Raw genomic sequence first — 795,753 nt, 5'->3', positions numbered from 1 at the left:
AGTGCGGGTCATCACTCGGCGACTTCGCCGCCGCGCTGACCGCCGCGCAAGGCTTGCTCCGGGTCCGGCCGGACTCCCCTTCCGCGCAGTGGGCGCTGATCCGGCTACGCCACGACTCGGGCGATCTCGACCAGGCCTACCGTGATTGGAAGACGTACCGGCCGACGCCGCGGATCGCCGATGACGCCACGTTGTGGATGCTGTTGTTCCGTCATCACGGTAACGACATGGCGACGTTGGCGGAGTTCTTCGAGATCGTCACCAAGTTCGCCGACAACCGGCACGTCCGAAACTTCGCCGTCGCCGCGCTGACGATGGGGGAGGGACTCACGGAGCGGTCTCCGGACATCACTCCGTACAAGCTGCTCGACCAGTTCGAGCGTGAATACCAGGCGAGAACGCGTTCCGCCGCATCGAAGTCGATCCCGATGACCCGGCCTCGATCATGCAGCAGATGGACGAGCTCGCCGCCGGCCAACACAATCCCGCGATGCAGGAGCTGAACGACAAGCTCAGGAAGGGCCTGTTCCCGATCGGCGTCGCTGCCAAGCCGACAGGTAGACAACTCGCCGAGCTCATCAATCTCGGGCATCGCTCGCCGAGATTCGCCGGCCTCATCCAAGGCGTCGATGAGTCCGCTGCAGTCGATGCAGCGATCACCTCCGGGGTTGTGGTCGACGTCACTGCACTGTTCACACTCACCGTTCTGGACCGCGACCGCGCACAATTCCTCGCATCACGGTTCCCACGCCTGATATCGACTTCGCAGCAGATGGTCGACGCCGGCGCGGCGCGGGAAGCGTTCGCGCGCGAGGTCGAAGTGTTCATCCCCAGCGGGCCAGACGCTCCGGCAACCTTCCGCCCTCAGGATCCCATCGAGCTCCGTATTCAGCGCGAGAACGCGAATTCCCTCTACGAGTGGTTCCGTCAGACCGATCGCGTCGGCAACACGCAGTTCGCAACCGAGGTCGCTCAACGATTCGGGGATGAGCACGATCCGTGGCTCACGGCTTTGGATCTTGCAGTGCAGCGAGGTCTACCGTTCTGGTGCGATGACGTCGCGACGCGCGTCGTCGCCCGAGAAGCTGGTGCCCTGACATTTGGCACGCCGACCCTGATAGCGCGTCTCCGCGTGACGGGCGCTCTCAACGCTGTGGATGCGGACGCGGCGGACGTCGATCTGATCCGCAACTGGACGGTCGGAGTCCCGTTCCGAGACTGGGTGTGGGATGCCGCCGGGCGTGAGGAGCAATACGCGCCGCAGGGCCTCGCGGCGGCCCTCTTGCACAGCGGCCCGGAGCACGCTCCCGACAAAATCGCGTTGATGGTCAAAGCCGCTGCCGCGAATGTCGCTCTTCCCGATCACGTTTCTGCGTGGACTCGGATCGCCGCTAGCTACGCGCGCGACGTCGCCGGCGACGCCCAGGCTGCGTTCGACAACCAGGTGATCGTTCTGCGCAACCTGATCGGTCAGCAATGGATGGACGCCTCGTGTCTCGTGTTCGTCGTCAACGGGGCGCGCGGGGAGATCTCTCGTTGGAGTGAGGCCTTCCAAACCGCGTTCCGTCAGGTCTTCGTCGCGTTGGTCAACAGCAACGGCCATCCCGTCGCAGCGCCCTATGCGGTCGGACTCATCTCGCGGCTCGAAGACGTCGAACGACAGCTCGCCCTCGAGGTCATCATGGCCCGCTGAACGTCCATCAACGCGCCTGGTCGCCAAGTTCGCGGCGCCGGAGGGTGACGTAGTCCGAGCCGGAGCCTCCGGCTCGGGCAACGTGGGCCGCAATGATGGCCGGGGCGTACCCGAGGGTGTTGATCAAGCTCTTCGGGTCGAGTTCACGGCCGAGGTCGCGCAAGGTCGCATTCCGGGCGCGTTGGCCGTCGATGCCGAGGACGAGAAGCCTCTCGCTGAGGGTGCTCTCGTGGAGGTGGTGTCCGGCGCGCGTCCCTGGGAAGAGCCAGTCGGTGCCGGTGTTGGTGGTCTGCTGGTTCGCCCGGTTGCGCACGTGGGTCCAGAACATCGGCGCGATCGCCTCGGGGACGAGGGTGGGGATCTTGCCGAGGCGGATGTGCATCGCGTCCGGCTCGAGAGTGACGTCGGCGGTGGTGAGGGCGACGATCTTGTTCAGCGGGTGAGCCCATAGCAGCAGGAGCAGGCCGGCGATGCGCGTGGAGAGCGTGACCTGCTCGAGCGTGAGGCAGTTGACGACGAGTTGGATCCGCTGGCTCTGGGTGAGTTGGGGCTCGGACTGTGCTGCACGGCGGGGAGCGTCGAGCCGGTTCGCGCCATGGCGTTGCTGTTCGGGGTTGAGCCAGCGCACGAAGTTCCGGATATGCCGGCGCGTGCTGGTGCCGCTGCTGAGGTACTCGTCGACGTGCGCCTGTTGCAGAGCGGCAGGTCCGACGTCGTAGGTGTCTCGGAGCCACAAGAGGAACTTTCCGGCTTCGGTGATCTCTTGCTTGGCCGCGTGCGTGACCGTCTGAAGCTGCGCAGTCGCATGGTCGGCCCGGCGACGAGTTCGGCGCAGGTGGTGCCAGGTGCCGAAGCGTCCGATGGTGGCGCGGGTGCCGTCGTCGGGTAGCTGCGCGACGCGTTCGGTGAGCCACGTCTCGAACCGGACAAGGGGGAGTGGTTCACGCTGGGGGAGCATGCGGTGGTGTTCGAGGATCGCACGGAGATGCTCGGCCGCAGTTGAGCCGCGCAGCTGATCGAAGGCGTCGTGGGTGAGCTCGAGGTTCCGGGCGCCGATCCGGCTCAGAAGGTCTCTGGCTTTGGCTCCGCGCATCCAGGTGTAGACGCTTTCGGGGCGTTCGGCGGAGCTGAGAACGCCAACCAGGCGGTGCAGGCGGAGATCGTCGCCGGGTCGAAGAATGTCGCGGAGGTCGTCCTCGAGCGCGCAGCGTGCACAGAAACCCTTGCGGAATCGTTCGGCTTCTCGGCCGCATCGGTCGCATGTGAGCGCGGTCGTGATACTGGCACAGCTTCGGCACCATAGGTCGCCTTCGGGGGAGCGGCCAGGCAGCATCCGGTGTTCGCCGCATCCGGCGCAGGTGCCGAAGGTGTGCGTCGCTTGGGTGAAGCATGCTCCGCAGACTTGGCCGTCGGGCCACCGGACCCGTATCCGAGGGGTGGCCTGCCGGCATCGGTCGCAGGTGAGAGATCCCTCCGCTCGCGGTCGGCCGCGCTTCCGAGGCTCCACGAACCCCTGGATCGTGGGAGAGCGCCGCGACCCGTTCCCGCCGGTGGCTGGGCGGCCGCTGCTATTGGTCATCGTCGATGATGCGAGCTCGCACGGGCTTGTGGTCGCGAATGTCGGGGATGCCGTCGGCGCGGGAGCCGGCCCGTCTCTTCGTGCGGACGGTGGCCGTGTCGTGCGCGGTGAAGGTGATGAGGTCGTTCGGTGTCACATCGAGCACGTCGCATAGCGCTGCGAGCACCTTGAGCGAGACACGCTCGGGGTCCTGATTCACGATCCGCCACACCGCGTTGACGGTGAGGGTGATGCCACGCTCTTGCAGCAGGGCGAGGTCCTTGGCCTTCCGGATGTGGCGCCGGGCCATGAGCTCGGGCAGGTGCCACGCGTAGTCGATCTCGCGTCGGGTCATGACTTCCTCTTTTCATCGATGAGAGCTTGTGCGGCCGCGAGGGTGCGCTCGTGCGCTGCCTTCAGTGCGAGCACTTGGTAGTCGGGGAGGAGGGTGTAGCCCGTGGTTGTCGAGACGTGCGCGTGACCCATCTGGTGTTGAACGAAGGTCGCGTCGAATTTCTCGACGTACTGCAGATGGGTCGCGTAGGAGCGCCGGAAGGAGTGAATGTCGAGCCCCGGCGGGAACCCGAGCTCGTCGACCAGGGCGCGCAACTTCGACCAGAGATGCGACTCGCCGACGATCTTCCCGCCAGAGGTGGGGAACAGATCCGTGATCGGATCTCCGAACTCCTCCAGTCCCCACTCGACCCAATCCCGAACCACGTCCACCGACCATTGCCAGACGGTCAGCACGGAACGGACCTTCTTCGCGGATCCTCGGGGCGGCTTGCCCCATCGGACTCGCAGGACGCCGAAATCGCCGAAGTAGGGCGCGGAGCCGTTGCGGGAGAAGTCGACGAACTGCAGGTGTCGGACCTCGTTCGAGCGAAGACCCCACGCGTACGTCGTCTTCAACGCGACCGCGTCGCGCCATGCGGCGAGACCGCCTCGTCGGCCGGACTCACGGATCCGCACCACCTCGAGGTCCGCGAGATCGAACAGCTGCTGCAGCTCGTTCTGCGTGAAGGGTCGCTTTTTCGGCCGGGTCTCGGTCGGGACCGAGTGGGTGACTCTGTTCAGCTCCGTGACGATCTGAACGAACACGCTCCCGAACAGGCGGGCGCTCTGCTCGTTCCAGTCGTAGCGGATGTCTGTCGCGTAGTCGCAGAACAGCTTGATCGAGGTCTGATAGCTGCGCACCGTGGAGTGAGAGGTTCTTCACGCCGCGGGCATGCGAGAAGAACTCGTCGGCGTCGCCGAGTGTCCATTCCCACGGGTAGTGGCCGCTGAAGTCGATGAGCTGCTGCACGAGCTTGCGACGAACGCGGATGGTGGCGGGGAGAAGTCCTTCGCTTGCTGCTGGCGCTCCCAGCCCTTAAGCACCTCCGCGATGAAGCGATCAGGATCCGGCGCTTCGCTCCCGAAGGGCGAAGACGACGTTGTCGCGCTCGTCTTTCACGCGCTGAACACGCTCCGGGGCACGTTGCGACTGTCGCACATTATTTGCGTCTGCCGCAACTTGCGTTCAAGAAATGCCCGGTCAAGCCGCATTCAAGGGCCCACGCGTGCACGGGCTCTGGCCAAGCCAGGCAAGGTCATCGACGATGAACGTGACCTTGTAAACCCCAGGTCAGGGGATGGTTCTCGCGCAAATCGTCCCGGTCGCGAAAGATGCGGTAATTGCATCAGACGCACAAAGAGTATTTACATACTGACATAATGGCCGTTCCCACGGCCACGCCCGTTCTGTCCCCCTCGGGGAGCGGCGCCGCAGCGGCTCCAGCTCGCCCGCCCGCACCGCCGCAGGGCGCGCCGCACCCGCACGCCGGGGCGCGAGTTCGACCGTCTCCACGGCCTTCTCCAGACCCCAGTAGCCCCAGAAGTTCCCGCCACCACTCTCGCCCGCGAGGATCTTCGCGCGCCAGTGCGCGGGCATGTCGTTCTGGTAGTCCTTCGCGGTGAACGACCCGTGCTTCGCGAAGTAGGTGCCGATCCGGCGCGGGTCCGCGTAGCGCTCCACCTCGCGCTCCGACAGATCAACCCCGCGCGCCTCATGATCGCGGCGAGCCTGCCCGGTCGCTCCGACGATATCCGCCCACCGGTACCCCGCCCACTTGACGAACGACTGGTTCGGGATCGTCACACCCCGGCCTTCCCGACGCACACGAACGGACCGCCGCTCACCCCGCGCGGGCGGCGCCATGAGGATATGCAGGTGCGGCGCGCCCCGGCGCTGAAACTCCATCTTCCAGACGCCGCGGAGATGCTCGCCCCACGTCACCGCGTAGGCACGCACGAACCGATCGACCATCTTCTTGAACGTCGGCAGATCCGGGACCAGGGACTCCCAGTAGTCAGGATCCCCGTCGTCACCGACGCCCGGAAGGGTCAGGGTGACCATCGCAGCGCGGCGGCCCGGATCGGAGAACATGGGCTCGTAGTCGAGGGATTCCAGGGTGACCGTCATCCGGTTGCGGCTGCGCTCGGACCACTCCGTCACCCGGCCGCGAGTGGGGGCGTCATCCTCGGAATCGTCCACACCGTCATCATCCCCGTAGCCGAACTTCTCCGCCACAAGTCGCTTGCGCACCCGAACCAGGCCCGGCGCGATATCGAGGAAGAACGCGGGCCGCTCGTAGCGGCGCGGAGTCTCGTTCGTGACCTGATGGCCGAACCTCGACAGGCCCACCGGCTCCGGACGGGGAATCAGCGCGGCCGCGGCGCGCACGTCGAGCCGCGAGGGGATGCACAGCATGCGGGCCTCGCGCAGCGCGGGCGCGAGGTCTAGCATCGGGGACTGAACGGCCAAGTTCAACGCCCCCGCATCTAGCCATGTGGGGGGCGTTCTTCATCCCGCGCTCACCGGAGCCTCCGCCGCGACCGGCTCGAAGTGAACACCCGTTCGAACGGGCTCGCCGGCGAGCAGGTGCTCCGCGTCGAAGGTAAGTTCAGCAATCTCCTCCGCGGTGTGGCCCTTGCAGTACTCGACGTGCTTTTTCTTGTCGCAGTAGGAGCACACCCCATCCGGATTGCCACCACGGACCATCGACACCGCGTCGAGCGTGTCGTAACTCCGGAACGCGAGCGAGCCAGGACCGCGAAACCACTGCTTCGCCACGGGCGTCAGCTTGTCGCGCTTGCCCGAGGTCCACTCGTCGAAATCGAGGGTGTCGAACGACCGCCACCGGAAGACCCGGCGCGGCGCCCACAACCGCACCTGGCCGTCGTTGTCCACCCGGATCGGGGCGGGGTAGTATCCGCGGCATTCGGTCACAAGCTGGGTGACCTCGCGAATGATCTTGTCGCTCCGAGCCCACGACGGCGCCGACCAACCCAGGGTCATGTCGCGGCGTCGCAACTGGACGAGCACGTTCTGCACCGCGGCCGGCAGCCGCATAGCCTCGCGGCTCGACGCGATGCCCACAATCTCGTCCATGAGCACATCGCAGTGCTCAGCGTCGAGCAGCTGCTCGAAGTCAGTGAACGGCACCCACAGCGGATGCGGCTTGTCCGTCGCCGCGTCGAGGATCCGGACCGTGCTGAGCACCCGCCGGCCGCGAGCCAGCGACGGGAGCACGTCGTGCACCATGGCGAGGGACTTGCCGCCGCCGTTCGGGCCAACGTAGGCGCGGATCGGGAAAGCGCGACGGGCCACCCGCGCGCGCTGTTGCGACTTCGGACTACCGCCGACCGCGAGCACGATCCGAGCCGTCAGCGGCAGCCGCTCGGACGGGTCCAGGCGCGCCGTGTCGCGCGGGCGGCTGCTCGGCTCGATCGAGTCAGCGATGCGCTCCAGCGCGTGTGCAGATCGCTTCTCGCTACGCGTCATCTCGGTGTTTCCTTCCTCGCGTCGGCCGGCCGCTCACGGGGGTTCTGCCCTCCCGGTCGCTCACGCGACCTCCCGGGCAGAACCCGCCGGCTATCCGGCCCCTCCGATGAACGGCAGATACGACGCCACCGCACGGAGGACCTTGATCGACAACGTGATGCCCCAGCACAGGAGAACCGCGCTCACCACCGCGAGAATGAACGTCCAATCGACCCAGGCCCCCACCCCGGCGAGGTTGTCGAGAACCGGGTTGACCTGGTCATCCAGGTGGACCAGCCACTCCGGCGGCTCCCACACCGGGAACAGACTCGCGAACCAGGCAGCAAACCCCGTCGCAACGTCGATCAGCCACTGAACGATCACGAGTCGCCCCCGCCCACACCCTTGAACGCGACCACGGCCCCGATGTACCGCGTAACCGCGAGGGCGCCGGCCACTCCGAAGGCCAGATCGCCAAATACCCGCGACCACGACGCGACCGGGGCCAGCACGTCGCCCGGGCACGCCTGCATGATCGTCATCGAGTGCGCGCTGTGATCGGGGAACAGCCATGACACGTCGAAAGTGATGCCGCCGCACCCGCCCCCGACATCGTGAAACGACCAGGCGGGGATGATCGCGCCAGCCTTCCCCATCGGGGTATCCGCCCACGCGTCCGTCATCGTCGCCACGTCCGCCGCGACCGCATCACCGTCAGGCACGAACGCCCATTGGAGGGCGCACTTCACCGGAGTCAAAATCCAGTCCAGCGGGTTGAAGTCGCCCCACGACAGCGCGCCCCAGCACGACGCCGGATCGGGGTTAGACGACGCAGTACCGGTCGCCGCGCCGGTCGTGGTGCCCGGGTTCGTCAGCGTGTCGCCCGATGCCGGGTCGCCGTAGTAGTTGCCGGTCGCTCGCGCCTGAGCCGTGAACGTCGGAGCATAGACGTTGCACTCACTGAGGTCGACCGCATGCGTCCCATAGCTGCACGAGTACGTCGATGCCTTGTTCGGGTCGGAGAACCACGACGTGCACGAGTCCGGCGACTGGAAGCAGCTCACGCCGCTCTTGCTCAGATCCAGCAGGCACGATCCGTTCGAACACTCCGGCGCCAGCGACTGAGCGCTCTGAAACTCCGGGGTGGTCGCTTGCGTCCACAGCGTGTTCGTCACGCCGCCTCCGACCTCGAGCACCGACACGCTCGACACCGTCAGCCCGCTCGCCGGCGTAGGACACGACACCTCAGGCAGCACGCCCGAGGATTCCCTGAATCCGGCCGAGTCCTGCTGTGACGTCGCCCCGCTCGTGTACGCGATGACACACCGAAGCACCCGGTCGGGGTCGGCGTTAGTCCCCGGCCCGGGCCGCACGTAGCCGTCGCGGCGTACCAACGGACCGGCGTCGGGGATCCGGTCGGCTGCGCACACGAGCCCGGATAATCCGCCTGCGCCTGATCGGTGCCCGGCCCAGGGGACGACGTGAACATCGAATACGGCGCGTAGCCGGTGCCGCACGCGACGCTCATCGTGAAGGTGTCGCCCGTTACTCCGGGGGCGTAATTCGCGGGGCTCTCACCGACTGGCGGGCTAATCGAGTACGTCTGGTTCACCTGCTTAAACGACGTCGGAGTAGTCGTGTTCCTGCAGAACGCGACGCCGGAATCCAACGTCTGCCTCTGCGATCCAGGGATCACCTTGCACGTGTAGCTCGCGTTACTGCCGACGACCGTGACCGCGCTGAGAACGCACCCGAAGTAGCTCGTTCCGGGCGGCGCGACATACCCGCGATAAAGGGTCGTCGCGGTCCACCCCGACGGTCTCGGTGACACGTCGGTGTTGGCGACGAAGCCGTGCGGGATCGAGTTGTAGTCGTCGCAGTTAACGCCGGTAATGAACCCCACCACCGCCTGACCGACTCCGCTCGTGTTGCCGCAGACCGCGCCGTCCGCGTTGACGCCAGCGAGGCCGAGGATGCCGTGTCCGAGCTGCGCGCCGAGTTCATAGCTGCCGAGCGCCGCCGTCGCGCCGCCGACCGCCTTGCCGAGCGTCGCGAGCTTCGTCGCTGGCATCGTGTAACTCTCAGCTTCACTCGTCAGCGCTGCGACCTGGGTCGAACTAGCCGTTCCCGCCGCCCGCGCGCGGACCGCATTCTGAAAGGCGCTGCTCTTCGCCATGCGGTAGAGCATCACCGCCATCATCGTCTGATCGGTGGTCGCGCCCGCCACCGCCGTGCCGCCTGTAATCACCGACGGGAGCCCGTTCAGCGCCGGCGGCGCAATCGGCGGAGTCAACGCACCGGCCGGCGCCGCAACCCCGAGCAGAAGAACGCCGGTGCCGAGCAGCGCTGCGGCGATCAGAGCGACGGTGCGCCTCATAGCGTCTCTCTCCTGTCGAGGATGCGGGGAGCCAGTGCGCCCCGCCCCTGGGGGCCGGGGGACGGGGCGCAGAGCGGGGGACTCGCGGCGGTTACTTGCCGACGGCGCGGAGCGCGCCGATGCCCTTGCGGATCCCGAACGTGACCGCGAACACGACCACGCCCGCTGCGACACCGCCGCCGATGTAGGGCAACGCCCCCGTGGCCGCGGTGAGGATCGACGCCGCAAAGTCCGTCGAGGAATAACCCGGATCGGTCATGACATCTCCTTCCATCTTGTGGCCCAGGAGGGCCGGTTACCTCGGCAGCGGGATTGCCGCCGAGGGGTCTCTATGCGCGCTCGATATGCACGCTCAGCCGGTCCAGCACGACGCGCGCCTGATGCGGACGCCCCTGGCGCCACAGCGCGAGCCCGAGACGCAGCGTCGGCTGCTCCACCGGCGTCATGCCCTCCCACGTACACATCCGCAGGAACAGCCACACGTTCGGCCGGCCCGTCGCCTCGCGCGCGTCGCGGCTCACGGTCACCTTGCCCCGCGCCCTCACGACCGGGGCCTTCCGAGGTTGATAGCGACGCCGACCGCGAGCCCGAGGACCCAGCACCCGACCAGGAGAGAGACGATCTGCACTGCCGTGTCCGTCATCGCACGACCGTCCGGAACGCGGTGATGCCGGCGCCGATGGCCCAGCAGATCGCGACGACGCCGAGCAGCGCTCCGGCCACCCCGGCCGTCATCCGAAGAACTCTCGTGAGAGCCGGAAGCCGAGCGTGAACAGGCCCAGGCACGCCGCGGTCAGCAGCAGGTACAAGCCGTCCTGGGCCAACGCGTAGATGTTGTCGAGAGTCATCGGAGGGACCTCCGCAGCGACCACTCCATGAGCACGCCGACGGCCCTGCCGAGCGCCCAGCAGCAGACCGCCAGGCACGCCCCGCTCGCCATCCCGAACGCGACCGCCTCGTCGGTACTCACGAGCGCGCCGCCCAGACGAAAGCGCCGATCCACCCGACGCCGAGGGCCAGGATCACGAAACTACAGATGTATCCGAGCATGGGGAACGGCCAAGTTCTCCGACGCTGGCAGACCCCGCGCTAGGCGGGGACCGCCGCCGTCTGGCTCTGCGCGATGGTCGCCCACGCGGACACCATCGACGGGCTCACGAACCCCGCGAACTTCATCGACGTGCCGCGCCGGCCCTGCATGTCCCACTCGTTGTAGTCCACGAGCACCAGGACCCGCGTCCGCGGCTCGAACTCCACCGAGTCGAACTCGTTCGGCACCTTGACGACCAGTTCCTCGACCTCCGCGTCGTCCCGGAGGCCCGCGGTCTGCACCGTCAGGACGCGACCCTTGTCGATGACCTCACCCGTCTTCTGCCGCGTCACCTCGTCGCGCACCTCGAACAGATCGCGGTCCACATCGAGCACGAGCGCGTCGAGGATCACGAGCGGGTGCTGCTTGAAGTTCCGTTTGATCGCCACAGCGGGCTCCTTCGTCTAGGTGCCCCGAACAGCCAAGTCACGAGGCAATGTACTGAGAACTATGGATTACTTGACAAGGCCAGCGCAACCACCGGACCCAGCGAGTCCTACCCCCGTTCTAGGGCCAATTCTCGAGGACCCCTCACCGGCCCCTGACGGGCCCTCCCCGTTAACGGACCCCCGTCCGCGTGTCTCTGCCCAGCGTGGGCGTTGCACTCCGCTACGCGCCCGTCAAGGGCCCTACAGACGGCAGTGGGGGAGGGGTGCAGGAAGGAACTCCGTTCCTGTGCTCCACGAGTCCCAGCGTCGGGCCGTCCTCCGGAACCCTTGACAGCCGCTCCGCTCCGCGCACCGGGGCATGGGTGCAGCGATGCAGCCGCATCGCTGCGAACAGCGAAGGAGAGCAAGATCATGAACGACCACTACAGCCCCATCTACCCGGACATCCGGCACGCGCCGCGCCCCGCGCACCAGCCGAAGCCGTGCGGCATCTGCGGGGACCCCGACCACACCACCGCCTACCACCCGCTCCCGGAGGACCCGAGCCTCGCCATCGACACGGACTGCTGCCAGTGACCGGGCGCCGCGGTGACTACGCCACCGCCACCCCGGCCATGCAGCGCCCGGCCTACGAGGTCGGCGCGCCCGTCGAGCCCCGCATCCCCGTGCAGGGCGCCCAGCGCGGCATCGTGACCGCCCGACACGCCAACGGGCAGACCCACGCGTGGATGTACCGGGTCCGCTGGGCCGGCCCCTACGGGTGGGAGGACACCTACGCCGAGCTACAGCTGCGCCCAGCCGAGCAGGACGACCGCGGCTGCTACGTGATCGAGGTCCCGCTATGGTGAGCGCCGTCGAGCGGGGCGACTGGATCTACCTCGCGATCGCGCTCGCCCTCGTCGCCGTCACCGCCGCCATCAGATGGGCCGTGAGAACCGTTCTCAGTCGGCGCGATCGGCGTCGCTAAGCCACCAGCACCCAGGAGTCGCGCATGCCATCCAGGGTGTGCGGCTCGCCACGGTCCGCCGCGAGCAGCCGGGCGATATCCCGCGCCGTCGACGGGCCGTCGTTCACCGAGAGGAACCCGGTGCCCGTCGAGCGTCCGGCCAGGTAGGCGTGACGGCGCCGGACACGACGCTCCCGAACCTCGCCGGTTCGCTCGTTCACCCGATCCACGGTCACGACTCGCACATACGACCGGGACCGCGCTAGCTTGCGCAGGTGCCGCATCGCCACAACCACATCGCGGGGAATCTCATCCGCACCGGTCCAAGGGCCTCCTGACATAATACTGATTATCGGGTGACGCTCGCGCAACCTTCTGTTTTCGCCGAGCGGCCCGGAATCGACGTTCCACCGGTCACGAGGCGCCGATATTCGGCCGTTCGATGCCTCTGCCGGTTCGAACGGCGTCGACGAGCGGGCGACGAGCGCCTGAACGCCACTTCGCCGAGACCGGCCTGTCGCGCCGGATCGAGGCCTCGACCGTGGCCACCTGTCGCCTCGTCGATCGCACCGTGGCTGCTGACATAACGCAACTGCGCCCCTCGATCTACTTCGTGGTCGACGGGCAGCGGGTGGCGGGTGGCGGCGCCGGTGGATCAGCCGCGTCGCGCGAGGTAGCCCCGCACGGCGTCGGTGACCACCTGGTGATCGACGACGTCCGGCTCCCCGACATCGTGATCGTGCCGACGACCTCGCCGTCGACCCGGATCGGCACCGAGCCGCCGTGCGCCTTGAGCACCTCGTGATCGACGTCGGCCCGCTCGGCGAACGGTGTGCCGGCCTCCTCGTGCGTGCGGCGGACGCGCAGTGACGGTTCGCCGAAGCGCTCGGCCACGGCCGCCTTGCCGGCGAGCCACGGGTCGTTGCCCGGCCCCGTGCTGCGCAGCTTCGCCTGGAACACGACGTCGCCGCGCAGCACGATCCGCACCGCCAGGCTCCTGCCGGACATGCGGATGGCCTCCACGGCGGTGAGGCCGAGCTCCACGGCGTCATCGTTGTCGAACGACTCCACCGCGAGCCCGGTCGGGTCGATATCGGCGGCGGTGTACACGGGCAGATCGGTCATGAGGATCCCTTCAGGCGCCGGGTCGGCGGTCAGAACTGCGAGTAGAACCGGGGTGGAGACGTGGGCGCGAACACGGCGTCGAGCCGCTCCCCCGCGACGCCCGCGAGCGTGAGACGCGATGAGCGCTCGAGCTCGGTGGCCGTGACCGTGCCGAGAAGGAGCACGCCCAAGGTCGCCACGTCCATGGTCACATCGGGAGCGGCCGCCTCGACCCGACGGACCGACGCCGCTCCCCGCGCACGTCGACCTCGAAGAGCCCGGCGGCGTGTCCGAGATCGTCACGGATGTCCAGCACGATCGTCTCGGCGACCGCTCCGCGGTAGCGGCGGGATCCGAGCGCGGCGACGGGGTCGAGCACGCGCACCCAGAGGAGTCGTGCACCCCGGTCACGGCCGCCGTGCGGGGGTCGACGACCGCGTGCCGGATCGGCTCGTCGAGCACCGCGCCGTCGAACGTGAGGGTGTCGACGAGGTCCGTGTTGCCGAGCAGGGCCCAGAGCCCGAGGTAGGCGTCGGGTGTCAGGGCGATGAGGTCGAGGATCTCGAGGGAGTGCGCCCACGCTGTGCTGGGCCGGTAGAACGCGAACCCGTCGACCTCACCGTTCTCGCCGAGGTGCACTGCGGCGCGGACCAGCGCCGACAGCCGATCGCCGGTCGGCTCGAACAGGACGTCACCGAGGAACTCGGCGCGCCGGCTCACCGAGCCGAACGAGCGTGTGGAAGCGCTCGAAGACGGTCGGTGCGCGATCCATCAGCCAGTGGGGATCCACCTCGTGCACCGACCCCCTGCCGGAGGCTCGAAGCCGAAGACCGGAGCGGACGTCGAGGCGCAGCGGACCGCGCCAGACCGCCGCGCCGAAGCCGAACCGTTCGTAGATCCCGCCCTCGCTCGCGGTGAGGATCGACAGCGGCACGCCCGCGTCGGCGGAGGACCGCAACGACTGCTCCATCATTCGTCGCAGCAGTCCCTGACGGCGGTGGGTCGGCCTCACCCCGACGGAGGCGATGAGGATGCCGTCACCGGCGCCCCGCCGAGATTCAGAGTGCCGGGAACCGCCGCGAACGTGCCCACGGGCGCGATCCGCCCGTCCACGCCCGGTGCGTCCTCGTAGGCGCCGGTGAGCATCGCGCCGTCCGCGACCGCCGAGTCGACCAGCCAGCTCAACCGCGTCTCATCGGGATCGGCGCCGTGGTACATCTGCGGAACGGCGCGCGCCCACGTGCGGGTGCGCTCGTCGTCAGCCGCCGTGAAGTGCTCGAGCCGGGTCACGGATTCCCTTTCGGTGGGGTGTTGGCGCGCACGAGGTCCGGCAGCTCGGTCGGCTCGGTCTCGTGGGCGGAGGCGGCTTCGGCCTCCAGCTCGGTGGCACTCATCCAGCGCCAGTCGACCATGTCGCGGAGCTCCTCGTCGGTCCATCCGTCGCGCTGCGGCTCGAACGACGCCGGAACACGCACGGCGTACCAGGCCCAGTGCCCGCGGTCGTACACGTGCCAGCGCTGGTCGGGATCGAAGTCGGTGTCGAGGAAGGGCGCCGGGACGCCGTCCAGCTCCAGCCCGGTCTCCTCGCGCACTTCGCGAATCGCCGCGGTGTCGTGGTCCTCCCCGGATCCACGCCGCCGCCCGGCGTGATCCAGCGCGGCGGGATGCTGCGGTCCTTGCCGTAGTGCAGGAACATCAACACCCGATCGTCGGGGTCGAACAGCAGCACCCGGGAGGTGGCGCGGAAGGTCACGGGCTCTGGAAACCGCTCACGTCGCCGACCAGCCGGGTGTGATCATCCGGAATCGGGTCCACGGCCGCCCTCGCGACCTCGGCGGCGAACTCGGCGACCGAGTACAGGCGTCCGGCCTCCTCGCGCCGCGACTCGAGCGCACCGGGCTGGGCGCGCTCGAGGAGGGTCGCCGTGATGGTGCCCTCGATCATGTCGCCCGAGACGACGACGAAGGAGATGCCGCGCTCGTCGAGCTCGCCGAGGCGCGCGCGAAGCGCGTCCTCGCCGGCGCGTTTGCTGCGAGCCACCGGCTCGTAGAGGTCCATCGTGGCGGTCGTCTCGATGAAGTGCGCCTGGTGGCTGGTCACGAACACCACGCGCGACCCCGACGGCATCAGCGGCAGCGCCTTCTCGAGCACGTCGACCTGGGCGTCACGGTTGAGCCGGAGCGCATAGTCCTCGGCCATCCCGCCTTCCATGCCGCCGGAGGCATTCAAGACGAGCAGGTCGAGACCATCCCATTCCGCCTTGATCATGGCGAACATCGCGGCGACCGAGTCGGGAGCGGTGAGGTCGGCGCCGACGGCGATGGCCTCTCCCCGGCCTCCTCGATTCCGGCGACGACCTTCAGGGCACGCGCCTCCTTGTTGCGGAAGTTGATGGCGACCCGGGCGCCGGCGTCGGCCAGGTAGCGGGCCGTATCGGCGCCGATCCCCCGGCTGGAGCCCGTGACCAGGGCGCGGATGCCGGACAGCGTGCCGGCCGCGAGCGGAGCCTCATCGTTCACGGGATCCGACCCTACCCAACCCCTCCGCCCGCCGGGCCGGGTGGTACTTTCGAATCATGCCCAGTGACGTGATCTCGAGCTGGGCGTGGGTGGTGTGGCTGGCCCTCATCCTCATCTTCCTGATCGTCGAGGTGCTCAGCCTCGACTTCACCTTCCTCATGCTGGCCATCGGCAGCGCGGGCGGCCTCGTCGCCGGCCTCCTGGGGGCCCAGTGGTGGGTCGACATCATCGTCGCCGGCGTGCTGGCGCTTCTGCTGCTGCTCGTGGTGCGCCCGCCCTTGCTGCACCGATTGCGCCGCGGCGGCGATCCGGCGCGCACGAACGTGGAGGCCCTGCTGGGCCTGACCGGCACCGTCGTCGTCGCCTTCGCCGACGGCCGCGGTCAGGTGAAGCTCGCCAACGGCGAGACCTGGACCTCCCGGCTCGGCAACGCGGGGCCGGCATCCGATCGCCTGATCGAGGGCGAGCAGGTCGTCGTCACGGCGATCGACGGGGCGACCGCCGTGGTCGCGCCGGCCGAGCGGCATCGAAACGAACCCTCAGAAGGAGCCAGCGCCTCATGACCGACGGTCAGATCTTCGGCGACGTGATCCTCATCATCGTGATCGTCATCGTGGCGATCTTCGTGTTGACGGTCCTGTTCCGGTCCATCCGCATCATCCCGCAGGCGTACGCCGGCATCGTGGAGCGGCTGGGCCGCTACCACAAGACCCTCATGCCGGGCCTGAACCTCCTGGTGCCCTTCGTCGACCGGCTCCGCCCGCTCGTCGACCTGCGCGAGCAGGTGGTGAGCTTCCCGCCGCAGCCGGTCATCACCGAGGACAACCTGGTCGTCTCGATCGACACGGTCGTCTACTTCCAGGTGACGGATGCCCGGGCCGCGACCTACGAGATCGCCAACTACCTCGGTGCGGTCGAGCAGCTCACCACGACGACCCTGCGCAACGTGGTCGGCGGCCTCAACCTCGAGGAGGCGCTGACCTCCCGTGACAACATCAACGGCCAGCTGCGCATCGTGCTCGACGAGGCCACCGGCAAGTGGGGCATCCGGGTGAGCCGTGTCGAGCTCAAGGCGATCGACCCGCCCGCCTCCATCCAGGACTCGATGGAGAAGCAGATGCGCGCCGAGCGCGACCGCCGCGCCGTGATCCTCACGGCCGAGGGCACGAAGCAGTCGCAGATCCTCGAGGCGGAGGGGCACCGGCAGGCCGCGATCCTCCAGGCGGAGGGCGACGCCAAGGCCGCGGTGCTGCGCGCCGAGGGCGAGGCGAAGGCCATCGAGACCGTGTTCGGCGCGATCCACGCAGGCGATCCCGACAGCAAGCTGCTCTCGTACCAGTACCTGCAGACGCTGCCGAAGCTCGCCGAGGGGGCGTCGAACAAGCTCTGGATCATCCCGAGCGAACTGACCGAGGCCCTGCAGAACATCGGAGCGGGCTTCTTCGCGCCGCGCGACCCGGATGCCCCGAGAGGGTCGGGTGCGCCCAAGAAGGAGTAGCGCGGCCCCCGGCCCCGATGCGGACTGGTTCTCCCCGCTCCCCGCGGGTGCTCGCCCACCGCGGGCTCGCCCTCGAGGCTCCCGAGAACACGATGCTCGCCTTTGTGAAGGCGCTCGCAACCGGCGTCGCCTACGTGGAGACCGATGTGCATGCGTCGGCGGACGGCGTCGCCATCGTCAGCCACGACCCCGATCTGCGCCGGGTCGCCGGCCGGAACATGAGGATCGATCAGCTGACCGCGGCCGAGCTCGCACGGATCGACCTCGGGTCCGGGCAGACCTATCCGACCCTGACCGAGGTGCTCGACGCGTTCCCCGACGCGCGGTTCAACATCGACATCAAGCACGCGGCCGCGAGCGAGCCGGCGGCGCGCGCCATCGCCGCAGCGCGAGCCCAGCACCGGGTGCTCGTCGGGTCGTTCGACGGCCGGCGGCGTCGGAGCACCGTGCGGCGGCTCGACGGCGTGGCCACCTCGGCCTCGTCGCTCGCGGTGCTCGCGACGGTGGTCGGGGCCAAGCTCGGCATCCGGATGCTGGTGCGACGGGCCCTGCGCGACGTCGATGCCGTACAGCTCCCGCTCCGGGTGCTGCGCATACGCGCGACGACCCCCGCGTCATCCGGGCCGTTCACGAGCTCGGCATCGAGATGCACGTCTGGACCATCAACGACCCCGCGATGATGAGGCGACTGCTGGACCGCGGGGTGGACGGCATCATCACCGACCGATGCGACCTCGCGATGGATGCGGTGCGCCGGCGCGCGGCACCCTGATCCGTTCACTGCGAGGTCGGCGGGTTCCGCTGTGAAAGCTCTGAAAAGGGCCCTCCCCGGGCATGAACGCGACCACCCTCGGGTTGTATATGAGTCGCGTCCCACCGGGCGCGAGCACCACAGCGTCAGGAGGCCACACGATGGCAGATCGCAGCCTGCGCGGGATGCGACTCGGCTCACAGAGCATGCAGAGCGAAGAGGGCGTCGAGTTCTCACCCCGCAAGAAGGTCACGTACCGCACCGAGGACGGCTCGACCTTCGAGGTCGTCTTCGCCGCCGAGGCGGACGTCCCGGAGACCTGGGCCTCGCCCCGGAGCGGACAGGAGGGACGCCTCGTCGATGACGAGGGCGAACTCGTCGAGTCGGAGCCGGTCGAAGCCAAGCCGGTCCGCACCCACTGGGACATGCTGCTCGAGCGCCGCAGCCGTGCCGAGCTCGAGGAACTGCTGCAGGAGCGCCTCCAGTACCTCCGGGCACGCCGCGGCCAGGAGAAGGCCGGGAGCAAGAAGAGCGCCTAGCTCTTCCGCCTCCGGCCGAAGCGGACCGTGAAGCCGGCGACCAGCGCGCCGACGCCGAGCCCGCACACGAGCCACTCGATCTGACGCCCGCCGAGCACGGCGGGCGTCATCGTCGTGGCCAGGGGCACGTCGTCGATCATCACGCCGGGCGTGTAGGTCGCGAGCCGGTCGTGCTCGGTGCCGTCCGGGTAGACGATCGCGCTCGTACCGACGGTCGAGATGTTGACCACCGAGCGGCCGAGTTCGCGCGCCCGGATCCGGGCGATCGCCAGTTGCTGCACGCTCTCGTCGGTGAACTGCCCGAAGTCGGCGTTGTTGGTCTGCGCGAAGACCAGCTGACCGCCCTCCCGGACACCGTCGGTCATGATCTGGTCGTCGACGATGTCGAAGCAGATCGCGATCGAGGCGACGGCTTTGCCGACGTCCATGACGTCGTCGGTGGTTCCCGGCGTGTACTCGCGCTGGATGAGATCGATGAGGCTCGGCACGATCGCGTGGAAGAACGGCCGGGCCGGCACGTACTCGCCGAACGGCACCGGATGCTTCTTGTCGTAGTGGTCGGTCTCTCCGCCCCGCGCCGGCTGCCAGACCATCGACGTGTTGTAGTACCGGGTCACCCCGTGCGACGTGCGCGCGGTGATCGCCCCGCCCACGAGCGGCGCACCGGCGCGCTGGGCCACCTCGTCCCACAGCGCCGCGGCGTCGGGGTCTTCCAGCGGATCCAGGTCGGACGCCCCCTCGGGCCACACCACGACATCCACGTGCCGGCCGTAGACGGGCTGCGTCTTCTGGATCTGCCGCAGCAGGTTGTCGCCGACGCGCGCGGGCGGGTCGAAGTAGCCCGCCTTCGTGTCGCCCTGCACGGCGCCGACGCGGAGCGTCCCGTGGGTCGGAACGGGGAACGCCGGGATCACCACCATCAACGCGGCGATCGCGGTCACGAGAGCGGCGCGCGCGGCCCCACCGCCACCGGCTCCCGCCACGGACCGCGCCTGCGCCACCCCTCCTGGATGGCGGCCAGCGCGACCGCGCACAGGAACACCATGACGAAGCTCACGCCCGAGACGCCCAGCCACGGGAAGAGGTCGGAGATCGCGCTGTCGGACTGCGAGAGCGCGACCCGGCCCCACGCGAAGCCGCCCCACGGCCAGACGCTCGCCACGGCCTCCCGGAGCGTCCAGAGCCCGGCGACGACCGCGGGGAGGAACAGCAGGCGCGAGACCGCGGTCGGGAACGCCGGTGGCACCCAGCGGTAGGCGAGCGTGATCAGCATCCCCGGCGCCGCACCATGCGCCCATGAACACCGACAGGGCCGCCCACGGAAGCGGCCCGAGGAACGTGGTCGCCCAGAAGACCTGCCAGCCGAAGAACACCGTGCCGAACACGAAGCCCACCAGGAACGCCGACCCGAGCCGGCGGCCCTGCTGGATCAGCAGCGCGAGCCCGATGCCGAGGAACGCGAGCGGCCAGACGTCGATGTCGGGGAACGCGCCGTCGAGGATGAAGCCGGCGCATACGGCGACCAGGAGCGCCCATCCGAGCGGCAGAGCGGGGCGGGCACGCACCGGCTCAGCATAGGTGGCCAATTACTGGACCGCGCTGTAGGCCACGATCCCGCGCCGGATGGCGTCGATCGCCACGCGCGCGGTGCGGCCGAGCGGGCCGTCCGCCACGATCGAGATCTGGTCGAGCAGATCGATGGCCTGCTTCATCCAGCGCACGAAGTCCCCGGCGGCCAGGTCGGCATCCCGCAGCACGGAGTCCAGCTGCGCTCCCTGCGCCCAGCGCTGGGTCGCGAGGGCGATTCCGGTCGAGGGCGGGTCGCTGTCCGGCAATCGGTGCTCGGTCTCCAGCTCGCTCAGCCGCTCCCAGATCGCCTCGGTCGCCTCGAGCGCGGCTCGGAAGGCGCCGCGGGGCAGCCCGTGCTCCCCCACCTCCTCGCGCTCACGACGGGGCTCGAAGACGAGACAGCTCGCGAGCGCCGCGAGCCCGGCCGCATCGAGGCCGTCCCACACGCCGGATCGCAGACACTCGGCGACGAGCAGGTCGCGCTCGCCGTAGATCCGGCGCAGCGCCGTTCCCGGTCCCGCGACGCCGAGCCGGCCGTGCTGGTCGCGCTCGAGGTAGCCGAGCTCGAGCAGCACGTCGCTCACCCGGTCGAAGACCTGGGCGACGGCGCCCGTGCGCCCGCGGATCTGCGTCGCCAGCTGGTCGTGCTCGCGCTTGAGACGCCACCAGCGCTCGGCCCAGCGGGCGTGCGCCTCGCGGTCGTTGCAGGCGTGACAGGGATGCTGTTTCATCCGGCGCCGGAGCTCGGCGATCCGGCGCTGTCGCTTGTCGCGCTCGCTCCGCGACTCGTTGCCGAGCTCGCCGCGGCGTCCTCGGCCCGCGCGTTCTTGCGCTCGAGGTCGGTCAGCTCGCGGCGGAGCGTCGCGTACTCGGCGAAGTCGCCGAGGTGGCATCGCATCGCCTCCGCGTACGCCTCGAGCGACTTCTCCTGCTCGCGCAGCCGGCGCGCGAGGTCGACGACGGCGCGGTCGGCCTGGAACTGCGCGAACGAGCTCTCCAGGATCTCGCGGGTGCGCTCCCGGCCGAACTGCTCGATGAGGTTGACGGCCATGTTGTACGTGGGCCGGAAGCTCGACACGAGCGGATAGCTGCGGCGGGAGGCAAGCGACGCGACGGCCGCGGGGTCGAGGCCGCCGATCCACTGGATGACCGCGTGCCCCTCGACGTCGATGCCGCGCCGACCGGCCCGGCCGGTCAGCTGGGTGTACTCCCCCGGCGTGATCGGCACCCGCGCCTCGCCGTTGAACTTCTCGAGCTTCTCGAGCACGACGGTGCGGGCCGGCATGTTGACGCCGAGCGCGAGCGTCTCGGTCGCGAAGACGACCTTGAGGAGCTTGCGCTGGAACAGCTCCTCGATGATCTCCTTGAACGCCGGCAGCAGCCCGGCGTGGTGCGCGGCGACCCCCGCTCGAGCCCGTCCAGCCAATCCCAGTACCCGAGTACGCCGAGATCGGCGTCCGGGATCGCACGGCAGCGCTCCTCGACGAGGTCGCGGATCTCGTCGCGCTCCCACTTCTCGGTCAGCCGCAGGTCGGAGCGCATGATCTGCTGCACGGCGGCGTCGCAGCCGGCTCGGCTGAAGACGAAGAAGATCGCGGGCAGCAGGTGCCGCGACTCGAGCAGCCGCACCACATCCGGGCGATCCATGCGGTCGCCGGCGTTCCATCCCCCGCCGAGGCCCCCTGCCGCTGCCCCTCCGAGCCGAGGCCGCCCTGCCCCTTGCGATGGTGGCGGCCCGGGTGCTGGCCCCGGTAGGTGCCGGCCGGCCGCCCACCGGCGGAGGCGAGACGCGCGAGCTCGGGATTGACGCGGTTGGCCGCGATCGCGCCGGAGTCGTCGAAGAGGTCCATGAGCTTCGAGCGCACGAGCACGTGCTGCTCCAGCGGCACCGGGCGGTCCTCCGAGACGACGACGTCGGTGTCGCCGCGCACGGCCTGCAGCCAGTCACCGAACTCCTCCGCGTTCGACACCGTGGCGCTCAGCGACACGAGCCGCACCTCGCGCGGGAGGTGGATGATGACCTCCTCCCACACCGCTCCCCGGAACCGGTCGGCGAGGTAGTGCACCTCGTCCATGACCACGTAGGCCAGGTCCTTCAACAGGGGCGAGTCGGCGTAGAGCATGTTGCGCAGCACCTCGGTCGTCATGACGACGACGCGGGCGGAGCTGTTGACGTTGGTGTCGCCGGTGAGCAGGCCGATGCGCTCGGCGCCGTGCTCGGCCGCGAGCTCCGAGTACTTCTGATTGCTGAGCGCCTTGATCGGCGTCGTGTAGAACACCTTCGCCCGCGGGTCGGCCAGCGCCAGATGCACCGCGAACTCGGCGACGATCGTCTTGCCGGCTCCGGTCGGTGCCGCCACGAGCACCCCGCGCCCCGCCTCGAGGGCCCGGCAGGCCTCGAGCTGGAAGGGGTCGAGGTCGAAGTCCTGCCGCTCCCGGAACAGCTGCAGTTCGGGCGCCGCGCGACGCGCTCGTGCAGCCGCGTACCGCTCCGCGGGCGAGAGGGTGCTCACCCCTCATTCTCGTTCAGTCGGGCCTCGTTCAGGCCGGCGTCGCGTCCACCGAAGCGGAGGAGGCGAGCTCCTCGGCGGCCTTGCGCCGGTCGACCTGGCGGTCGTGCAGCAGCGAGATCCCGATCGCGACGAAGTACAGCACCGTCATCGGCAGGGCGAGCAGCATCATCGAGCTGATGTCGGCCGCCGGCGTGGCGATCGCGGTGAACACGACGATCGCGAGCACGGCCCAGCGCCATCCCTTGAGGATCGCCTTGCCGCGCAACACCCCCACGAAGTTGAGCAGCACGAGGAACACCGGCAGCTCGAACGCGAAACCGACGACGAGCACCAGCTTCAAGACGAAGTCGAGGTAGTACTTGGCGTCGTAGAAGCTGGCCGACCCGGCCGGGACGAAGCTCGACATGAGCTCGATCATGTGGGGGAACACGATCCAGCCGACCGCGCAGCCGATCAGGAACAGCGGGATCGCCGTCCCGATGAACGCGAGGACGTAGCGCTTCTCACGCCGGGACAGGGCCGGCACCAGGAACGCGAAGATCTGGTACAGCCACACCGGGCTCGAGACGACGATGCCGATGGTGAACGCGATCTGCACCCGAAGGTCGAACGCGCCCGTGATGTTGGTGAAGTTGATGATCGCCTGGTGCGATTTGGCGATGTGCTGGATCGGCGACTCCAGTTGCGGCCAGACCAGGTCGTAGAGGAACCATCCTCCACCGGTTCCGACGACCACCGCGCCCGCGGCCCAGAACACCCGTCGCCTGAGCTCGACGAGGTGCTGGCCCAGGGACATGCGGCCCTCAGGATTGGACCGCCGCCGCGTGCGGACGGCCACGACCGCCTACTTCGCGGAGGTGCCGTCGGCGGGCGTCGTCGCCTCCGACGTGGTGGTGGTGCTGGCCGACGCGTCGTCGGCCTTCGCTTCGGCAGCCTTCTCGTCCTTCGCGTCCTTGACCTCGGTGCGGAAGATCTTGGCCGACTGGCCGAGGCTGCGGGCGAGAGCCGGCAGGCGGGTGGCGCCGAACAAGAGGATGACGACCGCGAGGATGATCCACGGAGCCGGACCCTCGAAGAGACCACGAAGCATGAGCGAGTTCCTGTTCTTCTGCGCTGAAGTGTCAGTGTAAGCCAGGCTACCTGGATTCACCCGACCGAAGACGGCGATACGAAATTATCGCATCTCTTTCCGATAACGGTCGACGCCGGAGCGGGCCCAGTCGGCGACCGCCTCCCGCGCGCTCGGCGGGGCGACCACCGTCATGACGCCGGACATCCGCGTCGCGAGTCGCTTGAGGCCGTGGTAGTGGGACACCCGGAGCGTCGTGCGGATGCGTCCGTCGTGCTCCGTCGACGTCGCGCCGTCGGGGATGAAGTCCGCGATCAGGGGCATCGCGGAGGACGCGATGTCGATCGTCACCTCGAGATCCTGCGGCGACGGCTCGAACAGGCGATCCGGCAGGCGCACCTCGCTCGCGCGGTGCTCGATCGGGAGGTCGGTGATGACCGCGTCGGAGATCCGGTCGAGCCGGAAGGTGCGCACGGCCTCCCGCAGGTGGCACCAGCCGCGCAGATACCAGTCGTCGTCGAAGGACTCGACCCGCAGCGGGTCGACGTGGCGGCGCTCCTTCTCCCCCGACGCGTTGAGGTAGACCAGATCGAGCTGCACGCCGCTCGCGACCGCCTGCCGGATGAGCGCCAGGGTGGATGCGATGGCCGGATCGGCCTCCACCCCACCTGGGCGGGTGCGGCGGAGGCACCCGCGCTGAGCTTGCCCGTCAGACCCGCGAGCGTCGCGCTGCCGGCGTTCTCGGGCAGCGATGCGAGGTACTGCAGACCCGCGATGAGGGCGGCCGCCTCGCGCGCCGAGAACCGCGGTGCATCGTCGATCGCCACGAGGTGGGTGAGTTGGATCTCGTCGTGCTCCTCGAAGGCGTCCCAGTCGATGTCGAACAGATCCTCGTGCTGATAGGCGTCGGTCTCGCCGGGGATGCCGCTCACCGCGATCAGGCGCACCGCCTCCCGGATCTGCTCCGGCTGCATGCCGAAGTGGTCCGCGGTCTCGGCCACCGTGGCGCCGTCGTGGTCCATGAGCCACGGCACGAGCGACAGCAGGAACGCGAGCTTGTCGCGAGCCTGCAGCGGTTGCGCACGCTCAGCCACGCGCCGCCTCCTCCAGACGTTCCACGACCGCCGCGCGCAGGTCGGCGGGCTCGATGACGAGCACCTCCGGCCCGAACCCGGCGAGCTCGTCGGCGAGGATCGCCATGTCGACGTAGTGCACCCGCAGCCGCTCCGTGCCGGCAGCGCCCGGGCCGAGCTGCTCCGTGTCGCGGCGGTTGGTCAGACGGGTCGCCGCGTCGGTGTCGCAGGTGACCTCGACCTCGGCGACGCCGCGATGCCAGACCTCCTCCAGGCCCGCGACCGCCTCGGCGGTGTGGTCGCCGGGTCGCGCGGGGGCGGGCTTGCCGGTCGCGACGGGGCCGACGATCCGGCGCAGCAGGAACATCTTGCGCGCGCCCGCGGTCGAGCCGCCGTCGACGTACTCCTCCGCCGAGAGGTGCCATCGCCCCTGGTACTGCACGAGGGCGAGCGGGATCACCTCGCGCTCCCGCGCGGCCTGATCCCCCGGCTTGAGGTACGGGAAGCGCACCACGAGGTGCTTCTCGAGCGCCGCGTCGAGCGGCTCGAACGCCGCATCGCGCAGCCGCACGCGTGGCGCGTAGCCGATCGTGGGCTCGGCGACGTCGACGCCGAGCGAGCGGAGCTTCAGCAGCGCCCGCCGCGACTCCCCCGACAGCGAGCCCTCGCGCCACACGCGCGCCGCGAGGTCGAGCAGCGTCATCTCCTCCGGCGTGAAGCGGATGTCGCTCGGGAGCTGGTACGCCCCACGCGGGATGCGGTAGCGCAGCGTCTGGTTGTTGCCGGCATCCCCGGGCGAGTCGACGGTCTCGAGCGGCACGCCGAGATCCCGGATGTCATCCTTGTCGCGCTCGAACTGGCGCTCGAGATTGGCGTTGTCGCCCCCGGCGTCGAAGCGCTGGCGGTAACCCTGCACGGTCGACAGGATCTCGTTCTTGGTCAGCCCGTTCTCCGTGGCGAGCAGGGCGAGAACGAGGCTGAAGAGACGCTCCTCCACCGGCACGCGGGCGGTGGCGTTGGACATGCTGATGATCCTACGGACCGCGAGCACCTCCGTTAGGTGCGCGTCGTGCCCGGCGACGCATCCAGCCGGATCAGCGCGAGACCGGATTCGGGATCGACCTTCTTGCGGAGGGGTTCCGGGGTCTGCGTCAGGATGATCTCGCAGGTGGGCCGCACGTGGGCCTCCTGCACGTGACCGCCGAGCACCCGCCCGTCGGCGAGCGCGACGGCGGCGTGCGCGTGCAGCTGCGGCTCGCCGTCCTTCTCGGCGAGGTCGCCGATGAGCGAGACCAGCTCGACCTGCTCGTTCAGATCGACCGACGTGCGGTACTCCTTGGCCTCCCAGTCGAAGTAGGCGAGCCGTACCGACGAGAACGCACCGATCGCGCGGATCGAGGCGCCGAGGATCCGGTGCTCACGGGCGAACCCGGTCAAGGATCCGACGAGCTCCTCGCCCGTGTCCAGCACGATCACCCAGCCCGTGCCCGGAGTGCCCGATCGATCGACGCGCATCCGCCCTCACCGCCGTCACCGTCGCGGCCGCGATCGCGACCCGACTTCAGGCGTACCCGCGGATCCCGGCGGTGCGGCGCTCTCGAAGGATCCGCCCAGCCTCGGTGCCGAGCGGCGGGGTCTAGGAGCGGACGCCGAGGATGTCGATGACGAAGATGACGGTGTCCTTCGCCGAGGCGCCCTGCGGCGGGTTGGCGCCGTAGCCGTCCTTCGGCGGCAGCACGACGAGCAGCTGCGAACCCGCCTTCTGACCGACGATCGCGTCGATCGCCTGGGCGGGCAGGACGCCGTTGCCCTTGCTGAGCACGACGTCCCTCGCGATACCGGCCGACCACGTGTCGAGCGAGTCGATCACGGCCGGCTTGTCGCCGTTGGCGTCCGGCCAGGTCCACGCCGTGTAATGCAGAACGGCCTTCTGGCCCTTCTTCAGCACAGCGCCGCCTCCGGCCTTCACGACCTCGGAGCGTGCGTTCTTGGGCTTGTCGAGCTCCTGCAGCACGATGCCGGGCTGGCCGTCGACCGCCGTGATGACGCTCGGCATGCCGTCCTGCGGCAGCTGGTTCGCGCCGTCGGCCTTACCCGGGTAGACGTGCACGACATCGATCACCGCGACGATCGGCTCGGAGGCGGGGAGACCGGAGACCGCGTTCAGGCGCTTGCCGTTCGAGGTCAGCGCGATCCGGGATCCGGCCTGCGCGCACACGAGGGCCGTGGCGAGTGAGGACCTGCCGAGCCCGGCCTGACCGGGCAGCCCCTTGCCGGCCACGGCGCGCAGCGACCCGTCGTACGCGGTCGCGGCGATGGGCCGGCCGGTGGTGCCGTCGTAGATCGTCGCGTCGAGATCGATCTGCGCGCCCTTGGCCGCGACCAGGCCGTGACCGGCCTTCAGCACCGTCACCTGGTCGCTCTTCTTCACCACGATCGGCGTGGGGAATGTCGCCTTCGGGCTCTTGCCGACGACTCCCGTGGCCTTCACGATGCTCGAGGCGTCGCCGCTCGGCAGCTCGGGAACGCAGCCGCCGGGCTGATTGCCGGGCCCACGGCCGGCCGGAGCGCATCCCGCCAGGACGCCCGCGAGGAGGGCGGCGGCGGCCACGGCGGTGATGATCGCGGTCGTACGGCGCACGGGTCCTTCTTCCAAGCGTCGGGAGGGATGCCCGCCGATCCGCGCGAACGCAGACGGGCCCGAAACACTCTACCGGCCGTCGCCGGTCGCTCCGTGCGAACGCGCCTGCCCGGCGAGGCGCTGCGCCTCGCGAGCGACCTTGCGCAGGCGCTTGTCGCTCTTGACGTGCTCGCCGAGCGCCCCGGGCGTCCAGGCCTCGACGTCCTCGTCGCCGTACTCGGTCTTCGACGCCCGACGCGCCGGCGGGGTCAGCACGGCGCCCGGCGCGAGCCGGCGCGCGGTCAGCAGGAACCCGGTGTGACCGACCATGCGGTGATCGGGGCGCACCGCGAGGCCCTCGACGTGCCAGCCGCGCACGAGCGTCTCGGTCGGGTCGGGTTCCGTGTAGGACCCGGTGGCCCGGATCGCCTCCGCGACCCGCGAGAGCTGCGTCACGGTCGCGACGTAGCAGAGCAGCACTCCCCCGGGTGCGAGCGCTTCGGTGACCACGTCCAGGCATTCCCACGGCGCGAGCATGTCGAGCACGACGCGGTCGACCGATGCCGGCGTCGCGACGTCGGGCAGCCGCTCGGCGAGATCGCCCAGTTCCACGCTCCAGTTCGGCGGCACGCTCCCGGTGAAGGCCGCGACGTTCCCGCGCGCGACGTCGGCGAACTCCTCGCGACGCTCGAACGAGACGAGCCGCCCTCGGGGCCGATCGCACGCAGCAGCCAGAGCGAGAGCGCGCCGGAGCCGACCCCGGCCTCCACGACCACCGCACCGGGGAACACGTCGGCCTGCGCGAGGATCTGCGCCGCGTCCTTCGGGTAGACGATCGCGGCGCCGCGCGGCATCGACATGACGAAGTCGGCGAGCAGCGGGCGCAGCGCGAGGTACCTGTCGCCGTTGCTCGCGGTGACGACGCTGCCCTCGGGTTCACCGATGATCGCGTCGTGGTCGAGAGCGCCGCGGTGGGTGTGGAACTGCTTGCCGGCCTCGAGCGTGATCGTATGCAGCCGGGCTCGCGGGCCGGTGAGCTGCACGCGGTCGCCGGCGGCGAACGGTCCCCGGCTCATGCGGCCCTCCGACGGGCGTGCAGGGCGGCGAGGTCGGCCACGCCGCGCCCCTCGAGAGTCGGCCAGAGGGTGTACGCCGCCGACGCGGGCAGCTCGAGGTGCGAGGGCACGGCGATCGTGCTCGCTCCCGAGGCGACGGCGGCGGCGACGCCGACCTCGGAGTCCTCGATCGCGACGCAATCCCCCGCCTCGACGCCCAGACGCGACGCGGCCGTGAGGTAGGCCTCCGGATCGGGCTTGCCGTGCTCGACCTGGTCGCCCGCGACGACCACATCGAATGCGGCTCCGGCGACCTCCGAGATCGCGTCCGCCATCCTCCGCAGCGACATCGTGACGAGCGCGGTCGGGATGCCGGCATCCCGCACGTCGCGCAGGAGCGCCTGGGCGCCCGGCCGCCACGGCACGGTGTCGCGCAGCTGCTCGAGCACCCGGTCGGTGAGCAGGTCGACGATCTCACGGGCCTCGAGGTCGACGCCGCGCGACTTCAGCACGAGCGCGGACACCTCGAGCGCGTTCCCGACCAGGGTCAGCGCGTCGTCGTGGGTCCAGGTGCCCCCCACGCCTCCACCAGCTCCGTCTCGGCCCGCATCCAGTAGGGCTCGGTGTCGACGAGCGTGCCGTCCATGTCGAACAGGACGGCCGCCGGGAGCGCGGGCTGCGAGGTCACCCGGAGAGTCTAGGGAGCGGGCGGCCTCCGTTCCCGGCGCCTACAGTGGACTGATGGCCGAGGCAGCGGGATTCGGGACCGGCTCGACCCTCGTCGTCGCCTTCGAGGGGTGGAACGACGCGGGCGACGCGGCGTCCAACGCCGCCCGCATGGTGCGCGATCAGCTGGAGCTGGTGGCGATCAGCGACCTCGAGCCCGAGGACTACTTCGACTACCAGTTCAACCGCCCGACGAGCGTGCTCGACGAGGACGGCAACCGCACGCTCGAATGGCCGGGCGTCACCCTGTACGGGCCGGTGGACGGCGGGACCGGCATCCACGTGCTGCTCGGCACCGAGCCCTCGCGGGGCTGGCGGACCTTCGCCGGCGAGCTCGTCGACGCGTTCCTGGCCGCCGACATCACGGGGATCGTGTTCCTGGGCGCCATGCTCGCCGACGTGCCGCACACGCGGCCCATCTCGGTCTTCGCCTCCAGCGAGAGCGGCGAGCTGCGCGACCGGTTCGAGCTCGAGAAGTCCACGTACGAGGGACCGGTCGGCATCCTCTCCGTGCTGGGCGATGCGGCCCAGAAGGCGGGCATCCCGTCGCTGTCGATCTGGGCGTCGGTGCCGCACTACGTGCACAACGCCCCGTCGCCCAAGGCGACCCTGGCGCTCATCGAGCGGCTCGAGGAGTTCGTCGAGCTCGAGGTGGATCGCGGCACGCTCATCGAGGAGTCGACGGCCTGGGAGGACGGCATCAACGCCCTCGCGAGCGACGACGACGACATGGCGGCCTACATCACCCAGCTCGAGCAGGCCCGCGACACCGTCGACGCCCCGGAGGCGAGCGGCGACGCGATCGCCGAGGAGTTCGAGCGCTACCTGCGCCGCCGCGACGGTCGCGCGGGCGACGGGAACACGGGCCCTCGTCGCTGACGCATCAGTGCATCGCGATGTCGAGCAGGATGATCGCGAGCCCCAGCAATGCCGTCACGACTCCCCCGAGGATGCGCAGCGGCACGGGTCGGCGGCGTTCCGACAGCGACTGGTAGCCGAGCACGCCGAGCACGAGCACGTTGACCACGAGCGCCCAGTCGGCGGCGTCGGGCAGCACGCCGGCCGCGCCGAGCAGCACGACGACCGTCGCCGGGATGGCGCTCCACAGCATCCCGTTGGAGTGGGCGAGGGCGTGGCGGAAGGAGACGCCCAGACGCCGATCCTCCCCGACCGCATCCCGTGCCCGGCGATCGTGCGCGCGTAGACGTGGGCGATCCAGAACACGATGAGCGTCGTGACCGACCACTCCAGCACCTGCAGGAAGTCGACCGAGGCCGGGGTCAGAAGGGCGAGGTCTCCTGCACGTTCGGCTGATCGCCCGGAACACCGTCGCCGGCGTGTTCGTATGCCGCACTCACGGCGATCAGGGCGGCGTACAGGATCGTGCCGTAGACCGCGTCGGCGGTGACGACGCGGTCGCGGAGACGCGAGAGCCTGCTCATTGCGCCGGCAGGATCCCCAGGGCGAGCACCACGAACAGGGCGATGCCCAGCAGCACCCGGTAGATCACGAACGGCAGGAACGAGCCCTTCGAGATGTAGCGCATGAAGAGCGCGATGACCGCGAAGCCGACGACGCCCGCGACGACGGTCGCGACCCCGGTCTGCGGCCAGCTGAACACCTCGTGCCCGTGGCCCTTCAGGCTCTTGAACAGCTCGTAGAAGCCGCTGCCGAACACGGCGGGCAGGGCGAGCAGGAACGAGTAGCGCGCGGCCGCGGGGCGCTCGAAACCGAGCGCGCGGCCCGCCGCGATGGTGGCCCCGGAGCGGGAGACGCCGGGCACGAGGGCGAGCGCCTGCGCCGTTCCGAAGACCAGAGCCTGCCCCCAGCGCATGTCACGCAGCCGGTAGATCCGCTTGCCCAGCAGGTCGAGGACGCCGAGCAGGATGCCGAACACGATGAGCGTGGTCGCGACGATCCACAGGGACCGGAACACGGTCTCGATCTGGTCCTGGAACAGCAGACCGAGCACCACGATCGGGATCGAGCCCACGATGATGAACCAGCCGAGCATCGCGTTCGGGTCGCGCCGCGGGATCCGGCCGAACAGCGCCTTGACCCACGACCCGATGATGTGCGCGATGTCGGGCAGGAAGTAGATGAGCACGGCCGTCTCGGTGCCGAGCTGCAGGATCGCGGTGAACGCGGCCCCCGGGTCCTTGCCGGTGCCCATGAGGGTCGACGCGATCCGCAGGTGGGCGCTGGAGGAGATCGGCAGGAATTCGGTCAGACCCTGCACGATGCCGAGGATGATCGCTTCGAGCCAGGTGTCCACGAGCGACGATTCTGGCAGACCGGCGCTCGGCGATCGCGCCCCGGGCTCTCAGCAGTCCCTGAGGAAGTCCGCAAGGACCGCGCGGCCGAACTCGAGCGCAGCGAGCGGCACGCGCTCGTCGACGCCGTGGAACATCGCCGGGAAGTCGAGTCCGGCATCCAGCCGCAGCGGGGCGAAACCGTAGCCGGTGATGCCGAGTTCGGCCAGCGCCTTGTTGTCGGTGCCGCCGCTCATGAGGTACGGCAGCACGGGCGCACCGGGATCGTGCCGCTGCAGCGTGGCCGTCATCTTCTCCACGAGCGCCCCCTCGAACGGGAACTCGAGCCCGATGTCGTGGTGCAGCACCTCGAGCTCGATGTCGGGGCCGATGAGCTCGCGCACCCGGTCGAGCACCTCGTCCTCCTGGCCGGCGAAGGGGCGCAGGTCGACGAGGGCGCTCGCCGTGTCGGGGATCACGTTGTGCTTGTAGCCGGCCTCGAGCACGGTCGGGTTGCCGGTCACCCGCAGGGTCGCCTGCAGGAACCCGGCCGCGGTGCCGGTCGCGAGCACGACCTCGTCGGGCTCCGCGTCGTCGGGGAGCCCGAGGATGCCGCGCAGCTCCCCCACCAGCTGCGTCGTCGTGGAGGTCATGTGCAGCGGCCACTCCTCGGCACCGAGGGTGGCGACAGCGCGCGCGAGCTTCGTGACGGCGTTGTCGCGGATGACCCGCGACCCGTGCGCCGCCGTCCCGCGCGCGGTCAGCTTGATCCAGGAGAGCGCCTTCTCCCCCGTCTGCAGCAAATAGGCGCGGGTGCCGCCGATGTCGACCGAGTAGCCGCCGACCTCGCTGATCGCCTCCGTCGCGCCCGCGAACCACTCCGGATGCTGCACGACGGCCGGATGCGAGCCGAACACCCCGCCGTTCTCCTCGTCGGCGAAGAACGCCACCACGAGGTCGCGCGCCGGCTGCCCCCGCGGCGTGCAGGTCGCCGAGCGCGGTGAGGATCATCGCGTCCATGTTCTTCATGTCGACGGCCCCGCGGCCCCACAGCATCCCGTCGCGGATCTCGCCGCCGAACGGGTCGACGCTCCAGTTCGCGGGGTCGGCCGGCACGACGTCGAGGTGCCCGTGCACGACGAGGGCGGCGCGCTCCGGATCGCGACCCGGCACCCGCGCGACGACGCTCGTGCGGCGCTCGGCGGCGTCCCAGAGCGTGGGCTGAAGGCCGAGCCGGCGCAGCTCGGCGGCCACGTACTCGGCGGCCTCGGTCTCGCCCTTCGACCGGCCCGCACCCCAGTTCGTGGTGTCGATCCGGATGAGGTCGCGCGCGATGCGCGCGGTGTCCTCGAGGGGGCGTCGGGGTGGGCGGCCATGTCCTCACGCTAACCGGCGAGGTGCTAATCTCGACACTCGGTCGTCCACAAGGCGACCACCTCGCGCGGGTGGCGGAAATGGCAGACGCGCTAGCTTGAGGTGCTAGTGCCCGTATAGGGCGTGGGGGTTCAAGTCCCCCTCGCGCACGAGGGCTCTGTTCGCAGAGACCGAAGGCCCCGGAGTCCGCTCCGGGGCCTTCTTCGTTCTCTCGGCCGGCGGCGCGCGGCTACGCGGGCATGGGCACGCGGGCGAATGCGCGCACGGGCGACGTGCCGAGACCGCGGATGTTCAGCGGCGCCGCGGTGAACCGCGATCCGCTCGGCGGCAGCTGCGCGAGGCCGGTGAGGTGCTCGACGACGTGGATGCCGTCGCCCAGCAGACGGGTGTGGGCCGGCCGCTCGCCCCCGGCATCCGGGGACATGTCGTCGATGTTGACCGAGTCGATGCCCACGAGCGTCGCGCCCTGCTCGGCGAGGTGGTCCGCGGCCTCCGCGCCCAGGTACGGCGCGCCGTTCGCGTACGCGGGCGTGCCGAAGTGCCGCGACCATCCGGTGTGCAGCAGCACCGCCCTGCCCCGCACGTCGCGGTCGAGGAACAGGCTGGCCGGGATCTCGCGCCCCGTCACGTCGTCGAGGTGGAACACCTCGGCCGGGAGGTCGACCAGGGTCGCCAGATCGAGGCCGGACAGATCGGGTCCGTGCGGATAGCGGTGGTACGGGCTGTCGAGGTAGGTCCCCGTGTTCCCGGCGATCGTGATGACATCCATCGCGAACACCGTGCCGGGCGCGTACCGCGCGACCGAGTCGGCATGCGTGAGAAGCGGCGTGATGACCGGAGCCGGGATGCCGGGCAGGGTGACCAGGCCCTCGGAGATCGGGTGGCTGAGGTCGACGACGTGCCACGCGTCGGTCTCCGCCGGCGCCTCGATCACCCCGCGCGATCCCTTGTGCGCCTCCTCGACGATCTCCAGGCCCGTGAGGACGACCGAGCCGACCATCGCGAGACCGAGGTGCTGCACCAGCAGCCGCCCGATCTCCGATTCGGCGACGTCCCGGGACGGCAGGTCGAGCCGGAAGCCCTCGGCGGTGAGGCCGCCGCCGTTCAGGAAATCGATCCGGGCGTCGAAGCGGGCGCGGTACTCGGGCATGCGGCCAGTCTCGCAGCGGCATCCGACCCCGGCTGGGGCCGCTCTCGCCGGTCGGCTACCGGATGCCGGGCACGCCGCCCAGGAGCTCCCGGAACACCTCCGCGGCCTCGGTCGCGGTCGCGAGGTGCCGATTGCCCGAGCCACAGCGACTGGAGGTCCCCCGTTCGCGGCGGCCGGCCTCCGCACGGAAGCGGCCGGTGAGCCAGTTCTGCGCCGGGAACGCGGCGATCGCGGCGCCCGCCTCGATCGTGCGGACCGCGCGGTTGGGAGCCCCCGGGCGAGCCGCCCGCTCATCGCCCGGGTCAGCACCGTGCCGTGCGCCGGTGTCCGGGCGATCGCGTCCCGGTGGGCCGCATTCGCGGCGGACTGGCGCGTGTGAAGGAACGCCGTACCGACCTGCACGCCCTCGGCGTCCAGAGCGAACGCGGCCGCGACGCCGCGCCGGTCGGCGATGCCGCCGGCCGCGATCACGGGAACGCTCACCGCATCCGCGACCTGCGGGATCAGCGCGAGACCCCCGACGAGCGAGTCCTCCGCGCGGTGCAGGAAGGAGACCCGGTGACCGGCCGCCTCGGCTCCGGTCGCGACCACGGCATCCACCCCGCCTGCTTCGAGCGCGACCGCCTCGTCGACCGTCGTCGCCGTGCCGACCACGCGGATGCCCGCGGCGTGCACCCGCTCGACCAGCTCCGGCGAGGGGACGCCGAAGACGACGCTGAGCGCGGCCGGGCGCGCGGCGATGACGGCATCCACCTGTTCGGCGATGTCCGGCAGGAACCGGGCCGGCAGGGGCGGCACATCGACGCCGAGCTCGTGGAAGAACGGCGCGACGACGGCCATCGCGGCGTCCCATTCGGCATGCTGCGGGTCGATCTCGTCGCCCATCGGCAGCCACAGGTTCAGTGCGAAGGGTCGCGGGGTCGCGGCGCGGATCGCTCGGACGGTCTCGGCGATCCGCTCCGGCTCGTACCCGTAGAGACCGTAGGAGCCGAGGCCGCCGAGCTCACTGACCGCGGCCGTGAGCTCCACCGCGGACAGGCCGCCGAAGGGGGCGAGCACGATCGGGGCATCGATGCCGAACAGCTCGCGGACCCGGTCACCGTCGCGCATGACTCAGGACGATACCCCGCTCGATCGGCGCCCCGCGCGGGTCCGAACCTGCCCCGCCTACCCTGCAGCGGGCCGGATCGCGGCGAGCCGCTCGGCGATGGTGTCGCCGACGCGCCCCACGAAGCCGGCCATGTCGGGACCGGCCGCGCGGAGGTGAACGTGCTCGACCCCCAGGGCGGCCAGCTGCTCCGCGGAGCGCAGGAAGGCATTCGGATCGGTCAGCGGGTCGGCCACGATCGGTCCCTGCACGGTCTTCTCGATGGCGGCGTAGTCGGTGCCGAGCCGATCGCAGTGCTCACGGAGCACCTGGAGCTTGTGCGCGACCGCCTCGACGTCGGAGGCGATGAGGTTGCAGCCCTGCGCGTACTGCGCGACCAGGCGCAGCGTCTTGCGCTCCCCGACCCGCCGATGACGATCGGGGGTGGGGCGCCTGGATCGGCGCCGGGCGGTTGATCGTCTCCGCCAGCCGGTAGTGCGTGCCCTCGTACGGGCCGTCGTCGTCGCTCCACATCTGCAGCGCGATCTGCACCGCCTCCTCGAGCCGCTCGAACCGCTCCGCCAGCGGCGGGAACGGCACGCCGAGCGCGAGGTGCTCGCGCTCGTACCAGGCGGCGCCGATGCCGAGGAAGGCGCGGCCGCCGCTCAGCACGTCGAGCGTCGTCGCGATCTTCGCCAGGAGCGCCGGATGCCGATATGTGACGCCCGTCACGATCGTGCCGAGCTTCATCCGGCTCGTCACGCCGGCGACGAAACCGAGGGCGGTGTAGCCCTCGAGCATCGGATCGTGGGCCGTGCGGAACTGCTCCATCTGGAAGTAGTGGTCCATGACGCTGAACCACGAGGCCCCGATCTGCTCGGCCGCGATCGCGGTGTCGCGCATCATCGGGGCGATCGTCGCCGGCTCGCCGGGAATGGTGAAGTCCATGAAGTGGAATCCGAAACGCATGACTCAACGCTACGCCCAGCCGGAGGGTGCCTCCGCACAGGGGGCGTCGCGGGCGGGGCCAATCCACAGGCCGGGCAGTCCGGACGGTTCCGAGCCGGCCTCACCCTAGACTCCGGGGATGCTGGAGGGATGGAGCCGCCAGGCGGCCGACTACGTCGACAGCACCGCCGTCTGCCCGCGATGCGGTGCCCGCATCGAGCCCACGCTCGTGTGCGGCACCTGCCGCGCGATCCTGAGCGGTGAGGAGGCCGTGCGGGTCCGCGCCGCGTCGCAACGGGCCGCCGAGGCCCTGCGGGAGCGGCAGCGACTCATCGATCTGCTGCCGGTGGCCCCGCTCGCGAGCGCGGCGGCGGCCGTGCCCGCCACGGCGCCGGTCGGCCCATCGCCGACCTCCGCGGTGCCGCGCGCCCCGGGATCGCAGGGCCAGATCGGCGTGCCATCCGTCCTGGCGGTCGTCGGCGCCGCCCTCGTCGCGGTCGCGGGCATCGTCTTCACCTTCCTCAATCCCGATATCGCCTTCGCCGCCCGCACGGTGATCATCGCCCTGCTCACCGTGCTGTTCCTCGGCGCGTCGTGGCTCATGATGCAACGACGATTGCGGTTGTCGGCCGAGGCCCTCGGGGCTCTCGGCATGGTCTTCGTCGTGCTCGACATCTGGGCCGCGGTGCAGAAGACGCCGCTCGACGTGAGCGGATGGGTGCCGGCCGCCGTCGGCACGCTGCTCGCCTCGCTCGTCATGTTCGGGCTCGCGCTGCTCGTGCGGATGCGGGTGTGGCTCTGGACCTCGATCGTCGGCTTCGTCCTCGTGCCGGCGATGTTCGGGTACGCGCTCACGAACGGCTGGGCGGTGCACGCCGGGCACGTCGCGGCGGGTTTGGTCGCGTGGGGCGCCCACCGCCTCCTGCGGCGCGCGGCCGGGCGCTTCGGATCGGAGCTGCGGGCCGACCACGGCACGGCGACCACGCTGCAGCTGGTGGCATCCGGGGTCGTGGTGCTCACGCTGCCGTTCTTCCCGGCGCCCGATGGATTCCGCGTCGTCGGCTCCGGGGCCGACGACGCGGGAGCCCGCGTGCTCGGTGCGGGCCTCGTCCTGCTGGCGCTGGCCGTGCTCGCGGCGCTCGGCACGCGGGATCGCCTCCCCGGCTGTGGAGCGTGCTGGCCGGCGTGTGGGTCGCCCTCGCCGTCGCCCAGCTCGCCTTCGTGCCGCTGGACGACGCGGCACCGCGCGTCGTGCTCGCGCCGCTCACGACCGCGATCGTGCTCGTGCTGCTGGCGGCGATCCCCTTCCCGGCTCGGTGCGACGGCCTCAGCTGCTCGCGGGTGCCACCGCGGTCGCCGCCCTGGCGGCCGTGCCCGCGGCGGTCGAGGGCCTGCTGGAGCTCGGATCGGCCGGCGTGCTGCTGCCCGCGGACGCGGGCAGGTGGTCGATCCTCGGGCTGGCCGCCGCCGCGGTCGGCGCGGCCGCCACCGGCTTGCTCTCCCGCCGGCGCGGTGAGGGCGGGTTCGCCCGTGCCGGCTGGATCTCCAGTCTCTGGATCGGCGCCGGCACCGTCCTGACCCTTGCCGCCTGGGCCGGCTGGAGCCGCACGACGGGCGCGGTGCTGGCCCTCGCGATGGCCCTGGTGCTCGGGATCCTGGTGCTGCTCGTACCCGCGGCGCGCCGGTCGCCGGCCTGGCTGCGCATCCCCGTGCTCGTCGCGGGACACGCACTGCTGCTCGTCGCCGGCATCTCGTCGTGGATCGAGCGGCCGCTGACCGTGCCGGTCGGGGTCGCGATCGTCGCGGTGCTCATCCCGCTCGGTCTCGCGTCTCCCCGCGCACTACGGCCGTACACCGTCGCCGCCGGCTACGCGTACGCGCTCGTCGTGTTCGCCACCGGTCTGGCCCGGGCCGACGTCGAGTCGATCGCGGTGCTCTGCCTCACCGCGTCGCTCGCCGCGGTCGCGGGCCTCGCGGCCACGCTCGTGCGACGGGTGCGGGCGGGGGCCTGGTACGCCGTGCTCGTGGTGACCGCGGTGCCGTTCCTGATCGGCGTCGTGACCGTGCTGTTCGTGCGCAGCGGGTGGACCGCGCTCTCGACCGGGCTGATCTTCCTGCTCGCGCTCACCCTCCTGCTCACCCGCCGCCCCGGGCTCAACCGCGTCGTGCGCACGCTCGCGGCGGCGCTGCTCGTGCCCGCCCTCGCGGTCGTCGTGGTGTGCCTCGGCGCGCAGCTGCTGGTCCAGAGCGGCTCGCCGGTGACGCTGCCGATCATCGCCGTCATCGTCGCGGCGACCCTGTGCGCCACCACTCCGATCGCCGCGGGCCTCACCCGGCACGGACTCGCGGCGCAGGATGCCGTGGCGGCGCGCATCGCGATCGAGACCTCGGCGCTCGTCACCGGGGCGATCGCGGTGCTGCTCGCGCTCGTGCGCCAGGCGGCCGGACTCGGTACGACGTTCGTCGTGCTCCTCGTCCTCGGCATCGGCGCCGCGGCCGCGGCGGCGTTCGCGAAGCGCGGCTACGGCTGGTGGGTCGCCGGCGTGTGCTGGAGCGGCGCCCTGTGGTGCGCGCTGTGGCTGGCCGGTGTGCAGGTGGCGGAGCCCTACGTGCTGCCGCCCGCTCTCGCGCTGGCGCTCGTCGGGGTTCTGCTCGCGGCGCGCGGCGGGGCGGGACTGCCGCTCGTGGCGACCGGGCTGGCGTGCGCGGTGCTGCCGACCCTCGTGCTGCTCGCGGTCGCCGGGCCTGGCGACGGCATCCTGCCCTGGCGCACGGTCGGCCTGCTCGGCGGTGCGTTCGTGCTGCTCGTGCTCTCCCGCCTCGCGGCGGGCCGGCTGGATCGGCACGGCCGGCTGGCGAGGCTCCACGCGCCCGTGCTCGCCGCCGCGATCGTCGCCTCCGCGGCCGGCGCGGTGCAGGGCGTGCGGTGGGCGGTGCGGGGCGACGCGGTCGCGATCCCCTCGGCACAGCTGGTCCTCCCGGTGCTCGGCCTCGCGATCGTCGCGGTCGTGTTCGCGGGATTCGCCGGCCGGATGCTCGTGCAGCGCACCGGCCGCGCCTCGCGCTGGGTGCTTATGCCGGCCACGCTCTTCCTGATCCCCGGGCCGATCGCGTCGGCACGCGATGTCTGGCTGCCGATCTGGACCCTCTGGGGCCTCATGCTCGCGCTGCTCGCCGGGGTCGTGCTCGTCGCATGGCGAGCGCGACGCGGCCCCACGATCCTGCCGCCGGTGTGGCTCGTCTGGGGCGCCGCGTGGGCGGTCGCCGTCGCCGGGTGGAGTGCCCGCGAACTGCGGGTGGAGATGTTCTCGCTGCCCCTCGGCATCGCCCTCCTCGCGGCGGGTGTCGTCGGTATGCGTCCCATGGCGCCGACCACGATCGTCGACCGACCCCTGCGCACCACGCCCAACGGCTGGCCGGTGGGGTTCACCGGCTCGTGGGCGCTGCTGACGCCGGGCATCGCGGCGGTGTTCCTGCCGTCGCTGCTGTCGACCGGCACCGATCCGCAGACCTGGCGCGCCATCCTCGTGATCGCGCTCGCGCTCGCCGCGATCCTGGTCGGCTCGCTGTTCAAGCTCGGGGCGCCGTTCGTGCTCGGCATCGCCGTGCTGCCGATCGAGAACATCGTCGTGTTCGCGGTGCAGATCGGCCGCTCGATCGGCTCGACGCCGTGGTGGATCACGCTCGCCAGTGCCGGCGCCGTGCTCATCGTCATCGCGGCGACCTGGGAGCGGCGCACGAGCGGCGAACGGGGCGTGGCCGCCCGGATGCGCGATCTGCGGTAGCGCGCGCTCCGACTTCGACCTGCGATAGTCGAGTCATGACCGCGTCGTACGCGTTCGAGGCCGAGCTCTACCGCTGGGCGTCGCGGCGGGAGAAGTGGCTGTTCGTCTCGCTGCCCGCCGACGTGTCGGAGGAGATCGGCGAGCTGCCCGCTCCCCGCGCGGCTTCGAGTCGCTGCGCGTCGACGTCACTCTCGGTGCCAGCACGTGGCGCACCTCGATCTTCCCGGGCGGTGACGGTCGGTACACGATGCCCGTCAAGCGCGCCGTCTACGAGAAGGAGGGCGTCGACGAGGGCGACACGGCGCGCGTCTCGATCCGCCTGCTCGACGTCGGCTGAGCGGAGCGCAGCACACGCAGGTGTCGGCCGTCGTTGACACCATCGAACACATGTTCGACACTGGAGCGATGACGGCGACAGCAGCGGCCGTCACCTTCGAGCTGTCGGAGGTGGAGGCCGAACTCGATCGGGGCGGCCACGCCCCGACTGGCCGCGCGCAGGGTGACGTGGTGCGCGAGCTGCAGGCGCGCATCCGGAGCATGCAGCGCAACCGCATCGACACACGGGCGCTGCCGACCCACCCCGCCCTCGCCGACCTGCTGCCGAACGGGGCGCTGAGTGCCGGCGGCACCTACGCGGTCGCCGGGTCGACGACCCTCGCCCTCGCCCTGCTGCAGGGCGCGAGCGCCGCGGGGGCCTGGTGCGCCGTGGTCGGGGTGCCCGATCTCGGGGTGGAGGCGGCCGCCGGCCTCGGTGTCGATCTCGACCGGCTCGTGCTGGTGCCGCATCCGGGTGAGCAGTGGCTCGCGGTCGTCGCCGCGCTCGTCGACGTCGTCTCGATCGTGCTCGTGAAGCCGCCGTCGGCCGCACCGGGCGTGCCGCGCATCGGCGAGGCGACCGCGGGCAGGCTCTCGTCCCGGCTGCGTCAGCGCGAGGCCGTGCTCGTGAGCCTCGGCGACTGGCCGCGGGCGGATGCCCGACTCGCCGTCACGGAGTCGGCGTGGGCCGGCGTCGGCGCCGGTTTCGGCCACCTCGTCGGGCGCCAGGCGACCGTGACCTCCGCCTCGGCGGCATGGTCGGGTCGTCCGCGCTCACGCCGGCTGTGGCTGCCCGGTCCCGGCGGGACCACCGTCGAGGCGGTCGTCGCCCGACCGGAGGGCGCCGACCGCGCCGACCGCGCCGACCGCATGGACCGGCTCCGCGTTGTCGGCTGAACGTCGCGGCCGCTGCGCGACGAGCCGGATGCCGAACAAGGCTCAGGGACAGCACAATGACCCCATGCAGATCTTTGCGATCGGATGGTTCACCCTGTTGGCGGCCGGCGTCATCCTCGTGATCGTCGGTCTCGTCGTCTGGATCACGGTCGGCATCCGCTGGCTGCGGCTTCATCCGGAAAACAACGCGCCCTCGTCGAACGGCACCGCGCCGCCCGCATCCTGACTCACTCCGGACCGACGCCCGAGACGGGCGTCGGGACTGGCGTCGCCGCGAAGGCCAGAAATGGCCTTCGCTCAGAGCTCCAGCGTCCCGATGTCCTCGTTCCACAGCTCGGGGTTGCCCGCGATGAAGTCGGTCATGATCCGGACGAGCTCCGGGTCCTGCACGACGTCGACGCGCACGCCGTTCTCGCGCAGCCAGTCCTCGCCGCCGTAGAACGTCGTGTTCTCCCCGATCACGACCCGGCCGATGTTGAACTGGCGCACGAGCCCGGAGCAGTACCAGCACGGCGACAGCGTGGTCACCATCGTCGTGCGGCGGTACGAGCGCTGACGCCCGGCGTTGAGGAACGCGGAGGTCTCGCCGTGCAGGGCGGGGTTGCCGCCCTGCACGCGCTGGTTGCGGCCGGAGCCGAGCAGCCGGTCGTCCGCGTCGAACAGCGCCGCACCGATCGGGATGCCGCCCTCCTCGAGCCCCGCGAGGGCCTCGTGCCGGGCGACGTCGAGCTTCTCGGCATCGGTGGCGTACACCGCGCCGACAACGGGCGCGGCGCTCATGCGGCCTCGTCCGCCGCGTCGACGCCGATCACGACATCCGGCTCCTCGGAGACCGGACCGCCGACCTGCGGGCGGAAGACCCGGAAGAACAGCAGGTACAGCAGGCCGGCCAGCACGAATCCGACGAGCGGCGTGAGGTCGCCGATCGGGGAGCTCGCGCCGCCCGTGGCGGTCACCACGAGCCCCGTGAACAGCACCTGGTTCGAGAACAGCACGATCGAGACGACCGCCGCGATGACGAACGCGATGATGCCGGCCGGGTTGCGGTACTTCGCGCGGTCCGGGATGAATGCCGCGATCGCCGTGCCCCGGCGCAGCAGCCGGTCGACGAGCACGACGCCGAGCCACGGCGCGATCCAGTAGGCGATGACGAGCAGGAAGTTCTCGTAGTTGCTGGTCACATCGGTGAGGATCGACACCAGCGCGATGAGGAATCCGAGGATGCCGAAGCCGATCGCGATGATCGCCCGCCGCAGCGAGAACCGGATCCGGATGCCGGCCGCGAGGAACGACATGGAGCCCGAGTAGATGTTGAGGGCGTTCGCGGCGATCGCGCCCACGGCGATCGCGAGGAGGGTGATGGCGGCGACCCAGCCGGGCATCCCGTGCACGAAGGCGTCGGTCGGGCTCGCGTTCTTCGGCGCCACGATGAGCGCGGATGCCGCGCCGGCCGCCATGAGCACCGTGCAGGAGACGAAGTTGCCGAGCGCGGCGGCCCAGCCGGTCTTGGCCCGGCTGACCGTCTTGGGCAGGTAGCGGGTGTAGTCCGAGGCGTACGGGTTCCAGCCGGCGGCGTAGCCGAAGGCCGCCGCCGCGGTGAGGGTGAACCCGCCGAACGTGAACGCCGAGTGGCCGAGGGCCGGGCCGACGACCGGGTTCGCGAAGATCGCGATGGTCGCGATGATGAAGACGACGCCGAGCACGATGCTTGCGTACCGCTCGAAGACCTGCACCAGATCGTGCCCGACGAAGGCCAGCAGCACCTCGAGCACCACGATGATGAGCAGCGCGAGCCAGATCGGCATGTGCGTCAGGGTCGCGAGCGCGAAGGCGCCGGAGACCGAGTTGACGGCGAACCAGCCGAGCCCCGCCATGATCGTGTTGATCGCCGCGGGCAGGATGTTGCCGCGCAGGCCGAACGCGGTGCGGCTCAGCACGAGCTGGGCGAGGCCCTCGCGCGGCCCCCAGGTCGACAGGATGCCGTGGCTGGTCGCGCCCAGCGCGTTGCCGATGACGACCGCGAGGATCGCCTGCCAGAAGCCGAGGCCGAAGTACGCGACGCCGATGAAACCGACGAAGACGGTGGCGAATTCGAGGTTGGGGGCTGACCAGGTGGCCAGGAGCTGCCAGGGCGATCCGTGGCGCTTGTCGGCCGGGATCGACTCGATGCCTCCCGGCTCGATCGAGGTGGGCCGGGGAGGGGCGGTCGTCGTCATGGCCACACCGTAGCGACTCGGCGCGTTTCGGGGGTGTTTCGCCGCGACGATCAGCGCGACCGGCGCCGCTGACGGGCCGAGGCGACGAGGACGATGATCCCGATGACCGCCATGACGACGCCGAGCCCGATCTTGACGCTGTCGGGCGGTCCGCCCTCGATGAACTGCGTTGCGGCGTAGCCGACGCCGCAGACGGTCAGCAGGATGCCGAAGATCATGATCACGGTCATCGCGGTGCGGCGTCTCACGGGCGGGTCTCCTCCATCGCCCTCGATCCTCTCAGTTCTCTCCCGACGCGCCGGACCGGGTTGAACCATTCGAACATATGTTCGAGAATACCGGGATGACACCACCCCGCCTCCTCGTGCTCTGGGTGCCGGACTGGCCCGTGCTCGCCCATGCGCGGGCCGGGCGGCTGCCGGAGGAGGCACCGATCGCGCTCGTGGCGAAGAACGAGGTGGTCGCCTGCTCGGCCGCGGCGCGCGACGACGGCGTCCGGCGCGGGATGCGGCAGCGCGAGGCGCAGGCGCGCTCACCCCGGCTGCACGTGCTGCGTTACGACCCCGCGCTCGACGCGCGTGCGTTCGAGCCGCTGCTCGTCGCGCTCGAGCAGTCGTTGCCGGGGCTGCATCCGCTGCGTCCCGGCACGGTCGCCGTGCGGGCGCGGGGGCCCGCGCGGTACTACGGCGGCGAGAAGGCGGCGGCCGTGCACGTGCTCGGCGTCGCGCGCGAGCTCGGCGCGCCGGGTGCGCGGGTCGGCATCGCCGACGGGCTGTTCGCCGCGGAGCGCGCCGCGAAGAGCGGCGCCGACGCCGCCACGATCGTCGCCCCCGGCGCCACCCCCGCCTTCCTCGCTCCGCTCCCGATCACGCTCATCGACGAGGATCCGAGGGCCGGGACGGCCCTCGGCGCTGGGGTCGCGGCGAAGGCCAGAAATGGCCTTCGCTCTGAGCTCCACCGCGCGGAGCTCGTCTCGCTGCTCCCCCGGCTCGGCATCCGCACGCTCGGCGAGTTCGCCGAGCTCGGCGCCGACGATGTGCTCGCGCGGTTCGGTCCCGCGGGAGCGCGGCTGCATGCACGGGCCGGGGGTCGGGATGCGCGGCCGGCGACCCCGCGCATCCCCCGAGGGACGTCGACGCGCAGGTCGACTTCGAACCGGCGCTCGAGCGGGTCGACCAGATCGCGTTCGGCGTGCGGCAGGCGGCCGACGAGTTCATCGCCGCCCTGCTCGAGCAGAAGCTCGTGTGCACCGCGCTGCGGGTGGAGCTCGTCGGCGATCGCGGCGAGGCGAGCGAGCGGGTGTGGCTGCATCCGCGCTCCTTCTCCCCCGCCGAGGTCGTCGACCGGGTGCGCTGGCAGGTGGCCGGCGCCCTCGATCCGAAGCGCAGCGCGCGGCCGATCGAGGGCGAGCTGCGGTCCGCCGTCACCCGGGTGCGGCTGAGCCCGGAGGCCGTCGACCCGGCCGGGGCGCACGAGCGCGGGCTCTGGGGCACCGGACCGGACGAGGGCGTGCACTCCGCGCTCTCGCGCGTGCAGGGCATGGTCGGGCACGAGGGCGTTCTGACGGCGGCACCGGCCGGCGGTCGCACGCCGGCCGAGCGGCAGGCGCTCGTGCCGTGGGGCGACCGGCCGCTCGTCGCGCGCGATCCCCGTCGCCCGTGGCCCGGTGTGCTCCCGCCGCCGGCGCCGTCGATGGTCTACGAGCTGCCGCGCGGCATCGGCGTCGAGGATCCGGCCGGCAAGCCGGTCACGGTCGACGAACGCGGGGCCCTGAGCGGACCGCCCGCCGTGATGGTCTCGCCGACCGGCGCGCGGCGCGATCTGACGGCGTGGGCGGGTCCGTGGCCGCTCGACGAGCGCTGGTGGGATGCCGAGGCCGCCCGCAGCGTCAACCGCTTCCAGGCGGTCGACAGTGAGGGCGTCGCCTGGCTGCTCGTGCTCGACGGCGGCGGCTGGTGGGCCGAGGGGCGGTACGACTGATGATCGGCCGGGAGTAGGCGATGGGCTTCGACAATCCGCCGATCCCGTGGTCGGAGATCGAGCGCAAGCTGAGCGACCGGCGCCGGCCGAAGCAGATGCCCGCTGCGGCCGACGGCGGCGACAGCCCGGCGTGGTCGTTGCGCCGCGGTCCGTACCAGCGGCCCGACGACATCGTGCGCGACCGCGCGGCGGTCCCCTACGCCGAGTTGCACGCGCACTCGCACTACAGCTTCCTCGACGGCGCCTCCAGCCCCGAGGAGCTGCTCGAGGAGGCGGATCGGCTCGGCCTGCACGCGCTCGCCATCACCGACCACGACGGCTTCTACGGACTCGCGCGGTTCGCCGAGGCGGCCGAGCAGGCCGAGGTGCAGACGGTGTTCGGGGCGGAGCTCTCGCTCGGGCTGAGCGCCCCGCAGAACGGCGAACCCGACCCCGAGGGCGACCACCTGCTCGTGCTCGCCCGGCAGGAGGAGGGCTACCACCGGCTCTCGGGCGCGATCACGGCCGCCCAGCTGCGCGGCGGCGAGAAGGGGCGCCCGGCCTACGACCTGGGCGAGCTCGCCGAGATCGCCGGCGGGCACTGGGTGATCCTCACCGGATGCCGCAAGGGCGCGGTGCGGCGCGCGCTCGAGGAGCGCGGCTTCGGTCCGGCGGGTCGTATGGCCGCGGGCGAGGAGCTCGACCGGCTCGCGGGGTTGTTCGGGCGGGAGAACGTCTACGTCGAACTGTTCGACCACGGCGAGCCGCTCGACTCCGATCGCAACGACGCGCTCGCCGCCCTCGCCGCCGAACGCGGGCTGCCGGTCATCGCGACCGGCAACGTGCACTACGCCGCCCCGCGCCACCACCGGCTCGCCACCGCGGTCGCCGCGGTCCGCGCCCAGCGCAGCCTCGACGAGCTCGACGGCTGGCTGCCCGGGGCGGGAACCGCGCACCTGCGCAGCGGACGCGAGATGCAGGAGCGGTTCGCGCGGTATCCGGGCGCCGTCGAGCGGACGGTCGCTCTGGCCGACGAGCTCGCGTTCCCGCTGCGGCGCGCGAAGCCCGCGCTGCCCACGCAGGAGGTGCCCGAGGGGCACACCCCGATGTCATACCTGCGGCAGCTCGTCTGGGACGCCGTGCCGCAGAAGTACCCCGACCTCGACGAGGCCGGGCGCGAGCGCATCGAGAACGAGCTCGCCGTGATCGAGCAGAAGGACTTCCCCGGCTACTTCCTCATCGTCTACGGGATCGTCGCCGAGGCCCGGCGCCTCGGCATCCTGTGCCAGGGTCGCGGCTCGGCCGCGAACTCGGCCGTCTGCTACCTGCTGAACATCACGGCCGTCGACTCGATCTACTACGGACTGCCGTTCGAGCGGTTCATCTCCAGCCTGCGCGAGGAGGAGCCCGACATCGACGTCGACTTCGACTCCGACCGGCGCGAGGAGATCATCCAGTGGACGTTCGAGAAGTACGGGCGCGAGCGCGCGGCGCAGGTCGCCAACGTCATCCAGTACCGGCCGAAGAACGCCGTGCGCGACATGGCGAAGGCGCTCGGGCACTCGCCCGGCCAGCAGGACGCGTGGTCCAAGCAGGTGGAGCGCTGGGGCGCGTCGCTCTCGTCGATGGAGGACAACGACATCCCGCCGCCGGTCGCCGCGCTCGCGATGGAGCTGCTCGGCGCACCGCGGCACCTCGGCATCCACTCGGGCGGCATGGTGCTCACCGAGCGCCCGGTCGGTGAGGTCGTGCCGATCGAGCACGCCCGCATGGACAAGCGCACCGTCATCCAGTGGGACAAGGACGACGCGGCGTGGATGGGACTGGTCAAGTTCGACCTGCTCGGGCTCGGCATGCTCGCGGCGCTGCAGTACTGCTTCGACCTCATCCGCGAGGCCACCGGCGAGAAGTGGGAGCTCGCGACGCTGCCCAAGGAGGAGGCCGCGGTCTACGACATGCTGTGCCGCGCGGACTCGATCGGGGTGTTCCAGGTGGAGTCGCGCGCGCAGATGGGGCTGCTGCCCCGCCTGCAGCCACGGCGGTTCTACGACCTCGTCGTGCAGATCGCGCTCGTGCGGCCGGGTCCCATCCAGGGCGGCGCCGTGCATCCGTTCGTGCGGCGCAAGCTCGGGCAGGAGGCGGTGACCTACGCGCATCCGAAGCTCGTGCCGGTGCTCGAGCGCACGCTCGGGGTGCCGGTGTTCCAGGAGCAGCTCATGCAGATGGCGATGGCGGTCGGCGAGTGCTCGGGCGAGGACGCCGACCTGCTGCGCCGGGCCATGGGCTCCAAGCGCGGCATGGAGAAGATCGAGAAGCTGCGCGAGAAGCTCTACGCCGGCATGGCGTCGAACGGCCTGACGGGCGACGCCGCCGACGCGATCTACGAGAAGATCGAGGCCTTCGCGAACTTCGGCTTCGCCGAGAGCCACGCCCTGAGTTTCGCGCTGCTGGTCTATGCGAGCTCGTGGATCAAGCTGCACTACCCCGCCGTGTTCCTCGCGGGACTGCTGCGGGCTCAGCCGATGGGGTTCTACTCCCCGGCCACGCTCACGGGCGATGCGCGCCGGCACGGCGTCGAGGTGCGGCGCCCCGACATCCAGCGCTCGGGCGTGCACGCCGGTGTGGAATCGCTGAGCGGGTCGAGGAGTCCCTCACCCACGGGGATGGATTCGTGCCGCACCCTCCACCAGCCGCCGATCCCCGAGTTCGATCCGTCGGCAGCGGTCGCCGATGCCGCGCACCGCCGCGACGGGAACGTCGCCGTGCGCCTGGGACTCGCCGAGGTCACCCGGATCGGCGAGAAGGTCGCGCAGCGCATCGTCGCCGAGCGCGACGAGAACGGTCCGTTCCGTTCGATGGAGGACCTCGTGCGCCGCACGGGCCTCGTCACGGCGCAGCTCGAGGCGCTCGCCACCGCGGGTGCGTTCGACGAGTTCGGCCTCACCCGGCGGGAGGCGCTGTGGCGGGCCGGGTCGGCCGCGCAGGACCGCGAGGAGTTCCTCGCCGGCTCGATCGTGACCGTGCAGCCGCCGCTGTTCGCCGACCAGAGCGCGTTCGAGACCCTCGCCGCCGACCTCTGGGCAACCGGGATGTCGACCGACGACCATCCGCTCGCCCACTTCCGCGGGGCGCTCGACGAGCGCGGCGCGCTGTCGTCCGCGGCGATCCGGGTCGCCGAGCCGGGACGGCGGATCGAGGTCGCGGGGCTCGTGACGCACCGGCAGCGGCCGGCCACGGCATCCGGGATCACGTTCCTCAACCTCGAGGACGAGCACGGTCTCGTGAACGTCATCTGCTCGCAGGGCGTCTGGGGCCGTTATCGACGGATCGTGCGCGACTCCCCCGCGCTCATCGTGCGCGGGGTGCTCGAGCGCAGCCCCGAGGGCGTCACCAACCTGCTCGCCGACCGCTTCGAGCCGCTGCGCGTACCCGTCCAGCACCGCTCGCGCGACTTCCAGTGAGCGCGCGATGGCGGTCAACAGCGACCCGAAGGACGGGATCGATGCCGCCGGCCGGGCGCGCATCGGGTACGCGCCCGGATGGCATCCGATCCTCGCCGCCGTCGAGCAGCGGCCCGGCGAGTGGTGGCTCACGACGCAGTACGGCACCCACTACGCGATCGTGCGGCTGCTGCGCGTCGGCGGCGAGCTCGGGTACCGCGCGGTCACCTGGGCCGAGCACAGCGCCGACCGCGAGCTCATCGGGTACTTCCGCACCCTGCGGGCCGCGACGTTCTGGGCGCACCGGCACTGGCTGCGCACCCTCGCCCGGCCGGGCGGGGTGAACGGAGGTTAGGCGCGCTCCTCGATCGCGAGCAGCAGACACGTGCACAGCCCGTCGACCGCGGCCTCGACCTCGTCGAGAGCGGGGAAGGTCGGAGCGATCCGGATCACCGCGTCGTCCGGGTCCTCCCCGTACGGGAACGCGGCGCCCGCCGGCGTGATCGCGATGCCCGCGTCACGGGCGAGGTCGACCGCACGTGTCGCCGTGCCGGCCGGGCCGGTGAGCGCGACGAAGTAGCCGCCCGCCGGCGTCGTCCAGCGTGCGACGCCACCCGATCCGGGCGTGCCGAGCCGCTCCTGCAGGATCCGCTCCACGGCCGCGAACTTGGGCTGGATGATCGCGCGATGCCGCTGCATCAGCGCCCGGACGCCGTCGGCGTCCTGGAGGTGGCGCGCGTGGCGCAGCTGGTTGACCTTGTCGGGCCCGATCGTCTGCACCGATGCGTGCTTCCGATACCACGCGACATTCGTGGGCGACGAGCCGAAGAACGCCACCCCGGAGCCCGCCATCGTGATCTTCGACGTCGACGCGAACACGAACACCCGATCCGGGTTGCCCGCGTCCGCCGCGAGGCCGAGCACGTCGATGACCGGCGGGAACTCGTCGGTGAGCACGTGCACCGAGTACGCGTTGTCCCAGAACAGCCGGAAGTCCGGCGCCGCGGCGGGGAGCGACACGAGCGCGCGCACCGTCTCCTCGTCGTAGACCTCGCCGCCGGGGTTGGCGAACATCGGCACGCACCACATGCCGCGCACGGCCGGGTCCTTCAGGTGCTCGGCGATGACGTCGAGCGGCAGGCGACCGTCCTCGTCGAACGGCACCGGGATCATCCGGATGCCGAACGCCTCCGTGATCGAGAAGTGCCGGTCGTAGCCGGGCGATGGGCACAGGAAGGCGACGTCATCGTCGCGCCAGGGCACGTTGCCACCGGGCACGCCGTGCAGCAGCGCATGGACGATCGTGTCGTGCATGACCGCGAGGCTCGCGTTGCCGAGCGCGAGCAGTTGCTCGACCGGGATGTGGAGCAGGTCGCCGAAGATCGCCCGCAGCTCGGGCAGCCCGGTGTCGCCCCCGTAGTTGCGAACGTCGGTGCCGTCGGCGGCGCGGTAGTCGTGCGAGAGGTCCATCGCGAGCAGCGGCGCGGCGAGCTCGAGCTGCGCGGGCGACGGCTTGCCCCGGGTCAGGTCGAGCTTCAGGCCGCGGGCGACGAGCGCCTCGTAGGCGGCGCGCGCGGAGGTCGTGGGCATGGTTTCAGGCTACCGGCCGCGCCCTACTGCCCGATGCGCGCGCGCAGCCAGTCGATCCGCTTCTGCAACTGCGTCACGGAGGCGCGGGCGACCTCCGGACCGCCGTTGACGCGCCGCACCTCGGCGTGCACGTACGCGTGCGTCTGGCCCGTGTTGCGCGCCCGGATCGAGACGAGCCGGTTGAGAAGCTGACGCTGCTCGGAGAGGGTGCGGTGCAGCGGCGGCGGCACGTCGTCGGAGATCGGCCGGCCGGCGCTGCGGCGCGCCTGGCGGGTCTGCCGGGACCGCAGGAGCTCGCTCACCTGCTCCGGCTCGAGGATGCCCGGGATGCCGATGAAGTCCCACTCCTCGTCGCTGCCCGGCTCCGCGAGGTGACCGAACTCGGCGCCGTCGAACAGCACCTTCTCGAACGTCGCGATCGAACCGAGCGCTGTCCACTCCCCTCGTCGAGCAGGTCCGCGCTGGCCGACTCGCCCTGCTCCGCGCGGTCGAGGTCGTCGTCGTCGAGCAGCTCGTCGTCGTCGCGTTCCCGATCGAGGGCGTGGTCGCGCTCGAGTTCGAGCGCGGTGGCGAGCGCGAGCAGGATCGGCACGCTGGGCAGGAAGATCGAGGCCAGCTCGCCGCGGCGGCGCGCTCGCACGAACCGGCCGACCGCCTGCGCGAAGTACAGCGGTGTCGCGGCGCTGGTCGCGTAGACGCCGACCGCGAGCCTCGGCACGTCGACGCCCTCGGAGACCATCCGCACCGCGACCATCCAGCGGTCGTCGCTCGCGGCGAAGCGCGCGATCCGGTCGCTCGACGCCTTCTCGTCGCTCAGCACGACGGTCGGGGCTCGGCCGGTCAGCTCGGTGAGGATGGCCGCGTACGCGCGCGCCGCCGCCTGGTCGGTCGCGATGACGAGACCCCCGGCATCCGGCAGGCTCTGGCGCACCTCGCTCAGCCGCCGGTCGGCCGCAGCCAGCACGGCGGGAATCCAGTCGCCCGACGGGTCGAGCGCCGCGCGCCAGGCCTGCGCCGTGACGTCCTTCGTGTCGCCCTGGCCGAGCGCGGCCGACATCTCCTCGCCCTGCCGCGTGCGCCAGCGCATCGACCCCGCGTAGCTCAGGAACAGCACCGGACGAACCACCCCGTCCTGCAGCGCGCGCCCGTACCCGTAGGCGTAGTCGGTCTGCGAGACCCGGACGCCGCGCTCGTCGCGCAGGTACGTGACGAACGGGATCGGCGCGGTGTCGCTGCGGAACGGCGTGCCGGTCAGCGAGAGCCGTCGCGTCGCCGGCTCGAACGCCTCCCGGATCGCGTCACCCCAGCTGAGCGCGTCGCCGCCGTGGTGCACCTCGTCGAGGATCACGAGCGTGCGGCGCCAGCCGGTGAGTTCCCGGTGCACGGCCGCCTTGACGGCGACCTGCGCGTAGGTGACGACGACGCCGTGGTAATGCCGCGCCTCGCGCCCGTGCCGGTTGCTGAACTTCGGGTCGAGCCGGATGCCGGCCCGGTGCGCCGCCTCCGCCCACTGGGTCTTGAGGTGCTCGGTGGGAGCCACGACCGTGATGCGGTCGACGATCCGCCGCCGCAGCAGCTCGCTGGCGAGCCGGAGCGCGAACGTCGTCTTGCCGGCGCCCGGAGTGGCGGAGACGAGGAAGTCGCGGCGCGCATCGCTCGCGAAATAGGTGTCGAGCGCCTCCTGCTGCCAGGCGCGGAGGCGGTTCGCGGTGCCCCAGGGGGCGCGCTCGGGGAAGCTCGGCGGGAGGTGCTCGGCTGCCGCGGTCGCGCGGAAGGTCGGCAGCTCACTCATCGCGTGTTCGAGGGTAGGCGATGACACCGACGGTCGAGACGGCCGTCGACGCCGGCGACCCGCTCAGTCGTCGCCGTCGGCGCCGATGCGACGCGCCGGCGACCGGCCGAGCAGCGCCGCCGGGCCGATCGCGCCCGCACCGAATCGTGACGCGACCGCGTCGACGGTCGACTCCGCGTCGCGCCAGGCGGCATCGTCATCCCAGAGGCCCAGATCCGCGCTCGCTCCCACGAGACCCTCGCCCCGCACCCCGAGGAGCCGCACCGGCCGGCCGTTCTCCGAGGCGGCGTCATAGAGGGTGCGCGCCTCCTCGTAGAGCCGTCGCCCGAGGTCGGTGGGCTCCGCGAGCGTGCGCGAGCGCGAGACGGTCGTGAAGTCGGAGAACCGGAGCTTGAGGGCGACGGTGCGGGCCTGCACGCTGGAGCGCCGCAGCCGGGCGCCGACGGCATCCGCGAGGCGCAGCAGCTCCTTGTGGATCTCGGCCCGGCTCGTCACGTCGTGCTCGAACGTGAGCTCGTGCCCGATGCTCTTCTCGACGTGGTGGGTCTGCACCGTCCGCGGGTCGCGGCCCCACGCCAGATCCTGCAGGCGCGCGGCATTGGTCGGCCCGACCGCGCGCGACAGCGCATCCAGCGGCACGGCGGCGACCTCGCCGACCGTGCGCAGGCCGAGGCGCTCGAGCTGCTCGGCCGACTTCGGGCCCACCCCCACAGCGCCGACACCGGCAGCGGATGCAGGGTCTGAATCGTGCGATCGCGCGGCACGACGAGCAGCCCGTCGGGCTTGGCGAGCGATGACGCGAGCTTGGCGACGTACTTGGTGGCCGCGGCGCCGACGGAGGCGCGCAGCCGCGTCTCCTGATGGATGCGCTCGCGGATCCGGGCGCCGATCTGCCAGGGCGTGCCGTACAGGCGAAGCGCGCCCGCGACATCCAGGAACGCCTCGTCGATCGAGAGCGGCTCGACCCGGGGCGTGAACTCGTGCAGCAGTCGCATGACGATCTTCGAATAGCGGCTGTAGTCCTCGAAGTGCGGCTCGAGCACGATCGCCTGGGGGCAGCGCCGCAGGGCGAGCGCCATCGACATCGCGGAGTTGACGCCGTACTTGCGCGCCTCGTAGGTCGCCGCGGTGACGACCGAGCGGGCGCTCGGATGGCCGACGATGACGGGCTTGCCGACGAGGTCCGGGCGCTGCAGCAGCTCGACGGAGGCGTAGAAGGCGTCCATGTCGACGTGCAGGATGGTGGCGGTCAGGTCGTCGAGCGGCTCGGCCGAGACCTGCCTCCCGCTCCCGTCCTGCTTGCTCACCCCACCATGCTCGCAGCGACGGCGGACTTAAGCTCGAAGGCGTGACGGCTGCACACGCCTGGACGCGCTACGTCGCGATCGGCGACTCCTTCACCGAGGGCATCGGCGACCCGGAACCGGGTGCGCCGGGCGGCCACCGCGGCTGGGCGGACCGCGTCGCCGAGGTGCTGAGCGAGACGGCGGCGGGAGGGCCGGAGGGCTTCGCCTACGCCAACCTCGCGATCCGGGGCCGTCTGCTCGACCGGATCCTCGCCGAGCAGGTGGAGGCGGCGATGGAGCTGCGCCCCGACCTGATCACGATCTCCGCGGGCGGCAACGACGTCATCCGGCCGCGCACCGACCCGGACGACATCACCGCGCGCTACGAGACGGGCCTGCAGCGCCTGGTCTCGGGCGGTGCGACGGTCGTCGTCTTCACCGGCCCGGATCCCGGTCGCACCCCGGTGCTCGGCCGGGTGCGCGGCAAGGCGGCCATCTACAACGAGAACGTGCGGGCGCTCGCGAGCCGCTACGGCGCCCGGGTCGCCGACCTGTGGGCGCTGGATGTGCTGCGCGATCCGCGCATGTGGGCGCCCGACCGGCTGCACTTCTCCCCGTCGGGCACCACACGATCGCGCGCATGGTGCTCGACGTGCTCGAGGTGCCGAACGAGCTGGAGCCGTTCCGCCCGGAGCCGCTGCCGCGCAGCGGCTGGCGCCGCGCCACGCGCGAGAACATCGACTGGGCGCGCGAGTACTTCGTTCCATGGATCGGACGTCGGCTCACGGGGCGCTCGTCCGGCGACGGCATCGAGCCCAAGCGACCGGTGCCGCGCGCGGTGCGCTGAGCGCCGCGGAGGACCCGCTGCTCAGACCCCGCCGAACACGATCCCGGGATGCCCGAGGCGCCATCCCCAGCCCGGGTCCTGGATGCCGCGCGACAGCTCGAGCGGCACGCTCAGCGTCGTGCCCGCGACGGTGAACCGCGCGGTGCCGACGTCGGCGCCGCGCACCGCGGTGGTGAGATTCTCGGCCGTGACCCTCGGGGCGACCGTGACGGCGCCCCAGACCAGCGTCGTGACCTTCTTCGTCGCGACGAGCTCGGCGCGCTGCCCCCACGGCATCGTGTAGCCGCCGAACACCTGGCCCCTGCTCGCGAGCGTGACGACGTGGAATCCGGCGACGACGCTGCGGATGAGGGCCCGGATGTCGCGGTCGATCGTCGCATGGTCGCGCCCGCCCAGCACGACGCCCACGATCGTGATGGCCTTCCCGCCGATCGTGCGGTCGCTCGCGAAGAGCAGATTGGCGCCCCAGTCGTTGAGCGTCCCGGTCTTGACCCCGTCCACCCCGTCCGTGCCGAGCAGCGTGTTCGTGTTGCGCACGCTGCCGACGTTCGGCACGGTCGCCGTCGCGCTCGACACGATCGGCGCGACCACCGGGTCCTGCAGCGCGAGTTCGCCGAGTTCGACGAGATCGGATGCCGTGCCGACGTTGCGCGGGTCGATGCCGGTGGGTTCGACGACGTGGATGCCGGTCAGGCCGTGCGCGGACAGCCAGGCGGTCGCGGCATCCGCGTAGCCCGCCGAGGAGCCGAAGGCCCACAGCGCAAGGCTGCCGGCGTAGTTGTTGGCCGACTTCACGAGCGCGAGCTTCAGCAGATCGAGCTCACTGAACCGAAACCCGGGCTGGACCTGCACGACCTCGCCGTCCAGGGAGAGGTAGTGCCGGTAGAGCGCGACGTCGTCGCTCGTCATCGTGATCGTCGGCCCCGCCTCGCCGGGTTTCAGCGGCTTGGCCTGCAGCACGACGAGGGCCGTGATGACCTTGCTGATGCTCGCCATCGGCACCGCGTCGGTGCGACCCGCGGTCGCCGCGGCCTGCGGATACCCGACGACACCGACGGCGCTCGCGCCGTACGACGGCAGACCCGGCTGGGCGGCGGCGGTCGGCGGGATCGCGGGAGCGGTGACGGTGGCGGCCACACCGCGCACGGGGGCGAGCAGTGTGAGCGTTCCGTACAGTCCGCCGCCCACGACGACGACGGCGATCAGCAGGGCGGCAAGGCGGCGTCGGCGATAGGTCGCGGGCGTCGGCACCGGTCGAGACTAACCGGTGTCGCGCGGGCGTCAGGTCCGCGTCGCCCAGATCGCGACCGCGGCCGCCGACGCGACGTTGAGAGAATCGACGCCGCCCGCCATCGGGATCTTCACGACATCGTCGGCGGCATCCATCGTGCGGGGCATCAGCCCGTCGCCCTCGGTGCCGAAGACGAGCGCGAGCCGCTCGGGGGCCCGGTACTCGTCGAGCGGGATCGCGTCGTCGCGCAGGCCGAACGCCGCGACCCGGAAGCCGAGCGACGTCAGCAGCTCGAGACCGGCGCCCGGCCACTCGTCGATCTTGGTCCACGGCACCTGGAACACCGTGCCCATCGACACGCGCACGCTGCGCCGGTAGAGCGGGTCGGCGCAGCGCGGGGTGATGAGGACGGCATCCACCGACAGCGCGGCGCAGCAGCGCACGATCGCCCCGACGTTGGTGTGGTCGACGATGTCCTCGAGCACGACGACGCGCCGAGCGTCCGCGAGGAGCTCGGCGACGGGTCGCAGCCGCGGTCGATGCATCGAGGCCAGAGCGCCGCGGTGCATGACGAAGCCGGTGATCGACTCCAGCACGTCGGGCTCCCCCACGAACACCGGCACGTCATACGGGTCGAGCACGGCCGAGACCTCGTCGACCCACTTGGGCAGCACGAGCGCCGATCGGGGCAGGTGCCCGGCCGCGAGGGCCCGCTCGATCACGCGTACCGACTCGGCCAGATACAGCCCGCCGGCGGGCTCGGCGAGGCGCCGCAGCACCACGTCGGTGAGGTCGCGGTAGTCGCGCAGCGCCGGATCGGCGGGGTCCGAGATCGGCACGAGATGCACGAGGCGGAAACATAATCGAAAAGAGCGGCGTTTACCCTGGGGAGCCTGACCAGGAGGTGCGCATGAGCGTCATGACCCCGCCCGCGCGGGACGCGCTCGCCCCGGAGACCGCGCCGCTCGTCGACGAGGCCGCCGAGCTGCTCGGCGGGCGGCTGCTCGTGCTGCTGACGGGAGCGGGTGTCAGCACCGATTCCGGCATCCCCGACTACCGCGGCGAGGGCGCACCCGTCCGCACGCCGATGACGATCGACCGGTTCCTGAGCGACCCGGTCGCCCGCCAGCGCTACTGGGCCGGCAGTCACCTCGGCTGGCGGCACTTCTCGGCGGCCCAGCCCAACGACGGGCATCGCGCCATCGCCGACCTCGAGCTGCTGGGCGTCGCCGACGGGGTCATCACGCAGAACGTCGACGGGCTGCACCTGCGGGCCGGCTCGCGGCGCGTTGTCGACATCCACGGCTCGATGGATCGGGTGCGCTGCCTGCACTGCGGCCAGATCTTCGCGCGCACCGACATCGCCGACCGGCTCACCCGCGACAACCCGTGGCTCGCCTCCCCCGACGACGTGAAGCTCAACCCGGACGGCGACGTCGACGTCGACGCGTACGACGAGGTCATCGTGCCGGCCTGCACCAACTGCGGCGGCGTGCTGAAGCCCGAGGTGGTGTTCTTCGGCGAATTCGTGCCGCGCGAGAAGTTCGCGGAGGCCGCGTCGCTCGTGCGGCGTGCGGAGGGCATGATCATCGCCGGCTCGTCGCTCGCGGTGAACTCCGGCATCCGGCTGCTGGATCAGGCGGTCAAGCGCAAGCTGCCGGTCGTGATCGTGAATCGCGGCGCCACCAAGGGCGACCCGCGCGCGACGCTCAAGATCGACGCCGGCACCTCCGAGGTGCTCGCGGCGCTGCGCGATCGCCTGACCTGAGCGCGCACCTGGCATCCTGGGCTGCGTGACACTGCTCTTCCTCGTGCGCCACGGCGAGACCGACTGGAACCGGCAGCGCCGCATCCAGGGCCGCACCGACATCCCGCTGAACGAGACCGGACGCGAGCAGGCCCGGATGACGGGGCGGCGGCTCGCCTCCCGATCCTGGGACGGCCTGCTCGCCAGCCCGTTGTCGCGGGCGCGGGAGACCGCGGCGATCATCGCCGAGGAGATCGGCCTCGGCGATCCGGATGCCGTTCCCGCCCTCGTCGAGCGCGACTACGGCGAGGCCGAGGGCATGGACTGGCTCGAGATCGAGCGGCGGTTCCCGGCCGGCACCGTCGTGCCCGGGCGCGAGACCCGCGCCGACGTGGCGAACCGGGTCGTGCCCGCACTCATGGAGATCGCGGCGTCGCGTCCGGGAGCCGCGCTCATCGTGGTCAGCCACGGCGGCGCGATCCGCGCGGTGCTCGACCGTGTCGACCCGGCGACCGAGTACGGGCCGATCACGAACGGCTCGGTGCACAGCTTCGAGCTCGCGCGCGGCGAGTTGCGGCTGGTCGCCTTCGACGATCCGCTCGGGTCGTCGCTCGACGAGCAGAACGCCATCGAGGCCCGCGAGGACGAGCAGCACGACGCCCGGCACGAGGGCGGCCGATGAACGGCGTCGACCGGTTCCGTGCGGCCGTCGCGCCGCTCGGTCTGCACCCGGAGATCCGCGAGTTCGACGAGTCGACCCACACGGCCGCCGAGGCCGCTGCCGCGATCGGCTGCCCCGTCGCGGCGATCGTCAAGAGCCTCGTGTTCGAGGCCGGCGGCGCGCCGTTGCTCGTGCTGGTCTCCGGCCCGAACCGCGTCGACACCGCCGCGCTCGGCGCGCGGTTGGGGGTCGACATCGGCAAGGCGGATGCCGCCCTCGTGAAGTCGGCGACCGGCTACTCGATCGGCGGGGTGCCGCCGCTCGGCCTCTCCTCGCCGTTGCGCACGGTCATGGACGCGGACCTGCTCGAGCTGGATGTCGTCTGGGCCGCTGCCGGCTCGGCGACGTCGGTGTTCCCCATCGGGCCCGCCGACCTGGCGCGGCTGACGCGCGCGGAGGTCGTCCCGGTCGACGCCTGAGCTCCGAGCGCGCTCACGGGTTCGACCGCCCACGTTCGCATCGATCCGGCACCGTCACCCGTGCCGACGTGATGCGAACGTGGGCGCTCGGTGGTCGCGGATCAGGCGAGCGACTGATCAGGCGAGCGACTCCATCAGCTCCAGCAGGGCGGCCGCGGAGCGGTCCCAGTCGAAATGCGCGGCCTGGAGCACCGACGCCGCCGATCGTACGCGCCACTCGTCCGGATCCTCGAGGCGCCGGATGCCCGCGGCGAACCCGGCGGGATCGTCTGCGGGTGCGTAGAGCGCGGCGTCTCCCCCGATCTCGCGGAAGATCGGGATGTCGCTCACGACGACGGGCGTGCCGAGCACCATCGCCTCCACGAGCGGCAGCCCGAACCCCTCGTCGCGGGATGCCGTCACGAGCGCCCGCGCCGACAGCAGCAGCGCGCGGTACTCCTCCTCGCTCGTGCCGTCGTGCACGACGAGCGCGCCGGCCGGTGCCAGCGCCTCGAGTCGGCTGCGGGCGGCGGACGGGATCCGGCTGAGGAGGTGCAGCCGGTAGCCGGGCAGTTCGTGCAGCGCGCGGGCGAGCGTCTCGACGTTCTTGTAGGGCATGAACGAGCCCATGTAGACGAGGTCCCGGCCGCCGGCGCCGGCCGGATCCGGTGCCGGCCGGTCGAGCCGGGCGCCGGCCGGTGCGGGATCGGCCGCGTTCGCGACGACGACGACGGGACGTCGCGTGAGCCGGTGCTGTGCGATGAGCTGCTTCGTCGTCGCCGACACGGTCGCGACCGCATCCGCGCGGTCCAGCAGCAGACGCTGCGGCCACCACGCGAGGTGGTAGATCCGCCAGAGCAGCCGGACGAACGCCGGCAGATCGCGCGGCGGGGTCCGGTGCCGGTGGTAGATCAGGTCGTGCAGGGTCTTCACCAGGCGGTAGCGCCGCCCGAACGTGCCCATCGTCTGCAGAGGCGTGAAGACGACGTCGGGTCCGAGCCGATTGACACGGCGGGCGACCCACGGCTCCCCGGGCCGGTGGGCGACGGCCCCATCGCCCACGGCAGGTCGGGCAGCAGCGCCAACTGGCGCTCGTCGCAGATGAGCATCGTGACCTCGTGCCCCGAGGCCGCCGCGAGCCGGCCGAGCGCCGCCGTGATCCGGGAGCTGTACCGGCTGATGCCGTCGTGGTGGTCGACCCGCACGTAGCGGCAGTCGGAGACGATCTTCATCGCCGCGGCAGCCTCACGGCGCCACCTCGTCGAGGAAGGCGGTGATCGCGGTGGCGGCGCCCTCGGAGGCCTCGTAGTGGATGAGGTGCCCCACCCCCGGCAGCACGACGAGACGCCCGTCGGGGAACCGCCGCACGGTCTGCCGGGCCCCCGCGGCGGGCGCGATGTGGTCGACGGCGCCCGCGATCAGCAGGGTCGGCACGGTGACGTCCGCCGCCGCGTCGCCCACCTGCCGGCTGAGCGACGCGTCGAACCCCTCGGCGACCGTGCGCACGTCGCTGAAGCCGTTGAAGTAGCGGTGGTGCTCCTGGTGGATCCAGCGCCGCAGCGCCTTGTCGGGCGTCTTCACGAGGGTGCGCGACATGACCGTCACGATGGGCCGTGCCGCGAGCAGCGCGCGACCGATGCGCTCGGGCAGCCGCCGGGCGAGCCCGTAGTAGGCCCGGGTCGCGCCCGCTCCGCCGACCTTCGCCGGGTCGCTGGCGATGGGGTTCACCAGGATGAGGGCCGGCGGCGTCAGCCCCGCCGCCACCGCGTGCGATGTGACGATCGACCCGAACGAGTGCCCGAGCACCACGGCATCCTGCAGGCCGAGCGCGTCGACGAACGCCGCGAACCAGCGCGCGTAGCCGTCGATCGTGTGCCGGTCGTCGGTCATCGGCGTCGACGAGCCGAAGCCGGGCAGGTCGGGGCCGATGATCCGGATGCCCGGCAGCTTCGCGATGACCGGCTCGAGGCCGTGGTGGTCGCCTCGGTACCCGTGGCAGATCACGATCGTGCGTGCGGCGTGCAGCGGGCCGTAGTCCCAGTACCGGGTGGTGCTGCCGAGCAGCCCGAGCTCGCCGGTGCGCAGCGGCAGGGCCGCCAGCTCGGCGGCGTGCGGGGCGGGTACGGGCATCTGGCGAAGTCTATGAGTGCTGGCTGGGCGTGCCGTCCCCGGCACGACGGGCCAGCCCTAGGGTGGAAACGTGACCTTCACGGCCCCGATCACCCTGCCCGGTCTGGCGCTGGATCCACAGTGGTACCGACGGTCGGTCTTCTACGAGGTCATGGTGCGCTCGTTCGTCGACTCCAACGGCGACGGCACGGGAGATCTCGGCGGCCTGATCTCGAAGCTCGACTACCTGCAGTGGCTCGGCATCGACGCCCTGTGGATCCCGCCGATCTACACCTCGCCGCTGCGCGACGGCGGCTACGACATCTCCGACTACAAGGGGATCCTGCCGGAGTTCGGCACCCTCGACGAGTTCCGTGAGCTCGTGACCAAGGCCCACGAGCGCAACATGCGCATCGTCATCGACCTGGTGATGAACCACACCTCCGACCAGCACGAGTGGTTCCAGCAGTCGCGGTCGGACCCGGACGGCCCCTACGGCGACTTCTACGTCTGGAGCGACACCGACGAGAAGTACCGGAACGCGCGCATCATCTTCACGGACTACGAGGAGTCCAACTGGGCCTTCGATCCGGTGCGCCGCCAGTTCTACTGGCACCGGTTCTTCTCCCACCAGCCCGACCTCAACTTCGAGAACCCGGCCGTGCACGAGGCCATGTTCGACGTCATCCGGCACTGGCTCGACATGGGCGTCGACGGCCTGCGGCTGGATGCCATCCCGTACCTCTACGAGTCCGAGGAGGGCAACAGCGAGTCGGAGCCGCCGACGCACCAGTTCCTGCGCGAGGTGCGTGCGCTGGTCGACCGGGAGTACCCGGGACGGGTGCTCATCGCGGAGGCGAACCAGTGGCCCGCGGAGGTGGCGGAGTACTTCGGCTCGGACGAGGGCCCCGAATGTCACATGGCGTTCGACTTCCCCGTCATGCCGCGCATCTTCTATTCGCTGCGGTCCCAGTCGGCGGCGGAGCTGCAGCGGGTGCTCGCCGAGACCCAGGACGTGCCCGACGGCGCGGCCTGGGGCGTGTTCCTGCGCAACCACGACGAGCTGACGCTCGAGATGGTCAGCGAGGAGTACCGCCAGGCCATGTACGGCTGGTACGCCTACGACCCCCGGATGCGCTCCAACGTCGGCATCCGGCGGCGCCTCGCGCCGCTGCTGGACAACTCCCGCGCCGAGCTCGAGCTCGCGCATGCACTGCTGTTCTCGCTGCCCGGCTCGCCGTTCCTGTTCTACGGCGACGAGATCGGCATGGGCGACAACATCTGGCTGCCCGATCGCGACTCCTCCCGCACGCCCATGCAGTGGAACCCGGACCGCAACTCGGGATTCTCCACCGCCGATCCCGGCAAGCTCTACCTGCCGGTCGTGCAGTCGCTCGTCTACCACTACAACCAGATCAACGTGGAGGCCCAGCTCGCCCAGTCGCGGTCGCTGCTGCATTGGGTGCGCAACGTCATCCACGTGCGCAAGGCCCACCCGACCTTCGGGCTCGGCAGCATCCAGGTGCTCGAGACCGACCACGAGTCGATCCTGGCGTTCATCCGCGACTACCCCGGCTCCGGCCAGCAGTTCGGCGACGCACCGGAGCGGATCCTGTGCGTGTTCTCGTTCTCGCACAACCCCGCCTCCGTGCACATCCGGATGCCGGAGGAGGATCACGGCGCGCCCGTCTACGACCTCTTCGGCGGCGGCGAGTTCCCCACCGTCGACCCGGACGGCACCCTCACCCTCACGATGGCCACCCAGAGCTTCTACTGGCTCCACGTGGGCACCCAGCGCTACCAGCCGCCGCGGCCGTGAGCGACGATCGAACGATCCGGCTCTGCTGCCTCCTGTGGGCGGTCGAGGGCGAGGCGGCCGGCCTGCACGGCTACGAGGATGCCGTTCTGCCGCTGGTCGCCGAGCACCGCGGCGCGGTCACGAGCCGGGTGCTCGGAGGGGCGCCGACGGCACGCCGCACGAGGTCCAGATCATCGAGTTCGCCGATCGGGAGGCCATGGACGCCTTCCTCGGCGATCCCCGGCGCACGGTCCTCGCGCCCGAGCGAGACCGGGTGGTCGCCCGGACGGAGCTCTTCCCGGTGCGCCTCCCCGGTGCTGACGGGGGCGCCGCCTAGCCTGACCGGGTGAGCACCTGGGACGGTCCTCTGGGCGTCTTCGACCTGGAGACCACGGGCGTCGACACGGACGTCGCGCGCATCGTCTCGGCGTGCATCGCGGTGCTCGATTCCGAGGGCCGGGTGACGGCGCGCTGGGACTGGCTCGTCGATCCGGGCGTCGAGGTCCCGGAGGGCGCGAGCGCCGTGCACGGCATCACCACCGAGCGCGTGCGGGCGGAGGGCCGGCCCGCCGGGGCGGCGATCGCGGAGATCGCGCAGACGCTGCGCGTGCTGTTCTCGCAGGGCATCCCGTTGACCGTCTACAACGCGCCGTACGACCTCACGCTCCTCGATCGGGAGTGCCGGCGGCACGCGATCGAGCCGGTCGAGCACCCGCAGCCGGTCGTCGACCCGCTCGTCATCGACAAGGCCGTCGACCGCTACCGCCGCGGCAAGCGCACGCTCGAGGTCACCGCCGAGTTCTACGGGGTGGAGCTCGACGGCGCGCACGACGCCGGTGCCGACGCGATCTGCGCCGGACGGGTGGCGCAGGCGATCGCCCGCGCCTACCCCGACGACCTCGGCGTGAGCGCGGGTGACCTGCACGGTCGGCAGGAGATCTGGTTCGCCGACCAGCAGCAGAACTTCGAGGAGTACGTGCGCACCAAGCCGGGGCGCGAAGGCTACGTCGGCGACCGCTCCTGGCCCGTGCGACCGGTCGGGCATCCGAACACCTTCGTCGACACGCAGCCGCTGCCCCCGCTGCCGCCCCAGCCCGGACGGGTGCCCATCGTCGACTTCTCGGAGTTCGATCAGCGACGGCTCGCGGCGCCGACCGTGGCGGACGAGCTCCGCGGCGCCCCCGGCGTCGGACCGCAGGCCGAGGACCTTCGGCGAGCACCCGAGGTACCGCTGACGACGCTGGTCGAGTCGATCAGCATCACGGAGGTCGAGGTCGAGGTCGAGTCCACTCCCGCACCGGCGGTGACGACGGTGCTGCGCGTCGCGGCCGCGATCGTGACGGATCCGGCCGGGCGGGCGCTCGTCGTGCGCAAGCGCGGCACCGAGCTGTTCATGCAGGCCGGCGGCAAGGTCGAGCCGGGCGAGTCGGCTCTCGAGGCGCTGACCCGTGAGCTGCGCGAGGAGCTCGAGCTCGAGCTCGACGCCGATCAGGCGGAGTACCTCGGCATCTTCCGCGCACCGGCGGCCCACGAGTCCGACACGATCGTATCGGCCGCGGTCTTCGCGGTCGCGGCGGCCGACGGGCTCCAGCCGCACGGCGAGATCGAGGAGCTGCGCTGGATCACGTCGCTCGACACGGACCTGCCGCTCGCTCCGCTCACCCGCGACGAACTGCTTCCGCTATGGGAACAGCGCCGCACGTCGTCCGACGGGGCGCTGTTCTGATCGGCGGGGCGCCAGGCGCGGAGCCCGGCGCGGGCGGTTACTTGCCGAAGCCCTTGTAACGCGAGTTGAACTTCTCGACGCGGCCGGCGCTGTCGAGGATGCGCTGCTTGCCCGTGTAGAACGGGTGCGACGCCGACGAGATCTCGACGTCGATGACCGGGTAGGTCTCGCCGTCCAGCTCGATGGTCTTCTCGCTCGTGACGGTCGAGCGGGTGAGGAACGTCTCACCGCTGGCCAGGTCGCGGAAGACGACCGGAGCGTACTCGGGGTGGATCTCGGACTTCATGGCGATACCTCGGGATGGAGATGGAAAGCGTACGGGCCGAACGGCCGAAGGATGAGTCTACTACGAGCGGGCGCGAGCCGAGAAGCGGCCGTCCTCGCTCGTCGCGACGACGAGCGGGACGCCGAATGCCTCGCTCAGGTGCTCCTCGGTGAGGATCTCGGCGATCGGACCGGCGGCGCGGATGCGGCCGTCGGCCAGCAGCAGCGCGTGCGTGAAACCGGGCGGGATCTCCTCGACGTGGTGGGTGACCATGATCATGGCGGGGCTCTGCGGGGCCGTGGCATAGGCGCCGAGCAGCTGCAGCAGCTCCTCGCGCGCTCCGAGGTCGAGCGAGGCCGCCGGCTCGTCGAGCAGCAGCAGCTCGGGATCCGTCATCACGGAGCGGGCGATCTGCACCCGCTTCTGCTCGCCATCGCTGAGCGTGCCGAACAGACGCCCCTCGAGGTGCTCGAGCCGCCACTCGGCGAGCACGCGGCGCGCCCGGCGCAGGTCGACGTCGTCGTACTCCTCGTTCCACCGCCCGGTCACCGAATAGGCCGCCGTCATCACGACATCCAGCACCGCCTCGTTCGCCGGGATGCGTCGGGCGAGCGCCGTCGAGGCGAACCCGATCCGCGGCCGCAGGTCGAACACGTCGACCCGGCCGAGCGTCTCGCCGAGGATCGTCGCGGAGCCGGAGCTCGGGTGCACGTTCGCCGACACGATCTGCAGCAGCGTGGTCTTGCCCGCGCCGTTCGGGCCGAGCACGACCCAGCGCTGATCCGGCTCCACCTCCCACGACACGTCGTCGAGGATGGACTTGCCGTCGCGGACGACGGTGAGATCGTGGAGGCCGAGCACGGGGGCATGATCAGCCAGCCTAAGCGGTGGTGGTCGCCCCGGCTCCGAGCACCTCGTCGTAGATCGCACGGGTGCGCTCGGCGATGGTCGTCCAGCTGAACTCCGACTCGACGCGCCGCCGGCCGGCCTCGCCCATGCGCCGCGCCGACGCCGGGTCGGCCACGACCTCGGTGAGTGCGGTCGCGAGGTCCGCGACGAAGCGGTCGGGGTCCAGCGGTGTGCCGCTGCCGTCATCGGCCTGCTCGATGGGCACCAGCCGGCCGGTGACGCCGTCGTCCACCACCTCGGGGATCCCCCGGTGGCGGTGCCCACCACGGGGGCGCCGCACGCCATCGCCTCGAGATTCACGATGCCCAGCGGCTCGTAGATCGAGGGGCACACGAACGTCGTCGCCGCGGAGTGCAGCACGGCCAGCTCGCGGCGCTGCAGCATCCGGTCGATCCACACCACGCCGGTGCGTTCCGCCTGCAGCGCCTCGACCCCCGCGGTCACCTCGGCGAGGATCTCCGGCGTGTCGGGGGCACCCGCGCACAGCACGAGCTGCACCTCGGGCGGCAGGCTGCGCGCGGCGCGGAGCAGATAGGGCAGGCCCTTCTGACGGGTGATGCGCCCGACGAACAGGACGCTCGGGCGATCGGGATCGAGCCCCAGAGCGCGTGCCGCCTCGGGATCCTCATCGCGGTGCCAGAGCTGCGGGTCGACGCCGTTGTGCACGACGCGCACGCGGGCCGGGTCCACCTCGGGGTAGCTGCGCAGGATGTCGCCGCGCATGCCCGCGCTCACCGCGATCACGGCGTCGGCCGCGTCGAACGCGCCGCGCTCGATCCAGCTCGACACCCGGTAACCGCCTCCGAGCTGCTCCGCCTTCCACGGCCGCAGCGGCTCGAGGCTGTGCGCGGTGACGACATGCGGGATGCCGTGCAGCAGCTGCGCGATGCGCCCCGCGGAGTTCGCGTACCAGGTGTGCGAATGCACGAGGTCGGCGTCGCCGGCATCCTGGGCCATCTGGAGGTCGATGCCGAGCGTCGCGAGCGCCGGGTTGGCACCGATCAGCTGCGGCGGCACCAGGTAGGCGTAGGTGTGCGGCTCGTCGCGCGGCGCGCCGAAGCAGCGCACGACCGTATCGATGTCGAGTCGGAGAGCGCGCACCAGCTCGGCGACGTGCACGCCGGCTCCGCCGTAAACCTCCGGTGGATATTCACGGGTGAGGACATCGACGCGCACCTGGGAAGGGTATCCGGCCTTACTGTGGGGTCGTGGCGTCGAAGAAGATCTTCGGGATCGTTCTCGCCGGCGGCGAGGGCAAGCGCCTGATGCCGTTGACGGCCGACCGGGCCAAGCCCGCGGTCCCGTTCGGCGGGGGCTACCGTCTCATCGACTTCGCCCTCTCCAACCTCGTCAACTCGGGGCTGCGGCAGATCGTCGTGCTGACCCAGTACAAGTCGCATTCGCTCGACCGCCACGTCTCGACGACCTGGCGACTGCCCCGATGCTCGGCGCCTACGTCGCCTCCGTGCCCGCGCAGCAGCGACTGGGCAAGCGCTGGTTCTCCGGGTCGGCCGACGCGATCCTGCAGAGCCTCAACCTGCTGCGCGACGAGAAGCCCGACATCGTCGTGGTCGTCGGCGCGGATCACGTGTACCGCATGGACTTCAGCCAGATGATCGAGGCGCACGTCGAGTCGGGCAGCGGCGTGACGGTGGCGGCGATCCGCCAGCCGATCGAGCTCGCGAACCAGTTCGGGGTGATCGACGTCGACCCGACGCGGCCGGATCACATCCGCGCGTTCCTCGAGAAGCCGGAGGACCCGGTGGGCCTCCCCGACGCAGCCGATCAGGTCCTCGCCTCCATGGGCAACTACGTCTTCGACGCCGACGTGCTCATCGACGCGGTGCAGAGAGACGGGCTGCGCGCCGACTCGAACCACGACATGGGCGGCGACATCATCCCCGATTTCGTGCAGCGCGGCGACGCGGGGTGTACGACCTCAACCGCAACGAGGTACCGGGATCGACGGTGCGCGATCGCTTCTACTGGCGCGACGTCGGCACCATCGACTCGTTCTTCGACGCCCATCAGGACCTGATCTCGGCACTGCCGATCTTCAACCTCTACAACGAGCAGTGGCCGATCTTCTCGTCGCAGCTCAACTCGCCGCCGGCCAAGTTCGTGCGGGACAGCCGGGGCGCGCTCGGCGAGGTCATCGACTCGATCGTCTCGCTCGGCTGCGTCGTCTCCGGAGCCCACCTCGAGCGCTCCGTGCTCGGCACCTGGGTGTCGATCGAGTCGGGGGCGGTCGTGACGGACACCGTCGTGTTCGAGCGCTCCCAGATCGGCGAGGGCGCGATCGTGCGTCGCGCTATCCTCGACAAGGGCGTCGTGGTGAGCCCCGGGGCGACCGTCGGCGTGGATCGCGAGGCGGATCTCGCGCGCGGCTTCACCGTCACCCAGAGCGGCATCACGGTCGTCGGCAAGGGCATCCTGGTCGAGTAGCCCGTCCCGACTACGAGAGGAACGCATGTCGCGCTTCCTCGTCGTCCTCGACGTCGACTCCACGCTGATCGAGGACGAGGTCATCGAGCTGCTCGCCGAGGAGGCCGGCTCGCTGGATGCCGTCGCCGACGTGACCTTCCGCGCGATGAACGGGGAGCTCGACTTCGCCGACTCGCTGCGGCAACGGGTCGCGACGCTCGCCGGACTCGAGGAGGCCGCGATCGACCGGGTGGCCTCACGGGTGCGCGTGACCGGCGGGGTTCCGGAGCTCATCGCGGCCGTGCAGGGCGCCGGCGGCCTCGTCGCCGTGGTCTCCGGGGATTTCACGAGGTCATCGATCCGCTCGCAGCCCGGCTCGGGCTCGACCACTGGCGGGCCAACCGACTCGAGGTCGCGGGCGGCCGCCTGACGGGTGGGGTGATCCCGCCCATCGTGGATGCCACCGCCAAGGCCGACGCTTTGCGCGAGTGGGCGGGCGCGGCGGGCATCCCGTTGCATCAGACTCTCGCGGTCGGCGACGGCGCCAACGACCTGCCGATGATGGCGCTGTGCGGCCTGTCGATCGGGTTCGATGCGAAGGCGCCGGTGCGCGACGTCGCCGACGTGCTGCTCGACGACCGCGACCTCTCGCGGCTGCTGCCGCTGATGGGGCTGCGCTGATGGGCCGCACGTGATCACCGTCGGACGGGCGATCGCCGCGGGCGTGCTGACGGCGGTCCTCTGGGTGGCGACCGCGCTTCTCGGCACCGTGCCGATCGGCGCCCGGCCGCTCGGCTGGCTCGAGCAGGTCATCGTGCCCGGTCCGCTGGCGCGGATCGGCGAGCTGCCGGTGCCCTGGCCGCAGATCACGGTGGGAGCCGGGGCGGTGCTGCTGGGCGCGCTGATCGCCGGCGCCGCCCTGCTGACCCGCGGCGGTGCGCGCCTGCCGGTCGTCTGGCTGGCCGCCGCGGTCGGGTCCCTGATCGTCGGTGCGGTCATGGGCGTCGGAACGATCATCGGCGAGACGCCGCGACTCGGCGTGTCCTATCCCGCCGCCGACGTGGCCCGCGATCTCGGCACGCAGGCGTGGGGGCTGGTGCTCGGATGGGCGCCCGCCCTCGTCGCCGGGTGGTCGCGCGACCGCGGTCCGCTGCGGGCGGCCGGGATCGCGACGGGGGCCGTCGCTCTCGTCGCCGCCCTCGTCACGGGGGTCGCCGCCGGGGTCGGCGGGCCGTTGCGTTTCGCCGCGCTCGACGCCGCCGCCTCGCCGCCGGCCACGCCCTCCCCCACGCCGTCTCCGCCCGTCACCTTCTCCCCGGCACCGCTGCCCCATAACGTCTATGCCCTCGCGTCGACGACCTGCCCGCCGGACGCACTCGTGCTCGCGTCCACGGGGGGCGACGCTGCGCTCGGGCACCGGCACTTCGCGATCGAGATCCGCAACTCCTCCACCGCGACGTGCACCCTCGACGGCTATCCGGCCGTCGGCTTCCGGGACGCGCGGGGCCGTGCGGTCGCGGCCTCCGTGGCGCCGGGCCGCTCGTTCATGGACCCCGACCCGGGCGCGACGCCGGTCACTCTGGCGCCCGACGCGACCGCCCTCGCGACCATCGGATGGGATGCCGGCGCCGGATCCGGTGATCCGACCCTCGCGCGCGAGCTGGTGCTCCGGATCGACGCGGGCGGGCGCGAGCTGAGCATCCCGTCGGGCGCCTTCGACGTCGTGCAGGGCACCTCGGTCACGGTGCAGGCCTGGCACGCGGCGCCGGCGACGTCGGGCTAGTGCCCCATCCCGAGGCCGCCGTCGACGGGGATGACGGCTCCGGAGATGTAGCCGGCGTCGTCGGACGCGAGCCAGGCGACCGCCTTCGCGACCTCCTCGGCGCGTCCGGGCCGTCCGGCCGGCACGGTCTTGATGTACTCCGCCTGCTGATCCGCGGGAAGCTCGGCGGTCATGTCGCTCTCGATGAAGCCGGGCGCCACCACGTTCGCCGTGATGCCGCGCGCCCCGAGTTCGCGGGTGAGCGAACGCGCCATGCCGACGAGGGCGGCCTTCGACGAGGCGTAGTTGACCTGGCCGGGGCTGCCGTACAGGCCGACGATGCTCGAGATCAGGATCACCCGCCCGAACCGCGCCTTGAGCATGCCCTTCGAGGCGCGCTTGACGACGCGGAACGCGCCGCCGAGGTTGGTGTCGACGACCGTGTCGAAGTCCTCGTCGCTCATCCGCAGCACGAGCGTGTCCCGGGTGATGCCGGCATTGGCGACGACCACCTCGACGGGGCCGAGCTGCTTCTCCACCTCGGCGAACGCGGCATCCAGGGATGCGCCGTCGGTGACGTCGGCGCGAACGGTGAGTGCACCCTCCGGACCCTCGCCGGAGCGCGCAGTCACCGCGACGCGGTGACCCTGGGCGACGAACTCCGCCGCGATGGCGCGGCCGATACCACGGTTGCCGCCGGTCACGAGCACGGTGCGAGGTGTGGTCACGGTGAGCCAGCCTAGAGCCGAGGAACCCGGCCCGGAACCGACGGCCGAGACGGCCGTCGGCGCTGGCGTCGCGGCGGAGGTCCGAAAGGACCTCCGCTCTGAGCTCCAGCGCGCGAGCGTAGGCTAACGCTCAAGCCCATGGCCAAGACCGTCTCGATCACCGAGCTGCCGCCGTCGCCGGATCACGAGCGGCACATGCGGATGATCAAGTACGCGGTGGCGATGACCGTCCGGGTGATCTGCCTGATCGCGGTGCTGTTCGTCCCGGGCTGGTGGCGCCTCATCCCCGCGATCGCGGCCGCGGCGTTGCCCTACTTCGCGGTGGTCATCGCGAACAACGTGCACACCGACCGCGCTGCCGCTGTGGAGCGACCCGGCGGGATCGTGCCGGTGGGGTCGGGCGCGGGCGCCGGCGGCCAGCACGAGGACATGCGGTGATCGGCGGCGGCGAGGCGCCCACCCAGTGCTCGAGCGCGGGATGCCGGGAGCCGGCGTCCTGGCGGGTCAATTGGCGCAATCCCCACTCCCCCGACCGCGTCAAGGTCTGGCTGGCCTGCGACGCCCACCGCGACCACCTCGAGGGGTACCTCGCCTCGCGCGGGTTCCCGGTGGTCGTGACCGCGCTCGACGTCGTGGCTGACGTCGTGCCGGATCGCGCGTGAGCGGCATCCGACGCTGGGGCGGCTACGTCGCCCTCGTCGTCGTCTTCTCGATCGCCTGCGGCGTCCTCTCCTGGTGGCAGTGGTCGCGCAACGCCGAGCGGACGGCCGAGAACACGCTCATCTCGATCAACTGGTCCAAGCCCGCCGTGCCGGTCGACCAGGCGCTGCCGAGCCTCGACTCCTGGCGGCACGACCTGGAGTGGCGCGAGGTGACGCTGCACGGGCGGTACCTGCCCGGCCAGCAGCTGCTCGTACGCGATCGTGCGCGCAACGACAACCCCGGATTCGAGGTGCTGGTGCCGCTGCGCCTGCCCGACGGCCGGATCTTCGTCGTCGACCGCGGCTGGCTCCCGATTCCCGCGCGGGGCGATGTGCCGCAGGTGCCCGCGCCGCCGTCCGGTGACGTGTCGGTCGTCGTGCGGCTGCAGCAGAGCGAGCCCGACCTGCCCGGCCGCACCTCGCCGCGGGGCCAGATCGCCTCGATCGATCTGCCTCAGATCGCCCGCGCAACCGGCGCGGACACGTACACGGGCGCGTACGGCACGATGACGCGCGAGGATCCCCCGCGACGAGCCGGCCCGTCGCGGAGCCCGAGCCGGTGGCCGATCCGGGGCCGTTCCTCTCCTACGCGATCCAGTGGATCGTGTTCGCGCTGCTCGCCGTCGTGGGCCTGGTCTGGGCCTACCGCCGCGAGAAGCGCCTCGGCGCCATGTCGGCCGAGGAGCGCGCGGTCGCCCTGCGGTCGCGCCGCCCCTCGCACGACGCCGACTACGAGGACGCGGTCCTCGACCGCAACCCGGACTAGCTGGCGCGCTAACTGACCCAGCGAAGCGGGGCGACCGCGCTCGTCCCGCGTAGCGGCCGCGCGCCGCAGGAGCGGCGGCGCGCTAACTGACCCAGCGAAGCGGGGCGACCGCGCTCGTCCCGCGCAGCGGCCGCGCGCCGCAGGAGCGGCGGCGCGCTAACTCACAGAAATGAGGTCGGCGTAGTCGGGGTTCCAGTGGTCCTCGACCCCGTCGGGCATGATCAGCACACGCTCCGGGTTGAGCGCCTCCACCGCGCCCTCGTCGTGCGAGACGAGCACGACGGCGCCCGTGTAGCCGGCCAGCGCGCCGAGGATCTCCTCGCGCGACGCCGGGTCGAGGTTGTTGGTCGGCTCGTCGAGGAGCAGCACGTTCGCGCCCGACACGACGATCATCGCGAGCGCGAGACGGGTCTTCTCGCCGCCGGAGAGGACGCCGGCGGGCTTGTGGCCGTCATCCCCGGTGAACAGGAACGAACCGAGCACCTTGCGCGCCTCGGTCTCGGTGAGCTGCGGCGAGGCGCTCATCATGTTCTGGATGACGGTGCGGTTCACGTCGATGGTCTCGTGCTCCTGGGCGTAGTACCCGATCCGCAGCCCGTGCCCCTGTTCGACCGCGCCGGTGTCCGGCCGGTCGATGCCGGCGAGGATCCGCAGCAGGGTGGTCTTGCCCGCACCGTTCAGCCCCAGCACGACGACCTTGGACCCGCGGTCGATGGCCAGGTCGACCGCGGTGAAGATCTCGAGCGATCCGTACGACTTCGAGAGGTCGGATGCCGTGAGCGGCGTGCGCCCGCACGCGACCGGGTCGGGGAAGCGCAGCTTCGCCACCCGATCCACCGCGCGCACCTCCTCGAGGCCGGCCAGCAGCCGTTCGGCGCGCGCGACCATCTGATGCGCGGCCGCCGCCTTGGTCGCCTTGGCGCCGAATCGCGCCGCCTGCAGCTGCAGCGCGGTCGCCTTCTTCTCGGCGTTGGCGCGTTCCTTCTTGCGGCGCTCCTCATCGGCCTCGCGCTGGCGCAGGTAGTGCTTCCAGCCCATGTTGTACACGTCGAGAACGGCGCGATTGGCGTCGAGGTAGAACACCTTGTTGACCGTCTCCTCGACGAGGTCGACGTCGTGGCTGATCACGATGACGCCGCCCTGGTAGCCCTTGAGGAACTCGCGCAGCCAGACGACGGAGTCGGCGTCGAGGTGGTTGGTGGGCTCGTCGAGGATCATCGTCTCGGCGCCGGAGAACAGGATGCGCGCGAGCTCGATGCGGCGCCGCTGGCCTCCGGAGAGGGTCTTGAGCTGCTGGTCGAGGATCCGGTCCGGCAGCGCGAGGTTCGACGCGATCGCGGCCGCCTCGGCCTCGGCCGCATACCCGCCGAGCGCGACGAAGCGATCGTCGAGCCTGCTGTAGCGCGCCATGGCCGCCTCGCTGACCGCCGGATCCGGGTTGGCCATCGCCAGACTCGCGGTGCGGAGGTCGGTCACCAGGCGCCCGAGGCCGCGCGCGTCGAGGATGCGGGTGCGTGCGGTGTCCTCCGGATCACCCGACCGCGGATCCTGCGGCAGGTACCCGATCTCACCGCTGCGGGAGATCGTGCCGCCCGTGGGCTGGGCCTCGCCGGCCAGCGCCTTGGTGAGCGTCGTCTTGCCCGCGCCGTTGCGGCCGACGAGGCCGACCTTGTCGCCCTTGTCTACGCGGAACGTCACGTCCTCCATGAGCAGACGTGCCCCGATGCGGATCTCGAGGTCGTGCACGGCGAGCACAGAAGGACTCCGGTTCTTTGGTGGGGAGGGTTGATGAGGCCGACGTGGGCCAGCCCGCTAGCCTAGCCGCATGACCATCGCAGCGCCCGTCCGCCGTCCCGTCCTCGCCGATCGCGTGGTCCCTCGGTCGTGGATCACGAGCGCGATCTTCGTGGTCGGCGGAACCGGCCTCGTCGCGCTGCTGGCGCAGGTCGCGATTCCGTTGTGGCCGGTACCCATCACGGGTCAGACGTTCGCGGTCCTGTTCGTGGGTGCGGCCCTCGGGCCGGTGCGCGGCGCGCTGTCGATGGCGCTGTATCTCGTGCTCGGTGTGGCCGGACTGCCGATCTTCACGGGCGGCGCCCACGGCAGTCTGTTCGCACTGGCCTCCGGGGGTACATCGTCGGGTTCCTGTTCGCGGCCGGACTGGTGGGCTGGCTCGCCGCGCGCCGCTGGGACCGCCGTTGGTACGGCACCGTCGTCGCCTTCCTGGCCGGCTCCGCCGTCATGTACCTGTTCGGACTGCCCTGGCTCTACCTGACCGTCGGCGTGCACCAGGCCGACCCGGTCGGCTTCACGCTCCAGAACGGGCTCCTGGTCTTCCTGCTCGGCGACGCCATCAAGGCCGCGGTCGCCGGGGTGATCCTGCCCCTCGCCTGGAGGATGAGCGACCGCGCCGAGAACCATCGCTCGGCCTGAGCGACCTACGGGGGGGCGGTGCACGGTGGGCGCTTCGGCGTGACGAGGGCGACGGCATGACCGAGACGCCCCGTCGGGTCGCGGTCGGCCTCGTCATCGGCGTGCTGACGGCCGTTCTCCTCGGGCTCGCCGGCGTCGCGGTCTTCTCCGCGACGGTGCCGCGCGCGACCTCCGCCAATCCGCTGCATGAGGCGCGGTTCTACGTCGATCCCGCCTCGAGCGCGGCGCTCGCCGCCCGTCGCGATCCCTCCTTCGGCCCGATCGGCCGTGAGCCCGCCGCGATCTGGCTGACCCCGGAGGCGCATGGTGCGTCCGAGGTGGGCGGATACGTCGGTGGGATCGTGGATGCCGCCCGGCGCGGAGGCGAGTGGCCCGTGTTCGTCGTCTACGGCATCCCGCACCGCGATTGCCAGGCGCAGGAGTCCGCCGGCGGAACGGCGGATGACGCCGCATACCGCGATTGGCTCCGGGCCATCGCACGCTCGCTGACGGCGCAGACCCTCGTCGTCGTCGAACCGGATGCGCTCGCCCTCACCGCCGAGTGCCACGATCGGTCGGCGCGGGTGGCGCAGCTGCGCGACGCGGTCGGTCTGCTCGCCCCGACGGGCGCCGTCGTCTATCTGGACGCGGGTCACTCCGGCTGGCTCGATCCCGCGCTCATGGCTGGCCTGCTCCGGGATGCCGGGGTCGACCGGGTGCGCGGGTTCGCGAGCAACGTCTCCAACTTCGAGACGACCGCCGCGGAGCGCAGGTACGACGAGGCCATCAGCGCCGCGCTGGGCGGCGCGCACTACGTGATCGACACCTCGCGCAACGGCAACGGGCCCGCGCCCGACCAGGCGTGGTGCAATCCGCCCGGTCGCGGGCTCGGCGACCCGCCGCGCGTCGTCGAGGATCGAACGCACCTGGATGCGACGCTGTGGGTCAAGAACCCGGGCGAGAGCGACGGCGCCTGCAACGGCGGTCCGGCGGCCGGGCGATGGTGGCCGGATGGCGCGCGAGCGCTCATCGCAGGAGGAGACTGAGATGGCCGAACGCGACGCACGTCGGGTGGCAGTGGTGATCGAGGACGACGACGACATCCGCAACCTGCTCGAGACCGTCCTCACCCAGGGCGGATTCGAGGTCGTCGCCCGGTCGAACGGGCTGGACGGGATCGAGGCGGTGCGCGCGTTCAGCCCGACCGTCACGACCCTCGACGTCAACATGCCCGGGATCGACGGCTTCGAGACCGCGAAGCGGATCCGGGCCTTCAGCTCCACCTACATCGTGATGCTCACCGCTCTCGACGAGGAGATCGACACCCTGCAGGGGCTGGAGGCGGGCGCCGACGACTACATCACCAAGCCGTTCCGGCCCCGCGAACTGCGCGCTCGGATCGAGGCGATGCTGCGGCGTCCGCGGACGCTCGGTTCCCCCGACGACCCGGCCTCGGTCGCCGGATCCTCCGCGCTCTCCCCGCTGACGACGCGTCGACCGAACCGGTGCAGCCGGGCGCCGAGACCGACGGGACGCCCGTCGCGTCGGGATCGGCTGTGCGGGACGATGCAGAGGGCTGGATCGAGCACAACGGCCTCCGGCTCAACCTGCCGATGCATATCGTGCGCGTGGACGACGAGGAGATCCCGCTGACCCGGTCGGAGTTCGAGCTGCTCGCCGCGCTCATGCAGTCGGGTCGGCGGGTGCGCACGAAGGCGGATCTGGCGCTCCTGCTGCGCGGCGAGAGCTACGTGACGAGCCACTTCGTGAGCGAGGCGGATAAGCGCGGCATCGAGGTGCACATGGGCAACCTGCGCAAGAAGATCGGTGAGAGCTCCGCCACGCCACGCTGGATCGAGACCGTGCGCGGCGTCGGATACCGCCTCACCGCCGCCGACGACTGACGTCCGGAGGACGCTGACGGGAGGCCGCCCCGCCTGAGCTCCGTCCGACGACCCAGGGGGATGGAAGTCGTCACCGCCGTCTAGATTCGGCGGGCCGCGTCGGGGGTCGCGGCGAACGGATCGGGTTCTCAGGCGGGCGCAGCCTCCAGTCGGTGGGCCAGGTCGGCCAGTTCGTGGCAGGAGGCGGTGCCCACCTCCACGAGTCGCCGGACGGCGGGTCCGTCCACCTGGTGGGTTGCGGCGATCCGGTGCTCCAGATCGCTCGCGGCCGAAGACAGAGCCGTGGCTCCCAGCATCCCGCTCGCAGTGCGAACGCTCAGCAACACGGTGGTCACGTCCTCGGGGTCACGTCGTTCGGCCGCGTCGAGGAGCCGGGCGACCCGGCCCTCCCACGCCCGAACGAAGTCGGTCAGGAAGCGCACGCCGGCCGGGACGTCGCCCGCGAGCTCCCGCAGGAGTCGCACGACGATCGCCTCGTCGATGTGCATGTAGGTCATGGCGGTCACACCCGGTATCCGCGCTGGCGGCGCAGGAGCTTGAACAGCATCCCGACCGTCTGGACGGCGGTGATGACCCCAGGATCGGCCAGCCGACCCAGAGGATCGACGACTGGATGATCACCGGCAGCAGGAACCACCCGAGCACGAGCACGGCCATGACGAGCACGGCGATGACCGCCGGCGCGATGAACGCGCTGCCGGAGCCGCGCTCCGCCTTGGCCTGGGCGGCCCAGTTGTCGACCTGCTTGCGACTGAGGAACTTGCTCCACGCCCGCACGAAGTGGCCCAGCCGGATCCACATGTAGATCTCCGACGGGACGAACAGCGCGGCGAACAGGATGTCCTTCGCGTCGCGCCGGTGCATGGACAGCGCGATGCGCAGGTTGAGCAGGATCGCGACGGCCGGCGCGATCAGCCAGATCGGCTCGAACACGAACGCGTGGATCGACAGCGACCCCACCAGCAGCAGGACGAACAGCAGACGCGTGACGCCGTTGATGAGCATCGACAGGTTCTCGAGCCAGCGCAGGCGGAGGTTCGGATGCAGTGGCTGGCCCTTCGTGTCGCCGCGCTGACCGGGCCACATGAGCTCGATCGCTCCGAAGTTCCACTTGACCTGCTGGGCATCGAGGCCGCGCAGCGTGGTCATGCCGCCGACGTCGGCGCGGGCGCGGGCGCTGATCTTGGTGAGATATCCGGCGCTCTTGATCTGCAGCGAGAGGAGCGAGTCCTCGACCTCGCTGTCCTTGACCCACGGCGTGGACTGGTGGTTGTCGATCATGGCCTGGTGCAGGGCCTTCATCGAGAAGATCGAGAACTGACCGCCGAGGACCGCCATGTTGCGTCCGCGCAGCATGTTCTGCATGTTGAAGGCCGCGAACTGGGCGCGCTGGCCGGCGACCAGGAAGCCCGCCATGCCGGACATCCGGGTGTCGTCGATCGTGTAGATCGCCGAGATGCCGCCGATGCGCGTGTCGCTGACGATCTCCTCCTCGAGGCGTTGCACCGCGTCGGCGTCGGCGACCGTGTCGCCGTCCACGCCGAGCAGGTAGTCGCAGCCTTCGACGAGCTCGAAGCCGTAGTTGAGTGCGCCGACCTTCTTGTCGGGGTTCTTGCCGATGTCGTGGACGAAGACCTCGGTGAACTGCTCGCGTGCGGCGTTGACGACGCGGTGCGGGCCGGCGTAGGCGCTCGCGATGGCGACGGTGTCATCCGTGGTGTTGTTCACGACCACGTGGATCATGTCGGGAACGCGTGACTGCGCGAGCAGCGACTCCAGCACCTGGGCGATCGATTCCCCCTCGTTGTAGGCCGGGATGATGCAGCCGATGGTGGCGCGCTGGACGCTGAGAGCCTCGACGGAGGCGATGAAGTCGTTGTCGGCGTCGGGCTCGACCCGCGTCACGTACGCCTTGGGCGCCGCGATGGTGTCCGTCATGTCTGTCATCCCCCGTGTCGCGGTTCCGGGTCTGTCCCTGGCCGCTACAGTCAGTGTTCAGCAGCGACCTCAAGGACCGGGCCTGGTCCCCGGCAAGATCACCTCAAGATCGGATCAAGTCGCAGCGGGGTCGTGGACGGGGGTGCCGGATGACGCGGACGGGACGTGGGATCGTCGTGGTCGCCGCTGGCTCGGCGCTCGTGCTGGCGCTCGCCGCGTGCGGAACACCGCCCTGGGATCAAAGCGGAGCGGCGACCGGAGGCGCGACACCGTCGCCGACGTCGACCCGGATCGTCGTCGTCCACAACGACCTGCAGACGGGTTCCACGAAGCGGACCCTCAAGGCGGGCGACATCACGCTCGACGTCACCTACTTCTCGACCCTCGACATCGGCCGGTGGTACGCCGACGCGAACAAGCCGCTGAGCCTCACCGCGGTCGCCTCGCTCGGCACCGACGTGGGCCAGGGCGTGTATCTGAGCAAGGTGACCATGACGACGACGGTGCGGGGTCCGAAGGGGGCCCTCCCGGCTCCCGCGGCGCAGGTCGACCAGTCGACGGTGCCGCCGGGGTACTTCATCAAGCAGCCGTTCAGCTACTCGCAGACCTTCGTCGTGCCACCCGTCGCCCCGTCGGCCACCTCGGCGACCTTCTCGATCGTCTACGAGCTGCTGCTGCAGACCGGGGCCAGCTCGTCGACGTACGCCAAGGAGACCGCGTCGGACAGCGTCACCGTGACCTTCCCGGCGCGTTAGGCCGCGTACTCGATCGTGCCGGGGCGGCCGGAGTCGATCGCGAGGTCGAGCACGGCTTCGGCGGTCTCGAGCAGTTCGTCGTAGCGCGATCCGGCGGCTCGCGTCGAGGTGATGCCGATGTAGGTCGCGACACGGAACCGGTCCGCGTCGTCGATCGGCGAGGTGAGAGCGTCTCCGTTGATGCGCTCGGCGACGACGCGCGCGTCGTCCTCGTCGTCCATCGGGAACAGCACGGCGAACCGCCGGCGGCTCAGCCGTCCGACCAGCGACGCGGCGGGAGCGTCGCCGAGCGCCAGCCGTCCCATGACCCGGATGGCGTGGTCCCCCAGCCCGCGCCCGAAGGCCAGGTTGATCTCGTCGATGTTGGCGAGCTCGACCAGCACGAGCGCGATCGTCGTCTGGTCGCGCATCGCCCGGCGCAGCCAGACCTCCGCCAGGGTCCGGAATCGGTCATCGGCGAGCAGTCCGTCGGCTTCCGAGTCGGATGGGATGTTCAGCCCAGGGCGCCGGAAGCGTTCCATCTGGAGCATGGAGAGGCTCACCGTCCCGAGGACGATCAGGCCGAGGTTCACGAGGGTGGCCTCCGCCGGTCCGAATCCCGTGGAGAAGACCGCGTCCGAGGGGCCCAGCAGCGGCAGCAGCACCGCGCGGGCGGCGTAGTACAGCGCCATGACGAGGCTCGCGATGCCGACGATCCGGGCGTTGAGGCTGCGTCTGAGCCACCCGCGGAGGGTCTCGATGAATCCGAGGCCGGCGAGCACCGCGGCCGCGACGAACATCTCGACCGCGCCGGCCCACATGCCGGCGGACGCCCCCGCGCGAGCACCGCGGCGGCGACGAGTGCCGCGACGCCGAGCGGCACCGCGGTGAGCGGCCGACGTCCGTTCGCGGCACGGTGGCCCGACCACAGCATCCCGATCGCGAGCACGAAGGCCCCGTTGCCGACGGCGATCGCCCACCAGGCCGACGGCTGCAGCCCCTCGATCGTGTACGCGAGCGTCTCGAGGATGCCTGCCACGAACGCGACGCTCCAGATCCGGCCCACGGCGTCGTTGCGGCGCAGGGTCGTATTCAGCACGAACGTCACACCGCACAGGATCACGATGAACCCGCTGACGGCGGCGACGGTGGTGATGTCGAGCTTCATGCTGCCTTTCCATGGCGGGCGATCGAGGATGCCGAGATGGCTCGATCTGGCGCATCCGGCGCGACGTGCTCGGTCGGAATCCGGACGCGGAAGGTGCTGCCGAGCCCCAGCTCGCTCTCCACCGACAGGTCGCCGCCATGTCGCTGGACGATCTCGCGCGTGATGGCCAGGCCGAGCCCGGTGCCGCCGGTCGTGGAGTTGCGGGCCGACTTGGTGCGATAGAAGCGGTCGAAGATGCGGGCGAGGTCGATGTCCGGGATGCCCTGGCCGGTGTCGCGGACCTCCAGGGTGATCGCGGGGCCGGTCTCGCGCACCGACACCTGGACCGTTCCCCACTCGCGGTTGTACTTGATGGCGTTCGTGACGAGGTTGTCGACCACCTGCCGGATGCGCACCGGATCGATCGTCGCCGTCGCGGACGCCGGGACATCGAGCTCGAGCTCGACCTCGCGGTCCTCGGCGAAGATGCGCTGCGACGCGACGGACTCCCGGGCGATCTCCGCCACGTCGGCTCGTACGAACGACATCGGCAGGTTCTTGTCCGCGTCGCTCGCGGCGCGCAGCAGGTCGTTGACGAGCACGAGCAGTCGCTCGGCGTTGCTCGCGGCCACGTCGACCTGCTCGAGCGTCTCGTCGTCGAGGTCGGCGTCGCGGACGAGGTCGAGATACCCGAGGATCGAGGTGAGCGGAGAGCGCAGCTCGTGCGTCACCGAGCCCACCAGATCGTCCCGCGCCCGGACGGCGTCGAGCTCCCGGGTGACGTCCTTGACGACGACCACGCCGCCGCGGTATTCGCCGCGGGCGTCACGCAGCGCCCGCGATCCCACTGAGTAGGCGGCGCGGCGCCCGCCGGGGTCGCCCACCCAGATGACGAGGCCGTCGAACTCCTGCCCCGCAAGGGCGCGGGCGAACGGACGGTTCTGCTGCGGATAGGGGTGGCTCGGTCCGCCTGATAGACGACGCGATGCACGAACACGGTCTTGGGCTCGCCGAACTCATCGAGCCACCGGCGCTGCGTGCGGTTGACGAAGGTGACCTGGCCGTTCCGGTCGAAGGCCAGCACGCCGAAGTCGACGGTGTTGAGCACCTCGTCGAGCAGCCGCTGCTGCTGGCGCGCTCGCTCCAGCGCGTTCTCGATGAGCTGCGAATGCTGCCGCAGCAGCACCGACTGCGCGCGCGAGCGCCGCGCCGCGACGTACACCGTGGTCGAGACGAAACCGAGCGTGATGGGAAGGAGCACGACGGAGGCGAAGTCGTTGACGACCAGGGGGTCGGCGAGAGAGCGCGACTGATCCAGATCATGGCGACCGCCAGGCTCGTGCCGCCGACCACCTCGACCAGCGCGAACGACCTGGCCAGCCAGATCACCGGGAAGACCATCATGAGACCGGAGCCCAGTTGCGGCTCGGCCGCGCGGATCGCGCCGATCGCCAGGATGTTCAGCACCGGCATCAGCACCCGCCACTGTCGCGAGATCAGGTCCCACGGCACCATCGCCGCGACGCCGGTGAGCACGAAGACGAGGCCGATGCCGGCGAAGATCGCGGGCTGGGTGAGGGCCTCCGGTGCGAAGACGACGATCGCGACGACCACGACGAGGACCGCGGCGGAGACCAGCATCTGGCTCGCCAGGATCGCCGTCGCAGCCGCGCGCGATCGCGGCCGCGACGGGGCGCGTCGCTCCCCGCCGACATGGACTCAGGTTATCGGGGCGGACGGAGCGATCCGAGGTCCCAGAAGGGGTGGGGCCAGAACGGGGGCGGACCGGACTCCGAGCTCCCCGCGTTCGCCGTCAGATGCTGAAGCCGCTACCTGCTGTCGCAGGAGCGATCGGTCGGCCGCCATCGGCGCCCGACATCTGCCGACTTCGTCGTCAGATGCTGAAGCCGATCGCTCTCATCATGTCTCGGCCGTCGTCGGTGATCCGCTCGGGGCCCCACGGCGGCATCCACACCCAGTTGATCCGGAATCGCTCGACGATGCCGTCCAGCGCCTGGCCGGTCTGCTCCTCGAGGACGTCCGTCAGAGGGCACCCCGCCGAGGTGAGGGTCATGGAGATGATGAGCGCGTCGTTCTCGTCGTCCCAGGCCAGGTCGTAGATGAGGCCGAGGTCGACGACGTTGACGCCCAGCTCGGGATCGATGACGTCCTTGAGACCTTCCTCGACCTGGTCGAAGAGCGCGGGCGACAGTGCGGTCGGCATGGCTACGCCTGCTCCCCGGCCAGCGCGGCCCCGTCGTTCAGATACCTGTCGTAACCCTCGTCCTCGAGCCGCTCGGCGAGCTCGGGGCCCCCTCCTCGGCGACGCGACCGTCGACGAAGACGTGCACGAAATCCGGGTGGATGTAGCGCAGGATCCGCGTGTAGTGCGTGATGAGCAGGATGCCGAGGTTCGTGGTCTCATGCGCCCGGTTGACGCCCTCCGACACGATCTTGAGCGCGTCGACGTCGAGACCGGAGTCGGTCTCGTCGAGCACCGCGAAGCTCGGCTTCAGCAGCTCGAGCTGCAGGATCTCGTGGCGCTTCTTCTCGCCGCCCGAGAACCCCTCGTTGACGTTGCGCGACGCGAACGAGCTGTCCATCCGCAGGTTCTTCATCGCCTGCGTGACCGTGCCTGCCCACCCGCGGATCGCGGGGGCCTCCCCGTCGATCGCGGTCTTGGCGGTGCGCAGGAAGTTCGACACCGCGACCCCGGGGATCTCGACCGGGTACTGCATCGCGAGGAACAGCCCCGCGCGCGCGCGGGCGTCGACCGTCATCGCGAGCACGTCCTGCCCGTCCAGCGTGATCGAGCCGCCCTCCACCTTGTACCGCGGGTGTCCGGCGATCGTGTAGGCGAGGGTCGACTTGCCGGAGCCGTTGGGGCCCATCACCGCGTGGATCTCGCCCTGCCGGATCGTCAGGTCGACGCCCTTGAGGATGTGCTTGGTGCCCTGATCGGTCTCGATCGAGACCTTGAGGTCCTTGATCTCGAGGGTGCTCATGCGATGTCCTTCTTCACGTCCGGGTCGATGTACACGTCGTCGCCGTCGATCTCGACGACGAAGACGGGGACCGGCTCATAGGCCGGCAGGCTGAGCGGCTTGCCGCTCAGGAGGGAGAACTGCGAGCCGTGGGCCCAGCACTCCAGGGTGTCGTCCTCGACGAATCCCTCGCTCAGCGAGATGTCGCCGTGGGTGCAGGTGTCGCCGATCGCGTGGATCGCGCCCGCCGAGTCCTTGACGACGGCGATAGGTACCCCGCCCAGCACGACGCGCTTGGCCGTGTCCGGTTCGAGCTCGGCGACCGAGCACGCGCGCTCCCGGCTCACGACGCCGCCACCGTCCGAGCCCCTCCAGCTCCGCGACGAGCGCCTCGAGCAACCGCGCCTCCAGAGCCGGTTCGCCGATGCGCTGCACGATCTCGCTGAGAAAGCCGAGCACGACGAGGCGGCGCGCCTCGTCCTCGGGGATGCCGCGTGCCTGCAGGTAGAACAGGTGCTCGTCGTCGAAGCGACCGGTGGCACTCGCGTGCCCCGCGCCGACGATGTCGCCGGTCTCGATCTCGAGGTTGGGGATCGAGTCCGCTCGGGTGCCTTCGCTCAGCACGAGGTTGCGGTTCTGCTCGTAGCTGTCGGTGCCCGTCGCCCGGGGGCCGATGAGCACGTCGCCGACCCACACCGTGCGTGCGCCGTCGCCGTTGAGCGCGCCCTTGTAGGTGACCCGGCTGCGCGAGTGCGGAGCATCGTGATGCACGTACACGCGCTGCTCGAGGTGCTGATGCGCGTCGGCGAAGTAGACCCCGAGCAGTTCGGCCTCCGAGCCCTCGCCCGCGAGGTGCGTCGAGGGTTAACCCGCACGACCGCCCCGCCGAGCGACACCACGATGTGCTTCAATCGCGCGTCCTTGCCCACCCGCGCGAACTGGCTCGAGAGGTGCAGCGCGTCGTCGTCCCATTCCTGCAGGCTGACGACCGTGAGGTCGGCGCCCTCGTCGAGGATGATCTCGACGTTCTCGGTCACGGCGGCCGGCCCGCGGCTGTCGAGCACGACCAGCGCGCGCGACTGCGCGGCGGCCGTGATCAGCACGTGCGCGGCTCGCGGGGTGTCGCCGAGCTGCGCCCGGGTGACGGTCAGCGCGTCGGCGACCTCCCCTGGACCCCGATGTGCAGCGCCTTCTCGAAGGCCGTCCAGGCGTTCGCGGCCGCGCGCTCCTCCGGCTGGCCGGCGGAGCCGATCCGGGTGTCGGTGCGATCGATCCACTCGACGGTCGTGCCGGCGACCTCCGGGTACAGCACGGGGTACGGCGATCCGTCGAGCTCGCCGTCGATGAGGGTGCGAACGCGATCGACCGGGGTGAGCTTCCACTCCGCCTCGAAGCCGGTGACCTCGGCGAAGTCGGCATGCTCGAAGCTCTTGAAGCGCTCCGAACGGGTCTGGACCGGGGCCAGGAAGGTGGGCTCGGTCTCGGTGTACGTGCTCACGTCAGCCGACGCTGCCTTCCATGCTCATCTCGATGAGCTTGTTGAGCTCGAGCGCGTACTCCATGGGCAGCTCGCGCGCGATCGGCTCGATGAAGCCGCGCACGATCATCGCCATCGCCTCGTCCTCGGGCATGCCGCGGGACTGCAGGTAGAACAGCTGCTCCTCGCTCACCCGCGAGACGGTCGCCTCGTGGCCGAGCTGCACGTCATCCACCCGGATGTCGATGGCCGGGTAGGTGTCGGAGCGCGAGATCGTGTCGACCAGCAGTGCGTCGCACCGCACCGTGTTGGCGGCGTGATGGGCCCCCTCGGTGACGCGGACCTCGCCCCGGTAACCGGCGCGGCCTCCGCCTCGGGCGATCGACTTCGAGACGATCGACGATGTCGTGTACGGCGCCATGTGGATCATCTTCGCGCCCGCGTCCTGATGCTGGCCCGGTCCCGCGAAGGCGACCGAGAGGGTCTCGCCCTTGGCGTGCTCCCCCACCAGATAGATCGACGGGTACTTCATCGTCACCTTGGAGCCGATGTTGCCGTCGATCCACTCCATGGTGGCGCCCTCGTGTGCGATCGCACGCTTGGTCACGAGGTTGTAGACGTTGTTCGACCAGTTCTGGATCGTCGTGTAGCGCACGCGCGCGTTCTTCTTGACGACGATCTCGACGACGGCCGAGTGCAGCGAGTCCGACTTGTAGATGGGCGCCGTGCAGCCCTCGATGTAGTGCACGTACGAGCCCTCGTCGGCGATGATGAGGGTCCGCTCGAACTGGCCCATGTTCTCGGTGTTGATCCGGAAGTAGGCCTGCAGCGGGATCTCGACGTGCACGCCGGGCGGCACGTAGACGAACGATCCGCCTGACCACACCGACGTGTTGAGCGCCGCGAACTTGTTGTCGCCGGCCGGGATCACCGTGCCGAAGTGCTCCTTGAAGAGCTCCGGGTGCTCCTTCAGGGCCGTGTCGGTGTCGAGGAAGATCACGCCCTGCTTCTCGAGATCCTCACGGATCTGGTGATACACGACCTCGGACTCGTACTGGGCCGCGACGCCGGCGACGAGGCGCTGCCGCTCGGCCTCCGGGATCCCGAGCTTCTCGTAGGTGGCCTTGATGTCGTCGGGCAGCTCTTCCCAGCTGGTGGCCTGCTTCTCGGTCGACCGCACGAAGTACTTGATGTTGTCGAAGTCGATCCCGGTGAGGTCGGCTCCCCAGGTCGGCATCGGCTTCATGCCGAAGATCTTGAGCGCCTTGAGGCGGTTCTTGAGCATCCACTCGGGCTCGTTCTTGAGCGCGGAGATGTTCCGGACGACCTCGTCGCTCAGGCCTCGCCGCGCGGCGGCGCCGGCGGCGTCGGAGTCGGACCAGCCGAATTCATACTGGCCGAGACCGGCCAGCTCGGGACGATCGATGAGCACGTCGGACATGGGGTTACCTTCTCTCTGCCGCTGCGAACCATTCCGCTCGGACCGGCATTCGTGGCACGCGCCATTGCGTTCGATCTGTCCACGATCCTACAGGGCGCTCCTCCGGCTGCGCCGAGAAGCCGGCCGTCACCGCGCCGTGCGAGTGCTAACTTTTCTTCATCCACGTCAGGAGTGAAGGTGTCTCGCATCCGGGCTCTCATCAGCGCACTGGCCGTCCTGTGCCTCGCCATGGCGGGCGCGATGTCCGGGGCTGCGAGTGCGACAGCCGACGCTGGCACCGGTTCGATTTATGGTGTCGTGACGGCGCCAGACGGTTCGACGCTGGACGGACCGGTGACCGTCACGCTCGGCCGAGTCTCGAGTCAGCAGACGGACGTGCACGGCAGGTATCTCTTCTCGGGTCTTGCCGCAGGGTCGTTCGATCTGACCTTTGACTACGGGGGGACGTCGAAGATCGTCCGTCATGAGAGGTGGGACGGATCGTTCGGGCCGACCGGCCCCGACGTTGTCCTCACCGCCGGCGCCGCCCGAGAGGTCAACGTGCGCCTCGTTCGGGGCGCCACCGTCAGTGGCGCCGTCACCGGCATCGACGGCCCCCTCGACGCGACGACGACGGTGACGCTCTTCTGGCGCACCTCGCCGGCCACGTTCAAGATCCCCGCCTCGTTCGATGCCGCGAGCCAGACCTGGCAGGTCAGCGACGTGCCGCCCGGCAGCTACTCCTCCTGGTCGATCCACCCGACCGCTGGTCCTCGCAGCAATGGGGAGGGCTGACAGTCGTGGAAGGCGTCGATCTCGTCGACCAGTCCCGTACCCTCGCGCGGTCGACCAACATCGGTGGCACGGTCTCCTACGTCGAGAACGGGGTCGCATCCCCCTGCCGGATGGCGTGGCATGGGCCTGGAATCACAAGGGCGGAGAGATCTCGGCGCCGATCGTCAACGGGCGCTACGACTTCTACGGGCTTTGGGCCGACAGCTACACGATCTGCTTTCAAGAGCAGAACTACGTCGATCTCACGTGCTACGGAGGCGGAGGCTTCTACGACCCGCCCAATGTCACCGTCTCCGAGGGCGAGGTGCTCGACGGCATCGATGCGACCGTCGTCCGCGGGGGCAGATCCTCGGTGAGGTCCACGGCGCCGGCGACCCGCAGTGGCAGGTGAGACTTCTCCGGCGGGATCCCGATACCGGAGACTACGGCGACGAGCTCGATTCCTATACGAGCGCGGCGTTCGGCTTCTCAGCGGTCGCGGCGGGCACGTATCGACTGCAGGTGGTCGATCAGACCAATGCCAACCGTGCCCAGTACTGGGATGGTGCACAGTTCGCCGATGGAGCGACGGACATCGTGGTCACGTCAGGCCACACCGTGGATCTGGGCACGATCACGGCGCAGCCGTGGAACATCGACATGCAGAGAACCGGAGGATCCGACCGATTCGCCGTGTCCGCAGCGGTCTCGAACGAGCGCTTCCCGGTCATCCCCGCGTCGGGCGTCCCCGTCGTCTACGTCGCGGATGGACTGAACTTCCCCGATGCGCTGTCTGCCGGCCCGGCCGCGATCAAGGACGACGGCGACATCCTCCTCGTGACGCCGATGGCGATTCCCCCGCCGATCGCCGCTGAACTCGCGCGGCTGCGTCCCCAGCGGATCGTCGTGGTCGGGGGGACCGCGTCGGTGAACGAGGCGGTCCTCCATCAGCTCGATGCCTATGTCACGGGGGCGAGCGGCAAGGCGACACGCCTGGCCGGCGTCGACCGCTTCGCCGCCTCCCGCAACGTCGCCCGCTCGGCCTTCGGGACCGACGGCGCCCCGACCGTTTTCATCGCCACGGGGAACAACTATCCGGACGCCCTGAGCGCCGGGCCGGCAGCGGGATCGGTAAGCGCTCCCGTGATCCTCGTCGACGGGCTGGCCTCGCATTTGGACAGCGCGACCACCGCGCTCCTGCATGACCTGCACACGACCTCCGTCGACATCGTCGGCGGGCCGGCCAGCCTGAGCTTCGGGATCCAAGAGGATCTCGAGGGGATTGTCGGCCCGAGCCATGTGACGGTCTTCGGCGGCTCCACGCGTTACGACAACGCCGCGCAGTTGGGCGCCACCTTCTTCCGACACACTGATCTGGTCTACTTCGCGGTGGGCACGAACTTCGCCGATGCCCTCTCGGCCGCGGCACTTGCGGGCCACGACCGCGCTCCGATCGATCTGGTTGAGTCGAACTGTGTGCCGGCGAGCGTCGAGTACTGGGTGCGCGCTCAGGCGGCGCAGAGCATCCGGCTCATCGGAGGGCAGGTCTCGCTGGGTTCCGGCGTCGAGGCGATGACACCCTGTCCCGCGTGACCGAGCGACCACCTGACCTCGTGGAGGATCCATGACACGCACCCTCTCAGCCCTGACTTCGGCGCTCGTCATCGCGGTTGCCGTCGTGGTTCCTTCCGGGCCCGCGTTCGCCGACACCGGGACGGGGATGATCCATGGGGTCATTTCGATGCCCGACGGGACCGTTCCGGACGCCATTCAGCCGCTGGTCGTCTGCGGCGCCAATGCGGAGTCGAATGGATGCGGGTACGGAACCGCCTCCCTCGACCCCACTACGGGGGCGTACCAGATCACCGGCCTCCTGCCGGGGAGTTACCACGTGAGCGCCAGGTACGACGGCAGCTCGCCGGACGTGATCCAGTCGGTGGACTCGTCGAACGTCGACGTCGCGGACGGACAAGATGTCAGGCTGGACCTGCAGTTCGAGGCCGGCGCCGTCATCACCGGGCATCTCACCGGGTCGGACGGACCTCTGAGCTCGGCGATCGTCACCGGCTCATGGGACTCGGGAGCGTCATCCGGAGCCACCCAGGCGACATTCGACCCCGCCACGCAGACGTACAGGTTCGATCGCCTGTACCCCCAGACCTACACGATCCGATTCAGCAGCACGCGCTACGGGGATGTCACGGCACCGCCGGTCACGGTCACGTTCGGGCAGGTCGTCAGTGGTGTGGACGAGGTCCTCCCACGCGAGAACCAGATCTCGGGGCAACTGTCGTACGACGACGGCTCCGGTCCGGTCGCCCGACAGGGCAAGGTCTCGCTCATCTCGTCGGGCGCCGAGATCGCGTCGACGACAAGCGACGCGACGGGACACTACGAATTCAACGGCGTCGCGCCCGGCGACTACCGCATCTGCGCCAACGGGATCGGATACTTCGCGCAGGCGTGTTGGGGCGATGGCGGCGAACTCGACGCGCCGAACGTGTCGATCGCGAGCGGCGGATCCGCCGTCGGCAAGGACATCACTCAAGTCGCCGGTGGCATCCTCAAGGCGCAGGTCAACATGCCGCCGGAACCGGGCGGATTCTCGGTGGGGTACGAGGCCGAAGTCGACGTCTGGCGACTCGACCAGAGCGCGGGCTACTACACCCTGTTCCAGAAGTTCACTGCGAATGAGGGCGGGACGGGCACGGTCGAGGACGAGGGACTGCCGGCGGGCACCTACCGGGTCCAGTTCATCGACCCGCTGGGTACCTACAACGCGCAATGGTGGAGCGGCGCCCGCTACTTCAGCGACGGCGAGGACATCACGCTGTCGCCGAACCAGGTGACCGATCTGGGCAAGGTGGCGCTGATGCCGCGCACTCTGGACGTGTACAGGACATCCGGCAGCGATCGATACACGGGTTCCGTTGAGATGTCGAAGGAGACCTATCCGTCCGTGCCGAATGACGGCGTGCCCATCGTCTACGTCGCCAACGGCCTGAATTACCCGGATGCCCTTTCCGCAGGCCCGGCGGCGATCGCGCAGGGAGGGGTGCTCCTTCTGGTATCGCCGACGCAGATCCCCTCAGCAGTGGCGGGGAACTCCAGCGTCTCCGGCCTCAGAAGATCGCCGTGGCGGGTGGCCCGGCGTCGGTGAGCGATGCGGTGCTCTCGCAGTTGACGGGATACGTGCAGAAGCCGTCGGACGTCTTCCGACTCAGTGGGGCCGATCGTTTCGCAGCATCGAGATCGATCACTCGCAGCGTCTTCCTCGGGGACGGCGCGCGCGAGGTGTTCATCGCCACCGGCAACAACTTCCCGGACGCGTTGAGCGCTGGTCCCGCCGCCGGATCTATCGGCGCCCCGGTGATCCTCGTGAACGGTCTGCTCCCCGCCCTGGACTCCGAGACCCGGCGTCTTCTGCTCGATCTCGGGACCACGGATGTCGATATCGCCGGGGGTCCGGGTAGCGTCAGCCCGGGAATCGAGGCGTCGCTGGACGACCTCATGGGCGGTTCGAGGCACGTGCATCGCTACACCGGTGCCACCCGGTACGAGGCTGCGGCTGCGATCGGCGCCGAGTTCTTCCCCGACCCGGAGACGGTGTTCCTCGCCACAGGGGCGAACTTCCCCGACGCTCTCGCCGGCGCGCCGCTGGCCGGTGCCGTCGGGGGCCGATCTATCTGTCGCAGCCCGACTGCCTCTCGGATGTGGACGCGGGTCAGATCGTCAACTCGGACACTCAGCTCATTTGGCTGCTCGGCGGACCGGCCTCACTCAGTCCCGCCGTCGAGGACCTCCACGTGTGCTGACGCGGCACTCCGGAGCGGGAACAGCGCGGGATCGGCATCCAGCAGCACCCGGATCGCGCCCACCCACACGAGCGCCGCGCCCAGCACGTGGATGACCACGAGGAGCTCCGGCAGTGCGGTCAGCGATTGCACGAGACCCACCGCCCCCTGCAGCAGCAGCACGACCAGGAAGACGATCGCCCGGCGACGGGCGGCCGGGACGAGCAGCAGCGTCGCGACCGCGAGCAGGATCACCAGTGCGGCGAGCAGGCCGTGCACCCAGACGACCGAACCCCAGTCGAACCCGTTGCGAGGAACGAGGTGGCGCAGGTCGGTGCTGTCGCCGGAGTGCGGCCCCGCCCCGGTCACGATCGTGCCGACGATGACGAGCCCCGCCGAGGCGACGACGACGGCCCAGCCCATGCCGCGTGCGCGCGGGGTCACCACGGCTCCCGGGGTCCCGCGCCAGCGCGCGCGATGCCAGGTGAGGGTCGCGGTGGCCAGCAGCGCCATCGCGAGCACGAAGTGCAGCGCGACGACCCAGGGGTTCAGGCCGGCGAGCACGGTGATGCCGCCGGCGACGGCGTTGACGATGACGAGCCAGAACATCGACCACGCGAGCCGGGTGAGGGCGCGATCCCACGGCCTCTGCAACCGCACCGCGATGATCGCCCAGCCGACCGCGACGACCAGAACGCCGGTGAGCGTGCGGTTGCTCTGCTCGATCAGCTGGTGCACCGTGTCCGGCACCACCAGCACGCCGTGGCCGTCGCACGTGGGCCAGGTCGAGCATCCGAGGCCCGACGACGTGACGCGCACGATCGCTCCCCCGAGGACGATGACCACGCTCATCACGAGAGCGGCGGTCGTCCCCCAGCGCAGCGCCCGAGGGCCGAGGGTCCAGCGGGAGGCCGCCCAGGCGAACGGCGTGACGATCCGGCTCACGGAAGCGGGATGGCCAGGTGCAGCAGCGGGTCGAGACCGACCGCGATGAACACGATCGTGAGGTAGGTGATGCTCGCGTGGAACACCCGCATCGGCTTGATCTCGCCGTCGCGGATGGCGTTGGCGTAGAGCCGGTGCGACTCGAGCAGGAACCACGCTCCGGACAGGACCGCGGACACGCTGTACAGCACCCCCATGCCGGCGATCGGGATCAGCAGGAGCGAGCACGCCACCGTCGCCCACGCGTACAGCACGACCTGCATCCCAACCGCGGTGCGGGTGCGAACGACGGCCAGCATCGGCACGTGCACCGAGGCGTAATCCTCCTTGTAGCGCATCGACAGCGGCCAGTAGTGCGGCGGCGTCCACAGGAACACGATCCCGAACAGGATGACGGGGGCCCAGTCGAGCGAGCCGGTCACGGCCGCCCAGCCGATGAGCACGGGCATGCAGCCCGCCGCGCCGCCCCAGACGATGTTCTGCGGGGTGCGCCGCTTGAGGATCAGCGTGTAGATGAGCACGTAGAACGCGATCGCCGCGAACGACAGGATCGCCGCGAGCGGCGTCGTGAAGAACCACAGCCAGGCGATCGACACCGCGCCCGAGATCCAGGCGAACGCCAGCGCCTCGACGTCGCGCAGGTCGCCGGTCACGAGCGGGCGCTTCTGGGTGCGCTTCATCACGCGATCGATGTCGCGGTCGATGTAGCAGTTGAAGGCGTTCGCCGAGCCCGCGCTGAGCGTGCCGCCGACCAGCGTCGCCAGCACGGTCCACAGATTCGGGATGCCGTGTGCGGCGAGCACCATCACGGGCGCGGTCGTCACGAGCAGCAGCTCGATCACGCGCGGCTTCGTGAGCGCGACGTAGGCCAGGAGCTTGCGTCCGAGCGGGATCCGGGGTCGGCCGGCACGCCCGGCCGGCGGCGCGGCCGGAGTCGCCACGGCCTCCTGCATGCGGCCAGTTTAGGCGACGCGCGGCACCCGGCCCGTACTCCCCGGGAGTCGACTGGACGGGGCAACGCTCGGTCGGCGCGAGTTCCGGCCTCTCACTAGGATCAAGGAACGTGACTGCTCTTACATGGGACGCCATCGATCAGAAGGCGGTCGACACCGTCAAGATCCTCGCCGCCGACGCCGTCGAGAAGGTGGGGAACGGGCATCCGGGCACCGCGATCAGCCTCGCGCCGCTCGCCTACCTCCTCTTCCAGAAGGTCATGCGCCGCGACCCGAAGGACCTGCAGTGGCTCGGGCGCGACCGGTTCATCCTGTCCGCCGGCCACAGCTCGCTGACGCAGTACATCCAGCTCTTCCTCGAGGGGTCCGGGCTCGAGCTCGACGACCTCGAGGCGCTCCGCACGTGGGGGTCGAAGACCCCGGCCATCCCGAGTACGGGCACACCCCCGGCGTCGAGATCACCACCGGCCCGCTCGGCCAGGGGCTCGCCTCGTCGGTCGGCTTCGCGTACGCGCAGCGCTACGAGCGCGGCCTGTTCGACCCGGATGCCGCGCAGGGCGAGAGCCCCTTCGACCACCACGTGTACGTCATCGCGAGCGATGGCGACATCGAGGAGGGCGTCACGAGCGAGGCGGGGTCGCTCGCCGGCGTGCAGCAGCTCGGCAATCTGATCGCCTTCTACGACAGCAACCAGATCTCGATCGAGGACGACACCAACATCGCGCTGAGCGAGGATGTCGCCGCCCGCTACGCCGCCTACGGCTGGCAGGTGCAGACGGTCGACTGGAACACCAAGGCCGGCTACGTCGAGGACGTGCACAAGCTCTGGGACGCGATCGAGACCGCCAAGGCCAACACCACCCAGCCGTCCCTCATCGTGCTCAAGACGATCATCGGCTGGCCGTCGCCGACCAAGCAGAACACCGGCAAGATCCATGGATCGGCGATGGGCGCCGACGAGGTCGCCGGCCTCAAGAAGGCCCTCGGCTTCGATCCCGAGAAGTCGTTCGACGTCGACCCGGCCGTGCTCGAGCACACCCGGGCGTCGCACGACCGGATCCAGGAGTTCAAGGCGGCCTGGCAGGAGCGCTTCGATGCGTGGGCCGTGGCGAACGCCGACCGCAAGAAGCTCCTCGACCGGCTGTCGTCGGGCGCCGCGCCGGAGGGCGTGGCCGACGTGCTGCCGGTCTTCGAGCCGGGCAAGGACGTGTCGACGCGTGCGGCGTCGGGCAAGGTCATCAACGCGATCGCCGCCGTCATGCCGGAGCTGTGGGGCGGCTCGGCCGACCTCGCCGAGTCCAACAACACGACGATCGAGGACGCCGAGTCCTTCCTGCCGCCCGAGCGGAGCACGGCGATGTGGTCCGGTTCGCCCTACGGGCGCGTGCTGCACTTCGGCATCCGCGAGCACGCGATGGCGTCGATCCTCAGCGGCATCGTGCTGCACGGCAACACCCGGCCGTTCGGGGCGACGTTCCTCATCTTCAGCGACTACATGCGGCCCGCGGTGCGGCTGGCGTCGCTCATGAAGGTGCCCTCGATCTACGTCTGGACGCACGACTCGGTCGCGCTCGGCGAGGACGGCCCCACCCACCAGCCGGTCGAGCAGCTCACGGCGCTGCGCGCGATCCCCAACCTCGAGATCGTGCGCCCCGCCGACGCGAACGAGGTCGCCTGGGCGTGGAAGACCATGCTCGAGCGCCGGGTCGGACCCGCCGGGATCGTGCTCAGCCGACAGAACCTGCCGGTCTTCGCGCGCGGCGACGGGGCGGCATCCGGCGACACGCTGGCGGCCGCGTCGAACGTCGCGAAGGGCGCCTACGTGCTCGCCGAGGCGCAGGGCGGTGCGCCGGATGTGATCCTGCTCTCGACCGGGTCCGAGGTGCAGATCGCCCTCGCTGCCCGCGAGCAGCTCGAGGCCGACGGCGTGCACGCACGGGTCGTCTCCGTGCCGAGCCAGGAGTGGTTCGCCGAGCAGGATGCGGCCTATCGCGAGTCGGTGCTGCCGACGGCGGTCAGGGCGCGCGTCTCGATCGAGGCCGGGCTCGCCCTGACCTGGGCACCCTTGCTCGGCGACGCCGGTCGCCACGTCTCGATCGAGCACTACGGCGCCTCGGCCGACTACAAGACCCTGTACCAGAAGTTCGGTCTCACCGCGGAGGCGGCCGTCGCCGCCGCGAAGGAATCCATCGCCGCGGCATCGGCATAAGCCGTCACCATCCCGCCACCACCTCCGACAGGAACCAGGAATCATGGCCCCCAACACCAACACCGCAGCACTCTCGGCGCTCGGCGTCAGCATCTGGCTCGACGACCTCTCGCGTGAGCGGATCGCCTCGGGCGGGCTCACGGAGCTCATCGCCGACCGGAACGTCGTCGGCGTCACCACCAACCCCACGATCTTCGCCACGGCACTCGCCAAGGGCAACGCCTACGACGCCAAGGTCGCCGAGCTCGCCAAGGCGGGCACCTCGGTCACCGACGCCGTGTTCGCCATCACCACCGGTGACGTCCGCGACGCGTGCGACGTCTTCCGACCGGTCTACGACGCGACCGACGGCCAGGACGGCCGGGTCTCGATCGAGGTCGAGCCGGGCCTGGCCCGCGACACGGACGGCACGATCGCGGAGGCCAAGCAGCTCTGGTCGGCCGTCGACCGCCCGAACGTCATGGTCAAGATCCCGGCCACCGTCGAGGGGCTCGGCGCCATCACCGCGGCGACCGCGGCGGGCATCAGCGTCAACGTCACCCTGATCTTCAGCCTGGAGCGGCACCGTCAGGTCATCGAGGCCTACCTCGACGGCCTCGAGCAGGCCAAGGAGGCGGGTATCGACCTCTCGACCATCCGCTCCGTCGCCTCGTTCTTCGTGTCGCGGGTCGACACCGAGACCGACAAGCGGCTCGACGCCATCGGCACCGACGAGGCGAAGGCCCTGCGCAGCAAGCTGGGCATCGCGAACGCCCAGCTCGCCTACAAGCTCTACGAGGAGGAGTTCGCGACCGATCGTGCGAAGGCCCTCCTCGCCGCGGGCGCACACACCCAGCGTCCGCTCTGGGCCTCCACGGGCGTCAAGGACCCGGCGCTGCCCGACACGCTCTACGTGACGGAGCTCGCCGTCGCCGACGTGGTCAACACGATGCCCGAGAAGACGCTCGAGGCGGTCGCCGACCACGTACAGCTGCACGGGGATGCCGTCACCGGGTCGTACGCCACCGCGCAGCAGGTCTTCGACGACCTGAAGGCCGTCGGCATCGACTACGACGACGTCACCGCGCTCCTCGAGAAGGAGGGCATCGAGAAGTTCGACGTCTCGTGGACCGAGTTGCTCGACACGGTGACCGCGGCGCTCGAGGCGGCCAAGTGACCGTCTCGGTCGTCCCCACCGGGGCCGCGAAGGAAGCGGTCGACCGGCTGGTGCCGCAGCTGGTCGCCGACGGCGTCGCGGGCGGGATCGCCTCCTCGACCCGACCCTGTGGGGCCCGGATGCCGAGAGCGAGGCCGCCATCCGGCTGGGCTGGACCGAGGCCGTCGCCATCTCCGAGCCGCTCGTCGCCGAGATCGTCGCGCTGCGCGAGCAGCTGCACGGCAAGGGCGTCACCCACATCGTCCTCGGCGGCATGGGCGGATCATCGCTCGCGCCCGAGGTCATCACCCGAACCTACGGGGTCGAGCTCACCGTCCTCGACTGCACAGACCCGCAGCAGGTGAAGGACGCGCTCGACGACCGGCTCGCCCAGAGCGCGGTCGTCATCTCGTCGAAGTCGGGCACGACGGTCGAGACCGACAGTCAGAAGCGCGTCTACGAGGCCGCATTCCGTGCGGCGGGCATCGACCCGACCGAGCGCATCGTCATCGTCACCGACCCGGGATCCCCTCTCGACGAGTCCGCTCGTGCCGACGGATACCGCGTCTTCAACGCCGACCCGAACGTCGGGGGCCGGTACTCCGCGCTCACGGCCTTCGGCCTCGTGCCCAGTGGCCTCGCCGGGGCCGACATCGCCGAGCTCCTCGACGAGGCCGGCGCGGTGCTGCTCGAGCTCGCGCTGGACCGCCCCGAGAACCCGGGGCTCATCCTCGGCGCGGCGATCGGCGGCACGCAGCCGCTGCGCGACAAGCTCGGGATCGTCGCGGACGGCACCCACATCGTCGGCTTCGCGGACTGGGCCGAGCAGCTGATCGCGGAGTCCACCGGCAAGCAGGGCACCGGGCTGCTGCCCGTGGTGCTTGACACCCGCTCGCCGGAGCTGTCCGAGAACCTGCCGGATCTGCAGATCGTGCGTCTCGTGCGGGATGAGCGCGCGACGCACGAGGTCAACGACGGCGAGATCGAGATCTCGGGCTCGCTCGGCGGACAGCTGATGGTCTGGGAGTACGCGGTCGCCGTCGCGGGACGGCTGCTCGGCATCAATCCGTTCGATCAGCCGGATGTCGAGTCCGCCAAGAAGGCGGCCCGGGGCCTGCTGGATGCCCAGCCCGCTCCGACCGAGCCGGTCTTCACGGACGGCGCCGTCGAGGTGCGCACGGCCGGGGGCCTCACGATCGACGGCACGAGCGTCGAGGCGGCGATCGACGCCCTGCTCGCAGCGCTCCCCGAGGACGGCTACGTCGCCATCCAGGCCTACCTCGATCGCGTCGACCACCCGGAGTTCGCCCAGCTGCGCGACCTGGCGGCCGCGGCGTCGAAGCGGCCGGTCACCTTCGGCTGGGGGCCGCGATTCCTGCACTCGACCGGGCAGTTCCACAAGGGCGGCCCCGCCGTCGGCGTGTTCCTCCAGCTCACCTCGGTGACGGCGCCGGCCGACGATCTCGCGATCCCGGACCGTCCGTTCACTTTCGGGCAGCTGATCCGCGCTCAGGCCGCCGGCGACGCGAGCGTGCTCGCCGATCACGGCCGGCCGGTGCTCACCCTGACGCTGACCGACATCGACGCCGGGTTCGACGCCGTCCGCTCGGCGCTCGGCGCGACCCGGGCGGGCTGATGCCACCGGTGGAGATCGGGCCCGGCCGCAACCCGCTGCGCGCGGCCAGCGATCGCCGGCTCAGCCGGATCGCGGGGCCGAGCGGCCTCGTGATCTTCGGCGTGACGGGCGACCTGTCGCGTAAGAAGCTCATGCCGGCGGTCTACGACCTGGCCAACCGCGGGCTCCTGCCGCCCGGGTTCGCCCTGGTGGGATTCGCCCGTCGCGAATGGGACGACCAGGACTTCGAGAAGGTCGTCTACGAGGCCGTCAAGCAGTACGCCCGCACACCGTTCGACGAGGACGTATGGAAGCAGCTGCGTGAGGGGGTGCGCTTCGTCCAGGGCGAGTTCGACGACGACGCGGCCTTCGACCGGCTGAAATCGACGCTCACCGAACTCGACGAGACGCGGGGCACGATGGGCAACCACGCGTTCTACCTCTCGATCCCGCCGAAGTCGTTCCCCCAGGTGACCGAGCAGCTCAAGCGCTCCGGGCTGGCCGATCCGAAGGACGGCGAGTGGCGGCGCGTCGTCATCGAGAAGCCGTTCGGGTCCGACCTGACGACCGCACGGGAGCTCAACGACGTCGTCGAGTCGGTGTTCCCGCCGGACTCGGTGTTCCGGATCGACCACTACCTCGGCAAGGAGACGGTCCAGAACATCCTGGCGCTGCGCTTCGCCAACCAGCTGTACGAACCGATCTGGAACGCCAACTACGTCGATCACGTGCAGATCACGATGGCCGAGGACATCGGCGTCGGGGGCCGCGCGGGGTACTACGACGGCATCGGGGCGGCGCGCGACGTCATCCAGAACCACCTGCTGCAGCTGTTCGCTCTCACCGCGATGGAGGAGCCGGTGTCGTTCGACGCCGCCGATCTGCGCGCCGAGAAGGAGAAGGTGCTCTCCGCCGTCCACCTGCCCGCAGACCTCTCGACCGCCACGGCCCGGGGGCAGTACTCCGCGGGATGGCAGGGGGCGAGAAGGTCGTCGGCTTCCTCGACGAGGACGGGATGAACCCGCAGTCGGTCACCGAGACCTATGCGGCCATCAAGCTCAACGTCAACACCCGGCGCTGGGCGGGCGTGCCCTTCTACCTGCGGGCCGGCAAGCGCCTCGGCCGTCGGGTGACCGAGATCGCGGTCGTCTTCAAGCGGGCGCCGCAGTACCTGTTCGCCGAGGCGCAGACCTCGGCGCTCGGCCAGAACGCGCTCGTCATCCGGGTGCAGCCCGACGAGGGCGTCACGATCCGCTTCGGCTCCAAGGTGCCCGGGGCCGGCATGCAGGTGCGCGACGTGACGATGGACTTCGGGTACGGGCATGCGTTCACCGAGGCGAGCCCGGAGGCGTACGAGCGGTTGATCCTCGACGTGCTCCTCGGGGATCCGCCCCTCTTCCCGCGCCACCAGGAGGTGGAGCTGAGCTGGAAGATCCTCGACCCGATCGAGGAGTACTGGTCCTCGCTCGGCGGGCCGCTCGAGCAGTACAAGCCCGGCACCTGGGGCCCCACATCCGCGGACGAGCTCCTGGCTCGTGACGGACGGGTCTGGAGACGGCCGTGAGCTGGAGGAACGCATGATCGTCGACCTGCCGGACACCACCACGAGCGCCGTGTCGAAGGCTCTCGTCAGCATCCGCGAGGAGGGCGGCGCCGTCGCCCTCGGCCGTGTGCTCACGCTCGTCATCGTGACCCCGCTCGGCGAGGAGGAGGAGGCCATCGAGGCGGCCAACGACGCCTCGCGCGAGCACCCGATGCGCGTCATCGTGCTCTCGCGGGGCACCGACCGCTCGGAGGCGCCGCGCCTGGACGCGCAGATCCGGGTGGGAGGCGACGCCGGGGCCAGCGAAGTCATCGTGCTGCGGGTCTACGGCGAGCTCGCGAGCGACGAGGAGGGCCTGGTCATGGGCCTTCTGCTGCCCGACGCACCCGTCGTGCTGTGGTGGCCGAGCGATCCCCCGGCACATCCCGCCGAGTCGGCCCTCGGGCGCATCGCGCAGCTGCGCATCACGGACGCCGCGACGGCGGTGAACCCGGTGAAGGCGCTTCAGGCGCTCGGCGAGAACTACCGGCCGGGCGACACCGACTTCGCGTGGACGCGGCTGACGCTCTGGCGTGCCCAGCTGGCGGCCGTGCTCGATCAGCCGCCGTACGAGCCGGTCACCGCGGTGGTGGTCGCCGGGTCGAGCGACTCCCCGTCGACCGAGTTGCTCGCCGCCTGGCTGCAGCTCGAGCTGGAGGTCGACGCGCGGCTCGAGATCTCGAGCGCCGCGACCCACGGCTCCAGCGGGATCCACGGTGTGCGCCTCGAGCGACCCTCCGGCGCGGTCAGCCTCGAGCGGCTCGTGCCGAACGTGGCGACGCTCGTGCAGCCGGGTCAGCCCGACCACGACATCGCACTGCCTCGCCGCAGCCTCCGGGACTGCCTGGCGGAAGAGCTGCGCCGACTCGACCCCGACGACCTCTTCGGCGAGGTCGTGCAGTTGGGGATACCGAAGCTGCCGGCACCGTCCACAGCGGCCCGTGCCGGGAAGAGCAGCGCGAAGAAGGGCTGAGAACATGGCGACCAACGAACGGCGGGTGCTCGTGCATCCCGACAAGTCCTCCCTGGCCGGCGCGGTCGCGGCGCGGTTCGTCACGAAGATCATCGACGTGCTCGAGGAGCGAGGGCACGCCGACGTGTGCTTGACCGGCGGCTCGATGGGCTCCGCGGTCCTGCAGGCGATCGCAGACTCCCCGCGTGCGGCACGGTCGATTGGAAGGCGATCACCTTCTGGTGGGGCGACGAGCGCTACCTGCCGCACGGCGATCCGGACCGCAACGACACCCAGTCCAAGGCGGCCCTGCTCGATGCCCTGAACCTCGACGCCGCGCAGATCAAGAGCCTGCCGGCACCGGGAGAGCACCCCGACATCCACGCCGCGGCGGACGCCTATGCGGCCGAGCTCCTGGCCGGCGCGCCGGAGGGCGCGGGCACCGCGATTCGACGTGACCTTCCTCGGCGTCGGACCGGACGGGCACATCGCCTCGCTGTTCCCCGACCATGCCGGCATCCGCGACACGGAGCACGTCGTCATCGCCGAGACCGACTCCCCAAGCCGCCGCCCGAGCGGCTGAGTCTCACCCTGCCGATCATCAATGCGTCCGACCGGGTGTGGATGGTGCTGGCCGGCTCCGACAAGGCCGGCGCCCTGGGTCTGGCCCTCGCCGGGGCGAGCGCGAGCTCGGTTCCCGTCGCGGGGGTCGAGGGGCGTCGCCGTACGGTCTTCTTCGTCGACCAGGAGGCCGCGGCCGAGGTGCCGGCGAACCTCATCGCCCCCAGCTACTACTGGACGGGTGAGGACGACAAGCCCGAGGAGTAGGCGCTACTTCGACGGCGACGCGGTGCCGCGGCGCTGACGCAGCTGCGCGAGCGCCTCGTCGAGGAGCTGGGCCGCCTCCTCGTCGGTGCGACGCTCCTTCACGTACGCCAGGTGCGTCTTGTACGGCTCGGCCTTGGCCAGCAGCGGCGGGTTCTCGCGATCACGTCCGGCCGGCAGACCGGTGGTGGGGCTGTCGATCGTGTCCGGGATCTCCTCCACCGGGAGGTTCGCGGCGAAGTACCGCACGGTCTCGTTGCCGTGCGCGTCCCAGTAGGAGATCGCGACGCGGTCCGCGTGATAGCCGCGATCCTGCTCGCCCATCGGGCCGGAGCCCACCCGCGATCCGCGAATCGCGCTGCCGCCTGATGCCATGGTCAGATTCCGTCCGTCTTGTAGTGAACCCGGCGTCGGGTTTCTGAATGGATCAGACGCCGAATTTGATGGTGAGCCCGAGCACGACGATGCACGCGAGCCAGACGAGCGCGAGCACGACCGTGATGCGGTTGAGGTTGCGCTCCGCGACGCCGGACGCGCCGAGGTTCGAGGTCACGCCACCGCCGAACATGTCCGACAGGCCGCCACCGCGCCCCTTGTGGAGCAGGATGAGCAGCGTCAGCAGCAGGCTCGTGATGCCGAGGATCACCTCGACGATCACCTGGAGGATCTGCACGGGTTCGGGCCCTTCGGTCGGGAAGCTCGGATGATTCTACCTACAGGACGACGTGCTTCTGGAACTGCACGATGCTCGCGAACTCATCGAGCTGGAGGCTGGCCCCGCCCACGAGCGCACCGTCGATGTCGGGTTCGCGCATGAAGGATGCGATATTGGACGACTTGACCGATCCGCCGTAGAGGATGCGCGTGGCGGCGCCCGTCTCGTCGCCGAGCAGCTCGGCGAGCTCGCCGCGCAGGGTCACGGCGACATCCTGCGCCTGCTGCGGAGTCGCGGGCTGACCGGATCCGATGGCCCACACGGGCTCATAGGCCACGACGAGCTCCTGGCCGCGCTGCACCGGACCGAGCGCCTCGCGGAGCTGCTTGACCGGGATGGCGCTGGCGCCATGCCGCTCCAGGTCCTCGGCCGTCTCGCCGACGCACAGCACGGGGATCAGACCGTGCCGGATCGCGGCGGCGACCTTCTCGGCGCAGTCGGCGTCGGTCTCGCCGTGATATTCGCGACGCTCGGAATGGCCGATGAGAACGTACCGGCAGTCGAGACCCTTGAGGAACGCACCCGAGATCTCGCCCGTGTACGCACCGCTGTCGAACCTCGAGAGGTCCTGCCCGCCGAAGGCGATCGGCAGGTCGTCGGACCCGACGAGCGTTTGCACCGACCGCAGGTCGGTGAAGGGCGGGAACACCGCGACCTCGACGGCCTTCGTGTCGAGCTTCGCGTCGCGGAGGGTCCAGGCCAGCTTCTGCACGAAGGCGATCGACTGCAGATGGTCGAGGTTCATCTTCCAGTTGCCGGCGATGAACGGCGTGCGCGCTGTGCTCACGGTGCCCTCACTCTCGTGTCCAGCCCAGGGCTTCGAGCCCGGGCAGCGTCTTGCCCTCGAGGAACTCGAGGCTGGCCCCGCCGCCCGTCGAGATGTGACCGAAGTCGTCGTCGGCGAAGCCGAGCTGCCGCACGGCCGCGGCCGAGTCGCCGCCCCCGACGACGCTGAGCCCGTCGACCTCGGTGAGCGCCTGCGCCACTGCGCGGGTGCCGGCGGCGAACGGCTCGAGCTCGAACACTCCCATGGGGCCGTTCCAGAACACCGTCGCGGAGCCGCAGATCGCCTGGGCGAACGCCGCGGCGGTGTCGGGACCGATGTCGAGACCGAGCCCGTCGGCTCCGGCCGACGTCGACTCGATCCCGTCGATCGTCGTGACCTCGTAATGCGCGTCGGCGGCGAAGCGATCCGCGACCACGACATCCGTGGGCAGCAGGAGCTCCACGCCGCGCTCGTGCGCCTGGTCGAGATAGCCGCGCGCGGCCTCCAGACCGTCCGCGTCGAGGATGCTCTTGCCGATCGCGTGACCCTGCGCGGCGAGGAAGGTGAACAGCATCCCGCCGCCGATCAGCAACCGGTCCACCCGCGGCAGGAGCGCATCGATGACGCCGAGCTTGTCGCTGACCTTCGAGCCGCCGAGCACGACCGTGTACGGGCGTTCCGGCTCGCCGCTGGTGAGTCGCTCCAGCACCTCCAGCTCGGCCTGTACCAGGCGACCCGCGGCACTCGGCAGGAGCTTCGGCAGCTCGTAGACGCTCGCGTGCTTGCGGTGGGCGGCGCCGAAGCCGTCCTCGACGACGGCGTCGCCGAACCGGGCGAGCCGCGTCGCGAACTCCTCGCGGTGCGACGCGTCCTTCGAGGTCTCATGCGCGTGGAAGCGCAGGTTCTCCAGGACCGCGACGCCGCCGTCCTGCAGGGCGGCGACGGCCTTCTCGGCGTCGTGCCCGACCGTGTCGGCGGCGAACGCCACCGGTGCTCCGAGCAGTTCGCCGAGTCGCGTCGCGACCGGGGCGAGCGAGTACGCCGGGTTCTCCTCGCCGTCCGGGCGGCCGAGGTGCGAGATCACCACGACCCGCGCCCCGGCGCCCGTCAACTCGCGCAGCGTTCCGAGCGATGCCCGGATGCGACCGTCATCCGTGATCTCGCCATCCCGCAACGGCACATTCAGGTCGCAGCGGACGATGACGCGCGTGCCGGCGAGGTCGCCGAGCGATTCGATCGTGCGCAGCCGTTCGGAGCTCGGCACGTCTACAGGCGCTCGGCGACGTACTCGGTGAGGTCGACCATCCGGTTCGAGAATCCCCACTCGTTGTCGTACCACGCCGAGATCTTGACCTGATCGCCGAGGACCCGGGTCAGCCCGGCGTCGAAGATCGACGAGTGCGGGTTGCCCACGATGTCGCGCGAGACGATCTCGTCCTCGGTGTACTGCAGGATGCCCTTGAGCGGCCCGTCGGCGGCCGCCTTGTACGCCGCCTTGATCTCGTCGACCGTGACCGGCTTGGAGGCCGTCAGCGTGAGGTCGGTGATCGAGCCCGTCGGGGTCGGCACGCGGAGCGCGTAGCCGTCCAGCTTGCCGTTGAGCTCGGGCAGGACGAGCCCGATGGCCTTGGCGGCGCCGCTCGAGGTCGGGATGATGCTGAGCGCGGCGGCACGGGCCCGGCGCAGGTCGCTGTGCGGCCCGTCCTGGAGGTTCTGATCCGCCGTGTAGGCGTGGACCGTGGTCATGAGCCCGCGCTCGATGCCGAACGCGTCGTTGAACACCTTGGCGAGCGGCGCGAGGCTGTTCGTGGTGCACGAGGCGTTCGAGATGATGTGGTGGTTCGCCGGGTCGTAGTCGGTGTGGTTGACGCCGATGACGAACGTGGCGTCCTCGTTGCTGGCGGGCGCCGAGATGATGACCTTCTTCGCGCCGGCGGCGATGTGGGCCTTGGCCTTCTCGGCGTTGGTGAAGAAACCGGTCGACTCGATGACGATGTCGACGCCGAGCTCGCCCCAGGGCAGGTTGCCGGGATCGCGGTCGGCGAGCACCTTGATGCGCTTGCCGTCGATGACGATGCTGTCGCCGTCGACCGAGACCTCGGCGTTCAGGGTGCCGAGGATCGAGTCGTACTTCAGCAGGTGCGCGAGGGTCTTCGGGTCGGTGAGGTCGTTGACGGCGACCACATCCAGGTCGCTGCCCTGGGCGAGGGCCGCGCGGAAGTAGTTGCGTCCGATCCGGCCGAAGCCGTTGATGCCGATCTTGACGGGCACGGAAGATTCTCCTTGCCGGACGCGCGTCCGCGCGCCGCAGTTCGAGGGGTGGTGGTGGCGTGGACGGCGGCGACCGGGGCCGTAAGCCTGCGCTTCGGCCCGGCCGCGTCGCCTCTTACGACAGTAGCAGCAGGCCCTCGGTCTTCTCGCGCGCGGTGGTGAAGCGCTGATCGGCGTTCTGCCAGTTGGCGATGTTCCAGAACGCCTTGACGTAGTCCGCCTTGACGTTGAGGTAGTCGAGGTAGAACGCGTGCTCCCACATGTCGAGCTGGAGCACCGGGATCGTCGCCTGCGCGGTGTTCGCCTGCTGATCGAACAGCTGCTGGATGATGAGCCGCTTGCCCACGGGATCCCACGACAGCACGGCCCAGCCGGAACCCTGGATGCCGGTCGCGGCGGCCGTGAAGTGCGCCTGGAACTTGTCGAAGCCGCCGAAGAACTCATCGATCGCGGCGGCCAGCTCGGTGCCCTCGGGCTTTCCCTGGCCGTCGGGGGTCAGGTTGGTCCAGAAGATCGAGTGATTGACGTGACCGCCGAGGTTGAACGCGAGGTCCTTCTCGAGCTTGTTGACGTTCGCGAGGTCGCCGGAGTCGCGCGCCTCGGCGAGCTTCTCGAGAGCGGTGTTCGCACCGGCGACGTAGGTCGCGTGGTGCTTGTCGTGGTGCAACTCCATGATCTTGCCGCTGATGTGCGGCTCGAGGGCTGCGTAGTCGTACGGAAGATCGGGCAGCGTGTATTCGGCCATGACTCGAATCTAGTGATCCGAGCGGGGCCCGCGCCGGGGTGTGACGCCCTACTCCAAGCCTTCGGGAAGGTTGGCGTCGGTGCCCGGGATGCCGCGATCGCTCGCGCTCTTGTCGGCCATCGCGAGCAGACGCCGGATGCGCCCCGCGACCGCGTCCTTCGTCATCGGCGGATCGGCGTGGTGTCCGAGCTCGTCGAGGCTCGCATCGCGATGGCTCAACCGCAGCTCCCCTGCGTAGCGCAGGTGGCGCGGCACGTCCTCGCCGAGGATCTCGAGCGCCCTCTCCACGCGGGAGCACGCGGCGACGGCGGCCTGGGCGCTGCGCCGCAGGTTGGCGTCGTCGAAGTTGACGAGGCGGTTCGCGGTCGCGCGCACCTCCCGGCGCTGGCGCAGCTCCTCCCACGCGGCGACGCTCTGCGCCGCTCCCATGAGCCGCAGCATCGCCGCGATGCTCTCGCCGTCGCGGATCACGACCCGGTGCACGCCGCGCACCTCGCGGGCCTTGGCCACGATGTGCAGCCGCCCCGCGGCGCCGACGAGCGCCATCGCCGACTCGTTGCCCGGGGCGCTCACCTCGAGCGCGGCCGAGCGTCCGGGATCGGTGAGCGAGCCGTGGGCGAGGAACGCGCCACGCCAGATCGCGGCGAGCTCCTCGCGCGATCCCGTGGTGAGCCGGTTCGGCAGCCCGCGAACCGGGCGGCGCCGCGCATCCAGCAGACCGGTCTGCCGGGCGAGGGTCTCACCGCCCTCGACGACCCGCACGAGATAGGTGCTGCTGCGGCGCAGGTTGCCGCCGGAGATCACCGAAACCTCGCTGCGGACGCCGTAGAGCTCGGCGAGGTCCTTGCGCACCCGCCGCGCGATGTCCGGAGAATCCAGCTCCGACTCGACCGCGATGCGGCCGGAGATGATGTGCAGGCCGCCGGAGAAACGCAGCAGCGCCGCGAGCTCCGCGGCCCGCACCGACGTGCGACCCGCTTGAACGGCCGCCAGCTCTTCCTTGACGTCGGCGGTCAATGCCACGCGCTCCGCCCTTCTCTCGTCGCCCTACTCGCGCCCGAGATCTCGATGCTTGACGCTCACCGTCACGTCCGGAAGGGCGCGCAACCGGCGCCCGAGCTCCTCGGCGATGGCGACCGAGCGGTGCTTCCCGCCCGTACATCCGATAGCGATCGTAGCGTGCCGCTTGTTCTCCCGACGGTACCCGGCGAGTACAGGTGCCAGGGCGGCGACGTAGGCGTCGATGAACTCGGCGGCGCCCTCTTGATCCAGCACGTATTTCTCGACGGCGGGGTCGAGTCCCGTGAGGGGTCGCAGTTCCGGCACCCAGAACGGGTTGGGCAGGAACCGGCAGTCGGCCACGAGGTCGGCGTCGGAGGGCAGACCGTACTTGAAGCCGAAGCTCTCGACCGCGATGCGGGTGGTCTGATCGGCCGCCTCGGAGAACTGCTCGGCGATGACGGCGGCGAGCTGATGCACGTTGAGGTCGCTCGTGTCGATCACGACGTCGCTCTGGTTGCGCAGGTCGGCCATCCGGGCGCGCTCCGCCGCGATGCCGTCGAGCAGCGTGCCGTCGCCCTGCAGCGGATGCGGGCGCCGGACCTGCTCGAACCGCCGCACGAGCGCCTGGTCGGTCGCATCCAGGAACACGACCCGCAACTCCGACGCCGTGCCCCGCAACGACTCCAGGGCGCTCTGCACGTCGGCGAAGAGCCGTCCACCCCGCACGTCGACGACGGCGGCGACCCGCGGGATCGTGTCGCCCGTGTGCTCGGCGAGTTCGACGAGGGGCGCAGCATCTGCGGCGGCAGGTTGTCGACCACGTACCAGCCGAGGTCCTCGAGCGCATCGGCGGCCGTCGAGCGACCGGCACCGGACATGCCCGTCATGATCAGGATCTGACGGTCGGTCGGCATGGCTCTAGTCTTCCGCAGGCTCGGCCGTGTCGGGGGCCAGCCGCGCCACGATCGACTCGGCGAGAACCGGACCGATGCCCTTGACCTGGGCGATCTCGTCGCGCCCGGCCGCACGCAGCCGCTTGACCGACCCGAAGTGCTTCAGGAGCGTCTTGACCCGGGCGGGGCCGAGGCCCGGCACCTGGGAGAGCTGCGATCCGATGTCGTTCTTGCGCTTCTGCCGCTGGAACGTGATCGCGAACCGATGCGCCTCGTCACGGATGCGCTGGATCATGAACAGGGCCTCGCTGTTGCGCGGCAGGATGACCGGGAAGTCCTGGCCGGGCAGCCAGATCTCCTCGAGCCGCTTCGCGATCCCGGCGACCGGGATGTCGTGGATGCCGAGCTCTTCGAGCGTGCGCGCCGCGGCCTCCACCTGCGGCTGCCCGCCGTCGACCAGGATCAGCCCGGGCCGGTAGGCGAATCTCCGGCGCCGACGCTGCCCCGGGGCGTCCTCGTCCAGCGGCGCATCGTCGTCGTCATCGCCGGCGGCCACGTCCTCCTCGACGCCCGAGATGTCCTCGTCCTCGAGATGCGCGAGCCGGCGGCCGAGCACCTGGTGCAGTGACTCGAGGTCGTCGGCGTAGCCGGGGATGGCGAACTTGCGGTACGCGCTCTTCTTCGGCAGCCCGTCCTCGAACACCACCATCGAGGCGACGATGTTCGTTCCGCCGAGATGCGACACGTCGTAGCACTCCATCCGCAGCGGCGCCTCGGGCAGGCCCAGCGCCACCTGGATGTCGTTCAGCGCCTCCGTCCGCGCGACGTAGTCGGCCGAACGACGGTTCTTGTAGAGGATGAGCGCCTGCTTGGCGTTCAGGCGCGCGTTGTCCATCACCCGGGCCTTGTCGCCGCGCTGCGCGGTGCGGATGGTCACCGCTCCCCCGCGCGGCCGCATCCCGGAGAGCCAGGTCTCCAGCGCGCTCGCATCCTCGGGCAGCGCGGGCACGATGATCTCGCGCGGCGGCACGTCGGTCTCGTATGCCGTCTCGAGCATCTGCTCGACCAGTTCGCCGGTCGTCAGGTCGAGCTCCTTGTCGACCACCCAGCTGCGCACACCGCGGATGCGGCCACCGCGCACGACGAACTGCTGGATCGCCGCCGCGAGCTCGTCCTCCTCGACGCCGAACACGTCGGCCTCCGCGCTCTCGGGCAGCACGACCGCGCTCTTCTCGAGCACGTTCTCGAGCGCCTGGATGCGGTCGCGGAGCCGCGCGGCCTCCTCGTACTCGAAGGCGGCGGCGGCCTCGTTCATCGCGCGCTTGAGATGCGTGATCACGCTCGTGTCGTGGCTCGCCATGAACGCGACGAACTGGTCGACGATCTCGCGATGCTCCTGAATCGTCACGGTCTGCGAGCATGGGCCGCCGCAGCGCCCGATCTGGCCCGGGAAGCACGGGCGCCCGGTCTGCATGGCGCGCTGGTAGCTCGAGTCGGAGCACGTCCGGATCGGGAACGCCTTCGTCATCAGGTCGATGGTCTCGCGGACGGCCCACATCTTCGGATACGGCCCGAAGTACCGCGCGCCTGGGATCCGGTGGTTGCGCGTGACCATGACCCGCGGCGCCTCGTCCGCGAGGGTCACCGCCATGTACGGGTAGCTCTTGTCGTCGCGGAACTTGACGTTGAACGGCGGATCGAACTCCTTGATCCAGGTGTATTCGAGCTGCAGCGCCTCGACGTCGCTGGCCACCACGGTCCACTCGACGCTCGTGGCCGTCATCACCATGCGCCGGGTGCGCTGGTGCAGGCTGCGCAGCGGCTGGAAGTAGTTGCCGAGGCGCGCCCGCAGATTGATGGCCTTACCGACGTAGATGACGCGCCCGTTGGCCCCTCGGAAGCGGTAGACGCCCGGCTGCGTCGGGATGTCGGACGGCTTCGGTCGCCAGTCGCGCGCGGCGCGGTGCGCGAGATCGCCCTCGCCCATGGCGATGCGCCCGGGCCCGGCGATGCCGAGCGATGCCATCAGCTGGCCTTCTTGCGCGCCGTCGTCACCCGACCCACGCCGGTGGACTCCGCCTCGAGCAGCTCGCGCAGGAACACCCCGGTGTGGCTGCCGGGCGCCTCGGCGAGCTCCTCGGGCGTGCCGGTGGCGATCACCTTGCCGCCGCCCGATCCGCCCTCGGGGCCGAGGTCGACGATCCAGTCGGCGCTCTTGATCACGTCGAGGTTGTGCTCGATGACGATGACCGTGTTGCCCTTCTCGACGAGCCCGTTCAGCACGAGCAGCAGCTTGCGCACGTCCTCGAAGTGCAGTCCCGTCGTCGGCTCGTCGAGCACGTAGACGCTGCGCCCGTTGGAGCGCTTCTGCAGCTCGGTCGCGAGCTTGACACGCTGCGCCTCACCGCCGGAGAGGGTGGTCGCGCTCTGCCCGAGCCGCACGTAGCCGAGGCCCACGTCGACGAGGGTCTTGAGGTAACGATGGATCGCACCGATCGGCTCGAAGAACTCCGCGGCCTCGCTGATCGGCATGTCGAGCACCTCGGCGATGTTCTTGCCCTTGTAGTGCACCTGCAGCGTGTCGCGGTTGTAGCGCGCGCCGTTGCAGGTCTCGCACACCACGTACACGTCGGGCAGGAAGTTCATCTCGATCTTGAGCGTGCCGTCGCCCTGGCAGGTCTCGCAGCGGCCGCCCTTGACGTTGAAGCTGAACCGGCCGGGCTGGTAGCCGCGCGCCTTCGCCTCCATCGTCTCCGAGAACAGCGTGCGGATGCGGTCGAAGACGCCGGTGTAGGTCGCGGGATTCGACCGCGGGGTGCGCCCGATCGGCGCCTGGTCGACGTGCACGACCTTGTCGAGATTCTCGAGCCCAGTGACCCGGCGGTGCCGACCCGGCACCTGGCGGGCGCCGTTGAGCTGGTTGGCGAGCACCTTGTAGAGGATGTCGTTGACCAGGCTCGACTTGCCCGACCCGCTGACGCCCGTGACGGCGGTGAACGTACCGAGCGGGAAGTCCACCGTCACGTCCTGCAGGTTGTTCGCCTTCGCGCCCTCAACCGTGATGATGCGATCGCGATCGACGGGACGGCGGGTGTGCGGCATCTCGATCGCGCGCCGCCCGGCGAGGTAGTCGCCCGTGATCGACGCCCGGTCCTCGAGCAGCGACTCGTAGTCGCCCGAATGGATCACGACGCCGCCGTGCTCCCCCGCGCCGGGGCCGATGTCGACGATCCAGTCGGCCGTGCGGATGGTGTCCTCGTCGTGCTCGACCACGATCAGGGTGTTGCCGAGGTTCTTGAGCTTGACGAGCGTGTCGATGAGCCGCCGGTTGTCGCGCTGGTGCAGGCCGATCGACGGCTCGTCGAGCACATAGAGCACGCCCGTCAGACCGGAGCCGATCTGGGTCGCGAGCCGGATGCGCTGCGCCTCGCCGCCGGAGAGGGTCGCGGCCGCGCGCGCCATGGTCAGGTACCCCAGCCCGACCTCGAGCAGGAACTCGAGTCGCAGCCGGATCTCACGCAGGACCTGCGCCGCGATCTTGGTCTCGCGTGCGGTCAGCTCGAGCTTCTCCATGAACCCGTAGGACTCCTGGAGGCTGAGCTCCGCGACCGCCGAGATCGAGTTGCCGGCGACCTGCACGGCGAGCACCTCCGGCTTGAGCCGCTGGCCGTGACAGACCGGGCAGGGGATCTCGCGTAGGTACTCGCCGTAGCGCTGCTGCGACCAGTCGCTCTCGGCCTCGAGGTACTTGCGCTCGATGTACGGCATGACGCCCTCGAAGCCGGTCGTGTACTTCATCGTGCGGCCGAAGCGGTTGCGCCACTGCACCTGCACCTCGAAGTCGTTGCCCTGCAGGATCGCCGCCCGCACCTCGTCGGAGAGATCGGACCACGGCGTGTCGAGGTCGAAGTGCAGGTCGCGCGCGAGCCCCTCGAGCAGCCGGCTGAAGTAGCTGTACAGGCCCTTGCCGCCCTGGTTCCAGGGGAGGATGACGCCCTCGTTGAGCGTGAGGCTCGGGTCGCCGATGAGGAGGTCGGCATCCACCGCCATCTTGGTGCCGAGGCCGGAGCACTCCGGGCACGCGCCGAACGGTGCGTTGAACGAGAACGTGCGCGGCTCGATCTCGGTGAGCGCGATCGGGTGCCCGTTGGGGCAGCTCAGCTTCTCGCTGAAGGTGCGGAACTTGGTCGTGGACTCGGCGGGCTGGTCGACGAAGTCGATGCCGACGATGCCCTGGGTGAGCCCGAGCGCCGTCTCGACGGAGTCGGTGACGCGAGTGAGCAGGTCGTCGGAGGCGACCAGCCGGTCGACCACGACGGAGATGTCGTGCTTGTACGACTTCTTGAGCACGGGCGGCTCGGTGAGCTGCACGGTCTCGCCGTCGACGACCGCGCGCGAGTAGCCGCTCGCGCTCAGCTCCTTGAAGAGGTCGACGAACTCGCCCTTCTTCTGCGAGATCACCGGCGCGAGCACCTGATACCGCGTGCCGGTGGGCAGCTCCATGAGCTGGTCGGCGATCTGCTGCACCGTCTGGCGCTGGATCGGCTCGCCGCAGATCGGGCAGTGCGGGATGCCGATGCGCGCCCACAGCAGCCTCATGTAGTCGTAGATCTCGGTGATCGTGCCGACGGTGGAGCGCGGATTGCGGTTGGTCGACTTCTGGTCGATGCTCACCGCGGGCGAGAGCCCCTCGATGAAGTCGACGTCGGGCCGGTCGACCTGCCCGAGGAACTGCCGCGCGTACGCGGAGAGCGACTCCACGTACCGCCGCTGCCCCTCCGCGAAGATCGTGTCGAAGGCGAGGCTGGACTTGCCCGAGCCGGAGAGCCCCGTGAACACGACGAGCGAATCCCGGGGATCTCGAGGTCGACGTCTTTGAGGTTGTGCACCCGCGCGCCGCGGACGCTCAGCTTCTGGGGGCCGGGAACGGGTGAGATCGACACTCCCCCATTCTACGAAGACCACCGACATCGCGCCGGGAGCGGATTCGCGATGGAATGGCGGGATGCGCATCCGGGCGGTCATCGCGGCCGCCGCGGTGCTGCTCTCGCTCGCCGGCTGCACGAGCGGCGCGTCGCCCGTGCCGCGGGTCTCGATCCCCGGTCTGCTCGGGGGCGGCGGCGCGACGGGGACGGCGCAACCGCTCGACACGTCCGACATCTGCGCCGTGTTCCCCGTGGCCGCGGTCGCGACGAGCTCCGGATGGCGGCTCTCCTCGGCCACGGCCGGCACGTCGACCGCGGGGTCGGCCCCGGCCGTGCAGTGCACGTACTCGGGGGTCGACGGCACGCTGCGCCTGCTCGCCGCCCCGGGCGGCGACGACGCCGCGCTCACCGCCCTCATCGCCTCGCCCGACCTCGGCGGGGGCGCCATCGTCGTCACCGGGCTCGGGGATGCGGCGCAGGCGGCCCTGGACGGCATCGTCGTGCGTTATGGCGACGACGTGCTGGCGATCGTCGAAAAGCCGGCCACGACGGCTCTGCCGCTGGCGATCACCCAGCGCCTCGTGATATCCCTCCGGGACCGCCTCACGCGGTAGCGTGCGGCATGGGCGTGCGGATCTCGACGGTGGGTGCCGTGACCGTGCAGCGAGACGGCCGGTCGCTGCCCGCCGGTGCGCTCGACGCCCGCCGCTCGCGTGTCGTGCTCGTCGCGCTCGCCCTCAGCCCCGCCGGTCTGGGCTCGCGCGCACTCGCCGAGCGTGTCTGGGACGCACCGCCGTCGACCTGGTCGGCCGCGCTGCGCGGCACGATCCTCGCCCTGCGGTCCGCCCTCGATCCGATCGGCCTCGGCGGTCAGGAGCTCGTGCGCACGACCGATCAGGGCTGGGCGCTGGCTCCGGATGCCGCGGTCGACCTGCTCGAGGCGCGCGCCGCCGCCGATCGTGCCGAGACCGAGCTCGCGGCGGGTCGCGCCGAGACCGCGCTCGAGCTCGCGACGGCGGCCAGGCCGCGCGGCGATCTGCTGCCCGGCGAGGACGGCGAGTGGCTCGACGAGCCGCGCGCGCAGCTGGCGGCGGTGACCGAGCGGCTTCTCGCGATCGAGGGCGACGCCGCCCTGGAACTGGGGCGGGGGCCCGCGGCGGCGGCCGCGGCACGGGAGCTGCTGGAGCGCAACCCGCTCGACGAGCGCCCGCAGCGCACCCTGATGCGGGCGCTCGCCCTCTCCGGTGACCGGGCCGGCGCCATCCACGCGTTCGAGGAGTTCCGGACGGTGCTGGCCGAGCAGCTGGGCGTGGATCCGGGCCCGGCGACCGCCGCGGCGTACCTCGAGGTCCTGCGATCGGGGGCATCCGGCGGCGGCACGCTCCCCGCTCCCCGCGCAACGGCTTCTACGGCCGGCAGGACGAGCTCGCCCGCATCGCGGCTGGTCTTGCGGCGCCGGGGTTCATCGTCGTGCTGGGCCTAGGCGGCGTCGGTAAGTCGCGGCTCGTGCTCCGCGCGGCGCATGCGGCCGCGGATGCCGTCCCCGGCGGGCGCTACTGGGTCTCGCTCGGCGACCTGCCGAGCGCGGATCTGGTCGCGGTGGCCGTCGCTCGCGCGGTCGGTGCCGATGAGGGGCCCGACCCGATCGGCGCGGCGACGGCGGTGCTCGCGCCGGCCGGTGCCGCGCTCTTGGTGCTGGATGGCTGCGAGAACGTGGTCGACGGCCTCGCCGAGACGGTCGCCGCCCTCGCGGAGGCCAACCCCGAGCTCCGGGTGCTGGCGACATCGCGCCGGCCTCTCGACCTCCCCGCGGAGCGCAAGGTCGAGCTGGCTCCGTTCGAGCTGCCGGCCGGTGACGCGGCGTTCGCGCGGAGTGCGGCCGTGCAGCTGCTCGCCGACCGGCTCGCGGCGCGGGGCCAGGCGCTGGCCCTCGACACGCGCAACGCGGCGGCGGTCCGTGCGCTCTGCGAGCGATGCGGCGGGGTGGCCCTCGCCCTCGAGCTCGCGGCGGCGCAGCTCGGTTCGATGGCGGTCGCCGACCTGCTCGATGGACTGCCGACGGTCTCGCGCGGCGCCGAGGACGTCGTGCACTCCCTGCTGGCGCAGAGCTACCAGTCGCTGGACGAACGTGAATCCGCCCTGTTCCGCGCCTGGGGCGCGGTGGACGGGTCGCTCTCGCTCGGAATGGCCACCGCGCTCGTCGCGGACGGCACGGCACCCGGTCGCGTGGCCCGCCTGCTCGCCGAGCTCGCGGACGGCGGCCTGCTCGGAGTGGACCGCTCCGGCCCGCGCTGGCGCTATAGGCAGGATGACCAGGTGCGCGCGTTCGCGCGGGAGCGCCTCGACGAGACGGAGGGTCCGGGCGACGTACTCGCGGGGCTCGCCCGGGCCGTGCGGGCCCTGCTGCCCGAGGACGCCAGGACGCCTCCCGGCGGCTTCCGCGAGTCGGTGACGGATGCCTCCGATGCGCTGCGCACCGTGCTCGAGGCCGCCGCGAGCGGTCGGCTCGATCGCTCGGTCGGGCTCGAGCTCGCCTTCCGCCTCCACCGGTACTGGACGGTCGTCGGGCTCGCGGAGGGCCGCTACTGGCTCGCGCGACTGCTCGACGGGGCCGGCGATGACCGCTGGGCTCCGCTCGCGACGTTCGCCGCCGGCTACCTCGCGTACTGGGCCGGCGACACCGCGGCGGCCGGCGATCTGCTCGAGACGGCGGCGGAGCGCCTGCGGGGCGTCGAGGACTCCTTCGCCGCACGCGCGCTCGTCTTCGCCGCCGGGATCGCCGACGACGAGGACCGCCCGCAGGCGGCGCTGCGCGACATCCGGGCCGCCATCGAGCTCGCCGACACGACGGACGACGCCAACCTGCAGGTCACCGCCGCCATGGGTGTCGCGAGCATCCTCGCCGAACGCGGCGATGCCGACGCCATCGGATTCACCGACCGCGCCCTCACGATCTGCCGGGAAAAGGCGTCACGGGACCAGCTGCTCGCGACCCTCGCGACCGCGTCGATGATCGCGTGGCAGGTCGGCGACCTCGACGCGGCCAGACGCTGGATCGCCGAGGGCGAGCCCCTCCTGCGCGAGGAGGCGCGCATCGCGCGAGTGGTGCTCGCGGTTGCTGCGGCGGGCGTCGCGATGGCGGAGGCCCGCCTCGAGCAGGCGGCCCGGCTGGTGGAGCGGGCGGTGGCCGACGGCGAGGAGCTCGGCGTCGAGCGCGAGCTGCCCCTGGCCCATGCGCTGCGGGCGCGCATCGCGCTCGTGCGAGGTCGCCCGGCGGATGCCGTGGCCCCCACGCTCGCCGCGCTCGACACGGCGGATCGGCTGGCCTACCGGTATCCGCTCGCGATCGGCCTGGAAACCGCCGCGCTGCAGTGCGACGACGAGACCGCGGGGATCCTGCTCGCGACCGCGGCGGTGATCCGGGCCGAGGGCGATCGTCCGGCGCCGCACTCGCTCGCGGTGCCCGCGGTCCTCGGCGAAGCGATCGATCCGGCGGCGGCGGCTGATCTCGCGCGTTCGGTGCTCACCCGAGTGACCCGATGAGAACAGCGCGAAGGCGACGGTGCCTCAGATGTGCCCCGCGGTCGCCATCTGCCGCAGCTCCTTCTTCATGTCCTGGAGCTCGTCGCGGATGCGGGCCGCGAGCTCGAACTTGAGCTCCCCCGCGGCCTGCAGCATCTGCTGGTTGAGGTCGGCGATGATCGCCTCGAGCTCGTTCGCTCCCCGGCCCCGATGCCCTCCCTGCGCAGGTTGGGCGTGGGCGAGCGCCGGCGCGATCCGTCGGAGGTGGACCGCCCGGCGAGCAGCGCGGCCGTGTCGGCCTCCTCGCGCGCGAGCACCGCCGTGATGTCGGAGATGCGCTTGCGCAGCGGCTGCGGGTCGATGCCGCGCTCCGTGTTGTAGGCGATCTGCTTCTCGCGACGCCGATCGGTCTCCTCCAGCGCGTTGCGCATCGAGTCGGTCATGTTGTCGGCGTACATGTGCACCTGGCCGTTGACGTTGCGCGCGGCACGGCCGATGGTCTGGATGAGCGACGTGCCGGACCGCAGGAAGCCCTCCTTGTCGGCGTCGAGGATCGCGACCAGCGAGACCTCGGGCAGGTCGAGTCCTTCGCGCAGCAGGTTGATCCCCACGAGCACGTCGTAGACCCGGCGCGGAGCTCGGTGAGCAGGTCGACGCGGCGCAGGGTGTCGACGTCCGAGTGCAGATATCGCACCCGCACGCCGTGCTCGCCGAGGAACGCGGTCAGCTCCTCCGCCATCTTCTTCGTCAGCGTCGTGACGAGCACGCGCTCGTCGCGCTCCGCCCGCACCCGGATCTCCTCGAGGAGGTCGTCGATCTGCCCCTTGCTGGGCTTGACCACGATCTGCGGATCGACGAGCCCCGTCGGGCGGATGATCTGCTCGACGACCCCGTCGCCCATGCCGAGCTCGTACCGCCCCGGCGTCGCCGACAGGTAGACCTTCTGCCCGACCCGCTCGAGGAACTCCTCCCAGCGCAGCGGGCGGTTGTCGAGCGCGCTCGGCAGCCGGAAGCCGTGCTCGACCAGCGTGCGCTTGCGGCTCGCGTCGCCCTCGTACATTGCGCCGATCTGCGGCACCGTCACATGCGACTCGTCGATCACGACCAGGAAGTCGTCGGGGAAGTAGTCCAGCAGAGTGTTCGGCGGCTCGCCCGGGTTGCGGCCGTCGATGTGGCGCGAGTAGTTCTCGATGCCGGAGCAGAACCCGATCTGCTCCATCATCTCCAGATCGAAGGTGGTGCGCATGCGCAGCCGCTGGGCCTCGAGCAGCTTGCCCTGGCGCTCGAACTCCGCCAGCCGCTCCGCGAGCTCCTCCTTGATGGTGCCGATCGCCCGGTGCATCGACTCCGGGCTCGCCGCGTAGTGCGTCGCCGGGAACACCGAGACCGCGTCGAGCTTGGCGACGACGTCGCCCGTGAGCGGGTGCAGCGAGTAGAGCGCCTCGATCTCGTCGCCGAACATCTCGATGCGCACGGCGAGCTCCTCGTAGACGGGGATGATCTCGATCGTGTCGCCGCGCACCCGGAACTTGCCGCGCGAGAAGTCGACGTCGTTGCGCTCGTACTGCATGTTGAGGAACCGCCGCACGAGACGGTCGCGTGAGATGTGCTCGCCGACCTGCAACGCCGTCATCGCGCCCAGGTACTCCTCCGCCGCGCCGAGACCGTAGATGCAGGACACCGTGGAGACGACCACCACGTCGCGCCGGCTCAGCAGCGAGTTGGTGGTCGAATGCCGCAGCCGCTCCACCTCGGAGTTGATCGACGAGTCCTTCTCGATGAACGTGTCCGTCTGCGGCACGTAGGCCTCGGGCTGGTAGTAGTCGTAGTAGCTCACGAAGTACTCGACCGCGTTGTTCGGCATGAGCTCGCGGAACTCGTTGGCCAGCTGAGCCGCGAGCGTCTTGTTATGGGCGAGCACGAGGGTCGGGCGCTGCACCTGCTCGATCAGCCAGGCGGTCGTCGCCGACTTGCCGGTGCCGGTCGCCCCGAGCAGCACGATGTCGGTCTCCCCGCCTGCACCCGGTGCGCGAGCTCCTGGATGGCCTGGGGCTGGTCGCCGCTCGGCGTGTACTCGCTCACGACCTCGAAGGGCCGCACCGACCGGGTGGGTTGCATGGTGTCCAGGCTAGGACGCGCCACCGACGAGCGCCGGATAAGGATCCGCTGTGAAGGGCCGCCGCGAGTCTGAGCATTTCCCTAGGGTTGTGAGCATGTCGACGACCGACGAGCGTCCGCGAGTCCGCCCCACGCCGATCCTGTTGCACCGACGCCGTGGCATGGTCATCGTCCTGCTCTGCGTCATGTACTTCATCGCGTACTTCGATCGCAACAACATCGCGACGGCCGCGCCGCAGATCATGGGCGACCTGCACCTCTCCAACGCCGAGTTCGGCCTTGCCATCTCGGTGTTCTCGCTGTTCTACGCCCTCTTGCAGATCGCGGGCGGATGGGTGGGCGAGAAGTTCGGCCCGCGCCTCGGCCTGCTCGTCCTCGGGGTGCTGTGGGGCCTGTCGACGCTGTTCACGGGCATGGCGGTCGGCCTGGTGACGCTGCTCGTCGCCCGCGCCCTCCTCGGTCTGAGCGAGTCGGCGACGTTCCCCACGGCGACACAGGCGATGAGCCGGTGGGTGCCGCGCGATCGCAACGGATTCGTCCAGGGCATCGTGCACTCCGCCTCCCGGCTCGGCAACGCGGCGGCGCCCATCACGGTGGCGTGGTTGATCCAGCTCGTCGACTGGCGCTTCTCCTTCATCTCGGTCGGCGTCCTGAGCATCCTGTGGGCGCTGATCTGGTACCTGATGTTCCGCGACCGCCCCAGGGACGTGAGGGGCATCAGCAAGGTCGAGCTCGCCGAGATCCCCGACATCCCCAAGGCCGCCGACCGCCCGCCGGTGCCGTGGCGGCGGCTCATCCGGTCGATCCTGCCGGTCACGCTCGTCGATTTCGGCTACGGCTGGGCGGCGTGGATGTTCTTCACCTGGATCCCGACGCTGCTGGTGAGCACCTACCACCAGAACATCAGCAAGTACGGTCTCGCGACGAGCGCGATCCTCGCCGGCGGCGTCATCGGCGACTGGCTGGGCGGCGTGCTGAGCGACGCGATCCTGCGTCGCACCGGCAACGCTCGCAACGCCCGCCGCACCCTGCTGCTGATCGGGTTCATCGGGGCGATCGTGTTCATGGTGCCGCTCGTGTTCACGCCACCGCTCCCGTTCGCGATCGCGACGCTCGCCCTCGCGTTCTTCTGCCTCGAGCTCACCAACGCGCAGCTGTGGTCGATCCCGATGGATGTCGCCCCGACCTGGTCGGGCACGGCCAGCGGCATGATGAACACCGGCTTCGGCGTCGCCGGCATCATCTCGCCGATCGTGGTCGGCGCGCTCGTCGACTGGACCGGGAGCTTCGCCTTCCCGTTCGGGCTGTCCGCCGGCATCCTGGTGGCCGCCACGATCCTCGCCGCCGTCATGCGGCCCAAGGTGGTCGACCCGATCGCCCCGCCCGAGGAGCGCGTGACGGCGTAGAGCGGCTCAGCCGCGCCAGCGCCGCCCGGCCAGCGCCAGGCTCAGCGGCGAACGGCGCGCGAGATCGGCGATCAGGTACGACAGCCCGATCACGATCAGGTACGCGACCAGCGTGAGCCACGGCGTGGGCACGTGGGCGGGGACCCAGCCGGCGCCGATCCAGAGCAGCACCCACAGCAGCATCGGGTGCACGAGGAAGATGCCGAACGATCGGTCGGAGATCCGGTCGACGGCCCGGGCGAAACGCGCCCCGTCGACGCGCCGATCCGCCCACCAGGTGCCGATCGCGAGGAAGCCGAGAACCACACAGGTCGACCAGACCATGATCACGGGCTGTAACGGCGTCCCCGCGTGGTACAGGCTCATGCCGACCACCCAGTGCTGGATCGCGAACACGCCGAGGGTGAGCACCGCGCCGCCCAGCACGAGCAGGCCGATCGCGCCGCGATGTGCGCGCACCCAGGCGAGGAACGCGGGCGCGTGGTCGGCGGCGATCGCGCCGGCGATGATGAAGAACGGGTAACTCCAGAAGAACTGCTTCTCGGCGGCGCCGTACCAGCCGAGCGACCCGGGGTGATAGAGGTACACCGCCGTGATCGCGAGCTGGATGACGAAGAAGATCGCGAGCACGAGCCGGTGGTGGCCGCGCGTCCTGCGCACGAACCACACGATGAGCGGGACGAGCAGGTACACCTGCATCGTCACGAGCAGGAAGTACAGGTGGTACCAGGCGGATCCGGTCACGATCCGGTACAGCAGGTCGACCACGTACTGCACGGGAGCCTTGTCGCTCTGGCTGTAGAGGTTGGAGGCAACGTAATAGATGACCGACCAGGCGACGTACGGCACGCCGACGAGCAGGAACCGCTTCGGCCAGAACTGCCGCATGGGCTTCGGCCGGTTGAGCTGCCCCAGCATGAGCACGAACGCGGTGAGCGCGAAGAAGACCAGCCGGGTGATGTGCAGCAGGCCCAGGAGGCCGTAGAGCGGGACGTCGTCCGACGCGATGGTGTGGCTGGTCACGTGCACGCCGATGACGCACGCGAAGGTCAGGATGCGGACGACATCGACCTCGTACAGTCGTTTCACGCCGGAGTCTCCGCCGCCATCCGGCGGACCTCGGCGCGACGGATCTTGCCGGCGGGCGCGCGCGGCAGCTCGGCGACCAGGTTGATCTCGACGGGTCGCTTGAAGCGTGCCAGCTGCTCCTCGCAGCGCTCACGCAGCGCCTCGACGTCGACGGCCGCCCCGTCCACCGGGATGACGTAGGCGACCGGGATCTGGCCGAGGACGTCGTCGGGCCGCCCCACGACCACCGCCTCGAGCACGTGCGGGTCGCCGAGCAGCACCTCCTCGACGTCGATGGGGTACACCTTCTCACCGCCGCGGTTGATGACGTCGTCGCTGCGGCCCGCGAGGGTCACGAGGCCGGAGCCGTCGATGGCGCCGACGTCGCCGGTGCGCAGCCAGCCGTCGTCGTCGAACCGGTCGGCCGCCGCGTCGAAGAGATAGTGCCGGATGATGCCCTCACCGCGCACCCAGAGTTCACCGGTCTCCCCGCGGTCAGACGCTCCCCTCCGGTGACCGGACCTCGACCTCCCCGCCCTGCGGCCGTCCGACTCCGCGCACCTCGGCGGCGTCCTGAGGGTCGGTCGCCGTGATCTGACTCGCGCCCTCGGTCATGCCCCAGCTGAGGATGAACGGGATGCCCGCGAACGCCTCGCGCACGTGGTCGGGCAGCGGGGCGGATGCGGAGCGGATGAAGCGCAGCGTCTCGGGCGGATCGAGCTCGCCCGTGCGCGCGAGCACCGCGAGGATCGCCGGGACGGCGTTGAGCCACGTGATGCGGCGCTCGTGCAGGAGCTCCCAGAATCCGGTGCGGCGGAAACGCGCGTCGAGCACCGTCGTCGAGCCGGCGACGAGGGTCGCCAGCACACCGATCACCTGCGGATTGACGTGGGACAGCGGAAGCGGGTTGAAGCCGCGATCGCCGGGTCCGAGGCCGTGGTGCGTCGCGATGCGCGCGGCGACGTACAGCAGCTGCGGCTCCGGCAGCTCCACGCCCTTGGGGGTGCCGGTCGAACCCGAGGTGAACAGCACCGCCGCGCCCGCGCCGGTGGGCTCGGCTGCTGCTGCCGGCGTGCCCTCTCCCGCCTCACCGGGCGCGAGGTCGGCGCCGACGGCGGTCCACGGGGCGCCGGGGACGGCACGATCGTCTCCGCGATCGCCGACCGTCATGCCCGCTCCGCGGATCAATCCGGCGATGCGCGCCGGCTCTTCACGGCTCGCGCCGTGATCGATCGTGATGGCCCGGAATCCGCCCGAGACGACGGCCAGCTGCAGCACCGTGGTGGCGAGCACGTCGTCGGTGTCGATCAGCACCGCCGCCGACGGTCCGAGCCCCGCACCCGCGAATCGCTCGTGCCAGGCGGCGACGAGGCGCTTCAGCTCACCGGCCGTGACGACGCGGTCCGAGCGGGCGTCCTCGAACAGCACGTGACCCGGGTCCTCGGCCGCTCGCCGCGCGATCAGCGACGACAGGGTCGGCGAGAGCATCCCCGATCCTACCGAGCGCTCCTAGGACGCGATCCCGGAGGGCTGCCGGACGGCACGCAGCATCGCCGCCCAGACCTTCTGGAACACCGGGCTGTCCTGGTGCCCACGCGGACCCCGATCGGTGATGAAGAGGCTGTGCGACTGGCGGCGGTCGCCGATCCTGCGATCGGTGACCAGCTGATGAGCCAGCCGGTGCGGCGGCGTGCTCCCGAGCAGCTGGGGCCGCCCGGGCAGGTGCAGGGCGCGCCAGGAGCCCGTGATGCGATCCGCGTACATGTCGCGGCGGGAATCGAAGGCGTAGTAGCGCGTCACGGGGGTGACACCCGGGTGCGCCATCCATGCGGCCGTGACACCGTCGACCGACTCCACCGGAGACCCGAACATGAGCACGCCCTGCACGGCGTGGTGGTGAGCGATGAACGCGGACTCGCCACCCCCTGCGAGTGCCCGGCCACGACGATCCGGCCCCAGCGCACGTGGTCACCGTGGGCGAAGCGCCCCCAGCCGCCGTGCGGATCGTGCCGGTCGAGCGTGGTCAGGGCCCGCCGCAGCCGGTCGAGGATCGAATCCTCCGGGGCGATCGCCGAGAAGCGGGTCGGGTGGCTGCCGTCGAACCGATTGGCCTGCAGGTCGCTGTAGCAGTTCGCGTCCCGCTCGCAGGTCCGTGCGACGGAACGGCCGCGGTTCCAGTAATCCAGCGCGAGCACGTGGTAGCCGAGATCGCCGGCGGTGTTCAGGAACTGCCGGTAGTCCCGCGGCACGGCGCCGGTCGCGGGCAGGAACAGCAGCAGTGGTCCGCGTGCATCGGAGCGCATCGCGACGTTGCGCGCGTTCGGCGAGTACCGGATGCCGTGCGCCCGGAGCCGGAACACGTCGCGCACGAGCGGAGCCAGGACGGCCGCAACCGGCTGCGATGCGGCCGGCGGCGTCGCCGCGTCGGTCGGCACCGCCAGCGGCGGATCGTCCGGCGTCCCCAGGGCCGTGCCGCTCACGACCCCGGCGATCATGAGGACGACGGCGCCCGCCCTGATCAGTCCCGTGGTCCGCACGCAAGGAGCATAGGTGAGCCGCGCGTCAAGGGGTGGCTGCAAACGCGTCGAAAACGCTCAGGAATCGCGCCGGAGCCGTTCCCAGAGCGCATCCGTCTGCGCGCGGGTCTCGTCGAGCGTGCCGTTCGCGTCGATCACGATGTCGGCGGCCGCGACGCGCTCGTCGTCGCCGGCCTGCGCGGCGATGCGGCGCCGCGCGTCGTCCTCGCTCATCCCGCGCAGCGACACCATGCGCCGCACGCGCTCCTCGGCGTCGGCGACGACCGCGACGATGAGGTCGAACTCCGCCGTGCGGTCGGTGTCGACCAGCAGCGGCACGTCGTAGACCACGATCGCCTTCGGATCGGCGGCCGCGGCCGCGGCGAACAGCTCGTGCGAGCGCCGCGCGACCGCCGGATGCGTGATCGCGTTCAGCAGGTGCCGCTTGTCGGGCTCCGCGAAGACGGCGGCGCCCAGCCGCGCCCGGTCGAGCGAACCGTCGGGGCGCACGAACTCCGGACCGAGCTCCGCGGCGATCCGGGCAAGGGCGGGTGTTCCCGGCTCGACCACCTCACGGGCGATCCGATCCGCGTCGACGACCACCGCCCCGTGCTCCGCGAGCCGCGCGGCGACCGCCGATTTGCCGGATGCGATTCCTCCGGTGACCGCGATGAGCTGCACCCGTCGATGCTAACGACGAAGGCCGGGCCCCGAAGGACCCGGCCTCGCGTTCGTGCGGGTGCTAGCTGTTCGAGCTCAAGCGCTCGCGCAGCGCGGCGAGCGACGCGTCGTCGGCAAGGGTGCCGCTCGAGGCGCTGTCGCTCGAGTACGAGCTGCCCTGCGACGCCACCGGACCGAAGTCGGTCGCGCCGGCCTCCTCGGCGGCCAGGATCTGCTTCTTGTGCGCCTCCCAGCGAGCCTGGGCGGCCGCGTACTCGGCCTCCCACGCCTCGCGCTGGGCGTCGAAGCCCTCGAGCCACTCGCCCGAGGTGGCGTCGAAGCCCTCCGGGAACTTGTAGTTGCCCTGCTCGTCGTACTCGGTGACCATCCCGTACAGGGCGGCCAGGCCGGAGTCGAACTCGGCGTTGTTGGGATCGATGCCCTCGTTCGCCTGCTTCAGCGAGAGCGAGATGCGGCGACGCTCGAGGTCGATGTCGATGATCTTGACGAACACCTCGTCACCGACCGACACGACCTGCTCGGCGAGCTCGACGTGCTTGCCCGACAGCTCCGAGATGTGAACGAGACCCTCGATGCCGTCCGCGACGCGCACGAACGCACCGAACGGAACGAGCTTGGTGACCTTGCCGGGCGCGATCTGACCGATGGCGTGGGTCCGGGCGAAGATCTGCCACGGGTCCTCCTGCGTCGCCTTGAGCGACAGCGACACGCGCTCGCGCTCCAGGTCGACCTCGAGGATCTCGACCGTGACCTCCTGGCCGACCTCGACGACCTCGCTCGCGTGCTCGATGTGCTTCCACGACAGCTCGGAGACGTGCACGAGGCCGTCCACGCCGCCGAGGTCGACGAACGCACCGAAGTTGACGATCGAGGAGACGATGCCCTTGCGGACCTGGCCCTTGTGCAGGTTGTTGAGGAAGGTCGAGCGCGACTCCGACTGGGTCTGCTCGAGCAGCGCACGGCGGCTCAGCACGACGTTGTTGCGGTTCTTGTCGAGCTCGAGGATCTTCGCCTCGATCTCCTGGCCGAGGTACGGCGTGAGATCGCGGACGCGGCGCAGCTCGATCAGCGACGCCGGGAGGAAGCCGCGGAGGCCGATGTCGACGATCAGGCCGCCCTTGACGACCTCGATGACGGTGCCGGTGACGACCCCGTCGGTCTCCTTGATCTTCTCGACGTCGCCCCACGCGCGCTCGTACTGCGCGCGCTTCTTCGAGAGGATCAGGCGACCCTCCTTGTCCTCCTTCTGGAGGACGAGCGCCTCGACGCTGTCGCCGACGTTGACGACCTCGCTCGGGTCGACGTCGTGCTTGATGGAGAGCTCGCGCGAGGGGATGACGCCCTCGGTCTTGTAGCCGACGTCGAGGAGGACCTCGTCGCGGTCGATCTTGACGACGGTGCCCTCGATGAGGTCGCCGTCGTTGAAGAACTTGAGAGTCAGTTCGACCGCGGCCAGGAAGTCCTCAGCAGATCCGATGTCGTTGATGGCGACCTGCTTGGTGGCCGTGGCGGTCGTGGTGTTCGTCATGTAGTAGGTGCTCCGAGATGGTGCACGCAGTTATGCGGGCGGGGATCGGGCTCCGGGAACGCGGTGCGCATGGATGTTCCCGGGGCGGTGCGGATATGAAGGATGATGCCGCGAAAGCGACATTCCAGACTACTACGCCCGGGCTAATCCGCGCGCCGGATGAGCTCCGTCTCGATGCGCAGCACGTTCGGCGTGCCCTCCAGGCCCACCTGCTTCACGATGCCGGGGTTCAGCGGAGCGTTGTACGCGTACCCGATCGACCCGCGATCCGAGCCGCCGGGCTCGGGCGACGTGTAGCTCCAGGTGCGGGTCTGCAGCGCGTACGGCACCGGCGTCGCCGAGGGCGCCGGCGTGTTCGTGTAGCTCGCCGTGAACCCCTTCGTCGCGCCCGTGGCGGCGACGGCGGCGATGAGCTTCTGGGCGTCCGCCGAGGAGATGCCGATGTAGAGGTAGGTGCGATGCGTGATCGTCGACGGCGCGTTGCCGTGGGTGCTCGTGCTGGACCGGTACGCGCAGGTCGGCGCCGGTGACGCGGGCACGTTGAACACCTTCGGCGAGTCGCCGGCATCGAAGGCGACCTGACGGGTCGCCGAGTCGTCGCCGAGCAGGATCTCCTTGACGTGGCCGCCGCAGCTCGGCGAGGCCGAGGCGGCGGGTGTGTCGGCCGTGCAGCCGGCGAGCAGGACGAGCGCCGACGCGGAGAGCGCGACGACGGCGGCACGAAGGAGCGGGCGGCGCGAGACGGAGGGGCTCATGACCTTGGCATCCTACTGAGGACCCACCTGAGCCCCGGCTGCGCGACGCGCCCCGCGCCGCTCGGCGACGATCTGCCGCAACGCGGGTTCGAGCTCCGGATACCGGAACCGGTACCCCGCGTTCTCGAGCCGTTCCGGCAGCACCCACCTGCTCTTGAGCACGAGCTCGGTCTCGGTGCGCAGCACGAACGCGCCGAGCTCCAGGGCGGCCCGCGGCAGCGGCATCCCGAACGGCACCCCGAGCACCCGCCGCAGGGTGCGCATGAGCGTGACGCCGTCGACCGGGTACGGCGACGAGACGTTGACGACGCCGGCGAGCTCCGGATGCGCCCGCAGGAACGCCACGATCCCCACCACGTCGTCGATGTGCACCCAGCTGAACCGCTGGCGACCGTGCGGCGTGCCGAAGCGGTGGTAGGTCCCGGCCGTGAGGCGGGTGCGCGACGCGGGCCAGCGCCCGTCGAGCTGGGCCCCGCCGGCGCCGAACCGGGCCAGGCGCAGCAGCGGGATGAGCGCGCTCCCGTTGCCGAGGGTGATGGCCGTCCGCAAGGCGACCCGCCGCACGCCCGGCAGCTCGGGGGCGAGGAAGGCGTCCTCCCACGCCCGCGCCACGCCGACCGAGAAGCCCTCGCCGAGCTCCCCGCCTCCTCCGTCATCGGGCGGTCGTCGGCGTGCCGGTAGATCGTCGCGGTGGACGAGTTGACCCAGAGCGGCGGCGGCGCGTCGGACCGGTGGATCGCCTCGGCCAGCTCGGTCGTCGTCGCGACGCGTGAGCGCAGGATCTCCGCGCGGTTCGCCGGGCCGTACCGGCAGTCGACGCTCTTGCCGGCCAGGTTCACGACGAGCTCGGCACCGTCGACGAGCCGCGCGATCCCGTCGGTGTCGCCCCACACGGCGTCGCCGGCGCGTCCGACGGTGCGCACGGTCTCCCCCGCCGCCTCGATCGACGCGCGCAGCCGACGCCCCATGAAGCCGGATGCCCCGGCGATGACGACACTCATGCGTCCTCCACCACGTAGTCGAAATGCCCCGCGTATTCGTACAGGCGCCCCACGAGCGGGGCATCCAGCGTCAGGGCGACGTGCTGGCGCTCGACGGCGTCGTCCCAGCGCTCGGTGAGGTGGACCCGCGGCGCGAACGGCACCGGGATGCCGCGCCACGAGGTCCGGATCGAGCGCAGCAGCAGCGCCCCGTCGACGATCGACGCCGTCAGCACGGCACGCCACGAACCCGAGCCCCCGAGGCGGTCGACGATCACGCCGCCGCTCGCCTCGATCGCGTCGACCATGACGCGATCGCCGCCGGGCAGCGAGAAGGTCCGCCGCGCTCGCAGCACCGCGCCGTCGGGACGGTTCTCGATCGCGAACGGCACGTCGTGCGCCCAGACCGGGAAGGCGATCCCGGAACGACCGAGTACGGCCAGCATCGGCCACAGCCACCGCCGCGGCGTTCCCACCCGCTCGAACACGCCCGCTCCGCGGCCCACGCACCCCTCCGGGATCTGCCCGACGTAGGTGCGCAGGCGCGGATGCAGCGCCGCGGTGCCGTCACCGAGCACCCGCTGCCAGGGCGAGCTCACCCCGCAGCAGCTCCGCCTGGAGGGTGTCGAGTCCGACGCCGCCGAGGTCGAGGGCGTCTTTGTGGAACTGCTTGAACGAGAAGTCGGCGCCCTGCCTGCTCTGCGCGGCCGCGCGGATCTGCTCCCAGATCCGCTGCCCCACCTTGTACGCCGGTGCCTGACCGGGCCAGCCGAGGTAGCGGTTCACCTCGAAGCGCACGAACGCGTCGTCCATGTTGACGTTCTTGCGCATGAACTCGAGCGCGTAGTCCGCATCCCAGGTGCCGTTCCCGTCCGGGCGCGGCTTTCCCAGGTGCACGCCGATGTCGAGCACCACGCGGGCGGCGCGCATGCGCTGCCCGTCGAGCATGCCGAGCCGATCGGCCGGGTCGTCGAGGTAGCCCAGCTCCTCCATGAGCCGCTCCGCGTAGAGGGCCCAGCCCTCCGCGTGACCGCTCGTGCCGGCGAGCTGACGCCGCCAGGTGTTGAGCTGCGCGCGGTTGTAGACGGCCTGGCCGATCTGCAGATGATGACCCGGAACGCCCTCGTGGTACACGGTCGTGAGCTCACGCCAGGTGTCGAACTCCGTGACGCCCTCGGGCACGCTCCACCACATCCGGCCGGCGCGCGAGAAGTCGTCGCTCGGGCCCGTGTAGTAGATCCCGCCCTCCTGGGTCGGCGCGATCATGCACTCGAGGGCCTTGACCGGCTCCGGGATGTCGAAGTGCGTCTTCGACAGCTCGGCGACCGCGTGGTCGGCCGTGCGCTGCATCCACTCCTGCAGGGCCTTCGTGCCGTGCAGCTTGCGGCTCGCATCCCTGTCGAGGACGGCGATCGCCTCCTCGACGCTCGCCCCGGACTGGATCTCGCCGGCGATGCGGGTCTGCTCGTCGACCATGCGCTGCAGTTCGGCGAGGCCCCACTCGTAGGTCTCGTCGAGGTCGATCGCCGCACCGAGGAACTGCCGCGACTGCAGCGCGTAGATCTCGCGGCCGACGCCGTCCTGCTCGCCGGCCTTCGGGGCGAGTTCGTTCTCGAGGAACTCCGCGAGCTCGCCGTACGCCTGCGCGGCCGCCTGGGCGCCTCGAGCGAGGTCGGAGGCGACGGCATCCGGCGCCGCCGCGCCCCCTCGAGCTCGGCCGACGCGGCGAATCCGGCGAAGAAGCCGTTCTGCGCGTCGGCGTGCTTGCGGGCCTGGGCGGCCACCTCGGCCACCTGGCGCCGGGCGGGCACGACGCCGTGACCGATCCCCGAGCGCAGCGTCTCGATGTAGCCCGCGATCGCGCCCGGCACGTTGCCCATGCGCTCGGCGATCGTGGCCCAGTCGTCCGCCGTCTCGTGCGACATGAGGTCGAAGACGTCGCGGATCTCCTGCGACGGCGACGCGATCACATTGAGATCGCGCTCCTGCAGGCGCGCATCGCTGCGCTCGACCTCGAGGCGCAACTCGGCGAGCAGGTCGGTCTTGGTCACCCGGTCGATGTCATCCGCGACGGTGGCGTCCTCGAGGCGTCCGATCACGTCCTTGGCCGCGGCGAGGTGCGCCTCGTGCCCGGCCGGCGACTGGTCGCCGTATTCGCCGAGCCGGCCCGGCAGGCCGAGCCAGACCGCCATGGAGGGCTCGAGATCGATGAGGGTGGTCACCCAGTCCTCGGCGATCGTGTCGATCGAGGTGGGCGTGCGGTGCGGCTGTTCATCCGTCATGTCTTCACGCTATTCGTCGTCGAGGTCGCGTTCCAGCATCGCGGCAAGTGTCTCCACCGCCCCCGCGGACTCGGAGCGCAGGGTGACCGCCTCGCCATGGGCGACGCCGAGCGTCAGGATGCCGAGGATGCTCGCCGCGTCGACCGTCGTCCCGGCGGCGTTGGTGACGCTCACCGGCACTCCGAGCGCCGCAGCCGCCTCGCTGAACAGGGCCGCCGGGCGCGCATGGAGGCCGCTGGTCGCGGCGACCCGGACCCGGCGCTCGATCGGACGCGACGCCATCAGTGCGCGGCGGCGTCCCAGTCGGGACCGTGGCCCAGCTGCACGTCGAGCGGCACGGTCAGATCGGCGGCCCCCGCCATCCCGTCGCGCACGATCGTCGTGAGCTGGTCGATCTCGCCCGGCGCGACCTCGAGGACCAGTTCGTCGTGCACCTGGAGCAGCATGCGGCTGGCCAGCCCCTGCTCCCGCAGGCGCGTGTCGATCGTGATCATCGCCCGCTTGATGATGTCGGCCGCAGAGCCCTGGATCGGCGAGTTGAGCGCCTGACGCTCGGCGTTCTCCCGCAGCACCCGGTTCGTGCTCGTGAGGTCGCTGAAGGGCCGGCGGCGTCCGAAGATGGTCGTGGTGTAGCCGTCGACCCGCGCCTGCTCGACCACGCCGCGCAGGTAGTCGCGCACCGCGCCGAACCGCGCGAAGTAGTCGGCCATGAGCTCCTTGGCCTCGCTCACCTCGATCCGCAACTGCTTGCTGAGGCCGAACGCACTGAGGCCGTAGGCCAGGCCGTACGACATCGCCTTCACCTTGGTGCGCTGCAGCGGCGTCACCTCCGAGGGGTCGACGTGGAAGATCCGGGCCCCGACGAAGCGGTGCAGGTCCTCCCCGAACGGAACGCCTCGATCAACCCCGCGTCGCCCGAGAGATGCGCCATGATGCGCATCTCGATCTGCGAGTAGTCGGCCGTGAGCAGCGTCTCGAAACCCTCGCCGCACCGGAAGGCGGCGCGCACCTCGCGGCCGACCTCGGTCTTGATCGGGATGTTCTGCAGGTTGGGGTCGTTGGAGCTCAGTCGTCCGGTCGCGGCTCCGGTCTGCTCATAGGTCGTGTGGATGCGACCGTCGTCGCCGATCGCCGCCTCGAGCGTCTCGACGATCTGCTTGATCTTCGTCGCGTCGCGATGCCGCAGCAGCATCTCGAGGAACGGATGCGGGTGCGCCTCCTGCAGGTCGGCCAGCGCCGCCGCGTCGGTCGAGTAGCCCGTCTTGTTCTGGCGCGTCTTCGGCATCCCGAGCTGGTCGAAGAGCACCTCCTGCAGCTGCTTCGGCGAGCCGAGATTGACCTCCCGCCCGATCTCGGCGAACGCGGCGCGGGCGATCTCGTCGGCCTGCGTACCCAAGCGGCTGTTCAGCCCGGCCAGCCGATCGCGATCGACCGTGACGCCCTGCAGCTCCATGCGGCCCAGCACGGGCAGGAGGGGCGCCTCGATGCCGGTCATGACACCGCGCGAGCCGTCGTCGAGCCGGAGGCGCAGCTCGTCGGCCAGCCGGAGGATGTACCAGGCCTCGGTCGCCGGGCTGAGCGGCTCGGTCTCGGGCACCAGCTGGCTCGGGTCGGGCTCCGGGAGCGCCTCGCCGAGGTAGTAGTAGCTGAGTCCGGCGAGGGTGTCGGTCTTGGTGCTCGGTCGCAGCAGCCACGCGCCGAGCGAGGTGTCGAACACGATGCCGTCGAGCGTCAGCCCGGTGCCGGCCAGCGCCTTGAACTGCCGCTTGCCGTCGTGCAGCACCTTCGGCGCGGGTCCGGCCAGCCACGCCTCCAGGGCGTCATAGTCCTGCCGGCCCGCCGCCCAGGGCACCCAGGCGGTGTCGTCCGGGCCCGCGATGCCGAAGCCGTCGACGCGGCCGTCGATCGTGACGATGCGCAGGCCGAGCTCCCGGGTGCCGCCCGCCGACTGCCTCTCGAGCCACAGCGCGAGCTCCTCGTCGATGAGCGTGCGCACCGGCGGAAGCTTCACCACGGGCGCGCGGGACTCGTCGGGCCCGGCGTCGCCCGCCGCCTCCTCGAGCTTCAGCACGCGCTCCAGCAGCGTGCGGAACTGCAGCCGGTCGTACACCGCACGGACCGCGGGCACGTCGAACGGGCGCCGCGCCAGGTCCGCGGGGCCGACCGGCAGCTCGACGTCGCGCACCAGCCGGTTGAGCCGGCGGTTGCGGACCACGCGGTCCTGCTGCTCACGCAGATTGTTGCCCACGACGCCGCCGATCTCCTCCGCGTGCGCGAGCAGCTCCTCGACGGTGCCGTACTGCTGGATCCACTTGACCGCGGTCTTCTCGCCGACCTTGTCGACGCCCGGGAGGTTGTCGCTGGTCTCCCCGACGAGCGCCGCGATCTCCGGGTACTGCTGCGGCTCGATGCCGTAGCGCTCGACGACGGCGTCGTGGTCGTAGCGCTTGAGCTCGGAGACGCCGCGGGCGTTCGGGTACAGCAGCGTCACGTCGTCGTCGACGAGCTGGATCGTGTCGCGGTCCCCCGAGACGACGAGCACGTCGAAGCCCTGCTCCTTGCCGCGCAGCGAGAGCGTGGCAAGGATGTCGTCGGCCTCGAAGTCCTCCTTCGTGATCGTCGTGATGTTCATGGCGTGCAGCGCCTCCTCGAGAAGCGGCACCTGGCCCTTGAACTCCGGCGGCGTCTCGCCCCGGGTCGCCTTGTAGTCCTCGTAGTCCCGGTTGCGGAACGAGTAGCGCGAGATGTCGAACGCCACCGCGAGGTGAGTCGGCTTCTCCTTCTGCAGCAGCAGGATGAGCATGCTGAGGAAGCCGTGAATGGCGTTGGTGTGCTGCCCATCTCGGGTCACGAAGCTGTCGATGGGCAGCGCGTAGAACGCCCGGAAGGCGAGCGAGTGCCCGTCGACGAGCAGCAAAGTAGGCTTTTCGGAGCCTTTGACGGCAGAGTCCGGCACGCGCTCCACCCTAACCGCCGGCCCCGACACCCCTTTCGATGATGCAGGAGCCCCGTGACCAAGCTGCCGCCGGATCTGGACCCGTTGCTCGCCGAGCGGCTCGTCGGAGGTGGCGGGGGCGAGCTGACGCAGCGCATGGGCATCGACCTGATCGAACTGTCCGCCGACTACTCGGTCGCGACCATGCCGGTCGTGGGCAATCGCCAGGTGGTCGGCATCCTGCACGGCGGAGCGCACCTCGTGCTCGGCGAGTCGCTCGGATCGCTGTCCTCCGCCATCCACGCCGGACCGACCAACTACGTCGTGGGCATCGAGATCAACGCGACCCACAGCGGCTCGGCGCGCGAGGGCATCGTGACGGGCACCTGCCGCGCGATCACGCTCGGCCGCACGCTCTGCACGCACGAGATCGTCGTCACCGACGAGCGCGACCGGCTGCTCTCGACGGTGCGCATCACGAACCTGATCAGGCCGATCAAGGACTGACCCGCCGCCAGCGCCCTACTTCTTGGGCGAGAGCTGCTCGATGATCGCCTTCGACACGTCGTGCATCGTGAGCCGACGGTCCATGGACGCCTTCTGGATCCAGCGGAACGCCTCGGGCTCCGAGAGTCCCATCTTCTCGTTGAGCAGGCCCTTGGCCCGGTCGACGAGCTTGCGCGTCTCGAAGCGCTCGACGAGGTCCGCCACCTCGTTCTCGAGCGTGACGATCTGCTGGTAGCGGCTGAGGGCGATCTCGATCGCCGGCAGCAGGTCGTTCGGCGTGAACGGCTTGACGACGTAGGCGAGCGCGCCCGCCTCCGACGCCCGCTCGACGAGCTCCTTCTGGCTGAACGCGGTCAGCAGCACGACGGGGGCGATGTGGTTCTTGGCCAGCTTCTCGGCGGCGCTGATGCCGTCCAGCTGCGGCATCTTGACATCCATCACGACCAGGTCGGGCCGCAGGTCGGTCGCGAGCTGCACGGCCGTCTCGCCGTCGCCCGCCTCCCCGACCACGTCGAACCCGTTGTCGCGCAGGATCTCGACGATGTCCAGCCGGATCAGCGACTCGTCCTCGGCGACGACGACGCGTCGCGGGGCGGCAGGGGTCTCCGGCTCATCGCTCACCCGTCGAGCCTACGATATGGTCGCAGCGCGCCGCGTGATGACGTGCGCGCCGGATTGGCGGAATGGCAGACGCGACCGACTCAAAATCGGTTGTCCGAGAGGACGTGAGGGTTCGAGTCCCTCATCCGGCACCTACTTCATCGTGCCCTGCGACACGGATCCCTGCAGCTGCCGCTGGAAGATGACGTACACCACCAGCACCGGCGCCACCGTGATGACCACGGCCGCCATGAGCGCCCCGAAGTCGACCGAGTAGCCGGCCTGGGAGGCGAACGACGCCATCCCCTGGGTCAGGACGTAGTTGTTCTGGTCCGGATTCAATGCCACGGGCAGCAGGAACTGGTTCCAGAGCCCCAGGAAGTTGAAGATCGCGACGGTCGCCATGCCAGGGCGCGCCATCGGCAGCATCACCTGGAAGAACGTGCGCCACTCGCTCGCCCCGTCGATCTGCGCGGCCTCGTAGATCTCGTCCGGAAGGGCCCGGAAGAACGAGTGCAGGAAGAACACGGTGAAGGGCAGCGCGAAGGCGACGTAGGTCAGGATCAACCCGGGCAGCGTGCCGAGCAGCCCGATGCTGCGCAGCACGAAGAACAGCGGCACGATCGCCAGGAAGATCGGGAAGGTCAGGCCGGCGAGCATGAGGTAGTAGATCGCGCGGTTGCCGATGAAGCGGAACCGGGCGAGCACGTACGCGCACATCGCGCCGAGCAGCATGACCAGCACGAGGGCGCTGCCGACCACGATCAGGGTGTTGGCGAAGTAGCTGCCGACGCCGGAGGTCGTCCACGCGTTGGCGTAGTTGTCGAACTTCCATTGCGCCGGCAGCGCGAACGGCGAGTGCAGGATCTCCTTCGTCGTCTTGAACGACGACATGAGCACCCACAGGAACGGCAGCACGATGATGACGGTCCAGAGGATCATCACGAGGTGCGAGAGCACGCCGGCGACCGCGTCCCCGGGGTGAGGCGGCCGCGGCCGGTCGTCGGCGCGGCGATGCGCGGATCGACGCGATCGATCGTGGCGGTCATCGGCGGTCTCCTTGTCACTGCCGGCGAGGAGGCGGTTCACGCCGAACACGATCGCCGCGAACAGCAGCGTCACAACGGCGAGCACGACGCCCATCGCGGTGGCGTAGCCGAAGTGCCCCTTGCGGAACGCCGTGATGAACAGCTCCTGCGACATCACGAGCGTCGTGTTGTTCGGTCCCCCGGCGTTAGGGAACAACGCCGTCATGTAGACGAACGCGTCGAGCGCCGCGATGCCGAGATAGATGTAGCCGGTCTGCACCGTGTCGCGGATCAGCGGGACCGTGATCGAGAAGGCGGTACGGAACCGGCCGGCGCCGTCCAGGCGCACGGCCTCGTACGTCTCGGCGGGGATGCCCTTGATCGCGGCGACGAACAGCACCGTGTAGAAGCCGACGAAGCTCCAGATGATGACGAACATCGACGCGGGCAGCGCCGTGCGCACGTCGCCGAGCCAGGCGAAGTCGCCGATCGGGATGCCGATGCCGTTGAGCACGCCGTTCAGGAGGCCGGCGGACGGGTCGTACACGAAACCCCAGATGATGCCGATCACGATGGCCGGCACGCAGTAGGGGAAGAAGGACAGGGTGCGGTACAGCGCGGACGCTCGGATGCCCTGGACGTTGCCGTGGCTGCGGCCGGCGACGGTAATGAGGCTCGCGAAAGCAAGCGCGAGCACGATCGTCACGAGCGGCACGACGACCGCGATGATGATGTTGTTCACGAGCGCGTGCTGGAAGATGTCGTCCTGCGCGAGCTTGACGTAGTTGGCGATCCCGATGAACGGGATGTCGCTCGAGAACCCGCTCCAGTCGGTGAGCGAGTAGTACCCCGCGAGGATGAACGGGTAGATGACGAAGATCAGGAAGATCGCGACCGGCAGTGCGAGGAACACCAGCATGAAGCTGACCCGGTCGAAGGTCAGCCGGCGCCGCCGGCGGCCGACCCGGGTGGGTCGACCGCCGACGGCGGTTCCGAGGGGACGGTCACTTCTTGTCGGCCGCCGCTTTGTCGGTGATCTGCTGCAGTGCCGCCGTGAGACCCGCGGCGTCCAGGCTGCCCGAGAGGAACGAGTTCCACGGCACGAGCTGGTCGGTGTTGAGGCCGTACAGGTCGACGAACTGGTAGTTGAAGGTGTTGGAGCCCGCGGCATCCAGCATCTTCGTCTGCGAGACGAGCGCGGTCGAGCCGAAGCCGTCGGCGGGCACGAGCCCCTTGACGATCGTCGGCGCGAGACGCGTCTTGGCGAAGTTCGTGGCCGCCTCCTTGGAGAGCATGGCCCGCAGCAGCTCCTTGCCACCGGCGGGGTTCTTGCTCGTCTTCGGCACGATGAACGGCTCGCCCGCGGCACTGCGCAGCGACTCGTAGGGCATCTTGGGGCTGTCGCTCACGACGAGCTCCGGGATGCCGGTCATCTTGAAGCCGTCCTTGGTCGCCTTCTTCATCTCGTTCTCGATCCACGAGCCCGACGGGTAGAGCAGGGCCTGCTGGTCGTTGCTCCACTTCGCCTGTGCGGCCGTGAACTGCGTGCCCGCACCGCCCGGCACGAAGTACCCGGCGGCCACGATCTCGCCCAGCGCCTTGAGCACGCTCTGGACAGCAGGGTGCGACCAGCAGTCCTTGGTCAGGTTCTCGAACCCGTTCTTGACCTCGTCGCCACCCTCCTTGATCGCGGAGTCGACCGCAAGGGTCTGGTAGTAGGTCGCGGCCTCCTTGCCCCAGACGAAGAGGTACTTGCCCTTGGCCTTCGCCTTCGCGCCGAGCTCCTTGGCCTCCTCCCAGGTCTTGGGAGGCGTCCAGCCGTTGTCCTGGAACAGGCTCGCCGAGTACCAGAGCGCGTAGATCGTGAGGACGTAGTTGAGGGCCTTGAACTTGCCGTCGAACGTCCCCGGCACCTTCGCGTTCGGGTAGAGCGTGTCGCCGATCTTCTTGCCCTCGTAGTTGTTCGCCTCGAAGACGTCGTCGAGCTCCTCGAGCTGGTCGAGGATCGTCGTGAAGCCGATCGCGCCCGCGCCCGAGTTGTCGATCAGGTCCGGCGGGTTGCCGCCGACGAAGCGCGGCTGCAGCTGCTGGGCGATCTGGGTGGACGGCGACACCTTGACCTTGAGGCCCTTGGTGTACTTCTCCATCTGCTTGGCCGCGTCCTGGACGTAGTCGTACCCGTAGCCGCCGTTGAAGATGACCGCCTCGGTGCTGGAGTTCGCGGCGACGCCGAACGGGTTCTTCGCCGACTTGGTGCCGCCGCCGCCTCCCCCGTTGCCGCCACCGGTGACGCACGACGCGAGCGTCACGCTGACGGGGACGGCGACGGCCGCCGCGAAGGCGCCGCGCAGGAAGAGACGCCGGTTGAACTGACCGCTGTCATTGGTCATGGTGTCGATGCTGCCTTTCGTTGTTGTGGGTGTGGTGCTGCCGGGTCGGCCGTTGGCTCAGGCTGTGCGGCTGATCCGGTCTCGGTAGAGGTCCTCCAATGCCTTGTTGTGCTCGTCTCCGCCCGGGATGTTGGCCGAGAGGTAGACGGGCGGGGTCTGCCCCGATGCCGCGATGCGGTCGGTGACCGCGATCGTGAGCAGCTGCGCGATGAAGGCGGCGGTGATCGACGAGATCGCGCCGATCTTCGTCTCGCCGACGTCGAGCGTCGCGTCGCCGTACGGCGCCTTGTTGTCGATCACGACATCCGCGATGTCGCGCAGCCGCTTGCCGCTCGGGTGCTTGGGTTCCACGGCCATCGTGTGCTCGAGGCTCGTGACCGCGATCACCTTGTGACCGGTCTCCTTCGCCCTGAGGGCCATGCCGACGATCGACCCGTTGACGCCCGAGTTCGACGCGATGAGGAAGACGTCGTCCGGCCCGATGGGCGAGATGTCGAAGAGCTCGTCGACGATGGAGGGATCGCGTTCGAGCTTGCCGTCGCTCAGGATGTCGGAGGGCCGCGATCCCTGGAGCACGACGTTGCGCAGGGCGATGCGGTTGGTGGGGATCAGGCCGCCGGCGCGACCCGCGATCTCCATCGCGAACGCCTCCGAGTGCCCGGTGCCGAACGCCTGGAGCACTCCCCGACATTCAGCGCCTCGACCAGGATGTCGATGGCCGGGTCGAGGGCGCCGGCGTCCGCCTCGGCCGTCAACGCGGCGATCCGCGTCTCGGCCTCGTGCCGGAAGTCGTCGTAGAGGGTCATGCCTGCTGCTCCTTGGGTTGGGCCCGTCGACTGCGTGACGACCGGCGGTGCGGGGCGACCGCCGACGCCGACGCCGCGAGGGTCGTCGTCGAGCGGCCGAAGTTCTGCTGCGCCACCAGGAGGTAGAGCAGGTCGAGCACGAAGAGCTGGGAGTGCTTGGCCGACAGGTCGTCGGGCTGCAGGAACTTCTCGTGCGCGAGGGTCACGATGTTCTCGTCGGCCGCCTGTGCCAGCGGGGATTCCGGGGAGCTCGTGATCGCGACCGTGAGCGCGCCGGTGGAGCGTGCGCATTCGATCATCTGGATCGTCTCGTCGGTGCGACCGGTGTTGGAGATGCCGATCGCGACGCAGTGCTCGTTCTGCAGCGAGGCGCTCGTCAGGCCGGAGTGCACCTCGGGCCACGAGTGCGCGTTGATGCCGATCCGGTACAGGCGCAGTTGCATCTCCTCCGCCATCACGCCGCTGCCGCCGATGCCGTACAGGTCGATGTGCTCGCACGTCGCGATCCGGGCCGCGATCCGCTCGAGCTGCTCGAGGTCGATGAACTCGGCCGTCGAGCGCAGCGATCGCGTGTGCGCCGTGAGCAGTGTGCTCATGACCTGGGTCGGCGTGTCGTCCGGGCCGAAGGCGCGGCCGATGTCCTCGCTCCACCGCTCGATGGCGTGCTTGCGGCCCGTGTCGGAGGCCACCGCGACGCGGAACGGGGTGTACCCGGAGTAGCCGATCGTGCGGCAGAAGCGCGTCACGGTCGCGGCCGAGGTGCCGGCCTCCTCGGCGAGTTCGGTGATCGAGAGCCGCAGCGGCGCATCCGGCGCCTCGAGCAGGAGGGCCGCGATCTTGCTCATCGCCTGCGACATGCGCGGAAGGCGGGACTGGATGCGCATCCCGATCGCCGACAGCGTGCCGGCGGACGCCGTCTCCGCGGCGCTGCTGGAGGACTCGGTGGTCACGGTCACTGAAAATCAGTCTCACTTCATCGTGCAATTGACTGAACAGCATTATCAGCGCGCGGGGGCCCGCAATCAAGCACAATCGACTCTCGTGACCGAATTGCTCGCTGTCGACGCCGGCGGGACCTCGACCAGGGCCATCGTCCTGAGCAGCGACGGCAGGTGCCTGGGGTTCGGGACCAGCGGCGCCGGCAATCCCATCTCGTCCGGCCCGGAGCACGTGGCGCACCAGGTGACGACGGCCGTCGGCCGCGCGATGAGGCAGGCCTCGATCACGCAGCTCGACGGGGTCGCGGTGCTCGCGATGGCCGGCTCGCGGGCATCGGCGCCGACCGACTGGATCGCCCCCGGCTCGTGCAGGCGGGGGTGCGCGGACCGCTCGTCTTCGAGTCGGACCTGCTCGCGACCTTCTGCGCAGGCGCCTGGGAGCCCGACGGCTACGCGGTGGTCGCCGGAACCGGGGCCGCGGCGATCCGGGTGCGCGGCGGGCGGCAGGAGGCGGTGGCCGACGGCATCGGCTGGCTGCTCGGTGACGCCGGGTCCGGCTTCTGGATCGGCCGCCGCGTCGCGCGCGCGGTCGCGGCCCAGCTCGACCGGCGCGGGCCCGCCACGGCGCTCACGGGGGCGCTGCTCGAGTCGCTCGGCATCCCGGCCGACACGACCCCGCTGAGCCCCGCGGGGCGCCCCGAGGCGCTCGGGGCGCTGCTCGAGGCCGTCTATGCCGCCCGGCCCATCGACCTGGCGCGCTTCGCGCCCCTCGTGTTCGAGGTCGGGGACGATCCGGTGGCGAGCGCCATCCGTGCCGACGCGCGGGCTGCGCTGCGCACGTCGCTGCGATCGATCCACCGCCTCGACGTGAGCGGGCCCGTGGTGACCGGCGGCGGGGTGCTGGGGCGTCTGGGTCTCGACGTCGCCGGCCTGGACGGGATGCGCGAGGTCCGCCGGGTGACCGATGGCAGTGCAGGCGCCGCGGTGCTGGCCCTGCGACATCACGGCGTCGCGGTCGACGCTCTCATGTTCGAGCGGGTGCGCACGAGCCTCGAGCTCGTGCGCACGTCATCGCCGCGGGACCCGGTGTCCTAGTCCGCGTGCTCGCCCGTCTCCCAGACCGGCGGGTTCTCCGTCGTGCCCACGACGTGCACCCGCATGTCGTTCGTCGAGCCGGCGATCCCGGGAGGGGATCCGGAGATCACCACGACCTTGTCGCCTTCGGCCACCAGCCCCTCGCCGAGGAGCATCTCGTCCACCTGGCCGAACATGTCATCGGTGCGCACGACCCGGTCGACGAGGTACGACTCGACGCCCCAGGTGAGCGCCATGCGGCGCCGGATGGCCTCCTCGGTCGCGAACGCGCGCAGCGGCACCTTGTGGCGCAGCCGGGACATCCGGCGCGCGGAGTCGCCCGACTCCGTGAAGACGCAGACGAACTTCGCTTGGACGAACTCGGCGACGTCGGCGGCCGCGAGGGTGATCGCGCCCCCTGGGTGCGCGGCTTCGTGCCGAGCGGCGGGATGCGCTCCAGGCCGTGGTCCTCGGTGGACGCGACGATGCGCGCCATCGTCGCGACCGTGACGACGGGGTACTCGCCGACGCTCGTCTCGCCCGAGAGCATGACGGCATCCGCACCATCGAGCACCGCGTTCGCGACGTCGGAGGTCTCGGCACGCGTGGGCACGGGGCTCGAGATCATCGACTCGAGCATCTGGGTCGCGACGATGACCGGCTTGGCCATCCGGCGCGCCAGTTCGACCGCGCGCTTCTGCACGATCGGCACCGCCTCCAGCGGCAGCTCGACGCCGAGGTCGCCGCGGGCGACCATGATGCTGTCGAAGGCGTCGATGATCTCCTCGAGGTTGTCGACCGCCTGCGGCTTCTCGATCTTGGCGATGACGGGAACGCGGCGCCCCTCCTCGGCCATGATCTCGTGCACCCGGGAGATGTCGGAGGCATCGCGCACGAAGGAGAGCGCGATGTAGTCCGCACCCAGCTTCAGGCCCCAGCGCAGATCGGCCTCGTCCTTGTCCGACAGCGCGGGCACGCTGACCGCGACGCCGGGAAGGTTGATGCCCTTGTTGTTCGAGACAGGCCCCGCGACGATGACCTCGGTGCGCACGCGCACCCCGTCGGTGTCGAGCACCTTGACGCGTACCTTGCCGTCGTCGATGAGCAGGAAGTCACCGGCCTTCACGTCGCCCGGCAGGCCCTTGAAGGTCGTGCTCACGAGCTCCTTCGTGCCGAGGATGTCCTCGGTGGTGATCGTGAAGATGTCGCCCACGGCCAGCTCGTACGGGCCCGACTCGAACTTGCCGAGCCGGATCTTCGGGCCCTGCAGGTCCACGAGCACCGCGACCGGCTTCTTGAGGTCCTCGGCGGCCCGCCGCACGTTGGCGTAGACCTCCTCGTGCACGGCGTAGGTGCCGTGGCTGAGGTTCATGCGGGCGACATCGACCCCCGCCTCGAGGATCGCCCGGATGTTCTCATAGCTCGAGGTGGCGGGCCCCAGAGTGGCGACGATCTTGGCTCGTCTCATGACTTCCTTCGGTGGTGGTGGTGGCGGTGGTGGTGGTGTGAGAGTGCAGCGCGAGCCTAGAGGCTGACCGCACGGTCGCTCGGCCGAACGGGGCTCGGCAGCTCGGTCTCGCCCTCGAGGTAGCGATCGACCGCGGCGGCCGCGGCGCGCCCTCGGCGATCGCCCACACGATGAGCGACTGACCGCGGCCGGCGTCGCCGGTCACGAAGACGCCCGGCTGGTTGCTCGCGTAGTCCTCGTCGCGGGCGACGTCACCGCGGGGCGTGAACGGCAGGCCGAGCTGGCCCTCCAGCGCGTCGCGCTCGGCACCCGTGAAGCCCATGGCGATGAGCACGAGGTCGGCCGGGATCTCGCGCTCGGTACCCGACTTCGGCACCCGCCGCCCATCGACGTACTCGGTCTCCGCGACCCGCAGGGCGCGCACCTCGCCCGCCCCGTTGCCCAGGAACTCGACGGTGGAGGCCAGATACTGCCGCTCCCCGCCCTCCTCGTGCGCGCTCGAGACCTCGAAGATCTGCGGCATCATCGGCCACGGCTGGTCCTCGGGACGGTCCGACGGCGGCTGGTAGCCGATCGCGAGGTTGGTGACGGTCAGCGCACCCTGCCGGTGCGCGGTGCCGATGCAGTCGGCTCCGGTGTCCCCGCCGCCGATGACGACGACATGCTTGCCCTCCGCCGTGAGCTGCTGGGGCACGACGTCTCCGGCGCCCACCTTGTTCTGCTGCACGAGGTAGTCCATCGCGAAGTGGATGCCGAGCAGGTCGCGCCCCGGGATCGGGATGTCGCGCGGCACCGTCGCCCCGGTCGCGATCACGACGGCGTCGTAGCGCGAGCGCAGCTCACTCCAGGAGATGTCGACGCCGATCTCGACGCCCGCGCGGAACCGGGTGCCCTCCGCCTGCATCTGGTTCAGGCGCTGCTCGACCTGCTTCTTCTCCATCTTGAAGTCCGGGATGCCGTACCGCAGCAGGCCGCCGATCCGGTCGTCGCGCTCGTACACGGCCACGGTGTGCCCCGCCCGGGTCAGCTGCTGCGCGGCCGCGAGCCCCGCAGGCCCAGAACCGACGACGGCGACCGTCTTGCCGGTGAGGCGCTCCGGCGGATGCGGCGCCACCCAGCCGTTGGCCCAGGCCTGATCGATGATCGAGACCTCGACCTGCTTGATCGTCACCGCCGGCTGGTTGATGCCCAGCACACAGCTCGACTCGCACGGCGCGGGGCACAGCCGCCCGGTGAACTCCGGGAAGTTGTTGGTGGCGTGCAGACGCTCGATGGCGGCCCGGCCCTCGTTGCGCCAGGTGAGGTCGTTCCACTCGGGGATCAGGTTGCCGAGCGGGCAGCCGTGGTGGCAGAACGGCACACCGCAGTCCATGCAGCGCCCGGCCTGCCGACGCAGCTGCGCGGGATCCTGCTGCTCGTAGACCTCCTTCCAGTCCATGATGCGGACCGGAACGGGGCGGCGCTTGGGAGCTCACGCTCCTGCACCTTGAGGAAACCCTTGGGGTCGGCCATCTCAGCCTCCCGTCACTTCGAGGATCTTGCGCCAGGTCGCATCGCCGTCGGGGTCGATCCCCGCATCGAGCGCGTCCTGCCGCGTCTGGAGCACCGCGGCGTAGTCGCGCGGAAGCACTTTGGTGAACCGGGCGACCGCGGCCTCCGGGTCGTCGAGCAGGCGCAGCGCGACGGCGGACTCCGTCTCGACCGCATGCTCGCGCAGCTGGTCGAGCAGGATCTCGGCGTCACCGCCCGCGAGCGGCAGAAGCTCGAGTTCGCCGGCGGCGAGCGCGTCGCGGTTGACCCGCTCCGGCTTGAGGTCGAGCACGTACGCCGTGCCGCCCGACATCCCGGCGCCGAGGTTGCGCCCCGTGCCGCCCAGGATGATCGCGAGCCCGCCCGTCATGTACTCGAGCGCGTGGTCGCCCACACCCTCCACGACCGCCGTCGCCCCGGAGTTGCGCACGAGGAATCGCTCCCCCACGACGCCGCGCAGGAACATGCTGCCCTGCGTCGCCCCGTAGCCGATCACGTTGCCGGCGATGACGTTGCGCTCGGCCGCGAAGAGGGCGCCGCGCGGCGGGCGGATCACGATCCGGCCGCCCGAGAGCCCCTTGCCCACGTAGTCGTTGCTGTCACCCTCGAGCCGCAGCGTGATCCCGCTCGGCAGGAAGGCGCCGAGCGACTGCCCGGCCGATCCGTGCAGCGCGATCTCGATCGTGCCCTCGGGCAGCCCGTGCTCGCCGTGGCGCTTCGTGACCTCGTGCCCCAGCATGGTGCCGACGGCGCGTTCCGTGTTGCGGATCTCGAGATCCAGCTCGACGTGGTCGCCGTGCTCGAGCGCGGCGGCCGCCTTCGCGATGAGGGCGCGGTCGAAGTGCTTGTCGAGTTCGTGCTCCTGGCCGCGGCCGTTGCGCCGCGGCTCGTCGTCGGCGAAGTCCGGACCGACCAGGATCGGCGTCAGGTCGAGGCCGTCGGCCTTCCAGTGCCGGATCGCGCGATCGACGTCGAGCAGTTCGGCGTGACCGATGGCCTCCTCGATCGAGCGGAACCCGAGTTCGGCGAGGTACTCCCGCACCTCCTGCGCCAGGAACTCGAAGAACGTCTCGACGAACTCGGGCTTGCCGCTGAACCGGGCCCGCAGCACCGGGTTCTGCGTGGCAACGCCTACCGGGCAGGTGTCGAGGTGGCAGACCCGCATGAGGATGCAGCCGGAGACGACGAGCGGCGCGGTCGCGAAGCCGAACTCCTCCGCACCGAGCAGCGCCGCCACGATGACGTCGCGGCCCGTCTTCATCTGGCCGTCCACCTGCACGACCACGCGATCGCGCATCCCGTTGAGCATGAGCGTCTGCTGCGTCTCCGCCAGGCCGATCTCCCACGGCGTTCCGGCGTGCTTGAGCGAGTTGAGCGGGCTGGCACCCGTGCCGCCGTCATGGCCCGAGACGAGCACGACGTCCGCGAGGGCCTTCGTCACGCCGGCCGCGACCGCACCGATCCCGGATTGCGACACGAGCTTGACGTGCACGCGCGCCTCGGGGTTCGCCCGCTTGAGGTCGAAGATCAGCTGCTTGAGGTCCTCGATCGAGTAGATGTCGTGGTGCGGCGGGGGTGAGATGAGACCGACGCCGGCGGTCGAGTGCCGGGTGCGCGCGATCCACGGATACACCTTGGCCGCCATCAGCTGGCCGCCCTCGCCGGGCTTGGCGCCCTGCGCCATCTTGATCTGGATGTCGGTGGCGTTGGTGAGGTACATGCTCGTCACGCCGAACCGGCCGCTCGCCACCTGCTTGATGCGACTGCGGCGTTCGGGGTCGACGAGGCGCTCGACATCCTCACCGCCCTCCCCGGTGTTGCTGCGCCCGCCGAGGCGGTTCATCGCGATCGCCAGCGTCTCGTGGGCCTCCTGCGAGATGGAGCCGTAGCTCATCGCGCCCGTGTTGAACCGCGCGATGATCGAGCTGATCGACTCGACCTCGTCCAGCGGCACCGCCGGGCGCGCTCCGGTGCGCAGGCCGAACAGACCGCGCAGGGTCATGAGGTTCTCGGCCTGCGCGTCGATGCGACGGGTGTAGTCGCGGAAGATGTCGTAGCGCCGCGCCCGGGTCGAATGCTGCAGGCGGAACACGGTCTCCGGGTTGAACAGGTGCGGAGGCCCCTCGCGGCGCCACTGGTACTCGCCGCCCGTCTGCAGGCGCTCGTGGGCGACGATCGCCCCGTCCTCCGGGTAGGCGGCCCGGTGGCGGGCGGCGTTCTCCGCCGCGATCACCTCGAGGCCGACACCGCCCAGCAGGCTCGTCGTGCCGGTGAAGTACTGGTCGACGAACTCCTGGCTGAGCCCGACCGCCTCGAACGCCTGGGCGCCCGCATAGGAGCCCACGACCGAGATGCCCATCTTGGACATGATCTTGAGCACGCCCTTGCCGAGCCCCTTGATGAGGTTCTTGACGGCCTTCTCGGGGCCGACACCGGTGAGGATGCCGCTCACCACCGCCTGCTCGGCGGTCTCCATCGCGAGGTACGGGTTGATCGCCGACGCGCCGTAGCCGATCAGCAGGGCCGCGTGGTGGACCTCGCGCACGTCGCCGGCCTCGACGACCAGCCCGGCCTTCATCCGGGTCTCCTGCCGGATGAGGTGGTGGTGGACGGCGGCGAGCATGAGCAGCGACGGGATCGGTGCGAGGTCCGCGTTGGAGTCGCGATCGCTCAGCACGAGGAACTGCGCGCCCTCCTCGATCGCCTGGTCGGCCTCCGCGCACATCGCGTCGAGCCGCTCGGCGAGCCCCGCGGTGCCGTCGGCGACGCGATACAGACCCTTGATCACGCGCGCGAGCCGGCGGCCGCCCTCGGTCTGGAAGTGCTGCACCTTGGCGAGCTCGTCGTTGTCGATGACGGGGAAGTCGAGCACGATCTGCTTCGCGTGCTCCGGGCCGGCGTCGAGCAGGTTGCGCTCGGGGCCCAGGCCCAGCTTCATGCTCGTCACGACCTCCTCGCGGATCGAGTCGAGCGGCGGGTTGGTGACCTGGGCGAACGCCTGGGTGAAGTAATCGAAGAGCAGGCGCGGGCGCTCACTGAGCACTGCGATGGGCGTGTCGGACCCCATCGCACCGAGCGGTTCGGCACCGGTGCGCGCCATCGGCGTGATGAGGATGCGCACCTCCTCCTCCGTGTAGCCGAAGGTGCGCTGGCGGCGCGTCACCGACGCCGGGGTGTGCGTCACGTGCTCGCGCTCCGGGAGGTCCGCCATGCGGATCCGGCCCTGGTCGAGCCACTCGCCCCACGGTTCGGCCGCGGCGAGCTCGCCCTTGATCTCGTCGTCCTCGACGATCCGTCCCGCGACGGTGTCGACGAGGAACATCTTGCCGGGCCGCAGCCGGCCCTTGCGCACGATGCGGTCGGGCGGGAAGTCGAGCACCCCGACCTCGCTCGCCAGCACGACGAGCCCGTCGTCGGTGACCACGAACCGCCCGGGGCGCAGACCGTTGCGGTCGAGGGTCGCTCCCACGAGTGAGCCGTCGGTGAACACCAGGGCGGCCGGACCGTCCCAGGGCTCCATGAGCATCGAGTGGAATTCGTAGAACGCACGGCGCCGCGGCTCGAGGTCGACCTGGTTCTCCCAGGCCTCCGGCACCATCATCATGATCGCGTGCGGCAGGGACCGACCGGCGAGGGTCAGCAGCTCGACGACCTCGTCGAAGGACGCCGAGTCGCTCGCGCCCTCGCTCACGATCGGGAACAGCGGCCGCAGGTCGCCCAGCGCCTCCGACTCGAGCTGGCTCTGGCGTGCGCGCATCCAGTTGCGGTTGCCCTGCACGGTGTTGATCTCGCCGTTGTGGGCGATCATGCGGAACGGCTGCGCAAGCGGCCACGACGGGAAGGTGTTCGTCGAGTACCGCGAGTGCACGAGCGCCAGCCGCGACGCGAATCGCTCGTCGCTGAGGTCGGGGTAGAACGGCTCCAGCTGGAGAGTCGTCACCATGCCCTTGTAGACGAGGGTGCGTGACGACAGCGACGGGAAGTAGGCGCCCAGCTCCCGCTCGGCGCGCTTGCGCAACCGGAAGGTCTGGCGGTCGAGCACGATCCCCGACACCGGCAGGTCGCGCTCGTCGAGGCGGCGGGATGCCAGGAACACCTGCTCGAAGACGGGCATCGCCTCGCGAGCGAGGTGTCCGAGGTGCGACGGGTCGGTCGGCACGACGCGCCAGCCGAGCACGTCGAGCTCCTCCTCGCCGGCGATCCGCTCGAGCTGCGCCTTCTGAGCGGCGCGCTCCGCGTCGTCGACGGGCAGGAACGCCATGCCCACCGCGTAGCGCCCCGCCGCGGGGAGATCGAACGACGCGACGGCGCGCAGGAAGGCATCCGGCATCTGCGTCACGATGCCCGCGCCGTCGCCGGTGCCCGCATCGGAGCCGACCGCACCGCGGTGCTCCAGGTGCCGCAGCGCCTCCAGCGCCTGCATCACGATGTCGTGCCCGGCCGTGCCGCGCAGCGTCGCGACCATGGCCAGACCGCAGGCGTCGCGCTCATGGCGCGGGTCGTACAGCCCCTGGGCATGCGGGACCATGCTGAAAGCCGACATGGCTACCGTCCTCACGATGGTGCGGTGGTCAGGACGTCAGCGGCCCGACGGATTCGGGAGTCCGCATGCGGTGGCGGACGGGTTACGAAACGGGGGCTGCGCTTGTGGCGGGCGCCTTCTCGGTCTCGGCGTCGTCATCGTCGTCCGAGTAGGTGTCCTCGGATTCTACCTGATCCTCCGGAGTCCACTGCCGCCCCGGGTGGTAGACGCTCGGCTCGATGCCCGGATGGCGCCGGGTCTGCACGACGATGATCACCAGTCCGAGCACGATCGCACCGATCGCGCCCCACACGTTGTCGCGGATCCCGAGGAAGGTCTGGCTCGGGTCGATGCGGATGTTCTCCATCCAGCTGCGCACGGCGCCGTACCAGATCAGGTACAGGCCGAGCACCTTGCCCCACTGCCAGAACGGGCTGCTCACCCACTGCCCGCTGCGGCGGCGATGCGTGATGACCATGATGACGCCGAAGCCGATGACGTTCAGGATCATCTCGTACAGGAACGTCGGCTGGAACAGCGTGCCGTCGGGCAGCCCGACCGGGATCGCGGGGTTGGGGCTGTCGATCTTGAGGCCCCACGGCGCGTCGGTCGGCAGGCCGAAGAGCTCCTGGTTGAAGTAGTTGCCGAGCCGCCCGAGCGCCTGCGCGAGCAGGAGCGTCGGCGCGAGCGCGTCGGCGACGCTCCAGAACCGGAGGCCGGCGATGCGGCAGCCGATGAACACGCCGAGCGCGCCGCCGAGCAGCGCGCCGAAGATGGCGTCGCCGCCGTCCCAGATGTTCCAGATCGCGCCCGGCTGGGTCGGATTCCAGGTGTTCTTGCCCGGACCGAAGTAGTCGTCGATGTGGGTGACGACGTGCCACCCGCGCGCCACGATGATGCCGAGCGCGATCGTCCACAGCGAGATGTCGATGATGATCCACGGCTCGCCGCCCCGGCGGGTCAGCCGGTAGTTCGTCAGCACGATCGACACGATGATCCCGACGAGGATGATGAGCGCGTAGAAGTGCACCGGCAGCGTCCACGAGGCCGGCCAGGCGGGCAGCCAGGAGTGGATCCAGGTGCCCACGTAGTAGACGCTCCACGACGGAGGCGGGCTCGGGATGCTCGTCAGGATCACGATGCAGAACCTTACCGGTCCGTGCCCTGAGCCAATTCCGCAGCGGTCCGGGCGAGGCCGGAGACGCCGTGCTCGGCGAGGGCGGTGACGAGGGCGGAGCCGACGATGGCTCCGTCGGCGTAGCCGAGCACCTCGGCCACCTGGCCGGGCGTCGAGATGCCGATCCCGACGCACGCCGGGATGGTGTCGGGGCCGGTCGCCCCGGCGGTACGGAGACGGCCGACGAGCGTGCGCGCGGCGGCGTCCACGTCCTGCCGCGCGCCGGTGATGCCCATCGTCGAGACGGCGTAGACGAAGCCGCGGCTCGACCGCACCGTCTCACGGAGACGCTCGTCGCTCGAGGTGGGCGCGGCGAGGAAGACGCGGGCGAGGTCCTGCTGCTCGCTCGTCGCGATCCAGTCGGCGGCGGCATCCGGCGTGATGTCCGGGGTGATGAGCCCGGCACCGCCGGCGTCGCGCAGATCGCGCGCGAAGCGGTCGACGCCGTACTGCACCACCGGGTTCCAGTACGTCATGACGAGGGTCGGCACCTCGACCCGGCCGCGGATCGCCTCGACGGCCGCGAACACGTCGCGCACCCGGAAGCCGGCCTGCAGGGCCGCCTGCGTCGCCTTCTGGATGGCGAGACCGTCCATGACCGGGTCGGAGTAGGGCAGCCCGAGCTCGAGCACGCCGACACCGTTCTCGACCAACGCGATGGCCGCGTCGATGCTCGTCTCCAGGTCGGGGAAGCCGATCGGGAGGTAGCCGATGAGGGCCCGATCGGGGATCGTGGCCGCCCCGGCGGTCGCGTCGGCGCTCACTCCTGCGTCGCCCCCTCGTCGAAGAGCCCGAACCAGCGGCCCGCCGTCTGCACGTCCTTGTCGCCGCGTCCGCTCAGGTTGACCAGCAGCACGGCGTCGGGGCCGAGCTCGCGCCCCACGCGCAGGGCACCGGCGAGGGCGTGCGCCGACTCGATCGCCGGGATGATGCCCTCGGTGCGACTGAGCAGCCGCAGCGCCTCCATGGCCTCGTCGTCGCTCGCCGGCAGGTACTGGGCCCGCCCGATGTCGTGCAGGTAGGCGTGCTCGGGGCCGACTCCCGGGTAGTCCAGGCCCGCCGAGATCGAGTGCGACTCGACGGTCTGACCGTCCTCGTCCTGCAGCAGGTAGCTGCGGGCGCCGTGCAGGATGCCGGGGCGGCCCTTCTCGATCGATGCGGCGTGCCGCAGGGTGTCGATCCCGTCGCCCGCGGCCTCGAAGCCGATCAGGCGCACGTCCGCGTCGTCGAGGAAGGCGTCGAAGATGCCGATCGCGTTCGAGCCGCCGCCGACGCAGGCCAGCACGGCATCCGGCAGCCGGCCGATGCGATCCAGCAGCTGCTGGCGCGCCTCGCGGCCGATGACGCTCTGGAAGTCGCGCACCATCGCCGGGAACGGGTGCGGTCCGGCGGCCGTGCCGAACACGTAGTTGGTCGTCTCGACCGAGGTCACCCACTCGCGGTAGGCCTCGTTGATCGCGTCCTTGAGGGTGCGGGAGCCGGTCGTCACCGAGACCACCTCGGCGCCGAGCAGCCGCATCCGGGCGACGTTGAGCGCCTGGCGCTGCGTGTCGACCTCGCCCATGAAGATCGTGCACTCCATGCCGAACAGGGCCGCCGCGGTCGCCGTGGCGACGCCGTGCTGGCCCGCTCCGGTCTCGGCGATGACGCGCTTCTTGCCGATGCGGCGGGTGAGCAGGGTCTGGCCGAGCACGTTGTTGATCTTGTGCGAGCCGGTGTGGTTCAGGTCCTCCCGTTTGAGGAAGACCCGCGCGCCCCGGCGCGCTCCGCGAAGCGCGGAGCCTCGGTCAGGATCGACGGCCGGCCGCTGTAGTCGCGGTGCAGGGCCGCGAGCTCCGCCTGGAACTCCGGGTCGGACCGGGCGGCCTCGTACGCCGCCGCGAGCTCGTCGATGGCCGCGATGAGCGACTCGGGCATGAACCGGCCGCCGTACTCGCCGAAGAACGGGCCGGGGAGCTGCTGCAGCGACGTCATCGGCGGAACGCCTCGATCGCGGCGACCGGGTCGTCACCGGTCACGAGCGCCTCGCCGGCCAGGACGACATCGGCGCCCGCCGCGCGGTAGTGCGCGACGTCCGCGGGCTCCCGCACGGCCGACTCGGCGACCCGGATGACGCCCGAGGGGATCGCGTCGGCCAGCGACCCGAACAGCTCGCGGTCGAGCTCGAACGTCGCCAGGTCGCGCGCGTTCACGCCCACCACCTGGGCGCCCACGTCCAGCGCCCGCTGCACCTCGTCGGCGGAGTGGGTCTCGACCAGGGCCGTCATGCCGAGCTGGTGGACGAGCGCGTGCAGCGCGAGCAGCTGCTGCTGCTCGAGAGCGGCGACGATGAGCAGCACGAGGTCGGCGCCGGCGGCCCGCGCCTCGAGCACCTGATAGGGCTCGGTGACGAAGTCCTTGCGCAGCACGGGGATCTCGACGGCGGCGCGCACCTGCTCGAGATCGGCCAGGGAGCCGTGGAACCGCCGCTGCTCGGTCAGCACGCTGATCGCGCTGGCACCGCCGGTCTGGTACGAGACGGCGAGGGCGGCCGGCTCCGTGATGGCCGCGAGCGGACCGCGGGACGGCGATGCGCGCTTGATCTCGGCGATGATCTTCACGCGATCGCTCGGGGCGAGGGCGGCCACCGCGTCGAGTGCGGGGGCGCGTCGAGGGCGTCGCGCTCGACCTGCTCGAGCGGACGATCGACTCGGCGCGCCGCCGCATCCTCGCGGGCGCCGGCGACGAGGTCGTCGAGCACGCTAGTCGTGCGCCTTCGAGGTCGTGCGCGACCCGTGCACGCCGTAGCCGAGCTTGGCGAGGATGCCGCCGACGATCGCGCCGACCAGCACGAGCCCGGCGAACGACCAGACGAGCCACGGGATGTCGAACCAGAACGCGAACGTGCCGCCCGCGATCGCGATCAGCATGATGATGACGGCCACCCAGGCGGCCGGCGAGTTGCCGTGACCCGGGTCGGTCTGACTGTGGTCGCTCACTCCGCGTGTCTCCTCGTGTCGTGCATGGTCAGTCTATGGGCTCGGCCGGGTCGGATCGTCGCCCTCGCTCAGGGCGTCCCACTCCCGGACCGGATCGAGGTCGGGCTCCGCGGAACCGGCACCGGCCCCGGGGTCGCCCGGGTGCGGCTGAAGCGGCGACCGCTCCGCGGCCAGGAACGGACCGTGATCGCCAGGAACAGGCCGCAGAGCACCATGAGGCACCCCCGACGATCGCCACGACCGGCCAGCCGGTCGCCGCGACATCGCCCGCGTACGCCGCCGTCGAGCCCGACAGACCGGTCGCCTTCGTGATCGAGGGCGCCGACGCGACGAGCGGGTTCGCGAGCGCGAACGAGGTCACCGTGATGACGCCCACTCCGAGGAGCGCCTCCAGCAGGGCCAGGATGATCCGGAACGCCGGGCCGGCCAGCGCGAGCGCCAGCACGAGGGCGAGCGACGCGAGCGCGAGCGCGGGCAGCGCGGCGCCCGCGACGTCGCCGCCGATGTCGAGCGCGTGCGGGGCGAGCGCGATCCGGAACCAGGTCTGCGACCAGGCCAGGAACTCCAGGCCCGCGAGCAGCGCGACGACGGCCAGCGAGACGCCGCGCAGCCGCGCCGGACTCACGGCGTTCCGATCGCGGGCTCGAGCGGGTCGACGTCGAAGCAGGCGTGCGCGCCCGTGTGGCAGGCCGGCCCGAGCTGTTCGACCTGCACGAGCAGGGTGTCGCCGTCGCAGTCGAGTGCCGCGCCCTTGACGTACTGACGGTGGCCGCTCGTGTCGCCCTTGCGCCAGTACTCCTGGCGGCTGCGCGACCAGAACGTCACACGCCCCTCGGTGAGGGTGCGGCGCAACGCCTCCGCGTCCATGTAGCCCAGCATGAGCACCTCGCGGCTGTCGTGCTGCTGGATGATCGCGGGCAGCAGACCGTCCGCGTTGAAGACCGCGCGGCTCACGACCTCGTCGACATCGGTCATCGGACCGTCACTCCCTCCGCGCGCAACGCGCCCTTCACCTGTCCGACGCTGAGCAGGCCGTCGTGGAACACGGATGCCGCGAGCACGGCGTCCGCCCCCGCCGCGACCGCGGGCGCGAAGTGCTCGAGCGCGCCGGCTCCCCCGCTCGCGACCACCGGCACGGGGCTGATCTCCCGGATCGCGGCGACGAGCTCGAGGTCGAAGCCCTGCTTCGTGCCGTCGGCGTCGATCGAATTGACCAGCAGCTCCCCCGCGCCTCGCTGGATCGCCTCGCGAGCCCACGCGATCGCATCCAGCTCGGTCTCGGTGCGGCCACCGTGCGTCGTGACGACGAAGCCGGACGGGTACCGTTCTCTCCCCGCGGGGGCGCTCCTCTTCACATCCAGGCTCAGCACGAGCACCTGCGCGCCGAAGCGGGTCGCGATCTCGTCGACGAGGTCCGGTCGGGCGATCGCGGCGCTGTTCACGCCGACCTTGTCCGCTCCCACCGCGAGCAGCCGCACGACGTCGTCGACGGTGCGCACGCCGCCACCGACGGTGAGGGGGATGAACACCTGCTCCGCCGTCGCCGTCACCGTCGCGTACATGGTCGCGCGGTCCTCGATCGTGGCCGTGACGTCGAGGAAGGTGATCTCGTCGGCGCCCTGGGCGTAGTACAGCCGCGCCAGCTCCACCGGGTCGCCCGCGTCGCGCAGGTTCAGGAAGTTGACGCCCTTGACGACGCGGCCCGCCGCGACGTCGAGGCACGGGATGACGCGGGTGGCAACATCGGATCCGGTCATATCCGTGCCGCGTGGATCGCGCTCACCAGGATGGCGCGGGCACCCAGCTCGTAGAGCCGGTCCATGATCTGGTTCGTCTCCGCGCGCGGCACCATGACCCGCACGGCGACCCAGCCGCCGTCGCGCAGCGGCGACACCGTGGGCGACTCGAAGCCCGGCGCCACGGCGGTCGCCTGGTCGATCAGCTCGGCCGGGAGGTCGTAGTCCATGAGCACGTAGCGATGAGCGACGATGACGCCCTGCAGGCGACGGCGCAGCGTCGTCAGGCCCTCCGGGTCGCCGTTCGCGATCAGGACCGCGTTCGACTCCAGGATGACCGGGCCGAAGATCTCGAGGCCCTGCTTGCGCAACGTCGTGCCGGTCTCCACGACGTCGGCCACGGCGTCCGCGACGCCGAGCCGCACCGCGGACTCCACCGCGCCGTCCAGGCGCACGACCGTCGCGCTGACGCCGTGACGGGCCAGGAAGTCGCTCACCAGGCCGTCGTAGCTCGTCGCGACGCGCACGCCCTCGAGGTCGGGGAGCCCGCCGAAGCGGTCGGGCGGGCCGGCGAAGCGGAACGTCGAGGAGCCGAAATCGAGCACGTCGACCTCGGTGGCGCCGGAGTGCGAGTCGAGCAGCAGGTCGCGGCCGGTGATCCCGACGTCCAACGCGCCCGAGCCGACATAGGTCGCGATGTCGCGCGGACGCAGGTAGAAGAACTCGACGTCGTTGCGCGGGTCCGCGACGATGAGCTCCTTGGGGTCGCGGCGGCCGGAGTAGCCGGCCTCGGCCAGCATGGCCCCCGCGGTCTCGGAGAGGGTGCCCTTGTTGGGCACGGCGATGCGCAGCATGGGGATGAGATCCTTCGGGTCGTCGGGTGGGCGGCGGGATCTCAGAGATGTCGGTAGACGTCCGCGGGCGTCAGGCCCTTCGCGAGCAGCAGCACCTGCAGGTGGTACAGCAGCTGCGACACCTCGAGCGCGGTGGCCTCGTCGGTCTCGTGCTCGGCCGCCATCCACACCTCGGCGGCCTCCTCGACGATCTTCTTGCCGATCGCGTGGATGCCCGCATCGAGCTCAGCGACCGTGCGCGACCCCTCGGGGCGCGCCGCCGCCTTCTCGCCGAGCTCGGCGAACAGCTCGTCGAAGGTCTTCACGCCCTCAAGGCTACCGACTACCGCACGCCCAGGAGATCGATGACGAACACGAGGGTCCGCCCGGAGAGCCGGTGACCGCCGCCCGCGGGGCCGTAGGCCCAGGCCGGTGGGCAGACGAGCTGCCGGCGGCCGCCGACCCGCATGCCGGGGATGCCCTCCTGCCACCCGCGGACGAGGCCGGCGAGCGGGAACTCGATCGACTCGCCGCGGTCCCAGCTGGCGTCGAACTGCTCGCCGGTCTCGAAGTCGACGCCCACGTAGTGCACGTCGACGCGCGCACCGGGCGTCGCCTCGGGTCCGTCGCCGACGACGAGGTCGGTGATGACGAGCTCGGTCGGGGCCGGGCCCTCGATGAAGTCGATCTCGGGCTTGGTCATGTCTGCCATGGGTCCATTCAAGCCCATGCTCCGACCGGCCCGGTCGAGTGCGTCGAGCAGGTCGGCGAGGGCCTCCGGGTAGATCGTCTCGGTGCTCGTCCGCAGCTCGGCCGTGGTCCACCACCGCATCTCGTCCTGCGCCCCGCGCTCCAGGTCGGTCCATCCGGAGCGGTCGGGCTCGAAGCGCGCGACCCGGATCGCGTAATACACCTCGTGCTGGCGCAGCACCATGCCGTTCCAGCCGAATTCGGCGTCGCGGCGCCACACCACGGGCCCGAGCGGCACGCCCGTGAGGCCGGTCTCCTCGGTCAGCTCGCGGGTCGCGGCCTCCTCGTCGCTCTCCCCGGCTCGACACCGCCGCCCGGCGTGGTCCACCAGGAGCCGCCCGCCTCCTCGAGCGGGTCATGGCCGTGGATGAGCAGGATCGCCCCGTCGTCGTCGCGCAGCAGGATCCGCGCCGCATTGCGGTCGATCGGCTCGGTCATGCCGCGGCGGCCGCCGCGCGCAGGGCGCCGATCGCGGCCGCCGGATCCTCGGCGCCGTAGACGCTCGATCCCGCGACGAACGTGTCCGCGCCCGCCGCCGCCGCACGGGCGATGGTCCCAGCCGAGATGCCGCCGTCGACCTGCAGCCAGGTGCCGGTGCCGGCGGCGTCGATCGCCGCACGCACGGCGCGGATCTTGCCGAGCATGTCGTCCATGAATCCCTGCCCGCCGAAACCCGGCTCCACGGTCATGACGAGCACCTGGTCGTAGGCGTCCAGGTGCGCGATCACCTCGTCGGCCGGCGTGCCGGGCTTGAGCGCGATGCCCGCACGGGATCCGGCCGCGCGCAGCCGCGCGGCCAGTGCGAGCGGGTCGTCCGTCGCCTCCGCGTGGAAGGTCACCGAGAACGCGCCGAGCTCCGCGTATCCGGGAGCCCAGCGGTCGGCATCCGTGATCATGAGGTGCACGTCGAGCGGCACGGGCGAGACGGCCTGCACCCGCCGCACCATCTCGGGGCCGAAGGTCAGGTTCGGCACGAAGTGGTTGTCCATGACGTCGACGTGCACGGCGTCCGCGGTCGCGATCCGCTGCAGCTCCGCCTCCATGTTGACGAAGTCGGCGGAGAGGATGCTCGGCTCGATCCGCACGCTCACGCCTCGACCCTACGGCGCCGGGACGGCGCGCATCAGGCAGCGCGCAGCAGTTGGATGAACATCGCGTCGGTGCCGTGCCGGTGCGGCCAGAGCTGGGCGCTCGGCGACGCGGGCAGGCCGAGGTCGCGGGTCGCGATGCCGGCGAGAACGGCGGGGGTGTCGACGGCCCGCAGCCCCGGATGCCGGCCCAGCACCGCCGCGACCTGCTCGCGCGTCTCCGCGGGATGCGGCGAGCACGTGACGTAGGCCAGCAGCCCGCCGGGACCCAGCGCGACGACGGCGGCATCCAGCAACGCCGCCTGCAGCGGGACGAGCTCGGCGAGGTCGGACGGCTGCTTGCGCCAGCGCGCCTCGGGGCGACGGCGGAGCGCGCCGAGGCCCGTGCACGGCGCGTCGAGCAGGATCCGGTCGTACTCCCCGGATGGTCCCGGCCGAACGCGACCGCGTCGCCCTCGTGCACGACCGGCGGCGGATCGAACACCTCCAGCGCGCGGCGCACGAGCCCGGCGCGGGCCGGGATGAGCTCGTTCGCCTCGAGGACGGCTCCCCCGAGGCGTGCCTCGGCCGCGAGCAGTGCGGCCTTGCCGCCCGGGCCGGCGCACAGATCGAGCCAGCGCTCCCCCGGGGAGATCGGACGGGCGCGGCTCAGCGCGAGCGCCGCGAGCTGCGAGCCCTCGTCCTGCACCCGGGCGCGGCCGGATGCGATCGGCGGCAACGCGGCCGGGTCGCCGCCGGGCGACGCGGCCGCCACGGGCGAGACGCCTCCCGGAGCACCGAGTTCCGCCGGCTCGGCGAGTCCCGGCAGCGCCACCAGCGCGACCCGCGGGGCGACGTTGTCGGCGGCCAGCAGCTCCGGCAGCTCCGCGGCGGCGTCCTCGGCCGCCAGCGCGGCGCGGAACGCCTCGACCACCCAGGTCGGGTGCGCGGACTCGGCCGCGAGCAGCTCGTCGCCATCGAGCCCCGCGAGAACGCGCGCGCGCCACTGATCCGGGGTCGACCGGGAGACCGTGCGCAGCACGCCGTTCGCGAACCCGGTCGCCCGCTTCCGGCCCGCGGCCGTGACGAGCGACACCGATTCGTCGACCGCCGCGTGGGCGGGAACCCGCATCCCGAGCAGCTGCCGCACCCCGAGCCGCAGCGCGTCGAGCACCTCCGGGTCGATCTTCTCCACGGGCCGTCCCGCCGCCAGCGCGATGACGCGATCGTCGTAGCCCTGCATCCGCAGTGCGCCGTAGCTGAGCTCGGTCGCGAGCGCGGCATCCGCCGGCGAGAGCCGAGCCTGACGGATCCGCGAGGGCAGCAGGAGGTTCGCGTACGCGTCCCCGTCGTGCACGGCGCGCAGCACACCGTACGCGACGCGTCGCGCGGGGCTGATGCTCACGAGACGCGGTCCCGAGCCCCGGCCGGGCGGCCGCGCCACCAGTCGGCGGCCGGCATCGGGCGCCGTCCCGCGGGTTGGACGAGCACGAGCTCGACGGGCTCGCCGCCGGTGCCCACCAGCACGCGTCCCTCGCGCACGGCCAGCGCGCCGGGCTCCAGCGGCGTGACGCCGCGGGCCGGCACCGCATCGAGGATCTTCAGCCGCTGGCCGTCCAGTTCCGTGAACGCTCCCGGCTCCGGCGTGACGCCGCGGATGCGGGCGTCCACTTCGTCGGCGTCGGCGCTCCAGTCGACCCGGGCGTCGTCGATCGTGAGCTTGGGCGCGAGGGTGAGCTCGCCGTCCTGTTCGACCGCGACCGCGGTGCCGGAGGCCAGTTCATCGACGACCTCGACCAGCAGCTCCGCGCCCTCCGCGGCCAGCGCATCCAGCAGATGCCCCGCCGTCTCACGGGCACCGATCGGGCGGCGCTGCATCGCGAAGACCGGGCCGGCATCCAGTTCCGGCACGAGCTGGAAGACCGCCGCCCCGGTCTCCCGGTCACCGGCCATCACGGCGCGCTGGACGGGCGCCGCCCCGCGCCACCGCGGCAGGAGCGAGAAGTGCAGGTTGATCCAGCCGAGCCGCGGGGCCGACAGCAGCGGCTCGCGGATCAGCCCGCCGTAGGCCACCACGACGCCCAGGTCGGCTCGCAGGGCGATCAGGCGCTCGGTCACCGCCGCCAGTCGATTGGCCTTGACGACGGGGATGCCGTGCTCCGCCGCGAGGTCGGCGACCGGGGTCGGTGTCAGCACCCGCTTGCGCCCGAGCGGTGCGTCCTCCCGGGTGACGACCGCGACGACCTCGTGCGGTCCGGCGATCAGGGCCCGCAACGAGGGGACCGCGGCGGCCGGACTCCCGGCGAACACGACCCGCAACGACTGCACTCCTCGACGCTAGCGGTCACCGCGGCTCGCGACCGGCACCCGGTCACTCGGCGAACGGGTCCGGATCGTCCAGGCGCACCTTGAGCGGGAGCGGCTGCCGCCCCCGGCGCGGTGCCCCGGGGTCGGCTTGCGCCGGGCCGTCGCCTGCCGGATGACCTCGGCACGCAGCGCGGCGGCGACGGCCGCTCCGTGCGCGTAGTCGAAGCGGATGATCGAGCGTGCGGCGTCCCCATCGGCCGTCGTGCCCACCACCTCGGCGCCCTCGGGAAGGGCCGCACCCCGGCCGCCACGGCGTCGGGCCGGCCCTGCAGCGTCGCCATCCGCACCGCGGGCGGGAACCGCAGGGCGCGCCGGTCGGCGAGCTCGGCTCGAGCGTATGCGGCGGTGTCGCCGGTGACCATCGCGGTCGCGAGGGCGCCGCCGACGCCGACGAGCACGACCCGGGCGTCGTCGGCGGCCAGGGCGCTCGCCGCGGTCCACCAGCGCAGCACGTCCTCCCCGATGCGCAGACTCGCGCGAGCCACCATCCGGTCGCCGTCGAGCAGCAGCACCGCGCGGTAGCCCCCGCGGCGATCGGCTCGGCGCCGCGGGTCGCGATGACGATCGCGGGCTCGGGGCCCACCTCGCGCACCGTCCGCTCGCCGTCGGCGATGACGATCCGGATGCCGGGGAACGCGCGTCCGAGATCCTCCGCCGTGCGGGTGGCACCGGCCCCGCTCGGCCGCAGCCGGGTGCCGCCGCAGGTCGCGCACGCCCACGCGGCATCCGGCGAACCGCACCACCCGCAGGACGGCACGCCGCCCGCCCGCGCCTGCCGGAGCGGACCGCCGCAGCGGCGGCACCGCGCCGCCTCGCCGCACTCGGCGCAGCGCAGCCCCGGCGCGTAGCCGGGCCGCGCGACCTGCACGAGGACCGGGCCGCGGCGCGCCGCCTCGGACGCCTCGCGCCAGGCGACCGAAGGGATCCGCGCCCGGGCCGCGAGCCGGTCCCGCGCATCGATGTTGGCGGTCGGGATCACGTGCGGCCGCGACAGGCGCGCCGGCGCCGCGTCGCGCACCCAGCCGACCTCGACGAGCCGTTCGACGTCGGTCGTGCGCGTGTGGCCGGCGAGCACGAGCGCCGATCCCTGCTGCTCCTGCCGGATCAGGGCCGCATCCCGCGCGTGCACGTACGGCGCGAGCGGCTCGCCGAGCAGCGGGTCGCCGTCGTCCCAGACCACGATGAGCCCGAGCCGGGCGGCCGGCGCGTAGATCGCCCCCGGGTGCCGAAGACCACCGCGGGCGCCGCCTCCATGGCCCGCAGCAGACCGCGGTACCGCTCCGGATTGCTGAGGGCGGCATCCCAGCGCACCCGCGCCGAGGCGGGCACGAGCGGCGCGAGCGCGGCCGCGAACTGATCCTCGTCGCGGTAGTCGGGCAGGACGACGATCGCCGACTCGCCCGCCGCGACGGTGCGTGCCGCCAGCCGCGCCAGCACCGACGCCCAGCGCCCGGCCCAGGCGTCGCCGATGCGTTCCACCCCGGTCGGCACCCGCAGCGCCAGCCGCTCGTGCGCCGCGAGGGCGCGCACGAGATCGTCCGGGTACTCCGGCAGTCCGGGTGCAGCGATCGCCGGAGCGGCCGGCTCCTCGCCGCGGGCCAGCCAGGCCTTCTCGACGCGCACCTGCCGGGTCGGGATGGCGTGTCGCAGCACGTCGGACGCCGAACCCGCCGCGCGATCGGCCACCGCGCGTGCCAGCCGCCACACCTCGGGCCTCAGCACGGGAACCGGCGACACGACGGCCGCGAGATCGCTGAGCGGTCCCGGGAACGCCTGCTGGTCGGCGAGCTCGACGACGAACCCGTCGGCCCGCCGGCCCGCGGAGCGCAGCGGCACCGAGACGCGCACCCCCGGGGCGACCTCGAATCCGTCCGGCACGCGGTAGTCGAGCAGCCGGTCGAGCTGCGGCAGCGACGAGTCGACGAGGACCCGCGCGATCGCGCTCACGGCTGAGCGACCGCCCGCAGCTGGTCGACCCGGTCGGTGCGCTCCCAGGTGAAGTCGGGCAGCTCGCGGCCGAAGTGGCCGTAGCTCGCCGTCGGCGTGTAGATCGGGCGCAGCAGGTCGAGGTCGCGGATGATCGCGGCGGGACGCAGGTCGAACACCTCGCGGATCGCGGCGATGATCCGCTCGTCGGGCACGGCGGCCGTTCCGAACGTCTCGACGTAGAGCCCCACCGGCGACGCCGTGCCGATCGCGTACGCGACCTGCACCTCCACCCGGTCGGCGAGACCGGCCGCGACGACGTTCTTCGCCACCCAGCGCAGGGCGTAGGCCGCGGAACGGTCGACCTTCGACGGGTCCTTGCCGCTGAACGCGCCGCCGCCGTGCCGCGCCGCGCCGCCGTAGGTGTCGACGATGATCTTGCGGCCGGTGAGGCCGGCATCGCCCTGCGGGCCGCCGATCTCGAACCGGCCGGTCGGGTTGATGTAGCGCTGCGCGTTCTCCCACGGCAGATCGACCCGATCGAGCACCGGACGGATCACGAGCTCGATGAGCTCCGCCTCGAGCTGCTTGGTGCTCACCCGCGGCGAGTGCTGAGCCGACAGCACGATCGCCTCGATGGAGCGCGGGACCGCGCCGTCGTAGCCGACGGTCACCTGGGTCTTGCCGTCCGGGCGCAGGTAGTCCACCTCCCCCGCCTTGCGCACCTCGGCGAGGCGCTCCGCGAGCCGGTGGGCAAGCCAGATCGGCAGCGGCATGAGCTGGGGGTCTCGCGCACCGCGTAGCCGAACATGATGCCCTGATCGCCGGCGCCCTGGCGGTCGAGCTCGTCGGCGCTGGAGCCCACGCGCGTCTCGAGCGCCGTGTCGACCCCGAGGGCGATGTCGGGCGACTGGCCGCCGATCGAGATCTCGACGCCGCAGGAGCGCCCGTCGAACCACACGTCGGACGAGTCGTAGCCGAGCGCGGTGATGCGGTTACGCACGATCGACGGGATGTCGACGTAGCCGCTCGTGCTGACCTCGCCCGCCACGTGCACGAGTCCCGTCGTCACGAGGGTCTCCACGGCGACGCGCGCGTGCGGATCCTGCGCGAGCATCGCGTCGAGGATGCTGTCGCTGATCTGGTCGCAGATCTTGTCCGGGTGCCCTTCCGTGACGGACTCGGACGTGAAGAGGCGCAGATCGCTCACGGGGACCTTCTGATGGGGGCGGAGCCCGCCGGTCAGGCGAGCACGTCGAGGATACGGTCGGCGACCGACGCCTTGCTGCCGCTCGCCTCGGCCACGATATCGCCGGATGCCGCGAGCACCGTGACCGCGTTGGTCGCGGTGCCGAAGCCCTCGGACCACCCGACCCTGTTGAGGACGAGGAAGTCGCACCCCTTGCGGGCGATCTTGGCGCGGCCGAGCTCGAGCTGCCGCTCCGGGTCGCGCTCCGTCTCGGCGGCGAACCCCACCACGACCTGCCCCGCCCGCCGCGCGGCGGAGAGCTCGTGCAGGATGTCGGGGTTGCGCACGAGCCGCAGCGCGAGCTCGTCGCCCTGGACGTCCTTCTTGATCTTCTCGTCGGCCACCGAGTCGGGACGGTAGTCCGCGACCGCGGCGGCCATGATGACGACGTCCGCGGTCTGGGCCGACAGCAGCGCGGCCTCCTGCAGCTCCGCCGTCGTCGAGACGTGCTGCACCCGGAGTCCGTCGGCGGGCACCTCGAGGTTGGCGGCGATCAGCGTGACCTCGGCGCCGCGCCGCGCGGCCGCGCGCGCGAGCTCGACGCCCTGCCGGCCGGTGGAGCGGTTGCCGATGAAGCGCACGGGGTCCAGCGGCTCACGGGTGCCGCCCGCCGTCACGACAATCCGGCGACCCGCCAGGTCGTGCCGGGCGTGGGAGCCGGCGACCGCGAGGGCCGCCTCGGCGATCTCGTGCGGCTCCGACATCCGGCCCGGTCCCGAGTCGGTACCGGTCAGCTGCCCGTCGGCCGGACCCACGATGCGGATGCCGCGCGCCACGAGCGTCGCGACGTTCGCCTGCGTCGCGGCGTTGCGCCACATCTCGGTGTGCATGGCGGGCGCCACGACGAGCGGCGCCTCGGACGCGAGGATCGTCGTGCCCAGCAGGTCGTCGGAGAGCCCCGCGGCCAGCTTGGCGAGGGTGTGCGCGGTCGCCGGCGCGACGATGATGAGTTCCGCGCTCTGCCCGAGCGCGACGTGGCGCACCTCGGCGACGTGATCGAACAGGTCGCTCGTGACGTCGTTGCGGCTGATCGCCTCCCAGGTGGGCGCCCCGACGAATCGCAGCGCCGAGGCGGTCGGCACCACGTGCACATCGTGACCGGCGAGCACGAGCTCTCGCACGAGACCGACGGTCTTGTACGCCGCGATCCCGCCGGCGACGCCGACGACGATCTTCATACCCGTGGGGCGCGCCGCGTCCTACTCGGCGATCGGCTTGAGGACGAGCTTGTCCTCGTTGATCTCGTGCAGCGCCACGGAGAGCGGCTTGTCGTCGATCGTCGAGTCGACGAGCGGACCCACGTTGTCGAAGAGCGAGCCCTCGTGCAGGTCGGCGTAGTAGTCGTTGATCTGACGCGCACGCTTCGACGCGAAGATGACCAGCTGGTACTTCGAGTCGACGCGCGAGAGCAGCTCATCGATCGGCGGGTCGATGATGCCGGAGTTCTTGTCGGCCATGGGATGCTCCTTGCGAGGTCGTCAGCGCCCGTCGAGGTCGATCAGGGCACTTCGAGCAATTCTACGACCTCGTGCGCCGCTTGGCCGACGTCGCGGTTCACGACCTTGACGTCGAACTCATCCTGGGCCTGCAGCTCGACCTTCGCGGTCTCGAGCCGCCGCGCCTGCTCGACCGGGCTCTCGGTGCCGCGCCCGACCAGTCGGCGCACGAGCTCCTCCCAGCTGGGCGGCAGCAGGAACACCAGCAGCGCCTCCGGCATAGCCGCTCGCACGGATCGCGCGCCCTGCAGGTCGATCTCCAGCAGCACGCTGCGACCGGCCGCCAGCGCACGCTCGATCGGCGGTCGCGGCGTGCCGTAGCGGTAGGCGTTGTGCACCGTCGCCCATTCCAGGAACTCGTGGTCGGCGATCATCCGGTCGAACTCGGCGTCGCTCACGAAGTAGTAGTGCTGCCCGTCGACCTCGCCCGGTCGCGGCGGGCGCGTGGTCGCGGAGATGCTCAGCAGCACGTCCGGGTAGTTCGCCCGGATGTACTGCGACACCGTGCCCTTGCCGACCGCCGTCGGACCGGCGAGCACGACGAGCCGGCTGCGGTCGGGTGTGCCGGCCCCGCGCGGGCGGCTCTGCCGCTCGCGGCCGATGAGCCAGACGCGCAGCCGATCGCGCTGCCGGACGCCGAGCCCCCGATCTTCTTGGAGCGTGCGATCCCGAGCTCGGCCATGACCCGATCGGTCTTGGTCGGGCCGACGTTCGGGATGCTGAGAAGCAGCTCCCGCACGCGCATCGCCGCCTCCGGGGCCGTGAGCTCGCCCGCCCACGCGGCCTCGGCGACGTCGATGGCCCGGCGCGCCCGGATGGCGACGTCGTGCTTGACCGCCGCCCGGGCCCGGCGGGCGGCGATCGCGGCCCGCGATGCGGCGGCGCGGTCGACCTCGGGCGGTGTGCCGCCCCGGCGGTCGATGCGGGGGTCTCGTCTACCACTGCGCCTCCGCCGCATGCGCCGCGATCGCGTCGGAGAGCCCGTCCGGACCCGCCCGCAGGATGCTGCGGGAGGCGGAGGCGAGCACGAGGTCCGCCGCATCACCGAAGCGGGCGCGCGCGTCGACGAGGCGCGCCCCCTGAGCGCCGTGGCCGGGGGCGAGGATCGGCATCCCGATCAGGTCGTCGCGGTCCAGCCCGACAGCGACGAGTGCTCCGGTCGCCCCGATCACGACGCCGTGCCCGCGTGCACGCACCTCGTCGACGACCGCGCGCGCGACGCTGCGGCCGTCCCGCAGGAGTGCACCCTGCAGGGGCGCCGCCTCGGGGTTGGAGGTGGCGGCGAGCACGAACAGCCCCTTGCCGGCCGCGTCCGCCCGCTCGAAGGCGGGGGTCAACGCGCCGACGCCGAGGTAGGGCGACACGGTCATGGCATCGGCCTCGAGATCCGCCCCGGAGTCAGCCAGCCCTCGGCGTACGCGTCCATCGTCGAGCCGATGTCTCCGCGCTTCGCGTCGGCCAGCACGAACAGGCCGGCTGCGCGTGCCGACGCGAGCACCTCGACCAGGGCGGCGGCGCCGTCAGCGCCGTGCCGCTCGAAGAACGCCGCCTGCGGCTTCACGACGCCCGCGACGCCGGCGGTCGCCGCCACGACCCGCAGCCCGAGCTCCCGCGCGCCGGCCGCGGAATCCTCGAGCCCCCAGGAGCGCAGCAGCTCCGCGTGCGGGTCGATCCCGACGCAGAGGTGCCCGTGCGCCGCGATGGCGGCGCCGAGCCGATCGCGGAAGCTCACGAGACGACCGCCGCCGCGGCGCGCTCGGCGCGCTCGGCCCGATCCCGGGCGTAATCCTGCAGGCTGCGCACCCGGATGGCACGGTTGTGGGCCTCGAACGACGCGACCGCGGCGCCGAGCTGGGCGATCGTCGTGAACAGCGGCTTGTCGGCCGCGACCGTCGCCGTGCGGATCTCGATGCCGTCGGCCCGCGCGCTGCGGCCCGACGGCGTGTTGATCACCATGTCGATCCGGCCCTCGTTGATGAGATCGACCACCGAGGGATCGCCCGGTTGCACGACCTGGCCCTGGAAGTACTTGCGCACCGTCGTCGCCCGGATGCCGTTGCGTGCGAGCACCTCGGCGGTGCCCTCGGTCGCCACGATGTCGAACCCGAGCTGGGTCAGGCGCAGGACGGGCAGCACGACCGCGCGCTTGTCCCGGTCGGCCACCGAGACGAAGACCGTGCCGCTGTCGGGCAGACCGCCGTAGGCGGCATCCTGGCTCTTCGCGAACGCGCGCGGGAAGTCGGTGTCGATGCCCATGACCTCGCCGGTGGAGCGCATCTCGGGTCCGAGCACCGAGTCGACGACATGGCCCTCGCGGGTGCGGAACCGCTTGAAGGGCAGCACGGCCTCCTTCACGGCGACCGGGGCATCCAGCGGCACCGACGAGCCGTCGTGCTCCGGCAGCAGCCCGTCGTGCACGAGGTCGGCGATCGAACGGCCCACCATGATGAGCGACGCCGCCTTGGCGAGCGGGATGCCGAGCGCCTTGGACACGAACGGCACGGTGCGCGAGGCCCGCGGGTTCGCCTCGAGCACGTAGAGCACGCCTGCCCCGATCGCGAACTGCACATTGAGCAGTCCCCGAACCCCGATGCCCTCGGCGATGCGGCGGGTGGCCTCGACCACCTGCTCGATGATGTCGCGGCCGAGGGTGACGGGCGGGAGGGTGCACGCCGAGTCGCCGGAGTGCACGCCGGCCTCCTCGATGTGCTCCATGACGCCGCCGATGTAGAGCCGGGATCCGTCGTAGAGCGCGTCGACGTCGATCTCGATCGCGTCGTCGAGGAAGCGGTCGACGAGCAGCGGCGATCCGGGACCGATCATGGCCTCGCTGCGCACCCGGTCGAAGTAGTCCTCGAGCGCGGGCGTCGAGTAGACGATCTCCATGCCGCGGCCGCCGAGCACGTACGACGGACGCACGAGCACCGGATAGCCGATCGACTCGGCGACCCGCACGGCGCTCGGCGCATCGGTCGCGGTGCCGTTCTTCGGCGCGAGCACCTGCGCGTCGTGCAGGATCCCCGCGAACAGCCCGCGCTCCTCCGCCAGGTCGATCGCCGACGGGGTCGTGCCGAGGATCGGCACGCCGGCCGCCTCGAGGCCCTTCGCGAGCCCCAGTGCGGTCTGGCCGCCGAGCTGCACGATGACGCCCACGAGCTGGCCCGACTGCGACTCCGCGTGGATGACCTCCAGCACGTCCTCGAGCGTGAGCGGCTCGAAGTACAGCCGGTCGCTCGTGTCGTAGTCGGTCGACACCGTCTCCGGATTGCAGTTGATCATGACCGTCTCGTAGCCGGCGTCGTGCAGCGCGAAGCTCGCGTGCACGCACGAGTAGTCGAACTCGATGCCCTGCCCGATGCGGTTGGGCCCGGAGCCCAGGATGATGACCTTGCGCCCGGCCGACGGCTCCACCTCGGTCTCGAGGTCGTAGCTCGAGTAGTGGTACGGCGTGTAGGCCGGGAACTCCCCCGCGCAGGTGTCGACCGTCTTGTACACCGGCCGCACGCCCGCCTGCCAGCGGACGTTGCGCACCTCCTGCTCGGTGAGTCCGCGCAGCTGCGCGATCTGGGTGTCGGAGAAGCCGTGGTCCTTCGCGAGCTCGAGCAGCGCACGGTCGAACGGGCGAAGGCTCGCCACCTCGGCCGCGACCTCGTTGATGAGCACGATCTGGTCGAGGAACCACGGGTCGATCCCGGTCGCGATGTAGAGCTCGTCGATCGTGGCCCCGGCGCGCAGCGCCTGCTGCACGGTCACGATGCGGCCGTCGGTGGGGGTCTTGGCGAGCTCGATCAGCTCGGCCTTCGGTGCCGGCTCGCCGAGCCAGTGGAAGCTGCTGCCGCGTTTCTCGAGCGAGCGCAGTGCCTTCTGCAGCGCGGTCGCGTAGTTGCGGCCGATGGCCATGGCCTCGCCGACGCTCTTCATCGTCGTGGTGAGGGTGGCATCCGCCGAGGGGAACTTCTCGAACGCGAACCGCGGCACCTTGACGACGACGTAGTCGAGCGTGGGCTCGAAGCTCGCCGGGGTGACTTTCGTGATGTCGTTCGGGATCTCGTCGAGCCGGTAGCCGATCGCGAGCTTGGCGGCGATCTTGGCGATCGGGAATCCGGTCGCCTTCGAGGCGAGCGCGGAGCTGCGCGAGACCCGCGGGTTCATCTCGATCACGATCACCCGGCCCGTGGACGGCTCGACCGCGAACTGGATGTTGCAGCCCCCGGTGTCGACGCCGACCGCGCGGATGATGTCGATGCCGATGTCGCGCAGGCGCTGGTACTCGCGGTCGGTCAGGGTGAGCGCCGGCGCCACGGTGATCGAGTCGCCGGTGTGCACGCCGACCGGGTCGACGTTCTCGATCGAGCAGACCACCACCGTGTTGTCGGCCTGATCGCGCATGAGCTCGAGCTCGTACTCCTTCCAGCCGAGGATCGACTCCTCGAGGAGCACCTCGGTGGTCGGAGACTGGTGCAGGCCGTCGCCCACCATCCGCACCAGCTCGTCGTGCGTGTAGGCGAACCCGGAGCCGAGGCCGCCCATCGTGAAGCTGGGGCGCACCACCATCGGGTAGCCGAGGTCGTCCGCCGCGGCGAGGGCCTCGTCGAGCGTGTGCACGATGTGGCTGCGGGCCACCTCGGCCCCGCACTCGAGCACGAGCTCCTTGAAGATCTGCCGGTCCTCGCCCTTCTTGATGGCGTCGACCTTCGCCCCGATCAGCTCGACGCCGTACCTGTCCAGGATGCCCGCCTCCTCCAGCGCGATGGCCGCGTTGAGCGCGGTCTGGCCGCCGAGGGTCGGGAGCACCGCATCCGGGCGCTCCTTTGCGATGATCGCCTCGAGCGCCTCGTTGGTGATCGGCTCGATGTAGGTCGCGTCGGCGAAGTCGGGGTCGGTCATGATCGTCGCCGGGTTCGGGTTGACCAGGATGACGCGCACCCTCCGCGCGGAGCACACGGCAGGCCTGGGTGCCCGAGTAGTCGAATTCGGCCGCCTGGCCGATCACGATGGGGCCGGACCCGATGACGAGGACGCTGGTGATGTCGGGGCGCTTGGGCATCTAGGCCGTGCCCTCCTTCCGGCCAGGATTCCCTGACTGATGAGCGACGACCATGTCCACGAACCGGTCGAAGAGGTAGTTGGCGTCGTGCGGTCCGCCCGCGGCCTCCGGGTGGTACTGCACCGAGAAGGCGGGGATGTCGAGCGCGCGCAGCCCTCGACCACCTGATCGTTGAGGTCGACGTGGCTCACCTCGACCCGGCCGTAGCCGTTCGGGCTCTCGACCGCGCCGTCCAGCGGCGCGTCGACCGCGAAGCCGTGGTTGTGCGCTGTGATCTCGACCCGGCCGGTGAGGCGGTCGAGCACCGGCTGGTTGATCCCGCGGTGCCCGAACGGCAGCTTGTAGGTGCCGAAGCCGAGCGCCCGTCCGAGCAGCTGGTTGCCGAAGCAGATGCCGAAGAACGGCAGGCCCGCGTCGAGCACACCGCGCAGCAGCGCGACGTGCTCGTCGGACGCACCGGGGTCGCCCGGTCCGTTCGAGTAGAAGACCGCGACCGGATCGACCGCGAGCACGTCCTGCAGCGTCGAGCTCTGCGGCAGCACGTGCACCTCGAAGCCGCGGCGCGCGAGATTGTCGACCGTCGCCTGCTTGATACCGAGATCCAGGATGGCGAGGTTGCCGATCCGCTCCCCCTGCGCGGGTGTGACCGTGTCGGCGAGAACCGAGACCTCGGCCGAGAGGTTGCGGCCGGTCATCTCGGGGGCCTCGCGCACGATCGCCAGGTGGGCGTCGGCGTCGAGCGCGGCATCCGGTCCGGAGAAGACGCCCGCCCGCATCGCCCCCGGTCGCGCAGGTGGCGCGTGAGGGCACGGGTGTCGATGCCGCGGATGCCGACGATGCCGTTCTGGGTCAGGTCGTCGTCGAGCGACCGGGTCGCCCGGAAGTTGCTGACGATGCGCGAGGGGTCGCGCACCACGTAGCCGGCCACCCAGATGCGACGTGACTCGGGGTCCTCGTCGTTGACGCCGGTGTTGCCGATGTGCGGCGCGGTCTGCACGACGATCTGCCCGGCGTAGCTCGGATCGGTCAGCGTCTCCTGGTAGCCCGTCATCCCGGTCGCGAACACGGCTTCGCCGAGTGTGCGACCGCGGGCGCCGTAGGCGCGTCCGGTGTAGCGCGTGCCGTCCTCGAGCACGAGCACGGCTCCGTCGTTCGGGGTGGCGCTCACGCGACCTCCTTCTTCCGGTCGGTGGGGATCAGGTCCTGAATCGCGGCGACCAGCGCCGCCGGGTCGTCGGGTCGCAGGTAGCTGTCGACCTCGGCCTCTCCCAGCATCCAGCGCACGAACACCAGCCCGGAGCCGCCGACGGCCCGGTCGATGGTCCAGGTCGCGCGTCCCACGCCACGGAGGTCGACCGCGGGGATGAAGGCGGGTCGCTCGCCCGCGATGTCGAGCCGGATGCCGACCGCGGCGACCGTGATCTCGGCGCGGCCCCGGAATCCCAGCCCGTGCACGGTGATGCGCTCCAGCGGGGCGTCGGCCGGCGTGGTCGCGACGTAGAACAGGTCGACGCGCAGCTCGACGTCGCCGAGTTCGGCGGGCGGTGCCGCGGGTTTCGCGACATCGGCCTGCCGGCGGCGGCGCGCGCGCCAGCCGAGCGCCATCCCGGTGAAGACGAGCACCAGGACGACGATCACGACCGCGGCGTCGAGGAACATGCCGTCAGTGAGCGCTGGCACGCGCCACCTCCTCCTCCGGACGCAGGTGCCCGTCGAGCACCGTCGGCACGCCGCCGTGCACGGTCGCGACGACGCGACCCGGCAGCTCGGTGCCGAGGTAGGGCGAGTTGACGCTGCGTCCGTGCAGGTTCTCGATCGAGAACGCGCGTCGCGCCGCGGGGTCGACGAGGGTCAGGTGCGCCGGGCTGCCGAGAGCGAACGGCGCGTCGTAACCCCCAGCCGCCCGATCGCCGCCGGGGCCGACGAGAGCACGCGCGCGACATCGACCCAGCCGAGCAGTCCGGTGTCGACCATCGCCGCCTGCACGACGCTGAGGGCGGACTCCAGTCCGACCATGCCGAAGCTCGCCTCGGCCCAGGCCGCCTCCTTGCTCTCCACCGGATGCGGGGCGTGGTCGGTCGCCACGATGTCGATCGTGCCGTCGGCCAGCGCCGCACGCACGGCCGCCACATCCTCGGTGGAGCGCAGCGGCGGGTTGACCTTGTACCGGGCGTCGTACGACGCGGCGAGCTGCTCGGTCAGCAGCAGATGGTGGGGTGTGACCTCGGCGGTCACGGCGATCCCGCGGCCCTTGGCCCAGCGCAGCACCTCGACGCTGCCGGCGGTCGAGACGTGGCACACGTGCAGGCGCGCGCCGACCTGGTCGGCGAGCAGCACGTCGCGGGCGATGATCGCCTCCTCGGCGACGCCCGGCCAGCCGGCGAGCCCGAGCTCGGAGCTCAGCTCGCCCTCGTTCATCTGCGCGCCCTCGGTGAGGCGCGGCTCCTGCGCGTGCTGCGCCACGACGCCGTCGAAACCGGCCACGTACTCGAGTGCGCGGCGCATGAGCAGCGCGTCGGCGACGCACTTCCCGTCGTCGCTGAACATCCGCACCGCGGCGCGGGATCGTGCCATGGCGCCGATCTCCGCGAGCCGCCGGCCCTCGAGCCCGACCGTGACCGCGCCGACCGGCCGCACCGTCGCGTAGCCGTGCTGCGCACCGAGCGACGCGACCTGCTCGACCACGCCCGCCGTGTCCTGCACGGGGAACGTGTTGGCCATCGCGTGCACCGCCGTGAAGCCGCCGGCCGCTGCCGCGCGGGTGCCGCTCAGCACGGTCTCGCTCTGCTCGAAACCGGGTTCGCGCAGGTGGGTGTGCAGGTCGACGAGGCCGGGCAGCGCCTGCAGGCCGTCGGCGTCGATCCGGATGGCCCCCGCCGGTGCGTCGTCGACGAAGACGCCGCCGTCGACGACGAGGTCGCGCCGGGTTCCGTCCGGCAGCGTCGCGCCGGAGATGACGAGCGCGCTCATGAGGCGCCCTCCTTGCGTCCGCCCGCACCGAGCACGAGGTAGAGCACCGCCATCCGTATCGACACCCCGTTCGTCACCTGGTCGAGCACGACCGAGCGGGCCGAGTCGGCCGCCGCGGACGAGATCTCGAGACCGCGGTTCATCGGGCCGGGGTGCATCACCATCGTATCGGCGGGCAGCCGGGCGAACCGGGCCTCGTCGAGGCCCCACTCCCGGGTGTACTCGCGCTCGTTGGGGAAGAACGCGTCGTGCATCCGCTCGCTCTGGATGCGCAGCATCATGACGGCATCCGGGTGCTCGCCCCAGGGCTCCCCGGCCAGGGCCGCATCGAGGTCGGTCCCGGTGCTGACCGGCCATCCCGCGACCCCCGGCGGCAGCAGCGTGCCGGGGCCGACGAGGTGCACGCGCGCGCCGAGCGTCGCCAGCAGCCAGGCATTGGATCGGGCCACGCGCGAGTGCAGCACGTCGCCGACGATGGTGACGCGCAGGCCCTCGAGGTCGCGCCCGCGCGACGCATCGCCGTGCCGGGTCTTGCGCATCGTGTACGCGTCGAGCAGCGCCTGGGTGGGATGCTCGTGCGTGCCGTCGCCGGCGTTCACGACCGCCGCGTCGATCCAGTCGCCGTCCGCGAGGGTGCGCGCCGCCCCGGATGCCCCGTGGCGGATGACGACGGCATCCACGCCCATCGCCGCCACCGTCTGGGCGGTGTCCTTGAGGCTCTCGCCCTTGGAGACGCTGGAGCCCTTGGCGGTGAAGGTGATGACGTCGGCCGACAGCCGCTTGGCCGCGGCCTCGAAGCTCAGCCGGGTGCGGGTCGAGTCCTCGAAGAACAGGTTCGCGACCGTGCGCCCGCGCAGCGTCGGCAGCTTCGGCACGGCGCGGGTGGCGACGGCGGCCATGTCCTCGGCGACGTCCAGGATGCCGACCGCCTCGTCGCGCGAGAGGTCGCGCACGCTGAGCAGGTGCCTCACCGCGCCACCCCTCTGCGCCGTCGCTCGCTCCGACGACGACCTCGTCGACGCCGTCGAGCTCGGTCAGGCGCACGTTGACACGCTCGCCGGGTGCCGACGGCAGGTTCTTGCCGACGAAGTCGGGGCGGATCGGCAGCTCGCGATGGCCGCGGTCGACGAGCACGGCCAGCCGCACGGCGCGCGGCCGCCCGAGGTCGTTGATCGCGTCGAGGGCGGCGCGGATCGTGCGGCCCGAGAACAGGACGTCGTCGACGAGCACGACCGTGGCTCCGTCGATGCCCGCGGGGGCACCCGGGTGGGCTGCGGCGTGCGGGTGGGCTGGCGCGCGAGGTCGTCGCGGTACATCGTCACGTCGAGGGCGCCGATCGCGGCGTGGCCGGGTCGCAAGCGCTCCAGCACCGCGCCCAGGCGCTCGGCGAGCACGACGCCCCGGGTGGGGATGCCGAGAAGGACGAGCGGACCGGGGACGGCATCCGGGTCGACCGGCGAAGCCTCGAGGATCTCGTGAGCGATACGCGTGATCGCGCGCTCGATGTCAGCCTGCTGCAGCACGGGACGTGCCGGCATCCTGACCTCCTTCCCCGCCTCTCGGGACGGACTTAAAGGACGTCGTGGTCGAGAGCGAGCCTAGCAGCCGCTGCACGCGTTCCCGGGGCAGGGCCCAATACGCTGGGCGCATGGCGACGCCCCCGACGAAACCTCCGCCGCCCTGGCGCGCTCCCTCTCCTTCGCGATCGGCCGTGCGAATCGCCGCATGCTCGCCGCCGGCGAGGGACTCGGCCAGGGCCATCTCAACGCACTCGCGACCGTGTTCCGGGTCGGCCCCATCCGGCCGGGCGACCTGGCGCAGCGCGAATTCGTGAGCGCCCCCACGATGACGCGCACCCTGCGCGACCTCGAGGATCGCGGCCTCGTGACCCGCACCGGCAACCCCGACGACCGCCGCTCGATCCTCGTCTCGGTGACCGCCGAGGGCGAGCACGAGGTGCTGCGCGCCCGCTCGGCCCGTGCCGACATCCTCGCCGGGCTGATCGCGCGGCTCGACCCCGCGGATCGCGCGGCGCTGCAGACGGCGCTCCCGGCGCTCGAGCACCTGGCGACGCTCGGCACCGACGATCCCGTCTAGTCGCGAGGGCCGCCGGTCTCTGCCGTCTTCGCGCGGGCGATCGCCCCCAGGAGCCCGTTGAGGAACCCGGCCGAGTCGTCGGTGCTGAGCACGGTCGCCGACTCGACCGACTCGGCGATCGCGACCGCGTCGGGCACCTCGTCGTTGTAGAGGATCTCCCACGCGCCGATCCGCGCGATCGCGCGGTCGAGCACCGGCATCCGGTCCAGGGCCCAGCCGTGCGCATTCTCGACGATGACGCGATCGAGTTCGTCGCGGTGCTCGGCCACGCCCTCGACGATCGCGCGCGCATAGGGCCACGACGAGCCGCGCTCGGGGCGCGCGGCGGCGCGCGCGGATTCCTCGGCGAGCAGCTGCTCGATCGGCAGGTCGCGCAGATCGGCGCCGTAGAGGATGTCGAGGGCGCGCTTGCGCGCCTTGCTTCGAGCGCTCACGCGGCGCTAGTCGGTGACCCGGCCGAGGTAGTCGCCCGAGCGGGTGTCGACCTTGACCCTCGTGCCGGTCTCGAGGAACAGCGGCACCTGGATCTCGTATCCGGTCTCGAGAGTCGCGGGCTTGGTGCCGGCGCTCGACCGATCGCCCTGCAGCCCGGGCTCCGTGTAGGTGACCTCGAGCACGACGGAGGTGGGCAGCTCGACGTAGAGCGCTTCGCCGTCGTTGGTGGCGATCGTCACGGTCTGGTTCTCGAGCATGAAGTTCGCGGCGTCACCGACGATCGCGCCGGGGATGGTGACCTGGTCGTAGTCGCTCGTGTCCATGAACACGAAGTCGTTGCCGTCCTTGTACAGGTACTGGAAGTCGCGCCGGTCGACGGTCGCGAAGTCGATCTTGGTCCCGGCGTTGAACGTGCGGTCGACGACCTTGCCGCTGCGCACGTTCTTCATCTTCGTGCGGACGAACGCGCCGCCCTTCCCGGGCTTCACGTGCTGGAACTCGACGATGCTCCAGAGCTGCCCGTCGATGCTCAGCACGGAGCCGTTCTTGATGTCGTTCGTCGTAGCCACGAGGGGAGAGTCTAGCTAGGCCGGGTCGGCCAGTCCGACCCCCGCAGGGCGAGCACGTAGGAGTCGAAGCCGAAACCCGCGATGGTCCCGGTCGCGACGGCGCTGACGACGCTCGTGTGCCGGAACGTCTCCCGCGCGGCCGGGTTCGAGATGTGCACCTCGACGAGCGCCAGACCCGCCTTCGTGATGAGGGCGCACGCGTCGCGCAGCGCGTAGCTGTAATGGGTGAACGCCGCGGGGTTCAGGATGACGGGCTCGCCTGCGTCGACGGCCGCGTGCAACCAGCCGATCAGCTCCGCCTCGTCGTCGGTCTGCCGCAGGTCGATCTCGACATCCGCGGCCGCGACCTCGGCGAGCCGCGTGCGCAGCTCGGAGAGGTCCTGGCGGCCGTAGACGTCGGGTTCCCGGCTGCCGAGGCGGCCGAGGTTCGGTCCGTTCAGTACGAGCACGCGGCGGGTCACGGTCCGAGGCTACCGGGGCGTCACGTTGTGGTTGCCGCGGAACACGTTGTCCGGATCCCAGCTGCGCTTCACCTCGCGCAGTCGCTCCCGCGTCGACGGCGGGTACATCGCCTCGACGACGCGAGGCGCGCGAGTCGGGTGGAAGTTGCCGTAGCAGCCCACCGAGACGCCCGCCATGGCATGGGCCCAGATCTCGCGAGCCGCGGAGATCTGCTCGGCCGGCGCGCCCGGCGCCCGGAAGGCCGCGCAGATGAGGAAGGCCTCCGCCCTCCGCCCCGCGAAGGCCGTCGCGTCCTCCGCGACCCGGCCGTAGGCGCCGCCGAGGGTGCGGAGCATCATGACCGCGGGCGCGAGGCTCTCGTGCGCCGCCGCGATCCGCTCGATCGCGTCGTCGTCCAGACGGCCGACGAGGTCGCTCTCGTCGACCATCGTCGGCGGCGGCCCCGGCATCTCGGGCGGCGGTCCGGCCAGCAGGTCGCGGTAGGCGCCCGGTGCGAGTTCGCCCGCCCGGAGCGCGGGATGCCCCAGGAGCGCCCTCGACGCGTCACGGGCGGCGTCGAGGTCCTCTCCCGCCCAGACGACCTCGACGTGCAGGGAGGAGGCATCTCGGGGCCGAACGACGGGAGCGTGAGGAGGTTCGCGGTCCACTCGTCGGGCGCGCGCCGCAGGTCGTCGCGGAGCGCGCGCAGCACCGAGCGCAGCTCGGCCGGATCGAACTCGAGGTGCCCGTGCACGACGCCCCGCAGCGGTCGCGCCCGGAAGACGAACTCGGTGACGATGCCGAAGTTGCCGCCGCCCCCGCGGATGCCCCAGAACAGGTCGGGGTGCTCGTTCGCCGATGCGCGCACGATCTCGCCGGCGACCGTGACGACCTCCGCGCCCACCAGCTGATCCACGGCGAGGCCGGTCGCGCGGACCAGCCACCCGATGCCGCCGCCCACGGTCAGCCCGCCGACGCCGACGCTCGCCGTGTCGCCGGAGCTGATGGCGAGCCCGTGCGGTGCGAGGGCGTCCGCGACGCTGCCCCACACCGCCCCGCCGCCGACCGTGACGAGCCGGTCGTCGCCCACCTCGATCCGGTCGAGCCGGAGCAGATCGATCACGACGCCGCCGTCGTTCGTGGACCACGGCGTGTGTCCTCCGCCGCGCACGCCCACCTCGAGCCCGCGTTCCACCGCCGATCGCACCGCCTCGGCGACCTCGCCGGCGTCCGCCGGCCGCAGCACCTCCACCGGGGTGCCGTGCACGTGGTACGAGGTCGCCGCCTCGTCGTAGCCGACGTCGTCCTGTCGCAGCGTCTCCATCCCGACACCGTAGGCGGCGCCGGCGACACGCGTCAGTCGGCGAGCTCCTGGTACGCCGAGTAGAGCAGCGACTCGTCCGGCCCCGAGATCGTGGTCGGGCGGCCGATGTCGTCGAGCACGATGAACCGCAGCAGGGCGCCGCGCGCCTTCTTGTCGCGCTTCATCGTCGCGAGCAGCATCGGCCAGCGCCCGGCCGGGTACGTCGTCGGCAGCGTGAGCGACTCCAGGATGCGGCGGTGTCGTGCCACGCCCTCCTCGCCGAGGTTGCGGGTGAGCCGCGACAGCTCCGCGGCGAACACCATGCCGATGCCGACCGCGGCTCCGTGACGCCACTGGTAGCGCTCGGCATGCTCGATCGCGTGCCCGAGGGTGTGCCCGTAGTTCAGGATCTCGCGCAGCCCCTGCTCCGTGAAGTCCTCGCCCACGACGCGCGCCTTGAGCCCGATCGCGAGCTCGATCGCCCGGCGGAACTGCGGTGTCGCCGGGTCGGTCGCGGCATCCACGTCGGCCTCGACGATGTCGAGGATCTCGGTCGCGCCGATGAAGCCGGCCTTCACGACCTCGGCGTACCCGGCGAGGATCTCGTTCCTCGCGAGTCCCTCGAGCAGGTCGAGGTCGCACAGCACCGCGCGCGGTGCCCAGAAGGCCCCGACGAGGTTCTTGCCCTCGGCCGTGTTGATGCCCGTCTTGCCGCCGACCGCCGCGTCGACCATGCCGAGCACCGTGGTCGGGATGTGGATGACGTCGACGCCGCGCAACCAGGTCGCCGCGACGAAGCCGGCGAGGTCCGTCGTGGCGCCGCCACCCAGGCCGATGATCGCGTCGGAGCGCGTGAAGTCGGTCTGCCCGAGGATCTGCCAGCAGAACGCCGCGACCTCGACGCGCTTGGCGGCCTCGGCATCCGGGATCTCCGCCAGCAGCACCTGGTAGCGCCCGCCGAGCGCCTCGCGCAGCTCCTCGGCGCGTGCGGCGAGGGTCGGGGTGCACGACGAGCAGCTTCTGCACGCGCCGCCCGAGATGCTCGGCGACCGAGGTCCAGATCCCGCGCCCGACGAACACCGAGTAGCCGGGGGCGCCGCTGACCGGGATCGCGGTGACGCGGTCGTCGTCGGTCATGCGCTCTGCCGCGCCCATGCGGCCACCTCCTCGGCGACCTCGGACGCGCGGCGGAACGACGTCTCGACCGTCAGATCGGCGAGGCTCTCGTACAGCGGCAGGCGCTCGGCGAGGATGCGTGTCCACGACGTGAGCCCGTCCTTGACGAGGGGCCGCCGTTCGTTGCCGAGCCGCGCCTCCACGGCCTCGGGGCTCACCAGGAACAGCGCCACGCGCTGCCCCGCCAGGTCGTGCCGCGTCGCGGGATCGAGGATCGCGCCCCCGCCGAGCGAGACGACGCCGTCGGTCTCGAGCGCTCGCTGCACCGCGGCGCGCTCCAGGGCGCGGAAGTGCGGCTCGCCGTGCGTCTCGAACAGATCGGAGATCGGCCCGTGCTCCGCGACGACCAGGGCGTCGGTGTCGGTGAACCCGACGCCGAGCTGCTGCGCCACGCGCTTGCCGATCCGGGTCTTGCCCGACCCCATCGGCCCGATGATGACGACCGCCGGGCTCATTCCGCGACCGCGGTCTCGGGCGCCGAATCGGTGGAGGTCTTCAGCAGCTCGGGGATCGAGTCGAGGTACGCCCGGAGGTTGCGTCGCGTCTCGGGCACCGAGTCGCCGCCGAACTTCTCGAGCACGGCATCGGCGACGACGAGCGCGACCATCGCCTCGGCGACCACTCCGGCCGCCGGCACCGCGCAGACGTCGGAGCGCTGATGGTGCGCCGGGGCCGCTCCCCGGTCGCCACGTCGACGGTGCGCAGGGCGTGCGGCACCGTCGCGATCGGCTTCATGCCGGCCCGCACGCGCAGCAGGGTCCCGGTCGACATGCCGCCCTCGGTGCCGCCCGCGCGGTCGCTCAGCCGGGTGATGACCCCGTCGAGCTCGACGAGTTCGTCGTGGGCCTGCGATCCGCGTCGCCGGGCGGTGCGGAAGCCGTCGCCCACCTCCACGCCCTTGATCGCCTGGATGCTCATGATCGCCTCGGCCAGGCGGGCGTCGAGCCGGCGGTCCCACTGCGCGTACCCGCCGAGGCCGGGCGGCACACCGTAGGCGAGCACCTCCACGACACCGCCGAGGGTGTCTCCGGTGTCGTGCGCGTCGTCGACCTCGGCCACCATGAGCGCGGAGGTCGCGGCGTCGAAGCAGCGCAGCGGATCGGCATCCAGCGCCGCGACGTCGTCGGGCGTCGGCAGCGCCGCACCCTCCGGCACCTCGACCGGGCCGATCGCGAGCGTGTGGCTGACGAGCCGGATGCCGAGCTCGCCGAGGAAGCTCTTGGCGACGGCACCGAGCGCCACCCGGGCCGCGGTCTCCCGGGCGCTCGCGCGCTCCAGCACGGGTCGGGCCTCGTCGAAGCCGTACTTCTGCATGCCGACGAGGTCGGCGTGCCCGGGTCGCGGGCGGGTCAGCGCGGCGCCTCGGGCGGTCTGCAGCACCGACGGATCGACCGGCTCGGGCGACATGACGTCCTGCCACTTCGGCCACTCGGTGTTGCCCACCCGGATCGCGACCGGACTGCCCATCGAGACCCCGTGCCGCACGCCGCCGCTCAGGTGCAGCTCGTCCTGCTCGAACTTCATGCGCGCCCCGCGTCCGTAGCCGAGCTTGCGCCGCTGCAGGTCGGCCTGCACGAGCTCGGCCGTCACCGGCACGCCCGCGGGCAGTCCTTCGAGGATCGCGACGAGCTCGGGGCCGTGCGACTCCCCCGCGGTCAACCAGCGCAGCATGCCAGATCCTTCCCGTGCAGCATTCTCGCAGAGGGATCAGAGGCCGACCGACGCCCGCATCGCGGCGACGACCCGGGACTCGCGCTCGACCGGCGCCGATTCGGCGCCGGTCGTGAAGATCCGCACCTGTTCCACGGCCTGGTGCAGCAGCATCTCGAGGCCGGAGACGACCGGGCGACCCGCCTCGAGCCACCGCCGGGCACGGGGCGACGGCCAGCCCTCGTAGATCACCTCGAGGAAGGCGCCGGCGTCGTCGACCTCGGCCGTGTCGCCCATGTCGCCCGGGATCGTGTTGACGAGCAGGTCGATATCGGCGGGCGCGGGCGAACCGGCGGCGCGGAAGCTCAGGTCCCGGCCGAGCGCTCGCGCGAGGCGACGCAGCTCGTCGTCGTCGTCGCGTCGCCCGGTCACGACGATCTCGGTGGCGCCGAGCTGCGCGACGGCCGCGAGCGTGGAGGCCGCCGTCGCGCCCATGCCGAGGATGTGGGCGCGGCCCACCCGGCCGACGCCGTGCTCGCCCAGCGCGGCGACGATCCCCGCGACGTCGGTGTTGAATCCGTGCACGCGACCCTCGTCGAACAGCACCGTGTTCGCCGCGCCGACGAGCGTCACGAGTCCGGTGCGCGTGTCGAGCATCGGCAGCACCGCGCGCTTGAGCGGCATCGTGAGCGAGAGGCCCCGCCAGTCGGCGTCACGCGAGGTCAGGAACGCGCCGAGGGCGCCCTCCGGCACGTCGACGGCGTCATAGACCCAGTCGAGTCCCAGCTCCCGGTACGCCGCCGCGTGCAGCGCCGGGGAGAGCGAATGCGCGATCGGCGAGCCGAGCACGGCCAGCCGAGTCAATTGCAGTACGCCATGTTCTCGGGGCTCTGCCGGCACCAGGCCTGCCACTTCTTCACGGCCGCATCGTGCTCCGCAGCGGTCGTCGAGAAGACCGTCTCACCCGTCTTGAGGTTCACCGCGACGAAGTACAGCCAGGGACCGGGAGTGGGGTGCAGGGTCGCCTTGATGGCGTCGTCCCCGGGCAGCGCGATCGGGCCGACCGGCAGCCCCGCGTGCACGTAGGTGTTGTAGAGGTTCTTCGAGTCCGATCGCTCCGAACCCGTCGTGGTCACGTGATCGGTGCGCCCCGTGCCGTAGGCGACGGTCGCGTCGGACTGGAGCAGCATCCCCGCATCGAGCCGATTCTGGAAGACCCGGGCGACCTTGCCCATGTCGGGCACGCTGCCCGCTTCGCGCTGCACGATGGATGCCATCGTCAGCACCTTGAGGTCGTCCGCGGGCGCGACGCCGTCGGCTGCGAGGTGCTTCTGCATGGTCGTCACGAGCACCTGCAGCGCCTGCTGCGCGGTCGTGCCCGGATCGAACTGGTAGGTGGCCGGGAAGAGGAACCCCTCGATGCTCGGGAAGGTCGACGGCACGCCCAGTGCCTGGTAGTTCGCCGCCGCGGCCTGGAACTCGCTCACCGGTCGGCCGGTCGCGGCGGCGAGCTGGGAGTAGGCCTGCGCGGCGGTGATCCCCTCCCGGATCACGGCGGTGTGCACGATCCGGTTCTTCGGATCGGCGAGGGCCGCGAGCGCCGCCTTCGCGCTCATCTGCTTCTGCAGCTGATAGCTGCCCGGCTGGAAGCTCTGGTTGGTCTTGATCAGGATCGCGTAGGCCGCCTGGTACGTCTTGGTCACCCCGGCGCGCTGCAGCTCCTTCGCGACGTCGGAGCCGATGTCGCCCGACTGGATGACGACGGTGGCCTTCTGGCCGTTGCCCGATCCGGCGTAGTCGACCGACTCCTGGCAGAACGTCAGGACCTTGCAGACCTTGTCGTGGAAGCCGAACCACGCGACCGCTCCCCGCCCAGCACGACGACGACCACGACGAGCAGCGCGATGAGGCCGCCCCACCGCCGTCGGCGACGGGGCGCGGGGGCGACGGATCCGAGGGCCCGCCCCGTTGGCGCGGACCTCGGCCTCGCGCAGCTCCCGGCGCGTCAGCGGCTGCCCGCCGGCGGTGCCGACCGCCTCGCGCGCGGCTTGCGCCTGCGCGGCATTGGCCTGCGCCGCGGCGACCGCGTAGGGGTCGGACAGGCGGGCGGTCGGGAACTCCTCCGACACGGGCTCCGGGCCGGCCGGCTGCTGCGTGGAATCCTCGGGTTTCTGTGGCCGGCCCCCGAAGATCTCGTCCCAGCTGGGTTCGGCCACGCGTCAGGTTCCTTCGTCGGGATCGACCGGAGCGCCGGGCGGACGACCGGATGCACGCTCCGAATCGAGGGCGTTCTGCAGGATGATAACAGCGGCGACCTGATCCACGACCGCCCGCGAGGAGCGCGTGGTGCGCCCGCTGCGGTGCAGCTCGCGCTGCGCGGAGACGGTCGACAGGCGCTCGTCCACGAGCCGCACGGGAACGCTCGTGCGCACCGCGAGCGCGGCAGCGAACGCCCGGGCGTCGGCGGTCGACGGGGTGTCGCCGCCGCTCAGCGACAGCGGCAGCCCCACCACGATCTCGAGCGGTTCCAGCTCGGCCACGACGGCCGCGATCCCGTCGAGGGCGCCCTCGCGGGGCAGGGTCTGGATGGGCGTCGCGAGCAGCGCATCGCGGTCGCTGCGGGCGACACCGACCCTCGCCCGCCCCACGTCGATCCCGAGTCGCACGCCGGGCCGCACCTCGGCCATCGCTCAGCCGCGCAGGGCCGCCGTGACGCCGTCGAGCGCTGCCCCGATCGCGCCCTCATCGGTGCCGCCGCCCTGCGCCATGTCGTCCTTACCACCGCCGCCGCCGCCGAGCACCGCGGCGGCCTGGCGCACGAGCGCGCCCGCCTTGGCGCCGAGCTCCCGCGCGGCCGGAGACGTCGCGACGACGATCGACGGCTTGCCGGCAATCCGCGCCGCGATCGCCGTCACGCTCGGCTCGCCGCCGAGACGCTCCCGCACGCCGGAGACGAGCGAACGCAGGTCGTCGGCGCTTCCGAGCTCCCCGGCATCCTCGACGACCGCCAGGTACGGGCCCAGCCGCGACGCGCTCTCGACGAGCGCCGGCACCCGGCCCGAGAGCCGGCTCGCCTCGAATGCCGCGATCTTCTTCTCGGCGGCCTTCAGCTCCTGCACCAGGTTCTCGATGCGGTCGGGCAGCTGCTCGCGCGGGATCTTGAGCGAGGTCGAGAGCTGCGACACGATCGCACGCTCGGTCGCCAGGTCCTTGAGCGCGTCCGCGCCCACGAGCGCCTCGACGCGGCGGTTGGTCGAGCCGACGCTCGACTCGCTCACGAGATTCACCAGGCCCACCTCGCTCGAGCGGCTCACGTGGATGCCGGCGCACAGCTCCCGCGACCACGGCCCGCCGATGTCGACCATCCGCACCGTGTCGCCGTACTTCTCGCCGAACAGCGCCATCGCGCCGGCCGCGCGCGCCTCGTCGATGGGCAGGATCCGCGTGACGACCTCGAGGTTGTCGCGCACCGCCTGATTCGCGATGTCCTCGATCTCGCTGCGCGTCTCGGGGCTGAGCGCATGGTTCCACGAGAAGTCCAGGCGCATGTAGCCGGCGCGGTTGAACGACCCGGCCTGGTGCGCCTCCTGCCCGAGCGTCTGCCGCAACGCCGCGTGGATGAGGTGCGTGGCCGAGTGCGCCTGCGACGCACCGGCCCGGTACACCGGATCCGCGAGCGTCGTCGCGGCGTCGCCCACACCCACCTCGCCGGAGCGCACCTGCACCGTGTGGCTGATCAGCCCCTTGACCGGGCGCTGCACGTCGAGCACCTCGAGCTCGAAGCCGGAGCCCACGATCGTGCCCTCGTCGGCGGCCTGGCCTCCGGATTCCGGATACAGCGACGACTCCGCGAGGATGACCTCCGCGACCTGGCCGGCACTCGCGCGCTGCACGGGACGCCCGTCGACGAGCAGGCCGAGCACGCGGCTCTCGGTCGTCAGGGTGTCGTAGCCGGTGAAGACCGTCTCGCCGGCCGCGCGGAAGTCGCCGTACACGGAGAGATCGGCCAGCGCCCGCTTCTTCGCCTTGGCATCCGCCTTCGCACGGCTGCGCTGCTCGGTCATCAGGGTGTCGAACGCGGCGCGGTCCACGCTCAGCCCGGCCTCCTCGGCGATCTCGAGGGTGAGGTCGATCGGGAACCCGAACGTGTCGTGCAGCAGGAACGCCGTGTCGCCCGCGAGACGCTCGCCCCCGGCGCGCTTCGTGTTCTCGACCGCGGTGTCGAGGATCGTGGTGCCGCTGGCGAGCGTTCCGAGGAAGGCCTCCTCCTCGCCGAGCGCGAGCCGCTCGCTGCGGTTCCAGTGCTCCAGCACCTCGGGGTAGCCGTCCTTCATCGCGTCGCGCGACGCGGCGAACAGCTCCGCGAACGACGGCGCATCCACCCCGAGCAGCCGCATCGAGCGGATGGAGCGGCGCAGCAGCCGCCGCAGGATGTAGCCGCGGCCCTCGTTCGACGGTGTGACGCCGTCGGTCATCAGCATGAGCGAGGAGCGCACGTGGTCCGCGATGATGCGCATGCGCACGTCGTCGTCGTGGTCGGCGCCGTACCGGCGACCGGACATCGCCGCGGCCCTGTCGAGCACCGGGCGCACCTGGTCGATCTCGTACATGTTCTCGACGCCCTGCTTGAGGAACGCCAGGCGCTCGAGGCCCGCACCGGTGTCGATGTTCTTCTTGGGCAGGTCGCCGACGACGTCGAAGTCGACCTTCGACGTGACGTTCGTGATCAGGTCCTGCATGAAGACCAGGTTCCAGATCTCGATGAACCGGTTGTCGTCGACGGCCGGACCGCCATCGCGTCCGTACGCGGGACCGCGGTCGAAGAAGATCTCGGAGTCCGGACCGCCCGGGCCCGGCTGCCCGGTGTGCCAGTAGTTGTCCGCGGCCCCGAGGCGCTGGATGCGCTCCGGCTTCAGGCCGATCACGTCGCGCCAGATCGACTCCGCCTCGTCGTCGGTCTCGTAGATCGTGACCCAGAGGTCCTTCTCGTCGAAGCCCAGCCCGCCCTCGGCCTCCGAGCTCAGCAGCAGCTCCCAGGCGAGCTCGATCGCCCCCTGCTTGAAGTAGTCGCCGAACGACCAGTTGCCGAGCATCTGGAAGAACGTGCCGTGGCGGGAGGTCTTGCCGACCTCCTCGATGTCGTTCGTGCGGATGCACTTCTGCACGTCCGCCGCCCGCGGGTACGGCGCCGGCACGACGCCCGTCAGGTACGGGATGAACGGCACCATGCCGGCGATGGTGAACAGGATCGACGGATCGTCGCTCACGAGCGACGCCGACGGCACGATGGTGTGGCCGCGGTCACCGAAGAAGGTGAGCCAGCGGCGTTGGATCTCAGCGGTCTGCACGGCAGTTCCTACTACTCAAGGCGGTCGGGAGGGGCGGGGCGTCCGGGCCGCCGGCGCAGCTGCTGCCGAGGCCGGACTACTTGGCTCGCTTGGTGATGTCGACGACGGCGGCCTGGGCGTCCGACACCGCCGCGCGCAGCTCAGCCTCACGAGACCGATAGCCGTCGACGACGGCGTCACCGAACTCCTTGGCTTTGGCGTCGACGCTGTCGAAGAACTGCTTGCCCTGCGGCGTCTTGGCGACCTGATGGGCGATGACGAAGCCGGCTGCGGCGCCGACGACCAGGAGCAGGAGACCCTTCATACCCTCAGCCTACGCAACCGAGGGCACCGACAGCACGCCGTCGATGCGGCGCGGGATGCCGGGGTCGGCATCCCGCAGCTCGAACGGCAGCACCGACTCCGGAGCGTTCTGCCACGCCAGGGGACGGAGGAAGCGCCGGATCGCGGTCGGTCCCACGGAGGTGTGCTGGGTGTTCGTCGCGGGCCAGGGACCGCCGTGGTGCTGCGCCCAGGCGACCCGCACCCCGGTCGGGTAGCCGTCGAAGACGATGCGGCCCGCCCGATCGCGGACCTCCTCGACGAGCGCGCCGACCAGCTCGGTCTCGTCCGCCTCGGCGTGGATGCTGGCCGTCAGCGAGTGCGGCACCTGGTCGAGGGCGCGGGCGATCCCGGCGACATCGTCGTAGCGCACCACGACGACGAGCGGTCCGAATGCCTCCTCGGTCACGGCGGGCGTGACGTCGGCCGCGTCGATCTCGAGCACGCTCGGGGCGACCGAGAAGCCGCGATCGTCGGTCGACCCCTCGGCCAGCACCGTCGCCCTGCCCTGGGAGATCAGCCGCTCCCGGATCTCGCCGTACGACGCGAGGATCCGCGCGTTCAGCAGCGGCTGGCCCCCGCGCTGCGGGCTCGGGCGGCGAGACCGTCGACGAGCGCCTGGGCGCCACGCGGCACGAAGGCGACGCCCGGCTTGGTGCAGAACTGCCCGGCCGAGCCCGTCACCGAGGCGAACAGGCCCTCGGCGAGCTGCTCGGCGCGCGCGGCCGCTGCCCCCGGTGTGACGATGAGCGGGTTGACGCTCGAGAGCTCGCCGTAGAACGGGATGGGCTGCTCGCGTCGCCCGATGATCTCGAGCAGGATCTCGCCGGTCGAGAGCGACCCGGTGAACCCGACGGCCTGGATCGCGGGATGGGCGACGAGGGTCGCGCCGGCCCGGGTGCCGTAGACGATGCCGAGGGTGCCGTCCGGGGCACCGGCCGCGGTCGCCGCCTCGGCGAGCACCTCGTGGGCGAGGCGGGACGTCAGCGGATGCGATCCGTGCGCCTTGAGCACGACGGGGCAGCCGGCGGCGAGGGCGGATGCGGTGTCGCCTCCGGGTACGGAGAAGGCGAAGGGGAAGTTGCTCGACCCGAAGACGGCCACGGGGCCGATGGGGACGAGCATGCGCCGCACGTCGGGACCCGGTCCCATCGGGGTGTCGCCGGCGTGGTCGATCGTCGCCTCGAGGTACGCGCCCTCGCGGATCACCTCGCCGAACAGCCGCAGCTGGAACGCCGAACGCGTGAGCTCGCCGTCCAGACGGCCCTCGCCGAGGCCGGTCTCCCGCTCCGCGGTGGCGACCAGCGCGTCGCGGTGCTCCTCGAGCGCCGCGGCGAGTGCGTCGAGAAGGCCCGCCCGCCGGTCACGGCTCCACTGCCGCAGGGTCGTGAACGCCGTCGCCGCGCGGTCCGCGATGGCGCCGACCTCGCCGTCGGGGGTCGCGGCGATGTCGGTGGCGGTGGTGGTTCCGGTGCGCGGGTCGGTCGTCGAGAGCATCGTCACCAGCGTACGAGGCCCCGACATGGAACGAGGACGGGAGTCGCCTCCCGCCCTCGTGACATCGCGTGCCTCAGCGCGCGGCGTAGTACTCGACGACCAGCTGGACCTCGGCGGTCACGGGCACCTCGGCGCGCTTCGGGCGGCGCACCAGGCGCGCGTGCAGCTTGTCGAGCTCGACCTCGAGGTAGCCCGGGACGGGCGGCAGCACCTCGGCGTGACCGCCGGCGGCCGCGACCTGGAAGGGCTCGAGGCCCTCCGAGCGCTCCTTGACGTGGATGAGCTGGCCCGGCTTCACGCGGAACGACGGGCGGTCGACGAGCTGGCCGTCGACCTTGATGTGACGGTGCACGACGAGCTGGCGCGCCTGAGCCGTGGTACGGGCGAACCCGGCACGCAGCACGAGGGCGTCGAGGCGCATCTCCAGCAGCTCGACCAGGTTCTCACCGGTCAGGCCCTGGGTGCGGCGCGCCTCGTTGAAGACGATGCGCAGCTGCTTCTCGCGGATGCCGTACTGCTCGCGCAGCCGCTGCTTCTCGCGCAGACGCACCGCGTAGTCGGAGTCGGTGCGGCGCTTGGTGCGGCCGTGCTCACCGGGGGCGTACGGGCGCTTCTCGAGGTAGCGCGCGGCCTTGGGCGTGAGCGGGATGCCTAGGGCACGGGACAGGCGGACCTTGCGGCGGTCCTGCGACTTCGTCGGCATGGGGTGATGCGTTCCTTCCGAGACGTGGCCGCGTCTTTCGCGACTCACGGACGTACACGCCCCGCCGTCCCGTCCCGGTCGCACGTCGCGGCGTCCGGAGGATCCGATGGTGGGGTGGTGCCCGAGTGGGCCGGTCAAGACTACCAGAACGGGCTCAGGGGGCGGCGGGCGCCTCGGGGTCGCCGGTCTCCGCGGCCGGCTCGGGACGAGCGGGCATCGGCTCACCGCGCAGGATCGCCCTCAGCCGATCGAGCCGCGGGCCCACGTCGCGCTCGTATCCGTTCCCGGTCGGCGCGTAGTACTCGGTGCCCCGGAGCTCGTCGGGCAGATACTGCTGCTCGGCGACGCCGTGCGGCTCGTCGTGGGCGTAGACGTACCCCGTGCCGTGGCCGAGGCGCTTGGCGCCCGGGTAGTGCGCGTCGCGCAGCGGTGCCGGGATGCGTCCGATCCGCCCGGCCCGCACATCGGCGATCGCCGCGTCCAAGGCGCGGTACGACGCGTTGGATTTGGGCGCGGTGGCCAGGTAGACGACGGCCTCGGCCAGCAGGATGCGGCCCTCCGGCATCCCGATGAGCGCCACGCCCTCCGCCGCCGACACCGCGATCGTCAGCGCGTTCGGATCGGCCATGCCGATGTCCTCCGCCGCGGAGATCATGATCCGCCGGGCGATGAACCGCGGGTCCTCCCCCGCCTCGATCATCCGGGCCAGGTAGTGCAGCGAGGCGTCCACGTCGGACCCGCGCACGCTCTTGATGAAGGCGCTGATCACGTCGTAGTGCTCGTCGCCCTGCCGGTCGTAGCGCAGCAGGGCGCGATCGACCGTGGCGGCGACGAGGTCGGCGGTGATGACGCCGTCGCCCTCCGCCTCGGCCGCGACGGCGGCCGCCTCGAGCGCGGTGAGCGCGCGCCGGGCGTCGCCGGACGAGAGCTGCACGATCGCGGCGCGGGCCTCCGGCTGGAGCTGCACCTTGCCCTCGAGTCCGCGCGGATCGCCGACGGCGCGGTCGACCAGCATCCCCAGGTCGTCGTCGGTCAGCGGCTCGAGAGTCAGCAGCAGCGAGCGCGAGAGCAACGGCGCGACGACGGAGAACGACGGGTTCTCGGTCGTGGCGGCGACGAGCACGACCCAGCCGTTCTCGACGCCGGGCAGCAACGCGTCCTGCTGGGCCTTCGAGAACCGGTGGATCTCGTCGAGGAACAGCACCGTCGAGAGGCCGTAGAGGTCGCGGTCGGCGTGCGCCTTCTCCATCACCTCGCGCACGTCCTTCACGCCCGCGGTGACGGCCGAGAGCTCGACGAAGCGCCGACCGGAGCTGTGCGCGATGGCCTGGGCCAGCGTCGTCTTGCCGGTGCCGGGCGGGCCCCACAGGATCACCGACACCGAACCCGAGGTGCCCTCGCGGTCGTTCGCGAGGTTCACGAGCGGCGAGCCGGGGCGCAGCAGGTGCTTCTGTCCCGCGACCTCGTCGAGCGACATCGGGCGCATGCGGACCGCCAACGGGGTCGACCCGGTCATCAGCCCCTGCTGCCGCGCCATGCCAGCAGCCTAGGAGAGACGCCCGACCGCGCTCGGCTAGAGTCGTCCCGGCCATTCACCCGGACCGGCAGGAGGCGGCGTGGCACCCAGCAGGCAGGATCGCGAGGCACGTCAGGCGCGCGAGCGGCTCCGGGCTTACGAGGCACGCCAGCAGGTGCACGAACGGCAGACGACCCGCCGTCGCCGCGACAACGTCATCGCCGTCGTCGGGGTCGTGGTGATCGCGACGCTCGCGGCTCTGACGCAGGTCTACTACTTCTCCGGCGGCCCCGGCAAGGCCGTGGCGAAGCCCTCGTCGTCGGCCTCCGCCACACCCTCGTCGACGCCGTCGCCCTCGGCCACCGGGTCGAACCTCGGCGCCCCGGACCCGAGCCTCGCCGCCGGCCGCACCTGGACCGGCACCCTCACGCTCAACAAGGTCGCTCTCGGGATCCAGCTCGACGGGGCGAAGGCGCCGCAGGCGGTCTCCGGGTTCATCCGCGACGTGCAGGACAAGTACCTCATCGGCAAGACGTGCCACCGGCTGGCCAAGAGCACCGGCTTCGGTCTCATCCAGTGCGGCTCGATCGACGGGCAGGGCGGACCCGATCCGGCCTACCACTTCGGACCCATCGAGAACGCACCGGCCGACAACGTCTACCCGGTCGGCACGATCGCGATGGCACGCGCGAGCGGCGACGCGTACAGCAACGGCCACCAGTTCTTCATCGTCTTCGACAAATCGAGCATCCCCGCCGACTCGGCCGGGGGTACACGGTGATCGGCAAGGTGACGAGCGGGCTCGACCAGCTTGAGAGCGAGATCGTCGCCGGGGGCATCACCGGCGGGACCGACGACGGCGCGCCCAAGATCGCGACCGCCATCACCGCGGCCACCGTCCAGTAGATTCCGCGGTGGGCCGCGAGGCGGCGCCTGACTAGGCTGGTCTGCGCTCGGCGGACAGCGGCCGGGCATGAGGCGAGCGGCAGGAACTTTCAGTGGCGAATGACGAGACGACCTCGTGGGGTCGCGTCGATGACGATGGCACCGTCTACGTCCGCGACGGCGACGGTGAGCGGGTCGTTGGGCAGTATCCGGATGCGACGCCCGAGGAGGCACTGGCCTACTACGAGCGCAAGTACGTCGAGCTGGCCGGTCAGGTCGGCCTGCTCGAGCAGCGGGTGCGCGGCGGGGCGAAGGCGACGGATGTGGCGAAGGCCGTCGCCCACCTGAGCGAGTCGGTCGCCACCGCCAACGCGGTCGGCGACCTGGGTTCGCTCCGCCAGCGTCTGGAGAAGCTCGGCGGCAGCGTCGGCGAGCTGACCGAGCAGCAGGCCGCGGAGGCCAAGGCGGCGAGCGAGGGCGCCCTCGTCGAGCGCGAGGCGATCGTCGCCGCGGCCGAGGCCCTTGCGGCGCAGGAGCCGAGCCGCATCCAGTGGAAGCAGACCACGGCCGAGCTGGACGCCCTGTTCGCGCGCTGGCAGACGGCGCAGAAGGACGGCCCGCGCATCCCGAAGTCCGAGGGCGACGCCCTCTGGAAGCGCTTCCGCGCGGCGCGGGCGACGCTCGACGCCCACCGCAAGGCGTTCTTCGCCGAGCTCGACGACCAGCACAAGGAGGCGCGCTCGCGCAAGCAGCGGCTCGTCGAGCGCGCCGAGGCCCTCGCCCCCAAGGGCACGGCCGCGATCCCGGACTACCGCCGGCTGCTCGACGACTGGAAGCTCGCCGGCCGCGCCGGCAAGCGTGCCGACGACGCCCTCTGGGCGCGCTTCAAGGCCGCCGGCGACGTGTTGTACGCCGCGAAGGCGGAGGCCGACGCGATCGAGAGCGAGGAGTTCGCGGGCAACCTGGAGCAGAAGCTCGCGCTGCTGACCGAGGCCGAGCGGCTGCTCGAGGTCACGGATCGCGAGAAGGCGCGCAAGACGCTCACCGAGCTCCAGCGCCGCTGGGACGCCATCGGCAAGGTGCCGCGCGACTCGATTCGCACGGTCGAGGACCGGCTGCGCAAGGTCGAGACCCACGTGCGCAAACTCGATGAGGACCACTGGAACCGCAGCGATCCGGAGAAGCAGGCACGCTCGGAGGGGCTCGCCGCGCAGTTGGCGGCGTCGATCGAGAAGCTCGAGGACGAGCTGGCGGCCGCACGCAGCGCCGGCGACGAGAAGAAGATCGCCCAGGCGCAGGACAAGCTGGCCGCGCAGCGCGTCTGGCTCGACGCGATCGGCTCCTAGCGCTCTCCACAGGCGCGCGTCTCCACGGATGCAGCGGCGGCGCGGCCGGCCGGTGAGCCGGGGTCTCATCCTGATCGGGTGAGCCGCATCCCCGTCACGCTCGATCAGGGCGAGCTGCCTCTCGCCGAACTGCAGGCGATGCGGCTCGACGGAGAGGTCTTCGGGCTCGTCGACGCCTGGTGCCCGATCGACGTCGTCGAGACGCCGCAGGTCCGCACCCGCGCCGTGATGACCGCACGATCGGAACGGCTGGTCGCCGCGCGGTGCACCGCCGCCTGGATCTGGGGTGCGCTGCCCGTGCTCCCCGACCGATCGAGTTGTGCGCGGACGTGCGCGCCCGGGCGCGGCTGCGCCCCGGTGCGGACGCCGTCGTGCACGAGTACGTGCTCGACGACGGCGACGTCGTCCGGTTCGACGCGAGCGCGGTCACCGCGCCGCTGCGCACCCTCGTCGACGTGGCGCGCTCCGGTGCGGTGGGCGACGACGTGCTGCGCGCCCTCGCCCAGGCGGGGCGGATCGGCCTCGACGAGGCGCTCGCGTCGATCCAGCGGCGCCCGCTCCCGGGCCGCCGGATCGCACGCCGGGCGCTCGAACGCGCGCTCAGCCCGCGCTGACCCGGTACACGTCGTACACCGCGTCGATGCGCCGCACCGCATTGAGCAGCCGGTCCAGGTGCACGGTGTCGCCCATCTCGAACACGTAGCGGCTGATCGCCAGCCGGTCGCTCGAGGTCGAGACGTTCGCCGACAGGATGTTGACGTGGTTCTCGCTGAGCACCCGCGTGATGTCCGACAGCAGCCCCGAACGATCCAGCGCCTCGACCTGGATCTGCACGAGGAACAGGCTCGACGAGGTCGGCGCCCACTCGACGTCGATCATGCGCTCGGGCTCGTTGCGCAGGGAGGCGACGTTGTGGCAGTCGGCGCGGTGCACCGAGACCCCGCCCCGCGGGTCACGAAGCCCACGATCTCGTCGCCCGGCACCGGCGTGCAGCACTTGGCGAGCTTGACCAGGATGTCGGGCGCACCGCGCACCAGCACCCCGGAGTCGCTCGAGCGCAGCTGTCGCGCACGCCCCTTGGGCACGAACGGGATGTCGGCCTCGTCGGCGTCCGCATCGGTCTGCAGGCTCGCGAGGATCTTCTCGAGCACCGACTGGGTCGAGACGTGTCCCTCCCCCACCGCGGCGTAGAGCGCGTCGACGGTCTCGTAGCGCATCTGCGCCGCGACCTCGCTCAGGGCGTCCTGGCTCATGAGCTTCTGCAGCGGCAGGTTCTGCTTGCGCATCGCCCGCGCGATCGCGTCCTTGCCCTGCTCGAGCGCCTCCTCGCGACGCTCTTTCGTGAACCACCCGCGGATCTTGTTGCGAGCCCGGGGGCTGCGCACGAAGGTCAGCCAGTCCTGGCTGGGACCGGCATCCGGGTTCTTGGAGGTGAAGATCTCGACGACATCGCCCGAGCTCAGCGCGCTCTCGAGCGGCACGAGCCGGCCGTTGACCTTCGCGCCCATCGTGCGGTGGCCGATCTCGGTGTGCACGGCGTACGCGAAGTCGACGGGCGTCGCGTCGGCCGGCAGGCCGATGACCTTGCCCTGCGGGGTGAAGACGTAGACCTCCTTCGCGCCGATCTCGAAGCGGAGGTTGTCGAGGAACTCTCCCGGGTCGGCGGTCTCGGACTGCCAGTCGGTGATGTGCGCGAGCCACGCCATCTCGTTGTCGTTGGTGCGCTCGTCGACCTGCCGGCCGGCCATCCGCTCCTTGTACTTCCAGTGCGCCGCGACGCCGAACTCCGCGCGCTGGTGCATCTCCTGAGTGCGGATCTGGATCTCGACCGCACGCCCCTTGGGACCGATGACCGTCGTGTGCAGTGACTGGTACAGGTTGAACTTGGGGGTCGCGATGTAGTCCTTGAACCGGCCGGGGATCGGATTCCAGCGCGCGTGGATCGCGCCCAGCACGGCATAGCAGTCGCGGATGTTGTTGACGAGCACCCGGATGCCGACGAGGTCGTAGATCTCGTCGAATTCGCGACCGCGCAGCACCATCTTCTGGTAGATCGAGTAGTACTGCTTGGGCCGGCCGACCACCTGCCCCTTGATCCGGGCGGCCCGCAGGTCCTCGTTGATCGCGTCGATGACCTGCTGGACGAAGCTCTCGCGCTCGGGCGTGCGGTCGCGCACGAGGCTCTCGATCTCGACGTAGAGCTTCGGGTACAGCACCGAGAAGCTCAGGTCCTCCAGCTCCCACTTGATGGTCTGGATGCCGAGGCGATGTGCGAGCGGCGCGTAGATCTCGAGGGTCTCCTGCGCCTTGCGACGGGCGTTCTCCTGGGGCACGAAGCCCCAGGTGCGGGCGTTGTGCAGCCGGTCGGCGAGCTTGATGACGAGCACCCGGATGTCCTTCGACATCGCGACGACCATCTTGCGCACCGTCTCGGCCTGCGCCGAGTCGCCGTACTTGAGCTTGTCGAGCTTGGTCACGCCGTCGACGAGCATGGCGACCTCGTCGCCGAAGTCGGCGCGCAGCTGGTCCAGCGTGTAGTCGGTGTCCTCCACCGTATCGTGCAGCAGGGCCGCCGCGATCGTCTTCGCCCCGATGCCGAGGTCGGCGAGGATCTGGGCCACCGCGACCGGATGGGTGATGTACGGCTCACCGCTCTTGCGCTTCTGGCCGGCGTGCGCGCGGTCGGCGGCGGCGTACGCGCGCTCGATGAGGGCGACGTCGCCCTTCGGGTGGTGCGAGCGCACCGTCTTGATGACGGTGTCGATGGAGCGGGTCGAGCGGTCGGCGCGCGAGAAGATGCGCGGCAGCAGCGTCCGGAGCGTCGACGGCGAGCCCGTGGAGGGCGCGGCGGCGGGCGTCTGCGCGCGCGGTGGCTGCGTCTGCGTCATCCGATCACCTCCGGTGCCTCGAGTCTAGAAGGCAGCGGAGCGCGTGACCGGCGGTTCGCCGTGAGCGTCAGGCGCCGGCAGCGCGCGCCTTCAGACGCCGGGCCTTCTCGTCGCGCTGTCGGATCGCGGCCTCACCCGAGCGGAACTGCGCGTACAGCGGCGAGGCGACGAACGGCGTCGAATAGGTGCTGACCACCGTGCCGACGAACAGGGCGAGCGAGATCTCCTTGAGCGTGTCGGCTCCGAGGATGAACGACCCGATGAACAGGATCGCGGCGACCGGCAGCGCGGCGACGACACCGGTGTTGATCGACCGGACCAGCGTCTGGTTGACGGCGAGGTTCACCGCCTCGCCGAAGGTGCGTGTCGAGTCGTCGGTGAGCTCCGCCGTGTTCTCGCGGATCTTGTCGAAGACGACGACGACGTCGTACAGCGAATAGCCGAGGATCGTGAGGAACCCGATGATCGTCGCCGGGGTGATCGTGAATCCGGTCGCCGCGTACACCCCCGCCGTGATGACGAGGTCGTGCAGCAGCGAGAGGATGGCGGCCGCCGACATCTTCCAGGTGCGGAAGTAGAGCGCCATGAGCACGGCCGCGAAGATCACGAACACGATGAGCGCACGCAGCGCATTACCCGTGACGTCCGCGCCCCACGTGGCGCCGATGAAGGAGTTCGTGACGTTCTTCTCGGCGACGCCGTAGGTGTGGGCGAGCGCGGTCGCGACCTGCTGCGACTGCTGGTCCGTCAGCTGGTTGGTCTGCACCTGCACGCCGTGGTTGCCGGCCGTGGTGACGAGCACGTTGGCGCTGGGCACGACGCCGAGCGCGGCATCCCGCCCCTTGATCGTGTCCGTCGAGTTCGCGTCGGAGATCTGGAACTGCGATCCGCCGGTGAAGTCGATCCCGAAGTTGAAGCCCTTCGAGAAGTCGCCGCCGCCGCGCACGAACGGGATCGCGATCGACGCGAGCACCATCACGATCGCGATCATGTACCAGACGCGCCGACGACCGACGAAGTCGACCGACCGTGCGCCCGTGTAGAGGTCGTTGCCGAACTTGGCGAAGCTCGCCATCAGTTGCTCCCGCCCTTCGAACCGCGCGATGCCTCGAGCTCGGCGGCCTTGCGCTCCGCGATCGTCTGGCGGCGGCCGGCCTCACGGCTGGCACCGGAGCGGCGCGCGTCCTCCGAGAAGTGGAACTCCGCCCGGCCCCGATACACCGCGCCGAGCGCGTTCGGGTCGAGGCCCGACAGCGGATGGCCGCTGGAGAAGAACCTCGTCGTGGCGAGCAGGCGCAGCACCGGATGCGTGAACAGCACGACGATGATCACGTCGATCACCGTCGTGATGCCGAGGGTGAGCGCGAAGCCCTGGACGTTGCCGACCGCGAGCACGTACAGGATGATCGCCGACAGCAGGTTGACGCTCTTGGCCGCGAGGATCGTGCGCAGTGCGCGCTTCCATCCCGCCTCGACGGCGCCCGCGAGGCCGCGCCCGTCGCGCAGCTCGTCGCGGATGCGTTCGAAGTAGACGATGAACGAGTCGGCCGTGAAGCCGATCGCGACGATCAGGCCGGCGACGCCCGCCAGCGAGAGGCGCAGCCCGTTCTGCCACGACAGGATGTCGAAGAACTCGTACGTGATGACGCCCGCGACCACGAGCGACGCGAGCGTCACGAACCCCAGCAGCCGGTACTGGAACAGCGAGTAGACGGCGACCAGCAGGAGCCCGATGAGTCCGGCGATGAGGCCGTTCTGCAGCTGGCTCACGCCCAGCGTGGCGGCGATCGTGTCACGGCTCTGCACGGCGAAGTTGACCGGGAGGGCGCCGTACTTGAGCTGATTGGCGAGCGTCTGCGCGGAGGCCTGGGTGAAGTTGCCGGAGATCTGCGGCTTGCCGTTGGTGATCGCGGCCTGGGTGACCGGCGCCGAGATCACCTTGCCGTCGAGCACGATCGCGAACTGGCTGCGCGGCTGCTCGAGCGACACCAGCCGGTTCGTGACCTTCGCGAACTCCTTGGTGCCCTCGGCGTTGAAGATGATGTTGACGGCCCACTCGCCGGTGTTCACGCCCTGGCTGCCCTGGATCGTGCCTGCGTTGGCGTCGGAGATCGTGGAGCCCTCGACCTCCACCGGTCCGAGCAGGTAGGTCTGCGTCCCGGTGTCGTCGCAGGTCGCGAGCGGCTTGTCCGCCGGGGCGACGTTCGTGTCGGCCGCGTCGATCTTCGAGCAGTTGAGGTCGGTGAACTGCTTCTGCAGCGCCGGCGTGACCCAGTTGAGATCGCTGCCGTCGGTGGGCTTCGCGGTGGGGGTGTCCGCGAGCGACGGGCTCGGCGATGCGGAGGCGCTGCCGCTGGCACCCGGGCTCGGGGTGGCGCTCGCCGACGGGCTGACGTTCGAGGTCGCCGGCGCACCGGTCATCAGCACGGGCCGGAACTCCATCTTGGAGGCCGACTCGATGCGGTCCTGGGTGGTCTTGTCGAGGGTGGTGCCGGGGATCTCGATGAGGATGTTGCGCGAGCCCTGGGTGCTGACCTCCGCCTCCGAGATGCCGCCGATCCGCTGACGGATGATCGAGACCGCCTGGTTGAGCTGGTCGGAGGTCACCTGCTCCCCGACGCCACCTTCGGCGTCAGGATGATCTCGATGCCGCCCTGGAGGTCGAGGCCGAGCTGCGGCTTCAGTCCCCAGTTCCAGAACATCTTGCCGGCCGCGAGCAGCAGGCCCATCACGATGACGATCACCAGCAGCCAGGCGAGCGACCTCCAGGCGCTGCGCACGGGCGTCGATCTCGTTGCCACAGGGCGTTCTGCTTTCTACGGAGCGTGCGAGCGGGCGCTGCGCGACGGCGGCGTCCGGCGGTATCGGCCGGACCGGCTATCAGAGTAACGGAGCCGACGAGAAGGGCTACTCGGCGGCGTCGCTGTCCGAGGCGGGCTTCTTGCGCGTCGTGGTGCGCGGCTTCGCAGCCGCCGACGACGAGCTCGCGCGCGGGGCGCGGGCGGGCTTGGCCGCGGCATCCGGCGTCTCGTCCGAGTCGATGCGCTCGCCGTACTCGGGCTCGCCGGTCACCACCGGCTCCTCCGCCACGACGTCCTGCTCGGGAGCGACGTCCTGCGGCTCGATCACGCGCGCGACCGTCTGGCGGTGCACGCGCAGCCGCGTGCCCGGGGTCGTCTCGATGATGGCCTCGTTCTTCTCGTCGTCGACCGAGATGAGGGTGCCGTAGATGCCGTGCTGGGTCATGACCTCGACGCCGGGAACGAACTTGTTCTTCAGCTCCTCGGCATCGCGCTTGCGCTTGCGGGAGTTGCGGACCATGAAGATGACCATGATCGCCAGCACCGCGACGAGCGCGATGGTGAGGAAGTTCTGGGAGAAGAAGTCGCCCGAGGCGGCCGGCTTGTCGGCGGCAGGAAGCAACGTGGTGAGGAACGACATGGGGGCGCGGGAGCCTTCCGGGATTCAGGGAGCGCGATCGAGCCTAAGAGAGGCCGCTGTGCGATTCCCCGGAATCATACGTCATCGAACAGCACTCCCGAGGTCGACCGGCGCACGCCCAGGTGATCCCACGCCCGTCGGGTGGCGACCCGCCCGCGGGGCGTGCGGGTCAGCATCCCGATGCGCACGAGGAACGGCTCGACGACCGACTCGATCGTCTCCGGCTCCTCGCCGACCGACACGGCCAGCGTGTTGAGCCCGACCGGACCGCCGTCGAAGCGGGTGACGACGGCATCCAGGACCGCCCGGTCGAGCCGGTCGAGGCCGACGGCATCGACGTCGTAGAGCTCGAGGGCGCTCTGCACGGCGGGCATGTCGGCGCCGCTCGCGTGCACGATGGCGTAGTCGCGCACCCGGCGCAGCAGCCGGTTGGCGATGCGCGGTGTGCCCCTGCTGCGGCTCGCGATCTCGTGACGCGCGGCGGGCTCGATCTCGAGCTCCAGCATGCGGGCGGCGCGGGCGAGCACCTCGTCGAGCTCGTCGTCGTCGTAGAACTCCAGGTTGGCGGTGAAGCCGAAGCGATCGCGCAGCGGATTGGGCAGCAGGCCCGAGCGGGTCGTCGCGCCGACGAGGGTGAAGGGCGCCAGGTCGAGCGGGATGCTCGTGGCGCCGGCTCCTTGCCGACCATGATGTCGATCCGGAAGTCCTCCATCGCGAGATAGAGCATCTCCTCGGCGCTGCGGGCCATCCGGTGGATCTCGTCGATGAACAGCACCTCGCCGGGCACGAGGCTCGACAGCAGCGCGGCGAGATCGCCGGCGTGCTGGATGGCGGGGCCGCTCGACATCCGCAACGGGCGGCCCGACTCGTGCGCCACGATCATCGCGAGCGTGGTCTTGCCGAGCCCGGGCGGCCCGGCGAGCAGGATGTGATCGGGCGTGCGGCTCTGGATGGCGGCCGCGTCGAGCAGCAGCTGCAGCTGGCCGCGCACCTTGGCCTGACCCACGAACTCGGCCAGCGAGCGCGGACGCAGCGCGCCCTCGAACGCGAGCTCCGCCTCCGATTCGGGCTCCGGGCGCACGATCCCGTCGTCGGTCACGCGCGCACCTGCTGCGGGCCGAGACGGGCCAGCGCGAGACGCAGCAGCGCCTGCACGGAGGCGGTGTCGGCATCGGAGGCCCCTGCCGCTGCCTCGTCGACCGCCTGGGCGGCCACCCGCTCGTTCCAGCCGAGTCCGACGAGGGCACCGACCACCGCCGACGAGATCACGGACCCGGAGGCGCCCGACGGCACGGCGGCGGCCGCCGCCACGGGGGCGAGTTTGCCCGCGAGCGAGACGGCGATGAGCTTGGCGGTCTTGGGGCCGATGCCCGAGACCTTGCGGAAGGGCGCGTCGTCCTCGTCCGCGACGGCGCGGGCCACCTGCTCCGGCGTCAGGGTCGCGAGCACGCCGAGCGCCGACTTCGGGCCCACGCCCGACACGCCGCGGAGCAGATCGAACACGACGAGCTCCTCGGGGGTCGCGAAGCCGTAGAGGCTGAGGTCGTCCTCACGGACGACCAGGGCGGTGTGCAGGCGCGCCTCGTCGCCGATGCGCAGCGCGAGCGCCTGCGGCGGCGTCACCTGCACGGCGAGCCCGACACCGCCGACCTCGACCACGACGAGGCCGCCGCCGGAGGACAGCACGGCACCGCGGACCGACGAGATCATGCGGTCAGCCTACGAGCGGCTCGCCGCCTCGGCTCGCCGCCACGCGCGCTGGGCAGGGGTGAGGTCCCCGGTCGGCGCCCCGGCCGCGGGCGCGCCGCGCCACGCGTGGCAGATCGCGAGCGCGAGCGCGTCGGCGGCATCCGCGGGCTTCGGCACCGACGCCAGCCCGAGCACCCGCGCGACCATCGCGCCCACCTGCGCCTTCTCGGCGTTCCCATACCCCGTGACCGCGGCCTTGACCTCGCTCGGGGTGTGCAGCCCGACCGGGAGGCCCCGCTCGGCCGCGGCCGCCAGCGCGACCCCGGATGCCTGCGCCGTGCCGATGACGGTGCGCAGATTGTGCTGGGCGAACATCCGCTCGACCGCGAGCGCATCCGGCTGGTAGGTGTCGAGGGCCGCGGCGATCCCGCGCGCGACCGCGAGCAGCCGCAGCTCGATCGACTCCTCGGGGCCGGTGCGGATGACGCTCACGTGCACGAGCGTCGCGGACCGATCGGGCGCGACATCCACGATGCCGACGCCACAGCGGGTCAGGCCCGGATCGATCCCCAGGACGCGAAGCACGATGCGACTCCCGGGGCCGCTTCGTTACTCGTCGTCCGCGTCGAGCTCGGCCTGCACATCGGCCGGGATGTCGACGTTGCTGAACACGTTCTGCACGTCGTCGCTGTCCTCCAGCGCGTCGATCAGGCGGAACACCTTGCGCGCCGTGTCCGCATCCACCGGCACCTGCACGCCGGGCACGAACTCGGCCTCGGCCGAGTCGTAGTCGATGCCCGCCTCGACGAGCGCGCTGCGCGCCGACACGAGTTCGGAGGGGTCGGTGACGACCTCGAAGCCCCCGCCCTGGTCGACGACGTCCTCGACGCCGGCGTCCATGACCGCCTCGAGGATCGCGTCCTCCGTGACGCCGTCGCCCTTGGTGATGGAGATGACGCCCTTGCGGCTGAAGTTGTAGGAGACGCTGCCCGGGTCGGCCATCGTGCCGCCGTTGCGGGTCATCGCCGTGCGCACCTCGGCCGCCGCGCGGTTGCGGTTGTCGGTGAGGCATTCGATCAGCAGCGCGACGCCGTTGGGGCCGTAGCCCTCGTACATGATCGTCTGGTAGTCGACCGACTCACCGCTGAGCCCCGCGCCGCGCTTGATGGCGCGGTCGATGTTGTCGTTGGGCACCGAGGTCTTCTTGGCCTTCTGCACGGCGTCGACCAGGGTCGGGTTGCCGCTCAGGTCGGCGCCGCCCATCTTGGCCGCGACCTCGATGTTCTTGATGAGTTTGGCGAAGGACTTCGCACGCCGTTGGTCGATGACCGCCTTCTTGTGCTTGGTCGTCGCCCACTTGGAATGGCCGCTCACGGCTGCTCCTTGATGATCCGGGAAAGACGCTTCATCCTACGCAGGCGCCGCGCTCAGGCCGCGCGCACCCGCTCGAGGAAGCGCTCGTGGAAGCGGTAGTCGTCGGTGACCTCGGGGTGGAAGGAGGTGCCGAGCAGGTTGCCCTGCTCCACCGCCACGACGCGCCCGTCCTCGAGGGCGGCCAGCGCCGTGGTGCCGTCGCCGAGATCGCTGACCGCGGGCGCGCGGATGAAGACGGCGTGCACCGGGGCCTCCCCCAGCTCCGGGATGTCCAGGTCGGTCTCGAACGAGTCGTTCTGGTTGCCGAAGGCGTTGCGCTGCACGGTCACATCGAGCCCGCCGAGGGTCTCCTGGCCGTCGATCGCGTCGGTGATCCGGTCGGCCAGCATGATGAGGCCGGCGCACGTGCCGTACACCGGCATCCCGGCGGCGATCCGGCCGCGCAGCGGGTCGCGCAGCCCGTACAGCCGGCACAGCTTGTCCATGACGGTCGATTCGCCGCCCGGGATCACGAGGCCGGCGACCTGGTCGAGCTCGCTCTCGCGGCGCACGGGCACGGCATCCGCTCCCAGCTCGCGCAGGACGAGCAGATGCTCGCGGAAGTCGCCCTGGAGCGCGAGGACGCCGACCCGCGGAGTCCGTGTCGTCACCGGCAAGCGCTACCAGCCGCGCTCGGCGAGCCGGTGCGGCGCGGGCACGTCGGCGACGTTGATGCCGACCATGGCCTCGCCGAGCCCGCGCGACGCCTTGGCGATCTCGTCGGGGTCGTCGTAGAACGTCGTCGCCTTCACGATCGCCGCTGCGCGCTTCGCGGGCTCGCCCGACTTGAAGATGCCCGAGCCGACGAAGACGCCGTCGGCACCGAGCTGCATCATGAGCGCCGCATCGGCCGGGGTCGCGACGCCGCCCGCCGTGAACAGCACGACCGGGAGCTTGCCGGTCGCCGCGACCTCGGCCACGAGGTCGTAGGGCGCCTGCAGCTCCTTGGCGGCGACGTACAGCTCGTCCTTGGTCTTCGACTTGAGCGTGTTGATCTCCGACGTGATCGTCCGGATGTGCTTGGTCGCCTCCGACACGTCGCCCGTGCCGGCCTCGCCCTTGGAGCGGATCATGGCCGCGCCCTCGGTGATCCGGCGCAGGGCCTCGCCCAGGTTGGTCGCGCCGCAGACGAAGGGCACCGTGAAGGGCCACTTGTCGATGTGGTTGACGTAGTCCGCGGGCGAGAGCACCTCGGACTCGTCGATGTAGTCGACGCCGAGCGACTGCAGCACCTGCGCCTCGACGAAGTGGCCGATGCGCGCCTTGGCCATGACCGGGATCGACACCGCGGCGATGATGCCGTCGATCAGGTCGGGGTCGCTCATGCGCGCCACGCCGCCCTGCGAGCGGATGTCGGCCGGCACGCGCTCGAGCGCCATGACCGCGACAGCCCCGGCATCCTCGGCGATCTTCGCCTGGTCGGCGGTGACGACGTCCATGATGACGCCGCCCTTGAGCATCTCAGCGAGCCCGCGCTTGACGCGGCTCGTTCCGAGCTCGGTCGTGTCCTTGGTGTCAGTCATGATGACCGATTCTACGGGCCGCGGAGCCGGTCGGCTGCGCCGGCCGTCACGCAGCGACACGGCCGGTCGGCCGGGCCCGGCCGGCGCGCCGGGGCGTCCGCCGCGCATCGACCCAGGACGGAGGTACCAGCCAGCGCTCGCCCTCGACCACCTCGAGCGTCCACCTGTCGAGATCGAACCGGCGGTGGTGGAAGGGGCAGAGCAGGATCGCATTGTCGAGGTCTGTGGGTCCGCCCCGCGCCCAGGGATCCACGTGCGCGATCTCGCACCAGCCCGGAGGCGCCGTGCACCCCCACCACGCGCAGCCGCCGTCGCGCAGCCCCAGTGCGCGTCGTTGGGCAGCCGAGAACAGTCGTGCGGAACGGCCGAGGTCGAGGGCTCGCTCGCCCCTCCGAGCACGACGGGCACGATCTCGGCCTGAGCGGCAAGGCGGCGGGCGGTCGCCGCCGAGATCGTGGCATCGATCCCCGCGATTTCCGCGGCGCCGAGGCCGGTGCGCAGCGCGTCGAGCGAGACCGTCACGACCATCGTCACCGCGGTTCCCGCGACGTTGCCGGGATCGTGGCGCAGCGACTCACTCGCGATCGAGACGAGGGCGTCGAGCCGACGATGAGCCAGCGTGCGGGTGCCGCCCTCGGTGGGCTCGTCCTCGAGGGCGTCGTCGACGGCGAACCGCGGCTCGCGACGCGGGGCGGTGCGGGCGTCGAGGGCCGCGGTGAGGAATCCGGCCGACTCCGGATCCATCGTGACGATCCAGCGCAGCATGCCGTCGGGTAGGTGCGAGACCTGCACCCCGCGCGGCGGCGCTGCTCCTCCTCGCGGATCGGCACGCCATCCGGATCGGCGCGATCGATGGCGAATCGGCACAGCCGCGCGAGCTCCCGAGGCGCGAGACGCACGGCCTCGGCCAGCAGCACCGGAGCGATCGACTCGCCACGGCCCGAGGCGCGGCACTCGACCTCGTCGACCGTGCGCGCGATGCGCGACAGCGATCTCATCGTCAGCTCGGCCCGTTCAACTGCCTCGGCGATCACCGGGCGACGCGGGGACAGATCCTCCCCGCGAGCGACAACCGCGGCACGACCTGCGCCCCCACCTCGCACCAGTCCTGAGCCTCCGCCGGGTCGAGGCCCGCCTCGACGGCAAGGACGGCCGCTGCCGAGCGCTCGCCCCACCGCACCGCGAGAGCGCCCTCGTCGCATCGACGGGCGAGCTCCCCCGCGATCCGCACGCCGACCGCATCCACGAGTCGTCGCACCGACCCGATCATGCCGATCAGGTCACGCAGCCGGTCGTCGCCGACTGCGCCGAGCGGCTCAGCGAGCGCGGCAGCAAGTGCCGCCGCCTCATCGGCGAGCCGGTGCTCGAGTGCCATGGCGCGACCCTTCGACGCGAATCAGATGACCGGCACGAGCAGGCCCAGTCTACCACACATTCGAACGTGTGTTCGACCCCACCTCGCCGATGCGGGGCTCGCCCGCCCTCGGCTCGTCACTCATCGGCGGTTCGGGGTCACCCACCCCGCTCCGCGCTCCGACTGCTCGCTCGCGAGTGCGAAGTACGGCTGGGTCGACAGGTCGTCGGACAGGCCCGGATAGAGGTCCTCGCCTGCCTCCGTCGAGACGGTGACGTAGTACATGAGCGGGTAGGTCCCGGCGGTGTACTCGGCGGGGATCTCCCCGCGAACACGTCGCCGTCCCGCTCGAGCTCCACCACCTGCCACGACTCAGACTGGTCGACGTGCCGGTAATGCAGCCGCGCAGCGTCAACACCCGTCGAGCGGACGGCGATCGGGACGGCGGCGCCGCGCGAGAACGACGCGGGCGCGTCGTGCTCGAGGGCCCAGCCGTCCCGGCGCGGACCACGGGTCAGGTCGAGGGCGTCGGCGCCGGAGGCGGCGTCGGAGGCCGTGGCCGCCGCGCGCTCCGCCTCGAGCTCGGCCAGATCGGCCTCCATGTCGGGGATGCGGTCACGCCAATGGCCGTGCTCGGAGCGCTCCACGCCGAATGCCAGCTCGTCGCGGTAGACGCCGTCGACGAGCGGCAGGATCCCGGCGTACGCCGCATGGGCACGACGCGCGTGGGCGATCGCCTCGTCCAGAGCGAGCGTGGACGAGGCCTGACGCCATACGGCATAGCTCGTCGCCGCGCGCAGCTTCTCGGCGTAGAACCGGCCGAGCCGGATCAGGATCGCGATGTCGACGGACGCCCGCTCGACATCCGCCGAGGACCGGAAAGCGCCGAGCCCGGCCAGCGGAGCCTCCGCCTGATCGCACAGAGCGTCGATCCGGTCGGCGACCTCCAGCGGCGTGTAGGCCGCCGTCGGGCGGCCCGCGAGCGCATCCTCGACGAACCGGTCGATGATGACGAACATCTCCGGGTCGAACGGGCTGACCGCGCCCCAGTTGGTCGGCGCGTCCGTGTCGCTGGCGTAGTGCTCGGACCCCAGCCCCGCCGAGATCGGCAGGTCGACGTACATGTCCGGTGCGTAGCCGTTGTTCGAGCCGTTGACCCCGTGGACCACGACGACGAGCGGCAGGATGCGGCTGGCGGGCGTGAGCGCGGCCTCGACGAGCTCGGCGGCGTCACCGTACTGCGCGCGCAGCGGGGCCCGCCAGGCCTCGGCCCGCACGGCCGGGTCGTACAGGTGCCGCCCCATGAGCGTGTAACTGTGGCGGTGCTTGCGCCACTCGCGACCGCCCAGGCGGAGGTCCTCGCGCAGATAGGGCTCGCGCCCGCCCACGATCCCGCTGCCCTTGCGCCCCTTGAAGAACAGAGGCTCGCAGTAGTCGACGCCCGCGCTCCCGCCGAACGTCGCGTACCGGCCGTAGCCGGCCGCGATCGCGGGATCCCCCAGAGCAGCAGCTTCTGGGTGCCCGGCCAGATCCGGAACATGAGGTCGACGACCCGGTCCTCGCGGAGGAAGTCGCCGTAGCCGTACCGTGTGAAGCGCCGGCTGAACTCGGTGATGCCCTTCATCTCGTGCCCCGGCGGGATCGGCCGCGCCGCCTCACGGTGCCGGATCCGCGCCTGGTGATAGGGCAGGCCCAGGTGTTCTGCCCAGTACTTTCCCGACAGGATCGGCGAGATGTTCGGCTTGTCCGCCGCGTCCAGCAGCGCCTGGTCGACGCCCTTGGCGTGCATGTCGATCTGGAGCGGGCGGCCGGCCTCCGACGCGGCCTGGAACATCGCGTCCCAGAACACCTCGTGGGCGTTCTCGTGGATGCCGCCCTCGTAGTGGACGCGGAAGCTCAGCCCGTCGACCTCGGGCACCTCGCGCAGGAGACGCGACAGCCCCGCGGCCGAGTACGCCGCGTGGGTCTCGGGGGTCAGGCCCGTGATCGGGTACCAGTGCCGGGAGTCGCGCCCGTAGTCGTAGGCGTGGTTCCAGAGCCCGAGCTGGAAGTCCATCCCCCGTCGCTTCGTCTCCGCGGCGATGTACTGCAGTGCCGCGAGGTTGCGGGCCTGCTCGGCCGCGTGGACGCCTTCCGCGCGAACCTCCCAGCCGTCCACGTCGAACAGGAACGGGTACGCGAAGCAGAGGTAGTTGTCGGTGGCGCCGTTGCGGTCGGCGCCGTAGTTGTACTGCATCCCGAGCGCGAGGTGGAACCGGCTGAAGCGGCAGTCCGCGAGGAAGTCGAGGTACTCCGTCCAGAACTCCCGGTCGACGAACCACGGCGTGTCCTCGTGCACGCTGGAGAAGGAGCGGACCAGCCCGCGGATCGGCACGGCGGGCCGGCCGGTGATCGTGACCTCGTCGGCGATCCCGCCGTCGCGCAGGCGCTCGGCGATCTCCTGGATTCCGTAGACGAAGCCGCGGTCGTCGGCGGCGCTCACCGTGAGCAGGTCGCCTGCGGTGACGCGATACGACTCGGCGGGGGCACCGGGCTCCGACACGAGGGCGATCGCCTCGTCCCGATCGGCGAGATGGTGCTCCAGCGCCCACGCGATCGGAGGGCGGGCGGCGAGCGAATGGTCGTCGGTGACGACGTGGACCACGATAGGACTCCTCAGATTGGACGGTCGGTCGAAGAGGTGGACGGCGGGACGGGCGTGGAGGACGCGTTCGCTCTGCCCGCCACGGTGTTCACCGGGAAGCGCATGCGCTCGCCGTCGAGGGCGAGGAGCAGATTGTCGACGGCCGCATCGGCCATCGCGGCGCGCGCGGCCGCGGTCCCCGACCCGATGTGCGGGGTCACCGTCACGCGCGGCGTGCTCAGGATGCGATGGCCGAGCGGCACCGGTTCGGGATCCATGGTGTCCAGCGCGGCGCCGCCCAGGCGGCCGGCGTCGAGTGCGTCGGCGACGGCATCCAGGTCGACGAGGCCGCCGCGCGAGGTGTTGATCAGGATGGCGCCGGGCTTCATCCAGGCGAGCGTCCGGCCGTCGATGAGGAGCGCGGTCTCCGGCGTCAGCGGACAGTGCAACGAGACCACGTCGCTCTCGGCAAGCACGGCGCGCAGGTGCTCCCGGGAGTCCTGCCTGCCCTGGACGAGCACCCGCATCCGGAGGCCGCGCGCGCGATCCGCCACGGCGGTGCCGATGCGACCGGGACCGATGACCGCCATGGTCGCCCCGGTGAGGCCGGCGCCGAGGAATGCCGTCGGCGACCAGGTGCGCCATGCTCCGGACCGGACGAACGCGTCGCCCTCGACGATCCCCCGCGCCCGTGCCATCAGCAGAGCCAGGGTGAGCTCGGCGGTCGCGTCCGTGAGGGCGTCGGGCGTGTTGCCGATCGCGATGCCTCGCGCGGTCGCGCCCGCCACGTCGATGTTGTCGAAGCCCACGGCGTAGTTGGACACCGCGCGCAGCTTCGGTGCCGCATCCATCAGCTCGGGGTCGATGCGGTCGGTCAGCAGCGCGAGGAGCCCCTCCGCGTCGCGGACGAGTCCGACGAGCGCCTCCCGCGACGGGGGCAGCTCGCCCTCCCACACGAGCACGTCGTGGCGCTCGCGCAGCCGATCCAGGGCCGTGCCGGGCAGCATCCGCGTGACCACGCAGCGCGCGCGATGTGCGTCGGCTCGCTGCTGGGGAGGCATCGTAGATCAATACTTTCAGTATGTGAAAGCCAGTTGCGGCTTATGCGATCAGTCAACGAGACCGCGCAGGGGATGTCAAGCACCATGTGCATTCCTACTTCGCTATGTGAAAGACTGCGGGCACGCACGACGGGAGGTCACGTGGCGTACGAACTGCAATCGCTCGAGCGAGCCCTCGACCTGCTCGGGCTGCTCGCGAGCCGCGGGCCGCTGCGGCTCAGCGCGATCGGAGACGAGCTCGGCGCGAACCAGACGACGGTGCTGCGCACGCTTCGCGTGCTCGAGCGCAACGGCCTCGTGCGCCGCGATCCGCGCGTGAACGAGTACGCGCTCGGAACCCGGCTCGCCGAGCTCGGCCAGGCGGCGATCGCCGGCATCGACGTCCCGAGGTCGCTGCGCCCGTGGACCACCGCGTTGTCGCGTCGATTCGGCTGCACCGTGCACGTCGGCATGCTCCGGGCGGGCATGGTGACGATCATCGACAAGGTCGACGCGATCGACTCCGTGGTCCGGTACTCCTCGCTCGGCACCCGGATGCCGCTGCACGCGACCTCGATCGGCAAGGCCGTCCTGGCGCTGGTCGGTGTGGACGACGCCCGCGAAATAGGTCTCACGCCGCCGCTCGGCGTGTACACCCCGCACACCATCACCGACCTCGACGCCCTGCGTGCCGACGTGCGAACGGCCGCCGAGCGCGGCTACAGCATCGAGCGCGAGGAGTATCAGATGGGCTTCGCGTGCAACGGCGTCGCGTTCCGGATGGGGGCGAGGTGTTCGGGGTCAGCATCTCCGGGCAGACGGGCGACGAAGGCCTCATCGCCGATCGCGGCGACGCACTGAAGGCGGCGCTCGACGAGTTCGTGCGGGAGTTCCGCGGCGCCGCGACCTCGATCTAGTCGGACACCTGCTGCCACGCCTGCGCGAGCTCCTCGCGCGCCTCGCCCAGCAGCTTCGGGATCGCTTTGGTCTGCCCGATGATCGGCAGGAAGTTGGCGTCCGACGCCCACCGCGGCACGACGTGCTGATGCAGGTGCTCCGAGATGCCGGCGCCCGCGACGGCGCCCTGGTTCATGCCGATGTTGAAGCCGTGCGGATGCGAGGTCGCCGCGAGCACGCGCATCGCCGTCTGCGTCATCCGGGCGATCTCGTGCGTCTCCTCCGCCGTCGCGAGGTCGTACGTCGCGACGTGCCGGTAGGGCACCACGAGCAGATGGCCGCTGTTGTACGGGAACAGGTTGAGGATCACGTACCCGGTCTCGCCGCGGTGCACGATCAGGGTCTCCTCGTCGCTCATCATCGGCGCGGCGCAGAACACGCACGGCGTGGCCGCCTTCTCCTGCGGAGACTGCTCGATGTAGGCGATGCGGTGCGGGGTCCAGAGCCGCTGCAGCCCGTCCGGCACGCCGGCCAGACGGTCCGCCGGCTCGACGGATGGGTAGTCGGTGCCGTCGTAGTCGCGCATCCGCGGCTTAGACCTGCGCCCGGGTGTCGATGGCCCCGCGGATGCGGCGCACCGCCTCGTCGACGGGCACCCCGTTGTCCTGCGTGCCGTCGCGGAACCGGAAGCTCACCGTGCCGGCGTCGCGGTCCTTCTCCCCCGCGATCAGCTGGTACGGCACCTTCAGCTGCGTCGCGTTGCGGATCTTCTTCTGCATGCGGTCGTCGCTCGCGTCGAGCTCGGCACGCACGCCCTCCGTCTTCAGCCGGTCGACGATCTCGCCGAGGTAGTCGGCGTACTCGTCGGCGACGGGGACGCCGACCACCTGCACGGGCGCCAGCCACACCGGGAACGCGCCCGCGTAGTGCTCGAGCAGGATCGCGAAGAACCGCTCGATCGAGCCGAACAGCGCACGGTGGATCATGATGGGCCGCTTGCGCTGCCCGTCGCGGTCGGTGTACTCCAGCTCGAACCGCTCGGGCAGGTTCGGGTCGACCTGCACGGTCGAGAGCTGCCACACGCGGCCGATGGCATCCCGCGTCTTCAGGTCGATCTTCGGACCGTAGAACGCGGCCTCCCCGGCACCTCGATGAGCTTGAGCCCGGATGCCATGGCGACGTTGCGCAGCGCGTTGGTCGAGTACTCCCAGAACTCGTCGGACCCGATCCACTTGTCCTTGTGGTCGTCGCGCATCGAGAGCTCCAGCTCGAAGTCGTCGAGACCGAAGTCGCGCAGCATCGAGATGACGAACTCCAGCACCTTGGTCGCCTCCTCCTCGAGCTGCTCGGGGGTGACGAACAGGTGCGAGTCGTCCTGGGTGAAGCCGCGCACGCGGGTGAGCCCGTGCAGGGCGCCGGAGAGCTCGTTGCGGTAGACGGTGCCGTTCTCGGCGAGCCGCATCGGCAGGTCGCGGTAGCTGCGGGCGCGCTCCTTGTAGATCAGGATGTGCATCGGGCAGTTCATCGGCTTGAGGTAGTAGTCGGTGCCCTGCTTGAGGATCTCGCCGGTGTCGGCGTCGCGCTCCTCGTCCATGCGGATGGGCGGGAACATCCCGTCCTTGTAGGTGACGAGGTGGTTCGACTGCAGGAAGAGGTCCTGCTTGGCGATGTGCGGGGTGTAGACGTAGGTGTACCCGGCCGCCACGTGGCGCTTCCGGGCGTGCTGCTCCATCTCCATGCGCACGACGCCGCCCCGGGGATGCCAGACCGAGAGCCCGGAGCCGATCTCGTCGGGGAACGAGAACAGGTCGAGCTCGCGGCCGAGCTTGCGGTGGTCGCGCTTGGCCGCCTCCGCGAGGCGCTCGGTGTAGCCGCGCAGCTCGTCCTTGGTCGCCCACGCGGTGCCGTAGATGCGCTGCAGCTGGGGATTCTTCTCCGAGCCGCGCCAGTACGCGGCGGCGATCCGCATGAGCCGGAAGACACCGAGCGCGCCCGTGTTCGGAACGTGGGGACCGCGGCACAGGTCCTTCCAGGCGGTCCGGCCCTCGCGATCCACGTTGTCGTAGATGGTCAGCTCGGCCCCGCCGACCTCGACCGACTCGCTGTCGTCGCCCGTGCCCTCGCCGTGGCCGACGTGACCCTTCAGGCCGATGAGCTCGAGCTTGTACGGCTCGCCGGCGAGCTCGGCGCGCGCCTCGTCCTCGGTCACGACCCGGCGCACGAAACGCTGACCGGAGCGCACGATGCGCTCCATCTCCTTCTCGATCGCCTTGAGGTCCTCCGGGGTGAAGGGCTCGGCGACGTCGAAGTCGTAGTAGAAGCCGTCGGTGATCGGCGGACCGATGCCGAGCCTCGCCTCCGGGTTGAGGCGCTGCACGGCCTGCGCCATGACGTGCGCGGTGGAGTGTCGCAGGATGTTCAGGCCGTCCGGCTCGTCGATCCGGACCGGCTCGACACCGTCCGTCGTCGTCAGCTCGGTCGCCTTGTCCTTCAGCTCGCCGTTCACCCGCAGGGCGATCACGGCGCGGTCGGGGAACAGGTCGAAACCGGTCTGCGCGCTCACCCCTCAACGATAGTGAGCGCGCGACGCGGGTTCAGACGCGGTCGAGCCCGCGCGCGACGAGGTACTTTTCGGCGTCGACCGTGCCTCCCGGGATGAGCACGTTGAGCTCGACGCCCTTGTGCCACGCGATCACGGCTGTGCCGCCGTCGCCGGTCGCGGTCACCGCCGCATCTCCCGCCCCCGTGATCCGCTGCGCGCCAGGATTCTGCATCGAGCTGGTGTCGAACGTCGCCCGATCGATTGCACGCGCGGTCACAATGACCGCTTTGCCGTAGACGCATGCCTGGTAGACCCCCGCGGGAGTGGCCCTCCCGGGCCCCGGGTCGGCTCCGGTGACGGATGTGATGTCCGCCTCCGTGACCAGCCCGCACGGATCGGGGGTGGCGGCAGCGGCGGCCGTCGCCACGGCGGACGCAGTCGTGGACTCGTGCGGCGATGGGGAGGCGGCGCCCGCGCCGGAGGATGCCGGCGTCGCGCCGGGAACGGCGGAGCATGCGGCGAGAGCAAGAGCAAGAGCGAGAGCGAGAGCAAGAGCGAGGGCGGCGGCAGGCAGAAGCGGGAAGATGCGCACGCCCGCAGTCGATCACCCCCTCGTAACGCCGCCGTAAGCGCCCTCCCCTCCCGTTCTGCCTACGCTGGAGCCGATGAAGTCGTTCGAGGTCCGCACCCATCCGAGCTCCGAGGCGTTCCCCCGCGAGGAGCAACTCGCCTGGCGGATCGCGGAGGTCGCGGCCGACCCGGTCGACGTCGCACCCGAGGTGGTCGAGATGATCGTCAACCGGGTCATCGACAACGCCGCCGTCGCGGTCGCCTCCATCGGGCGGGCGCCCGTCATCGCCGCGCGGGGCCAGGCACTCGCCCACCCCTTCTCCCCCGGCTCATCCGTGTTCGGCGTGACCGACCGCGTCTCACCCGAGTGGGCCGCGTGGGCCAACGGGGTCGCGGTGCGCGAGCTCGACTACCACGACACATTCCTCGCGGCCGAGTACTCGCACCCGGGCGACAACATCCCGCCGATCCTCGCCGTCGCGCAGCACGCGGGCCGCGGAGGAACGGACCTCGTACGCGGCATCGCGACCGGGTACGAGATCCAGATCGACCTCGCCAAGGCAATCAGCCTGCACGCCCACAAGATCGACCACGTCGCGCACCTCGGGCCGAGCGCCGCGGCCGGAATCGGCACGCTGCTCGGGCTCGACCCGGGGGTGACGTTCCAGGCGATCGGGCAGGCGCTGCACACGACGACCGCGACGCGGCAGTCACGCAAGGGCGAGATCTCCACCTGGAAGGCCTACGCCCCGGCCTTCGCCGGCAAGATGGCGGTCGAGGCCGTCGACCGCGCGATGCGCGGCCAGACGTCGCCGTCGCCGATCTGGGAGGGCGAGGACGGCGTGATCGCCTGGCTGCTCGACGGTCCCGAAGCCCGCTACGAGGTCTCGCTCCCGGGGGCCGGCGAGGCCAAGCGCGCCATCCTGGACTCCTTCACCAAGGAGCACTCGGCCGAGTACCAGGCGCAGGCCTGGATCGACCTGGCACGTCGGCTGCATGCCGAGCATCCGGAGCTGGCCGACCCGGCGAACGTCGACCGGATCGTGCTGCACACCAGCCACCACACCCACAACGTGATCGGCTCGGGTGCGAACGACCCGCAGAAGTACGACCCGGCCGCGAGCCGCGAGACCCTCGACCACTCGGTGCCGTACATCTTCGCCGTCGCGCTGCAGGACGGCGCCTGGGATCACGTGGCCAGCTACGCCCCCGAGCGCGCCGCCCGCCCCGACACCGTCGCGCTCTGGCGCAGGATCACCACGGTCGACGATCCGGAGTGGACCCGCCGCTACCACTCGAACGACCTGCGCGAGAAGGCGTTCGGCGGCCGGATGGAGGCCGTGCTCACCGACGGCTCCACGGTGGTCGACGAGATCGCCGTCGCCGACGCCCACCCGCTCGGCGCCCGGCCGTTCGCGCGCGCCGACTACGCCGCCAAGTTCCGGATGCTGGCCGACGGCGTGCTCGCAGCGGACGAGATCGAGCGCTTCCTCGGCCTCGCCGAGCGCCTGCCCGAGCTCACGCCCGACGAGGTGCGCTCGCTCAACGTCGTCGCGGAGTCCGCCCTGCCCGCCGCCCCGAAGGGACTGTTCTGATGCTGCACTCCACCGTCACGCCCGCGCAGAAGCGGCAGGCGTTCCGCGCCGGTCTCGACAGCGGCACCATCCAGCGCTTCCCGGGCGCGTTCACGCCGCTCTCCGCGGCGCTGATCCAGGAGAAGGGGTTCGAGGGCGTCTACAGCTCGGGCGCGGTCATGGCCAACGAGCTGGGGCTTCCGGACATCGGCCTCACCACGCTCACGGAGGTCGCGCAGCGCGGCGCCCAGATCGCACGGACCACCGACCTGCCCACCCTCATCGACGGCGACACCGGATTCGGCGAGCCCATGAACGTCGCGCGCACGGTGCAACTGCTCGAGGACGCCGGCGTCGCGGGCGTGCACCTCGAGGACCAGGTGAACCCCAAGCGATGCGGCCACCTCGACGGGAAGGAGGTCGTCGACGAGGGCACGGCGGTCAATCGGATCCGCGCGGCCGTGCAGGCGCGCCGCGACCCGGACTTCGTCATCATGGCGCGCACCGACATCCGCAGCGTCGAGGGGCTGGGTGCCGCGACCGAGCGGGCCAAGGCCCTCGCCGACGCCGGCGCCGACGCGATCTTCGCCGAGGCCATGGCCGACCTCGCCGAGTTCGAGGCGATGCGCGCCGCCGTCGACGTGCCGATCCTGGCCAATATGACCGAGTTCGGCAAGAGCGACCTCTTCACCGTGCAGCAGCTGCAGGATGTCGGGGTCAACATGGTGATCTTCCCGGTGTCGCTGCTGCGGATCGCGATGGGCGCCATCGAGCGCGGTCTCGACGCGCTCGCCGCCGAGGGGTCCCTGCAGTCGCAGCTGCCCGGCATGCAGACCCGCGCCCGGCTCTACGAGCTCGTCGACTATGCCGGCTATGCGGCGTTCGACGACGGCGTGTACACCTTCGACCTCACCAACAACAGGAGCTGACCGCGTGACCGACATCAAGAAGGGCCTGGCCGGCGTCGTCGTCGACACGACGGCGATCTCGAAGGTGAACCCGGAGACCAACTCGCTGCTGTACCGGGGGTACCCGGTGCAGGACCTCGCGGCGAAGTGCTCGTTCGAGGAGGTCGCCCACCTGCTCTGGCACGGCGACCTGCCCGACGACCGGCAGCTGGCCGACTTCGAGCAGTCGGAGCGCGCACAGCGCCACCTCGACGAGCGGGTCAAGCGCGTGATCGACGAGCTGCCGCGCGAGGCGCACCCCATGGACCTCGTGCGCACGGCGGTGAGCTTCATCGGCGCGGAGGACCTCACGGCCGCCGACTCTTCGCCCGAGGCGAACCTCGCGAAGTCGCTGACGCTGTTCGCGAAACTGCCCGCGATCGTGGCCTACATCCAGCGCCGACGCCACGACCTCCCCCTCGTGGAGCCGCGCGACGACCTGGGCTACAGCGCGAACTTCCTCCACATGTCGTTCGGCGAGGTGCCCGATCTCACGGTCGTGAAGGCGTTCGACGTCTCGATGACCCTCTACGCGGAGCACTCGTTCAATGCGTCGACGTTCACGGCGCGCGTCGTGACCTCGACCCTCTCCGACCTCTACTCCGCCGTCACGGCCGCCATCGGCGCCCTCAAGGGCCCGCTGCACGGCGGCGCCAACGAGGCCGTGATGCACGTGTTCGACGAGATCGGCACGGCCGACAAGGCCGAGGCGTGGCTCGACGAGGCGCTCGCTGCCAAGCGCAAGATCATGGGCTTCGGACATCGGGTGTACAAGAACGGCGACTCGCGCGTGCCGACGATGAAGGCCGCCCTCGACACGCTGGTCGCCGAGTACGACCGCCCCGACCTGCTCGAGATGTACGAGACGCTTGCCGGCGCCATGGACGCCCGCAAGGGGATCAAGCCGAATCTCGACTACCCGTCGGGGCCGGCGTACCACCTCATGGGCTTCGACACCCAGGTGTTCACGCCGCTGTTCGTCGCATCGCGGGTGACCGGATGGACCGCGCACGTCATGGAGCAGCTCTCCTCCAACGCGCTCATCCGCCCGCTCTCGGAGTATGTGGGCCCGGATCAGCGCGCGGTGCCCGACCGGGAGTGATCGTCGCCCGCTCCTGACCCGTCCCGCTCCGCCCGAGCGAGCAGCTGCAGATGCGTGATCGCCATGTCGATCGAGGTCGCCATCGGCGTGACGTCGCGCGAGGTCTGCGCGAGCAGGTAGCCGCCCTGCACCGCGGCCACGAAACCGGTGGCGAGCTGCGCGAGGTCTGCATCCTGCGGGATGATGCCATCCCGCTGCAGCCGTCCGAGCACCTGCGCGAAGAGCTCCTGCCAGGCGGCGAAGAGTTCCTCCAGCTTCGTCCGCGCGATCGCATCCTGATCGGCGACCTCGTTCGCCAAAGAGCCGAGCGAGCAGCCGTACCGGCCGTCGTAGAGCGCGTTGTCGTGCACGATCGCGTCGCGCCATCGCCGCAGCCCGTCGAGCGTGCGCACGGCCTCGAGGCGCTCGCGCTCGCCGGCGATCTTCCGCTCCCCCACGTACTCGATCACCGCGCGGACCAATGCGGTCTTGTCGGGGAAGTGCCGGTAGAACTGCGACTTGCTGACGTCGCTCGCCGACACCACGTCGTCGAGCGTCGTGCCTCCCACCCCGTGCGTCCGCATCAGGCCCGCGGCGGCCTCGACGATCCGGTCCCGGGTCTTGGCACCGCGCGCCGTCAACCGCACCGCTGGGGCCGACGGAGAGCTCTCCTGCACGGGGTCATGGTACCGAGACCGACCCAACAGGACGGTTCCGTCCAGTTGTACCATTGTGGGATCAGTTGGACGCCAGAGCAGAGCAGGGATCTCATGAAGAGCAGGAAGCCGAAGCCCGCGCAGACCTTTCCCGTCATGGACGGAGCGGGGCCGGCCCCGCGGGAGGATCAGATCGCCGGGATCGTCCAGCGCGTGTGGGCCGATTCCCGGCTGTACCACCAGGACGTGGAGGCGCTGCTCACGGAGTGGCTCGGCGTCGAGGGCTGCACGGTGAGCGATGAGGAGTTCACGCTGCTGCTCACCAAGGCGCACGGCGAGTTCGCGCGGGTGGCCACCACCTCCGACGCCGACGAGGCGCCGCACTGCCCCGCCGGCACCCTCGTCGAATGCCTGTACTGGGACGTGCAGCAGCTCGAGCGCAACGGTGCGGCAGGGGGCGACCGATGAAGGCGATCGTGGTGACCGACGGGGCCGCCGGTGCAGCGGGCATGACGCTCCTCGAGCGGCCCGAGCCGACGGCGGCGATCAACGACGTGATCGTGGAGGTGCACGCGTCGGGATACGTCCCCACCGAGGCCGGATGGCCGTCCACCGGGCGGGACCGGTCCGGGCACGACCGGTCGCCGGCGATCCTCGGGCACGAGCTGGCCGGTGTGGTCACGGCCCTCGGCTACGGGACCACCGGCCTGACCGTGGGTCAGCGGGTGTTCGGGATCTCCGACTGGCACCGCGACGGCACCCTCGCGGAGTACGTGGCCGTCGAGTCGCGCAATCTCGCGCCCCTGCCCGGCGACGTCGACTTCACGGTCGGCGCGAGCCTGCCGATCTCGGGCCTCACCGCGTGGCAGGGGCTCGTCACCCATGGCCGGCTCCGCTCGGGCCAGACCGTGCTCGCGCACGGCGCGGCGGGAGCCGTCGGGACGATGGTCACGCAGCTCGCACGGGAAGCCGGTGCCCATGTCATCGGCACCGGCCGCGCGGCCGATCGCGAGAAGGCGCTCGACTACGGAGCCCACGAGTTCATCGACCTCGACAACGAGGCGCTGGAGGATGTGGGCGAGGTGGACCTCGTGTTCGACGTCATCGGCGGCGACATCCAGGCCCGCTCGGCCCGCCTGATCCGCGCCGGCGGCACGCTCGTGACCATCACCGGCCCCGCCGAGACACGGCCACGCGACGGCCTCGCCATCGACTTCGTGGTCGAGTCGGTTCCCGCGCAACTGGTCGAGATCGTCCAGCGCGTGCGCGACGGGCGGCTCCGCACCAACATCGGCGAGGTCGCGAGCCTCGACGACGCCGTCACGGCGCTCAACCCCACGACGCGGCGCACAGGCAAGACCGTCATCAGCGTGCGCCCGTGACGCCTCCCCCACCGACCTCGAAGGAGCAACCCCATGACCGACCCCGCCGAGCCGACCCGCTACGACTTCGAATTCCCCGACGAGGCCGGGTACCCGGATGGCACGGGCACCCTCAGCCAGGACCAGGTGGTTCTCATCGACGAGGTGCTCGACGATCCGCACGCGCCCGCGTTCGACTTCGACGTCGTGAAGAACGAGGAATTCGGCAGCTACGACGCCATCGTCGGAGATCGCGAGGTCGGCGTCCTGACCTATAACCGGGTCGGCGACGACCGGCTCGTGCTGCTGGCCACCTCCGTGTTCCCGGAGTTCCGGAAGCAGGGCGTCGCCACGGAGCTGATCCGGCGCGTGCTGGACGACGTGCGAGCACAGGGCAAGACGGTGACGATCCTGTGCCCGATCGTGCGCACCTTCATCGAGAACAACCCCGAGTACGCCGACCTCGTGAACACCGAGCACCCGGGGGTCGTGCGCCGAGCAGCGTGACTGCGTGAGGCGCGCGGCTCTGGCGTCGGTCGAGGGCGACGTCAGTGGGTCACGAGCACCGGACAGCTCGCGTGCTCCGCGACCGCCGCGCTGACCGAACCCAGGAGGAGCCCGGCGAATCCACCGTGCCCGCGGCTGCCGACGGCGACCATGAGGGCGTCCTTCGATCGCCTGATGAGCACCGCAGCCGGGTTGCACTCGGCGACCTCCTTCGAGAGGCTGTCGGGATCGGCGTCGCCGTAGACCTCGATGACGGCGTCATCCAGAACGCGCTTCGCATCCTCGGCAGGATCCCAGTCGTAAGCCCACGGACCGCCCCCGTAGAAGGCGGGGAGCTGCCAGGCGGAGATCGCCAGGACCCTCCGGCCGAGGACCTCGGCCAAATCGCGAGCGTGTCGAAGCGCCGCGATCGAGGCCTCCGAACCGTCGATTCCGACGACGACCGGAGCGGAGTTCTTGTCGTTCATGTTCGTTCCCTTCTCTGACGTGGTCAGTCCATGAGGCGGCTGGAGCCGCCGCCACGGGCGATCAGGAGCGGGATGCTCGTCCGATCGATGAGTTCACCCAGCACGGACACGTGCGAGGTGATCCGTTCCCCGCCCACGACGAGCAGCTCCCGGCCACGCGACTCGTCGAGGAGCGCGTGAACGGCGGCGATCGAGCGCAGGCGGCAGGTCAGGTCGACCATCGGGTGGTGGCGTTCGATGGCGGTCCGTCCGATCCGCAACGGCGGGTCGACGTGACCGGGCCGCGTGGAGAAGGGGTGCGCCTTGACTGCGACCGCGTGGAGCAGCAGCAACGGCTGTCGGGAGTGCTCCGCCTCCACACCAGCCGCGGCGGCGGTGATTCCTGCCGTCGTGACCCGGTCGACGCCGCAGACGATCCCGTGACCGCCGGAGTGATCCTCCGGCACGATGACGATCGAGCAGCCGAACAGATTGACGAGCGCGCGAGCCCTGCGCCGGCTCGCGGCGTCGGAGACTCCCACGACCACCACGTCGGCGGGGTGCGGCAGCGGAAGGGTGGGCATCGACAGCGGGTCGTTCAGGTCGGCGACATGGAAGCGGGACAGCGGGATGTCGCGGGCGGCCATGCGCTCCAACGCCCACTCGTACGCGCGTTGCGCGGCGGAGGTGTCGTCGTCGGCGAGCCAGCACGCACCGAAGGGCTCGAAGTCGTCGGTACCGCCCTCGACGGTGGCGGCGTGCGGTCCGGTCATGGTCGTCATCTCTCAGGCGTCGACGGCGAACTCGTCGTCGTCGATTTCGGTGTGAACGCGGGCGGGCGGGGGACGATGCTGATCGGCGTGCTCGTGCGCGACAGCAGCGCGCGCGCGGTCGAGCCGAGGACGATGCCGACGATCGCTCCCCATCGGTGGCTGCCGATGACGACGAGTTCGGCGGTGCGCGCATGATCGGCGAGGGCGTCGGCGGTCGGCCGCTCCTCGAGTGCTCCTCTGACGTCGAGGTGCGCAACGGCGTCGCGAAGGTCGTCGACCGCCCGGCTCACCTCCCGCTGATGCGCATCGCGGAGCTCGACGTCCTCACTGACCAGCACGTCCGTGATGGTGCGGACGGGCATGGCCCAGGTGTGCACGACCGTGAGACGCGCGCGAGCTGCGGCGGCCTCATGGGCGGCGAAGAGAAGAGCTGCGGAGCTGGTGTCGTCATCGGCCATTCCGACGACGACCTCCCGGTCATGGCCGGGCTCCCAGTCCGTCGGCACGATGACGGTCGACGCGTGGGCACGGGACGCGATCCGAAGCGGCACCGATCCCTGCAGCGTCGACTGCACCGGGTGGTCGCGGTGCGCGCCGATGACGACGAGATCGGCGTGCTCGGCCGCGTCGACCAGCGCGTCGGGGACGGTCTTCATCTCGAGCGAGGTGTGCACTTCGGTGCCGGGAAGCGCCTTCCGGACGTGGTCGCGGACGCGGTCCAAGGTGATGCGGTTGTCGTTCGGATCCGAGGCGAGCATGTCGAACGCCCGGACCAGACGGACCTCCACGGCACGGTGCGCGGCGCGACGGATCACCCACTCAACCGCCTTGTGGCTGGCGGAGTCCCCCACTCCGACGACGATGCGTTCCATGATCGTTCCTCTCCGTGTCGGCTTTCTCACGAGGGTGCCGCGCCGACAGCGGCCACGGCAGGGCCGAAGGTCCCCTCGCGGTCGCGGGACCTTCGCCCCTCCCGCAGAGCACGCGGGAGGGGCACGCTCGCAGCAATCCGTCACGGAGAGGAACACGGATATGAAGACCGCAGGCATGCAGCGCACCGACCACGAGATCCTCCAGGCGGTGCGCGACGAGCTCGACTGGACCCCCGATGTCGATGCCGCCCGGATCGGCGTCGCCGTCGACCACGGCGGCGTCACGCTGACCGGCGAGGTGCCGAGCTACACCGAGAGGGTTGCCGCGACCCGAGCGGCGCTGCGGGTCCATGGAGTGCTCGCTCTCGCCGACGAACTCATCGTCAACCCGCCCGCCGCGGGAATCCTCACCGATAGCACGATCGCGCAGGCGATCGAGCACGCGTTCGAGTACGCGGGGACGCTCCCCTCGACAGTGAAGGCGACGGTCAGTCACGGGCGCGTCACTCTGACCGGGACGGCTGATTGGAACTACGAGCGCGCCCAAGCCCGTCGGCTCGTGCGCGGGATCAAGGGCGCGCGGGATGTGCTCGACCTGATCGAGCTCACCCCGCGCGCATCGGCGGATGCCACTTCGAAACGAATCCACGCGGCCCTGCTTCGCAACGCGGCTCTGGACGCGCAGAGCATCCACGTCACCGCCGAGGGAACCCGGGTGAAGCTCACCGGGACGGTCAGGTCGATCGCCGAGCGGCGGCAGGCCGAGCTGGCGGCGTGGGCCGATCCGAACGTCACCGCCGTCGACAACCAGCTTCTGGTCGCTCCATGACGCCTTCGGGAACGGTCGTCTCCGACCGGCAGATCCAGCAGCACGTCCAGGATGAGCTGCGATGGACCCCGGACGTCGACGCCGCAGGGATCGGCGTCGCGGTGGAGGACGGAGCGGTCCGCCTCTCGGGACGAGTCGACAGCTACATCGAGCGGGTCGCTGCGGTGCGCGCCGCGCTGCGGGTCCGCGGGGTCTCGACTCTCGTCGACGACCTCGAGGTACGACGACCCGTCGGCGGTGCGGTGACGGATGCATCGATCGCGGAGGCGATGGAGCACGGCCTCTCGTGGTCGACGGAGGTCCCCGCCACGGTGCAGGCCACCGTCCGGGACGGCGTGGTCACGTTGCGCGGCGAGGTCGACTGGGACCACCAGAGGGCGGCGGCCCGCCGCATCGCCGAGCACGTCGGCGGGGTCCGGGAGATCAGAAACCGGATCACCCTGTCGTTGCGTGCCTCGGCGGAGGAGACGGCGAGCTCGGTCCGTCGAGCACTGCGCCGCAACGCGCTTCTCGCCGGCACCGACATCCACGTGGCCGTCACCGGCACCCGTGTCACCCTCACCGGCGCGGTGCGCACCGAGCTCGCACGTCGACAGGCGATCTCCGCAGCATGGGGATCGCCCAACGTGACCGCGATCGAGGACCGGCTGACCGTCACCAGCGACGTGTGAACATCTCACGCGGGCGGCGGCGCGCCTTCAGACCGCGAGCGCGCCCAGCACCCCGTAGACGACGTAGACAGGCCAGACGATCGCCTGGAGCAGGCTCAGGATCACCGCCCAGAAGCTGCCATCGCTGTGCGAGATGAAGTAGATGGCAGCGCCGACATACGCCATCAGCATCAGCAGGCCGCCGACGCCGTTGCGTTCGACGATGCGCGTCTTCTCCGCCATGTCGGCTCCTTCGTTCGGTCCTGCACAACACGCTCGCGGCGCCGCTCGCCTCAGTGCACGACCAGCACGGGGCAGCGCGCGTGCTCGGCGACCGGCGCGCTCACGGACCCGAGGAGGAGCTGGCCGAGACCTCCGAGGCCACGGCTCCCCACCACGAGCATCGATGCCCGGTCGGACGCGCGGACCAGCTCGTCGGCGGGTGCACCATCGACCAACTCGACCGCGACCCTGTCCGGGACGGATTCCCCATAGACGGCGCGGACGGCGTCAAGCGCAGCGCGCTCGGCGTCGCCGAAGGCGCCCCACAGGTTCATCAGTCCACCGACGCCGCTGAGTGAGGAGTAGCGCCAGGCGACGAGGACCACGACCGGACGATCAAGGGCGTCGGCCATCTCGCGGGCCTGTCGGAGCGCATCGGTCGACGCCTCGGATCCGTCGAATCCCACGATGATCGGTGCCGACGTCGTCTCTCCCATGCGTCTCATCCCATCGGGCGCTCCGCTTCAGGCACAGGGACCAAGGTCCCGTCGCGTCCGGCCCGCCGTCATCTCACGAGACCCCCACCGCGCGGTGGAGCCGACGGTCGACGGTCGGGCGCGCTGGGCGATCCTCTCGGTGGAAGAAGAGCCGCTTCGCGATGTCCGCCACCACCAGATACGCCACCACGAGTCCTCCCAGTGCGAGCAGCATGCCGACGGGGACAGGCTGCATCCCGAGCGCGCCGGCGAACGGAGCGAACGGGAGCAGCACCGCGGCGCCCGCCACGGCGAAGACGGCGACGAGGAGCGCCGTGCCGGGCCGGCTGCGTAGGAATGGGAAACGCTGCGTGCGGATGACCAGCACGACCAGCGCCTGGGACACGAGCGATTCGACGAACCAGCCCGACCGGAACTCGGAGGGTGTCGCGTGGAAGACGCCGATCAGCATCGCGAAGGTCGCCAGGTCGAAGAAGGTGCTGAGCGGCCCGAAGACCAGCATGAAGCGTCCGATGAGGCCGATGTCCCATTTCGATGGCCGGCGCAGGGCGTCGCGGTCCACCCGGTCGGTGGAGATCGTGAGCTGGCTCGCGTCGTAGAGGAGGTTCCCGAGGAGGATCTGGCCCGGCAGCATGGGCAGGAACGGCAGGAACGCGGAGGCCGCCGCCGCGCTGATCATGTTGCCGAGGTTGCCCGACGCCGCCATGTAGACGTACTTGAGGGTGTTGCGGAATATGCGCCGACCCTGCTCCACGCCGTCCGCGAGCACGGCGAGGCTCTTCTCGAGCAGCACGACGTCGGCGGCGTCCTTGGCCACGTCCGTCGCCGTGTCGACGGAGATGCCCACATCGGAATCGTGCAGGGCGAGGGCGTCGTTGACCCCGTCGCCCAAGAAAGCGACGGCTCCGCTTCGCCGAAGCACCGACACGACGCGGGCCTTCTGCTCCGGGCTGACCCTGGCGACGATGACCGTCTCCCGTAGCGACGCGGCGAGAGCGTCGTCGTCCAGCGCGTCCAGCTCCGCGCCCGTCAGGGTGCCGGCGCTGGGGACGCCCAGGCGCGTGCACACCGTCTCGGCCACCGCGGGGTGGTCACCCGTCGCCACGATGAGGCGGATGCCGAGCGCCTCCAGCCGCTGGATGGCCGCAGCGGCCTCGGGGCGCACTGCATCCGAGAAGGTCAGGAACCCGCGCAGCGTGAGACCGGTCTCGTCCTGGGCGGTGATTCCGCCGCCGTCGAACGGCTTCGAGGCGACCGCCAGCAGCCGAACCCCTGCTCCAGCTGCTGGCGCACGACCTCCGCCGCAGCGGGCGGGACCTCATCGCACAGCGGGAGGATCGCATCGGGCGCGCCCTTGCACACCAGGGTGCTGTCCGGGCCGATTCCGCTCGCACGACGCCGGGCGTGATCGAACGGCAGGCGGACGGTGGCTGCGGGGATCACGTCCGTCGCCCTGACCAGCGCGGCGTCCAGGGCGTCAGTGCTGCCCGCGCCCGTCCCGGCTGGATCGACCGTCGCCACGGCGATGCCGGCGATTCGCGAGTCGGGCGTTCCTCCGGGATCGAGCGACGCCGTGAACTCGATCTCCCCCGTCGTTAGGGTCCCGGTCTTGTCGGTGACGAGCACCTCGATGTTGCCGAGGTCCTCGATGCAGACCAGGCGCTTGACGACCACCTTTCGGCGAGCCAGCCGACGCGCCCCGGCCGCCAGCGAGGTGTTCACGACGGCAGGGAGGAGCTGCGGGGTGATGCCCACCGCAATGGCCAACGCGAAGAGCAGGGAGTCGAGGATCGGACGGTGCAGGAGTGCACTGGTGAGCAGTACGGTCGCCACCAGCACCGCCGCAACCCACATCAGCAGCAGCGAGAAGCGCCGCAGACCGGCCTGGAACGCGGTCTCGGGGAGCCGCCCGCCGAGCTGCTGCGCGATGCGTCCGATCTCGGTATCCGCGCCCGTCGCGATGACAACGCCCGTCGCCGAGCCCGACCGGACGATCGTGCCCTGATAGGCGAGCGACGTCCGCTCGGCGAGTGCCGCGCCGGGTGGCGTCGGGTCCGGCGACTTCATCGAGGGGCTCTGCTCCCCGTCAGCACGCTCTCGTCGCAGGTCAGATCGTGCGTTTCGAGCATGCGCAGGTCGGCCGGCACCCGGCTGCCCATCGTCAGATGGACGACGTCGCCGACCACGATGTCGGTGACCGGGATCGACCGCGCGTGGCCATCGCGCACCACGAGCGCCTGGTGGGCCATCGAGTCCTGCAGCCGGCCGGTGGTCCGCTCCGCGGCGTACTCCTCGACGAAGCCCAGTCCCACGCTGGCGAGCAGGATCACCCCGATGATGATGGCATCGACGGCATCCCCGAGCAGCCCCGCGAGCGCCGCGCTCACGATCAGCAGGATCAGCACCGCGTTGCGGAACTGCCGCGCGAGCACCCCGAGCGCCCCACTCCGTCGCCGGCGCAGCAGGTTCGGACCGTCGACGGCCAGCCGGTCCCGCGCCTCCTCGTCGGTCAGGCCGCGGGCTCGACTCCTCACCGCGGCAAGCGCGTCCGCCGCGGACCGCGCCGACCAGTCGAGAGCCGCGGTCATGGCGCCAGTATGACCGTCCGCCTGCCGGGCGCGGAGGACCTTCGGCCCTTCAGTTCGTCGCTCGGCGGGCTGATCGTGGCCCCATGAATGAGAACCGCATTGTTCCTGTACCTCCCACCCGCGTTGTCGTGGGCGTTGACGGCTCCGAGCACGCAGTCGAGGCGTTGCGCGTGGCCAAGCGCATCGCCGACGCGGTGCACGGCACGGTGGAGGTCATCGCCACCTGGGAATGGCCCTTCATGTACAACCCGATCGTCACCCCTGACTACTCGCCCGAACCGGAGACCCGGAGTGCCGCCACGGCCGCCGTCGAGCAGGTGTACGGTGCCGCCTCCCCGATTCCGATCGACGTCGTGCAGGGTCCCGCCGCGAAGGTGCTGATCGACGCCAGTCAGGGCGCCCAGATGCTCGTCGTCGGCAGCCGGGGGCGCGGCGGATTCGCCGGCCTTCTGTTGGGTTCGGTCAGCGCGGCGTGCGCCGAGCATGCGCACTGCCCCGTTCTCGTGGTGCATTCCGCAGTGTGAGGTTCGTGACGCGCGGACCCGGTGCACCGGGGCTCGCCGGAACGGGATGAGAATGGTCCCGACCCTTGGCTCAGCGATCGCCGGGGAGCAGGCTGGCGGGGTGGAAACCGACGAGCGGCGCGCGCCGATCACCAGTGAGACCATCGACAGGATCGACGCCTGGTGGCGGGCGGCGAACTATCTCAGCATCGGCCAGATCTACCTCCTCGCGAACCCGCTGCTGCGCGAGCCGCTTCGCGCGGAGCACGTCAAGCCCCGGCTGCTGGGGCATTGGGGCACGACGCCGGGTCTGAACTTCCTCTGGGCGCACCTCAATCGCGCGATCCGGGAGCGCGACCTGAACACGCTCTTCGTGTGCGGCCCCGGGCACGGGGGTCCCGGGATGGTGGCGAGCGCCTACCTCGACGGCACCTACAGCGAGCTGTACCCCGAGGTCGACCGGACCGAGGCCGGGATCGAGCGGATGTTCCGCCGGTTCTCCTTCCCGGGCGGGATCCCGAGCCACGCCTCCCCGGACACCCCCGGGTCGATCCACGAGGGGGCGAGCTGGGCTACTCGCTCAGCCACGCGTACGGCGCCGCCTTCGACAACCCCGACCTGCTGGTCGCCTGCGTGATCGGCGACGGGGAGGCGGAGACCGGACCACTGGCGACCGGCTGGCACTCCAACAAGTTCCTCGACCCGCGCCAGGACGGCGTCGTGCTGCCGATCCTGCACCTCAACGGGTACAAGATCGCCAACCCGACCGTGCTGGCCCGCATCCCGGAGGAGGAGCTGCTCGAGCTCATGCGGGGGTACGGCCACGAGCCGTTCCTGGTCTCCGGGGGTTTCGGGCACGAGGACCCGCGAGCGGTGCACGAGCGCTTCGCCGCGACCCTCGACGACGTGCTGGACCGCATCCGGGAGATCCGGCGGGTCGCCGCCTCGGATCCGGAGGCGCCGCGACTGCGCTGGCCGATGATCATCCTGCGGACTCCGAAGGGATGGACCTGCCCCGAGGAGATCGACGGCGTGGCCGTGGAGGGCACGTTCCGATCGCACCAGGTGCCCCTCCCCAACGCGCGCGACACGGCGGAGCACCTCCGCATCCTCGAGGACTGGCTGCGCTCCTACCGACCGGACGAGCTCTTCGACGAGGCGGGCGCTCCACGCCAGGAGGTGGTGGCGCTCGCGCCCGAGGGCGAGCGCCGGATGAGCGCCAACCCCGCCGCGAACGGCGGCCTGCTGCGCGTGCCGCTGCGGCTGCCGGACTTCCGCGACTACGCCGTGGAGGTCGCCGAACCGGGCGGCGTGGATGATCAAGCCACCGCCGTGCTCGGACGATGGCTCGCCGACGTGATCCGCCTCAACCCGACCACCTTCCGGATCGTGGGCCCCGACGAGACCGCGTCCAACCGCCTCGCGCCGGCGGTCTACGAGGCCACGGCCAAGCAGTGGAACGCCGAATACCGGCCGGGCGATGTCGACCTGGCCCGCGCCGGACGTGTGCTGGAGGTGCTCAGCGAGCATCAGTGCCAGGGCTGGCTCGAGGGCTACCTGCTGACCGGCCGGCACGGTCTCTTCAACTGCTACGAGGCGTTCGTGCACATCGTCGACTCGATGTTCAACCAGCACGCCAAGTGGCTGGAGTCGTCTCGCCGGATCCCGTGGCGCCGGCCCATCTCGAGCCTGAACTACCTGCTCTCCAGCCACGTCTGGCGACAAGACCACAACGGCTTCAGCCACCAGGACCCCGGCTTCGTCGATCTGGCCGTCAACAAGAGCTCCGAGGTCGTGCGGGTCTACTTCCCGTTCGACGCGAACACGCTGCTCTCCACCTACGACCACTGCCTCCGCTCGGAGGACTACGTCAACGTCGTCGTCGCGGGCAAGCAGCCGGCACCCCAGTGGCTCACCATGGAGGAGGCCGTCGAGCACTGCGCGCGCGGGCTCGGGGTGCTCCCGTGGGCCGGGACCGAGCGCGAGGGCGAGGAGCCGGATGCCGTGCTCGCCTGCGCCGGCGACGTGCCGACCCTGGAGACCCTCGCCGCCGCGACGATCCTGCGCGAGCGGATCCCGGACCTCGCGATCCGGGTAGTCAACGTCGTCGACATCATGCGGCTGCAGTCGGAGCGCGAGCATCCGCACGGTCTGTCCGACATCGAGTTCGACGCCCTCTTCACCGTCGACCGTCCGGTGATCTTCGCGTACCACGGCTACCCCTGGATGATCCATCGGCTGACCTACCGGCGCCGCGGGCACGACCAGATCCACGCGCGCGGGTTCATGGAACGCGGCACCACCACGACGCCGTTCGACATGGTCATGCTCAACGACCTCGACCGCTACCACCTCGCGATCGACGTCCTCGACCGGGTGCCCGGCCTCGCGGCCCGGCACGCCGGGCTCCGGCAGGAACTGGTCGACGCCCGCGCGCGTGCCCGCGCCTACACGCGGGAGCGCGGCGAGGACATCCCCGAGATCGCCGAGTGGCGGTGGACCGCCCCTAGGCTCCGCGGCGTGCCGTCCGCTCGCCGTGCGGGCGGAGCACCCCGAGCGTGAGCAGCACGAGCCCGCACTCGGCGATGCCGACCGCGAAGTACGCCGCCTGCAGGAAGCTGAAGGGGACGTAGATCATCTGCACGAAGATCCAGATGAGCGTCCCGAAGGCGGCCGCCGTCGACCATACCGGCGCATGCGGCGTCCGCCTCAGCTGCGCAACGAACGCCACGATGTGGGTGCCGCCGATGACCCCGAGCAGGAGGATCCCGGGAACCAGATAGGACGTGAACAGCGAGCCGTCCAGGTACGAGACCGGCGGGACCAGGGGGCCGGCCAGATCGGGACGGAGTCCGCCCAGCATCAGCGCGCCGCCTCCCGCTCCGGCGGTCACCGCGACGAGGGCGTGCAGGACCGCCAGCAACACGCGGGTTGGACGCGCGACCATGGGTCAGCCCGCCGCCGCCGCCGTGGGCGCCCTCGGGACACCGGTCGGCGCCGCCGCTGCCGTGCTCCGCTGTGCCAGGAGGACGACCAGGACCACGACGCCGGCCACCGGCAGCAGCACCCAGAAGATGTGTCCCCAGCCGAACCCCGCATCGCGCAGCCGGCGCACGGTGACCGCGAGCATCGGCAGAAGCGTGGCCAGACCCCACAGGCCCGAGAGGCTCGAGCCGAGGTAGACGGTGCCCTCAGGGGTGAGCACGTTCAGCGAGTTGAGCGCGGCGGAGACCAGAGCTCCGAAGAGCGCGAACCACCAGAACTCCGGGCGCGCGGCTCGGCCTGAGAAGTCTGCGTACTTACGAAACACGGTCGTGATCGCCGTCGGGAAGGTCATCATGCGATCAACGGTGCCCTCGTCGTCGCCACCGCCCCAGGGCCGAACGTCCCGCCGTGCTGCGCGCGACGTCGACCTTCACGAGAGCGGGTGGCGCCAAGGCGGAAGGGACCAATGGCCCTGTCGGGGCTCCGGTCGGCAGCGGACGATGAATTCAGCGAGAGGGAGTGAGGACGCCGGCGATGGACGCGGAATCGATCACGGAGGGCGAGTGCTGGGATCTGCTCCGATCGGAGCGGATCGGGCGATTCGCCCTCGCCACCGGTCGGGGACCGCAGATCTTCCCCGTCAACTACCTCGTCGAGGATGGCATCCTCTATTTCCGGACCGGCCCGGGGCGCAAGTCGATGGAGGCCTGGGCGCACCCTCGCGCGGCGTTCGAGGTCGACGGGCGCTCGGGCAACCGGTTCTGGAGCGTTGTCCTCGAGGGTGACGTCACAATCCTCGATGCGGCCGACCCGGCCCTCGCACGGCTTCTGGACGAACTCGTCTCGCTGCATCCATCGCCCAAGCACATGGTCATCCGCTTCGCCCCCGAGCTCATCAGCGGGCGCAGGTTCATCGCCCCGCAGCGGACCCGGCTGTGGGCCTGAGGTGGGCGACCCGCTGACCCGGGCGAATCCTGCGGCGGCCGTCGTCGCGGCTCCGGTCCGCCGCCGACGCATCCCGCTGACCTGGTCGCTCGCCGGCGGGACCGCGCTGATCGGTGCCGTCGCGGGTACCTGGCAGCTCACACTCGGACCAGGGGGCGTGCCGTGGATCCTGGGCACGCTGGCGGCCGGAGTCGCGGGATGGCGGCTGATCAGGATGATCTCCGACATCCGCTCGCAACGCTGGGGCATCGATGTCCTCGCCGTGCTCGCCGTCGCCTCCACGATGGTCGTGGGAGAGTGGTGGGCCGCCTGGGTGATCACGCTCATGATGACCGGCGGGGACGCTCTCGAGGACTTCGCGTCGCGTCGTGCCCACCGCGAGATCCAGAGCCTGATGGAACGCGCGCCGCGGCAGGCATTCCGTGTGCTGCCCGACGGCTCGACCGTCGAGGTCCTCGTCGACGAGGTCGCCGTCGGCGATGTCGTCCTGGTCCGGCCGGGCGACCTCGTTCCCGTGGACGGGACACTCCTCGAGGACCGCGCCGCGTTCGATCTGTCCTCGGTCTCGGGCGAGAGCCTTCCGGAGACGCTGACCCGGGGCGCGCAGATCCCGAGCGGCGCGGTGGCGACGACCGTGCCGGCTCGCGTGGCATGCACCGCACCCGCCCGCCTGAGCGAGTACCAGCGCATCGTCGACGCCGTGGGAGCCGCCGCAGGTTCGCGTTCCCGATTCGTCCGGTTGAGCGACCGGATCGCCGTGCCGTTCACCGTGGTCGCGCTGCTGATCGCCGCCGCCGCCTGGCTGATCACTGGAGAGTTCCTGCGGTTCGCCGAGGTCCTCGTCGTCGCGACGCCATGCCCCCTCCTGATCGCCGCTCCGGCGGCGTTCGTCGCCGGGATGGGCCGCACGGCCCGCGCGGGGCTCGTGGCGAAGAACGCGGAGGTGCTGGAGCGGATCGCAGCGGTGCGGACGGCCGCGTTCGACAAGACCGGCACGCTCACCGGCGGGGCCCCGATGGTGGCCGGCGTCGAACCGGCCGACGGCGTCGATGCCGATCGCCTCCTCGCGCTGGCCGCCGCCGCCGAGTCGCTCTCGGCGCATGCGCTGGCGGCCCCGATCGTGGCGGCCGCCGCTGAGCGCGGCCTGCGCCTCCCGGCGCTCTCCGCCGTCGCCGAGGTGCCCGGCGACGGCATGAGGGCCAAGGCCGAGGGCGCTGAGCTCCGGGTGGGGAGCGCCGCCTTCACCGGAGCACCCCTCGCCCAGCCGATCGCCGGCGTGGTCGCGGTCACGGTCAGCCTCGGCGGACGGGGCATGGGTCGGATCCTGCTGCGGGATCCGCTGCGGTCCGACGCCGCTGCCACGATCGCGGGCTTGCACGAGGACGGCATCGAGCAGATCGTCATGCTCACCGGCGATGACGCCGGTACGGCGCGAGCGGTCGCCGCGCTCGTCGGCATCGATCGTTTCGACGCTCGTCTGCGACCCGAGCAGAAGGCGGCCGTGGTGAAGGAGCTGCTGCCTCGCCCGGTGCTCATGGTCGGCGACGGAATCAACGACGTCCTCGTCCTGGCGTCCGCCGACGTCGGCGTGGCGGTGAGTCGATCCGGGCTGGGTGCGGTCGGGGAGTCGGCCGACGCCGTCATCGTCACGGACCGGCTCGGTGCGCTGCTGGATGCGCGGCGCATCGCGCGGCGCACGCGACGCATCGCGCGTCAGAGCGTGTGGTTCGGCGTCCTCGTCAGCGTCGGGCTGATGGCCGTTGCCACGACAGGAGTCCTGCCGCCGATCTTCGGCGCGCTCGCCCAGGAGGCGGTGGACGTTCTGACCATCCTGAACGCTCTCCGGGCGGCCCGGGCTCCCCAATAGCATCGGGAGGATGGTGCGACTGGGTCTTCTGCGGCGGCGACCGCTGTTGCATGTCGCCACCGATCGTGGCTCCGGCCCGGTCGTGGTGCTGCTGCACGGCATCGCATCCTCGTGGGTGACCTTCGAGAACGTCATCCCGCTCCTCGACGGACGGCACCGGGTGCTGGCCCTCGACCTCCTGGGCTTCGGCGGGTCGCCGGCGCCGGATGACGCGGCCTTCACCCTGGACGACCACGCAGCGGCCGTTCACCGGACCCTGCGCCGGATGAGGGTCGGCGCGCCGTTCGTGCTCGTGGGGCACTCGATGGGGGCGCTGATCGCGGCACGCTACGGTGCCGCGTTCCCCCGCGATCTCAGCCGGGTGGTCCTCGTCAGCCCGCCGATCTACCTCGCGCCGTCAGCGATCGGCGACCCGCTGGACCGCGCAGCGATGGAGCTCTACCTGCGCGCGTACGGGTTCCTGCGCGAGAACAAGGAGTTCACGATCCGGGCCGCCGGGCAGCTGGCGCGCCTGTCGCCGATCAAGGATCTCCTCGACGTCTCCGACGACAATTGGCGCGCGTTCGTCCTCTCGTTGCAGAGATCGATCGAGTCGCAGACCACCGTGAGCGACCTGGCCGCGATCCGGGTGCCGATCGAGATCGTGTACGGGACGCTCGACCCGTTCCTCGCCCCGGCCGGCATCCGCATCGCGGAGCGCCTGCGCGGCGTGACGAGTCATCGCGTGGTCGGCGGAGATCACGTGATCCGTCGACGGATGGCCCGTGTCGTCGCCACGGCGGTGGGCTGAACCGCCGGCGGGTCGTCGTGCGCTCCGGCATCGGACGATCGCTCCGACGACGGCCGGGGCTCGAGAGCCCGCTCCGCCTGCTGCTTCAGGTACAGCCATTCGGCGTCAGACACGCGCTTCATGCTGAAGGCTCCGCCCCAGGATGCCGCCCCACTCCCGCGCCCGGTCGACTTCACCGTCGCACAGCTGCCCGTGCTCGTCGACGAGGGCCTCGTACCCGCGCCTGCCGACCTGGGCACCGGCTCGGCGGAGCCTGCGCGCGATGGCCGGCAGGGCGGAGCCGCTGAGCAGCCGCGACATGTCCACTCGCGTCGTGAACGGCGTGATCTTCAGGCCTGACAGCGCGGTCCGATCGATCCATTCGCGAAGTCCCGGAGTCAGCGCGCGGTCCTCGAGCTGCGCTCCGTACATCCGCCCCTCCACCCATGTGGCGGCCTCGGCCCGCGACGCGGGCGTCGGCAGGGAGCGGGCGTGCGTCGGAGCGCCGACGACGATCAGGTCGAACCGGTGCAGCTCGAACGGCGAGACGCGCCGGACGTCGCGGCAGTCCGCCTCGGCGGAGCCGCGAACACCGTCGGAGATCGCCTCCGCCACCTGGCGGGTGGCTCCGAACATCGACTCGTAGGCGATGAGCACGCGGGGCGTGGAAGAACTGTCCATGTGTCGAGCGTGTCCGGCACCCGGCCCCGCCTGAAGGGTCGAAGGTCCCCTCGGACGGCGTGGGACCTTCGACCCTAGGTGGCGCTCGACGGGCACGACACGGTGGGCGTCATGACGAATCACCGTGCGCCGTCGACACCGTCGAGCGGCAAGTTCTTGAAGCTGCCGGCCGCGACGGCTCTCGTCGTCGGGTCGGTCATCGGCACCGGGGTGTTCGGCATCCCGTCCGCGCTGGCGGGCTTCGGCCCGATCAGCCTCATCGCGTTCATCCTGGTGACGATCGGCGCGATCGCGCTTGCGCTCGTGTTCGCGGCGCTGTCGAAGCGCTCCGGCGACGGAGCCGGCGGTCCGTACACCTACGCGCGTGAGGCGTTCGGCGAGTTCGCCGGGTTCCTCAACGCCTGGACGTACTGGGTCACGGCCTGGGCGGGAAACGCCGCCATCGTGGTCGCCCTCGTCGGATACGTCGAGGTGTTCGTGAACACCGACCACAACATCTGGTGGTCGATCGTCATCGCCCTGATCGGGCTCTGGATCCCGGTGGTCATCAACGTGCTCGGGCTGAGGTCGCTCGGAGCGGCCCAGACCATCTTCACGGTGCTCAAGGTCATCCCCCTGGCGTTCATCGCCCTGGTCGGCGTCTTCTTCATCAACCCGGCCAACTTCGGCCCGTTCAACTCCTCGGGCACGAGCGGCTGGGCGGCCCTCGCCGGCGCCGGCGCGATCGCGCTGTTCTCCTACCTCGGCATCGAGACCGCCGCGGTCGCCGCCAAGCGCGTCCAGGACCCGAGCAGGAACATCCCGCGGGCCACGATCGCCGGAACGCTGGTCAGCGCGGTGGTCTATATCCTGGGCACTCTCGCGGTGTTCGGCCTGGTCAGCAACGCCGCGCTGCGCAAGAGCACTGCACCGTTCAGCGACGCCGCGAACGCCATGTTCGGCGGCAGCTGGGCCGGCGAGGTCATCGCCGTGTTCGCGGTCGTGTCGGGGCTCGGCTGCCTGATCGGCTGGACCCTCATCGTCGGCGAGATGCCGAACGCCGCCGCCAAGAACCAGCTGTTCCCCCGCGTGTTCCAGACGGAGCGGCACAACGTCCCGATCGTCGGCGTCGTCGTCTCCACCGTCCTGGCGAGCCTCCTGACGGTGCTCGCGTACACGAGCTTCGAGCAGGTCTTCACCACGGTCGTGCTGCTGACCGTCTTCACCTCGGTGGTGCCGTACATGTTCTCCGCCGGCGCGCAGCTCCTTGACCTGATCCGTGGCAGGGGCGTGCGGGGTGGCCGGTTCGTGCGCGACATGACGATCGCGATCATCGCGCTCGCCTTCACCTTCTGGGCGCTGCTGGGAAGCGGCCAGGAGGCGGTCTTCTACGGCACGGTCTGCGTGCTGCTGGCGGTCCCGCTCTACGCCCTGACGCGTTCGGCCCGACGCCGCGGCAACGACCTGCTGCCGGACTCTGCGCCGCTCGGCGCACCTGCCGACCTCGAGGATGCCCGCATCGCCGGGCCTCTCCCCGACATCGATGACGACGCCGCGAGCGGCGAGAAGAAGCTGGAGCCGATCCGATGACCACCCTGACCCCTACTCCCGAGCTCGACGCGGTCGCCGCTCTCAGCGTCGAATCCGAGATCGGCACCCTGCGCGAGGTGATCCTGCACCGACCCGGCATCGAGTTGAATCGCCTCACGCCGGCCAACCGCGAGGAGCTGCTGTTCGACGACGTGCTCTGGCAGTCGCGTGCGCGCACCGAGCACGACACGTTCGCCGAGGCCCTGCGCTCGCGCGGGGTGGTCGTCCATCTGTTCGGCGACCTGCTGCACGACACCCTGCAGGACGGCCACGCCCGCAGCGAGGCGATCGCCGGGACGTTCACCGAGGACCGATTCGGGGCCCGGCTGGCCGCCGCACTCCGCGATCAGGCCGAGGACGCATCCTCCCCATGGCTGGCCGATGTCATGCTGGGCGGTCTCGCCCGCCGAGACATCGATACGCGCGTCGGTCGCGCTCTCGCCCTGGAGGTCGCCGCGCCCGACGGATTCCTGCTGCCGCCGCTGCCGAACACCCTGTTCCCCCGCGACAGCTCCGCCTGGATCTACGGCGGCGTGCAGGTGAACTCGATGGCCATGCCCGCACGACGTCGCGAGTCGCTGCACGTCGACCTCGTCTACCGGCACCACCCGCTGTTCGCGGGCGCACTCCGCTACGACGACCCGCACCGCGTCGGATCTGCGCCTGCCACCGAGGGCGGCGACATCCTCGTCATCGGCGATCGCACCGTGCTCATCGGCATGGGCGAGCGGTCCACCCCGCCGGCATCGAGCGGCTCGCGTCGCGGCTGTTCGAGACCGGGGAGGCGGACCGGGTGATCGTCGTCGCCATCCCGAAGTCCCACGCGACCATGCACCTCGACACGCTCATGACGATGATCGATCGCGGCACCTTCGCCATGGGCGCCACCCTCGACCCGACCGCGCTGACCGGCTGGAACCTGACCCCCGGCGCGGATGGCGTCGACGTCTCCGAGTTGCAGCCGCTCACGCCGATGATCGCCGATGCGCTTGGCATCCCGTCCCTGACGACCTTCCAGACCGCGGAGGACGATTGGGCCGCCGCCCGGGAGCAGTGGGACGACGCCAACAACTTCCTCGCCGTGTCACCGGGCGTGGTCGTCGGGTACGAGCGCAACGTCGCCACCAACACGGCGCTGCGACGACACGGCATCGAGGTCATCACCATCGCCGGCAGCGAGCTCGGCCGCGGCCGAGGCGGCTCCCGTTGCATGACCTGCCCGATCCGCCGGGACTCGGTGGTGGAGCCGTGAGCGCCGTCATCGAGCGCCGCATCGGCGCCCTCAGCGACTGGAATCTCGTCCCGGCCGCGCGTACGATCCTCGACCTGGCCGCCGAATTGAAGACCGCCCGCCGGGAAGGATCCGAGGTGCAACGGCTGCGGGGTCGCGCCATCGTGCTGCTGTTCGAGAAGCCGTCGACGCGCACGCGCAATGCCTTCGAACTCGCCGCCGTCCAGCAGGGCGCGCACGTCACGTACATCGACGGCGGTCAGACCCACCTCGGCGAGACGGAGAGCGTTGCCGACACCGGCGCCGTGCTCGGACGGCTCTACGACGGGATCGCCTACCGCGGCGCGCCCCAGGCGACGGTCGAGCAGCTGGCGGTGTCCTCGGGTATCCCGGTCTGGAACGCGCTGACCGACGACTGGCACCCGACCCAGGCTCTCGCGGACTTCTTCACGCTCGAGGAGACCTGCGGACGGCCCGCATCCGAGTTGACGATCGCGTTCGTCGGCGACGGCCGCGACAACGTCGTGCACAGCATGCTCGTCACGGGCGCCGCGCTCGGGTCGCACGTGCGCGTCGGCTGCCCCGCCGAGCTGGCGCCGGACCCGGTCGTCGTCGAGCACGCTGCGTCGCTCGCGCACCGCACCGGTGGGACCATCGAGGTGCTGCACGACCCTCACGCCGCCGTCCGAGGAGCCGACGCCGTGTACACGGATGTCTGGGTCAGCATGGGCGAAGCGGATGGCCTCTGGGAGACCCGGGCCCGCACGCTCGCGCCCTACCGCGTGACGCCGGCACTCATGGCAGCGACCGGCAAGCTGGACGCGCGGTTCATGCACTGTCTCCCGGCGGTCCACGACGACACCACGACCGTCGGGGCGCGCATGCGCCGCGTGACGGGCCTGGTCGGCGCGGAGGTCGACGACGAGGTGTTCCGGTCGGAGCATTCCGTCGTGTTCCAGCAGGCCGAGAACCGCATGCACACCATCAAGGCGCTCATGGTCCACGACCTCGCCGGTGACGAGGGGCCGGCACGGTGAGGATCGTCATCGCACTCGGCGGCAACGCTCTGCTCAAGCACGGCCAACGGCCGGAGGCCGAGCCTCAGCGGGTGCGGGTGCTCGAGGCAGCGCGCGTGATCGCGGGCGCGACCCATGGGCATGACCTCGTCATCGTGCACGGCAACGGGCCGCAGGTCGGCATGCTGTCGCTCGAATCCCGGGCCGACCCGGCGCTGCGCAGACCGTATCCGCTCGCCGACCTCACCGCGGAGACGCAGGGGCTCATCGGCCACTGGATCGCGGCCGGGTTCCGCGCCGCCGAGCCGGCCCGTACCGCGGTCGCGATCGTGTCGCACACCGTCGTGGATGCGACGGATCCGGCGCTCGCACATCCCACGAAACCCATCGGCCCCGTCGTCACCGCGGCGGAGGCCGACGCGGCCCATCGCCGTTGGGGGTGGCAGTTCCGGCCGCACGACGACGGGATGCGTCGCGTCGTCGGCTCGCCCGAGCCGCGAGCGGTGATCGAGCTACCTGCGGCCGAGCTGCTGCTGCGCGCCGGCGCGGTCGTGGTGATCGGTGGCGGCGGCGGCATTCCCGTCACCACCGACGGCCGGGAGGTGGACGCGGTCATCGACAAGGATCTCGTCGCCGCGCAGGTCGCGAGCGCACTTCGCGCCGACCGGCTCGTCATCCTCACCGACGTGCCCGCCGTCGTCGACGGCTACGGGACCCCCATGCTCGGCCGCTCGCCGGCCCGCACTCCAGCGCCGAACTGGCCGAGATGTCGTTCGAGGCCGGCTCGATGGGTCCCAAGGTGCTCGCAGCGCGGCGATTCGTGGACCAGACCGCGGGAGTCGCATCCATCGGTGCTCTGGGCGACGTCGAGGCGATCATGGCGGGCGAGGCGGGAACCCACGTCCTCCCGAGCCTCGGGCCCGCGACCATCGAGGAGAGCCGGGCCAAGCAGTTGGCGGAGGCGTGACGGGAGAACGTCCGGCGATCGGGCGTTGGATCGTCGCGGTCACCGTCGGCGAGGCCGTCGGCTTCGCCGTCGCTGCCGCGATCGCGGTGGTGGTCACGGTGTCCGGCATGAATCCGGCCCTCGGCCTTCTCCTGATCGTGAGCGGTGGCGCGGTGGAAGGCGCTCTGCTGGGGATCGGCCAGGTGGTCGGCCTGGGGCGATTCGCACCGGCGCGCCGACGGTGGATCGGAGCCACCTCGGCCGGTGCGGCCGCGGCGTGGGGAATCGGCCTCATGCCCAGCACGATCGGTCTGAACGATCTGACGCCGGCAGTGATCCCGCTCGTCGCTCTCGGCGCGGTCCTGCTTCTGTCGATGATCCCGGTGGCGCAGTGGCTCGCGATCCGTCACCGGCCGCGGAGCCTTCGATGGGTGCCCGCGTCGATGGGTTCCTGGGCGGTCGCGGCCGCCTGGACGGCCGCACCCTCGCCGTTTATCGACGAGGGCAGTCCGCTTGCGCTCGTCGCCGGGCTCTACGTCGTCGCCGGATTGCTGATGGCGCTCACGATCGCGTCGCTGACCGCTCCGTTGGCCCGCAGCGTGTTCACGGCGGGCCCACGGAACTAGGCCGACACGGCGTCCCGTTGGGGCTCGACGCTCCCCGAGGTGGGTGCCGCCGGCGGCACGATGCACAACGGTGCCGATGCGACCGGAAGAACGGCTCGAGCGGTGGACCCCAGGACGACACCCGTGACCGGGCCCCACCGGTGGCTGCCCAGGACCAGAAGCTGGCCCCGGATGGCATGCTCCGCCAGCACCGCGCTGGGCAGGCGCTGCTCCAGGAGACCGCGGAGCCTGACGCGCGGGAAGGCGGCACGGATCCGCTCCAACGATCGGGACAGGATGTCGCGGTGCAGCACCCGCTCATCGCCCTCGTTCATCGCGATCCGGGAGTCATGCATGTCGGGGACGGTGACGGTCCACGCGTGAACCGCTTCCAGCTCCACGCCGGCGTCCTGCGCCTCCCGGGCGGCGAACAGCATCGCGCGGTCGCAGGTGTGGTCACCGGAGATGCCCACGACGACGGTCCGCCGCATGGACGGCGTCCAATCCTCGGGCACGATCACCGTCGCGCACTTCGAGCGAGCCGCGACCTGCAGCGGCAGCGAGACGCCGAGCCTCCACGCGGCCGGCCGCCCGCGACGCGACCCGAGGACCAGCAGATCCGCCTCGGTCGACGCCTCGAGCAGCGCCGCCGGGATCGCGACCGTGACGAGTGACTCGTCGACGACGGTCGTAGGCGAGCGTCGACGAAGCTGGGCGGCCGCGTCCCGCAGTATGGCCTCCTCATCGTCTGGTTCGGCGAGAACGAGGTCGAATGCACGGACCAACTGCACGTGAGTCGGCTTCGACAGGGATCGGCGGATCACCCATTCCAGTGCCATCCGACCGCTGCCCGGATCCACGCCCAGGACGATTCGTTCCATCTCATGCTCCTTCGAGTGCTGTGCTCCTCCCACCCTCACCCCGCGCCCCGTCCGGGGTGAGGGCCGAAGGTCCCGTGGGACCTTCGGCCCTACGCGGCCCCGCGGTGCCACGGTTGCATCGACGGCATGGACAGTTCACATTTCGCCGGCAAGACCGTCATCGTCACCGGCGCGGGATCGGGTATCGGCCGAGCGACCGCGGAGCGCATCGTCGCCGAGGGCGGGCGCGTCGTCGCATCCGACGTCGTCGAGAGCCGTCTCGCCGCACTCGTCGACGAACTCGAGGGCGACGTGGTCACAGTGCTCGGCGACATCTCCGATGAGGCCGCGGTGGTCCGCGTGATCGAGGCGGCTGGTGAGCAGATCGATGGGCTGGCGAACGTCGCCGGCATCATGGACGGTTTCCTGCCCACCGCGGAACTCGACGACGAGACCTGGAACCACGTTCTGGCGGTCAACCTGACGGCTATGATGCGGCTGACCCGAGCCGTCCTGCCGAAGATGATCGCCGCGGGCAAGGGATCGATCGTCAACGTGTCGTCGGAGGCGGGGCTCCGGGCGTCCGCCGCCGGCACCGCCTACACGACCTCGAAGCACGCGGTGAACGGCTTCACCCTGAGCACCGCGTTCTTCTACACCCCGAAGGGGATCCGCTGCAATGCGGTCGCCCCCGGCGCGGTCGCCACGAACATCGAGGCGCCGTTCAAGTCGGAGTGGGCGCAGCAGCGCCTCGGGCCGCTGATGCAGACCAACGTGCCCGGCGTCGCCGAAGCCGCGCAGCTGGCCGCGGCCATCACCTGGCTGCTCAGTGACGACTCGGCGAACGTCTCCGGCGCGATCCTGCCCGATGACGGCGGGTGGGCGGCGTACTGATGACCCCTCTGCACCGACCGCTCACCAACTGGCACGACCAGGCCACGGGCCGGCTCTCGCGCGGAGAGCGCGCGGCGGACCGCCTGCGCAACGGGATGGGCAGCTGGTGGTTCGTCGGGATCTTCGTGCTCGTGATGGTGGCGTGGGCGCTCGCGAACGTGTTCGCGATTCGGTGGGACCCCTACCCGTTCATCCTTCTCAATCTCTTCCTCAGCATGCTCGCCGGTCTGCAGGGTGCGATCCTGCTGATCGCGGCGAAGCGGCAGGACGCGATCGCCGCGGCGCTCGCCCGGCACGATTATGAGACGAATCTCGCGGCCAAGCAGGAGATCGAGGAGCTGATGGAGCTCAACCGCCGCCAACTCGAACTCCTCCGAGAGCTGCACGCCGCCGGCGAAGCATCCGTGAGGGCGGTTGCCGGCTGACCACGACAGAACACCGTGCCGCAACTAGGCTCTGGGACGTGGCCTCGGTGGAGGAGATCAGCTTCCCCGATGCCCCGCGGTCCGAGCTCGAGCAGACCATCGAAGAACTCGTTGAGCGCGCGCAACGCGTGCTAGCGACGCAGGGCCGTCTGCGCAGCCTGTTGCGCGCCAATCGGGTCGTCATCGAGCAGCTGGACATCGAAGAGGTCCTGAAACACATCGTCGAAGCCGCCATCGACCTCGTCGATGCCCGCTACGGCGCTCTCGGTGTGATCGGGCCGGACGGCTTCCTCGAGCGCTTCATCCACGTCGGGATGTCGGGTGAGCTGGCGGCCAAGGTCGGAGACTTGCCGCACGGCGTCGGGATCCTCGGTGCCGTGATTCACGACGCGGCGCCGATCCGGTTGGAGCACCTGCACGACGACCCGCGGTCCAGCGGGTTCCCGGCCCACCACCCGCCGATGGACGCCTTCCTCGGCGTGCCGATCCGCGTCCGCGACGACGTGTTCGGCAACCTGTACCTTACCGACCCAGCCGCCGGACGCTTCACGCCGGAGGACGAGGAACTCGTCAGCGTTCTCGCCGCCACCGCCGGCATCGCCATCGAGAACGCGCGCCTGTTCGATGAGGTCAAGGTGCGCGAGAGGTGGGCGAACGCCCGGGCAGAGGTCACCGCCGCGATGCTGTCCGACGATGTCGACGCCCTCGACGTGATCGTCCGGCGGGTCGCCGACGTCATGGACGCGGCTCTCGCCTGTGTCGTGACACCGGAGGCGGACGGTTCGCTCGTCGTCTCCGCCGTTGAAGGAGCCCTGGCGGACGGCGTCCGCGGGCGTCATTTCGCCGCGGAGGGGTCGCTGGCCGGCCAGGTGATCGCCTCCGGGACGATGCTCACCACGAGCGGACAGCCGGCCGGCGCTCAGTTCGAATCACAACCCGAGGTCGGTCCCACGCTCGTCGTGCCGCTCAGCGCGAGCGGCACAGTGCTCGGGGCCCTGGCCGTCTCGAGAGCCCCGGAGAGGACCGGATCCCGGACGTCGACATCAACCGAGCGACCGAATTCGCCCGCCAGGCAAGCGTTGCGCTGCAACTCGTGCAAGCGCGCCTGGACCGGCAACAGCTGGAGCGCGTCGAGGACCGCTCGCGCATCGCCCGCGATCTGCACGACCACGTCATCCAGCGACTGTTCGGCGCCGGACTGACCCTGCAGGCCGAAGCGACCCGCACGAGCGAGGGATCGCGCGGGGTGATCCTCGAGCAGGTGAACGCGATCGATGCCGCCATCGCGGAGATCCGCACCGTCATCTTCGCCCTCTCGTCGCCCCCGGCGGGAAGCTCCGCCCTGCGCCATCGAGTTCTCGACGCTGTCAGCGAGGCGGGGGCGGGTCTGCCCACGCCACCACGGCTCACCTTCGACGGCGCGGTGGATCTCATCGTGCCCGCCGAGATGGTCGAGGATGTCGTCGCCGTCGTCCGCGAGTCCGTCACGAACGTCGCCCGCCACGCGCGGGCGTCCCACACCGATGTCGGCGTCCAGGTCGACGACGATCACGTCACGATCCGCATCGATGACGACGGAATCGGGTATGCGCCGGGGGACGCGCGAGTGGAACGGCGAACGTCGCTGCCCGCGCTGACCGACTCGGCGGCACCTATTCGATCCGGTCCCGGGACACCGGCGGCACCGCGGTGCTGTGGCGGGTGCCACTCCGAACGGAGCAGCCGTGATCCGAGTGTTCCTGGTCGACGACCACGAGATCGTGCGGCGCGGTATCGCCGAGCTCATCAATGCAGAACCTGACCTCGAGGTCGTCGGCGAGTCCTCCAGCGTCGCCCGTGCCCTCGGCCGCATCGCGGCGACGCAACCCGACGTCGCCGTGCTCGACGTGCGGCTGGCTGACGGCTCCGGCGTGGATCTGTGCCGAGATGTGCGCTCCGCACTGCCGGACACGCGGTGCATCATGCTGACCGCGTACGACGACGACGCCGCTGCGCGCGCGGCGGTCCTGGCCGGAGCCAGCGGCTACGTTCTCAAGGACATCCGCGGGCAGAACCTCGTCGCCGGCATCCGCACCGTCGCCGGCGGGGGTCGCTGCTGCGGCCCGGTCTTGCCGACCGCGTCGTGGAAGCGGCATCCGAAGGCTCGGCGACGTCCGACGACGATCCCCTGTCGCTGCGGGAGCGGCAGGTGCTCAAGCTGATCGCGGAAGGACTCACCAATCGGCAGATCGGCGAACGGCTCGACCTGGCGGAGAAGACGGTCAAGAACTACGTCTCCGGCCTCCTCGCCAAGCTCGGCCTCGAACGACGCACGCAGGCCGCGGTGTATGGGGCGGCACGCCAGCGAGGGGACCTTCGGCCCTAGGACGGCGCGGGGCGGTCGCTGGATGCTCATTCCATGACGATCCGAGACGACCAGCTGCTCCGCTCACGTCTGCGCGACGCGTTCGACGCCGATCCCGCCCTCGACGCCTTCCAGCTCGCCGTGGACGTGCACGACGGGATCGCGCGACTGCATGGTGTGGTCGGCAGCTACGCCGAAAAGCTGGAGGCCTTCTCCATCGCGCGCCGGATGGCTGACGTGCGCGACGTGGTCAACGACCTCCACGTCCGTCCCTACGGCGCCGACTGGCGGGTCACGGACCGGCAGATCACGGACCACGTCCGCGAGCGGATCGGACTCGCCCTCGTCGAGACCGGCGAGGTCAACTTCTCGGTCGACCATCACGTCGTCACGCTCAGCGGCCTGGTTCCCACCGTCGAGGAACGCGCGCTCGTCCGGCACGTCGTCGAGACGGTGCCCGGCGTCGACTTCGTCGACAACGACATCGAGGTCGGCAGCCGATGAACGACCCCATCATCCGCGACCTCACACCCGAGGAGTGCTGGACCGAGTTGCGCCACAATCAGCTCGGCCGCCTCGCCGTCGCCGTCGCCGGCGAGGTCGACATCTTTCCCGTCAACTACGTCGCCCACGATCGTGCGCTGTACTTCCGAACCGCTCCGGGAACGAAGTTGCTCGAACTCACTGTGAACCAGCGCGTGGCGTTCGAGATCGACACCTGGACCTACGACCAGGCGCGCTCGGTCGTCGTGAAAGGAATCGCCGAGCGACTCGAACACCAGTCCGACATCGATGCCGCCGACCGACTGCCCCTCCTGCCGTGGATCCCGACGCTCAAGTACCGCTGGGTCCGGATCGCTCCGACGTTCGTCCGCGGCCTGTTCTTCGACCGCGCCGCGGAGCCCGAGAGGTACTGACGGTGCCATGACGAAAACCCCGGAATTCCGGGGTTTTGAGTGTGGGCGATACTGGGATCGAACCAGAATCTAGGCGCACTCGTCATCGCGCGCGGCGACCGGCAAACACTGGCGTCTCGTCCGGAAACACGGGCAGCAGCGCTAGGTCCACGGCCCAGTATCTTGCCCTAGGATGGGCACGGATGGACAGGTTTAGGTCCACATAGGTCCACGACGAGAGCTGAGCATGCCGACTCGACCGAAAGCCACCACGACGGACGCCCTCGGCAGGACGGTCCCGACCACCCGGAAGTCGTGGGGCTCGGTGATGCTCCTGCCCTCGGGCAACTACCGCGCCAGGTACGTCGGGCCGGACGGCTTGAAGCACTCCGCGCCCTCGACGTTCACGACCAAGATCGACGCCGACGCGTGGCTCGCGAGCCAGCGGGTAGCGATCGACCGGGGCGAGTGGACTCCTGCCACGACGACGGCCTCTCACGCGGCCCAGGCCGACCGCTCGCAGACGTTCCTCGACTACGCGACCAAGTGGATCAGCACCCGCACGAACGCCTCAGGCGAGCCCCTGCGGCACCGCACCCGCGACGAATACGTGCGCCTACTGGCGACCGTGCTGCAACCCCTGGCAGACATCCCTCTCGCGAGCATGAAAGCCAGCACCGTGCGCGACTGGTATTCCGAGCTGATCGCCTCCGGGCGAAAGACCACGGCGTCGCGCGCCTACGGGTTCGCCCGATCGGTCATGGCGACCGCCGTGCGCGACGGGCTGGTCGCGAACAACCCGGTCGAGGTCCGCGGCGCCCAGAACGCGACGACGGGCCGCGAGACGGTCCCGCCGACCGACGCCGAGCTGGCGATCATCGAGGCGAACATGCCGCCCCAGCTCCGTGCCGCTCTGCTGATCGCCGCCTGGGGCGGGCTGCGGTTCGGGGAGCTGACCGAGCTGCGCCGTCGCGATCTGATCCACGACGACGACCTGATCCGTATTCGGATCACGCGAGCAGTCACCCGCACGACTTCCGACGGGTTCGTGGTCGGCAAGCCCAAGAGCCGCGCGGGCATCCGCGACGTGGCGCTGCCGCCGTCGATCACCAGCGATGTGCTCGATCACCTCCGCGACTACGCCGAGCCGGGCGAGGACGGCCTGCTGTTCCCCTCGAAGAATGGCGGGCACATGGGCGAGCCGGAGCTGAACCGATCCGGGTGGTACGCCGCCCGCGCCGCTGCGGGCCGGGACGATCTGCCGTGGCACGGGCTCCGGCACTACGGCCTGACGAAGTACGCGATCGCCGGGGCGACCACCCGGGAGCTGCAGGACCGAGGGGGCACGCGACCGCGACCACCGCGCTCCGCTATCAGCACGCCGCCGCCGACCGGGCTGCCGAGCTGGCCCGGCGCATGACGAGCGGCTAAGGCATGTGCGCGGCAAGGACCGCTGGCGCTTGGTCCTTGCAGTAGTAGACCGCGGAGCCGACGACCATGATCGAGGGTCGCGGGTATCCCAGCTTCTGGGCCTCCGCCGAGGCATCCGCCGGGGTCATGCCGCCCGCGAGATCCTTGCAGATCGTGTGAGCGTCAGCGACCACCTGATCCGACGCGATGGAGCCGAGGGCGTGCTGCTGCGATAGGTACTCCAAGAGCCTGGCCTCCGGCAAGACCGACGCTGCGGCGGAGTTGAGCGCGTCAATATCGACGGTCGGCGTGCTGGTCGGGTGCGTCGTCGCGCTACAGCCCGCCAGCAGGAGCAGCGGCACGAGGCCCACAAGAATGAGCGGGCGCGTCATGTGCTCGGGACCTCGTTGGAGGTGACCGTGACGGCCTGAAACGTGGTCGTGATGCCGCCGCCCGGGAGGGACCGCTGAACCGTTCGAGCCTTGATCGTCACCAACTGATTCAGGTGGAACGCCTCGCGCACCGCCTTCGTCAGCTTCGATGCGTCGATCCTCACGATCGTCTCGTCGTCCGATCCGACCGCGAGCTGCCAGGCGGTCTTTTCGCTGAGGGTGATGAGTCGGCCCGTCACCTCTTGCGTATCGACCTCCAACTCTCGCGACACGACGAGGTGGCGGACGAGTCTGGCGTCGTGCTGAGTAAACGTCGCGCGTCGGGTCGCGGTGTTCGGCTCGCGCCATTCGAGGTCCACGTCGAAGTCGGCGGACTCGATTGCCTTGGCGAACTTGCGAACCGCCGTCGCGAGGCGGGGGCCGCCCTCGCGCACCCGCTCGATGAACGCCTGCGCCTTGGCGGTTTCCAGCTCGTCGGGCAGGAGTGCTTCTAGGTCGCTCGCCGGTTGCTCGGTCGTGGGGGCGACCACCTCCGCGCCGAGCTGTTCGAACACCGCGGCTGCGCTTTCTTCGTCCGATTCGAATCCGACGATCCTGAGATTTGTCGTAATCGCGATGCCGTCCAGGGGCTCGACCGCGGCACGCTCCGCCGCGCGCTCGACGGCGCGCTGCTCGGGCTGGGCATCGGCATCCGGGCCGATCGAGTGCGCCGCGCCGACGAGCCGCAGGGCGTCCTCGAAACACTCATCGAGGAACTGCCGCTGAGCCTGGTCGAAGATCGCGACGTTTCCTTCCGTCAGCAGCTCCGTTTCCGGCAGCGATTCCGGGAGGAGGTCAAACACGAGACTCCCACCCGCGGGCGCCGCGGCGATCTTCAACGCGGTCAGCGTGACCAGCTCACCCGGCAGGGGTCCCTGTGTGCTGCGGATGCCGCGACGGGCTGCACCCACCGCGGTCACGAGCCGCTGGAGCTGAGCGAGCACGTCGGCGGTCGAGCCGAGCCGGGCTGAGTGATTCGTGACGTTCACCCCGAACAGCCGGAGCGAGCCGGAGCTGCGGAGCGTCCGCGCGCCAGCGCCGCCGCCGAACAGCGCCTCGAGGCTGATGCGATTGAGGTCGCGCGGCGTCTCCCACTCGGGCGCGGACGCTGCGGCCAGAGCTGCCTCGATTTCTTCAGGCGAAGCCATCGAGGATCACCTCCAAGTAACCGCGTCGCGGAGTGCATCGGCTCGCGTAAGCGGCGCCGTCTTAGAGACCATTCTGCGCCGCTGCCACCAGTCGTCCCAATGACCGCGATCCTCGTAGTAGCTCTTGTCCAGGCCGTTTCGGCGTGCCGGGTCGACCACCTGCCGCCACGCGCACAGGTAGGTGTCCACCTGCAAGCCGGTCGCCGCCCTGACCAGCTTGCCGCCCGCGAACTGCCCCAGCACGCGATTCTTGGTCGGGTCGACCTTCGCCAGCGCGAGGGTCGCGTCGTCCACGATGTAGAGGCTGTCCACGTCGTCGGGGTCGAGCTTGGTCGTGGTGAAGCTGCCGCCGATCCACGCCGCCGACACGGGCACGACGGAACGCAGGAACGCGGTCGCGTTGAGCCAGTCGCTCCAGATTTTCGCCCGAGTGGTCGACGCAGCGAACTGCGGATCGGTCACGAACCGGGACTCGATCTCAGCCAGCGTCGTCGGATGCCGCCCGAGGTCGAGCACGTCCTGACCGGCCGGTATCACCGGGATCACTAGCGCCTCCGTCGGGTCTAGGAGCAGTCGCCCGAGTCTATGAACTGAGGGACCCCTGCGCGAGCCCTGAACCGGGGGACGCGCGAGGACTGGAGTGGACACGCTACCCGTGTCGCGATCCGCGACCGCTGCGCGAGCGGGCGACGGGAACATCGGGGGAGAGCGTCGGTCGCCAGCCGTCCCGGAAGTACCGTTGCTGATACGGCGGCCAACTCGACACGGGCTCGGTCGTCACGTCGCGCCCAGCCCGCCAGACCCGCTGCCACGGCCTCGGCAGCTCCGGGTCCATGCTCGCGAAATACTCCACAGTGTTGCCGCCGTCTCGATCGAGCGTCCGGCCACGCTGGTGAAATGAGAGAGCCCCGGACGGCTCAGGTTCGTGAGCGCTCCGGGGACTGCTCCCAAAGTACCGAGGGCCGCCGACAACCTGGGCAGCGGCGCGCCGATGCAGGTCCGCACCGATAGATTCGTGCCATGCCAAGACCGGCCTGGAACGAGATCACCGCACGGGCCGCAAAGTTCGCGGCCGATTGGGCCGGGGAGTCCTACGAGAAGGGCGAGGCGCAGTCCTTCTGGACCGAGTTCCTCGCCCTCTTCGACATCGACAGGCGCAGGGCAGGCGGGTACTTCGAATACGCCGTGAAGCTCGCTGGCAAGAAGTACGGCTTCATCGACATGTTCCTGCCGGGGAAGCTAATCGTTGAGCAGAAGAGCGCCGGGCGCGATCTGGGCGCTGCACAAGGCCAGGCTCTGGGGTACCTCGATGGCATCCCGGACCACGACCTCCCTCTGAGGATCGTTGCGTGCGACTTCCAGACCTTCCAGCTCTACGACACCGAGACCAGAGCGGTCAGCACCTTCACGCTCGCCGAACTCCCGAAGCACGTCCGAGAGTTCGGGTTTTTGGTCGACGAACAAGCCCTCCGTGTCGAGGAACAGAGCCCGGTCAACCGCGAGGCCGCCGAACGCATGGCCAAGCTGCACAACCTTCTATATGACTCCGGCTACGTCGGGCACAACCTCGAACTCTTCCTTGTCCGACTGGTCTTCTGCCACTTCGCCGATGACGCCCGGATCTTCGAGCCGAGCGCATTTGAGAAGTTCATCCGCAATCGGACCTCGCTAGACGGGACCGACCTTGGGCCTCGGCTTGGAAAGCTGTTCGAGGTACTCAACACTCCAATCGACAAGCGCTCGACGATGCTCGACGAAGACCTTGCGGCATTCCCTTACATCAACGGCGGCCTCTTCTCCGAGGTGACGGGGATGCCCGACTTCGACCAGACGATGCGGATGATGCTGATTCAGACGTGCGCGCCCGACTGGTCGCAGGTCTCTCCCGCGATCTTCGGCTCAATGTTTCAGGGCGTGATGAACGAGGAGGCGCGGCACGACGTTGGAGCGCACTACACCTCCGAGGAAAACATCCTGCGGGTCATCAAGCCGCTGTTCCTCGACGCACTCTATGAGGAGTTCGAGTCGGTCAAGGAGTCGAAGCCGAAGCTCTCGGCGTTCCACGACAAGTTGGCGGGCCTCGGCTTCATTGACCCCGCCTGTGGCTGCGGCAACTTCTTGGTGATCACCTACCGCGAGCTTCGTCGGCTGGAACATCGGGTGCTCTCCGCGCAGATGGGCACTTACGTCACGCTCACGGATGTTGGCGATCTGCTGAAGGTTCGCGTCGAACAGATGAGTGGCATCGAGATTCTGGAGTTCCCCGCTCTCATCGCGCAGACCGCGCTGTGGCTGACTGACCATCAGATGAACTTGGAAGCGTCCGCCCGTTTTGGGACCCACTACGCCCGCATCCCTCTTACCGAGGGCGGTCACATCGTCTGCACGAACGCGCTGACAGTCGACTGGGAGGACGTGCGACCGGCAGACAAGACCGACTACATCCTCAGCAACCCGCCCTTCCTCGGCTCCCGGGTTATGGACAAGGTCCAGAAGGCCGAGCTTCGTGCGGTCGCCGGTGCGGTCAAAGACGCTGGATTCCTCGACTACGTCGCGGCGTGGTACATCCGGGCCGACGAGGTGATGGCCAAGAACCCTTCGATCCAATGCGCGCTCGTCTCGACGAGTTCGATCAGCCAGGGTGAGCAGCCCGGGATCCTCTGGCCGCGCCTCCTTGGCCGCGGTGAGCACATCAACTTCGCGCACCGCAGCTTCATTTGGACGAATGACGCGCGAGGGGTCGCCAAGGTGCATTGCGTGATCGTCGGATTCGGACGCACCGAACGAAAGGTGAAGCAACTCTTCACCTACCAGGACGGCAAGGGTGAACCGGTTCTCGACCTCGTGCCGTCGATCAGTCCATACCTTGTGCCGGGCGGCGAGTTCGTCGTCACCAATCGGCAGGAGCAAATCAGCGGTGAACTCAAGATGGTCTTTGGGAACATGGCCGCCGACGGCGGCCACCTTCTGCTCACCCGGGAAGAGCGCGACGCGCTGATTGCCGAGTACCCGCAGACGGCAGCCTGGATTCGCACCTTCCAGGGAGCCGATGAGTTCATCAACCGTCGCCCTCGCTACTGCCTGTGGCTCGACGGGGTGAGTTCCGGCCAAATCAAGGCCGTGCCACCCGTGTACGAACGAGTCCGGGAGGTTCGGGAAGTTCGCGAGAAGTCGTCTCGACCGCAGCTTGCCAACATCCCGCACCTCTTCGCCCAGCGGACTCAGGACCCAGACCAGCCCTTCCTCCTGATCCCGGCTCATTCCTCTTCGCGGCGCCTGTACGTTCCTCTCGGCTTCTTCGAGGCCGGGACCGTGACCTCGAACTCTTCACTGGCGATCCCGAACGCCTCTCTTTACCACTTCGGAATCCTCACCAGCACCATGCACATGGACTGGATGCGCGCCGTCTGCGGTCGGCTCAAGAGCGACTACCGGTACTCCAAAGATGTCGTCTACAACAACTTCGTTTTCCCGAACCCGACCGACCAGCAGCGGGCGACGCTTGAGCACTTGGCGCAGGTCATCCTCGACGTTCGCGATCGATACGCGTCCGACAGTCTCGCCGATCTCTACGACGACGTTGTTATGCCCGCTGATCTCCGTAGCGCTCACAACGTTCTGGATGCCTACGTTGACGGGATGTATAACCCTCCCGCTCCCGGCTTCTCGAATGCCTCGGATCGGGTGCAATACCTGCTCGACCTGAACCGGCAGACCGAGCAACATCGGGCCAGGACCTAACGCCTGTTCGGGTCGTTCGCCGTCCCCTCGACTGGCAGACCGATGCCGTGCGCGCGCTGGGCGGGCGTCTGGCCGCGCTGCGCCTGCGCGATAGCCGCCAGGGTGCCCCGGGAGCCCCCGAGGGCGTAGGCCGGGGACAGCAGGCGCTGACCGACTGGCCCGACCCCGCTGGCCCGCGCCCGAGCAGCAATGCTGACCCTCGACGGGTCCGACACTCCCCCGCCGCTGAGGTCGGGCTGCTCGGTCAGGTCGGCCACGACCATGCCTACCGCCGTCAGCACGTCGTCGTGTGTGCCCGCCGGGTTGCTCATCTTCACGAGGCCCGGTCCGGTCTCGATCATTCGGACGGTCTGCGCCTCGGATCGCAGCTCGTCGTCATCGGGCAGCTCGACCGCTCGGTCTCTGAGCGCCACGAATAGCCCGCGGGCGAGCTTGCTGGCCCCCGCCGCCGAGAAGACGAACTCGCGGACGCGGACGCCCTCCCGGGTTAGGTTGCCGACCATCTGCTCGGCCTGCATCCGGTCGAAGCGCAGACGGGCGACGCCGTACTCGCGACACAGCCTGAGCACGGCGGCCTCGACCTCGGTGAGATCCACGCGACCACCGAGAACCTTGCCCGGCTTGTGGGCGCCGACCGTGCGCGCCAGCCGCGCCTCGATGCGCCCGCGTCGGAGGTGCTGCCACGGCAGCGCGTTCGGCTCGGCGCCGCGGAGCGCGACCCACGCCTGGCCCAACGGCTCGACGTAGGTGCGACCATTGAGGGACCATCCGAGGTGCGCCAGGATAGCTCGCTCGACGGCGGGGTGCCCCACCGCACCGACCTCCGCGACGACCCGGCGATCGGTCGGGCACACGTAACCAAAAACGGGCTCGGGTCGCGGCTGCCCTCCCAGCTCACCCGGGACCACGCGCACCGGAGAGCCCCACGCCTTCACCGCGTCGCTGGGCTTGACGCGCAGCGTGCCGACGCCGCACAAGAGGCACGCCCGCGGCGCGCCGTCCAGCTCGGGGGCGCGCAGGGCGTCTCGGTCTCCATCGAGTACCGCCAGAACACCTGGAACGCATCGGCGGTATCCCGAGCGAGATCGGCAGGCACCGCGCCCCAGCGCGTCGCACTGGCGGTGCGCGGGTCGCCCCCGGTTCCGAGGTGCAGGCTCCACGAGCAGCTCGCGCCGCACGGCGCCATGGCCTCGACCAGTGATCGCACGTCGCTCGGTGAACGGGTGAACCGAGCGGTGTCGTCGCCCTCGATGCCGAGCACGTCGAGACCGGCCAGCGCAGCGTCAACGCGCTCGACCTCGATCTCGCCCGTGCCAGGAATCGAGCCGAGCCCGTGCACGAGCACGAGAGCCCGGGCGCGGTCGCGGCGTGCGTCGCACTTCTCGCAGCGGGTCAACGCGACCTCCATCGCGACCCGAGCGCCGCCGCCCATCGCGTCGAACGCGGGCGACACCCGCGGCCATACGGGCAGCGCCTCCGTCCTGGCCGGGTGGGGGTGCTCGACCCGGTTTCCGCACGAGCGGCAGGCGAGCGCGTCGGCGCCCAGCTCGGCGGCGGACCCGTCGCGCGGAAGTCGGATACGGGGCGCCTTGTTGCGCCGGTCGAGAGTGGTCGTCACGAGCTGGTGTCCTTGCGATTGGTCGGCATGGGCGACTCGCCCAGGCCGGGGTAGCTGTCGAGGCCCGGGAACCGAGCCGTGTCGCTGAGGTCAGGCAGGTCGCCGGAGGCGGTCGTGAGCAGGGGCGCCTCGGAAGCGGGCTCGCACCCGCAGTCGTTAGGGTCCGGCTCCCCCGCGTCGTCCTCCGGGTCCGGCTCCGAGCCGGGGCGCGGCGGCCCGACGAGCGCGATCCGCGCGCGGTCGAACGCAGGAATCTGAACGAGCGTGATGCCTCGGACGCGGGCGTCGCTGGTCACAGCCAGGTCTCCCCCGTCCTCACCCCTGGCGAGCGCCGTCGTCGGGTCGTCCAGGTCGACGGACACCCCGCCGGCGACGCCCGCGGCGATCTGACGGGCGACCTCGCGGCCCTCGGCACTACCGAGGTCGAGCGTCCCCGTCGCCCAGATCACCCCGCCCGGACGGCGGCTCAGGGTCTCGACGCGCCCGACCGCCAGCGCCCCGTCGTGGCCACCGTTGTCGATCGGCGCCCACCGCAAAGTCGGGTAGCCGCCCTGACGAAGCGCCCCCGTCGCGATGCGGCGCCCGTCCCCGGTCGACTCGTCCTCGAACGCGACTGGACCGGCCCAGTCCTGCACGAGCGCGCTCGGGAGCGACATGGACGAGATGAGCGACCGCTCGCTCGCCTCACGGCGGCGGTGCTCGTCAAGCGCAGCGAACCGCTGCTCGCGCAGCTCGTCCGCGGACGGGGCGGAGAGCGTGCGGCGCACCCCCTCGACCTTCACCCGCATCGCCGCCAGCTCGAAAAGGCCCGGGTCGTTGACGACCGAGCGGCGCTGAGCGACCGCGCCGATCCCTACCGCCGAGCGCATGACTCCCGCGGAGGCGATAAGGGCTCGCGGGCGCTCGATCGCGAACCCGGGCGACGACACGGCCAGCGCGGCGACGAGTTCGAGCGACCCCTGGTGCGAACGCCAGTCCCCCGAGAGCGGGCTGGCCCTGAGGGTCCGCACCTGTTCGGGCGTCGTGCTCGGGCGGAGCGCTCCGGCCACCCAGATACCGTGGTGGTCCTCCCCGATGCGAACGTCCGCGACCGCGTGCCCGGTGTCGGAGTAATGGCGCATCGCGGAGAGCTGATCGAACGCGGGATCGGCGTGGCTCGTGTCGAGGATGATCGGCCCGGTCGCGATGGTGTCGCCCTCTGCAGTCCGAACGGCGCCGAGCATGAACCTGCTGTAGCTGGTCCGGCTGCGCGGAGCCGTGACGCACTGGCGGCCCAGGGTCGCGCTCTCGACGTGGCATTCCTTCCAGCTCGCTAGATGCCCGAATACCCGGCCCGAGGGCTCAACGGTCAACGGTGTCAGCGCGGTCAGCTTCGGGTTCGCAAACCACGAGCCGGGCGGCTCGACAGGGGCCGTCCCGGTGGTCGCGGCGGGCCTGGTGGTCGTGCTGGTGGTCATCGGTTGTACCTCGCTCTCTGCTGCTGTCTCCGCTGCTCGTGCTCTTGCTGTGCGGCGTGCAGGCCGACGTTCCGCACGGCGGCGGCGCGCTCGGCCAGTGCGTCCACGAACGGCGCGGGCGCGGGACCGGAGGGCAGCCGCACCCGAGCCGCGTCGCCCAGCCCCAGCTCGTAACGGTGCAAGCACACGGCGCCGACGCCGGAGTCACCTGAGCCGATGCACCACGCGCCCAGCTCGGCGTCGTGCTCGTCGCACCTGATCCCGAGCGCGGCGTCGATCCGAGAGCGTGTCTGCGCCAGGCTCTGCCGAGTCAGGGCGCGGTCGGCGGCGAGGGCTCGATCGTCGTCCTCGGTCGTCTCGCGGTCGTGCGGGCTGGGCGGCTGGCCGGTCACGGCGCGCATGCCGCCGAACCCGGGCTCGCGGTACGGCGGACGCGACGGGAACACGTTCTCGATGTGCATGCGGTCCGGCATTGTCAGGCTCCGTCTCCGTTGTGGTTGTGGTCGTCGTCGAGCGCGTCGAGTTCGAGCCGCGCCGCAGGATCGTCGGAGGCGCGTCGGGCGTCGAGCGCCGCCTGCCCGAGCGCCATGCGGGCGGCTAGCAGCTCGACGCCGCCGCCGAGCGCGAGGCTGGTCGCCTGCGCCTGACGCACGCGTGCCTCGGCCAGCACCCCAAGACCGAGCCGGTCACGGGCTTGCGCAGCGTCTCGCTCGGCAGCCCGAACTCGGTCATGCAGGTTCGTGCGGGGGTTGCCCGAGGCCGAGTCGAACAGGCCGACGATCGCCTCGTGGTCGCGGTGCAGCTCGGCCCGGGCCTCGGCGTAGGACCACGCCTCAGCGTCGAACCGATAGCGGGGTCGATCGAACTCGGGGTGCTCGATCAGCAGGTCGGCCAGCAGCTCGGCAGCGCGGTCGCGGACGGCACGCGGGCTGCGGTACCCCGAGACCGTCTGTGACGGGTTGCCGGGCTGGAACGGCACGCGCTGGCCTGGAAACGCTGGCTCCCATGGCTCGCCGTGGAGCGTCGGCTGCGGGTGCTCCCAGTAGTCGGGCGATCCGAGTTCAGGACCGGTCTCTGTCGTCGTCTCGTCGTTCATCTCGAACTCCGATCAGACTCAGCGTGCCGGGCTCGGCGCGAGTGCGGCAGTGCGGCGCCCATATAGGGCGCCGCCGCACTGCCGCACTGACTCGCGGAGTGCGGCTGCCGCACTGCTGCCGCACTCTGCCGCACTGCCGCACTCAGGTATTTGCTGGCCTCAGTCGCTCGCATCGCCGCTCCCGCCGTTCGAGAACGTGGGCATGACCGGGATCGACCAGAGCTGCGAGTTTCGAGGCCCCTTCACCCAGTCGAGGCGGCCCATCCGCTTGCCGTAGGCGAGGGCGTCGCGCACGCCGTGATCGCCCAGCATGTCGTCGAGGGCGTCGTGAATCTGCCGACCGCTCATCGGCACCGCAGCGTCCCGCAGGAAACGCAGTATGCGGTCGAGACCGTCGCTGTGAGCCGCGTCACGGCGCGATCCGGCACCCGAGAACGTGAGCAGTCGAGTCGCCGGGTCGAACGTCAGGGCGGCCTCCGGCAGATCAACGTCGCGACCCTCGGCCCGCAGGTAGCGCGTCGCGCCCTGGCGGGTCAGCCAGACGTTCACGTCGGCCCAGCCCTCCATCGCGCTCGCGCCGCGGACGTGCTCGCCCAGGTGGCCGCTGTGCGCCAGCAGGATCACGTCGCGGGCTCCGACGACGGTTCGAGCCCAGGCATCGAGCCGGTCGAGGAACCTGGACACCTCGGAGTTCGAGTTCTGATCCGCTCCGTCGAACGCGCGCGAGAACGGGTCGATGATGAGGCTCTCGACGTTCCGATCGCGCAGGAGCTCCCCGAGGTGCCGCAGCTCGTGGTCGTTCGCGAACGGGGTGGGGCGTCCGCGCAGGCTAGCGACAATCAGCCGGTCTGCGGGCACCCGGGCGTCGGACGCCCACCGCGCGAACGTTGCCGCCGAGACCTCAAAGTTGAGGTAGGCGACCCGCGCACCCGGCTCGATCGGGCGGACGGCCAGGGTGCCGAGGAACGGCTGACCCGTGATGAGCGACCTGCTGGCCCCGATCGCCACGGTCGACTTCCCGGCTTTCCGCTCCGCGATCAGCAGCATGCCCGCCTCCCAGGGCATCAGGCCCTCTACGCGGGCCAGGGGCTCGGCGGGACGGGACAGCAGCTCGGCCAAGCTGGTCACGTCGAGCGGCTGGCGGGGGCCGTGTCGATCGCGTACTGACGCCTGGCCTCTTCCCGCACGTGCATCATCTCGACGGCATATGCGACCGCAGAGAGGTGCGCGCCGTCGACCCACTGACCGTCGTCGCCGATCTCCTGCACGGCGCCGTAGGGTCCCTGCGGACGTGGCAGCTCACGCGGCACGATCGCCAGATCGGCGGCGGGCTCGTCTGCTGCTCGGGCGCGGGATCGGCGTCGAGGTCGATACCCGGCAGCTCGTCCTCCGAGCTGGGCTCCGGCACGTCGGCGTCCGGGTCTCCGCGGTCGGCGGGATCGCGCAGGTCGAGGGTGAACGAGTCGCCGCCGAGCAGGATCACGTCCTCGAACTCAACCCGGGCTCCGGGCTGGTCGGAGTAGCCGTTCACGAGACGGCCTCCAGCTCCCGCAGCTCGGCGCGCAGGCGTGCGGTCTCACGCTCGAACTCGACGTAGTGCGCCCAGGTGCAGAACCGCACACCCTGGCCGGGCCACGATCGGCGGTTCCCGAACTTCACTCGCCGAGGACGGTAGGGCTGGATGCACCACCAGCAAGTCCGCAGACCACGAGCAGCGTGCTCAGCTCGGATGCGGCGGGCGTCCGAGTCCGGAAGGAACGGACCGAACAGCGATCGCTCCAGCAGCTCGACGCGGCACCACTGGGCCAGTCCGACGATCACGAGCTGGCGGCCCCGCTGCTGACCGTGACAGGCTCCATGAGTCTCGCGAGGTCGGAGAGCTTGACGCGGATCGGGCGCGTGTCGCGACCGGCTCCGGGCCTGCGCGTGCCGATCCGCACGGCGGGCAGCGTGCCGTCAGCGATCCGGCGCCGCAACGTCTTGCTGTCCAGCTCGCAGGCTGCCGCCGCGTGCTGGAGGGACACGTACTGATCGAGGTCGAGAGGCATCGAGTCGTCCTATAGAGGTGGCGGACCTCACGCTGCGATGTGCCTCGATCGCGTGCGGCCCTGCTATCACCTCGTGGACCCGGGAGGGCCACTCTCACGCTGTCCACCTGCCGCGGGACCCGGTGGAGGGGCGGCAGTTCACGCGATCCCGAGCGCCGGAACAGCTCAACCTCGGGTGCGACTCAATGATCCCACGTTTGGGCTGGCCCGTGGGGCAGGAAGTCCAGTCACGGCGTGTCCTGTCCCAATGTGTCACACCCGAGTAACACGCCCAGTAGTGGGCGGCTCAGAGGGCCGAAATACGGCCATTCGGCGGGCATAGGTCCACGGTAAGTCCACGCGGCTACCCCGAGAAATGCGAAACCCCCGGCTGATCTGGGGTTCTTGTGGTGGGCGATACTGGGATCGAACCAGTGACCTCTTCCGTGTCAGGGAAGCGCGCTACCGCTGCGCCAATCGCCCGTTCCGGTGGTGCCTTGCGGACCGCCGGGGGTGTTGCCGAGGTGGCGACGGGACTCGAACCCGTGTATACGGCTTTGCAGGCCGCTGCCTCGCCTCTCGGCCACGCCACCATGTGAGCGGTCACTGCACTTGGCGAGCACAGCGGACCGTGAGACTTGATCCTCGAGCGGATGACGAGACTCGAACTCGCGACCCTCACCTTGGCAAGGTGATGCGCTACCAACTGCGCTACATCCGCATGCCGCTTGCGCGACTCGAACGACTTTAGCATCCCGCGTGGGCTCGCCAAATCGCATGACACGCCCGCGTCGGACGGGTCGGCGCCGTATGGCAAGATGGGTTCCCGCGGGCGATTGGCGCAGTTGGTAGCGCGCTTCCTTCACACGGAAGAGGTCATCAGTTCGAGTCTGGTATCGCCCACCCAGATGGCACGCCCGCCGGCGACCGTGAGCCGAACCGGATGCCGAGCCACACCGGCAGCGACACCAGCGCCGCGAACCCGGCGACCGCGCCCGCAGCGACCAGCGGCACGGGAACGGCCTCGATCTGCGCCGTGAAGAGCACCCCGATCGCGTCGCCCGAGACCACCGGCGCCACGAGGCCGATGAGCCCGGCGGCGAGCACCACCCAGCCGGCGCGTGCCACCGACCTCGTGCGTCCCCGGGCGATCACGGCGGAGATCACGCCTGCCAGCACCGCGACGGCGACCGACCACGGGATGGCGACGGTCGCCGCCCCGGCCATCGTCGCGACGATCCCGGCGAGGGCTCCGAGCGCGAGAGAGCGGGCCGGCGGGCGCGCCGAGCGGCGCAGCCGGTCGACGATCAGCCAGACGGCCGCCCCCACGCCGGGGCCGACTCCGCCCGCCACGAGGAGGAGCGGCGTGTAGGCGTCGACGAGACCCTCCATCGCGGCGATCCAGACGACGAAGGCGGCCCACAGCGCACCGCCGAGCAGGACCGAAGCGCGGGTCCCGGGCGCCGGCAGGTCGTTGCGACGGGATCGCGGCATAAGTAGGGCGAGGAGCACGAAGGACGCGGGGGCGATCGCGAGCGGCAGTGCCCCGCCGAAGTCCAGCAGCTCGCACGGCGTGCCCCGGCATCCCGCCGTCGTGAGCAACGGTCCGAGCGCCGTGACCGGCAGGACGACGACGCCCCACACGGCCGGGACGATCCAGCGCATCCGGAGACCGGCCCCCGCGGCGGTCGCGGCGGCGAGGAGGACGGTGAGGACGACCGCTGCCGCAGCGGCGAGGTCGATGAGGTACGGGGCGCCCGCGGCATCCGTGATCAGCCCGAGGACGACGACCTCTCCCCGCAGACGATCGCGAGCCCCAGCAGGCGCCATCCCGCGCGTCGCAGCGACGGCACGACCAGCACGAGCGCGAGCGCCGCGCCCAGCGCGGCCACGACCCCCGAGTACGCCACGGCGGCGCTCTCGGGGGTCATGGCACCACGTTAGGGCGCCCCGCGGTTACACGGCACTCGGTTCGAGCTCGTACGCGCCCTCGCCGTGCACGATGGTGTCGACGCCGGCGACCTCGTCCTCGTTCTTGATGCGGAAGCCCATCGTCTTCTGGATGATCCAGCCGATCGCGTAGGCCATCACGAAGCTGAAGATCCCCACGCCGAAGGCCGCCACCGCTTGCACTCCGAGCTGGCGGAGGCTGCCGGTGTCGAGCAGGCCTATGCCCGAGCCGAAGATGCCGATGTAGAGCGTGCCGATGATGCCGCCCACGAGGTGGATGCCGACCACGTCGAGCGAATCGTCGAAGCCGAGCTTGTACTTCATCTCGATCGCGATGCAGCAGACGGCGCCGGTGACCAGGCCGAGGAGGATCCCCAGCCCGGCGTCAGGATGTTGCATGCCGGCGTGATGGCCACGAGGCCGGAGACGGCACCCGACCCGGCGCCGATCGACGTGGGCTTGCCGTCCTTGATCCGCTCGACGATGAGCCAGCCGAGCGTCGCCGCGGCGGGGGCCGCGAGCGTGTTGATCCAGGCGATCGCCGAGATCCCGTCGACGGCGCCCTCGGAGCCCGCGTTGAACCCGAACCAGCCGAACCACAGCAATGCGGCGCCGATCAGCGTGAGCGGCACGTTGTGCGGGGCGTTGAAGCCCTTCTTGAAGCCGACCCGGCGTCCGAGTACGAGGGCGAGAGCCAGACCCGCCGCCCCGGCGTTGATGTGCACCGCGGTGCCGCCGGCGAAGTCGTTGACCTTGAGCACGGCCGGTGCCCACCCGTCGCCGAGGTTGAAGACCCAGTACGCGACCGGGAAGTAGACGAGCGTGACCCAGACGCCGGCGAACACCATCCAGGCGCCGAACTTGGCCCGGTCCGCGATAGCGCCGGAGATCAGGGCGACGGTGATGATCGCGAAGGTCGCCTGGAACCCGACGAAGCTCAGCCCGCCGAGGTCCGGTGTCATCGCCCCGTCCTTGCCGACGTCGATGAGCGAGCTCAGTCCGAGCAAGAGGTTGTTCGGGTCGAACGGGTTCCCGAGGAAGTGCGGGATCAGTGGCGTGCCGAACGACAGTCCGTAGCCGTAGAGCACCCACAGCACGCCCACAATGGCGATGGCGCCGAAGCTCATCATCATCATGCTGATGACGCTCTTGGCCTTGACCATGCCGCCGTAGAAGAAGGCGACGCCGGGGGTCATGAGCAGCACGAGTGCTGCCGCCACCATCAGCCAGAGGGAGTTGTCGAACGTCGAAGCCGCGGGGGCCGCGAGGTGGAGCATGGGCGGATCCTCATCTCGTCATGGTGCTCGGGTGAGGGTCAGTGTGACGAGGGTCTGTTACCGCCAGGGGCGAGGCGTGTTTCGCCGTGGTTACAGCGGGCGCCGGTCTGTGAACATCGTGTTTCGCGCTACGCGACCGGCTGCGGGTTCGTGAGCGCGATGAGCCGGGAGGTGGCGCGCAGGTACTTCTTGCGGTAGCCGCCGGCGAGCATCTCGTCGCCGAACACCCGGTCGAGCGGGGTGCCAGTGGCGAGCACGCGCACCTGGGCGTCGTAGAGGCGGTCGACCATGGCGACGAAGCGCAGCGCATCCGACTGGTCGGTAAGCGTGCGCACGCCCCGGATGCCGATCGCGTCCAGTCCGTCGACGAGCTTCACGTAGCGCGAGGGGTGCACCGTCGCGAGGTGCCGCAGCAGTGCGCCGAAGTCGTCGGACGTGGCGGCCCCCGCAGCGGCGGCCTGGCCGAGCTCCTGCTCGAACGCCGTGTCGTCGAGGGCGATCGCATGTCCCTCGATCTCGCGCCGGCGGTAGTCGAGCCCGTCGATCCGCACGATCTCGAAGCGATCCGCCAGCGCCGAGATCTCGCGCAGGAAGTCGACGGCGGCGAACCGGCCCTCCCCGAGCGCATTCGGCGGCGTGTTCGAAGTCGCCGCGATCCGGGTTCCGGATGCCACCAGCTCCCCGAGCAGCCGGCTCATCATCATCGTGTCGCCGGGGTCGTCGAGCTCGAACTCGTCGATCGCCAGCAGGGTCGCGCCCGAGAGCAGCTTCACCGCGCCCGCGTACCCGAGCGCCCCGACCAGCGCGGTGTACTCGATGAAGGTGCCGAAGTACTTGCGTCCGGGGGCCAGCTTCCACAGGGCGGCCAGCAGGTGCGTCTTGCCCACGCCGAATCCGCCGTCGAGGTAGATGCCGGGCTTGCCCTGCGGGGCCTTGCGACGGCCGAACAGGCCTCCCCGCGGTGCGTGCCCCAGCGGCCCGCGAACGCCCGCACCTTCGCGACCGCCTCCGCCTGCGAGGGATAGTCGGCATCCGGCACGTAGTTCTCGAGCGTCGCCCTCGCGAACTGCCGCGGCGGCACGAGCGAGGCGGCGAGTTCGGAGCCGCTCATCTGCGGGAGGCGATCGACGAGGGAGGGGACGGAGACCTGCTGCACGATGTCCTTCGGGAGGGATGCTGTGTCGAACTCTTACGGTCTCGCAGCGGGCCGGGTGCTCGAGTCCTAGCCTGGAAGGCGGCTTCCAGCCTAGATGACGAGGAGACAGCATGACCGTCGAGCGCGACCAGGATCCCGCACTGCAGGGGTTCGCCCATCCGGAACGACTCGTCACCACCGGCTGGCTGGCGGAACACCTCGGCACGCCCGGGCTCGTCGTCGTCGAATCCGACGAGGACGTGCTGCTGTACGAGACCGGGCACATCCCCGGAGCGGTCAAGATCGACTGGCACACCGACCTCAACGACCCGGTCGCCCGCGACTACATCGACGGCGCCGCGTTCGCGAAGCTCGTCGGCTCGAAGGGCATCGGCCGCGACACGACGGTCGTGATCTACGGCGACAAGAACAACTGGTGGGCCGCTTACGCCCTGTGGGTGTTCACGCTGTTCGGGCACGAGGACGTGCGGCTGCTCGACGGCGGCCGCACCAAGTGGGAGGCCGAGGGCCGCGCGTACACGACCGAGGCACCCGCTTCCACGGCGGTCGACTACCCCGTCGTGGAGCGGGATGACGCGCCCATCCGCGCCTACAAGGAGGACGTGCTCGCCGCCCTCGGAAGCGCGAAGCTCGTCGACGTGCGCTCCGCCCCCGAGTACGTGGGAGATCGCACCACCGCTCCCGACTACCCGGAGGAGGGCGCGTTGCGTGCCGGCCACATCCCGACCGCGGCGAGCGTGCCATGGGGCCGGGCCGTCGCCGAGGACGGCACTTTCAAGAAGACCGAGGAGCTCAGCGCCATCTACCTCGACGAGGTGGGCCTGCGGCCCGGGGACAGCATCATCGCCTACTGCCGGATCGGCGAGCGGTCGAGCCACACCTGGTTCGCGCTGACCCACCTGCTCGGTCTGGAAGGCGTACGCAACTACGACGGCTCCTGGACCGAGTGGGGCAGCGCCGTGCGCGTGCCGATCGTCCGCGGCGACCAGCCGGGCGAGGTGCCCGCGCGCTAGCCTCGAGGGATGGCGAAGACGACGCTCCCGGGATCGCTCGCGGCGATCCAGGACGACTTCCTCGCCCTCGATCAGGGTGAGCGACTGCAGTTGCTGCTCGAGTTCTCGCAATCGCTGCCGGAGCTGTCCGAGCGCTACCGCGATCACCCCGACCTGCTCGAGCGCGTGGTCGAGTGCCAGTCCCCCGTCTACCTCTTCGTCGATGTCGAGGACGGCGTCGTGCGGATCAACGTGACGGCTCCGAAGGAGTCGCCGACCACGCGCGGGTTCGCCTCGATCCTGCACGAGGGGCTCGACGGGCTCACGGTCGACGAGGTGCTCGGCGTGCCCGCCGACTACCCGCTCGACCTGGGTCTCACCGAGGCCGTCAGCCCGCTGCGCATCCGCGGGATGATGGGCATGCTCGGCCGCATCCAGCGTCAGGTCCGCGAGAAGTCCGGCGCATGATCCTCGGCCGGGTGCCCGCCGATCGCGACGAGCTCCGCCGCCGGTACGCGGCACCGGCCGCCGACTGGGTCCGGGTCAACCTCGTCGTGAGCCTCGACGGCAGCGCGGCCGGGCCCGACGGCACCTCGCGCTCCCTCACGACCGGAGCCGATCGGCGGGTGCTGGGGGCCATCCGTGCCGAGTCGGACCTCGTGCTCGTCGGCGCCGCGACGCTGCGTGCCGAGCCGGAGCTCGTGCCGAGGGTCACGCCGCTCGCCGTGCTCTCGCGCAGCGGCGACACCGGCGCCGCGCGGCTGAGGCCGGGCGACGTGGTGCTCGACCGGTTGCCCGAGCTGGGGGTCGCATCGTCTGCGAGGGCGGGCCATCAGTCGTCGCCCAGCTGCTCGACGCCGGGCTCATCGACGAGATCTGCCTGACGACGGTGCCGCGCATGGTCGGCGGGGTGGCCGTCGCCCCTTTCGGCGGCGCCGTCACACCGTCCCTCGAACTGCAGCAGCTGCTCGTCGACGATGCCGGGGTGAGCTACGCCAGGTTGCTGTGCGTGCCACGCGGCGCGTCCAGCGCCGCCAGCCAGTCCCGGATCGCGCCCTCCCAGCGCTCCGGGTCGTAGTTCCACAGCTTCGTGTGCCGGGCCACCTCGAACGGCACGAAGGTCACGATGTCGGGACGCGCGACCGCCAGCGCGCGCGATGCCGTCGACGGCACGAAGCCGTCGTCGTCGCTGTGCAGCAGCAGGATCGGCGTGTGCAGCTCCCGCGCCCGGCGCACGAAGTCCATCCGGTCGAGGTCGAGCGGCTCCGCCAACCCGGTCAGGATCCCGCCCCACCGCGAGCGGAACATCGCGAGCACCAGATAGCGCACGACCGCCGGCAGTCGCCGCAGCGTGACCTGGAAGTCGAGGGTCGCGATCCAATCGACGACCGGCGACTCCAGCACGACGCCGATGACGTGCTCCCGATAGAGCGAGCGGGTGAGCGCCTGCAGCACCGTCGCGCCGCCCATCGACCAGCCCATCAGCACGAGCTCCTCGGCGCCGTGGTCGAGGGCGTAGCGCATCGCCTCCTCGACGTCGATCCACTCGCGATCGCCGAGCGCATAGCGGTAGTCCGCGCTGCGCGGCGCCTCGCCGTCGTTGCGATAGGAGACGATGAGCGAGTCGTACCCCGCGTCGCGGAACACCGGCACCGCACGCAGCACCTCGCTGCGCTTGACCGCGCGACCGTGCACGCCGATCATCCAGCGCTTCGATGCCCTGGCGGGATCGGCCGGCACGAGCCAGGCGGGGGCATCGCCGAGCGGGGTGGCGATCGCCACGTCCTCGTACGCCACGCCCAGGTCGTCGGGGGTGAGATACACCCAGCCGTTGAACCGGCCGGAGCTCGCGGCGTCGAGGTCGCCGAACTCGACGCTCAGCACGCGGCGCGTCACGGTGCGCTCGTCGCGGGCGACGATCTCGCCGAGCCGGGCCTCGCCGGCATCCTGGTCGAACCAGAAGCTGTAGGTGCCCGGCAGCAGGAGTCCGGCGTCGCCGAGAGCACGATGAGGCCGCGGTCGAGGTCGACCCGGAGGATCCGCACGTCCTCGGTGCGGCGCGACGGCGGCACGATGACCGCCCGCGCGACGAGCACCGTCAGCGCACCGGAGGCCAGAGCGGCGGCGCCGAGCGCCCCGGCGACGCCGATGGCGGTTCCCACCGCGACTCTCCGGGCATGTGAACGTGTGGCGCGCATGCCGCTCCCCAGGGCTCCGGGCGGCGTGTTCAGCACGCGCCGCTGCGCCGACGAGCCTAATCTGCTGAGGTGGCACAGTCGTCCGGTTCCCTCCTGCCGGCACCGTTCCGTGCCGCGCAGGATGCCGTGCGCTCCGCCCAGCTGCGAGCGGAGCTCCAGGTGGAGGAGATCGCGGCGCCGACCGGGCTCGCCCCGTTCGCGATCGCCCTCGCCGGTGACGTGCGCCCCGTGACGCACGGCGTCGACTCGCTGCTCGGCACCGGCCGGTTCGTCCTGTTGTACGACCCGGAGGAGCCCGAGTCGTGGGGCGGCGCCTTCCGTGTCGTGTGCTTCGCGCAGGCGCCGCTCGAGACGGACATCGGACTCGATCCGTTCGTGGCCGAGGTCGCCTGGTCGTGGCTCGTCGACGGGCTGGCGGCGCGCGGCGCCGCCTACCACGCGGCCTCCGGCACGGCGACGAAGGTGCTCTCGACCGGGTTCGGCGAGCTCGCCGGCTCGACCGACAGCGCGCAGCTCGAACTCCGCGCGTCGTGGAGCCCGGACGGCGGCGAACTGGGTCAGCACGCCGCCGGGTGGGGCGATCTGCTCTGCCTGCTCGCGGGGCTCCCCCGGCGGGCGACGCCGTGGGGCTGCTGCCCGGAGTGCGAGCGGTACGTGACTGAGCCCGAGGCCCCGTCGCGCGATCCGCTCCCCCACGCCGCTCTGCCCGTCGTCGACACCCGGGAGGTGTACGACGCCGCGGTCGCCGACCTCGCCGGTGGCAGCGGCCCGTTCGCCGTCGACGCCGAGCGCGCCTCCGGCTTCCGCTACTCGCAGCGCGCCTATCTCATCCAGGTCTACCGTCGCGGCTCGACGGTGCAGCTGTTCGACCCGCCCGCGCTCGGGGACCTGAGCGCGCTCGCGGACGTGATGCGCGGCGAGGAGTGGATCCTGCACGCCGCCAGCCAGGACCTCGCCTGCCTGCGCGAGGTCGGACTCGACCCCGAGCGCATCTTCGACACCGAGCTCGGGGCCCGGCTCGCGGGCCGGCCCCGCGTCGGGCTCGGGCCCATCGTGGAGGATCTGCTCGGCATCCACCTCGCCAAGGAGCACTCGGCGGCCGACTGGTCGACGCGCCCGCTGCCGCAGAGCTGGCTCGTGTACGCCGCGCTCGACGTCGAACTGCTGCCCGATCTGCGCGACGAGATCGGCGCACTGCTCGACGAGCAGGGCAAGAGCGAGATCGCGCGGCAGGAGTTCGACGCGGTCCTGCGGCACGAGACCCCGGTGCGCGGAGAGCCGTGGCGTCGGCTGACGAGCATCCACTCGCTGCGCCAGCCCCGCAATCTCGCGGTCGCGCGTGAACTCTGGATGGCGCGCGACGCCTACGCCCGGGAGATCGACACCGCGCCGGGCCGGCTCGTGCCCGACGCGTCGCTCGTCGCGGCCGCGCGCACCCTGCCCGCCACCAAGCGCGAGCTGGCGGCCATGAAGGACTTCACCGGCCGCGCGAGCCGCGGTCAGATCGACCGCTGGTTCGCCGCGATCGAGGCGGGCCGCACGACGACCGACCTGCCGCTGCTGCGACCGCCCGGCGACTCGCTGCCGCAGCCGCGGGTCTGGGCGGACAAGAACCCGGATGCCGATGTGCGTTTCCGCTCCGCCCGCCCCGCCGTCACGGCGGTGGCCGAGGCGATGAACCTGCCGGTGGAGAACCTGCTGACCCCCGAGTACCTGCGCCGCGTCGCCTGGGCGCCGCCCGCCGAGATCAGCGCGGAATCCGTCGGAGCGGCTCTGACGGCCCTCGGCGCGCGCCCATGGCAGGTTGCGGCGACCGCACAGGTGATCGCCGATGCCTTTGTGACACCTCCCCAAAGCGCCGGAGAGGCGTCCGAGGCCCCTTCGTAGGAAGGATCAACGGGTCCGGCGCCCGGAAGGGGCGCGGCCTAGGGTCGGAAGAAGGGGCACGCGGGACGCTCTGCGTGCGCGCCCTCAATCCGATCCAGCTCCTGGAGGAATCGTGGCTCAGACCCCCGACGTCGTCTTCGTGGACGGTGTCCGCACCCCCTTCGGCCGCGCCGGCGAGAAGGGCCAGTACTGGAGGACCCGCGGCGACGACCTGATCGTGAAGGCCATGATCGGCCTGCTCGAACGCAACCCGAATCTGCCCAAGGATCGGGTGGACGACGTCGCGATCGCGGCGACCTCGCAGACCGGCGACCAGGGTCCGACGATCGGACGCAGCGCCGGCATCCTGGCGGGATTGCCCCTGAGCGTGCCGGGTTACGCGCTCGACCGCATGTGCGCGGGAGCGATGACCACGGTCACGACGATCGCCGGCGCCATCGCCTTCGGCGCTTACGACATCGGCATCGCCGGCGGCGTGGAGCACATGGGGCACCACCCGATGGGACAGGGCATCGACCCGAACCCGCGCTTCGTCGCGGAGAACCTCGTCGCCGCCGACGCCCTCAACATGGGCAACACCGCCGAGCGGCTGCACGACCGGTTCCCGCAGCTGACGAAGGAGCGCGCCGACCATTACGCCATGCGCAGCCAGCAGAAGCTGGAGGTCGCCTACCAGGCCGGCAGGATCCAGCCCGACCTGATCCCGGTCGCGATCCAGTCCGATGAGGGCTGGGGGCTCGCGACCGAGGACCAGGGCCGCCGCCCGGAGACGACGATGGAGACGCTCGCCGGCCTGAAGCCCTCGTTCCGACCGCACGGTCGGGTCACCGCCGGCAACTCGTCGCCGCTCACCGACGGCGCGACGGTGTCGCTGATCGCAAGCGCCGACACCGCCCGGGAGCTCAACCTCGGCGTCAAGATGCGGATGGTCTCCTTCGCCTTCGCCGGCGTCGAGCCGGAGGTCATGGGCATCGGCCCGATCCCCTCGACCGAGAAGGCCCTGCGCAAGGCCGGACTGACGATCGGCGACATCGGGCTCTTCGAGCTCAACGAGGCGTTCGCCGTGCAGGTGCTGTCCTTCCTCGACCACTTCGGCATCGACGACGACGACCCCCGGGTGAACCTGTGGGGCGGCGCGATCGCGATCGGGCATCCGCTCGCCTCCTCCGGCGTGCGTCTCATGATCCAGCTCGCGCGTCAGTTCGAGGAGCACCCCGAGGTGCGCTACGGCCTGACCGCCATGTGCGTCGGCCTCGGGCAGGGAGGCTCCGTCATCTGGGAGAACCCGCACTACCGGGGGCGAAGTAAGCGATGACCGACTTCTCGAAGCTGCTCGCCCTCGACCCCGACGAGGTCGTCACCCACTCCTTCGTGCGCGACATCCGCCTGCCGAGCGGGAAGACGCTGGCGCTCATCACCCTCGACAACGGCAAGGACTACACCCGGCCGAACACCCTCGGGCCGAACACGCTGCACGAACTCTCGGGCGTGCTCGACCGGCTCGCGGCACGGGGGCGGCGAAGGAGATCGACGGCGTCGCCGTGATCGGCAAGCCGTTCGGCTTCGCGGCGGGAGCCGACCTCAGCAAGGTGGGCGAGATCCCGGACCGCGAGACGGGCCTGCTGATGGCGCGACTCGGCCACTCGACGCTCGGCAAGCTGTCCGAGCTCGGCGTTCCCTCGTTCGTGTTCTACAACGGCCTCGCGCTCGGCGGCGGCGTGGAGATCGGCCTGAACGCGACCTACCGCACGGTCGACGCGTCGGTGCCGATGTTCGGTCTGCCCGAGGTCATGCTCGGGATCGTGCCCGGCTGGGGCGGTGCCTGGCTGCTGCCGAATCTCATCGGCGTCGAGAACGCGCTCAAGGTCATCGAGTCGAACGCGCTGCGCCGCCGGTTCCTCCGGGGACCGGAGGTGTTCGAGCTCGGCATCGCCGACGCCATGTTCGGGCCCGCGAACTTCCTCGAGGAGTCACTGCGCTGGGCCGACGGCGTGCTGTCGGGATCGATCAAGGTGAAGCGCAAGAACGAGCCCGGCAGGATCGAGCGCCTCGCCAAGTGGGACATCGCGATCGGCATCGCCGAGAAGCAGCTCAAGGACGCCGTCGGCGAGACGCCGCTGAGCCCCTACCGCGCCCTCGCGCTCATCAAGGCCGCCAAGAACACCGACAAGCAGACCGGCTTCGCGGCCGAGGACGCGGCGCTGGCCGACCTGATCTCGGGCGACCAGTTCCGCGCGAGCGCGTACGCATTCGACCTCACCCAGAAGCGCGCGAAGCGCCCGCGGGCGCGCCGGACAGGCAGCTCGCGCGCACGGTGACGAAGGTCGGCATCCTGGGTGCCGGTCTCATGGCGTCGCAGTTCGCGTTCCTGTTCGTGCGCCGCCTGCAGGTTCCCGTGGTGATCACCGACCTCGATCAGGCTCGGGTCGACAAGGGCCTCGGCTACATCCGCGACCACATCGACGAGCGGCTCGCCAAGGGCCGCATCTCGTCGGACGAGGCCAACCGGCTCAAGGCCCTCGTCACCGGGACGACCGACAAGAAGGACTTCGCCGACTGCGACTGGGTCATCGAGGCGGTCTTCGAGGAGGTCGGGGTCAAGCAGCAGGTGTTCGGCGAGGTGGAGCAGTACCTCGCCGAGGACGCGGTGCTGGCGACCAACACCTCCTCGCTCTCGGTCGACGAGATCGGCGCGAAGCTGCGGCATCCGGAGCGCCTGGTCGGGTTCCACTTCTTCAACCCCGTCGCCGTCATGCCGCTCATCGAGGTCGTGAAGGCGCCGAAGACGAACGACGCCGCGCTCGCGACCGCCATGGAGATCGCGAAGAAGCTCGGCAAGAACGCGATCATCACGAAGGACACGCCTGGCTTCATCGTCAACCGCATCCTGGCCAAGCTGCTCGGAGAGGCCATGCACGCGGTCGAGCAGGGGACCCCGTTCGACACGGTCGTGGAGGCCGTGAAGCCGCTCGGACTGCCGATGGACCCGTTCGTGCTCCTCGAGCTCGTCGGGCTCCGCGTCGGCGCGCACGTGCTGGAGACCCACCACGCCGCCTTCCCGGAAAGGTTCTTCGACTCCCCCGCCCTCGACGAGCTCGCCGACTACGGGCACCTGCTCGAGAAGGACGCGAAGGGCAAGACCAAGGGCTACGACCCGAAGGCGCTCGCGATCGTGAAGAAGCACACGGCGCCGGGGGCCACGCCGTTCACGGTCGAGCAGCTCCGGGCGCGCGTCGAGGACGGGCTAGCCGACGAGATCCACCGCATGCTCGAGGACGGCGTCGTCTCGGCGCCCGAGGACATCGACCTCGCCATGATCCTCGGTGCCGGCTGGCCGTTCATCATGGGCGGCGCGACGCCGTACCTGGACCGCGTGGGCGCGAGCGAGCGGGTGTTCGGCGACACCTTCCACCACCCGCCCGTGCGCGGGGTCGCCTAGCGGCCCTCAGTGCTGCTGCGCCGCCTCCAGCTCGGCGTCGGTCAGCTCCGGAGCCGTCGGCTTGTGCACGAAGAAGGCGACGACGATCGAGCCGATCGAGACGATCGCGCCGACCATGAACGCCCAGTGCACGCCCACCATGACCTGAGCGGGCGCCGCGTTCTCCGCGTCGGTACCGCCCGCCGCGGCCGTGCCCGCCGCCAGCAGGGCGATGAACGCCGCGGTCCCGGCGGCCGCCGCGACCTGCTGCAGCGTGGTGAGGGTGGCGCTGCCGTGCGAGTACAGATGCGGCGGCAGCGCCGAGGTGCTCACCGTGAACAGGCAGGTGAACAGGATGCCGAGGCCGATGCTCATGATGACGTGCGGCAGCAGGATGAACCACACCGGGGTCTCCTGGTTCAGGAGCGTGAGTCCCCACAGGCCCAGGCTGACCAGCACGGTGCCTGGTACGAGCAGCGGGCGAGTGCCGAAGCGGTCGTAGATGCGACCCACGAACGGGCCGATGAGCCCCATGATGAGGCCGCCCGGCAGCAGCACGACGCCGATCGTCCAGGCCTCCATCTTCAGCACGTTCTGCACGTAGAGCGGGAGCACGATCACCGCGCCGAACAGGGCGATGGTCATCACGACGAACAGCACGATCGAGATCGAGAAGGTCTTCGCTCGGAAGGTGCGCAGGTCGAGGAGGGCCCGGTCGGTGCGCTGGAGGGCGATCTGGCGCAGGACGAACAGCACGAGGAAGACCACGCCGACGACGGTCGGGATCCACGGTGCGATCACGCTGCTCCCCTCCGCCGACGCGCCCAGACTGCTCAGCCCGTACACGACGCCGCCGAAGGCGAGGGCCGACAGCACGATCGACAGCACGTCGAGGTGCGCCTTGCGCGGCTCGGAGACGTTCGGGATGCGGACGATGCCGATCACGAGCATGACCACGGCAAGCGGGAAGCTGATCCAGAACAGGTAGCGCCATGATCCGAGGCCGTCGATGACCAGGCCGGACACCGCGGGCCCGATCGCGGGCGCGACCGACATGACGATCGAGATGCGGCCCATGATCCGGCCGCGGTCGAACATCGGCACGAGCTGGAGCACGGTCGTCATGAGCAGCGGCAGCATGATGGCCGTGCCGGAGGCCTGGACGACCCGGCCCAGAAGGAGCACGCCGAACGTCGGCGACACCGCGGCGATGAGCGATCCGAGTGAGAACAGCGACATCGCGGTGATGAACACCGGGCGGGTGTTGAGCCGCTGCAGCAGCCATCCCGTGATGGGCACGACGATCGCGGTGGTCAGCGCGAACGCGGTCGTCAGCCACTGGCCCGCGCTCGGCGTGATGTGCAGGTCCTTCATGATCGGCGGCACGGCGACGCTCATGACGGTCTCGTTGAGGAAGACGACGAAGACCGCCGCGAGCAGCAGGACGATCGCGACCCGGTTGCGCGACGCGATGGCCGGATCAGGGGTCGTCGGCGCCGCGGGGACGTGGACGGCGGCTTCGGTCATGGCTCCTCCAGGAGTCTCAGCGCTGATGTGGGAATCGACCTGACCGGTTCGCCGGCGGCCTAAGTGAACAGCGTCCACATTATCGGCGACCACCGACATCCGGATAGCGATGGACGTTCGCTGAGAGGAGAAACCGCCGGGGGCGACGGTATTCCCGACGGGAGAGGATCAGCGCGAGCGGCGCACCGTATCGGTGTCGGTGCCGACATCCTCCGGGAGCGGACGCGCGATCGGCAGCCGCTGCCCGAGCACCTGCGACACGATGTCACGCGCGATCTGCTGGTCGGTCAGCCCCACGCGCGCGAGGATCTCGTCCCGCTCCCCGTGCTCGAGGAACTCATCGGGCAGCCCCAGCTCGTCGACCGCGGTGTCGACCCCCGCGGCCCGCAGGTCCTGCCGGATGCGGGTGCCGATCCCGCCCACCCGGATGCCGTCCTCGATCGTCACGACCAGACGGTGCTGGGCGGCGAGCTCGATGATCCCGGACGGCACCGGCACGACCCAGCGCGGGTCCACCACGGTCGCGCCGATCCCCTGCGCCGCCAAGCGCTCGGCGACCTGCATCCCGATCTTGGCCATCGGCCCGACGGTGACGATGAGCACATCGCGGAACGGCGCCTCGCGGAGCACGTCGACGCCCGATGCGTCACGGCGCACGGCGTCGAACTCGTTGCCCACATTCCCCTTCGAGTAGCGCAGCACCGTGGGGGCGTCCTGCACGGCGACCGCCTCGCCGAGCTCCTCGCGCAGCCGGCTCGCGTCGCGAGGGGCCGCGATGCGGATATGCGGCACCGCCTGCAGGATCGCGAGGTCCCAGATGCCGTGATGGCTGGGTCCGTCGGGGCCGGTCACGCCGGCCCGGTCGAGCACGAAGGTCACGCCCGCGTCGTGCAGGGCGACGTCCATCAGCACCTGGTCGAAGGCCCGGTTGACGAAGGTCGCGTACAGCGCGACCACCGGGTGCAGGCCGCCGAACGCCAGCCCGGCCGCGCTCGCGACCGCGTGCTGTTCCGCGATGCCGACGTCGAAGACGCGACCGGGATGCTTCTCGGCGAACCGGTGCAGCCCGGTCGGACGCAGCATCGCGGCCGTGATCCCCACGATGCGGGGGTCGCGATCGGCGAGCTCGACGATCTCGTCGGCGAAGACGCTCGTCCACGACGGGCGGCTCGCGTGCTCCACCGGCTCGCCCGTCTCGGGATCGATCTGGCCGACCGCGTGGAACTGGTCGGCGACATCGGCCACCGCGGGCTCGTAGCCGTGCCCCTTCTCGGTGATGACGTGCACGATCGACGGGGCGTCGTACTCCTTGGCCTGACGCAGGGCGAGCTGCAGGGCCTCGAGGTCGTGGCCGTGCACGGGGCCGATGTACTTGATGTCGAGGTTCGAGTAGAGCGACTCGTTGTTGGTGAAGCGGGAGAGGAACCCGTGGACCGCTCCGCGCGTGCCGCGGTAGACGGCGCGGCCGACCGGTCCGAACCTGGCGAACACCCGCTCGGTGGTGCGATGGAGGTCGCGGTAGGCACGACGGGTGCGGACGCTGTTGAGGAAGTGCGCCATCCCGCCGATCGTCGGCGCATAGGAGCGGCCGTTGTCGTTGACGACGATCACGAGACGGCGCGAGTTGTCGTCCGTGATGTTGTTGAGGGCCTCCCACGTCATGCCGCCGGTGAGAGCGCCATCGCCGACCACGGCGACCACGTGGCGGTCGCTCTGCCCCGTCATCGCGAAGGCGCGGGAGATGCCGTCCGCCCAGCTGAGCGAGCTGGACGCGTGCGACGACTCCACGATGTCGTGCTCGGACTCGCTGCGCTGCGGGTATCCGGCGAGGCCGCCCGACATCCGGAGCCGGCTGAAGTCGTGCCGGCCGGTGACCAGCTTGTGCACGTAGCTCTGGTGGCCGGTGTCGAACACGATCGCGTCGCGCGGCGAGTCGAACACCCGGTGGATCGCGAGGGTCAGCTCGACGACGCCCAGGTTCGGCCCCAGGTGACCACCCGTCTTGGAGACCTCACCGACCAGGAATCGACGGATCTCCCCTGCGAGGTCCTCGAGCTCCTTCGGAGTGAGCCGGTCCAGGTCGCGAGGCGTCCGGATCCCGTCCAGCAGCGACATGCTCCGAGCCTACGCGGGCGACCTACACCAGGCTGCGAAGCACGTACTGCAGGATGCCGCCGTTGCGGTAATAGTCAGCTTCACCTGGCGTGTCGATCCGCACCACCGCGTCGAACTCGATCGGCGTCCTGCCCGCCGCCGAGTGCTCACTCGGGGCGGCCGTCACGTGCACCGTCTTCGGCGTCGAGCCGTCGTTGAGCGCCTCGATGCCGGAGATCGAGACGACCTCGGTGCCGTCGAGCCCCAGGTCGGCGGCGGTCCTGCCCTCCGGGAACTGGAGCGGGATGACGCCCATACCGATGAGGTTGGAGCGGTGGATGCGCTCGAAGCTCTCCGCGATGACCGCGCGGACGCCGAGCAGGTTGGTTCCCTTGGCCGCCCAGTCCCGGCTCGATCCCGAGCCGTACTCCTTGCCCGCGAGGATGACCAGCGGAACGCCGGCGGCCTGATAATTCTCGCTGGCGTCGAAGATGAACGCCTGCGGGCCGTCGGGCTGCGTGAAGTCGCGGGTGTAGCCGCCCTCGACGCCGCTGCCGCCGTTGAACTGCGCGAGCAGTTGATTCTTCAGCCGGATGTTCGCGAACGTGCCGCGGATCATCACCTCGTGGTTGCCGCGCCGGGAGCCGTAGGAGTTGAAGTCCTTGCGGTCGACCCCGTGCTCCAGCAGGTAACGACCGGCCGGACTGTCCGCCTTGATGGAGCCGGCGGGCGAGATGTGGTCGGTCGTGACGGAGTCGCCGAGCTTGGCGAGCACGCGCGCGCCGGCGATGTCGGCGACGGGGGTCGTCTCGAGCGTCATGCCCTCGAAGTACGGGGGCTTGCGCACGTAGGTGGAGGCGTCGTTCCACTCGAAGACGTCGCCGGTGGGCGTCGGGAGGCTCGTCCAGCGCTCGTCGCCGTCGAACACGGCGCCGTACTCCTTCGTGAACATCTCGGTCGAGATCGACTCGTCGATGGTCTTCTGCACCTCGCCGGCATCCGGCCAGATGTCCTTGAGGAAGACGTCGTTGCCGTCCTGGTCCTGCCCGAGCGGGTCGACCTCGAAGTCGAAGTTCATCGATCCGGCCAGGGCGTAGGCGATGACCAGGGGCGGGGACGCGAGGTAGTTCATCTTGACGTCCGGGTTGATCCGACCCTCGAAGTTGCGGTTGCCCGAGAGCACCGCGGTCACGGCGAGGTCGTTCTCGTTGACCGCCGCCGAGATCTCGTCCAGCAGCGGACCCGAGTTGCCGATGCACGTGGTGCAGCCGTAGCCGACGGTGTAGAAGCCGAGTGCCTCGAGGTCGGAGGTCAGTCCCGCCTTGGCGTAGTAGTCGGTCACGACCTTCGACCCGGGCGCCAGGGTCGTCTTGACCCACGGCTTGGCCGTGAGGCCCTTCTGGTGCGCATTGCGCGCGAGCAGCCCCGCGGCGAGCATCACGCTCGGGTTCGAGGTGTTCGTGCAGCTCGTGATCGCGGCGATCGCGACCGCGCCGTGGTCGAGCGTGAAGGTCGTGCCGTCCACCGACACCTCGGTGGGCTTCGTGGCGGTCGACGGAGCGGCGCTCACGTGGTGGCGCGTGTGCGAGTGCGCATGCGCGCTGTCCTCGTCCTGCGCGGTGAAGCCGATGGGGTCGGAGGCCGGGAACGTGCCCTCCACCGCGGCATCGACCATCGAGAGGTCCTGGTCGGCGTAGTCGTCGAGGTCCGCCTCGAACTGGGTCTTGGCCCGGCTCAGCTCGATCCGATCCTGCGGGCGGCGCGGGCCGGCGATCGAGGGCACGACGGTCGACAGGTCGAGCTCGATGTACTCGCTGTAGGCGGGCTCGAGCTCCGGATCGTGCCAGAGGCCCTGCGCCTGGGAGTACTCCTCGACGAGCGTGATCTGCTTCTCGCTGCGGCCGGTCTGGCGCAGGTAGTCGAGGGTCACGGCGTCGATGGGGAAGATGGCGGCGGTCGAGCCGAACTCCGGGCTCATGTTGCCGATGGTGGCGCGGTTCGCGAGCGGCACCTCGGCCACGCCGGCGCCGTAGAACTCGACGAACTTGCCGACGACACCGTGCTTGCGCAGCATCTGGGTGATCGTCAGGACGACGTCGGTCGCCGTGACGCCGGTCGGGATCGCGCCGGTGAGCTTGAAGCCGACGACCTTGGGGATGAGCATCGAGACCGGCTGGCCCAGCATCGCGGCCTCCGCCTCGATACCGCCGACGCCCCAGCCCAGCACACCGAGACCGTTGACCATCGTGGTGTGCGAGTCGGTCCCGACGAGGGTGTCGGGGTAGGCCTGCAGGACGCCGCCGACCTCGCGCGTGTAGGTGACGCGGGCGAGGTACTCGATGTTGACCTGGTGCACGATGCCGGTGCCCGGCGGCACGACCTTGAAGTCGTCGAAGGCGGTCTGACCCCAGCGCAGGAACTGGTAGCGCTCGCCATTGCGCTCGTACTCGAGCTCGACGTTGCGCTCGAACGCGTTCTCGGTGCCGAACAGGTCGGCGATCACGGAGTGGTCGATGACGAGCTCGGCGGGGGCGAGAGGGTTGACCTTCTTCGGGTCGCCGCCGAGGGTGCTCACCGCCTCGCGCATGGTGGCGAGGTCGACGATGCACGGGACTCCGGTGAAGTCCTGCATGACGACGCGGGCGGGGGTGAACTGGATCTCCGTGTCCGGCTCCGCCTGCGGCTGCCAGGCGCCGAGGGCCTCGATCTGCGACTTGGTGACGTTCTTGCCGTCCTCGGTGCGCAACAGGTTCTCGAGGAGCACCTTGAGACTGAAGGGCAGCTTCTCCGACCCCGGGACCTTCGCGATCCGGAAGATCTGATACTCGGTGCCGCCGACCGTCAGAGCGCTCTTCGCGCCGAAGCTGTCCACCGCCGTGCCCTGTTCATCCACCATTTTGGCCGTCTCCTCGCTGTCGTGATCCATCGTCGGACCCGTGGTCGACCACCGTCCAGCAAGGCAAGCCTAAGACCGGGCGAGCGTCTAACTATCTCGACATCAAGATATCTTAGCGCTCGACATCGTCCTCGGACGACTCGCCGTCGTCGCGCTCGGGCATCGTCCAGGCGGTGCGGAACAACAGCCAGGTCAACCAGAGGATGACCGCGTACAGCGGCACGCCGAGGATGAGCTTCATCGTCGCCAGCGCCGTCGTCTGGTCGAGGAGGAACAGCGGCACCTCGACGATCAGCCGGATGGCGCCCAGGAACAGCCAGAGCACGGTCGCGACGAGCGCGACGCGGCGCTGGGCGGCGTCCTCGCGCCAGGTGCGGTCGCCGATCAGGAACCCGACGAGCACGCCGAGGAACGGCCGGCGCACGACCAGGCTGAGCGCCATGATCACGACGATGGCGCCGTCGATGCCGAAGCCGAGCAGGAAGTTGTTGTTGATGTTGTTCGTGAAGAACGCCAGGCCACCGGAGACGGCGATGCCGAGGAAGCCGACGATCGCGGTCATGACGGCCTGCCGGCGCACCACCCGCACGACGATGAAGGCGATGGCGACGACTGCGGGAGCGGCGACCGCCCAGACCAGCCGATCGGTCGGCGAGAGGAACGACCCGGTCACGGTGTAGACGATCAGGAACAGCAGCGTGGGCAGGATCGACTCGACGATGCCGAGCACACCGCCCATGGCCTGCAGGAGGGTGCGCGCCGACGGGGTCTCGCCCGGCGCGATCCGGCCGAGGCTGGAGCGGCGCAGGGCCTGCCCGAGCGCGTCGTGGACGTCGGGTGCGTCGCCCTCGGGTCGCTGCGGATCCGGCGTCGTCATCAGACCGTCCCGGCATTCGCCGGCACGTGCAGCGGGATGAGGTCGCGCGGCGGCATGGGCGTGGTGCCGCGCACGACGACGATCGACCGGAACAGTTCCTCGACCTGCGCCGCCGCCTCGGGGTCCGCTGCGGCCTGTCCGCTGATGACGCCCCGCAGGAACCAGCGCGGCCCGTCGACACCGACGAAGCGCGCGAGCCTGCCGCCCTCCGGCGACGGGATCTCCGCGCGCACCTCCGGCCCGAGAGGGCCCTCGACGGACTGTGCGGCTCCGCCCTGACGCTGGATCTGCTCGACGATCTGCTCACGGATCTCGTGCCAGAGCCCACTCGTGCGCGGCGCGGCGAAGGGCTGCACCTGCAGCGTCGAACCCGCGTAGTCGAGCGCCACGGCCACGATGCGCTGCGACTCCTCCTCGACCTCGAGGCGCAGGCCCAGGTCGGCACGCGGCACGATCTTCACCCCGCCGAGGTCGACGTAGGGACGCACGGCGTTGGCCTCGGCCTCGTCGAACGGGCCCGCGTCCTCGCGGTCCACGGGTGCCGACTTCGGGCGGTCGGCCGCGTCGTCGGAGAAGGCGGACGGATCGGGGGTCTGGCTCACGCAGGGACTCCGGTGGTGGTCGCATAGCCGGTCGAACCGAAGCCGCCCTCGCCGCGTTCGCTGCCGGGCAGGCGCTGCACCTCGACGAAACGTGCGCGGCTCACGGGCAGGACGATCAGCTGGGCGATGCGATCGCCGGCGCTGATCCGGTACGACTCGGAGCTGTCGGTGTTCAGAAGCGTGACCCGCAGCTCGCCGCGGTAGCCGGCATCCACGGTGCCAGGGCTGTTGACGATCGTGATCCCGTGTCGCGCGGCGAGGCCGCTGCGGGGCACCACGAAGGCGACGTAGCCATCCGGCAGCGCGATCGCGACTCCCGTGCCGACGGTCGCCCGCCCGCCCGGCGCCAGCGTCACGTCGTCCGCGGAGGTGAGATCGGCTCCCGCATCGCCCGGATGCGCGTAGCGCGGTTCGGGGCCCGTGAGGAGCACCTCGACGAGGTCGGTCACGCGTCGAGGCTAGTCCCCGCGGCTCGGCGTGGTCGAATAGGAGGGATGCCCACCTCGCCCCCGCCTACCGCGAACGCCTCTGGCCTTCGCCGTGGGTCTTCCTCACGACCGCGCTCGTGATCCCGGCCGCCCTGCTGGTCTTCCTGCCGATCTCGGAGACCGCCGGGATCGTCGTCGCGATCGTGCTCTACGGCGCGATCGTCGTGATCCTGATCGCGACCACGCCCCTGGTCGAGGTGACCGATGCGGAGTTCGGAGCGGGTCGGGCCCATCTGCCGCTCGCGGTCGTGCATGCGGTGCGCGCGGTCGAGGGCGACGAGGCCGGCGCCGAGCGCGGGGTGCGCCTCGACGCTCGGGCGTTCCTGCTCATCCGGGGCTGGATCCCGGACCTCGTCCGTGTGGAGCTCGACGATCCGAGCGACCCGACGCCCTACTGGCTCGTGTCCACGCGCCACCCGCGACGACTGGTCGCGGCCCTCGCGGGGGCGCGGGCGGGCTCAGCGGATTAGGCCGCGCACTCCTGGCAGATCGGCCCCAGCTTGGAGTCGTGGTCGAACTGCGACTGGTGCTTGACGAGGAAGCAGTTCACGCAGGTGAACTCGTCCGCCTGGGGCGGGAGCACGACGACGTCGAGGTCGACGTCGGACAGGTCGGAACCGGCCAGCGCGAAGTCGGGATTGTCCCCCTCGTCCACGTCGATGGCACTCGACAGCTTGTCGGGCGTGCGCTCCTGAAGAGCCTGGATCGACTCGGTGTCGTCGTCCGTCTTCCTCGGTGCGTCGTAGTCGGTTGCCATTCCCATCCATCTCGATTCGGGTGCCGGTGAAGGCGATTCGGCGGGGCACAGTCTGCACGATCGATCCGACCGCCGCAAACCGGCTGGGCCCACCATGCCCTCGTGCCCGCATCAACCTGCGGCGCGCCCGCGATATTCCCGGGTGAAACGGTTATCGCATGGCATCCTGTGCCTGACTCACAGGGTCAGGAGGTCGGCGCTCATGCAAGAGCTGAAGGTCATCGGAGTCGAGGACGGGGCCCTCCTCGTCGCCTCGGACGAGGGCTCGCGCTTCCGCGTCGAGATCGACGAGGCGACGCGTGCGCGGCTGCGCCCTCCTGCGCCCGAAACGGGTTCGGCGCGCCGGCTCGCCCCAAGGAGATCCAGGCGCACATCCGGGCCGGGATGTCGGCGGAGGACGTCGCGGCGGTCACCGGCGCACCCCTGGAGTACATCCAGCGTTTCGAGGGGCCCGTGCTCGCGGAGCGCGAGTTCGTGATCGAGTCCGCGCTGGGCGTGCCCGTGCAGATCGCCGTGGAGGCCGACCCCGCCGCGGGAACGACATTCGGCACCGTGATCCGGCAGCGCCTGGCCGACGCGGGAGCGGCGGACGAGCGGTGGGCGAGCTGGAAGGAGCAGGCCGGCAGCTGGGTCGTCAAGCTGACCTTCGAGATCGCTCAGGTCGAGCACGACGCCCGCTGGAGTTTCGATCCCAAGCGCACGGCGCTCTCGCCCATCAACCCCGAGGCGATCTCGCTCTCGCAGCAGGGCGAACTGCCGCCGAGCCTGATCCCGCGCCTCCGAGCGGTCACGACCCAGCCCGGCGACACCGGCCGATTCGACAGCGGCGCGTTCGAGATCTCGGATGAGCAGGCCGACCCGGGGATCGTCGCGCCGGTGCCCATCGGACGCGTCGCACCGGCCGAGGCCGATCCGCCCGCGCACCAGCAGACCGCCGACCTGCTGGAGGCGCTGCGGCGCCGGCGCGGCGAACGGGACCCGATGGATCCCGGCCCCTCGGATGCCATGGCGTCGCACCCGTCGACGGGCGCGATCCGGCTCATCGACATCCCGCTCACCCCCGGGGACGCCGGGGCGGAGGACCAGCCCGGCGCCGCGCATCAGCCCGCCCCGCCGGCGCAGACGCGTAACGCCACCGGACCCCTCGGCAAGCGGCGCGGGCGCGCCGCCATGCCGACGTGGGACGAGATCGTGTTCGGCGCCCGGCCCGACGACGACCTGGTCTGAGCCGGGCGGTCACGCCCAGCGGGCGAAGCGCAGCAGCGGGATCGCGAGCTCGTCGGCGCTCAGCGAGCCGTGCTGGCCGATCATGCGCCGGCCGCGGTCCTCGGGGTCGATGTAGTAGGCGACGCGATCGCGCGCCGCGACGAGCACGTCGCCGATGCGCGGCACGACCTCGGGGTCGACCTCGCCGAACCAGCCCGCCGCGACCGCCTCGGCACGCGTCGCCACCCAGGCCCGCCGGCCCTCCCGCTCGCGCCACCGGGCGGCCACCTCGTCGGCGTCGACGCCCGGGGCGAGATGCAGCTGCAGGCAACGCGGCTCCCCCGCGACCGCCACGACGCCGTCCAGGGCGGCGTCGCCGACGACGACCTGGCGCTCGTGCGGCACGTCGACGACCCCGTGATCGGCGGTCACGAGAACGCCGTCGCGGGGCCCGACCCCGGCCAGGAAGGTCGCGAGCGCGGCGTCGAGCTCCTCCAGCGCCGCGACCCAGGTGTCCGACTCCCAGCCCCTGGCATGCGCCGCGGTGTCGAGCTCCGGGACGTAGAGGTAGCCGAGCGCAGACGGCCCGGCGAGCACCTCGCGGGCGCGGGCGAACCGGTCGGCGATCGAGCGACCGCCGAGGTACTCGGCACCGTGCAGGACGGCGTCGGTGAAGCCGGAGCCGCGGTAGCGCTCGGGGCCGATCGCGACGGCACGAAGACCGACCGCCGTCGCGCGTTCGAAGCACGTCGGCATCCGCTGCCATCCCCGCGGCAGGCCCCCGTCGTCCCAGCCGCTCAGGTGGTTCACGACCGTGCCGTCCGGGCCGAGCGCGGTGTAACCGACCACGCCGTGGCGGCCGGGATCCGTGCCGGTCGCGAAGCTGGCGAGGGCGCTGGCAGTCGTGGTCGGGAAGACGGACGAGATCGGGGCATCCCGGGCCAGTCGCGAGGCCAGGGTGCGCGCATGCCCGCCCCGCGCGGTCAACGCGGCGAGGCCCAGGCCGTCCACGAGCACGACCACGGCGTGATCGACGGGCGCGAGGCCGAGTCCCGTGCTGCGTCCGCCGAGCGCGTCGAGGCATCCGGGGAGCACATCGGCGAGCCGGAACCGGTGCGCCCTGCCAGCGGGGAGTCGGGCCGCCGGTAGCATGACGGCGATCCTATGGCCACTCCCTCCTCCACCTCACCGTCCTCATCGAGCCCGGCAGAGGGCGAGCGCATCCAGGACGTCGACGTCTCGACCGAGATGCAGGGGTCGTACCTCGAGTACGCGTACTCCGTCATCTACTCTCGCGCCCTGCCCGACGCCCGCGACGGCCTGAAGCCGGTGCAGCGCCGCATCCTGTTCCAGATGAGCGAGATGGGCCTGCGCCCGGATCGCGGGCACGTGAAGAGCGCACGCGTCACCGGCGACGTCATGGGCCGCCTGCATCCGCACGGCGACGGGGCGATCTACGACGCCCTCGTGCGGCTCGCGCAGGACTTCACGATGCGCCTGCCGCTCGTCGACGGGCACGGCAACTTCGGCTCGCTGGACGACGGCCCCGCCGCCGCGCGCTACACGGAGGTGCGGCTGCAGGCCGCCGCGCTCGCGATGACGGACGGGCTCGACGAGGACGTCGTCGACTTCGTTCCCAACTACGACAACCAGCTCACCCAGCCCTCGGTGCTGCCGGCGGCCTTCCCGAACCTGCTCGTCAACGGCGCCAGCGGCATCGCGGTCGGCATGGCGACCAACATGGCACCCCACAACCTCATCGAGGTCGCCGCGGCGGCGCGGCACCTGCTCGAGAACCCCGAGGCGACCCTCGAGGACCTCATGGAGTTCGTGCCCGGCCCCGACCTGCCCACCGGCGGCACGATCGTCGGGTTGGAGGGCATCAAGGACGCCTACGCGACGGGTCGCGGCTCGTTCAAGACGCGTGCCCGCGTCTCGATCGAGCAGCTCTCGGCCCGTCGCGCGGGCCTCGTCGTGACCGAGCTGCCGTACCTGGTCGGGCCCGAGAAGGTGATCGAGAAGATCAAGGACGGCGTGCAGTCCAAGAAGATCACGGGCATCGCCGACGTCACCGACCTCACGGACCGCAACCACGGCCTCCGGCTCGTCATCGGCATCAAGACCGGCTTCAGCCCGGAGGCCGTGCTCGAGCAGCTCTACCGGCTCACGCCGCTCGAGGACGGCTTCGGCATCAACAACGTCTGCCTCGTCGAGGGCCGACCGCTCACGCTCGGACTGCGCGAACTGCTGCGGGTCTACCTCGACCACCGCATCGAGGTCGTCACGCGGCGATCTCGATTCCGCCTCGCCCGGCGGCAGGAGCGCCTGCACCTGGTCGACGGGCTGCTCGTCGCGATCCTCGACATCGACGAGGTCATCCAGGTGGTGCGCACCTCCGACGACACCGCGCAGGCCCGCACGCGTCTCATGGACGTCTTCGATCTCTCGCAGCTGCAGGCCGACTACATCCTCGAGCTCCAGCTGCGCCGGTTGACCCGGTTCAGCCGCATCGAGCTCGAGACCGAGCGCGAGAAGCTGCGCGCCGAGATCGCCGAGCTCGAGGCCCTGCTCGCCGACCCCGGTCGGGTGCGCACCACGGTCGCCGACGAGCTCGACGAGGTCGCGGAGCGGTTCGGCACCCCGCGACGCACCCTGCTGACCCAAGGCGCGGCCAGCACGGCGCAGACGCCGAGCCAGCGCAAGGCGGCCGCGGCGGCATCCTCGAGATCGCCGACGTGCCGACTCTCGTCCTGCTGTCGACCACGGGCCGCGCGGTGCGGGTCGACCTCCCGGATGGCACGGAGCCGCCGACGCGTCCCGCGCGCCGCAGCAGGCACGATGCGCTGGCCTCGCAGGTCGTCGGCACCAGCCGCGGTCAGCTCGGGGCGATCACCTCGCGCGGACGGCTCGTGCGGTTCACCCCGGTCGACCTGCCGTCGGTGCCGGCGAACTCCGTGCAGCTGGCGGCCGGTGCCCGGATCGCCGACTACCTCGGGATCGTCGACAAGAAGGAGCGGGTGCTCGGGCTGGTCTCCCTCGAGTCGGAGCTGCCCGTCGCGCTCGGCACCCGGCAGGGCGTCGTCAAGCGCGTCGCGCCGGGCGGATGGCCGGCTCGACCTGACTTCGAGGTCATCGCGCTCAAGCCCGGCGACGAGGTCGTGGGCGTCGCCCAGGGCGGCGAGGCCGAGGAGCTCGTCTTCGTCACGAGCGACGCGCAGCTGCTGCACTTCGGCGCGGCGCAGGTCCGCCCGCAGGGCGTGGCGGCCGGCGGGATGGCGGGCATCAAGCTGGGCGCGGGCGCCTCGGTGATCTTCTTCGGGGCCCTCGATCCCGGGGCCGACGTCGTCGTCGCCACCGTCTCCTCCCCCGCCGAGACGCTCGCCGGCGCCGACCCGGGTCGCGCGAAGGTGTCGGCGTTCTCCGAGTTCCCCGGCAAGGGTCGCGCCACCGGCGGCGTCCGGGCGCACACCTTCCTGAAGGGCGAGAACGCCCTCGCGCTCGCGTGGGCGGGGGCTGCGCCCGCGCTGGCGGTCGGTACGGACGGGTCGCTGCGCACCCTGCCCGAGTCGGGCGCGAAGCGCGACGCCTCGGGCGCTGCGCTCGACGCCGTCATCGGCTCCATCGGCGCCTCCTCTAGCCCCCTCCTCGATAACTGCCCAAAAGTCCCAGTCGCGGTCGCCCGCACTGGGCGTTTTTGGTCAGTTATCGAGGGTGCGGGTCAGGTGACGCCGGCGATCGAGCACGCGCCGCCGAGGACGCGAGCGCCGATCACGACCTCCTGCAGCGATCGCGGCTCGCCCGAGGTCCAGGTGAGGGTCAGCGACCGCAGCATCTCGTCGCCCGGAAGTGCCACGGCGACCAGCACCGTGCTCGGCCCCTCGATCTCGACCCGACGGGTCGACGCATCGGGCACGACGAGCGGCTCGACGGGGTCCTCGCCCGGCCGTATGCCGTCGCCGAGCGGGATCACCCGCCACGGCACCGCGCGCCCGCTCGACGTCACCCCGAGCAGGCCGGCGTGCCCGTCGAGCGGGTCGATCGTGAACTCCACGACGATCCGGCTGCCGTCGAGCACGCGGCAGGCGGGGCTCAGACCGCGGTCCGAGAACCCCGCGCGATACGGCGTCGTCGACCGGCCCGCCGAGGTCGCGACCGCGACCGTCAGCGCGACGGTGACCAGCGCACCGGCGGCGAGGCCGAGCCCCAGCCCGATCAGCAGCCCCCGCGCGAGCGGACGGAGCGTCATTTCGGGAACAGGTGGGGCACGAACCCCGCCCAGGCCCGGCGCAGCTCCGAGCGCGGGTCCTCCTCGACGCGGTCGTCGACGTCGATGATGAGCGTGCGCCGGTGCTCCGCGTCGTAGCGCGGCCAGCCGGCATCCACCTGGCCGGAGAACGCGAACCGCAGCCAGTTGGTGCGCATCCGGCGTCCCACCCGCTCGAAGGCCCGATAACCCCCGAGCAGGCCGAACAACCGGCCCGGGGGTTTGCGTGCCTGGTCGAACACGGCGAACAGCTCGATGCCGTGGGTGGCGTCGAGACCGAGCCAGCGCGCGAGCCGGGGGCGATGTCGAACCGGTAGAAGTAGACGGGTGCATGGCGGGCGTGCGCCTCGGCGATCCGCACCGAGGGGTACCAGAAGGAGTAGTCGCCGGCGAAGTCGGCCGACGAGGGGCGCCGGGACAACCGCGGGTACATCCGCGCGATCGCGGTCGCCTCCTCGCGTGGAGTCTTGGCGAAGACCGCGCGGATGCGCGCCGGCGTCGAGGCCAGGATGTCGAGCCGACCGCGGAACAGCGAGCCCTCGCGCTCGTTCGTGCCGATGATGAGCGGGATGCGCGCGGCACGCCCCTCCCGGAACGCGTCGACCGGGCGCATCGGCAGCAGCTCGCCGTCCGCGACGGGGGCCAGCAGCGTGGAGCCGGGCACGCGATCCGGCATCTCGCGCACGAGCCGCGTCGTCGCGGCCACGAACTGGGCGGTGGTCGCCTCCCCGAGCAGACGAGCCGCCTCCTCGGCGGTCGGCTCCGACGTGAGCGGGGCGCGGCGCACCGCGCCGAGCAGCTCGAGGAAGTCCCGAGCCCACAGCGCCGTGATATCCGGGTCGTAGACGGCCTCGGCCGGCGAGCTCTCGGCGATCGCCCGGGCGAACAGGCCGTGCGCGCGCGGCACCGCCATGAGCGTGGTGACCGCGTTGGCCCCCGCGGACTCGCCGAACAGGGTCACGTTGCCCGGGTCGCCGCCGAAGGCCCCGATGTTGTCGCGCACCCACTCGAGCGCCGCGAGCTGGTCGCGCAGGCCGAGGTTGGAGTCGAACGGGCGGTCCGGGCTCGAGTACCGCGTGAAGTCGAGATAGCCGAGCGCCCCGAGCCGGTAGTTCAGGTTGACGAAGACGACGCCGCCGTCGTGCACGAGCCCCTCGCCCTGCTCGGGCATCTCCCGCGAGGACCCGACCGCGTACGCGCCGCCGTGGATGTAGACCATGACCGGCCGCGGCACCGCCGACGGGATGCGCGGCGCGATCACGTTGAGGGTGAGGCAGTCCTCGCTCATGGCGGCCCGGCTGTTGGTGCCGCTGAGGCTGCGTGGATCCTGCGGGGCGACCGGCCCGAAGTCGCGCGCCGGCCGGATGCCCTCCCACGGCACGACCGGCTGCGGTGCGCGCAGGCGCAGGTCTCCGATCGGCGGGGCCGCGTACGGGATGCCGCGCCACATCCGCAGGCCGCGTCGCACCGCACCCTCGATGCGACCTCCGGAGACATCGAGCTGGAGCGCGTCGGCCACGGCTCCACGCTACGACGGCGCCGTGAGCGGGCGCTGAGGGCGCGCTCAGGCGGCGTCCGGAATCAGACGTCGACGCGGGAGCGGTCGAGACCCTGCCCGGCGATGATGAAGTCCTTGCGCGGCGCGACGTCGTTGCCCATGAGGAGCTCGAAGACGCGCGCCGCCTGCTCGGCGTCGGCTACCTTCACGCGACGCAGGGTGCGGTGCGCACGGCTCATGGTCGTCTCGGCGAGCTGGTCGGCATCCATCTCGCCCAGTCCCTTGTAGCGCTGGATCGGATCCTGGTACTTGCGACCCGACTTGCGCAGCGTCGCCAGCACCTGGTTCAGCTCCGCCTCGGAGTACGTGTAGACGATCTCATTCGGCTTGGAGCCGGGGTTCTGGATGACGACCCGGTGCAGCGGCGGAACCGCGGCGAACACGCGACCGTCCTCGATCATCGCCGGCATGTACTTGAAGAACAGGGTGAGCAGCAGGGTGCGGATGTGGGCACCGTCGACGTCGGCGTCGGCCATGATGATGACCTTGCCGTAGCGGGCCTGGTCGAGCTCGAACGTGCGGCCCGAGCCCGCCCCGATCACCTGGATGATTGACGCGCACTCGGCGTTGGAGAGCATGTCGGCGACCGACGCCTTCTGCACGTTGAGGATCTTGCCCCGGATGGGCAGCAGGGCCTGGTATTCGCTGTCGCGGCCGAGCTTGGCGGTGCCGAGGGCGGAGTCGCCCTCGACGATGAACAGCTCGGTGCCGGCGACGTCGTTGGAGCGGCAGTCGACGAGCTTCGCGGGCAGCGACGAGCTCTCGAGCGCGTTCTTGCGACGCTGGGTCTCCTTGTGGGCGCGGGCCGAGATGCGCGCCTTCATCTCCGAGACGACCTTCTCCAGCACGACGGCGGACTGCCGCTTGTCGTCGGCCTTCGAGCTGGAGAACCGCTGGCCGAGGGCCGTGCTGAGCGTGTTCGCGACGATCGCGCGGATCGCCGGGGTGCCGAGCACCTCCTTGGTCTGCCCCTCGAACTGCGGCTCGGGCAGGCGGACGGTGAGGACGGCGGTGAGCCCGGCGAGCATGTCCTCCTTCTCGAGCTTCTCGTTCTGGCCGACCTTGAGCCGGCGCGCATTGCGCTCGATCTCGGCGCGCAGGAACTTCATGAGTCCCTGCTCGAAGCCGGCCTGGTGGGTGCCGCCCTTCGGGGTCGCGATGATGTTGACGAAGCTGCGGAACACCGTGTCGTACCCGGTGCCCCAGCGCAGCGCGATGTCGACCTCGCACTGGCGCTGCACCTCGGTCGAGACCATGTGCCCGTTCTCCTGCAGCACCGGCACCGTCTCGGAGTACGCCCCGGTGCCCTGGATACGCCAGGTGCTCGTGAGCGGGTCGTCGGGGGCGAGGAAGTCGGCGAACTCGGAGATCCCGCCCGCGAAGCGGAAGGTCTCCCGGTTCTCCCCCGCGATCCCCTCGGCGTTCTCGCGCTTGTCCAGGATGTCGATCCCGAGCCCCGGCACGAGGAAGGCGGTCTGCCGCGCGCGGCCGGTCAGCTCCTCCAGCTGGAACCCCGCCCCCTTCGTGAAGATCTGCCGGTCGGCCCAGTACCGGATGCGCGTGCCGCTCACTCCCTTCGCGACCTTGCCGGCCTTGCGCAGCTCCGACCCCGACGTGAACGGGGTGAACGGGGCATCCGGGCTCGGCTCGCCCGTATCGGCGAAGGTGCCGGGCTCTCCCCGGTGGAACGACATCGCCCACGTCACACCGTCGCGGTCGACCTCGACGTCGAGCCGCTCGCTCAGCGCGTTGACGACCGAGGCGCCGACGCCGTGCAGGCCACCGGAGGCCGCGTACGAGCCCGAGCCGAACTTGCCGCCCGCGTGCAGCTTGGTGAAGACGACCTCGACACCCGAGAGCCCGGTCTTGGGCTCGATGTCGACCGGGATGCCGCGGGCGTGATCGCGGACCTCGACGCTGCCGTCGTCATGCAGCACCACCTCGATGTCCTGGCCGAAGCCGGCGAGCGCCTCGTCGACGGAGTTGTCGATGATCTCCCAGAGGCAGTGCATGAGACCGCGGGAGTCGGTCGACCCGATGTACATCCCCGGCCGCTTGCGCACGGCCTCCAGCCCCTCGAGCACGCTGAGGTGACGGGCGGTGTAGTCGCTGGAAGACGCCACGGAGCTCCTTCGGGTGGGCGGGCCCTCTCAGCGTAGGCGGCACCCGCGACCCCGGCCCGGCACCACTCCTACTGCAGGCAGAACTCGTTGCCCTCGGGATCCTGCAGCTGGAAGTACTGCTCGTGCGCCTCGCCCCAGCGCTGGTCGACGAGCCGCACGACGGTGGCGCCGAGCCCGACCAGCCGGTCCTTCTCGGCCTCCAGTTCGGCAAGGTCGCGATGCTGGCTCCCGAGGTTCACATCCAGGTGGATGCGGTTGCGACCCTCCTTGGGACCGGCCGCGTGATGGAAGTAGAGACGCGGCCCGCACCCCTCCGGATCCTCGACCATCGACCGCTTCTCGACGTCCTCGCGCGACAGGCCCCGCGTCGCCATGAACTCGGCGAAGCCGTCGAGGTCGGGCGGCGGGTAGCCGAAGACCCCGCCCAGAAGCGCGCGAGGCGATCCGGATCCTCCGCGTAGAAGGTGATGTTGCCCAGCTGCGCCATGATCAGAACCTAGGTTCCGCTCCGAGCGAAACGCAAGGTCGACTGCCGGACCTCCCGGGCGATCCCGTGCTTGACTGGAGGCCTCGACGGCACCCGAGCCCAAGGAGCAGGACATGAGCCAGATCACCGACACCATCGACGAACTCGACGTGCCCTCGCTCACCGCGCTCGATCGCTGCGACAGCTGCGGTGCCCAGGCCTACGTGCGCGTCGTGCTCGCCTCGGGCGAGCTCCTGTTCTGCGCGCACCACGCCGCGGAGTTCAAGGACAAGCTGCAGCCGTCCGCACTGGCCTGGCACGACGAGACCAGCCGCCTCCTCGAGGCCGACGCCTGAGCGGAACGCCGGCCGGAGCTACGCTCCGACGCGTTCGTGACGCCACCCGGCGTCGTCCTTCTCGTAACGGACCCGGATGTGGTCGCGCCCGGCGTCGCCCTGCCAGAACTCGTAGGCGGTCGGGTCGACCCTCCACAGAACCCAGTTCTCGGCGATGAGCCCCGGCTCGCGCGCGATGCGCTCCTCGGCCTCGGCGACGGCGTGCGCGCGCTCGGCCGGGTCGATGGGCTCGCCCTGACGTCCCGCCAGGACGAGCGCGCGCGAGTGCGGACTGCGGGCGAGGAAGTCGGCGGCCGCGTCGGCGGCGGACGCACGGTGGGCGACGCCCCGCATCCGGATCGCGCGGGCGCGTTCGCGCCAGTAGACGCTCACCGCGCATCGCGGCTCGAGCTCGAGCTGGCGGCTCTTCGCGGCCTCCGCGGTGGTGGCGATCTCGAGCTCGCCGCTCGCGGTCACATCCTTGAGCATGAGCACGCGGGCGTCGGCACCATCCGCGCCCATCGTCGCCAGCGTGATCGCGAGCGGTTCGAGCACGCCCGCATCCAGCGCGTCGTCGAGCCAGTCGAGCAGCAGGAGGCGCGGGTCGTCCGGAGCCGACGCGGGGTCGAACACCGGGGCGCTACCCGTGACCGAAGGCACGGCGCGGAGGCGCTCGCGGAGGGTGGGCATGCCTTCAGTATCGCGGTCGACCTCGATAGTCTTCGGCGCGTGATCGGCACTGCGGCCCTCATCCCCAACCCCGCCTTGCGTCCCCTGGAGGTGGTCGTCGGGCAGTGGCGCACCACGGGGACCCACCCGCTGATGCCCGGCACGACCTTCCGCGGACGCACGTCGTTCGCCTGGCTCGAGGGCGGCGCCTTCCTCGTGATGCGCACGGAGATGGAGCAGGCCGAAGTGCCCGACGCCGTCGCCGTGATCGGCAGCGACGACGCGGCCGGCACACTGACCATGAGCTATTTCGATGAGCGCGGGGTGTCGCGCCGCTACGAGGTCGAGTTCGCCGACGGCCGACTGTCGTGGTCGCGCGACGAGGCGGGATTCGCGCAGCGCCAGACGCTCGTCCTCTCCGAGGACCGCTCCCGGATGACGGGCACGGGACGGATGCGCCGCGGCGGCGAGTGAGAGGGCGACCTGTCGCTGGACTACGAGCGGGTCGGCTGACGACCGCCGCGCCCGCGGATAGGCTCAGCGGGTGCCGCAGCGCCTGACGTATCTCCTCGGTCGCGCCCGGCGGCTGAACCCCGCCAACCTGCTCGGCTTCGCCCGGGCCATCTCGCGCTCATCGCGCCGGCCGCGGCTGTTCGTGGTCATCGACATGCTGTGGTGCTCGGTCGTGTACGAGACGGCGTTCCAGGACTACTTCGACTGGGACTTCCACACGCTGACGCGGCGCGAGCGCCGCACCTACATGACGCACCCGAAGTCGAATCACCTCGTCGAGCGCTTCAACCGGCGCGAGTTCCGGCACACCTTCCGCGACAAGATCGAGTTCAACACCGCGTTCGCGCCCTATGTCGGCCGGGCGTGGCTCGACGTGCGGGAGTCGTCGGCGGACGAGCTGCGGACGTTCGCCGAGCGGCATGGCCGGATCATGGCGAAGGTGCCGGACAGCCTCTCCGGGCACGGCATCCGGTCGCATCGCGCCGACGAGATCGCCGACTGGCCCGCGTTCCGTGACGCCCTCATCGCCGGGCGGCAGTTCCTCGTCGAGGAGTTCATCGCCCAGCACCCGGCGATGGCGTCGCTGAATCCGTCGAGCGTCAACTCGCTGCGCATGATCACGTTCTGCGAGGACGGCCACACCACGCTGCTCGCCGCCGTGCTCAAGATCGGCAACGGCGGCGACGTCGACAACTTCTCGGCCAACGGGATGTACACGATGCTCGACGCCGACGGCGTCGCGCACTACCCGGCGTTCGACGCGGCCGGCGGCACGTTCGCGGTGCACCCCCTCAGCGGGACCTCGATCGTCGGCTTCCGGGTGCCGCTGTATGCGCAGGTGCGCGCGCTGCTCGATCAGGTGGCTCCCGTCGTGCCCGAGATGCCCTACATCGGCTGGGACGTCGCGATCGGCCCCGGGCACCCGATGCTCATCGAGGGCAACCCGAACTCCGGCGTCTACCAGCTGAAGCCGTCGCTGTCGGGCGTGCGCACGGGGCTGCTGCCCGTGTACCGGGCGGCGATGCACTTCTGAGCTCGTCGAGCCGCCGCCCGCGGCGCTACTCGACCCGCTCGAACGGGTGCCAGCGTCTCGGGTCGCGGAAGTCGGCCAGCCGCTGGTCGTAGGCGGCCAGGGCGAGGCGCTCGTGGGCGAGCACCGGCTCGGTGCCGGGATCGAGGATCCGGAGCAGGGCGCGCGTCAGGTGAGGGTTGTCGACGAGGATCGGCCCGAGCAGCGAGGTGCCGAAGAAGTTGTTGCGGCGCACGCCCTCGACCGCGGTCGCCCGGTTGCGGCCGATCCCCCGCTCGGCGGTGAGGAATCCGGGCAGCGACTCCGGCGCGGTCACCATCGAGAACTGCGACTTGTACCCGAGCACCGGATGCTCGGGACCGACCTCGGGAACGGTACCCATGACCTTGCCGCTGTACCGCCCGAACATCGCCAGTGTCGCCTCGAGCTCGAAGACGCCGACGCCGGGCTCGTCGTAGCCCATCTCGTCGTTGCGGATGCGGGCCCCCAGCACCTCGAGGGCGTTGTGCGTGAACAGGAAGACGGTGCCCGTCTCGATGAGCTCCACGATCCGGTCGCGGTGCGGGCGCAGGTGCGCGATCGCCTTGAGCTGGCCCTTCTCGGTGAGCGGACCGAGGTAGACGAGATCGACGGGGCCGGCGGCGAAGGCGGGCGGGTCGGTGAGTCCGGTGCGGATGACCCGCGCGTCCGGACGGCACTGCGCGAGGTAGTCGATGTTGGCGTTGTCGCCATGGAGGTTTGCGATCTCCGGGAAGAGCATCTCGACCGTGAGACTCACGCGGCCCCGCCCCTCAGCCGCTCGCGCAGGCGCGCCTGCACCGGGGTGCCGGTGATGACCGCGTTGTGCACGCTGTGCAGGTTGAACACCTGCGCCGCGCCCGCGAGGTCGATCGTGTCGGCCGTGGCGAGCTCCGACGCCACCGTGACGATGCGCTGCGCCGGCACGCCCGCGATCGCGAGCCGCAGCGCCTGGTCGTGGCGGCGGACTCCCCCACGACGATCTGCTGCACGTCGCTCGTCGCCAGGTAGTCGTAGTCGGCGTCGTAGGTCCACGCGGTGTTCTCGACGTCGGTGGTGCGCTCGCTCACCTCGTCGATGTTGAGCACGACGGCCTTGCGCCCGCTGAACGACGCCAGGTACTCGAACGCGCGCGAGCAGGCGACCCCGACGAGGCCCTTGGTGAGGAGGCGCACGAGCTCGACCCCGCCCACGGTCTCCTCCTGGAACCGCGTGGTCGGCGGCTGCAGCCGATCGAACGCGGAGACGAGGCGCTCGCGCGCGATCCCGAGCCGGTCGAGCACCGCGGCGACCGCGACCTCGTTGTAGACGTTGACGATGTTCGGGTTGATGAGCGTGGCCGGTCGCGCATCGCCGTCGAGATCGAGCACGACCCGGCGGTTCGGGCCGTCCACCTGCTGCGCGCGGTACGCGGCCGTCGGCGAGCGGAAGTCGCCGTTCGGGCAGTGCGCCCTGCCGATGTGGTTGAAGCGCCAGTAGTCCCAGACCAGCGGCGCATCGCACACCGGGCAGATCGCCGCGTCCACCGCCGCCCCGTGCGGGGTGTCGCCGTCGGTCGGCAGCCGGTCCACGGCGAAGTGGGTCCGCGGGTTCGCGTCCGACCCGATCGAGGAGGCGATGAGGTCGTCCGCGTTGAGCACGAGCGTCGTCGAGGCGGGCAGCGCCGACGAGATCACCCAGGCGATGTAGTCCGGGTGCGCGTTGCGCTTGATGGAGTCGCGCGTCAGGTTCGTGCAGACCAGGATGTCGGGCACGAGCCCCGGCAGGATCAGCTTCGCCGAGCGCTCGTCCATCTCCAGCACCGCGACGTCGGCCCGCGATCTCCCGGTCCAGGTGACCGCATCGATGAGCGTCATCGCGACGCCGGCCGCCAGGTTCGACCCCGACCGGTTCGATGCGACACGCATCCCCTCGCCCTGCAGCGCCTCGGCGAGCAGGTTGGAGACGGTCGTCTTGCCGTTCGTGCCGGTCACCACGACGACACGCGCCGGGTGACGGATCGCGCCGATGATCCCCGGATGCAGGCGTCGGGCGATCCGCCCGGGCACGTGCGTGCCGGCCCGGCCGGTCACCCGGAGCGCGAGCGCGGCCAGCTTCGCCGCCCAGATCGTGAGCAGCACCCGAGGACCGCCCCGCATGTAGGGGGACTCCTACTCGAGGTAGTCGCGCAGCGACTGCGACCGCGACGGGTGGCGCAGCTTCGCCATCGTCTTCGACTCGATCTGGCGGATGCGCTCGCGCGTCACACCGAAGGTGTCGCCGATCTGATCGAGCGTCTTCGGCATCCCGTCGCCCAAGCCGAACCGCATGCGGATCACGCCCGCCTCGCGCTCGCTGAGCGAGTCCAGGAGCGACTCCAGCTGCTTCTGCAGCATGGTGAAGCCGACCGCGTCGGCCGGCACGACCGCCTCGGTGTCCTCGATGAGGTCGCCGAACTCGCTGTCGCCGTCCTCGCCGAGCGGGGTGTGCAGCGAGATCGGCTCGCGGCCGTACTTCTGCACCTCGATGACCTTCTCGGGGGTCATGTCGAGCTCGCGGCTGAGCTCCTCGGGCGTGGGCTCGCGGCCCAGGTCCTGGAGCATCTGGCGCTGCACGCGGGCGAGCTTGTTGATGACCTCGACCATGTGCACCGGGATGCGGATGGTGCGCGCCTGGTCGGCCATCGCGCGGGTGATCGCCTGCCGGATCCACCAGGTGGCGTACGTCGAGAACTTGAAGCCCTTGGTGTAGTCGAACTTCTCGACCGCACGGATGAGGCCGAGGTTGCCCTCCTGGATGAGGTCCAGGAACTGCATGCCGCGACCCGTGTAGCGCTTGGCGAGCGAGACCACGAGGCGCAGGTTCGCGCCGAGCAGGTGGCTCTTGGCGCGCTGGCCGTCGCGAGCGACCCACGCGAGTTCGCGACCGAGCTGCGTGCGCTTCTCGGTGTCGCTCATGCCGCCGAGCTTCTCCTCCGCGAACAGGCCGGCCTCGATGCGCATCGCGAGCTCGACCTCCTCCGCGGCGTTCAGCAGCGCGACCTTGCCGATCTGCTTGAGGTAGTCCTTGACCGGGTCGGCGGTGGCGCCGGTGATCGTGGCCGAGTAGACGGGGACCTCGTCCTCGTCGTCCGTCATCGAGAGGCGCAGCGCACCCGACGGGAGCGGCGCATCGGCCTCGGTCTCCTCTTCCTCCGTCTCGTCGGCGTCGTCGCCGTCCGCGGCGTCGGGCGTCTTGTCGTCGGCGTCGGGCGCGGCCTCCGCGACGTCCGAGTCGGCAGCATCCGGGTCCGCGACGGCGTCCTCGGTGTCGAGCTCCTCGTCGTCGGTCGCCAGCTCGACGTCGGGCTCGAGCTCGTCGTCGGCGTCCTCATCGGACGCGGTCGCCTTCGAGGCCTTCGCGGCCGAGGCCTTCGTCGCGCCCTTCGGTGCGGCGCCCTTCGCCGCGGGCTTGCTCGCCGCCTTCGTGGCCGGCGCGGCCTTCGCGGCCGGCTTGGCCGCCGGCTTCGCAGCACTCTTCGCGGCGGGCGCCTTCGACGCCGCCGTCTTCGTCGCGGTCTTCGATGCCGCGGTCTTCGTGGGACGGTCCTCGTCGACCGTCTCGACCGACTTCACCGAGCTCCGGGTTGCCATGGTGACCCCTTCCGGCCCGCCGATCAGCACTCGGCGGGCATTACTAAGACCCATGTCAAGTCCCCCGCGCCGAATGCCAGACATCGACGCGAACACGGGAACCGACTGGGTCCTGAACAATCATTATCGCACAGTCGACGACGAGCCATCGCCCTCATCCGTGCCTTTCGGGCCGCGACGCCCCCGCGCACCCGTCGGAACAGTGCAACCCAGAACGGGGCGATGATTATTCCGTCCTCGAGGAACATCCGCGCCCGGGTCCTGCGGCGCGAGATCAGGAGCCCGACGAGGGCGACGAGCCCGATCGCGAAGGGCGCGAGGAACGCGATCCGGAACGCATCGTAGGAGTACAGCACGTCGATCGCCGCGCCCTTCCCGCCGCGGGCGTCGAGCAGCACGCCGACGAGGAACATGCCGACGAACGCTCCGATGAAGCCGCCCGAGTTCGCGATGCCGCTCGCCGACCCGCCCGCATGCGACGGGTTGAACGTGCGCGCGAAGTCGAGTCCCACCATCGAGCCCGGCCCGGCGACGCCGATGGCCAGGAACGCCGCCATGATGACGCCGAGCGGCGGCACGCCCGGCCACAGCACGAGGACCAGCAGAGCGCCGTAACTCAGGGCGCCCACGCCCAGCACCAGGTTGCTGCGGCGCCACGGGAACCGCGCCACGAGATACCCGATGGTCGGTCCGCCGATGATCGAGGCCGCCACGAAGAGCCCCATGGTGAGCGCCGCCGTGCCGATCGGCAGCCCGACCGCCACCGTCAGATACGGATATCCCCACAGCACGCTCAGCAGGTTCGGCAGCGACGCGAGCAGGGTGTGCGCCCAGAAGCCCAGCTGCGTGCCCGGCCGGCGAAGCGCGGAGGTCAGGATCACCAGCCGCCCGCCGGCCGGAATCGGCGTCGTGAGGGGAAGCGGCTCGCCCGCTCGCACGAACAAGGCGACGAGAGCGGTGGCCAGCACCGAGAGCGCGACCGAGGTCAGGAAGGCGAGCTGCCATCCGGACTCGCGCAGCAGGAGCGCGAACGGGAAGGCCGACACGACCTGCCCCAGCGATCCGAGCATCCCGACCCACTGCAGCAGCTGCGGCAGCAGGCGTGGCGTGAACCAGCCGGGCAGCAGCCGGATGACGCTGAGGAAGGTGAACGCGTCGCCGCACCCGACGAGCACCCGGCCCGCCCCCGCGAGCACCAGCACCGGCGAGAACGCCACCACGAGCTGCCCGAGCCCCATCAGGGCGGCACCGATCAGCAGGATGCGCCGGGAGCCGAACAGGTCGAGCAGTGCCCCCACCGGCACCTGCAGCAGCCCGTAGACCGCGACCTGCACGACGGCGACGGCCGAGAGGGCAGCGGCCGTGGCGTCGAAGCGCTCGGTCGCCGCGACTCCGGCGACGCCGAAGGTGCTGCGCTGCGTGACGGCGACGAGGTACGCGAGCACACCCACGCCGAACACCAGCCAGGCGCGGCGCGAGTTCACCCGTCCAGGCTAGGGCCGGGCCGGCATCCGGCGGCCCCGATCAGCGGTCGTCGTCGCGCCGGTTGGCGAGGAACTTCTCGAGCTCTGCGGCGATCGTCTCGGCGCTCGGCAGCTCCCCGCTCTCGTCGACGAGCGGCGAGGGCATCGGATTCTCCTCCATGTAGCTGTCGTGGCGCGCCTCGAGGGTGCCCACGAGCCGCTGGAGCTCCTGGTTGTTCTCGACCTGGTCGTCGACCTTCGCGATGAACTCGCGGTTCTCCTCGCGCAGCCGGTCGGTCGGGAAGATCAGGCCGGTGGCCGCGCTGATGCTCTCGAGCGCCGTGACGGCGGCCATCGGGTACTCGGTGTCGGAGAGGTAGTGGGGCACGAGCAGCACGAACCCGGCGGTCGGGTGACCGAGCTCCGAGAGCCGGTACTCCACCAGGTGCAGGGCGTTCGAGGGCAGCTGGGTCGACGGCTTCCAGATCGACAGCGCGTCGATCAGGTCGGTGCGGTTGCCGCTGACCGTGACGCCGATCGGGCGGGTGTGCGGCGTCGGCATCGGGATCGCGTTCACCCAGGTGGTGTCCTTCACCTGGTAACGCTGCACGAGCTGGATGATCGCCTGGCTGAACCGCTCCCACTGGAAGTCCGGCTCGAATCCGGTCAGCAGCAGGAACTGCTGGCCGAGCTCGTCCTTCGCCAGATACAGGGAGAGCTTGGCCGGCTTGTACTCGGTCAGGTGGTCCTGCACGAAGGTCATGATCGGACGGCGCGCGCGGTAGTCGAGCAGCTCGTCGGCGTCGAAGGTCACGATCTCGCGCACCTCGAGGTTCTCGAGCAGGTACTCGCTGAACTGGCCCACGGCCGCTCCCGCGTCGGAGAATCCGGTCAGGCCCGCGACGAGGTGCAGCCCGGTGGGCACGGTGGCGGCCTCGAACGTGAGGTCGTACAGTCCGCGCGGGTCGCTCATGCGTCGATTTTAGGTCGCCGGGCCCGCCGGTCGCCGGAGCCGGAGGGGCCGCCCGTCATGCCCAGAGCGAACACGGGGATAGCGTGATCGGCATGGCCGTTCCCGCACTCTCGCTCGTCTCCGCCTCCCCGCTCTCGGCCGACGCCGACGTCCTCGTGCTCGGGGTGCTCTCGGGTGACGACGGACCGCGCCTCGCGCGGGACGACGACGCGTTCGGCGCGATCTCCGCGGCACTCGCCTCGATCGGTACGACCGGAGCGCCCGACGAACTGCGCCGGCTTCCGGCCCTCATCGAGGGTGCGCCGCCGATCGCGCTCATCGGGCTCGGCGGCGACGCCACGGTGGATGCGCTGCGGGCCGCCGCCGGATCCGCCGTCCGGCAGCTCGCCGGCACCGCCAGGGTGGCCATCGCGCTGCCCGCGGACGACGCCGAGCGTGCGGCGGCGGTGCTCGAGGGCGCGGCGCTCGGGTCGTGGTCGTTCACCACGTACCGCTCCGCCGCCAAGGCGGCCTCCGCCAAGCGACCCGTCGCCGAGATCGTCGTGCACGCGGCGTCCGGGCTCGACGCCCCCGCTCTCGTCGAGCACGCCGCGGCGGTCGCGACGGCCGTCCACACGGTGCGCGATCTGGCATCCACCCCCGCCAACGACCTCTACCCGCAGGCGCTCGCCGAGCGCGCGCAGGAGCTCGCAGCGGGGCTCCCGGTCGAGGTCGAGGTGCTCGACGAGGCGGCGCTGCACGAGGGCGGCTTCGGCGGGATCCTCGGGGTCGGCTCGGGATCGGTGCGACCGCCGCGCCTGGTGGTCGTGCGCTACCGCCCTGCCGGCGCCGAGCGCCGCATCTCGCTCGTCGGCAAGGGCATCACGTACGACTCGGGCGGCATCACGCTCAAGCCGGCGACGGGGCTCGTCGGCATGAAATACGACATGACCGGGGCCGCGGTCGTGCTCGCCGCGACCCTCGCGATCGCACGGCTCGGCCTGCCGGTCGAGGTGACCGCGCGGCTCTGCGTCGCGGAGAACATGCCCTCCGGCAGCGCCATGCGGCCGAACGACGTGCTCACCATGTTCGGCGGCGGCACGGTCGAGGTGCTCAACACGGATGCCGAGGGCCGGCTCGTGCTCGCGGACGGCCTGGGTGCGTCGGCCGACGACGACCCCGACTTCATCCTCGATGTCGCGACCCTCACCGGCGCGGCGCGCGTCGCGATGGGCGAGCGGGTGACGCCGGTGATGGGCGACGACGAGATCGTCCAGCGGGTGCTCGACGCCGGTGCGGATGCGGCCGAGCCCGCGTGGGCCATGCCGATCCCGCCGGAGCTGCGCAGCATCCTGGACAGCGACGTCGCCGACATCGTGAACTCGCGCCCCGGCGTGACCACGGGCGGCATGCTCGTCGCCGCGACCTTCCTCCAGCACTTCGTGCCGACCCGCGGCGACGGCGCCGACGCCCGGCCGATCCCGTGGGCCCATCTCGACATCGCCGGCGTCGCCAACAACAGCGGCGGCCCGTACGGGTTCACGCCCAAGGGCCCGACCGGATCGACCGTGCGCACCCTCATCGCGCTCACGGAAAGCCTGAGCCGGAAGGGATAGGGTTGTTGGCGGCAGAAATCCTCTGTCGTTTCGTCCGCACCGCGACGCCACCCCCTTGCGCGGTGCTCACCTCGCTTCATGCACAGGGAGATGCCGGGTGTCCGAGCAGAACTTCGACCTTGTCGTGCTGGGCGCCGGAAGCGGGGGCTATGCCGCCGCGCTCCGGGCCGCCGAGCTGGGCCTCACCGTGGGCCTCATCGAGAAGGGCAAGGTGGGCGGCACGTGCCTCCACGTCGGGTGCATCCCGACGAAGGCGCTGCTGCACGCCGCCGAGATCGCCGATCATGCGCGGGATGCCGCCCGGTACGGCGTGCAGGCCACGCTCCAGGGCATCGACCTGGCCGGGGTCGCGCAGTACCGCGACAGCATCGTCTCGAGCAAGTGGAAGGGCCTGCAGGGGCTGATCAAGGCCCGCGGCATCACCACGATCGAGGGCGAGGGCGCCTGACCTCCCCGACGACCGTGCAGGTCGGCGACGTGACGGTCACGGGTAAGAACGTCATCCTGGCGACCGGGTCGTACTCGCGCTCGCTGCCCGGCCTCGACATCGGCGGCCGGATCATCACCTCCGAGCAGGCGCTGAACCTCGACACCGTGCCGAAGAAGGCGCTCGTGCTCGGCGGCGGCGTGATCGGCGTCGAGTTCTCGAGCGTCTGGCGTTCGTGGGGTGCGGACGTGCAGATCATCGAGGCGCTGCCGCACCTCGTGCCGAACGAGGACGAGTCGGTCAGCAAGCAGTTCGAGCGGGCGTTCCGCAAGCGCGGCATAGAGTTCAGCCTCGGGGTGCGCTTCCAGAGCGCGAGCCAGGACGAGAACGGCGTGCACGTCACGCTCGAGAACGGCGCCACCTTCGACGGCGACGTCCTGCTCGTCGCGGTCGGCCGTGGTCCGGTCACCGCGAACCTCGGCTACGAAGAGGTCGGCGTGAACATGGACCGCGGCTTCGTGCTCACTGACGAGCGGCTGCAGACCAACGTGCCCGGCGTCTACGCCGTCGGCGACATCGTCCCGGGCCTGCAGCTGGCCCACCGCGGATTCCTGCAGGGCATCTTCGTCGCCGAGGAGATCGCGGGCATGAACCCGATCCGCCTCGAGGAGTCGACGATCCCGCGCGTCACCTACTCCGACCCCGAGGTCGCATCGGTCGGCATCACCGAGGCCCGGGCCAAGGAGACCTACGGCGACGACCAGGTCGTGGCGTACGACTACAACCTGGCCGGCAACGGCAAGAGCCACATCCTCGAGACGTCCGGCTCGGTCAAGGTGGTGCGCGTCAAGGACGGGCCCGTCGTCGGCGTGCACATGATCGGCGCCCGCGTCGGCGAGCTCATCGGCGAGGCCCAGCTCGCGGTCGGCTGGGAGGCCTACCCCGAGGACATCGCCCCGTACATCCACGCGCACCCCACCCAGAACGAGGCGCTCGGTGAGGCGTTCCTGGCACTCGCCGGGAAGCCGCTCCACGCGATCTGAGGCCGGACTACCCTGAACAGCACCACGAATAAGGAGCATCACCGATGAGCGAATCCGTCAGCCTTCCTGCGCTCGGGGAGAGCGTCACGGAGGGCACGGTGACCCGCTGGCTCAAGAAGGTCGGCGACCGCGTGGAGGTCGACGAGCCGCTGCTCGAGGTCTCGACCGACAAGGTCGACACCGAGATCCCGTCGCCGGTCGCCGGGGTCATCGAGCAGATCCTCGTGCAGGAGGACGAGACCGTCGAGGTGGGCACGGCGCTCGTCACGATCGGCGACGGCTCCGGCGGTGAGGAGGCGGCTCCGCAGGCCGCCCCGCAGGCCGAGGCGGCACCGGCCGAGGCCGCGCAGCCCGCCGCGGCCCCCGAGGCTCCGGCGGCACCCGCCGAGCAGCCGGCCGCGCAGGCCCAGGAGACCGTCCCGGCCCCGCAGCCGACGCCGGCCGAGACGGCGACCCCGTCGACCGAGCAGCCCGTCGAGGCGGAGCAGCCCGCCACCGCGGCCCAGCAGGCGGAGACCACCCAGCCCGCCCCGGAACCCGCAGCCCAGCCGGCCGAGCCGGCTCAGCCCGCTCCCGAACCCGCAGCTGCTCCTGCCCCCGCGCCCGCCGGCACGTCGCCCGCGACGCCCGCCCCGGCCGCAGAGGCTCCCGCAGCGGCAGCTCCCGCTGCCGCGCCGGCTCCGGCTGCAGCGGCTCCGGCCGGCGCAGCTCCCGCGGCCGCGGCGCCCGCCGCTCCGGCGGTCGCTCCGAACGCCGGCTACGTCACCCCGATCGTGCGCAAGCTGGCGAACGAGAAGGGCATCGACCTCTCCGCCGTCTCCGGCACCGGCGTCGGCGGCCGCATCCGCAAGCAGGACGTGCTCGATGCCGCGACGGCTCCGTCAGCCCCGGCCGCTCCCGCCGAGGCTGACGCCGCGTCGCGCCAGCCGGCCGAGGTCTCCGCGCTGCGCGGCACGACCGTGCCGATGTCGCGCCTGCGCAAGGTCGTCGCCGAGCGGGCCGTCGTCTCGATGCAGACGCTCGCGCAGCTCACGACCGTCGTCGAGGTCGACGTGACGAAGGTCGCGGCACTGCGCGACCGCGTGAAGGGCGACTTCCAGGCGAAGACCGGCGTCAAGCTGAACTTCCTGCCGTTCTTCACGCTCGCCGCCGCGGAGGCCCTGCGCGCGTTCCCGATCGTCAACGCGACGGTCGACGGCGACAGCATCGTCTATCCGGATCACGAGAACATCAGCATCGCGGTCGACACCGAGCGCGGTCTGCTGACCCCGGTGATCCGGGATGCGGGCGAGCTCGACCTGGCCGGCATCGCGAAGCAGATCGCGGACCTCGCCGAGCGCACGCGCGGCAACCGCCTGAAGCCCGACGAGCTCGCCGGCGGCACCTTCACCGTGACCAACACGGGATCGCGCGGCGCGCTGTTCGACACCCCGATCGTCTTCCTGCCCCAGTCCGCGATCCTCGGCACGGGCATCGTCGCGAAGCGGCCGGTCGTGGTGAGCGAGGGCGGCACGGACGCGATCGCGATCCGCTCGATCGTCTACCTCGCGCTCTCGTACGACCACCGCATCGTCGACGGCGCGGACGCCGCCCGCTTCCTCGGCGCGGTCAAGGAGCGTCTCGAGGGCGCCGACTTCGAGGGCCAGCTCGGCATCTGATCCGTCTCACCGTCGACCGACGCCGTCATCCTCCGGGTGGCGGCGTCGGCGTCTGCGGGACTGCCGGCGTCACCGCCGGCGCCGGCAGGATGTCGCGTATCCGCCAGCCGTCCGCGCCGTCCACGAGCAGGATCGACGCTCCCCCGCCGAGCCCGACCAGCGCCGAGCCGCCCAGCCGCTCGGTGAGCCGTGCCGCCGCTTCCGCCGACGCGGGCAGCGGATCGGTGGCCAGCTCACCACCGTCCTGCGCCGCGCGGATGGCATCCCGGTCCGTCAGGGCGGCCGACGACCCGTCCTGGTCGACGTCGTCGAGGCACAGCACCGAGAGCTCCCGCCGACATCGCTCGCGCCCCCGGAGCAGCGCCGTCGCCGCGGCGACCGGGTCATCGCCCCGCACGGGATCGTCGCTCGCCGCCGGACGGGGCGAGGCGGATGCACGACCCGGGTGGGACCGCGTCGGCGACCCCGACGGAGCCACGGCACCCGCCGCGGCGCCGGGTGCGGGGCCGCTCGGGATCGCGACGACGGCGACGATCAACGCCAGCGCCCCCACCCCGGTCGCGAGCAGCAGCTTGCGGCGGGCGGCGGGCAGCCCCGACCACCGTCGCAGCGCCGCCGCTTTCACCTCGGCGGCGGGCGATCGGTCGAGCAGGGCTTCGACGCGCCCCGTCCACCCGGGGCGCGGTGCGCCGTCATCCGGCGCCACGGGCGCGGAGACCGGCACGAGGCGCCCGCCCGATCCGCCGAGCGGCGGTGACGGGTCGGCGAATCGCACGGGCAGGGCCGCGGCGACGTCGAAGAGCTCCGACGCAAGGACACCGGTGAGCGCGGCATCCGGCGTGCTCGCCAGCCGCGCGAGCAGGCGCCGTGCTGCCGCACGGCGGTCGCCGCCGACGCGGCCCAGCACGGTCGCCGCGAGGGCGCGGAGCCCGGTCCGATCGCTCGCGACGCCGGCGATCCCCTCGAGCCCGACCTCCGGAAGGTCCGCGTCGAAGGCGGACGCCGCGCCGAACCCGATGAGCACGGGCGCACCGTCGACGTCGAAGAGCACGGACCCGGCGTCGAGCGCCCCGTGCGCCACGCCCCGGGCGTGCAGCCGGCCGACGGTCGCACCGAGCGGGGCGAGGATCGTGACGGCCTCACCGCCCTCCAGCTCGGTGCGGTCCGCGAGCAGCCGTGCGAGGTCCGGGCCGGGCAGCCGCGGCAGCACCAGCGCGAGCCGGTCGTCGTCCGCGCAGGCGTCGAGCAGCGCCACGACGTGATCGCCCATGCCCCGATCGAGCGCCGCCGCCTCGCGGAGCGCCGCCGGGTCGTCGGCCGGTGTCACCTTCAGCACGACGCCGTCGGCTCCTTCGCCGTCGTAAGCGAGCAGCACCGTGCTGCGCGCCCCGACCGCGAGCCGTCGCAGCACGCGGTACCCGCCGATCTCCTGCCCATCGTCCACCCGACCAGCCTGATCCGCCGTCGATGCGCCCGATCCGAGACCGCCTCACCGGGTGGACGGTGCGCCCGAACGAGGAGGTGGAGGACGCCGCCTAGGATCGGAACATGGTCGACTACGTCGACACGGGGCTAAGCGCCAACTCCGTGCCGTACTCGACGGCCCTCGACCGGCAGCGTGCCCTGCACGCGGCCGTCGCGAGCGGCCGGGCGCCCGATACCGTGATGCTCCTCGAGCACCCGTCGGTGTACACCGCGGGCAAGAGGACCGAACCGCAGGAACGGCCGGTCGACGGCACCCCCGTCATCGACGTGGATCGCGGCGGCAAGATCACCTGGCACGGCCCCGGTCAGCTGGTCGGTTACCCGATCGTGCGGCTGGCCGACCCCATCGACGTCGTCGCGTACGTGCGGCGGCTCGAGGGGATGCTGATCGATGTGCTGGAGGAGCTCGGCGTGCCGGGCGTGCGCGTCGAGAGCCGCAGCGGCGTCTGGCTGGTCGACGAGCGGCGGCCGGTGGGCGACAAGATCGCGGCCATCGGCATCCGGGTGGCCGACGGCGTCACCACGCACGGCTTCGCGCTGAACTGCAGCAACGGCTTCGACGCCTACCGCGCGATCATCGCGTGCGGTCTCGCCGACGCGGGCGTCACGAGCATCAGCCGCGAGCTCGGCCGGACGGTCACGCCCGCCGATGTCGTGCCGCTCGTGGTGGATCGCTTCGAGCGGCACCTCGCGCCGAGCCTGCACAGCCTGCACGACGAGCCGACCCTGCAGACCGCGACCGTCGGCGCATGAGCGCCGTCACGAATGGGATCGCCCCCGGCGACCCGCGCCACGCCGGCGCCCGCAAGCTGCTGCGCCTCGAGGTGCGCAACGCGCAGACGCCGATCGAGCGCAAGCCCGACTGGATCAAGACCCGCGCCAGGATGGGTCCGGAGTTCACCGAGCTGCACCGCCTCGTCAAGGACGAGGGCCTGCACACGGTCTGTCAGGAGGCGGGCTGCCCCAACATCTACGAGTGCTGGGAGGACCGCGAGGCGACGTTCCTGATCGGCGGCAGCCAGTGCACGCGCCGGTGCGACTTCTGTCAGATCGACACCGGCAAGCCGGCCGACTACGACACCGACGAGCCGCGCCGCGTCGCCGAGTCCGTGCGCACGATGGGCCTGCGCTATGCAACCGTGACCGGCGTCGCGCGCGACGACCTGCCCGACGAGGGGGCATGGCTGCACGCCGAGACCGTGCGCGCGATCCACGAGGCCAATCCGGGCACCGGGGTCGAGATCCTCGCGACCGACTTCTCCGGTGACCCGGCACTGCTCGACGTCGTCTTCGCGAGCCGGCCCGAGGTCTTCGCACACAACGTCGAGACGGTGCCGCGCATCTTCAAGCGCATCCGGCCGGCGTTCCGCTACGACCGGTCCCTCGGTGTGCTGACCCGGGCCCGGGAGGCGGGTCTCATCACGAAGTCCAACCTCATCCTCGGCATGGGCGAGGAGCGCGCCGAGGTCGAGCAGGCCCTTCTGGACCTGCACGACGCGGGCACCGACATCATCACGATCACGCAATATCTGCGGCCGAGCCCGCGGCACCTGCCGGTCGCGCGCTGGGTCGCCCCGCAGGAGTTCGCAGAGCTGAAGGACATCGCCGAGCGCATCGGGTTCCTCGGCGTGCTCGCCGGGCCCCTCGTGCGGTCGAGCTATCGCGCCGGGCGGCTGTGGGCGACGTCGATGCTCGCGAAGGGGCGCCCGATCCCGGCCGAGCTGCAGCATCTCGCCGACAGCGCGGAGTTCGCCCAGGCGGTGGGGTGATCGCTCGACTCGCGCACCCGCGGCGCCCCGTATTCTGATCCCTATGGCCCGCGCGACCGAGAAGCCCGAGAAGGAGCCGAACCGGCTCGTCCAGATGTGGCGGGTCTTCCAGATGACCCGCCGCTACGACGGCAGCATCGTCTGGTGGCTGCTGGCCTGCCTGCTCGTGCCCATCGCCGCGGGCATCGTCGCCGGGGTGCTGCTCTCACGCGACAACGTGTTCGGGCTGGTGCTGTACATCATCGTCGGCGTGCTGCTCGGCGTGCTGCTCGGGATCATCGTGCTCGGGCGCCGCGCCGAGCGAGCGGCGTACGGCGGCATCGAGGGCCAGCCCGGAGCGGTCGGTGCCGTGCTCAAGAACGGCCTGCGCCGCAGCTGGGTCGGCAACGAGATGCCGGTCAACATCAGCCCGCGCACTCAGGACGCCGTCTACCGCGCCGTCGGCCGCGGCGGCGTCGTGCTCATCGGCGAGGGGCCGCGCTCACGTACCCAGCCCATGCTCGAGAAGGAGCGCGCCAACGTCGCCCGCGTCCTGCCGAACGTGCCGATCCACTTCATCTACGTCGGCCCCGACCCCGACGCCACGCCGCTGCACCGCATCGTGTCCAGGCTGCGCACGTTCAAGTCGACGCTGACCAAGGCGGAGGTCGCCGCGGTGTCGAGCCGGCTCGCCTCGCTCAGCCGCGGGATGGGCGGCATCGGCATCCCGAAGGGCATCGACCCGCGGCGGGTGCGCGCACCGCGCCCGCGTTGATGTCCGTCCAGCTGAGCATGCTCGGCGTGCTCGTGCGCGACATGCCGCGGGCGCTGCGGTTCTACCGCATGGTCGGGCTGCCGATCCCGGAGGACGCCGACGAGAAGCCGTTCGTCATCCACCGCATGGACAGCGGCGTCAGCATCTTCTTCGACACGGTCTTCGCCCAGGCGTTCGACCCCGCGTTCGAACGGCCGGCCACCGGCTACGGCAGCCTGTTCGAGTTCTACCTCGGCACCGACGGCGCGGTCGACGCGACGTACGCGCAGCTGACGGCGGCCGGCTACCACGGCCGGATGGCGCCGCAGCAGACGAGCGGGCCGTACGCCGCGATGGTCGACGACCCCGACGGCAACGTCGCGCTGCTGACGTCGGACCGGGGCGCCCTGGCTACACCCTGACCAGGATGGTCGCGGCCGCGCGGTCGTGGAGGCCCCGCTGGTCGCCATCCGGGATCACGGCCGGGATCACCAGGCACAGCAGCAGCGTGCGCACGAGCGGCTGCCACGGAGCGAGCCGTCCCCGCGCAGCGGCACGACGCGCATGCGCAGGATGAGGTGGCCGGGGCTGCCGAGGAAGAAGAGCTCGAACAGGATCGTCAACACCGCGAACACCGCGAGCACGTAGAGGCCGTCGACCCGGAGATCGCGCTGGTGGAAGACCGTCCAGGCCAGGGCGTAGGAGATCCCCCAGTCGATCGCGATCGCGCCGATCCGCCGGCCGATGCGGGCGATGGAGCGGGGGCCGTCCTCGGGCAATCCCAGACCGCGTCCGGGCCAGCTGCGGTCGGAGGATGCGCTCACCCCGCCAGCCTAGGAGCGCCCGCCCGCGTAACATCCCCGAAACAAAGCGGTCACGATGGGGAAACCGCCGCGGCCTAGCCTTCGGGCAAGGCTGCGCTCGGCAGCCGTCCTCATCACGGCCACGGGAGAGTTCCGCACCTATGTCCACCCCCTGTTCAGCGACTCCTCCGAGGTCCTGAAGTTCATCAAGGACACGGATGTCAAGTTCCTCGACATCCGGTTCACCGATCTGCCGGGCATCCAGCAGCACTTCAACATCCCGGCGTCGACCGTCGATGAGGAGTTCTTCTCGGTGGGTCAGCTGTTCGACGGGTCCAGCATCCGGGGCTTCCAGTCGATCCACGAGTCGGACCTGCAGCTCATCCCCGACATCTCGACGGCGTTCGTCGACCCGTTCCGCACCGAGCGCACGCTCGTGGTCGTCTTCGACATCTACAACCCCCGCAACGGCGAGGTCTACGGCCGCGACCCGCGGCAGGTCGCCAAGAAGGCGGAGAAGTACCTCGCCTCGACCGGCATCGCCGACACGGCGTTCTTCGCCCCGGAGGCCGAGTTCTACATCTTCGACGACGTGCGCTACGAGGTGCGGCAGAACAAGAGCTTCTACGAGGTGGACTCCTCGGAGGCGGCCTGGAACACCGGCCGCGTCGAGGACGGCGGCAACCTCGCCAACAAGACCCCGTACAAGGGCGGCTACTTCCCGGTCACGCCCGTCGACCAGATGGCCGACCTGCGCGACGACATCGTGCTGAAGCTCGAGGAGGTCGGCCTCCAGGTCGAGCGCAGTCACCACGAGGTCGGCACCGCCGGGCAGAACGAGATCAACTACCGCTTCGACACGATGGTGCACGCGGCCGACGACATCCTGAAGTTCAAGTACGTCGTCAAGAACACGGCGCTCGAGTGGGGCAAGGTCGCGACCTTCATGCCGAAGCCGCTCATGGGCGACAACGGCTCGGGCATGCACACCCACCAGTCGCTCTGGGACGGCGGCAAGCCGCTGTTCTACGACGAGAAGGGCTACGGCGGGCTCTCCGACATCGCGCGCTGGTACATCGGCGGCATCCTGAAGCATGCGGCCGCCATCTCGGCGTTCACCAACCCGACCGTCAACTCGTACCACCGGCTGATCCCGGGCTTCGAGGCCCCGGTCAACCTCGTGTACTCGGCGGGCAACCGCTCGGCATCGATCCGCATCCCGATCACGGGCACCAACCCGAAGGCGAAGCGCATCGAGTTCCGCGCGCCCGACGCCTCCGGCAACCCGTACCTCGCCTTCGCGGTGCAGCTCATGGCCGGCATCGACGGCATCAAGAACAAGATCGAGCCGCACGAGCCCGTCGACAAGGACCTCTACGAGCTCCCGCCGGAGGAGGCCAAGGGCATCCCGCAGCTGCCGGGCTCGCTCGACGAGGCGCTGCGTGCCCTCGAGGACGACCACGACTTCCTGCTCGAAGGCGGCGTGTTCACGCAGGACCTCATCGACACCTGGATCGACTACAAGCGCGAGAAGGAGCTGCTCCCGTTCGCGCAGCGGCCGCACCCGTTCGAGTACGAGCTGTACTTCGGGGTGTAAGTCAGATCGAGTGGGGGCCGTCCTTCTCGGAGGGCGGCCCGATTCACGTCAGGTCGACGAACGAGTCGCGTTCCGGGTCGGCGTGAGCGACATCGGCGGGCGGCACGTCCGACGGTTCCGCCATCGCCGGGGAACCCGCCTCGCCGTGCGCGACGACCTCGACGGCGACGGAGTCCCAGCGGTAGAGCACTCTTCCGGCCGCGGGACTCTGCGACGTGACGTAGAACAGGCCGGGCCATGCCAGCACGCCGATGGGCGGGCCGTCCGGGTCGGGATTCGCAAGGGTGACGCCGGCCTCGCGCGCGACGTCGCGAGCAATGTGGAATGGGAGCCCGACGACCTCGGGCACCGTCACACGATGCGCCGCACGCTCCACCATGAGACCGACGGTACGCCGCTCGTCACTCGGGCCGCTCGTCGAGCGGCCCGCGGATGGTCTCCCCTCAGCGCACGTACCGGCGGGTGCCGTCCACTACCGGCGAGTAGTCCCACCGGATGCCGTTGCGCGCCAGTGCGGCCGCCACGATCTGCCGTCGCGGGATGCTCGCCGCGCCATCGGTGGCCAGCTGCTCCGGATCGAATCGGTCGAGAAGCAGCGAGCGCAGCTCCTCCTCGATGTGGGCGTATCCCGGCGTCCCTGCGAGGTCGTGCCACTCACCCGGATCGGCCTCGAGGTCGAACAGCTGAACGCCGTGGCCGTGGAAGTGCAGGTACTTGAACCTGCCGCGCCGCACCATGAAGCAGGGCGCCCAGACCTTCTCGAGGTGGTACTCGGAGAAGGCAGGGCGCTCCTCGTCCTCGACGGTGAGCAGGGGCAGCACGCTCGCGCCGTCGAGTGGGGCGCGTTCGTCTGCGGGCACCCCAGCCAGGCGGCTCATGTGCGGATCCATCCGATCGAGAAGGTCACGCCCGCCTGACGGCGGAGCTCCGGGGGCTCGGCCTACTCTGTGGACGTCGGATCGGTCGAGGAGGTCGCGATGACGGGATCGTCCGCGGAGCTCTTCGCCGACCGGGACGACGCCGGCCGCCGGCTGGGCGATCGGCTCCTCGAGCTCGACCTCGTCGACCCCGTCGTCCTGGGCCTGCCGCGCGGCGGCGTCATCGTCGCCGCCAGGGTCGCCGAGGCGCTGCACGCGCCGCTCGACGTCCTCGTCGTGCGCAAGCTCGGTGCGCCCTTCCGACCCGAGCTCGCGATCGGCGCGATCGGCGAACTCGGGGTCCGGATCGTCGACGACGATCTCGTCGCTACTGCGCGCATACGGCCGGAGCAGATCGAGGCCGTCGAGCATCGCGAGCGCGCGACCCTCGACGACCGCGTCGCCCGGCTGCGGCACGGGGACGTCCCGCCGGACCTCGCCGGGCGCACCGCGCTCGTCGTCGATGACGGGATCGCCACCGGCGCGACCGCGACCGCGGCCTGCCGGGTGGCGCGAGACCTCGGCGCGAGCCGCGTGCTCCTGGCTGCGCCGGTCGGTCCGCCGGATGCCGACGACCGCGTTCCCGACGCCGATTCCGTCATCTGCCTGGCGCGCCCCCTCGGCTTCTTCGCCGTCGGCGCGCACTACCGCAGGTTCGGCCAGACGTCCGACGCCGAGGTCGAGGACGTCCTCCGGTCGGCACGCCGCCCCTGAGCGGCGACGGCGGCACTCGGTCCGGCGCTCAGAGGGACCGGATGACCCGCTGCAGCTGCTCGGCGACGAGGTCCGGCCGGGACAGGAACGGATGGTGACCCGCCGGGAGTTCCACGGCATGAGTGGCGCGGTCCGCGTGCTCACGCTGCAGGGCGAGGGAGGTGCTGCGGTCATCCGCGCAGACGAGGTATGTCGAGGCGCGACCGAGCCAGGCGGCGCGGGTCGTCGGAGTCGTGAAAGCCGCGGCGCCCTGACCGGTGGTCCGGCGCCACGCACCGTCGCGGGTGGACCGGGCGTCGACGTCGTGCCAGAAGCGGTCCGCGAAGGCGGCCTCCGTGTAACCGTCGACGTGGACCACGCCCTCGCTGATCGTGACGCGGACGGGGTCCGCCTCGTCGCTCACGACGCCGGACTGCGATCGCCCGACGTCCGGAAGGTATGACGTGATGTACACCAGGTGACGGACCGCCGGATGCTCGGCGCCTTCGGCGATCACCATGCCACCGTACGAATGCCCCACGACGACGACATCGTCGGCCGTGTCGAGCTCGCGCTGGAGGGCGTCGGCGTCTTCGCGCAGTCCGCTCGCGGCGGCCGAGCCGCCCCCTCGCCGCACGACGGCAAGGCGACGGCGCGACTCGTCACGCCCATCCGGGCGCGGACGATGTCGCCGACCGCGCGCCACCACCACGCTCCGTCGCGCACCAGGGCGCCGTGCACGAACAGGATCTCGACCACTCCCCCACGCTAGATCCGTGCGTGGACCCGGCCGCCGGGTTCTGCCGGGAGCAGAGAGCGGCGCGCGGCCGGGCGCACCGACCTCACCATCGGGCGCGACGTGGGGAGAGGCCGACCTCCCCGAGGTGGAATGCCGGCCATCCGGATACCGGGCCGTCGCCGGAGCCCGAGAGCGGGCGCATCGCCGGAGCTCGCACGCCGACCTCGACGGCGATCAGCGCCCCGGTGATGCCGGCGAGGTCGAGCGTCACCCGATTCCAGCTCGCGGGCCACGACCGGGTCTCGACCCGCCGCCGCGAGCCATCGGCGAGATGCGCGGCGAGCACCAGCCGGGCGCCGGCCGCATCCGCCCGCGAGCACAGGTCGAACGCGGCGTGCAGGAAGCCGGCTCCCCGGAGCGGCAGCGGCTCGGGCAGGCGCAGCACGATCGAGGCCTCCTCGCCCGCCTCGGTCGCCGTGACCTGCGTGACGGCGTGGCCGAACTGCGCGTGCGGAACCGGCATGCACACCAGGTCGGCCGACTCCCACGCCGGTTCGCCGCGGCCGGGCTCCCAGCGGGCACCCGCATCCAGACGGAGGCCGTCCCGTTCGTCATTGGGCTCCGGCGCGAGCGCGGGTGCGCTCCAGCGCGGGAGCTCCGGCGCCGGCACGGCCTCCGGGACCGGGAGCGCGTCACCCGTCAGCTCGTGGCGCCCCGGGCCGGCCTCGATGGGATCGCGGCCGGGCAGGGACACGACCGCAACCGAGCCGGGCGGCACCTCGAGCTCCAGGACGAACCCGGCGCCGGTTCGCCGGTATCGGACGGCGACGGCGCCTGCCGGCGTCTCGAACGTCGCGTTCACCCGCGTGATGCCGAAAAGAACTGCCGGACGGACCTCGAAACGCCGGTAGCCGCGGTCCGTCGGGCGGACACCGATCACGTGCTCCCAGACCCAGGCCGCGAACGGAGCGCCGAGCCCCACGTGGTCGAGGGAGCCGGTGCCCGTATTGCGGGGATCGATCCACCAGTTCTCCCAGAAGGTGCCCGGGCCCGCGGCGAGCATCGCGCCGATGCCCGGCTCGGCGGGCTGAGCCAGGCAGTCGAGCAGCACCGCCGAGTAGCCGTGCTCGGCGAGCGACCGCACCACGGAGCGGGTCAGCGCGAACCCGCTCGACACCCGGTTGCCCCGCTCGCGGACCAGCTCGGCGAGCTGCGCCGCGGCGCGGGCCGATTCCCCCTCGCTCAGCATCCCGCTCTCGAGAGCGACGGCGAGCGAACCCTGCGAGCCGTTGGCGATCGACACGGTGCCGGAGCCCCCGTCCGTCTCGAGGAACGCCTGGCGCGTCCGGAGCCGCAGACGCTCGGCGTGCCCCCGCCAGTCGACCGCCGCTTCCGGATCGCCGGCCGCCTCCTCGAGGAGCGCGAGCGTCTCGAGGCTGTCGATGACCGCGCCGCTGTGGATCAGCTCCGCCGGCGTCTGCTCGAGTGCGAGCCAGTCCTGCCCGTAGCTGATCGGGAAGCCGTCCGCGATCCCCGCGGAGCCGATCCGGCCGAGCTGATAGCGCCCCCAGCGGCGCACCGCGGGGAGGAACGCGTCGACCACGCGCTCGTCGCCGACGTGCAGCCAGTGATTCCACAGCACGCGATGCAGCGCGGCTCCCCACACTGGGTCAGCCGGCGTCTCCGCCGGCCCGACGTGGGGCGCGATGCCCGGGATGTCGCCCTCCGTCCCCTGGCTCGTCACGAGGTCCCCGAGCCACTTCGGGGCGAACGCGGCGTGGTCGAACTGGGCGAAATGGAAGTCGGCCGCGGACGCCATGTCGCCGGTCCAGGCCGCCTGCTCACGCGTGGGGCAGTCCTCCGGCACGCCGTGCACGTTGTTGAGCGCCGTCCGCTCCGCGCGCTCGAGGAGCCGTCCGATAAGCTCGTTGTCGGTGTCGACCCGCCCGCGCGTTCGGAGCTCGCTGTGGAACGGACGCGCCGTGACGTGGATCCGGGCGTCGTCCGGAAGCCCACGGACCTCGAGATAGCGGAACCCGTGATACGCGAAGAGCGGCTCCACGGCCTCGCCGGGGCGACCCCCGCACACCCGCGTGAGCACCTGACGTTCACGACCGTGGTCGTACGGCATGGTCAGGTTCGTCGTGTCGATCCGGCCGCGCTCATCGAGATGCTCGCCGTGCACGACGGTGACGGTCGTGCCGGGCGGCACCCGCGATTCGAGGACGACGCGCGAGCGCCCCGCGATGTTGAGTCCGACGTCGAACTGCCGTGCGCCGTCGACGCGGCCGACCTCGACCGGCGTCAGCGCGGCCTGCGCCCGGACCGGCGGCGAGCCGTCCGGATCGACGCGGCGAGGCGGCACGGCCGCATCGGTGGTCGCCTCGGCGGCCTCCAACCGGCGGATCGGCGCCCCGGGCGCGGTGCCGCCGCCGGCGCGCGTGCGCTCGAGGTAGAAGGGGTCGTCGGCCTCGACCTCCGACGGGACGAGCACGGCGTCCTCGTCCGGCGCCACCCACCGCGCCGCGGCACCGGGGGCGACGATCCGGAGCTGGACGAGCACGCGCGGCAGGAGCGCCGTCGCGTGCCATCCACCCCGTCCCACGATCAGATCGAGCTCGTTCCGGCCGTCGACGAGCAGCTCACCGACGTCGAAGACGCGGTACAGCGCACGACCGATGTCGGTGCGCGACGGATCCAGGCGGTCGGCATTCACGGGCGCGCCGTTGAGACGCGCGACGACGACGCCCTGACCGGTGAGATAGAGCCGCGCGAGCGACGCCGCGCGAGCACGGAATCCGGTGCGGATGATCGCACCCGCCGGCACCTCGAGCCACGAGGCATGCCAGTCGGCGAGGGACCACGGACCCGTCTCGAAGGCCAGCTCACCCCACGCGGAGACCTTTCCGTTCCGTTCCGATCGGACACGCCAGCGGAACGCACCGTATGGCGGCAGATCGAAGGGAGGCTCGGCATGGAGCGACTCGGGCGGAAGGACTGCCGACCAGACCGCCGAGCCGGATGCATCGAGCAGTTCGACCCGGATGCGCTCGGCCGGCACGGGGTCGCGCGACCGCTGCCACGTCAGGCGCGGGCGCGGCGTGGTCGCGAGGACGGGCGATCGAGCATCCTCCTCCTGGTGGTCGAGGCGGAGTCGCCCCGGCGCGACGACGGCCGCCGGATCAGCGTCCGTTCCCGGTGCCATGTGCGTTCCCGTGCGTCAGCTCGTTCACCGTCACCCGCACCGATCTGCCCGGCCGGTAGCGTCGGGCCAGCGAGATGCCGTCGCCCTGGATCGAGACCGTATCGCGCGTCACCACGAGTTCGAGGTCGTGCCCGTGCCACGACAGATGGCGGACGCCCGCGTTGCTCAGCGTCGACGGGAGCCGGGGGTGATCACCAGGGCATCCGGCTCCGCCTCGGCGCCCACGAACGCGTAGAGGAAGCTCGCCGGCGCGAGGCCGCTCTCGGGGAACGGGATGTCGGTCCCGACCGAGCCGCCGACGTCGGCGGTGCTCTCACCGTGGAGGAGGGGCGAACCGCCGGAGAGGTGGTCGGGTTCCTTCCAGCGATCGAGGATCGCCGTCATCCGGGCCCATGCGTCGTCGGCGGATCGGTAGCGGGCACGTGCCATCACGTCGAAGCCCGAGGTGTAGAGGATCGCGCCACCGTCCTGCACCTGCTGACCGAAGGGCGTCGTGAGCTCGCTCAGGAAGAACCAGTAGCTGTTCCGCCGCGTCGTCGCCCTGGGGGCGAACTGCCACGTCGAGTAGATGTCGGCGGGGCCCTCGCGATAGGCGCCGAGCGCCGCGATGAAGCGGGTCGCGGCATCCGGCGCCACGGCGCCGTCCGAATAGGCGGCGGCGCCCGCCACCGGCTTCGCCGACGACCACCACGCAAGCGTTCCGATGACCTTCGAGACCTCCAGGTAGTAGACGCCGGCGGGCTGCGTCTCCAGGTCGAGGTGGGCGACGCTCCCGTCGCTCCAGTCGCTGAAGTCCTTCTCCGCGATCATGACCGGCGCGTGACCGGGCAGTCCGCGATACAGCGTCATCGTGAAGGCGGCGCCGCGTTCGCCGTAGGTCGGGAACCGTGCCGCGACGCTCGTGAAGGGCGCATCCGCGGTGAAGCTCATCCCCATGCTGTGTCCGGGCGCGATCTTGGGCGCGAGGCCCCCGCTCTCGATCAGCACGACCGAGTCCTGCAGCTCGGTGCGGCCGTGATCCAGCCAGTCGAAGATGCGCTCGGCCTGGGAGTCCGACGGCAGGCCGAACGACGCGGCCTCGAGGTTCACGTATGTCGCTCCGAAGTCGTGCCGCACCCCATCCACGTCGATGCACTGCACGTACCGGCCGTCCGTGTCGTTCCAGAACAGGTCGTTGTAGCGCTTGCGCACCGCGGGGCGCAGACCGCGCAACTGCTTGGCCCGTGTGCGCCCGCCGACGTGGTCCTCGAGCTGTGCCATGGCCTCGAGCGCTCCGTAGAAGTAGGCGTTGAGGAAGGCGTCGAGATGACCGAACGAGGTGATGTCCCAGTAGTTGGAGCTCAGCGCCCCGTCACGGCCACTGTGATCGGGGGACGCGATCGTGACGATTCCGCTCGCGCCGCCGAGGGACTCCAGATAGAAGTCCATCGCCTTGCGCACGCGCGGCAGAACCGTGGCGAGGAACGAGGAGTCGCCGGTCCAGGAGTAGTACCGCCATGCGCCGAGGATGTACATGGCATTGGAGGTGAAGTGCCGGGCGTCGTAGAGCTTCGGGTCGGGGAACGGCCAGCCGGGGGCATCCGACCACGACCAGACGTAGCCGTCGTCGTCTTGCCTGATCGCGAGCAGGTTGGATCGCTGCGCCTCCCGTCCCGCTGTCGATGTCCAGTCCAGCACCCGGCCGTTCCAGTCCGCCCAGTCGGCGGCGTGGCCATCGAACCGGAAGCTGAGGGCACGTTCCCAGTAGAACGACGAGACCTGGCTCGCCCGTACGGTGTCGGATGCCGTGAAGACCGGGAAGATCGCCGGCAGGACCTCGGTGTGGGCTTGCACGTCGAACCCGACGGTGCGGGAGACGACCTGCGTCGCCTCGGTGCCGCCGGTCTCGAGCGTCAGTTTCATCGCGGCGGCCGTCATCGTGCCGTTGAGCGTCGGTCGGGCCGCCGTGATGCGAAGGTCGTACGGTCCGGTGCCGGTTCCGGCGACCCACTTGGATCCGCTCACCGCATTGGTCCATGCCGTCCGGCGTTTCAGCTGCTGGGCCGGGAGATACGCACCGCCATCGCCGACGAACCGGCTGAACAGGATGCCGTCCTCGTAGTCGATGGAGTATCCGTCCTTCACCCACGACGTGTTCAGGGTCATGCCGACGTCCGCGCGGGGAGCGCCCTGCCACGTCAGCTGATAGGTGCTGTCGAGCCTCGGGCCGTTGAGCTCGAGGTCCCAGGTCGCGACACCGTCGACGTCGTAGCCGACCGCGTCGAGGGTCATCGCCCGCCCGGTGAGCTGCACGCGATCCGCGAAGGATGCGCCATGCGGGTCGACGGTGCTGGTGCCGCTCTTGCCCCACCATCCGGGCGTGCCCGAACCGTCGGACGCCTCGAGATAGTAGATGCCGGCGGGCTGCGCCGGCACATCGACATAGGCCCAGCCGTTGTCCTTCACCGGATCGATCCGCGCGCTGCCGATCTCCGTGAGGCCGGTGGCCGGGGTGCCGGAATAGAGCGTCAGCTTCAGCGATGTGGTCGAGCTGCTCCACGTCGGGAACTGCCCGCCGACGCGGGTGAACCGGAAGGCTGTCGAGGTGAAGGACTGGCCGAGCGTGTGGCCGGTGCTGAGCGGGATCGGGTCGCTGAGCTGGGACTGCGTCAGGTTCTTGACGGACGGGAGCTGGATCCCCGCGAGGCTGAGCCTGCCTGCCTGCGTCGTCCAGGTCACGTCGTCGTTGAAACCGGCGTCGAAGAAGTCCGTGCCGCCGAGGAAGACCGAGCTGAACGCGGTCGGCTCGTAGTGGCCCCGACCCGTCGGATCGCACGCGAACCGCGTGAGCTTGCCGTACGCGCCCGACAGGCTGACGTAGCCGTTCTCGAGCAGATAGGTCGCGGCGGGATCCGGCTCCGCTCGCGGCGGCTGGAGCCGCGTCAGGGCGGCGCTCGCGGCGGCGACGACGCCCGCTCCCTTCAGGAACGAGCGCCTGCTGGGCGTGAAGCGCGTGAACACGTCGGTCATGAGGTCCTCCCATTGCGTCCGCGGGATCGAGGATCCCCGGATATCGGTGACTGCCGGGATCCTCGCGTCGGTGCGAGGGCCGTGGTGAAGCGGTGCGTGCCGATGCCGACGATGCGCGGGGCCACCTCGCCGGGCAGCCAGACGTCCGCGGTCACGCCGTAGGGCAGCGTCACGGCCAGGCGCAGTACATCGCCGTCGATCTGCCAGTCGCACTCGATGTCGCCGTACGGCGACCGGTGCCCGACCTGGGCGCTGGCGACGGGGACCCCGGCCGACGAGAGCATCGGCCGCACCGTCACGCGCCGATAGCCCGGCTCTGCGGGGCTCAGGCCTCCCAGCGCACGATGCATCCAGTCCGCGACCGCGCCATAGGCGTAGTGGTTGAACGAGGTCATCGACCCGGGGTTGATCGCGCCGTCGGGCAGCATGGAATCCCACCGCTCCCAGATCGTGGTCGCACCCATCGCCACCGCGTACAGCCACGACGGGCACTCGCGCTGCAGCAGCATCGCGTACGCGAGATCGGTGCGGCCGGCGATCGTGAGCGCGTCCAGGATCAGAGGGGTGCCGACGAACCCGGTGCTGACCCGGTGGTCGGCCTCGACGACCAGCTCCGCGAGCCGATCGGCCGCGCCGGCCCGTTGCGCTCCGAGTCCAGCAGCTGCCAGCAGAGCGCGAGCGCGTAGACGGTCTGGCAGTCGCTGCGGATGCGACCATCGGCGCTCACGTACTCGCGATTGAAGGCCGCCACCGCAAGGCGCTCGAGCGCGTCGTAGCGCTCCGCATCGTCCGGGATCCCGAGGACGCCCGCCGCGTCGCGCACCGCGCGCAGCGAGCGGACGTAGTAGGCGCTCGCGACCACGTACTTGTCGGCCTGCGCCGCACCCGCGTCCTCCGGCGGAGCGGTGGGGTCGAGCCAGTCCCCGAACTGGAAACCGGTGTTCCACAGGTGATCGTCGCCCGCCAGCCGGGTGGCCTTCTCGACCCACGCGCGCATCGAGGAGTACTGATCCGAGAGAAGCGCGCGGTCGCCGTAGGCGCGATACAGGGCGTCCGGCACGAGCGTCGCGGCATCGCTCCATCCCGCCGCGCCCGGATCGGGTTCGCGCAGGACATCGGGGATCACGTAGGGCACTCCCCGTCCGGCTTCTGCTCGGCGGCCAGGTCGCGCAGCCACCCGGCGAGGAAGCCGGAGACGTCGAGGAGGAATGCGGCCGTCGGGGCGAACACCTGGATGTCGCCGGTCCAGCCCAGCCGCTCATCCCGTTGCGGGCAATCGGTGGGCAGATCGAGGAAGTTGCCGCGCATGCTCCACACGACGTTCTCGTGCAGTCGATTGAGGTCCGGGTCGGACGACACGAACCATCCCGTGCGCTCCAGGTCCGAGCCGATCACGAGGGCGTCGACGTCCTCCGCGCGCAGATCGGGAACGCCGGAGATCTCGGCATAGCGGAACCCGCTGAAGGTGAACGTGGGCTGGAGCGTCTCCTCCGCGTCTCCCGCGAGGAGGTACTCGTTCGTCGCCTTGGCGCTGCGCAGGGGCCGCGTGCCCAGTTCGCCGTGCTCGAGCACCTCCGCATGTCGGATGGTCACGCGCTCGCCCGGCGACGCGTTGCGCACCCGCAGCCGCACCCAGCCGACGAGGTTCTGTCCGAAATCGGCGATGAGCGCGCCGCTGGGAGCGGTGAGGATCCGCGTCGCCGGCAGGGTCTGGGTGATGCGGACGGGCGGGCCGGTACGGGCGACGAGAGCGCCACCGTACGGCGGGAGGACCTCGACCGGCTCGCTTCGCCGACACGCGGCATCGTCGCGGATCCGGCGATCCGTCGACTGGCCGTCATACAGGTCGTCTCGGAGGATGCCGCTTCGGCAGGCGTGCCAGTCCGCGTCCGTGCCGATCGTCGTGGTCGTTCCATCCGCGAACGTCAGCTCGAGCTGCGCCAGCAGGGCCAGACGGTCGCCATAGCTGGATCGATTGCCCGGCCAGACGAGCTGGCCGCGATACCAGCCGTTGCCGAGGACGGCGCGAAGCGCGACGGCGCCCGTCGTCACGAGCTCGGTCACGTCGTAGGTCTGGTAGCGCAGCCGATGCTGGTACGCGGTCCACCCCGGGGTCAGGATGTCCTCGCCCACCCGCTGCCCGTTGATCGAGAACTCGTACAGCCCGAGGGCGGTGACGTAGAGCCGCGCCCGGACGGGCCGTTCGTCGACCTCCACGTCGCGGAAGACGATCGGTGCTCCGTCGTCGAGATCGCCCAGGGACGCGGGGCTGACGAGGTCCGCGCTCCAGTCCGCGGGCTCGAGCAGACCGGCCTCGATCACGAGGGTCCGGCTCGGCGCCGTCCACCCATCGCCGCGGCCGACCCGTACGTTCACCGAGACACGCTCGCGAGAGCGCAGCGGCGCGAACGGCCACGGCACGAGCACCTGGTCGCGCGACTCGACGATCGCCGACTCGTGAGATCCGTCGTCGCGAGCGAGTTCGATCTCGTAGCGGTCGAACTCGAAACCGGCGTCCTCGGTGCCGATCGTCCAGCTCAGCCGCGGCGACGCGACGCCGATGCCGAGCGCCTCCGTCTCATACTCGCAACGGATCTCGTCGATGCGCGCCTCGGAGACGCTGCCCGTCTCCTCCCCCGCCCCGGCAGCGGCCCGGGCGGCCATCTCGTCGATGGTCACCTACTCCAGCCCCGTCCCCGCGACGCCCTTGATGTACCACTTCTGGAACACGATGAACACGATCAGCACCGGCACCATGGCGATCACGGCACCGGCGAGGCCGACCGATGGCGGGATCAGCGAGTTCTCGCCCCCGGCCAACGGGGCGAGTGCGACATTCAGCACGCGGTGCTCGGGATCCGGCGCCACCACCTGCGGCCAGATGTACATGTTCCACGCCGTCAGGAAGCTCACCGAGCAGAACGTCGCGAGCGCCGGACGCGACAGCGGGATCCCGATCGACCACAGGACTCGCCCCCAGCTGGCGCCGTCGATGCGCGCCGCCTCGATCAGCCCGCCCGGCAGGCTCGCGAAGAACTGACGGAACAGCAGCACCGCGAAGGCGCACTGCGCCGCCATCGGGATGATCAACCCCGCGAACGAGTTCAGCCAGCCGAGCTGGAAGGTGACGATGAACAGGGGAATCAACGTCAGGTTGCCCGGGATGAACATCGGCACGATGAGCGATGCCATGACCGCCGCGGTCCATTTGAACGGGATCTTCGCGAGTGCGAATGCCGCGGGCAGCGAGATGATCAGCTGCAGCCCGACGATCCCGAGAGCGAAGACGAACGAGTTCGCGATCACGCCGGCGGTCAGGTAGGTCCAGGCGTCGGCGAAGTTCTGCCAGATCGGCGTCGCGGGCAGCAGCCGGGGCGGGAAGGTGTTGATCTCGGTCGCCGACTTCAACGATCCGGAGACCATGAAAAGCAACGGAAGCGCCAGCACGAAGGCGCCGACGAGGATGGCGAGGTAGCGCACGACGTTGCGGAGGGTGGACCTCATCGCGAGGACGCCTTTCGAATCCGGATCAATGCCCGCACGAGCACCACGATCGCGCCCATCAGCACGAGCTGGAACAGCGAGAGAGCGCTGGCGTAGCCGATGTCGCGATCGGAGAACGCGACCTTGTAGGCGTAGAGGGCGAGGCTCTGCGTCGTGCCCAGCGGGCCGCCGTTCGTCATGATCAGCGAGACCTCGAAGGATCCGCTGACGAATCCCACGGCCTGGAGGACGGTCACGAGCAGCGTCGTCGGCCACACGTTCGGCCAGGTCATCGACCACAGCTGACGCCAGGCGCCCGCTCCGTCGAGCGAGGCCGCCGCGTAGATGTCGTCGGACACGCGCTGCAACCCGCCGAGGTAGAGGATGATCACGATCGGCAGCGCGCCCCAGATCATCATGATCACCAGCGCCGGGCGTGCCCAGGTGGTGTCGGAGAGCCAAGCCGGCCCGTCCACGCCGAACCAGCTGAGCACCTGGTTCACGAGGCCGTAGCGCGGGTCGTACAGCGCCGCCCAGATCACCGACGCGACAGCGGCGGAGGCGATCATCGGCGCGAAGTAGAACACCCGCAGCACCGACACGCCGGGCAGTCTCGCGTTGATCAGAACGGCGAGGAGGAATCCGATCACGACCGTCGGGATCACGCCCATGACGACGAAGAGCCCGGTGACCCCGAGCGCCTGCCACATGTCCGGATCCGTGAACAACCGCACGACGTTGTCGAGGCCGACGAACCGGGGCGGACTGAACAGATCCCATTCGAAGAAGGACAGAGCGAGTCCGCCGAGCGCGGGGATGATCACGAACAGGATGAAGCCGATCATCGCCGGGGTGAGGAAGGCCGTCGCGGTGACCGTGTCGACCCGCGTCGTGCGCCGCCGACCGGATGATCGCCCCGCCCTCGAACCACGGGACACCGCTGCCCGCGGCGTGGTGCTGGATGTCGTCATCCGGTGACTCCGTCGTCGTCTCGCGGACGGGGAGGGACCGCGGCGCTGCTCGCACCGCGGTCCCGGTGTTCCCGGCCTACTTGTTCTTCGTGTCCTTCGCCAGCTGGGCGTTGACGGTGTCCTGAGCCTCCCGGAAGGCCTTCTCAGCCGGCACGTGCTGCAACACGACCTCCTGCGTCGCCTTCACGGTCGCCTGCGTCATCACGCTTCCGGAGGACCCGGGCATCGGCGTCAGCAGGGCGGCGGTACGGGCGGACGCGCCGAAGATCGCGATGTTCGACGGCGGCTTGCCGCCCGTGTCCTTCCAGGTGCCGTGGTCGATGCCGTCGTTGGTCGGGGGATCACGCCGCCGACCTTCTGGGCCACCGCCATGCCGTCCTTGCTGTAGAACCACTTCAGGAAGGCCCAGGCGGCATCCTGGTTCTTGCTCGTCTGCGAGATCGAGAGCCCGTAGGACCCGCCGCCCGCGGTCGACTTGCCGTTGATCGTCGGCATCGTCTGCACGTTCCAGTCATCCTTCACGGTCTTCTGGAGCCCGGGGATGCCCGCTCTCGAGCCGATGCCCATCGCGACGTTGCCCGCACCGAATCCGAGCGATGCGTCGTTCGGGTTGGCCGAGTAGGGGTTCGACGACGTGCCGTACATGCTGATCAGGAGCTTCCACCCCTTCACGGCGTCGGCGCTGCCGATGTCCGACTTGCCCGTCTTGCCGTTGTAGACGTCGGCACCGAAGGCCCTGAGCACCGGGCCGAAGACGAGCTGATTGCTGCCGTCGGTGAGCGGCGCCTTGATGCCGTACACCTTGCCGCCGCTCTTGGCCTGGATCTCCTTCGCCACGCGCATCATGTCGTCCCAGGTCCAGTCCGACTTCGGATACTCGGTGACGCCGTACTTGTCGAAGAGCGTCTTGTCGTAGAAGAGCCCGACCGAATCGGCACTGACCGGCAGACCGGTCACTTGATCGGGATGATTGATCGGCCGGTACTGCCCGACGAACGGTGCCACGAAGTCGTCGAGCTTCAGGGAGCCGAGCTTGCCGTCCTTGATGCCGGGAGCGAGGTCGAGCGGGACGTTGGCCTTCGCCAGAGTGTCGGCGAGGTAGTCGACGTTGAAGAAGACGTCGGGCAGCTTGCCGCTGATGCGCGCCGTGGCCAACTGCTGGGCGTACTTCGCGCCGTCATCGGTGGTCGCGCGCACCTCGACCTTGCGCTGGGGGAATTTCTTCGTGTACGCGTCCGCGTACTGCTGGAACTGCGGCTGGAGCGAGTTCACCGTCTGCAGCACGATGGTGCTGCCGTCGATCTCACCTGCGGAGCCGGTGGCGGCGGCGTTGCCTCCGCAGGCGGCGAGCATCGGAACCACCGCGACCGCCGCGGCGACCGCGATCCATGTGCGGCGGACCCGTGATGTGCGTGACGTCATTGTCCACTTCCTTCCTCGATGAATGGTGCGGGGTTGGTGCCGATGCCGGCCGCAAGAAGCTCCTCATGCCGGTATTGAAACCTTTCATATTCTGAGCAGGGCGAGGACGTGTGTCAAGCGCGGCGCAAGATTCCCCGTATTCCGGGGCCCCGGGGGCCGGGCAACGCGTCTCACAACGGTCAGAACTGGAACGTTCCTTGCCGTCATAAGACGTTTCAAATCTCCCGGGTCATTCCGACCCACCCCCTTCAGGCGGGCTGCGAACTCTCGCGGACGACCAGCTCGGGAGGCAGTTGGAGATGCTCGTGCCGGTGTCCGGCCTTATCCGTCGCCTCGTCGAGCACGAGCCGGACCGCCTCCCGGGCAAGGTCTCTCTTCGGCTGCCGGATCGTGGAGAGCGGCACGATCGCGGACGCTGCGTAGTCGATGTCGTCGTAGCCGACGATCGCGATGTCGTGCGGAAGTCGCACGCCCGCCCGGACGAGCGATTGCATCAACCCGAGCGCAAGCAGATCGTTCGCCGCGAAGACGGCGTCGGGCCGATCCTCCGACAGTCCGGCCAGCCGCTCCCCGCGGCTCGCCCGTCGGCGATTGTCTGGTCGGCGGTGTCGATATGGCTCAGCTTGACCCCGGAGGTCTCGGCGCAGGCGCGCATCGCGCCGGTCCACCGGTCCTGCACCTGGTGCAGAGGACCGCCGAGGAAGGCGATGTGGCGCCGGCCCTGCTCCACGAGGTGCGACACGGCGAGGTAGCCACCCGCGTCGCCGTCCATCGCGACCGTGCAGAAGTCGCCGGTGTCGCGATGGTTCGAGAAGAGCACGAGCGGGGTGCCTCGCTCGCGAAGGCGACGGATGCGCGCCGTCGGCCCATCGAGCGGGGCGATCAGCATGCCGCGCACGCGCTGCTCCTCGAAGAGGTCGATGTAGCGCTCCTCACGTCGAGGAAGCTGGTCGCTGCTGCCGAGCACGACCGTGCACCCGAGTTGCTCGGCGGCCGTCTCGCTCGCGTGGGCCAGCTCCGCGAAGAACGGGTTCGCCACATTCAGGACGATCATCCCGAACGTCGTGCCCCCACCCATCTTCAGCTGGCGTGCGAGGTCGTTGCGCACGAAACCGAGCTCGTCGATGACCCGCTGCACCTTGATCAGGGTCTCCTCGGAGACCAGGTCCGGCTTGTTCAGGACGTTCGAGACCGTGCCGATGGAGACACCTGCGCGTGCGGCGACGTCACGAATCCCCACCGAACCAGCCACGTCCGCACCTTTCCTCGGGTCGCATTTGACACGAGCCCACGTCCGATCCTATTTTACGATGAAACGGTTCAATGTCGGTTGCGCTTCGGCTCTCGAAGGGCGCGCCCTCCCCAATTCCGGAAAGGCGGACCCGCGTGAGCCCCGTCACCCAGATCGACGCCTCGGGCGTCCCGGTGAGGATCTACCGTCCCGATCGGCCCCGGGGCGACGCGCTGCTGTGGCTGCACGGCGGCGGCTTCTCGGGAGGCGACCTCCGGATGCCGGAGGCCGACTGGGTCGCCACGACGCTCGCCGCGCGCGGCCACCTCGTCGTGACGGCCGACTATCGTCTGGCCACGGACACCGTGCGCTTCCCCGCCCCGTCCGACGACGTCCTGATCGCCTGGGCCTGGCTGCGCCGGAACGCGGCCGAGCTCGGCGCCCCCGCTCTGCACACCTCGGAGGCGCCAGCGCCGGCGGCAACCTCGCGCTCGGCGCCGCGCTTCGTCTGCGCGACGGCGACCCTGTCGCGGGCGCCACGCGGCCGCCGGACACCATCGTCCTGGCCTACCCCACCCTGCACGCCGTGCAACCGGCGCCGTCCGCAGCGCTCGCTGCGCTGCTCGAGCAGCTTCCTGCCGGCCAGCGCAGCGAGCCCGACTACGTCACGGCCATGTACACGCGGTTCATCCGCGAGCCGCTCGACCGGGCTCCGGCCGCCGCGATTCCCGGCGTGGTCGCACCGGACGGCCTGCCCCCGGTGATGATCGTGGCGAGCGAGATCGACGGGCTGCGCCCGTCGGCCCAGGCATACGCCGAGCTGCTCTCGGCGCATGGCATCGAGCACGAGTACATCGTCGAGCCCGGGGTGCGTCACGGTCACCTCAACCAGCCCGACGAGCCGGCGGCGCTGACGACCCTCGACCGCTTCAGCAGGTGGCTGGACGCGCACTCCTGAGCCGGCTCATCCGCGCGAGTCGGTTCCCCCTCGTGCGGGGCGCTCGCCGATCGCGGTGCCCGGGACGACTCCCGTGCCGGGCGCGTGCTTGTCACGTTCGGCGATGAGCCAATCCGGTCGCTCGTCCAGCAGCGCCCGGATCTCGGCCGTCGTCATCGCGTCGCTCACGCCCGAGCGCGCGAGGGCCGAGTTCGAGACGCCGAGCCGGCGCGCCGTCTCGGAGCGGGTATGCGGTCCCTCGCGACGCAGGGTGACGAGCCACTCCGGCGGGTCGGCCTGCAGCGCCTGCAGCGCGTCCCGGGAGATCGGCGCCGCGCGGAATGCCTCCGGGGTCGCCGGCAGGTAGACACCGAGCTTCTGGGCGGCGGTCTCGGGCTTCAGCAATTGCTGCTGCCGCGGCTTCGGCTGCTGGCGGCGGTCCTCGCGCGGGATGTCGGTCACCCCCGAGCGTACGGGCCGCGGCTAGCCTGAGCGCATGGCGGCCGACGCGAGGGTGCTCGTCGTCGCGTTCGTGCCGGGCGTGACGCCGGGCAAGTGGGAGCGGATCTGGCGCGAACGGCGTCCGGGCGGACGGCTCGAGCTCCGGCCGCTGGTTCAGGATGCCGCCCTCTCCGCACTCGACGAGGGCGCCGTGCAGATGGCCTTCCTCCGCGACATCGTCGCCGATGATCGACGGCACGCCATCTCGCTGTACCGGGAGCGGCCGGTCGTGATCGCGCCGCGCGGATCGCTCGTGGCGAGCCTCGGCGAGGTCGACCTCGCCGATCTGCCGGGCGAGAACCTGCTCGACGTGGACCTTGCGCGAGGCGACGGCGCACCGGCCGTCGACCTGGTGGCGGCGAACGTCGGCGTCGCGATCCTGCCCCAGTCGGTCGCGCGAGCCCTCTCGCGCAAGGACGTCGTCGCCCGCCCGCTGCGCGACGCACCGGACACCGGCATCTCGCTCGTCTGGCCCACGGCTTCCGCGCATCCGCTCGCCGACACCTTCATCGGCATCGTGCGCGGGCGCACCGCGCACAGCTCACGCTAGCTCGCACCACCACGGGAGGTCACAGCGCGGTGGCCATCCGGCCGCCCGCCGTTTCCAGGTACTGCGCATTCAGGGCACCGGTCACCTCTGGGTCACCGAATGCATCATCAGCTACGACGGCGCACCGACCTTCTCCGTCTCCATCATGGAGTTCGACCGCGACCGTGTCGTGCACGAAACCCAGTACTTCGCCGATCCGTTCGAGGCGCCCGAATGGCGTCGTGAGATCGCCGAGTGGATGCCGGGTCGCGATCCCGAGGCCGGCTGACGCGCCACTGCGACCCGTGGGCCATGCCGCGACGCGTTCTCAGCGTCCCGCGACGTGCAGCAGGCGGAATTCGCGCCGCCGCAGCAGGCGCAGGATGAGGTTGCGCGGAGCGCCGAACGCCCTCATCCCCGCCGCCGTCTCCAGCCGGTCCATCCGGTCGATCGCGAAGGTGGCACCGCCCCGGATGATCGTGCACCGCCCGTGCGCCGCGACGACATTCCGGTACCACGACACGTTCTCGCCGTAGGTGAGCTCGGCGACGAAACCCTGCGGCACCTCGGCGAGGATCAGCGGCGTCTCGAAGACCGTGCCGGTCGTTCGGCCCACGTGCCGGACGAGCGAGAACGGACCGCGTCCGCTGCGGGCCGCCCGCAGCGCGATCGGGTTGATCGTGTGCTTGAGCACCGTGAAGAAGCCGCTGCGCAGACTCACGACTGCTCCCCGTAGAAGCCGCGCTCGAACACCTGCCGCGCGAGCCGGGTGGCTCGGAGGTAGTCCTCCTCGAGCTGCGAGGCGCTGCCGGGCGGGTACTCCAGCAGGCGGGCGACGCCGTCGAGGGCGCGGCGGTCGGTGGGCAGCACATCCGCCGTCTTCACCGTCCACAGCGTCATCGCGGACCGGGCGCGCGAGGCGATGAGCCACGCAGCGCGCAGACGCTCGGCGTCCGGAGCCGGCACGAGGCCCGCCTCGGCCGCGGCCGCGAGCGCGTGCAGGGTGGATGTCGTGCGCAGCGCCGGCAACGAGGCGGCGTGCTGCAGTTGCAGCAGCTGGACGAACCACTCGACATCGCTCAGCGACCCTCGCCCGAGCTTCACGTGCCGCGACGGATCGGCACCCTGCGGCAGCCGCTCCGCCTCGACGCGCGCCTTGATCCGCCGCACCTCGCGCGCGTCGGCGACCGACAGCACGCGCGGGTAGCGGATCTCGTCGGCCAGCTCCGTGAACGCAGCCAGCAGGCCGGCATCCCCCGCCGCCCCCGCGCCCGCAGCAGCGCCTGCGCCTCCCAGGTGAGCGACCAGCGCGCGTAGTAGGCGCGATACGACTCGAGGGAGCGCACGACCGCGCCGTTGCGGCCCTCCGGGCGCAGCCCGATGTCCAGGTCGAGCGGCAGCCGCAGGTCCTCGGTGAGCCGGTTGAGCTCCTTCACGATCTGCTCCGCGGTGCGCTGCGCCCGGTCGTCGTCCGCGCCGGCCGACCGGTACACGTACATCACGTCGGCGTCGCTGCCGAAGCCCAGCTCGGCTCCGCCGTACCGGCCCATCGCGATCACGCCGAACTCGATCCCGTCGCCCGGTCGATGCACGAGCGACAGCACCCCCTGCAGCAGCGCGCTCGTGATGTCGGCGAGAGCGACGCCCAGCTCCTCGACCGTGATGAGGCCCAGGATGCCGGCCAGCGCCATCCGCAGCACCTCGCGTCGCCGCGCCGTGCGCAACGCACTCGCCGCCCCGTCCGCGTCGTCCGCGTGCCGCGCGACCGTCGCGTTGGTCTCATCCAGCAGCGCCGCGAGCGACCTCGGCCGCAGCTCCGCGTCGTTCTCCAGCCACTCGGCGGCCTCCGGGATCCGTTCCAGCAGCCCGCCCACGAACCGCGACCCGGAGAGAACCTCGGTCAGCCGCTTCGCGGCACCCGACGAGTCGCGCAGCATCCGAAGGAACCAGTACGCCTCGCCCAGGTCGTCGCTCAGCCGCCGGAACGCGAGCAGGCCGTAGTCGGGGTCCGCCCCGTCCGAGAGCCACTGCAGCATGACGGGCAGCAGCGTGCGCTGGATCTGCGCCCGGCGCGAGACGCCGCTCGTCAGGGCCGCGATGTGCCGCAGCGCCCCCGCCGGGTCCTGGAAGCCGATCGCCGCCAGCCGCGCCTCCGCCTGCGCGCTCGTCAGCGCGTACCCGTCCTCCGGCAGCGCCGCCACCGCCGAGAGCAGCGGCCGGTAGAACAGCCGCTCGTGCAGGCCCCGCACCTCGTGCTTGACCCGCTGCCACGCCTCGAGCAGGCCGTCGGCGGTCGTGGCCAGCGCACTCGCCCGGGCGAGCACCCGCAGCGCGTCCTCCTCGCGGGGCATGAGGTGGGTGCGGCGCAGCCGCGACAGTTGCAGCCGGTGCTCCAGCGTGCGCAGGAACCGGTAGTCGCTCGCGAATTCGGCCGCCTCGACCCGGCCGATGTAGCCGTGCTCGGCGAGGGCGGCGAGCGCTTCGAGGGTCGAGCGCTGCCGCACCCCGCATCGGCATGCCCGTGCACGAGCTGCAGCAGCTGGATCGTGAACTCCACGTCGCGCAGCCCTCCCGGACCGAGCTTCAGCTGCACGTCGACCTCGTCGGCCGGGATGTGCGCCGTCACCCGCTCGCGCATCGCCTGCACCGACTCGACGAACCCCTCGTGGGTCGACACCGCCCAGACCATGGGCGCGACCCCGGCGACGTAGCGCTCCCCGAGCTGCCGGTTCCCGGCGAGCGGCCGCGCCTTCAGCAGCGCCTGGAACTCCCACGACTTGGCCCAGCGCTCGTAGTACGCCAGGTGCGACTCGAGCGTGCGCACCAGCGCGCCGTCCTTGCCCTCGGGGCGCAGGTTGGCGTCCACCTCCCACAGGCCCGGCTCGAGCGCCGCTTCCTGGATGCCGCGCATCGTGTCGCGCGCCAGCTTCGTCGCCCGCGCGACCGCCTCGTCGTCGCCCTCGGTCACGAAGATGACGTCGACGTCGCTCAGGTAGTTGAGCTCCCGCGCACCGGACTTGCCCATGCCGATGATCGCGAGCGGCGTGCCGTCGTCGCCGGACGCCGCCCGCGCCGCGGCGAGCGACGCGTCGAGGGCGGCGCCCGCGAGATCCGCGAGAGCCGACGCCACGCGGTCGACGACGGCCGCGGGATCGGGTTGCGCGAGGTCCCACGCCGCGAGCCGCAGCAGCTCGCGCCGGTACGCGACGCGCAGCGCATTCCAGGCCCGCTCCCCGTGCCGGAGGCCTCGATCGGGGCCGGCTCACCCGGATCGGTGATCGGCCGGCACAGGGCGTCCAGGTGCTCCGGATGCCGTCCCAGGAACGCCGCGAGCCCCTCCGACGCGCCGAGCACCCGTACGAGAGAGGCCGCCGACCCCGACTCGCCGTCCGTCGCGTCCGCCAGCACCGCCGCCGTCTCCGTCGGGGCCGACTCGAGCAGGCCGAGCAGCAGCCGCAGCGCCTGATCGGGGTCCGCGGCGAGCGCGAACAGCGGCACGAGCCTCGCCGGATCGAGCTCCTCCGGGATGTGCTCGAGCCGCCCGGACGCCTCCCCCAGTCCCGCGAAGCCGAGCCGCGCGAGGTCGGTGAGGGTCGACGCCGATCGGCTCACGAGGTTTCGGGGCTCACAGGATCTCGAGGTTGCTCTCGAGCTCGAACGGGGTCACCCGCGAGCGGTAATCGTTCCACTCCCGCCTCTTGTTGAGCAGCACGTATTCGAAGACCTGCTCGCCGAGGGTCTCGGCCACCAGTTCGCTGTGCTCCATGAGCCGCAGCGCCTCGTCCAGTGAGCCCGGGAGCCGGTCGTAGCCGAGGGCGCGCCGCTCGGCGCTCGTGAGGCTCCACACGTCGCCTTCGGCCTCCGGCGGCAGCTCGTAGCCCTCCTCGATGCCCTTCAGGCCCGCCGCGAGCAGCAGCGCGAAGCCGAGGTACGGGTTCACGGCGGAGTCCAGCCCGCGGTACTCGACGCGCGCGCTGTTGCCCTTGCCGGGCTTGTACAGCGGCACCCGCACGAGCGCCGAGCGGTTGTTGTGGCCCCACGTGATGTAGCTCGGAGCCTCGTCGCCGCCCCACAGTCGCTTGTACGAGTTCACGAACTGGTTCGTCACCGCCGTCACCTCGGGCGCGTGCCGCAGCAGGCCGGCCACGAACTGGCGGCCGATCGCCGAGAGCTGGTACTGGCCTCCGGCGTCGTAGAACGCGTTGACGTCGCCCTCGAACAGCGAGAGGTGGGTGTGCATGCCGGAGCCCGGATGGTCGGTGAACGGCTTGGGCATGAACGTGGCGTAGGAGCCCTGCTCGATCGCGACCTCCTTGACCACCGTGCGGAAGGTCATGATGTTGTCGGCCATCGTCAGCGCGTCCGCGTAGCGCAGGTCGATCTCGTTCTGCCCCGGTCCGCCCTCGTGGTGGCTGAACTCGACCGAGATCGAGAGGTCCTCCAGCATCCGGACCGCACGACGACGGAAGTCGTGCGCGGTGCCGCCCGGCACGTTGTCGAAGTAGCCCGCCTTGTCGACCGGCACCGGCTGCCCATCGACGAGCTCCGACGACTTGAGCAGGTAGAACTCGATCTCGGGATGCGTGTAGAACGTGAAGCCGCGGTCGTTCGCCTTCGCGAGCGCGCGCTTCAGCACGTTGCGCGGGTCGGCGACCGCCGGCTGGCCGTCGGGCGTCGTGATGTCGCAGAACATGCGGGCCGTCGGGTCGATCTCGCCGCGCCAGGGCAGGATCTGGAAGGTCGTCGGGTCCGGATGGGCGAGCACGTCCGCCTCGGACGAGCGCGCGAGACCCTCGATCGCCGAGCCGTCGAATCCGACGCCCTCGCTGAAGGCGCCCTCCACCTCGGCGGGGGCGAGCGCGACCGACTTGAGCGTGCCCACGACGTCGGTGAACCACAGCCGCACGAACTTGACGCCGCGCTCCTCGATCGTGCGGAGGACGAAGTCACGCTGCTTGTCCACAGTGTCCTTTCCTGCGCCGCCGCCTCTGCGGCGCAGCCGCTTCGCCGGCCGCGCGCGAGCGCCCGGCTCCGCTGGCCCTTCGGTATCGCGCCGGAGGTGGCGGTCCGACCCGTCCTAGGCTACTGGCATGCCCCGTCTGCGATTGGCCCTGGCACAGACGAATCCGGTCGTCGGGAACTTCTCCGGCAATGCCGACGGCCTGGTCGCGGCGGCGCGCCGAGCCCGGGATGCCGGGGCCGACATCCTGCTCGCGGGCGAGATGGCCCTCTCCGGCTACCCGATCGAGGATCTCGCCGCCCAGCCCTCGTTCCTCCGCGCCGCGCACGACGCCGTCCCGGCCCTCGCCGAGCGGCTGGAGGCGGAGGGCCTCGGCGACCTCGTCGTCGTCGTCGGCTACCCCGACGGACCCTTCGAGCCGCGGCTGCTCGGCTCGTCCAACGCTCCGACCGCGGTCGCGCAGAACGCGGCCGCCGTGCTGCAGCACGGCGCGATCCAGGCCCGGTACGCCAAACACCACCTGCCGAACTACTCGGTCTTCGACGAGTACCGCATCTTCATCCCGGGCGACGAACTGCTCGTGCTGCGCACCGCCCGTCCCGGGGAACCGGCCGCGGACGTCGCGCTCATCATCTGCGAGGACCTGTGGCGCGACGGCGGCCCGGTCGGCCGCGTGCTGCAGGCCGACGCGGGGCTGCTGCTGGTGATCAACGCGTCGCCGTTCGAGCGCGACAAGGACGACGTGCGGCTGCCGCTCGTCACGCGGCGCGCGCAGGAGACCGACACGATCGTCGCGTACGTCAACATCGTCGGCGGCCAGGACGACCTCGTCTTCGACGGGGACAGCGTCGTGGTCGACGGCGCCGGCGCGATCCTCGCCCGGGCTCCGCAGTTCGAGGAGTACCTGCTTCTCGTCGACGTGGACCCGGACGAGGCGACCGACACCCCGCTGCCCGAGCACGTCGCCCGGGTCGACATCACCCTGCCGGCGTCGCCGGATCCGGCCGACCTGGCTCGGGACGTGGCGGTGCTGCCGGACGATCGCGAGCAGCTCTGGAACGCGCTCGTGCTCGGCCTGCGCGACTACGTGCGCAAGAACCGGTTCCCCTCGGTGGTGCTCGGGCTGTCGGGCGGCATCGACTCGAGCGTCGTCGCGGCCCTCGCCACCGACGCGATCGGCGCCGACAACGTGTACGGCATCTCGATGCCGAGCCGGTACAGCTCGCCGGGGTCGAAGGACGACGCGGCCGAACTCGCCGAGCGGCTCGGCATCCACTTCTCGGTGCAGGCGATCGCCGACCTGGTCGCGCCGATCGAGGAGCAGCTGCAGCTCACCGGCACCGCGGCCGAGAACGTGCAGGCGCGCATCCGGGGCATGATCTGGATGGCCGAGTCGAACATGCACGGCCACCTGGCGCTGACCAACGGCAACAAGACCGAGGTCGCGGTCGGGTACTCGACGATCTACGGTGACGCGGCCGGCGGCTTCGCGCCGATCAAGGACGTGCCGAAGACGCTCGTCTGGGAACTGGCGCGTTGGCGCAACGAGCACGCCCGCTCGCGCGGCGAGACCGAGCCGATCCCGGTCGCGTCGATCGAGAAGCCGCCGAGCGCCGAGCTGCGCCCGGATCAGACCGACCAGGACACGCTGCCGCCCTACGAGCTGCTCGACGCGATCCTGGAGCTGTACGTGACCCAGCGCCTCGGGCGCGAGGACATCGTGGCGCAGGGCTTCGACCACGACACGGTGTTCTTCGTCGCGAAGCTGGTCGACCAGTCGGAGTGGAAGCGCCGGCAGGGTGCGATCGGTCCGAAGATCTCGGGGATGGCGTTCGGCCGCGACCGGCGGCTCCCGATCACCTACCGGCCGAATCTCTGACCGCCGGCTCGAACTAGGCTCCTTCCATGGCCGATGGCGTCGTCAAGCGGGTCCGCACCCGGCACTTCCAGAACGCGAAGGAGCAGGGGATCCCGATCACGGGACTGACCAGCTACGACGCCCTCACCGCCGGCATCTTCGATCGGGCCGGCATCGACTTCCTGCTGGTGGGCGACTCCGCCGGCAACAACGTGCTCGGTTACGACACGACGCTGCCCGTGACGATCGATCACCTGATCCCGCTGACGCGCGCCGTCGCGGGTGCCGTGCAGCGCGCGCTGGTGGTCGCCGACATGCCCTTCGGGTCCTACGAGACCGGACCCGACGAGGCCCTGCACACCGCGTTCCGGTTCATGAAGGAGACCGGAGCGCACGCGGTGAAGCTCGAGGGCGGGGTGCGCTCGGCCGAGCAGATCCGCCGCGTGGTGGCCGCCGGCATCCCGGTCATGGCGCACATCGGCTTCACGCCGCAGAGCGAGCACCAGCTGGGCGGTCACGTCATCCAGGGCCGGGCCGGCTCGGGCGTCGAGCAGCTGCTCGCCGACGCGCACGCCGTCGAGGATGCCGGTGCCTTCGCGGTCGTCATGGAGATGGTGCCGGCGGAGGCCGCGAAGCGGGTGACCGAGGAGCTGCGCATCCCGACGATCAGCGTCGGGGCCGGACCGCACACGACCGGGCAGCTGCTGGTCTGGACGGACTGGGCGGGGCTCACGACCGGCCGGATCCCCAAGTTCGTGAAGAAGTACGCGGAGCTCGCCGAGATCCTCGACGGGGCCGCGAAGGCGTACATCGCCGACGTCGCCGCGGGCGCCTATCCCGACGCCGAGCACTCCTACGACGGGTAGGGGCGAGCCCGCGGAAGCACCACCACGACGACCACCAACAGGACCCCGAGGACGACCCCGACGCACCCGAGCACCAGGCCGGCCACGGACCTCGACCGACCCTGGGGACCGAGACCGAGTCGCTCCAGCCGGCGCGAGCGCGCGATCCCGAGGATGCCGAACACGATCGCGAACACCCCCGGCAGCAACGCGACGTTGAACAGGAGCGCCGAGACGATGCCCCAGAACAGGGCTCGGCCGGGGAAGGCCTGCTGCCGGGGGCACGAGCAGGTTGAGCGCCGTGAACCGGTCGTGACTGACCGACGGCGCGGGCGGATACACCGGCGCGGGCGGATACACCGGCGCGGTCGGATACACCGGCGCGGTCGGATGCACCGGCTGCGCGATGGGCGAGATGGGCGGCGTCCACGCCTCCGTCATCGGTGCAGCATGTCGTCCCATCGATCCCCCTGTCTCGATCGAACCATCCTCACCTGACGCGCGGGCGATCCGGCAGCCCCCGAACGGGTCGGTCCGCGTAACCTGGCCGCGTGGCGCGCGCGTGGGTGGGCATGTCCGGTTGGACCTACGCGCCGTGGCGCGGCGTCTTCTACCCGAAGGGGCTGCGTCAGGCCGACGAGCTCGACTACGCCTCGCACCGGGTCTCGTCCATCGAGATCAACGGCTCGTTCTACTCGTTGCAGAAGCCCACGAGCTGGATGTCATGGCGCGACGGCACGCCGGACGACTTCCTCTTCGCGGTCAAGGCACCGCGCTTCATCACGCACATCAAGCGCCTGAGCGACATCGACGAGCCCGTCGCCAACTTCTTCGCCTCCGGTCTGCTGGCTCTCGGTCCCAAGCTCGGGCCGATCCTGTGGCAGCTGCCGCCCAACCTCGACTACGACCGCGAACTGGTCGAGCGCTTCCTCGGGATGCTGCCCCACACGACGACCGCGGCCGCCGAGCTGGCGACCCGCCGTGGCGTGGAACGCATGAAGGACCGGGAGCATCTCGAGACCGATGCCGATCGCGTGCTGCGGCACGCCGTCGAGGTGCGCAACTACTCGTGGGACGACGAGCGCTTCGCCGCCCAGCTGGAGGCCCACGGCGTGGCGATGGTGCTCGGCGACAGCGCCGGACGCTGGCCGAAACTCGATTGGGTCACCGCCGACTTCGCGTATGCGCGACTGCACGGCGACAAGGAGCTCTACACGAGCGGCTACGACGACGCGGGTCTCGACACGTGGGAGGAGTGGACACGCGATCACCTCGACCACGACCGCGACGTCTACGTCTACTTCGACAACGACGCGAAGGTGCGCTCCCCCATCGACGCGATGTCGCTCATCGAGCGGCTGAGCGACCTCTGACCGGGCGCCCGGCCCGGCCGCTGATCAGTCGTCCTCGTCGTTCCAGGCGGCGGCGCGCTCCTGCGCGATCTGCGGTGCCCGCTCGGCCTCCTCGCGCGTGGCGTAGGGCCCGTCGCGATCGATCCCCAGCGACTGCGGTCCCTGCTCGACCTCGCCCGTCTTGTTGTTGTACCACCAGGTCGTGTCGTCGTCGGCACTCATAGGCTGAGCGTATGCCCCGCGACGCCGACGGTCACCTCGTTCCCGGCCGGATCTCGGCACGTCGCGACGTGCCGATCGGCATTCCGCGCCCGGAATACGTCGGAAAGGCCGAGCCGGCGGCGTACGACGGCGACGACCGCTACTCCCCTCGAGCTCGAGCGCATCCGCCGCGCGAGCCGGATCGCGGCGCAGGCGGTCGAGGCCATGGGCGCCGCCGTGCGGCCCGGCATCACCACCGACGACCTCGACGCCATCGGCCACGACTACCTCGTGGCGCACGATGCCTACCCCTCCGAGCTCGGCTACCGCGGCTACCCGAAGTCCACCTGCACCTCGGTCAACGAGGTCATCTGCCACGGCATCCCCGACGACACCGAGCTGTTCGACGGCGACATCGTCAAGATCGACATCACCGCCTACGTCGAGGGCATGCACGGCGACCTCTGCGCCGCCTTCCCGGTCGGCGAGGTGAGTCAGGATGCCGCCCTCCTCATCGATCGCACCCACGAGGCGATGATGCGCGGCATCCGGGCCATCGCACCGGGTCGGCAGGTCAACGTCATCGGCCGCGCGATCGAGAGCTATGCGAAGCGGTTCGGCTACGGCGTCGTGCGCGAGTACACCGGGCACGGTGTCGGCACCGCGTTCCACAGCGGTCTCGTCATCCCGCATTACGACGCCGCACCCGGCTACGACGCGCCGATCGAGCCCGGGATGGTCTTCACGGTGGAGCCGATGCTGACCATCGACGGATCGACCGCGTGGGACATCTGGGACGACGACTGGACCGTCGTCACCCGCAGCCGGGCGCTGACCGCGCAATGGGAGCACACGATCGTCGTCACCGAGCGGGGCGCGGAGATCCTGACCCGCCCGTAGCCGCACGAAGGGCCCGGTCGCCACCCGACCGGGCCCCCTCGTGCTGCTTGGTTCCTACTTGATCTTCTCGGCCTTGACGGCCGCGTCCCAGGCGCCCTGGTCGAACCACGTCGCGATGTCCGGCGAGTTCGAGATGGCGCCGACGTCGGCGGCCTGCTGCTCCTGCTCCTGGGCGCTGGCCTCGGAGTAGGCGCTCGAGGAGACGGGGAAGGTGTCGGACGACTTCAGCGCCGTGTAGAGGTCCTCGGCGTCGGCCTTCGACCCGCCCGCGTAGGCGAGCGCCGCGCTGATCCACTTCGCCTTGTCGTCGTTGAAGATCCGGGCCGCCTCGATCCACGCCTGATCGATCGCCTGGGCCAGGTCGGGGTTCGCCTTGTACCAGGCCGGCGTCGTGGCGATGAAGGAGTCGGCCACATCCGGGGCGACCTTCGACATCGTCGCGAGATCGTTGAAGCCCTGATCCGTGAGCGTCTTCACGTCCTGTGCGTGCACGAAGGTCGCCTGGATGTGGCCCGCGATCATGGCGCTGACCCGCACCGAGGCGCCGCCGGCGATCGTCTGCGTCACCTTCGACGCGTCGATGTGCTTGGCCTTCAGCAGAGCCGCGAACGCGAGCGCCTCGACGCCGTGCTGGTTCGACGTGCCGTAGATCTTGCCGGGCAGCTGCGTGACCTTCTTCAGCGACGGGGCACCGATGAAGTGGTAGTCGAGACGCGGCTGCGAGGGGCCGATGGCGATCAGGCCCGAGTTGATCGCGCTCGGGCCGGCGATCGCCCCGACCTGCGCGTCGCCGGAGAGCACGACGCGCACGGCGGCAGGGTCGCCGACCTGGTTGACGATCTTCGCGTCGGCGCCCCACTGCTGCAGGATCGACACCATCAGCGCGATCTTGGTGTCGCTCGTCGCCGGGGCGGCGCCGAGCGCGATGTTGATCGTCTTGCCGGTGAGGTCGGGCTCACCCGTCGCGGACGTGGCGTGCTTGGTCGCGGCGGGCGTCGACGTCGACGCGCAGCCGGCCAGCATGAGGCCCGTCGCCGCGGCGATGGCCGTGCCCGCGAGGAGCAGCCGCGTGACGCCGTGCGCACGGGATCGTATTCCGAGCATTTCGTTGCCTTCCTGTCTTGGTACCGGGTTGTACGTGCGAGCGCCCTCAGCCGAGTCCGAGCACGAGCTCGAGCACGCGGTCCCGGATCTGCGCTGCCTCGGGATTGCCGAGGAGTTCGACCTGGGTACGCGGACGCGGGAACGGCACGTCGATGAGTTCCGTGACCCGACCGGGTCGGGCGCCCATGACGACGATGCGATCCGAGAAGAAGACCGCCTCGTCGACGTCGTGGGTGACGAGCACACAGGTCGCCCCGCTCGCCTCGATGATCGAGGCGATCTCCTGCTGCAGTCGGCGGCGGGTGAACGCGTCGAGCGCCGAGAGCGGCTCGTCCATGAACAGCACCTCGGGGTCCGTGGCGAGCGCTCGGGCGAGCCCCGCCCGCTGCTGCATGCCCCCGGAGAGCTGGTGCGGATAGGAGTTGCGGAACTCGAGGAGGTTGGTCAGCTTCAGCTTGTCCTCGATGACGGCCTCGCGCTCGTCCGGCGGGAGCTGCTTGTACTCCAGCGCGAACGCCAGGTTGTCGTGCACGGATCGCCAGGGCAGCAGCGCCGGCTCCTGGAAGACGAACCCGACCTTGGACGGCACCCCGTTCACGAGGCGGCCGTCGATCCGGATCTCACCGCTGTCGCGCGCGATGAGCCCGGACATCATCCGCAGCAGGGTGGTCTTGCCGCAGCCCGAGGCGCCCACGAGCGAGACGAACTCGCCCTTGCCGACGCTCAGGTCGATGTCCTGCAGCGCGGTGAAGACGTCGCCGCCGGTCGTGATCGCCTCGGTGGCGCTCTGGGCGCCGCGCCGGCGCGAGCGCGCCGAGCGCTCCACCGGGCGGGAGAAGGTCTTGGTGACGCCCGTCACCTGGATCGCGGGGGTTGCGGTCGCGATGGACATGCGTGCTCCTGATCGGGTGGGGGCTCAGAGCTTGCCGCGGTCGACGGTCTGCGACCACGGAGCGATGTAGCGGCGGAGGATCTCGATGATGATGGTGCCGACGACGCCGACGATCGACGACGTGATGATCGCGGCCAGCAGCTTGGCGGTCTGGAACGAGTCGCCGAAGTCGACGATGAGACCGCCGAGGCCCTGGAGGCTGATGCTCATCTCGCCGATGATCACGCCGATGAGGGCCTTGCCGAGCGCGATGCGCAGGCCGGCGAAGATGTACGGCACCGCGTGCGGCAGGGCGACGTTGCGCACGACCGAGCTCTCCTTGGCGTGGTAGACGCTCGCCATGTCGAGCAGGATCGGCGGCGTGTTGCGGGTGCCCTCCGAGGTGTTGATGATCACCGTCCACACCGCGAGCAGGAACGTGATCACGACCTCGGCGGGGAAGCCGATCCCCGCCCAGATGACGACGAGCGGGGTCAGGGCGATCAGCGGCGTCGCCTGGAAGAACGAGACGTACGGGTTGATGACACGGTAGGCGACGATGGAGCGGCCCATGAGCAGCCCGACGCCGATCCCGACCACCGCGGCGATCCCGAAGCCGGCGCCGAGTGCTCCCATGGCGCGCAGGAACGCGAACCCCAGCTGACCGTTGACGACGAGCTCGCCAAGGGCGACGGCGACCGAACCGGGCGTCGCGAGCAGGATCGGGTTGAGATTCATGCCCACGATCTGCCACACGATGAGGAAGACCACCACCGAGAGGATCGGCAGCGTCCAGCGGCGGCGCAGGAACGTGCGGAGAGCGCTCGGCTCGGCGGGCGCCTCCGGATCCTGCACGGGCGACAGGTCGGGTCGCGGCGCCCGGCCGGGCGCGTCGTTCGTCAGTGCCATGGTGGTCTTCCTCGTGTGCGTGACGTGGCTAGCGGAGGTGGGGCAGGACCTCGGTGCCGAGCAGTTCGATCTGCTCGAACCAGCGGTCGAACTTGAAGCGGAAGTCGAAGACGAGATGCTCGACTCCGAGCGCCTCGAACTTCTTGACCTCCTGGACGGCCTCCTCGGGGCTGCCCGCGATGAGCTGCCCCTCGAGGTCCTCGACGGTCTCGAACGATCCCGACGGCGGCTTCACCGTGAACTTGGCCTTGTTCGCCCACGCGAGCAGGCCCGGGATGTTCACATCCCTGAGCGCCTCCTCGCGCGTCGCCTCGATGGAGGTCGGCGGGATGACCGCGATCGTCGGCATCGTCTTGCCCTGTTCGGCCGACAGCTCCTTGATCGTGTCGATGCGCTTGGCCATCGTCGCGAGCGAGATGCGCCCCGGCATCCAGCCGTCGCAGAACTCGACGGCGAGGCGCGCCGAACGCGGCGTCGCGCCGCAGTACCAGAACGGGATGCGCCCGCCGACCGGCTTCGGCTCGATGGAGATGTCGTTGAACGTGAACTGGTCGTCGCTGTAGCTGACGTTGTTCTCGGTGAACACGCGCTTCAGGATCTCCGCGTTCGAGCGCACGAGCTCCACGCGGTCGCGGCCGCCCCACTCGATGGCCTCGAACTCGTGGTCGAAGGTGCCCGCTCCGAACCCGAGGATGAGGCGGTTGCCGACGAGCTGGGTCATCGTGCCGGCCATGAGCGCCGTGAGGAGCGGATGACGGAACGGGATGAGCGACCCCGTGCCGAGCTCGATCTTCTCGGTGACCGCGCCGATCGCGGTGAGCGTCGTCAGGGCGTCGTAGAACTCGCGGTTGGGGGCCTCCATCTCCCCGTGCGGCTCGAAGACCAGGTGATCGCGCACCCAGACCGAGTCGAAGCCGAGCTCCTCGGCCCGCTGCGACCCGCGCAGCAGGTTGTCCTTGGAGGCGTGCTCGCCGAAGTGCGGGAGCAGGAGTCCGAATTTCATGGTGTCCTTTGGTCGTGAGGTGGGGAAGGCGGATGAGGTCTAACGGGCGAGCGCCATGCGGCCCTGGCCGGGCGTGCCGACGACGGTGCCGCCGATGCTCACCGCTCGACCGCGCACGTAGCTGGCGGTGATCGCGGCGTTGATCGTGCGACCGTCGTAGGGCGTCCATCCGACCCGCGACAGCACGCCGTCGTTGCGGATGGTCCACGGGGCGTTCAGGTCGGCGATCACGATGTCGGCGTCCCGGCCGACCTCGAGGGCGCCCTTGCTCGCCGCGAGGCCGAACTTGTCGGCCGGCGCCTGGGCCACGAGCTGGGCGACCCGCTCGATCGTGAGCTGGCCCTTCGTGACCGCGTCGAGCAGCAGCGGGTAGTAATACTGGATGCCGGGCGTGCCTGTGTGGGAGCTCCACATCTGCGTCCAGCCGATCTCCTTCTCCTCGCGCGTGTGCGGCGCGTGATCGGAGGAGCACATGTCGATGGTGCCGTCGCGCATCCCCTGCCAGACGGCCTCGCGGCCCTCGTCGGGCACCCAGTAGCTGAGCGCGTAGGGGCCGAGCGTCTCGACGTCGTTCCAGGTCGAGAGGAAGGGCGCCCAGTGGTTGACCTCGCACGTCACGTCGATGCCGTTGGCCTTGGCGCGGCGCACGGCCTCGATGGAGCGCTTGGTCTGCATGTGCGCGATGTGCACGGGGCAGCCGCTCGCCTCGGCGAGACGGATGACGACGTCGATCGCGGTGTCCCAGATCACGCCGCTGCGCTCGGCGTACGCCTGCGCATATCCCTGCGGCGTGTTCTCCCCGCGGTCCAGGTACTGCTTCTCGATGTAGTCCATGAGCGCCTGGTCGTGCGGGTGGATGATGAACCGTTTGCCGGTCGCCTTGATCTGATCCATCATCCGGAGCAGGTCGCCGTGATCGTGCATGCCCGTCCCGGCGGGGTGGGGATAGGTGCGTCCCGTGTCGACGACCATGTAGACCTTGTACGCCCGGATGCCGCGCTCGGCCATCGGCACGATCTCGTCCGGCTGCGTCGCGGCCGGGTTGTGGTTGTAGTCGACGATCGACTTCTCGGCGTACATCGCGAGCACCTCGTCGAGGGTCTGCGCGGTGGTCGTCGGCGGCTGCAGATTCGGCATGCCGAAGATCGTGGTGACACCGCCGACCGCGGCCTGCTCGGTCGTGGTGGTGATGTCCTCCTTGTGCTCGTACCCCGGCTCGCGGGTGTGCACATGGACGTCGATCATGCCGGGCAGCACGTTCTTGCCCGTCGCGTCGACGATCTCGGCGGCGTCGACCTCGAACTCGCGCGAGACGAGGCCGGCGATGCGCTCGCCGTCGACGAGCACGTCGGCGTCGATCGTGCCGGACGGGGTGGTGACGCGGCCTCCCGCGATGCGGAGCGAGATGGTCATCGGGCAGCAACCTCCAGGTTCTCGATGGATGCCGATCCGGCGGAGGACTCCACCCGGACGTCGGCGGGGCGCACGTAGCGGTCGAACCACTGCACGATCCGGGGCGTGACCTCGGTCCAGTAGCGGTCGTAGGCGGCGTAGTGCGAGGTCTTGCGCTGCATGATGAGCGCCTTCGGGCCCGCCGCGACCTCGTAGAGCGCCTCGGCGTGGTCGGTGGGCGTGGTCGCGTCGGCCTCGACGCCGATCACCATGAGCGGGGTCAGGAGGCCATCGGCCGCGTCGATCGGGCGGTATTCGAGGATCTGCTCGGCGGATGCGAGGGAGATGGCGGTCGGGATCCGCTCGTCGACGTCCGCCTTGATGGTCGTCGTCTTGCGCTCCGGCGTCGGGATCATGATCTCCTCGCGCGGGTGCACCGTGCGCCCGCGCCCGGTGGTGACGCGCAGCTTCGCGTCCTCCTCGAGAGCGCTCAGGTAGGCGATCCACTCGTGCTCCTGGCGCATGCGGTGCAGCCAGTCGCGGCCGTCGGCGACGGGCACCTGGCTGACGACGGCGCGGATCCGCGGGTCGACGCCCGCCAGCAGGACCGCGTTGCCGCCGCCGGTGCCCCCGGTGCCGAAGCAGCCGATGGCATCCGCGATCACGTCGTCGCGGGTCGTCAGGTAGGTGACCGAGTTGCGCAGATCGGTGAGCTGGTCGGCGGGCGACAGGATGCCCTGGTCGCCCTCCGAGTCGCCGAACCCCGGTAGTCGAAGACGAGCACGCCGAACCCCGCGGCGGTGAGTGCCTCGTGGTAGCGGACGTAGAGCTTGGCGTCCTTCAGGCCCAGCCATCCGGGCCCCTGGACGATCGCACGCACCGGCCCGTCGACCGTGTCGGGGGTGCGCCAGATGGCGCTGATGCGGTCACCCTCGCTGTAGAAGGTCACGTTCTCGGTTCGCACTCGTCGTCTCCATCGGCCGGCGTGTTGCTGGCTACTGTATCCAATGTGCAGAAACGTAGCGAACTTCGGCGCCCCAGATCAAGCACCGGGCCGCGACTTTTACGCGTCGGAAACATGCACGCCCTCCCGTCCGGGCGCGCCGGAACGGCCCGCGACGAGCGGGCCGGAGAACTGCCCCGGTCAGGCCTCCTGGGTGACGACGTCCTTCGCCATGATCTCCTCGAGGCCGTCCCGCACCTGATCGAGGTGCTGCCGGACGAGGGTGCTCGCGCCCTTCACGTCGCCGGCGAGGACGGTCTCCGCGAGGTCGGAGTGATTGCGCCCCGCACCGACCGCGACGCGCCACCCGAGCAGGTAGCGCCCGACCGCGGAGCGCAGCTCCTCGATCATCTTGACCAATTGCGGATTGTTCTCGTGGTCGTAGAGCTCGCGGTAGAAGGCGATCCGGATCTCGAGGAACTCCGAGCCCTCGTGCCCTTTGTCCAGCTGCTTCGCGAGCGATCGCAGCCGCGCCGCACGCTCGGGCGTCATCGTCGCGATCGACTTGCCGATCGCGAACGGCTCGAGCAGCTCCCGCAGCTCGAAGATCTCGTGCAGCTGCGCGATCGAGAGGATCGCACGACCGCCCCGCGGCGCGGATGGAAGTCGACGAGACCCTCCGACTCCAGCTGCATGAGCGCCGAACGCACCGGGATGCGGGAGACGCCGATCGCGGTCGCGATCGCCTCCTGTCGCAGTCGCTCTCCCGGCGCGAAGGCGCCGGACACGATCGACTCCCGGATCACCTCGTAGACCATCTCGCCGATGGTCTTGTAGCCGTTGGTGAGCCGAGCGGCCACCTCCTCGAGGTGGACCGTTCCGCGCTGTGCCGTCGTCGCCATCGTCGCCTCCTACAGGTAGCCCGCCACGGTAGCGCGGTGGACGTAGTGCTCCCACATCTTGCCGGGGCGGTGCCCCAGTCCGCCGTAGCTCTCGGCGATCTCGTCGATCTCATCGGGCGTCAGCGGCCGCTGCTCCCCGCCCAGCTGGGTCGCCGCGAGCTGGGTACGCGCGTTCTCCTCGAGGTCGACGCAGTCCATGAAGAGCACGTCGAACCGATCGCCGACCACCACGGTGCCGTGCGAGCGGAGCATGCACGCGCCCGCATCGCCGAGCGTCGCCGCGACGGCGTCGCCCTGCTGCCTCGTCCGGATGTGCCGGGTGTCGGGGTGGACGGCCAGCCCGTCGGGGAACTTGTAGGCGAAGTGCCGCATCGGCAGCATGGCGCGGTCGGTCATCGTGAAGGTGGTCGAGAGCGATGGATGCCCGTGGCAGATCACCGAGACATCCGGGCGGGCACGGTACACGCCGGTGTGGATGGCGGCCTCGGCGACGGGGATGCCCTCCCCGCGCACGAGCTCGCCCTCCAGGTCGATGACGAGCAGGTCGTCCGGCGTGATGGCGGCCCGGCTCGCGTCGCGCGGCTGGATGAGCACCTCGTCGGTGCCGGGGATCCGCGCGCTCACATGGCCGCTGTAGTCGAGGACGCCGGTGTAGACCAGCAGACGCGTGCACGTGACGAGGTCACGGCGCAGCTGCTGCTCGACCGCCGGGGTGCTCATCCGAGCTGCCGCAGGGCCGGAAGCACCTCGTCGCCGTAGAGCTTGAGGAATCGCTCCTGATCGGGACCGGGAGCGTGGAACACGAGGTGGGTGAAGCCCATGTCGACGTACTCCCGGATGCGGGCGACGTGCTCCTCGACATCGGTCGAGACGATGAAGCGGCTCGCGGTCCGTTCGACCGGCAGCGCGTCGGCGAGGCGCTGCATCTCCACCGGGTCCTCGACGCCGGTCTTCTCCTCCGGCTTCAGCGCCAGGGCGCCCCAGAACTGCGTCGCCTCGAGCGCCTTCTGCCGGTCGTGGTCGAACGACACCTTGACCTCGAGCAGGCGGTCGACGTCGGCGTCTGCGCGGCCGGCCTTTCCGATGCCGTCCTCCAGCGCCGGGATGAGCGTGTCGACATACAACTCCCGCCCCTTGCCGCTCGTCGTGATCCAGCCCTGCGCCACGCGACCGGCGAGGCGGGTGGCCGCGGGGCCGGCACCGGCGATGTAGATCGGAACCGGCGTCTCGGGCCGGTCGTAGATCGTCGCGCGCTCCACGCTGTAGTAGGTGCCCTGATAGTCCACACGCTCCTGCGTCCACAGGGTCTGGATGAGCTCCACCGACTCCTTGAGTCGTGCGAAGCGCTCCTTCTGCTCCGGCCACTCGATGCCGAGCGGCTTCTCGTTCATCGCCTCTCCGGAGCCGACGCCGAGGACCACGCGGCCCGGGTACAGGCATCCGAGGGTGGCGAACGCCTGAGCGATGACGCCCGGGTGGTACCGATAGGTCGGGGTGAGCACACTGGTGCCCAGGATGATCCGCTCGGTCGATGCGCCGAGCGCGCCCAGCCAGGGCAGCGCCGCGGGCGCGTGCCCGCCGTCGTGCCGCCAGGGCTGGAGATGGTCGCTGGTGAAGACCGAATTGAACCCGTTCTGCTCCGCCAGCACGCCGTACCGCAACAGCTCGGAGGGCCCGAACTGTTCTGCCGATGCCTTGTATCCGAGCTTGAGCACGCCGCCTCCTGGGTGACCTAAATCGTCTTTTGGCTACAATATACATAGCTCGGTCGCCCCGCGGTGAGGGCGCTGCCAGGATGGAGCCATGACGACCAGGGCGATCGGCATCGACATCGGCGGAACGGGCATCAAGGGGGCGGTGGTCGACCTCGACGCCGGCGAGCTCGTGACCGACCGCGTGAAGGTGCCCACGCCGAAGGGCGGTGAGCCCGACGACATCGTCGCCGCCGTTGCGGAGATGGTCGACGGGTTCGGCGAGGTCGCGAAGGAAACCCCGATCGGCGTCTGCTTCCCCGCCGTCGTGCTGCACGGAGTGACCATGTCGGCCGCCAACGTCTCCAAGAAGTGGATCGGCCTCGCCGCCGAGAAGCGGTTCGAGGCGTCGCTGCACCGCGACATCCTGTTCGTCAACGACGCGGACGCGGCGGGGGTCGCCGAGGTGCGCTACGGCGCCGCGAAGGGCCGCGACGGTCTCGTGATCCTCACCACCCTCGGCACGGGGATCGGCAGCGCCGTCCTGTGGAACGGCCAGCTCGTGCCCAACAGCGAGCTCGGCCACCTCGAGGTGGACGGGCACGACGCCGAGAAGCGGGCGGCGTACTCGGCGATGGAGCGCGACGACCTCGACTGGAAGCACTGGGCCAAGCGCCTGCAGCGCTACTACGACGTGCTCGACGCGCTGCTCTGGCCGGACCTGCTGATCGTGGGCGGCGGCGTCTCGAAGAACGCGCACGAGTTCCTGCCGCTGCTCAAGCTGCGTCCCGAGATCGTTCCGGCCGTGCACCTGAACAACGCCGGCATCCTCGGCGCGGCCGCGCTGGCCGGCGATCTGAGCGACGCACGGCACTGATCAGGAAACCGTCAGGACCCGTCGCCGGGCCGTGAGGATCCCGTCAGGATCGATCTGGCCGCCGGTGCGCGGGCGTTCACTCGTGGCGTGCTCGATATCATCTACGTCCTGGCGATCCTCGCGCTGACCGCTCTCGTGACCCTGGTGGCCACGGGGATCGAGAGGCTGTGATCGCCTTGACCGTCGTCGCCGCCGTGCTGGCGGTCGCCGCGATCGGGTACGTCGTGGCCGCGCTCGTGCGACCGGAGAAGTTCTGATGGTGCCCACCGGGACCGAGTGGACGCTGTTCGCCGCCCAACTGCTGACGCTCGCCGTCGTGCTCGGGCTCGTACAGGTGCCGCTCGGCGATCACATCGCGCGCGTCTTCACCACGACGAAGCACTGGCGCGCCGAGCGCGGCTTCTACCGGATCATCGGCGCCGACGGCGACGCCGAGCAGAGCTGGAGCGTCTATCTGCGCTCGGTGCTGGTGTTCTCGCTCGTCGGCATCCTGCTCGTCTACGTGTTCCAACGCCTGCAGACCTGGCTGCCGTGGTCGCTCGGCCTCGGCCGTCCCGGCGAGGCGCTGTCGTTCAACACGGCGGTCTCGTTCGTGACGAACACGAACTGGCAGTCGTACTCCCCCGACACGACGCTCGGCTACACCGTGCAGCTCGTCGCCCTCGCGGTGCAGAACTTCCTCTCCGCCGCCGTCGGCATCGCCGTCGCCGTAGCGCTCGTGCGCGGGTTCTCGTACCGACGCACGAGCACGATCGGCAACTTCTGGGTCGACCTCACGCGCGGCACGCTCCGGATCCTGCTGCCGCTCTCGATCGTCGCAGCGATCGTGCTCATGGCCGGCGGCGTGATCCAGAATCTCGGTGGCTTCCAGCACATCACGACCGTCACCGGCGCCACCGCCACGATCCCGGGCGGTCCGGTCGCCTCGCAGGAGGCGATCAAGGAGCTCGGCACCAACGGCGGCGGGTTCTACAACGCGAACTCGGCCCACCCGTTCGAGAACCCGAGCGCCGCGACGAACCTGTTCGAGATCTTCCTGCTGCTGCTGATCCCGTTCTCCCTGCCCCGCGCCTTCGGCCGGATGGTCGGCGATCAGCGGCAGGGCTGGGCGATCCTGGCCACGATGGGGGTCTTCTGGCTCGTCTCGAACGTGCTGCTGTTCTGGGCGGAGATCAGCGCCTCCGGCACGGCTCCGCAGCTCGCAGGCGGCGCGATGGAGGGCAAGGAGGACCGGTTCGGGATCGCGGCCTCGACGATCTTCACCTCGTCGACGACGCTGACCTCGACCGGCGCCGTGAACTCGATGCACGACAGCTACACCGCTCTCGGGGTGCCGTGACGCTGTCGGACATGATGCTCGGGGAGGTCGCGCCGGGCGGCGTGGGCGCGGGGCTCTACGGCATCCTGGTGCTCGCCATCATCGCGGTGTTCGTCGCCGGCCTCATGGTCGGGCGCACCCCGAGTACCTGGGCAAGAAGATCGGGCCGCGCCAGATGAAGCTCGCGAGCCTCTACATCCTGACGACACCGACTCTGGTGCTGCTGGGAACGGGGCTGAGCTTCGCGATCCCGGCCGTCAAGACGGACCTCGTGACGACCTCGATCGGGAACCCCGGCACGCACGGGTTCAGCGAGGTGCTCTACGCGTTCACCTCGGCCGCGAACAACAACGGTTCCGCGTTCGCGGGCATCACGGCGAACACCTCGTGGCTGAACTCGGCGCTCGGCGTGGTCATGTTCCTCGGGCGGTTCGTGCCGATCGTCTTCGTGCTGGCCCTCGCCGGCTCGCTCGCCCAGCAGGACAGGGTGCCGGTCACCGCGGGCACCCTGCCCACGCACCGGCCGCTCTTCATCGGGATGCTCATCGGTACCACGCTGCTCGTCACCGCCCTCACCTACTTCCCCGTGCTCGCGCTCGGGCCCCTCGCAGAAGGACTGAAGTAAGCCATGACCGTCGTCACCGAGACCTCCGCCGCCGCGTCGTCGCCGTCTCCGAAGGGCCGCGGAAGCGCGCTCTCGTGGGGTCAGTTCGTGCAGGCGCTGCCCGGCGCGTTCCGCAAGCTCGACCCGCGGCTCATGTGGCGCAATCCGGTGATGTTCGTCGTCGAGGTCGGCGCCCTGCTCAGCACCGCCTATGCGATCGCCGAGCCGTTCCTGCACGCGCCGGTGTCGAGTGCCCGGCCCCTGCCGCCGACCTTCAGCGCCGCGATCGCCGTCTGGCTGTGGATCACGGTCCTGTTCGCCAACCTGGCCGAGTCGATAGCGGAGGGGCGCGGCAAGGCCCAGGCCCGGTCGCTGCGCGCGACGCGCACCTCGACGCTCGCCCACCGCGTCCCGCGCTACGACGGGGCCGATCCGGATGCCATGGCCGACGAGACGACGGACGTCGCCTCGTCGGACCTCCGGCTCGGCGACGTCGTGATCGTCACCGCCGGCGAGGTGATCCCCGGTGACGGCGACATCGTCGCCGGCATCGCGAGCGTCGACGAGTCGGCGATCACCGGCGAGTCCGCTCCGGTCGTGCGCGAGCACGGCGGCGACCGAAGCGCGGTCACCGGCGGCACCCGGGTGCTTTCCGACCGCATCGTGGTGCGGATCACGTCCAAGCCCGGCGAGACCTTCGTCGACCGCATGATCAGGCTCGTCGAAGGCGCCGCGCGGCAGAAGACGCCCAACGAGATCGCGCTCAACATCTTGCTCGCGAGCCTCACGATCGTGTTCCTCATCGTCGTGCTCGTGCTGAATCCGATGGCCGATTACCTGCACGGCGCGACCACCATCGTGGTGCTCATCGCCCTGCTCGTCTGCCTCATCCCGACCACGATCGGCGCCCTGCTGAGCGCCATCGGCATCGCCGGCATGGACCGGCTCGTCCAGCACAACGTGCTCGCCATGTCGGGTCGCGCGGTGGAGGCGGCCGGCGACGTGACCACCCTGCTGCTCGACAAGACCGGCACGATCACCTACGGCAACCGGCGAGCGACCGAGTTCGTGGTACTGCCCGGCATCTCGCAGGCCGTGCTCACCGAAGCAGCCCTGATGTCGTCGCTCGCCGACCCGACGCCGGAGGGCAGCTCCATCGTCGACCTGGCCGGCGGTCACGTGCCGGTTCCCGAGGGCGCCACGATCGTCCCGTTCACCGCCCAGACCCGGATGTCGGGCCTCGACCTCGCGGACGGCTCGGAGGTGCGCAAGGGTGCCGGGTCGAGCATCGCCGCGTGGATCGGCGGCGAATCGGCACCCGGTCTGCAGGACATCGTCGACAAGATCGCGCAGTCCGGTGGCACGCCGCTGGTCGTAGCCACCAAGGACGCCGCAGGCGCGGGCCGCGTGCTCGGGGCGGTCCATCTCAAGGACGTCGTGAAGACGGGGCTGCGCGAGCGCTTCTCCGAGCTGCGCGCCATGGGCATCCGCACGGTCATGATCACGGGCGACAACCCCCTGACCGCCCGGGCGATCGCCGCCGAGGCCGGCGTCGACGACTACCTCGCCGAGGCGACCCCGGAGGACAAGCTCGAGCTGATCAAGAAGGAGCAGGCCGGCGGCAACCTCGTCGCGATGACCGGCGACGGCACGAACGACGCGCCGGCGCTCGCGCAGTCGGACGTCGGGGTGGCCATGAACACCGGCACCTCGGCCGCGAAGGAGGCGGGCAACATGGTCGACCTCGACTCCGACCCGACGAAGCTGATCAACATTGTGCGGATCGGCAAGCAGCTGCTCATCACCCGCGGCTCGCTCACCACCTTCTCGATCGCCAACGACGTGGCCAAGTACTTCGCGATCATCCCGGCGATGTTCGCCGTCGTGTTCCCGGGCCTCGCCGTGCTGAACGTCATGCACCTGCACTCGCCGGCGTCCGCCGTGCTGAGCGCGATCGTCTTCAACGCCCTCGTGATCGTCTTCCTGATCCCGCTTGCGCTCCGGGGGTGGGATACCGGCCGCGCCCGGCCGCATCGATCCTCGGCCGCAACCTGGCGATCTACGGTCTCGGCGGCCTCGTCGCCCCGTTCATCGGCATCAAGCTCATCGACCTCGTCGTCACCCTCATCCCCGGCTTCTGAGCCGTTTGGCGTCCGAAAGGAGCATCATGAAGCTCACGCGCCAGGCGTGGACCGCCCTCCGCGCCATGATCGTGCTGACGATCGTCCTGGGCATCCTGTACCCGGCCGTCATCTGGGTCGTGGGGCTGGCCATGCCGAGCCAGTCGAACGGATCGCTGCTGCGCGACTCCTCCGGCGCCGTCGTCGGCTCCTCGCTCATCGGGCAGTCGTACACCGACAAGGAGGGCCGACCGCTGCCGCAGTGGTTCCAGTCGCGCCCATCCGCCGCCGGCACCGGATACGACGCGAGCGCTTCCTCGGGCTCCAACTACGGCCCCGAGAACAAGGAGCTGATCGCGGCGATCCGGGCGCGTCAGGCCGGTATCGCGAAGCTCGACGGTGTCTCCACAGCGCGGATCCCGGCCGATGCGGTCACCGCATCCGCCTCGGGGCTCGACCCCGACATCAGCGAGGCGTACGCGCTCCTGCAGGTCGGCCGGGTCGCCGCCGCGCGCCAGCTCGACACGCCGACCGTGCGCGCACTCGTCGAGAAGCACGTCGCGGGCCGCGAGCTCGGCGACCTCGGCGAGCCGGTCGTGAACGTCGTGGAGCTCAACCTCGCACTCTCCCAGCTCCACTAGCGGCAGACTGCGTTCATGAGGCAGGGCCGGCTGCGGGTCATGCTCGGCGCCGCCCCCGGCGTCGGCAAGACCTACACGATGCTCGAGGACGGCGCCCGCCTGCGCCACGAGGGACGGGACGTGGTCGTCGCGGTCGTCGAGACCCATGGGCGGGCCGCCACATCCGCCCTGATCGACGGGCTCGAAGTGATCCCGCGCCGCACGGTCGAGCACCGCGGAGTCGTGCTCGACGAGATGGACCTCGACGCCGTGCTCGCCCGGCATCCGGACCTGGCCCTCGTCGACGAGCTCGCCCACACCAACGCCCCCGGATCACGGCACGCCAAGCGCTGGGAGGACGTCGCGACCCTGCTCGACGCGGGCATCGACGTCATCTCGACGGTCAACATCCAGCACATCGAGTCGCTCAACGACGTGGTGCAGCAGATCACCGGGGTGCCGCAGCGCGAGACGATACCGGATGCAGTGCTGCGCGACGCCGACCAGGTCGAGCTCGTCGACGTCGCTCCGCAGGCGCTCCGCGACCGGCTGGCCCAGGGAGTCGTCTATCCCGCGGCGCGCGTCGACGCGGCCCTCAGCAACTACTTCCGGCTCGGCAACCTCACCGCCCTGCGCGAACTGGCGCTCCTGTGGCTCGCGGACGAGGTCGACAGCGCCCTGCGTGCCTACCGCGAGGAGCACGGCATCTCGGCGCCGTGGGAGGCCCGTGAGCGGATCGTCGTGGCCCTCACGGGCGGCCCGGAGGGCGACACGCTCCTGCGTCGCGGGGCGCGCATCGCGCAGCGTTCGGGCGGCGGCCAGCTGTACGCGGTGCACGTGACCAGCCCCGACGGGCTCACCCGCCCCGGGGCCGGCATCCTTGCCGCCCAGCGGAGCCTGGTCGAGACGCTCGGCGGCACGTTCCGCCAGCTGGTCGCGGAGCAGGTGCCGCAGGCGCTGGTCGAGTTCGCCCGGAGCGTCAACGCGACCCAGCTCGTCATCGGCGTCAGCCGGCGCGGGCGGCTGCGCGCGTTGCTCGGCGGCGCCGGCACCTCGCAGGGCGTCATCCGGCTCGCGGGCGACATCGACGTGCACATCGTGTCGCACTCCCAGGCCGGCGGGCTCGGGCTCCCGAAGCTCACCGGCGCGCTCTCGGTGCGACGGCGGATCGCGGGCGTCGCCGTCGCCGTGCTCGGCATGCCGCTCCTCACCCTGCTGCTCTCGCTCGCGCGATCACGCGAGACGCTGCCGATCGACGTGCTGTCGTTCCAGTTGCTCGTGGTCGTGGTGGCGGTGGTGGGCGGGATCTGGCCGGCGCTGTTGGCGGCGGTGATCGCCGGGTTCTTCCTCGACTTCTTCTTCCTGCCGCCGCTGTACGTGATCCGGATCCAGGACCCGCTGCATGCGCTCGCTCTCGTGATCTTCGTCGCAGTGGCGGGTCTCGTCAGCATCGTGGTCGATCAGGCGGCGCGCCGGGCGACGGTGGCCGCACGGGCCTCGGCCGAGGCGGAGGTGCTCGTCGCCGTGGCCGGGAGCGTCATCCGGGGCGGTGACGCGCTGCACGCGCTCGTGGGGCGGCTGCGAGAGGCATTCGCGCTCGCGAGCGTTCAGCTGCGCCAGGGCGCCCCCGGGGAGGAGCAGGAGATCGTCGCGGCCGCGGCCGACCCGTCGATCGCGCGGGACGCCGACCAGGAGTCGGCTCTGCCGCTCGGCGAGCACGCCGAGCTCGTGCTCCGCGGCCGTGTGCTCGATTCGTCCGATCGCCGCGTCCTCGGAGCGTTCGCCTCGCAACTGGAGGCCGCTCTGGTGCAGCGTCGGCTGACGGCCGCGGCCGAGGAGGCGCGCCCGATCGCCGAGGCCGACCGCCTCCGGAGCGCACTGCTCGCCGCGGTCGGTCACGATCTGCGCCGCCCGCTCGCGGCGGCCACGGCCGCGGTCACATCGCTGCGGTCCTCGGACGTGCGGCTCAGCCGGCACGACAAGGGCGAGCTGCTGGCGACCGCTGACGAGAGCCTGCGCTCGCTCGGCGCTCTGGTCACCGATCTGCTCGACGTCAGCCGCCTCCAGGCCGGCGTGCTCGGAGTCACGACGCAAGCGGTAGCGCTCGACGACGTCGTCGGCGGCGCGCTCGACGAGCTGGGACTCGCGCCCGGCGACGTGGCGCTGGAGCTCTCCCGCGTCGCCCCCGTGCGGGCCGACCCCGTGCTGCTGCAGCGCGCGGTCGTCAACCTGCTCACCAACGCGCTGCGCTACGCCCCCGCCGCAACCGCGCCGGTCATCGCGACGAGCGAGCTCGGCGACCGCGTGCAGCTGCGGGTCATCGACGCGGGTCCCGGGATCCCGGAGCATCGGCGCGAGGATGTCTTCGTACCCTTTCAGCGCGTCGGCGACACCGACAACACCGCCGGCATCGGGCTCGGCCTCGCCCTGTCGAAGGGGTTCGTGGAGGCGATGGGCGGCACCCTCGAGGCGGAGGACACGCCCGGCGGCGGCCTGACGATGGTGGTCGAGCTCGGGGCGGCCGCGTGAGGATCCTGATCGCGGACGACGACCCGCAGATCCTGCGGGCGCTGCGCATCACGCTCACCGCGCGCGGCTACGAGGTCACCGTTGCCGCCGACGGCCGCACCGCGCTCGACGCCGCGACTCGTACGCATCCGGACATCGTCGTGCTCGACCTGGGAATGCCCGGCCTGACCGGGGTGCAGGTCATCGAGGCGCTGCGCGGATGGACCCAGGTGCCGATCCTCGTGGTCTCCGGCAGGAGCGACTCGTGGGACAAGGTCGAGGCCCTCGACGCGGGTGCCGACGACTACGTGACCAAGCCGTTCGCGGCCGATGAGCTGCTGGCCCGGATCCGCGCGCTCGGCCGGCGCGCGCCCACCGCTCCGGAGGCTCCCGTCGTCGCATTCGGAGACGTGGTCGTCGACCTCGCTGCGCGGGCGGTGACCCGTGCGGGCTCGACCGTGCGCCTCACCCCGACCGAATGGCGGCTTCTCGAGGTGCTGCTGCGGCATCCGGGGCGCCTCGTGACACGCGAGACACTGCTCACCGAAGTGTGGGGACCGCAGTACACCACCGACACCGGATATCTGCGCCTGTACCTCTCCCAGCTGCGCAAGAAGCTCGAACCGGAGCCCGGTTCACCCAGGTATCTGCTCACCGAAGCGGGGATGGGATACCGCTTCGCGCCCGAGGCGCCCGCGGCCGGGTGATGTTTCGGTTCGGTGAACATTCCCGCTGAGACCCGTTTTGGCCACGTAGGGTGCGCTACTCTTCTGGCTCAACAGTTCCGGAACCGTCGGGACAGCAATAGAAAGCAGTACGAATGCCCACTGGAACCGTCAAATGGTTCAATGCCGAAAAGGGATTCGGCTTCATCACCCCCGACGACGGATCGCAGGATCTGTTCGCGCACTACTCCGCCATCCAGACGTCGGGCTACCGCAGCCTCGATGAGGGACAGCGGGTCGAGTTCGAGGTCACGCAGGGCCAGAAGGGCCCGCAGGCCTCGAACATCAACGCGGTCTGAGACCCGAACCACACGACGCGTCGTCCCGTCAGGGGCGGCGCGTCGTTGTTTACCCGGGCGTTCACCCTCAGATGTGGACGCCGTTCACATCCCCGGCTACGGTGTCGGCATGAGCGCGATCCTCAACCCCTACATCAACCTCCACGGCCAGGCACGGCAGGCGCTGGAGTTCTACCACGCCGCCCTCGGCGGCACGGTCAACATCATGTCCTTCGAGCAGGGCGGCATGGGCGACCAGGTGCAGGCCGATGAGAAGGACCTCGTCATGCACGGCCAGGTCGACGGCGATCACGGCTTCACCCTCATGGTGTCGGACACCCCGGCCCACATGGACAGCGGTCGGAGCCTCGGCGGCTTCTCCGTCTCCCTCAGCGGTGACGACGAGGCACTGCTCACCGAGCTCTGGGACAAGCTCTCGGCGGGCGGCACGGTCAACCAGCCGCTCGAGAAGGCGCCGTGGGGCGACTCGTTCGGCATGTTCACCGACGCCTTCGGCGTCGACTGGATGGTCAACATCTCGGGCGCCTCGGCCTAGCGGCGAGGAACGGGCCGGCCGATACGCCGGGTTCTGTCCGGGCGGGGCCTCGCGGCTCCGTCCGGGACGGCCATCTCTCTCGGGGATGCGTTGCCGCAGCCCTCCAGCGGTCCACCCGACACCTCGGCGAGCAGCTTCATCGGTGCCTGTCTGACCTTGCTCCGGACGAGGTTTACCCAGCGAGCCCTGTCACCAGGGCTCCTGGTGGTCTCTTACACCACCGTTTCACCCTTACCGGCCGACCGGTGTCCGAAGACGCCAGTCGGCAGGCGGTCTGCTCTCTGTTGCACTTTCTCGCGGATCACTCCGGGTGGGTGTTACCCACCGCCCTGCTCTGTGGAGCCCGGACGTTCCTCGGCATCCCTCGCGGGATGACGCGACCGTCTGGCCGGCCCGTTCGGCGTCGAGCCTAGCGCCTAGCGCTCGAACGACATCCGCTTGTCCATCGCTTCGTTCGCGAGCCGGTCGGCACGCGAGTTCTCGAGCCGCGGGATCCACTCGAAGCTGACCTGGGTGCCGGCCAGGATGCCGTGCGCCTCGCGGGCGAGCTCGGCCATGCCCGGGTGCTTGATCCTCCAGCGACCCGACATCTGCTCGACGACGAGCTTGGAGTCCATCCGGACGTGCAGCTCGGCGTGCGGGTCGATCTGCAGCGCCTTCGTGACCCCCGCGATCATGCCCTTGTACTCCGCGACGTTGTTGCTCGCGATGCCCACGTACAACCCGATCTCGGCCAGGATCTCGCCCGACTCCGGATCGATGACGAGCGTTCCGGAGCCGGCCTGGCCCGGGTTGCCGCGTGATCCGCCGTCGGCCTCGACGATGAGGCGGCGGGCTCCGCCATCGGCCACGGGCGTCACAGGCCCGACTCCGCGGTCCGCACCAGGATCGCGCCGGACTCCTCCTCGACGATCACGTCGTCGGGGGCCGCGGCCCGCACCTTGCTCAGGTCGGAGCCGCCCAGCAGGACTCCGGTCGCCGACGACATGCCCCGCTCCAGGTGCGAGGCGCCGACCCCGTATCGGGCGCGCTGCTTCTCGTAGAGCGCGAGCAGCTCGGCGGGCACCCGCGCGGCGACGACCCCGCGGTCATCCTCGGTCTGCCGCCGCTCGGCCGCGATCGCGTCGGTCGCGGCATCGCGTGCGGCCTGCGCCTCGGCGACCGAGACATCCAGGGCCGCGAGCGCCGCACGGGATGCCTCCAGCTCTGCCGAGCGGTCCTCGACGGTCTGCATGACCTCGAGCTCGATGTCCTCGAGGTCGCTGCGGCGCTTGGCGAGGGCCGCGAGCTCCTGCTCGAGCGCCTGGATGTCCTTCTGCGACGAGGTCGCCTGCAACCGCTCCTGGTCGCGGGCGATGCGCGCCTCGACGACGGCGACATCCGACTCGGTGCGGGTCAGCTCCGCCTTCGCGTCCTCCCAGGCGCCCGTGTGGTCGCGCACGACCGCGTGCAGGTCGTCGCGGCGCATCGTGAGTTCGTCGACGGCCGCCGCCTCGGGCAGGGTCGCGGCCCGGTGCGTCAGCTGGCCCAGCCTCGTGTCGAGCGCCTGGAGCTCCAGGAGCAGCGCCTGGTGCTCGGGTGCGGCCTTCAGCGGCATTCGATCCCTCTCATACGATCGCGAACTCCCACGGGTCGGTGCGCAGCTCGCTGACGTCGATCGCGACGCCGGGCAGTTCTGCACGCAGCTGCTCGGCGGCGACCTCGAGCCAGAGCCACTCGCTGGCCCAATGCGAGACGTCGACCAGCGCCGGTCCCCGGCCGAGCCGAGCGGCCTCGGCCGCCTCGGAGGCCGGATGATGCCGCAGGTCGCTCGTCACGTAGACGTCGGCGGCGAGCACGGCCGGATGCTGCAGCAGCGAGTCGCCCGCACCGGCGCACAGCGCAACCGTGCGCACCTCGCGCTCGTACTCCCCCGCCACCCGGATGCCCTGCGCCGTCGCCGGCAGCACGTCGGCGATCGCACGCGCGAGCCGCCCGAGCGTCGTGGGCCGGGCGAGTTCGCCGACGCGACCGAGCCCCGTGGTGCCGTCGGGCGCCGGCTCGATCGGTCGCAGAGCGCCGAGGCCGAGCCGCTCGGCGAAGACGGCCGACGTGCCGCGTGCCACGACGTCGGCGTTCGTGTGCGCCGCGAGCAGGGCGCATCCGCCGCGGATCAACCGCGCGACGACGGCCCCCTTGGAGCGGTCCTCGGCGACGCTCGTCACCCCGCGCAGCAGCAGCGGGTGGTGCGTCAGCAGCAGCTGGGCGCCCTCGGCGACGGCCTCGTCGACCGTGTCGAGCACGGCGTCGACCGCGAGGCGCACCCGGGAGACCTCGGCGGCCGGGTCGCCCGCGACGAGGCCCACGGCATCCCACGACTCGGCGCCCGATCGCGGCCACAGGCGCTCGACGACCAGCTGGACGTCGGCGAGCGTGGGCGGCATCCCCTCAGTCTAGGTTCGGGCGATCGCCACGCCGTCGTCCATCGCGGCCTCCTGGCGACGGATCGTCGGCACCGCGGAGACCAGGGGCAGCAGGATGCCGAGCACGAGCGCCAGCAGCACGCCGAGATCGACGCCTGCGAGCGGCTCCGACGCCCCGACCCCGAGCAGGCGCCAGCCGAAGCCCTCCCAGCCGAGCCAGGTCGCGCCGCCGCTCACGAAGCCGTACCCGACGACGGCGATGACGATCAGTCCGATGAAGTTGACCCAGCGCACGCGCGGGTAGATCCCGCCGCTGGCGAGGAGTGACGGCGTGTGGAACCCGCGGTTGCGGATCATGATCTCGGCCGCGAAGATCCCGGCCCAGCCCGCGACGGGCACGGCGAGCGTGACCGCGAGATCGTGCACGACCGTGCGGGTGTCCGCTCCGAGCAGCACGAGCCCGGCGGCCGTCGCGAAGGCCAGCAGCGCGGCCACCACCACACCCACGACCCGCGGCACCTGCGGAGTGAGGTTCTGCAGCGCGAAGCCGCCCGAGTACAGCGTGAGGACCGAGCCGGACAGCAGTCCGACGGCGGCGGCGACGAACAGCGGGGCCGCGTACCACGACGGCAGGAGCCCCGCGATGCTCGACAGGGGGTGCGCGGCGAATGCGGTGGCGAGAGCGGGGTTCGAGGCGGCGAGCAACGCGCCCCAGACGATGAGCAGGAACGGCGGGATGGTCGCCCCGAACGTCGCCCACAGCATCGACGACGCGCCCGACGCGCTCGCGCGTTGGTACCGGGCGAGGTCCGACCCCGAGAAGGCCCAGACCAGTCCGACGAACGCGAACACGAGCACGGCCCCGCCGATGATCAGCAGCCACGGGCCGTCCTGACGCGTCAGCGCCACGTCGAGATGCACCTTCGGCAGCGTGACCGCCGCGGCGCCGACGATCAGCAGTCCGGTGAGGATGCTCAGGATCAATTGCACGCGCGCCAGGAGCCCGTAGCCGATCGCCGCGACGAGCGCCGTGAGCAGCAGACCGACGGCGGCGCCGATGAGCGCCCAGCGGGTCGCGCCGAGGCCCGCGTCGGCGTCGGCCGGCACGAGGGTGCGTCCGAGGGCGTCGCCGAGCATCCACAGCAGCACGCCGCCCCAGAACACGCGCACGAGGATCGCCAGGATCGTCGGCAGCAGGTTCCCGTCGGTCCCGAAGGCGGAACGCGACACCACGAGCGTCGGCTGCGAGCTCCGCTTGCCCGCGAGCGTCGTGAATCCGAGCGGGATGAACGAGAGCGCGATCCCGACCACCGTCGCGACGATCGCCTGCCGCAGACTCATCCCGGTGCCGAGCATGACGGCCCCCAGCGCCACGCTGACGAGCGACGCGTTCGCCGCGAACCAGAGCCAGAACAGGCGAGCGGCGCGACCGGCGCGCTGCTCGCGCGGGGTCGGCTCGATCCCCGCGGTCTCCACGGCGAGTGCGCGCGGGAGGCGGGGTTCGCGCTCCTCCGTGGCGCCCGCGGCCACGCCGGCGGTCGTCGGCGCGGCGGTCGGCGGCGGGCTGGGAGCGGGCGGCGATCCGGCCGCCATCGCGACACCCTCGACCGGGAGCGGGATCACGGGCGACGGGCCGACCCGGTCGGCGGGATCGATGACGTCGTCGTCATCGTCGACGTCGCCGGCCGCCGGAGCTCGAGGGGTGGGGGCTTCGGTGGTGGTCGGTTCGGCTGCAGGCGCCCAGGCCGGCGTCGGCGTGAGGGGCTCGGGCGCGACCGCCGCGGGCGTCGTGGGCTCGGGCACCATCGCCAGCAGGTGATCCCACCCGGGGGATGCGGCGGCCGGCTCCGCCGCCTCGGGCAGCAACGTCTCGGGTGCGGGTGCGGGTGCGGGATCCGGGTCGAGCGCGACCGGGGCGGCTGCATCGGCGGAACCGGACTCCGGCGGTTCGGCGGGAGACGGGGTGCCGTCCTCCGCATAGCCGGGCGGCGGCGGCAGCTCGGCACGGAAGGCGATGTCGGGCAGGTCGGTCGGGGGCGGCAGCAGGCGAGCCACCGGCTCCGGGCTCGCGGGCGGGGCCGGCGGCTCCACGAGCGGTGGCGGTGTGTAGAGGGGCGGGGGCGCGGCCGACAACGGGTCGCGATCCGGTTCGGAGGACGGCGGGGACTCGGGCGAGGTGCCGAGCGCGGGCTCGACCACGGGCGCGTGTGCCGCCTCCGACTCGGACTCGGCCGTCACCGGCTCCGGCTCCGGCGCCGGCTCCGTGGAGAGCAGCGGGTCCGGGCCGGGGGCTCGGGCGAGACGGGGGCGCGCCCGGGAAGAACGACGGCACCGGCGCGACGATCTCGGTCTCGCCGGTCGCGCCGCGGCGACGCAGCTCCTCCTCCAGTCGCTGCATGGCGTCGAGGGTGGGCGCTGCCTCGAGTTCGCGCGCGAATTGCTCGTCGTCCGCGGGCTCCGGGTCGGTGAAGGGGTCGACCGCGATGTGGTCGGGCTCCGGCTCCGCGTGGCGGGCCGGTTCCGGTTCGGGCTCCGGCTGCACGGCGGGCTCCGGCTGCGCGGCTTCCGGTTGCACGGCCGGCTGCGGCGGTGACGCAGGCTCCGGCGGTGGGGCGGACTCGGGCGCGAGCATCGGCAGCGAGATCGGCGATGTGTACAGCCGCACCTCCTCCTCCATCGCCGCGGCGAGCGCGTCGTCGTCCCAGACCGGGGGCGGAGTCCCCTCCGGCGGCGGCGAGAAGGTCGAACGGCGCTGGCCCGAGGGCACGTAGGCCTCGGGATGCTCCTGTCCGGGGGAACGGACGGGACGTCGCTCATGCCCGGATTCTAAATGTCGGCCCCGTCCAGACCGACGCGACGGGCCGACGAGATCGCAGGACTCCCCGGGGAGTCGCGCTCGAGACCAACGGCCAGCTCCCCCACGACGCCGTCCGCATCGGCGATCGAGACCACCGCGCCGCCGGGCGCGGGAGCCAACCGGATCGTCACCCGCGGTCCCGGCATCCGCTCGATCCGCTCGGCGCACCACCGTGCGACCGCCGCCGCCTGCTGGGTGCCGAGAGCCGCGTCGCCGAGATCGTCGAGCAGGAGCGCATCGATCTCGCGATCGCGCGCCCGGGCGAGGGCGGAGACGAGCGGCTCCAGCGCGAGCCCGCGCCCCCGGATGCGATCACGCAGCGCGGCCTCCAGCGACAGCGCCGCACGCCGGTCCACCGCCTCCCCGCGCGCGATGCGCAGCAGCAGCGGGCCGGCGAGCGCTCGGACGTCGGCGAGTTCTGCGGCCCGGTGGGCGTCGCCCGCCCGCCGCGCCGCCTCGACGCTCGCCCGCGCTCGTTCGGCGTCCTCCTGCGCGAAGATCTGCCGGACGGTGCGCTGCAGGCCGATGGCGAAGATCGTCCCCGCTGCGAGCGACACGGCCTGGCCGTAGGTGAGCTGCAGACCGAGCCACGGCTCCCCCGTCTGCACGACGCTCCACACCGTCACGACCGCGACGATCGCCGCGAGCAGGATCCACGCCTCGACGATGCGCCCGCGCAGCTCGATCACGAAGAGCAGGAAGTTGACGGCGGCGAGCTGCCAGGTCACGAGCGACTCGTACCCGAGCCGCGTCGGCAGGTCGAGCACCATCGCGACCACACCCGCGAGGCAGAGGGCGGCGATCGCGACGAGCCGTCCCCAGGGCAGCGGTGTCGGCGAGGGGCTCGCGACGAGGAGGGCCGCGGCCACGACCAGCCCGAGGGATGCCGCCGTCACGGGCAGGCCGACTCGCGGAACCCCCACGACGACCGCGATGAGCGTGAAGACGGCGACATACAGGGCGAACAGCGCCCAGGCCCACCGCCCGACGATGCCCAGGAACCGGCCGACGTCGCGCTGCGGGGCCGTCACCGCCGCCTCCACTCGAGCACGACCGTGGTTCCGCGTCCCGGACGGGAGACGACCTCGGCACGGCCGCCCGCCAGCGCCATCCGGCGGATCATGCCCTCTCGGATGCCGAGCCGCGTGGGGTCCACGGCGGCCGCATCGAAGCCGACACCGTCGTCGAGCACGACGACGCGCACGCGGCGATCGCTCACGTCGGCGGTGACCTGGCGCAGCACGCGGCCTCGCTCCCCGCCGTGGCGCAGGCTGTTGCGCACGGCCTCGGACATCGCCTCGGCGATCGCCATGCCGACGGCGGTCGGGATGCGGCCCTCCTCGCCCGCCCGGTAGTCGAACCGGATCTGGGCCTCGAGGTCGGTCGTGATGCCCTGCAGGCGCCACGCGAGCTCGCGGGGGTCGGGTCGTCGGCCGGCTGCGCCGACGCGGCGAGCTCGTCGATCGCGACGAGCGCCTTCGCGGCCTCCCGAGCGGCCCGGGCGTCATCGTCCTTGGTCCCGCGTCCGAACGCGAGCAGGGCGACGATCACCGTGTCGTGGATCAGGCCCTCCACCCGTCGACGCTGGGCGCGCCGTGCATCCGCCGCCGCCGCCGCACTGGCATCCGAGATCGCGGAGAGCGAGGCGAGGTCCAGCAGCCGGCCCGCCCGGCGTGTCGCGATGGCGATCGCCATCACGAGGGCCGCATAGAACAGCGACTGACACAGGTGCAACAGCGTGTCGAGTCGCACCGCGGGCACGACGACGACGAGCGCTTCGGCGCCGAACGCGCCGAGCAGCGCCACGAGATAGGCCACGGCCGCCGGCACCGGCAGTCCCGCGCCCGCCGCCGCGGCACCGATGACCAGCAGATCGGCGGGCCAGGGCTCCTGTCCGATTCCCCGCCGGGCACGGCGACGAGCGCCAGCAGCGCGACCGCCAGCATCGCGGCGGCCAGCACCCGGAAGGCGACCACCGTCGCGCGGGGTGTGCCGACCAGGCCGACGACGGCGACCGCGATCCCGGCGCCGACCACGCCCGTGGTGGCCGTGAGAGACCACCACGGCGCGAAGACGCGGGCCTGCCCGATCACGAGTGACAGATCGAACACGAACAGGATGAGGCCGCCGAGCCCGAGCGACACCGCGACGAGGCGGGTGACCCGCAGCGAGGCGATGGACTGCCCGGCCGTCGCCGTCATCGGTCGGCGTCGGGGGCGGGCAGGATGCCGTCCTCGACCGCGCGCTTGTACAGGTCGACCTTCGTGTAGGCGGGACGCCCCGCGCGCACGTACTTGGCGCGCACCCGGCGCACGTAGTCGTCCACCGTGGACACCGTGATCCCCATCTGCGCGCCGACGGCCGCCGCTTTGAGACCGCGGGCGAACAGGCTGAGCGCCGTCTGCTCCTGTGGGCTCAGCCCGGCGTCCGCGAGCTGGGGGTCGCCGTCGATGGCCGCCGCCCAGTCGGCCGACATGCTCTCCTCCCCCGCGGCGACCCGCCGGATCGCCTCGACGAGCGCGGGCAGCGGCTCCGACTTGCGCAGCAACCCGGCGATCGGCGACTTGGAGACCGACCGCACCAGGTAGGGGCTCTCCCCCGACGTGAAGACCAGGATGCGTGCCCCGATCGCGTCGAGCCGCTCGACGTTCGCGACCGGTGACGATCCGTCCGCGAGCCGCAGGTCGAGGATCGCGAGCTCGAACGCGGGATGCAGAGCGAGCAGCTCGTCGACCGTGGGGGCCGAGCCGAGGAACTCGAGGCCCTCGATCTGCGCAACGGCAGAGCGCACCGCGACGGCGACCATCTCGTGATCGTCGATCAGGACCACGCGCGCCACGGGGTCACCTTAGTCAGCGCCGGGGTCGCGCACCGGCAGGACCATGCCCCGGATTCCCGGGGCATGACGCGGCGCACGGTTGCGGCCACACTCGGAGAATGCCCGACGTGCACCCGGATGCCAGCACCGAGCCCAGCTCCGCCCTGCGTATCGCGCGCCCCTGTCTCACGCCCGAGTGCGGCGCGGTCTTCTACGTGGCGACGATCCTCGACGCGGCGCACTGCCCGGTCTGCACCCCGTCGCGGGAGCGGTACGAGCTGTCGGCCTAGGCGGGACCCCGCGGGCGGTCCCGCGCAGTTGAGTAGTTAGTAACTAGTAACATAGAGCGCGTGAACGAGCGTATGCGCGGACCTGAGAGGCGAACTCAGGTGCTGGAGATCGCGGCGCGGGAGTTCGCGGATCACGGGCTGCACGGCGCCTCCACGCAGGCGATCGCTCGCGAGGCCGGCATCACCCAGACCTACGTCTTCCGCATGTTCGGGACCAAGAAGGCCCTCTTCCTCGAACTCGTCGGGAGCGCATTCGACCGGTTCAGCGACGGCATGCTCCATGCCGCGGACGAGGCAGACGGCGTCGACGCCCTGATGCTGATGGGCAGGCAGTATTTCGACCTGCTTGCCGATCGGACCAGCCTCCTCTTGCAGTTGCAGGGGTTCGCCGCGTGCGGCGACACCGAGGTCCGTGACCTGGTCCGGGCGCGCGTCGCCCGCTTGTGGCACGCCGTCGCCGATACCACCGGCCTCGACCCGGTGACCGTCAAATCGTTCCTCGCCTTCGGCATGCTGCTCAACGCCGGCGCCGCCCTCGACGTCGGGGAGCTGGATCAACCGTGGGCCGACGGCATCCGGACTCGCATCCAGCCCGGCCTGTTCGAGCACATCACGGCGCAAACGAACCGATGAGCCCGGCGGCACCCGGTCCCCTCGCCCCGCGCGGACTCGGCCGCACCGTCGTCACGGTCGCGTTCCTGGGCTCGGTGATCGGGGGCGTCGGCGCCCCGCTCATCACCTCGGTGGCCCTCGACCTCGACGTGCCGTTGGACGGCGCCCAATGGACGCTCACGGTCACGCTGTTCGCGGGCGCGATCGCCGCCCCCGTGCTGGGCCGGCTCGGCACCGGCTCCCGCCGCCGCAGCACGATCCTCATCACCCTCGCCGTGGTCGCGGCCGGCGGTCTGCTCACGGCGATCCCGGCGCCGTTCGGGGTCCTGCTGCTCGGCCGCGCGCTCCAGGGGCTCGGCCTCGGCGCGGTCGCACTCCTGATGAGCGTTGCCCGCGACCATCTGCCCGCCGAGCGCGCCCATGCCACGATCGCGACCATCTCCGTCGCCTCCACGGTGGGCATCGGCGCCGCCTACCCCCTCATGGGCCTCATCGACCAGCTCGCCGGGCTTCGTGTCGCGTACGGGGTCGGCTTCCTCCTCTCGCTCGCCGCCGTCCTCATCGCCTGGCGCGCGATTCCGCGGGACGCCCCGCGTCCGGCCGCCGGGGTCGATATCCCGGGCGCGCTGCTGCTCGGGGTCGGCACGCTCGGAGTGCTCTCGGCCGTGGCGCAGCCTTCCGTCTGGGACAGGCCCTGGGTCGGAGGTGCGATCCTCCTCCTCGCCGCCGTCGCGCTCGGCGCGTGGGTGCTGGTCGAACGGCGCAGCGCCGCGCCCGTGGTCGACCTGGGTCTGTTCGTCCAGGGGGTGTGCTGCGCGCCAACGCGGCGATGCTCGTCTCCGGCATGGGCATGTATCTGCTGTTCTCGCTGCTGACCCGCTACGTGCAGACGCCATCCGATGTCGGATACGGCTTCGGACTGTCCGGCGTGCTCGCCGGTGCGGCCCTCATCCCGTTCTCCGTGCTCGGTTTCGTCGCCGGTCGCCTGACCCCCTGGCTGACCGCGCGCGTGTCCGCGCGATGGACCTTCGTGATCTGCGCGGCCTTCGTCGCCCTCGCTGCCGTGCTGTTCGCGGTCACCCCGGGATCGCTCATCGCGACCCTGGGTGCGATGGCGGTCCTGGGCTTCGGCGTCGGCGGCGTCTCCGCGATCATGCCGAGGCTCGTGCTCGACGGCGTTCCGCAGCAGGAGACGCCCAGCGTCCTGTCCGTCAACCAGATCGTCCGCAGCATCGGGTTCAGCATCGGCAGCGCCCTCACGGGCCTCCTGCTCGCGACCGCCACACCGACCGCCGCCCTGTTCCCGAACGAGCACGGCTACACGACGGCCGCCGTGTGGGTGGTCCCGATCCTGGCGCTGAGCGTCGCGATCCTCCTGCTGCCGCGCCACCGGGTCCGGTCGGGTGGGCCCTGAGGGACTCGAACCCCCGGCATCCACGGTGTAAACGTGGCGCTCTACCAGCTGAGCTAAGAGCCCGACCCGCTCACCGTACACTCGCACCATGCAGGCCGACGCCGGTCCGGTGAAGCCGGAGCACCGCTGGCCCCCGATCGTCGCGGTGACCGCCGCGATCCTCCTCTACGCGTTCCTCCCCAACGAGTACGAGATCATCCCGCGGTGGATCCTGCCGACCATCGGCGTGCTCATCCTCATCCCGCAGCTGATCCTCAATCCCCACCACCTGACGCGCGAGACCCGCTGGTCGCGCGTCGTCTCGATCGTGCTCGCGTTCTCGTTGTTCGCCGCGAACCAGGTCGCCATCGTCGTGACGGTGCGCATCCTGGTGATGGGCGGCCACATCGAGGCGCCGGTCATCCTCCTGTCGACGTTCCAGGTCTGGGTGACCGACGTCGTCGCCTTCGGGCTCATCTTCTGGGAGCTGGACCGCGGCGGGCCCGTCGCGCGGCGCATGCGGCACGATCCCGACGCGGTCATGGACTTCCGGTTCCCGCAGGAGGACAACGGCCTGCCGACGGCGTGGCGGCCGGCGTTCGTCGACTATCTGTACTTCGCGCTGTCGAACATGATGGCCTTCAGTCCCACCGACGTCATGCCGCTGACGGCCCGGGCGAAGGGGTTGATGGCCCTGCAGTCGCTGACCGGTTTCGTCCTGCTCGCCCTCGTCATCTCGCGGGCGGTCAATATCCTGGCCTGATGGCGACGACCCGCAAGCCGCAGCAACGCGCCGAGGCGGAGCGGCGCTGGCCCGTCGTCATCGGCATCGCCGTCGCCCTGGCGATGTACGCCCTCCTGCCGACCACGTTCCTGCCCGCCCTCCGGATCGGCGTCGTCGTGGTCAGCGCCGGCATCCTGATCGCCCTCATCTTCCTGAACCCCGCACGCTTCCAGCGCGAGACGCGGTGGTCGCGCGTGCTGTCGGGGGCGCAGTCCCTGCTGCTGCTCGCCGCGAACCAGGTCGCGCTCGCGCAGCTGATCATCCAGCTCATCCAGGCCAAGCACGCCGACGGACCGCTGATCCTGCTCGCCGCGCTCCAGGTCTGGGTCACCAACGTCATCGCGTTCAGCGTCCTGTACTGGGAGCTGGATCGCGGCGGTCCGGTCGCCCGCCGCCGTGATCAGCGCTCCGAGCTGCCCCGGGCCGACTTCCGCTTCCCGCAGGACGAGGATCACGACGCGATCGACGAGGTGCGCGCCGGGTCGTCGTCCCGGAGCGACTGGATGCCGGGCTACCTCGACTACCTCTACTTCTCCGCGACCAACTCGATGGCGTTCAGCCCGACCGACACGATGCCGCTGAGCTCCCGGGCGAAGGGCCTCATGCTGCTCGAGTCGTTCACCGGGTTCGTGATCCTCGCCCTCGTGATCGCGCGCGCCGTGAGCCTGCTCGGCGGTTAGGCGCTCTCGCTGTTCAGCTCGCCGGCGTGACGCCCCCGTCGGAGGCGCCGCTCAGCGCCTCCCGGATCTGCTTCTCGGTCAGCGGCGTCCACGGCGAGCTGTCGGGATCCGACGATGCGGCCGCGGGGCTGTCGCCCTGCGTCCACCACTTGGCCTCGAACGGCACTCCGTCGAAGAGCACCCGGTCGCCCTTGTCGTACTGGTCGGTGCCCTTCCATCCGGGATAGGTGCCGGCCGGCAGCGTCGGCTGCGGGATGGGGGTCTCGCCCGGGAGCACCGGGCCCACGAGCGTCCAGGGCGTCTCCCAGGCGTTGAGGACCGGGTCGTCGGGCAGATCGCCGCGGGTCCACCACTTCGCCTCGTAGACGTTGTGGTGCCAGACGACCTTGGTGCCCTGCAGGTAGGCGCCGTCGGAGGTCCAGATCTGATAGGGGCTCTTCGCGGGATCGTCGGTCAGGTCGCGCGCGTCGGTCGGCTCCTCGGTCGTGACCTTCCCCGCCGCGAACGCGAGCTCGCCGGTCAGGCCCCTGCCGAGCGCGTCGGCGAAGCGCCGCCCCTTCTGGTCGACACCGCTGCAGGAGTCGGAGACGACCTTGAGGGTGACGTAGTTCGCACCGCACGTGACGTCGCGGTTCAGCGACCACATCGAAACGCGCCCGATGCCGTGGCTCGTCGCGAACGCGTTGAGCTTCTTGGCCGCGTCGAGGCCCAGCACCTCCTCCTCGACGTCGTTCTGGCCGATCATCGGCGTCATCCCGACCTTCGACCAGAGGGTCGGGTCGGAGAGCGTCGTCCCCGCCTGTCGGTACATCACGCCGAGCTGGCGCTGCACCCGCACGAGCGCCGACTCCGCGCCGTCGGCGAGGCTGGTGCCCTTCTTCAGGCTCTGTCCGAAGTCCATCGTCATGGCGTTGACACCGGCGATGTCGACCTTGTCGGCCAGCATCTGCTGCACGACCTTCTGCCCCTCCGGCGCGAGGCCGTCCGGCGTCACCGGCAGCGTCAGCCAGACGGCGAGCGGCTTGCCCGCGGCGCGCCGCGTGTCCTGCAGCCGCGCGATGGCCTCCGCACGCCGCTCCCCCGCGGTCGCATCCGCGAGCGAAGCGCCCTCGATGTCGAGGTCGATCGTCGAGAGGTCGTAATGGTCGACGACGCCGGCGTAGGCCGCGACGAGCTGGTCGGTGTCGGTGCACCGCAGAGCGAGCTCGTCGTTGCGCTGACCGCCGAAGGACACCGCGACGTCGCCGCCGGCCTGCTTGAGCCGCGCGATGCGCCGATCGAGGTCGAGCTGGGCCGAGGCCTGCTCGACCGTGTACGCGGCGCCCCAGCTCGGCGTGCAGGCGTCCTCCGTCGACGACACGATGAAGGACAGCACGACGTTGCGCCCGGCATCGCCCTTCGGGGTCTCGAAGGCGAACGTCGGCGTCGCCGTCACGTCCGTGTAGCCGGCGAACCAGGGTTTCGCCGCGGCGGCGGCCGAGGACTGCACCCAGTTCAGGGCGAACAGGACGCCCGCGACGAGTGCCGCGACGACGGCGAGGACGACGAACAGGCGGGAGACCGAGAGCCGTCGGCGCGGCGCCGCGACCGGCGCGCTCATGCGGCCACCCGCTCGTCATCGCGCGTACGGGCGGCGGTCGGCGCGGCACCGCTGTACAGCACCTCGCGCCAATCGACCTCGATCGGGGCAACCACTCCACGACCGCGCCGCGACGGCCGCGCCGGGAACAGCCAGTCGCGCAGCGCGATCCCGATGTCGACGAGCGCGGCACCGATCCCGATGTACGAAAGCGTCGCCCAGCTCGCGAGCACCGCGTTGAACGCCGCGAAGGCCGCGTTGCCCCAGTTCTGCGCCTCGACGTCGCGCACGAGTGTGAACACCGAGAAGCCGATGACCAGGAACGGCGCGATCACGTACAGCGCGGGCGCCGCGGTGCGGTTGCGCACCTTCGGCGTGCGGGCGAACGGGATCTTCTTGTTCGTGATCGCCTGCTGCAGCGACTTGAGCACGCCCGCGAGGTTGACCGGCAGCAGGATCAGGTTGAACCCGTAGATCCTCAGCACATCGGAGAAGCGGTAGCGCATCGAGCGAAGGTCGGCACCCATGCAGAGGAAGTACGGCAGCGCGGCGAGGAGGACGAAGGGGCTCAGCAGGCGCGAGTCGTACGGGAAGGCCAGCAGGAAGAGCAGGCCGAAGCTCGCCCAGGCGATCGACGCCATGTAGTTGACCCGCAGGAGCAGCTCGGTCTTCGAGACGCGGCGACCGGTGCGTCGGCGCTCCCCACCTGGCGGATGAGCTTCGGCAGAATCAGCAGGCCGCCGTTCGCCCAGCGCCGGCGCTGCACGACGAGCGAGCCGAAGTCCGGCGGCGTCGCGCTGTAGCTGAGGCGCTCGGGATAGTTGACGAGGCTCCAGCCATGGGTGCCGAGGTCGACGCTCGACTCGGTGTCCTCGATGACGGTGCGGTCCTGCACGTAGCGGCGCACCTCGAAGCCGCCGACCTGCTCGACCTCCTCGATGTCCTTCAGCGCCTCCTTGCGGATCACCGCGTTCGCCCCGACCCAGAAGGTCGCGCCGAACCGGGACATGCCCTGGTGCTGGATGTGCTGGAGGTCGGTGGTCGCACCGGCGAGACGCTCGATGCGGGTCGTCGCTCCGCGATACGACGAATAGGGGTCTGGACGACCGCCACCCGATCGTTCTCGGGCTGCTCGAGCAGGTACACGAGCCGGACGCAGTAGTCGCGCAGCAGGAGCGAATCGGCGTCGAGGGTCAGCAGATACTCGCTGTCCGGCACCTCGAGGTCGGCAAACCGGTCGGGCTCGACGGGGCGCAGCACGACGCCCTTGGGGGTGTCGTCGAATCGGTAGCGTCCGCCCATGAGGCCGATGTAGGCGTTGAGGTTCATGGCCTTGTTGGCGTCGTGCGGGAGCGAGGCGTAGAGCTTGCGCTCGAAGCTGCCGAGTTCGGCCTGGAACAGCCAGACCAGGCGGCGGTGCAGCTCCAGCATCCGGGCGCGGGTGGGTGCCTCGCCGTGCTCGTCGGCCAGCAGCAGCGCGGTCGAGACCTCCGCGAGGTCCTCCGCGAGCCCGCCGAGCACCTGGTCGACGAAGAAGCGATCGACGTGGTCGGCGACGCGCTCGCGCGCCGCCATGCTGTTCAGCCATCCCGCCGCCCAGGCGTATTCGCCGGCGAGATCGCGAACCGAGGCGGGCGAGACCCAGCTGGAACGGCCGAGGTCGACGAATGCGCGCTCGGCGGCGGCCATGCGGGCGGCCGGCTCGGCGAGCGCCTCCTGGATGCCCGTGGCGATCGCGCGCGTCCGGTCGAGACGGGCGCGGGTCACGGGGTCGGCCGGCGACGGCGGGTCGTCGACGAGCAGCATCACGCGGACCGACGGGAACTCCTGCAGCGCCGCGGACCAGAGGGTCTGCCGGACCACCTCGGGCTCCTCGGCGTAGGACGGCACGAGCACCGTGATCGACGAGCGACGGTCGGCGAAGTGCCGGTCGAGCTCGGCCCGCGGGACGCGGCTGTGGGTACGGAAGCGCTCCAGTGCACCCTGCCGAGCCACGAGGTACATGAGCGCGGACAGCGTCAGGAAGGTCACGACGACGACGTAGGAGATCGCCTGCATCGTGAACGCGAAATCGACGCTGCGGTCGATGAACTGGCGCACGATCGTCCAGACGACGTAGGCGAGCCAGGCCAGGACGGTGGCGACGATGGCGAGCCGGCCCCACGTGATCGCGTGGTCGCTCGGCCGGCGGTGGACGGTGGGCAAGGGGGTTCCGTTGCGTTCGGAACCCCACTGGCGCCTGCGGGCAGGCGCGTTCGGATCAACGCTCATGGGGGGAATACGTCCTGGGGGGAGACGTGGATGGGGGATGTCCACCAGGGGGGATGGTGGCGACCCCAGGTTAGTCGTGAATGGGGGACGACCCGAGTCCCCCATTCGGAGGACAGGGTCATGCGGGAGGTCAAGCGGCCGCGACCGGCACATCGTATGCGCCGGCGGCGATGTCCTCCAGGAGGGTCGGCCCGGCCGGCTCCCAGCCGAAGCGCTCGCGGGTCAGGGCGCTCGATCCGGCCAGGTCGCCGCCGAAGAAGCGGCCCATCCAGCCGAAGTGCTCGTCCGCATCGCGCCGCTCGATCGACACGGTCGGCACGCCGAGTCGCTCGCCGAGCGCCTCGGCGATGAGGCGGGTCGGCACGCCCTCCTCACCTGAGGCGTGCGCCACGGTGGCGAGCTCCGGCCGCTCGGCCGCGAGGCGCACCAGGCGCGCCGCGTCGTCCCGGTGCACCGCTCCCCACCGGTGGGCGCCGTCGGCGATGTACGCCGAGACGCCGCGCTGACGCGCGGTGTGCGCGATCGCCGAGATGAAGCCGTGGTCGCCCATGCCGTGCACCGTGGGCGCGAAGCGCACGAAGATCACGCGTACGCCCCGTCCGCCGAATTGCTCCGCGATGCGCGCGGTCTCCGCTCGCGGTCCCGCGACCGCGGGGTCCGCCGGAGTCTCCTCGGTCGCGATCGAGCCCGGCGCCAGGCCCGCGAAGCCGGAGGCGATCAGCAGGGGACGGCCGCTTCCGGACATCGCCTCGCCGAGCGCGGTGATCGCGGCGCGGTCGATCGCGATGGAGGTGGCGAAGTCGGTGAAGTCGTGGACGAAGCCCAGGTGGATGACGCCGTCGGCTTCCCGGGCGGCGCCCGCGAGCGTGTCGAGGTCGGTGAGCTCGCCGCGGACCGGCACGGCTCCGAGGTCCGCCAGCCGTACGGCCGACACCTCGGACCGGGCGAGTCCGACGACCTCGTGGCCGGTGCCGAGCAGCTCCCGGGTGACGGCCGAGCCGATCCAGCCGGATCCGCCGGTGATGAAGTAGCGCATGATGTGTCTCCGATCGCTGATGTCAGATTGTGACATCACGACCGTAGCACTCCATGTCAGAAACTGTCATCGACTAGCATCGGGCCATGGTGAGATGGGAGCCCGATGCGGCGGGACGGTTGCGACGGGCCGCGCTCGAGCTGTTCGCGGAGCGCGGCGTGGAAGCCACGACGGTCGCGGCGATCGCCGAGCGCGCGGGCGTGACCGAGCGCACGTTCTTCCGCTACTTCCGCGACAAGCGCGAGGTGCTCTTCGGCGATCAGGAGGGGTTCGCCGGGCTGTTCGTCGAGGGCGTGCGCGCCGCTGCCCCGGACGCCGCCCCGCTCGAAGCGGTCGCGGCGGGGCTGCGTTCCGCATCCGACTTCTTCACCGACGACGCCCGCGACGGCGCGCGTCTGCGCAGCACGGTGATCGACGCGCATCCGGGCCTGCGCGAACGGGAGCTGCTCAAGATGGCGGACGTGGGTGACCGCATGGCAGCGGCGCTGCGCGAGCGCGGCGTCGCCGAGCCGGGCGCCTCCCTCGCCGCGAAATCCGGCATCGCCGTGTTCCACGCCGCGTTCGCCGCCTGGGTCGCCCCCGGGCAGACCCGCGGACTCGCCGACCTCACCGAGGACGGCCTGCGCGAGCTGCGCGCGATCGCGCGTTAGGCGGCGGGCGCCAGCACGTCTGCGAGCGCCTCGCGATAGGCCTCGATCGAACGCGGCTCGCCCGGCGCGGTGATGAACGATGCCCGGATCACGCCCCCGGGGTCGATCACGAACGTCGCCCGGTTGGCGAAGCCCTTCTCCTCGAGGAACACGCCGTACTCCTTGGCGACGGCGCCGTGCGGCCAGAAGTCGGCCAGCAGGGTGAAGTCGTAGCCCTCCTGCTCGGCCCAGGCCCGCAGGGTCGCCTTCGAGTCGACGGAGATCCCGATGAGTTCGGCGCCCTGCTCCTGGAACAGCGACAGGCTGTCCCGCAGGGCGCAGAGCTCCCCGTGCACACGCCCGAGAACGCCAGCGGGAAGAAGACGAGGACAACCGGACGCTCGCCGCGGAAGTCGCTGAGCCGCACGTGCTCACCGAACTGATTGGGCAGATCGAAGTCCGGAGCCTTGGTGTCATTCTCGAGAGCCACGGGTCGCGATCCTACGCCCGCCGGAACCGAAGCGCCGGACGTCCTAGACTCGAATTGCCACACGGCGCCCGGCCGTAATCCGGCCCGGACTCCCCATCTCCCGATGCGCCCACCCGATCCGGTCGCGCGCGCGGGAAGCGACTGCGAAGAAGGTCAGCGGTGACGGTGAACGACCAGGACCCGTATTCGGTGGATCACACCGACCAGGATCCGGACGAGACGCAGGAGTGGCGGGAGTCGCTCGACGGCCTCGTCGCCGCCAAGGGGCACGAGCGCGGGCGCGAGGTCATGCTGTCGCTGCTCAAGCGCTCGAAGGATCTGCATCTGGGCGTGCCGATGGTGCCCACGACCGACTACATCAACACCATCGCGCCCGAGAACGAGCCCGACTTCCCGGGCGACGAGGAGCTCGAGCGCCGGTACCGCGCGTGGATCCGGTGGAACGCCGCGATCACGGTGCACCGCGCCCAGCGCCCCGGCATCGCTGTCGGCGGCCACATCTCCACGTACGCGTCGTCGGCGGCGCTGTACGAGGTCGGCCACAACTGGTTCTTCCGCGGCAAGGATCACCCGGGCGGCGGCGACCAGATCTTCTATCAGGGCCACGCCTCCCCGGCATGTACGCCCGCGCCTTCCTCGAGGGGCGGCTCAGCACCGATCAGCTCGACGGCTTCCGGCAGGAGAAGAGCCGCGCCCCGCACGGGCTGAGCTCCTACCCGCACCCGCGGCTCATGCCCGAGTTCTGGGAGTTCCCGACCGTGTCGATGGGCATCGGACCCATCAACGCGATCTGGCAGGCGCAGGTCAACAAGTACCTCACCAACCGCGGCATCAAGGACGCCTCGGACCAGCACGTCTGGGCGTTCCTCGGCGACGGCGAGATGGACGAGGTCGAGTCCCGCGGCGCGCTGCAGTGGGCGGCCAACGACCAGCTCGACAACCTCACGTTCGTCATCAACTGCAACCTGCAGCGTCTCGACGGCCCGGTGCGCGGCAACGGCAAGATCATCCAGGAGCTCGAGAGCTTCTTCCGCGGCGCCGGCTGGAACGTCATCAAGGTGATCTGGGGCCGGGAGTGGGACTCGCTGCTCGCGGGCGACAGCACCGGCGCGCTCGTCAATCTGATGAACCGCACCCCGGACGGCGACTACCAGACCTACAAGGCCGAGTCCGGCGCGTACGTGCGCGAGAACTTCTTCGGCCGCGACCCGGTGACCGCGAAGATGGTCGAGGGCTACACCGACGAGCAGCTCTGGAACCTCAAGCGCGGCGGCCACGACTACCGCAAGGTGTTTGCCGCGTTCCAGGCGGCGATGGAGCACAAGGGGCAGCCGACCGTCATCCTCGCGAAGACGGTCAAGGGTTACGGCCTCGGACCGAGCTTCGAGGGTCGCAACGCGACCCATCAGATGAAGAAGCTCACGCTCGACAACCTCAAGGACTTCCGCGACGCGATGCGCATCCCGATCACGGATGCCCAGCTCGAGGAGAACCCGTACCAGCCGCCGTACTACAACCCCGGCCCCGACGACCCGGCGATCCAGTACATGCAGGAGCGCCGCCGCGCGCTCGGCGGCTACGTGCCGGAGCGCCGGCACGCCCACGTTCCCGTCAACGTCCCGGACGCGAGCGCGTACGAGATCGCCAGGAAGGGCTCCGGCAAGCAGGAGGTCGCCACCACCATGGCGTTCGCCCGCCTGCTCAAGGACCTGCTGCGCGCGCCGGACTTCGGCAACCGGATCGTGCCGATCATCCCGGATGAGGCCCGCACGTTCGGCATGGACGCCTACTTCCCGACGGCGAAGATCTACAACCCCAACGGCCAGCACTACACGTCGGTCGACCGCGAGCTGCTCCTGGCCTACCGGGAGAGCCAGCAGGGTCAGATCCTGCACGTCGGCATCAACGAGGCCGGCGCCTTCTCGGCCTTCACCGCCGTGGGCACGAGCTACTCCACCCACGGACAGCCGCTGATCCCGGTGTACGTCTTCTACTCGATGTTCGGCTTCCAGCGCACCGGCGACGCGATGTGGGCGGCCGGCGACCAGATGGCGCGCGGCTTCATCATCGGCGCCACGGCCGGGCGCACGACGCTGACCGGCGAGGGCCTGCAGCACGCCGACGGCCACTCGCACCTGCTCGCCTCGACCAACCCGGCCGTCGTCTCCTACGACCCGGCGTACGGGTACGAGATCGGGCACATCGTGCGGGCGGGCATCGAGCGGATGTATGGGCCGGCCTCGACCGATCCGAACGTCATGTACTACCTCACCGTGTACAACGAGCCGATGCGGCAGCCGGCCGAGCCGGAGGACGTGGACGTCGACGGGATCCTGCACGGCATCCACCGGATCAAGGCGGCCGAGAACCTCGGCCCGAAGGCGCAGCTCATGGCCTCGGGCGTCGGCGTTCCGTGGGCGCTCGAGGCGCAGGAACTGCTCGCCGCCGACTGGAACGTCGCGGCGGACGTCTGGAGCGTCACCTCGTGGACCGAGCTGCGCCGCGACGGACTGGCCGCCGACGAGCATAACTTCCTGCATCCGGAGGAGCCCCGCAGGTGCCGTACCTGTGGTCGAAGCTCGCGGGCGCGGAGGGGCCGTTCATCGGCGTCTCGGACTTCATGCACGCGGTTCCGGATCAGGTGCGGCAGTTCGTGCCGGGCGACTACCTCACGCTCGGCGCCGACGACTTCGGCTTCAGCGACACGCGACCCGCGGCGCGGCGGTTCTTCTACATCGACGGCCCGTCGATCGTGGTCCGCACGCTGCAGGCGCTCGCGCGGCGCGGACAGGTCGACCCGTCCGCCGTCGGCCAGGCGATCGAGAAGTACCGCCTGCACGATGTGAACGCCGGCACGAGCGGATCGGCGGGCGGCGAGAGCTGACCGCTCGGGCCGAGGACATGGCGGAGCGCACGAAGGCGCAGACCCTCGCCTGGCTACGCACTCTCTCCGGGGAGCTGGCCACGGCGACGCTCAAGCGTCTCGACGACACGCTCCCCTGGTACCGCGACATGCCGCCCGGCCGGCGGAGCGCCGTCGGGCTGGTCGCGCAGGCCGGCATCACGTCGTTCGTCTCCTGGTTCGACGACCCGAGCTCCACCCCGTGGATCGCGTCCGACGTCTTCGGCGCCGCTCCCCGTGAGCTGCTGCGCTCGGTGAGCCTGCAGCAGACGCTGCAGCTCATCCGGGTGACGGTCGAGGTCGTCGAGGAGCGGGTGCGCAAGGATGCGGACGAGTCGCTGAAGGACGCGATCCTGCTCTACTCGCGCGAGATCGCCTTCGCCGCCGCCGACGTCTACGCCCGTGCCGCCGAAGCTCGGGGGCTCTGGGACGCGCGCCTCGAGGCGCTCGTGGTCGACTCGATCCTGACGGGCGAATACGACACGGAGCTGCCGAGCCGGATCGCCGCCCTCGGCTGGAACGGCCACGGCGCCGTGAGCGTGCTGGTCGGCACCGCGCCGCGCATGCTCGACGTCGACCAGCTGCGCCGCACGGCGCGGCACCTCGACGCCGACGTGCTGATCGGTGTGCAGGGCAGCCGGCTCGTGCTGGTCATCGGCCGCGTCGAGGCGGCGGAGGAGATCACCGACGGCCGCGACCCGCTCCCGTTCCTCGAGATCGCGGCGCAACTCGAGCCCGGGTTCGGGCCGGGGCATCTCGTGCTCGGTCACGAGGTGCCGTCGCTCGTGGAGGCGGCCCGCAGCGCGAAGGCGGCCCTGGCCGGGTTCGCGGTCGCCCGCGCCTGGCGCAACGCCCCGCGCCCCGCCCTCGCGGACGACCTGCTGCCGGAGCGCTCGTTCGCGGGCGACCCGCTCGCGCGATCCACCCTCATCAACCGCGTGTACAAGCCGCTCCAGGAGCACTCCAGCGACCTGCTCACGACGCTGTGGGCGTACCTCGACAACGGCCGGTCGCTCGAGGCCACCGCCCGGGAGCTGTTCGTGCACCCGAACACGGTGCGCTACCGGCTGAAGCGCATCAGCGAGATCATCGGATACGACGCGACCGGCGCCCGCGAGGCGCTCATCCTGCAGTCCGCGCTGATCGTCGGCAGCATCTCGGCATCCCGCAAATCCTGACCGCCGCTTGTACGACGCGCACAGCGTCGCGGCGGATTGTTCGTGGGCACCGTTCGACGCGGTGCCGATTCGATTGAGAGGATGGACGGTGTGAGTGTCGTCGTCGTCGCGCCCGGACAGGGCTCGCAGACCCCCGGCTTCCTGGAGCCGTGGATCGCCGTGCCCGAATACGCCGAGCATCTCGCGGCGCTGAGTGCCGCGGCGGGCGTGGATCTCGTGACGCACGGCACGGTCTCGGATGCCGACACGATCCGCGACACCGCCGTGGCCCAGCCGCTCATCGTGGCGGCCTCGCTCGTCGCCCTCGGCGGCATCCTCAACGGCTCCGACGCCCGGCGCGGTGCGCTGGCCGGGATCGCGGGGCACTCGGTGGGCGAGCTCGCGGCAGCGGCGGGGGCGGGCATCGTGAGCGAGCACGACGCGATGCGCCTGGTCGCCGCGCGCGGCGCCGCCATGGCCGACGCGGCCGGCAGAGCGCGGACCGGCATGAGCGCGGTCGTCGGCGGAGACGAGGCCGACCTGCTCGCGAAGCTCGACGAACACGGCCTGCACCCCGCGAACTTCAACGGCGGCGGCCAGATCGTGGTCGCCGGGGAGCTGACCGGCCTCGCGGCGCTGGCGGCGGATCCGCCCGCGGGCGCCCGGGTGATCCCGCTGCAGGTGGCGGGCGCGTTCCACACCCGGTGGATGGGCTCCGCCGTCGACGAGCTGCGCGCCGTCGCGGCGGGAGTCGAGATCCACGACCCGACGCTCACCATCTGGACCAACAGGACCGGCCGGCCGGTGACATCCGGCGCCGAGTACGTCGACCTCCTCGTCGGGCAGGTCGCGTCGCCGGTGCGCTGGGACCTCACCATGGAGTCGTTCGCCGCGCTCGGGGTCACCGGCCTCGTCGAGCTCGCCCCGGCGGGGGCGCTCGTCGGCCTCGCCAAGCGCGGGCTCAAGGGCGTGCCGACCGTCGCCGTGAAGACCCCCGACGACCTCGTCGCCGCGCGCGACCTCATCGACCAGGACGGTGCCGCATGACCCCCGCTTGACCCAGGCCGTCGGCCCGCAGTACACCCGGATCCTGTCGCTCGGCGCGGCGCGCGGCGACCTCGACGTGCCCAACGACGACATCATCGGGCCGATCGACTCGAGCGACGAGTGGATCCGCCAGCGGACCGGGATCATCTCGCGCAAGCGCGCGTCGAAGAACGTCACGGCCGCCGATCTCGCGGTCGCCGCGGGCTCGGAGGCGATCGAGAAGGCCGGCATCGACCCGAGCCGGGTCGGGGCTGTGCTGGTCTCGACGATCAGCGGCACCATGGCGACGCCGTCCGTGTCGACCCTCGTCGCGGAGCGGCTGGGCGTGGGCACGGTGCCCGCCTACGACGTCAACGCCGCCTGCGCCGGCTACACCTACGGCATCGCCCAGGCCGATGCGCTGATCCGCAGCGGCCTCGCCGAGCATGTCGTCGTGATCGGCGCCGAGAAGCTCAGCGAGATGGTCGACCCGACCGACCGGTCGATCTCGTTCCTGCTCGGCGACGGGGCGGGTGCGGCGGTCGTCGGCCCGAGCGACGAGCCGGCGATCAGCCCGACCGTGTGGGGCTCCGACGGATCGCACTGGTCGAGCATCTGGATGACCGGCACCTTCCAGCAGTGGCGCGACGGCGAGCTCGAGAGCTTCCCCACGATGCGCCAGGACGGCCAGACCGTCTTCCGCTGGGCGGTGTGGGAGATGGCCAAGGTCGCCCGCCAGGCGATCGAGGTCGCCGGCATCCGGCCCGAGGACCTGACCGCGTTCGTGCCGCACCAGGCGAACATGCGCATCATCGACGAGCTCGCCAAGCAGATGAAGCTGCCCGAGAGCGTGCTGATCGGCCGCGACATCGCGACCACCGGCAACACGAGCGCCGCGTCGATCCCGCTCGCGACCCACCGCCTGCTCGAGGAGCACCCCGAGGCCAGCGGCGGCCTCTCCTCCAGATCGGCTTCGGAGCGGGCCTGGTCTACGGCGCCCAGGTGGTACGGCTCCCCTAGAATTCGGGGAGGTCATTTCGAACCCTCCCCCCGTCCATCCCAATCAAGGAGATAACCAACATGGCACTGACCAAGGACGAGGTCCTCGCCGGTCTGGCTGAGCTGATCAACGACGAGACCGGCATCGCGACCGACAGCGTCGAGCTCGACAAGTCGTTCACCGACGACCTCGACATCGACTCGATCTCGATGATGACCATCGTGGTCAACGCCGAGGAGAAGTTCGATGTGAAGATCCCCGACGAAGAGGTCAAGAACCTCACCACCGTCGGCGACGCCGTCACCTACATCGTCAACGCGCAGAGCTAGTCCCCACGGGGTGGAGGCACACGCCTCCGCCCCGTTCTCTGTCTTGTGGAGTTCGAAATGACCAAGAAGATCGTCGTCACCGGCATCGGCGCCTCGACCCCGCTCGGCGGCACCGCGCCCGACAGCTGGGACGCGCTGCTGGCCGGTGAGTCCGGGGCCCGCAGCCTCACCCACGAATGGGTCGAGGAGCTGCAGCTGCCCGTCACCTTCGCCGCGGAGGCCAAGGTGCGTCCCGACCAGGTGCTGGAGCGCGTCGAGATCAAGCGCCTCGACCCCGTCGCGCAGTTCTCGATCATCGCGGCCCGCGAGGCGTGGGCGGATGCCGGCGCGCCCGAGCCGGAGCCCGAGCGCCTCGGCGTCGACTGGGCGACCGGCATCGGCGGCCTCTGGACCCTCCTGGACGCCTGGGACACCCTCAAGGAGAAGGGCCCGCGCCGGGTCCTTCCGATGACGGTGCCGATGCTCATGCCGAACGCCGCGGGAGCCGCGGTGAGCATGACGTTGAACGCTCGTGCCTTCGCCCGCACCGACGTCGCCGCCTGTGCGTCGTCGACCGAATCGATCTCCAACGCGTACGACCACCTGCAGCAGGGTCTCGCCGACGTCGTGATCGCAGGCGGCTCGGAGTCGTGCGTGCACCCGATCACGCTGGCGTCGTTCTCCTCGATGCAGGCGCTCTCGAGGCGCAACGACGACCCGGCGACCGCCTCCCGGCCCTACGACGTGTCCCGTGACGGGTTCGTCATGGGCGAGGGCGCGGCGGCGCTCGTGCTCGAGACCGAGGAGCACGCGAAGGCGCGCGGCGCACGCATCTACGCCGAGATCGCCGGCGGCGGCGTCACGAGCGACTCGTACCACATCACGGCACCGGACCCCGAGGGCTGGGGCGCCGCGCGCGCGATGCGCGCCGCCCTCGAGCAGGCGGGCGCCTCGGCGGACGACGTCACGCACATCAACGCGCACGCGACCAGCACGCCGGTCGGCGACATCGCCGAGTACAAGGCGCTGCTGGCCGTGTTCGGGGATCGCGTGCACGGCATCCCGCTGTCGGCCACCAAGGCCTCGCACGGGCACCTGCTCGGCGGCACGGGGGCGCTGGAGGCGATCTTCGCGATCCTCAGCGTGCGCGACCGCGTCGCCCCGCCGACGATCAACATCACGGAGCTCGACCCCGAGATCCCGCTCTCGGTGGGAGCACAGACGCAGCCGCTCGGCGACGGCGACCAGCTCGTGATCTCGAACTCGTTCGGGTTCGGCGGGCACAACGCCGTGGTGGCGATCCGCTCGGTCTAGGTCGCGAGACGCCCGCTGCGCGGGCTGCTCGGTCCCCTCAGCGGCGCGCGCCCACCTCGAGGGCGCGCGCCTCGCGAGCCAGCCACCAGTCGTCCTTCTCGGGGTCGTCGCTGAGGTCGGCGGCCTCGAAGTCGAGCAGCCGCACGACCATCGACAGGCGCGCGCGCGCGAGGTGCCGGGGCCCGGGCAGGCGCGGCATCTTGTGCTTCGGCAGCTTCATGATCGTCTCCCCCGATCGTCTCTATCCCACCTTGTGCAGCCACACGACCGGGCTGTCCTGCCCGGCGTGTCGGAACACCTCGAGCTCGTCGTCCCAGGCCTGACCCAGCGCCAGCCGCAGCTCGCGGTGCAGTTCGAAGGCGTCGGAACCGGCCGACTCCATCGCGAACCGGATGCGGTCCTCCGGCACGACGAGATTGCCGGCCGTGTCGGTCTGCGCGTAGAAGACGCCGAGATCGGGGGTGTGCATCCAGCGTCCGCCGTCGGTGCCGAGGCCGGCGTCCTCGGTGACCTCGTAGCGCAGGTGCTCCCAGCCTCGCAGCGCGCTCGCGAGCGCCGCTCCGGTGCCGCGCGGGCCCTCCCAGTAGTACTCGGTGCGCTGGGCGCCGCGGAGCACCGGCTGCTCGCGCCAGTCGAAGTTCACGGCACGCCCGAGGGCGCGTCCGGCCGCCCATTCGACGTGCGGACAGAGCGCACGAGGAGCGGAGTGGATGTACACCACTCCGCGCGACAGGGCACGCGTGTTGAGACCACGTTCGACCTGCATCGTCACTTCTCTCTCCATTCGTCGGATGCGACTTCCCCATCGACCCGATGAATGCACGAGAGAGCTGTGCTTCGCTGCATTCTGTCAGAGCACCCCGAGCGTTACAAGGGTGTCATTCGGTGTTTCGCCGGGCTCATTTCGCGTCGGCGTAGCGCTCCACCGTCGCGACGGTGAGGGCGAACTCGACCGGGGCGGCACCGAAGAGCAGACGTCCGGCCTCCGCTGCCGACTCGCGCAGGGCGACCTCGACGACCGGCGCGAGCGCCGCGGGGTGTGCACGATGAGCTCGTCGTGCAGGAAGAAGACCAGATGGGGCCGTTCGGTGAGCGGCTGACCGGGCCCGCCGAGCTCCCACAGGCGGCGTCGCAGGCCGCCCATCCAGCACAGCGCCCACTCGGCGGCCGTGCCCTGCACGACGAAGTTGCGGGTGAACCGGCCCCAGCCGCGGGCGTCGTTCTGCGCGCGCCGGGTCTCGGCATCCGACAGCGTCTCGTCGGCCCCGTCGATCCGGCCCGGGCCGTGCCGCCCGGGTGGGGAGCTCCGGCCGAGCCACGTCGTCACCACCTCACCCCGCTCCCCGCCCGCGCGGCATCCTCGACGAAGGCCATCGCACGCGGGAACGCCCGCTCGATCCGCGGGCGCATCCGTCCGCTCTCGCCCGTCGTGCCTCCGTAGATCGCGCCGAGCATGCCGTACTTCGCCTGCGGGCGGGTCTCGACGGCGCCGGCGTCGACCATGCCCTGGTACATGTCCTGCGCCTGACCCGCCCGCGCCATCGCGACGTCGCGCGACATCGCGGCCAGCACTCGCGGCTCCAGCTGGGCGGCATCGCCGACGACGAGGCGCCATCCCGGGTCGGCGACCGCCGCCCCGCGCACCTGCTTCGGCAGCTGCAGCGCACCTCCGCCGTCCGCCGCCCAGCGGCCGGTCACGACGCCGCCCGGCACGTAGACCGGCCGGAACCGGCCGTCGCGCACCCACTCGGCGAGCCAGCTCCAGCCGTTCGCCGAGAGCAGGCGGGCCAGCTTCTTGTACTCGAGCAGCGGCGGGATCGCCGGATGGTCGAGGCGCTTGAGCTCCCACGAGCGGGTGCTGGTCGCACGCAGTCCCGCCCGCTGCAGACCCTTGACGAGCTCCACCGGCGAGTCCGGATTGAGCTCGGGCGCGTCGAGGGCCGCGCGGACCTCGGCCAGCAGCGCCTCCATGCGCGCTGGGCGACCCGACGGGCCGGGGTCGCCGAGCAGCTCGCGCAGGATCGCATCGTGCAGGTCGGCCCGCCACGGCAGGCCCGCGAAGCTCATCTCGGCGGCGACGAGCGAGCCGACGCTCTCGGCGGCCACCAGCAGCCCGAGACGGCCCGGCTCGCTCGACGCGGCGACGGCGGTGCGCTGGCGCCGCAGCTCGGCGACCGGGTCGTCGTCGGGGCGCGGCTCCTCGAGCGCGAACAGCGCGTCGGCCGCTGCCGCACCCGCGGGGCCATCGGCGGGGGCGTTCCAGGCATCGTCCGGCCAGGTCGACGCCGCCGTCCAGACCGCGTTGCGCAGGATCCGCCGGCACAGCCGCAGGTCGACGCAGCGCTCGATGCGCACTCCGCCGGCCAGCAGGTCCGGATACCAGCGAGCGGTGTCGCTCCACACCCAGCGGGGGCGGCCGACCTCGCGCTCGGCGACCCACGCCGCGAGCGCGGGTTCCGGCACCGTCGTCCGCGCCGTCTCGACTGCGTCGCCGTCGAGCTCGACCGCGGTGACCGTGCCGCGCCGGTCGGAGCTCAGCGCGACGAACACGCTCCAGTCTCCCGCCTGCCGCCGACGCGCGGCACCCGATGGGTGCTCCTGTCACAGAACGCGATGCTGCATTGTCGAAGCAGGAGGAGGACCCTGTGACCACGACCGACACGACACCCCACGAACAGTTCCTCGCCGTGCGACCGCGGCTGTTCGGCATCGCGTACCGCATCCTGGGCAGCGCGACGGAGGCCGAGGACGTGCTGCAGGACGTCTGGATCCGCTGGCAGGCCGTCGACGCGTCGATCGTGGAGACCCCCGCCGCCTACCTCGCGACGGCCACCACGCGCGCCGCGATCAACGCGGCGACGAGTGCGCGGGCGCGGCGCGAGACGTACATCGGTCCGTGGCTGCCCGAGCCCGTCGACACGAGCGCCGACCCCGCCCTCGGCGCCGAGCGCGCCGAGGCGATCGAGCTGGCGGTGCTGCTGCTGCTGGAGCGCCTGTCGCCGCTCGAACGCGCCGCCTACGTGCTGCGCGAGGCCTTCGACTACCCGTACCCCGTGATCGCCGAGATCCTGCAGCTGAACCAGCCGGCCGTGCGGCAGCTGGTCTCGCGCGGGCGACGGCATCTCGCGGCGGAACGGCGCGTGCCGGTGTCTCCCGAGGAGCAGCGCCGTCTGCTCGAGGCCTTCCTGCGCGCCGCCCAGGGCGGCGACCTCGAGGCGCTCGAGCAGCTGTTCACCGAGGATGTCGTGAGCACCTCCGACGGCGGCGGCCGGAACCGGCTGGCCGCCCGCATCCTCGTCGTCGGCCGCACCCGGGTCGCGAAGTTCGTCGGCGCGTTCTCCTCGCACTTCTGGAACGGCGTCAGCCTGCGCTGGACCCGCGCCAACGGCCGACCCGCGGTCGTGCTCGCCTGGAACGGCGTCGAATCCACCGTGCTCACCGTCGAGGCGACCGAGGACGGCATCACGCACCTCATGTGGCTGATGAACCCCGAGAAGCTCGGAGCGGTCGTCACGCGATGACCGTGGCCTCCCATGAGGCCGTCATCCGCCGCGTCGGGGCGGCCGTCGCGCAGGACGACCCGGCGGCTCTCGGAGCCGCCCTCACCGCGGACGTCGTCGCCCTCGTGGACAGCGGCGGCGACGTCCTCGCGCCGATCCTCCCCGTCGAGGGGCGGGATGCCGTGGCCCGCGAGCTGCTGGCGGCCCTCTCGCCCCGCACCGGTGCGACGCTCACCGAGCAGCGCGTGAACGGCGCACTGGCGCTCATCGCGCGCCGCGGCGGCCGGGTCGAGGCGATCGTGAGCTTCGGCCTGCGCCGACGCCGGATCGACCGGGTCTGGATCGTCCGCAGCCCGCAGAAGCTCCGGCGGTGGAACGCGATTCCCTGATCTCGTCACAAAACACCTCGCTGCGGCGTCCAAGCAGGTGAGGGCGCGAGAGGCGCGCCGCTCGTCACGAAGGGCAGGATCATGAAGATCGTCGTCATCGGCGGAACAGGGCTCGTGGGAGCGCAGGTCGTCGACCTGTTGCGAGGGCGCGGGCACGAGGCGGTCGCGGCATCCCCGCGCTCCGGCGTGAACGCCTACACGGGTGAGGGGCTGCGGCGGGCCCTCGCTGGCGCCGACGTCGTGGTCGACGTGACGAACTCGCCCTCGTTCGCCGACGACGACGTGCTGGACTTCTTCACCACGTCGACGGGGCACCTCCTCTCCGCCGAGAAGCAGAGCGGCGTGGGTCATCACGTGGCGCTGTCGATCGTCGGCGCGCAGCGCCTTCCGGACAGCGGGTACCTGCGTGCCAAGGTCGCCCAGGAGGACCTCATCAGCGGCTCGGGAGTACCGTTCTCGATCGTCAAGGCGACGCAGTTCTTCGAGTTCGTGGCGGCCATCGCCGACTCCGCGACGGTGGATGGCGTGGTGCGGCTCCCGCGTCAGCTGATCCAGCCAATGGCCTCCCGAGATGTGGCAGCCGTGGTCGCCCGCGCCGCCGCCGGTGCGCCGCTCGACGGCGTCATCGAGATCGGCGGTCCGGAGGCGCTGCCGATGGACGAGTTCATCCGCACGGGCCTCGCGGCCCTCGGTGACCCTCGAGAGGTCGTCGGCGACCCGGACGCCACGTATTTCGGCACGCGGCTCGCGCAGCGCTCCTCGTTCCCGACGACGGCGCCGAGCTGGCGACCGACACCTACGCGGCGTGGACGGCATCCCGATGAGGATCGCGGTCATGGGCGGGACGGGCCTCATCGGCACGCGGACCGTCGCCCGCCTTCGAGCCGACGGGCACGACGTCATCGACGCGTCCCGCGCGACCGGTGTCAACACGTACACCGCCGAGGGGCTGCCCGAGGCGGTCGACGGAGCCGACGTGCTCGTCGACGTCACGAATCCGGGCTACTTCGACGAGAAGGGGGCGACCGAGTTCTTCGAGGTCTCGACCCTGAACCTGCTGACCCACGGCCGTGCCGCGGGCGTCGGCCACCACATCGCCCTGTCGGTGGTCGGCACCGACCGCCTGGCCCGCTCGGAGGGCGGCTACTTCGCGGCCAAGGTGGTGCAGGAGCAGCTGATCCGCGAATCCGGGCGGCCCTACTCGATCGTGCACTCCACCCAGTTCTTCGAGTTCCTGAAGAGCATCGCGGATGCCGCGGCGGTCGGTGGCCGCGTGCGCCTCGCGCGGGCGCGCATCCAGCCGATCGCGGCGGACGACGTGGCGCAGGCGCTGGCGGTGGTCGTGGCTGGGGCCCCGAGTCAGGGCGTGCTCGAGATCGCCGGGCCCGAGCGGTTCCGGCTCGACGAGGTGATCCGCGAGCGGCTGCGGTACGCGGCCGACCCGCGCGAGGTGCTCGCGGACCCTCTGGCGCGCTACTTCGGAGCGCGGCTCGACGAGGATGAGCTGCTGCCCTCCAACGGGGCCCGGATCGCCGCAACCCGTTTGCGCGACTGGCTCGACGCGGGCGATCTCACCGGGATGCCGGCATGAGCGCCGCGGTTCACTCGTGCAGGAGCGCGCCGTCCTTGGTCAGCACCTGCTTCTCGCCCGCCTCGATCGGCACCGAGAAGCGGTTCTGCTTGGGCGGCATGGGGCAGTTGAAGGCGTAGCTGAAGGCGCACGGCGGCAGCACGGCGCGGTTGAAGTCGAGCGTGATCGTTCCGTCGGCGTTCGGGGCGACGAACAGGAAGCGGCCGACGCTGTAGGTCTCCGCGCCGCTGGTCGCATCGGCGAAGACGAGTTGCAGTGCCCGGCCGGCCTTGAACGCCGCGAGGTCGTAATCGACCCCGTCGCGGGTGAAACGGATCGAGCCGGGCACGACCTCCTCGCGGGTCTTGCCGTCGCTCGTGTGCTCGAAGCCCACCGTGGTGCCGTCGGGGTTCTCGCTCCAGGCGGCGGTGACCACCCACTCCGGGTTGTAGGGGTACGCGTCGATGGAGCCGAACTCCCGGATCCCGTCGGAGGCCGCGTCCCACACGCGCAGCGCGTACTGGCCGCCCTCGATCCGGATCACGAACCCGCGGAGCGTGTCGCTGAAGACGACCTCCGACGGGTTCGGGTCGTCCTTGCCGCGCACGACGGCCTCGCCCTCGACGAGCTCGCCGTCGACCCGGATGCCGTCGCCGGCCGCCGCGATCACCTTGAGGCCCGACTGCCCCTCCGGCAGCGGCGCCCAGCGCCCCGGCACCCCCAGATCGGCTGCTCGGAGTCGATGACCTGGGTGTTGACGAGCGCGAGGCTGCCGAGCGGCTGCACGACCGCCTGCTCCCGGCGGGAGTGGAAGTACGCGAACGCGTCCTCGGGGGACTGCGGGTCGGTGTGCGCGGCGGCGTCGGTCATGTGATCCATCCTGTCGGCTCGAGGGTGTCAACCCCGGCCGACACGAACGGATTCCCGCGCTACGCCTTCGACCGGCCGCCGCGCCGGATCAGGCCGATGATCCCGGTGATCACGAACAGCACGATGCCGAGGATCGCCAGCCAGATGATGCCCTTGATGACGAACCCGAGCACGGCCAGGACCGCCCAGATGACCAGCAGGATCAGGATGAGTGCGAGCATGCTGCGACGCTAGGGCGCGCCCCGTCACCCGGGGCCGACGCTCAGTCGTCGTCCAGGCGCGCCGGTGCGACCCGCGGCGCCGTTCACGAGAGGATGAACGCGATGCGCATCGCGGTCCTCGGCACCTCACTGCTGGCCGCGGGCGCGGCGCTCGTCGCGACGGGCGTGCTGCCGCTGGCCGCCGCGGCCGATGTGGGCGACCGGGTCTGGCCGATCCTGCTGTTCGTCGTCGCCATCACCGTGGTGGCCGAGCTCGCCGCCGAGGCGGGCCTCTTCGCCTCCCTCGCCGCCCGCCTCGCGCTGGCCTCCGGCGGCCGCACCGTCGTGCTCTGGCTGCTCGTGGTGGTCATGGCCGTCGTGAGCACCGCGTTCCTCTCGCTCGACACGACGGCGGTGCTGCTGACCCCGGTGGTCGTGCTGCTGGCCCGGCACGCCGGCCTGTCTCCCCTGCCGTTCGCCCTCACCACCGTCTGGCTGGCCAACACCGGATCGCTCGTGCTGCCCGTCTCCAACCTCACCAACCTGCTCGCACGGCGCGTTCTCGGACCGGACCCGCTGCGGTTCGTCACCCTGCTCGCGCCGGCCGCCGTCGTGGCCGTCCTCGTGCCGTGCGTCATCATCGCGATCGTCTTCCGGGCCCCCTGCGGGGCAGGTTCGCACCGTCCCAGCCGGCGGATCCGCGCGACCGCGTGCTATTCCTCGTGAGCGGCGTGGTCGTCATCGTCCTGCTTCCGCTTCTCGTCAGCGGCATCCCGCCGTGGATGCCGGCGTGCGGCGCCGCGGTCGTCCTGGTCGCCGTGACCGCTCTCCGGAATCGCCGCGCGCTGCGTCTCGCGCTCGTGCCGTGGCAGCTCGTCCTGTTCGCGAGCGGGCTGTTCCTCGTCGTCGAGGCGGTTCACGCGCTGGGCTCGGGGCCGGTGCTCGCCGCCATCGCCGGAACGGGCGACGGCCCGCTCGACCTGCTGCGCGTCGCGGGCACCGGGCTCGTCGGCGCGAACGCCGTCGACAACCTCCCCGCGTACCTCGCCCTCGAACCCGCCGCCGGCTCGCCCGCCCGGATCGCCGCCCTGCTGGTCGGCGTCAACGCCGGCCCGCTCATCACACCGTGGGCGTCGCTCGCGACGCTGCTGTGGCACGGGCGGCTGCGGGCGCTCGACGTCGACCTGCCATGGGGTCGCTACCTGCTGCTCGGGCTCGTCGCGGCCCCGGTCACGGTCGCGCTCGCGACGCTCGCCCTCGCCCTCACCGCCGGCTGAGCGCCGCTATGGCGCGACGCGCCCATTCGCCTCGAACGCCGCGTGCGTGAGCGGCATGAGCCGCGCCCAGTGCTCCTCCATCGCCTCGGCGACCATCTCGATCTCGCGCTGCGGGAAGGAGGGGAAGTGCGAGTCGGGCCGCTTCGTGCGCAGCGAGAGGAAGTTCATGAGCGAGCGGGCGTTCATGGTCACGTACATCGACGAGTACAGCGACAGCGGGAGGACGATCCGGGCGACCTCGCGCGCGATGCCGGCTTCGAGCATCCGCTGATACGCGGCGTAGGCCTCGGTCGCGAGCACGGTCGCCTCGCGCACCGCGAGGTCGGTCTGCTCCGCCGTGCCGGGGACGAACTCGTATGCGCCCGGCTTGCCCTGCTGCACGAGGTTGCGCTGCGGGCCGGGCACGTAGAACACCGGCCGCAGCTCGCGGTAGCGGCCGGATTCCTCGTTGTACGACGCGACCCGGTGCCGCATGAACTCCCGGAACACGAAGATGGGCGCCTGCACGTAGAACGTCATCGAGTTGTGCTCGAACGGCGACCCGTGCCGGTCGCGCATGAGGTAGTTGATGAGCCCCTTGTCGCGATCTGTCGCGCCCGTTCCCGCGGCCGCGGCATCCAGGGTCTTCTCGCCCTGGGTCGAGACGCGGGCGGCGAACAGCACGTCGGAGTCGTCGGCGCTTGCGCGCACGAGCTCCACGGTCATGTCGGAGCGGAACTGCGGATCGGGAGCGGTCTCAGGCACGACCTTCACGCTACTGCGGGCCTGCCGCGCCGCCGGGCAGCGACATAGGCTGAGCGCATGGCCCTCACGAGCGAAGCGACCACCCTCTGGTTCGGCGACCTGATGTCCGGCAGCGGCACGACCTCCCTCGACTCGAGCGACGCTGCCGAGTTCGCCGTGGACTGGAAGGCGCGCTCGGAGGGCGAGGTCGGGCACACCAATCCCGAGGAGCTGCTCGGCGCGGCGCATTCGGCGTGCTACTCGATGGCGCTCGCCAACGCGCTCGGACAGGCGGGCCACGCACCCGAGAGCCTGCAGGTCACCGCCGCGGTGACGTTCCAGCTGCCCGACGGGATCACGGGCAGCCACCTGCTCGTGAGCGCGAAGGTGCCGGGGCTGTCGGCCGAGGAGTTCCAGAAGTTCGCGGAGGACGCGAAGGAGAACTGCCCGGTGTCGAAGGCGCTGACCGGCATCCCGATCACCCTCGAAGCGAGCCTGGCCTAGCCCGTGCGCGTGCTCGTCGCCGGCGCCTCCGGGCTGATCGGCACGGAGCTCGTGCGCACGCTGCGCGCGGAGGGCCACGAGGTCCGGCGGCTGGTGCGCCGTCGGCCGTCCGCGCCCGATGAGGTGAACTGGGCTCCTCGGCGCGCACGATCGACGTGCAGGCTCTCGGCGACGTCGACGCCGTCGTGAACCTCTCCGGCGCGTCGATCGCCCGGATGCCGTGGACCCGCGGCTATCGCCGACAGCTGCTCGACTCGCGCGTCGCCGCGACCCGCACCCTCGCCGACGCCATGAACCAGGTGCGCCGGCCGCCGGCGGTGTTCGTGAGCGGGTCGGCCGTGGGGATCTACGGCGACCGGCCGGGCGAGCGGCTCACCGAGGAGTCGGCGCGCGGCCGCGGCTTCTTCCCCGACCTCGTCGAGGAGTGGGAGAAGACCTCGCACCTCGCGCCGGCCGCGACCCGGGTCGTGCAGATCCGCTCGGGCGTCGTGATCGCACGCGGCGGCGGGATGGCACCCGTGCGCACCCTCACCGGTGTCGGTCTCGGTGCCCGATTCGGCACCGGGGGTCAGCACTGGCCGTGGATCAGCCTGCACGACGAGGTCGCGGCGATCCGGCACCTGCTCACCCGCTCCGCGCTCGCGGGGCCGGTGGCCCTGGTCGGCCCGACACCGGCGACGAGCGACCGGGTCACCCACGGATTCGCACGCCGGATGCGCCGGCCGTACGCCCTGCGCGCCCCCGAGGGCGTCATCCGGCGCGTGCTCGGCGAGGCCGGTCAGCGTCTGCTGCTGGACAGCATGAAGGTCGTGCCGGTGCGGCTGCAGGCCGACGGATTCACGTGGACGCACCCTCGCGTCGAGGATGCGATCGACGCGGTCTTCGCGGCCTGAGCCGCCCCGCGCCGGCTACTCGACCCGCTCCCGCGACAGTCGGATGGCGGTGCGCGTCGCCCAGCGCGCCCGGCGGCGGTCGCCCGCGGCGTCGTAGGCCAGCGCCAGTCGGTACCACGGGCGCCAGTTCTCGGGATCGGCATCCACCGCCGCCTTGTAGACGGGGAACAGCGCGTCCGCGGCCGAGCGCTCGACGCGCCCGCTCGCCGTGAGCGGCAGCTGCTCGGTGGGCAGGCCACCCTCGGCCTCGAGCCGCTTCGCGAGCCCCTCGGCGCGCACGGCGAACACGATCTCCGCCGCCACGAGGCCGAGGGCGAGCAGCGGCAGCACGATCATGCCGATGCCGAGCCCGATCGCGACCGGCTGCCCGACCCGGATGAGCACGATCCCGTAGCGCAGTGCGAACAGCAGGTACAGCAGCAGCAGCGCCGCCATGACGACGACCGCGATCCGGGTGCGCACGGGCCTCAGGCGCCCAGCTCGAGCAGGTTCTCGAGGCCCACGACCACCCCGCGCACGGCGGGTGTCGCACGGATCCCGAGCACGATCCCCGCCTCGTACGAGGAGTCGCCGAGGGTCTCGTGCGTGATCCGCAGCACCTCGCCCGTGCCGCCCATGACGACCGTCTGCTCGGCCAGGATGCCGTTCATCCGCAGCGAGTGGATCGGCACGCTCGCCACCTGCTGCCCGCGCGCGCGCTGATCGGCGTGCGGTGCGGCGACCGGCCCCGCCTCGGCACGCGCCTGACCGATGAGCTCGGCGGTGCGCACCGAGGTGCCCGACGGCGAGTCGATCTTGCCGGTATGGTGCGCCTCGATGATCTCGATCGAGTCGAAGTAGGGAGCCGCGAGCGCCGCGAAACGCGTCGCGAGCACGGAACCCAGGGCGAAGTTCGGCACGATGACCACGCCGAGCTCCGGCATCCTGTCGACGCGCGTGCGCACGGTCTGGATGCGATCCGCGCTCCAGCCCGAGGTGCCGACCAGCGCCGGGATGCCGTGATCGAGGGCCGCGCTCACCACGTCGGGCGAGACGGCGGGCACCGTGAAGTCGAGCACCAGGTCGGCACCGGCGATGCCGTCGAGCGGGTCGGCCGAGCCGAGAGCGGTGTGCAGCTCGAGGTCCGGGGTCGCCTCGATCAGGCGCACGGCGAGCGAACCCATCCTGCCGGTCGCACCGACCACCGCGACCGAGACAGCCATGCGTCCAGCGTACCGGGGGCGCGCCGCTGGGTAGCCTGGGCCGGTGCCCGTCTTCCGCCCCGCCGCCGTCGACGATCCCGAGGTCGTGGAGCTCCTCGACGAGTACTTCGCCCTGCGCGCGGACACGTTCGAGGGCGGCGAGTACCGGGTCGCCCGGCCCGATCCGGCGCGGTTCCGGCCGCCCGCCGGCGTCTTCCTGCTCGTCGAGGACGACCTCGGTCCGGTGGGCTGCGGCGGCATCCGGATGCTCGAACCCGACCGCGCGGAGGTCAAGCACCTCTACCTGCGCGACCGGGCGCGCGGCCGGGGCTGGGGCCGCGAGCTCCTCGCCGAGCTCGAGGCGCGTGCGGTCGGACTCGGCGCCCGCGTCGTCGTGCTCGACACGAACGCGACCCTCGAGGCGGCGCAGGGGCTCTATCGCTCGAGCGAGTACCTCGAGGTGCCGGCCTACAACGCGAACCCGAACGCGACGCACTGGTTCTCGAAGGACCTCGACGTCACCGTCTGACCCCGGTGACGGGCGTCCGCGACGCCGGCGGCGTCAGTACGGCTGGTCGGCGGGGAGGCCGGTGCGCAGTTCCGGCGGCAGGTGGCCCAGGTCGTTGTGGGTCACCAGCGCGGGCGACTTCAGGGTGCGCACGCGGATGATCGTGAGCCCGCAGTTGGCCTGATTCACCCCGAGCCAGCGCCACGGATCGGCGCCGAAGGCCTCGCGCACGAACGCCCCGATGACGAAGTTGTGGGTGATGAGCAGGTCGTGCCGGTCCTCGCGGGAGGGCGTCATCCACTCGGAGAACGCGTCGGCCATCTGGGCCTCGCCGGCCTCGATCTCCTCCTCGGTGACGCCGCCGAAGAACGACGCGAACGCGTGCGGCATCCCGTCCCCCGGGCCGCTCGGGATGCAGTCCATCAGCAGCGCCGAGGGCTCCGGCTCGATGGCGGGCATCCGCTCCGTCATGATGCGTGCCGTCTCCTGCGCGCGCTGCAGCGGCGAGGTCCACGCACCCGAGAACGGCACTCCCCGAGCCGCTCCGCGATGGCGCGCGCCTGGCGCACGCCGCGCGGGCTCAGCGGGCCGTCGGGCAGACCGTGCTCGGCATCCTGCTGCTCGCCGTGGCGCACGAGGTAGAGGTAACGCGACATGAGGGGTGTTCCGGCTTCCGGGTCAGGCGGCCGCGGGCTCTCCGTCGAGCCCGCGGAAGGTGTCGTCGTCGACGTCTCCGACCGCGGCGATCGAGAGCGGGCCCGCGGCGAGGCCGGCCGCGAGCTCCCGCACGTCGGCGGGGGTGACGAGCGCGAGCCGGCGCAGGCTCTCGTCGAGGTCGATGTACTCGCCGAGCGTGAGCTCGCTGCGCCCGAGCCGGCTCATGCGGGTGTCGGAGTCCTCGAGCGCGAGCGCGGACGCGCCGCCCAGCTGCCCGCGCGCGCGATCCAGCTCCTGATCGGTGATGCCGTCGGTGCCGACCCGACGCAGCTCGGCGAGCATGAGGTCGGCGACCTCCCCGCCCGGCGGGGCGAGCATCCGGCGTAGAGCCCGACGAGGCCGGCGTCGCTGTAGCTGGAGGCGAACGAGTACACGGAGTAGGCCAGCCCGCGCTTCTCGCGGATCTCCTGGAACAGCCGCGACGACATCCCGCCGCCCAGCACCGAGTTGAGCGCGACGAGCGTCGAGCGGCGGTCGTCATGCGCATCCAGCCCGGGGACCCCCAGCATGAGGTTGGTCTGCTCGATCGGCCGCGGCACGAGCGCGCGTGCTCCGGTGTAGCCGACGACGGGGGTGCGGGATGCCGGCGCGACACCGGCGCCGCTTCCGCCGTGAGATCCCACCCGGCCGCCGTGAGCGCCGCCTCGACCCCGGAGACGAGCTCGTCGTGGTCGACGGATCCGGCGACGGTGACCACGAGGTCCTGCGGTCGGTAGTTGGCCCGGTAGTGCGCCCAGACGGCCTCGCGCCCGACGGCCTTGATCGAGGCGGCGCTGCCCCCGATGGGCCGCCCGAGCGGGTGGTCGCCGAAGACGGCCTCGAACAGCCGCTCCCCCACGACATCCGACGGATCGTCGTCGGCCGCCGCGAGCTCCTCGAGGATGACCCCGCGTTCGCTCTCGAACTCCTCGGGGTCGAGAACCGACGAGGTGACCATGTCGGCCAGCACGGTCACGGCCATCGGCAGGTCGACGTCGCGCACCTTGGCGTAGTAACAGGTGTGCTCCTTCGCGGTCAGGGCGTTGTGCTCTCCGCCCACCTCGTCGAAGCTCACGGCGATGTCGAGGGCCGTGCGGGTCGGGGTGCCCTTGAACAGCAGATGCTCGAGGAAGTGGGTGGAGCCGTAGGTCGCCGGCTGCTCGTCGCGCGAGCCGACCGCGACCCAGAAGCCGACCGTCGCGCTCTGCGCGCCCGGCACGCTCTCGCTGAGGATCCGCACGCCGCTCGGGAGGATGGTGCGCCGCACCAGCGCCCCGCCGGATGACGTGATGGTGAGGTCCGCGACATCGAGAGGGAGCTGCACCGCGCCGTTCATCGCCCCGAGCCTACGTCACCCGCCCGAACGGCGACGCCGGGGTCCCCCGATTCGGGGTGGGGACAAACAGACAAGTCTGTCTGTCCCCATGCTATATTCTCCGCAGCGGGCACAACGAGCGGTTCCCCAAACCGCACGGCTCACTCGGTGGACCCCCTGAACCACCTGAGCCCACGTGGTGAGATCTTCTCGTCCCCCGTCATACCGTGGCCGTCGTCCCCCGCGGCGGCCACGGCCGACACTGCCGCCCGCACCCCCATCACACGAGGAGAGAACCGGATGACCATCGCGACGATCGAGATCCCGGTCCCGGCCGCCCTGCCTCCGCTCGCTCCCGCCAAGCAGCGCATCCTCGACACCGCCGATCGCCTGTTCTACGACGAGGGGATCCGGACGGTCGGGGTGGATCGGCTCATCGCCGACGCCCACGTCACGAAGGCGACCTTCTACAAGCACTTCGGCTCCAAGGAGCGCCTCGTCGTCGCCTACATCGAGCATCGCCACCGGGACATCGCCGAGCGCATCGCCGACTTCGCGCGCGACGCGGGTCCCACCGAGACGCTGCGCGCCCTCCGCGACGCGATCGTCGCGACCATTCATGAGCCGGGGTTCCGGGGCGACCCGTTCGCCAACGCCGCGGCGGAGTTCTCGGATCACCTGCATCCCGTGCGGCGCGCCATCGAGGAGCACCGCGACTGGTACCTCCAGGTGCTCGAGGACCTGCTGCGCCGCATGGGCGTCCCGCTCGCCGGCGACGTCGCCGACGACCTCATGCTCGCCCGCGACGGCGCGATGAGCGGCAGCTACGTCGGCGACCCGGTCGCCGTGACCGCGTCGCTGCGGCGCCAGTTCGCGCGCGTGCTGCCGGACGATCACTGATAGCACGCTGGGCGCCTTCCGTGCGGAGCCGCTCCCCCGCTACGGTGAGGTCGCCGCGGCGACGGGTCGCGGACTCCAGGAAGGACGCGTCTTGACCATCACGATTCCGGCCATCAACCTGCTGTTCCTCATCGCCCTCATCGGGGGTGTCGTCGCCATCATCGACGCCATCGTCCGCATCCGGGCCCGCTCCGCCGTGCTCGGCATCATCCAGCTCGTCGCGGCCGCCCTGTTCACGCTCTCGCTGTTCGTGGCGGGCGTGCCGTTCGGCCAGCCGATCCTCGCGGTCGTCACCATCGTGCTGCTGGTGCTGGGTCTCGCCTTCCGCGGATCGGCTCGCCGCGGCGGCGTCGCGCTCACGGTGATCGCGATCATCCTACTGCTCGCCTACCTGCTGCTGAGCGGCGGGATCCACATCGCCGGCATCAACTAGGCGAACGGCTCCGACGCCCGATCCAGCTCGGTGAGCTGGCGTCGACTCAACCGGACGGAGGCCGCCGCCGTGAGATCGATGACCTGATCCACGGCGGTGGCCGACACCACCGGGGCCACGACATCCGGCTTGCTGAGCAACCACGCGAGCGCGACGGTGGCGGGAGCGGCGTCGATCTCGGCGGCGACCTGGTCGACCGCGGCCAGCACCTGCATGCCCGTCCTGCCGAGCAGCCGCCCCAGGGCTCCGCGACGATCGCCCGGGGTCAGGTCGGCGCGGCTGCGGTACCGACCGGTGAGGAACTTGCCCGCGAGAGGGAGCCGCGGCACGAACCCGAGGCCCTGGGCCCGCACGATGCGCGCGAGGTCCTGCTCGTACTCCCGGCGCGACACGAGGCTGTAGGGCGCCTGGACGGCCGCCATCGGGGTGAAGCCGAGCTGGGCGCTGGCGATCCGGGCCTCGATCAGGCGCGTGCCCGGATGCTGCGCCGCCGCGAACTCCCGCACCGCCCCGCCGAGGATCAGCTCGTCGACCGCCAGCAGCGTCTCCTCGAACTCCACGTCCGGGTCGTCGACGTGCAGATAGAGCAGGTCGATGCGATCGGTGCGCAGCCGTCGCAGCGAGTCGTGCACGGCGGCGGTGATCGCACGTGCGCCGACCCCGGGATGCTCCGAGCTGCGCCCCACCTTCGTGGCGACCACGAGGCTGTCGCGATTGCGGCGCGCGTGCATCCAGTCGCCGAGGATCGACTCGCTGCGCCCGTCGGCGTAGGAGTCGGCGGTGTCGAGGAAGTCGCCGCCGGTGGCGCGGAAGGCGTCGAGCATGCGCCCGGCCTCGGCGGCATCCACGGTCCACCCGAATGCGTTCGTGCCCAGGGCGACGGGGAAGACCCGCAGGGCGCTGAGACCGACCGGTCGGGGCGGCACCGGCGTCGGATCGACGACCGTGGCGGTCTGCGCCGTGGTCGGAGCCGGCAGCGGCCCGGCGACGGTGGCGCGGTGCGCACTGTCGCTCATGATGCCTCCTGGATCGGAGGCTACGCGGAGCCCGGTCCGGTCACCGGCCGGCACGGGCAATAGTTATCGGGCTGATATCCGGCGCCGTCGACCTCGGCAATCCGAGAAGATGCCCAGAAGGCGCCGGGACCGTTCCGCGGGGTCTGGCGGCGGCGCGATCCATCGGCGTAGGTTCGCCCTAGCGACGCCGTCCACAGCGCACGGCGGAGCGACACCCGCCGTCCCTTCCGCAGAACCCGGACGGCCCGAGAAGGGGAACGGCCCCGCGAACGTGTCGCGGGGCCGCCCCTTCGTCCACCTCCCCGAGCTGCCGGGGGATGGATCCCCTAGCTCTCGGCCGGCTCGAGCGATCCCTCGCTCGGCGCCGCGGAACCCTCGGCGGCAGCCGCCTCGGACTCCTCGGTCACGGGCGAGAGGGAGAGCTTGCCGCGGTCGTCGATCTTGGTGATCTCCACCTGGATCTTCTGGCCGACGCTCAGCACGTCCTCGACGTTCTCGACCCGCTTGCCGCCGGCCAGCTTGCGCACCTCGGAGATGTGCAGCAGGCCGTCCTTGCCCGGGGTCAGCGAGACGAACGCGCCGAACGTCGCGATCTTGACGACCGTGCCGAGGTAGCGCTCGCCCACCTCGGGCTGCAGCGGGTTGCCGATTGCGAGCACCTGGGCGCGCGCGGCCTCGGCTGAGGGGCCGTCGACGGCACCGATGTAGACGGTGCCGTCCTCCTCGATCGAGATGTCGGCTCCGGTCTCGTCCTGGATCGCGTTGATCGTCTTGCCCTTGGGGCCGATCAGCTCGCCGATCTTGTCGACCGGGATGTTGACGCTGATGACGCGCGGTGCTGTCGGGGCCATCTCGTCCGGTCCGTCGATCGCCTGGTTGATGACCGCGAGGATCGCGGTGCGCGCCTCCTTGGCCTGCTTCAGCGCGCTCGCCAGGACCGAGGCGGGGATGCCGTCGAGCTTGGTGTCGAGCTGGAGCGCGGTGACGAACTCCGACGTGCCGGCGACCTTGAAGTCCATGTCGCCCAGCGCGTCCTCGGCGCCCAGGATGTCGGTCAGCGCCGCGTACTGCGTCTGGCCGTCGACCTCGTCGGAGACGAGGCCCATCGCGATGCCCGCGACCGGGGCGCGCAGCGGCACGCCCGCGTTGAGCAGCGAGAGCGTCGAGGCGCACACCGAGCCCATCGAGGTGGAGCCGTTGGAGCTGAGCGCCTCGGACACCTGCCGGATGGCGTAGGGGAACTCCTCGCGGCTCGGCAGCACCGGCACGAGGGCGCGCTCGGCGAGGAAGCCGTGCCCGATCTCGCGACGCTTCGGCGAACCGACCCGGCCGGTCTCACCGGTCGAATACGGCGGGAAGTTGTAGTGGTGCAGGTAGCGCTTCTTGGTGATCGGGCTCAGCGAGTCGATCTGCTGCTCCAGCTTGAGCATGTTGAGCGTGGTGACACCCAGGATCTGGGTCTCGCCGCGCTGGAAGATCGCCGAGCCGTGGACGCGCGGGATGACCTGCACCTCGGCGTCGAGCGCCCGGATGTCGGTCAGACCGCGGCCGTCGATGCGCACGCCGTCCTTCAGGATGCGGCCCCGCACGATCTTCTTGGTCACGCCCTTGTAGGCGGCGCTCACCATGCCGAGGGTCTCCTCGCCGAGGCGGCCCTTGGCGATGAGGTCGGCGACGTGCTCCTTGACCTGCCCCTTGAGGACGTCGTCCTGGTGCTGGCGGTCGACCTTGTCGGCGATCTGGTAGATCTCCGCGAGCTGGTCGTGGGCGTAGGCGTTCACGGCCTCGAAGAGCGCCGGGGTGTAGTCGACGAAGAGCGGGTACTCCGCGATCTCCTTGGCCGACTGCGATGCGAGCAGCTCCTGCGCCTCCACCAGCTGGCGGATGAACGGCTTGGCCGCCTCGAGCCCTTCGGCCACGCGCTCCTCGTCGGGCTTGATCGCGCCGCCCTGGATGAGGTTCCAGCTGTGCTCGGTCGCCTCGGCCTCGACCATCATGATCGCGACGTCGGACGAGCCGTCGTCGTTGCGAACGACGCGGCCGGCCACCGTGAGGTCGAACACGGCCTCCTGCAACTGGCTGAACTTCGGGAAGACGACCCACTGGCCCCCGTCCTGAGTGGGGATGAGCGCCAGGCGTACGCCCGCGATCGGGCCGCTGAACGGCAGGCCCGAGATCTGGGTGGACGCGGACGCCGCATTGATCGCGAGCGCGTCGTAGAACTCGTCGGGCGCGACGCTCAGGACGGTGATGACGACCTGGACCTCGTTGCGGATGCCGTCGGCGAACGACGGGCGCAGCGGCCGGTCGATGAGGCGGCAGACGAGGATCGCCTCCGTCGAGGGGCGGCCCTCGCGACGGAAGAACGAGCCGGGGATCTTGCCGGCCGCGTACGACCGCTCCTCGACATCCACGGTCAGCGGGAAGAAGTCGAAACCCTCCCGCGCGTTCTTGCTGACGCTCGTGGCGCTGAGGAGCATCGTCTCCTCGTCGAGGTACGCGGCGACCGCGCCCTGCGCCTGCTGCGCGAGCCGTCCGGTCTCGAACCGGACGGTGCGCTTGCCGAACCTGCCGTTGTCCAGCACGGTTTCGGCGAACTTGATCTCGGGACCCTCCATGAAGGGAACACTCCAATTGCTCGGTGGAGCAGGAGCGGGCAGGAAGGGCCGTCCCCGCGCTCGTGCGCGGAGCACCGGGCTGTTCTGGCCAACAGTAGAAATGATCCGGGTCTTCAGACGATCCGGCGCATCACCACCGGTGACCAGCTTCATGCCGGCCTGCTCCGGGTGTGCGACCGTCGAGCGACGGTCGATTCATGGTATCCGATGAACGGCGCCGACATCGAGCCGGCACGGCCGGCATCCGGCACCTAGCCTGGATGGCATGGCTACTGTGGAGCTGACCGAGGACACCTTCGAGACGACCGTGCTGGGCGACGGCATCGTGCTCGTCGACTTCTGGGCGGACTGGTGCGGCCCGTGCAAGGCGTTCGCGCCGATCTACGACGGCGCCTCCGAGGACAACGCGGACATCGTGTTCGGCAAGGTCGACACCGAGGCGCAGCAGGGCCTCGCCGGCGCGATGGGCATCCAGGCGATCCCGACGCTCATGGTGTTCCGCGACGGCATCGGCGTGTTCGCGCAGGCCGGCGCTCTGCCGGGGCCCGCGCTCGACGAGGTCATCAAGCAGACCCGTGCGCTGGACATGGACGACATCCGCGCCCAGGTCGCCGCGCAGCAGGCGTCGCCGCAGCAGCCCGCCGACCCCGCGTAGCCCGTCCGGACGTCTATCGCGCGGATCGGCCGCGTCGCTACAGTGCACGCATGACCGAGCCCGCCGCCACGGCCCCCGCCGTCCCGCCGACGCCGGCGTACGCCCCTCCCCTCCGGCGCCGCGACGCGCGCTGGGCGTCACCGGGTTCGTGCTGTCGCTGCTCGCGTTCCTGGGCGACTTCGTCGTCGCCATCGTGCTGCTGGCCACGTTCATCTCGGCGATCGGCAGCCTCGCCGGATTCGTGGAGGGCAAGGACACGGGCGGGTTCGGCGCCGCAGCCGCCGTGTTCGTCGCGGCGGTGCTCGCCGGCATCGCCGGAACGCTCCTCGCCGTCGTCGGGATCATCCTGGGGTGCATCGCCGCGGCGCGGAACCGCGGGCGGGTGCTCGGCGTCTTCGCTATCGTCCTGGGCGGCCTGGTCATCGTGACCCGGATCCTGCTCCTGGTCGGATCCGCGACGAGCGGCAGCGGCGGTTCGTGAGGCGCGGACCGGGACGCCGGCTCAGACGAGCTTGTCGCGCACCGCGCCCATGAGCAGCTGCACGCGGAGCCGGCCGCGCTTGCGCACGATCGCCACCGGGATCCGGGCGATCCCGAACGCGTCGTCGAGCCGGCGCAGGTTCTCGTCGACCACCGACTCCAGCCCGCGCGGCACCATGCCGACCGGACCGCTCACCCGGCGGCCGGTGAACAACCGCACGACGATGGGCGCGTCCACCTTCTCCTGCGCCTGCGTGCGCGGCGAGACGGCGGTCTCCATCTGATCGGCACCCTGCTCGAGCACCGCGATCAGCTCGTCCTGGCACGCGTCGCTGCCCGCGAGCGTCAGCCGGATGCGGCGGTTGCGCGCGAGCAGCCCGTACGTGTAGTCGTTCAGCTTGCCCTCACCGCGGTCGGTGCGATCCAGCGGCGCCTGCGGGTCGTACCCCGTGATGCTCATCAGAATCCCTCGGCGTTGCGCGGGGCGTAGTGCTCCTCCAGGCGGCGCAGCTCGTCTCCGGTCAGCTCGATGTCGACCGCGGCGATCGCATCGTCGAGCTGACCGGGCTTGGTCGCCCCGACGATCGGCGCCGTCACGGCCGACTGGTGCAGCACCCACGCATACGCGATCTGGGCCATCGGCACGCCGCGCTCGCCGGCGATCTCGCCCACCGTCTCCACGACGCGGCGGTCGCTCTCGATCTGCTGCTTGTAGTTGTTCGCGATGACCTTGTCGGTGCGGGAGCGCTCGGTGTCCTCGCCCCACGGCCGGGCCAGCCGGCCGCGCGCGATCGGGCTCCACGGGATGACGCCGACGCCCTGATCGCGGCAGTACGGGTGCATCTCCCGCTCCTCCTCGCGGTACAGCAGGCTGTACTGGTCCTGCATCGAGACGAAGCGGGTCCAGCCGTTCAGGTCGGCGACGTGCTGCGCCTGGGCGAACTGCCACGCCCACATCGACGAGGCGCCGATGTAGCGTGCCTTGCCGGCGCGGACGATGTCGTGGAGAGTCTCCATCGTCTCCTCGATGGGCACCTCCGGGTCCCAGCGATGGATCTGATAGAGGTCGACGTAGTCGGTGCCGAGCCGTCGGAGGCTGTCGTCGATCGCGGTGAGGATCGCCGCGCGGCTGAGCCCGCTCCCCTTCGGTCCGTCGAACATGTGCCCGTGCACCTTGGTCGCGATGACGTACTCGTCGCGCTTCGCGATCTCGCCCATGAGGATGCGGAGGAACTCCTCGCTCGACCCGAGCGAGTACACGTTGGCCGTGTCGAAGGTCGTGATGCCCGCCTCCCACGCCTGCCGGTAGAAGGGCCGGGACTCCTCGAGCCCGAGCGTCCACGCGTGGCCGCCGCGCGAGGCGTCGCCGTAGCTCATGCAGCCGAGGATGATGCGCGAGACCTGAAGTCCGCTGTCGCCGAGGCGGAGGTGATCCATGCCTCCGACTCTAGGGTGCCGGGCGGCTGCGTGATCTGCGCACCCGGCGCAGCAGCGCGGTCGCCGCGATCAGCACCCCGGCGATCCCCGCACCGAGGAGGGTGTCGACGACGCGCTCCCACGCCACCCCGACCGGATCGGCACCGCCCTGCTCGGCGAGGGTGAGCGCCAGTGGGGTGACGAACAGCAGCGCGAGCCCGTAGTTGCGGGTGACCAGCTCCTGCGCCACGAACTGCAGAACCGCGAGCACGCCCGCCAGGAGATAGCCGGCGGGCTGGGCGATCGCGAAGATCGCGAAGGCACCCGCGCCGAGGAGCGTGCCGAGCGCTCGGTGGATGCCGCGCACCGCCGACAGCCGCAGGTGCGGCTCCTTCTGCAGGATCGCCATCGCCGAGAGCACGACCCAGTACGCCCGGTGCTCGCCGAGCGGCAGCACGACGACGAGGGCCATGACGATCGCGATCAGGATGCGGGGCAGGATCGCCCGGTTCGGCTCGTCGAGCCGGAACGCCCGTCGGACCAGCTCGTCCGCCACGACGCGATCCCGCGCCCGGACGCCCGGCACGATCAGGGGCGCGACGACCGCGAGATACCCGGCGAGACAGCCGCAGGCGACGAGCCCGACGATCAGCGGAGGCGGCAACCCCGGGCCGCCGGCCGAGGCGGGCGCTGCGACCCGACCGGCGGTGCCCGCCACGAGCGCGAAGAAGATGCCGCCCGGCGGTCCGACGCTGCGCAGGGCGAGGACGATGCTCGACAGGATCGACGCGACGCCGACGAGCGCGAGCACGGCCAGCGGCTGCGCGGCGACGAGGGCGCCGACCGCCGCTGTCGCCAGCAGGCCGGCGCCGATGAGCGGCAACGCCCAGGCCCGCTCCCGGCGGCTTCGCGCCGTCAGGTAGATGGAGAGCAGGGAGCCCGACGAGGCGACCGGGCCCCAGGCCGGATGCCCGAGCGCCGTGAACGCCGCCACCGGGGCCGCCATGGCGATCGCCGCGGTCAGCGCGATCGGCCAGCGCACGGGACTGTCGCGCAGGGCCAGGAGGTCGCGGGTGCGATCGCGAAGACGCATCCCTGTCAGGATCCGCCCCGATCGGGCCGGCGCGCCAGCCGCCCGGCTATTCCTCGGCGAGGACGATGATCCTGTCGCCGGCGGCGAAGGAGACGCGCGCCGCCTTGGGCGGATTCACGCGCACGCCGTACGCGGCATCTGCGTCGTGCGACTCGGCCGCGATCCGGTATCCGATCGCGGTCTCGTTCACGCGTCGGGCGGCGGCGGCGATCGTGTAGAAGTCGACCTCGGCGCCGGGGGCGATGTACAGCTCCGCCGGGCGGATGTAGACCTCGCTGCCCGCACTGTCGAACAGCACCCGGAACACGTCCGAGAGCCGCTCGTTCTCACTGATCTGCGACAGCATGAGGCTCACGAGCTTCTCGCTCACGATGAAGTCGTCGGCCTTCGTGACCTCCGCGAGTTCGCGGTTGCGGTCGTCGAGCATCTCGCTCACGATGTTCAGCTCGGCGCCGGTCTCGTCGGCGATCTCGCGCAGGTGCAGGAGCGTCACGAGCGTCCGCGCGTCGGCGCGCTGGGCGGGCAGCGTGTCGCGCGCCGCCAGCACGATCACGTGATGATGGGGCCCGATCACGAGGTCGTCGAGCACGCCGCGCTGGGTCGGATCGGCGCGCGTGAAGGTCACGGACATCCCGGGATAGTCGGGCAGCTCCGGCTCGAGCGCGTCCGCCACGATCGTGACCGTCGAGCCGGCCGCGACGTACGAGTGCAGTTCGTCGAGCATGACCCGAAGCCCCGAGTTGATGCCGAGGATGATGGTGTGCTCGGGCTGCGGCTCGTACGGAGTCGGCGATGCGATCGCCGACTCGTCGGCGGGCACCGGATCGCCGCCGAGCCGGATGGTGCTGTCGTCCTCCGCGATGACGACGAGCTGGTGGCCGGCGACGTACACGGTGTCGGGCGCCGGGTTGATGAGCACGGCATCCGGCGTGACGATCCCGATGACCGTGCAGTCGGAGAAGGCGATCTGGGCGTCGAAGTACGTGCGCCCGTGGAGGCTCGGCTGATCCGTGAAGTAGATCTCGTCGCCCTCGAAGTCGAGCAGCTCCGTGTAGACGACGCTCAGCCCACTCTGCCGGCAGCTCTGCACGGTGACGCGACTGATGAGGTCGAGTGCCAGCACCCAGTGCGCCTCGTCGCGGCCGACGAGTCGGCCGGCCTCGAGGTTCGCGCCGTGCGCGAGCTCGCCGACGATGTGGTAGCGCCCGGCCTTGCGGTTCTTGTTGTTGGTGAGCGCGAGGGTCGTCTTGATGACGGTCGCATCGGGATCGTCGTCGCCGTCCGCGCCGAGCACGATGATCGAACGGGCGGCATCCGGATTGCCGAGCTCGAGATCGCGCAGGTTCATCGGATCGCCGGTGCGGCAGACGATGCGGGTCCTGCCCGTCGGGCCGACCTCGGTGCGGATGGCGTCCTCCATCTCGACCTTGTCCATGTCGGCGAGGATGACGATCGCGCTGCGACCGCGCGATTCGTTGGCGATCGAGATCTCGTGGATGAGCGCGAAGACCTTATGGCTCCAGCCCAGGATGAGCGTGTGGTCGGTCTCGAGCACGCGCGAGCGACCCTTGCGCAGCTCGTCGACCTTCGCGTCGAACGCGCCGGAGATGATGCTGATCAGGCTCGCGACGATCACGATGCCGGCGATCGTGATGACGAGCATGAGGCCGCGGTAGCCCCAGCCGTTGTCGCCGGCCAGGGTGCCGGAGTCGATCGCGCGCATGAGCGTCGCCCAGAGCAGGTCGAGGAACCCGTGCGGCTGACCCTCCGGTCGCGCACCGGAACCCAGCGCGAACGTGATGAGGGTGACGAGCACCACGAGGACGGCGGTGACGATCGCGAGCAGCGCGATGAGCGCGCCGGTGCCGCGCGACATCCAGCCGTCGAACCAATAGCGGAATCGCTCGCCGAGGCCGGGCTTGTTCTGGGTCATGGCGGGGCTCGGTTGTCGCTCGCCGGAAAGGGGCGCTCGAACCCTACCGGCGCGCGGACGTCAGACCGCAGCCCCCAGCTCTGGTGTCAGGCGCGACGCGAGCGGCGTCGCGAGAGCGCGAGCAGCACGGCGCCGCCGGCCAGCGCGAACGCCCCGAGTGCCGGAATCGCCGTGCTCACGCCCATGCCGGTCGCTGCGAGCTCGGGCTTCGGAGGCAGTGCCGCGAACCGGAGGATCACGAGACCATCGGCCCCGTCCTGCCCCTCCTCGTCGACGACGCTGCCACCGGAACCGGGATCGGTCGTGCCCGCGGGACCGGCATCGACGCTGCCACCGTTGCCGTATACGGTCGACTCGAATGAGCCCGCCGGGAAGAGCGTGGATGCGCCGATGCCGCTGAGGCCGGCGATCGTCAGCCCCGCGCCGTACGCGCAGTCCGCCTGGGTGTTGGTCGCCGCGGTCTTCGCGCCGCCACCGAGAGAGGTTCGGGTTGGCGTGGCAGAGGCCCGACGCCAGGCCGGACCCGCTGAAGCCCTGCGTCGAGCCCGGATTGGTGTCATCGTTGCCACCGAGGCCGCCGTTCGCCGTCGAGGTCGCTACCTGCGTCGCCTCGCCGTTACCGCCCACCCCGAAGGTCGAACCGGATCCTGCGGTCCCCACGTGGATCGACACCGTCGATCCGGCGACACTGTCGACGTACTGGACGTCTCCGCCACCGCCGGCGTATTCGACGTTGGCAGGGACGTCATCGTCCGAGGTCGCGTGCCCACCGCCGCCACCCGCACCGACCAGCACCGCCGAGAGCTTGCTGACACCGGAGGGGACCGTGAACGTGTGGTCGCCCGCCGTGGTGAAGCGCACCTCGCAGACGTTGTCCGCGACGAGCGTCGCTGCCGGCGCCGTGGTCGGGCAGGTGCCGGCGAACCCGAGAGCGGGGAAGCCGCGCCCGCCACCGCGAGCGCACCTCCCGCGCCGAGGCCCAGGACACCGAGGGTCGCGAATCCGCGGGTGAGTCGAGTCGTCATTGATGGCTCCAGCCGGGCGGGAAAGATTCCGCGCCAGAGTAGCAGTCGTCAGAACTCGATGGTGCGATCCAGCCGGCTCTGCACGTCGGCCGCGATCTGCGCGCGCCGGAGCTTGCCGTTCTCGGTACGCGGCAACGAAGCCACGCGGTGGCAGATGCGCGGCGTGGCGTCACCGAGCTCGCGGCGCAGGGCGGCGACGAGTCGCTGCGAATCGACCCCGTCGTCCGTGACGACGGACAAGCCGACGGCGGCGACGCCGCGGGCATCGGATACCGCGAACGCGGCAGCGTCACGCACACCGGGCTGCCGCAGCGCCGCCTGCTCCACCCGCTCCGGATCGACCTTGAGCCCGGCCGCATTGATCAGCTCGGATCGCCGCGCGCCGAGGATGAGCCGCCCGTCGACGAGGCGGCCCAGGTCGCCCGGCACGAACCAGCCGTCCTGGAACGCAGCGTCGTCGTCGGCCCCGCCGCGGAACGACGCCTGCGCCTGCAGGGGACGTCGGATGCGCACGAGACCGGTCTCGCCATCGGGCACCGGACGCCCGTCGTCGTCGAGCACCTCGACGGTGGCGTAGTCGAGGACCGTTCCGACGTCACCGGGCTCCCGCGCCGGGCCGCGGCGCAGCGTGACCGCCCCCACCTCGGTCGCGCCGTAGATCACCTCGACCACGACGCCGAGCTCGCGCTCGAGGCGCTGCGCGAGCGCGCCCGGCAGCGGGCTGCCCACGGATTGCGCCGTCTCCAGCGCGGGCAGGGTCGCCTGCCGGCGACGAACGGTCGTGAGCAGCTCCGAGAGCTGCGCGGGCGACCCGTGCACGACGTGCGCACGCACGTCGGCCAGCACCCGCAGGTTCTGGTCGGCCGAACCCGGCACCAGATACGCGATCCCGTCGTCGACGGCCGCGAAGAAGGTCGCCGATCCGCTGATCGTCCCCAGCCCGAGAGTCGTGAGCGCCGGATGCCGCAGCAGCCAGTTCTCCCGCGAGCGCACCACGCGCTCCCGGATCTCGTCGCTCGTGAACGGGATCGCCTTGGGCGCGCCCGTCGTGCCGCTCGAGAACACCAGGCGCACGAGATCGTCGCCCGTCCGAAGAACCGGCTCGAAGGCGGCGGGGTCGAGCTCGGCGGTGCCGGTGAGCCAGCGGTCGTCGACGAGCAGCTGACGCTCGACGGGCAGATCGGCGGCCGGCACGGGCGTCACCAGGATGTCGAGCACGCGCCCGCGCTCCAGTCCGGGAACGGGCGCGACTGCTCCGATCGCGCCGAGCCCCCAGAGCGCGAGGGCGAGCACCGGCTGCAGCAGCGGCGGGAGCGCCACCCCCACCACCGTGCCCGGTCCGACGCCCTGCTCCCGCAGTCGCAGCGCGATCCGAGCGACCGAGTCCCAGGCCTCCTCCGCGGTGAGACGTGCGTCGGCGGCGATCAGCGCCGCGCCGTCCGGGTCCGCGGCGGCGCGGGACCGGAGCGAGCCGACGGGGTCGAGGGGGATCACGCCCCGATTCTGCCGCGTGTCAGAGGTGCGCGGCGAGGAACGCCGTCGCCTTCTGCCACGCGTCGGCCGCATCGGCGGCGTTGAAGGCGTGCGGGTTGGTGTCGTTGAAGAACGCGTGGCCGGCATCCGGGTACACCGTCGCCGTGAAGTCCTTGCCGGCATCCGCGAACGCCGACCGCACCCCGGGCAGCGCTGCGATCAGCCGCTCGTCCTGCTGGCCGTAGAAGGCATGCACGGGGCAGCCGACCTTCGCGATGTCGCCGGCGGCCGGGGCGGTGCCGTAGAACGGCACGGCCGCCCTCACCCGCGGGTCGGCCGCAGCCAGCGCGAACGCGTAGGTGCCGCCGAAGCAGAACCCGAGCACGGCGATCCGGCCGTCGACGCCCGGCTCTGCCTCGAGCGCGTCGACGAGCTTCGTCAGCTTGGCGACGGCGCCTGCGGCGAACGCCGAGTCCTGCATGCCGGAGAACAGCTCGCGCAACTGCGGCTGCACCGCGGTGCGGCGCGCCTCATCCGGGTCGTTGCGCGCCTCCATCAGCTCCTGCCCATTGGCCGAGCCGAGAACGTCGCCCAGCAGCTCCGGTGCGAGCACGAGATAGCCCTCGCCGGCGAACCGATCGGCCACCGCCCGGATGTGGGGCACCAGGCCCCAGATCTCCTCGATGAGGATCAGACCGCCCGTGAGCGGTCCGACGGCCTCGGCGCGGTACACGTCCACGCCCCCGATGTCGACCATGCGTCCCATGGGGCGCACGCTACCGCACGTCGTTGACGAGTCACCCGACCGTGGTCGGGCACGACCGCGCGGCGGTCAGGCCTGGCTGATCCGCACGTGGTTGCCCGACGGGTCGCGGAAGGCGCAGTCGCGCGGACCCCACGGCTGGTCGGACGGCTCCTGCATGACCTCGGCGCCGGTCTGGCGCACCTTCTCGAAGGTCGAGTCGAGATCGTCGGTGCGGAAGATGATCGGGCCGAGGAGGGTGCCCTTCGCGAGCAGCTCCCCGACGAGGTCGCCGTCCGCCTTCGAGCGGCCCGCGTGCGGATCGCTCAGCACCAGGGCGACGTCGGGCTGTTCGGGGCTCCCGAGCGTGAGCCAGCGGTGCTCGCCGGCGGGGACGTCGTTCAGCACCTCGAGGCCGAGACCGTCCCGGTAGAAGGGAAGGGCCGCGTCGACGTCGTGGACGGTGATGTTGATGTACTGGACTGCGATGCTCATGCCGCCACGCTAGGTGCGCGACGTGGCGGCGGCTTCTTCGATCCTGCTCGACTGCCCCCTCGACGCGTCGCGCAGTTCGGCCCGCACATACGGCGGCCGACCCAGGATGCGGGCGAAGCACTCCGGCATCGCCTCGATCGCGGCGTGCTCGCGCGCGCGGTACGCGCTCGGGGTCTCGCCCACGATCTCGCTGAACTTCGAGCTGAACGAGCCGAGGGATGTCGCCCCGACCGCCATGCAGGCGTCGGTCACGCTCATCCCGCCCCGCAGCAGTGCCATCGCGCGCTCGATGCGTCGTGTCATGAGATAGCCGTACGGCGTCTCGCCGTAGGCCGCCCGGAACTGCCGGGAGAAGTGGGCGGGCGACATGAACGCGGTCGCGGCCATGGCGGCGACGTCGAGTGGACGGGCGTACTCGCGGTCCATGAGGTCGCGGGCGCGGCGCAGCGCGGTCAGCTGCGCGAGCCGCTCGGGGGTCACGACCCGAGGGTAGCCGCCTCCTGGGGCGTCTCCCGCTGCGCCGCCCCCTGCCCCGGCGGCTCCGCCTCCTCGGCCAGCTCGACCGCCGCGGTCTCCTCGGCCGCGCTCTGGCGACGCCCGCGCAGCGCGTAGCCGGCCACGAACGCCACGAGTCCGACCAGGGTCGCGACCGCGCCGAACACCGGGATGAGCGCCGTGTCGCCCGCCGACAGCGAGGCCGCCCCGGCCAGCGGCGCGATCGCGATCCCGAGGTAGAGCGCCGTGCTGAACCACGAGATCGCGACGGACGCCGTGCGCGAGTCCACCGCGAGCAGGCGGTGCTGCACGGGGATCACCGACCCGAACGCCGAGAGCCCCCACACGACGAACGCGATCACGAGGCCCACGAAGCTGTGCCCGACCAGGGCCACGGCGGCCAGCGCGAGGGTCTCGACGACCATGAACGCGATGCCGATGCGACGGCTGCCGAAGCGGTCGGTGAGCGGTCCGCTGATCGTGTTGCCGACGATCCCGAACACGCCGTAGACGAGCAGCAGCGCGGCGAGCGCCGTCCCGGTGTAACCGGTGACCGCCGAGCTGAAGATGTAGAGCAGGTTGAAGCCGGCGGCGATGAACAGGGTCGTCAGAAGCGGCAGCAGGATGCGGCCGTCACGGAGCACGGCGAAACGCCGGGCGAGCGAGATCGGCGCGCCGAGCGGCACGCGACGCACGCCGAAGGCGAGCAGCGGCATGGTGAGCGCGGCGAGAGCCGCGACGATGAGCATCGCGGCGCGCCAGCCGATCACGGCGGACAGCGCGGTGCCGAGTGGAGCGCCGACCGCGCTGGCGAGGGTGAATCCGATGCCGACGACGGCGATCGCCTGCCCGCGGCGCTCGGGCGACGTGATGGCCGCTGCCGCCGCGGTGGCGGTCGGCACGAGCGCCGCTCCGCCGACAGCGGCGACGACCCGGCCGATCGCGAAGATCGCGTAGTCGGGCGCGATGCCGGCGATGACGACGCCGACGAGGAAGGCGGCGAGCCCCGCGACCATGAGGGTGGTGCGCGAGAGATGCGCGAGAGTGACGGCGGCCGCGGGAGCGAGCACCGCCACGACGAGGGCGTACGCGGTGATCGTGAAGCCGATGTCGGTGGTGCGCACCTGCAGGTCGTGGGCGATCTGCGGCAGGACGCCCGCGATGACGAAGCTGTTGGTGCCCATCAGGAACAAGGCGAAGGCGAGGATCGCCCATCGCATCATGAGCCCCGAGCGGGAGTAGGATTGTTCGACGTTCGTCATACTGTCAACCTAGCGCGATAGTTCGATGTTCGTCAAACTATTTTACCCAGGAGGGCCGACATGGGCGACGACGCCCCTCACCTGCCGCCGGATCCGCCGGCCGCCGAGGACATGCAGCTCACCGACGTGCTGCAGGCGATGGCCGACCCGAACAGGCTGCAGATGCTGACCGTGCTCGGGGACGATCAGTGGCATTCCTGCGGATTGGACAACTGGGGTCTCGACCTGCAGAAGTCGACGGTGTCGCATCATCTCCGGACCCTGCGCGAGGCGGGCCTCGTCGAGTACCGCCTCCGCGGCCGCAACAAGGACGCGCGACTGCGTCGCGACATCGTCGAGTCGCGGTTCCCCGGACTGCTCGACGGGGTGCTGAACAGCGCCTAGCGAGGCGTCGCCGCGAGGTGCTTCGCGAGATCGCCCAGCACCTCGAACGGCACCTCCTTGCGGTACGCGAACTGCAGCACGTCGCCGTCGCGGTACTCCCCAGCTCCCGCTCGAGCGCCGACGGCAGGCCCGCGGTGTCGTGGATGTCGAAGCGCTTCTTGGAGGCCGTCCACTGGATGGCCGGGCGGCCCTCGACCATGACGGTCGGCATCCCGTTCACCATCGTCTCCACGCCGTTCGGCACGGCCTGGCGGATCGTCTCGCGCAGCCGGAGCAGCAGCACCCTGACCTCGGGAGGAAATCCTCCGATGTACTGCTCGACGGTGCTCGCTGCGGCCATGCTCCGAGGGTATCGCGCGCAGCGTCAGCACCGGCGCGCGCTGAGGCCGCCTTCATCGAGCTGACGCGAATGCCCGGTGTGCGGAGCCTGCACAGGGCATTCGCGTCAGATGGATCGGCGTCAGCGCCGTCGCGCGCGCTGAATGCGCACGAGGAGCGGCCAGAGGTAGCTGACGGCGAAGGCGAGCACCCCGAGGAACAGGATGCCGCGGAACAGGTAGCGGAAGATCCCGAAGAAGGGGTCGAACGCGAGGAAGGCGAGCATGACGACGCCGGCGAACATCACCGTGCGCAGGATGCTGATCCGCCGCAGCGGAGGGCGGCGCTCGTCGGTCACCCTCCGAGCGTAGGTGCTCGCGTGCAATCCCTCGCCGAGAACGACGAACGGGCCGCCCTCCCGCAGGAGAACGGCCCGTCGAAGAAGGTCGCGGTATCGATCGACTATCGACGCATCGAATCGGCCGTGGCCGATTCGATCAGACAGCGCTGCCCGACGGTCTTCGCCGCTAGCGGCGAAGACCCAGCCGCTCGATCAGCGAGCGGTAGCGCTCGATGTCGATGTCCTGCAGGTAGCCCAGCAGGCGGCGGCGCTGTCCCACGAGGAGGAGCAGACCACGACGCGAGTGGTGGTCGTGCTTGTGCTCCTTGAGGTGCTCGGTCAGGTCCTTGATGCGCTTGGTGAGCATCGCGACCTGGACCTCCGGGGATCCGGTGTCGCCCGGCGTGGTCGCGTACTCGTCGATGATCGCCTTCTTGGTCTCAGAATCGAGTGCCATAGATGGGATCCCCTTCCTCTCGTTGCGCGGTGCCTGCCCCCGGGTGGGGCGGCTCTCTCATTCCGCGGCCGTCGTGACGGCAACCTTGCGAGAATAGCAGAGCACACGAGGGTGCCGCGTGGCCCGACCCGGCCTCAGCGCAGCGCGAAGTTGTCGCGGAACACTCCCTGCGGGTCCCACTCGCCCTTGAGGGTCCGCAGCCGCGCGAGCGTCGCCGCCGGCCAGGCGCGCTCGATGCGCGCGACATCGCGGCTCGTCTCGAACGAGATGTACATGCCGTCGTAGAGGGGCAGCAGCTCCGCATCCCAGTACTCGTCGAGCCCCCGGCCCGGCGCTCCCAGGGCGACCACCGAGAAGTTGGCGGAGCGGGTCGAGTAGGCCGTCGCGTCCTGCGGTACGTCGGCGACGGCGCCGCCCACCGACCGCAGCTGGAAGAAGTAGCTGAGGCCGCGATCCAGCAGCTCGGTCGCGCGCTGCGCCCAGTCGGCGCTCAGGTGCTCGATGAGGCCGGAGCGAGCGTGCGGTTCACCCTGCCCCTGGTGCGGCGCCGGCGAGACATTCTGCGACATCACCGAGGCGTACGGTGCGATCTGCACTGACTGCTGAACGAGCGGTCCCAGCTCGGCGAAAGGTCGGAGCCGGGCCACGACGGTGTCGGGGTCGTCGCTGTGCACGACCCCGAAGACCTGGACGATCCGCTGCTCGCTGCCGGACCGCCCGCCGGTCAGCAACGACAGCGTCGTGTCGCGCGGCGCCGCCTCCATGAGGCGACCGAAGGTCTCGAGCACGCCCGCCGGTCCCCCGGGCGCCGCCGATGCGTCGAAGGCCAGCTGCGCCCAGCCCACGTCGCCGCCCTCGTGGGCCTCGAACTCGAACGACGTCGCGATCCCGAAGTTGGCGCCCGCTCCGCGCATCGCCCAGAAGAGATCGGGATTCTCGTCCTCAGACGCACCGAGCAGACGCCCGTCGGCGGTCACGAGCTCCACGCGCCGCAGGCGGTCGATCGTGAGCCCGTGCTCTCGTGCGAACCAGCCGATCCCTCCCGCGGTGGCGAGACCCCCACCCCGACCCCGCCGTAGTCGCCGCTCGTGAGCGCCCAGCCGTGCGGCTCGAGGGCGGCCGCGACATCCATCCAGCGCGCACCGGCACCGACGCGCACGCGCCGCGTCGCCTCGTCGAGCACCTCGATCGCGTTGAGCGCCGAGACGTCGATCACGATGCCCCCGTCATTGGTCGAGCGGCCGCTGATGCCATGCCCGCCGCTGCGCAGGCTCAGCGGTCCCGCCTGGGCTCGCGCGAAGCCGAGCGCCTCGGCGGCCTGCTCCGCGTCGCGCACGGGCAGCACGAGACCCGGACTGCCGCCGCGCAGGTAGGTGTTGCGCACGGTGGCGTAGCGGACGTCGCCCGGTTCGATCGCGGCCTCGGCGAGCGATGCCGGCACCGCGTCGTAGTCGATGCCCGAGCGACGCCGCGCGAGCGCCGCCGCCGGGCGGACGCGGCCGGTGCTCGTGCCGGCGCCGGCACGAGCCTCCTCCACGGCGTCGCGCAGCAGCGGGATCACATCGAGCGCGAAGTTCTGGATCGTCGACGGGTCGTCGCTCGCGAGGATGAACGTCGAGACGCCGTCCTCCACGACCAGCGGGAGCAGGTCGTGGACCCATGACGAAGGCGGGCCCTGCAGTGTGTCACGGCGCTCGGGAAGGAAGGAGCCGCCGATATTGAGCAGGCGCCGCACCTCCCGCGGGTCGCGCCCTGCACCCGCTGCGGCGGCGTCGATGATCTCGTTGCCGCGCGCCAGGTCGCCGGGCTGCAGGTAGAGGTACGTCGGCAGCCAGCCGTCCGCCTTGCGCCCGATGAGGCGCTGCATCCGTGGCTTCATCGCGCCGAGCCAGATCGGGATGTCATGGGCGGGTGCCGGCCCGCGCTTGGCGCCGTCCACGTGGTGGTACTCCCCGCGATGCGCAGCGGTCTGCGCTCGGAGACGTCCCAGATGCCGCGGATGATGTCGATCGCCTCGTCGAGTGCCGACACGGCCTCGCCCGCGGTGCGCAGCGGCATACCCATGGCGGCGACGGCGTCGGAGAAGCCCCCGCGCCGAGGCCGAGCTCGAAGCGGCCATGGCTCAACAGGTCGAGACTCGCCGCGCTCCGTGCGAGCATGGCGGGCTGGCGCATCTGCCCGTTGAGGACGTTGCCCGACACGTGGATCGTCTCGGTCTCGGCCAGGACCCAGCTGATGAGCGTCCAGGTGTCGAGGAACGCGGGCTGGTAGGGGTGGTCCTGGAACGTCGCGAGGTCGTAGCCGAGGCTCTCGCTCAGCTGCGCGAGGGCGACCGGCTGCTCGGGCGCGGCGTTGGTGGGGGTCAGGAAGGTTCCGAAGCGCAGAGGGTGACCGTAGTCGGGCATGCCTTCAGCGTCGACCCGACCCACCGCCGGGTCAAACGGAGCGTTAGCCGCTTACCTCATGTAAGCGAGGACGCTCCGCGTCGGTCTCGTCGATGCCCCATCGCACGATCGGCTGCAAGACCCGCATGAGCGACCGACCGCGCTCGGTCAGGCGGTACCGCACCTGCACGGGCGTGGTCGGCACGATCGTGCGCACGATGAGGCCCTCGCGCTGCAGCTCGGTCAGGCGCTGGGCCAGGAGACGGTCGGAAATGCCCGTCACCATCGCACGGTATTCGCTGAACCGCGTCGCCCCCCGCGCCCCGGCCAGCAGGATCGCCGAATTCCATCGACGGCCCACGACCTCGAGATGCGCCTGGAAGGCACGGCAGAGCGCGTCGTCGATCTGTTCGAAACCGGGATCGGGCGCGGCATCCGCCGGGAGAGAAGTCACTTACGCATCGTAAGGCGCGTCGCACTCGGACGCCCGATGCCCCTCGACCCCGACCGATGGGTCGCCCCTCAGGCGAGCCGGACCTCTCCGGTCCGCGGCCGCGACGCCCGCCGGCGGCGCAGAGCAGCCGGCAGGGTGATGACGAGCGCGAGGAGCACCCCGAGCGCCGTGCCGAGCGAGTTGGCCACGAGATCCCGGATGTCGCTGACCCGCCCCGGGAGGAACAGCTGGGCCGCCTCGATCGCGACGCTCAGCACGAAGCCGGTCAGGATCGCGGCCCACCAGCCCCGGCGCCCCATCAGCAGCAGGAGCAGCACCCCCACGGGCAGGAACATCGCCACGTTCGCGCTGAACTCGATGAGCGCGTAGGTGATCCACGACAGCGACGGGTGCTCGCGCACGAACCCGAGCAGCTGCCAGACCCCCGCGGCGCGCACCAGGCCGGTCGGCTGCGGTCCGAGGGTGACCCAGCCGACGACCGCGAGGTAGAGCGCGGTCGCGGTCGTGAGGAGGGGATGCTGGCGGATCACGGCATCCACTCTTCACGGCGCACCTTATCGGCCGCGTATCGAACGCCCCACTCCGGCTGGGAAGCATCTCGGAGCCATCCTCGACACGGGCGGCGACCCGCCACTGTCGCAGCGGAGGATCCCCATGACGACAGCCGCCCGCCCCCACCACCGTCTGCGCCGCGACGTCGGTGGGCTCGGCCTGCTGTTCGCCTCGGTGGGCTGGATCATCGGATCGGGCTGGCTGTTCGGCGCCTACACGGCATCCACGATCGCCGGACCCGCCGCCGTCTTCTCGTGGCTGATCGCGGCGGTCATGATCATGCTGCTCGGGCTCACCTACGCCGAGCTCGGGCCGATGTTCCCGATCTCGGGCGGTGTCATCCGGTTCCCCGACATGGTGTGGGGGCAGTTCACGAGCTACTCGCTCGGCTTCATCACCTGGATCGGCACGGTCACCGTGCCCGCCGTGGAGACCGAGGGGGCGCTCACCTATGCCACCCGCTTCCTGCCCTTCACCGTGCAGGCCAAGGGCGGCGGCACCGCCGAGCACGTGCTGACGCCGCTCGGGTACGTCACGGCGGTCGTGCGGCTGGCCGTCTTCGTCGTGCTCAACTACTTCGGCGTCAAGCTGTTCGCGCGGGTGAACAACGTGCTCGTGTGGTGGAAGCTCGCGATCATCGCGCTCATCATCGTCGTCTTCCTCATCACGGCGCTCGGCACCACCAGCATGGGCAGCCCGGCGAACTTCACGAGCCACGGATTCGCGCCCGAGGGGTCGGGGGCGTCTTCGTCGCGATCTCGACCGCGGGCATCGTCTTCTCCTACGGCGGGTTCCGGCAGAGCATCGAGCTGGCCGGCGAGTCGCGCAACCCGAAGCGCAACGTGCCGCTCGCGGTCATCGGCTCGATCACCATCACGGCCGTCATCTACGCCCTCCTGCAGCTCGCGTTCACGCTCGGCGTGCCCCAGCACCTGCTCGGCCACGGCGGCTGGGAGAAGCTCACCTTCGCCAACGACGCCGGACCGCTCGCCGCCATCGCCACGATCGCCGGGCTCGGCTGGCTCGCGTTCCTCCTCTACCTGGATGCGGTGGTTTCCCCGCTCGACACGGCGCTCATCACGACGGCGGCCACCGCGCGCGTGTCGTACGCCCTCGCCCGCAACCGGAACGCCCCCGAGGTGCTCGCGCGCACCAACCGCCACGGGGTGCCGTGGGTGGGTCTCGTCGTCACCTTCGTCGGCGGCCTCGTGCTGCTGCTGCCGTTCCCGAGCTGGCAGCAGCTCGCGGGCTTCATCACGAGCTCCACCGTGATCTCGTTCGGGGTCGGCCCGCTCGCCGTCGGGGCGCTGCGGCGGGCCGAGCCGAAGCGCGAGCGGCCGTTCCGGCTGCCGTTGGGCGACGTCATCCCGGTGCTCGCCTTCTACGCGGCGAACATGATCGTGTACTGGGCCGGCTGGGAGACCAACTCGAAGCTGTTCGTCATCGTGCTCATCGGGCACGTGCTGCTCGTCGTGCTGCGGATCGTCGGACGCGTCCGCGGCACGAATCAGCACCTCGACCTCCGGGTGGGTGCTGTCTGGCTGCTGCCGTGGCTGGCCGCGATGGCGCTCATCAGCCGGCTGTGTGATCCGACCACCCATCCGGAGCTGTTCGGCTGGGTCTTCCTGATCAACATCGCCGTGACGGTGGGGATCTACTTCCTCGCGATGCGCTTCCGGCTGCCGAAGGAGAGCATCGACGAGCACATCGCCGTCGCCGTGAAGGAGGCCGGCGACACCGACGCTGCCTGAGCCCCTGCTGGCAGTCCGGTGCGACGCTCCCCCACGGGAGCAACGTCGAGAGCGAGACCGGAGGGGAACTCGACGATGACGACCGCACACCACCGCCCGACGTACGACGTGACCGGCACCGGGGGCGGCCCCAAGCTCAAACGGGACATCGGCGCTCTCGGGCTGCTGTTCGCCTCCATCGGCTGGATCATCGGGTCGGGCTGGCTGTTCGGCGCGTTCAACGCGTCGAAGATCGCGGGGCCGGCCGCGATCTTCTCCTGGCTGATCGGCGGGGTGCTGATCCTGCTGCTCGCGCTCACGTACGCCGAGCTCGGGCCGATGTTCCCGGTGTCGGGGGCGTCATCCGGTACCCGCATCTCGTCTGGGGCTCGTTCACGAGCTTCTCGCTGGGCTTCGTGACGTGGGTCGCGACCGTGACGGTGCCGGCGATCGAGACGGAGGGCGCGCTCACCTACGCGACCAGGTTCCTGCCGTTCACGACCGCGGCGACGGCCGGCGGCGAGGTGCAGCACGTGCTCACGCCGCTCGGCTACGCGACCGCCGTGGTGCTGCTCGCGGTGTTCGTGCTGCTGAACTACTTCGGCGTCAAGCTCTTCGCGCAGATCAACAACGTGCTCGTCTGGTGGAAGCTCGCGATCATCGTGCTGGTCATCGTCGTCTTCCTGATCACCGCGCTCGGCACGACGCAGATGGGCAGCCCCGCGAACTTCACGAGCCACGGGTTCGCGCCCGGCGGCGTCCCGGGCGTCTTCGTCGCGATCTCGACCGCGGGCATCGTGTTCTCGTTCGTCGGGTTCCGGCAGGGCATCGAACTCGCGGGCGAGACGCGCAACCCGAAGCGCAACATCCCGATCGCGGTGATCGGCTCGGTCGGCATCACGGCGATCATCTACGCGGCGCTGCAGGTCGCGTTCACGCTGGGGGTGCCCGAGAAGCTGCTCGGCCACGGCGGCTGGGAGAAGCTGAGCTTCACCAACGACGCCGGCCCGCTCGCCGCCATCGCGACGATCGCCGGCCTCGGCTGGCTGGCCTTCCTGCTCTATGTGGATGCCGTCATCTCCCCCGCCGACACCGGCCTGATCACGACCGCGGTCTCCTCGCGCGTGAGCTACGCCCTGGCCCGCAACGGCAACGCGCCCGCGTTCCTGGCCCGGCGGAACCGGCACGGCGTTCCCTGGATCGGGCTCCTCGTGACGTTCGTCGCGGGGCTGATCGTGCTGCTGCCGTTCCCCAGCTGGCAGCAGCTCGTCGGCTTCATCACGAGCGCCACCGTGATCTCGTTCGGGGTGGGCCCGCTCGCGGTGGGCGCGCTGCGGCGCGTGGAGCCGCAGCGCGAGCGGCCGTTCCGGCTGCCGGGCAAGGACGTCATCCCGCTCCTCGGCTTCTACGCCGCGAACATGATCGTGTACTGGGCGGGCTGGCAGACCAACCAGAAACTGTTCGCGACGATCCTCCTGGGGTACCTGATCCTGCTGATCTGGCAGCTCGTCGGCCGGGCGCGCGGCTCCCGCCCGACGCTCGACTTCCGGTCCGGTGCCGTGTGGCTGCTGCCCTGGTTCGCGGCGATGGCGCTCATCAGCTGGCTGTGCGATCCGGAGGCGCATCCGGAGCTGTTCGGCTGGGTCTTCCTGATCAACGCCGTCGTGACCGTCGTCATCTACGTGCTCGCGCTACGGTTCCGGATGCCGAGGGCGCGCACCGACGAGCTGATCGCCGAAGCGGAGGAGGAGGGTGCGGAGGAGGCCACTTCCTCGCCCACGAGCTAGGCCGAGTGGACTAGAAAAAGATCGTCGGCATCCTGTCGATTCCGCGTCGGCGGTGCGTCATCCCTGCGAGAGGCGGGAGGATCCCGCCGACGACCGAAAGGAAACGCACATGGAGTACATGCTCATCCTCGCCGCCGACGCCGAGGCGAACGCCAAGATGTCGGTGCCGGGTCAGCCCGGGTTCGAGGAGCAGATCGCCGGCTGGGTCGCCTTCAACAAGAGCCTCATCGCCGACGGCAGCTTCATCGCCGGCGGGCGCCTGCAGGGAGTCGAGACGGCGACGACCGTCACCTTCTCGGACGGCGCGACCTCGCTCACCGACGGTCCGTTCGCGGAGACGAAGGAGCTGTTCGGCGGGTACTACGTGATCCGCGCAGACGACCTCGACGCGGCGCTGGCCGTCGCGAAGCGGGTGCCGTTCGTCGACGGCGTCGTCGAGGTGCGGCCGCTGCTCGCGCGCACGGCGGACGACGGCGCGATCAGCCCGTCCGTCTGACGCGTGGCGACGTCGGACGCCGGCATCCGGCTGCGGGTCAGCCGCCTCGCTCGTGAGGAGGGCGGTCGCGTCATCGCCCTCCTCGCGGCGCGGTTCGGCGACCTCGATCTCGCCGACGAGAGCGTGCAGGACGCGCTCGTGCGGGCGATCGAGACCTGGGAGGACGACGGCGCCCCCGACAATCCCGCCGCCTGGTTGTACCGGGTCGCGCACAACATCGCCGTCGACCGGCTGCGTCGCGCCGCGAGCGCCGCGCGGCGGCTCGAGCGAGCGGCGCCCGACCTGCTGCGCGAGCCCGATGTTCCGGAGGAGGTGCCGATCGTGGAGCAGACCCCCGTCGGCGACGAGCAGCTGCGGCTGATGCTGCTGTGCTGCCATCCGGCCCTCGACCGCGACACGCAGATCGCGCTCACGTTGCGACTCGTGGGCGGCCTCACGACCGACGAGATCGCCGCCGCCTTCCTCGTGCCCGAGGCGACGCTCGCCCAGCGCATCGTGCGGGCCAAGCGCAAGATCCGCGACGCGCGCATCCCGCTCACGATCCCCGCCGATCTCGGAGAACGCGTCGGTGTGCTGCTGGCCGTGCTGTACCTCATCTTCAACGAGGGCTACCTCGCGCGCGGGTCCGCGGGCTCCGCGGGAGACGCCGTGCGCCTCGACCTCGCCGACGAGGCGATCCGCCTGACCGCCACGGCGGCCGACCTGCTGGGGGCGACCCGGAGGCCGGCGGACTGCTCGCGCTGGAGCTCTACCATCGGGCTCGGATGGACACCCGGCTCGACGCATCCGGCGAGCTCGTGCTGCTCGAGCAGCAGGACCGCACCCGGTGGGACCTCGCGACCGTCGCCCGCGCCGACCGAGCGCTGGAACAGGCCCTCGAGGGTGCGGAGCCGCCGGGGCCGTATCGGCTGCAGGCGCTCATCGCGGCCGCGCACGCCCACGCGCGCACCGCCGACGAGACCGATTGGCCGCAGATCGTGCGGCTGTACGAACTGCTCCTGCGGCGCTCACCGACCCCCGTCGTCGCGCTCAACCGCGCCGTCGCGATCGCGATGGCCGACGGACCACGCGCGGGTCTCGCGGCGCTCGACGAGGTCCAGGGCCTCGACGCCTACCACCTGCGACACGCGACCGAGGGCGAGCTGCTGCTGCGTGCGGGTGAGCCCGCCGCGGCCCTCGCGGCACTCGAACGCGCGCTGCCGCTCACCGTGAACGCGGCCGAGCGCCGTCATCTCGAGCGACGGATCGCCGAGGCCCGCGCGCGGGCAGGAACGGCCCAGCCCGGTACGGCACACTGAGCGCATGCTCGCCGCCCGCCTGCTCGACGTGCTGCTGATCCTGGTCCTGCTGGTGTACCTCGGCGAGGGCGTGCGCAACGGCTTCGCCCGCAGCGTCAGCGCGATCCTGGGGGTCATCGCGGGCGGCGCGATCGCCTTCTTCCTCATCCCCCTGCTCGCCGGCATCGTGCCCGATCCGTTCTGGCGCACCTTCCTCGTCGTCGCCAGTTCGGCCGCCCTGCTCCTGGGCGGGCATGCCCTCGGCGCCGCCGTCGGGCGGTCGCTGCGCGGGCGCCGGAACCACCTGAATCCACTCGACCGCTTCTTCGGCGGCCTCGCGAACTTCGTGGTCGCCGCGCTCGTCGTCGGGATGATCGCGGGCGGGATCGGCGCGCTCGGCATCCCGCTGCTGTCCCGCGCCGTCGCGAACTCGTATGTGCTCAGGGGGATCTCGGCGGTCACACCGGACCCGGTGGAGGCCGCGCTCGCGCAACTGCGCTCGACCGTGCTCTCCGAGGGCCTGCCGAGCCTGCCCGACCCCGGCGGCGTCACGGCTCCCCCGACGGCTCCGACCGGGCCGACCGACACCACGGCGCTGCAGCGCGCGGCGCAGTCGGTCGTGCGGATCAGCGGCACCGCCTACGCGTGCGGGCAGAACCAGTCCGGATCCGGCTTCGTCGTCTCGACCGGCAGGGTCGTGACGAACGCCCACGTCGTCGCCGGCGTGACCCAGCCCGTCGTCGAGGCGCCGAACGGGCAGGCCATCGAGGCGAGCGTCGTGTACTTCGACCCGCACCACGACCTGGCGGTGCTCGCCGTCCGCGGGCTCGACGTCGCGCCGATCGCGATGGGCGATGTGCTCGGCACCGGCGACCACGCGGTCGTCGACGGCTACCCGTACGGCGGACCCTTCACGACCGGCCCCGCGCGCGTGCTGGCCGTCACGCGCTCGAGCATCGACGACGTCGGCGACGACGGCCAGACGGTGCGCGAGATCTACTCGCTTTCGGCCGACGTGAAGCCCGGCAACTCGGGCGGCCCGTTGCTGGCCGTCGACGGCCGGATCGCCGGGATCGTGTTCGCGCGCAGCTCCGACCAGGCGAACCTCGGCTACGCCATGACCGACGATGAGCTCGCCCCGGTGGTGCAGCGTGCGCCGGCGCTGAGCTCGTCCGTCTCCTCGGGCGCCTGCACGAGGGGATGACCGGATGACGCACCTCCAGACCCGGCGCGGCGACATCACGACCGTCGCGGTCGACGCGATCGTGAACGCCGCCAACAGCTCGCTGCTCGGCGGCGGCGGGGTGGATGGCGCCATCCACCGGGCGGGCGGCCCCGAGATCCTGGCGGCGTGCCGTGAGCTCCGAGCCACCACGCTGCCGGACGGACTGCCGGCCGGGCGGGCGGTCGCCACGACGGCGGGTCGGCTGCCGGCGCGCTGGGTGATCCACACGGTCGGCCCCGTGTACTCCCGCGCCGAGAACCGGTCCGCGACCCTGGCCTCCTGCTATCGCGAGTCGTTGCGCGTCGCCGATGACCTCGGCGCCCGGACGGTCGCCTTCCCGGCGGTGAGCGCGGGCGTCTACGGATGGCCGATGGACGACGCCGCGCGCATCGCCGTGCGCACCGTCGTCGATGCGGCGACTGACGTCGAGACGGTCGTCTTCGTGCTCTTCGGCGACGGCGCGAAAGCCGCCTTCGATCAGGCGCTGAGCGAGCTCGCGCGCTGACGCGTCCGCGCTAGAGGGCCCCGAGGTACATCGTCAGGACCGCCGCGAACGAGAGCACGAGCGTGAGCAGCACGAGCGCGGCGAGCACGATGCCGATCACGCCCCAGACGCTCATCCGCGTTCGGCCGTCGCGGGTCAGACGCACCGCCCGGATGCCGAATCGGAGCGTCTGGGCCGCCAGCGCTCCCACGACGATCACGTGCAGGGCCTCCAGCACCATGGCGGCGAACAGCAGCCGCGATGCGTCGGAGACGGCGTACACGACGCCGAAGCCGGCGGCGCCGACGACGATGTTGGCCAGGATGGTCAGCGCGCCGAACTGGATGGTGCGACGCGTCGCCACATCCAGGGGCGCGACGACCCGATCCGCCGCTAGGGCGGTTCCGCACGCTGAGCAGAAACGGGAGTCGGCAGCAGCCCCCAGCCGCATCGCGCACAGCTCGAGCGCAGCGGGACAGTGAGTGTCGCTGCGGTCATCCCCACATCCTAGGAAGCCTGTACCCCCGAAACGGGGGTTGGCTGGGAATCAGGCCGCCGGCCCGGCGATGAGCGCGACGGTCGCCTGGTGCGCGGCGCCGGTCGCGTCGGTCCAGGCGATCTCCACCCGGTCGCCGACGCGGTGCGCCGCGATGGCCCCGGCGAGCGAGGTCCCGTCGACCTCGGTGCCGTCCACCGCGGTGATGATCGAGCCCGCGCCGATGCCCGAGGCCGCGGCGGGGGTGCCGGCGACAACGCCCGCGATCAGCGCGCCCGTCGCGGGCTGCTCGGTCGCGACCTCGACGCCGAGGAAGGCCGGGAGGCCGATCACGACTCGGTCGCTCGCGTCGCCCGCGACGATCCGCTCGGCGACCGACAGGGCGGTCGAGATCGGGATGGCGTACCCGGTGACCTCGGCGCTGCCGCTCGAGGCGGCCGTGGCGATCCCGGTGACCTCGCCCTGGGCATCCAGCACGGGTCCGCCGGAGTCGCCCGCGACGACGTCGGCGTCGAGTTCGATCAGCCCGCTCAGTGTCTTCGGGCGACCCGTCGTGTCGTCGGTGACCTGGATGCCCTGATCCAGGGCCGCCACCGTGCCGTTCGCGGCGACCAGGTTGCCGGTGCCCTTGGCGTTGCCCACGTCCGTGATGGCATCGCCCACCGCCAGCCGGTCGCGGTCGATGCGGGCGGGCGTCAGGCCGGTCACGTTCGCACCGGTGCCCGTGACCAGCTGGAGCACGGCGATGTCGTCCGTCGCGTCGGTGCCGACGACCTCGGCGCGGTACGTGACGTTCGTGCTCTCCACCGTCACCTCGATCGCGGTGGAGCCCTCGACGACGTGGTTGTTGGTCAGCATCCGACCGTGCGAGGTCAGGATGACGCCCGTGCCGGCGGCCTCCTCCCGGCCGTCGAACCCGATCTTCGAGACCACCGTGACCACACCCGCCTTCTGCGCGGCGATCGCCGGCGTGGCGCCGGCGGGCGCGCGGTCACCCTGCCGGAAGCCGTAGCCGCCGAATCCGCCGCGTGAGCCGTCGCCCCCGCCCGCGCCGCCGTCGCCACCGTCGCCCTGCCGGTAGAGGCCCGGCAGCGTGGAGGGCGAGGCACCCGGGTTGTCCGGTTGGCGGCCGATGGCACCCGCGAAGAGGGCGACGCCGATGCCCGTGCAGCCGATCCCGACCGCGAGCGCCGCAACGCCGGCGATGAGCATCGCGCGGGCGCGCCGGCCCGAAGCGTGCTGCGGGGGCTGCGGGGGCTGGGACTGCTGATCGAGGCCGGGGGTGCTGTCATCCATGAGCCCATGTCAGCGCCGGCACCTCGGTGAACCCTATGACGTGGCTGCGTCCTGTACGGGAGGTCGCTTCATGAACCATTCGGTGAAGGTGCGCGCCCGCCCGTCGTCGGCGAACTGGATCACCCAGAGGTTGTCGTACACCCTGGCCAGGCGCAGGTAGTCGGTCACGCCCTGCACGAAGCCCGTGTCGCCGTCGACGTGCACGGCCCGCACCTCCCACGTGGTCGTCTCCGGCTCGTCGCGGTTCTCGAGCCAGCTCGCGAGGATCGCGTCGATGCCGACGACCGGTTCGTCGTCGTACGGGTGGTATCGATACGCGGCGTCGTCGGTGAACAGGGCCCGGATGTCGGCCTCGGCGTTCGACTCCCAGGCCCGGCGGTAGCCGGCGACCCAGTCCTGCACATGCTGTCGGTCGGTCATGGCTCCGGTGTAGCGAGCGCCACCGACACCGGCGCGTCGCCGGTGATCACGACCTTGCCGCGCAGGTGGCCGGTCTCCAGGCGCTCGAACGCCTCCCGCACCCGCTCGAACGGGTACGACGCCGCGATCGGCAGCTCGATCCGGCCGCTCACGACCAGTGCGGCGAGGGCGCCGAGGGTGTCGAGGTCGGTCGGGCCACGGCCGACCCGCCGGATGCCGAACGGGCCGGGATCGGTCGCGTTCGTGTTGATGCGCTCCGGCGCGATGCCCAGCTCGAGGAACTGCCGGATCGCCTCGGGGCCGTGCAGGTCGAAGGCGGCCGTCGCGCCGTCGGGCGCCCGTTCGCGCACCGCGGCCACGAATCCGTCGCCGTACTCGACGGGCTCGACGCCCCGCGACGCCAGCCAGGCGTGATTGCCCCGCGACGCGCTGCCGATCACCCGGATGCCGCGGTGCACCGCGAGCTGACCGAGGACGACGCCGACGCCGCCCGCCGCCGCGCTCACGAGGATCGTGTCGCCCGCGTGCAGGTTCTGCGATCCGAGCGCGTCCCACGCCGTCTGACCGGCGAGGGCGAGTCCCCCGGCGACCTCCCACGACATGTCCTCGGGCTTGCGGGCGAAGAAGGTCTCGGACTGCACGAGGCGCTCGGCGAAGGCGCCGTCGGGCACCGAGCCGAACACCTGGTCGCCCGCGACGAGCCGTTGCACGCGGGGGCCGGTCGCCTCGACGACGCCTGCGAGCTCGCGGCCGATGCCGGAGGGGAAGCTCACGTCGTACGCTCCCGGTGCGCTCCGACGCTTGGCGTCGGCGGGATTCAGGCCCGCGGCGCGGAGGGCGATCCGCACCTCTCCCTCGCCGGGTTCGGCATCCGGCTCATCGACGACCCGCAGCACGTCGGGGCCGCCGAACCGATCGAAACGGACGACGCGACTCATGCTCCGATCGTACGCAGGGGTTGACGCTCGTCCCCGACGGTCGCATCCTGGTCGTAGGTCAACTGATCGCCCAGAAGAGCCGGAGTCTTCGACCCGCCACTGGGCGATCAGTCTTTAACCGCCCCGCGTCGGCTTGGATGGCTCCATGCCCGCCCCGCTCGACCTCGCTCCGCTCACGGCACCGATGCCGCCCTCGGCCGTGCAGGCCTGGCGGGCTCGGGCCCGCGCGTCTCGCGCTCCGTGGGCCACGATGGGCGCGCAGCAGATCGTCGCGATCGTCATCGCGGTGCTCGTCGGCGGCTTCTTCGTGCTGACCTTCGGCGGCGTGATCGGCGGTGTCCTGGCCGACGCGGCGCACGGCGGGGCCTCGTTCCCCGTCGGGGGCCTCGTCTTCATCGGGGGATCGCCGTGGCCGCCGTGTTCGTCGTCCGCGCGATCTTCCGCAGCACCGGCCGCTGGGGTCGCTGGGCCCGTATCGATGCATTCGCCCGCGCGAACGGCTTCGCGTTCTCGCCCCAGGACCTCCCGCCCGCCTATCCCGGGCTGATCTTCGGCCTGGGCTCGTCGCGGCAGGTCCGGGAGCACGTCATGTCGACCAGCGGCCGGTTCTTCGACATGGGCGGCTACGTCTACACCACGGGCTCCGGCAAGAATCGCTCGACGCATCACTGGAGCTTCCTCGCGGTCCGGCTCGACCGGCGGATGCCCAACATCGTGCTCGACTCGCGCGCCAATAACGGCATCATCGGTTCGAACCTTCCGGTCGCCCTCGCGCGCGACCAGGTGCTGCACCTCGAGGGCGACTTCGACCGGTACTTCACGCTGTACTGCCCGAAGGACTACGCGACCGACGCCCTGTACGTCTTCACGCCGGACCTGATGGCGTTGCTGATCGACGAGGCGGCGCCCTTCGACGTGGAGCTCGTCGACGACTGGTTCTTCGCCTACTCGTCGCGCCGGCTCGACATGAGCGCCCCCGGCACGTACCAGCGGCTGTTCCGGATCATCGACACGGTCGGGGCGAAGACGCTGCACCAGACCGAGCACTACCGCGACGATCGCGTCGCGAACTCGATCACGGCGAACGTCGTGGCACCCCAGGGGCCCGGCTCCGGCATGGCGTGTCGGTCGGCGCCGTCATCGGCGTCGTCGTGGTCGCGGGATGGGTCGGATGGTGGATCGTGTCGGGATTCCTCGACCTCTGACGCGCCGCGACCCGCTAGCCCGCCGCCCGCGCAGCCCGGTCGCCCGCGGCCGCCGCGCCGATCCGCCCCGCTCGGCGCTGAGCCGGGTGAGCAGGGCTGCCTCGTCGAGTTGCGCGGCCGCGCGGTTGCGCCCGATGACGATGCGGTTGCGGGTGAGGGCGAGCCGCGTCGCGTCGCGGATGTAGCGCTTCATGACGGGGCGCAGACGGTGCTGCGCGGCCCAGGTGAGCGCCTGGCGACGTCCGCCCGGGGTGGCCAGCGACACGATCTCGCCCGCATGGAACCAGCCCGCGGCGACGTAGTCGCCGAGCCGCAGCTGGGTGAGCCGGATCTCGCGCCGGCGCAGCAGCACGACCATGACGACCGCGAGCACGAACAGCGGCACCTGCACGACCACGTAGTAGCCGAAGAAGTCGGAGACGAACGACAGGCTCCCGTTCCAGAAGGCGTGCAGCAGCGCCGCCGGCACCCAGCCGATGATCGCGAAGAGCACGCCGAGCCAGCGGCCTCCGCGCAGCGCCGCCAGGCCGATGAAGAATCCGGTCAGCGACGTGAACATCGCGTGGGCGAACGGGGAGAGCAGCCCGCGCAGGATGAAGAGCTGCACCACCTCCCCGCTGGTCGCGTGCGGGTCCGCCAGCTCGAGGCCGAAGTACTGGATGTTCTCGCTGAACGCGAATCCCGCCGCGACGGTGACGGCGAAGACGATGCCGTCGACCGGCCCGTCGAAGTACTTGTTGGCCACCAGGAAGATCAGCAGCACGCCGAGCCCCTTCGCGCCCTCCTCGACCATCGGCGCCTGCACCACGGCCTGGAACAGGTCGGTCGCACCATTGGCTCCCCCGTGCGCCTTGACGAAGATCTGCACCGCCGAGTCCACGACGAGCGCGATGACGATCGACGACCCCGCGCCCCACAGGAACGCGAAGATCCGGATGCCGATCGGCTCCGGCTCCCACCGGTCGATCCAGTGCGCCCCCAGCAGCACGATCGCGAGCGGCACGAGCGCCATGAGGCCGGCGACGAAGAACGCGGGCGGTCCGAGCACGATCCCGAGATAGGCGATCACGAGCAGGAGGGCGACGCCGACCACGAGGAAGCCGACGATGCCGCCGACCAGGATCCCGACGCTGCGGGGACGGCGCGGAGGCGGTGTCAGCGGGTGCCGCGTGCTCGCGCGCACCTCGTCCGGGGCGGTCTGCGGGGCGGTGGTCGCGGGCTCGGTCGGGCTCGTCATGCGCACACGATATCCGCGCCGCGCGACCGTGTCGGCCGACGGGACACGGAAGGCTCCGGCGTTCCCGGGCTCAGGGGTGCTCGACGTCGGCGCAGCGCCCGCGGATCGTGCCGGCGTAGTCGGCGAGCAATTCGCGCAGGCGGGGCTGGAAGGTCTCGGCGACGCGCGCATCGAGCTCCGGCCGGTCGGCCCGCCTGCCCGCACCGAGCTGCCGGCCCCAGTCGATCAGCAGACGCTCGGCCTCGGTCACCTGGGGCTCGAGCGGGTCGTCGCCGGAGTCCTCGATCTCGCGGCGCAACGGCGTCGCGACCTCGTCGCACGGGTAGCCATCGGCGACGGCGAAGGCGAACATCGTCACCGCGCGTTCGCCGAGGAACGGCACGAGCTCGTCGCGCAGCTCCTCGCCCTGCTCGGCCATGCGCTCAGCCTACGGCGAGCGGCCGACGCGGGTCAGGCCGCGATGCGCGAGTCGGCCTCGCCGAGCGTCGTGACGCCCTCGAACACCCCGCGACGGATGGCCTGGAACACCTCGACCGCGGCCTGGGCGAGGCGCCCGTGGCTGCCGAAGCCGGCGCGACGCGAACGCACGTCGTCCTCGATGGCCACCGCCGCCGAGGCGGCCGGCTCGACGACGCGCGCCCCGAGCGAGCGCGCCCAGGCGCCCGTCATCTCGGCCACGAGCGGATCGGTGGAGACGACGCGCACGTCCTCTCCCCGGGCGAACGGGCGGGTGCGCACGAGAGCGCGGGCGATGAGGCCGGGCCCGAGGTAGCTGACGACCTGCTCGTCGGTGATCCATGACGGCACGCCCAGGACGTCGTCCTGGTCCATCAGCAGCAGCTCGGGCAGCTCCTCACCGCGATCGCGCCAGGCGACCCGGTCGCGCGGGGCGAATCCGTTGGTGTCGGGCCCCGCGGCATCCACGATGCCGACGATGAAGCCGCGACCGCGCCGGGTCGGGCGCAGGCGCAGACGCCCGATGGACGGACGCGGCACGACCAGGTGCGTGCCGGCGTGCGACGACGCCGGCACGGCCGTCAGGGTGCCGGTTCGCGGGCTCGAAGTGGTTCGGTGCATGTTCATCTGATTCGTTGTGGTCACGTCATTCAGGTGCAACCGGTTCATGCGGACCGGTATTCCACGGCGTGCACTCAGATGGCCTTGCCCGGATTGAGGATGCCGAGCGGGTCGAACACGGCCTTCAGCCGCCGTTGCAGGTCCATGACGTCGTCGCCGAGCTCGTCGCGCAGCCAGCGGCGCTTGAGGATGCCGACCCCGTGCTCCCCTGTGAGCGTGCCGCCGAGCCGCAGGCAGGCCTGGAACAGCGCGTCTGCGGCATCCCAGACGTGGTCGGGCACCTCGACGAATCCGTCGACCGTGTCGGCCTCGAACACGAAATTGGGGTGCAGGTTGCCGTCGCCCGCGTGCGCGACGGTCGGGATCAGGATGCCGTACTCGGCCTGCACCCGTTCGATCGCCGCGAACATGGCCGGCAGCGCGCTGCGCGGCACGGCGACGTCCTCGATGAGCACCGCGCCGCGCGCCTCGTTCGACGAGTGGAACGCGCGGCGGATCTCGAACAGCCGCTCCGCGTCCGCGGCATCCGCGCTGCGTTCGGGGCGGCCGCCGAGCGAGCGGATGACGGCCTCGGCATCCGAGGCCTCCCGCTCGGACGCATCGCCGTCGGTCTGCACGAGCAGCTGGGCACCGCGACCGCCGAGGTCGATGCCGAGGTGCGCGCTGAGACCCTCCAGCGCGGTCGCGTCGAGCAGTTCGAGGATCGCGGGCCGGATGCCGCTGGCCACCATCACCGATGCGGCGCGCGCCGCCTGCTCCACCGAGTCGAACGCGGCCGAGATGGTCACCTTCTCGCCCCGCGGCAGCGGGCGCAGACGCAGGGTCGCCTCGGTGATGACGCCGAGCGTGCCCTCCGACCCGATCATCAGGGCCGTGAGGTCGTAGCCGGTGACGCCCTTGACGGTGCGATGCCCGACCCGCACAGCGCGCCCGTCGGCGAGCACCACCTCGAGTCCGAGCACGGCCTCGCGCGTGACGCCGTACTTGACGCAGTGCAGGCCGCCGGCGTTGGTGGCGATGTTGCCGCCGACCGTGGAGATCGCGCGGCTCGCGGGATCGGGCGCCCAGAACAGGCCGTGGCCCGCGAGGCGCTCGTTCAGATCGGCGTTGATGACGCCCGGCTCGACGACGGCGAGCTCGTCGTCGCGGGACACCTCGAGCACGCGCGTCATCGCCGCCGTCGAGACGACGAGCTCCCCGCCGCCGGCCTGCGCCGCGCCCGCGAGGCCCGTTCCGGCGCCGCGCGGGACGACCGGGATGCGGTGCTCCGTCGCGAAGCGCAGGGCCGCCTGCACGTCGCCGGTGCTACGCGCCTCGACGACGGCGAGCGGCACCGTGGCGGAGACCTGACCCGAGCGGTCGCCCTGCGCGGCGCGGAGCGCCGCCGGGTCCGTGCGCACCACCTCGTCGCCGAGCGCCCGGCGCAGGGCCTGCTGCAGCTCGGGCGCTGGCGGGGTGACGGGCGCAGCCTCGGTGCTCATCCGTTCAGGCTATCCACGGCATCCTGATGTCCGATTCCCGCCAGGTGATGTCGGTGGCCACTGTCAGGCTTGGGGGCATGACGGCACGGGACGCGTCGAGCGCGCGAGGCTTCGACGAGATGTACGGCGCGCTCGCGTCGCGCGATGCCCGCTTCGACGGGCAGTTCATCGCCGGCGTGCACTCCACCGGCATCTATTGCCGCCCGAGCTGCCCGGCGGTCACGCCGAAGCCCGGCAACGTCAGCTTCTACCGCACGGCCGCCGCCGCCCACGAGGCGGGGCTGCGCGCCTGCAAGCGCTGCCAGCCGGATGCCGTGCCCGGCTCCCCCGACTGGAACCTCCGCGACGACCTCGCCTCGCGCGCGATGCGGCTCGTGCAGGACGGTGTCGTCGAACGCGAGGGGGTCGGGGTCTCGCGCGCCGACTCGGCTACACGAGCCGGCACCTGACGCGGGTGCTGACGACCGAGCTCGGAGCCGGCCCGCTCGCCCTCGCGCGCGCCCACCGCGCCCAGACCGCCCGCGCGCTCCTCGCCTCGACCGACCTGCCGGTGAGCGACATCGCGTTCGCGGCCGGATTCGGCAGCCTCCGCCAGTTCAACGACACCATGGCCGAGGTGTACCGCGCGACGCCGACCGAGCTTCGGGCCATCACCCGTCGGGGACCGCGAGGTTCCGCGGTCGCCCACCCGGCCGGCGGGAGCGCCTCGATCTCCCTGCGCCTGCCGGCACGGCCGCCCTTCGACGGCGCGGGTGTCCTGCGCTTCTTCGCCGACCACGCCATCCCGGGACTCGAGAGCGGCGACGAGACCGCCTTCGAACGCACCCTCGCCCTGCCCCACGGGCCGGCCGCCGTGCGCGTCGCGCTCGACCCGGACCAGCCGGGCGTGCTCGTGCAGGCGCGGCTCGCCGATCTCGCCGACGTGCCGGCACTCTCCGCGCGCGTCCGGCGCATGTTCGACCTCGACGCCGACTCCGTCGCCATCGACGAGGCGCTCGGCGCCGACCCCGCGCTGCGGCCGCTCGTCGCGGCGGTGCCCGGCATCCGGATCGCCGGGGTCGCCGACGGCGAGGAGGCGCTGTTCCGCACGCTCGTCGGGCAGCAGATCTCGGTCGCGGCGGCCCGCACCGTGCTCGGGCGGCTCGTCGCCGACCTCGGCGGCGGCGCCTTCCCGTCCGCCGCCGCGATCGCCGAGCGCGGCCCCGAGGTGCTGCGCGGGCCCGCGACCCGGATCGCGACGATCATCGGCGCGGCCGAGGCCGTCGTGCGCGGCGACCTCCGGCTCGACGTCGAGACCCCCGCGGTCGAACTGCGGGAGCGGCTGCTCGCGCTGCCCGGCATCGGGCCCTGGACCGCGGACTATCTCGCGATGCGCGCGCTCGGCAATCCCGACACGCTCCCGGCCAGCGACCTCGTGATCCGGCAGAGCGCCGGAGCGCTCGGGCTGCCCGACGGCGTGCGCCCCTCGCCCGGCGGGCAGCCGCCTGGGCGCCGTGGCGCTCCTACGCGGCGCTGCACCTCTGGCGAGCACGTCCGGCGCGGATCGCGCGCCGCGACGCGGCCTGACCCCACGGCATCCTGCGCCCTGGCGGCCTGTCCCCCTCCCCTCCCCCGCCCCCTCCCCCTCCCCCGCCCCCCGTCAAAAGTTCAGGAGTTCGGCGGCGCGTCGTCGCGTGATCCGTCGGGACAGGCGACGGGCTCCTGAAGTTTTGACCGGCGGCGTCCCGGTGGCGCGCCGGCGGCGCTACCGCGGCGTCTCGGCGGCGCGCCGGCAGCGTCCCGGCGGCGCGACCGCGGCGTCCGGGTCCCAGCGGCGGCGCATGCGTGACGCGACGGGGCCTGACCCGACGGCATCCCGAGCACTGCTCGACGTGCGCGTAGGCTGTCGTCGCTCATGTTCGTGTCCGTCGTCATCCCGGTCCGCAACGACGGCCCGATGCTCCGCCGTGCGCTCGACGCGCTCGCCGCGCAGACCCGTCGCGCGGACGAGATCGTGGTCGTCGACAACGGGTCGACCGACGACTCCGCGGCGATCGCCGCCGCCGCCGGCGCCCGCATCGTCACCGAGCCGATCGCCGGCATCCCGCGCGCGTCCGCCGTCGGGTACGACGCCGCCCGGGGCGACATCATCGCGCGCATCGACGCCGACACGGTCGTCCCGCCGACCTGGCTCGAGCATGCCCTCACCGACTTCGACGACGCGCAGGTCGACCTGCTGACGGGTCACGCCACGTTCTACGGCGCCGGAGCGGTCACCCGCCGCCTCGGACGCGCCTGGTGGGTCGGCGGCATGTACTGGTCGATGAGCATCTACCTCGGGCATCCGCCGGTCTTCGGATCGAACTTCGCGATGCGCCGCCAGGTCTGGACGCAGTTGGGTGACGAGGTGCACCGCTACGGCCTCGGCATCCACGACGACCTCGACCTCAGCCTGCACGTGAAGCCGTGGATGACGGTGCGCCACGACCCGAGCTGGACGGCCGAGATCTCCGCGCGTCCGTTCGCCACCGTGCGGGGGCTCGCCCGGCGGCTGCGCTGGGTCATCCCGACCCTGCGCGGACACGGCTCGCCGTGGCGCCGCAAGGCGCTCTGGCGGCGCTGGCACGAGGAGGGCACCTGGGGCCCCATCTCCGCGGGGGCCGCACCGGACTGGGCGGTCGACGGCTGGGCCGGCGACGACGCCGAGCCCGGCGAGGGTCACGCCATCGCGTAGAGCTCGAGCAGGTCGCGCGTGAGCTGGTGGGGCGCGGTCTCGCTCGGCGAATGCCCCGTGTCGTAGCCCGCGAATCGTGCGCCGATGCGTTCGGCGAGGGCCTGCGAGCGCTCCACCGGCCACAGGTCGTGGATGCCGACCACGACGAGCTTGGGGATCGGGAGCTCCCGCAGCTCGGCCTCCACATCGGGCGCGTGCATCATCAGGTCGATGATGTCGTCGACGCTGCGCCGCGAGGTGAGCGCGAACCGGGAGCGCACGAACGCGTGCCTGCCGGGGTCGACCTTGGTGGCGTTCAGCTTGACGCCGTTGACCATGAAGAAGGCGCCCACCCGTGCGCCGGCGACGCGGGCCAGCCACCCGACCCGCTTCATGCGGGCGAAGCCGTTGCCCGGGTCGGGCGGCGTCGCGAGCAGCGTGAGTGAGCGCACCAGGTCGGGTCGGCGGACGGCGACGAGCTGCGCCACCGTGCCGGCGAAGGAGTAGCCGAGAAGGTGCGCCGGGGTCGGGCCGGCCTCGAGGAGGGCGACCATGTCGTCCACGAACAACGTGTAGGTGTACCGCGCACCGGGCGGCGGGCCCGCGCTGCCCGACTCGTACTGGCCGGCGATGTCGACGGCCTGCACATGGAAGCCGGCCTCGGCGAGCGCCGGCATGATGAGGATGAAGTCCTCTTTCGACCCCGTGACCCCCGGCGCCATGAGGATCCGCGGATGGCTCGGGTCGCCGAGCGAGATCATCGCGATCTCGCCGCTGGGCGCGACGAAACGCGAGGCGATGGCGCCGGGTGGGAGCACCGACCAGTCGATGTCGGGCAGGGCGGCGTCGAGTCGCGCCGCGTCATCCACCCGCTCAGGCTAGCGAGTCAGGCAGGCGCTCCGTGACCATCGCTCACCGTCGGTGTGGGCGTCGTGGGGGTCGGCTCGGCGCCCAGTTGAAGGCCCCCGTTGCTGTTCGCCCCCATGGTCATCACCTCGAGCCAGTGCCGGTTCAGTTCGAGGTTGCGGCCGCCGTCGTACTCGAAGAACAGCGGGATGTCGGGAGCGATCCAGGCGGCGCTGTGGGCGTCGTCGGAGCCGCCTTTCCAGTTGAGGAAGAACCCTTCGCCACGGCGCAGCTTATTCGCGATGACCGCCTGCAGGTGGGCCATGGCGCGATCGTCCAGCTCGATCGGCGTGCCGTGGCCGCCGTAGAGGATCCTGCCCACGCGATGACTGTACTGGGCGCCCCGCGCGCGGCGGCCGAGGCGCTGGGCATTGACTGGAGGTGCGGCCCGGCTCGGGCATCCCGGAGTAGGCCGGGAGCATGCCAGGACAACGCAACCGGGCGCTCAAGAAGCCCGACATGTATGAGGAACTCCGCAAGGAGGGCAACAGCAAGGAGAAGGCCGCGCGCATCTCCAACGCCGCCGCCCGCGACGGCAAGAAGGCCGTGGGGCGCCGCGGCGGCGAGTCAGGGTCGTACGACGACTGGACCGTGCCGGAGCTGCGCAAGCGCGCCAAGGAGCTCGGCCGCCACGGCTACTCCGGCAAGCCCAAGAAGGAGCTCATCTCCCTCCTCCGCGACGGCGACTGAGTTCGCGAGTGACCAAAATGGGCGGGCGCGAACTGTTCGCACCCGCCCATTTTGGTCACTCGCGATTCGGCGCCTAGGCGGACTTCTTCTTCGCGGCCGGCTTCTTCTTCAGGGCCGGCTTGGCGCGCTTCTCGTCGACGGAGCGGCGAAGCGCCTCCATGAGGTCGAGCACCTCGCCGCCGCCCTCGGTCTCGCGCCCGAAGGTCGCCTCGGTGTCGATCGTGTCGCCCTGCTCGAGCTTCGCCTCCACGAGGGTGCGCAGCTGCTCCTGGTAGTCGTCGGTGAACTTCTCGGGCTGGAAGTCGCTCGCGAAGCTGTCGACGAGCTGGCGCGACATCTTCATCTCGGCGTCGGTGATCCGCGGGGTCTCGTCGAGCTCGGGGAATCGCGCCTCGCGCACCTCGTCGTCCCAGAGCAGCGTCTGCATGGTGAGCACGCCATCCCGCACCCGGAGCGCCGCGAGCCGCGTGCGCTGGCGCAGCGCGAACTGCACGATCGCGGTGCGGTCGGTGTCCTCGAGGGTGCGCATGAGCAGCACGTACGCCTTGTTCGACTTCGAGTCGGGCGCGAGGTAGTAGCTCTTCTCGAACATGATCGGGTCGATCTGATCGGTGGGCACGAACTCGACGACGTCGATGTCCTTCGACCGCTCGGCGGGCAGCGACTTCAGGTCGTCGTCGGTCAGGATCACCGTGTCGTCGCCGTCGACGTACGCCTTGGCGATGTGCTCGTAGTCGACCGTCTCGCCGTCGATCTCGCACACGCGCTTGTACCGGATGCGGCCGCCGTCCTTGTCGTGCACCTGGTGCAACGGCACGTCGTGGTCTTCGATCGCGGAATACAGCTTCACCGGCACGTTCACGAGCCCGAAGCTCAGCGAGCCCTTCCAGATCGACCTCATGCTGAGCATTCTCCCCGGCGATGTGGACGGTGTACACCCCTGTGGTTAGCGTCAACTCATGGCGAAGGACTCCGAACAGTTCGTCTCGGTCGGCGGGCACCGTCTGCGCCTGACCAACCTCGACAAGGTCATGTACCCCGAGACGGGCACGACCAAGGGCGAGGTCATCGACTACTACTCGCGCGTCGCCGAGTACCTCATCCCGCACGCGGCCGACCGGCCCGCGACCCGCAAGCGCTGGGTGAGCGGCGTCGACGGTCCGATGTTCTTCGAGAAGAACATGCCGGATGGCGCACCCGACTGGGTGAAGGTGCGCAGCATCCAGCACAAGGACCACGTCAACGAGTACCCGATCGTCAACGACCTCGCCACCCTGGTGTGGATCGCGCAGCAGGCAGCGCTCGAGATCCACGTGCCGCAGTGGCGGTTCGGCCGCAACGGCGCCCGCAAGAACCCGGATCGCATGGTGCTCGACCTCGACCCCGGCGAGGGCGCGGGCCTGCCCGAGTGCGTCGAGGTCGCGAAGCTCGTGCGCGGCATCCTGAAGGGCATGGGGCTGGATCCGATGCCGGTCACGAGCGGCAGCAAGGGCATCCACCTCTATGCCGCCCTCGACGGATTGCAGTCCAGCGACCAGGTGAGCGCGGTCGCGAAGGAGCTCGCGCGGGCGCTGGAGGCCGACCACCCCGACCTCGTCGTGAGCGACATGAAGAAGGCCGTGCGCGGCGGCAAGGTGCTGCTCGACTGGAGCCAGAACAACGGGTCTAAGACCACGATCGTGCCGTATTCGCTGCGCGGGCGGGCGCATCCGACCGTCGCGGCGCCGCGCACGTGGGCGGAGCTGAGCCGCCCGGAACTGCGGCATCTCGAGTTCCACGAAGTGCTCGAGCGGCTGAAGAAACGCGGCGACCCGCTCGCCGACTTATCGGTGGGCAGCCTCGACGAGTCGCTCGGGCAGTACCGCTCGATGCGCAACAGGAGCGTCACGCCGGAGCCGTTCGGCGACGTGCCCGGCAGCGACCCGAGCTGGAAGCCGGACCCCGCGAACCCGCACTTCGTCATCCAGGAGCATCACGCCAGCCGACTCCACTACGACTTCCGCCTGGAGCGCGACGGCGTGCTCGTGAGCTGGGCGGTGCCGAAGGGCGTGCCGACCGACCCGAAGCAGAACCACCTCGCGGTGCACGTCGAGGACCACCCCTTCGACTACGGCACCTTCGAGGAAGCATTCCGAAAGGGGAATACGGCGCGGGCGAGGTCGCGATCTGGGACCGCGGCCGGTACAGCCTCGAGAAGTGGCGCGACGGCACCGAGGGCGATGGCAAGGGCCAGGGCCAGAAGGCAGAGCAGGGCGAGGTGATCCTCACCATCCACGGCGAGAAGCACGGCTCGCACCGGCTCGCGCTCATCCAGACCAGCACCGGCGACGACGCCAAGAACTGGATGCTGCACCTCATGAAGGACCAGGATCCGGTCGACTGGGATGCCGAGGGCGGCCCCGAGAACGTGCGCACCGGGGAGAAGTGGCACGGCCACCGCTCCGTGCCGTCCGGCCGCAAGGGACTCACGCGCGGCAAGACGGTCATCGGCGGCCGCTCGAGTGCGAACACCATCGCGCCCATGCTCGCGACCCTCGGCTCGGCGCAGGAGTTCCAGGGCGGGCGCGACTGGACGTACGAGATGAAGTGGGACGGCATCCGGGCGGTCGCCACGATCCAGGGCGACGAGGTGACGCTGCGCACCCGCAACGGCCTCGACGTGACCGGCAGCTACCCGGAGCTCGCCGAGACGCTGCGCGAGGCCGTGCACGGCGCCGCGACGCTCGACGGCGAGATCGTCGCGCTCGACGCGAAGGGACGGCCGAGCTTCGGCCTGCTCCAGCAGCGCATGGGACTCAGCAAACCGGGCGACGTCGAGCGCGCTCGCGGGCGCACGCCGGTGAAGTACTTCGTCTTCGACGTGCTCGACGACCCGAAGCAGCCATACGCCGAGCGCCGGGCGCGCCTGGAGCGGGAGGTGCACGACACCGGTCCGATCGTCGTGCCCCCGGATGCCGGCACCGACCTGAAGAAGGCCCTCGCAACGAGCGCCAAGCTCGGCCTCGAGGGCATCATGGCCAAGCGCCTGGACAGCCCGTACCGGGTCGGCAAACGCAGCCGCGACTGGATCAAGCTCAAGCACCACAAGACCCAGGAGGTCGTCATCGGCGGCTGGCGCCCCGGCAACGGCGCCCGCGCGAGCACGGTCGGCTCGCTGCTGCTCGGCGTCAAGGACGGCGACACGTTCCGGTACGTCGGCCGGGTCGGCACGGGCTTCGCCGACCGCGAGCTGCAGCAGCTGCGGGCGCGCCTGGATCGGATCGAGCGCAAGACCAGCCCGCTCGAGGGCGTGCCCGCCGCCGACGCGCGCGACGTGCACTGGGTCACGCCGAGCCTCGTCGGCGAGGTGGAGTACGCCGAACTCACCACCGACGGCCGGCTGCGGCAGCCGAGCTGGCGCGGGTGGCGCACCGACAAGGATCCGGATCAGGTGGTGCGCGAGTTCGCCTGATGCCGGCTCCGCGACCGCAGGGCGACGCTCGTCCCGCGCCAGAGCAGCACGGCGAGCACGGCCCCGCCGAGCGCCACCAGCACGACGAGGGCAACCGGGAAGGCGGGTCCGATCGGTGCCGCCGGATGCGCGCTCACGGTGAGCGGAAGCCGGGCGATCGCGATACCGGCCTCCAGGATCGTGAGGGTCGCGGGCCCGGACCTCACGAGCGGCATGGCGAAGACGAGTCGCTGCGGCGTGGAGGCGGTGTCGAGGCCCACCGGCCGCGATCCGACGCGCACGACGAGCCCGCGCAGGTCGCGATCCGTGAGGCCCTGCGCGGCGATGACCGTGCGTTGCCCGACCACCGCGTGCGGATCGGTCAGACGGAAGGCCGCGCCGGTGGCGACGACCGAACCGCGCAGCTGGATCCATCCGGTCGAGACGCCCGGCGCACGCAGCATGAGCGCCCGCCGGTATTCGGCGGCGAGCGATGCGACCGGCCGGGGTCCGGTGATGGAGCAGGCGATCGAGTCCCCCGGCTCGACGATCCCGTCGCGGCATGATCCGTGCACCTGCACCGGCAGGTCCCCGACGTTGCGCATGACGTAACGGACGCTGCTGAGCGTGGTGGCCGGGAGCCGGAACCGACCCCCGTCGGGGATCCGCTGCCAGCTGCCGGCGGCATCCCGAGCCTCCAGTCCGGTGCTGAAGCGGAACACGCCCCCGGTGATCCACCCCTGCTCGACGTACGGGCGCTCACCGGGCCGGTCGACCGTGAGCGTCAGCGCGTTGACGCCGCTGCCGACCGCCAGGCGGAAGATGCAGTTGATCGGGTCGGGCGTGGTCTCCGCGACGCAGGCCGCGGGCTGCTGCCCGCCGACGGCCTGCGCATCGACGAGGGTCGCCGTGAATGGCTCCGGCGCGTTGCTGCGCAGGTCGATGAGCGCATTGATCGTGGTCGACGGCTGCTCGGGACCGATCTGCGCGTACCCGGGTCGGTTGGGGTCGGTCAGCGAGACCGCCTCGCCCCAGTTGTTGACCCACAGTCGCACCGTCGCGCCGGCCGCCGTCGGTGTATCGGGAAGCGCCGGCCCGGCGCCCGCCGAGAGCGCCGCGAGCGCGAACAGGAGCACCGCGGCGATCGGGAGCATGGTCAGGGCGTGGGCAGATGGATGACCCCGGTCATCGCCTCGAGCCCGCTCAGCCGCTCGGGCGAGAGCACCTTGCGCACCTGCTCCTGCGACATGAGACCGGAGTCGACGACGAGGTCGGCGATCGAGGCGTTCGTCGTCAGGGCGGTGTGCGCGAGCGACGCGGCGGCGGCGTAGCCGATGTAGGGCGTGAGGGCCGTGACGACGCCCACGCTCGTCTCGACCTCGCGCGCTAGCCGCGCCGTGTTGGCGGTGATGCCGTCGATGCAGTTGACGCGCAGTGTGCGGCACGCGTTCGTCATCCACGACAGCGACTGCAGGATGCTGTGCGCGATGACCGGCTCGAACGCGTTCAACTGCAGCTGGCCGGCCTCCGCGGCGGCGGTGACGGTCGCATCCGCCCCGATGACGCTGAAGGCGACCTGGTTCACGACCTCCGGGATCACCGGATTCACCTTGCCCGGCATGATGCTCGACCCCGCCTGCCGCGCCGGCAGCGAGATCTCGCCGAGACCGGCCTGCGGGCCGGAGGAGAGCAGTCGCAGGTCGTTGCAGATCTTGCTGAGCTTGACGGCGGCGCGCTTGAGCGTGCCGCTCAGGGTCATGAAGATGCCCGCGTCGCTCGTGGCCTCGATCAGGTCGGGCGCGGTCTCCTGCGGGATGCCGCTGAGGTCCTCGAGGTGACGCCGCACGGCCTCGGCGTAGCGCGGGTCGGCGGTGATGCCGGTGCCGATCGCGGTGGCACCGAGGTTGATCTCGTTGAGCCACGGGATCACCTCCGACAGCCGGTCGAAGTCCTCCTGCAGCGTGTGCGAGAACCCGCTGAACTCCTGGCCGAGCGTCATCGGCACGGCGTCCTGCAGCTGGGTTCGGCCGACCTTGAGCACGGCGGCGAACTCGGCGCCCTTGCGCGCGAAGCTCGTCGTCAGCAGCGCGTGCTCCTCGAGCAGCCGCTGCAGTCCGAGCACCATCGCGAGCTTGATGGCCGTCGGGTACACGTCGTTGGTCGACTGGCTGCGGTTGACGTCGTCGATCGGATGCAGCGCCGAGTACGTGCCGAACGGCAGCCCCATCGCCTCGAGCCCCGCGTTGGCGATGACCTCGTTCGTGTTCATGTTGGTGCTGGTGCCCGCGCCGCCCTGGATGGCGCCGACGACGAACTGGTCGTGCAGCTCCCCCGCGACGATCCGCTCGCACACGGCGTCGATCACGTCGGCCTTCGCCGCCTCGAGCACGCCCAGGTCGCGGTTCGCGCGCACGGCCGCCTGCTTGACCAGGGCCAACCCCCGCACGAGGTCGGGATAGTTGCTGATGGAGCGTCGCGTGATCGGGAAGTTCACGAGCGCGCGCGCGGTGTGGATGCCCCAGTAGACCCCGGCGGGGATCTCCATGGAGCCGAGGGAGTCGGTCTCGGTCCTTGTGGGGCCGTCGCCGTTCAGCAGGTCGGACGCTTCGTCGGGTCCGGTGGTGGTCACCATGCCCCTACTTCACCACGTCGCGCCGTGCCGCGGCGCCGCAGAGCGGATGAACGTTGCGGATGCGGTGGATCAGAGTCCGGGATGCAGGACGGGCACGACGAGCCAGATGCCCCCGAGCACGAGCACACCGCAGAGCACGAACATGAGCACCGCCAACGGCCGGCGCCAGCGCTCCTTGCCGTCGTTCAGGCGCAGGCCCACGGAGAACAGCGTCATGAGCGCCGCGGCTGTCACGAGCGCCGCGACCACGACGGTGACGAAGGCGAGCCAGTTGATGCTCACGCGGCGGCCGCCTTCTTCTTGCGGCGCTTGGGCTTGACGAAGACGCCGGGGTCGGGTGCCGAGAACTGGGCCGCGTGGATGCGGTTGCGGCGCGCGAGCAGGAAGATCACGAGCACGATGGCCCCGCCGACGACCACGTCGATCGCGACGCCGATCGGTCCGAGCCCGGCCAGGAAGGCGGCGAGCGCGCCGATCACGCCGGCGACCGGGATGGTCACGACCCAGCCCAGCGCGATCCGGCCCGCCGTGCGCCAGCGCACCGAGGCTCCCTTGCGGCCGATCCCGGTGCCGATCACGGAGCCCGACGCGACCTGCGTCGTGGAGAGGGCGAAACCGAGGTGCGTGGAGGCGAGGATCGTCGCCGTCGTCGCGGCCTCCGCGGCGAACCCCTGCGCGGGCTCGATGTCGGTGATGTCGCGGCCGAGCGTCTTGATGATCCGCCAGCCGCCGCTGTAGGTGCCCGCGGCGATCGCGACCGCGCAGGCGCAGATGACCCACAGCTCCGGGCCGCTGCCGACCGGCTGGAACCCGCCGGCGATGAGCGCGAGCGTGATGACGCCCATCGTCTTCTGGGCGTCGTTCGTGCCGTGGGCGAGCGACACGAGCGACGACGTGAAGATCTGGCCGACCTTGAATCCGTCGCGCTCGCGCTTGCGGGTGACCCCGAACGCGATCTTGGTGGCGATGTACGACACGAGTCCCGCCGTGAACGGTGCGAGCACCGCCGGGATCAGCACCTTCGTGATGAGCACGCCGCCGTCGACGGCGCCGAACCCGGCTCCGACGATCGCGGCGCCGATGAGCCCGCCGAACAGGGCGTGGCTGGACGACGAGGGCAAGCCGAGCAACCAGGTCACGAGGTTCCACAGGATCGCGCCGATGAGCCCCGCGAGGATGAACACCGGCGTGATCTGCACCCCGCCGTGCCCCTCGCGGATCAGCCCTCCCGAGATGGTCTGCGCCACGGTGGTGCTGAGGAACGCCCCGACCAGGTTGAGCACCGCGGCGATCGCCACGGCGACCTTGGGCGAGCGCCCCCGTCGCGATGGGGGTCGCCATGGCGTTGGCCGTGTCGTGGAATCCGTTGGTGAAATCGAAGAAGAGCGCCAGCGCGATGACCAGCACGACGGTGAGGGTGACGTCCACTGCGCGCGAGTCTAAGCGCCCCGCGGCCCTCGTCGGAATGCCTCCCGTCGTTCCGCGGCCCGGCCCGTGGACGAGCGCCCCCAGCACGGGGGAATGTCGCCTCGTCACCACCGGCCCGTAGCGTGAGCGCGGGGGTATGACATGCACTCATATCGGGTGCTGGGAATCATCGCGCTGGGTGCGATCGTGTTGGCGGCGATCTGCTTCACCGCCGTGGACATCACGATCGACAGCGCCAATGGATGCCTCGGCGTGCGACGGATCTGCAGCGAGCATCAGGTGCCGTCGACCGCGGTCGGCTACGCGGCCCTCGGCGTGCTCTCTCTGCTGATCTCGACCCTGTTCGCGGCCGGCTGGCTGATCGGGATGCTGCGCCATCCCGAGCCGGACGAGCCGCTCCCGCGCGTCCGGCTGCTGCCCCGGGTGGTCGAGGAGGAGCTGTGACGATCGTCACCGGGACCCCCGGCGGCGCGCACTGCGCAGGCGTCGGCTGCGAGCACGATCCGTACGCCGTGGCCGTGCCGGCTCCCCTCGACGCACCGCGGCATCGTCGCGCCGACCTGGCGCGGCACCTGCCGGCTCAGCCGCCGAGCCGGCCGACCTCGAGCACCCGGAGGACCGGCACGCCCTGATCGGCGGAGGCCTCCAGGTCGACGGATGCCGTGATCCCCCAGTCGTGATCGCCCGCCGGGTCGGCGAGCACCTGCCGCACCCGCCAGGTTCCGGGCTCGCCCTCGGGGTGCTCGTCGACCTGCACCATCCGCGCGCTCCGCGCGTCGGCGTCGGTGCGCAGGTCGTCGTGCTCGGCGTAGTAGCCGTCGAGCGCCTCGGGCCATCCGGCGTCAGGGTCGAGCGCGACGAGCTCGTCGTCGCGCTGCAGCGCCGCGAGGCGCACCCGGCGCCACAGCTCGTTGCGCACCAAGATGGCGAACGCCCTGGGGTTGAACCCGTCGAGACCAGCCACGTCGGAGGCGCCGCGCGACGGGGCGGCAGGCTCGCCCAGCGGGTTGCTCAGCGCCTCCCACTCCTCCAGCAGCGACGAGTCGGTCTGCCGCACGAGCTCGCCGAGCCAGTCGATCAGGTCCTGCAGCTCGGGGGTGCGGGCATCCTCCGGGATCGTCTGCCGCGCCGCGCGGTACGCGTCGGAGAGGTAGCGCAGCACGAGCCCCTCGCTGCGCCCGAGCTGGTAGTAGGCGACGAACTCGGGGAAGGTGAACGCCTTCTCCCACAGGTCGCGCACGACCGACTTGGGCGAGAGCTCGAAGTCGTGTACCCAGGGCTGACTCGCGGCGAACGTCTCGAACGTCTGCTCCAGGAGGTCGGCGAGCGGCTTCGGCCAGGTCACGTCCTCGAGCAGCTCCATGCGCTGGTCGTACTCGATGCCCTCGGCCTTCATCGCGGCCACGGCCTCGCCGCGCGCCCGGAACTGCTGCTGGGCGAGCACCGGCCGCGGATCGTCGAGGGTCGCCTCGAGCACGGAGATCATGTCGAGCGGGTACTCGGACGACGCCGGGTCGAGCAGCTCGAACGCGGCGAGCGCGAACGGCGAGAGCGGCTGATTGAGGGCGAAGTCCTCGGGCAGGTCGACCGCGAGCGAGATGACGGCCGTGCCGTCGAATCCGCCGCCCTGCTGCTGCACGACACCGGCGGTGCGCAGCGTGCGATACAGCTGGATCGCGCGGCGGGCGAGCTCGCGCCGGCGCGGCACCGGTTCGTGGTTGTCGAACACGAGGGCGCGCACGTCGGTGAACGGGTCGCCGTGCCGACGGCCGATGACGTTGATCATCATCGCCGCCGTCATGCGCATCGACGGGGCGAGCGTCTCCGGCACGGCCGCGATGAGCCGCTCGAACGACGCCGGCCCCCACGAGACGAAACCCTCGGGGGCGCGCTTCTTCGGCCCCTGCTTCTTGTTGCGGGCCTCCGCCTTCGCGGCCGCGATGGCGTTCTCGATCTCGTGCTCCGGCGCCTCGGCCACGACCTCGCCCTCGGTGTCGAAGCCGGCGCGACCCGCCCGCCCCGCCACCTGATGGAACTCGCGGGCGGTGAGCTGCCGCATCCGGGTGCCGTCGAACTTGGTGAGCCCGGTCAGCAGCACGGTGCGGATCGGCACGTTGATGCCGACGCCGAGCGTGTCGGTGCCGCAGATCACACGCAGCAGGCCGCGCTGCGCGAGCTGCTCGACGAGCCGGCGGTACTTGGGGAGCATGCCGGCGTGGTGCACGCCGATGCCGGCCCGGATGAGCCGCGACAGCACGTTGCCGAAGCCGGGGGCGAACCGGAATCCGGCGATCTCGTCGGCGATCCGGTCGCGCTGCTCGCGCGTGGCGACCTTCGCGGAGAGCAGCGCCTGCGCCCGCTCGACGGCGGCGGCCTGCGAGAAGTGCACGACGTACACCGGCGCGAGCCCGTCGCGCAGCAGCTCGTCGATGGTCTCGTGGATGGGCGTGATCACGTAGCGGTAGCGCAGCGGCACCGGCCGCTCGACCCCGGTCACCTGCGCCACCTCGAGGCCGGTGCGGCGCTCGAGGTCGTCCGCAATCGCCGTGACGTCGCCGAGGGTGGCCGACATGAGCACGAACCGCGCGCGGTTCAGCTGCAGCAGCGGCACCTGCCAGGCCCAGCCGCGATCCGGGTCGGCGTAGAAGTGGAACTCGTCCATGACGACGACCTCGTCGACGTGCCCCTCCTCGCCGTGCCGCAGGGCACGGTTGGCGAGGATCTCGGCCGTGCAGCACAGGATGGGCGCCTCGGGGTTGACCGACGAGTCGCCCGTGATCATGCCGACGTTGGCCGGGCCGAAGATGTCGACGAGCTGGAAGAACTTCTCGCTGACGAGCGCCTTGATCGGCGCCGTGTACCAGGATCGCCGACCCTGGGCGAGCGCCGCCGCGTGCGCCGCGACCGCCACGAGCGACTTGCCGGTGCCGGTGGGCGTCGAGAGCACCAGATGCCGGTCGAGCACGAGCTCGAGCACCGCCTCCTCCTGCGCGGGGTACAGCGGCAGGCCCTGCTCGCGGGCCCAGTCGTCGAACGCGCCGACGAAGGCATCCGGATCCCACGGGTCCGGCAGCACGTCGATCAGCATCCGAGAAGTCTCTCGTGCTCGCGCCTCAGCCCGTGAAAGGGGGCGGACAGAACGGGTATCTTACGTCGCGCCGTCCCCGTAGAATCCGTGAGGACGCCGAGTCTCGGCGTGTCGCGTGTCGAGCAACGAGGAGGCGTTCGTGGCCGACGACGACGTCCGCGTGCCCGCGGGCTGGTATCCCGATCCTCTCGGGCTGCCCCAGCTGCGCTGGTGGGACAACCACGCCTGGACCGAGCACGTCTCCGACGCCCGGCAGCCGATGGTCGTGCCCGAGACCGCGGCCCCGACGGCCACCGCGACGTCGCTGCCCTACGCCGATCCGGCGGACGAGCCCGACGAGGCGGCCGACGAGCGGACCGTCCAACTCAGCCGGCGCGCGCGCCGCGAGCGCGAGCGGCTCGCCGACGAGCCCGACGACCGCCTGCCGCGCGACGGGCTCGCGTTCGGCGACCCGTCGCTCGAGCTGGAGGCGGCCGAGCGCGGTCAGATGTCGGTCAGCGAGCCCTCGCCCGCCGCGCGGCTCGCCGCCACGGGCCTCGCCCAGGAGGCGCCCTCCGGGGTCTCCTACGACCTCGGCAGCCGATTCGACGATCTGCTCGGCGAGCCGGCGTCGCCGCGTTCCGCGTTCGCGCATGCGGGCGCGTCGGCGGCGGCGTTCGTGCCGGAGAGCGCTCCGGAACCGGATGCCGCCCCGCTGCGAGCGCGCAGCGCCCACCGGGCCGAGTCCGACGTCCGGCTCGGCACCGCGGCCGTGTGGATCATGACGCTGCTGCCGCTGTACATGCTCATGGTCGGCCTCGTGCTGCTGCTCGCCGGGGGCAGCACCGACCAGTCGATCGTCGCCCTCGCCGCGATGTTCGGGGTGACCTGGGTCGCCGGGCTGGTGCTCGCGATCCTCGACTACGCGCTCCTGCGCCGCCAGGGTCTGCAGGCGCCGGCGAGCTGGGCGTGGGCGCTGCCCGGGGTGCTCGTCTACCTCGTCGCCCGCCTGATGCGCACGGTGCGCGAGACCGGCACCGGCTTCGGCCCGCTGCTGACGTTCCTCGTGCTCGGCGGATTCCTGATCGGCGGCGTGCTCGCGGTGCCCGGGCTCGTGATGCAGCTCGCGCCCACGACGTTCTCGCAGCAGGCCGAGCTGGCGGTCGAGGGCGACGCGTCGGTCATCGGGGCCGACGTGCGGGTGGACTGCCCGACGGTGCCGCCGCTGCTCGTGCAGCAGACGATGGTGTGCGACGCGCAGAAGTCCGGGGGCTCGGGGCAGCGCTTCCAGGTGACGGTGAGCCTGCAGCGTCAGAACGGCTGGATCGACTGGCGGGTCGACGACTGGGGCGTCTTCACCAGCTGACCGACACCCCGAACGGGGACGGCGGCGCCACGCGCGCGGATCCGTAGACTCACAGCGCACCGAGGGGAAGGGACGGCGGATGACCGATCAGGCGATCCGCGTGACGCCCGCCGGGTGGTACGAGGATCCCGCGGACGCCGCGCTGGTGCGCTGGTGGAACGGCGTCGCCTGGACCGAGCACACGAATCCGAAGCCGGGGCTCGATCCGTCAGCGTCGGGGTCGACCGCGGCGGTCGCGCCCGCCGTCGTGGCCGAGCCGGTGTCGGCGGCCGAACCCGTGTCGGCGGCGGAACCCGTGTCGGCGGCCGAGGTCGCGCCGACGGCCCAGACCCCGCCCCCGCTCACCCGCCGCGAGGCGATCGCCGCCGAGGGCGGACGGCAGGCGCCGGATGCCGGCCGCAGCGCGACCGGGGTGGCCTGGCTGATCGCACTCCTGCCGGTCATCACGTTCGTGATCGTGATCGCCGGCCTGTACGTGTTCGCGTATGTGGCCCCGAGCCCGTGGGTCGCGCTCGCGGCGGCGCTGCCTTACCTCCTGGGACTGCTCTGGGCGGTCTCCGACAGCCGCCAGCTCGCGGCCCGCCGCTTCACCCCGCCGAGCGCGCTGTGGGCGCTGCTCACGCCGCTCGGCTACCTCATCGCCCGCCGGCTCCGGGTGCCCGGCACCGGGCCGCTGGTGCTCTTCGCCGTCACCGCCGTGGCCGCGGTCGCCGCCCCGCTGCTGTTCTGGGTCTCGGGCGCGTCGACGGTCGTCACCGTGCCGGTGCGCGTGCAGCACGCCGCCCAGACGCAACTGGTCGACTCCGGCCGGCTGAGCTCGGTGAGCTGCCCGCCGGTGCTGGGGTCGCTCGCCCCCGGCACGCTCTTCACCTGCGACGCGGTGACGAACGACGGTCACCCGACCCAGGTCTGGGTCAGCATCGACTCGCCCGACGGCACCTTCAGCATCGCCCCTTCGATCGCCCACGGAGCGTCCTGAGAGACCGCTGAACGGGAATGCGTCGTCCGGGCCGCGCCCGTACCCTGACGGGATGGTTGGACGACACCGCGCCTCCGCGCGCGATCGCGAGGCGATCGACTACCCCGCGGGCATCCCGAACGGCGGCAGCACGGGCCACGGCCGCCGGGAGCACCTCGTCGACCCGGGCGCCCGGATCTCCGACGACACGAACGTCACCGTCGACATGGAGGCGATGCACTCGCATCCGCAGGTCGAGCGCTCGCCGGCCCGCCCCGAGGAGCTCGTGCGCTACGGACGCGTCGGCGACGGGACCGAGCTCGAGTAGGCGCGGATTCCGCGCACGTCGCCGGCAGGTGCGAGGCTGGGCGTGATGCGACTGCTCCTCATCCGCCACGGCCAGACACCGTCGAACGTCATCGGCTCGCTCGACACGGCCGCGCCCGGGCCCGGGCTGACCGCCCTCGGGCTCGAGCAGGCCGCGGCGGTGCCCACCGCCCTGCAGAACGAGGCGGTCGACGGGGTCTACGCCTCGATCCTGACCCGCACCCGGCTGACGTCGCTGCCGCTCACCCGAGCGCTCGACCTGCCGCCCGCGAGGGTGCTGCCCGGCATCCACGAGATCGAGGCCGGCGAGCTCGAGCAGCACACCGATCGCGAGTCGGTGAAGCGCTACATGGAGACCGCCTGGGCGTGGGGGCTCGGCGATCTGGCGCCTCGGATGCCGGGGGCGGGCGACGGCAACGCCTTCTTCGCGAGGTTCGACGAGAGCATCGCCATGATCGCGAGCACCCACCGCCGGCGGACCGCCGTCGCGTTCAGCCATGCCGCCGCGATCCGCGTCTGGTGCGCCGCGCGCGCCCAGAACCTGCCGCCGGAGTACGCCGCGTTCACCGCGCTCGACAACACGGCCGCGGTCGTGCTCGAGGGCGATCCCGACGCCGGCTGGAACGTGGAGAGCTGGGGCGGTCAGCCCGTGGGCGGCCTCGAGCTGCAGGACCCGCGGGCCGACGACGTCACGGGCGAGCCCCTCGACGAGGCCGAGCGGATCGAGTAGCGCCGACCCGCGCTATCTCCCCTTCAGGTCCTTCCGCAGGATCTTGCCCGACGACGACTTGGGCACCGCGTCGATGAACGCGACCGCCCGCACCTTCTTGTGCGGCGCGACGTGCTCGGCGACGAACGCCATCACACGGTCCTCGTCCAGCTCCGCGCCCTCGCGCCGCACGACGAACGCCTTCGGGATCTCCCCCGACTCCTCGTCCGCCGCGGCTACCACCGCGGCATCGTCGATGTCGGGATGCGTCAGCAGCAGCGCCTCGAGCTCGGCCGGCGGCACCTGGTAGCCCTTGTACTTGATGAGCTCCTTCAGCCGGTCGACGATCTGGAAGCTGCCGTCCGGGTTGATGAGGGCGATGTCGCCGGTATGCAGGTAGCCGTCGGCGTCGACGGTGCGGGCCGTCGACTCCGGGTCGTCGAGGTAGCCGAGCATGACGTTCGGCCCGCGCAGCCAGAGCTCGCCGCTGCGGCTCGGACCGTCGGGCGAGGCCTCGATCTCCTCGCCGGAGTCGACGTCGATGATCCGGCCCTCCTGGTTGGGGATCAGCACGCCGACCGACCCCACCGACATCGTGCCGACCTGCCCCGCGGGGATCACGTGCGAGACGGGGCTGAGCTCGCTCATCCCGTACCCCTGCTGCATCGTGATGCCGAGCCGCGTCGCGACCGCATTGCCGAGGGCCTCGTCGAAGGGCGCGGCGCCCGACATCATGCCGCGCAGGCTCGACAGATCGAACTGGTCGACGATCGGGTGCTTGGCGAGCGCGACGGCGACCGGCGGGGCGATGAACACGAAGGTGATCTTCTGGTCCTGGATGAGCTGCAGGAACTGCTGCAGGTCGAACCGCGGCATCGTGACGAGCGCCGCGCGGCGCTTCAGCGCGATGTTCAGCAGCACGGTCATGCCGTAGATGTGGAAGAACGGGAGGAATGCGAGCACCCGGTCGTCGGGCCGGATGTCGAGCAGCTCCGGCGTGCACTGCACGACGTTCGCGACCAGGTTGCGATGGCTCAGCTGCACCCCTTGGGGAAGCCGGTCGTGCCCGACGAGTACGGGATCGCCGCCACGCGGGTGGCCGGGTCGATCGTCACGTCGGGCGCGGCGTGGCCCTCCCGCAGCAGGTCGGCGAGGCCGGGTGACCCGTCGAGCACGATGACCGACTCGGGCCGAAGCCCGGCTCCGGCGGCGGCGGCCGTCGCGGTCTCGGCGAGCGGGCCCACGGTGAACACGAGCTTCGCGTGCGACGCCTCGAGCTGGCGCTGCATCTCCTGCGCCGTGTACAGCGCGTTGACCGTCGTCGCGGCGGCTCCGGCGCGCAGGATGCCGTGGAACACGGTCGCGAACGCCGGCACGTTGGGTGCGTGCAGCGCCACGACCTCCCCCGGCGCGATCCCGCGGGCGGCGAGCGCACCCGCCAACAGCTCGATCTGGCGCTTCAGTGCACCGTAGGTGGTCTCGGCCCCCGACGGTCCGTCGACGAGGGCGACGCGCCGGGCATCGGCGTCGCTCAGGTCGCCGAACAGGAAGTCGAAGACGGATTGGTCGGGGATCGTCTCGTCGGGAAAGGGGCTGCGGAACGTCATGCGATCTCCTTCGATCGGGTGCCGCCAGCCTCCCGCCACCCTGGGCATTGGCGCAATGGTCCCGTCCGGGGTTGTCGCGCCGCGCCGCCGGGGCGACGGTGGAGGACACGGAAGGGACCACCATGAGCGACATTCCGCACCCGCGCACCCACGACATCGACTTCCACCGCGAACACGACGACATGACCGAGGACGTCGGGCCCGACCTGCAGTCGGGCGACGACCTCGGCACCGGCGCGATCGTCGGCGGCCCCGAGGTCGACGACGAGAAGCCGGACGACGGCGCCGGGGCGGAGGCGCCGTGATGTCGGACTACCCCGAGAGCATCGAGCCGGACGCCATCGATCCGGACTTCCCGCCGACGCCCGGCTCGCCGCCCGACCCCGGTGTCCCGGGGCCCGACCCCGGCGCCCCGCAGCCCGACGGCCCGTCGATCAACCCGCCGGGCCCGATCGACCCCGTCGAGCCGGACTCTCCCCGGCCGGCCCCGACCCGACACCGGACGAGCCGACCTTCCCCGCGAAGGACGGCGCGCCCTTCGACGACACCGACCCCAACCCGCCGACGGAGCAGTTCATCCCCGGCTCGTTCAACTGACGGGCGCGTTCACCCGACCGGCTCGTTCACCCGAAGGAGGTCTCCCGATGTCCGATACCCAGAGCGACGCCGACCTCGCCGCGTCGCAGTTCGACGACGCGAAGCGCAGCATCGACAGCGTCGAGCAGTCGGCCCTGCCGGGTGCGGAGCCCAGCGATATCGACGACCGGCCGGCGCTCGACGTGGATCCCGGCGACGCCGGTCCCGTGCAGGAGGACGACGACCTGCCCGAGCCCGACGAGCACCAGGGCGAGAACGACGACGACGAGTGACGACGACCACCCGACACGACCGCGAGCCGAAGGAGCAGCGATGACCGACACCACGCCCGAACCGCACGACGCCCAGCGCCGCGAGAACGACGCCGCCGAGGCCGAGGAGAAGCGCCTCGATCAGGAGACGCCAGACGCCCTCAACACCTTGAGCGAGACCGCCCGGCAGTTCCTGAACGATCCCGACATGGACGCCGTGCGCGGCTCCGACCTGCCCGACGACACGAGCGGCGAGGAACCGCCGCAGGACGGCGACCCCGGCCGCTGAGCCGCGGGCGCCCGCTCAGTCGCGCTGGAACCAGGGCGGGTAGACCGCGACCTTGGGCACGTGCCCGCCGACCTCGCGCAGGATGTCGCGCACGCGATCCCGCATCGGCTCGTGCGGCACGCCGATGAGCGCGACCCCGGAGAAGGGGAACGGGTTCGGCGCGAGCAGCTCGCCCGTCGCGTAGCCCGCGTCGAGCGCGCGCATGCGGCGCAGCTGCTGGGTGCCGGCCTCCATGCCGAACGCGAACCGGGTGGCGGGTGCCGCGGCGTCGCCGTCGGCGAGCACGACGTCGTCGCCGGCCGCACGCGCGTCGGCGACGAGCACGACGAAGTCCGTCGGGCGGGTGGCGCGGGCGGCATCCGACCAGTGCGCGCCGGCCGCTCCGTCGCGCAGCTCGCGCCAGCGCTCCGCGTCGGGGCTCAGATAGAACGGCACACGGTCGGCGACCACGCCCCCGCCGGCGAGCGGGGCGCTCTCACGCATCTCCCGCGCGAGGGCGCTGCTGACGTCGACCTCCGGCTCCGCGTCGACCCGCAGCGCGCCGTCGATCGCGATCATCTCGAGATTGCGGATGTGGGTGACGTGGTAGATCCGCTGCGCGCTCAGCAGCACGGGCGGCGCCGTCGCCACCCGCGGAGCCCCGGCGGTGCGGCTCGCGGCGGGGGCACGCGTCGCCCGCGGCGCGCGCGTCGCCGCCGTCCGCGGAGCGGATGCCGGAGCGCTGCGGGGGTAGCAGATGTCGCAGAGACCCTCGTCGAAACCATGGATGCACTCGGCCATCGGCATCCACGCTACGTCAGGTTCGGGGAGCCGGCCGGCGCGCGGCGCGATCAGCCGGCGCGCACACCCCGCACCAGGAGGTCCATGAGGCGCGCGGCACGGGCGGGGTCGGCGGGTGAGGCGACCGTGATCCCGACGAGTGCCGTGACGATGTCGTCGGCATCCACGTCGGGAAGCAGCGACCCGTCGGCCGCCCCGCGGTCCAGGATGATGCGCACGCCCGCCGCGAGCCGCTCCCGGGTCTGCTCGACCCGGCCCTCGCCATGCAGCACGGAGCGCAGGGCGTCGATCATCGCGCGCTTGCCGGCCATGCGCTCGGCGAAGCGGTCCATCCAGGCCCGCAGCGCGTCCGGCGGGGCGAGGTGAGCGGCCAGCTCCGCGGCGGCGTCGGCGACGCGCGCCAGGTCGTCCTCGTACACCGCGGCCGCGAGGTCCTCGGCCGTCGGGAAGTGCCGGTAGAGGGTGCCGACGCCCACCCCCGCCTCCCGCGCGACGGCCTCCGGGCCGTGCGGGCGCGCTGGGTCGGCGAACACCCGCTTCGCCGCCTCGACGAGGCGGGCGCGGTTGCGCACGGCGTCGGCGCGATCGGCCAATACGGAAGTCCTTCCGGTTAAGTGCTACCGTCGAAGAGGAATGGATTCCGTTTTACCAGAAGGAGACCCGGATGTCCGCTTCCCCCGCCATCTCCCCCACGTTCCCGCTCGCCGGCCGCGACGTCGGCCGCGTCGGATACGGCGCGATGCAACTCACCGCGGGGCAGCAGCCCGACCGGCGGGCAGGGCGCGACCTGCTGCGGCAGTTGATCGCCATGGGCGTGCGGCACCTCGACACCGCCCAGTTCTACGACGGGGTCAACGACCTCATCCGGGAGGCGCTTCACCCCTACGGCGACGACCTCGTGCTGGCGACCAAGGTCGGCGCCGTCGGCGGGGAGGAGCGCTGCGGGCCGCGCAGCGGCCGACCGAGCTGCGCGAGCAGGTGGAGGACAACCTGAGCACCCTCGGCATCGAACGCCTCGGCCTGGTCTACCTCCGGCGCACCGACCGCCGACCCGGCATCGTCGGCGAGGGCGACCAGGTGGTGCAGCTCGACGACCAGCTGGCCGAGCTCGCCGCGCTGCGCGACGAGGGCAAGCTCGACGCCATCGGGCTCTCCGCGGTGACGCTCGAGCAGCTGCGCCGTGCGCTGCCGGTCGGGATCGGCGCGGTGCAGAACGCGTACAACCTCGCCGACCGCACCCGCGAACCCGAGCTCGAGCTCGCGGCCGCGAACGGCGTGGCATGGGTGCCGTTCTTCCCCCTCGGCAGCGCCTGGAGCGCACGCGCCGACATCCCGGACTTCGGTCGCCTGATGACGGTGACATCGCTGCCGGAGGTGACGTCGGCAGCCGAGCGGCTCGGCACGACGCCGGCGCAGGTGGCGCTCGCGTGGCTGCTCCAGCATCGCGAGAACGTGCTGCTCATCCCCGGCACCCGCAGCGCCGCGCACGCCGCCGAGAACCTCGCCGCCGCCTCGCTCGACCTGCCGGCCGACATCCTGGATCGGCTCGACGCCGTCCCGGCGCCCGGCCGGGCGCGGCGGCCCTGACTCAGACCAGCACGACAAGCCGGCGCGCGGCCATCAGTCCCGTGACCGTGAACGCGACGAGCATGAGCAGGATCGCCAGGAGCGGCACGGTCCACGCCCCCGTGGCGTCGTGCAGCGCGCCCACGAAGGTGGGGCCGACCGCCCCGATCGCGTAGCCGATCCCCTGCACCGCGCCGGAGCGCGACGCGACCACGCGCTGCCCCCGCCGAGGCCGACGATCATGCTGAAGACGAGCGTGATCCCGGCTCCCTGGCCGACGCCGCCGAGCACGCACCACAGCCACCACAGGTCGGGCGTGATGAGGAATCCGATCGGCACGACCGCCCAGCACGCCATGCACACGGCGACGCCGACGACCATGTTGGCCCGGGCGATGGCGACCGGCACGAGCAGGGCGCCGGCCGCCCCGAACAGCTGGAACACCCCCGTGATGTCGCCGGAGATCGTCGCCGGGTAGCCGTGGTCGTGCAGCAGCGTCGGCAGCCACGCGCTCACCGCGAAGAACCCGAACGACTGGCTCCCGAACGCGACGACGAGCAGCCAGGTGGTCGACGAGCGCAGCGTCGAGGGTGCGCGCGGCTCGTCGGGGTCCGGGGCGGCGGGGCGGGTGGGGGTGAGGGTCGCCCGGATGCCGTGGGTCGCCGCCCACACGGCGAGCGCGGCGACGCCGAACGCGCCCCACACGACCAGCGCGCCCTGCCATCCCAGCGACGGCGCGAGCGGGCGGTGCCGACGACCGCCGTGGTCGCCCCGATGTTGATCGCCGCCGTGTACACCGCGGTCATCAGGTGCACCCGGTGCGGGGGTACTCGTGGGCGATGATCACCGGGATGATCACGTTGCCGATCGTGATCGCCACCCCGAGCAGCGCCGTCCCGGCGAGCGCGAACCCGAGTCCGCCGGCGGAGCGCACGAGGCACGCGACAACGACGCCCGCGAGGCACAACGTGAGCGCGAACTCGGCGCCGAACCGGCGCGAGAGCCACACGGCCAGCGGCGAGCTGACCGAGAACAGCAGCACCGGGATCGTCGTCAGCAGGCCCACGACGCCGGCTCCCACCTGCAGGTCGTGGGCGATCGTGTGCGCCACCGGCCCCACCGACACGAGGGGCGCGCGGATCGTCGCGGCCGCGAGCACGACGGCGATCGTGAGCAGCGCGAGGCGCCCGCGACGGACGGGGATCGTGGCGGGTGTCATCCCCCTCAGTCTGGCAGCGCCGCGCCCTCCCCTTGAGCGGGTCGAGCAGCCGCCCCGGGCGGCGTATCGAGGCCTCCCCGCGCTCGCCCTCCAGCAGCTCCGTGACCTTCGCCAGCTGCGCCCCCATGGCATCCAGCCGCTCCCGCAGGTCGTCGTCGGAGCGCTCCGCCTTCTCCAGCTGCGTGTCGACCCGGCTGCCCACCTGGTCGATCAGCCAGGTCGCCATCGTCGCCGCGGTCACGCCGACGAGCGCGACGCCGCCGACCATGAGACCGACGGCGACGATCCGTCCCACGAGGGTCACCGGGTAGTAGTCGCCGTATCCGACGCTCGTGATCGTGGTGGCCGCCCACCACCATGCGTCGCCGATGCTGTGGATGTTGGCCGCGCGGTGGTTCTGCTCGGCGTCGAGCACGGCGAGGGCGGCGAGGTAGGTGATGAGCGTCGCACCGCCGAACGCGTAGACGAGCACCCGCCCGCGCAGGTGGCGCTCGGCGGCACGATGCGTGATCCGGAGCACGAACAGCAGGCGCAGCAGTCGCAGCGGTCGCAGCACCGGCAGCACGAGGATCGCCAGCTCGTGCAGGTTGCGCACGAACCACCACCCGCGGCGCTCGGCGAGCACGAGGTTGACGACGTAGTCGGCGGCGAACAGCACCCACGTCGCCCAGATGGCGATGTCGTACGGGCGGGCGGCCGCCCCGTGCAGGTCGTCGATCACCTCGATCGAATACGCCACGACGAACACGACGCCGATCGCCACGAGTGGCCACTCGGAGTACGTGCGCCACGCGGTGGCGGTCAGGCGCCGCGAGGGCTCTTCGGTCGTGCTCATGACGTGGAGACTAGGGCGTTCTCGCCCTCGGCGGTGTCGGTGGCCGGGCCTATTTTCGAGGCGACGACGAAAGGAAACACCATGGTGGACATGCGGATCGAGCTCGTCTTCGTGCCGGTCTCGGACATCGACCGCGCCCTCGACTTCTACGCCGGGATCGGCTGGAACGTGGACTTCGATCAGACCGTGAGCGACGAGATCCGGTTCATCCAGATGACGCCGCCGTCCTCGGCGTGCTCGATCGCGTTCGGCCGCGGCCTCGCCGAGGGCGAGCCGGGGTCGCTGCGCGGCGTGCAGCTCGTCGTGCGCGACGCGGCCGCGTCGCTCGAGATGCTCCGGTCGAAGGGCGTCGACGCCGACGACGTGCAGGAGCTGCCGTGGGGCAAATTCGTGACGTTCCGCGACCCCGACGGCAACGCGTTCACGCTGCAGGAGCTGCCGGAGTGGTCACGCGGGTATGCGAACCGGCCGGAGAACTAGCCTCGACGGGTGGCGATCACCGACCCCGACTATCCGGTGCCATCCCGGCTGACGACCGACGAGTTCGTGCTGCGCCCGATCCGCCCGACCGACGCCCTGGCCGACTTCGAGGCCGTGATGGAGACGCGCGAGCACCTGCGCCTCTGGGAGCAGTCCGCGTGGCCGGCCGACGACTTCACGGTCGAGGGCAACCGCGACGACCTCGTCGGCCTCGAGGAGCGCCACGACGCGCACTACGCATACACGTATACGGTCGTCGACCCGGCGGGCGCCGAGGCGCTCGGGTGCGTGTACGTCTTCCCGACCGGCGCGAAGTTCCTGGCCCGATCGGAGGTGACCCCGCTCGGCGACGAGCGGTGGTCGGACGTCGAGGCGGTCGTCTACCTCTGGGTGCGACGCTCCCGGATGGACGCGGGGCTCGACGCGCGCCTGCTCCCCGCCCTGCGCTCCTGGTTCGCCGACGAGTGGAAGCTGTCGCGCGTCGTGTTCGTCACGAACGAGCGGTTCGAGCAGCAGGTCGCCCTCATCGAGCGCACCGACCTGCGGCGCCGGTTCGAGCTGCGGGAGCCCGGCAAGGCGGGCACGTACCTCGTCTACGGCTGAGGATTTCCCCGCCGCCACCCATCCCGCCGTCGTATCGTGGCCGCATGCGCACCTCCTCCGCCGGATTCGATCTGCCCGGCTTCGATCTCCACGCCGCGGTCGACGGTCTGCGCGAGGCGTTCGCGCCCCGCGAGGCCGGCCGCGACATCCGGGCCGCCATCCTCACCGAGCTGCTGGCCGAGCCGATGCACGGATACCAGCTCATCCAGGCGATCCAGGCGCGCTCCGGCGGCGCCTGGACGCCCACGCCCGGCACCGTCTACCCCACGCTGCAGCTGCTCGCCGACGAGGGCCTCGTCACCGCGACCCAGACGGGCGAGCGCAAGGTCTACGCCCTGACCGATGCAGGTCGTGAGCAGGCGACCGTGGCGAGCGCCGAGTCGAGCGGGCCGCGCCGTCGTTTCGACCCGGAGCGCGACCTCGCCCTGCCGAAGGCGGGCGCGAAGCTCGCGCAGGCGATGTCGGGCTTCGGCCCGAGCGCCAGCTCGGAGCAGACCGAGCGCGCGGTCGCGATCATCGACGAGGCGCGCCGCAAGCTCTACGCGATCCTCGCCGAGGACTGACGGGATGCCGCCGCGAAGCGGCAGCCCCACGGCATCCACCGCGTCACCCGCCTCCCGCGCGCGCTACCGGCGCATCATGCGCTTCGCCGGCCGCACGCTGACGCAGCTGTGGTGGTTCGAGCTGGTGCTGCCCGTGCTCGGCCTGCGCGGACTCGCGGCGCGCGGCCGCACGGCGCGCCTGCAGCGCCTGGCCCGCCGCTTCCACGTGCTCGCGGCCGATCTCGGCGGGCTCATGATCAAGGTCGGCCAGTTCATGTCGTCGCGCCTCGACGTGCTGCCCCCGAGGTCACGAAGGAGCTCGAGGGCCTGCAGGACGAGGTGGCGGCCGAGCCGTTCGAGGCGATCCGCGCGGCGGCCGAAGCGGAGCTCGGGATGCCGCTCGACGTCGCCTACGCCTCGTTCGATCCGACGCCGATCGCCGCGGCATCTCTCGGCCAGGCCCACCGCGCACGCCTGACGCCTGCGATTGGCGCCGACGTCGGCCTGATGGATGTCGTGGTCAAGGTGCAGCGCCCCGGCATCGAGGAGGTCGTGGCGGTCGATCTGGCCGCCCTGCGTCGCGTCGCCCGCTGGCTCATGCGGGTGCGCGTCGTGCGCAAGCGCGCCGACGTTCCGGAGCTCGTCGAGGAGTTCGCGTCGACGAGCCTGCAGGAGATCGACTACCTCCACGAGGCCGCGAACGCCGAGCGCTTCGACGCCGATTTCGCATCCGATCCGCGGGTCACCGCGCCGCTCGTCGTCTGGGAGCGCACCTCGCTGCGCGTGCTGACCCTCTCGGATGTCACGGCCATCAAGGTCACCGACGTGGCGGCGCTGGAGGCGGCGGGCATCTCCCCCGCCGCCGTGGCCGACGAGCTGGCCCGCGTGACGTTCCAGCAGATCTTCGTGCACGGCTTCTTCCACGCCGATCCGCACCCGGGCAACATCTTCGTCACCCCGGTCACCGATCCCGGCGGACCCGGCGAACCGCCGTGGCGCCTCACCTTCGTCGACTTCGGGATGATGGGCGAGATCCCCGACACGCTCCGCGCGGGCCTCCGCGACTTCATCCTCGCCGCCGTCGGACGCGACAGCCGCGGCCTCGTCACCGCCCTCGAGCGCCTCCACGTGCTCATCTCGGCCACCGACACCGACGAGCTCGAGCACGCCATGACCGCCCTGTTCGCCCGCTTCGGCGGCATGGGAATCGCCGAGCTCCAGCGCGTCGACCCGCGCGAGCTCGAGGCGTTCGCCCGCCAGTTCGGCGAGACGATCCGCGCCCTTCCGTTCCAGCTGCCCGAGAACTTCCTCCTGCTCCTGCGCACCATCTCCCTCGTCTCCGGCGACACCAGCGCACTCAATCCGGAGTTCAACATGTGGGATGCCGTCGACCCCTTCGCGCGCGACATCCTCAGCCCCAGCGGCATCGACTCCGTGCGCGCCCTCGGAAAACAGGCCGTCTCCTACGCCACGACACTCGCGCGCCTCCCCCGCCGCATCGACGAACTCGCCGAACGCATCGACCGCGGTCAGGTCGCGGTGCGCACCCCCGACGTGGACCGCCGCCTCGGCTCGCTCGAGCGCACCATCGGCCGCGCCGTCTCGGCGGTGGTGTTCGCGACGCTGCTGTTCGCGGGCGTGCTGCTGATGCCGACGGTTCCGGTGCTCGGGTGGGTGCTCATGGGCGCGTCGGTGCTACCCCTGTTGCACGTCGCCCTGACGTGGCGGGGTCGGTGACCGCATCTCTTGCGACTAGAGTTGTGCTCGCGCTACTGTAGTTGCATCAATGCAACTCAAGTAGCAAGGGTAGTCCATGGACCTCGAATCACCCCTGCGCACGATCGCCTCGCCGGTCGAAGCCGAAGTGCTGCGGGTACTCGCCGGAGCCGCGACCGAATTCAGCGCGGCTCAAGTGCAGCGGATTGCGGCATCCGGGTCTCCGTTCGGAGTGCGCAAGGCGCTGATCCGGTTGGCGGCCGCCGGGCTCGTGAACTCCCATCGGCACGGGTCGGCCCAGACCTGGAGCGCGAACCGGCAGCACGTACTGTGGCCGGCCATCGAAGCCGCCGCCAACGCGCGCACCGTTCTGCGCGACCGCATCCAGCGACACGTGGAACAGCAGGAGGGCGTTGCCGCCTACCTTTATGGCTCGTTCGCGCGCCGCGAGTCGTCGCCGGAGTCCGATGTCGATGTACTCCTGGTCTTTCCCGATGGCCACGACAGAGAACAGATCGTCGACGTCGCCGATGCCCTCAGCACCAGCATCCAGACCTGGACCGGCAACCACGGGCAGATCTACAGTGTCACCCGATCCGAACTAGCCGACATGGTGCGCCGCGGCGACTCGATCGTTCCGTCGCTACGTGCTGACGCGGTCCCGCTCGTCGGCCCCGAATTCGCTCGACTGCTTCTCGGCCTCGGGCTCGGCGCGCGTGGCTAAGAAGTCGGCGACGTCCCCTCTGAGCAACGGCGAGGCGCGAGCCCGATTGGGCGAGGCGCGCGCCTACCTCGAGGCGGCGGAGCTGTACGCATCGAGTGACTCTGCTGCTGAGCGCAAGGTATCGGGCTCCAACTCGATCCTCGCCGGCATCGCAGCGGCCGACGCCATCTGCGGCCTCCTCCTCGGCGAGCGAAGCTCAGGCGAAGACCATGGCCAGGCGGTAGACCTGCTGACCCGAGCCTTGAGTCCGGCGAAGAAGGCGCCGAACAGCTTGAGACGCTTGCTCTCCGAGAAGACGCCGGTCCAATACGGTGTGCACCCGGTCTCCGCCGCCGATGCGGCTCAGCTCGCGAAGTGGGCGCGCGACCTCGTGAACGAGGCGATCCAGCGAGCTCGCTGACTCAACCACGTCTGTCGTCGACGCTGAGCTACGGCATCCGGAATCTTTTCCTTGTAAACGCCTGGCACGGCGCCCTCACCACCGGCGACCAACGTACGGTCGATGACATGGCCGATCGAAGGGCGGGCGTCGGCAGGCTCATCTCCGGGGCCGTCGGCATGATCGTCTTCAGCGCCATGGCGGGGGTGCTCGTGGCGCTGCTGGCGCTTCCCGCGATCGCGGTCGGCGGCGTGACAACGAGCAACACGGTCGGCGTCTTCGACTCGCTGCCCGAGTACATCGAGCTGAGCCAGCAGCACGAGGCCAACGAGGTGCTGGCCAAGAATCCCGACGGCTCCGACTTCCACATCGCGACCCTCTACGACCAGAACCGGCAGTCGCTGCCGCTGGATCAGATCAGCGACAACCTGAAGCTGGCGGCGGTCGCCGGCGAGGACCGGCGCTACTACGAACACGGCGGCGTCGACCTGCAGTCGGTGGTGCGCGCGGCCATCGGCCAGCTGGCGCACACCTCCACGAGCGGCGCGTCGACGATCACGATGCAGCTGGTGCGGCAGCTCCGCTTCCAGGCCGCGGCGAACGAGGTCGGGGTCAGCGACGACCAGCGCCGCGCCGACATCCGGGCCGCCGTCTATCCGGATCTCGGCCGCAAGGTCGAGGAGATGAAGTTCGCCATCGGCCTGGAGAAGAAGTACAGCAAGCCCCAGATCCTCGACGCCTACCTCAACATCGTCGGGATGGGCGGCAACACCTACGGCGTCGAGGCCGCCGCCGAGCAGTACTTCAGCACCACCGCCGACAAGGTGACGATCGCGCAGGCGGCGAGCCTCATCGCGATCGTGCAGAACCCGAGCAAGAACAGCCTCGGCGACCCGCACAACTACGCCGACAACCAGGCGCGGCGCAACGTGATCCTCGGGTTCATGGAGGCGGCCGGCTACATCACGCACGCGCGGTACCTCGAGGCGAAGGCGCAGAAGGTCGACGCCAAGTACGTCAAGCTCTCGGCGCCGAAGCGGGGATGCCTCTATGCGACGCCCGGCTACCAGTTCATCTGCGATCTCGCGGATCGCACGATCAGGCTCGGCGAGGTGCCCTCCATCGGCGACACCCCCGAGACCGCGGTGCAGGGCCTGAAGCAGGGCGGCTACAAGATCTACGTCTCGGTGCAGCCGGCGATGCAGGATGCCGGCAACGCGGCGATCAAGCACTTCGCGCCCGCGAACGAGACCCGCTTCGCGCTCGGCGCGGCCGCGGCCACCGTGCAGCCGGGCACCGGCCGCATCCTCATGGAGGTGCAGAACAAGGACTTCAGCAACCTGCCGACCGACCCGAAGCTGAGCCCCTACGACCGGTCGCGCACGCAGACCACGACCGCCATCAACCTCGCGGAGGACGCCGCGCACGGCGGCGGCAGTGGCTACCAGCCCGGTTCGAGCTACAAGCCGTACACGCTGCTGTCCTTCCTCGCCGCCGGGCACACCCTCGGCGAGACGTTCAACGCGAGCGTCACGCAGTTCCAGCCGAGCAAGTACCCGGCATCCTGCGCCCCGAACGGCGGCCCGGTGTACAAGGTCACCAACGACGAGGCCAACGAGGTCGGCCCGATGACCGTCACCCAGGGCACGGCCCGGTCGGTGAACACGATCTTCATGCAGATGGGCGAGAAGGTCGACCAGTGCAAGACGGTGGCGATCGCGAAGTCGCTGGGCGTGCACAACTCGAGCGACACACCCGACCACCCGGACCCGCTGGGGACCCTCCCGAGCTGCGTCATCGGCGCCTGCCAGACCATCGCCCCGATCACCCAGGCCGCCGCCTACGCGGCCCTGGCCGACGGCGGCACCTTCTGCGAGCCGATCATCGTCGACAAGGTGGTGGATGCCGAGGGCAACGTGCTCGCCGGCCAGGACGGGGCGTGCGCGCCGTCGCCGCTTCTGACCCCCGACGTCGTGAACACCGCGGTGTACGCGATGCAGCAGGTCTTCGTCGGCCGGGGCACCGCGATCCTGGCGAACCCCAAGGACGGCACGACCTACATGGGCAAGACCGGAACCACCGACTTCTCGCACCAGACCTGGACGGTCGGCTCCTCCCGCTTCGCCTCGACAGCGCTCTGGGTCGGCAACATCATCGGCCCCCGGGCGACCCGGCTGCCGAACAGCAGCTGCGCAAGATCTGGGTCGGAGGCATCCAGGCGGCCAGCCTGCGCAACAACATCTTCAAGGCGATCGCGCAGGCGATCGACGCGCAACCGGGCTTCAGCGGCGGCAGCTTCCGCCGCCGGCGCCGGACCTGCTCGGCCATCGCACCGCGCCGCCCAGCGACGGCGGGGGCACCCTGCTCCGGGCGGAGGCGGCGGCACGCCCGGCGGTGGCGGCGGCCACGGAGGTGGCGGCGGACCCGGTGGTGGCGGCGGCGGACCGGGCGGTGGCGGACCGGGCGGTGGCGGCGGCGGACCGACCGGCGACCCGACCCCGCCTCCCCGCCGGACGGCGGAGGCGGCTAGGACCGACGGAAGCAGCTTGTTTCCGCTACCTCACCGTACGAGCCCCGTGTCGTTCACAGCGGGAGCGCATGCTTGAACGGCGTATCCCGCAAGACGCCTCCGTCAACACGGAGCGGATAGCGTTCCTCGAAGAAGCGGAACCCCGCACCGTACTCGTCATCACGCGATCGCGTGTACGCGGCCTCCCGCCTTGCGAAGTCGACCTCATTCGTCGCGTACGAATACTGCACCATCGCCCAGGACGCCATGCCTTCGTAAATGAGGCCGTGATTGCCTGGGCCGTACTTCGCCTCGATCGCCTGCTCGTTCCAGTTGCGGTACTGCCAGATGTGCGTGAGTTCATGCGCGATCGTCTGAATGCTGGGCAGCTTCGGCGATCCGTTCTCGATGTGCAGCTCGTATCCACCGGTGGTCTGGGAGGCGAAGCCGAGCACCCGCGCATCGAACCCCGGCGTCGGCTGGTACGTCTCGTTGGTTCCGCGAGCGATGGCCTTCGCGTTTTCCATGCGCACCGTGATCCCGACACTGAAATGGATGTCGAAGACGATCTCGAGGTTGCGCCGGACTTCCTGATAGATCGCGACGAAGCCCTCATTCGTCGTGACGACCGTGCGGGAGCAAGAGATGCAGCGCTCGCGACCGTCCTGTAAAAGGTCGTATTCTCCGCCCATCAGGGGCCGTGCGCAGAAGTCGCAGTAGTTCGCCGTGCCGGGCTCGAAGGCGAGTTCTTCGCCGGCACGGCGCTTGACAGCGGCTCGGGACTGTTCGAGGTAGTTTTCGCCGAACCCCTTCGGCTGCAGGTAGGCGAGAGCGGCGGTGCCATCGAGAGAGCGGGCCGGCTCAATGCCGCCGTACTCCAGATAACGCTTCGGATCGATTTTCACGGTCATGCGTCGGATCCTTCACTCGGGGCGGCCGATGCAGGCGGGCGCGCCCTCCTCGTCCGACGAACGACGGGCGCATCGTCGGGTGCCGCCGCCTCGGCCACCGGCTCGGGGCTCGCCACAGGCTCCGGCACAGGTTCCGGCACAGGCTCGTGGTCCACAAGCTCCGGCCCCGGCACAGGCTCCTGGTCCACGGGTTCCGGCTCGCCGATCGACCCCTCCGCGCCCCGACCGCCGAACAGCCGACGCAGCAGCCGCCCGAGCGCGGTGAACGGCCACAGGAGCGCCCGGAGGAACCGCCCCCGCCGCCGACTCGGTGGCGCCGGCCGATCCACTCGGGGAAGCACCGGCTCGGCGTCGCCCGACGGCTCGGGCTCGGGCGGCACCGGAGTGTCTCGCCACAGTAGATAGTCCGTCACGATCTCGAGCAGCCGACGCCAATTCCGTTCGACGGCGACGACGAGGCCGAGGTCGACGAGGCTGTCCTCGACGATGAAGATCGAATCCGACCGCCCGTCGACCACGACGTCGTCGAGCAGGTCTCCGCTCTCGTCCTCCGGGTCCGGGGTCAGCGCGGTGACGTACTCGTGGGCGTTCGGGAAGACCGACACGAAGATCTCATTCAGCACCGTGACGATCGTTCGCCGGGTCGTCGGGTCGATATCCGGCAGGCGAACCTCGAGCACCTCCTTGTGGTGGTACTCCCGAATCGGCACGTCATCGACGCCGATCCGATGCGCATCCGCGAGCGCCGACCTGCTCGGCATCTCGAGATAGCCAGTCGTCGCCACCGTGATCGTCGCGAATGAGCGGATCAACTCCACGCGGCTGGTGTGCAGCTGCCCCTCGGCGTGCGGGCGCTCCTCCACCCGGTCGACCGTCAGACGCGATCCGGCGATCGGATTGACCTCGAAGTCGCCGAGCGTGAAGGTGCGGATCTGCTTGTACACCCGGCGGTCCCGGATGTGGTCCGCCGCACGACGGAGGACGACACCGTCTCGATGACCCGCGTTGCCGATGGACTGGACCTCGTAGTACTTGCCACCGTGCGTGAGGAACTGCCCGGGCAGCATCGCCTGATGGACGTGCCCATAGAGCAGCGCCCCGATGTACGACGAGTTCTCCCGCTCGTCCTCGACGAAGAAGTACGCGGCGCGAAGGTGCTGCAGGATGCCGTCCAACTCCGACGACGGCTCCACCCGGAATCGAGTGATGACCCGATCGTCGTCGACCGCCTCCCGTTCGGAGAGAATCCGGATGTCGTCGACCCCTGTGTGCTTGGCGACGAGGGTTCTGAAGAGGTCGACGGGCGACTGCTGGTCATTCGTGGGATCGACCTTCGCGTCGTCTCCTCCTCTTGGCCCGAGACGATCACACCGAGGATCTGCAACTGCTTCGCGAGCTCAGACTCGTCGACGTCGAACACGAGCATCGCGAGCAGGAGCCGCAGGATGCCGTTGCGCTCCGTGCGCGCAAAGTCGGGGACGATCGACGGGATCGCCTTCGGGTCTGCAGCGAAGATCTCACGGTTGGCGACCATGTAGTCGCGCAGCAGGTAGTCGCCGGAGACGAGGTTGACGAACCCCTCGGTGCGGGCGCGTGTGCCGTAGAGCCGCAGCGACTCGAAGACGTTGTTGATGTCGTCTTCGACCACGAGGAACTGCCGGTCGGCCCGCTCGACGCTCCAGGGGCTCGCCACCGGGATGATCGCCTCTTCGAGCGCCGCCTGGGTCAGGTCCAGCTCGGCGAAGGCGTTGATGGTGGCGTAGTACTGGCCGGCGAGCCACATCATGTCCCGGACGGGGAAGCGGTCCGCGCCGACCCACGCCACCCGCTCGACCTGGTACTTGAGCGCGACCGCGGCGATCTCCGTCCCGACCCCCAGGTATCGGGTGATGGCGGGGAGGATCGCTGTGTGCATGCTCGGGCCGTCGGCCTGCCAGACCATTTCACTCGTCGCACCGGTCGGCAGAGCCGACGCGACCACGTCGGCGAGTTCGACCCGGAGAAGGTGGCTCAACGCGTCGACGAGACCGTCATGATTCCGATCGAATGCCGCGAAGACCACGTCGCCGCGCCGACCGACGCGTTGCAGCACGAGTCCGAGGCCGAGCTGTCCCGTGGCGAGCAGCCGCGACGGCTCGGCAAGGATGACGTACTCGACCTGCCCGAGGAAGCCGTCGTGAGCCTTCAGCAGCTCGACATTGTGCAGGTCCGCGAAGCGAAGCACACCGACGTCGAGGTCGTCCCGCGGGGTGCCGCCGAGCACCTCGACCGCCCACAGGTCGGTGATGCCGGTGATCGATTCGAGCCCCGACGCAATCCAATCGCGATAGTCATCGGTCGCCGCCTCGCGCCCGGCGACGATCAGGACCTTGCGATGCTGCAGCAGGTGATAGTGCGCCGGGAATGTCAGGTATGCGGTCAGGTCACCGTGGAACGGGTTCGCGATGACGACGCTGCGTTTACGCAGCAGGGCGATCGAGGCATCCAGGAGGTTCACGTCGAGCTCCTGGCCGTTCGCCCTGAGCCGCTGGAAGTAGGCGCCCGCGAGCATTTCCATTTCGCCGGCCGGCTCGTCGAGGAGGCGGTCGATCCTCGAACGCGAACGGGTCGCATCCAGGGTCGACAGGCTCAGCTCCTCGGCAAGAACCCGGTCGCCGAACGCGGCGTCGAGGACACGGCGCAGCTGTCCATAGTTTCCGACTCGAGTGGCGTGGTCCTCCTCACCCAGGATGTCGGTGACGTATTCGTCCTTCGTCACTCCGGAAAGGAACCAGACGAGCTCCGCGATCACAAGCGTCACGACCGCCGGGTACGCGATGGCTCGCGAACCGGGCCACGTCGGAAACGTCGTGATGAGAGCCGTATAGGCGACGGTGACGACGATGGCCCCGGCGAGAAAACCCCGGTAGAGGCCTCGCAGGTTCGCGGCGGACGACCGGACGAACCACAGGTCGTAGTCGGCGTCCCAGGCGTAGACGCCCTCGACCACGCGGCGACCCAGGAATCCGGGGTCGCGGAGCACTCGGGCGATGACGGGCTTGAGCCCGAGCTTCAGCACGAGGAACACCAGGATCACGAGCAGGTTCTCGAGGAAGTACAGCCACACCGACGAGTACCAGTCGCGGATGCCTGGGATCAGCCGCATCAGCCACGCGAGCCATCCGTCGAGCCAGTCGTTGGCGCGATAGAGGACGATCATCGCGATCACCGCGTAGACGACGGCGACCGCGGGCATCGGGAACTGCCGAACCCTCGCGGCCTTCGCCTGGTTGCCTGCCCTCAGCGCGAGCAGGGCGACCAGGAGCGGCAGCGAGGCGAACAAGTGCTCGAGGAACAGGATGAGCGTCACTCGGTGACCTCGTTCGTCGACTCGTCGGGATCGGCGCGCTCGAACAGCGGCACGCGTTTGACGACAACGCGCGCGATGAAGTCATACGGGGCCCTGACCAGCTCGCCTGAGGTGTTGAACGGCACGGTGATTCCTGCCGGCAGGGGCAGCTGCAGGAGGCGGCGCATCCTGTACCGATTTCCGAGATCGAAGGTGCTGAGGTCGCCGTCCACCTTCTGCACGACGGGGGTCGCCCCGAGGGAGGTGATCAGGCCGCGCTCGAACTCCATCGCGCGATTGATCCGCAGCTTGAGTTGCTCGAGGTCCTGCAGCCGGGCACGCTCCTGATGCTCTCTGACGGCGGAGCCGATCAGGAGGGCACGCGCGCGCATGTAGGTGGAGAGGTCGGTGAGATATCGGCCGAAGATCGCCGCGCCGCCGTGCACCTGCGTACGCACGCCCTTGAGATCCCGGTTGAGGTCCCGGATCTGCGCGACCAGCCGGGCGCGCTGCACGACGAGGGCGCCGACGCCTCCGGCGAGCAGGACAACGAGACTGAACAGGGCGACGAGGGCAGCATCGCGCAGCGCGGCGGAGGTACGGCTCGTGGCCGTGCCGATGAGGTACGGCAGCAGGCCGATCACCCAGGCGGCGAGGACGACGCCGACCGCGACGCCGATGGTCTTGGCGTGAAGGCGGTTGCCGATCGTGCGGAGGATCGTGCGATGGTGCCGCTCCATCATCCGTCGCACGGCCTTCTGGTCGAGCAGGTCCGCGGTCGCGGGCGAGGCCAGAGCGGTGACGCGTCGGGAGAGGTCGTCCTCCAGGTCTTCCCGCTCGTAGCGGGTGAGCTCGACCCCGTTCGCGGGGACGACCTGCGCCTTGAGTCGAGCGTCGTACACGGCGGCACCGAGCACGCGGCGCGGCTTGCGCAGCAGAATCTCGGTTCGGCTCACGACCTGGGTGTAATCCGCCCACCAACGCGAGGACTCGCTGAAGGGCACATCGGTAGCCAGTGAGTAGCCGTCCACGGGGGCGGCGGTCGACTCCCCAGCGAGTCGAACTCGACCGGGATCTCCTGCTCGACGAGGAGGGTCGCGATGTCGGTGCTCGGACGCCGCCCCGGCCTCCTGAAGAGGCCATCGATGCGATCGCGCACGCTGCCGAGTCGGCTGAGGTGCTCGTTGATCGTCGTGATCAGAGCGTCTCGGTCGACCTCGATGTCGAGCCGGTAGACGTGGTCGGCCTGGAAGGCGCTCGGCGGCAGGTCGTTGACCGACACGCTGAGCACCGAGAGCCAGAAGCGCATGAGGCTCTGCTCGTAGTCGGAATGCTCCTCGTCGACGAGGTCGTAGACCGCAAAGCGCGTGCCCGACGGATAGTCGTTCCGCGCCACGAACTGCGACGGCACCTGACCGAGGTCCGTCGACCACGCCGCGCGGAGCTGCGCGTGAGGATCACCCTCCGGCGGCCGGCGGGTCGAGACGAAGATCACCTCGGCGGGCCGGTTGCCGCGGAAGTCGTACGCCGCCTTGAGTTCCTCGTGCTGCGCCCGCTCATCCGGCGAGTATTCGACCTCCCGGTAGTGGATCTTCAGGTCATGCACGCCGGCAAGCATCGTGCGGACCTCGGAGGGCGCCGGGGGCGGCTCACCCGGCCCGGCGAAGTCACTGGCACGGCGCTCGATGCGGGCGCCGGTCGGCGCATCCGGGTCCTTGTACGAGTAGACGGCCTCGAAGTCCTTCGCGCCCATGGGCGGATATCCGAGCAGCATGTGCGCAAGGCGGACGAGCCGGTGGGGTGATTCCTGGAGCGACAGACGCACCGGCCTCAGCTCGTTGTCGAGGTAGTCGAACGGGTTGTCCGGCTGGGCCGCCTCGACGCCGTCCTCTTCCGGGCTCTCGACGACGACGACCCGCCACTCTCTCCGGCCCTTGATGATGCGGCGGATTCCGGGGAGGACGTCATCGACGGCGCGCGCACGCGGCGACTCGTTCCAGTCGGCGAACGCGAGCAGTCGCTCCTCTTCGAACGGCTCGAACAGAGTCTTCGCCTGCGCGAAGATCCGTTTGGCCCCTCCCCGGAGCAGGATGACGGTGAACACGGTGCGGCGGCGCCCCGTCAGTCCGCGGCGAGCAGTTGCTTGTCGATGGCCCTCACGTCGGAGCGCAGCTCCGGTAGCGGCAGGTCGATCAGCAGGTCGCCCAGCGCACCGATGATGATGCGCAGCTTGCGGTTGAAGTAGCTTCCGCCCTTCTCGGTGAACGCCGCCATGTGCGAAGTGAACTGCTCGAGCTGCTGCCGCAGGACCGTCTCGAGCACCGCGTACCGCTGGTCGCCGTCCTCGAGCCGGAACACCTCCTCCTGGATAAGGAGCAGGAAGTTCCGACTCATCGCTGCGAGGTACTCCTCCTGGAAGTCGTCTTTCGGCACCGAGACGGCCCAGAAGGCGGCGATGTCGAAGATCGTGACGGGAGCATCCGGGAACGACGGGACGATCTGCCGCAGCTCGGTCAGATCGACGCCCGCCGCGAGGTCCTGCCCGAACGGGCTGCTGGCGTAGTCCACCGCCGACGTCACTGCCAGCGTGGCCTCGAGCATGCGGTCCACCGCCTCCGTCAGCCGGGTGACGGCGACCGGATCGATGGTGAGCGCATCGACGACCTCGTAGAACTGGTCGCAGGGCGTTCCGTTCGAGACGATGAAGTCCTGCTCCGGACCGGTCAGCGGCTTGTAGCGGTAGATCGTCCCGCTGCCGACGGACTTCTCCCGGATGATGTGGCCGTGCACCAGGCCCTTGAGCAGAGCACGGTGGATCTCGGTGAGCTGCCGCGCCTGGCTCCCCTCGTCGAGGTCCGGCATGGCGGCGATCGTGTGCCAGCGGCGATCGATGTGCGGCGTGATCACCTTCGTCTCGTCGACGGACGGGCGGATCTGACTGACCAGCCGGAAGTACGCCGTGAAGTACTCGCCGGCCGCGAGATTCTCCGTCTGATTGACGCGCGCAGGCGAGAACTTGGAGAGATCACGGGCCCGGATGCCGTAGATCGCGTTGTAGAAGAGGATCTCCTGCTTCGAGATCTCATCGTCCGGCTGGCCGCCGTAGTTGGACAGGTGCTCGTTGATGAGCGCCTCGCGCTTCGAGCCGGCGTCGAGCTTGATCGCCGGATTGAATGCGCACGCGAAGATCGGGTGCCGGTCCTCGCCGAGCGGCGACTCGATGAACGGCGCCGCGAGCGCCTTCACGGCGTTGATCTCCCGGATGACGTAGTGGCGGATGTTGTCCTCCTCCACGTTCCGGGTGTGGGCTCGGTACTCCCGGTCGAGCGCCTCGATGATGTCGATGTCCAGGGTCGCGGCGCCCTGCTCCCGGAACTTCTTCACGAAGTGCTGAACGATCGTGCCCGTGTACAGGTCCTGGAAGAAGTTCTCGTCCTTCTCGTCCGTGATCGCCGCGTACTCGCGCACCTTGCTGAAGATCGCCTGCGACAGGTCCGCGTCGGCGTTCGCACTACCGCCCTTGTACAGCACCGACTTGCCGATGTGGTCGAGGCTCTTCGAATCCGCGTACACGAAGCGCGTCGTCGAGCCCTTCGTGTTGTCGTAGGCGGTGTGGAGCCGATCGATGTCGCTGCCGAGCCGGTCGAGATTCTGTCGCAGGTTGTCGAACAGTTTCTCGAACGCGTCGGAGAGGCCCTTGATGTAGCCGATGGCATCCCGCAGCACCTCGGAGAGCACTTCGGCGTTTCCGAGATCGCCGACCTTCTTGAGGTAGGTGGCGAACTTGTCGGTGAGATCCCGCTGCCATCCGTCCTGCCGGTTGGTCACCCGCGAGACGAACCCTCGCTGCCGCGCGAGCAGCGACTCCGGTCCTTCGATCTCGTCGGTCGACGGATCGTCGAAGGCCTGCTTCTCGAAGTCGCGGAAATAGCCGTGCAGCTCGTTGAGCTCGATGTCGACCGTGGCCTTCTGCTTCTCGAGCAGGTCGAGGAGGTTGTAGAGGAAGTAACGGGCGGAGACGGGGTGGATGAAGCCGTCGCCGCGCTGGTTCTTCAGGTAGGTCTCCAGCGCGAACGGCTGACCAACGTTGGCGCCGCGGGTGTCGGTTCCGAATAGCGAGTACGCCGTGATACCCGCGTTCTCCTGGGCGTGCCGCTCCACGAGGTCGTGGTACTTCTTCAGGTCGAGATAGCGCTCGTAGTACTCGGCGGCATCCGCGCCGAGCTCGGCGATGTTGGCCGAGAGCTGCGCCTTCAGCTGATCGTCGGCGTCGTTCTTCGACCGTGTCTCGAGGTAGCCCATGAGCCCGCTGAGGTACATGAACCACTTCTTGCCGATCTCGGTGACGCCCTCTGGGTCCTTGAGGACGGCCTGATCCTTGATCGACCGCGCGAACGGGTCCTTCTCGCCGTCGGCCTTGGTGTCGACCGTCTGCGGGAAGACCTTCTCCAGCTTCAGATCCGCAACGCTGAAGCCCTTGTCCTGCTGATCGCGCACGCCGGCGAGCTGGCCCTGGAATGCCTCATCGAACTTGAGCCAGTCGCGGCTGACCGCGGTACGCAGCCAGGTGTACGCGAAGTACTTCTCGACGTGACGCGCAGGGTAGACGAGCCGGGAGGCGCCGGCGCCCGCGTAGCGGTTCCGGCCGTTGTTCTTGATCACCTCGCGCAGGGTGTTGTCTTCGGAGGAGTTCGAACGCTTCGACATCGGGCCGATCGACTGCGTGTAGATGCAGGTCGCGGCGTGGTCGAGCAGGTCGCCGAACGAGGTGAGGCTGCCGCTCGTGCCCTGTGCGTCGAACAGGAAGCAGAAGTCATAAGGCATGGCGTTGATCGGCTCAACGCCGTCGCCGCCGATGGTGGGGAACTCGAACTTGAGGCCGCGATACTGCGGCGGCAGCGTGTTGTCGCCCTTCATGAGGAAGGCGTCGAGCTCGCGGATCGTCGCGTAGGCGTTCACCTTGAGGTTCTGCTGCTCCTCGGCACCCGGGATGACGTCGTAGAACACGTCGGGCTGGAGGAAGAAGCCGCGGGTGATGGCACGCAGGTGCGGGAACTTCGCCTTGAGGTAGCTCGACAGGTACATCGCGACCGAGAGGATGAGCCCGGAGCCGGTCCCGCCTGCCAGCGACGACGTGATGATCACGCGAAGGGCCTGCTCCTGGTTGTCCTTGTCGACGCGGAACAGGGTGTCGATGGCGTCGCGCAGCGGCGCGAGTTTGCCGCTCTTCAACGTCGTGTCGAACGCCAGGCGCGAGATCGCGCGAACCTGGGCCGCGCCCTCGGTGAGCGTCTTCCGGTTGAGCATCTCATTCACGGGGAACCAGTTGTCACGAGCGTTGGTGTTGACGGTGAGGTAGTCGCCGACGGTGTTCACCGTCGAGGTCTGCACCGTGAAGACGCCCGGGTTCTTGTCCTTGATCTCCCGGAGCTCGTTGATGTCGGTGTCGAACACGACGTAGGCGATCCGGCTCTCCTGCGGAGACGCGGATTCCCGGACCTTGTCGGCGACCCTGGCGACGATCTTGGATCCGGTACCGCCGAGACCGAGGATCAGCGTGGGAGCGATGGGCATCTTGGTTCCTCTTTCATTGGGCCTCGCGCATCACGCGTTCGGCGCGCATTCGTACTTCATGTCCGTGGTCTGTGCGGTGATGAGGCTGCCTGCGCCGAGGCGCGGCGAACGGGTCATGTCCTTGTCGAAGCGCGTGCCGTTGACCTCGACGGATTTCTCGGGGCGGTGGGCACTCGCCAGAGCCTTCCAGTTGGTGACCTCCCCGGCGCCCCGGCCGACGGCCTTGAGCTTGAGCCGAGGGAATCCGGCGGTTCCCGGCGCGTAGCGGAACGTCGCGCGATCGGCGACAAACGGCAGCAGCCGATGACCGAGGCTCTTCTTGAACTCTCCGCGGCTCTGGCCGGACGGCATCCCGAACGTTCTCGGGCGCGCGTTGATGTGCGGAGACGACTTGAACCGGCGCGAGAAGCGCTTCTTGAAGATGTAGCCGGCCAGGATGATCAGGCCGAGCCCGATGAGGATCCACTTCCAGCCGTCCTGGGAAAGCCAGTGCAGCATCCGGTCCCAGAGCGAGAGATCGTCGACCAGCCGCACGTCGGCCGTTCCGGTGGCCCGCTTGACACCTTCGTCGTACGTGTAGTCGGCGACGAGGCTCAGATGCACGGGCTGTGAGGTGTTCACCGAGTACGTGTCGCCATTCGACGGGACCGGCGTGAGGGTCAGCGCTCCGGGGTCGCGCCCTTCTTGACGGTCCACCGGATGCCGGCCGCGGGGGTCGCGTGCACCTGGAAGGACTTCGGGTCGATCGCGGCCCATTCCTGCGGCGTGACCGCCTTGCCTCCCGCATGCGAATAGGTGGCGGTGATCTTGGCACCCGACCCGAGGGAACTGACCGTCAGCTTGCGGGCGTCGATCGCGATGGTGCCTTGCTCCGGCGCCGGGTAGATGTGCTGCTTGATCTCCGCGTGGGCGGCAACGTCGCCGAGGTACGTTCCGTCGACGGTGACCGTCGTGTCACCCGCCGAGAGTTCGTACTCCGCTCCGCTGTCGAGCGTGGGCTGAATCACGTCGCCGTCCTCGCTCATGCTGGCGTGAACCGCATGACGGCCCAGGAGATCGGTGTGCTCCTCGGGAATGATGTTGCAGTCGGCGTCCATGAAGCCGTACTCGATCTTGTACTTGCCCGCGACGATGGCCTTGCCCTTCGGGATCGGCTTATTGGTCGACGGGTCGATCCAGCTGACGCCAAACTGCACGCGGGGTATGTAGTAGAACGTCGTCTGCGAGGCGCCGCCGACGTCGAAGTACGTCTGATCGGCGGGAACCTTCCCGACGGTCGCGACCTGACCCGTCAGGCCGGCGGCCGGCTTCGCAGTGACGGTCGCGTTGTCGGCGCTCACCGGGGGTTGGACGGCTGCGGGATCGTCACGGGCTCGGCGAGCAGATCGAGTGGCTGATCCTGGTCCTTGCCGCTTTCCGGAGTGCCAATCTTGGCATTCCCCTGCGCGAGCACCAGCACGGTCTCGAGTTCGATGTCCGGATCGATCGTCGTGCCGCTTCCGCCCATCGGTTTGAGCTGGGCGCGACCGAAGATCTGGTTCGCGAGGTCTGCGGTCTTGCCGAGGATCTCGCTGATGTTGTCCGACGCCTTCGCCGGGTGGAACCCCGGTGCCGAGGCGAGCGTCGGCGCCCCGGCTCCGGCCCCGAGATACCCGACGTCGAAGGTGTGGCCTGCCGTGCCGAGCGACTTCGACCAATTCGAGAATTCTCCGCTGGTCGCCGTGTGATGGTCGAAGGCCCCGTCCGAGAGCAGCACGAGCCAGCGACTCTGGGCCTTGCTCCGGGCGAGGTCGTCGCGAGCCGCCGGCACGGCATCCCACGGCGTCCCGCCGCCGTGCATCTGGATCGCATTGATCGCGTCGACGTTCGCCTGGCTCGGCCCCGACTTGGTGCCCTGGATCGTCTTGGCGACGGCGCCCTTCTGCGACAGAAGCAACACCTTCATCTCGTCGGTGGGGCCGAGCATCGCGGCGAACACCATGAGCGCGTATTTGACGTACGACCACCGCTGCGGGCTCGGTGCGATGAACATCGATCCGGAGTCGTCGAGCACGACGTCGATCTCGTGCGACTTGGACACCGTCGCGGGGACGCTCGAGCAGATCTTCGCCGCCTTGTTCGCGACCGATCCCGCCGCCCCGAGAGCCGGATGCGGAGACAACGCGGTCGCATTGGCGGGCACCGCGACGCTGGAGGCGATCAGTCCGAACGCCACCACAACAACGCCGACGGCCCGTATCAAGCGGGCGCCGACGGCGGGCACTCCACTCACGGGTTCCACCACTCGGTGTATGCGCCCATGTCGTAGCGACGAGCGCTACTCGGGAAACACGGGCTGGCGAGACGCTATACCTTTGCCATGAAACGAAGCAAGCGGAGCGGAGGCGACGATGAACCGGGGAGGCGGGCTCTGGACCCTCTCCGCGCGCGGCTGGTTCGGCGTGTTCGCCGCCGTCATCGCGGCCCTGCTTATCTGGGTCTGCGTCAGTACGGCGCAGCCCAGCGCCTCCGCGGTCGGCAGCCCTGGCGCCCAGGTTCCGGCAGCTCCGGGCACCTCCGGCTCAGGCACCGACCCAACCGATTCCTCGCCATCCCCCGCGCCCACGCCATCCGGTCTCTCCATCGTCGAGCCGCCTCGTTTGGGCAAGACCGCCGTCCAGGTGCTCGCCCTTCTGCCGGTGCGCAGCCTCGACTCCGGCGCCGGCTACCAGCGCACCCAGAAGTTCGGCGAGGCCTGGATGGATGTCGACGGCAACGGATGCGACACCCGCGACGACATCCTGAAGCGCGACCTGAAGGACATCGTGCTGAACGCGTGCAAGGTGATGTCGGGTGCGTTCATCGACCCGTACACGGGCAAGCCGATGACGTTCACCCGCGGCAATGACACGTCAGCGTTCGTGCAGATCGACCACATGGTGGCACTGCTGGACGCCTGGACGACCGGTGCGCAGGAGCTCAGCCAGGACCAGCGCCAGCGCTTGGCGAACGACCCGACCAACCTTCTCGCGGTGAGCGACCGCACCAACCAGCAGAAGAGCGCCGCCGACGCCGCCTCCTGGCTGCCGCCGTTCGCGGCGATCCACTGCGAGTACGCGGCGCGGCAGATCAGCGTGAAATACGCGTATGGCCTATGGGTGACCAGGGCTGAGCACAACGCCCTGGCCGCCGTGCTCCGGTCGTGCCCCGACCAGCCTGCGTACCGCTCGTCGCTGGGCACGTCGGTCACCTCGAGGACGCCCACCCCGACCGCATCGCCGACCAACGTGCGGGGACTCGTCGGCGGCGGCACCGGAACGGCTCCCTACTACGACAACTGCTCCGCCGCCTACGCAGCGGGCGTCAGCCGGATTGCGCGAGGTGCGCCCGGATATCGCGCCGAGCTCGATCGCGACGACGACGGGATCGCCTGCGAGGGGTAGGCGCGGTTCCCATTGGAGCGCTCGTTGCCACGACGCGCGAGGAGCGTCATAGAACGACTGACGCCGTGTTGGCCCTCGCGGTGATTGCCGCAACGCCACGATGCGCTCGGTGACGGGTCGCGAGTTGGCCGAGGCAACCCGCCAGATCAGACGCGCCGATAGCATTCGTCGGGTGTCGTCGCTCATCGCGTGGCTGGACGCTTCGTCGGAGGAGCAGCGGCGAATGCGCGAGATCGTGCACTTCTTCACGGACCGCGAGAGCAGGGATGAACTCGGGCTCGGCCAGATCCGCGATGCCATCTCGGATGGGCTGTTCCCCGGCACGTCGACGCTGCTGACCCGCGCGCGCTATCTGCTCTTCGTCCCCTGGTGCTTTCAGCTCGCCGCCGGCAAGGTTGATCCCGCGACGGCTGCGGACAAGTTCGAGCGGCGCCTCATCGATGAGCTGCGCGACTCGGATGACTTCGCCGGCCTGCTCGGACTCCAGCGTGGAACGGCGCTCAAGACGCTACCGTCGGTCGTCTACTGGACAACTATCCGCGCCTACGGGGTCACCCGAGATGGAGTGGCCAGCCGCGATGAAGCTCTCGAGTGGCGCTCGGATCAGGCGGTCGGCGACGACGACACCGCGACGACCACCTCGCCTTGGTCGAGCACCCTTCCTGCCATGCCGGAAGGCTTCCCGACCAACCTGACCCGTGGATTTCGGCTCACCCGCGACGAAGCAGGCTGGCTGCGGGACCGCATCCTCGAACGAGCGCCCGGAACCTTGATGTCCCACCTCGCCGAACAGCGTCCGGACTCCGCGAGCTCAGCCCCGTGGTTCGACGAGGCCGCTCTCCGCGTCACGGGTGAACCCACTGCGCTGCTCCACCAGGCGCGCGCGTTTTCGACCACGATGCACGGCGCCGCGCTCCTCTACAACCTGCTGCTCGCCGAAGAGTATGAGGCGGCCGGATTCACGTCGGTGACTGGCGCGGTTGACGACTACCGCGCCGCTTTGCTCAGTTGGGAAGAGCAAGCCGCGGCGGCGCGCATCGCCGACTGGCGCGTCGACGAGCTGTGGAACTGGATGGCGGGAGCCGCCCACGTGCACGTCGTGCCACGCACCCGGCGATTCGTCGACGAATGGGCGCAGCTCGTACGCAGTCAAGGTTTGCGCGGAACCGCGGACGACGCCGATGCTCGCACGTTCATCCGCGAGCGCGAGCGTGCGCACAAGGGCTCGGGGCAGGCGCGTCTCGGCAACCGCGAGCGCCTCGCGCTGTGGCAGGGCAGCTCCGGTGCCGGAGCGCTCGTGTTCCGGTGGCCGCAGGTGCGACGCATCCTGATCGACATCCACGATGGGCTCGAGTCGGATGCTTGAGCCGCAGTCCCGCGCGACGCTTACCGACCAGCTGCGACCTCCTGCCGGCTTCGCCCTTGAGCACGCCGTCGGCACGACCTTCACGCTGAGCCTCGACTCTGCACTCGCCATCCCGTTGGCATTCGCCGCACAACGACTCGCCGTCGACGATCCGATCGGGGTTCTCGACGCGGTCCGCCGCGCGGCATCCAGGATCGACATCTTCGCCCAAGCAGGGCAGGTGTCGATCGCCACACCGGCGACCGACCTCGTGGCGTTCCTCGAACCGATGGTGCATCCGGTCGGAGTGCGAACGGGGATCTTCCATCCCAAGATCTGGTTCCTGGAGTACTCACGCGGGGAGGAGCGCGCGTACCGATTCGTGTGCTCGAGCCGCAACCTCACCGCCGATCGCAGCTGGGACACGGTCGTCACACTCGACGGGGTTGCCGGAGGCGGCGGGGAGGCGCGTACGCGAAATCTGCCGCTGTCCCGCTTGCTCCGTGCCATGCCCGACCTTGCGGTGATCCCACTCACCTCGACGCGGCTCGCCCGCATCGAAGCGCTCGCCACTCAATGGGAAACCATCGAGTGGGAGATGCCCGATGATGTCAAAGATGTCGCCTTCCACGTCTGGGGCAACGGCCGGCGACCCGAGCTCGACGTGAGCGGCAAGCGTGCGCTGTTGATCTCCCCTTTGTGTCCGACGCGGGCCTCGCCGAGCTTCGCCGCGGTACTCGTACCGACTCCCATCTGGTCTCACGCGCCGAAACACTGAACGTGCTGACCGAACAGCCGAAGCTCGAGACCTGGGTGCTCGACGAGGCGGCGGATCCGCTCGACGACCAGCCCGCCCAGGCAGAGGCGCTGCACGGGTTGCACGCGAAGGTGTTCGTCTTCGATCGCTGGGATGGCGCCCACGTGTTCATGGGTTCGCTCAACGCGACCGACGCTGCCCTGCGTCAGAACGTCGAGGTGCTCGTCGAATTGACCGGCAACCTCAACAGGCTCGGTGTCGAAGCGACGCGGACAGCCCTGGGTTCGCTCATCACGCCTCACATCCGAACCGCCCCCGACGACACCGCCGATGACCAGGTCGCCCTCCGACTCGAGGGCGCACTGCGACGAGTCGCCACGATCCCGTTCCACGCTCGAGTGCGCGCCGGCGATGCGTACTCCGTCGAAGTCTGGACCGAGGCACCGCCCAAGATGCCCGACGAGATCGACGTGTCGTGGCACCTCTTGACGAGGCCGGCCACCGTCATTCCGGGTCTCCCCGGTAGCCCGGAACAGCCGAGCGTCGTAACGAGGCTGGAACTCGCCGACGTGACGCCGTACGTCATCGTCACGGCGCGCCAGGGCGACGTCCGCCGGACGACCGTGGTGCTCGCCTCTCTCGAGGGCGACCCCGACGATCGTCGCGAAGCCGTGCTTGCCCGACACCTCAGCACCCCCGGCGCGCTCCTCCGCCTCCTCATGCTGATGCTCGAGCTCGCGGGCGTCTCGATCGACGCCCCGGGGGCGGCGTCGGCTGGAGCCGTCTGGGTGCCGGCGCGGATGGCTCGGGCCTGTTCGAGGCATTGACACGGGCCGTCGCCTCTGAGCACTCTGCGCTTCCGGATGTCCAACGCATCGTGAGATACGTCAGCGAGCACAAGCAGGAGGCGCTTCCCGACGGCTTCGCCGAGCTGTGGCGCGTGGTCTGGGCCGCGTACAAAGCACGCGCCGGGGTATCGAATGGTTGACGTCGATGTGGCGGAGGTGCTGTCGGGGCTGAAGGGCTTCCAGCGCGACGCCGTCGAGCACGTCATCGACCGGTTCTACCGCGCGCCCGACGGTGAAGGCGCTCGCCGGTATCTGATCGCCGACGAGACCGGACTCGGCAAGAGCATCGTCGCGCGGGGCGTGATCGCTCGCGCGATCGAGCACTTGGAGACCGTCGACGACATCGACCGAATCGACATCGTCTACGTGTGCTCGAACAGTGACCTCGCGTCGCAGAACTTGCGGCGCCTGAACGTCACCAAAGACTCCACCCTGCCCACGTCAACTCGTCTCACCATGCTCGCGCGCGACGCGCGGAGGCTCCGGGCACCGCACACGGGCACCGGCAAGAAGGTCAACCTCGTGTCGTTCACGCCCGCCACGTCGTTTGAGACTGGAGGAGGGTGGCGCACCGGCAACCGCGAGGAGCGCGCCCTGATCGCACTGATCCTCGACCGGCTCCTCCCCGGAGGCAAGCCGGAGGCACGCGCGACACGCATGCTGTTGCAGCGACCCGTGCGCACGCTGGAGAGCTTCGTTTGGACGGTCGAACGCCTCCAGGCAGAACTCGGCGGCGAGATCGACGAGGCGATCCTCGCCGGCTTCGAGAGGCTGGCGAGAGACGATCTGCTCCCGCGCTTTCAGGAACTTCGAGACGGGATGCGCGGCAAACGTCGCGTGTCGGACGAAATCCGCGAACAGATGCTCGACCTGACCGCAAGCATGCGACAAACCCTGGCGCAGGCGAGCGTGGACACGCTGGAGCCAGACCTCGTGATCCTCGACGAGTTCCAGCGCTTCCGCGATCTGTTGGATCCGCAGACCGGGCCGGCCGCGGAGCTTGCTCAAGTGCTCTTCGACCATCGGGACGCGAGGGTCCTGCTATTGTCGGCCACCCCTTACAAGCCGTTTACCGGGGGCGACGAGAGCGGTGACGACCACTGGCGCGACTTCTTGGCGACGATCCGATTCCTCGCCGGCCGCGACGAGTCGGCCGTTGACGACGTCCGTTCGGCGCTCGACGGGTACCGGAATGCGCTCCTGACCGGCGGTGATGTTCACGCCGCCGCCAGCGAGGCTCGGCGTGCGCTGCTTCCGATGATGTCCAGATCTGAGCGACCCCTCGTGCAGAACTCGTTTCGGGAACGTGACTTGGACGTCTCGACGCCGACGGTCGAAGATCTCATCGAATTCGCCCGCCTGCAGGCGTTCGGCTCGGAGATCGAGGCGCCGATCGACATCGAGTACTGGAAGTCGATCCCGTACTTCGCGAACTTCATGGACGGGTACAAGCCGGGAGAACGCACGCGTGAGCGCTTCGGTACGCCCGAGGGAATCCGAGCGGAGGAGCTGCTCGCCGGCGCTCGCTCCCTCGACCAGACCACGGTGGCGAGCTTCGGGGAGTTGGACTTGGGGAACGGCTATCTGCGCGCGCTGGCCAAGGAGACGGTCGGTCGCGGATGGTGGCGAATGCTCTGGATGCCACCGTCCATGCCGTACCTCCAACCCGGTCCCATCTACGAGTCGCTTCGTGATGTGACCAAGCGCGTCGTGTTCTCGGCCTGGTCGGGCGTTCCGACGTCTGTTGCCTCATTGCTGTCGTACTGGGCTGAGAGCCAGGTGGCCCGGGAGTCGGCGGGCCTCTTCAGCGAGAACACACCCGCCGCGCGTCAGGCGGTGAGTGAACGCCTCGTCTACCCCGTCACCGCGGGAGAGGTCGGCGCCCTTTCGACCCTGTCGCTGTTCTGGCCGCATCCGGGTCTCGCAGCCATCGGCGACCCTCTTGCCGCCGCACGGGACGCCGGAAGAACCGTGAGCGCATCTGAGCTGGAAACCCGTGCTGCGACACTTCTCGCGGGCGCCGAAGCTTCGCAACCGTGGGATGCCTTCTTCTCTCACCCCGCCGCGTTTCCAGTCGGCGGAGACCCTCGAGCTCTCGTCGCCGATGCGATCGGTGCCGGCGACGACGCTGAGGTTGGCCTGATCCGTCACATCGAGAGCGCACTCGAACGGATGGCCGGTGCCTCGCAGGTGAGGTCACACCCCGATCTCGCCCGGCTCGCCGCTCACGCTCCCGGTGTGATCGCCTACCGGGCTCTTGCGCGGGTGGCCGGCACCGACGTCTCCCCCACAGCGCTCTGGGCCGCCGCATTCTCGATGGCCAACTCGCTGCGCCGGCTGTTCAACCGAACGGAGTCGATTGCGCTCCTCGTTGGCATCTACGGACAGGACCAGCCCTATTGGGACGCGGTGCTGAAGTACTGCGCCGACGGGAATCTGCAGGCGGTGCTAGATGAGTACGTCTTCCAGCTGAAGAGCGAGATGGGTCGCGACGAGGTCGAGGACGCGTCACTTCAGGTCATTGCCGAGAGGTGCGGGAGCGCGTTACGGCTCCGCACCGTGAACTACGACGCCCACGACACGACATCGGAGCGTCAGGTCATCCGGTTCACGACGCGATTCGCGCTGCGTTATGGCGGACGGAACGCGGAGACCGACGAGAAGTCGGGCGTGCGGCAGGGAGAGGTCCGAGCAGCGTTCAACAGCCCGTTCGCGCCGTTCGTGCTGGTCTCCACGAGCGTCGGCCAGGAGGGCATCGACTTCCACTGGTGGAGCCACGCGGTGCTGCACTGGAACCCCTCCAACCCCGTCGACTTCGAGCAGCGCGAGGGCCGCGTCAACAGGTTCGCCGGTCACGCGATCCGTAAGAACGTCGCGAAAGCGCATTGGGCCGATGTGCTCGCCTCAGACCATCGCGATTCGTGGAACGCGGCGTTCTCGGCCGCCACCAGGTCACCGGCCGCACGCGAAAACGGCGAGTTCGCGCCGTGGTGGGTTTATCCGGGCGGCGCATCGATCGAACGCATCATCGCGAAATACCCGCTCAGCCGGGAGTACTCGCGCATGGAGCGCCTCCGCGAGTCGCTTGCCCTCTACCGACTGACCCTCGGTCAGCCGCGGCAGGAGGATCTCATCGCCCTGCTCGAACAGCGCGGAGTGGATGGCGCGTCCGCTCCTACGATCGACTTGCGCCCGCCTGTTCGCGATACCTAGCCTCGGCCGTGCCGCTCGTAAAAGTCCCGCGCCAGCAGAGCGAGGATGCCTTTCTGGACCGCCGCGCTGCCCAACACCTGAGCACTCATGCTGCTGAAATTGGCGTCCGAATCAATGACGGCGTCCAAGAACGCCGTCGACAGGTCGGGGCTCGCGATGAACTGCTCGAACGTATTCACCCGTGCCTGCTCGCGCAGCGTCGAGCTCTCGTCGAACTTGCCGCCCAGGTAGCCCGAGAATCCGACCATGTCGGCGTCGGTCAGGCCGTCACCTTCGAAGAGCGTGTTCATCGTGTCGATGAGTTCGCCCAGCCGCACGAACTCCGGGTCACGGGCCGATCCCGAACCCGCCGCCGTGAAGGCGGCCAGCGGCTCACCCTCGCCCGACAGTTGCAGGTCTTCTGCCTCCTCGGGCCGCAGGTTGTAGTGCGTCAGGGCCACGCCGTCGAGGTCGATCGAGGTGTTCACGATGCCGTCACTGATCAGCGGCGCCAGCAGCCGGTAGAAGATCGACCGCTTCTCCAGCCCTGTGTCGTGGTAGTCGATCAGCTGCCCGAGAAAGTCGTATGCGCGGATGTAGCTGTTCAGGTCGCGGCGAAACAGGTCCAGTTGCTCGATGCGCGAAGCGTCGCCCGCCTCGACCGCCGCCGTGTACTGGCCGGCGAAGCGCTGCTTGGCCGGCGTCATCCATTTGGTGAGGATGCTGTTGTCTTCTTCGCGCACGAACGCTGCGGCCGCGCCCTCCACCTCCGACTCTTCGTAGATGAGCGCCTGGTCGAGCTTGTTGCGCAGGTCGTGGATCACGTTCGGGTCCGACACCTCGGCCAGCGTCGCGACCCGGTAGTAGGGCTGGAAGTCGGCAAGGATGAGCGCCGGATCGTTGACGAAGTCGAGCACGAAGGTCTGATCCTTGCCGGTCGCGACCCGGTTCAGGCGCGACAGAGTCTGCACGGTGGTCACGCCCGAGAGCTTCTTGTCGACGTACATCGCCACGAGCAGCGGCTGGTCGAATCCGGTCTGGAACTTGTTGGCGACGATCATCACCTGGTAGTCGTCAGACGCGAACGCCGCAGGCAGACGACGCCCGCGCAGCCCGGGGTTCATCGAGGTCTCGTTGAACGGGCCCGGCCCCGACTGGGGGTCGGTCACATCGCCCGAGAACGCCACCAGGGCATGCAGCCCCACATACTTCTTCGCCGCGATGTACTTGTCGAACGCGAGCTTGTACCGCACCGCCTCGACACGGCTGGCCGTGACCACCATCGCCTTTGCCTGCCCGTTCAGCCGCCAGGCGACGTTGTCGCGGTAGTGCTCGACGATCAGCGCCACCTTCTGCGCGATGTTGTATTCGTGCAGCCGCACCCACCGCATCAGCGCTTTGGATGCCTCCGACCGGTTGACGATCGGGTCGTCGCTGTCGTACTCCACCCCGGTGTTGAGCTTGAACGCGAGCTTGTATGGCGTGTAGTTCTGCAGCACATCGAGGATGAACCGCTCTTCGATCGCCTGCTGCATCGTGTAGAGGTGGAACGGCTTCGGCAGCCCATCCGACCCGGGTCGCCCGAACAGCTCGAGCGTCTTCGCCTTCGGGGTGGCGGTGTATGCGAAATAGCTGACATTCTTTGCGTCGGCCTTCTCTGCCATCTCGGCGGCGAGGATCGCCTCGATGTCGATCTCGCCGCCATCTTCCAACGACGCCAGCTCGTCGGGCGACAGCACCTGCTTGAGCTTCGCCGAGGTGGTGCCGGTCTGCGAGGAGTGCGCCTCATCCGCGATGATCGCGAAGCTGCGTCCGACCAGCGCGCCCGATTTCCGAATCTCGCTAAGCGCGAACGGGAAGGTCTGAATCGTCACGATGATGATCTGCCGACCCTCGGCCAGCGCGGCCTTCAGCTGCGCAGATTTCGAGTCGCCCGTGCCGCGGGTGATCGGCACGACCACGCCGGACTTGTGGTCGATCTGGTAGATGGCATCCTGCAGCTGGTCGTCGAGCACGGTGCGGTCGGTGACCACGATCACCGAGTCGAACACCTTCTTGCCGGTGTCGTCGTGCAGCGTGCTGAGCTGGTGAGCGGTCCAGGCGATCGAGTTGGTCTTGCCCGATCCGGCCGAGTGCTGAATCAGGTAGGTGTGCCCGGGCCCCTCGACCCGGGCCGCCGCCACGAGCTGGGTGACCGATTCCCACTGGTGAAAGCGCGGGAACAGCAGCGACTCCTGCACGGTGACTTCGCCCGTGACCGGGTCGGTCTCTTTGCGCGACGACGCGTGCAGAAAGCTGCCGATGATGCCGAGCCAGGCATCCCGCTGCAGCACCCGCTCCCACAGGTACGAGGTCGGCGATCCGTTCGGGTTGGGCGGGTTGCCTTTGCCGCCGTCGTTGCCCATGTTGAACGGCAGAAAGACGGTTTCGGCGCCGGCGAGGCGGGTCGTCATCCACACTTCCGAGTTGGATGCCGCAAAGTGCACCAGCGCCCGCTTGCCGAACGCGAGCAACGGCTCGGTTTTCTTGGTGACCGGGTCGCGCGGCGTGCGATCTTTGCGGTACTGGATGACCGCATCCTGCACGGATTGCGTGAAGTCGGTCTTGACCTCCATCGTCGCCACCGGCAGCCCGTTGACGAAGAACACCAGGTCGAGACTCTTCTGGTTCGAGGCGGAGTAGAACACCTGCCGCATCACCCGCAGCCGCACCTTCGCGTAGCGTTCCAGGCTCGCCGGGTTCAGCTGCTGCGCCGGCTTGAACTGGCACATGTCGAAATGGGTGGAGACATCGGTGAACCCGCGCCGCAGCACGTTGAGCGTTCCGCCGCCCTGAGCGAACGGCTTGTCGAGTGCCTGCACCAACCGGCCGAGCAGTTGCGCCTGCGCCTGCTTTTGATCACCGGATGCCGGCAGCCGCTCGGTGAGCGCCTCCGGTTGGGTTTCGTCCAACCAGGCGAACACGTCATCCGGATACAGCGCCCGCTGCTTGTCGTAACCAGTGTCGTCGTGGGAGTAGAGCCAGCCATGCTGCTCGAGGTATTCGCAGAGCTCGTCCTCGAACCAGAACTCGTGCTGCTTGCCCATCTACGCGAGCCCTCTCACGTCGATCTTTCCGGTCACCGCCGCGCTGATCAGCGCCTGCCGCCGCTCCTTGAGCACGTCGATCATCTCGCGCGCCTTCGCCGAGAGCGCGTCGATTTTGGATGTTTCGTGGTCGAGATAGTAAGCAATGCGCCTCTGCTCAGCTTGAGGCGCCACTGCGATTCTGATCTCACGAAAGTCCTCATAAGACAAGTTCTGCATGCTGGAACTGGTGCCTACTCGCAGCGAAGAAACCTGATCCCGGTACGTCGCAGTCTGGAGCCACCAATAAAGCCAACCCGCATCCGCACGCTCGAAACTGAGTTGCCAGATCTTGTCGGAGAGGTAGAGGTTGGGGGCGGATTCCCGTACCAGCGCTGCAGCACCGACACGCTCCGGGGAGTTGGCACGGTTCACTAATATTGAGCCGCTCTCGACCGGAGTGGTGACTCTGGATATGTCAGCTTCGATCACTGTCTTGTTCTCACTAGGGACAAAGACCCCGGTTGAGACGCTACTGGTCTTGAGCACTCCGACCTCGTCACCTTCTGCAGGCACGTCCATCGCATTTACGCTCGTGCCGGATGCTTGAGATCGAATGAGTCGCTTTAGCGAACTCAACCTCCAGGACCTAGGCACTGCGCCGAGCCACACGACGCCCGAATCCTTCATCGGGGCGTTCGGGTCGAGGCCCTTCGTGACGGCGTGGGAGATGACGGCTTGGCGACGCTCCGCAAGCGTTTGGATGAGTTGCTCCTGCTTGCCGATCAGCGCGTCGATCTTCGCCGTCTGCGCGTCCAGGTAGTCGGCTATCTGGCGCTGAACATCGAGAGTTAGGTCGGGGACCTCAAGGTCCCCGACGACGGAAGGCTCCACGCGCTGATGGCTTCTGGTGACCGATCTAGTGTTCGCTGAAAACCACTGGGTCGACTGCGCCGACGACATCGCGTACGCCAGGTAGGGCCCATGAACCAATCGGGGGCGGAATACTACAAACTCGCTGGACGAAATCGTCGGCACGTCGCCATCCGACGGAACTATATGGACGCGGGACTTTCGCGGATTCAGCTTGGACACCAAAATGTCGCCTGCGCGCACCACGAGTTTGCCGCTCTCGATCTCAGATGCCAGCTCGCGCACCGGACTCCCGGTCGCTTCGAGCGCTGGGATAGAATAGTGGATTACTTCTCCGCTTATGGAGGTGGGGTCAACCGTGTCACGGGAGATGGGTGCGACGTATTTCGCTCTCACGCCTCCACCTCTCGCAGCAGTTCGCTGATCTCGCGCACGAGGCGCTCCAGGTCGGCATCGATCTCTTCGAGGGGGCGCGGGGGCACGTACTTGTAGAAGTGTCGGGTGAAGGGGATCTCGTAGCCGATCCTGGTTTTCGACTCGTCGATCCAGGCGTCCGGGGCGTGCGGGAGCACCTCGCGGGCGAAGTAGTCGTGGATGCCCTCGCCGAGGGGCACGTTCTCGGTGTCGCGGAGTTCGGGGTCCGGCTCGGGGGCGCCCTTGGCATTGGTGATGACGGGCGCGGTGTCGTCGCGTTCTGAGAGGGCCGACAGCAGGGATTTCAGTTGGGCGGCGGTCAGGGTGAGGTCGGCATCCATTAGGGCCTGTTTCAGTTGCTTGGTGAAAGCCCCGAGATCTGTGGTGGTCTCGATACGCGCCCGTGGCGCTACTCGACCAGCTAGGGACGAGAGGGGCTTCGCGGTCAGAGCGGTCGCCCAGCGCTCGGGGGTGAGCGCCCAGTTCAGGCGCAGCGGGCGCTCGACGGTGATGGTGCGGTAGCCGAAATCGTCGTTCTTGAACGTCTTCGAGACGTCGGACTGGTTGAGGCTGCCGTAGAGCTCCACGATGGTCTCGATGTCGTCGGTGCCGAGCTCTTTGCGCTTCGAGCCCAGGGACTTGCGCATCTTGTGCGAGAAGCCCGTGCCGTCGATCAGCTGCACCACGCCGCGACGTTCTGGGCGCTTGTCGTTGTCGATGATCCAGACGTAGGTGGCGATGCCGGTGTTGTAGAACATGTCGGTAGGCAGGGCGATGATCGCCTCGAGCAGGTCGTTCTCAAGCAGGTAACGGCGGATCTCTGACTCACCCGACCCGGCAGCTCCGGTGAACAGGGGGAGCCGTTGAGCACGATGCCCGCTCGGCCGCCGCCCTTTGCCTTCGGACGCAGCTTCTTCACTAGGTGCAGCAGAAACAGCAGCGAGCCGTCAGAGACCCTCGGCAGGCCGGGGCCGAAACGACCGTTGAAACCCTGCTCGTCGTGCTCTTTCAGCACGGCCGGCTTCTGCTTGTTCCAGTCGACGCCGAAGGGTGGGTTCGAGAGGCAGTAGTCGAAGGTCTGGCCGCTGAAACCATCGTCGGTGAGGGTGTCGCCGAGCACGATGTTGTTGATGTCCTGACCCTTGATCACCAGATCGGCCTTGCAGATGGCGTACGACTCGCCGTTGATCTCTTGCCCGAACATCACGAGTCGGGCTTGGGGGTTCTGGCCGTGCAGGTATTCGTCGGCGGTCGAGAGCATGCCGCCCGTGCCCGCCGTGGGGTCGTAGATGGATCGCACGACGCCCGGCTCGTTGAGCGCCTCTGTGTCGGGCTCGAGCAGAACGCTCACCATCAGACGGATCACCTCGCGCGGCGTGAAATGCTCGCCCGCCGTCTCGTTCGAACTCTCGGCGAACTTGCGGATCAGCTCTTCGAACATCAGGCCCATCTCGATGTTCGAGATCGCACTCGGGTGCAAGTCGACCGCGGCGAAACGCTGGGTGAGCAGGTAGAGCAGGTTCTCGCCATCCAGCTTCTGCAATTGCTTCTCGAACTCGAACTTGTCGAAGATGTCGCGCACGTTCTCGCTGAAACCGTGCACGTAGTCGAGCAGGTTCGCCCGGATGCCGGCCGCGTCGCCCAGCAGGCTCTTCAGCGTGAACTTGCTGGTGTTGTAGAAGTTCTGGCCTGCCGCTTTCGTCAGGAACACGGATGCCCCGGGCCCGTCGCCGCGCTTGCCCGCCTCGTCGAGCACCGCCTGCTTGCTCGGCTCGAGCACGCAGTCGAGGCGCCGCAGAATCGTGAACGGCAAGATGACGCTGCCGTACTGGTGCGGCTTGTACGGCCCGCGCAGCAGGTCGGCGATCGACCAGACGAAAGCGGCGTTGTTCTGTTGCGACATGCAGTACATCCCCACGACGCGCCACCCGTTGTGGCGCTCGTTCAGAGCCTATTCATCCGGGCGGTTCAGGCGGGGTCAGCCACCCGAAGAACGCGGAACAGATTGTATCGTGTAGCGTTACGCGATACGCTGGAGCATGATCAAGAGCTTCCACCACAAGGGACTGGAAGCCCTCTACACCACGGGAAGCAAGCGAGGCGTCCAGGCCGACCACGTCGCGAAGCTGACTCGAATCCTCACCGCGCTCGACGCGGCGCACGCCCGGAAGATCTTGACCTCCCCGCTTACCGGCTCCACGAGCTGAAAGGCCGCGAAGCCGGGACCTGGTCGATCAGGGTCAATGGAAACTGGAGAGTCACGTTTCGGTTCGACGGAACCGACGTGATCCTCGTCGACTACCTCGACTATCACTAGGAGGAAACGATGATGCACAATCCGAGCCATCCCGGAGTGATCCTCCGAGAGGACGTGCTGCCCGATCTCGGCGTCACCGTGACCGAGGCCGCCGAGGCCCTCGGAGTGTCTCGGGTGACGCTGTCGCGGGTGCTGAACGGGCGGGCGAGCGTGAGCGCGAATCTGGCGATGCGGCTCGAAGCTGCCGGGATCTCGACGGCACGGTTCTGGCTGGACGCCCAGACGAACTACGACCTCGCGCACACTCGGCGTCCGCGAAAGGTGACGCGGCTGGTCGCTGCGTAACCGGGAGGAGGCGGGCCTTCTCGTGTCGGTGGCCGGTGGGAGACTGACACGCTCTCCACCCGGAGGCGCCGAAGGAGCCGAGTCCCATGTTCATCCGCGAGCGCGACCGCGTCGTGATCAGCAGCGCCAGCGACATGAGCGCCGCCGCGGAGTGCGAGTGGGCGCTCATGCGGCGGCTCGACGCGAAGCTCGGGCGCATCATCGCCGTCGAGGATCCGGATGACCCGATGCGCGTGCGCGCGGGTCTGCTCGGTGGCGAGCACGAGCTGCGGGTGCTGCAGCGCTACCTCGACGAGCTCGGTGAGCACTCCCCGGCACGCCCGGCGGCGTCGCCGTGCTGGAGTCGGTCTCGGCGCGCGACGACGACGCACTGGCCGGTGCACACACGCAGACCCTCGCCGCCCTGCGCGACGGGGCCGGGGTCGTCTACCAGGCCGCCTTCGCGACCGACGAGTTCGTCGGGTTCGCCGACTTCCTCGTCCGCACCGACGACGGTGCCTACGAGGTCTACGACACCAAGCTCGCCCGGCGGGCGAAGATCACCGCGCTGCTGCAGCTCGCGGCGTACGCCGACCAGCTGGAGCGGCTCGGCATCCCGACCGGACCGCGCGTGCACCTGCTGCTCGGGGACGGCAGCACCTCGACGCACCGGCTCACCGACATCGCGCCGGTGTTCGCGGACCGCTGGGCGCGGCTGCGCTGGATGATCGCCGAGCGGGTCGCCGCAGCCGAGGCCATCGCGTGGGAGGAGCCCGGCTACGCGGTGTGCGGGCGCTGCGCGGAGTGCGCCGCGCAGGTCGAGGCGACCCGCGACGTGCTGCTCGTGGCGGGGATGCGGTCGACGCAGCGGATCCGGCTCGCGGAGGCCGGCATCCGGACCATCGACCAGCTCGCCGCCACCGACGAGCCGGTCGCGGGCATCGGCGCGGGAGCGCTCGCGGCACTGCGCGATCAGGCCCGGATGCAGGTCGCCGGCGAAGGAGCGCGATCACCTCGCGCGTGCACGACGCCACCGGCCTCGCCGCCCTGCCCGAACCCCACACGGGCGACATCTTCTTCGACTTCGAGGGCGACCCGCTCTGGACCGACGGCGGCGGCGGGCCGACCAGCTGGAACCTGGAGTACCTGTTCGGCGTCATCGAGCACGAGGGCGGCGAGCGCGAGCACTTCCGGCCGTTCTGGGCGCACGACCGCGCGGAGGAGAAGCGCGCCACCATCGACTTCCTGACATACGTGCGCGACCGGCGCCGCCGACATCCGGGCATGCACATCTACCACTACGCCGACTACGAGCGCAGCCACCTGCAGCAGCTGTGCGCCCGGCACGGCGTCGGCGAGCAGATCCTCGACGAACTGCTCGAGGCGGGCGTGTTCGTCGACCTGTACCCGATCGTCAAGCGCAGCATCCGGATCTCCGCGAACTCGTACAGCCTCAAGAAGGTCGAACAGCTCTACATGGGCGACGAGCTGCGCACCGGCGACGTGACCAACGCCGCCGACTCGGTGCAGCAGTACGTCGACTACTGCCAGGCCCGGGATGCCGGCCGCACCGAGGAGGCGCAGCGCCTGCTCGCCGAGATCGCCGACTACAACCGCTACGACTGCGTCTCGACCCTGCGACTGCGCGACTGGCTGCTGGGACTGGCCGACGCGCACGGGGTGTCGCGGCGTCCCGCGATCGATCCGGCCGAGAGCCGACGGGATGCCGAACTCGCCCGCCGCGAGGACGCCGCGACCGCGGCGCTGCTCGCGCCGCTCGACGGCGTCGCGGCCCCCGATCGCGACGCCGACCAGACCGCGCTCGCCCTCGCGGCCGCCGCGATCGAGTACCACCGCCGCGAGGACAAGTCGTACTGGTGGGAGCACTTCAACCGCGAGATCGCGCCGGTCGAGACCTGGGAGGATCAGCGCGACGTGCTCGTGGTGCACGACGCGCGCGTCGCCACCGACTGGGAGCCGCCCGCCGGGCGCCAGTCGCTCTGGCGACGCACCGTCACCCTGGCGGGGCGCCTGACGCCGGGCAGCGGGCTCGGCGAGAGCGACGACCCGTTCGTCATGTACACCGACCCGGCACCCGAGGGGTGCGGGATGACGCTGCCCGGCCAGCGCGGCGAGCACTCCCGCACGAGGGTGCTGTCGATCGGCGTCAGCGCGCGGGCCGAGGCGGACACCGTGGTGACCCTCGAGGAACGCGGTCCGGCGCCGTGGCCCCAACTGCCGATGGCGCTCACGCCGAAGCCGCCGATCCGCACAGCCGCGCAGCGCGAGGCGATCCTCGAGTGGGGCGAGGCCCTCGCGGCGGCGCTGCCGGGCCCGCCCGACGGGGCCGCGCTCGACATCCTGCGCCGCCGTCCGCCGCGCATCGACGGCGGTCTCGCGCGCACCGGCGACGCGGTCGCCGACATCGTCGCGTCGCTGATCGCGATGTCGGACTCCTACCTCGCGGTGCAGGGGCCGCCCGGGTCGGGCAAGACCTATGTCGGCGCCGCCGTCATCGCCGCGCTCGCGCGCCGCGGCTGGCGCATCGGGGTGGCCGCGCAGTCGCACGCCGTCGTCGAGAATCTGCTGCGGCAGGTTCTCGCGAACGGCGTGCCGCGAGGCCGCGTCGGCAAGAAGCCGGGTCGCGGCGAGGAGCAGCGCGCGGTGCCGTGGACGCGGCTGGCGAGCAACGACGACATCCCGCCATTCCTCGCCGCCACAGGCGTCGTGCTCGGCGGCACCGCGTGGGACTTCGCGAACCCGAACAAGGTCGGCCGCGGCGCGCTCGACCTGCTCGTGATTGACGAGGCCGGCCAGTACTCGCTCGCCAACACGATCGCGGTGGCGATGGGCGCGCGGCGACTGCTGCTGCTCGGCGACCCGCAGCAGCTGCCGCAGGTGAGTCAGGGCGTGCATCCGGAGCCGATCCAGACGTCCGCGCTCGGGTGGCTCTCCGACGGACACGACGTGCTGCCCGACGAGCTCGGCTACTTCCTCGCCGAGTCGCGGCGCATGCATCCGGCGCTGTGCGCGGCCGTGTCGTCGCTGTCGTACGAGGGCCGGCTCGGTGCGCATCCCTCGACCGCGCTGCGCCGGCTGGATGGCGTGGAGCCCGGACTGCATCCCGTCGCCGTGCCGAGCGCGGATCGCTCGGTCGAGTCACCCGAGGAGGCCGCCGCGATCGTCGACCTGCTGCGCTCCCTGGTCGGGCGAGGGTGGTCGGACCCTGGCGCCGGCCGGAGCGACACGCAGCTCGACGCCGACGACGTCATCGTGGTCGCCCCCTACAACGCGCAGGTGGCGCTGCTGCGCGGCGCCCTCGACGCCGCCGGCTTCACGGCGACCCGCGTCGGCACGGTCGACAAATTCCAGGGCCAGGAGGCGCCGGTCGCCATCGTGTCGATGACCGCGTCGTCGGCACTCGACGTGCCGCGCGGCATCGACTTCCTGCTGCTGCGCAACCGCCTCAACGTCGCGATCTCACGCGCGAAGTGGGCCGCCTACCTCGTGCACTCCCCGCGCTGCGCGATTACCTGCCCCACCGGCCGGAGGGCTCGCGGCGCTCAGCGGTTTCATCCGGCTCGCTGATGCGTCGCCGAGGGACTCCGCCGTCAGACCGCTGCCCCGACCCTGAGGTGCGCGTCGACGAACCCTGCCGCGCGGTCCAGCGCTGCGTCGCCCTCGTCGAGGATCGCCGCGAACGCCTGGAACACGTGCGGAACGCCGGGGGTCACGTCGAGGATCACCGGCACGTCGTCGTCGGCCGCCTTCGCGGCCAGGCGGGTGGCGTCGGCCAGAAGCACTTCGTGGGAGCCCACCTGGATCAGCAGCGGCGGAAGGCCGGTGAGGTCCGCGAAGATCGGGCTCACCAGCGGGTCGGCGGCCGACGTGCCCGACCCCGAGAGGTAGTCGCCCGCACGGGTGCGGATGGCGTCGAGCGTGATGTTCGGGTCGGCGTCCGCCTTCGTCGTGAAGCTGTCACCGGAGGCCGTGAGGTCGGTCATCGGCGAGAACACCACCGCGGCGGCAGGCATCCGGAGCGCGGACGCCTTGCCGGCCACCAGCAGTTCGACCGCGAGGTTGCCGCCGGCGGACTCGCCCGACACGATCACCTCGGCCGGGTCGGCCTCGTCGAGCAGTGCCCGGTACGCGGCGGTCACGTCGTTCAGCGCCGCGGGGTACGGGTGCTCCGGCGCCAGACGGTAGTCGACCGAGACGGCGCGCATGCCGGTCCTTCTCGCCAGGCTGGAGGCGAGCCCGACCGAGCCCCGCGCGGACCCGACGGCGAAGCCGCCGCCGTGGATGTGGAAGATCGTGCCGCGCGGGGTGACGCCGTCGAGGTCGATGAAGGTGACCGGCACACCACCGAGCTCGCCCGGGGTCATGCGTACGTCATCCGGAAGCGGCTGCGCGGTGAGCATCTGCTCGAGGAGCGGTCGCTGGACCGTGACGTCACCCCCGAGGTCGAAGGGGGCGTCGCGGAGGATGCGGTGGACGAGGTCACGCTGATCGGATGTCATGGCGATACATTAGCACTAATTTAGTTAGCGATGACTTAGTTGCTCCTGAGGTAGTTTGGGGCGTGAGAGAGGGAGGGCGCCGATGGAGGGCCTGCGCAAGGTGTTCGACGACCTGATCCGGTTCGAGACGATGCTGTGGGGCGCGATCGACACGGCTCTCGAGACGGAGAGCGGACTGACGCTGTCGACCTTCAACCTCATGTGGATCATCGACTCGACCCCGCAGTGTCGGGTGTACGACATCGCGGAGGCGCTCGCGATCACCGTCGGCGGCACGAGCCAGGCGGTCGACCGGCTCGAGAAGGCCGGGTACAGCATCCGGCGGCCTCACCCCGACGACCGGCGCTCGTCCATCGTCGAGCTGACCCCGGATGGCGTGGCCGCGTTCCGCAAGGCCGAGCCCGTCTTCGATCGCGCGCTCGCCCGTCTCATCGGGGAGCCGCTGTCCGCGACGGAGCTCACCCACCTCGCGGGCGCGCTCGAGAAGCTCAGAGGCGTCATCGCCCGCTGAGACGCCGGCGCGACATCCTGCCCGCCTACCTCGGCTCGAGCGGATCCACCGCCGACACGCCCAGAGCAGAGGCGGCCTGCGCCATGGCGAGGTCGTGCGTGACGAGGCACGCCTCCGGCCCCAGGAGGGCGCACGTCGCCAGATGGATCGCGTCGAGGGACTTCACGTGCGGCTCGATTGCCGCAGCGGCGTTGAGAACGCCGTCGTCGATGCTGATCAGCGCGATCCGGTCGATCACGGGACGAGCGCGCGAGGTCGGCAACCCTTCCCGGCGGAGCACGCGAGAGAGCTCCAGCTGAAGCAGGGTCGAGGAGTAGATCGCCTGCCCCCGACGTCAAGCCATTCCGCGGCCCGAGCGGAGCCGCCGGGCAGCATGGCATGGAGCGCAACGGATGAGTCGAGGTAGTAGCGCGTCAATGGTCGCCCCTCGACTCGGCAAAGAGCGCATCGATCTCTGCCGGCGAGTACTCGCGGCCGGCAGAGTCGTCAGCAGCGGTGATCCAGGGCGCGGGCTCCTTCTTCGGCTCCGCGATCCGCCCGGCGAGGCGCAGTTGCTCGACCGGATCGACGAGCGCACCGATCGCCTCGATGCGCCAGCGCGGGACGCCGCGCTCCGTCACCACCACGGTCTCACCCGCATCGACTGCGGCAAGCACGTGCGCGGTCTGCTGGTTCAGTTCACGCTTGCTGACCGATCGCATGCGAGCAATGTACTACCGATGTCAGACATACGTCAGTACCAGGAGTCGATCCGCGGCGGCCGCGTCGACGCCAGCATCGCCGTCGCGCGGTCCAGGGCACCCGGCCCGCGCTCGACGACGCGGCCCGCTGCAGCGAGCGTCCGAGCGCTCGTCCCGCCGCAGAGCATCGCACCGAGTTCGACGACGCCGAGTTCGAGGTCCCCACTGTCGGCGACCTCCCCAGCCGCCGCGATCACCGTGCCGGCGGTGGATGCACGTGCCGTCCAGGTGCCGCTCGCGAACCCCAGGTCGTCCGTCACTTCGAACGAAACCTCCCCTGGCACCTCGTACGCGCGCGCCTCGAGCACGCGCTTCACATCGAGCACCCGCAGGTACTGCATGTCGAACGGCCGCACCTCGACGGCGCGGAAGTTCGACACCATCCACCGCACCGGCTCGTCGGCCGAGCCGAGGTCGTAGCGGGTCGTCGACACGAGGTCCATCTCGACGAAGAAGCGCCACAGCGCCGCGTAGGCGTCATCGGTCTCCGCGATCAGGTTGACGATCTGCGCCTCGTGGGTCGTGAAGTCCTGCTCGCTGGTGCCCTCGTTGATCGTGTAGAGCGCCATGCCGCGCACCCCGCCCGACGCGTCGCGGTACTGCACCGCCTGCCGCCCGGCCGACTTGTCGCCCTCGTAGGTGATGTAGCCGGCGGCCTGGTCCCAGCGCATCGCGAACGGGCGCACCTGACCCGGATCGCGCAGCCGGGTGCGCTCGAAGAGTGCGGGAGCGGCATCCCGCCACTGACGCACCGGAATGAAGTCGAGCCGGCCCTCGGGCTCGCGGCCGGTCCAGGTGAGGCCGCGCGTGCTGATCCGGTACTCGGCGGCGAGCGCGGCGACGCCGAAGCCGTAACGCGCGTAGATCGACGACTCCGTGACCGTGAGCATGGCGACCGGCACATCGAGGCCGCGCGCGGTGCGCAACTCGGCCTCCATCATCTGGCGCTGGATGCCGCGCCGGCGGTGGGTCTGCGCGACCGTCACACCGCTGATCGCCCAGGCGTCGATGTCGCGCTGCCCCGGCAGGGTGAGCGGTCCGATCCACGAGTTGGTCGTCGCGATCGGCGTCAGAGGGTCGGCGCCGGAGGGATCGTAGACGGCGCTGTTGCGGCGGTTCTGCGCGAACTCCGCGATGTGGGCGTCGAGAGCGGGCTGCTGCATCGTGCCGCCGAGGAAGCCGCGCGCCTCGGCCAGCACGTAGCGCTCCATGGCGTCACGGTCATCCGGATCGACGACCCGGAACTCGTAGCCCCGCTCGGCCAGGATCGCCCGGGCCTGCTCGTCGATCGGCGCGGTGCGGAAATCCTGCGTCATCCGGTCAGGCTACGGGGAGCGTCCGACGGCGTCACCCGAAAGCGGGGCACCCGGACTCGGGGGGAACGGCGTCGCACACGAGGGATCCTCGTGAGGTGGGGGATCTCCGTCAACGCGTGCCCGCGCAGTCTCTGATCGAGAAGTTGCTGAGCGAGTGGGACGCCGGACGCATCCATCCCGGGCCCTCGGGCCAGATCGTCATCGATGACGAGGCACGCGGCTGGTACGACGGCGTCCTCGGTGAGCGACAGACCGCGCTCGAGCTCTCCCTGCTCGGACCGGAGTGGACCATCCTGCACTCGATTCCCATCGGCGAGCGCGGCACCGACATCGACCACCTCGCGATCGGACCCTGCGGCGTCTTCGTCATCAACTCCAAGCGACACCCCGGCAAAACCGTGACCGCCGGCGGTCTCGGGATGCGGCTGGACGGAATCGGGGTGGGCCACGTGTCCTCCATCGCTCGACAGACCGCCCAAGTGGAGGGTCGTCTCAGTTCGCGGTGCGGGTTCGCGGTGCCGGTCGAGGGCATCCTGTCGTTCGTCGACGTACGCCGCATCGTGATCAAAGCGCCGCTCGGCGAGAACGGGACGAGAATCTGGGCGGTACACGACAGCCAACTGTCGACGACTCTGCACGGCCCCCGCGTGATGAGTGACGAGCAGCTGGCGCGCCTGGTGAGCGTCGCATCGCTACCGGGCACCTGGTCGAAGTCGACGGTGTCCTCGCGGCCGGGCGCGCACCTGATCCAGGAGTTCGCCGCGCTGGAGCAGGAGGTGGACCCGTACCTGGAGTCTCGGGGGCGGACGCGCTCGTGTCCTCTCAACCCCGCCTTCCGCGGCAACCGGCGCGGGCGACCCGACCCCGGCGCGGCCCGCGCACGACGACGGCCCCCACGACGTGGGAGCGATCTCATGCGGAGGGCGATCGTCGGCCTCGTGACCGCGTTGGTGACCATCATCGTCGGGATCATCGCCCTCGAGATGATGGCGCACGCGCTCGTCGCGGCCACTCAGGTGCCGACGATGGTCCCGACGACCACCCCGACCGCGACGGGAACGCCGGGTCCCGCTCCCTGACGGGTCTGCCGGTCGAATCCCCGCTACTTCACGGGGGTGACGGCGGCGAAGGCCACGATGAGGACGCTCGCAAGCGAGATCGCGGCGATCGCGAGCATCCCGATCGCCAGCAGGCCGAGGCGGCGGCGCAGGTGCGTGACCGGCACCGTGAAGCGCGCCACGAACATGAGGGCGTAGATCACCACGTCGGCGATCGCCGCCGCCCACGGCAGCCAGCGCGGCGGCAGGCCGGTGACGGCCTCCGGGATCAGCACGCCGACCGCGATCGCGGTCAGGAGACCGCCCACGATGAGCCAGATCAGGCCGGTCGAGAAGGTCAGGGCCGGCTGCTCGGTCATCCGGGTCTCGTCGTGCGGCTCGGGTCGGTCGGCGTCCATGGGTCCCAGCCTGTCAGGAGCGGCGTCGCGTGCAACCCTTCGCACCGCACCGCCCTAGGGTGGAGCGCGATGTCGCTGCGTGTCGTGCACCCCGAAGACCAGCCCGACGGCACCTACCGCCTGAGCGGGCGCGCGATCCGGATCTGGACCCGCGTGCTCGTGCTGGTCATCGTGATCGGTGTCGTCGTCGGGGGCGCGGGGCTGATCGTGGCCGCTGCCGTCGACTCCGAGGTCCTGGCCATCGCGGGAATGAGCACCCTCGGTGCGGCGATCCTGCTGCCGCTCCTGCTCGGCGCTTACCTGGGCGGCGAGTCGCTGGCCCGGTTCGGCGGGCTCGTCGGCCTCGTGCTCGTCGCCGGCATGATCGTGGGCGCCACCGGCTCGGTCATCGGCTCGTGGATCGCCTGGCTCGGCCTCGCGCTCGTGCTGCTCGCGACGGCCGGCTTCTTCGTCATGGGATTCAGCCGGCGCGTGCCGATGTCGATCGGCGGGGTGCACGTGCATCCGCAGCGGCCGCGCGACCTCGTCTACATCGTGGTCGGCATCCTGGGCGCGGGCGCGATCATCGCCTCGTCGTGGGTCGGGATCTGGCTGCTCGTCGTCGGCGTCGTGCTCGAGAGCGTTCCGATCACCTGGGCCACCGTCGCCGAGCGGCACTCCGGCCTGCACGTCGCGCGTCAGCAGGCCCGCAAGCCGGTCAGCCCTGCCGCGTCGCCTTCTCGAGACTCATGAACAACACCACGCGGTCGGCCTTGTTCGCCGGCGGCTGCTCGTCGGGGTTGCCGTACCACTGGCCGAGTTCGACGTAGAACGCGCCGGTCGGGTCGGGCTCGGCCTTGACGAGGCGCCCGCGCACCTCGAGGTAGCGCTCCGGGTTCTCCGGGTCGAGCACCGAGATCGCCATCGACGGGTTGGCCTGCAGGTTGCGGTACTTGCCGCGCTTGGTCGTGTGCGTGAACTTCAGGTGCTCGCCGTCGAACTTGAACCACATCGGGTTCACCTGCGCCGTGTTGTCGGGGCGCACCGTCGCGAGGTGCACGAACAACGGCAGGTGGAGGAGGGGACGCAGGTCTTCCGGGACGACATCGATGCTCATTCCGCCATCCTCGCTCACCCCAGGTGAGCCTGCTTCCACCGCAGCACCCGCCGCGCGGCGTCGTCGACCTTCGCGCGGAACGCCGGGTCCGTCCCGGCGCGGGCGAGCACGGCATCCACCATCTGCGCCCACACCCCCGTGGGGTGCGACACGAGCACGAGGTCAACCCCGGCGGTGATCGTCCGGATCGCCCGGTCGCCCGGCGCCACCGACGCGACCTGCACCGCACCCGACAGGTCGTCGGTGATCGTGATGCCCGTGAAATCGAGGGTGTCGCGCAGGATGCCGACCACAGCCGGCGAGAACGCGGCCGGCTGCGAGGGGTCGATCTTCGCGTAGATCGCGCTGGAGACCATCACGACGTCGACACCGCTGTGCGCGAGCCGCCCATACAGCCGCACGTCGGGCGAACTCGCGTCGATCGTCGTGTCGGTGACGCCGCTGTGCGTGTCGGTGTTGGCGGTCACGTGCCCGAGACCCGGGAAGTGCTTCGCCGCCGCGAGCACGCCCGCGTCGCGCAGACCCGCCGCGAACGCCGCCGCGTGGGTCTCCACCGCAGCCGCGTCCGACCCGTACTCCCGCTGGAACACGCCGATCGGCGGGTTCTGCGAAGCGAACCCCGGCGGCACGATGTCGGAGACCGGGGCGAGGTCGAGGTTCACGCCCGCCGCGTGCAGCTGCGCACCCCACCGCTCCGCCGCGACCAGCAGCTGCTGCGGACTCATGGCGCCCTGGTCGACGGCGGTCGGCATCCGGTCGAATCCGGGGCCCTGCAGCACCTGGACCTCCCCGCCCTCCTGGTCGGTGGAGACGATGAGCGGGATGCCGTCCCCGCTCGCCGCCTGCGCCGCCCGGCCGACGGCGGAGTTGGCCTGCACTCCCGCGAGGGAACGGCCACCGAGGAAGACGCCGCCGACGTGGCTGTCCCGGATCGCCGAGAGGGCGTCCGGGCCGAGCCCGGTCGTCGGGGTGCCGACCACGAACAGCTGGCCGACCTCCTGCTGCAGCGTGAGCCCGGCGAGCGGGTCGGGCGGCGGCGTCGGGGTGGCCGTGGGGGTCGGCGTGCGATGGCTCGGCGCGGGGTGCCCGGCGGCGCACCCGGCGAGCGCGACGACCGCGATCACGAGGATCACGACCATGCGCCGGCGCATGGTCCATGGTGGCGTAAAAGCCGGCCGACGCGCCGTCAGACGAAGCGCGCCGCCGCCTGCACGCGCGTGCGCACCTCGAACAGGTCGGTGCCGCCGATGCCGACGCCCGGGATGCCGCGCCGCACGAGGTCGGCGAGCCGCGGCCGCTCGACGACCAGGGCCGGCATCCCCTTGACCGAGCCGAGCGACGTGACGCCCTCGCCGGTGCCGCCGTCGGGCACGACGATCACGAGCGAGGTGAAGCGCACCCGCGCCGCCCGGGCGAAGTGCCGCGCGCGCTGCGCGAGCTCGTGCACGGGACGCTCGTCCCGCGCGAGCGCCGGCCCGACGAGCTCGCCGCGACGCACCGAGACCGGCTCGCCCCAGTCCTCGCTCAGCATCGCCCACAGCCCGGTCGGCCCGAGCACGACGTGATCGATCTTGCCGCCCGCCCCCTGCGGCGAGGCGCGGAGGGCGCCCGCGGCATCCCCGTCGGTGCGCACGTCGTGCCACACCGTGAAGCCGATGCCGAGCGTCGCGAGCGCGCGCGCCGTGTCCTCCTCGGCCACCGCCTGGGCCAGCAGATGCCGCAGCTCGCGCGGCGCCCGGGCCAGCAGCCGCGGGTCGTACGGGTCGGGCACCTCGACCCCGCGCCCCACCCATTCGTGCAGCAGCACCAGGAACTGCTCGCGATACCAGCCGCCGGGGTGCCCGTGGCTGCGCGCCGCCGGACGGGTGCCCTCCCGGCGCGGTGCGGCCGGCGCCCAGGTGCGGTCCTCGGTGCTCGCAGGCCGCGCGCCGCGGTCGTAGGCGGCTCGCGCGTCGGCGGTGCCGATCAGCTCCCACGCGCGCTGCACGCGGTCGAACTCGAGGGCCGCTCCCCCGGTGTCCGGATGCGTCTGCCGCAGACGACGGCGGTACGCCCGGCGCAGCTCGTCGTCGGTCGCGGTCGCCGCGACGCCGAGCACCTCGTACGGGCTCGCGGCGAGCGGGCTGTCGGGCACCCGATCATTCTGCCGGGAACAAGGTGAGAGCGCGTCGAGGACGGCCGCGGGGCTACGAGTCGAGCTCCTCAGCAGCTTCTTCGTGGCGTCCTCGATGTCGTCGTGGCCGTACTGGCCGGCGCGGCTCTCGAGCGAGATCACGGCGCAGCGGTGCAACCGCGAGTAGTCGCCGTACGGGAAGCTGTAGCGCTTCTTCGTCTCCTCCGGCTCCGAGCGGTCGATGCCGAGGTGCCAGAGGGCGAACTCGTCCCATCCGTGCTTCTCGAGCCACGCGTTCTCGTCGTCGGTCGACGGGGAGTGCTCGCTCCAGTCGTCGCGCTCGTCCTTGACCGTGCGGCCCTTCGCGATGAGGTCGCGGGCGTGTTGCAGAGCGTCCTTGTTCAACGTGATCGCCATGGCCCGACGGTAGACACGGCTCCGGATGCCCGGCCCGCTTACTCAGCGAACCTCCGGCGCGTGCCCGCGACCCGCGTCGGAGCGCGCGCGTAGGCTCGAATGCATGCGCACGCCACCGAGCCTGGAGGTCCTGCGTGCGGAGGCGCAGGACGAACTCGGCACGGTGATCGAGGAGCGCCTGCGCGGCGGCGAGGACCCGTGGGCGTTCATGCACGAGATGCCGACCGTCGACGAGATGGTGGTGCTGCTGCTGCACGCGGAGCTCGCCCCGGACGCGACGACCACCGACGCGGCGCTCGACCGGGTGGTGGGCGCGTACCCCGCGCTGCGACCGACGGTCGACGACCTGCGCGACCGGCTCGACGGCATCCGGTGGCCGGTGTGAGCGCCGCCCTCGCGGTGCTGTGGTTCTCGCCCGACGGCGAGCGCACCCTCGGCCACGAGCTCGTCGATCCCGCCGCGCCGCTGCTGAGCGCACTCGATCTGTCGGCGACGCGCGGCGACGGCATCTTCGAATCCATCAGCGTCGGCGACGGCCACCCGCAGGCGCTCGAGGCGCACCTCGCCCGGTTCGCGCGCTCGGCCGCCATGCTCGATCTGCCCGCACCGGATGCCGGCGCCTGGCGCGCCGCGATCGTCGCCGTGGCGGGCGCGATCGACCCGGTTCCCGAGTCGTTCGTCAAGATCGTGCTCACCCGCGGCATCGAGGGCGGCGGCGTGCCGAGCGGATGGGCGTACGCCACAGCGTCGCCCGACGCGAGCGCGGCGCGCACCCGCGGCATCCACGTCGTGATGCTCGACCGCGGGGTGCGGCACGACGTCGCGCAGACCTCGCCGTGGCTGCTGGCGGGCGCCAAGACGCTGAGCTACGCGGTGAACCGGGCCGCCGTGCGGGAGGCGGCGCGGCGCGGCGCCGACGACGTGGTGTTCGTCTCGAGCGACGGCTACCTGCTCGAGGGGCCGACCGCGAACGTGGTGCTGCTGCGCGACGGCCGGCTGCTGACGCCGCCGCTGGACGCCGGCATCCTGCCCGGCACGACGCAGGCCGATCTCTTCGACTGGGCGCCGACCCGACGGCTGGAGCCGGTGTACGAATTGCTGCGACCGCAGGACCTGCTCGATGCCGATGCCGCCTGGCTCGTCTCGAGCGTGCGCCACGCGGCGCCGATCCGGGCCGTCGACCACGCCGAGGTGCCCGTCGATCGGGAGCTCTCCGACGCGATGAACGCGTTCCTGCGCGGGCGCACGGGCTGACATACGAAGACCCCCGGGCCGAAACCCGGGGGCCTTCAGTAACGATCCGGCGGACCGGCCCAAGGGCCGAGCCACGCCCCGCGACGCCAGGCCGAGAGCCCTACGCCACGGTGCACCGCTCCCGTGCCCGATGGTTGCCCACCGGACCCGGATGCGGCCCCTGCCCCGCGGCTTGCGCCACCGGCTTCGGGGATCGCCGTTTCGGTTGCCCCAGCATGCTCCCGGCCCGGACCCCGCGCAAGACGTGAACTCTCGCTAGATGGTTGAGGGTTGTGAGCGCTTAAAGTACTGGCGGCGGCGCCTCGTCCGCGCGACCGGTTCTACCCCCGTATCGCGGTCCGCGTCATCGACGAGGCTGCCGCCGCCGCTAGTCCCCCGACTAGTGCGAGACCCAGATTACGCAGGAAGACGAGCCCAGCGCATGTCCCCAGAGGGGGTGTCCGCCGCGTGGGGGACAAATCGGGGTACAAGGCCGGCGCCTGCTTCCGTCTCCGTCTCGGACCGCGGGCAGACGAAAGGCCCCCGATCGCCGCGTTCCACTCGGCTTGCGCCGAACGGTTCGTCGAGCCCCGGGGGCCTTTCTGTTACTGCTCTTGATCAGCCCATCGGACTCATCTCCTTCAGTGGAGACGACGTTACTCGTCCCTGAACGGAGCGCAACGGGTCAACCCTCGCTAGATGGTTGAAGGTTGCTCGCTCCTACCGGATCGCGTCGCGCAGCAGGGCGACGAGCGCCTCCAGCTGCACCGAGCCCTCGGCCGAATCGTCGGCCGTCGCGCCGTCCAGAGCCCGCGCCGCGAGCCCCGCCTTGGCGTCGATCAGCTCCGAGATCCGGCCGTCGAGCGTGCCGGCGGCGATGATCCGCCAGGCCGTCACGGGCAGCTCCTGCCCGATCCGGTGCACGCGGTCGATCGCCTGCGTCTGCTCGGCGTTGGTCCACGACAGCTCGGCGAGCACGACGTTGGAGGCGACCTGCAGGTTGATGCCGACGCCGGCCGCGGTGAGCGAGCAGACGATGACCGAGACCTCGGGATCGTTGGTGAACGCGTCGAGCGCCGCGGTGCGGGCCTTGGGCGTCTGATCGCCGCGGATCGACACGGTCTTCAGGCCTGCGGCGCGGAAGTGCGCCTCCGCGGTGTCCATCACGTCGATGTGCTTGGCGAAGAACACGACCTTGCCGACGTTGCGCGCCAGGTTGACGGTGTAGTCCGCGGCCGGCGTGGCCTTGGCCTGACCAATGCGGCGCACCATCGTGAAGACGTTGTCGGCGCCCTTCGCCCCCGAGGTGCCGTCGCCCCCGGCCGACCTGGTCTCCTCCAGCTCCGCTGCGGCGACCAGCCGGATGGCGTCGTCGCGACCCAGCTCCGGACGCGCCGCGGTGAGACGACGGTAGCGCTCGACCAGGCGCGCGACGAGTGCGGCCTCGGCGGCGCGGATGGAGCGGCCGGCCTCGCCCTCGAGCTCGACCGGGATGTCGGCGATGCGCCGCGCCGGGATGTCGGCCGCGACGTCCTCCTTGCGGCGGCGCACGATGCCCATCTCGACGACGGCCTCGCGGGCGGCGCTGAAGAACCCGGGCTCGCCGGGATCGAGTTCGGTCTCCTCGAGCCGCTGCATGAGCTCGGGCAGCGGCTTCTTCTCGTCGATCCAGCCCAGATACTGCCAGATCATCCGGAAGTCCTCGATCTGGTTGATCAGCGGCGTGCCGGTCAGGGCGATGAACAACGCCTTCGGCGAGGTCGCCCGGATGCTGCGCGAGAGCGCCTGCACATTGCGCGAGCGCTGCGACTCCTTGTTCTTGATGAAGTGCGCCTCGTCGACGATCATGCCCTTGAACCCGCGGCGCGAGAGCCACGCGACGTGGCGGTCGAGCACCTCGTAGTTGACGATCACGATGTCGGCGAACGCGTCGATGTCGTCGCCGTCGCCGTTGACGATGGTGGCGCTGCGCTGCGGCACCCACTTCTCGACCTCGCGCGCCCAGTTGACCTTGACGACGTTCGGCACGACGACCAGCAGCGGGAACGCGTGCGCCACGTCGGCCGCGAGCAGCGCCTGTGCGGTCTTGCCGAGGCCCGGCTCGTCGGCGAGCAGGTAGGTGCGGTGGCCCTCGCGCGCACTCTCGACGAAGCGCGCCTGGTGGATCATCAGCTCCAGCCGTCCGGGCGTCTCGAGGGTGCGGGGCGCGGGCAGGCGCATGCTCGCCGCTCCCCCGCCGAGCTCGAACGAGCGGAACAGCGGGTCGATGAGCTCCCAGTTGGCCAGCCGGCCGCTGGTCGCCGGCTTCGGGGCCACGGCGCTGAAATCCGGCGCGAGGAACGGGTTGGCCATCTGATACTGCTTGACCGATTGCGGCACGACCTGGCGCTCGACGGCCTCGTCCTTGGCGGCCGGTTCGGTCACGACGATGAGGTCGTCGGGGCTCAGCTCGGTGCCCGCGTCGAGCAGCATCGCCCGGCGCAGCTCCTGCGCGGCCGTGGTGAGCGGGGCCGTGTCGGTGAGCAGCGGGATGAGGCTGGAGTCGCGGGCGACCGTCTTCGCCATGATCGTGGCGATGCCCTCGAGCCGGGTCACCTCCTTGGTGCGCTCGGCGTCGGTGAGTCCGGTGTCGGACTTGATGCGGGCGCGCTCCTCACGCACGAGCGCCGCGACCACGCGGAACCGGGTGCGCCCCGAGGGCCCGACCTTGCCGCGCTGCGCGGCGTTCTCGATCTCACGCACGGTGCGCGCGAGCACGGGGATGATGCCCGTCTCGTCCTGGTGGGCGCGGCGACGCGTCGCAGGACGGCGGGTCGCGTTCTTGCGCTGACCCGACTTCTGGCCGGATGAGGCCATTGCTCTCCTCGAGCGGATGCTGTGCGACGGCGAGCCGCCGCGGACTGTGGATGCGCGGCCCGTGTCTCTCGCGAGGCGGAGCCCCCAGACCCCGGCTTGGCCGGTAGGGGAATGCGCACGACTATTCTAGCGCACGGTCAGGCGCCGGGGTCCTCCGGCTGCAGACCCGTGGGGAACGGGTTGCGAGCGCCGACCTGCTCCAGCTGGTGCCAGTACGGGTAGATCGGCGTCACCGCGCTCGCGCGGTCGAGCCGGTGCAGCTGCTCGGGCGTCAGCGACCAGCCGATCGCGCCGAGGTTCTCGCGCAGCTGGCCCTCGGTGCGCGCGCCGAGGATCACGCTCGACACGGTCGGGCGCGAGAGCACCCAGTTGATCGCGATCTGCGGGATCGTGCGACCCGTCTCCTCGGCGAGCCCGTCGAGCACGTCGACGATCCGGAGCAGCTGCTCGTCGTCGGTCTTCTCGGTCTCGCCCCGCACCGCCAGCCGGCTGTCGGCCGGGCGCGGCGCCCCGCGACGGATCTTGCCGCTCAGCCGGCTCTGCGCCAACGGCGACCAGACCACCGTGCCGACGCCCTGATCGACGGCGAGCGGCATCAGCTCCCACTCGTACTCGCGTGCGGCGAGCGAGTAGAACGCCTGGTGCGCCACGTGCCGGGCCCAGCCGTGGCGATCCGATGCGGCCAGTGACTTCATGAGGTGCCAGCCCGAGAAGTTGGAGGCGCCGATATAGCGCACCTTGCCCGAGCGCACGAGCTCGTCGAGCGTCGACAGCACCTCGTCGACGGGGGTGATCGCGTCGAAGCCGTGCAGCCAGTAGACGTCGATCCAGTCCGTGTCCAGGCGCCGCAGGCTGGCCTCCACCGCGCGCAGGACGTGGAAGCGCGAGCTGCCGACATCGTTCGCGCCCCCGCCGGTGCGCCCGTTGAGCTTGGTGCCGATGAGCGCCCGGTCGCGACGAGACCCGAGCGCCGTGCCGAGCACCTCCTCGGAGCGGCCGTCGGCGTAGACGTCGGCGGTGTCGAAGAAGTTCAGGCCCGTGTCGAGCGCGATGTCGACCAGGCGCCGGGCCTCATCGACCTGCACGTCGCCCCAGGATCCCGCGCCCGATCCGTTCGCGAACGTCGCGGTGCCGAACGAGAGCGCCGGCACCATGAGCCCGGATGCCCCCAGCCGTCGGTACTCCATCTCGCCATCGCTCACGGCCGGGCATCCTCCCGCTTGGCGGGGACCCTGACGAGGATCGCGCACGCGATGAACACGATGACCGCACCGAACTGCCCCGCGACCCACCACTGCCCGTGGAAGTCGAACGGGAAGACCGGATTCCAGATGACGAGGACGGCCGCGAGCAGCGGCAGCGCCCACCACGTGCGGCCCTGGATGGCGAACCAGCCGACGATCGCGGCGAGGATCGCGGTCGCGTACTTGATCACGATGAACGTGTCGACGTCGAGCAGGGCGAGACCCGCCAGCACGACGATCGCGCCGAGCAGACCGGGCGCGAGGGCCATCCGGCGCGACGTCGGGCGACCGTAGCGGTCGTCCGGGCGCTTCGACCCGGGGCGGGACGGCGGCGTCCTGGCCGGCCGGTTGGCGGGTGACGACGCGCCCCGCCCCAGCGGCACGCCTCCGGCGGGGGTCGACCCTTGCTCATCGGGATTCAGGATAGCCGCGGGGCGCTGAGCTCAGGCACGTCAGGCGGGGTGCCGCTCAACCACCGAGGTTCCGCATCGGGCGCCGCGCCGGCCCCTCCAGCACCGAGCCGTCGGGCGCGAAGCGGGAGCCGTGCGCGGGGCAGTCCCAGCTGAGCTCGAAGTCGTTCCAGGTGACGATGGCGCCGAGATGCGGGCAGATCGCGCACAGTTCGCGGGTGGTGCCGTCGACCGTGGAGACCGCCGCGGGCCGGAACCCGTCGCGGCCGACCTCGCCCATCCCCTCGAGCGGCGACCCGCCCACCGGCCGGGCGAGCGCCCCGAGCCAGCCCTTCGCGTACCAGAGCGCGACTGCCGCGTTCTGACCGACGCCGTCGGCGACGGTCTGCGGCAGGGTCGGTCGGCGATGCAGCACGCGCTGCCACGGGGTGGGCTCCCAGCCCCCGTCCGCGCCCAGGATGTCGCTCACCAGGGTGAGCGCGGTGGCGACACCGTTGGTCATGCCCCACTTCGAGAATCCGGTCGCGAGGTAGATGCGCCCGCGACCGCGCGGCAGCCAGCCGACGTAGGGCACGCCGTGCGGCGCCACATGATCCTGCGCGCTCCATTCGGCGACCGGCTCCGCGCCCGGCCAGTGCACCGCGGTCCAGGCGGCGAGCTCGTCGGCGGCGGCGCGCGGGCTCGAGCGGCGTCCGACCGGGTGCCCGAACCCGCCGGTGAGCAGCAGCGGTCCCGAGGTGCGCACGCTCCGCGTGGGCTGCTCCACGTCGAGGAACATGCCGTGGGGCCGCTGGTCCTCGGCCACGCGCCAGGCCGCCGCGTAGCTGCGCTGCGCCGTCACCTTCGCGAAGTACAGGCCGCGGTCGAGGATCGGCGCGCCGGTCGCCAGCACGACGCGGTCGGCATCCATCGGCCCGGAGCTCGTCAGCAGCTCGGCCGGCGAGCTCGCGTGCACGGCCCGCACCCGCACGCCGTCGACGACGAGGCCGCCCGCGGCGCGGATCGCCTCGACCAGGGCGGCGACCAGTGCCATGGGGTCCAGCTGCGCCTGATCGGCGAGCCGCACGGCGCCGGTGGTGGCGAAGGGCAGGTCGACGCGCGCGACGAGCTCGACCGGGATCCCCACGGCGCGGGCCGCGCGGTACTCGGCCTCGACCCGTGCACGACCGTCGCGCGTCGTCGCGTAGCTGAAGGCGTCGCGACGTTCGACCGGGATGCCGGCCTCGTCGCAGAATCCGAGCAACCAGTCGAACGCGGCGGCCTGGCTCTCGGCGTAGGCGCGGGCGACCGCGGCGATGTTGCGGCTGCGCACGTGGTCCGACTGCGTGCCCTGCAGGCGCGACACCTTCGCCGTGGTGCGGCCGGTGGTGCCGTCGCCCAGTCGGCGCGCCTCGAGCACGGCGACGCGCTTGCCGGAGCGGGCGAACAGCAGCGCGGTCACGAGGCCGGTGATCCCGCCGCCGATGATGGCGACGTCGACGCGTTCCGCGTCCGGGAATCGATCGGTGGGGATGTCGGGGGCGGACTGCTGCCAGAGCGAGGGATGCGCGTCGGTCTCCATGTCAGCACGCTAGGGGCGTTGGGCTATCTCCCCGCGGACTCCCGGCGACCTACCATCGAGGCATGAGCGACGCCGCCGCCGACGATCCCGCCGTCGGCCGGCTGCGCGCGCTGCTGCGCATCCCGACCGTGTCGCGCATCGACGGCTCCGAGGATCGCGCGGCGTTCGCACGATTCCGGTCGACGCTGCGCGAGCTGTTCCCGCGCGTCTTCTCGGGGCTGGAGGTCGAGACGGTCGCCGACGACCTCGGCGTCCTGCTGCGCTGGCCCGGCCGCTCCCCGGGCGACGCCGCCGTGCTCATGGCGCACTACGACGTCGTGCCGGCCGACGAACCCGGATGGTCGCACCCGCCCTTCGCCGCCGAGCTCACCCCCGACGGCGACGACCTCCGGCTCTGGGGCCGCGGCGCGATCGACGACAAGAACGCGGTCGCGGGGGTGCTCGAGGCGGTCGACGCGCTGCTCGGGGAGGGGTTCGTACCCGAGCACGACGTGTGGCTGACCTTCGGGGGCGACGAGGAGGTCATGGGCCACGCGGCCGCCGCCGCTGCCGCCGCGCTACGCGAGCGCGGGGTGCGCGCGCGGCTCGTGCTCGACGAGGGCGGCGCGATCGTGCAGGGGCAGTTCCCCGGGATCACCGAGCCGACCGCCGCGATCGGGCTCAGCGAGAAGGGCGTCGCCGCGGTGCGCCTGAGCGTGCACCAGGCGGGGGCCACAGCGCGCACCCGCCGAGCGACGGACGCACCGCCGTGACCCGGCTCGCCGCCGCCGTCACGGCGCTCACGCGACCATCGCGCACGGTGCTCCCACCCGTGCTGCCGGCGATGTTCGCGGCCCTGGCGCCGCACGCGCGCGGGATCGTCGGGTTCGCGTACCGGCATCCGCGGCTCATGCGACCGCTGCTGCTGCGCGCGATGCGCACGGGCAGCGACGAGACGGCCGCGATGATCCGCACCACGCGCACGGTGACGCAGCTGCGGGGGCCGCCGCGGCGAACGTGCTGCCGGAGTCGGCGTCGGCCATCGTGAACCTGCGCGTCGCGATCGGCGAGCGGCTCGACGACGCGGTCGACGACATCCGGCGGCTCGTCGGGCCGGATGTGGAGGTCGAGGTGCTGACCGGCGGCGATCCGGCGCCGATCTCGCCCGCCTCGGGACCGGGCTGGGAGGCGCTCGTCGCGGCGCTCGCGTCGTCGCATCCCGGGGTGCTGCCGGCGCCGTACGGGATGCTCGGGGCGACCGACGGGCGGCACTTCACGGGCATCGGGCCGGTGTACCGGTTCTTCCCGTTCGAGCTCAGCAACGCCGAGCTCGGCGGCCTGCACGCGATCGACGAGTCGATCCGCGTGTCCTCCTACCTCCGCGGCCTCCGCTTCTACGAGGAGCTCCTCCGCCGCCTCTGAGCGCGAGTGCCCAAAAATGACCAGTCGCCAGGTCGGCGACTGGTCATTTTTGGTCACTCGGCGGTCCTAGAGGAGGGACTTCGTGTGCCAGACCGTCTTCGTCTCGGTGAAGGCCAGGATCCGCTGCAGGGATCGGGATGGCACACCCGGCTCCGGCGACACGATCCGCTTGAGCGTGTCCGCCGCCGCGATCTCGAGGTCGACCCAGTCGAGCGCGCCGGCGCCGCTGAGGTCGAGCGCGTTGACGTCGGCATGCGCCGCGAGCCAGGGAGCGATCTCGGCCGGCGATCCGGTCAGCACGTTGACGACACCGCCCGGCACATCGCTCGTCGCCAGCACCTCGGCGAGGCTGATCGCGCTGAGCGGATGCGCTCGGTCGGCGACCACCACGACGGTGTTGCCGGCGACGAGCGCGGGGGCGACGGTCGCGACGAGGCCGAGCAGGCTCGCGCCCTTCGGCTCCTGGGGCGCGACGATCGCGACGACGCCCGTCGGCTCCGGCACCGAGAGGTTGAAGTACGGCCCGGCAACCGGGTTGCCGGAGCCGGCCACCTGCGTGAACTTGTCGGTCCAGCCCGCGTACCAGACCCAGAGGTCGATCGCAGCATCCACCTGGGCGGCGGCCTGCAGGGCGGTCGCACCCTCCGACGCGCGGATCTCGTCGGCGAACTGCGCCCGCCGGCCCTCGAGCACCTCCGCGATCCGGTAGAGCACCTGGCCGCGGTTGTAGGCGGTGGCGCCCGCCCAACCGCTGAACGCGGCGCGCGCGGCGACCACGGCATCCCGCGCGTCCTTGCGGGAGGCGAGCGCCGCGTTGGCGAGGAACGCGCCCTTCGGGGTCACGACCTCGTAGGTGCGCCCCGACTCGCTGCGCGGGAACGCGCCGCCGATCGCGAGCTTGTAGGTCTTGGGGATGCTCAGCCGATCCGCCATGGTCAGTTCCCTGCCTTCAGGTAGCCCGCGAGGCCGTGCCGGCCGCCCTCGCGGCCGTAGCCGGACTCCTTGTAGCCGCCGAACGGCGAGGACGGATCGAATCGGTTGAACGTGTTGGCCCAGATCACGCCCGCGCGCAGCTTGTCGGCGACGGCGAGGATCTTGGAGCCCTTGTCGGTCCAGATGCCCGCCGAGAGACCGTAGGGCGTGTTGTTGGCCTTCGCGATCGCCTCCGCCGGCGTGCGGAACGTCAGCACCGAGAGCACCGGCCCGAAGACCTCCTCGCGGGCGATCGTCGACGACGTGGAGACGTTGTCGAAGATCGTCGGCGCGAACCAGAACCCGTTCTCGGGGATCTCGCACGGCGCGCTCCAGCGCTCGGCGCCCTCCTGCTCGCCGATGTCGCTGAGGCTCCGGATGCGGTCCAGCTGCTCGCGGGAGTTGATCGCCCCGATGTCGGTGTTCTTGTCGAGCGGGTCGCCCATCCGCAGCGTCGTGAGGCGCTGCTTGAGCCGGTCGACGACCTCCGCGTGCACGTTCTCCTGCACGAGCAGCCGCGAACCGGCGCAGCAGACGTGACCCTGGTTGAAGAAGATGCCGTTCACGATCCCCTCGATCGCCTGATCGATCGGGGCGTCGTCGAACACGATGTTGGCGGCCTTGCCGCCGAGCTCGAGCGTGACCTTCTTGTGGGTGCCCGCGACCGTCTTCGCGATCTCCCGCCCGACCGCCGTCGAACCGGTGAAGGCGACCTTGTCGACGCCCGGATGCCGCACCAGCGCCTGTCCCGTGCCTCCCGCGCCCGTCACGATGTTCACGACCCCGGCCGGCAGGTCGGCCTGCTGCACGATCTCGGCGAACAGCAGCGCCGTGAGCGGCGTCGTCTCCGCCGGCTTCAGCACGACGGTGTTGCCGGCGGCGAGCGCCGGCGCGATCTTCCACGCGAGCATCATGAGCGGGAAGTTCCACGGGATGACCTGCGCCGCGACCCCGAGCGCGCGCGGGTTCGCGCCGAGCCCCGCGTAGTCGAGCTTGTCGGCCCAGCCGGCGTAATAGAAGAACCACGCGGCCACGAGCGGCACGTCGACGTCGCGGCTCTCCTTGATCGGCTTGCCGTTGTCGAGCGACTCGGCCACGGCGAGCTCGCGGGCGCGCTCCTGCACGAGCCGCGCGATGCGGAACAGGTACTTGCCGCGATCCGCGCCCGACAGGCGCGACCAGGTGCGGTCGTACGCGCGGCGGGCGGCGGCGACCGCGAGGTCGACGTCGTGCTCGTCGGCGGTCGCGATCTCGGCGAGCCTCTCCTCGGAGGCCGGCGAGATCGTCGAGAACGGCTCGCCGTGGCCGTCGACCCAGCTGCCGTCGATGAACAGCCCGTAGCTCGGACGCAGTTTCACGATCGCGCGCGACTCGGGCGCGGGTGCGTATTCCAGGAACGACATATTCGGTCCCCTGCTCTCAGTCGATGGTGACGTAGTCGGGGCCGCTGTAGTGGCCGGTCGAGATCTTCTGGCGCTGCAGAAGCACGTCGTTGAGCAGGCTCGAGGCGCCGAACCGGAACAGGTGCGGCTGCAGCCACTGCTCCCCCGCGGTCTCCGCGACGGTCACGACGTACTTGATCGCGTCCTTCGACGACCGGATGCCGCCGGCCGGCTTCACGCCGATCCGCTCGCCGGTGAGCCGGTACCAGTCGCGCACCACCTCGAGCATGAGCAGCGTGACGGGCAGCGTGGCGGCGGGCGTGACCTTCCCGGTGGAGGTCTTGATGAAGTCCGCACCGGCGAGGATCGCGAGCCAGCTCGCGCGGCGCACGTTGTCGTAGGTGGTCAGCTCGCCGGTCTCGAGGATCACCTTGAGGTGGGCGAAGCCGCCGTCGTCGCGGCGGCACGCCTCCTTGACCGCCACGATCTGCTCGAACACCGTGCCGTAGTCGCCCGCGAGGAACGCGCCGCGGTCGATGACCATGTCGATGTCGTCCGCGCCGTTCGCGACCGCGTCGCGCGTGTCGGCGAGCTTGACCGGCAGCGAGGCCCGGCCGCTCGGGAAGGCGGTCGCGACGGCCGCGACCGAGACGAGGCCGGCATCCGGATCCCCGTGGGCCGCCCCGAGCGCGTCGATCGCCGCCGGCACCATGTCGCCGTACACGCAGACCGCGGCCACCCGCGGCGTGCTCGGGTCGGACGGGTCGGGGTTCAGACCCTTCGCGACGAGGGAGCGCACCTTGCCGGGGGTGTCGGCGCCCTCGAGGGTCGTGAGGTCGGTGAGCTTGATGATCGTGTCGAGGGCCCAGGCCTTCGAGCTGGTCTTGATCGAGCGGGTGCCGAGGCCGGCCGCGCGCTGCTCCAGGCCGACGGCGTCCACGCCGCTCAGCCCCTCCAGGTGCAGCCGCAGGCTGCGCTCGGTCAGATCGCCGCCCAGCACGCGCACCGCGCGCTCCGCCGGGGCCAGCGCCGTGTGTTGCATCGTCATGAGTCCTCCAGGAGCGCTCGTGCGGTCGTGTCGTCGGTGATGAGGACGGTGCACAGCCCGCTCGCCACCGCGGTCCGTGCGATGTCGTGCTTCGCGCGCCCGGCCACCACGAGGATCGCCGTGTCGGCCGCGCGCAGTCCGTCGAGGCCCAGTCCCACGGTACGCGCGTCGAGCGCGGGATCGACGATGTTGCCGTCCGCATCGACGAAGCGGCCGAGCACGTCGCCGACGGCGCCCTTGCGCACGAGCTCGGCGACGTCGTCGGTGCTCACGTACCCGCTCTCGACCAGCACGGAGCGATCGTCGGCGGCACCGGCCGTGAAGAGGTACGCGGATGCCGACCGGGCCCGCGCGAGCGCGTCGGCGACCACGCGATCCGCCTCGATCGCACGCTTGGTCTGGATGCGCTCGAGGATCGCGGGGCTCGGCAGCAGCACGACCTGCCCGTCGGCGCGCTGCGCGATCGTCGCCGCCGTGGAGGCGGCGGTGCCCGGTCGGCGGTTGAGCGTCACGCCACCGTTGATCTGCACCACCGTCACGCCGTGCGCCCAGCCGGGCTGCAGCCGGTCGGCCACCTCGGCGAGGGTCCGGCCCCAGCTGACGCCGAGCGTGCGCGGCACCGGCCGCATGGCCGCCAGGTGGTCGGCCGCCGCCTGCGCGACCCGTGCCAGGGTCTCGGCGTCGTCGCTGTCGGTGGGGTCGTCCGGTGCCGGCACGACGACGGCGTCGGCCAGGCCGAAGCGCTCCCGCAGCGCGCGCTCGACGCCGAGTCGCCGGGCACGCGGGTGCACGATCTCGATCCGCACGATGCCCTGCTCGCGCGCCTGGGCGAGCAGCCGCCCGACCTTCCAGCGGGACAGCTCGAGGAGGGCTCCGACCTCGTCCTGGGTCCTGCCCTCGTCGTAGTAGAGCTCGGCGACCCGCACGGCCGTCAGCTCCTCGTCCTCGTCCAGCACCGGCATCTCGCGTCCAGCGTACGACGCGTTCTACACATGTGGGTGGCCGTGCTCAGATGAGCAGGCGCCATCCGTCGCGGGCAGCGGATGCGGGCGTCACCCCGCCGACCGGATCGCGGGCGCCTCCGCCCGCCAATCGACCGGGTGCCCGCGCAGCAGATCCTCGAGACGGTCCAGCAGTTCGTCGGGGTCGCCCACCGGCCCCGTGAACCGCAGGAGCGTCGAGGTGCCCCGCGTCCCGCCCGCCACCTCGTCGGACGAGAAGGTCAGCTCGCCGAGCCCGGCGATCCGCACCCGCAGCAGCTCCGGATCGCGCCGCTCGAGCACCTCGACCCGGGGCTCGCCGCCCACGAGCCGCAGCTCGGGGTCGAACCAGCCCTCGACGAGCACGGGGTCGACGAGCCCGTCCCAGACGATCGCGCGCGGGAGATCGACGACGCGTTCGACGGTCCGGATGCTCACGCCAGCGACACTACGCTGAGCCCGTGACGACGGCCCTCGCGATCGATCTCGGCGGTACCAAGGTGGATGCGGCGCTCGTCGCCGACGACGGCACGATCGACGAGGCCTCCCGCACCCGCCGCCCGACGGGCCGCGATCGCTCGGCCGAGGAGCTCGCGGATGCCGTGCGCGAGGCCGTGCGCGGCGCCCTCGCGCAGCTGCCCGCCGGAGCCGAGCTCGCGGGGGCCGGGATCGGCTCCGCCGGCCCCATCGACATCCCGCGCGGCGCCGTCATGCCCTACAACCTCACGCCGTGGCACGGCGGGTACCCCCTGCGCGACCTCGTGCAGGAGCTCGTGCCGGACGTGCCCGTCACCCTCCGCATCGACGGGCTCTGCATCACGCTCGCCGAGCACTGGGTCGGCGCCGCGCGCGGCGCGGACGACGTCCTCGGGATGATCGTCTCGACCGGTGTCGGCGGCGGCCTCATCCTCGGCGGGCACACCATCCCGGGCCCGACCGGGAACGCCGGCCATATCGGCCACATCGAGGTCGCGGGCTTCGACGATCCGTGCACGTGCGGCGGCAGCGGCTGCCTCGAGGCCGTCGCCTCGGGGCCCAACACGGTGCGCTGGGCGCGGGAGCGGGGATTCGAGGGCGCGACCGGGGAGGACCTCGGCCGCGCCTACGCCGCCGGTGACGGGATCGCGGTGGCCGCCGTGCGCCGCGCCGGCACGGCGATCGGGCGCGCGATCGCATCGGCGTCCGCGCTCCTCGACCTCGAGATCGTGGCGATCGGCGGCGGCTTCGCGAACGTCACGCCGGACCTGTTCGAGTTCATCCGGGAGCCGATCGCCCAGCGCGTCAACTCCGCCTACGTGCGGCGGGTGCGCGTCGTGCCGTCGATGCTCTCCGGCGACGGACCCCTCATCGGAGCGGCCGCCCTCGTGCACCGCTCCGAGCTCGTCGGTTAGGCCCCGGCCCCGCGGCCAGGCCTACGCGACGGGCGCGCCGGTGCGCTCGGCCAGCTCGTCCTCCACGGTCCGCCGCCGGGCGAGCACGAAGATCGCCGGCACCGCGAGCAGCAGCGAGAGCAGCGCGAAGACGAGCGGGGCCGTCCAGCCGCCCGTGGCCGAGCGCAGGATGCCGACCACGAGCGGTCCGGCCGCTCCGGCCAGGTAGCCGATCCCCTGCACGAATCCGCTGAGCGCGACGGCGCCCGACTGGGTGCGGGTGCGGTCGCCGATGAGGAACAGGCACAGCGGGAACCACAGCGCCCCGAGCCCGCCGATCACGACCCACAGCACGGGGATGCCGGGCGCCACGAGCAGGCCGCCGAATCCGACGATCGACAGCGCGAACGCGAGCACGATGAGCGGGCGCACCGACCGCAGGCGCGACGCGAGCACCGGCGTCACGATCGAGACCGGGAAGCCCATGATCGCGAACAGGGCCAGCAGTGCGCCGCCGGTGCCGGCATCCACCCCCGAGACGCCCTGCAGGATCTCGGGCAGCCAGCCGAAGACGATGTAGGCCGTGATCCCCGACGCCGCGAACATGCCGGTGAGCGCCCATGCGATCCGGGACCGGACGAGACGCGCCTCCAGCGCCGGCTCCGGACGCTCGGCGCCCGGGTCCTCGGGGTCGACGAGCGGACGCCGTCGCAGCACGACCAGCTGCGCGATCCACGGCACGGCGGCGACGACCGCGCCCGCGGCCCAGACGCCGAGCGAGACACGCCAGTTCGACGCCGCGGCGATCGGGATGCCGAGCAGCGCCGGCGTGGTCGTGCCGATCGCGAGCATGGTCGCGTACACCGCGGTGATCGCCCCCACCCGGGCCGGGAAGTAGCGCTTGACGACGGGCGGCAGCAGTACGTTGCCGATGCCGACGCCCAGCAGCGCAAGCCCGCTGCCGACGACCAGTACGGAGGCGTCGGAGGCCAGCGCCCGCGTCAGGTGCCCGGCGACCATGAGCACCAGGGCCGCGACGAGCGCCCCTCGAGCCCGAGCAGCCGGGCCACGAGCGGACCGAGGATGCCGCAGATCGCGAACGCGACGGGCGCGAGCGAGCCGATCACGCCGACGAGCACCGGCCCGAGGGCGATGTCGTGCTGGATCAGGTCGATCAGCGGCGAGACGGCCGACACGGCGCTGCGCAGGTCGAAGGCCACGAGGACGATCCCGACCAGGGCGAGGATGCGGCCCCGCCACGGAGCCTCGAGAGCGCCGCTCACCGCAGGATGCCGCGGATCGTCGCGTCGTCCTGGCGCAGCGCCGCCATGAGCTGCTCGACCCCGTCGAACTTGACCATCGGACGCACGTGCTCGACGAACCGCAGCTCGATCGTGCGACCGTAGAGGTCCTGGTCGGTGTCGAACAGGTGCGCCTCGGCCTGGTGCTCCGGCACGCCGTCGAACGTCGGGTTGTTGCCGATCGAGACCGCCGCTCCGTACCCGACGCCGTCGACGATCGCCCAGCAGGCGTACACGCCGTCGGCGGGCAGCAGTCCCTCGAGCCGCGCGGGGTCGAGGTTCGCCGTCGGATAGCCGAGCTCGCGGCCGACCCGGTCGCCGCTCACGACCACGGAGCGCACGGCGGGCGGGCGGCCGAGGAGCCGACCCGCCTCGCGCACGCGCCCCGCGGCGATGAGCTCCCGGATGCGCGTGGACGAGACGCGGCCGGCTTCCCCGTCGGCGCGCACGTCGTCGATGAGCACCACCGCGAAGCCGAGCTCCGCGCCGAGGGTGCGCAGCAGCTCCACGTCCCCCGAGCCGCCGACCCCGAACCGGAAGTCGGCGCCGCACAGCACCGCCTGCGCGTGCAGCGCGTCGACGAGCACGTCGCGCACGAAGTCCGAGGCGGTCTGGCGGCTGCGGGCCAGGTCGAAGCGCAGCACGAGCGTGGCATCGACGCCGGCATCGGCCAGGAGCTCGACCTTCTGCGCCGGGCTGACGACGTCGGGCGGGCACGCCTCGGGGCGCAGCAGGCTGACCGGATTGCGGTCGAACGTCACCACGCTCGCCGTGAGCCCCCGCTCGTCGGCGAGCTCGCGCAGTTGCGCGATCACGGCGCGATGGCCGAGGTGCACACCGTCGAACTTGCCGATCGTGACCGCGGACGGGCCGAAGCCGGCCGGCACCTCCGCGGGAGAGCCGAAGACGTGCACGTCAGCCCTTCGCGACCCGGCTGCGCGCCAGCCACAGCAGGCCGAGGATCGGCAGCACGAGCGGGATGCCGAGGTACCCGGCCCCGTAGGTGCTCCATACCGTCGCGGTGCGCCCGAACGGGTCGTTCGCGTGCAGCCCGAGCAGGTGCGGGGCGAGCACGGTGATCGTGCCGACCACGAGCACCCCGAGCAGCTCCGCCGAGATCGTCACCCAGGCCAGCCGTCGCCAGCGGGCCGCGATCGCGACGGTGGCGACGACGTAGACCACGCCCGCCAGGAGCGAGAGCAGGAAGGCGACGGGCGCCTCGTCGAATCGGTCGATGATCTGGAAGATCGAGCGCCCCAACGCGGCGAGAGCGAGGATCGCGTACACCGCCACCAGCACCCGGCCGACGCCGGTGCCCCGACGGCGTGCCGACTGCGTCGAGGCATGCGGCTGCTCGGTCACGGGCATGGTGTCCAGGCTATGCGACGAGGCATCCGGCCGCCTGCTCAGGCGACCTGGAGCGCCCAGATCTGGTACATCCGCACGACCATGACCCCGACCGCGAAGCCGGCGATGCCGAGCACGACGTTGCTCCACCGGGTGCGCTCGATGAGCGCCCAGACGACGCCGAGCGGCGGGATCACGAGCGCGGTGATCAGGTAGACGTAGAACTCGACGACGCTGCCCCGCGACGGGTTGCCCACGGCGGGCGCCACGAGGGCGATCACGAGCTGCGCGAGGAGCAGCAGCTCGACGAGCACGAGCGCCCCGAGCGTCAGGTCCGAGGGCTTGCGGTTCGCGAGGCCGAGCACGACGCACACGACCGCAGCGGCCGCCGCGACGGCGGCCTGCACGATCGTGAAGACGAGGATCACGGTCCGACGCTACCGGCCGGGGCGGGCGGGAAGTTCACCACCACCCGCGCGACGCCGTCCGCGACCGCGACGAGCCCGGTCAGGCGGCCGCGGTGCAGCGCGGCGACCACCGGCGCGTCCGGGGCGGTGGCCGGGATGCGCTTGCCGTCGGCGAGGGCGGCCGCCTGCTCGTCGTCGAGCTCGAGGGCGGGGTACAGCGCGGTCGCGATCGAGGCGGGGGTGCGCAGGGCGGAGGGGCCGATCGCGTCGACGGGGACGGCATCCGGGATCGGGAAGGGGCCGATCGCCGTGCGCCGCAGGGCCGTGAGGTGCCCGCCCACCCCGAGCCCGGCGCCCAGGTCGCGGGCGAGCGCCCGGATGTAGGTGCCCGAGCTGCAGTCGACGATGACGTCGAGATCGACCACGCCGTCGCCGCGACGCTCGGCGAGCACGTCGAACCGCGAGACGGTGACGCGGCGGGGTGCGAGCTGCACGTCCTCGCCGTCGCGCACCCGCGCGTACGCGCGCCGGCCGTCGACCTTGATCGCGCTGACCGTCGACGGCACCTGGTCGAGCTCGCCGGTCAGGGCGGAGATGCCGGCGTCGATCGCGGCGCGGTCCAGCCCGGACGCGTCGGAGCGCGTGACGGTCTCGCCCTCGGCGTCGTCGGTGGTCGTCGACTCGCCGAGCCGGATCGTCGCCGCGTAGGTCTTGTCGAGGCCGACGAGGTAGGTGAGCAGCCGGGTCGCCGTGCCCACCCCGAGGATGAGCAGGCCCGTCGCCATCGGATCGAGCGTGCCCGCGTGCCCCACCTTGCGGGTGCCGAGCGCGCGCCGCGCCGCGCCGACGACGTCGTGGCTCGTGACGCCACCGGGCTTGTCGACGAGCAGGATGCCGGTGGGCGCGGCATCCGTCACGCGAGCTGCTTCTTCGAGAGCTTCGCGATCATGGCCGCCTTGTTCGGCGCGCACTGGTCGAGAAGCTCGTGCGCGACGGGGTCGGTGTCGTACTCGGCGGGCAGCCCGATCGCCACGAGGGTGTTGAGCATCATGCCGCCGGAGAGGAACTCCCCGCCATCTCCGGCGAGAAGCCGGCCTCGTCGCGCACCAGTCGGTACACCTGCAGGAAGCCGGCGCGCGCCGCCGGCCCGATCGCGGGATCCGCGCCCAGCATGAAGCCCTGCATGAGGCTCAGCAGCAGGCCGCGGTCCTGCAGGAGGTCGGCGTAGGCGAGGGCGATGAGACCCTTGAGCTCCACGGCGTCGGTGCCTGCGGGCGCCTCGGCGATCACCCGGCGGAAGGTCGTCAGCAGTCGCTCGAGCGAGCGCCCCAGCACCTCGAGGAAGAGGTTCTCCTTGGTGCCGAACATCCGCACGACGTAGGGCTGGCTCACGCCCGCGGCCTTGGCGACGGCGTCGGTCGTCGCCCCGACGTACCCGCGCTCGCCGAACACGGCGGCGGCGGCCTCGAGGATCGAGCCGCGGCGCGCCTCGGAGCTCATCCGGGTCGCCGGTTCGGGGGCGGTCGTGGTCACGCTTGACATGTTATCAGTCGATTACTACAGTCGCGGGTAATCATTCGATTACAACATTTTTGGAGACCGGATGTCCGCTTCCTCGCCCCTCCCGGGTCGCCGGGTGCCCTTCGCCCTCGCCCTGCTCGCCACCGGCATCCCGATGTTCATGGCCACCCTCGACAACCTCGTGATGACCAACGCGCTCCCGGTGCTGCGCACCGACCTCGGCGCGGGCATCGAGGAGCTGCAGTGGTTCGTCAACGCGTACACGCTCGTGTTCGCGAGCCTCATCCTCATGGCCGTCGCGCTCGGCGACCGGCTCGGGCGGCGCACCGTCTTCGTCGCCGGGATCGCGATCTTCACCGCCGCCTCGATCTTCTCGGCCCTCTCGACCGACCCGGTGCAGCTCATCATCGCCCGCGCGATCCAGGGCCTCGGCGGCGCCGGCATCATGCCGCTGTCGCTCTCGCTTCTGACCGGCGCCGTCGAGCCGCGGCGCCGCCCGCTCGCGATCGGCATCTGGGGCGGCATCGCCGGCCTCGGGGTCGCGGTCGGACCGCTCGTCGGCGGCGCGATCGTCGGCGGGTGGAACTGGCAGGGCATCTTCTGGATCAACGTGCCGGTCGGGCTCATCGCCATCCCGCTGATCCTCCTCGTGCTGCCGAACGCGTTCGGCCAGCGGATGCGGCTGGACGTGCCGGGCGTGCTGCTCGCCGGCCTCGGCGTGCTCGGCGTGGTCTTCGGCATCGTGCGCGGCAACGACGCGGGCTGGGACAGCTTCCCGGTGCTCGCGGCGCTCGTCGCGGGCGGCGCGCTGCTGGTCGGCTTCGTGCTGTGGGAGCTGCGCACCCCGACCCTGCTGCTGCCGCTGCGCCTGTTCCGCGACCGGAGCTTCACGATCGCCAACGTGGTCGGGTTCGGGTTCAGCTTCGGCATGTTCGGTGCGGTGTTCATCCTGATCCAGTACCTGCAGATCGTGCAGGGGCACACCCCGCTCGAGGCCGCCGTCATGACGACCCCGTGGACGATGGCGCCCATGATCGTGGCGCCGCTCGCGGGCCTGATCGCGCCGCGGGTCGGTACCCGGGCGCTCATCGTCGTGGGACTGCTGCTGCAGGCCGCCGGCCTCGGCTGGCTCGGGCTCACCATGGCCGCCGACACGGGCTACGGGATGATGCTGCCCGCGTTCATCCTCGCGGGCGTCGGCATGGGCATGGTGTTCGCTCCTCCTCGACCGCGGTGCTCGCGAACATCGCCCCCGAGGACACCGCGAAGGCGAGCGGCACCAACTCGACCGTGCGCGAGATCGGCGTCGCGCTCGGCACCGCGGTGCTCACGGCGGTGTTCACCGGTGCCGGCGGCCAGCTGACGCCGACCGGCTACGTGGATGCCGCCCACCCCGCGGTGCTCGTCGGCGCGGCCGTGGTGCTGGCCACCGCACTCCTCGCGATCCTGCTGCCCGCCGGACGCCTCGCCCGCCACCCGCGCGAGGTCACCCTCGAGGACGAGCTCGCCGCCGAGCGCCAGCTCACGCCGGTCCCGTAACCCCGCACCACCCCTCGATTCGTGCGTTCTGGTCGCGCCTGCTCTCGCAGGCGACCTGAACGCACGAATCGCGGCATCTAGGCTCGGCGCGTGCGCATCGCGATCATCGGGGCGGGCGCGGTCGGCGGCACGCTGGCCGCGCTCCTCGCCCGCGCCGGCAACGACGTGACCGTGGTCGCCCGGGGCGAGAACCTGCGGGCGATCCGCCAGGAGGGCCTCCGGCTCGACGGCGGATTCGGCAAGGTGAACGCGCCGCTCACCTCCACCGGCCGCCTGACCGAGGCGCCCGAGCTCGCCGTGCTCGCCACCAAGGCCCAGGATGCGGAGGCCGCGCTCCTCGCGGCACGCGATCACCTCGACGGTGTTCCGCTGCTCGTGGTGCAGAACGGGCTCGGCGGGCTCGACGTGGCGCGGCGGGTGGCGCCGGCATCCCCGCTGCTGGGCGGTCTCGCGCTCTTCGCCGCGAGCTTCCTCGAGGCCGGCCACGTCACCGTCACGGGGCCGAACCCGATGATCGTCGGCGCCGGGCCCGATGCCGACCGGGCACTGCTCGACCGGGTCGTCGCCGTGCTGCGCGACGCGCTGCCGATCGAGGTGACCGACGACATCGAGGGCGCGCAGTGGACGAAGCTGCTCATCAACCACGTCAACGCGCTGCCCGCGATCACGGGGCTGAGCGTGCAGGAGGTGGTGGCCGACCCGGCGCTGCGCCGCATCATGACGGCGAGCATGCGCGAGACGGTGCGGATCGCCCGGCGGGCCGGTGCGCGGTTCGCGCGGGTGCAGGGCGTCTCGGGTCGCGTGCTCCAGATGGTCGGGGTGCTGCCGCTGACGCTCGGCGCGTTCTTCCCGCGCCTGCTCGCGCGGCGCATGGGGTCGGTGCCGAATCCCGGCTCGACGCTGCAGAGCATCCGGCGCGGGCAGCTCACCGAGATCGACTACCTGAACGGTGCGGCCGTCGAGGTGGCGACGCGCATCGGGATGCCGTCCCCGGTCAACTCCGCGATCGTCGCCCTCGTGCACGAGGTCGAACGCACGACGGTGTTCGTGCCGCCCGCCGATGTGGCCCGCCGCATCCCCCTGAGCCCGGTCTCCATCTGACGCGAATGCCGGGTCCGTGGGCCCGCCACTGGACATTTGGGTCAGATGGATGGGATCCCGCGGGTCAGAGGGCGCAGTAGTCGAGGTAGAGGCGCTTCGGCTCGTCGACGATCCGGAGGTCGACGACCGCGGTCGCGGCCTCGCGCGGGCGGACCGCGTCGCGGTAGTCGTCGGCGATCGACGCGGCGGCCCCGGCCTCCCCCGCCAGGTCGACCCAGATCGTGTACGACCAGCGGCCGCGCACCGATGGGCGCTGCAGCCGGGATCCGACGAGCAGCAGGACCGCGTCGGCGGGCCCGGTCGTCCACTCCTGGATCCGGTCGGCGTCGCGCGCCGCATCCCAGGCCGCGAGCACGAAACCCGTGGAACCCCGAGACGGAACGGGTCGAGCAGCGCGCGCACGAGCTGCTCGTCGTCGCGGAAGTCGGCGGCCTGGGCGATCCACACGTTGTCGCCCGCGGCGCGCAGCGCCAGCCCCAGGTCGGCGGCGAACGCGTCCAGATCGGCGCGCGGCTCGGCCGCATCGAGGGCGACGATCCGGCGTCCGCGCGAGTAGTGCGTCCGGATCTCCGCGGCGAGCGCCTCGACGAGCGCGCGCCGCGTCGCCGGCAGGCGCGTGAGCGCGAGCGACGGGGGCTCGATGGGCGACACGGTGGTCATGTCGCCAGCCTAGGGTGATCGGATGCGAACGAGCCCGGAAGCCGGTTCGCTCCCCGTCATCGCCGACCGCATCGCCGACTGGTACGCCACCGGTCACCGCGATCTCCCCTGGCGCCGTGACGGCTTCGGCGCGTGGGGCATCCTCGTGAGCGAGTTCATGCTGCAGCAGACGCCCGTCGCCCGAGTGATCCCGCGGCTGGAGGCGTGGCTGGAGCGCTGGCCGACTCCGGCGGCCCTCGCCGCCGTGCCGTCGGGCGAGGCGGTGCGCGCGTGGGACCGTCTCGGCTATCCGCGACGCGCGCTCGCCCTGCACGGCGCCGCCGTCGCGATCACGGCGCGGCACGGCGGGATCGTGCCGTCCGACGTCGACGAGCTGCTCGCGCTGCCCGGGGTCGGGCCCTACACGGCGCGTGCGGTCGCGTCGTTCGCGTACGGCATCCGGGTGCCGGTCGTCGACGTCAACACCCGCCGCGTGCTGGCCCGCGCCGTGCTCGGCCAGGGCGACGCCGGCCCGGCGAACGCCCGGCGCGACCACGACCTCATGGCCTCGCAGCTGCCCGGCGACGCCGAGCGCGCGCGGCTGGTCAACGCGGGCGCCATGGAACTCGGCCAGACCGTGTGCATCGCCCGCGCGCCACGGTGCGAGGTGTGCCCGCTCGCCGAGGCGTGCGCGTGGCGCCGGGCCGGATATCCGCCGTACGAGGGTCCCACCGCCCCCGGCAGAAGCGCTACGAGGGATCGGATCGCCAGGTGCGCGGGCGGATCCTGCGCGAGCTGCGTGGAAGCGACGTCCCGGTGCCCGCGAGCGCCCTGACGGCCCTGTGGCCGGATGCCGCCCAGCGCGACCGCGCCGTCGCCGGCCTGCTGCGCGACGGCCTCGTCACCGGCGACCCGCGGAACGGGTATCGGCTGCCCGAGTAGCGGCCCGAGTAACCTGGCGGATCGTGCCGTCGCCGATCCTGTCCGTGCCGTCCGCCGCCGCCGAGCTCGCCGGGGAGCTCGCCGCGATCCCGCGGAGGGCCGGCGTCGCGGCCGACTTCCCGCCCGACGTGATCGCCGAGGCGGAGCGGGTCGCGACGACGACGCCGCTGCCCGACGCCGACCTGACCGACGTCGAGTTCGCGACGATGGACCCGGCCGGATCGATGGACCTCGACCAGGCGTTCTTCCTGGCGCGCGACGGCGGCGGCTACCGCTTCCTCTACGCGATCGCCGACATCGCCGACTTCGTCGCCCCGGGCGGGCCCCTGGACCTCGAGTCGCATCAGCGCGGCGAGACGATCTACGCCGCGGGACACCGCATCCCGCTGTACCCGACGGTGCTGAGCGAGGGCGCGGCGTCACTGCTGGAGGGCCAGCTGCGCGGGGCGTTCGTCTGGCAGTTCGCCCTCGACCACGCGGGCAACGTCACGTCGCGCACGGTGGCGCGGGCCCGGGTGCGCAGCCGCCGTCGGCTGGACTACGTCGGCGTCGCGAAACAGCTCGCGGACGGCACCGCCGACGAGATGCTGCGGCTCGTGCCCGAGGTGGGTCGGCTGCGGCTGGCGCTCGAGAAGCAGCGCGGCGGAGCGAGCCTGCAGGCGCCGGAGACGGTGGTCGAGCGGGTCCGCGGCCGGTACGCGCTGCAGCGCCGTGCGGTCCAGCCGCTCGAGAGCTGGAACGCGGAGCTCTCGCTGCTGACCGGCATGGAGGCGGCGCAGATCATGATCCAGGGCAAGGTCGGCATCCTGCGCACGATGCCGGAGGCCGACCCGCAGGCGTTCGACACGTTCCGCCGGCAGACCGAGGCCCTCGGGCGGCCGTGGCCGAAGGACGAACCGTACGGCGAGTACCTCGACGACGTGGACGGCAGCGAGCCGGGCGACCTCGCGATCCTGCATGCGGCGACCCGCCTGTTCCGCGGCGCCGGATACACCGCGTTCGACGGCGAGGTGCCCGCCGACACCGTGCAGGCCGCGATCGGCGCTCCCTATGCGCACGCCACCGCTCCTCTGCGGCGGCTCGTCGATCGGTACGTGCTGCAGGTGTGCGAGGCGCTCGTCGCCGGCCGCGAGCCGTCGGATGCCGTGCGCGCCGCCCTACCGCAGCTGCCCGCCGAGATGGCGCACGGCGGCAATCTCTCCGGCCAGGTCGCGAACCGCTCCTCGACGCGGTCGAGGCCGCGGTGCTCGCCCATCGCGTCGGCGACACGTTCGATGCCACCGTCGTCGCGCAGACGAAGGACGGCTGCACCGTGCAGCTGACCGACCCCGCCGTCACGGCGGCGTGCGCGGGGCATCCCGAGACCGGATCCGCCGTGCGCGTGCGGCTCGTGCGGGCGGACGTGCCGACGGCCTCGGTGGAGTTCGAGCTCGCCGCTTAGGCCAGCGCGGCAGACCAGACGTCGTGGTGCCAGGTGACGTACGCGGTCGCCGCCTCCCAGTGCGCACCGTGTCCGGCGCGGTGCATGCTCGCCCACGGCTCGTGACCGTTCGCGGCTCCGTCGAGCAGCAGGCGCCGCATCGCGTCGGTGCGCTCGGCCATGGCGTCCGGGAGCGCCGTGCGGATGGCGGGATCGGCGCCGTAGCCGTCGACGAGGGCGCGCAGGTCCGCCGCGGCGAGCACGGCATCCCGGGCGGGATCGTTCAGCGTGAACGTCTGCGCCGCGTACGCGAGATCCCAGAGCCGGGTGCTCGGGCCGGCGCCGTCCCAGTCGATGAAGACGAGCCGGCCGTCGCCGACCACGAGGTTCCACGGTGCCAGGTCGTTGTGGCAGATGAGGTCGGGGGCGGATGCCGGGATCAGCGTCTCCCAGTCGCCGTCGACCCGGTCGTAGGCGGGCGAGGCATCGTGGATGGCGCGGATCAACCGCCCGACCCGGGTCAGCAGCTGGGGTTCGAGCGGCAGCAGCTCCTGCGCGACGCAGCCGGGCACGTACTCGAGCACCTGCCGGCCGTAGCCGTCTCGCCCGCGGTGCCGCGGCACGTCGATGCCGGCCGCGTGCAGCCGATCGAGCAGGGCGGCGACCCGGCCGGTGGTCGGCGTCGACGGTTTGCGGACGGTCTCTCCGATGCGCACCACCGGGCCCGACGCGTTGCCGCCCGCGAGCGGCTCCTCCTGCGGCGCCACCGTCAGCGCACCATGCGCACGGCCGTCAAGGTCTCGCCACCGGGCCCGACGCGGTGCTGGTCCGTTGCGCCGTCGCGCTCGAAGCGGTTGCGGCGATAGAAGGCCTCCGCCCGGGGATTGCGGTCGGCCACCCAGAGGAACGCCGGCGCGTCGCCGATCACCGCATCCAGCAGCGCCTGGCCGAGTCCCGACCCGTGCGCCTCCGCGAGCAGGTAGATGCCCTCGAGCTCGCGGTCCCGGGGCCCGTCTCCGGTGCGCCCGGTCACCGCATACGCCCAGCCGACGACGCGGGCGTCGCGCTCGGCGACGCTCACGACGCCGTTCGCGATGAGCCCCAGCCATCGCGCCCGCCACAGCTCCGCGTCCGCGTAGCGCCGCTCGATGACCGCCGGGTCCACGAGGTGCGAGTAGGTCTCCAGCCACGACACGCGGTGCACGATGTGGATGCCCGCCGCATCCGCGGCGACCGCCGGGCGCACGATGTCGGTCATTCCTCGAGCGTATGTCCGTGCGGGCGGAGAGAATGGTCGTCATGCCGGAGCTGCCGGAGGTGCAGGCGCTGGCCGACGATCTGGGCGGCCGGCTGGTCGGTCGCGTGATCGAACGCGTCGACGTCACGTTCTTCCCCGCGCTCAAGACCTACGACCCGCCGCTGACCGAGCTGGCCGGCCGGACGATCACCGGCGTGTCCCGGCACGGCAAGTTCCTCGACATCGCGACCGACGCCGGCCTGCACCTCGTCATGCATCTGGCGCGGGCCGGCTGGGTCCGCTGGCGCGACGCCGCCCCCGCCGTCCGCACCCGGCCGGGCTCCGGACCGATCGCGGCGCGGATGGTCCTGGATGACGGGTCCGGCTTCGACGTCACCGAGGCGGGCACGAAGAAGAGCGTCGCGATCTCGGTCGTGCACCGCCCGAGCGACGTGCCCGGCATCGCGCGCCTCGGGCCCGACCCGCTCGACCCGGGCTTCACCGAGCAGGTGTTCGCCGCCATCCTGGCCGCCCAGGGCCGCGCGCAGATCAAGGGCGTGCTGCGCAGCCAGGCGGTGATCGCCGGGATCGGCAACGCCTACTCCGACGAGATCCTGCACGCGGCGAGGATGTCGCCGTTCAAACCCGCCGACATGCCGCCGGATGACGTGCACCTCCTCTACGAGGCGATGCAGTCGACCCTGCGGGCGGCGCTCGCCCGTGACGAGGGCGTGCCGGCCTCCCAGCTGAAGGCCGAGAAGAAGAGCAATCTGCAGGTGCACGGCCGCACCGGCGAGGCGTGCCCCGTGTGCGGGGATACGGTGCGTCAGGTGACCTACGCGGACTCGAACTTCCAGTACTGCCCGACCTGCCAGACGGGCGGCAAGCCCCTCGCCGACCGCGTGCTGTCGCGGCTGCTCAAATGAGCCAGCCGGCGCTCTCGCGTCCGCTCTGGCGCGACGCCGGGTTCCTGCGGTTCTGGGGCGGCCAGACCTTCAGCGCGTTCGGGGAGCAGTTCGGGCAGCTCGCGATCCCGATCATCGCGGTCACCATCCTGCACGCCACCGAGTTCGAGGTCGGACTGCTCAACGCGGTCGAGACCCTCGCGTTCCTGGTTCTCGGACTCCCGGCCGGGGCGTGGATCGACCGGATGATCAAGCGTCGCGTGATGCTGACCGTCGACCTCGGGCGCGCGATCCTGCTCGGCCTGCTGCCCATCCTGTGGTTCGTCGGGGCGCTGCAGTTCTGGCAGCTCATCGTCATCGGCACCGCGGTCGGGGTCGGCTCGGTGTTCTTCGACGTCAGCTACCAGAGCTTCATCCCCAAGCTGGCGCCCTCCGACCGCATCGCCGACGCCAACGGCAAGCTCGAGACGACGATGCAGGTGGCCCGGATCGCGGGGCCGGCCGTCGGCGGCGGCCTGCTCGCGATCGTCGCGGCCCCCGTGCTCCTTCTCGTGACCGCGGCGACCTATCTGCTGTCGTTCGGCGCGATCGCGTCGCTGCAGGATCGCGAGACGAAGGCCCCGCGGGAGACGCGGCGGTCGCTCGTCGTCGAGATCCGCGAGGGGATGGCGTGGGTCATCCACCAGCCGCTGTTGGTGCGGATCGTGGCGAGCGTCTCGATCGGCAACCTGTTCGGCACGATCCTCATGACCATGCTGCCCGTGCTCGCGCTGCGCACGCTCGGCATCCCGCCGTCGATCTACGGGGTGATCTTCGCGATCGGCGGCATCGGCGGCGTACTCGGGGGCGTGCTCACCTCGGCGCTGAGCCGGGTCCTCGGCGAGGGGCGCGTGATCCCGGTCGCCGCCGTCGTCCTGGGCATCGCTCTGCTCATCACGGCGAGCGCCGGGGTCTTCACCTCGATCTCGATCGTGCTGCTCATCGTGGGCGACTTCGTCTTCGGATTCGCCGTGCTCGTGTTCAACATCACCTCGGTGAGCTACCGGCAGCGCATCTGCCCTCCCGAGCTGCTCGGCCGGATGAACGCGTCGGTGCGGTTCGTCGTCTGGGGTGTGATCCCGATCGGCGGCATCTGCTCCGGCCTGCTCGCGGGCGCGATCGGTCTCGTGCCGGCGCTGTTCGTCGGCGCCGTCGGCGCCCTGCTCTCGGCGGGCCCGGTGGTGTTCTCGCCGCTGCGGCGCCTGCGCGTGCTCGTGCCGCCCGAGGCCGACATGACCGGCACCCGGACGCCAGGCTCTGCTTCCGATCCCGACACCGATGCACAGACCGCGACCGACACGGATCGCCAACCTCAGCCGGAGGCGGGACCGGCATCCGGCCCCGAGCGCCCGATGGAGTGACTCAGCTGACGGTGCGCGTCACGACGAGGCGCCGGCCTCGTCGTCCTGGGCCTCGTTCTCCTCGAGGTCCTCGAGCTCGTCGTCGGTCTCGACGTCGCGCGGCTTGACGTACGGGTCCGCCTCGCCCGCGTAGTCCGCATTCGCCGCGAGCGCGGCGGCCTCGTTGTCGCGTTCGCGGGCAGCGATGAGCAGCGACTCGATCGCCGCCGCGTTCTCGGGGATGGCATCCGGGATGAACTCGAGCGACGGCGTGAGCCGCGTGTTGAGGTTGCGGCCCACCTCGGTGCGCAGCAGGCCGGTCGCGGCCGTGAGCGCCGCGGCCGTGTCGGTGCGCTCCTCGGCGGTGCCGTACACGGTGTAGAACACGCTCGCGTGCTGCAGGTCGCCCGTCACGCGCACATCCGTGATGGTCACGAAGCCCATCCGCGGATCGCGCAGCCCCTTCTCGAGCCGCTTCGCGATGACCTCACGAATCCGGTCCGCCACCTTCGCGGCCCGATCACCGTTCGCCATTTCCTCTCCCCTCAAGGAGTTTCCGGCTCCGCCCCGGCGGCGGGGTGGCATCCGAAAGGCAATCGGGGCGCAGGGGTCCCCGCTCTTGCCTTTCGGATGCCACCCCACGGAGCCGGGGCGACCCCGAGAAACTACGCCCGAACCTTCTCGCGCATCTCGATCGTCTCGATCTCGTCGCCGATCTGGATGTCGTTGAACTTGCCGAGCCCGATACCGGCCTCGAAGTCCGTGCGAACCTCGGTGACGTCGTCCTTGAACCGCCGCAGCGACTCGATGGCGAGGTTGTCGCCGACGACGACGCCATCGCGGATGACCCGCGCCTTGGCGTTGCGGGTGATGGTGCCCGACCGGACGATGACACCGGCGATGTTGCCGAACTTGCTCGACCGGAAGATCTCGCGGATCTCGGCGACGCCCGACTGCACCTCCTCGAACTCCGGCTTGAGCATGCCCTTGAGCGAGCTCTCGATGTCCTCGAGCGCCGCGTAGATGACCGAGTAGAACCGCACGTCGATGCCCTCGCGCTGAGCGCGCTCGCGTGCCTTCACGTCGGGGCGGACGTTGAACCCGATCACGATCGCGTTGTCGATCGTCGCCAGGTCGATGTCCGACTCGGTGACGGCACCCACACCGCGGTGCAGGATGCGCAGCTGGACGCTGTCGTCGATCTCGATCTTGAGCAGGGCCTCCTCGAGCGCCTCGACGGCACCGGAGACGTCGCCCTTGATGATGAGGTTGAGCGACTCGACCTTGCCCTCCTCGAGAGCACGGGTGAAGTCCTCGAGCGAGATCCGCTTGCGGGCCTTGGCCAGCTGGGCGTTGCGCTCGACGGCCTCGCGCTTCTCGGCGATCTGGCGGGCGGTGCGGTCCTCCTCGGTGACGAGGAAGGTGTCGCCCGCGCGGGGCACGGTCGACAGACCCTGCACCTGCACCGGGCGAGAGGGCTGGGCCTCCTCGACCGCGTCGCCGTTCTCGTCGTGCATCGCGCGGACGCGGCCGTAGGCCGTTCCCGCGACGATCGCGTCGCCGACGTGCAGCGTGCCCGACTGGATGAGCACGGTCGCGACCGCACCGCGGCCCCGGTCGAGCTTCGCCTCGATCGCGATCCCGCGCGCGTCCTTGTTCGGGTTCGCACGCAGGTCGAGTCCGGCATCCGCGGTCAGCAGCACGGCGTCCAGGAGCTCCGGGATTCCCTTGCCCTGCAGCGCGGAGACGTCGACGAACATGGTGTCGCCGCCGAACTCCTCCGCGACCAGGCCGAACTCGGTGAGCTGCTGGCGCACGCGGGCGGGGTTGGCGCCCTCCTTGTCGACCTTGTTCACCGCGACCACGATCGGCACGTTCGCCGCCTGCATGTGGTTCAGGGCCTCCACCGTCTGCGGCATGATGCCGTCGTCGGCGGCGACCACGAGGATCGCGATGTCCGACACCTGCGCACCGCGGGCACGCATGGCGGTGAACGCCTCGTGACCCGGGGTGTCGATGAAGGTGATGGCGCGCTCGATGCCGTCGTGCTCGGTCCACACCTGGTAGGCGCCGATGTGCTGGGTGATGCCGCCGGCCTCGCCCGCCACGACGTTCGTCTGGCGGATGGCGTCGAGCAGCTTCGTCTTTCCGTGGTCGACGTGGCCGACCACGGTCACGACCGGCGGACGGATCTCGAGGTCGGACTCGTCCTCGTCCTCGAGCTCCTGCTCGAGGTCGAGACCGAAGCCCTCCAGGAGCTCCTTGTCCTCGTCCTCCGGCGAGACGACCTGGACCTTGTAGCCCAGTTCCCCGCCGAGGATCTCGAATGTGGACTCGTCCAGCGACTCGGTGGCCGTGGCCATCTCGCCGAGCTGGAAGAGCACGGTCACGAGGTTGCCCGGCTGCACGCTGTAGCCGGTCAGGCTCTCGATCTTCTCGGCGAAGTCGACGATCGAGGCGCCGCGTCGCATCCGGATGATCGTGCTGCCATCACCACGGGGAACGCTGACGCCGCCGATCGTCGGGGCATCGCGCATCTCGAATTCGGCGCGCTTCGTCCGCTTCGACTTGCGGGCGCGGCTCTTGCCTCCGCCACGACCGAACGCTCCCGCGGTGCCGCCGCCCGGACCGCGACCGCGACCACCGCCGCCGCCGGGACGGCCGGCGTAACCGCCGCCGCCGGGAGCGCCACCGGGACGCTGGAATCCGCCGCCACCGCCGCCGGGACGACCGCCGCCGGGACGCTGCTGGAACGGGGCGCCGGGACGACCCGGGCCGCCGGGACGCGGAGCCCCCGGGCGCGGGGACCCGGGGCGGGGTGCCGCAGGGCGCGGGATGTTGCCCCCACCCGGACGCGGCATGCCCTGCGTGGACGAGAACGGGTTGTTACCGGGACGCGGCGCTCCGGGACGCGACATGCCCTGCGACGACGCGTAGGGGTTGTTGCCGGGACGCGGGGCGCCGGGACGCGGGCCGCCCGGGCGCGCGACGCCGCCGTCGGCGGGGCGCGGCGCTGCCGCGGCATCCGGGGCGTCGGCCTGCGGCGCGGCGGCCGCGGGCGCGGCGGCCGGCGCTGCACTCTCGGCGGGCGCGGGCGCGGGCGCCGCAGGGGTCGGCGCAGGAGCGGGAGTCGGCGCCGCCGGGGCAGCCGACTTCGGCGTCGCGGACTTCGGCGGCGCGGGCGAGGCCGTGGGCTTCTCCGCGACCTTGACGTTCGGGTCCGCCTCGAGGGCCGCCTTCAGGCGACGCGCGACGGGCGGGGCGATGCTCGACGACGCGCTCTTGACGAACTCGCCCATGTCCTTGAGCTTGTCGAGCGCGATCTTGCTGTCGATGCCGAGATCGGCAGCGACTTCATGCACACGTGGGTTGGCCACATTTCTCCTGTCAGGGTGCCCGCTCCCGGACAGGAGCGGACGTCAGTGGGTGAGGAGGCTCATTTCGAGCCGCTCATGACTGGTCCATAGCCTTTTCAGCCTTCTGGTTGAGGGTGTCGACACCGAACTCCTGGAGGAGCCCGGTCGCGTCGAGGTTGTCCGCCCGCAGCGCCCGGCCGAAGGCCTTGCGCTTCAGGGCGGTCTCGACGCACGCCTGGCTGCGATGCAGCCACGCGCCCCGCCCGGGGAGGCGAGCCGCGGCATCCACCGCGACCCGGCCGTCGCGCGCCACGACTCTCACGAGTGAGGATCGGGGGCGCGCTGCCGGCAACCCAGGCAGGTTCTGACGGACTCCATACTACCCCGCGCACCGAGCGTGCGCCTCAGCCCTCCATGACGCTGTCGGGCTGGATGTCGATGCGCGCCCCCGTCAGCTTCGCCGCGAGGCGCGCGTTCTGGCCCTCCTTGCCGATGGCGAGCGAGAGCTGGTAGTCGGGCACGAGCGCCCGCACGGCCCGCGTCGACTCGTCGACGACGAAGGCGCTCGAGACCTTCGCGGGGCTCAATGCGTTGGCGACGAACGTGGCGAGGTCATCCGACCAGTCGACGATGTCGATCTTCTCGTCGCGCAGCTCGCTCGTGACCGCGCGCACCCGCTGGCCGAGCTCCCCGATCGCGGCGCCCTTGGCATTGATGCCCGGCTGGGTGGCCCGCACGGCGATCTTGGTGCGGTGGCCGGCCTCCCGCGCGAGGCTCGTGATCTCGACCGCGCCGGAGGCGATCTCGGGCACCTCGAGCGCGAACAGCTTGCGCACCAGACCGGGATGCGTGCGGCTGACCGTGATCGACGGTCCCTTGAGCCCCTTGCTCACGCTCGTCACGTAGACCCGGATGCGGGTGCCGTGCGCGTAGTCCTCGCCGGGCACCTGCTCCTCGGGCGGCAGGATCGCCTCGACCGAACCGAGGTCGATGTGGATCATGCGCGGGTTCGGGCCCTGCTGGATGACGCCGGCGACGATGTCGCCCTCGCGGTTGCGGAACTCCCCAGCACCTTGTCGTCGCCGATGTCGCGCAGCCGCTGGTTGATGACCTGCTTCGCGGCGAAGGCCGAGATGCGCCCGAAGTCGTCGGGGTTGTCGACGGCCTCGCCGATCTGCTCCCCGTCGTCGTCGAGTTCGGGCACGTACACCGTCACGTGCCCGGTCTTGCGGTCGAGCTCGACGCGCGCGCCGGACTCGGGGTCGGTGCCGGTGTGCTTGAGGTAGGCGGTGAGGATCGCCTGCTCGATGATCGTGACGAGCTCATCGAACGGGATCTCGCGCTCGCGCTCCATCATGCGCAGCATGGTGAGGTCGATGTCCACGGGGCCTCCGATATTGAGCTCTGACCCCGTCCGGGGCATCCGTCGATTCTAGGCGTCATCGCACTCGTTCAGCGCCCCCGCGATTCGTGCGTCCTGGTCGCTTGGGCCTGCGCCTGCGACCCGAAGGCACGAATCGAGAGCAGATTCCGGATGCGGCCCACCAGCGGCGCGGCATCGCGGAGCGCCGGCGCCGCCACCCGCACCATGCGCCAGCCCGCGTCCTCGATCAACTCCCGCCGTTCGATGTCGCCGTACCAGGTCGCGCGATCGGCGCGATGGCCATCCCCTCGTACTCGATGTCGATCCGCGCCTCCGGATAAGCGATGTCCGAGTGCAGCACGAGGCCGCCGGCAACCACGATCGGGTGGTCGACCAGCGGCTCCGGGAGACCGGCGCCGGCCAGCAGCAGCCGAATCTCGGTCTCGGCCGCGGAGTCCACCCCTGAACGCACCCTGGCGAGAGCCCATCGGGCCCGGGCGTTGCCGGGACGACCCCGGTCCAGGTCGACGGTGCGCGCGAGACGCTCGATCGTGGTGACGCCGGCGCGGCGGACTCCCGCGACCCGGCGTCCGGTCACGAGCGAATCGCCGGCCGCGACGAGCTCTCTCCGGTCGAGCAGCGACGCCGACTGCCGCCACGCCGCCTCGGCGGCTACGACGGGCAGGTCGTCGAGGATCCGCGCCGAGACGGAGGTCAGGGAGTGTCCGCGCACTCCCGGCCGCCGCGGCGGGGTGCGCGGGACCGGAACCGAGACGTGGAGCTCCGCGGAGGCGGGAACCGGTGCACCTAAGAGACCGAGGGCGGTCACATGGGAGAACACGGCATCCGGCGGCAACAGCGTCTCGAGCGCTCGACAGCGGTCTCGGAGCCGCTCGAAATCGAGTCCGATCGACCGGGCCCCGCGGTGCGGATGCTGGATGTCGGGGGCGCGGAGCCGACGCGGCGACAGGCCGAGCAGCAGTTGCGCCTCGGACGACCGGAAGGCCCAGCCGTCGAACGAGGACGGGAGAGGAGAGCGCCGCATCCGGCGATCCTCGTCCCGGGTCCTCCGCGCCGGACGCATCGCCTCGTCCCTGGTGGATTCGTGCGTTCCGGTCGCCTTGGTGGAGGGAACCGACACGGAGGCACGAATCCGTGGTGCGCGCGGCGCGGGGGCTTGCCACGTCAGAAGCCGAGGCGGCCGAGCTGCTTCGGGTCGCGTTGCCATTCCTTCGCGACCTTGACGCGGAGCGAGAGGAAGACCTGCTTGCCGATCAGCGGCTCGATCGAGGCGCGGGCGCGGGCGCCGACCTCCTGCAGGCGGGATCCGCCGCGGCCGATCACGATGCCCTTCTGACTGTCGCGCTCGACCCAGAGGTTCGCGTAGACCTCGACGAGCTCGCGATCGTCGCGCTCGACGAGGTCGTCGATCGTCACCGCGAGCGAGTGCGGCAGCTCGTCCGAGACGCCCTCGAGCGCTGCCTCGCGGATGAGCTCCGCGATCCGGGTCTCCAGCGACTCGTCGGTGACCGCCTCGTCGGGGTACAGCGGCGGCGACGGCGGCAGCAGCTTGACGAGCTCCGAGGTGAGCACGTCGAGCTGGATGAGCGACGCCGCCGACACGGGCACGACCGCCTCCCACTCCCGCAGCTCGCTCACGGCGAGAAGCCGCGCGGCGACCATGCCGCGCGGGGCGGCATCCACCTTGGTCACGATGGCCACCTTGCGCGCCCGCGGGAAGGCGTCGAGCTGCTCGTTGATGAACCGGTCGCCCGGCCCCAGCTTCTCGTCGGCGGGCACGCAGAACCCGATCACGTCGACATCGCCGAGCGTCGCCGCGACGACGGCGTTCAACCGCTCCCCCAGCAGCGTGCGCGGCCGGTGCATGCCGGGGGTGTCGACGATCACGAGCTGGCCGCCGGCCGTGTGCACGATGCCCCGGATGGCGTGCCGCGTCGTCTGCGGCTTGGACGACGTGATCGCCACCTTCTCGCCCACGAGGGCGTTGGTGAGCGTCGACTTGCCGACGTTCGGCCGGCCGACGAAGGACGCGAATCCCGCCCGGAACGTGTCAGCGCCCGTCTCAGTCATGGCGTTCGACCTCCGCACGATCGGCCCGGCGCCGCTCCTGGAACGCGAGCAGGTCGGGCGTGGCCTCGACGAGCACCGTCACGACCCGGCGGCGTTCCACGCGCTCGGCCGTGAGCTTGAGCCCCGACACCACGGTCGCCGCACCGGCCGTGGGCAGCCGGCCGAGCGCCTTGCCGAGCAGTCCGCCGACGGAGTCGACGTCGTCGTCGTCGAGGTCGATGCCGAACAGGTCGCCGAGCTCATCCGTCGGCAGCCGGGCGCTGACCCGGTAGAGGCCGTCGCCGAGGTCGACGACCTCGCGCACCTCCCGGTCGTACTCGTCGGAGATGTCGCCGACCAGCTCCTCGATCAGGTCCTCGAGGGTCACGAGGCCGGCGATGCCGCCGTACTCGTCGACGACCATGGCGAGGTGCGTCGACGCGCGCTGCATCTCGCGCAGGGTCTCGTCGGCCTTCTTCGACTCGGGCACGAACATCGCGGGCTTCGCGAGGTCGCGCACGAGCGTCGTCTTCGCATCCCGGCGCGCCTCGTGCGCGAGCCGCGCGGCGTCGCGCAGGTAGAGCACCCCGACGATGTCGTCGGCGTCCTTGCCCTCGACCGGCATGCGCGAGACGCCGGTGCGCAGCAGCTGCGTCATCGCCGCGAACACGGTCACATCGTCGTCGACCGTCACCATGTCGGTGCGCGGGATCATGACCTCGCGCACGACGGTGTCGCCCCACTCGAAGATCGAATGGATGAGCTCGCGGTCGTCCTCCTCGAGCACGTCGAGCTCGGTCGCCTCATCGACCATCGAGAGCAGCTGCTCCTCGCTCGAGAACGTCGCGGCGGGCGGGCGTCCCGGCGTCACGCGCCGGCCGATCGCGACGAGGAGGTCGGCGAGCGGCCCCAGCACGACCCGCGAGGCGCGCAGCACGGGCGCCGCGAACAGCAGGATGCCACGGGCGTGCGCGCGCCCCACCGACCGCGGACTCGATCCCACGAGCACGAACGACACCGCCGTCATGATGAGCCCGCTCACGAGGAGCGTCCACCACCATTCGGACCCGAACACGGTCGCCCAGACGAGCGTGACGAGCACCGCGGCCGCGGTCTCGGACACGACGCGCACGAAGTTGATCGCGTTGACGTGCTCCGCGATGTCGCCCGCGATCGCGAGCAGCGAGCGCCGCGCACGGCGCGCCTGGGCGAGCTCCAGGATGTCGTTGCGACTCAGCACGCCGAGCGCGGCGTCGGCGGCGGCCAGCAACCCGCCGAAGGCCACGAGCAGCACCGCGACCGCGATGAAGACGGGGATCATCGCCGGTCGCCGGTCATCAGCGCTTCCGCTCGGCGAGCGTGAACCCGACGAGGATGTCGCGCTGGATCCCGAACATCTCGCGCTCGTCATCCGGTTCGGCGTGGTCGAACCCGAGCAGGTGCAGGATGCCGTGCGCGGTCAGCAGCTCCAGTTCCTCGATCATCGAGTGGCCCGCCTCCTTCGCCTGCGCGATCGCGACGGGCGGGCACAGCACGATGTCGCCGAGCAGGCCCGGCGGGGTGATGTCCTCGTCGGTGCCGGGTCGCAGCTCGTCCATCGGGAACGACAGCACATCGGTCGGCCCGGGCTCGTCCATCCACTGCACGTGCAGCTGCTCCATGGCGGCCTCGTCGACGAGCAGGATGGCGAGGTCGGCGCCGGGGTGCACGCGCAGGTGGTCGAGCGCGAACGTCGCGAGCCGCAGCAGGGCGCCCTCGTCGACCTCGACCCCGGACTCGTTGTTGATCTCGATGCTCACGTCGTCTCCTGCTCGCGCCGCCGCTCCTGCGGCGCGAGGCGGCGAATCGCCGTACACGCCGCCGATTCGCCGCTCGCGTTCACCGATTATCCCGCCGCGGCTTGCGGTCCTGCGGCGCGCGGCCGAGTCCCGCCCGGCGCTCGGCGCGGTTCGCGCCCTCCCGCGCGGACTGGCCCTCGTAGGCGCGCGCCTGCCGCTCGGCGTCGTACTTCGTGTACGCGTCGACGATGCGCCCGACGAGCGAGTGCCGCACCACGTCCTCCGAGCCGAGGCGGGTGAAGTGGATGTCGTCCATCCCCTCGAGGATCCGCGAGACGAGCTGCAGCCCCGACGCCCCGGTCGGCAGGTCGATCTGCGTGACGTCACCGGTCACGACCATCTTCGTGCCGAACCCGAGGCGGGTGAGGAACATCTTCATCTGCTCCGGCGTCGTGTTCTGCGCCTCGTCGAGCACGACGAACGCGTTGTTGAGCGTGCGCCCGCGCATGTAGGCGAGCGGGGCGACCTCGACCGTGCCGGCGGCGAGCAGTTTCGGCACCAGCTCGGGGTCCATCATCTCGTTGAGCGCATCGTAGAGAGGCCGCAGGTAGGGGTCGATCTTGTCGGTCAGCGTCCCGGGCAGGAATCCGAGCCGCTCCCCGCCTCGATCGCGGGACGCGACAGGATGATGCGCTCGACCTCCTTGCGCTGCAGCGCCTGCACGGCCTTCGCCATCGCCAGGTAGGTCTTGCCGGTGCCCGCGGGGCCGATGCCGAACACGATGGTGTTGTGATCGATCGCGTCGACGTACGACTTCTGGCCCAGGGTCTTGGGCCGGATCGACTTGCCGCGCGCGGTGAGGATCGCCTGGCTCAGCACCTCGGCAGGGCTGCCCTCGCCACGCTGGAGGATGCGGCGCGAGCTCGTGACCTCGGCATCGCCGAGATCGACGCCGTTGCGCACGAGCTGGATCAGCTCGCGCACGAGGCGCTCGGCATCCCGCACCTGCTCGGCGGGGCCCTCGAGAGTCACGTGATTGCCCCGCACGTGCACGGCCACGTCGGGGAACTCGTGCTCGATGGTCGTGAGCAGCCGGTCCTGCGGACCGAGCAGGCGCACCATGGCGACGCCGTCGACCTCGAGCTCGGCCCGGCCCACGCCGGGGCCGGCCGATTCGTCAGAGCTCGTTGCCAAGGGATCCTTCCTGAAGGCCGGTGCCCAGCACGTGCGCGTGCACGTGGAAGACGGTCTGCCCAGCATCCTCGCCGGTGTTGAAGATGAGCCGGTGGTCGCCGCCGGTGCGCTCGTCGGCGAGCTTCTGCGCGACGTCCACGATGTGGGCGAGCAGCTGGGGATCGGCGCCGGCGAGCTCGCCGACATTGCGGTACGCCGCCGTCTTCGGCACGACGAGCAGGTGCACCGGCGCCTTCGGGGCGACGTCGGTGAACGCGATGACCCGGTCGTCCTCGTACACGATGTCGGCGGGGATCTCGCGCGCGACGATCCGCTCGAAGACGGTGGGCTCGGCCATGGCATCCAGTCTACGAAGGTCCATCGTTCGGCGTCGGAGTCCAGCCGATCGGTCGATCCCCGCCGGATGCCGCCGAGCTCACGCTGGAGGACATGAACGAAACCCTCCGCTCCCGATTCCGTCCCGTGCTCGTGCTCGTCACCGCCTACCTCCTCGTGAGCGGGGCGATGGAGACCGTGCTCGTGGTCCAGTCCGTCACCGGCACCTCGGTCGACAGTGCGATCTGGACCCGCTGCTCGCTCGTGCTCGCCAGCGCGCTCGTCCTGCTCCTGCTCGCAGTCGCCGCCGCGCGCGGCTCGCGCTCCTCCTGGATCCGCACGCGGATCATCAGCCCGGTGGTCGTGATCGCGGTCATCGTGATCGTCGCGATCCCCGGGTTCCTGCCCGACTGGGTGCGTCTCGAGCAGGCGCTGTGCGGCGCGCTGGTGCTGCCGGCGGCGATCATCCTGAACCTGCCCCGGACAGCCGCGCTCTTCCCGAAAGCCACCGCGTCGACGACCGCGGTGTCGGACGCCGAGCGCGCCGCGTAGGGTCGGCTCGTGATCGACGGTCGCTGGCGGATCGTGCAGACGGTCGTGCCGTTCCTCGTGCTCGGCACGCTCACCGCCTTCACCGTCGGCATCGAGTGGGGCCGGCCGGGGCTCGCCGTCGATCTGGCGCTGTGCGGGTTCGCCGCGGTCTGGGTGTTCGTCTTCCGCGTCGTTCTGATGTGGTGGACGGAGGCCCACCCCGCGGCGATCGGCGTCTTCGTGACGGTGATGATCGCGCTGAACCTCGTGCTCGTGCTGCGCGCCGGTTGGTTCGGCTTCCTCGCCATCGCGACCTTCTCGTTCGCCTACGCGCTCGTGGAGTGGCCGTGGCAGCTGCTGGCGGTCGGTGCGACGGCGGTCGTGGCGGGGATCGCGCAGAGCTCGAGCTTCGCCCGCAGCGGCCCGCTCGGCACCGCCGCGGCCGCCGCCGTGATCGCGCTCAACGTCGCGATCATGTGCGGCCTGTCGTGGGGGCTGCGGGTCTCCCAGCGCCAGGACGAGCAGGCCGGCGTCGACGCGGAGCGAACCCGGCTCGCCGGGGAGATCCACGACACGCTCGCGCAGAACTTCGCCGGCATCGTCACCCAGCTGCAGGCGGCGGACGAGGCGCCGGATGCGGCGGCCCGGCGCCGGCACAGCGACGCGGCACTGGCGCTCGCCCGCGACGGGCTCGCGGAGGCGCGGCGCTCGGTGCAGGCGCTGCGTCCGGTCGCGCTCGACGCCGTGCGGCTGCCGGAGGCCATCGCGAACGTCGCGCGTTCGTGGTCGGAGCGCACCGGCATCCGGGCCGACGTGACGACGACCGGACCGGACCGCGCGCTGCCGACCGATGCGGAGGTGGCGCTGCTGCGCACCGCTCAGGAGGCGCTCGCGAACGTCGAGCGCCACGCGCGGGCGGGTCGGGTGACCCTCGCCCTGCGGGTCACCGCGCAGGGCGCCCGGCTCGAGGTGCGCGACGACGGCCGGGGCTTCGACCCGGCGACGCCGCCGGCGACGACCGCCGACCACGGCTACGGCCTCGTCGCGATGCGCCAGCGGATCGAGGCGCTCGCGGGCGAGCTGCGGATCGAGTCGCGCCCCGGTCACGGCACGGCGGTCCTGGTGGAGGTACCGGCATGACGATCCGGCTGCTGGTCGCCGACGACCATCCCGTGGTGCGCGACGGGATCGTCGGCATGGTCTCGTCCGACCCGGACATCGAGGTCGTCGGCGAGGCGTCCGACGGCGCCGAGGCGGTCGGCCTCGCGCACGCCCTGCAGCCGGATGTCGTGCTCATGGACCTGCGCATGCCCCGCACCGACGGGGTCGCCGCGATCCGCGAGCTCGACCGGCTCGGCGTGAGCGCGCGCGTCGTCGTGCTGACGACGTACGACGCCGACGCCGACGTGCTGCCCGCGATCGAGGCGGGGGCGACGGGATACCTGCTGAAGGACGCGCCGCGCGACGAGCTCATCCGTGCCGTCACGGCGGCCGCGCGGGGCCATGCCGTGCTGGCGCCCTCGGTCGCCTCGCGCCTGGTCGATCGCGTGCGCAGGCCCGAGACCGGGCTGCTCAGCCCGCGCGAGCTCGAGGTGCTCGCCCTCGTCGCCGACGGCGCCACGAACCGCGCGGCCGGCGAGCGCCTGCACCTGAGCGAGGCGACCATCAAGACCCACCTGCTGAGCATCTACGCGAAGCTCGGGGTGGGCGACCGGGCCGCCGCGGTCGCGGAGGGTTTCCGGCGCGGCCTGCTCGGGGCCGAGTAGCCCGGCCGGCTGGCGCCGTCAGTCGCGCGACGGCGCCGTCGAGTCGCGAATGACGAGGCGCGTCGAGATCGGCCGTTCCGGCTCCTGCGGCGGCGCTCCCTCGAGGATCGCCAGCACGCGCTGCATCGTCAGTGCGCCGAGGGACTCGAAGTCCTGGCGGATCGTCGTCAGCGGCGGCGCGAAGAAACCGGCCTCCGGGATGTCGTCGAACCCGACGACGCTCACCATGTCGGGCACGATGTAGCCCCGCGAACGCAACGCGGAGATCAGCCCGAGAGCCATCTGGTCGTTGCCGGCGAAGACCGCGGTCCGCCCGGGCTCGACCGGCAGGATCATGCCCGCGTCGTAGCCGCCGCGCGCCGACCAGTCGGCGTCCACGCGCACGCCGGGCGGGGCGCCGGCGGCCGAGAGCTCCGTGGTCCAGCCGCGTACGCGCTCCACGGCATCCGGATTGCGCGCGGGTCCGGCGACGTGCGCCACGGTCTCGTAGCCGAGGCCGAGCAGGTGCCGAGTGGCGAGCCGCGCGCCGCCGTACTGATCGATCGACACCGACTGCAGGTGCGGCTCGGCCTCCGCGGCGATGACCACGAGGGGCGCTCCGGATGCCTGATCGCGCGCGATGTCGGCGACCGCGATGTCGATGGCCACCAGCACCATCGCCTCGACGTTCTGGCGCAGCAGTGCCTCGATCGACGCGCGCACGGAGCTCGGCTGGGCGTCGGTCAGCGTCGTGGTGACGACCGTGTAGCGCGCGGCCGCGGCCGCCTCGGTCACGGCGAGCGCGAGCATCGACGGGCCGTAGTCGGCGCTGCGGCTCGTGATCAGGCCGATGGTCCGCGAGCGCTTGGTCACCAGGGCGCGCGCCGCCGACGACGGCCGGTAGCGCAGCTGCCGGATGGCCTCATCGACCCGGGCCCGGGTCGCCGGCTTGACGTTCGAGTGCGCGTTGATGACGCGCGACACCGTCTGGTGCGAGACGCCCGCGAGCCGCGCCACGTCGAAGATGTTCGCGCTGCGCGGGGTGACCGGCTCAGCCATCGTCGCCTCCCCTGAGCGATGAGTGCCAGGAGCTGGTCGGGCGTGAGGAGGTCGCCGTCGACCACCCCGACGACCTCGCGGTCGCGCAGCACCACGATGCGGTCGCCGAGACGCAGCACCTCGTCGAGCTCGGCCGAGATGAAGATGACCGACATGCCGTTCTCGGCCAGCGACACGATCTGGCGCTGGATCTCCGCCTTCGCACCCACGTCGATGCCGCGCGTCGGCTCGTCGAGGATCAGCAGGCGCGGCGCGAGCGCGAGCCAGCGCGCGAGCAGGACCTTCTGCTGGTTGCCGCCGGAGAGCGTGCCCGCCACCGCCTCCGGGTCGGCGGGCGCGATGCCGAGGGCCTCGATGTAGCTGCCCGCCAGCTCGCGCTGGCGCGACCACGACATCCGATGCCGCCAGCCGAGCTGCCCCTGCAGGCCGAGCAGGATGTTCTCGCGCACGCTCAGCTGCGCGATGATGCCCTCCGACGTGCGGTCCTCCGAGGAGTACACGGCACCGGCCGAGATGGCGGCCCGCGGCGAGGGCGAGCGCAGGGTGCGGTCCTCGATGCGCAGCGTGCCGCCGTCGGGCCGGTCGACTCCGCCGACCAGGCGGGCCGCGTCGGTCCGACCCGACCCGAGCAGCCCGGCGAAGCCCACGATCTCGCCCTCGCGCACGGTGAGGTCGAACGGCGCGATCCGGTTGCTCCGGCCGAGGCCGGTGGCCTGCACGACGACGCGCGCATCCGGGGCCGCGGGTTCCTCGCGACCGCGATCCTGGAGGTCCTCGAGCGCCCCGACCGTCGTGCCGAGCATGCGCTCGACGAGCTCGATCCGCAGGATGTCGGCCGTCAGGTACTCCCCGACGAGCCGTCCGTTGCGCAGGATCGTCAGCCGGTCGGCGATCTCGTAGACCTGCTCGAGGAAGTGCGAGATGAACAGGATCGCGACGCCCTCGGCCTTCAGACCGCGCATGATGTCGAACAGCTGCGCGACCTCGTCCTGGTCGAGGCTCGAGGTCGGCTCGTCGAGCACCAGCACGTCGGGGCGGGTCCGCACGGCGCGGGCGATCGCGACGAGCTGCTGCACCGCCGGCGAGTGGCTGCGCAGGCTGGAGGCGGGGTCGAGGTCGATGCCGAGCTGGGCCAGCGCGCGGCTCGCCTGTCGCCGGGTCTCGCGCCAGTCGATGCCGCCGAACCGGCGCGGCTCGTCGCCGAGCATGACGTTCTCGGCGACCGACAGCTCGGGCACGAGCTCGATCTCCTGGTAGACCGCGGCGATGCCGGCGGCCGCCGCCTCGGCGGGCCGGGAGAACGCGACGGGTCGCCCGCGCAGGGTGATCCGGCCGCCGTCGAGGCGCTGCGCTCCGGTGATGGCCTTGATGAGGGTCGACTTGCCCGCCCCGTTCTCCCCCATGAGCGAGTGCACCTCGCCCGGGAAGAGCCGCAGCGCCGCCTTCTCGAGGGCGACCTGTCCGACGAAGCGCACGTCGGCATCCACCACCTCGAGCACCGGCGCCGCCGGCGGTGCGGAGTGAATCGACACGGGCCTCGTCCTCACCTCGACGGTCACGAGACTAGCCGCCGGGGAGGTCGCTACCGGCGCCGGCGAGCCGCGATCGCACGCTGGAACACCACGAACAGCAGCAGCATGACGCCGATCACGATGTAGGTCCACCAGGAGTCGACGCTCATGTAGGTGATCGAGATCTGGATGAGGCCGTAGACCAGCACCCCGAACAGCGACCCGATGACGTAGCCGCTGCCGCCGGTGAGGATCGTGCCGCCGATCACGACGGCGGCGATCGCCTGCAGCTCCATGCCGAGTCCGGCGAGGGGATTGCCCGACTGCGTGTACGAGGCGAACAGCACCCCGGCGATGCCGGCGCACGTGCCGCTGATCAGGTAGACGAGGAACACGGTGCGCGTCACGGCGAGCCCCATGAGGCGCGCGGACTGCTCGTTGCCGCCCACCGCGTACACGGTGCGCCCGAACCGCGTGTAGTGGAACACCCAGAAGGCGATCGCCACGAGCAGGAGGGACAGCAGCACGCCGGGCGTCGTCGTCCAGTCGCCGACGCCCCACGAGGTGCCGAGCAGCCAGTTGAGCGCGTCGTTGTGGATCGGCAGCGCCTTCAGGCTGGTGACGTAGGCGAGGCCGCGGGCGAGGAACATGCCCGCGAGCGACGCGATGAAGGGCTGGATGTCGAAGAACGCCACCATGACCCCGACGACCGCGCCGATCAGCGTTCCCGAGAGCACCATGAGCGGCAGCACCGCGGCGGCCGGCCAGCCGGCGGCGAACAGCTGCGCTCCCAGCAGACCGCTGAAGGCGATGACCGACCCGACCGAGAGGTCGATGCCGCCCGTGAGGATGACGAACGTCATGCCGACCGCGAGCACGATCAGGAACGGGTTGTTGTCGAACAGCGACGACAGCAGACGCGGCGAGACGAAGTCCCCGAACACGGCCTGCCCGGCGCCGAGCATGAGCACGAGGATCACGCAGGTGGCGAGCACGGGCAGCCAGGCGTTCAGCCGATAGCGCACCGACCGGCCGCGGCCGCCGAGGCGGGGCGCCCCGGTCGCGGCGGGGGCGGTCACTTGCTCACCGCCGCGCTCGCATCGATCGCCGCCGTGCCGGGCACGGACGGCGCCACCGGCCGCCGGCGCACGGCGAGCAGCCCGCGCACGCGCCGCGACTGCATGAGGCAGATCACGATCACGACGACGGCCTTGAACACCGGCGTCACCGCGGGCGGGATGCCGAGGAACGTGATCGAGGTGGTGAGGGTCTGGATGATGAGGACTCCGATCACGGTGCCGGCGATCGAGAACTTGCCGCCGGCCAGCGACGTACCGCCGATGACGACGGCGAGGATGGCGTCGACCTCGATGTTGAGGCCCGCGTTGTTGGCGTCGGCGGCCATGATGTTCGAGCTGTAGAGGATGCCCGCCATCCCGGCCAGCAGGCCCGAGATCGCGTAGACCGACCAGATGATGCCGCGCGACTGCACGCCGGCCAGGCGGCTCGCCTCCGGGTTGATGCCGACGGCCTCCATGAGCACGCCGAGCGCCGTGCGTCGCACCAGCAGCCCCACGATCGCGACGACCACGACCGCGATGAGGAACGCGACCGGCAGACCGAGGATCACGCCCGAGGCGAATTCCGCGTACGGCGCGCTCGTCACCGTCGTGATCTGCCCCTTGGTGATGAGCATCGCGATGCCGCGGCCCGCGAACATGAGCAGGAGCGTCGCGATGATGGGCTGGATCCGCACCACCGAGACGAGGAACCCGTTCCACGCGCCGAGCACGAGGGTGACGAGCAGACCCAGCGCCACGGCCACCGTGACGGTGCCGACCGAGCCCGGCTCGGGCGACGCCTCGATGTAGGTGAGCGAGACGGCGCCCGCGACCGCGAGCACCGCGCCGACGGAGAGGTCGATGCCGCGCGTCGCGATCACGAGCGTCATCCCGAGGGCGACCAGCATCAGCTGCGAGCTGTTGCGCAGGATGTCGATGCTCGAGCCGTACAGGGCGCCGTGCTTGATCGTGATGCTCAAGAACGACGGACGCGACAGCGTGTTGATCGCCACCAGGAGGACGAGCGCGACGATCGGCCAGAACAGCCGATGCCGGAGGATCCGCAGCGCGATCACGCGGCCGTCCCCTCGGCGATCAGGGCGACGATGTCATCCACGTCGATGTCCTCCTCGTTGACGACTTGGGCGATGATATGCCGGTCTTGCAGCACGTAGATGCGCTGCGAGATGCGCACGACCTCCTCGAGCTCCGACGAGATGAACAGCACCGCGACGCCGCCGGCCGCGAGGTCCGTGATCGCACGCTGGATCTCCGCCTTCGCACCGACGTCGATGCCGCGGGTGGGCTCGTCCAGGATGATGAGCTCGGGATCCGTGGCGAGCCAGCGGCCCAGGAGCACCTTCTGCTGGTTGCCGCCCGACAGGTTGCGGATGAGCGCGCCGGCATCGGGGGCTGGACGCCGAGCGAGGTCATGTAGCGCTCGACGATCGCATCCTGCTGCGTGCGGCTCAGGGGCCGGGCCCAGCCGCGCTGCGCCTGCACCGCGAGCACGAGATTCTCGCGCACGCTCAGATCGGGAATGATGCCCTCGCTCCGGCGGTCCTCCGACGAGAAGGCGATGCGGTGGGCCAGCGCCGCCCGCGGGCTGCTGAGCCGGGCCGGCCGGCCGTGCACCTCGGCGTGGCCGGCATCCGGACGGTCGGCTCCGTAGAGCAGCCGCGCGAGCTCCGTGCGCCCGGAGCCGAGGAGCCCGGCGAGCCCCACGATCTCGCCCGGGCGCAGCTCGAGCGACGCCCCGGCGATCACGCCCTTGCGGCCCAGGTCCTCGACCCGCAGCACGGGCACCGTGGAGTCCGCGGCGCCGACGGCCAGGGCGCGGTCCTCGATCGCCTCGAGCCGGGCCAGCTCGCGGCCCAGCATCGTCGAGACGAGTTCGCGCCTCGGCAGCTCCGCGGTCGGGAACTCGCCCACCCGCCGGCCGTTGCGCAGCACGGTGATCCGGTCGCACAGCTCGTAGACCTGGTCGAGGAAGTGCGTGACGAACAGGACCGCGACGCCGGTGTCGCGCATCCGGCGCACGACGGCGAAGAGCTGCTCCACCTCGCTGCGGTCGAGGCTCGACGTGGGCTCGTCGAGCACGAGCACGGCGCTCTCGAGCACGGTGGCGCGTGCGATGGCGATGAGCTGCTGCACGGCGATGGAGTGCGACGACAGCGACGTGCGCGTGTCGATCTGCAGGCCCAGAAGCTCCAGCGCGGTGCGGGCCGCGCGATGGGTGGCGGACCAGTCGATGCCGAGGCGGCCCCGCACCTCGCGTCCCAGCATGACGTTCTCGCCCACGCTGAGGTTGGTGCAGAGATTGACCTCCTGGTAGACCGTCGCGATGCCCGCGGCCTGCGCGTCGGCCGTGCCCGAGAACCGCCGGGGCCGGCCGCCGACCTCGACCGTGCCGGAGTCGATGGCGTAGACGCCGGTGAGGGCCTTGATGAGGGTCGACTTGCCCGCACCGTTCTCGCCCATGAGCGCGTGGATCTCTCCGGCGCGCAGCACGAGGTCGACCCCGTCGAGCGCTTTGACGCCCGGGAACGCGATCGTGATGTCGCGGAGCTCGGCGACGACCGTGGATGGCATGGCGATGTCCTCGATTCGGCGGCCGATCGCGGCGCCGGGGCGGTGTGCTCCGGCGCCGCGATCGCGGTCAGCCCGTCCGTGCGTGCGGACTCAGTACTTACGGGTGGGCAGCGCCTGCTTGGCGGCGGCCTGGTCGAAGGCCTCGTCCTTGGCGAGGTAGAGCTTGTCCACCTTCTTGCCGGCCACGACGTCCTTCACGACCTGCGCCACCTGGTCGCCCAGCAGCGGGTTGCACTCGACGACGTAGTTGAACTGGCCGTTCGACAGCGCGGTCAGGCCGTCGTGGGTGCCGTCGATCGTGATGATCTGGATGTCCTTGCCGGGGGTCATGCCGGCGGCCTTGATCGCATCCAGGGCGCCGAGGCCCATGTCGTCGTTCTGGGCGAACAGGATGTTGATCTTGCTGCCGTACTTCTGCAGGAAGCCCTCCATCACGGTCTTGCCCTGCGCACGGGTGAAGTTGCCGTCCTGCTGATCCAGCACGTTGATGTCGGAGCCCTTCATCACCTTGCCGCAGCCGGTGGTGCGGTCGTTGGCGGCGCTCGATCCGGCGGTGCCCTGGAGGACGACCATGTTCGCGCTCTTGCCCGCGAAGTTGTCGACGATCCACTTGCAGGCCGTCTCGCCCTCCTTCTCGAAGTCGTCGCCGACGCGCGAGGCGATGTACTGGTGGTCGGCGGCGTCGACGTCGCGGTCCTCGAGGATCACGGGGATCTTGGCCTGCTTGGCCTGCTTGAGCACATCGGTCCAGCCGGTCTCGACGACCGGCGCGAAGACGATCGCCTGCACGCCCTGCGTGATGAACGAGCGGATCGCCGCGATCTGGTTCTCCTGCTTCTGCTGCGCGTCGGAGAAGTTCAGTTTGAACCCGTTCGACGAGTCGAGCGCCGCCTGCAGCGACTTCGTGTTGGCGGTGCGCCAGCCGCTCTCCGCGCCCTCCTGGGCGAACCCGACCTTGATGGTCTTCGACCCGGACGCGCCGGCTCCGCTGGAGGAACATCCCGCCAGTGCGAGCGAGGCGATGGCGGCGACCACGGCGGCCGCCACGAGACCCTTCTTCATAGTGACTCCCTTGTCATTGAGCTGCCGGGGGCAACCCCGCTGTCATCCGACCGCGTCGGCTGTCATGATGTTAGCGTTCACAACTCATCACACCAGAGGGCGATGATCACGGTTCGATAACGGGGCGAGGGCCGGGTTTACCGGGGAGTCCCGGCACAAATGGCGAAACTCCGGCGCTTCATCACGTGCCGACGGCTATGTGATGGATCACATTCAGGCGGCTTCGGTGTCCCACCGGCGCCGGTAGTACCGGATGCGCTCCTCGTCGCGCCCGATGCCGTACGCCGCGAAGAACTCGGGCTGCCACCCGGGACCGAAGTTCAGATCGAGGTTGCCGCTGGCGACCGCGAGGTCGGCCCAGCGATCGGCGCGCCCCAGCCGCCCCAGGTCGACGTGTGCGCTCCAGCGGCCGTCGGCGCCTACGAGGGTGTTCGGAACGCACGGATCGCCGTGGGCGACCACTGGCTCGTCGACCGGCGGAGGGTTCACGCCGCCGCGCTCCTCGGCCGAGCGGCTGAACGGGCATGCCGCCACCGGCAGGTGCTCGTGCAGGGCGCGCAGGCCCTCGCCGAGCGCGCGGGCGGCGATGCGGGGCTCGAGCAGCACCGCGCTCGCCCCGGGCAGCGCTCGCGTCACGAGCAGCTGCGCACCCGCGTCGACGCGCAGTTGCAGCACCTCCGGCACGGGATGGTACGGCGACGCCCAGTCCAGCCGGGCGCGCTCCGCCGTCAGGTCGGGACCGCCGGGCGGGCTCCACTTCAGGTACCGGGCTCCGGCGCGATAGGTGAGCCCGCCGAGCTCGTTGAGCCAGACGGCCTCGAGCTCGTCATCGCCGGCCGCCGCGCGCACCAGGGCGGGGACCGTCGTGCCGCTCGGCGGCATCCCGGAGAGGGCGGGCGAGTTCACCACCGGCCCAGGCGCGCGTTCAGAACGGCGAGCGCGGCGGGCCCGGCCGTCGAGGTGCGCAGCACCTCCGCACCGAGCCGCACGGGCATGCCGAGCGCGAGTTCTCTCGCGGTGAGGCCCCCTTCCGGACCGACCACGAGCGTCACGTCGCCCTGCGCCGGCAGCTCGACCGCGGTCAACGCCCGGTCGGCGGCCGGCTCGAGCACGAGCACGAGCCCCGGCAGCGGCGACCCGAGCGGCAGCACCTCGGGAACCCGCGACCGGATCGACTGCTTCGTCGCCTCGCGCACGATCGCCGCCCAGCGCTCCCGTCCCTTCGCCGCCTTCGGACCGTCCCAGCGCGACACCGACCGGTCGGCCTGCCAGGGGATCACGCCGCTCACGCCGAGCTCGGTCGCCGCCTGGATGGCGAGCTCGTCGCGGTCGCCCTTCGCGAGAGCCTGGGCGAGCCAGAGCCGCGGCTCGGGCTCCGGGTCGTGCTGCACGTCGTCGACCTCGATGCTGAGCTCACCGGAGGCGACGTCGACGACGGGACCCCGCACCACGAACCCGGCGCCGTCGGCGATGGCGAGCCGCTCCCCGGGCGCACGCGCGCGACGGCGATCGCGTGCCGCGCCTCGTCACCCCGCAGGCGCACGCGGGCGCCGACCTCGGCATCCGCCGGCTCCAGGTCGGGATCCAGGTACAGGGAGGCCACGTCTCCACCCTCCCACTCGCGGGCGACGCTCGAGTCATCCCTTCCGAAATGCAGGAGGGAAGGCACCCGGATGCCGTGTCCGCGGGCGGTCAGCCGCTTGCAGGGCGCGCCGCTCCTGCATTTCGGAATGGGAACCGGATCGCGGCGGCGTCGGGCGTGCGGCGTCAGATGTTGAGGAAGCGGTCGCGCAGCTTCGCGAACAGGCCCTGCTGGAAGGTCGAGAACTCGGGAGGCACCGGGCGCCGCGACGCCGCGAACTGCTTCATGAGCTCCTGCTCCTTGCTGTTCAGCCGCACGGGAGTGACGACCTGGATGCCGACCTTCAGATCGCCCCGCCCGCCGCCGCGCAGCCGGGTGATGCCACGATCCTTGACCGTGACGATGTCGGCGCTCTGGGTGCCCGGCTTCACCTCGACCGAGACCTCGCCGTCGAGCCCCTGCAGCGTCGCGGTGGTGCCGAGCACGGCATCCGTCATCTGCACCTCGAGCGTCGCGAGCAGGTCGTCGCCGCTGCGGCTGAACGTGTCGTGATGCTTGACCTTCACCTCGAGATAGAGGTCGCCGTTCGGGCCGCCGGCGGGGCCGGCCTCGCCCTCGCCGGGCAGGTGCAGCCGCAGCCCCGTGTCGACGCCGGAGGGCACGTCGACGTGCACGGTGCGCTTGGCCCGCACGCGACCCTGGCCGGCGCACGTCGGGCACGGGTTCGGGATCACGGTGCCGTAGCCGCGGCACGTGCCGCACGGCGACGACGTCATGACGTTGCCGAGAAGCGAGCGCACGGTGCGCTGGATCGACCCCGTGCCGCCGCAGATGTCGCAGGTCACCGGCTGGGTGCCGGGCGCGCAGCACGAACCGGAGCAGGTCGGGCAGACCACGGCCGTGTCGACCTCGAACTCGCGCGCGACGCCGAACACGACGTCGGCGAGCTCGACCTCGATGCGCAGCAGGGCGTCCTGACCCCGCTCGCGGCGCGATCGCGGCCCGCTCGAGCGCTGCTGCGCCGCGCCGAAGAACGTCTCGAAGATGTCGCCGAACCCGAAGCCTCCGCTGGCGCCGCCGCTGAACGGGTTGCCGGACCCGCCGAGGTCGTAGCGCTCGCGCTGCTCCGGATCGCTCAGCACGTCGTACGCGTGCGTCACGCCCTTGAAGCGCTCGGACGCCTCCTCGCTCGGATTGACGTCGGGATGCAGCTCCCGTGCAAGCCGGCGGTACGCCTTCTTGATCTCCTCGGGGCTCGCATCGCGAGAGACGCCGAGGGTCTCGTAGTGGTCAGCCACGCGTTATCTAGTCCTCACCGAGCAGCCGGCTGAGATACCGCGCGACCGCGCGGACGGCTGCCATGTTGTTCGAATAGTCCATGCGGGTCGGGCCGAGCACCCCGAGGTGCGCGACGCTGCCGCCGGATGCCGTATACCCGCTCGCGACCACGCTCGCCTCGCCGAGGCCGTACCCGGCCATCTCCCGGCCGATGCGCGTCTGCACCGCGTCGTCCTCGAGCTCCATCTCCGAGAACAGGTGCAGCAACGTGACCTGCTGCTCGATCGCCTCGAGCACGGGGAAGATGCTGCCGGTGAAGTCGCCCTCGGTGCGGGCGAGGTTCGCGGCCCCCGCCATCACCAGGCGGTCCTGCCGGTTGGCGGCGACCTGCTCGCCGAGGCTGCCGACCACGGCGTTGACGACGTCGGCGCGCTCGGGCGGGAAGGCATCCGGGAGCGCGTGCAGCCGACCCGCGGCCTCGGCGAGCGCGAGCCCGCCCAGCTGCTCGTTGAGGCGCTCGCGCAGCGCGGCGACGCCCTCCGCGTCGAGCGGCTGCGGCACCTCGACGAGGCGCTGATCGACCCGACCGGTGTCGGTGATCAGCACGGTCATGAGGCGGGTGGGCGCGAGTCCGACCACCTCGATGTGCCGCACCCGGGCGCTGCCGAACGATGGGTACTGCGCGAGCGCGACCTGGTTCGTGAGCTGCGAGAGGGTGCGCACGGTGCGCGCGAGCACGTCGTCGAGGTCGACCGCGTCGCCGAGGAACGTCTCGATCGCCGTGCGCTGCGCGTTCGTCAGCGGGCGCAGCTCGGTCAGCTCGTCGACGAAGACGCGGTAGCCCTTGTCGGTCGGCACCCGCCCGGACGAGGTGTGCGGGGCCGCGATGAGCTCCTCCTCCTCGAGCAGCGCCATGTCGTTGCGGATGGTCGCCGACGAGACCCCGAAGGCGTGCCGCTCGACGATCGACTTCGACCCGACCGGTTCACGGGAGGCGACGTAGTCCTGCACGATGACCCGGAGCACTGCGAGTCCGCGTTCCGAGACCATGGCCACCGCCCTCCATCGCTTAGCACTCGACGATACCGACTGCCAATCGTAGCCGCAGGCGCGTGACGAAATCGTTGCCTCGCCGTTCCCGGTGCCGCTATCTTGTGGTCGTGCTTGTGCCGCTCCCCACGGGACGCGACGAGCGCGAGCCCGTGCACTTTCCCCGCTGTCGAAGTCGACAGCACCCAACGAAAGGCAACTACCCATGACCGAGCCTGCCGCCCCTGCACCTCAGCCGCAGCCGGCTGCTCCGTTCTCGGAGGCCGAGGACAAGCAGTACGCCACGCTGGCGACGTTCCTCAACATCATCCTTCTCATCCCGGCGCTGATCTTCTACTTCGCGTTCAAGGACCGCGGTCCGCGCATCGCCGAGCAGAGCAAGGAGAACCTGAACTGGACGATCAACATCTCGGTGATCGTCGTCGCGGCCTGGATCCTCTCGATCTTCTTCGCCTTCATCCCGTTCGTCGGCTGGATCATCAGCCTCCTGCTCGGCCTCATCGCCTGGGCGGCGCTCATCGTCAACCTGATCTTCTCGATCATCGGCGGCGTGCAGCTCAGCGGCGGCCAGAAGACCAGCTACCGCTACCCCTTCGCGATCCGCGTCATCAAGTAGCGCGCGACGCTCGAGGCGCCGGGTCCTTCGGGGCCCGGCGCTTCTGCGCGCGGGGGTCAGGTGAGGCGGCGCACTACGGCATCCGCGAGCAGCCGGCCCCGGCGGGTGAGCGCGACCCGACCGTCGATCGCCGTGCGACCGTCGACGAGTCCCTCCGCGATGAGCGCCGCGACCGCGGAGCGCCCGTTCTGCTCGAGCGCCTCGATCGGCAGCCCGTCGGCGATGCGCGTGCCCAGCAGGATGCGCTCGAGTCGCCGGGCGTCGTCGTCCAGCGTCTCGCGGCCCGCCGCCGGTGACGCTCCGCCCGCGATCCGCTCCGCGTACGCCGCCGGATGCTTGACATTCCACCAGCGCACCCCGCCGACGTGGCTGTGCGCGCCCGGGCCGACGCCCCACCAGTCCTGCCCCGTCCAGTAGGCGAGGTTGTGCCGGGAGCGATGCGCGGGGTCGGTCGCCCAGTTGCTCACCTCGTACCAGGCGAGGCCGGCATCCGTCAGCCGCTCGTCGGCGAGGTCGTACATGTCGGCCTGGAGGTCGTCATCGGGCTGGGCGATGCGCCCGCGCGCGATGTCGCGGTGCAGGCGCGTGCCGGGCTCGACGATGAGCGCGTACGCGCTCAGGTGATCCGGACGCTGCGCGAGCGCGAGGTCGATCGACGCGGCCCAGTCCTCGAGCGACTCCCCCGGCGTGCCGTAGATGAGGTCGAGGCTGACCTGCAGCCCGGCCTCGCGCGCCCACTGCACGACGAGGGGGATGCGCTCGGGGTCGTGCGTGCGGTCGAGGGTGGCGAGCACGTGCGGCACCGCCGACTGCATGCCGAAGCTCACGCGGGTGAAGCCCGCCTCGGCGAGCTGCGCGAGCGCGGCGGCGTCGACCGAGTCGGGGTTCGCCTCGGTCGTGACCTCCGCACCGGGGGCGAGCCCGAAGCGATCCCGGATGCCGGCCAGCATCCGGCCGAGGGCCTCGGCCGGCAGCAGGGTCGGCGTGCCCCCGCCGAAGAACACCGTCGCCGCGGGACGCGCCATCGCACCGAGCACCCGCTGTGCGAGGTCCAGCTCGGCGATCGCCTGACCGGGGTAGTCGCTCTGCCTGACCCCCGGATCTCCTGCGCCGTGTACGTGTTGAAGTCGCAGTACCCGCAACGCACCCGGCAGAACGGCACGTGCACGTAGACGCCCAGATCGCGCTCGCGCCAGCCCGCGGCCGCCGATGCGGGCAGCATCCCATCGGCCGGGGCGGGATCCGCGATGGGCAGCGCTGACGGCATGACCCGATCCTCGCAGTTCCCGTCGGGCGCGGCTGAGCGGGTCCGGCCGGCGGCGGGCATCGCGCCGCCGACCGGACCGGCGCCCTAGTGGCCGTACCGGTGGAGCCCGTCCTCCCAGCCGCCGCGCGGTGCGGGCAGCACGCCCGCATCGTGCACGATGTCGCCGCCCACGATGGTGAGCACCGACTTCGTGCCGGTGATCTGCGACTCGGGCACCGAGAAGAAGTCGCGGTCGAGCACGGCGAGATCCGCGTGGTTGCCGACCTTGATCCCGTCGCCCAGGTCATCCTCCTGCAGGAACCACGAGGACGTCGAGGTGGCGAGACGGATGGCGTCGACGCGGCTGATCGCCTGCCCCTCGTTGATGAGGTCTCCGCGGAGGTTCTTGCCCGTGACCATCGTGTACAGGTTCAGCCAGGGGTTGATGACGGTGATGTCACCGCCGTCGGAGTGGTAGGCCGTCGGGATCCCGCTCGACAGGATCGTCCGGTAGGGCGGACCCTGCAGGGCGCCGCTGCGCACCGCACCCCAGCCGACCTTGAGACCGCCGCCGAGGCCCTTGAGCTTCTGCACGTACTCGGCGGTGATGAACGGCACATGCGCGACGACCCACCGCAGGTCCGTGATCGGGAACTCCTGGTTGACCTGGTTCCAGCCGTCGATGATGGCCTTGAAGTCGGCGGTCGTCAGCGAGTGGTTCTCATTGCGCCAGCGCGCCTTCGCGACCGCCCGCGTGCCCTCGAGCCAGACCGGCGTTCCCATGCCGGTGAGGCCGCCGGCCGTCCACTCGCCGATCGCACCGGTGCGGAGCATGTCGTTGCCGAAGAACGGGAACGAGTCCTTCAGCCGCTGCGTCAGTTGCGGCACCGAGGCATCCATGTCCTCCTCGGCGAAGTCCACGCGCAGGCGCACCGGCAGCTTCTGGGCCCGGTTCAGCGCGAGGAACGGCTTGTGCATCGTGTACTTGTTCTCGTTGAAGATGGCGCCGCTCGGCTCGTCGGTGTGGAAGGCGCCGGAGTCGAAGTGCGTCGTGATGCCGAGCCCCGCGTAGTACTGCAGGGCGCCGAGGGTGGTGCGCTCGCGGCTGTCGTCGGTGAGGAAGTCCTGCCGCAGCGCGAGGAGCGCCTGCCCGGCGGCGCCGGTGCCGAAGGCGCTGCCGCTCAGCGTTCCGGTCGCTCCGACCGCGATGCCCTTGCTCTCGAAGTAGTCCTTGCCGAGCTGGTTCGTGACGACGCCGCCCTGTGCGGCCTCGAGGAACACCGGGCGGTTGACGGCGCTGAGCTCGGTCAGGTTCGGCAGCCGTCCCTCGCGGAACTGCATCGCCGAGATGGGCCCCACCGTCGTGATGAACTGGCCGGCCGGCACGTGAGCGGCGCGCGCCTGCAGTCGCGCCACGGCATCCGGGATCGTGAAGACGTCCTCGAGCAGCTCGTGATACCCGGGCCGGTTGCCCACCAGCACGATGTGGTTGTGCGAGTCGACGATGCCCGGGATGACGGTGCGGCCGCCGAGATCGATGCGGGTTGCCTGGCCGCCGGCCTTCTGGGCGTCCTTGCCGAGCGCGACGAAACGTCCGTCCCGGATGCGCACCTCGCCGACGACGGTGTCGTGCTCGTCGCCGAGGTGGATCCTGCCGTTGACCAGCAGGAGGTCGCCGCCGCCGTCGGTCGGCTTGTCCGCTGATGCGGCCATCGCCGGCGACGCGGCCCCGAGGGTCGCGGCCGCCGCCGCCGCGCCGCCGCCGATGATGAGCCCCCGACGGGAGATCCCTTCGACACCGCGTCCATGTGTGCTTTTCGCCATGGTGCTGCTCCTTCTGTCGACATTGACAACGAGGGGGCGACCTTCATGACCAGCGAGACCGTTAACCCCTGCTGCACGAACTTAGCGACAGTGAACGGCGTACCACAACCGATTGCGGGAGCTCAGCCGCCGATCGGTCCCGTCAGCGAGCGCTCGTAACGAGCCGTGTAGAAGGCCTGCAGCAGGCGGGCGACCGGGTACGCGATCCACATGAGGGCGTTCGACGGACGTGAGAACGCCCGGATCACGAGCCACACCGACCCGTCGGGCTGGCGCTCGACCACGAACGCCTCCTCCCCGCGCTCCGGATGCCCGGGCAGCGTGCCGTAGGCGAATCCGCGCCGGGTCGGCTCATCGATCACGTACACCACGCGTGCCGGGATCGGGAACGGCCACAACGCCATCCGGAGCTTGGCTGTGTCGCCGGGCTGCAGCAGGGGCGTGCCGTCCGCGGAATACACCGTCTCGGAGGCTCCCCCGACGACCGCCGGTTGCACGGGAACCCCGTCGGCGTCGAACGCGACGGGCGTGTACGCAGCGACCCGCGCCTCGGCCGGCACCGGCTGCTGCTCCACCTTCAGCCCCGATCGACGCTGGATGCCCCAGCTCATAGCCTCGGTCCACGCGAATCGCCAGCGCTCGTCGCCGTGCCCGATCCGCACCCGGCGCTCGAGCGGGCGGTAGCCCGTCGGGGGTACCGGAGCAGGTCCGGCTCCTGCGTCGCCCCGATCGCGCCGTAGGTCACGGGCACCTTCCAGAGCGGGGTCGCGGCCATCACTCCAGGGTAAGGGGATGCTCCCGGAGGTACTGCGCCACGATCGTGTGCGGTGCCACCTCGCACCACGCGCTCACCACGAGTTCGCCGAGGCGGCGACGGGTGATGCGGTTCAGCCGCACGAGCACCGCCGGATATCCGTCGAAGTGCGAGATGGTGAAGAAGACGCCGACGTCCTCGGCCAGGAGCGCCTGCTTCTCGTGCTCGTGCGCGACCCGCGCACCGAGGATCGGCCCCTCCTGCTCGCCGACCTCCTCGATCTCCTTCGCCCGCAGCGGCCGCTCCCACACGAAACCGCGCTTGACCGCCCAGGTGCGGTTGCCCCACTTCGTCGTCTCCTCGACGTCGGGAAGCGCCATCGCCAGCTCCCGGACGTCGTCCCAGGTCGCCATGGCGCCACGCTACGCCGCGTCGGCGGAGGCGTCACGGAGCGGGTATACCGGAGCCAGTGACCCAGAAGCTCTCGTCGACGCCGTCGCCGGCGAAGCCCTTTCCGGCACGCTTCACGATCCCGCTCCTGCTGGGCTCGACCCTCAACCCGATCAACAGCTCGATGCTCGCGACCGGCCTCGCCGCGATCGCGCGCGACTTCCACGTCGGGCCCGGCCAGAGCGCCGCGCTCGTCTCCGTGCTCTATCTGTGCAGTTCGGTCGCCCAGCCGACGATGGGCAAGCTCGCGCAGCTCTTCGGCCCGCGCCGGATCTTCCTCGTCGGCATCGCGATCCTCGCGGCGGGCGGCATCGTCGGCGCGACCGCGCCGCAGTTCTGGGTGCTGCTCGTCTCGCGGGCCCTCATCGGCGTCGGCAGTTCGGCCGCCTATCCGACCGGGATGGCGCTCGTGCGCCGCCGCGCCGAGTCGCTCGGCGTCGGTGTGCCCAGCCGGGTGATCGGCAACTTCTCGATCGCCGCGCAGATCACGGTCGTGCTCGGGCTGCCGATCGGCGGGGTGCTGACCGGACTGTTCGGATGGCGCGCCCTCTTCCTCGTCAACATCCCGCTCGCCGTCGGCGTCTTCCTCTTCGCCTTCTTCGGCATCGCGAAAGACGAGGCCCGTCGCAAGCGCGCCCGGGGGCGTGCGCTGGTGGCGGCCGTCGACATCCCGGGCATCGCGCTGTTCGCCGCGGCGATCGTGAGCCTGCTGCTGTTCCTGTCCGACCTGCGGGCTCCGCTCTGGTGGCTCCTGCCGGTCTTCGTCGCCGCGACCGCAGGGTTCGTGCTGTGGGAGCGACGCACCTCCCAGCCGCTCGTCGACATCCGGATGCTGGCGGCCAACGGCCCGCTGCAGCGCACCTACCTGCGCCAGATCATCGTCGGCCTCGGCGTGTACACCGGCCTCTACGGGATCAGCCAGTGGATGGAGGACGCGGCCGGGTACTCCGCGTTCGAGGTGGGCCTGCTCCTGCTGCCGCTGTCCGGCACGGGCATCGTGCTGGCCCGCATCGTGTCGGTGCGCGGCTGGGTGCGCTGGCCGCTCATCGTCGGTGCGGTCGCGCTCATCGGCACGGGCGTCGCCGCGCTGTTCATCGACCACCGCGCGGGCGTGCTCGTGCTGCTCGGGCTGACGCTGCTGTTCGGCACGACCAACGGCCTCAGCAACTTCGCGAACCAGACGACGCTGTACGTGCAGTCCCCGTCGGAGACGTTCGCGGTGGCGTCGGGCCTCTACCGCACCGCGTCCTACCTCGGCGCGATCTTCTCGGCGAGCGTCATCAGCCTCTCGTTCGGCAGCCGGGTCTCGGATGCCGGATTCCACGCGGTCGCCTGGGTGCTCGTCGCGATCGGCGTCGGGGCGCTGCTCATGACCACGCTCGACCGGCGGATCCCCGTCGTCGCGCGCGGGCGGGCGCGCGGCTGACGCCCGTCAGGCCGCGCTCGCGGGGATCAGGCCTGCCAGTCGAGCACCGGCAGACCGTCCCCGTCGTGAGCGGCCCCCGCGACGACGACGATGAAGTCGACGAGCGGCCAGATGCCGAAGGTGATCCAGCCGACCAGCAGCTTCGCCACGCCCATCCCGATGTTCCCGAGATAGAAGCGGTCGACGCCGAGCCCGCCGAGGAAGAAGCTGAGCAGCGTCGCGACGAGGCGGCTCTTCGGCGAGACCGGGTACGCGCGCGCAGCCGGATACGGCGCCGGAGGCTGCATCATGCGCGGACGCGCGTGGGTGTAGGTGGTGCCGTCCCACCAGTGCTCCGTCGACGGGTCGCGCGGGTCGGTGTACCAGCCGGGAGGCGCCGTCGTCATGTCGCCATGGTGGCCAGCGCGGACGATCGCGTCAAATCAGCGGATGGTGCGGCGAGCGCTATCTGTCCTTCTTCGACGTCTCCACGTCGCCGGAGAGCGCGGCGATGAACGCCTCCTGGGGCACCTCGACGCGGCCGACCATCTTCATCCGCTTCTTGCCCTCCTTCTGCTTCTCGAGCAGCTTGCGCTTGCGGGTGATGTCGCCGCCGTAGCACTTGGCGAGCACGTCCTTGCGCATCGCGCGGATGTTCTCGCGCGCGATGATGCGGGCGCCGATCGCGGCCTGGATCGGGACCTCGAACTGCTGCCGCGGGATCAGCTCCCGCAGCCGCGTGGCCATCATGGTGCCGTAGGCGTACGCCTTGTCCTTGTGCACGATGGCGCTGAACGCGTCGACCGTCTCGCCCTGGAGCAGGATGTCGACCTTCACGAGGTCGCCCGGCGCCTCCCCGCGGGCTCGTAGTCGAGCGAGGCGTAGCCCTGGGTGCGCGACTTCAGCTGGTCGAAGAAGTCGAAGACGATCTCGCCGAGCGGGAGCGTGTACTTGAGCTCGACGCGGTCCTCGCCGAGGAAGTCCATCGACTTCATCGTGCCGCGGCGGTTCTGGCAGAGGTCCATGATCGTGCCGACGTAGTCCTTCGGCGCGAGGATCGAGGCGTTGACGACGGGCTCGAGCACCTCGGCGATCTTCGCCCCCGTCGGGTACTCGCTCGGGTTGGTCACGGTGACCGTCTTCCGGTCCTCGGTCGTGACCTGGTACGGCACGCTCGGCGCCGTCGTGATGAGGTCGAGATCGAACTCGCGGCGCAGGCGTTCGGTGATGATCTCCAGGTGCAGGAGGCCGAGGAAGCCGCAGCGGAACCCGAAGCCGAGCGCGACGCTCGTCTCGGGTTCGTACTGCAGCGCGGCATCCGACAGCTTGAGCTTGTCGAGCGCCTCGCGCAGCTCCGGGTAGTCGGAGCCGTCGATCGGGTAGATGCCCGAGAAGACCATCGGCAGCGGATCGGTGTAGCCGAGCAGGGCCTCGGTCGCCGGCTTGACCGCCGTCGTGACGGTGTCGCCGACCTTCGACTGGCGCACGTCCTTGACGCCCGTGATGAGGTAGCCGACCTCGCCGACGCCGAGACCCTTCGACGGGGTCGGCTCGGGGCTCGAGACCCCGATCTCCAGGATGTCGTGGGTCGCCCGGGTCGACATCATCTGGATGCGCTCGCGCGGGCTCAGCTCGCCGTCGACCATGCGCACGTAGGTGACGACGCCGCGGTAGGCGTCGTACACCGAGTCGAAGATCATCGCACGCGCCGGTGCGTCCTTCACGCCCACCGGAGCCGGGATCCGCTCCACCACCCGGTCGAGCAGGGCCTCGACGCCCTCCCCCGTCTTGCCGCTCACCTTGAGCACGTCCGCGGGGTCGCCGCCGATGAGCTGCGCCAGCTCACGGGCGTACTTCTCCGGCTCGGCCGACGGCAGATCGATCTTGTTGAGCACGGGGATGATCTCGAGGTCGTTCTCGAGAGCCAGGTACAGGTTGGCGAGGGTCTGGGCCTCGATGCCCTGGGCGGCATCCACCAGCAGGATGGCGCCCTCGCACGCCGCGAGCGACCGGCTCACCTCGTACGTGAAGTCGACGTGCCCGGGAGTGTCGATCATGTTCAGGGCATACGTCCCGTCGGCGGCCTGCCACGGCATCCGGACCGCCTGCGACTTGATCGTGATGCCGCGCTCGCGCTCGATGTCCATGCGGTCCAGATACTGGGCGCGCATGTCGCGGTCGCTGACGACGCCCGTGATCTGCAGCATGCGGTCGGCCAGGGTCGACTTGCCGTGATCGATGTGCGCGATGATGCAGAAGTTCCGGATACGCGCGGGGTCGGTCGCAGCCGGTTCGAGAGGCTTCAGGGCGCGCGGAGACATGACGGGCCATTGTCTCATTCGCGGCGGAGGCCGGCTGCGCCGCGGGAGAACGCGACTCGGAGTGCCGCCTTGATGTTTTCTAGGTGAAACCATATAGTGCGAACGAATCTCGATTCCGGAGTTCTCCTTTGCAGCCCAGCAGAACGGATCACATGAAGCTCACCCGACTCGTCGCGGCCTCCGCGGCGACCGCCCTCCTCGGTGCAGCGGCCCTTGCGGCTGCCACGCCGGCGTTCGCGATCCCCGCTCCCAGCACCCAGTACGTGACGGCGAGCCAGTTCGTGGCGGAGGCCTCGCCCTACCCGCACCAGTGGTTCAAGGGGAACGTGACCGCCCCCGTGGGCACCTACACGAGCGTTCCGACCGGTCTGACGGTGAACGGCAACGCGCAGCCGCTCAACGGCGACACGCCGACGACCGGGCTCGCCAACCTCGTCTCGGGGGCGTCGTTCACGGCCGACGGGCCCGCGGCCTTCCAGATCCCGATCTTCACCAACACCGACGCGACCGACGCCGCCAGCCCGACCGGGTTCACGACGCTCGTGCCCGACGACATCACGCCGGGCGCCCTGCACACGACGACCTGGCATTCGACGCAGGACATCTCCCGCGCCGGCACCGTGCAGTACACCGCGAACACGAGCCACTTCGCGCTCGCCGACCTCGAGACCTACCTGTCGGGCGATACGACGCCGTACACGATCCTGGCGTACGGGTTCTATGTGGACTCGAGCTTCACCACGACGCTGCACACCGTCACCTGGGACGGCGTCACCACCGACTTCATGGCCGCTCCGACGGCGACGCTGTCGGCCACGTCGCTCACCACCAAGCAGGTCACCTCGACGGGCATCGACGCGACCTTCACCGGCTTCGTGCCCGGTGAGCTCGTGGACTTCGGCTACGGCAGCGGCCAGTCCGGCGACAGCTACGGCGCCCCGGTCGCGGCCGACGCGAACGGCACGGTCAGCGTGCACTTCGTCGCTCCGACCGGCTTCACCGCGGGCACCTACACGCTCGGCGCCTATGGCGAGACCTCGACCTTCTCGGCCGTGGGCACGTTCACGGTCGCCGACCCGGCCCCGGCCGCCAGCCTGGCCGCGACGGGCATCGACGCGACCCCTACCTGATCGCCGCGGCGGCGCTGCTCGTCTTCGGTGCAGCGTTCGGCGTCATCGCCTGGCGGCGTCGGCGCGTCGACGCGTAACGCTCCACGACGCGGGAGGAACGTCACCGGCGTTCCTCCCGCGTCGATTGGCTGGTAACGTAGCCCCTTGGTTTCCCGTGCGTCCCACCGCGCGGTTCGCCGATCGCGCCCTCTACCGCGAACGGCACCTCCACTCGACGCAGTAGACGTAAGGACACGCATGGCCAACATCAAGTCGCAGATCAAGCGCATCGGCACCAACAAGAAGGCGCAGGAGCGCAACAAGGCCGTCAAGAGCGAGCTCAAGACCGCCATCCGCGCCACGCGCGAGGCGATCACCGCCGGCGACAAGGACAAGGCGTCGGCCGCTTTGAAGGTCGCCACCAAGAAGCTCGACAAGGCGACGAGCAAGGGCGTCATCCACGCCAACCAGGCCGCCAACCGCAAGTCGGCGATCTCGAAGGCCGTCGCGAGCCTGTAACCACGTTCTCGTCGAAGGGCCCCGCACCGGGTGGTGCGGGGCCCTTCGCGTATCGGGGGACGGCGAATGCGAGGGCGGTGTGCCGTTAGCGTGGACGGATGGCCGTACCCGACTTCGTGCTCGAGCTGCGAGAGCGGATCGGACACGCACCCCTGTGGCTCTCGGGGGTCACGGCTGTCGTGCTCGATGACGCCCGGGAGCGGGTGCTGCTCATCCGCCGCGCCGACAACGGAGCCTGGACCCCCGTCACGGGGATCATCGATCCGGGCGAGCAGCCGGCGGTCGCCGCGGCGCGCGAGGCACTCGAGGAGACGGGCGTCGTCATCCGGGTCGCACGGCTGGCGTCGACCTCGGTGACTCCCGACATCATGTACGAGAACGGAGATCGCAGCCGGTATCTCGACCTCACCTTCGAGTGCCGGTACGTCTCCGGTGCGCCGCATCCGGCCGACGGCGAGGCGAGCGAGGTCGGCTGGTACCGGCTCGACTCGCTCCCGCCGATGACGGACGAGATGCGCTGGCGCATCGACACCGCACTCGAGGACGGGCCGGCGAGATTCCTGCCGGCGTAGGCGACCGGGAACTCGGCCGCCCCGCTCGTGCTCACCGTTCCCCGCGGGCGGCGACGATCCCGACCATGCGCTCGAGGGCATAGACGGGATCGCGGCCGGCGCCCTTGACCTGGGCGTCGGCGTCGGCCAGCGACTCGATGACGCGGCCGAGGCCCTCGTCGGTCCAGCCCTGGAGGTCTCGGCGCGCGCGGTCGATCTGCCAGGGCGCGAGGCCGAGCTGTTGCGCGAGCTGATTCGACCCCCGCGCGTGCCCGCGACCTTCGCCATCGTGCGCACCTTGCTCGCGAACGCCGCGACCACCGGCACCGGGTCCGCGCCGGAGGCGAGTGCGTGCCGGAGCAGCCCCAGCGCCTCACCATGCCGGCCGGCGATGGCGGCATCCGCGACGGCGAACGCCGTCGTCTCGACCCGGCCGCCGTAGTACTTGTCCACCGTCGCCTCGGTGATCTCGCTGTCGGTGTCGGCGAGCAACTGCTGACAGGCGGCCGCGAGCTCCGCGAGGTCGTCGCTGAACGCGGACACGAGCGCGCGCTGCGCTCCCCGGTGATCCGGCGATGCGCCGCCTGGAATTCCGCGGCGACGAAGTCGAGCTTGTCGGCGTCGCGCTTGAGCTCGGCGCAGACGATCTCGATACCGCCGCCGAGTCCCCCGCGGATCGCATCGAGGAGCTTCTTGCCCCGCACGCCCCCTGCATGCCGCAGGACCAGGTACGTGTCGTCGGCCGGGCTGGCGAGGTAGGCGAGCGCCTCCTCGAGGAAGGCGTCGCCGGTCTTCTCGACACCCTCGACGCGGAGCAGACGCGGCTCGGCGAACAGCGAGGGGCTCGCCAGCGTGATCAGCTCGCCCGGCGCGTACGCGCTCGCGTCGAGATCGGACACCTCGAGCGTCGGATCCTCCGCCCGCAGCGTGTCGCGCAGCAGCCGGATGGCGCGGTCGGCCAGCACCGTCTCGGTGCCGCTCACCAGCACCACGGGCGCCGGTCGCACGCGGTCCCAGGGCAGCTGCGGGATCGACGCCTTCGGCGCCGCGGCGCCCCGCGAGCTCGATCGTCGCGCCGGAGCCGCCATGCCGCCAGCCTATTTCGTCGGACCGTCACGCGCGGTCAGCTCCGGTCCGGTGAGGGTCGCTTCGTCTCCGCCCGGCTTCTGCTTCCAGACCACCGCCTCGTGGGGCTGCGCACCGGGGGCGACCAGCACCATCCCGTCGAGGTCGGTGCGCAGCGGCCGGATGCCGTTCGCCGTCAGAATGCCGAGCAGCTTCGCGGTCGGATGCCCGTAGTCGTTGCCTGCGCCGACGCCGATCAGGCCGAGCGTCGGGTGCAGTGCCGCGTACAGCTCGGGAGACTGGTCGGCCGAGCCGTGATGCGCGACCTTCACGACATCCACGTGGCCCGGATGCATCAGCCCGAGGAGGCGGTCCTGGGACTCCTCGCCCAGATCCCCGAGGAGGATGCCGGAGAGGCAGGCCGGGCAACCCTCCCCCGGCGTGATCGTGATCGTCACGCTCGCGGGGTTGCCCGGCTCGACGCCGGTATCCGGCGGCCAGACGACATCCCAGCGGAGCGCACCCAGCACCCCGTGCACGCCGATGCTCACCTGATCGACCCGGGCGCCCCCGGCCCGCAGCTCGGAGGCGAGCCGGTGGTCGCCCGGATCGCTCGGCGGTCCGATGAGCGCGCGGTCGACCTTGCCGACCACGGCGTCGGTGCCTCCGACATGGTCGAGGTCGTAGTGCGTCAGCACCAGGAGGTCGATGTGGTCGATGCCGAGGTCGCTGAGGCACACCGCGAGGGGCTTCGGGTCGGGGCCGGTGTCGACCAGGGCGATCTCGCCACCGCTGCGGATGAGGGTCGCGTCGCCCTGGCCGATGTCGCACAGGCCGAACTCCCAGTCCGCGGGGCGTCCCGCCACCGTGACGACGTGGATGCCCGCGACGCTCGCGAGATACCCCACCACCCCGACGACGAGGGCGGCGCGTGCGAGCCGGCGCAGCCGAGCGGGCGACCCGCCCAGCACCGCGACCAGCGCGAGGACCGTCACCGCGATCAGCAGGAGGATGCCGATCACCCCGGGCGGCCACGGGCTCTGGGCGCCCGGCAGGTGGGCGAAGAACCGGGCGACCGCGGCGATCCACGAGGCCGGAAGCCACGCGAGCCATCCGATCGCCGATGCCAGCCCGGGCAGCACGGCTGCGGTTGCGCACGCCGCCAGACCGAGGACCGTGACGAGCGGAGCCGCGGGTTCCGCGAGCAGGTTGGCCGCGATCCCGTACACCGGCAGCGCCGGGTTCAGCAGCAGGATCACCGGCTGGCAGGCCAGCTGCGCCGCGATCGGCACGGCGAGCAGCAGCGCCAGCCGGTTCGGCAGCAGGCGCGCGATCGAACGGGCGATGGGCGCGGCCAGCAGCAGGAGGCCGCCGGTCGCGAGCGCGGAGAGCGCGAACCCGTAGTCCCGCGCGAGCCAGGGGTCCGTCGTGAGCAGCACGATCACCGCGATGCAGAGCAGCGGGAGGCCGCGCCCCGCCCGTCCGAGCGCGATGGCGGTCAGCGCGACCGCCGCCATGACCGCCGCGCGGATCACCGAACCCTGCGGCGTGACCAGCACGACGAATCCGACGAGCGCGAGCAGCGCCACGGCGAGCCGCACCATCCGCGGGAGCCCGATCGCGGACGCCGCCCAGAGCACGAGCCCGACCACGATCGCGCAGTTGGCACCCGACACGGCGGTGAGGTGGGTGAGCGACGACGCCTTCATCTCGGCCGTGAGCCGGGGCGAGACCTGGGCGGTGTCGCCGATCGCGAGCCCCGGCAGGAGGTCGCCGCCGTCGCCCGGGAGCCCGGCGGTGGCGCGGACGAGCGCCACGCGCACGTGATCGGCCGCCTCGAGCATGCCAGGGGCGGGGCGACCTCGGTCGGTGATCCGCGGGGAACACCAGGTACGCGACCGTGTCGCCGACGTCGCCCGGGCGCACCGCGGCGTCGATGCGCAGGGTCTCGCCGATGCGGACCCGATCGAGGGCGTGGTCCTCGGGCTCGCCCATCACGAGCACCGGCGTCGAGGTCGTCGTCGTCTGGTCGCCCACCGTGGCGGAGAGCGCGGTCGCCGCCAGACGGCCCGCGGTCGCCAGCGACGTCGCCTCGAGCCGCAACGTGACCGTGCGCCCGGAATGCGCGGCCTCCACGAGGACATGCGGCGATCGGCCGGGCACCTGCGCGGCGACCGCCGCCCCGATGATCGCTCCCCCGACGAGGGCGATCGCAGCGAGCGCGAGCACCGAGCGCACCCCGCGCGCGATGAGCGCGCAGGCGACGGCCGCGGCTGCGCATCCGAGGGCGAGGACCCCGTTCGCCCAGCCGGGCAGCCCGATGCCGATGCCCGCGACCAACCAGGCGGCGAGCGCCGCGGGCAGCAGCCGGAGATCGGTCACCGGTCACACCGTGACGAGGGGCTCGAGCTGTGCGAAGGTCGCGTCGCCGATGCCGCTCACGCTGCGCAGGTCCTGAATGGAACGGAAGCGTCCGTTCTTGGTGCGCCAGTCGATGATCCGCTGCGCCATCGCCGGACCCACCCGCGGCAGCGTCTCGAGGGCTGTCGCGTCGGCGGTGTTGACGTTGACCTTCGCGCCGGGAGCGGCGGCACCCCCGGTGCCGGCACCGGCACCCACCGGCGGCGCCTCGCCCACCGCCGGAACGACCAGCTGCTCGCCGTCGGCGACGACGCGGGCGAGGTTGATGCCCGCGCGATCGGCGGAGGAGGTGAACCCGCCGGCGGCGACGACGGCGTCCATCACCCGATCGCCGTCGCGCACCTCGTAGAGGCCGGGATGCACGACCTGGCCGACCACCTGCACGTACAGCACGCCCGGGCTCGGCGAGGCGACGATCCCCGGCGGAGCTCCGCTCGACCCGGGCGCCGCGCCGGTCGTCGGCGCCACCACCGTTGTGCCGCCGTGCGGGGTGAGCGCCGTCACGAGCACGGCCGCCGCGAGGCCCAGCAGCACGAGTACGAGCGCGGCCCCGGCACCCGCGCGCAACCGGGCGCGGCGGGGGTCGGGTGCCGGAGACGCGCTCACTCGAGCACGCTAGACAGCACCGCGCTCGGGGCGGCGCCGCGCTCAGCGGGTGGGGACGATCAGCTCCGGGTCGCGATGTTGACGACGCGCGGCGCCCGCACGATCACGTTGACGATCTCGCGATCGCCCACCACCCGGGCGACGGCGGCCGATGCCCGCGCGAGCGCCTCGAGCTCGTCGGCGGCGATGGTCGGCGAGACCTCGAGCCGATCGCGCACCTTGCCGTCGACCTGCACGATCGCGGTCACCGACTCCTCGACCAGCAGCGTCGGATCGGGCTTGCGCAGCCCGGCGAACGCGACCGATGCCGGATGCCCGAGCCGCTCCCACATGTCCTCGGCGGTGTACGGCGCGAACAGGGACAGCAGCACCGTGACCGCCTCGATCGCCTCCCGCACCGCGGGATCCGCCGCGCCCGGCCCGGAGTCGATCGTCTTACGGATCTGGTTCACGAGCTCCATGAGCCGCGCGACCACGACGTTGAACTTGAACGCCTCGAGCAGCCCCGGCGCGTCGGCGAGCAGGTGGTGCGTCGCACGGCGCAGCGCGGCATCCCCGCCCTTCCACTCCACGTCGGTCGGCGAGGTGATCTCGCCGGAGATGCGCCAGGCGCGCGCGAGGAACTTGGTGGAGCCGGTGGGCGACACGTCGGCCCAGTCGATGTCGTCCTCCGGCGGCCCGGCGAACGCCAGCGTCAGCCGCAGCGCGTCGGCACCGTGCTCGCGCAGCTCGCTCGCGAACTCGACGAGGTTGCCCTTCGACTTCGACATCTTCGAGCCGTCCATGAGGACCATGCCCTGGTTCAGCACGGCGCTGAAGGGCTCGGTGAAGCTCACGTAGCCGAGGTCGAACAGCACCTTCGTGATGAAGCGCGCGTACAGCAGGTGCAGGATCGCGTGCTCGACCCCGCCGACGTACTGGTCGACGGGCGCCCACTTCTCCGCATCCGCCGGCTCGAAGGCGCGGGTGTCGTCGTGCGGGTCGAGGTAGCGCAGGAAGTACCAGGAGCTGTCGACGAACGTGTCCATCGTGTCCGGATCGCGACGGGCCGGCCGGCCGTCGGGCAGCGTGGTCTGCACCCACTCCGTCGCCGCGCCGAGCGGCGACTGGCCCTGGGCTTCAGGTCGAGGCCCTCGGTGGGCGGCAGCTCGAGCGGCAGCTGGTCCTCGGGCACCGGATGCAGCGACCCGTCCTCGGCGTGCAGGATCGGGATCGGCGTGCCCCAGTATCGCTGCCGCGAGATCAGCCAGTCGCGCAGGCGGTAGGTCTTCGCGGCGCGACCGGTGCCGGCGTCGGTGAGCAGGTCGATGACGCGGGAGATCGCGTTCTGCTTGCTGAGGCCGTCGAGCGGGCCGGAGTTGATCATCCGGCCCGGGCCGTTCAGCGCGACCCCGGTGCCGGCCGGATCGAGAGCCGGGATCTCCGCACCCTCCTCCAGCATCTCGGGCGTGATGACGGGGATCGTGCCCGTGACGGCCGCGTTCGTGTCGACGACGACCTTGACCGGCAGGCCGAACTTCAGCGCGAAGTCCAGGTCGCGCTGGTCGTGCGCGGGCACCGCCATGACGGCGCCGTGCCCGTAGTCGGCGAGCACGTAGTCGGCGGTCCACACCGGGATCCGCTCGCCGTTCACGGGGTTGATCGCATACCGTTCGAGCGGGATGCCGGTCTTCTCCCGTCCCGCGTCCTGCCGATCGACCTCGCTGGTCTTCTGCACCTGCTCGAGGTAGTCGGCGAACGCCGCCTGCACCTCGGGGCTGGAACCGGCCGCGAGCTCGGCGGCCAGGTCGGAATCCGGGGCGACGACCATGAAGGTCGCACCGAACAGCGTGTCGGGGCGGGTGGTGAAGACGGTGACCTTCTCGGGGTGCCCTCGATCACGAAGTCGACGTCGGCGCCGGTGGATCGCCCGATCCAGTTGCGCTGCATCGCGATGACCTTGCTCGGCCATGAGCCCTCGAGCTGGTTCAGGTCGTCGAGCAGCCGGTCGGCGTAGTCGGTGATCCGGAAGTACCACTGGGTCAGCTTCTTCTTGATCACGACCGCGCCGGAGCGCTCGCTCGTGCCATCCGGCAGCACCTGCTCGTTCGCGAGCACCGTCTGGTCGACCGGGTCCCAGTTGACCCAGCTGTCCTTGCGGTACGCCAGCCCCTTCTCGTACAGCTTGAGGAACAGCCACTGGTTCCACTTGTAGTACTCGGGGTCGGAGGTGTGCAGTTCGCGGTTCCAGTCGAAGCTGTTGCCGTACTTCTGGAAACTCGCCTTCTGCTGGGCGATGTTGGCGTACGTCCACTCGCGCGGGTCGATGCCGCGCTTGATCGCCGCGTTCTCGGCGGGCAGGCCGAAGCTGTCCCACCCGATCGGATGCAGCACGTTGAAGCCCTGCTGACGCCAGTAGCGCGCGACGATGTCGCCGAACGCGAACGCCTCCGCGTGCCCCATGTGCAGATCGCCCGACGGGTACGGGAACATGTCGAGCACGTACTTGCGCGGCCGCGAATCCGACGGGCCGTCGACCGTGAACGGCTGAAGCTCCTCCCAGCGCGCCGCCCACTTCTGCATGATCGCGGCGAAGTCGTACTCCGCGTCGTGGGCGCTCTGCTCGGGCATGGGACGACTCTCGTTTCGCGAGGGGAAGGCGTTCCAGCCTAACGAACCGCAGCGCCCGGGGTTCGCAGAGCCTCCCGCAGCGCCCGGGCCTTCAGCTCCACCTCGGCGAGCTCGGCGGCGGGATCCGAGAGCACGGTGATCCCTCCGCCGGCGCCGAATCCGGCACCGGCGTCGTCGATCACGATCGTCCGGATGGTCATGGTCAGCTCCGCCGACCCGTCCGGCCCCAGCCGCCCGAATGCGCCCGCGTAGGCGCCGCGGTCGGCCGCCTCGAGTTCGTCCAGCAGCTCGATCGCGCGCCGCTTGGGGGCGCCGGTCATCGAGCCGGCGGGAAAGCACGCCGCGATGGCGTCGATCGCGTCACGGCCCGCGGCCAGGGGCCCTCGACGGTCGAGACGAGCTGATGCACCTGCGGATGCGTCTCCACGGCGAGCAGCTCCGGCACGCGGACCGTGCCCGGCGCGCACACCTTGCCGAGGTCGTTGCGCATCAGATCGACGATCATGACGTTCTCGGCGCGCTCCTTCTCGTCGGCGAGCAGCTCGGCGGCGAGCCGGGCGTCTTCGGCCGGGTCGGCATCCCGTCGGCGCGTTCCCTTGATCGGACGGGTGCGCACGATCCCGTCGGCGACCTCCAGAAAGCGTTCCGGTGTCGCGCTCAGCAGGGTCACACCGCCGGTGCGCAGGATGCCGCCGCGCCCGGTCGCGCTCGAGGACCGCAGCGCGAGGTAGGTCTCGAGCGGGTCGATCGGGCCGTCGACGCGGTAGTCGGTCGTGAGGCAGAGCAGGTAGGCGTCGCCGCGGAGGATCGCCTCCTGGGCCGCGGCGATCTTCGCCAGGTATGCGGCGTCGGTGTCGCGGCGCGTGACGGTCGGAGACTCGTGCCGTGCCGGTGGCGGCGCGGCGCCCGTGGGTGGGCCCGGCGACTCGACCACGTACTCGCGTTCGACGCGGAGGAACGCGGCGGACGGCAGGCGCGGGGGCGGGACGGCGGCATCCCCATGGTCTCGGACCGCAGCTCGTAGCCGAGCCAGCCGACCAGGCCGGCGGGCGCGTCGGCGAGCGCGGCTCGAACGCCCGGCAGCACCGCACCCCGCTCCAGGGCGACGGCGCTGCCGACGCCGATCCGGCTCACGCGCCCGACGCCGCCGTCAAGCCAGAACACGTGCTCGTGCTCGGCCGCGAGGTCGGCGAACAGACGCTCGGGCCGGATGTCCGTCCCGAGGGGATGCGTTCCGCGGCCCCGTGCATACCCTTGACCCTATGAGTCCGCCGAGCGCCTTCCGGTGGCGCGCCGGACGGCTCGAACCGCTCGATGCGGAAGCCCTGCCGTCGGGGTCGCCGGCGGTCGCCGACTCCTGGCTGCTCGAGGACGGCACGGCACTCGGGCTGGACGCGCACCGCGACCGGTTCCTGCAGGGGGTCGCCGCCCGGGCGGGAACGGACGGCGCCGCATTCTGGGATGCCGCGCTCGCCGCCCTCCCCGTACCGGCGCGTGGTTCCCGCGTCTCGAACTCGCAGGCACGACCGCGGACGCGCCGGATCTCGCGCTGCGCGTGCGCCCGGCGCCCGAACGCGTCCGCGGCATCACCCTGGCCACGCATCGCGGCGCCGATCCCCGATCCGCGCCGACGATCAAGGGACCGGACCTCGACGCTCTCGCCGCGATCCGCGCGACCGCCCGGACCGGCGGCGTCGACGACGTCGTCCTCCTGGCATCCGACGGATCGGTCGCCGAGACCACGACGTCGAACCTCGCCTGGTGGCACGGCGACGCGCTCTGCGTGCCCGACACCGCGATCCCGCAGCTGCCCGGCGTCACCGTGGGCGCCCTCGTGGTGCTCGCGACGGCGCTCGGCATCGACGTGCGGCACGAGCGGGTCGCGCCCGACGACCTCGACGGGTTCGAGATCTGGGCACTGAACTCGCTGCACGGCATCCGGATCGTGACCGGCTGGCCCGGAGGTCCCGCGCCCGCCGCCGAACCGGGGCGCCTCGCGACGTGGCGCCGGCGGCTCGACGCACTGCGCCGACCGCTTCCCGAGGTGATGCCGGCATGACCTGGCTCGGCGAGGTCCTGGCGGCCATCGGATCGTTCTTCGCGGGGTTCAACGACGCGGTGAATCAGCTGCTGCTCTGGATCCTCGCGACCGTGCACCACGTCGACCCGGTGGTCCGCACGCTCCTCGCCGCCGTCGGCATGTTCTGCGAGACCTCGATCCTCGTCGGGCTCGTCGTCCCCGGCGACACCATCGTCATCGTCGCCAGCACGGCCGTCATGTCGCCCGTGGAGTACGTCGCGCTCCTCGTCGCCGTGGTGGCGGGTTCGCTGGCCGGCGAGAGCGTCGGATTCGCGCTCGGGCGCTGGTTCGGCCACGGCATCCGGCACTCCCGGCTCGGCCGGCGGATCGGCGAGAGGAACTGGGCGCGCGCCGAGCGCTACGTGCGCCGCCGCGGCGGTCCCGCGGTGTTCGTCTCGCGGTTCCTGCCGGTGCTGCACGCCCTCGTGCCGCTCTCCGCGGGGGCAGGCGAGATGCGTTACCGCCGCTTCCTGGCCTGGACGGCTCCCGCGTGCGCCATCTGGGCGACGCTGTATGTGACGTTCGGCACGCTCGCCGCGGGCAGCTATCGACAGCTGGTCGGCCAGCTGCACTTCCTCGGGTACGTCTTCGTGGGCGCGGTCGTCGTCTTCCTCGTGGTGCTGCTCGTCGTGCGCAAGCTCGTCGAGCGCCACCAGGCTCACCACTGGGACGACGACGAGACCGAGCGGGTCGAGTAGCTCCGCGCCACCCGACCCGCTTCGGGTTACTTCGAGAAGCCGTTGTCCTTCAGCCAGTCGGAGGCGACCGCCTTCGGGTCGGCCTTCTCGTCGCCGCTGATCCGCTTGTTGAACTCGAGCAGATCCTTGGTGGTGAGCTTGGCCGACACCTTGTTCAGGAGCGCCGTGATCTTGTGGCTCAGCTTGCTCGTCGTGCCGATCGGCACCACCTGCTGCGACGCGAACAGGTTCTTCGGGTCGTCGAGGGTCACGAGCTTGTTGTCGAGGATCGACGGCGTCGTGGAGTAGATGTCGGCGACCTGGGTCGTGCCGTCGAGCAGGGCCTTCAGCGTCGCGGGGCCACCGCCGTCGTTGATCGGCGAGAACGTGATGTTCGTCAGGCCGTAGACGCTCTTCAGCCCCGGGATGCCGTCCGGCCGGGTCTCGAACTCCGGATTGGCGGTCAGCGTCACCGACGAGAGCTTGCTGAGGTCGGCGATCGACTTCAGCCCGTTCTTCTGCGCGAACTCCGGCGTCACGTTGAGCGAGTCGGAGTCGGCGGCCGGCGCGAAATCGGTCGCGGTGAGCCCCTTCGGCAGCGCGCTGTCGAGCGCCGTCTTGACGTCATCGCTCGACTTCTGGTTCGCGTTCTTGTCGAGGAACGACAGGATGCTGCCGGCGTACTCGGGGATGAGGTTGATCTCGCCCTTCTCGAGCGCCGGGATGTAGGCGGCGCGCGCGCCGATGTTGACCTTGTAGCTGACCTTCACGCCGTCCGCGGCGAGCGCCTGCCCGTACACGTACGCGAGTGCGACGTTCTCGGGGAAGTTCGCGGAGCCGACCGTGATCGAGCCGCCGTCACCGCCACCCGATCCGCCGCCGCTCAGGCTCTTCGAGTTGGCGCACCCGGCGAGCGTCAGGCCGATCGCCACCGTCGCGGCGATGGCCGCGATCGCGCCTCTGGAGATCTTCTTCATGACTGCATACCTTCCTGGAGGGACCGCGGCCCCGTGACGGCCGCGGACCGGAATGCCCGGCGGCCCTTCTTCGGCGAAGCCGAATCCGCCGGGCCGCGGGGAACGCCCGCGGCGCGACGAGTCGCTGGACGACGGCGAGAGCACCGTCGATGAGGAGGCAGAGCACGGTCACGAGGATCGCGCCCGCGAGCATCTGCACGAAGTCGTTCTGGGCGAGCCCGTTGATGAGGTAGATGCCGAAGCCGCCGAAGGCGAACGCCGACGCCACGGTGGTGGTCGCGATCACCTGCAGCACGGTCGCGCGGAACCCGCCGACCAGCAGGCTCGCCGCGAGCGGGAGCTCGACCCGCACCACGATCTGCCACTCCGTCATCCCGACCGCACGCGCCGCGTCGATCGTGTCGCGGTTGACCGCCTCCACGCCGGCGTAGGCGCCCGCGAGCATCGGCGGGATGCCGAGCAGCACGAGCACGATGGCGATCGGCACGGCGTTGATGCCGATGAGCAGCAGGAGGATCGACAGCAGGCCGAGCGTCGGCAGCGCGCGCGCGACGTTCGACGCGAGGATCGCCACGAGCCGCCCGCGGCCGGTGTGGCCGATGAGCACTCCGAGGGGCACGGCGATGACGACCGCGATCGCCACGCTGATGACCGAGATGCCGAGGGTCTCCCCGAGTCGTTGCAGGATGGCGGGGTTGCCGGCCCCGGCCCGCCCGACCCAGTGCCCGCCGTCGAGGATCCACGCGATGGCCTGCACGAAGATCATGCGACACCACCGATCGGCGGGGTGCGCAGCAGCGCCGGGTTCTCGGCGGCACGACGGTTGCGACGGTTCCACGGCATGAGCAGCCGTCCGAGCAGCTGCAGGACCACGTCGAACACCGCCGCGACGACGAGCACCGCGACGATCCCGACGAGCGCCTCGGTGAGGAACTGCCGCTGGAACGCATCGATGAAGAACGAGCCGAGGTTCTCGATCCCGGTCAGGGCGCCGACGCTCGCGAGGCTCACCGTGCTCACCGAGACGACACGGATGCCGGCAAGCAGGACGGGCCCCGCGAGCGGCAGCTCGACGGCGAAGAACCGCTGCCACGCCGAGTAGCCGATCGAGGTCGCCGACGACACGACGTCATGCGGCACGGCCGCGAAGGCGTCGGCCGCGCTGCGGACCATGAGGGCCAGCGCGTACAGCGTGAGGGCGATCACGAGGTTGACCGGGTCGAGGATCGCACCGCCCAGGAGCACCGGCACGAGCACCAGCAGCGCGATTGCGGGGATCGTGTACACGATGTTGCCGAGCACGAGCAGGATCGATCGCGCCACGCGCGACCGGCTGGCCCAGTAACCGAGGGGGATGGACAGCACGAGCCCGATCACGATCGGCGGTGCCGTGAGCGCCACGTGCTCCAGCACGCGTCCGCCGATGAGGTCGAGGTTGCGCCCGATCCATCCCCAGTCCATCAGGCGTCTCCCGCCTGGTCGGTCTTGTTCGAGACGCTGCGCGACTTCGGGTTGGGATTGCCGGCCTCGAGCCGGCCTCCGGGTGCCGCGATGATGCCCACCGGGTATCCGCCGCCGTCGACCAGCACCCGGTCATCGCCGATCGCCGGGGTCGAGTCGCTCACGACGAGCCGGCGCTTGCCGCGCTCGGCGCCGATGAAGGTCGCCACGAAGTCGGTCGCGGGGTTGGCGAGGATCTCGGTCGGCGTCCCCTGCTGCACGATGTGGCCGCCGCGCTCGAGCACGACCACCTGATCGCCGAGCAGGAACGCCTCGTCGATGTCGTGCGAGACGAAGACGATCGTCTTGGCGAGCTCCGCCTGGATGCGCAGCACCTCCTGCTGGAGTTCGTCGCGCACGATCGGGTCGACGGCACTGAACGGCTCGTCCATGAGCAGGATGTTGGGGTCGACCGCCAGCCCGCGCGCGACGCCGACGCGCTGCTGCTGCCCGCCCGAGAGCTGGCTCGGATAGCGATCGGCGAGCGAGCGCTCGAGACCGACGACCTCCATGAGCTCGAAGGCGCGTCGGCGGGCGTCGGCCTTCGAGACACCGGTCAGCCGCGGAACCGTCGTGATGTTGTCGAGCACCGAGCGATGCGGCAGCAGGCCCGAGTTCTGCATGATGTAGCCGATGCCGCGGCGCAGCTGAACCGGCTCGCGGGTGGCGACGTCGACGCCGTCGATCTCGACCGTGCCGCTGGTCGGGTCGACCATGCGGTTGATCATGCGCATGACCGTCGTCTTGCCGGAACCGCTCGACCCGACCAGCACCGTGATCCGGCGTGCGGGGATCTCCAGCGAGAAGTCCTCGACGGCCGCGGTGCCGTCCTGATAGGTCTTGGAGACGGAGCGGAACTCGATCATCGCGGGTCTGCTCCTCGCTGCCGGGTGGGTCGGTGACCGAAGACTATTCGAGCCCACCGACAGCGCGGATCACCCGTGCTGCATGAGGAAACTCAGCGTGCGCTCAGATATTCCCCGACGAGCTGAGCGCTGATCTCGGGGCCGTGACCGAGGAACGCGGCCGACCCGCCCGCGTCGCGCGCGAACGCGCGCGCCGCGATCGCGTCGATGGCGACGATCGCGCTCTCCATGGCGACCGGCAGATCCTTGTGCTCGGCGACGCCGAACCGCTCCCGGAGCGCCTCGATGATGCGCTCGGCGAGCACGGCGTAGGCCGGCGATCCCTCGGCGGGCCGCAGGTCCAGCACGTCGCCGAAGCGGAGCGAGGCGAAGCCCGGCTCGCTGCGGAACGCATCCACGAGCGCCGCGATGCCGCCGTGCAGCGCAGCCATCGCATCGCCATGACGCTCGTCGTCGATGTCGGAGAGGATCCGGCCCGTCACGCGGTCCGCGTTGCGTGCGGAGAGGCTCTGCAGCACGGCGATCCGGTCGGGGAAGTAGCGGTAGACCGTGCCGATCGATGCACCGGCGCGCTCGGCGACCATCGCGGTCGTGAGCCGCTCGTAGCCGATCTCGTCGATGACGGCGGCGGCGGCGTCCAGTAGTGCGGTGAGGCGGGCCGCGCTGCGCGCCTGCACCGGTTCATTGCGGATGAGGCCCGCAATCTCGCTCCGCGACGGAGCCGGTTGAGTGCCGATCACGTCCATGTCCTTCCCGGTGTCCGGAAGGGCTGCCCAGCGCCGCCATCCGGTGCACCGATGGTATCGCGCCCGCCCTGGGAGAGTGACGAAACATCAGCGCGCCGGCACATGAGAATCCCTTCATCGTCCGGCGGGCCGCATGGGAGACTGGCCCGATGCCGTCGCGCAGGCCCCACATCGCCGCGCGGCTGGAGGATGCGTTCCACGCCTTCCGCGAGCGGCGCGCCCGGCGACGCGGTCTCGTGCCGATCGTGGTGCCGTTCACGGGCTATGGCGGCCCGGGGTGGGTGCGCGTGCTCGGACGCGTGGTGATGCGCAGGCCGGGGCCGACGCCGGATCGGCTGGCGGGCATCCGGGGCTGGCGCAGCTTCGTCAGCGTGCCGGTGCGCGATGCCGAGGTGGTGGTCGAGTCGGGCGGCGTCCGTCACGTGATCCACGCCGACCGCGGCGGCGTCATCGATCAGCGACTCGAGATCGACCTCGAGCCGGGATGGCGTGAGCTGCGCGTGTCGACGGACGGCGACGCGGTGGCGGCACCGGTGCTCGTCGTCGATCCCGGCGAGGGGTTCGGCATCGTGTCGGACGTCGACGACACGGTCATGGTCACCGCGCTCCCCGGCCGCTGCTCGCGGCGTGGAACACCTTCGTGCTCGACGAGCACGCGCGCACACCGGTCACCGGCATGGCCGTGCTCTACGACCGGCTGCACCATGCGCATCCGGGAGCCCCGATCGTCTACCTCTCCACCGGTGCCTGGAACGTCGCACCGACGCTGACCCGGTTCCTCGGGCGCAACCTCTATCCGGCCGGCCCGCTCCTGCTCACCGACTGGGGTCCGACGCACGACCGGTGGTTCCGCAACGGCGCGCAGCACAAGCACGACTCGCTCGCGCGACTGGCGCAGGAGTTCCCCGGCATCCGGTGGCTGCTCATCGGCGACGACGGGCAGGCCGACGAGCGGCTCTACGGCGAGTTCGCGGCGGCGCACCCCGACAGCGTGCGCGCGGTGGCGATCCGCCGGCTGACCGCGGGCGAGGCGGTGCTCGCGGGCGGGCGCAGCTCGGGAGCAGCGGTCGATGCGCACGTGCCGTGGATATCGGCACCGGACGGTGCCGGACTCGACGACCGGCTCGAGGAGCTCGGCATCCTGGACAACGACCCGGCGTAACGCAGAGCTTCGGCGTTTAGCGTGGTGAGCGACATGACGCGCTTCGACGACGGATCGGCCGGCGACGCCGACTACGGACACCTCGGCCCTGGCTACGCGGGCGTGCGACGCCCTGACCCCCGGATCGAGCGCGAGGTCTGGGATGCCCTCGGCGACGCCCGCAGCGTCGTCAACGTCGGCGCCGGGGCGGGCTCGTACGAGCCGCGCGACCGCATCGTGGTGGCGGTGGAGCCCTCCGCGTCGATGCGCGCCGAGCGTCCGCACGATCGCGTGCCGGCCCTCGACGGCACCGCCGAGCACCTGCCGTTCGACGACGGCGCCTTCGACGCGGCGATGGCCTCGATCACCGTGCACCAGTGGCCGGACCTCGAACGCGGGCTCGGCGAGCTGCGCCGGGTCGCACGCGGTCCGGTCGTGATCCTGACCTTCGACCCCGTCGTGCCGGAACGGTGGTGGCAGCCGGTCTACGTGCCCGAGCTCTACGAGGTCGAGGCGCGGCGGATGCCGCCGCTCGAGCGGATCGCGGCGGCGATCGGTGGCACGGTCGAGGTCCGCACGGTGCCGATCCCCGCCGACTGCATCGACGGGTTCGGCCAGGCGTTCTTCGCCCGCCCGGAGCAGACCCTGCGGCCGGAGGTGCGGCGCGCGATGTCGGCGTGGAGCTTCGTCGCCCCGGAGGTCGTCGAGCGATACGAGCGCGAGCTGTCGGCCGATCTGGCCTCCGGGCGGTGGGATGCCGAGTGGGGCCGGTTCCGCACGATGCCCTGGTTCGACGCGGGGCTGCGGCTCGTCGTGGGACGCCCCTGATCGGGGGCGGCGCGGATCCTTGACCCGCCGGGGCCGCTTCGCTAGATTCGAGCCTTGTCGGCATCCATGTCCCCCACATGGAGGACCGGCCAAGCGTTCCATCCCCCATGGAGCGTCCCCTGATCCGAACAGGTCCCCCGCATGTTCGTCGCCCTTCTCGTCGCGCTCGGCGTGACCGCGCTCGTCGCGGTCGCCATGATGCTGGTCGCGCTCCAGCGCAGCGCCCGCCTGACGATCGCGCGCGGTCTCGTGAGCCTCGGCCTCTGCCTCGGCGTGGTCGCGGTGGTCGCGACCGGGGTGCTCGCCCTCTCGTCGCAGCCGGCCCAGGCGGCCGCCCCCGTCAGCACGGTCGTCGACCTGCAGCTGCCGACGCGCTGACCCGTCTCGACGCCCGCGGCCGTGGCCGTGCTGACGGCGCGTCGGCGGTCGGTCCGATACTGATCGGGTGGCCGACTTCACCCGCGCGCGACGCCGGATCACCGCTCTGCGGCTGAGCGCCCTCGGCATCGCGCGGCGAGCCGGGTCCCCGGCGACGTCGTCCGCGCGCACCTCGCGATGCAGGCGCAGGACTTCGCGGGCGCGCTGTGGTCGGTGGGTCTGCGCACGGGTGCGACCCGCGATCAGGTCGTCGCCGCGCACGAGGGCGGCGCGTTCGTGCGCTCCTGGCCGATGCGCGGCACCCTGCACCTCATCGCCTCCGAGGACCTGCCGTGGATGCTCGACCTCACGGGTGCGCGCACGATCGCCTCCGCCGCCGGCCGGCACCGTCAGCTGAGCCTCGGACCGGCCGATTTTGCACGCTCCGAGCGGATCGCGCGGCGCGAGCTCGCGGGCGCCACCCGCACTCGCGCGCAGCTCCTCGCCGCCTTCGATGCCGACGGTCTCTCGACCGCCGGGCAGCGCGGCGCGCACCTGCTGGGGCGACTGGCGCACTCCGGGGTCGCGGCGCTGACCGGCAAGGACCGGTGGGCGCTGCTCGAGCCGATCGTCGGGACGCCCCCGCGGCTCGACCACGACGTCGCTCTCCGGCGGCTCGCCCTGCGCTACCTGCACGCGCACGGACCGGCGACGGCCGCCGATCTCGCCTGGTGGGCCGGCATCACCCTCACCGACGCCCGGGCGGGCATCGATGCCGCCCGCGACGAGCTGGAGCCGCTCGGGCTCGACGGCGTCGCGTACTGGATGCGCCCCGGCCTCGAGCCCGCCGCCCCCGCCGTGCACCTGCTGCCCGGGTTCGACGAGTTCCTGCTGGGCTACACCGATCGCAGCGCGCCGCTCGCGGGAGCGCCGCTCGAGTCCGTGGTGCCGGGGTCGAACGGGATGTTCCTCTCGACCATCGTCGTGAACGGCGAGGTCGCCGGCACCTGGCGGCGTGCCGCGAAGGGACCGCCCGGGGTCGTGCCGGCGCCGTACCGGGCGCTCACGGCATCCCAGCAGCAGGGGCTCGACCGCGCCGCGCGCCGCTACGTGCGCTTCCTGGGCTGATCCGCCCTACCCCTTCACGGCTCCGCCGAGCCCGGCCGAGCGCAGGAACATGCCCTGGAAGCCGAGGAAGAGCGCGATGGGGATGACCATCGAGATCGCCAGCGCCGCGAGGAACACCCCGAGGTCGGTCTGCGACTGGATGTTGGGCAGGCGCACCGACAGCGGCTGCACGGCGGGGTTGGTGAGCACGAGCCGCGGCCAGAGGAAGTCCTTCCACGCGTTGACGATCGCGAACACCGAGACCACGCCGATGATGGGCTTCGACATCGGCAGCACGATCGACCAGAACAGCCGGAACGGCCCCGCGCCGTCGGTGCGCGCCGCCTCGAAGATCTCGTGCGGGAGGCTCTGGAAGAACCGGGTCACGAGCACGACGTTGAACGCGTTGGCGCCCGCCGGCAGCCAGACCGCCCAGAAGGTGTCGATGAGCGAGTGCCCGATCACCGGCGGATGCAGGATCGTCAGATACAGCGGCACGAGCAGCACGACGCCCGGCACGAACAGGGTCGCGAGCACGAGCCAGTTGACGACCTTGGCGTACGCCGGCCGCAGGATCGCGATCGCGTAGCCGCCGGTCGTCGCGACGAGCAGCTGCACGAACCAGGAGCCGAGCGCGACCCACACCGTGTTGAGGAATTGCGTGCCGATCTGCACCTGGGTCCAGGCGGCGACGACGTTGTTCCAGTCCCACCCGTGCGGGAAGACCGCGAGCGGCGCCTGCAGCGTGTCCTGCGTCGGGGTCACCGCCGCCTTGAGCAGCCACAGCAGCGGCCCGACGCCCCACAGGATGAGCAGGATCAGCAGCAGCAGATGCAGCGTTCCCAGCCCGATCCGGATGCCGGGCCGCCGCCGCTCGGCGACCGAGACCGCGGTCCTCTCGTCGCTCTCCGGCCGGGACGAATGACGGAGTCGCCGACGTCGGCCGGGGTCGACCACGACGGGCTGCCCCGCATCCACGGCCCCGGATGGCGTCGCGGTGGTCGTCGTCATCGTCCCTTCTCCGTCATTCGTCCACGGGTCGCCATCAGTCGTCGCTCCAGGCCTTGGTGATGCGGAAGTACACGAACGAGAACAGGGCGAGGAACAACGCCAGCAGCAGCGAGAGCGCCGTGGCCTTGCCGTAGTCCACGCCGATCGAGTTCTGGAACGCGTAGCGGAAGATGAGCTGCAGGATCGACAGGGTCGAGTTCGCCGGCCCGCCGAACGTCAGCAGGAACGGCTCGAGGAACACCTGGGCCGTGCCGATGATCTGCAGGATGAACGTCACGAGCAGGACGGGCCGCAGTTGCGGCAGCGTGACGTGCCAGATCTTGTGCCGGATGCCGGCGCCGTCGATCTCCGCGGCGTCGTAGAGCTCCGGCGGCACGCTCGTGAGCGCCGCGAGATAGATGATGATCGTCCCGCCCGCGGCGGCCCAGGTCGCCTCGAGCACGATCGAGGGCATCGCCGTCGCCGCGGACTGGATCCACGGCTGGGGCGGAATGCCGACCCATCCCAGGATCGTGTTGAAGACACCGCGCGGGCTCGCGTCGTAGAAGATCTTCCACAGCAGCACCGAGACCACCGGCGGCACCACGACGGGCAGATAGGCGAGGGCGCTGAACAGCCCGCGCGCCCGCCTCACCTCGCTCATGAGGACGGCGACGACGAGCGGGATCGGGTAGCCGAAGATCAGGGCGAGCAGGGCGAACCATCCGGTGTTGAGCACCGCCGTCGGCACGAGCGGGTCACGCAGCAGCGCCGCGAAGTTGTCCCAACCCACCCACTGGGTCACGACGAAGTTGGTGCGCTGGAAGCTCATCACGACCGATTCGACGATCGGCCCCCAGCTGAAGACGCCGAAGATCACGAGCAGCGGCAGCAGGAACACGAGGTTCGACAGCCCGCCGCGGCGCAGCCAGCTGAGCGGGGTGCGACGACGGCGACGCCGGAGGGCCGGATCGCGGCCGGCGGATGGTCGGGTGGTGATCGCGGTCACGGGGTCCTCCGGGAAGGGGGCCGGCGGGAGCGATCCCGCCGGCCCCGGACACTACTACTTGGCGTCGGCGTCGATGAGCGCCTGCACCTGGGTGTTCACGCCCTTCAGCAGGGCCGTGATGTCGGCGTTCTTGTCGGTGAGCACCGCCTGCACCACGCTGTCCAGGGCGCCGTACAGCTCCTGGGTGTGCTTGGCCGGCTCCGGGATGATCGTCTGGTCGAAGATCCCGTTCTGGAACGCGGCCACGTTCGCCTTCGGCACGTTGATGTAGCTGTCGATCCAGCCGAGCGAGGTGTCGAGCTGCTTCTTGTCGAAGATCGGCAGCTGCGGCACGCCCACGGGCTGCTTGTTGGCGACGAGCGACTTGGCGTCGGCGATGGCCGACTTCTTGTCGAGCAGCTTCTGCATGTAATAGAAGTCAATCCACTTGACCGACGCCTGCTGCTCCGCCTTCGACGCGTTCGGCGCGACGACCGCGACGTTGCCGCCGCTCAGCACGCCCGAGCCCGTGCCCTCGGTCGGGATGAGCGCGAGACCGTAGTCCTTCGGGTCGACCTTGTTCTGCTGCACGAGGCTGGTCAGCACGTCGGAGCCCGATGGGTACATCGCGGTCTGGCCCGAGCCGAAATACTGGTTCATGCCCGACCAGTCGAGGTTGAAGTTGCTGCCGAGCGAGTCGTCGTCCCAGCGCATCTTCTGCAGGAACTTCAGCGCGTCGACCGTCTGCTCGTTGTCGGCCGTCACGGTCGTCGTGCCGTCCTTGGTGACCTCCATGCGCCCGCCGCGCGCGTAGGTCTGCTCGGTGAGCGCCCAGCCGCCGGTGTTGCCGGAGGTGAAGACCATGAAGCCGGCGATGTGCAGCTTGTCGGAGATCTGCTTGGCGTCCGTGCGGATCTCGTCCCAGCTGGTCGGCGGCTTGTCGGGATCGAGGCCGGCCTTGGTGAACAGGTCGCGGTTGTACGACAGGCCGTAGGCGTAGGGGCCGTATGGGATGCCGAAGATGTCGCCGCTGTCGTTCTTCGCCACGGACAGCAGCGACTGGTTGAACCGGCCCGCGTACGGCAGCTTCTTGACCTCACTCGTGATGTCGGCCAGCTGGCCGGCGTTCGCGAGCGACTTGCTGTCGGTGAACGGAACGTTGAACACGTCCGGCAGGGTGCCGGCCGCGAGCTGCGCCGAGAAGGTCGGCCCGGTCCACTGGTACTCGACCGGCTTGACCAGGATGTCGGGGTTGGCCTTCTCGAACTCCTTGACGCGCTGATTGAACTGCTTGAACGCGTCGTCGGAGCTGCCCGGGATGAGGCTCGCGACCGTGATCGCGACCTGGCCGTTGGCGGGCTGGTCGCCGCTGGACGAGCAGCCGCTGAGGGCGGCGACGCCGGCGAGCGCGGTGAGGGCGAGGACTGCGGCGCCCACTGTGCGGGGTGACTTCATCGTCTTGCCTTTCTCTGGTGATGGTTCTCCGTGGCTTGCTGCTGTGGACGGAGCCACGCCGTGGAGTCGGGGGAGCTCGCGCGACCCGTCGGCCGCCTGCCCGAGCTCGTCGCTGGCCAGGAGCAGCTCCCCGGCGGGGAGCGGCACGGGGTGGCCGGCGAGGTTGGTGATGCTGAGGAACGCGTCGCCGCGGCGGAACGCGAGGGTGCCCTCGGGCGCGTCGTCGAGCCACGCGAAGGGGCCGTCGCCGAGGGGCTCCGCCCGCCGGATGCGCAACGCGGCCCGGTACAGCGCGAGCATCGACCGCGGGTCGGCCGCCTCACTCTGCACCGTGTACCGGGCCCAGGACGCGGGCTGCGGCAGCCACGGAGCCGCGCTCACGGCTCCGGTGCTGAATCCGTACGGCGGAAGGTCGCCCGACCACGGCAGCGGCACGCGACAGCCGTCACGACCGGGGTCGACCCCGCCGGAGCGGTAGTGCATGGGATCCTGCAGCAGTTCACGCGGGATGTCCTCCACCTCCGGCAGGCCCAGCTCGTCGCCCTGGTAGATGTACAGCGATCCGGGCAGCGCGCCGGTGAGCAGCGCGGCGGCGCGGGCGCGCCGGGTGCCGAGGTCGAGATCGGTCGGCGTGCCGAAGCGCTTGTCGAGGAAGGCGAAGGAGCTGTCGGCGCGGCCGTACCGGGTCACCGGGCGGGTCACGTCGTGGTTCGACAGCACCCACGTGGAGGGAGCGTGCACGGGGGCATGCGCGGCGAGAGTCGCATCGATCGACGCGCGCAGTTCGGCGGCATCCCACGGTCGGGCCAGGAAGTCGAAGTTGAACGCCGTGTGCAGCTCGTCGGGGCGCAGGTACTGCACGAAGCGGTCGATGTCGGGCACCCACAGCTCCCCCACGAGCACGCGGGTGCCGGGGTAGGTGTCGGCGACCGCGCGCCATCCGCGGTAGATGTCGTGGATCTCGTCGCGATCCTCGGTGGGATGCTCGCCCGGTCCGACGACGTCGGGCACCTCGCGCAGCTCCGGGTCCTTCACGAGCAGCGCCGCGGAGTCGATCCGCACGCCGGCGGCCCCCGATCGAACCAGAACCGCAGGATCTCCTCGTGCTCGCGGCGCACGTCGGGATGGTTCCAGTTGAGGTCGGGCTGCTCCTTCGCGAACAGGTGCAGGTACCACTGACCGGGCGTGCCGTCGGGGCTCGTCGTGCGGGTCCAGGTGTCGCCGGCGAACGGCGACACCCAGTGCGTCGGGATGCCGTCGCCGGCCGGTCCGGTGCCGTCGCGGAACCAGAACCGCTCGCGCTCGGGCGAGCCCGGCCCGGCGGCGAGGGCAGCCTGGAACCAGGCGTGCCGGTCCGAGACGTGGTTGGGCACGACGTCGATGATCGTGCGGATGCCGAGGGCGAGCGCCTCGCGGATGAGCGCCTCCGCCTCGGAGAGGTCGCCGAAATCAGGGTGGATGGCGCGGTAGTCGCTCACGTCGTAGCCGCCGTCGGCCAGGGGCGACGCGTACCAGGGCGTGAACCAGATCGCGTCGACGCCGAGGTCGCGCAGGTAGGGCAGGCGCGATCGGACCCCGGCGAGATCGCCGGTGCCGTCGCCGTCGCCGTCGGCGAAGCTGCGCACGTAGATCTCGTAGATGACGGCGCTGCGCCACCACTGCGGGTCGGTGGTGGGCGGGCTGACGCGCTCGGGGGCGGTCAGGACGTCTGCGTCCAACGGGGATCCTTCGCTCGCGGTCGGGGCGCCCGGGTCGGCGCCGACGCGGCAAAAGTAGCTTTATCGACAGAATGACGCAAGAACTAAACAAGCCGCAAGCAACTTGCGTCGCCTTGCGGCCCCTTACGCCGGCGGCGCCGTCGACCCGCGCACCACGAGTTCGGGCTCGAACAGGTACTCGTCCGGGGGCGCGGCCGATCCGGAGAGCTGCCCGACGAGCAGCTCGATGACCATGCGACCCATCGGCTCGATCGGCTGGCGCACGGTGGTCAGCGGCGGATCGACGCTGTTCATGAGCGCCGAGTCGTCGAACCCGACCACCGAGACATCCGCCGGCACCGCCTTGCCCGCGCGGCGCACCGCCCGGATCGCGCCGAGCGCCATCGGGTCGGACGCGCAGATGACCGCCGTGACCCCCGTCGTCAGCAGCCGTGCCGTCGCCGCCTGACCGGCCTCGAGGTTGTAGTGCGAGTGGACCACGCGCTCGGCCGGGAGCGGCACGCCGGTCGCCCTCGACATCCGGTGCGCCGCCTCCAGCTTGCGCCGCGACGGGATGTGGTCGGCCGGCCCCAGCACGACGCCGATGTCGCGATGGCCCAGCTGCACGAGGTGGTTCCAGGCCAGCTCGACCGCGATGCCGTCGTCGGTCGAGACCGTGGCGAACCCCAGGTCGCCGACCGGGGCGTTGACGAGCACCGTCGGGAGCTTGAGATCGCGCAGCCGCGTGTAGTGCTCGTGCGGCGCGTCGGCCTGCGTGTAGGCGCCCGCCACGAACACGACACCCGAGACGTGCTGCTGCAGCAGGAGGTCGACGTAGTCGGCCTCCGTGATGCCGCCGCCGGTCACGGTGCACAGGACGGGCGTGTAGCCGTTCTGGGCCAGGCCGCCGCCGACGACCTCGCCGAACGCCGGGAAGATCGGGTTCTGCAGCTCGGGCAGGAACAGGCCGACGAGCCGCGCGCGCTCGCCGCGCAGCTTGCTCGGGCGTTCGTAGCCGAGCACGTCGAGGGCCGTCAGCACGGCCTGGCGGGTCGCCTCGCTCACGCCGGGCTTCTCGTTGAGCACGCGGCTGACCGTCGCCTCGCTCACGCCGACCTGTTTGGCCACCTCCGCGAGTCGTCTCGACATGACGCGATCTTGCACAATCGCGCAAGAACTTGCAATACCGCGCCCCCGGTACGCTCGGCGACATGCTGCGCCAGGCGGGGGCCCTTGCCCGCTCCACGCATCCGATCCCCGCGATCGGGGTGACCGTCATCACCGTGCTGCTCGGGGTCGGCGTCGGCCTCGAGCCCTGGCGCATCGTGCTGCTCGGTGTCGCGATCGCCCTGAACCAGGCCTCGGTCGGCCTCTCCAACGACGCCCTCGACGCGCCGCGCGACCGCGCAGCCGGCCGCAGCGACAAACCCGTGGCGCTGGGGCAGATCGGCAGCGGCCCGGTCTGGATCACCGCCGTCGTCACCGCGGCGCTCGCCCTCGCCCTGACGGTCCCGCTCGGGCTGCTCGCCGTCGCGGCGCACGCGGTGTTCCTCGGGGCGGCCTGGCTCTACAACGTGATCGCGAAGCCCACACCGCTGTCGGTGCTGCCCTACATCGTCGGGTTCGGCATCCTGCCGGCGATCGTGACGCTCTCCGCGGTGGCGCCGGTCTGGCCGCAGTGGTGGGCGATGGCGGCGGGTGCGCTGCTCGGGATCGGCGCTCACTTCGCCAACACGCTGCCCGACCTCGATGCGGATCGTCGCACGGGTGTGCGCGGCACGCCGCACCTGATCGGCGCGCGGGCCTCGCTCCTCGTCACGTGGGCCGCCCTCGTCCTCGGTGCGGTGGCCGTGGCGTACGGCTCCGGCTTCACCCTCGTCGCGCTCGCCGGGCTCGCGGTCTCGGTCGTGCTCGCCGTCGTCGGCGTGCTCGTCGCGTGGCGGCGCGGCGCCGGGCGCTGGCTGTTCGTCCTCGTCATCGTGGCCGCCGTCGTCGACGTCGTGCTGCTCGTGCTGGCCGGACGCGGCATCCGGAGCTGACGCACTGAACCGAACGCCCGCCTGCTGCGTAGTCTCCGGGTGAAGGAGGTCGACGTGAGCACCGAGAAGGGCGCGCCAGCCGGTACGCGGTCGGAGGCGCTGCGCGCGCTGGCCGACGCACACGCCGCCGCCATCTGGCGCTACGTCGTGCACCTCACCGGCGATCGGGCGGGCGCGGATGACGTGGTGCAGGAGACGCTCCTGCGGGCCTGGCGCACGCCCGCGATCCTCGAGCAGGGGCCCGAGGGCACCCGGTCGTGGCTGTTCACCGTCGCGCGTCACCTGGTCATCGACGAGCACCGCAGCGCCCGCAAGCGCCACGAGTTCCCGACCGACGAGCTGCCCGAGCGCGCCGAGCGCGACCGCACCGATGCCCTGTTCGAGTCGATCCTGGTCGAGGAGGCCCTCGCCGGCATCGGCCTCGAGCACCGCGCCGTGATCGTGCACGCGTACTACGGCGGCAAGAGCATCGCGGAGGTCGCGCGCGAGCTCGACATCCCCGAGGGCACCGTCAAGTCGCGGCTGCACTACGGCCTGCGCGCGCTGCGCCTGGCCCTCCAGGAGAAGGGGTGACGAGGTGAACGACCCCCGCGATCACGCCCGCTACACGGAGTGGGACGCCGCGTATGTCCTGGGCTCCCTGTCGTCGGTCGAGCGCCGCGAGTTCGAGGCGCACCTCGAGCTGTGCGACCGCTGTCGGCTCGCGGTCGCCGACCTGAGCGGCCTGCCCAGCCTTCTCGGGCGCGTCGACCCGGAGCGGGCGCTCTCGCTGCTCGCCTCGGAGGACGAGGACGCGGAGCCCGGCTCCGCCCCGGTCACCGACATCGTCGAGCGGATCGAGAAGGCCGAGCACCGCCGGCGCCTGCGCCGGTTCGGGATCGTCGGCGGGATCGCCGCGGCCGCCCTCGCCGTCGCGGCTGTCGCGATCCCGGTCACCATCGCCGCGCAGCCGCACCCGACGGTGTCGGTGGCGCTCGCCCCGACGGCCGGGAACTCGGTCAGCGGCGACGTGCAGCTCACGAGCGTGAAGTGGGGCACCAGGATCGACATGCACTGCGCCTACGGCACCGGGAGCACGTGGGGCTACCCGGGCGATGGGGGCTACGCGCTCTGGGTCGTCGACCGCGCGGGCAGGGCCAGCGAGGTGTCGACCTGGAAGGCGACCAGCGGATCGCAGGTGAAGCTCACCGCGGCGACCGCGCTCTCCGTGGGCGAGATCGCGCGCATCGAGGTGCGCTCCGCCGCGACGAACGACGTGCTGCTCGCGAAGAAGCTGTAGGCGTCGCGTCGCGTCGCTTCGTGTTGCGTCGTGTCGTGTTGTGTCGTGTGTCCGGCGCACGCGCGGCAGCCGTCCCCGTGGGGGTGGTCGCCCGCCGTTCTCGGCCACGCACGGGCTGCGAGCAGGGGTACCTCCTTCGCGACATGTGAGTCCCGCCTCACTGTGAGGCGGAACTCACGTGCGCTCGGAGAGGTACCCCGGCGCTCAGCCGCCTCACGTTGGCGGCGTGAATGGCGAAGCGCCGCCGCGACATCGGGCGCGTGTCGCGTTCCGGCTACCCCTGGGCGGCGGCGGCCGCCTCCGACTTCGGTTCGCCCGTCTCGACCGCGGACTGATCGTTGCCGCGGGAGAGGTGGTTCCGGATGCCGGCCCACGACACGAGGCCGCCCGCGATCAGCAGGGCCGCCATCACCACCACCGTGCGGTGGAAGCCGTCGAGGTTCAGCGCTCCCCGGTGATCAGGCCGAGCAGTGCGGTCATGATGAGGCCCGCGACGCGCGAGACCGCGTTGTTGACGGCGGATGCGATCCCGCTGCGCTCCGGCTCGATCGCGCCGAGGATCGCGGAGGTCAGCGGCGAGACCGTGAGCGTCAGGCCGACGCCGAAGAGAATGATCCCGGGCAGCATCTGCCACCAGTAGTTGAAGTCGTGCTGCACCAGCAGCATCGTGACGACGCCGATCCCGCAGGTGATCGGGCCGATCGTCATGAACAGGCGGGGCCCGAAGCGGCCCGACCACGACCCGACGCGCGAGCTGAACAGGATCATGATGATCGTCGAAGGCAGACTGGCGACCCCGGCGAGCGTGGCCGGCAGTTTCGGCCCCTCCTGCAGATAGACCCCGATCGCGAAGCTCGACAGCGCCAGTGCGCCGTAGATGAACGCCGTCGCGACGTTGCCCGTCCAGAAGTTGCGGGCCCGGAACAGTCCGAGCGGCATCACCGGATCCTTGGCGTACTTCTCGCGCACCAGGAAGCCCGCGAACGACAGCACGCCGATCGTCATCGATCCCCAGATGGCGGGGTTGCCCCATCCCAGGCTCTGCTGCTCGATGAGGGCGAACACGACGCCGGCGAGCCCGACGGTGCACAGGATCGAGCCGAGGTAGTCGATGCGCACGCCCGGCTTGCGCACGTCGCGCTGGCCCAGCCGCACGAGCAGCCACAGCACGACCGCGATCGGGATCACGTTGATGAAGAACGCGAAGCGCCAGCCCGAGACCGTGCCGACGTTGAGCAGGTCGACGAACAGCCCGCCGATGACGGGACCGACGATCATCGCGACGCTCGTCATGCCGGTCCAGATGCCGATCGCGCGACCCTGGGCGGCGCCCCGGATGTTCGAGGTGATGAGCGCGAGCGAGCTCGGCACCAGGAGCGCCCCCGCGATGCCCTGCACCGCCCGGGCGCCGATGAGGAACTCGACCGTCGGGGCCGCCCCGACGGCGACGCTGGCGACGCCGAACAGGATGAGGCCGATCCGCATCACGAGGATCCGGCCGTAGAGATCGCTCACCGAGCCCGCGACGAGGATGAACGCGCCGAGGGTCACGAGGTAGGAGTCGACGATCCACTGCTGCGCCGTGAGCCCGCCGCCGAGCTCGCCGATCATCTTGGGCAGCGCGACGTTGACGATGGTGCCGTCGAGGAAGGACACGAACGACGCGAGCACCGCGATCGCGACGACCAGCTTCTGGTTGCCGCCGAGCACCGGCGTCGTCCGGGCACCGGCCTTCGTATCGCTCATGGCGCTTACGCTACGCGCGAGCGGCGACACGGCGCACGGCGTCGATGGCGCGCGGGTCGCGCAGGATGCGGAAGTGGCCGACGACGTCGATCTCGATGTTCTCGGCACCGTCGAGACGCGACCCCTCGGGGATGTGCAGGTCCAGCCGCGGCGCGATCGAGGTGATCCGCGCGTCGGCCGCGCGCTCGGCCGCAAGCCGCGCGAGCAGCGCGTCGCCCGGGAGGAACGCGCGCAGGCCCCCGACCGGCACGAGCCGCGCCATGCTCGACCCCGCGAACGGCGAGGCGATCGCGATCACGCGGGCGACGCGGCGCTGCGCCTCGGGGCGGGCGAGCTCGTCGACGAGCAGCTGCTTGCCGACGACCCCGCCTTTGCTGTGCGCGACGATGACCACCTCATGGAGGTCGCGCTGCTCCATCAGCCGATGCGCCTCGCGGGCCACCCAAGGGATGGGCCCGCCGTTGCGCCCGATCGTCTCGAGCACGTGCACCGGATGGCCGTCGGCGTGCAGGGCGTCGCCCATCGGCCGGAGGAAGTGCCAGGTCTCGTAGATGCCGGGGATCAGCACGACGGGTCGCCCGTCGCCCGTCGGATAGTCGCGGGGCACGCGTCCGGCGCCCGGCCCCGCCGCCCGCAGCCGCAGGGCGTGGGGATAGTCCGCCAGCAGCGCGCCGAGGCTGCGCCCGACCGGCCTCACGGCGCCGCCCCCGCGGACGCGTCGGCGAATTCGAGGATGTGGCCCGCGGTCGCGATCGGGTCGGTGTGCATGATCACGTGCGGGCCGCGGACCAGGCGGGCGTCGCCATCCACGGCACGCGCCGCGAGCTCGGAGATCCACTCGTTCGGCACGATCGGATCGCGGTCGCCGTCGACGACGAGCACCCGCGCGGCGAGGCGCGGCATCCGGTCCTCGAGGCGATCGGCGAGCAGGTGCGGCAGTTGCCGCAGCAGGTACGGCGCCCCGCAGCGCACGAGGTAGTCGGTGGCGGCGATGCCGAGCACCCGAGGCGGCTCGCGGAGGCCGTCGGCCATCAGGCGCCCGATCGCGCGGGCCGGCGTGCGCAGGCCGGGCGCGAGCGTGGGGGCGAGCAGGACGAGCCGGTCCGTGACGGCGGGATCACGCTCGGCGACGAGCGAGACGACGTTCGCGCCCATCGAGTGGCCGACGAGCACGGGGCGGGCGATCCCGCTCGTGCGCAGCATCGCGGCGACCGCGTCGGCGTGATCCTCGAGGGTCACGTCGCGTCGCGGATCCGGCGCGGCGCCGTAGCCGGGCAGGTCGAGCAGGAACACCGGTCCGCGGCGGGCCAGCTCGGCCGCGAGCGGGTGGAAGTAGCGCGACGAGACACCGAGGCCGTGCACGAGCACGAACGGGGTCGCGGGGTCGCGGGGCGCCCGGTGCGGGAACCGCTTGACCACCACCGTCAGGTCCTCGTGCTCCTGCCGGCTCGTGTAGTACACGGCGTCGCCGACCCGCTCGGGAGGGTAGGCCTCCTCCTCGGCGGGCCCGCGCGGTCCGCGACCGAGTGCGTCGCGGACCGAGATCATGCCGTCAGCCTACGGAACGGGCTGAGCGGCAAGCAGCTCGCGCACCCGCGGCATCACCTGCGTGCCGTAGAGCTCGACCGCGGTCATGAGGTGCTCGTGCGGCACCGGTCCGCTCGTGTACTTCAGGTCGAAGCGCTGCACTCCGAGCGTGCGGATGGTGTCGGCCATCTTCTGCGCCACCGTCTCCGGCGATCCGACGTACAGCGAGCCCTCCTCGATCTCGGACTCGAACCGGTCGCGGGTCGTCTCCGGCCAGCCGCGCTCGCGCCCGATCCGGTCGTACATGGTCTTGTAGTGCGGCCAGAGGATCTCGCGCGCCAGCTCGTCGGTCTCCTGGATGAACCCCGGCGAGTGCACCGCGACCGGCAGCGTCGGCTGCTCGAGCTGCGCGAGCGCCCGGTGGTAGAGGTCGACGTACGGGGCGAAGCGGGCCGGCTGCCCGCCGATGATCGCGAGCACGAGCGGGAACCCGTAGCGCGCGGCGCGCACCACCGACTCCGGGCTGCCGCCGACGCCGACCCAGGTGCGGATGCCGCCGGCGGTCTTCGGGAAGACGTCGGCATCCTGCAGCGGGGCCGCAGCGCGCCCTGCCAGGTCACCGGATCCTCCTTCAGGAGCTCGTGCAGCAGCCCGATCTTCTCCTCGAACAGCGCCTCGTAGTGCTGCAGGTCGAACCCGAACAACGGGAACGACTCGGTGAACGAGCCGCGACCCAGGATGATCTCGGCGCGTCCGCCCGACACCGCGTCGAGCGTCGCGAACTTCTCGTACACGCGCACCGGGTCGTCGCTCGAGAGCACGGTGACAGCGGTGCCGAGGTGCATGCGCTCGGTGCGGCTCGCGATCGCGGCGAGCACGACCTCCGGCGCGGAGATCGCATAGTCGTCGCGGTGGTGCTCACCGACCCCGAAGAAGTCCACCCCGACCCGGTCGGCGAGCTCGGCCTCGGCGACGACGTCGCGGATGACCTGGGGGTACGGGGTCGGCGTTCCGTCGGTGCCGATCGTCCGGTCGCCGAACGTGTCGAGCCCGAGCTGCACGACCGTCTGATCCTCGCCCATGTGCTGATCCTCCGCCTCGTTTATTCCATGCGTTTGCATCAATGCTTTCAACCACGGTCCCGCGTCGAGTATTCCTGGAGGGGATGCCCTTCCTCGACCCCGACGGCGCCCCGCTGCCGCCGCTCGCCCTCAGCTACCTCGGCGACCGCGCGTTCCGGGTCGAGCAGCCCTTCCGGTGGGTCGATCCGCGCGACGGCGCGAGCTTCGAGGTGCCGGCCGGGCAGCTCACCGACCTCGCCTCCGTGCCGTCGTTCCTGTGGGGGCTGGTCGCGAGCTACGGGCGCCAGGCGCTGCCGGCGATCCTGCACGACACCCTCTCCGACCGTGCCGACGACGCGCCCGCCGCCACTCGCGACGCGGTGCGCCGGGATGCCGACCTCCGCTTCCGGCGTGCGCTCGTCGAGAGCGGCGTGACCGTGCTGCGCGCCCGCACGATGTGGACCGCCGTCGCGCTCAACCGCTACGCCGAGTTCCGGATGCCGATCGCGATCCTGCTGTTCGTGCAGGCGATCGTGTCGATCGTCGCGATCGTCGGAGCCGTCGTGCTCGCCGCGCTCGGGCATCCGTGGTGGCTGCTGCTGCTGCCCGCGCCCGCCGTGCTCGCGATCCCGTGGTGGCGCGACGCCGGGCTCGCGCTGTGCGCGGCGTACCTCGGCGCGCTGTACCTGCCGCTCGTCGTCGCCGCGGCGCTGTCGACCGCGGTCGAATACCTGGTGGCGCTCGCCGTGTGGCTGGTCGACGGCCGGCGCAGACCGGTCCCGCGGCCCGGGCCGACCCTGCGCGCACCGGGAGGCGCATCGTGAGACGCAGCGCCGGCATCCTGCTCCACCGCCGCGGCGCCGCGGGCGTCGAGGTGTGGATCGCGCACATGGGCGGGCCGTTCTGGGCGCGCAAGGAGGAACGCGCCTGGTCGGTGCCGAAGGGCGAGCTCGAGCCCGGCGAGAGCGATGACCTCGCCGTCGCGCGCCGCGAGTTCGCGGAGGAGACGGGCGTGGCCGCCCCGGATGCCGCGTACGTCGCGCTCGGCGAGTTCCGGTACGCGTCGGGCAAGGTCGTCGCCGTCTTCGCGGCCGAGGCGCCGGATTTCGCCCCCGCCGAGATCGTCAGCAACACCTTCGACCTCGAGTGGCCGCCGCGCTCGGGGCGGATGCGGGCGTTCCCGGAGGTCGACCGCGCCGCGTGGGTGCCGATCCCCGCGCGCGCGAGCTCCTCGTCGCCGGCCAGGTCCCCGCGCTCGACGCCCTCCTGACCCACCTGCGGATCGAGTAGCGCCCCCTTCTGAGTCGATCGAGTAGCGCCGAAGGCGCGTATCGAGATCTCACCCCGCTCAGCTGGCCAAAAACGCCCAGTGCGCGCCCCCGCGCACTGGGCGTTTTTGGCCACGTGGCGCGATCAGGAGGCGGCCTCGTGCGCCACGCGGAGGTCCGCGACGAGCGCCGCGAACGCCGCGTCACGATCCGCGGGATCCCGCGTGCGCAGCAACGCCGAGGGATGGGTCGTGATGAGCGCCGGCGGGTCCGACTCCTCGAGCACGCGCCCCCGTTCGGCGCCGATACGCACGTCGCGGCCGAGCACCGACCGCGCGGCGGTCGCACCGAGGCACACGACGATGCCCGGCCGGACGACCCCGAGCTCCGCCCGCAGCCACGGCCGGCACGCGTCGATGTGGGCGACGGCCGGCTTCTCGTGGATGCGCCGCTTGCCGCGCCGCTCGAACCGGAAGTGCTTGACAGCGTTCGTGACGTAGATCTCGCGGCGCGCGATCCCGGCCTCCTCCACCGCCTGCGCCAGCAGCCGCCCGGCCGGCCCGACGAACGGCTCGCCCTGCCGGTCCTCCTGATCGCCGGGCTGTTCGCCCACCAGCACCAGGCGCGCGGATGCCGCCCCCGCCGAGAACACGACCTGCGTCGCCGGCTTCCACAGCTCGCATCCGCGGCAGTCGGGTGCGGCCGCGCGCAGCGCCGCGAGGTCAGGATGCTCGGGCACCCACTGCTCCGCACCCGGGCGTGCATCGGCCATGCCGGCACGCTAGGCCGAGCGCGGGATCGCGCGCCGCCCTGCCAGCCGATTCGCACCGGCGTACGATCCGGTCATGGCGGGTGCAAGCGCGAGCAGCACCACCCTGGTGGTGGTGGGCGACGATGAGGGCACGACGATCCGCGGCTTCGTCGGGCATGCCAATGTGCGGGCCGCGAGTCTCGCGGGACGCGATGACGACGAGGTCGCCCGCTGGACGCGCGGCGCGTCGACGCCGTATCTAGTGCACGACCGCGACCCGCTCGAGCACGTCGCCGCCGCGTGGGTCGAGTTCTTCGACGACCAGTCCACGCTCGGTGCGCTGGAGCTCGAGATCGACCGGGCGGTCGAGGCTCTGAAGCGCGGGGAGGCGGCGATCCCGGACTATTACCTCGTCGTGAATCCGGAGTCGCTGCCGCCCACCTGGCGGCACTGGTGGCTCGGGGTGATGGCGCAGGCCTCGCCGACCCGCGTGATCCCGCGCGGCGAGGACGAGTCCGGCGTGCGTCTGCTGCGCCGACTGCCGACCGGCAGGCCGTGGCCGGATCCCGCGACCTGGCTCGGCGGCGTGACCGCCGCGGTGCCGGACCGCGTGGGGCTCGGCGGCGCGGCCTAGCCTGGGCTGCATGGCGTTCGAGATCGACCTCAACAGCGACCTGGGCGAGGGCTTCGGCGCCTGGCCGATGGGCGACGACGAGGCGATGCTCGGCATCGTGACGAGCGCGAACATCGCGTGCGGCGCACACGCGGGCGACGCGGGCATCATGCGGCGGCGGTGCGAGTCGGCGGTGGAACGCGGGGTGCGGATCGGGGCGCACGTCGGCTACCGCGACCTGCACGGCTTCGGACGGCGGCACCTGGCGATGGATGCCCGCGCGGTCGAGGACGAGACCCTCCACCAGCTCGGCGCCCTCGGCGCGGCCGCCACCGCGGCGGGCGGTCGCGTGCGCTACGTCAAGCCGCACGGCGCGCTGTACCACGACGCCTCGGACGACCCGGGTCTCGCCGCCGCCATCGCCGGCGCGATGGCGATGATCGACCGCGGTCTCGCGCTGCTCGGCCCCGCCGACACGGAGCTGGAGCGCGCGGCGGCCGCGCACGGGCTCGCGTTCGTCGCGGAGGGGTTCGCCGACCGCCGGTACCGCGACGACGGCCGACTCGTCGATCGGCGCGAGCCCGATGCGATGCTCGACGGCGACGACGCGCTGGCCCAGGCGCTGCGGCTCGCCCGCGGCGAGAGCGCGGCGCCGCGGGTCGGCAGCATCTGCGTGCACGGCGACACCCCGGGCGCCGTCGCGATGGCGCGGCGCATCCGGGAGCGGCTGACCGGCGACGGCATCACGCTCCGGGCCTTCGCGTGAGCTCCTCCCCTGCTGCGCCGGGCCGGGGACCGGGCCGTGCTCGTCGAGCCCGGCGACGCCGAGCGGCTCGCCCGGCTGCGCGCCTCGCTCGCCGCCTCGACACCGGATCTCGTGACCGACTGGGTCGTCGGCGCCCGGACCGTGCTGCTCACCTTCGACGGCCCGCCCGATCTGGCCGGTCTCGAACGCGAGGTGGCGTCCCGGATGGCGCAGGCCGCCCCCGCCTCGCACTCGTCGCCCTCCGACGTGCTCACTATCCCCGTGCGCTACGACGGCCCGGACCTCGACGACGTCGCGCGACTGCTCGCCCTCACGCCGGAGGAGGTGATCGCCGCCCATACCGGCACCGAATGGGTGTGCCGGTTCATCGGCTTCGCGCCCGGGTTCGGCTACCTGAGCGCGGACGGCGAGCCGCCGTTCCGGCTCCCGCGGCGCACGCAGTCGCGCCCGGTCGTGCCGGCCGGATCGGTCGCCCTCGCCGACGAGTACACCGCGGTCTACCCGCGCCGCTCCCCCGGCGGCTGGCAGCTCATCGGCACGACCGACCTGCCGGTCTGGGATGCCGCCCGCACCCCGCCGAACGCGATCGCGCCCGGCACGCGCGTGCGCTTCGTGCGGGCCGAGCCGTGACCGGCCGCCGCGAGCTGAACGTGCTCGCCCCCGGCATCCTGAGCCTCATCGAGGACGCGGGCCGGCTCGGCTGGCTGTCGGCGGGCGTGGGCGTCTCGGGTGCGGCGGATCCGGGCTCGTACGAGCTCGCCAACCGGCTCGTCGCGAACCCGCCCGGCGCCGCCGCGATCGAGGTCACGATGGGCGGCCTGCGGGCGGAGGTCGGCTGCCGCACCGTCGTCGCGGTCACCGGCGCCCCCGCGCAGCTGACCGTCGACGGCCGCGCGTTCGGTCACGACAGCGTCGTGCCCGTCGAGCCCGGCCAGGTCATCGAGCTCGGGATGCCGCCGGTCGGCGTGCGCAGCTACCTCGCGATCCGCGGCGGCATCGACGTGGAGCCGGTCCTGGGATCCCGCAGCACCGACACGATGTCGGGCCTCGGCCCGCCGGCGCTGGCCGCGGGCGACGTGCTGCCGATCGGCGCCGAACCGGCCGAGTGGCCGATCGTCGACGTCGCGCCGGTGCCGCCGCTCGAGGCAGGCACCGTCGTCGTGCGTGCAATGGCGGGCCCGCGTGCGGAGTGGTTCGCCGCCCCGCACGTCATCTTCGAGACCGAGTGGATCGCCTCCCCGCCTCCGACCGCATCGGCGTGCGCCTCGACCCGGCCGACCCGGCGGCGCGACCGGCCCGCGCGATCGACGGCGAGCTGCCGGTCGAGGGGATGCCGCTCGGCGCGATCCAGGTGCCCCCGAGCGGCCAGCCGGTCGCCTTCCTCGCCGACCACCCCGTCACGGGCGGCTACCCGGTCATCGCGACCGTCGACCGCGCCGACATCGGACGGCTCGCGCAGCTGCGCCCCGGCCAGCGCGTGCGCTTCGCACAGCACCGCAGGTAGGGCGCCGCGTCGATCGACCTTTTGGTGGATCTGAGGGGACTCGAACCCCTGACCCCCTGCATGCCATGCAGGTGCGCTACCAGCTGCGCCACAGACCCGTGACCCCGAACGGGGCAACTGCCCCAGGTTACTACACGCGGCGACCGCGGCTCACGCCCGGCCAGACCCTGGAGGGTCACGCCTCGCGCGCGGCCGGGAGCTCGAGCGGGATGACAGGGCAGTCCCGCCAGAGGCGCTCCAGCGCGTAGTACATGCGGTCCTCCTCGTGGAAGACGTGCACGACGATGTCGCCGAAGTCCAGCAGCACCCAGCGGCCCTCGGAGCGGCCCTCGCGGCGGAGCGGCTTGACGCCGATCTCGAGCAGGGCGTCTTCGATCCCCTCCGCGATGGAGAGCACGTTCCGCTCGTTGCGACCGCTGGCCAGGAGGAAGACGTCGGTGAGGGGCAGCGGCTCGGAGACGTCGAGCGCGACGAGATCGTCGGCCTGCTTGGCGTCGGCGGCTCTCGCCGCGAGCCGCAGCAGCTCGATGGCCCGGTCGGACGCCGTCACAGGACTCCGGAGACGAGGCCGACGACGAGCAGCGTCACGACCACGGCCGCCATGCCGGCGGCGGAGATGATGAGCGCGGTGAGGGCGCGGTTGCCGACCGGCTTCTTCGCGACGATGACGTTGCGGGTCGACGTGTGGCTGCTGATCGCCTTGACCGCGCGCACGGGCTGGGAGTCGGTGGAGACCACCTGGTGGTCACCGGGATCGAGCTCGTGGTCGAGGTGGTGCTCGTCGAGCTGCGTCGGATGCGCGCCCGAGGTGGCGAGGCTGTGCGGCAGGTCGATCGACCCGGTCACGAGGATCTCGCCGGTGCCGAGGTGCGCGAACTCCGGGTTCGGAAGCGAGGGCAGCACGAGGGCGCTCGTCGTGATCGCGCCGCTGCCGGCGCCCACCTTGCGGCTGATCGTCGACTCGTTGACCTGCGTCGCGTCGTCGAGGTCCGCCTGCGTGCTCCAGTGACCGGCCCGGCGAGCGGTCCGTGTGGCGGGAGCGGTCGGGGGCTCGGAGATCGCGGGCTCCGCAGCCACCGGCTCGGCGACGACCGGCTCCGCGGCGACGGGCTCGGCCACGACGGTCTCCGCCACGACCGGCTCGGCAGCCGCGGGCTCCGCGACGACGACCTCCGGCTCCGGCGCGACGGGTTCGATTCCGGGCTCCGGACCGACAGCAGCGGTCGGATCGACCAGCGGCTCGACGAGCGGTGCCGGCGCCGAGTCGGACGGCGGCGCGAAGAGGGCCTCGAACGGCGACAGCACGGGAGCCTGGGCAGGGACGGCCGGCTCGCTCGAGACGGACGCGACGGGCTCGGACGCGACGGGCTCGGATGCCACGGGCTCCGACGCGACCGGCTCGGACGCGACGGGCTCCGATGCCACGGGCTCAGGCGCGACCGGCTCGGGCGCGACCGGCTCGGGCGCCACGGGCTCGGGCGCGACCGGCTGCGGCGCGAACGACGAGGGCGCGGACCGCGGCGCGGGGGCGTCGACCTGCGCGCCCTGCGCCTCGCGAAGCGCGCGCAATTCGCGACGGGTGAGGGTGTACTCGGTCGACTGCGGCGCGCGCTCGACCGGCGACGACGTCGTGGCGGGCATCGGCGGCGCGACCGGCTCGGCGTTCACGGGTGCCGCGTGCGAGCCACGTCCCTCCGGGCTGTAATCGCGCGGACGGTACGTCGGAACATCCTGTTCCGGGAGCATCTGAGTGGCGGCCTCATCGGGCTCGCCCGTCGCCGCTTCGGGGGTGCGGCGAGCACGGAAGTCGGGACCGTCGTAGTGGGGCAAGGGCGCACGATTCTGGGTCGAGTACGTCAGCGGCTCGGCATCCTGCTCGGGCTGCAGACCGTAGGCCGCATTGCGCTCCCCTGTCGCGCGGCGCGACGGGACTGCAAGGGCGGGTCCTGAAAGGTGGTCATGTCGTCGTACTCCGGTAGAGGTGGTGCTTGGAGATGTACTGCACGACACCATCGGGAACCAAGTACCACACCGGGAATCCCCGGCCGACTCGCTCGCGGCAATCCGTGGAAGAGATCGCCAAGGCGGGTACCTCAAGGGAGCTTACGCGTTGGGGTGGCAATCCGCTAATGCTCAACGAGTGCCCGGGACGCGACACGGCGACGAACTGCGCGAGCTCCCACAGCTCCCCGATGTCCTTCCAGTCGAGGATCTGCGCGATGGCGTCGGCGCCCGAGATGAAGAAGAGCTCGGCGTCCGGGTAGCTCCGCTTCAGATCGCGCAGCGTGTCGATCGTGTAGGTCGGCCCGTCCCGATCGACGTCCACCCGGCTGACGGTGAAATCCGGGTTGGACGCCGTCGCGATGACCGTCATGAGGTAGCGGTGCTCGGCCGAGGTGACCACCCGCTTCATGTACGGCTGGCCGGTCGGCACGAACACGACCTCGTCGAGCTGGAAGCTCTGCCGCACCTCGCTCGCGGCGACGAGGTGACCGTGGTGGATCGGGTCGAACGTGCCGCCCATGACGCCGATCCGGCGACGCCGCCCGGCGGCATCCGTCACCCGGAGCCCCTAGTGGTGGCCGGCCTGGTGGTCGGATCCGTGCCCGTCGTCGTGCGCCGCGTGCGGGTCCGCGGGGAACGGCTCGCGGTCGGCGTGACGGTTGGCGACGTCGCGGAAGCTCCACGAGACGAGCGCCAGCACGAGGAACGCACCCGCCACGATCGCCGGGAACGCCCAGTTCGGCATGATCAGGTGGGCGGGCGCCTCCTCGGCGGCCAGCGTCAGCAGGAAGGACATACGCCGATCCTACCGAGCCGGCCGGCCGATCCGTGCTCCACCGCTCCTAGCCTCTGACCTGCCCGGCACCGCGCACGAGCCACTTGGTGCTCGTGAGCTCCTGCAGTCCCATCGGCCCGCGCGCATGCAGCTTCTGGGTCGAGATGCCGACCTCGGCGCCGAAGCCGAACTCGCCGCCGTCGGTGAACCGGGTCGAGGCGTTCACCATGACCACGGCCGAGTCCACCTCGGCGAGGAAGCGCTCGGCGCGGGCGTAGTCGTTGGTCACGATCGACTCGGTGTGCTTGGTCGAGAACCGGCGGATGTGCTCGAGCGCCCCGTCGAGGTCGTCGACCACGGCGACGCTCATGTCGAGACTCATGTGCTCCGTCGCGTAGTCCTCGTCCGTCGCCGGCGGGAGGCCCGCGACGATCGCGCGCGCCCGGTCGTCGCCCTTGATCGTGACGCCCCGCTCCCGCAGCGCGGCCACGACCGGCGGCAGCAGCCGCGCCGCCGCGCGGGCATCGACGAGCAGCGTCTCGAGGGCGTTGCACACGCTCGGCCGCTGCACCTTCGAGTTGACCGCGATGTCGATCGAGGTGGTCTCATCGGCCGACTCGTCGAGGAACAGGTGCACGACGCCCGCGCCCGTCTCGATGACCGGCACCTTCGACTCGCGCACGACCGAGTCGATGAGGTCGGCGCTGCCGCGCGGGATCAGCACATCGACGCGACCGACGGCGTGCATGAGCATCGTGCCGCCCTCGCGGCCGAACCGGTCGACGGTCTGCACCGCCTCCGCCGGCAGCCCGACGCTCGTGAGCGCGCCCTGCAGGAGCTCGACGAGCACGGCGTTGGTGCCCTGCGCGGCCCGCCCGCCCCGCAGCACGACGGCATTGCTGCTTTTCAGCGCCAGGGACGCGATGTCGATCGTGACGTTCGGCCGCGCCTCGTAGATGGCACCGACGACCCCGAAGGGCACGCGCACCTGGCTGAGCTGCAGACCGTTGGGCAGGGTCGAACCGCGCACGACGACGCCCACCGGATCCGGGAGCGCGATGATCTCGCGTACGGCGGCCGCGAGGCCGGCGAGACGCGTCGGATCGAGGCGCAGCCGGTCCTGCAGGCCCGCGCTCAGGCCGTTCTCGCGGCCGTTCGCCAGGTCGAGCTCGTTGGCGGGCAGGATGCGGTCGGCGCCCGTCTCGATCGCGACGGCGATCGCCTCGAGGGCCTCGTGCTTGCGGCCGGTCGAGGTCGTCGCGAGCACCCGCGCCGCCCGAGCGGCCGCGGCGAGCTCGTCGTCGATCGCGAGCGGGGCGAGGTCGGTCGCGGACATACCCGGATCCTACCGACCGACGACGCGCAGCCCCGGGCCCGGTCGCCGCGCAGGAGCGCCTCCGCGTGGGCGGCACCGGTGCGCGCATGCTCGACGGCGCGGGCGATGGCGAGGCCGGCATCCCGTGCCCGCAGCGCCGCGACGATGCCGCGGTGGGCGGCGAGCTGGGCGGCGCGCGACTCGGGGGTCGTCACCTCGAGCCATCGGGTGCGCGAGAGCGTCGTCATCGTGGTGCGGATGGCGTCGGCCAAGAACGGGTTGCCCGAGAGCGCACCGAGTTCGGTGTGGAACTCCTCCCCCAGCGCACCCCGCCCTCCGGGTCGTCGGGTTGGCGGTCGAGGAGCACGTCGAGCCGGTCGAGCTCCGCGTCTCCGGCGCGCTCGACGGCGAGACGCAGCGCCGCGGTCTCCACGGCCTCCCGGAACTCCTCCGCGTGCCGCAGCTCGGCGAGGTCGAGCGGCGCGATCGTCCAGCCGCGCTCGTCGCGCCGCACGAGCCCCTCGCTCTGCAGTCGCGAGAGGGCCGCGCGCACCGGGGTGCGGGAGGCGCCGAGGTCGCTCTCGAGGCCGCGCTCGCTCACCCGCTCGCCGGGGGCGAGGTCGAGCGCGAGGATGCGCGCGCGCAGGCGTTCGTAGGCGCCGTCGGACTGCGTGACCATGTGGGCCTCTCGATTGGTATCCCATCTTGGTATACCAGTAGGATCGCGCCGTGACCAGTGCCGTCGTTCCCGCACGCGGCGCGCACCCGTGGGCGATGCTCGTCGTCGCGGTGTACGCGCAGACCTCGACGACCGTCGTGCTCACCACGCCGGCGTTCCTGATCCCGCTGCTGCACACCGTGCAGGGGCTCTCGCTCGCGCAGGCCGGCCTGCTCGCGGCCGCCCCCAACCTCGGCATGGTGCTCGCGCTGGTCGCCTGGGGCGCCGCCGCCGACCACTGGGGCGAACGCCGGGTGCTCGTGCTCGGTCTGCTCGTCACCGTGCTCGCCGTGATCGGCGCGATGGTCGTGCACGGCTATACGGCGCTCGGGATCGCGCTCGTCGTCGCCGGGATCGGCGCGGCATCCACGAATGCGGCGAGCGGGCGCGTCGTGGTCGGCTGGTTCGCGCGGGAGCGTCGCGGGCTCGCGATGGGCATCCGGCAGGCCTGTCAGCCGCTCGGCACGGCGATCGCGGCCATCGCGGTTCCGCCGCTGGTGGCATCCGGATCGGTGCTGCCGGCACTGATCCTGGGCGGCGCCATGGTGCTCGTCGCGTGCGCGGCGTGCGCGATCGTGATCATCGATCCGCCGCGGCCCGAGCGGGCGCGCATCGAAGGCGTGAGCGACAGCCCGTACCGGCACCCGACCCTGTGGCGCATCCACGCCGTGTCGGTGCTGCTGGTCGTGCCGCAGTTCGCGCTCTCGACGTTCGGGCTGGTGTGGATGGTCGTCGCCCTCGGCTTCACGCCGCTCGCCGCCGGAATCGTGGTCGCCGCCGCGCAGTTCCTCGGTGCGGTCGGTCGGGTCGCGGTGGGCGTGCTGAGCGACCGGGTCGGCAGCCGGCTGCGACCGCTGCGCTGGGTGGCCGTCGCCGGGATCGTCGCCCTGCTCGCGACGGCGGGCTCGGGAGCGCTCGGCCCGGGTTCCCTCGGCTGGGGCATCGCCGCCGCCGGATGCTACGTGCTCGCGAGCTGCATCAGCGTCGCCGACAACGGGCTGGCCTTCACCTCGGTCGCCGAGCTCGCGGGTCCGTTCTGGTCGGGCCGGGCGCTGGGAGCGCAGAACACCGGGCAGTATCTGGGGGCGGCGATCGTCGCCCCGGTCGTCGGCGCGCTCATCGGGCTCGTGGGCTTCGCGGGAGCGTTTGCGTTCGTGGCGATCGCGCCGCTCGTCGCGGTGCCGCTCGTGCCGTCGGCGCGCGTGGAGCGCCACACGGACTGAGCTGCGGGTCGACCGCCCACGCTTGCATCACCCGGGCGCGTTCGCGCGCGCCGACTTGATGCAGACGTGGGCGCTCGGTCGCCGGCGCCGGCGCGGGCGCCGTTCCGGTCTCGGTACGCGACCTGCGGTCGCTACTCGACCCGCTCGCGGGCGTCGAACCAGGTGCCGAGCTCCTCGCCGGCGAGCGCCTCGGCGACGCGTTCGGTCGCCGTGAGGAGCACCGGAGTGCCGGCCGCGGCGGCGAGGCGAGCCGCCGCGATCTTCGTGCCCGCTCCCCCGGTGCCGACTCCCGCGGCGCCGATGCTGCCGAGCTCGACCCCGGCGAGGTCGTCGCCGAAGCCGACGCGCGCGATCGGCTCAGCACCCGGCGTGCCGGGGGCCGGGTGTAGAGGGCGTCGACGTCGGAGAGCAGCACGAGCAGGTCCGCGCCCACGAGCTCGCTCACCATCGAGGCGAGACGATCGTTGTCGCCGAACCGGATCTCGTGGGTCGCGACCGTGTCGTTCTCGTTGACGATCGGCAGGATCCGCAGCGAGAGCAGCCGCTCCATCGCCCGCTGCGCGTTCGAGCGGTGCGTCGGGTTCTCAAGGTCGCCCGCCGTGAGCAGCACCTGGCCCGCGACGATCGCGTAGCGGTCGAGCTGCTGCTGGTAGCGGAAGACCAGCACGTTCTGGCCGACCGCGGCGGCGGCCTGCTGCGTTGCGAGGTCGGAGGGGCGCGCCTCGAGGTGCAGGTACGGCATCCCGGTCGCGATCGCGCCGGAGGACACCAGCACCACCTCGGCGCCGCGTGCGTGCGTGGCAGCGAGCGCGTCGACGAGCGGCGCGATCCGGCCCGCATTGTCGCCGCTGATCGACGAGGATCCGACCTTCACGACGATGCGCCGGGCGCCCGTCACCGCCGCCCGGGTCACTCGTCGTCCTCCACGACCTCGCCGGTCTCGGCGTCGTCGCGCCACACGCCCGCCTCGCGCTCGGCCTCGAGCTCCGCGCGGGCCTGAGCCTTCGCGTCCATGCGCTCGAAGTAGTGCTCGCGACGCTCGGCGCGCGTCGCACGGCGGTTGTCGTCGAGCCGCAGGTCGGTGCCGCGTGGACCGGCCGGCATGGTCGCGAGCTCGGCGGCGGAGGTGAGCGTCGGTTCCCAGTCGAACACCGCCTCGCCGATGACGACGGTCGAGCCGGGCACGGCGCCCTTCGCGAAGAGCTCGTCCTCGACGCCCAGCTTCGCGAGGCGATCCGCGAGGAAGCCGACGGCCTCGTCGTTCTGGAAGTCGGTCTGCTCGATCCAGCGCTCGGGCTTCGCGCCGCGCACCCGATAGGTCGGCTCGGTGCCGCCCTCCACGACGACGACGACGAAGTCCTTCTCGTCGACCGCCTTGGGCCGGATGACGATCCGCTGCGCCGAGGGCGCCGCCAGCTTCGCGGCACGATCGGCCGCCACCAGCTCGGCCAGCGCGAACGACAGCTCGCGCAATCCCGCGCGGCTGATCGCCGAGACCTCGAAGACGCGGTAGCCGCGCTCCTCGAGCGCCGGGCGCACCAGGTCCGCGAGGTCCTGCGCGTCCGGGATGTCGACCTTGTTGAGCGCCACCAGCTGCGGCCGCTCGAGCAGCGGCGTCTGCCCCTCGGGCACCGGATACGCCGCGAGCTCGCCCAGGATGACGTCGAGGTCGCTGAGCGGATCGCGGCCCGGGTCGAGGGTGCCGCAGTCGAGCACGTGCAGCAGCGCCGAGCAGCGCTCGACGTGCCGCAGGAACTCGAGGCCGAGCCCTTGCCCTCGCTCGCGCCCTCGATCAAACCGGGGACGTCGGCGATCGTGTACCGGACCTCGCCGGACTCGACGACGCCGAGGTTCGGATGCAGCGTCGTGAACGGATAGTCGGCGATCTTCGGGCGGGCAGCGCTCATGGCGGCGATGAGGCTCGACTTGCCGGCGCTCGGATACCCGACGAGCGCCACGTCGGCGACGGTCTTCAGCTCCAGCCGGACGTCGCCCTCCCAGCCGTGCGTGCCGAGAAGCGCGAACCCGGGCGCCTTGCGTTTCGATGTCGCAAGAGCCGCATTGCCGAGCCCGCCCTGGCCGCCCGCGGCGACGACGATCTCCAGACCCGCGGCATCCAGGTCGGCGAGCACGGCTCCGTCGGCATCCTTGACGACCGTGCCGACCGGCACCGGGAGCACGAGACGCTCCCCCGCGTACCCCGCGCGGTGATCGCCCATGCCCGGGCCGCCGTTGCCGCTTGACCGGTGCGGAGCGCGCTGGTAGTTCAGCAGGGTCGTGACCTGGGGATCGGCGACGAGAACGATGTCGCCGCCGTGTCCGCCGTTGCCGCCATCGGGCCCCGCGAGCGGCTTGAACTTCTCGCGCCGCACCGAGACGCAGCCGTTTCCACCGTGACCCGAGCGCAGGTGGAGGGTCACCTGGTCGACGAACGTCGCCATGTCTTCTTCTCCTCCATGCAGAAAGGGCGGGCCGAAGCCCGCCCTCTCAACGTCGATGCGTCGCGGGGCTACGCCTGCGGAACGACGATGTTGACGACCTTGCGGCGGCCCTTGGCGCCGAACTCGACGGAACCGGCCTCCAGCGCGAACAGCGTGTCATCGCCACCGCGGCCGACATTCTCGCCCGGGTGGAAGTGGGTGCCGTGCTGACGCACGATGATCTCGCCGGCCTTGACGACCTGACCGCCGAAGCGCTTCACGCCGAGGCGCTGGGCGTTCGAGTCGCGCCCGTTGCGCGTCGAGGACGCGCCCTTCTTGTGTGCCATGTCTGCGCCGCCTCTACTTGATGCCGGTGATCTTGACGCGGGTCTGGTCGTGACGGAAGCCCTGACGACGCTTGTACCCGGTCTTGTTCTTGAAGTGCTGGATGACGATCTTCGGGCCGCGCTCGTGGCCGATGACCTCGGCGGTCACCGTGATCTTCGCGAGGGCCTTCGGGTCGTGGGTGATCGTGTCGCCGTCCACGAACAGGACGGGAGAGAGCTCGACGGTGCCGTTGACGTCGGCCTTGAGGCGGTCGAGCACGACGATGGTGCCGACCTCGACCTTCTCCTGCCGGCCGCCGGCGCGCACAACTGCGTAGACCACGGTGATTCCTTACGTTGGCGCAGGCGGATCCTGCGAGTGGAAGTCTGGGCGCGAGAGAACGGCACGGAGCCGACGTGCACCAAGGATCAAGAATAGCCGACGATCGGCCGCTTCATCAAACCGTCTCGTTTCTTCCGCCGACCTAGGATCGCGGGATGACCGTGCTGATCGACGAGGCCATCTGGCCGGCGCACGGCACCGTCTGGGCGCATCTCGTCAGCGACGCGGACTACGACGAGCTGCACGCCTTCGCCGAGCGGGCGGGCATCCCGCGCCGCGCCTTCGACAACGATCACTACGACGTGCCGGAGCGACGCCGCGACGAGCTCATCGCGCTGGGGGCCACGCCCGTCACCGGACGCGAGCTCCTGCGGCGGCTGCAGGCCGCGGGGTTGCGCGTGCGGCAGCGTGACAAGCGCGCACCTCGCTGAAAGCGAAGGCCATCTCTGGCCTTCGCCGCGGCGTCAGCGCCGACGGCCGTCGGTCTACTCCTCAGCCGGGGTGACCGTGCCGCCGCTCGAGGCGCGGCGGGAGCGGCGAGCGCGTCCGTGCCCCGGCGGGTTGGGCTCCGGCAGCGCCTCGAGCACCGAGCCGAGAATCTGCTCGGCCACCTCGGTGCTGATCCGGCGTCCGGCGCGCGGCGCGGGCGTCACCGGGATGTCGAGGATCTCGACCGCCGCCTCCGCCGCTGCGCCCACGGCCTGCTCGACCGGTCCGTCCACCTGCTCGGCGGCGGGCTCGACGGCATCCGGAGCGCCCGACTCGTCGACGAGCTCCTCGCCGGTCTCCGAATGCACGGTCGACTTGGCGATCTGCGCGAGAGCGTTGCGCACGTCGTCGGTCAGCTGATGGGTTCCTCCGGGGCCGTGCCCGTTCTTGGGCCCGGCCGCACCGCCTCCGCGTCCACGACGGCTGCGACCCTGGCCGGGCGCCGCCGCGGGCTGGTCGGCCGACCGGTGCTTGAACACCGGGTCGTGGTGCACGATGATCCCTCGGCCGGCGCAGACCTCGCAGGTCTCGCTGAACGACTCGACCAGGCCGAGCCCCAGCTTCTTGCGGGTCATCTGCACGAGGCCGAGCGAGGTGACCTCGGCCACCTGGTGCTTGGTGCGGTCGCGCGACAGGCACTCGACGACCCGTCGCAGCACGAGGTCGCGGTTCGACTCGAGCACCATGTCGATGAAGTCGACGACGATGATGCCGCCGATGTCGCGCAGCCGCAGCTGGCGCACGATCTCCTCCGCGGCCTCGAGGTTGTTCTTGGTGACGGTCTCCTCGAGGTTGCCGCCGGACCCGACGAACTTTCCCGTGTTGACGTCGATGACCGTCATGGCCTCGGTGCGGTCGATGATGAGCGACCCGCCGGATGGCAGCCACACCTTGCGCTCGAGCGCCTTCTCGATCTGCTCCGAGACCCGGTACTCCTCGAACGAGTCGGGGCCGTCGTAGGTCTCGACGCGGTCCATGAGGTCCGGCGCGACGGCGCCGACGTAACCGCGGATCGTGTCGAGGGCGTCCTCCTCGATCACGAGCCTCTGGAAGTCCTCGTTGAAGACGTCGCGCACGATCTTGACGAGCAGGTCGGGCTCGCTGTGCAGCAGCGCCGGCGCCTGGCCGATCTCGACGGCACGGCTGATCTCGGCCCACTGCGCGGTGAGCCGGCTCACGTCCAGCGTCAGCTGCTCCTCGGTGGCGCCCTCGGCGGCGGTGCGCACGATGACGCCGGCGTCGTCGGGCAGCACCTCCTTGAGGATCTTCTTGAGGCGCGCGCGCTCCGTGTCGGGCAGCTTGCGGCTGATGCCGTTCATCGAGCCGTTGGGCACGTAGACCAGGTAGCGGCCCGGCAGCGAGACCTGCGAGGTGAGCCGCGCGCCCTTGTGCCCGACGGGGTCCTTCGTGACCTGCACCAGCACCCGGTCGCCGGGCTTGAGCGCGAGCTCGATCCGGCGGGCCTGGTTCTTGACGCCGTCGCCCTCGGCGGCCGCCGCAGCGGCCTCCCAGTCGACCTCGCCCGAGTACAGCACCGCGTTGCGTCCGCGGCCGATGTCGACGAATGCCGCCTCCATCGAGGGCAGCACGTTCTGCACGCGACCGAGGTAGACGTTGCCGATGAGGCTGGCATCCTGCGCCCGGGCGACGTAGTGCTCGACGAGCACGCCGTCCTCGAGCACGCCGATCTGGATCCGGCCGAACTTCGAGCGCACGACCATGACGCGGTCGACGCTCTCGCGGCGCGCGAGGAACTCGGCCTCGGTGATGACGGGGCGGCGTCGGCCGGCGTCGCGACCGTCGCGGCGACGCTGCTTCTTGGCCTCGAGCCGGGTCGAGCCCTTCACCTTCTGGGGCTCGGTGATGAGCGGTGCGGCCTTGCGGGGCTCGCGCACCTTGACGACCGTGTTCGGCGCGTCCTCACCGTCGCGGGGGCCCTCCCCGAGCGGCGGCGGGTGCGCCGACGGCTGCTGGGAGCCGAGCCCTCCTGGGCGGGCGGCTGCTCGCTCTCCTCGGTGGCCACTGCTCCGGGGGCGGCGGCGGGGGCGCCTGGAACAGGATGGCGAACGGGCTCGATCCGGAGGCGTCCGCCGTCGGCTCGGCGGCCGTCGGGGCCGACCCCGTCGCGGGCTGCGCTGCAGGCTGCTCGGCCTTCTTCCGGCGTGAGCGCTGCGGCTTCTGGGTCTCGGCGGGCGCCGCTTCCGCGGTCGGCGCGTCGAGCACGAGGCCCGTCTCCGCCTCGGCCGAGACGTGCGACGCGGCGCTCTTCGCGCCCGTCACCGCCTTCCGGCGAGAGCGCTTCGGCTTCGCGACGGTCGTCTCGTCGGTGTTCTCGATGTTGTCGTTGTCATCCACCATCGCTGGTGCACTCCTCGCCCGGGTGGTGGCCGCCCACCTGCCGGGTACTCTCGTGCGGCGCCGATTCGGCTCCGCTAATCCTGTCCATCGCCCCATCGGTGGGGACGTCGCGCCCTGTCACGGCGCTCGCGCTCTCTCACGGCACTCTTCGCAACTGGCATGCGACGCGGTGCAGTGCTGCACTCGCGGCCCGGTATGCCCGGTAAGCCTTTATCCGTGGTTCCGTCCCGAGCGCGGCTCGGAGCGGTGACCGAGTGCGATTATCTCACGACTGGGCGCGCGCACCGGCATCCACGCATCGGGTGTTGCCATAATCCCCCCGTGACCGACGCCGCTCCCGCCTCGCGACGCCCCTGGGCTTACGCGATCTTCCTGATCATCGCCGGAGCCTCCGGCTGGTGGGCCTCCTTCCAGCTCACGCTCGACAAGTTCGCGATCCTGGAGCACCCCAAGACGGCGCTGAACTGCAACATCAGCCCATTCGTGCAGTGCGGCACGAACCTGAACTCGCCCCAGGGCTCCGCCTTCGGATTCCCCAATCCGATCATCGGCCTCGGCGGGTTCGCGGCGGTGATCGCCGTCGGCGTCACCCTCCTGGCGGGCGCGCGCGTCGCGAACTGGTACTCGTGGATCTTCAACCTCGGGGTCGCCGGCGCGCTCGCCTTCGTGATCTGGCTCATCGGGCAGAGCGCCTACGTGCTCGGCACGCTGTGCCCCTGGTGCGCGCTGGTCTACCTGGTGATGTTCCCGCTGTTCTGGATCGTCACCCTGCGCAACGCCGCGCACGGCGTCTTCGGCGCGGCCATCACTCCGGCAGGGCGCGCGCTGCTGCCGTGGGCGGTGCCGATCGCGATCGTCTGCCTCATCACGGTCGGGCTGATCTTCCAGCTGCAGCTCGACGTGCTGCACCACCTCTGAGCTGCTTCTTCAGTAGCCTCACAGAGTCCTCCGACCACCGACACTTAGGTTCCACACCGTGCCCGAAGAGCGACTTACCAAGAATCAGCGACGAGAGCAGGCCCGTGAGCTCGCCCGCAAGGAGCGCGAGAAGGCGCAGCGTCGGGATCGCCTGCGCAAGATCCTGATCCCGGTCGTGGTCGTCGTCGTGCTGCTGGCCGCGGCCGGCATCACCACCGCGGTCATCGTCAATCAGCCCAAGCCAGCGCCGGTGAGCGCCAACGGACCGAAGAACATGATCGGGGATGGCATCGTCCTGACCGGCAAGGGCGGCAAGATCGTCGCGACCCGGTCCGCGGGCATCAAGAAGGGCGACTCGCCGTCGCCGATCCCGACCGACACGTCGGCGGGCGCGCCCATCCACATCACGACCTACGTCGACTGGGCCTGCCCGGTGTGCAAGACGTTCGAGGAGGCCAACTCGTCGTACATCTCCGGGCTCGTGAAGTCGGGCAAGGCGGTGCTCCAGGTGATGCCGGTCGCCATCGTCGACCGCAGCTACCAGACGTCGCGGTATTCGAGCCGCGCGAACAACGCCGCCGCGTGCGTCGCGAACTACGACCCCGACGATTTCCTGACGGTGCAGAAGGCGTTCTACGACAACCAGCCCCAGGAGGGCTCGACCGGCCTGACCGACACGCAGATCGTCAACCTCGTCAAGAAGGCCGGGCTCGACGACGGCAAGGTGACGTCGTGCATCAACGGCGAGAGCTTCAAGAAGTGGGTCTCCGCGGCGACGACCCGCGCGACCAACGACCCGACGCTGCAGGGGGCTCAGGGCTTCGGCACGCCGACGGTGTTCGTCAACGGCAAGCAGTACACGACGATCACCGAGGACAACGCGACCTTCAAGGCGTTCGTCGAGTCGGCATCCTGACCGGTGCATGAAATCCGTGCGTCGGCCTCGGCCCGACGTGCGGATTTCGTGCAGCCGCCTGCGCGGGTCAGGCGAACCAGAGGTCCAGTTCCCGCTGGGCCGTCTCCGGGGCGTCCGAGCCGTGCACGAGGTTCTGCTGCACCTTGAGGCCCCAGTCGCGGCCGAGGTCGCCGCGGATGGTGCCGGGGGCGGCCGCGGTCGGGTCGGTCGTGCCGGCGAGGGAGCGGAATCCCTCGATCACGCGGTCGCCGGCCACCCGCATCGCGACGACCGGACCGGACTGCATGAACTCGACGAGCGGTTCGTAGAACGGCTTGCCCTCGTGCTCCGCGTAGTGCCGGGCGAGCAGTTCGCGGTCGGCGGTGAGCATCCGGATGTCGACGAGCTGGTAGCCCTTCGCCTCGATGCGGCGCAGGATCTCGCCGGTCAGGCCGCGGGCGACGCCGTCCGGCTTGACGATGACGAGAGTCTCTTCGACGGGCATGGTCACTCGCTTTCCGCCGGCGGGCGCCGGCGCTCGATCTGGCGGGAACGGACGAAGCAGTAGATCCAGAGGGCGGCGAACACGGCGCCGACGACGTACATCGCGGGCGTCAGGATGCCGAGCAGGATGAGCCCGAGCTGGGCGACGGCGCCCGCGTAGACGGCCCACGTCCAGCGCTGCAGGCCCGCGAGCGCGACCAGCACCACGAGGGCGATGCCGCCGCCGAGCAGGGCGGGCAGCGGGGCGAGCACATGCAGGCCGAAGACGACGAGCGCGGCGAAGAAGATCACCGCGGCCTCCATGCCGAGCACGATCGACAGCAGCGACTCGCGCAACGATCGCGTGCGGCGCACGCGCCCCGCGGGTTGAGGAGCGCCCGGCGCAGCCGGACGCGTCTCGAAACCCTCACCGCGATCCGGGTTTCGAGATGCGTCGCCTCCGGCGGCGCTCCTCAACCCGCGTCACCGCCCTTCCATCCCTCGGCGTCCGCGAGCGCGATGGCCTCGCCCACGAGCGTGATCGACCCGGTGACGACGACCGCACGGCGGGGCGCCGCGGCGGCCCAGTCGCGGGCCGAGGCCAGCGCGAGGCCGGCATCCGTGAAGGAGAAGACGGTGTCGCCGGGCGCGACGCCGCCGACCAGGTCGGCGAGCTCCTCGACGGGGCGCGCCCGCTCGGAGGCCGTGGTCGTCACGAAGAACTGGGTCGCGAACGGGGCGAGCTCCTCGACGATCCCGTGCGCGTCCTTCTCGCGCAGGATGCCGAGCACCACCGTGATCTCGTCGAAGTCGAAGTACTCGGTGATCGCGTTCGCGAGCGCGGCCGCGCCGTGCGGGTTGTGCGCGGCGTCGACGATCACGGTCGGCTCGGTGCCGATGAGTTGAAGGCGCCCCGGAGACGTCGCGGTCGCGAGCCCCTCGGCCACGACATCCGGATCCAGCGCCCGCGTGCCGTCGCCGAGGAACGACTCCACCGCGGCGATCGCTACGCCTGCGTTCTGCGCCTGGTGGTCGCCGTACAGCGGCAGGTAGAGGCCGCGGTACTCGCCCGCCCGCCCGCGGACGTCGATGACCTGGCCGCCGACCGCGACCGTCGTGGACTCGAGGGCGAAGTCGACGCGCTCCACGGCGACGGTCGCCTCGTCGTGCTCCGCGGCCTCCCGCAGCTCGTCGAGCGCCTCGATCGGCTGGATCGCCGTGACGACCGACGCCGCGGGCTTGATGATGCCCGCCTTCGTGCGCGCGATCTCGGCGATCGTGCGGCCGAGCCGCTCGACATGGTCCAGCGCGATGGGGGTGAAGACCGCCACCTGCCCGTCGGCGACGTTCGTCGAGTCCCACTCGCCGCCCATCCCGACCTCGAGCACCATGACGTCGACGGGCGCGTCGGCGAAGATCGCGAACGCGAGCGCCGTGAGCGCCTCGAAGAAGCTGAGCGGCGCCTCGCCCGCCGCGATGAGCTCGGCGTCGACGATGAGCAGATAGGGCCGGATGTCGTCCCAGTTGCGCGCGAACGCCTCGTCGCTCACCGGCCGGCCCTCGATCATGATCCGCTCGGTCACCCGCACGAGGTGCGGGCTGGTGAGCAGGCCGGTCTTCAGGCCGCTGGCGCGCAGCAGGGACTCGATCATCCGGCTCGTCGAGGTCTTGCCGTTGGTGCCCGTGATGTGCACGACGGGCGCCGACCGCTGCGGGTCGCCGAGCAGCTCGACGGCGCGGCGGGTCGCCTCCAGCCGCGGCTGCGGCGTGGCCTCGCCCACGCGGGCGAGGAGCTCCGCGTAGGCCGTGTCCGCCGCTTCCCGGAAGCGCTCCTCGTCGTCGGAGCTCACGCGCGCGTCACCGTGATCTGCACGGTCCGATTCTCCCCCACCGTGACGCTGCCCGCCGCCCCGATGGCGACGTCGAGCGCGGTGGCGAGGGTCTCACCCGCGACCAGCTCGCGGTGCGCCTCGATGGCCGCGACGACCGCCTCGTCGCCGACGAGTACCAGCGCGATCCGGTCGCCGACCTCGAGCCCGGCGTCCTTGCGCGCCTGCTGCACGGCCCGCACGACGTCGCGCGCCAGGCCCTCGGCCTCGAGCTCCGGCGTCACGGCGGTGTCGAGCACGATGAAGCCGCCGCCGGGAAGGAAGGCGATCGCCTGGTCGGCGTCGGCCGCCTGCAGCTCCAGCTCGTACTCGCCCGGCTCGAGCGCGACGCCGCCTGCGGTGACCGCGTCGCCCTCCTGTGCCCAGTCGCCGGACTTCGCCGCCTGGATGACGCGCTGCACCTCCCTGCCGATCCGCGGTCCGAGGGCCCGGGCGTTCACGCCGAGCCGCCGGGTGATGCCCCACTCGCCGAGGCTCGACTCCCCCAGCGGCGCGAACGCGACCTCCTTGAGGTTGAGCTCGTCGCGCAGGATGTCGCCGAACGCGGCGAGCGCGTCGCCGTCGGTGCTGACCACGGTCGCCTTCGCGAGCGGCAGCCGCACCCGCAGCCGGCGCGCCTTGCGCAGCGCGTTGCCGGCCGACGCGATCTCGCGCACGCGGTCCATGGTGCGCACGAGCTCCGGATCGCTCGGGAATTCGGCGGCGTCCGGCCAGTCGGTCAGGTGCACGCTGCGCCCGCCGGTGAGGCCGCGCCAGATCTCCTCCGTGACGAGCGGCAGGAGCGGCGCCGCCACGCGGCACACCGTCTCGAGCACCGTCGAGAGGGTGTCGAAGGCGTCCCGATCGGTGCCGTCCCAGAACCGGTCGCGGCTGCGCCGCACGTACCAGTTGGTCAGCACCTCGGCGAAGTCCCGCAGGGCGAGCGCCGCGAACGGGCTGTCGAGCGCGTCGAGGTGCTCGGTGACCTGCTCCAGCAGCTCGCGGGTCTTGGCGAGCAGGTAGCGGTCGAGCACGTTCGTGCTGTCGGTGCGGCGGGCCGCGCGGTATCCGCCCGGTCCCGCGGTGTTCGCGTACAGGGTGAAGAAGTAGTACGTCGACCAGAGCGGCAGCAAGAGCTCGCGCACGCCGCCCCGGATGCCCTCCTCGGTGACGACGAGGTTGCCGCCGCGGATCACCGAGCTCGACATGAGGAACCAGCGCATGGCATCCGCGCCGTCGCGATCGAAGACCTCGCTCACGTCGGGGTAGTTGCGCAGCGACTTCGACATCTTCTGCCCGTCGTTGCCGAGCACGATGCCGTGGCTGATCACGTTCGAGAACGCCGGCCGGTCGAACAGCGCCGTCGCGAGCACGTGCATGAGGTAGAACCAGCCGCGGGTCTGCCCGATGTACTCGACGATGAAGTCGGCCGGGTTGTGGCTGTCGAACCACTCCCGGTTCTCGAACGGGTAATGCACCTGCGCGTAGGGCATCGAGCCGGAGTCGAACCAGACGTCGAAGACGTCCTCGATCCGCCGCATCGTCGACGCCCCGGTCGGGTCGTCGGGGTTCGGGCGGGTGAGCTCGTCGACGAACGGCCGGTGCAGATCCACCTCGCCGTCGTCGTTGCGGGGCAGCCGGCCGAAGTCGCGCTCCAGCTCGGCAAGGGACCCGTACACATCCACGCGCGGGTACGCGGGGTCGTCGCTGCGCCAGACCGGGATCGGCGATCCCCAGAACCGGTTGCGGCTCACCGACCAGTCGCGGGCGTTCTCGAGCCACTTGCCGAACTGGCCGTCCTTGACGTTCTCCGGCACCCAGGTGATCTGCTGGTTGAGCTCGAGCATGCGGTCCTTGAGCTCGGTGACGCGCACGAACCAGCTCGACACCGCCTTGTAGATGAGCGGATTGCGGCACCGCCAGCAGTGCGGGTAGCTGTGCTCGTAGCTCTTGACCTGGAACAGGCGTCCGTCGGAGCGCAGCAGCTTGATGAGCTCCGGATTGGCATCCGACCACAGCAGGCCGGCGACCGGGGCGACCTGCGGCAGGAACCTGCCGCCGTCGTCGAGCGACAGCACGACCGGGATGCCGGCCGCGGCGCAGACCACCTGGTCGTCTTCGCCGTATGCGGGCGCCTGGTGCACGATCCCGGTGCCCTCGCCGGTCTCGACGTAGTCGGCGACGAGGATGCGCCAGGCGTTCTCCATGCCCGGCCGGTCCTCGTAGAAGTCCCAGATGCGGTCGTACTGCACGCCGTCGAGCTGGGCGCCGTCGACGCGCAGCCGGCGCGCCTGCACAGCCTCGGTCACCGACTCGTAGCCGAGCTCCTTGAGGTACGCCCCGATGGTGTCGGTCGCGAGGAGGTACTCCTGCGGGCCCTGCACCGACGGGATCACCGAGTACTCGATGCCGGGGCCGACGGCGAGCGCCGCATTGGTCGGGAGGGTCCACGGGGTCGTCGTCCAGGCCAGCGCGTTGACGCCCGTGAGACCCAGCACCTCGGCGCGCTCCCCCACGAGCGGGAAGGTCACGGTGACCGACTGGTCCTGCCGCTGCTGGTAGACGTCGTCGTCCATCCGGAGCTCGTGGTTGCTGAGGGGGTCTCGTCGTTCCAGCAGTACGGCAGCACGCGGAAGCCCTCGTAGGCGAGCCCCTTGTCGTACAACGACTTGAAGGCCCAGAGCACGCTCTCCATGAAGGTGACGTCGAGTGTCTTGTAGTCGTTCTCGAAGTCGACCCAGCGCGCCTGACGGGTGACGTACTCCTCCCACTCCCGCGTGTAGCGCAGCACCGACTCGCGGGCGCGGGCGTTGAAGACGCCGATGCCCATCTCGCGGATCTCATCCGTCTTCGTGATGCCGAGCTGGCGCATCGCCTCCAGCTCGGCGGGCAGGCCGTGGGTGTCCCAGCCGAACCGGCGGTGCACCTGCTTGCCGCGCATGGTCTGGTAGCGCGGGAAGAGGTCCTTCGCGTAGCCGGTCAGCAGGTGGCCGTAGTGCGGCAGGCCGTTCGCGAAGGGCGGGCCGTCGTAGAAGACCCACTCCGGGCATCCCTCGCGGCGCTGCACGGACGCGCGGAAGGTGTCGTCCTTCTTCCAGAAGGCGAGGATGCCGCGCTCGATCTCGGGGAGGTCGGGACTGGCGGGGACTGCGCCGTTCTCGACGTGCAGCGGGTACATCTCGCGGTTCCTCCTCGTGCGATGGTCTGCACGAGGACGACTCACGCCGCGGTACCACCTCGCTTGCCGATCCCGGGAAACCGGACCGGCCGCTCATTGCACGCGATGACGGGCGCACCCGCTCGGGTCTACTCCCCGCCTCGCGGCCGGGTTTCTTCCGAGGACTCCCCGGTGATGGCCGGATCGCTGTCGGTATCGCCATGCTACTCGACCCCCTCGCGGAGCACGGCGAGGGCGTCGTCCACGTAGCGACGCAGCGGATCCCGCGCCGACCCGGCGAGCGCCCACGCCTCCCAGCCGACGGAGATCGCGGCGGCCAGCGCGCGGTGGCGCACCCGCGCGGCCAGCCCGTGATCGCCGTCGGCGCGGGCGAGCAGATGCTCGAGCCGCGCGGTGCGCTGCCGGCCCGACTCCGGGAGCTCATCGGCGACGCCCATCGCCTCGGCCTGGCCGACCGCGAGCGGCACGCGGCAGCCGTCGAGTGCGCCCGCGAGCGCCGTGGAAGCCGGCTCCCCGCGGTCCAGCGCCGCCTCCAGCACGTCGAGGGCGTCGTCCACCTCCAGCCAGAGCAGGTCGGACTTGGCGCTCACGTAGGCGAACAGCGTGGCGCGCGCCACGCCGGCGCGCTGTGCGATGTCGGCGAGCGAGGTGGCCGCGTAGCCGCGCTCGAGGAAGAGCTCGCCGGCGGCCTCCTCGATGGTCGCGCGGGAGGAGGCGCGGGGACGTCCTGCGGGCATGGCCGGATCTCCACTAGGCTCGACGGCGGCAATTGATGGACTCCGTCCAGAATAGAGGCTCCGTGACCACCGCGACCGTTCCCGTCGGCTCCGCCCCCGCGCCGGATCCGGCCCCCGCGCCGCCGACCCGGGTCGCGCGCCGGGTGCTGTGGGCCTCCCTGGTCGGCACCTCGCTCGAGTCCTACGACTTCTACATCTTCAGCTACTTCTCCGCGCTGTTCGCCGCCCCGCTCTTCTTCACGCCGCTCGGGCCGGTGGGCGGCACCCTCGCGGCGCTCGCGAACATCGGGGTCGGCTTCGTCATCCGGCCGGTCGGCGCGATCGTGTTCGGACACCTGGGCGACCGGATCGGGCGGCGGCGCACGCTGCTCGTCACGATCCTGCTCATGGGCGTCGCCACCGGCGCCATCGGCCTGCTCCCGTCGTACGCCACGGCCGGATGGCTCGGCGCCGTGCTGCTCGTGCTGCTGCGCCTCGTCCAGGGCTTCTCGCTCGGCGGCGAGTGGGCCGGCGCCGTGCTGCTGGCCTCGGAGCACGCGGGGCAGAAGCGCCACGCGTTCTACGCGGCGGTCCCGCAGCTCGGATCCCCCGTCGGCTCGCTCGCCTCGGCGTTCATCCTGATCGGGTTCATCAACGCGTTCGGCGCGGGGCTCGGGCCGAACGCCCTCGACGGCTGGGCGTGGCGCCTGCCGTTCCTGGTCGCGATCCCGTTCCTGCTCGTCTCGCTCTACCTGCGCTGGTCGATCGACGAGACGCCGGTGTTCCGGGAACTGACCGAGAAGAACGAGCGCTCGCGGGCGCCCTTCCTCGACACCTTCCGGCGACGCCCGCTGGCCGTGCTCCTCGGTGTCGCGGTGGCGCTGCTGGGCATCGGCTCCTACTCCCTCATGAACACCTACACGGTCAACTACGGGGTCAGCCATCTCGGGTTCTCGAGCACCCAGCTGCTCATCGCCACGAGCATCGGCGGCCTCCTGCAGCTCGTGACGATCCCGCTGTTCGGCGCGCTCGCCAACCGGGTCGGGTCGGCGCGGGTCGTCGCGTGGGGCGCCGTCGGCACCCTGGTGATCGCCTTCCCGATGTACTTCCTGCTGCAGTTCGCGACGTTCCCGATCCTGGTCGGCACGATGATCGTCGGCGGCATCCTGCCGACCGCCAGCTGGGCCGCCCTGGGCGGGCTCATGAGCGACCTCTTCCCCGGACGGTTCCGGTACTCCGCGATGTCGATCGCGTACAGCATCGCGGCCGTGATCTCGGGATTCGTCCCGTTCCTCACCGACGGACTCGGTGCGGCGACCGGATTCGCCTGGTGGCATCCGGGTGTCGTGCTGGCGATCATGTCGCTGATCACGGCCGTCGCGGCGTTCGCCTCGGTGCGCCGGAGCCGGCCCGTCGAGACGCTCTGAGAGCCCGCGCTCGGGGGTCCGCCGCAGTCCGGCGTCGCCGTAGGCTGGGGGTCGCCCCCGCCCACCGCACCGAGGACACATGAGCGACGAGCACGACGACGACGGCCTGAGCGAGCTGTTCGGACCACCCGGGAGGACCGGGCAGCACCCGCAGCGGCCCGCTCCTCAGCAGCCCGAGCCGCAGCAGCCCGAGCCGCAGCAGCCGGCGACCCCGAGCTGGGAGCTTCCGACCACGGCCATGCCGCAGCAGGATGCCCCGCCCCCGCCACCGAGCCCGCGCCGTCGGAGCCCGCACCCGCGGAGCCCGCTCCCGACCCGCTCGCCTGGCTGCTGGCCGGGCAGCAGGCCGCGCCCACCCCGGTGGCCGAGCCGCCCGCACCGACCACCGCATTCGCGCCCGCGACCAGCCCCGGCGGCGAGCAGCCCCGGCATCCGCGGCTCCCTCGAGCGCCGACCCGTTCGGCGTCGCGTCCGCGGCCGCCGGCCTCGGCGTCGGCGCCGCGGCGGAGGACCTCGCCACCCGGCGTTTCGAGCCGACGCCGCCCGTCGGTGGCGACGACGGCGACGGCCCGGTGGGTCCGGGCAACAACCGCCGCACCCTCCTCATCCTCGGGATCGTCGGCGGCGTGCTGCTCATCGCGATCATCGTGCTGGGCATCGTGCTGCTCGCGCGCGGCTCGGCGCCGACGCCGACGCACTCGACCTCGCACTCGCAGTCCCCGTCGGCGTCCGAGACCCCGAGTTCCTCGCCCACCCCGAGCCAGACCCCCAGCGCGACGCCGACCCCCACGCCCACACCCACGCCGACCCCGACCGTGGCGCCGCCACCCTTCCGACCGTGTCGGCCAAGGCGACCTCGCCGGACTGCACCGACCCGACGAAGACCGACGCGCCGTTCACGATCAACTACTCGTCGAGCAACGCCACCGTGGTGAAGCTGGCCAACGGCAGCACGATCGTCGCGCAGGAGGCTCCCCCGCCGCCTTCCCGGGGCTCCAGTACGACTGCACGGCCGCGGCTCCCAGCTACACCGTCACCGCGACGGGGCCCGGCGGCGACTCCGCGCCGGTGACCGTACCGATCACGCCGACGACGAAGCCGTAGCCGACATCGCCTCGAGCGCCCCACGCAGATCCTGCCGCGGCGCGCGCTCGATCGCGCTCGCGCGGGCCCGGGCGAGCAGCTCCGCGATCTCGACCCGCCGGCCGGTCTCGGCCGACTCCACGGCCGCCTCGACCATCGCCAGCGACCGGATGTTGCGCCCGATCGCCCCGGACGGCTCCTCGCCGGATCGCACCGCGCTCACGAACTCGGCGAGCGCGCCCGCGATCTCCTCCGCGGCGCCGGGAGCGAGGTCGGCATCCCCGCGTGCACTGGAGCGCACGCGGTGCTCGCCGTCCCACGTGGCGGTGCCGTCGGGGCCACTCGCTCGCCACACGCCGTTCCACGAGGTCTCGAGCCCCTCGGCGACCCAGCTGCCCGTGTACTGATAGCGCGTGCCGTCGTCGAACCGGAACACGGCGCAGGCCGCGGCGTCCCCGTCGAACCAGCTCCACGACGGGTTCCACGCCTCGCACCACACCGAGACGGGATCGGCCCCGAGCAGGTAGCGGGCCGCATCGAAGGCGTGCACGGCCATGTCGACCAGCAACGGATGCGCCATCTCCTCCCGGAAGCCGCCGAAGTGCGGTCCGCGGAAGAACTCGGTCGTGAGCACCCCCGCCCCGCCGATCTCGGCGATCGCCTCGCGGTAGCGCTCGAGCGACGCGTAATAGCGGCGCGACTGGCTGATCATGAGCAGGCGTCCGGTCACCTCGGCCGCCGCCGCCTGCACGAACGCGTCGGCCACGGTGGGCGCTGCCGGCTTCTCGCACAAGACGGGCAGCCCCGCGAAGAGCGCCTCGACGTTGACGGCGGTGTGCGCGACCGGCACGGTCACGTCGATCACGGCATCGGCATCCACTCGTTCGAGCAGCGCTCCGAGGGATCCGGCCACCTCGGTCCGGAACCCGATCGCCTCGAGCGCCGACCGGGCGAGGGTCTCGTCGAGATCGGCGACGCCGACGAGCTCGACGTCGGGTGAAGCCTGGATCGTCCGCAGCCAGTTGCGCCCCATCGCGCCGGCACCCACCTGGACGACGCGCAGCGGCGTCGCCGCGGCACCCGTCACTCGGCCTGCTCCGTGTTGTGCATCGCGCCCGCGTAGCCGTGGCCGGTGAAGAAGTCGCCCGAGTCGTAGCGCAGCAGGGTCGGGAGCGCGCGCTCACCGTCGCTCCTGGCCCACTCGACCCCGTTGGCGATGACGTGCAGCACATCGGGGTGGTGGTACACGGGGTAGTCCTGGTCGCCCGGGCTGAAGTAGAAGATCCTGCCGTTGCCGCGGCGGAACGTCATGCCGCTGCGGAACACCTCGCCCCCGGTGAACGAACTGATGAAGATCAGCTCGTCGGGCGCCGGGACGTCGAACTGCTCTCCGTACATCTCCTGCGCCGGGATCTCGATCGGGTGCGGGATGCCGCGGGCGATCGGGTGGGTCGGATCCACCGTCCAGACCAGCTCCCGGTCGTTGTCGCTGCGCCAGCGCAGCGTGCAGGTCGTGCCCATGAGCTTGCCGAAGATCTTCGACCAGTGCCCGGAGTGCAGCACGAGCAGGCCCATGCCGGACAGCACGTGGCGGTGCACGCGCTCCACGACCTCGTCCGAGACCTCCGCGTGCGCGGCGTGCCCCCACCAGGTGAGCACATCCGTGCGGGCGAGCACCTCCTCGGTGAGCCCGTGCTCCGGGTCGTCGAGGGTCGCCGTCGTCACCACGGCGCGGTCGCCGAGATACCCCTCGATGCCGCGACGGATCGCGTTGTGCATCCCGTCCGGGTAGATCTCGGCCACGTGCGGCTCGAGCTGCTCGTGGCGGTTCTCGCCCCAGACGAGGACGCGGATGGGGGTGCTCATGGTGTGGTTCTTCCTTCTGTGATCGTCGACTGCGGGACTACTTGAGCGCTCCGCCGAGCGCGCCGGCGGCGATGTAGCGCTGCGCGACGATGAGCAGCACGATGGCGGGGATCGACGCCAGGACGGCGGTCGCCATCACGGGACCCCAGTTCTGCACGTTGCCGCTCAGGTACTGGTAGATGCCGAGGGTGACCGGGCGCACCTTGTCGCTCGTCGTGAGCGTCAGGGCGAAGGTGAAGTCGCTCCAGGTGAAGAGGAACGTGAACAGGGCCGCCGTGATGATCGAGTTCCGGCTGATCGGCACGACGATCGACCAGAACGCGCGGAACTGGCTCGCGCCGTCGACGCGTGCCGCCTCGACGAGCGAGGCCGGGATCCCCAGCATGAAGGCCCGCATGATGAGCACCGCGAACGGGATGCCGAGCGAGGCGTCCGCGAGGATCAGCCCCAGATAGCTGTCGAGCAGCCGCAGGTCGTTGAACGCCGTGTACAGCGCGTTGGCGATCACGATGCCCGGGATCATCTGCGCGATGAGCAGCGCGAGCAGCACGATGCCCTTGCCGCGCAGCCCGAACCGCGCGAGCGCATAGGCGGCTGGTGCGGCGACCACGAGGGTCAGGATGACCGAGCCGATCGCGACGATGAGGCTCGTGCCGAGGTTCCCGAGCTGCTGCGAGAACGCCGCCTGGTACCCGGAGGTGTCGACTCGCGCCGGGAACGGCGCACTGCTGACGGCGCTGCCGTTGGCCTGCAGCGACGCGTTGACCATCCAGTAGACGGGGAAGACCATGACGGCCAGGAACAGCACGCCCAGGATGGTGAACGGGAGCCTGCGGCCGAGCGAGTCGCGCTTCATCGATGTCGTCTCCTACTCGTCGACGGCGCGGCGGTTGAGCCGCAGGTACACGATGCTGAAGGCCAGCGAGATCACGATCAGGATGTTGCTGACCGCCGCGCCCTGGCCGAAGGTGAAGTCGACGAACGAGTAGTGGTACGAGCTCGTCGCGAGGGTCTGGGTGGCGTTCGCCGGCCCGCCGCCGGTGAGCCCGAGGATGATGTCGAGCACCTTGAGCGTGTAGACGACGCCCAGCACCAGCACCACGCTCACCACCGGCCGCAGATTCGGCCAGGTGATGTAGCGGAACGCCTTCCAGCCGGTCGCGCCGTCGAGCGACGCGGCCTCGTACAGTTCGCCCGGGATGTCCTGCAGCCCGCTGTAGAGGATCGTCACATTGAACGGGATGCCCAGCCAGATGTTCACGATGATGACCGCGACGAGCGCGACGTCGGGGCTGGAGAGCCACGGGATCGGCGCCGGGATCACGTGGATCGCCAGGAGCGTCTGGTTGACCACCCCGCTGTCCTGATCAAGCATCCACTTCCACACCGCGCTCGACGCGATGAGGGGCAGCAGCCACGGCAGCAGGAGAAGTGCTCGGAGCACCCCGGCGAGCGGGAACCGGCGGCGGAAGAACAGGGCGAGCAGCAGCCCGAGGATGAACTGCCCGACGATCGAGCCGATCGTGAACAAGGCGGTGTTGATGAGGGTGGTCGAGAAGAGCGAGCTCCTGATCACCTCGAGGTAGTTGCCGATGCCGACCCACGGCGCCTCTCCGGTGAAGAAGGTGCGGGTGCCGTAGTCCTGGAAGCTCATCGTGATGTTCTTCACGATCGGGAATCCGAAGAACAGCACGATGTAGGCGAGCGCCGGCAGCAGGAACAGCCACTGGGTGAGGCCGAGGCGCCGGCGGGCGCGGCGACCCTCCGGCCGTTGCGCGCCCCGGAGGGAGGTGAGGTCGCGGGAGCGGCCGGCCGCCGCGTCGATGGTGGTCACGATGTCACTCCTCCTCTTCTCCGGGGCGCGCGATGCCGTGCTAGTTGGAGCCCTGCGCCTGCTTGAGCGCCGCCGACGGCGTCGCCTTGCCGGTCAGCGCGAGCTGCTCGGCGGTGTAGATCTTCGTCGCGGCCTTCGGCCAGTCCGCGCCGAGCTCGCCCGTGCGGGCGCGGGCGTGCGAGACGACCTCGACGAACGGCTGGATGAGCTTGTTCGAGGCACCCACCTTGGCCGCCGTGGCGAGGTTCGCCGGCACGTCTCCCTCACCCTGGGCGATCGTGACCTGGTTCTTGGAGCTCGTGATGCACTTCACGAGCTTGCCGGCCGTGGTCATCGTGCCCCTGTCGCCGGTCTCCGGCACCGTGAACGCCTCGCCACCGAGGGGCGCGACGGCGGTCTGGGATGCCGTCCGCGTCGGCATCGGAACGGTCGCCCAGTGCAGGTCGGGGAATTTCGCCAGCGAACCGAACTGCCACGGGCCGTTCTCCATCATCGCGGCCTTCCCCGCCGTGAACTGGTCGAGGGCGTCGGACTGCGCCCAGTTGATCGAGGCCTTCGAGATGGAGCCGTCGTTCATCATGTCGACGAGGAACTGCAGCGCCTGAGCCGTCTGCGGAGTGTCGATGTTCTTCTCATCGCCGCCGTTGGTCCACATGAAGGGCAGGAACTGCCAGGTGCCCTCGTAGGTGTTGATCCCGCTGAACGCGAAGCCGTACACCCCGTTGCCGGTGAGCTGCTTCGCGTCGGACCGGAGCTCGTCCCAGGTCTTCGGGGGCGTGAGGCCCGCCTTGGTGAACATGTCGGTGTTGTAGAAGAGGGCGAGGGAGTTGACCGCCGGCGCGAGACCGTACAGGTCGCCCTTGTAAGTGCCGGCCTTGACCACGGCGGGGGCGAATCCATCGCCGGAGATGCCGTAGTCCTTGAGCGGCGAGAGTGCGCCGGACGAGGCGATCTGCTGGACGTCCGGGTTGTCGAGCATCAGCACGTCGGGCAGGTTCTTCGCCGACGCCTGCTGCAGCACCTTCGCGATGAGGCCGGCCCCGGGAACGTGGGTCGCCTTGATCGTGACGCCGAGCGCGGTGCCGCAGGTGTTGTAGACACCCTCCATGACCTTGTCCTGCGGCGACTGGTAGTAGTCCTCGACGGTGAGGGTGGTCGTGCCGGACGATCCTCCGCCGCTGGAACAGGCGGCCAGCGCCGTTCCGATCAGCAGCGCCGCTGTCGCGGCCGCCGCCAGAGTGGTCATCTTTCGCATGTGATTGACTCCTTCTGCCGGAGGTCTCCGGCGGATCTGCGCACGCCCGGTCGCAACGGCGCGTGTGCGGTGAGCAGGGGTGTCATTCCCACGCCCGCGCGGCGAGAGCCGCGCCGGGCGCTCCGTTCGGCGGCCGGCCGGAGACGGCATCCCGGGGTCGCTGCTCCGGGATGCCGGGACCGAGCGCGTCGCCGACGAAGTCGAGCTGCCGTCCGCGCACGACGGGGAGGCGGTCGGGGGCATCATCGCTCCTGCTCACGTCGTCGTCGGGGAATCGGCTAAGCGCTTTACCAACGCTCGCCAGCCATTGTGGACAGAGCGTGCACGCCCTGTCAACGAAATCTTCTAAGCGCTTTACCGGGGACCGCGATCCACCTGGGATACTGAGCCCACGCGCCGTCGGCGCGGGCAGGAGGTGCGCATGGCCACGATGCAGGACGTCGCCGACCGCGCCGGCGTCTCCATCGCGACCGTCTCGTACGTCGTCAACGGCACGAAGAACGTCTCGCCCCCGACACGGGCGCGGATCGAAGCCGCGATGGACGAACTGCGCTATCGCCGCAACGTGGTCGCCCGGGCACTGGCGAGCTCCCGCACGCATATCGTCGCGCTCCTGCATCCCGTGCTCGGCAACCGGCTCGGCGGCACCGTCATGGGCTTCGTGATCGCCGCGTCCAACGGTGCGCGCGCCCGCGGGTACGACCTGGTGCTCTGGCCGGTGGAGGACGAGGAGCAGATGTCGCACCTGCTGGCCGGCGGCCTCGTCGACGGCGCGCTGCTCATGGAGGTCCGCGTGCACGATCCGCGCGTCGACGAGCTGGTCACCTCGTCGGTGCCGTTCGCGCTCATCGGTCGCACCCACGACGAGACCCTCCCCTTCGTCGACATCGACTTCGCCGCCACCATCGACACCGCGATGCGGCATCTCACCGACCTCGGCCACCAGGCGATCGCCCTCGTCGACGGGAACGACGAGACGGGCTGGGTCGCCGACCTCGGGCCGACGGTGCGCACGGAAGCCGCGTATCGCGAGCACATGACGGCGGTCGGCGGTCGATCGGTCGTCATCTCCGTGCCGCCGAACGCGGCGGGCGGAATCGAGGCCGCCCGCCGCCTGCGCGACGAGGCGCCCGAGGTCACCGCCATCCTGCTGATGAACGAGCAGGCGGCGACCGGGCTGGTCAGGGGCTGCGCGAGCTCGGGCGCTCCGTCCCGAGCGACGTCTCCATCGTCGCCGTCTCCTCCTCGATCGAGATGGGCGAGATGGTCGATCCCGTGCTCACCGTGCTCGAGGCGCCCGCCCGGGAGTTGGGGCAGCTGGGCATCGACGCGCTCATCGATCAGCTCGAGGGCGTCGACACCAGCCGCCGGCAGGTGCTTCTGCCGTGCACGCTCGTGCTGGGGGAGTCCACGGCTCCCCCGCCTCGCGCGCGCCCCCGGCGGGGCCGGCCGCGCGCCCGGGCGGCCATTGAGCGCGACCGATCCGGCCCCCTAGAGTGTGACCCGTCCGCGAGCCGCATCGACGGAGAGGACGGTCCATGAGCGACGACCCGACGCAGCGCCTGGACATGTCGCCCGGCGGCGAGCCCGCACCGGATGCCGCCGCCACGTCACGCGACCGCCGCACCCTGCTCATCGTCCTCATCGTGATCGGCGCTGCCGTGCTGATCGGACTCATCGTCACCGTCGTGCTGCTCCTGCTCGGCACGGGTCGACCACAAGCGCTCGCGACCGCCAGCGCCACCCCGACCACGGCGGGCGCCGAGCCGACACCGGTCGCCACGAGCGCCGTCCCGCGCCCGACGGCGACCTCGACTGCCGAGGGTGGCGGCTCGCAGAACGGCGGCACCGCACCCCAGCCCACCGGTGGCGTCTTCACCGCATTCACCGCGCCCGCCACCGTGCGCTGCGAGGCGCCCGCGACGAACTTCACCCCGCCGCCGATCAAGGTCCGGGTGTCGTGGCAGACGATCCGCACCGACTCGGTCTGGTTCGTGCAGGGCACGAGCGACGCGGCCGACTCGCAGTACATGCAGGTGCCCGTGAGCGGCAGCCAGGAGGACTTCCCCTACGAGGTCGACTTCGCGTGCGGCTCCGCTTCCGCCACGTACAACCTCACGCTCGTCGGCTCGGACGGCCGGCACGTGCAGAAGATCTGGACCGTCACCAACACGGGCGACCGCTTCTAGCGACCTCGGTCCCGGGCCGCGCGATGCGCGGGCCCGCCGTACGTCGCGCCCGTAGACTGAGCCGGTCACAACCAGGCACCTCCCCACCGACACGGTGCCGCGCATATCGAACCGGAGCCCGTCATGACGTCTGCCATCCCCGGACCTGCCATCCCCGAGCGGCCCGCCCTCGAAGGGCTGGAGCAGAAGTGGTCCGCCGACTGGGAGCAGGCGGGCGTCTACCGGTTCGACCGCGCCGCCGCGCTCGAAGCCGGCCGCGCCGCGCTCTACAGCATCGACACGCCGCCGCCCACGGCATCCGGATCGCTCCATATCGGGCACGTGTTCAGCTACACCCACATGGACCTCGCCGCGCGGTTCCAGCGGATGCGCGGCAAGCACCTGTTCTACCCGATGGGCTGGGACGACAACGGGCTGCCGACCGAGCGCCGCGTACAGAACTACTACGGCGTGCGCTGCGACCCCTCGCTGCCCTACGTCGCGGACTTCACGCCGCCGCACCACGGCGACGGCAGCGGCAAGCCCGCCGACCAGGTGCCGGTCTCACGCCGCAACTTCATCGAGCTGTGCGAGCGGCTGACCGAGGAGGACGAGGTCCAGTTCGAGGACCTCTGGCGCGCCCTCGGCCTGAGCGTGGACTGGTCGCTGACCTACCGCACCATCGGCGCCGAGGCGCAGCGCGCGGCGCAGCGCGGCTTCCTGCGCAACCTCGCCCGAGGCGAGGCCTATCAGGCGGACGCCCCTCCCTCTGGGACGTCACGTTCCGTTCCGCGGTGGCGCAGGCCGAGCTCGAGGATCGCGACCAGCCGGGCGCGTACCACCGCGTCGCATTCCACGCGGCCGACGGCTCCCCCGTGTTCATCGAGACCACGCGACCGGAGCTGCTGCCCGCGTGCGTGGCCCTCGTCGCGCATCCCGACGACGAGCGCTACCAGGCGCTGTTCGGCACCACCGTGACGACGCCGCTGTTCGGCGTCGAGGTGCCCGTCGTGGCGCACCACCTCGCCCAGCAGGACAAGGGCTCCGGCATCGCCATGATCTGCACCTGGGGCGACCTGACCGACGTCATCTGGTGGCGCGAACTCGACCTGCCCGCCCGCGCCGTGATCGGCCTCGACGGCCGGCTCGTCGCGGAGGCGCCCGCCGCCGAGCTGTTCACCGACGCCGGCCGCGCGGTCTACGCGGAGCTGGCGGGCAAGACGGTGTTCAGCGCGAAGCAGCGGATCGTCGAGCTGCTCGGCGAGGCGGGCGAGCTGGAGGAGCGCCCAAGCCGATCCAGCATCCGGTCAAGTTCTACGAGAAGGGCGACCGCCCGCTCGAGATCGTCTCGACCCGGCAGTGGTACATCTCCAACGGCGCCCGCGACGAGGCGCTGCGCGATCGGCTCATCGAGGCCGGGCGCGCGATCGGATTCCATCCGGAGCATATGCGGGTGCGCTACGAGAACTGGGTCGGCGGCCTCACCGGCGACTGGCTGATCTCGCGGCAGCGATTCTTCGGCGTGCCGATCCCGGTCTGGTACCCGCTCGACGCGGCCGGCGAGGCCCTGCGCGAGCAGCCGATCGTGCCGGGAGAGCATCTGCTGCCGGTCGACCCGGCCTCCGACCCCGCGCCCGGCTACGACGAGGCGCAGCGCGGGCAGCCGAACGGCTTCGTCGGCGAGCTCGACATCATGGATACCTGGGCGACCTCGTCGCTCACGCCCCAGATCGCCGGCGGGTGGGAGACCGACCCGGAGCTGTTCGGTCTCGTCTTCCCGTACTCGCTGCGCTCGCAGGGGCAGGACATCATCCGGACCTGGCTGTTCTCGACCGTGCTGCGCGCGCAGCTCGAGCACCACGAGGTGCCCTGGGCCGATGCCGGCATCTCCGGATTCATCGTCGATCCCGACCGCAAGAAGATGTCGAAGTCGAAGGGCAACGTCGTCACGCCCGGCGCGCTGCTTCAGGAGCACGGGTCGGATGCCGTGCGCTACTGGGCCGCATCGAGTCGCCTCGGCACCGACGCGGCCTTCGATCCGCAGAACCCCAAGACCATGAAGATCGGCCGGCGCCTCGCGATCAAGGTGCTCAACGCGGCGAAGTTCGTGTACTCGTTCCCGGGTGAGCCCGGTGCGGTGACGGCGCCGCTGGACGTGGACATGCTCGCCGAGCTCGCCGTCGTGGTGCGCGAGGCGACCCACGCGTACGACCAGTACGACCACGCCCGCGCCCTCGAGGTCACCGAGCAGTTCTTCTGGACCTTCTGCGACGACTACCTCGAGCTCGTGAAGGAGCGGGCGTACGCGGGCGACGCGAGCGCGGTCACCGCGCTTCGGACGGCGCTCGATGTGCTGCTGCGCCTGCTCGCCCCCGTCATCTCCTTCGCGACCGAGGAGGTGTGGAGCTGGACGCACGAGGGATCGATCCACACCGCGGCCTGGCCGGTGCTCGACGCCGAGGCCCCGCGCGGGCTGCTGCCGGCCGTGAGCGCGGCGCTCATCGGCATCCGGCGCGCGAAGACCGACGCGAAGGCCTCGCAGAAGACCCCCGTGCGGTCGGCGACGATCGCGGGGCCGGCGATCCTGGCGGAGGCGGCCGACGACCTGCGCGCGGTCGGCCGGATCGCGCAGCTGTCGTTCACCGGGGCCGACGAGATCGCCATCACGGCGATCGACCTCGACGAGAGCGCCGCGTAGCGAGGTCGGCGTAGGGTCCGAGGATGGCCACCGTGCGCGACATCCGGCGGGACGACCTCCCGGCCTGGCGGGGTTGTTCCGCGCCTACGGCGCGTTCTACGAGACCGCCTTCGACGACGCCCAGCTCGACCACGTCGGCGAGCTCCTGCTGGACTCCGCGTCGGGGATCGACGTGATCGTGGCCGAGGACGACGCCGGGCGGGTCGTCGGATTCGCGCACTTCCGCTCGCATCCCGACACGTTCTCGGCCGGGCACGACTGGTTCCTCGACGACCTGTTCGTCGAGCCCGACACCCGCGGCGGCGGCATCGGCTCCGCACTCGTCGAGGCGGTGGCGCAGCGGGCCCGGGCGACGGGCCCGGCCGGCACACTGCGCTGGATCACCGCGCAGAGCAATGAGCGCGCGCAGCGGGTCTACGACCGGGTGGCCCGTCGCACCACCTGGGTCACCTACGAGAAGGACCTCTGACGAACGCGCGGCACACGGGAACGGCGGCAGCGGCCGCCATGCTCGTCGCGCTGACCCTCCTGCTCTCCGGATGCTTCCCCGCCCCGCCCTCGCAGGACGGCCTGGCGCAACCCGACGCCGTCACGCCGTATCCGGAGCTCACCGACGTCACGGTGGTGCGGTTCTGCCCGCCGATGGTGGGCGCCCACTTCGACGGCGTGGTCGGCCCGCTCGACCGCGTCTACGCGTGCAGCACGAACGTCTCGCTCCCGAGCGACGGGATCACGACCTACGGTCCGTGGCAGCTCGCCTACCTGCTGCCCCACCCGGCGGCGCTGCTGAGGGCGTACGCGGCGCCGAACGCGGTCGCCCGGCCGGCGGGCCAGTGCGGCACGGTCATCGTCGACCCGCTCATGGTGTGGGTCGACCGGGGCGGCGACTTCGCGGCCTACTATGCCCCCGTGGACGGATGCGGAGCGCCGACGGTCGCGGCGGCGAAGGCGTACGACGACAGCCGGCGGATCGTCGTCGCCGATGCCGATACGGGAGCCCCGCTGTACAACCCCTTCCAGCCCGGCCGGGGGTCGTGATGCAGCTCGGTGGACGTTGGTCGGTCGGCGCGACGCCCCGGGCCGGCTGCCGCAGGACCTGCTCGCGCGGATCGCCGAGGTCGAGGCGACGTTGCCGCCCGACACGACGCTGCGCTGGACCCTGACATGGCTGGAGGGCCGCCCCGTCGTCGAACTCGACGACGGAACGACCCTCGGCTGAGATCGCTCAGAACACCCGCAACAGGCGCGCCTGGGCGGTCGCCGCCTCGTGCTCGGCGATCGCCTGCTCGCGCACGCGGGCCCGACGCACGTCCTCCCGGTCCAGGGCTGCGCCGCGTGCCGCCCCCAGGTCTCCAGCATCCGGCCGACCCGGATGGCCGCCGCCGCCAGCCCCGTGGGCCGCGGTTCGCAGATGATGACTCCCGCGCTCATATGCTCAACTCCTCCGCTCATCAGGAATTCTCCTCGGCACCACCGACATCGGCGGGGCCCGGAATGGGCTCCGCATCGACGATCGGGATGCCGTTGATCTGCAGCTGAACAGGCCGCGCGCCGGGCTCGGTCTGGGCGCGCGAGATCTTGATGTACGGCTTGACCAGCTCCTGCAGTTCGTCGTTCAGTCGCCGGAGCTGCGCGAGGGTCAAGCGCAGGTTCGAGACGTCCATGATCCCGGCCTCGAACCAGTCGTGGCTGAGCAGCACCTCGCCGCGCGACAGGTAATCGTTGACGATCTGCCGCTGGTTGCGCACCCACTCGGAGAGGATCATGTCGCTCGCCGCGCGCTCGACGCTCTCGGGCGCGAAGTCGTACCCGCGCAGCGTGATCCCGCCGGGCACCCTCTCCCACCAGCGCTCGCGACCCGATCCGCGCCCTTCGACCTCGCGCACGAGGCCGTTCTTCTCGAGTTGACGCAGGTGGTAACTCGTGGCGCCGCTGGACTCCCCAGCCGTTCGCCCAGCTTGCTGGCCGTCGCCGGCCCGTAGGTCGACAGCGCGTCCAGGAGCGCCACGCGCAACGGGTGCGCGAGGCCCTTCAGGGCTTCGGTGTCGAGAACGCGGGACTGATCGGCCATGTGTCCAAAGATAGCATTGCAAAGATCCCTTTGCAACTCATCCTTTGCAGCGGTTTATTTGCAGAGGTCTCTTTGCACGTCGCGGGTCGCCTCGTAGGCTGGCCGCATGGTCTCGTCTGCGAATCCCTTCTTCGACCCCAGCACCCTCCCGTTCGGCTTCCCGCCGTTCGCCGACATCCGCGACGAGCACTACGAGCCCGCGTTCGAACGGGGCATGGCCGATCAGCTCGCCGAGATCCAGGAGATCGTGCGCGGCCGCGACGAGCCGACGTTCGACAACACTCTCGTGCCGCTGGAGCGCAGCGGGCAGATCCTCGAGCGGGTCGGGTACGTGTTCTTCAACAAGAGCTCGTCCGACTCCAGCGACTTCACGAACGAGCTCGAGGAGCGCATCGCGCCGAAGCTCGCGGCCCATCACGACGCGATCCTGCTCGACCCCATGCTCTACTGGCGGGTCAAGACCATCCACGACGCCATCCAGGCCGGCGGCGACGCCGCCGCCGGGCTCGACGCCGAGCAGCGCTACCTCGTCGAGCGCTGGTACACGGAGATGACGATCGCCGGAGCCGCCCTCGACGACGCGCAGAAGCGGCGCCTGCGCGAGCTGAACCAGGAGATCTCGACCCTCACCACCCGGTTCGAGAAGAACCTGCTGAACGACACCAACGAGCTCGCGGTGCACGTCACCGATGTGGCGGAGCTGGCCGGGCTCGGCGAGGGCGAGGTGTCGGCCGCGCGCGAGGCCGCCGCCGCGCGCGACCTCGAGGGCTGGCTCGTCACCCTCGTGCTGCCCACCGGGCACCCGTGGCTGGCGTCGCTCACCGACCGCGGGCTGCGCGAGCGGATCATGACGGCATCCCGCTCACGGGGCGGCCGCGGCGGCGAGCACGACAACCGCGAGAACGTGCTGCGCATCGCCCGCCTGCGCGCCGAGCGCGCCGAGCTGCTCGGGTTCTCGTCGCATGCGGCGGCCGTCACGGCCGACGAGACGGCCCGCACGCCGGAGGCCGTGGCCGACATGCTGGGCCGCCTGGCTCCCGCCGCGGCCCGCAACGCACGCGCCGAGCAGGCCGACCTGGCCGCGGTCGCGGGCGACCTCGACGGCGGGCTGCGCGCCTCGGACTGGAGCTTCTACACCGAGAAGGTGCGCGCCGAGAAGTACGACGTCGACACCGCGGCACTGCGCCCGTGGTTCGAGGCGGAGCGCGTGCTGCACGACGGCGTCTTCTACGCCGCGCACCTGCTGTACGGCGTGAGCTTCACCGAGCGCCCCGATCTCGTCGCCTACCACCCCGATGCGCGCGTGTTCGAGGTGAGCAACGAGGACGGCTCGGCGCTCGGCCTCTACATCCTCGACCTCTACACGCGCGACTCGAAGCGCGGCGGCGCGTGGATGAACCCGCTCATCTCGCAGGACGAGCTTCTGGGGCATCCCGGCTCGGTCGTGGTCAACAACCTCAACGTTCCGAAGCCCGCCGCCGGCCAGCCGACGCTGCTGACCTTCGACGAGGTGTCGACGTTCTTCCATGAGTTCGGGCACGCGCTGCACGGACTGTTCGCGCACGTGACGTATCCGAAGTTCTCGGGCACGAACGTGTTCCGCGACTTCGTCGAGTTCCCGAGCCAGGTCAACGAGATGTGGATGCTGTGGCCCGAGGTGCTGGAGAACTACGCCCGGCACCACGAGACGGGCGAGCCGCTGGATCCGGCCGTCGTGGAGCGCATCCGGGAGTCGGAGCAGTTCAACCAGGGCTTCGCGACGTCGGAGTACCTGGGTGCCGCGCTGCTGGACCAGGCCTGGCACAAGCTGTCGAGCGCCTCCGCCGAGGCGATCACCGACGTGGCCGCGTTCGAGGCCGACGCCCTGCGTGCGGTCGGCCTCGACGACCCGCTCGTGCCGCCGCGCTACGGCAGCACGTACTTCGCCCACGTGTTCTCGGGCGGCTACGACGCGGGCTACTACTCCTATATCTGGAGCGAGGTGCTCGACGCCGACACGGTCGAGTGGTTCAAGGAGAACGGCGGCCTCACCCGCGCCAACGGCGACCGGTTCCGCTCGCGCCTGCTCGGCGTCGGCGGATCGAAGGACCCCTCGAGGCCTACCGCGACTTCCGCGGTCGCGACGCCGACATCGCGCCGCTCCTGAAGCGCCGCGGGCTCGACTAGCGCCTCAGCCCGACGGGCGACGGGCGACGGTCGGCTGGCGACGGGCGGCGACCGTAGCGCTGAGCGCCCACGTTCGCATCACGCCGGCACGTGCACCGGCGCCCAGGTGGTGCGAACGTGGGCGCTCGGCCGCGGGAGGCCGGCATCCACGAGCAGCGTCGACAATGCGGCGGGCGAACGGGCGACCGCCCAGCCCCATCGCACCACGCGCCAGCCGAGGGCCCGGATGCGGTCCTCGCGCAGCTTCTCGTCGATGACGACCCGGGCGGCATCCTGCCCGTCCATCCACTCCTCGCGGAGGTACTTGCCGATCCCGTCGAATTCGCCGATCAGTCCGTGCTCCGGCCAGCAGAAGTCGCCGAACATCTCCCCGTTCCTGTCCACCATCGGGAACTGGAGCAGCGGCTGCGGCACCCCGACCCGGTACATCGTGGCCCGGCTCACGCTCTCCCCGGTGAGCCGGCGCTCCCGTCGGCAAGGGCGCCGAGAAGTCGCGCCTGCCCCATCCCGCGCCCCTCCCGGTCGAGGAGCACGGCGAGCTCCTCGCGGGCGATGCGCGCGCCGCCCGCCTCCGCGATGCCGCTCAACGCAGAGTCCACCGCGGCGAGCCCGCCGGCGAGCGAACGCGTTCGCAGCAGGCTCACGACCGTCTCGCCGAGCGTCGTGACCCGGATGCCGTCGATCCGCGCGACATCCCGCGGCACCCCCGTGGCGTGTCGCATGATCGCCCGCGAGGAGTGCCCGCCTCCGATGCCGTCGGCGACGTGCACGATCGGCGGAGGGGTGCCGATGACCGGCAGCCGCCAGAGCGCCGCGGCGGACTCGCTCACGAAGACCCGCCGACCCTCGGTGCGCAGGTCATGGGCGTAGACGAGCTGCCGATGCGAGTCCTCGCGCGAGGGCGGGCGCGGCGGAGGTTCGCGGTAGACACCGCGAACCACGCGCTGCAGACGGCCCGACCGCGCGGCGCGGGCGAGAGCGTTGCGCTCCGGCGCGGTCACGGCATGCGCGGTGCGGGTGAAGCGCGTGCGCCAATCCGGGTCGATCGAGATCTCCACCCGAACACGGTGACCGATCGACGGGGCGCCCGGGGGCGCCGCGATGCCCTTCGGGGATGGCGCCACGCCGCGCGGCGTGTGCAGGGCTGCGAGCGCCCACGTTCGCATCACGTCGGCACGTGCACCGGTGCCCACATGATGCGAAAGTGGGCGCTCGGCCCGTCAGGTCGCGGGTGCAGCGACGGGCGCGACACCGGGCGCGGCGTCGGGCGCGGCACTCGGCGCGGCATTCGGAGCCAGCTCGCGCAGGGTGCGCAGCCGCGTGTCGAGCGTCGGCCCCTGCGGCACGACGATGACCTCGTCCGCCCCCGTCGACGCGACCAGGCCGTCGATCGCCGCGCGCACCTCGTCGAGGGTGCCGATCGCCTGATGCCGGATGCGCTGCTCGGCGAAGGCGCGCTCGCCGTCGGTCCACGGGTGCGCCTCGGCCTCCTCGAGCGACGGCAGCCGGGTGGGATGCCCGCTGCGCAACCGCAGGAACTGCAGCTGCCCGGGCAGCATGAGCCGCCGCGCCTCGTCGGTGGAGTCGGCGACGAGCGTCGAGATCGCGACCATCGCGTGCGGCTCGCTCAGCACGACCGAGGGCCGGAATGCGTCGCGGTAGAGCTCGAACGCGAGAGGCGTCTGCTCGCCGCCCGCGAAGTGGTGCGCGAAGGCGAACGGCAGGCCCATCATGCCCGCCAGCCGCGCGCTGAAGTCGCTGGACCCGAGCAGCCACAGCTCGGGCGAGTCACCCATCCCCGGAACCGCCACGATGCGCGAGCCCTGTCCCCCGTCGAGCGCCGGGATGGTGCCGAAGTACGCGAGCAGCTCGAGCACCTGCGCGGGGAAGTCGTCGACGGTCTCGACGCCGACGTTGCGCCGGATCATCGCCGAGACGAGCGGATCGGTGCCGGCCGCGCGACCGAGTCCGAGGTCGATGCGGTCGCCGTGCAGCGCGACGAGCGTGCCGAACTGCTCCGCCACGACGAGCGAGGAGTGGTTCGGCAGCATGACGCCGCCCGACCCCACGCGGATGCGCTCCGTCGCCGCCGCGACCGCGCCGATCAGCACGGGCGGCGACGAGCTGGCGATGCCGGGCATCCCATGGTGCTCGGCGACCCAGAACCGCCGGTAGCCGATCCGATCGGCCTCGCGCGCGACGGCGATCGTGTCGGCGAGCGCCTCCGAGTGCGAGGAGTCGGATCGGACGACGGCGAGGTCCAGCACGGAGAGCGGAATCGTCATGAACTCGTCAACGCGCGGCGGCGCCCGGTACTTCCGCGGAAATCGAATCAGCCGAGGGCGGCGCACTGCCCCCGGCTCGGGCCGTCCACCGTGTCCGGGACCGCGGAGTCGGTGGGCGCGATCGAGTTGCCCGTGCAGGAGAGCGGTCCGTGCACGACGACCCCCGAGAGCACGGCCGCCATGGCGCCCCGCGTGCCCGTGATCGCCACCGGCCCGGTGACCTCCGCACGGTCCACCACGACGCGACCGTGCGTGGCCCCGATTGAGAGCGCGCCGGTGAGGGTGTCGGGGTCGCAGCCGCGGATGGTGTCGCCGACGGACACGTTCCCGACGGTGCCGGTCAGAGTCGTCGTGCCGGAGACGGTGGACCCGCACAGCGAGACGACCGACGCACCGCTGGTTCGGAGGGGACCGCGGATCGCCGACCCCTGAACGATCAGGCGCCCGCCGTCGGAGACCGTGACCGATCCATTGACCGTCGCATGGTCCAGGCACAGGCCGCCCGCACCGGCCGACAACGGACCGTTGTGGACCCCCGTGACGACCTGCGTGCAGGGCGCGTCGACGCCCACCGCGCGGGCCCACACCTGCCAGGGGGTCACCCGCCCCCGGTCTCCCAGCACCAGGACGGTCGCCGAATCCAGCGCGGTGAAGACGCCGTTCTCGGAGTTGGTGTAATCGATGCCGACCGGCGTGGACCAGTCGTCACCGCGGCCGTCCTTCGACACGGTCATCACCATGCCGGGGCGCCCGGCGAGCAGGACCAGCTCCCCGGTCGGCATGAGCTCCATGGTCGGGTAGACGCTGTACAGAGGCTGCGCCGAGGGACCGGTCGCGACCTGCTTCTGCGCGGTCCAGGTGCGGCCGTCGTCCGTCGACCGGGCGTAGGTCATGGGCAGGTACGAGCCCTGCCGCATGACGGCGAGGAGCGAGCCGTCGGCGAGGCGCTCGATCACCGCCTCGCACGGACCCTGATATCCGGAGGTGGCGTCCATCGCAGGATCGTCCGAGGCGATCGTCCCCTGGATGGACCAGTCCACGCCGCCGTCATGGGAGACGAGCAGCACCGAGCGGTACCGGACGTCGGGCGCGTAGTAGCCGTAGCCCGTCTGATACAGGGTGCCGTCCGCATCCTCCACCACGCTGTGCACCAGCACGAAGCCGCCGAGCGGGGAGCCCGGGCGGTCGGTGACCGAGGAGATCGTGCGCATCGGCTGCGGCGTGGTCAGGATGCCGCTGCGGACCGTCCACGTCGCACCGCCGTCGTGGGAGACCGCGGTGTCCACCTCCGACTGCAGGTCACCCGAATCGGGCGTCATGTACGTGTGGTAGTCGACGGCGAGGATGCCGCCGTCGCGCAGCCGGGTGAGGAAGAACGATGGGGCATCCGGCATCGGATTGGACTGCTGGTCGCTCGCCCAGGTGACGCCGCCGTCATCGGAGTAGGCCATCCGGTTGCCGTTCGTGTTGCTCGCGTCCGAGTGCGCCGGGTAGTCGGCGAGGATGCGTTGCCCGTCGCCGTGCGGCACGACGACGTCGGACGTGGGCAGCTGCACCTGGCCGACGGCGTCGATCGTGGCAGGCAATCCGACCTCGAACGGCGCGGTGCCGAGCGCCGCCGTCGGCGTGTCCGCGACGGGGCCGAAGGTCACATCGTCGACGAAGACGTCGTCGCCGACGCCCACCGGTCCGGCGCTGGCGAACGCGAACCCGGTGATCGCGGTGATCTCGTCATGCCGGGAGCTGTTGTTGCCGATGGCCGGTCCGCCGCTTCCGACGTACGTGCCGTCGACCGTGACGTGCACGGCCTGATCGTCGACCGGCACCGAGAGCTGGACGTGACTCCAGCGTCCGATCGGGACCGTGCCGGCCGGCGCCAGGGGGTACCAGGCACCGAGCTGATCCCAGGAGAGGGCGCCGTCCGCGCCGAGCCTCAGATGGAACACGGCGCCACCGGGAAGGGCCGCCCCGATCAGGGCGCTCCCCGTGATGTCGAACGCGAATCCCTTCACGGCCACCGGGTACATCTCGAAGGACAGGTAGGCGCCCTGCACCGCCGGGGTCGCACACGTCAGCAGGGCCTGCGACGTCGGGCTCGTGTCGGTCACGCGCACCGAATGCCGCCCCGCGTGAGCCCGCTCAGCGCTCACCGTCGGCGCCACGCTTCCCACCGGGGTCCCGCAGCCCGACGGCACCGAGCCGACCGCGTCGGACTCGAGGCCGTCGACCGCCCCCGGCGTGAAGTCCCGCGTCGGCGGCACTCCGGGCTCCGTGTCGGTGAGGGGCCCGAAGGTGACCGAGTCGACGAAGGCGTCGTCGCCGACGGCCGCCGTTCCCGAGCTGGCGAAGCCGAACCCAGTGATCGCACGAATCGGGTTGTCGCTGCCCGTGGCCGGTCCGGCGCTGGCGACGTCGGTGCCGTTCACCCCGACGTAGACCGAGCTGTTGTCGCTCGGCACGGCCAGCTGGATGAGGCTCCATCGCCCCGCCGCCACGGTGCCTGCCGGCGCCAGGGACTGCCACCCGGTGCCGCTGTACCAGCCCATGGCGCCGTTCGCCTGAACCCTGAGGTGGAAGACGGCGGTGCCGTCGATGTTCGTCGGGCCCTTGCTCGCGACACCGTCGATGTCGATCATGACGCTGAGGGCGTTGACCGGATAGATCTCCAGCGACATCTCGGCACCCTGCTGCGTGACGTTCTCGCAGTTGCTGACGACCAGTGCGGATGAGCTGGTGTCGTGGATGCGCAGCGAGTGCGAGCCGTCGTGGGCCCGTTCGTCGCTGACCGTCGCGGCCGCCCGGCCGGCCGGTGTGGTGCATCCCGCGGGCACGGAACCGACCGCGTCCGACTCGAACGAGAAGGTGGTCGCGCCCCCTCCCGTGTCGGCCTGAGCGACGGCCGGTGCGCAGAACACCGTCGCGAGCGCCCCTGCCGCGAACACCGCGACGAAGCGGGAGCGGAGGGAGAGAGTGGTGCGTGTTGACGGTCATGAGCGATCCCCTTCGATCAGACTCGGCATGATCGTCTTTTCATGGAACACCGTTCCATGTCAAGCAACCGCTCCGCATCGAGGCGGAGCGCCCCCTGGCCGGCGTCGCGCGCTACGCGGTCACCGGCGGCTCGGGATCGCCGTCGGATGTCTCCCCGCGGGCTCCGGTCGGCGTCGCCCGAGATGGAGCGCGAGCATGACGATGCCGCCCACCACGAGCCCCCAGAAGGGCGCGCCGATGCCGAGCACCTGGATGCCGGACGCGACGACCAGGAACGTCGCCACGGCGACGATGCGGTGCTCGCTCTCCTCGAACGCGGCGACGAACGCACCGACCAGGGCGCCCAGCAGGGCGAGCCCCGCCACCGCCTCGATGAGGACGGGGGCCGATGCCGCGACGATCGCACTCGCGGCGCCCGAGACGGGCGCGATCACGAGGTAGGCGATGCCGGCGGTCACGCTCGCGATCCAGCGCCGGCTGCGATCGGGGTCGGCGTCGGGGCCGGCCATCATCGCGGCCGTGATCGCGGCGAGGTTGATCGCGTGCGCCCCGAATACCGAGCCGATCGCGGATGCGGCACCCGTCGAGGCCAGAATCGTACGTGCCGGCGGGTCGTCGTAGCCGAAGGTGCGCAGCACGGCGAAACCGGGCACGTTCTGGCCGGCCATCGTGACGATGTACAGCGGCACGCCGATGCTCACCAGCACGAACGGATCGAAGACCGGCGCCACGACCCGCACGGTCGGCAGCAGCGAGGCCGGGGCGACATCCGGGCGCGTGAGCACGATCGCGACGATCACGGCGACGACCGCCCCGGCGACGGCCCAGCGCGGTGCGAATCGAAGCAGCACGAGCCACACCACGATCGCCGGCAGCGTGAGCAGCGGCAGCGTCACCGCCGACGTCGCGGGGGCGAGGCAGATCGGCAGCAGCACGCCGGCGAGCATCGCCGACGCGATCGGCCGCGGGATGCGCGTCATCGCCCGCGCGAGCCATGGCCACAGCCCGGTGATCAGCAGCAGCACACCGCACAGCAGGAACGCGCCGACCGCGGCGCGGAAGTCGCCGGTCGCGTGCCGGGCGGCGATGAGAAGCGCGGCCCCGGGCGTCGACCAGGCGAACGCCAGCGGCTGACGGAAGCGCAGCCCGAGCACGATCGCGACGATGCCCTGGAACAGGGTCAGGATGAGCAGGCCCGACGCCGCCTCCTCGGGCGTGGCCCCGACCGCGCGCAGGCCCGCGATGACGAGCGCGAACGAGCTGGCGAACCCGGTGACGGCGGCGACGACCCCCGCGACGACCGGCTGCATCACGCGAGCTGGCGCTACGCGGACTTCTCGGTGCGACGCGCGGGATGCGGCACGATCGTGGGTGCGGCGTTCTCGAGCACTGCCTCCCGCGTCACGACCACGCGCGCCACCTCGTCGTTCGAGGGCACGTCGAACATGATCGGGCCCAGCACCTCTTCGAGGATCGCGCGCAGGCCGCGGGCTCCGGTCTGACGCAGCACGGCGAGGTCGGCGATCGCCTCGAGGGCGTCGGCCTCGAACTCGAGCTCGACGCCGTCGATCTGGAACATGCGCTGGTACTGCCGCACGAGGGCGTTCTTCGGCTCGGTGAGGATCTCCATGAGCGCGTGCTGGTCGAGCGGAGAGACCGTCGTCACGACCGGGAGACGGCCGATGAACTCCGGGATGAGCCCGAACTTGTGCAGGTCCTCCGGGAGCACCTCGCTGAACAGCATCGACTCGTCGCGCTTGGAGTGCAGCGGGGCGCCGAAGCCGATGCCGCGCCGCCCGACCCGGGCGGAGATGATGTCCTCGAGGCCGGCGAACGCGCCCGCCACGATGAACAGCACGTTCGTCGTGTCGATCTGGATGAACTCCTGGTGCGGATGCTTGCGACCACCCTGCGGCGGCACCGACGCGACCGTGCCCTCGAGGATCTTGAGCAGCGCCTGCTGCACGCCCTCGCCCGACACGTCGCGCGTGATCGACGGGTTCTCGGCCTTGCGGGCGATCTTGTCGACCTCGTCGATGTAGATGATGCCCGTCTCGGCGCGCTTCACGTCGTAGTCGGCTGCCTGGATGAGCTTGAGCAGGATGTTCTCGACATCCTCGCCGACGTACCCCGCCTCCGTGAGCGCCGTCGCGTCCGCGACCGCGAACGGCACGTTGAGCCGCTTGGCCAGGGTCTGCGCGAGGTAGGTCTTGCCGCAGCCGGTCGGCCCGATCAGCAGGATGTTCGACTTGGCGATCTCGATGTCGTCGATGACGGCGTCCGCCGCGGCGACGCTCTGCCGGGCCCGGATGCGCTTGTAGTGGTTGTAGACGGCCACCGAGAGCGCGCGCTTGGCCGGCTCCTGCCCGATCACGTACTCCTCGAGGAAGTCGAAGATCTCACGCGGCTTCGGCAGGTCGAACTCGCTCGAGGCCTCCTCGCCGGCCTCGGCCAGCCGCTCCTCGATGATCTCGTTGCAGAGTTCGACGCACTCGTCGCAGATGTACACGCCGGGACCCGCGATGAGCTGCTGGACCTGCTTCTGGCTCTTGCCGCAGAACGAGCACTTCAGCAGGTCGGCGCTCTCACCGATGCGTGCCATCCCGGGTCTCCTCCCGTGCGTGGGGAGTGCCTCCCCGCTGCGGTAGACCGAGCCTAACCCGAACCCTGGACGCCGGCTCGCACTGTGGGGAGAACGTGACGCGGCGTGGCGGATAGCCTGGATGCCGTGCACACACGGGCGGAACGACTGGCCCGAGGGTGGCTGGTCGGCGCCTTCGCGACCGGGGTCGCCGCGGTCTCGCACACGCTCGCGGGCGGCTACCGCCCCGATCCGCTCGGCCTCGGCGCCGCGCTCCTCTTCGCGGGGATGCTGGGCACCCTCGCGATCGGCCGGCGCCCGAGCCTGGCGCGGCTGGTCGTCGCGGTGACGGGGTCGCAGCTCGCCTTCCACCTGCTGTTCACGTTCCTCGGGGTGTCTCCCGCCGCGAGCGCGACCCCGAGCATGCCGGGCATGCACATGGACATGACCCCGGCGATCCCGGGCATGCCGGCGATGCACGATCACCTCGGCCATCTCACCGACCCCTGGATGTGGCTCGCGCACGTCGTCGCCGGCGCGCTCACGGTCCTCTTCCTGCGTCGCGCCGAGACCGCGGTCTGGGGGATGCTGCGCCGCCTGGTCGTGCGCGTGCTGCGGCCGGCCGTCGCCGCACCGACCGCCCGCCCCGCGGCCGCCCCCGTCTTTCGGGTGCGCGTCCTGCGCCCCGTCGCCCGTGTCGCGGCGCCGCCGCTGCGCGGTCCCCCGCTCCTTCCGTCGCACTGAACCACCCGCACGCCCGGGCCCTCCGGCGTGCGCTCAGAACGATCGAAGGAATCCATCCATGCACATCCCTGTCCGCCGCACCCTCGCGGCGCTCGGCGCCGGCGCGATCCTCGCCCTCGCCGTCCCCCTCGCCGCGAGCGCGCACGTCACGCTCCAGACGAACACCGCGGCCGCCGGGTCGTACACGCTGCTCACCTTCAAGGTGCCCAACGAGTCGGCCGACGGCGCGACCACCGACAGCATCGCCGTCGCCCTCCCCACCGACCACCCGCTCGTGAGCGCGTCGTACGTGCCGGTGCCCGGGTGGACCGCGACGGCGACCACCGAGACGCTGCCGAAGCCGGTGACCAACGGCGACGACACCATCACCCGTGCGGTCACCCGGGTGACCTGGACGGCCCCGGCCGGGCACGGCATCCCGACCGGGGCGCTCGGGCTGTTCCAGCTCTCCGTCGGGCCGGTCCCGTCGGTCGGCAGCCTCGCGTTCCCCGCCGAGCAGACCTACAGCGACGGGTCGGTGGTGTCGTGGAGCCAGAAGGGCGCGAACGCCGAGCACCCGGCCCCCGTGCTGTACGTGAACGACGCGCCCCCGGCATCCGGAGCGACCGCACCCTCCCCGCGTGACGGCGACCGCATCGCAGCCGCTCTCGAGCGCGCCCGCGACGCCCGACGTCATCGCCCGGGTGTTCGGGATCGTCGGCATCGTCATCGGCGCGGTCGGGCTCGTGATCGGCGTCGCCGGGATGTCGGCACGCCGCCGCACCCGCGGGGACGCGTCATGAGGCGCGGCCTCCTCGCCGCGTCGACGGGGCTGCTGGTCGCCGCCGCGGTGCTCGTGCTCGCGGCGCCGGCGTCGGCTCATAACCAGGTGATCTCGACCACGCCGGCGGCGAAGGCGACACTGACCTCGTTGCCCAGCCGCTTCGCCGTCACCACCAACCTCCCGCTGCTCGACGTGAGCGGCGACGGGGAGGGCTTCGCGTTCGAGATCCGCAGCTCGGCGGGCGCCTACTACGGCGACGGCTGCATCACGATCCAGGACGACGCGATGTCGATCAAGCCGGCCATCGGACCGGCGGGCACGTACACCGTGATCTACCAGCTCGTGTCGCAGGACGGCCACACCGTCAGCGGCTCGTACCCGTTCACCTGGAAGCCCTCCGGCGCGTTCACGCCCGCCACCGCGCACCGGCAACCGCAGAACTGCGGCCGGGCTCCGCTCGCCGCCTCCACGGCGACGCCCGGCGATCCGGATGCGGCGCGCTCGCAGTCGGCGCCGATCGCCGATGTGCTGTGGATCGGCGGCGCGCTCGTCGCCGTCGCGCTCGCGGTGGTCGTCGCGATCGTCCTCGTGTCACGGCGGCGGCGTGCCGAGGGGCGCGAGCACGACGAGCCCGAGCGCGACGAGCCGCATCCGGACGAACCGCGGCGCTAGAGCTTCGCGTACCTGGCGCGGAATCCGCAGTACACGCCGTAGGCGATGAAACCGATCCCGATGAGCACGACGAGCACCTCGCCGAAGGGCAGGCGCACGACGGCCTGGAAGGCCTGATCGAGCCCGCCGGACTTGTCGGGATCGGCCGTCGCCGCGGCGATGACGAGCAGCACGCCCAGCACCGACAGGGCGATGCCCTTCGCGACGAACCCGGCGACGCCCACGACCTCGATCACATCCCGGATGGCGGTGGTCGGCCGGCGCAGATCGTCGAGGAAGCTCCGGCGCACGCCCTTGACGACGAAGTACACGCCCGCGCCCAGCACACCGAGTCCCACCGCCACGAGCAGCACGACGCCGCCCGGCACGTGCAGCAGCTGGGCGGTGAGGGTCTTGCCGGTCGCGCCCTTGCCGCCGCCGACGGCCACCGAGATCCCGATGCCGGCGAGGAACAGGTAGCCGATCGCCTGCCCCCACGCCGAGAGGCGCGAGCGCCAGCGCAGCTTCTCGTCGCGCTGCTCGGCCGTGATGCTGCGGGCGACCTGCCAGACGCCCAGCGCGCCGAGGCCGAGGATCATCGCCCAGACCAGCACGATGCCGCCGGGCGCGTGCGTGATCGAGCGCAGAGCTCCGGTCTGGTCGGCGCGGCCACCGCCGGCGTGCAGCCCGATGGAGATCGCGATGATCCCGATGATGACGTGCAGCACGCCCGCGACGGCGTACCCCGTGCGCGCGAGAAGACGGAACGCGGGGGTGCGCTCCAGGTCGGAGGCGGCGCGCTCGACCTCCTGTTCGGTCCCAGCCATGCGATCGACGGTAGAGACGACGCAGCGCCCGGGACCTCAAGTCCCAGGCGCTGCGGAGTGTCGAGCGGCGGTCAGCTGCCGATGGCGGCCACCGGCAGGTTCTTGCGGCTCGTGAGCACCTGGTCGATCAGCCCGTACTCGAGCGCCTCGTCGGCCGAGAGGATGGTGTCGCGCTCGATGTCGTCGTGCACCTCCTGCTGCGACTTCTTCGAGTGCCGCGACAGGGTCTCCTCGAGCCACGTGCGCAGGCGCAGGATCTCCTTCGCCTGGATCTCGATGTCCGACGCCTGCCCGCGGCCGGCCTCGCCGACCGCCGGCTGGTGGATGAGCACCCGGGCGTTGGGCAGGCCGAGCCGCATGCCCGGCGTGCCGGCGGCGAGGATCACCGCGGCGGCCGAGGCGGCCTGGCCGAGCACGACCGTCTGGATGCGCGGACGGATGTACTGCATCGTGTCGTAGATCGCGGTCATCGCCGTGAACGAGCCGCCGGGGCTGTTGATGTACATCACGATGTCGCGGTCGGGGTCCTGCGACTCGAGCACGAGCAGCTGGGCCATGACGTCGTCGGCCGACGCGTCGTCGACCTGCACGCCGAGGAAGATGATGCGGTCCTCGAAGAGCTTCGCGTAGGGGTCCTGACGCTTGAAGCCGTAGGCCGTGCGCTCCTCGAACGAAGGCAGGATGTACCGCGACTCCGGCATCCGGGCGGCGAGGTCGCCGCCGCTCATGAAGGTGGGGGTGTCCATCTGTCGCGTCCTTACTTCGTGTCGTTCGTGTCGTCGGTGCCGCCGCCGCCGATGACGTCGGCCGCGGACTCCCGGATGTGATCGACGAAGCCGTACTCGAGGGCCTCGTTCGCGCTGAACCAGCGATCGCGATCGCCGTCCGCATTCACCTGCTCCACCGACTTGCCCGTCTGGGCCGCGGTGATCTCGGCCAGGCGCCGCTTCATGTCGAGGATGAGCGCGGCCTGGGTCTGGATGTCGGAGGACGTGCCCCCGAATCCACCGTGCGGCTGGTGCAGCAGCACGCGCGCGTTCGGCGTGATGTAGCGCTTGCCCTTGGTGCCCGCGGTCAGCAGCAGCTGGCCCATCGAGGCGGCCATGCCGATGCCGACCGTCACGATGTCGTTCGGCACGAACTGCATGGTGTCGTAGATCGCCATGCCGGCCGTGATCGAGCCGCCGGGCGAGTTGATGTAGAGGAAGATGTCCTTCTTCGGGTCCTCGGCCGCGAGGAGCAGGAGCTTCGCCGCGATCTCGTTCGCGTTGTCGTCGCGCACCTCGTCGCCGAGCCAGATGATGCGATCCCGCAGCAGCCGGTCGAAGACGCTCGGCTGGAATGGCGTGTCGGCCATGGGTGATGCTCCTGTTCGGTTGATGTCGCTGTCGAATCTATCGAGGGGTGCGGCACCCCGCGGGGTGTTCGCCGTGGGCAGAGACGGCGTCCGTAGTCTCGACGCATGACGACGACTGACGACGCCCTGCACCTGTTCGAGGAGGCCGGTGAGCACGACTCCGCCGGACGCGAGGAGCAGGCCGAGCCGCTGTATCGCGCGGCCCTGGCGGCCGGGCTGCCGACCGCCGAACGGATCCAGGCCGTCATCCAGCTCGCCTCGACGATCCGCAACCTCGACCGGGGCGAGGAGGCGCTCGGGATGCTCGAGGCCGAGTCCGAGGGACGCCCGGTCGACGAGTGGACACCCGCCCTCGCCGCGTTCACCGCCCTCACGCTCGCGAGCCTGGGCCGCGATCGCGGCGCGCTCGTCGTCGCCCTGCGAGCGCTCATCCCATCGCTGCCGCGCTACCACCGATCGGTGGCGGCCTACGTCGACGAGCTCGCGGACGGCGCGCGCTGACCGCTCCGGCCGGACCGGCTCAGCGTGCGAGCTTCTCGAGCGTGTTGAGGTTGCGCGTCGTCAGCCACGGCTTGTGCCGCGCGACGGCCTGCGCCCTGCCGAAGGCGCTGTCGAGCGTCGAGCCCTTCGGCACGCTCCAGTAGAGGACGCCCTCGCCCTCCGCGATCTGCTCGACGTCCGGGTCGAGCTCGGTGGCGAGCAGCTCGGCGCGCACCTCGGGCTTCACCACGAAGACGACGTACGCGTGCCGGTCGTCGCTGCGCGGGAACGGGAACCCCGCGGTGATCTTCGCGACCGCCGCCGCGGTGAGCACGTGCACCCAGGCCTCGTAGCCGAAGCGGTCGCCGAGCGCCCCCTCGAGGCGCGTCTTCGCCGTCGCCGCGGGCTCGCTCGTCGTGAACAGCACGTTGCCGCTCGCCAGCACCGTCGCCACGTCGTCGTAGCCGAGGCCGCGCACGACGTCGGCGAGATCCGCGGACTTCACCGTGATCCCGCCGACGTTGACGCCGCGGAGCAGCGCGACGAAACGCGTCACCCTAGTGGTCGTGGCCCTCGTGGTCGTGGCCGGCGTGGTCGTCGGGGCCGGCGTCGGGGGTCGTGACCACGGCCTCCGGGTCGTCCGGATCGCCGAGGGCGCCCGCCGTGAACGCCGAGACGTCGACGTCCTTGCCCTTGGTGTCGGTGACCTTGGCCCGGCTCAGGATGACGGCGAGCGTCTTCGAGCGCGCGACCTCGCCGATCATGGCGGGCAGCTGCCCGTTCTCGTCGATCACCTTGATGAACTCGCCCGGCTCCATGCCGTACTGCGCGGCCGCCTGCACGAGGTACGTGGTGAGCTCGTTCTGGCCGACCTTGATCTCCTCGGCCTCGGCGATCGCGTCGAGCAGGATCTGCGAGCGGAACGTCTTCTCGGCCGACTCGGCGACCTCCTTGCCGTGCTCCTCGTCTCCGACACGGTTCTCCGCCTCGAGGTGGCGCGTGACCTCGTCGTCGATGAGCTGCGGCGGCACCGGGATGTCGACCTTCTCGAGCAGCGTGTCGACGATCTTGTCGCGCGCCTCCACGCCCTGGCCGAACTCCTTCTGCTTGGTGAGCTGCTCGCGCACGTCGGTGCGGAGCTCGCCGATGGTGTCGAACTGGCTCGCGATCTGCGCGAACTCGTCGTCGGCCTCCGGGAGCTCGCGCTCCTTCACCGAGAGCAGCGTCACCGCGACCTCGGCCTTCTCGCCCTCGTGGTCGCCGCCGAGCAGCTCGGACTCGAACGTGGTCGACTCGCCGGCGGTGAGCGTGTCGAGCGCCTCGTCGATGCCCTCGATGAGCTCGCCCGAGCCGAGCTCGTAGCTCACGTTGCTCGCGGTGTCGACCTCCTCGCCGCCGATGGTGGCGACGAGATCCAGCGTGACGAAGTCGCCCGTCTTGGCGGGGCGGTCCACGGTCACGAGCGTGCCGAAGCGGGTGCGCAGGTTGTCGAGCTCGTTCTCGACCTCGTCGACGCTCACGGCGACGGGCTCCACCTCGAGCTTCATGCCGTCGTACTTCGGGAGCGCGAACTCGGGGCGCACGTCGACCTCGACGGTCACGTGCAGGTCGCCCTGGAACGTCTTCTCGTCGGGCCACTGGGTGACGTCGGCCTCGGGACGGCCGAGCGGACGCAGCTTCTCGGCGTCGGCGGCCTCGCGGTAGAAGCGGTCGAGCCCGTCGCTCACGGCGTGGTTGAGCACCTCGGCACGGCCGACGCGCTGGTCGATGATGGGCGGCGGCACCTTGCCCTTGCGGAAGCCGGGGATCGTGACCTCCTCCGCGATGTGCTTGTATGCGTGATCGATCGACGGCTTGAGGTCGTCGGGGGTCACGGTGATGCTGAGCTTCACGCGCGTGGGCGAGAGCTTCTCGACGGTCGCCTGGACCATAGGGGATGTCTCCTTGTGTGGGGTCGTGCTGTCGGGGCGACAGGATTCGAACCTGCGGCCTCCCGCTCCCAAAGCGGGTGCTCTAGCCAAGCTGAGCTACGCCCCGGGCCGGCCGGCTGCCGCGGGCGTGACCCTCGGATGGCCCCGTCGAGTCTACGGGGTGACGAACAACCCGGCTGCCGCGTCGTGGGTGGCCCGCTGCTTCATCACGAAATGCTGCTTCTTACCGGTCGCCGTGTAGGGCAGCTCGTCGACGATCGCGTAGCGACGCGGGCGCTTGTAGTCGGCGAGCGCGACGCTGTCCTTGCAGAACGCGTCGAGCTCCGTCGCGAGCGCCTGCAGGTCGACGCCGGACTCGCGCGGGCGCAGGTACGCGACCACCAGCTCCCCCATTCCGGATCCGGCAGGCCCGTGACGATGGAGTCCGCGACCGCCGGATGGCTCGCCAGCAGCTCCTCGACCTGCACCGGGTGCACGTTCTCGCCGCCGGAGATGATCATGTCGTCCTTGCGGCCGACGATCGTGACGAGCTCGTCGCCGTCCCAGGTGGCGAGGTCGCCGGGGTACATCCACCCGTCCCGGAACTTCTGCGCCTGCTCCTCGGGGTTGCCGACGTAGGCGTAGCCGCTCTTGACGGTCCGCATGATGACCTCGCCGATCTCCTGGCCGTCCTGCTTCGCCAGCTCGTCGGGCCGCGAGATCCGGTCGGCCTGCACGCGCACCACGGCCACGTCGTCGTCGAGGCATGCCCGGCCGGCGGCGCCCGCCGCGGCGGGCAGATCCTCCGGACGCAGGTAGGTGTTCCAGAACGCCTCCGTCGTGCCGTACCCGTTCGCGATCCGCGGCGTCAGCACCCGCTGGTAGCGCAGCGCGGCGGCGCGGTCCAGCGGCGCGCCCATGGTGACGATCCCCCGCAGCGATGTCAGGTCGCGCGGGTCGGCCTCCTGGGCATCCGCCAGCCGCTCCAGGTTGGTCGGCGCGCCGATGACATAGGTCAGGCGCTCATCCCGGATGGCATCCAGCACGGTCGCGGGATCGAACGCCGGCAGGCACACCACCTCCGATCCCACGAAGAACGCCGTGTTCGGACCGGCGCAGTAGTTGCCGCCGCGATGGAACCACGGCGACATGTTCATCGTCTTGTCGGTGGGTCCGAGCGGGAAGTGCATGACGACGTCGTGGGCGGTGAGCAGCTCGTTGAGGCTGGTCAGCGGCACGGCCTTGGGCATCCCGGTCGTGCCGGAGGTGTAGAGGCGGGAGGTCTCGTCCCAGGTGCTCGCCCCGTCGGGCGCGCGGAAGCTCGGCGCGCCGGCGACGAGCAGCTCCTCGAACCGCAGCGACCCGGGCACGAGCTCGCCCTCCCCCACGCCGACGATGACCGGCGGACGCGCGGCGGCGAGGTCGAGGGCCGTCGCGACGTCGGCGGCCTGCGCCGCCTCGTACACGAAGATCTTCGGCTTCGCGGCGTCGAGGATGAACGCGGTCTCGGCCGGCGCGAGGCGGAAGTTCATGGGCGAGCTGACCGCGCGCAGTCCCTGGGCGGCGACGTAGAGGAACGCGAACTCGGGCCGGTTCATGAGCTGGTAGCAGACGATGTCACCGACACCCACGCCCTGCGCCGCCAGGCCGGCGACGAGCTGGCCGGTCACCTCGCCGAGCTGTCGGTAGGTCCAGCTGCGCCCGCTCGGCGGGTCGGTGATCGCCGTCCGGTTCGCGTAGCGGTGCGTGTTCCGCTCCACGGCGGCGGCGTAGGTGAAGGTGCTCTCGAAGACGTTCCGGAGCGGGGTCGGGTCGTAGTCGGTGTTGCCCATGGGGGTTTCCTTCGTGCGTGCTATTCGGGTGAGGCGGCCGGCGCGAGGTCGGACCAGAACGGCGGCGCGGTCACGGTGAGACCGCCGTCGACGACGAGCGTGGTGCCGGTGATGTAGGAGGCGGCCGGCGAGAGCAGGAACGCGACCGCGCCGGCCAGCTCCGCCGCGGTCCCGAGCCGGCCGAGCGGGATGCGCTGGGCCGTCCGGTCGGATCCGAGCCCGACGACCGCGTTGTAGTGCCGGGCAGAGTCGGTGTCGAACATGCCCCCGTTGACGGCGTTGACGGTGATGCCGCGCGGCCCGAGCTCCGCGGCGAGGTGGCGCACCCACGACTCGAGCGCCGCCTTGTCGGCGCCGAGGGCTCCGTACAGCGGGAACGCACGTCGCGCGCCGTAGCTGCTGAGCGCGACGATCCGCCCGTCGCGGGGCATCGTGGGCACGACCGCCTGCGCGAGTGCCACGAACGAGCGGACATTGGTCGCCCACGAGCGCTCGAGGTTGTTGGCGGTGAGGTCGAGCGCGGGCTTGAACGCGGAGGCGGCGGCGTTCGCGACGAGGGCGTCGAAGGGCCCGCCGTGCGGGTTGGCGGGGTCGATCTCGGCACGGACGAGGTCCCGGATGGCGGCGGCGTCTTCGAGATCGAGACGCGCCGCCGACGCGCGACCGCCGCGCTCGGCGATGACGGCGACGACATCCGCGGCCAGCTGCGCCTCGCTGCGGAAGGTGAGGACGACGTCCCACCCGTCGGCCGCCAGCGATTCCGCGAGCGCACGCCCGACGCCCCGCGATCCTCCGGTGATCAGAACGCGTCGCCGCGTCGTGCTCGTGGGGCCCATCCCGCGTCACGATACGCCCGCGCGAGGGTGGGTCGCACGGGGTGTCGGCCCGGCGATGTCGGTGCCCGCGCGCACACTGGTCGGCATGGCGGACATCGAGATCATGGAGGTGCGGGCGTACGAGCCGCGCTGCCTCGAATGCGGCGAGGTCGGTCCGATCGAGTCGAGCGTCTTCTTCGCGATGGCGTGGGAGGAGGCGCACGTCTGCGTCGCCGTGCGCATCGACGCGGAGGCCTCGGAGCTGCGCGCCGCGTCCTGAGACGACTCCACCCCGGGGGCCGATAGACTCGCGGCGCACCTTCGGGGCGGTAGCTCAATGGTAGAGCCTCAGTCTTCCAAACCGGCGCGGCTGATCTGCGCTGGCCTGGTAGTACTGAGGAGAGCGACCCTCCCGGCAAGCCCGAGAGGGCGAAAAGAGGGCGAGAGCCCGCACAACTAAATACAGATTCGGGGCGGTAGCTCAATGGTAGAGCCTTAGTCTTCCAAACTAATTACGCGGGTTCGATTCCCGTCCGCCCCTCCAAGAAGTCGGCCTCCGCTATGCTCCACATACCCGAGCATTGGAGCAAGATGAGCGACTCCACGGCAGAAGATTCCGGCGGCGGGGCCGAGTCGAAGTCCAAGACGAACTCCACGCTTGCCAAGTTTCCTCGGCACACGGTCGAGCAAGCCCTTCGCATCCCGGAAGCGATTCTGCAGCAGAACGCGGGGAATCCGGCTACACCCGCTGAAGCCGTCCAATACTCCGGAGGCACCAAGGTTTCAGGTCGCTGGAACGTCGAGATCAGTTCCGCGAAGAAGTATGGCTTCCTCAAGACCGAGGGCAAGACGCTCGTGGTGGAGGAACGCGCCCGCAAGGCGATCTCACCCCAGAGCGAGAACGATCGCAGAGATGCTCTACGGGATGCCGTTCTGTCTGCACCCGATCTCGGCGAGGTCTACAAGTATTACCGCGGCGAGGCGTTGCCCGACGAACCCTTCCTCGCCAACGCCCTGACAGATCGATTCGGGATACCCGCTGACCAGGTGCCCGAGTTCCTTGACATCTTTATGAAGTCGATGCGGTCAGCAAACCTCATCGATGAGAGCGGAGCGCAGGTCCGCCTCCTCGACGCCGGACGTGAAACGTCGTCTGGCACTCCGGCCCCTACAAGCAAGAAGCCGACCAGGACAACAACCGGCGCGACCTGCTTTGTTATGCAGCCGTTCGCGGCACCGCTCGGCGGTTACTACGACCTGATCTTCCGTCCCGCGATCGAACAAGCCGGGCTCACCCCAGTGCGTGCCGATGCGGAGATCTTCGGCACTGGAAAGATCATCGACCAAATCTGGCGCGGCATCCAGGATGCCGAGATCCTGCTGGCGGAACTGACAACGAAGAACCCCAATGTGTTCTATGAACTCGGCCTCGCTCACGCCATCGAGAAGCCCGTCATCTTGATCTCGTCCAACGAGGACGACGTGCCATTCGACCTTCGGCACATCCGCGTGATTCTCTATGATCGCACCGATCCGTTCTGGGGACAGAAGCTGATCGACAACATCGCGGACAAGATCACGTCTGCACGGGAGCGTCCCGAAGAAGCCATCTTCAGACTCGCCGATCGCACATAGCGGGACTGCAGCAGCGCGGGTCGTGGTAACGGCGATCCTGAATAGGCCTAGTGCCCCGAGCGCGAGTCGACTCAGAAAAGGTCGCGAATCTCCACTCCGAAAGCAACCGCGAGCCGATGAAGGATGTCGATGCTGACGTTGCGCCGTCCTCGCTCGATACCGCTGACGTAGGTCGTGTGGACGTCCGCCCGCTCCGCGAGCGTCTCTTGCGACCACTGCCGCTCGGCGCGAAGTTCTCGAACGCGCGTGCCGAGCGCGTCCCGCCAAGGCTGCGGCGGGGCTATTTTCGGCACCTTTCAAACCTGGGCGTGTTGACTCATAGTCTCCATAGACGATGAGTAAGGTCGCGCCGTGGATGCGACCCGACCCCGCTCCCTGCGCGACCCAGACGCGGTATCCGAGCGCTATGCGCTATGGCAGACGAAGCCGACCCTGGCCGCGCTGCGTGACTACGTTGGAGACCTGTCAATCCACGGCAGGGATGCGCCCGCTTTCGACCCGACCGACGCCGGTTCTGATGCGCGGGTGATGTTCGTGCTCGAAGCGCCGGGGCCGAAGTCGGCGACCACGAAGGGCTCAGGGTTCATCAGCGCCGACAACAACGATCAGACCGCCGCGAACCTCTGGCAAGCACGAACGGACGCCGGGCTCATCGACGGCTGCATCCAGGCGAACATCGTGCCGTGGTATCTCGGCGCGGCATCGGTGAAGCCGACGCCTTTGGAGCTCGCGGACGGCTCGATACGGCTTCGCTATCTGATTGACCTGCTGCCGAGCCTGGACACCGTCGTCCTCTGCGGCGACTACGCGCGGCAGGGTTGGCGGCGCTACGTCGCCGGGCTGTTTGACGGCCCCGGCCCGGTCGTGATTGAGACACACCACCCGAGCCCGCAGTCGCTGAACTTCGGCACCCGACGCGCAGAGTTCACCGCCGCCGTCGCCAGGGCTGGCACGCGACCCTAGCGCCCGCCACCGAGACGGCGCGGAGCGGGCCAGGTGTCTTGCCCGCGCACACCCTCGCTGCGCAGGTCGGTTGCCTGCTGGCCGGTGGAGCCGGGGAGCACCCGTCCGGCGGGGGTGCGCCGGTTGTCGCCGGAGCGTCCGCCGTACTCGGTCGGGGTGCCTCCGGGCTGCCGGTAGTTGGGCTTGTCGGTCATGCCTCTATCGTCCCTCGCGCCCACATTCCGCCGCGCGCCGCTGGTAATCCATATCGCTCATTTCATATCTCCATAACGGCATGGAGATTGCGAATAGGGGCATTTCAAGCGGGGCGACTGCCAAACCGGGTTCAATTGCTCGTATGACAGTTGAGAACGGTTCTCAGGGCAGACCGGGCCGCAAGCCGGGTGACCTCGTGCGTCTGGACGCGAAGATCACCGCCGACCTTGACCGGGCGCTGAACGAACTCGTCCTCGCGACCGGGGTCGCCAAGGCGAGCCTCGTCCGTGCGGCGCTTGCACAGTACCTCGCCGCACACGGGGCGCTCACGCCCGAGCACCCCGAACTCATCACCCTTGCCCCGACCGCAGGCCCCGGCCTCGCATCCCAGAGAAAGGACACCCCATGACCATGAGCAGCATGCAGCGGAGGGCGGCACCACCGCCGAACGCCGACCTGCCGCCCTACCCCGAGCACCACGCGGCATCCTCGATCAGCCAGCAGATGGCGACCCGTGCCGCGCACTGGGGACAGACCGCCCGCGGGCTGCGCGACGAGATCGCCGCCACCGAAGAAGCCCTCGTCGCGGCGCTGGACGAGCAGGAGCGCCGCGAGGCGAACCGCACCCGACTCCGCGAAGCCCTCAACGCCAGCACGGATCGAGGTCTCCGATGACCATCCTCAACCCGCATGACACGCGGATCGCGGCGCGGCACCTCAAGTACGACAACACCGCCCAGGAGCGCGAGAACGTCCAGCGCGTGGACCGCGAGGTCTTCGACCGGGTCGCAGAGTACGAGCGCGGCGTCGTCGCCTCAGCGCGGGCGGACGCCGACAAGGGCGACCGGCTCGCAAACGAAGCGGTAGCAGCGGTGGCCGACCTGAACTCGCGGTTCCGCGCCGCTGCCGAGGACGGCAACGTGACCCGCGACCTGCTGCGCGAGTTCAACCGCGTGCGCGCTCAGGCCGAAGCACTGGCGGACTCGCTGAATGTGGCTGAGCGCACCGCGCAGTGGCACGCCGGGCGGCTGAGCGACGTCTACGGGACATGGCTCGCACTCGTGCAGAAGTACCCGACCCTCAAGCCAGGGATTCGGGTCCAGTAAGGCTGACCCGCCGCCGCCGTTCGAGCCATGTCGTCGGCGGCGGGTCTTCAACCGAACAACCCACTGAAAGAGAGGCAACGCAAATGACTCACGTTGACGACCGAAGGCTACTCGCCCCGCCGAGCGCGGCGCTCTATGACTACCACGAGCGCGCTCTGCAACCCGGCACGCGACACGAGCCGGCCACCATCAGCAGCGAGGCGGCGAAGACCACCCGACTACTGAGCACCATCGAGCGTGCCACGGCCCGCATCACTCTCCGCCCGCCTGTCGAGGGTGCCGGACTACTGCGCGAGGCCGTCGCACGGCTCCGCGTCTACGAGGCGCGCGGCGTGCTCGACCGCATGAGCGTGCACACCGTCGCCCGCAACCTGCACGCCGTGTTCTTCACCGGCCACCCATTCGGGCTCATCCACGCCGCCCGCGGCTGGCATCTTCTCGAAGAACTCGACCGCCGCGACCTCATCGAGGTCTGGCTCGACACGCCCTGCTCAGGAACGACGCGCAAGTGGCTCCGTGTTCGACTCTGCGACCGACTCGATGAGTTGCGCTTCTGGGAGTCCGGAAATTGACGTTCCCGACAAGGAGATCCACAAGATTGAGTGCCAAGAAGACTGTTATCCGCAGATGTATCACCCGGACTACAAACTCAGTTAGTCTGAAAGGCATGGCACCCGCGACCCTCGCTCGTCCCGTTGCTGTCCGCGCCGCCCGCGCGATCGCTCCCGCTGAGGTTCTTGAGGTTGTTCGTTCTCGAAGCGACGAGTACGTGCGCGAGCAGATCGCCAAGCGACGCGGCATGAAGTCGGCCGAACGCGAAGCACAGCAGGTGGCTGACCGTCGCGCTCGGGCAGAGGCTGCGGCGGCGGCACTTCGCGCAAGCTGAGTGAGCCAGCTCCCACGTCTGCGCGTAACCCAGCGCTGTCTTCGTGACGACCTAGGGCTGGATGTAGCGCACGCGTCCCGTGACGCGCGCCACTACTGCGCAGAACACGAGGCGCTGCAAACGTTCGTTGGGAAGCGATCTGGCGCGCCCGACGTGGGTGAGCCAGCGCTTCGCATGGGACCGAGCCACGGATCTGTGAAGACGCTTCACATCAACCGCGGGCGAGCGGTGACGATCTTCGACGCTGACAAGAACGTCTGTTGGCTCATCGGCTATGGTCCGACACACGCCAAGGGCGAAGACCGCGACGTGTTCAACGACTTCGAGCGCCTAGACGGGCGCGGCGAACTGCTGCCGACCGCCGACGACTACGAGCTGCTAGAAACGCTCAGCACCGCAGCGCAGATCGATGCACTGACCGAGCTCGGATTGGCACTCTACGAAGAGGCGCGGTCGGAGCCCGGTGTCGAAGTAAATCGCACACTGGGACTTAAGGACGGCAAAGAAGGGTCGATGCTGATCGTCGTCGACCTAGAGGTCTTCGACGACGGCGAGGCCGAACAAGGCTGGATCGTGTTCACTATCCCGCCGCAAACAGGCATTGGTGAGGAGCAGTTGTACGATGTGCTTGGCGCCATCCTTCCCGCGAACATGGACGGCGACTCACTAACGATGGTCGCCAAGGTCGGCGACAGGGCGATCAACTACAACGAGTTGGCATGGACTTGGTCCTGCTACCCAGACGCCTAGGCAGCGAGACGCGACTACGACACTCCCGTGACCACTAGCGCCGCGACGGCGATAGCCAGGGAACCGACAGCGACGGCGAGAGAGGCAATGGCGATGCCAGTGCTTAGGCGCTGCGCGCGGTCGGCGTCGGCCTTCGCGTTGCGCGCCACTTCCAGACTGGCGTTGAGCGCTTCAATCACCTGCTCAAGCGACTCGCTCGTCTCTTGTGCCGCCGCCGCAGCGCGCCGGATATCGCCGTCGCGCTGCGAGCGCATCGACGCTTCCATCTGCTCGCGCGTTGGGACAAATCCGTAGCCGCTCATGCGCCCATTTTGTCGCAAAGTGCACTCTCTTGGGCGGGCGTAAGACTGGTGGCGCTGGTCGGGTTCGGGCGGGCGCGAGAGGGCGAAAAAGAGGGCGACCACGCTCCGCCGAGACGATCCGAGGTTGACCGAAGGCGACCGAGTGTCGAGCGCCGAACGGCCCGAGAAGCCCCGAAATCACTGGGCACGGCGGCTCAGCGCGGTCGGAGTCGGTCGACGGCGGCAAGCAGCGGAAACAGTTTGAGGAGCGGCTTCCAAACTGATTACGCGGGTTCGATTCCCGTCCGCCCCTCTCCGGAGTTCGGCTCCCGGTAGGCCGTCATCATGATGGAGATTAGGATGTTCGGCAGCTCGACGCCGAGCTTGGCCACCGCCCGCGCCGGCGGCTGCGGTCCGAAGAACGCGGCGTAGGCCTCGTTCATCCCGGCGAAGTCCTCGGGCCGCGCGAGAAGCACGGTGACCTGCACGATCGCATCGACCGACGCGCCACCCGCCTCGAGGATCGCCACGCAGTTGCTCAGTGCCTGCGTCGTCTGCTCCCGGATGCCGCGGCCCGCCAGCCCCGTGGTCACCTCGATCCCGGTCATCCCCGACACGAAGAGGAAGGGACCCGCCGCCACTCCCTGGCTGTACAGCGGCGAGGCGGGCGCGTCCGGCGTGCTCACGATGCTCTTCATGCCGACACGGTAGGCCCATCGGCACGGCCGGGCACCCGCTCGAGAGCCTGCGCGTCGGCTCCGGATCGCCGTGACCACTCGGCCGCGCGGCCCGACGGCGTGCACGCTGGACCTCCACCGACGAGAGCAGGTGCCTCATGAGCGACCCCACCACCGGCGAGCCGATCGATGACCCGAGCAAGGAACCCACCACGGAGCCGTCCGGGACTCCCCGGAGAACCCGTCGGGTGCAACCGCGTAGAGCTCAGCCGCGTCGCGTGGCCTCGTCCGCCAGCGTCTGCAGCGACGGCGGCAGTCGTCCCGCCCCGAAGTCGTAGTAACGCGCCCATTCGGGGGTGATGGCGATGCGCACCATCTGCTCGTACATGCCCCGAACCGCCTGCTCGAAGCCGGCCAGCGCCTCGGGCGGGATGGTCTTGGCCGCCGCGTCGAGGTACTCCGGCGGGATGCCGTCGACCGTCTCCACGGCGGCGGTGCCCCGGATCAGCAGGGACCGGGCGTCGGCGGGTGTCGCACCGGTGTCGATCGTGACCGCCGCGTGCTGCCGCTCGCGCAGGGCGCGGCCCTTCGGCGCGACGGTGGACGTGCAGATCACGAGCTGCTCGCCCGTCCAGACGAAGCCGATCGGGATCACCCGCGGGGTGCCGTCGTCGCCGAGGTACGCCAGGCGGAGCAGCGGGGCATCACGCAGGAGGTCGCGCGCGCCCGGCTGGCCGAGCTCGGCGCGGATCTCGTCCCTGTTCATCCGACGATCTTGGCAAGGCTCTGCCGCGCAGGACCACCCCGACGCGGGGGATACGCCGGGGTGGCCGGCCGTGCAGCACTGAGCAGCTACCGAAAAGCTAGACAGGCGAACGAGTGCGCTCACCCGGTCTACCCCGGATTGCCAGAGCCTGCTCAGCCTGAGGCGGCCCGGCGACGGCGGGCCCGTGTCGGTCGTCTGGCCTAGTCCGTTCGGCCGATGACAGCGGTCGCCCGTCCCCATATGTTGGCTGCGCGCCGCAGCGAAGGGGAACCGCATGTCGAAACCGCACGTCCGCCCATCCGGGATCCTCGGCCGACTCTCCCGCCTGCGCAAGCCCGGGTCGGCAGCCGTCGCGGCCGTCGCGATCGGGGCGCTGCTGCTGTCGGGCTGCGTGCCGTCCGGTCCGCCGAGCAACCAGGAGGCCGGCGCCGCCGCCGACACCTCCCTCTACGCGGGAGCGCTTCCCGCGCCCGTTCCGATGCCCGAGTCGCCTCACCTGCCGCCCTACCCGCAGGTCCCGACCGATCAGACGCCGGCCGCGATGCAGGCATACAACCGTGCGCTCGGCGTCTACTCGGCGGCCTTCACCGGCGCCCAGGCCGCGACGAAGGCTCAGGCTGCCGCCGTCGACAAGCTCGCGGCCGAGACCCGGAGGGGCGGCAAGACGGCGGTCGCCGCGTGGGAGTCGCTGCTCGTGACCGCCGGCATCGCGGTGGCGGGAGCCGACGGCAAGCCGGTCTCCCTGCACGGCGACACCGGCTCAGGATGGCTCACCAGCGACGCCGAGCTGCGCCTGCACTCGATGCTCTCGGCCTCCCCGGCGGCATCCGCCTCACGGACCTCGCCGACTCCTGGAGCACGACGTTCCAGCTGTCGAAGAACGACCTCGCGAACCTGCTCTACAAGGCGCTGTACTCCCCTGCCGACCACGACTTCGGCGTGGTGTACCAGGCGATGGGTCCGGGTCTCGTCTCGGGAGCCAAGCAGGTTCCCGTCGCGGACGCCGTGCTCGACTGGGCGCAGACGGAGCTGGTCATGCGCCGGCTGGCGGTCGAGGTCGAGGTCGCGAGCAGCAGGAGGGGAGACGTGGCGACCTCGGGCTATCGGACCGTTCCGGATGCGGGAGCCGCCGTGATCGACCCGGCCGCGTACAGCGCCCCCGGACCGCCCATCGCGATTGCGTGAGCTACGACAAGAACCCCTGGGGCACCCGGATCCTCGACCAGACCCAGAAGACGCACTCGCAGTTCGTCTTCGACGGGCTCGTCGAGCACTTCTCCGACGCGGCCAAGGAAGCGGCGGGGAACAATGAGCAGAAGATCTTCACCGGGGGTCGCTTCATCGGCATCGCACGAGTGCTGCTTGCGGCCGCGTCGCTCTACGCCAAGGCCACGTCGCTTCGGGCGAGCTTCGACATGCCGAACGCCCCCTCGTGCGCACGAAGGAGACGCACCCCGGGGAGGTGCGCGACCTCAACATCACCTACACGTTCGACGCCGGCAAGTGGGAAACCGCCCGCGCGTGCCTCAACCTGCTCCTGGGCTTCGCGGGGATCGAGCTACCAGGCACGTCGCCCAAACCTCCGTCGGACATGGACGTCCGGCTGACGACCGATGACCCGTCGATACTCCGGATCGGCGACGGGACCGGCAAGAGCAAGAAGGTGGACAGCGACCAGACCGACAAGGACGGGAGGGTCTCCTTCAAGCTGTCGGGCGCACCGCAGGTCGACCGCCTCCCCGCAGGCGACCCCGGACGACACGACCGTCACCATCCGCGCCCTGAACGATCTCGCGAGCTCGGACTTCTTCGGCGACATCCTGTCGGTGCCGTGGGATGCGGCGGACGCCGCGGGCACCTTCGGCCTCAACTTCATCCCGCAGCTGATCGCGCGGTCGAAGTTCATCACCTTCCGGTATCCGGTGCCGGTGCGCGACTGGGAGCTCCATGCGGACTTCCAGGTCACCGCCGTGGGCGAGGTGACCGAGCGCGCCGCGGGCAACGTCCTGTACACGGGATGCGGGCCGGACATGACGGTCGTGGGCTCCGTCAAGGGAACGGCGACCTTCGCATCCGATACCGTCGATGTCTCGGCGCAGCTCCTCAGCAATCGGACGGGCGTCGGCGCCGGTGAGGCGGTCACCTTCGGTGCTCGCGGCGAGGACTTCCAGCTGCGTGACGCGGGCCGCGGCAACGGGGTGTTCATGTTCAGGCTTCCCGTGTCGTACAAGACCGAGAAGGTCTCGCCCTCGTCCGGCGAGCAGCCCATTCGTCACGTCCAAGACATCAGCGCCGAGTGCGTCGGCAGCGGCGGTCTCAGTACGCCCCCGAAGAAGAGCTCCGACTGCGGCGTGCGCGACTACAACTCGACACTCGATGCGACGATCCCGAAGGCGCGCCACGTGTATCTCGCCGACGAGGTCCCCAACATCTACGGCCTCTGGAAGGACTGCGGGACGATGAAGCTGCAGCCCGCCGACCCGCCCGTTGCGCCGACGATGGACGGCTGTCAGAGCCCGAAGGTCTCTGGCGGGCGCATGCCCTCCACCGCGGACATCTTCGACAAGTCCAAAAAACGGCTGGAGATCAGCGGCACCATGAGCTGCAGGACCGAGGGCGCCGGCAGCCTCTCGACGCTCGAGTACAACTGGTCGCTCGAGTTCTGCCGGGTGGAAAACGGGAAGCCGGACTGCTGACGCGGGCCTCTGTCAGACTCCGCTCCGGTTGATGAGCTCGACGACCGGGATCTCGCGGTCGACCCGGTCCTGGTGCTCGGCGAAGAAGGGCGCCTGCTCCACGATCGCCGACCACGCGGCCGACCGCGCCGATCCGCGCAGCACACGGGCGGTGGCGTCGTACTCGCGCTCGTCCTCCTCGACGTGCGCGTGCGGGTCCGCCTCGAGGTCGCGCAGCCAGGCGGGGTCATCGGCCGCGCCGTTGGCCGAGGCGACCACGTAGCTCGTGCCGCGCACGTGCAGCCGCATCATCGGCGTCGTGCGCGGTGCGCCGCTGCGCCGTCCCGTCGTCGTGAGCAGGAGCAGCCGGTCGCGGTGCATGCCCTCGACCTCGCCGCCCGCGCGGAACTGCTCGATCACCTTCGTATTCGCGTCCTGCGCGCTCATGCCCCTCAGGGTGGCGTGCGCGCGAACGGACGTCACGGGCCTCTCAGCGGACTCCCCGGCCCGATACCGTCGTGCCATGGCGTACGCCGAGAACCGGATCACCGTCCCCCGACCGGGGCCGGTGGTCTACGCATTCCTGACCGACCTCGATCACATCACCGCGTGGATCCCCGCCGTGCAGCGCGTCGAGCTGCTGGCGGGAGCGGCGGGCACGGTGGGCGCCGAGTACGAGGCGGCGGTCGACGTGGGCGGCAGCCTGCGATCCGGGCGCCTGACGATCGTGCGGGTCGACCCGCCGACCGGGATGACGATGCGCATCGCCGCCACGCCCATCCGGATGACCGCGACCGTGCGGGTCGACGACGAGGGCGAGAGCTCGCGGGTCACGGTCGTGCTCGACGCGCCGACCCACGGCCTGCTCCGGCTCATGGACGGGCCGCTCCAGAAGGCGTTGCAGGACGCGCTCGCGCAGCTGCCCGGCCTCGCACGCGCGATCGCCGAGCAGGCCTAGGCAGCCGGGCCGCAGAGCTCAGGCGGCCGCCTGCAGCCAGGCGAGCACGGCGAGCACGCGGCGGTGGTCGGTGCCCGAGTCCTCGAAGGCGAGCTTGCCGAAGATCGAGGTCACGTTCTTCTCGACCGCGCCGACCCCGATGAACAGGGCCTCCGCGATCGCACCGTTCGAGCGCCCCTCGGCCATGAGCTGCAGCACCTCCCGCTCGCGCGGCGTGAGGGTGGCGAGCGGATCGTGCCGCCGGCCGATGAGCTGCGCCACGACCTCCGGGTCGAGCACCGTGCCGCCGCCCACGATGCGCGAGATCGCGTCGTCGAGCTCGGCGAGCGAGGCCACGCGGTCTTTGAGCAGATAGCCGACCCGGCCCTGCCCGGCGCCCAGCAACTCCTGGGCATAGGCGACCTCCACGTACTGGGAGAGCAGCAGGATGCCGATGCCGGGCTCCCGCCGCCGGAGCTCGATCGCGGCGCGCACACCCTCGTCGCGGAAGGTGGGCGGCATGCGCACGTCGAGCACGGCGAGGTCGGGATGCAGCTCGGGCACGGCGCCCAGCAGCGCGTGGGCATCGCCGAACGCGCCGATCACCTCATGCCCCGCCTCCTCGAGCACCCGCACGAGACCCTCGCGCAGCAGCACCGAGTCGTCGGCGACCACGACGCGCACTCCCACCCGTCGAGCGTACCGAGCGCGTCGCGCGCTACTCGACCCGCTCTAGGGGAGGTGCGCCGCGATCACGGTCGGGCCGCCCGCCGGGCTCGTGATGTCGAGCGCTCCGCCGAGGCCCAGCACGCGCTCCCGCAGGTTGGCGAGGCCGTGACCGGGTTCCACCGCGGCGCCCCCGCGGCCGTCGTCGGCGACCGTCAGGTCGAGCCAGGTCCGGTCGGCCTCCGGAACGCGGCGCAGAGCCACGGTCAGGTCGACCTGAGTGGCCGACGCGTGCTTGGCCGCGTTGGCGACGGCCTCCGCGACGATGAAGTACGCGTTGCGCTCCAGTTCCTGCGGCAGCTCCGTGCCGGCCGGCACGCTGGAATGGAACCGGATCGGCACCGCGCCCCGGGCGGCGAGCGACTCCAGCGCGGCCACCAGTCCGCGGTCGAGCAGGATCGGCGGGGCGAATCCGCGCGACAGCGCACGCAGCTCGTCGAGCGCCTCCTTCGACTGCGTGAGCGCCTCGCCGATCAGCCGGCGCGCATGCTCCGGGTCCGCGTCGAGCTGTCGGTCGGCGGCGGCGAGGTCCATCTGCATGCGGACCAGCCGCTGCTGCGGGCCGTCGTGGATGTCGCGCTCGAGCCGCCGGAGAGCGGTGCCCTCCGCGGCGACGGCCGCGCTGCGCGACGCCGAGAGGTCGGAGACCTGCTGACGCAGACCGTCGCTGCGGAAGGCCCCGAGCATCCCCCGAGCCACCCCCAGTGCGCCCAGACCAGCCCGCGGATCACGAACGGAGCGGTCACCAGGAAGAGCAGACCGACCACGAGATACGCGACCTTGTCGGTCGCCTCGGGGTCGACCCCCGCCGGGAGGAGCCCGATGTGCGTGAGCAGCCAATGCGCCGGATACACGTCCTGTCCGCGCTGCGGCAGGAAGATCGACCAGAACCAGTAGCTGGTCCCGCCGAGTGCCGTGGCGACCCACGAGACCATCACCGAGAACGTGACCGTCGACACGATGAAGTTGACCAGCGCCGCCCACAGCAGGTGCAGCCAGTAGTGCCCGTTGCCGAGCACCGAGCGCAGCCATCCGAGGAACCCCGTGCGGGCCCGGGGTCGCGCCAGTCGGGACGCGGGATCTCCGGCATCCCCGCGAAGCGCAGCAGCGCGAGTTCCAGGGTGCCGAAACCGCGGGCGACGTAGAGCCCCGCGATCAGCAGGATGACGCCGATGAAGAAGGTGACGATCGTGCCGATGCCGCCGTTGAGCAGGCCGAGCGTGACGCCGAAGCCGACGCTCGCGAGCGGGAAGGCGATGAACAGGTAGAGCAGCTCGCGCGGGACGGCGCTCCAGAGCCGTCCGTAGCGCCGCATCGCGCCGCCGCCCTCGCGCGTGGTCATGTCCGACATCGTCTCAGTGGTGGTGGTCATCGGGGGCTCCTGAATCGTCGAGCTTCCATGTCGCCGGCACCTTCTGGCCCGGCCTCACCACGAGGAACTGGCCCATCATCCCGCTGTCCTCGTGACGCAGCAGGTGGCAGTGGAACATGTACGGGTGGTCGGCGTCGGCGTAGTCCTGGAACGCGATCACGAGCCGGACCCGCTGCCCCGGCGGCAGGTAGACGGTGTCCTTCCAGCCGGCGAGCGCGGCCGGCGGCGGCGCACCGTCGATGGACTGCACCCGGAACTGCACGTCGTGCACGTGGAAGCTGTGCGGGGCGCCCATGTCGTTGACGACATCCCAGATCTCGGTCGTGCCGACCCTGACGACCGCATCGATGCGGTCCATCGCCATCTTGCGGTCGTTGATGGAGGTGCCGTCCATGTGGAAGACGCGCTCCCCCGCCACCCGGCTGGTGTCGATCGCCGGCAGCGGCACGAGGGCCGCCGGGATGTCGCCGGCATGCCGCAGGGTGGCGGCGGCCCGCAGCTGCAGCACGTCGAAGCGGTCCGCGGCGCCGCCCATCCCGTGCACCTCGCCGAGCCTCGGCGGCTCGGAGCGCAGCACGACCCGCTCGCCGGGCGTCATCCGCACCAGGATCTCGGCGCGCTCCCCGGCGACAGCTGCACGCTGCGCGAGCTGACCGGCTTCGCGAGCAGCCCGCCGTCGCTCGCGATGAGCGAGAACGGCCGGTCGTCGGCCAACGCGAACCGGTAGCTGCGCGCCGGGGATGCATCGAGCAGGCGGAGCCGGACGACATCGGTCGTGACGTCGAGGTAGGGGCCGAGCGTGCCATCCACGAGCAGCCGGTCGCCGAGCCGGCCGGTGAAGTCGTCGTCGCCCGTCGCGAACGAGCCGTCGGGCTGGAACCGCACGTACTGCACGGCGATCGAGATGTCGTCCACGCCGTACTCGTGCGGCAGGGGAAGCGCGCGTTCGGCGGGGTCGTCGAGCAGGAAGAACCCGGCGAGCCCGCGCGCGACCTGGTCGGCGGTCTGCCCGTGCGGATGCGGGTGGTACCACAGCGTCGCGGCGGGCTGGTCGATCCTCCAGCGGGGTCCCAGTCGCCTCCCGGGGCGACCGTCTGGTGCGGGCCGCCGTCGTCGGCGGCCGGCAGATGCATCCCGTGCCAGTGCACGGTCGTGGGCTGGGCGAGCCCGTTGTGGAACCGCACCTCGACCCGGTCGCCGCGCGAGGCGCGCAGGGTGGGCCCGAAGTAGGAGCCGTCGTAGCCGAGGGTCGGCGTGCGGTGGCCGACGCCGAAGGCGGAGCTGCCGGAGCGCGCTTCCAGGTCGAAGACCTTGGTGCCGTCCGGCCGGATCGTCGGGGTCGCCAGCGGCGGGATCGCGAGCGGGCGATCGAAGTCGACCCTGCCGACCGTGGAGACCGGCGCGCTCACGAACCCGCAGCCGGCCAGCAGCACGGCCACCCCGATGCCCAGGGCGGCGAGAGCGGAGATCGAGGCGAGCACGGCGCGGGGTCGGCGGAGCATGCATCCAGGCTCGCGGGGCGGCGACGGCCCCGGCATCCGGACGACGACCGGATCGGGGTGGGGACAACCCCGCACCGGTCCGCGGGTGCCGCGAAGGGCAGCCTCAGCTTGCTTGCGGAATCCCGCGGGCTGCGAAACGGTTGACCCGACGAGGAGGCATTCCATGACCGATGTGAAGTCCGTTCCCCTGACCGGTGTCGACGCCGATGTGGCCGCCGGCGTCGCCCAGTTCCTGAGCCCGGTGGTGCTCGACCTGCAGGCGCTCGCCGTCGACGGCAAGCAGGCGCACTGGCACGTGCGCGGCACCAACTTCCAGGCCGTGCACGAGCTGCTCGACCTCGTGGTCCAGCACGCGCAGGACTACGCCGACCTCGCCGCGGAGCGGGTCGTCGCCCTGGGGCTGCCGGTCGACGCGCGCATCCAGACGGTCGCCGCGAAGACCACGACGCCCGCGCTCGAGCAGGGCTTCCAGCAGTCCGACCAGACGATCGCCCAGGTCATCGCGCAGATCGACGCCGCGCTCGTGACCGTGCGCACGGCGGTCGAGGAGCTGAACGAGCTCGACCAGGTGAGCCAGGATGTCGCGATCGAGATCGCGCGCGGGCTCGACAAGGACCGCTGGTTCCTCTTCGCCCACCTGGCCGCGTAGCCGCCGAGCGGGCGCTACTCGGCCCGCTCGATGCGCTCCATCTCGTCGGCGAGCGCCGGCTGGGCGTAGGGACCGCCGGCATCCCGCAGGCCGTCCATGATCGTGTCGCGCACCTCGGGCGTCTTGTTCTGACTGAGCTTGAGCCGCGCGTCGAAGCGGGTGACCCGCAGGCGCAGGCCCACCGTTCCGAGGGCGAGCCGGCGCGTGCCCTCCGGATCCTCCGCGAGCGAGTGCGGATGCGGCATCCGGCCCTCGAAGTGGTCGGTGAGCCGAGTCAGCACCCGGAAGTTCTCCTCCTCGGAGAGGACTTCGGGCACGCCGTAGAGGTGCGCGGTGACGTGATTCCAGGTCGGCACGATGTCGCCGGGCCCGTACCACCCGGGCGAGACGTACCCGTGCGGACCCTGGACGATGACGAGCATCTCGCGCTCGCCCACCTCGTGCAGCTCGTCGTCGGGCCGGCCGAAGTGCGTGACGATCACGATGCCCTCGGCCTCGTCGTCGAGAAGGGTCGGGTAGTGCGAGGCGACCATGCCGTTCGTGGTCGACGACACGTACGTCGCCCAGGGGTTCTCGCGGATCAGGCGCTTGACCTCCTGCTCGTCGGCGGTGACGTAGCGGGGGTCTGCCTCATGGCAGCATCATGCCTGATCGACCGGGCACCAGTAGAGCTTGCGGCCGCCCAGCTCCTGCATCGCGATCGGGGTGCCGCACACCCGGCAGGGCAGGCCCGTGCGGTGGTACACCCAGTGCCGGTCGTCGCGACTGGCCATGGCCCGGGCGAGATCCTCGGGGCTGAGGTCGTCCATGGTGAGCATCTGGCCGGTCTCGACGCCGATGGACATGAGGTGCACCCAGTCGTGCCACAGGGCGCGCACCACCTCCTCGGGCAGCTCCCGGCCGGGCGTGAACGGGTTCTGCCGCGCCCGGAACAGCAGCTCCGCGCGGTAGACGTTGCCGATCCCGCTGACGACGGCCTGATCCATGAGCAGCAGGGCGATCGCGACGTTGCGCTTGCGCACTCCGGCGACGAAGCGCTCCTCGTTGGCGACGGGGTCGCCGACCTGGGGATCCGGGCCCAGCTTGTCGATCTGCGCCTGCGCCTGCTCCGGGGTGTCCACCTCGCACACGGTCGGGCCGCGCAGGTCGGCGACCGCGGTCGGCGTGAGCAGCCGCACGCGCACCTGGCCCACCGGCTCCGGCGGCCAGTCGCCGTCGACCGGGGCCTCGAGCTTCTCCTGCTCGCTCATCCGCAGCCGGGCGCGGCGGGGGCGCCCATCGACCAGGGCGAGTCCTCGTACCCGGCGAGGTCGGTGCCGCGCTGGTTGGTCTGGCCCATCCGGCCGTTGGCCGAGAACGTCGTGGCGTCGACCGTGATGTCGCCCGCGAAGTCCCACGCGCCGTAGAGCCCGAGATGCACGCGCAACAAGAGCTGATGATCGAACTGCAGGAACATCTGCTTGCCGACGGCGAACGCGTCGACGATCTCATGCCCGTCGAGCTGCGCCGCACCGGCCGCGAACCGCCCCTGCGGCGAGCTCACCGCGACGGGCGCGTTCTCGAAGTGCCGCGCGAACTGGCGCGCGATGCGGTGGATGCTGTGGCCCTCGGGCATGCTGGCTCTTCCGGATGGGGTCGATCTAGTAGACGTCGATCTCGTGACCCGCGATGCCGCCGGTCAGCTCGTACTCGGTCAGCTGCGCGATCCGGCGGGCGTGCCGCTCCTCGCCGCTGAACGGCTCGCCGATGAACGCGTCGACGAGAGCGAGCGCGACCTCGGCCGTGTGCTGCCGGGCGCCGATCGCGATGAGGTTCGCGTCGTTGTGCTGGCGGGCCAGCAGCGCCGTGTCGTGATTCCAGACCAGCGCGGCCCGGGCTCCCGCACCTTGTTCGCGGCGATCTGCTCGCCGTTGCCGGAGCCGCCGAACACCACGCCGAGCGCGTCCACGCCCGACCGCTGGTCGTGGACGACCGCGAGCGCGGTGTTGATGCAGAAGCTCGGGTAGTCGTCGAGCGGGTCGAAGCTCTGCGGTCCATGGTCGATGACCTCGTGCCCGGCGTCGCGCAGGTGCTGCTGGAGGTCGCGACTGAACTCGAGGCCGGCGTGGTCGGTTCCGACGTGGATGCGCATGCTCCTCACCCTAGAGAAACGGCCGGGACGTCGTTCAGGCGGCCCAGTACCCGGCCGCGCACAGCAGGCGGGTCTGCGCGTCCGCCCCGGCGGGCGGCTCGATCGCGGGCGGGAAGACACCCCACTGCCGCCACTCGTCGGCGTGCGGCATGACATGGCGGTCGAGACCGTCGACGAGTTCCGGCGACATCGTGTCGTCGAACCCGGCCAGGCGCGCGATGTGCCACGACTGGAAACCGCGGTACATCGCGAGGTGGGTCAGTGCCTCGGCGAGCGGATAGTCGCCGTAGCTGAAGTGCACGGTGCGCGCTCCGTCCAGCGGAGCGGATGCGGCCGCCGTCGCGGCGGCGTGCGCGCTGCGATACGCGGCGATCGGATCGTCGGAGGCGAGCACGGGCTCCCAGCGATCGCCGATCTCGTCGAGCGGCGTGCCCCGCAGCACCTCCGGCACGAACGCCTCGTCGTGCGCGTGCACGAGCACGATCTGGCCGAGCGTCGGGTCCTCGAACCGGCGCGTCCAGTCGGCCGGCGCCAGGAGGGCGAGCTGCCCGGGCGAGAGCCGCTCGATGACCGCGGCGAGCGCGCCGTCCGCGGTGAGGAAGAGGTCCTGCTCGGGGAGGTTCGGCATGGCCCGGACGCTAACAGCCGCCTGTGACACTCTTGTCGGCCCGCGGCGACGGGAGGATGATCGAAGGCACACCGCGTGAAGCGAGGTCGACATGAGTTCTCGAACCGACATCCCCGACCTGATGCCGACCCTGTCGGCCGGCCGGCACCGTTCGCCCCGGCGGGGCGCCTGTTTCATGGAGTTCGCCTCGTACCTCGCCGGCGAGCGCTGGAGCGATCACCCACGCTGCACCGACCCGACGCTCGCGGCCCTCGCGCGCGCGGTCAACGACACCATTCACGACGATCGCCGCGGCGACCTCGTGCCGCACATCCCGCGCGTGATCGGGCTGCGCGGCGACGACGCCCGGCTCGGACTGCTCGTCTCGCTCCGCGCCGCGACGAGCGCCCTGCCCGTCGCGAGCATGGACCGTCAGCGCGCCCTGGCCGTCGCGGTGCTCGCCGCCCTCGAGGCGCTCGCGGTGTACGGCATCAACGAGCCGGCCGCACGCGACGACGCCCTGGACGCTCTGGCCGAGACGCCGGATGCCGCGGCCTGGGCCGCCGCGCACCTGGCCGTCTGGCAGGTGCAGGCCTCCGAGCTCGTGCGGCACGGCTGCGACGCGATCGTGCGGGCGGCCGCGATCGGCCTCGCGCAGGCGTGCGTCGACGATGCCGACGACCGCCTCGCGGCGATGCTCGTCTCGGCCATCGACGACGCCGAGGCGTTCCTCGGGCGCACGCCGCATCCGGCGCCCGCGCCCATCGAGACCGCCACCCGCGAGCCCGCGCTGACCTGAGCGTTCTGGGTTCGAGGATCCAGCGGCGGGAACGCGAAGCCTAGGCTGGGGGATGCCTGGAGAGAACCTGACCCGAGTCGAAGCCCAGGAGCGCAAGGCGCTCGTCGACGTCGAGAGCTACGACGTCATCCTGGACCTCACGACGGGCCCCGAGACGTTCCGGTCGACGACGACCGTGCGCTTCTCGGCCCGCGCCGGAGCCTCGACCTTCCTCGATGCGATCACCCGCACGGTGCACTCGATCCGCCTGAACGGCGCCCCGATCGACGTGGATGCCGCCGACGGAGTGCGCATCCGCCTCGACGGCCTGCAGGAGCACAACGAGCTCGTCGTCGACGCCGACTTCCTCTACACGAACACGGGCGAGGGCCTGCACCGCTTCGTCGATCCCGTCGACGGCGAGGTCTACCTCTACAGCCAGTTCGAGGTCCCCGACAGCCGCCGCGTGTACGCGGTCTTCGAGCAGCCGGACCTCAAGGCGACGTTCCGGTTCACGATCACCGCCCCCGAGAACTGGACCGTCGTGTCCAACTCCCCCACCCCGGATCCGACCCCCGCGGGTGACGGCGCCGCCACCTGGGAGTTCGAGCCGACGCCGCGCATCTCGAGCTACATCACCGCGATCGTCGCCGGGCCGTACGCATCGATGCACGATGAGCTGACGAGCTCCAGCGGCCGCACGATCCCGCTCGGCGTGTACGTGCGCAAGTCGCTGGCGCCCCACATGGATGCCGACTACATCTTCGACATCACCAAGAAGGGCTTCGCCTACTACGAGGAGAAGTTCGGCTACCCGTACCCCTTCGCCAAGTACGACCAGCTCTGGGTGCCCGAGTTCAACGCGGGCGCGATGGAGAACGCCGGCGCGGTGACCTTCACCGAGACCTACGTCTTCCGATCGAAGGTGACCGACGCGATCAAGGAGCGTCGGGTCGTCACGATCCTGCACGAGCTCGCGCACATGTGGTTCGGCGACCTCGTGACCATGAAGTGGTGGAACGACCTGTGGCTGAACGAGTCGTTCGCCGAATGGGCGTCGACCATCGCGACCGCCGAGGCGACCGAGTGGACCGAGGCCTGGACCACGTTCCAGGCCATGGAGAAGAGCTGGGCGTACCGGCAGGATCAGCTGCCCTCGACCCACCCCATCGTCGCCACGATCAACGACCTCGAGGACGTGCAGGTCAACTTCGACGGCATCACCTACGCCAAGGGCGGGTCGGTGCTGAAGCAGCTCGCCGCGTGGGTCGGGATCGACGCGTTCTTCGCGGGCGTCGGCGCGTACTTCGCGAAGCACGAGTACGGCAACACCGAGCTGACCGACCTGCTGGCCGAGCTCGAGACCACGAGCGGCCGCGACCTCGCCTCGTGGGCGAAGCTCTGGCTGGAGACGGCCGGCGTCAACACGCTGCGTCCCGAGATCGAGACCGACGGCGAGGGCACGATCACCGCGTTCCGCATCCTGCAGGAGGCGCCCGCCGATCACCCCGACCTGCGCCCGCACCGCCTCGCCGTCGGGTTCTACGACGAGCGCGACGGCAGGCTCGTGCGCACGCACCGGCTCGAGCTCGACCTCGACGCCGTGGCATCGACCGAGGTCGCCGATCTGGTGGGCCGCGCCCGGCCGGACCTCGTGCTGCTCAACGACGACGACCTCGCCTACGCGAAGATCCGCATGGACGACCGCAGCCACGCGACCGCGCTGGCGCGCCTGTCCGACATCGAGTCCCCGCTCGCCCGCGCGCTGGTGTGGGGAGCGGTGTGGGATGCCGCCCGCGACGCCGAGATCCCGGCGAGCGCCTACGTCGACCTGGTGCTCGCGCACATCGCGCCCGAGACCGAGTCGACGACGCTGCGCCTCACCCTGACCCAGCTGCTCACGGCCGCCCGGATCTACGTGGCCCCGGCCAAGCGCCCGGCGACGATCGATCGCATCGGCGACGCCCTGTGGGCGCTCGCGCAGGGCGCCGAGGCAGGGTCGGACGCGCAGTTCCAGTTCGTCAAGTTCTTCGCCAACGCCGCGTCGAGCGCGGCCCACGCCGGCAGCCTCCGCGGCCTGCTCGACGGCTCGACGGCCCTGCCGGGGCTCGAGATCGACGACGACCTCGGCTGGGAGCTGCTCGAGGGCCTCGTGCTCGCGGGCGGGGCCGGCGAGGAGGAGATCGCCGCGCGACTGGAGAGCGACAACACGGCCAACGGGCAGCAGGCCGCCGCGCGCGTACGGGCCGCCATCCCGACCGCCGCCGCGAAGCGCAGAGCCTTCGAGACCGGATCGCGCGACGGCTCGATCCCGAACACGATCCTGCGCAACATGGGGCTGGGCTACCAGCACGTGAACGACCCCGTGGCGCTCGAATCGCTCGTCGCGCCCTACTTCGAGATGCTCGAGGGCGTGTGGCGCAACCGCACCTACAAGATCGCGGAGTACATCGTCGACGGCTTCTACCCCGCGCCGCTCGCATCGCAGGCGCTCGTCGACGCGACCGAGGAGTGGCTGAGCGAGAACGATGAGATCCCGGCGCTGCGTCGGCTCATCGTCGAGAACCTGGCCACCGTGCAGCGTGCGCTGCTCGCGCAGAAGCGCGACGCCCGGGGGTAGGGGCCGGCATCCAGCCCCCGATCGTTAGGGTCGGAGGGTGATCGAAGTCCACCAGCTCACGAAGACCTTCGGCGCCACCACCGCGGTCGACCACGTCGACTTCACGGTGCGCCCCGGGCTCGTGACGGGATTCCTCGGGCCGAACGGCGCCGGCAAGTCGACGACCATGCGCATGATCGTGGGCCTCGACCGGCCCACCTCCGGCGAAGCACGCGTCGACGGCGTGCCCTATCGGCAGCTGCGCGACCCGCTGCGGCGAGTGGGCGTGCTGCTGGATGCCAAGGCCGTGCACAGCGGACGCACCGCGCGCGAGCACCTGCGCGCGATGGCGGCGACGCACGGGATCGGCGCGGGGCGGGTCGACGAGGTCATCGCGCTCACCGGGCTGCAGAGCGTCGCGCGCCGCCGGGTCGGCGGCTTCTCGCTCGGCATGGGCCAGCGGCTCGGCATCGCCGCCGCGCTCCTCGGCGACCCGCAGACGCTCATCCTCGACGAGCCGGTGAACGGCCTCGACCCCGAGGGCGTCGTGTGGGTGCGCACCCTCGCCCGGCATCTGGCCGGGGAAGGCCGCACCGTCTTCCTCTCCTCGCACCTCATGAGCGAGATGGCGCAGACCGCCGACCACATCATCGTGCTCGGCCGCGGCCGGATCATCGCGGACGCCCCCGTGGGCGACATCATCGCGCAGTCCACGGGCGGCGCCGTGACGGTGCGCTCGCCGCAGCCGGCCGAGCTCGGCGCGGCGCTGACCGCGGCGGGCGCGACGGTGACGACCGCCGCCGACGGCGCGCTGCTCGTGACCGGGATGGCCGCCCCCGGATCGGCGAGCTCGCCGCCCAGGACCGGCTCGTGCTGCACGAGCTCACCCCGGTCGCCGGATCGCTCGAGCAGGCCTACATGGAGCTCACGCAGGGCGAGACCGAGTACGTCTCCGGCAGCGCGCCGGAGATGCCCGCACCGCCCCCGCCCACCGGGGCCCCGATCTCGACAGGAGGCCCGCGATGAGCGCCGCCGCTCCCGCCGCGCCGAGTCTGCAGGGGTCGCACGGCGTCACCTTCGGCGGCGTGCTGCGCTCCGAATGGATCAAGCTGCGCAGCCTGCGCTCCACGTTCTGGTGCGCGGTGATCATCGTCGTGCTGAACGTCGCCCTCTCGCCGCTGCTCCTCGCGGTCCTGCCGGCCGATCAGCTGCCGTCGGGCACGTCGCTCCTGTCGTTCATCGTGAGCGCGATCACGGTCGGCAGCGGCTTCACGTCGCTCGTCGCCGCCGTCATCGGAGCGCTGACGATCACCGGGGAATTCGGCACCGGGATGATCCGCTCGACGTTCACGGCGGTGCCGAAACGGACCCCCGCTCTGGCGGCGAAGGCGATCGTGCTGACCCTCGCGGTCTTCGTGGTCGCCGTGGTCTCGGTCGCCCTCTCGACCCTGATCGTGCTCGCCCAGGCCGCCGGCCGTGGGCTCGACGTCGAACTCGACGGCGCCTTCTGGCTCGCCCTGCTCGGCGATGCCGGGTACCTCGCGCTCATCGGCCTGATGGCCCTCGCGATCGGCGCGATCATCCGGAACACCGCGGGTGCCATCGCGACCATGGTGGGGCTCATCCTCGTGCTGCCGAATATCGCGAGCCTCGTCGCGGCGCTGGCGAAGGTCACCTGGCTGCAGAACGTGGGCGAGTTCCTGCCCTCCACCGCGGGCTCCCGGATGTACGCCTATCCGGCATCCGGCCTGGACGACGTGACGCGGCAGGTACAGCCAGGCGCGATCCTCCTGGAGCCCTGGCAGGGGCTGCTCGTGCTCCTCGCGTGGATCGTGGTGCTCGGCGCGGTCGCGATCGTGCTGGTGCGACGCCGAGACGCCTGATGGGCGGCTGGAGCGCGTTCTGGGAGCAGGTCGGGGTGTTCTTCACCTCGGCCTGGGGCCGCCCCGTGCAGGTCGCCCTCATCGTCGTGCTCGCGATCGTGGCACGGCTGGTGCTGCACTTCGTCATCCGGCGCTTCGTCGAGCGGGTCATCTCGGGTGCGAAGAAGAAGGCCGGCGTCGACGACACGACGGCCATCGCGGCCTCGCCGCTCGCGGCCATGCGCGTCGTGCAGCGCAGCCGGGCCCTCGGCGGCGTGCTGTCGAGCATCGTCACGACGCTCGTCGTCATCGTCGCGGTGGTGTGGATCGTCTCGGTCGCCGCACCGCAGGCGGCCGGCGCGTTCAGCCTCATAACCGCGGCCCTCGGCGCCGGGCTCGGCTTCGGCGCGCAGAACATCGTCAAGGACGTGCTCAACGGGCTGTTCATGGTCGCCGAGGATCAGCTCGGCGTGGGCGACGTGATCGACACCGGATTCGCGACCGGCGTGGTCGAGCAGGTCGGCATCCGGATCACCCAGGTGCGCGACGTCAACGGCACCCTCTGGTACGTGCGCAACGGCGAGATCCTGCGCGTCGGCAACCTCTCCCAGGGCTGGGCCCGCGTCATCATCGACCTCGCGGTGCCCTACGACTCGGACGTCGAGCTCGTGCAGCAGAAGCTGCTGGAGGCCGCGACCGCGTTCGCGGGCGAGTCCAAGTGGAAGCGTCTCGTGATCGAGAAGCCCGAGATCTGGGGCATCGAGTCCGTCTCCGCGGAGGCGATCGTCATCCGGCTCGTCGTGAAGGTGCGCTCGGGCACCAAGGATCAGGTCGCGCGGGCGCTGCGGCCGCGGCTCAAGATCGCGATCGACGAGCTCGGCGTCACGCTGCCGCCGCTCAACTCGATCGCGCTGCGTCCGACGCCGGGCGGCCAGCTGCCGGGCGGCCGGCCCGCGCCGAAGCCGCCGACGACATCACCGGCCGGAGCCCCCGCGAAGCCGAGCTCCTCGAACGGCGGGCGAGCCGGATGAGCGACCTCACCCTGCGCATGGGACAGGACGGCGATCCCGTCGGCGGTTCCTTCTGGGCCGCCGTCGGCGGGCGGGGGACGTTCGAGAAGCTCGTGCGCGCGTTCTACGCGGGCGTCCGCGACGACGACGTGCTGTGGCCGATGTATCCGGAGCATGACCTCGAGGGCGCGATCCAGCGGCTCACCGGTTTCCTCGAGCAGTACTGGGGCGGCCCCGGCACGTACAGCGAGCAGCGCGGGCATCCGCGGCTGCGGATGCGGCACGCGGCGTTCCCCGTGACGCCGCTCGCGCGCGACCGCTGGCTGGCGCACATGAGGGCGGCCCTCGACGCGCTCGAGCTGTCGCCCCTGCACGAGGCGATGCTGTGGGACTACCTCGAGCGCGCCGCCCACGCGATGGTGAACCGCGCCTAGCGCGCCTCAGGCGACGCCGAGATACGCCTCCTTGATCGACGGGTCGGCCATGAGCTCGCGGCCGGTACCCGTCTTGGTGATCGACCCGGTCTCGAGCACGTAGGCGCGATCCGCTCGGGCGAGGGCCTGGTTCGCGTTCTGCTCGACGAGCAGGATCGTCGTGCCCTGCTTGGCGATCTCGGTGATGATCGAGAAGATCTGCCGGATGAACTGCGGCGCGAGCCCCATCGAGGGCTCGTCGAGCAGCAGCAGGCGCGGGCTCGACATGAGCGCGCGGCCGATGGCCAGCATCTGCTGCTCGCCGCCGGACATCGTGCCGCCCATCTGGGTCCGCCGCTCCAGCAGGCGCGGGAACAGCGAGTACACCCGCTCGAGATCGTCGGCGACGCCGCTGCGCTCACGGCGCCCGAAGGTGCCCATGTCGAGGTTCTCCGCCACGGTCATGCCCGGGAACACCCCGCGCCCCTCCGGAGCCTGCGAGATGCCTCGTGCGACGCGCTTGTGCGCCGCGAGCCGCGTGATGTCCTCGTCCTCGAACAGGATCCGACCGGCGGACGGCGTCAGCAGGCCCGAGACGGTGCGCATCGTCGTGGTCTTCCCGGCGCCGTTGGCGCCGATGAGGCTCACGATCTCGCCCTTCTCGACCGTGATCGACATGTCGTGGATCGCCTCGATGCGCCCGTAGCGCACCTTCAGGCCCTGGAGCTCAAGCAACGTCATCTTCGGGCTCCCCAGGTAGGCGGCGATCACCTTCGGGTCCTCGCGGATCTCCGCCGGCAGGCCGTCGGCGAGCTTCTTGCCGAACTCGAGCACGACGATCCGGTCGGTCAGGCCCATGACGAGCTTCATGTCGTGCTCGATGAGCAGCACCGTGTACCCGTCGTCGCGGATGCGGCGGATGAGCTCCATGAGCTCCTCCTTCTCCGCCGGATTGAAGCCCGCCGCCGGCTCGTCCAGGCACAGCACCTTCGGGTCGGTCGCCAGAGCGCGCGCGATCTCGAGGCGCCGCTGGTCGCCGTACGGGAGGTTGCGCGCGAGCGTGCCGGCATCCCGCCCGATCCCGACGAAGTCCAGCAGCGCCTGCGCGCGCTCGACCGCGGTGCGCTCCTCGCGCCAGTGCCGCGGCAGGCGCAGTAGCGCGCCCACCACGCTCGTCTTGTGCCGGGCGTCGAGCCCGACGACGACGTTCTCGAGCGCGGTCATCTCGCCGAACAGCCGGATGTTCTGGAAGGTGCGCGCCAACCCGAGCCGGGTGATCCGGTGGCGCACCTTGCCGACGAGCGAGACGCCGTCCAGCAGCACCTGACCGCTCGAGGGCCGGTAGACGCCCGTCATCGCGTTGAACGCGGTGGTCTTGCCCGCGCCGTTCGGACCGATGAGCCCCAGGATCTCGCCACGGCGGATGACGAACGAGAGGTCGTCGAGGGCGACGAGTCCGCCGAACTTCACGGTGAGGTTGCGCACCTCGAGGAGGGCTTCGCCCACTGCGGTGCCGATCTCCCGTTCGGGAGCCGCCGCCTCTGCGATCTCCTCGGGAACCTCCGCGTCCGGTGCAGGGTCGACCGGGCCCTCGGGGGCCGCGGCGCCGTCGCGATCGGTCATCGCCGTGCCCCGCTCCGCTGCCGATCGCTCGCCGATCCGGCGGGTTCCCGCAGGAACGCGTACGCGCGCCGCGAATAGGCGAGCAGCTTCTGCCGCGCGGCCAGGATGCCACCCGAGCGGAAGATCATCAGCACCACCAGCGCGGCGCCGAAGATCAGGTACTTGAACTCCGCGATCGCGATGAAGCGGTTCGGGATGTACGCCACGAGCGCCCCGCCGATGATGGCGCCGACCTTGTTGCCCGCGCCGCCGAGCACGACCGCGGCGAGGAACAGGATCGACTGCTGCACGGTGAAGCTCTGGTTGTTGACGAACCCGACCTGGCCGCCGGCCAGCGCGCCGGTCAGACCGCCGACGGCCGCACCGATCGCGAATGCCCACACCTTGAACTTGAACACGGGCACGCCCATGATCTCGGCGGCGTCCTCGTCCTCCCGGATCGCGACCCAGGCGCGGCCGACCCGGGAGCGCTCCATGTTCCCGACCAGCAGGAGCACGACGATGATGATCGTGATCGTCAGCCAGTACCATGGCGCGCCGTTCGAGGCGGAGAACAATGGTTGCTGGAGCCCGTTGGATCCGGTGATCGTGCCCGGTGGCCGACCGACGTTCTGGAAGCCCACCTGACCGCGGACGGCGGGGATGATCGTGGCGAGCAGGCGGATGATCTCTCCGAAGCCGAGCGTCACGATCGCGAGATAGTCGCCGCGGAGCCGCAGCGTCGGCACACCCAGGAGCACACCGAAGAACATGGTCACCGCCATCGCGAGCGGCAGGGTCCACAGGAACGGGATCTTGAAGAATGGCGAGTCCGGGCTCGTGAACATCGCGGCGACGTACGACCCGACCGCGAAGAACGCCACGTAGCCGAGGTCGAGCAGTCCGGCGTAGCCGACCACCACGTTCAGGCCGATCGCGATGAGGGCGTAATACGACATCTGGAACAGGTTGATGTCCCAGTTGGTGCCGCCGCCGCCGGCGGTCTCGGTGGAGATGATCGGGAGGTTCAGCGCCGGCGCCGCGTAGGCGAGGATGACGATCGGCAGCAGGACGCCCCACTGCGCCGGGCGGCTCAGGCTGTTCCACCGCGAGATGGCACCCGAGTTGGCGACGCCGCGTCCCTTCGCTTCGCGACCGAGCTCGTCCTGCTCCGCCTGGGGGTCGGGTTGCAGGGTGGGACCGTTGACCGTGCTCATGCGCGGCTCCTTCCCATGGACTGTCCGAGGAGGCCGGTGGGCCGCACGACGAGCACGACCACCAGCACGACGAAGGCGACGACATCCGACCATTCGGCCGCGCCCAGCAGCGTCTGGCCGTAGTTGCCGATCAGGCCGATCAGCAGTCCGCCGAGCAGCGCACCGCGGACGTTTCCGATGCCGCCGAGGACGGCCGCGGCGAACGCCTTCACGCCGAGCACGAATCCGCCGTTGTACTGCGCACCCTGCGGCACGAGCATGATCCAGAAGATCGCGCCGACGCCGGCGACGAGGCCACCGATGATGAACGTGATGACGATGATGCGCTCGCGGTTCACGCCCATGAGGGTCGCCGTATCCGGATCCTGGGCCACCGCTCGGATGCCGCGCCCGATGCGCGAGCGCCGGATGAACTGGTCGACGACGACCATCGTGACGATCGCTGCGACGAGGATGACGATCTCGTAGTTGTAGACGATCCCGCCGAAGACGTCGAAGACCTGCACCGTGGGGATCAGGATGACGCTGGGCTCCGGCTGCGCGCCGCGCCAGAGGAAGAACAGCCCCTGGATCGTGAACGAGACGCCGATCGCGGTGATCAGGTAGACCAGGCGTGGTGGATTGCGCTTGCGCAGGGTGCGATAGGCCGCGCGTTCGACGATGAACGCCACGATCGCCGAGGCCGCCATGCCCGCGAGCAGCGCCAGCAGCAGATCGCCGATGAGCGCAGGGAGGGGCAGATTCGGGGTATCGCCGTTGAACCCCAGTCCGGTGAGCGTGAAGACCACGGCGTAGACGCCGGAGATGAAGACCTCGGAGTGCGCGAAGTTGATGAGGTTCAGCACGCCGTACACGAGGGTGTAGCCGAGGGCGATGAGGCCATAGACGGCCCCGTAGGTCAGGCCGCCGAAGGTGTTGCTCCAGAAGCCCTGGATGAAGGATTGGACGTCGAAGTTGATCCAGGAGTCGTCCATGGGGACGGCCTGGAGGACGAGATCGAGCACAGGGGTCCTCGCTGGTCGAGACGTACGGGGCGGGCACGGATGCCCGCCCCGTACGGTTGCGAACTACTTGCCGATCGTTCCGATGGGTTCGATCTTGCCGTCCGCGACCTTGTAGCCGTAGACCGCAGGGGCCTGCAGCTCACCCGTGGAGTCCCACTTGTAGTGCTTGCTCAGCCCGTCGGCGTCGTAGTTCTTCACCCAGTCGAGCAGCTTCGCCCGGTCGGTGTTGCCCTTGTCGATGCCCGCGAGCAGGATCGTCGCCGAGTCGTAGCCCTCGATCGAGTAGGTGCCCGGCTCGGCGTTGAACGCCGTGTTGTAGGCCTTCTCGAAGTCCGGGATCAGCTCGCCGGGGATGCAGGGGCAGGTGAAGTAGGCGTTCTTCGAGGCCGAGCCCGCCTGCTTGATGAACTGGTCGTCCTTCACGCCGTCGGGGCCGACGAACGTGCCCTTGAAGCCCTTCTGCACAAGCTGCTGGTCGAAGGGCGCGCCCTCCGCGTAGTAGCCCGCGTAGTACACGGCGTCGGCCTTCGAGTTGATGACCTTGGAGACGGTGGCCGAGAAGTCCTTCTGACCGGTCGTCACCTTGTCGCTGCCGGCCAGGCTCGAGCCGAGCTTCGGCTTGGTGGCGTTGGCCAGGCCCACGCCGTAGTCGGAGTCGTCCTGCACCAGGAAGACCTTCTTGGCCTTGAGCTTGGTGGTGATGAAGTCGGCGGCCGCCGGTCCCTGGATGCTGTCGTTGCCGAGCGCCCGGAAGAAGGTCTTCCAGCCGTTCTGGGTCAGCGTCGGGTTGGTCGCCGACGGGGTGATGTGCACGAGGCCCTGGTCCTCGAAGATCTGCCCGGTCGCCTTCGACTCACCCGAGAACGGAAGACCGATGACTCCGACGATCGCCTTGTTGCTCGCGGCCTGAGTGGTCGGGCCCGTCGCCTTCGCCGGGTCGCCCTCCGTGTCGTACTTCTGGAACTGCACCTGGCACTTCGGGTTGGCCTTGTTGTGCTGGTCGATGGCCAACTGGACACCGTTGTAGATGTTGATGCCGAGGGCCGCGTTGGCGCCGGTCTCCGCGCCGACGTAGCCGATCGTGAGCGACGAGGCGCATTCGGCCTTGCCGTCGCCGGCGGGAAGCACTGCGTCCTTGGGCACGTCGACCGAGTCGATGGTCGGGATGTCGACCTTGTCGGACCCGCCGCCTCCGGACGTGCCGCCGCCGCCGGACGGATTGGCGCAGCCGGCGAGCAGGAGGCCCGCGGCCGCCACGACGGACAACGTCGCGATGACTCTCTTCTGGATCATGTTGTCTCCCTGCTGTGATTCCGGCCCCGAGGTAGACGAGACGACCTCGGCCCGGCGATTGTGGCGATCCTATCCCGGGCGTTCGCCCCGGCAAGGCACGATCCGGCAACGTGCGCCGTAGGTTGGATTCCGATGAGCGACAACTCGGATGCCGCGGATGCCGTCGTGATCGGAGCGGGCCTCGCCGGCCTCGTGACCGCCGCCGAACTCGTGGCCGCGGGAAAGCGCGTGATCGTGCTCGAGCAGGAGCCCGAAGCCTCGCTCGGCGGCCAGGCCTGGTGGTCGTTCGGAGGGCTGTTCCTCGTCGACTCCCCGAGCAGCGCCGCATGGGCGTGCACGACGGTCTCGATCTCGCCCGGCAGGACTGGTTCGGCAGCGCCGAATGGGATCGCGACGAGGACGCGTGGGGGCGGGCCTGGGCGGAGGCCTACCTGACGTTCGCCGCGACCGAGAAGCGCGCCTGGCTGCGCGAGCGCGGCGTGACGTTCTTCCCCGTCGTCGGCTGGGCCGAGCGCGGCGGCTACACCGCATCCGGCCATGGCAACTCGGTGCCGCGGTTCCACATCACCTGGGGCACCGGCCCCGGCATCCTGGAGCCGTTCATCGACGCGGTGCGCGCGGGGGTCGAGGCGGGACGCGTCGAGCTGCGCTTCCGGCACCGGGTCGACGAGCTCGTCGTCGAGGCCGGCGCGGTCGTCGGGGCCCGAGGCGCCGTGCTCGCCGACGACGACGCCGAGCGGGGCGCGGCGTCGAGCCGGGACGTCGTCGGCGACTTCGAGGTGCGCGGCGCCGCGGTCGTCGTCGCGAGCGGCGGCATCGGCGGCAACCACGAGCTGGTGCGCGCGGCGTGGCCCGACTGGCTCGGCACCCCGCCGGAGAAGATGCTGAGCGGCGTGCCCGCCCACGTCGATGGCCGGATGCTGGGCATCAGCGAGACGGCGGGCGCGCGCCTGGTCAACGGCGACCGTATGTGGCACTACGTGGAGGGCATCGAGAACTACGCGCCCGTGTGGGAGCAGCACGGCATCCGGATCCTGCCCGGACCCTCGAGCATGTGGTTCGACGCCACGGGGGCGCGCCTGCCCGTGCCGCTGTTCCCCGGCTTCGACACCCTCGGCACGCTGCAGTACCTGCGCGAGCTCGGACACGACCACTCCTGGTTCGTACTGGATCAGGCGATCATCGAGAAGGAGTTCGCCCTCTCGGGCAGCGAGCAGAACCCGGATCTCACGGGCAAGAGCGTGCGCGAGCTGCTGCGCCAGCGCCTCGGCAGGGGCGCCACGGAGCCGGTGGAGGCGTTCAAGGAGAAGGGCCCGGACTTCGTCGTCGCCGACACGCTCGACGACCTGCTGGCGGGGATGCGGGAGCGCAACGACGGCATCGAGCTCGACGGCACGCGGATCGCCGTCGAGCTCGGCGCGCGCGACCGGGAGCTGGCGAACCCGTTCGCGAAGGACCTGCAGGTCGTCGCGCTGCGGGGCGCGCGCCGCTACCTCGGTGACAAGCTCATCCGGGTCGCGAAGCCGCATCGGATCCTCGACCCGAAGCGCGGGCCGCTCATCGCCGTCAAGCTGCACGTGCTGACCCGCAAGAGCCTCGGCGGCATCCAGACCGACCTGAGCGCTCGCGCACTCGCGGCGGACGGTGCGCCGGTGCCCGGCCTGTACGCGGTCGGCGAGGCGGCGGGGTTCGGCGGGGGCGGCATCCACGGGTACCGCGCGCTCGAGGGCACCTTCCTCGGCGCCTGCCTGTTCACGGGACGCACCGCGGGTCGCGCGATCGCCGCGGCCCTGTAGGCGCTCTAGCGGGCGAGGGTCCAGGCGCGACGGCGCACGAGCACGTGACCGCGGTCGGAGGTGAGCCGGGTCCACGGACCCGTCTCCAGGATGCGCACGGTGTCGTCGCCGAGGAACCCCATGCTGAACGCCGCGAACGCCGCTCCCGCCGGCACGTGCTCGAAGCCGGGGATCGGCCGGCCCCACACCTCGGTGCGCACGCGTCGCACGATCTGCTCCCCGGCGGCCTCCGGCACGGCGCCGGCGATCTCCTCGATCCCGGCGCGGGCCACGCCGTCCAGCAGCGGCGCCTCGGTGGACGGCAGCGGATGCCATCCCCCGCGCGGCGGGGAGATCGCGGCCCAGGTCGCGCTCGCCACCGACATCGGCAGCGAGATCGTCACGGTCTGCGCGGCCGCCGGGTCGAAGCTCGAGGCGATGTCGCCGACCTCGGCGCGCGCGCGATCCAGCCGGCTCGACAGCGATCCGATCGGCACGACCACGTCGAAGACCGCCTGCTCGCCGCCGTCGCCGGGGGCGAGCGCGAAGGTGCGCAACCCCAGCACCGTCGGGGTCTCGTCGAGAAGTCCCACCGGGTACAGCACCGCGGCATAGACGGCCAGGACGCCGCTCCCTGCGATCAACCGCACGGAGCCGTCCTCGATGCGGCCGGCGCGGCCGAGGAAGACCCGGAGGTCATCGAGCGAGGCGACGTCGACGAGAGTGAAGGTGTCGCTCATCCGGCGACCTAGACTACCGGGCGTGAGCGACCCCCTGTCGGGCCTCCTGGCCGCCCTCGACCTGACCGACACGGGCGCCCGCACCGCTGAGGACATCTTCACGGGCCCCAGCCTCTTCATGCCCACCGGCCGGGTGTTCGGCGGTCAGGTGCTCGCGCAGTCCCTCGTGGCGGCGATGCGCACCGTGCCCGAGGACCGCGCCGTGCACTCGGTGCATGGCTACTTCCTGCGCCCGGGCGACGTCGAGCTGCCGATCACCTTCTCGGTGGACCGCATCCACGACGGGAGGTCGTTCAGCGCCCGCCGGACCCAGGCCTATCAGCGCGGGACGCCGATCCTGTCGATGATCGCGTCATTCCAGACCGAGGACGAGGGCCTCGAGCACCAGGTGCCGATGCCCCAGGGCATGCCCGACCCCGAGTCGCTGCCGAGCGCCGCGGACGCGCTGCGCGGCTTCGATCACCCCATCGCCCGGTTCTGGGCGACCCAGCGCGCGTTCGACATCCGGCACCTCGACGCGCCGATCTACGCGACCGCCGACCCGGAGCGCCGCCCGATGCAGGCGGTCTGGATGCGCACGATCGGCGCCATGCCCGACGAGCCGAACCTGCACAGAGCCGCTCTCGCCTACGCGACCGACTACGCGATCCTCGAACCGATCATGCGTCAGCACGGCGTGGCCTGGGGTGCGGCCGGGCTCAAGGTCGCGAGCCTCGACCACGCGATGTGGTGGCACCGGTTCGCCCGGGTCGACGAGTGGCTGCTCTACGTGCAGGAATCGCCGACGGCGACCGGGGGCGCGGGCTGGCGACCGGACGGATCTTCCGCCGGGACGGGGCGCTCGTCGCAAGCGTCGCGCAGGAGGGCATGGTGCGGGTCCCCGATCCGCGCGACTACGACGGGCGCTGACCCGGGCTACCGCTCGGACCCGCGCGCTCGGGCCGGCGCGCTCAGCCGCGGCGCGTGAACGCGATCGGCTCGTCGGACCACGCGCTCCAGCTCGCCCGTTCGTCCTCGGTGATCTTGCGCGGACGCTGCGTGGTCGGGTCGACGAGCACGATCGTGGATGCCGCACGCGCGTACTGCGTGAACGGCTCCGCATCCAGCGGTGAGCACACCTCGTAGCAGATCTCGAGGCTCGCGCCGCCGAGCCGCCCGAGCCAGAGCTGCACGTCGAGCGGCTGGGACTGGTACGGCACCGGCGAGAGGTACTCGATCTCCTGCCGCGCGACGAGCCACAGGGTCGAGGGATTGGTCACCGAGTCGACGATCTCGGCCCCCAGAAGGCCTGCACGCGGGCCTCCTCGAGCAGCACGAGCATGGCCGCATTGTTCACGTGGCCGTAGGCGTCGAGGTCGTTCCAGCGCAGCCGCACCGGCACGTGCATCCGGGTCATCGGTCGCCCCCGCTCAGGAGCGCGTGAGCCGGCGGTGCACGGAGGCGTGCGGAGCCGCGGCCTCCGGGCCGAGCCGGTCGATCTTGTTGGCCTCGTACGCCTCGAAGTTGCCCTCGAACCAGTACCAGCTCGCCGGGTTCTCGTCGGTGCCCTCGTAGGCCAGGATGTGCGTCGCGATCCGGTCGAGGAACCACCGGTCGTGCGTGATGACCACCGCGCACCCGGGGAACTCGAGCAGCGCGTTCTCGAGCGACTGCAGGGTCTCGACGTCGAGGTCGTTGGTCGGCTCGTCGAGCAGCAGCAGGTTGCCGCCCTCCTTGAGGGTCAGCGCGAGATTGAGGCGGTTGCGCTCGCCGCCGGAGAGCACGCCGGCCTTCTTCTGCTGATCCGGCCCCTTGAACCCGAACTTGCTGACGTAGGCGCGGCTCGGGATCTCGGTCTTGCCCACGGTCAGGATGTCGAGGCCGTCCGACACGACCTCCCACAGCGTCTTGGTCGGGTCGATGTTCGAGCGGGTCTGGTCGACGTAGCTGATCTTGACCGTCTCGCCGACCTTGAGGTCGCCGCCGTCGAGCTGCTCGAGGCCGACGATCGTCTTGAACAGCGTCGTCTTCCCGACGCCGTTCGGGCCGATCACTCCGACGATGCCGTTCGGCGGGAGCGTGAAGCTGAGCCCGTCGATGAGCGGGCCGCGCTCGTCGAAGCCCTTCTGCAGGTTCTTGGCCTCGATGACGATCGTGCCCAGGCGCGGTCCCGGCGGGATCTGGATCTCCTCGAAGTCGAGCTTGCGGGTGCGGTCCGCCTCCGCGGCCATCTCCTCGTAGCGGGCCAGGCGCGCCTTGGACTTCGCCTGGCGGCCCTTCGCGTTGCTGCGCACCCAGTCGAGCTCGTCGGCGAGGCGCCTGGCGAGCTTCGCGTCCTTCTTGCCCTGCACCTCCAGGCGCTCGGCCTTCTTCTCGAGATAGGTGGAGTAGTTGCCCTCGTAGGGGTACAGGTGACCGCGGTCGACTTCGGCGATCCACTCGGCCACGTTGTCGAGGAAGTACCGGTCGTGGGTGACGGCGATCACGGCGCCGGCGTACGACTTGAGGTGCTGCTCGAGCCACTGCACGCTCTCGGCGTCGAGGTGGTTGGTGGGCTCGTCGAGCAGGAGCAGGTCGGGCTTGGCGAGCAGGAGCTTGGTGAGCGCCACGCGGCGCTTCTCGCCCCCGGAGAGATTGGCGACGCTCGCATCGCCCGGCGGGGTGCGCAGGGCGTCCATCGCCTGCTCGAGCTGCGAGTCGAGGTCCCAGGCGTCGGCCGTGTCGATGTCCTCCTGCAGCGTGCCCATCTCGGCCAAGAGCGCGTCGAAGTCGGCATCGGGATCCGCCATCGCGGCCGAGATCTCGTTGAAGCGGTCGATCTTGCCCTTGATCTCGCCGACGCCCTCCTGCACGTTCTCGAGCACGGTCTTCGACTCGTCGAGCTCGGGCTCCTGCATGAGGATGCCGACGCTGTACCCCGCCGAGAGCTTGGCCTCGCCGTTGGACGGCTGGTCGAGTCCGGCCATGATCTTGAGGATCGTCGACTTGCCGGCGCCGTTGGGGCCGACCATGCCGATCTTCGCGCCGGGCAGGAACGCCATGGTGACGTCGTCGAGGATGACCTTGTCACCCACCGCCTTGCGGGCGCGCACCATGGAGTAGATGTATTCGGCCATGGAGCCAGCCTACGGGTCGGCCGGGCGCCCTTCCTGATCGCGCGGGCGGGCCGCTACCAGTCGATCTTGCGGGTCTTGCCCGCGAGGCAGCGACCGGTCGAGAAGACCTTCTGGGCGGTACTGGCGTAGCCGATGTTGCCGTACTCCCCGACCAGGCAGGTGCGACCGAGCAGGATCGAGAACTCGATGTTGTCGGCCTGCAGGTTCACGGTCGTGGTGTCGGGCGTGACCTCCATCGCCGCCTTCGGGTACCCCGCGGCGACGAGGTTGTCGATGAACTCGCGTCCGTTGAGCGTGCCGCCCTTGGCGATGAGCGTCTTGTTGACCTGGTCGAAGTACGGCAGGTTCTCGGCGGCGTTGCCCTGCAGCGCGATCGTGGGACTCGCCGTCGGCGTGGGGCTCGGCGCTTTCGACGCGGTGGATGCGGTGTGTGCCGGGCCGGCGGGGGCCGCGGGGGTGCATCCGGCCAGCAGCGTCACCGTCGCGAGCGCGACGGCGACGAGCGCACTGCCCAGCGCGACCCGCGCGCGAAACGGACCTGACGACACGTCGACTCCCTCGTCCGCGCCGAGTCTAGGGGTGCCGAACCGCGGGTCCGCTCGGAGGACGCCCGGGGCCGCCCGAGAGCGCCGCGGCTAGAACGGCAACGCCGCCTCGGTCGCTCGCTGAGCGCGTGCGGCGGCCAACTCGTCGCCCGGCTCGGCGTCGCCGTCGCCGACGGCCTCGGACGCGTCGCCGGCGTCCGCGTGCCCGGCCGTCTCGCCGCTCTGCGTCGCTTCCGCGGCCGCGGAGGCCGCGACCGTGCGGGAGAACACCGCGGTGCCCCAGCTGAGGTCGTGGCCGAGGGCGTCGGCGTCGATCTCGACGTTGGTGCCGTGCTTGTCCTCGGTCGCCCACTCGCGCACCCGCAGCCGCCCGGTCACGACGACGCGCTGCCCCTTCGCGACCGAGCCGACGACGTTGGTGGCGAGCTGGCGGAAGGTGGTGACGGTGTACCAGTTGGTGTCGGCATCCACCCACTTGTTCTCGGCGCGGTCATAACGCCGCAGCGTCGAGCAGAGCCGGAATGACGTGATCGGCAGCCCGTCGCTCGTGACGAGGTGGCGCGGCGTGGTGGCGACGAGGCCGGTGACGGTGATGGTGTCGGGCATGGGGGCTCCTTCGAGAGATCGTGGTCTCGGATGCCGGAGCGGGTTCGTGCCGGGAAATCCGCCCCGGCATCCGATGGCCCCATGCTCGTCAGCCGCCCGGGAACGCGGGACGCCCGCGCCCCGATCTGGGGAAGCGGGCGTCGGACGCGGGGTGTGGAGGCGGCTCAGTGCTCCCGGAACTCGGGCCAGTCCGACCCCGGCGCCATGGCCGCGTGCAGCGCGCTCTTCGCGACGTCGAGCGACGGGTACGTGCCGCGGTCCTGGGCTTCCGGGTCGTCGATGAGGCGCACCGTGTACCCCTCGTCGGACCGCAGGATCGAGCCGATCGCACCGTTCGGCCCGAAGGCCACCCAGCGCTGCTGCGTCACCTGATCGTTCATCGTCGAACTCCCTTCGGAAGCGGAACTTCGGATGCGACTCACGGTACGCCGGGCGACCCATCCTGGCCCGGTTTGGCGGCAACCCCTCAGGACGCGACCTAGGCTGCCACGAGTGACCCATCTCGCCGCCGACGACCGATACGACCGGATGCCGTACGAGCGCTCCGGGCGCAGCGGTCTCCTGCTCCCCCGCATCTCGCTCGGCCTGTGGAACAACTTCGGTTCCGACCGTCCGCGCCAGACCCAGCGCGAGATCCTGCTGCGCGCGTTCGATCTCGGCGTGACGCACATCGACCTCGCCAACAACTACGGCCCGGACGGCGGGGATGCCGAGCGCACCTTCGGGGCGGTGCTCGCCTCCGACCTGCGGCCGTATCGGGACGAGCTGGTGGTATCGACCAAGGCGGGTTATCGGATGTGGCCGGGCCCGTACGGCGAGTGGGGATCGCGCAAGGGCATGCTGGCCTCGCTCGACCAGTCGCTGGGACGGATGGGGCTCGACTACGTCGACATCTTCTACTCGCACCGGCCCGACCCGAGCACCCCGATCGAGGAGACCATGGGCGCCCTGGCGTCGGCGGTGCGGGCCGGCAAGGCGCTGTACGCCGGCGTCTCGAACTACGACCCGGAGCAGACCCGGGCCGCGGCGGCGGCGCTCGCGGCCGACGGCGTGCCGCTGCTCATCCACCAGCCGCGATACAACATGTTCGACCGCGAGATCGAGCGCGGGCTGCTGCCCGTGCTCGCGCAGGTCGGCGCCGGGGCGATCGTCTACTCGCCCCTCGCGCAGGGCCTGCTCACCGACCGCTATCTCGCGGGCGTGCCGAGCGACTCCCGGGCGGCGATCGGCCGTTGGATGACAGAGCGCAACATCTCGCCCGAATACCTCGAGACGGCGCGGGCGCTGAACGAGATCGCCCGGGGCCGCGGCCAGACCCTCGCGCAACTCGCGCTCACCTGGGTGCTGCGGCATCCGGAGGTCACGAGCGCGCTCATCGGCGCCTCGAGCGTCGCGCAGCTCGAGGACAACCTGCGCGCTGCGACGGCCGCGCCGCTGACCGCCGATGAGCTCGCGGCGATCGAGCCGCTGGCCCGCGAGGGCGTCGGAGAGGCCTGAGCGTCGGTCCGGACCGAGCGCACGAAAGCCCCGGTCCGGCCGGAATGTCGGTGGCCGGGGTCATGATCGGCGCATGGACCTCCTCGAGCGCAGCGCTCCCCTGCCGACCTCCCGGTCGTTCCCGGGCCTGCGGCTCGTGCCGCTGCACGCCGGGCTGACCCGGGTGCTGCACCGCGACGGCAGCGTGCTCGGGTACGTCGAGACGGTTCCGGATGCCGCGGGCGTCCGGTACCGCGCCAAGCGCATGCGGCCCCGCGCCGCCGGGTTCACGGTCGTCGGCGAGTTCTGGTCGCCCGACGAGGCGCTCGACGCCCTGCGCTTCGCGTAGTCGCCCCGCCGCGAGCGCCTTCGGCCTCGACCGGCGATTCGGTTCCCGCCCGCGCGGGCGCCGGGGTTATGGTGCGCGCATGCAGTGGTGGAACGACCTCGTCGACTGGACCCAGTCCGACGCAGGGTGGCGGATCATCTCGGGGGCGATCATCCCCTTCATCGCGATCGTGGTCGCCGGCATCGTCGGGGCCGTCATCGGGCGCGGCGTCACCCGGCGACTGGTGGCCCAGCGCGATCACGAGACGCGCGCGTCGGCGGTGACCGCGCTCATCCAGGCGGGTCAGGATGCCGCCAAGTGGCACAGCCAGTCCGCCGCCGCGAAGGAGCACGCCGCCCATCTCGCGAGCGAGGCGGACGTCATGGTGCGCCTGCTGCCGATCTCGGGCGCCGGACTCGCCGCCGACTGGGCCACGCACCAGCTCGCCGAGATGCGGACGAACTCCGTCAGCTACAGCTACGCGGCCGACCAGACCTTCTCGGAGTACCGCGATCGCCTCGTGCTCTGGCTGCACAAGCCGGGCAAGGGCAAGCGGCTGTTCACGACCGATCTGCAGCGCTGGCGCTACGACGACCAGGGCCCCGATCCGCTCGTGGTCGAGCAGCAGAAGTGGGCCGAGGAGCAGGTGACCGCGACGACCCACGAGGCGCCGGAGCACGCGGCGTCGCTGCCGGTCGGCGGCGCGACCACGGCGCTGCCCGCATTCGGCACCTCGCCGGCGGCGCCCGCCGAGAAGGCCGCGAACTGAAGGCGGTGCTCTACTCTGGGCTCGGTTGCCCCCGTAGCTCAGTGGATAGAGCATCCGGTTTCTACCCGGCTGGTCGGGAGTTCGAATCTCTCCGGGGGACTGGCTCCGGAGCCGCCCTCGATCTGACGCGAATGCCGGGTGCGGCGCGCTCTGACCGTGCATTCGCGTCAGATGGATGCCGTCCAGGCAGGCGGGCGGGCGCTCAGACCGCGAGCGCGAGCGCGGCGAGCACGCGCTGCACGGTGGGCACGCCCTCCGCGCGGAAGACCTCGGTGCCGTCCTCGCGGCGCACGATGACCGTGGGAGTCGCGCGGATCCGCTCGGCGGCCGCGGCATCCGGAGCGCTCGCGACGTTGCGCTCGACGACGGATGCCGCCGGAACCAGGCGCGCGGCCTCGTCGAGCACGGCCCGCGTCGCCGTGCAGGCGCCGCAGAAGCTCGAACTGTAGAGCTCGACGATCACGCCGGGGACAACGCCGGCGGGGGCCGCGGGATTCCGTGACCAGCAATACATACCAATGTTATATAAACTGGGTATATGACTTCGACCCGACGCGAGACCCTCTCCGCCCTGCTGGTCGCGAGCAACCGCCTCGTGCGGGTCGCGGCCCAGGCGACCGGCAACCGCACCCTCCGCGATCTGGCGGGCGCTCGGCATCCTCGAGAGCGACGGCCCGATGCGGGTCGGCGAGCTCGCGACCGCCTGCCGCGTCACCCAGCCCGGCATGACGCGCGCCCTCGGACAGCTGGTCGAGGAGGAGTTCGTGTCGCGCATCGCCGACACCGCCGACTCGCGCGCGTGGCTGATCCGGATCACGCCCAAGGGCACCGCGACACTGCACGCCTACCGCGCCGAGATCGGCACGGCCCTCGAACCGTTCTTCCGCGACCTCGACGACGCCGACTGGCGAGCGCTCGAGCGCGCGACCGAGTTGATGGCCGCGCGCACCGCGGTCGAGAAGGAGGCGGCCTCATGAGCACCGCACCCGCGCACGGCAACGCCACCGGCGAGACCGCCAGCATCCTGAAGCAGCCGCGCACGGTGTGGGCGATCGCGTTCGCGTGCGTCATCGCGTTCATGGGCATCGGGCTCGTCGACCCGATCCTCAAGGGCATCGCCACCGAGCTGCACGCCACCGCGACCGAGACCGAGCTGCTGTTCACGAGCTACCTCGCGATCACCGGACTCATGATGCTCGTCACGAGCTTCATCTCCAGCCGGATCGGCGCCCGCCTGACCCTGCTGATCGGCCTCGCCTTCATCGTGCTGTTCGCGCTGCTCGCGGCGCTCAGCCCGTCCGTGGAGGCGATCATCGGATTCCGCGCCGGCTGGGGCTTCGGCAACGCGCTGTTCATCTCCACGGCGCTCGCCACCATCGTGGGGGCGGCATCCGGCGGCACGAGCGCGGCGATCATCCTGTACGAGGCGGCGCTCGGGCTGGGCATCGCGGTCGGTCCGCTCGTCGGCGGCCTCCTCGGGTCGATCGCGTGGCAGGGCCCGTTCTTCGGCGTCTCGGTGCTCATGGCGATCGCGTTCGTCGCGATCCTGGTGCTCCTGCCCCGGGAGGCCCAGGGCGTCGTGCGTGAGAAGACCCGGTTCACGGCGCCGCTGCGCGCGCTCGGCAACCGCACGCTGCTGGTGCTGGCGCTCGCCGCCCTGTTCTACAACGTCGGCTTCTTCACCCTGCTCGCGTTCTCGCCGTTCGCCCCCGGGCTGAACGGGTTCACGGCGCTCGATCTCGGCTTCGTGTTCTTCGGCTGGGGCGTCGCGGTCGCCGTGACGAGCGTGTGGGTCGCACCGATCCTGACCGCTCGGATGCCGCGGTCGACGGTGCTGGCCGTCGTGCTGCCGCTGCTCGCGATCGACCTCGGGCTCGTGGGCCTGCTGGTCGCGAGCACGGTCGGGATCATCGTCTGCATCATCGTGGGCGGGCTGTTCCTGGGCGTGCTCAACACCGTTCTCACCGAGGCGGTCATGAACGCCACCGACCTGCCGCGCTCGGTCGCGTCGTCGGCGTACTCGTTCGTGCGGTTCATCGGGGCGCGGCCGCTCCCCGCTCGCCGCCGCGATCGCCGCCTGGACCGGCGACCCGGCGATCTCGTTCTACGTCGGCGGCGCGTCGGTGCTCGTCGCGACGGTGCTCATCGTCGCGGGCCGCCATCAGCTGCGCCGTATCGACGGCGGCGAGGAGACCGTGCGCGAGGAGGCCGAGGACATCGGCGTCGCCGACGCGGCCTGAGCGGCACGCATCCGATCGACGTTTCGCCATCGGATGCGTGCCGCGCGAGCGCGATCGGATGGCGAAAGGCTCAGGGAAGGGGCGCGATGTGCTCGCGCACGATCACCTGCGCGGGGCGGGTCGTCGGGGTGCGCCGCTAGAGTCGGGGCATGGCAGCGCACGACGTCCTCGTCTGGATCGACTGCGAGATGACCGGCCTCGATCTGTCGATCGACGAGCTCGTCGAGGTCGCCGTCGTGGTCACCGACTACGACCTCAAGCCCTCGACCCCGGCTTCTCGATCGTCATCAAGCCGGATGCCGAGGCCTTCGAGCACATGAGCGACTTCGTCGTCGCGATGCACACGACCTCCGGGCTCATCGACGAGATCCCGCACGGCAAGAGCCTCGGCGAGGCCGAGTACGAGGTGCTCGAGTACATCCTGAAGTTCGCACCCGACGCGCAGTCGGCGCCGCTGGCGGGCAACACGATCGGCACCGACCGCTCGTTCCTGGCGAAGTTCATGCCGCGGGTCGACCAGCACCTGCACTACCGCAGCGTCGACGTGTCGTCGATCAAGGAGCTGGCCCGCCGCTGGTACCCGCGTGCCTACTTCCAGGCGCCCGCAAAGAACGGCGGACACCGGGCGCTCGCCGACATCCTCGAGTCGATCCGCGAGCTCGACTACTACCGCCGCATCCTCTTCGTCACCGAGCCGGGACCGAGCTCGGAGCAGGCCCAGGAGGTGTCGGCCGCGACCACCGCCGCGTGGGCCGACCAGCTGCCGGCGCACGCCCCGCACGACTGAGCGTCACCGGCCCGCGTCCGCGAGGCGCCCGTTCGGCGGAACACGCACGTCGCGGCCTCGCGGCGCGCGTCGCGGAGCCCGCGCGGTGCTCTACAATCGTGGGGTTGCCCAGCCACACGTGGGAGGGCGCATGGTGGATGTAGCTCAGTTGGTAGAGCACTGGCTTGTGGTGCCGGTGGTCGCGGGTTCGAGCCCCGTCATCCACCCCACGATGTCACTGACCCAGCCGGACGAGGCCCTCGAGGAGCGCGAGCTCTTCGAGCCCGACCGCGCCTGGAGCACCGTCGTGTGGAACGATCCGGTGAACCTCATGACCTACGTGACGCACGTCTTCCGCACCTACTTCGGCTACCCCCGCCGGGAGGCCGAGCGGCTCATGCTGCTCGTGCACCACGAGGGCCGGGCGACGGTGGCGTCGGGCCCGCGCGAGGAGATGGAGCGGCACACCGAGGCGATGCACGAGTTCGGGCTGTGGGCGACCGTGGAGCGGATCTGATGCGGAGCGAGACGCGATGAGGGTGCAGCGCCGGCGCGGCGACATCGTCGTGGGGCTCGACGCGGTCGAGCGCGACCTGCTCGCCTCGCTCGCGACCCAGTACGACGAGGTGCTGCACGACGACGAGGGTGACGACGCCGTGCACGACCGGCTGTTCCCGGTGGCGTACCGCGACGATCCGGACGCCGACGACGAGTTCCGCCGGTACACCTACGAGGGCCTCGTCGAGCGCAAGAGCGCGAACGCGGGCCGGATCGCGGCATCGATCGCGGCGGCGGGCGACGGGCGCATCCTGCTCGACCCGGATGCCGTCGGCGCCTGGCTGCCGGCGCTCACCGACCTGAGGCTCGTGATCGCCGAGCGGCTCGGCATCCGGCACGACGACGACACCGTGCCCGACGACCAGCTCGGGCAGGTGTACCACTGGCTCGCCGAGCTGCAGGCGCGCCTCGTCGACGCCGTCGATCGCTGAGAGCGATGCCGCTCGACGTGGATGCCGAGGCCTTCGAGGCCCTCGTCGTCGAGGAGCTCGACGCGCTGCCCGATGAGATGGTCGACGGGCTCGAGAACGTCGTTTTCGTGTGCGAGGACGCGCCGGAGGACGGGTCCGACATCCTGGGCGAGTACCAGGGCGTCGACCTCACGCGCCGCGACCGCTACGGGTTCGGCGAGCTGCCGGATCGCATCGTGCTGTTCCGGCTGCCGCTGCTCGCGTACTGCCGCGACCTCGACGAGCTGCACGACGAGGTGCACGTCACGCTCGTGCACGAGATCGCCCACTACTTCGGCATCGACGACGACGAACTCCACCGCCTCGGCTGGGGGTGAGGCGCGCGAGTGACCGGCCAGGTGACGTCGGCATGGAGGTGCGGGTGCTCGCGGGCGGCGAAGGCGGCCTCCTGGCGGGCCCAGCGGTCCCAGTGGGGGCGTAGGCGTCGCCGTCGCGGGCGAGCGCGCGGCGGCGGCGCGAGGCGGCATCCAGCTCGACCCAGACGCCGAGGGTGGCCAGGCGCCGGGCGGCGCGGCTGAGGGCGCCGCAGCCCTCGACGACGAGGGGGCGGGCGGGGTCGACCGGATGCCAGATCCCGGGCTGCTGGGTGGTCCAGTCCCAGCCCCGCCATCCCGGATCCTCCGAGCGCAGTACGTCCGCCACGACGGCGGCGCTCCCGGCCTCCAGGCCGTCCCACCCGGGGTAGATGTCGTCGAGGCTCACGAGCTGGGCGCCGAGGGCCGGCGCGAGCCGCTCGCCGAGGCTCGTCTTGCCCGCCCCCGAGCCGCCGTCGACGAGCACCACCGGGCGCGGAACCGCCGCCGCCCGTGCGACGAGGTCCTCGAACGAGGTGACGAGCTCAGGCACCGACAACTCAGGCACCGACGAACCTCCAGGTGCCGAGCGCGACGGCGAGGCCGATCGCGAGCGCCGTGACGACGACACCGGTCCCCGCGAGCACGAGGTCGCCCGCCCCGAACCGCGACGCGCGCGCCCAGGTGCGCGGCCCCGGGGCGCCGAAACCCCGGGCTTCCATCGCCGTCGCGAGCTTCGTTCCACGACGCACCGCGAGCACGAGCAGGGCGATCGCCTGTCCGAGCGCGCGCCGGATGCGGCCGCGGTCGGCGATCCCGCGCGCCCGGCGGGCGAGCGCGAGGTCGCGCCAGTCGGCCACGAGCAGCCCCACCAGCCGGAACGCGGCCAGCGCGCCGAGCACGAACCGCGCCGGCAGGTGCAGCCGCTGCGCGAGGCCGTCCGCGAGGTCGGTCGGGTCGATCGTCGCGAGCAGCAGGATGCCCGGGATGCCGATCGCCAGCACGCGCAACCCGACCGCCGCCGCGAGCGCGAGCGATCCGCTCGTCACCGTGACCGGCCCGAGCGCGAGCAGCACGGCCCCTGCGTCGACCCCGTAGAGGGCCGTCGTGATCGCCGCCAGCGCCCCGGCCACGACGAGCGGGATGCTGCGCCGCGCCACGGCGCCGAGCCCCACCCGGGCGAACGGCGCGAGCACGAGCACGGCGACGAGCACCACCCCCGCCGACACCACGTCGATGGAGAGCACGAGCGCGACCGTCACGAGCAGCGCGACGCCGAGCTTGGTGACCGGATTGACGCTCACGCGGTCACCGCCGCCCGGCCGAGCTCGAGCCGGGCGTCGGCGAGGGCCGCCACGAGCTCCGCATCGTGGGTGGTCGTCACGATCGCGGTGCCCGCGCGCAGCAGCTCCGCGAGCAGGGCGACGAGCTCGGCCCAGGTGACCGCGTCCTGCCCGAACGTCGGCTCGTCGAGCACGAGCACGCGGGGCCGGCCGGCGAGCACCGCACCGACGGACAGCCGGCGCTGCTCGCCGCCGGAGAGCGTGTGCGGCTGGGCGTCGGCGAGCGCGCCCAGGCGCAGCCGCTCGAGCAGCGGGTCGATGCGCGCGGCGAGCTCCGCGCCGCGGAGGCCGAGCGCCCGCGGGCCGACCTCGAGCTCGGCGCGCACCGTGGGCGCGACGAAGGTGTGCGCCGGCTCCTGGAACACCGTGCCGATGCGGGTGAGCAGTTCGCGGGACCGCCAGCGCACCGGGCCGGGGCCGAGCCCGGCGGCGAGGGCGGGCGCCGCCTCCACCGCGCCCGCGACCGGCGGCAGCAGGCCCCCAGGGTGAGGGCGAGCGTCGTCTTGCCGGAGCCGTTCGGGCCGGTCACCGCGAGCGCCGATCCCACCGACACCGTGGTCCGGACGCCGCCGGCGGCGATCGCGGCGCCGCGCCCCACGCTCAGGTCGCGCGCCGAGAGCAGCGTCTCGCCGGCCGCCCAGTCGCGCACCGGATGCGCCGGCGGCCGGCCGGGAACCCAGACGCCCGCGGCCGCGAGTTCCGCGCCGCGCGCGGTCAGCACGGCATCCGGAGCACCGTCGGCCACCACCCCGGCGCCCGCCTCGAGCACCACCACCCGATCGACCACGTCGAGCCAGGTCGCGACCCGGTGCTCGACCACCACGACCGTGGCGCCCGTCTCGGCGGCGATCCGCGCGACCGCGTCGCGCACCTCGATGACGCCCTCGGGGTCGAGGCTGGCGGTCGGTTCGTCGAGCAGCAGCAGCCCGGGGCGCATGGCGAGCACCGCCGCGAGTGCGAGCCGCTGGCGCTGACCGCCGGAGAGCGCCGCGGTCGAGGCGTGCAGCGGCAGGTCGAGCCCGACCATCCGGAGCGCCTCGGGCACCCGGCGGCGGATCTCGTCGACCGGCACGCCGAGGTTCTCGCAGCCGAACGCGACCTCGTCGCCCACCCGCGCGAGCACGGTCTGGGCGTCGGGGTCCTGCAGCACGAGGCCGGCGCGTCCGCGGGCGGCGGCGGGCGATATCCCGTCGATCGTCAGCTCGCCGGCGGCGTCGCCCTCCTCGCCGTCGGCGCCGAGCACGCCCGCGAGGGCGGCGAGCAGCGTGCTCTTGCCCGCGCCCGACGGCCCGAGCAGCAGCACCCGCTCCCCGGCTCGATCGCCAGGTCGAGGCCGGTGAGCGCGGGCGCGCCCCGGCCGGCGTGCCGCCAGCCCCAGCCCCGGGCGCGGACCGCGACGCCGCGAACGCCGCCGCCGCTGCCGCTGCCGACCGTGGTCAGCGCGACCTCCCGGCGGGGAAGCGCGAGAGCGCCCCGGTGCGTGCGAGCGCCCGCACGGCGAACCACGCGAGCAGCCCGCAGATCGCCCCCGACAGGATCGTCGTGCCGATGTAGACGCTCTTCGCCGCGGCATCGAGCGCGACCACCGACGAGCTCAGGAAGCTGTCGAGCACGCCCTCCGCGATCCCGGTGCCGACACCCGCGAGCACGGCGATCCACCACGAGCCGAGCCGGTACAGCACGATCGCGAACACGATCTCGGCACCGAGGCCCTGCACGATGCCGGAGATCACCGTCGTGAAGCCCCACTGCGACCCGATCGCCATCTCGACGATCGCGGCGAGCAGCTCGACGAAGATCGCGGCACCCGGCTTGCGGATCACCAGCCCGCCGAGCACGCCCGCGAACAGCCACAGGCCGTTCAGGATGCCGAACAGGCCGGGCGAGAACGCGAGCGGGGTCGAGAGCGGGGTCCATGCGATCCCCCACGCCCAGAAGACGACCCCGCAGGCGACGCCGAGCACGGCGGCCACCACGATGTCGACGACGCGCCAGCGGGCGACGGTGCGGATGGGAAGAGCTGCTGCGGTCATGCGTGCCTCCGGATCGGTCGGCACGGGTTTCGAGATGCCTCCCTGCGCCGGCATGATCCGGATCAGGTTCGACGGTCGGAGCTTGGATCAGCTCCTCTCAGCCCGGCACACCGGACTCCCGTGTTCGACGCCGATCCTACGCGTGCGCGCGCCCCACCGCGCGCGGCGCTACGCGGCCGAGGCGACGTCGTCGACGAAGCCGACCGCGACGTACTCCAGCTTCGAGAAGTCGACGGTCGCGTCGTTCGCCGCGGAGTTGTCGATGACGTACGCGATGTTGACGGCGAGGTCGCGCATGCCCGACGTGAAGTTCTGGCCGACGAACCGCGCGCAGACGATGATGCCCTGCACGATGACGAAGTCGCCCCGCTCGTCGCTGCCGCGCAGCGACGGGTCCGCCCGGTTCACGTCGAATCCGGCCGGCGTGCGGTACTTGAGCGGGTGCTCGAACCGGGCGAGCAGGTAGTCTGGTCGATCGGAGCCCGGGATGACGCGCAGGGCGTCGGCGCGCAGCGGAAGCGCGGCCTCCAGCTCCGCCGGTCCGATGTCGAGACGGGTCAGGACGAAACCGGGCATGCCGACAGCGTGCCAGATTCAGCGGGCCAGGCCGAGCGCGAGTCCCCGCCGGCGCACCCGGCCGCCCCAGCGCACGCCCTTCATGACCGGGTAGATCGCCGCGAACACGACCATGGGGGCGCGCAGGGCCGGATTGGCGATCCCGTGCGCGTCGTAGGTGCGCTCCCACCGGCGCACGTAGCTGGCGTAGTCCCGGGGTTGTCGTCGAGGCGCCGCGCGCTCATGCCGGCGACCATGTCCGAGCTGTAGACGACGCGGTGCCCGCGACGCTGCAGGTGGATGCTGAGGTCGATGTCCTCGTGCATCTCGTCGTTCGCGTCCCGGCACGCGACGCCCCGGATGTCGCGCCAGGCGCTCGCACGGATCGCCATGTTGCTGCCGAACACGAAGTGGTAGTCGCGAGCGAGACGCAGGATCGCGCGGCGCAGCGCGTCGTCGGCGTGATGCCCGAGCCGCTGCAGCGGCATGTCGTAGTAGATCATCGGGCCGGTCGCGGCATCGACGGTGCCGTCGGCGAAGATCCGGCGCACCTCCTGCACCCAGTCCGGCTCGATCACCGAGTCGGCGTCGATGCGGCCGATGACCTCGCCGATCGCCTGGTCGAGCCCGAAGTTGCGCGTCGGCACGAGACCCTGCTCGGCGTCCTGGCGGAAGATCCGCAGCGGCGCGTCGGGGAACTCCGCCCGCAGCGACTCGAGCACGGCGAGCGTGGAGTCGGTCGAGCGGTTGTCGACGACGAGGATCTCGTCGGCCGGCTCCGTCTGATCGATCGCGGCGACGACGCAGGCCCGGATCCGCTCTTCCTCGTTGAAGGCGGGGATGACGATCGAGACCGTCGGCCCCCGGCTGGTGGCATGGCGCCAGACTAGCGGCAGGGAGTCCGCCGAGCGCCAGCCGGGACCTCTAACCCCAGGGCTGCGTCACGTGGGCGCGCATCCACGCCAGCGGATCCTCCGGCGTGCCGGACGCGTCCAGGATGCCGAAGTGCAGATGCGTCCCCGTGCTCTCCCCGGTGTCGCCGACCCGGCCCACGATCTCCCCGGGTGACGTGGTCGCCGACGGCGAGGTGCAGCGACCCCGCGATCATGTGGCCGTAGACGCTCGTGACCGTCTCTCCGTTCACGTCGTGCCGGATCATGACGTGCTCGCCCAGGTCGCCGAAGAACCCTGCCTTCACGACGGTGCCGTCGGCGATCGCGGCGATCGGGGTGCCGGCGCCGGGCACGAGGTCGACGCCGCTGTGCATGCTCGAGCAGCCGCCGCAGGGCGGGATGCGCCGGCCGAACCCGCTGCTCATGCGCGTCGCCGGGTCGATCGGCCACTGCACGAGGGTGATCGAGGTCATCGTGACCCCGTCGCGGGGTGCGACCCGGATCGGGTCGGTGTGCGCGGCGAGGTCGAGGTGCTGGGATGCCGCATCGAACCGGGCGTGCTCGACGACGGAGGCGAAGGCCGGCAGCGCGACGACGGTCGTCCCGGCGGCGATGAGCACCGCCGTGAGCGAGGCGCCCGCGATGGACAGCAGGACGGAACGGGACAAGGGAGGTCTCCGGGGGTCGGGCGCGGCGTGCGCGGGGGCGCGCAACGCGGCACGCCGATTCGGGTTCGGGCCCACACGGAGGCCGCACACGGCGCGATCCACGACTGCACCGGAGCCTCCGGAGCCGAATCATTGATTTCCGATGTTTCTGGGCGGTCCCTGGCAACGGCATCCGGGCCCCGCCCCCGACACGGCGGCGTTCGAGAGCGGCGGCTAGCGTGATCGGAATGCAGGCGGCATCCACCCCTACCCCCTCCCCGATCTGGCCCGGTACGGCCTACCCGCTCGGCGCGACGTTCGACGGCAACGGCACCAACTTCGCGCTCTTCAGCCAGGTCGCCGAGGGCGTGCAGCTGTGCCTGATCGCCGAAGACGGCACCGAGACCCGCGTCGACCTGACCGAGGTCGACGGCTACGTCTGGCACGGCTACCTGCCCGGGGTCCAGCCCGGGCAGCGCTACGGCTACCGGGTGAGCGGCACGTGGGATCCGGCGACCGGTCAGCGCTGCAACCCGGCCAAGCTGCTGCTCGACCCGTATGCGAAGGCCACCACCGGCGACATCCGGTGGGGGCAGTCCATGTTCGGCTACACCTTCGGCAGCCCCGAGCAGCGCGACGACTCCGACAATGTCGCCGACACGCTGCACGGGGTCGTCATCAACCCCTTCTTCGACTGGACCGGCGACCGCGCCCCGCGCACCCCGCTCGCCGAGACCGTGATCTACGAGGCGCACGTCAAGGGACTCACGCAGCAGCATCCGGACGTGCCCGAGCATCTGCGCGGCACGTACGACGCGATCGCGCACCCGTCGGTCATCGCCCACCTGCAGAAGATCGGCGTGACCGCGGTCGAGCTCATGCCGGTGCACCAGTTCGTCGACGAGGGCAACCTGCAGGACAAGGGCCTGCACAACTACTGGGGCTACAACACGATCGCGTTCTTCGCGCCGCACGCGGCCTACGCGGCATCCGGCCGGCTCGGCCAGCAGGTGCAGGAGTTCAAGGGCATGGTGCGCGCCCTGCACACCGACGGCATCGAGGTGATCCTCGACGTGGTCTACAACCACACGGCCGAGGGCAACCATCTCGGCCCGACGATCTCGATGAAGGGCATCGACAACGCCGCCTACTACCGGCTCGTCGACAAGACGCCCGAGTACTACATGGACTACACGGGCACCGGCAACTCGCTGAACGCGGGCGACCCGCGGGCGCTGCAGCTCATCATGGACTCGCTGCGCTACTGGGTGACCGAGATGCACGTCGACGGGTTCCGGTTCGACCTGGCCTCCACGCTCGCGCGCGAGTTCTACGACGTCGACCGGCTGTCGACCTTCTTCGAGCTCGTGCAGCAGGACCCGGTGGTCTCGCAGGTCAAGCTCATCGCCGAGCCGTGGGATGTGGGGCCGGGCGGCTACCAGGTGGGCAACTTCCCGCCGCAGTGGGCGGAGTGGAACGGCAAGTACCGCGACACGGTGCGGGACTTCTGGCGCCGCGAGCCGGGCACGCTCGGCGAGTTCGCCTCCCGCATCACCGGGTCGAGCGACCTGTACGAGGACACCGGACGACGTCCCGTCGCGTCGATCAACTTCGTCACCGCGCACGACGGCTTCACCCTGCGCGACCTCGTCTCGTACAACGGCAAGCACAACGACGCCAACGGCGAGAACGGCAAGGACGGCAACGACGACAACCGATCGTGGAACTGCGGCGCCGAGGGCCCGACCGACGACGCCGGCATCAATGCCCTCCGCGGCATGCAGCAGCGCAACTTCCTCGCCACGGTGCTGCTGAGCCAGGGCGTGCCGATGATCCTGCACGGCGACGAGCTCGGACGCACGCAGGGCGGCAACAACAACGGCTACGCGCAGGACAACCCGATCACCTGGGTCGACTGGGCGCACGCCGACCAGGCGCTCATCGAGTTCACCGCGGCCGTCGTGCGGCTGCGGCGGGAGCATCCGACGTTCCGGCGCAGCCGGTTCTTCGACGGACGGCCGGTGCGGCGCGGCGCGGGTGAGCCGGTGCCCGACATCGTGTGGCTGAAGCCGGATGCCGAGATGATGACGCCCGAGGACTGGGAGGCCGGGTTCGGGCGCACGATCGGGGTGTATCTGAACGGGCAGGGCATCCACGGGATGGACGTGCGCGGCCAGCGGATCAGCGACCGGCACTTCCTCGTCTACTTCTCCGCCCACGACGAGGACGTGCAGCTCACGCTGCCCGACGCCGATTACGCCGACGAATGGGACGTCATGATCGACACCTCGGGCGAGCGCGTGGGGGGCGACACGCTCATGGCGGGCGCGCCGTGCGCCGTCGGCGCGCACTCGCTGCTCGTGCTCTGCGAGCACCGACCCGATGCGCCGACCGACGATGCGGTGAGCCCGGAGCTCGCCGTGAGCACCCCGCAGCGCACGGCCTGATCCGATGCCCGGTTCGCCGATCTCCACCTACCGGCTGCAGGTGACCGCCGGGTTCACCCTCGCCGACGCCGCCGATGCCACCGGGTACCTGCGCGACCTCGGGGTGGACTGGGTCTACCTGTCGCCGCTGCTGGAGGCGACGCCGGGGTCGACGCACGGGTACGACGTCGTCGACCCCGCGAGGGTGGATCCGGAGCGCGGGGGCGTCGATGCGCTCGATTCGTTGTCGCGCGCGGCGCACGCGAACCGATTGGGGGTTCTGGTCGACATCGTGCCGAACCACGTGGGCGTGGCGCGGCCGGAGGTGAACGCCGCGTGGTGGGACGTGCTGCAGCACGGAGCGGACGCCGAGCACGCGGCGTGGTTCGACATCGACGGGGATCTCGGGGGCGGCCGGGTGCGCATCCCGGTGCTCGGCGAGTCCCTCGCCGACGCCGCCGCGAGCGGAGCGCTGCGCGTCGAGGACGGCGAGCTGCGCTACCACGAGCATCGCTATCCCCTGGCCCACGGCACCGAGGCGCCGGACGTGCTCGCGGTGCACGCGGCGCAGCACTACGAGCTCGTCGATTGGCGCCGCGCCGACGCCGAGCTCAACTACCGCCGCTTCTTCGCCGTGAGCGACCTCGCCGCCGTCCGCGTCGAGCTGCCGGAGGTCTTCGCGGCGACGCACCGCGAGATCCTGCGCTGGGTGCGCGAGGGGATCGCCGACGGCCTGCGCGTCGACCACCCCGACGGGCTCGCCGATCCGGGCGGGTACCTGGATGCCCTGGCCGCCGCGACGGGCGATGCCTACGTGCTCGTCGAGAAGATCCTCGAGCACGGCGAGCGGTTGCCCCCGTTCTGGGCGACGGCCGGAACCACCGGGTACGACGCGCTCGCCGAGTTCGACCGGGTGCTCGTCGACCCGGAGGGTCTCGCGGCCCTCGACCGGCTCGACCCGCCGGTCGCCTGGGACGACCTCGTGCACGACATGAAGCGCGAGGTCGCCGACGGCATCCTCCGCTCGGAGGTCGCCCGCCTCGCCCGCGAGGCCGCGGCCCGCGAAGCCGCGACTCCCTGGCCAAAAACGCCCAGTGCGGGCGGGAGCCCACTGGGCGTTTTTGGCCAGGAAGGGGATGGCGAGAGGGTCGAAGATGCGACTGCGGAGGTGCTCGCGTGCTTCCCCGTGTACCGGAGCTACCTGCCGTACGGGCGGGAGCACCTCGACGCGGCGATCGCCGAGGCGACGCGACGCCGGCCCGACCTCGCGAGCAGCATCGCTGCGCTCGCGCCGGTGCTGAGCGACCCGGCGCAGCCGGTCGCGATCCGGTTCCAGCAGACCAGCGGCATGGTCATGGCGAAGGGCGTCGAGGACCGCGCCTTCTACCGCGTCTCCCGGCTCGCGAGTCTCACCGAGGTCGGCGCCGACCCCTCGGAGTTCGCGATCGACGTCGATGAGTTCCACGCGCGCCAGGAGCGGCGGCTCGCCGAGCATCCGCTCGCGATGACGACGCTCTCCACGCACGACACCAAGCGCGGCGAGGACACCCGCGCGCGGATCACCGCGATCGCCGAGGCGCCGGGCGAGTGGGCGGCGTTCGTGGCGGGGATGCGGCAGCGCCATCCCCTCGGCGATCCGGTGTTCGAGAACCTGCTCTGGCAGTCCGTCGCGGGGTCGTGGCCGCGGGAGCGCGCGGCCCTGCACGGCTACGCCGAGAAGGCTGCGCGCGAGGCGGGCGCCCACACGAGCTGGCAGCACCCCGACGAGGAGTTCGAGCGGCGCATGCACGCGCTCGTCGACGCCTGCTTCGACGACGCCAGCACCGCGGCGGCCCTCGACGGGATCGTCGCCCTGCTCGAGCCGGCCGGGTGGTCCAACGGCCTCGCCGCCAAGCTCCTGCAGCTCACCGGCCCCGGTGTGCCCGACGTCTACCAGGGCAGCGAGCTCTGGGAGCGATCCCTCGTCGACCCCGACAACCGCCGGCCCGTCGACCTCGGCGAGCGCCGCGCACTGCTCGCCCGCCTCGACGCCGGATGGCGCCCCCGCTGGACGCGACCGGCGCCGCGAAGCTCCTGGTCACCAGCCGCGCGCTGCGACTGCGCCGCGACCATCCGGAGCTCTTCGGCCGCTACCTGCCGATCCCCGCGATCGGCGCGGCTTCCCGCCACATCGTCGCGGTCGACCGCGGCGGCGTGACCGTGCTGGCGACCCGCCTGCCGCTGGGCCTCGCCCGCGCCGGCGGCTGGGGCGCCACGACGGTGCTGCTGCCGCACCGGCCTGTCGTCGACGAGCTGACCGGCGCCGAGCACGCCGGCGGCGAGACCCGCGTCGCCGACCTCCTCGACCGCTATCCCGTCGCGCTTCTCCGGAGTTCCTCGTGATCCCCGAGGTCTGGGCCCCGCGCCCCGGTCGAGTGCGGCTGTGGACTCCGGAGAAGCTGCACGAGATGCGCCGCGATCCGGATGCCTGGTGGCGCGCCGACGTCGACCTCGCGCCCGGCAGCCGCTACGGCTTCGTGCTCGACGACGACCCGGCCCCGGTCCCCGACCCGCGCGGCCGTGCGCTGCCCGACGGCGTCGACGGCCCGAGCGCCGTCGTCGACCCCGCGGTCTTCGAGAGCGCCGGCCGCTGGCCCGGGCGCGCTCTGCCGGGCTCGGTCGTCTACGAGCTGCACCTCGGCACCTTCACGCCCGGCGGCACCGCCGACTCCGCGATCGAGCGTCTCGACGACCTCGTCGCCCTCGGCATCGACCTCGTCGAGCTGCTGCCGGTCAACGCCTTCGACGGCGACTGGAACTGGGGCTACGACGGCGTCGCCTGGTTCACGGTCGACGAGAGCTACGGCGGCCCGAGCGCGTACCGCCGCCTCGTCGACGCGTGCCACGCGCGGGGGCTGGGCGTCATCCAGGACGTCGTCTACAACCACCTCGGCCCGGCGGGCAACCACCTGCCCCGGTTCGCGCCGTACCTGCGCACCGAGGGCGGCAACACCTGGGGCGACACGGTCGCGATCGAGGAGCCGGAGGTCTTCCGGTACGCGCTCGACAACGCCCGGATGTGGCTGGAGGACTACGGCGTCGACGGCCTGCGCCTGGATGCCGTGCACGCCCTCGCCGACGACCGTCGCGACGCGCTGCTGACCGCCCTCGCCGCGCAGGCCGACGAGCGCAGCGCCGCGCTCGGCCGTCCCCTCACGCTCATCGCCGAGTCGGACATGAACGACGCGCGGCTGATCACCCCGCGCGAGGCCGGCGGCGACGGGCTCACCGCGCAGTGGTGCGACGACTACCACCACGCCGTGCACGTCGCGCTGACCCGCGAGACGCAGGGCTATTACGCCGACTTCGACTCGCTCGCGGCGCTCGCGAAGGCCGCCACCCGCGGCTTCTTCCACGACGGCACGTACTCGTCGTTCCGGGGACGCCCCCACGGCGCTCCCATCCCGCCCGAGCTCGAGCCGTGGCGGCTCGTCACCTTCGCCCAGGATCACGACCAGATCGGCAACCGCGCCACCGGCGACCGGCTCGGGGCCACGCTCTCGCCCGACCGGCTCGCCATCGCGGCGGTGCTGACCCTGTGCTCGCCGTTCACCCCGATGCTGTTCATGGGCGAGGAGTGGGGCGCCTCGAGCCCCTGGCAGTTCTTCACCGCGCATCCCGACCCCGACCTCGGGCGGGCGACCGCCGAGGGGCGGATCGCCGAGTTCGAGCGGATGGGCTGGGATCCGGATGCCGTGCCGGATCCGCAGGACCCCGCCACCTTCGAGCGCTCGCACCTCGAGTGGGCCGAGCGCGAGCGCGACCCGCACGCCCGGCTGCTGCGCCTGCACCGGGACCTCATCGCCCTGCGTCGGCGCGAGAGCGCGTTCCGGGAGGCGACCTTCGACGAGCTGGCCGCGGACGTCGACGACGACGCGGGCCGGTTCCGGCTGCGCATCCGCGACCTCGAGCTGCGGGTGAACCTCGGCCGCGAGGCGTGGGCCGCGGGCACCGGCGAGCTGCTGCTCGGCACCCGCGCCGATGTCGCCGCCGACGCCATCCCGCCCGAGACGGCGGCGGTCGTGCGGATGCACACCTGACGCTCAGCGGCAACCCCTGGTACCCCCGATGAGGGGTGGGATCATACACGCATGATCACTACCGCCGATGTCATCCACGCGGATGTCGTCGAAGCGCTGCCCGGGGTCTGGCGGGTGGTGAAGGCCGACATCGTCGTGGGCTACGTGATCGAGGCGGGCGACCGCTTCGTGAGTCTGTACGGGACCGTCTACAACACCTCGGTGGAGATCGCGCAGACCCGCGACCGCGACACCGCGGTGCGCATCCTCCTCGCGCACTGACGCCCGCTAGTGTCGGCGCGTGAGTGCGCGCCCGTCCTCGATCGACCTCTCGAAAAGGGACCTGACCCTCGACCTGGCGCGCGTGTTCTGCGTGCTGCTCGTGGTGGTGATCCACCTGCTCGAGGTCGGCGTCGGCGCGGGTCCGCACGGCATCGTCGTCACGCGGCCCCTCGAGCACCAATGGTGGTTCGACGGCGTCACCTGGGTGATGCAGATCATGCCGCTGTTCTTCGTCGTCGGCGGATTCGCCGGGATGACGGCCTGGCGCAACCTGCGTCGCCGCGGGGGAACGGCGGCCGACTTCGTGCGCAACCGCGTGCTGAGGTTGGCGCAGCCCGCCCTGCCGCTCTTCGTGTTCTACGTCGCCGCGCTCGGGATCGCGACACTGGTGGGGGCTCCGCCCGCCCTCGTCGCGAGCGTCGCGGTCGGCGCCGGGTCGCCGCTCTGGTTCATCGCCGCCTACACGCTCTGCCAGGCGCTCCTCCCGGCGCTCGCGACCTGGCACGAACGCAACCGCTGGGCGCCGCTGGCGGTGCTGCTGGCGGGCGTGATCATCGTCGACGTGCTGCGTTACACCGTGCCCGGTCACCTCGATTTCAGCTACGCCTATGCGGACGTGCACGTGACTCTCGACGGCGACACGATCGGCCTGCTCGACATGCTCTTCGTCTGGCCGCTCGTGCAGCAGCTGGGGTTCTGGTACGCCGACGGCTGGTTCGATCGGCGCCGCTGGTGGCAGCTCGCGCTGCTCGGTCTCGGCGCGTGGGCGACGCTCTTCCCGATGGTCTTCGCGGGTCCGTACTCCGCCGACATGCTGACGAATCTCAACCCGCCGACCCTGCCGCTGGTGGCGCTCGGCCTCGCGCAGGCCTGCACGCTGCGGCTGCTGAAGCCGGCGCTGACCGGCCTCATGCGCACCCGTGGCGCCCGCGGCATCGTCTTCCTGGCCGGCACCCGCCTCATGACGATCTACCTGTGGCACCTGCCGATCATCATCGCGCTCGCCGGGCTCGCCCTGCTGATCCCCGGCGCGAGCCCGACGCCCGGCTCGGCGGCGTGGTGGTGGTCGCGGATCGCGGTCTACGTGCTCGTGCTCGGCCTGCTGTTCGCGCTGTCGCTGCTCGTCGGGCGGTGGGAGGCGCCTCGTGAGCTCGGGCCGACGCCGCCGATCGGGGTGGTCGCGGTGTGCGCCGCTCTGACCTTCCTGCCGACGTTCCTGGAGATCGAGCTGTTCCTGAGCCTGCCGCTCGCGGTCTTCGGCGCCGTGTGCTTCGGGATCGCCGTGCTGCTGCTCGGCCGGTGGCGCGGCGCGCGTCAGACCGCCGCGTCGCCCCGGTCGTCGGCCGCGGTGGCGCCGGATCCCGCGTCCTGAGTCGCGGAGCCGCCCCACGGCAGGAACGCGCTCACGAGCGGAGACGCGACCACGTATCCGGCGACCGCGCCCAGGAGGGCCGGGCCCCCGGCGCCGACGACGCGCTCGAGCGCATCCGGGGTGCGGGACTGCGCCCGTGAGACCGACCGGGCGAGCGTCGCGGGCTCGCTCGAGAGCGGACGCTCCCCGGTGCCGGCGCCCCGGCTGAGCTCCTCGTAGATGACCGCGCGCTGCGCGTCGGTGAGTCGCGCGAAGGCCTCGGCGTGCACCTGCTCGATCGTCGCCGACGGCGCGGTGCGCACCACGAAGCGATAGCGCTCGATCGCCGCCGCGTCCTCCGGCGGCTCGGCGCCGCCGGCATCCGGCGACGCTCCGGAGAATCCGAAGAGGCGACCGAGGAATCCCACGCCCCGAAGCTAGGCGCTCGTGCTGGAGGGCTCCTGGGGCGAACCCGGGAACGGGCTCCGCGCGACCTCCGGATCCGACGGGATGACGATCCAGCAGATCGCGTAGGCCAGCAGCTGCGAGCCGGGCAGCACGAACGACAGCACGGCCAGCACGCGCACGACGGTGACGTTCCAGCCGAACCGTCGCGCCAGCCCGGCGCACACGCCGGCGATGATGCGCCCCTGACGGGGACGGGAGAGGGTGGGTCGGTTCATGACTCCACGCTCGCCCGTCGGTGCCCGGCGCGACAGGGGTCAGCCCCGGATCGTGATCCGGACGACCCCTTCTCGCCGGCGTTCGCCCCGGTGTCGCCCTTCGGGTCGGTCCAGCCCTCCCGGCGCTGCTGGCGGTTGGCGAGGCTCAGCGGGTCGGCGACCTCCTCGAGCGGCTTGCGCTCCGCGTTGACCCCCAGCACGAACGTGATGATGCCGCCCAGGATCATGACGCCGGCACCGATGTAGTAGCCGACGGCCATGCCGGTGCGGTTGTGGCCGTCGCCGATGAGGCCGCCGTAGATCACCGGGCCGAGGGCGCCGAAGATCTGCGCGATCGAGAAGAAGAACGAGATGCCGCGGCTGCGCACCTCGAGCGGGAACAGCTCGCTGACCGTCAGGTACGCGCTCGAGGCGCCCGCCGACGCGAGGAAGAAGGCCGCGCTCCAGAAGATCGCCTGCACGATCGCGGTGATGGCGTTCGCCTGGAACAGCAGCGACGACGCGAGCAGGATGACGCCTGCACCGCCGTAGGTGAGCAGCACCATCTTGCGCCGACCCCACGTGTCGAACAGGTGCCCGAGCAGGATGGGGCCGAGCAGGTTGCCGATCGCGAACGGGAAGAAGTACCACGAGGTCTGCTCCTTGGGCACGTGGTAGAAGTTCGTGAGCGCCAGCGCGTAGGTGAAGAAGATCGCGTTGTACAGGAACGACTGCGTGATCATCATCGTGAGACCGACGATCGTGCGCTTCGGGTACTCGAGCACGAACACCCGCAGCAGCTGCAGGATCGGCACCTTCGTCAGCGGCGAGATCTCGATCGCCTTCGAGTCGGGCACGGTCTTCACCGGTCCCGTGGTGCGCTCGACGCGATCCTCGATGCCCTGCACCGTGGATTCCGCCTCCTCCTGGCGGCCGTGCGTCATGAGCCAGCGCGGGCTCTCGGGCACCCCGCGCCGCAGGAAGATGATGATGATGCCGAGCACCGGCCCGACGAAGAAGCCGAGCCGCCAGCCGATGCCTTCGGCGAAGATGTGGTTGTCGAGGAAGAACAGGTTGCCGAAGGCGCCGAGCGCCGCGCCCGCCCAGTAGGTCCCGTTGATCGCGATGTCGACCCGCCCGCGGTAATGCGACGGGATCAGCTCGTCGATCGCCGAGTTGATGGCGGCGTACTCGCCCCCGATGCCCGACCCGGCGATGAACCGGAAGACGAAGAAGAACCAGATCCACTGCTCGCCCGGAGGGTGAGGCCGGCGACGAGCGTGCCGCCGAGGTAGATCAGGAGCGTGAGGAAGAACAGCTTGCGGCGTCCGAGCCGGTCGGAGAGCCATCCGAACACCAGGGCGCCGGCGACCTGACCGATGAGGTAGATCGTGCCGGCCCAGCCGATGAGCGCGGCGTTCATGTGCAGCGTGGTCGCGTAGCCGTTCTGCGACACGATCTGCGCCTCGAGCCCGTCGAGGATCCACGAGACCCCGAGCCCCACGACGATGAGGGTGTGGAAGCGCGACCACGGCAGGCGGTCCATCCGGGCGGGAACGAGGCTGCGGACGTTCTGCCGGTTCGCGGGCGCGGTCGTCGATGACATGCCCCGGACGTTACGCCCGCGACGATTCCTCGCCGGTGGCTTGCAGCCCGCGTTCAGGAGGGTCGCGCCGGATGCCTCAGGCGAGGGTCAGGAGGCCGCCGACGAGCAGCTCGCGCAGCTGCGGAACGAGTTCCGCGCGCAGCGCGACGGCATCGACCTCGAGCAGGTGGGCGACCGCGTCGACGATGACGCCGAGGCTCAGTTCGCCATCGCAGGCCCCGACCACGGCGGCCAGGCCCGTGTCCGCGCGTACCTCGCGCCGGAACCCGCCGCCCTGCCGCAGCACGATCACGCTCGGGTCCGCATCCCCCGGCCAGTGGCTGCGCTCCTCGGTGACGTCCGGCGCGACGACGGCGCGGGATGCCAGCAGCGCCTCGTCGTCGAGCGCGGCCTGCGCGTCGAACGCGGCCAGCGTCGCCGCGAGGTGCCCGCCGAGGCCGGCCGCGCTCTGCCCGTCGGCCGAGCCGCCGCCGAGGGGAGCCGCCAGGCGTTCGAGGCGGCGCAGCTTCGCCCCGGCGTCCGGACGGCGCAGCAGGATGTAGCCGAACCCGACGCCCGCGACCCGGCGTTCGGCGAAGTCGTCGAGCCACGCCGCGACGAGCTCCTCGTATCCGGGGTCGGAGTCGCGCGTGCCGCCGTCCCGGATCCAGGTCTCCGCATAGCGCGCCGGGTCGAGCGTCTCGCGCTCGACGATCCACGCCTCGAGTCCCGCCGCATCGGCCCAGCCCGTCGCGCGCTCGAGTCCCGCGACACCGGGGCGCTCCTCCCAGTTGCCGAGCAGCTGCGCGACGCCCCCGGGTGCGAGATGCCCGGCCGCTCCCGTGACGACCGCCTCGACGATCGCGTCGCCGACCATCCCGCCGTCGCGGTATTCGTAGGCGGGCACGCCCGCCGTGCGCGGGGTGATGACGAACGGCGGGTTGGAGACGATCCGGTCGAACCGCTCCCCGCGACCGGATCGTAGAGACTGCCGAGCCGGAACTCGATGTTCGCGACGCCGTTCAGAGCGGCGTTGAAGCGGGCATATCCGAGCGCCCGCTCCGAGATGTCGGTGGCGACCACCCGGCGGCTGCGGCGGGCCGCGTGCAGGGCCTGGATGCCGCATCCGGTGCCGAGATCGAGCGTCGCGTCGACGACGTCGGGCAGCTGCAGTCCCGCGAGCGTGGCCGACGCACCGCCGATCCCGAGCACGTGGTCGGTGCGCAGCGCCCCGCCGGTCGCGAGCTCGCCGCGGTCGCTCGCGATCCACCACGAGCCGGCGCCGTGCGCGTCGAGGAACGCGTACGGGCGAAGGTCCATCGCCGGCCGGCCCGCGGCGTCGAGGAGGCCGAGCCCGCGAGCGCCGTCGAGGCCGAGGGCGGGCAACGCGGCGGACAGCTCCGGGCCGGGCACCGGCATCCCGAGCAGGAACGCGGTCGCGAGAGTCGCCGCCGGCCGGCCTGCCTGGGCGGCGAGCGCCCGGAGCGCGGGCACGCGGTCGCCGCGCTCGAGCGCCGCCTCGGCCTCGGCGCCCCACAGCGCCTCGAGCTCGTCGACGGTGTACCGCGCGGCCCTCAGATCGCGTCGCAGGCGCTCGACGAGGTCCGGATCGGGGGTGGCGAGCACGCCTCCCATCCAACCCTGTCCGCGCGCGAGCACCCGACCCGACGCACGCGGGTCAGCTCTGCGTGATCGCCACCACGTTGCCCGACGGGTCGAGCACCCACGCGATGTCGGGCCCGCGGTCGGCGGCCCGTCCGCGCACCACGCCCCTCTCGTCCTGCGGGAATCCTTCGTAGCGCTCGGGTTCGATCCCGGCGGCCGCGAGCTCGTCCATCGCGCGGTCGATGTCGTCGACCTCGAGGTAGAACACCGAGAAGCCCGCGGGCTCGTGGTCGGGCTTCGAGTACACGAACGCGTGTCCTCCGCCGGGGAACGGGAGCAGGAGTCCCTGCGGCGTATCGACGACCTCGATGCCCAGGCGGCGGTAGAAGTCGGCGGTGGCCGTAAGGTCCTTCGCCGCGAATCCGGAGTACGCCCCGCTGATGGTGACCATGCCGATCCTCTCGCCCTGCAATGTGTACGCTGTCCACAATGGCACAGCAGGATGCGTCGGTCCAGGGCGGGCGGCCCGGTGCCGCGCGCGCCGGCTATCGGCACGGCGATCTCCGACAGGCGCTCATCGACGCGGGGCTCGAGATGGCCCGCGAGGGCGGCCCGGATGCGGTGGTGCTGCGCGAGGCGACGCGCCGCGCCGGCGTCTCACCGAACGCCGCGTACCGGCACTTCGCCGATCGCTCCGCGCTCGTGACGGCCGTGAGCGACGCGGCCTCCGGCGAGGTGGCGGCGGCCATCGAACGCGAGTGGGATGCCGTCCCCCCGCCCTGGACCCGGTCGCCACCGCGCAGGAGCACCTCCGCGCCGTCGGCCGCGGCTACCTGGGCTTCGCGCGCGACGAGCCCGGGCTGTTCCGCGCCGCGTTCACGGTGCCCGCCGACCTCGACGAGGCGTTCGGCCGCTCCAAGGCCGGGCCGGGCGGCCGGACGCCGTTCGAGCTGCTCGCGTCGGCGCTCGACGAGCTCGTCGCCGCCGGGGCGCTGCCCGAGGAGCGCCGGCCGCTCTCCGAGGTCGCGTGCTGGTCGGCGGTGCACGGGCTCGCCATGCTCGTGCTCGAGGGCCCGCTGCGCGGCCTCCCGCGCGAACTGGGCCGGGTGGCGGCCCAGCGCGTCATCGAGATGGCGGTGCGCGGGGTCTGACCCGCTACGCGGGCGACTGTCGCCCGCTGGCCTTGATCGCGAGCGGCTGATACGCGTCCCAGTTGGCCAGGCGCGCCTCGTAGTCGGGCTTGACGATGTCGAGCGCGTTGATGCCGAAGAAGACACGCAGCGGCGGCTCGGCCATGTCGACGAGCTCGAGCAGGACCGCCGCCGTCGCCGCCGGGTCGCCGGACATCGAGGCCTGGAGGCCGCGCTGGCGGGCGCGCTCCTCTCGGATCTCGTCGTACGCGGCGATGGGCGTGGCGTGCCGCGACGACGGCCCCGCCCAGTCGGTGTCGAAACCGCCCGGCTCGACGAGGGTCACGTGGATGCCGAACCGGGCGACCTCGAGCGCGAGGGACTGGCTGAATCCCTCCAGCGCCCACTTCGAGGCGTGGTAAGCGCCGATGTTCATGAAGGCCGAGACCCCGCCGATGGACGACACCTGCAGGATCCGGCCGTGGCCCTGCTCGCGCATGATCGGCAGTGCGGCCTGGGTCACCCAGAAGGCGCCGAAGAAGTTGGTCTCGAGCTGGGCGCGGATCTCCTGTTCGCTGAGCTCCTCGATCATGCCGAACTGCCCGTAGCCCGCGTTGTTGATCACGACGTCGAGCGAGCCGAAGGCGGCCGCCGCCTGCTGCACGGCGGCGACGTCCGCATCGCGGTCGGTGACGTCGAGGGCGAGGGCAGGATCGCGTCGCCGAAGCGGGCGACGAGGTCGTCGAGGCTCGAGACGTCGCGAGCGGTGGCCGCGACCCGATCGCCGCGCTCGAGGGCGGCGATCGTCCACTCGCGCCCGAATCCGCGGCTGGTGCCGGTGATGAACCAGTTCTGTGCCATGCGCGGCAGTCTACCGGAGGGCGCCTCCGGATGTGTGATCGCGTGAGCGATCCGCCGCGACGCCTGCGTAGGCTGTCGGCAGCATGAGACCGCTCACCATCCCCGAGATCCGCGACTCGATGGTCAACGCGACCGAGGCGGAGATCGAGCACATGCCGATGCCCGGTCTGCACGAGATGGTGTGGGAGGAGCGCGAGTACCTCGGCTGGCGCGACCCGTCGTCGGCCCACCGCGGGTATCTCGTCTACTGGCGCGGCGATCGCGCGGTCGGTCTCGTGCTGCGCGCGGCGACGTCGCCGCTGAGGGCCGGCGCCGCCATCTGCTCGCTGTGCAGCACGGGCCAGCCGGGCGGACAGGTCACCCTCTTCTCGGCACCGCGCGCGGGAGAGGCCGGCCGGCGCGGCGACTCGGTCGGCACGTACATCTGCGCCGATCTGTCGTGCTCGCTGCTGATCCGGATCGCGCCCCGCTCCTACGAGCAGCTGGGCCGGCCCGGCGAGGTGCTGGCCCGCAAGTCGCGGCAACTCGAGACGCGGCTCGATGCGTTCGTGAGCCGGGTGCTGGAGGACGCGCGCTAACCGTCGCGGCGGCGCACCTCGGCGGCGATGCCGGGGAGCACGCGCCGCATGTACGGCCCCCAGAACAGCCGCACGACGGCGGCGACGATCGCCCCGCGCGCGGGCTTCGCGAAGAACGTGTACGTCCATCGCACGCGGGTGCCGCCTGCCTCGGCGTCGAAGGTCCACTCGGCCCGCGCGCGATCGACGAGCACGCCGAAGACCTTGCGGAAGTCGGTGAGCTCGTAGGCGAACCGGCTCGGCCGCTGCACCGATGTGAGCGTCTCGACGACCGACCCGCCGTCGGAGAGCAGGAGTCGCCGGGAGCGGCCCTCGGCATCCCAGTCACCGGTCTGATCGCGCACGCCGACGGTGGCGGGGATCACGCCGTGCCGCGGATAGAACCGCGCCGGATCGACGGGCGTCATGATCGCGAACGCCCGGGAGGGCGGACCGGGCACGAGGGCACTGATCGTCGCGCCGGATCCGCGGATGCCCATGGCGACGCTCGGAGCCGGATGCCGTCAGTCGGTCTTACGCAGCAGGTGGAAGGGGATCGCGAGCGAGATGCAGATGGTCAGGATGCCGCCGAAGAACATCCAGGGCGCGATCTGCACCGGCGCCGAGAAGGCGTATCCGAACAGCACGAACGACGCGAGGAACACGACCAGCGCGATCAGGAAGACGACCACCTTCATGCCGCACAGCCTACCCTGAGCCCGGCTTGCATAACCCACAGGTTTTGATAACCTACGGGTTATGAAGGACGCGCTGAGCCCGATCTTCGCCGCGCTCGCCGATCCCACGCGCCGCGCGATCCTGGCCTCCCTCACGCACGGCGACGCGACCGTGGCCGAGCTCGCGCGCCCGTTCGCGATGAGTCAGCCCGCGATCTCCAAGCACCTGCGGGTGCTCGAGGCGGCCGGACTCATCTCGCGCTCCCGGGTCGCGACCGCCCGCTACAGCCACCTCGAGGCCGCCGGATTGCAGAAGGCGAGCGAGTGGATGACCGCATACCAGCGCTACTGAAGCGAGGGATTCGACAAGCTCGACACCGCCCTCGCCCGCTATCAGGAGGAGACGCCGTCATGACCGCCGAGATCCCCGTCGCCACCGAGCGCGACGTGCTCATCACCCGCGTCTTCGCGGCGCCCCGCGAAGTGGTGTGGCGCTTCTTCACCCAGAGCCCGCGCATCGCCGAGTGGTTCGGGCCGACCGGCGTGCACGTCGATCCGGCGTCGGTGCACGTCGACCTGCGGCTCGGCGGGCGGTGGGAGCTCGACATGATCGTCGACGAGGACTGCAAGCACTCCCCCATCGCGGGCGTCATCACCGCACTCGACCCGCCCGAGCATCTCGAGATCCGGATGAGGGCGCGGCCCGACCCGGGCATGGAGCTCGACGACATCGTGCTGCGGCTGTGGTTCCACGACCACGGCGACCGCACCCGGCTCACCCTGCACCAGGGTCCGTTCGAACCGGGGTTCCGGGATCGCACCGCCGATGGCTGGGAGCTGTCGTTCGGCAAGATCGATGCGCTGGTGGCCCGCTGATGGCCGCGACGATCACCCCCGCGACCGAGTTCGCGACCTCCTCCGACGGCACCCGCATCGCCTTCGACCGGGCGGGGACGGGTCCCGTGCTGGTCCTCACCGACGGCGCCCTCTGCTCGCGCGACTTCGGGCCCGCGCGAGCGCTGCAGCAGGCGATGAGTGCGCGCTTCACGGCGATCGCCTGGGATCGCCGAGGGCGCGGCGAGAGCGGGGACACCGCCGCGTACGCCGTGGAGCGCGAGCTGGAGGACCTGCATGCCGTGATCGACGCGTGCGGCGGCGACGCGTTCGTGTTCGGCCAGTCGTCCGGCGCGGCGCTCGCCTATCGTGCCGCCGCCGCCGGCATCCCGATGCGCAAGGTGGCCGGATTCGAGGCCCCGTGGGTCGGCCGGAAGCCCGGCGAGGACTACCTCGCGACGCTCGGCGACCTGATCGGCCGCGACGAGCGGGGCAAGGCGGTCGGCTACTTCCTCACGACGATGGTCGGCGGCCCCGCGTTCCTGCCGTTCATGCTGCGGCTCATGGGCAAGCCCTGGCGCGCGATGCGGGACGCGGCGCCGACGCTCGCGTACGACGCGCGCATCATCGGAGCCGCCTTCACGCCGCCGCTCGACGAGCTCGCACGCATCGGCGTTCCGGCCCTCGTGCTCGCGGGCGGCAAGAGCCCGGCGCGGATGACCGCGGCGCAGGAGGCGGTCGCCGCCGCCATCCCGGGCGCGCAGTACCGCGTGCTCGAGCGCCAGACGCACCAGGTCGGCGAACAGGCGCTGGAACCCGTTCTGACCGCGTTCTTCGGAGGATAGGACCGGTGCCCACCTTCACCTGGACGCTCGAATCGCAGGGCGGCAACAACACCGGCTTCATCGTCCCGGATGACGTGGTGCGGGGATTCGGACGCGGCCGTCGCGTGCCGATCGCCGTCCGGATCGGCGACTACCGCTACCGCACGACGATCGTCTCGATGGGCGGCCGGTTCCTGTTCGGGGTGAACGCGCAGCAGCGCAACGACACCGGACTGCGGGCGGGCGACGTCGTCGAGGTGACCATCGAGGTCGACGACGCACCGCGGGAGGTCGAGGTGCCGCCGGCGCTGCAGGCGGCGCTGGATGCCGATCCGGCTGCGAAGGCGGCCTGGGACCGGCTCTCGTACACCAACCGCAAGGAGCACGCCCGGTCGATCGCCGAGGCGAAGGCCGACCAGACCCGGGCACGCCGCCTCGAGAAGACGCTCGCGGCGCTGCGGTCCTAGCGGCGGACCTGCACGATGTCGGTGCTGCGCCAGCTGCGCGGACCATCGGTGCCGGCCGGGTAGCTGTCCAGCGGCACGGCGTTCTTGCGCCACGCGGAGAGCACCGGGGCGACGATGCGCCAGCAGTCCTCGGCGATGTCGCCGCGCACCGAGAGCGTCGGGTCGCCGGAGCACAGCTCCGCCAGCACCTCGCCGTAGGCCGTCATGCTGCTCGGCGCGAACTCGGCGGTCATCGTGTCCCACTCCAGGTCGAAGGGGTCGCCGCGCCCGTTCGTCACGACGTCGAGCGAGAGGACGGCGGGGTTGATCCCGATCCGCAGCTGCGCCTTGCGCGAGGGACCGCTGAAGCCGATCGGCAGGTGCGGCACGTCACGGAACGTCACCACGATCTCCTGACGTGCGTCGCCGATCGCCTTGCCGGAGCGCAGGGTGAACGGCACGCCCGCCCAGCGCCACGTGTCGATCGCGACCGTCATCTCGGCGAGCGTCTCGGTCTGCAGCTTCGGGTCCACCCCGCCCTCCGAGGCGTAGGACGGGAGGCTGCGGCGGCCGACCTTGCCGGCCGTGTAGCGCGCGCGGCGGCTCGCCGTGCCGTTGCGCAGCCACGGCCGCGTCGCCCGCAGCACCTGCGCCATCGCGCCGCGCAGGTCGTCCGATCCCACCGACGACGGGGCCTCCATCGCGGTGAGCGCGAGGATCTGGAGCAGGTGGCTCTGGATCATGTCGACGAGCGCGCCCGCCTTGTCGTAGTACCCGGCCCGGTTCTCGAGCCCGAGCGCCTCCTCGACGACGATCTCGACGCTCTCCACGTTCTCGTTGGAGAACAGCGGCTCGAAGATCCGGTTCGCGAAGCGCAGCCCGATGATGTCGAGCACGGTCGACTTGCCGAGGAAGTGGTCGACGCGGAAGATCTGCTCCTCCGGCACGAACTTCTGCAGCAGCCGGTTCAGGGCGCGGGCGGAGGCGAGGTCGGTGCCGAACGGCTTCTCGAGCGCGAGCACGATGCCCTTCGGAAGCTCGAGCTTCGCGAGCTGCTTGCACAGCAGCATGGTGATCGCCGGCGGGAGGGCGAAGTAGAGCGCGACACGACCCTGCGTGGCGGCGAGCACGCGCGCCAGCTCCTCGGCCTGCGTGGCATCCGCCTGGAGGTAGAGCGACTTCTCGACGACCGCCGTGCCGAGCGCCGACGGCGATGCCGAGAACGCCTTCGTGACCTGCGCACGCCAGCGCGCGTCGCTGATCGGGCGGCGGTCGACCCCGATGAGCAGCAACCGCTGCCCGCGGTCGGAGGCGAGGAACGACGCGAGCCCGGGCAGCAGCAGCCGCGACGTCAGGTCACCCCCGCACCGAAGATGACGAGCGTTTCGATGGGGGCCCCGGGCATGATGCGAGGCTAGCGCGCGCCCACTGCCGGTACGCTCGGCCCATGACCGACCGCGTCGTCGTCCTGGGATGACCCATGGACCGCCGGCCCGTCACCTCCTCCGTCATCCGGTCGATCGGCTACGACCTCAGCACGGCTGAGCTCGAGATCGAGTTCCGCAGCGGCGACATCTACCGCTATTACGCCGTCCCGCCCTCCGTGCACCGCGAGCTGATGGCGGCCGAGAGCCCGGGCGCGTTCTTCAACCGGCACGTCAGCGACCGCTACCCCACCCGGCAGCAGTACGAGCGCTGAGCGATGCCGACGCGCCTGGTCATCGTCAGCGACACGCACGTGCCGCAGCGGGCGCGGGCGATCCCGGATGCGCTGTGGCGCGCGATCGAGGCCGCCGACGTCGTCGTGCACGCCGGGGACTGGAACGCCGTCCCGCTGCTGGACGAGGTCGAGGCCCGCGCGGCCCGCCTCATCGCGGTGCGCGGCAACAACGACGGGCCGGATTTCGCGGACCGACTCCCCGAGGTCGCCACCGCCGACCTCGACGGCGTCGCGCTCGCGCTCGTGCACGACAGCGGGCAGGCGGCCGGTCGCGAGCGGCGCATGGACGCGCGCTTCCCGAGCATGGATGTCGTGGTGTTCGGGCACTCGCACATCCCGTGGGACAGCACCACGGCATCCGGCACGCGCCTGCTGAATCCCGGATCGCCGACCGACAAGCGCCGCCAGCCCACCGGCACCTACCTCACCGCCGTCGCGGATGCGGGCGTGCTGCGCGACGTCGAGCTCGTCCCGCTGCCGCGCTGACCCGCGGATCCCGCCGCTGCGCACCGGCACCCGAAGGGGTGCCACCCGAAGACGCGCTAGAACGACACGGGGCCGCCCCCGCACACTGGCCTCAGGGCACGGGGGTGCCCGTGAAGGGGTGCATCGTGGCTGGCGGGGAATCCGCGGCCCACGAGGCCGATCGCCAGCGGGCGCTCGCGGACGAGCGCGCACGACTCGAGGGCATCGCCCATCAGCTCGTGCGCACCTTCGGCGCCGCGGCCCGCGACGAACGGCGGCTGGCCCGCACGCTCATCGAACTCGAACCGCTCGGCTGGACGCTGCTCGCCGACCGGCGGTGGCCGGGGTCGGCGCAGAACGTCGACCTCGTGCTCGTCGGCCCGGCGGGCGTGGTCATCGTCGACGCCCAGGACGGGCGCGACGTGCGCGTCGACGCGGACTCCGTGCGCCGCGGCGACGTCGACGTCACCGACGAGATCGCCCGCATCGCCGATCTCGTCTACCGGCTGCAGAAGCTGCTCGCCGAGGTGGGGCTCGCGCCGGGCGAGGTCTCCGGGGTGGTCGCCTTCTCCGGGGCACCCGTGCCGACCGCGCGGCTGTTCGGCCTCACCCTGCTCGGCGAGGCCGCGGCCGTCACCGAGATCGCACGCCGCGGGCGGCGCCTCGACGCGCGACGCGTGGCCGAGCTCCGGACCGTGGTCGAGCGACTGCTGCCCCCGCCGAGGCGCCGGGGGATCTTCTTGCCGGGGTCGAAGCGGAGGAGCCCGACGCGGACGCAATCGACGCGGAGGAGTCCGAGGCGGGGCAGCCCGAAGCGCAGGAGCTCGACGTCGCCGAGCTCGAGGCGGCGCTGACCGAGGCGACCCACGAGCAGCCCATCGAGGACTGGATGACGCTCCTGTCCCCCGACCAGGCCCGCCTCGCGCGGCGCTCCTTCTCCGGCCCCGCCCGCGTGCGCGGCGCCGCCGGCACCGGCAAGACCGCGGTCGCCCTGCACCGGGCCGCCTACCTGGCCCGCACGACCCCCGGCCGGGTGCTCGTCACGAGCTACGTGCGCACCCTCCCCCGCGTGATGGCGGGCCTCATGCAGCGCCTCGCGCCCGACGTCGCCGACCGCATCGAGTTCGCCAGCGTGCACGCGATCGCGCGCCGCCTGCTCACCGAGCGGCGCGGTCCGGTGCCGGTCGATGCGCCCGCCGCCGACGACGTGTTCCGCGACCTCTGGGTCAAGCTCGGCGGCGCGACCCCGCTCGCCGCGATCGACCCCGCACCGCAGTACTGGCTCGAGGAGCTGCACCACGTCATCAAGGGGCGCGGGCTGACCGCCTTCGACGCCTACGAGACGCTCCCCCGCGCCGGGCGGCGGCGTCCGCTGAACCGCGACCAGCGTGCGGCGATGTGGCGGCTCTACGTCGCGTACGAGCAGGAGCTGCGCCGGCGCGGCATCCTCGACTGGGACGACCTCGTGCTCGAGGCGGAGGCGAGCCTGCAGGCCGAGCCGCTCGACCGCTACGACGCCGTCATCGTCGACGAGGCGCAGGACCTGTCGTGCGCCATGCTCCGGATGCTGCACCTGCTCGTCGGCGACCGTCCCGACGGCCTGCTGCTGGTCGCCGACGGCCGCCAGAGCATCTACCCCGGCGGCTACACGCTCGCCGAGGCCGGCATCTCCGTCGCGGGACGCGGGCGGTGCTCACGACGAACTACCGCACGACCGCCGAGATCGCGGAGTTCGCGGCGACGATCCTGCAGGGCGAGACCTCGCTGGACATCGAGGGGGCGCCCGACGAGATCGCGGCGGCGACGCTGCGGCACGGACCCGAGCCGGTGCGCCAGAGTTTCGAGTCGAGGGCGCTGCACGACGAGTCCTTCGTGGAGCACGTGCGCGGCATCCGGGCGGCCGGCGGGCGGCTCGGGGACATCGGCGTGCTCGCACTGTCGAACCTGGTCGCGCAGGAGGCGGCGGCCGCGCTCGAGGAGGCGGGCATCCCGACCGTCGAGCTGGAGCGCTACGACGGGATGCCGGTCGACGCCGTCAAGGTCGGAACGATCAAGCGCGCCAAGGGCCTCGAGTTCACCGACGTGCTCGTCGTGCGCGCACCGCTGCACCTCGTGCGCCCGCTCTCGAGCGACGCGGATCCCGCCGTCATCGAGCGCCGCGACCTGCAGCGCCGCGAGCTCTACGTCGCCATGACCCGCGCCCGCGAGCACCTCTGGGTCGGCGTCGCGTAGCCTCCCGCGCCGGGGGCGCTACTTCTCGCCCATCCGCAGCGCCGTCTCCTCCGCGTCGATCGACGCGAGCACGGCGAGCACCGCGGGCTCCTGATAGCGGTTCTCGCGGCGGGCATCCAGCACCGCGGCGCGCTCCGCCTGGATCATCGCCATGCGCAGCCGCCGGTACGCCGTCGTCGGATGCTCAACCTCCGGCTCCACCGGCATCGCGTCGACCGCGCCGTGGAACTGCGCCACGCGCCGCAGGTGGTCCACGACCTCGTCCGGGTCGTTCTCCGCGACGACCCGGTCGAGCTCGGCCTCGCCCGCCGACCGCACCTCCGCCAGGAGGTTGCCGCGCTCCGCGAGCTCCTGCGCGATGTTGGGCGGCGGCAGCTTGAGCATGCGCAGGATCGGCGCGAGCGCCAGGCCCTCGAGCAGTGTGCCGAGCACGACGACGAACGCGAGGAACTGCAGGAAGGGTCGCTGCGGGATGTCGGGCAGCAGGAACGCGGCGACGAGCGTCACGACCCCGCGGATCCCCGCCGCCGACACCCCGGCCGCGTTGCGCCAGCTCCAGCTGCGGGCCCGGATGAACCGCGGCCCGTGCCGGTAGACGAGCGTGAGCGCGAAGACCCACACGACCCGCGCCACGACGAGGGAGAGCAGGATGCCGAGGCACGCCGCGATGGTGCCCCAGAGGCCAGGCCCGTGGTCCCATGCGGCGACCACGATGTGCCGGAGGCTGAGCCCGATGAACAGGAACACGGCGTTCTCGAGCAGGTACTCGATGGTGCGCCAGTTGATCCGCTCCGCGACCCGGGCCTCCGCCGACTGCACCGTGGGCGACCGGTAGCCGAGCAGCAACCCGGCGATGACGACGGCGAGCACGCCGGAGCCGAACAGCAGCTGCGCCGCGATGAAGGCGAGATACGGCGTGATGAGCGACAGGCTCGTGTCGAGCACGGGGGCCCGCAGCTGCCGGCGCACGAGCGAGACGAGCCAGCCGACGAGCAGGCCGACGCCGACCCCGACGACGATCTCGAGCGCGAACTCGCCGACCACGAGTCCGGGGTTGAGCACCGTCACGGTCGCCGCGATCGCCGCGTTGAGGGTGACGAGCGCGCTCGCGTCGTTGAGCAGGCTCTCCCCCTGCAGGATCGTCACGAGCCGCCGGGGCAGCGACGTCGAGCCGGTCACCGACGACACCGCCACGGCATCCGTCGGGGCGATGACGGCGCCGAACGCGACCGCCGCGGCCAGACCGAGCCCCGGGACGAGCAGCCAGGTCGCGACGCCGGCGACGAACGCCGTGAACACCACGAGACCCACCGACAGGGCCAGGATGCTGTCGCGTCTCGCGCGGACATCCCGGAACGAGGTCTGGATGGCGGCCGCGAACAGCAGCGGCGGCAGCACGCCGTAGAGGATCGCCTCCGGATCGATGGTGATGTCGGGCACGCCCGGCACGAACGAGGTGCCGGCGCCGACGACGACGAGTGCGATCGGGGCCGACCAGTTCACCCGCCCGGAGAGTCCGGTGACCGTGACCGTCAGCAGCACGAAGCCGACGATCCAGACGATCGTCGCGACGGTGGCGCTCACGGCCTTCACGGTAGCGGAGCCGGGCGTGTCAGGATCGGACCGTGCGCGTGCTGGGGCGGACGCTGCCGCTGGGTGCGGCGCTGGTCATCATGTACGCCCTCTCGCGCGTGCTGTCGACCGGATTCCTGCTGCTCGCGTGGGCGATTCCGCACCACCAGCCGCACGCCTACCTGGAGCCGGGCCCCGGTTTTTCGGGGTTCCTCACCTCGTGGGATGCGCTGTGGTACCGGCAGATTGCGTTGCACGGGTATCCGCCGCACCTGCCGCTCTTCCCGAACGGCGACGTCTCGTACAACGCGTGGGCGTTCTTCCCGGTGTACCCCGCGATCGTGCGCGGCGTGATGACCGTGACCACGCTGCCGTTCGAGATCGCGGGGCCGCTGGTCTCGACGATCGCGGGCGGTGCGGCCGTGTTCGCGGTGCACCGCGTCGTCCGGATGCGGTTCGGCACGCGGGCCGCGTGGTGGGCCGCGGTGTTCTTCGCATTCGGGCCGATGTCGTGGATCCTGCAACTGGCCTACGCCGAGTCGCTGTTCCTGTTCCTGCTGTTCTGGGCGATCGCCGCGATGATGCGGCGCCGGTACCTGGTCATGATCCCGTTCGCGGTGCTCGCGTCGTTCACGCATCCGGGGGCGCTCGCCCTCGGCGCGGCGCTCGTCATCAAGGCGATCGTGCGGCTCGCCCGACGGCAGCCGATCGGCGCGCGGCACTGGGCGGGCGCGCTCTCGGCGATCGTGGTCGTGCTCGCGGCGGGCATCGCGTGGCCGCTGATCGCCGCGGGCGTCACGGGCGACCCGAGCGCGTACTTCGACACCGAGTTCGCCTGGTGGCAGGACTTCATCGGACGCACCCTGCTGATCCCGTTCACCCCCGCGTTCGTGCTGTATCAGCGCCTGCTCGGGGTGTGGGGCGTCGTGCTCGTGGCGGCGGTGCTCATCGGGTTCGCGGCGCTCATGGTCAGCCGGACCGGGCGCCGGCTCGGCACCGACCTCTGGGCGTTCGTGTTCGGCTACGTCGGGTACCTGGCCGCGGTGTTCCTGCCGACGCAGAGCCTCATCCGGCTGCTCATGCCGCTCTCGCCGCTGTTCGGGCATCCGTTCTTCACGGGGTCGCCGCGCCGCCGCTGGATCTCGTTCGCCCTCGGCGTCGCCCTCCAGCTGCCCGCGATCGAACTGCTCTGGGTCGCCTTCCCCCGTAGGCGCCCTCGCTGCGAGAACATGGGGGCATGGAGCTCGGCGACGTCGCGGACGAGCTCTACGCGCTCGCCCCGCAGGACTTCATCGCGGCGCGCGACGCCCGGGCGAAGGACCTGCGTGCTGACGACCGGGCGCTCGCGGATGCCGTGAAGGCGCTGCGCCGGCCCGCTCCCGTCGCGTGGGCGGTGAACCTCCTCGCGCGCGACGACGACCTCGACGAGCTCGAGGCCCTCGGCGAGAAGCTGCGTGCGGCGCAGCAGTCCGCCGACCGGCAGGCGATCACCACGCTCGGCAGGCAGCGCCGGGAGCTCGTGCGCACGCTCGCCGCGCGCGCGGGCGAGCTCGCCGACGCGGCCGGGCACGCCGTGTCGCAGACCGTGCTCGACGAGGTCGCCGAGACCCTGCAGGCGGCGATGGCCGATCCGGATGCCGCGGCCGCCGTGCGCTCCGGCCGCCTGCTGCGGGCGCTCGAGAGCGTCGGCTTCGAGCCGGTCGAGCTCGAGGGGGCGCTCGCGGTGCCCGAGGGCGTGGCGAGCGCGCCGAAGCCGGGGCGCAGAAAGGGCCCGCGAGCGGTCACCGACCCGGATGCCGAACTCCGGCGGGCGCGCGCCGACGCGGACGCCGCCGTGGCCGACGCGCGCCGCGCGGTCGAGCGGGCCGAGCAGGGCACGCACGAGCTGGCCGACCGGGCCGCCGAGGTCGACCGGCGGCGCGAGGAGCTGGAGACCGAGATCGACGATCTCGAGCGCAACCTCCGCGACGCGAAGAAGGGGCTCGCCCAGGCGGAGCGCGAGCTGCAGCGACTCGACCGCGACCGTGGTGGCGCCGAGCGCCGGGCCGACCAGGCGCGCACGGCGCTGCGCCGCGCCCAGGAGCGCCGCGACAGCCTCGACTGACCGGGCGTCAGGTCAGGGGGTCAGGGGGTCAGGGGTCAGGACGATGCGACCGATCGTGCCGTATCGCGTGCGCGGCAGGGCGCCCGCGTCGAGCAGCTCGTGGGCGCGGCGGGCGTCGGCGAAGGCCAGCACCTCCCCGATGTCGCAGGTGAGCGGGCGCGCGCGGTGCATCCCGTCGATCCAGGCGGCCGCCGCCGCGAGCTCCGGCGCGGTCATCGCGCTCATGATGAAGCCGGCGATGACGAGCTCCCGGGTCTCGACCTCCCACAGGTCGAGGTCGGCGCGGCTGCGCCCGGCCACGAGCACGACCCGTCCGCGCGGCGCGAGGTGCGCGAGCGCGGCGGCGGTGTCGATGCGGCCGGTGGTGTCGACGAGCACGTCGAGGGGGCCATCCGCGGCGGCGGCCGCCACGGCATCCGGAGCTCCGGCGACCACGACCGTGTGGGCGCCGAGCTCGCGCAGCCGGTCACTCGCCGCGTCGTCGCGCACCGTCGCCACCACGCGCGCGCCGACGGCCGCCCCGACCTGGATGAGCGCCTGCCCGATCGCGCCGGTGCCGCCGATCACCGTCAGCTTCTCGCCCGGCTGCAGCGCCGCGCGGCCCACGAGCACGCCGTGCGCGGTCGCCCCCGCATGCACGGCCGCCACGAACGCGACCGGATCGGCGCCCTCCGGCAGTGGATAGAGCCGGTCCTGTTCGACGGGCACGAGCTCCGCCGTCGCGCCGGCCCGTCCGCCGTAGCCGGCCGAGTTGGTCCAGACCGCATCGCCGACCGCGAACCCCGCCGCCCCCTCGCCGAGCGCGATCACCGTGCCGACGAGGTCGCGCCCGAGCACGGCGGGCGAACGCAGGGCGTGGCCCAGCGTCCGGAGCGGACGATCGCGTCGACGGCATCGACGCCGACCGCCTCGGGGCGCACGAGGATCTCGCCGGGGCCGGCCACGGCATCCGGGATCTCGCCGTACCGGATGACGTCGGGCCCGCCCGTCGTCTCGAAGAACGCCGCACGCATGGCCTCATCCTGCCCCGCCGCGTCCGGCCGCTCCACGGGCGGGCCAGTAGGCTCGCCCCATGGCCGAACCCTCCGAAGGGCGCGTCGGCGTCTACCTCGACTTCGACAACGTCGTCATCTCCCGTTACGACCAGCTGTTCGGGCGCGGCGAGTTCTTCCGCGACGGCGCACGGCACGCGGCGAACGAGACGGCGACGAAGCGGCTCGCGGAGGCCACGGTCGACATCGGCGCGATCCTCGACTACGCGGCGTCGTTCGGCACGATCGTGGTCAGCCGCGCCTACGCCGACTGGTCCGACCCGGCGAACGCCGGCTACCGCACGCAGCTGATCAACCGCGCCGTGGATCTCGTGCAACTGTTCCGGGTGACGGCCGCGGGCAAGAACGGCGCCGACATCCGGCTCGCGGTCGACGTGCTGGAGGACCTGTTCCGGCTCGAGGATCTGACCCACGTCGTCATCATCGCGGGCGACTCCGACTACATCGCCCTCGCGCAGCGCAGCCGCAAGCTCGGCCGCTCGGTCATCGGCGTCGGGGTCGCGGGCTCCACGAGTCGCGCGCTCATCGCGGCGTGCGACGAGTTCACCGACTACGACGCGCTGCCCGGCGTCGAACCGCGCCCCCGGCACCGAAGCGCACCCGGCGATCGGGGTCGGCCGCCGCGACCGAGGCGGCCGCGGCCGACGCCGCCACACCGGAGGAGGACGACGACGACACCGATGTCCACTCCCCGCAGGGGGCGACCGACCTGCTGCTGCGGGCGCTGCGCGTGGTCGAGTCGCGCGGCGATGAGGAGTGGATCAGCAACTCGCAGCTGAAGAACCAGATGCTGCGCATGGACCCCTCGTTCAAGGAGAAGTCGCTCGGCTTCAAGTCGTTCACCGACTTCCTGTCGTCGCGCACCGATGTGATCGAGATCAAGAAGGGCGCCGCGGCGAACGCGCCGCGCATCCGCACGCGTTAACCGGAGGCTGTCTCCTATAAGGTGGAGGTGCCCTCCACTTCTCGATAGGAGACCCCCATGACCTCGCCCCGCACCCTCGGCACGACCGGCATCTCGGTCGGCGACACCGCCCTCGGCACCATGATGTTCGGCCAATGGGGCAACCCGGATCACGCCGAGGCGGTGCGCATGATCCACCGCGCGATCGATGCCGGCGTGAACCTCATCGACACGGCCGACGTCTACGCGAACGGCGAGACCGAGGAGATCGTCGGCGAGGCGCTCGAGGGCCGGCGCGACGAGGTCGTGCTCGCCACCAAGTTCGGCATCCCCAACGCCGGCGACCCGAATCGGCAGGGCGCCTCGCCGCGCTGGATCCGGCTCGCCGTGGAGGCCAGCCTGCGTCGGCTCCGCACCGACTGGATCGACCTCTACCAGCTGCACCGCTACGACTGGACGACCGGCCTCGACGAGACGCTCGGCGCCCTGACCGACCTGCAGCGTGAGGGCAAGATCCGCGCGTTCGGGCACTCGTCGTTCCCCGCCGAGAAGATCGTCGAGGCGCAGTGGGTGTCCGAACGTCGCGGCCATGCCCGGTTCCAGACCGAGCAGCCGCGCTACTCGATCGTCAACCGGGCGATCGAGAACGCGGTGCTGCCCACCGTGCAGCGCTACGGGATGGGCGCCCTCAGCTACGGCCCGCTCGCCGCCGGCTGGCTGAGCGGGCGCCCGCTCGCCGAGAGCAACCGCGCCAAGCGCACCCCGCACGTCTTCGACACCGCCACGCCCGAGAACACACGCCGTGCCGAGATCGTCGAGCGGCTGCAGGCGGTCGCCGACGGGGCCGGGATGCCGCTCCCGCACCTCGCGACGGCGTTCGTGCGTGCGCACCCGGCGATCACCGCCGTGATCATCGGGCCGCGCACCCCCGAGCAGCTCGAGGACTCGCTCGCCGCGTCCGACGTCGTGCTCGGCGATGACGTGCTGGATGCGATCGACGCGATCGTGGCGCCGGGCACCGATGTCAACCCGGGCGACATGTACCACACCACGCCGCCGTCGATCGCCGACCCGCGCGCGCGGCGCCGCTGACCGCCAGACTGGATCGGTGAGCACCGACACCGTCACCGTCACCCTTATCGGCGGTCCCACCCTCCTCATCGAGGTCGCCGGCATCCGGATCCTCACCGATCCGACCTTCGACCCGCCCGGCGAGTACCCGAGCGGGCCGAGCGTGCTGGTGAAGACGACCGGGCCGGCGCTGACCCCCGAGCAGGTCGGGGCGGTCGACGTGGTGCTGCTCTCGCACGACCAGCATCCCGACAACCTCGACGCCGCCGGACGGGCGTTCCTCGCGACGGTGCCGCTCGTCGTCACGACCACGGCGGCGGCCGAGCGCCTCGGCGGCAGCGCGGTCGGCGTCGAACCGTGGCGGCGCACCGAGACGAGCCTGCCCGACGGGCGCACCCTCACGATCGGCGCGGTGCCCGCGCAGCACGGGCCCGATGGCTTCGCCGCGAGCTCCGGGCCCGTGATCGGGTTCGTGCTCTCGGGCGAGGGCATCCCGACGACGTACGTCAGCGGCGACAACGCCGCGGTGCGGGTCGTCGAGGAGGTCGTCGACAACCAGGGTCCGATCGAGGTGGCCGTGCTGTTCGGCGGGGGCGCCCGCACGAGGCGGCTGGACGCCTACCTCACCCTGCGCGCGGACCAGGCGGTGCGCGCCGCCCGGCTGCTCGACGCGCGGGCGATCGTGCTCGTGCATGCCGAGGGCTGGCGGCACTTCAGCCAGGGCCAGGCCGACTTCGCCGACGCGTTCGCGGCCGCGGGTCGCTCGGAGCTCGTGGTGCTGGCGCCCGGCGAGCGCCGGGTGCTGTAGCCCGCGGCGCTCCGACGGGGCGCTCCCGCCCTGGATGCCCTAGCCGGCTTCGCTCGGCAGCACCGCGACGGCGGCGATGTCGACGCTCCGGCCGTCGTCGTCGACGAACGCGACGTGCAGCGGGCGACCCGTGGCGGCCTCCACGTATCGCGAGGCCGGCGACAGGTCAGTCGGCAGGTGCCGCGTGCCCCACTGGTGGAGGCCCGCGAGCACGGGGGCGAGGTCCTCGCCGGCGGGCGTCAGCACGTACTCCTCGCGCTCGCGCGCGCCGCCCTCGCGGTAGGTGCGGCGCTCGAGCACGCCGAGGTCGACGAGCTTGCCGAGCCGGTCCGCGAGCACATCGGGCGCGACGCCGAGCCGGCTCCGGATGTCGCTGAAGCGCGTGTGGCCGAGCCGCACGTCGCGCACGACGAGCAGCGTCCACTTCTCCCCCAGCACGACGAGCGACCGCGCGATCGAGCAGCGCTGGTTGACGAGAGTGGGCGACTTCATGGGTTCATGATAGCTCAGTTGTTTTTTCCTAGCCAGGGTGTATCGTCGTCCGCATGCCCACGCTCTCGCCCCGCGCCTCGTTCTGGACCGCCGCCGCCGTGGCGGGTCTCGCCCTCTGGGCGAGCGGTGCGCCGTCGATCGTCTACCCGCTCTACGAGTCGCAGTGGCACCTCAGCCCCGCCGTCGGCACGCTGATCTTCGCCGCCTACCCGATCGCACTCATCCCGACGCTGCTCCTGTTCGGCAACCTCTCCGACCACGTCGGCCGCCGGATCGCGATCCTCCTCGGGCTCGTCGCCCTCGGTCTCGGCTCGGTCGCCTTCGGGCTCGCGACCGGCCTGCCGGAGGTGCTCGTCGGCCGGGCGCTCATGGGCGTCGGCGTGGGGCTCTCGCTCGGCCCCGCCACCGCCGCGATGATCGAGTTCGGTGGACCGTCGCGCGCCCCGCGTGCCAGCTCCGTGACGACCGCGTCGACGGCGACCGGACTCGCCCTGGCCACCCTCGTCGGCGGCGCCCTCGTGCAGTACGCGCCCCTCCCCCTGCATCTGTCCTTCTGGGTTCTCGTGGCGGCGGTGCTCGTCGTGGGCGTGCTCGCGCTCTTCCTGCCGCGGGTGCGCGCCGCGGATGCCGGCCCCTGGCGCCCGCGCGCCCCGTACGTCCCGGCGGGTCTGGGTCGCATGTTCGCCGCCGGTGCTCTCGGCATCTCGGCCGCGTACGTGGTCGGTTCGGTCTTCCTCGCCCTCGGCGCGCAGGTCGCGCGAGAGCTGATCCAGTCGTCCGACGCGTTCGTCGACGGCGCGGTGCTCGCGGTCTCGGCGGTCTCGATCGGCGTCGTCGCGATCCTGGCCCGGCGGCTGCGACCGCGCCGCGCGCTCGGCGCCGCGCCGTTCGTGCTGCTGGTCGGCGTCGCCGCCCTCGTCGCGTCGGGCGCGACGCACTCGCTGATCCTGTTCGTCGCATCGTCGGTCGTCACGGGAGCCGGCTACAGCCTGCTGTTCGCGGGCGGCCTGGGCGTGATCGCCCGCTACGCCCCCGCGCACCACCGCGCCGCCATGATCTCGGCCGTCTACGCGATCGGCTACCTCGTGCAGGCCGGGTCGGCGGTCGCCCTCGGGTTCATCGCCACGGCATCCGGGCTCCTCGTCGCGATCGAGCTCGGCTCCATCGCCGTCGTGGCGCTCGGGGCCGCGGCCGCCATCGTCGCGAACGCCGGCCCGCGGGGTGCGCTCACCCGTCCCGTCACCATCCCCTGACCCGGCCCGGTCGCGGGCGCCCGGCCGGGCCTTGTCACCAGCCCGGCCCCGTCACCGGCTCGGTGCCGGGAGGCGCTGACTCCCACTTCGCCCCGTCGCGCACCGCGGAGGCTCGCGGGCGGGTGCCCTCCGAACGCCATGTGAACTGCGCCTCACTGTGAGGCGCAGTTCACATCGCGTTTCGAGTACGCACCACCCCGGAGCGCCCCGCACTCCCGGCGGGCTATCGGCCGAGCGACGCCGCCTGCGCCTCGAGGGCGGCCCAGAGCCGGTCGCCCGCGGCGTCATCCAGGGCCTGGCGCGCGAGCCCCGGTCCCAGTGCCGGCCCGCGAAGTAGGTGCCGGAGGGCGCGGTGACGTCGCTCGACGCCAGCATGACGAGAAGCCGCGCACCCTGCTCCGGGGTCAGGATCGCGCGCCGGATGAGCGGGGCGAGCGGTCCGCGGTCCAGCCCGCCGAACCGGGTGGCCACCGGCCCGGGATGGAACGAGAACGAGCGCAGCTCCGGCTCCCGCTTCGCGTACTGCCGGGCCAGCATGATGTCGGCGCGCTTGGCGGTGCCGTAGGCCGGCAGCCCCCGCAGCCAGGGCCGGCCGTCGCGGTTCGGATCGTCGGGAACGACGACGCCCCACCGGTTCGCGTTGCTGCCGGTGAAGATGACACGCGACCGCGACGCGCGCAGCCGCGGCAGCAGGGCATTGGTGAGCACGAACGGCGCGAGCACGTTGCTCTGCCAGGTGCGCTCGACGCCGTCCGCCGTCAGCTCGCGCCGCGCGACGACGCCGCCCGCGTTGTTGGCGAGCACGTCGATGCGCGGGTAGGCGTCGGTGAGCCTCGCCGCCAGCTCGCGCACGTCATCCAGCCGATCGAAGTCGGCCACGAACGACTCGCCACCGACCTCCGTCGCGACCGCGGCGGTGCGGGCGGGATCCCGCCCGACGACGACCACGTCGTGACCGAGCTCGTGCAGCATGACGGCGCCCGCGCGGCCGATGCCGGAGCTCGCTCCGGTGATGACGATGAGCACATCGTCCAGTCTGGCGCGCGGGAGACGCGCCGCGGCACACCGGCTACCGTCGAGGCATGGACTCGGCGTACGCCCCGAGCGGCGACCTCGGCATCTACTACGAACGCCATGGATCTCCGACCGCGCGACGCCCGCTGCTGCTCATCCACGGCGGCGGGTCGACGATCGACACCAACTGGGCCGCCCTCCTCCCGCACCTCGCCGCCACACGCGAGGTCGTGGCGCTCGAGGAGGAGGGCCACGGACGCACCCGCCCGACCGAGCGCCCGCTCACGGCCGAGAACGCGGCCGGCGACGCCCTGGCCGTGCTCGAGCACGCGGGCCTCGACCGGGTCGACATCCTGGCCTTCAGCGCCGGATGCCAGACCGCGATCGCGTTCGCCGTCGGGTTCCCGGACCGCGTCGGTCGCCTCATCCTCGCGTCGCCGCCCTGGCGCCGCGATGCCCTGATCCCCGGGTTCTGGGACGGCATGGCCGCCGCCTCGCTCGCCACCATGCCGCCGCTGTTCGTCGAGGAGCACCGCCGCCACAACGGTGACGAGCCGGCGCTGCTGCAACGCTTCTTCGACCTCGACCGGCAGCGGATGCTGACCTTCGAGGACTGGCCCGACGCCGCGATCGCCGGCATCGGGGCGCCCACGCTCGTCGTGGCGGCCGATCGCGACGTCGTGACCGTCGAGAGCGCGACCCTCCTGGCGCGCACCCTCGCCGACGGCCGGCTGCTCGTCGTACCGGGCATCCACGGCGACTACCTCGGCGAGGCGTTCGCGTCGGGCGGCGACACCCGCCTCATGGACCGCACCCTCCCCTTCCTGCTCGCGCACCTGGACGCCTGATGGCCCTGCTCACCGACGTCCCCGACCCGCAATGGGTCATGGCCGGCGACGGCGTGCGCATCGCGACGTACGCCTTCGGCGAGCCGTCCGCGCCGGTCGTGGTGGCGGTGCACGGGTTCTCGTCGAGCGCGGCCGACAACTGGGTCATCACCGGATGGGTGCGCGACCTGACCAACGCCGGATTCCGGGTGCTCGCCTACGACCAGCGCGGCCACGGCGCGAGCGGCAAGCCGCACGATCCCTCGGCCTACTCGATGGATCAGCTCGTGGCCGACCTCGAGACCGTCGTCGACACCTGGCTGCTCGACGACGTCGGGTACCTCGGCTACTCGCTCGGCGGGCGGGTCGGCTGGTTCGGCGCGATCGAGCTGCCGCACCACATCACCCGGGCCGTGCTCGGCGGGATCTCCGACGGCGACCGGCTCGCCGGCTTCGACCTGGATGCCGCCCGCCTCCACGCCGCCACCGGCGCCCCGATCGCCGATCGCCTCACGCACGCGTACGTGTCGGTCGCCGAACGCAACCCCGCCAACGACGTCGAGGCCCTCATCGCCCTCGTCGAGGGGATGCGCGGCGGCGCGCAGCCCGATCCCGCCGAGGCTCCGCAGCAGCCGGTGCTGTTCGCGACCGGCACCGAGGACTCGATCATCGACATCTCGCGCGAGCTTGCCGCCGCCACCCCGCACGGGCGGTTCCTGGAGATCCCGGGGCGCACCCACTTCAACGCGCCGCCGTCGCGCGAGTTCCGCCGCGCCGGCGTCGAGTTCCTCCGCGAGGGCTCGAGTAGCCGGCCGACGGCATGCTCACCCGAGCAGGGCATCCACCGCCTTCGCCGCGTCGATGAGCGGCTGATCGAACTGGTGGTCGTCGTCGACGAGCCGCAGCATGTTGATCTCGGCCCAGACGCCGTGCGACTTCCAGAAGATGGCCTGCGGCTCGAGGTGCGCCTCGTCGCCGAGACCCGGCACGTCGACGAAGGCGTGCCCCTGGTTGACATCGATGGTGTAGAAGTTCTCCGCCCCGGGCCCGAGGCTCAGGGTCGCCTGCGCGGTCTCGCCGCCGTTCGGGTCGGGGTTGTAGGTGCAGCTCGGCTGCGACTGGTCTTTGGCGTCGATCGGCTCGGACAGCGTGGCGCCCACGAGCTTCTCGGCGGCATCCTTCGGGAACAGCACGCACGGGTCGAGCTTCGAGACGTCGACGCCGGCCGCGTCGCCGGAGCCGGCCTTCGGGGTCGAGCCGGAGCCGGCGGCCGGACTCCCGGATCGGGATGCGGCCGGGGGCTGAACGCCGGACGGAGTCCCGATTCCGAGTGAGCATCCACTCAGGAGGGCGAGGACGACGATCGTCCCGCCGGCGGCGGCACGGGTGCGGTTGGCGGACATCGCGGCTCCTGGGTCGGGGAACGAGCGGATCAGGCTCGTCCAGCTTCGGGGAGGCGCGTAACGCCGACGTAACGGGCTACTCGATGCGCCCGCCGAAGTAGACCTCGACCTCGTGCACCTGCCCGTCGTGCACGAGCGCGGCCTCCATATTGCGCCAGTGCGTGCCGTCGGCGAGCGTGTAGTCGTAGCGGCTGAAGACCAGGTCGCCGTGCGCACCCAGCTCGCTCAGGTGGCTCTGCACGAAGTGGCCGGCGCTGGGAAAGCAGGTGCGCATCCACGCCTCGCGATCGATGTGGTCGTCCTGCGGACTCGTGAAGCGGAAGTCGTCGGCGAGCAGGCGGCGGGCGGTGGCGGCATCCTGCTCGTCGAAGGCGGTGCGCAGCCGCCGGACGGTCTGAACGTTGTCGGTCGCGGTGCTCATGCCTGTGACCGTAGGCAGAGCGCGCGCGTGTCAGGACGCGCTGCCAGGAGGCTCCAAGGCCGGAAGGCTCCGGATGCCGTGAACCGTTCGCTGCTCCGCTGCGTATGCAGGGGGTGGCCATCACCGACCGAGACCTCGCCGCGCGCAACCGGCGCACGCTGCTCGCCTGCTTCGACCAGGACGCACGCGGATCCCGCGGCGCGCGGGTCGTGCGCGCGCCCGGCATCGCCGTGGCGGTCTTCGTCACGCCGCCCGAGGGCGCGTACCTCAACAACGCCGTGCTCGAGTCGAGCGTGAGCGACGCCGAGCGGGCGGCGGCCGTCGCGTTCGCCGAGCACGAGTACGCGAGCGCCGGGATCGCCGAGTTCGCGATCTGGATCGATGAGCACGACGATGCCGGCCAGCGCTTCCTCACCGATCGCGGCTACCGGCAGACCGAGAGCACGCTCGCGATGAGCATGGACCTGGGCGAGGTGCCGGCCCCGCCCGCCGGCCCAGCGGGGGTCGAGCTGGTATGGGACGACTGGGACGCCTACTGCGAGCTGCTCGAGCTGCCCGGATTCCTCGCCGACGCCGACCCCGCCGCCTACCGCGTCGTGACCGCGCGCGTCGAGGGCGGCGGCGCCGAGGCGATGGCGTTCCACCACGATGGCGACTGCGGCATCTTCAACGTGGGCACGACCGAGGCCGTGCGACGCCGGGGGCTCGGGGCGATGGTGACCCGCGCGTTGCTCGATGATGCGGTCGCGCGGGGGTGCGGCACGGCATCCCTGCAGTCGACGCCGGAGGCCGAGCGGCTCTACGCCCGGCTCGGGTTCCGGGCGCTGGGGCGCATCCGGGAGTTCTCGCGCAGCCGGCCCGAGCGCTCCTGACTCAGGGTCGCGGGCGCGTTACTCGGACGAGCGCCGACGCCGGCGCACGACGCCGGTCACGACGACCGCGACGATCCCGAGCACCACGACGGCGAGCGCGGGCCAGATGAGCCATGCGCTGTCGACTCCGGTCGCGGCGAGCCGACCGTCGTCCGAGCCGATGGGGCCCAGAGTCGCCGTCACGAGCACAGCTGTCACGAGATGCCTCCCTGCAGGTCTCCCGGAACTCTAGTCGCGAGCCGCGGCATCGCCGGCGCGGTCGCCACGACCGATAGGGTGCGGATACCCCTTGTCCGCTCCTGGAGGAGACCTGTGCGAAAGACAGCCCTGCTGACGATGGTCGGATTGGCCGCGGCAGCGGCCACGCTGATCCCCGCGATGTCGGCGACCGCCGCTCCGACCTGCGACACCGGCTGCGTGGTCAGCTTCACGCCGGGTGCGCAGACGACCTGGACCGTGCCCTCCGACGCGACGGACGTCACCGTGGTCGTCGCCGGCGGCGCGGGAGGCGCCAGTGTGTACGCCAGCACCCCGGCGGCGCCGGAGGCAAGGTGACGGTCGATCTCGGAACGAGCTACAACGGCGAAACCCTCCACGTCCTCGCGGGCGACAAGGGCGCGGACATCGCGGTCGAGGGCCCCGGAGGCGGAGGCGGCGGAAGCTACGTCGCCGACGCGTCCGGGTTCATCGCCGTCGCGGGAGGCGGCGGCGGGACCGGTGCTCTCAGCACCCCGCCCGCTGCCGTTCCGGGTGGGATGGGCGGATACGCGAGCGCATCGGCGAACGGCGCCGACGGGGCGAGCGTCAACGGGTACGACATCAGTGGGCTCGGCGCCGTGGGCGCCACCCCGGGCGGCCCGACCAGCCAGGTGGGTCTTGTCGCGTACGGCGGAACGGGCGGCGTCGCGTCCGTCGCGGGCGACGGCACGATCACCCCGGGGCGGGCGGCGAGCCGGCTTTGTACCTGAACTTCCCGGTTGCTCAAGGCGGCGGCGGCTACGCCGGCGGCGGCGGCGGCTCGGCGATGGAAGGCGGGTCCAGCCTCGCCGCCGCCGGAGCGGGAGGCGGAGGCTCCGGCTTCCTCCGTGCGGGCCTCACCGCCTCCGCGGTGGAGCCCAACACCGGCGCCGGGTCGATCACCTTCACCTACACGATGGACCCCAGCATCTCGGCGCCCACCGCGAGCGTGCCGGCCGGCTCGACCGCGTCGACCATCATCGATGGCGTAGCACCGTCGACGGCGTTCTCCGTGCTGCTGGACGGCACGACCGTCGTCGCCTCGGGCACGACTCCGGTGACCGGCGGCCCGGTCACCCAGTCCTTCACCGTTCCCGCCGACACGTCCGGAGGCACGCACACGCTGACCCTGCAGGTCGGCGGCATCCGGGCTGCGACGAGTGCGGCGTTCACCGTGACCGCCGCCATCGCCCTCGCGGCGACCGGCGTCAGCACTCCGTGGTGGGTCGCACCCGGTGTGGCGATGCTGATCGCGGTCGGGACGCTGCTGCTCTGGTGGACCTCACGACGGAGCCGCGCCCGCCTGGTGCGCTGAGCGGGCGGCGCCTAGCTTCGCTCGAGGATCGCCGCGAGGTCTCCCCGGCCGGCAGCGCCCCGTAGAGGTGCCCGTACCGCGCCCCCTCGCCGAGCCGCGACTCGACGAACAGGTCCGCGACCGCGGCGGGCGCGTGCCGGATGAGCAGGGATGCCTCCAGTGCGAGCGCGAGATCGGCCATGAGGCCCCGCGCATTCGCGGCCGCGGTGATCGGATCGAGGTCCGCTGCCTCCCGCGCGCGCTGCTCCGTGATCGCGAGGTGCTCGTCGAACACCGGGTTCTGCCCCGCCGCCAGGGCGACCTCGTCGATGAACGCGGTGACGGCATCCGGCTCGGTGTTCAGGGCCCGGATCAGGTCGAGCGCGATGACGTTGCCCGACCCCTCCCAGATCGCCATCACCGGCTGCTCGCGGTAGCGCCGCGCGAGCGGGAACGCCTCCGTGTACCCGTTGCCGCCGAGGCACTCGAGCGCCTCGTAGGCGTGGCCCGGTCCGCGCTTGCAGATCCAGTACTTGGAGACCGCGGTCGCGATCCGCCGGAAGGCCTGCTCCTCGGCCCCGGCATCCGCGTCGTACGCGCGCGCCACCCGCATCGCCGTGGCGGTGGCCGCCTCGGTCTCGAGCGCGAGGTCCGCGACGACCGCCGTCATCGCCGGCTGGTCGATCAGAGTTCTTCCGAAGGCGGCGCGGTGGCGCACGTGCCAGACGGCCTCCGCGGTCGCCTGCCGCATGCCGGCGGTGCTCCCGAGCATCGAGTCGAGCCGCGTGCCGGAGACCATGTCGATGATCGTGCGGACGCCGCGCCCCTCCTCCCCCACCAGGAACCCGACCGTGCCGTCGAACTCGACCTCGGAACTCGCGTTCGACTTGTTGCCGAGCTTGTCCTTGAGCCGCTGGATCGCGAACGCGTTGCGGCTGTTGTCGGGCAGGACCCGCGGGACGAGGAAGCAGGTCACCCCCTTGTCCGTCTGCGCGAGCACCAGGAACCCGTCGGACATCGGGGCGCTGCAGAACCACTTGTGGCCGGTGAGCACGTAGTGGTCCTGCGCCTTCACGGCCTGCGTCGTGTTGGCGCGGATGTCGCTGCCGCCCTGCTTCTCGGTCATCGCCATCCCGAACAGCGCCGACTTCTTGCCCAGGCGGAGGTCGGGGGCGTAGTCGGTGCTGAGGAGCCTTGGCACCCAGGTCTCCGCCAGTTCGCTGTTGTGCCGGATGCTGGCCACCGCCGAGTGCGTCATGCTCACGGGGCACGCGTGGCCGGGCTCCACCTGCGCGAAGAGCATGAACGTCGCGGCGCGCGCCACCTCCGCGCCCGGTCCGGGGCTGTTGTATGCGCTCGCGTGGGCGCCGCGCTTCAGGGCCGCCGCGATGACGCGGTGGTAAGACTCGTCGTACTCGACCTCGTCGATGCGGGTGCCGTAGCGGTCGAATTGGTGGAGCTGCGGGGTGTTGATGTTCGCGCGCTCGGCGTCGTCTTGGAAGGCCTGGGTGCCGACGTAGCGACCCGTCTCGTGGAGGCGGTCCTCGGCCCAGGCGGCGTCGTGGCGGTAGACGGCTTCGACGAGGGGGATGTTGGTGCCGTACTCGTCGACGTCGACGCGTGGTCGGGGCTGGTTGGTTACCTCGTGGGTCGCCATGGGGATGAGGGTAGTCAGTGCATAAGCCCGATGGCCTTCGCATAGTTCCGAAGCTTTCCAAGCACATAGTTCGCGATGGTTGCCTGACGTGTCTCGGTTCGCCACATCATTTCAAGCCGAATGCGCTCCGAACCTCTATGAAGCAGGACATCGCTCTTGAATCGAAAGTCTGTCCCGATTTCGACCTCAACTTCGTAAGAATCGGCCATACCAGCGGCGACAAAGGCTTCGCCGACCGCGCGGTTCAGTAGACCGTCATTCGTCTGCGCGATAGATGCGAGGCTTGCGTAGGCCGACTGAGTGTTCGTCCCTGCTCGGCCCCTCTGCGGCGTGGCCCCAACTGACCACCTCCCAGGATCACGCCGATCGCACTGGAACGCAGCCGATCGACTGCGTCTCGCTTGTTGCCACGCGTCGACATCCCGAGCCCCGTCATTCGCGTCTTCAGATCAGCACTCGCAAACGAACGCGCTATCTCGAGCGCGGCGAGAATCTCGAGGTGAAAGATCTTTGCGTCCAACACCGTTCCGAGGATGCCGATCGTGTCCGGCTGGGCTCGAATGTCGTTGACCACGTTGGCGTTGGTCGCCGTTAGTAGTCTGTCGATGTCCGCTGCGGAGAGAGCACCTCGAGTGAGCGCAGCAACATCTCCTTCCGGATCATTCCCTGCGACAACCACGGTCCAAACTCGCGGCTGCTCGGTCGCCATCAGGCGCCGAACCGCAGCACCATTCTGTAAGAGAGCGGCACGGATCGAACCCATGTAGTCGCCCACCGTCGGCGCTTGAGCAGCTAGATCGGTAGCCGCGTCTTCGGTAAGGCCCAGCGCAGTGAGCGACGCGCCTTCATTAAGCGCCGCAATGGTGTTTGCGGCGATCCGCACATAGTCCGATTTCGGAGGTCCACTGAAGCGGACCACAGGCATCCCCGACATGAGAGCTGCTCCGCCAAGCCGGGTCCCGAGACCGACCAGCGCTTCAGTTAGCTCATCCGTATTTGTCGGCCACACGACGAGTGTGTTTTGACCGTTGGCCGCGCGCACAAAGCCATTGATGCCGTGCAGAGACGCCTCCAGAGCCGACTCGCTCACGTCAGTCAAAGCCTCGCGGCCCTCGATCACAATGACCCGAGCGTTGGACGTCGGCGGCAGCGCTTGGAGTTCTGAAGGTATGTCCGCATCCAGCGGGATCCGAACCGTAGAGACGCCCGCCCTGAAGATTCCGACCGTGTCGAGAAAAGTCGACTTCCCCGATCCAGCTTCACCACGGATGATCCAGAATCCTCCACGGCGGGCCGCCCGAAGATCGGCGAACCTTTCGGAGAACTGCGCCAACGTTTCCTCCACCGGTACCACGACCGATTGAAGAGTGCCCTCTCCGGCGTCCCTAAGCTGCTCGAATCGATCAGGGACGTATAAATCTTCTCGTTCCACCAAGTCGGACACACTTGCATTGTGTCCGTGGATCGCTCATCTTCGCGGCGCCACGCGACGAGTCTCGGAATTGTGCGCGGCACCGCGAGCTCTTTGTCGCCTCGATCACCGCGAACTGGCGGCCCGCGCCTTGCCGTGGCGGACGTTCTCCAGCACGCGCTTGCGGCTCCAACCGGTCAATCGCCACAATTGGCGCCAGTCGTCCGAGAGGACCTTCAGCCTCCCGGCCGCGACCATCTCTGGAAGTGTCCTCTCCTCCACCATGAGGCCCTTCGCTGCCTGACGCACCATCCGATCGGGCGAGTCAGCAGACTTCGCGAGCGCCGCAGTTCTGATCGGAATGGCCGGCACCGTGTCCCTTCGCGTTCGCGGAGCGATCAGTCTCCGGTGCTCGAATCAGGCTTTGGCCTCAACCCGCGTCCGTGTCTGCGGATCGAGCCACCGTTGTCAAGAGCACCTCCGGCCCCTCCATCTGCGGCACATGCCCGACGCCCGCGAGCACCTCGAACCGCGCCCTCGGAATCCCCGCCGCATACGCCCGCCCATACGCGACATCCACGATCCGATCCGCCTCACCCCACAGCACCAGTGCCGGCACCTCGTCCCCGCCCAGCCGCCCGAGCAGCGACGCATCCGCCATCGACCCGCCGTACAGCGCCAGTGACGCCCGATTGCCCGCGAACACCTCCCGCGCCGCCGGCGGCAGCGCCGACGGGTCGAGCGACGGCGCCTTCGACGGGTCGTACCAGCTGCGCTCGGCGATCTGCGCGGGGGTGAGGGCGAAGAAGTCGGCGACCGGGTGGTCCGTGACCTCGATGCCCACGGCATCCACGAGCACGATGCGACCGAGGCGCGACGGATGGCGCAGTGCCAGCTCGGCTGTGATCCAGCCGCCCATCGAGTTGCCGATGACGGTGACGTCGTCGAGGTCGAGCGCGTCGAGCATGCCCTCGATCAGCTCTGCCAGGCCGGCAATCGTGGTGAGCGCCTCGGGGCGCGGTGTGCCGCCGAAGCCCGGGTAGCTCGGCGCGATGACGCGCGATCCGGTCTGCTCGGCCAGCAGATCGGCGAAGCCGGTGACGGATGCCGGGCCGGCCCCGCCGTGCAGGATCACGATCGCGCGCCCCTCCCCGCGCTCGTCGGCGGTCAGCGGGACGTCTCCGAACGACGTCGGGATGGTGAGGGAGAGCGGAGTCGTCATGCCAGTCACGCTATATCAACATATTTATATAAACAAGCTGTCTCGTTCGCCTAGGATCGAGCCATGGCGATGTCCCTCTCCGAGCTCGGACTCACGATCAAGCGCGTCCAGGCACGGCAGCACCGCACGGCGACCGAGGCGCTCAAGCCGATCGACGTGACGCTCGTCCAGTGGGACGCCCTGCGGCACCTGCACGCCAACCCGGGCGCCTCGCTGCACGACCTCGCCGTGCTGACCTTCCAGACCGACCAGGCCTTCGGCACGCTCGCCGCACGGCTCGAGGCGCGTGGGCTGATCCGGCGAGTGACGGGAGCCGGGCGCGCGATCCGTCCCGAGCTGACGCCCGAGGGCGAGCGGGTGCGCGCCGCGGGGCAGAAGATCCTCGACGGCATGCTGCGGCAGCACTTCGCGCCGCTCGGCGAGAACGAGCGCGAAGTGCTCGGCGGGATGCTGCAGCGGTTGCTCGTCGACTAGCGCAGCCGGCCGGCGGCCTCCCCCATCACGTCGATGATCGACCGCGGCGCCCTGATGCCGGTCGCATATACGTACAACGTCGTGTACCCGAGCTCCGCCAGCTCCTCGCCGGTGCGCACCACGTCATCCGGAGTCGACGACGGGTCGATGCCCATCATCGCCGTCTTCTCGATCGTGTCGTAGTCGCGACCCAGGTCGTCGCAGTGCGCGCGCAGCACGTCGAGCTTGTGGGCGGCATCCGGACCGGCCCCGATGTTGCAGGCGTCGGCGTACTGCGCGACGAGCTTGAGCGTGCGCTTCTCGCCGCCCCCGCCGATCATCAGGTAGGGCTTTCCGCTCAGCGGCTGTGGCGAGTTGAGGGTGCGGCCGAGGTGGTAGTACTCGCCGTCGAACGGCTCCTCCGACCCCGACCACATCTGCAGGCAGATCCGGATCGCCTCCTCCAGGCGGTCCATGCGCTCCTTCGTCGGCGGGAAGCGGAAGCCGAGCCCCGCCGACTCCTCGTCGTTCCACGCCGCACCGATGCCGAGGCCGGCACGGCCTCCGGAGATCACGTCGAGGGTGCTGACCGCCTTCGCCAGCAGCGCCGGCTCGCGGTAGATCACGCCCGTGACGAGCGTGTGCAGCTTCACCGTCTTCGTGTGCGCGGCGAGGTAGCCGAGCAGCGTGTAGGCCTCGAGCATCTCGTGCTCGACCGGTCCGATGCCGGGCAGTTGCCAGAAGTGGTCCATGACCGTGATGCGGGTGATTCCCGCATCCTCCGCCGCACGCGCGTGCGCGGCGAGGTCGGCACCCAGCGCGGCGGGGCCGCCGGTCCAGGTGAAGTCGGCGATGTGCAGTCCGAGTTCCATGGATGCCATATTCCCCGGTGCGGATCGCCCGCGCTGGCCGGCGGCGCGCTTGTTACGCCGCCGAGCGCGCGTTCCGCTTCGACGCGAGCGTGCGCCCGTGCTCGACGGCGAGCTGCTGCGCGGCGGCGTGCACCTCGACCGCGTCGTCGGCCAGGCCATCCATCGCCGGATTGACGCCCACCAGGGTCAGCTGGCGCTGCACGACGAGCAGGTCGGCCTTCCAGATGTTCTCGATCACGTGACGCAGCCACGGCGTCGAGTGGTCCCAGTCGGTCTTGCCCGACTCGGGACGGTAGTCGCCGCCGAGAACGCTCGCGAGCACCACCGGCTTGCCGGTGAGGGCGCCGGACTTGATGCGGTCATCCGTGTAGGTGATGTCGTACCAGCTCTTCACGTGGGCGGCGACGCCCCAGTTGTACAGCGGGATCGCGAGCAGGATGGCGTCGGCGTCGACCAGCTCGTCGACGAGGGTGGTGGCGAGCTTGCGGGCGCCCTTCTGCTCCTCGGTGAGGTCGGCATCCGGAGTCATGCCGCTCAGCACGAGCGTGCGCCAGGTCGTGGCCGGCAGCGGATCGGTGCCGATGTCGCGGCGGGTGATCGCGGAATCCGGGTGCTCGCCGGTCCACTCCGCCTCGACGAGATCCGCCAGGGCGCGACTGTGCGAGGTCGCGGGGTTGATGCTGGCATCGAGACGGTAGAGCGACACGGTAGAACTCCCTAACTAAGAAAAACAAAGTGACTAGGGAGAACGTAGCACGACTATCATGAGGGGATGGCGCAGCACGACGACGAGGTGGGGATCTGCGACGCCGCGATCACCCTCGCCTTCTCGGTGCTCGGCAAGCGCTGGAACGGCATGATCCTGAGCGTCCTGGGCTCCGGTGTGAATTCGTTCGTCGGCCTGCGCAAGGCGGTCAGCGGCATCAGCGACACCGTGCTGTCGGAACGCCTGCTCGAGCTGACCGACACGGGACTCGTCACCCGGGCCGTCGTCGAAGGGCCACCGATCACCGTGCGCTACGAGCTGACGACCGCGGGCGCGGAGTTGGTGCCGACGATCTCCCAGCTGGGGCTGTGGGCGCAGCGGAACCTCGGGAAGCCCGCGGAGCAGCCCGCGCGCTGAGCGAAACGTGGGAGGTGCGTCCCGCCTCAGGCCTGCGCGCGCTCCAGCACCAGCTCCCGCACGCGGGCCGCGTCGGCCTGACCCTTCATCGCCTTCATCACGGCGCCGATGACCGCGCCGGCGGCCTGCACCTTGCCGTCGCGGATCTTCTCGAGCACGTCGGGCTGGGCCGCGAGCGCCTCGTCGATCGCGGCGATCAGCGCGCCGTCATCCGAGACGACCTTGAGGCCGCGCGCCGCGACGATCTCGGCGGGCGTGCCCTCCCCGCGGCGACCCCTTCGACGACCTGACGCGCCATCCGGTCGGTCAGCTCTCCCGACTCCACCAGCGCCACGATCTCCGACACCGCCAGCGGGGTGATCAGCGCGGCCGGCTCGGCATTCTGCGCGTTCGCCAGGCGGGCGATCTCGCCGGTCCACCACTTGCGGGCTTGGGCGGGGGCGGCACCGGCCGCGACGGTCTCCTCCACCTCGACCAGGAGCCCGGAGTTCTGCACGTCTTGGAACTCCAGCTCCGTGAAGCCCCACGATTCGCGCAATCGTCGACGTCGGACGGCCGGCGCCTCCGGAAGCGCCGCCCGCAGCGACTCGATGAGCTTCGGGTCGGGTTCGATCGGAAGGAGGTCCGGCTCGGGAAAGTACCGGTAATCGTCCGCGTCCGACTTGGGACGCCCCGGCGACGTCGTGCCGGTGTCCTCGTGCCAGTGGCGGGTCTCCTGCGTGATCGACCCGCCGGCGGCGAGGATCGCGGCCTGTCGCTGAATCTCGTAACGCACCGCGCGCTCGACCGAGCGCATCGAGTTGACGTTTTTGGTCTCCGTGCGGGTGCCGAGCGGCGCCGGCGGCTCTCCCGCCCGTGCGCGCGGGCGGAGCGAGACGTTCGCGTCGCAGCGGAGGTTGCCGCGCTCCATCCGCGCCTCGCTGATGCCGAGGCTGCGCACGATGTCGCGGATCGTCGAGACGTACGCCTTGCCGACCGCGGGCGCGTTGTGCTCCGCGCCGAAGATCGGCTTCGTCACGATCTCGACGAGCGGCACGCCCGCACGGTTGTAGTCGACGAGCGAGTACTCGGCGCCCTGGATGCGACCGGTCGCGCCGCCGACGTGCGTGAGCTTGCCGGCGTCCTCCTCCATGTGGGCACGCTCGATCGGCACGGTGAAGACGGTGCCGTCCTCCAGCTCCACCTCGACCGAGCCCTCGAACGCGATCGGCTCGTCGTACTGGCTGATCTGGTAGTCCTTGGCGAGGTCCGGGTAGAAGTAGTTCTTCCGCGCGAACCGGGAGCTCGCCGCGATCGAGCAGCCGAGGGCGAGGCCGAGCGAGATCGAGTACTCGACCGCGGTCCGGTTGACGACGGGCAGGCTGCCGGGCAGGCCCAGATCGACGGGCGTAATCTGCGTGTTCGGGCCGGCCGTCACGTTCTCGCTGTTGGCCGGATTCGGCGCGTCGGAGAACATCTTGGTCTTCGTCGACAGCTCGACATGCACCTCGAACCCGAGCACCGGCTCGAACAGTTCGAGGGCCTTGTCGAAGTCCATGAGATCGGCTTTGGCCATGGGTTCGATCCTACGGATCGCGGAGCACCTCGTCCGCGGGGCCAGGACGGGGCTGACATCCGGATCACGGAGCGGCAGGATCAAACCATGACCTTCGAGGTCGGCGCCGATGCCTACCAGCGGTTCATGGGGCGGTACGCCGACGAGCTGGCGCGAGAACTGCTGGCAGAGCTGCGGCCGCATCCGCCGGAACGGGCCCTCGATGTGGGCGCCGGCACCGGGGCACTGACGGCGCAGCTGGTCGAAGCCCTGGGTCCGGATGCCGTGGTCGCCATCGACCCGTCCGCCGCGTTCGTCACGGCGCTCCGGGCCAGCCTGCCCGGCGTGGAAACCCGACGGGGCACCGCCGAGTCGCTCCCCTACCCCGACGCGTCGTTCGATCTGACGCTCGCGCAGCTCGTCATCCACTTCATGACCGACCCCGTCACGGGCGTCGCGGAGATGGCGCGGGTCACGCGTCCGGGCGGCACCGTGGCGGCATCCACCTGGGACTTCGCCGGCGAACGCGCCCCGCTCTCGCTCTTCTGGCGCGTCGCGCGGGAGCTCGATCCGAGCGTGCACGACGAGTCGGACGAGGCCGGCGCACGCGAGGGCGATCTCGAGCGGATCTTCCGCGCCGCCGGGCTGCCGAACGTCCGCGCCGGCGAACTCACGGTGCTCCTGCCGTATCGCGACGTCGACGACTGGTGGCAGCCGTACACGCTCGGGGTCGGGCCGGCCGGCGCCTACGTCGCCGGTCTCGACGACGCGCGAAGGGGCGAGCTGCAGCGCCAGTGCACTGCGGCGCTCGGCGACGGACCCGGCGTCGTCGAGGCGACCGCCTGGGTCGCGATCGCGGAGCGGTGAGGAGGCCGGCTCGGCCGTCGCGCGTCGGATGTGCGGAGCAACCCGATGCGACCCTCGCGGCGCGCGCGGACCGCTGCGATGCTGACCGCATGAGCGCGAGCGAGCTCCCGCAGATCACCGACGACGACATGCACCGGATGATGGCGGCGGCCCAGCCGTACACCGTCGTCGTCTTCCACCGCGGCCCGCATTACCGAGACGAGGGCGCGCGCGCCATCATCTGGGAGCACGGGCGGCGCAACTTCGCCCTGCGGGCCGCGGGCAAGCTCGCGGTGGTCTGCCCGATCCCCGACGAGTCGGAGCTGGCGGGCATCGGCGTCTTCGCCGCGAACCTCGCCGAGACCGAGGCGCTCATGGCCGACGATCCGGCGGTTCAGGCCGGTGTGCTCGTATCGGAGGCGCACGCCGGTCGGAGCTTTGCCGGGGATGCCCTGCCCGCCTGGGGCTGATCGCGCGGTTCCGCGCATTCCCTCGCTTCTCCTTCACAGGGTGGGGGTGGGGGAAGTTATCCAAGCCACGCTCGGTCTACTACCGAACAGACTTTCGGACCTCGACAATAGAGGGATGGACCTCTCCCGCCTCGGTGATGCGCAGCTGCTGGATCGGCAGCGTGTGCTCGCGGCGGATCGGCGGCGGGTGGATGGGGAGTTGGCGGCGGTGGCGGCGGAGATCGCCTACCGCTCGCGTCCCGAGCTCGGCGGTGCGGGGTTGGCGCAGCGGCTCGGCCTGCGCACCCCGGCCAAACTCGTCGAACAGGTCGGGCAGCTGTCACCGCACGATGCCAACGTCATGGTGCGCGTCGGCGAGTTGACCGGGCCGATCGCCGACGCCGTCGCCGCCGGAGACCTGTCCCTGGATGCGGCGGATGCGATCCGCGCGATCGAGTCCCCGGAACTGGAGGGACAGTTGATCGCGGAGGCGGCGGCCTTGCCGCCACGGCGATTGGCGGTGCGGGCGCGGCAGTTGCGCGACGAAGCCGATGCCGATGGGGTCGCAGACCGGGAGGCGCTGCTGCGCTCGCGCCGCTACCTGCACCTGGTCCCGCAACCCGACGGAATGACCCGGCTCTCCGGCCTGTTGGATCCGGAATCCGCGGCGATCGTGACCGCCGCCTATGACGGGGTCACCTCACCCCGGCGTGGTGGGGTCCGGTTCGTCGACCCGGATGCCGCTCCCGACCTCACCCAGGACGACCGCACCATCGAGCAACTCGCCCTGGACGGGCTGGCCGAGTTGATCCGCATCGGCTCGACCGCCGGCAGCGACGAGATCCTCGGAGCCAGCCGGCCCGCGGTGCGGGTGCATGTCACCGCCGCCGACCTGGACCGCCGCAGTGGGTCCGGAGCCCTCGAAGGACAAACCAGCGCCATCTCCATCGCGACGGTGGAACGGCACGTGTGCGCCACCGGATACCTCCCCATCCTCTTCGACGAGGATCAGCCTCTGGACGTGGGGCGCAGCCAACGCCTGTTCACCACAAGGCAACGCATCGCCCTCGCCGCCCGCGATGGCGGATGCCTCTTCCCCCGATGCGACCGACCACCCACCTGGTGCGAAGCCCACCACATCACCCCTGGCACCGCGGCGGCACCACCGACGTCGCCGACGGGGTCCTCCTGTGCCGACACCACCACCTGCTCATCCACAACAACGGCTGGCACATCACCCGCACCGGCAACACCTACTCCCTCGTGCCGCCACGATCCATCGACCCCACCCGGACACCCATCCCCCTGCACACGAAGGCACCCGTCCGCACCCGACGCGCCGCATGACCCGAGCGCGGAGTCGGTGGCGCCCCGGCCGCCTCTTTCTGCCGGGCAGCCCCAGGATCGACACGCCGCGTCCTGGATCGGTCGACCAGAAACGTTTCTCGGCTGTTTCGAGATCGCTACAGTGATCGCATGCCCACCGACCCTGCGTTGCCGGTGCCGCGCTCGACGCTCGCTCGCGTAGCGGCCGAGGCCGCCGTCTCGGTCCCCACCGTCTCCAAAGTGTTGAACGGCCGCAGCGGCGTCGCGCCGGAGACGCGTGAGCGGGTCGAGGGCGCACTGCGCGCGCATGGCTACAGCCGCCGCGTGAGCGCCGCGTCGTCCGTGCGCCTGATCGAGCTCGTCATGCCGGCGATCGCCAGCATCACCGGCCTCGAGATCATCACCGGCGTCGAGCGCGCGGCCCGGTCGAGTGGACGCAGCATGGTGCTGACCCAGAGCGGCGATCGCCGCTCGCCCGGTCGAGATTGGATCGACGGCGCTCTCCGGCGTCGTCCGGAGGGCGTCGTCCTCGTCTTCTCCGACCTCGCCCCCGACGACAAGCGGCGGCTGCGCACCCGCGGGATCCCGTTCGTCGTCATCGATCCGAGCGGCGATCCCGCACCGGACGTCCCGTCCGTCGGCTCGGCTAACTGGAGCGGCGGCTACTCCGCGACTCGACACCTCATCGACCTCGGCCACGTGCGGATCGCCGCGATCACGGGCCCGGAGGGGTTCTCTCGTCGACGGCCCGGCTGTCCGGGTATCGCGCCGCGCTGGAGTCGGCGGGGATCCCACTCGACGAGTCGCTGGTGCTGCGGGGCAACTACCAATACGGCGACGGCCTCGCTCGCGGACTCGAACTGCTCGAACGGCGGGACCGACCGACCGCCGTGTTCGCCGGCACCGACGTCCAGGCCATGGGCGTGTACGAGGCGGCGCGGCGACGCGGCGTCGCGATCCCTGCCGAGCTCTCGGTGGTCGGGTACGACGACATCCGGGTGGCCGCCTGGGCGAATCCGCCCCTGACCACCGTGCTGCAGCCTCTCGCGCAGATGGGCGAGGAGGCGACGCGGCTGGTGATCCGGCTCAGTGAGGGCGAGCCGGCTGAGGCCTCGCGGGTCGACCTCAGCACCACCCTCGTCGTGCGCGACAGCACGACGGCGCCCTCCACGACGCCATGATCGCCGTTAGAAACTTTCTAATTATGGACAGAATGTTGCCTTAGCGATTTCGCGTCAGTAGCGTGCCTGTGTCGGTGGAGCTGCCGCCGACCGGACGGCACCGGTCGTCCGCCTTCCTGAGACGAGGACGTCCATGCCCAAGATGACCACCAGGACGCGGCGATCGTTGATCGCCGCCGCAGCGATCGCCGCCACCGCCGTGCTGAGCGCGTGCGGGACAGCGGGACCGGCACCGAGCGGTGCAGCAGGAAAAGGCACCGCGGGCGGTGCCTCGAGCGTCTGGGTGCTGAGCGGGGCGACCGAGGTCGCATTCGACAAGTCGTTCGCAAGCTGGAACGACGCGCACCCTTCGCAGAAGTTCACGGTCCAGGCGTTCGCCAACGACCCCTACAAGCAGAAGATCCGCACCGCGGTCGGTGCCGATCAGGCCCCGACACTCATCTACGGCTGGGGCGGCGGAACGCTGGCCTCATACGTCGACGCGGGCAAGGTCGTCGACATCAGCGACCTGGTCGCGGACCCCGCGCTGAAGGGCCGCTTCATCCCCTCGATCGCGGCGGTCGGCCAGGTCGATGGCAAGACCTACGCCGTGCCCAACAACGGCCTGAAGCCCGTGCAGCTGTACCTCAACAAGGACGCTTTCACGACCGCGGGAGTGAAGCCTCCGAAGACCTGGGACGACCTGATCTCGTCGATCCCGAAGTTCAAGGCCAAGGGCATCGCGCCGATCACCGTGGCCGGTGCGGCCAAGTGGCCCCTCCTGATGTGGGAGGAGTACCTGGTCGATCGGATCGGGGGCCCGCAGGTCATGAAGGACATCGTCGCGGGCAAGAAGGACGCGTGGAGCGATCCGGCCGTCATCAAGGCCAACACGATGATCCAGCAGCTCGTCGACGCGGGCGGCTTCGTCAACGGCTTCGGCTCGATCTCGACCGACAGCGGAGCCGACATCGCGCTCATGTACACGGGCAAGGCAGCCATGACGCTGGCGCTTCCCAGCGCTTACCAAGCGGTGCAGTCCGGCGATCCCGGCTTCCTGACGTCGCACAAGCTCGGCTACGCCGACTTCCCGACCGTCGCGGGCGGCAAGGGCGACCCGAAGGACGTCGTCGGCAACCCCAGCAACTACTGGTCCGTCTCGGCGAGCGCCACGAAGGCCCAGAAGAAGACGGCCGAGGAGTACATCGCGAAGAACCTGCTGAACGACTCCTACGTCACCGACCTCCTCGGCACCGCCAACGTGCCGCCGGTGCGGGGCATCGAGCCGCAGCTGAAGAAGACCAGCGACCCCGAGTTCTACAACAGGATCTACAAGCTCGCCGACCTGGCGCCGAGCTTCCAGCTGTCGTGGGACCAGGCGCTCCGGCCGGATCAGGCCGACGCGCTGCTGACCAACCTCCAGCAGATCTTCCTGAAGCAGATCACGCCGAAGCAGTTCTCCGCGGCCATGAACAAGACCCTCTGAGTTCATGACCGGATACACCCTCACCACCCCGCGCTCCGGGCGCGCCGAGCGGCCACGCCGCCGGCGCGCCCGGAGCGCGGCGCCCTGGCTGGCGCTGCCCGCGCTGCTCATGTACGTGGCCTTCGCGATCGTCCCGCTCGGCGGCGCGGTCGTGCTGAGCTTCGTGCACTGGGACGGCCTGGGCCCGATGAGCTGGACGGGCCTGTCCAACTGGACCTCGGTGCTCGCCGACCCGATCACGGGCAACGCGCTCGCCCTGACCGGCAAGATCATGCTGATCTCCGTCATCGTGCAGACCCCGATCAGCCTGCTCCTCGGCGTCTTCACGGCCGGCCGCCATCGCTACCGCGAGGTGCTCGCGGTGCTCTACTTCCTGCCGCTGCTGCTCTCGTCCGCCGCCGTCGCCATCGCCTTCAAGGCGATCCTCGACCCCAACTTCGGCGTCGGCGCCGGGTTCGGCCTGCCGTTCCTCAAACAGGACTGGCTGGGACGACCCGACCTCGTGCTGTTCGTCGTGATCTTCGTGATCGCCTGGCAGTTCGTCCCGTTCCACACCCTCCTCTACCAGGCCGGCGTCCGGCAGATCCCGGTCTCGCTCTACGAGGCGGCCACGATCGACGGCGCGAACCGGATCCAGCAGTTCTTCTTCATCACGCTGCCGCAGCTGCGCAACACGATCATCACCTCGGGCACCCTCATGGTGACGGGATCGCTTACGTACTTCGACGTCGTGTTCGTACTGACCGGCGGGGGTCCCGGGTACGCGACCCGGCTCCTGCCGCTGCAGATGTACCTGACCGGCTTCACCGCCAACCAGATGGGTCCCGCGAGCGTGCTCGCCGTGATCCTCGTCGTGATCGGGCTCGCCCTCGCCTTGGTGCTCACCCGCTTCACGGGGTTCGCGAAGATGCAGAGCGACCAGGAGGGCGTCTGATGACCGCCGCTGCGAGCAGTCCCCCGGCATCCCGTACCGGCGCCACGGCGGGACGACGCCGACGCCCCGGCGTTCGCCGCAATTGGCTGGGTGGATTCGGCGGGTTCGTCTGGCTGGCCGTGATCGTCGTGCCGATCTACTACGTCGTGATCACGAGCCTGCGCAGTCAAGCCGGCTTCTTCGCGACCAACCCGCTGCTGCCGCCGCTCACGCCGACGCTCGACAATTACGCGACCGTCGTGCAGAACCAGTTCGGCATCTACCTCATGAACAGCGTGATCATCACGCTCGGGTCAGTGCTCGTCACGGTGGCGATCTCGCTGGGGGCGGCCTATGCGATCGTCCGCACCCGCGGACGCTTCGTGCGGGGCAGCTTTTCGCTGTTCCTGCTCGGGCTGGCGATCCCGACGCACGCCACGATCATCCCGCTGTACTGGTTCATCACCCGGGTGCACCTCTACGACAGCCTGATCGGCCTGATCCTCCCGTCGATCGGATTCGCGGTGCCCATCACCGTGCTGATCCTCGCGAACTTCCTGCGCGACATCCCGGCGGAGCTGTTCGAGTCGATGCGTGTCGATGGCGCTGGCGACCTGCGGATGCTGTGGAGCCTCGCGCTGCCGCTCGCACGCCCGGCCCTCGTGACCGTGGCGATCTACGACGCGCTGCACGTCTGGAACGGTTTCCTGTTCCCGCTGATCCTGACCCAGAGCCCCGACAAGCGAGTACTGCCGATGGCGCTGTGGACCTTCCAGGGCGAGTACAACGTCAACGTCCCGGGGGTGCTGGCGGCCGTCGTGCTGTCGACGCTGCCCATGCTCGCGGCGTACGTCGTCGGACGGCGCTATCTCGTCAGCGGACTGACAGCCGGATTCGGCAAGTGACAACCGCCGCCCCGGCGAACTTGAGAACCGCCACACGGCGGAGTGAGGACAACACGTGAGCGAGGATCCCCTGCTGCAGGTCGACGGGACGCACCTGGTCGACGGATCGGGACGGTCGGTGCGCCTGCTCGGCTTCGGCCTGGGCGGCTGGATGAACATGGAGAACTTCATCACCGGCTACCCCGGAACCGAGACCGCCCACCGGCAGGCGCTCCGGCGGGAGATGGGGGACGAGGCCTACGACGCGTTCTTCGCGGAGTTCCTCGACGTGTTCTTCACTGACGACGACGCGCGGTACGTCGCTTCGCTCGGGCTGAACTGCGTGCGGATCGCCGTCAACTACCGCCACTTCGAGAGCGATGACGCCCCGGGTGTCTTCCTCGAGTCGGGATTCGCGCTGCTCGACCGGGCGATCCGAACGTGCGCGCGCCACGGCCTCTACACGGTCATCGATCTGCACGCCACTCCTGGCGGCCACAACCAGCGCTGGCACAGCGACAACCCGACGCATCTCGCGGGCTTCTGGACGCAGGCGTCGTTCCAAGACCGAGTGGTGGTGCTCTGGGAGGAGCTCGCGCGGCGCTATCGCGACGAGCCGTGGGTAGCCGGCTACAACCTGCTCAACGAGCCGGGCGATGCGACCGGGCGGTTCCTCGGTCCGTTCTACCGCCGACTCTCGGCCGCCATCCGTGCCATCGATCCGCACCACGTGCTGTTCCTCGATGGCAATCGGCACGGCACCGAGTTCGACGCCTTCGACGAGCCCGCGCCGAACACGGTGTACACGCTGCACGACTACGCCCTCTCGGGCTTCGCCGACAGCGGCGAGTACCCGGGGTGAGCCGAGGCCGCTACGTCGACCGCGATTACCTGCGCGAGCGCTTCCTCGACCGGTCGGCGTACATGCGCCGCACGGGCACACCGATCTGGGTGGGCGAGTTCGGTCCGGTCTACAGCGGTGATCCAGCCATCGATGAATACCGATACGCGACCCTGCAGGACCAGCTCGAGATCTTCGAGGAATTCGACGCGGGATGGAGCCTCTGGACGTACAAGGACATCGGCCTCCAAGGTGTCGTCACGGTCGCGCCCGACGCCGACTACCTGCGACTCATCGCGCCCGTCCTGCGCAAGAAGGCGCGACTGGGGGTCGACGTGTGGGGCTCGACGGACGCCGGCATCCGCGATGTGTTGGCGCCGATCGAGGACCTGGTCCAGCGCGAGTTCCCCGAATTCGACCCGGCGCCGTTCGGACAGCGGCAGTGGATCGCGACGATGGTGCGGCACATCCTGCTCGCGGAACCGCTCGTCGAGGAGTTCGCGGGGCTGTTCCGCGGCATCGACACCGAGCGAGCGCGCGAGGTCGCGGGCGCCTTCGCGTTCGACCGCTGCCGCGAGCGCACGCGCCTGAGCGAGGTGCTCCGCGTTGCGTCCAGCGCGGTAATCCGCGAGCTGGAGCCGACGGCGGACGGCGCAGTGGGGCTCGGCCAGACCCCGCCCTAGAAGACCGTGACCGCCGCCGGGTCCTGCACGACCTGGTCGCTCCGGCCTTCCTGGGGCAGGACACCTCGCGCCGCTCGCTTGACGCGTAGGTTTTTCCTACATAAAGTCACCCCATGACCATCCCCGCCCTGCGCATCTCGACCGTCACCATCCCCGTCGCCGATCAGGATCGCGCGCTCGCCTTCTATCGCGACGTGCTCGGATTCGAGGTGCGCGCCGACAACGCCTACGGCGACCAGCGCTGGCTCTCGGTCGCCCCCGTCGGCAGCACAGTCGACTTCACGTTGCATCCGCCGTTCCCGGGCCGCGGAGAGCCCGGCTGGCAGCAGGGCCTCGTGCTGCAGACCGACGACATCGCGGGCGTGGTCGCCGCGCTCCGCGCCGCCGGCGTCGAGCTCACCGAGCCCGAGCAGGCGGGCTGGGGCACGCAGGCGCAGTTCAGCGACCCCGACGGCAACGGCTTCGTGCTGCTGCAGCAGGGGCAGCCCGGCGTCCAGGGCTAGCCGTGCCGGTCCGCGCCAAGGAGACGCCCACCGACCGGCTGTTCGGTGCGCTCGCCAACCCGACGCGCCGCGAGATCCTCGACCTGCTGCTGCGGGGCGAGCGCAGCGCCGGCGACATCGCGGCGCACTTCGAGATGAGCCGGCCCTCGGTCTCCGAGCACCTGCGCGCCTTGCGGGATGCCGGTCTCGTCACGGAGCGCGCCGCGGGCCGCCGCGTGCTGTACTCCCCTCCCCGAACCGCTCCTCGCCGTGCGGGATTGGCTCACCCCGCACGAGCGGTTCTGGCGGGAGCGCCTGACGCGCATGCGCGGCGTGCTCGACGCCCTGCCCGACGACGCCCAGCCCGACCCCGCCCAGCCCGCCCGGCACCAGGATGGGGACTCGTGAGCACCGCCACCCTCGAGGCCGACGAGTTCCTGCCGCATCCGCCCGCGAAGGTCTGGCGCGCCCTGACCGAGCCCGACCTCCTCGACGCCTGGCTCATGCCCACCGAGGGATTCGTGCCCGTCGCCGGCACGCGGTTCCGGTTCGTCACCTCCCCGGTGCCGCAGACCGGGTTCTCCGGCGTGGTCGACTGCGAGGTGCTCGAGATCGAGCCGGTCCGCCTGCTGCGCATCTCGTGGCGCAGCGCCGGCACGGGCCTCGACAGCGTCGTCACCTGGGAGCTCGTGCCCGAGGGCAGCGGCACCCGCCTGCTGCTGACCCACGCCGGCTTCGACCTCGACGACCCCGAGCAGGCCCGCGCCTTCGAGATCATGAACGGCGGATGGCGCTCCCACGTGCTGCGCCGCATGGCCGCCGCCCTCGACGACATGCCCGGCTGAACAACCCGCTGAAACCCCGGCTCAGCCCGCGAGCGCCGCCTCGATCTCGCCGCGCGTCGGCGGTTCCGGCCCCGCGTGCGACACCGTGATCCCGGATGCCGTGCTCGCGAAGCGCGCGTACTCCGCCAGCCGTTCGCGGTCCGGTTCCCAATCGCCCACGGAGCCCGCGCCCCGGCCCTCCGCGCTCGACACCGCCGACACCAGCGCGGCCATGAAGCTGTCGCCGGCCCCGACCGTGTCGACCACGTGCGTCGCGAGCGCCGGCATCGCGACCCGGTCGCGCGCGGTCGCCAGCACCGCGCCCTCCGGCCCGAGCGTCATCGCCGCGATCGAGGGCCCCAGCGCGAGCAGCCGATCCAGCACCGCATCGACGCCGAGCCCCGGGTACAGGTGCTCGGCATCCACGTCGCTCAGTTTGACCAGGTCGGCGAGCGCGAAGAACGGCTCCAGCCGCTCGGCCGCCCCTCGCGCGGCAGGAAGGCCGGTCGCACGTTCGGGTCGATCGTGACGCGCACTCCCGCGGGGCGCCCCTGCAGCAGCTCGAGCACGTGGTCGGCACCCGGCGACAGCGCGAGCGCGATCGAGCCGGCGTGCACGACCCGGATGCCGTCCCAGTCGATCGAGGTCGGCACGTCCCACAGCACCGAGAACTCGTACTCCGCGTCGCCCGCCGCCGTCAGCCGCACGTCGGCGACCGAGCTGGCCGGGGCGGTGAGCGCTCCCGGCTGTTCGGCGATCCCCTCGTCGCGCAGCTTGGCGTGCAGCACCTCGCCGTACGCGTCGTCGCCGATGTAGCAGAGCTCGCTCACGACGTGACCGAGGCGGGTCAGCCCCATCGCGACGTTGGTCGGGCTTCCGCCCGGCCACACGGTGGTGGTGCCGTCATCGTGCTGGAAGACGTCGACCAGCGCCTCGCCGATGACGAGGAGCGCGGCGACGTCACGCGGCCGGCCCGGCCAGCAGGCGCTCGAGCTCCGGCCGCGGGTCGTCCGAGCCGCGGAACGCCGCGAGCGAGGCCGTGAAGTCGGCGACGAATCCGTCGTCGTCCGGGAGGCCGCCGAACCAGTCCGGGTTGCGGAGGAAGCCGAGCGGATCGCCGGCCATCCGGGCGACGGCATCCCGCACCGCGTCCTCCTGCCGGTCGCGGAACGGCAGCGCTTCGCCCGCGACGACGCGCTCCGCGTACCGGGCCCAGCCCGCCACGATCGACGCCGACAGCGGCGCTCGCCGCCCGGACGCGCGCAGCTCGCGGATCACGGGCACGAGCCACTTCGGGATCCGGTCCGAGGCGTCCGTCGCGAGCCGCCCGAGGGTGTCGCGCACGTACTCGTTCGAGAACCGCTCGATGAGCTTCGACTTGTACGCGTCGAGGTCGACCCCCGGCACCGGCTCGAGCGTCGGCGTGCCCTCGCGATCCATGTACGCCCGCAGGTACCGGGCGATCACCGGATCCCGGGTCGCGTCGTGCGCGAACTCGTACCCGGCCAGGATCCCGGCATAGGCGAGCGCCTGGTGGCTCGCGTTCAGCAGCCGCAGCTTCATGAGCTCGTACGGCCGCACGTCCTCGACCAGCTGCACGCCGGCCCGCTCCCACGGCGGACGCCCGCCGCCCGCCTCCGGGTCGCCGAACTCGTCCTCGAGCACCCACTGCACGAAGTCCTCGCACAGCACGGGCCAGGCATCCTGCACCCCGAACGTCTCGGCGACCCATGCCCGGTCGGCGTCGCTCGTGACCGGGGTGATCCGGTCGACCATGCAGTTGGGGAACCGCACCCCGCGCTCGATCCAGGCGGCCAGCTCCGGGTCGACGAGCCGCGCGAACGCCGCGAACGTGCGCCGCGCGACGTCGCCGTTGCCCTCGATGTTGTCGCACGACATGAGCGTGAACGGCGGGATGCCGCGCTCGCGCCGCCTCGCCAGGCCGGCCACGATGATCCCGAACACGGTCGCCGGAGCGGCGCCGGGGCGCGCGTCGGCGACGATCGCGGGATTCGCGACGTCGAACTCCCCGTCACGTCGCTGATGTTGTAGCCGCCCTCGGTGATCGTGAGCGAGACGATCCGCGTCGTGGGCGCGGCGAGCAGCTCGAGCACCTCCTCGAGCTGGTCCGGGGCGTACAGGTAGTCGACGAGGGAGCCGATCCGGGTCGCCGGGGCCGTGCCGTCGGGATGCCGCTCCACGAGCGTGTACTCGAAGTCCTGTCCCCCGAGCGCGTCGCGCATCGCGCGGTCGCCCGGCAGCACGCCGATGCCGCAGATGCCCCACGTGCGGGCGGCCTCGAAGGTCGCCGGATCGCGCAGCAGCCGGTCGAGGTACATCGCCTGGTGCGAGCGATGGAAGTTGCCCACCCCGAAGTGCACGATGCCGACCGACACGGCGCTCCGGTCGTAGTCGATCCCGGCGACCGGCGTCACGCTCGCCCCGTTCACGCGAGCACCGGGGCCCGGTTCAGCAGCGGACCGCCCCAGGCATCCACGAGCGCCTGCTCGAGCGCCGCACCGACCGTGTACAGCCGCGCGTCCTGCCGCGCGGGCGCCATGAACTGGATGCCGACCGGCAGTCCGTCCTCGGGCGCGAGCCCCGACGGCAGCGAGATGCCCGGCACGCCGGCGAGGTTCGCGGGGATGGTCGTGAGGTCGTTGAGGTACATCGCCAGCGGGTCGTCGACCTTCTCGCCGATCTTGAACGCCGTGGTCGGCGCCGACGGGGTCGCGAGCACGTCGCAGCGCTCGAACGCGGAGCCGAAGTCGCGCTGGATGAGCGTGCGCACCTTCTGCGCGCTGCCGTAGTAGGCGTCGTAGTAGCCCGCCGACAGGGCGTAGGTGCCGAGGATCACGCGGCGCTTCACCTCGGGGCCGAAGCCGGCCTCGCGGGTGGCCGCCATCACCTCCTCGACCGTGCCGCCGCCGGGCGGGGTCACCCGCATCCCGAAGCGCACCGAGTCGAACTTGGCGAGGTTGCTCGAGGCCTCCGCGGGCAGGATCAGGTAGTACGCCGCGATCGCGTAGCGGAAGTGCGGCGCGTTGACCTCGACGAGCTCCGCGCCCTGGCGTTCCAGCAGCTCGAGCGACTCGCGGAACCGCTGCAGCACGCCCGGCTGGAAGCCCTGCTCCTCCCGCGACATCTCCTCGACCACGCCGATCCGCAGTCCCTTCACGGAGCCCTCGCGGGTGCCGGCGCGCGCCGCCTCGGCGAACGAGGGCCAGGCATCCGGGATGCTGGTCGAGTCACGGGGGTCGTGCCCGCCGATCACGTCGTGCAGCAGGCCCGCGTCGAGCACGGTGCGCGTCACCGGCCCGACCTGGTCGAGTGACGAGGCGAGCGCGATGGCGCCGTAGCGCGACACCCCGCCGTAGGTCGGCTTCACCCCGACGGTTCCCGTCACGGCGCCGGGCTGCCGGATGCTGCCCCCGGTGTCCGAACCGAGCGCGATCGGCGCCTCGAAGGCCGCGACCGCCGCCGCGGACCCGCCGCCGGATCCGCCGGGGATCCGCTCGAGGTCCCACGGGTTGTGCGTGGGGCCCCACGCCGAGTACTCGGTCGAGGAGCCCATCGCGAACTCGTCCATGTTGGTCTTGCCGAGCGGCACCATCCCGGCGGCGCGCACCCGCGCCACCGTGGTCGCGTCGTACGGCGGCACCCAGCCCTCGAGGATCTTCGACCCCGCCGTCGAGGGCATGTCGATCGTGCAGAGCACGTCCTTGATCGCGATCGGCACGCCGGTCAGCGGGTGCACGCCGTCGCCGGCCGCCCGCCGGGCGTCCGCGGCGGCCGCCGCCTCGAGCGCCGCCGCGTTGACGTGCAGGTAGGCGTGCACGTCGCCGTCCACCGCGGCGATCCGGTCGAGGTGCGCCTGGGTCAGCTCGACGCTCGTCACCTCGCCCGCGGCGAGCGCGTCGGCCATGGCCGATGCCGAGGCGGTCAGGCCGACCCCGCTCACTGCTCCTCCCCCAGGATCGAGCTGACCTTGAAGAAGTCGCCGTCGCGCTCGGGGGCGCCCGCCAGCGCCTGCTCGGGCGTCAGCGTCGCGCCGGGCACGTCCTCGCGGGTGACGGTGCCGAGCGGGATCGGATGGCTCGTCGCGGGCACGTCGGGCGTCGCGACCTCGCTGACGGTTGCGACGGCATCCACGATCGCGCCCAGCTGACCGGTCAGCCGCTCGACCTCCTGCTCGTCGAGGCCGATGAGCGCGAGCGACGCCAGATGGCGCACCACGTCGGGGTGATCTCGGACATGCGTCCAGCCTAGGGAACGCGCGAGGGTCTCTCGTCGCCGTTACTTGGCGCGATCGAGACCGAGCACGAGGTCGGCGCGGTCGATGCCGATCAGCTCGATGTTGCGCAGCGACTCGGTGCCGGGCACGAAGTAGTCGTTGTGGCTCACAGCCGCGGTCAGCCACCCGCCGGTCAGCGGATCGGTCGCGCCCGCCGTGCCGAACAGGTGGGCACCGTAGGCCGGGTCGGTCGGCCGGCTGCCGAACAGGCCGGTCGCGGGCACCGGATCCATGGATGCCGCCTGCCCCACCCACACGTTGCCGTCGGTGACCGACAGCTCGGACGCGCTCTGCGCGGGGCTGCCGGGCGAGCCGACGATCGCGAGCGCATCGACGGAGAGCCCGCCGCTCTGCACCGCGAGCAGCGACGCGGTCGACCCGTACGAGTGCGCCATGACGGAGATGAACGGCTGGTGGGGGCCGCGGATCGCGCGCAGTCCCTGCACCGAGGACGTCAACGCCGCCTCCGCCTGCTTCGCGAGGTCGAGCGTCTCGACGTTCGCCAGCCCCGGAGAGTGGTACCCGAGCCAGGCGACCACCGCCACCGTCGGGGTCGGACGGGTCGCGGTCGCGGGCTCGAGGCGGTCGAGCATCGCCTGCTGGTCGCTCGCGATCTGCTGCGAGCTCGCGGCGAACTTCACGATCTGGGTGTCGACGCTCGAGAACATGCCCGGCACGAGGTAGCCCACGTAGTCGGCCGTGGTGACGTCGCCGACCGTGATCACCGCGGTGCCCTCGCCGCTGGGGTCGAGACCGATGAGCGCGCGCGGCTCGCTCGACGAGCCGTCCTGCAGCGAGGTGCGCACCTGCTCCAGCATGTGCAGCCGGCGGGTCAGGTCGTCGCCCGCCGCACGTCCGGTGCCGGCGCGCATCTGGTCACGGATGCCCCGGATCGAGTCGCTGAGGTACGTGCGGTTCGCGCGGTCGCGCATCGCGTACGGCACACCCTCGAGGTTGCCGACGACCCCGGGGGCGGCCGTCGCGAGGTCGCGCTGCTTCGCGGCGGGGATCCCGGTCCACCACGCGTCGACGACGGTCGCGGCCGGCGGACGGCTCGCCAGGGTCTTCAGAACGCCCGGGTGATCCGACGCGAATCGCGACATGTCGGACCGATCCAGCAGCGCCAGCTGCTGCAGCAGGCTCAGGCCGCGCAGCGAGGGCAGCTCCGACAGCGGCACGCGCTGGGTGACGTGCGTGATCGCGGCCGGCTGGGTGAGCGAGATGGGGCCCGACGTGCCCGGATCGCCGACGCCGCCCGCCATCCGGTCCAGCGTCGCGTGGAAGGCCGTCTGGTCGGCGCTCAGGGTCGCGGGTGCCGAGATCACGGTGCGCGACCCGTTCTCGAGCGCGCCGAAGGCCTCGAGCACCGGATTCGGGTGCGTCGAGGCGAATGCCGTGACGTCCAACAGCACGTGGGGGATCCCGTCGATAGGGCCGTGCGCACCCGGAGCCACCGCCCAGTCGGAGCCTGTCGGGTACGTCCCCCAATATAGGGGCAATTGCGCCCCGAATGGGGGACGTGGTACCCGTGGAGTTCGAATCCCGTATGTTTTCAGGCTTGTGCGTCGCCGATCGCGTCCGGTCCGCCCGCCAGAAGTGCCGCGAATTCTGCCGCGTCGAGGATCCGCAGCCCCAGCTCCTCGGCCTTGGTGAGCTTCGATCCGGCCCCCGGCCCGGCGGCGACGTAGTCGGTCTTCTTGCTCACACTGGATGCCGCCTTGCCCCCGCCTTCAGGATCGCCTCGAGCGCGCCCTCCCGGCTGAACCCCTCGATCGCACCCGTGACGACGACGGTCAGCCCGGCGAGCGGTCCGCCGGCGGCCGCGGCATGCCCCGGCCCCGGATGCCCCGGCACCGAGAACGGCACTCCCGCCGCGGCCCAGCGCTCCACGATCTCGCGGTGCCAGTCGACCTCGAACCACTCGAGCAGCGCGTCGGCGATGATCGGCCCGACCCCTCGACGGCGGCGAGCTCGTCCCGGCTCGCGGCGCGGATTGCATCGAGCGATCCGAAGTAGGAGGCGAGCGCCCGCGCGGCGACCGGCCCGACGTGCCGGATGCTGAGCGCGACCAGGAAGCGCCACAGCTCCTTCTGCTTCGCCTTCTCGAGCTCGTCGATGAGCTTCACGGCGACCTCGCTCGGCCCGTACTCCGCGGGCTGCCCCTTGCGCGCCGGACGCACGATCTTACGGAACGGCGCGCGACGATCGGGCGCCCCGTCGGCGCCGATGCGCACCAGGCCGGTCTCGACATCCCGCACCACGACCTCGATCGGCATGAGCTCGTCGAGCGTGAGGTCGAACAGGCCCGCCTCGGTCACGAGCGGCGGCGTCGCGGGCACCTCGGGCGAGGTGAGGGCGGCAGCGCCGACCTCGCCGAGGCCCTCGATGTCGAGCGCGCCGCGCGATCCGATGTGCTCCACGCGCCCCCGCACCTGCGCCGCGCAGGCGCGCGCGTTCGGGCAGCGCAGGTCGATGTCGCCCTCCTTGGCGGGCGCGAGCCGGGTGCCGCACACGGGGCAGAACTCGGGCATCACGAACTCGCGCTCGCTGCCGTCGCGCAGCTCGACGACCGGGCCCAGCACCTCGGGGATCACGTCGCCCGCCTTGCGCAGCACCACCGTGTCGCCGATGAGCACGCCCTTGGCCTTGACCTGGTCCTGGTTGTGCAGGGTCGCCTGGCGCACGGTCGAACCCGCGACGCGCGCCGGCTCCATGACGGCGAAGGGCGTCGCGCGGCCCGTGCGGCCGATCGAGACGACGATGTCGAGCAGCTTCGTGTTGACCTGCTCCGGCGGGTACTTGTACGCGATCGCCCAGCGCGGCGCCCGGCTCGTGGCCCCGAGCTCGGAGTGCAGGGCGAGCTCGTCGACCTTGATCACGATGCCGTCGATCTCGTGCTCCGGCCCGCCCTGCGCGGGCGAGCGGTGCGCGCCGTAGTACTCGATGAACGCCGCCGCGTCCTCGGCGGTCGGCACCACCTTGTAGTACGGGCTCGTCGGCAGACCCCACGACTTCAGCAGCTCGTACACCCCCGACTGCGACGCGGCCGGCGGATCCGCCCACGCGCCGATGCCGTGCACGAGCAGCTGCAGCCGCGCGATGCGGTCGCGCATCCGGGCCAGCGCCTCCGGGCTCTTGCCCTCCTCCTTCTGGCGCAGCGATCCGGATGCCGCATTCCGCGGGTTCGCGAACACGCGGTCGCCCGCCGCCACCTGGCGCTCGTTGAGCTCCTCGAACGCCTTCACGGGGAAGTACACCTCGCCGCGCACCTCGACCAGCGGCGGCGGCGTGCCGCCGGCGGGCACCGCGAGCCGCTGCGGGATCGCGCGGATGAGGCGCACGTTGTTCGTCACGTCCTCGCCGGTGATGCCGTCGCCGCGCGTCGCCGCGCTCACGAGCACGCCGTTCTCGTAGCGCAGGTTCATGGCGAGGCCGTCGATCTTGAGCTCGCACAGGTAATCGACGCGACGACCCGCGTCACGCTCCACCTTCGCCCCCAGGCGAGGAACTCGTCGCGGCTGAAGACGTTGTCGAGGCTCAGCATCGGCTCGGCGTGCCGCACGGGCGTGAAGAGCGTGTTGCGGGCGGCGCCGACGGTCTGGGTCGGCGAATCCTGGCTCTGCAGCTCGGGGAAGAACCGCTCGAGCTGCTCCAGCCGGTGCATCCAGCCGTCGTATTCGGCGTCGTCGACGATCAGGGTGTCGCGCCCGTAGTAGGCGTCGCGCGCCTCGAGGATGCGCGTGGTCAGCTCGTCGGCCTGGATCTTCGCGGCGGCGAGATCGGGCGGCGTCGACTCGGGCACCTGCTCCGGTTCGGGGGCTGCTGCGCGTCCGCGGGCCATGCGCTCAGTCTAAGAAGCACCTCTGACGCCCTCGGGGGCGAAGGCGGCGCGCCATCTGGCGAGCAGCTCCTCCTCCGAGTCGAGGTGATCCGGCCGGATGATGCGGTCGTCCGCCACGAAGTAGAACGCCGCGTCGATCCGGTCGATCGGGATGCCGGCCCACCGCGCGTAGGCGAGCCGGTACAGCGCCAGCTGCAGCTGCTTGCGCTCGAGGTCGTCGGCATCCCGGGGCGCCTTGCCGGTCTTCCAGTCGACGATCTCGAACCGCTCCGGCTCCCCCGCCGGCACGTCCTGCCGGTACACGGCGTCGATCTTGCAGATGACGATCCGGTCGTCGAACGGCAGGTGGATCTCGCGCTCCACCTCGACGGGACGCCGGCTCGCCCACGGCGACGCCTCGAACGTCGACTGCAACCGCGCGAGCTCCTCCGCGGCCGGCGGCACGCCGATGCTCTGCCCACCCGCACCGGCGGCATCGTCGCCGAGGTCGTCGAGCTCGTCCGCGCTCGCGTCCAGCTCGTCCGCCCCCGCCCCGATCCCGTAGCGCTCCTCGACCCAGGCGTGGAACAGCGTGCCCAGCCGGGTCGCGCGGTAGGGCCGCTCCGGCATCGGCCGCAGCGTCACCGCGGCCACGTCGCCCGGCTCCGACACGAAGTCCTTGAACCGGGAGGCCGCCACCCGCACCGGCAGCGTCACCCGCCCGTGCCCCGCGGCCCGCGCCGCCCGCTCCGCCAGCAGCAGCTGCAGCTCACCGGCCCAGCGCCCCGCGATCCGCGGTGCGGCCGCGCGCACGGCGGCGGCCGCGGCCTCGACTGCGGCGCGACGCCCGCCGAGCGGGTCGCGAGGCCAGGTGAACATCTCGAGGTCCTCGCCGAGCGGGTTGCTCTCGCTCTCGGGCACCTCGGGGGCGCCGGCACGACCCCGGCGTCCGCGATGTCGGCGACGAACACGCTCGCCGCGCGCGGCTTCTGCGGTGTCGACCAGAACGAGCCCGACAGCATGAGCTCGTGCCGGGCGCGCGTGACCGCGACGTAGGCAAGGCGGCGCTCCTCGTCGTCGAACCGGGCGCCGACCGCGGCGCGGAACTCCTTGCGCGCCGCCGCCACCTCCTTGCGCGTCGTCGCCGAACGCCACGCGAACTCGGGCAGGTCGTCGCGGTCGCCCCGGAACGGCCACGGCAGCTGCCCGAACGCGAGCCAGCCGTTGACGCCGTCGACGGGCTTCATCGGCAGCTCGTCGGCCACCAGCCGGGGCACCGCGACGATGTCCCACTCCAGGCCCTTCGCGCCGTGGATCGTGAGCACCTGCACCGTGCCGGGCTCCGGATCCTCGGGGCGGGGCGCCAGGTCTTCGCGCTCCTCGGCCGCGCGCAGCCAGGCCAGGAATCCGCGCAGGCTCGCGCCGTCGCCGACGCCGGCATCCAGCGCGAGGTAGCCGTCGACCGCGTCGAGCAGCGCCTCCATCGCGGCGCCGCCGAGCGTCCGGCGGTCGTTGGCGACCACCTCGATGTCGAGCCGCAGCTCCTGCTCGACGAGGGTCACGAGGTCGGGCAGCGGCAGGCCGATGCGCGCGCGGAGCCGGCGCACGACCTCGCCCGCGTCGCGCATCCGGGCCAGGCCCGCCTCGGTGAACCGGGCGAGCGCACCGTGCCCCTCCCTGGCCGTCGCGATGAAGTCGAGCGCGTCGACGATCGACCCCGATTCGCCCTCGGTGAGACTCGCGCGGAGCTTCGCGCGCAGCTCCGGGTCGTACTCGTGCTGGGTGTGATCGCGGTCGCGCAGCCACGAGGCGAGCCGGTTGAGCGCGTGCAGGTCCTGGACGCCGATGCGCCAGCGCGATCCGGCCAGCACCCGGATGAGCTCGAGCCCGGCGCCGGCGTCGTCGAGCACGGCGAGCATCGCGACGACGTCCGCGACCTCGGGCTCGGCCATGAGCCCGCCGATGCCGAGCACGTGGTACTTCACGCCGCGCGCGCGCAGCGCCGAGAGGAACACCGACTGCGTCGCCCGCGCCCGGAACAGCAGCGCCGCCGACGGAGACTCCGCGACGGGCCGGTCGGCCGTGCCGACCCGCTCGGCGAACCAGTCGGCGACGCGTGCGGCCTCCTGCTCGATGTCCTGCTCGAACGCCAGCCGCACCGGCCGCGCGCTCGCCACGGGCGAGGGCGTCAACCGTTCGACGGGCACGCGCGAGCGGGCGGTGAGCGGGGCGACGAGCGCGTTGGCGGCGTCCAGGATGCGGTGGCCGTTGCGCCAGCTCGTCGACAGGGCGAAGGGGCGGCCCGTCGCGCCGAACTGGGCCGCGAACTGCTCGAGGTTCGAGGCGGACGCACCGCGCCATCCGTAGATCGACTGGTTCGGGTCGCCGACCGCCATGACCGGATGCCCCGCGAACAGCTCCGCGAGCAGCCAGGTCTGCACGACCGAGGTGTCCTGGTACTCGTCGAGCAGCACGACCTTCGCGCTGGCCCGCAGCTCCTCGCGCACCCGCGGCTGCTTGCGCACGATGCGCAGGGCGAGCGCGACCTGGTCGGAGTACTCGACCGCGCTGCGGGCGAACTTCGCCTGCTCGTACTCGGCGACGAGGTCGACCAGCACGTCGAGAGCGCCGACCTGCCGCGCGAACGCGATGTCGCCCTCCCGGGCATACCGGTCACCGAGGGGCAGGTCTTCGAGGGCGGCGATCCGACGGGCGAGCTCGCGCACCTCCTCGGGCTCGGCGAGGTTCTCGGCCATGGCGCGGCTGAGGTTCAGCACGGCGTTGGTGACCGGGTCGAGGTTCTTGTCGAGGTCGGGCAGCCGCGGGTCGGCCGAGCGCGTCACGACCTGGCGCACCAGCTGCCAGGCCCCGGCCTCCCCCAGCACCGGGCCGTCGCCGTCGCGGCCGACGAGCACGGCGTTGTCGCGGAAGATGCCGTTCGCGAACGAGTTGTAGGTCGCCACCACGGGCGCCTCGAACGAGTCGTGCTCGCCGGGCACGAGTCCCGCCGCCGCGAGCTGGTCGATGCGGGTGCGGATGCGCACCGCGAGCTCGCCGGCCGCCTTGCGCGTGAAGGTCAGCCCGAGCACCTCGCTCGGGCGCACGTGGCCGTTGGCGAGCAGCCAGAGCACCCGGTTCGCCATCGTCTCGGTCTTGCCGCTGCCGGCGCCCGCCACGACGAGGGCGGGCTCCAGGGGGCCTGGATGACGGCCTCCTGCTGCGCGGTCGGCGGCGGCAGCTGCAGGGCCGCCGCGATGTCGGCAGCGCTCACGGCATCCGAGCGCACGGCATCCCCGCTCACGACGCCCCCTCGTCGCTCGACACCGCGGGCACCCGGTGCAGCCGCAGCCGCGGGATCGTCGGCAACCCGCCGTACTGCTCCAGCTCGAGCCGACCCTCGTACGCGGCGGCCGCGATCAGCACCGCGGCGCGCCGGATCCGCTCACGCACCCCCTCGAGCCCCTCGTCATCGAGCACGGCCTGAACGCCCTCGCGGTAGCGCCGGTCGCCCTTGCCCTCCCGCACGTAGAGCAGCTTCGCGCCGCCCGCGCGGTGCGACGCGACGTCGGCGAGGTGCTCGCCGAAGTGCCCCTCGGCGTACGCCAGCTGGTACGCGCCCAGCTGCGGCAGCGCGTCGATCGCGGACTGCGAGGTGATCGGCCGGCCGGTCTTGAGGTCGACGATGACGACCGAGCCGTCCGGCCCCACCTCGACCCGGTCGATCGAGCCGTGCACCTCGACGCGCGGCCGCGGCGCCGTCTCACCCTCCGCCGGCGGCAGGTCGTCGAGGTCGTCGGCCGAGTACTGCAGCAGGAAGCGCCCCTCGGCCGCGACGAGCGACTTGCCGTCCTGAGCGAAGTCGCCGAGGTAGTCGGCGAGCGCCTGCGTGAACCCGCGCGCCAGCCGCTGCTGCCGCTCGGCGAACCACGGCGACTCGAACACGAGCTCCGCCCAGCGCGCCTCGACCGCCTGCCAGAGCGCCTCGAAGCTGGGTTCGGGGGTGGTCTCCATCGCCCAGTGGATGATCGTGCCCACGTTCGCGACGACGCCCGAGTCGCCGCCCGCCATCTGCTCGAGGAACCAGTCCAGCGGCGACTCCTCGAGCCGCTCGATGCGCGAGGGCGACACCCGGATCGGCTCACCGTCGTAGAGCGGACCGGTCGAGGAGATCGGCTCGAGCCCGTGCCAGTCGGCGGGATCCGCGCCCGGCAGGCCGAGCCGGCCGAGCTCGGCGAGCGATGCCGCCGCCGCCTCCACCTCAGCACGCGGTGCCCGCGTCTCGGTGAGCGTGCGCCGCAGCCGCCCGGTCACCCCGCGGAGGGTGAGCGGCACCGCGCCGGCCGCCTCGACGAGCGGCGTCGACTCGGGCAGCAGGGAGAAGAACACGCTGCGCGCCTCGTCGTCGTTGACGACCGCCGCGAACACCACGCGCTCCCGGGCGCGCGAGACCGCGAGGGCCAGCATCCGGAGCTCGTCGTCGAGCACGAGCTTGCGCTCGTCGAGCGTCTGGACGGCAGAGCCGCCGGTCGCCAGACGCACCAGGTGCTGCGGGCCGAGCAGCGAGCCGCGCGGGCGCAGGTTCGGCCACGCGCCGTCTTGCAGCCCGGCCACCACGACCGTGCGGAACTCGAGCCCCACGACCCCCGACGGCGTCGTCACGAGCACCGCGTCGTCGATCCGGCGCGGGGCCAGAACGTCCTCGGGCACGTCGGGGCGCAGCGTCTCCTCGATGAACGAGGTCGCGATCCCGCGCGCGTCGACGCCCTCCTGGGTTCGTCGTTCGACGTAGTCCTTCGCGGCGGCGAAGAGGGCGACGACCGCGTCCAGGTCGCGGTTGGCCTCCGCCGCCGGGATGCCGCTCCCGAGCGCGAGCTGTCGCCACGGCTGGGCGAGGCGCGAGCGCTCCCACGCGAGCCAGAGCAGCTCCTCGATCGTGGCGTCGGCCGTGCGCAGCTGCGCGAGGGTCTCGGCCAGCCGCGCCGCCGCGCGCGCGGGCGCGCTGTCGATCGTCGCGAAGCCGCCCGGCGCCTGCAGCGCCTCGACGAGCAGCTCACCGCTCGGCCGGATGCCGCCCGCCGCGAGCTCCTCGGCCCGCAGACTCAGCCGCAGCCGGCGCAGCGCGATGATGTCGAGCCCGCCGAACGGGCCGCTCAGCACCTCGACCGCGAGCTCGGGCGTGAGGTCGACGGCGCCGATGCCGACCTCGACGAGGGTCAGCAGGGCGCGCGCCGCCTTCTCGTCGCGCAGGGCCACGCCGCCGCTCGAGGTGCGCGTGGGCACCTCGGCGAGGGCGAGCGCGCGCGAGAGCGCGGGCGCCTGCGCGCCGCTGCGCACGACCACGGCCAGCTCCGACCACGGGACGCCGCGCATCAGATGCTCCTCGCGCAGCTGTCGTGCGACGGCCGCCCACGCCCGTGCGGGCGACGGCGCCTCGATGCGCAGCAGCGGCTCCGCCGGCTCGGACGCCCCGGCGCTCGCCCGGCGCTGCGGCCCGGCGGCGGCCGCCCCGATCCGCTGGGTCGTCGCGACCGTGAGCGCCCGCAGGGCGGCGCCCTGCCGGTGCGCCGTGGAGAGCACGAGCTGCCGCGCGGGCACGCCGAGCTCGGCGCTCAGCCGGCCGAGGGCATCCGGTTCGCCGCCGCGGAACGCGTTCGCCGCCACGTCGGGATCGCCGAACGCGACGACCGCGACGCCGCGCGATGCGATCGCCCGCAGCATCGCGAGCGCGCCCTCGGTCGCCTCCTGCAGGTCGTCGACCACCACGAGACGCAGCCGCGACACCCGGGCCGTGCCGTCGGCCGAGGACCGGTCGGCGTCGATGGCTGTCACGGCGTATCTCGTGAGCTCCGCCGCGTCGTACTGCGCGGGGCGCGCGGAGCTCACGATCCGCAAGTAGCCCTCGATGAAATCGGCCGCCGCGACCCACTCGGGCCGGCCGGTCGCGCGACCCAGCTCCCGCAGCCGCGCGGGCGGGAAGTCGTACTCGGTGGCGCGCGCCATGAGCTCGCGCAGCTCGCTGCGGAAGCCGCGCAGCCGCCGCACCGACGCGTCGAGCGGGTCCGGCCAGTCCGGTCCCGTGCCGTCGGCCTCCTGGCCGGCGAGGATGTCGGCGATGTCGGCGTCCTGCTCGGCACCGGTCAGCAGCCGCGGCGGCGCCGAGCCCGCGACCCGGGCGGCCGAGCGGGCCAGCTCGAACGCGAGCGAGCTGAACGTGCGCGCCAGCGGACCGTCGGTGGGGCGTCCGATCCGGAGGGCGAGCAGGTCGCGCAGCCGGGTCGCCGCCGCGCGGGAGGTGGTCAGCGCGAGCACCTCGTCGGTTCCGTAGCCGCCGCGAAGCACCCGGTCGGCGAGCAGCTCGACGAGCACCGTCGTCTTGCCCGTGCCGGGCGCCCCGATGACCGCCGCCGGCTCGCCCTCGGCGAGCGCGAGCACCGCGCGCTGCGACGGGTCGAGCGCCACGGCCGCGCGCGCAGCGGCGTCCGGGCGCACGAAACCGACGGAGCTCACGCGGCCACGCTATCCACCCGGTCGGACATGCCCATGTCTGCCCTGAGAGAACCGCCCGACGGTGCCGGCACGGCATCGCCTAGCCTCTGTCACGTGGACATTCGCATCGGTATCGTCAACAGCCCGCGCGAGCTGAGCTTCGAGTCGTCGCAGACCGCGGCCCAGATCGAGAAGACGGTGGCCGACGCGCTCGGCTCCGACGCGAAGTTCATCAAGCTCGCCGACGACAAGGGCAAGGTCTACATCGTCCCGGTCGCCTCGTTCGCCTACCTCGAGGTCGGCAGCGAGGAGTCGCGCCGGATCGGCTTCGTCGCCTGACCCGCGGCCGATAGTCTTCACGGCGTGGAGCTGCTGTTCGTCCTCGTGATCGCGGCCGCCATCGGCGGGATCGTGCGGTACGCGCTGCCCGGCCGGCACAGCTACGGCATGCTGCTGCTGCCCGCCGTGGATGTCGTGGCCACCGCGATCCTGTGGGTCGCGTTCACCTGGATCGGCTGGAAGTTCGACGGCGGCTGGATCTGGGTCGTCGCGATCGGCGGCGGCGCCCTCATCACGATCGCGGTCGAGCTGCTGGTCTGGCGCGGCCGGCACCGCGGCGACCGTCACCTGCTGCACGAGCTCAGCGGCGGTCGCGTCTAGCCTCCGCGCCCGCGTGCAGCCACCAGGTGGTCCCCTCGCCGATGCGCGCGAACCCGCGCCGGGCGTAGAGCTCGAACCCCATCGGGGTCGCGTTCAGGACCATCGCCTGGGCGCCCCACCAGCGCGCCGGCCGCTGCGCCGCGGCGAGCAGGGCCGTGCCGATCCCGCGCCGCCGCCACGCCGCATCCACCTCGACGTCGAACAGCCCGGACAGCCTGCCGTGCACGAACGACCACGCGCGACCGACCTCACGAGCGTCGGCCCGGGCCGTCGCGAGGAAGGCGATGCCCGGCATCCGGGTGTGAACCTCGACCTCGACGCCCGGGATGACCTCCGGCGACGCGAGCTCGGGGAGAGCGGCCGTCATCCACCACGGCCGCCACCCGCGCTCGAACCCCGCCTCGGCCAGCGCGGTCGCGTCGACGCCGGGCGAGAGCCACGCGCCGACCGGCCGGTGCTCGAGCTGGGCGATGCCGCGGGTGAGCGCATCGGCGGGGATCGCGGCGGGGAACATGAGGTGGGCGCCGTCGGGGCCGTCCGACCAGTGCAGCGGACCGTCGTCCCAGACCCGACCGGATGCCGCCCACGCCCGGGCGTCGAACCACGCCGACTGCACCCGCTCGCAGTCGCGCACGGTGACCCTCACGCGACCCGGCCCGTCACGCCGTCAGGCCGAGCGCATCCATCCGCCGGGTGTGCGCCCCGATGAGCTCCGTGAACACCGGCTCGATCCGGTCCAGCTGCGGGCCGTCGGCGCCGGGCGCGGCGACGAGGGCCGACCGCGCGACGAGCATGGTGTCGCCGATGAGCCGCCGCCCCCACATCGCGAGCCGCGACGCCATGCGCGGGTTCTGTTCGATGAGCGATCGCAGCTCGCCCTCGAGCACCTGCTCCGCACGGTCGACGTCGAGCAGCAGGGCGACCCGGTCGGCCAGGCCGGGCGGCAGTCCGCCCGCGACCCCGACGAAGAAGTCGGTGAGGAATCCGGTGGTCAGGTAGCAGGTGACCAGGATCTCGGCCCAGTCGTTCCCTTCGATGCGGCGCTGGTACTCGTCCAGCGGCTGCCGGAACGGATCCATCGCCGCGACCGGGTCGGCTCCGCTGGAGAGCAGCTCGGTCACGAGCCCCTCGTGCGCCTCCAGCACCTGCGCCGCGGCGCGACTCAGCGTCGTCTTCGCGGCCGTCGTCGGTGCGAGGGCGACCGCGCGGCCCAGGTTCTCGAACAGCACGAGCAGGAGATAGCCGGCCTGGCCGAGGAAGGGCTCGGCCGCGGGGGTGAGCTCGGCGAGCTCGACCCGAACGGCGGCAAGGCCCTCCGAACGGGGCGTGATCGTGGGAGCTGCCGTCCGGGAGCGCCGACGGCGGCGGCGGAACAGCCTCAGCACCGCGCCAGCCTAGCGGCGCCGCCCCGCGCGGCGGCGGCGGGCCGCCCCGGCTCGGTAGACTGGCCTCCTCTCATATTCCAGACAGGCATTCCTTGACTTTCAGCGATCTCAACATCGACCAGGACATGGTCGACGCGCTCGCGGCGAAGGGCATCATCGAGCCCTTCCCGATCCAGAGCCAGACCATCCCCCTCGGCCTCTCCGGCCAGGACATCATCGGCCAGGCCAAGACCGGCACCGGTAAGACCTTCGGCTTCGGCCTCCCGATCATCCAGCGCCTCGGCCCCGACCCGGAGCCCGGCGTCAAGGTGCTCGTCGTCGTGCCCACGCGCGAGCTGTGCGTGCAGGTCGCCGAGGACCTCGAGCTGGCCACCTCCAACCGCCCCACCAAGGTCACCGCCATCTACGGCGGCAAGGCCTACGAGGGGCAGATCGAGGAGCTCAAGGCGGGCGCGCAGATCGTCGTCGGCACCCCGGGCGCCTGCTCGACCTCGCCAGCCAGCGGCTGCTCTCGCTCGCGAACGTCAGCGAGATGGTGCTCGACGAGGCCGACAAGATGCTCGACCTGGGCTTCCTGCCGGATGTCGAGAAGCTCTTCGCGCAGACGCCCGCGACCCGGCACACCATGCTGTTCTCGGCCACGATGCCCGGCCCGGTCGTCGCCCTCGCCCGCCGCTTCATGAACCGGCCGATCCACATCCGGGCGACCGACCCCGACGAGGGCCAGGTGCAGGCGAACATCAAGCACCTCGTCTACCGGGCGCACTCGCTCGACAAGGACGAGGTGATCGCCCGCATCCTGCAGGCGGAGGGGCGCGGCAAGACGGTCGTCTTCACGCGCACGAAGCGCGCGGCGGCCAAGCTCGTCGAGGAGCTCAACGACCGCGGCTTCAACGCCGGCTCGGTGCACGGCGACATGAGCCAGGAGGCGCGCGAGCGCTCGATGGCGCGCTTCAAGGCCGGCAAGCTCGACGTGCTCATCGCGACCGACGTCGCGGCCCGCGGCATCGATGTCGACGACGTGACGCACGTCATCAACCACACGATCCCCGAGGACGAGAAGACCTACCTGCACCGCGCGGGCCGCACCGGCCGTGCCGGGAAGACCGGCATCGCGGTGACCTTCGTCGACTGGGACGACATGCACAAGTGGGCCCTCATCAACCGCGCGCTCGAGATGGGCATCCCGGAGCCGGCGGAGACCTACTCGTCGTCGCCGCACCTCTACAGCGACCTCGACATCCCGGAGGGGTCGAAGGGGCGCCTCAAGACGACCCCGGCGGCCCCGCACACCGATCGCCCGCCGCGCGCGGAGGCGTCCGGCGAGGGCGGCAGCCGCCCGCCGCGTCGCCGCAGCCGCGGTCACGGCGGATCGGGCGCACCCGCGACCGACCGGCCCCGTCAGGCGGCGTCCGAGTCGGCACGCGCGGAGGGCGGCGGCACCCACGACGGCGAGACGCCGGCGCGGCGCCGGCGCACCCGTCGCCGTCGCGGCGGCTCCGCCGGCGGCGCCGCGACGCCCCCGCTCCCACCGCCTGATCGCGGGTCAGTCCTCGCCCGCGTCGGCGAGGAGGCGCCCCAGGTCCTTCACCAGCTCGCGCAGCCGATCCGGCCTCTCCACGATGACCGGACGGCCGAGCGTCGCGAGCACGCCGGGGATCCACTCGAGCGCCTCGGCGCGCAGCCGCACCCGGAAGCTCTCGTCGTCGACCCGCTCCAGCACGGCGACGCCCTCCGCGAACCGCCCCCGGATCGCCTCCTCCGGCGCGGTGATCCGCAGCACGACCTCGTGCGCCCACGGTGTGGCGGCGAGGCTCTCCTGCACGGTGCGGACGGCGTCGACGTCCGCCGGCGGCTCGAACGTGCCGGGCAGCACCCGCGGCAGGCCGATGCGATCCAGCCGGAAGGTGCGGACCTCGCCGCTCAGCGAGTCCGCCGCGGCCAGGTACCAGCGACCGGCCCGCGCCACCACTCCGTAGGGCAGCACGGTGCGACTGCTGCGGCGGCCCGTGCGATCGGCGTAGCGCAGGGCGACCGGATGCCGCTCCCGGGCCGCCTCGGCGAGCATCACGAGCGTGCGGGCGGGCACGTCGCCGGCATCGGCCGCGTCACCATCCGCGGAGTCGCCCGGCACGAACGAGACCGCGCCGAGCAGCGCGTCGATGCGCCGTGCCAGCTCCCGCGGCATCGCGCGGCGCAGCTTCGCCAGGGCGGTCGCGACGGCGGGCTGCGCCGGCTCGTCCCGCGACCGCGACGCGAGGGCCAGCACCGTCGCGACGGCCTCGTCCTCGGTGAGCATGAGGGGCGGCATCCGGTATCCGGGCGCGAGGCGATAGCCGCCGAGCCGGCCGCGCACCGCCTCCACCGGCACGTCGAGCTCGCGCAGGTGATCGACGTAGCGGCGCACGGTGCGCTCGTCCACCCCGAGCAGCTGTGCGAGCCCGGGCACGGGGTGGATGCCGCCCGCCTGCAAGGCCTCGAGCATCGCCAGCACGCGCGCGGTGGGTCGGATCACGGGGCCGCCTCATCGATACCGGACCGTTTCTGTCCGGTATCGACCCTAGCGTGGGCGTCGTCCGTCCACCGCAGGAGACCCTCATGCCGTTCGCGTCCATCCGCATCATCACCGAGGACGTCGCCCGCCTCGCCGACTTCTACGAGCTCGTCACCGGCGCGACCGCCGTGCGCGCGGGCGAGGTGTTCGCGCAGCTGTCCGGCCCCGGCGCGACCCTCGCGATCGGCAGCAGCCGCACGGTCGCCGCGGTGCCCGGAGCCGCGGAGGCCGGCGCGAACCGCAGCGTCATCGTCGAGTTCCGGGTCGACGACGTCGATGCGGAGTTCGAGCGGTTGCGCGACGCCGCGCCCGCGGTGGTGCTGCCGCCCACGGACATGCCGTGGGGCAACCGGTCGGCCCTGCTGCGCGACCCGGACGGCAACCTCGTGAACCTCTTCGCCCCGATCCCCGGGGCGGCGCCCGCGGCGGGATGAGCGCCGCTCCTAGGCTGACCGCATGACGACCGCCGACTCCGGACGCCTCGACCAGCCGCTCTACGGAGCCGGGTTCGTGCAGTCCGTCCAGCGCTTCTACCGCAACTACGCCACCTTCTCGGGGCGGGCGAGCCGCAGCGAGTACTGGTGGACCGTGCTGTTCTTCGCGATCGTCTACGCGGTGCTCTACGTGCTGACGCTCGTGCTGGGGCTCAGCCTCGGGAGCGCGGACCAGACGGCCGCGGTCGTCATCATCAGCGTCTTCGGCGGGATCGCCGGCGTCGTCTTCCTGGGGTCGATCGTGCCCACCATCGCGATCCAGTGGCGCCGGCTGCACGACGCGAACCTCAGCGGCGGCTTCTGGTTCCTGCACCTCATCCCCTGGGTCGGGGCGCTCATCGTGCTGATCCTCACGATCCTGCCGAGCAACCCGTACGGGGTGCGGTTCGACGCGGGAGCGGGCGGGTACGCCCCGTACCCGCCGAGCGCTCCCCTCACGCCGCCGACGAGCGAGGACCGGCGCATCTAGCCGAGGAACGGCGCCGAACCGGTCCCCGCGGCGAGGATCCGCGCGTACGCGGCGGGATCGGTGGTGTTCTCCCCGAGCCGGTTCGGCTTGCCGGCGCCGTGGTAGTCGCTCGACCCCGTCGTGAGCAGGCCGTAGCGCTTCGCGATGCGGGTCAGGCGGGCGCGCGACGCGGGGGATTGTCGCGGTGCGCGATCTCGAGGCCGGCCAGGCCGGCATCCACCAGCTCCCGCATGCGCGGGCCGTTCAGCACCCGCTCCGGCCCGCGGGCGCCCGGGTGCGCGATCACCGGCACCCCGCCTGCCGCGACGATGAGCCGCACACCCTCGAGCGGCGGGGGTGCGTCGTGCGGGCGGTAGTAGCCGCCCTGCCAGTGCAGGATGCTCTGGAACGCGGCCGAGCGGTTCGGCACGTAGCCGAGCTCGACGAGCGCGTCGGCGATGTGCGGGCGGCCGACCGTGGCATCCGGGGTCGTGTGCTCGAGCACGCGGTCCCAGGTGAGGGTCGGGTAGTCGACGGCGATGCGCTGCACCATCGACTGCGCGCGGCTGAGCCGCTCCGCCCGGATGCGCTCGGTCTCGGCGACGAGGCCGGGATCGTCGGGGTCGACGAGGTAGCCGAGCACGTGCACGCTCGCGTAGTCGAGCTGGGTGCTGAGCTCGAGGCCGGGCACGACCGTGAGACCGGCGCCGCGGGCGGCGTCGAACGCGTGCTGCCATCCGGTGGTCGCGTCGTGGTCGGTGATCCCGACGACCTCGAGGCCGGCGTCGACGGCGGCGGCGACCAGCTCGGCGGGGGTCTCGGTGCCGTCGCTCACGCTCGTGTGGGCGTGCAGATCGATACCGCCGGGCATCCGTTCATCGTAGAGTCAGGCGTCGCGCGGCCGCCGGGCGTGATCGCCGCGTTAGGCTCCCGGGATGCTCGGTCGGGTGCTCGCGGCGATCCTCACCGTGGCCGTCGCGGTCGGCCTGCTCGTCATCGCCTGGCCGCAGCTGTTCGGCCTCGCGCAGACCCCTGTGATCGCCCAGATCGTCTCGCTGCGCGGGATCGCGGTGTGCGTCGCACTGCTCGTGCTCGTGCTGCTGCTGCTCGCGACCGTCATGTCGCCGCGCGCGCGACGGTTCGCCGGCGTGATCGCGGTCGTCGTGCTCGCCTTCGGCGGCGTGCAGCTCGCGGTGCTGGCCACCCGCGGAGCCGCGACCGCGGCGCTGCCGGACGCGGCATCCGGCGACATCACGGTGCTCAGCTGGAACACCCTCGGCGACTCCCCCGGCACCGAGGCGATCGCGAAGCTCGCCGAGGCGCAGCACGCCGACGTCATCGTGCTGGCCGAGACGAGCCTCGCCACCGCGCAGGCCGTCGCGCAGCAGCTCGGCGCGGCGGGCATGCCGATGCAGGTGCTGCACGTCAGCTACGACCAGGTCTCCAAGGCCCGCACGACCGACCTGCTCATCAGCACCCGGCTCGGTGACTACCGCGACGCATCCGGCTTGCACACGACCGACACCCTGCCCACCGTCTATGCCCTGCCGGTCGACGGCTCCGGGCCGACCTTCATCGCGACGCACGTCGTGTCGCCCGTGCCCGGCGAGATGGCCGGATGGCGCCAGGGCCTGCGCTGGGACGCCGACCACTGCGTCGGCGACACCATCGCCGCCGGCGACTTCAACTCGACCCTCGACCACTGGTCGGGGCTCGGCGCGAACGGCGGCGACCTCGGCGCGTGCCACGACGCCGCGAAGGCGACCGGCTCGGCCGCGGTCGGCAGCTGGCCGACGAAGCTGCCGACCCTGCTCGGCGCGCCCATCGACCACGTGCTCGCGACGCCGCAGTGGACGATCGCCGGATTCCGGGTGATCGACACCGAGGACGGCGCGGGCAGCGACCACCGGCCGGTCGTCGCGCGCCTCACCCCTGCCGGCTGACGCCCGAGATCGCGACGCCCGAACCCGGCGCTCAGCGGAGGTACGCGTCGACGAACATCGGCCCCCGGATGTCGCGCAGCGCGTCGAGGATCCGCGGATACAGCCGCCGGGTCACCCCGCTCGCGACGATGTCGTGCGCCCCGAGCGGCAGGAGCCGTCCGGTGCGCACCCGCACGACCTCCCATCCGGCCGACCGCAGGGCGCGGTCCTTGCGGCGGTCGGCCTCCTCGCGCGGCCCGACATGCTCCAGCCCGTGCCGCCCGGTCGAGTCGTACTCGATCGCGACCCGCAGGTCGGGCAGCAGGATGTCGGGCCACGCCTCGAGGTGGTCGAAGAATGCACGCGCGAGGCGCACGGCGTTCGGCGCCGGGTCGAACTCGATCAGCTCCGTGAGCCCGAGACGCAGCTCCGCCTCCACCGCCGACGCGGGAACGGGAGCGCACTCGCTCACGAACGCCTCCCCCGGTGGCAGGTCGGGCGTGCGATCGCACAGCCGCGGCCCGCGCGCCGGGCGGCGGGTCGCCGGCGGGCGCCATCCGGCCGGCCGCGGCGCCCTGAGCACGGCCCCGGTCGCGCACTCGGGGCACCAGGTCGAGCGCCGCCGCTCGCGCCCGGGCCGCCCGCGCTGCTCCCGCGGCGTCGCCGCGAACACGTGGCCGACGTCGCACTGCCAGAGCACCAGCACCTCGGCCACCGGCGGGATCTGGCTGAGCGCGATCCCGGCGTTGAGGTCCGGGTGGTACTGCCGCTGCAGCACCGGATAGCGTGCCCACTCGTCGCGGTAGCGCCCCACCTCGTAGGGCACGGCGTCGCCGGTGACGCGCTGGCGCCGCGACCACCATGCCTGCAGCGACTCGGACACGCGCCAACGCTACGTCCGGCATCCGACACGCCTCGCACCTTCTCGATTCGTGCCGTCCGGTCGGTCGTAGCTGCGGAAGCGACCGGACCGCACGAATCGCGGGCGGGTGGCGACGAGCGTGCGGTGCGACACTGGTCTGATGGCAGACGCGACCTCCAACCGCTCGACGACGCCCGTGTCGGACACGTTCCGCGACTACATCTCGTCGCAGTGGGCCGAGCGCACCGAGCCGACGCCGGCGCCGCGCGCGGCCGCCCCGTACGCGGCCGAGCGTCGTCGGCGGGTCTCGGCGCTGCATCCGGGTGAGCGCCTCATCGTGCCGGCCGGGCCCGCCGCGGTGCGCTCGAACGACACCGAGTACCTGTACCGCGCGCACTCCGCGTTCTCGCATCTCACCGGGTGGGGCTCCGATGCGGTGGCGGGGAGCGTGCTCGTCCTCGAGCCGACCGGCGACGGCCACGACGCGACGCTCTACTTCCGCCCGACGGCCGGGCGCGACTCCGACGAGTTCTACGCGAACCCCGCGATCGGCGAGTTCTGGACGGGTCCCCGCCCCTCCCTCGCCCACGTCGCCGCGGACCTCGGCATCGCCACCCGCGACCTCGCCGAGCTCGATGCCGTGCTCGACGCGGTCGACGCTTCCACGCTCATCGTGCGCGAGGCCGACCGCGAGCTGACCGACCGCGTCGACGGGCGTCGTCTGCTGGATGCCGACCCGTCCGCCGCCGACGTCGACGAGGGCGGCGACGACCAGCTCGCCCGCGACCTGAGCGAGCTGCGGCTGGTCAAGGACCCGTGGGAGGTCGAGCAGCTGCGGGGAGCCGTCGCGGCGACGAAGCAGGGCTTCGACGACGTCATCGCCGAGCGTGACGCGATCCGTGCGCACCACCGCGGCGAGCGCCTCGTCGAGGGCACCTTCAACCGCCGCGCCCGCGCCGAGGGCAACGCGACTGGCTATGAGACGATCGCCGCCAGCGGGCCGCACGCGTGCATCCTGCACTGGACCCGCAACGACGGCGCGGTGCGCGACGGCGACCTCATCCTGATCGACGCCGGCGTCGAGCTCGACAGCCTCTACACCGCCGACATCACGCGCACCCTGCCCGTGAACGGCCGCTTCACCGACGTGCAGCGCCGGGTGTACGAGGCCGTGCGGGAGGCCGCCGACGCGGCGTTCGCGATCGTGCGGCCCGGCATCCGCTTCCGCGAGATCCACGCGACGGCGATGCAGGTCATCGCGGCGAAGACCGCGGAGTGGGGCTTCCTTCCCGGCAGCGCCGAGGAGTCGCTCGAGGAGGGCGCGCAGTACCACCGGCGGTACATGGTGCACGGCACATCGCATCACCTCGGCCTCGACGTGCACGACTGCGCCGCCGCCCGCCGCGAGCTCTACCTGGACGGCGTGCTCGAGCCCGGCATGGTGTTCACGATCGAGCCGGGCCTGTACTTCCAGCCCGACGACCTGACCGTGCCCGAGGAGTACCGCGGCGTCGGCGTGCGGATCGAGGACAACATCCTCGTCACGGCCGACGGCGCCGAGAATCTGTCCATCGGCATCCCGCGTACGGCCGACGACGTCGAGGCCTGGCTCGCCTGATCCAGCCCGCGAGCGGCGCTACTCGGCCCGCTTGCGCGCGCGCTCGCGCGCGTTCTTCAGCTGCTCGCGCTCCCGCTTGCGGGCCTCGCGGAGCGCCTTCTCGGCCTCCCGGCGCGCCTTGACGGCCTCCTTGACCTTGGGATCGCGGCTCGCCGCCTGGTCCGCCGGATCCGGCCGGTGCGGCGCGGCGGCCTCGATCGCGCGTCCCTGCAGCACCGCCTCCACTCCGTCGAGCACGCGGGCGCGGCCGAAACTGAACGGGTCGGGATCGTCGTCCTGGTCGGAGAAGGCGCCCGCCGCGAACGCAGCGTGCACGTGCGGGAACTGCTCCGGCGTCACCAGCTGGGCCATGAGCGCCGCGTCGCGTGACTCGACCTCGCCCGATCCGTCGTAGCCGCGGCTCACGATCCCCTCGAAACGGCCCTGGGCCAGCAGGGCGAGCACGACCGACAGCTTCGCGTTCGGGTGGAGTGGCACGCCGTCGAGGATCGCCAGCGCTGTGTCGAGCCAGGCCAGGTTGTTCGGCGTCACGCCGACGCCCGTGATCGGGATGTCGAGCAGCCACGGGTGCTCGACGTACAGCCCCGCCATCGCCCGGGTCCACGCCTCGAGCCCGGCGCGCCAGTCCCCCGCGTCGGCGCGGTCGTCGGCGCCGGCCAGGTCGTCCGGCGGTACGCCGATCCCGCGCTCCTGCATGAGCAGCACGAGGTCGTCCTTGGCCGACACGTAGCGGTACAGGGACATGGGCGTGAAGCCGAGCCGGGTGGCGACGGCGTTCATCGACACGGCCGCGAGCCCGCCCTCGTCGGCGAGCTCGATCGCGGCGTCGACGATGCGTTCGATGCTCAGCTCGCGCTTGGGTCCGCGGGTGGGATGCGCGGCGACGCCCCAGGCGAGCGCGACGGCGCGTGGCAGATCGCCGTCGGCCTCGACGTCCTCGGTCATGTCGTCCATCCTGCTTGACACCCCTCTGCGTATGGTCTACACAATAACGTATAGGGCATAAACAGTTTACGTCGTATCGGAAAGGAACACCATGACCAGCACCGCCCCTGCCGTCGCCCTGCGCGGCGTGCGCAAGGCGTTCGGCAAGACCGTCGTGCTCGACGGACTCGATCTCGCCGTCGACCGCGGCACGATCGTCGCCCTCCTCGGGCCCAACGGCGCCGGCAAGACCACGACCGTCAACATCCTGAGCACCCTCGTCGCCCCCGACGCCGGCACCGCCACCGTCAACGGCTTCGATGTCGCGCGGCAGCCCGAGCAGGTCAAGGCGAGCATCAGCGTCACCGGCCAGTCGGCCGCCGTCGACGAGGTGCTCTCCGGCGAGGAGAACCTCCGGATGATGGGCCGGCTCTCCGGGCTCACCGCGCACCAGGCGCGGCGCCGGGCCGCCGAGCTGCTCGACCGCTTCGACCTGCGAGCCGCCGGCCGCAAGCGGGTCAAGACGTGGTCGGGCGGCATGCGCCGCAAGCTCGACATCGCGATCAGCCTGCTGCGCACCCCGCCCGTCATCTTCCTCGACGAGCCGACCACCGGCCTCGACACCCGCAGCCGTCAGGACCTGTGGGCCATGATCCGCCGGCTCGCCGACGACGGCACGACCGTCGTGCTCACGACGCAGTACCTCGAGGAGGCCGACGTGCTCGCCGATCGGGTCGCCGTCATCGACCACGGCCGCGTCGTGGCCGAGGGCACGCCGGCCGAGCTCAAGGCGCGGGTGGGCGGCGAGGTGCTGGCCCTGCACGACGCCGACGGGGCCGTCGTGCGCGAGGTGCCGACCGACGGCACCCTCACCGGCCTGCGCCGCGCCCTCGCGCTCGTCGGCGACGACGCGCTCGACGGGGTGAGCCTGCGCGCGCCCAGCCTCGACGACGTCTTCCTCGCCGTCACCGGCTCACCGGCCGCGGCATCCACCCACGACCAGAGCACCGAGAACCAGAAGGAGATCGCATGACCGCCACCCTGCCCATCACCACGGGCCTCGCCGCCACCTCTCCGCGAGTGCGGCAGCGCCCCTCACCGAGGAGGCCGTCTTCATCCGCCGCAGCATCATCCACTCGCTGCGCACGCCCGACCAGCTGATCATGGCGATCGTGCTGCCCACGATCCTCATGCTGCTGTTCACCTACGTGTTCGGCGGTGCGATCCAGTCCGATGGCGGCTACGTCGACTACGTCGTGCCGGGCATCATCCTGCTCTGCGCCGGGTATGGCGCGGCGTCGACCGCCGTCGATGTGGCGAACGACATGACCGCGGGGATCATCGACCGGTTCCGCACCATGCCGATGCGGGCATCCGCCGTGATCACGGGACACGTCGTGGCCAGCCTGCTGCGCAACCTCGTCGCGACCGCCGTCGTCATCGGTGTCGGCATCGCGGTCGGGTTCCGCCCCGAGGCGAGCCTCGGCGGCTGGATCGGCGTCGCCGGTCTCGTCGCGCTCTACATCCTCGTGATCACGTTCCTGTTCGCCGCGATCGGCCTCGCCGCCTCGAGCCCCGACTCCGCGAACGGGTACGGGTTCATCCTGATGTTCCTTCCGTACGTGTCGAGTGCGTTCGTGCCGGTCGACACGATGCCGACCTGGCTGCGCTGGATCGCCGAGCACCAGCCGCTCACGCCCATCATCGAGACGATCCGCGGCCTGCTGCTCGGGACCGGCATCCACGGCACCGACAGCTGGTGGGCGCTGGGCTGGTGCGCGCTCATCCTGGCGGCCGGCGTCGTGTGGTCGGGATGGCTCTTCCGCCGCAAGGCGGGCCGCCGCTAGCCCCGCGCCCCCTAGCCGAAAACGCCCAGTGCCACTCCGTTGCACTGGGCGTTTTTGGCTGGTGGACGAGCTACTCGGCGGGCTGGCGGGCGAGCGCGGCCTGGGCGGCGGCCAGCTGACCGTCGGTCACGATCACCTGGTAGTTCGCGGCCAGCATCTGCCGCGTCGAGTCGAAGTCACGGCTGCGCCGGGAGAAGCCGTACGCCCCGATCCGGAACAGCAGGCCGGCCGCCGCGCCGATGAGGATCGCCGCGATGAAGAGCTCCCAGTTCACGCCGCCGGTGCTCGTCGGGAACAGCGTGAACAGCAGCCCGATGAAGAGGCCGAACCAGGCACCGCTCAGTGCACCCTCCAGCGCGGCACGGCTCCACGAGAGCTTGCGCGTCACCCGCTCGACGGTCTTCAGGTCGTTGCCGACGATCGAGACGTTGGCGACGGCGAAGTCCGCCTTGGCGAGACGGTCCACGACGGACTGCGCCTCCGGATAGGTGTCGTAGGTGCCCAGGATGTCGCCGCGCGGCACGCGCTGGAGATCGGCTGCACGGGCGAGAGGGTCGGTCATGCGGGCATCATCCCACGAGAGGCCGCGAGTAGGGTTTCAGCGTGAGCGCCACCAGGGTCTTCGTCGCCCGGTTGGCCGGCTGCAGCGTCTTCGACCCGGCCGGTGACCGGGTCGGCCGCGTGCGCGACGTGCTGGTGGTCTACCGCCGCGGCAAGTCGCCGACCGTCGTGGGGCTCATCGTCGAGATCCCCGGCAAGCGCACCGTCTTCGTGGGGATCGGCCGGGTCACGAGCATCGGCGCGGGCCAGGTCATCACGACCGGCCTCATCAATCTGCGCCGCTTCGTCCAGCGCGGCGGCGAGGTGCGCGTGATCGCCGAGCTCCTGGGTCGCCGTGTCGTCGTGCGGGACGGCTCCGGCGACGCCACGATCGAGGACGTCGCGATCGAGGAGACCGCGCCCGGCGAGTGGGACGTCACCGACCTGTTCCTGCGCCGCCCGAAGACGGGCGCGTTCGGCCGCGGGTCGACCGTCTTCGCGGCCTGGGATGCCGTGCGCGAGAAGACGGAGAAGGGCGAGCCGCAGTCCGCCGAGCAGCTCATCGCCACGTACTCCGATCTGCTGCCCGCCGACCTCGCCTCGACCCTGCTCGAGCTGCCGGAGGGCCGGCGCGCCGAGGTGGCGGCCGAGCTGCCGGACGCCCGGCTCGCCGACGCCCTCGAGGAGATGGACGAGGACGACCAGATCGACCTCATCGGCACCCTGCCCAACGAGCGTGCCGCCGACGTGCTCGACGCCATGCAGCCGGATGACGCGGCCGACCTCATCGCGCAGCTGCCCGAGAAGCAGGGCGAGGCCCTTCTCGACCTCATGGAGCCCGAGGAGGCGGAGGACGTGCGCTTCCTGCTGACCTACGCGCCCGACACGGCGGGCGGACTCATGACGACCGAGCCGATCATCGTGTCGGCCGATGCGACCGTCGCCGAGGGGCTCGCGCTCATCCGGCGTCACGAGCTCGCCCCGGCCCTCGGCGCCGCGGTCTGCGTGACCCTGCCGCCGTACGAGCCGCCGACTGGACGCTTCCTCGGCATGGTGCACTTCCAGCGGATGCTGCGCTACCCGCCGAACGAGCGCCTCGGCACCCTGCTCGACACGAGCCTCGAGCCGGTGCGCGCCGACACGAGCGCGGCCGAGGTGTCGCGCATCCTCGCCAGCTACAACCTGGTCTCGCTCCCCGTCGTGGATGAGAACCATCGACTCGTCGGGGTGGTGACCATTGACGACGTCCTCGACTATCTGCTCCCCGATGATTGGCGAAGTACCGAGAACCGGCGCGGCCCGGTGAGCACCTCGACCGCAGCGATCCCGATCCCACGAAGGAGGACGTCTCATGGCACGCGCCGCTAGCGACTTCGACGCCCCCAAGGGCCTGCGCTCGTCCTTCGTGCCGTTCCGGGCGACCGGCACCGACCGATTCGGCCGGTTCTCCGAGGCGTTCGCCCGCGCGATGGGCACGAGCGCGTTCCTCATCGCGATGACGGTCATCGTCGTCGTCTGGCTGGTGTGGAACACCGCCCTCCCGGCGACCTGGCAGTTCGACTCGCACCTGCACAACTTCACGCTGCTGACGCTGATCCTGTCGCTGCAGGCCTCGTACGCCGCGCCCCTCATCCTGTTGGCACAGAACCGGCAGGACGACCGGGATCGGGTGCAGATCGAGCAGGACCGTCAGCGCGCCGAGCGCAACCTCGCCGACACCGAATACCTGGCCAGGGAGGTCGTGTCGCTGCGGCTCGCGATGCAGGATGTGGCGACGAAGGACTTCATCCGCGCCGAGCTGCGCTCGCTGCTCGAGGAGCTCGACCGGCAGCCCGAGGAGCCGGCCGCCAAGAAGGTGCGCCCGTGACCGATGCCCGCGTCTGATCCGCTCTGGTCCGCGCTCGCGCGGGTGCAGGACCCCGAGATCCGCCGCCCGATCACGGAACTCGACATGGTGCGGGATGCCGTGGTCGACGAGGGCGTCGCCCGCATCGACCTGCGGCTGACGATCGTGGGATGTCCCGCGGCCGACCGCATCGAGCGCGATGTGCGGGCGGCGGCATCCGGTGTCGACGGCGTCACCGCGGTCGACCTCACGATCGGGGTCATGACCCCGGTCGAGCGGGAGGCGCTCGTGACGAGGCTGCGCGGCGTCCGGCCGCAGCAGTTCGGTCCCGACACGCTGACGAAGATCTTCGCGATCACGAGCGGCAAGGGCGGCGTCGGCAAGTCGACGCTCACCGCCAACCTCGCGGTCGCGCTGGCGGCGCCCGCTCCCGGCGGTCCGGGGCTGCGGGTGGGTCTCGTGGATGCCGACGTCTTCGGGTTCTCGATCCCCGGCATCCTGGGGGTCACCGGCGCGGTCCCGACGCGGGTCGGTGACATGATCCTGCCGCCCATCGCGCACGGGGTGAAGGTCATCTCGATCGGGATGTTCGTGGAGCCCTCGACCGCCGTCTCCTGGCGCGGGCCGCTCCTGCACCGCACGCTGCAGCAGTTCCTCACCGACGTGTGGTTCGGCGACCTCGACGTGCTGCTGCTCGATCTGCCGCCCGGCACCGGCGACATCGCGATCTCGCTCGGGCAGCTGCTGCCGCACGCGGAGGTCGTGGTGGTGACGACGCCGCAGCCCGCGGCCGCCGAGGTCGCCGAGCGCAGCGGCCTCGTCGCGCGGCAGACCGGGCAGACCGTGATCGGCGTGGTCGAGAACATGTCGGGCGGGGTGTTCGGGTCGGGCGGCGGCGAACGGCTGGCCGAGCGCCTCGGCGTGCCGATGCTCGCGACCGTGCCGCTGAGCGGCGCGCTGCGCGAGGACGGGGATGCCGGCTCCCCCGCCGTGCTGGCCCACCCGTCCGACCCGGCATCACTGGCGATCGCGCAGCTGGCCGCCTCTCTCGCGACCCGCGCCCGCGGCCTCGCCGGCCGCCCCCTCCCCTTCCGCCCGCGCTGACGGACGCCGCGCGGTCGATCCGACGCACATGCCCTATCGCGCGCGGCGCAGACCGGGCATGTGCGTCAGATCGATGGTTCGACGAGGCGCGCGAGCAGCTCGATGAGCAGGCGCTCGGCGACGGGGACCGGGACCGCTTCGATCAGAGCCAGGAGCGGGGCCTGACGATCCGGGAGGCCCGCGCCCCCGCCCAGACCGAGACCCGCGAGAATTACCGCCGCCGTCGCGCTGTCGAGCGGCGCGTCGAGCAGCGGCAGGGTTCCGAGCAGCGGCGCGGGGTCGAATGGCGCCTCCCCACGCACGGCGTCGGCACCCGCCTCGAGCGCCGGCACCAGCTCGGACAGTCCGCGCTCGGTGACCGGGGTGATCGTGAGGTGCGTCGTCGGCGGCAGCCGCACCCCGTCGTCCTGGGTCAGCCCGGGCTGCAGCTGCAGCACCCAGCCCGAGCCGCGCACGGCGTCCGCCCAGTGGTGGGGGTCGACCCGGCGGTCGACGGGCACGGTCTCGTCGGTCGCGACGGCGAGCAGCGGTCCGGTGGGCTCACCCAGGACCCGCAGCCCCTCGATCCCGTCGACCGTCGCGCGCAGGGTCTCGGTGGAGCGGCGGCACGAATCGGCGAGCTCCGCGAACCCGTCGGCACCCAGCGCGTGGATGATCGCCCAGGCGGCGGCGAGCGGTCCGGCCGACTTCGACCCGAGCACCGTCGGGTTGACGACCGGATACCCCGGCCAGCGCGTCGTCGCGAAGTACTGCGCGCGCTGCCGGTCGCGTCCGCGCTGCAGCAGCACCGAGACGCCCTTGGGCGCGTAGCCGAACTTGTGCAGGTCGGCGCTCACGCTGCTCACCCCGGGCACCGCGAAGTCCCAGTCCGGCAGACCGGCGCCGTCGGGCCGGCGCCAGAACGGCAGCACGAGCCCGCCGATGCACGCGTCGACATGCAGCGCGACGCCGCGGTCCGCGCACGCGGCGGCGACCTCTTCGACCGGGTCGAGCGCCGCGACCGGATACGACGGCGCCGACACCACCACGAGCGCGACGTCGTCGCCCAGCCGCGCAGCGATGGCATCCGGCGACACCCGTCCGTCGCGGTCGACCGGCACCGGGTCGAGCGTCAGGTCGAGGTAGTGCGCGGCCTTCTGAAACGCGGCGTGCACGGTCGTGGGCGCGATCAGGCGCGGGCGTCCGGCATCCGGATGCCCCGCCCGCCACACGTCGCGCGCCGTCTTGACCGCGAGCAGGCAGCTCTCGGTCCCGCCCGTGGTGACCGACCCGACGACGTCGTCGTCTCCGTGCAGCAGCCCGCGCACGAAGCCGACGACCTCGCGCTCGAGCGCGGCGACGGAGGTGAACGTCGTCGGGTCGAGCCCGTTGACCGGCTGCATCTCGCGGATGGCGGCCGCGGCGAGGTCGTCGAGCGCGTCGTCGCCGGGGTCGTAGACGTAGCTGAGCACCCGGCCGCCGTGGGTGGGCGCGTCCGCGGCGCGCAGCGCGCGGAGCCGGTCGAGGATCTCGCCGGGCTCCTCGACGAATCCGAGGCTCACGCGAGCGGACCCGTCTCGAGCGGGGTGCCGTCGACCGCCCCCGCGGCCTCGGCATCGGGCAAGTCGGAGTCGGCGTCGGGCGCGTCGGAGTCGGCTTCGACGTCCGCCCGTCGCAGCGGGTAGCGCGCGAGGGTGAGCAGGCTCAGCGCCACGATCACGGCGGGCACGATGCTGAAGCTCAGCACGATGCCGAGCACGGCGGTGCCCGACTGGGTGGTGTGCTCGCCGGCCACCGACGCCTGGTAGCCGGTGACGGCGAGCACGATGGTGAGCACGGTCGTGCCGAGCGCGAGTCCCGCGGTCTCGCCCGCCGTCCACACCCCGCCGAACGTGCCGGCGCGGTTCTCGCCGTGCCGCCGCGCATCATGGCCGATGACGTCGGGCAGCATCGCGAGCGGCAGGGTCTGCAGTCCCGCGTAGGCGGCGCCCGCGACGGCGACCGACGCGTAGAGCCACGCGCCCGGCGCGAACGCCAGCACGACGAGGGAGAGGGCGGCGAGCCCGAAGAGCGCCGACGCGAACGCGAAGGCGCGTTCCTTGCCCGTGCGCCGTGCGATCACGCCCCAGAGCGGCGCGCACACCAGCGCAGGGGCGATGAGTGCGACGAACAGCAGGTCGACGGCGTTCTCGTCGTGGAGCACCCAGCGTGCGACGTACTGCGCGCCGGCCAGCATCATCCCGGTCGCGAGCGCCTGCAGCACGAACGTGCCGAGCAGGGCGCGGAACGGCGCACTGCGACGCAGCGCCCGCCAGCCTCGCCGGTAGGTCTCGGCCACCGAGGCGCGCGCCTCCTCGAACGGCTCGCCCTTCCCGGCAGCGGTCATCGACACGATGAGCCCGGCGAAGAGCACGACCGCCGCGACGACGCCCATGAGCAGGTAGCCGAGGTGCTCGTCGTCGCCGCCGAGCGAGCGCAGGGCCGGCCCGCCCGCGCCGAACAGCAGGATCGCGAAGGTCAGCACGACCACGCGCGCCGACAGCAGCCGGGTGCGGGCGTCGTAGCCGGATGCCAGCTCGGCCGGCAGCGCGATGTACGGCACCTGGAACAGGCTGAACGCGGTCGCCGCGAGCACGAACGCCACGAACACCCACACGCCCGACAGCAGCGGCGACAGGCCCGCCGGCACCGCGAACGTGATCACGAAGAACAGCGGCAGCAGGATCGCGCCGAGCAGCATGAAGCGCCGCCGCGATCCGGTGCGGGCGAGGCTCCGATCACTTTGGGCGCCGATGAACGGGTCGATGATGACGTCCCACACCTTCGCGAGCGTCACGAGCAGCCCGGCCGCGATGGCGGCGACCCCGAGGGTGTCGGTGAGGAAGTAGACGAGCACGAGCCCGGGCAGCGTCGAGAAGCCGCCGGTGCCGATCGAGCCCACGGCGTAGCGGACGAGGGTGCCGGTGCCGAGAACGCTGGGGGCGGCCGTGACGGGCGGTGGCTGCGCTGCCATGCCGTCACCGTATCCGAAGAACTAGGCTCGCCCCCATGTCCGGATCGATGCTGCAACGGGCCGAGACCGACGCGCTCACGGCGGGGCTCACCGCGACCTCCGGGCGCACGGCGAGCGTCATCGCCCCGTTCACGGGCGATGTGCTGCACGAGCTGCCGCTCTCGAGCGCGCAGGACGTGCAGGACGCCGCGGCCGCCGCCCGCGTCGCGCAGGCCTCGTGGTGGGCGGCCGGCTGGCGGCACCGCCGGGCCGTGCTGCTGCGCGCGCACGACCTGCTGCTGGAGCGGCGCGAGCTGCTGCTCGACGCCGTGCAGACCGAGACCGGCAAGACCCGCGGGCAGGCGTTCGAGGAGGTCTTCAACTCGGCGGGCGCGACGCGCTACAACGCGCTGGCCGCGCGCCGGGTGCTCGCGGGCGGTGCGCGCCGAGCCGGCATCCCGCTCGTGCTGCGCACCCGCGTGCACTATCGGCCGAAGGGCATCGTCGGCGTCATCACGCCGTGGAACTACCCGCTGAGCCTCGCCGTCATGGACATCGCGCCGGCCCTCGCCGCCGGCAACGGCATCGTGCAGAAGGCCGACAACCAGGGCGCGCTGTCGATCCTCGCGGCGCGCCGCTGCTTCACCGACGCGGGCCTGCCGGAGGCCCTGTGGGCCGTCGTCGCGGGTGACGGCGACGAGATCGGCAACGCCGTCGTCGACGCGGGCGACTACGTGAGCTTCACCGGGTCGACCGCCACCGGCGCGCGGGTCGCGCAGCGCGCGGCGGGCCGGCTGATCCCCGCCTCGATGGAACTCGGCGGCAAGAACCCGCTCATCGTGCTCGACGACGTCGACCCCGCGAAGGCGGCCGCGGATGCGGCGTACGCGTGCTTCTCCGCGGCCGGGCAGTTGTGCGTGTCGATGGAGCGCGTCTTCGTGCTGCGCGGCGTCGCCGACCGGTTCATCCCCGCCTTCGCCGAGCGCGTCGCGTCGCTGCGGCTCGGCTCCGACCTCGCGTACACGACCGACGTCGGCTCGCTCGCCACGAAGGCGCAGCTCGAGCGCGTCCTGGCGCACCTCGACGACGCCGTCGCTCACGGCGCGACGGTGCTCGCCGGCGGCCACGCCCGCCCCGAGCTCGGGCCGTACTTCGTCGAACCGACCGTGCTCACCGACGTCACGAGCGAGATGCAGTGCTTCGCCCACGAGACCTTCGGCCCGCTCGTCGCCGTGACCGTCGTCGAGGGCGAGGATGCCGCGATCGCCGCCGCGAACGACTCCGAGTTCGGCCTGAACGCGTCGGTGTTCGCCGGATCCCGCGCACGCGGCCTGCGCGTCGCGGCTCGGCTGAAGGCAGGCAGCGTGAACGTCAACGAGGGCTACCGCGCCACCTTCTCGAGCGTCGACGCGCCGATGGGCGGCGTGAAGCGCTCGGGGCTCGGACGCCGCAACGGGCCCGAGGGGCTGCTGCGCTACGCCGAGTCGACCACCATCGCGAGCGCGACGGGACTGCTGCAGCTGCCGCGCACGGCATCCGAGTTCCGGCGTCTCGCCCCCGCGATGCTGCTCCTGCTGCGCACGCTCAAGGCCGTCCGGCGCCGGTAGAGCCGAGCACCGTCAGTGCGACGCAGGTCGCCTCGACGTAGGTCGCCTCGACGTCAGGTCGCCTCGATGTCGTACGGGGCGGGGAGGGCCTTGTCGGCGGTGCGGCGACGGCGCTCCTTCGCGGGAGTCTCCGCGACCTCCTCCGCGTCGAGCGGCGACGTCACGGCCTTCGCCGCGGCGATCGTCTCGGCCACGGCATCCGAGGTGCCGTCGTCGGTGAGGGCCTCGCGGATGATGCGGCGCGGGTCGTACTGCCGCGGGTCGAGCTTGCGCCAGTCGACCTCGTCGAAGTCCTCGCCCATCTCCTCGCGCATCCGGTCCTTCGCGTTGTCGGCGTAGGAGCGCACCTGCCGCACCAGGTTCGCGAGCTTGCCGGCGTAGGTGGGCAGACGCGTCGGGCCGATCAGGAACACCGCGATGAGCGCGATGATGATCAGCTTGTCGGGCGTCAGTCCGAACGACATGCCCATAGGGTAGCCCCGAGGAGGGCACGGGTGGCCGACAAGGAGCTGAGCTGGCGCTACGCCGAGGACTTCGCGGTGGAGACACCGGCGATCCAGGCGGCTCGACGGCACGCGCTGGAACTCGGCATCGATCCCGTCAGCCCCGGGGTGGGTGCCCAGCTGGCCGTGCTGGCGGCGGCGAGCGGAACGCAGACGATCCTCGAGATCGGCACCGGCACGGGCGTGAGCGGCCTCTGGCTGCTGAGCGGCGCCCCGGATGCCGTGCTCACCTCGATCGATCGCGAGGTCGAGCATCAGCAGCTGGCCCGCGCCGCCTTCGCCGAGGCGGAGGTGCCCGCCAACCGGGTGCGCCTCATCACGGGGCGCGCGGGTGAGGTGCTGCCGCGGATGAACGACGGCGCCTACGACCTGGTGCTCGTCGACGGCGACCCGGCCGACCTGCTCGACCACGTCGAGCACGCCCTGCGGATCGTGCGCCGTGGCGGGCTCGTGCTCGTCGCCCACGCCCTGTGGCGCGGCCGTGTCGCGGACCCCGCGCAGCGCGACGACACCGTCGCCGACTTCCGTGCGCTCCTGCGCACGATCGCCGAGTCGACCGCCGTCACGGCGGCGCTCAGCACCCCCGGCGACGGGCTCCTCCAGCTGGTGAAGACCGCGGAGTAGCCGCGGCTGCTAGGCGCCGGTGCCGACGACTCCCACGAGCGCGTCGCGCAATTCGGCTGCCTCCGCGTCGTTCACCGACACGACGAGGCGTCCGCCTCCCTCGAGAGGAACCCGCACGATGATGAGCCGACCCTCCTTGACAGCCTCCATCGGTCCGTCACCGGTCCTCGGCTTCATGGCCGCCATGCGTGGTCCCCTTTCGCCTGGATCCATTCCATTATCCCGTACGGGGGAACCGACGAGAAATCAGCGACATCCCAGAGTGCGCGATCGGTGCGCGGAGCCCTCTACGGCGGCGTCCAGTCGTAGCCATCGACCCACCAGGCGATGTAGATCCAGCCCGCCTGGCCGGCGATCCCGAGCACCACGAGCGCGACCCGCCAGACCCGGTTGCGCGGCACGGCGAGCGCCCCGAGCCCCGGCGCCATCGGCACCAGGATGCGGAACGTGCTCGACTGCGGGAAGAACACGGCGAGCACGTACAGCCCGTAGCCGACGATCCACAACCGCAGGTCGACGCCGATCCGACGCGCCCACGGCGACAGCAGGGCGACCGCCACGATCGCGATCAGCAGGACGAGACCGATGCAGCCCAGCACGAGCGACGCGGGCGAGGGCACGCCGATCCAGTGCAGCCACCACTCGGCTCCTCGATCCATCCCTGGAACGGCACGAGCTCGTCGTAGTGGCCGAGGTAGAGCACCCGCCACGACAGCTCGGTGTCGGTGTAGGCGGTGGCGTCGCCCGTGACGAGCGCCGCGATGACCGGCCACGCGATCCCGGCCGCGAAGGAGGCGATCCCGGCGACCACGACCGCGAGCCGCTCCCGCCACGGGAAGGGGTCGCGCGCGCGGATGACGAACCGGTGGATGAGGTGGAACAGCAGCAGCGCCGCGAACGCGACCCCGCTCGGGCGGGTGAACGACATCACCACGACGACCGGGATCAGCAGCAGGTAGCGCCGATCCAGCAACAGGATCAGCGCCAGGAACAGGAAGAACAGCTGCATCGACTCGGCGTAGGCGACCTGCAGGATCGGCGACAGCGGCGCCGTGCAGAACAGCACGGTCGCGAACAGGGCCGTCCCGGCCGGCAGCACCCGCCGCATGAGCCGGAAGAACAGCAGCGCCGCCCCGCAGGCGAACGCGACCGACACGATCACGGCGACGACGTTCCACGACTCCCATGACGGCATGAGCACCCGCACGAGCGCCGGGTATGCCGGCAGGAACGCCCAGGCGTTCTGCGCGACGTGGCCGTCGGCGCCGATCGGGAGGGTCGTCGGATACCCCGACACCGCGACGATGTAGTACCAGTGGCCGTCCCAGATGCCGGCGAAGTCGACGTAGTCCGGGTGCGCGCCGGTCCAGGAGTTCTGCTGCTGCGCGGCGGCGAACGCGAGCATGATCGCGGTCGTCACGATCCGGGAGGCCGCGAAGACGACCAGCACCTGGGCCCACCACGGCGCGCCCAGGAACCGCCGCCGCAGCGTGGGGCGCTCGGGCGCGGATGCCGCCGTCACACCCCGGTCAGCCACGCTCGCAGTCCCCGCTCGCAGCGCTCGAGCTGCTCGAGCGGCACGCGCTCGTCGTCGGCGTGCGCGAGCGCGGCGTCGCCCGGCCCGTAGTTGACCGCCGGGATGCCCAGGGCCGAGAAGCGCGCGACGTCCGTCCAGCCGTACTTCGGCCTCGCCTCGCCCCCGACCGCCGCGACGAACGCCTGGGCGAGCGGGGCATCCAGACCCGGACGCGCACCCTCGGCGAGGTCAACGAGCGCCACCTCGGCCTGCGGAGCCGCGGTCGCGACGACGTCGCGCACGTGCTGCTCCGCCTCGGCGCCCGAGCGGCTCGGGGCGAATCGGTAGTTGACCTCGATGACGCACTCGTCCGGGATGACGTTGCCCGCGATGCCGCCACGGATCCGCACGGCGTTCAGCGCCTCGCGGTACACCAGCCCGTCCACCTCGATCTGCTGCGGCTCGTAGGCGGCGAGCGCCGCCAGCACGGGCGCCGCCGCGTGGATCGCGTTCGACCCGGCCCAGGCGCGGGCGGAGTGCGCGCGCACTCCGCGCACGGTGACCTCCGCGCGCAGCGTGCCGTTGCATCCGCCCTCGACGCCCGCGTCGGACGGCTCGCAGAGCACCGCGAAGTCGGCCGCGAGCAGCTCCGGTCGGGTGCGGGCGATGCGACCGAGGCCGTTCAGGGCCGAGTCGACCTCCTCGTGGTCGTACCAGACCCACGTGATGTCGACCATCGGGTCGGTCAGCGCCGCCGCGAGCCGCAGCATCACCGCGTCGCCGCCCTTCATGTCCACGGTGCCACGGCCGACCAGTTCGTCGCCGTCGAGCACCGCCGGCACGTTGCCGTTGATCGGCACCGTGTCGAGGTGACCGGCGATCACCACGCGGCGATCGCGACGAAGCGTTGTGCGGGCGAGCACGGCATCCCCGTCGCGGATCACCTCGAGGTGCGCACGCCCCCGCAGCGCCGCCTCGACCGCGTCGGCGATCCCCGCCTCATCGCCGGAGACCGACGGGATGTCGACGAGCGCGCGGGTGAGCGCAGCCACCGGGGACGAGAGGTCGAGGGCGGCCATCGGGCCATGCTATCGGCGCTCCCCGGTAGCCTGGCGAGCATGACCGCCGCCTGGGGCCACGGCCTCGCCACCGTCGCGTCCGACGGCACCGTGCTCGACACCTGGTACCCGGAGCCGCGCCTCGGCGACGCACCCGACGGCTTCCCCGCCGACCTCGCGGCCGAGACCGGAGCCGACGACCTGCGCGACGTGCGCATCGAGCCCATGACGCTGTCCATCGATCCGGATGCCGCCCCCGCCTCGACCTCCGACACCTACCTGCGCCTGCACCTGCTCTCGCATCGCCTGGTCGCGCCCAACACGATCAACCTCGACGGGATGATGAGCCACCTGCCGATCGTCATCTGGACGAGCCACGGTCCCGTGCTGCCGGCGGTGTTCCGCGCACGGCGCCGGAGGATGCTGCGGGCGGGGGTCGTGGTGCGCGGCTACGACCGGATCCCGTTCATGCTCGACTACGTCGTGCCGGAGCGGGTGCGCATCGCCGACGCGTCGCGCGTGCGGCTGGGTGCGCACCTCGCGCCCGGCACCACGGTCATGCAGGCGGGCTTCGTCAACTTCAATGCGGGCACCCTCGGCACCTCGATGGTCGAGGGGCGCATCTCGGCGGGCGTGGTCGTCGGCGAGGGCTCGGATGTCGGCGGCGGCGCCTCGATCATGGGCACGATGTCCGGCGGCGGCACGCAGCGCGTCGTGATCGGCGAACGCGTCCTGCTCGGCGCCAACTCGGGCGTCGGCATCTCGATCGGCGACGACGGGATCGTGGAGTCGGGTCTCTACGTGACGGCCGGCACCAAGGTCACTCTGCTCGGCGATGGCGCTCCGCGCACGGTCAAGGCGCTCGACCTGAGCGGGGTCCCCGGCCTCCTGTTCCGCCGCAACTCCGCCACCGGCGCCGTGGAGGCCCTCCCCGCACCGGCGCGCCCGTCACGCTCAACCCCACGCTGCACCCGTAGCGCGCGGCCGCGCTGAGCGGCAACGGCGCCCAGCTCCAGCCCCCGCGCGCACCCTTCCGAAATGCAGGATCGCGCCCTGTCGTTCTCGAGCGGGTAGTAGGAGCGCCCTGGCGACGCCCTCCACCACTCCTGCACTTCGGAAGGGGTGCGTGCGTCATCCACCGTTCCGCGGCCACCGGTTCGATGGGAACCGCAGGCGCGGTGGGATGCCGGCATGCTCGAAGTCGACGGTGTACGACGACGCGGCGGCCTCGCCGCGACCTGGGAACTGCTCCGTGCCGGGAGCACATCGCATCGGCTGACGGCCGCAGTGCGGTCCGGGATGATCGTCCGCATTCGACAGGGCTGGTATGGGCTTCCCGACACCGACGGCGGTCTCGAATCGGCGGTCAGAGTCGGCGGCAGGGCCACGTCGATCACGGCCGCTCGATCGCTGGGCGTGGCGGCGATGCCGGACGGTCGCCTCCACGTGCGTGTCAAGGCGCATGCAGCGCGACTTCGTGACCCCTCAGATCGCACTCGCCGACTTCATTCCGACCCGGACGTGTGCGTCCACTGGCGACCGGGCGGATCCGGCACACGGCACGCGATGTCGGCCATCGACGCGCTCGATGACATGACGATGTGCCAGCCTGTCGAGCGTGTGGTCGCTGCGGCGGACAGCGCGATCCGCCTCGGGTTGGTCTCCGAGGCGAGCTGGTTGCGCCGAATCGCCAGACAGCCTCCTCGGCTACGAGAGCTCCTCGCCGACGTGGACAGACGATCGGAGTCCTACCTCGAGTCGATCATGCGCTTCCGCTTGCGGCGGCTCGGATTCTTCCCGGCGCTGCAGGTGACCATTCCCGCGGTGGGCCGCATCGATCTGCGGCTCGGTCGGCTTGTGATCGAGCTGGACGGCTGGGAGCACCATCGCGACCGCGACGCCTTCGAGCGGGATCGCCGCCGCGACGCGGAATGCCTGCGGCAGGGGCTGATCCCCCTGCGATTCACGTCGCGCCAGCTCTTGCGCGATTGGGCCTGGGTGCGCGGGGTGGTCGAGTCGTGCGCGCGCCTGTAGCGGCCTTCCGAAATGCAGGATCGCAGGCGGCCACGGTCAGGCGCCACCGCGGCATTCGCGTTCGGCGACCCGAGCCGATCCTTCATTTCGGTAGGGGCACGGGAGGCTGGCTCCCGGTGGGCAGTACCCGCCGCGAGAGCGGGCGGTGCGCGAGGGCGCGGAGGTCAGCGGGAGGTGGGCCAGGGGCGGGCCGGAGGACCGGTGTACACCTGCTGCGGGCGGCCGATCTTCGTTCCGGGGTCGGTGTTCGCCTCGCGCCACTGGGCGATCCAGCCGGGAAGCCGGCCGATCGCGAACAGCACCGTGAACATCCGGGTCGGAAAACCCATGGCCTTGTAGATGACGCCCGTGTAGAAGTCGATGTTCGGGTAGAGCTTGCGCTCGACGAAGTAGTCGTCGGCGAGCGCCGCCTGCTCGAGCTCCCGCGCGATGTCGAGCAGCGGGTCGCTCACGCCGAGGTCCTTGAGCACCTCGTCGGCGCTCTCCTTGACCACGCGCGCCCGCGGATCGAAGTTCTTGTACACGCGATGCCCGAAGCCCATGAGCTTCACCCCGCGCTCCTTGTTCTTCACGCGCTCGATGAACTTCTGCACGCTCTCGCCCGACCCGCGGATGTCGCCGAGCATGTTGAGCACCGCCTCGTTGGCGCCGCCGTGCAGCGGTCCCGACAGCGCGTGGATGCCGGCCGAGATCGACGCGAAGATGTTCGCCTCCGTCGATCCCACGAGCCGCACCGTCGAGGTCGACGCGTTCTGCTCGTGGTCCTCGTGCAGGATCAGCAGCCGGTCGAGCGCCTGCACGAGCACGGGGTTGACCTCGTAGGGCTCCGCGAAGGTGCCGAAGTTGAGCTTGAGGAAGTTCTCGACGAACGACAGCGAGTTGTCGGGGAACATGAACGCCTGCCCGATCGCCTTCTTGTGCGCGTAGGCGGCGATCACGGGGAGCTTCGCGAGGAGGCGGATCGTCGAGATCTCGACCGCCTCGGGGTCGTGCGGGTCGAGCGAGTCCTCGTAGTACGTCGACAGCGCCGACACGGCGGCCGAGAGCATCGACATCGGGTGCGCGGTGTGCGGCAGCGCGGAGAAGAACTGCTTGAGGTCTTCGTGCAGCAGCGTGTGACGCCGGATCTTCTCGTCGAACTCCGCGAGCTCCGCCGGCGTCGGCAGCTCACCGTAGATCAGCAGCCATGCGACCTCGAGATAGGTCGAGTTCTTCGCGAGATCGGCGATGTCGTACCCGCGGTAGCGCAGGATGCCCGCATCGCCGTCGATGTAGGTGATCGCGCTCCGGGTCGCCGCGGTGTTCACGAACCCGGGGTCGTAGAAGGTCAGACCTGTCTGCCGGGTGAAGCTCGAGCCGTCGGCGGCGCTCCTGCCGTCGACCGCGGGGATGATCGGGAACTCGGCCGCGGTCTCCTCGTGGGAGAACCTGACCGAGCCGGTGTCTCCGGATTCGCTCACGACTACAGCCTAAAGTGCCTCACAGAACACCGTGGCACCCGCCAAGACCCTCGATCAGCGGTTGGAGGATGCCGACAGCCGCCGGGCCGCCGCCGCGACCCGCTCGTCGGTGCCGGTCAGCGCCATCCGGATGTGCCGCCGCCCCGCCGCCCCGTAGAACGCCCCGGGTGCCACGACGATGCCGAGCCCGGCGAGCCAGCCGACGGTGTCCCAGGAGTCCTCACCGCGGGTCGCCCAGAGGTAGAGACCGGCGGTGCTCTCGTCGATGCGGAATCCGGCCCGCTCGAGTGCCGGCACGAGCAGGGCGCGGCGGGCGCGGTAGCGCTCCTTCTGCGCGGCGACGTCGGCGTCCGACTCGGGCGACAGCGCCGCGACCATCGCGAGCTGCACCGGCAGCGGCGGGATGAGGCCCGCGTGCTTGCGCACCTCGAGCAGCTCGGCGATCAGGTCGCCGCAGCCCGCGACGAACGCCGCGCGGTAGCCGGCGAGGTTGGACTGCTTCGAGAGCGAGTAGACCGAGAGCACGAGGCGGCGCGAGTCGCCGATGACCTCGGCATCCAGGATGCTCGGCACCGGAGCGTCGGACCCCCAGTTCAGCTCGGCGTAGCACTCGTCGTTCGCGATGACGGCGCCGAGCTCACGCGCGCGCTGCACCGCCCGGCGCAGGAACGGGATGCCGAGCACCTGCCCGTCGGGATTGCGCGGGCTGTTGAGCCAGACCAGTCGCGTCGTGTCGGGCCAGGCGTCGGGGTCGTCCGAGGCGAGCGGCGTCGCACGGGCGATGCGGGCGCCGACCTCGTAGGTCGGGTACGCGGCGGTCGGGTGCACGACGACGTCGCCCTCGCCGATCCCGAGGAGCGTCGGCAGCAGCCCGACCAGCTCCTTCGAGCCGATCGTCGGCAGGGTGTTGCGCGCCTCGAGCGCGACGCCGCGGCGCCGGCCGTACCAGTCGGCGATCGCCTGCCGGAGTGCCGGGGTGCCGGATGTCTGCGGGTACGCGGGCGCGTCGGTCGCGACCGCGAGGGCCTGCCTCACGCGCTCCGGCGTCGGATCGACCGGCGAGCCGACGGCCAGGTCGACCACGCCGTCGGGATGCGCGGCGGCGCGTTCGCGGTACGGCTCCAGCCGGTCCCACGGGAAGTCGGGAAGCGTGAGGCCCATGACGCCGGGGCTCAGTGGCTCTGCGGCGGCAGGGCGCTGACGACCGGGTGGTCGCCGGCGATCACACCGATCTTCGCGGCCCCGCCCGGGGAGCCGACGCCGACCTCGTCGAAGAACTCGACGTTGGC

Annotated in this window: 747 protein-coding genes, 12 tRNA genes, 1 other RNA gene, 131 pseudogenes and 1 riboswitch (1 of these 892 only partly in view); of the genes and pseudogenes, 352 read left to right on the top strand and 539 right to left on the bottom strand. The window is 71.1% G+C overall.

Annotated features, from left to right (window positions below; genetic code table 11):
• Nucleotides 1-503 (top strand): tetratricopeptide repeat protein (locus QQK35_RS19460; RefSeq protein ID WP_284255553.1); only part of this gene is annotated, 503 nt, incomplete at its 5' end.
• Nucleotides 455-1,693 (top strand): PIN domain-containing protein, encoded by a 1,239-nt coding sequence (locus tag QQK35_RS19455; RefSeq protein ID WP_284255552.1) that lies wholly within the window; start codon nucleotides 455-457, stop codon nucleotides 1,691-1,693. The genes QQK35_RS19460 and QQK35_RS19455, both read left to right, overlap by 49 nt.
• Nucleotides 1,694-1,700: 7 nt before the next feature.
• On the opposite strand, the gene QQK35_RS19450 is transcribed toward QQK35_RS19455, so the two are convergent.
• The 12 genes from QQK35_RS19450 to QQK35_RS19395 form a co-directional block, all read right to left on the bottom strand.
• Nucleotides 1,701-3,026 (bottom strand): hypothetical protein, encoded by a 1,326-nt coding sequence (locus QQK35_RS19450; RefSeq protein ID WP_284255551.1) that lies wholly within the window; start codon nucleotides 3,024-3,026, stop codon nucleotides 1,701-1,703.
• 235 nt (nucleotides 3,027-3,261) lie between these two features.
• Complete coding sequence (locus tag QQK35_RS19445) at nucleotides 3,262-3,606, bottom strand: helix-turn-helix domain-containing protein (protein ID WP_284255550.1); 345 nt, start codon at nucleotides 3,604-3,606, stop codon at nucleotides 3,262-3,264.
• Nucleotides 3,603-4,448 (bottom strand): tyrosine-type recombinase/integrase, encoded by an 846-nt coding sequence (locus QQK35_RS19440; protein WP_284255549.1) that lies wholly within the window; start codon nucleotides 4,446-4,448, stop codon nucleotides 3,603-3,605. Before QQK35_RS19440 ends, QQK35_RS19445 begins: the two co-directional genes overlap by 4 nt.
• A gap of 430 nt (nucleotides 4,449-4,878) precedes the next feature.
• The gene (locus QQK35_RS19435; protein WP_284255548.1) at nucleotides 4,879-5,976 is read right to left on the bottom strand and encodes a rolling circle replication-associated protein; all 1,098 of its coding nucleotides are present in this window, start codon (nucleotides 5,974-5,976) and stop codon (nucleotides 4,879-4,881) included.
• A 120-nt stretch (nucleotides 5,977-6,096) separates the two neighbouring features.
• The gene (locus QQK35_RS19430) at nucleotides 6,097-7,077 is read right to left on the bottom strand and encodes a hypothetical protein (protein WP_284252023.1); all 981 of its coding nucleotides are present in this window, start codon (nucleotides 7,075-7,077) and stop codon (nucleotides 6,097-6,099) included.
• A gap of 90 nt (nucleotides 7,078-7,167) precedes the next feature.
• Nucleotides 7,168-7,440, bottom strand: coding sequence for a hypothetical protein (locus QQK35_RS19425; protein WP_284252021.1), 273 nt, complete (start codon nucleotides 7,438-7,440; stop codon nucleotides 7,168-7,170).
• A complete protein-coding gene (locus QQK35_RS19420) occupies nucleotides 7,437-8,258 on the bottom strand; it encodes a hypothetical protein (RefSeq protein WP_284255547.1) in 822 nt (273 codons plus the stop codon). The genes QQK35_RS19425 and QQK35_RS19420 overlap by 4 nt, the downstream gene beginning before the upstream one ends.
• Nucleotides 8,259-8,269: 11 nt before the next feature.
• Nucleotides 8,270-9,433, bottom strand: coding sequence for a hypothetical protein (locus QQK35_RS19415; protein ID WP_284255546.1), 1,164 nt, complete (start codon nucleotides 9,431-9,433; stop codon nucleotides 8,270-8,272).
• 91 nt (nucleotides 9,434-9,524) lie between these two features.
• A complete protein-coding gene (locus QQK35_RS19410; RefSeq protein ID WP_284252017.1) occupies nucleotides 9,525-9,692 on the bottom strand; it encodes a hypothetical protein in 168 nt (55 codons plus the stop codon).
• 70 nt (nucleotides 9,693-9,762) lie between these two features.
• Complete coding sequence (locus QQK35_RS19405) at nucleotides 9,763-9,978, bottom strand: hypothetical protein (protein ID WP_284252014.1); 216 nt, start codon at nucleotides 9,976-9,978, stop codon at nucleotides 9,763-9,765.
• Nucleotides 9,979-10,277: 299 nt separating this feature from the next.
• Nucleotides 10,278-10,403, bottom strand: coding sequence for a hypothetical protein (locus QQK35_RS19400; protein ID WP_284252011.1), 126 nt, complete (start codon nucleotides 10,401-10,403; stop codon nucleotides 10,278-10,280).
• Between the two features lie 119 nt (nucleotides 10,404-10,522).
• Entirely contained in the window at nucleotides 10,523-10,912 is a 390-nt protein-coding gene (locus QQK35_RS19395; RefSeq protein ID WP_284252009.1) for a hypothetical protein, read from the bottom strand.
• Nucleotides 10,913-11,323: 411 nt separating this feature from the next.
• Between QQK35_RS19395 and QQK35_RS19390 the strand changes: the two genes are divergently transcribed.
• Nucleotides 11,324-11,488 carry a hypothetical protein gene (locus QQK35_RS19390; RefSeq protein WP_284252007.1) on the top strand — a complete coding sequence of 55 codons (165 nt, stop codon included), beginning with the start codon at nucleotides 11,324-11,326 and terminating at the stop codon, nucleotides 11,486-11,488.
• A complete protein-coding gene (locus QQK35_RS19385; RefSeq protein ID WP_284252005.1) occupies nucleotides 11,485-11,760 on the top strand; it encodes a hypothetical protein in 276 nt (91 codons plus the stop codon). Before QQK35_RS19390 ends, QQK35_RS19385 begins: the two co-directional genes overlap by 4 nt.
• A gap of 115 nt (nucleotides 11,761-11,875) precedes the next feature.
• On the opposite strand, the gene QQK35_RS19380 is transcribed toward QQK35_RS19385, so the two are convergent.
• The 9 genes and pseudogenes from QQK35_RS19380 to QQK35_RS19345 all read right to left on the bottom strand — a co-directional run bounded on the left by QQK35_RS19380 (nucleotide 11,876) and on the right by QQK35_RS19345 (nucleotide 15,481).
• Nucleotides 11,876-12,079, bottom strand: coding sequence for a hypothetical protein (locus QQK35_RS19380; protein WP_284252003.1), 204 nt, complete (start codon nucleotides 12,077-12,079; stop codon nucleotides 11,876-11,878).
• A 385-nt stretch (nucleotides 12,080-12,464) separates the two neighbouring features.
• Entirely contained in the window at nucleotides 12,465-12,983 is a 519-nt protein-coding gene (locus QQK35_RS19375; protein WP_284252001.1) for a heme-binding protein, read from the bottom strand.
• A 29-nt stretch (nucleotides 12,984-13,012) separates the two neighbouring features.
• Nucleotides 13,013-13,162 carry a hypothetical protein gene (locus QQK35_RS19370; RefSeq protein ID WP_284255545.1) on the bottom strand — a complete coding sequence of 50 codons (150 nt, stop codon included), beginning with the start codon at nucleotides 13,160-13,162 and terminating at the stop codon, nucleotides 13,013-13,015.
• A gap of 8 nt (nucleotides 13,163-13,170) precedes the next feature.
• Entirely contained in the window at nucleotides 13,171-13,347 is a 177-nt protein-coding gene (locus QQK35_RS19365; protein WP_284255543.1) for a sterol carrier protein domain-containing protein, read from the bottom strand.
• A 35-nt stretch (nucleotides 13,348-13,382) separates the two neighbouring features.
• Nucleotides 13,383-13,682: pseudogene (locus QQK35_RS20745) on the bottom strand (hypothetical protein); the annotation flags it as partial.
• Nucleotides 13,654-13,974, bottom strand: a complete 321-nt coding sequence (locus QQK35_RS19360) for a GNAT family N-acetyltransferase (RefSeq protein WP_284255542.1) — start codon at nucleotides 13,972-13,974, stop codon at nucleotides 13,654-13,656. The gene QQK35_RS19360 and the pseudogene QQK35_RS20745, both read right to left, overlap by 29 nt.
• Nucleotides 13,971-14,252, bottom strand: coding sequence for a hypothetical protein (locus tag QQK35_RS19355; RefSeq protein ID WP_284251994.1), 282 nt, complete (start codon nucleotides 14,250-14,252; stop codon nucleotides 13,971-13,973). Before QQK35_RS19355 ends, QQK35_RS19360 begins: the two co-directional genes overlap by 4 nt.
• Nucleotides 14,249-14,617 (bottom strand): NUDIX domain-containing protein, encoded by a 369-nt coding sequence (locus tag QQK35_RS19350; protein ID WP_431311829.1) that lies wholly within the window; start codon nucleotides 14,615-14,617, stop codon nucleotides 14,249-14,251. The genes QQK35_RS19355 and QQK35_RS19350 overlap by 4 nt, the downstream gene beginning before the upstream one ends.
• A 94-nt stretch (nucleotides 14,618-14,711) precedes the next feature.
• Nucleotides 14,712-15,481, bottom strand: a pseudogene (locus QQK35_RS19345) (SDR family oxidoreductase).
• 56 nt (nucleotides 15,482-15,537) lie between these two features.
• Here QQK35_RS19345 and QQK35_RS19340 point away from each other — a divergent pair.
• The 5 genes from QQK35_RS19340 (at nucleotide 15,538) to QQK35_RS19320 (ending at nucleotide 18,269) form a co-directional block, all read left to right on the top strand.
• The gene (locus tag QQK35_RS19340; RefSeq protein WP_284251992.1) at nucleotides 15,538-16,044 is read left to right on the top strand and encodes an NfeD family protein; all 507 of its coding nucleotides are present in this window, start codon (nucleotides 15,538-15,540) and stop codon (nucleotides 16,042-16,044) included.
• Nucleotides 16,041-16,979, top strand: coding sequence for an SPFH domain-containing protein (locus QQK35_RS19335; RefSeq protein WP_284251990.1), 939 nt, complete (start codon nucleotides 16,041-16,043; stop codon nucleotides 16,977-16,979). Before QQK35_RS19340 ends, QQK35_RS19335 begins: the two co-directional genes overlap by 4 nt.
• Before the next feature lie 47 nt (nucleotides 16,980-17,026).
• Nucleotides 17,027-17,659: a glycerophosphodiester phosphodiesterase family protein gene (locus QQK35_RS19330; RefSeq protein WP_284251987.1), complete on the top strand. Its 633-nt coding sequence runs from the start codon at nucleotides 17,027-17,029 to the stop codon at nucleotides 17,657-17,659.
• A complete protein-coding gene (locus QQK35_RS19325) occupies nucleotides 17,626-17,751 on the top strand; it encodes a glycerophosphodiester phosphodiesterase family protein (RefSeq protein WP_284251985.1) in 126 nt (41 codons plus the stop codon). The genes QQK35_RS19330 and QQK35_RS19325 overlap by 34 nt, the downstream gene beginning before the upstream one ends.
• 140 nt (nucleotides 17,752-17,891) lie before the next feature.
• Complete coding sequence (locus QQK35_RS19320) at nucleotides 17,892-18,269, top strand: RNA polymerase-binding protein RbpA (RefSeq protein ID WP_284251983.1); 378 nt, start codon at nucleotides 17,892-17,894, stop codon at nucleotides 18,267-18,269.
• Here the strand turns inward: QQK35_RS19320 and lnt are convergent.
• The 15 genes and pseudogenes from lnt to QQK35_RS19255 form a co-directional block, all read right to left on the bottom strand.
• Complete coding sequence (lnt, locus tag QQK35_RS19315) at nucleotides 18,266-19,252, bottom strand: apolipoprotein N-acyltransferase (RefSeq protein WP_284255774.1); 987 nt, start codon at nucleotides 19,250-19,252, stop codon at nucleotides 18,266-18,268. The genes QQK35_RS19320 and lnt overlap by 4 nt on opposite strands.
• Nucleotides 19,207-19,542 (bottom strand): hypothetical protein, encoded by a 336-nt coding sequence (locus QQK35_RS19310; RefSeq protein WP_284255773.1) that lies wholly within the window; start codon nucleotides 19,540-19,542, stop codon nucleotides 19,207-19,209. The genes lnt and QQK35_RS19310 overlap by 46 nt, the downstream gene beginning before the upstream one ends.
• A gap of 43 nt (nucleotides 19,543-19,585) precedes the next feature.
• Nucleotides 19,586-19,834: pseudogene (locus QQK35_RS19305) on the bottom strand (apolipoprotein N-acyltransferase); the annotation flags it as partial.
• A 21-nt stretch (nucleotides 19,835-19,855) separates the two neighbouring features.
• Nucleotides 19,856-20,569: a DEAD/DEAH box helicase gene (locus QQK35_RS20740; protein WP_431311827.1), complete on the bottom strand. Its 714-nt coding sequence runs from the start codon at nucleotides 20,567-20,569 to the stop codon at nucleotides 19,856-19,858.
• The gene (locus tag QQK35_RS20735) at nucleotides 20,566-21,264 is read right to left on the bottom strand and encodes a helicase-related protein (protein ID WP_431311786.1); all 699 of its coding nucleotides are present in this window, start codon (nucleotides 21,262-21,264) and stop codon (nucleotides 20,566-20,568) included. Before QQK35_RS20735 ends, QQK35_RS20740 begins: the two co-directional genes overlap by 4 nt.
• A gap of 94 nt (nucleotides 21,265-21,358) precedes the next feature.
• The gene (locus tag QQK35_RS20730) at nucleotides 21,359-22,351 is read right to left on the bottom strand and encodes a DEAD/DEAH box helicase (protein ID WP_431311785.1); all 993 of its coding nucleotides are present in this window, start codon (nucleotides 22,349-22,351) and stop codon (nucleotides 21,359-21,361) included.
• A 28-nt stretch (nucleotides 22,352-22,379) separates the two neighbouring features.
• On the bottom strand, nucleotides 22,380-23,147 hold the full coding sequence (gene tatC, locus QQK35_RS19295; RefSeq protein WP_284251977.1) for a twin-arginine translocase subunit TatC: 768 nt from the start codon (nucleotides 23,145-23,147) through the stop codon (nucleotides 22,380-22,382).
• Between the two features lie 48 nt (nucleotides 23,148-23,195).
• Nucleotides 23,196-23,441, bottom strand: coding sequence for a twin-arginine translocase TatA/TatE family subunit (locus tag QQK35_RS19290; protein WP_284251975.1), 246 nt, complete (start codon nucleotides 23,439-23,441; stop codon nucleotides 23,196-23,198).
• Between the two features lie 84 nt (nucleotides 23,442-23,525).
• On the bottom strand, nucleotides 23,526-24,083 hold the full coding sequence (locus QQK35_RS19285; protein WP_284255541.1) for a helix-turn-helix transcriptional regulator: 558 nt from the start codon (nucleotides 24,081-24,083) through the stop codon (nucleotides 23,526-23,528).
• Nucleotides 24,084-24,175: 92 nt separating this feature from the next.
• A pseudogene (locus QQK35_RS19280) lies at nucleotides 24,176-24,442 on the bottom strand (helix-turn-helix transcriptional regulator); the annotation flags it as partial.
• A 64-nt stretch (nucleotides 24,443-24,506) separates the two neighbouring features.
• The gene (locus tag QQK35_RS19275; protein ID WP_284251971.1) at nucleotides 24,507-25,517 is read right to left on the bottom strand and encodes a helix-turn-helix transcriptional regulator; all 1,011 of its coding nucleotides are present in this window, start codon (nucleotides 25,515-25,517) and stop codon (nucleotides 24,507-24,509) included.
• 32 nt (nucleotides 25,518-25,549) lie between these two features.
• On the bottom strand, nucleotides 25,550-26,008 hold the full coding sequence (locus tag QQK35_RS19270; RefSeq protein WP_284251969.1) for a PPC domain-containing DNA-binding protein: 459 nt from the start codon (nucleotides 26,006-26,008) through the stop codon (nucleotides 25,550-25,552).
• A gap of 121 nt (nucleotides 26,009-26,129) precedes the next feature.
• Nucleotides 26,130-27,134 (bottom strand): FKBP-type peptidyl-prolyl cis-trans isomerase, encoded by a 1,005-nt coding sequence (locus QQK35_RS19265; RefSeq protein WP_284251967.1) that lies wholly within the window; start codon nucleotides 27,132-27,134, stop codon nucleotides 26,130-26,132.
• 69 nt (nucleotides 27,135-27,203) lie between these two features.
• A pseudogene (locus tag QQK35_RS19260) lies at nucleotides 27,204-28,189 on the bottom strand (tRNA (adenine-N1)-methyltransferase).
• Nucleotides 28,186-28,814: pseudogene (locus QQK35_RS19255) on the bottom strand (HAD family hydrolase). The pseudogenes QQK35_RS19260 and QQK35_RS19255 overlap by 4 nt, the downstream one beginning before the upstream one ends.
• Before the next feature lie 95 nt (nucleotides 28,815-28,909).
• Here QQK35_RS19255 and QQK35_RS19250 point away from each other — a divergent pair.
• Nucleotides 28,910-29,773, top strand: coding sequence for a proteasome assembly chaperone family protein (locus QQK35_RS19250; RefSeq protein ID WP_284251965.1), 864 nt, complete (start codon nucleotides 28,910-28,912; stop codon nucleotides 29,771-29,773).
• A 4-nt stretch (nucleotides 29,774-29,777) separates the two neighbouring features.
• Here QQK35_RS19250 and QQK35_RS19245 read toward each other — a convergent pair whose 3' ends face one another.
• From QQK35_RS19245 to QQK35_RS19230, 4 genes and pseudogenes are all read right to left on the bottom strand, one after another.
• Nucleotides 29,778-30,005: a hypothetical protein gene (locus QQK35_RS19245; RefSeq protein WP_284255540.1), complete on the bottom strand. Its 228-nt coding sequence runs from the start codon at nucleotides 30,003-30,005 to the stop codon at nucleotides 29,778-29,780.
• A 169-nt stretch (nucleotides 30,006-30,174) separates the two neighbouring features.
• On the bottom strand, nucleotides 30,175-30,336 hold the full coding sequence (locus QQK35_RS19240) for a hypothetical protein (protein ID WP_284255539.1): 162 nt from the start codon (nucleotides 30,334-30,336) through the stop codon (nucleotides 30,175-30,177).
• Nucleotides 30,333-31,169 (bottom strand): undecaprenyl-diphosphate phosphatase, encoded by an 837-nt coding sequence (locus tag QQK35_RS19235; protein ID WP_284251962.1) that lies wholly within the window; start codon nucleotides 31,167-31,169, stop codon nucleotides 30,333-30,335. Before QQK35_RS19235 ends, QQK35_RS19240 begins: the two co-directional genes overlap by 4 nt.
• 48 nt (nucleotides 31,170-31,217) lie before the next feature.
• Nucleotides 31,218-32,481 (bottom strand): annotated as a pseudogene (locus QQK35_RS19230) (M20/M25/M40 family metallo-hydrolase).
• A 103-nt stretch (nucleotides 32,482-32,584) separates the two neighbouring features.
• On the opposite strand from QQK35_RS19230, the gene QQK35_RS19225 reads away from it, so the two are divergent.
• Nucleotides 32,585-32,670, top strand: a tRNA-Leu gene (locus QQK35_RS19225).
• 79 nt (nucleotides 32,671-32,749) lie between these two features.
• On the opposite strand, the gene QQK35_RS19220 is transcribed toward QQK35_RS19225, so the two are convergent.
• The 3 genes from QQK35_RS19220 to QQK35_RS19210 are packed head-to-tail and all read right to left on the bottom strand — an operon-like array spanning nucleotide 32,750 to nucleotide 35,726.
• Complete coding sequence (locus tag QQK35_RS19220; protein ID WP_284251952.1) at nucleotides 32,750-34,780, bottom strand: nitronate monooxygenase; 2,031 nt, start codon at nucleotides 34,778-34,780, stop codon at nucleotides 32,750-32,752.
• A 57-nt stretch (nucleotides 34,781-34,837) separates the two neighbouring features.
• The gene (locus QQK35_RS19215) at nucleotides 34,838-35,086 is read right to left on the bottom strand and encodes a hypothetical protein (protein WP_284251950.1); all 249 of its coding nucleotides are present in this window, start codon (nucleotides 35,084-35,086) and stop codon (nucleotides 34,838-34,840) included.
• Nucleotides 35,076-35,726 carry an LLM class flavin-dependent oxidoreductase gene (locus QQK35_RS19210; protein WP_284251948.1) on the bottom strand — a complete coding sequence of 217 codons (651 nt, stop codon included), beginning with the start codon at nucleotides 35,724-35,726 and terminating at the stop codon, nucleotides 35,076-35,078. Before QQK35_RS19210 ends, QQK35_RS19215 begins: the two co-directional genes overlap by 11 nt.
• 118 nt (nucleotides 35,727-35,844) lie before the next feature.
• On the opposite strand from QQK35_RS19210, the gene QQK35_RS20725 reads away from it, so the two are divergent.
• The 5 genes from QQK35_RS20725 to QQK35_RS19190 all read left to right on the top strand — a co-directional run bounded on the left by QQK35_RS20725 (nucleotide 35,845) and on the right by QQK35_RS19190 (nucleotide 40,928).
• Complete coding sequence (locus tag QQK35_RS20725; protein WP_431311784.1) at nucleotides 35,845-37,221, top strand: hypothetical protein; 1,377 nt, start codon at nucleotides 35,845-35,847, stop codon at nucleotides 37,219-37,221.
• 118 nt (nucleotides 37,222-37,339) lie between these two features.
• Nucleotides 37,340-39,490 (top strand): SCO7613 C-terminal domain-containing membrane protein, encoded by a 2,151-nt coding sequence (locus QQK35_RS19205; RefSeq protein WP_431311828.1) that lies wholly within the window; start codon nucleotides 37,340-37,342, stop codon nucleotides 39,488-39,490.
• Between the two features lie 94 nt (nucleotides 39,491-39,584).
• A complete protein-coding gene (locus QQK35_RS19200; RefSeq protein WP_348534853.1) occupies nucleotides 39,585-39,827 on the top strand; it encodes a DUF1905 domain-containing protein in 243 nt (80 codons plus the stop codon).
• 50 nt (nucleotides 39,828-39,877) lie between these two features.
• Complete coding sequence (locus QQK35_RS19195; RefSeq protein ID WP_284251944.1) at nucleotides 39,878-40,702, top strand: P-loop NTPase family protein; 825 nt, start codon at nucleotides 39,878-39,880, stop codon at nucleotides 40,700-40,702.
• A gap of 64 nt (nucleotides 40,703-40,766) precedes the next feature.
• Nucleotides 40,767-40,928, top strand: a complete 162-nt coding sequence (locus QQK35_RS19190; protein WP_284251943.1) for a hypothetical protein — start codon at nucleotides 40,767-40,769, stop codon at nucleotides 40,926-40,928.
• A 71-nt stretch (nucleotides 40,929-40,999) separates the two neighbouring features.
• Here QQK35_RS19190 and QQK35_RS19185 read toward each other — a convergent pair whose 3' ends face one another.
• From QQK35_RS19185 to QQK35_RS19175, 3 genes are read right to left on the bottom strand one after another with little or no spacing between them, the layout of a single operon-like run.
• A complete protein-coding gene (locus QQK35_RS19185) occupies nucleotides 41,000-41,482 on the bottom strand; it encodes a nucleoside deaminase (protein ID WP_284251941.1) in 483 nt (160 codons plus the stop codon).
• Nucleotides 41,479-42,918 carry a purine-cytosine permease family protein gene (locus QQK35_RS19180; RefSeq protein WP_284251939.1) on the bottom strand — a complete coding sequence of 480 codons (1,440 nt, stop codon included), beginning with the start codon at nucleotides 42,916-42,918 and terminating at the stop codon, nucleotides 41,479-41,481. The genes QQK35_RS19185 and QQK35_RS19180 overlap by 4 nt, the downstream gene beginning before the upstream one ends.
• A 50-nt stretch (nucleotides 42,919-42,968) precedes the next feature.
• Complete coding sequence (locus QQK35_RS19175) at nucleotides 42,969-43,166, bottom strand: hypothetical protein (RefSeq protein WP_284251937.1); 198 nt, start codon at nucleotides 43,164-43,166, stop codon at nucleotides 42,969-42,971.
• Nucleotides 43,167-43,261: 95 nt separating this feature from the next.
• On the opposite strand from QQK35_RS19175, the gene QQK35_RS20100 reads away from it, so the two are divergent.
• The 4 genes from QQK35_RS20100 to QQK35_RS19160 are packed head-to-tail and all read left to right on the top strand — an operon-like array spanning nucleotide 43,262 to nucleotide 48,672.
• A complete protein-coding gene (locus QQK35_RS20100; protein WP_348534852.1) occupies nucleotides 43,262-44,359 on the top strand; it encodes a DNA polymerase Y family protein in 1,098 nt (365 codons plus the stop codon).
• Nucleotides 44,350-44,898: a hypothetical protein gene (locus QQK35_RS20095; RefSeq protein ID WP_348534851.1), complete on the top strand. Its 549-nt coding sequence runs from the start codon at nucleotides 44,350-44,352 to the stop codon at nucleotides 44,896-44,898. The genes QQK35_RS20100 and QQK35_RS20095 overlap by 10 nt, the downstream gene beginning before the upstream one ends.
• A 20-nt stretch (nucleotides 44,899-44,918) precedes the next feature.
• Nucleotides 44,919-48,338 carry an error-prone DNA polymerase gene (locus QQK35_RS19165; protein WP_284251935.1) on the top strand — a complete coding sequence of 1,140 codons (3,420 nt, stop codon included), beginning with the start codon at nucleotides 44,919-44,921 and terminating at the stop codon, nucleotides 48,336-48,338.
• Between the two features lie 7 nt (nucleotides 48,339-48,345).
• A complete protein-coding gene (locus tag QQK35_RS19160) occupies nucleotides 48,346-48,672 on the top strand; it encodes a hypothetical protein (protein WP_284251933.1) in 327 nt (108 codons plus the stop codon).
• On the opposite strand, the gene QQK35_RS19155 is transcribed toward QQK35_RS19160, so the two are convergent.
• From QQK35_RS19155 to dinB, 3 genes and pseudogenes are all read right to left on the bottom strand, one after another.
• Nucleotides 48,669-49,907 carry an aspartate aminotransferase type Ic gene (locus QQK35_RS19155; RefSeq protein ID WP_284251931.1) on the bottom strand — a complete coding sequence of 413 codons (1,239 nt, stop codon included), beginning with the start codon at nucleotides 49,905-49,907 and terminating at the stop codon, nucleotides 48,669-48,671. The two genes, QQK35_RS19160 and QQK35_RS19155, sit on opposite strands and share 4 nt — an antisense overlap.
• A gap of 23 nt (nucleotides 49,908-49,930) precedes the next feature.
• Nucleotides 49,931-51,699: pseudogene (locus QQK35_RS19150) on the bottom strand (DEAD/DEAH box helicase).
• A 63-nt stretch (nucleotides 51,700-51,762) separates the two neighbouring features.
• Nucleotides 51,763-53,006, bottom strand: a pseudogene (gene dinB, locus QQK35_RS19145) (DNA polymerase IV).
• 41 nt (nucleotides 53,007-53,047) lie between these two features.
• Here dinB and QQK35_RS19140 point away from each other — a divergent pair.
• Nucleotides 53,048-53,832 (top strand): annotated as a pseudogene (locus QQK35_RS19140) (SGNH/GDSL hydrolase family protein).
• A gap of 21 nt (nucleotides 53,833-53,853) precedes the next feature.
• Here QQK35_RS19140 and QQK35_RS19135 read toward each other — a convergent pair.
• Nucleotides 53,854-55,083, bottom strand: a complete 1,230-nt coding sequence (locus tag QQK35_RS19135) for a D-alanyl-D-alanine carboxypeptidase family protein (RefSeq protein ID WP_284251929.1) — start codon at nucleotides 55,081-55,083, stop codon at nucleotides 53,854-53,856.
• 30 nt (nucleotides 55,084-55,113) lie between these two features.
• On the bottom strand, nucleotides 55,114-55,911 hold the full coding sequence (locus tag QQK35_RS19130) for a TrmH family RNA methyltransferase (RefSeq protein ID WP_284255538.1): 798 nt from the start codon (nucleotides 55,909-55,911) through the stop codon (nucleotides 55,114-55,116).
• 71 nt (nucleotides 55,912-55,982) lie between these two features.
• On the opposite strand from QQK35_RS19130, the gene QQK35_RS19125 reads away from it, so the two are divergent.
• The 3 genes from QQK35_RS19125 to QQK35_RS19115 are packed head-to-tail and all read left to right on the top strand — an operon-like array spanning nucleotide 55,983 to nucleotide 57,950.
• Nucleotides 55,983-56,831, top strand: coding sequence for a Sir2 family NAD-dependent protein deacetylase (locus QQK35_RS19125; protein WP_425565061.1), 849 nt, complete (start codon nucleotides 55,983-55,985; stop codon nucleotides 56,829-56,831).
• A 25-nt stretch (nucleotides 56,832-56,856) separates the two neighbouring features.
• Nucleotides 56,857-57,492, top strand: coding sequence for a histidine phosphatase family protein (locus tag QQK35_RS19120; protein ID WP_284251925.1), 636 nt, complete (start codon nucleotides 56,857-56,859; stop codon nucleotides 57,490-57,492).
• Nucleotides 57,489-57,950 carry a YbaK/EbsC family protein gene (locus tag QQK35_RS19115; RefSeq protein ID WP_284251922.1) on the top strand — a complete coding sequence of 154 codons (462 nt, stop codon included), beginning with the start codon at nucleotides 57,489-57,491 and terminating at the stop codon, nucleotides 57,948-57,950. Before QQK35_RS19120 ends, QQK35_RS19115 begins: the two co-directional genes overlap by 4 nt.
• A gap of 117 nt (nucleotides 57,951-58,067) precedes the next feature.
• Here the strand turns inward: QQK35_RS19115 and QQK35_RS19110 are convergent.
• Together QQK35_RS19110 and QQK35_RS19105 are read right to left on the bottom strand one after the other, a co-directional pair.
• Nucleotides 58,068-59,161, bottom strand: a pseudogene (locus QQK35_RS19110) (glycosyltransferase family 4 protein).
• Between the two features lie 13 nt (nucleotides 59,162-59,174).
• Entirely contained in the window at nucleotides 59,175-60,059 is an 885-nt protein-coding gene (locus tag QQK35_RS19105) for an alpha/beta fold hydrolase (RefSeq protein WP_284251920.1), read from the bottom strand.
• A 70-nt stretch (nucleotides 60,060-60,129) separates the two neighbouring features.
• Between QQK35_RS19105 and treS the strand changes: the two genes are divergently transcribed.
• Genes treS through QQK35_RS20090 form a run of 3 tightly spaced genes read left to right on the top strand, consistent with a single transcriptional unit; the run spans nucleotide 60,130 to nucleotide 63,562 of the window.
• Nucleotides 60,130-61,857, top strand: coding sequence for a maltose alpha-D-glucosyltransferase (gene treS, locus QQK35_RS19100; RefSeq protein WP_284251918.1), 1,728 nt, complete (start codon nucleotides 60,130-60,132; stop codon nucleotides 61,855-61,857).
• A complete protein-coding gene (locus tag QQK35_RS19095; protein WP_284255537.1) occupies nucleotides 61,854-62,186 on the top strand; it encodes a hypothetical protein in 333 nt (110 codons plus the stop codon). The genes treS and QQK35_RS19095 overlap by 4 nt, the downstream gene beginning before the upstream one ends.
• Complete coding sequence (locus tag QQK35_RS20090; RefSeq protein ID WP_344202565.1) at nucleotides 62,183-63,562, top strand: exonuclease domain-containing protein; 1,380 nt, start codon at nucleotides 62,183-62,185, stop codon at nucleotides 63,560-63,562. Before QQK35_RS19095 ends, QQK35_RS20090 begins: the two co-directional genes overlap by 4 nt.
• Before the next feature lie 37 nt (nucleotides 63,563-63,599).
• Here the strand turns inward: QQK35_RS20090 and QQK35_RS19080 are convergent, their stop codons facing one another.
• From QQK35_RS19080 to glgA, 3 genes and pseudogenes are all read right to left on the bottom strand, one after another.
• A complete protein-coding gene (locus QQK35_RS19080) occupies nucleotides 63,600-63,848 on the bottom strand; it encodes a type B 50S ribosomal protein L31 (RefSeq protein ID WP_284251914.1) in 249 nt (82 codons plus the stop codon).
• A gap of 60 nt (nucleotides 63,849-63,908) precedes the next feature.
• Complete coding sequence (locus QQK35_RS19075) at nucleotides 63,909-64,706, bottom strand: ABC transporter ATP-binding protein (protein ID WP_284255555.1); 798 nt, start codon at nucleotides 64,704-64,706, stop codon at nucleotides 63,909-63,911.
• Between the two features lies 1 nt (nucleotide 64,707).
• Nucleotides 64,708-65,912: pseudogene (gene glgA, locus QQK35_RS19070) on the bottom strand (glycogen synthase).
• Between the two features lie 89 nt (nucleotides 65,913-66,001).
• Between glgA and QQK35_RS19065 the strand changes: the two are divergent.
• The 3 genes and pseudogenes from QQK35_RS19065 (at nucleotide 66,002) to QQK35_RS19055 (ending at nucleotide 68,943) form a co-directional block, all read left to right on the top strand.
• Nucleotides 66,002-67,181: pseudogene (locus QQK35_RS19065) on the top strand (glucose-1-phosphate adenylyltransferase).
• 25 nt (nucleotides 67,182-67,206) lie between these two features.
• Nucleotides 67,207-67,841: pseudogene (gene serB, locus QQK35_RS19060) on the top strand (phosphoserine phosphatase SerB).
• Between the two features lie 10 nt (nucleotides 67,842-67,851).
• A complete protein-coding gene (locus tag QQK35_RS19055) occupies nucleotides 67,852-68,943 on the top strand; it encodes a DUF4232 domain-containing protein (protein ID WP_284255536.1) in 1,092 nt (363 codons plus the stop codon).
• On the opposite strand, the gene fabG is transcribed toward QQK35_RS19055, so the two are convergent.
• Nucleotides 68,940-69,650, bottom strand: coding sequence for a 3-oxoacyl-ACP reductase FabG (gene fabG, locus QQK35_RS19050; protein WP_284251912.1), 711 nt, complete (start codon nucleotides 69,648-69,650; stop codon nucleotides 68,940-68,942). The two genes, QQK35_RS19055 and fabG, sit on opposite strands and share 4 nt — an antisense overlap.
• Nucleotides 69,651-69,788: 138 nt before the next feature.
• On the opposite strand from fabG, the gene QQK35_RS19045 reads away from it, so the two are divergent.
• The 3 genes from QQK35_RS19045 to QQK35_RS19035 are packed head-to-tail and all read left to right on the top strand — an operon-like array spanning nucleotide 69,789 to nucleotide 71,133.
• Nucleotides 69,789-70,088 (top strand): DUF3099 domain-containing protein, encoded by a 300-nt coding sequence (locus tag QQK35_RS19045; RefSeq protein ID WP_284251910.1) that lies wholly within the window; start codon nucleotides 69,789-69,791, stop codon nucleotides 70,086-70,088.
• A complete protein-coding gene (locus QQK35_RS19040) occupies nucleotides 70,085-70,312 on the top strand; it encodes a hypothetical protein (RefSeq protein WP_284255535.1) in 228 nt (75 codons plus the stop codon). The genes QQK35_RS19045 and QQK35_RS19040 overlap by 4 nt, the downstream gene beginning before the upstream one ends.
• The gene (locus QQK35_RS19035) at nucleotides 70,309-71,133 is read left to right on the top strand and encodes an SURF1 family cytochrome oxidase biogenesis protein (protein WP_284251908.1); all 825 of its coding nucleotides are present in this window, start codon (nucleotides 70,309-70,311) and stop codon (nucleotides 71,131-71,133) included. Before QQK35_RS19040 ends, QQK35_RS19035 begins: the two co-directional genes overlap by 4 nt.
• 140 nt (nucleotides 71,134-71,273) lie before the next feature.
• On the opposite strand, the gene QQK35_RS19030 is transcribed toward QQK35_RS19035, so the two are convergent.
• Nucleotides 71,274-72,872, bottom strand: coding sequence for an ABC-F family ATP-binding cassette domain-containing protein (locus tag QQK35_RS19030; RefSeq protein WP_284251906.1), 1,599 nt, complete (start codon nucleotides 72,870-72,872; stop codon nucleotides 71,274-71,276).
• A gap of 70 nt (nucleotides 72,873-72,942) precedes the next feature.
• On the opposite strand from QQK35_RS19030, the pseudogene QQK35_RS19025 reads away from it, so the two are divergent.
• From QQK35_RS19025 to QQK35_RS20720, 4 genes and pseudogenes are all read left to right on the top strand, one after another.
• Nucleotides 72,943-73,550, top strand: a pseudogene (locus QQK35_RS19025) (biotin transporter BioY).
• A gap of 56 nt (nucleotides 73,551-73,606) precedes the next feature.
• A complete protein-coding gene (locus tag QQK35_RS19015) occupies nucleotides 73,607-74,575 on the top strand; it encodes a glycoside hydrolase family 6 protein (RefSeq protein ID WP_284251900.1) in 969 nt (322 codons plus the stop codon).
• 1 nt (nucleotide 74,576) lies between these two features.
• Nucleotides 74,577-75,182 carry a response regulator transcription factor gene (locus QQK35_RS19010; protein WP_431311826.1) on the top strand — a complete coding sequence of 202 codons (606 nt, stop codon included), beginning with the start codon at nucleotides 74,577-74,579 and terminating at the stop codon, nucleotides 75,180-75,182.
• Nucleotides 75,158-75,433 carry a winged helix-turn-helix domain-containing protein gene (locus QQK35_RS20720; RefSeq protein ID WP_431311825.1) on the top strand — a complete coding sequence of 92 codons (276 nt, stop codon included), beginning with the start codon at nucleotides 75,158-75,160 and terminating at the stop codon, nucleotides 75,431-75,433. The genes QQK35_RS19010 and QQK35_RS20720 overlap by 25 nt, the downstream gene beginning before the upstream one ends.
• A 128-nt stretch (nucleotides 75,434-75,561) precedes the next feature.
• Here the strand turns inward: QQK35_RS20720 and QQK35_RS20085 are convergent, their stop codons facing one another.
• Complete coding sequence (locus QQK35_RS20085; RefSeq protein WP_348534985.1) at nucleotides 75,562-75,768, bottom strand: hypothetical protein; 207 nt, start codon at nucleotides 75,766-75,768, stop codon at nucleotides 75,562-75,564.
• A 10-nt stretch (nucleotides 75,769-75,778) separates the two neighbouring features.
• A complete protein-coding gene (locus QQK35_RS19000) occupies nucleotides 75,779-77,371 on the bottom strand; it encodes a glycosyltransferase family 2 protein (RefSeq protein ID WP_348534984.1) in 1,593 nt (530 codons plus the stop codon).
• Nucleotides 77,372-77,520: 149 nt separating this feature from the next.
• Between QQK35_RS19000 and QQK35_RS18995 the strand changes: the two genes are divergently transcribed.
• Nucleotides 77,521-78,126 (top strand): hypothetical protein, encoded by a 606-nt coding sequence (locus QQK35_RS18995; protein ID WP_284251892.1) that lies wholly within the window; start codon nucleotides 77,521-77,523, stop codon nucleotides 78,124-78,126.
• Here the strand turns inward: QQK35_RS18995 and QQK35_RS18990 are convergent.
• The 8 genes and pseudogenes from QQK35_RS18990 to sufB form a co-directional block, all read right to left on the bottom strand.
• Nucleotides 78,123-78,926 carry a diguanylate cyclase gene (locus QQK35_RS18990; RefSeq protein WP_284251890.1) on the bottom strand — a complete coding sequence of 268 codons (804 nt, stop codon included), beginning with the start codon at nucleotides 78,924-78,926 and terminating at the stop codon, nucleotides 78,123-78,125. The two genes, QQK35_RS18995 and QQK35_RS18990, sit on opposite strands and share 4 nt — an antisense overlap.
• Before the next feature lie 343 nt (nucleotides 78,927-79,269).
• Nucleotides 79,270-80,052 carry a sensor histidine kinase gene (locus QQK35_RS18985; RefSeq protein ID WP_284251888.1) on the bottom strand — a complete coding sequence of 261 codons (783 nt, stop codon included), beginning with the start codon at nucleotides 80,050-80,052 and terminating at the stop codon, nucleotides 79,270-79,272.
• The gene (locus QQK35_RS18980) at nucleotides 79,980-80,513 is read right to left on the bottom strand and encodes a sensor histidine kinase family protein (protein ID WP_284251886.1); all 534 of its coding nucleotides are present in this window, start codon (nucleotides 80,511-80,513) and stop codon (nucleotides 79,980-79,982) included. Before QQK35_RS18980 ends, QQK35_RS18985 begins: the two co-directional genes overlap by 73 nt.
• Nucleotides 80,514-81,146: 633 nt before the next feature.
• The gene (locus QQK35_RS18975; RefSeq protein WP_284251884.1) at nucleotides 81,147-81,476 is read right to left on the bottom strand and encodes a metal-sulfur cluster assembly factor; all 330 of its coding nucleotides are present in this window, start codon (nucleotides 81,474-81,476) and stop codon (nucleotides 81,147-81,149) included.
• Between the two features lie 2 nt (nucleotides 81,477-81,478).
• A pseudogene (gene sufC, locus QQK35_RS18970) lies at nucleotides 81,479-82,257 on the bottom strand (Fe-S cluster assembly ATPase SufC).
• A complete protein-coding gene (locus QQK35_RS18965; RefSeq protein ID WP_284255534.1) occupies nucleotides 82,254-82,583 on the bottom strand; it encodes a non-heme iron oxygenase ferredoxin subunit in 330 nt (109 codons plus the stop codon). Before QQK35_RS18965 ends, sufC begins: the two are co-directional and overlap by 4 nt.
• Nucleotides 82,584-82,608: 25 nt before the next feature.
• A pseudogene (sufD, locus tag QQK35_RS20715) lies at nucleotides 82,609-83,734 on the bottom strand (Fe-S cluster assembly protein SufD); the annotation flags it as partial.
• Between the two features lies 1 nt (nucleotide 83,735).
• Nucleotides 83,736-85,154 (bottom strand): Fe-S cluster assembly protein SufB, encoded by a 1,419-nt coding sequence (gene sufB / locus QQK35_RS18955; protein WP_284255533.1) that lies wholly within the window; start codon nucleotides 85,152-85,154, stop codon nucleotides 83,736-83,738.
• A 228-nt stretch (nucleotides 85,155-85,382) separates the two neighbouring features.
• Between sufB and QQK35_RS18950 the strand changes: the two genes are divergently transcribed.
• The 5 genes and pseudogenes from QQK35_RS18950 to QQK35_RS20710 form a co-directional block, all read left to right on the top strand.
• A complete protein-coding gene (locus QQK35_RS18950) occupies nucleotides 85,383-85,928 on the top strand; it encodes a carboxypeptidase-like regulatory domain-containing protein (protein ID WP_284255532.1) in 546 nt (181 codons plus the stop codon).
• A gap of 115 nt (nucleotides 85,929-86,043) precedes the next feature.
• Nucleotides 86,044-86,319, top strand: coding sequence for a hypothetical protein (locus tag QQK35_RS18945; protein WP_284255531.1), 276 nt, complete (start codon nucleotides 86,044-86,046; stop codon nucleotides 86,317-86,319).
• A gap of 110 nt (nucleotides 86,320-86,429) precedes the next feature.
• The gene (locus tag QQK35_RS18940; RefSeq protein ID WP_284255530.1) at nucleotides 86,430-87,500 is read left to right on the top strand and encodes a cell wall-binding repeat-containing protein; all 1,071 of its coding nucleotides are present in this window, start codon (nucleotides 86,430-86,432) and stop codon (nucleotides 87,498-87,500) included.
• A gap of 148 nt (nucleotides 87,501-87,648) precedes the next feature.
• On the top strand, nucleotides 87,649-89,067 hold the full coding sequence (locus tag QQK35_RS18935; protein ID WP_284255529.1) for a cell wall-binding repeat-containing protein: 1,419 nt from the start codon (nucleotides 87,649-87,651) through the stop codon (nucleotides 89,065-89,067).
• Nucleotides 89,043-89,567: pseudogene (locus QQK35_RS20710) on the top strand (cell wall-binding repeat-containing protein); the annotation flags it as partial. The gene QQK35_RS18935 and the pseudogene QQK35_RS20710, both read left to right, overlap by 25 nt.
• Before the next feature lie 116 nt (nucleotides 89,568-89,683).
• Here the strand turns inward: QQK35_RS20710 and QQK35_RS18930 are convergent.
• The gene (locus QQK35_RS18930) at nucleotides 89,684-90,646 is read right to left on the bottom strand and encodes a COX15/CtaA family protein (protein WP_284251874.1); all 963 of its coding nucleotides are present in this window, start codon (nucleotides 90,644-90,646) and stop codon (nucleotides 89,684-89,686) included.
• Nucleotides 90,643-91,599: a heme o synthase gene (locus QQK35_RS18925; RefSeq protein ID WP_284255528.1), complete on the bottom strand. Its 957-nt coding sequence runs from the start codon at nucleotides 91,597-91,599 to the stop codon at nucleotides 90,643-90,645. Before QQK35_RS18925 ends, QQK35_RS18930 begins: the two co-directional genes overlap by 4 nt.
• Before the next feature lie 110 nt (nucleotides 91,600-91,709).
• Between QQK35_RS18925 and QQK35_RS20705 the strand changes: the two are divergent.
• The 8 genes and pseudogenes from QQK35_RS20705 to QQK35_RS18895 form a co-directional block, all read left to right on the top strand.
• A pseudogene (locus QQK35_RS20705) lies at nucleotides 91,710-92,701 on the top strand (transketolase family protein); the annotation flags it as partial.
• 156 nt (nucleotides 92,702-92,857) lie between these two features.
• Nucleotides 92,858-93,808 (top strand): transketolase-like TK C-terminal-containing protein, encoded by a 951-nt coding sequence (locus tag QQK35_RS20700; protein WP_431311853.1) that lies wholly within the window; start codon nucleotides 92,858-92,860, stop codon nucleotides 93,806-93,808.
• A 43-nt stretch (nucleotides 93,809-93,851) separates the two neighbouring features.
• A complete protein-coding gene (tal, locus tag QQK35_RS18915; RefSeq protein ID WP_284255527.1) occupies nucleotides 93,852-94,964 on the top strand; it encodes a transaldolase in 1,113 nt (370 codons plus the stop codon).
• Nucleotides 94,961-96,579, top strand: a pseudogene (locus QQK35_RS18910) (glucose-6-phosphate isomerase). The gene tal and the pseudogene QQK35_RS18910 overlap by 4 nt, the downstream one beginning before the upstream one ends.
• A pseudogene (gene zwf, locus QQK35_RS18905) lies at nucleotides 96,579-98,122 on the top strand (glucose-6-phosphate dehydrogenase). The pseudogenes QQK35_RS18910 and zwf overlap by 1 nt, the downstream one beginning before the upstream one ends.
• A gap of 13 nt (nucleotides 98,123-98,135) precedes the next feature.
• A complete protein-coding gene (locus tag QQK35_RS18900; RefSeq protein ID WP_284255526.1) occupies nucleotides 98,136-99,113 on the top strand; it encodes a glucose-6-phosphate dehydrogenase assembly protein OpcA in 978 nt (325 codons plus the stop codon).
• Nucleotides 99,114-99,117: 4 nt separating this feature from the next.
• Nucleotides 99,118-99,240: pseudogene (locus QQK35_RS20070) on the top strand (6-phosphogluconolactonase); the annotation flags it as partial.
• Nucleotides 99,240-99,920 carry a 6-phosphogluconolactonase gene (locus QQK35_RS18895; protein ID WP_348534983.1) on the top strand — a complete coding sequence of 227 codons (681 nt, stop codon included), beginning with the start codon at nucleotides 99,240-99,242 and terminating at the stop codon, nucleotides 99,918-99,920. The pseudogene QQK35_RS20070 and the gene QQK35_RS18895, both read left to right, overlap by 1 nt.
• A 3-nt stretch (nucleotides 99,921-99,923) precedes the next feature.
• Here QQK35_RS18895 and QQK35_RS18890 read toward each other — a convergent pair whose 3' ends face one another.
• From QQK35_RS18890 to uvrA, 10 genes and pseudogenes are all read right to left on the bottom strand, one after another.
• On the bottom strand, nucleotides 99,924-100,292 hold the full coding sequence (locus tag QQK35_RS18890) for an RNA polymerase-binding protein RbpA (protein WP_284255525.1): 369 nt from the start codon (nucleotides 100,290-100,292) through the stop codon (nucleotides 99,924-99,926).
• Nucleotides 100,293-100,344: 52 nt separating this feature from the next.
• The gene (gene secG / locus QQK35_RS18885; RefSeq protein WP_284255524.1) at nucleotides 100,345-100,590 is read right to left on the bottom strand and encodes a preprotein translocase subunit SecG; all 246 of its coding nucleotides are present in this window, start codon (nucleotides 100,588-100,590) and stop codon (nucleotides 100,345-100,347) included.
• Nucleotides 100,591-100,630: 40 nt separating this feature from the next.
• Nucleotides 100,631-101,419 (bottom strand): triose-phosphate isomerase, encoded by a 789-nt coding sequence (gene tpiA, locus QQK35_RS18880; RefSeq protein ID WP_284255523.1) that lies wholly within the window; start codon nucleotides 101,417-101,419, stop codon nucleotides 100,631-100,633.
• 7 nt (nucleotides 101,420-101,426) lie between these two features.
• Nucleotides 101,427-102,662, bottom strand: coding sequence for a phosphoglycerate kinase (locus QQK35_RS18875; RefSeq protein WP_284255522.1), 1,236 nt, complete (start codon nucleotides 102,660-102,662; stop codon nucleotides 101,427-101,429).
• Between the two features lie 2 nt (nucleotides 102,663-102,664).
• Nucleotides 102,665-103,669: a type I glyceraldehyde-3-phosphate dehydrogenase gene (gene gap / locus QQK35_RS18870; RefSeq protein WP_284255521.1), complete on the bottom strand. Its 1,005-nt coding sequence runs from the start codon at nucleotides 103,667-103,669 to the stop codon at nucleotides 102,665-102,667.
• A 115-nt stretch (nucleotides 103,670-103,784) separates the two neighbouring features.
• A complete protein-coding gene (locus tag QQK35_RS18865; RefSeq protein WP_284255520.1) occupies nucleotides 103,785-104,414 on the bottom strand; it encodes a superoxide dismutase in 630 nt (209 codons plus the stop codon).
• Between the two features lie 48 nt (nucleotides 104,415-104,462).
• Nucleotides 104,463-105,437, bottom strand: coding sequence for a DNA-binding protein WhiA (whiA, locus tag QQK35_RS18860; protein ID WP_284255519.1), 975 nt, complete (start codon nucleotides 105,435-105,437; stop codon nucleotides 104,463-104,465).
• 24 nt (nucleotides 105,438-105,461) lie between these two features.
• Nucleotides 105,462-106,330 (bottom strand): annotated as a pseudogene (gene rapZ, locus QQK35_RS18855) (RNase adapter RapZ).
• Between the two features lie 4 nt (nucleotides 106,331-106,334).
• Nucleotides 106,335-108,296 carry an excinuclease ABC subunit UvrC gene (uvrC, locus tag QQK35_RS18850; RefSeq protein ID WP_284255772.1) on the bottom strand — a complete coding sequence of 654 codons (1,962 nt, stop codon included), beginning with the start codon at nucleotides 108,294-108,296 and terminating at the stop codon, nucleotides 106,335-106,337.
• A gap of 38 nt (nucleotides 108,297-108,334) precedes the next feature.
• Nucleotides 108,335-111,252: pseudogene (uvrA, locus tag QQK35_RS18845) on the bottom strand (excinuclease ABC subunit UvrA).
• Nucleotides 111,253-111,314: 62 nt separating this feature from the next.
• Between uvrA and QQK35_RS18840 the strand changes: the two are divergent.
• From QQK35_RS18840 to QQK35_RS18830, 3 genes are read left to right on the top strand one after another with little or no spacing between them, the layout of a single operon-like run.
• Nucleotides 111,315-111,848: a hypothetical protein gene (locus QQK35_RS18840; protein ID WP_284255518.1), complete on the top strand. Its 534-nt coding sequence runs from the start codon at nucleotides 111,315-111,317 to the stop codon at nucleotides 111,846-111,848.
• 8 nt (nucleotides 111,849-111,856) lie between these two features.
• Nucleotides 111,857-112,717: an AfsR/SARP family transcriptional regulator gene (locus QQK35_RS18835; RefSeq protein ID WP_284255517.1), complete on the top strand. Its 861-nt coding sequence runs from the start codon at nucleotides 111,857-111,859 to the stop codon at nucleotides 112,715-112,717.
• On the top strand, nucleotides 112,705-114,777 hold the full coding sequence (locus QQK35_RS18830; protein WP_284255516.1) for an ATP-binding protein: 2,073 nt from the start codon (nucleotides 112,705-112,707) through the stop codon (nucleotides 114,775-114,777). The genes QQK35_RS18835 and QQK35_RS18830 overlap by 13 nt, the downstream gene beginning before the upstream one ends.
• Nucleotides 114,778-114,801: 24 nt before the next feature.
• Here QQK35_RS18830 and uvrB read toward each other — a convergent pair.
• A pseudogene (uvrB, locus tag QQK35_RS18825) lies at nucleotides 114,802-116,874 on the bottom strand (excinuclease ABC subunit UvrB).
• A 95-nt stretch (nucleotides 116,875-116,969) separates the two neighbouring features.
• Between uvrB and QQK35_RS18820 the strand changes: the two are divergent.
• Complete coding sequence (locus QQK35_RS18820; protein ID WP_284255515.1) at nucleotides 116,970-118,280, top strand: MFS transporter; 1,311 nt, start codon at nucleotides 116,970-116,972, stop codon at nucleotides 118,278-118,280.
• A gap of 6 nt (nucleotides 118,281-118,286) precedes the next feature.
• Here QQK35_RS18820 and QQK35_RS18815 read toward each other — a convergent pair whose 3' ends face one another.
• From QQK35_RS18815 to polA, 13 genes and pseudogenes are all read right to left on the bottom strand, one after another.
• A complete protein-coding gene (locus QQK35_RS18815) occupies nucleotides 118,287-119,369 on the bottom strand; it encodes an acyltransferase (RefSeq protein ID WP_284255514.1) in 1,083 nt (360 codons plus the stop codon).
• Nucleotides 119,366-119,818 carry a class I adenylate-forming enzyme family protein gene (locus tag QQK35_RS20065; protein WP_348534982.1) on the bottom strand — a complete coding sequence of 151 codons (453 nt, stop codon included), beginning with the start codon at nucleotides 119,816-119,818 and terminating at the stop codon, nucleotides 119,366-119,368. Before QQK35_RS20065 ends, QQK35_RS18815 begins: the two co-directional genes overlap by 4 nt.
• A gap of 25 nt (nucleotides 119,819-119,843) precedes the next feature.
• Nucleotides 119,844-120,836 (bottom strand): class I adenylate-forming enzyme family protein, encoded by a 993-nt coding sequence (locus QQK35_RS18800; protein WP_284255513.1) that lies wholly within the window; start codon nucleotides 120,834-120,836, stop codon nucleotides 119,844-119,846.
• A gap of 21 nt (nucleotides 120,837-120,857) precedes the next feature.
• Nucleotides 120,858-121,172: a hypothetical protein gene (locus QQK35_RS18795; protein WP_284255512.1), complete on the bottom strand. Its 315-nt coding sequence runs from the start codon at nucleotides 121,170-121,172 to the stop codon at nucleotides 120,858-120,860.
• The gene (locus tag QQK35_RS18790) at nucleotides 121,145-121,885 is read right to left on the bottom strand and encodes a BPSS1187 family protein (RefSeq protein ID WP_284255511.1); all 741 of its coding nucleotides are present in this window, start codon (nucleotides 121,883-121,885) and stop codon (nucleotides 121,145-121,147) included. The genes QQK35_RS18795 and QQK35_RS18790 overlap by 28 nt, the downstream gene beginning before the upstream one ends.
• Nucleotides 121,886-121,942: 57 nt before the next feature.
• On the bottom strand, nucleotides 121,943-122,545 hold the full coding sequence (gene coaE / locus QQK35_RS18785) for a dephospho-CoA kinase (RefSeq protein WP_284255510.1): 603 nt from the start codon (nucleotides 122,543-122,545) through the stop codon (nucleotides 121,943-121,945).
• Nucleotides 122,546-122,606: 61 nt separating this feature from the next.
• Nucleotides 122,607-124,073 carry a 30S ribosomal protein S1 gene (gene rpsA / locus QQK35_RS18780; RefSeq protein WP_284255509.1) on the bottom strand — a complete coding sequence of 489 codons (1,467 nt, stop codon included), beginning with the start codon at nucleotides 124,071-124,073 and terminating at the stop codon, nucleotides 122,607-122,609.
• A gap of 143 nt (nucleotides 124,074-124,216) precedes the next feature.
• On the bottom strand, nucleotides 124,217-124,828 hold the full coding sequence (locus QQK35_RS18775) for a hypothetical protein (RefSeq protein WP_284255508.1): 612 nt from the start codon (nucleotides 124,826-124,828) through the stop codon (nucleotides 124,217-124,219).
• 12 nt (nucleotides 124,829-124,840) lie between these two features.
• Nucleotides 124,841-125,829: pseudogene (locus QQK35_RS18770) on the bottom strand (epimerase).
• Entirely contained in the window at nucleotides 125,826-126,407 is a 582-nt protein-coding gene (locus QQK35_RS18765; protein ID WP_284255507.1) for a DUF4166 domain-containing protein, read from the bottom strand. Before QQK35_RS18765 ends, QQK35_RS18770 begins: the two are co-directional and overlap by 4 nt.
• Nucleotides 126,376-128,090: pseudogene (locus tag QQK35_RS18760) on the bottom strand (DUF885 domain-containing protein). The gene QQK35_RS18765 and the pseudogene QQK35_RS18760 overlap by 32 nt, the downstream one beginning before the upstream one ends.
• Before the next feature lie 9 nt (nucleotides 128,091-128,099).
• Nucleotides 128,100-128,372 carry an HPr family phosphocarrier protein gene (locus QQK35_RS18755; RefSeq protein WP_284255505.1) on the bottom strand — a complete coding sequence of 91 codons (273 nt, stop codon included), beginning with the start codon at nucleotides 128,370-128,372 and terminating at the stop codon, nucleotides 128,100-128,102.
• Nucleotides 128,372-131,004 (bottom strand): annotated as a pseudogene (gene polA, locus QQK35_RS18750) (DNA polymerase I). Before polA ends, QQK35_RS18755 begins: the two are co-directional and overlap by 1 nt.
• 96 nt (nucleotides 131,005-131,100) lie before the next feature.
• On the opposite strand from polA, the gene QQK35_RS18745 reads away from it, so the two are divergent.
• Nucleotides 131,101-131,532 (top strand): PaaI family thioesterase, encoded by a 432-nt coding sequence (locus QQK35_RS18745; protein ID WP_284255503.1) that lies wholly within the window; start codon nucleotides 131,101-131,103, stop codon nucleotides 131,530-131,532.
• A gap of 15 nt (nucleotides 131,533-131,547) precedes the next feature.
• Here QQK35_RS18745 and QQK35_RS18740 read toward each other — a convergent pair whose 3' ends face one another.
• Entirely contained in the window at nucleotides 131,548-132,153 is a 606-nt protein-coding gene (locus QQK35_RS18740) for an ANTAR domain-containing response regulator (RefSeq protein ID WP_284255502.1), read from the bottom strand.
• Between the two features lie 48 nt (nucleotides 132,154-132,201).
• Between QQK35_RS18740 and QQK35_RS18735 the strand changes: the two genes are divergently transcribed.
• A tRNA-Leu gene (locus QQK35_RS18735) sits at nucleotides 132,202-132,284 on the top strand.
• Nucleotide 132,285: 1 nt separating this feature from the next.
• Here QQK35_RS18735 and QQK35_RS18730 read toward each other — a convergent pair.
• The 6 genes and pseudogenes from QQK35_RS18730 to QQK35_RS18705 all read right to left on the bottom strand — a co-directional run bounded on the left by QQK35_RS18730 (nucleotide 132,286) and on the right by QQK35_RS18705 (nucleotide 137,312).
• On the bottom strand, nucleotides 132,286-133,092 hold the full coding sequence (locus tag QQK35_RS18730) for a carbohydrate ABC transporter permease (RefSeq protein WP_284255769.1): 807 nt from the start codon (nucleotides 133,090-133,092) through the stop codon (nucleotides 132,286-132,288).
• A gap of 174 nt (nucleotides 133,093-133,266) precedes the next feature.
• Nucleotides 133,267-134,079 (bottom strand): annotated as a pseudogene (locus QQK35_RS18725) (carbohydrate ABC transporter permease); the annotation flags it as partial.
• A gap of 85 nt (nucleotides 134,080-134,164) precedes the next feature.
• Nucleotides 134,165-135,550 (bottom strand): N-acetylglucosamine/diacetylchitobiose ABC transporter substrate-binding protein, encoded by a 1,386-nt coding sequence (ngcE, locus tag QQK35_RS18720; RefSeq protein WP_284255501.1) that lies wholly within the window; start codon nucleotides 135,548-135,550, stop codon nucleotides 134,165-134,167.
• Between the two features lie 57 nt (nucleotides 135,551-135,607).
• On the bottom strand, nucleotides 135,608-136,189 hold the full coding sequence (locus QQK35_RS18715) for a sugar isomerase domain-containing protein (RefSeq protein WP_284255500.1): 582 nt from the start codon (nucleotides 136,187-136,189) through the stop codon (nucleotides 135,608-135,610).
• Nucleotides 136,159-136,356, bottom strand: coding sequence for a hypothetical protein (locus QQK35_RS18710; protein WP_284255499.1), 198 nt, complete (start codon nucleotides 136,354-136,356; stop codon nucleotides 136,159-136,161). Before QQK35_RS18710 ends, QQK35_RS18715 begins: the two co-directional genes overlap by 31 nt.
• Complete coding sequence (locus QQK35_RS18705) at nucleotides 136,353-137,312, bottom strand: MurR/RpiR family transcriptional regulator (protein WP_284255498.1); 960 nt, start codon at nucleotides 137,310-137,312, stop codon at nucleotides 136,353-136,355. Before QQK35_RS18705 ends, QQK35_RS18710 begins: the two co-directional genes overlap by 4 nt.
• A 360-nt stretch (nucleotides 137,313-137,672) precedes the next feature.
• On the opposite strand from QQK35_RS18705, the gene QQK35_RS18700 reads away from it, so the two are divergent.
• Entirely contained in the window at nucleotides 137,673-138,389 is a 717-nt protein-coding gene (locus QQK35_RS18700) for a BadF/BadG/BcrA/BcrD ATPase family protein (protein ID WP_284255497.1), read from the top strand.
• Here the strand turns inward: QQK35_RS18700 and pyk are convergent.
• The 32 genes and pseudogenes from pyk to pyrR all read right to left on the bottom strand — a co-directional run.
• Nucleotides 138,386-139,836, bottom strand: a pseudogene (pyk, locus tag QQK35_RS18695) (pyruvate kinase). The gene QQK35_RS18700 and the pseudogene pyk overlap by 4 nt on opposite strands.
• 56 nt (nucleotides 139,837-139,892) lie before the next feature.
• Nucleotides 139,893-141,348: pseudogene (locus tag QQK35_RS18690) on the bottom strand (glutamate synthase subunit beta).
• A 1-nt stretch (nucleotide 141,349) separates the two neighbouring features.
• A complete protein-coding gene (gltB, locus tag QQK35_RS18685) occupies nucleotides 141,350-145,894 on the bottom strand; it encodes a glutamate synthase large subunit (protein ID WP_284255496.1) in 4,545 nt (1,514 codons plus the stop codon).
• 97 nt (nucleotides 145,895-145,991) lie between these two features.
• Complete coding sequence (lgt, locus tag QQK35_RS18680) at nucleotides 145,992-147,026, bottom strand: prolipoprotein diacylglyceryl transferase (RefSeq protein WP_425565023.1); 1,035 nt, start codon at nucleotides 147,024-147,026, stop codon at nucleotides 145,992-145,994.
• A gap of 11 nt (nucleotides 147,027-147,037) precedes the next feature.
• A complete protein-coding gene (gene trpA, locus QQK35_RS18675; RefSeq protein WP_284255495.1) occupies nucleotides 147,038-147,829 on the bottom strand; it encodes a tryptophan synthase subunit alpha in 792 nt (263 codons plus the stop codon).
• A pseudogene (gene trpB / locus QQK35_RS18670) lies at nucleotides 147,826-149,039 on the bottom strand (tryptophan synthase subunit beta). The gene trpA and the pseudogene trpB overlap by 4 nt, the downstream one beginning before the upstream one ends.
• Nucleotides 149,036-149,805 (bottom strand): annotated as a pseudogene (gene trpC / locus QQK35_RS18665) (indole-3-glycerol phosphate synthase TrpC). Before trpC ends, trpB begins: the two co-directional pseudogenes overlap by 4 nt.
• A gap of 1 nt (nucleotide 149,806) precedes the next feature.
• Nucleotides 149,807-150,043, bottom strand: coding sequence for a DUF6704 family protein (locus QQK35_RS18660; protein WP_284255494.1), 237 nt, complete (start codon nucleotides 150,041-150,043; stop codon nucleotides 149,807-149,809).
• A 28-nt stretch (nucleotides 150,044-150,071) separates the two neighbouring features.
• A complete protein-coding gene (locus QQK35_RS18655; protein ID WP_284255493.1) occupies nucleotides 150,072-150,668 on the bottom strand; it encodes a Trp biosynthesis-associated membrane protein in 597 nt (198 codons plus the stop codon).
• A complete protein-coding gene (gene hisI, locus QQK35_RS18650) occupies nucleotides 150,665-151,018 on the bottom strand; it encodes a phosphoribosyl-AMP cyclohydrolase (RefSeq protein ID WP_284255492.1) in 354 nt (117 codons plus the stop codon). The genes QQK35_RS18655 and hisI overlap by 4 nt, the downstream gene beginning before the upstream one ends.
• Nucleotides 151,015-151,800, bottom strand: coding sequence for an imidazole glycerol phosphate synthase subunit HisF (gene hisF / locus QQK35_RS18645; protein WP_284255491.1), 786 nt, complete (start codon nucleotides 151,798-151,800; stop codon nucleotides 151,015-151,017). The genes hisI and hisF overlap by 4 nt, the downstream gene beginning before the upstream one ends.
• On the bottom strand, nucleotides 151,797-152,633 hold the full coding sequence (hisG, locus tag QQK35_RS18640) for an ATP phosphoribosyltransferase (protein ID WP_284255490.1): 837 nt from the start codon (nucleotides 152,631-152,633) through the stop codon (nucleotides 151,797-151,799). The genes hisF and hisG overlap by 4 nt, the downstream gene beginning before the upstream one ends.
• Nucleotides 152,634-152,674: 41 nt before the next feature.
• A complete protein-coding gene (locus QQK35_RS18635; RefSeq protein ID WP_284255489.1) occupies nucleotides 152,675-152,938 on the bottom strand; it encodes a phosphoribosyl-ATP diphosphatase in 264 nt (87 codons plus the stop codon).
• Between the two features lie 17 nt (nucleotides 152,939-152,955).
• Nucleotides 152,956-153,324, bottom strand: coding sequence for an FKBP-type peptidyl-prolyl cis-trans isomerase (locus QQK35_RS18630; RefSeq protein WP_284255767.1), 369 nt, complete (start codon nucleotides 153,322-153,324; stop codon nucleotides 152,956-152,958).
• A gap of 129 nt (nucleotides 153,325-153,453) precedes the next feature.
• Nucleotides 153,454-153,690 (bottom strand): annotated as a pseudogene (locus QQK35_RS18625) (NUDIX domain-containing protein); the annotation flags it as partial.
• Nucleotides 153,624-153,800 (bottom strand): NUDIX domain-containing protein, encoded by a 177-nt coding sequence (locus tag QQK35_RS20805; RefSeq protein ID WP_284255488.1) that lies wholly within the window; start codon nucleotides 153,798-153,800, stop codon nucleotides 153,624-153,626. The pseudogene QQK35_RS18625 and the gene QQK35_RS20805, both read right to left, overlap by 67 nt.
• Nucleotides 153,797-154,453, bottom strand: a complete 657-nt coding sequence (gene rpe / locus QQK35_RS18615; RefSeq protein WP_284255487.1) for a ribulose-phosphate 3-epimerase — start codon at nucleotides 154,451-154,453, stop codon at nucleotides 153,797-153,799. Before rpe ends, QQK35_RS20805 begins: the two co-directional genes overlap by 4 nt.
• 32 nt (nucleotides 154,454-154,485) lie before the next feature.
• A pseudogene (locus QQK35_RS20695) lies at nucleotides 154,486-155,873 on the bottom strand (RsmB/NOP family class I SAM-dependent RNA methyltransferase).
• Entirely contained in the window at nucleotides 155,831-156,748 is a 918-nt protein-coding gene (fmt, locus tag QQK35_RS18605; RefSeq protein ID WP_284255765.1) for a methionyl-tRNA formyltransferase, read from the bottom strand. The pseudogene QQK35_RS20695 and the gene fmt overlap by 43 nt, the downstream one beginning before the upstream one ends.
• 52 nt (nucleotides 156,749-156,800) lie before the next feature.
• Entirely contained in the window at nucleotides 156,801-157,976 is a 1,176-nt protein-coding gene (locus QQK35_RS18600) for a hypothetical protein (protein ID WP_284255486.1), read from the bottom strand.
• Entirely contained in the window at nucleotides 157,901-158,743 is an 843-nt protein-coding gene (locus tag QQK35_RS18595; RefSeq protein WP_284255485.1) for a primosomal protein N' family DNA-binding protein, read from the bottom strand. The genes QQK35_RS18600 and QQK35_RS18595 overlap by 76 nt, the downstream gene beginning before the upstream one ends.
• Nucleotides 158,740-159,932: pseudogene (metK, locus tag QQK35_RS18590) on the bottom strand (methionine adenosyltransferase). Before metK ends, QQK35_RS18595 begins: the two are co-directional and overlap by 4 nt.
• A gap of 32 nt (nucleotides 159,933-159,964) precedes the next feature.
• Nucleotides 159,965-161,149 (bottom strand): bifunctional phosphopantothenoylcysteine decarboxylase/phosphopantothenate--cysteine ligase CoaBC, encoded by a 1,185-nt coding sequence (coaBC, locus tag QQK35_RS18585; protein ID WP_284255484.1) that lies wholly within the window; start codon nucleotides 161,147-161,149, stop codon nucleotides 159,965-159,967.
• 21 nt (nucleotides 161,150-161,170) lie between these two features.
• Nucleotides 161,171-161,428 carry a DNA-directed RNA polymerase subunit omega gene (rpoZ, locus tag QQK35_RS18580; protein ID WP_284255483.1) on the bottom strand — a complete coding sequence of 86 codons (258 nt, stop codon included), beginning with the start codon at nucleotides 161,426-161,428 and terminating at the stop codon, nucleotides 161,171-161,173.
• Between the two features lie 41 nt (nucleotides 161,429-161,469).
• Nucleotides 161,470-162,425: pseudogene (gmk, locus tag QQK35_RS18575) on the bottom strand (guanylate kinase).
• Nucleotides 162,403-163,199: pseudogene (gene pyrF, locus QQK35_RS18570) on the bottom strand (orotidine-5'-phosphate decarboxylase). The pseudogenes gmk and pyrF overlap by 23 nt, the downstream one beginning before the upstream one ends.
• Nucleotides 163,196-166,514 (bottom strand): annotated as a pseudogene (carB, locus tag QQK35_RS18565) (carbamoyl-phosphate synthase large subunit). Before carB ends, pyrF begins: the two co-directional pseudogenes overlap by 4 nt.
• Nucleotides 166,515-167,682: pseudogene (gene carA, locus QQK35_RS18560) on the bottom strand (glutamine-hydrolyzing carbamoyl-phosphate synthase small subunit).
• On the bottom strand, nucleotides 167,679-168,194 hold the full coding sequence (locus QQK35_RS18555) for a PH-like domain-containing protein (protein ID WP_284255482.1): 516 nt from the start codon (nucleotides 168,192-168,194) through the stop codon (nucleotides 167,679-167,681). Before QQK35_RS18555 ends, carA begins: the two are co-directional and overlap by 4 nt.
• Nucleotides 168,178-169,484 (bottom strand): annotated as a pseudogene (locus QQK35_RS18550) (dihydroorotase). The gene QQK35_RS18555 and the pseudogene QQK35_RS18550 overlap by 17 nt, the downstream one beginning before the upstream one ends.
• A complete protein-coding gene (locus QQK35_RS18545; RefSeq protein WP_284255481.1) occupies nucleotides 169,481-170,455 on the bottom strand; it encodes an aspartate carbamoyltransferase catalytic subunit in 975 nt (324 codons plus the stop codon). Before QQK35_RS18545 ends, QQK35_RS18550 begins: the two are co-directional and overlap by 4 nt.
• 25 nt (nucleotides 170,456-170,480) lie before the next feature.
• Nucleotides 170,481-171,022 (bottom strand): annotated as a pseudogene (gene pyrR, locus QQK35_RS18540) (bifunctional pyr operon transcriptional regulator/uracil phosphoribosyltransferase PyrR); the annotation flags it as partial.
• Between the two features lie 187 nt (nucleotides 171,023-171,209).
• Between pyrR and QQK35_RS18535 the strand changes: the two are divergent.
• Nucleotides 171,210-171,581: a MarR family winged helix-turn-helix transcriptional regulator gene (locus QQK35_RS18535; RefSeq protein ID WP_284255480.1), complete on the top strand. Its 372-nt coding sequence runs from the start codon at nucleotides 171,210-171,212 to the stop codon at nucleotides 171,579-171,581.
• Here QQK35_RS18535 and nusB read toward each other — a convergent pair.
• The 17 genes and pseudogenes from nusB to QQK35_RS18450 all read right to left on the bottom strand — a co-directional run bounded on the left by nusB (nucleotide 171,578) and on the right by QQK35_RS18450 (nucleotide 186,561).
• The gene (gene nusB / locus QQK35_RS18530) at nucleotides 171,578-172,015 is read right to left on the bottom strand and encodes a transcription antitermination factor NusB (RefSeq protein ID WP_284255479.1); all 438 of its coding nucleotides are present in this window, start codon (nucleotides 172,013-172,015) and stop codon (nucleotides 171,578-171,580) included. The two genes, QQK35_RS18535 and nusB, sit on opposite strands and share 4 nt — an antisense overlap.
• Before the next feature lie 6 nt (nucleotides 172,016-172,021).
• Entirely contained in the window at nucleotides 172,022-172,585 is a 564-nt protein-coding gene (gene efp, locus QQK35_RS18525; RefSeq protein WP_284255477.1) for an elongation factor P, read from the bottom strand.
• A gap of 11 nt (nucleotides 172,586-172,596) precedes the next feature.
• A complete protein-coding gene (locus QQK35_RS18520) occupies nucleotides 172,597-173,046 on the bottom strand; it encodes a type II 3-dehydroquinate dehydratase (protein ID WP_284255476.1) in 450 nt (149 codons plus the stop codon).
• 9 nt (nucleotides 173,047-173,055) lie between these two features.
• The gene (locus QQK35_RS18515) at nucleotides 173,056-173,385 is read right to left on the bottom strand and encodes a BBE domain-containing protein (protein WP_284255475.1); all 330 of its coding nucleotides are present in this window, start codon (nucleotides 173,383-173,385) and stop codon (nucleotides 173,056-173,058) included.
• Nucleotides 173,382-174,350, bottom strand: coding sequence for an FAD-binding oxidoreductase (locus tag QQK35_RS18510; protein ID WP_284255474.1), 969 nt, complete (start codon nucleotides 174,348-174,350; stop codon nucleotides 173,382-173,384). The genes QQK35_RS18515 and QQK35_RS18510 overlap by 4 nt, the downstream gene beginning before the upstream one ends.
• Nucleotides 174,351-174,382: 32 nt before the next feature.
• Nucleotides 174,383-175,466: pseudogene (gene aroB / locus QQK35_RS18505) on the bottom strand (3-dehydroquinate synthase).
• Nucleotides 175,463-175,960, bottom strand: coding sequence for a shikimate kinase (locus tag QQK35_RS18500; protein ID WP_284255473.1), 498 nt, complete (start codon nucleotides 175,958-175,960; stop codon nucleotides 175,463-175,465). Before QQK35_RS18500 ends, aroB begins: the two are co-directional and overlap by 4 nt.
• A pseudogene (aroC, locus tag QQK35_RS18495) lies at nucleotides 175,957-177,176 on the bottom strand (chorismate synthase). Before aroC ends, QQK35_RS18500 begins: the two are co-directional and overlap by 4 nt.
• 36 nt (nucleotides 177,177-177,212) lie before the next feature.
• Complete coding sequence (locus QQK35_RS18490; protein ID WP_284255471.1) at nucleotides 177,213-178,019, bottom strand: shikimate dehydrogenase; 807 nt, start codon at nucleotides 178,017-178,019, stop codon at nucleotides 177,213-177,215.
• Nucleotides 178,016-179,371, bottom strand: coding sequence for an endolytic transglycosylase MltG (gene mltG, locus QQK35_RS18485; RefSeq protein ID WP_284255470.1), 1,356 nt, complete (start codon nucleotides 179,369-179,371; stop codon nucleotides 178,016-178,018). The genes QQK35_RS18490 and mltG overlap by 4 nt, the downstream gene beginning before the upstream one ends.
• A 3-nt stretch (nucleotides 179,372-179,374) precedes the next feature.
• Entirely contained in the window at nucleotides 179,375-179,842 is a 468-nt protein-coding gene (gene ruvX / locus QQK35_RS18480; RefSeq protein WP_284255469.1) for a Holliday junction resolvase RuvX, read from the bottom strand.
• Nucleotides 179,843-179,845: 3 nt separating this feature from the next.
• Complete coding sequence (gene alaS / locus QQK35_RS18475; protein WP_284255468.1) at nucleotides 179,846-182,503, bottom strand: alanine--tRNA ligase; 2,658 nt, start codon at nucleotides 182,501-182,503, stop codon at nucleotides 179,846-179,848.
• Nucleotides 182,504-182,579: 76 nt separating this feature from the next.
• Entirely contained in the window at nucleotides 182,580-182,807 is a 228-nt protein-coding gene (locus QQK35_RS18470) for a hypothetical protein (RefSeq protein ID WP_284255467.1), read from the bottom strand.
• Between the two features lie 9 nt (nucleotides 182,808-182,816).
• Nucleotides 182,817-183,341, bottom strand: a complete 525-nt coding sequence (locus tag QQK35_RS18465; protein ID WP_284255764.1) for an aldehyde dehydrogenase family protein — start codon at nucleotides 183,339-183,341, stop codon at nucleotides 182,817-182,819.
• A 44-nt stretch (nucleotides 183,342-183,385) separates the two neighbouring features.
• The gene (locus QQK35_RS18460) at nucleotides 183,386-184,321 is read right to left on the bottom strand and encodes an aldehyde dehydrogenase family protein (protein WP_284255466.1); all 936 of its coding nucleotides are present in this window, start codon (nucleotides 184,319-184,321) and stop codon (nucleotides 183,386-183,388) included.
• A gap of 73 nt (nucleotides 184,322-184,394) precedes the next feature.
• Nucleotides 184,395-185,024, bottom strand: a complete 630-nt coding sequence (rpsD, locus tag QQK35_RS18455) for a 30S ribosomal protein S4 (RefSeq protein ID WP_284255464.1) — start codon at nucleotides 185,022-185,024, stop codon at nucleotides 184,395-184,397.
• A gap of 154 nt (nucleotides 185,025-185,178) precedes the next feature.
• Entirely contained in the window at nucleotides 185,179-186,561 is a 1,383-nt protein-coding gene (locus tag QQK35_RS18450; RefSeq protein WP_284255463.1) for a replication-associated recombination protein A, read from the bottom strand.
• Between the two features lie 79 nt (nucleotides 186,562-186,640).
• Here QQK35_RS18450 and QQK35_RS18445 point away from each other — a divergent pair, with 79 nt between their 5' ends.
• The 4 genes from QQK35_RS18445 to QQK35_RS18430 all read left to right on the top strand — a co-directional run bounded on the left by QQK35_RS18445 (nucleotide 186,641) and on the right by QQK35_RS18430 (nucleotide 189,385).
• Entirely contained in the window at nucleotides 186,641-187,321 is a 681-nt protein-coding gene (locus tag QQK35_RS18445; RefSeq protein ID WP_284255462.1) for a peptidylprolyl isomerase, read from the top strand.
• The gene (locus QQK35_RS18440; protein WP_284255461.1) at nucleotides 187,318-187,446 is read left to right on the top strand and encodes a hypothetical protein; all 129 of its coding nucleotides are present in this window, start codon (nucleotides 187,318-187,320) and stop codon (nucleotides 187,444-187,446) included. The genes QQK35_RS18445 and QQK35_RS18440 overlap by 4 nt, the downstream gene beginning before the upstream one ends.
• A gap of 92 nt (nucleotides 187,447-187,538) precedes the next feature.
• Nucleotides 187,539-188,771, top strand: coding sequence for a DUF349 domain-containing protein (locus QQK35_RS18435; protein WP_284255460.1), 1,233 nt, complete (start codon nucleotides 187,539-187,541; stop codon nucleotides 188,769-188,771).
• Between the two features lie 329 nt (nucleotides 188,772-189,100).
• A complete protein-coding gene (locus tag QQK35_RS18430) occupies nucleotides 189,101-189,385 on the top strand; it encodes a hypothetical protein (RefSeq protein ID WP_284255459.1) in 285 nt (94 codons plus the stop codon).
• Here QQK35_RS18430 and QQK35_RS20800 read toward each other — a convergent pair.
• From QQK35_RS20800 to QQK35_RS18360, 16 genes and pseudogenes are all read right to left on the bottom strand, one after another.
• On the bottom strand, nucleotides 189,372-189,650 hold the full coding sequence (locus QQK35_RS20800; RefSeq protein ID WP_488803442.1) for an ACT domain-containing protein: 279 nt from the start codon (nucleotides 189,648-189,650) through the stop codon (nucleotides 189,372-189,374). The genes QQK35_RS18430 and QQK35_RS20800 overlap by 14 nt on opposite strands.
• Before the next feature lie 39 nt (nucleotides 189,651-189,689).
• Nucleotides 189,690-191,659, bottom strand: a pseudogene (locus QQK35_RS18425) (RelA/SpoT family protein); the annotation flags it as partial.
• A 67-nt stretch (nucleotides 191,660-191,726) separates the two neighbouring features.
• Nucleotides 191,727-192,734, bottom strand: coding sequence for a protein translocase subunit SecF (gene secF, locus QQK35_RS18420; protein ID WP_284255458.1), 1,008 nt, complete (start codon nucleotides 192,732-192,734; stop codon nucleotides 191,727-191,729).
• Nucleotides 192,734-194,388 (bottom strand): annotated as a pseudogene (secD, locus tag QQK35_RS18415) (protein translocase subunit SecD). Before secD ends, secF begins: the two are co-directional and overlap by 1 nt.
• Nucleotides 194,389-194,566: 178 nt before the next feature.
• Nucleotides 194,567-195,100, bottom strand: a complete 534-nt coding sequence (locus tag QQK35_RS18410) for a preprotein translocase subunit YajC (RefSeq protein WP_284255456.1) — start codon at nucleotides 195,098-195,100, stop codon at nucleotides 194,567-194,569.
• Between the two features lie 74 nt (nucleotides 195,101-195,174).
• Nucleotides 195,175-196,199, bottom strand: a pseudogene (ruvB, locus tag QQK35_RS18405) (Holliday junction branch migration DNA helicase RuvB).
• A complete protein-coding gene (ruvA, locus tag QQK35_RS18400; RefSeq protein WP_284255455.1) occupies nucleotides 196,196-196,810 on the bottom strand; it encodes a Holliday junction branch migration protein RuvA in 615 nt (204 codons plus the stop codon). Before ruvA ends, ruvB begins: the two are co-directional and overlap by 4 nt.
• A 9-nt stretch (nucleotides 196,811-196,819) precedes the next feature.
• Nucleotides 196,820-197,377 (bottom strand): crossover junction endodeoxyribonuclease RuvC, encoded by a 558-nt coding sequence (ruvC, locus tag QQK35_RS18395; protein WP_284255763.1) that lies wholly within the window; start codon nucleotides 197,375-197,377, stop codon nucleotides 196,820-196,822.
• Nucleotides 197,378-197,398: 21 nt separating this feature from the next.
• On the bottom strand, nucleotides 197,399-198,163 hold the full coding sequence (locus QQK35_RS18390) for a YebC/PmpR family DNA-binding transcriptional regulator (RefSeq protein ID WP_284255452.1): 765 nt from the start codon (nucleotides 198,161-198,163) through the stop codon (nucleotides 197,399-197,401).
• Between the two features lie 53 nt (nucleotides 198,164-198,216).
• The gene (gene pdxT, locus QQK35_RS18385; protein WP_284255451.1) at nucleotides 198,217-198,813 is read right to left on the bottom strand and encodes a pyridoxal 5'-phosphate synthase glutaminase subunit PdxT; all 597 of its coding nucleotides are present in this window, start codon (nucleotides 198,811-198,813) and stop codon (nucleotides 198,217-198,219) included.
• Between the two features lie 9 nt (nucleotides 198,814-198,822).
• Entirely contained in the window at nucleotides 198,823-199,725 is a 903-nt protein-coding gene (gene pdxS / locus QQK35_RS18380) for a pyridoxal 5'-phosphate synthase lyase subunit PdxS (protein WP_284255761.1), read from the bottom strand.
• 46 nt (nucleotides 199,726-199,771) lie between these two features.
• The gene (locus QQK35_RS20690; RefSeq protein ID WP_431311852.1) at nucleotides 199,772-199,978 is read right to left on the bottom strand and encodes an HNH endonuclease signature motif containing protein; all 207 of its coding nucleotides are present in this window, start codon (nucleotides 199,976-199,978) and stop codon (nucleotides 199,772-199,774) included.
• 131 nt (nucleotides 199,979-200,109) lie between these two features.
• A pseudogene (locus QQK35_RS18375) lies at nucleotides 200,110-200,592 on the bottom strand (DUF222 domain-containing protein); the annotation flags it as partial.
• A 163-nt stretch (nucleotides 200,593-200,755) separates the two neighbouring features.
• The gene (locus QQK35_RS18370; RefSeq protein WP_284255450.1) at nucleotides 200,756-201,100 is read right to left on the bottom strand and encodes a hypothetical protein; all 345 of its coding nucleotides are present in this window, start codon (nucleotides 201,098-201,100) and stop codon (nucleotides 200,756-200,758) included.
• Nucleotides 201,101-201,908: 808 nt separating this feature from the next.
• Nucleotides 201,909-203,723, bottom strand: coding sequence for a hypothetical protein (locus tag QQK35_RS18365; protein WP_284255449.1), 1,815 nt, complete (start codon nucleotides 203,721-203,723; stop codon nucleotides 201,909-201,911).
• An 11-nt stretch (nucleotides 203,724-203,734) separates the two neighbouring features.
• Nucleotides 203,735-204,709 (bottom strand): 2-hydroxyacid dehydrogenase, encoded by a 975-nt coding sequence (locus tag QQK35_RS18360; RefSeq protein WP_284255447.1) that lies wholly within the window; start codon nucleotides 204,707-204,709, stop codon nucleotides 203,735-203,737.
• A 195-nt stretch (nucleotides 204,710-204,904) separates the two neighbouring features.
• Between QQK35_RS18360 and QQK35_RS18355 the strand changes: the two genes are divergently transcribed.
• Nucleotides 204,905-205,603, top strand: coding sequence for an IclR family transcriptional regulator (locus tag QQK35_RS18355; RefSeq protein ID WP_284255445.1), 699 nt, complete (start codon nucleotides 204,905-204,907; stop codon nucleotides 205,601-205,603).
• Nucleotides 205,604-205,655: 52 nt separating this feature from the next.
• Here the strand turns inward: QQK35_RS18355 and QQK35_RS18350 are convergent, their stop codons facing one another.
• The 3 genes and pseudogenes from QQK35_RS18350 to QQK35_RS18340 all read right to left on the bottom strand — a co-directional run bounded on the left by QQK35_RS18350 (nucleotide 205,656) and on the right by QQK35_RS18340 (nucleotide 208,773).
• On the bottom strand, nucleotides 205,656-206,225 hold the full coding sequence (locus QQK35_RS18350; RefSeq protein ID WP_284255444.1) for an HIT family protein: 570 nt from the start codon (nucleotides 206,223-206,225) through the stop codon (nucleotides 205,656-205,658).
• Nucleotides 206,226-206,232: 7 nt separating this feature from the next.
• A pseudogene (gene thrS, locus QQK35_RS18345) lies at nucleotides 206,233-208,202 on the bottom strand (threonine--tRNA ligase).
• A 31-nt stretch (nucleotides 208,203-208,233) separates the two neighbouring features.
• Nucleotides 208,234-208,773 (bottom strand): DUF3558 family protein, encoded by a 540-nt coding sequence (locus tag QQK35_RS18340; protein ID WP_284255442.1) that lies wholly within the window; start codon nucleotides 208,771-208,773, stop codon nucleotides 208,234-208,236.
• Nucleotides 208,774-208,846: 73 nt separating this feature from the next.
• Between QQK35_RS18340 and QQK35_RS18335 the strand changes: the two genes are divergently transcribed.
• From QQK35_RS18335 to QQK35_RS18325, 3 genes are read left to right on the top strand one after another with little or no spacing between them, the layout of a single operon-like run.
• On the top strand, nucleotides 208,847-210,346 hold the full coding sequence (locus QQK35_RS18335; protein WP_284255441.1) for an MmgE/PrpD family protein: 1,500 nt from the start codon (nucleotides 208,847-208,849) through the stop codon (nucleotides 210,344-210,346).
• Complete coding sequence (gene prpB / locus QQK35_RS18330; RefSeq protein WP_284255440.1) at nucleotides 210,346-211,254, top strand: methylisocitrate lyase; 909 nt, start codon at nucleotides 210,346-210,348, stop codon at nucleotides 211,252-211,254. The genes QQK35_RS18335 and prpB overlap by 1 nt, the downstream gene beginning before the upstream one ends.
• Nucleotides 211,255-211,258: 4 nt before the next feature.
• Nucleotides 211,259-212,374, top strand: a complete 1,116-nt coding sequence (locus QQK35_RS18325) for a bifunctional 2-methylcitrate synthase/citrate synthase (protein ID WP_284255438.1) — start codon at nucleotides 211,259-211,261, stop codon at nucleotides 212,372-212,374.
• On the opposite strand, the gene QQK35_RS18320 is transcribed toward QQK35_RS18325, so the two are convergent.
• Nucleotides 212,347-213,030, bottom strand: a complete 684-nt coding sequence (locus QQK35_RS18320) for a TetR/AcrR family transcriptional regulator (protein WP_284255437.1) — start codon at nucleotides 213,028-213,030, stop codon at nucleotides 212,347-212,349. The two genes, QQK35_RS18325 and QQK35_RS18320, sit on opposite strands and share 28 nt — an antisense overlap.
• Before the next feature lie 93 nt (nucleotides 213,031-213,123).
• Here QQK35_RS18320 and QQK35_RS18315 point away from each other — a divergent pair, with 93 nt between their 5' ends.
• Genes QQK35_RS18315 through QQK35_RS18305 form a run of 3 tightly spaced genes read left to right on the top strand, consistent with a single transcriptional unit; the run spans nucleotide 213,124 to nucleotide 214,877 of the window.
• Nucleotides 213,124-213,477 (top strand): hypothetical protein, encoded by a 354-nt coding sequence (locus QQK35_RS18315; protein ID WP_284255436.1) that lies wholly within the window; start codon nucleotides 213,124-213,126, stop codon nucleotides 213,475-213,477.
• Nucleotides 213,474-214,391 carry an NADP-dependent oxidoreductase gene (locus QQK35_RS18310; protein WP_284255435.1) on the top strand — a complete coding sequence of 306 codons (918 nt, stop codon included), beginning with the start codon at nucleotides 213,474-213,476 and terminating at the stop codon, nucleotides 214,389-214,391. The genes QQK35_RS18315 and QQK35_RS18310 overlap by 4 nt, the downstream gene beginning before the upstream one ends.
• A 33-nt stretch (nucleotides 214,392-214,424) precedes the next feature.
• Entirely contained in the window at nucleotides 214,425-214,877 is a 453-nt protein-coding gene (locus QQK35_RS18305) for a GNAT family N-acetyltransferase (RefSeq protein WP_284255434.1), read from the top strand.
• A gap of 41 nt (nucleotides 214,878-214,918) precedes the next feature.
• Here QQK35_RS18305 and QQK35_RS18300 read toward each other — a convergent pair whose 3' ends face one another.
• Genes QQK35_RS18300 through QQK35_RS18290 form a run of 3 tightly spaced genes read right to left on the bottom strand, consistent with a single transcriptional unit; the run spans nucleotide 214,919 to nucleotide 216,968 of the window.
• Nucleotides 214,919-215,344 (bottom strand): universal stress protein, encoded by a 426-nt coding sequence (locus QQK35_RS18300; protein WP_284255432.1) that lies wholly within the window; start codon nucleotides 215,342-215,344, stop codon nucleotides 214,919-214,921.
• Nucleotides 215,345-215,367: 23 nt separating this feature from the next.
• The gene (locus QQK35_RS18295; protein WP_284255431.1) at nucleotides 215,368-216,096 is read right to left on the bottom strand and encodes a hypothetical protein; all 729 of its coding nucleotides are present in this window, start codon (nucleotides 216,094-216,096) and stop codon (nucleotides 215,368-215,370) included.
• A 5-nt stretch (nucleotides 216,097-216,101) separates the two neighbouring features.
• Nucleotides 216,102-216,968, bottom strand: coding sequence for a universal stress protein (locus QQK35_RS18290; RefSeq protein ID WP_284255429.1), 867 nt, complete (start codon nucleotides 216,966-216,968; stop codon nucleotides 216,102-216,104).
• Nucleotides 216,969-217,128: 160 nt separating this feature from the next.
• Here QQK35_RS18290 and QQK35_RS18285 point away from each other — a divergent pair, with 160 nt between their 5' ends.
• Nucleotides 217,129-217,797, top strand: a complete 669-nt coding sequence (locus QQK35_RS18285) for a BON domain-containing protein (protein ID WP_284255427.1) — start codon at nucleotides 217,129-217,131, stop codon at nucleotides 217,795-217,797.
• Entirely contained in the window at nucleotides 217,794-218,468 is a 675-nt protein-coding gene (locus QQK35_RS18280; RefSeq protein ID WP_284255425.1) for a BON domain-containing protein, read from the top strand. The genes QQK35_RS18285 and QQK35_RS18280 overlap by 4 nt, the downstream gene beginning before the upstream one ends.
• A gap of 27 nt (nucleotides 218,469-218,495) precedes the next feature.
• Here the strand turns inward: QQK35_RS18280 and QQK35_RS18275 are convergent, their stop codons facing one another.
• The 4 genes and pseudogenes from QQK35_RS18275 to QQK35_RS18260 form a co-directional block, all read right to left on the bottom strand.
• The gene (locus QQK35_RS18275; RefSeq protein WP_284255424.1) at nucleotides 218,496-218,690 is read right to left on the bottom strand and encodes a hypothetical protein; all 195 of its coding nucleotides are present in this window, start codon (nucleotides 218,688-218,690) and stop codon (nucleotides 218,496-218,498) included.
• Nucleotides 218,691-218,740: 50 nt separating this feature from the next.
• A complete protein-coding gene (locus QQK35_RS18270) occupies nucleotides 218,741-219,166 on the bottom strand; it encodes a universal stress protein (protein WP_284255423.1) in 426 nt (141 codons plus the stop codon).
• A 73-nt stretch (nucleotides 219,167-219,239) separates the two neighbouring features.
• Nucleotides 219,240-220,331, bottom strand: coding sequence for an HAD-IC family P-type ATPase (locus QQK35_RS18265; RefSeq protein WP_284255422.1), 1,092 nt, complete (start codon nucleotides 220,329-220,331; stop codon nucleotides 219,240-219,242).
• Nucleotides 220,332-220,345: 14 nt separating this feature from the next.
• Nucleotides 220,346-221,679: pseudogene (locus QQK35_RS18260) on the bottom strand (HAD-IC family P-type ATPase); the annotation flags it as partial.
• A 158-nt stretch (nucleotides 221,680-221,837) separates the two neighbouring features.
• Here QQK35_RS18260 and QQK35_RS18255 point away from each other — a divergent pair.
• Entirely contained in the window at nucleotides 221,838-222,278 is a 441-nt protein-coding gene (locus QQK35_RS18255; RefSeq protein ID WP_284255421.1) for a universal stress protein, read from the top strand.
• A gap of 52 nt (nucleotides 222,279-222,330) precedes the next feature.
• Nucleotides 222,331-224,819, top strand: a pseudogene (locus QQK35_RS18250) (phosphoketolase family protein).
• On the opposite strand, the gene QQK35_RS18245 reads toward QQK35_RS18250, so the two are convergent.
• Nucleotides 224,764-225,183 carry a hypothetical protein gene (locus QQK35_RS18245; protein WP_284255420.1) on the bottom strand — a complete coding sequence of 140 codons (420 nt, stop codon included), beginning with the start codon at nucleotides 225,181-225,183 and terminating at the stop codon, nucleotides 224,764-224,766. The pseudogene QQK35_RS18250 and the gene QQK35_RS18245 sit on opposite strands and share 56 nt — an antisense overlap.
• Before the next feature lie 24 nt (nucleotides 225,184-225,207).
• Entirely contained in the window at nucleotides 225,208-225,597 is a 390-nt protein-coding gene (locus QQK35_RS18240) for a DUF805 domain-containing protein (protein WP_284255419.1), read from the bottom strand.
• Nucleotides 225,598-225,776: 179 nt separating this feature from the next.
• Between QQK35_RS18240 and QQK35_RS18235 the strand changes: the two genes are divergently transcribed.
• The 3 genes from QQK35_RS18235 to QQK35_RS18225 are packed head-to-tail and all read left to right on the top strand — an operon-like array spanning nucleotide 225,777 to nucleotide 228,844.
• Nucleotides 225,777-226,187: a pyridoxamine 5'-phosphate oxidase family protein gene (locus tag QQK35_RS18235; RefSeq protein WP_284255418.1), complete on the top strand. Its 411-nt coding sequence runs from the start codon at nucleotides 225,777-225,779 to the stop codon at nucleotides 226,185-226,187.
• Nucleotide 226,188: 1 nt separating this feature from the next.
• Nucleotides 226,189-228,054 (top strand): heavy metal translocating P-type ATPase, encoded by a 1,866-nt coding sequence (locus tag QQK35_RS18230; RefSeq protein ID WP_284255417.1) that lies wholly within the window; start codon nucleotides 226,189-226,191, stop codon nucleotides 228,052-228,054.
• A gap of 10 nt (nucleotides 228,055-228,064) precedes the next feature.
• Nucleotides 228,065-228,844 carry an alpha/beta fold hydrolase gene (locus tag QQK35_RS18225; protein ID WP_284255416.1) on the top strand — a complete coding sequence of 260 codons (780 nt, stop codon included), beginning with the start codon at nucleotides 228,065-228,067 and terminating at the stop codon, nucleotides 228,842-228,844.
• Between the two features lie 105 nt (nucleotides 228,845-228,949).
• Here the strand turns inward: QQK35_RS18225 and QQK35_RS18220 are convergent, their stop codons facing one another.
• Nucleotides 228,950-229,504, bottom strand: coding sequence for a flavodoxin family protein (locus QQK35_RS18220; RefSeq protein ID WP_284255414.1), 555 nt, complete (start codon nucleotides 229,502-229,504; stop codon nucleotides 228,950-228,952).
• A gap of 111 nt (nucleotides 229,505-229,615) precedes the next feature.
• Here QQK35_RS18220 and QQK35_RS18215 point away from each other — a divergent pair, with 111 nt between their 5' ends.
• From QQK35_RS18215 to QQK35_RS18190, 6 genes and pseudogenes are all read left to right on the top strand, one after another.
• Complete coding sequence (locus tag QQK35_RS18215; RefSeq protein ID WP_284255413.1) at nucleotides 229,616-231,073, top strand: amino acid permease; 1,458 nt, start codon at nucleotides 229,616-229,618, stop codon at nucleotides 231,071-231,073.
• Nucleotides 231,070-232,325: pseudogene (locus tag QQK35_RS20685) on the top strand (arginine deiminase). The gene QQK35_RS18215 and the pseudogene QQK35_RS20685 overlap by 4 nt, the downstream one beginning before the upstream one ends.
• Nucleotides 232,322-233,341, top strand: a complete 1,020-nt coding sequence (argF, locus tag QQK35_RS18200; RefSeq protein ID WP_284255409.1) for an ornithine carbamoyltransferase — start codon at nucleotides 232,322-232,324, stop codon at nucleotides 233,339-233,341. Before QQK35_RS20685 ends, argF begins: the two are co-directional and overlap by 4 nt.
• Nucleotides 233,338-234,018: pseudogene (locus QQK35_RS20680) on the top strand (amino acid kinase family protein); the annotation flags it as partial. The gene argF and the pseudogene QQK35_RS20680, both read left to right, overlap by 4 nt.
• Before the next feature lie 68 nt (nucleotides 234,019-234,086).
• Nucleotides 234,087-234,287 carry a hypothetical protein gene (locus QQK35_RS18195; RefSeq protein WP_284255407.1) on the top strand — a complete coding sequence of 67 codons (201 nt, stop codon included), beginning with the start codon at nucleotides 234,087-234,089 and terminating at the stop codon, nucleotides 234,285-234,287.
• On the top strand, nucleotides 234,284-234,892 hold the full coding sequence (locus tag QQK35_RS18190) for a hypothetical protein (RefSeq protein ID WP_284255406.1): 609 nt from the start codon (nucleotides 234,284-234,286) through the stop codon (nucleotides 234,890-234,892). The genes QQK35_RS18195 and QQK35_RS18190 overlap by 4 nt, the downstream gene beginning before the upstream one ends.
• Here the strand turns inward: QQK35_RS18190 and QQK35_RS18185 are convergent.
• Nucleotides 234,889-235,752, bottom strand: a complete 864-nt coding sequence (locus QQK35_RS18185) for a universal stress protein (RefSeq protein WP_284255405.1) — start codon at nucleotides 235,750-235,752, stop codon at nucleotides 234,889-234,891. The two genes, QQK35_RS18190 and QQK35_RS18185, sit on opposite strands and share 4 nt — an antisense overlap.
• A gap of 126 nt (nucleotides 235,753-235,878) precedes the next feature.
• On the opposite strand from QQK35_RS18185, the gene QQK35_RS18180 reads away from it, so the two are divergent.
• The 8 genes and pseudogenes from QQK35_RS18180 to QQK35_RS18145 all read left to right on the top strand — a co-directional run bounded on the left by QQK35_RS18180 (nucleotide 235,879) and on the right by QQK35_RS18145 (nucleotide 241,710).
• The gene (locus QQK35_RS18180) at nucleotides 235,879-236,625 is read left to right on the top strand and encodes an SDR family NAD(P)-dependent oxidoreductase (RefSeq protein WP_284255403.1); all 747 of its coding nucleotides are present in this window, start codon (nucleotides 235,879-235,881) and stop codon (nucleotides 236,623-236,625) included.
• Complete coding sequence (locus QQK35_RS18175; RefSeq protein ID WP_284255402.1) at nucleotides 236,625-237,050, top strand: DUF1003 domain-containing protein; 426 nt, start codon at nucleotides 236,625-236,627, stop codon at nucleotides 237,048-237,050. The genes QQK35_RS18180 and QQK35_RS18175 overlap by 1 nt, the downstream gene beginning before the upstream one ends.
• 38 nt (nucleotides 237,051-237,088) lie before the next feature.
• Nucleotides 237,089-238,252 carry a GAF domain-containing protein gene (locus QQK35_RS20675; RefSeq protein ID WP_431311824.1) on the top strand — a complete coding sequence of 388 codons (1,164 nt, stop codon included), beginning with the start codon at nucleotides 237,089-237,091 and terminating at the stop codon, nucleotides 238,250-238,252.
• Nucleotides 238,144-238,851 carry a sensor histidine kinase gene (locus QQK35_RS20670; protein ID WP_431311823.1) on the top strand — a complete coding sequence of 236 codons (708 nt, stop codon included), beginning with the start codon at nucleotides 238,144-238,146 and terminating at the stop codon, nucleotides 238,849-238,851. The genes QQK35_RS20675 and QQK35_RS20670 overlap by 109 nt, the downstream gene beginning before the upstream one ends.
• Nucleotides 238,775-239,415 (top strand): annotated as a pseudogene (locus QQK35_RS18160) (response regulator). The gene QQK35_RS20670 and the pseudogene QQK35_RS18160 overlap by 77 nt, the downstream one beginning before the upstream one ends.
• 33 nt (nucleotides 239,416-239,448) lie before the next feature.
• On the top strand, nucleotides 239,449-239,898 hold the full coding sequence (locus QQK35_RS18155) for a BON domain-containing protein (RefSeq protein ID WP_284255399.1): 450 nt from the start codon (nucleotides 239,449-239,451) through the stop codon (nucleotides 239,896-239,898).
• Entirely contained in the window at nucleotides 239,895-240,311 is a 417-nt protein-coding gene (locus QQK35_RS18150) for a pyridoxamine 5'-phosphate oxidase family protein (protein ID WP_284255398.1), read from the top strand. Before QQK35_RS18155 ends, QQK35_RS18150 begins: the two co-directional genes overlap by 4 nt.
• Nucleotides 240,312-240,537: 226 nt before the next feature.
• Nucleotides 240,538-241,710, top strand: coding sequence for a tyrosine-type recombinase/integrase (locus QQK35_RS18145; RefSeq protein WP_284255397.1), 1,173 nt, complete (start codon nucleotides 240,538-240,540; stop codon nucleotides 241,708-241,710).
• 7 nt (nucleotides 241,711-241,717) lie between these two features.
• Here the strand turns inward: QQK35_RS18145 and QQK35_RS18140 are convergent, their stop codons facing one another.
• Genes QQK35_RS18140 through QQK35_RS18130 form a run of 3 tightly spaced genes read right to left on the bottom strand, consistent with a single transcriptional unit; the run spans nucleotide 241,718 to nucleotide 243,825 of the window.
• Nucleotides 241,718-242,092, bottom strand: coding sequence for a DUF732 domain-containing protein (locus QQK35_RS18140; RefSeq protein ID WP_284255396.1), 375 nt, complete (start codon nucleotides 242,090-242,092; stop codon nucleotides 241,718-241,720).
• Nucleotides 242,089-243,279 (bottom strand): hypothetical protein, encoded by a 1,191-nt coding sequence (locus QQK35_RS18135; RefSeq protein WP_284255395.1) that lies wholly within the window; start codon nucleotides 243,277-243,279, stop codon nucleotides 242,089-242,091. The genes QQK35_RS18140 and QQK35_RS18135 overlap by 4 nt, the downstream gene beginning before the upstream one ends.
• A 6-nt stretch (nucleotides 243,280-243,285) precedes the next feature.
• Nucleotides 243,286-243,825: a DUF6932 family protein gene (locus QQK35_RS18130; protein ID WP_284255394.1), complete on the bottom strand. Its 540-nt coding sequence runs from the start codon at nucleotides 243,823-243,825 to the stop codon at nucleotides 243,286-243,288.
• Between the two features lie 474 nt (nucleotides 243,826-244,299).
• On the opposite strand from QQK35_RS18130, the gene QQK35_RS18125 reads away from it, so the two are divergent.
• Complete coding sequence (locus QQK35_RS18125; protein ID WP_284255393.1) at nucleotides 244,300-247,020, top strand: DNA methyltransferase; 2,721 nt, start codon at nucleotides 244,300-244,302, stop codon at nucleotides 247,018-247,020.
• Here the strand turns inward: QQK35_RS18125 and QQK35_RS18120 are convergent.
• The 12 genes from QQK35_RS18120 to QQK35_RS18065 form a co-directional block, all read right to left on the bottom strand.
• Nucleotides 247,017-247,832, bottom strand: coding sequence for a hypothetical protein (locus QQK35_RS18120; protein WP_284255392.1), 816 nt, complete (start codon nucleotides 247,830-247,832; stop codon nucleotides 247,017-247,019). The two genes, QQK35_RS18125 and QQK35_RS18120, sit on opposite strands and share 4 nt — an antisense overlap.
• 119 nt (nucleotides 247,833-247,951) lie before the next feature.
• Nucleotides 247,952-248,638: a hypothetical protein gene (locus tag QQK35_RS18115; protein ID WP_284255391.1), complete on the bottom strand. Its 687-nt coding sequence runs from the start codon at nucleotides 248,636-248,638 to the stop codon at nucleotides 247,952-247,954.
• On the bottom strand, nucleotides 248,635-249,861 hold the full coding sequence (locus QQK35_RS18110; RefSeq protein ID WP_284255390.1) for an HK97 family phage prohead protease: 1,227 nt from the start codon (nucleotides 249,859-249,861) through the stop codon (nucleotides 248,635-248,637). Before QQK35_RS18110 ends, QQK35_RS18115 begins: the two co-directional genes overlap by 4 nt.
• 230 nt (nucleotides 249,862-250,091) lie before the next feature.
• Nucleotides 250,092-250,556: a hypothetical protein gene (locus QQK35_RS18105; RefSeq protein WP_284255389.1), complete on the bottom strand. Its 465-nt coding sequence runs from the start codon at nucleotides 250,554-250,556 to the stop codon at nucleotides 250,092-250,094.
• A 14-nt stretch (nucleotides 250,557-250,570) separates the two neighbouring features.
• Complete coding sequence (locus QQK35_RS18100) at nucleotides 250,571-251,191, bottom strand: hypothetical protein (protein ID WP_284255388.1); 621 nt, start codon at nucleotides 251,189-251,191, stop codon at nucleotides 250,571-250,573.
• A gap of 159 nt (nucleotides 251,192-251,350) precedes the next feature.
• On the bottom strand, nucleotides 251,351-252,319 hold the full coding sequence (locus QQK35_RS18095; protein ID WP_284255387.1) for an AAA family ATPase: 969 nt from the start codon (nucleotides 252,317-252,319) through the stop codon (nucleotides 251,351-251,353).
• Between the two features lie 64 nt (nucleotides 252,320-252,383).
• On the bottom strand, nucleotides 252,384-252,722 hold the full coding sequence (locus QQK35_RS18090; RefSeq protein ID WP_284255386.1) for a hypothetical protein: 339 nt from the start codon (nucleotides 252,720-252,722) through the stop codon (nucleotides 252,384-252,386).
• Nucleotides 252,719-252,850, bottom strand: coding sequence for a hypothetical protein (locus QQK35_RS18085; RefSeq protein ID WP_284255385.1), 132 nt, complete (start codon nucleotides 252,848-252,850; stop codon nucleotides 252,719-252,721). Before QQK35_RS18085 ends, QQK35_RS18090 begins: the two co-directional genes overlap by 4 nt.
• Before the next feature lie 158 nt (nucleotides 252,851-253,008).
• A complete protein-coding gene (locus QQK35_RS18080) occupies nucleotides 253,009-253,239 on the bottom strand; it encodes a helix-turn-helix transcriptional regulator (RefSeq protein WP_284255384.1) in 231 nt (76 codons plus the stop codon).
• 387 nt (nucleotides 253,240-253,626) lie between these two features.
• Nucleotides 253,627-253,701: transfer RNA gene (locus QQK35_RS18075), tRNA-Val, on the bottom strand.
• A gap of 39 nt (nucleotides 253,702-253,740) precedes the next feature.
• Nucleotides 253,741-253,811 (bottom strand) — tRNA-Cys (locus QQK35_RS18070).
• A gap of 55 nt (nucleotides 253,812-253,866) precedes the next feature.
• Nucleotides 253,867-253,939 (bottom strand) — tRNA-Gly (locus QQK35_RS18065).
• 109 nt (nucleotides 253,940-254,048) lie between these two features.
• Between QQK35_RS18065 and QQK35_RS18060 the strand changes: the two genes are divergently transcribed.
• Nucleotides 254,049-254,121: transfer RNA gene (locus QQK35_RS18060), tRNA-Val, on the top strand.
• Here QQK35_RS18060 and QQK35_RS18055 read toward each other — a convergent pair.
• The 4 genes and pseudogenes from QQK35_RS18055 to zapE form a co-directional block, all read right to left on the bottom strand.
• Nucleotides 254,098-255,048, bottom strand: coding sequence for a hypothetical protein (locus QQK35_RS18055; protein ID WP_284255383.1), 951 nt, complete (start codon nucleotides 255,046-255,048; stop codon nucleotides 254,098-254,100). The two genes, QQK35_RS18060 and QQK35_RS18055, sit on opposite strands and share 24 nt — an antisense overlap.
• Entirely contained in the window at nucleotides 254,991-255,149 is a 159-nt protein-coding gene (locus QQK35_RS18050; RefSeq protein WP_284255382.1) for a hypothetical protein, read from the bottom strand. The genes QQK35_RS18055 and QQK35_RS18050 overlap by 58 nt, the downstream gene beginning before the upstream one ends.
• Before the next feature lie 25 nt (nucleotides 255,150-255,174).
• A pseudogene (locus QQK35_RS18045) lies at nucleotides 255,175-256,445 on the bottom strand (ammonium transporter).
• Nucleotides 256,446-256,573: 128 nt separating this feature from the next.
• A pseudogene (gene zapE / locus QQK35_RS18040) lies at nucleotides 256,574-257,556 on the bottom strand (cell division protein ZapE).
• A gap of 155 nt (nucleotides 257,557-257,711) precedes the next feature.
• On the opposite strand from zapE, the gene QQK35_RS18035 reads away from it, so the two are divergent.
• Genes QQK35_RS18035 through QQK35_RS18020 form a run of 4 tightly spaced genes read left to right on the top strand, consistent with a single transcriptional unit; the run spans nucleotide 257,712 to nucleotide 259,671 of the window.
• The gene (locus tag QQK35_RS18035) at nucleotides 257,712-258,614 is read left to right on the top strand and encodes a sulfurtransferase (protein WP_284255381.1); all 903 of its coding nucleotides are present in this window, start codon (nucleotides 257,712-257,714) and stop codon (nucleotides 258,612-258,614) included.
• A 9-nt stretch (nucleotides 258,615-258,623) separates the two neighbouring features.
• Nucleotides 258,624-259,061 carry a SufE family protein gene (locus QQK35_RS18030; protein ID WP_284255380.1) on the top strand — a complete coding sequence of 146 codons (438 nt, stop codon included), beginning with the start codon at nucleotides 258,624-258,626 and terminating at the stop codon, nucleotides 259,059-259,061.
• A complete protein-coding gene (locus QQK35_RS18025) occupies nucleotides 259,058-259,477 on the top strand; it encodes a dihydrofolate reductase family protein (protein WP_284255379.1) in 420 nt (139 codons plus the stop codon). The genes QQK35_RS18030 and QQK35_RS18025 overlap by 4 nt, the downstream gene beginning before the upstream one ends.
• The gene (locus QQK35_RS18020; protein ID WP_348535025.1) at nucleotides 259,405-259,671 is read left to right on the top strand and encodes a dihydrofolate reductase family protein; all 267 of its coding nucleotides are present in this window, start codon (nucleotides 259,405-259,407) and stop codon (nucleotides 259,669-259,671) included. The genes QQK35_RS18025 and QQK35_RS18020 overlap by 73 nt, the downstream gene beginning before the upstream one ends.
• Here the strand turns inward: QQK35_RS18020 and QQK35_RS18015 are convergent.
• Nucleotides 259,584-260,513, bottom strand: a complete 930-nt coding sequence (locus QQK35_RS18015) for an alpha/beta hydrolase (RefSeq protein ID WP_488803441.1) — start codon at nucleotides 260,511-260,513, stop codon at nucleotides 259,584-259,586. The genes QQK35_RS18020 and QQK35_RS18015 overlap by 88 nt on opposite strands.
• Nucleotides 260,486-260,755: a hypothetical protein gene (locus QQK35_RS18010; RefSeq protein ID WP_284255377.1), complete on the bottom strand. Its 270-nt coding sequence runs from the start codon at nucleotides 260,753-260,755 to the stop codon at nucleotides 260,486-260,488. The genes QQK35_RS18015 and QQK35_RS18010 overlap by 28 nt, the downstream gene beginning before the upstream one ends.
• Nucleotides 260,756-260,860: 105 nt before the next feature.
• Here QQK35_RS18010 and QQK35_RS18005 point away from each other — a divergent pair.
• The 4 genes and pseudogenes from QQK35_RS18005 to QQK35_RS17990 form a co-directional block, all read left to right on the top strand.
• A pseudogene (locus tag QQK35_RS18005) lies at nucleotides 260,861-261,340 on the top strand (DUF3000 family protein); the annotation flags it as partial.
• Between the two features lie 105 nt (nucleotides 261,341-261,445).
• Nucleotides 261,446-262,678, top strand: coding sequence for an HRDC domain-containing protein (locus tag QQK35_RS18000; RefSeq protein ID WP_344202735.1), 1,233 nt, complete (start codon nucleotides 261,446-261,448; stop codon nucleotides 262,676-262,678).
• A 112-nt stretch (nucleotides 262,679-262,790) separates the two neighbouring features.
• Nucleotides 262,791-263,993: a thiolase family protein gene (locus QQK35_RS17995; RefSeq protein ID WP_284255376.1), complete on the top strand. Its 1,203-nt coding sequence runs from the start codon at nucleotides 262,791-262,793 to the stop codon at nucleotides 263,991-263,993.
• Nucleotides 263,990-266,117, top strand: a pseudogene (locus QQK35_RS17990) (3-hydroxyacyl-CoA dehydrogenase NAD-binding domain-containing protein). The gene QQK35_RS17995 and the pseudogene QQK35_RS17990 overlap by 4 nt, the downstream one beginning before the upstream one ends.
• A 6-nt stretch (nucleotides 266,118-266,123) precedes the next feature.
• Here QQK35_RS17990 and QQK35_RS17985 read toward each other — a convergent pair.
• The 6 genes from QQK35_RS17985 to dut form a co-directional block, all read right to left on the bottom strand.
• Nucleotides 266,124-267,623: an MDR family MFS transporter gene (locus QQK35_RS17985; RefSeq protein ID WP_284255375.1), complete on the bottom strand. Its 1,500-nt coding sequence runs from the start codon at nucleotides 267,621-267,623 to the stop codon at nucleotides 266,124-266,126.
• A gap of 168 nt (nucleotides 267,624-267,791) precedes the next feature.
• A complete protein-coding gene (gene dxs, locus QQK35_RS17980; protein ID WP_284255374.1) occupies nucleotides 267,792-269,738 on the bottom strand; it encodes a 1-deoxy-D-xylulose-5-phosphate synthase in 1,947 nt (648 codons plus the stop codon).
• A 22-nt stretch (nucleotides 269,739-269,760) separates the two neighbouring features.
• Nucleotides 269,761-272,643 carry an aconitate hydratase gene (locus QQK35_RS17975; protein WP_284255373.1) on the bottom strand — a complete coding sequence of 961 codons (2,883 nt, stop codon included), beginning with the start codon at nucleotides 272,641-272,643 and terminating at the stop codon, nucleotides 269,761-269,763.
• Between the two features lie 82 nt (nucleotides 272,644-272,725).
• On the bottom strand, nucleotides 272,726-273,490 hold the full coding sequence (locus tag QQK35_RS17970; RefSeq protein ID WP_284255372.1) for a DUF3159 domain-containing protein: 765 nt from the start codon (nucleotides 273,488-273,490) through the stop codon (nucleotides 272,726-272,728).
• A complete protein-coding gene (locus tag QQK35_RS17965) occupies nucleotides 273,490-274,092 on the bottom strand; it encodes a DUF3710 domain-containing protein (RefSeq protein ID WP_284255371.1) in 603 nt (200 codons plus the stop codon). The genes QQK35_RS17970 and QQK35_RS17965 overlap by 1 nt, the downstream gene beginning before the upstream one ends.
• Nucleotides 274,089-274,541, bottom strand: a complete 453-nt coding sequence (dut, locus tag QQK35_RS17960) for a dUTP diphosphatase (RefSeq protein ID WP_284255370.1) — start codon at nucleotides 274,539-274,541, stop codon at nucleotides 274,089-274,091. Before dut ends, QQK35_RS17965 begins: the two co-directional genes overlap by 4 nt.
• Before the next feature lie 116 nt (nucleotides 274,542-274,657).
• On the opposite strand from dut, the gene QQK35_RS17955 reads away from it, so the two are divergent.
• Nucleotides 274,658-275,050 (top strand): DUF3093 domain-containing protein, encoded by a 393-nt coding sequence (locus QQK35_RS17955; protein ID WP_284255369.1) that lies wholly within the window; start codon nucleotides 274,658-274,660, stop codon nucleotides 275,048-275,050.
• Here QQK35_RS17955 and QQK35_RS17950 read toward each other — a convergent pair.
• Nucleotides 275,047-275,337 carry a DUF4193 domain-containing protein gene (locus QQK35_RS17950; protein WP_284255368.1) on the bottom strand — a complete coding sequence of 97 codons (291 nt, stop codon included), beginning with the start codon at nucleotides 275,335-275,337 and terminating at the stop codon, nucleotides 275,047-275,049. The genes QQK35_RS17955 and QQK35_RS17950 overlap by 4 nt on opposite strands.
• A 384-nt stretch (nucleotides 275,338-275,721) precedes the next feature.
• Here QQK35_RS17950 and sepH point away from each other — a divergent pair, with 384 nt between their 5' ends.
• Nucleotides 275,722-276,564 (top strand): septation protein SepH, encoded by an 843-nt coding sequence (sepH, locus tag QQK35_RS17945; RefSeq protein ID WP_284255367.1) that lies wholly within the window; start codon nucleotides 275,722-275,724, stop codon nucleotides 276,562-276,564.
• Between the two features lie 9 nt (nucleotides 276,565-276,573).
• Here sepH and QQK35_RS17940 read toward each other — a convergent pair whose 3' ends face one another.
• Entirely contained in the window at nucleotides 276,574-277,695 is a 1,122-nt protein-coding gene (locus tag QQK35_RS17940) for an alkaline phosphatase family protein (RefSeq protein WP_284255366.1), read from the bottom strand.
• A gap of 12 nt (nucleotides 277,696-277,707) precedes the next feature.
• Between QQK35_RS17940 and QQK35_RS17935 the strand changes: the two are divergent.
• Nucleotides 277,708-280,169, top strand: a pseudogene (locus QQK35_RS17935) (DNA gyrase/topoisomerase IV subunit A); the annotation flags it as partial.
• A 92-nt stretch (nucleotides 280,170-280,261) separates the two neighbouring features.
• Here QQK35_RS17935 and QQK35_RS17930 read toward each other — a convergent pair.
• From QQK35_RS17930 to QQK35_RS17910, 5 genes and pseudogenes are all read right to left on the bottom strand, one after another.
• Complete coding sequence (locus QQK35_RS17930; RefSeq protein ID WP_284255795.1) at nucleotides 280,262-280,789, bottom strand: hypothetical protein; 528 nt, start codon at nucleotides 280,787-280,789, stop codon at nucleotides 280,262-280,264.
• Complete coding sequence (locus QQK35_RS17925; RefSeq protein ID WP_284255793.1) at nucleotides 280,786-281,049, bottom strand: hypothetical protein; 264 nt, start codon at nucleotides 281,047-281,049, stop codon at nucleotides 280,786-280,788. The genes QQK35_RS17930 and QQK35_RS17925 overlap by 4 nt, the downstream gene beginning before the upstream one ends.
• A 107-nt stretch (nucleotides 281,050-281,156) precedes the next feature.
• Nucleotides 281,157-282,257 (bottom strand): annotated as a pseudogene (locus tag QQK35_RS17920) (carboxylesterase/lipase family protein); the annotation flags it as partial.
• A gap of 131 nt (nucleotides 282,258-282,388) precedes the next feature.
• The gene (locus QQK35_RS17915) at nucleotides 282,389-284,488 is read right to left on the bottom strand and encodes a DNA gyrase/topoisomerase IV subunit B (protein ID WP_284255365.1); all 2,100 of its coding nucleotides are present in this window, start codon (nucleotides 284,486-284,488) and stop codon (nucleotides 282,389-282,391) included.
• A gap of 68 nt (nucleotides 284,489-284,556) precedes the next feature.
• Nucleotides 284,557-284,862 (bottom strand): VOC family protein, encoded by a 306-nt coding sequence (locus QQK35_RS17910; RefSeq protein ID WP_284255364.1) that lies wholly within the window; start codon nucleotides 284,860-284,862, stop codon nucleotides 284,557-284,559.
• 226 nt (nucleotides 284,863-285,088) lie between these two features.
• Here QQK35_RS17910 and QQK35_RS17905 point away from each other — a divergent pair, with 226 nt between their 5' ends.
• A complete protein-coding gene (locus tag QQK35_RS17905; RefSeq protein WP_284255363.1) occupies nucleotides 285,089-285,310 on the top strand; it encodes a DUF7455 domain-containing protein in 222 nt (73 codons plus the stop codon).
• 18 nt (nucleotides 285,311-285,328) lie between these two features.
• Here QQK35_RS17905 and QQK35_RS17900 read toward each other — a convergent pair whose 3' ends face one another.
• Nucleotides 285,329-285,979, bottom strand: coding sequence for a pyridoxine 5'-phosphate oxidase C-terminal domain-containing protein (locus QQK35_RS17900; protein ID WP_284255362.1), 651 nt, complete (start codon nucleotides 285,977-285,979; stop codon nucleotides 285,329-285,331).
• A 39-nt stretch (nucleotides 285,980-286,018) separates the two neighbouring features.
• Here QQK35_RS17900 and QQK35_RS17895 point away from each other — a divergent pair, with 39 nt between their 5' ends.
• A complete protein-coding gene (locus tag QQK35_RS17895; RefSeq protein WP_284255361.1) occupies nucleotides 286,019-286,432 on the top strand; it encodes a hypothetical protein in 414 nt (137 codons plus the stop codon).
• 70 nt (nucleotides 286,433-286,502) lie between these two features.
• Nucleotides 286,503-287,504 carry a sugar-transfer associated ATP-grasp domain-containing protein gene (locus QQK35_RS17890; protein WP_284255360.1) on the top strand — a complete coding sequence of 334 codons (1,002 nt, stop codon included), beginning with the start codon at nucleotides 286,503-286,505 and terminating at the stop codon, nucleotides 287,502-287,504.
• Between the two features lie 25 nt (nucleotides 287,505-287,529).
• Here QQK35_RS17890 and QQK35_RS17885 read toward each other — a convergent pair whose 3' ends face one another.
• Genes QQK35_RS17885 through QQK35_RS17865 form a run of 5 tightly spaced genes read right to left on the bottom strand, consistent with a single transcriptional unit; the run spans nucleotide 287,530 to nucleotide 293,566 of the window.
• Nucleotides 287,530-288,279, bottom strand: a complete 750-nt coding sequence (locus tag QQK35_RS17885) for a hypothetical protein (RefSeq protein ID WP_284255359.1) — start codon at nucleotides 288,277-288,279, stop codon at nucleotides 287,530-287,532.
• A gap of 13 nt (nucleotides 288,280-288,292) precedes the next feature.
• Entirely contained in the window at nucleotides 288,293-289,657 is a 1,365-nt protein-coding gene (locus tag QQK35_RS17880; RefSeq protein WP_284255358.1) for a Mur ligase family protein, read from the bottom strand.
• 12 nt (nucleotides 289,658-289,669) lie between these two features.
• A complete protein-coding gene (locus QQK35_RS17875; RefSeq protein ID WP_284255357.1) occupies nucleotides 289,670-291,130 on the bottom strand; it encodes an RNA polymerase sigma factor in 1,461 nt (486 codons plus the stop codon).
• A gap of 23 nt (nucleotides 291,131-291,153) precedes the next feature.
• Nucleotides 291,154-292,614, bottom strand: a complete 1,461-nt coding sequence (locus QQK35_RS17870; protein ID WP_284255356.1) for an MFS transporter — start codon at nucleotides 292,612-292,614, stop codon at nucleotides 291,154-291,156.
• 40 nt (nucleotides 292,615-292,654) lie between these two features.
• Nucleotides 292,655-293,566, bottom strand: coding sequence for a proteasome assembly chaperone family protein (locus tag QQK35_RS17865; RefSeq protein ID WP_284255355.1), 912 nt, complete (start codon nucleotides 293,564-293,566; stop codon nucleotides 292,655-292,657).
• Nucleotides 293,567-293,658: 92 nt separating this feature from the next.
• Between QQK35_RS17865 and QQK35_RS17860 the strand changes: the two genes are divergently transcribed.
• From QQK35_RS17860 to sucB, 3 genes and pseudogenes are all read left to right on the top strand, one after another.
• Nucleotides 293,659-295,161 carry a leucyl aminopeptidase gene (locus tag QQK35_RS17860; RefSeq protein ID WP_284255354.1) on the top strand — a complete coding sequence of 501 codons (1,503 nt, stop codon included), beginning with the start codon at nucleotides 293,659-293,661 and terminating at the stop codon, nucleotides 295,159-295,161.
• A gap of 97 nt (nucleotides 295,162-295,258) precedes the next feature.
• Nucleotides 295,259-296,631, top strand: a pseudogene (gene lpdA / locus QQK35_RS17855) (dihydrolipoyl dehydrogenase).
• A gap of 44 nt (nucleotides 296,632-296,675) precedes the next feature.
• Complete coding sequence (gene sucB, locus QQK35_RS17850; RefSeq protein WP_284255353.1) at nucleotides 296,676-298,289, top strand: 2-oxoglutarate dehydrogenase, E2 component, dihydrolipoamide succinyltransferase; 1,614 nt, start codon at nucleotides 296,676-296,678, stop codon at nucleotides 298,287-298,289.
• Between the two features lie 25 nt (nucleotides 298,290-298,314).
• On the opposite strand, the gene QQK35_RS17845 is transcribed toward sucB, so the two are convergent.
• Nucleotides 298,315-299,733, bottom strand: coding sequence for a protein kinase domain-containing protein (locus tag QQK35_RS17845; protein ID WP_284255352.1), 1,419 nt, complete (start codon nucleotides 299,731-299,733; stop codon nucleotides 298,315-298,317).
• A 104-nt stretch (nucleotides 299,734-299,837) separates the two neighbouring features.
• On the opposite strand from QQK35_RS17845, the gene lipB reads away from it, so the two are divergent.
• From lipB to QQK35_RS17825, 4 genes are read left to right on the top strand one after another with little or no spacing between them, the layout of a single operon-like run.
• On the top strand, nucleotides 299,838-300,527 hold the full coding sequence (gene lipB / locus QQK35_RS17840; protein WP_284255351.1) for a lipoyl(octanoyl) transferase LipB: 690 nt from the start codon (nucleotides 299,838-299,840) through the stop codon (nucleotides 300,525-300,527).
• Complete coding sequence (gene lipA / locus QQK35_RS17835) at nucleotides 300,524-301,543, top strand: lipoyl synthase (protein ID WP_284255350.1); 1,020 nt, start codon at nucleotides 300,524-300,526, stop codon at nucleotides 301,541-301,543. Before lipB ends, lipA begins: the two co-directional genes overlap by 4 nt.
• A 43-nt stretch (nucleotides 301,544-301,586) precedes the next feature.
• On the top strand, nucleotides 301,587-302,297 hold the full coding sequence (locus QQK35_RS17830) for a DUF4191 domain-containing protein (RefSeq protein WP_284255349.1): 711 nt from the start codon (nucleotides 301,587-301,589) through the stop codon (nucleotides 302,295-302,297).
• Complete coding sequence (locus QQK35_RS17825; protein WP_284255348.1) at nucleotides 302,297-302,698, top strand: VOC family protein; 402 nt, start codon at nucleotides 302,297-302,299, stop codon at nucleotides 302,696-302,698. The genes QQK35_RS17830 and QQK35_RS17825 overlap by 1 nt, the downstream gene beginning before the upstream one ends.
• Before the next feature lie 66 nt (nucleotides 302,699-302,764).
• On the opposite strand, the gene QQK35_RS17820 is transcribed toward QQK35_RS17825, so the two are convergent.
• Nucleotides 302,765-303,100, bottom strand: coding sequence for an RDD family protein (locus QQK35_RS17820; protein ID WP_348534978.1), 336 nt, complete (start codon nucleotides 303,098-303,100; stop codon nucleotides 302,765-302,767).
• Between the two features lie 151 nt (nucleotides 303,101-303,251).
• Here QQK35_RS17820 and glnA point away from each other — a divergent pair, with 151 nt between their 5' ends.
• Entirely contained in the window at nucleotides 303,252-304,676 is a 1,425-nt protein-coding gene (glnA, locus tag QQK35_RS17815) for a type I glutamate--ammonia ligase (protein WP_284255757.1), read from the top strand.
• Between the two features lie 43 nt (nucleotides 304,677-304,719).
• Here the strand turns inward: glnA and QQK35_RS17810 are convergent, their stop codons facing one another.
• Both QQK35_RS17810 and QQK35_RS17805 read right to left on the bottom strand, forming a co-directional pair.
• Nucleotides 304,720-305,055, bottom strand: coding sequence for a PASTA domain-containing protein (locus tag QQK35_RS17810; RefSeq protein WP_284255346.1), 336 nt, complete (start codon nucleotides 305,053-305,055; stop codon nucleotides 304,720-304,722).
• A gap of 64 nt (nucleotides 305,056-305,119) precedes the next feature.
• On the bottom strand, nucleotides 305,120-305,554 hold the full coding sequence (locus QQK35_RS17805; RefSeq protein WP_284255345.1) for a sulfatase/phosphatase domain-containing protein: 435 nt from the start codon (nucleotides 305,552-305,554) through the stop codon (nucleotides 305,120-305,122).
• Nucleotides 305,555-305,653: 99 nt separating this feature from the next.
• Here QQK35_RS17805 and QQK35_RS17800 point away from each other — a divergent pair, with 99 nt between their 5' ends.
• Nucleotides 305,654-306,307 (top strand): phosphoribosyltransferase, encoded by a 654-nt coding sequence (locus tag QQK35_RS17800; protein ID WP_284255343.1) that lies wholly within the window; start codon nucleotides 305,654-305,656, stop codon nucleotides 306,305-306,307.
• A 28-nt stretch (nucleotides 306,308-306,335) separates the two neighbouring features.
• Here the strand turns inward: QQK35_RS17800 and QQK35_RS17795 are convergent, their stop codons facing one another.
• From QQK35_RS17795 to QQK35_RS17745, 11 genes and pseudogenes are all read right to left on the bottom strand, one after another.
• Nucleotides 306,336-306,923, bottom strand: a complete 588-nt coding sequence (locus QQK35_RS17795; protein ID WP_284255342.1) for an alpha/beta hydrolase — start codon at nucleotides 306,921-306,923, stop codon at nucleotides 306,336-306,338.
• Between the two features lie 205 nt (nucleotides 306,924-307,128).
• Nucleotides 307,129-310,230 carry a family 78 glycoside hydrolase catalytic domain gene (locus QQK35_RS17790; protein WP_284255341.1) on the bottom strand — a complete coding sequence of 1,034 codons (3,102 nt, stop codon included), beginning with the start codon at nucleotides 310,228-310,230 and terminating at the stop codon, nucleotides 307,129-307,131.
• 165 nt (nucleotides 310,231-310,395) lie between these two features.
• Nucleotides 310,396-313,239 (bottom strand): MGH1-like glycoside hydrolase domain-containing protein, encoded by a 2,844-nt coding sequence (locus tag QQK35_RS17785; RefSeq protein ID WP_284255340.1) that lies wholly within the window; start codon nucleotides 313,237-313,239, stop codon nucleotides 310,396-310,398.
• Nucleotides 313,236-313,523 (bottom strand): alpha-L-rhamnosidase C-terminal domain-containing protein, encoded by a 288-nt coding sequence (locus tag QQK35_RS17780; RefSeq protein ID WP_284255756.1) that lies wholly within the window; start codon nucleotides 313,521-313,523, stop codon nucleotides 313,236-313,238. The genes QQK35_RS17785 and QQK35_RS17780 overlap by 4 nt, the downstream gene beginning before the upstream one ends.
• Nucleotides 313,524-313,637: 114 nt before the next feature.
• Nucleotides 313,638-315,903, bottom strand: a pseudogene (locus QQK35_RS17775) (family 78 glycoside hydrolase catalytic domain); the annotation flags it as partial.
• Nucleotides 315,904-315,918: 15 nt separating this feature from the next.
• Nucleotides 315,919-316,743 (bottom strand): carbohydrate ABC transporter permease, encoded by an 825-nt coding sequence (locus QQK35_RS17770; RefSeq protein ID WP_284255338.1) that lies wholly within the window; start codon nucleotides 316,741-316,743, stop codon nucleotides 315,919-315,921.
• Entirely contained in the window at nucleotides 316,740-317,693 is a 954-nt protein-coding gene (locus tag QQK35_RS17765; RefSeq protein WP_284255337.1) for a carbohydrate ABC transporter permease, read from the bottom strand. Before QQK35_RS17765 ends, QQK35_RS17770 begins: the two co-directional genes overlap by 4 nt.
• A gap of 76 nt (nucleotides 317,694-317,769) precedes the next feature.
• Nucleotides 317,770-317,895, bottom strand: coding sequence for a hypothetical protein (locus QQK35_RS17760; protein WP_284255336.1), 126 nt, complete (start codon nucleotides 317,893-317,895; stop codon nucleotides 317,770-317,772).
• A 29-nt stretch (nucleotides 317,896-317,924) separates the two neighbouring features.
• Nucleotides 317,925-319,115 carry an ABC transporter substrate-binding protein gene (locus tag QQK35_RS17755; protein ID WP_284255334.1) on the bottom strand — a complete coding sequence of 397 codons (1,191 nt, stop codon included), beginning with the start codon at nucleotides 319,113-319,115 and terminating at the stop codon, nucleotides 317,925-317,927.
• Nucleotides 319,116-319,363: 248 nt separating this feature from the next.
• Nucleotides 319,364-319,783: a substrate-binding domain-containing protein gene (locus QQK35_RS17750; RefSeq protein ID WP_284255333.1), complete on the bottom strand. Its 420-nt coding sequence runs from the start codon at nucleotides 319,781-319,783 to the stop codon at nucleotides 319,364-319,366.
• Nucleotides 319,747-320,355: pseudogene (locus QQK35_RS17745) on the bottom strand (LacI family DNA-binding transcriptional regulator); the annotation flags it as partial. The gene QQK35_RS17750 and the pseudogene QQK35_RS17745, both read right to left, overlap by 37 nt.
• Before the next feature lie 83 nt (nucleotides 320,356-320,438).
• Here QQK35_RS17745 and QQK35_RS20665 point away from each other — a divergent pair.
• Nucleotides 320,439-321,304: pseudogene (locus tag QQK35_RS20665) on the top strand (alpha/beta hydrolase).
• A gap of 6 nt (nucleotides 321,305-321,310) precedes the next feature.
• Here the strand turns inward: QQK35_RS20665 and QQK35_RS17735 are convergent.
• A complete protein-coding gene (locus QQK35_RS17735) occupies nucleotides 321,311-321,745 on the bottom strand; it encodes a DUF5997 family protein (protein ID WP_284255332.1) in 435 nt (144 codons plus the stop codon).
• A gap of 34 nt (nucleotides 321,746-321,779) precedes the next feature.
• Between QQK35_RS17735 and QQK35_RS17730 the strand changes: the two genes are divergently transcribed.
• Both QQK35_RS17730 and QQK35_RS17725 read left to right on the top strand, forming a co-directional pair.
• Nucleotides 321,780-322,334, top strand: coding sequence for a LysR substrate-binding domain-containing protein (locus QQK35_RS17730; protein WP_284255331.1), 555 nt, complete (start codon nucleotides 321,780-321,782; stop codon nucleotides 322,332-322,334).
• A gap of 145 nt (nucleotides 322,335-322,479) precedes the next feature.
• Entirely contained in the window at nucleotides 322,480-322,602 is a 123-nt protein-coding gene (locus QQK35_RS17725) for a hypothetical protein (protein WP_284255329.1), read from the top strand.
• 39 nt (nucleotides 322,603-322,641) lie between these two features.
• On the opposite strand, the gene QQK35_RS17720 is transcribed toward QQK35_RS17725, so the two are convergent.
• From QQK35_RS17720 to QQK35_RS17710, 3 genes and pseudogenes are all read right to left on the bottom strand, one after another.
• A complete protein-coding gene (locus tag QQK35_RS17720; RefSeq protein ID WP_284255328.1) occupies nucleotides 322,642-323,034 on the bottom strand; it encodes a PNPOx family protein in 393 nt (130 codons plus the stop codon).
• Nucleotides 323,031-325,871: pseudogene (locus QQK35_RS17715) on the bottom strand (bifunctional [glutamine synthetase] adenylyltransferase/[glutamine synthetase]-adenylyl-L-tyrosine phosphorylase). Before QQK35_RS17715 ends, QQK35_RS17720 begins: the two are co-directional and overlap by 4 nt.
• A gap of 67 nt (nucleotides 325,872-325,938) precedes the next feature.
• Nucleotides 325,939-327,276, bottom strand: coding sequence for a glutamine synthetase family protein (locus QQK35_RS17710; protein WP_284255327.1), 1,338 nt, complete (start codon nucleotides 327,274-327,276; stop codon nucleotides 325,939-325,941).
• Nucleotides 327,277-327,403: 127 nt separating this feature from the next.
• On the opposite strand from QQK35_RS17710, the gene QQK35_RS17705 reads away from it, so the two are divergent.
• Nucleotides 327,404-329,152 carry an NAD+ synthase gene (locus QQK35_RS17705; RefSeq protein ID WP_284255326.1) on the top strand — a complete coding sequence of 583 codons (1,749 nt, stop codon included), beginning with the start codon at nucleotides 327,404-327,406 and terminating at the stop codon, nucleotides 329,150-329,152.
• A gap of 26 nt (nucleotides 329,153-329,178) precedes the next feature.
• Nucleotides 329,179-329,997, top strand: coding sequence for a 3-methyl-2-oxobutanoate hydroxymethyltransferase (panB, locus tag QQK35_RS17700; protein ID WP_284255325.1), 819 nt, complete (start codon nucleotides 329,179-329,181; stop codon nucleotides 329,995-329,997).
• On the opposite strand, the gene QQK35_RS17695 is transcribed toward panB, so the two are convergent.
• A complete protein-coding gene (locus QQK35_RS17695; RefSeq protein WP_284255324.1) occupies nucleotides 329,985-330,185 on the bottom strand; it encodes a hypothetical protein in 201 nt (66 codons plus the stop codon). The two genes, panB and QQK35_RS17695, sit on opposite strands and share 13 nt — an antisense overlap.
• A 342-nt stretch (nucleotides 330,186-330,527) precedes the next feature.
• Between QQK35_RS17695 and QQK35_RS17690 the strand changes: the two genes are divergently transcribed.
• Entirely contained in the window at nucleotides 330,528-331,349 is an 822-nt protein-coding gene (locus QQK35_RS17690; protein WP_284255323.1) for a DUF72 domain-containing protein, read from the top strand.
• Between the two features lie 24 nt (nucleotides 331,350-331,373).
• Here QQK35_RS17690 and QQK35_RS17685 read toward each other — a convergent pair whose 3' ends face one another.
• Nucleotides 331,374-331,550, bottom strand: coding sequence for a methionine aminopeptidase (locus QQK35_RS17685; RefSeq protein WP_284255322.1), 177 nt, complete (start codon nucleotides 331,548-331,550; stop codon nucleotides 331,374-331,376).
• A gap of 11 nt (nucleotides 331,551-331,561) precedes the next feature.
• Between QQK35_RS17685 and map the strand changes: the two are divergent.
• Nucleotides 331,562-332,429 (top strand): annotated as a pseudogene (gene map / locus QQK35_RS17680) (type I methionyl aminopeptidase).
• A gap of 54 nt (nucleotides 332,430-332,483) precedes the next feature.
• On the opposite strand, the gene QQK35_RS17675 reads toward map, so the two are convergent.
• From QQK35_RS17675 to fgd, 10 genes are all read right to left on the bottom strand, one after another.
• Nucleotides 332,484-333,533, bottom strand: a complete 1,050-nt coding sequence (locus QQK35_RS17675) for an ABC transporter substrate-binding protein (RefSeq protein ID WP_284255321.1) — start codon at nucleotides 333,531-333,533, stop codon at nucleotides 332,484-332,486.
• Between the two features lie 46 nt (nucleotides 333,534-333,579).
• Nucleotides 333,580-334,425 (bottom strand): ABC transporter ATP-binding protein, encoded by an 846-nt coding sequence (locus tag QQK35_RS17670; RefSeq protein ID WP_284255319.1) that lies wholly within the window; start codon nucleotides 334,423-334,425, stop codon nucleotides 333,580-333,582.
• Between the two features lie 24 nt (nucleotides 334,426-334,449).
• The gene (locus tag QQK35_RS17665) at nucleotides 334,450-335,313 is read right to left on the bottom strand and encodes an ABC transporter permease (RefSeq protein ID WP_284255318.1); all 864 of its coding nucleotides are present in this window, start codon (nucleotides 335,311-335,313) and stop codon (nucleotides 334,450-334,452) included.
• A gap of 28 nt (nucleotides 335,314-335,341) precedes the next feature.
• Entirely contained in the window at nucleotides 335,342-336,316 is a 975-nt protein-coding gene (locus tag QQK35_RS17660; protein WP_284255317.1) for an LLM class flavin-dependent oxidoreductase, read from the bottom strand.
• 39 nt (nucleotides 336,317-336,355) lie between these two features.
• Nucleotides 336,356-337,729 (bottom strand): dihydroorotase, encoded by a 1,374-nt coding sequence (locus tag QQK35_RS17655; RefSeq protein ID WP_284255316.1) that lies wholly within the window; start codon nucleotides 337,727-337,729, stop codon nucleotides 336,356-336,358.
• Nucleotides 337,726-338,562 (bottom strand): alpha/beta hydrolase, encoded by an 837-nt coding sequence (locus tag QQK35_RS17650; RefSeq protein ID WP_348534976.1) that lies wholly within the window; start codon nucleotides 338,560-338,562, stop codon nucleotides 337,726-337,728. Before QQK35_RS17650 ends, QQK35_RS17655 begins: the two co-directional genes overlap by 4 nt.
• 290 nt (nucleotides 338,563-338,852) lie before the next feature.
• Nucleotides 338,853-339,203: an FCD domain-containing protein gene (locus tag QQK35_RS17640; RefSeq protein WP_284255313.1), complete on the bottom strand. Its 351-nt coding sequence runs from the start codon at nucleotides 339,201-339,203 to the stop codon at nucleotides 338,853-338,855.
• Complete coding sequence (locus QQK35_RS17635; protein WP_284255312.1) at nucleotides 339,200-339,553, bottom strand: GntR family transcriptional regulator; 354 nt, start codon at nucleotides 339,551-339,553, stop codon at nucleotides 339,200-339,202. Before QQK35_RS17635 ends, QQK35_RS17640 begins: the two co-directional genes overlap by 4 nt.
• A gap of 9 nt (nucleotides 339,554-339,562) precedes the next feature.
• A complete protein-coding gene (locus QQK35_RS17630) occupies nucleotides 339,563-340,273 on the bottom strand; it encodes a class II aldolase/adducin family protein (protein ID WP_284255311.1) in 711 nt (236 codons plus the stop codon).
• Nucleotides 340,270-341,268: a glucose-6-phosphate dehydrogenase (coenzyme-F420) gene (gene fgd / locus QQK35_RS17625; RefSeq protein ID WP_284255310.1), complete on the bottom strand. Its 999-nt coding sequence runs from the start codon at nucleotides 341,266-341,268 to the stop codon at nucleotides 340,270-340,272. The genes QQK35_RS17630 and fgd overlap by 4 nt, the downstream gene beginning before the upstream one ends.
• Before the next feature lie 88 nt (nucleotides 341,269-341,356).
• On the opposite strand from fgd, the gene ppgK reads away from it, so the two are divergent.
• The 9 genes and pseudogenes from ppgK to QQK35_RS17580 all read left to right on the top strand — a co-directional run bounded on the left by ppgK (nucleotide 341,357) and on the right by QQK35_RS17580 (nucleotide 350,850).
• Nucleotides 341,357-342,121, top strand: a complete 765-nt coding sequence (ppgK, locus tag QQK35_RS17620) for a polyphosphate--glucose phosphotransferase (protein ID WP_284255309.1) — start codon at nucleotides 341,357-341,359, stop codon at nucleotides 342,119-342,121.
• A gap of 167 nt (nucleotides 342,122-342,288) precedes the next feature.
• The gene (locus tag QQK35_RS17615) at nucleotides 342,289-342,378 is read left to right on the top strand and encodes a potassium-transporting ATPase subunit F (RefSeq protein ID WP_284255308.1); all 90 of its coding nucleotides are present in this window, start codon (nucleotides 342,289-342,291) and stop codon (nucleotides 342,376-342,378) included.
• Nucleotides 342,378-344,064, top strand: a pseudogene (gene kdpA, locus QQK35_RS17610) (potassium-transporting ATPase subunit KdpA). The gene QQK35_RS17615 and the pseudogene kdpA overlap by 1 nt, the downstream one beginning before the upstream one ends.
• 3 nt (nucleotides 344,065-344,067) lie before the next feature.
• Nucleotides 344,068-346,184: pseudogene (gene kdpB / locus QQK35_RS17605) on the top strand (potassium-transporting ATPase subunit KdpB).
• A 26-nt stretch (nucleotides 346,185-346,210) separates the two neighbouring features.
• Complete coding sequence (kdpC, locus tag QQK35_RS17600) at nucleotides 346,211-346,804, top strand: potassium-transporting ATPase subunit KdpC (protein WP_284255307.1); 594 nt, start codon at nucleotides 346,211-346,213, stop codon at nucleotides 346,802-346,804.
• 15 nt (nucleotides 346,805-346,819) lie between these two features.
• On the top strand, nucleotides 346,820-349,312 hold the full coding sequence (locus QQK35_RS17595) for an ATP-binding protein (RefSeq protein WP_284255306.1): 2,493 nt from the start codon (nucleotides 346,820-346,822) through the stop codon (nucleotides 349,310-349,312).
• Nucleotides 349,309-349,998, top strand: coding sequence for a response regulator (locus tag QQK35_RS17590; RefSeq protein WP_284255305.1), 690 nt, complete (start codon nucleotides 349,309-349,311; stop codon nucleotides 349,996-349,998). Before QQK35_RS17595 ends, QQK35_RS17590 begins: the two co-directional genes overlap by 4 nt.
• Before the next feature lie 113 nt (nucleotides 349,999-350,111).
• On the top strand, nucleotides 350,112-350,315 hold the full coding sequence (cspE, locus tag QQK35_RS17585; RefSeq protein WP_284255304.1) for a transcription antiterminator/RNA stability regulator CspE: 204 nt from the start codon (nucleotides 350,112-350,114) through the stop codon (nucleotides 350,313-350,315).
• 109 nt (nucleotides 350,316-350,424) lie between these two features.
• On the top strand, nucleotides 350,425-350,850 hold the full coding sequence (locus tag QQK35_RS17580; RefSeq protein WP_284255303.1) for a VOC family protein: 426 nt from the start codon (nucleotides 350,425-350,427) through the stop codon (nucleotides 350,848-350,850).
• A gap of 6 nt (nucleotides 350,851-350,856) precedes the next feature.
• On the opposite strand, the gene rnpB is transcribed toward QQK35_RS17580, so the two are convergent.
• The 9 genes from rnpB to QQK35_RS17535 form a co-directional block, all read right to left on the bottom strand.
• Nucleotides 350,857-351,246, bottom strand: an RNA gene (rnpB, locus tag QQK35_RS17575) — RNase P RNA component class A.
• Nucleotides 351,247-351,266: 20 nt separating this feature from the next.
• On the bottom strand, nucleotides 351,267-351,710 hold the full coding sequence (locus QQK35_RS17570; protein WP_284255302.1) for a reverse transcriptase-like protein: 444 nt from the start codon (nucleotides 351,708-351,710) through the stop codon (nucleotides 351,267-351,269).
• A complete protein-coding gene (locus QQK35_RS17565) occupies nucleotides 351,707-352,447 on the bottom strand; it encodes a zinc ribbon domain-containing protein (protein WP_284255301.1) in 741 nt (246 codons plus the stop codon). The genes QQK35_RS17570 and QQK35_RS17565 overlap by 4 nt, the downstream gene beginning before the upstream one ends.
• Before the next feature lie 10 nt (nucleotides 352,448-352,457).
• Complete coding sequence (locus tag QQK35_RS17560; RefSeq protein WP_284255300.1) at nucleotides 352,458-353,273, bottom strand: Nif3-like dinuclear metal center hexameric protein; 816 nt, start codon at nucleotides 353,271-353,273, stop codon at nucleotides 352,458-352,460.
• A gap of 9 nt (nucleotides 353,274-353,282) precedes the next feature.
• On the bottom strand, nucleotides 353,283-355,490 hold the full coding sequence (locus QQK35_RS17555) for a cytosine permease (protein WP_284255299.1): 2,208 nt from the start codon (nucleotides 355,488-355,490) through the stop codon (nucleotides 353,283-353,285).
• Nucleotides 355,491-356,078: 588 nt separating this feature from the next.
• A complete protein-coding gene (locus tag QQK35_RS17550) occupies nucleotides 356,079-357,140 on the bottom strand; it encodes a hypothetical protein (protein WP_284255298.1) in 1,062 nt (353 codons plus the stop codon).
• On the bottom strand, nucleotides 357,137-357,403 hold the full coding sequence (locus QQK35_RS17545; RefSeq protein ID WP_284255755.1) for an ATP-binding protein: 267 nt from the start codon (nucleotides 357,401-357,403) through the stop codon (nucleotides 357,137-357,139). Before QQK35_RS17545 ends, QQK35_RS17550 begins: the two co-directional genes overlap by 4 nt.
• On the bottom strand, nucleotides 357,325-357,927 hold the full coding sequence (locus QQK35_RS17540; RefSeq protein WP_284255792.1) for a hypothetical protein: 603 nt from the start codon (nucleotides 357,925-357,927) through the stop codon (nucleotides 357,325-357,327). The genes QQK35_RS17545 and QQK35_RS17540 overlap by 79 nt, the downstream gene beginning before the upstream one ends.
• A 379-nt stretch (nucleotides 357,928-358,306) precedes the next feature.
• On the bottom strand, nucleotides 358,307-358,948 hold the full coding sequence (locus QQK35_RS17535) for a transcriptional regulator (RefSeq protein ID WP_284255297.1): 642 nt from the start codon (nucleotides 358,946-358,948) through the stop codon (nucleotides 358,307-358,309).
• A 98-nt stretch (nucleotides 358,949-359,046) separates the two neighbouring features.
• Here QQK35_RS17535 and QQK35_RS17530 point away from each other — a divergent pair, with 98 nt between their 5' ends.
• The 4 genes from QQK35_RS17530 (at nucleotide 359,047) to QQK35_RS17515 (ending at nucleotide 361,243) form a co-directional block, all read left to right on the top strand.
• Entirely contained in the window at nucleotides 359,047-359,217 is a 171-nt protein-coding gene (locus QQK35_RS17530) for a hypothetical protein (protein ID WP_284255296.1), read from the top strand.
• Between the two features lie 99 nt (nucleotides 359,218-359,316).
• Entirely contained in the window at nucleotides 359,317-359,850 is a 534-nt protein-coding gene (locus QQK35_RS17525) for a TetR/AcrR family transcriptional regulator (RefSeq protein WP_284255295.1), read from the top strand.
• Nucleotides 359,847-360,704: an MFS transporter gene (locus QQK35_RS17520; RefSeq protein WP_284255294.1), complete on the top strand. Its 858-nt coding sequence runs from the start codon at nucleotides 359,847-359,849 to the stop codon at nucleotides 360,702-360,704. The genes QQK35_RS17525 and QQK35_RS17520 overlap by 4 nt, the downstream gene beginning before the upstream one ends.
• Nucleotides 360,638-361,243: an MFS transporter gene (locus tag QQK35_RS17515; protein WP_284255293.1), complete on the top strand. Its 606-nt coding sequence runs from the start codon at nucleotides 360,638-360,640 to the stop codon at nucleotides 361,241-361,243. The genes QQK35_RS17520 and QQK35_RS17515 overlap by 67 nt, the downstream gene beginning before the upstream one ends.
• Here the strand turns inward: QQK35_RS17515 and QQK35_RS17510 are convergent.
• Nucleotides 361,234-361,306: transfer RNA gene (locus QQK35_RS17510), tRNA-Val, on the bottom strand. The two genes, QQK35_RS17515 and QQK35_RS17510, sit on opposite strands and share 10 nt — an antisense overlap.
• Nucleotides 361,307-361,331: 25 nt before the next feature.
• Between QQK35_RS17510 and QQK35_RS17505 the strand changes: the two genes are divergently transcribed.
• Together QQK35_RS17505 and QQK35_RS17500 are read left to right on the top strand one after the other, a co-directional pair.
• Nucleotides 361,332-361,985, top strand: coding sequence for a DUF1345 domain-containing protein (locus tag QQK35_RS17505; RefSeq protein WP_284255292.1), 654 nt, complete (start codon nucleotides 361,332-361,334; stop codon nucleotides 361,983-361,985).
• Complete coding sequence (locus tag QQK35_RS17500; protein ID WP_284255291.1) at nucleotides 361,985-362,686, top strand: DUF1345 domain-containing protein; 702 nt, start codon at nucleotides 361,985-361,987, stop codon at nucleotides 362,684-362,686. The genes QQK35_RS17505 and QQK35_RS17500 overlap by 1 nt, the downstream gene beginning before the upstream one ends.
• A 13-nt stretch (nucleotides 362,687-362,699) precedes the next feature.
• Here the strand turns inward: QQK35_RS17500 and QQK35_RS17495 are convergent, their stop codons facing one another.
• The 5 genes from QQK35_RS17495 to QQK35_RS17485 form a co-directional block, all read right to left on the bottom strand.
• Nucleotides 362,700-364,286, bottom strand: a complete 1,587-nt coding sequence (locus tag QQK35_RS17495; RefSeq protein ID WP_284255290.1) for a chitinase — start codon at nucleotides 364,284-364,286, stop codon at nucleotides 362,700-362,702.
• Nucleotides 364,283-364,906, bottom strand: a complete 624-nt coding sequence (locus tag QQK35_RS20660; protein ID WP_431311822.1) for a hypothetical protein — start codon at nucleotides 364,904-364,906, stop codon at nucleotides 364,283-364,285. The genes QQK35_RS17495 and QQK35_RS20660 overlap by 4 nt, the downstream gene beginning before the upstream one ends.
• Nucleotides 364,834-365,328, bottom strand: coding sequence for a glycosyltransferase family 2 protein (locus QQK35_RS20655; protein WP_431311851.1), 495 nt, complete (start codon nucleotides 365,326-365,328; stop codon nucleotides 364,834-364,836). The genes QQK35_RS20660 and QQK35_RS20655 overlap by 73 nt, the downstream gene beginning before the upstream one ends.
• Complete coding sequence (locus QQK35_RS20650; RefSeq protein WP_431311821.1) at nucleotides 365,229-366,470, bottom strand: hypothetical protein; 1,242 nt, start codon at nucleotides 366,468-366,470, stop codon at nucleotides 365,229-365,231. The genes QQK35_RS20655 and QQK35_RS20650 overlap by 100 nt, the downstream gene beginning before the upstream one ends.
• Nucleotides 366,471-366,666: 196 nt before the next feature.
• Entirely contained in the window at nucleotides 366,667-367,572 is a 906-nt protein-coding gene (locus tag QQK35_RS17485) for an SDR family oxidoreductase (RefSeq protein ID WP_284255289.1), read from the bottom strand.
• An 86-nt stretch (nucleotides 367,573-367,658) separates the two neighbouring features.
• Between QQK35_RS17485 and QQK35_RS17480 the strand changes: the two genes are divergently transcribed.
• Nucleotides 367,659-368,222, top strand: a complete 564-nt coding sequence (locus QQK35_RS17480; RefSeq protein ID WP_284255287.1) for a TetR family transcriptional regulator — start codon at nucleotides 367,659-367,661, stop codon at nucleotides 368,220-368,222.
• On the opposite strand, the pseudogene QQK35_RS17475 reads toward QQK35_RS17480, so the two are convergent.
• Nucleotides 368,219-368,691 (bottom strand): annotated as a pseudogene (locus QQK35_RS17475) (peroxiredoxin). The gene QQK35_RS17480 and the pseudogene QQK35_RS17475 sit on opposite strands and share 4 nt — an antisense overlap.
• A gap of 159 nt (nucleotides 368,692-368,850) precedes the next feature.
• Between QQK35_RS17475 and aceE the strand changes: the two are divergent.
• The 6 genes and pseudogenes from aceE (at nucleotide 368,851) to QQK35_RS17445 (ending at nucleotide 376,398) form a co-directional block, all read left to right on the top strand.
• Nucleotides 368,851-371,575 (top strand): annotated as a pseudogene (gene aceE, locus QQK35_RS17470) (pyruvate dehydrogenase (acetyl-transferring), homodimeric type).
• Nucleotides 371,576-371,592: 17 nt separating this feature from the next.
• Nucleotides 371,593-372,771, top strand: coding sequence for a PucR family transcriptional regulator (locus QQK35_RS17465; RefSeq protein ID WP_284255286.1), 1,179 nt, complete (start codon nucleotides 371,593-371,595; stop codon nucleotides 372,769-372,771).
• A 90-nt stretch (nucleotides 372,772-372,861) separates the two neighbouring features.
• A complete protein-coding gene (locus QQK35_RS17460; RefSeq protein WP_284255285.1) occupies nucleotides 372,862-373,797 on the top strand; it encodes an ACP S-malonyltransferase in 936 nt (311 codons plus the stop codon).
• Nucleotides 373,787-374,796, top strand: a pseudogene (locus QQK35_RS17455) (beta-ketoacyl-ACP synthase III). The gene QQK35_RS17460 and the pseudogene QQK35_RS17455 overlap by 11 nt, the downstream one beginning before the upstream one ends.
• 60 nt (nucleotides 374,797-374,856) lie before the next feature.
• Nucleotides 374,857-375,105 carry an acyl carrier protein gene (locus tag QQK35_RS17450; protein WP_284255284.1) on the top strand — a complete coding sequence of 83 codons (249 nt, stop codon included), beginning with the start codon at nucleotides 374,857-374,859 and terminating at the stop codon, nucleotides 375,103-375,105.
• Nucleotides 375,106-375,162: 57 nt separating this feature from the next.
• Nucleotides 375,163-376,398 (top strand): beta-ketoacyl-[acyl-carrier-protein] synthase family protein, encoded by a 1,236-nt coding sequence (locus QQK35_RS17445; protein ID WP_284255283.1) that lies wholly within the window; start codon nucleotides 375,163-375,165, stop codon nucleotides 376,396-376,398.
• A gap of 37 nt (nucleotides 376,399-376,435) precedes the next feature.
• On the opposite strand, the gene QQK35_RS17440 is transcribed toward QQK35_RS17445, so the two are convergent.
• From QQK35_RS17440 to QQK35_RS17430, 3 genes and pseudogenes are all read right to left on the bottom strand, one after another.
• Complete coding sequence (locus QQK35_RS17440; protein WP_284255282.1) at nucleotides 376,436-376,618, bottom strand: hypothetical protein; 183 nt, start codon at nucleotides 376,616-376,618, stop codon at nucleotides 376,436-376,438.
• A 21-nt stretch (nucleotides 376,619-376,639) separates the two neighbouring features.
• The gene (locus QQK35_RS17435; RefSeq protein ID WP_284255281.1) at nucleotides 376,640-377,164 is read right to left on the bottom strand and encodes a DUF3145 domain-containing protein; all 525 of its coding nucleotides are present in this window, start codon (nucleotides 377,162-377,164) and stop codon (nucleotides 376,640-376,642) included.
• Between the two features lie 133 nt (nucleotides 377,165-377,297).
• A pseudogene (locus QQK35_RS17430) lies at nucleotides 377,298-378,948 on the bottom strand (bifunctional 3'-5' exonuclease/DNA polymerase).
• 95 nt (nucleotides 378,949-379,043) lie between these two features.
• Here QQK35_RS17430 and QQK35_RS17425 point away from each other — a divergent pair.
• The 3 genes from QQK35_RS17425 to QQK35_RS17415 all read left to right on the top strand — a co-directional run bounded on the left by QQK35_RS17425 (nucleotide 379,044) and on the right by QQK35_RS17415 (nucleotide 381,878).
• The gene (locus QQK35_RS17425; RefSeq protein ID WP_284255280.1) at nucleotides 379,044-379,919 is read left to right on the top strand and encodes an RNA polymerase sigma-70 factor; all 876 of its coding nucleotides are present in this window, start codon (nucleotides 379,044-379,046) and stop codon (nucleotides 379,917-379,919) included.
• The gene (locus QQK35_RS17420; RefSeq protein ID WP_284255279.1) at nucleotides 379,916-380,287 is read left to right on the top strand and encodes a sigma-70 family RNA polymerase sigma factor family protein; all 372 of its coding nucleotides are present in this window, start codon (nucleotides 379,916-379,918) and stop codon (nucleotides 380,285-380,287) included. Before QQK35_RS17425 ends, QQK35_RS17420 begins: the two co-directional genes overlap by 4 nt.
• An 835-nt stretch (nucleotides 380,288-381,122) precedes the next feature.
• On the top strand, nucleotides 381,123-381,878 hold the full coding sequence (locus QQK35_RS17415; protein ID WP_284255278.1) for an SDR family oxidoreductase: 756 nt from the start codon (nucleotides 381,123-381,125) through the stop codon (nucleotides 381,876-381,878).
• A gap of 10 nt (nucleotides 381,879-381,888) precedes the next feature.
• On the opposite strand, the gene QQK35_RS17410 is transcribed toward QQK35_RS17415, so the two are convergent.
• The 3 genes from QQK35_RS17410 to QQK35_RS17400 are packed head-to-tail and all read right to left on the bottom strand — an operon-like array spanning nucleotide 381,889 to nucleotide 382,948.
• Nucleotides 381,889-382,575 (bottom strand): DUF1684 domain-containing protein, encoded by a 687-nt coding sequence (locus QQK35_RS17410; RefSeq protein ID WP_284255277.1) that lies wholly within the window; start codon nucleotides 382,573-382,575, stop codon nucleotides 381,889-381,891.
• Nucleotides 382,524-382,727, bottom strand: coding sequence for a hypothetical protein (locus tag QQK35_RS17405; protein ID WP_284255276.1), 204 nt, complete (start codon nucleotides 382,725-382,727; stop codon nucleotides 382,524-382,526). Before QQK35_RS17405 ends, QQK35_RS17410 begins: the two co-directional genes overlap by 52 nt.
• Before the next feature lie 59 nt (nucleotides 382,728-382,786).
• On the bottom strand, nucleotides 382,787-382,948 hold the full coding sequence (locus QQK35_RS17400) for a hypothetical protein (RefSeq protein WP_284255275.1): 162 nt from the start codon (nucleotides 382,946-382,948) through the stop codon (nucleotides 382,787-382,789).
• Between the two features lie 102 nt (nucleotides 382,949-383,050).
• Here QQK35_RS17400 and QQK35_RS17395 point away from each other — a divergent pair.
• Nucleotides 383,051-384,204: pseudogene (locus QQK35_RS17395) on the top strand (SLC13 family permease).
• 6 nt (nucleotides 384,205-384,210) lie between these two features.
• Here the strand turns inward: QQK35_RS17395 and thyX are convergent.
• On the bottom strand, nucleotides 384,211-384,957 hold the full coding sequence (gene thyX / locus QQK35_RS17390; RefSeq protein ID WP_425565031.1) for an FAD-dependent thymidylate synthase: 747 nt from the start codon (nucleotides 384,955-384,957) through the stop codon (nucleotides 384,211-384,213).
• A gap of 48 nt (nucleotides 384,958-385,005) precedes the next feature.
• Here thyX and QQK35_RS17385 point away from each other — a divergent pair, with 48 nt between their 5' ends.
• From QQK35_RS17385 to QQK35_RS17375, 3 genes are read left to right on the top strand one after another with little or no spacing between them, the layout of a single operon-like run.
• Nucleotides 385,006-385,431, top strand: coding sequence for an OsmC family peroxiredoxin (locus tag QQK35_RS17385; RefSeq protein WP_284255274.1), 426 nt, complete (start codon nucleotides 385,006-385,008; stop codon nucleotides 385,429-385,431).
• Nucleotides 385,432-385,434: 3 nt separating this feature from the next.
• On the top strand, nucleotides 385,435-385,620 hold the full coding sequence (locus QQK35_RS17380) for an NAD-dependent epimerase/dehydratase family protein (RefSeq protein WP_284255273.1): 186 nt from the start codon (nucleotides 385,435-385,437) through the stop codon (nucleotides 385,618-385,620).
• Nucleotides 385,587-386,324 (top strand): TIGR01777 family oxidoreductase, encoded by a 738-nt coding sequence (locus QQK35_RS17375; RefSeq protein ID WP_284255272.1) that lies wholly within the window; start codon nucleotides 385,587-385,589, stop codon nucleotides 386,322-386,324. The genes QQK35_RS17380 and QQK35_RS17375 overlap by 34 nt, the downstream gene beginning before the upstream one ends.
• Before the next feature lie 15 nt (nucleotides 386,325-386,339).
• On the opposite strand, the gene QQK35_RS17370 is transcribed toward QQK35_RS17375, so the two are convergent.
• Complete coding sequence (locus tag QQK35_RS17370; protein WP_284255271.1) at nucleotides 386,340-386,786, bottom strand: tetratricopeptide repeat protein; 447 nt, start codon at nucleotides 386,784-386,786, stop codon at nucleotides 386,340-386,342.
• Between the two features lie 5 nt (nucleotides 386,787-386,791).
• Entirely contained in the window at nucleotides 386,792-387,526 is a 735-nt protein-coding gene (gene dapB, locus QQK35_RS17365) for a 4-hydroxy-tetrahydrodipicolinate reductase (RefSeq protein WP_284255270.1), read from the bottom strand.
• Nucleotides 387,527-387,569: 43 nt separating this feature from the next.
• On the opposite strand from dapB, the gene QQK35_RS17360 reads away from it, so the two are divergent.
• Complete coding sequence (locus QQK35_RS17360; protein WP_284255269.1) at nucleotides 387,570-388,034, top strand: GNAT family N-acetyltransferase; 465 nt, start codon at nucleotides 387,570-387,572, stop codon at nucleotides 388,032-388,034.
• A 33-nt stretch (nucleotides 388,035-388,067) separates the two neighbouring features.
• Here QQK35_RS17360 and QQK35_RS17355 read toward each other — a convergent pair.
• Nucleotides 388,068-388,669: pseudogene (locus tag QQK35_RS17355) on the bottom strand (histidine phosphatase family protein).
• Between the two features lie 22 nt (nucleotides 388,670-388,691).
• Nucleotides 388,692-390,045: pseudogene (locus tag QQK35_RS17350) on the bottom strand (M16 family metallopeptidase).
• A 279-nt stretch (nucleotides 390,046-390,324) separates the two neighbouring features.
• On the opposite strand from QQK35_RS17350, the gene QQK35_RS17345 reads away from it, so the two are divergent.
• Both QQK35_RS17345 and QQK35_RS17340 read left to right on the top strand, forming a co-directional pair.
• Complete coding sequence (locus QQK35_RS17345; protein WP_284255268.1) at nucleotides 390,325-390,924, top strand: TetR/AcrR family transcriptional regulator; 600 nt, start codon at nucleotides 390,325-390,327, stop codon at nucleotides 390,922-390,924.
• 91 nt (nucleotides 390,925-391,015) lie between these two features.
• Nucleotides 391,016-391,357, top strand: a complete 342-nt coding sequence (locus QQK35_RS17340) for a hypothetical protein (protein ID WP_284255266.1) — start codon at nucleotides 391,016-391,018, stop codon at nucleotides 391,355-391,357.
• Here QQK35_RS17340 and QQK35_RS17335 read toward each other — a convergent pair.
• The gene (locus QQK35_RS17335; protein WP_284255265.1) at nucleotides 391,354-392,373 is read right to left on the bottom strand and encodes an aldo/keto reductase; all 1,020 of its coding nucleotides are present in this window, start codon (nucleotides 392,371-392,373) and stop codon (nucleotides 391,354-391,356) included. The two genes, QQK35_RS17340 and QQK35_RS17335, sit on opposite strands and share 4 nt — an antisense overlap.
• 326 nt (nucleotides 392,374-392,699) lie before the next feature.
• Nucleotides 392,700-394,991, bottom strand: a complete 2,292-nt coding sequence (locus QQK35_RS17330; protein WP_284255751.1) for a polyribonucleotide nucleotidyltransferase — start codon at nucleotides 394,989-394,991, stop codon at nucleotides 392,700-392,702.
• Nucleotides 394,992-395,256: 265 nt separating this feature from the next.
• On the opposite strand from QQK35_RS17330, the gene QQK35_RS17325 reads away from it, so the two are divergent.
• Nucleotides 395,257-395,646, top strand: a complete 390-nt coding sequence (locus tag QQK35_RS17325; RefSeq protein WP_284255264.1) for a thioredoxin family protein — start codon at nucleotides 395,257-395,259, stop codon at nucleotides 395,644-395,646.
• Between the two features lie 148 nt (nucleotides 395,647-395,794).
• Nucleotides 395,795-396,127, top strand: a complete 333-nt coding sequence (locus tag QQK35_RS17320; protein WP_284255263.1) for a hypothetical protein — start codon at nucleotides 395,795-395,797, stop codon at nucleotides 396,125-396,127.
• A gap of 21 nt (nucleotides 396,128-396,148) precedes the next feature.
• Here QQK35_RS17320 and QQK35_RS17315 read toward each other — a convergent pair whose 3' ends face one another.
• The 10 genes from QQK35_RS17315 to QQK35_RS17270 all read right to left on the bottom strand — a co-directional run bounded on the left by QQK35_RS17315 (nucleotide 396,149) and on the right by QQK35_RS17270 (nucleotide 406,018).
• Entirely contained in the window at nucleotides 396,149-396,586 is a 438-nt protein-coding gene (locus QQK35_RS17315) for a hypothetical protein (RefSeq protein WP_284255262.1), read from the bottom strand.
• A complete protein-coding gene (locus QQK35_RS17310; protein WP_284255260.1) occupies nucleotides 396,586-397,563 on the bottom strand; it encodes an aldo/keto reductase in 978 nt (325 codons plus the stop codon). Before QQK35_RS17310 ends, QQK35_RS17315 begins: the two co-directional genes overlap by 1 nt.
• Nucleotides 397,564-397,573: 10 nt before the next feature.
• Nucleotides 397,574-398,635, bottom strand: a complete 1,062-nt coding sequence (locus QQK35_RS17305) for an FUSC family protein (protein ID WP_284255259.1) — start codon at nucleotides 398,633-398,635, stop codon at nucleotides 397,574-397,576.
• Nucleotides 398,636-398,681: 46 nt separating this feature from the next.
• Nucleotides 398,682-400,568, bottom strand: coding sequence for a CASTOR/POLLUX-related putative ion channel (locus tag QQK35_RS17300; protein WP_284255258.1), 1,887 nt, complete (start codon nucleotides 400,566-400,568; stop codon nucleotides 398,682-398,684).
• Nucleotides 400,569-400,628: 60 nt separating this feature from the next.
• A complete protein-coding gene (locus QQK35_RS17295) occupies nucleotides 400,629-401,363 on the bottom strand; it encodes a hypothetical protein (protein ID WP_488803440.1) in 735 nt (244 codons plus the stop codon).
• A gap of 278 nt (nucleotides 401,364-401,641) precedes the next feature.
• Complete coding sequence (locus QQK35_RS17290; protein WP_284255256.1) at nucleotides 401,642-403,087, bottom strand: class I adenylate-forming enzyme family protein; 1,446 nt, start codon at nucleotides 403,085-403,087, stop codon at nucleotides 401,642-401,644.
• Nucleotides 403,088-403,106: 19 nt separating this feature from the next.
• Nucleotides 403,107-403,832 carry a dienelactone hydrolase family protein gene (locus tag QQK35_RS17285; protein WP_284255255.1) on the bottom strand — a complete coding sequence of 242 codons (726 nt, stop codon included), beginning with the start codon at nucleotides 403,830-403,832 and terminating at the stop codon, nucleotides 403,107-403,109.
• A 66-nt stretch (nucleotides 403,833-403,898) separates the two neighbouring features.
• Nucleotides 403,899-404,303, bottom strand: coding sequence for a VOC family protein (locus tag QQK35_RS17280; protein WP_284255253.1), 405 nt, complete (start codon nucleotides 404,301-404,303; stop codon nucleotides 403,899-403,901).
• Nucleotides 404,304-404,312: 9 nt separating this feature from the next.
• Nucleotides 404,313-404,729, bottom strand: a complete 417-nt coding sequence (locus QQK35_RS17275) for a helix-turn-helix transcriptional regulator (protein WP_425565065.1) — start codon at nucleotides 404,727-404,729, stop codon at nucleotides 404,313-404,315.
• Nucleotides 404,730-404,779: 50 nt separating this feature from the next.
• Complete coding sequence (locus QQK35_RS17270) at nucleotides 404,780-406,018, bottom strand: MFS transporter (RefSeq protein ID WP_284255251.1); 1,239 nt, start codon at nucleotides 406,016-406,018, stop codon at nucleotides 404,780-404,782.
• A gap of 102 nt (nucleotides 406,019-406,120) precedes the next feature.
• Here QQK35_RS17270 and QQK35_RS17265 point away from each other — a divergent pair, with 102 nt between their 5' ends.
• Together QQK35_RS17265 and QQK35_RS17260 are read left to right on the top strand one after the other, a co-directional pair.
• The gene (locus QQK35_RS17265) at nucleotides 406,121-406,444 is read left to right on the top strand and encodes an ArsR/SmtB family transcription factor (RefSeq protein WP_284255250.1); all 324 of its coding nucleotides are present in this window, start codon (nucleotides 406,121-406,123) and stop codon (nucleotides 406,442-406,444) included.
• A gap of 17 nt (nucleotides 406,445-406,461) precedes the next feature.
• Nucleotides 406,462-406,848, top strand: a complete 387-nt coding sequence (locus QQK35_RS17260) for a hypothetical protein (RefSeq protein WP_284255249.1) — start codon at nucleotides 406,462-406,464, stop codon at nucleotides 406,846-406,848.
• 56 nt (nucleotides 406,849-406,904) lie between these two features.
• Here the strand turns inward: QQK35_RS17260 and QQK35_RS17255 are convergent, their stop codons facing one another.
• The 7 genes from QQK35_RS17255 to QQK35_RS17235 form a co-directional block, all read right to left on the bottom strand.
• The gene (locus QQK35_RS17255; protein ID WP_284255248.1) at nucleotides 406,905-407,120 is read right to left on the bottom strand and encodes a hypothetical protein; all 216 of its coding nucleotides are present in this window, start codon (nucleotides 407,118-407,120) and stop codon (nucleotides 406,905-406,907) included.
• Between the two features lie 169 nt (nucleotides 407,121-407,289).
• Nucleotides 407,290-407,559, bottom strand: coding sequence for a 30S ribosomal protein S15 (rpsO, locus tag QQK35_RS17250; protein ID WP_284255247.1), 270 nt, complete (start codon nucleotides 407,557-407,559; stop codon nucleotides 407,290-407,292).
• Between the two features lie 134 nt (nucleotides 407,560-407,693).
• Nucleotides 407,694-408,545 carry an FAD-binding oxidoreductase gene (locus QQK35_RS20035; protein WP_348534973.1) on the bottom strand — a complete coding sequence of 284 codons (852 nt, stop codon included), beginning with the start codon at nucleotides 408,543-408,545 and terminating at the stop codon, nucleotides 407,694-407,696.
• The gene (locus tag QQK35_RS20030) at nucleotides 408,533-409,498 is read right to left on the bottom strand and encodes an LLM class flavin-dependent oxidoreductase (RefSeq protein WP_348534972.1); all 966 of its coding nucleotides are present in this window, start codon (nucleotides 409,496-409,498) and stop codon (nucleotides 408,533-408,535) included. Before QQK35_RS20030 ends, QQK35_RS20035 begins: the two co-directional genes overlap by 13 nt.
• Nucleotides 409,461-409,964, bottom strand: coding sequence for an LLM class flavin-dependent oxidoreductase (locus tag QQK35_RS20025; RefSeq protein WP_348534971.1), 504 nt, complete (start codon nucleotides 409,962-409,964; stop codon nucleotides 409,461-409,463). Before QQK35_RS20025 ends, QQK35_RS20030 begins: the two co-directional genes overlap by 38 nt.
• 43 nt (nucleotides 409,965-410,007) lie before the next feature.
• Nucleotides 410,008-410,397 (bottom strand): winged helix-turn-helix transcriptional regulator, encoded by a 390-nt coding sequence (locus QQK35_RS17240; RefSeq protein WP_284255246.1) that lies wholly within the window; start codon nucleotides 410,395-410,397, stop codon nucleotides 410,008-410,010.
• Between the two features lie 68 nt (nucleotides 410,398-410,465).
• Nucleotides 410,466-410,927: a VanZ family protein gene (locus QQK35_RS17235; RefSeq protein WP_284255245.1), complete on the bottom strand. Its 462-nt coding sequence runs from the start codon at nucleotides 410,925-410,927 to the stop codon at nucleotides 410,466-410,468.
• 124 nt (nucleotides 410,928-411,051) lie between these two features.
• Here QQK35_RS17235 and QQK35_RS17230 point away from each other — a divergent pair.
• The 9 genes and pseudogenes from QQK35_RS17230 to QQK35_RS17195 form a co-directional block, all read left to right on the top strand.
• Nucleotides 411,052-411,660: pseudogene (locus tag QQK35_RS17230) on the top strand (APC family permease); the annotation flags it as partial.
• The gene (locus tag QQK35_RS17225; RefSeq protein ID WP_284255244.1) at nucleotides 411,567-412,700 is read left to right on the top strand and encodes an APC family permease; all 1,134 of its coding nucleotides are present in this window, start codon (nucleotides 411,567-411,569) and stop codon (nucleotides 412,698-412,700) included. The pseudogene QQK35_RS17230 and the gene QQK35_RS17225, both read left to right, overlap by 94 nt.
• A gap of 75 nt (nucleotides 412,701-412,775) precedes the next feature.
• Complete coding sequence (locus QQK35_RS17220) at nucleotides 412,776-413,099, top strand: hypothetical protein (protein WP_284255243.1); 324 nt, start codon at nucleotides 412,776-412,778, stop codon at nucleotides 413,097-413,099.
• Nucleotides 413,042-414,466: an APC family permease gene (locus QQK35_RS17215; protein WP_284255750.1), complete on the top strand. Its 1,425-nt coding sequence runs from the start codon at nucleotides 413,042-413,044 to the stop codon at nucleotides 414,464-414,466. The genes QQK35_RS17220 and QQK35_RS17215 overlap by 58 nt, the downstream gene beginning before the upstream one ends.
• A gap of 109 nt (nucleotides 414,467-414,575) precedes the next feature.
• Nucleotides 414,576-414,962: a YciI family protein gene (locus QQK35_RS17210; protein WP_284255242.1), complete on the top strand. Its 387-nt coding sequence runs from the start codon at nucleotides 414,576-414,578 to the stop codon at nucleotides 414,960-414,962.
• Nucleotides 414,963-414,965: 3 nt separating this feature from the next.
• A pseudogene (locus QQK35_RS20020) lies at nucleotides 414,966-415,424 on the top strand (sigma factor); the annotation flags it as partial.
• Between the two features lie 302 nt (nucleotides 415,425-415,726).
• Nucleotides 415,727-416,260, top strand: coding sequence for a DUF6596 domain-containing protein (locus QQK35_RS20015; RefSeq protein WP_348535024.1), 534 nt, complete (start codon nucleotides 415,727-415,729; stop codon nucleotides 416,258-416,260).
• Nucleotides 416,261-416,264: 4 nt separating this feature from the next.
• A complete protein-coding gene (locus tag QQK35_RS17200; RefSeq protein WP_284255239.1) occupies nucleotides 416,265-417,443 on the top strand; it encodes a MarP family serine protease in 1,179 nt (392 codons plus the stop codon).
• Nucleotides 417,444-417,447: 4 nt separating this feature from the next.
• Complete coding sequence (locus QQK35_RS17195) at nucleotides 417,448-417,969, top strand: O-acetyl-ADP-ribose deacetylase (RefSeq protein WP_284255238.1); 522 nt, start codon at nucleotides 417,448-417,450, stop codon at nucleotides 417,967-417,969.
• Between the two features lie 10 nt (nucleotides 417,970-417,979).
• Here the strand turns inward: QQK35_RS17195 and QQK35_RS17190 are convergent, their stop codons facing one another.
• The 4 genes from QQK35_RS17190 to QQK35_RS17175 form a co-directional block, all read right to left on the bottom strand.
• On the bottom strand, nucleotides 417,980-418,312 hold the full coding sequence (locus QQK35_RS17190) for a hypothetical protein (RefSeq protein WP_284255237.1): 333 nt from the start codon (nucleotides 418,310-418,312) through the stop codon (nucleotides 417,980-417,982).
• Between the two features lie 183 nt (nucleotides 418,313-418,495).
• Nucleotides 418,496-419,740, bottom strand: a complete 1,245-nt coding sequence (locus tag QQK35_RS17185) for a S1C family serine protease (RefSeq protein WP_284255236.1) — start codon at nucleotides 419,738-419,740, stop codon at nucleotides 418,496-418,498.
• A 33-nt stretch (nucleotides 419,741-419,773) separates the two neighbouring features.
• A complete protein-coding gene (locus QQK35_RS17180) occupies nucleotides 419,774-420,160 on the bottom strand; it encodes a nuclear transport factor 2 family protein (protein ID WP_284255235.1) in 387 nt (128 codons plus the stop codon).
• Nucleotides 420,157-421,098, bottom strand: coding sequence for an NADP-dependent oxidoreductase (locus tag QQK35_RS17175; protein ID WP_284255234.1), 942 nt, complete (start codon nucleotides 421,096-421,098; stop codon nucleotides 420,157-420,159). Before QQK35_RS17175 ends, QQK35_RS17180 begins: the two co-directional genes overlap by 4 nt.
• A gap of 145 nt (nucleotides 421,099-421,243) precedes the next feature.
• On the opposite strand from QQK35_RS17175, the gene QQK35_RS17170 reads away from it, so the two are divergent.
• A complete protein-coding gene (locus tag QQK35_RS17170) occupies nucleotides 421,244-421,645 on the top strand; it encodes a hypothetical protein (RefSeq protein WP_284255233.1) in 402 nt (133 codons plus the stop codon).
• A gap of 590 nt (nucleotides 421,646-422,235) precedes the next feature.
• On the opposite strand, the gene QQK35_RS17165 is transcribed toward QQK35_RS17170, so the two are convergent.
• From QQK35_RS17165 to QQK35_RS17150, 4 genes are all read right to left on the bottom strand, one after another.
• Entirely contained in the window at nucleotides 422,236-423,540 is a 1,305-nt protein-coding gene (locus tag QQK35_RS17165; protein ID WP_284255232.1) for a PrsW family intramembrane metalloprotease, read from the bottom strand.
• Between the two features lie 70 nt (nucleotides 423,541-423,610).
• A complete protein-coding gene (locus QQK35_RS17160) occupies nucleotides 423,611-423,958 on the bottom strand; it encodes a hypothetical protein (protein ID WP_284255231.1) in 348 nt (115 codons plus the stop codon).
• Between the two features lie 32 nt (nucleotides 423,959-423,990).
• Nucleotides 423,991-424,617: an MDR/zinc-dependent alcohol dehydrogenase-like family protein gene (locus QQK35_RS17155; protein ID WP_284255230.1), complete on the bottom strand. Its 627-nt coding sequence runs from the start codon at nucleotides 424,615-424,617 to the stop codon at nucleotides 423,991-423,993.
• Between the two features lie 74 nt (nucleotides 424,618-424,691).
• Entirely contained in the window at nucleotides 424,692-426,098 is a 1,407-nt protein-coding gene (locus tag QQK35_RS17150) for an FAD-binding oxidoreductase (protein ID WP_284255229.1), read from the bottom strand.
• Between the two features lie 77 nt (nucleotides 426,099-426,175).
• Here QQK35_RS17150 and QQK35_RS17145 point away from each other — a divergent pair.
• Together QQK35_RS17145 and QQK35_RS17140 are read left to right on the top strand one after the other, a co-directional pair.
• Nucleotides 426,176-427,664: pseudogene (locus tag QQK35_RS17145) on the top strand (DNA-3-methyladenine glycosylase 2 family protein).
• Nucleotides 427,665-427,992: 328 nt separating this feature from the next.
• Nucleotides 427,993-428,811 carry a glycosyltransferase family 2 protein gene (locus QQK35_RS17140; RefSeq protein ID WP_284255228.1) on the top strand — a complete coding sequence of 273 codons (819 nt, stop codon included), beginning with the start codon at nucleotides 427,993-427,995 and terminating at the stop codon, nucleotides 428,809-428,811.
• Here the strand turns inward: QQK35_RS17140 and QQK35_RS17135 are convergent.
• Nucleotides 428,796-429,659, bottom strand: coding sequence for an alpha/beta fold hydrolase (locus QQK35_RS17135; protein ID WP_284255227.1), 864 nt, complete (start codon nucleotides 429,657-429,659; stop codon nucleotides 428,796-428,798). The genes QQK35_RS17140 and QQK35_RS17135 overlap by 16 nt on opposite strands.
• 17 nt (nucleotides 429,660-429,676) lie before the next feature.
• Entirely contained in the window at nucleotides 429,677-430,018 is a 342-nt protein-coding gene (locus QQK35_RS17130; RefSeq protein WP_284255226.1) for a DUF7882 family protein, read from the bottom strand.
• Between the two features lie 98 nt (nucleotides 430,019-430,116).
• Between QQK35_RS17130 and QQK35_RS17125 the strand changes: the two genes are divergently transcribed.
• A complete protein-coding gene (locus tag QQK35_RS17125; RefSeq protein WP_284255225.1) occupies nucleotides 430,117-430,386 on the top strand; it encodes a DUF7218 family protein in 270 nt (89 codons plus the stop codon).
• Between the two features lie 73 nt (nucleotides 430,387-430,459).
• Here QQK35_RS17125 and ku read toward each other — a convergent pair whose 3' ends face one another.
• A complete protein-coding gene (gene ku / locus QQK35_RS17120; protein ID WP_284255224.1) occupies nucleotides 430,460-431,287 on the bottom strand; it encodes a non-homologous end joining protein Ku in 828 nt (275 codons plus the stop codon).
• A 58-nt stretch (nucleotides 431,288-431,345) separates the two neighbouring features.
• Here ku and ligD (QQK35_RS20640) point away from each other — a divergent pair.
• A pseudogene (gene ligD / locus QQK35_RS20640) lies at nucleotides 431,346-432,610 on the top strand (non-homologous end-joining DNA ligase); the annotation flags it as partial.
• Nucleotides 432,611-432,643: 33 nt separating this feature from the next.
• On the top strand, nucleotides 432,644-433,837 hold the full coding sequence (gene ligD / locus QQK35_RS20635; RefSeq protein ID WP_431311850.1) for a non-homologous end-joining DNA ligase: 1,194 nt from the start codon (nucleotides 432,644-432,646) through the stop codon (nucleotides 433,835-433,837).
• Here the strand turns inward: ligD (QQK35_RS20635) and QQK35_RS17110 are convergent.
• From QQK35_RS17110 to QQK35_RS17095, 4 genes and pseudogenes are all read right to left on the bottom strand, one after another.
• A complete protein-coding gene (locus QQK35_RS17110) occupies nucleotides 433,813-434,970 on the bottom strand; it encodes a hypothetical protein (RefSeq protein ID WP_284255223.1) in 1,158 nt (385 codons plus the stop codon). The two genes, ligD (QQK35_RS20635) and QQK35_RS17110, sit on opposite strands and share 25 nt — an antisense overlap.
• Before the next feature lie 2 nt (nucleotides 434,971-434,972).
• Nucleotides 434,973-436,448 carry an aspartate ammonia-lyase gene (locus tag QQK35_RS17105; RefSeq protein ID WP_284255222.1) on the bottom strand — a complete coding sequence of 492 codons (1,476 nt, stop codon included), beginning with the start codon at nucleotides 436,446-436,448 and terminating at the stop codon, nucleotides 434,973-434,975.
• A gap of 69 nt (nucleotides 436,449-436,517) precedes the next feature.
• On the bottom strand, nucleotides 436,518-436,730 hold the full coding sequence (locus QQK35_RS17100) for a hypothetical protein (protein WP_284255221.1): 213 nt from the start codon (nucleotides 436,728-436,730) through the stop codon (nucleotides 436,518-436,520).
• A pseudogene (locus tag QQK35_RS17095) lies at nucleotides 436,727-437,876 on the bottom strand (inorganic phosphate transporter). The gene QQK35_RS17100 and the pseudogene QQK35_RS17095 overlap by 4 nt, the downstream one beginning before the upstream one ends.
• Before the next feature lie 156 nt (nucleotides 437,877-438,032).
• On the opposite strand from QQK35_RS17095, the gene QQK35_RS17090 reads away from it, so the two are divergent.
• Entirely contained in the window at nucleotides 438,033-438,320 is a 288-nt protein-coding gene (locus QQK35_RS17090) for a hypothetical protein (protein WP_284255220.1), read from the top strand.
• A gap of 136 nt (nucleotides 438,321-438,456) precedes the next feature.
• Here the strand turns inward: QQK35_RS17090 and QQK35_RS17085 are convergent, their stop codons facing one another.
• Nucleotides 438,457-440,964, bottom strand: a complete 2,508-nt coding sequence (locus QQK35_RS17085; protein WP_284255219.1) for a DEAD/DEAH box helicase — start codon at nucleotides 440,962-440,964, stop codon at nucleotides 438,457-438,459.
• 139 nt (nucleotides 440,965-441,103) lie between these two features.
• On the opposite strand from QQK35_RS17085, the gene QQK35_RS17080 reads away from it, so the two are divergent.
• From QQK35_RS17080 to QQK35_RS17065, 4 genes are all read left to right on the top strand, one after another.
• The gene (locus QQK35_RS17080; protein WP_284255218.1) at nucleotides 441,104-442,309 is read left to right on the top strand and encodes a DUF2510 domain-containing protein; all 1,206 of its coding nucleotides are present in this window, start codon (nucleotides 441,104-441,106) and stop codon (nucleotides 442,307-442,309) included.
• A 79-nt stretch (nucleotides 442,310-442,388) separates the two neighbouring features.
• Nucleotides 442,389-443,288, top strand: a complete 900-nt coding sequence (locus QQK35_RS17075) for a DUF2510 domain-containing protein (RefSeq protein WP_284255217.1) — start codon at nucleotides 442,389-442,391, stop codon at nucleotides 443,286-443,288.
• A gap of 52 nt (nucleotides 443,289-443,340) precedes the next feature.
• Nucleotides 443,341-443,595 carry a hypothetical protein gene (locus QQK35_RS17070; protein WP_284255215.1) on the top strand — a complete coding sequence of 85 codons (255 nt, stop codon included), beginning with the start codon at nucleotides 443,341-443,343 and terminating at the stop codon, nucleotides 443,593-443,595.
• A 45-nt stretch (nucleotides 443,596-443,640) separates the two neighbouring features.
• Entirely contained in the window at nucleotides 443,641-444,324 is a 684-nt protein-coding gene (locus QQK35_RS17065; protein ID WP_284255748.1) for a histidine phosphatase family protein, read from the top strand.
• Between the two features lie 12 nt (nucleotides 444,325-444,336).
• On the opposite strand, the gene QQK35_RS20010 is transcribed toward QQK35_RS17065, so the two are convergent.
• Together QQK35_RS20010 and QQK35_RS17060 are read right to left on the bottom strand one after the other, a co-directional pair.
• The gene (locus QQK35_RS20010; protein ID WP_348535022.1) at nucleotides 444,337-444,759 is read right to left on the bottom strand and encodes an AMP-binding enzyme; all 423 of its coding nucleotides are present in this window, start codon (nucleotides 444,757-444,759) and stop codon (nucleotides 444,337-444,339) included.
• Between the two features lie 45 nt (nucleotides 444,760-444,804).
• Nucleotides 444,805-445,910 (bottom strand): annotated as a pseudogene (locus QQK35_RS17060) (AMP-binding protein); the annotation flags it as partial.
• A 122-nt stretch (nucleotides 445,911-446,032) separates the two neighbouring features.
• Between QQK35_RS17060 and QQK35_RS17055 the strand changes: the two are divergent.
• The 3 genes from QQK35_RS17055 to QQK35_RS17045 all read left to right on the top strand — a co-directional run bounded on the left by QQK35_RS17055 (nucleotide 446,033) and on the right by QQK35_RS17045 (nucleotide 447,047).
• Complete coding sequence (locus QQK35_RS17055) at nucleotides 446,033-446,215, top strand: hypothetical protein (RefSeq protein WP_284255214.1); 183 nt, start codon at nucleotides 446,033-446,035, stop codon at nucleotides 446,213-446,215.
• A 339-nt stretch (nucleotides 446,216-446,554) separates the two neighbouring features.
• Nucleotides 446,555-446,779 carry a hypothetical protein gene (locus tag QQK35_RS17050; RefSeq protein WP_284255213.1) on the top strand — a complete coding sequence of 75 codons (225 nt, stop codon included), beginning with the start codon at nucleotides 446,555-446,557 and terminating at the stop codon, nucleotides 446,777-446,779.
• A gap of 40 nt (nucleotides 446,780-446,819) precedes the next feature.
• Nucleotides 446,820-447,047, top strand: a complete 228-nt coding sequence (locus QQK35_RS17045) for a hypothetical protein (protein ID WP_284255212.1) — start codon at nucleotides 446,820-446,822, stop codon at nucleotides 447,045-447,047.
• 15 nt (nucleotides 447,048-447,062) lie between these two features.
• On the opposite strand, the gene QQK35_RS17040 is transcribed toward QQK35_RS17045, so the two are convergent.
• Nucleotides 447,063-447,827, bottom strand: a complete 765-nt coding sequence (locus tag QQK35_RS17040; protein WP_284255211.1) for a DarT ssDNA thymidine ADP-ribosyltransferase family protein — start codon at nucleotides 447,825-447,827, stop codon at nucleotides 447,063-447,065.
• Nucleotides 447,828-447,877: 50 nt separating this feature from the next.
• Complete coding sequence (locus QQK35_RS17035) at nucleotides 447,878-448,420, bottom strand: TetR/AcrR family transcriptional regulator (RefSeq protein ID WP_284255210.1); 543 nt, start codon at nucleotides 448,418-448,420, stop codon at nucleotides 447,878-447,880.
• A 71-nt stretch (nucleotides 448,421-448,491) separates the two neighbouring features.
• On the opposite strand from QQK35_RS17035, the gene QQK35_RS17030 reads away from it, so the two are divergent.
• Entirely contained in the window at nucleotides 448,492-448,821 is a 330-nt protein-coding gene (locus QQK35_RS17030; RefSeq protein ID WP_284255208.1) for an aldo/keto reductase, read from the top strand.
• Entirely contained in the window at nucleotides 448,806-449,414 is a 609-nt protein-coding gene (locus QQK35_RS17025) for an aldo/keto reductase (RefSeq protein WP_284255207.1), read from the top strand. Before QQK35_RS17030 ends, QQK35_RS17025 begins: the two co-directional genes overlap by 16 nt.
• Before the next feature lie 33 nt (nucleotides 449,415-449,447).
• Here the strand turns inward: QQK35_RS17025 and QQK35_RS17020 are convergent, their stop codons facing one another.
• Together QQK35_RS17020 and QQK35_RS17015 are read right to left on the bottom strand one after the other, a co-directional pair.
• Nucleotides 449,448-450,122: an MFS transporter gene (locus QQK35_RS17020; RefSeq protein WP_284255747.1), complete on the bottom strand. Its 675-nt coding sequence runs from the start codon at nucleotides 450,120-450,122 to the stop codon at nucleotides 449,448-449,450.
• A gap of 76 nt (nucleotides 450,123-450,198) precedes the next feature.
• Entirely contained in the window at nucleotides 450,199-450,612 is a 414-nt protein-coding gene (locus tag QQK35_RS17015) for an MFS transporter (RefSeq protein ID WP_284255206.1), read from the bottom strand.
• Between the two features lie 101 nt (nucleotides 450,613-450,713).
• On the opposite strand from QQK35_RS17015, the gene QQK35_RS17010 reads away from it, so the two are divergent.
• Nucleotides 450,714-450,923 carry a hypothetical protein gene (locus tag QQK35_RS17010; RefSeq protein ID WP_284255205.1) on the top strand — a complete coding sequence of 70 codons (210 nt, stop codon included), beginning with the start codon at nucleotides 450,714-450,716 and terminating at the stop codon, nucleotides 450,921-450,923.
• Here the strand turns inward: QQK35_RS17010 and QQK35_RS20630 are convergent.
• Nucleotides 450,881-451,447 (bottom strand): annotated as a pseudogene (locus QQK35_RS20630) (potassium channel family protein); the annotation flags it as partial. The gene QQK35_RS17010 and the pseudogene QQK35_RS20630 overlap by 43 nt on opposite strands.
• 84 nt (nucleotides 451,448-451,531) lie before the next feature.
• On the opposite strand from QQK35_RS20630, the gene QQK35_RS17005 reads away from it, so the two are divergent.
• The 7 genes and pseudogenes from QQK35_RS17005 to QQK35_RS16975 all read left to right on the top strand — a co-directional run bounded on the left by QQK35_RS17005 (nucleotide 451,532) and on the right by QQK35_RS16975 (nucleotide 458,497).
• Complete coding sequence (locus QQK35_RS17005) at nucleotides 451,532-451,927, top strand: VOC family protein (RefSeq protein ID WP_284255746.1); 396 nt, start codon at nucleotides 451,532-451,534, stop codon at nucleotides 451,925-451,927.
• Between the two features lie 9 nt (nucleotides 451,928-451,936).
• A complete protein-coding gene (locus tag QQK35_RS17000; protein ID WP_284255203.1) occupies nucleotides 451,937-452,530 on the top strand; it encodes a GNAT family N-acetyltransferase in 594 nt (197 codons plus the stop codon).
• A gap of 44 nt (nucleotides 452,531-452,574) precedes the next feature.
• A complete protein-coding gene (locus QQK35_RS16995) occupies nucleotides 452,575-453,093 on the top strand; it encodes a PadR family transcriptional regulator (RefSeq protein WP_284255202.1) in 519 nt (172 codons plus the stop codon).
• A 4-nt stretch (nucleotides 453,094-453,097) separates the two neighbouring features.
• Nucleotides 453,098-454,809, top strand: a pseudogene (locus tag QQK35_RS16990) (ABC1 kinase family protein).
• A 76-nt stretch (nucleotides 454,810-454,885) separates the two neighbouring features.
• Nucleotides 454,886-455,512, top strand: a complete 627-nt coding sequence (locus QQK35_RS16985; protein ID WP_284255201.1) for a nucleotidyltransferase family protein — start codon at nucleotides 454,886-454,888, stop codon at nucleotides 455,510-455,512.
• Nucleotides 455,505-455,912, top strand: coding sequence for a hypothetical protein (locus tag QQK35_RS16980; RefSeq protein ID WP_284255200.1), 408 nt, complete (start codon nucleotides 455,505-455,507; stop codon nucleotides 455,910-455,912). Before QQK35_RS16985 ends, QQK35_RS16980 begins: the two co-directional genes overlap by 8 nt.
• A 107-nt stretch (nucleotides 455,913-456,019) precedes the next feature.
• Complete coding sequence (locus QQK35_RS16975) at nucleotides 456,020-458,497, top strand: transglycosylase domain-containing protein (protein ID WP_284255199.1); 2,478 nt, start codon at nucleotides 456,020-456,022, stop codon at nucleotides 458,495-458,497.
• Here QQK35_RS16975 and QQK35_RS16970 read toward each other — a convergent pair.
• From QQK35_RS16970 to QQK35_RS16930, 9 genes are read right to left on the bottom strand one after another with little or no spacing between them, the layout of a single operon-like run.
• The gene (locus tag QQK35_RS16970; protein ID WP_284255198.1) at nucleotides 458,475-459,311 is read right to left on the bottom strand and encodes a hypothetical protein; all 837 of its coding nucleotides are present in this window, start codon (nucleotides 459,309-459,311) and stop codon (nucleotides 458,475-458,477) included. The genes QQK35_RS16975 and QQK35_RS16970 overlap by 23 nt on opposite strands.
• Nucleotides 459,308-460,255, bottom strand: coding sequence for a hypothetical protein (locus QQK35_RS16965; protein ID WP_284255197.1), 948 nt, complete (start codon nucleotides 460,253-460,255; stop codon nucleotides 459,308-459,310). Before QQK35_RS16965 ends, QQK35_RS16970 begins: the two co-directional genes overlap by 4 nt.
• On the bottom strand, nucleotides 460,186-462,660 hold the full coding sequence (locus QQK35_RS16960; protein ID WP_284255196.1) for a hypothetical protein: 2,475 nt from the start codon (nucleotides 462,658-462,660) through the stop codon (nucleotides 460,186-460,188). Before QQK35_RS16960 ends, QQK35_RS16965 begins: the two co-directional genes overlap by 70 nt.
• Nucleotides 462,657-463,595, bottom strand: coding sequence for a hypothetical protein (locus QQK35_RS16955; RefSeq protein ID WP_284255195.1), 939 nt, complete (start codon nucleotides 463,593-463,595; stop codon nucleotides 462,657-462,659). Before QQK35_RS16955 ends, QQK35_RS16960 begins: the two co-directional genes overlap by 4 nt.
• Complete coding sequence (locus QQK35_RS16950; RefSeq protein WP_284255194.1) at nucleotides 463,592-464,743, bottom strand: hypothetical protein; 1,152 nt, start codon at nucleotides 464,741-464,743, stop codon at nucleotides 463,592-463,594. Before QQK35_RS16950 ends, QQK35_RS16955 begins: the two co-directional genes overlap by 4 nt.
• Before the next feature lie 17 nt (nucleotides 464,744-464,760).
• Nucleotides 464,761-468,213, bottom strand: a complete 3,453-nt coding sequence (locus QQK35_RS16945) for a tubulin-like doman-containing protein (protein ID WP_284255193.1) — start codon at nucleotides 468,211-468,213, stop codon at nucleotides 464,761-464,763.
• Nucleotides 468,214-468,243: 30 nt separating this feature from the next.
• Nucleotides 468,244-468,969 (bottom strand): hypothetical protein, encoded by a 726-nt coding sequence (locus QQK35_RS16940; RefSeq protein WP_284255192.1) that lies wholly within the window; start codon nucleotides 468,967-468,969, stop codon nucleotides 468,244-468,246.
• Nucleotides 468,873-469,553, bottom strand: coding sequence for a hypothetical protein (locus QQK35_RS16935; protein ID WP_284255191.1), 681 nt, complete (start codon nucleotides 469,551-469,553; stop codon nucleotides 468,873-468,875). The genes QQK35_RS16940 and QQK35_RS16935 overlap by 97 nt, the downstream gene beginning before the upstream one ends.
• Nucleotides 469,550-470,428 (bottom strand): vWA domain-containing protein, encoded by an 879-nt coding sequence (locus tag QQK35_RS16930; RefSeq protein WP_284255190.1) that lies wholly within the window; start codon nucleotides 470,426-470,428, stop codon nucleotides 469,550-469,552. Before QQK35_RS16930 ends, QQK35_RS16935 begins: the two co-directional genes overlap by 4 nt.
• Before the next feature lie 175 nt (nucleotides 470,429-470,603).
• Here QQK35_RS16930 and QQK35_RS16925 point away from each other — a divergent pair, with 175 nt between their 5' ends.
• The 5 genes from QQK35_RS16925 to QQK35_RS16905 all read left to right on the top strand — a co-directional run bounded on the left by QQK35_RS16925 (nucleotide 470,604) and on the right by QQK35_RS16905 (nucleotide 477,798).
• Entirely contained in the window at nucleotides 470,604-471,635 is a 1,032-nt protein-coding gene (locus tag QQK35_RS16925; protein WP_284255188.1) for a GmrSD restriction endonuclease domain-containing protein, read from the top strand.
• A 172-nt stretch (nucleotides 471,636-471,807) separates the two neighbouring features.
• Nucleotides 471,808-473,001 (top strand): DUF6361 family protein, encoded by a 1,194-nt coding sequence (locus QQK35_RS16920; protein ID WP_284255187.1) that lies wholly within the window; start codon nucleotides 471,808-471,810, stop codon nucleotides 472,999-473,001.
• Nucleotides 472,994-473,758 (top strand): hypothetical protein, encoded by a 765-nt coding sequence (locus tag QQK35_RS16915; protein ID WP_284255185.1) that lies wholly within the window; start codon nucleotides 472,994-472,996, stop codon nucleotides 473,756-473,758. The genes QQK35_RS16920 and QQK35_RS16915 overlap by 8 nt, the downstream gene beginning before the upstream one ends.
• Before the next feature lie 2 nt (nucleotides 473,759-473,760).
• Nucleotides 473,761-474,564, top strand: a complete 804-nt coding sequence (locus tag QQK35_RS16910) for a phospholipase D family protein (RefSeq protein ID WP_284255184.1) — start codon at nucleotides 473,761-473,763, stop codon at nucleotides 474,562-474,564.
• A gap of 153 nt (nucleotides 474,565-474,717) precedes the next feature.
• Nucleotides 474,718-477,798 (top strand): helicase-related protein, encoded by a 3,081-nt coding sequence (locus QQK35_RS16905; protein WP_284255183.1) that lies wholly within the window; start codon nucleotides 474,718-474,720, stop codon nucleotides 477,796-477,798.
• On the opposite strand, the gene QQK35_RS16900 is transcribed toward QQK35_RS16905, so the two are convergent.
• The 4 genes from QQK35_RS16900 to QQK35_RS20000 form a co-directional block, all read right to left on the bottom strand.
• Nucleotides 477,795-480,863, bottom strand: coding sequence for a type I restriction endonuclease subunit R (locus QQK35_RS16900; RefSeq protein WP_284255181.1), 3,069 nt, complete (start codon nucleotides 480,861-480,863; stop codon nucleotides 477,795-477,797). The two genes, QQK35_RS16905 and QQK35_RS16900, sit on opposite strands and share 4 nt — an antisense overlap.
• Nucleotides 480,864-482,000 carry a restriction endonuclease subunit S domain-containing protein gene (locus QQK35_RS16895; protein ID WP_284255180.1) on the bottom strand — a complete coding sequence of 379 codons (1,137 nt, stop codon included), beginning with the start codon at nucleotides 481,998-482,000 and terminating at the stop codon, nucleotides 480,864-480,866.
• 107 nt (nucleotides 482,001-482,107) lie between these two features.
• On the bottom strand, nucleotides 482,108-482,905 hold the full coding sequence (locus QQK35_RS20005; protein WP_348535020.1) for an N-6 DNA methylase: 798 nt from the start codon (nucleotides 482,903-482,905) through the stop codon (nucleotides 482,108-482,110).
• Nucleotides 482,803-484,032, bottom strand: a complete 1,230-nt coding sequence (locus QQK35_RS20000; protein ID WP_348534970.1) for a type I restriction-modification system subunit M — start codon at nucleotides 484,030-484,032, stop codon at nucleotides 482,803-482,805. Before QQK35_RS20000 ends, QQK35_RS20005 begins: the two co-directional genes overlap by 103 nt.
• Nucleotides 484,033-484,168: 136 nt before the next feature.
• On the opposite strand from QQK35_RS20000, the gene QQK35_RS16885 reads away from it, so the two are divergent.
• The 4 genes from QQK35_RS16885 to QQK35_RS16870 all read left to right on the top strand — a co-directional run bounded on the left by QQK35_RS16885 (nucleotide 484,169) and on the right by QQK35_RS16870 (nucleotide 488,298).
• The gene (locus QQK35_RS16885; protein WP_284255178.1) at nucleotides 484,169-484,336 is read left to right on the top strand and encodes a type II toxin-antitoxin system RelE/ParE family toxin; all 168 of its coding nucleotides are present in this window, start codon (nucleotides 484,169-484,171) and stop codon (nucleotides 484,334-484,336) included.
• Complete coding sequence (locus QQK35_RS16880; protein WP_284255745.1) at nucleotides 484,333-484,446, top strand: type II toxin-antitoxin system RelE/ParE family toxin; 114 nt, start codon at nucleotides 484,333-484,335, stop codon at nucleotides 484,444-484,446. Before QQK35_RS16885 ends, QQK35_RS16880 begins: the two co-directional genes overlap by 4 nt.
• Nucleotides 484,447-484,455: 9 nt before the next feature.
• Nucleotides 484,456-484,731: a HigA family addiction module antitoxin gene (locus QQK35_RS16875; protein WP_284255176.1), complete on the top strand. Its 276-nt coding sequence runs from the start codon at nucleotides 484,456-484,458 to the stop codon at nucleotides 484,729-484,731.
• A 999-nt stretch (nucleotides 484,732-485,730) separates the two neighbouring features.
• Nucleotides 485,731-488,298, top strand: a complete 2,568-nt coding sequence (locus tag QQK35_RS16870) for a TM0106 family RecB-like putative nuclease (protein ID WP_284255175.1) — start codon at nucleotides 485,731-485,733, stop codon at nucleotides 488,296-488,298.
• A 23-nt stretch (nucleotides 488,299-488,321) separates the two neighbouring features.
• Here the strand turns inward: QQK35_RS16870 and QQK35_RS16865 are convergent, their stop codons facing one another.
• Entirely contained in the window at nucleotides 488,322-489,230 is a 909-nt protein-coding gene (locus QQK35_RS16865) for an alpha/beta hydrolase (RefSeq protein WP_284255174.1), read from the bottom strand.
• 82 nt (nucleotides 489,231-489,312) lie between these two features.
• Between QQK35_RS16865 and QQK35_RS16860 the strand changes: the two genes are divergently transcribed.
• Entirely contained in the window at nucleotides 489,313-489,741 is a 429-nt protein-coding gene (locus QQK35_RS16860; RefSeq protein ID WP_284255173.1) for a MarR family winged helix-turn-helix transcriptional regulator, read from the top strand.
• A gap of 25 nt (nucleotides 489,742-489,766) precedes the next feature.
• Here the strand turns inward: QQK35_RS16860 and QQK35_RS16855 are convergent, their stop codons facing one another.
• The 3 genes from QQK35_RS16855 to QQK35_RS16845 all read right to left on the bottom strand — a co-directional run bounded on the left by QQK35_RS16855 (nucleotide 489,767) and on the right by QQK35_RS16845 (nucleotide 491,797).
• Nucleotides 489,767-490,060 carry a PIN domain-containing protein gene (locus QQK35_RS16855; RefSeq protein WP_284255744.1) on the bottom strand — a complete coding sequence of 98 codons (294 nt, stop codon included), beginning with the start codon at nucleotides 490,058-490,060 and terminating at the stop codon, nucleotides 489,767-489,769.
• 94 nt (nucleotides 490,061-490,154) lie between these two features.
• Nucleotides 490,155-490,442, bottom strand: coding sequence for a type II toxin-antitoxin system Phd/YefM family antitoxin (locus QQK35_RS16850; RefSeq protein WP_284255172.1), 288 nt, complete (start codon nucleotides 490,440-490,442; stop codon nucleotides 490,155-490,157).
• A gap of 32 nt (nucleotides 490,443-490,474) precedes the next feature.
• Nucleotides 490,475-491,797 (bottom strand): GNAT family N-acetyltransferase, encoded by a 1,323-nt coding sequence (locus QQK35_RS16845; RefSeq protein WP_284255171.1) that lies wholly within the window; start codon nucleotides 491,795-491,797, stop codon nucleotides 490,475-490,477.
• 116 nt (nucleotides 491,798-491,913) lie between these two features.
• Between QQK35_RS16845 and QQK35_RS16840 the strand changes: the two genes are divergently transcribed.
• Nucleotides 491,914-492,876, top strand: a complete 963-nt coding sequence (locus tag QQK35_RS16840) for a nuclease-related domain-containing protein (protein ID WP_284255170.1) — start codon at nucleotides 491,914-491,916, stop codon at nucleotides 492,874-492,876.
• Nucleotides 492,877-492,899: 23 nt separating this feature from the next.
• Here QQK35_RS16840 and QQK35_RS16835 read toward each other — a convergent pair whose 3' ends face one another.
• A complete protein-coding gene (locus QQK35_RS16835; RefSeq protein ID WP_284255169.1) occupies nucleotides 492,900-493,253 on the bottom strand; it encodes a hypothetical protein in 354 nt (117 codons plus the stop codon).
• 69 nt (nucleotides 493,254-493,322) lie between these two features.
• Here QQK35_RS16835 and QQK35_RS16830 point away from each other — a divergent pair, with 69 nt between their 5' ends.
• Complete coding sequence (locus QQK35_RS16830) at nucleotides 493,323-493,985, top strand: hypothetical protein (protein WP_284255168.1); 663 nt, start codon at nucleotides 493,323-493,325, stop codon at nucleotides 493,983-493,985.
• Here QQK35_RS16830 and QQK35_RS16825 read toward each other — a convergent pair.
• From QQK35_RS16825 to QQK35_RS16815, 3 genes are read right to left on the bottom strand one after another with little or no spacing between them, the layout of a single operon-like run.
• Nucleotides 493,951-494,349, bottom strand: a complete 399-nt coding sequence (locus QQK35_RS16825) for a PPOX class F420-dependent oxidoreductase (RefSeq protein WP_284255167.1) — start codon at nucleotides 494,347-494,349, stop codon at nucleotides 493,951-493,953. The two genes, QQK35_RS16830 and QQK35_RS16825, sit on opposite strands and share 35 nt — an antisense overlap.
• 14 nt (nucleotides 494,350-494,363) lie before the next feature.
• Nucleotides 494,364-495,488 (bottom strand): glycoside hydrolase family 3 N-terminal domain-containing protein, encoded by a 1,125-nt coding sequence (locus tag QQK35_RS16820; protein WP_284255166.1) that lies wholly within the window; start codon nucleotides 495,486-495,488, stop codon nucleotides 494,364-494,366.
• Nucleotides 495,489-495,535: 47 nt separating this feature from the next.
• Nucleotides 495,536-496,879, bottom strand: coding sequence for a J domain-containing protein (locus QQK35_RS16815; protein WP_348534969.1), 1,344 nt, complete (start codon nucleotides 496,877-496,879; stop codon nucleotides 495,536-495,538).
• Between the two features lie 103 nt (nucleotides 496,880-496,982).
• Here QQK35_RS16815 and QQK35_RS16805 point away from each other — a divergent pair, with 103 nt between their 5' ends.
• Nucleotides 496,983-497,264, top strand: a complete 282-nt coding sequence (locus QQK35_RS16805; protein WP_284255165.1) for a tryptophan synthase subunit alpha — start codon at nucleotides 496,983-496,985, stop codon at nucleotides 497,262-497,264.
• On the top strand, nucleotides 497,261-498,133 hold the full coding sequence (locus QQK35_RS16800; protein ID WP_284255164.1) for an aminotransferase class IV: 873 nt from the start codon (nucleotides 497,261-497,263) through the stop codon (nucleotides 498,131-498,133). The genes QQK35_RS16805 and QQK35_RS16800 overlap by 4 nt, the downstream gene beginning before the upstream one ends.
• A gap of 699 nt (nucleotides 498,134-498,832) precedes the next feature.
• Here the strand turns inward: QQK35_RS16800 and QQK35_RS16795 are convergent.
• The 4 genes from QQK35_RS16795 to QQK35_RS16780 all read right to left on the bottom strand — a co-directional run bounded on the left by QQK35_RS16795 (nucleotide 498,833) and on the right by QQK35_RS16780 (nucleotide 504,183).
• The gene (locus tag QQK35_RS16795) at nucleotides 498,833-500,968 is read right to left on the bottom strand and encodes a DEAD/DEAH box helicase (RefSeq protein ID WP_284255163.1); all 2,136 of its coding nucleotides are present in this window, start codon (nucleotides 500,966-500,968) and stop codon (nucleotides 498,833-498,835) included.
• Between the two features lie 137 nt (nucleotides 500,969-501,105).
• Complete coding sequence (locus tag QQK35_RS16790) at nucleotides 501,106-502,170, bottom strand: aldo/keto reductase (RefSeq protein ID WP_284255162.1); 1,065 nt, start codon at nucleotides 502,168-502,170, stop codon at nucleotides 501,106-501,108.
• On the bottom strand, nucleotides 502,167-502,481 hold the full coding sequence (locus QQK35_RS16785) for a DUF6804 family protein (protein WP_284255161.1): 315 nt from the start codon (nucleotides 502,479-502,481) through the stop codon (nucleotides 502,167-502,169). The genes QQK35_RS16790 and QQK35_RS16785 overlap by 4 nt, the downstream gene beginning before the upstream one ends.
• A gap of 199 nt (nucleotides 502,482-502,680) precedes the next feature.
• Entirely contained in the window at nucleotides 502,681-504,183 is a 1,503-nt protein-coding gene (locus tag QQK35_RS16780; protein ID WP_284255160.1) for an FAD-dependent oxidoreductase, read from the bottom strand.
• A gap of 62 nt (nucleotides 504,184-504,245) precedes the next feature.
• On the opposite strand from QQK35_RS16780, the gene QQK35_RS16775 reads away from it, so the two are divergent.
• Nucleotides 504,246-504,935, top strand: a complete 690-nt coding sequence (locus QQK35_RS16775; RefSeq protein ID WP_284255159.1) for a M20/M25/M40 family metallo-hydrolase — start codon at nucleotides 504,246-504,248, stop codon at nucleotides 504,933-504,935.
• Nucleotides 504,936-504,972: 37 nt separating this feature from the next.
• A complete protein-coding gene (locus QQK35_RS16765) occupies nucleotides 504,973-505,584 on the top strand; it encodes a M20/M25/M40 family metallo-hydrolase (RefSeq protein ID WP_348535019.1) in 612 nt (203 codons plus the stop codon).
• Nucleotides 505,585-505,650: 66 nt separating this feature from the next.
• Here the strand turns inward: QQK35_RS16765 and QQK35_RS16760 are convergent, their stop codons facing one another.
• The 5 genes from QQK35_RS16760 to QQK35_RS16740 form a co-directional block, all read right to left on the bottom strand.
• The gene (locus tag QQK35_RS16760; RefSeq protein WP_284255156.1) at nucleotides 505,651-506,517 is read right to left on the bottom strand and encodes an aldehyde dehydrogenase family protein; all 867 of its coding nucleotides are present in this window, start codon (nucleotides 506,515-506,517) and stop codon (nucleotides 505,651-505,653) included.
• A gap of 2 nt (nucleotides 506,518-506,519) precedes the next feature.
• Nucleotides 506,520-507,959 (bottom strand): aldehyde dehydrogenase family protein, encoded by a 1,440-nt coding sequence (locus QQK35_RS16755; protein ID WP_284255155.1) that lies wholly within the window; start codon nucleotides 507,957-507,959, stop codon nucleotides 506,520-506,522.
• A gap of 16 nt (nucleotides 507,960-507,975) precedes the next feature.
• Nucleotides 507,976-508,980: a deoxyribose-phosphate aldolase gene (gene deoC, locus QQK35_RS16750; RefSeq protein WP_431311820.1), complete on the bottom strand. Its 1,005-nt coding sequence runs from the start codon at nucleotides 508,978-508,980 to the stop codon at nucleotides 507,976-507,978.
• 2 nt (nucleotides 508,981-508,982) lie between these two features.
• Entirely contained in the window at nucleotides 508,983-509,948 is a 966-nt protein-coding gene (locus tag QQK35_RS16745) for a sugar-binding transcriptional regulator (protein ID WP_284255153.1), read from the bottom strand.
• Nucleotides 509,949-510,038: 90 nt separating this feature from the next.
• Nucleotides 510,039-510,404 carry a hypothetical protein gene (locus tag QQK35_RS16740; protein WP_284255152.1) on the bottom strand — a complete coding sequence of 122 codons (366 nt, stop codon included), beginning with the start codon at nucleotides 510,402-510,404 and terminating at the stop codon, nucleotides 510,039-510,041.
• 23 nt (nucleotides 510,405-510,427) lie between these two features.
• Between QQK35_RS16740 and QQK35_RS16735 the strand changes: the two genes are divergently transcribed.
• Nucleotides 510,428-511,357 carry an ROK family protein gene (locus QQK35_RS16735; RefSeq protein ID WP_284255151.1) on the top strand — a complete coding sequence of 310 codons (930 nt, stop codon included), beginning with the start codon at nucleotides 510,428-510,430 and terminating at the stop codon, nucleotides 511,355-511,357.
• A 21-nt stretch (nucleotides 511,358-511,378) separates the two neighbouring features.
• Here the strand turns inward: QQK35_RS16735 and QQK35_RS16730 are convergent, their stop codons facing one another.
• The 8 genes from QQK35_RS16730 to QQK35_RS16695 are packed head-to-tail and all read right to left on the bottom strand — an operon-like array spanning nucleotide 511,379 to nucleotide 515,924.
• On the bottom strand, nucleotides 511,379-512,356 hold the full coding sequence (locus QQK35_RS16730) for an MFS transporter (protein WP_284255150.1): 978 nt from the start codon (nucleotides 512,354-512,356) through the stop codon (nucleotides 511,379-511,381).
• Nucleotides 512,338-512,619 carry a hypothetical protein gene (locus QQK35_RS16725; RefSeq protein ID WP_284255149.1) on the bottom strand — a complete coding sequence of 94 codons (282 nt, stop codon included), beginning with the start codon at nucleotides 512,617-512,619 and terminating at the stop codon, nucleotides 512,338-512,340. Before QQK35_RS16725 ends, QQK35_RS16730 begins: the two co-directional genes overlap by 19 nt.
• Nucleotides 512,616-513,551 (bottom strand): bifunctional riboflavin kinase/FAD synthetase, encoded by a 936-nt coding sequence (locus QQK35_RS16720; RefSeq protein WP_284255148.1) that lies wholly within the window; start codon nucleotides 513,549-513,551, stop codon nucleotides 512,616-512,618. Before QQK35_RS16720 ends, QQK35_RS16725 begins: the two co-directional genes overlap by 4 nt.
• A gap of 1 nt (nucleotide 513,552) precedes the next feature.
• On the bottom strand, nucleotides 513,553-514,005 hold the full coding sequence (locus tag QQK35_RS16715) for a hypothetical protein (protein WP_284255147.1): 453 nt from the start codon (nucleotides 514,003-514,005) through the stop codon (nucleotides 513,553-513,555).
• Between the two features lie 38 nt (nucleotides 514,006-514,043).
• Nucleotides 514,044-514,412, bottom strand: a complete 369-nt coding sequence (locus QQK35_RS16710) for a hypothetical protein (protein WP_284255146.1) — start codon at nucleotides 514,410-514,412, stop codon at nucleotides 514,044-514,046.
• Nucleotides 514,409-515,308 carry a tRNA pseudouridine(55) synthase TruB gene (gene truB / locus QQK35_RS16705; RefSeq protein ID WP_284255145.1) on the bottom strand — a complete coding sequence of 300 codons (900 nt, stop codon included), beginning with the start codon at nucleotides 515,306-515,308 and terminating at the stop codon, nucleotides 514,409-514,411. Before truB ends, QQK35_RS16710 begins: the two co-directional genes overlap by 4 nt.
• Nucleotides 515,305-515,442, bottom strand: a complete 138-nt coding sequence (locus QQK35_RS16700) for a hypothetical protein (protein ID WP_284255144.1) — start codon at nucleotides 515,440-515,442, stop codon at nucleotides 515,305-515,307. Before QQK35_RS16700 ends, truB begins: the two co-directional genes overlap by 4 nt.
• Entirely contained in the window at nucleotides 515,439-515,924 is a 486-nt protein-coding gene (locus tag QQK35_RS16695; RefSeq protein WP_284255143.1) for a TetR/AcrR family transcriptional regulator, read from the bottom strand. The genes QQK35_RS16700 and QQK35_RS16695 overlap by 4 nt, the downstream gene beginning before the upstream one ends.
• A 70-nt stretch (nucleotides 515,925-515,994) precedes the next feature.
• On the opposite strand from QQK35_RS16695, the gene QQK35_RS16690 reads away from it, so the two are divergent.
• The 3 genes from QQK35_RS16690 to QQK35_RS16680 all read left to right on the top strand — a co-directional run bounded on the left by QQK35_RS16690 (nucleotide 515,995) and on the right by QQK35_RS16680 (nucleotide 518,552).
• Entirely contained in the window at nucleotides 515,995-517,275 is a 1,281-nt protein-coding gene (locus QQK35_RS16690) for an MFS transporter (RefSeq protein WP_284255142.1), read from the top strand.
• A complete protein-coding gene (locus QQK35_RS16685) occupies nucleotides 517,203-517,451 on the top strand; it encodes a hypothetical protein (RefSeq protein WP_284255141.1) in 249 nt (82 codons plus the stop codon). Before QQK35_RS16690 ends, QQK35_RS16685 begins: the two co-directional genes overlap by 73 nt.
• A 90-nt stretch (nucleotides 517,452-517,541) precedes the next feature.
• On the top strand, nucleotides 517,542-518,552 hold the full coding sequence (locus tag QQK35_RS16680; RefSeq protein ID WP_284255140.1) for a ketopantoate reductase family protein: 1,011 nt from the start codon (nucleotides 517,542-517,544) through the stop codon (nucleotides 518,550-518,552).
• Between the two features lie 64 nt (nucleotides 518,553-518,616).
• Here QQK35_RS16680 and QQK35_RS16675 read toward each other — a convergent pair whose 3' ends face one another.
• The gene (locus QQK35_RS16675; protein ID WP_284255139.1) at nucleotides 518,617-518,907 is read right to left on the bottom strand and encodes a nucleoside/nucleotide kinase family protein; all 291 of its coding nucleotides are present in this window, start codon (nucleotides 518,905-518,907) and stop codon (nucleotides 518,617-518,619) included.
• A 327-nt stretch (nucleotides 518,908-519,234) separates the two neighbouring features.
• On the opposite strand from QQK35_RS16675, the pseudogene QQK35_RS16670 reads away from it, so the two are divergent.
• The 3 genes and pseudogenes from QQK35_RS16670 to QQK35_RS19995 all read left to right on the top strand — a co-directional run bounded on the left by QQK35_RS16670 (nucleotide 519,235) and on the right by QQK35_RS19995 (nucleotide 521,574).
• Nucleotides 519,235-520,133: pseudogene (locus QQK35_RS16670) on the top strand (HhH-GPD family protein).
• Nucleotides 520,134-520,156: 23 nt separating this feature from the next.
• Nucleotides 520,157-521,455 (top strand): RNB domain-containing ribonuclease, encoded by a 1,299-nt coding sequence (locus QQK35_RS16665; protein WP_348534968.1) that lies wholly within the window; start codon nucleotides 520,157-520,159, stop codon nucleotides 521,453-521,455.
• Nucleotides 521,446-521,574: a hypothetical protein gene (locus QQK35_RS19995; protein WP_348534967.1), complete on the top strand. Its 129-nt coding sequence runs from the start codon at nucleotides 521,446-521,448 to the stop codon at nucleotides 521,572-521,574. Before QQK35_RS16665 ends, QQK35_RS19995 begins: the two co-directional genes overlap by 10 nt.
• Here the strand turns inward: QQK35_RS19995 and QQK35_RS16660 are convergent.
• A complete protein-coding gene (locus QQK35_RS16660) occupies nucleotides 521,571-522,320 on the bottom strand; it encodes a phosphotransferase (protein ID WP_284255138.1) in 750 nt (249 codons plus the stop codon). The genes QQK35_RS19995 and QQK35_RS16660 overlap by 4 nt on opposite strands.
• Before the next feature lie 2 nt (nucleotides 522,321-522,322).
• On the bottom strand, nucleotides 522,323-522,811 hold the full coding sequence (locus QQK35_RS16655; protein WP_284255137.1) for a GNAT family N-acetyltransferase: 489 nt from the start codon (nucleotides 522,809-522,811) through the stop codon (nucleotides 522,323-522,325).
• Between the two features lie 41 nt (nucleotides 522,812-522,852).
• On the opposite strand from QQK35_RS16655, the gene QQK35_RS16650 reads away from it, so the two are divergent.
• Both QQK35_RS16650 and QQK35_RS16645 read left to right on the top strand, forming a co-directional pair.
• Complete coding sequence (locus QQK35_RS16650; protein ID WP_284255742.1) at nucleotides 522,853-523,716, top strand: Fpg/Nei family DNA glycosylase; 864 nt, start codon at nucleotides 522,853-522,855, stop codon at nucleotides 523,714-523,716.
• Nucleotides 523,713-525,095 carry an MFS transporter gene (locus QQK35_RS16645; RefSeq protein ID WP_284255136.1) on the top strand — a complete coding sequence of 461 codons (1,383 nt, stop codon included), beginning with the start codon at nucleotides 523,713-523,715 and terminating at the stop codon, nucleotides 525,093-525,095. Before QQK35_RS16650 ends, QQK35_RS16645 begins: the two co-directional genes overlap by 4 nt.
• A gap of 18 nt (nucleotides 525,096-525,113) precedes the next feature.
• Here the strand turns inward: QQK35_RS16645 and rbfA are convergent, their stop codons facing one another.
• From rbfA to QQK35_RS16595, 10 genes and pseudogenes are all read right to left on the bottom strand, one after another.
• A complete protein-coding gene (gene rbfA, locus QQK35_RS16640; RefSeq protein ID WP_284255135.1) occupies nucleotides 525,114-525,608 on the bottom strand; it encodes a 30S ribosome-binding factor RbfA in 495 nt (164 codons plus the stop codon).
• 131 nt (nucleotides 525,609-525,739) lie between these two features.
• A complete protein-coding gene (infB, locus tag QQK35_RS16635; protein ID WP_284255134.1) occupies nucleotides 525,740-528,451 on the bottom strand; it encodes a translation initiation factor IF-2 in 2,712 nt (903 codons plus the stop codon).
• A gap of 73 nt (nucleotides 528,452-528,524) precedes the next feature.
• Nucleotides 528,525-528,743, bottom strand: a complete 219-nt coding sequence (locus QQK35_RS16630) for a YlxR family protein (protein ID WP_284255133.1) — start codon at nucleotides 528,741-528,743, stop codon at nucleotides 528,525-528,527.
• Nucleotides 528,744-528,834: 91 nt separating this feature from the next.
• Nucleotides 528,835-529,814: pseudogene (gene nusA, locus QQK35_RS16625) on the bottom strand (transcription termination factor NusA).
• 226 nt (nucleotides 529,815-530,040) lie between these two features.
• Complete coding sequence (locus QQK35_RS16620) at nucleotides 530,041-530,838, bottom strand: hypothetical protein (protein WP_284255132.1); 798 nt, start codon at nucleotides 530,836-530,838, stop codon at nucleotides 530,041-530,043.
• 140 nt (nucleotides 530,839-530,978) lie between these two features.
• Nucleotides 530,979-531,884 carry a GTPase Era gene (gene era / locus QQK35_RS16615; RefSeq protein WP_284255131.1) on the bottom strand — a complete coding sequence of 302 codons (906 nt, stop codon included), beginning with the start codon at nucleotides 531,882-531,884 and terminating at the stop codon, nucleotides 530,979-530,981.
• The gene (locus tag QQK35_RS16610) at nucleotides 531,877-533,184 is read right to left on the bottom strand and encodes a hemolysin family protein (RefSeq protein ID WP_284255130.1); all 1,308 of its coding nucleotides are present in this window, start codon (nucleotides 533,182-533,184) and stop codon (nucleotides 531,877-531,879) included. Before QQK35_RS16610 ends, era begins: the two co-directional genes overlap by 8 nt.
• Nucleotides 533,185-533,200: 16 nt before the next feature.
• Nucleotides 533,201-533,662, bottom strand: a complete 462-nt coding sequence (ybeY, locus tag QQK35_RS16605) for an rRNA maturation RNase YbeY (protein ID WP_284255129.1) — start codon at nucleotides 533,660-533,662, stop codon at nucleotides 533,201-533,203.
• A gap of 79 nt (nucleotides 533,663-533,741) precedes the next feature.
• Nucleotides 533,742-534,763, bottom strand: a pseudogene (locus tag QQK35_RS16600) (PhoH family protein).
• 55 nt (nucleotides 534,764-534,818) lie between these two features.
• Nucleotides 534,819-535,172 carry a histidine triad nucleotide-binding protein gene (locus QQK35_RS16595; RefSeq protein WP_284255128.1) on the bottom strand — a complete coding sequence of 118 codons (354 nt, stop codon included), beginning with the start codon at nucleotides 535,170-535,172 and terminating at the stop codon, nucleotides 534,819-534,821.
• Nucleotides 535,173-535,264: 92 nt separating this feature from the next.
• Here QQK35_RS16595 and QQK35_RS16590 point away from each other — a divergent pair, with 92 nt between their 5' ends.
• Genes QQK35_RS16590 through QQK35_RS16580 form a run of 3 tightly spaced genes read left to right on the top strand, consistent with a single transcriptional unit; the run spans nucleotide 535,265 to nucleotide 537,447 of the window.
• The gene (locus QQK35_RS16590) at nucleotides 535,265-535,702 is read left to right on the top strand and encodes a hypothetical protein (RefSeq protein ID WP_284255127.1); all 438 of its coding nucleotides are present in this window, start codon (nucleotides 535,265-535,267) and stop codon (nucleotides 535,700-535,702) included.
• Between the two features lie 9 nt (nucleotides 535,703-535,711).
• Complete coding sequence (locus QQK35_RS16585) at nucleotides 535,712-536,821, top strand: sensor histidine kinase (protein ID WP_284255125.1); 1,110 nt, start codon at nucleotides 535,712-535,714, stop codon at nucleotides 536,819-536,821.
• Complete coding sequence (locus QQK35_RS16580; protein WP_284255124.1) at nucleotides 536,818-537,447, top strand: response regulator; 630 nt, start codon at nucleotides 536,818-536,820, stop codon at nucleotides 537,445-537,447. Before QQK35_RS16585 ends, QQK35_RS16580 begins: the two co-directional genes overlap by 4 nt.
• 18 nt (nucleotides 537,448-537,465) lie before the next feature.
• Here the strand turns inward: QQK35_RS16580 and QQK35_RS16575 are convergent, their stop codons facing one another.
• The 10 genes and pseudogenes from QQK35_RS16575 to hrcA all read right to left on the bottom strand — a co-directional run bounded on the left by QQK35_RS16575 (nucleotide 537,466) and on the right by hrcA (nucleotide 548,621).
• Nucleotides 537,466-538,410: a LacI family DNA-binding transcriptional regulator gene (locus tag QQK35_RS16575; RefSeq protein ID WP_284255741.1), complete on the bottom strand. Its 945-nt coding sequence runs from the start codon at nucleotides 538,408-538,410 to the stop codon at nucleotides 537,466-537,468.
• A complete protein-coding gene (locus QQK35_RS16570) occupies nucleotides 538,296-540,017 on the bottom strand; it encodes a sugar ABC transporter ATP-binding protein (RefSeq protein WP_284255123.1) in 1,722 nt (573 codons plus the stop codon). The genes QQK35_RS16575 and QQK35_RS16570 overlap by 115 nt, the downstream gene beginning before the upstream one ends.
• Before the next feature lie 50 nt (nucleotides 540,018-540,067).
• Entirely contained in the window at nucleotides 540,068-541,075 is a 1,008-nt protein-coding gene (locus tag QQK35_RS16565) for an ABC transporter permease subunit (RefSeq protein WP_284255122.1), read from the bottom strand.
• On the bottom strand, nucleotides 541,072-542,133 hold the full coding sequence (locus QQK35_RS16560) for an ABC transporter permease (RefSeq protein WP_284255121.1): 1,062 nt from the start codon (nucleotides 542,131-542,133) through the stop codon (nucleotides 541,072-541,074). Before QQK35_RS16560 ends, QQK35_RS16565 begins: the two co-directional genes overlap by 4 nt.
• Nucleotides 542,130-543,649: pseudogene (locus QQK35_RS16555) on the bottom strand (sugar ABC transporter ATP-binding protein). Before QQK35_RS16555 ends, QQK35_RS16560 begins: the two are co-directional and overlap by 4 nt.
• A gap of 90 nt (nucleotides 543,650-543,739) precedes the next feature.
• The gene (locus tag QQK35_RS16550) at nucleotides 543,740-544,711 is read right to left on the bottom strand and encodes an ABC transporter substrate-binding protein (RefSeq protein WP_284255120.1); all 972 of its coding nucleotides are present in this window, start codon (nucleotides 544,709-544,711) and stop codon (nucleotides 543,740-543,742) included.
• A gap of 213 nt (nucleotides 544,712-544,924) precedes the next feature.
• Entirely contained in the window at nucleotides 544,925-545,620 is a 696-nt protein-coding gene (locus QQK35_RS16545; protein ID WP_284255119.1) for a phosphotransferase, read from the bottom strand.
• Entirely contained in the window at nucleotides 545,614-546,162 is a 549-nt protein-coding gene (locus tag QQK35_RS16540; protein ID WP_348534966.1) for an RsmE family RNA methyltransferase, read from the bottom strand. The genes QQK35_RS16545 and QQK35_RS16540 overlap by 7 nt, the downstream gene beginning before the upstream one ends.
• Nucleotides 546,163-546,478: 316 nt before the next feature.
• Entirely contained in the window at nucleotides 546,479-547,591 is a 1,113-nt protein-coding gene (gene dnaJ / locus QQK35_RS16535; RefSeq protein ID WP_284255118.1) for a molecular chaperone DnaJ, read from the bottom strand.
• 7 nt (nucleotides 547,592-547,598) lie between these two features.
• Nucleotides 547,599-548,621 (bottom strand): heat-inducible transcriptional repressor HrcA, encoded by a 1,023-nt coding sequence (hrcA, locus tag QQK35_RS16530; RefSeq protein WP_284255117.1) that lies wholly within the window; start codon nucleotides 548,619-548,621, stop codon nucleotides 547,599-547,601.
• Between the two features lie 205 nt (nucleotides 548,622-548,826).
• Here hrcA and QQK35_RS16525 point away from each other — a divergent pair, with 205 nt between their 5' ends.
• Nucleotides 548,827-549,237, top strand: a complete 411-nt coding sequence (locus tag QQK35_RS16525; protein WP_284255116.1) for a DUF4870 domain-containing protein — start codon at nucleotides 548,827-548,829, stop codon at nucleotides 549,235-549,237.
• 56 nt (nucleotides 549,238-549,293) lie between these two features.
• Here QQK35_RS16525 and hemW read toward each other — a convergent pair.
• The 4 genes and pseudogenes from hemW to QQK35_RS16505 all read right to left on the bottom strand — a co-directional run bounded on the left by hemW (nucleotide 549,294) and on the right by QQK35_RS16505 (nucleotide 553,474).
• Nucleotides 549,294-550,504, bottom strand: a pseudogene (hemW, locus tag QQK35_RS16520) (radical SAM family heme chaperone HemW).
• An 84-nt stretch (nucleotides 550,505-550,588) separates the two neighbouring features.
• Nucleotides 550,589-552,307: an amidohydrolase family protein gene (locus QQK35_RS16515; RefSeq protein ID WP_284255115.1), complete on the bottom strand. Its 1,719-nt coding sequence runs from the start codon at nucleotides 552,305-552,307 to the stop codon at nucleotides 550,589-550,591.
• A 122-nt stretch (nucleotides 552,308-552,429) separates the two neighbouring features.
• On the bottom strand, nucleotides 552,430-552,969 hold the full coding sequence (locus QQK35_RS16510; protein ID WP_284255114.1) for a DUF1990 domain-containing protein: 540 nt from the start codon (nucleotides 552,967-552,969) through the stop codon (nucleotides 552,430-552,432).
• 112 nt (nucleotides 552,970-553,081) lie between these two features.
• A complete protein-coding gene (locus tag QQK35_RS16505; protein WP_284255113.1) occupies nucleotides 553,082-553,474 on the bottom strand; it encodes an MmcQ/YjbR family DNA-binding protein in 393 nt (130 codons plus the stop codon).
• Between the two features lie 56 nt (nucleotides 553,475-553,530).
• Between QQK35_RS16505 and QQK35_RS16500 the strand changes: the two genes are divergently transcribed.
• Nucleotides 553,531-554,937: an MFS transporter gene (locus QQK35_RS16500; protein ID WP_284255112.1), complete on the top strand. Its 1,407-nt coding sequence runs from the start codon at nucleotides 553,531-553,533 to the stop codon at nucleotides 554,935-554,937.
• Nucleotides 554,938-554,963: 26 nt separating this feature from the next.
• Here the strand turns inward: QQK35_RS16500 and QQK35_RS16495 are convergent, their stop codons facing one another.
• Complete coding sequence (locus QQK35_RS16495; RefSeq protein WP_284255111.1) at nucleotides 554,964-555,323, bottom strand: NINE protein; 360 nt, start codon at nucleotides 555,321-555,323, stop codon at nucleotides 554,964-554,966.
• Nucleotides 555,324-555,381: 58 nt separating this feature from the next.
• Nucleotides 555,382-557,237 (bottom strand): annotated as a pseudogene (gene lepA, locus QQK35_RS16490) (translation elongation factor 4).
• 152 nt (nucleotides 557,238-557,389) lie between these two features.
• Between lepA and QQK35_RS16485 the strand changes: the two are divergent.
• The 3 genes from QQK35_RS16485 (at nucleotide 557,390) to QQK35_RS16475 (ending at nucleotide 559,437) form a co-directional block, all read left to right on the top strand.
• On the top strand, nucleotides 557,390-558,367 hold the full coding sequence (locus tag QQK35_RS16485; protein WP_284255110.1) for a hypothetical protein: 978 nt from the start codon (nucleotides 557,390-557,392) through the stop codon (nucleotides 558,365-558,367).
• A 237-nt stretch (nucleotides 558,368-558,604) separates the two neighbouring features.
• The gene (gene rpsT / locus QQK35_RS16480) at nucleotides 558,605-558,865 is read left to right on the top strand and encodes a 30S ribosomal protein S20 (protein ID WP_284255109.1); all 261 of its coding nucleotides are present in this window, start codon (nucleotides 558,605-558,607) and stop codon (nucleotides 558,863-558,865) included.
• A 98-nt stretch (nucleotides 558,866-558,963) separates the two neighbouring features.
• On the top strand, nucleotides 558,964-559,437 hold the full coding sequence (locus tag QQK35_RS16475; RefSeq protein WP_284255108.1) for an NUDIX hydrolase: 474 nt from the start codon (nucleotides 558,964-558,966) through the stop codon (nucleotides 559,435-559,437).
• A 31-nt stretch (nucleotides 559,438-559,468) separates the two neighbouring features.
• Here QQK35_RS16475 and holA read toward each other — a convergent pair.
• Together holA and QQK35_RS16465 are read right to left on the bottom strand one after the other, a co-directional pair.
• Nucleotides 559,469-560,504 (bottom strand): annotated as a pseudogene (gene holA, locus QQK35_RS16470) (DNA polymerase III subunit delta).
• Between the two features lie 9 nt (nucleotides 560,505-560,513).
• Entirely contained in the window at nucleotides 560,514-562,325 is a 1,812-nt protein-coding gene (locus tag QQK35_RS16465; RefSeq protein WP_284255107.1) for a ComEC/Rec2 family competence protein, read from the bottom strand.
• A 110-nt stretch (nucleotides 562,326-562,435) separates the two neighbouring features.
• Between QQK35_RS16465 and QQK35_RS16460 the strand changes: the two genes are divergently transcribed.
• Nucleotides 562,436-562,939, top strand: a complete 504-nt coding sequence (locus tag QQK35_RS16460; protein ID WP_284255106.1) for a hypothetical protein — start codon at nucleotides 562,436-562,438, stop codon at nucleotides 562,937-562,939.
• On the opposite strand, the gene QQK35_RS16455 is transcribed toward QQK35_RS16460, so the two are convergent.
• The 3 genes and pseudogenes from QQK35_RS16455 to QQK35_RS16445 all read right to left on the bottom strand — a co-directional run bounded on the left by QQK35_RS16455 (nucleotide 562,867) and on the right by QQK35_RS16445 (nucleotide 567,052).
• Entirely contained in the window at nucleotides 562,867-563,508 is a 642-nt protein-coding gene (locus QQK35_RS16455) for a ComEA family DNA-binding protein (protein WP_284255105.1), read from the bottom strand. The genes QQK35_RS16460 and QQK35_RS16455 overlap by 73 nt on opposite strands.
• A 59-nt stretch (nucleotides 563,509-563,567) precedes the next feature.
• A pseudogene (gene leuS, locus QQK35_RS16450) lies at nucleotides 563,568-566,118 on the bottom strand (leucine--tRNA ligase).
• Nucleotides 566,119-566,156: 38 nt separating this feature from the next.
• Nucleotides 566,157-567,052: pseudogene (locus QQK35_RS16445) on the bottom strand (anthranilate synthase component I family protein).
• A gap of 621 nt (nucleotides 567,053-567,673) precedes the next feature.
• On the opposite strand from QQK35_RS16445, the gene QQK35_RS16440 reads away from it, so the two are divergent.
• The gene (locus QQK35_RS16440) at nucleotides 567,674-568,177 is read left to right on the top strand and encodes an aminotransferase class IV (protein WP_284255104.1); all 504 of its coding nucleotides are present in this window, start codon (nucleotides 567,674-567,676) and stop codon (nucleotides 568,175-568,177) included.
• 59 nt (nucleotides 568,178-568,236) lie between these two features.
• Nucleotides 568,237-568,896: a DedA family protein gene (locus QQK35_RS16435; protein WP_284255740.1), complete on the top strand. Its 660-nt coding sequence runs from the start codon at nucleotides 568,237-568,239 to the stop codon at nucleotides 568,894-568,896.
• Between the two features lie 26 nt (nucleotides 568,897-568,922).
• Here QQK35_RS16435 and QQK35_RS16430 read toward each other — a convergent pair whose 3' ends face one another.
• From QQK35_RS16430 to QQK35_RS16410, 5 genes are all read right to left on the bottom strand, one after another.
• A complete protein-coding gene (locus tag QQK35_RS16430; protein WP_284255103.1) occupies nucleotides 568,923-569,852 on the bottom strand; it encodes an ABC transporter substrate-binding protein in 930 nt (309 codons plus the stop codon).
• The gene (locus QQK35_RS16425) at nucleotides 569,734-570,618 is read right to left on the bottom strand and encodes an ABC transporter permease (RefSeq protein ID WP_431311819.1); all 885 of its coding nucleotides are present in this window, start codon (nucleotides 570,616-570,618) and stop codon (nucleotides 569,734-569,736) included. The genes QQK35_RS16430 and QQK35_RS16425 overlap by 119 nt, the downstream gene beginning before the upstream one ends.
• On the bottom strand, nucleotides 570,615-571,313 hold the full coding sequence (locus QQK35_RS16420) for an ABC transporter permease (RefSeq protein WP_284255101.1): 699 nt from the start codon (nucleotides 571,311-571,313) through the stop codon (nucleotides 570,615-570,617). The genes QQK35_RS16425 and QQK35_RS16420 overlap by 4 nt, the downstream gene beginning before the upstream one ends.
• Entirely contained in the window at nucleotides 571,313-572,218 is a 906-nt protein-coding gene (locus QQK35_RS16415; RefSeq protein ID WP_284255100.1) for an ABC transporter ATP-binding protein, read from the bottom strand. The genes QQK35_RS16420 and QQK35_RS16415 overlap by 1 nt, the downstream gene beginning before the upstream one ends.
• Before the next feature lie 92 nt (nucleotides 572,219-572,310).
• Complete coding sequence (locus QQK35_RS16410; protein WP_284255099.1) at nucleotides 572,311-572,958, bottom strand: TetR/AcrR family transcriptional regulator; 648 nt, start codon at nucleotides 572,956-572,958, stop codon at nucleotides 572,311-572,313.
• 155 nt (nucleotides 572,959-573,113) lie between these two features.
• Between QQK35_RS16410 and QQK35_RS16405 the strand changes: the two are divergent.
• The 4 genes and pseudogenes from QQK35_RS16405 to QQK35_RS16390 form a co-directional block, all read left to right on the top strand.
• A pseudogene (locus QQK35_RS16405) lies at nucleotides 573,114-574,126 on the top strand (App1 family protein phosphatidate phosphatase).
• A 33-nt stretch (nucleotides 574,127-574,159) separates the two neighbouring features.
• On the top strand, nucleotides 574,160-574,933 hold the full coding sequence (locus QQK35_RS16400) for a class I SAM-dependent methyltransferase (RefSeq protein WP_284255098.1): 774 nt from the start codon (nucleotides 574,160-574,162) through the stop codon (nucleotides 574,931-574,933).
• Nucleotides 574,934-575,074: 141 nt separating this feature from the next.
• The gene (locus QQK35_RS16395) at nucleotides 575,075-575,311 is read left to right on the top strand and encodes a hypothetical protein (RefSeq protein WP_284255097.1); all 237 of its coding nucleotides are present in this window, start codon (nucleotides 575,075-575,077) and stop codon (nucleotides 575,309-575,311) included.
• Nucleotides 575,312-575,485: 174 nt separating this feature from the next.
• Nucleotides 575,486-576,418: pseudogene (locus QQK35_RS16390) on the top strand (winged helix DNA-binding domain-containing protein); the annotation flags it as partial.
• A 6-nt stretch (nucleotides 576,419-576,424) separates the two neighbouring features.
• On the opposite strand, the gene QQK35_RS16385 reads toward QQK35_RS16390, so the two are convergent.
• The 5 genes and pseudogenes from QQK35_RS16385 to QQK35_RS16365 all read right to left on the bottom strand — a co-directional run bounded on the left by QQK35_RS16385 (nucleotide 576,425) and on the right by QQK35_RS16365 (nucleotide 582,676).
• Nucleotides 576,425-577,408 carry a carbohydrate ABC transporter permease gene (locus tag QQK35_RS16385; RefSeq protein ID WP_284255096.1) on the bottom strand — a complete coding sequence of 328 codons (984 nt, stop codon included), beginning with the start codon at nucleotides 577,406-577,408 and terminating at the stop codon, nucleotides 576,425-576,427.
• 34 nt (nucleotides 577,409-577,442) lie between these two features.
• Entirely contained in the window at nucleotides 577,443-578,396 is a 954-nt protein-coding gene (locus QQK35_RS16380) for a carbohydrate ABC transporter permease (protein WP_284255095.1), read from the bottom strand.
• Between the two features lie 54 nt (nucleotides 578,397-578,450).
• Nucleotides 578,451-579,830, bottom strand: coding sequence for an ABC transporter substrate-binding protein (locus tag QQK35_RS16375; protein WP_284255094.1), 1,380 nt, complete (start codon nucleotides 579,828-579,830; stop codon nucleotides 578,451-578,453).
• A pseudogene (locus QQK35_RS16370) lies at nucleotides 579,827-581,548 on the bottom strand (glycoside hydrolase family 13 protein). The gene QQK35_RS16375 and the pseudogene QQK35_RS16370 overlap by 4 nt, the downstream one beginning before the upstream one ends.
• 123 nt (nucleotides 581,549-581,671) lie before the next feature.
• A complete protein-coding gene (locus QQK35_RS16365; RefSeq protein ID WP_284255093.1) occupies nucleotides 581,672-582,676 on the bottom strand; it encodes a LacI family DNA-binding transcriptional regulator in 1,005 nt (334 codons plus the stop codon).
• A gap of 62 nt (nucleotides 582,677-582,738) precedes the next feature.
• Between QQK35_RS16365 and QQK35_RS16360 the strand changes: the two genes are divergently transcribed.
• Genes QQK35_RS16360 through QQK35_RS16350 form a run of 3 tightly spaced genes read left to right on the top strand, consistent with a single transcriptional unit; the run spans nucleotide 582,739 to nucleotide 584,845 of the window.
• Nucleotides 582,739-583,566 carry a UbiA family prenyltransferase gene (locus tag QQK35_RS16360; RefSeq protein ID WP_284255092.1) on the top strand — a complete coding sequence of 276 codons (828 nt, stop codon included), beginning with the start codon at nucleotides 582,739-582,741 and terminating at the stop codon, nucleotides 583,564-583,566.
• 54 nt (nucleotides 583,567-583,620) lie between these two features.
• Complete coding sequence (locus QQK35_RS16355) at nucleotides 583,621-584,139, top strand: sigma-70 family RNA polymerase sigma factor (protein WP_284255091.1); 519 nt, start codon at nucleotides 583,621-583,623, stop codon at nucleotides 584,137-584,139.
• Between the two features lie 4 nt (nucleotides 584,140-584,143).
• Nucleotides 584,144-584,845 carry an anti-sigma factor family protein gene (locus tag QQK35_RS16350; protein WP_284255090.1) on the top strand — a complete coding sequence of 234 codons (702 nt, stop codon included), beginning with the start codon at nucleotides 584,144-584,146 and terminating at the stop codon, nucleotides 584,843-584,845.
• 274 nt (nucleotides 584,846-585,119) lie between these two features.
• On the opposite strand, the gene QQK35_RS19990 is transcribed toward QQK35_RS16350, so the two are convergent.
• From QQK35_RS19990 to QQK35_RS16330, 5 genes and pseudogenes are all read right to left on the bottom strand, one after another.
• Nucleotides 585,120-585,254, bottom strand: coding sequence for a hypothetical protein (locus QQK35_RS19990; RefSeq protein WP_348534965.1), 135 nt, complete (start codon nucleotides 585,252-585,254; stop codon nucleotides 585,120-585,122).
• A gap of 32 nt (nucleotides 585,255-585,286) precedes the next feature.
• Nucleotides 585,287-586,591 carry an MFS transporter gene (locus QQK35_RS16345; RefSeq protein WP_348534964.1) on the bottom strand — a complete coding sequence of 435 codons (1,305 nt, stop codon included), beginning with the start codon at nucleotides 586,589-586,591 and terminating at the stop codon, nucleotides 585,287-585,289.
• Nucleotides 586,592-586,601: 10 nt separating this feature from the next.
• Nucleotides 586,602-587,288, bottom strand: coding sequence for an esterase/lipase family protein (locus QQK35_RS16340; RefSeq protein WP_284255089.1), 687 nt, complete (start codon nucleotides 587,286-587,288; stop codon nucleotides 586,602-586,604).
• Nucleotides 587,285-588,139, bottom strand: a complete 855-nt coding sequence (locus QQK35_RS16335) for an alpha/beta fold hydrolase (RefSeq protein WP_284255088.1) — start codon at nucleotides 588,137-588,139, stop codon at nucleotides 587,285-587,287. Before QQK35_RS16335 ends, QQK35_RS16340 begins: the two co-directional genes overlap by 4 nt.
• A 9-nt stretch (nucleotides 588,140-588,148) precedes the next feature.
• Nucleotides 588,149-589,200, bottom strand: a pseudogene (locus QQK35_RS16330) (LLM class flavin-dependent oxidoreductase).
• Between the two features lie 83 nt (nucleotides 589,201-589,283).
• Here QQK35_RS16330 and QQK35_RS16325 point away from each other — a divergent pair.
• Together QQK35_RS16325 and QQK35_RS16320 are read left to right on the top strand one after the other, a co-directional pair.
• The gene (locus tag QQK35_RS16325) at nucleotides 589,284-590,003 is read left to right on the top strand and encodes a DUF1353 domain-containing protein (RefSeq protein WP_284255087.1); all 720 of its coding nucleotides are present in this window, start codon (nucleotides 589,284-589,286) and stop codon (nucleotides 590,001-590,003) included.
• Nucleotides 590,000-590,449: an NUDIX hydrolase gene (locus QQK35_RS16320; protein WP_348534963.1), complete on the top strand. Its 450-nt coding sequence runs from the start codon at nucleotides 590,000-590,002 to the stop codon at nucleotides 590,447-590,449. The genes QQK35_RS16325 and QQK35_RS16320 overlap by 4 nt, the downstream gene beginning before the upstream one ends.
• 143 nt (nucleotides 590,450-590,592) lie before the next feature.
• Here the strand turns inward: QQK35_RS16320 and QQK35_RS16315 are convergent, their stop codons facing one another.
• Nucleotides 590,593-591,219 (bottom strand): UdgX family uracil-DNA binding protein, encoded by a 627-nt coding sequence (locus QQK35_RS16315; RefSeq protein WP_284255086.1) that lies wholly within the window; start codon nucleotides 591,217-591,219, stop codon nucleotides 590,593-590,595.
• Between the two features lie 73 nt (nucleotides 591,220-591,292).
• Here QQK35_RS16315 and QQK35_RS16310 point away from each other — a divergent pair, with 73 nt between their 5' ends.
• From QQK35_RS16310 to QQK35_RS20625, 4 genes and pseudogenes are all read left to right on the top strand, one after another.
• Nucleotides 591,293-591,832, top strand: coding sequence for a hypothetical protein (locus tag QQK35_RS16310; RefSeq protein ID WP_284255084.1), 540 nt, complete (start codon nucleotides 591,293-591,295; stop codon nucleotides 591,830-591,832).
• 10 nt (nucleotides 591,833-591,842) lie between these two features.
• Complete coding sequence (locus QQK35_RS16305; RefSeq protein WP_284255083.1) at nucleotides 591,843-592,577, top strand: LamB/YcsF family protein; 735 nt, start codon at nucleotides 591,843-591,845, stop codon at nucleotides 592,575-592,577.
• 36 nt (nucleotides 592,578-592,613) lie between these two features.
• On the top strand, nucleotides 592,614-593,207 hold the full coding sequence (locus QQK35_RS16300) for a 5-oxoprolinase subunit B family protein (protein WP_431311818.1): 594 nt from the start codon (nucleotides 592,614-592,616) through the stop codon (nucleotides 593,205-593,207).
• Nucleotides 593,204-594,081 (top strand): annotated as a pseudogene (locus tag QQK35_RS20625) (5-oxoprolinase subunit C family protein). Before QQK35_RS16300 ends, QQK35_RS20625 begins: the two are co-directional and overlap by 4 nt.
• Nucleotides 594,082-594,103: 22 nt before the next feature.
• Here QQK35_RS20625 and QQK35_RS16290 read toward each other — a convergent pair.
• The 8 genes and pseudogenes from QQK35_RS16290 to QQK35_RS20790 form a co-directional block, all read right to left on the bottom strand.
• Nucleotides 594,104-594,179 (bottom strand) — tRNA-Ala (locus QQK35_RS16290).
• 77 nt (nucleotides 594,180-594,256) lie between these two features.
• Entirely contained in the window at nucleotides 594,257-594,631 is a 375-nt protein-coding gene (gene rsfS, locus QQK35_RS16285; protein WP_284255082.1) for a ribosome silencing factor, read from the bottom strand.
• The gene (locus tag QQK35_RS16280; protein WP_284255081.1) at nucleotides 594,628-595,749 is read right to left on the bottom strand and encodes a hypothetical protein; all 1,122 of its coding nucleotides are present in this window, start codon (nucleotides 595,747-595,749) and stop codon (nucleotides 594,628-594,630) included. Before QQK35_RS16280 ends, rsfS begins: the two co-directional genes overlap by 4 nt.
• A 289-nt stretch (nucleotides 595,750-596,038) precedes the next feature.
• On the bottom strand, nucleotides 596,039-596,644 hold the full coding sequence (nadD, locus tag QQK35_RS16275; protein WP_284255080.1) for a nicotinate-nucleotide adenylyltransferase: 606 nt from the start codon (nucleotides 596,642-596,644) through the stop codon (nucleotides 596,039-596,041).
• Between the two features lie 9 nt (nucleotides 596,645-596,653).
• Nucleotides 596,654-596,881, bottom strand: a complete 228-nt coding sequence (locus QQK35_RS16270) for a hypothetical protein (protein WP_284255079.1) — start codon at nucleotides 596,879-596,881, stop codon at nucleotides 596,654-596,656.
• Nucleotides 596,882-596,927: 46 nt separating this feature from the next.
• The gene (locus QQK35_RS16265) at nucleotides 596,928-598,196 is read right to left on the bottom strand and encodes a glutamate-5-semialdehyde dehydrogenase (protein ID WP_284255078.1); all 1,269 of its coding nucleotides are present in this window, start codon (nucleotides 598,194-598,196) and stop codon (nucleotides 596,928-596,930) included.
• Between the two features lie 143 nt (nucleotides 598,197-598,339).
• A pseudogene (locus tag QQK35_RS20795) lies at nucleotides 598,340-598,480 on the bottom strand (GntR family transcriptional regulator); the annotation flags it as partial.
• The gene (locus tag QQK35_RS20790; protein WP_284255077.1) at nucleotides 598,420-598,854 is read right to left on the bottom strand and encodes a GntR family transcriptional regulator; all 435 of its coding nucleotides are present in this window, start codon (nucleotides 598,852-598,854) and stop codon (nucleotides 598,420-598,422) included. The pseudogene QQK35_RS20795 and the gene QQK35_RS20790, both read right to left, overlap by 61 nt.
• A gap of 50 nt (nucleotides 598,855-598,904) precedes the next feature.
• Here QQK35_RS20790 and QQK35_RS16250 point away from each other — a divergent pair, with 50 nt between their 5' ends.
• Nucleotides 598,905-600,116, top strand: a complete 1,212-nt coding sequence (locus tag QQK35_RS16250; protein ID WP_284255076.1) for an MFS transporter — start codon at nucleotides 598,905-598,907, stop codon at nucleotides 600,114-600,116.
• 131 nt (nucleotides 600,117-600,247) lie between these two features.
• Here QQK35_RS16250 and proB read toward each other — a convergent pair.
• From proB to rplU, 4 genes and pseudogenes are all read right to left on the bottom strand, one after another.
• Nucleotides 600,248-601,029: pseudogene (gene proB, locus QQK35_RS16245) on the bottom strand (glutamate 5-kinase).
• Nucleotides 601,026-602,557 (bottom strand): annotated as a pseudogene (gene obgE, locus QQK35_RS16240) (GTPase ObgE). Before obgE ends, proB begins: the two co-directional pseudogenes overlap by 4 nt.
• Before the next feature lie 68 nt (nucleotides 602,558-602,625).
• Entirely contained in the window at nucleotides 602,626-602,883 is a 258-nt protein-coding gene (rpmA, locus tag QQK35_RS16235) for a 50S ribosomal protein L27 (protein ID WP_284255075.1), read from the bottom strand.
• 13 nt (nucleotides 602,884-602,896) lie between these two features.
• The gene (rplU, locus tag QQK35_RS16230) at nucleotides 602,897-603,205 is read right to left on the bottom strand and encodes a 50S ribosomal protein L21 (RefSeq protein ID WP_284255074.1); all 309 of its coding nucleotides are present in this window, start codon (nucleotides 603,203-603,205) and stop codon (nucleotides 602,897-602,899) included.
• A 155-nt stretch (nucleotides 603,206-603,360) separates the two neighbouring features.
• Between rplU and QQK35_RS16225 the strand changes: the two genes are divergently transcribed.
• The gene (locus tag QQK35_RS16225) at nucleotides 603,361-603,636 is read left to right on the top strand and encodes a DUF4031 domain-containing protein (RefSeq protein WP_284255073.1); all 276 of its coding nucleotides are present in this window, start codon (nucleotides 603,361-603,363) and stop codon (nucleotides 603,634-603,636) included.
• 54 nt (nucleotides 603,637-603,690) lie between these two features.
• Here the strand turns inward: QQK35_RS16225 and QQK35_RS16220 are convergent, their stop codons facing one another.
• Nucleotides 603,691-605,589 carry an Rne/Rng family ribonuclease gene (locus QQK35_RS16220; RefSeq protein WP_431311817.1) on the bottom strand — a complete coding sequence of 633 codons (1,899 nt, stop codon included), beginning with the start codon at nucleotides 605,587-605,589 and terminating at the stop codon, nucleotides 603,691-603,693.
• Nucleotides 605,590-605,614: 25 nt separating this feature from the next.
• A complete protein-coding gene (locus QQK35_RS20610; protein WP_431311816.1) occupies nucleotides 605,615-606,052 on the bottom strand; it encodes a hypothetical protein in 438 nt (145 codons plus the stop codon).
• Between the two features lie 321 nt (nucleotides 606,053-606,373).
• Here QQK35_RS20610 and QQK35_RS16210 point away from each other — a divergent pair, with 321 nt between their 5' ends.
• Complete coding sequence (locus QQK35_RS16210; protein ID WP_284255071.1) at nucleotides 606,374-606,970, top strand: vitamin K epoxide reductase family protein; 597 nt, start codon at nucleotides 606,374-606,376, stop codon at nucleotides 606,968-606,970.
• A gap of 58 nt (nucleotides 606,971-607,028) precedes the next feature.
• Nucleotides 607,029-607,886: a thioredoxin domain-containing protein gene (locus QQK35_RS16205; protein WP_284255069.1), complete on the top strand. Its 858-nt coding sequence runs from the start codon at nucleotides 607,029-607,031 to the stop codon at nucleotides 607,884-607,886.
• 67 nt (nucleotides 607,887-607,953) lie between these two features.
• Here QQK35_RS16205 and ndk read toward each other — a convergent pair whose 3' ends face one another.
• The 5 genes and pseudogenes from ndk to QQK35_RS16180 all read right to left on the bottom strand — a co-directional run bounded on the left by ndk (nucleotide 607,954) and on the right by QQK35_RS16180 (nucleotide 614,131).
• Nucleotides 607,954-608,370 carry a nucleoside-diphosphate kinase gene (gene ndk, locus QQK35_RS16200; protein ID WP_284255068.1) on the bottom strand — a complete coding sequence of 139 codons (417 nt, stop codon included), beginning with the start codon at nucleotides 608,368-608,370 and terminating at the stop codon, nucleotides 607,954-607,956.
• Nucleotides 608,371-608,372: 2 nt separating this feature from the next.
• Nucleotides 608,373-608,723, bottom strand: a complete 351-nt coding sequence (locus QQK35_RS16195) for a DUF4233 domain-containing protein (protein WP_284255067.1) — start codon at nucleotides 608,721-608,723, stop codon at nucleotides 608,373-608,375.
• A 98-nt stretch (nucleotides 608,724-608,821) separates the two neighbouring features.
• Nucleotides 608,822-610,198 (bottom strand): bifunctional folylpolyglutamate synthase/dihydrofolate synthase, encoded by a 1,377-nt coding sequence (locus QQK35_RS16190; RefSeq protein ID WP_284255066.1) that lies wholly within the window; start codon nucleotides 610,196-610,198, stop codon nucleotides 608,822-608,824.
• Nucleotides 610,195-613,394: pseudogene (gene ileS, locus QQK35_RS16185) on the bottom strand (isoleucine--tRNA ligase). The gene QQK35_RS16190 and the pseudogene ileS overlap by 4 nt, the downstream one beginning before the upstream one ends.
• A 203-nt stretch (nucleotides 613,395-613,597) precedes the next feature.
• Entirely contained in the window at nucleotides 613,598-614,131 is a 534-nt protein-coding gene (locus QQK35_RS16180; protein ID WP_284255065.1) for a TetR/AcrR family transcriptional regulator, read from the bottom strand.
• A 62-nt stretch (nucleotides 614,132-614,193) separates the two neighbouring features.
• Here QQK35_RS16180 and QQK35_RS16175 point away from each other — a divergent pair, with 62 nt between their 5' ends.
• Nucleotides 614,194-615,537, top strand: a complete 1,344-nt coding sequence (locus QQK35_RS16175; protein ID WP_284255064.1) for an MFS transporter — start codon at nucleotides 614,194-614,196, stop codon at nucleotides 615,535-615,537.
• Nucleotides 615,538-615,788: 251 nt separating this feature from the next.
• Nucleotides 615,789-616,472 (top strand): hypothetical protein, encoded by a 684-nt coding sequence (locus tag QQK35_RS16170; protein ID WP_284255063.1) that lies wholly within the window; start codon nucleotides 615,789-615,791, stop codon nucleotides 616,470-616,472.
• Between the two features lie 146 nt (nucleotides 616,473-616,618).
• Here the strand turns inward: QQK35_RS16170 and QQK35_RS16165 are convergent, their stop codons facing one another.
• The 6 genes from QQK35_RS16165 to QQK35_RS16140 form a co-directional block, all read right to left on the bottom strand.
• Nucleotides 616,619-617,707, bottom strand: a complete 1,089-nt coding sequence (locus QQK35_RS16165) for a Gfo/Idh/MocA family protein (protein WP_284255062.1) — start codon at nucleotides 617,705-617,707, stop codon at nucleotides 616,619-616,621.
• Nucleotides 617,704-618,486, bottom strand: coding sequence for a ThuA domain-containing protein (locus tag QQK35_RS16160; protein WP_284255061.1), 783 nt, complete (start codon nucleotides 618,484-618,486; stop codon nucleotides 617,704-617,706). The genes QQK35_RS16165 and QQK35_RS16160 overlap by 4 nt, the downstream gene beginning before the upstream one ends.
• Nucleotides 618,487-618,523: 37 nt before the next feature.
• Nucleotides 618,524-619,342, bottom strand: coding sequence for a carbohydrate ABC transporter permease (locus tag QQK35_RS16155; protein WP_284255060.1), 819 nt, complete (start codon nucleotides 619,340-619,342; stop codon nucleotides 618,524-618,526).
• Between the two features lie 12 nt (nucleotides 619,343-619,354).
• A complete protein-coding gene (locus QQK35_RS16150) occupies nucleotides 619,355-620,320 on the bottom strand; it encodes a carbohydrate ABC transporter permease (RefSeq protein ID WP_425565038.1) in 966 nt (321 codons plus the stop codon).
• A gap of 40 nt (nucleotides 620,321-620,360) precedes the next feature.
• On the bottom strand, nucleotides 620,361-621,566 hold the full coding sequence (locus tag QQK35_RS16145) for a sugar ABC transporter substrate-binding protein (RefSeq protein ID WP_284255059.1): 1,206 nt from the start codon (nucleotides 621,564-621,566) through the stop codon (nucleotides 620,361-620,363).
• Between the two features lie 91 nt (nucleotides 621,567-621,657).
• On the bottom strand, nucleotides 621,658-621,834 hold the full coding sequence (locus QQK35_RS16140; RefSeq protein ID WP_284255058.1) for a hypothetical protein: 177 nt from the start codon (nucleotides 621,832-621,834) through the stop codon (nucleotides 621,658-621,660).
• A 162-nt stretch (nucleotides 621,835-621,996) separates the two neighbouring features.
• Here QQK35_RS16140 and QQK35_RS16135 point away from each other — a divergent pair.
• The 7 genes and pseudogenes from QQK35_RS16135 to QQK35_RS16110 form a co-directional block, all read left to right on the top strand.
• Nucleotides 621,997-622,767, top strand: a pseudogene (locus QQK35_RS16135) (LacI family DNA-binding transcriptional regulator); the annotation flags it as partial.
• Nucleotides 622,764-623,117 carry a substrate-binding domain-containing protein gene (locus QQK35_RS20605; RefSeq protein ID WP_431311849.1) on the top strand — a complete coding sequence of 118 codons (354 nt, stop codon included), beginning with the start codon at nucleotides 622,764-622,766 and terminating at the stop codon, nucleotides 623,115-623,117. The pseudogene QQK35_RS16135 and the gene QQK35_RS20605, both read left to right, overlap by 4 nt.
• Complete coding sequence (locus QQK35_RS16130) at nucleotides 623,114-623,764, top strand: hypothetical protein (protein WP_284255056.1); 651 nt, start codon at nucleotides 623,114-623,116, stop codon at nucleotides 623,762-623,764. The genes QQK35_RS20605 and QQK35_RS16130 overlap by 4 nt, the downstream gene beginning before the upstream one ends.
• A 123-nt stretch (nucleotides 623,765-623,887) precedes the next feature.
• A pseudogene (gene valS, locus QQK35_RS16125) lies at nucleotides 623,888-626,441 on the top strand (valine--tRNA ligase).
• 73 nt (nucleotides 626,442-626,514) lie between these two features.
• The gene (locus tag QQK35_RS16120; RefSeq protein WP_284255055.1) at nucleotides 626,515-626,910 is read left to right on the top strand and encodes a GNAT family N-acetyltransferase; all 396 of its coding nucleotides are present in this window, start codon (nucleotides 626,515-626,517) and stop codon (nucleotides 626,908-626,910) included.
• A 38-nt stretch (nucleotides 626,911-626,948) separates the two neighbouring features.
• Complete coding sequence (locus QQK35_RS16115) at nucleotides 626,949-627,479, top strand: hypothetical protein (protein ID WP_284255054.1); 531 nt, start codon at nucleotides 626,949-626,951, stop codon at nucleotides 627,477-627,479.
• A 16-nt stretch (nucleotides 627,480-627,495) separates the two neighbouring features.
• Nucleotides 627,496-627,660, top strand: coding sequence for a hypothetical protein (locus QQK35_RS16110; protein ID WP_284255053.1), 165 nt, complete (start codon nucleotides 627,496-627,498; stop codon nucleotides 627,658-627,660).
• A 232-nt stretch (nucleotides 627,661-627,892) separates the two neighbouring features.
• Here QQK35_RS16110 and QQK35_RS16105 read toward each other — a convergent pair whose 3' ends face one another.
• Complete coding sequence (locus QQK35_RS16105; RefSeq protein WP_284255052.1) at nucleotides 627,893-628,327, bottom strand: hypothetical protein; 435 nt, start codon at nucleotides 628,325-628,327, stop codon at nucleotides 627,893-627,895.
• 291 nt (nucleotides 628,328-628,618) lie between these two features.
• Here QQK35_RS16105 and QQK35_RS16100 point away from each other — a divergent pair.
• A pseudogene (locus QQK35_RS16100) lies at nucleotides 628,619-630,678 on the top strand (M3 family metallopeptidase).
• A 78-nt stretch (nucleotides 630,679-630,756) separates the two neighbouring features.
• Here QQK35_RS16100 and QQK35_RS16095 read toward each other — a convergent pair.
• From QQK35_RS16095 to clpX, 6 genes are all read right to left on the bottom strand, one after another.
• Complete coding sequence (locus tag QQK35_RS16095; protein ID WP_284255051.1) at nucleotides 630,757-631,122, bottom strand: PDDEXK family nuclease; 366 nt, start codon at nucleotides 631,120-631,122, stop codon at nucleotides 630,757-630,759.
• On the bottom strand, nucleotides 631,119-631,736 hold the full coding sequence (locus QQK35_RS16090; protein ID WP_284255050.1) for a type IV toxin-antitoxin system AbiEi family antitoxin: 618 nt from the start codon (nucleotides 631,734-631,736) through the stop codon (nucleotides 631,119-631,121). Before QQK35_RS16090 ends, QQK35_RS16095 begins: the two co-directional genes overlap by 4 nt.
• Before the next feature lie 162 nt (nucleotides 631,737-631,898).
• Nucleotides 631,899-632,963: an LLM class flavin-dependent oxidoreductase gene (locus QQK35_RS16085; protein ID WP_284255049.1), complete on the bottom strand. Its 1,065-nt coding sequence runs from the start codon at nucleotides 632,961-632,963 to the stop codon at nucleotides 631,899-631,901.
• A 47-nt stretch (nucleotides 632,964-633,010) separates the two neighbouring features.
• Entirely contained in the window at nucleotides 633,011-635,905 is a 2,895-nt protein-coding gene (locus QQK35_RS16080; protein ID WP_284255048.1) for a sialidase family protein, read from the bottom strand.
• Nucleotides 635,906-636,073: 168 nt separating this feature from the next.
• Nucleotides 636,074-637,264: a benzoate/H(+) symporter BenE family transporter gene (locus QQK35_RS16075; protein WP_284255737.1), complete on the bottom strand. Its 1,191-nt coding sequence runs from the start codon at nucleotides 637,262-637,264 to the stop codon at nucleotides 636,074-636,076.
• A gap of 14 nt (nucleotides 637,265-637,278) precedes the next feature.
• Complete coding sequence (gene clpX / locus QQK35_RS16070; protein ID WP_284255047.1) at nucleotides 637,279-638,556, bottom strand: ATP-dependent Clp protease ATP-binding subunit ClpX; 1,278 nt, start codon at nucleotides 638,554-638,556, stop codon at nucleotides 637,279-637,281.
• A gap of 126 nt (nucleotides 638,557-638,682) precedes the next feature.
• Here clpX and QQK35_RS16065 point away from each other — a divergent pair, with 126 nt between their 5' ends.
• Nucleotides 638,683-639,279 carry a hypothetical protein gene (locus tag QQK35_RS16065; protein ID WP_284255046.1) on the top strand — a complete coding sequence of 199 codons (597 nt, stop codon included), beginning with the start codon at nucleotides 638,683-638,685 and terminating at the stop codon, nucleotides 639,277-639,279.
• A 58-nt stretch (nucleotides 639,280-639,337) separates the two neighbouring features.
• Nucleotides 639,338-640,714, top strand: a complete 1,377-nt coding sequence (locus QQK35_RS16060) for a DUF1775 domain-containing protein (protein WP_284255045.1) — start codon at nucleotides 639,338-639,340, stop codon at nucleotides 640,712-640,714.
• Here the strand turns inward: QQK35_RS16060 and QQK35_RS16055 are convergent.
• The 3 genes from QQK35_RS16055 to QQK35_RS16045 all read right to left on the bottom strand — a co-directional run bounded on the left by QQK35_RS16055 (nucleotide 640,711) and on the right by QQK35_RS16045 (nucleotide 642,877).
• The gene (locus tag QQK35_RS16055; protein WP_284255044.1) at nucleotides 640,711-641,520 is read right to left on the bottom strand and encodes a DUF1206 domain-containing protein; all 810 of its coding nucleotides are present in this window, start codon (nucleotides 641,518-641,520) and stop codon (nucleotides 640,711-640,713) included. The genes QQK35_RS16060 and QQK35_RS16055 overlap by 4 nt on opposite strands.
• Before the next feature lie 71 nt (nucleotides 641,521-641,591).
• Entirely contained in the window at nucleotides 641,592-642,266 is a 675-nt protein-coding gene (locus tag QQK35_RS16050) for an ATP-dependent Clp protease proteolytic subunit (protein WP_284255043.1), read from the bottom strand.
• Between the two features lie 11 nt (nucleotides 642,267-642,277).
• Complete coding sequence (locus tag QQK35_RS16045) at nucleotides 642,278-642,877, bottom strand: ATP-dependent Clp protease proteolytic subunit (RefSeq protein WP_284255042.1); 600 nt, start codon at nucleotides 642,875-642,877, stop codon at nucleotides 642,278-642,280.
• A gap of 105 nt (nucleotides 642,878-642,982) precedes the next feature.
• Between QQK35_RS16045 and QQK35_RS16040 the strand changes: the two genes are divergently transcribed.
• On the top strand, nucleotides 642,983-643,378 hold the full coding sequence (locus QQK35_RS16040) for a tetratricopeptide repeat protein (protein ID WP_284255041.1): 396 nt from the start codon (nucleotides 642,983-642,985) through the stop codon (nucleotides 643,376-643,378).
• Between the two features lie 19 nt (nucleotides 643,379-643,397).
• On the opposite strand, the gene QQK35_RS16035 is transcribed toward QQK35_RS16040, so the two are convergent.
• From QQK35_RS16035 to QQK35_RS16010, 6 genes and pseudogenes are all read right to left on the bottom strand, one after another.
• On the bottom strand, nucleotides 643,398-643,913 hold the full coding sequence (locus QQK35_RS16035; protein ID WP_284255040.1) for a DUF1697 domain-containing protein: 516 nt from the start codon (nucleotides 643,911-643,913) through the stop codon (nucleotides 643,398-643,400).
• Between the two features lies 1 nt (nucleotide 643,914).
• On the bottom strand, nucleotides 643,915-645,288 hold the full coding sequence (tig, locus tag QQK35_RS16030; protein ID WP_284255039.1) for a trigger factor: 1,374 nt from the start codon (nucleotides 645,286-645,288) through the stop codon (nucleotides 643,915-643,917).
• 31 nt (nucleotides 645,289-645,319) lie between these two features.
• Nucleotides 645,320-645,394: transfer RNA gene (locus QQK35_RS16025), tRNA-Pro, on the bottom strand.
• 47 nt (nucleotides 645,395-645,441) lie between these two features.
• Nucleotides 645,442-645,681: an AMP-binding enzyme gene (locus tag QQK35_RS16020; RefSeq protein ID WP_284255038.1), complete on the bottom strand. Its 240-nt coding sequence runs from the start codon at nucleotides 645,679-645,681 to the stop codon at nucleotides 645,442-645,444.
• Nucleotides 645,682-645,986: 305 nt separating this feature from the next.
• Nucleotides 645,987-647,099 (bottom strand): annotated as a pseudogene (locus QQK35_RS16015) (class I adenylate-forming enzyme family protein); the annotation flags it as partial.
• Between the two features lie 20 nt (nucleotides 647,100-647,119).
• On the bottom strand, nucleotides 647,120-647,935 hold the full coding sequence (locus QQK35_RS16010; RefSeq protein ID WP_284255037.1) for an SDR family oxidoreductase: 816 nt from the start codon (nucleotides 647,933-647,935) through the stop codon (nucleotides 647,120-647,122).
• Between the two features lie 85 nt (nucleotides 647,936-648,020).
• On the opposite strand from QQK35_RS16010, the gene QQK35_RS16005 reads away from it, so the two are divergent.
• From QQK35_RS16005 to QQK35_RS15995, 3 genes are all read left to right on the top strand, one after another.
• Nucleotides 648,021-648,194, top strand: a complete 174-nt coding sequence (locus QQK35_RS16005; protein WP_284255036.1) for a hypothetical protein — start codon at nucleotides 648,021-648,023, stop codon at nucleotides 648,192-648,194.
• Between the two features lie 190 nt (nucleotides 648,195-648,384).
• Nucleotides 648,385-648,458: transfer RNA gene (locus QQK35_RS16000), tRNA-Gly, on the top strand.
• Between the two features lie 47 nt (nucleotides 648,459-648,505).
• Nucleotides 648,506-649,549, top strand: a complete 1,044-nt coding sequence (locus QQK35_RS15995) for a hypothetical protein (RefSeq protein WP_284255035.1) — start codon at nucleotides 648,506-648,508, stop codon at nucleotides 649,547-649,549.
• A gap of 71 nt (nucleotides 649,550-649,620) precedes the next feature.
• Here QQK35_RS15995 and QQK35_RS15990 read toward each other — a convergent pair whose 3' ends face one another.
• The gene (locus tag QQK35_RS15990) at nucleotides 649,621-649,842 is read right to left on the bottom strand and encodes a helix-turn-helix domain-containing protein (protein WP_284255034.1); all 222 of its coding nucleotides are present in this window, start codon (nucleotides 649,840-649,842) and stop codon (nucleotides 649,621-649,623) included.
• A gap of 58 nt (nucleotides 649,843-649,900) precedes the next feature.
• Here QQK35_RS15990 and QQK35_RS15985 point away from each other — a divergent pair, with 58 nt between their 5' ends.
• On the top strand, nucleotides 649,901-650,512 hold the full coding sequence (locus tag QQK35_RS15985; RefSeq protein WP_284255033.1) for a uracil-DNA glycosylase: 612 nt from the start codon (nucleotides 649,901-649,903) through the stop codon (nucleotides 650,510-650,512).
• On the opposite strand, the gene QQK35_RS15980 is transcribed toward QQK35_RS15985, so the two are convergent.
• The gene (locus QQK35_RS15980) at nucleotides 650,509-650,706 is read right to left on the bottom strand and encodes a hypothetical protein (RefSeq protein WP_284255032.1); all 198 of its coding nucleotides are present in this window, start codon (nucleotides 650,704-650,706) and stop codon (nucleotides 650,509-650,511) included. The two genes, QQK35_RS15985 and QQK35_RS15980, sit on opposite strands and share 4 nt — an antisense overlap.
• A gap of 197 nt (nucleotides 650,707-650,903) precedes the next feature.
• Between QQK35_RS15980 and QQK35_RS15975 the strand changes: the two genes are divergently transcribed.
• From QQK35_RS15975 to QQK35_RS15955, 5 genes are all read left to right on the top strand, one after another.
• Nucleotides 650,904-651,116, top strand: coding sequence for a ribbon-helix-helix domain-containing protein (locus QQK35_RS15975; protein ID WP_284255031.1), 213 nt, complete (start codon nucleotides 650,904-650,906; stop codon nucleotides 651,114-651,116).
• Nucleotides 651,113-651,382 carry a hypothetical protein gene (locus QQK35_RS15970; protein ID WP_284255030.1) on the top strand — a complete coding sequence of 90 codons (270 nt, stop codon included), beginning with the start codon at nucleotides 651,113-651,115 and terminating at the stop codon, nucleotides 651,380-651,382. Before QQK35_RS15975 ends, QQK35_RS15970 begins: the two co-directional genes overlap by 4 nt.
• A complete protein-coding gene (locus QQK35_RS15965; protein WP_284255029.1) occupies nucleotides 651,379-651,813 on the top strand; it encodes a hypothetical protein in 435 nt (144 codons plus the stop codon). The genes QQK35_RS15970 and QQK35_RS15965 overlap by 4 nt, the downstream gene beginning before the upstream one ends.
• Nucleotides 651,814-651,896: 83 nt before the next feature.
• The gene (locus QQK35_RS15960; RefSeq protein WP_284255028.1) at nucleotides 651,897-652,385 is read left to right on the top strand and encodes a hypothetical protein; all 489 of its coding nucleotides are present in this window, start codon (nucleotides 651,897-651,899) and stop codon (nucleotides 652,383-652,385) included.
• 542 nt (nucleotides 652,386-652,927) lie between these two features.
• Complete coding sequence (locus tag QQK35_RS15955; protein WP_284255027.1) at nucleotides 652,928-653,449, top strand: hypothetical protein; 522 nt, start codon at nucleotides 652,928-652,930, stop codon at nucleotides 653,447-653,449.
• Nucleotides 653,450-653,463: 14 nt separating this feature from the next.
• Here QQK35_RS15955 and QQK35_RS15950 read toward each other — a convergent pair whose 3' ends face one another.
• From QQK35_RS15950 to QQK35_RS15940, 3 genes are all read right to left on the bottom strand, one after another.
• Nucleotides 653,464-653,751 carry a hypothetical protein gene (locus QQK35_RS15950; RefSeq protein WP_284255026.1) on the bottom strand — a complete coding sequence of 96 codons (288 nt, stop codon included), beginning with the start codon at nucleotides 653,749-653,751 and terminating at the stop codon, nucleotides 653,464-653,466.
• 263 nt (nucleotides 653,752-654,014) lie between these two features.
• The gene (locus tag QQK35_RS15945) at nucleotides 654,015-654,428 is read right to left on the bottom strand and encodes a RidA family protein (RefSeq protein WP_284255025.1); all 414 of its coding nucleotides are present in this window, start codon (nucleotides 654,426-654,428) and stop codon (nucleotides 654,015-654,017) included.
• A 244-nt stretch (nucleotides 654,429-654,672) separates the two neighbouring features.
• Nucleotides 654,673-655,173 carry a pyridoxamine 5'-phosphate oxidase family protein gene (locus QQK35_RS15940; protein WP_284255024.1) on the bottom strand — a complete coding sequence of 167 codons (501 nt, stop codon included), beginning with the start codon at nucleotides 655,171-655,173 and terminating at the stop codon, nucleotides 654,673-654,675.
• A gap of 765 nt (nucleotides 655,174-655,938) precedes the next feature.
• On the opposite strand from QQK35_RS15940, the gene QQK35_RS15935 reads away from it, so the two are divergent.
• The 3 genes from QQK35_RS15935 to QQK35_RS15925 are packed head-to-tail and all read left to right on the top strand — an operon-like array spanning nucleotide 655,939 to nucleotide 657,869.
• Nucleotides 655,939-656,358, top strand: a complete 420-nt coding sequence (locus QQK35_RS15935; RefSeq protein ID WP_284255023.1) for a hypothetical protein — start codon at nucleotides 655,939-655,941, stop codon at nucleotides 656,356-656,358.
• Nucleotides 656,355-656,780 (top strand): hypothetical protein, encoded by a 426-nt coding sequence (locus QQK35_RS15930; protein ID WP_284255022.1) that lies wholly within the window; start codon nucleotides 656,355-656,357, stop codon nucleotides 656,778-656,780. Before QQK35_RS15935 ends, QQK35_RS15930 begins: the two co-directional genes overlap by 4 nt.
• A 6-nt stretch (nucleotides 656,781-656,786) precedes the next feature.
• A complete protein-coding gene (locus tag QQK35_RS15925; protein WP_284255021.1) occupies nucleotides 656,787-657,869 on the top strand; it encodes a hypothetical protein in 1,083 nt (360 codons plus the stop codon).
• Nucleotides 657,870-657,881: 12 nt separating this feature from the next.
• On the opposite strand, the gene QQK35_RS15920 is transcribed toward QQK35_RS15925, so the two are convergent.
• A complete protein-coding gene (locus QQK35_RS15920; protein WP_284255020.1) occupies nucleotides 657,882-658,295 on the bottom strand; it encodes a nitroreductase/quinone reductase family protein in 414 nt (137 codons plus the stop codon).
• A gap of 76 nt (nucleotides 658,296-658,371) precedes the next feature.
• Here QQK35_RS15920 and QQK35_RS15915 point away from each other — a divergent pair, with 76 nt between their 5' ends.
• A complete protein-coding gene (locus QQK35_RS15915) occupies nucleotides 658,372-658,806 on the top strand; it encodes an SRPBCC family protein (RefSeq protein ID WP_284255019.1) in 435 nt (144 codons plus the stop codon).
• 18 nt (nucleotides 658,807-658,824) lie between these two features.
• On the opposite strand, the gene QQK35_RS15910 is transcribed toward QQK35_RS15915, so the two are convergent.
• The 6 genes and pseudogenes from QQK35_RS15910 to QQK35_RS20600 form a co-directional block, all read right to left on the bottom strand.
• A complete protein-coding gene (locus QQK35_RS15910; RefSeq protein ID WP_284255736.1) occupies nucleotides 658,825-659,469 on the bottom strand; it encodes a response regulator transcription factor in 645 nt (214 codons plus the stop codon).
• Between the two features lie 48 nt (nucleotides 659,470-659,517).
• Complete coding sequence (locus QQK35_RS15905) at nucleotides 659,518-660,051, bottom strand: sensor histidine kinase (RefSeq protein WP_284255018.1); 534 nt, start codon at nucleotides 660,049-660,051, stop codon at nucleotides 659,518-659,520.
• Nucleotides 659,985-660,826 (bottom strand): annotated as a pseudogene (locus QQK35_RS15900) (sensor domain-containing protein). The gene QQK35_RS15905 and the pseudogene QQK35_RS15900 overlap by 67 nt, the downstream one beginning before the upstream one ends.
• 40 nt (nucleotides 660,827-660,866) lie before the next feature.
• A complete protein-coding gene (locus QQK35_RS15895) occupies nucleotides 660,867-661,481 on the bottom strand; it encodes a multicopper oxidase domain-containing protein (RefSeq protein ID WP_284255017.1) in 615 nt (204 codons plus the stop codon).
• Nucleotides 661,478-661,798 carry a cupredoxin domain-containing protein gene (locus QQK35_RS15890; protein ID WP_284255016.1) on the bottom strand — a complete coding sequence of 107 codons (321 nt, stop codon included), beginning with the start codon at nucleotides 661,796-661,798 and terminating at the stop codon, nucleotides 661,478-661,480. Before QQK35_RS15890 ends, QQK35_RS15895 begins: the two co-directional genes overlap by 4 nt.
• Nucleotides 661,799-661,891: 93 nt before the next feature.
• Nucleotides 661,892-662,385: pseudogene (locus QQK35_RS20600) on the bottom strand (multicopper oxidase domain-containing protein); the annotation flags it as partial.
• A 163-nt stretch (nucleotides 662,386-662,548) separates the two neighbouring features.
• Here QQK35_RS20600 and QQK35_RS15885 point away from each other — a divergent pair.
• Nucleotides 662,549-663,034: a Dps family protein gene (locus QQK35_RS15885; protein ID WP_284255015.1), complete on the top strand. Its 486-nt coding sequence runs from the start codon at nucleotides 662,549-662,551 to the stop codon at nucleotides 663,032-663,034.
• Between the two features lie 14 nt (nucleotides 663,035-663,048).
• Here the strand turns inward: QQK35_RS15885 and QQK35_RS15880 are convergent.
• The 4 genes and pseudogenes from QQK35_RS15880 to QQK35_RS15865 form a co-directional block, all read right to left on the bottom strand.
• Nucleotides 663,049-663,657, bottom strand: a pseudogene (locus QQK35_RS15880) (FMN-binding negative transcriptional regulator); the annotation flags it as partial.
• Between the two features lie 18 nt (nucleotides 663,658-663,675).
• A pseudogene (locus QQK35_RS15875) lies at nucleotides 663,676-664,649 on the bottom strand (Fpg/Nei family DNA glycosylase).
• A 25-nt stretch (nucleotides 664,650-664,674) separates the two neighbouring features.
• Nucleotides 664,675-665,165 (bottom strand): annotated as a pseudogene (locus QQK35_RS15870) (ribose-5-phosphate isomerase).
• A gap of 34 nt (nucleotides 665,166-665,199) precedes the next feature.
• Nucleotides 665,200-665,793, bottom strand: a complete 594-nt coding sequence (locus tag QQK35_RS15865; protein WP_284255014.1) for a hypothetical protein — start codon at nucleotides 665,791-665,793, stop codon at nucleotides 665,200-665,202.
• A gap of 91 nt (nucleotides 665,794-665,884) precedes the next feature.
• Between QQK35_RS15865 and QQK35_RS15860 the strand changes: the two genes are divergently transcribed.
• From QQK35_RS15860 to QQK35_RS15835, 6 genes and pseudogenes are all read left to right on the top strand, one after another.
• Nucleotides 665,885-666,571, top strand: a complete 687-nt coding sequence (locus QQK35_RS15860; protein WP_284255013.1) for a hypothetical protein — start codon at nucleotides 665,885-665,887, stop codon at nucleotides 666,569-666,571.
• 52 nt (nucleotides 666,572-666,623) lie between these two features.
• Nucleotides 666,624-669,170, top strand: coding sequence for an aminopeptidase N (gene pepN, locus QQK35_RS15855; RefSeq protein ID WP_284255012.1), 2,547 nt, complete (start codon nucleotides 666,624-666,626; stop codon nucleotides 669,168-669,170).
• Between the two features lie 37 nt (nucleotides 669,171-669,207).
• Nucleotides 669,208-670,175: pseudogene (locus tag QQK35_RS15850) on the top strand (ABC transporter ATP-binding protein).
• Complete coding sequence (locus tag QQK35_RS15845) at nucleotides 670,172-671,032, top strand: ABC transporter permease subunit (RefSeq protein ID WP_284255011.1); 861 nt, start codon at nucleotides 670,172-670,174, stop codon at nucleotides 671,030-671,032. Before QQK35_RS15850 ends, QQK35_RS15845 begins: the two are co-directional and overlap by 4 nt.
• On the top strand, nucleotides 671,032-672,042 hold the full coding sequence (locus QQK35_RS15840; protein ID WP_284255010.1) for a mechanosensitive ion channel family protein: 1,011 nt from the start codon (nucleotides 671,032-671,034) through the stop codon (nucleotides 672,040-672,042). Before QQK35_RS15845 ends, QQK35_RS15840 begins: the two co-directional genes overlap by 1 nt.
• Nucleotides 672,039-672,455: a globin gene (locus tag QQK35_RS15835; protein WP_284255009.1), complete on the top strand. Its 417-nt coding sequence runs from the start codon at nucleotides 672,039-672,041 to the stop codon at nucleotides 672,453-672,455. Before QQK35_RS15840 ends, QQK35_RS15835 begins: the two co-directional genes overlap by 4 nt.
• A gap of 6 nt (nucleotides 672,456-672,461) precedes the next feature.
• Here the strand turns inward: QQK35_RS15835 and QQK35_RS15830 are convergent, their stop codons facing one another.
• The 5 genes and pseudogenes from QQK35_RS15830 to QQK35_RS15810 form a co-directional block, all read right to left on the bottom strand.
• Complete coding sequence (locus QQK35_RS15830) at nucleotides 672,462-673,175, bottom strand: ABC transporter ATP-binding protein (protein WP_284255735.1); 714 nt, start codon at nucleotides 673,173-673,175, stop codon at nucleotides 672,462-672,464.
• A 39-nt stretch (nucleotides 673,176-673,214) separates the two neighbouring features.
• A pseudogene (locus QQK35_RS15825) lies at nucleotides 673,215-674,057 on the bottom strand (ABC transporter ATP-binding protein); the annotation flags it as partial.
• Nucleotides 674,054-675,253 carry a branched-chain amino acid ABC transporter permease gene (locus tag QQK35_RS15820; protein ID WP_284255008.1) on the bottom strand — a complete coding sequence of 400 codons (1,200 nt, stop codon included), beginning with the start codon at nucleotides 675,251-675,253 and terminating at the stop codon, nucleotides 674,054-674,056. The gene QQK35_RS15820 and the pseudogene QQK35_RS15825, both read right to left, overlap by 4 nt.
• Entirely contained in the window at nucleotides 675,250-676,257 is a 1,008-nt protein-coding gene (locus tag QQK35_RS15815; RefSeq protein ID WP_284255007.1) for a branched-chain amino acid ABC transporter permease, read from the bottom strand. Before QQK35_RS15815 ends, QQK35_RS15820 begins: the two co-directional genes overlap by 4 nt.
• Nucleotides 676,258-676,320: 63 nt before the next feature.
• The gene (locus tag QQK35_RS15810) at nucleotides 676,321-677,550 is read right to left on the bottom strand and encodes a branched-chain amino acid ABC transporter substrate-binding protein (RefSeq protein ID WP_284255006.1); all 1,230 of its coding nucleotides are present in this window, start codon (nucleotides 677,548-677,550) and stop codon (nucleotides 676,321-676,323) included.
• A gap of 132 nt (nucleotides 677,551-677,682) precedes the next feature.
• On the opposite strand from QQK35_RS15810, the pseudogene QQK35_RS15805 reads away from it, so the two are divergent.
• Nucleotides 677,683-679,346: pseudogene (locus QQK35_RS15805) on the top strand (FAD-binding dehydrogenase).
• A 5-nt stretch (nucleotides 679,347-679,351) separates the two neighbouring features.
• On the opposite strand, the gene QQK35_RS15800 reads toward QQK35_RS15805, so the two are convergent.
• Nucleotides 679,352-680,065: a DUF8185 domain-containing protein gene (locus tag QQK35_RS15800; protein WP_284255005.1), complete on the bottom strand. Its 714-nt coding sequence runs from the start codon at nucleotides 680,063-680,065 to the stop codon at nucleotides 679,352-679,354.
• A 34-nt stretch (nucleotides 680,066-680,099) separates the two neighbouring features.
• Here QQK35_RS15800 and QQK35_RS15795 point away from each other — a divergent pair.
• Nucleotides 680,100-680,974, top strand: a pseudogene (locus QQK35_RS15795) (acyl-CoA thioesterase).
• 41 nt (nucleotides 680,975-681,015) lie between these two features.
• On the opposite strand, the pseudogene QQK35_RS15790 reads toward QQK35_RS15795, so the two are convergent.
• The 5 genes and pseudogenes from QQK35_RS15790 to QQK35_RS15770 all read right to left on the bottom strand — a co-directional run bounded on the left by QQK35_RS15790 (nucleotide 681,016) and on the right by QQK35_RS15770 (nucleotide 684,691).
• Nucleotides 681,016-681,461: pseudogene (locus QQK35_RS15790) on the bottom strand (acyl-CoA thioesterase).
• Between the two features lie 13 nt (nucleotides 681,462-681,474).
• Nucleotides 681,475-683,160 (bottom strand): energy-dependent translational throttle protein EttA, encoded by a 1,686-nt coding sequence (ettA, locus tag QQK35_RS15785; RefSeq protein WP_284255004.1) that lies wholly within the window; start codon nucleotides 683,158-683,160, stop codon nucleotides 681,475-681,477.
• Nucleotides 683,161-683,213: 53 nt separating this feature from the next.
• The gene (locus QQK35_RS15780; RefSeq protein WP_284255003.1) at nucleotides 683,214-683,708 is read right to left on the bottom strand and encodes a DUF6993 domain-containing protein; all 495 of its coding nucleotides are present in this window, start codon (nucleotides 683,706-683,708) and stop codon (nucleotides 683,214-683,216) included.
• Between the two features lie 87 nt (nucleotides 683,709-683,795).
• A complete protein-coding gene (locus QQK35_RS15775) occupies nucleotides 683,796-684,311 on the bottom strand; it encodes a single-stranded DNA-binding protein (RefSeq protein ID WP_284255002.1) in 516 nt (171 codons plus the stop codon).
• A gap of 164 nt (nucleotides 684,312-684,475) precedes the next feature.
• On the bottom strand, nucleotides 684,476-684,691 hold the full coding sequence (locus tag QQK35_RS15770) for a methyltransferase (protein ID WP_284255001.1): 216 nt from the start codon (nucleotides 684,689-684,691) through the stop codon (nucleotides 684,476-684,478).
• Between the two features lie 148 nt (nucleotides 684,692-684,839).
• Between QQK35_RS15770 and QQK35_RS15765 the strand changes: the two genes are divergently transcribed.
• From QQK35_RS15765 to QQK35_RS15750, 4 genes are all read left to right on the top strand, one after another.
• Nucleotides 684,840-685,808, top strand: a complete 969-nt coding sequence (locus QQK35_RS15765; RefSeq protein WP_425565068.1) for an aldo/keto reductase — start codon at nucleotides 684,840-684,842, stop codon at nucleotides 685,806-685,808.
• Between the two features lie 73 nt (nucleotides 685,809-685,881).
• Complete coding sequence (locus QQK35_RS15760; RefSeq protein WP_284254999.1) at nucleotides 685,882-686,136, top strand: hypothetical protein; 255 nt, start codon at nucleotides 685,882-685,884, stop codon at nucleotides 686,134-686,136.
• Between the two features lie 79 nt (nucleotides 686,137-686,215).
• Nucleotides 686,216-686,884 (top strand): hypothetical protein, encoded by a 669-nt coding sequence (locus tag QQK35_RS15755; protein ID WP_284254998.1) that lies wholly within the window; start codon nucleotides 686,216-686,218, stop codon nucleotides 686,882-686,884.
• A gap of 27 nt (nucleotides 686,885-686,911) precedes the next feature.
• Nucleotides 686,912-686,985: transfer RNA gene (locus QQK35_RS15750), tRNA-Arg, on the top strand.
• A 101-nt stretch (nucleotides 686,986-687,086) separates the two neighbouring features.
• Here QQK35_RS15750 and QQK35_RS15745 read toward each other — a convergent pair.
• Nucleotides 687,087-687,347: a thioredoxin family protein gene (locus QQK35_RS15745; RefSeq protein WP_284254997.1), complete on the bottom strand. Its 261-nt coding sequence runs from the start codon at nucleotides 687,345-687,347 to the stop codon at nucleotides 687,087-687,089.
• Between the two features lie 175 nt (nucleotides 687,348-687,522).
• Between QQK35_RS15745 and QQK35_RS15740 the strand changes: the two genes are divergently transcribed.
• The 7 genes and pseudogenes from QQK35_RS15740 to QQK35_RS15710 all read left to right on the top strand — a co-directional run bounded on the left by QQK35_RS15740 (nucleotide 687,523) and on the right by QQK35_RS15710 (nucleotide 691,235).
• Entirely contained in the window at nucleotides 687,523-687,861 is a 339-nt protein-coding gene (locus QQK35_RS15740; protein WP_284255734.1) for a MarR family winged helix-turn-helix transcriptional regulator, read from the top strand.
• Nucleotides 687,858-689,124 (top strand): annotated as a pseudogene (locus QQK35_RS15735) (MFS transporter). The gene QQK35_RS15740 and the pseudogene QQK35_RS15735 overlap by 4 nt, the downstream one beginning before the upstream one ends.
• Before the next feature lie 149 nt (nucleotides 689,125-689,273).
• A pseudogene (gene orn / locus QQK35_RS15730) lies at nucleotides 689,274-689,911 on the top strand (oligoribonuclease).
• A gap of 133 nt (nucleotides 689,912-690,044) precedes the next feature.
• Nucleotides 690,045-690,120 (top strand) — tRNA-His (locus tag QQK35_RS15725).
• A 2-nt stretch (nucleotides 690,121-690,122) separates the two neighbouring features.
• On the top strand, nucleotides 690,123-690,407 hold the full coding sequence (clpS, locus tag QQK35_RS15720) for an ATP-dependent Clp protease adapter ClpS (protein WP_284254996.1): 285 nt from the start codon (nucleotides 690,123-690,125) through the stop codon (nucleotides 690,405-690,407).
• A 16-nt stretch (nucleotides 690,408-690,423) separates the two neighbouring features.
• Complete coding sequence (locus tag QQK35_RS15715; protein ID WP_284254995.1) at nucleotides 690,424-690,879, top strand: DUF2017 family protein; 456 nt, start codon at nucleotides 690,424-690,426, stop codon at nucleotides 690,877-690,879.
• Nucleotides 690,880-690,884: 5 nt separating this feature from the next.
• Nucleotides 690,885-691,235, top strand: coding sequence for a metallopeptidase family protein (locus QQK35_RS15710; RefSeq protein ID WP_284254994.1), 351 nt, complete (start codon nucleotides 690,885-690,887; stop codon nucleotides 691,233-691,235).
• Here the strand turns inward: QQK35_RS15710 and QQK35_RS15705 are convergent.
• The 7 genes and pseudogenes from QQK35_RS15705 to QQK35_RS15675 form a co-directional block, all read right to left on the bottom strand.
• A complete protein-coding gene (locus QQK35_RS15705) occupies nucleotides 691,162-691,764 on the bottom strand; it encodes a nucleoside/nucleotide kinase family protein (protein WP_284254993.1) in 603 nt (200 codons plus the stop codon). The two genes, QQK35_RS15710 and QQK35_RS15705, sit on opposite strands and share 74 nt — an antisense overlap.
• 7 nt (nucleotides 691,765-691,771) lie before the next feature.
• Nucleotides 691,772-692,515: an energy-coupling factor transporter transmembrane component T family protein gene (locus QQK35_RS15700; RefSeq protein WP_284254992.1), complete on the bottom strand. Its 744-nt coding sequence runs from the start codon at nucleotides 692,513-692,515 to the stop codon at nucleotides 691,772-691,774.
• Nucleotides 692,512-693,994: pseudogene (locus QQK35_RS15695) on the bottom strand (ABC transporter ATP-binding protein). Before QQK35_RS15695 ends, QQK35_RS15700 begins: the two are co-directional and overlap by 4 nt.
• Nucleotides 693,991-694,641 carry an ECF transporter S component gene (locus tag QQK35_RS15690; protein WP_284254991.1) on the bottom strand — a complete coding sequence of 217 codons (651 nt, stop codon included), beginning with the start codon at nucleotides 694,639-694,641 and terminating at the stop codon, nucleotides 693,991-693,993. The pseudogene QQK35_RS15695 and the gene QQK35_RS15690 overlap by 4 nt, the downstream one beginning before the upstream one ends.
• A riboswitch (TPP riboswitch) is annotated at nucleotides 694,610-694,710 on the bottom strand. It overlaps the preceding gene by 32 nt.
• Nucleotides 694,711-694,755: 45 nt before the next feature.
• Nucleotides 694,756-695,163, bottom strand: coding sequence for a hypothetical protein (locus QQK35_RS15685; protein ID WP_284254990.1), 408 nt, complete (start codon nucleotides 695,161-695,163; stop codon nucleotides 694,756-694,758).
• A gap of 80 nt (nucleotides 695,164-695,243) precedes the next feature.
• Nucleotides 695,244-695,957 (bottom strand): glycosyltransferase family 2 protein, encoded by a 714-nt coding sequence (locus QQK35_RS15680; RefSeq protein WP_284255733.1) that lies wholly within the window; start codon nucleotides 695,955-695,957, stop codon nucleotides 695,244-695,246.
• A 71-nt stretch (nucleotides 695,958-696,028) separates the two neighbouring features.
• On the bottom strand, nucleotides 696,029-696,703 hold the full coding sequence (locus QQK35_RS15675; protein WP_284254989.1) for a M23 family metallopeptidase: 675 nt from the start codon (nucleotides 696,701-696,703) through the stop codon (nucleotides 696,029-696,031).
• 227 nt (nucleotides 696,704-696,930) lie between these two features.
• Here QQK35_RS15675 and glgX point away from each other — a divergent pair, with 227 nt between their 5' ends.
• From glgX to QQK35_RS15650, 5 genes and pseudogenes are all read left to right on the top strand, one after another.
• Nucleotides 696,931-699,129 carry a glycogen debranching protein GlgX gene (gene glgX / locus QQK35_RS15670; protein WP_284255732.1) on the top strand — a complete coding sequence of 733 codons (2,199 nt, stop codon included), beginning with the start codon at nucleotides 696,931-696,933 and terminating at the stop codon, nucleotides 699,127-699,129.
• 4 nt (nucleotides 699,130-699,133) lie between these two features.
• A pseudogene (gene treY / locus QQK35_RS15665) lies at nucleotides 699,134-701,490 on the top strand (malto-oligosyltrehalose synthase).
• On the top strand, nucleotides 701,487-703,187 hold the full coding sequence (gene treZ, locus QQK35_RS15660) for a malto-oligosyltrehalose trehalohydrolase (RefSeq protein WP_425565040.1): 1,701 nt from the start codon (nucleotides 701,487-701,489) through the stop codon (nucleotides 703,185-703,187). Before treY ends, treZ begins: the two are co-directional and overlap by 4 nt.
• Before the next feature lie 51 nt (nucleotides 703,188-703,238).
• Nucleotides 703,239-703,448, top strand: a complete 210-nt coding sequence (locus QQK35_RS15655; RefSeq protein ID WP_284254988.1) for a hypothetical protein — start codon at nucleotides 703,239-703,241, stop codon at nucleotides 703,446-703,448.
• 19 nt (nucleotides 703,449-703,467) lie between these two features.
• On the top strand, nucleotides 703,468-704,820 hold the full coding sequence (locus tag QQK35_RS15650; RefSeq protein ID WP_284254987.1) for an acyltransferase family protein: 1,353 nt from the start codon (nucleotides 703,468-703,470) through the stop codon (nucleotides 704,818-704,820).
• Here QQK35_RS15650 and QQK35_RS15645 read toward each other — a convergent pair.
• The 6 genes and pseudogenes from QQK35_RS15645 to QQK35_RS15620 form a co-directional block, all read right to left on the bottom strand.
• Nucleotides 704,763-705,227, bottom strand: a complete 465-nt coding sequence (locus tag QQK35_RS15645) for a hypothetical protein (protein ID WP_284254986.1) — start codon at nucleotides 705,225-705,227, stop codon at nucleotides 704,763-704,765. The genes QQK35_RS15650 and QQK35_RS15645 overlap by 58 nt on opposite strands.
• A 9-nt stretch (nucleotides 705,228-705,236) precedes the next feature.
• On the bottom strand, nucleotides 705,237-705,482 hold the full coding sequence (locus QQK35_RS15640) for a PspC domain-containing protein (protein ID WP_284254985.1): 246 nt from the start codon (nucleotides 705,480-705,482) through the stop codon (nucleotides 705,237-705,239).
• Nucleotides 705,479-706,663: an MFS transporter gene (locus QQK35_RS15635; protein WP_284255730.1), complete on the bottom strand. Its 1,185-nt coding sequence runs from the start codon at nucleotides 706,661-706,663 to the stop codon at nucleotides 705,479-705,481. Before QQK35_RS15635 ends, QQK35_RS15640 begins: the two co-directional genes overlap by 4 nt.
• The gene (locus QQK35_RS15630; RefSeq protein ID WP_284254984.1) at nucleotides 706,618-707,067 is read right to left on the bottom strand and encodes an MFS transporter; all 450 of its coding nucleotides are present in this window, start codon (nucleotides 707,065-707,067) and stop codon (nucleotides 706,618-706,620) included. The genes QQK35_RS15635 and QQK35_RS15630 overlap by 46 nt, the downstream gene beginning before the upstream one ends.
• A 76-nt stretch (nucleotides 707,068-707,143) precedes the next feature.
• Nucleotides 707,144-708,681 (bottom strand): annotated as a pseudogene (locus QQK35_RS15625) (DUF7059 domain-containing protein).
• Between the two features lie 43 nt (nucleotides 708,682-708,724).
• On the bottom strand, nucleotides 708,725-709,102 hold the full coding sequence (locus tag QQK35_RS15620) for a VOC family protein (protein WP_284254983.1): 378 nt from the start codon (nucleotides 709,100-709,102) through the stop codon (nucleotides 708,725-708,727).
• A 20-nt stretch (nucleotides 709,103-709,122) separates the two neighbouring features.
• Here QQK35_RS15620 and QQK35_RS19975 point away from each other — a divergent pair.
• Together QQK35_RS19975 and QQK35_RS15610 are read left to right on the top strand one after the other, a co-directional pair.
• Nucleotides 709,123-709,305 (top strand): annotated as a pseudogene (locus QQK35_RS19975) (hypothetical protein); the annotation flags it as partial.
• A 104-nt stretch (nucleotides 709,306-709,409) separates the two neighbouring features.
• Complete coding sequence (locus tag QQK35_RS15610) at nucleotides 709,410-709,802, top strand: TetR-like C-terminal domain-containing protein (RefSeq protein WP_284254982.1); 393 nt, start codon at nucleotides 709,410-709,412, stop codon at nucleotides 709,800-709,802.
• A 4-nt stretch (nucleotides 709,803-709,806) separates the two neighbouring features.
• Here the strand turns inward: QQK35_RS15610 and QQK35_RS15605 are convergent, their stop codons facing one another.
• A complete protein-coding gene (locus tag QQK35_RS15605) occupies nucleotides 709,807-710,445 on the bottom strand; it encodes an SDR family NAD(P)-dependent oxidoreductase (RefSeq protein ID WP_284254981.1) in 639 nt (212 codons plus the stop codon).
• A complete protein-coding gene (locus QQK35_RS15600) occupies nucleotides 710,403-710,642 on the bottom strand; it encodes a hypothetical protein (RefSeq protein WP_284254980.1) in 240 nt (79 codons plus the stop codon). Before QQK35_RS15600 ends, QQK35_RS15605 begins: the two co-directional genes overlap by 43 nt.
• An 83-nt stretch (nucleotides 710,643-710,725) precedes the next feature.
• Here QQK35_RS15600 and QQK35_RS15595 point away from each other — a divergent pair, with 83 nt between their 5' ends.
• On the top strand, nucleotides 710,726-711,220 hold the full coding sequence (locus QQK35_RS15595; RefSeq protein ID WP_284254979.1) for an FBP domain-containing protein: 495 nt from the start codon (nucleotides 710,726-710,728) through the stop codon (nucleotides 711,218-711,220).
• Here the strand turns inward: QQK35_RS15595 and QQK35_RS15590 are convergent.
• Both QQK35_RS15590 and QQK35_RS15585 read right to left on the bottom strand, forming a co-directional pair.
• On the bottom strand, nucleotides 711,217-711,699 hold the full coding sequence (locus QQK35_RS15590; RefSeq protein WP_284254978.1) for an SRPBCC family protein: 483 nt from the start codon (nucleotides 711,697-711,699) through the stop codon (nucleotides 711,217-711,219). The genes QQK35_RS15595 and QQK35_RS15590 overlap by 4 nt on opposite strands.
• Before the next feature lie 24 nt (nucleotides 711,700-711,723).
• A complete protein-coding gene (locus tag QQK35_RS15585) occupies nucleotides 711,724-711,897 on the bottom strand; it encodes a hypothetical protein (protein ID WP_284254977.1) in 174 nt (57 codons plus the stop codon).
• 61 nt (nucleotides 711,898-711,958) lie between these two features.
• Between QQK35_RS15585 and QQK35_RS15580 the strand changes: the two genes are divergently transcribed.
• Genes QQK35_RS15580 through QQK35_RS15565 form a run of 4 tightly spaced genes read left to right on the top strand, consistent with a single transcriptional unit; the run spans nucleotide 711,959 to nucleotide 714,001 of the window.
• Complete coding sequence (locus tag QQK35_RS15580) at nucleotides 711,959-712,228, top strand: ArsR/SmtB family transcription factor (RefSeq protein ID WP_284254976.1); 270 nt, start codon at nucleotides 711,959-711,961, stop codon at nucleotides 712,226-712,228.
• Nucleotides 712,229-712,287: 59 nt separating this feature from the next.
• Nucleotides 712,288-712,752 carry an SRPBCC family protein gene (locus QQK35_RS15575; RefSeq protein ID WP_284254975.1) on the top strand — a complete coding sequence of 155 codons (465 nt, stop codon included), beginning with the start codon at nucleotides 712,288-712,290 and terminating at the stop codon, nucleotides 712,750-712,752.
• Nucleotides 712,752-713,555 carry an alpha/beta fold hydrolase gene (locus QQK35_RS15570; protein ID WP_284254974.1) on the top strand — a complete coding sequence of 268 codons (804 nt, stop codon included), beginning with the start codon at nucleotides 712,752-712,754 and terminating at the stop codon, nucleotides 713,553-713,555. The genes QQK35_RS15575 and QQK35_RS15570 overlap by 1 nt, the downstream gene beginning before the upstream one ends.
• A 5-nt stretch (nucleotides 713,556-713,560) precedes the next feature.
• A complete protein-coding gene (locus QQK35_RS15565) occupies nucleotides 713,561-714,001 on the top strand; it encodes a YdeI/OmpD-associated family protein (protein WP_284254972.1) in 441 nt (146 codons plus the stop codon).
• Here the strand turns inward: QQK35_RS15565 and QQK35_RS15560 are convergent.
• Complete coding sequence (locus tag QQK35_RS15560; RefSeq protein ID WP_284255729.1) at nucleotides 713,998-715,323, bottom strand: glucose-6-phosphate dehydrogenase; 1,326 nt, start codon at nucleotides 715,321-715,323, stop codon at nucleotides 713,998-714,000. The genes QQK35_RS15565 and QQK35_RS15560 overlap by 4 nt on opposite strands.
• Before the next feature lie 137 nt (nucleotides 715,324-715,460).
• Between QQK35_RS15560 and QQK35_RS15555 the strand changes: the two genes are divergently transcribed.
• The 5 genes and pseudogenes from QQK35_RS15555 to QQK35_RS20590 all read left to right on the top strand — a co-directional run bounded on the left by QQK35_RS15555 (nucleotide 715,461) and on the right by QQK35_RS20590 (nucleotide 718,397).
• Entirely contained in the window at nucleotides 715,461-715,679 is a 219-nt protein-coding gene (locus tag QQK35_RS15555; RefSeq protein WP_284254971.1) for a KTSC domain-containing protein, read from the top strand.
• Between the two features lie 3 nt (nucleotides 715,680-715,682).
• Entirely contained in the window at nucleotides 715,683-716,186 is a 504-nt protein-coding gene (locus QQK35_RS15550; RefSeq protein ID WP_284254970.1) for a metallophosphoesterase family protein, read from the top strand.
• Nucleotides 716,187-716,311: 125 nt separating this feature from the next.
• On the top strand, nucleotides 716,312-717,019 hold the full coding sequence (locus QQK35_RS15545; protein WP_284254969.1) for a nuclease-related domain-containing protein: 708 nt from the start codon (nucleotides 716,312-716,314) through the stop codon (nucleotides 717,017-717,019).
• A gap of 35 nt (nucleotides 717,020-717,054) precedes the next feature.
• Nucleotides 717,055-717,795 (top strand): annotated as a pseudogene (locus QQK35_RS20595) (UvrD-helicase domain-containing protein); the annotation flags it as partial.
• Between the two features lie 389 nt (nucleotides 717,796-718,184).
• Entirely contained in the window at nucleotides 718,185-718,397 is a 213-nt protein-coding gene (locus QQK35_RS20590; RefSeq protein WP_431311815.1) for a 3'-5' exonuclease, read from the top strand.
• 18 nt (nucleotides 718,398-718,415) lie between these two features.
• On the opposite strand, the gene QQK35_RS15535 is transcribed toward QQK35_RS20590, so the two are convergent.
• Nucleotides 718,416-719,981 (bottom strand): cation:proton antiporter, encoded by a 1,566-nt coding sequence (locus QQK35_RS15535; protein WP_284254967.1) that lies wholly within the window; start codon nucleotides 719,979-719,981, stop codon nucleotides 718,416-718,418.
• 41 nt (nucleotides 719,982-720,022) lie between these two features.
• Between QQK35_RS15535 and QQK35_RS15530 the strand changes: the two genes are divergently transcribed.
• The gene (locus QQK35_RS15530) at nucleotides 720,023-721,327 is read left to right on the top strand and encodes a hypothetical protein (protein WP_284254966.1); all 1,305 of its coding nucleotides are present in this window, start codon (nucleotides 720,023-720,025) and stop codon (nucleotides 721,325-721,327) included.
• Nucleotides 721,328-722,085: 758 nt separating this feature from the next.
• Here QQK35_RS15530 and QQK35_RS15525 read toward each other — a convergent pair.
• On the bottom strand, nucleotides 722,086-722,910 hold the full coding sequence (locus tag QQK35_RS15525; protein WP_284254965.1) for a zinc-binding dehydrogenase: 825 nt from the start codon (nucleotides 722,908-722,910) through the stop codon (nucleotides 722,086-722,088).
• Nucleotides 722,880-723,086: a hypothetical protein gene (locus QQK35_RS15520; RefSeq protein ID WP_284254964.1), complete on the bottom strand. Its 207-nt coding sequence runs from the start codon at nucleotides 723,084-723,086 to the stop codon at nucleotides 722,880-722,882. Before QQK35_RS15520 ends, QQK35_RS15525 begins: the two co-directional genes overlap by 31 nt.
• Before the next feature lie 59 nt (nucleotides 723,087-723,145).
• Here QQK35_RS15520 and QQK35_RS15515 point away from each other — a divergent pair, with 59 nt between their 5' ends.
• Genes QQK35_RS15515 through QQK35_RS15505 form a run of 4 tightly spaced genes read left to right on the top strand, consistent with a single transcriptional unit; the run spans nucleotide 723,146 to nucleotide 725,908 of the window.
• A complete protein-coding gene (locus tag QQK35_RS15515) occupies nucleotides 723,146-723,904 on the top strand; it encodes an NYN domain-containing protein (RefSeq protein ID WP_348534962.1) in 759 nt (252 codons plus the stop codon).
• Nucleotides 723,856-724,050 carry an OST-HTH/LOTUS domain-containing protein gene (locus QQK35_RS19970; protein ID WP_348534961.1) on the top strand — a complete coding sequence of 65 codons (195 nt, stop codon included), beginning with the start codon at nucleotides 723,856-723,858 and terminating at the stop codon, nucleotides 724,048-724,050. Before QQK35_RS15515 ends, QQK35_RS19970 begins: the two co-directional genes overlap by 49 nt.
• 57 nt (nucleotides 724,051-724,107) lie before the next feature.
• The gene (locus tag QQK35_RS15510; protein WP_284254963.1) at nucleotides 724,108-725,121 is read left to right on the top strand and encodes an aldo/keto reductase; all 1,014 of its coding nucleotides are present in this window, start codon (nucleotides 724,108-724,110) and stop codon (nucleotides 725,119-725,121) included.
• A gap of 16 nt (nucleotides 725,122-725,137) precedes the next feature.
• Entirely contained in the window at nucleotides 725,138-725,908 is a 771-nt protein-coding gene (locus QQK35_RS15505) for an MBL fold metallo-hydrolase (protein ID WP_284254962.1), read from the top strand.
• Between the two features lie 39 nt (nucleotides 725,909-725,947).
• Here QQK35_RS15505 and QQK35_RS15500 read toward each other — a convergent pair whose 3' ends face one another.
• Nucleotides 725,948-726,400, bottom strand: coding sequence for a winged helix-turn-helix transcriptional regulator (locus QQK35_RS15500; RefSeq protein WP_284254961.1), 453 nt, complete (start codon nucleotides 726,398-726,400; stop codon nucleotides 725,948-725,950).
• A gap of 53 nt (nucleotides 726,401-726,453) precedes the next feature.
• Between QQK35_RS15500 and QQK35_RS15495 the strand changes: the two genes are divergently transcribed.
• Complete coding sequence (locus QQK35_RS15495) at nucleotides 726,454-727,653, top strand: MFS transporter (protein WP_284254960.1); 1,200 nt, start codon at nucleotides 726,454-726,456, stop codon at nucleotides 727,651-727,653.
• A gap of 51 nt (nucleotides 727,654-727,704) precedes the next feature.
• On the opposite strand, the gene QQK35_RS15490 is transcribed toward QQK35_RS15495, so the two are convergent.
• On the bottom strand, nucleotides 727,705-728,679 hold the full coding sequence (locus QQK35_RS15490) for an SDR family NAD(P)-dependent oxidoreductase (protein WP_284254959.1): 975 nt from the start codon (nucleotides 728,677-728,679) through the stop codon (nucleotides 727,705-727,707).
• A 56-nt stretch (nucleotides 728,680-728,735) separates the two neighbouring features.
• Here QQK35_RS15490 and QQK35_RS15485 point away from each other — a divergent pair, with 56 nt between their 5' ends.
• Nucleotides 728,736-729,515, top strand: a complete 780-nt coding sequence (locus QQK35_RS15485) for an alpha/beta fold hydrolase (protein WP_284254958.1) — start codon at nucleotides 728,736-728,738, stop codon at nucleotides 729,513-729,515.
• Nucleotides 729,515-730,828: an alpha/beta fold hydrolase gene (locus QQK35_RS19965; protein ID WP_348534960.1), complete on the top strand. Its 1,314-nt coding sequence runs from the start codon at nucleotides 729,515-729,517 to the stop codon at nucleotides 730,826-730,828. Before QQK35_RS15485 ends, QQK35_RS19965 begins: the two co-directional genes overlap by 1 nt.
• Nucleotides 730,829-730,973: 145 nt before the next feature.
• Here the strand turns inward: QQK35_RS19965 and QQK35_RS15475 are convergent, their stop codons facing one another.
• A complete protein-coding gene (locus QQK35_RS15475) occupies nucleotides 730,974-731,318 on the bottom strand; it encodes a nuclear transport factor 2 family protein (protein ID WP_284254956.1) in 345 nt (114 codons plus the stop codon).
• Nucleotides 731,319-731,431: 113 nt separating this feature from the next.
• Here QQK35_RS15475 and QQK35_RS15470 point away from each other — a divergent pair, with 113 nt between their 5' ends.
• Nucleotides 731,432-732,190, top strand: a complete 759-nt coding sequence (locus QQK35_RS15470; protein WP_284254955.1) for a GNAT family N-acetyltransferase — start codon at nucleotides 731,432-731,434, stop codon at nucleotides 732,188-732,190.
• A gap of 18 nt (nucleotides 732,191-732,208) precedes the next feature.
• On the opposite strand, the gene QQK35_RS15465 is transcribed toward QQK35_RS15470, so the two are convergent.
• Entirely contained in the window at nucleotides 732,209-732,388 is a 180-nt protein-coding gene (locus QQK35_RS15465) for a hypothetical protein (protein ID WP_284254954.1), read from the bottom strand.
• Nucleotides 732,389-732,502: 114 nt separating this feature from the next.
• On the opposite strand from QQK35_RS15465, the gene QQK35_RS15460 reads away from it, so the two are divergent.
• From QQK35_RS15460 to QQK35_RS15450, 3 genes are read left to right on the top strand one after another with little or no spacing between them, the layout of a single operon-like run.
• Nucleotides 732,503-732,745 carry a hypothetical protein gene (locus QQK35_RS15460; RefSeq protein ID WP_284254953.1) on the top strand — a complete coding sequence of 81 codons (243 nt, stop codon included), beginning with the start codon at nucleotides 732,503-732,505 and terminating at the stop codon, nucleotides 732,743-732,745.
• Nucleotides 732,742-733,158: a hypothetical protein gene (locus QQK35_RS15455; protein WP_284254952.1), complete on the top strand. Its 417-nt coding sequence runs from the start codon at nucleotides 732,742-732,744 to the stop codon at nucleotides 733,156-733,158. The genes QQK35_RS15460 and QQK35_RS15455 overlap by 4 nt, the downstream gene beginning before the upstream one ends.
• Nucleotides 733,149-733,742 carry a hypothetical protein gene (locus QQK35_RS15450; RefSeq protein WP_284254951.1) on the top strand — a complete coding sequence of 198 codons (594 nt, stop codon included), beginning with the start codon at nucleotides 733,149-733,151 and terminating at the stop codon, nucleotides 733,740-733,742. The genes QQK35_RS15455 and QQK35_RS15450 overlap by 10 nt, the downstream gene beginning before the upstream one ends.
• On the opposite strand, the gene QQK35_RS15445 is transcribed toward QQK35_RS15450, so the two are convergent.
• From QQK35_RS15445 to QQK35_RS15430, 4 genes are all read right to left on the bottom strand, one after another.
• Nucleotides 733,636-735,378: an acyl-CoA dehydrogenase family protein gene (locus tag QQK35_RS15445; RefSeq protein ID WP_284254949.1), complete on the bottom strand. Its 1,743-nt coding sequence runs from the start codon at nucleotides 735,376-735,378 to the stop codon at nucleotides 733,636-733,638. The two genes, QQK35_RS15450 and QQK35_RS15445, sit on opposite strands and share 107 nt — an antisense overlap.
• A 244-nt stretch (nucleotides 735,379-735,622) precedes the next feature.
• The gene (locus tag QQK35_RS15440) at nucleotides 735,623-736,822 is read right to left on the bottom strand and encodes a hypothetical protein (protein ID WP_284254948.1); all 1,200 of its coding nucleotides are present in this window, start codon (nucleotides 736,820-736,822) and stop codon (nucleotides 735,623-735,625) included.
• Nucleotides 736,823-736,915: 93 nt separating this feature from the next.
• The gene (locus QQK35_RS15435; RefSeq protein WP_284254947.1) at nucleotides 736,916-737,161 is read right to left on the bottom strand and encodes a hypothetical protein; all 246 of its coding nucleotides are present in this window, start codon (nucleotides 737,159-737,161) and stop codon (nucleotides 736,916-736,918) included.
• 58 nt (nucleotides 737,162-737,219) lie between these two features.
• Complete coding sequence (locus tag QQK35_RS15430) at nucleotides 737,220-738,011, bottom strand: alpha/beta fold hydrolase (RefSeq protein WP_284254946.1); 792 nt, start codon at nucleotides 738,009-738,011, stop codon at nucleotides 737,220-737,222.
• 63 nt (nucleotides 738,012-738,074) lie between these two features.
• Here QQK35_RS15430 and QQK35_RS15425 point away from each other — a divergent pair, with 63 nt between their 5' ends.
• A complete protein-coding gene (locus tag QQK35_RS15425; protein ID WP_284254945.1) occupies nucleotides 738,075-738,485 on the top strand; it encodes a MarR family winged helix-turn-helix transcriptional regulator in 411 nt (136 codons plus the stop codon).
• Here the strand turns inward: QQK35_RS15425 and QQK35_RS15420 are convergent.
• Nucleotides 738,482-739,336, bottom strand: a complete 855-nt coding sequence (locus QQK35_RS15420) for an LLM class F420-dependent oxidoreductase (protein WP_284254944.1) — start codon at nucleotides 739,334-739,336, stop codon at nucleotides 738,482-738,484. The two genes, QQK35_RS15425 and QQK35_RS15420, sit on opposite strands and share 4 nt — an antisense overlap.
• A 52-nt stretch (nucleotides 739,337-739,388) precedes the next feature.
• Nucleotides 739,389-740,042 (bottom strand): FMN-dependent NADH-azoreductase, encoded by a 654-nt coding sequence (locus QQK35_RS15415; RefSeq protein WP_284254943.1) that lies wholly within the window; start codon nucleotides 740,040-740,042, stop codon nucleotides 739,389-739,391.
• A 66-nt stretch (nucleotides 740,043-740,108) separates the two neighbouring features.
• Between QQK35_RS15415 and QQK35_RS15410 the strand changes: the two genes are divergently transcribed.
• The gene (locus QQK35_RS15410) at nucleotides 740,109-740,459 is read left to right on the top strand and encodes a winged helix-turn-helix transcriptional regulator (RefSeq protein ID WP_284254941.1); all 351 of its coding nucleotides are present in this window, start codon (nucleotides 740,109-740,111) and stop codon (nucleotides 740,457-740,459) included.
• Nucleotides 740,460-740,485: 26 nt separating this feature from the next.
• Here QQK35_RS15410 and gatB read toward each other — a convergent pair.
• Nucleotides 740,486-742,014 (bottom strand): annotated as a pseudogene (gatB, locus tag QQK35_RS15405) (Asp-tRNA(Asn)/Glu-tRNA(Gln) amidotransferase subunit GatB).
• Nucleotides 742,015-742,101: 87 nt separating this feature from the next.
• Between gatB and QQK35_RS15400 the strand changes: the two are divergent.
• The 4 genes and pseudogenes from QQK35_RS15400 to QQK35_RS19960 all read left to right on the top strand — a co-directional run.
• On the top strand, nucleotides 742,102-742,860 hold the full coding sequence (locus QQK35_RS15400; RefSeq protein WP_344203140.1) for a class I SAM-dependent methyltransferase: 759 nt from the start codon (nucleotides 742,102-742,104) through the stop codon (nucleotides 742,858-742,860).
• A gap of 89 nt (nucleotides 742,861-742,949) precedes the next feature.
• Nucleotides 742,950-743,309, top strand: a complete 360-nt coding sequence (locus tag QQK35_RS15395) for a YciI family protein (RefSeq protein WP_284254939.1) — start codon at nucleotides 742,950-742,952, stop codon at nucleotides 743,307-743,309.
• A gap of 115 nt (nucleotides 743,310-743,424) precedes the next feature.
• Nucleotides 743,425-744,816: a DUF222 domain-containing protein gene (locus tag QQK35_RS15390; RefSeq protein WP_284254938.1), complete on the top strand. Its 1,392-nt coding sequence runs from the start codon at nucleotides 743,425-743,427 to the stop codon at nucleotides 744,814-744,816.
• Nucleotides 744,765-744,872 (top strand): annotated as a pseudogene (locus QQK35_RS19960) (LacI family DNA-binding transcriptional regulator); the annotation flags it as partial. The gene QQK35_RS15390 and the pseudogene QQK35_RS19960, both read left to right, overlap by 52 nt.
• A gap of 53 nt (nucleotides 744,873-744,925) precedes the next feature.
• Here QQK35_RS19960 and QQK35_RS19955 read toward each other — a convergent pair.
• The gene (locus tag QQK35_RS19955) at nucleotides 744,926-745,057 is read right to left on the bottom strand and encodes a hypothetical protein (RefSeq protein ID WP_348535029.1); all 132 of its coding nucleotides are present in this window, start codon (nucleotides 745,055-745,057) and stop codon (nucleotides 744,926-744,928) included.
• On the opposite strand from QQK35_RS19955, the pseudogene QQK35_RS19945 reads away from it, so the two are divergent.
• The 10 genes and pseudogenes from QQK35_RS19945 (at nucleotide 745,056) to QQK35_RS15340 (ending at nucleotide 751,908) form a co-directional block, all read left to right on the top strand.
• Nucleotides 745,056-745,795: pseudogene (locus QQK35_RS19945) on the top strand (substrate-binding domain-containing protein). The gene QQK35_RS19955 and the pseudogene QQK35_RS19945 sit on opposite strands and share 2 nt — an antisense overlap.
• A 133-nt stretch (nucleotides 745,796-745,928) precedes the next feature.
• Nucleotides 745,929-747,260, top strand: coding sequence for an extracellular solute-binding protein (locus QQK35_RS15380; protein ID WP_284254937.1), 1,332 nt, complete (start codon nucleotides 745,929-745,931; stop codon nucleotides 747,258-747,260).
• Between the two features lie 4 nt (nucleotides 747,261-747,264).
• Nucleotides 747,265-748,194, top strand: a complete 930-nt coding sequence (locus QQK35_RS15375; protein ID WP_284254936.1) for a carbohydrate ABC transporter permease — start codon at nucleotides 747,265-747,267, stop codon at nucleotides 748,192-748,194.
• Entirely contained in the window at nucleotides 748,191-749,078 is an 888-nt protein-coding gene (locus QQK35_RS15370; RefSeq protein WP_425565069.1) for a carbohydrate ABC transporter permease, read from the top strand. The genes QQK35_RS15375 and QQK35_RS15370 overlap by 4 nt, the downstream gene beginning before the upstream one ends.
• Nucleotides 749,079-749,133: 55 nt before the next feature.
• A complete protein-coding gene (locus QQK35_RS15365) occupies nucleotides 749,134-749,919 on the top strand; it encodes a glycoside hydrolase family 5 protein (RefSeq protein WP_284254934.1) in 786 nt (261 codons plus the stop codon).
• Nucleotides 749,916-750,581 (top strand): glycoside hydrolase family 5 protein, encoded by a 666-nt coding sequence (locus QQK35_RS15360; RefSeq protein ID WP_284254933.1) that lies wholly within the window; start codon nucleotides 749,916-749,918, stop codon nucleotides 750,579-750,581. The genes QQK35_RS15365 and QQK35_RS15360 overlap by 4 nt, the downstream gene beginning before the upstream one ends.
• A 113-nt stretch (nucleotides 750,582-750,694) precedes the next feature.
• Nucleotides 750,695-751,084 (top strand): VOC family protein, encoded by a 390-nt coding sequence (locus QQK35_RS15355; protein ID WP_284254932.1) that lies wholly within the window; start codon nucleotides 750,695-750,697, stop codon nucleotides 751,082-751,084.
• Between the two features lie 2 nt (nucleotides 751,085-751,086).
• A pseudogene (locus QQK35_RS15350) lies at nucleotides 751,087-751,251 on the top strand (ArsR family transcriptional regulator); the annotation flags it as partial.
• Between the two features lie 10 nt (nucleotides 751,252-751,261).
• The gene (locus QQK35_RS15345) at nucleotides 751,262-751,471 is read left to right on the top strand and encodes a hypothetical protein (protein ID WP_284255790.1); all 210 of its coding nucleotides are present in this window, start codon (nucleotides 751,262-751,264) and stop codon (nucleotides 751,469-751,471) included.
• Nucleotides 751,468-751,908: an SRPBCC family protein gene (locus QQK35_RS15340; RefSeq protein ID WP_284255728.1), complete on the top strand. Its 441-nt coding sequence runs from the start codon at nucleotides 751,468-751,470 to the stop codon at nucleotides 751,906-751,908. The genes QQK35_RS15345 and QQK35_RS15340 overlap by 4 nt, the downstream gene beginning before the upstream one ends.
• Before the next feature lie 21 nt (nucleotides 751,909-751,929).
• Here QQK35_RS15340 and QQK35_RS15335 read toward each other — a convergent pair whose 3' ends face one another.
• From QQK35_RS15335 to QQK35_RS15290, 11 genes and pseudogenes are all read right to left on the bottom strand, one after another.
• Nucleotides 751,930-752,322, bottom strand: a complete 393-nt coding sequence (locus tag QQK35_RS15335) for a carbohydrate kinase family protein (protein WP_284255727.1) — start codon at nucleotides 752,320-752,322, stop codon at nucleotides 751,930-751,932.
• Nucleotides 752,319-752,828, bottom strand: coding sequence for a PfkB family carbohydrate kinase (locus QQK35_RS15330; RefSeq protein WP_284255726.1), 510 nt, complete (start codon nucleotides 752,826-752,828; stop codon nucleotides 752,319-752,321). Before QQK35_RS15330 ends, QQK35_RS15335 begins: the two co-directional genes overlap by 4 nt.
• Before the next feature lie 19 nt (nucleotides 752,829-752,847).
• Nucleotides 752,848-753,852, bottom strand: coding sequence for a mannitol dehydrogenase family protein (locus QQK35_RS15325; RefSeq protein ID WP_348534959.1), 1,005 nt, complete (start codon nucleotides 753,850-753,852; stop codon nucleotides 752,848-752,850).
• Nucleotides 753,853-753,998: 146 nt separating this feature from the next.
• Nucleotides 753,999-754,226, bottom strand: a pseudogene (locus QQK35_RS19940) (mannitol dehydrogenase family protein); the annotation flags it as partial.
• Between the two features lie 107 nt (nucleotides 754,227-754,333).
• The gene (gatA, locus tag QQK35_RS15320) at nucleotides 754,334-755,812 is read right to left on the bottom strand and encodes an Asp-tRNA(Asn)/Glu-tRNA(Gln) amidotransferase subunit GatA (RefSeq protein ID WP_284255725.1); all 1,479 of its coding nucleotides are present in this window, start codon (nucleotides 755,810-755,812) and stop codon (nucleotides 754,334-754,336) included.
• Nucleotides 755,813-755,844: 32 nt separating this feature from the next.
• A complete protein-coding gene (gatC, locus tag QQK35_RS15315) occupies nucleotides 755,845-756,120 on the bottom strand; it encodes an Asp-tRNA(Asn)/Glu-tRNA(Gln) amidotransferase subunit GatC (RefSeq protein ID WP_284255724.1) in 276 nt (91 codons plus the stop codon).
• A 63-nt stretch (nucleotides 756,121-756,183) separates the two neighbouring features.
• Nucleotides 756,184-757,593 carry an alpha/beta hydrolase gene (locus QQK35_RS15310; RefSeq protein ID WP_284254931.1) on the bottom strand — a complete coding sequence of 470 codons (1,410 nt, stop codon included), beginning with the start codon at nucleotides 757,591-757,593 and terminating at the stop codon, nucleotides 756,184-756,186.
• A gap of 140 nt (nucleotides 757,594-757,733) precedes the next feature.
• Nucleotides 757,734-760,022: pseudogene (gene ligA / locus QQK35_RS15305) on the bottom strand (NAD-dependent DNA ligase LigA).
• A gap of 9 nt (nucleotides 760,023-760,031) precedes the next feature.
• Nucleotides 760,032-760,814 (bottom strand): PD-(D/E)XK nuclease family protein, encoded by a 783-nt coding sequence (locus QQK35_RS15300; RefSeq protein ID WP_284254930.1) that lies wholly within the window; start codon nucleotides 760,812-760,814, stop codon nucleotides 760,032-760,034.
• Complete coding sequence (locus QQK35_RS15295; RefSeq protein WP_284254929.1) at nucleotides 760,715-763,177, bottom strand: ATP-dependent helicase; 2,463 nt, start codon at nucleotides 763,175-763,177, stop codon at nucleotides 760,715-760,717. Before QQK35_RS15295 ends, QQK35_RS15300 begins: the two co-directional genes overlap by 100 nt.
• Before the next feature lie 121 nt (nucleotides 763,178-763,298).
• Nucleotides 763,299-766,508 (bottom strand): ATP-dependent helicase, encoded by a 3,210-nt coding sequence (locus tag QQK35_RS15290; protein ID WP_284254928.1) that lies wholly within the window; start codon nucleotides 766,506-766,508, stop codon nucleotides 763,299-763,301.
• A gap of 93 nt (nucleotides 766,509-766,601) precedes the next feature.
• Between QQK35_RS15290 and QQK35_RS15285 the strand changes: the two genes are divergently transcribed.
• Complete coding sequence (locus QQK35_RS15285) at nucleotides 766,602-766,826, top strand: DUF3107 domain-containing protein (protein ID WP_284254927.1); 225 nt, start codon at nucleotides 766,602-766,604, stop codon at nucleotides 766,824-766,826.
• A gap of 24 nt (nucleotides 766,827-766,850) precedes the next feature.
• Complete coding sequence (locus QQK35_RS15280; protein ID WP_284254926.1) at nucleotides 766,851-767,147, top strand: hypothetical protein; 297 nt, start codon at nucleotides 766,851-766,853, stop codon at nucleotides 767,145-767,147.
• Here the strand turns inward: QQK35_RS15280 and QQK35_RS15275 are convergent.
• Together QQK35_RS15275 and QQK35_RS15270 are read right to left on the bottom strand one after the other, a co-directional pair.
• Entirely contained in the window at nucleotides 767,128-767,793 is a 666-nt protein-coding gene (locus tag QQK35_RS15275; RefSeq protein ID WP_284254925.1) for a GNAT family N-acetyltransferase, read from the bottom strand. The genes QQK35_RS15280 and QQK35_RS15275 overlap by 20 nt on opposite strands.
• 13 nt (nucleotides 767,794-767,806) lie before the next feature.
• The gene (locus tag QQK35_RS15270) at nucleotides 767,807-768,532 is read right to left on the bottom strand and encodes a ferritin-like fold-containing protein (protein ID WP_284254923.1); all 726 of its coding nucleotides are present in this window, start codon (nucleotides 768,530-768,532) and stop codon (nucleotides 767,807-767,809) included.
• A 125-nt stretch (nucleotides 768,533-768,657) separates the two neighbouring features.
• Here QQK35_RS15270 and QQK35_RS20585 point away from each other — a divergent pair.
• Nucleotides 768,658-769,574: pseudogene (locus tag QQK35_RS20585) on the top strand (DEAD/DEAH box helicase); the annotation flags it as partial.
• Nucleotides 769,575-770,078: 504 nt separating this feature from the next.
• Here the strand turns inward: QQK35_RS20585 and QQK35_RS15260 are convergent.
• Nucleotides 770,079-771,047, bottom strand: a complete 969-nt coding sequence (locus QQK35_RS15260; RefSeq protein ID WP_284254922.1) for a helix-turn-helix transcriptional regulator — start codon at nucleotides 771,045-771,047, stop codon at nucleotides 770,079-770,081.
• A gap of 83 nt (nucleotides 771,048-771,130) precedes the next feature.
• Between QQK35_RS15260 and QQK35_RS15255 the strand changes: the two genes are divergently transcribed.
• Both QQK35_RS15255 and QQK35_RS15250 read left to right on the top strand, forming a co-directional pair.
• Entirely contained in the window at nucleotides 771,131-771,520 is a 390-nt protein-coding gene (locus tag QQK35_RS15255; RefSeq protein ID WP_284254921.1) for a VOC family protein, read from the top strand.
• A gap of 22 nt (nucleotides 771,521-771,542) precedes the next feature.
• Nucleotides 771,543-772,049: a DUF805 domain-containing protein gene (locus QQK35_RS15250; protein WP_284254920.1), complete on the top strand. Its 507-nt coding sequence runs from the start codon at nucleotides 771,543-771,545 to the stop codon at nucleotides 772,047-772,049.
• Here the strand turns inward: QQK35_RS15250 and QQK35_RS15245 are convergent.
• Nucleotides 772,046-772,899: pseudogene (locus QQK35_RS15245) on the bottom strand (PHP domain-containing protein). The gene QQK35_RS15250 and the pseudogene QQK35_RS15245 sit on opposite strands and share 4 nt — an antisense overlap.
• Before the next feature lie 64 nt (nucleotides 772,900-772,963).
• Here QQK35_RS15245 and QQK35_RS15240 point away from each other — a divergent pair.
• A complete protein-coding gene (locus QQK35_RS15240; RefSeq protein ID WP_284254919.1) occupies nucleotides 772,964-773,971 on the top strand; it encodes an endonuclease/exonuclease/phosphatase family protein in 1,008 nt (335 codons plus the stop codon).
• Between the two features lie 31 nt (nucleotides 773,972-774,002).
• Here QQK35_RS15240 and QQK35_RS15235 read toward each other — a convergent pair whose 3' ends face one another.
• Nucleotides 774,003-774,833 (bottom strand): zinc-ribbon domain-containing protein, encoded by an 831-nt coding sequence (locus tag QQK35_RS15235; protein ID WP_284254918.1) that lies wholly within the window; start codon nucleotides 774,831-774,833, stop codon nucleotides 774,003-774,005.
• A gap of 139 nt (nucleotides 774,834-774,972) precedes the next feature.
• Between QQK35_RS15235 and QQK35_RS15230 the strand changes: the two genes are divergently transcribed.
• The gene (locus QQK35_RS15230) at nucleotides 774,973-776,430 is read left to right on the top strand and encodes an aminopeptidase P family protein (protein WP_284254917.1); all 1,458 of its coding nucleotides are present in this window, start codon (nucleotides 774,973-774,975) and stop codon (nucleotides 776,428-776,430) included.
• An 18-nt stretch (nucleotides 776,431-776,448) separates the two neighbouring features.
• On the opposite strand, the gene QQK35_RS15225 is transcribed toward QQK35_RS15230, so the two are convergent.
• Entirely contained in the window at nucleotides 776,449-777,375 is a 927-nt protein-coding gene (locus QQK35_RS15225; RefSeq protein WP_284254916.1) for a TetR/AcrR family transcriptional regulator, read from the bottom strand.
• Nucleotides 777,376-777,466: 91 nt separating this feature from the next.
• Here QQK35_RS15225 and QQK35_RS15220 point away from each other — a divergent pair, with 91 nt between their 5' ends.
• Together QQK35_RS15220 and QQK35_RS15215 are read left to right on the top strand one after the other, a co-directional pair.
• Nucleotides 777,467-778,387, top strand: coding sequence for an ATP-binding cassette domain-containing protein (locus QQK35_RS15220; RefSeq protein ID WP_284254915.1), 921 nt, complete (start codon nucleotides 777,467-777,469; stop codon nucleotides 778,385-778,387).
• 130 nt (nucleotides 778,388-778,517) lie between these two features.
• The gene (locus QQK35_RS15215) at nucleotides 778,518-779,201 is read left to right on the top strand and encodes an ABC transporter permease (protein WP_284254914.1); all 684 of its coding nucleotides are present in this window, start codon (nucleotides 778,518-778,520) and stop codon (nucleotides 779,199-779,201) included.
• A gap of 70 nt (nucleotides 779,202-779,271) precedes the next feature.
• Here the strand turns inward: QQK35_RS15215 and QQK35_RS15210 are convergent, their stop codons facing one another.
• On the bottom strand, nucleotides 779,272-779,763 hold the full coding sequence (locus tag QQK35_RS15210; RefSeq protein WP_284254913.1) for a YflT domain-containing protein: 492 nt from the start codon (nucleotides 779,761-779,763) through the stop codon (nucleotides 779,272-779,274).
• Nucleotides 779,764-779,804: 41 nt separating this feature from the next.
• On the opposite strand from QQK35_RS15210, the gene QQK35_RS15205 reads away from it, so the two are divergent.
• Genes QQK35_RS15205 through QQK35_RS15195 form a run of 3 tightly spaced genes read left to right on the top strand, consistent with a single transcriptional unit; the run spans nucleotide 779,805 to nucleotide 782,691 of the window.
• Entirely contained in the window at nucleotides 779,805-781,109 is a 1,305-nt protein-coding gene (locus QQK35_RS15205) for a magnesium transporter MgtE N-terminal domain-containing protein (protein ID WP_284254912.1), read from the top strand.
• Entirely contained in the window at nucleotides 781,093-781,608 is a 516-nt protein-coding gene (locus QQK35_RS15200) for a DUF1003 domain-containing protein (RefSeq protein ID WP_284254911.1), read from the top strand. Before QQK35_RS15205 ends, QQK35_RS15200 begins: the two co-directional genes overlap by 17 nt.
• A 3-nt stretch (nucleotides 781,609-781,611) precedes the next feature.
• Nucleotides 781,612-782,691, top strand: coding sequence for a P-loop NTPase (locus QQK35_RS15195; RefSeq protein WP_284254910.1), 1,080 nt, complete (start codon nucleotides 781,612-781,614; stop codon nucleotides 782,689-782,691).
• A 65-nt stretch (nucleotides 782,692-782,756) separates the two neighbouring features.
• Here the strand turns inward: QQK35_RS15195 and QQK35_RS15190 are convergent, their stop codons facing one another.
• Nucleotides 782,757-784,232, bottom strand: a complete 1,476-nt coding sequence (locus tag QQK35_RS15190; protein WP_284254908.1) for a pyridoxal phosphate-dependent decarboxylase family protein — start codon at nucleotides 784,230-784,232, stop codon at nucleotides 782,757-782,759.
• Entirely contained in the window at nucleotides 784,229-785,683 is a 1,455-nt protein-coding gene (locus QQK35_RS15185) for an MFS transporter (protein ID WP_284254907.1), read from the bottom strand. Before QQK35_RS15185 ends, QQK35_RS15190 begins: the two co-directional genes overlap by 4 nt.
• A gap of 35 nt (nucleotides 785,684-785,718) precedes the next feature.
• On the opposite strand from QQK35_RS15185, the gene QQK35_RS15180 reads away from it, so the two are divergent.
• The gene (locus QQK35_RS15180; RefSeq protein ID WP_284254906.1) at nucleotides 785,719-787,269 is read left to right on the top strand and encodes a succinic semialdehyde dehydrogenase; all 1,551 of its coding nucleotides are present in this window, start codon (nucleotides 785,719-785,721) and stop codon (nucleotides 787,267-787,269) included.
• A 53-nt stretch (nucleotides 787,270-787,322) separates the two neighbouring features.
• Here QQK35_RS15180 and QQK35_RS15175 read toward each other — a convergent pair whose 3' ends face one another.
• Complete coding sequence (locus QQK35_RS15175; RefSeq protein WP_284254905.1) at nucleotides 787,323-787,733, bottom strand: twin-arginine translocase TatA/TatE family subunit; 411 nt, start codon at nucleotides 787,731-787,733, stop codon at nucleotides 787,323-787,325.
• Between the two features lie 30 nt (nucleotides 787,734-787,763).
• On the opposite strand from QQK35_RS15175, the gene QQK35_RS15170 reads away from it, so the two are divergent.
• Nucleotides 787,764-788,396, top strand: coding sequence for an O-methyltransferase (locus QQK35_RS15170; protein WP_284254904.1), 633 nt, complete (start codon nucleotides 787,764-787,766; stop codon nucleotides 788,394-788,396).
• A gap of 9 nt (nucleotides 788,397-788,405) precedes the next feature.
• Here QQK35_RS15170 and QQK35_RS15165 read toward each other — a convergent pair whose 3' ends face one another.
• The 4 genes from QQK35_RS15165 to dapE form a co-directional block, all read right to left on the bottom strand.
• On the bottom strand, nucleotides 788,406-788,582 hold the full coding sequence (locus tag QQK35_RS15165) for a DUF3117 domain-containing protein (protein WP_284254903.1): 177 nt from the start codon (nucleotides 788,580-788,582) through the stop codon (nucleotides 788,406-788,408).
• A 101-nt stretch (nucleotides 788,583-788,683) separates the two neighbouring features.
• Nucleotides 788,684-788,995 carry a hypothetical protein gene (locus QQK35_RS15160; RefSeq protein WP_284254902.1) on the bottom strand — a complete coding sequence of 104 codons (312 nt, stop codon included), beginning with the start codon at nucleotides 788,993-788,995 and terminating at the stop codon, nucleotides 788,684-788,686.
• Nucleotides 788,965-789,933 (bottom strand): hypothetical protein, encoded by a 969-nt coding sequence (locus QQK35_RS15155; RefSeq protein ID WP_284254901.1) that lies wholly within the window; start codon nucleotides 789,931-789,933, stop codon nucleotides 788,965-788,967. The genes QQK35_RS15160 and QQK35_RS15155 overlap by 31 nt, the downstream gene beginning before the upstream one ends.
• Nucleotides 789,915-790,991: a succinyl-diaminopimelate desuccinylase gene (dapE, locus tag QQK35_RS15150; protein WP_284254900.1), complete on the bottom strand. Its 1,077-nt coding sequence runs from the start codon at nucleotides 790,989-790,991 to the stop codon at nucleotides 789,915-789,917. The genes QQK35_RS15155 and dapE overlap by 19 nt, the downstream gene beginning before the upstream one ends.
• A 6-nt stretch (nucleotides 790,992-790,997) precedes the next feature.
• On the opposite strand from dapE, the pseudogene QQK35_RS15145 reads away from it, so the two are divergent.
• Both QQK35_RS15145 and QQK35_RS15140 read left to right on the top strand, forming a co-directional pair.
• Nucleotides 790,998-791,947, top strand: a pseudogene (locus tag QQK35_RS15145) (DapH/DapD/GlmU-related protein).
• Between the two features lie 214 nt (nucleotides 791,948-792,161).
• Nucleotides 792,162-793,004 carry an endonuclease domain-containing protein gene (locus QQK35_RS15140; RefSeq protein ID WP_284254899.1) on the top strand — a complete coding sequence of 281 codons (843 nt, stop codon included), beginning with the start codon at nucleotides 792,162-792,164 and terminating at the stop codon, nucleotides 793,002-793,004.
• Nucleotides 793,005-793,168: 164 nt separating this feature from the next.
• On the opposite strand, the gene QQK35_RS15135 is transcribed toward QQK35_RS15140, so the two are convergent.
• The 3 genes in view from QQK35_RS15135 to fdxA are tightly spaced (at most 54 nt apart) and all read right to left on the bottom strand, a layout consistent with a single transcriptional unit that may run on beyond the window.
• The gene (locus QQK35_RS15135; protein WP_284254898.1) at nucleotides 793,169-794,464 is read right to left on the bottom strand and encodes a citrate synthase; all 1,296 of its coding nucleotides are present in this window, start codon (nucleotides 794,462-794,464) and stop codon (nucleotides 793,169-793,171) included.
• Nucleotides 794,465-794,518: 54 nt separating this feature from the next.
• Nucleotides 794,519-795,625, bottom strand: coding sequence for a succinyldiaminopimelate transaminase (gene dapC, locus QQK35_RS15130; protein ID WP_284254897.1), 1,107 nt, complete (start codon nucleotides 795,623-795,625; stop codon nucleotides 794,519-794,521).
• 11 nt (nucleotides 795,626-795,636) lie between these two features.
• On the bottom strand, nucleotides 795,637-795,753 hold the end of the coding sequence (gene fdxA, locus QQK35_RS15125; RefSeq protein ID WP_284254896.1) for a ferredoxin. The gene runs 210 nt beyond the window's last position; the window shows 117 of its 327 coding nt (coding positions 211-327); its start codon lies beyond the right edge, outside the window; it ends in the stop codon at nucleotides 795,637-795,639.

Source organism: Pseudolysinimonas kribbensis (assembly GCF_030161895.1).
In the GTDB taxonomy this organism is placed as follows: Bacteria; Actinomycetota; Actinomycetes; order Actinomycetales; family Microbacteriaceae; genus Pseudolysinimonas; species Pseudolysinimonas kribbensis.
The sequence above is the reverse complement of the archived record's forward strand: the minus strand, read 5'-3'. Positions and strand labels throughout refer to the sequence as shown.

Excerpts from the sequence above, each read along its gene's own strand:
- QQK35_RS19455 (WP_284255552.1), top strand. The coding sequence starts at position 455 with ATGGACGAGCTCGCCGCCGGCCAACACAATCCCGCGATGCAGGAGCTG.
- QQK35_RS19450 (WP_284255551.1), bottom strand. The coding sequence starts at position 3,026 with ATGCTGCCTGGCCGCTCCCCCGAAGGCGACCTATGGTGCCGAAGCTGT.
- QQK35_RS19445 (WP_284255550.1), bottom strand. The coding sequence starts at position 3,606 with ATGACCCGACGCGAGATCGACTACGCGTGGCACCTGCCCGAGCTCATG.
- QQK35_RS19430 (WP_284252023.1), bottom strand. The coding sequence starts at position 7,077 with ATGACGCGTAGCGAGAAGCGATCTGCACACGCGCTGGAGCGCATCGCT.
- QQK35_RS19415 (WP_284255546.1), bottom strand. The coding sequence starts at position 9,433 with ATGAGGCGCACCGTCGCTCTGATCGCCGCAGCGCTGCTCGGCACCGGC.
- QQK35_RS19410 (WP_284252017.1), bottom strand. The coding sequence starts at position 9,692 with ATGACCGATCCGGGTTATTCCTCGACGGACTTTGCGGCGTCGATCCTC.
- QQK35_RS19390 (WP_284252007.1), top strand. The coding sequence starts at position 11,324 with ATGAACGACCACTACAGCCCCATCTACCCGGACATCCGGCACGCGCCG.
- QQK35_RS19375 (WP_284252001.1), bottom strand. The coding sequence starts at position 12,983 with ATGACCGATCTGCCCGTGTACACCGCCGCCGATATCGACCCGACCGGG.
- QQK35_RS19340 (WP_284251992.1), top strand. The coding sequence starts at position 15,538 with ATGCCCAGTGACGTGATCTCGAGCTGGGCGTGGGTGGTGTGGCTGGCC.
- QQK35_RS19335 (WP_284251990.1), top strand. The coding sequence starts at position 16,041 with ATGACCGACGGTCAGATCTTCGGCGACGTGATCCTCATCATCGTGATC.
- QQK35_RS19325 (WP_284251985.1), top strand. The coding sequence starts at position 17,626 with ATGCACGTCTGGACCATCAACGACCCCGCGATGATGAGGCGACTGCTG.
- QQK35_RS19320 (WP_284251983.1), top strand. The coding sequence starts at position 17,892 with ATGGCAGATCGCAGCCTGCGCGGGATGCGACTCGGCTCACAGAGCATG.
- QQK35_RS19310 (WP_284255773.1), bottom strand. The coding sequence starts at position 19,542 with ATGCTGATCACGCTCGCCTACCGCTGGGTGCCACCGGCGTTCCCGACC.
- QQK35_RS20740 (WP_431311827.1), bottom strand. The coding sequence starts at position 20,569 with ATGAAACAGCATCCCTGTCACGCCTGCAACGACCGCGAGGCGCACGCC.
- tatC (WP_284251977.1), bottom strand. The coding sequence starts at position 23,147 with ATGTCCCTGGGCCAGCACCTCGTCGAGCTCAGGCGACGGGTGTTCTGG.
- QQK35_RS19290 (WP_284251975.1), bottom strand. The coding sequence starts at position 23,441 with ATGCTTCGTGGTCTCTTCGAGGGTCCGGCTCCGTGGATCATCCTCGCG.
- QQK35_RS19275 (WP_284251971.1), bottom strand. The coding sequence starts at position 25,517 with ATGTCCAACGCCACCGCCCGCGTGCCGGTGGAGGAGCGTCTCTTCAGC.
- QQK35_RS19270 (WP_284251969.1), bottom strand. The coding sequence starts at position 26,008 with ATGCGCGTCGATCGATCGGGCACTCCGGGCACGGGCTGGGTGATCGTG.
- QQK35_RS19250 (WP_284251965.1), top strand. The coding sequence starts at position 28,910 with ATGGCCGAGGCAGCGGGATTCGGGACCGGCTCGACCCTCGTCGTCGCC.
- QQK35_RS19245 (WP_284255540.1), bottom strand. The coding sequence starts at position 30,005 with ATGCTGTGGAGCGCCATCCCGGCGACGGTCGTCGTGCTGCTCGGCGCG.
- QQK35_RS19240 (WP_284255539.1), bottom strand. The coding sequence starts at position 30,336 with ATGAGCAGGCTCTCGCGTCTCCGCGACCGCGTCGTCACCGCCGACGCG.
- QQK35_RS19220 (WP_284251952.1), bottom strand. The coding sequence starts at position 34,780 with ATGCGCGACGGTGACCGGGTCCGCGAGCTGTTCGGCATCGATGCCCCG.
- QQK35_RS19210 (WP_284251948.1), bottom strand. The coding sequence starts at position 35,726 with ATGCGTTTCGGATTCCACTTCATGGACTTCACCATTCCCGGCGAGCCG.
- QQK35_RS20725 (WP_431311784.1), top strand. The coding sequence starts at position 35,845 with ATGCTGGAGGGATGGAGCCGCCAGGCGGCCGACTACGTCGACAGCACC.
- QQK35_RS19205 (WP_431311828.1), top strand. The coding sequence starts at position 37,340 with ATGGCCCTGGTGCTCGGGATCCTGGTGCTGCTCGTACCCGCGGCGCGC.
- QQK35_RS19195 (WP_284251944.1), top strand. The coding sequence starts at position 39,878 with ATGTTCGACACTGGAGCGATGACGGCGACAGCAGCGGCCGTCACCTTC.
- QQK35_RS19190 (WP_284251943.1), top strand. The coding sequence starts at position 40,767 with ATGCAGATCTTTGCGATCGGATGGTTCACCCTGTTGGCGGCCGGCGTC.
- QQK35_RS19185 (WP_284251941.1), bottom strand. The coding sequence starts at position 41,482 with ATGAGCGCCGCGCCCGTTGTCGGCGCGGTGTACGCCACCGATGCCGAG.
- QQK35_RS19180 (WP_284251939.1), bottom strand. The coding sequence starts at position 42,918 with ATGACGACGACCGCCCCTCCCCGGCCCACCTCGATCGAGCCGGGAGGC.
- QQK35_RS20100 (WP_348534852.1), top strand. The coding sequence starts at position 43,262 with ATGACACCACCCCGCCTCCTCGTGCTCTGGGTGCCGGACTGGCCCGTG.
- QQK35_RS19165 (WP_284251935.1), top strand. The coding sequence starts at position 44,919 with ATGGGCTTCGACAATCCGCCGATCCCGTGGTCGGAGATCGAGCGCAAG.
- QQK35_RS19160 (WP_284251933.1), top strand. The coding sequence starts at position 48,346 with ATGGCGGTCAACAGCGACCCGAAGGACGGGATCGATGCCGCCGGCCGG.
- QQK35_RS19155 (WP_284251931.1), bottom strand. The coding sequence starts at position 49,907 with ATGCCCACGACCTCCGCGCGCGCCGCCTACGAGGCGCTCGTCGCCCGC.
- QQK35_RS19125 (WP_425565061.1), top strand. The coding sequence starts at position 55,983 with ATGACCCCGCCCGCGCGGGACGCGCTCGCCCCGGAGACCGCGCCGCTC.
- QQK35_RS19115 (WP_284251922.1), top strand. The coding sequence starts at position 57,489 with ATGAACGGCGTCGACCGGTTCCGTGCGGCCGTCGCGCCGCTCGGTCTG.
- QQK35_RS19105 (WP_284251920.1), bottom strand. The coding sequence starts at position 60,059 with ATGCCCGTACCCGCCCCGCACGCCGCCGAGCTGGCGGCCCTGCCGCTG.
- QQK35_RS19080 (WP_284251914.1), bottom strand. The coding sequence starts at position 63,848 with ATGAAGTCCGAGATCCACCCCGAGTACGCTCCGGTCGTCTTCCGCGAC.
- QQK35_RS19045 (WP_284251910.1), top strand. The coding sequence starts at position 69,789 with ATGGCCAAGACCGTCTCGATCACCGAGCTGCCGCCGTCGCCGGATCAC.
- QQK35_RS19015 (WP_284251900.1), top strand. The coding sequence starts at position 73,607 with ATGACCGAGACGCCCCGTCGGGTCGCGGTCGGCCTCGTCATCGGCGTG.
- QQK35_RS19010 (WP_431311826.1), top strand. The coding sequence starts at position 74,577 with ATGGCCGAACGCGACGCACGTCGGGTGGCAGTGGTGATCGAGGACGAC.
- QQK35_RS19000 (WP_348534984.1), bottom strand. The coding sequence starts at position 77,371 with ATGACGGACACCATCGCGGCGCCCAAGGCGTACGTGACGCGGGTCGAG.
- QQK35_RS18995 (WP_284251892.1), top strand. The coding sequence starts at position 77,521 with ATGACGCGGACGGGACGTGGGATCGTCGTGGTCGCCGCTGGCTCGGCG.
- QQK35_RS18990 (WP_284251890.1), bottom strand. The coding sequence starts at position 78,926 with ATGTGGGCCGGCGCGGTCGAGATGTTCGTCGCGGCCGCGGTGCTCGCC.
- QQK35_RS18975 (WP_284251884.1), bottom strand. The coding sequence starts at position 81,476 with ATGCCGACCGCACTGTCGCCCGCGCTCTTCGACCAGGTCGAGGAAGGT.
- sufB (WP_284255533.1), bottom strand. The coding sequence starts at position 85,154 with ATGTCCGACGTGCTCATCGATCGTCCCGAGCTGGCCGGTCTCGGCCAG.
- QQK35_RS18950 (WP_284255532.1), top strand. The coding sequence starts at position 85,383 with ATGGCGGGCGCGATGTCCGGGGCTGCGAGTGCGACAGCCGACGCTGGC.
- QQK35_RS18935 (WP_284255529.1), top strand. The coding sequence starts at position 87,649 with ATGCCCGACGGGACCGTTCCGGACGCCATTCAGCCGCTGGTCGTCTGC.
- QQK35_RS18925 (WP_284255528.1), bottom strand. The coding sequence starts at position 91,599 with ATGCAGGAGGCCGTGGCGACTCCGGCCGCGCCGCCGGCCGGGCGTGCC.
- QQK35_RS20700 (WP_431311853.1), top strand. The coding sequence starts at position 92,858 with ATGCCGGAGCTGTGGGGCGGCTCGGCCGACCTCGCCGAGTCCAACAAC.
- tal (WP_284255527.1), top strand. The coding sequence starts at position 93,852 with ATGGCCCCCAACACCAACACCGCAGCACTCTCGGCGCTCGGCGTCAGC.
- QQK35_RS18900 (WP_284255526.1), top strand. The coding sequence starts at position 98,136 with ATGATCGTCGACCTGCCGGACACCACCACGAGCGCCGTGTCGAAGGCT.
- QQK35_RS18890 (WP_284255525.1), bottom strand. The coding sequence starts at position 100,292 with ATGGCATCAGGCGGCAGCGCGATTCGCGGATCGCGGGTGGGCTCCGGC.
- QQK35_RS18865 (WP_284255520.1), bottom strand. The coding sequence starts at position 104,414 with ATGGCCGAATACACGCTGCCCGATCTTCCGTACGACTACGCAGCCCTC.
- uvrC (WP_284255772.1), bottom strand. The coding sequence starts at position 108,296 with ATGGGCGAGGGCGATCTCGCGCACCGCGCCGCGCGCGACTGGCGACCG.
- QQK35_RS18840 (WP_284255518.1), top strand. The coding sequence starts at position 111,315 with ATGCGCATCCGGGCGGTCATCGCGGCCGCCGCGGTGCTGCTCTCGCTC.
- QQK35_RS18835 (WP_284255517.1), top strand. The coding sequence starts at position 111,857 with ATGGGCGTGCGGATCTCGACGGTGGGTGCCGTGACCGTGCAGCGAGAC.
- QQK35_RS18820 (WP_284255515.1), top strand. The coding sequence starts at position 116,970 with ATGTCGACGACCGACGAGCGTCCGCGAGTCCGCCCCACGCCGATCCTG.
- QQK35_RS18800 (WP_284255513.1), bottom strand. The coding sequence starts at position 120,836 with ATGCTCTCGCCGACCCTGTCGTCGCTGATCGCGCGGCGAGCGGCCGAG.
- QQK35_RS18795 (WP_284255512.1), bottom strand. The coding sequence starts at position 121,172 with ATGGCGCACCCGGGTGTCACCCCCGTGACGCGCTACTACGCCTTCGAT.
- rpsA (WP_284255509.1), bottom strand. The coding sequence starts at position 124,073 with ATGACGAACACCACGACCGCCACGGCCACCAAGCAGGTCGCCATCAAC.
- QQK35_RS18775 (WP_284255508.1), bottom strand. The coding sequence starts at position 124,828 with ATGAGCCCCTCCGTCTCGCGCCGCCCGCTCCTTCGTGCCGCCGTCGTC.
- QQK35_RS18755 (WP_284255505.1), bottom strand. The coding sequence starts at position 128,372 with ATGGCGTCGCGTCCGATCGAGCGCCGGGTCCGGGTCGCCGCGACCAGC.
- ngcE (WP_284255501.1), bottom strand. The coding sequence starts at position 135,550 with ATGACCAATGACAGCGGTCAGTTCAACCGGCGTCTCTTCCTGCGCGGC.
- QQK35_RS18715 (WP_284255500.1), bottom strand. The coding sequence starts at position 136,189 with ATGGAGATCGCGGGTCGCGCCGGCGGCCTGATCCCCACCAACCGCATC.
- QQK35_RS18710 (WP_284255499.1), bottom strand. The coding sequence starts at position 136,356 with ATGACCCTCTACGACGACTTCCGGCACGAGGCCGAGACGCGGATCGCC.
- gltB (WP_284255496.1), bottom strand. The coding sequence starts at position 145,894 with ATGGTCCCGCATGCCCAGGGGCTGTACGACCCGCGCCATGAGCGCGAC.
- hisI (WP_284255492.1), bottom strand. The coding sequence starts at position 151,018 with ATGACCGATGTCGACGAGGTCGTGAGCCGCGCGGTCTTCAACGCGGAC.
- hisF (WP_284255491.1), bottom strand. The coding sequence starts at position 151,800 with ATGACCGGATCCGATGTTGCCACCCGCGTCATCCCGTGCCTCGACGTC.
- hisG (WP_284255490.1), bottom strand. The coding sequence starts at position 152,633 with ATGCTGCGCATCGCCGTGCCCAACAAGGGCACCCTCTCCGAGACCGCG.
- QQK35_RS18630 (WP_284255767.1), bottom strand. The coding sequence starts at position 153,324 with ATGGCAGACATGACCAAGCCCGAGATCGACTTCATCGAGGGCCCGGCC.
- QQK35_RS20805 (WP_284255488.1), bottom strand. The coding sequence starts at position 153,800 with ATGACCGAGCCGATCGACCGCAATGCGGCGCGGATCCTGCTGCGCGAC.
- coaBC (WP_284255484.1), bottom strand. The coding sequence starts at position 161,149 with ATGAAGATCGTCGTCGGCGTCGCCGGCGGGATCGCGGCGTACAAGACC.
- rpoZ (WP_284255483.1), bottom strand. The coding sequence starts at position 161,428 with ATGGCCGACAAGAACTCCGGCATCATCGACCCGCCGATCGATGAGCTG.
- QQK35_RS18535 (WP_284255480.1), top strand. The coding sequence starts at position 171,210 with ATGCTCGCCGCCGGCGAGGGACTCGGCCAGGGCCATCTCAACGCACTC.
- QQK35_RS18515 (WP_284255475.1), bottom strand. The coding sequence starts at position 173,385 with ATGATGCTCCGCACCCTCGGCGGCGCCTACGGCCGGGTCGCGGAGGAC.
- QQK35_RS18510 (WP_284255474.1), bottom strand. The coding sequence starts at position 174,350 with ATGGAGACGCTGCGACAGGACGACGTCGGCTACGACGAGGCGGCGACC.
- QQK35_RS18500 (WP_284255473.1), bottom strand. The coding sequence starts at position 175,960 with ATGAGCCCGGCGGTCGTCATCATCGGGCCGATGGGGTCGGGCAAGACC.
- ruvX (WP_284255469.1), bottom strand. The coding sequence starts at position 179,842 with ATGGCCGAGGTGCGGCCCGGCGTGCGACTCGGGATCGACGTGGGGCGG.
- QQK35_RS18470 (WP_284255467.1), bottom strand. The coding sequence starts at position 182,807 with ATGAAGGGTCTCCTGCTCCTGGTCGTCGGCGCCGCAGCCGGCTTCGTC.
- QQK35_RS18460 (WP_284255466.1), bottom strand. The coding sequence starts at position 184,321 with ATGCTCTCGACGACCGACCCGCGCACCGGAACCACCACCGCCACCGAC.
- rpsD (WP_284255464.1), bottom strand. The coding sequence starts at position 185,024 with ATGCCGACGAAGTCGCAGGACCGCCGCAAGGTCCGCCTGTCCCGTGCC.
- QQK35_RS18450 (WP_284255463.1), bottom strand. The coding sequence starts at position 186,561 with ATGGCGCGGCAGCAGGGGCTGATGACCGGGTCGACCCCGTTGGCGGTC.
- QQK35_RS20800 (WP_488803442.1), bottom strand. The coding sequence starts at position 189,650 with ATGATCGACGTCGAGTGGGCGCCGACCTCGTCGAGCCTGTTCCTCGTG.
- secF (WP_284255458.1), bottom strand. The coding sequence starts at position 192,734 with ATGGCGAGCTTCGCCAAGTTCGGCAACGACCTCTACACGGGCGCACGG.
- QQK35_RS18410 (WP_284255456.1), bottom strand. The coding sequence starts at position 195,100 with ATGTCGTTCCTCACCACGTTGCTTCCTGCCGCCGACAAGCCGGCCGCC.
- ruvA (WP_284255455.1), bottom strand. The coding sequence starts at position 196,810 with ATGATCTCGTCGGTCCGCGGTGCCGTGCTGTCCTCCGGCGGCGGCCTC.
- pdxS (WP_284255761.1), bottom strand. The coding sequence starts at position 199,725 with ATGACTGACACCAAGGACACGACCGAGCTCGGAACGAGCCGCGTCAAG.
- QQK35_RS18370 (WP_284255450.1), bottom strand. The coding sequence starts at position 201,100 with ATGGCACTCGAGCACCGGCTCGCCGATGAGGCGGCGGCACTTGCTGCC.
- QQK35_RS18360 (WP_284255447.1), bottom strand. The coding sequence starts at position 204,709 with ATGCTGCCCGGCACGGCCCTGGATCGGCTGCGCGAGCGCCACGACGTG.
- QQK35_RS18350 (WP_284255444.1), bottom strand. The coding sequence starts at position 206,225 with ATGCGCGACTACGACGGCACCGACTACCCATCCGTCGAGCCGGCGGAC.
- QQK35_RS18335 (WP_284255441.1), top strand. The coding sequence starts at position 208,847 with ATGAAGTCGTTCGAGGTCCGCACCCATCCGAGCTCCGAGGCGTTCCCC.
- prpB (WP_284255440.1), top strand. The coding sequence starts at position 210,346 with ATGCTGCACTCCACCGTCACGCCCGCGCAGAAGCGGCAGGCGTTCCGC.
- QQK35_RS18315 (WP_284255436.1), top strand. The coding sequence starts at position 213,124 with ATGAAGAGCAGGAAGCCGAAGCCCGCGCAGACCTTTCCCGTCATGGAC.
- QQK35_RS18310 (WP_284255435.1), top strand. The coding sequence starts at position 213,474 with ATGAAGGCGATCGTGGTGACCGACGGGGCCGCCGGTGCAGCGGGCATG.
- QQK35_RS18305 (WP_284255434.1), top strand. The coding sequence starts at position 214,425 with ATGACCGACCCCGCCGAGCCGACCCGCTACGACTTCGAATTCCCCGAC.
- QQK35_RS18300 (WP_284255432.1), bottom strand. The coding sequence starts at position 215,344 with ATGAACGACAAGAACTCCGCTCCGGTCGTCGTCGGAATCGACGGTTCG.
- QQK35_RS18295 (WP_284255431.1), bottom strand. The coding sequence starts at position 216,096 with ATGACCGGACCGCACGCCGCCACCGTCGAGGGCGGTACCGACGACTTC.
- QQK35_RS18290 (WP_284255429.1), bottom strand. The coding sequence starts at position 216,968 with ATGGAACGCATCGTCGTCGGAGTGGGGGACTCCGCCAGCCACAAGGCG.
- QQK35_RS18285 (WP_284255427.1), top strand. The coding sequence starts at position 217,129 with ATGAAGACCGCAGGCATGCAGCGCACCGACCACGAGATCCTCCAGGCG.
- QQK35_RS18280 (WP_284255425.1), top strand. The coding sequence starts at position 217,794 with ATGACGCCTTCGGGAACGGTCGTCTCCGACCGGCAGATCCAGCAGCAC.
- QQK35_RS18275 (WP_284255424.1), bottom strand. The coding sequence starts at position 218,690 with ATGGCGGAGAAGACGCGCATCGTCGAACGCAACGGCGTCGGCGGCCTG.
- QQK35_RS18270 (WP_284255423.1), bottom strand. The coding sequence starts at position 219,166 with ATGGGAGAGACGACGTCGGCACCGATCATCGTGGGATTCGACGGATCC.
- QQK35_RS18255 (WP_284255421.1), top strand. The coding sequence starts at position 221,838 with ATGAATGAGAACCGCATTGTTCCTGTACCTCCCACCCGCGTTGTCGTG.
- QQK35_RS18240 (WP_284255419.1), bottom strand. The coding sequence starts at position 225,597 with ATGATGACCTTCCCGACGGCGATCACGACCGTGTTTCGTAAGTACGCA.
- QQK35_RS18235 (WP_284255418.1), top strand. The coding sequence starts at position 225,777 with ATGGACGCGGAATCGATCACGGAGGGCGAGTGCTGGGATCTGCTCCGA.
- QQK35_RS18225 (WP_284255416.1), top strand. The coding sequence starts at position 228,065 with ATGGTGCGACTGGGTCTTCTGCGGCGGCGACCGCTGTTGCATGTCGCC.
- QQK35_RS18220 (WP_284255414.1), bottom strand. The coding sequence starts at position 229,504 with ATGGACAGTTCTTCCACGCCCCGCGTGCTCATCGCCTACGAGTCGATG.
- QQK35_RS18215 (WP_284255413.1), top strand. The coding sequence starts at position 229,616 with ATGACGAATCACCGTGCGCCGTCGACACCGTCGAGCGGCAAGTTCTTG.
- QQK35_RS18195 (WP_284255407.1), top strand. The coding sequence starts at position 234,087 with ATGTCGTTCGAGGCCGGCTCGATGGGTCCCAAGGTGCTCGCAGCGCGG.
- QQK35_RS18185 (WP_284255405.1), bottom strand. The coding sequence starts at position 235,752 with ATGGAACGAATCGTCCTGGGCGTGGATCCGGGCAGCGGTCGGATGGCA.
- QQK35_RS18180 (WP_284255403.1), top strand. The coding sequence starts at position 235,879 with ATGGACAGTTCACATTTCGCCGGCAAGACCGTCATCGTCACCGGCGCG.
- QQK35_RS18175 (WP_284255402.1), top strand. The coding sequence starts at position 236,625 with ATGACCCCTCTGCACCGACCGCTCACCAACTGGCACGACCAGGCCACG.
- QQK35_RS18155 (WP_284255399.1), top strand. The coding sequence starts at position 239,449 with ATGACGATCCGAGACGACCAGCTGCTCCGCTCACGTCTGCGCGACGCG.
- QQK35_RS18150 (WP_284255398.1), top strand. The coding sequence starts at position 239,895 with ATGAACGACCCCATCATCCGCGACCTCACACCCGAGGAGTGCTGGACC.
- QQK35_RS18145 (WP_284255397.1), top strand. The coding sequence starts at position 240,538 with ATGCCGACTCGACCGAAAGCCACCACGACGGACGCCCTCGGCAGGACG.
- QQK35_RS18140 (WP_284255396.1), bottom strand. The coding sequence starts at position 242,092 with ATGACGCGCCCGCTCATTCTTGTGGGCCTCGTGCCGCTGCTCCTGCTG.
- QQK35_RS18135 (WP_284255395.1), bottom strand. The coding sequence starts at position 243,279 with ATGGCTTCGCCTGAAGAAATCGAGGCAGCTCTGGCCGCAGCGTCCGCG.
- QQK35_RS18125 (WP_284255393.1), top strand. The coding sequence starts at position 244,300 with ATGCCAAGACCGGCCTGGAACGAGATCACCGCACGGGCCGCAAAGTTC.
- QQK35_RS18110 (WP_284255390.1), bottom strand. The coding sequence starts at position 249,861 with ATGCTCGGCGCCGTTCGGACTGCAGAGGGCGACACCATCGCGACCGGG.
- QQK35_RS18105 (WP_284255389.1), bottom strand. The coding sequence starts at position 250,556 with ATGCACATCGAGAACGTGTTCCCGTCGCGTCCGCCGTACCGCGAGCCC.
- QQK35_RS18100 (WP_284255388.1), bottom strand. The coding sequence starts at position 251,191 with ATGAACGACGAGACGACGACAGAGACCGGTCCTGAACTCGGATCGCCC.
- QQK35_RS18080 (WP_284255384.1), bottom strand. The coding sequence starts at position 253,239 with ATGCCTCTCGACCTCGATCAGTACGTGTCCCTCCAGCACGCGGCGGCA.
- QQK35_RS18055 (WP_284255383.1), bottom strand. The coding sequence starts at position 255,048 with ATGGCGCCTGCTGGGGCTCGCGATCGTCTGCGGGGAGAGGTCGTCGTC.
- QQK35_RS18050 (WP_284255382.1), bottom strand. The coding sequence starts at position 255,149 with ATGACCCCCGAGAGCGCCGCCGTGGCGTACTCGGGGGTCGTGGCCGCG.
- QQK35_RS18035 (WP_284255381.1), top strand. The coding sequence starts at position 257,712 with ATGACCGTCGAGCGCGACCAGGATCCCGCACTGCAGGGGTTCGCCCAT.
- QQK35_RS18030 (WP_284255380.1), top strand. The coding sequence starts at position 258,624 with ATGGCGAAGACGACGCTCCCGGGATCGCTCGCGGCGATCCAGGACGAC.
- QQK35_RS18025 (WP_284255379.1), top strand. The coding sequence starts at position 259,058 with ATGATCCTCGGCCGGGTGCCCGCCGATCGCGACGAGCTCCGCCGCCGG.
- QQK35_RS17985 (WP_284255375.1), bottom strand. The coding sequence starts at position 267,623 with ATGACCGAAGCCGCCGTCCACGTCCCCGCGGCGCCGACGACCCCTGAT.
- dxs (WP_284255374.1), bottom strand. The coding sequence starts at position 269,738 with ATGTCGCTGCTGGACGGGATCCGGACGCCTCGCGACCTGGACCGGCTC.
- QQK35_RS17975 (WP_284255373.1), bottom strand. The coding sequence starts at position 272,643 with ATGGATCACGACAGCGAGGAGACGGCCAAAATGGTGGATGAACAGGGC.
- QQK35_RS17970 (WP_284255372.1), bottom strand. The coding sequence starts at position 273,490 with ATGACGACGCCGGATCCGCAGCGACCCGAGGGCGACGCACCCGACGTC.
- QQK35_RS17950 (WP_284255368.1), bottom strand. The coding sequence starts at position 275,337 with ATGGCAACCGACTACGACGCACCGAGGAAGACGGACGACGACACCGAG.
- sepH (WP_284255367.1), top strand. The coding sequence starts at position 275,722 with ATGTCGGCGGAGGACGTCGCGGCGGTCACCGGCGCACCCCTGGAGTAC.
- QQK35_RS17940 (WP_284255366.1), bottom strand. The coding sequence starts at position 277,695 with ATGCTACCGGCGGCCCGACTCCCCGCTGGCAGGGCGCACCGGTTCCGG.
- QQK35_RS17930 (WP_284255795.1), bottom strand. The coding sequence starts at position 280,789 with ATGACGCTCCGTCCGCTCGCGCGGGGGCTGCTGATCGGGCTGGGGCTC.
- QQK35_RS17910 (WP_284255364.1), bottom strand. The coding sequence starts at position 284,862 with ATGGCGACGCGGGGCCTGTCGCGCGAGGACGTCGAGAAGCGGTCGATG.
- QQK35_RS17905 (WP_284255363.1), top strand. The coding sequence starts at position 285,089 with ATGAGCCAGATCACCGACACCATCGACGAACTCGACGTGCCCTCGCTC.
- QQK35_RS17900 (WP_284255362.1), bottom strand. The coding sequence starts at position 285,979 with ATGCCCACCCTCCGCGAGCGCCTCCGCGCCGTGCCTTCGGTCACGGGT.
- QQK35_RS17880 (WP_284255358.1), bottom strand. The coding sequence starts at position 289,657 with ATGCGGGGCGGTCCTCGGGTGCTGCTCACGATCTGGGCGGCGAAGCTG.
- QQK35_RS17875 (WP_284255357.1), bottom strand. The coding sequence starts at position 291,130 with ATGGCAACCCGGAGCTCGGTGAAGTCGGTCGAGACGGTCGACGAGGAC.
- QQK35_RS17865 (WP_284255355.1), bottom strand. The coding sequence starts at position 293,566 with ATGAGCGACCCGCGCGGACTGTACGACCTCACGTTCGAGGCCGCCACC.
- QQK35_RS17860 (WP_284255354.1), top strand. The coding sequence starts at position 293,659 with ATGGCCGTTCCCGCACTCTCGCTCGTCTCCGCCTCCCCGCTCTCGGCC.
- sucB (WP_284255353.1), top strand. The coding sequence starts at position 296,676 with ATGAGCGAATCCGTCAGCCTTCCTGCGCTCGGGGAGAGCGTCACGGAG.
- lipB (WP_284255351.1), top strand. The coding sequence starts at position 299,838 with ATGGTCGACTACGTCGACACGGGGCTAAGCGCCAACTCCGTGCCGTAC.
- lipA (WP_284255350.1), top strand. The coding sequence starts at position 300,524 with ATGAGCGCCGTCACGAATGGGATCGCCCCCGGCGACCCGCGCCACGCC.
- QQK35_RS17830 (WP_284255349.1), top strand. The coding sequence starts at position 301,587 with ATGGCCCGCGCGACCGAGAAGCCCGAGAAGGAGCCGAACCGGCTCGTC.
- QQK35_RS17825 (WP_284255348.1), top strand. The coding sequence starts at position 302,297 with ATGTCCGTCCAGCTGAGCATGCTCGGCGTGCTCGTGCGCGACATGCCG.
- QQK35_RS17810 (WP_284255346.1), bottom strand. The coding sequence starts at position 305,055 with ATGGTGGAGCGTGCGGCGCATCGTGTGACGGTGCCCGAGGTCGTCGGG.
- QQK35_RS17805 (WP_284255345.1), bottom strand. The coding sequence starts at position 305,554 with ATGAGCCGCCTGGCTGGGGTGCCCGCAGACGAACGCGCCCCACTCGAC.
- QQK35_RS17800 (WP_284255343.1), top strand. The coding sequence starts at position 305,654 with ATGACGGGATCGTCCGCGGAGCTCTTCGCCGACCGGGACGACGCCGGC.
- QQK35_RS17790 (WP_284255341.1), bottom strand. The coding sequence starts at position 310,230 with ATGGCACCGGGAACGGACGCTGATCCGGCGGCCGTCGTCGCGCCGGGG.
- QQK35_RS17785 (WP_284255340.1), bottom strand. The coding sequence starts at position 313,239 with ATGACCGACGTGTTCACGCGCTTCACGCCCAGCAGGCGCTCGTTCCTG.
- QQK35_RS17780 (WP_284255756.1), bottom strand. The coding sequence starts at position 313,523 with ATGCTCTCGTCGGCCGGGGTCCCCGTCGCCAGCGCCCAGGTCGGGCAC.
- QQK35_RS17770 (WP_284255338.1), bottom strand. The coding sequence starts at position 316,743 with ATGAGGTCCACCCTCCGCAACGTCGTGCGCTACCTCGCCATCCTCGTC.
- QQK35_RS17765 (WP_284255337.1), bottom strand. The coding sequence starts at position 317,693 with ATGACGACATCCAGCACCACGCCGCGGGCAGCGGTGTCCCGTGGTTCG.
- QQK35_RS17760 (WP_284255336.1), bottom strand. The coding sequence starts at position 317,895 with ATGACGCAGGCGACCGTGAAGGCGACGCAGGAGGTCGTGTTGCAGCAC.
- QQK35_RS17755 (WP_284255334.1), bottom strand. The coding sequence starts at position 319,115 with ATGACGTCACGCACATCACGGGTCCGCCGCACATGGATCGCGGTCGCC.
- QQK35_RS17730 (WP_284255331.1), top strand. The coding sequence starts at position 321,780 with ATGGCGGCCGACGCGAGGGTGCTCGTCGTCGCGTTCGTGCCGGGCGTG.
- QQK35_RS17725 (WP_284255329.1), top strand. The coding sequence starts at position 322,480 with ATGGAGTTCGACCGCGACCGTGTCGTGCACGAAACCCAGTACTTCGCC.
- QQK35_RS17705 (WP_284255326.1), top strand. The coding sequence starts at position 327,404 with ATGCCCCGTCTGCGATTGGCCCTGGCACAGACGAATCCGGTCGTCGGG.
- panB (WP_284255325.1), top strand. The coding sequence starts at position 329,179 with ATGGCCGATGGCGTCGTCAAGCGGGTCCGCACCCGGCACTTCCAGAAC.
- QQK35_RS17685 (WP_284255322.1), bottom strand. The coding sequence starts at position 331,550 with ATGAGTGCCGACGACGACACGACCTGGTGGTACAACAACAAGACGGGC.
- QQK35_RS17675 (WP_284255321.1), bottom strand. The coding sequence starts at position 333,533 with ATGCTCGGAATACGATCCCGTGCGCACGGCGTCACGCGGCTGCTCCTC.
- QQK35_RS17670 (WP_284255319.1), bottom strand. The coding sequence starts at position 334,425 with ATGTCCATCGCGACCGCAACCCCCGCGATCCAGGTGACGGGCGTCACC.
- QQK35_RS17665 (WP_284255318.1), bottom strand. The coding sequence starts at position 335,313 with ATGGCACTGACGAACGACGCGCCCGGCCGGGCGCCGCGACCCGACCTG.
- QQK35_RS17660 (WP_284255317.1), bottom strand. The coding sequence starts at position 336,316 with ATGAAATTCGGACTCCTGCTCCCGCACTTCGGCGAGCACGCCTCCAAG.
- QQK35_RS17655 (WP_284255316.1), bottom strand. The coding sequence starts at position 337,729 with ATGACCATCTCGCTCCGCATCGCGGGAGGCCGCGTCACCACCCCGTCC.
- QQK35_RS17650 (WP_348534976.1), bottom strand. The coding sequence starts at position 338,562 with ATGGCTGGGCCTGAAGGACGCCAAGCTCTACGTCCGCTACCACGAGGC.
- QQK35_RS17640 (WP_284255313.1), bottom strand. The coding sequence starts at position 339,203 with ATGACGCCCGAGCGTGCGGCGCGGCTGCGATCGCTCGCGAAGCAGCTG.
- QQK35_RS17635 (WP_284255312.1), bottom strand. The coding sequence starts at position 339,553 with ATGGCGACGACGGCACAGCGCGGAACGGTCCACCTCGAGGAGGTGGCC.
- QQK35_RS17630 (WP_284255311.1), bottom strand. The coding sequence starts at position 340,273 with ATGAGCACCCCGGCGGTCGAGCAGCAGCTGCGCCGTGACCTCGTCACG.
- ppgK (WP_284255309.1), top strand. The coding sequence starts at position 341,357 with ATGACGACCAGGGCGATCGGCATCGACATCGGCGGAACGGGCATCAAG.
- kdpC (WP_284255307.1), top strand. The coding sequence starts at position 346,211 with ATGAAGCTCACGCGCCAGGCGTGGACCGCCCTCCGCGCCATGATCGTG.
- QQK35_RS17595 (WP_284255306.1), top strand. The coding sequence starts at position 346,820 with ATGAGGCAGGGCCGGCTGCGGGTCATGCTCGGCGCCGCCCCCGGCGTC.
- cspE (WP_284255304.1), top strand. The coding sequence starts at position 350,112 with ATGCCCACTGGAACCGTCAAATGGTTCAATGCCGAAAAGGGATTCGGC.
- QQK35_RS17580 (WP_284255303.1), top strand. The coding sequence starts at position 350,425 with ATGAGCGCGATCCTCAACCCCTACATCAACCTCCACGGCCAGGCACGG.
- QQK35_RS17565 (WP_284255301.1), bottom strand. The coding sequence starts at position 352,447 with ATGCCGCTGAAGGCCGCACCCGAGCACCAGGCGCTGCTCCTGGAGCTC.
- QQK35_RS17560 (WP_284255300.1), bottom strand. The coding sequence starts at position 353,273 with ATGCCGCCCACGCTCGCCGACGTCCAGCTGGTCGTCGAGCGCCTGTGG.
- QQK35_RS17545 (WP_284255755.1), bottom strand. The coding sequence starts at position 357,403 with ATGTCCGAGGCCGTGCGCAACAGCCTGCGCCACGGCGGGGAGCGAGGC.
- QQK35_RS17530 (WP_284255296.1), top strand. The coding sequence starts at position 359,047 with ATGCCCGACGTGCACCCGGATGCCAGCACCGAGCCCAGCTCCGCCCTG.
- QQK35_RS17520 (WP_284255294.1), top strand. The coding sequence starts at position 359,847 with ATGAGCCCGGCGGCACCCGGTCCCCTCGCCCCGCGCGGACTCGGCCGC.
- QQK35_RS17505 (WP_284255292.1), top strand. The coding sequence starts at position 361,332 with ATGCAGGCCGACGCCGGTCCGGTGAAGCCGGAGCACCGCTGGCCCCCG.
- QQK35_RS17500 (WP_284255291.1), top strand. The coding sequence starts at position 361,985 with ATGGCGACGACCCGCAAGCCGCAGCAACGCGCCGAGGCGGAGCGGCGC.
- QQK35_RS17495 (WP_284255290.1), bottom strand. The coding sequence starts at position 364,286 with ATGAGCGCGCCGGTCGCGGCGCCGCGCCGACGGCTCTCGGTCTCCCGC.
- QQK35_RS20660 (WP_431311822.1), bottom strand. The coding sequence starts at position 364,906 with ATGGCGTCGATCGCCTGGGCGAGCTTCGGCCTGCTCTTCCTGCTGGCC.
- QQK35_RS17485 (WP_284255289.1), bottom strand. The coding sequence starts at position 367,572 with ATGCGCTACTTCATCACCGGCGGATCCGGCTGGATCGGCTCGGCCGTC.
- QQK35_RS17480 (WP_284255287.1), top strand. The coding sequence starts at position 367,659 with ATGGTGAGATGGGAGCCCGATGCGGCGGGACGGTTGCGACGGGCCGCG.
- QQK35_RS17465 (WP_284255286.1), top strand. The coding sequence starts at position 371,593 with ATGGCGGAGCGCACGAAGGCGCAGACCCTCGCCTGGCTACGCACTCTC.
- QQK35_RS17450 (WP_284255284.1), top strand. The coding sequence starts at position 374,857 with ATGGCACTGACCAAGGACGAGGTCCTCGCCGGTCTGGCTGAGCTGATC.
- QQK35_RS17445 (WP_284255283.1), top strand. The coding sequence starts at position 375,163 with ATGACCAAGAAGATCGTCGTCACCGGCATCGGCGCCTCGACCCCGCTC.
- QQK35_RS17440 (WP_284255282.1), bottom strand. The coding sequence starts at position 376,618 with ATGAAGCTGCCGAAGCACAAGATGCCGCGCCTGCCCGGGCCCCGGCAC.
- QQK35_RS17435 (WP_284255281.1), bottom strand. The coding sequence starts at position 377,164 with ATGCAGGTCGAACGTGGTCTCAACACGCGTGCCCTGTCGCGCGGAGTG.
- QQK35_RS17420 (WP_284255279.1), top strand. The coding sequence starts at position 379,916 with ATGACCGTGGCCTCCCATGAGGCCGTCATCCGCCGCGTCGGGGCGGCC.
- QQK35_RS17415 (WP_284255278.1), top strand. The coding sequence starts at position 381,123 with ATGGGCGGGACGGGCCTCATCGGCACGCGGACCGTCGCCCGCCTTCGA.
- QQK35_RS17405 (WP_284255276.1), bottom strand. The coding sequence starts at position 382,727 with ATGACCGACGCCGCCGCGCACACCGACCCGCAGTCCCCCGAGGACGCG.
- QQK35_RS17400 (WP_284255275.1), bottom strand. The coding sequence starts at position 382,948 with ATGCTCGCACTCATCCTGATCCTGCTGGTCATCTGGGCGGTCCTGGCC.
- QQK35_RS17385 (WP_284255274.1), top strand. The coding sequence starts at position 385,006 with ATGGCCCTCACGAGCGAAGCGACCACCCTCTGGTTCGGCGACCTGATG.
- dapB (WP_284255270.1), bottom strand. The coding sequence starts at position 387,526 with ATGGCTGTCTCGGTCGCGGTGGTCGGTGCGACCGGCAGGATGGGTTCG.
- QQK35_RS17345 (WP_284255268.1), top strand. The coding sequence starts at position 390,325 with ATGACCATCGCGACGATCGAGATCCCGGTCCCGGCCGCCCTGCCTCCG.
- QQK35_RS17335 (WP_284255265.1), bottom strand. The coding sequence starts at position 392,373 with ATGAGCGACAGTGCGCACCGCGCCACCGTCGCCGGGCCGCTGCCGGCT.
- QQK35_RS17330 (WP_284255751.1), bottom strand. The coding sequence starts at position 394,991 with ATGGAGGGTCCCGAGATCAAGTTCGCCGAAACCGTGCTGGACAACGGC.
- QQK35_RS17325 (WP_284255264.1), top strand. The coding sequence starts at position 395,257 with ATGGCTACTGTGGAGCTGACCGAGGACACCTTCGAGACGACCGTGCTG.
- QQK35_RS17315 (WP_284255262.1), bottom strand. The coding sequence starts at position 396,586 with ATGAGCATCACGGGGTACGACCCGCAGGCGCCGCTGGATCGCACCGAC.
- QQK35_RS17310 (WP_284255260.1), bottom strand. The coding sequence starts at position 397,563 with ATGGATCACCTCCGCCTCGGCGACAGCGGACTTCAGGTCTCGCGCATC.
- QQK35_RS17305 (WP_284255259.1), bottom strand. The coding sequence starts at position 398,635 with ATGCGTCTTCGCGATCGCACCCGCGACCTCCTGGCCCTGCGCGACAGT.
- QQK35_RS17300 (WP_284255258.1), bottom strand. The coding sequence starts at position 400,568 with ATGACCCAGAACAAGCCCGGCCTCGGCGAGCGATTCCGCTATTGGTTC.
- QQK35_RS17285 (WP_284255255.1), bottom strand. The coding sequence starts at position 403,832 with ATGGGACGCATGGTCGACATCGGGGGCGTGGACGTGTACCGCGCCGAG.
- QQK35_RS17280 (WP_284255253.1), bottom strand. The coding sequence starts at position 404,303 with ATGAGCATCGCAGTCCAGTACATCAACATCACCGTCCACGACGTCGAC.
- QQK35_RS17275 (WP_425565065.1), bottom strand. The coding sequence starts at position 404,729 with ATGGACCGCGAGTACGCCCGTCCACTCGACGTCGCCGCCATGGCCGCG.
- QQK35_RS17270 (WP_284255251.1), bottom strand. The coding sequence starts at position 406,018 with ATGCGATGGGCGATCCTCGCCTTCGCCTTGTTCCTGATGGGCACCAAC.
- QQK35_RS17265 (WP_284255250.1), top strand. The coding sequence starts at position 406,121 with ATGGGCGACGACGCCCCTCACCTGCCGCCGGATCCGCCGGCCGCCGAG.
- rpsO (WP_284255247.1), bottom strand. The coding sequence starts at position 407,559 with ATGGCACTCGATTCTGAGACCAAGAAGGCGATCATCGACGAGTACGCG.
- QQK35_RS20025 (WP_348534971.1), bottom strand. The coding sequence starts at position 409,964 with ATGCCCGACTACGGTCACCCTCTGCGCTTCGGAACCTTCCTGACCCCC.
- QQK35_RS17220 (WP_284255243.1), top strand. The coding sequence starts at position 412,776 with ATGACGACCGCACACCACCGCCCGACGTACGACGTGACCGGCACCGGG.
- QQK35_RS17210 (WP_284255242.1), top strand. The coding sequence starts at position 414,576 with ATGGAGTACATGCTCATCCTCGCCGCCGACGCCGAGGCGAACGCCAAG.
- QQK35_RS20015 (WP_348535024.1), top strand. The coding sequence starts at position 415,727 with ATGGACACCCGGCTCGACGCATCCGGCGAGCTCGTGCTGCTCGAGCAG.
- QQK35_RS17200 (WP_284255239.1), top strand. The coding sequence starts at position 416,265 with ATGCTCGCCGCCCGCCTGCTCGACGTGCTGCTGATCCTGGTCCTGCTG.
- QQK35_RS17195 (WP_284255238.1), top strand. The coding sequence starts at position 417,448 with ATGACGCACCTCCAGACCCGGCGCGGCGACATCACGACCGTCGCGGTC.
- QQK35_RS17185 (WP_284255236.1), bottom strand. The coding sequence starts at position 419,740 with ATGGATGACAGCACCCCCGGCCTCGATCAGCAGTCCCAGCCCCCGCAG.
- QQK35_RS17180 (WP_284255235.1), bottom strand. The coding sequence starts at position 420,160 with ATGACCGACCGACAGCATGTGCAGGACTGGGTCGCCGGCTACCGCCGG.
- QQK35_RS17175 (WP_284255234.1), bottom strand. The coding sequence starts at position 421,098 with ATGAGTCGCGTCGTCCGTTTCGATCGGTTCGGCGGCCCCGACGTGCTG.
- QQK35_RS17170 (WP_284255233.1), top strand. The coding sequence starts at position 421,244 with ATGCCCGCCCCGCTCGACCTCGCTCCGCTCACGGCACCGATGCCGCCC.
- QQK35_RS17165 (WP_284255232.1), bottom strand. The coding sequence starts at position 423,540 with ATGACGAGCCCGACCGAGCCCGCGACCACCGCCCCGCAGACCGCCCCG.
- QQK35_RS17160 (WP_284255231.1), bottom strand. The coding sequence starts at position 423,958 with ATGGCCGAGCAGGGCGAGGAGCTGCGCGACGAGCTCGTGCCGTTCCTC.
- QQK35_RS17155 (WP_284255230.1), bottom strand. The coding sequence starts at position 424,617 with ATGCACCGAACCACTTCGAGCCCGCGAACCGGCACCCTGACGGCCGTG.
- QQK35_RS17150 (WP_284255229.1), bottom strand. The coding sequence starts at position 426,098 with ATGAGCACCGAGGCTGCGCCCGTCACCCCGCCAGCGCCCGAGCTGCAG.
- QQK35_RS17140 (WP_284255228.1), top strand. The coding sequence starts at position 427,993 with ATGTTCGTGTCCGTCGTCATCCCGGTCCGCAACGACGGCCCGATGCTC.
- QQK35_RS17125 (WP_284255225.1), top strand. The coding sequence starts at position 430,117 with ATGCCAGGACAACGCAACCGGGCGCTCAAGAAGCCCGACATGTATGAG.
- ku (WP_284255224.1), bottom strand. The coding sequence starts at position 431,287 with ATGAGGTCGATCTGGAAGGGCTCGCTGAGCTTCGGGCTCGTGAACGTG.
- QQK35_RS17110 (WP_284255223.1), bottom strand. The coding sequence starts at position 434,970 with ATGCTCCCGATCGCCGCGGTGCTCCTGTTCGCGCTCGCGGCGCTCTCG.
- QQK35_RS17105 (WP_284255222.1), bottom strand. The coding sequence starts at position 436,448 with ATGGTGACCACCACCGGACCCGACGAAGCGTCCGACCTGCTGAACGGC.
- QQK35_RS17085 (WP_284255219.1), bottom strand. The coding sequence starts at position 440,964 with ATGCTGATCGACGTGCTGCCGGACCCGTGGGATCCGGATGCCTTCGTC.
- QQK35_RS17075 (WP_284255217.1), top strand. The coding sequence starts at position 442,389 with ATGACCGATCAGGCGATCCGCGTGACGCCCGCCGGGTGGTACGAGGAT.
- QQK35_RS17070 (WP_284255215.1), top strand. The coding sequence starts at position 443,341 with ATGGTTGGACGACACCGCGCCTCCGCGCGCGATCGCGAGGCGATCGAC.
- QQK35_RS17065 (WP_284255748.1), top strand. The coding sequence starts at position 443,641 with ATGCGACTGCTCCTCATCCGCCACGGCCAGACACCGTCGAACGTCATC.
- QQK35_RS20010 (WP_348535022.1), bottom strand. The coding sequence starts at position 444,759 with ATGCTCGGCTACCTCGACGACCCGGAGTCGACGGCCCGCACCGTCGAC.
- QQK35_RS17055 (WP_284255214.1), top strand. The coding sequence starts at position 446,033 with ATGAGCGACATTCCGCACCCGCGCACCCACGACATCGACTTCCACCGC.
- QQK35_RS17050 (WP_284255213.1), top strand. The coding sequence starts at position 446,555 with ATGTCCGATACCCAGAGCGACGCCGACCTCGCCGCGTCGCAGTTCGAC.
- QQK35_RS17045 (WP_284255212.1), top strand. The coding sequence starts at position 446,820 with ATGACCGACACCACGCCCGAACCGCACGACGCCCAGCGCCGCGAGAAC.
- QQK35_RS17040 (WP_284255211.1), bottom strand. The coding sequence starts at position 447,827 with ATGGCCGAGTGCATCCATGGTTTCGACGAGGGTCTCTGCGACATCTGC.
- QQK35_RS17030 (WP_284255208.1), top strand. The coding sequence starts at position 448,492 with ATGTCCGCTTCCCCCGCCATCTCCCCCACGTTCCCGCTCGCCGGCCGC.
- QQK35_RS17015 (WP_284255206.1), bottom strand. The coding sequence starts at position 450,612 with ATGACACCCGCCACGATCCCCGTCCGTCGCGGGCGCCTCGCGCTGCTC.
- QQK35_RS16995 (WP_284255202.1), top strand. The coding sequence starts at position 452,575 with ATGCGCACCTCCTCCGCCGGATTCGATCTGCCCGGCTTCGATCTCCAC.
- QQK35_RS16985 (WP_284255201.1), top strand. The coding sequence starts at position 454,886 with ATGGACCTCGAATCACCCCTGCGCACGATCGCCTCGCCGGTCGAAGCC.
- QQK35_RS16975 (WP_284255199.1), top strand. The coding sequence starts at position 456,020 with ATGGCCGATCGAAGGGCGGGCGTCGGCAGGCTCATCTCCGGGGCCGTC.
- QQK35_RS16970 (WP_284255198.1), bottom strand. The coding sequence starts at position 459,311 with ATGACCGTGAAAATCGATCCGAAGCGTTATCTGGAGTACGGCGGCATT.
- QQK35_RS16945 (WP_284255193.1), bottom strand. The coding sequence starts at position 468,213 with ATGCCCATCGCTCCCACGCTGATCCTCGGTCTCGGCGGTACCGGATCC.
- QQK35_RS16940 (WP_284255192.1), bottom strand. The coding sequence starts at position 468,969 with ATGGGCCGCGATCGACCCGAAGTCCTTCCAGGTGCACGCGACCCCCGC.
- QQK35_RS16925 (WP_284255188.1), top strand. The coding sequence starts at position 470,604 with ATGAACCGGGGAGGCGGGCTCTGGACCCTCTCCGCGCGCGGCTGGTTC.
- QQK35_RS16915 (WP_284255185.1), top strand. The coding sequence starts at position 472,994 with ATGCTTGAGCCGCAGTCCCGCGCGACGCTTACCGACCAGCTGCGACCT.
- QQK35_RS16905 (WP_284255183.1), top strand. The coding sequence starts at position 474,718 with ATGGTTGACGTCGATGTGGCGGAGGTGCTGTCGGGGCTGAAGGGCTTC.
- QQK35_RS16900 (WP_284255181.1), bottom strand. The coding sequence starts at position 480,863 with ATGGGCAAGCAGCACGAGTTCTGGTTCGAGGACGAGCTCTGCGAATAC.
- QQK35_RS20000 (WP_348534970.1), bottom strand. The coding sequence starts at position 484,032 with ATGTCGCAACAGAACAACGCCGCTTTCGTCTGGTCGATCGCCGACCTG.
- QQK35_RS16885 (WP_284255178.1), top strand. The coding sequence starts at position 484,169 with ATGATCAAGAGCTTCCACCACAAGGGACTGGAAGCCCTCTACACCACG.
- QQK35_RS16875 (WP_284255176.1), top strand. The coding sequence starts at position 484,456 with ATGATGCACAATCCGAGCCATCCCGGAGTGATCCTCCGAGAGGACGTG.
- QQK35_RS16865 (WP_284255174.1), bottom strand. The coding sequence starts at position 489,230 with ATGACATCCGATCAGCGTGACCTCGTCCACCGCATCCTCCGCGACGCC.
- QQK35_RS16860 (WP_284255173.1), top strand. The coding sequence starts at position 489,313 with ATGGAGGGCCTGCGCAAGGTGTTCGACGACCTGATCCGGTTCGAGACG.
- QQK35_RS16850 (WP_284255172.1), bottom strand. The coding sequence starts at position 490,442 with ATGCGATCGGTCAGCAAGCGTGAACTGAACCAGCAGACCGCGCACGTG.
- QQK35_RS16845 (WP_284255171.1), bottom strand. The coding sequence starts at position 491,797 with ATGACGCAGGATTTCCGCACCGCGCCGATCGACGAGCAGGCCCGGGCG.
- QQK35_RS16835 (WP_284255169.1), bottom strand. The coding sequence starts at position 493,253 with ATGGACGCCGACCGACCCGAGCCGCACGACGAGACCCGGATGACCGAG.
- QQK35_RS16830 (WP_284255168.1), top strand. The coding sequence starts at position 493,323 with ATGTCGCTGCGTGTCGTGCACCCCGAAGACCAGCCCGACGGCACCTAC.
- QQK35_RS16825 (WP_284255167.1), bottom strand. The coding sequence starts at position 494,349 with ATGAGCATCGATGTCGTCCCGGAAGACCTGCGTCCCCTCCTCCACCTG.
- QQK35_RS16820 (WP_284255166.1), bottom strand. The coding sequence starts at position 495,488 with ATGGTCGTGATCCTCGTGATCGCGGTCGTCGCGCTCGCCGGGTGCGCC.
- QQK35_RS16815 (WP_348534969.1), bottom strand. The coding sequence starts at position 496,879 with ATGGCGATCACGTTGAACAAGGACGCTCTGCAACACGCCCGCGACCTC.
- QQK35_RS16805 (WP_284255165.1), top strand. The coding sequence starts at position 496,983 with ATGCGCACGCCACCGAGCCTGGAGGTCCTGCGTGCGGAGGCGCAGGAC.
- QQK35_RS16795 (WP_284255163.1), bottom strand. The coding sequence starts at position 500,968 with ATGGCCTCATCCGGCCAGAAGTCGGGTCAGCGCAAGAACGCGACCCGC.
- QQK35_RS16785 (WP_284255161.1), bottom strand. The coding sequence starts at position 502,481 with ATGGCCCTCGCGCCCGGTCTGCTCGGCGCGATCGTCGTGCTGGCGGGT.
- QQK35_RS16780 (WP_284255160.1), bottom strand. The coding sequence starts at position 504,183 with ATGGAGACCGACGCGCATCCCTCGCTCTGGCAGCAGTCCGCCCCCGAC.
- QQK35_RS16775 (WP_284255159.1), top strand. The coding sequence starts at position 504,246 with ATGAGCGACGCCGCCGCCGACGATCCCGCCGTCGGCCGGCTGCGCGCG.
- QQK35_RS16760 (WP_284255156.1), bottom strand. The coding sequence starts at position 506,517 with ATGGCGGATCGGCTGAGCATCCCCAAGACCTACAAGCTCGCGATCGGC.
- QQK35_RS16755 (WP_284255155.1), bottom strand. The coding sequence starts at position 507,959 with ATGTCGTTCCTGGAATACGCACCCGCGCCCGAGTCGCGCGCGATCGTG.
- deoC (WP_431311820.1), bottom strand. The coding sequence starts at position 508,980 with ATGCAACACACGGCGCTGGCCCCGGCGGAGCGCGCGGTGCGCGTGCTG.
- QQK35_RS16745 (WP_284255153.1), bottom strand. The coding sequence starts at position 509,948 with ATGCCGGTGCTGGACGAGGACGAGGAGCTGACGGCCGTGCGGGTCGCC.
- QQK35_RS16730 (WP_284255150.1), bottom strand. The coding sequence starts at position 512,356 with ATGGTCGCCGGGCACCTGACGCGGGCGCTGGCCTCCGACGCCTCCGTA.
- QQK35_RS16715 (WP_284255147.1), bottom strand. The coding sequence starts at position 514,005 with ATGCCCGTGACCGAGCAGCCGCATGCCTCGACGCAGTCGGCACGCCGT.
- QQK35_RS16700 (WP_284255144.1), bottom strand. The coding sequence starts at position 515,442 with ATGATGCTCAACACCCTCGTGGCGATCGGGCTGCCCGCCGAGTACGAC.
- QQK35_RS16690 (WP_284255142.1), top strand. The coding sequence starts at position 515,995 with ATGTCCGCTTCCTCGCCCCTCCCGGGTCGCCGGGTGCCCTTCGCCCTC.
- QQK35_RS16655 (WP_284255137.1), bottom strand. The coding sequence starts at position 522,811 with ATGACCGACATCGTGCGCCCGGCGGTCGCCGCGGATGCGGCGGGCATC.
- QQK35_RS16650 (WP_284255742.1), top strand. The coding sequence starts at position 522,853 with ATGCCGGAGCTGCCGGAGGTGCAGGCGCTGGCCGACGATCTGGGCGGC.
- QQK35_RS16645 (WP_284255136.1), top strand. The coding sequence starts at position 523,713 with ATGAGCCAGCCGGCGCTCTCGCGTCCGCTCTGGCGCGACGCCGGGTTC.
- rbfA (WP_284255135.1), bottom strand. The coding sequence starts at position 525,608 with ATGGCGAACGGTGATCGGGCCGCGAAGGTGGCGGACCGGATTCGTGAG.
- QQK35_RS16620 (WP_284255132.1), bottom strand. The coding sequence starts at position 530,838 with ATGCGGCGCTCTCCTCTCCCGTCCTCGTTCGACGGCTGGGCCTTCCGG.
- era (WP_284255131.1), bottom strand. The coding sequence starts at position 531,884 with ATGACTGAGACGGGCGCTGACACGTTCCGGGCGGGATTCGCGTCCTTC.
- QQK35_RS16610 (WP_284255130.1), bottom strand. The coding sequence starts at position 533,184 with ATGATCCCCGTCTTCATCGCGGTCGCGGTGCTGCTCGTGGCCTTCGGC.
- QQK35_RS16595 (WP_284255128.1), bottom strand. The coding sequence starts at position 535,172 with ATGGCCGAGCCCACCGTCTTCGAGCGGATCGTCGCGCGCGAGATCCCC.
- QQK35_RS16590 (WP_284255127.1), top strand. The coding sequence starts at position 535,265 with ATGAACGAAACCCTCCGCTCCCGATTCCGTCCCGTGCTCGTGCTCGTC.
- QQK35_RS16580 (WP_284255124.1), top strand. The coding sequence starts at position 536,818 with ATGACGATCCGGCTGCTGGTCGCCGACGACCATCCCGTGGTGCGCGAC.
- QQK35_RS16550 (WP_284255120.1), bottom strand. The coding sequence starts at position 544,711 with ATGAAGAAGGGTCTCGTGGCGGCCGCCGTGGTCGCCGCCATCGCCTCG.
- hrcA (WP_284255117.1), bottom strand. The coding sequence starts at position 548,621 with ATGGTCTCGGAACGCGGACTCGCAGTGCTCCGGGTCATCGTGCAGGAC.
- QQK35_RS16525 (WP_284255116.1), top strand. The coding sequence starts at position 548,827 with ATGACCGAGCCTGCCGCCCCTGCACCTCAGCCGCAGCCGGCTGCTCCG.
- QQK35_RS16515 (WP_284255115.1), bottom strand. The coding sequence starts at position 552,307 with ATGGCGAAAAGCACACATGGACGCGGTGTCGAAGGGATCTCCCGTCGG.
- QQK35_RS16505 (WP_284255113.1), bottom strand. The coding sequence starts at position 553,474 with ATGGCGACCTGGGACGACGTCCGGGAGCTGGCGATGGCGCTTCCCGAC.
- QQK35_RS16495 (WP_284255111.1), bottom strand. The coding sequence starts at position 555,323 with ATGACGACGGCGCCTCCCGGCTGGTACACCGACCCGCGCGACCCGTCG.
- QQK35_RS16485 (WP_284255110.1), top strand. The coding sequence starts at position 557,390 with ATGAAGCTCACCCGACTCGTCGCGGCCTCCGCGGCGACCGCCCTCCTC.
- rpsT (WP_284255109.1), top strand. The coding sequence starts at position 558,605 with ATGGCCAACATCAAGTCGCAGATCAAGCGCATCGGCACCAACAAGAAG.
- QQK35_RS16475 (WP_284255108.1), top strand. The coding sequence starts at position 558,964 with ATGGCCGTACCCGACTTCGTGCTCGAGCTGCGAGAGCGGATCGGACAC.
- QQK35_RS16465 (WP_284255107.1), bottom strand. The coding sequence starts at position 562,325 with ATGCTCGAGGCGGCCGATCACGTGCGCGTGGCGCTCGTCCGCGCCACC.
- QQK35_RS16460 (WP_284255106.1), top strand. The coding sequence starts at position 562,436 with ATGCGGACCCGATCGAGGGCGTGGTCCTCGGGCTCGCCCATCACGAGC.
- QQK35_RS16430 (WP_284255103.1), bottom strand. The coding sequence starts at position 569,852 with ATGAAGAAGATCTCCAGAGGCGCGATCGCGGCCATCGCCGCGACGGTG.
- QQK35_RS16425 (WP_431311819.1), bottom strand. The coding sequence starts at position 570,618 with ATGATCTTCGTGCAGGCCATCGCGTGGATCCTCGACGGCGGGCACTGG.
- QQK35_RS16420 (WP_284255101.1), bottom strand. The coding sequence starts at position 571,313 with ATGGACTGGGGATGGATCGGGCGCAACCTCGACCTCATCGGCGGACGC.
- QQK35_RS16415 (WP_284255100.1), bottom strand. The coding sequence starts at position 572,218 with ATGATCGAGTTCCGCTCCGTCTCCAAGACCTATCAGGACGGCACCGCG.
- QQK35_RS16400 (WP_284255098.1), top strand. The coding sequence starts at position 574,160 with ATGACGCGCTTCGACGACGGATCGGCCGGCGACGCCGACTACGGACAC.
- QQK35_RS16395 (WP_284255097.1), top strand. The coding sequence starts at position 575,075 with ATGTTCGTCGCCCTTCTCGTCGCGCTCGGCGTGACCGCGCTCGTCGCG.
- QQK35_RS16385 (WP_284255096.1), bottom strand. The coding sequence starts at position 577,408 with ATGACGACGACCACCGCGACGCCATCCGGGGCCGTGGATGCGGGGCAG.
- QQK35_RS16375 (WP_284255094.1), bottom strand. The coding sequence starts at position 579,830 with ATGAAGTCACCCCGCACAGTGGGCGCCGCAGTCCTCGCCCTCACCGCG.
- QQK35_RS16365 (WP_284255093.1), bottom strand. The coding sequence starts at position 582,676 with ATGTCGAGACGACTCGCGGAGGTGGCCAAACAGGTCGGCGTGAGCGAG.
- QQK35_RS16360 (WP_284255092.1), top strand. The coding sequence starts at position 582,739 with ATGCTGCGCCAGGCGGGGGCCCTTGCCCGCTCCACGCATCCGATCCCC.
- QQK35_RS19990 (WP_348534965.1), bottom strand. The coding sequence starts at position 585,254 with ATGGCGGCCCTGCTGATCGCGGGCGGCCTCGTGTCGTGGGCCGGCATC.
- QQK35_RS16345 (WP_348534964.1), bottom strand. The coding sequence starts at position 586,591 with ATGAGCGATACGAAGGCCGGTGCCCGGACGACGCCGGTGCTCGGCGGC.
- QQK35_RS16335 (WP_284255088.1), bottom strand. The coding sequence starts at position 588,139 with ATGATCTCGGTCCGCGACGCACTCGGTCGCGGACCGCGCGGGCCCGCC.
- QQK35_RS16325 (WP_284255087.1), top strand. The coding sequence starts at position 589,284 with ATGCCCTTCCTCGACCCCGACGGCGCCCCGCTGCCGCCGCTCGCCCTC.
- QQK35_RS16315 (WP_284255086.1), bottom strand. The coding sequence starts at position 591,219 with ATGGCCGATGCACGCCCGGGTGCGGAGCAGTGGGTGCCCGAGCATCCT.
- QQK35_RS16310 (WP_284255084.1), top strand. The coding sequence starts at position 591,293 with ATGGCGGGTGCAAGCGCGAGCAGCACCACCCTGGTGGTGGTGGGCGAC.
- QQK35_RS16305 (WP_284255083.1), top strand. The coding sequence starts at position 591,843 with ATGGCGTTCGAGATCGACCTCAACAGCGACCTGGGCGAGGGCTTCGGC.
- QQK35_RS16270 (WP_284255079.1), bottom strand. The coding sequence starts at position 596,881 with ATGTCCTTCCTGCTGACGCTGGCCGCCGAGGAGGCGCCCGCCCACCTG.
- QQK35_RS16265 (WP_284255078.1), bottom strand. The coding sequence starts at position 598,196 with ATGTCCGCGACCGACCTCGCCCCGCTCGCGATCGACGACGAGCTCGCC.
- QQK35_RS20790 (WP_284255077.1), bottom strand. The coding sequence starts at position 598,854 with ATGGTCACGCAGTCCGACGGCGCCTACGAACGCCTGCGCGCGCGCATC.
- rpmA (WP_284255075.1), bottom strand. The coding sequence starts at position 602,883 with ATGGCACACAAGAAGGGCGCGTCCTCGACGCGCAACGGGCGCGACTCG.
- QQK35_RS16225 (WP_284255073.1), top strand. The coding sequence starts at position 603,361 with ATGACCGTGCTGATCGACGAGGCCATCTGGCCGGCGCACGGCACCGTC.
- QQK35_RS20610 (WP_431311816.1), bottom strand. The coding sequence starts at position 606,052 with ATGGTGGATGACAACGACAACATCGAGAACACCGACGAGACGACCGTC.
- ndk (WP_284255068.1), bottom strand. The coding sequence starts at position 608,370 with ATGCCCGTCGAAGAGACTCTCGTCATCGTCAAGCCGGACGGCGTCGCC.
- QQK35_RS16180 (WP_284255065.1), bottom strand. The coding sequence starts at position 614,131 with ATGCCCGCAGGACGTCCCCGCGCCTCCTCCCGCGCGACCATCGAGGAG.
- QQK35_RS16170 (WP_284255063.1), top strand. The coding sequence starts at position 615,789 with ATGCCCCGCCCCCGCCACCGAGCCCGCGCCGTCGGAGCCCGCACCCGC.
- QQK35_RS16160 (WP_284255061.1), bottom strand. The coding sequence starts at position 618,486 with ATGAGCACCCCCATCCGCGTCCTCGTCTGGGGCGAGAACCGCCACGAG.
- QQK35_RS16155 (WP_284255060.1), bottom strand. The coding sequence starts at position 619,342 with ATGAAGCGCGACTCGCTCGGCCGCAGGCTCCCGTTCACCATCCTGGGC.
- QQK35_RS16145 (WP_284255059.1), bottom strand. The coding sequence starts at position 621,566 with ATGACCACTCTGGCGGCGGCCGCGACAGCGGCGCTGCTGATCGGAACG.
- QQK35_RS16130 (WP_284255056.1), top strand. The coding sequence starts at position 623,114 with ATGAGCGACGACCCGACGCAGCGCCTGGACATGTCGCCCGGCGGCGAG.
- QQK35_RS16115 (WP_284255054.1), top strand. The coding sequence starts at position 626,949 with ATGCTCGTCGCGCTGACCCTCCTGCTCTCCGGATGCTTCCCCGCCCCG.
- QQK35_RS16085 (WP_284255049.1), bottom strand. The coding sequence starts at position 632,963 with ATGACGATTCCGCTCTCCGTGCTGGACCTCGCCGTCGTCCGATCCGAC.
- QQK35_RS16075 (WP_284255737.1), bottom strand. The coding sequence starts at position 637,264 with ATGCAGCCGGTCGTCGCGGGGGTCGTCGCCGCCGTCACCGGGTTCGCC.
- clpX (WP_284255047.1), bottom strand. The coding sequence starts at position 638,556 with ATGGCACGCATCGGTGAGAGCGCCGACCTGCTGAAGTGCTCGTTCTGC.
- QQK35_RS16060 (WP_284255045.1), top strand. The coding sequence starts at position 639,338 with ATGCACATCCCTGTCCGCCGCACCCTCGCGGCGCTCGGCGCCGGCGCG.
- QQK35_RS16055 (WP_284255044.1), bottom strand. The coding sequence starts at position 641,520 with ATGGCTGGGACCGAACAGGAGGTCGAGCGCGCCGCCTCCGACCTGGAG.
- QQK35_RS16050 (WP_284255043.1), bottom strand. The coding sequence starts at position 642,266 with ATGGACACCCCCACCTTCATGAGCGGCGGCGACCTCGCCGCCCGGATG.
- QQK35_RS16045 (WP_284255042.1), bottom strand. The coding sequence starts at position 642,877 with ATGGCCGACACGCCATTCCAGCCGAGCGTCTTCGACCGGCTGCTGCGG.
- QQK35_RS16040 (WP_284255041.1), top strand. The coding sequence starts at position 642,983 with ATGACGACGACTGACGACGCCCTGCACCTGTTCGAGGAGGCCGGTGAG.
- tig (WP_284255039.1), bottom strand. The coding sequence starts at position 645,288 with ATGGTCCAGGCGACCGTCGAGAAGCTCTCGCCCACGCGCGTGAAGCTC.
- QQK35_RS16020 (WP_284255038.1), bottom strand. The coding sequence starts at position 645,681 with ATGGGGGAGCTGGTGGTCGCGTACCTGCGCCCGCGCGAGTCCGGCGTC.
- QQK35_RS16010 (WP_284255037.1), bottom strand. The coding sequence starts at position 647,935 with ATGGGCCCCACGAGCACGACGCGGCGACGCGTTCTGATCACCGGAGGA.
- QQK35_RS16005 (WP_284255036.1), top strand. The coding sequence starts at position 648,021 with ATGGCGGACATCGAGATCATGGAGGTGCGGGCGTACGAGCCGCGCTGC.
- QQK35_RS15995 (WP_284255035.1), top strand. The coding sequence starts at position 648,506 with ATGAGCGACTCCACGGCAGAAGATTCCGGCGGCGGGGCCGAGTCGAAG.
- QQK35_RS15980 (WP_284255032.1), bottom strand. The coding sequence starts at position 650,706 with ATGACCGACAAGCCCAACTACCGGCAGCCCGGAGGCACCCCGACCGAG.
- QQK35_RS15970 (WP_284255030.1), top strand. The coding sequence starts at position 651,113 with ATGACCATGAGCAGCATGCAGCGGAGGGCGGCACCACCGCCGAACGCC.
- QQK35_RS15965 (WP_284255029.1), top strand. The coding sequence starts at position 651,379 with ATGACCATCCTCAACCCGCATGACACGCGGATCGCGGCGCGGCACCTC.
- QQK35_RS15960 (WP_284255028.1), top strand. The coding sequence starts at position 651,897 with ATGACTCACGTTGACGACCGAAGGCTACTCGCCCCGCCGAGCGCGGCG.
- QQK35_RS15950 (WP_284255026.1), bottom strand. The coding sequence starts at position 653,751 with ATGAGCGGCTACGGATTTGTCCCAACGCGCGAGCAGATGGAAGCGTCG.
- QQK35_RS15945 (WP_284255025.1), bottom strand. The coding sequence starts at position 654,428 with ATGAAGAGCATCGTGAGCACGCCGGACGCGCCCGCCTCGCCGCTGTAC.
- QQK35_RS15940 (WP_284255024.1), bottom strand. The coding sequence starts at position 655,173 with ATGAACAGGGACGAGATCCGCGCCGAGCTCGGCCAGCCGGGCGCGCGC.
- QQK35_RS15935 (WP_284255023.1), top strand. The coding sequence starts at position 655,939 with ATGGCTCACCAGCGACGCCGAGCTGCGCCTGCACTCGATGCTCTCGGC.
- QQK35_RS15925 (WP_284255021.1), top strand. The coding sequence starts at position 656,787 with ATGACCCGTCGATACTCCGGATCGGCGACGGGACCGGCAAGAGCAAGA.
- QQK35_RS15920 (WP_284255020.1), bottom strand. The coding sequence starts at position 658,295 with ATGAGCGCGCAGGACGCGAATACGAAGGTGATCGAGCAGTTCCGCGCG.
- QQK35_RS15915 (WP_284255019.1), top strand. The coding sequence starts at position 658,372 with ATGGCGTACGCCGAGAACCGGATCACCGTCCCCCGACCGGGGCCGGTG.
- QQK35_RS15905 (WP_284255018.1), bottom strand. The coding sequence starts at position 660,051 with ATGCAGATGGACCTCGCCGCCGCCGACCGACAGCTCGACGCGGACCCG.
- QQK35_RS15895 (WP_284255017.1), bottom strand. The coding sequence starts at position 661,481 with ATGACGCCCGGCGAGCGGGTCGTGCTGCGCTCCGAGCCGCCGAGGCTC.
- QQK35_RS15885 (WP_284255015.1), top strand. The coding sequence starts at position 662,549 with ATGACCGATGTGAAGTCCGTTCCCCTGACCGGTGTCGACGCCGATGTG.
- QQK35_RS15865 (WP_284255014.1), bottom strand. The coding sequence starts at position 665,793 with ATGCCGAACCTCCCCGAGCAGGACCTCTTCCTCACCGCGGACGGCGCG.
- QQK35_RS15860 (WP_284255013.1), top strand. The coding sequence starts at position 665,885 with ATGAGTTCTCGAACCGACATCCCCGACCTGATGCCGACCCTGTCGGCC.
- pepN (WP_284255012.1), top strand. The coding sequence starts at position 666,624 with ATGCCTGGAGAGAACCTGACCCGAGTCGAAGCCCAGGAGCGCAAGGCG.
- QQK35_RS15845 (WP_284255011.1), top strand. The coding sequence starts at position 670,172 with ATGAGCGCCGCCGCTCCCGCCGCGCCGAGTCTGCAGGGGTCGCACGGC.
- QQK35_RS15840 (WP_284255010.1), top strand. The coding sequence starts at position 671,032 with ATGGGCGGCTGGAGCGCGTTCTGGGAGCAGGTCGGGGTGTTCTTCACC.
- QQK35_RS15835 (WP_284255009.1), top strand. The coding sequence starts at position 672,039 with ATGAGCGACCTCACCCTGCGCATGGGACAGGACGGCGATCCCGTCGGC.
- QQK35_RS15830 (WP_284255735.1), bottom strand. The coding sequence starts at position 673,175 with ATGACGTTGCTTGAGCTCCAGGGCCTGAAGGTGCGCTACGGGCGCATC.
- QQK35_RS15820 (WP_284255008.1), bottom strand. The coding sequence starts at position 675,253 with ATGAGCACGGTCAACGGTCCCACCCTGCAACCCGACCCCCAGGCGGAG.
- QQK35_RS15810 (WP_284255006.1), bottom strand. The coding sequence starts at position 677,550 with ATGATCCAGAAGAGAGTCATCGCGACGTTGTCCGTCGTGGCGGCCGCG.
- QQK35_RS15800 (WP_284255005.1), bottom strand. The coding sequence starts at position 680,065 with ATGAGCGACACCTTCACTCTCGTCGACGTCGCCTCGCTCGATGACCTC.
- ettA (WP_284255004.1), bottom strand. The coding sequence starts at position 683,160 with ATGGCCGAATACATCTACTCCATGGTGCGCGCCCGCAAGGCGGTGGGT.
- QQK35_RS15775 (WP_284255002.1), bottom strand. The coding sequence starts at position 684,311 with ATGCCCGACACCATCACCGTCACCGGCCTCGTCGCCACCACGCCGCGC.
- QQK35_RS15770 (WP_284255001.1), bottom strand. The coding sequence starts at position 684,691 with ATGAACGATCAGGTGACGCAGCAGCGCTGGGTGGCCTTCGGGCCGAAC.
- QQK35_RS15765 (WP_425565068.1), top strand. The coding sequence starts at position 684,840 with ATGCCGTACGAGCGCTCCGGGCGCAGCGGTCTCCTGCTCCCCCGCATC.
- QQK35_RS15760 (WP_284254999.1), top strand. The coding sequence starts at position 685,882 with ATGGACCTCCTCGAGCGCAGCGCTCCCCTGCCGACCTCCCGGTCGTTC.
- QQK35_RS15755 (WP_284254998.1), top strand. The coding sequence starts at position 686,216 with ATGCAGTGGTGGAACGACCTCGTCGACTGGACCCAGTCCGACGCAGGG.
- clpS (WP_284254996.1), top strand. The coding sequence starts at position 690,123 with ATGTCACTGACCCAGCCGGACGAGGCCCTCGAGGAGCGCGAGCTCTTC.
- QQK35_RS15715 (WP_284254995.1), top strand. The coding sequence starts at position 690,424 with ATGAGGGTGCAGCGCCGGCGCGGCGACATCGTCGTGGGGCTCGACGCG.
- QQK35_RS15710 (WP_284254994.1), top strand. The coding sequence starts at position 690,885 with ATGCCGCTCGACGTGGATGCCGAGGCCTTCGAGGCCCTCGTCGTCGAG.
- QQK35_RS15690 (WP_284254991.1), bottom strand. The coding sequence starts at position 694,641 with ATGCCGGCGCAGGGAGGCATCTCGAAACCCGTGCCGACCGATCCGGAG.
- QQK35_RS15685 (WP_284254990.1), bottom strand. The coding sequence starts at position 695,163 with ATGCCCGGTTTCGTCCTGACCCGTCTCGACATCGGACCGGCGGAGCTG.
- glgX (WP_284255732.1), top strand. The coding sequence starts at position 696,931 with ATGCAGGCGGCATCCACCCCTACCCCCTCCCCGATCTGGCCCGGTACG.
- QQK35_RS15655 (WP_284254988.1), top strand. The coding sequence starts at position 703,239 with ATGATCACTACCGCCGATGTCATCCACGCGGATGTCGTCGAAGCGCTG.
- QQK35_RS15640 (WP_284254985.1), bottom strand. The coding sequence starts at position 705,482 with ATGAACCGACCCACCCTCTCCCGTCCCCGTCAGGGGCGCATCATCGCC.
- QQK35_RS15630 (WP_284254984.1), bottom strand. The coding sequence starts at position 707,067 with ATGTCATCGACGACCGCGCCCGCGAACCGGCAGAACGTCCGCAGCCTC.
- QQK35_RS15620 (WP_284254983.1), bottom strand. The coding sequence starts at position 709,102 with ATGGTCACCATCAGCGGGGCGTACTCCGGATTCGCGGCGAAGGACCTT.
- QQK35_RS15600 (WP_284254980.1), bottom strand. The coding sequence starts at position 710,642 with ATGGCACAGAACTGGTTCATCACCGGCACCAGCCGCGGATTCGGGCGC.
- QQK35_RS15595 (WP_284254979.1), top strand. The coding sequence starts at position 710,726 with ATGAGACCGCTCACCATCCCCGAGATCCGCGACTCGATGGTCAACGCG.
- QQK35_RS15590 (WP_284254978.1), bottom strand. The coding sequence starts at position 711,699 with ATGGGCATCCGCGGATCCGGCGCGACGATCAGTGCCCTCGTGCCCGGT.
- QQK35_RS15585 (WP_284254977.1), bottom strand. The coding sequence starts at position 711,897 with ATGAAGGTGGTCGTCTTCCTGATCGCGCTGGTCGTGTTCCTCGCGTCG.
- QQK35_RS15580 (WP_284254976.1), top strand. The coding sequence starts at position 711,959 with ATGAAGGACGCGCTGAGCCCGATCTTCGCCGCGCTCGCCGATCCCACG.
- QQK35_RS15575 (WP_284254975.1), top strand. The coding sequence starts at position 712,288 with ATGACCGCCGAGATCCCCGTCGCCACCGAGCGCGACGTGCTCATCACC.
- QQK35_RS15570 (WP_284254974.1), top strand. The coding sequence starts at position 712,752 with ATGGCCGCGACGATCACCCCCGCGACCGAGTTCGCGACCTCCTCCGAC.
- QQK35_RS15555 (WP_284254971.1), top strand. The coding sequence starts at position 715,461 with ATGGACCGCCGGCCCGTCACCTCCTCCGTCATCCGGTCGATCGGCTAC.
- QQK35_RS15550 (WP_284254970.1), top strand. The coding sequence starts at position 715,683 with ATGCCGACGCGCCTGGTCATCGTCAGCGACACGCACGTGCCGCAGCGG.
- QQK35_RS20590 (WP_431311815.1), top strand. The coding sequence starts at position 718,185 with ATGCCGGTCGACGCCGTCAAGGTCGGAACGATCAAGCGCGCCAAGGGC.
- QQK35_RS15520 (WP_284254964.1), bottom strand. The coding sequence starts at position 723,086 with ATGCGTGCGGCGTTCTTCGAGACGACGGGCGGGCCCGACGTCATCCGG.
- QQK35_RS15515 (WP_348534962.1), top strand. The coding sequence starts at position 723,146 with ATGGCCGAACCCTCCGAAGGGCGCGTCGGCGTCTACCTCGACTTCGAC.
- QQK35_RS15510 (WP_284254963.1), top strand. The coding sequence starts at position 724,108 with ATGACCTCGCCCCGCACCCTCGGCACGACCGGCATCTCGGTCGGCGAC.
- QQK35_RS15500 (WP_284254961.1), bottom strand. The coding sequence starts at position 726,400 with ATGAAGTCGCCCACTCTCGTCAACCAGCGCTGCTCGATCGCGCGGTCG.
- QQK35_RS15495 (WP_284254960.1), top strand. The coding sequence starts at position 726,454 with ATGCCCACGCTCTCGCCCCGCGCCTCGTTCTGGACCGCCGCCGCCGTG.
- QQK35_RS15485 (WP_284254958.1), top strand. The coding sequence starts at position 728,736 with ATGGACTCGGCGTACGCCCCGAGCGGCGACCTCGGCATCTACTACGAA.
- QQK35_RS19965 (WP_348534960.1), top strand. The coding sequence starts at position 729,515 with ATGGCCCTGCTCACCGACGTCCCCGACCCGCAATGGGTCATGGCCGGC.
- QQK35_RS15475 (WP_284254956.1), bottom strand. The coding sequence starts at position 731,318 with ATGAGCACCGCGACCGACAACGTTCAGACCGTCCGGCGGCTGCGCACC.
- QQK35_RS15445 (WP_284254949.1), bottom strand. The coding sequence starts at position 735,378 with ATGGCGACCCACGAGGTAACCAACCAGCCCCGACCACGCGTCGACGTC.
- QQK35_RS15430 (WP_284254946.1), bottom strand. The coding sequence starts at position 738,011 with ATGACGACTCCGCTCTCCCTCACCATCCCGACGTCGTTCGGAGACGTC.
- QQK35_RS15425 (WP_284254945.1), top strand. The coding sequence starts at position 738,075 with ATGGCGATGTCCCTCTCCGAGCTCGGACTCACGATCAAGCGCGTCCAG.
- QQK35_RS15420 (WP_284254944.1), bottom strand. The coding sequence starts at position 739,336 with ATGGAACTCGGACTGCACATCGCCGACTTCACCTGGACCGGCGGCCCC.
- QQK35_RS15410 (WP_284254941.1), top strand. The coding sequence starts at position 740,109 with ATGGCGCAGCACGACGACGAGGTGGGGATCTGCGACGCCGCGATCACC.
- QQK35_RS15400 (WP_344203140.1), top strand. The coding sequence starts at position 742,102 with ATGACCTTCGAGGTCGGCGCCGATGCCTACCAGCGGTTCATGGGGCGG.
- QQK35_RS15395 (WP_284254939.1), top strand. The coding sequence starts at position 742,950 with ATGAGCGCGAGCGAGCTCCCGCAGATCACCGACGACGACATGCACCGG.
- QQK35_RS15390 (WP_284254938.1), top strand. The coding sequence starts at position 743,425 with ATGGACCTCTCCCGCCTCGGTGATGCGCAGCTGCTGGATCGGCAGCGT.
- QQK35_RS19955 (WP_348535029.1), bottom strand. The coding sequence starts at position 745,057 with ATGCTGCGTCCACTCGACCGGGCCGCGCGCTCGACGCCGGTGATGATC.
- QQK35_RS15380 (WP_284254937.1), top strand. The coding sequence starts at position 745,929 with ATGCCCAAGATGACCACCAGGACGCGGCGATCGTTGATCGCCGCCGCA.
- QQK35_RS15375 (WP_284254936.1), top strand. The coding sequence starts at position 747,265 with ATGACCGGATACACCCTCACCACCCCGCGCTCCGGGCGCGCCGAGCGG.
- QQK35_RS15355 (WP_284254932.1), top strand. The coding sequence starts at position 750,695 with ATGACCATCCCCGCCCTGCGCATCTCGACCGTCACCATCCCCGTCGCC.
- QQK35_RS15345 (WP_284255790.1), top strand. The coding sequence starts at position 751,262 with ATGCCGGTCTCGTCACGGAGCGCGCCGCGGGCCGCCGCGTGCTGTACT.
- gatA (WP_284255725.1), bottom strand. The coding sequence starts at position 755,812 with ATGGCCGACGCGCTCGCCGCGGGCGAGGTGACGAGCGTCGAGCTGACC.
- QQK35_RS15255 (WP_284254921.1), top strand. The coding sequence starts at position 771,131 with ATGCCGTTCGCGTCCATCCGCATCATCACCGAGGACGTCGCCCGCCTC.
- QQK35_RS15250 (WP_284254920.1), top strand. The coding sequence starts at position 771,543 with ATGACGACCGCCGACTCCGGACGCCTCGACCAGCCGCTCTACGGAGCC.
- QQK35_RS15240 (WP_284254919.1), top strand. The coding sequence starts at position 772,964 with ATGCTCGGTCGGGTGCTCGCGGCGATCCTCACCGTGGCCGTCGCGGTC.
- QQK35_RS15230 (WP_284254917.1), top strand. The coding sequence starts at position 774,973 with ATGGCAGACGCGACCTCCAACCGCTCGACGACGCCCGTGTCGGACACG.
- QQK35_RS15225 (WP_284254916.1), bottom strand. The coding sequence starts at position 777,375 with ATGACCGAGGACGTCGAGGCCGACGGCGATCTGCCACGCGCCGTCGCG.
- QQK35_RS15220 (WP_284254915.1), top strand. The coding sequence starts at position 777,467 with ATGACCAGCACCGCCCCTGCCGTCGCCCTGCGCGGCGTGCGCAAGGCG.
- QQK35_RS15215 (WP_284254914.1), top strand. The coding sequence starts at position 778,518 with ATGGCGATCGTGCTGCCCACGATCCTCATGCTGCTGTTCACCTACGTG.
- QQK35_RS15210 (WP_284254913.1), bottom strand. The coding sequence starts at position 779,763 with ATGACCGACCCTCTCGCCCGTGCAGCCGATCTCCAGCGCGTGCCGCGC.
- QQK35_RS15200 (WP_284254911.1), top strand. The coding sequence starts at position 781,093 with ATGGCACGCGCCGCTAGCGACTTCGACGCCCCCAAGGGCCTGCGCTCG.
- QQK35_RS15195 (WP_284254910.1), top strand. The coding sequence starts at position 781,612 with ATGCCCGCGTCTGATCCGCTCTGGTCCGCGCTCGCGCGGGTGCAGGAC.
- QQK35_RS15185 (WP_284254907.1), bottom strand. The coding sequence starts at position 785,683 with ATGGCAGCGCAGCCACCGCCCGTCACGGCCGCCCCCAGCGTTCTCGGC.
- QQK35_RS15180 (WP_284254906.1), top strand. The coding sequence starts at position 785,719 with ATGTCCGGATCGATGCTGCAACGGGCCGAGACCGACGCGCTCACGGCG.
- QQK35_RS15175 (WP_284254905.1), bottom strand. The coding sequence starts at position 787,733 with ATGTCGTTCGGACTGACGCCCGACAAGCTGATCATCATCGCGCTCATC.
- QQK35_RS15165 (WP_284254903.1), bottom strand. The coding sequence starts at position 788,582 with ATGGCGGCCATGAAGCCGAGGACCGGTGACGGACCGATGGAGGCTGTC.
- dapE (WP_284254900.1), bottom strand. The coding sequence starts at position 790,991 with ATGGCCGCCCTCGACCTCTCGTCCCCGGTGGCTGCGCTCACCCGCGCG.
- QQK35_RS15140 (WP_284254899.1), top strand. The coding sequence starts at position 792,162 with ATGCTCGAAGTCGACGGTGTACGACGACGCGGCGGCCTCGCCGCGACC.
- dapC (WP_284254897.1), bottom strand. The coding sequence starts at position 795,625 with ATGGGCCTCACGCTTCCCGACTTCCCGTGGGACCGGCTGGAGCCGTAC.